The sequence below is a fragment of the Bradyrhizobium sp. USDA 4474 genome (assembly GCF_054057515.1).
The window spans coordinates 6,244,073-7,146,034 of record NZ_JBSRZJ010000002.1; the positions used below are offsets into that span (position 1 = coordinate 6,244,073).

A 901,962-nucleotide genomic window follows, 5' to 3' on the forward strand; every position below is an offset into this window, starting at 1 on the left:
ACGGGCGCTCAAGAGGCCGGTGGCGAGCATCGCGACGACCGAGCCGATGCCGAGGCTGAGCAGCAGCAGCCCGAGGAGGGCGTCATCGACGGCGAGCCGCTCCTTCGCGAACGGCACCAGCGGCGCCCAGCATGCGAGGCCGAAGCCGGCGACCAGGAACGAGAGGCGCGTTGCGAGCCGCGTCGCCGGCCGGTCGGCTGATGTCATCAACGAAACTCCGGGAGGGAAACGCGCGCGATTGCGGCGCAAGCGGGTGCTTAGATCATCAACCAAGAACGAGCGCCAGAGTTCCGCCCGTGGCACGCGTTGACGAATTGTATCGTTGCATGTCAGCCAAAATCTCTTCCGGTCCCGTCCGGGTGGCGGGCGTGCGGGGCGGGCAGCTTGGCGGGTTAGGAGTTGTGAGGAGTTGCAAGCATCCTCTAAAGCCTGATGGCATTAAGTTCGATAGCCTGAGTTTTTGAGGTAGTTGGCACATTCCTCGGAGGTGAACGCGTCGAGGGCGTGGCCGATTGCGGCGCAGACTGCGTCGACGGTTCGCGCGGCGGCTTTGCGGAGCAGATGCTTGAGCTTGGCAAAGACCTGTTCGATCGGGTTCAGGTCGGGCGAGTATTTTGGCAGGAAAAACAGCTTGGCACCGACCGAACGGATGAGCTGGCGAACTGCCTTGCTCCTGTGGCTGCCGAGGTTATCCAGGATGACGATATCGCCGGGTCGAAGGACGGGCAGAAGAACCTTCTCGACATAGATGCGAAAGCTCACGCCGTCGATCGGCCCCTCGATGAACCATGGCGCCTCGATCCGGTCATGGCGCAGGGCCGCCAGGAAGGTCATGGTCTTCCAGCGGCCGTGGGGAACCTTGGTGTGTAGTCTGTGCCCGCGCGGCGCCCATCCCCGCAAGGGTGCCATATCGGTCCTGGTCCAGGTCTCGTCGATGAAGACCAGCCGCTCAGCTTCGACGCGATCTTGATACTTTGTCCACTGGGCTCGCCGCCGCGCGACCTCAGGTCGATCGCGCTCGCCAGCCGCCACGCTTTTTTTTGAAGCTGAGCTTCTCGGCATGTACGAAGTCCCACACCGAGTGGTAGTCGACCTTCAGGCCACGTCCGGCAAGCTCGGCAACGAGACCGCGTATGGTGAAATCGCCATCCTTGATCCGTTGTGACAGCCAGACCGCGTGCTTGCCCGAAATTGCCTTCGGCTTGTAGCCGCCGATCTGGCTAGGCTCAACGCTGCCGGTCTTCTCGACCCGCTGCATCCAGCCGATGGCCGTGCTGATCGCCACCCCAAACTGCTTGGCGGCTCGATTGCGCGACATCCCGCCCTCGATCGCGGCTACGACACGTTTACGGAGATCCAGAGAGTAAGGCTTGCCCATCCATGCTGGCCTCCTATCCAGCCAGCATGGTGAATCAGAAACAAACTGGTTTGGGAATCCCAAATCGATTCAGACTAAAGCCATCCCGCTTTAAAAAGGAGCACAACTTGTGACTTGCTCTGGGCCGCGACGCCGGCGCTATCTTCCAGGGCGCGGACGCCATCGGGCGACCGAACAAGCAAGGAGAACGACATGATCCGCAAGGCAAAAGCAGTTTGGCAGGGCACTGGCCGCGATGGCACCGGCCATCTGTCGAGTGAATCCGGCGTGCTCGCCGAGACGCCATATTCGTTCAAGACGCGCTTTGAGAACGAGAAGGGCACCAATCCCGAGGAATTGATCGCAGCAGCGCATGCCGGTTGCTTTACGATGGCGCTGGCCTTCGGTCTGCAACTCGCGGGCTTCACGCCGACCGAGCTATCCACCGAGGCCGCGGTCACTCTCGATCCCGAAGGAAAGGGATTCAAGATCAGCAAGTCGGCGCTGACCTTGCGCGCCAAGGTGCCGAACCTCGACGACGCCGGTTTCGCTCGCATTGCCGGCGAAGCCGAGAAGAACTGTCCGGTGTCGAAAGTGCTGAACGCCACAATCACGCTCGATGCCAAGCTGATCTGAGCGAACGCTGCGAACCGTTACCAGGACTTATTGCTCAGGACTTGCCAGCATCGACCCGATGAAGGCAAAGTCCTGGGCGATACGCGGAGCAAAAGGAACCCATCACATGACGACAGAACGCGCAGTTTTGGCCGGAGGCTGCTTCTGGGGCATGCAGGATCTCATCCGCAAACAGACCGGCGTTGTCTCGACGCGCGTCGGCTATACCGGCGGCCGGGTGAAGAACGCCACCTATCGCAATCATGAAGGTCATGCCGAAGCGATCGAGATCATGTTCGATCCGGCGAAGACCAGCTTCCGGACCATGCTGGAATTCTTCTTCCAGATCCACGATCCCACCACGATCAACCGTCAGGGCAATGATCTCGGGACGAGCTACCGCTCCGCGATCTTCTACACGTCGGACGAGCAGAAGCGCACCGCCGAAGATACCATTGCCGATGTCGACGCGTCGGGTCTATGGCCCGGCAAGGTGGTGACGGAAGTCGCGCCAGCCGGCGAGTTCTGGGAGGCCGAACCCGAGCATCAGGATTATCTCGAGCGCTATCCCGACGGATACACCTGTCATTTCATCCGGCCCGACTGGAAGCTGCCGCGACGCGCGACCGTTGCGGGAGGCTAGGGACCAGCCGGACGTCGGAGTTCGATGATTCTGAAGACGAGGGAGGGACGCAATATGCTCAAAGGCATCAATCCGCTGCTCAATGCCGACGTGCTCTACGCCTTGCGCGCGATGGGGCATGGCGATCGCCTGGTGGTATGCGATACCAATTTTCCCGCTGACTCGATCGCGCGCCAGACCGTGTTCGGCGAATTGCTTCGTATCGACAATGTCAGCACTGCGAAGGCCATCGAGGCCATTCTTTCGGTGATGCCGCTCGATACGTTCGTCGAGGATGCCGCGATTCGAATGGAAATCGTCGGCCAGCCTCAGGAGGTGCCGCCGGTGCAACGCGAGGTGCAGTCCGCGATCGACCGCGCCGAGGGACGCTCCTGGCCGCTGGTCGGGGTCGAGCGCCATGCCTTCTATGAGAAGGCCAAAGCGGCGTATTGCGTGATCGCCACCGGTGAGCGCCGCTTCTACGGCTGCTTCCTGTTCTCCAAGGGTGTCATCGCGCCGGACGCAGAGTGACCTTCATCTCGCGGATCGGCGAACTTAAACCAGGGCCGCAGCGCCGGGTGTTCGCTCGGTCGTTTCCGCGTAGTTGCGATCGACGACCCGCAGCGTCTGCAGAATCATGCCGTCGACGATCGCCGCCGACTTGCTTGGACGGACATATATCGCGGTGGATTTGAGCAGCCACGGCAACACCGCCTCCTTGAGCCGCTCTTCGTAGGCGCTGCGCATCATGTCGAAGGCCTGCAAGCCGGGACCGGCCAGGACGACGTGATGCGGTCGCAGCACCGATATCGTTGCGGCGACGGCCTCGGCGAGCGCGTTGCCGGCCTGCCGGAATAACTGCTCGAGGTGGGGATCGCCGTTCCTCGCCCTGTCTCGCAGCAGGGCCATCTGTGCCTCCGATGGCTGTTGCGAGATCGCGGGCGGCAGGTCGATAAAGGTACGAGCGTCACGGTAGAGCGCGTAGTCGGCGAGATGAGCCTCGATGCAGCCCCGCTGACCGCACCGGCATTGCGGCCCGTTCGGCGCCAATTTGACATGGCCGATCTCGCTGCTGGCGCCGACGCCCCAACGTGCTTCACCGTCGACGACCACGCCCATCCCGACGCCGTGGCCGACCATGATCGTTGCCGCCACGCCCTCCGCCAGTATCGGTTCGACCGCCGCGAGAGCCAGCGCAACCGGGACGGCGTCGTTTGCCGTCACGACATCGGCCTTGAACAGCTTGCGGATCGGCGTCGCCAGATCGACGTCGGTGACCGACAGCGCGGGACTCCATAGCTGGCGGCCCGTGTCGGCATTGACGATGCCCTGCAGCGCAATTCCGATTCCCAGCAATCTATTCCGCGGGGTGTCCGTCGCGCCCAGCATGGCATCGATCTGCGCGATCACGATCTCGCAGAGAGCATCTGCGCCGAGTGCGCGGGTCTCGAGTGCGAGCCGCGATTGTGCCAGGCCAGAGCCACTGAAATCCGCAATCAGGGTCTCAATCAAGTTCATGCGCAGCGAGACCGCGATGATACGGCCGAACTCCGGATTCAGCGTCAGCTGTATTGCCGGTCGGCCGCGACGACGACCATTCAGGCCGTCCGGGTCGTCCTCGTTGGCATCATCCGACGCGGACATCGCCGCATCCGTTTCGGACAGCAGATCCTCCGCCAACATTCGCGATGTCATGGCTGAAATGGCCGGGAAGCTCAGCCCCGTATTTCGTGCAAGCTCCACGCGCGGCATCGGCCCCTGACGCCGCAAGGCTTCGATGAGGCGGCCGCGATTCGATACGCGGGAAAGACTCGAGGCCCGCGCCGGCTTTGGCTCATCGTCCATTTGTCATCCTTTTAATTCATCTATTGAAATTATCTCGCGTATTCGACTTTCGGTGCACGCAGTGCGATGCCGTCGTCGCACGGAAGGCAGGCCTCATTTTACCGCGATGACCCTTGCTGCGGGAAGCTGTCATGAAAATCACGCTTGACGAGCCGATTTCTGCTTCTTAATTTATTCACGCTAAAAATAAAATAAAGGCGCAACAAGCGCCGGACGTCAACCCCGGATATCGGCATGACGAAAGGGAGGTGCATATGAACAGTTCACTGAAGAAATGGATTCTGCCGTTCTGCGCGAGCGCAGCTGTGCTCGCGATGACCGCCAGCGTGACCCAGGCCCAGCAGAAAAAAACCATCGCGCTGGTGACCAATGCCGCGGCCGATTTCTGGACGATCGCCGGCCGGGGGCTCGAGAAGGCTCAGAAGGAGCATCCGGAATACGATATCCAGTTGATCGTCACCAACGATGCGACCGCGGCGGGCCAGCGGCGTGAACTGGACGACCTGCTGGTGCGCGGCGTCGCCGGCATCTCCATCTCGGTCGACGATGCACCGCACGCAACCGAAGAACTCAACAAGGTCGCGTCTCAGACCATATTGATCACCACGGACAGCGACGCGCCGCAAAGCAAGCGTCTTGCCTATATCGGCACCGACAACGTTGCGGCCGGGCGCCAGGCAGGCGAGGAGATCAAAAAGGCGCTCCCGAACGGCGGCAAGATCGCGTTGTTCGTCGGAACCATGGACGCCGACAACGCCCGCGAGCGGGTGCAGGGCATCAAGGATGCGATCGCCGGCACGAAGGTCGAATTGGTCGACGTGTTTACCGACCAGGTGGACTCCGCCAAGGCCAAGGCGAACATGGAGAACGTGCTGGTCAAATATCCCGATATTGCGCTGCTGTCCGGGCTGTGGAGTTACGAAACGCCGCTGATCTACGACGCGGTCAAGGCGGCCGGGAAAGCCGGGAAGGTCAAGATCGTTGGCTTCGACGAGGACCAGCGCACGCTGCGGGGAATCTCCGACGGCACCATCGAATCGACGGTCGTGCAGCAGCCGTACGAATTCGGGTATCTCTCCGCCACCAACATCATCAAGACGTTGAACGGCGACAAGTCCTGGATTCCGGCGGATAGCAAGCTGATCGTCCCGACCAAGGTGATCAACAAGTCCAACGTCGCGGAGTTCTCCGCACAGATGAAGGAATTGCTCAAGAAGTGAGTGCTTCGACATCCGGCGGTCAATGGCCGCCGGATGTCGTGCCGGAGGAAACGCCGGATGGCGGAGATGCTGCTGGAGCTTGCCGGGATCGGCAAAACCTATCCCGGCGTCAGGGCCCTCGACGATGTCAGCCTCTCGGTGCGCCGTGGCGAGGTGTTGGGCCTGATCGGCGAGAATGGCGCCGGCAAGTCCACGCTGATGCGCGTGTTGGGTGGTGTGATCGCTCCGACCCAGGGCGTGATCCGCGTCGGCGGCGTCGAGTACGGTCAAATGACCGTGCGCGAGGCGACGCGGGCCGGCATCGCTTTCGTGCATCAGGAACTCAATCTGTTCGAGAATCTCGATGTCGCAGCCAATGTGTTCATAGGCCGCGAGAAGCTCATGGGCAGCCGGCTGAAGCTGGTGAACAACGCACAGATGCGGGCCAGCGTTGCCCCGCTGCTGGCGCGACTCGGCGCCGATTTCGCGCCCGATACGCTGGTCGACAATCTGTCGATCGCGCAGCGGCAGATGGTAGAGATCGCGAAGGCGCTCTCGATCGACGCGCGCGTGATCATCATGGACGAGCCGACCTCCAGCCTGACGATTTCGGAGACCGAGCGGCTGCTGGAGGTGATTGCCGATCTGAAGGCGCACGGCATCTCGGTCATCTACATCTCTCACCGGCTGGGTGAGATCATGACCTGCGCCGACCGCGTCGTGGTGCTGCGCGACGGACGCACCGTGGGAGAGTTGGCGCGAAACGAACTCAGCCATGCCGCGATGATCCGGCTGATGATCGGCCGTGATCTGAAGTCGCTGTACACGCCGCCGAAGCGGGCGCCGGAAGCGGGCGGCTGTGATATCGCCAATCTTGTGACCGCCGCTTTTCCCGACAGGCAGATCAGCTTGTCCGTGCGTCGGGGCGAGATCCTCGGTCTCGCCGGGCTTGTGGGTGCCGGCCGCACCTCGCTTGCTCGCGCCGCTTTCGGCATCGACGCGATATTGGGCGGCGAGATCAGGATCGACAATGCGCGGGTCAATGTGGCCTCCCCGCGAGATGCGATCAGGCACGGGATCTATCTGGTGCCGGAGGACCGCAAGAAGTGCGGGCTCGTGCTGGAGCTGCCGATTCGCGAAAACATGACGTTGGCGAACTTGTCGAATTACGCGCGCATGTGGCTGATCGATGGAGCTGCCGAACGCAAGGTCGCGAAAGAACAGGCCAAAAGCCTGTCCATCAAGGCGCCGAGCGTCGACATCGAGGCGGTAACGCTCTCCGGCGGCAATCAGCAAAAGGTCGTGCTGGGCAAGTGGCTCTCGATGAAGCCGCGCGTGATGTTCTTCGACGAGCCGACCCGTGGCATCGACGTTGGTGCCAAGAGCGAGATTTACGCCTTGATGCGCGACCTTGCCGATCGAGGCGTCGCGATTGTGATGATTTCGTCCGACATGGAAGAGGTCATCGGCGTTTCCGATCGGGTGGCGGTGATGCACGAAGGGGGTATCAGCGGCGTGCTGGAGCGAGATCAGTTTAGCGAATACAACGTGTTGCGGCTAGCGATAGGGCAGACGCTGGAAATCACGGAAGGTGCCGCGACATGAAGAAGGAACTCTGGCTCTTCCTGCTGCTGGCGGTGATCTCCGTGATCACGGGCATGATCAATCCGGCCTTCCTGTCGCTTGTGAACCTGTTGAATTTGGCCAATCTGATCGGCCTGTTTGGCGTGTTTGCGCTCGGCGAGGGGCTTGTCATCATCACCGGTGGCATTGACCTTTCACTCGGCTCGATGTTCGCGCTCCTCGGCGTCGTTTTCGTCGATCTTCTGACGACGTACCAGGTTCCCTGGCCCTTGGCGTTGCTGGCCGTATTGCTGGGCGGACTGGTGCTGGGGGCTATCCAGGGGGTCCTGATCACACGGTTGAAAATGCAGCCCTTCATCGTGACCTTGTGCGGGTTGCTGATCTACCGCGGGGCCGCGCGCTACTACACGACCGACTCCACGCGAGGCTTCGGCTACGGTGACGAAGCCGCGACCCTGAGCAACATTGCTTCCGGCAATCTTGGGGGCATCCCGAATACCTTCATCCTCCTGATCATCCTTGCGCTGGTCCTTGGGGTGCTGCTGCACCGCTCGGTGTACGGACGCTGGCTCTACGCCGTCGGCAAGAATGAGGAGGCGGCGCGCTTCTCGGGCATCAACACGGATTTCGTGATTGCGACCGCCTATATCATCAGCGGTGGTCTGGCCGGTATCTCGACCGTGATGTTCGTGTTCTACACCAACTCGGTCTCGCCGAGTTCCTTTGGCAATTTCTACGAACTCTATGCGATCGCCGCTGCCGTCCTGGGTGGCTGCAGCCTGCGCGGCGGCGAGGGCTCCATTCTCGGAATCGTGCTGGGGACGGCGTTGCTGCAGGTTCTGCAGAATCTCGTCAATATCCTCGGCATTCCCAACTCGCTGAACTTCGCGGTCATGGGGTCGGTCATTCTGGTCGGTGTGCTGGCAGATCGGCAATTGCAGAATCGGCGACAGCGCAAAATGGCGCTCGCCAGCCTGGCGCGGACGCCATCGAAAACGACGGTTTTGCAGGGAGAGCCGAGCGCGCCACGCGGGTAGCTTGATCGCACTCGGGCTACTTGGGCTATTAGCGCTCGCCGATCTCACCGGCTTGGCGCGGCGATCCCCTCAGACCCAGCCGCCATCGACGACATAGTGCTGGGCTGTGCAAGCGGAGGCCTCATCGGACGCGAGGAAGACGGTGAATCTGGCGACCTCGTCCGGCACCAGCCGGCGCTTCAGACACTGTCGCTGCTGCAGCTCGATCTCGCCTGCCGGCGTCATCCATTTCTCGAGTTGGCGCTCCGTCATGATCCAGCCCGGCGCGATCGCGTTGACGCGGATATTGTAGGGGCCGTAATCGCGCGCCAGCGAGCGCGTCAAGCCGATCACCCCTGATTTGCTGGCGGTATAGGCGGCCATGCCGCCCTGTCCGGCCATCCACGACACCGATCCGAAATTGATGATGGCGCCGGCGTTCGCGGCTTTCATGTCCGGCAGCACGGCTTGCGATGCAAAGAACTGGTGCTTCAGATTGACTGCGACCCGGTCGTCCCAATATTCCGGCGTCATCTCCTCGGTGTTGTGCCGTTCGTCATGCGCCGCGTTGTTGATGAGGATGTTGATCGCGCCGTGCGCCTCGCGAGCTTTCACCACGCCGGCGCGCAATGCGGGGATGTCGGTCAGGTCGACCTGCTGGAAATGCGCAGCCAGTCCCCGGTCTGACAGTTCCCGCGACAGGCGGTGGCCCTCGTTGGTGTTGATGTCGAAGAACACGACCTTGGATTTCTGCTCGGCGAAGCGTCGAACGATTGCAGCACCAATTCCCGCGGCGCCCCCGGTGACGAGCACGACCTTGTCGGCGAGGTCGGAATAGATCGCAGCCATGGGCACCTCTTCGTTTGTCAAGGGCGGCGCGACAGCTGCCCGATTCTTTTCGGGACCTTAGTCGTTCCTTCCGCGAGGTGCTAGGTCCTGCAGCGGCCTGGCTCATGCCGCAAATCGACGCGCGGCACGCGCCGAAGTCAAACTTCAATCAAAGGAACGAGAACACGGCTCAGAACCGCTTCGCCATCTCGGCGAGGCGGCGGTGGGCGGAATCGCGGGCCGCGCGGATCGCTTCGGCCGGACCCGCGGTCGGTCCGATCGGCACGAAGCGCACGTCACTGACGCCGATGAAGCGGAGCGCTTCGCGCAAATAGGGCGTTGCCATGTCGATGCGGCCGCGGTTCATGCCGGTGGCGAAGTCACTGCCGGAGGCGAGAATGACGATCGTCGGCCGGTCCTTCAGCAGCGGAAGATAGCCTTGCGCCGGGTCGAAACGAAACGTCAGGCCGGGCTGGATGACGACGTCAAACCATTGCTTCAGCTTGTAGGGGATGCCGAAATTCCACATCGGCGTCGAGATCAGCACGCGCTCTGCCAGCGCAAAGCGCAGTGCCATCCGCTCGGCCTCGGCAAAACCATCCCGCTGCGCGTCATTGAAGGCTTCGCCCTTCATGCGCGCGTATTTGGCCTGAACGATGGGACCGACAAATTCCGGCATGCGCTCGCGCCAGAGATCGACGACGTCGATGTCCCAATCGGGGCGGGCTTGGCAGAAGCCGTCGAGGAATATCCGCGCGCCGGCGCTCGACTCGGAATCGGCACGTGGCGAGCAGGAGAGGTGCAACAGCTTCGCCACCGCTCATCCCAGCGCTCTGATGACGGCATCCGCGCGGGTCACCACGGCCACGTTTTGCATGGCAAAGTTGATCGAGGCGGAGTGCCAGTCGGCATTCATGGTCGAGCAGCAGTCCTCCGGCACGATCATGAAATAACCCTTGTCGGCGCCGGTGCGCGCCGTGTGCTCCACCGACATGTTGGTCCAGGCGCCGGTATTGATGATCATGTCGCGGCCGGTGGCTTTCAGGATGGTCTCCAGCCGCGTGCCTTCCCAGGCGCTCATCCGCATCTTCTCGACCACGAAATCGCCGGGACGCGGCTCGAGGCCAGAAACCGGCGCCGCGCCCCAGCTTCCGCGCACCATGGCCTTGCTGTCGACGAGCCCTTCGAACAACGGCGCGTTCAGCGTCACGCCGGGCGCGCCGGGCTCGACCACGAACCAGACGTGGATGATGGTCACGCCGCGGGCTCGCGCAGTTTCCGCAAGGCGGCGGACGTTTTCGATCACGTGCTGCTGCTTGGCATGGCCCGGCGCGCCCGAGTCGGCGAACGCGCCGCCATCCATGATGACGTCGTTCTGCAAATCCTGGATGATCATGGCGCAGCGTTGCGGATCGAGCCGCAGCTCGCCGTCGGCAAGGAGGGGAACCGCAGCCGCGGGGCCTGCGCTCGTGGTTCCTCCGTGACTGCGCCTGCCGCTCATATAGGGCTCATGGCGTGGGCCGGTTTTTGTCGGGATGGCATAGACCGAATGCGTCGAGGTCAGATAGAGCGTACGGAAATCCGGGCCGCCCCAGGCGAGGTTGGCAACGAGTTCGGGGACGCGGACTTTTCCGAGCAGCTCGCCGTGCGGCGAGTAGACCCAGACGCCACCGGGGGCGGTGACCCAGACATTGCCGTGCTGGTCGCATTTCATTCCGTCGGGCAGGCCGGGCTCCAGCTCCGACCGGATGCCGCTCGCGAACACCCGCGGATTCAACAGCGTGCCATCGGTGTTGACGTCGAACACGCGGACCATCGCCTGAACGGTGTCGTTGACATAAAGCAGGCGTTCGTCCGGTGAGAAGCACAGCCCGTTGGGCTGGTCGAACAGGTTGCGCTCGACCACGAGCCTCGGTTCGCTGCCGGGTACCACGCGATAGACGCCCTGGAACCCGAGCTGGCGCGGCCGCTCGACGCCATAGACCGGCATGCGCCCGTACCAGGGATCGGAGAAATAGATTGCGCCGGAGGAGTGCACGCAGACGTCGTTGGGGCTGTTGAGCTCCTGTCCGCCAAAGTGCGAGGCCAGCACCTCTCGGCGTCCGTCCGGCCGCTCGCGGATCAGCGACGAGGTCGCGTGCTCGCAGACGATCAGGTTGAGCTCGGCATCGTAGGTCATGCCGTTGCACTTGTTGGAGGGGCGCTTGACCTCGGCGACGCCCCGCCGCGCATCCCAGCGCCGACGCACGTCGCCGGGCATATCCGAGAACAGCAGATAGTGATCGACCGGATGCCAGATCGGGCCTTCCGTGAAATCAAAGCCCGTTCCGACCTGCGCGACCGGCGCGTAGGGGTCGATCAGCGTTTCGAATTCGGAGCGCAAGGTGACATGGGTCATCGGTCGGCCCTCACATCGTTTTCAGGCAGGAAACCAGTTGCGGGCGGGCAGGGACTGCACGACCGGGCCCGGGACCTGGTCGTGAAGCCGGCCTACGACGTTGCCGCCTTCGATCTTGGCAGGGCGATCGTGTACCGGCAGCAGATACCGCGAATTGCTGAGCAGCTTCTTGATCGAGGCCTTCTCGGCGCGTTTGCTGGTGCCGTGATTGCCGGTGGTGCGCGGCTCCGCGTCGTGGATCTCGTTGAAGGGCGTGACGATCTGGTCGTTGAAGTCGTAGATGACATCGCCGCAGATGGTGGCGATGCCGTCGGCGGTCTCGACGATGATGTTCATCGAGCCCTCGGTGTGGGCGTTGGCCGCGTCGCAGTAAACACCGGGCATCAGCTCGACGGGGCCGGTGATTTCGAGGTCGAGGAAGCGCAGCGCACTCTTGGTGTGCAGGCGGTCGATCAGGTGCTTGATGTCTGGCGCCGGGTATTGCGGATGCATCAGCCCGGAGACGGAGTATTCGAGTTCCTTGCGGTTGAGCACGACGGTCGTATTCATCGGGAACAGATCGTCCTTGCCGGCGTGATCGATGTGCAGATGCGTGTGACAGACGAAACGGACGTCGCCCATGCGCACGCCGTGGCGGGCGAGCTGGTTCTCGATCATGTTCTCGTGGTACTGCAAGCCGCGCATGCCGAGCGTCTCCATGATCTGGTTGGAGCGGTAGCCGGTGTCGACCACGACAGGATATTTGCCGCCGAGGATCAAAAAGCCCAGCGTGAGGACGCGGCGGGTGCGGCCGCAATCGCGGCCGAGCACGAGGAAGCTCGATTCCAGCTCGATATCGCCATAGTCCAGGATCTTGATCTCCAGCGCCATTCGTTTCGCTCCCTGTGCTGTCTTTATCTGCTAAAGCCCATAGACGCGCGTTGCGGTGCCTCGGAAGATCGCGGCCTGCTGCTCGGTGGTGAGTGGTGCGACGGCCGCGCGAAACGCGTCGACGAGTTCGCGATAGCTGGTCCACAATTTCTCGATCGGGAAATTGGAGCCGAACAGGCAGCGCTCGGCGCCGAAGATCGCGACGGTATCCATGACCACCATAGCGATATGCGCGGGGTCGTTGCGGTGAATGAAAGTGCCGAGTCCGGACAGTTTCGACACGACGTTCGGGCAGATTGCGAGCCGGGCCATCCCGGCGCGCCACGCGGCGCGACCCGCCGGCGACAGGTCTTCGAGCATGCCGGCATGCTGAAGGATGAAAGTCACCTTGGGGCAAGCCTCCGCAAGCCGGGCTGCGTCAGGCATCTGCGGCGTGAACACCTGGAGATCAAAGCTCCAGCCGTAGTCGGCGAGGTGCGCAACGTTGCGGCGGACCATGGGATCGACACAGAGGTCGGGCTTGGCCGCGAAGCGATAGAGCGGGTTCTCGTGCCAGTGCAGCTGCATGCGCACGCCACGCAGCAGCGGATTGCGCTTCAGCCGGTCGAGCTGCGGGCGCACGTCATCGACAGCGAAATTGGCATAGGCGACGATGCCGTGCGGCCAGCCATGCTCGTCGGCGGTCTGCTGCACCCAAGCCGCCTCGTCCTCGAAACGGTCGTTGGCCCAGTTGGTCTGGACGTAGACCGAGCGGGTGACGCCGCTGCCTGTGAGGTCATCGAGATATTCCTGAATTGGATAATCGCGCCTGATCGCCTCGTAGGGCCCGAAGATGCGCGGCTGCATCGGGCCGGCCAGCCAGGGCAGGTCGGCCTGCCGCCAGATGTGATGATGGCCGTCGACAATCCCGGTCACGCAACTCTCCTTCGTCCCAGTGCCAGTACATGCGCGACGATGGACGCGGTGGATCCACCATCGACGAGATCGTCGACGAAGCGCTCGACGGCAACGAGTGCTTCTGTCTGCGGACGGAACCCCGGTCCTGTCGCGAGCGGGGTCAGCCAGCTCACGCGCCAGGCCCGCCGCGACAGTTTTGCCACGGCATCGCGCAATGCATCAGGCTCGCCGCGCTCGAGCCCATCCGAGACGACAACGACCGCGGCCCCGCGTGCGTAGCCGCCGAAGCGGGGCACGGCGAGGAAGGCCTGCAACGCGTCGCCAATGCGGGTGCCGCCGTCCCAGTCGCTGACGAGATGGGCGGCCGCATTCAGGGCCTGCTCTCGGCGCTTCAGCCGCAGCGCGCGGGTGACGCGGGTCAGCCGCGTGCCGAACGTGAACACCTCGACATTGGGGGCCGCCTGCATCAGCGCATGCGCCAGCTTCATGTTCTCCTCGGTGCGGCTCTTCATCGAGCCGGAGACGTCGATCAGCAGCAGGAATTTTCGAGCCCGCCGGCGCCGCTTCATGTGGCCGAGCCGAAGGATCTCGCCGTCGCTGCGGACGGAGTCGCGCAAGGTGCGGCGGAGATCGGCGAAAGCCCCGCGGCGTGCGCGCATGCGGCGGTGGCCGCGTCGCCGCGGCAAACGGCGGGGAGCCTCGCGCGACAGGCGGCGGAGCGCACCGTTGGTGGAGAGCTGTGCGAAGCGGCGCTCGACCAGCGCCTCGGTGCGCGTCGCGGTCAGGCCGGACTCGTTGGCGTCGTCGGAGAGGAGTGGCTCCTGCTCGCCGCGGCCTTCCTCCTGCAGCCGGACGGTCTCGTCGTCCTCGCCATCGTCGGCGTGCTCGATGGCCTCATGACCGCGAAAGTGCAGATCGAACACGCGGTCAAAGGTCACGCGCCGCTCGGGCGGCGGGGCGAGGGTGGCCAATGCGGCTTGCCTGATATCCCCGAGGTCGCGGGGCCCGAGTAGCTCGATCGCGGTCAGGAACGCGGTGGTCTGCTCCGGCGCGACGGCAAAGCCATTGGCGCGCATCAGAGCGACAAAGGAGACGAACGCGCGCGCGGCCTGCGGCAGTTGAAGCTCGGTGCTCATGCGGTCGCCTCCGCGAGCATGGCGTCGAGCCGCGGCGAGATGAAGTGCAGATCCTCCTCGTCCTTCAGGGCTACGCCGATCGACCGCCTGAACGCATCCGGCCAGCGCGCGCCGCCCTTGTGAAGGAGCGTCGCGGCTTCGGCCCAGTCGACGGCTTCGGCGATTCCGGGCGCCTTGCTCAACGGCTCGCGCCGAAGCCTGCCGACAGCGGCGACGACGGCGCGGGCGGTGGCTTCGGCGACACTGGAGGCCCGCAGCATGACGATCCGGGCCTCGCGCTCTTCGCTGGGATAGTCGATCCAGTGATAGACGCAGCGGCGACGCAAGGCCTCGTGCAAATCGCGCGTCCGGTTCGACGTCAGAACCACCACAGGGCGCTCGGCCGCGCGCACCGTGCCGCGCTCGGGGATGGAGATCTGGAAGTCGGAGAGGAATTCGAGCAGGAACGCCTCGAACTCCTGGTCGGCGCGGTCGATTTCGTCGATCAGGAGCACGGTGGAATCTGGCGCACGCAGCGCCGCCAGCATGGGACGCTCGATCAGGAACGTCTCGCCGTAGATGTCGATGGTCTCGTCGCCGGCCTGGCGGATCGCGAGCATCTGTCGCGGATAGTTCCACTCGTAGAGCGCGGCGGAAGCATCGATCCCCTCATAGCATTGCAGGCGGATCAGGCGGCGGCCGAGCACGGCGGCGATGGCCTTTGCGGCTTCGGTCTTGCCAACCCCCGGCGCACCTTCGAGCAGCAGTGGCTTGCCGAGCGCAAGGCCAAGATAGGATGCGGTCGCAAGGCCGTCGTCGGCAAGGTAATAGGCCGCGCGCAGCGCCTTCTCCAGCGCCTCCGGGCTGTCGATGCCGACGATGTTGCTGCGGACCGCCATCAACGAGACCTCTAGCGCCGCGCTTGCGGCCGCGCGCCGCCTTGCGCCTTGATCGCACGCAGCACTTTTTCAGGCGTAATCGGAAGATCGTCGATGCGGACGCCGACGGCGTTGAAGATCGCATTGGCGACGGCCGGCAGCACGGGATTCGCGCACATCTCGCCGGGACCCTTGGCGCCGAACGGCCCGTCGGGGGCAGGACGCTCCAGCACGGCGATGTCGTGCGGGCAGATGTCGCCGGGACCGGGCATCAGATATTCGACGAAGTCCCGCGGACCATGCACCGGCTCGGGATAAGCAGGCTCCGTCGTCTCGTAGAGCGCGTGGCTGATGCCCATCCAGGCGCCGCCGACGAGCTGCTGTTCCACGAGGCGCGGATTGAGTGCGCGGCCGAGCTCATAGGCTGAATCCATCCTGATCATCGCGACTTCGCCGGTCTCGTCGTCGACATCGACCTCGGCGACGAGGCAGGCGTGGGCGTAGCAGGTCGCGGGCGACATCTCGCCCGTCTCCGGATTCACTTCGGAGAGCGGCACCAGGAAGATGCCGCGACCCGAGATGGTCTTGCCCTGCTTGAATTGCGCGGCGATGGCGACGTCCTTGGTCGAGATCGAGCGATGCGGCGCGCCCTTGACGTGAATGTTGCCGCGGCCGTCGGTCTCGAGATCGGCGGCGTTGACCTCCAGCTCTTCGGCCGCGGCCTCCATCATCACGCCGCGCGCTTCCCGCGCCGCCGCCATCACGGCGTTGCCGACGCGGTGGGTGCCGCGCGAGGCGAACGAACCCATGCAGTGCGGGCCGGTGTCGGAGTCGGCTGTATCGACATAGACGTCCTCGACCGGCACGCCCAGCGTCTCCGCGCAGATCTGCCGCGTCACCGATTTCATGCCTTGTCCGAGATCGATCGACGACAGCGCCACCGTGAATTTGCCGCTCGGGTTTGAATGCACCAGCGCTTGGCTGGGGTCGCCGCCGAGATTCATGCCGATGGGGTAGTTGATCGAGGCCATGCCGCGTCCGCGATGCCGGGTCATCTAGCGCCTCCTGGTGCCGAAGACGGAGGAGAAACGGGTGGCGCCGTGTGAAGGCGCAGGCGGCCGCGGCGAGGGCGGCGGAGCAGGAGGTGGCGGTTCGCGCGGAGGTTCGCGGGTCACGGTCGGCGGGAGCCGATCGTAGCTGGTGCGCTGCTGCGCCGGCGCCATTGGTCGTGCGCGGGAAGAGTCCGTCGGGGTCGGCGGAATCACGGCGCGGCTTCCGCCGCCGTCCTTGCGTGACGACGCTCGCCTGAATTCGTCACGAAGCGGCCACTTGGCCTTTTCGGCCGCGACCTGGACGCATTCGATCAGCGCCGTGTTCTTGGCCTCGCGCCGGTGCGCCTTCATGTCACCGTCACGATAGGCGTTGAGGATGCGGAATTCCATCGGATCCATGCCAACGAGATTTGCCAGCTTGTCCATTTGGCACTCGATGGCAAAGTCCATCGCGGTGACGCCAAAGCCGCGCATGGCGGTCGCCGGCGTGCGGTTGGTGAAGACGCAATAGACGTCGCCATAGACGTTCGGGATGGTGTAGGGCCCCGGCAGATGCGCGGCGCATTTCACCGCGGCGTAGCTCGACAGCCGCGTATAGGCGCCGCTGTCGAAAAGCGCGCGGATCTTGCGCGCGACGATGCGGCCGTCGCGCATCACGCCGTCCTTGATGTAGATGCGCTCGGCGCCGCGCGGGGGGCCGTACTGCATCTCCTCCTCGCGCCCGAACACGTAGCGCACCGGCTTTCCGGTCAGCATCGCGCCCAGAATGGCGAGCGGCTCGGTCAGCGTGTCGACCTTGCCGCCGAAGCCCCCGCCGACGGTGCCGCCGATGAAATGGAAGGTGTTGGAGGGCACGTCCAGAATTTTTGCGCAGGTGTCGACGGAGAAGAACAGCGCCTGGGTTGAGGTATAGACGACATAGCGGCCATTGGTATCCGGCGCGGCGATCGCCCCGTTGGTCTCGGTCGGCGCGTGCTCGATCGGCGACATCTGGTAGCGCTGTTCCAGCACGTGATCGGCGGTCGCCAGCGCCGCATCGGCGTCGCCGAAACGCAGCCGCTGGTGATCATAGGTCTCGTGATAGGTGAAGGTGTTCTTCGGGTAGGTCTCATTGACGACGGGCGCGCCGGGCTTAAGTGCGTCCTCGACGTCGAACACCGCCGGCAGCGGCTCGTAGTCGATCTTGACCTTGGCGACCGCCTCGAAGGCGTCGCGCTCACTGTCGGCAACGATGGCAACAACAGGTTCGCCCTTGTAGCGGACCTTGTCGACGGCCAGCGATGGCTCGTCGTCCTTGCCGAAATTGATCAGGCTGAGCAGCGTGTTGAGATTCACCGGCACGTCGGCGCCACGGATGATCCGGCGCACGCCGGCGGAGCGCTCGGCTTCTGACGTGTCGATGCGGCGAATTCGTGCATGCGCCTGCGTCGATCGCACGACCTTCAAATGCAGCATGCCTTGCAATTTGTGGTCGTTGAAGTAGCTTGACGTGCCCGTGACATGCCCGAGCATATCCTGGCGTTGCGTGCCCCTGCCGATTTCCTTCAAGTTATCGTCGCGCTCGTCGGCGAAGAGGTCCTTGCGCAGTTCCAGCATGGTCGCGTTCCCTTACGCGCTGACCCGGCCGCCGGCGGCGGCGAGGATGGCATTGATGATCGGCTCGTAGCCGGTGCAGCGGCAGATGTTGCCGGAGATGGCCTCGATGACCTCGTCGCGGCTCGGCTGTGGATTGCGGTCGAGCAGGGCCTTTGCGGCCATCAGCATGCCCGGCGTGCAATAGCCGCACTGCGCGGCGAAATTGTCGGCGAAGGCGCGCTGGAGCGGGTGCAGATTCGGGCCCTGCTTCATACCGTCGAGCGTTTCGACCGAGCGTCCAGCCACGGTCTCCGCCAGCGTCAGGCAGGACAGGTGGAGCTCGCCGTCGACAAGCACGCTGCATGTGCCGCAACCGCCCTGGCCGCAGCCGAATTTCGGAGTCATGTCGCCGATCAGCTCGCGCAGTGCGACCAGCAGGTTGGTACCGCCATCGACGAAAATCGCTACGTCGTGGCCGTTGTGACGAAATTGCAGGGGGATTTTCGACATAGGCTCTATTCCTGTCCCGACAGCAGACGGCGCAGATGTACGCCGACGATCTCGCGGCGATACCAGGCGCTGCCGAGCGCGTTGTCGGAGGGCGTTGTTCCCTCGGTGGCAGCGGATGCCGCGGCGGCGATGGTCGCGGCATCCAGCGAGCGTCCCTCCAGCGCACGCTCGGCCGCGCGGGCGCGAATTTGGGTGGGAGCCATCGAGCCCAGCGCGATCCGCGCGCCTGCGATGCGTCCGCCTGAGATCGGCAGGTATGCGGCCAGCGTGATGACCGAGCCGCCCTTCGGCTTGATCCGGGCGATCTTGCGATAGCGGAAGGCCTCGGTGCCGGCAGGCCGGGTGCAGGAGACGGAAAGCACGAGTGTGCCGGCCTGCCGGTCGCGCGCCTGCAAGAATGCCTCGATGGGGATGTCGCGCGCGCCGAACCCGCCTGCGACGGCCACGGTGGCATCGAGCGCCAGCAGCGCGACGGTGAAATCGCCATAGGGATTGGGCGCGAACAGATTGCCGCCCACCGTCCCCATGTTGCGCACGGCGGGGCCGCCGATCGAACGGGCGGGGGCATGCAGGAAGCCAAGGTCGCGTTCGGCGAGGACGCGCGCGAAGGTGACGCCGGCGCCCAGCGTGATGCGAGGGCCGGAGGCATCGATCCTGGTCAGCGCCTGGTCCTGGGCGCGGACCACGGTTGAGATCGACACATCGCCCTCATTCAGCGCCCGCATCACCAGCGTGCCGCCGCCGAGATATCGCGCGGTGCGGTCCGAGGACAGCGCCCCGGCCGCCTCGCTGGCGCTCGCAAACGTCTTCACTGTCACGGCCATCTAGGCGGCCTCCTCGAGATGCCGGCGGATCGCTTCGAACCCGGCCTGATAAATGTCCTCCGCAACCATGTGGGTGATGCGGTCTCTGTCTTCCGGCCTGGTGGTGAAACGCGACTCCCAGTGCCAGAAGGTGCGGTCGCCGTCGGTGACCGGCAACAAGCGAACATGGGCGACGTAGTTGAACATCGGGATCGGGGTGTCGAGCAGACAGTAGCTGAAGCTCTGCTCGAGATCCGACAGCGCCAGCAATTGCTCGCGTAGCTCGGCGCCGTCCTTGAGCCTGAAGCGCCTGACGCAGCCGATCTTGTCGGAGGAATGCGCGCGCTCGATCGAGGAGGTCGCAACCGCCGGGTGCCAGCGATCATGCCCGTTGAAATCGCGCAGCACCGACCACGCCGCATCGGTCGGCGCGTTGAGAACGGTGCTTTTGACGATATGCGGCACCAGAGTCAGCCTCCAAACACGCGCTTCAGCGCATCGAAGCCGCCCTGGAACACGCCGGCGCCGATATGGCCGACGAGATCGGTCTCGCGCTCCGGCGCGCAGTCGAACTCGGCGGTCCACTCCACGAAGGTCTGGTCGCCGTCGGTGACGGGCGTCAGCCGCAAGGTCGCGACGTAGTTCTCGACGCCCATCGGGGATTCCAGGATCGAATAGGTGCAGAACATGTCGTAGTCCGAGAGGCCGAGCAGCTTCTCGCGGATACGGTCGCCGTTGCGCAGGCGAAAGTCCCTGACGCATCCGATCTTGTCGGAGGGCTCACCGCCCTCGATGCGGCTTTCGGCGATCGCGGGATGCCAGTTCGGCATTCCGTTGAAGTCGCGCACCCGCGCCCAGACGCGGTCGTTGCGCGCGTTGACGACGGTGGAGACGTAGACGCGGGGCATGGGTCAGACCTCAGCTCTTCTTGCGCGGACCGCGCTCGGCCGACGGCTCGCCGCCGCCCTCGGCAGCGGGCGGGGACGTGGCCTGCTTCTCGCCGCCGCCCTTGCGCGCGGACTCCTTGATGCCCTGCATGTCGCGGGCTTCTCGGATCAGGCCCGGCATCTTGGCGAGGCTGCCGCCTTCGACCCCGATGTCGGACAGGATGGAGTCGATCAGCGGCGCCTGGACGCGATAGCGCAGCGCCGAGTCGATGACCTCGTCGGTAGCGCTGCGGCCGCCATTGCCGCCGTGGCCATTGCCGTTGAGGCCGTCGACCTGGAGGATACGGATGCCCTCGATCTTCTCCATCGGCTTGACGCTCTCGCGCACGATGCCCTCGATCCGGTCGAGCAGTTTTCTGCGGAACAGCGAGTAGCGGGCCTGATCGGTGAGCACGTTCTCGGCCTCGTTGAGCATCCGCTGCGCCTCGGCCTCGACCGCCGCGCGCACCCGCTCGGCTTCGGCGGCGATCCGGGTTTCCTCGGCCTGCTTCTCGGCGAGCAGCACCTCGACCGTCTTGCGGCGCTTTGCGATCTCGCTCTCGCGGGCGGTAATGACGCGCTCGCTCGCTTCCGTGGCTCGCATCCGCGCCTCCTCAGCCATAGCCTTGGCGGCGGACTCCTCCAGCGACTTCTGGTGAATGGCGATCGCCTTCTCCATCAAAACAGTCTCGACCTCCTTCTCGCGGTTGACCTCCAGCTTGCGCAACTCACGCTCGCGGCCGATACGGGCCTCATCCAGTCCCCGGTCGGAGGCGATGCGCGCGCGCTCCACTTCCTCGCGGGAGGCGATCTCGGCCTCCTGCAACGACTGGACGCGGGCGACCTCCAACTGTTCGATCGCGCGGCGGCGCTCGAGCCGGGCGGCTTCGAGAGCCTGCTCGCGCGAGACGTCGGTGGTCTCGACCTCCTTGCGGGCGACGATCTCGGCCTGCCGCACCTGGCGGTCGGCGTCGATTCGCTCGGACTTCTTGGCGGAGAGAGCGATGACGCGGTCTTCGTCCGCAATCTCGATCGCCTTCTTCTGCTCGATATTGAGCACCTCGCGCTTCTTGGACGAGTTGATCCGCTCGGCCTCCAGCGCGAGATCCACCACGATCCGTTGGCGCTCGATGGCATCGCGCCGCTTCAGTTCGGCGGCTTCCAACACGCCGGTTCGCTCGATTTCGAGCGAGCGTGTATCGCGCTCGGCCTGGATACGCTCGGCTGCCACCGCCTTCTCCTGGGCGATGCGCGCCGCCTCGATCGCCTCGCGGGAGGCAATGTCGGCTTCCTCGACGGCCCGGTTGCGGGCAATCTCCAGCGATCGGACGCGTTCCTCTTGTGCGATGCGCGAAGCTTCGGTGGTCTCGCGCGCGGCAATGCCGGCGACTTCGAGGGTCTGGTTGCGCTCGATCTCGAGCTGCCGCGTGTTCTGCTCGGCAGCGATGCGCTCGGCAGCGAGCGTCCGCTCGCGGGCGATGCGGGCGGCCTCGACCGCGCGCTGCGCTTCGATCTCGGTCTCCTGGATGGTGCGGACCTGCTGGATCTCCAGGGCACGGGTCCGTTCGTCGGAGGAGATGCGCTCGACATTGACGATCAAGGTCTGGGCGATGCGGGCCTTTTCTGTGGCTTCGCGGGCGGCGATCTCGGCCTCATCGACGGCGCGGGTGCGCTCGATCTCGCGGCGGCGGGTCTCCTCTTCGTTGGCGATCCGGGCATCGGTCACGACGCGGTCCTGCTGGATACGGGCCTTCTCGATCGCCTCCCGGGCCGCGATCTCGGCTTCCTCGACAGTGCGCATCCGCTCGATCTCGCGCTGGCGGACCTCGCGCTCTGAGGCGATCCGCGTCGTATCGATCGAACGCTGGTTGGCGATCCGGGTCTTCTCGATCTCTTCGCGTGCCAAGAGCTCCTTTTCCTCGATGGTGCGGGTGCGCTCGATCTCCTTCTGCCGGGTCTCGCGCTCCGAGGCGATGCGGGCTTCCGCAATCGCTTGCTCGTTGGCGATCCGGGAGCGCTCGATGGCTTCGCGCGCGGAGATCTGGGCCTGCTCGGCCTCGGTCTCGCGCAGCGCGCGCTCGCGGGCGACCTCGGTGCGCTGAAGCGCGCGGCGCATCTCTATGTCGCGTTCCTGCTCGAGGCGCGCTGTCTCGCTTTCGCGCTCGATCTCGAGTGCCTGCCGCTCGGCCTCGAGATTGCGGGTGCGGATCTTGATCATCGAGTCCTGCTCGATGTCGTTGCGCAGCTTGCGTCTGGCCTCGATGTCCTCCATCAGCCGGGTCAGACCCTCGGCGTCGAAGCGGTTCGAGGGGTTGAAGAATTCGAGGTCAGTCTGGTCGAGATCGGTGATGGCGACGGATTCGAGCTCAAGGCCGTTCTGGGCGAGCGCCTCGGCGGCATTGGTCTTGACGCGCGCGACATAGTCGCCGCGGCGCTCGTGCATCTCCTCCATGGTCATTTCGGAAGCGACCGAGCGGATCGCAGAGATGAACTTGCCGGCCAGCAAGGCGTGCAGCTGCTCCGGCTCCATGGTGCGGCGTCCCAAGGTGGCGGCTGCGATCGAGACGGCGTCGCGGGTCGGTTGCACACGGACATAGAAGTCGGCTTCGATGTCGACGCGCATGCGGTCGCGGGTAATCACGGCGTCTTGCCGCGAACGCACGATGCCCATCGGCAGCACGTTCATGTTCACAGGCGTGTAGTCGTGGATGAAGGGCAGCACGAAGGCGCCACCATTGATCACCACGCGCTCCCCGAGGAAGCCGGTGCGGACGAATGACACCTCCTTGGAGGAGCGGTGGTAGAGCCAGTTCACGATGTAGACGCCGACCACGATCACGATAACAGCGACGATCAGCCAGAGGATGAGCTCGCCGACCAGGATCCCTGACATGTTTCCCTCCCTCAATCTGACAGGCGTTATCGCGCGCCGATCGCCTTGAATTGACGTACCTGCTCCGTCAACGCCCGCTCCACCGGCAGCCGCTCCATCGAGGAGGCGCCGTAGAAGCCGTGGCAGTGGCGGGTGTTCTTCATGATGAAATCGGCGTCCGCCGGATCCGCGATCGGACCGCCATGAGCCAGCACCAGAATGTCCGGATTGACGCTGAGCGCGGCCGAGGCCCAGGTGTCGATCCGAGCTGGGCAGTCGTTCAGCTTCGGCGCGGTCTGCGCCCCGACCGTGCCTCCGGTGGTGAGCCCGAGATGGCAGACGATGATGTCGGCGCCGGCGATCGCCATCGCGGCGGCTTCCTTCTCGCTGAAGACATAAGGCGTCGTCAGCAGGTCCTTCTCACGCGCCTTGGCTATCATGTCGATCTCCAGCGCGTAGGACATGCCGGTCTCTTCGAGATTGGCACGGAAGATTCCGTCGATCAGACCAACGGTCGGAAAGTTCTGCACGCCGGCAAAGCCGAGCGCCTTGAGCTGATCGAGGAACATATCCATGTCGCGGAACGGATCGGTGCCGTTGACGCCGGCCAGCACCGGCGTCTTGCTGACCACGGGCAGCACCTCGCCGGCCATCTCGACCACGATGGCGTTGGCGTCGCCATAGGGCATCAGCCCCGCGAGCGAGCCGCGACCCGCCATGCGGTAGCGGCCAGAATTGTAGATCACGATGAGATCGACGCCCCCGGCTTCCTCGCACTTGGCCGACAGGCCGGTGCCGGCGCCACCGCCGACGATCGGCTCGCCACGCTTCGCCATCTCGCGAAATCGCCGCAGAAGTGCTGCGCGTTCAAACCGGGCCATCGGTCACCTCGCTCCTCTCCGGCGCGCCCCGGCGCGTCCGAACAGCGTTCGGAACGCGGCTGTGATGGTCGAGGCGAACTCGGGATCGTTGATGTTCTGCTTGACGCGGATGAGCTGGCGATTGCCGTTCCCGCGAACGGTGCGCTCCAGCGCGCGGAACAGGGCGGCATCGGCCTCCTGATCCCAGAAGGGCTGGCCACGGGCATCGAGCGCGGAGACACCGCCCTCCGGCAGGAAGAAGCGCACCGGCCCGTCCATCTGGTTGAGCCGTTCGCCGATCCAGCGGCCCATGCGCTCGTTTTCTTCCACTGTCGTCCGCATCAAGGTCACCTGCGGATTGTGGACGTGGAATTTGCGTCCGCGATAGCGCTCGGGGATGGTGTCGGGCGCGCCGAAGTTGACCATATCGAGCGCGCCCACCGAGCCGATATAGGGCGCGCGGGTGCGGATAATCGCGCCGAAGCGATCCTCGGTTGCCGGAAACACCCCGCCCATCAGAAGGTCGCAGATCTCCGTCGTGGTGAGATCGATCACCCCGGCGAGCTGGCCGGAATCGACGAGCTTCTCCATCGAACGGCCGCCGACGCCAGTGGCGTGGAAGACGAGACATTCGAAGTCATCGCGCAGATCGGCCGTGATCTTCTGCACCGCGGGTGTGGTGACGCCAAACATGGTGATGCCGACCGACGGCAGCCCGGCGCTTGCTGCTCGCTCTATGGTCTCACGCCGATCCAGCCGTGCCTTGACCATGCCGGCGACAGCATTGGCGCCATTCGACAGCACCGCGCGCGAGATCGAGTTGAGGCCCTGCACGTCGGTAACCGAGTACATCATGGTGATATCGGCCGGACCGACATAGGGCGCGACATCGCCCGAAGCAACCGAGCAGACGATCAGCTTGGGCACGCCGACGGGAAGGACGCGCATCCCGGGCGCGACCAGCGACGCGGCGCCCGAGCCGCCGGCCGAGATCACACCGGCGATATTGCCTTGGCGCTTGACCCAGTTGGCGAAGGCCTCAGCCATCGCGGTGACGGCAGCGCCCCGATCGGGGCCGAACACCGCCGCGCCGCCGCGACCGTGGTTCAGCGCGATCTCCTGGGCCGAGACATCGCAGGTTGCGTGCTTGCCGCTGGTGGAGACGTCGACGAGCCGCGTGCGCAACCCGCTCTCGGCGATGATGTCCCTGACAAAGCGGAGTTCCGTTCCCTTGGTGTCGAGCGTGCCGACGACCAGCACCGCGGGCGGTCCCGACGTCTGCGCCGTCACCGGCTCGCGCTTTCGCCGCGCGGTCTCGTCGAGGCGCGCGACTTGGGTCGAGAGCGTCCGCGCGGCGGCTTCGATGCGGCCAATCGGGACGGGCTGTGACCAGCGGGTCGGCGGGCTCGGATTGGAGACGTAGACCCGGATCGGACCGCTCGTGCGTGCAGGTTGTGGGGCTGCCTTGGTCTCGCCGCCCGCGGCCGGCGCATCGATGTCGGGGTCGAGCTCGGCATGCAGTCCGACACCAAGCAGGCGCTGCTGTAGCTCGCGGTCGGCGGACAGGCGCACCGAGTCGATGATCCGGTTGATGCGCCCATTGACCATGATCGCGACGTTGCGCGAAATCGCGGTGGCGACGCCGATGTTCTGCTCGATCACGAGGACGGACATGTCGCCGTCCTCGCCAAGCTGCAGCAGCATTTCCTCGACCTGGGCGACGATGACGGGCGCGAGGCCCTCGGTCGGCTCATCCATGATCAGCAGCTGCGGATTGGTCAAAAGCGCACGCGAAATCGCGAGCATCTGCTGCTCGCCGCCGGATAGCTGGCCGCCGCCATGATCCCGGCGTTCGGCGAGTCGCGGGAAAGTGTCGTAGATGCGCGCGACGGTCCAGGCGCCGGAGCGCATGCCGCCGGCAAGGCGAAGATGTTCGTCGACGCTGAGCGAACGCCAGAGCCGGCGGCCTTGCGGCACATAGCCGACGCCGAGCCGCGCGATGTGCGCCGGCGGCCGCCGCGTGATGTCTTCACCGCGGACGCGGATCGAGCCGCCGCTCACCGGCACCAGGCCCATGATCGCCTTGCACAGCGTTGTCTTGCCCATACCGTTGCGGCCGACCACGGAGAACACGCCGGCGTCCAGCGTGAGGTCGACACCCTGCAGCGCGTGCGAATGGCCGTAATACACGTCGAGGCCCCGAACCTCGAGGGCGGCGGGGGCGCGGCGGGCCTCATTCATGGCCGCCTCCGAGATAAAGCTCCTGCACCTCGGGGTCGGACTGGATCTCCTCCGGCAGGCCTTCCTTGAAGATGCGGCCATTGTGCATCATCGTCACGCTCTCGACGACGCGCAGCGCTACGTCCATGTCGTGTTCGATGATGATGTAGCCGATATGAGCCGGCAGCGAGGTCAGGATCTCCACCAGTTCGGCGCGTTCGGTCGGCGACAGGCCGGCGGCCGGCTCGTCGAACAGCACGAAGCGCGGCGCGCCGGCGAGGGCCAGCGCGATCTCGAGCTGGCGCTGCTGGCCGTGTGCGAGTTCAGCGACGCGCTGGTCCTTCACGGCCGCCAGGTGCACGGCTTGGACCAGTCCGTCGGCCGCGTGCATCAGCGCGTCGTTCTGCCCCGGACGCAGGAACGAGAACCGGCCGCGCGAGACGCCGCGGCAGGCGAGATAGACATTGTCCTGCACGGTGAGGCCGGGAAACAGCGCAGAGATCTGATAGGTTCGTCTGAGGCCGCGGCGGATGCGCTCATAGGGCGGGTAGTGCGTGACGTCTTCGCCGAAGAAGCGGATTGTGCCGGAGGAGGGCGGGAAGTCGCCGGTGATGCAGTTGAACAGCGTGGTCTTGCCGGCGCCATTCGAGCCTAGCACGGCGCGCCGCTCGCCGGGGCGCACGGTGATGGTGACGTCGGTCAGCGCCGCCAGAGCGCCGAACAACCGGGTGACGCCGCGCAGCTCGAGTGCTGCACCCGATCCAACGGCGGAAAGGCGTTGCGCGACGCTATCCATGACCGCGCCCTCCGCTCGGGAGATCCGCCTGAGGACGTTGGTTCTGCCGCCAACGCTGCCACAGGCCGATCACGCCGTCCGACGACCAGAACACGATGGCGAGGAAGCCGAGCCCGATCAGTAGCCGGAAGCGGTTGCCGTCGAGCCCGATCTTGACCAGGAAGTCGAGCGCAAACGTGCGCAAGAGCACGAACACCAGCGCGCCGATATAGGGGCCGATCGGGCGGGTAATGCCGCCGACGACGGCAATGATGAGGATGTCGATGCAGGCGCCGACGCTCACCGAGCCCGGCGAGATCTGGCGATAATTCCACACTTGCAGCACGCCGGCGAGGCCGGCGATGAAGGAGGCGACGGCGTAAGCCGCGACGCGGTGGGCATTGACGTTGAAGCCGAGGGCGGCCATGCGGCGCGGATTGTCGCGCACGCCCTGTAGCGCCAGGCCGAACGGCGCGCGGGACATGTAGCCGACCGCGAAATAGCAGAGCGCGGCGACCGCGAGCACGACATAGTAGAAAGGAACGTCGGCCCGCCAGTCGACGCCCCAGAAATGCGGTGTCGAGACGTTGTTGATGCCGGTGTGGCCGTTGAAGATCGCCCAGTTCTGATTGGTGAAGTAATAGAACGCAGCTCCGATCGCGAGCGTGATCATGATGGTGTAGATGCCCTCGGTGCGCACCGCGAGCGCGCCGCCGAGCGTTCCGAAGATGGTCGCGAGCGTCACCGCCATCGGCACCGCCAGCCACCACGGCCAGCCCAGGCTGATATTGGCGTTGCCGCTGATGCCGAACACCGCGACCATGTAAGCGCAAAAACCCGCGATGGTGAGCTGCATCAGGCTGACCATGCCGCCATAGCCGGCGAGCAACATCAGGCTGAGCGCGATGGTGCCGAGGATCAGCGTGGTCGCAAAGATCTCGATCAGGAAGAAGCCGTTGGCAATCAGCGGCATGATCAGGAGGATGGCCGCCACGATCCAGGCCGCGGGATTGTTGACGTCGGGCCAGCCACGCACGGACGGACGATGTGCCGCGGTGGCGGGCTTGTGGACCTGAATGCGGGCATCGTGGGTGACGGACATCTCAGCGCCTCGCCAGCAGGCCCTGTGGCCGAAGCGCAAGCACCAGCACCATGATCAGGAAGGTCACGACGATGGCGTAGGTCGGGATGTAGACCGAGCCGAGCTGCTCGGCGAGGCCGATGATGAGCGCGCCGAGCGCCGCCCCGGGGATTGAGCCCATGCCCCCGACGATCACGACCACGAGCGATGCGAGCAGGAAGCGGATGTCCTCGCCGGGCGAGAGCGACTGGAAGGTGCCGCCCACGACGCCCGCGATACCGGCAAGGCCGGCGCCGAGCGCGAAGACCAGCACGAAAACGATCTGGATGCGCACGCCGGTTGCGGCCAGGATGTCGCGGTCGTCGACGCCGGCGCGGATGATCATGCCGATCCGGGTGCGGTTGAGCGCCAGCCACATCGCGATGCCGATGATGACGGAAGCCAGGAAGATGACGAGCCGCACCAGCGGATAGCGCAAATAGACCGGCTCGCCCGAGGATTTCACGGCGGTGATGAGCGGCAGCTCGATTGGGCCGATCAGCCAGGTCGGAGTCTGGATCTGGTAGAAGTCGCCACCACAGGCCCACAGCATGAGATCGGCGAACACGATGGAGAGCCCGATCGTCACCATGGTCTGGCGTAAATCCTGTCCCTCCATGCGGCGGAAGACCAGCACCTGGAGCAGGACGCCGACCAGCGCCGTCAGGACAAAGGCCACGATGAAGGAGAGGATCCAGGACCCGGTCGAGGCGCTGATGGCGTAGCCGACATAGCCGCCGAACAGATAGAGCGAGCCGTGCGCGAGATTGACGTTGCGCATCAGGCCGAAGATCAGCGTGAAGCCGCTGGCCACGAGGAAATAGAGACCGCCGAGCGTGATGCCGTTGAACAGCGCGTTCAGGAACACCCGCTTGCGACCGATGGCTTCTTCAAGGCCGGGCGGCCACACCGCGAAGATCAACCAAAGTGCCACTGCGATCGCAATGATGACGACAAGTGCCCAGGCGGGATGACGCTCCACAAAGCGGGTCATGGCGTCACCTCGCTCCGTTTGCGACGGTCGCCATCACACCTCGGATCCAGGTCAGACAGCCCCGTGCAGGCTGCGTACCTCGCCATGGATTTGCGTCCTCCCGGGACTGAAGCGATCCTCTTGCCGGGATCGCGTTCCACCCATCCTAGTGGGACGGCGCGGGAGGCACTTGATCGTGAGTATCTTTTCGCGCGCCCGTCAGCCGCGCAAAACCTTGGCCGCGCGGCGATAATCGGTTGGCGCCATGCCGACATTGGCAGCAAAGAAGCGGGTGAAGCCGCTCTGCGAGGAGAAGCCGAGATCGAAGCCGATATCGGCGATCGGCGCTTCGCTCGCGACCAGCGCCTCAAGCGCCTGCTCCATCATCAGCGTGTTGAGATAGAGGTGAGGGGTAACGCCGGTCTGGGTGCGGAATAGCCGGTAAAAATGCGGTCGCGACAACCCGGATTCGCGTGCGATGGTGTCGAGCTCGATTTCAGCGCCAGGGCTCTCGGACATCATCTTGATGCACTTGCGCACGCGAAAATCGGTAACGGAACCGTTGGCGCGTGGATCGCGCGCAAGTTCGGCCTGCTGCCAGCTTTCATCGTAGCAGACGTCGATCAATCGCCGCAGCTCGCCGTCGAGACTGTTCAGCGAGGGTGCGCCGCACACAAGGGCGGCGGCGTGTCTGATAAGCTTGTCCAGAGCGACCGATCGCCGGAATTGAGTGCGCCCGAAGCGCAAGCGTTCGGCGCCCGGCGCATCGGGGGCGAACCACTCCGGATTGACATAGAGCACGAAGAAAACGGCGCCGACGTCAAGGTCCGACGGCAGGAAATTATGCGGCTCCCACGGATTGACCGCGACGACGGAACCTTCAGCCAGTTCGTAACGTCCATCGTTGACATCGATGCATGCGGCACGGCCCCCGACATGGAAGATCAAATGACCTTCGCGATGCGCGTGGATGTTGAAAGGGCGGTTCAATTGGTAGACCGTCGCCCGGCCGAAGCGGCCGTGGAAGACGGCGAGCGCCCGGCTCATGCCTTCCCCTCCCTGGAGCTTTTTTCTTTTTTACAGCCTTCAACAACCTGGGAGAGAATGCAAGAGCGCGCGATCTCCGCGCTTTGCAAATCTCTCCCATCAGTCTCAGTGTCGCAGTAGGATTACGTCAGTACTTCTTACATTCTGGCACTGTACGGCTTGGCAAACCGATCTTGGCGAACACTGCAGGGTCGTAGCCCAGTGTCTGGTTGACGTTCGGGATCACCTTCACGACCTTCGAGAACAATGCGCCCTTGCCGTCGTCGACGACCTCGGTGACGAAGTTGGTGCCGATGGCCTGGCGGTTCGCGTCGAGCTTGATCTTGCCGTTGGGCGCGTCGAGCTCGATCTTGGCGAGGGCTTCCTTGTACTTGGCCTGATTGTTCGACAGGTCGCCATTGACCTGACGCAGCGCCAGGATCAGCGCCATGGTCGAGCCGTAATAGTTGGTGGCGAGCAGCGATGGGCTGGGGAAGCGCTTGTTGGGCGGGAAGGCGTCCTGATAGTCCTTCACGAACTTCTGCCAACCCGGATCTTCCCAGGTGTCGGCCTGGCCGCTCGCCGCCAGCGTGCCGACCAGCGCTTGCTTGGCATTGCCCTTGGACGACAGGATGGTCTGGTCGATCATGATCGAGCCGCCCATCAGATGCGCCTTGCCGCCGGCCTGCTGGTACTGGTTGAGGAAGTTGACGGCGTCGGCGCCGCCGAGCCCGAGATAGATGGCATCGACGTCATCAGGCAGCGCTGCAATCACCGAGGCAAAGTCCTTGGTGCCGAGCGGCACCCATTGCCGGTTGGTCACCTGTCCGCCGGCACCGCAAAACTCGAGCACCAGGCCGAACACCTGCGTGTAGATGAAGGAGTAGTCCTCGCCGACGGTTGCGATCTTGCGATAGCCCTTGGTTTCATAGGCATATTTGCCGAGACCCACCTGCCACTGCGCGCCGTCCATGTTGTAGCGGAAGAAGTTCGGAGCCGGATCGACATAGGTCGTCTCCTGGGCGCCGGAGGCCGCATTGATGAACGTCAGCTCCGGATGGGTCTTTGCAAAATTCTTGACCGCGATGCCTTCGTCGCCCGAGAGCGGCGACAGCAGGATCTGCACCTTGTCCTGTTCGATCAGCTTTCGCACGGCACGGACGGCGGAGTCCGGCGTCGCATCAGTCGAGGCGATGACGAATTCGAGCTCCTTGTCGCCGACCTTCTTGCCGAGCACGTTGAGTGCTGTCTGAAAGCCGCGGATGCCATCCTCGCCGAGCACGGTGTAAGTGCCTTCGAGCGTCGCGGTGACGCCGACCTTGATCTTCTCCTGCGCGAAGGCGGTACCCGACAATAACAGGCTGCTCAACGCGATCAGTCCTAGACTGCTTTTCAACATTGGTCTCCTCCCTGGGGCGTTCTTGTCGCTGTTTTTTCCCGCTCCCCGCGCGTCCGCCGCGCGGTGCGGCGTCCTGGCGAGGCGACGGTTCTTCGACGGCTTCTTGGGATGAAGGCTAACCGAACTCGGATGCAGCGCACGCGTTGGAGCCCGGCGCGGCTTGACGGGCAGTCTCATTTTGAATGGTGCATTGCAAATCATCCCGCGGTGCAATCGCACGCAGATCGGACAACGCCACCAAGTTACGCGCCCCCACGATCGCGGTGCAGCAGTGGACTGTCCGTCGCGCGCACATGTTCGTTCCGGGAGCAGAGTAAATAACTGAAATTGGACGGCTAGGCGCGTCCTACGACACTATCGGGAATCCTGCAGGAACTATCCGGGAGAGCTGCCATTGTCAGGCCGGAAGGGATTTGGAGGAGGACTGAAATGAGCCAATTAATCTATTTGATCGGCCTGATCGTAGTGATCCTGGCAATCTTGTCGTTTTTCGGATTGCGCTGAGGGCATCGACCATGACGATCGAAGCCCCCACACTCGTCGAAGACGAAGCGCTGACGATCTCCGAACAAGGGCGATATATCCAATGGACGCCTGTTGTCGCCGGGGCTTTCGCTGCGACGGCATTCGGCTTCGTTCTGGTAACCTTTGGCGTCACGATTGGACTTGGCGTCAGCTCGGCCTCGCCGACATGGCGAGATGCGTCTGCCGCGCTCTCGCTGCTGTCCGGACTTTATCTGATCCTGCAAGCGATCGTCAGTTTTGGCCTCGGCGGCTACATCGCAGGGCGCGTTCGCCGCGGGGTGGTTGCAACGAACCCCACGGAACGGGAAGCGCGCGACGGGCTGCACGGGCTCACGGCATGGGCGCTTGCGGTCCTGCTGGGCGCGACGCTGGCCGGTATCGTGAGCGCTGCCACGGTGAACCGCCTGTCTTCGTCCGCGAGCGTGGGCAACAGGACGACCGCCGAGCCGCTTCTGAGCTACGAACTCGATCGGCTGTTCCGTGCGCCACGGCGAGCGGCAAATGTTGATATGACCGGCGAGCGCGCCGAGGCTGGTCGAATCCTCATGACGTCGTCGAGCCATAGCGGTGTCGCTGCGGACGACCGAACCTATCTGGTCCAGCAGGTCCAGGCGCTGACCGGATTGCCGGCCGGTGATTCCGAACGGCGCGTCGATCAGGCGATTGCGAACGCGAAAACGGCGATCTCTCACGCGCGCCGCAGCACGGTCATTCTCGCGTTCTCATTGGCTGCTGCCACGCTGCTCGGCGCCATCAGTGCGTGGGCCGCAGCCGTCGCCGGTGGGCGACACCGGGATGGCGAACCGCTCCCGGCGTGGATGGCATTTCCTGATCACTTCGAGCCAAGGAAAACGGCGGTGCCTTAGCGCAAAGCCGCCGTTCCGCCGCAGCTGACCGGATGACGTATCGCTATTGGTCGTGAATTCCGCCGAAATGGCTGAAGACCTCGAAGTCTTGCCCGCGTGCGATGCCGATCAGCGTGATGCCGCTGGCCGCGGCCGTGCGTATGGCAAGCGCCGTTGGCGCCGAAACTGCAACGATGAATCCAGCGCCGATCGCGGCAGTCTTCTGGACCATCTCGACCGAGATCCGGCTCGTCAGGATGACGGCACCCGAATGCCCCGGTATTCCCGTTGCGGCGAGGGCGCCGGCGAGCTTGTCGAGTGCATTATGGCGGCCGACGTCTTCGCGGACGATCATGTCGTCGGCGTCAGGCTGGAAAAATCCGGCGGCATGGGTCGCGCGGGTCGCCTTGCCCAGGATTTGTGATGCGGCGAGGGTCTCGACCGAGCGACGAATGTGTTGCGGCGTGAGATCGATATGCCGCTCGAGGCGCCGAACCTTCGCACTGACTTCGCGCAAGCTTTCGATGCCGCACAGGCCGCAGCCGGTCGGCCCGATCAATCGCCGCCGCCGCTCTTTCAGCTGTCGTCCAGCCCTCGGCCGCAGCCATAGACGCAACTCGATTCCGTCGGGGCCGGGAACCACCGTGAGTTCGTTGATCTCTCCCAAATCCTCGATGATCCCCTCGGTCAGGCTGAAGCCGATTGCGAAGTCGGCGAGATCGGCAGGAGTCGCCATCAGCACCGCGACGGTCGTGCCGTCGTAGACCAGTGCGATCGGGCTCTCCTCGGCGACCGAGCGGTGGCCGAGCATGTGGCCTGATGTGAGCCGAAGCATGTTGACGGAAGATGGGGAGGCGGGCAGGCGATCGCGCCAGTTGATTTGCGAGCCGTGCATGATTGTTCATCCTAGCGACGGTCTATCGACGCGCGGCGCGCGCCATGGTTCCGAAAGCTTAGGAACCAGCGATTGTTTCTCATGTTTTGCGAAAGGGGCTTGCAGCTGAAGGGCCCGGCATGCGGCAGAAAGCAAAAGTCGAGACTTACGATGCTCCGGCCGGCGGCTGGGGATCGGTCAACGCAGTCGTTCACATTCTCACGCAGGAAGAAGTCGCGATCCTCGGCAGCGAGATCCTGATGAAGCAGAACAAGCCGGGCGGCTTCATGTGCGTGAGCTGTTCCTGGGCCAAACCCGCAAGTCCACATCCATTCGAATTCTGCGAGAACGGCGCCAAGGCCACCGCGTGGGAAGTCACAGGCAAGACGGTCACGCCGGAATTCTTCGCCCGGCATACACTGTCCGAGCTACGAACCTGGTCCGATCATCGACTGGAAGAGCAGGGGCGGCTGAGCCATCCGATGCGCTACGATTCGGGCAGCGACAAATACGTCCCGGTCGAGTGGAGCGATGCGTTTCGCGACATCGGCGCCGAGTTGAACAAGCTCGATCCGCATTCCGTCATCATGTACACGTCCGGCCGGGCCTCGCTGGAAGCCAGCTACATGTACCAGCTGTTCGGCCGGATGTACGGCACCAATAATTTCCCCGATAGCTCCAACATGTGCCACGAGACCACGTCCGTGGCGTTGCCGCAGGTGATCGGGGTGCCGGTCGGCACCGTGCTGCTGAAGGATTTCGACCACACCGACTGCATTTTCTTCTTTGGACACAACACAACGACGAATGCCCCGCGGATGCTGCATCCGCTCCAGGAGGCAGTCCAGCGCGGCGTCCCGATCGTGACCTTCAATCCGCTCCGCGAGCGCGGACTGGAGCGTTTCGTCAATCCTCAAAACCCGCTTCAGATGATCGCGGGAGGCACACGCATCAGCTCGCAATATCATCAGGTCCGCGTCGGCGGTGACGCCGCGGCGATATCTGGGATTTGCAAATGGGTGATCGACGCGGACGATCGCGCCGTCAAGTACGGTGAGCCGCGGGTGGTCGACGCCGATTTCATCGCGCAGCACACCTCCGGCTTCGACGAATTCGCCGCGTTCTGCCGCGGCCAGGACTGGAACGAGATCGAGCGGGCGTCAGGCCTCACGCGGTCGGCCATGCTCGAAGCCGCGAACGTCTATATGAAGGCCAACGCCGTGATCGCCAATTACGGCATGGGCGTCACGCAGCACAAGCACGGCGTCGAGACCACGAAGATGATCGTGAATCTGCTGCTGCTGCGCGGCAACATCGGCAAGCCGGGAGCAGGCATCTCGCCGATTCGGGGCCATTCCAACGTCCAGGGCCAGCGGACGGTCGGCATATCCGAGAAGACGAAGCTCGTCCCGCTCGACAAGCTCGCGGAGCTCTACGGGTTCGAGCCGCCACGGTGGGACGGTCTGTCGACGGTGGATGCCTGCGAGGGCATTTTGAAGGGCGATGTCCGTGGCTTTGTCAGCCTGGGCGGCAATTTCGTGCGCGCAATTCCTGACCGCTCGCTGATGGAGCCGGCTTGGTCGGGTCTGCGGCTGTCGGTGCAGATCGCGACAAAGCTCAATCGCAGCCACATCGTGCCCGGCGAGGTGACCTATCTGCTGCCATGCCTCGGCCGGATCGAGATCGATGAGCAGGCCAGCGGCGCCCAGGCCGTGTCGATGGAGGATTCCACGGCCTGCGTTCACGGCTCACGGGGCCAGCGCAAGCCGGTGACCGAGCACGCCCTGTCCGAGCCGGCGATCATCGCCGGTCTCGCCAAGGCAACCCTCAAGCCGAATCCCTCGGTCGAGTGGGACGCCTGGGTCGCCGATTATTCGCTCATAAGGGACGCGATCGAGCGGACCTATCCCGACCAATTCAAGGATTTCAACCAGCGCATGTTCGAGCCCGGCGGCTTTCCGCGGCCGCTGGCGGCGCGCGAACGCAAATGGAAGACGCCGAACGGCAAAGCCAATTTCACCGTTCCCAAGGCGGCATTCGCGCCCCCGGGAGAAAACGATGGTGTCTATGAACTGATGACGATGCGCGCCGACGGACAGTTCAACACGACGATCTATACCGAGGACGACCGCTTCCGCGGCATCCAGGGCAGCCGTTACGTCGTGCTGATGAATCCCGCGGACATGGAGGCGGATGGACTGAAGGCGGGCGACACTGTCACGCTGGTCACGGAGGCCAATGACGGTGTGGAGCGCAGTCTCAGCGAGCTCCAGGTCGTGCCCTACGGTATCCCGCGCCGGAGTCTTGCCGGCTACTATCCCGAATGCAACGGGCTGATCCCGCTATGGCACTACGCAGAGGGCAGCAAGGTGCCGGCCGCAAAATCCGTTCCGGTGCGACTTTTCAAGGACATCGTGCCCGAGATCATCGAGGGCGGAGAGATGCCGATCTCGGCGACGTAGCCGGGACCGGAACGTGTTCGCAACGTCACGAAGCGGGGATGGAAATGAAATCGAAGACGTTCAACGACGGCGCGGAACGAACCTTTGTCCTGATTCTGGACCAAGGGGAGGAGGCCTTCAGATCGATCACGGAATTCGCCGAACGCGAGAAGATCACGGGCGCCTCGATATCGGCGATCGGGGCGTTCTCGCAGGCGGAAGTCGGCTGGTTCGATTTCGCGGCCAAGACATACAAGCCGATCGAGGTCCGCGAGCAATGCGAGGTGCTGAGCCTGCTGGGCGATGTCGCTCAAGGCGATGACGGCAAGGCCAGCGTGCACCTTCACGCCGTGCTCGGCTTGCAGGACGGCACTGTGCGCGGAGGCCATCTGCTGTCGGGATCGGTGCAGCCGACACTGGAGGTGACGATCACTGAGGCCGTGGTTCATCTCCGCCGCAAGAAGCGACAGGACCTTGGGATTGCGCTGATCAGCATCTAGTCCGGAAGGTCCGGGAGGCTGCCTTGATCGACGGGCTTGTCACTGATGTTCCGGTGGCGGACGAAGAGGGCGGTCGTGTCGTGCCGGCCGGCTATCCCGTTCAGGGGGCTCGCCGCCGGGGATGAGGTACGGCCCCGCTCGGGCAATTAGGAACACCCAAATCCGGCTTACGTTGCCTGCACGGGCCTGATGGATGTCCCATGCAGCGCAGAACATTTCTGGCACTCGCGGCCTGGCTTGTCGGCACGACGTCCCTGACGCGCGCGACCGTGATCCACAATCACGTGCCATGGTCGCCCCATCCCAACTCGCCGCCGGAGATCGTGCGGCTAGGTCCTTGGCAGTTCTTCACTCTCGATGAAGCCCGCGCGATGGAAGCGATCGTCGATCGCATCATTCCGCTCGATGCGGAGACGCCCGGCGGCAAGATCGCGGGCTGCGCCGTCTTCATCGATCGCCAGCTCAAGGGGCCGTATGGCTCCAACGAGGGGCTTTACACGCTTGCGCCTCACACCAAAGGCACCAAGGAGCAAGGCTCCCAATCGGCGCTGACCCACGCCGAGTTCTATCGCAAGGCGCTGGCCGCGCTCGACAAGCATTGCAAGTCAACGCAGGGCGGCAAGTCCTTCGCAGAGCTCGATGCCGCCGCGCAGGATGACGTGCTGCGCAAGATCGAGTCGGGCGAGGTCAACTTCGAGACGGTCGACGCTCAGGGCTTCTTCTCGGCTCTGCTGAAGGACGTCCCGGAAGGTTTCTTTTCCGATCCGATCCACGGCGGCAATAACGACATGGTCGGCTGGAAGATGATCGGCTTTCCCGGCATCCGCTACGATTATCGCGACTGGGTCAATCGTCACAACGAGCGCTACCCGTATCCCCCCGTCAGCATCGCCGGGCGGGCCGACTGGACCCCTGCAAAATCGTGAGCGGCGCACATGGCTCGTAAGCTCCCGCGCAAGGACGTTGTCATCATCGGGCTCGGATGGACCGGTTCGATCATGGCCTATGAGCTCGCCGATGCCGGGCTCGACGTGATCGCGATCGAGCGGGGTCCCTGGCGCAACACGGCGACCGACTATCCGCCGGGCTACGCGGCCGACGAATTGCGTTATCGCATTCGTCATGAGCTGTTCCTGAGCCCAAGCCAGACGACCTTCACTTTCCGGAACAAGACGAGCGAGGCGGCGCTGCCGATCCGAAGCTGGGGGGCGTTCATGCCGCCGAACGGCGTCGGCGGGGGCGGCGTGCACTGGAATGCGGAGACATGGCGCTTCCTGCCCTCGGACTTCGTGCTGAAGACGCATTTGACCGAACGCTATGGCGCCGGTTTTCTGCCTGATGACATGACCATCCAGGATTGGGGCGTGACCTATGATGAGCTCGAGCCGCACTACGACCGGTTCGAATATCTCTGCGGCACGTCCGGCCAGGCCGGCAACGTCAAAGGCAAGATCATGGCGGGTGGCAATCCGTTCGAGGGGCCGCGCTCGCGCCCCTATCCCAACCCGCCGCAGGACCAGCCGTTCGGCCATACGCTGTTCGGCAAGGCTGCGCGCGAACTCGGCTACAAGCCGTTTCCGCAGCCCTCCGGCAACATGTCGCGGCCGTACCAAAATCCTCTCGGCGTACGCCTCGGGCCATGCACCTATTGCGGCTTCTGCGAGTGGTTCGGCTGCGGCAACTACTCGAAGGCCTCGCCGCAGACCACGGTGCTGCCGGCGCTGGTGCGGAAACCCAACTTCACGGCGCGTGACAACAGCGAGGTCACGCGGGTCAACGTCGACCACTCCGGCAAGCGGGCCACCGGGGTGACCTTCGTCGATGCCTCAGGTGATGAATGGGAGCAGCCGGCTGATCTCGTCGTTCTCTCGGCCTACACGATCTTCAACGTGCAGCTGCTGCTGCTGTCGGGCATCGGCAAGGCCTATGATCCCGCTGCCAATACCGGCGTGATCGGCCGCAATTTCACTCACCAGACCATCTCTGACGTCGTCAGCTTCTTCGATCCGGCAAAATTCGTCTTCAACCCGTTCATCGCTTCCGGCGCGATCGGAATGTGCATCGACGAGTTCAATGGCGACAATTTCGATCACGGTCCACACGGTTTCGTCGGCGGCGGCTACATGGGGAATGTGCAGACCAACGGTCGGCCGATCGAGACCACGCCCGTGCCGCCGGGCACGCCGCTGTGGGGCGCCGAGTGGAAGAAGGCCGTCAAGGAAAACTATCAGAGCGCGATCAAGCCGGGGACCGGCGTGCACGGCAGCATGTACAGCTACCGCGACGTCTATGTCGATCTCGACCCCACCTACAAGGACCGCTTCAGCCGGCCGCTCGCGCGGATCACGATGGATTTCCACGATAACGAGATCAAGCAGAACAAATTCCTGACGGACAAGTTCGCCGAGATCTTTCAAGCCATGGGCGCAAGGCAGGTCCACAAGGAATACCGCAAGGCGCCCTACGACATCACCAAATACCAGACGACGCATCTTTGTGGCGGAGCGATCATGGGTACGGATCCCAACACCAGCGCACTCAACCGCTACCTCCAGAGCTGGGACGTGCCGAACCTGTTCGTGACAGGCGCGAGCGCGTTCCCGCAAAACGCCGGCTACAATCCGACCGGAACGGTCGCGGCGCTCGCCTATTGGGCGGCCGATGCGATCCGCTCCAAATATCTCAAGAACCCGGGGCAGCTGATTAATGCGTAGAGCTGCGCAACTCGCCTTGGTGACGCTGACGCTTGCTGCCGGCGTCGGTCAGGCCACGAGTGCGGGCTTGCAGGACTTTGCCGCCGTCGAGCGCGGACGTTATCTGGCCGCCGCCGGCGATTGCGGGAGCTGCCATACGGTCCCGGGCAGCGACCATCCTCTGAGCGGCGGCCGTCCCATCGAAACGCCGTTCGGCGTGCTGGTCGCCCCCAATATCACGCCTGATCGGGAGACCGGGATCGGCGCGTGGAGCGACGAGGAGTTCGACGCGGCCGTGCGGAAGGGAATGCGCCGCGACGGCAAGCGGCTGTACCCGGCCATGCCATATCCCTATTTCGCGCGCATGACACGGGAGGACGTCAAGGACATCCGCGCCTACCTCGCGACGTTCGAGCCAGTCCACAATCCCGTCACCGTCAACCAGCTGCCGTTCCCGCTGAACCAGCGGATGGCGATGATGGTGTGGGACAAGCTGTATTTCACGCCGGGCGAGTTCTGGGAGCGGGCGGACAAGTCGAAGCAGTGGAATCGCGGCGCTTATCTCGTCGAAGGCCCCGGCCATTGCGGCGCCTGTCATACGCCGAAGACGGCTTTGGGCGGCGACAAATCCGGCAAGCGGCTCCAGGGTTACACGCTGCAGGGATGGGTCGCGCCTGACATCACCAGCGGGCAGGGTCCGCTTGCCGATTGGTCGATCGACGATCTCGCGCAATATCTCAAGACCGGGCACAACCGCTTTGCGGCCGCAGCCGGCTTGATGGGCGAAGTGGTCGAGCTCTCGACGTCCCGGCTCAGCGACGACGACACCAAGGCGATGGCCACCTATCTGAAGGATGTATCGGGACCGAAGCCTGCGGCGGACAGCTCGGCCGATGCCCATGTGATGTCCGCCGGCGGCGCGATCTATCAGGACCTCTGCTCGGCCTGCCACAAATCGGACGGGTCTGGCGTTCCCAATCTCATTCCGAACCTCAACCTCGCCGCGACCGTCAACACGGGAGATCCGACAACGGTGCTGCGCGTGATCCTGCAGGGCGCACAGAGCGTGGCGACAGACAAGGAGCCGACAGGTCCCGCCATGCCTGCCTTCGGCTGGCAATTGAATGACGCGCAGGTCGCGGCGGTCGCGACCTATGTCCGCAACCATTGGGGCAAGGCGCCGCCGGTCAGCGAGGCCGAGGCGAAGAAGGAGCGGACGGCGCTCGATGCGAGGACGAACTGACCGTCAGGTCCGGGTCAGGAAATCCATTGAACCAAGGTAGAGAAGTATCCCCAGCCAGAACAGTCCGGCGCCGGCAAAGACGAGCGTGAGGCCGCGCCGATGCCACAGCTCCATGAAGATGGTTGCGACGAGACCTGCCTTGATGGTAGCGATCGTGAGGGCCACGACGGCATTGCCCGCTCCGAGCGGCACGTAGGCGAACGTGATCGTCAGCGCCAGCAACGCGAGCAAACCAAGCCAGGCTCCGATCAGGGCAAGCGGTGGTCGCCAGTCGGTCATGGTGTCGACCTTCCCGGCAGGTAGATCAGCGCGAACAGGAAGATCCAGACCACGTCGACGAAATGCCAGTACAGCGCTGCGCTGTGCAGGGCCGTGTGGTGACGCGTCGTCGGCGCCTTCCGGCAAAGGGTTGCAAGCGTGATCAACAGGCAGATCCCGATCAGCATATGCAGGGCGTGGATAGCCGTCGCGATGAAGTAGAAGATGAAGAACAGCTGGACGCCATTGGCCAGCGGTCCGGCGAAGACGAAGTCGATCCCGGGGACGAGATGCTCGTCATATTCCTTGCTGTACTCGATCCCCTTGAGCACGATGAAGATCAGTCCAAGGCAGGCAGCGCCAATGAGCAGCCATGTGACGATCCTTGCTGTGGCAGGCGAGAAGATCTCAACGGCCCATGCCACGAGAAAGCTCGATGTCAGCAGGACGGCCGTGTTGGCCGTTCCGATCACGATCTCGGTGTGCCGGCCGCCCTCGGCGAAACCTTGCGGCAATGCGTGCCGGTAGACGAAATAGGCGAGGATCAGCCCGCCGAACAGAAGAACTTCGGTTGCGATGAACACCCACATGCCGAGTTCGGCCGCGTGATCGCGGTGAGGTATCGAAGCGTATTGCGGAGCAACGGCGGAGCTATCACGCATTCTGCGGCTCCGCCTGGAAGGCCTCGTTGTATTGATACGGGTCGCGTGTGACCACGGGCTGCGTCGTAAAGTTGTGTTCGGGGGGCGGCGAGGAGGTTTGCCATTCCAGGCCGGGCGCGTCCCAGGGGTTTGCCGGCGCGCGTTTGCCAAAGAATGCGGAGTAGCCGAGGTAGAACAGCGGCATCAGATAGGCGACGGCCAGGATTGTGGCGCCTCCGGATGACAGCACGTTCCAGACCTGGAACTCCGGGGGATAGACGTGGTAGCGCCGCGGCATGCCCTCCGCGCCGAGGATGAACTGCGGGAAGAACGTCAGATTGAAGCCGAAGAAGATCAGGACCGCGGCGGTTCGCGCCCAATATTCCGAGTAGAGCCGGCCGGTAATCTTCGGCCACCAATAGTGCAAGCCGCCGAAATAGGCCGTCACCATGCCGCCGACCATGATGTAGTGGAAATGCGCGACCACAAAGTAGGTGTCGGTCGCGTGCACGTCGTAGGCGAGGCAAGCCAGGAACAGGCCGGTGAGACCACCGACCGTGAACAGACCGATGAACCCGAGCGCATAGAGCATGGGCGCGTCGAAATGGATCGAGCCTTTGTGCAGGGTCGCGGTCCAGTTGAAGACCTTGATGGCCGAGGGCACCGCGACGATGAAGCTCATGAAGGAGAACACGAGGCTCGCAACCAGCGACTGGCCGCTGACGAACATGTGGTGGCCCCACACCAGGAAGCCGACCGCGGCGATGGCGAGGCTGCACCAGGCCACGAACTTGTAGCCGAACACCTGCTTGCGGGAGAAGCACGAGATCAGTTCGTTGATCACCCCCATGCCCGGCAGGATCATGATGTAGACAGCGGGATGCGAGTAGAACCAGAACAGATGCTGGAACAGCAGCGGGTCGCCGCCGATCCTGGGATCGAAGATGCCGACGCCGAAAAAGCGTTCCGTCGCCATCAGCAGCAGCGTGATCGCGAGCACCGGCGTGGCCAGCACCAGGATGACCGACGTCGCATAGAGCGACCACAGGAACAGCGGCAACCGGTACCAGGTCAGCCCAGGTGCGCGCAGGCGATGGATGGTGACGATGAAATTGAGGCCGGTCAGGATCGACGAGAAGCCCGCGATGAAGACGCCCGCAGCCGCGACGATCACGTAGCTGTTGGAATAGAGCGTGGAGAACGGCGTGTAGAAGGTCCAGCCGGTATCGACGCCGCCGGCGAAGATCGCGAACAGCGTGGTGCAGCCGCCGAGCATGAAGATGTACCAGCTCATCAGATTGAGCCGGGGAAAGGCGAGATCGCGCGCGCCGATCATCAACGGGACAATGAAATTGCCGAGCGTGTTGGGAATCGACGGGATCAGGAAGAACCACACCATGATGATGCCATGCATGGTGAAGAGGCGGTTGTAGACGTCGGAGCTGACGAGATCGGCCTGGGGCGTCGCAAGCTCGATCCGGATCACGGTCGCAGCCGCGCCGCCGATGAAGAAAAAGACGATCAGGCTCGCGAAATAGAGGATCGCGATCCGCTTGTGGTCCGTCGTCAGGAACCACGAGCGCAGCGTGAAATCGGCGGTGAGATAGTTTGGGTCGCTCATGATGGGTGTCCTGCGAGCGATTTGATGTAGATCACGAGCCGCAAAAGCTGATCTTCGCTGACCTTGCCCTCGAACGAGGGCATTACAGGTTGATAGCTTGCGACCACCTGGCTGCGCGGCATCAGGATGGAGTCCCGGATGTATTTATCATCCGCGATCACGGTGGTGCCGTCAGAGAGCGGCACCGGCTTGCCGTAGACGCCTTCGAGCGGGGGCGCGCGGACTGTGCCGCCGCCGCCGTGGCAGCCGCTGCAGCCAAGCTCGCGGAAGAGCTGGCCGCCCTCGCTTGCGAGCGGGCTCGACGGCGCTTGCTGCGTCAGCCAGTTGGAGAAATCGGCCGGCTCCATCGCCACGACCTCGCCGATCATGCCGGAGTGGTCGGTGCCGCAATATTCGGCGCAGAACAGGTGATAGTGGCCGGGCTTGTCGATCTCGATCTCGAGGTCCTGGTAGCGGCCGGGAACGACATCATGCTTGAGACGAAGGGCGGGGATGTAGAAGCTGTGAATGACGTCCTGCGACGCCATCACCAGGCGGATAGGGCGCTTCACCGGGATATGCAGCGCGTCGATCTCCGCCTGGCCACCAGGATGCTGCGTCTTCCACATCCACTGTTTCGCCACGACGAACACGTCGTGCTCGTCGCTCTGCGTACGATAAATCTGGAAAAAAACGCTGGCTCCCCAAACGAAGAGGCCGAGGAAGCAGACGAACGAGGCGGCGGTCCAGCTCACCTCCCAATGCCAGCTCTTTTTGACGCGATGGTTCCTGTCGGTCCGGTTGCCCGCGCGATAGCGCGCGCAAAATAGCGTCAGCAGAAAGAACAGCAGGCCGACGACCAGTGCGCTCGCAATCAACAGGCCAGTGAACAGCAGATCGACGTCGCCGCTGTGCGGCGAGAGCCCGGGTTGCCAGAACGGAATCCATTGGCGCCACATCTAGCGGGACCTTCGGAGCGCACTCATGGAGACGGCCACCCCGGCAGTCCCCTGCGCAGGAGAATGTCGATCGCGCGGTCGATCGGAATGCGGACTTCGCCCCGGGTTTTGTCGGTCCAGCCGTAACCGCGCTCGATCTTCGCTTGCCCATCGCGCATCGCCTGCAGCGTCGCCCGAGGCGCCTCGTCGAGGGGCGGCGCGTCGGAGCTCAAGGCCGGACGACTCGCGGGCGTGATGGGTTTTGTGGATAGCGGAAACATCATCGGCAGCACGAGCGGCGTGACTGCGACGAAAGTCGCAAGACCTGCCGCCAGCCAGCCGACGAGGCGGAGTCCGACGTCCGACCGCTCGTAGTCGAAGCGTTTGCTGTCCGACATGCTGCCGCCCTCGATTGACGGGTGACAATGCTGCGAGGGGAATTGCGTTCCTACTTAGGAACCAATGTGCGAGGGCTCGATTGATGAGCCGACAGCTCGCCATCGGGGTCGCAGCGAGGATGGTGCAAATATTCTCCCCTGTGGCGGACACGTGGTTACGCCTGTTCCTGATCGGCGGCCTGTCGCTCGCCGGCGGCAGCATCGTGGCCGCCGTCGGCTTCGCGCATTCGGCGTACATGACCGAGACCGATATCCGTCCGCATCAGCCGGTGCCGTTCAGCCATCGCCATCATGCCGGCGAACTCGGCATCGACTGCCGCTATTGCCACAGCAATGTCGAGTCCGGGCCGCAAGCCGGCCTTCCACCGACCGAGACCTGCATGACATGTCACTCCCAGATATGGACCAACGCGTCGATGCTGGAACCGGTGCGGAAGAGCCTCGCCGACAACACGCCGATCCGGTGGACACGCGTCGCGAAGCTTCCTGACTACGTGTTCTTCCGCCACGACATCCATATCGCCAAGGGCGTTGGCTGCGAAAGCTGCCATGGCCGTATCGACCGGATGGCGCTGACCTATCGCGCAAAGCCCTTCACGATGCAGTTCTGCATCGATTGCCACCGTGATCCGGCGCCGCATCTGCGTCCGCCGGATCACATCACCGACATGGCGTGGACGCCGGCCGCGAATGTGCGCAAGGAGGGCGAGACCATCGCCGCTCATGAAGGCATTCGCGTCGGTGAGCTCACGCATTGTTACGTGTGCCACCGATGAAGCGCAGCATTGATCATCGACCGGCGGACGGGCCGCGCGTGTGGGCAGGCATCGAGGAGCTGTCGGATGATCCGCGGTTTCAGGCCTTCATCGAGGCGGAATACCCTGTTGTCCACGAATTCTCCAGGACCGCGCGCCGCGAATTCCTCAAGCTGATGGGCGCTTCCTTCGCGCTGGCGGGGCTGACCGGTTGCGAGAAGAGCTCGTTCATTGCAGCGCTGCCCTATGTCGACCAGCCGCCGAGCGAGACGATCGGCCTGCCGCGCTACTACGCGACGGCCGTGCTGCTCGATGGCTACGCGCAACCTGTCATCGCCACGGCCCATGCCGGGCGTCCGACCAAGCTCGACGGCAATCCGGGGCATCCGGCAACGCAGGGCCGCAGCGACATCTTCATGCAGAGCGCTGTGTTGCAGCTCTATGATCCCGACCGCACGGCTGCACCCACCCGCCATGGCGAAGCGGTGAGCTGGGCCGATGTCGAGTCCGCCATGGGCGTAATGCGCGAAAACTGGCGCGCCGGTCAGGGTGACGGCGTCAGGTTGTTGCTCGGACCCACGACCTCGCCGACTTTGCTGCGGCAGATCGATGCGTTCCGGGCGCAGTTTCCGAAAGCGCGCGTCCACACACATGCCGCTACGGGGCATGAGGCGAGGCGACAGATCACCGCCGCGGTTTATGGTCAGGCACTCGACCTGCACTATGTGCTCGGCGAGTGCGACGTCGTCGTCGGCCTCGACGATGACTTTCTGGGGCCCGGGCCCGATCAGGTCCGTCACGCGTTGGGCTGGTCGCAGGCGCGCCGGCGATCCAGCGACCGGCCGGGCAATCGGCTGTTCGTGGCCGAGAGCGTGCCGACGGCGACCGGGGCGATGGCCGGTCAGCGGCTGATCGCTGACGCCAGGCGGATGCCTGTTCTCGCCGAAGCGCTGGCCAGTGCGCTCGGTATTGCCGGCGCATCGAAGCCGGATCTCTCCGGCGCGGAAGCCGGCTGGATCGCGCGCGTCGTGGCGGCTTGCAAGGACCATTCGGCGCGCTCGCTGTTCGTCTCGGGCTTGAGCGGCGGCGCGGCCGCGGCGCTCTGGGTTGCGCGGATCAACCAGCAGCTCGGCAATGCCGGCGAGAGGCTGAAGCTGACCGCGCCGATCGCGGGCCCGGCCGACGCGGGAACGCTGGCCGAACTCGTCTCCGACATCCAAGCGGAGCGCGTCACCTCTCTCCTCGTGCTCGATTGCAATCCCGTCTACAACGCGCCCGGTGAGCTCAATGTCGGCGACGCCATCAAGCATGTTCGCTCCTCGATTCATCTTGGCCTGCACCGGGACGAGACGGCTGCGCTCTGCGAATGGCAGCTGCCTCTTGCGCATCCGTTGGAGTGCTGGAGTGATGCGCGCGCCGTGGACGGCACGGCGACGATCCTCCAGCCGGTGATCTCGCCATTCTACGACGTCAGATCCGTGCATTACGTTCTGGCGAAGCTGCTTGGCGAGGTTGACGAGACGCCGGATGCCGCAATCCGCCAAACCTGGCAGCCGAGCTTCGGCGACGCATTCGAGACGCGATGGAAGCAGGCGCTGCATGATGGTTTCGTCGCTGGTGCGGCCCAGTTCATCACCGCGTCGCCTGCGAGCGATGCGCCCGCGCCCCCAAAGACGACCGGGGAGCTCGACATCGTGTTTCAGCCGGACCCCACGGTCTGGGACGGCCAGTTCGCCAATGTCGGCTGGCTTCAGGAGCTTCCGAAGACGCTGACGACGGTGACCTGGAGCAACGTGATCGCGGTGAGTCCTGCGCTTGCGAAACGCCTCGCGGCCGCCAACGGCGATCATGTCGAGGTCACCGTCGGCGAGCGTCATGTCGAGGGGCCGCTCTGGATCATGCCGGGCCAGGCCGACAACACGGTCGCGCTCTATCTCGGCTACGGCCGGACCCGGGCGGGACGGGTGGGTGACAATCTCGGATACGACGCCTACCAGGTGCGGCCCGCTGCTGCGGCGTGGCTGGCGCAGGGGCGCCTGCGCAAGCTTGCGACCCGCGAGGAACTCGCGGTGACCCAGCTGCATCATCGGCTCGAGGGATTTGATCTCGCGCGCGAGATCAGTCCGGGCCTGGTCGAGCGGGCCAAGCCGGCGCAGGCCAGCCTTTATCCGCCCTGGCCGTCGTCGAAGAACGCCTGGGGCATGGTGATCGATCTCGACAGCTGCATCGGCTGCAATGCCTGCGTGACGGCGTGCACGGCCGAGAACAACGTGCCCGTGGTCGGCGCGGATCAGGTCCGGGCCGGCCGTGAGATGCACTGGCTGCGGATCGCCCGCTACTACACCGGCGATGTCAGCGATCCCCACAGCTTCTTCGAGCCGGTTCCGTGCATGCATTGCGAGGACGCACCTTGCGAGATGGGCTGCCCGGTCCACGCCACGACGCACAACTCCGAGGGCGTCAACCAGATGGTCTATAACCGCTGCATCGGCACGCGGACCTGCTCGAGCTATTGTCCCTACAAGGTGCGGCGCTTCAATTTCTACGACTATCGCTCGCCCGCCGATTCACCCGAGCATGCTGCCCACAATCCGGACGTGACCGTGCGCGCGCGCGGCGTCATGGAGAAATGCACCTATTGCACCCAGCGCATCGAGGCGGCCCATGTCGCCGCCGACAAGGAGAACCGCCCCATACGCGACGGCGAGGTGGTCACCGCCTGCCAGCAGGCGTGTCCCACCAAGGCGATCGTGTTCGGCGACATCAACGACCCGAATTCGGAAGTGTCGCGGCTGAAGCGCGACGGTCGCCACTACGTGCTGCTCGAAGAGCTGGGAACGAGGCCGCGCACGACCTATCTGGCGCGCTGGCGCGACGATGAGACGGAATCGAGGCAGGGATGAGCGAGCAATCCGACATCCTGCCGACGCGCCAGAGCATCGGCGGCATCACCGATCAGCTCACCGGCATTCCCCTGCATTTTCCGGCGGACCGGCGCTGGATGATAGCGATGTCGGTCGCAAGCGCGCTGCTGCTGTTGCTGATGGTCTCGGTGGTCGAGCTGTTCACCCGCGGCGTCGGGATCTGGGGCATCAACATTCCCGTCAACTGGGCCTTCGCCATCCACAACTACGTCTGGTGGCTCGGCATCGGCCATGCCGGCACGCTGATCTCGGCGCTGCTGCTGCTGACGGGCAGCGAATGGCGCAACTCGCTCAACCGTTTCGCCGAGACCATGACGCTGTTCGCCGTGGTCTGCGCCGGCATCTACCCGATCCTGCATCTCGGCCGGCCCTGGTATGTCTACTGGATGTTTCCCTATCCGGCGACGATGGGCGTGTGGCCGCAATTCCGCAGCCCGCTGGAATGGGACATCTGGGCGGTGCTGACCTACCTGACGGTCTCGCTGGCCTTCTGGTACACCGGCCTGATCCCTGATCTCGCCGCCGCCCGCGACCGCGCAACGCGGCGCGGCTGGCAGATCTTTTTCGGCATCATCGCGCTCGGATGGCGCGGCTCGGCGAGGCACTGGCAGCGCTGGCAGCAGACCTATCGGCTGACGGCGGGACTTGCGGTGCCGCTTGTCGTGTCGGTTCACAGCGAGGTCTCGCTGCTGTTTGCCGCGGGGCAGATCCCGGGCTGGCACTCGACGATCTTCCCGCCTTACTTTGTCCTCGGCGCGGCTTTCTCGGGCTTCGCCGTCGTCTCCATCATCGCGGTGTCGTTGCGCTCGTGGTTCGGGCTGAAGAATCTCGTGACCGACGACCATCTCGATCTGCTCGGAATGGTCCTGCTCGCGACCGGCCTGATGACCGGCTACGGCTACGTCTTCGAGGTGTTCGACGCGCTCTATTCCGGTGAGCCGCACGAGCTGCAAACGCTGGCCGACCGCTTTGCCGGCGCCTATGCCTGGACCTATTGGGGCGCGGTCGTCCTCAACTTCATCCCGCTCCAGGCGCTGTGGCTGCGCAACGTGCGGCGGAGCGGGTGGATGCTGCTGCTGATCTCGGCGTCGGTCGTGGTCGGAATGTGGCTCGAGCGCTACATGATCCTGGTCACCAGCCTCTATCGCGATTTCCTGGTTTCGTCATGGAGCCATTTCACGCCGAGCTTCTGGGACTGGTCGACTTATTTCGGCACGATCGGCCTTTTCCTGGTGCCGTTCCTCATCGCCATCAGGCTCGTTCCCATGATCTCGATCTTCGAGAGCAAGGAGCTTCTCCACGAGGAGAAGGAGGAGCAGCAGCATGGCTAAGGGGCTCTATGGCGCATTGGCCGAGTTCAGGACTCCGGACGACCTGCTGGCGGCGACGCGGAAAGCGCGGGAAGCCGGCTACCGCAGCCTCGACGCCTTCACGCCGTTTCCGGTCGAGGGCCTGGACCGCATCCTGCGATTTCCGCGGCCGACGATCTCCTTCGTCGGACTTGGCGGAGCGATCGCCGGCGCAACCACCGCGCTCGCCATGCAGTTCTTCACGAATTACGACTACCCGCTCAATGTCGGGGGACGGCCGATCTATCCGATATCGGCCTTTGCGGTCGTGACTTTCGAGCTCACCATTCTGTTCTCGGCGCTCGCCATGCTGGTCGGGATGCTGTGGCAGAACGGGCTGCCGCGGCTCAGCTATCCCGTGTTCAACGGCGAAAGGTTTCACCGTGCCAGCAAGGACCGCTTCTTCCTTTGCGTCGGCGCTGACGATGCGAGGTTCGAGGCGGGCGAGACGTTGGCGTTTCTCAGCGGGACCGGCGCGCTGTCGGTGGAGCTGGTGCCGGAATGAGCAGGCTTCTGGTCATCGTTGCGCTTGCCGGTCTGCTCGCCGCCTGTGATCAGAACATGGACGAGCAGCCGCGCTACAGCGAATATTCGCGCGCGCCGCTGTTTCGCGGCGGCGTGCTGCGGCCGCCGCCGGCGAACACCGTCGCTCGCGACGATCTGGACCGGGAGAAGGCGGCTCATACCAGGCCTGCGCTTTCGGCCGCGCTGCTCGCGCGGGGACGCGAGCGCTTCGGCATATTTTGCCAGCCCTGCCATGGCGCCGGCGGTGACGGAAACGGCATCGTCGTCCAGCGCGGCATGCCGCGGCCGACGAGCTATCACGACGACCGGCTGCGTAACGCGGAAGACCAATATTTCTTCGACGTCATCACCAAAGGCCATGGCGCGATGTACTCCTATGCGGCCCGCGTACCGCCGGCGGATCGCTGGGCGATCGTCGCCTATATCCGCGCGCTTCAGCTCAGCCGTCACGCCTCGCTCGACGACGTGCCGGCGGACGAGCGCGCCAGGCTGGAGAGCCGGCCATGAGAATGTCCAGCAGCCCAAGAAGCGTGGTGGCCGTGGTGTCGGGCCTGGTCCTGATCGCGGGATTTGTGATCGATGCCAGGTCGACCGCTTCAGCCTATCTCGTCGCCTGGAGCGCCTGGGGTGCCATTCCGATCGGCGCACTTATTGTCTTCATGACCAGCTATCTGGTGCGGCGGCGCTGGACCGAGACGCTGCATCCGGTCTTCGTCGCGACATCAGGCATCCTGCCTGTCGCCGCGCTGACGTTCATTCCGGTCCTGCTCTTCATGAAGGAGATCTATCCCGCCATCGCGGATGGATCCTCATTGCCGCCGTTCAAGGCGCACTGGTTCGTGCCGTGGTTCTTCGTGCTGCGGACGGTGCTCTATTTCCTGATCTGGATTGCGCTCGCCCATTGGCTCCGGCGCGCCTGGCGCCATGACGAGGCCATGGTCCGCGCCGCCTCCGTTGGAGCGATCGCATGGACTCTCACCGTGTCGTTTGCCGGGGTCGACTGGTTCGAATCGCTGCAACCGGAATTTCACTCGTCGATCTACGGCCTCATCGTACTCAGCTTCCTGCTGGTGAACGGAACGGCCTTCGTGATCGCCGCCGGCTTGTTGTCGACGCAACAGATCGGCCCGAGCCGCGGCTACAGCGGACTTCTGCTCTCGGTGCTGCTGCTGTGGTGCTACCTCCATGCCATGCAGTACATCGTGATCTGGTCGGGCAACATTCCCAAGGAGGTCACCTGGTATCTGGTGCGATCCCAGCACGGGTGGCAGTTCGTCCTGGCGGCGCTCTCATTCGGGCAATTCGTCTTCCCGTTCTGCGCGATGCTCAGCAGCCGGGTGCGGTCGGACCCGCATTGGCTGCTGGCGCTGTGCGGGTTGACGCTCGCCATGCGCTGGCTCGAAGCCGCAATTCTGATCCTGCCGGCCATTCACGGCCTGTCCCTGACGGTCACCGGCGCGATGTTGATTGCGGCAACGCTGTTCCTCGGCGCGGTGTTTTGGCTGGCGTTCGACGCTGATCTCGCGCGGTCTGCAGAACCAGAGCCTTTGGGCGCTATCTGGTGGCGTGCTCGCGCCGCAGCAGCAGGCCGATCAGCAGGGCAAGGACGATGACACTGAGTGACGACGTCGCGATCAGCAGCCGCCGCGCCGCGAGCGTATAGGTGCCGCTCGCGGGATCGAAGCCATAGCAGAGCAGATGGATCTGGTCGGTCCATCCGCCGACATGCCCCTGGCCCGCTTCGACCAGGGCAAGACGCAGGCTGGTGGCATCGACCGCGAGAGCCGAGAGCGCGCGCGAAATCCGCCCGTCCGGCGTCACCACGAAGGCCGCGGCGGGGTGGGCATATTGGTCATGCTCGCGATCATAGACGGGCTGCACGCCGAACGCGCCGGTGAGAGCGCCGATCTCAGGCGCTGCCGCGCGCAAAAACGCGCTGTGCTCGGCGAGCCCGCCCCTTGGGCTGAGCTGCGCATTCTTCATCGTCAACGCCTGGGCGGCCGTGTCCTTGGCATCGAAGCCGGTCACGATCAACCGGAAGTCCTTGCCGGCGCTCAAGCCCGTATCGGCCAGCGCGTTCGAGACGATCGAGATGGCCGGCCCGCACAGCGTTTCGCAGGTGTAGTCGGCCAGGATCCAGACGGTGGGGACGCCGCCAAGCCAATCCTGCAGCGGTGCGCGGCGATCGTTGATGTCGTTCATCTGGATCTGCAAAGGCAGTTGCGCATTCGTGGGACGCGCGAGGACGGCCTGCTCGAGCTGCGGGGCGGTGAGGGCTTGGGTCGCCACGGGCATCGCGATCCATGCGACGAGCGCGACGATCCATCCAGGGGCCCGCGCACGGGCTCGTCTTCCGGGCACATCATCAGAGCATTGGGCGGGCAATGTGTGCATCCCGGGCGATCGGTGCGGGTGAGGCGGGTGACCAGAAACGGCTTGCAGCTATCCGCGTCGGGCAATGCTCACCCGAGAGCTTGGTTCCTGGGCGGCCACCGGCAGCTACAATAGGGCTGCCGGATTCACATAACCTAATGCATGAAGCAGAGAGACCCGTCAAAATCCCGGCGGGACCCTGGGGTGAATGACGATGGATCGCGTCGAAAAAATTTTCGTCGGGACGGCGATTACGGGCTTTCTCATTATGCTCGGGGCAATCATATGGATGACGTTAAGCTAGCGGGCAGGGCGGCCTCGGCGTTGCGCATCACCCTGCCATATCTTGCGGTATTCATCTGCATCGCGGTCGCCGCGTGGCTGACCTGGAGCAGGCTGCTCTAGGCCAGACCGGTTGGCCTCGACGATGCGCGTCACATCTGCCGGGAGCTGATCAATGCGCCGAGCCCGCGGATCATCGCCGCAACATCAACAGGCTTTTCCCAGAGCAAGACATCGTGGAATTCAGGTGCAATGCTGACCTTGTCATAGCCCGTCGTGAACACGAAGGGTACGTGACGCGCCCGGAGCTCCTGCGCGATGGGAAAGGCCATTTCGTCGCGAATGTTCACGTCGAGCACCGCACCATCGACGATCGAGCCATCATGGAGGATGCGCAGCGCATCCTCCAGCTCGCCGACCGGTCCGGCGACTTCGGCGCCGAACGATCGAAACGCCCGACTGATGTCATCGGCCAGGAAGTATTCGTCCTCCACGACGAGAATACGGCGTCCCGAGAGGGGCGCGCGCTCGCGGAACAAGGTTGCGGATGCCAACATGTTTCCTCCAGCGCATGAAAGACCATTGGAACATACGGCGAAGGGCCGCCTTGGTGCAAACGAAGCATGCGATGGCGGGTTCCCGATGAGCAACCGTGACATCATTGTAATCGGTGGCTCCGCCGGCGCCACCGCACCCCTGAAGCAAATTCTGGCGGCGTTGCCGCTCGACTTGCCGGCGGCGATCTTCATCGTCCTGCACATTCCAGCCCAGGGCATCGGCATCCTGTCCACGGTTGCCGCTGCGGCCGGGAGGCTGCCGGTGCATCAGGCCGTCGACGGGATGACCTTCGAGCGCGGCCATATCTATCTGGCCGCACCCGACCACCACCTCTTGCTATCAGGAGATCACCTCCAGCTCGGACGCGGTCCGCGCGAGAACATGGTCCGTCCGGCGATCGACGCCCTGTTCCGCTCCGCGGCGGTGCACCACGGTCCCCGCGTGATCGGAATCGTGCTGAGCGGCTTGCTGTCGGACGGCGTTGCCGGGCTCCATGCCATCAAGCGCTGCGGCGGGATGGCCTTGGTCCAGGATCCCGCCGATGCGATCTCGCCCGAAATGCCGCAGCGCGCCCTGGAGGCAACGATCCCCGATCTCTGTGTCCCCGCTGCAAAGCTCGGCGACGTGCTGTCTGATCTTGCCCGGGAGGAGCCGGGTAGTGCGCTCCCGGTGGCTCCCGACATCCGCCTGGAGGTCGAGATCGCGGCCGGTGAAAGGATCGGAGCCGGAAGCCTCACCAAGATCGCCGACCCCGCGGCGCTGACCTGTCCCAGTTGCGGTGGGGTGCTGTCCGCCGTGAAGGGCGGCCACCCGATGCGGTTTCGCTGCCAGGTCGGCCATGCCTATACCGCCGACGCGCTCGCCAAGGAGCAGGAGGGACAGGTCGATGAAGCCTTGCGGGTGGCGCTGCGGATCATCGAGGAGCGTGCTGAGCTGGTGCAGCGCATGGCGGACGATGGGCGGCGCAGCGGCCGCGCCGCAGTCGCCGAGATGTACGATGCGCGCGCCGCCGAATATCGCGAATATGCCGACATGATCCGGCGGGTCGTGCTACACTCATTCGACCCGGCGATCCGCCCGCGAGCGACCTGAGGCATCACCATGGCCACCTCCCTTGCCGAGCGGACGGAGCAGCTCCACGTTGAGCAGCGCCTTCTTGTCAAGGCGGATGGCGACATCGACGAAGGTTGGTTGCGGATTCGCAGCCAGGAGGATCTGGTGCGCGAGCTCCGGGCCGGCGGGCATGACACACGGCAGGCCGAAAGGCTGGTTGATCTGCTCAAGCAAACCTTGTTGGAATGGGAGCGGCACCGCACCTTGATCGTCCAGCGGGTCAACTACCTCCAGCGCGAGGTCGATTCCCTGGCGCCCACGGCCGGTTGATCGGGGCCGGATTGCGTCGTCGAATATGGCAAGCAATTCCCGCCATTCAGCTGTTGGGATACCTTGAAATTCTGCTATTCCATGAGCTTGGGATCCGCGATCCCGGAGAGCGAAAGTAGCGTCTGATATGGATGAAGTCGGCAAAGCGCCGGGAGACGGGGAGCGTCAGGTCAAGGCCCCATTGATCATTGGCGTGGGTGCGTCGGCCGGCGCAATCGACAGCATCGAGCGCTTCTTCGGAAAGCTGACGCTGGGCGACGACCAGGCCATCGTGCTGGTGCTTCAGAATCGTGAGGCGCTCTCCGACCAGCGGCTGCATGCCGTCATCCAGCGTGCCGAGGGAGCCCAACTCTCCAATATCACCGACGGGATGACGCTCGAAGGCGGGACGATCTATCTCAGCCCCATGGCCATGATCACCACCATCCACGGTGGCCGCCTCGCGGTGCGGAAGGCGGAGCAGGGGCCGGGCGAACGGGCCACCATCGACAGCTTCCTCGTGTCGCTGGCGGAGGAGCGCGCCGAGCAATCCATCGGGGTGCTGCTCAGCGGAACCGACGGCGACGGCACGTTGGGCGCAGCCACCCTGAAGGATCACGGCGGCCTGGCAATCGCGGAAAAGGGCGCCGACGAGGATTTCAAGCATCTGGCCGACAGCAGCAACCCTGCAGCCATCGCCGACTATGTGCTGTCGCCTGAGGACATTCCCGAGCATATCCAGGTCTACGCGCGCCATCTGCGGCGCCTGGAGGAGAAGCAGGGTTTCGACGAGGTGCTGGCGGCCGCCGCGAGCTCGCTGTCACGCATCGCCGACATCCTGCGCAACAAGACCGGCAACGATTTCCACGGCTACAAGCAGAACACGTTTCTGCGCCGCGTTCAGCGCCGCATGCAGGTGGTGCAGATCGATGAGATCACCTCCTATGTCGATTTCCTGCGCAACGACAAGGACGAGGCGCAGAACCTCTTCAACGATCTTCTGATCGGCGTCACCGAGTTCTTTCGCGACAAGCGCGAATTCGAGGTGCTCGAGACGCAGATTATTCCGAAGATCTTCGAGAACAAGGGAATCGGGCAGCAGGTCCGTGTCTGGGTGCTCGGCTGCGCCACCGGCGAGGAAGCCTATTCGATCGGCATCCTGTTGCGGGAGCATATGGCGACGCTGGACTCTGCTCCGCAGGTCCAGATTTTCGCCACCGATATCGACGGAAGGGCGCTTGCGACCGCACGTGTCGGACGCTACCGCACCAATATCGAACAGGACATGACCCCCGAGCGCCTGGCGCGCTGGTTCGTCCGCGAGGGCGATACCTATTGCGTGGTCAAGGAACTCAGGGAGATGTGCATCTTCTCCCAGCACAACGTGATCAAGGACGCGCCGTTCTCGAAGCTCGATCTGGTCTCCTGCCGCAACTTGCTCATCTATCTGAACGCAGAGCTTCAGAACCGGGTCATCCCGCTGTTTCATTTTGCGTTGCTGCCGGACCGCTACTTGTTCCTCGGCAATTCCGAAAACGTGACGCGACATCCGAAGCTGTTCGCGCCGGTCGATCGTCGCGCCCGCATCTTCAGGAAGCTCGAGACCGGTACGCGGCTGCCGCCCGAGTTTCCGATTTCGACCGCGGCGGGTCGCGCTCCGGTCGAGGTGCCGCCGATCCGCTCCTTCGGTCCCGACGTCGGGCTGGAGCGCCGTGCGCAGCGGATCGCCGAGCGCTATGCGCCGGCCTATGTGATCACGGACGACAATTTCCAGATCCTGCACTTTTCCGGCCGCACGGGGCGCTATATCGAGCCGACGGCGGGCGCCGCCTCGCTCGATCTGCTTCAACTCGTGCATCGCGACCTCCGGCTGGAATTGCGGACGACGCTGAGCCGCGCCGCCGAGACCAACGAACCCGCTCATGCCGAGCAGATCCAGCTTGGCGTCAACGGCCATAGAGTGCTCGTCGACATCACGGTCGAGCCGATCCAGGACGGCGCCGGCGGTCACCGAAACTTCGTCGTGCTGTTCAAGGACGGTCCGCCGCGCGGCCTGGAAGCAAGCGATGGCAATGCCGGCAGCCTGGTGCGAACCGAGCATGTCGAGCGGCTCGAGAGCGATTTGCGGGCAACCCGTGAACGTCTCCAGGCAACGATCGAGGAGCTCGAGAGCACCAACGAGGAACTGAAATCCTCGAACGAGGAATACCAGTCGCTCAACGAAGAGCTGCAATCCGCCAATGAGGAACTCGAGACCTCGCGCGAGGAATTGCAATCGGTCAACGAGGAGCTGACTACAGTCAATGGCGAGCTGGCCCACCGTGTTCAGGAGCTGACCCGCGCCACCAGCGACTTGAAGAATTTTCTGGAAAGCACGCAGATCGCGACTGTCTTCCTGGACAACGATCTGCGCGTGATGAACTTCACGCCCGCGATCACCCAGATCCTGCATCTGGTGGAGACCGATACCGGCCGCCCCATCGCGCACATCAAGGCGCGCATTCCGATCGAGGAGCTCTACGATGACGTGCGTCGCGTGCTGCGCACGCTGGCCAGCGCCGAGCGCGAGCTGACTGCGCCGGACAGCGGCACGCGGTATATCGTCCGCATTCTGCCCTATCGCAGCATCGACAATTTCATTGCCGGCGTGGTCATCACCTTCATCGACGTCACGGCGATCACGCGCGCGGAAGAGCGGCAGCGCCTTCTGCTCGCCGAGCTTCAGCATCGCGTGCGCAACACGCTCGGCGTTGTCAGGTCGATCGCGCGCCGTTCCGCAGAGACGAGCTCGACCGTCGAGGAATATTCAGCACATCTCGACGGCCGGCTGAACGCCTTTGCGCGGACGCAGGCGCTGGTGACGCGCGATCCCGAGGGCGGCGTCGATCTGGAATATCTCGTTGTCGAGGAGCTTCTCGCGTATAACGCGCGCGAGGGCGAACAGATGCGCGTGTCCGGGCCGGCGGTCCGTTTCCAGCCCAAGGCGGCGGAGACCTTTGCACTTGCCATCCACGAACTGGCCACCAATGCGCTCAAATATGGTGCGCTGGGCCAACCCTCGGGACGCCTGGAAATTTCCTGGCGCATCGACGAAGCGTCGACCCCGCCGCAACTGTTGTTCGACTGGCGCGAGCGGGGTGGGCCGGCCGTGGCGCAGCCGGCACGCAAGGGTTTTGGTTCGGAGCTTCTGGAGCGCACTTTGGCGTTCGACCTGAAGGGGCACACGACCATGTCCTTCAACGGGGCGGGGCTTCACTGCCAGATCGCGATTCCACTGACCAAGAGAACCTTTCACACGCCTTCGATGGACGGCTGATGCGCTCCCACGGCACCGATGGAGGTCTTGCACATGCGGTGATCCGCCGCCTCAATGTGTTGCGGCCCCTGTCCGAGGAAGCGGTCGCGGCGCTCGAGCACGCCATTCTCGAAGGTCTGTTTCGGGCGGGGCCGGGCGAGGATCTGGTTGCCGAAGGCGATCCGGTCGACAGCGTCCGGGTCGTGCTCTCGGGCTGGCTGTTCCGCCACAAGACGCTCGAGGACGGCCGGCGGCAGATCGTCAACTTCATCTTGCCCGGCGAGACCTGCGACGCCCATGCTTATCTGCTGCCGACGATCGACCATTCGATCACCACGGCCACGGCGGTTTCTTACGCCGAGATCAAACGCGCGCGTTTCGAGAAGCTCATAGCGAACGAGCGAACGCTTGCCGAAGCCTTCATGTGCGAGACGATATTGAACAATGCGATCCAGCGCGAGTGGGCGATCAATCTCGGACGTCGTGTCGCACTGGAGAAGGTCGCCCATCTGTTCTGCGAAATCTACGAGCGGCTTCGCCCGGTCGGACTGGTCGACGGTACTTCGTGCAGCTTCCCGATAACCCAGATGGATCTGGCCGACGCAACCGGGCTTTCCGTCGTCCACCTCAATCGCACCATCCAGGAACTGAGGGCGTCCGGGCTGATCACGCTGCGGGAGCGGACTCTGACGATTCCGGATCTGGATGCACTCAAGAGCGCGGCGCTGTTTTCACCGGGCTATTTGCAGCTCTACCGGTGAAGCTGATCGAGAAGCGTTTTCCACTCGCCACATTCGCCGAGGCCTTCAGCACCGCGTAAATTCACGCGGCGTTAACCTATGGAAATGCGGGAACCCGCGGCCGCACCCGAAGCTGCATCGGTCCGGGGCCTTTCGACTGACGTCACATCAGCCCGGGCGCCTGACCTCCAGATGGGGAGAATGATGATGCGGAGCGTCAAACACTATCGCGCCTTTCAAATTGATCCGGACGGGCATGTGTTCGGCTGCATCAATCTTGTCTGCGGTGACGACGAGCAAGCCAAGCGCGAAGCAGCCGCGCTCGTCCTCGTCCACCGCATCGAGCTATGGCGGCTCGACAGCCGCATCGCCCAGTTCGATCGTCCCCAGGAGATCGCCCGGCAAGAGGCACCTTTGGACGCTTAGGAACCGCGCGCGGCAATTCGGGTTGGTCGGATCGGACCAATCGATCGAGGACCCAGCATGGCGGATCCAGACGTTCGCAAGGGGATGCCGCCCGTCAAGCTGTCGCGTGAGGAATTCGAAAGCCGCTACAAGAGCCAGTTCGTCGATCCTGCCTTCGCTCCGCTCGCTCGCGAACTCGGCGCAATCGTCGGCGCCGCCTGGGATGCCTATAGCCATTCGCGCAAGGCGCCGATGACGCGCAAGGCGGGCGCAGGCTTTGCTGATCCCGACTACGATCTCGCCGTCGACTGGCTGGCCGCGCGCGATGCCGTCCTCGAAGCGCAGCGGCGGCACGACGATGCCGGAGCGACGCCGCGCATTCTCCTCATCAACGGCTCGGCGCGCAGCGAGCACACCTGTCCCGGCGAGATGTCCAAGACGTGGCGGATGGTCAAGCTCGCCGAGCCGGTTTTCACCGAGATGGGCTTTGCCGTCGACATCCTCGATCTCTCCCGCCTGACGTCCGAGTTCGGCAAGCACATTCATCCCTGCAAATCCTGCGTCTCCACCGCCATGCCGCTCTGCCACTGGCCGTGCAGTTGCTATCCGAACTATTCGCTGGGCCAGACCAGCGACTGGATGAACGAGATCTATCCGCTCTGGGTTGCCGCGCATGGCATCCTGATCGTGACGCCGGTGAACTGGTATCACGTGCCGGGCGGTCTCAAGGCGATGATGGATCGGCTGGTCTGCGCCGACGGCGGCAATCCGGACCCGACATCGACGCACGGCAAGAAGGCCGCCGAAGCAAAGGCGCTGGAGCTGAAGGGCTGGCCCTATCCGCGTCATCTCGCCGGCCGCCATTTCGGCCTCATCGTTCACGGCGACAGCGTCGGCGCCGAGGGCGTTCGCCGAACGCTGTCCGACTGGCTGACCGACATGCATCTGATCTCCACGGGCCGCTTCGGTGAGATGGACGGCTACGTCGGCTACATGGAGCCATATGCGACCTCTCACCGGGAGCTGGACGAAGATCGTGCGTTTCAGCAGGAGGTGCTGAATGCAGCCAAGACGCTTGGCCGCGCTGTGAAGCTCGCCCGGAGCGGGCAGCTGTTGGAACCGGGTGCCGGTCTCGAAGAGCCGGCCCCGAAATGACCGCCTGAAAGGACGACGAATGCTGGAAGAGAAGCTCAGGGAAGCCATCGTCGGAGAGCTCAAGCGTCAGGCGGCCAACCGGCCGCAGGCGCTGAAGGTCGAGGGCTCTGCGGAAGAGCTGATCGTCAACGGAAAGATCGACTTGGCCGACCTCGTCATGGTGATCGTCGGCTCGGTCGCCGGCGGCCCATAGCGCTAAAGCATCGCCTTGAGCTTCAGCGCATCGGCAGGGGCCGCGCTCTTCTGGTCGTTGTCGAAATAGACATAGACGTCGCAGCCTTGCCGCTTCCAGGATGTGATGCGCCGCGCCCATTGCGTCAGTGTCGAGCGGCCATAGTGGCCGTAATAGCGTCCGCCCGGGCCGTGGCCGCGCACATAGACGAAATCTGCCGTACGCTTCCAGGGCGCCGGTGCATCGTGATGGTCCGACAGGCAGAGCGAGATGTTCTGGTCAGCGAGCATCCTGAGAATGCGGGGTTGGTACCAGCTTGGGTGTCGAAATTCGAAGCTATAGCGGCGCTTCTTGGTGAGCAGCTTGAAGAACGATGCGAGCCTGTCGGGATTTGCCTCGAACCGGGGCGGCAACTGAAACAGGATCGGTCCGGCTTTGCCGCCCAAAGAGGAGATGCGATCCTCCAGCAATGCGAGGCTGTTTTCGCTGGCGTCGGACAGGCGCTTCCAATGCGTGATGAATTTGGATGCCTTCCAGGTGAAGACAAAATCCTCATCCGTCTGATCCCGCCATGCCTTCACGGCTTGCGGTGTCGGTGTCCGGTAGAACACGCCGTTGAGCTCGGTCGTCTCGAACCGGCTGGCATAGTAGCGAAGCTGCTCTTTCAGAGGCAGGCCATCCGGAAAGAAGGGACCGCGCCATGAATCGTAGTGCCAGCCGGAAGTACCGATCAGTACGCGTGACATCTCTGATAGCCGCTGTTGGTCGCGGTCGATCGAGCCGAGTCTCCTGCGAACAACGCCCTCGGCCGTTAGCGCCGCTTGGTCGCGCGAGCCTTGGTCGCGCGGCGATTATAGGGCGAACGATTGACCGGCTTGAGCGAGATACCTTCGCGTTGCGCCTTGCTGCGGATCGCGGCGATCGGGCGCTGAAGCTTGATGCTCATGACGCCGGTGGGCGTATTTCCCTTCGCGAGCTGCCGCAACATCTTGACGTCGGCCGTCGACCACGGCTGACGCGAGCGACGCTTGTACGAAGGGTTTGCTTTGCGCGGTCCCTTCTTGCCGATCGGCGAGCCGGGCCGCTTCCAGGTTGCTGTGCGTGCCATGTTGATCCTCCTGGAATCCTAAAGCACGAATCAGGGGGTTGGTTCCGACATCGGCTGCGTGCGCCCACGAAGCCAGCCGCGATCACAACTCTATCCTGCGGCCGAGTTCGACCAGCGCATTGCTGGGCATCTGGAACCGATCCACGGCATGTGCGGAATTGCGAACCATGAAGCCGAACAGGCTCGTTCGCCAGCGCGACAGCAGTGAGCTGCCGGGGCGATTGACCGGATCGTATCGCTCGACATAGTAGGTGGGCCGCTCCCAGGCGGGCAGCCCCTCGCGTTTTGCCTGTGCGATGACGGAGGGAAGATCGGGAATCTCGACGAAGCCGAAACGGACCATCATGTGCCACACGCCTTCGCCGAGCTGCTCGCATTTGACGCGATCGGGCGCGCTGATGCGCGGCACGGCTTCGAAACTGACGGTGAGGGCGATCACGGTCTGATGCAGCGACCGGGTCTGTCTCACGTAATTGACGATCATCGGCGGCACCCCCGTGCCAAGGCGCGTCAGGAACACGCCGGTCCCCGAGATCCGCGCGATATTTTCCTCGGCGAGCCGGGTGATGAATGCTTCGATTGGCTCCGAGCGCGCGGCATTCCGGCGATGCAGCCTGGCGACGCCGTCGTGCCAAACGAGCATGGCGGTAAACACCAGCGCACCGAAGGCGAGGGGTATCCATCCTCCGTCCAGGATCTTGAGCAGGTTGGCTCCAAAGAATGCCAGATCGACGATGCCGAGGGCACCGGCCAGGGCGATCGATCGCCAGATGCTCCAATGCCAGCGCGCGTGCATGACTGCGAACAAGAGCACCGTGGTGAGCACCATGGTGGTGGAGACGGCGGTCCCGTACGCACCCGCAAGACGGTCCGAGCTGCCAAATCCGATCGTGAGCGCGATGGTCAGGATCATCATGGTCCAGTTCACGAACGGAGCGTAGATCTGACCGTATTGGTCGGCGGAAGTCTGGAAGATCTGGACGCCCGGAAACCAGCCGAGCTGCATGGCTTGCCTGGTCATCGAGAACGAGCCGGTGATGATGGCCTGGCTGGCAATGATCGTCGCCAGCGTTGCAAGAAGGACCAGCGGGTAGACCGCCCAGGCCGGCGCCAGCAGGAAGAAAGGATTGCCGTCATTGTTTGGCGCATCGACGAAATTGCCGACTTGCCCGGCATAGTTCAGGACCAGGCCCGGGAGCACGATGCTGAACCAGGCGAGCCTGATGGGGGCCCGGCCGACATGTCCCATGTCTGCATAAAGCGCCTCGCCGCCGGTCAGGGCGAGAAACACGCCGCCAAGCAGGGCGAAGCCGACGCGGCCGTGATCGAAGAGCAGCTTGATGCCGTAGCTCGGGTTGAGTGCGGCCAGTACACCGACATGACGGGCGATGCCCAGCAACCCGAGCACTCCCATCGTGATAAACCAGAGCAGCATGATCGGGCCGAATGCCCGTCCGACGATTGCCGTGCCGCGGCTCTGGAGCGCGAACAGCCCGGTGAGGATCGCGACCGCGATCGGCATCGTGTACGGCTTGAAGACCGACGTCGCCACGTTCAAGCCTTCGACGGCACTCAAGACCGAGATGGCCGGCGTGATGATGCCATCGCCGTAGATCAAGGCGGCGCCGAACAGCCCGGCCATGATCAACCAGCGCCCTCGACGCGACCCGCGTGTCCCCGTGATCGCCATCAGCGCCAGGATGCCACCTTCGCCGTGATTGTCGGCGCGCATGACGAAGAGGCCGTATTTGATCGAGATGGTGATGATCAGGGCCCAGATGATCAGCGACAGCGAGCCGAGCGCTGCCTCCGCGGAGAAGTCCTGGCCCATGATCTGCCTGATCGTTTGCAACGTATACAGGGGGCTCGTGCCCAGATCGCCGTAGACGATCCCGAGTGCAAGCAGGATCGTGGAGGGACTTGGCGATCGTTCGACGCGAGCTTGGGGGGAACCGGTCCCGCCGGTTTTGGCGCAAAGAGCTGATGTCGAGGTGCTAGACATCAGGCCGAACGGGATCGTTCGGATGTTGTGTCGTGATCCACCGGATTGAATCGGTCGCTGGGCATGACCGGTTAACGCGCGCCGCCGGGATTGTTCCGATTCACTGGCGGAGTTCCCATCGTGCACGGTGCAACGTGCGGCCGACCTACAGGCGGACGGCTTCACCGCTGCGAACGCTCTCGTCCGCGGCAAAGACGATCCGCAGTGAGTTGATCGCGTCCTCGTGATGTTCGGACAGGTCGATCTCGCCGCGGATCGCCCCGAGAAACAGCCGCTGCTCGCGCTCGCAGAGCTCCTGGTGGTGGGGTTCGTCGGCAGTCGAGAGGAGTTCGTCCTGCCTTGCGAAACGCCCCCCGGGGGTACGAGCCGCGTAATGAATACGAAGCGCGTTGGTCTGGGTATGGCTGTCGTGGTCCGCCGAACTCGCAGCCGGCCCGGTGCTCTCCTTCGCAACGATCGACACGCTGCCGTTCGGCCCGATGATGTCCTTCACGAAATGAGCGGTCTCGCTCATCATCGGTCCCCAGCCGACCTCGTACCAGCCGACCGATCCGTCGTCGAACACGATGTGAAGATGGCCGTAATTGTGCATGTCGGGCGCGATCTCGTCCGTGAGCCGCGCCCCGACGGCATGGACCATGACAGGACGCGCGCGCGTCACCTGGCACATGATGTCGACATAGTGGACGCCGCAATCGACGATCGGCGAAGTCGACAGCATGAGCTTCTTGTGGACCTCCCAGAAGGAGCCGTCCGATTGCTGGTTGAGGTTCATGCGCAGGACGAGCGGCTTTCCGAGCGTACGGCCGATCTCGACGAAGCGCGACCATGACGGGTGGACGCGCAGGATGTAGCCGATCAGCAGCGCCTTTCCGCTCGTCCGCGCGGCGTCGACCACGCGCCTGGCTGATACCAGGGTGTCGGCGAGGGGCTTTTCGCAGAACACATGCGCGCCGGCCGCGAAAGCCTGAAGCGCCATGGCGGCGTGATGTTCGGTGTAGGTACAAATCGCGACGGCATCCGGACGCAGCGTCGCGAGAGCCTCTTCGTATCGTTCGAAACGCGGCACACCGGGAAACTCGCCCTCGAGGTCGTGGCGCTCGGCCGCACGGGAGGTGCAGAGGCCTGCGAGCTCGAAGCCTTCGATCGCTCTGTAGGCGCGGGCGTGGCTGGTTCCCATGGTGCCGAGGCCAACGACGAGAACGCGAACTCGCTGTTCGGTCGAAACGGTTGGCGAGGGCATGGCTCAAATCCTTCAGTCGAAACAATGCCAGGTCGATCCGTGAATCAGGAATTGCCAGCAGATGGGCTACCCTCGATCCAGGTTTGGAGCACGCGCAAGTCGTCGCCGAGATGCACGAGGCTCGCCAGACATCCGGGCGCGATGCGGCCGAGCTCGGTTTCACGCCGCAGAAATGTCGCCGGAACGCGCGACGCCATTGCGAGGGCATCGGCGAGATCGAGCCCCACGACATTGACTGCATAGCGCACGGCCCCGTCCATTGTCAGAACCGAACCGGCGAGCGTTCCGTCGTCGAGGCGCAGGCAGCCGTCTGCGCACGTCACGCGGCGGCCCTGGAGATCGAAATTGTCGGGTCCACCGGCGGCCGGCGGCATCGCGTCGGTGATCAACATGAACCGATCGTGCCGCTTGGCGGCAAGGGCGACGCGCAGGTTCGCCGCGTGGACATGATGGCCATCGGCGATGATGCCGACGAACGCTTCGTCGAGATCGAGCGCGGCACCAACCATACCCGGCTCGCGTCCGACCGGCGCACTCATCGCATTGAACAAATGGGTGAACGCGCGCGCGCCCGCGCCGACGGCGGCGCGCGCCTCCTCGTAGCTCGCTTCCGAATGGCCGAGCGAGACGAGCACGCCGTGCCCGGCGAGTTCGGCGATGCTTTCCACGCTGATCCGATTGGGTGCGAGCGTCAGCATGACCGCGCCGCAATTCGCGTTGGCGATCGTCGTGAGGTCGCTGGCCTCGAGGCTGCGGATGTATTTCAGCTCGTGCGCGCCCTTGCGGCGCGGGTCGAGGAACGGCCCTTCCAGATGGATGCCGAGGGTCGCCCGGGTCAGATGCCGTGCCTCGCGCGTTGCGGCAATCGCCGACGCCATCACTTGCGGCGCATCGGTGACCAGCGTCGGCAGCAGCCCGACGGTCCCGTATCTGCGATGTGCGGCGGCGATGCGGGCGATGCCTTCGGGCGTCGGATCCTCGTTGAACAGGACCCCGCCGCCACCATTGACCTGGACGTCGATATAGCCGGGCGCAAGCAGGCCGCCGCCGAGATCGCGCACGGCACCGTCAGGCCTCTCGGAGTAAGGGACGATTGCGGCGATGCGCTCGCCTTCGATGACAACGGCATGGTCATCGAGAAAGCGTTCGCCGTCGAAAATTCGCGCGCCGGACAGAACGATCATCAGACGGTCTCCGTCACCTTGCGCAGATTGCGCGGGCGGTCAGGATCGCGACCGAGGCGAAGCGCAAGCGCCTCGACAAGGCGGTAGAAGCGGTGGATCATGACGATCGGCTCCAGCAGGGTCGCCTCGACCTTTGCCGTGGCGAGGCGATGCGCCTCGTCACCGCCGCCCGCCTCGATTGCAATCACCGTGGCGCCGGCATCGGCGAGAGCCGTGAGCGTCGGCAGCATGCCTTCGCGCGCCGCGTCCGACGGCACGAAGGCGATGACGGGAAAGCCTGAGGCCACAAGTTCAGCCGGGCCATGCAGTACCTCGGCGGCGGAGTAGGCCTCGGCATGAATCGCGCAGGTTTCCTTGAGCTTCAGCGCCGCCTCCGCGGCGATCGCGAGCGTGGCGCCGCGGCCCAGCACGAAAGCGCTGCGCGCATTGGCGAGTTGTTCCAGCATCGCCGCGGGCGGCGGCGCCGCTTGTCCGCGCAGCACATCCGGCAGGCCGGTGAGAGCGTCTGTGAGCAGCCGATCCTCGCGCCAGGCCGCGACGAGGCTCGCGCCCGCGACGAGGCCCGCCACCATCGATTTGGTCGCGGCGACGGAACGTTCCGTGCCGGCGCACAATGGCAGCAGCACTTCGGCCCCTTGCGCCAGCGGTGAGGCCACGTCGTTGACCAGCGCGACGGCCAGCGCACCGCCACTTCGCGCGGCGCGCTGCATTTCGATGATGTCCGGGCTGCGTCCCGATTGCGAGATCGCGACGGAAACGCCGCCTTCGAGCCGCATGGGCGTGCGATAAAGCGTCGCGATCGAGGGGCCGATGGAGGCACAGGGCACCCCCGAAACGATCTCGACGAGGTATTTCAGATAGAGCGCGCAGCAGTCGGACGAGCCGCGGCCAATGGTCGTGACGACAGGCGGATCGAGGGCGCGCAGACGCGTCCCGAGCTCAGCGAGCCGCTCGGCATTCTGGCCCAGCTGGCGCGCGACCGCATCGCCTGCCTCGCCGATCTCCTGAAGCATGTGCGTCGTCATCGGTGCGCCTTTCGGGCCGGCGGCGACAGCGTGAGCTCGGAGACGAAGTCGTAGGCGTCGGCGCGGTACCAGGATTTCGTGAATTCGACGCAGGATCCATCGGCGAGATAGGCGATGCGCTGGATATAGAGCGCCGGGCTGTCCGGTGCGACCCCGAGCAATTCCGCATCCGCTTGATCAACGAGGGTCGCGCGCAAGCGCTGCAGGCCCCGCGCGGGCCTGAAGCCGCGCGCGGAGAGCGCCTCGTAAAGCGAGCCGCCGACGGAGTTCTGTTCGGGAAGAAAGCGTATCGGCACGGCGGCGCGTTCGATCGCCATCGGTGAACCGTCGGCCAGGCGCAGGCGCCCGAGCCGGAATACGCGTTCGTTCGGCCGCACGCCAAGCATCATGGCCTCTTCCGGCGTCGGCAGGAACACCCCGCGTTCGAGCTCGCGCGAACTCGCCTCCAATCCGCGCAGCCGCATGTCTTCCGTGAAGCTCGTCAGGCGCGACGAGGGCTGCTCGACGCGCGGGGTCGCGCGATGGATGAAAGTGCCGGCGCCATGGCGGTGAAACAGCACGCCCTCGGCGATCAGATCGGCAATCGCCTTGCGCAGCGTGGTTCGCGACACGTCGAGCAGATCGCACAATATGCGCTCGGCCGGAAGCAATTGCGTCTCCGCGAAGCGTCCCGTCTCGATCTCGCGCCGAAGCGCGTCGACCACGGCACGATAGAGTTTCTGGCCCGGCGCGGTTTCGACCGTCAGGGACATGCCGCGTCCTCCGGGAGCGTTCCGCCGGCGAGCAGGATCGCGCCGTCGACCGCGTCGCGCCGCGGCGGAGCGAGGCGCTTGGCCACATCAGGCGGCAAAAAGGGACGCAAGGGCTCGCCGAAGCCGCCGGCAAGCGCGATGCGCTCGGCGCCGAGGGCGCTCAGCGCGTTCGCGAGCGCTGCAATCGCGCTGGCTGCTTCGCCGACGATTTCACGCGCGCGCATATCCCCTGACCTGGCGACGTCCAGGATCTGGGGCGCGAAGGCGCCGTAGTCTCTGGGCCTCGCGTCCGCTGCCCAGCGGCTCATCCGCAATGGATCGTCACCGAAATGGCGCGCGAGCGCCTGCGCAAGCCCGCTCATCGGCTCGAGGCCATCGATCGCCCGCAGCGTCGCGCGCAGCGCCGACTCGCCGAGGCGCGCGGCAGATCCGTCGTCGCCGAGCCAGAAACCGCGGCCGCCGATGATGGCCGTTCGAGCTCCGACGCGCGCGATGCCCGCCGAGCCGGTGCCCGCGATGATCAGGCCGCCGTCACCGAGGCCATTGGCGCCGACGCAGGCTGCGACCGCATCATTGACCGCGACGATGCGCGCAAAACCGGGCAGGGCGGCGGAGACGCGCTCTGCTTCCTTGTCATCCGAAAGCCCGGCAAGGCTGAGCCCGACGGCGATCTCGTGCCTTGGCGCGCCGGCAGCAATTGCGGAGTCCATCGTTTCGCGGACGACGCGCATGGCCTCGTCGAAATCGAGATAGATGTTCGAAGCCGGCCCGAGGCCATGCCCGAGCTCGCGGCCCGACGAATCCCGCAGTCTCGCGCGGCAGCGCGTCCCGCCGCCGTCCACACCGAGAAAGAACTGGGCCGTCGCCGTCGCCAAGGAGCCTCCTAAAAAATTTCTTAACGCCTCTAGACAAGAGGTATGTCACGTGGCTAAAACAAATACAAGAGGTATCTACCATTGGTATTCACGATGTCGGTACTGCGGAGCTCGGAGGCGGACGGGGAGGCGCGCGGCGGTACGACCGGCGCCGAGGCGCTGTTCGCTGAGGCGATGCTCGCATCCTACCGTCGGGCGATCGCTTCCGTGACGGCTGCCACCGGCGACATCCGCGCCGCCGCGCTTCGCCTTGCTGCGATCTGGCGAGCAGGCGGGCGTCTGGTCTATGCGGGCGCAGGCTCCTCCGGTCTTGCGGCCGCCGAAGATGCCGCCGAGCTTCCCGGTACCTTCGGCCTCGATGAGGGCCGTATCGCAATTGTTCTGCCCGGCGGCATCGCCGAGCCGTTCCGCATTGATGGCGCCGCGGAGGACGATGCCGCAGCCGGCGAGCGGGCTATGACAGCGCTCGGCGATCTCTCCCGGGATGCCGTGATTGTCGTATCGGCGAGTGGCTCGACGCCGTTCACCGTCGCAGCCGCCGCCGCGGCGCGTCGCCGCGGCGCTTTCGTGGTCGCGATCGCGCATCGGCTAGGTTCACCCTTGCTCGTCGGTGCCGACGTGTCGATTCTGCTCGAAAGCGGGGAGGAGGCGCTGCGCGGCTCGACCCGGCTTGCGGCCGGCGCAGCGCAAAAGGCCGCGCTCGGCATGCTCTCATCACTGATGGGATTCGATTTGGGACACATCCACCAGGGCCTCATGGTCAACCTGAAGGCCGACAATGCCAAATTGCGCGAACGGGCGCGGGGGATCGTCGCAACAATCGCCGGCGTCAGCGATGCCAAGGCGGAAGCGGCGCTGCGGCAGGCCGGCGGCGAGGTCAAGCCGGCAATCCTGATTGCCTGCGGTATCGTCAGCATGAGCGAAGCCGTCGGGCGGCTCGCTGTTGCGGAAGGTCGGATCGACGCAGCGTTGCGTCAATGGAATCACGGGCGAAAACCCGAACAAGGGAGCGTAGGATGAGACGGACATTCAAGGCTGCAATGGGAGCTGAGGTTGCCGCGTTGGCGTTGCTTGCGGGGCTTGCGTCGGCCCAGGCAGGCTCGTTGAAGATCGAGAGCTGGCGCAACGACGATGCCGACATCTGGAACTCGAAGATCATTCCCGCCTTCAATAAGCATTATCCCGACATCAAGATCGAGTTCGCGCCATCGGCGCCCAAGGAATACAACGCCGCCCTCAACGCGCGGCTCGATGGCGGCACCGCCGGCGACCTCATCACATGCCGTCCGTTCGACGCCTCGCTCGCGCTCTATCAGAAGCATCAGCTCGACGCGGTCGACGGCCTCAATGGCATGGACAATTTCTCCGATGTCGCGAAGGCCGCATGGCAAACCGATGACGGCAAAACCACCTTCTGCGTGCCGATCGCGTCCGTCATCGCGGGGTTCATCTACAACAAGGAAGCCTTCGCCAAGGTCGGCGTGTCCGAGCCGAAGACGCTCGAGGAATTCCACGCCGTGCTCGACAAGCTGAAGAAGGACGGGACCTATGTCCCGCTGGTGATGGGCACGGCGGACCAGTGGGAGGCCGCGACCATGGGATTCCAGAACATCGGTCCCGACTATTGGAAGGGCGAGACCGGTCGCGCCAACCTGATTGCGGGCAAGGAGAAGCTGACGGATCCGCAATACATCGCGGCCTTCAAGGAGATCGCAAGCTGGGCGCCCTATCTCGGGTCGGGCTTTCAGGCGCAGACCTATGCTGACAGTCAGAACCTGTTCTCGCTCGGCAAGGGCGCGATCTATGCGGCTGGCTCGTGGGACATCTCGACGTTCCGCGGACAGGCGAAGTTCGCCATGGGTGCATTCCCGCCGCCGCAGCCGGCCGGCACGACGGATTGCTACATTTCCGATCACACCGACATCGCGATGGGCGTCAACGCAGCGTCGAAGAACAAGGACGACGCCAAGAAGTTCCTGGAATGGCTGACCACGCCGGAATTCGCGACGATCTACGCCAATGCGCTTCCAGGCTTCTTCCCCCTCGCCAAGACTCCGGTGAAGGTCGACGACGACGTCGCGGCGACGATGGTCGGATGGCGTCAGACCTGCAAGTCGACGATCCGCAACTCGTATCAGATCCTGTCGCGCGGCACGCCGAATCTGGAAAACGAGCTTTGGAACGTTTCGGCGCAGGTCGTCAACGGCAAGCTGACGCCCGAGGCCGCCGGCAAGCAACTGCAGGATGGCCTCGACAAGTGGTACAAGCCCGCCAAGTGATACCAGTCCCTCTCTCCGCTTTGGCGGGGAGAGGGAATTTTTCTCGTTTGGTTCGATAGTTGCTGCACCCGCCGCGAGCCCATGGCGCAAGCCTCAAGCGCGGAGAGGGACGATAGCGCACGGTAGGTTCAATCTTTTCCGTCATGCCCGAATCGGTCTCGAACATCACCGCTCAGATGCCTCGCGCCAAGCTCGCGGGCCTTCTGCTGTTCTTTCTCGGACCGGCGGTCGCGATCTACACCTTGTTCTCGATCTATCCGCTCGTCGCGACCATGGCGCTATCCACCTACACAAGCGATCCGTCCGGCGCCCGGTCTTTCGTCGGGCTTGCCAACTTCAAAACGCTGCTCGGTGACGCGCTGTGGTCGAAGCCGTTCTGGAATGCCCTCGGCAACAATCTGATATTCTTCGCCGTGCATATGTGTGTTCAGAATCCCGTTGGCATCGCACTCGCGGGATTGCTGAGTCTGCCCGGCCTGAGGCTCAGGGGTTTTTATCGCACCGTGATGTTTCTCCCCACGATGCTTTCGGTCGTCATCGTCGGCTTCTCCTGGAATCTGATCCTTTCCCCGCTCTGGGGCGTCGCGGCCGGCGCGTTGAAGGCCGTGGGGCTGGGCTCACTGTTCGCTCCCTGGCTGGGGCTCGAATCGAGCGCACTCGTCACCCTGTCCCTCATCTCTGTCTGGCAATTCGTCGGCATTCCGATGATGTTGATCTACGCCGCGCTGCTCAACATCCCCGACGAGTTGATCGATGCGGCACGCGTCGACGGACTCGGACAGTTTCGCATCTTCTTCCACATCAAGCTTCCGCTCGTCCTGCCGACGATCAGCCTGGTCTCGGTCTTGACCTTTGTCGCCAACTTCAACGCTTTCGATCTGATCTACTCGGTCAAGGGCGCGCTCGCGGGGCCGAATTTCGCCACCGACATCCTGGGCACGTTTTTCTACCGCACCTTCTTCGGCAATCAGCTCCAGCTCGGCAATCCGACCATGGGCTCAGCGGTCGCGACCGTGATGTTTTTCATCATTCTCGTCGGCCTTTGCCTGTATCTCTTCTTCGTGCAGCGGCGCATTCGCCGTTACGCTTTCTGAGGTAGCTGGCATGACGACGGAGCAGCGTGCAAGAAGCCTCGGCGTCCACGTCGTCCTGATCGCCTATAGCCTCCTTGCGGTCGGTCCAATCCTGCTCGTGGTGATGAATTCGTTCAAGGTGCGCAACGCCATCTTCGGCAGCCCGCTCGCGCCGCCGGAGGCCGCGACCTTCAGCCTCATCGGCTATGAGAAGGTTTTCCGCTCCTCCCATATCCTGACCTACTATTCGAATTCGCTGATGGTGACCCTCGTCAGCATGGCGCTCGTGCTGCTGTTCGGCGCGATGGCGGCCTGGGCGCTGACCGAATACCGCTTTCGCGGTTCGACGGCGCTGGCACTGTTCCTGTCGATCGGCATCATGGTGCCGATCCGGCTTGGCTCCGTCGCGATCCTCAACATGATGCGGTCTGCCGGCCTCAACGACACGCTGACCGCCTTGATCCTCGTCTATGTCGCGCAAGGCCTGCCGATGTCGATCTTCATATTGAGCGAGTTCATTCAGCAAATTCCCAAGGACTTGCGCGACGCCGCGCGCTGCGACGGCGTGCCGGAAACCCGCATCTTCTTCGAGGTGGTCGCCCCTCTGCTGCGCCCGGCGATCGCGACGGTCGCGGTCTTCACCATCGTGCCGATCTGGAACGACCTTTGGTTTCCGTTGATCCTGACCTCGAGTGACTCCACGCATACGGTCACGCTGGGCGTGCAGCAGTTTCTGGGCCAGTACATCACCGACTGGAATTCGGTGCTCGCCGCACTGTCGATGGCGATCCTGCCGGTCGTCATCATCTACGTGATCCTCTCGCGCCAACTCATCGCAGGCCTCACCTCCGGCGCGGTCAAATAGGTTGTCAGAATGGCCAATCTGCGCATCGAGCACCTCCACAAGCGTTATGGCGCGACCACGGTGCTTAACGACGTCAATTTGAAGATCGAGGATGGCGAGTTCGTCGTTCTCGTGGGGCCGTCAGGCTGCGGCAAGTCGACGCTTCTGCGGATGATTGCCGGGCTCGACGGTGCATCGGGCGGCGACATTCATATCGCCGACAAACTCGTCAACACGCTCGCACCTGCCGATCGCGGCATCGCGATGGTGTTCCAGTCCTATGCGCTCTATCCTCACATGAACGTGCGCAAGAACATGACGTTCGGGTTGAAATTCACCGGGGTGCCGCCTGCCGAACGCGAGCGGCGCGTCACGGAAGCGGCCCGCATGCTGCGGCTCGACGAGTTGCTCGGGCGCTATCCGCGTGATCTCTCCGGCGGCCAGCGTCAGCGCGTTGCCATTGGCCGCGCGATCGTGCGCGAGCCTGCCGTTTTCCTGTTTGATGAGCCGCTCTCGAATCTCGATGCGGCCCTGCGCGTCTCGACGCGCGTCGAGATCGCGAATCTCCATCGAATGCTGAAGTCGACCATCGTCTATGTCACGCACGACCAGGTCGAGGCGATGACTCTCGCCGATCGTATCGTCGTGATGAACAAGGGTTGCATCGAGCAGGTCGGCAGGCCGCTGGATCTCTATTATGCACCCGCCAACCTGTTCGTCGCGGGCTTCATCGGCTCGCCTGCGATGAATTTCTTCGATGCTAAGGTTGCCAGCGTCGAAGGTGCATGCGCGCGTGTGGACGGAGGCGGCTTTCGCAGCTTCGACCTGCCGGCGACCTCATTGAAGATGGGCGATACGCTGACGGTCGGCGTTCGTCCGGAGCATCTTGGCAGGCGAGAGGACGGTTCCTTCACCGTGGAAGGCGTCGTCGAACTGGTCGAACGTCTCGGCGAATCCTCCTTCGCCTATGTGCGTCGCGCCGACGACAGGCTGTTCGTTGCCGAAGTCCGCGGTCGCCAGACGCCGACGCCCGGTGAGCGAATCGTACTCGCTGCGGCGAACCGGGATGTGCACGTCTTCGATGCCTCGGGCCTGCGGGTATCAAGTCCGACCAATGCTTAAGCGGCCGACCGGCGTTGGCGCGGGCTGATCGCAAGCGAGCTCCGCAGCGAGAGGGATCAATCGTGACGGATATCGTACGCTATCTCACCCATCCTCAGGTGAATATTGATCCGGCGATCCCCGTACCATCCTGGGGCTTGAGCGCGATCGGCAGACATCGCACCGAGGCGATCACAGCGACGCGCCAGCTCTCGCGTACGACGCGGATCATCGCCAGCGGCGAGCGGAAGGCCATCCAGACCGCGGAGATCATTGCGGCAAAGCTGAAGATCGATGTCGAGGTCCGGAAGGCGATGCACGAGAATGACCGATCGGCAACGGGCTTTCTGATGCAGGACGAGTTTCAAGCGGTCGCCAATCAGTTTTTTGCTCAGCCCCAGATCAGCGTTCGGGGCTGGGAGCGGGCTGTCGACGCCCAACTGCGCATCGTGCGCGAGGTCGAACAGGCCCTGGCTCGGAATGATCAGGGCGAGGTGCTCTTTGTCGGGCACGGCGGGGTGGGCACTCTGCTCTATTGCCATTACATGGGTGTTGCGATTGATCGGTCCTGCGACCAGCCTGCCGACGGCGGTTATTTCTTTGCGTTCACCAGAGAGGGCCGTCGCGTGCAACACTCCTGGCGTCGTCTTGAAGACCTGTGATCCGCACCCGCTGCATGTCGGCCGGCTGACGCGGGGAGGGCCGCCTGCGCCTCGGGTGAATTGACCGGTTTCAATCAGGCCACCCAGCTGGCGACCAGGCCTATGGTCGCCGCGAATATTGCGGTGACGGTGATCCAGCCGAGCGCCTTCATGCCCGGGCTGTTGACCTCGTCTCCCATCAATCTGCGGTCGCTGGTCATCAGCAGAATCAGGAGCATCAGCGGCGGCGTCGAGAAGCCCTGCACGATGCCTGAATAGACCAGGGCCTTCATCGGATTGAAGCCGAGGAAATTAAGAAGCACCGCAGCTGCCGTAAAGCCGGCGATGGAGAGATAGAACCGGCCGGCGTCGGCCGGGCGCGCGTTGAGCGAGCTCTTCCAACCGAGCGTCTGGCAGAAATCATAGGCTGCGCCCGTGGTCATCACGGGAACGGCGAGGAAACCGACGGCAATGATCCCGATGCTGAACAGCGTGGCGGCGGCGTTGCCGGCCAGGGGTCGTAGCGCTTCGGCCGCTTCAGCCGCGGTGCTGATATCAGTCTGGCCGGCCTGATGCAGCGTCGCCCCTGTCGAAAGAATGATGAAGTACATGATGACATTTGAGAATGCCATTCCCATCAGAATGTCACGGCGCGACTGCGCGAGCTCGGAACCCATGCCGGCGCGACGCGCCCGTGCGTCGATGCGGCCGGCGGCAATCAGCTCCTCGACCTCGACATTGGACTGCCAAGTATAGAGATAGGCCGACAGTGTGGTGCCGATCACCGCGACGAGGATCGACAGAAACGCGTTGGAGAATTGGATGTGCGGAACGAGCGTGCCCCGCAGCACGGCCGGCGGATCGGGCGATGCGAGGACCGCCGATCCGACATATGCGAAGAGCGAGAGAGCCAACCAGCGGAAGATGTTGCGGATGAAGGTGTAAGATCCCCAAATCTGCAGCACCAGGATCGCGCCAGCAATCCCCAGAACCAGGGCGCCATGCGGGACCGCCACATACAGGTTGATCGCTGCAGCCATCGCACCGATATTCGCTCCGGCCTCGATCACGTTTCCGATCAGCACGCCGATCAGCGCGGGCCACATCAGCCATGGCGAGAAGTGCTCGCGAAGAACGGCAAACAATCCCTTGCCGGTGACGCGTCCGAGCTTGGCAGAGAGGAACACGACGGCGAACATCATCGGGAATGTCACCGGCGCCATCCAGAGCAAGGCGTAGCCGAACCGCGCGCCGGCGCTCGCATAGGTTCCGATCGCCGAGCAATCATCATCCGCAGCGCCGGTCACGAGGCCGAGACCGAACGCGCGAGTGAGGCCTTTGGTTCTGCTGCCGGAAGCTGAGCCGTTAGTCGCGTCCATAACGGTCCTGCGATCGCCAGACGTTCATCGCGCCGGATCGGCAATCCTCAGCTGGCTGCGTGTCGCGCGTCCTGTGCGCCGTGGTGCAATGGCCGGTACCAAGGTCGGGGCATCCCCGGCTATCCGCAGCGCGAAATAGGCGATCGTTGCCTGAAGCCCGTCTTTCAGTTCGACGCGCGGGCGCCAGCCCAACGTCTGCGCCGCGGTGTCGATCATGGGCTTGCGCCGCTTGGGATCGTCCTTCGGCAACGCCTCAAAGCGGAGCGACGAGGCCGATTCCGTGTAGGTGAGCACCTCACGTGCGATCGCCTCGATGGTGACTTCGTGCGGATTGCCGAGATTGCAGGGACCGGTCACCGAGGCGGGACTTTGCATCAGAAGCTGGAGCCCTCGCACGAGATCGTCGACGAAGCAGAAGCTCCGTGTCTGGGTACCTGCACCGTAGATGGTGATCGGCTCGCCGCGCAGAGCCTGCACGATGAAATTGGAGACGACGCGGCCGTCATTCTCCAGCATGCGCGGACCATAGGTGTTGAAGATGCGCGCGACCTTGATCTCGGTCCGATACATGCGATGGTAGTCGAACATCAGCGTCTCGGCGGCGCGCTTGCCCTCGTCATAGCAGGCGCGTGGACCGATCGGGTTGACGTTGCCGAGATAGGATTCCGGCTGTGGATGAATCTCCGGATCGCCGTAGACTTCACTCGTCGAGGCCTGAAGCACCCGCGCCCCCTTTCGCCGCGCGAGCTCGAGCATGTTGATCGTGCCGAGCACGCATGTCTTCATCGTCCCGACCGGGTCCGTCTGGTAATGCCGTGGCGAGGCAGGGCAGGCCAGACTGTAGATACTGTCGATATCGTCGTCGATCTCGACTTGGTCGCGCACGTCGTGCTCGACGAAGCGGAAGTTCGGGTGGTTGAGCAGTGGCCGGACATTATCGATCGTGCCCGTGGACAGATTGTCGAGGCAGATCACCATGTTTCCGCGTTGCAGAAGTGCGTCGCAGAGGTGGGATCCGATGAAGCCGGCGCCGCCTGCGATCAGAACGACCGGAGGGCGTCGGGCTGCATGGATGCGGGTCTGGAGTGTCATGAAGCTGCTCCTTCAGAGTTCGGCGACCTGCGCGGGCTGGCTCGCGGGAAGCCGCGCCGACTTGCGGCGACGCCGCGCGCTCGCTTCACTGTAGTAAGCTTCCAATTGGCGGGCGCGGTGGTTGGAGGTGTGGTCGGCGAGGACGCGGCGCCGCGCATTCTCCGCGATGTCTCGGCGACGCTCCTCAGGCATGTCGCGCAGGATCTCGACGACGTCGCGCGGGGTCGACGCCAGCAGGATCTCCCGCGATGGCTCGAAGATTGTCTCGAGGCCCGGCCACCGGTCGGAAATCACGGGCGTGCCGCAGGCCGCCGCTTCGAACAGGCGAACGCTAGGCGAGAAGCCCAGTGCGCGCATGTCAGCGCGGGTCGCGTTGAGGGCGAACCGCTGCTCCGCGTAAAATGCTGGGTGCCGGTTTGGCGGGAGGTGCTCGATCCGCGTCACGTTGTCCGGCCAGGCGATATGGGCGGGATACTGCGCGCCTGCGACGGCGAACTGCTCCGAGGACAGTGTCCGCGCCGGGAGCAGCATCAATTGATCGAGCACCGGTTGCCGGTCCTCGCTATAGGTCCCGAGATAGCCGAGGGCCCATTTCGTCTGCGCATGCTGCGGTTTGTAGGTATCGCTGTCGGCGCTGCAATAAAGAACCCGGGCCAACGGGCTGCCATAGCGCTCCTCGATCATGTCAGGCACCGGGCCGCCGGCAAAGGACAAATAGAGGTCGAAACGCGGGATCATCGCTGCGGACAGATAGTCGAGACCCTGGTCGATCCTCGCCAGCGTCACCGGCGTGTCGATGTCGTAGAATGCGGTGATCCCCCGCGCCTGGCGCGTGATCCATTCGGAGATCGCGATCCCATCGGGCACATAGGACCCGATGATGACAAGGTCGGCGCTCCGAATGAGCTGGCCGAAGCGGCGAGGGACGTCCTTCAGCGATTGATAGATCTCGACAGTCCACGAGTCCGGCTTGGTGAGATCGCGGTGCTCGCGATACCAGGCGACGTCGCGCTCGAGGAACGTCACGTGGTGGCCTCGCCGTGCGAGGGCTTCGATCAGGGCACGATAGGTCGTGGCATGACCATTGCCCCATGACGATGTGACCGAAAGACCGACGACGACGATGCTGAGATTCATTCTGCTGCCTCGATACGCGAGCTGCTTCCGACAAAGAGGTGGTTGAACTGGCGGGCGCGGTGCCGGTAGGTGTGCTGGGTCAAGATGCGTGCGCGGGCGCGGCTCGCGATCGCGGCGGCACGGTCTATGCTGAGGGCGCCGAGATGGCCGGCAACCTCGGCTCCGCTGGCAGCGACCAGCACTTCACGATCCGGCTCGAGGAAATGGTCGATACCGTCCCATTGGTCGGTGATCAGGCAGGCGCCCGCGCCGATCGCCTCAAACACCCGCGTCGGCGGCGAGAAGCCGTAGCGGGCCATGCTATCCCGGTTGACGTTGAGCGTCGCAAGCCCGGAGCCGAAGAACGCGTTGTGCGCGCCGGTGCCGACATGACCGACCTTGCGGATGTTGCCCGCCGTATTCTTGGTCTCCCAACCAGAGCCGCCAAGAACGAAGGACTTGTCCGGCAGCTCATGTGCGACCTCCAGAAAAAAGTGCTCCACGCGCTGTTCCCGGTCTGGCAGGCGATTGGCCAGCAGACTGAGATCGCAGTTGAAGTCGGCTCTGGGCGGCGACGGAAAATGCGTTTGGGGGTCCAGGGCGTTGTAGATCGGAACGCAATCTCGCGCGCCCATGGCGCGGTAAGTCGAGACGACCCCATCGCCGCCGCCGTAGGTCAGGACCATATCGTAGGAGGGAATTGCGGCCCGCAGGTGGTGCTCGGGGTCGCTTGCCATAGCTTCGAGCGTGGCGGGCGCATCGACATCCCAATAGATCCGCATGGTTCGGGAGGGCAGGGTCGCGACCGCCGCCTCCAGCTCCCGATCGAAGACCCCGACGCCACTCGCCTTGATCAGCATGTCCGCGGAGCACGCCGCGGCATCGAGTGAGCTCCGCCAACCGTCCGCCGTCGCGGGGTAGACCACGACCCTGGCCCAATCGGGATCGGCGATGTCGCGATGGACCTGCCGCTCGAAAGCGTCGGGCTCGAAGAAGGTGATGTCGTGGCCGAGCGCGGCGATCTGCTTGAGCATGCCGCGATAATAGGTGGCGGCACCGTTCCAATAGGACGAGACGAGGCTGGATCCGAAGAAGCAGATCTTCATGCGGAGGCTCCGATGTATCGCTGGTGCTGTGACGAGCCGTTCGAGGTGCGAATGGCCTCTACGATGCCCACCAGTTGTTGAGCACGATGACGACAGGTATGGCGCTCCCGGATCGTTCGCAGCCCGCTCTCAACCATGGCGGCTGACAGATCGCTATCGTCGAGCACGGCGCGCAACGCGCAACTCATCTCCGCGCGATTGGCGGCCTTGAGATAAGCGCCGTCCGGAAACAGGCCTTCCGCGTCGGACCAGGGCGCCGAGACCAGGGGAATGCCGCAGGCGAGTGCTTCGAACACGCGGATGGTGGGAATGCCGGGAAGCGATCGCACATAAGGGCCGCGGGGAACGTGCACGGTTGCGCGGGCGCCGGCGAACGCGACCGGCGCCCAGTGCGCCGGCAGCCAGCCGCCATAGCGAATCCCTGCAGCCTCGATGGTCCGGAGCGCATCGTGCGAGTAGCGAACGCCGTAGACGCTCGCGCGCAGATTCAATTCGGCGACGGGCTCGACCAGAAATTCGTTGAGTTCGGCGCTGCGTTCGCCGTCGCCCCAATTACCGATCCAGACCAGATCCTCGGTCGGTTCGATTCTCGGCAGCGGATGATACAACGCGACGTCGGCGGCCTCGTGCCAGGTATAGGCCCGGTCAGCCCAGCCAAGCTTGGCATAGATCAGGCGAAGCACCTCTCCGAACGCCAGCACGCCGTCAAAGTCGTCAAGGTCGAACAGTGCAAGTTCGTCCGGCGCGGTGACAGCGCGATGATGAGTATCGTGGAACAGCAATGTGAATGAACCGCCGTGCGCGCGGTTGTACCCGATCTGCTTGATCACATCAGGCGAGTTCCATTCATGCACGACGACAAGATCGGCGCCATCCAGCGCTTCATCGAAATCGAGCGAGGCGTCATAGCGGCGAATGGAGATGCCAGGGAAGAGCTGGGCCGTGTCCTGGAGGGCCTGACTGCCGCTCTCGCGGATGGCATTCAACCGGCTCCAGCCATCGACGGGCTCGAACACGACGACCTCGTGGCCAAGCCCATGCAGCTCGCGGGCATAGCCGCGCAGGAAATGCGCGTTGCCGTTGTTCCAGCAAGAGGTGAATGCGTGGTAGAACAGGACGCATTTCATGCGCGCACCTCGATCTGGCCGGCTTGGGACGACGTGCGGTCGGAGGCGAGCAGCCCTTCGTACAGCTTCAGATAGGCGCTGGTCGTGCGCGCCAGCGAATAGGTCAGGGAATGTTCATAGGCGGCGCGTTGCAGGCGCGTCCTTTCGAGATCGTCGGCGCAGAGATCGGCGAGAGTTCGGTGCAGGGCCTGGCTATCGTCGGGATCGAAGAGCATCGCGGCTCCGCTCCACAGCTCCCGGAACGTCGAGATGTCCGACAGCACCAGCGCGCAGCCCGCGGCGGCCGCCTCCAGCACCGAAAGGCCGAATGGCTCGTAGAGGGCGGGGCTCACAAAGATCGCTGCGTGCTGGAGATGTCCGCGCAAGGCGTTATGCGGCAATTGCCCAAGCCAGGTGACGCCCGTCGCCGGATCCGCACCGGCGGGGCCCGCGACCTGAACCGGCCAATCCAGTCCCGGTGACGCCGCCGCCAGGACTCCGATATTCTTGGCACGATCCCAGAGCCGGCCGGCCGCGAAGATCAGCTCCCGTTTCCGACTTGGAAAGTTCCCGGCAGCAATGCCATTCCAGATCACCGCGCCGGGTGAGCGGGGGCGATAGATCTCCACGATGTCGTCATGGAAGGACTGGCTCGGGCAAATCCAGGCCTGCGTGCTGTTGAGTGCAGCAGTGACGCGTTCTGTATAACGCGTCCATCGCGGCTCGCCGAGCCAGCCCGTATCGCGACAGGCGCGTGCCCAGGAGTTGACGCAGGAATGCGCCACGAGAACCGTCGGAGCGCGCCACGCGAGGGTCGCCTCCCGGAAACTGTTGAGATGGACGATGTCAGGCTGGACTCGCGCTTCCAGCCTGGCGAGGACGCGCTCGGCGTTGGCGAAGTCGTGGCCTTCAGGGTCCTGCCATTCCAGGGTAAGGTCCGTATCCACGAGGCGCACGCCCGCGCCGCGCAGCATCTCACGTTGGTCGGCGCGTGCCGAAGGCCCGATTGTCACCAGAGTGACGTCGGCTCCCGACGCGACGAGGCGTGCGGCAAGACCGCACGAATAAGTCCACACGCCTCCGACCGTATCGACCGTCATCAGGATCCGGATGTGTGACGCGCGGCTCATGACGCTACCGGGTGCTCGAGGGCGTCGAGCGGCATCGGCCGATCGTTCTGCACGTCGCTGAACTGATCGAACATCCCGAGATAATGTCGGTGCGCGCGCTCCCACGCGAAATCGTCAGCCTGGCCCCAGAGCTTCCGGTAATCCGGTGAGCCGGGGTAGGGATAGAGCGGAACAGGATCGTTCGCCCAGATGCCGGCGTCCTGCATCTTGCTCCGCCAGCGCTGCACGACGGGGTCGTCGTCCTCGGGCACCTCGATCAGATTGGCCTGCACGAAGGGGACGTGACGGCGGGCTTCGACCAGCCGATCGGCGAGCTGGTCGGTGGTCATCTTGCAGTTCTTGGCGAGCGCGGCGCGGCCCTCGACGGTGAGGCTTTCGATCCCGGCCTCGATCGAGACGCAGCCGGCACGTCCGAGCAGCGCGAGCATTTCCGGCTTCCAGAGGTCGATGCGGGTCTGCACCCCGAACTTGAGGCTGCGCGTGCTCAGCCCTTCCAGGAGTTCGGGGTTCGGAAGGAAGATCTCATCGATGAAGTAGACATATTCGACGCCTTGTCCGCGCAGACGATCGATCTCGTCGAGAATGATGGAGGCCGGCCGTTTGCGATATGCATTGCGGAAATTCTCCTTGGCGCAGAACGTGCAGTTGTAGGGGCATCCCCGCGACGCCTCGATTTCCGCGCCGGGCCCCGCCGGCTCGGCCTCGAAGCGGTGATGGTGGTGATGATGGCGCCGGATCATCTCGCTGGGCCAGTCCAGAGCCGGCTGATCCCCGAAGTCGACGGCCTGCGGGCCTCCGTTGACCCGGACCGAGCGGCGATCCGCGAAACACAGGCCGGGAAAGTCCCGCTCGCCTTCTGCGAGCCGCAGCAGGGACGTTTCGCATTCTCCCATCACGATGATGTCGACGCCGAGCTTCTTGAGTGCTGCCCGCGGCGTCGTCGAGCCGTGCGGACCGACTGCGACCAGCGCTGGCGCAAGATCCCGCACTGCCGCGGCAAGCTCCTGCGGCACGCGCAGTTCCGGCGGTGCGCAGCGCCAGAACAGATAGGTTGGGGCGGTCGTGATCACGATCAGTTCGGGGCCGAACGCGCGCAATTGGGCCTCGATGTCGCGGAAGGACAGGTCGAACATGTGCGCATCGAGCAGCAGCGTGCGGTGCCCGGCCGCCTTCAGATAATGCTCAGAGATCCCGAGCTCGAGCGGAAGGTGAGGGGACCGGCAGCCGAAATAGATGCTGCCGCTGAAATCCCAGTTCGGATTGATCAGGGCGACGCGCGTCATGCGAGGGCCTCGCGGGTGCCGTGAGTTGCTCCAAAGCGACCATCGAGCCAGGCGTGGAGCGAGCGAAGGCCGTCGGCGATGGTTACCTGCGGTGCCCATCCGAGCGCGGTCGACAGCGCTCGGGTATCCGTGACGTACCAGGGCTGATCGCCAGGACGCCAATCAGAGAAGCGGTAGGTGACCTCGCGGCCCGTGAATTGGGTGATGTGGTCGATCAATTCCCGGAGGCTCACCGCGTTGGCTGGCCCGCCGCCGAGATTGAACACGCGTCCACGCGCGAGCGCGATCCTGTCGAGAACGGCAAGCCAAGCGGAGGCTGCGTCGGACACATGCAAGGCGTCGCGAACTTGATAACCGTCGCCATAGATCGTCAAGGGCTGGCCTCGGATGGCGCTCAGCAGGAAATGAGCGATCCAGCCCTGGTCCTCGGTGCCGAATTGCCGCGGCCCGTAGATGCAGCTCATGCGCATCACCACGGTCTGGAGCCCGTAGACCCGCGCATAGTCATGGACGTACTGATCGGCGGTCCCCTTGGAGCAGCCATAGGGGCTGTAGAAATCGAGCGGCGCGTGCTCCGAAACACCGTCCGCCAGCAGGTCGCTGGTGGGACTATAACGGCGGCCCGCGAGCGCGATCTGGCTGTCCTCGACCAGGCGGCCATAGACCTTGTTGGTGGACGCGAACACGACCGGCGCGGTGCAATTGTGCAGCCGGACTGCTTCGAGCACATTCAGCGTGCCGCGCGCGTTGATCTCGAAATCGGCTGCCGGGTCGCTCACGCTGTCAGTGACCGCGACCTGGGCAGCCAGATGCAGCACGGCGCGCGCCTCGCGTACGGCGTCGATCACCGGGATGGGCTCTCGAATGTCGGCCACCGTAATGGTGATGAGGTCGCCGTGCCTGGACTTCAACCATTGTGCGTTCTCACGCACGCCGGCGCGGGCGAGATTGTCCAGCACCAGAACGCGCTCACCGCGCTCCGCCAGCCGGTCGGCCAGATTGCAGCCGATGAAGCCGCAGCCGCCGGTGATCAGAACGGGTCTGTTGTCTCGCTCGCTCATCATGCAACCAATCCTCGTTGCAGCAATTCCCGGGTGGCTCGCTCGGCCTGGTCATCCGCAATCTGGCCTGCGAGATATTCCGCGAGCTCCTCGAGGCCATCCTTGAAGGCCACGTGAGCCTCGAAGCCGAGCAGGTCCCGCGATTTGCCGATATCTGCGAAGCAGTGCCTGATGTCACCGGCGCGGTATTTCCGCGTGATTTCGGACGCGATATCGTTGCGTCCCATGACCTCGGCGAGATCCTCGGCGACCGACAGAATGCTTCGGCTGTGGCCTGAGCCGATGTTGAAGACGTCTTGCGCATGCTCTGCTTCCAGCGCAATGCGGCAGGCGCGGGCGACGTCATGCACGTGAACGAAATCGCGCCGTTGCTCGCCGTCCTCGAACACCAGCGGCGGACGTCCGTTGAGGAGCCGCGCCGCGAAGATGGCGAGCACGCCGGTGTAGGGATTTGACAGTGCCTGACGCGGCCCGAACACGTTGAAGAAGCGCAACGCCAAGGTCGGGATGCCGTAAGCCTTGCCTGTGATCAGGCACATGCGCTCCTGTGCAAACTTGTTCAGCGCGTAGACCGAGCTGAGCGACGGCGGCTTGTTCTCGGGAGTGGCCACGGGGGCGAGCGGGCGATCCATGGTGTCTCGCAACTCCCATTCCCCTCGGCGCAGCTGTTCGATCGACCGTTCGTCGCAGGCGACGAGAGTTTGATCAGGCCTGCGGTAGAGGCCTTCGCCGTAGATGCTCATGGAGGAGGCAACGACCAGCCGTTCGACGGGGCGCTTCGACAGCGCCTGGAGCAGCACGGCGGTGCCGAGCTCATTCGTACGCACGTAGGGCTCGATGTCGTACATGCTTTGCCCGACGCCGACGGCGGAAGCGAGATGCAGGACCATGTCGGCTCCGCGCAGGGCATGCGCTACGGCAGCGCCGTCCGTGACGTCACCAACGACGAGTTCGGCTTCGTCGGCGAGATAGGATGGACGCTGACGGTTACCGCCGTGCACCTGCGGCGACAGATTGTCGAGAAGACGGACCTCGTAGCCGGCGGCAAGCAGCACATCCGCCGCATGTGAGCCGATGAACCCCGCGCCCCCCGTGATCAATACTCGCGTCATTCACCGCTCCGTACAACCGTAAGACCGATCCGTTCGGGATCGATCGATGATGTGAGGTGATGCGCACTTGCTGGGTGGGTCGGACGACCCGCGCGCCGGTCACGTTGGAGTCAGAAGCGATGCAAGGAATGTTCGTTCCTCGAAAATGTACAAACGAATATTTCTCTAACCTGGATCAATAACCCAGGTGAATCGGCCGCTCTCGCGGGCTAGAAATGCGCGCCGTGCACCGGTTCGGGCAGCCCCAAGTGCTTTGCTGAGGTCGCGCCGATATCGGCAAAGCCGGCGCGACGTCCGATCGGAGAAGATGATTGCGTCGTCCAGGCCAGGATCGGAACCTGCTCGCGGGTGTGATCGGTACCGCTCCAGGTCGGGTCGCAGCCATGATCGGCGGTGATGATCAGCAGATCATCGCTTCGCAGGCAGGGCAATAATTCGGGAAGGCGTCGGTCGAAGGCTTCAAGTGCCGCGGCATAGCCGGCCACGTCGCGGCGATGACCGTAGAGCGTGTCGAAGTCGATGAAATTGGCGAACAGAAACCCGCCATCCGCAAGGCTCGCGAACCCTTCGAGCGTACGATCGAACAGCGCCATGTTGCCATTGCCGCGCATGTTTCGGCCGGTCGCGCGATGGGCGAAGATATCGTCGATCTTGCCGATGGTCACGATGTCGCGGCCGGCACTTGCGGCGAGATCAAGAATGGTGGTTCCGGGCGGCGGCACGGAAAAATCGCGCCGATGCGCGGTCCGCGTGAAATCGCGCGCGCTCGTGCCGACGAATGGCCGGGCGATGACGCGGCCGATATTGAGGGGATCGATAAGACGCCTCGCGATCGCGCAGACATCGTAGAGACGCTCGAGCCCGAACGTATGCTCATGCGCGGCAATCTGAAACACGCTGTCGGCAGACGTGTAGCAGATTGGCATTCCCGTTCGCATGTGGGGCTCGCCGAGTCTGGCGATGATGTCGGTGCCGGAGGCGTGACAGTCTCCGAGGATGCCAGGCAATCCGGCTTGTTCGCAGAGAGCCCTGGTCAGATCTGTGGGAAAGCACGGGGTCGTTCGGGAGAAATAACCCCAGTCGAACGGGACAGGTACCCCGGCAATTTCCCAATGTCCCGAAGGCGTATCCTTGCCCTTTGATATTTCGCTGGCGCATCCGAATTGCCCTTGCTCGACTTGGCCACCCAATCCGGGTGGCACGCGTCCGCTGGCGAGCCGGCAGGCCTGGCCGAGGCCCAACGCGACGAGATTGGGAAGCCGGAGAGGGCCCTCCCGTGCAGCGCTGTCGCCGTCTCCGGCCGCGCAAGCGTCCGCGATGTGACCCACCGTGTCGGCGCCTTCGTCGCCGTAGCCGCCGGCATCCGGTGCGCCGCCGATGCCGACGGAGTCCATCACCAGGATCAGGGCACGCATGTAGGCTCTCTGATTGGAGGATCCGCCGTTACTGCGTCGGGCGAAAGACCGGTTCTCGTGCAGTAGCGGTCGACCATCGAGGCGCAGAAATCGGCGAATTCATTGGCATCCAGCGGCGGGCTGGTGTGATGCGGCTCGAGGCCCCGATGCTCCGGCGTGAAGCAGAAGGTCACAGTGACCTGAAATTCCGCCAAAGCCTCCATTTGGCGGTCGAACCAGCTGAGGGCATCGGGACGGAAGCTGTCGGCCCATGACAGGCCCGTCCTGAGGTGGGTCACACCGAGACGGCGCATCCAGCGGACGGCGTCGTCGAGGCGATGATCCTCAAAATGGAACCACTGGCACAGACCCATGGCAGGCGCATACGTGCCGAACCGTTCAGCGGCCGCCTTTGGTGTGCCGTCCTCGCGCAGCAGGCCCATGTGGAAATGCCGGTAATAGGATGAGCCTTCAGCTTCCTTGTGCCGCGTCGTTGCCTCCCAGGCGGAGGGAAGATCATAGAGGCTGTACCAGTGGACGCGGGGCGCGCGGCCGATCAGAAGTTCGGCGGTGCGCGACAGGCCCCAGGCCTGCACCTCCTCTGCGCCGAACGAGGAGACCCCAACCTCGGTCACCCAGACGGGGAGGGTGGTGACTGCCTTGATTTCCTCGATCTTATCCGGCCATTCGCCGATCTGCCACAGGTTCCAGTCGAGCGGAAAGCCGTGCACGGCGACCGCATCGAAATGGCCGAGGACGCCGCGGGCCTGCATGTTGCGCATAAAGGAGGGATCGATCGGCGAGATGCCGCCGAGGACGATCGGCAATGCGGGGTGTGTGCTGCGGATCGCCTTTCCCGCGGCAATCGCCAGGTTTGCGAACATGGCCCAATCCGGATCGATCAGGAGGTCCCAATGCGACTTGTTGTTGGGTTCGTTCCAGATCTTGGCCGCTTCGATCATCGGCTTGTGCTCCGGGATGGATAGACAGGACCGTCGGCTTGCGGGCGCTCCGTTCGCTTGCAGAGGTAAACTTCGTCTTCCGGATGGGCGGTGATCGCAAAGCCGGCGCTGCGCAACATGGCCTCGACGCAGGCCCGGTTCGGCACCCACCAATTGGTGGGGTCATCGGCGTATTTGTGCTCGATGAAGTGCAGCCTGGGATAGCCGGTAGAATCGAACTGGTCGGTGGTCCAGAAATCGTAATTCCTGGCGATCGCGTCGACGCGACTGTCGCCGCGCTGCATCGACTGGAACAGCAGGAGGTCGTCGGCGACATGCTCGTGGATGAGATCCAGCGCCAGAAGTGGGTGGCGCAGGTGATAGAGCACGCCCATGAAGATCACGAGATCGAACTTTTCGCGGAGTTGTCCAACATCATAGGCCGACATCTTGCGAAATTCGATCCTGAGACCGTTCACTTCGGCGGCGAAGCGGGCCTGTGCCAGGTACTCCTCGTCGGTGTCGAGGCCAAGCACGCGCTCGGCCCCGCGCCGCTTCATCTCCATGGCGTAGAAGCCGGCGTTACAGCCGATATCGAGCACGGTCTTGCCTTCGAGGCGATCCGGAATGATTCCCGCGAAGCGTCGCCATTTCACGTTGGGATAGTCGCCAAGGAAGTGGGTGGGGGCAGTCGGCACACCATTGAGGTCGAGATTGTGAAACCACGGTCCGAGCGCGTCGATGCGCCTGCGGATCTCCTCACGCGTGAGCAGCGCTTCGGTCATGCAGTCGCTCCATTGTCCATTGCAAGGACCGGTCGAGCTCCGTCGGACGAGGTGCCGGGCTGCAATCTCGACCGGCCGTCGGCGCGGGTACTCTCCGCAAGAAGAGCCATCGCTGTGCGATAGCCGTCGATGGTCCCGACATCGACATAGGACTCGCCGGCCTTGACCCCGATGCCGAGGCCTCCCGCCTCGAGATAGGCATTGACCAGAGTGCCGAAGTACTCGTCTCGACGATCTCGCGCGTTCCATAGCGTGTGCAGTTCGCGGAAGCCGTAGGCCGACATCCTGAAGGCCCCCCAGATCCAGCGCGATGCCGGGTTCGGCTGCTTCACCTGGATCTCCTGCACGCTGTCGCCTTCGAGTATCACGGCGTCGAAGAATTCCGGGCGCTCGACGGGGAACAGCAGGAATGACAGCTTGGCATCGGGCAGGGCCTGCAACGCGGCCTTGGGAAACCATACCGTGTCGGGCAGACCGACGACGACGTCCTCGTCGTGGCCGACAACGGTGCCGGCCCTGAAGACGGCATCGCACAGGCCCGACGCGTCGGGCTGGACGACGTAGGCGAGTTGGGCGCTGCCATAATGATCGCCGAAATACTCCAGGATGTCGGATTTTCCCGGCGAGATCACAATGCAGATCTTGTCCGCGCCGCCGAGAATGAGCCGCTCCAGCAGATATTCGGAAACAGCACAGGGGCGCTCAGTACCGTCGTCACGCCGGCTGCCGACGGGCAGAAGCTCCTTGGAGAAGGCCAGCGGCTGGATCCGGCTGCCGCGGCCCGCGGCCGGTACGATGCCCCACATGGTCAGGCCTCCTCGGCTTGCTGGCGATGTGCGCCGCTGGAAGCCGCCTGCTCAAGCAGGGACACCAACTCGCGCGCACGTTTGTCGGATGTGTGCTGATCCATTGTCCGCTCATACGCGCATCTGGCGATGGACTGGAGATCGGCGCTGGACATCGCCAATGCTGTCAATGCGTCCCGGGTGTCGCGGGCGATCAGGATCTCTCTGCCGGGGGTGAAGAACTCCTGTATGCCCGGCCAATCGTCGCTGATCAGCGGAACGCCGCAGGCGGCCGCCTCAAACAGACGGCCGGACGGGCACCAGCCCATCGCCGCCATGGCTTTGCGCGTGACGTTGAGGGTCAATCGCGACGATGCAAAGAACGGCGCATGCTCCGGCGGCGGCAGGTGCCGCACGAAGTAGATGTTGGGTGACCATGGAAAATCGTCAGGGTATTGCGCGCCGCCGATCAGGAAGCGCAGGTCCTGCCGCGCCCGTGCCGGTTCGACGAACAGCGCTTCGAGTCCGTGCTGGCGGTCCTCGGAATAGGTGCCGAGATAGGACAGATCCGCGCGATAATGCGGCTGGGGCGGCACGGGGCGATGAATATCGCTATCGACGTGGCCGTACAGGGGGCGGATGTCGCGGGCACCGAGCCTGTTGCGGAATTCATGAGCGAGACAGGGGCCGCCGGTGAAGCTGAGGACGAGCGCAAAATCCTGCAAGCCGCGCTGGCCGATATAGGGAACAGATTCTCCCGCCTTCATCCGCGCCAGAGTGATCGGGGTGTCCAGATCATAGAAGACGGGAACGGCTCGTCCTTCGGACATGATCAGATCGGTCGCCGCGATCGCGTCAGGGCAATATGACGTCACGATCGCGACATCGGCATCCCTCACATCGCTTCGGGCAGGAAATCGGGTTTCCTCCCAGCTCGAAAACAGCTGCAGCTGTCCGTCCGGCAGCTCAGTGAAGTCCCGGGCGCCGGCGTAATAAGGCACATCGCGCTCATAGAAGACCACGGTGTGGCCAAGACGCGTCAGATGCTTGCAGAGCCCGCGCCAGAGCGTTGCGTGCCCGTTGCCCCAGGAAGAGGAAATGGTCAGACCAAAAATGACGATCTTCACGCCGCCACCCGCTGATTGATCCCGGTGATCCTGAACCCACGTCCGTCCGCGCTGAGTGTACTGATGCTGGATGGATCGATCTCGATCGAGAGAAAGTCGTTGAGATCCCGGCGTGCGTAATGCAGCACAGCCGCACGGATCGGTTCTGCATGACTGACAGCGACGACGGTGCCCGCAGAATGATCGTTGCGAAGCTGTTCCAGATGACTGACAATGCGAGACTGGAGCGATCGCATTGTCTCACCGCCCGGTGGGCGGGTGCTGGCGCGGCGGCTGTTCCAGCGAATCCATCGCGAATCCCGACCGAGTTCCTCGAAAGTCCGGCCGGTCCATTCGCCATAGTCGAGCTCGTCGAGAGCGGGGACGATCTCGATCGGCAATCGGAAATGTGCGGCCAGAATGCAGGCCGATTGCAAGCAGCGCCGCCGCGGGCTCGACTGGATCACGGCCGGCCGAGGGCTGATCGTGATTGCACAGCGTGCCATCTCATCGCAGCCGAGGTCGTCGAGCGCAACGCCGTTCATCCGGCCGCATAGTGTGCGGCCGAGCAAGGCGTGGTGCCCGTGGCGGACAAGGTGGATGATCCTGGTCATCAGGTGTACGCCTTGTCGTCGATGAAGGCGCGGGTTCGCCGTCCGGCCTCCTCGTCGGTGAACTGCTGCGGCGGCGATTTCATGAAATAGCTCGATGGACCGGTCAGGGCGCCGCCCTGGCCGCGGTCCATGGCGAGTTTTGCGCAACGGACCGCGTCGATCACGACGCCTGCCGAATTCGGTGAGTCCCACACCTCGAGCTTGACCTCCGCGCTCAAGGGAACGCCGCCGAACGTCGTGCCCTCCAGCCGGATGAAGGCGAGCTTGCGGTCGGTCAGCCAAGGGACGTGGTCGCTCGGTCCGACATGGATGTTATCGGGGTCGATCGGGACGTCGAATTGGCTGGTGACTGCCTGGGTCTTCGAGATTTTTTTCGACGACAGCCGCTCGCGTTCGAGCATGTTCTTGAAATCGGTGTTGCCGCCGACATTGAGCTGATAGGTCCGGTCGAGCCGCACGCCGCGATCGCGGAACAGATTGGCGAGCACGCGGTGCAGGATGGTGGCGCCGACCTGGCTCTTGATATCGTCGCCGACGATCGGAAGACCTGCATCTTCGAACCTCTTTCGCCAGTCCGGATTGGATGCGATGAAGACGGGAATACAATTGACGTACCCGCAGCCGGCTTCGATGGCGCGGGCGGCGTACCACTCGCTAGCGCGTTGTGAGCCGACGGGTAGGTAGGACACCAGCACGTCGGTTCGCGACATCGACAAAACCTCAGAAACGTCGGCCTCCGGGAGGTCGGCGACGGGAATGTCATCTTTGAGGTAATGTCCGATGCCGTCCATGATCGGGCCGCGCTGGACGATCACGCCGGTCTGCTCGACGTCGCTGAAGCGATGCGTGTTGTTTGGCCTGGCAAAGATGGCATCGGCGACATCGCGCCCGACCTTGTTGGCATTGACGTCGAAGGCCGATGCGATCTGGATATCGCTGATGTGATACCCGCCGAGATCGACATTCATCAGGCCCGGCACTGGCTCGTTGGATTTGGCGTTCCGGTAATATGTGAGCCCCTGAACGAAGGAGCTTGCGCAATTGCCGACGCCGACGATGCCGACGCGCACGCGGCGCCTGTCCTGAAGACGGGAATGCATGGACCAAACCTCCGGGAAGACGCACGGCCTCGGTGTAAGTAGGTCGGCGAACGTGCCGGAAGGTATGTTCGTTCCTGCGCTGAAGCCGCCGCGCCCGGGCGCGGATCGATTCCGGGCAAAAAAATGCGGCTGCCTTAACCTGGGATAGAATCTGCGGTCGCATGGAGGGAACAAGATCATCCTCGATGAAGATGAAGAAGATGATGCAGCCACCCCTGGTGAGACAGTTCGTGCTGCGAAGAACAAATCAGCCCGGTCAGCGTTTCACCGCGAATGATCCTCTGCGATGACCGCAGCATTGCAGGGCGTGAAACAAGCGAGGTACCGCACGATGTCCAAAACCGAAAACAGCGATGCACGGCAGACCACGGATCACGCCGCGATCCGCAAGTGGGCGGACGAGCGCGGCGGAAAGCCGGCGACGGTCAAAGCGACAGAGCAGGACGGGCATGCCGGAATCCTGAGGATCGACTTCGATCCACCGGATGAAGGGCTCGATCGCATCGGCTGGAATGAGTTCTTCGAGAAGTTCGACGAGGCAGGCATTGCCTTCCTGCACCAGGACCGGACCAAGGACGGCAAGCTGAGCCGTTTCCACAAGTTCGTCCGGCGCTAGTTGGATCCCGAGGTGGCGAACGGGTGGGTGGAGGCAATGCGCGCGGGCGACTTCGCGCGCGCCTGGGCCATCAGCGACCGCGATCTCACGGTGTCGCCGCATCCGCCCAAGCATGATGGTCCGCGTCATCTTCAGCGAGTCTGGCGTGGAGAGGCGATTGCCGGCAAGCATGTCCTCGTTCGCTGCTATCACGGGCTTGGCGACACGATCCAGTTCCTGCGTTTCATGCGGCTTCTTCGGAGTGTGGCGCGCAGGGTCACGGTCTGGTGTCAGGCCGAATTGTTGCGACTGGTGGAGCGCACGGCGGGGGTCGATCGCGCGCTTGTAATCCATGACGGGACACCAGACGTCGAGTTTGACGTCGATATCGAGATCATGGAGGTTCCGCATGCGCTCAAAGTCGGACGCGAGCAGATCGAGATGCGGGCGCCTTATTTGAGGCTGCCGCCGAGGACCACATCTGTTTCAATCGGCAACGAAGGTCTGGCCGTCGGCCTGGTTTGGGAGGTCGGTCAATGGGACAAGCGGCGGGCCATTCCCCCTGCATTGTTGCGAGGTCTCGCTGTCCCCGGCGTGGCGCTTCACGCGTTGCAGAAGGACGCTGGGACTGAAGATCTGATGCACATCGGCGCACGTGACATCAGTACGTCCGACATCGCGACGCTTGGTCATCTGCTCACTCAGCTCGACCTCGTCATTTGCGTCGACACCATGGTTGCGCATCTTGCGGGTGCGCTCGGCTGCGAGGCCTGGGTGCTGCTACACGCTGATTGCGACTGGCGATGGCCTTCATCCGTATGCCACTCGCTCTGGTATCCGAGCTTGCGGCTGTTTCATCAGAGGACAGCCGGAGACTGGGGCGCCGTCATCGCGGAGACGAGCAATGCACTGCGGCGGCGCGTGAAGTTTCGGCAGAGCGCCCAATGACGTGATCAGGCCGGTACAACGTCGGCTCTGGCCGATTCCGATTGTGCTTGCTGCGGGGTTTGGTCGCGTCGCCGCAGACCGAGATAGGCGGGATCGAAGCCGGCCAGCCGGACCAGTCCGGGCCAGTCGGAGATCGTCAAGGTCTTGCCGTGCCAGTGCAGCAGGTTGCAGCGACGCAATTCCTGGATGGTGCGGTTGGCGTGGACCGGGGAGATGCTGCAGGCGGCGGCGAGGTCGGATTGGGTAAACGGCGAGGACAACCTGAAGTCCCGCGCGAGCCCGACGTTTTGCAGGCGGGCCGTGATCTCGCAGAGCAGGTGCGCCGCCCGCGTCAAGGCGTCACGACTGCCGAGGTTTATCGTCCAGTTGCGCTGTATGGCATGATCGCCGATCAGCATCAGCAGCAAGGCGCGGGACATTGCAGGCGAGCGCATCGACAGCTCGCGAAGGCAGCGATGCGGAACGAAAGCGACGACGGCTGGGCCGAGCGCAATGAGGTTGCCGTCGATACAGGGCCTGTAAAGCGTCCGGAGATCAGCAATGTCGCCGGGGACGGAGATTGAGGTGATCTGCCCTTCCGATCCATAGGCATCCTGCCACGACAGGTAGCCTTGGAGCAGCAGGCAGCATTGATTGCTGGCGTCGCCGTGACGCAAGATCGCCTGACGTGAACCGAAATGCGCAATCGTGCTCGGCATTTTGGTCAGCAGATCGAGGTCGTCCTCCGTCAATTCAGCGAGGCTTGCCAAATGATCGGCGAGCTTGGAGAAAGCAAATCCGGTCTGCATTTGTGGTCCGATCGTGCGCTGCCCGGTGTCACTCTGGCGGAGTGAAAAAAGGCAGGCAATAACCTTTGATAATCCACAGCGATACGAGGTTGTGCACCATCGCCGATCTCCGAAGTTGCCGCTGGCGCGGTTCCTGCGGGGAACGCCGGGCCGCGGTTTCGTAAAAAAACGTCCGGCACAGGGCACACGCGTCGGGTTATCGGGGCTCAAGTGCGATGATCACCCCTTCATTGCCGCGAAGAAGGATGGAGGCATCCGGCGCCGACCTCGACGTTCGGTCAAGATGGGTCGATAGCAGCAGATGACCGCGACCCTGCCAGTGCCACTTGCGTGGCTCGGCAGCGATGTTCAGGGCGACCAAAATCTCCTCGCCGTTTTGTACACGCTTGAACGCAAAGACGCTGTTCTGGGATCGCAGCGGCTCGTAGCGGCCTTGACGAAGGCATGCATGTTCGCGCCGTAGGGTCATCAACGCGCGAAACAGTGCCAGGATCGATCGCTCCTCGCTCTGCTGCGCGCTGACATTGGCTGAGCCCTCTGGATCGAGCGGCAGCCATGGGCAGCCCTTCGTGAACCCGCCATTGACGCTGCCATCCCATCGCATTGGCGCTCGCTCGGGATCACGGCAGAGGCCGTAGCCCGGCACGAGCTTTTCGAAGGGATCACGGACGAGATCGGGCGGGATCGAGACACGCTTGCGGCCGATCTCGTCGCCCATATAGAGGAATGGCGTTCCCTTCAAAGTCATCAGAAGCATCGCCAGGACACGCATCTGGGCCTCGCCGATCTTGCTCGCGATCCGCTGCTTGTCGTGACCGCCGATCACCCACACCGGCCAAGCGTCCTTGGGCAGAGCATTGAAATACGCATCGATCGCCGCCTGTAGCGAGAATGCATTCCAGGGTGTGTCCAGCAACGCAAAGTTGAGGGGCAGGTGCAGCCGCGGTCGCTCCGTGCCGTAGAAGTGACCGATGCGGTCGGTTTTGCCCTGAACTTCACCGCACAGCAGCCGCCCGGGATATTCGTCGATCACGCCGCGGATGAACTCGATGCACTGCATCGTCTCGGGCCGGTCGTCGGTAAACACCGGGGTCTGGCGCTGCGGTGGCGGCTTGCCCCCGGCCTCCGGATTGGGTGGGTTGTCGCGCAGGTGCGCGTCCTTGATCAAGACCGCGCTTGCATCGACGCGAAAACCGTCGACGCCCCGATCGAGCCAAAAGCGCATGACGTCCGCCATGGCAGCGCGCACGTCCGGATTGCGCCAGTTGAGGTCGGGCTGCTCGACCAGAAATGAATGGTAGTAGTATTGCCGCCGCGCCTCGCACCATTCCCATGCGCTGCCGCCGAAGCGACTCAGCCAGTTGTTGGGCGGTCCACCGTTCTCGGCAGCGTCGGCCCAGATGTACCAGTCGGCCTTTGCGCTGTTGCGCGAACTGCGGCTCTCGACGAACCACTCATGGTCGTCGGCGGTGTGGTTGGGGACGAGATCGAGAATGAGCCGGATGCCGGCCTGATGCAGGGCGGCGAGGAGCTCGTCGAACTCGTCCAGGCTGCCGAAGGCTGGATCAACCGAGCAATAATCGGAGATGTCGTAACCGAAATCGCGGAACGGGCTCTTGTAGATCGGCGTGAGCCAGACGGCGTCGACGCCGAGCCATTTCAGGTAATCGATGCGCGACATGAGGCCGCCGAGATCGCCCTTGCCGTCACCGTCGGAATCCTGAAACGAGATCGGCGCGATTTCGTAAATGACCGCAGATCGCCACCACAGGCTCTCGTCAGGCAACATCGCAGTCATCGTCTCTTTTGACCTTGCATTGCCTTGAATGATCTCGCTCTCAGGACTTCAGGGATGCCGCATGTGCTGCGATCCGCTGAGGTTTGTCTCGCACCACGAGACATGTAAGTTCAGGACGGCGCAAAGGTTGCTATTGCTGCCGCCGATCTCTGAAGCCGCGACGCAACGCGTGGTGTCGGATCGGGCCGCAAAATCGGATTTATTAACCTATTGAAGTGCTGGAACCTGATTTCGGTCGCAATCTACAAACGATGCCGGCTTGGGCCGCCCCAACCGACACGAGATTGGCCCCGGTGCCATCCTCCCGCCGGGGCCATTTTCCCTACGAACCACCAACCCCGAAATGAAGATGACCGCCAAACGTAACCGTAGGAAACAGACGCAACCGCTTCAGCAACGCTTGATGTCATTTGCCGAAACCGCCCGCGACCGCGCCCACCGCTTGCCTCCCGGCAAGGAGCGCGAGATGTTATTGCGGCGCGCCAAGCAGAACGAGGTGACCTCGGCCTTGACCGACTGGTTGAGTGCTCCCGGCTACCGAAGACGTGGAGAATGACGATGTGCGCTATCAGGGATCGTCGCGCTTCGTTTATCTATCCCGATAGTCGTATCTTCGTGGGTATCAATCCGGTTTCGCACCGGATGGCGGCCGGCCATTAGGGCTATCGGGGACAAGGCCTGGTCTTCCACAAGGATAGCCGTCTACGCGGCACTGATCGGCAACATCCTGGTCGCCATCACCAAGATCGGCGCAGCGCTATGGACGGGGAGCTCGTCGATGACGAGCGAGGCCGTCCATTCGGTCGTCGATACCTCCAACGAGGCGCTGCTGCTGTATGGATATCACCAGGCAACCCGGCCCCCGAACGAGGCGCATCCGCTCGGTCATGGCCGCGAATTGTACTTTTGGAGCTTCATCGTTGCCCTGCTGATCTTCGCACTCGGTGCCGGCGTTTCATTCTATCAGGGCGTCATTCACGTACTGCGGCCGCAGCCGATTGAAGATCCTGTCGTCAGCTACGTTGTGCTCGGATTATCCTTCCTGTTCGAAGGAGCCTCCTGGCTGATCGCTTTGCGGCGTCTGGAGGCGGACGGTAGACGTTACGGCTACTATCAGGCGTTCGTTCGCAGCAAGGACCCGCCTGCCTTCGTGGTGCTGCTTGAAGACAGCGCAGCACTCACCGGGATTATCGTCGCGGCGGCCGCAACGGCAGCTGCTGTCTTGCTGAAGCAGCCTGTCTGGGACGGTATCGGGTCCATTCTGATCGGAGTTCTGCTCGGGATCACCTCCATTGCGCTCGCGCGCGAGAGCAAGAGTCTCCTCATTGGCGAGCCGGCTGATCCCGAGCTCGCGCGGTCTATTCTTGCTTTAGCGCGGCGGTTCCCTGGCGTGCTTCGCGCCAACGGTCTGCTGACCGTGCAGCTGTCTCCGACCGAGGTCGTGGCGGCCCTCAGTATCGAGTTCGCGGATGAGAAGCGCGCGGACGAAATCGAGGAGCTCGTCGTTGCGATCGAATGCGAGATCCGGAAGCATCATCCCGAGGTGGTGGCCATATTCATCAAGCCGCAGACGCAGGCCCGATATCGACGCGCGCGAGCGGATCGGTTCGAGGACGGGAAGACGTAGCGCGCCTCGTAACCGGCCTCATGGCAGCGAGTAGGCCCGCACGTAGTCGCCGAGTTTGGTGCCGAACGAGCCGTGGCCGCCGTCGACCGTTACGACATATTGCTTGCCGCCGCTCTCATACGTCATGGGCGTCGACTGGCCACCGGCAGGAAGCCGGTCCTCCCAGAGTTTCTTCCCGTCATTGACATCGAACGCCCTGATGTAGTCGTCCATCGTTCCCGAGATGAAGAAGACGCCGCCTGCCGTCACCATCGGACCGCCCAGCATGGGAACGCCGAGCTTGAACGGCAGCGGAACAGGAGCCTGATCACGGATCGTGCCGATCCGGTGCTGCCAGACAACCTTGTTCGTCTTGAGGTCGATGGCTGCGACGTTCCCCCAGGGCGGCGCGAGGCAGGGGATACCCAACGGCGAAAGGAAGATGCCGAGGTCGACGCCGTAAGGGGCTCCATACATCGGCTGCACGCCCAGCTCGGTGCCGGGCGGATGCGCCGCATTCGGCGCGGCCGGATTGTCCTTTCCGCGGGGCACAAGGCGGGAAATGAAGGGGATGGATTGCGGGTTGGCGATCGCGATCTGCCGCCGCGGATCGACGGCGATACCGCCCCACTCGAACATGCCGAAGTCGCCCGGGAAGACCAGCGTGCCTTGCTCCGACGGCGGCGTGAACGGTCCTTCGTAACGCAGGCGCTTGAATTTGATGCGGCAGGCGAGCTGGTCGAACATCGTGCTGCCCCACATCTGCGCGCCGGTCAGCATGCGGCGCGGGCGGAAGCTCAACTCCGAAAATGGCTGTGTCGGCGACAGCCGGTCGCCCGGCGCGGGGCCCTGCGGTACCGGCTTTTCCACCACGGGCACCAGCTGATGCCCGTCGCGGCGGTCGAGCACGAAGATGTCGCCGGTCTTGGCTGGAATGTAAATCGCGGGAGTTGTCTCATTTCCGGAGTGAATATCCACCAGACTCGGTTGTGACGGCATGTCCATGTCCCAGAGATCATGATGGACGTTCTGGAATGACCAGCGCAGCTTGCCAGTCGCGATGTCGAGCGCGACCATCGCCGAATCGTAGCGCTCCTCGTCCGCCGAGCGATTGCCGGCCCAGATATCGGGAGAACTCGAGCCGAGCGGGACGTAAACAAGGCCCAGATTCTCGTCGACCGCGGAGATGCTCCACGAATTGGGCGAACCGGCCGTGAAATGATGCGAGGCCGACGGCATCTCGTTCGGATCGGAATTGCCGGCATCGAACGCCCAGATCAGCCGTCCCGAATAGATGTCGAAGCCGCGGATCACTCCGGACGGCACGCGGTCGGAATAATTGTCGATGACCGCGCCGCCTACGATCAGGACCTTGTCGGTCACCACCGGTGGCGAGGTGCCCTCGTAGAAGCCGAGCGTGGTGACTTCGCTGCCTTCCTTGAGATCAATCTGCCCGTGGTTGCCGAAGTTTTCGCAAGGTTTGCCGCTCTGCGCGTCCAGCGCGAACATGCGACCGTCGTCCGTCGGCAGGAAAATTCGCTCGGGGCACTCGCTCGGAGCCGCTGTGCCATCCGCGGTCTGCGCGCCTGATCTGGTCGCGTGATAGGCGACACCGCGGCAGGTCATGTGCTGAAAGGCTTTGTTGTGCCGGACCTGCGGGTCGAACTTCCACCGCAGCTTGCCCGTCGCCGCTTCCAGCGCGAACACGATCTGATGCTGCGAGCAGGTGTAGAGGAGGTCTCCGACCTTGAGCGGCGTGGCCTGATTGGTGATCTCGTCGGGATCGTCGGGTCCCTTGTGGTCGCCGGTCCTGAATTCCCAGGCGAGCTTGAGGTCCTTCACATTGTCCTTGGTGATCTGGTCCAGCGAGGAATAGCGCGTGCCGAAGCCGGTGCTGCCATAGGCTGTCCAGTCCTTACCCGCTGCGGGCTCGGACGATGCGGACGAAGCAGCGCCCGATGCGTTGTTCTCGGGCAGCGTTCCGGCAATCGCACGACGATCCCTGCTAAGGGAGACGCCGAGCACGACAATCGCGATGATCAACACGAGTCCAAGCGCCGATCGCGCGGCCCGCAGGCGCGGCATCAGGCGTGACGATACGAACGGCAGCAGCAGCCACACGCCGATCGGTGCCAGAACATCACCGCGGGGGGCCAGCGACCAGAAATCCAGCCCGACCTCCCACACCGCCCATCCCATCGTGCCGAGCAGCAGTGCGGCATAAACCCAGAGCGCTGCGGCGCTGCGGTTCGCAAGCAGCCAGCAAGTGAACAGGAGAACGATCCCGGCAATCACATAGTAAGGGGAGCCGCCGAGGGTTGCGAGCCAGACGCCGCCAAGGAGCAGATACAGGCCCATGATGGCGAGAACCACGATGGTTATGGCAAGCCAAGGCGTTTCGCGGAATGAGGTTTTGATGGAGATCATCGGGGCTGCTCGGCTATTTCAGCGTATAGAGAAACGCCGCGATATCGCGTGCGTCCTTAGGCGGGATGCCCATTCTGGGCATGGCGTTACCCGGTAACGCCTTCTGCGGATCTTCGATCCAGGCCGCCATGTTGTCGGGCGAGTTCTGGATGTAGCCGGCGATATAGGTGCGCGTGCCGACGCGATGCAGCGGCGGGCCGACATTGCCGTCCGCGCCGGCAATGCCGGGAATGTCGTGACAGCCGCCGCAATGATAGTTCTTGACGAGGTCGGCGCCCCTGCGCGCGTCCCCATTGAAATTGTCAGGGCTCGCAGCTTTGGTCTCGCCGCAGCCGATCGCCGCCATGCCCAGGAGCGAGGCGATCAGCAATCGTGCGGCAGGAATGTCGGCCATTCGTCACTCCGATCACGGCTTCTGGCCGAAGCTGAATGACTTGGTCGCCGACCAGGGATCTGTCGTGGAGACCTGCTCGCTGGGCACCTGCTCGACTTCAGGTGAGAGCGGGTTTGCCGAGAAGGTGCGGCCCCATTGATGGCTCGGTTCGTTGCTGATCCTGCCGATGTACGTCACGAGGTCCCAGATCACGCTGTCAGGCAGGACCCCGCCCCAGGCCGGCATTCCGTTCGGTCGCCCCTGGTAGATCGAGAGGTAGATGTTTTCGGGCTGCGAGCCGTAGGTGAACGTGCTGTTGCTCAGCGCCGGACCCATGCCGCCGCCGCCGTTGGACGCATGGCAGCCGATGCAGTTGAAATTGACGAAGTAGGTCATCCCGCGTTGCTCCGCATTCGGATCGCCCTGCGCGGGGTTCTTGATTTGTGGTGGATCCGGCTGCGCGCCCGGGTGGAGATGACTGATCGGAACCTGCATGAACACGCCGGGCCGACCATTGCCGACACTACCGCCGAAGTTCGGCCGCGGCGCCAACGTCGGCATCTGTGCCTCCTGCGATTGCGGCAGGGCCTGCTGGGCAGGCACGACACCTTGCGGCGTGGCCGCCAGCAGCAGTGACAACGCGCTCGCGCGCAATGCTTGGGCCGGCATCACTCATGGCCTCCCGATGCTGTGATCGGCGTCTCGACCAGCGGCACGCCGAAACTTCGCAGCAGCGACGCAATCTCGGATCGATGCGCGTCGATGAATGCGTTGAGCCGGTCGCGCAGAGCGTGATCGCCCTTGCGTACGCCCATCGCGATCGCGAACTGGAATTGCTGGGGTGCAAAGCGTTCGCCATCCTGCACGGGCGTGACCGTGAGGGGCACGGTGGAACGCTGGGCGAAGTAGCCGCCCAGAGGTCCCCAGGCAGCAGCGATGTCGATGTCGCCATGCTCGACCGCCTCGATCAGGCGCGCTGGCGGGTCGGCTTGGCGATAATCGCCGTAGATCGAATAGCCGCGAACGTTATCGACGATGCCCTGCTCGCCGAGAGCCTCCGCGGGGGGCGGATTATTGCCGTCGTCGCCGATGAGATGTACCCCGATCATCAAATGGTGAAGGCGCGGGTCGAGCAGGGAGGACAGATCGAGGTGCTGATCGCGTCGGGTGACGAACACATAGCTGGAGCGATAATACGGCTTGGTGGTCTCGACCAGGTCGTAGCCGGCAGGCACACCCATCACCACGTCGCACATTTCGGCCTTCAAGGTGTTGCGGATGAAGCCGCGGCGCTGCGCCCACCAGGTGTAGGCGACCTGTTGCCCGAGAGCCTGCGCGACCATCGTCGCGAGCTTGTTTTCGAAGCCGGCCCCCGCATTGTTGGAAAACGGCAGATTGTTCGGGTCGGCGCAGACGCGGAGTTCACCATCTGGCGCGGCGACTGCCGGCGAGGCAAGCCCGATCAAGGCGCCAAGAGCGATGGCGGCGGAGTCACTGCGCAGGCGCATGGCTGCCGTCCTGGCCATTGGGGCTACCGAGCTTGAACACCAGCAACTCGCTGCCGCCGGCGGTGTAGAAGGGCAGATCTTGTGTCGCGCCGGTGAATCCGAGCGCACCATTGCGAACGCGCGGATCCACTTCCGCGTTGGCCACGACACCGGGCCAGCCGCCCACACCCGACAGGATTGCGATGTACTGCTGGCCGTCCGAGCCGCGATAGGAGACCGGCTGGCCAATGAAGCCAGAGCCGGCGCGGAATTGCCAGAGCACGTGCCCGTTCTTGGCGTCCACCGCCTTGAACAGCCGGTCCATGGTTCCGTAGAACGCGACGTCACCCGCGGTCACGAGCGCACCGCTCCAGACCGGCAGCTTCTCGTGGATTTCCCAGACTTTCTTGCGTGCGATCGGGTCCCACGCCATGAACTCGCCGCGATAGCCGCCGGGACCGGCATACATGTCGACATCAGCCCCCACATAGGGCGTGCCGGCGATGTAGCCGACCTGCGATGCCTTGAAGTTCATGCAGAGGTGCTGATGCGGTACGTAGAGCAGCTTGGTACGCGGCGACCACGCCGTTGGCTGCCAATCCTTCGCGCCAGGAGCGCTCGGGCAGATATTTTCGATGGTCTTCCCGAGAAGCGGGGTCTTCTCGTCGTTAGGGATGATTTTACCGGTCTTCAGATCGACGCCTTTGTAGCTGTTCACGTACTCATAGGCGTCCGCCGAGATCACTTCGCCGGTGGCGCGATCGATGACATACATGTAGCCGTTGCGGCCGGGATGGATCAGTACTTTGCGTGTCTGTCCGTTGAGCTCGATATCGACCAGCACGTTCTCGTTGATCTCGTCATGGTCGAAAAGATCGTGCGGATTGACTTGATAGGCCCATTTCGCGTGGCCCGTGTCGGGATCACGCGCGAAGATCGTCGTGCTCCAGAGATTGTCGCCGGACCGCTGGTTTGCATTCCAGGGACTTGGATTGGCGGTGCCGTAATAGATCAAGTTGATATCCGGATCGTAGGAAATCCATCCCCACATGGTGCCACCGCCGACCTGCCATCGATCCGCGGGCCAGCTCTTGACGCCTAGATCCTTGCCCTTGAGGTTGTCGTAGAACGGCTTGAAATCGTCGCCGATCAGCACGTCCTTGTCGGGGCCTGTTGCGTAGGCACGCCAGGATATCGCGCCCGTGTTTTCGTCGAGCGCGGTGACCCAGCCGCGCACGCCGAGCTCGCCGCCGCTGTTGCCGATGAGGACCTTGCCCTTCACCACGACGGGTGCCATCGTGATTGTCTCGCCCTTGTTGATCTCGCCGAGTTTCGTGTGCCAGAGCTCCTTGCCCGTCTTGGCGTCGATCGCGACCGAGTGATTATCGAGCGTGTTGAGAAACACCTTGCCATTGTCGAAGGCGAGACCGCGATTGACGACGTCGCAGCAGGCGACGCCCGCGGCGGCGGGCTCCGGTTTCGGTGCATACGACCATTTCAATTCGCCAGTGGTGGCATCCAGCGCAAAGACGCGGTTGGGGTAGGGGCCCGCATAGGGGCCAACCACGTACATGGTGCCGTCGACCACCAGCGGCGCCGCCTCCTGGCCGCGGTCGGCACCGATCGAGAATGTCCAGGCGAGCTGTAAGCGCGATGCGTTGCCCGCGTTGATCTGGTCAAGGTCGCTGAAACGCGTGTTGGCGTAGTCGCGGGCGGCCATCGGCCATTGACCCGGGTCTTTCATGCGGTCGGCCAGATCGCTTTGGGCAACGGCAGGCGACAGCAACGCGCCGCAGGTGCAAAGCCCACCGATCGCTCGGCGCAATAACCGCCCGACGCGAGGCATTAACATAGGTGAATTCTCCACGGCAGTGACCGGGCCATGCCGCGTTGCAGGCCGCTTTGCCAACGTACAAACGTTGCGCAGACGCTTGGTTCCTAATACTGCCTCGAAGCGACGGTGCTACCGGACGACGTTGCCCGAGACCCCTGCGCCCAGATCGACCGCGATCTGATCCTCTTTGCCGTTGCACTTGGGGTGGCCAAACCCGGACGGGCTTTTGCCGTCGGGCCCGATGTCGTAGATGATCGCATCCTTCATGTTCGGGCTGACCCCGGCCGGCACGCGATCGAGACTGAGCTGGTGACGCACGCGCCAGGCGACATTGTGATCCGCGCAGGAGCTATCGCCGCTGACTCCAACCGCGCCGGCGATGCCCTTGTCGTCGTAGAGCGCAAGCCCGCCACCGAAGACGATGACCCCGCCAACCGGCTTGCCGACCATGGGATCGTGGTCGGTCCCAAACTGGTCCGGCGTGCCGCCGTAGATGACATCAGGGGCAGGCGGGTCGCTCAACGCCGCGCCGAACAGGAATCCGCCGGGCTGGGCGCCTGCATAGAGATTGGCGGTCGCCATCGCCTTGTCCTTCAGGCTGAATGCGTTCGCCGTGTTGGCCTTCTCAGCCGCGATCGCGCGGCTGCCGAGCCATTGGTCATCGACCTTGCTGCCGCTATAGGCGACGGCACAAACGATGCCCTGCCGGTTCACGACGGCCGCCCACTCGTTGTTGTCCAGTCCGCCGTTGCTGGGCCCGCCGCCGGGCTTGACGCTTTTCTTGAGGATATCGGCGAGTTGATCATGGTCAACCGGGCAGGACATGGCAGGGCGCGGCTGGTCCTGCGCGGTCGAGCCGCCCGGCATCGAGAAGGCTGCCGCGAGCAGGGCTGCGATTGTGAAGGCAGGGTGTCTGGCCATGTGTCCTCCACGGCGGCTGTCAAACTCAACAGCGAACGTCGCTTGGAACGAGCGGTTCCTATGACGATCCCCTGCTTGTGTCGTCAGCCCGAACGGACGGAAGATAGGCGGGAATGCGCGTCCATTGCAGTCAGCCAGCGATGGGCGAAGAAAAGCGCGGCGCCGGTATAGAGGACGCCCATGGGCACCCACATCAGCATCCCCGCAAGTTGCTGGTCTTCGAGCGGCGTCAGGCCGAATTCACCGGCGAAGGTGCCCTGAGCCGGAATCCATGGCCGTGTCGATAGCGTCAGCAGCGCACCAAGCACTCCGGAATGCAGCACCGTGACAAACAGGCAGACGATCGCGATGCCGTCACGGAGACGTACGCTGCGACCCGCTCCGCGGCCATGCAGCAGCACCCACCAGAACAAAAGTGCAGTTGCAAAGAAGCTGACGTGCTGGAGGCGGTGAACCGCCGTGTTTTGCAGTGCCCAGGCATAGAGTGGCGGCGCATGCCAGATCCACAGCGCCAGGCCATGCAGGGCCGTCGCGCTGACGGGATGGCTGATCAAAGCCCACGGCTGGGCCACGATCGGCCAATTCAGGCAACGCCCCGCCGCGGGACGAAGCGCAGCCGGCAAGCTCCACATCATCGGCCCGTTGATCCTGGCAAACGCCATCAAGGGAGCACCGAGGACCATGAGCAACTCGTGCTCGATCATGTGGGCGGTGAACAGGCGCTCACCCAGCCAATGCAGCGGCGAGGTCAGGGCGAGCGCCACGACCAGCCATCCCGTCCAGAATGCGGCGACCTGGGCGAAGCTGACGCCGCGTCCAGCGCCGGCATGGTGCCAGAGTCGTTGCGTTCCCACATAGAAGGTGATGCCGACGACGTAAAGCGGGCTCAAAAGCCAGGGATCAAAGCTCCAGAGCGATCCCGGAGCAACCTGCGAGATGCCATGAGCCATCGCCGGCCGGACAAGCAGGCCGAGAAGGAACGCGAGTAGGCTCAGCGCAGGCATGGACTGATCATCAGCGAAGCCGCAAGCTGGTTGGCGATCACGAGCGCAAAGAGGACGCCGCTGCCGACACCGAGCCATGCCATGAACGACCGTGGACCGCCGCCTTGCGCATCGGCCCATTCGGCTCCCGCGGCGCGGCGAACCGCGCGCGCGGATATCGCGGTGCCGATGAGGGCGACGATCGCCAGCACCGCGCTCATGATTGTGCCGCTTACCCGCGTCGTCTCGCAGGAGAAATGAGCGAATGCATAGACGCCTTGCAGGTTGATCCCCCAGGCGAGCGGACCGAGGGCGACGCCGGCCCAATAGAGCAGTCGTGCACGAGTATCGTTGACGGTCATAGGCGCGGTACCCAGTCGAGAAGGACGTAGAGCGGCAGCCAAGCCAGCACGACAAAATTCCAGTAGAACGCGTTGTCGGTGACATCGCTGAACCGGCGCGGCCTGGCGTGGCGGGTGAACATCAGCACCGTCAGCACCACCGTGTCGCCAAGATCGGTGGCGAGATGGGTCGTGTGCAGCCCGAGGATCAGCCAGACGATCGAGCCGTAGGCAGAATTGTCCCAGCGCGTGTTGAGATGAGCGAATTCGAAGCCGCGGAGAATCAGCAGCACGATGCCGATCAGCGACATCACGATGAGGCCTATGCGAACCTTCGCGAGGTCCTGCCGCAGTGCGACGCGATTGGTCATCTCGTTCGGGATGATGCTCAGCAGGTAAATCGCCACCTCGACCGTGCCCGGCCAGAGATCCGGCGGCGCGGCGCCGATCGGCCAACTGGTGTTGACGGCATAGAGATAAAGATAGGTGCCGATCGCGATGGCAAATCCCATGCCTTCAAGCGCCATGAAGCCCATGGCGCCCCACCACGGGCCGCTCCGCGGGCCATAGCCGTAGGTCGGCAAGTCGGCGACGTTGCGGACGATGGTTTGTCTCACTCCTCGTCCTCCTTGCTGCCAGCCGGCCAGAACCAGCCGATCAGCGCGACGGCCATCGGCGGCGTGCCCCAGAGCACCGCCCAAGGTGTGAAGATCGAGCCGATGAAGAAAATGGTCGTCGCGATCGCCGTGATCAGCGGCCAGAGACTGGGCTCGGGCGAAGCTTCACGGGTCTGCGGCTCTGCTTCTGCAAGCGATGTCAACAGAACCTCGCGTCGCTCCACGCTGAGCCCCGCGACGACGGGCAGGCTGTCGCTGTCGAACCATAAGGGATCGCGATGCTTGACGACCGGAATACGATCGAAATTCTGCGGCGGCGGCGGAGACGAGGTCGCCCATTCCAGCGTCGAGGCGTCCCAGGGATTGTCGCCCGCAAGAGCGCCGCTGCGAAGGCTGAAGATCACGTTGACCAGCAGCAGCGCGAAGCTGATTGCGAAAATCGCGGCGCCGCCGCTGGAGAGAAGGTTCAGATGGCCCCAGTCCATATCGGCGGTATAGGTATAGACCCGCCGCGGCATTCCGATCAGCCCGAGGAGGTGCATCGGAAAGAACGCGACATTGAAGCCGACAAAGGCAAACCAGAAATTCCATCGGCCGAGCCGCTCGCTGAGCATGCGGCCGGTGATTTTGGGGAACCAGTAATAGACGGCTCCGATGAGAGGGAAGACGGCGCCTCCGATCAGAACGTAGTGGAAATGCGCGACCACGAAATAGGTGTCGTGCACCTGGGTATCGATCGGCACAGACGCGACCATGACGCCGGAGAGGCCGCCAATCACGAAAATCACGATAAAGCCGAGCACGAACAACAGTGGTGTTCGGTAGACCGGACGGCCATCCCAGAGCGTCGCCAGCCAGCAGAAAATCTGCAGCCCGCTCGGTACCGCGATCAGCATGCTCGAGGCCGTGAAGAGCCCGGCGCCGAGCTGCGGCAGGCCGGTCACGAACATATGGTGGACCCAGAGGCCGAACGACAGGAAGCCCGTCGCAATCAGGGAAAGGATGACGACGGGATAGCCGATCACGGGGCGGCGGGCGAATGTCCCCAGGATCGCGGAGACCATGCCGGTGCCGGGAATGAAGATGATGTACACCTCGGGATGGCCGAAGAACCAGAACAGATGCTGCCAGAGAAGGGGATGTCCGCCCGAGGAGGGATCATAGAAGCGGGTGTTGACGAGGCGGTCGAGGATCAGCGACGTCGATGCGACCATGATCGAGGGCATCGCGAACATCACGAGGAAGCTCGTGACCAGCATCCCCCAGACAAACAGCGGAATGCGGTCGAGCGTCATGCCGGGCGCGCGCAGCTTGAAGACGGTGACGACGATCTCCACGGACACCGCGAGCGCCGCGACCTCGGTGAAGGTGATCATCTGCGCCCACACGTCGGGCCGCTTGGTCGGCGTGTATTGCAGGGACGAGAGCGGGACATAGGCAAACCAGCCGACGTCAGGTCCGGTATTGAGCAGGAACGAGATCCACAGGAAGCAGCCGCCGAAGAGATACATCCAGTAGCTGAAGGCGTTCAGGCGCGGAAAGGCGATGTTTCGCGTGCCGACCATCAGCGGCACGAGGTAGACCGCGAATGCCTCCATGACCGGCACCGCGAACAGGAACATCATCGTCGAGCCGTGCATCGTGAAGATCTGGTTGTACTTGTCCGGGGACAGGAACGTTTGCTCCGGGCCGGCCAGCTGAATTCGCATCAGAACAGCAAGGACGCCGCCGAGGACGAGAAACGCGAAAGCGGTGACGATGTAGCGCCGGCCGACGACCTTGTGGTCGACCGACATGAGCGCGCCGAAAAATCCGGATGGTGTACGCCAGATGCTCTCGAGCCGTGTCGAAAGCTGCAGACTGCTCAGCGCGTCGTCCCGCAACTCACGTTCGTCAGCCGCCATGCTCACTTGAGCTGCTCCAGATAATGAAGGATCGCGATGAGTTCGTCCGATTGCAGTGGCATCTTCGGCATGTAATTGCCGGGCTTGACGTGCTGGGGATCGGCGATCCAGGCGCCGAGCGTTGCCGGGGTCATCGGCAGCGTTCCGGCCGCGACGGTCGTGCGGCTGCCGACATGGGTCAGATCGGGACCGAGCTGGCCGCCGGCGAGTGTGCCGCGGATATTGTGGCAGAGCGCGCAGCCTCTTGCGCGGAAGAGCTGCTCGCCCTGCTTGCCAAGCTCATCTGTGGGGCTGTTCGCGTTCTCGTTTTCATGGTCGCGCCAGCGGCCGAACTCGTCCGGCGACAAGGCCAGCACAGTGAAGGCCATATGGGCGTGCTGAAGTCCGCAGAACTCGGCGCACTGACCGCGGTAGACGCCGACATTCTTGGCGGTGAACTGAAGCTCGTTGGTCTGCCCGGTGATGAGGTCCATCTTGCCGGTCAGGCTCGGAACCCAGAAGCTGTGGATGACGTCGGCGGATTCCAGCTCGACCTTTACCGGCTGGCCGGTCGGAATGCGGATCTCGTTGGCGGTTGTGAAGCTCTGGTGCGGGCTGTCGCCGTCATATTGCACCTCCCACCACCATTGATGGCCGATGATCTTGAGCGTGAGCGCATTGTCGTCCTTGGCGAACACGGTACGCTGGCCGGCATAGCTCACGATCGAGAGCCCGAGCACGATCACGAGGGTCGCGAGCCCCAAGCCCAGCACGACGCGACCACTTGCTTGCTCGAACGGCAGGTGCAGCGCCAGCGGCCGATCGGAAGCCCGCTTTCGGCGCAACATTGCGATGCCGAGCACGATCACGACGGCGATCCAGACGATTGCCGCTATGATCAGGAAGATGAAGAGAGTGTGAAGGATTCGATCGGACTGCAGCCCGTGCGGGTCGAGTGCGGACTGCCGCCCCGCGCACGCAGCCAGCGGCAGCATCACAAATGGCACCAAGGCCGTTCGCATTCTGACAGGCATCGATGTCCGCCGCGCTCCCCTGTGGAGGCGGAACCGGTCAATCGTATGAAGGTTCCTATTCGTCGCCCGAGAGGACGCTGTTGGCAAAAATTGAGCCGAGCGCGACTCTGACGATCAGGTCGAACGCGTACCATTTGGCGAGCGTTCGAGGACCGGCGATGCGGCGCAGAACGACCAGCGCCACGTAGTGAGCGTCGTGCCGCTGGCGGTGCGCAGGAGAGGCGCCCAGCCCTGGAAGGAGATCTGTCCGGCATGGTCCATCCGACCGGACTAGAAGGGCCAGCCCCTGGTGGCGACCACGATGGCCGCATCGGCGAGAGCCATCAGCAGCAGGACGATGGTGACAGCGATGATTGCGCCCGGCTGGACGATCGCGCGAAGATCTTCAAGCATCCGGCGAACCCTCCATCGCGTTCGGCTCCATCACCTCGCGACGGGCTTTTGCGGATCATCGCGGTGCTGGGCAGCCTCCGTATTCCGATCCAGTTGGACCCGCTCACCGCGCCGCAAATGTCCCGATCGCCTGACGCCGTACCAGATCGCTATGCCGAGGATGACAACGCCCAGGAACAGCAAATACCACGCTTTCACGGAACTATCTCCCAAAAGCATTCCAACGCCAGTGTTGCCCATTCGTGTGCTCCTGCTAGATAAGCCGGCAATGCGGGCCTCCTGTTGTCGTTCCTAAACGAGCCGGACAGGCGCGGGACTGGTCGAGGAGTGACATGCTCAAGATTGGAGTCATTTCTGATACACACGGACTGCTTCGGCCAGAGGCGGAAAAATGCCTCGCCGGGGTCGCGCATATCATCCACGCCGGCGACATCGGCGCTGCCGACATCATCGATCGGCTTCGCCGGGTCGCGCCCGTCACGGCCATCCGCGGCAATGTCGATGTCGGCGATTGGGCAAGCGCCTATCCGGAGACGCTATCAGTGCGGATCGGCCGGCACTCCTTTTATGTCCTGCACGATGTGGCAGAGCTTCAGGACAGACCCGCCCCCGGCAAGGTCGATGTCGTGATCTACGGCCATTCGCACCAGGCGAGCGTCAAGACGGTTGATGGCGTCCTTTATCTCAATCCCGGGAGCGCCGGCCCGCGGCGGTTCAAGCTGCCAGTGACACTCGCGACGCTGGATCTCGATGTGAGCGGCTCCCTGCAGCCTGTCGTCCACGATTTGAGCGGGCCGGCGCAGTGACGGATTGGCTAGGAACACTTCCGGCAGGGCTCCGTTAGCGCAGCAAATCTCCGGAGCTGCTCGATGACCGAATACCCCAAGCCGCCGTTTCCCAGCCAGCAGCAGCCGATGCCGGGGTCGACCCGAGCGATGAATCCCCGACCGGACCACGGCGAAGAGAGTTACAAGGGTTCAGGCCGCCTGGCCGGCAAGAAGGCGATCATCACCGGTGGCGATAGTGGTATCGGTCGCGCGGTTGCAATTGCTTACGCGCGGGAGGGGGCGGATATCGTCATCGCTTATTTGGACGAGGACGATGACGCCGCCGAGGTCAAGACGCTGATTGAGCGGGAAGGCCGTAAGGCCGTTCTGATTCCCGGCGATATCAGCCGGCCCGATCATTGTCGTACCGTCGTGCAACGTGCCGTCGCCGAACTCGGCGGGATCGACATTTTGGTCAACAATGCGGCTCACCAGGCGACGTTCAAGGACATTGCCGACATCAGCGACGAGGAGTGGCAGCGGACTTTCGCGGTGAACATTCATGCGATGTTCTACCTGACCAAGGCAGCCGTGCCGCACATGCGGCCCGGATCCGCAATCGTGAATACGGCCTCGGTCAACTCCGATATGCCGAATCCGAGCTTGCTCGCCTATGCCACGACCAAGGGAGCCATCCAGAATTTTACGGGTGGGCTCGCGCAGATGCTGGCCGGCAAGGGGATACGCGTCAACGCGGTGGCGCCCGGTCCGATCTGGACGCCGCTCATTCCGTCGACGATGCCGGAGGAGTCCGTCAAGAATTTCGGCAAGCAAGTGCCGATGCAACGCGCAGGCCAACCGGCCGAGCTTGCGACGGCCTATGTCATGCTCGCGGATCCGCTTTCGAGCTACACGTCGGGCGCGACCTTGGCAGTCACCGGAGGCAAGCCGTTCATCTGACTGGGACCGCCTCGCGCGACTGCGCTCGCGGATGATCCGTATCCCGGGCTCGCCGTGCCGTTACAGCGTGATCACGTAAACCGCGAACGCGAGAACGATCGCGATGCTGACGACCACAATGCTGATCAGGAGCTTTCCCATGCGACACCGGTAGCTGGGATAATGGCGCGCACGCGGTGGAGTTCCGCGCGGGTTTGTACGTACGACGCTAGGAGGACCGAGCAATGGATATGGCAGAGCTTTCAGCAATGACCGAAGCATCCGGCCTTGAGAACGACCCGGCGGGCAACAATACCTCGTCAACGGCACGCGGCGCTCCAAGAAGCGGCGAACCGCGGTCTGAACCGCAATCGGCCGCCGCCGACCTGTCCGACGAATTGCGTCGCATCACCGCGGCCGCACCGCTGCGGTCGCTTTTCCTGGCATTCCTGCTCGGGATGCTCGTGGCCCGGCGACGGCGGGGATAGCGAAGAGGACCCTCGCAAGACCGACCGCCTGGACGCGTTCTTCCAAGCTCTCGCAATGGATGCGGCCCCGGCGCAAGGAGAGGAGGTCGCCGGGGCCGCTCAAGCGCGCGCTTCTGGAAGGCACGAGCCTGCGCGCGGTGGACGTCATCGGTCTAGTGTACGGGCGGCATTGACATCCGTCGTGCCGCCGTCCGAATCTGAAATAGCGCCGCCCGGAACGGCGACGTCATCGAACCGCTCTGCGAGAGCATCCAGCACAGTGCGCATGTCTGACCCCTGCATCGCCGCGCCGTGGCCGGTGATGGCGATCTCCGGTGTGAGGGCGGCGAGCTTCCGCACCGAGGTCTTCGCACTTCCCCAGTCTGGTGTGAAATACATCGGTGGTCCGTGCATCTCGGGAGACTGGGTGACTGCGGAATAGACGGATTCCTGGCGCGTGGTGATGAATGCATCGCCTGCGATCAACAGACGATCGCGCTTGCGCCAGAGCGAAATGTGCCCCGGCGTATGGCCGGGGGTGTGAACCCAGCTCCAATCCTGCATGAACGGTATGCTGTGATCGGAAGGAAGGTCATAGAGCCGCGCTGCAACGTCGACCGGAGCAGTCGGAAACAGCGGCGAGATCAACGCCAGCAGGCCGCCGCCCACGCTCGGATTGGCGGGATGATACGAGCGGCTGCCATCGAGATAAGGGTGCTCGGCCGGATGCGCGTAGACCGGTACGTCCCATTCGCTCGCCAAGGTCTCGAGCGCGCCGGCGTGATCGAAATGAGCATGCGTCATGATGATGGCAGCTGGCCGGCCGTGGCCGCCAAAACGTGCCCTCGCTGCAGAGCGGATCGCCCGAGCGGATCCGGCAATGCCAGCGTCCACCAGAACCCAGTTGCCGTCACCGGCATTTTCAAAGCCAACGAAGATGACGTTCACAATGGCGAGCTGACGATAGGCAACGTCGGGGACGATCTGGCGTGTGCTGTCGTTCCGATCGAGGTCCGACTGCGGATGTTCGGCTTCGGCCGACGAAGGAAGCGGAATTTGCGTCATGTGGAATCCTGCCCTGCTATCGCTCGATCGTCCCCGTTCGCCGAATCTTCTTTTGAAGCAGCATCACGCCGTAAAGCAGCGCCTCGGCTGTCGGAGGGCAGCCCGGAACATAGATATCGACCGGAACCACGCGGTCGCAACCGCGCACTACGGAATAGGAATAGTGATAATAGCCGCCGCCATTCGCGCAGGAGCCCATCGAGATCACATATCGGGGCTCAGGCATTTGGTCGTAGATTTTGCGGAATGCAGGAGCCATCTTGTTGGTCAGCGTACCGGCCACGATGATCACGTCTGACTGGCGGGGCGAGGCACGGGGTACGAAGCCGAAGCGTTCTGCATCATACCGAGGCATCGACATCTGCATCATCTCGATGGCGCAGCAGGCGAGTCCGAACGTCATCCACATCAGAGACCCGGTCCGAGCCCAGGTGATCAGCTCTTCTGCCGTCGCGGTAATGAAGCCCTTGTCGGCGAGATCGTCGCGGATCTGCATGAAGTACGGATCGGAAGCGTTTGCGGATCGCTGCACGGACCGGCGGAGAGTTTCTGGAGAAGAAATGTCGACCATTGGCTTACCATCCGCCGCACCCTGGGTGACGTTGCGAAAACCTCGGGGCGACGGTGACGTTCCTGAGCAAGGAAAGGTGTTTGGCACGTTGCTATCACAGGTTAGCCCGGGGTCCTTGATAGGAACAGGCGCCGAGCTTACCGCGCGCTTAGGAACGATGTCGCTGAGCTGCGGTTGCGGAGAACGAACGAAGCCATTCAAATGGAGGACAGGAACGATGGCGAACGCAGCCCGTGATGTTTTCGTGGTCGGATTACGCAATGCGCATGCGATGGAAGTGCAGGCGAGAGAGTTGATGGAGCGTCAGTCGGAGAGGCTCGACGAGTATCCCGATGTCAAGGCGAAAGTGAGCGCTCATCTTCAGGAAACCAATGAGCAGCTGAAGCGGCTGGAACGGTGCCTGGAGTCCTGTGGCGAAAGTACGTCGAGCCTGAAGGACACGACGCAGTCCGTGATGGCCAACATGCAGGCGATGGCGCACTCGACGGCAAACGACGAGATCCTCAAGAATACCTTCGCCAATAATGCATTCGAGAACTTCGAGATCGCGGCCTACAAATCGCTTATCGCGCTCTGCGGGGCAGCTGGTGTTGCCGAGGCCAAGGAGCCGCTCGAAGCGTCCTTGAAGGAAGAGCAGCGCATGGCCGCCTGGATCGATTCCAACGTCGAGAAGGTGACGATGGAGTTTCTGGCGCACCAGCGGCAGGCCGCATAGCTTTCAAGCGGGGCAATGCGACGATCAGATCCGGTGCGGCGGGGAACGGTGAGGCCGGGCCCCGCGACCCTTCAGCAGCTCGCACCAACTGACGTCGCGGTTTTGGATCAATTAACATTGTTGGCCAGCATGTTTCGGGTAGCGCTCACGACTGCGGCAATGCCGCTTTCGCCGTGCATCAAGGCGATCTCGCCCTGCTGCTCATGACGGATGGCGTGAGCCATGGCCCGCAGGCGCGGATCGCCGTGGCTGTGCCACATCTGGTCGGCCATCTTGACCGCCCCTCTGTGATGTCGACTCATCATTTCGACGAAGACCGCGTCGAATTGCTCGGGCGCTGCAAGCTTGACCAATCGTAGCTCGGCCGGTGTGAGAAAGCCCGGCATGGCCGCACGCTCCTCGGAGCTGCAATCAGGCATCGAGGTGCCGAACCAGCTCAGCCACCAGTTCTCAAAGATTTTGTTCTCGCCGGTCTGGCTCGCGACCATCAGCAGGGCGAGTTTCTGGAGATGTGGATTTTGCGCGCTCCGGGCGGCACTGCGCGCCAGCTCGATGCCCTGTGCGTGATGCGTCGCCATGTGGCGCATGTAGGTCTGGTCTGCATCCCTGTCGGCTCCGATCCACGGCGGTTCACGGCCCCGGCTGCCGAACAAGGCGGTCATTCCAAGCGAAGCCAAGAGGACCAGCGCACCCGCAAGCCACGCGTCGGTAAACCGCACGTGTCGCTCCGCTGCGCCGCCGCCTGCCCAGCGCAGCCGCGCGAACAAGGGATACATCAGGGCTGACGAGGCGTGGACCAGAAGCCCGATCCAGTACGGCTGCTGGAGCGTGAAAAGCGGCTGCCAGAACGGGAATAGCGGCACCAGCACGAACCATTCCATGCCGGACGAGAAGATCGCCCAAGGAAGCGCCAGAAGCAGGATCACTGCAGGCCGCAGTTCGGCAGTCCAGCGTCCGAGCACGCCAAAGAAAACGACAGCCCAGGAAAAGTCCGCCCATTGATGGAAGGCGATGCCGGTGAGGATAGCGCTCCATGACGGTGGCGAACTGAGCGCCCATTCGCGAGCCGGGATGGTCGCGACCGTCATCCAGTCCACGGCCGCGTCGCGGCCAATCCGCCCGGCGACCAACTGGCTGACAATGGTGGAGAAAGTGCTGCTGATCAGCCCGAGCTCGACGGCGGCAATCCAGCGCGGGCGTCGACGTCGCCCGTTTGCAATCCCAGCCTGGTCAGGAGGCGACACCGGCCGACGCGTGCTGGATCATCTCCTTCGCTCGAGCTTTCGCGGCCGGGAGTCCCTTGGGGAAGCCGCTGCGATTGGGATACAGCTTGCGTCGGGCATTCGGCGGCGGCCGCTGCGGCTTGGTCTCCTGAGCGGCGCGGTAGTCGAGCACCGCAATGCCGCCGACCATCAGGAGCGCCAGCGCGATGTTGCCCTTCTTGGGATTGTCGGACGTCAGTCCTGATAGGAGCGCGGCGGCATCGAGGCCATCGCCGCCGACGCGGGCCCACAGGCCCGCGTTCTTGTCGACCGAGAGTGACATGACGCCGGCGAGGATTTCCCGCAAGCCGAAAGCGCGGACCATCGTCTCGCGCCCTTCCATGCCGAGCGTTTCCGTGACGCGTCGAGGCGCGAAAAATTCCACGACGCCGAGACCGATGCTGAACCAGCCGAGCGCGCGTGCGAGCTGGTCTGCCGGTTGCTTCAGGCTCGGTCCGCCTTCGACGATCTTGGGATCGCCTTTGGCGCGCACGATATTGGAGAAGTGAAACATGTTTGCTCCTTCAGGGCTTCAACACGACCTTGACGCAGGAATCGCGTTTATCGCGAAACATCTGGTACATTTCGGGACCTTGCTTGAGCGGCACGGTGTGGGTGATGACGAATGACGGGTCGATCTCGCCTTGCTCGATGCGGCGAAGCAGATCGTCGGTCCAGCGGTTGACGTGGGTCTGGCCCGTGCGCATCGTCAGGCCCTTGTTCATGAATGCGCCCATCGGAAGCTTGTCGGAGAAGCCGCTGTAAACGCCGGGGACCGAAATGATGCCGCCGGGCCGGCAGACATAGATCATTTCGCGCAGCACATGGGGCCTGTCGCTCTCCAGCATCACCATCTGCTTGGCGCGGTCGAGCAGGGTGTCGGGCCATGACGCCATCACATGCGATTCCATCCCGACGCAATCGATGCATTTTTCGGGACCCTTGCCGTCGGTCAGTTCCTTGAGCCGCTCGAGAACGCTCTCGTTTTCGAAATTGATCGTGGTGGCTCCGGCAGCTTCCGCCATGCTGAGGCGCTCGGGCAGGCAGTCGATCGCGATGACCTGATTGGCGCCGAGCAGGATGGCGCTGCGGATTGCCATCTGTCCGACCGGACCACAGCCCCAGATCGCGACCGTATCGGTCGGTACGATGTCGCATTGCACGGCAGCTTGCCAGCCGGTGGGGAAGATGTCGCTGAGAAACAGCAGCTGCTCGTCGGGGATCCCGGCGGGAACCTTGATGTGCGTGGCATCGGCAAAGGGAACGCGCAGGTATTCGGCCTGGCCGCCGGGATAGCCACCGGTCAAATGCGTGTAGCCGAACAGACCGGCGGTCGAATGCCCGAATACCTTGTCAGCCAGATGCTTCTTGCGATTGGTTGTCTCGCACACGGAGAAATTGCCGCGTTTGCACTGATCGCATTCACCGCAAATGATCGTGAAAGGGACGACGACGCGGTCGCCCTTCTTCAGCTTGCCGTCGACACCGGAGCCGACCTCGACCACTTCGCCCATGGTCTCGTGGCCCATGATGTCGCCGGGCATCATGCCGGGAATGAAATTGTGAAAGAGGTGAAGGTCGGATCCGCAGATCGCGCAGCTCGTGACCTTGATGATCGCGTCGCGCGGGTCCTGGATTTCCGGATCGGTGACGGTGTCGCACCTGATGTCTTCCTTGCCGTGCCAAACCAGCGCCTTCATGTCCGTCCTCCGCTGAATTACGAGGCATCTAAGTCCAGGAGGGAACGATGGTTGCTATCGCCCGCGCAAATCTTCGCATCGCGGTCACCCGCACCTCAAATAGGAACGAGCCGGAGACGGGGCGATTGGACGTCATAAATCCCAGCCGCGAGGACGCGCCCATGCCAGCCAACAAACTCGCCGTCGTGACCGGAGCCTCGACCGGAATCGGTCTGGAACTCGCGAGGTGCTGCGCCGAGGACGGTTTCGATCTCGTCATTGCCGCGAACGAACCCGCGATCGAGGCCGCGGCCGCCGAATTACGCAAGCTCGGCGGCAGCGTGGTGGCGGTACAGGCGGATCTCGCGACCACTGAGGGTGTCGACGAGCTCTGTGCGGCCGTAGGCGATCGTCCCATCGACGCGCTGCTTGCCAATGCCGGGGTCGGCCTCGGTAATGCCTTCCTCGGCCAGGATTTCGGCCGGATCAGGCGCGTGGTCGACACCAACATCACGGGAACGCTTTACCTGATCCATCGGGCCGGCAACGAGATGCTGCGGCGGAATGCAGGGCGCATTCTGATCACCGGCTCGATCGCCGGCTTCACGCCGGGAAGTTTCCAGGCCGTCTACAACGGCACAAAGGCGTTTCTCGATTCCTTCTCGTTCGCGCTGCGCGAGGAACTGCGCGATAGCGGTGTGACCGTCACCTGCTTGATGCCGGGTGCGACAGAGACCGAATTCTTCCGGCGCGCCGACATGATGGACACCAAGGTTGGAACCAGCAAGAAGGACGACGCACATGAGGTGGCGAAGGCCGGATTCGACGCGATGCTGCGGGGCGCTTCGGACATCGTGACGGGAGTGAAGAACAAGCTCCAGACGACGGTGGCGAACGTCACGCCGAACGAGGTGCTGGCCAAGCAGCATCGCAAGATGGCCGAGCCGGGCACTGCGAAATCCCGGTGAATCGCCGGGTTGTCGAGCGCGGCGCGCTACCGTTCGACTCGCTGGTCCGGCTGTCTCCGTTTGCTGCGTGCGGGTTCGTCGTAACCCTTGCGACGGCTGTAGAACATCAGTGCTGTCAGACCGCAGCCGATCACAAGCATCCGTCAGGAGGTCGAGCGCTGCTCGAAGGTAGATGTTGGCGCGGAGACAAGCGGTCAGAGGACCGGCGTTGGCGGCGGGAGACCGGCGAAATGCGCGGCCAGATTGTCTCGCATCAACTGGCCCATGGCCTTGCGGGTCTCGGTCGTGCCGGAGGCGTGGTGAGGCTGCAGCAGCACGTTCGGGAGCTCGAGAAATCGCGGGTCCAGTCGCGGCTCGCCCTCGAAGACGTCGAGCGCCGCTGCGCCGAGCTTGCCGCCGGTCAGTGCCGCGATCAGCGCGTCCTCGTCGATGTTGGAGGCACGCGACACGTTGACGAGAAGCCCGTCCGGACCGAGCGCTTGGAGAACATTGCGTCCCACGATGTGCCGGGTCGCTGCCGAGGCCGCGAGGGTGACGAACAGAACGTCGGATCGCTCTGCGAGCGCAACGGGATCCGCGATGAAGGTCCAGTCCTTGCCATGAGGCTTCGCCTCGACATCGGAATAAGCGATGTGCATGTCGAAACCGGCCAGCCGGCGTGCGACCTCAAACCCGATCCGGCCGAGGCCGAGCACGCCTGCGCGTTTGCCCCAGGCTCGAGTCTTCAAGGGATAGAGCCCCTTGGCGGCCCATGATCCGTCGCGCACCCAGCGCTCGGCGCCGTTCACGCCGCGCCATTGCGCGAGCATCATCGCGATAGCAAGATCCGCCACGTCCTTCGTCAGCACGTCTGGCGTGTTGGTCACATGGATGCCGCGCTTCCGGCAGCTGTCCAGATGCACCGCGTCGAAACCGACGCCGTAGATCGAAATGATCTCCAGGTTCGGGCAGGCCGCGATGAGTTCGGCATTCGCACCGAGCTCGCCGCGCGTGGCAATGGCGCGAACGCGTGAACCGACCTCGGCGAGGAGGGCCGGCCGGTCGCTCGCCTCGAAATAGCGGTGCACGGTGTAAGCTGCATCGAGCGGGATCTGATCCCACTCCGGGTAGGGGCCCATCTGAAGAATTTCAGGCTTCGACATGCGGGTGAGCGCTCCTCTTGGGCACGAACTTGACATTGTATGTTATCGATAACATAGTCCGACGGAACATGGATGTCGAGAGGCAAGAGGAGGAGGCAGGGTGGCGATCAACTTGTTCGATCTGAAGGGGCTCCGCGCTCTCATTACGGGATCGTCCCAGGGCATTGGCCTTGCGCTCGCGCGCGGTTTGTCCGAGGCCGGCGCGGAAGTGGTGCTCAACGGCCGGGATGAAGCCAAGCTCGCCGTGGCCGCCAGCTCCGTTGCGGGCGCGCGAACGCTCGCTTTCGATGTCACCGACCACGGTGCGGCGCGAGTGGCCGTCGATCGCTTCGAGACGGACATCGGGCGCATTGACATTCTCGTCAACAATGCGGGCATGCAGCACCGCGCGCCACTCGAGGAGTTCCCTGAAGACGCATTTCAGCGCCTGCTGCAAACCAACATCGCGTCGGTCTTCAACGTCGGTCAGGCCTGTGCGCGCCACATGATCGGACGTCGTGCAGGCAAGATCATCAACATCGCTTCAGTGCAGACCGCACTCGCGCGCCCGTCGATCGCGCCCTATACGGCCACGAAGGGAGCGGTCGGAAACCTGACCAAGGGCATGGCGACGGACTGGGCGAAACACGGCCTTCAGGTCAACGCCATCGCGCCCGGATATTTCGACACGCCGCTCAATGCCGCACTGGTCGCGGACCCCGCATTCTCGGCCTGGCTCGAAAAGCGCACGCCGGCAGGGCGCTGGGGCAAGGTCGAGGAACTCGTCGGCGCCTGCATCTTTCTCGCCTCGCCAGCGTCCTCGTTCGTCAACGGACACGTGCTCTATGTCGACGGCGGCATTACAGCTTCGCTCTGAGGCTTACCGTCGAAGCATCCACTAGGTCACCGCGGAGATGTCGTGATGCCCCGTCCAGTCGCATTGATCGGCGCCGGCGCCATGGGCGGCGCGATTGGCGCTCGCCTTGCCGAGACCGGGACCCGCGTCCTGGTGTTCGATCTCGATCCTGCCAAGGTCGCTGGTCTCGTTGAAAAAGGCGCAATCGCAGTCGCGTCTGCCGCGAGCGCTGCGGCCGAAGCCGACGCGGTGGTCCTCAGCCTCAACTCGCCGAGAATCGTGCGAGCGGCGGTGTTTGGACCGGCGGGCGTCGCGGAGGGCGCGCGGAAAGGCACGCTGATCATCGACATGTCCTCGATCGATCCGCAATCAACGCGCGAGCTGGCGAAAGACGCTGAAACAGCCGGCCTGCGCTGGGTCGACAGCCCGCTGTCGGGCGGCGCGCCGAAGGCCGCGGTCGGTCAGCTGACCTGCATGGCCGGCGGAGAGGCAGCGGATGTCGCGGAGGCACGAGTGGTGCTCGCCGAGGTCGCCTCGAATTTCACGCATATGGGCCCGAGCGGTGCAGGACAGACCACCAAACTCATCAACCAGGTCCTGTGCGCTCTCAACTTCGTCGCGGTTGCCGAGGCGACCGCACTGGCGGAGGCCTCCGGCGTCGATGCGGCCAAGATCCCGCGCGCGTTGCGCGGCGGCCGGGCGGACAGCGCCATCCTGCAGGAATACATGCCGCGCTTCGCCGCGCGTGACTACCGACCGACGGGACGCATCGACAACATGGTCAAGGATCTGAACGGCGCGCAGGATCTGGCGCGCCAGACCGGGATCGCGATGCCGATGACCGTCGTCTGCGCCGAGATCCATCGCCTTCTGACCGCAATCGGCTGTGGTGCGATGGACCAGGCTGCGCTGATGGAATTCTGGGCGGCGCGAACGCCGCCAGCGTGAGAATTCAGGAAAGCCCGTGCGCGTTGACGTAGATCGCATAGAGCGAAGTCTGCGCGGTGATGTAGAGCCTGTTCCGCTTCGGCCCGCCGAAGGTCAAATTGGAGACGATTTCAGGCACCGGAATGCGGCCAATCAGCGTGCCGTCCGGCGCGTAGACCGCAACTGCATCCGCCGTCGACGTCCAGATGTTGCCGTTCCGATCGACGCGGAATCCATCGTAGAACCCGGCCGGAGACGTCGCGAAGATGCGGCCTTCGCCAACCGCAAGCCCGCTCGATGCCACGTCGTAGGCGCGAATGACGGCTGGCAGGCCAGGCACGTGCGTCGCACCGGTTTCGGCCACATAGAGCAGCCGCTCGTCGGGCGAGAAGGCGAGACCGTTCGGCTTCACCATGTCGGTCACGACAGCGGACAACGCGCCGCTTGCCGGATCGAAGCGATAGACGCTGCTGGCGCCGATCTCGGTCGGTCCGGCATGCCCCTCATACTCGCTGTCGATGCCGTAGGTCGGGTCGGAGAACCAGATCGTTCCATCCGACTTGACGACGACATCGTTCGGGGAATTGAAGCGCTTTCCTTGAAAGCGCTCGACCACTCCGATCCATTGACCATCTGCTTCGAGCCGCGAGATCCGACGGCCACCGTGCTCGCAGGCGATCACGCGACCGAGCGCGTCGCGCGTATGGCCGTTGTGATAGCCGCAGGGGCTTTCGAACACCGAGACCGAGCCGTCGGTCTCGTCGAAGCGCAGCACGCGATCATTGGGAATGTCGGACCACAGCAGCGATTTGGCGGCCGGCACGTAGACCGGGCCCTCGGCCCAGCGGCTGCCGGTCCAGAGCTTGTCGAGCTTGGCGTGCCCGATGATCAACCCTGGGAAGCGCGGGTCGAGAATGTCGTAGGTGCTCACCGTGTCAGATCTCCGCGACTAATCCGTCGGTAGCGCAAAGTCGTCGGCCTTGAAGACCGTGTGGAAGATCGAGCCATCGAACATCTCGGTCAGCCCCTTGGTCACTTCGCGGCTCTCGAAGCGAACCGGCGAAGCAAGCGCCTCCTCGATGGCCTCGCGCGAGGGATAGCGGATCGCGAGCACCATCTCGTAACGCTGGGCATCGCTGTCGCTCTCCTCCTGCCGCAGCACGCGAACCTCCTCGGCACCGGGAAAGCGCGTCCACAGCGGCACGAGCTTCTCGCGAACATAGGCGGTGAATTCGGCTTCGCGTCCGGGCTTGACGCTGCCACTGAAGAAAGCACAACGGATATACATCGGCATTCGCTCGTCTGTCTGATAGTTGAAGGAAAATCGGCGGTCAGCTTGCGACCGACCGCCGAGGGAGCACGGTCATCGTGCTCGGGGAGCGGAGAGGAGGCTTACTGGAGGCCCCAGGCCTTCTTGTAGGCGTCGCGGTAGCCATTGCCCGGATCGAACGTGTTGGTCGGGCCGCCGTCGAATTCGATGTTGGCCTTGGTCACGACGTGCAGCGGCGAGACGTAGCCCGACCACTTCTCTCCGGCGATGGCGCGGTTCAACTCGTCGACGAGCTGCCAGCCCTGAAGATTGAGCGGCTCGGCCACGGTGACGGCCTGGTAGGCGCCGGAGCGGATGCGCTGATAGGCGCTTTCCGAGCCGTCGCCGGCGGCGACGTTGACGGGCGCGCCGGTGCCCTTGATGCCGGCCGCGGAGAGCGAGGGCGCCATGAAGTCATAATAGAGGTCGTTGATCGCCAGCGAATGCGTCCAGGCCGCACCATGCTTTTGCAGCAGCGAGGTGGTGAGCTGCGGCATGCGTGTCGAGGTCTCGGCGATCGGCGTATCGACCCATTCGAGGACCTTGCCCCCGAGTGCCTCGATGACCTCTTTCATCTTCTTGGCCTTGGCGATCGCGATCTCGTAGGTCGAGTCGGTGAAGATGATCACGCCCGGCTTGCCACCCGCGTCGACGAAGGCCCAGTTGGCCGCGGCGGTAGAGACCGCCATCGGATCGGTCGTCACATTGGCGAACACGCCGGCTTCGGGCACCGGACCGATAACGGGAGCGGCGTGCCAGGACACCATCGGGATCTTGGCGGCCTTGGCTGCTTCCATGCCGGGCTTCTGCTCGACCGCGTCGAAGCCGCAGATGACGAGGCCGTCGGGCTTGAGCGTCATGGCCTGGCCGAAGGCGGCGGTGCGGCCGGAGACCGAGCCGGCGCCGTCAAGCGTGCGCACGGTCCAGCCGGCGGCCTTGGCAGCCTCCTCGATGCCCTTGGTGACGCCGAGCACGCCGCCGTTCTTCATGTCGGACGCGAGCACGACGATGGTCTTGCCCTTCGCGATTTTCGGAGCGGTGGTCGGACCATCCCACTTGTCGACCCTGGAAGCATATTTGTCGACGAAGGACTTGGCGTCCGCGAGCGAGTCGGCGTGGGCAGACGCGAGACCGAACGCGAGCCCGGCGACGACGGCGCCGGTTCGGATGATCGAATGCAACATAGAGCGTTCTCCTTGGTGTGATGCCGTTTCTGTGTTTCGCCGGCCCTGCGCCGGACTTTCCGTTGTGACCGGCTCGTCGCAGGTCACGAACTTCATCAATGTTTCAAGGCTTTCGATCAGGTGCGCCGGCCGGGACCTTCGCAACGGCGCCGCGCTTTCGCTGCGCGTAGCCCGCCATGCCGATCGCGGCGAGCAGCGTCAGCCCATTGAAGAGCGGCTCGACCCAGAAGGAGCCGCCGAACTGCTGGATGCCGGCGATGCCGACCGCGAGCACGGCCACTCCGATGATGGTGCCCCAGACGTTGACGCGCCCGGGCTTGATCGTGGTCGAGCCGAGAAAGGCGCCAACCAGCGCGGGGAGCAGATATTCGAGGCCGACGCTGGCCTGACCGATGCGTAGCTTCGAAGCAAGCAGGACGCCGGTGACCGCGGTGAGGATGCCGGAGGCCATGAAGGCGCCGACCGTGAAGCGCTGCACCGGAATGCCGTTGAGTGCGGCCGTCTTCGGGTTGGCGCCGATGGCATAGATGTAGCGGCCGATCGGCAGATATTCGAGCATCAGCCACATCGCGACAGCGAGGACGAGCACATAGAAGCCGGTGATCGGCAGGCCGAAAACCATCGTGCCGTTGAGGGCGAGGAAGCCGTCCGGCAGCATCGCGACGACCTGCCGACCGCCGGTGTGCCAAAGCGCCAGCGCATAGAGCACCGTGCCGGTGCCGAGCGTGGCGATGAAGCTGTCGATGCGCGCGACCTCGACCAGCAGACCATTGAGGAGGCCGGTGAAGGCGCCGAGGCAGATCACGACGAGGACTGCGATGGGCCAGGGCAGGCCGAAAGCGGTTTGCAGGCTGATCACCAGGATGTGCCAGAGCACGATGCCATAGCCGACCGTGAGGTCGATCTTGCCGGCGGCCATGGGGATCATCGCCGCAAGCGAGAGCATGGCGATGATCGATTTGTCGGAGACGATCGAACGCAGATTGAGAAGCGTCGGAAACGTGTTGGGCAACAGGATCGAGAACAGGGCGATCAGCGCCACCGTGATGATCGGCAGGCCATAGACCGGCAAGAGGCGCGTGATTTTATGCGAAAATGACGCGCCGGCGAGATCGGCGCGCGTCGGCTCCAGTGCATTCGACTCGATCGAATTCATTCCCATGCGTTCCTCCCGGCGGGCGCCTTGCGTCGGCGTCGTGCGAATTGTCCGTTACGCGGCCTCGGAGGCCGAGGCGGCGGTGATCAGGGCTTCCGTCGTCAGAGCATCGGCGGCGATTTCGGTAATGATCCGGCCGCGGTTGAAGACGAGCGCGCGATGGCAGATATGCGCGACTTCCTCGAAGTCGGTGGAGACAACGACCACGGCGAGCCCTTCGGCGATGGCACGGGCGATGAGCCGATAGATCTCGGCTTTGGCGCCGACGTCGACGCCGGCGGTCGGATCTTCGGCCACCAGCAGCTTGCGTCCGGTCGCAAGCCAGCGGCCGACGACGACTTTCTGCTGGTTGCCGCCCGAGAGTCCTTCGATGGCGAGATGCGGATCATTGGGCCGCAAGCCCACCAAGGCGCCGAGCTTGACGGCCTCTTCCGCCTCGCGTCCTGGCGCGAGCACGTCGAGCAGGCCGCGCCCGGAGGCGCCTGGGTTGAGGAAGACATTTTCGCGGATTGACAAGGATGCTGCGATCGACTCCTCCGTTCGGTCGCGGGCAACCAGCCCAATGCCACCGGCCATTGCGGCCACGGGGCTGGATAGATCCGGCGCCGCGCCGTCGATGAGGATCTCGCCGCGATGCGCCACGGCGCCGAATAGCGCGCGGCCGACTTCCTCCTGGCCTGCGCCCCGCAACCCCACGAGCCCCAGGAGTTCGCCTTCGCGCACATCGAAATCGACCGGTCCGGCCTTCGGCGTGATCAATCCCCGCACCGTCACGCGCGTCTTGCCGGAATGGGAGGTGGCTTTCTCGAACATGTCGAGCAGGGGCCTGCCGACGATCAGGCGCACCAGATCCTCGGGCGAGGTCTCGCTGATCGCCTTCTCGCCGACGAGCAGGCCATCCCGCAAGACGACGACGCGATCAGCGATGCGGAAGATCTCGTCAAGCCGGTGCGACACATAGATCATGCCAACGCCCTGTGCGCGCAGGCGCCTCAGCGCCGCAAACAGGCGCTCGACCTCGTCGGCCGGCAAACTCGCCGTCGGCTCGTCGAGCACCAGGAAATCGCAATTGACGACGAGCGCGCGGGCGATGGCGACCAGCGACTTCTCGGTGCGCGACAGGCTCGATACGCGCGTGGTCGGATCGATATCGCAGCCCACCAGCGCGAGCGCCTTGGTCGCGCGTGCCTCGGCGCCGCGCCAGTCGATCAGGCCGAACGGCCGGTTTCGAGGAAAGCCCTGGGCGAGGCCAACATTCTCCGCGATCGTCATCCATTCGATGAGACCGAGATCCTGATGGATGAAGGCGACCGGCTGGTGCCCGGCGCGGCCGCCCGCGGCATGGTGATAGGGCTCGCCTGCGATCGTCACCGCTCCGGCATCCGGGCGATGGATGCCGCCGAGCACCTTGATGAGGGTCGATTTGCCCGCGCCGTTTTCGCCTAGCAAGGCGACGATTTCGCCTCGACCGACGTCAAAGCTCACACCCTTGAGTGCACGCGTGCCGCCGAACGACTTGACGATTCCATCGAAGCGCAGCGCAGCCGATGCCATCCCCGGTTCTCCTCCCGAAATCACCAGCCGATCGCGACCGGTTGGAGGGTGCCCAACCGATGACCAGGCGCTTGGCATCGCCATCCAGCAATGGCGTCATGTTTGTTATCGATAACATGCACCCGGTGGGGCGCCGCTGTCAAGCCGAGCTCAGGTGCTTTCGCGCTCGATCATTTGGAACGGCACGATCAATGTCTCCGGCCCGGGGCGCCTGTTTTCCCGAACGCCATCAATGGCGCGAAGCATGATGCGGCCGGCCTCCTGACCGATGTTGCGGCAGTCGACCGCCACGGTCGTGATCCGCGGCCAGGAGCAGCGCGACACCTCGAAGTCGCCGAACCCTGCCACGGCGATCCGGCCCGGGACCGACCAGCCGCGGCGATGGCACTCCATGATGGCGCCGAACGCAGACAGGTCGGAAACGCAAACGGCAGCATCCACATCGGGCCATTGCTCGATCAGATGGACAATGGCCTCGCCGCCCTGTTCCATCGAAATCGGGGGATTGCCGAACGAGATGGTGCGTCCAACGGGCAGGCCGAGCTCCTCGACGGCGCGCCTGTAGCCCAGACGGCGATCGGCGCCGCGCGTGTCGCGGCGGCTTGCTCCGCCGATGAAGGCGATGTTGCGATATCCCTTCTGGTAAAGCCGATGCACGAGCGCACGCGAGGCCTCGGCGTTGGAGAAGCCGACGACGTGGTCGATAGGCTCAGCCGGCAGGTCCCAAGTCTCGACCACGGGAATGCCGGCGGATTGCAGCATGCGGCGCGCCTTCGGCGTGTGTCTTCCGTCCGTGACGATGATGCCGTCGGGTCGGCGCGTCAGCATCGCACGCACGAGGTGCTCTTCCTTCTCCATGTCGTAGTCGGTGTAGCCAAGCAGCATCTGGAGCCCCTGGCCTTCAATTGCTTCGGTGATGCCGCGTGCGGTATCGGAGAAGTTGGAGTTGTTGATGGAGGGGATCAACGCCGCCACGAATCCGGTTCGCTTCGACGACAACGCGCCTGCAGACAGGTCGAGCACATAGCCGAGCTCTTCGACGGCGGCGAGGATCCGGCTTCGCGTCTCCTCCGAGACGGCGCCGTCGCTCCTCAACGCGCGCGAGACGGTCATCGCGGACACGCCCGCCCGCGCTGCAACCTCAGCCATGGTCGTCGACCGCTTTGGGCTCTTTCCGGTCTTCGCCCGAGTTTGTTTCATCTCATGCGATCTCTTCCTGGGCGCGCGTTGCGGGATCGAAGCTGGTAGCGCCGCAGCACGCGTTAAAAGGATACATTGCTTACGATATCGATAACAATCCGCGCTGCAACGGTTTTGACCGGCTGCGTCCGCCGTGTGAGTGGTTCGATACGAACTGCATGCCCCGGCGAGGTCAGCGGGCGGACCACGGCAGGGACTGAGCGCGTTTGCGAAGTTTCTAGTCCCTTCGGCGCGCGCCTAAGCGGCTCCTGTGGCTCAGGAGCTGACCAGCAAGCTTGATGAAATTGTGGACCACCATCGATGTCTCGTCTTCTCTGAACACCAGGAACACGTCGGCTGCAGGCGGAGAGGGCCTGATCGGGCGAAACGCGATGTCGGCTGTGGTGAAGCGCGCGATCGACTGCGGCACGAGCGCGACGCCGAAGCCTGCTGCGATCAGGCTCGGGATCGACTGCGCGTCGACGACTTGCTGGGACACTTTTGGCAGGAAGCCGGCGTCGACGCAGCAGGTCTGCACGTAGCGAGCGAAGTCAGAGCTGTTCGGGTCGAGGATGACGTGATCCTCAGACGCCAGTTCGCCAAGCGCGACGCGCTTGCGTTTCGCCAAATGGTGATTACGGGGCAGGGCGAGAACGACCTCTTCCCGCCATGCCAGCTTGCTGGTCAGGTCGCGCTCGCTGGGGTTGCCGCGCATGAGCGAGATGTTGGTGGTCCGGTTGAGCAGCGCGGCGATCTGGAGCGCCGGCGCCTGCTCGTGCACGGTCATCCGGACCAGGGGCGCCACCTCGCGGTAGGCCGCCAGCAGCTCCGCGAGGCGGCCGCGCAGGATGGAGCCGGTTGCGCCGAGATCCAGCGTTCCGATCAGGCCGGCGCCGATCGAGCGCACCTCGTCCTCCGCGGATTTGACTTGTTGCAGGATCGCCCGCCCGCGCAGCAGCATTGCTTCGCCCGCCTGCGTCAGCTCCACCTTGCGGCTCGTCCTGTAGAGCAGGGAGGTGCCGAGCTCGGCCTCGAGCGCCTGGATATGCTGGCTGAGCGGCGGCTGCGACAGGTTCAGCCGCCTTGCGGCGAGGGTGAAGCTGCGCTCTTCGGCCACGGCAATGAAGTATCTGAGCTGGCGAAGATCCATAGCGAAAACCTATCAATCGTGTCGTTCTATATATTGGACTTGATGTCGCACCTGGTCAACGAATGAGCGATGGAGCCATTCCGGCCCGCGAACGGCGGGCGGCTCCGTGCGCAGCGGCGTCACGCCGCTGCCAATGACAAGAATGGCAGAGGCCTAGAGCCTGCCAAGCCAGACAGACACGAGCCCCCGCGAGCGAGGAAAGCCATGCCCAGGATATTCAAGTCACTCTTCTTCCAGGTCGTCGTCGCACTCGCACTCGGCATTGCGCTCGGCATGGCCTATCCGGATACGGCCTTGCAGATGAAGCCGCTCGGCGACGGGTTCATCAAGCTGATCAAGATGCTGGTCCCCGTCATCGTGTTCTGTGTCGTGGTGCAGGGCATTTCAGCAGCCGGAGACCTCTCGAAGGTCGGCAGGGTCGGCGTCCGCGCGCTGCTCTATTTCGAGATCGTCACCACCGTCGCCTTGGTGTTCGGCCTTGCGCTGGCCTATTATTTCCAGCCCGGCGCCGGAATGAACATCAACCCCGCGACGCTGGACGCCAGGGCGCTCAGCGGCTTCAGCCAGACCGCGGCGCAGGTCGCCGGCGGCGGCGTCTCCGAATTCCTGATGAAGCTGATCCCCTCGACGATCGTCGGCGCGTTCAGCTCGGGTGACGTCCTGCAAGTCCTGATCGTCTCGATCATGTTCGGCTGCGCCGTGTCGTTGTGCGGCGAGCGGGCAAGGCCGGTGGTCGATTTCGTCGAGCGCGTCAACGAGATCATCTTCAAAATGATGAACTTCGTCGTCCGGCTCGCGCCGATCGGCGTGTTCGGTGCGATCGCCTTTACCGTCGGCAAGTACGGCATCGGTTCGCTCAAGCAGCTCGGCGGGCTCGTCGGGCTGTTCTATCTCGCCGTCTTCCTCTTCGTGGTGATCGTGCTCGGCTCGATCATGCGGCTGTCAGGCTTCAGCCTGTTCAAGCTGCTCGCCTATCTGCGCGAGGAGCTGATGATCGTGCTCGGCACGGCCGCGGGCGACAGCGTGCTGCCGCAGACCATGCGCAAGCTCGAGCTGCTGGGCATCAAGCGATCGACCGTCGGCCTCGTCATTCCCACTGGGTACTCGTTCAACCTCGACGCGTTCTCGATCTACCTGACCCTCGCGGCAGTCTTCATTGCGCAGGCAACCAACACGCCGCTGGCCCTGGGGGACCTTCTGGCGATCCTCGGCGTCGCGCTGCTGACCTCCAAGGGCGCCCATGGTGTTCCCGGCTCGGCCATCGTCGTCCTCGCCGCGACGCTGTCAGCCATCCCGGCCATTCCGGCGATTGGCCTCGTGCTGATCTTGTCGGTGGACTGGTTTATCGGTATCGCTCGTGCGCTCGGCAATTATGTGGGAAACTGCGTTGCGACGGTCGTTGTCGCCGCATGGGAAGGCGATCTCGATCGCGCGAAGGCGCAGCGCGTCCTCAACGGTGAGATCGACGCCCGGGGTGAGGCGATGCGGGCGGAACCTGATGTTGCGGATGCTCCCGTAGCGGGTCTGCAAACGCTGTAAACGTGGAAGCACGCGAGGTCGACGATGGTGGCCCCTTTCGATTGAACCCCTGACGAAGCAGGCGTTCGCGCCGTTCGGCGAGGTCATCGAGACTGCAGGGGTGACCCCGCTGTCGATCAACCAGGGCTTTGCGAGGCGTTTCAACGACCTCGCCAATATCGATGTGACCGTGGAAGGCGGACAGACCAACATCAGCTGGTTTGTCGCCTCGTTGCGTCCTGTGCCGATCGCAATTCGCCTGATGGAGCGTCATCCGCTGGGAAGCCAGCTGTTCATGCCGCTGGGCGGCGTGGACTGGCTGGTCGTGGTTTGCGCGGATCCGCGCGATGTGGCGAGCTATCGGGCGTTCGCGGCGACTGGGGAGCAGGGCGTGAACTATGCCCGCAACTGTTGGCACCACCCGCTGCTGGTTCTCAAGGAGGCATGCCCCTTTCTTGTGGTCGACCGCAAGGGCAAGGGTGATAATCTCGAAGAATATTGGCTGGACGAGACGATGCAGCTCGATCTGATGCCTGAGCACCACGAGGCCTGACGATGACATCGCGAAATTACCACGTCCCGCAGGGCGGTCTTCCGCCGCAGACCGATCTTCTGAGCGGCCGTGCGGTCTTCACGACCGCCTACGCCGTGATTCCCGGCAACGTGCAGCGCGATATCGTCGTCAGTCTCCTGCCGCATTGGGACAACACGCGCGTCTGGGTGCTGGCGCGCCCGCTTTCCGGTTTCTCCGAGACGTTCTCCCACTATCTGATGGACATTGCCCCGAATGGCGGCAGTGAGGTCCCAGAGCCCGAGAAGGGCGCCGAAGGCGTGCTGTTCGTCGTGGGCGGCCAAGTCACGCTCAAGCTGGCAGGCAAGGATAGCGAGCTGAAGGCCGGCGGCTTCGCTTACGTGCCGCCCGGTTGCGAGTGGACTCTGCGCAATCGCGGCCCGGTTCCGGCCCAGCTGCACTGGATCCGCAAGCTGTACCAGCGCGTGCCGGGATTGGCCGCTCCCGAGCCGATCGTGACCGACGAGGACTCAATGACACTGGTGCCGATGCCGGACACCGACGGGCGCTGGGCCACCACGCGCTTCGTCGATCCCGCCGACCTCAGGCATGACATGCATGTCAACGTCGTGACGTTGGAGCCGGGGGGAACGATTCCCTTCATGGAGACACACGTCATGGAGCACGGGCTGTATGTGCTCGAGGGCAAGGCGGTCTACCGTCTCAATCGCGACTGGGTGGAGGTTGAGGCCGGCGACTATATGTGGCTGCGCGCGTTCTGCCCGCAGGCCTGCTACGCCGGCGGTCCCGGCCGGTTCCGTTATCTGCTCTACAAGGATGTCAACAGGCACATGAATCTGCGGCAGGGCGCGCCGCTGATCTAGTCGAAGCGCCAGATCAGCAGCCATAGCATCGAGAGCGACAGCGCGATCGGCGATCGCCACCGTTGGCGGCTCGCCCCGTAGCAAGGCGAGGGCCGCCGCGACGTCAGCGGATGCGCATGGACCGTCGGTGCTTGCGGCGGCGATGTGGCCGGAAACCCGCGGCGACCATCGTCGCCCTGCAAGATTCCTATTGTCCCGTGACTCCGGCGCCTCTAGCATCGCGTCAAAACGGGCGTCGGGACGAATTGTGCCGCGAGGACATCATGCGCTGCATTCGTGCATTGCTGCTGGCCGCGGGTGTGCTGGGGTCGCTGGTGCTCGCATCGGTGGTTCCCGGCCATGCGCAGGGGATACCGCAAAACATTCCGAGGAAGGATCTGCTGATCCTGGAAAACCCGGAAGGCACGGTCAAGAACGCCGGCTGGTTCAACATCTGGGTGATCAATGCCAGCTCGCAGAGCAACGGCCTGCAGCAGGCCGCGCTCGATACGCTCTGGTACATCGATCCCGAGAGCGGCCTCGACGGCGTCTGGGACAACTCGCTGGCCGCCGACAAGCCGCAATACAATGCCGACTTCACCGAGATGACGGTCAAGCTGCGCAGCGGCATCTTCTGGAGCGATGGCGTCGAGTTCACGGCCGACGATGTCGTCGCGACGGTAATGACCCAGATCAAGCATCCGGCGATGCGCTTCAGTGCGGTGCTCACGAGCAACGTCGCCTCCGTCGATGCGCCGGATGCGCACACCGTCGTGTTCAAGCTCAAGAAGCCCAATTCACGCTTCCACACCAATTTCACGGTGCGCTGGGGCGCCATATGGATCCTCCCCAAGCATGTTTTTGACAAGGTCGAGGATCCCGTCAAATTCGATTTCAATAAGCCTGTCTCGCTGGGCGCCTACGTGCTGCATAGCTACGATCCTGATGGCAAATGGTACATCTGGCAGCTTCGCGATGACTGGCAGCGCACTACGCTCGCGCGCTTCGGCAAGCCGGGTCCCAAATATCTCGCTTATGTCGACCCCGGCCCGCCCGAAAAGCGGGTGATCGCGCAGCTCAACCACGAGCTTGACGTGATCCACGACATCGCGCCGGAGGGCATGTTTGCCCTCGCCAAGCAGAGCAAGACGACGCGGGCCTGGTTCAAGGGATTCCCCTATGGCCATCCCGATCCCACGCTTCCCGCGGTGATCTTCAACACGCAGAATGAGAACTTTAGAAATCCGGACGTCCGCTGGGCGCTGGCGTTGTTGATCGACATCAAGGCCGTGGCGATGGCAGCCTATCGCGGCGCCGCTACCATATCGGCGATCGGCGTGCCGCCGACCGGAACCCATCCGGCCACGTACCACGCGCCGATGGAAGACTGGCTCGAGAGTTTCGAGATCGATACCGGCAAGCGCAAGATCAAGCCGTATGACCCGACAATCGGCAAGCAGATTGCCGACATGCTGCGGCCGTCCATGGGCGACCAGATTCCGGCCGATCCGGCTGATATCGCCAAGGCCTTCGGCAGGGGCTGGTGGAAGACGGATCCGGTCGCGGCGCAGGAGCTGCTGGAAAAGGCCGGCTTCAGCAAGCGCGGGGCTGCCTGGATCACGCCGGATGGAAAGCCCTTCAGCGTGCGCGTCATGGTGGAGGGCGATTTGCGTCCGGTGATGACGCGGGCCGGGACGATGATCGTGCAGCTGTGGAAGCAGGCGGGCATCGACGCCAAGATCGATGTCGCGCAAGGAACGCTGCCGACACGGCGGGCGGCCGGCGATTTCGACACTTTCATTGGCTGGAGCGTCGAGACCTGGGGCGGCCACCCGGACCTGTCCTACTTCCTCGACAGCTGGCATTCGCAATTCGTCGCCGAGCCGGGCAAGCCGCAGCCGCTGCGCAATTGGCAGCGCTGGTCCAGCCCCGCGCTCGACAAGATCATCGAGGAGATCCGCACGGTCGGCTTCGACGATCCCAAATCGATCGAGCTCGGCAAGGACTATGTCAAGCTCGCGGTGAAGGAGATGCCGACCATCCCGCTGATGGCCTACAACGTGTTCACCGCGATGGATCAGACCTACTGGACGGGTTTTCCGACCGCGGAGAATCCCTACACCAATCCCGTGCCGAACTGGGGCAATTCTCGCTACATGTTCGTCCGGCTGAAGCCGGCCAGCTAGGGCGCGATGATCCCGCTTTGCCCGCAACGACCTTGTCGAGCATCTCGGGTGCTGCCTTGAGCGGGTACGCCGGCTATGTCGGCCGCCGGCTCGCGCAGTTCCTGCTCGTCGTTTTCATCGGCATCAACATCGCCTATCTCGTTACGCATGCCTCGCCGATCGATCCCGTCGAGCAATCGATTTCGGCGGTGACCTCCTTTGGCAACACGGCGCCTGATGCGATCGAACAGATGCGGAATTCCCTCCGCGAGCTCTATGGTCTCGGCGGCACGCCCGTTCAGCAATATCTGACCTTCTGGAAGCGGATCCTGAGCGCCGATTTCGGCCCCTCGCTGTCCGCCTTTCCGACCCCCGTCGGCACCTTGATCGGACGCGCGCTGCCTTGGACGGCGGGCCTCCTCGCAGTCTCGACCCTCGTCGCCTGGGTGCTCGGAAATCTGTTGGGTGGACTTGCGGGCTACTACCGGCAGAGCCGCGGGCTGAAGCTGCTGGGGGTGATCGCCATGGGTCTTCATCCGATCCCCTATTACATCCTGGCCATGCTGCTGCTGATCCTGTTCGGCTTCATCTGGCCGGTGCTCCCGATCAGCGGTGGGGCGACGATGAATTTGCCACAGACCCTGACACCCGAATTCGTGTGGAGCGTGCTGCAACATGCGATCCTGCCGGCGCTCTCGCTGATCCTGATCGGTGTCGGCAGCTGGTTTCTCGGCATGCGTTCGCTGGTCTCCAACGTCCTGGCGGAGGACTACGTCGTATATGCCGAGCTTGCAGGCGTGAAGTCCTGGCGCATCCTGACATCCTACGTGATGCGCAACGCGCTCGTGCCGCAGGTGACGGGCCTGGCGATGTCGCTGGGCGGAATCTTCAACGGTGCCGTGATCACCGAGAAGGTGTTCGGTTATCCCGGGCTCGGCTCGCTCCTTGTCGATGCCGTCTATGCCGGTGACTACGGTTTGGTCCTCGGCGTCACCACCGTCTCGATCCTCGGCGTATCGGTCGGCGTGCTGGCGATCGATCTTCTGTATCCACTGCTTGATCCCAGGGTGAAGGTCGGCTGATGGCGGTCTTTCTCCGCGACCTCTTGCGCTACAGGGCCGAGTTCCGGATTGGGGTCGCGCTGGTTGCCGTCGTCCTGCTGCTGTCCGTGCTGGCGAGCTTCTCGCCATATCCGCCTGACAGCGTCTATCTGGTACCGCCCGACCTGCCGCCGTCGTTGACTTACTGGTTCGGCACGACATCGCGCGGTCAGGACGTGTTCTGGCAGTTGAGCTTTGCGATCCGGAATACGTTGCTGTTTGGGGGGACGGTGGCCCTGGTCAGCCGCCTTGTTGCGCTCGCCGTCGGGTTGATCAGTGGCTACAAGGGCGGCTGGCTCGATCGCGTCCTGATGTCCGTGAATGACACCTTCATCGTCATCCCGCTGTTGCCGATCCTGGTGCTGTTCTATTTCGTGATGCGTGACCGGATCTCCTGGTTGATGCTGGCGCTGATCATGGCCTGTTTCGGCTGGGCTTACGACGCGCGGCTGATTCGTTCGGTGGTCATGAGCTTGAGGCAGCGCGAATTCACCCAGACCAGCCTGTTCTCCGGAATGAGCACGCGGCAGATCCTGACCGAGGAGCATCTGCCCTATGTCATGCCGATCCTGTTCTCCACGACCATGAACAACATGGTGTGGTCGATCGGACTCGAGGTGACGCTTGCCGTGCTCGGCTTCACCGATGTCAACACGCCGACGATCGGCGGCATGATCTATTGGGCCAATCAGCACACGGCGATGGTCGCGGGCATCTGGTGGTGGATCGCTTTTCCGACCATCACGGTGGTCATGGCATTCATCGGGCTCTTCCTGCTCGCGGTCTCGGTGAACGCGCATATCGATCCGAGAAGCCGCCTCTGGAGCGTTGGAGGGGCCTCGTGATACACGCCGACGCTGAGCAGCCGCACCAGGATCAAGATGCCCAGCCGCTTCTCAGCGTTCGCGACCTGCAAGCCTATTACCAGACCAGCCAAGCCGGCCTCAGGCGCGGCATCCGGGCGGTCGACGGTGTCAGCTTCGCTGTTCGCCGCGGCGAGATCTACGGTCTCGCTGGTGAATCGAGTTCGGGCAAGACGACGCTCGTCAAAAGCATCGCAGGCGCGATCAGGCCTCCGCTCGAGATCGTCGGCGGCAGCATGGAGTTTGCCTTCCTGCCCGGCTACGACGGATTGCATCGCGCGCCGCCGGCGGCGTTGGAGCGCATACGCTGGCGGCACCTGTCCTACATCATGCAGGGTTCAATGAACGTGCTGAATCCGGTGCGTCGGGTCCGATCCTCGTTCGTCGATTTCGCTTACCCGCATATCGGCGGTAGCCGAAGGCGGTTCGAGCAGCAGGTGGTCGCCCATCTGGCCCGGGTCAAACTTGATCCCTCTGTCCTCACCGCCTTTCCACACGAACTCTCAGGCGGGATGCGACAACGCGCCGCGCTGGCCCTTGCGACCATCTGCCGTCCCGGATTTATCATTGCCGACGAGCCGACCACCGCACTCGACGTGGTGGTGCAGAAGGAGGTGCTCGGCATGCTCAGGGGCATTCAGCGCGAGACTGGCTCGTCGGTTCTGTTGGTCACGCACGATATGGGGGTGCACGCGCAGTTCACGGACCGACTGGCCATCATGTACGCCGGCCGTCTCGTGGAGGAAGCCGCGACCACCGAGATCTTTGGCAATCCCCTGCATCCCTACACCAAGCATCTCATATCGAGCCTTCCGCGCATCGGTGACGACGCGCCGCGCCTGGGTCTTGGCGGCGCGCCGCCAAATCTGGCCGATCCGCCGTCTGGTTGCCGTTTCCACCCGCGGTGTCCGCTTGCAGGCGAGATTTGTCGCCGGGAGACCCCGGTGATGCGTGAAAGCGCCCCCGGGCATCGCGTTGCATGCTTCGCCGTAGACCAGGGCGTACGGGCATGAATGATGTGCTGCTCGACGTCATGGAGGTCAGCAAAACCTTCTTCCGCGGAGGGTTGTTATCGCGGGAGACGATCGTCGCGGTGAACAAGGTAAGCTTCCGGCTTGCTGTCGGGCGACCCGAGATCCTGGCGATCATCGGCGAATCCGGCAGCGGCAAGACGACCCTTGCCCGGATGATCCTGAACACGGAAGCGCCAACCAGCGGCAGACTGCTGCTGGATGGTGCGGACCTTGCGGCTATCAGCGGCAGTGCCGGCCGGCTGGCATTCATGCACAAGGTGCAGCCGATCTTTCAGAATCCGTTCGAATGCTTCAATCCCCTGAAGCGCGTTGAGCGGTATCTGCTTATGACGCGACGCCGGTTTTCCGGCACGGCAGAGGAGAGCACGGCTGCGGCCGTTGATGCGGCGCTGCACAAAGTGGGGCTATCGCTCAAGGAGGTGAGCGATCGATATCCGCACGAGTTATCGGGCGGGCAGCTTCAACGGGTGGCGATTGCCCGTGCGCTGCTCGCCGAGCCAAAATTGATCGTGGCGGACGAGCCGGTCTCCATGATCGACGCCTCCTTGCGGATGTCCATCGTCAATCTGTTCAAGACTCTGAGGGACGACCTCGGGATATCGATCATCTATGTCACGCATGACCTGGCGACCGCCTACTACATCAGCGACCGCATCATGATCATGCAGAAGGGCAGTGTGGTCGAAAGCGGTGATGCGAGAACGGTGCTGAAAGCGCCGCGACATCCCTATACGCAACAATTGCGCGAAGCCGTGCTATTACCTGAGGTGAGCGACTCTACGGCAAACGTCAATCCCGGCATCAACGGTCCCATCGGCCCCGCGGCCCCCGAGAGAACAGCATGAGGAAAGCCAGAGTTCTGATCGACCGTGACTTCGCCATCGGTCACACCGACCCCCGCTTGTTCGGTGCCTTCGTCGAGCATCTCGGCCGATGCGTCTACGGTGGCATCTACGAGCCGGGCCATCCGACCGCAGACGAAAGGGGGTTCCGGAAGGACGTGCTCGCCCTGGTGAAGGAGCTTGGCCCGACGCTCATCCGGTACCCCGGCGGCAATTTCGTCTCGGGCTACAATTGGGAGGACGGCGTTGGTCCGCAGGAGACGAGGCCGGCACGCCTGGACCTTGCCTGGTTCAGCACCGAGCCGAACAGTTTTGGCACCAACGAATTCATGGACTGGTGCCGCGCTGCGGACGTCGCGCCGATGATGGCGGTCAATCTCGGCACCCGCGGGGGCGATGCCGCGCGCAACCTGGTCGAGTACTGCAACCATCCCGGCGGCACGGCATTGTCCGAGCTGCGTCGTACCCACGGCTGGGACAAGCCGCACGGCGTCAAGCTGTGGTGCCTCGGCAACGAGGTCGACGGGCCCTGGCAGATGGAGCACAAGAGCGCCGACGATTACGGAGCGCTCGCGCGCGAGGCCGCCAAGATGATGCGCTGGGTGGACCCAACCATCGAGCTGGCGGCATGCGGGTCCTCCGGGCGTAACATGCCGACCTTCGGCCAGTGGGAGGACACGGTCCTCGAGCACACCTTCGATCACGTCGACTACATTTCACTCCACACCTATCTCAACAATTACAAGCAGGACACGGCCTCGTTTCTCGCCAGCCCCGATCTGATGGACAGCTTCATCGACGAGGTCGTCGCGATAGCGGACGCGGTCGCTGCCAGGCGGCGGTCCAACAAGCGCTTGATGCTGAGCTTCGACGAATGGAACGTCTGGTATCGAACCCGCCGCAATCGCGCCGACCGGGTTAGGGAAGGCTGGCCGGTGGCGCCACCGATCCTCGAGGAAATCTATACGATGGAAGACGCACTCGCCTTCGGCGGCGCCTGCATCTCATTGCTCAATCATGCCGACCGGGTGAAGGTCGCCTGCCTCGCGCAACTCGTCAACGTCATCGCGCCGATCATGACCGAGACGGGCGGAGAGGCGTGGCGCCAGACCACCTTCTTCCCATTTGCGCATTTGAGCCGTTTCGGCCGCGGCAAGGTTCTCCGCACGCAAGCGGAGGTCCGAAACATACGATTCATCGTACTACGATCCCCGCGGTACCCAGGAGCAGAGTTTTCCCGTCCCCGATGTGCCGTATCTGAAGATCGCTGCGGTGGCGACCGAAGACGGTGGCCTGTCGCTGTTTCTGCTCAATCGCGATCTGAAGCAGGAGATGGAGGTGAGCGTCGAGGCCAGACGTTTCGGCCGGATGAAGGTGAGCGAGAGAGTTGAACTCCGGCACGATGACCTGAGGGCGACGAATACCAAGCATGCGCCGGACACGATCAAGCCGGCGCCGTTGCAGAATGTGACCTTCGACGGCGGTCGATTGCAGGCGACGCTCGAGCCCGCGTCCTGGAACGTGATTCATCTCTCGGCAAGCTGAGCATAGCGCTTCGTACCGGCGCGGACATGAATGGAGAATTCAACGCGCGGCGTCCGGACCTGTCCGGGAGGCGAGGGCCTGACGAATGGCATGCGCCAGATCTGCCGGCCGGTACGGCTTGCTCAGCAAGGTGACGTCAGGGTCCAGCCGACCGTCATGCATCATGGCGGCTTCCGGATAGCCCGACATATAGAGCACGGGCAGGCCGGGGCGCCGCTGAAGGACGGCGTCGGCAACTTCGCGGCCGTTCATCCCGCCAGGCATGACGACGTCGGTGAATAGCAGGTCGAAGATGGCGCCCCGGTCGACGAGCTCGACGGCCTCCGGGCCGTTGGCGGCCGTTATCGTGCGATAACCGAAGCTCTTGAGCTGCGCTGCAACGTATTTACGGACCAGATCGTCGTCCTCGACCAAAAGGATGGTTTCATTGCCGCGCTGCAGCTCGCCTTTCGCCGCAACGCTTGCAGACTCCGCGCTCTGGGTCGAGAGCGGCAGGTAGAGGCTGAAGGTCGTTCCTAGCCCTTCTTCGCTATCGATTCTGATGTGACCGCCGGATTGCTTGATGAAGCCATATACCATGCTCAATCCGAGGCCCGTTCCCTTGCCAAGCTCCTTGGTCGTGAAGAAGGGCTCGAATATCTTGTCCCGGATCACCTGTGGAATGCCCGAACCGGCATCGCTCACCGTGACCAGGACAAAGTCGCCGCGACTGTCGTCCGGGCCCGCATTGTCAGGACCAAAGCTGACATTCGCCGTGCCGAATGCGATCTTGCCGCCACCCGGCATCGCGTCGCGGGCATTGACGGCGAGATTGATCAGAGCGGTCGAGAGCTGGCCCGGGTCGATCAGCGCGTGCCAGCAATCGTCCTGCAGCGTGGAGCCGACCTCGATGTGCTCGCCTAGAGTCGGCCGCAGCAGCTTGGTGGTATCGACCACGAGATTGTTGACATCGACGTTGCGGGGTTGCAAAGGCTGCCTGCGCGCGAACGCAAGGAGCTGCATCGTCAGATCGGCGCCGCGCGCCGCCGCGTCGTCGATCATGTGGGCGATGGCGAGGAGATCGGGCTGATCCGCAAGATCGTCGATCAAGATCTGGATCGTTCCGGTGATCACCGTCAAGATGTTATTGAAGTCATGGGCGACGCCGCCGGTGAGTTGGCCGACCGCGTCCATCTTCTGTGCCTGGCGCAGCTGTTGCTCGAGACGCAGGCGCTGGCTGATGTCCCGGCCGATCACGATGATCAGCTCCTGGCGGCCTGTCGAGACGTGAGCGGCCGACATTTCGACATCGAGACCCTTCTCGTCGGGGCCATCCAGGCGAAGCTGTAACAAGCCCGCCGAGTCCGGCGCCAGCAGACGGGCGACTTCCGTCGCGTCGGCCGGAACGAGGATGGATCGAAACGGGAGGCCGATGATTTTCTCCCGAGGCCGTCCCAGCATCACCCCAGCCGTGCGGTTCGCCTCGATCACCAGGCCGTCTTGGTCGAGAATCAGGATCGCGTCATGCGCCTGCTCCATGAGCAGGCGGTACTTTTCTTCCGCCTGCTTTCGCGCGGTGAGGTCGAGCACGAACGAGACGCATTGATCGGACGATGCGGCCAGCAGGGCGGAGCCGATCAGAACTGGAACGCGGCTGCCGTCCTTCCTGATGAACGCCTTCTCTCGCGAGGCGATCTGTCCCGACATTCTGAGTTGTTCGATCCGCTGCGCGTCCTCATCGCGGTATTCGGCCGGGGTCATGTCCTTCCAGCGAACGGCGTTCGACACCAGTTCCTGCCTGGAATATCCGGTCATGTTCAGGAAGGCGTCGTTGGCGTAGTTGATCTCGCCGCTGCCGTTCCAGAACAGGATGCCGATAATGTTGGAATCGACGAGCCGGCGGATGCGGGCCTCGCGCTCCTGAAGATCGCGATAGAGCAGCGTGTTCTCCAGCGAGATCGCGGCTTGGGCGGCCAGCAGGTCCAGCACCGCCACGCGATCCGGCGTGAAGGCATGCGTCGTCAGCGTGTTCTCGAGGTAGAGCAATCCGATGAGCTTGGCCTGTTTCAGGAGCGGCAGGCAAAGGACGGACCTTGGGTGTCGGCGGCACACGTAGTCATCGCCGTAAAGCGGATCAGGCCGCGATGCGTCGTCGACGATGAGAGGTTTTTGCGTGCGAATGACGTAACGAAGCAGGGCTTCGGGGCAATCCGGTGACGAGAGCGAGGTTTGGTTCATCACGACGCTGAACTCGTCGCCCCTGGATTGGCCCTCCGCCTCGATACAGAAGTCGTCATCTCGCGACAAGATCAACAGGCCGCGATCGGCGCCGGCGTTCTGCAGCACGATTTTCATCAGCGTCTCGATCAGCTTTGGCAGCTCGATTTCGCTTGAGACGGCCTGAGACGCCTTCACCACCGTGGTGACGTCCATCTGCTGGATGGTCGGCCGGCTTCCGGAACTGGTGTCCTCGGCGACGTGAAGCCGTGGATAAAGACGTTCGAGCTGCCTTACCTTGGGCTCGGCTCCCCAGCGAAGAAATCCGTAATGGGCATCGCGTAGATAGGCATAGGCGATCTTCTCGAACCCGCGCTTCGCATAGAAACGCCCGGCGAGCTCGTTTGCGATGGCCTCGTTGTGGGGAAAACCGTTTGCGTGCGCCGCGGCGATGGCCCAATCGTAGAAGCGCATTGCATCGAGCTCGCGATCTTCGATGTGCGCGATTTCCGCAGATATGAGCGCGGCGCGGTCGGCGAAGTCTTCCGGGCTGATCTCGGCCAATTGCTGGAGCACGCGGTGATGGTGGATCAGCATATCGAGATGCCGGGCCCGCTCGCCCGGCGCTGCGGCCTCGCAGCATGCGGCCTCGGCCAAGGCGGCATAGAAGTGAAACTCGACCCGGTCGAACAGGGCTTTCGATGTCCACAGCAGTTTGCCGGCCTTTGCCGCGGCAACGATGGCAGCGCGATCGTTGGCGAGAACGCGCGCCTGCAGTTTGCGCGTCCAGTACCAAAACCCGGCCTGCTCCAGGTATGGCTCGGTCTCGAGACGACGCTCAAACTGCGCCTCGTTGAAACCAGCTTCATCGAAGCCGCCAAATTTCGTGGTGAGGCCGCGCAGCGACCGAATGAGCTGCAACTGCCCGGCGATGCGATCGGCGGCAAGGTCGACGTGGGCCCGGAGAGCGAAATCGAGGCCTGCCTCCGCTTCCCGCTGCACTTCGGCGAGGGGATCGCCGCAGGCGAGAAGGTGCGTCAGGAAGTGGTGTCGGGTGAAGCTCGCGTAGTTCACGTCGCCGACTTGCTGCGCAGCGTCGAAGGCCCGCTTCAGCCAGGGACGGCCTGAGTGCACATGTCGGGTCCAGCTTCCGAAGCCGAGATAGACGCGGGCCTTGAACCGGTCCAGTCCGCGGGTTTCGACCAGATCGAGGCCGAGCTGGGCAAAACGATAGCCGGCGTCATAGTTGCCGAAGTCGGGACCGAGCACGGTGCCGAGCACGATGTAGGCGAGGCACGATGCGTCGGAGTTGCCGTATTGCAGGCTGAGATTGGCCATGCGTCCAATGATGAGCCGGCGCAAGTCCTCGTCGATATACCAGGCCGGCGAGACCAGGACTGTGAGGACGTCCATCGTCCCGCGTGCGATCGGATCCGCCATCCGCGGCAGCTCGAGCAGCGCCTCGATCGGACGATGGCCGATCTCTTGCCACATCCGGTCGTATTCGCCGTGGACTTCGTCCGGCGTGGGATGCGCCGACCAGTCGATCCCGACGCGACGCAGATAATCGAGCGCAATCTCGATGTCGCGATCGCTCGGCTCCATTCGCAGTCGGGTCACGGCCGCGAGGTCCGGCAGGGTGGCCGCGCGCTGTGCCAGTTCGGCAAGGCGCGCGTTCGCCTTGGCGTGTTCGCCGGCCAGGAACTCGCATTCGGCGCGCTGTAGCGCCAGCGTGAAGCTGAGCGCGTAATGCTGCTCCCGGCAATCCAGGGGCAGCATGGCCTCGCCGGTCGCGAAATGGCTCTGGGCCATGGCGAAGGCCGTAGCGGCCTTGGCCCGGCGACCGGCCAAAAGATTGAGCTCCGCCAGCCTGACGCGTTCCTCGGGCGAGGTGATCAAGGCCCTGCCGCGGTTGAGTTGTCCGACGATCTCGAAGACGCCCTCCTCGACGGCATTGGGCGCAGTTCGCGCGGCGAACAGGCGACCAATGCGAAGATGCGCCGCAGCCCGTTCCTCCTCCGGAATCAGCGCATAGGCCGCCTCCTGAAACCGGTCGTGGACGAAGCGGTAGGTGCCGGCTTGCGGCTCCACGAACTCCTGGCGAACGGCAGGCCACAAGTCGGCGTTGACCTGCTCATCAGAGATGCCGAGCACGATGGAAAGCACGGCGACCTCGGCGACATTGCCGAGACAGGCCATCTGCTGCAAGGCCGTACGCGTCGCGGCAGGAAGCCGGGTCAGCTTCCCCAGCATCAAGTCGATGACGTTGTCCGTGTATCGCTTGGCGTGAATGCGATCGAGGTCCCAGGACCAGCTGATAGCATCGTGGTCGAACGCAAGCAGGCCTTCGTCGACCAGCGAGAACAGGAACTGAATGGCGAAGAACGGATTGCCTGCGGTTTTCTCGTGCACGAGCTGGATCAGCGGGGCTGCGTGCCTGGGCTCGCAACGAAGCGTGTCCGCAAGCAACTGGCCGAGATGCCTGCGGCGAAGTGGTTCGAGCGTGATCTCTACAACCCGCCGTCCCCGCGCCTTGATGGCTTCACGCATGCGCATGACGGGATGAACGGAGTCCACCTCATTGTCGCGATAGGCGCCGATCAGCATCAGGTGCGTCAGGCCTGATCGGGTCAAGACATCCTCGAGCAGCTCGAGCGTCGCCATATCGAGCCATTGCAGATCGTCGAGGAACAGCACCAACGGATGCTCGGCCCGTGCAAACACGCCGATGAACTGCTCGAAGACGCGGTGAAAGCGGCTTTGCGCATGCTGAAGCGGCAGCTCCGGAACCGGCGGCTGGTCGCCGATGATGGCCTTCAGCTCCGGGATCAGGTCCACGACGAGCTGCCCGTTCGCGCCAAGTGCGCCGAGCAGGGCCTGGCGCCACGCGCTCAGCTCAGCTTCGCGTTTGCCGAGAAGAGGGCGAACGAGGCCCTGGAACGCCTTGACCAGCGTGGCGTAGGGGATGTCGCGTTTATGCAGGTCGAATTTGCCTGATGCAAACAAGGCGTGCGAGGACACCAGCACCTTGTGCAGCTCGTTCACAACAGAAGATTTTCCGATGCCGGAATATCCTGCGACCAGGGCCAGTTCCGGCGCGCCGCTTTTGACGATCCGTTCGAACGAGGCGAACAGCGTCTCGCACTCGGCTGTTCTTCCGTACAGCTTCTCGGGAATCAGCAGCCGGTCGGGCGTGTCGTGCTCGCCGAGCGGGAAGTCTTCGATGCGGTGCTGAAGCTCCCATTCCGCAAGACAACGCTGCAAATCCCGCTCGGCGCCGCCTGCTGTCTGGTAACGCTCCTCGGCCATCTTGGAGAGCAGCTTCATGATCAGCCTGGACACCACGGCCGGCACGTTGCTCGATCGCTTGGCCGGGGCCTCCGGTTCTCTCGCGACGTGACAGTGCACCCATTCCATCGGATCGGACGCCACGAAGGGAAGCGAGCCCGTGACCATCTGGTAGAGGGTGATACCGAGCGAGTACAGATCGCTCCGGGAGTCGATCGAGCGGTTCATGCGCCCTGTCTGCTCGGGGGACATGTAGGCGAATGTGCCCGCAATCTGCGCGTCGGCAGCCGCGGACAGCCGTTCGCGCGGGCGGCGGGTTGCGAAGCCGAAGCCGGTGAGATGCACGCTGTCCTTGCCGCGGTTTACCAGGATGTTGGCCGGCTTGATGTCCTTGTGCACCAGGCCCTGCTGATGCACCTTGCCGAGCGCCGCGGCGATCTGGATGGCGAGACGCAGGAAGCTGCCCATCTCCATGGGGGCGTCGGTCAGCCAGGTCAGCGGCTCGCCACCGCGGTCCTCAAGGACAAGAATGGTGGGGCCATGGTCCTGCACCAGCTCCAGCGGCTTCGCCGCCCACGCGCTGTCCAGCTCGTCCTTCAATGCAAATTCGTGAGCCAGACGGTCGAGGCTTTGCGGGCTTGGGTGCTCGGCGGCCGGAACGAGGGCCAGCACGATCTGCCGTTCCCCGTCGATGCGTTCGCGGAAGGCGCGGCACAGCAGAACCCCTTCTTCGTCGGAGAGGACCTGCGGACCGTGGGCCCAGCCGGCACCCATAAACGATGAAAGGTTCATGTTCGTAGACCATGCCGCCGCCGAGCCCAAACGGGAGCTCAAGTTCGAGCCGAAGCTGGCTCGCCCGGTACTCTGCCTCACCCTCCCAACAAGCCGCCCCGACGCGACGAGGCCGGACACCGTGAAATCGTATCGGTGTGAAATCGTATCATTTGCCTTAATCGCGTCAACGGATCGACGAGACGACACGAGGCGAGGCGGCATGCAACGGAGCTCCCTTGCGGGGCCGCATCGCAACTTCAGGGAGATCAAACGCGTCAGCGACCACCGCAGCGGGAGCTTTCGCGCGAAGCCGGAGATTTCTTTCGAGCTTGAGCTGCGCGCTTGTTCGCCGATTTCGTCAAGCAGCCGAACGCCGAGCTTGATCTGGATCAAGCCCCCGAAGCGGGCCGCACCCCAGCTAGTCTGCAGCGTGCCGTCCGTCGATCAGGAGGCGACGAGCCTTGAAGACGCTTCGCCAGCTTGTGTCCGGGGAGGACATCGTCCAGCTCGTGATTCGGCTCGGCTTGCTCGGGCTGCTGATCTCGTGGACCTTCGTCGTGATCCGGCCGTTTGTGCCGATCCTGAGCTGGAGCGCCGTGTTGGTTGTGGCGTTTCATCCAGTCTTCGCCTGGCTCACCCGACACCTTGGCGGCCGTCCCCGGACCGCATCAGCCGTTCTCACACTGATCATGCTGGGCATCGTCACTGGTCCCGCTGCCTGGCTGGGCCTGAGTGCGGTGGAAGGGCTTCGCTACCTTGCGGGCCAGATCGGCAGCGGAGATCTCGTGCTGCAGGGGGCGCCGGAACGGATCAGGAATTGGCCCCTGATCGGTCCGCAGCTCTACGCATTCTGGAATGAGGCTTACACGAACGTCCGTGCAGCGCTGCGCGAGGTGGCGCCGTATCTGAAACCGCTCGCCGGGATGATGTTGTCGTTTGCGGGTAATACCGGTATCGGAATGCTCCAATTCCTGCTGTCGGTGGTCGTGGCCGGTTTCCTGCTTCCGTACGGGGCACAGCTTGTTGCCGCGCTCCGCGGCTTCCTGTTGCGCATCGTGCCTGGCCGGAGCGAGCATTTCCTGGAGCTCGCCGGTGCGACCATACGCGCGGTCTCACAAGGCGTCATCGGTGTCGCCATCGTGCAGGCGTTGCTGGCGGGCATCGGTTTCAAGCTCGCTGGCATCGCAAGCGCGGGGCTGCTCGCAATCATCGTGCTGTTGCTGTCGATCGTTCAGATCGGCGCCGCTATCGTTCTTCTTCCCGTGGTCGTCTGGATATGGGTGGACAAGGACGTCACCGTGGCCCTGCTCTTGACGATCTATCTCGTCGTCGTAGGCCTTCTCGACAACGTCCTGAAGCCGCTTCTCATGGGGCGGGGGGCTGACGACGCCCACTCTCGTGATCCTGATCGGGGTCATCGGCGGTACGCTTGCGCATGGGATTATCGGGCTATTCATTGGGCCGATCATCCTGTCGGTTGCTTGGGAATTGGCGGCTGCATGGATCGTGATCGATCGCGCCGAGCCGATTCGGGTCGGCCAGGCCACCGCTGCAGCGACGGAAACCGTCGTCGTCGATCATGACGAACTGGGTCTCCAGAATTGAGGTCGGGTTCGCTGCTATGATGCTACAATTCCTGGTCGGCACTCTGGTCAGCGTGATCAATATCGGGCTCCACGCGCTGGTGACGGTGGTCGCGGTCGCCATCGCCCGCAGTGCAGGCCTGCGTCATAGCAATCGGCCGAGGCTCCATCTCATGAGCGTCATGATCGCGGCTGCCGTCGTGTTGAAGATCGCCCACATGCTCGAAATCCTGATATGGGCGGCGACCTACCATATCGTCGGCGTCGCTCCCGGCGACACCGACATGCTCTATTTTGCTTTCGTCAACTACACCACGCTCGGCTACGGCGACATTACGCCGGTGCGCGAATGGCAGTTGATCGGCCCGCTGACCGCGATGAATGGTGTACTTTTGTTCGGCTGGTCCGCCGCCATTCTGTTCGAAGTCTTGCGCAAGACGCTCGAACATCTCGGGCTGACGGAGCCGCCCGGCAAAAGCTTGCCACGGGTCTGATGCAGCGGGACGCGTGGATCCGCCTTTCGCCGGTTCAGGGCTGCAGATCCAGACTGGCGAGCTGGTGCCGGTCGAGCAGCACGATCTGGCGCTGGGTGTTGCCCACGAAGCCGAGAACGCCGACCTCATGCAGGCGTGACAGAGCGCGCGAGACGGTTTCCAGCGTCAGGCCGAGATAGTCGGCGATATCGCGCCGCGACATCGGCAGCGCCATGACGCCCGCCGCCGTCAGCCGCTTGTCCATTTCGAGCAGGAAGGCCGCAACCCGCTCGAGTGAAGTCTTGCGTCCCAGCAAGAGCATGTGATCTTCGGCGTGCTGGAGGTTGTTCGTGGTCATGCGCAGGAGATTTTTGGCCACCATGGCATCGTTCTGGGCCACCGTTTCAAGGCTTTGCCGCCTCACAAGGCGCACGGTCGTGTCAATGATGGCTTCCGTCGTGAACCGGTGTTCGTTGCCATTTTCGAGCCCGAAGATATCGCCGACGAGGTGGAATGCGCCGATTTGCCTGCGGCCATCCGATAGCAGCTTGTAACTTCGTACCGCTCCGGACTTGACCTGATAGACATATTCGGCCGGCTCTTTCTCGCCGTAGATCTCGGTTCCTTTGCGATAGGAAAATTCGCTTAAACTGACCATCGCATTTGATTCACTTCTCATGCCGAGGTCACGAAGGGAATTGGGGCGCGGTGCGGATTCCGTCGTGATGCGAACGAACATGGGCCAACTCCACAGCTTGTCGCCGAATGGTCGGTCAGACGAAAATTCTCGGCCGGAATGCGCCGCGCTATCCCACTCCCGCCGGAGCTGATTTTCGGCTATGGTGGTGGTTCAATCCATTGTCCCAAGGGGCATTGTACCAAGGGACAGCAAAGGCGTTTGATGCGCAGGATGAGAAGGCGTGGTGCTGCGCGAATATGGCTCTTGCGAAGCGAGGACTTCGATCGCCAAGCTGTTGAAGATGATGTTTCAAGACGAGAGGACCTCAACGGTCCCCATTTGAATGCGCGAGAGGTGGAAGGTGGCGGGCCTCGTTCACGTTGTCGATGACGATGAGTCCTTTCGTACGGCGATTGAACGCCGGCTGAAGCTTGCGGGCTACGATGTCGCCACCTATGCGTCGTCACAGGCGTTGCTGGAATCCGCGCCGAACGACGAGCAGGCGGGATGCATCCTGCTCGACGTGCGGATACCGGGATTGAGCGGCCCCGATTTACAGGCTCACTTGATCGCGTCCGGCTCGACTTTGCCGATCATCTTCCTGACTGGACATGCAGACACGCCGACCACGGTGCGGGCGATCAAGGCGGGTGCGGAGGACTTCCTGACCAAGCCGATCTCCTCGGAGCAGTTGATCGATGCAATCGAGCGCGCATTGGCCAGTCAGGAAATGGCGCGCGCCCAGCGCAGCAGGCTGGATGCATTTCGTGGTCATCTGGTGAGGCTGACGCAGCGCGAGCGACAGGTGTTCGATCTCATCGTTCGTGGCCGCATCAACAAGCAGATCGCCCATGAGCTCGGGACCAGCGAACGCACGGTGAAGGCGCATCGCCATCAGGTGATGGAGAAGATGCAGGTCCATTCGCTTGCGGAACTCGTTTCCATAGCGGAGCGGCTTGGCATGCTCGACAGCGACGAGCATTAGCTCGTCGGCCCGGTTCATTCCGGCGATGTGACTTCCCCAAAGGACAATACCGAGCCGCGTTGACAGGCGCAGCGCGCCGTGTGCAATTGTGCACAGAAGGCCCGCCCGGAACGCGAAGCATTCACATCCCGTATCCCCGCACCGTCGCAGGACTTCGTCATCGTCCGGAAAGGCAGACTGCCTTGACCCAGCGCGAATCCGTGTTCGTCGTCGATGACGATCCATCCATGCGAGCCTGCCTGGATAGGCTGCTGCGCCGCCACGGTTTCGAGACCACGCTGTTCGACTCCGCCGGTGCCTTGCTCGAGCACGGCCAGTTCGATGACGCGATTTGCATCATCCTCGATATCAATCTCGGGGCAAACTCAGGCATTGATGCGCGGCATCGACTGCTTGAACAGGGCGTCACCGCGCCGGTGGTTTACATCACCGGCAACGACAGCGACGCAAACCGCGCTGCGGCGACCGCATCGGGGTGTGTCGCTTATTTGACGAAGCCGTTTGCCGCAGACGTCCTGATCGAGTCGGTGACGCGCGCGACGGCCCCTTAGGGGCCGGCCAGTCACTTCACTCGTCGATATATTGCTCCAGCGTCTTGGCCGGCACGCCCTTGTGGGCGGTCGCGAATTGCGCCAACGGGATCGCAGTCGTGAGGGCGAGGAGGTTGGTATCGACGAGTTCGAGCGTCAGCGCCTTGCCGGCTTCCATTCCCTTGATGATGTCCGGTGCCGCTACGTCGGCTGCGATGCATAGATTGCTCAGGCACCAGGTGTAGGGCACGCGGACAGGGGGCCCTCCGTCGATGCTCAGCTTCGGCGCCTGTTGCAGGTACATGCCGACAGGCACGAACAGTCGCAGGCGGACGGTGGGTGCATCCTCGCGCTCGATCAGGTCAACGCGAACGGCCGTCTGTCCGGTCGGGAAATTTCCCGTGATCGAGGTCCGACATAGCATCGGCGCCCCGCCGGCTTTGAAGCAGAGCTTCTGCCAGTCGCCATAGGTGATGTCCTTGGCTTCGCGCTGACCGCGCGTTGCGACCTCCGCGGCCGTCTCGGCTTGCGCCGCTTTCGGCGCGGCGATGCCCGAGCTTGCCGCCGTCGCTATGATCGCGGCGCTCAGGAGACCGCAGAGAGCATCAAGAGGACGAGCCATCGCTGCAACTCCAAGATCCGGCCCGAGAACCGGGCTCATTTCGGCGCATCGAGAAATTTGGTACCAGCGGCGACCAGAGCGGGATCGCATCCGGCGAGATGAAGAAATGTCCCTCATTTGATACTCGGCCCGGCCGCCGGCGGCGATGAAGGGATCGCGGACTCCTTCAAGCAACGAAAGTCGCGGCAACCACGATCGGACCGAGCACTGTCAGCACGACGTTGCCGACCGCATAGGGCACGGCGACGCCGAGCACCGGCGTCTTGCTCTCGGCGACATCGCAGGCGCCCGTGACGGCGGCATCGACGGTCATGGCGCCGGCCAGCGCCCCGCAGATGACGACCGGATTCATGCGAAGAATGTAGCACGCAACGAGCGTTCCGACCGTCATCGGGATCAGCGTGACGGCGGCGCCCATGCCGACCAGCAGCAGGCCATGAGCCTGAATCGCGGACCAGGCTGCGAGACCGTTGCCGAGCCCGATCGCCGCGATGAAGCCGCCGAGGCCGAGGTCGCTCAGCGTCTGCTGGGCCGCCGGCGGCAGCGCGCCCATGGTCGGCTTCCGCGAGCGTAGCCAACCGCAGGCGAGGCCTGCGATCAGCGCGCCGCCACCGCCGCCGAGTGTCAGCGCGACCGCGCCGACCTTGATGCTGGCAAGTCCGGCGAGAAGGCCGACGGCGATGCCGGCGGCGAGGAAGGCCATGTCGGTGCGGTCGCCGGCGTTGAGCGCGTGGCCGACCTGCGCTGTCGCGCGCACGATGTTGCCGGTGCTGCCGACCAGCGTCATGACGTCGCCGACATAGACGCGCGTGTCGGGGCCGAGCGGCACGTCGCGGTCCATCCGTGTGAGGGCGCGCAGGAAGACGCCGCGCGCATCGTCGCCGACGATCTCGGCCACCTCACGGATCGATCGGCCGTGCAGCCTGCGGTTCTCCACCAGCACCTCGATCACGTTGCCAGGCAGGCTGCGCAACAGCTCGTCGGCATCGATTTCCCGGCCGATGACGGGCTTTGCCGTGACGATGGCCGCAGTCGGGCCGGTCAGGACGACGTCGTCGCCGTCCTCGAGCGTTGCGTCCCTGTGCGGGGCGACATCGGCGCCGCGGCGGACGATCCGCTCGACGATGGTCCGGCCACCGATGTCGGCCTCGATGGCCTCGACCGTGCGGCCTGCGGCGGTCGAGACCCGATAGGCGCGGGCCTGGAATTTGCGATAGGAAAGATTGTCCGTTTTCGCCGGAGCGCCGCCGGCAAGCTCCGCCTCGAGCTTCTTGGCTTCGGCCTTGAGATCGATCCCCATCAGCCGTGGCGCGACGAACGGCACGAACAGCAGCGTCAGAATGTATCCGAGCACATAGGTCACGGCGTAACCGGCCGCGATGTTGGCTTCCTGCTGCTTCAGCACATCGGCAGGCAGGCCGAGCTGTGCCAGCGCGCCCGATGCGGTGCCGATCACCGAGGACTGCGTCAGCGCCCCCGCGGTGAGTCCCGCGGCCGTTCCGGTGTCGAGCTTGAACGTGTGGGCGAAGATGAGCACGAGCACGAGGCCCGTCGCGCCGATCACCAGCGCCAGCACGACCTGCGCGAGAGTGCGGAGACTGAGAGAGGCAAAGAACTCCGGTCCCGACCGGTAGCCGATCGTGAAGACGAAGAGGCTGAACAGGATCGCCCGCAGGACCGGCGGGAACGTGAAGCTGCCGAGTTGTCCGATCAACACGGCGACGATCAGGATGCAGGCGGTGGTACCGATCGAGAAACCGCGAACCTTGATGCGGCCGAGGATGGTGCCGATCGCAAGCGCCAGCAGCAAGAAGATCTCCGGTGCGGTGGTGATGATCCACCTGACGGTGTCCATGGTCGCGTTCCCCGGGCGCTTTGGTGCGATTTGATTGGCGGCCGGGGAAGATTGCTTGATCCAGATCAAGCCTCGGCACGAACGAGGCGATGCCTATGATTTGATGAAGCGTTTACGACAGCCCTCCTTGCCGACATGAGTAGCTTGGACGTTGCAGCCGGCGCGATCCGCCGCGATGAAACCGTTGAGATCGTCCTGCTGCTGGCCTTCGCCGGCGGCTTCATCGACGCCTACACCTGGATCATCCACGGCGTGCTGGCGAATGCGCAGACCGCCAATGTGATCTTTCTGTGGGTTCATGCGATGGGAGGTGAGTGGGCGCAGGCATTGCACTTCGTTCCGCCGATCCTCGCCTTCACCGTGGGCATCGTGATCGCCGCCTGGCTGCGCCGCGTCGCCGGCGAGAGGGCCAGCGCACTCAGCGTCCTGCTCGAGATCCTGTTCCTGATCACGATCGGCATCCTGCACAACCGACTGCCTGATCTCGCCGGAACGCTCGGTATTTCCATGGTCGCGGCCATTCAGGCGGCGATGTTCGTCAAGGTCGAGGGAACGGTTTGCAGCACGGTGATGATCACCGGTAACATGCGACAGCTCGTCGAGAATCTCCTCGCGATCGTGTTCGGAGGTGCGCCGCTCGGGACGTTGCGCAAGTCGGCCATCTTCTATGCGCTGTGTGCGGTGTTCGGCTGCGGCGCGGCCGTCGGCGCTTTTGCCACCAGGTCCATTCCAAACCTCGCGCTTGGTCTTCCCGTGGTCGCGCTGCTGATTGTGCTGCTGCGCTGCGAAGCAACCCCACGCGAGGTGACCCAATGAAGTTGCCTTCCGATCCCGGCTGGACACGTTTCTTCCCGCCGTTCGGCTGGCTCGCCGCCTATCGCCGCGAATGGCTGCCGTCCGACGCCGTCGCCGGCATCACGCTGGCCGCTTACGCGATCCCGGTCTCGCTTGCCTATGCGGCGCTCGCCGGCTTGCCGCCGCAGATCGGCGTCTATGGCTACATGCTCGGGGGCATCGGCTATGCGCTGCTCGGCTCGTCGCGCCAGCTCGCGATCGGCCCGACCTCGGCGATCTCCTTGATGATCGCCGCGACCGTCGGCGCGCTGGCCGGAGGAGAGGCGGTCCGCTACGCCCAGATCGCCAGCCTCGCAGCCTTTGCGGTGGCGGTGCTGTGCTTCGTCGCCTGGCTGTTCAAGCTCAGCGTGCTCGTCCGCCTCGTCAGCGACAGCATTCTGGTCGGCTTCAAGGCCGGCGCCGGACTCACCATCATCATGAGCCAGCTGCCAAGCCTGCTCGGGGTTGCCGGTGGCGGCCACAATTTCTTCGATCGCGCCGGCAAGTTGGTCGGGCAGCTTGGCGGCATCGATCCGCTGGTCCTGGGCATCGGCGCCGTCGCGCTCTTGTTCCTCCTGCTTGGCGAGCGGCTCCTGCCGGGCAAGCCCGTCGGCATCACCATCGTTGCGGCTGCGATCATTCTCGCAACACTCCTGGGCTTCCCCGGTCTCGGCGTGCCCGTTACCGGGAAGATACCGGAAGGTTTGCCGGCGCTGGCGATCCCGACATTCGGCCTGCTGGAATTCGACGATCTGTTTCCGCTGGCCGCAGGTTGCGTGCTGCTGGCCTATATCGAAGGCGTATCGGCGGCTCGCAGCTTTGCCGCCAAGCATGGCTATCAGCTCGACGTCCGTCAGGAGTTCCTGGGATTGGGCGCGGCGAACCTCGCCGCTGCTTTCGGCCATGGCTATCCCGTCGCCGGCGGACTATCGCAATCGGCTGTCAACGACAGCGCCGGTGCCCGGACTCCGCTGGCACTGGTGATCTGCTCGGTAACGCTCGGGCTTTGCCTGCTGTTCTTCACGGGCGCGCTGACCAATCTGCCCAAGGCGGTGCTTGCGGCGATCGTCCTGGCCGCGGTCTACAGGCTGGTCGATGTCCGCGCGCTGCTACGAATGTGGCAGGTCAGCGGGATCGATTTCTACGCGGCGGCGATCGCCCTGGTCTCCGTGCTGCTGCTCGGCATCCTCCAGGGCGTTCTGCTGGCGTCGATCGCCTCGATCTTCCTGTTGCTGGCGCGGGCCTCGCGGCCGAACGTCGCGTTCCTTGGCCGCTTGCCCGGCAGCGGGCGCTATTCGGACACCGCGAGGCATGAGGGGATCGAGCCTTTGGTCGGGATCATCGCCTTCCGGCCCGAAGCGTCGCTGCTCTACATCAATGCCGAGACCATCCTGGAGACTGTTCTGATCGCCCTCCGGGCGGCGCCGGGCGTCCGGCTGGTGGTCTGCGACTTGTCCGCATCGCCCTATATCGATCTGGCAGGCGCGCGCATGCTGCACGAGCTCCATGACGAACTTGCGTCACGCAGCGTGACCTTCTGCATCGTCGGCGCGCATGCGCAGCTCCGCGACCTCCTGCGCGCCGAAGGACTCGCGGCCAAAACCGATAGCGGCCAGTGGCTACGGTCGCTCGATAGTTTGCTCGGCGATGACCAGGCGACCAACGCGCAGCGAACGGCCTGACGCCGTCTTATTGCGATGCGAACGGCTGGCATTGCGTGCCCCGAATGCACGCGACTGTTGACTTGGATCAATGGAGCTGCCGGCGCCGCACTCACGATCGCGCATCAACTTTCGCGTCAGAGGATCGGGAGAGTCATATGTCCAAGGACACCAAGGCCGCGCAGAAGCGCATCGACCAGTTCTTTTCCGGTCCCGGCGCGCGGGCGGACGACTGGCGTGATCTGGTCGAGTCCGCGAAGGTCTGGGCCCGCGGGGGCAATCGTGCGGGGTATGACGCTGCGCTCGCCGGCCTGTCGATCACTGAAGAATTCCACGGCTATCCCGGCCTGCAATTGATGGCCGCCCTGCGCGAGGCAGCCTCGAGCGGCGATGCGGCAGCGTCGTTGTCGCTCGCGACGCGGATTACGCAGGCTTTGGCCACGCGATCCTTCCGCCAGCATGCCGGTGACTGGAATGCGAAGGATGACGGCAATGGCGATGCGCCCGAGCTGGTGCCGCCGACCTTCGCGGGGCACAAGGGACGCCGGCCTTATTTCGAGACCTTGATTGTGACAGGCGTGCCGTCCAGCCAATGGCCGGCACTGGCAGCCGAATGGCGCAAGCTGCGCCGCCCCGAAGATGGCTTCATCTATGAGCCCGTGATCGTCGGCAGCCTCGAAGACGCCTTCTGCGCGACGATGCTCAATCCCAACCTCGGCGCCGCCGTCATCAACGAGGGCTTTGGGCTGCGCTCGCGGCACGATGCGCCGGTCCTCCGTTCGATGACGGCTATGGCCAACCTCAAGGACGAATCCGATGCGTCCGCGCTGCGGCTCGCCCAGATCATCAAGCGGATCAGGCCCGAGCTCGACCTCTACATGATCTCGAACCGCGACGTCGAAGAGCTCGCCGGCAACCCCGAAGCCAGCGTCGTCCGTCGCATCTTCTATTCTGTGGAAGAGCTGCTGGAGCTGCATCTGTCGATCCTCGAAGGTATCCAGGATCGCTACGACACGCCGTTCTTCGACAATCTCAAGAAATACGCGCAGCGTCCGATCGGGACGTTCCATGCGCTGCCGATTGCCCGCGGCAAGTCGATCTTCAAATCCGACTGGATCCGCGACATGGGCGAATTCTACGGCCCGAACCTGTTCCTGGCCGAGAGCAGCGCCACCACCGGCGGTCTCGACAGCATGCTGGAGCCGACCGGCAACATCAAGAAGGCGCAGGAGAAGGCAGCGAGGGCGCTCGGCGCCGATCGCGTCTTCTTCGTCACCAACGGCACCTCGACCTCCAACAAGATGGCGGTGCAGGCGCTGCTCGCGCCTGGTGACATCGCGATCGTCGATCGCAACTGTCACAAGTCGCACCACTACGGCATGGTGCTGGCGGGCGCCCAGCCGCTCTATGTCGAAGCGTTCCCGATGACGGAATATTCGATGTATGGCGCGGTGCCGCTGAAGACGATCAAGCAGGCGCTGCTCGGCGCCAAGGCCGACGGCCGGCTCGACCGCGTCAAGATGCTTGACCTGACCAACTGCACTTTCGACGGCCACATCTACAATACCCGCCGCGTGATGGAGGAATGCCTCGCCATCAAGCCCGATCTGATCTTCCTGTGGGACGAAGCCTGGTTCGGCTTTGCACGCTTCTCGCCGTTCCTGCGCCGACGAACCGGGCTCGGCGCCGCCAATGAGATCGAAGCGTGGATGCATGATCCGAGGTCGGTCGCGGCCTACGAGAAACAGCAGGCCGAGCTCGGCAAGAATCCGTCCGACGAGGTGCTGCTCAAGACCCGGCTGATTCCCGATCCGAGGCAGATCCGCCTGCGCGTCTACCAGACCAACTCAACCCACAAGTCGATGTCGGCAATCCGGCAGGGGTCGATGCTGTCGGTCAAGGATGTCGAGTTCCACACCGTTGAGCAGCAGTTCAAGGAGGCCGTGTTCACGCACGCCTCCACCAGCCCGAACCAGCAACTCATCGCCAGCCTCGATATCTCGCGGCGCCAAATGGAGCTGGAGGGCTATGGCCTCGTCGCCAACGCCATCGAGATCGCGTTCGCGATCCGCCAGGCGGTCAACAACAATCCACTGATCTCGAAATACTTCCGCATCCTCGGTGCCGACGCCATGGTGCCGGCGCAATACCGCCAGAGCGGCTTCACCGACTTTCTCGCCGACGGCGTCAACTGGGCAAACACGCTCAAGAGCCTGGACGAGGACGAGTTCTGTCTCGACCCGACGCGTATGACGCTGGTGTGTGGCACGGCCGGCTACGACGGCACGCAGTTCAAGGGCATTCTCGCCAACGAGTACAACATTCAGGTCAACAAGACCTCGCGCAATTCGGTCCTCGTCCAGTCCAACATCAACAATACCCGCAGCGACGTTGCGCATCTCATCCGCGTGCTCGCCGAGATCGCGGGTGAGGTCGACCGTGGCTTGGCGCAGGGCGGCGAAAATGCGCGCAAGACGTTCGAGGCCCGGGTCAAGAGCCTGATGAAGGACGTGCCTGATCTGCCGAACTTCTCGCATTTCCACCCGAGCTTCCGTGGCGATGCCGGCGACAAGACCAATGAAGGCGATATTCGCAGCGGTTTCTATGCCGCCTATGACGTCGCAGGCTGCGAGCACATCCGCCTCAACGATCCCGAGATCGATCGGCGGCTGAAGGCCGGTCCCGAACTGGTCTCGGCCAATTTCGTGATCCCGTATCCGCCGGGCTTTCCGATCATGGTGCCGGGCCAGGTGATCACGCAGGAGACCATCGACTTCATGCGCAAGCTCGATGTGAAGGAGATCCATGGCTACGACGCCAAGGAAGGGCTGAAGCTCGTGCGCGCGGAAGCCTTGGCGAAGCTCGGCCGGCCGAAGCCCGGTGCGCAACCGAAGCTCAAGGCCGCGTCATAAGTCCTGGAGGGGACCAACATGAAGCCGTTTTTCGAGTTCTTGCAGCAATATCCGTATCTGCTGCTGTTCTTCGTCGTCGGGCTCGCCGTCTATATCGGCCGGGCCAGCATCAAGGGTTATGGCCTCGGCATGGTCGCCGGCGCCATCGTGGTGGGCGCGGGCCTGTCGGTGTGGTCGTCGACCTATGGCGTGAAGCTCGAGCTGAACAATTTTGCCAAGAGCCTGTTCTATTATCTCTTCATGTACGGCGTCGGTTTGCGCGTCGGCCCGTCCTTCATCAACAGCCTCAAGGGTGACGGCCTCAAATTCTGCCTCTTGGCGGTGGTGTCGAGCGTGCTGGGCCTCGCGCTCGTCGTTCTCGGCGCGAAGATCTTCGATCTGCCGGTCGGTGCCGCCGGCGGCATGCTGGCGGGCTCGCAGACCATGTCGGCGGCGATCGGCTCGGCCGAGCAGGCTGTCACCTCAGGCGTCGTCAAGCTGCCGGAGGGCATGAAGCCCGAGCAAGCCTCCGGCATGATCGCGCTGTCCTACGGCATCACCTACATCTGGGGCACCGTCGGAATCATCCTGATCTGCAAATATCTGCCGCGCTGGTGGGGCGTCGACGCCAGGGCCGCCGCAAAGCGATACGAGCAGGAATTCGGCGTGAAGGATCTCGAAGGCGGCGGTCTCACCGGCTACCGCCAGTTCGGCCTGCGCGCCTATCGGCTGGAGAACCCGGCGCAGGTCGGGTTGAGTATCGCCAAATTCCGCACGATGAATCCGGAATACCGGATCGTCAATGTCGGGCGCAACGGCGAGCCGCAGGGCGCCGATCCCGAGTTCGTGCTGCAAAAGGGAGACATCGTCGCCCTCGGCGGTTCGACCGAGCATCTTACCGAAAAGATGGGCCTCATTGGTCCGGAGGTCGCGGATGCCAAGACGCTCGGCATCCCCATGGACCAGGCGGACATCCTCGTCATCAACAAGGACATGGTGGGGCGAACGTTCGAATCCTTCCGCGATACCGCGATTGCCGGCCAGTTGCAGGTCACCAAGGTCGAGCGCGGCGGAGTTCAGATCCCGGCCGGTCTCAAGACCAAGCTGGAGCGCATGGATATCGTCTCCGTGGTCGGTCTGAAATCCGCGGTCAACGAACTCGGCGAAATGTGGGGCCGCATTGCGCGGGCCAACACGTCGACCGACCTTCTGACCCTGGCCGTCGGCATGATCATCGGCTTCCTGATCGGCATGGTCGAATTCCCGGCCTTCGGCGCCAAGGTCGGCCTCGGCAACGCCGGTGGCCTGCTGCTGTCGGGCGTGATCGTGTCTTCGGTCGTCTCGCGGCTCCGCTTCTTCGGCAACACGCCGAATGCGGCGCGAAACGTGCTCGAGGATCTCGGCCTCGTCGTCTTCGTCGCCATCGTCGGCGTTAATGCCGGCGCGGGCCTGCTGTCGCAGCTCACGGGCGCGATCGCCTTGAAGATATTCATCGTCGGCTTCATTGCCTGCACGATCCCGCCGTTCATCGTCTGGGCGATCGGGTTCCACGTCTTCAACATCAATCCGGCCGTGCTGATGGGCGGCGTCGCCGGTGCGCGGTCGCATTCAGGCCCGTGCCGCGAGGCGGCGGTCGAAATCCAGAGCTCCGTGCCCTGGATCGGATTCCCGGTCGGCTATGCCGTCTCGGGCATCCTGCTCACCATCTTCGGCTACTTCGCAATGCTGCTGGCGCAATAAGCGGCGCAACCACAAACGTAGAAAGGATTGTCATGCGGAAATCTGCCATCGGCGCCATCCTGGCCGCCTCGCTCACAACCGTCGCCTTCAGCACGCCATCGCGTGCCGATACCGGCCAGGTCGCGGTCGTCTTCACCAAGGGCGGCTTCGTCGTCGGTGTGGGTGGCGGGGATGGGGTGCTGCTGTACAAAGGCAAGAAGTATCCCTTCACGGTCTCCGGCATGAGCGTCGGCCTCACCATCGGGGCCTCGACCACCAAATATGTCGGCCGAGCCCTGAACCTCAGGGGACCGGAGTCCATCGAAGGCTCTTATGCCGTGGGGGGAGCCGGCGGGGCAGTCGCCGCTGGCGCCGGCGCCGTTCAACTGCAGAACAGCAATGGCGTGATCCTGCAGCTCAGCGGCCCGAAGGTCGGTGCGGAAGTGTCGGCCGCGGTCGGCGGCGTCACCATCCGTCTGAAATAAAGTTGATCCCGGCCCGCAGCGGGCACGTTCACGTGCGCGCTGCGCGGGCCCACCTCTCAAAGCTTTCGTATTATTGATTTAAGTCAAGCGCGAACTCAGATCGATAACCGACCTTATCGTCGGGTGCCCATCGCGGTCCTGCGGCGGCATCACCGAAGAGCGAGTGACGGCACCCCAATCAACGGAGGAGATGCCATGCTTCGTTATCTTCTGGCTGCCCTTGCGGTCCTTGTCCTGCTTGCCGTCAGCCTCGTTCCCGACAACGCTTTCGCTCGCCGGGGTGGTGGCGGCTTCCATGGCGGCGGTGCGCGGGCAGGCGGCTTTCACGGCGGAGGTTACCGCGGTGGTGCGGTTCATGCCGGCCGGGTCCATGGTGGGTATCGCGTCGCCGGACGTGCACGTCCTGCTCATCCGATAGCCGGTCGTCCCGGCCGCTATCCGGTCGCCGGCCGGCCGGGTCGTCCCGTCGCCGGCTATCCCGGATACCGTCCCCGGTACGGCTACGGCTACGGCCGCGCAGCCTATGGTGCGGCCGCGGTCGGCGCCGCAGCAGCCGGCGCCTACGGCGCTTATGGCTACTACAACAACAGCTGTTATGACAGCTACGGCAATTGGATCTGCGCGCAACGAAACCCGTATGGCTATTGAGCGAACGACGGATCAGGCCGCTCAGCGGCCTGATCCGCTCAATAGCGCTGCGCGACGAAATTCATCCCCTTCAGGCTGGCCTGGTCGTTGTAGCGTCCCTTGTCGGAGCGTTTCGGCAGCTTGATCTTGTCCTTCTTGATACGCTTATAGGGGACGGCGCCGAGAAGGTGGGCGATACAGTTCAGCCGTGCCTTTCGCTTGTCATCCGATCGGATGATGTACCAGGGAGCTTCGTTCGTGCTGGTTTTCTTCAGCATCAGGTCGCGCGCCCGCGAATAGTCGTACCATCTCGAATAGGACTCCAGGTCCATAGGGCTGAGCTTCCATTGCCGGACGGGGTCGTCGATGCGCGCATGGAAGCGACGCTCCTGCTCCTCCATGCCCACTTCGAGCCAGATCTTGATCAGGATGATGCCGCCATCGATGACATATTTCTCCATCTGCGGGCACAGCCTGAGGAAGCGCTCGTGCTCGGCGGGGGTACAGAATCCCATGACGTATTCGACGCCGGCGCGATTGTACCAGCTTCGGTCGAAGATCACGATCTCGCCGCCGGCCGGGAATCTTTCCATGTAGCGCTGGAAGAAAAGCTGCGTCTTCTCGCGATCCGACGGCGCGGGCAGGGCAACGACGCGGAACACGCGCGGGCTGACCTTTTCGGTGATGGCCTTGATCGTCCCGCCCTTGCCGGCGGCGTCCCGGCCCTCGAACAGAATGATGACCCGTAGCTTGTTCTCCCGCACGTAGTCCTGGAGGTGACAGAGCTCGACCTGAAGCTTCTCAAGCTCCTTCTCGTAGTCTTTTCGCTTCATCCGCTCCGCAGGTACGTCCCTGGCCATGCCGATTCCTTCTGTTGCGCGTCAATCGTCCCAGGAGATGGTGACGCCGATATCGCCAGGCACACCGCCGGGGAACTCGATGATCTGATAGGCGATGCGATAGCCGCGCGGTTTCAGATAATCGGTCCAGAGCTGGAAGATCTCCTTGGGGATGCCGGTCAGGGTATTCTCCCAGCCCTTTTCCATCTGGTTGATGGCGCGGCCCTTGTCGGTGCAGAGCGAGTTCGGGAAGCGATAGACCATCACTTCGGTCATCCCGTTGCGTACCGCGCGCTGGATGATGGTCGAGGCGAGCTTGATCTTCTCCTCCTCGGTCTTGCCGGAGGGCTTGCTCAAGCGCTCGATCAAAGCCCGCTTTTCGGCCTCGGCAGCGGCTGCCACGCGGACATATTCCTCGGCTTTCTCAGCCTCCTTGAGAGCGGCTTCCTTCCGAATCTGGGCAGCGTTGGGGATGAGATCGTCGAGGGCGGGCATGGCTAGCGCCTCCTGAGGGCAGTGCGATCAACGCTAGGTCGGGCAGGGGGCGTTCCCTTGATTCAAATCAAGCAAACGGACGGACTTCCGAACACACTGCCGCAAGTACTCATTCGCGGACCGAGGAGAGACGTTTGAGCGACCAGCTTCATCCGATGGCTCCGCACCATCTGCCGTTCTATCTCGCGCCGGGAAGCGGCACCGATACGCTAATGGTGGTGATGGGCATCTTCCTGATCGGCACACTGCTCTGGCTCGGCACGCTCTATTGGAAGCTGCACAGCCTGCCCGAGCGGTTGGCGCACAAGTCGCAAAAGTTGCAGTTCGAGTTCGTCGCGGTACTCGGCCTGATCTCGCTGTTCACGCACATGCACATCTTCTGGATCGCGGGCCTGTTGCTTGCGCTGATCGATCTGCCGGACTTCGGTACGCCGCTGCGCAGCATTGCCGGGTCCGTCGAGAAGATTGCAGAGGCGACGCCGGCCGGGGATGGCGAGGAGGTCCCGGCAGAGGCCGCGCCTGCGCCGGCTCTGCCGGAAAAGCCGGGGTCTGCCAAGGAGAAGGAGCACAGCCATGCTTGAGCTCATGATCTGCTCCCTCGTCACGATCCTGCCCGACTACCTCTATCGTCGCTACGCTCAGGGCAAGCGCTTTGGCAAGGAGATCACCTTCTTCTCGGTCTGGTACGAGCTGCGCTGGGGCATCACCGGCTGCCTGATGCTGACGGTGTCGCTGATCACGATGATCTTCTATTTCCACCCCGCGACGACATCGGCGACGCTCTATTTCCGCACCGTGCCGATCCTGCCCGAAGGTTCGGGCCGTGTGGCCGAGGTCAAGGTCGGCTTCAGCGCGCCGGTGAAGAAAGGCGATGTGCTGTTCACGCTGGACGCCTCGAAGCAGCAGGCCGCCTACGACACGGCGAAGCGGAAGGTCGCGGAGGTCGACGCGGCCATGCAGACGGCGCAGGCCGACGTGGCCAAGGCCGAGGCCCAGGTTGGTGAGGCAATGGCCAATTATCAGCAGGCCAAGGACGAGCTCGAGGTCAAGAGCGAGCTCCAGCGCCGCAACCCCGGCATCGTCCCGCAACGGGACATCGACAAGCTCCAGGTCCTGGTCGATCAGCGTCAGTCCGGCATCGATGCCGCGAATGCCGCGAAGCAATCGGCATCCATGCAGGTCTCGATCTTGCTGCCGGCGCAGAAGGCCAGTGCGGAAGCCGCGCTGGACCAGGCCCAGGTCGATCTCGACAAGACACAGGTGCGCGCCGGCGTCGACGGGCGCGTCGAGCAGTTCCTGGTTCGCCCGGGCGACGTCGTCAATCAGCTGATGCGCCCGGCGGGCGTTCTCGTTCCGGAAGGCGCGGGCCGCAAGGTCCTCCAGGCCGGCTTCGGCCAGATCGAGGCGCAGGTGATGAAGGAGGGCATGGTGGCGGAGGCGACCTGCATCTCCAAGCCATGGGTGATCATCCCGATGGTGATCACGACGGTGCAGGACTACATCGCTGCCGGACAGTTCCGGTCCGGCGAGCAACTCATCGATGCCCAGAACGCCGTCCGTCCCGGCACCATCCTGGTATTTCTGGAGCCGCTCTACAAAGGCGGCCTGGATGGGGTCACGCCCGGCAGCAGCTGCATCGTCAATGCCTACACCAGCAACCACGAGGAAATTTCGGCCAACGATACCCCAACCAGCCGGAAGATCGCGCTGCACGTCGTGGACGGCGTCGGCCTCGTCCACGCGCTGCTGCTGCGCATTCAGGCGCTGTTGCTGCCGATCCAGACCCTGGTGCTGAGCGGTCATTGAGCGGGTTCTGGAGGAATTGGCGCTGTCCGCGCAGGACAATTCCCGCTAGAATTGCCCGTTGAAGCAGCCGTTGGAAGCTGCGCGAAGGGAGCTGAGCGGGCGCATGTCCATTGTTTCGGTCAGGCCGTGGCCGGCCGCAGCCGCATGGTTATGCCTGACCCTGTTGGTCGCCTTTTGCCTGCCCCCCGGGCGAGCCGGGGCCGTCGAGCGAAGCCGGGGCGGCGAGCTCAAGCGCGTGCTGGTGCTGCATTCCTTCGGCCGCGAGTTTCGGCCCTGGAGCGAGTACGCGCGTGACATCAAGGCCCGGCTCGAGCGACAATCGCCTTGGCCGCTCGACATCCAGGAGCATGCGCTGCTCACGGCGCGCTTCAACAATCCCGGTCCCGAGGCTCCGTTCGTCGACTATCTGCAGTCGCTCTACCAGGGCGCGAAGCCCGACATCGTGCTGAGCATCGGCGCGCCTGCCGCCCGGTTTGTGCAGAAATACCGCGCGCGACTATTCCCCGATACGCCGCTGATTCTTTCCGCGGTCGAGGATCGGCTGATCGATCGCGCCGATCTCCGCGACAACGACGTGGTCGTGGCAATCCGCAACGATTTCGTGGCCGCATTCGACAACATCCTTCGGCTTCTTCCGGACACCAAGTCGGTTGCGATCGTGATCGGAGCCTCGCCGCTCGAGAAATTCTGGATGGAGGAGGTGAAGCGGGAGTTGAAACCTCTCGGCGACCGGTTGGAGCTCGTCTGGTATTCGGATTTGTCATTCGAGGACATATTGAAGCGCGCATCGACCCTGCCGCCGCATACGGTGTTGTTCTGGGGGCTGATGTCGGTCGATGCGGTCGGGGTCGTCCACGAGAGCGACATTGCCCTGCGCAGCCTGCACGCAGTCGCGAATGCGCCGATCTTTTCCTACCAGGAGCCCTTCTTCGGCGACAGCACCGTCGGGGGACCGATGCATCTGGTGGCGGAAACGACTTCGAGGACCGCGAGCGCCGCGATCGGCATTCTCGGCGGAGCGGATCCCGCCAGCTTCAAGTATGAGCCCCTCGGCTTCGGTGCGCCCAAATATGATTGGCGGGAATTGCAGCGCTGGGGCATCAGCGAGAGTCGCTTGCCTCCGGGCAGCGAGATCGTGTTTCGCGAGCCGAGCGTTTGGAAGCGCTATCGCTGGCAGATGGTGTTGATCACCGCGGTATTTCTGGTGCAGGCGGGTCTGATCAGCGGCTTGCTGCACGAGGGACGCGGTCGCAGGTTCGCCGAACTGGAATCCCGCCAGCGGTTGGCAGAGCTTGCTCACGTCAATCGCTATTCCACTGTCGGCGAGCTGACGACGTCGATCGCCCACGAATTGAACCAGCCGCTTGGCTCCATCCTGACCAATGCCGAGACGGCGGAGCTGATGCTCAAGGGCAACTCGCCCGATCTCGACGAGCTCAGTCAGATCCTTGCCGATATCAGGCGGGACGACCTGCGGGCGAGCGAGGTGATCCGCAGGCTCCGCGCCGTTCTGAGAAAGACGCCGTTCGAGGTCAAGGACATCGAGCTCAACGATACCGTTCGCGAAGCGATCGGGCTTGTGGAGGCCGTCGCTCACGGACGCCGCATCGCATTGACCTACATGCCTGTCCTGGTGAATCTGCACGTCAAGGGCGATCCGGTCCAGCTTCAGCAGGTCATTCTCAACCTGATCATCAACGCGATGGACGCGGTCTCCGAGACGAACGGCGAAAAACGCGAGGTCAGCGTCTCGACCCTGCGTGCCGGCCATCACGCCGAGATCAGGATCACCGACACCGGAGCCGGAATAGCCGCGTCCGATCTTGCAAATGTGTTCGATCCGTTCTTCACGACCAAGCCGGAAGGCATGGGTATGGGGCTCGCGATCGCCAAAACCATCGTCGAGGCTCATCACGGCATGATCAGCGCGTCAAACCAGTCGGCGGGGGGCGCGCTGTTCACGATCCGGCTTCCGATCGCGCGCTGACGGGACGGTATCTTGATCTTGATCAAGCCCGCAGGGCTCCGCGGCGCTTTCTCTATGGGTCGCATAGTCGGGATAGGCGGGCGTGAGGAGCATGAGACGCCGTGACTTCATGTCGCTGGTCGGTGCAGCGGCCGCGTTTCCGGTCCTGGCGAAAGCCCAGGACCGGATGCCCTCGGTCGGGGTGCTGACTGGAAATGTGATCGGCGATCCCGGCGCACAGATGCGGATCGCTGCCTTTCAGCAGGGTCTCACCGATCGCGGCTGGACCGCCAATCAGAACTATCGTCTGGAGGTGCGCTGGCCGGGCCCCAATCCCGCGCGGCAAACATTGGAGGCACTCGAGCTCGTCGCCGCGGCGCCGGACGTGCTGCTCGCGACCAGCACAGGAACGGCGCGGGCGCTGAGCGCAGCGACGCAGCGAATTCCGATCGTTTTCGTTGGGCTCTCCGATCCCGTCGGCACCGGTCTGATCGCCAATCTGGCGCGGCCGAGCGGCAATCTCACCGGCTTTTCGCTCTATGAGCACTCGATGAGCGGCAAGTGGCTGGGGCTGCTGAAGGACATGGCGCCTGGGATCAGCCAGGCGGCGCTGCTGTTCAATCCGGAATCGTCACCCTACGCGTCGTCTTATCTGCGGGCGGCGCATCAGATGGAAAGTCGTTTGGGACTCAAGGTGATCGGCGCCAGCGTTCGCAGCGGCGCCGAGATCGCGGATCTGATCGAGACCACCTCGCGCGCCGGCGGCGGTCTGGTCGTGCTGCCGGATGGCGGCTTCTTCGGAACCCAGAGCGCGATGACGATTGCGCTGCTGGCCCAGCATCGCGTGCCCGCGATCTTCGCCGTCCGCTTCTACGCGGTGAATGGCGGGCTGATGTCCTATGGTGCAGATCTCACCCAGCAATTTCGTGATGGCGCCGGTTATGTCGACCGCCTTCTGCGCGGTGCCGGGATCGGCAGCCTCCCGGTGCAATTCGCCACCAGGTTCGAACTCGTCATCAACATGAAAGCGGCCAACGCCCTCGGCCTGACGGTGCCGGGACGGCTCCTGATGGATGCTGAACTGATCGAATGACGCTTGGCTCTCGCGCAGCAGTAGCACGATCGCGTTTTGTTGATCTCGATCAACGAACGCCGGCGTGTCGGCTCGATCTTCCGACGCGGGAAGTGTGAAGGAGGATGCGATGTTTCGCTGCGGCAAGATCCTGGTGGCGCTTGCGTTCACAATGGCGACCTGGTCCGCCGCAATGGCGCAGACCGAGACGCCACCCGCGAATCCCGCTCCGCAGGCACAACCGGCAGCGTCGACGGCACCGGCGGCCGAGCTGCTGAAGCCGGAGCAGCTCGAAGCCTTGGTCGCGCCGATCGCGCTCTATCCCGACGAATTGCTGGCCAACGTGCTGGCCGCTTCGACCTATCCGCTGGAGGTGGTGCAGGCCGACCGCTGGCTGAAGGAGCGCAAGACGCTGAAGGGCGATGCGCTCAGGACGGAAGTCGAGAAGCAGAGCTGGGACGACAGCGTCAAGGCGCTGGCCAGTACCGCTGATGTCCTGGCCATGATGAGCGACCAGCTCGATTGGACCAAGAAGCTCGGCGACGCCTTCCTCGCTCAGCAGCCCGACGTGATGGATGCGATCCAGCGGCTGCGCAACAAGGCCTATGACAACAAGAAGCTTGTCACCACCAAGCAGCAGAAGGTCAGTGTCCAGTCTCAGGAGGGCAAGCAGGTCGTCGTGATTCAGCAGGCTGATCCCTCGGTAATGTACGTGCCTTACTACGATCCGGCGACCGTCTACGGCAGCTGGCCCTATGCGGAGTATCCGCCCTATTATTGGGGTTATCCATCCTATGTCGGCGCCGGCATGGTTGCCGCCGGCATCGCTTTCGGCACGGCATGGGCGATCGGGCGCTGGGGCAATTACTGGGGCGGCGGCTGCAACTGGGGCAATCGCAACGTCTACGTCAATCATCGCACCACCAACATCGGCAACGGTTGGCAGCACAACCCGGCGCATCGGGGCGGCGTACGCTACGCCAACAACAACGTGCAGCAGCGCTTCGGCAACAACAACATCAGGGCCGGTGCGGCGGACCGGATGGATTTCCGTGGCCGAGATGGCAACCAGGTGCTGCGTCCGAGCCAGGGCGCTGGCGCAGGAGATCGTGCAGGAGATCGTGCAGGAGATCGCGCAGGAGATCGTGGCGGCCCCGGAGATCGTGACGGCCCCGGTGATCGCGGCGGTGCTGGCAATCGTGGCGATCGTCCGGGGGCTGGCGATCGGCCGAGCGCTGGGACGCGTGATCGGCCTGGTGCTGGTGATCGTGCCGGAGCCGGTAATCGTGCGAAGGGCGGTGCTGATCGCGCCAGGGGTGGCGGCGATCGTGCCAAGCCTGCGACCAAGCCTGCGACCAAGGCTGCGAACCGTGCCGGCGGCGGTGCGGCCAATCGCGGCGGCGGCGGTAATCGCGGCGGTGCCATGAACGTCTCTTCGGGCCGCTCGGCAGCCGCCGCGTCCGCGCGCGGTCGCGCCAGCATGGCGAGCATGCCGCGCGGTGGCGGCGGACCGGGCATGGCCGGGCGCGGCGGCGGGGGCGGAATGGCGATGCGTGGCGGCGGAGGCGGTTTTGGGGGAGGCGGCCGCGGCGGCGGCGGTGGCCGGCGCTCCGATATCGCGCTGAAGCACGATATCGTTCTGCTCGGCCGTCTTTCCAACGGCCTCGGCTATTACCGCTTCAGCTACATCGGCAGCGAGAAGGCCTATGTCGGCGTGATGGCGCAAGAGGTCGAGCGGGTGATGCCCGACGCCGTAACCCGCGGCAGCGATGGCTATTTGCGCGTCTATTACGACAAGCTCGGACTGACATTCCGCAGCTACCGCGACTGGCTCGCCGGCGGCGCGAAGATTCCTGCGGAGGTGAAGCCATGACCGGGTTGAAATCGTTCCGCCGCGCAGTGTTGCCGGGCTTCCTGGTGTTGGTGGTGCTTGGCTCTGCATCGCAGGCGCAGGAATCCTACAAGACACCGGAAGACGCCGCGGCTGCGCTGGCGGCCGCGGTCAAGAGCGGTCCGAAGGACATTTTGAAGGTGCTCGGCAGGAATGCGCAGGATATCGTCTCCTCGGGTGACGAGGTTGCCGACGTCGATATCCGTCAGCGCTTCGCATCGATGTACGACGCCAAGCACGGCATCAAGGCGGAAGGCAACAAGACCGCGACCTTGACGCTGGGGCCGGATGATTTCCCGTTCCCGATTCCGCTGGTCAACACCAAGGCCGGCTGGGAGTTCGACATCGGCGAGGGACGCATCGAGGTGCTGCGCCGGCGCATCGGCCGCAACGAGCTCGATGCGATCCAGACCGCGCTCGCTTTCGTCGACGCCCAGAACGAATACGCCGACAAGGACCGCGGCGAGGGCGTCGGCGTCTATGCCCAGCGCATCCTCTCCTCGCCCGGCAAGAAGGACGGCCTGTTCTGGCGCGACGACAGCGACCCGAGCCCGCTGGGGGCGCTGGCAGCCGAGGCTGCGAACGAGGGTTATCGCGCGGGCGATGTCGGACCTGTGCCCTATCACGGTTACTACTTCCACATCCTCAAGGGGCAGGGCCGGGATGCGCGCGGCGGTGCGCTCAACTATGTCGTCAACGGCAAGATGATCGGTGGCTTCGGCCTGATCGCCTGGCCCGCGGAATACGGCAACTCCGGCGTCATGACGTTTCTCGTCAATCACGAGGGCATTGTCTACCAGAAGGATCTGGGCAAGCGCACCGAGTCCATCGCCGAGCGAACCACGCTGTTCGATCCCGACGAAACCTGGAAGAAGGTCGATGCAGCAAAACCCTAAACCGCGCCCGCGCCTGTTCCGCCTGAGCGCGGCTATTCTGCTGGCCCTCGGGCTGACCATTCCGGCGACGCCGTCCCTGGCGCAAGCCGCCGGCCATGTCCGCGCGAAAATCGTCAAGGCGGGCCTTCTGGTCGGCGGCGGCGCCGGCAGCGGTGTGCTGACCTATCGCGGCAAAACCTATCCGTTCAGGATCAGCGGCCTGAGCTTCGGTATCACGGTCGGCGCGACAGTCGGCCGCTTCGATGGCTGGGCGTCAGGCATTCGCGAGGTCGGCGACTTCGCCGGCACCTACAGCTCGGTTGGCGGCGGCTTTGCCGTGGTCGGGGGCGTCAACGGCGTCCATCTCCGCAATGAGAAGGGCGTGAACATCGTGCTGCAAGGCCCGAAGGCTGGCCTCGAGCTCGCCGCCAATATCAGCCAGATCACGATCGCCTTCAGATGAGGCTCACGCGGACCGCGTGTGGGCGAGATCGAGAACGAGGCGCAGCGTCGCCGGATCATCGCTTCGCGCAATTCTGAAATCGGCCTTTGCGAACACGCGGCGCATCGAGGCGTTGCCGGACAGAACTTCGGCCGTCAGCTCCCGCATCCCATGCTCCCGCGCAATATCGATGAGATGCCTCAGGAGCAGGGAACCGATGCCGCGGCCTTGCCAGGCGTCCACCACGACGAAGGCCATCTCGGCCCGACCGGGGTCCGTGACCACATATCGCCCGCCACCGACGATCGCAGGACGCCCTTGTTCCTCGACAAGGGCAGCAAGTGCGACGTGATTGCTGAAATCCAAGTCCATGAAGAACGCTCGCTCCTTCTCCGAGAAGTGCCGCTTCATGACGAAAAACCGGCTCCGGAGCGAGTCCGGCCCGGTGCGCTCGATCGCCGCCAGCATGTCGGCCTCGTCGTTCGGGCGCAGCGCGCGGATCTCGATCGGTGTACCGTCCCTCAGCGCCGCCCGCGCGCGGTAATTTGCGATGTCTGACATGCCGATGTCGCTCCGGCGGCATTCGGCTCGCCAAGCAAGCCGTGCCTCGTGCCTGTGCAGGATGAGAGCCTTTTGCGCGGGCAGATCATCTTGACCTAGATCAACGCTCGTCCTCGCCCGGCATCATCAATTGTCGAACGCGACGGAGAGGTCGAAACATGTCCATGGACAAGGCACAAATTCCGAGCGGTCCAATGTCGGGGCTGGTTGCTTCGGCGGTCGAATACATGGTCGATGCGGGGCAACGCAGTGTCCTGTTCCTGGACATCATGCGTCGCCGCGGCGACCAGTACCGGGAACACATCGCGCAGACCGCGCCGCATGTTCTGCAATATGCCGCAGAATTGATCATGGATGGCCGCAAGCTCGATGAACCCGTCAATTACGCGCTGGTGCGCATCCTTCCGCCTGAGAATGTCGAGATCGACAGGGATCGGCGGCCATTCGTCGTGATCGACCCACGCGCGGGCCACGGCCCCGGCATCGGCGGCTTCAAGGCCGACAGCGAAATCGGCGTCGCCATGAAGGCGGGGCACCCCTGCTATTTCATCGGCTTCCTGCCGGATCCGATGCCAGGACAGACCATCGAGCGCATTGCGCGCGCCGAAGCCATCTTCATCGAAGAGGTCATCAGCCGTCATCCCAATGCGGACGGCAAGCCCTGCGTCATCGGCAATTGCCAGGCCGGATGGGCCGTCATGATTCTGGCCTCGCTGCGCCCCGAGCTGTTCGGACCGCTGATCATCGCCGGCGCGCCGCTGGCCTATTGGGCCGGCGTGCGCGGCAAATATCCGATGCGCTATTCGGGCGGGTTGTTGGGCGGAAGCTGGCTGACGGCTCTGACATCCGATCTTGGCGCCGGCAAGTTCGATGGCGCCTGGCTGGTGCAGAACTTCGAAAACCAGAACCCGTCGAACACGCTGTGGACGAAGCAGTACAACGTCTATTCCAGGGTCGACACCGAGGCGGACCGCTACCTCGAATTCGAGCGCTGGTGGGGCGGCCACGTCAACCTCAACGCCGAGGAGATCCAGTTCATCGTCGACGAGCTGTTCGTCGGCAACAATCTGGCCGCGGGCAACATCGAGATGTCCGACGGCCGCAAGGTCGACCTTCGCAACATCAGGTCGCCGATCGTGGTGTTCTGCTCCGAGGGCGACAACATCACGCCGCCGCAGCAGGCGCTGGACTGGATCCTGGATTGCTACGCCGACGTCGATGAGATCAGGGCCTACGGGCAGACGATCGTATATACCGTCCACGAAACCGTTGGCCACCTCGGCATCTTCGTGTCCAGTGGCGTCGCCAAGAAGGAACATGCCGAATTCTCCGAGAATATCGATCTGATCGACGTGCTGCCGCCTGGGCTCTATGAAGCCACGTTTGACGCCAAGGCCGCCGATACGACAAATGCCGATCTCGCCATGGGCAATTGGGTGATGCGCTGCGAGGCGCGGACGCTCGATGACATCCGCGCCATGGGCGGCAACTCGCCCGAGGACGAGCGCCGCTTCGCCACCGCCAAACGCGTTTCGGAGATCAATCTCAAGGCCTATCAGAAATTCCTCCAGCCCTGGATCAAGGGCATGGTGACGCCGCAAATGGCCGAGTGGGCTCACAAGATGCATCCGCTGCGGCTGCAATACGAGCTGTTCAGCAGCAAAAATCCCTATATGGCGACGGTGAAATCATTGGCCGAGAAGGCCGAGGAGAAGCGCAAGCCAATCTCGAAGGATAATCCGTTCCTTGCCTTCCAAGAACAGATGTCGAAGCAGATCGTGCATGCTCTGGACAGTTGGCGAGATCAGCAGGAAGCTCTGAGCGAGGCGATGTTCCTCAGCATCTATGGGTCGCCGGCGCTGCAAGCCGCGGTCGGAATTGATCCCGGCTCCGCACCTTCCGCACGGAGGGAGATGTCGGCGGAGCATCGCGCGATGCTCGAGAAGCGCGTTGCTGAACTCAAATCGCGGATCGGCGAAGGCGGCCTTCGCGAGGCAGCGCTGCGCGCCTTGCTCTATGTCGGGTCGGCGCGCGGGATGGTCGACGAACGAAGCATCGAAGCCCTGCGGCAGATCCGGAGGGACCAGGACGGGGCGCGCATGACCCTGCCCGAATTCAAGATGCTGGTGCGGGAGCAGTTCTTCATGCTGCTGCTCGATCGGGACGCCGCGCTGGCCGCCATCCCCAAGATGCTGCCTGACGACGTCAATTCTCGTTGCCGCACCTTCGAGGCGATCGAGCGGGTGCTGTCGGCCAGCGAGGACGTCACAGGTGAGCGCGCGAGGCGGCTGGGGCAGGTTGCCGGCCTGTTCGGCATCGACACGTCGGAGGGTTCCGAAAGAGGGTCGAACGTTGCCCCTTTCGATCCCAGGGCGAAGGCATCCTAACGCGGGTTGCAAGGACCGGGAGCAACATGATGTCACCAGATGCGGCGGCTACGCACTCTCCCAGCAAGTACGATCGCCTGATCGCCGCGGCCAGGGCGATCCCGCCCGCGCCCACCGTCGTCGTGCATCCCTGCGACGAGACGTCGTTGCGGGGCGCCCTGGACAGCGCGGCTGCGGGCATCATTCGGCCCGTGCTGGTCGGACCGGAGCGGAAGATCAGGGATACCGCCGCCAAGTTCGGTCTGGACATCTCCCGCTGCGAGATCGTCGATGCCGCGCACAGCGACGATGCCGCAGCGAAGGGCGTCGAATTGATCCACTCCGCGAGAGGTGAACTTCTGATGAAGGGCAGCCTGCACACCGACGAGTTGATGCGGGCCGTGACCGCCAAGGTCGGCGGGCTGCGGACCGATCGGCGCATCAGCCATGTCTTCGTCATGGACGTGCCGGCCTATGCCGAGACCATCTTCGTCACCGACGCCGCGATCAACATCTTCCCCGACCTCGATGCCAAGCGCGACATCATCCAGAACGCGATCGATCTCTACAACCAGGCCGGGTTCGGCCAGTCGCCCCGGGTCGCCATCCTGTCCGCCGTGGAGACGGTCACATCGAAGATTCCGTCGACGATCGAGGCTGCGGCTCTTTGCAAGATGGCGGACCGCGGGCAGATCACCGGTGGCGTGCTTGACGGGCCGCTGGCGTTCGACAATGCGATCGATGTCGAATCGGCGCGCATCAAAGGTATCGAGTCCGAGGTCGCCGGCCGCGCGCAGATCCTGGTCGTGCCTGATCTGGAAGCGGGCAACATGCTCGCCAAGAATCTCGCTTATTTCGCCAAGGCCGACGGCGCCGGCATAGTGCTCGGCGCGCGGGTGCCGGTCGTCCTGACCTCGCGCGCGGACAGCGCGAGGGCGCGAATGGCATCCTGCGCCGTCGCCGCGCTTTATGCCAACGCCCGGCGCCAGAGTGCGCCGACCATTGCGGCGTGATTGCCATGGACAGCATCCTGGTCGTCAACGCCGGCTCCTCGAGCGTCAAGTTCCAGGTCTTCGCAGTCGACGATGAAGGCAGGCTTCGCCGGTTGATCAAGGGACAGGTGGACGGCATCGGCAGTCGTCCGCGCCTGCGGGCGAATGGAGCTGGCGGCGATCCCATGGCCGATCGCGCCTATCCGATCGAGGCGATCGGGGACGTTCCGGCGGCGATGGCGATCGCCGGCGAGTGGCTGCGCAATGAAGTCCGCATCCAACCCTTGGCGGTCGGGCACCGAGTCGTCCATGGCGGGCCGGAATTCGAGAGGCCGGTTCTGATCGATCATGGCGTGGTGGCACGGTTGGAGCGCTTCGTGGCTCTGGCGCCGCTGCATCAACCCCACAATCTGGCGCCGATCCGTTCGATTCTCGCCAATTTCCCTACAGTGCCCCAGGTCGCCTGTTTCGACACCGCGTTTCACCGCACCCATGGTCCGCTGGCCGATCATTACGCGATCCCGCACCAGCTCCACGCCGAAGGCGTGCGCCGCTACGGGTTTCACGGCCTGTCCTATGAGTACATCTCCCGTACCTTGCCGCAGATCGCGCCCGATATCGCAAAACGCCGGGTGATCGTCGCCCATCTGGGCAGCGGTGCGTCGATGTGCGGCATGAAGGGCGGACAGAGCGTCGAGAGCACCATGGGATTCACCGCGCTCGACGGACTGCCGATGGGCACCCGCCCCGGTCAGCTCGATCCGGGAGTCGTGCTGTACCTGATCTCGGAGAAGGGGATGACGCCATCGAAGGTGCAAGATTTCCTTTACCGCGACTGCGGCCTGAAAGGTCTCTCCGGCGTCAGCAACGACATGCGCGAGCTGCAGGCGAGCGGCGATCCGCAAGCAAAGCTGGCGGTGGACTATTTCGTCTATCGCATCGGTCTCAGCGCCGGCATGCTGGCCGCGGCGCTGCAGGGCATCGATGCCTTCGTCTTCACCGCCGGCATCGGCGAGAATTCCAGCGGCATTCGCGCGCGCGTGGCGGAGCAACTCGGCTGGCTCGGCGTGGCACTCGACGCAGCCGAAAACGCGCGCCATTCGCGCCTGATATCCGCGAAGGCCAGTCGCGTGCCCGTCTATGTCATACCGACGGACGAGGAATTGATGATCGCACAGCATACGCTGTCGCTGCTGATGAACGGCCAATCGCCCGGCCCCAGACATGAGAGGGTGTCATGATCCCAGTATTTCCGGACAGCAAGGTTGCTCTGAAGGGGAAGAAGGGCCTCGTCGTCGGCATCGCCAACGACCAGTCGATCGCCTGGGGGTGCGCCAGGGCGTTTCGCGCGCTCGGCGCCGATCTCGCCGTCACCTATCTGAACGAGCGTGCCAAGAAGCACGTCGAGCCGCTGGCCCAGGCGCTCGAGGCGCCGATCTTCGTGCCGCTGGACGTCATGGTCGAGGGGCAGACCGAAGCGGTGTTCGAACGCATCAAGTCGGAGTGGGGGCAGCTCGATTTCCTGCTTCATTCCATCGCCTTCTCACCCAAGGAGGCGCTGCACGGCCGCGTCGTCGACGTCGGCCGCGACGGCTTCCTGAAAACCATGGACGTCTCCTGCTGGTCGTTCCTGCGGATGGCACATCTCGCCGAGCCGCTGATGAAGAACGGCGGCACGATGTTCACCATGACCTATTACGGCAGCCAGATGGTGGTGGAGAACTACAATATCATGGGCGTGGCCAAGGCGGCGCTCGAGGCGTCCGTTCGCTATGCGGCTGCAGAGCTCGGGCCGAAAGGCATTCGCGTGCACGCGATCTCGCCGGGACCGCTTGCGACCCGCGCGGCCTCAGGCATTCCCGAGTTTGACGAGCTCATGGACAAGGCACAGTCCAAGGCGCCCACGCGCAGCCTCGTCAGCATCGACGATGTCGGCAATGCCACCGCGTTCCTGGCGCTCGACGGCGCGAAGCTGATCACCGGCGGTGTTCTCTATATCGATGGTGGCTATCACATCATCGATTGATGGTGGATCGGTGCGCTGTCGCGCCGGGCCGGGTGGCCTCGGCACGTGGTTTGATGATGGCATATTGCCGGTGTTTTGCCCGACGGGGCAATGCATTTTTTCGTAAAAGCAGAAGATGCGGTGCGGTGGACCCCATGGCTACTGTGCATGGGGTTGTTTTCGAGTTTCTTCTTTCAGCGGTAGTGCAGGGCGATCAGCTCGGCGACGCAGGCGGGCTTCCTGCCGCCCTCGATCTCGATCACGAGGTGGTAATTGACACGCAATCCGTCGGGCGGCACGTCCTCGGCTTCGGCGACCGTGACGCGGCCGCGCAGCCTTGAACCAGCCGGCACCGGCGCCAGATACCTGATCCGGTCCGCGCCGTAGTTGAGCGTGTTGCGCAGGCCCTTCAGGCCGATGACCGAGCGGATGAACAGCGGGGCCAAGGCGAGCGAGAGAAGGCCATGAGCGATGGTCTTGCCGCCGGGCATTTCCTTGCTCGCGCGCTCCTGGTCGACATGGATCCATTGCTCGTCACAGGTCGCCTCGGCGAACTGGTTGATGCGCGCCTGCGTGATCTCGATCCAGTCGCTGGCACCGATCTCGGTGCCGACAGCGGATTTGATCTCGTCGAAGTCGCTGAATATCCGCATGGGTTCACCTGCTCAGAGTCTCATTTCCGGAACATTGTCGGGAATGGCGAGCTCAGCCTCGGTCAGCGCCAAGACTTCGCCGACGCTGATGCCGGGCGCGGTTTCCAGGAGTGTCGCCTTGCCCCCGGGGAAGCCAATCACGGCCATGTCGGTCACGACCAGGTTGACGGGGCGTGCCGAAGTCAGCGGCAGCGTGCATTTCGCCACGATCTTCGACTTGCCCTTTGCCGCGTGCTGCATGGCCACGATGACGCGCTTGGCGCCGCTCACGAGATCCATGGCGCCGCCCATGCCCGGCACCATCTTGCCGGGGATCATCCAGTTGGCGAGATGACCATGTGCGTCGACCTGGAGGCCGCCGAGCACGGTGACGTCGACGTGACCGCCGCGGATCAGCCCAAACGACATCGCGCTGTCGAAGGTCGAGGCGCCCGGCAGCGCGCTGATCGGGCGCCCGCCGGCGTCGGTGAGGGTCGGATGGGCCATCCCCTGCTCGGGAATCGGCCCGGTGCCGATCAGGCCGTTCTCCGACTGGAAGAAGACTTTCAGATCGGACGGCACGTAGTTCGCGACCAGGGTCGGAATGCCGATGCCGAGATTGACGAGATTGCCGCTCCTCAACTCCTTGGCGACGCGCCGGGCGATGATGATCTGGGGATCCATGATGTCACCCGTTGGTGATGAGGTAGTCGACCAGCGGTGCGGGAGTGACGACGTGATCGGGCGCGATCACGCCGACGGGGACGATATGCTCCGCGGTCACGATGACGGTGTCCGCCGCCATCGCCATGATCGGATTGAAATTGCGCGAGGTGAGCGCGTAGGCGAGGTTGCCGAGATAATCGGCAAGGAAGGCGTGCACCAGCGCAAACTGCGCGCGTAGTGCCGTTTCCAGCAGGAATGCCCGGCCATCGACCTCGATCTGACGCTTGCCTTCGGCAACGAGGGTCCCGACGCCCGTCGGCGTCAGCACGCCGCCCAGGCCGCATCCCCCCGCGCGGATGCGTTCGACGAAGGTGCCTTGCGGGACCAGGTCGACGGCGATCTGGTTCGCCAGCATCTGCTGTTGCGCCTTCGGATTGAGGCCGATATGCGTTGCGGTCAGCTTCGACACCAGCGCCTGATCGAACAGCTTGCCGACGCCCCTGCCGGGCGTCGCGGCGTCGTTTGAGATCAGCGTCAGGCCTGCCTTGTGCTGGCGCGCGACCTCGTCGAGCAGGCGCTCCGGCGTCCCCACGCCCATGAAGCCGCCGACCATGATGCTGGCGCCCGCCGGGATCATTGCAACGGCTTCTTCGACGGAAACGGCCTTCATGATTGAAACTCCCGGTCGGATACGGCAGGGCAGTAGCGGATGTTTGCCCACCTTCACCGCGGTCCTTTGATTTGCATCAAGGCTGACCGCCATTTGAATCATCGACGGCGATCCCGATGCTTCGGAGCATGTCGTGCCAAAGCTTGCGCACCTCACGGTGGCGGCGTTCCAATGCGGAATTGATGGCGTCGCGATGGGGCTGCAGGGTTGAGCTCTTCAGGATCATGATCTGGGTCTGGAGCATGCGGCCGCTCTCGAACTCGATCCGGCGCAGCGCCATCACGAACGGATCGGCCGGATTTGCGGCCGTCGGCAACAGTGCAGCCGGCCGGATCGCGGCGTGGACGGCATGCGCAAGCGTCGCGAGCCCTGCCGCCATGGCGAGGGGCCAATCGGGTATGTCGTGCACCGGTGCCGGGTACCAGGCGCTTTCCCAGCCGACGGCCATGTAACCCAGGCCGGGGTCAGGCGCCCAACTCGTGGCGCGGATCAGCAGGGAGACGATTTCAGTTTCGCGGAAGAGTTGCGCATTCAATTCGGTTTGCCAGCCGGACTCAAGCGTTGCGGGCAACGTCAATGCGGACTGCCGCGCCAGCGCGCCATGCGCCGAGATCAGGAACGCTGCGATCCGCGTCTGCTGGTGCGGTGGAATGCGGCCGTCTGATGCGAGAGGATCGAGGAAGCCGCTCATGGCAGCGCTCGCTTGACCGGAATGGCGCGCAGATGATCGTAACCGGCGGGGAAAGGCGTAAGCTCGCCGCCAGGTTCCTCCGGCGCCACCCAGACGGCTTGATTGCCTTGCCAGCGGCCGGCCAGCACGTCCTCGGCAAAGCGTGCAAGCAGATCGGCCGTCAACGCGCCTTTCTCCAGCGTGAAGGCGTGGTAGGCCTTTGGAATGATCACCATCGAGCTGTTGGGAATCTCGATGCGCAATGTTTCGTGCACACTGCGCGGCGTCAGAAAATCGAACTCGCCGTTGAGGATCATGGTCGGAACAGCGATCGCCGACAGACGCGGCGTCAGCGGCTGGAAATCGAGAAACGATTCCATCAAGTTCTGAAGTGCGTAGACGTCGTTCACCAGCCAGCCCTGGCGCTTGACGCTGTCGAGCTTGTCCAACAGCGGCTCCAGCCATTGGTCTGACAGATTCATCGGCAGCAGCAGGTCCTGGAGATAACTTGTGCCGCCGAGGATCAGTCCGGTGCGCAGGGCGTTGCCAAGCAGCAAAAGCTGGGGTGACAGCTCCGCAAAGCAACTCATCGGCACCAGCCCGGAGAGCCGCCCGCCATGATCGATGGCGTATCGCAGCGCGATCAGGCCGCCGAAACTGACTCCACTCAGGAAGATGGGACCGTCCCCAAGCTCGTCGATCAGAAGGCGCAATGCACTGACCTGGTCGTCCTGGCTAATGTAGAGCGTCGGCTTGTCCGAGGCGCCCTGACCAAGCAGATCGAATGTCGCAACGCGAAAGCCTCGCGCGAAAAGCGCGGCGCGATAAGCGCCCCACAGCTCGGAATATTGCGTAAGCCCGTTCACGAGCACGTAGGCAGGCGCGCCCGTCGGCCCTTCGAGCTCATAGCGTATCCGATACGAGCCGTGGCTGAGGAAAGGCATCGCAAAAACTACCGACGATCTGATGCCTCCAATCCTCGACCTCCGCGCTGGAATTCCATTGAGTTAGATCAAAGCCCCCCGTGCCGAAGTGCCTAGCGTACGAAAAACTGTCCAGGGAGGAATCCGTCATGACCGGGACCGATATCGCGAAGCGTTGCTTCCTTGGCTTGATCGTGCTGCTGGTCGGCACCGCTCTCGCTGCCGCACAACCCTTTACCCGCCGCTCGTCGCAGGTGCAGCATGACGGCTTGAAGAAGACCTACGAAATCGCCAACTTCCGTCTTGGCGGCAAGTACGACCTGACCGATCCCTCCAAATGGGAGAATGGCGGCGAGGGAGGGGTCACGCTGGAATCCCTCGGCGCCGGCAAGCTGCGCACCGCCTATATTGCCATCGGCAACGCGCGTCGCAACGCCGCCGGCGAGATCACCAATGCCGTCGTGATCAACTCCTACTATTCCGGCGATTCCACCGACATGTACGAGCAGTGGGTGAAGGGCGCCGCGCTCTCAGGCGGCGTGCCGATCATTGGTCCGGGCCGCCCGATCGATACCGATCGCTACTATGTCATCATGGTCGACCCGCTCGGCACGTGGGGCGCAAGCAAGCCGTCCGACGGGCTCGGCGTCAAATTTCCACAATACAGCTACTACGACATGGTGCAGGCCAATTATCGCCTGCTGCGGGACGAGCTGAAGGTCGCGCGCGTCGCGCTCGTCACCGGCGTCTCCATGGGCGGCACGCAGACTTACGTCTGGGGCGTGATGCATCCGGAGTACATCAACGCCCTGATGCCGATCGGCGGAACCACGCAGTCGGATGGCGACGACCCCGTCGGCAATTGGACGTTCCAGATGATGACGGCAGCGATCCAGTCCGATCCGGTCTGGCAGGCCACCAACGGCGATTACTACAAGCTGCCCAAGGAGAAGCATCCGGTGCCGGGCGTTGCGTTCGGCTGGTCGATCCTCGGAATGACGGGTTACGACTTTGCCTTCCGTACGACCCAGAACTGGCCCGCCGTTCAGCCCGAGATCTTCTACTGGGATCCGCCGAACGAGAAGGCGGGATTGAACGTCACCAACCGCGCCAAGCTCTATGACGCAGTCGACCTCGTCTGGCGTAACCGGGTCGGCGAGACCCACAACATCAACCCCTATCTCGGCCGCATCCAGGCGCGCACGCTGGTGATGCACATTACGAACGACCTCTGGCTGAACTTTAAGCTGGCGCAGAAGGCCGTTGATCGCGTACCTGGCGCGGACCTGATCGCGCAGGAGAGCCCGGTCGCCCATTACGGCGTGTTCCCGATCATCAATCAGCGCAAGAACGATCCGAAGTTCGTTGCCTTTATGGACGACGTGGCAGCGCTCGATCGCGCCCAGAAATTCGTCGACAAGAATTATCGCACGCCCGATGTCGCCCAGAAGATCGATCCCAAGAAGTCGTTCTGGAAGGCCTATGTGACCTATCCCTATCCGGTCAAGTTCGCCGACGCCAAGGACAAGAGCGGCAATTCCTGGGAAATCGGCTACATGGACGAGTATGCCGGCACCGACAAGGACCCGAAGGTCCTCGTCATCATCCACGGCAAGGGCGCCTTCGGCGGCCACTACGGCAATATCATGCAATACGCATTGCGCAGCGGCCTGCGCGTGATCGTACCCGACCTGCCGCATTATGGGATGTCCGGGCCCGGAAATCTCGACAAGAGCCCGGCGCGCACGATGCAGGACATGCGCGAGGTGATCTACGACCTCGTCGTCAACCAGCTCGGCGTCAAGAAGGCCTACTATCTCGGTCATTCGCTGGGCGGTCAGTTCGTGGTGGGCTATGCCCTGACCTGGCCCGACGCGGTGCAGGGCCTTGCGCTGGAAGCGCCGTCGGGCCTCGAGGAATATCCCCGCGAGATCACCATCGCGAAGGACAAGAAGGCTCCTCTCTTTGCGGACGGTCTCGGCCGTGACTTCGACAAGTGGAAGCAGGTCTGGGACCAGACCGGAATCCTGGCAGCGGAGAAGGCGCGCGACGAGCAGAACATCCGCGACTTCTTCTATTTCAAGAAGCGTGACCCGGACACCGGCGCGGTGTCGGCCGCAAAGAGCGGCTATTTCTTCAGCGACAGCGAATACGCTCGCTTCCACACCGAGCAGCGCGTTGGGCTCACCAAGGGCAACCCGAAGGAGCTCGAGCAGTGGTGCAACGTCTTCATCTTCGACATCTACACCATCGGCGCAGAGCTTCAGCAGGATGACCCGAAGAACCTCTATGAAAGGGTCACCCAGATCAAGGCGCCGATCTTCCTCGCCTTCGGCGACAAGGAACCGTTCATCCCGACGCCCGCGTTCAACGGGCTGACGGACCTCGGCCGCGACGTCATCACGCCGTTCATGACGCGGATGACGAATGCCGGCAATCGGCCGATGCTCAAGATCTATCCGGAGACCGGACACTTCATCCATACCGACAACCCCGTGGAGTATGCCGCCGATGTCGTGGACTTCGTGACGAAGGGAACGGTCGACACCTCGTCGCCGCTCGGCACCGACCGCATGATCAAGGGCGCGGTGGTATCGGCCTTGCCGGTGGCGCCAACGCCGCCCGGTGCGGCGCCGACGGCAGGTCTGAACAAATAGGATCCGTCCATGCCGAGAGTGCAGGCGGGCGACATCCAACTTGGCTGGAGGGAGTGGGGACGAGGCGACGTCACCGTCGTCTTCATCCACGGCAATCTCGCCAGCAAGGATTGGATCGAGCTTGCCGCGCCGATGTTTCCGACTGGACTCCGCGTGGTCGGAATTGATTGGCGTGGTTGCGGAGACAGCGACCGGCCAAAGCCGGCTTCGGACCATTCCAACTACACGATGCAGCAGCACGCTGAGGACATGCTGGCCGCCCTCGATGCGCTCGGAATCAGATTCTGCCACCTTGCGACCCATTCGACCGGAGGTATCATCGCCGCGCGCATGCTGTTGAAGCAGCCGCAGCGGTTCGGCCGCGTCTTTGCGCTGGATCCGGTGACCCCGTTCGGCATTGCCTTCAATGCCGAACAGATCGGGCTGTTCAGGGCGATGATGGCGAGCAAGGAGCTGACGCGGTCCGTGATGGCCACCGCCGCCTCTTCGCTGTTTGTCCCGGAGACCATGGGGGCAGGCAAGATCCCACGCTTTCGCGAGGGTCTCGGCGAGATCCAGGCTCTATTCGACCGGATCATCGAGCAGACCTTCGGCGTGTCGGAGGGGATCTGGATCGGAACGCCGGTCAACCTGACGCGCGAGAGCGAGAGCCGCGAGCTTGAGGGGCGCATGTCGGAGATCCGGCATCCGCACCTCGTTTTGTGGGGCGAGTCGGACGGTTGGATTGCACTCGCGGATCTGCGCGCCATGGCCGATGCGATGCCGGATTGTCGGCTGGTGATCGTGCCCCGCATCGGTCATTCGATGAACCTTGAGCGGCCGGCGCTCTATGCCGGCTATTTCGGAGCCTGGTTCGGAGGACTCACCGCGTAGCAGTCGACTTTGAAGAAGCTATTTCATAGTCGACTTGCGAGATGAGTATAAGCGCACTGATGCCGTCTCAGCGTCGCTGCGACACCAAGCGCATCCCATGATTTTGTCGCGCACTCAGGTCGAGATCGCCTTGGCCGATCCGACGCTGTCTCGTAGAACGAACTTCTGAATCTTTCCGGTGGACGTCTTCGGCAGCTCTCCGAATACGACGGCCTTCGGCGACTTGAACCCCGGCAGGTGCTCGCGACAGTAGCCGAGCATGTCGGCTTCGGTGGCGGTCGCGTTCGACTTCAACTCGACGAAGGCCCAAGGTACCTCGCCCCACTTTGGATCCGGCTTGGCGACCACGGCAGCGAACAGCACCGCCGGATGCTTGTAGAGCACGTCCTCGATCTCGACCGAGGAGATGTTCTCACCGCCGGAGATAATGATGTCCTTGGAGCGGTCCTTGATGATGACATAGCCGTCTTTGTCGACCACGCCGAGGTCGCCAGTATGGAACCAGCCGCCGGCGAAGGCATCGCGGGTGGGCGTCGGCGTTCTTGAGGTAGCCCTTCATTACAATGTTGCCGCGGAACATAACTTCGCCGGTGGTCTCGCCGTCACGCGGCACCGGCTGCATGGTGTCGGGATCGATGACGGTGACAGCTTCCTGCAGCGGGTAGGGCACGCCCTGGCGGCGGGTGAGCTGCGCGCGGTCATCGGTTGAAAGGTCGTCCCAGCCAGGCTGGGCCGCGCAGAACGCCGCTGGGCCATAAACCTCGGTCAGGCCATACACATGAGTGAGTTTGATGCCGACGCTCTCGGCGCCGGCGAGCACGGCGACCGGCGGGGCCGCGCCGGCGATCAAGCCGTGGACGAATTTGGCGGCGTTGCCACGAGGTGCCCCCGGCGCATTGATCAGCGTGTTGTAGACGATCGGAGCACCGCTCATGTGGGTGACGCCATGTCGGGCAATCAATTCGAAGATCTTGGCGGGGTCGACCTTGCGGAGGCAGACGTTGATGCCCGCGGTAACCGCAATGGTCCAGGGGAAACACCAGCCGTTGCAGTGGAACATCGGAAGCGTCCACAGATAGACCGGGTGCATGCCCAGGTTGGCCGCCAACACATTGCTGACCGCGTTGAGATAGGCCCCGCGGTGGCAGGTGACGACGCCCTTGGGATCACCCGTGGTGCCAGATGTGTAGCTGAGCGCGATCGCATCCCATTCGTCTTCGGGATAGCGGGGCAGGAACTGCGCATCGCCCTGGATGATTGCCGCTTCATATTCGACCTCGCCGATCCTTTTCCTGCCCTTGATTGCCGCATCGTCGACGTCGAAGATAAACGGCTTCCGTCCGGTCAGCAGTGTGGTTGCCTCCGTGACCAGGTCAGAGAATTCCGGGTCGACGAAGACGACCTTTGCGCTGCCATGGTCCAACTGAAACGCGATCGAGGCAGCATCGAGCCGCAGGTTTAGTGTGTTCAGCACCGCTCCCACCATCGGTACGGCAAAGTGGAGCTCATGCATGGCGGGCACGTTGGGCAGCATGGCTGCGACGGTGTCGCCGCCACCGACGCCGAGCGCGGTGAGATAGGCGGCCAGACGCCGACACCGATCGTAAGTCTCGGCCCATGTGAATCTGCGGTCCTCATAGATGGTGCTCGTGACGTGCGGATACACGGTGGCCGTGCGCGTGAGGAAACTCAGCGGCGTCAGCGGTTGGAAATTGGCCGGGTTCTTGTCCAGGCCAGTGTTGTAGGGGCCAAGCATGTCTCCTCCTGTTGCACGAACATCGGGCCGGCATTCCAAACGGTCTCGTCGCGAGCCAACCCCGCGCAGTCTTAGCATCGCGCCGGCACCCCCAGAATCGGTCAACTAACGTATTGCAGCACTCCGCTGCGCAACGCAGACTCAACCATCCGGCCGTTTTCGCAATTCAAACGACAACGCTCGAAGAACTAATCGAGCGAAATCGACGAGAGGACATCTACGGGAGGAGCAAATGCGCAACAGCTCGCAATGTCTTCGGAATAGCTCAGAAAATCGCTGTGCGATCTGCAACGGAAAGTTTGGTCTCGTCCGGTACTACAGTTGGCGAACCGCCCTCTGTTCAAAGAAGTGCCTCGAGCAGTTCAAATGCCGCGAGCAGAGTGATCGAAGATGGTTGCTCCGCTGGGTTCAGGCCGCTTGACATTTGGATCCTGCGGCGAGGCACACACAAGAAAAATTCATCGTTCGCGACAACGGAGGGTGCGCGGTGATGAGCGACTCGATTGTCCATTCGTACCTTCCGGAGCTCGAAGCATAAAACGTCCAACGATCCGCAGTGTTCGGCGAACGGATCATCGAAATCGGTCAGCTGACGTATTGTCGAATGGAGATGCGCGGACGAAAGTCGGCTGTCCGTCTGCGAGTAAACCGGGCCGGACGTTCGCCTGATGAGAAACGATCCGTCGAGGTGTGATCTACGGGCGAATTTCGTCGCTGCGCTCGTCTGCACCCAGTCGCCTATGCAAGGAGGTAACCCATGGACACTGCCGCCGCTTCCTCGTCCTGCACGTGCGTCCCGGGCACGCCTAACACGGATGCCGTGAAGCATCCTCTCGACCCGCTGACGGCAGCCGAAATCGCTGCGGTGATCCGGATCGTCCGCAATGATCCACAGTACGGCGCCGAATTTCTCTTCGAGACGATCGAACTTCTCGAACCTGAGAAATCGGTCGTACGTCAGTACAAGCCCGGAAATCCCATAAAAAGGGAGGCTCGGGTCAATCTGTTCAAGGTCAGGGAGGATGGCGTCTGGCGTCTGACGGTTTCGCTTGCGCAAGGAACAGTTCTCACGTCGAAATATGTGCAAACCGCCAAGCCGATGATTCAGCTCGAACAGTTCACGGCCATCGAAGACGCCGTGCGCGCGGCTCCCGCGTTCATTGCTGCCTGCAAGAAGCGCGGCATCGAGGACATGTCGCTTGTCTGCATCGATCCGCGGTCGGCGGGCAATTTCGACATTCCGGGCGAGGATGGCCGATATCTCGCGCACATCTTCGCCTGGCTGCGTCTGCGGGAGAACGACAATCTCTATGCGCACCCGATCGGTGGCCTGAACGCCGTGGTCGATATCAAGACCTACGAGATCATCCGCGTGGACGACCATGAGATCATCCCGATTCCCGAGGCAGAGGTGAACTACGAGGCGGAGTTCATCAAGAAGCCGCGCACGCCCTATAGACCACTCAATATCGTTCAGCCCGAGGGCGTTTCGTTCAAGCTCGATGGACATCGGCTGGAATGGGACCGGTGGTCCGTGCTTGTCGGCTTCAATTCACGCGAGGGCCTAACTCTTCATGATATCAGCTACGATGGGCGACCGGTCGCGCACCGCGCCTCGCTGGTGGAAATGGTCGTCCCATACGGCACGACGGAGAAGGGGCATTTCCGGAAGAACGTCTTCGATATCGGCGAGTACGGCATAGGCAAGCTCGCGAACTCGCTGAAGCTCGGCTGTGATTGCCTCGGTGCCATAGCCTATCTCGATGCTCATCTCGCAACGATGGACGGCAACGTCGTCACGATAGAGAACGCGATCTGCATCCACGAGGAGGATGCCGGCCTGCTGTGGAAGCATTGGGACTTCCGCTCCAACAACGTTGAGTCACGGCGTGCCCGAAGGCTGGTCATCTCGTGCATCGCGACGGTCGCCAACTACGAATATGGGCTGTTTTGGTACTTCCATACGGACGGCTCGATCCAGTTCGAGCTCAAGGCGACTGGCATCATCAACACGGCCGCCTGCCATCCGGGCCAACCTGGCAAATACGGCAGGGAGGTCGCCCCCGGCGTCGTCGGTCACATTCACCAGCACATCTTTTGCGCGCGGCTCGACATGAATGTCGATGGTGACGACAACAGTGTCGTCGAGCTCAATACGAAGGCCGATGCCTGGGGGCCGGATAATGCCTACGGCAACGGCTTCTACGAGGAGGAGACGGTTCTCAAAACCGAGCTTGGTGGGTGCCGCCAGGTGAACCCAGCGACCCATCGGGCCTGGAAGATTATCAACCCCAATCGCAAGAACTGGGTCGGCACGCCGACAGGGTACAAGCTCGAGGCCAGTCACCCCGTGACACCATTCATCCATCCCGAGTCGCCGTCGGGCAGGCGCTCGACTTTCATCAAGAACCAGCTCTGGGTGACGGCCTTCGATCCCGAAGAGCGATATCCGGCTGGTGAACACATGAACCACTCGGATGGGACGGGAGGTGTCTCCGACTTTGTCAGGAAGAACCGGAATATCGAGAACACTGATATCGTGCTCTGGCACGTCTTCGGTCTTCACCACCAGGTCCGCCCTGAGGACTTTCCCGTTCAACCCTGCATCTTCACCGGCTTCAAGCTGATGCCCAGCGGCTTCTTCGATCGCAATCCTGGCATCGATCTCGCGCCCGAGAGGAATGCCGCGAGTTGTCGTGCGCAGGCCGCCGAGTAGGGTGCAGCCCGCCGGCAAACCCGTCGCATTCCAGCTCGTCCGACCGGCGTCGTGCGCCGGTCGTGCCTCCTCCAGGTCGATGGCCTCCGCGGTCGTCGCTTTGGCGATCTTTGCAGGCTCGGCCGCACGGGTCCTCCCCGCGTTGCTGGCGGTCACGATCCAGCAAGATCGGGGGTTGCAGCCCTCCGACGTGTTCTTGCCGATCACGCTCGGCATTGTAGTCTCCGCGTGCGCATCGCCGTTCGCGGCGTACAGCCTCGAACGCTGCGGCGTTCGAGCGCCGTTGATCGCCAGTCTGGCTCTCCTTGCGACATCGCTGGCGTGGACGACGTGCGCCGCATCGCCATGGCATCTCACTGTGGCCTGGGGCCTGGGTTTTGGTTTCAGTGGCTCTTTGAGCGCCTCCCTTCTCGGCGCGATGGCCGGCAGCCGTGGCGACGCAGTGCATTGTGGGACACGGTTCGGTTTCCTGGCGTCGATGCAGCCGCTGGGATCGGCGGCGGGGCTGCTGCTGGCATCGCGTGCGGCCAATGCGCTCGATTGGCGCTTCGTGTTCCAGGCCGCTGCCTTCGGGGTGCTCGCCACGGCGTTCGCCGTTGTCCTTGTCCCGATATCCCGACGAGGAGACTTGCCGCGAGAGCCCAAGTCCAAGCGGCACGCGGCATTGCGTCCAAAGGAGAAGAACTGGCGGTTCTGGGTCCTTGCCACGATCTTCTGCATCTGCGGCGCGTCGACATCCGGGCTGATCGATGGCCAGCTCGGTATGCTCTGCATGGGCGCGGGTCTCGACCTCACATCGAGCGCGGACGTCATGGCGATTGTCGTATTTGGCGGTGCGATAGGGAGTGTGGTGAGCGGGCATATCGCGGACCGTTGTTCAGCGCGAACGCTGCTGGCGCTCTACTTTTGCGTCCGCGCGCTCCTCTTGCTCTACCTTCCGTTTACCGGCTTCAGCCTGGTCGAATTGGCCCGGTTCGGCGCGCTCTATGGTCTTGATGCGGCACTGACGTTCCCTGCGCTGGTCAGATTGATGTCCGGAAATCTGGGCACGCGTCACGTCGGCAGAGCGATGGGCTGGATGACCGTGATGCACCTGGCAGGAGGCGTTATCGCTTCGGCCGGGATCGGCGCCCTTGGCCTGGGAGCCTATGCGGTCGGATTCGTGGGCGTCGGCCTCGCCTGCCTCGTGGCCGCGGGTCTCGTGGTGCTTCTGAAGGATGGGACTGCGCAAGCCGCGCCATCCAGCTGAAATTGTCGCTGCGGATCAATGGCCGGCAAAGGTCCGAGATCGCCGCGCGGGGGACTCCGCCAGCAGCAGTCCTTCGGACACCGCAAGCGCCGCGAGTCGCGTGCGCGAGTCGCAGCCCATCTTTGCGAGGATGTGCTCGATGTGCGTGGAGACCGTGCGGGGCGACACGAAGAGCTGCTCGGCGATGTTGGGATTTGACGCGCCGCTGGTCACGAGATGCAGGATCTGTACCTCCCGGAGCGAGAGATTATACGGCCAGCGAATACATTGTTCTGTGATCAGGAGGATGTTTCCACGGCAGGTCGTGATCGCAACCTGGTGACAGCGGCCGGCCTCGTCCGGCCAGACGAAGCGTTGAGCGCTGAGCGATTTCGCCTTCTCCAGCACCAGCCGGCGAAGTTCTCCGCCCTCGCCGAGATGCGGGCCCGGACTACGGTTGGGGAGGTGAAACGCAAAACCGTTCGGCGAGACGGCGATGGCATAGGCGCCTGGCGCCAGCTCATCGGCCAGCAGCTGTGGTGTCCTCAGCTGATCACATAGGTTCAGCAGAATCGGGCGGAAGCGCTCGGTCATCTCGCGGTGCTCGTCCTTGGCGTGCGCCTCCTTGGACCAGCTCATGTGGATGGCCCCGATGTACCGGCCATCGGCGACGCGCAGGCACATCGTCGAGCCTTCCCTGAAGCCATCCGGCATCAGGTATTCCTGGGCGGTGAAGGTATCCGGCAGAGAGAGATTCCAGTCGCGCTTGTAATCTCGCCAACGCAGCGAGTGCGTGTCCCTTTCGCGCGCTATGGCGTAAGCGGGGCAGGTCCCAGGGAAGCCGTCCAGCACGTAGGACATCGTTTTGTCCGTGTATCCGTCAACCGCCAGGAAACGGTGATTTCGGGATATCGGATCCATCGCGACTAGCGCGATCGCCTCGCTCCTCACGAACTCGCGTAACAGACGGGTGACCTGGGTCGCTTGATCGATGATCTGATCATTCAGGGCTGCCGGCTGTGCATCGAGCTGCACCGTAGCCGACATCGCGTGGTCGATCGCTGCCGATTTCACTGGGAGCCTCCAGCTCGTGAAAGATCTTGCCAACGGTTCTTGATCAAATCTTCTTCTTGGCCGCTATTGATCCGTTGGACCGGCGGCACCGCGTAGTGTTTCGCGTCCTCAGCAGAGCAAGGACCGCGCCAACCAATGCGAGCTGCCACATGACGATGTGGTCATTCGCTCTCCTATCTCGATCGTCCCGATCGAACTGAGACGCCGAGCTGGAAGCTGCAACATGTTAGAGGCGGTCACTCCTTTAGTCAAAACAGTGTCACACTGCACCTCATTCAAGGCCAGCAATTCTGACGCAAGATGACCTTCCGCGCTGCCGACTGATGAAAATCTGGGCGCGGCTTGCTGCGCAAGTCGTCACGCTGAGCTCAGTTCGCACCCGCAGCGTAGTTCTGGCTCACACCAGGCCCTCCAGGCCACTTCAAAATCGGTCAGCTGACGTATTGCCGAAAATCGGCAGAAGACCGAAGCTCTGACAAATGCGGTTCGGCCGAAACCACCACAGTCCGTGGGATCCGGATCGAGGCCGCACCACCCGACGGTGTTTGCGCGCATCGTCTTGCTCTAACAGAGGTCCGGCCCGGTCTCGGTCGTGATGCCGAGAACCCGCGCGCCATTGCTGGAAAGGTTGCTCGGATGGTTCTCAAACTCACCAGGCGTTCAGTGACCGCGGGCATCGGTGCAGCCATGGCCGCACCATTTGTCGGACGGTCGGCGCTTGCCGCACAACCGATCGTTCTCGGCGTTCCCTACTGTCAGACGGCTGCAGCGGGTGTCGCGGATCACCAGGACTTCCTGAACGGGACGACGCTCGCGATGGAAGAGATCAACGCCGCAGGCGGCATCCTCGGCAGGCCGCTGAAGCTGTTCACAACGGACATGAATGTTCTCTCCCCGGAATCCTCGAAGCAGGCGCTGGCCGCCTGCGTTGATGCCAAGGTCGACGCGATCTCCTTTGCGTTCACGCTCGTCCCCTTGCCGGCGATGGACGCGACGGCGAAGTACAAATGTCCCTACATCAACGGCAACGCGCAACGCGCCGGCACCGCTGCCGTCAAGGAGCAGCCGGACAAATACAGTCACATCTTCCAGTTTTGTCCCTCTGAGGTGAACTACGGATGGAGCTATGCTGTCTGGCTGGAAGACCAGGAGCAGGGGGGCGTCTGGAAGCCGAAGAACCGCAAGGTTCACATCATTCAGGAGCAGATCGGTTACTGCCAAACGATATCGCGCGCGGCCCAGGAAGCGATCAAGCGGCGCGGCAAATTCGAGGTCGCCCGCATTACGGATATCCAGTATCCCGTGCAGGACTGGGCACCGGTCATTCGCGAGATGAAGGAGGTCGATGCCGCCGCGATCATGGTGGACCATTGGGTGGCTGCTGAATACGCCGCTTTCTGCAAGCAGTTTGTGGCAAGCCCCGTGCGCGACTCGCTCGTCTACCTACAATACGGCCCCTCGCAGCCGGAGTTCCTCGAGCTTGCCGGTTCGGCGGCGAACGGCTTCGTCTGGGGCACGACCATGGGCATCTATGGTGACCAGAGGGGGCTCGCCTACAGGCAGAAGTACAAGAAGCGCTTCCCCGGCATTGCCGGGCTTGCCTATACCGGCATTGCTTACGATCAGACCTACTACCTCAAGAAGGCCTGGGAAGCAGTCGGCGATCCCCGGAAGTTCAGGGAGGTCTGCGACTGGATCCGGACCAACCCGCAGCGCGGCGTCTGCGGCTACGTCGATATGGGCAACCCATATCAGGAAGCGCTCCATTTCCCGGACAATGGAGGCGACGAATTGCAGGCGCGCAAGCTCGAGGCCGGCGTCGCGCAGCTCTATGTCCAGATCCAGGGCGGCGAGCACAAGATCGTCTATCCCGGCCCGGTCTCGGAAACGAAGCTGATCTCTGCGCCGTGGTGGAGCTGATGCTCAGACAAATCTCCCGAAACGATGCAGCTGAACGGGGCGGAAAGGCCGCCCTGTTCTCCTGCACCGGCATCGCGCTCGATCTCGGCGGTCGCGAGATCCTCCGCGACATCAGCCTGCATGTCGAGGCCGGGGAAGTGCTGGGCATCATCGGGCCGAACGGCGCGGGCAAGACCAGTCTGTTTGAAATCCTGTCCGGCCGTATGCCGCCAAAGAGCGGCTCAGTGTGGTTCAAGGGTGAAAATGTTACGGGCCTGCCGTTGTATTCCCGCTCGCGCCTGGGGATCGGCCGCACGTTCCAGACGCCGGTGGTGCCTGACGAACTGACCGTCGGCGAGACGTTCAAAGCGGCGCGTCAGGCTCACCGTCCGTTTCTCACGAGGTTCGACGCCGAATATGGCGCCGACCTCGTCGGTCTGAAGATCAGTGACGACACGCCGGCGACGCAGCTCGAGACCTTCAACCGGCGCAAATTGTTGCTGGCCTGCCTGCTGATGCGCCGGCCCTCGTTGCTGCTGCTGGACGAGCCGGCGGCCGGCCTGATCAATTCGGAGGTCGACGAGATCGATACTCTGCTGCGGATCCTCGCAAAGGAGATGAACATTGCGATCCTCATCGTCGAGCATCGCATCGAACTCCTTGGGACGATCGCCGACCGCATTCTGGTGATGGACGCCGGGGAGGTCATTTCCGAGGGCCTGATGGACGACGTCATGGCGGACCCGAAGGTTCACGCGGCCTACTTCGAGGACTTCAGCGAAGAGGCGGATACATGAATATCTCCGTGAGCAACCATTTGCCGGGAGCTCCGGCACGTCAGCCGCAGCGCGAAGTCCTGAACGTCAACGGACTGTCCGCAGGCTATGGGCCGGTTCGCGTCATCCACGATCTTGACCTCGTCGTCCAGTGTGGGGAGCGGATCGGCATCGTCGGCCTGAACGGCCACGGCAAGTCGACCCTGTTCTATGCAATCGCCGGACTTACCGGCTGGCAGCGCGGCTCGATCAAGCTGAACGGCAGGGAGGTCGGTCGCACGCGAAGCCAGGGGCCGGGGCGCTACACCCACGAAATCGTGCGCGCAGGATTGGCGCTGATTCCTCAGGGCGACGAGATCTTCCATGGCCTGACCGTCGAGGAGCATCTCGATTCCGGGGCCTACACCGCGGCGGCCTGGCGCGATCGCGCTGCGCGCAAGCTCCGCATCCTGGAGATATTTCCACCGTTGCGGAAGCTGATGAGCGTACCCGTGGGGCGCTTGTCGGGCGGGGAGCGGCGCATGGTGTCGATCGGCCGCGGCCTGATGACGGACGCGTCGCTGTTCCTCGTCGACGAGCCATCGCTCGGGCTGGCGCCCAAGATCGGCAAGAGCGTGATCAACGCTCTGATGGCCGTCAAGCTCGGGAATGCCGCGATGATCATCGCGGAGCAGAACGTCGCGCTGCTGGAAGGACGGGTCGACCGCGTCATCGGCATGCATGTCGGAAAGCTCAAGGGTGAGGCCTCGGCGGCCCTCGCGTTGAACGTTTATCGAAAGGCGTAAAACGTGGATATCTGGTTCATCGTCAGCAACACCATCGTCCTTGCGTGCATTTACGGCACGCTTGCGATCGGAATTCGATCACCTGGTCGAGCCTTGGCCTGCTCAACCTCGCCTACGGCTTCATATTCGCATTCTCGGGCTATGGCGCCTGGCTGTTTGCGCAGCATGTCTCCACATCCGGGCCCGCGGTGCTGGCGGCGGGTATTCTCGCAGGCGCGCTCGGAGGAGTGATCATCTGCGCGATCGGGTTCATACCGATCCACGACAAGCCACACTTCACCATTCGAGGTCTGATTGCGACGCTCGCGATCAATCTGATCGGCACGCAATGTCTGCTCTGGTGGTTCGGCCCGCGTTCGAAGAGTCTGCCGGATATCTTCGGCAACTGGTCGGTGTCCTTGCCGGGTGTGGTCTTCACGGCCGACAAGATCGGGAACGTGGTGACATCCGTCCTGATATTGGCGGTCGTTCTGAGGTGGATGCAGTCGAGCCGCCGTGGCCTCGAAATCCGCGCCATGATGATGAATCCGCATGCGGCATCCATCGTCGGCATCGGCGTTCGGCGAACCTCGTTCTATGTCATGGGCATCACGGGCGGGTTGGCGGGTCTCGCGGCCGTTCTTCTCTCCCAGACCTACTACGTCTCGCCGTTCGGCGGACTGATGCCGATGATCAAGGGGGTCAGCATTGCGCTTTGCGGCGGGCTCGGCAGCGTGCGCGGCGCCGTCATCGCCGCCATCGTGCTCGGCCTCAACGAGGCGCTGACGAGCATATCGATCGGCGGCCGGTACGTTCTCATCACCCAGTTCGTCGTGATCATCGCCATTCTGTTGGTCCGCCCGCGCGGAATTGCCGGGCTGCTCGACAGGGCGAGGGAGGCCTGAGCAATGTCAATGGATAGCGGCATCAAGTGGCGCAATCCGCTCTTCGTGTGGGGCGGCAAGCGCGACGTCGAAGAGCTCCCGACCATTCCGTTCCGCAGCCATCAGGAGGTCTGGGAAAGAACTCGTCGATCGGCAACGAAGCTGAATGCCCTCGGCCGGCTTCGCTACTACTACAAATGGCCAGGCCACGGCGGAACGATGTGGAATCGCCTTCGCTACTGGCCGACCCGCCGCCGCGTGCTTCGCCTGCGCGGGGAGTACAACCCAAAGACCTTGCGCGCGGAGAAGACGATCGTCGACAAGCGGCCCCTCTGGTGGATATTGGGGCTTCTCGCGCTGGCCATCGCTCCCCTGTTCACGCCAGGTGATCTGCAGAACACGCTGCTGACGGCGGGAGCCACGTTCGGCATCTATGCAGCTATCAGTCTGTGCTGGATGCTCATCATGGGAACCGCGGGCGTCTTTTCGCTCGCAACCTATGCAGTCGCCGGGACGGCAGCGTTCGTGACGGCCTTGCTTGCCGTCAAGTTCGCATTGCCCTGGTGGTTGTTGCCACCGATCGGGGCTCTGGTGGGGCTGGCTTTCGGTGGGATCATCGCGCTGCCGGCAACGCGGCTCGACGGATTCTACTATGCGCTTCTCACCCTAGGGCTCAACGAGCTCTGTCGGGTCTACTTCGTGACGTCAAAGGAGTTCGGGTCTGCGAATGGCGGCCTGTACGGCGCCGCGACTTACATACCGGAAGACTGGTCGCAGTTAGGTCAGCTGCTGCTGGCGTATTACGCCTGCTTCGGCCTGATGCTGCTGGCTTTGCTGCTCTACCGGTTCGTCAACGGCCGCCGGCTTGGACGAATCCTGCGCATGGCGCCCGAAAAGCGCGAGGCCTTCGCCGAGGCGACCGGGGTCAACTTTCGCCAGGCGCGCGTCTGGGTGTTCCTCATCTCGTCGGCGGCGCTGGGTTTCATCGGCGGATTTTATACCTCGAATTTCGGCGGGGTGGCCTTCTCGATCTTCAACTTCGATACCGTGCTGCTCGGCCTCGCAATGCTGGTCATCGGCGGCGTTGGACGCGCGGAAGGCGCGGTGGTCGGCACGCTCATCGTTGTGTTCTTCGACCAGGTGCTGAATACGTGGGGTCCGGCTCGCTTCATGATCATCGGGCTCATCATGCTCCTGGTCGTGCTCTACCTGCGTAACGGGCTGTTCGGCATCAAGGCGCAGTTCCGTGCCTGGCGCGACAAGAAGAAGAGCGAGCGGCGATCGACGCGAGCGGAGAAGGGCGGCGAGATGCTGCCCGAGGAAGCGACCGAGACCGAGGACAAGAGCGTCATCTACCAGCGGCGCCACGACAAGATGGCCCGCGACCATCTCAAGATCCTGGTGTCACCGGAGATCATCGAGGAGCATCGCCACTCCCTCAACGGGCAGCACAGTGAGGCGCTCGAACGGCTCCTGATCTACTTCCGTACCCGTCCTCAGGTGGAGAAGTACGCCATCATGGCCGTGGAACGCTTCGAAGGCTATCGCATCGTCGCCCTGTCAGGACACCGTGGCGTAGCGCCGCGTGTGGTGGAGGACCGCATCTACGCGACGCCGGACGAGGCCTGCCACGGCGTCTTTATGCGGCGCGTTCAGGATCTGCTGGAGTCCTGATCACGGATGAAGCGTTCCGACCTGCGCGGCGGACGGCGGGCTTTAAATGAGGGAGTTGGCGGTGACACCGGTCAGACTTTTTGGCTACACGGACAGGATCTCGGTCAAGCCGGGTGAGACGATTCAGTTTCATGTCAGCGCCGAGGGGACTGATACCGCCGAGGCGCAACTGGTGCGCCTGATCCATGGCGATCAGAACCCATCAGGACCAGGCTTCGTCGAGGAAGAGGTGGCGTGTACCGCGAACGGCAGGTGGCAGGTCGAGCGGCAATTCACCCAGGTAGGATCGTTCCTCGAAGTGGATGACCCCGAGGCGCGGCTGGCGTTCGCAAATAGCTTCACTCTGTTCGCCTTCGTTCACCCGACATGGCCGGCATCCGGAAAGCGGCAGACCATAATCGGCCGATGGGACGGCGATCGGAAGCAGGGCTACGGCATCGGCATTGACGAGAAAGGCTATCTGCAGTTTTGGAGCGGACGGGGCGAGGAGATCGAGCGCCTGACCGCCGACGTGCCGCTGCAGGTGCAGATGTGGTATTTCGTGGCCGTGACCTTCGATGCCCAGACCCGGCGCACGACCTTGCACCAGGTCGGCGTCGGCAACAGGTACAACGGCCTGTTGGGCAAGGTCGCGCTGGTGGATTACGAATCCCGCACGTCTGCGACTTTCCGGAGCAGGCCCGGCAACCTGGCCTCAACTCCGTTTCTGATGGCAGGTTCGCGTAGCCGCGACGCGCAACAGCGGACGTGCGTGTCGGAGCTCTATTGGGGCAAGATCGACCGGTGCGGTGCATTTGGCCAGGCTCTACAGTCGGCCGAGCTCGACACGATCAGGAGCGGGCTCGTGCCCGCGATGGACAGCCTGGTCGCGTACTGGGATACGAGCGCGGGATACACCGATCGCGGCATCGGTGATCTCGTGGTCGACGTCGGTCGGTACAAGCTGAATGCCCGAGGATACAATCGGCCCGTTCGCGGCCAGACCGGCTGGAACTGGGACGGCTTCACCGATTGTTTCCGCCTGGCTCCGCAGGAGTTCGGGGGCATCGAGTTTCATGCCGACGCGCTGACGGATTGCAATTGGAAGGCGACCAAGACCGTCGCCCTGCCGCACGGCCTCAAAAGCGGCTGCTATGCCATGAGGCTGCGATCCGGCTGGGGAAAGAGCGTGAGCGAGGAGCATGTCGTGTTCTTTGTGCGGCCAGGAAGGCCGCGGGCGCGTATTGCATTCCTGTTTCCGACGCTCACCTACCTTGCCTTTGCGAACGAGCGCCTGAGTTTCGATCACCCGGAGCGCGAAGCCTTGACGGGACAGTCGGCTGTGCTGTCCGATATCGACATCGAGATGTATATGCGAAGCGATTTCGGGCTGTCGACATACGACATGCACGCCGATGGCAATGGCGTGTGCTACAGCTCCTATCACCGTCCGGTCATGAACATGCGGCCGAGGTACAGGATGCCGAGCCTCGATGTGGCTTCGGGATTGGCTGCGGACCTATCGATCATCGCATGGCTGGACCAGAGCGGCTTCGAGTACGAGGTCCTGACCGACGAGGACCTCCATCGCGACGGGGCGGAGGCGCTGTCGCCGTACGCATGCATTATCAGCGGCTCGCGTCCGGAATACTACACCGAGCAAATGTTGGATGCGACTGAGGATTATATCGCCGGCGGCGGTCGTTACATCTATGCAGGCGGCAACGGGTTCAACGCCACGGCGGGCATCCGCGATGGCGAGCCATGGATCATGGAATGTCGACGCCGCGATGATGGATACAAGCCATGGGTGTCCCGCTACGGCGAGCACTACATGGCAACGGACGGGATGCGTGGTGGTCCCTGGAAGGTACTCGGACGGGCGACCCAGAAGCTGGTTGGCATAGGCCTGAGCAGCGCGGGCGGTGGACGGAGCGAACTCTACCGCAGGATGCCGGACAGCTATCACCGCACAGTGTCCTGGATCACCAAAGGTGTCGATGGCGAGATCATCGGTGACGCCGGTCTTGCCAACGACGGCGCCGCGGGGCTGGCGCTCGATTATTACGACCGCGCTCTGGGCACGCCGCCGCACACCAAGATCATCGCCTCGTCAGGGGGCCACACGGATAGCTATGTCGTGAACCAGCAGCTCGTCCTCTATTCCTACCTTGGGCTCTATGGGTCGTATGACTGGCGGGTTCATGCCGACATGACCTACTTCACGGCCCCCCATGGTGGCGCCGTGTTTGCATGTGGCTCGGTCGCCTTCGCGCAATCGCTACCGATCAACAATTTCAGCAACAGCGCATCCCGAGTGTTGGCGAACGTCGTGGAGGCGTTCGCGGGGGCCGGCCGATTGCCGGGGCTTGCCTGGGTCAATGAGGAAAAGCAGTGGGCTTGATGCATCCGTCAGGGGGAGCCGCGTCGGCGCGTTCCGCGACCATGGCTTACGTTGAACATTTGCAGGTGGAGAGCTGAGGATGCTGCCTCTCGAATACGACAGGTCCGAGGACCGCGACATCATCGTCCGGGATCGATTCGACGGCTTCCGCCGCGAGTATCTGCGGAGGCTGGTGAACCCCGAGGTCATCGAGGAGCACCGGCAATCGGCGCTGGGACAGCACAGCGAGAGGCTCGAGCGACTGTTGATCTATTTTCGTCAACGCCCGCTTGAACAAAGATATGCGGTCAGAGCAATCGAGCCGTTCCGGCGCTATCAGGTCGTCAGGCTCTCAGGACGTCGGGGAGTCCCACCGCGTTTGATCGATGGTGCCATTTACACATCGGCGAACGATGCCCGTCACGGCCTGTTCCTGCGCTGCATCCGCGACCTTCTCGAAACCTAGCGCAACACGTCTGCCGGGCAGGGCACCTTGTCCGGCTTCTCGATGGGAAACTCCGCACCATGGCGCAGATCAAGATATTCGGTTACGCAGACAAGATCTCGGTAAAGCCGGGCGATACCATACAATTTCATGTCAGTGCCGATGGGACGTCGACCGCTGAAGCCCATCTCGTGCGCCTGATCCATGGCGACGAGCATCCGCATGGTCCGGGATTCATCGAGGAAGAGATCGACTGCGTCGCCAACGGCACTTGGCAGGTCGAGAAGCAGTTCACGCAGGTCGGTGCCTTCCTCGAGGTGGCCGACCCCGATCGCAAGCTCGCGCTCGACGGCAGCATCACGCTCTGCGCATTCATCTGGCCGACATGGCCCGATGTCGGGCATCGGCAATGCCTCCTGGGCCGCTGGGACAACGACAGGAATCACGGCTATGGTCTTGGAATCAATCCAAGCGGCAGGCTGGAGTTCTGGGTCGGGTGCGGAAACGAGATCGACTACCTGCAGGCTGAGCTGCCGCTGCACAAGCAGGCTTGGTACTTCGTCGCGGCCACTTTCGATGCGCGAAGCGGCCGCGCCACGCTGCACCAGGAAGGCGTCGTCAACCGCTACAACAGCCTGCTCAGCAAGGTCGCGCCCGTCGAATACCGCTCGCATGTGTCGGAGATGTTTCGATTCAGGCAGAACAACCTGCCCGATACGCCGTTCCTTGTGGCGGGCTCGCGCGACTGGCACGCCTTGCGCGGTCACTTCGTGTCGCAGCTCTACTGCGGGAAGGTCGATCGTTGCGGTGTGTTCGATCGCCCGTTGGCTCGCGACGAGCTCGATGCGATCCGCGCGGGCGGGAAGCCGCCATCGGACGGCATGGTCGCATATTGGGACACGACGAAGGGGTATACAGATCGTGGGATCGGCGACCTCGTAGTCGACACTGGACCAAACCGGCTCGATGCGAAGGGGTACAACAGGCCGGTGCGTGCACAGACCGGCTACAACTGGAACGGCCGCAACGACTGCTTCCGGCTTGCCCCGCATCAATACGGCGGCATCGAGTTCCATGCCGACGCGATGATCGACAGCAATTGGAAAGCCACAAAGACGCTGGAGCTGCCCGAAACGCTGCGCAGCGGAGCCTACGCGATGAGAGTACGCGGCGGCGACGGCAAGGGCCTGGCCGAAGAGTACATCGTTTTTTTCGTTCGGCCCCGCATGCCTACGGCGCGAATTGCTCTGTTGTTTTCCACCGCGACCTATCTGGCCTATGCTAACGAGCGCTTCGCAACAGACGGCCAGATCGTGCAGCCAATGGCGGGTCAGCCGCCGACGGTCTCCGAGGTCGATATCGAAATCTACGAAAATCCGGAATTCGGTGCGGGGTGCTACGACACGCATGCGGACGGCGCCGGCGTCTGCTACACGAGCTACCGTCGTCCGATGGTGAACATGCGGCCCAAATACCGGATCGCCGCCTTCGACTTGCCCTGGAATTTTCCGGCAGACCTCTCGATCCTGGCATGGCTCGAGCACAAGGGCTACGACTACGACGTGCTGACCGACGAAGATGTACATCTGGAGGGTGTCGCAGCGATGGCGCCCTATGCGTGCATTCTGAATTCCACGCATCCGGAATATCATTCGGAGCGCATGCTCGACGCGCACGAGGATTACATCGCCGGCGGCGGTCGCTTTATCTGCATGGGCGCGAACAGCTTCTGCTGCAATGTGGCGTTTCGCGACGACGAACCGTGGATCATGGAGTGCCGCAAGACAGGTGGACACTGGATTGCCTGGGCGGCGCGGCCGGGCGAGTACTACCTCGCCACGACGGGACAGATGGGCGGAATCTGGACCGGCTTCCAGCGCTGGGGACAGAAGCTGGTCGGCAATACGTTTGCCGGCGAAGGCTTCGCCCATAGCCAGCCCTACCGGCGGATGCCCGACAGCTACGATCCCGCGCTCGCATGGATCACCGAGGGGATCGAAGGCGAGATCATCGGTGATTTCGGCCTGGGCAACGGCGGAGCGGCGGGCATTGAGATCGACTGCTACAAGCTGGGGTTCGGCACGCCGCCCAATGCCAGGATCATCGCATCCTCGGGCGGACACCCCGACAACTACATCGCCCACGACGAGGAGGGAGCCCACGCCCACCAGGGATTCAGCGGGACGCACAACTACATCCTGCGGGCCGATATGGTGTACTTCGAGGCACCCAACAATGGTGCAGTATTTGCAACCGGATCCATCGCATTCGGGAGTGCCCTGCCGATTCACGGATTCGAGAACAATGTCTCGCAGCTTCTGAGCAACGTGGTGGACACGTTCGTCAGGCCGGGTCCGTTGCCCGGCTCGTCGAACAGACCCAGGGAGAATACAGGAAGACTTGAGCCGGCTGATCCCTAGATCGAGCAACATCGAGCTCACGTGGCGAGTTGTCGAGTCGGGTCCAGAGATGGCAAGCAGCGCGCGCAATTGGGTCGATCGTGATTTCGAGGAAGGTCCGGAATGATTGACTTGCACTATGCGCCGACCCCAAACGGCTGGAAGATCTCGATCCTGCTCGAGGAGCTGGGGCTGCCGTATACCGTCGTTCCGATCGATATTCGCGCGGGTGAGCAGTTCAAGCCCGAGTTTCTGGCCATTAGCCCGAACAATCGTATTCCGGCGATCGTTGATCGCGCGCCGGCCGACTGTGGCGGGCCTCTCTCTGTGTTCGAGACAGGTGCTATTCTGATCTACCTGGCCGAGAAGACGGGACGCTTTCTGCCAGTGGATATGCGCGGCCGTACCCGGGTTGTCCAATGGGTGATGTGGCAGATGGGCGGGCTTGGACCAATGCTTGGTCAGCACGGTCATTTCCGTCTCTATGCGCCGGAGAAGATCCCGTATGCGATCGACCGTTATCAGCGTGAGGCAACGCGACTGTATGGTGTGCTTGATAATCAATTGGGCAAGACCGGGCGCTTTGTTGCTGGCGACGAATACACGATAGCCGACATGGCCTGCTTCCCCTGGACGATGACCCATAAGGCGCAAGGTTTCACACTCGACGACTTCCCGAACGTAAAGCGCTGGTATGCGGAAGTTCGCGAAAGGCCACAAGTTCAGGCCGGCCTTGCAGTCGGCAAATTCGTGAAAGAGCCGTTCTCCGACGAAGCAAGGCGAACCATGTTCGGCGCATCCAGGTTCGTCACGGAATGAACGGCATGGAGGCCTCTGGCGAGTGAAAATCGAAATGCCGGCCCGCAAAATCGCGTACCGGAGAGATGGTGAGTGTAACGATCGATGATCGAGTTTTTCTTCGACTGCTCAAGTCCGTGGACCTATCTGGCCTTCCACAACATTCAAAAATTGGCGAAGGAGTTTGGCGAGCCGCTTTCGTGGCGACCCGTGCTGGCTGGCGGCATTTTCAATACGGTCAATCCGGGCGTTTATGCCTCGCGCGAAAATCCGATCGCGTCGAAAGCGCAGTACATGCTGAAAGATCTCGCCGATTGGGCTCGTTCGGCCGGTCTTGTGATCAGGATGCCGCCGACGGTCTTTCCGGTGAACAGCGTAAGAGCGATGCGCGGCTGCGTCTGGCTCGGCAGCGACGGGATGGTCCCGTTCGCAACTGCCGTGTTCGAAGCCTATTGGGGTGAGGACCAGGACATCTCCCAGGATTGTGTCCTGACGAACATTTGCAAGAAGGTGAGCGTCGATCCTGCGGAAGTTTTCCGAGGTATCAACGAAGAGGCGGTCAAGAATCAGCTCAGGCTCAACACGGACGAGGTAATCGCACGCGGCGGCTTCGGATCGCCTACAGTGTTCATTGACAGAACCGATATGTATTTTGGCAATGATCGTCTGCCTTTGATCCGCGAACTGTTGGAGCGTCGGAAGACACGGTGTCATCCGGCCTGAAGTGTTGTCCCCCGTGGCTCTCGAGCTCCTTCATTCCCCTGATGAGTATCGGCATTCCCGAGAATGCGGTCACCGCGCTGATGATGGCGGCGCCCCGCCGCGCTGATCGGGCGCAATGCCGCGCCAATGATCGAGAAAAACTGGCATACAAGATAGAAAAACGATTGCGCAAACGTTTTCGTATGCCATAGTCCTGCAAAACTTGGATTGCCCAACAATTATCCAGGCACGGGAGGGGACGTGGCGACCATCGCTGATGTCGCGCGCAAGGCGGGGGTTTCGGTCTCGACCGTCTCGCATGTCGTGAACGGCACGCGGCGCGTTGCGCCGGATACTGCGCGCGCCGTGGAAACGGCGATCGCCTCCTTGGGCTACCGTCCCAACATGATGGCGCGGAGCCTGAAGGCCGCTTCGACACGCTCAGTCGGCATCGCCATCTCCTCAATTTCCAATCCCTATTTCAGCGACATCATCTGTTCGATCGAGGCCGAATGCGCGCGCCTCGGCATGATGATGTTTCTGTCCGACACCGAGGATGACCCGGACCGTGAGCTCGATGTCGTGATGGCGCTGCATCAGCGGCGCGTCGACGGCATTATTCTCGCGCCCAGCCCCGATCCCGGGCGTCGCGCGCTCGCCTATCTGCGCGACGTGGGCCTGCCCTGTGTGCTGGTGGATCGCATGCCCGATGCCGCGTTCGATCAGGTCGGCATCAACAACCGCGAGGCGATGCGCAATCTCGTCGAACGCGTCGCCGCGCTCGGTCATCGCCGTATCGGCTATGTCGGCGGCAATCCCGGATTCGCGACCACGCTCGAGCGCATCGCCGGCTATCGCGAGGGCCTCGCCGGCGTGATCGACGAACGCCTTCTCGTCACCGGCAGTGCGACAACGAACAGCGCGATGCAGGCCGCGGAGCGACTGCTCGACCTCGATGAGCCCCCGACCGCATTGGTCGGCGGCAACAATCTCGCGACGATCGGTATCATGAAAGCGATCCACAGGCGCGGATTGCGGGTGCCGAAAGATATCTCGATCGTCGGCTTCGACGATTTCGAATGGGCCGATTGCTTCGAGCCGCGCCTGACGCTGGTCGCGCAGCCCTGCGCAGAGATCGGCCGGCGCGCCGCCTTCCTACTCATGGAGCGGATTGCCGCGCCGCAGGGGGCGCGGCGATCCATTCAACTCGATGCTGTTATCATCGAGCGCGAATCCTGCGGGAGGCCGAAATGAACACGGGCTCTCAGGCCCCGCTGCTCGCCATGCGTGGCATCATCAAGAGCTTTGGCGGCGCGCAGGCGTTGCGCGGCGTCGATTTCGATCTCGCGAGCGGGGAAATCCACGCGCTGCTCGGCGAGAACGGCGCCGGCAAGTCGACCCTGATGAATGTTCTCTCCGGCGTGATCGCGCCGGATCACGGCGAGATCCGCGTCGACGGGACCTCCGTCCGCTTCGCCGATCCGCGCTCCGCGCAAGCCGCGGGCGTCGCCACGATCTTTCAGGAGCTCGATCTCGTCCCGAGCCTCGATGTGACCGCCAATCTGTTCCTCGGTCGGGAGTTGACGCGGGCCGGCGTGCTCGATGGCCGCGCGATGCGCCGCGCGGCGCGGGCTAGGCTCGACGAGATCGGCTTCGATGTGGATGTCGATCAGCCGGTCGGTGAATTGTCGGTCGGCAGGCGGCAGATCGTCGCGATCGCCAAGGCGCTGACCTACGCCTCGCGAATTCTCGTGATGGACGAGCCGACGGCCGCGTTGACCGCCGCGGAGGTGCAGCGGCTGTTTCACGTGATGCGCGACATCGCAAGGCGCGGTGTCGGCATCGTCTACATCTCGCATAGGCTCGAAGAGGTCCCGCGCGTCGCCGACCGCGTGACGGTCTTGCGCGATGGCAGGATCGCGGGGACGGCGCCGCCGACCGCGCCGCAATCCGATCTGGTGGCATTGTTGGTCGGACGGCCCCTCGCGGAGCTCTATCCGCGCCGTAGCGGCACGTTCGGCGGCCGCGTCCTGCATCTGGAGCAGGCCGCCTATCGCCCGCGCCGGCCCAGGGCTGGTTGGCGGGCGCCGCGCGAGGTCTCGCTCGAGGTGCGCGCCGGCGAGGTCGTCGGTCTCGCCGGCATCATGGGAGCGGGACGGACCGAGCTGCTCTCGACGCTCTATGGCGCTGGCGGCCCCGGCACCTGGTCGGGCCGCGTCGAGGTCGAGGAGCGGCCGGCCAGGCTGACGTCGATACCGGAGGCGCGCGGCGCCGGCGTCGCCTTCGTCAGCGACGATCGTCGCGGTGCCGGCTTGATGCTGCGCGACAGCGTCGAGCGCAACCTCGTTGCCTCGGTGCTGCGGCGCGTGTCGCCGTTCTTCCTGATGTCGCAGGCGCGACAGGCGAGGCTCGCCGGTCAGGCGATCAAGGCATTCGACGTACGGCCGCCGCGGCCGGAACTCGCGGTCGGCGCCCTCTCCGGAGGCAACCAGCAGAAAGTCGCACTTGCCAAGGAGGTGCTCGGGGAGCCGCGCCTGCTTCTGCTCGACGAGCCGACGCGCGGCGTGGATGTCGGGGCGAAGGGCGAAATCTACGCCCGGATTCGCGAGCTCGCCGCGCAAGGGGTCGGCATTCTCGTCGCCTCCAGCGAAATGCCCGAACTGATCGGCCTGTGCGACCGCATCGTCGTGCTGCGGGGCGGGCGCACGGTTGCCGAGTTTCCCGCCGGCGCCGCGGAGGACGATATCCTCGCGGTAGCCGAATCCAACGAGGACGACAGCGATGAATGACGCCGCAACAATCGTGAAGTCCGCGCCAGCGCAGTCGGCACCGGCGCGCCGTCTCGATTTCTTCGCCATCGCGGTGCGCTTTCAGAGCGTCATCGGCCTGATCCTCGTTGCGATCGGCGGCGTCATCTTCTCGCCGCGACGGCACGGCTCGGTGCTGTTCCTGGCGCCGGACAACATCGCGAATATCGTCCGGGCGATTTCCGAGACGGGCATCATTGCCGTCGGCATGACCTTCGTCATCATCACCGCGGGGATCGATCTCTCGGTCGGCGCGTTGCTCAGTCTGTGCAGTGTGCTCACCGCCACGATCATGACGACCTGGGGTTGGGGACTTGTTCCGACCGTGCTGTTCGTCATGATCTGCGGCGCCCTGTTCGGTTGCATGCAAGGTGCGATCTCGACCCGATTCCGCCTCGAGGCTTTCATCGTGACACTGGCGGGCCTCCAGGTCGCACGCGGCCTGGCGCTGGTGATCTCCAACAATCAGTACATCAACATTTCCTACGGCAATGGTCCGGGTCTTGCGCCGCCGATTTTCTCGGTGCTGGGCGATCGCCTGTTCGACAACACGGTTCCGGTCGCGACTCTGGTGTTTCTCGTCGTCGCCATGGTGGCCACCTTCGTGCTGAACTTCACGCGCTTTGGCCGCTATGTCTTTGCCGTCGGCGGCAACGAACGGGCGGCGCGGCTCTCCGGCGTACCGGTCACACTGGTCAAGATTTCGGTCTACGCGATCACGGGTCTCGTGTCGGCCATCGCCGGCATCGTCCACGCCGGCCAGTTCAATTTCGGCAGCGCCAACGATGGCACCGGTTATGAATTGACCGCGATAGCGGCGGTGGTGATCGGCGGGACCAGCCTGTTCGGCGGCGCAGGCTCGATGATCGGCACGATCGCAGGCGCGATCATGCTCGGCGCATTGGCCAACATCCTTCAGCTCAACAACATCAATGCGGCGCTGCAGCTGCTCGCGACCGGCGCGATCATCGTCGTGGCCGCGGTTCTTCAATCTCTCGTTCGTCGCCGCGAGGGATTGGGTCGTTGACCCCAATGGCGACGTCAGGATCTGGTGGTGACCAGCGACCGCCGGCAAGTGACCGCTCGTGAGTGGCGGATATTCGAAGCAACAGGGGAGTGAAATCATGCGACGCGTATCTACGAAGGCAAGGTTCTGGTCCAATCTGGTGCTGGGCGCCGGCACGGCGACGCTCGTCGCCGGGGCAGCGCAGGCTGCACCGCTCGCAAAGGAGTGCAGCAAGACCGGGGAGTTCGTCATCGGCTTCTCGCAGGCGAACAATGCTGAGCCCTACCGCCAGCACGTCAACGACCAGCTGACCGCTGCGGCGAAGAAAGTGCCGCAATTCAAGCTGCAGATCGCCGACGGCGCCGGCAACGTGAACACGCAGACCTCACAGATGGACAATTTCATCACCCAGAAGGTCGATCTGATCCTGATCTCTCCGTTCGAGGCCGCGCCTCTGACGCCGGTGGTCGCGCGGGCGATGAAGGCTGGTATTCCCGTCATCGAGCTCGACCGCAAGACGGTCGGCGAGGCCGGTAAGGAATATACGGCCTTCATCGGTGGGGATAATTTCAAGATCGCCGAGGAGGCGGGAAAATACGTCGCGGACAAGCTCCTGCCGCAAGGCGGCGAAGTGGCGATCCTCCAGGGCCTGCCAAGCTCGACGCCCGCCGTCGAACGGCTCAACGGTTTCAAGGCCGGCGTGAAGGACAATGCAAAGGTCCAGGTCGTCGCCGAACAAGCCGCCGACTGGCTGCCGGATAAGGCGCAGACTGCGTTCGCCGCGATGCTGCAGGCCCATCCGAACATAAAGGCCGTCTATGCGAGCAACGACATGATGGCGGCCGGTGCGCGTCTCGCGGCGAAGGGCGCCGGCAAGCTCGATCAGGTGAAGATCCTCGGGACTGATGGCTTGCCCGGGCCCGCCGGCGGCATCCGCGCGGTTGCGGAAGGCGAGTGGGCGGCAACCTTCACGTATCCGACCGGAGGCCCGGAGGCGATCGATATGGCAAAGTCCATCCTGCTCGATTGCGCGGACAAGGTGCCGACCGTGGTGACCGTGCCGACCACCGCCATTACGCCCGACAATGCGAAGCAGCTGATGCAGAACTGAACGGAGTCCCTCGCACATTGCTCGGTGTGGCGGGCGCGGCCTGACGACGGCCGAGCTCGCTGCGCTGCCGGCAGGCGGATCGCGAAAGGCCATTAGGCTTGCGATGGGTGCAGACCCGACGCGGCGAAGGTCAGCCCACCATCGTCATGGTGGGACCGGTGTAGTAGCTGGTGGTACTCTGGCTGATGGTCCCACCTTCATTTTTTTTAGATGTGAATCGGATGCCCCAGCGACTTCAGAGCGGCCTCATGAAAGGCCTCGCTTTGGGTCGGATGCGCGTGGATGGTGAGGGCGACGTCCTCGAGACGCGCACCCATTTCCAGCGCCAGGCTGAACGCCGCAGAAAGCTCGGCGATGCCGGCTCCGACGCCCTGGATGCCAAGCAGGACGTGATTGTCCGCCCGCGCCACGGTCCGGATGAAACCGTCCTCGCGTTGCAGCGTCAGTGCGCGGCCGTTGGCCTTGAACGGAAACAGGTCCGTCTTGATGTCGAAGCCCTGGGCGGTTGCCCCGTCGGGTGACAAGCCGACAGTGACGATCTCGGGATCGGTGAAGCAGATCGCCGGGATCGAGACCCGGTCCCAGGCGCGGTGACGGCCGGCGACGATCTCTGCGGCCATCTCGCCTTGTGCCATGGCACGATGCGCCAGCATCGGCTCTCCCGTGACATCGCCGATGGCGAAGACGCCGCGCATCGAGGTGCGGCATCGGTCGTCAATCCCGATGAAAGGTCCTTTCATGTCGAGATCGAGAGTCTCGAGGCCGAAACCCGATGTCACGGGGCTACGGCCTACGGTCACCAGAATCCTGTCGGCATCGAGCGTCTGCTGGCCGTCGGCGGTCTCGACCGCGAGCGCCGTGCCGTCGGAAACGAGGGCTTTCGCCTTCGCGCCCGTCAGAACTGTGATCCCGAGCGCGCTCAGGCGCGTTCGGATCGGCGCGCTCAGCCCGGCATCATATTGCGGCAGAATGCGTGAGGTGGCTTCGACGACGGTGACGGCCGCGCCGATCTTTGCGAATGCCGTGCCGAGCTCCAAACCGATATAGCCGCCGCCGACCACGATCAGCTTGCTCGGAATATCGGTGAGCGCCAGGGCCTCGGTGGACGAGATCACAGGGCCTCCGAACGGCAGAGTCGGAATCGCAATCGGCTCAGATCCTGTCGCGATCACCACCGTTTCCGCATGAACGATCTGCGAGCCGGATGGCGTCCTGATCTCGACGGACTTGCCGTCGCGAAAGCGAGCGTGCCCGGCAATGAGCCTGACGCCGGCCTTCTTCAGCAGGCCAGCCACGCCACCGTTCAGGCGCCGGACAATGCCGTCTTTCCAGGCGACGGTCTTGGCGAAATCGAGCGCCGGTTTTGCGGTCGAAATGCCGGGCACGCTCTTGCCCTCGGCGGCGGCTGCAATCTTTTCATACTCGCCGGCCGCGTGGATCAGCGCCTTCGAGGGAATGCAGCCGACATTGAGACAGGTGCCACCCGGCTTTTCGGATTCGATGACGATCGTATCGATACCGAGCTGGCCGGCGCGGATGGCGCAGGTATAGCCACCGGGGCCGGCGCCGATGACGAGGAGCTTACAGGTGATCTCGGTCATCGTTCTTTCAGTCAATGAAGATCATGGCCGGCGTCTCCAGCAGCAGCTTGATGCGCTGCACGAACTGGGCGGCATCGAAACCGTCGATCACGCGATGATCGAAACTGGACGACAGGTTCATGATCTGGCGCGGCACGAAGGCTGCACCGTCCCAATGCGGGCGGATGGCGATCCGGTTGACGCCGACGATCGCGACCTCCGGATGATTGATGATGGGCGTCGTCGCCAGTCCTCCCAGCGCGCCGAGCGACGTGATGGTGATGGTCGAGCCGGTGAGGTCGTCGCGGGTGGCGTTGCCGTTCCGAGCTGCTTCCGCGAGCCGCGCCACTTCACTGGCGCAATCCCAGAGGTCGCGCGCTTCGGCGTGCCTGATGACGGGGACCACCAGGCCGGTCGGGGTCTGGGTTGCGATCCCGATATGAACGCCGGCGTGCTGGTGCACGATCCCGGCCTCATCGTCGAAATGGGCATTGAGATGCGGCAGCTCGGCGATCGCGCGCACCATGGCGCGCATCAGAAACGGTAACAATGTCAGCTTGGGCTTGCCCGGCAGCTTCCGGGCGTTGATCTTTGCGCGCAAATCTTCGAGCGCAGTGACGTCGATCTCTTCGATATAGGTGATGTGCGGAATGCGCGCGCTCGCAATCGACATCTTCTCGGCGATCTTGCGCCGCAGGCCGACGATCTTGATATCGGTGACCGCGGTTTGTGCCAGGTACGGCGTCGCCGTCGTTCCGGCGCTGCCGCGCGAGAGAAGGGCATCGAGATCATCGTGAGTGATCCGCCCAACCGGACCCGTGCCGCGAATCTGCCGCAGGTCGAGGCCGGCTTCCCGCGCGCGGAGCCGGACGGCAGGGGCGGCCAAAGGCCGTTCGATCGCGTGGTTGAGCTGCGAAGCGGATGGCTGCGACCTCTGCGCGTCGGGCGGAGCGCTCGCCGGCGCGCGCGGGGCGCATGCGGCCTGATCTGCACTTGCTGGGGATGATGCTCGTTTCGCCGGCTCGGGCACCGGCTCGCTCTTACCGTCGACATCCAGCCGAACGAAGTCCGAGCCGATGGCGAGAAGGTCGCCCACATTGCCGGCGAGCCAGGTGACGCGTCCATCGGCGGGCGAGGGGATTTCGACGGTCGCCTTGTCGGTCATGACGGCGCCGAGTACGGCATCCTCACGAACGACATCGCCGACCTTCACGTGCCATTCCACCAGCTCGGCTTCCGCGATGCCTTCGCCGACGTCGGGCAGCCGGACCACACGCTCGGCCATCTCATGCCTCCACCGTTTCGATCAGCGCGCGGCCGATCCGCGCCGGACCCGGGAAGTAGTCCCATTCCTGGGCGTGCGGGTAGGGCGTGTCCCAGCCGGCGACGCGCACGATGGGAGCTTCAAGATGATAGAAGCATCGCGTCTGGACCAGAGCACCGAGCTCGGCCCCGAAGCCGGATGTGAGCGTTGCCTCATGAACGATCACGCAACGTCCGGTCTTCTTGACGGAGGCTTCGATGGTGTCGAGATCGAGCGGCAGCAGCGAGCGAAGATCGATGATCTCGGCATCGATGCCGGTTTCGGCCGCAGCGGTCTCGGCGACGTGAACCATCGTGCCGTAGGCGAGGATGGTGACGGCCTTGCCCTGCCTGCGGATCGCGGCGCTGCCGAGGGGAACAGCAAAGTGTCCGTCGTCGACCTCGCCGAGATCGTGCTTCGACCACGGCGTCACCGGCCGGTCATGGTGGCCATCGAACGGGCCATTATAGAGACGCTTCGGCTCGAGAAAGATCACGGGATCGGGGTCCTCGATGGCCGAGATCAGCAGGCCCTTGGCGTCGCGGGGATTCGACGGCACGACGGTCTTGATGCCGCACACATGGGTGAACAGCGCTTCCGGGCTCTGGCTGTGCGTCTGCCCGCCAAAGATGCCGCCGCCGGTGGGCATGCGAACGACAAGCGGGCAGGTGAACTGGCCGTTGGAGCGGTAACGCAGCCGCGCAGCCTCCGAAACGATCTGGTCGTAGGCGGGATACATGTAATCGGCAAACTGGATCTCAACGCATGGCTTCAACCCGTAGGCCGCCATGCCCACCGCGATGCCAACGATGCCGAGCTCGCTGATCGGGGTATCGAAGCAGCGGCTCGTTCCGTATTTCGCCTGCAGTCCCTGGCTCGCGCGAAACACGCCGCCGAAATAGCCGACGTCCTCGCCGAACACGACGACGCCGTCGTCGCGCGACATCATCACATCCATGGCATCCCTGATGGCCTCGATCATGGTCCGCCGTGTCATGATTCAAACTCCAGCTTCCTGGCGCTGGCGGCGCAGATGCGGGGGCATCTCGGCGAACACGCCCTCGAACATGTCGCGTGCCGTAGGCCGCTGCTCGGAATGGAGCGTGCCGTAGCTTTCGGCCTCCCTTTGCGCCGAGATTACGGTGTCGAGAATCTCGGCCTCTGTCTGCTTGTGCCTCTCCTCAGACCAGGCACCGCGAACGATCAAATGGTTCTTCAGCCGGATCACGGGATCTCCCAGCGGCCATGCGTCGGATTCCGTTTTCGGCCGATAGCCTGCCGGGTCATCGGAGGTGGAGTGGGCGCCGACGCGGTAGGTGACGTGCTCGACGAGAGTGGGGCCGAGATTGCGGCGAGCGCGTTCGCAGGCCCATTTTGCGACCGCATGAACCGCAAGGTAATCGTTGCCGTCGACGCGCAGCGCCGGAATGCCGAAGCCGAGACCGCGTGCGGCGAACGTGCCGGAGCCCCCGCGTGCGATCCCCTGGAAGGTCGAGATGGCCCACTGATTGTTGACGATATTAAGCACGACCGGCGCGCGATAGGTCGAAGCGAACACCAGCGCGGCATGGAAATCGGATTCAGCGGTTGCGCCGTCGCCGATCCAGGCGACGGCAATCTTGGTGTCGTTCTTGATGGCCGACGCCATCGCCCAGCCGACCGCCTGGATGTACTGGGTGGCGAGATTGCCAGAGATCGAGAAGAAGCCGTGCTCCCTGGAGGAATACATCACGGGCAATTGGCGCCCCTTCAGGGGGTCGTGGGTATTGGAATAGATCTGGCAGGCCATCTCCACCAGTGGGTAACCGCCGGCGATCAACAGTCCCGCCTGGCGATAGGTCGGAAAATTCATGTCGCCCGGTAGAAGCGCCTTGCGGAAGGCGCAGCTCACCGCTTCTTCGCCCATGTGCTGCATATAGAACGACGTCTTGCCCTGGCGCTGTGCCATTTGCATGCGCGCATCGAACGCACGCAGCGTCATCATGTGGCGCAAGCCCTCGAGCAGTTCACTATCCGAGAGCGCGCCGGCCCAGGGACCAACCGCTTCGCTGTCGCGATTGAGGACGCGAATGACCGAGAAGGCGAGATCGCGGATCGCCTCGGCATCCACGTCGACGCTGGGACGATCGACCTGGCCGGCGCGCGGGATGCGGATGTTCGAGAAATCGGGCGTGCCGCCCGGGCGCACGGCCGGTTCCGGCACGTGAAGCTTCAAGGGCGCAGGCACGGGGGATTGAGCCACCTCGCGCCGCGGGCTCATGGTGTCATGTGTGAGGTCGGAGTCGGGCATTGGCTTTCACCTCTCACCTCGATCGCATCGATGCAGAACAACGCGCCGACGCGGCGAGCGATCCGGTCGACGGCGTCGCGATCACCGATGTCTATGGAGGCCGAGATGCGGCATTCGCTCGCGTCCGCGCGCGCGCTGATGGCCGCGAGCCGAAGGCCCGCGACGCGCGTCTGGTCGAGCAGGCGGCCGAGTGCAGCGTGCATGTCGCTGGTCTGGAGTTCGAGAAAAAACACCGCGTCCGGTCTCAGTTTGTTAGTAAATCGTACTGCCGGATGTTGGGATTGTCGTTCCGTTAATCCCGGTATACCGTAAATCGGCAGTACAAAATTTCTACATATTGCTGGATAAACCAGAAAAGGGTTCTTGGTATGGCGCCAGCTAGACGTGCCACAAGGCCGGTCAAGGCACCGCGCAAGGATGCGCTTCGGCTCGACGAGATCGATCGCAAGATCCTGCGCGCCTTGCAGCAGGATGCACGGCTGACGACGGCGCAACTCGCCGAAAAGGTCGGTCTCTCCACCACACCGTGCTGGAACAGGCTCAAGCGTTTGGAAACGCAGGGCTATATCGATGGCTACGTGGCGCTGCTCAATCAAGACAAGCTCGGCCTGCCCGAGACGGTCATCATAGAGTTGACGCTCGATCGTCACGACGAGGAGATGCTTGAGCGTTTCGGCCAATTGCTGACGAGCTTGCCGGAGGTGATCGAGGCCTATCTCACCACCGGCGACTATGACTACGTCGTGAAGGTCGCGGTCGAAAGCACCGCCGGCTATGAACGCTTTCTGCGCGAGAAGCTCTACCGCATTCCAGGCATTCGCCACAGCCGCTCATCGTTTGCGCTGCGCTGCCTGAAGAAGCTGACCTCGGTGCAGGTCTGAATGCATCCGCGGTCACCGCAGTAATTCTGGACGGTGTCAGTTTTTCGCAACGAGCGATGTGGCGCGGGTTGAAGCGATCGGTAGATCAGAAAAACAAAACAGGGGGTCAGAAAAAGCGCCTTGCATGAAGTAGGGCGACGTCGCTCATCCTGCGCCATCAAAAAAAGCCTGTCGCAAGCGAGGAAACGATGGTTGCGAGCGGTTGGTCCGGCGCGAGAGCACGGTCGGTACGATCCTCGTCGGCGTCGCGGTCAGTGCGGCCGGCATCTTCCAGTCGAACCTTGGCGGCGACGCCCAGCGGAACTAAGCCGTGGATTCGAACCGCGCCGCGTTCGAGGCGGCGCTTGGTGCACCCGTTCACCGAATTGCAGCGCCAGGCGACCGCGTGAGAGGAGGAATAGGGATTGACGAAAGCACCACTTCGGTTCGATCAAAGGGCTGTCGCGCGCGCACGATCCGCGTGATTGCGACCGTTCAGATTCACGACGAGCTCCGGAAACATTGCCATGTCCGTCACATCCGCCGCGCACACCCAGGCCCTCACCGTTGATCTCGCCATGGAGGCCGACAGGCTTCTTTCGCTACTCGGCGTGACCAGGGAGAGCTACACGAAAGGCTCGCTGGTGGTTCGCTCGCCGATCACCGGCAAGATCGTCGCCGAGGTTAGGGAAACCAGCGTCGAGGCCGCCAAGGCGGAGATCGAACGCGCCGAAGCGGCGTTTCGCGCATGGCGCCTGGTGCCGGCACCAAAGCGCGGCGAGCTGGTGCGGCTGCTCGGCGACGAGCTGCGTGCCGGCAAGGAGGCGCTCGGCCGGCTGGTGTCGATCGAGGTCGGCAAGATCATTTCCGAAGGCCTCGGCGAGGTCCAGGAGATGATCGACATCTGCGATTTCGCCGTCGGGCTGTCGCGCCAGCTCTACGGCCTGACGATCGCGACCGAGCGCGGCGAGCATCGCATGATGGAAAGCTGGCATCCGCTCGGCGTCACCGGCATCATTTCCGCGTTCAATTTCCCGGTGGCCGTGTGGGCCTGGAATGCGGCGCTGGCGCTCGTGTGCGGCAACAGCGTCGTCTGGAAACCGTCGGAGAAGACCCCGCTGACCGCGCTCGCAACGCACGCCCTGTTCGACCGCGCGCTGGCGCGCTTCAGGAAGGATGGCGGCAGCGCGCCGGAAGGGCTCGCCACGGTGCTGCTCGGTGGCCGCGACATCGGCGAAACGCTGGTCGATCATGCGAAGGTGCCGCTGGTGTCGGCCACCGGCTCGACGGCGATGGGCCGCGCGGTCGGCCCGCGGCTCGCCAAGCGGTTCGCGCGCGCGATTCTCGAGCTTGGCGGCAACAACGCGGCGATCGTCGCGCCGACTGCCGATCTCGACCTGACGCTGCGCGGCGTCGCCTTTGCGGCCATGGGCACCGCCGGCCAGCGCTGCACGACGCTGCGTCGCCTGTTCGTCCATGACAGCGTGTATGACAGCTTCGTGCCGCGGCTGACGCGCGCCTATGCCTCCGTGACGGTCGGCAATCCCCTCGAAAACGGCACGCTGGTCGGTCCGCTGATCGACGGTGCGGCGTATCGCGCCATGCAAGGCGCGCTCGAAGCGGTCAGGGCGGCCGGCGGCAAAATCCACGGCGGAGAACGGGTTGCGATCGATGGCGCGGCCGACGCCCATTACGTCCGCCCGGCGCTGGTCGAGATCGCCTCTCAGACCGGACCGGTCGAGCACGAGACTTTCGCCCCGATCCTCTACGTGATCAGATACCGCGACTTCGATGCCGTGCTCGAGTTGCACAACGCCGTTCCGCAAGGACTGTCGTCGTCGATCTTCACCAATGATTTGCGCGAGGCGGAAACCTTCCTGTCGGCACGCGGCTCCGATTGCGGCATCGCGAATGTGAATATCGGCCCGTCCGGCGCGGAGATCGGCGGCGCATTCGGCGGCGAAAAGGACACCGGCGGCGGCCGCGAGTCCGGCTCCGATGCTTGGAAGGCCTATATGCGCCGCGCCACCAACACCATCAATTACGGCCGGACGTTGCCGCTCGCGCAGGGCGTCAAGTTCGACGTGGTGTGAGAAAGATCGAGACGTGAACGTTCCCGTTGCTATGCCGTCGTCGTTCCGGCGGTCGAGCCGCCCTTCCGGCAGGCCTCGCGCGACATGGGGCGGGATCAATGTTGGGCGCCGGTCGGAGGTCAAAGGCCGCGCGGTAGGGGCCGGATCGCCCGGCAACGGAACGCGGCCTTCACTCACTTATCCGCCAGTCGATAGGCTGGCGAGTTTCGCAGCGAGGTCGCCAATGCTGAATGGCTTGACCATCCGCGGAAGATCAGGCGCGACGCCCTCGCTTTCCGCGTAGCCCGACACCAAGAGCACCTGCGTTCCAGGCACTTGTGCGCGTACGAGCCGAGCCAAATCAGTGCCGTTCATTCCCGTCATCAAATGATCGGTAACAAGGAGCTGGGGTTTGACGCCGCCGCCGATCAGCCGGATTGCTTCTTCCGCCGAGGCAGCTTCGAGAACCGCGTATCCAAGGTCCGTTAGCATGTCGGCGGCTGCTGCACGAACGAGAGGCTCGTCATCGACGAGAAGGGCGGTCCCGAGCGCGCCGCCGCTGGGCACCGATGCCGGCTGCTGGTTCTCCGACGCCACAGGCTCATCGGTCGATGGAAGCCACATTTCTATATTCGTGCCCACCCCAGGCCGGCTTTGAATGGTCAGCGCGCCGCCCAGTTGCGATGCCAGGCCGTGAGCCATCGATAGACCGAGACCCGTGCCTTTTCCGATGCCCTTGGTCGAGAAGAATGGCTCGATCGCCCGGGCCTTCACGGATTCGTCCATGCCGACGCCGCTGTCCGCAACGGATAGCCTGACATAGCGTCCAGGCCTCAAGTTGGTCCGATGTCCCGCATCGACCTGTTGGGCGTCTGCGGTAATACGCAACGTGCCGCCATCGGGCATCGCGTCACGCGCATTCACCGCGAGATTGAGGAGCGCCATCTCCAGCTGATTTTCATCGACCTTTGCGGCCGGCAGGTCCTGCTGGATCTCCACAGAGACTTTGACCTGCGGGCCGGACGTGCTGGAGATCAGCTCGCCCATTCCGTGAATCAGGTCCCCGACCCGCGTTGCTCTGGCTTGGAGGGGTTGCCGCCGTGCGAATGCGAGCAGCCGCTGGACGAGAGTCTTGGCCCGATCTGCTGATTGCATCGCTCCGGCGATCAATCGCTGCTCGCGCTCCCCTCCTACGCCTCTGCGCTGCAAGGCGTCGAGGGCTCCGAAGATTGGCGTCAACAGGTTGTTGAAGTCGTGGGCGACTCCGCCGGTAAGCTGACCCATCGCCTCCATTTTCTGCCCTTGGCGGAGCTGCTCCTCCGCCCTTGCGAGCCGCTCCTGCTCCCGAATACGCTCCGTCACGTCATAGACGAACTGATAGGCGCCGATCCGCTCCCCCTTGCTGTTCCGCAAGGTATTGTACTTCATTTCATAGTGGCGACGTTCGCGGTCTCCAAACGCCGCGATTTCGGTGAATTCCTCTCCGGATAGCGCGCGCGCCCAAACCGCGCGCATGGCTTCTCGCTCGATAGGTAGATGCGTCAACAGGTCGAGCATGCATTGCCCGGCCTGTGGACGAATTTTGAATATCTTCTCGAATTCATTAGCCGCGGCCTTGTTGATGGCGAGCCAACGGAATTCCAGGTCTACGACCTGGACGAACGCATCCGTCCCTTCGACAATGTCGGCCAAAACCTTCCTTTCGGCCAGGACCTCGGAGATGCGGCGCTCCAATGTCTCGTTCAGCTCTTTGAGCCTTTCTTCATCAGCCTTGCGCGCAGTGATGTCGATCGCGGTGCCGGTCACTCGCACACAGCGGCCATCGTCATCAAACACGCCGCGTCCCTTCGCAGCGACCCAGCGAACGCGACCGTCTTCTTTGCCGATGGTTCGATACTCAACATCGTAGAGAGCACGCTTATCGGGATCTCGCGCCGCTGCATAAGCTTCGCTGACGAACTCCCGGTCTTCGGGGTGGAGGCCCGAGTAGAACTCCAGCATCGACACGGGGCTGTCTGGCGAGATACCGAACATCGCCTTGACCAAGGGTGGCCAGTGCAGGACCTGGCTGATCTCATCCACGTCCCAGAAGCCGACGTCCGCGTTGGCAGTAGCGAGTCGCAAGCGTTCTTCGTTTTCGCTCAGGGCGACATTCATCGCTCGCAATTCGTCTTCGGCACGGCGACGTTCGGCTTCGACTTCCTCTCTCTCGGTTACATCGACGTTGACGCCAATCATCCCGAGGAATTCACCGGAAGCTCCGAACCGAGGATGCGCGACGGTTTCCAGCACCCGGTATGCTCCTGAGGCGCTGCGGTATCGCCCCTTCAGCTCTACGGGGACGCGTTTCACCATTGCGGCCCCAACCTGTTCGCCGACGGCCCGAGCGTCGTCGGGATGAATGGTCGCCGACCAATCGAAGTCGGAAATGGCTGCTTCCTCTACCCCCCAGAAGCTGCGGAGCAGCCGATTGAGGTGAAGGCATTTGCCGGCGGAGTCGCTTATCCAGATCATGACGGGAGCGTGCTCCGACATGAGACGAAAGCGCAGTTCGGATTCCCTCAATTGCTCTTCCGTCATTATTCTGTCCAGTGACAGGCTCAACTGGCGTGCAATTGTGCTGGCTAGACGTGTCTCCCCCTCGCTGAATTGATGCGGGCACCTATAGTACGTCATGAACTTGCCCATGACGCGTCCGTTGCGGACAAGCGGAATGAAGGCGAGACCACGAATCCCTTCACCCTCGATTACCTTCTTGAGGGCATCAGGTTCGTTCGTATCCCGAATATCAGTCACGAAGATCGGGACCGCATCAGTCGTCTCTAGTGTCCACGGCGAGTGACCGTCTACGGCTTGGCGGTACTCCTCGCTGATCCCCTTCCATGCGACGAAGCGCATGACGGAAGCCGAATCGAAGAGCAGGATCGATGCACGCTCGCAGCCGAGCGCATCGGTGATCGCCTCGAGCGCCGCCTCGTAGACCTCTTGGGCGGATTTCGCAGCCTGTAGGCGCTCTGTCAGGTGGAATAGCGTTCCAAGCTCACGAACAGTCCGCGAAAGCGATTCCGCAGCGCTCTTACGCTCGCTGATGTCTCGGCAAAACGATGCTCCGCCCACGATCGATCCGTTCTCATCGCGCAGCGGGACGACCGTAATCTCCACGGCCAGGCCTCTACCATCTTTGGCCACCCTGACGGTTTCGAAGGGGCCAAAGGATTCGCCAGCGCTCACGCGAGCGATCATGTTCTCGGCGGCTGAACGTTCCGCGTGCGTGACCAGATCCAGCAGGGAACAACCGCCGATCTCCGAAGCCTCGAAGCCCAACAGGCGTTCTGCCGCGGGATTCCACTCGGTGATGATGCCGTCGGTGCGCCAGCACCAGATCGCGTCGGGCGAGCCGGCAAGGATCGCCGAAAGCACCACCGGTCCGGGTCCTCCCTCCATGCGCCGACTTGGCTTTGAGGCGGAAACCGGCCGGTCGGCCCCACTGGACATCTTTATCCCTCCCGGCCACCCTTCGAGAAGACGGCTGCCATACGCCTGTTTTTGAACCCGGCCAACAAAACCTTACCCAACCAAGAGGATTGAAATTGGTTCCAAGAGTGGGCCGGAGAATCCATGCGGGGCAGAGAGCATCAAGCGGGGCCCTCCTGCAGGGGTTGAATCGGACGAAGCGTCAAGCGGTTTCTCAGGCAACTTCGGCTGCGGACATGATACACGTTCATGGACGCCGGACCCGGGCGGCGGGTCCGTGCCGTCCCACATCCGCCACCCTCCCAAAGTAGACAGCACTGCGAGCCGCGACGGCATATGGTGCATGCAGCCAAGCTCCACAGAAGGGACTTTTCATGCCGGGAGTGCTCGAACGCAACAACGTGAAGGTCCGCGGAGCCGGTGAACAGCCGATGATGTTCGCGCATGGCTACGGGTGCGACCAGAACATGTGGCGATTCGTCGCCCCGGCCTTCGAATCGGATTTCAACACCGTGCTGTTCGATCACGTGGGGGCGGGCGGGTCCGACCTCAGCGCCTACAACAAGCGCAAATATTCCAGTCTAGGCGCTTATGCCGATGACGTCGTCGAGATCGGGCGAGGGCTGGAGCTGCACGATGCCGTGTTCGTCGGCCATTCGGTCAGCGCCATGATCGGTGTCCTCGCCTCGCAGAAGGCGCCCGGTATGTTCGGTAAGCTCATCCTAATCGGTCCATCTGCCCGCTACATTGACGACGAGGGGTACGTCGGCGGCTTCAGCGCGAAGCAGATCGAAGAGCTCCTTGAGTTTCTTGAGGCCAACCACATGGGCTGGTCCGCGCAGATGGCCCCCTTGATCATGGGGAATCCTGACCGGCCAGAACTCGCGGAAGAGCTCACGAACAGCTTTTGTCGCACAGATCCGGACATCGCAAAGGCGTTCGCCCGTGTGACCTTTACCTCCGACAACCGCAAGGATCTCGCCGGGGTGACCGTCCCGACTCTCATCCTCCAGTGCAGCGAAGATATCATTGCCTCCGAGGCGGTCGGCGAGTTTGTGAATCGCAACATTCCAAACAGCCGCATGATCGTTCTCAAAGCCACCGGGCACTGCCCGAATCTCAGCGCACCGGACGAAGTCGTCGCCGCCATGCGGACTTTCGTGTGAGCCGCGTTGACATCAACTCGCGCCCGGACTTCGAGGACATGGTGGAGAACGGGCCGTTCGGCTACGTATCTCTGCTACCCAACGGTCGCGTCGGATACGTGAACAGCGCGCTCCTGGAATGGAGCGGATACACGGCTGGCCAGATACTTGGAAGGCCGCTGGTCGAACTTCTGACGGTGCCCGGGCGCATCTACTACGAGACCCATCTTGCTCCTCTGCTTCGGATGCAGGGCTTCTTCTCCGAAGTTGCCCTTGACCTCCTCAAGGACGACGGCGAGCCGCTGTATACGATCGCCAACGCCAAGGAAGCGCGGGACTCAGAGGGAAGGCCGACTTCGATCCGGATCGCGTTCATCAAGTCCATCGATCGTCGCCGGTACGAACAGGAGCTGTTGAGATCACGCGAGATGGCCAGGGCCGCCGCCGAGGCGACCGAGGAGAAGCTGAAGCGAGAGCATCAGATGGCCGAGTTGCGCGAGCAGTTCATCGCCGTGCTTGGTCACGATCTGCGCAACCCTCTTGCCGCGCTCAGCGCTGGCGCTCGAATTCTTGATCGCACGGTGCAGAGCGAGAAGGAGCGCCAGATTATCGCAATGATGCAGACCACGGTCACGCGAATGGCCGGCCTCATCGACGACGTCCTCGATCTCGCGCGCGGCCGCCTCGGCGGCGGAATCGTCGTCGAGCACAAGGCAGGCAAGCCGTTGGAGTCCGTCCTCATCCAGGTCGTGGACGAGTTGCGGCTGGCCTCGCCGGGGCGGGAGATCCTGGTCGATCTCCACGTCAACCGGCCTGTCGATTGCGACAGCTCACGCATCGGGCAGATGCTGTCGAACCTGCTTGGGAACGCCTTGACGCACGGGTCGGCCAGCAAGCCCGTCATAGTCCGTGCGGAGACGCGCGACGAGGCCTTCGAACTGTCGGTCAGCAACGCGGGAGAACGGATTCCCCCCGAGGCCATGGACAAGCTGTTCGAGCCGTTCTTCCGCGGGAAGGCCCGCGCCAGCAGGCAAGGATTGGGGCTTGGCCTCTACATCGCGTCCCAGATCGCTAAGGCGCATGGCGGCGAACTCGTTGCTACGTCAAATCCTGAAGAGACCAGATTCACGTTCACGATGCCCGTGCAAGCGGGGTCGCGTGATCGGATCGATGGTCCGGTGGACAGCATGTGAGCCGACATAGGTGCGCGGTGAGTCTCCGTTATGCCCACCTGCGTTCGAGAGAACGCCAAGTCCCGGGCAACCAGGGCTGACAGCACTGCACCGGCATGAACAGCACGAAATTGGGCAAGCTGAACCATCGCGCCGTCACCGCCGGGCTCATGATTGGTGTCCAGACATTCACGACGGCGATCGCGGCGACGATGCCGACGAGGCAGCTCCGGCGCAGCGACGTGCCGCGGCCTGGACGTCACCCTCGGTCTTCAGGATGAGCCAGCCGGCGCCGAGAAGGCCGTAGCCGAACATCAGGGCGAGACCGGTCAGAACGACTCTGGCGCGGATCTCAAATTCGAGGTGCCCCGCGAGCCGCTGGATAGTCTCACGTGCGTTGTGTCCGGTCCGGCGCGGGTTATGGCCGCAGCGGTTGTTTGGCCGGCGACGCCGTTGCGCGAAACGGCAGGCGGTCATCCCGCAATAGAAGAAGTACAGTTGTGCCGGCGGTCGATGCTTGCCAACTGGGCGAACTCAACAACGTAAAGCGCTTCGCGATATGGGAAATGCATGTGATGAACGCAGCGACCGCCGACATCGCAACCAGCTGGCTGCCGAGTGTTCGCGCGCTCGGCGAGTTACAGGCAACAGCTATTGCTCACCGATCCGCTTTGCGGCAACACGGGAAATCGCTCGGAACATCCACAGGCCGCCCAAGGCACCGGAGATGTCAGCGCCGGGGTCACTGCGGTGCAGCGGAGCGCGGTCGAAACCGGTAGCGCATCGATTCAGCGCCTCATCTGCCCAGCTTTTGTCGCGCGATTCGACGCGGCTCAAGGACGAGGTCGTGCATTTCCTGCACAGCGTTCGGGCATGACGCTGGCCTACGATGGCGAGAGTTGGAAACAACACCGCCCAACGGAGTGAAGGAACTTTCAGCGCCGAAGCGTCAGCTTGCGTTGCGCCAGCGCGCCTGGCGCGAGGCGACGGATACGGTGTCGAGAAAGCGATCGATATCCTCCTCGCTGGTGTAGACGTGAGGGGCAACGCGGTTGATGGCATCGAGGCACCTCGCCTCCAGGTCCGCCCGCGCGTAATCGCGATCGACCACTGCGGCGGCGATATTGGCGTCGGCGAGACGATCGTTTAGCTCGACCGGCACGATAGCGCTGGCTGTGAAAGTGAGGAACGCGGCATTCGCTGCATCCTCCTCGAACACGGTCACCCCAGGAATGGCCGTCAGCCCTGCACGGAGGCGGACAAGACGCACGCGGATCACGTCGTCGATGTTCTCGATCCCGCATTCCAGGGCACGCGTCATTGCCGCACCCAGCCCGAGCCTGCCGGCAACCGAAAATTCGTAAGTTTCGAAGCGTTGCGCATCGGCCCGTGTGGCATAGCTGTCGATCGATGTCCAGTTGGAGCCGACTTGGCTCAGAACCGGAGGATCACCAAGCCGCTCCAGGGCACGATCAGAGAGCGCCATGATCGCTTCGCCGCGCGGACCACGCAGCCACTTGCGGCTTGGCGCCACCAGCACATCGGCACCGGTACTTGCCATCCCTGCAGGCAATCGTCCAACCGCCTGCGCGCCGTCGACGAATAAAAGGCACCCCTCCGGCCGCGGCAGTGCGGCGATGAGTTCCACGGGCTGTCGTACGCCCGATCCGCTCGCCACCACCGGGAGGCAGATCGCCACCGTCCGCTCGTCGATCAGTTCGCCGACGCGCTCGACATCGATGCGGCCGGTGCGCTCGTCGACCGGCATGATGTCGATCGCGATGCCGTCGATCAGACGCCGTTTCATCAGATTGAGGACGTTGCCGGCCCATTCCGAACGCGCAACCAGCACGCGCGCCCCGCGCTTTATCGGCATGGCTAGGAACGCCATGGCCCACATCGTGCCGGCGCTGCCCCCGAATGCGACATTGTGCGGGCGGCATTGCAGGAGTTCGGCGGCGACAGCACGGACGCCATGGAGTTCGTCCTGCGCCCGCGCGGCCGCCCAGTGCGGACCGATACTTGCCTCCTCGGCAAGGTGACGCATGACCGTCTCGGTCACGATGCGTGGCGGCAGTCCGGCGCCGGCCGCATTCAGATGAATCACCGTTGCCGCGCCGGGCGTATCGGCGCGAAACGCGACTGCGTCGAAATGGTCGCGGGAAGGGGCGATGCGCATGGTCGTTTCTCTCCTTGGTGTTGTGCCGGCGTGTCATTGGCGACCGCGGCCGGAGCGATGAGATCGAAATCGTCATCAGTTCCGAATTATTGTTCGAGCATGGTCTCCGTGCAGACGCCTCTGGCGCCTGTTGCGACCGAAGACCGCTGCGTGCTTCTCGGAATCATGATTGGAATCTCATTGGCGCAATATCTTGGACAGGAAAATGCGTGCGCGCTCGGTCGAAGGCTGCGCGAAGAAGACGGAGCTCGGAGCCTCCTCCAGGATACGCCCGCCGTCCATGAACACGACACGACCGGCAACATGGCGCGCAAACCCCATCTCGTGGGTCACGACCATCATGGTCATGCCGTCGCGCGCGAGCTCGGTCATGACGTCGAGCACATCCTTGATCATTTCAGGGTCGAGCGCCGACGTCGGTTCGTCGAACAGCATCGCGATCGGATCCATGGCCAGCGCGCGGGCGATGGCGACGCGTTGCTGCTGGCCACCCGAGAGCTGGGCGGGATGGCAACCGGCCTTGTCGTCCAGGCCGACGCGGCGGAGCAGCATCATGGCTTTGTCGCTCGCCTCGACCTTCGACCGGCGCAACACCTTGACCTGTGCCAGCGTGATGTTCTCGAGCACCGACAAATGCGGATAAAGCTCGAAGTGCTGGAACACCATGCCGATCCGGCTTCGGAGCCGGGTGAGGTCGGTACGGCGGTCGCCCACGGGCACACCGTCGACCACGATCGTCCCGCTCTGGAAGGTCTCGAGGCCGTTGACGCATTTCAGCAGGGTTGACTTGCCCGATCCCGACGGTCCGCAAACCACGACAGCCTCGCCTTTCCGAATGCTCATGGAGCAGTCGTTCAAGACTTCCAGCGCGCCGTAACTCTTGGAAATTCCGATAATCTCGATCGTCGCGGGTTGCTCGACGGATGCGTCTGCGATCGGGGATACCTTGCGGAGGGCAGAGATGCTCATGGACTTAGCGGCGACCTGTTGAGAAACTGGATTGATTGGGAGGCTGCGAAACAGAGCGTGAAGTAGACGATGACTGCGAACAGATAGAATTCGACCAGATGTCCGTCCCGATTCGCCGTCACCGAGATTGCCGTCATGAAGTCGTGCAGGCCGACGACATAGACCAGCGAAGTATCCTGAAACAGGGCGATGCTCTGCGACAACAGGATCGGCAGCATCTTCCGGATCGCTTGTGGCAGGATCACGAAGCGGTAGGCTTGAAACGGGCCGAGTCCGGATGCGAGGGCGGCGGCGAGCTGCTGCTTCGGCACGCTTTGGATGCCGGCGCGGATGATCTCGGCATAATAGGCGGCCTCGAAGATGACGAAGGCGATGAGCGCCGAGGTGAACGCGCCGATCGGGCGTCCGATCACCAGCGGCACCAGGAGATAGAACCAGAAGATCACCATGATCAGGGGCACCGAGCGCAGCCCGTTCACATAGCCTGCCGCGATGGCGGCGATCGGCCGTGATCCGGCGATACGCATGACCGCGAGGATGGTGCCGAGCAGCCCTCCGCCGGCCATCGCCAGCAGCAACAGGCCGAAGCTCGTCTGCAGCCCATCCCAGAGAAACGGCGCCACGGCCTTGAAGAGATCGGGATCGAGATCGTTCATCAATCAGGTCCGTCCCATCAAACCGGGAATGGCGACACAGCGCTCGACGGCACGCAGCGCGGCGATCACCGCTGTCGTCAAAACGACGTAGGTCAGCGTCGCCGCGGTGAATGCCTCGATGCCGTGAAACGTCGCGCTCTCGATCTGGCGGCTCTGGCCGGTCAGTTCGAGCAGGCCGATCGTCAGCGCGAGCGAGGAGTTCTTGACTACGTTGAGAAATTCGGATGTCAGCGGCGGCAGGACGTTCCGCGCAGCGATCGGCAGCAGGATGTAACGATAGCTCTGCGCCAGCGTGAGACCGCTCGCCGCCGCGGCCATCGCCTGGCCACGCCCGATCGCCTGGATGCCGGCGCGGGTCTGCTCGGCAACGCGCGCCGCCGTGAACAGGCCGAGACCGATGACCGCCGTCCAGTATTCCGGCAGCGGCAGGTCGCGCTTGATCCAGTTGCCGATTGGCGTTGGCAGCAGTTCCGGCAGCACGAAATACCAGACGAACAATTGCAGCAGCAGCGGGATGTTGCGGAACGTCTCGACATAGGCCGTTCCGATCAGCCGTGGCGTACGGCCGGGCAGTGTCCTGATGATGCCGACCGTCACGCCAACGAGCAAGGCCAGCACCCAGGCCGCGCCCGCGACGAGCAGGGTCCATCCCAGTCCCGCCAGCAGCCAGCCGAGATACGGCTGGGAGACCAGAACGCTCCAGTCCCAACGATAGGTCATTGCGGCAGAGCCTGGATCGCGAAGGCGGTCTTGAGCTCGGGCTCGATCTCGATGCCGAGTGGGCCGAACCATTTGGTGTAGAGCGTCTCGGCCTCGGGCGAGCGGAACGCATCGGCGAAGGCGCGCTTCACGAGCAGGGCAAACTCCATGTCCCCGCGCTGCATCATGGCAGAATAGGGATCGTAAGTGAGCAAGCGCCCGATCACCTTGAGCGCTCCCTTCGGCTGCGCCTTGGTCGCCGCGTAGACCTTGATCTGGCCGCCATCGGCGGCAAAGCCGTCCACCCGCCCGTTGGTTACGAGCAATGCGCCTTCTCCGAGATCCTTGGCATAGACCAGCTCGATGCCGAGCTTCTCGGTCTCGTTCAGCATCCGCAAGGATTGCTCGTTGCTGGATCCCTGGAGCACGGCCACGCGCTTGCCCTTCAGGTCTTCGACTTCCCGGGCCGCGTTGTCAGCCTTGACCATGACTTGCGTGCCCGTGATGTAGAAGATCGGTGAGAACTCCACCTGCTCCTGGCGGGAGAGCGTGTTGGTGGTCGTCCCGCATTCCAGGTCGATGGTGCCGTTGGCGACCAGCGCAATGCGGTTCGTGGTGTTGATCGGCACATACTTGACCTCGAGGCCTGGCATCTCGAGCCGGGCCTTCACCGCCTCGACGACCTTCATGCAGAGGTCGATGGAATAGCCCTCGACCTTCTGGTCACGGTCGATGAAAGAGTAGGGGGCGGATGCTTCGCGATGACCGATGGTGATTGCGTTGCGCGCAGCGATGCGTTTCAGGATCGGGCTGTCGCCCGGGCCGGCGGCCTCGGCCGGGCCGGCCAGGGCGAGGGCGCCAAGCAGGCCGACGATCGAGCAATACCAAAAGCTACGCTCTTGCATGGAGGTCTCCTCAGAATGATGGCCGCGCGTCGCCGCTCGCCGCGACGGCTGCACAGCCGGCTGGCGATTGGGAAGTGCCAAGAGATGTCCCAGATGAGGTCAACACCCGGTTCGGCCGAAATCGACTGAGCCGGGATCAAGAAGAGATTAACCGTGGCCAAGCGGCTCGGCCAATGCCGATCGCTCGGTCTGCGATGCGAAATTCGCATGATGCATCGCGAGTGTGACGTGGCATCATCTTGGTGAGGTGGTGGGCGGCTGTTTCGGCTGGAGGGGCTGCAATGCTCGACATACGTTGGCTCGAAGACTTCATCGTGGTCGCCGAGACCCGCAACATCACCAAGGCTGCCGAACTCCGTAATGTGACGCAGTCAGGCCTCAGTCGCCGCATCCAGTCGCTGGAGAACTGGGCGGGCGCGGCCCTGATCGACCGCCGCCATGCCCCGCTCGAACTCACCGAGGCCGGCCACAAGTTGCTGGATGTCGCCAACGAAGCGCTCGGTCGCCTGAACGGCATCCGTCGCACGATCCGCGAAGACCAGAACGAGCGCTTGCGAAGCATTCGCTTCGCGGCGCCGCATATTCTGTCGGTCACCTTTTTTCCGCGCTGGCTGCTGGCCATCCAGGCGAAGCTCGGCTCCACCCGCCTGTCCGTCACCTCCGACAATCTGCCGGGTTGCGCCAATCTGTTTGAAGACGGAGCGGTCGACTTCGTGGTCTGTCTTGTCGATGCAGAAGGGGCGATTCTCCGCGGCGCGGGTCGGCCATTGACCATCGAGCGCTGCGCATCGATCTCGATCGGCAAGGAGCGGCTGATTCCGCTCTCGGCCCCGGCCGCCGACGGCAAGCCGCTGCACCGGCTCGACCTCAACCCGCGGCTCTCCACATCCTATCTCGCCTATAGCCGTGAATGCTCGCTCGGTTGGGCGGTCGAAGACCTCATCGCGCGACGGCCGGACTTGGTGCAGCTCCATAGCTTGTACGACAACTCCCTGGCCGATGGCCTGAGGACCATGGCGCTTGCAGGCCTGGGCGTCGCCTGGCTGCCGCTGACGACCACGCATAACGACATCATTCGCGGCAAGCTGGTGCGAACCGGCGATCCGCAACTCGCCATCGATCTCGATATTCGGCTCTATCGTCCTGCGCAGCGGCTGGCGAAGAAGGCCGAGGAGCTCTGGTCCCGGTTGACGACCGAAGGTCTGGGAGCTCTGCTGGCGCCCGCTGCTTTTCCTCCTGACATCGCCACGACGATTCACAGTGAGGATCCGCAGACGATTCGGCAGTGACCGGCGCGTCTGCCCCGCACGTTCAGCTCGAACGTTTGTCTAACGCTTTGTTGTCGTCGGCAGGCGACGGGCAGTGTTCGGCTGCGTCGTTCACGTCACAACGTTTGCTTGTTATGACGGCAGCTTGCACGACCTCATGCCGCGGATATGAGCGAATATCGGCCTGATGCGAAGTTGTCATGGCCGAATTCGTCTTCGGAATTGGACAAAGCATTTCGCGCCGCAATAATTCGAGCATCGCAATTGCAGCAAAGGGGCTGGCGCGATGTTCGATCGACGTGGCTTCATCGCATCAGGTGGCGTTCTTGCGCTCGTACCCGGCGGCGCCGCCGCTGCGCCCGCGACGGATGCGAGCACGAAGGCCAGTCTCCCTGTGGCCTCCGACGCGACCGTAGAACCTCTTTATGCTCTGACGCCGAGTGAGGCGGAATTTCTGGCGGCCGTCGTCGATGCCCTCATTCCGGCCGATGACCTGTCGCCATCCGGTTCCGAGTGCGGCGTCGTCACCTTCATCGATCGACAACTCGCCGGCGCCTATGGCGCCGGGGCGCGGCTTTATCAAGAAGGGCCCTTTCAGCCGAGCAGCGGACAGCCGCAGTTCGGATCGCAGTCGCCGCTCGCACCGCTGGCATTTATCCGGCTCGGCATCGCCGAGCTCGACGCATGGACGGCGGCGCAGCGCGGCGCCCGGGTCAGCCAGCTATCGCCGCCCATGCTGGAGGCGCTGCTGCGCGACGTCGAAGGCGGCAAGGTCGCTCTTGCGCGCATCGATGCACGCGCGTTCTTTGCTGCGCTGCTGCAGCTCTCGATGGAGGGTTTCTTCGCGGACCCGATCTATGGCGGCAACCGGGGTAAGGCGTCGTGGCGGATGATCGGCTATCCGGGCCTGCCGGCGACCTACGCAAAGGCGATCAAGGAGCATCGGGGACGGCGCTATGAAGCCGAACCTCGATCGATCGCTGACTTCCTCTGATCGATCGGTGAATTGGAGCACATCATGGCAAAGGTCTTGAAGGCGACGGATGCCGTGATTGTCGGCCTCGGATGGACGGGTGCGATCATGGCGCGCGAGCTGACCCGCGCCGGCCTCGAAGTATTGGCGCTGGAGCGCGGACCGGATCGCGACCCGGCCGCCGACTTCGCATTGCCGGCGATCCGCGACGAGCTGCGCTACTCCGTTCGCCAGGAGCTGATGCAGGATCCGAAGATGGAGACGGTTACGCTGCGCCATCGCCTCGACGACGAGGCGAGGCCGGTGCGGCGGTTCGGGGCCTTTCTGCCCGGTGACGGCGTTGGCGGCATGGGTACCCACTGGAACGGCAACACGTTTCGCTTCCTTCCCTCGGACCACAATCTCAGAACGCATCTCACCGAACGTTACGGTCGTGGGCGTATTCCCGACGACATGACGATCCAGGACTGGGGCGTTACCTATGACGAGCTGGAGCCGCACTATGCGCGCTTCGAAGCCATCTGCGGCGTGTCGGGCAAGGCCGGCAATATCCGGGGCAGGATTCAGGCGGGCGGGAATCCCTTCGAAGGGCCGCGCAGCGGCGAATATCCGAACGCACCGCTGGTGTCGTCTCACGCCAACGAGCTGTTCTCGCGCGCGGCGACCGAGCTCGGTCTGCACCCGTTTCCGGCGCCGGCCTCCAACTCCAGCGCGCCCTACCGCAATCCGGAAGGGGCCCAGCTCGGAGCCTGTCAATATTGCGGTCATTGCGATCGGTTCGGATGCGAAGCGAACGCCAAGGCGACGCCGCTGAGCACGCTGGCACTGGCGCTCGGCAAGGCGCCCGGCTTTCGCAAGGTGACCAACGCCTATGCAACGCGCGTGCTCTACGACGCGCAGACGCGACGGGCGACCGGAGTGCGCTACATCGACCTGCGCTCGGGGGAGACCTACGACCAGCCGGCGGAAATCGTCATTCTCTCGGCCTGGGTGTTCGGCAACACCCGCCTGATGCTGCTGTCGGGAATCGGCCAGCCCTACGACCCCCGCACCGGTACCGGCGTGGTCGGCAAGAACTACTGCTACCAGATCCAGCCGACGCTCCAGCTTTTCTTCGAGGCCGAGGAGTTGAACCCGTTCATGGGGGCCGGCGGTCTCGGCATGGTCGTGGACGATTTCAACGGCGACAATTTCGATCACGCCAATCTCGGATTCCTCGGCGGCGGCTACATTTCGCTGAACAGCACTAATGGCCGGCCGATTTCGTTCCGCCCGACGCCGCCCGGAACGCCTACATGGGGCGCGGCTTGGAAACGGGAAACCGCGAAATGGTACCGCAAGACCGCGATGGTGCTCTGCGAGGGCATGAACTACGCATCGCGCACCAATTCGATGGATCTCGATCCGACGTATCGCGACATGTTCGGTCAGCCGCTGCTGCGGATGACGTTCAACTTCACGCAGAACGATCGTGCGATGGCCGATTATCTACTGGCCAAAGCTGCCGAGATCGGTCGCGCGATGAATGCGACCATCGTCGCGCCGCAGCCGCGCAAGGGCGATTTCAACGTCGTCTCCTATCAGTCGAGTCACAACAGCGGTGGCACGATCATGGGGCGCTCGCCCATAAACAGCGTGGTGAACCGTTATCTGCAGAGCTGGGACGCGCACAATCTGTTCGTGCTGGGATCATCGGTCTTCCCGCAAAACGCCGGCTACAACCCGACCGCCGCGGCCGCAGCTACCGCCTATTGGTGCGCGGATGCGCTGGTGAAGACTTACCTCAAATCTCCCGCTCCGATGGTGCAACTGTGACGACACGCTGGATGACTGGACCTGGTCTCGCCGCGCTGCTGTTCGGCATGACGGCAAACGCTCCGATCGCCGCGGCCGACATCGTCGCCGGCAAAGCCCTGTTCGAGCAATGTGCGGCCTGCCACGGCGCGAGCGGCGACGGCACCGAACAGGGCCCGTCGCTTCATGGCGTCGTCGGACGCAAGGCCGGGCAGATGCAGAATTTCCGTTACTCCCGCGCGATGCAGCGCAGCGGGATCGTGTGGAGCGAAGAGACGCTGGCGCGATATCTGTCCGATCCGCAGGATGTTGTTCCCGGCAATCGCATGCCTTTCGGGGGGCTCGCCACGCCCGAGGAGAGCAAGGACGTCGTGAGCTACCTGGAAAGCCTGAAGTAGCCAATCGCCAAAGACCGATCGAACGCATGGCCGGCGCATATCCATGAGCCGGACGCGCCACCCCTTTGCCTGAAGCCAGACCAAGCAACGACAAGATACCCTTTCAAACAAGCAAGAGGACGAGAATGCCGAAGACCCTGATACTTGGATGCTGCTCGACCGGTGCGAAATACACGCCGCTGAACCATCATCCGTCCGGCGATGCCGTGCTCGACCGCATCTGCACCGGCGTCGACATCGCCATCACGGAGGAGGAGATCGCGCACGAGGTGGAGCAGCTGACCAGCCTCGGCTGTCGCTATTATCATTATCATGGCCGCAACCCGCTGACGCGCGAGCAGACCACGGACAACGACACCTATCGCCGGATCAGCCTCCTGGTGCAGCGTATGTCGCCCGACATGTTGATCAGCTTCGGTGCCAGCCGGAATGGCCGGGAAGTGATCCAGCGCATCAGCGCCCATGGCGAGTGGGAGCGGGTCAGCCACGCCGGCCTGTCGCTCGGCGCGGGCGGCGCGCATTTCATCACCATGCAGGCCGCCATCGAGCTGCAGATCGTCTGCGACCTGGAGGATCGCATCGGTCCGCTGACGCGCGAGCTCGTCGACAGCGATCTCTTCCTGCGCGAGGTCGAGCGCTATCAGCCTTCGACCCGTCAGGAGGAGGTGAAGATGAACACCAATTCGACAGCGAACGGCAATAATTACGGCCGCTCATCGCCCGCGGTCCAGCTCATTGCTTATGGGCAGGCGGTCGCGGCACGCAGGCGGCTGCATCTGCTCGACGAGATCGAGTGGGTCCAGACGATCCGCAGCTATGCGATGTCGCGCATGGCGATCGCGCGGCACGACGTCAGGCTGGCCGGAGCCGACCAGCTCAACGTCACCCTGCTGTTCGGCTTCTCGCCGAAGCTGCCATTCCCGGAGACCTACGATCATTTCCGGTCCGTCGTCTCCATGGCCAAATCGCTCGAGCGTGATACGCCGGAGGGGGTGCGCAAGCGGAAGGTCTCGATCACGGTCGGAGCCGCGATCCTGCCGCATCATGCTGCCCGCGAGGTGCGGGTCATGGATGTGGGTCCGCTGGCCGGGCGTTCGCTCGACGCCGTGCGCAGGGTGATCGGCTATGCCGCGCAGGACGACAGCGAGGTGGATGTCGTGCGCGTCGGCATGGAGGACACGCCGTTCCTGCTCGGCGACGACGGCAAGATCAAGCCGACCACCAATGTCGAGCTCTGCACCTTGGCGGCCGACACGCTGGATCGTTACGGCGTGGCGGTGCAGACCGATCCATCAAACATCACCGAGCGGCGCGCTCCGTTGATGCGCGCGGCGGCATGATCGGCATTGCGCCGGGCCGGGCTGGCGCGTTTGCGACTACGCCGATCCATGGAGAGTCCTGATGACGCTGACCGTCCTCGTGCCGATCTTCGCGCTGCTCGCGCTGGGCTTTGCCGCTGCCCGGAGTGGGCTGCTCTCGGCCGAGGCGAATGCGGGGCTCCTGAAACTGGTCGCGTGCTTCGCGATCCCGGCATTGCTTTTTCGGTCGCTCGCGGCAGGCGCGCAGGCGTCGAACGGCGGCGAGATCGCGCTGATCTACCTGCTGGGCTGTGCGGCGTTGCTCGTCATCGCCTTCGTCTACGGACGTGCGGCGCTCGGGTTGAGTCTTGCCGAGTGCGTGGTGTTCGGCATGGGCGTGATCTATTCGAACTCGTCGTTGATCGGCGTTCCCATTGCCCAGGCCCTGCTCGGGGACCAAGGCGTCGCGCTGTTGAGCCAGATCATCGCGATTCACACGCTCGTCCTGATCCCCGTGGCCACGCTCTTGCTCGCATTCGGCAGCAGTGCAGGGGGCGGCTCGAAGGCCCTGGTCGCCGCCATCAGCAATCCCATGACGCTGGCTCTGGCGGCCGGTCTTGTCTGGCGCCGAACCGGGCTCGCACTGCCTGAAATGATTGATCACGCCATCGCCATGCTGGCGGCCGCAGCGCCGGCATTGTCGTTGATCGCGCTCGGGGCCACCGTGGCGCGCGTGCCGCTGCCGACCAATTTCGCCGCGCCGGTCGCTTCCGTCGTGTTCAAGCTCATCGTTCACCCGCTGCTGATCTGGTCGATTGCGCATGCGATGGGTCTGCCCCGGGAGCAGATCCTGATCGCGACGATGACGGCGGCGCTGCCGCCCGGCATCAATGTCTATGTCTTGGCCGCGCATTTTGGCCGGCATGCCGAGGACGCCGCGCGCTCCTTCGCGCTGGCGACGACGCTGTCGGCCGTCAGCATTTCCATTGTCGTCCAGGCCGTCGCCTGGCGTTGAGTCAAGCCACGAAAGGGAGAGCAGCATGACACCGACGATTGCGATCATCGCGCCTGGTGCAATGGGGAGCGCCATCGCGACGCGCCTGACCCGGCAGGGCGTCAAGGTCCTCACCTCGCTCGAGGGCCGCGGTGCCGCAAGCCGGCAGCGGGCGGAGGCGGCGGGCATGCATCATGCCGACGATCAGCGCCTGGTGGACGAGGCCAGCGTGATCCTGTCGATCGTGCCGCCAACCGAGGCGAATGCGCTCGCCGAGCGCTTCGCCGCACGCCTCGGACGCGCAGATCACGCGCCGCTCTTCGTCGATTGCAACGCCGTCGGCGTTTCGACCATGGTGGGCATCGATCGCCTGTTTCGGCGCACCGGCGCGCGCCTCATCGACGGCGCCATCATCGGCTTTCCGCCGAAGGCCGATGATCCGGGGCCTGCCTTCTATTTTTCGGGCGATGCAGCGTCAGACCTCAAGGTATTGGCCGAATATGGTCTCGACATCCGCATCGTCGACGGTCCAATCGGCGCGGCCTCGGCATTGAAGTTGTCCTACGCGGGAATTACCAAGGGGCTGGTGGCAATCGCGACCGCGATGGTGCTTGCTGCCGAACGCGCGGGAGCAGGTTCGGCGCTGAAGTCGGAACTGGCGGCGAGCCAGCCGCAACTGTTGGCCCGCTTTGCCAAGACGCTGCCGGACATGTACCCGAAGGCCTACCGCTGGGTCGAAGAGATGCACGCGATCTCCGAATTCATCGGCGGGGATTTCCCGGAAGCGTTGATCTACAGGGGCGCGGCCGGTCTTTATGAGCGGATCGCGGCCGACGTCGCGGGCGATCGTGACGCGTGCAAGCGCATCGATGCGTTCCTCGCGTCGTAGCGATGCGACCGGCGACGGACCGTTAACGCCTGTGCAGGCCAGCCCGACCCTGCGAGTTCCGTGCTTGATGCGGGCACTCGGCGATGCTTGCGGGTAGTGCATCGACTCGCGATGCACATGTCCGTGAAGTCCAGGGAATCGGCTACGGGCGAGAATAATTGATGTTGGCTACCGATGCCAAATGATCTGGGAGACAAGATGCGTCGCTCCGACAACCAGGAATCTTGTCGCGGCTTCGATGCACGATGAGCGGCGTTCTTGTCGGAATGGTCAGCCAACATCAGTGCTTTACTCAGCGATCACTGAGTTCCGGAGGACGCCGATCCCGGAGATTTCGACCTCGACGGTGTCACCGGGCTTCATCCACAGCGGCGGGGTGCGCTTCAAGCCGACACCGCCGGGCGTGCCCGTGACGATGACGTCACCGGGGACCAGCGGGGAGATCGTGGAGATGTAGGCGATCAGCTCGGGGATCGCGGTGATCAGCAGATCGGTCGTCGTGTTCTGCACGACGGCCCCGTTGAGGCGGGTCTGCAATGTGAGCTTTGAGGGATCGGGGATTTCGTCCGTCGTCACCAGCCAAGGGCCGAAGCTGCCGCTATTGGCAAAGGTCTTGCCGGAAAGGAATTGGCTGGTATGGCGCTGCCAGTCGCGGACGCTGCCCTCGTTGTAGCAGGCGTAGCCTGCGATATGGTCGAGCGCTTGGCCGGCCGGGATGTGGCGACCTTCCTTGCCGATCACCAGCGCGAGCTCGCCCTCATAGTCGAAATTGTCGCTGACCTTCGGCCTGACGATCGGCTGCATGTGGCCGACCTGGCTGCAGGCGAAGCGCGCGAACAGCGCCGGCTTCTCGGTTACGGTGCGGCCGGTCTCGGCGACATGGTCCCGGTAGTTTAGACCGACGCAGATGATTTTGTCGGGGTCCGGGATGACCGGGGCGAAGGCGATCTTGTCGATCGCACGGTCGGGCGCGTTGGCTGCGACCAGTGCGGCTGCCTCGAAGACACGATTGGTCTCGAGCAACTGCCGCAGCGAGGCGCAGCCGGGCATGCGCGTACCGAGATCGACGACGCCGTTGTTCTTGACGGCACCAAAGGAGGCGCGGCCGTCGGCGCTGAAAGAAAGCAGCTTCATAAGATATCCTTGGAAATGTGTTCAGGCCGCGGACGGCACGTGGGTGGGATGGATGATGGCGGCGGCGAGCCGGTCGACTTCCGCGTCGTTGCGGGCGGCACCGAGCACGTAGCGGTCGGGCCGGACCAGAGCGGCCTTGAGGCCGTTATCGCGCAGCCAAGTGCCGACGCCAGCGGTCGCGTCGCCGGTGATGATCGACGCGCCGGCATCGCCGAACGCGCGTTGCAACGCGGACGGGATGACGCCGGCGGCCTCGGTGAGCAGGACGTAGGCGTAACCGATGGCGTCGTCGCTGCGACGGCCGTCGGGCAGGGTGAATTGCGGTGCGAGATGTCCGGCCAACGGCAGATCCGACAGCGCAAGACCGGGGCCGAGCAGGGGCTTCTTCACCTCGAGTTTGACAGGCGCGTTCTCGCGGGCCTGGCCGGCGGCGAGGCCGGCGTCGACCGCCTTAGTGTTGATCAAGCCCCCGAGCCGGATGGCGAGCTCGACGAACTCGCGCACATGCGGCTGGCGCTCGCTCTGATAGGTGTCGAGCAGGCGGCCGTCGGCATGGCCGCCAAGGATCGCATTGAGTTTCCAGGCAAGGTTTGCGGCGTCGCGGATGCCGGCGCACATGCCCTGGCCCAGGAAGGGCGGGGTCTGGTGGGCCGAATCACCGGCGAGCAGCAGGCGGCCATCGCGCCATTTCTGCGCGATGGTGGAGTGGAAGGTGTAGACCGCGGCGCGCTCAAGCTCGGCATCCTCGGGCGTGATCCAGCGCGCCAGCAGTTCCCAGACCTTCGCCGGCTGGGTGACGTCTTGCGAATCTTCGTCGGGCAGAACCGTGATCTCCCAGCGCCGGCGCGTGCCGGTGCCTCGTACATAAGTCGCGGGCCGCCTGGGATCGCAATGCTGCAGGCTGTAGTCGCCGAGATCGTCGCGAGCTCGCTTCAGCAGAACGTCCACCACAAGCCAGCGTTCGTGGAAACCAAGATCGTCCATGCCGGAGCCCATGAAGCGGCGCACCAGCGAGCGGGCGCCGTCGCAGCCGATCACATAGCCGGCCCGGACCTCGGTGAGCTGCCCGTTGGATAGGTCTTCGTAGCGCACGCGCACGCCGGTCTCGTCCTGGTCGAGCGCGAACACGTCGCATCGGTTGCGCGTCGTCACGTGCGGCCAACGCCGCATGCCGCCGATCAAAACCTCCTCAAGATCGGGTTGATGAAAGCGATAGCTGAGATTCCAGCCCTGCGGGGTGAGCGTCGGCGGACGCGACCAATCCAGCAGCATGCGGCCCTCGGCGTCGAGAAAGAGCATGCCGGGGCTGAGGATCACCTGCGGCAGGATCGCATTGGCCAGACCGATGGTCTGGAACACGCGCATGCATTCGTCGTCGAAATGTACGGCGCGCGGCAGATGGTAGGCGTGGGCTTCGCGCTCCAGCACTAGCGTCCGCACGCCGCAAAGGCCGAGGAGATTGGCGAGCGTGGCCCCTACGGGCCCGCGGCCGACGATCACGACATCATAGCTCTGAGAAGCGCAACCATCCTGCATGGCGCCATTTGTTTCTCAGCGGCGCTCCGCTTTCAACGTCGAGTCGCCAACTGTCCGCGCAGCGGACAAGGCTGCGCTGCTCGGTGGCCTGTCCGCCAGCCGGACAGCTTCGCGATAATGCTACTCGCGCGCAATCCGGTTTCGCTAGGGAGGAAGCAAAGCCAACAAGGCCGGTCTGCCGAGGCAGTCCAAAGCGGAGGAAATGACGATGCTGCGATCCGTGCTGAGTGCATGTCTTGTTGCGCAATTATTCGCTGCGCCGAGCTTTGCCGCCGACATCAACGTCGGGATCCTTTTGTCCGCGACGGGGCCCGCTGCAGCCATCGGCAGCGCCGAGCGCAACGGCACGGCCTTCGGTCCCGCCGAGATCGCAGGGAAGAAGGTCAACTATCTATTCCTCGATGAAGCTTCCGACGTTACGGCCGCCGTGTCGGCGCTGCGCAAGCTGCATGAGGAGAGCAAGATAGACCTGCTGATCGGGCCGACCACCACGCCGGGCTCCTTCGCGGTCATCGAGCCGGCGGTCGAGTACAAGACGCCCATGATCACGCTCGCGCCAGTCAATGCGCTCGTCGCACCGGTCGACGCCAGGCGGCGTTGGGTGTTCAAGACCACGACCAACGACGATCACGAAGCAACGCCGCTGTTCGCGAACATGAAGAAGTCCGGCGTGAAGAAGCTGGCCCTGATCGGTTTTGGCGACTCCTATGGCGACGCCTGGAGCAAGGTCAGCGCCGACATGGCCAAGGCCGCCGGCATCGAGCTCGTCGCAAACGAGAAGTACGCCCGGACGGACACGACGGTCGTGGGACAGATATTGAAGATCATCGCAGCCGGTCCGGATGCCGTTCTGATCGCGGCCTCGGGTGCGCCGGCGGCGCTTCCGCTGTTGCAATTGCGGGAGAAGGGGTACGAGGGGCAGATCTACGGCACGCTCGGCGCGACATTCGGCGATTTCAAGAAGCTCACAGGTGTCCAGGGCGACGGGATCTTCGTTCCACTGAGCCCCGCCGTCGGCGCCGCGTCCTTCCCCGACGACTATCCCGCGAAGAAGTCCGCATTGGATTTCATCCAGCGCTACGAAGCGAAGTTCGGGCCGGGAAGCCGCAACATCTTCGCGGGAACGGCCTACGATGCTTTGCTTCTGCTCGAGAAGGCCGCCCCGATCGCTCTGAAGACCGCCGAGCCGGGTACGCCCGAGTTCAGAGAGGCCTTGAGAGGCGCGATCGAATCCTTGAAGGGCGTTGCCGGGTCGCGAGGCGTCTACAATTACGGCCGCGACGATCACACCGGGCTGGACCAGAGCGCGTTGGTTCTGGGCAAGCTCGAAAACGGCGAGTGGGTCGCGGTGCGTTGACACCAGCATCCAAGCGGACAGAATTCTATGACTATATCAGACCTGGACGCGCCTACCTACGACGTCGACCTCTACAGCGACGAGGTTCTTCGCGATCCCTATCCTCACTATCGAGCGATCAGGGAGCGCGGCGCCGCCATCTGGCTTCCTCGGCACGATCTCTATGCCTTGGGCCGCTTCGATGACGTCCGAGCGGCGTTGAGGAATCCGACGGTCTTCTCGTCCGCGGAGGGCGTCGCAGCCAATGACACCGTCAACGAAATAGCGCGGGGCACGACTCTTGCGAGCGACGCCCCCTTGCATGACCGGCTTCGGGCGATCATCGGCGCTCCTCTTTCGCCCCGAGCTCTCGAAGAGATCGGTCCACAAATCCGGGCGGAAGCAAGACGGCTCGTTGATGATCTCGTCGAACGGGAGCAATTCGACGCGGTCACGGATCTGGCGCAGCATTTGCCGCTCACGATCGTGTCCAAGTTGGTCGGCCTCGAAGACTACGGCCGTGGCAACATGCTCAGGTGGGCTTCGGCCACCTTCAACGTGCTCGGCACGATGAATGAACGCGGCTGCGCCGCCATGACGGATTTCCGCGAGATGCGCTCCTACCTGAGCGTTCCGGATATTCGCGAACGGTTGCTGCCCGGGAGCTGGGGCAGGCGCATTTTCGAGGCCGCCGATCGTGGCGAGGTCGAGCCGGAGCGTTGTCCTGTCCTGATGCGGGACTATCTCGGGCCCAGCCTGGACACGACGATCTTCGCGACGGCCAATCTGCTCCTGTTGTTCGGCAGACATCCGGATCAATGGGAGCTTGTCCGCAACGATCCCAAGCTGATCCCGAACGCCATCAACGAAGCGCTCCGCCTGGAATCTCCGATCCGAGGCTTCACGCGTCATGCTGCCTCGAACGCTAACGTGGGCGATGCGCATGTTCCTGCAGGAAGCCGGGTACTGCTGCTGTATGCGTCGGCCAACCGTGACGAGCGCAAATGGCAAGATCCGGAGAAGTTCGATGTGCGCCGGCGCGCCAACGACCATCTCGGTTTCGGAAACGGCACGCACATGTGCGCCGGCCTGCATCTCGCCCGTCTCGAAATGACGGCTCTTCTCGAAGTCCTTGTCGAGAAGGTGCGCAGCTTCGATATCGGCGAACCCGTGCTTGCTCTGAACAACGTGCTGCGCGGCCTGGCCTCTCTGCCCGTAAGGGTGAACTAACCGTCGATGGCGATCGCTGCTGCGGCTTGGCGCATTGGCATCACGAACTGCGAAACCGCCTCCTCAAGAGAAAGAGCGGAGCGGATCCAGATGATCGAAATGCAGCCGAAGACGGCTTCGCCTCGGACGATCGACACCGCGATCGACGCCGTCTTGGGATTGTATTCGCCCTCGTTGCGGATCCCGTATCCACGCTCGCGGGTCTCCACGATCATGCGTTCGAGCCAGTCGCGTTCGAGGAAGGGGCGGTCATCCGCCTCGTCGATCCGCCGCAAATGATTGACGATCAAGTTTCGCTCGCGCTCCGCGGAGGCCGCCAGATAGGCCCGACCGGCCGACGTCCGAAGGATGGGCAGGCGTTTGCCGATCATACCGCGGTCGATCGACATTGGACTGCGAGAATGGGTGGTCTCCTGGACCACCATCGCGGCGTTCTCATAGGTGGAAAGGTCGACGGGCCAGATGAGGGTCTTGCTCAACTCGGCGAGGTAGGGCGCCGCCGCCTGGCAGATGACGACGCTAGGATCGTAGCCGTCCCCGAGGCTGGAGGCCAACCGAGTCACCCGATAGCGGTCGTCGCTCGCCGAACGAGCGATATAACCGAGTTCCTCCAAGGTCTCGAGCAGCCGGTAGACGGTCGGCCGGGGAAGATCGAGCGCGCGCGCCACGTCGGCGGCCCTGACGCCGCCGGACCTGTTGACCTCGGTGAGGACGTCCAGCCCGCGCTTGAAGGCGCGTACCCCCGCCGAGGCTTTCAGTCGTCCGTCGCTCGTCCGCTCCTTGGACATTTCTATTTTCGTCCTTGTGCCGCCGGGTGCGGAGGCTCACGATGCTGCAAATGCGATGCTGCCGCAAGGCTTTCGGCACGATCGCACCGCGTCGGAATCAAACTCTGGCGAAGTGGCCGCGCGCGACCAGCGCGTGCGAAGAACACACTGGAGGAACGTGTATGGAGATTTCCGCGCTCGGCTACATCGGCATAGGCTCCTCGCAGCTGGATCAGTGGAGCCACATGGCGACGAAGCTACTCGGCATGCAGCAGGTCGATCGCGGCGGAAAGACGCGGGCTTTCCGGATGGACGACCGTAGGCAACGTTTGATCGTCGACGGCGGCAACGACTCCGGTCTTGCGGTGATGGGCTGGGAAATTCCGACCCCAGCGGAACTTGATCGTCTCGCCGCCAGGCTGGAAAGTCATGGTGTCGTAGTCACGCGCGGATCGCACGCGCTGGCCGATGAACGGCACGTAGGCGACTTGATCCAGTTCGCCGACCCAACTGGCAACCGGCTTGAGGCGTTCTGCGAGCCGTCCCTCGCGACGGATCCGTTCCGACCGGGGAGGCCGATCTCTGGCTTCCGCACCGGCGCCCTCGGAATGGGACACGTCGTCCTGAACGTCGAGAACGTCGATCTTCTGCTGCCGTTCTATCGCGACGTGCTCGGATTCCACGTGTCCGATTTCGGGCTCAAGCCCTACGGCCTGTATTTTTTCCATGTGAACGGACGCCACCACAGCTTTGCGATGGTGGGCTCCGGCCGGAAAGCGCTGCACCACTTCATGGTCGAACTCGGCAGCCTCGACGATGTTGGTCAAGGCTACGATCTTGCGCAGTTGGATGACGGGCGGGTCGCCTATACCTTGGGACGACACACCAACGATCACATGACGTCGTTTTACGTAAACACGCCTTCGGGCTTCTTCATCGAATACGGTTGGGGAGCTCGCGTCATCGATCCGGTTACCTGGCAACCGCATGAGACGTTTGATGGGCCATCGCTCTGGGGGCATGAGCGGCTCTATATGCCCGATGAACAGCGCAAGCGCTTACGCGACATGCGGATTGATGCGGCGCAGCGCGGCGTACGCGCGCCGGATCCAGTCGTGCCGCCTCTGAACTGCGCGTGGCTCGATGCCGTAGTTGCCCGGGAATAGCCTCCGCGCTCGCGTCGGTACAATTTCGGTTGTTCATGCGCGTCGGCTGTTCTCGCCGCGCCCATTCAGACAGTGCGCGGACCCTCGCATGTTCTCTGAAAGATCCAGGTCTGCAATGGCATCCTGGGCGGGCTAACGTCCGAAGCCATCGCCATTCAATGCGGCGTCGCAAGCGTACTGACGTTCAGAAAGAACCTGTACAAGAAACTCGGCATCGTCTCGCAAGCGGAACTGTTCTCGCTCGCGATCCAGGTTTCTGAATCCCTGACGGCTTAGCCCTTGCCGCCGCTTTTACCTTCGGAGTCCGGGAAAACGCGGCTCTGTTATATAAATAGAACACTATTTCAATATGCAATTTTTCGTGGACGCGTGCGGCGCCGGAAGTTTTGGTGCTTGCCAAAATGAAACGCCGTTCTATATTGCTAAAAAATCGAGGATTGCAAAAGGGAGGTCGCGCTGATGGCCGTTGGGTTCAAGATTGTGAAGCGGACGAGGAAGGTTGGCGCCGACATCGTCGAGCGCTTTTCCCGTCTGCCCGTAGCTAACGTGAGCGATGCCATGTCGCGTATGACGGCGGGAGGGGCGAGCCTGCGCCCGATGCATGCCGGCGGCGGGATGGCGGGCGTGGCTTTGACCGTGAAAACGCGTCCCGGCGATAACCTTATGATTCACAAGGCGATGGCTATGGCCGAGCCGGGCGACGTCATCGTGGTCGACGCCGGTGGCGATCTGACCAACGCCCTGATCGGCGAGATGATGCTAACCCGTATCATCGAGAGCAGGATTGCCGGCTTGGTTATCAACGGAGCCGTTCGGGACTCCGCCTTTATCCGCAGCAACGAATTTCCTGTCTTCGCAGCCGGTGTCACTCATCGGGGGCCTTATAAGAACGGACCGGGCGAGATTAACGTGCCGGTCGCATTCGATGGCATGGTTGTCGAGCCTGGCGATCTGATCATCGGAGACGATGACGGCTTGCTCTGCGTTCCGTTTGACGACGTGGACGAAGTCTTGAAAGGGGCTACCGCAAAGCTCGCAGCGGAGCAAAAGCAGATGGCAAACATCAAGGCGGGAACGCACGACGCCTCTTGGGTCGACAAGGCCCTGCGCGAGCTCAAGTGCGAGGGGCTGGACTGAAAGCGTATCACTGGAACAGGGCTTCCGGAGGCGAGGGGCATTGAGGCTTCGCCGCCGGCACCCATCGATGACCTGACAATTGGCTGCAGTCGTTTCACCGACCTCAATTAGAGAAGCGCGCCTATGTCGACGACATCTCCGCATCTTTCCGTGCGTGAAGATTGGTTGAGCTTGAAGACCGAGGAAGTCCTGGAGCCAGCTCAGCCGATCGTCGATGCTCATCACCATCTTTGGGATCGGCCCGGAGCGTGCTACCTGTTTCCGGAATACCTCGCAGATGTGCGTTCGGGCCACGATGTCGTGGCGAGCATCTTTGCGCAATGTAGATCTATGTATCGCGATTCCGGTCCTGACGAGATGCGACCGGTCGGTGAGGTCGAGTTCATCAACGGCGTTGCGGCGCAGTCAGCGTCTGGGATATACGGACACTTCCGCGCTTGCACGGCAATTGTTGGATTTGCTGACCTCACTCTCGGTGCCAAGGTCGCTCCTGTGCTGCAAGCTCTGGTGCGGGCCGGAGGTGATCGCCTCCGAGGCGTGCGCAATACTACGGCGTGGCATGAAGATCCGGCTATCCGCTCAAATCCACAGCCGCCGCCGCCCGGGCTGTTGTCCAACGAAGGGTTTCGCCAAGGTGTCCGATGTTTGGCTCGAGAAAACTTGTCTCTGGATGTTTGGGCCTATCACACCCAACTGAACGAAGTCATAGAGCTCGCACAGCAGAATCCGGACCTCTCCATAATTTTGGATCACGTCGGCGGTCCCCTTGGCCTGGGACCGTATGCCGGGCAGCGCGACGCCGTGTTTTTGGATTGGAGGGCAAGTGTTGCGAAGCTTGCAGCCTTGCCGAACGTGACAGTGAAGCTTGGCGGCCTTGGCATGAAAACGACCGGCTTCGTCTTTCATGAGCAATCTCGGCCACCGGGATCCCGGGAGCTGGCACAAGCCTGGAAGCCTTACATCGAGACGTGCATCGAACTCTTCGGCCCTGTCCGCTGCATGTTCGAAAGCAACTTCCCCGTCGACAAGGGAATGTGCTCGTATCTGATCCTCTGGAACGCCTTCAAGAGAATCGTCGAGACATACAGTCAGCCCGAGAAGCAGGCGTTGTTCAGCGGCACGGCAATGCGCGTGTACCGTATATCGCCGAATATCCTAACGGATCATGCAGCCATGCCTTGAGACGGCGCGAATATCCACGACCCAGAGAAATCAAAACCGCTGGTGATAAAAAACACAAATTGAGGAGACGGCCATGGATGCGAGAAAGATGACGTTGGTCGCCCTTTTAGGCGCCGGCATGTTTATCAATGCTATCGACCGCGGCGCTCTCGGCGTCGCTGCTCCCCAAATGCTTGCTGATCTGAAAATGGATCCTGGTGTCATGGGTCTGGCGCTATCGGCCTTCTATTGCAGCTACATTCTGTTCATGGTCCCGGTCGGGAGATATTCCGACAAGTATGGCGCGAAGGCCGCCTATGGTTGGGCGGCTGCCTTTTGGTCGCTGGCTTCCGCGGCAACGGGGTTGATCCAGGGGTTTTATGGGTTGATGGCCGTGCGTCTTGCCGTTGGTGCCGGCGAGTCGGGTGCCAATCCGCTGGGCGCCAAGGTCATTAATGAAAACTTTGGCTCGGAAGAGCGTGCGAGAGCGATGACCTGGTGTCTGTCCGGCACGAAGCTGGGACTCGCGGCCGTGCCTGTCCTGATGGGCTTCCTGATGGCAACGTGGAATTGGCGCGTCGCTTTCATCGTAACGGGGCTTGCAAGCTTGCTCTGGTGCCTTGCGTGGTACGCTCTTTTCAAAGAGAGCCCCAGGGCGGCTGATGGTGCCGCGAAGAAAGACGAGCAGGTACCGTGGAAGAAATTGCTTGGCAACCGGACGACTTTGGGCCTGATGCTTACCAAGTTTTTCCTCGACTACCTCTGGGTCGTATTCATCAGCTGGTTGCCAACCTACCTGGTCATGGAGCGGGGATTCTCCATCTTGAAAATGGGCCTATATGCTTCGATTCCGTGGATCGTCGGTTTCGTCGCACAGCCAGCCATGGGGCACTTCTCTGATTGGCTCATCAAGAAGGGCGTAAGCGTCACCAACGCGAGGAAATATTGTCTGGTCGGATCGCAACTGGTCGCAGCGCTTGTCATTGCGGTAGGCTTCGTCGAAGACCCGATGATCGCGGTCGCGCTTCTCACCATCAATATTGCAGGTGAGTCAGCGTCAGCCGGCATCATGTGGACGATACTGTCCGAGGTGTCGCCCAAAGGCCTCGGCGGAACGCTGTCCAGCGCCGTCAATACCGTCAGCTCCGTGGCAGGCGTCATGGCGCCGACCGTTACGGGGTTTGTCTATCAATTCACGGGAAGCTTCCAAATGGCCTTGCTCCTCGCCGGATTGGGAATCTTGATATCGGCGTGCTCAATTCTCTTCATCGTTCCGGAAATCCGGCCCATAGAGCTCGGCGACGAAAACGAGGAACTGTCGACCGGCGCACTGGTGCAGGGTGGGGGAGCTCGATGAAACGAACTCCTCGCGGCGCTAACCGGCACGCTTTAGTGAAAGGCGCATCGGCTAGGTCGCGTGTGAGAACATCGGCATCCCCGGCGTATCGAGTGTCGCCTGCAGGAGCGATCCGGTTCGGCTCTCAGTGATGAAGAGGGTTTTTTGCTCGGGACCACCGAACGCGAGGTTGGTCGTCCCCACGCCGGCGCAGGAAACGATGCGATCCAGCGGCTCAGCCACCGGGGAAAGACGCCACACCGAACCAAAGCCGGTGTGGCAGATCAGCAGGTTTCCTGCGCTGTCGAACGCCAAGCCGTCTGGGCCTCCGGGGCCGCCGTGCAAATGCGCGAATACACTGACTTTGGTGATCAGGCCGCTGGCCGGTAGCGGGACGCGCCAAATCTGGTTCGCCCGCGTTACTGCGACAAGCAGAAAGCCCTCCTCCGGATCGACGACGATTCCATTTGGGCTCGGTATGGTATTTACAAGACACGTCAATTGGCCTGCGGGCGTCAGCTTCCAGACGCGACCGGTCGGATCGTGCATTCCGGTCTGGCCCTGATCCGTGAAGTAGAGAGCCCCCGTATTTGCAAAGACAAGATCATTCACGCCCTTGAAGCTTTCGCTGGCGGCCGTCTCCAGAAAAGGCGTCACCGATCCGCGCGCAGGATCGAGCAGCATGATCCCCCGCTTGTAGTCCGTAATGAAGATCCTGCCGTCACGATGGATCTTCAGCCCATTCGGCCAACCATCGTATTCGGCGATGAGCTCCCATTGGCCTTCGGATGAAACTCTGAAGATGCGACCGTAGGGAATGTCGGTGATGTAGAGCCGTCCCTCTCGATCGAACGAAGGGCCCTCGAGGAAACAGTCGATCGCACGGCCGCCTTGGTTTGCATCGGCCCACGCGGTACGACGCGGTTTGCGAAACTGATCCGGCAATCGTGTGAAGACGGTCGTCTCGATCCGACGCGGAGGGGCAAAGAAGGTCATTTGGTCACCGGGCGAAAGCCGTAGAGCTCAACGGGGTTATCAACCAAAATGCGCTTAAATGTTGCGTCGCTTCTGATGATGCCACGGCGTCCGGTCCCTGTTCCTATTGAGCCTAGGCATTTTAGATCGCCGTTGCAAGGAAAAAGGAAACGTCGTTTCGTTTTAGGCGGCGGCTCCCGTAGCGCGTCCTGCTGTGCGTTTGCGTCCGCGTTTGCCCGTGGTTGCTGGCGGTGTTCCGCCGCAGGCTGTCGATAGCTTGTGCGCCATTTCAACCAGATGCTCTTTGAGTTGCTCGGCTCGCGCTGCCGTCAGTCGGCTTACAGGTCCGGAGATATTCAAGGATCCCATCAGTACGTTGCCGATGCCGAATATTGGCATCGCGAGAGAGGCCGCATGGGGGTCCGTAACGCCTGACGTGAAGAGCGGAAGTTCGTCATCCGAGAGAGGGCCGGATTCATATTTTCGCAGCACCTGTGCAATTGCAGACTTATCCATCGGGCGCGTGTCACCCGGTTGCACGTGCATGCGGATCCGGCTCGGACTCTCCACGCGAAAGAGACAAAGGCGTTCGTCGCCATTCCTCACATAGAAGGAGGCGGTCTCTCCTGTCTTAGCCGCGAGTTCGTCCAAAACGGGGATGACGTGATCCGAGAGGCTAAAAGCTTGTTGATAGGCGGTTCCAAGACGCAGGGTTTCTGAATCCAGCCGATAGCTCCCGTCGGGTAAGCGCGCCAGCAATCGATACTGCTCGAGGGACACTGCAAGACGCATGATCGTGCTTTTGACCAAGCCGGTTCTCTCAGCAAGGTCGGCTAAACTCAAGGCGCCGTCACCCCGACGGAATGCCGTCAAGACGGCTAGTGCTCGCTCGGCGGCCGAAACGCCCTTGACCGAAGATGCTGCCTCGCTCCGGGTTTGCTTTGCCATCTAAGACCTTCTACTTCCTTCATTTTAGACTGAACACGCCTACTATTGCGGAAAGTAACCTTAGATCCCGAGTCCACCTTCCGCTGCACGTTGCCGCGTACTCGATAGTTGACGCAACCGGGCGCTGCAAGCGCCGTCTGGCACGAGCGAGAATCGGCAAGGCATGGCTAACCTGCTGTTTATCATTCATTTTCTGAGTGCGGGAGGTGGGTCTGTGCAGCGGCCTTCAAAGACCTCTGCTGCCATGATGGCGCGGTCGCCCGGCAGCGGTGGCTTTTGGCTAACGGGGATTGCGTTGCAGTACGGAGTGGTCAGCGCTTGTTCAATTGGAAGACCGCCGCCGCCCGCGGCATCGATCACCGTATTGACGACAAACGCGGCTCGCTCAATCCCTCGATGCTCCTTAACTGCGGCGAGAGCATCCAGCCATTCTCGAGTTCCACCGTGTCGGAGTCTCTCATCGCATCCATTACTCCCTCCCGTGAAATTTTGTCTATCGTCAGTATGGAAGCAGTTGTGTTGGCTGCGATCAGCTCCCGCGCAGGCAGACCAGCAAGGCCTGCGCCGGATGGCGTAACGTCTCTCGGTCGATCAGTTTGACCTGCGAGCGGCAAGAATAGCCGGTCGCGAGCAGGCGGCCGCCCGACGCCCATCTTTCGACATGGCCCCTCCAGCTCATGTCATAGATTTTCTCAGATGTGGCGCGGTGCTCGGCTTCGTGGCCGTAGGTGCCGGCCATCCCGCAGCATCCCGACGACAAAACGCGCAGGCTGGCGCCTGCAGCAGCAAAGGCCGATTGCCAGCTCCGCAGGCTGGTCAAAGCGATCGAGCGCTCCGAGCAATGCGGCAACAGCAGATACTCCTCATTGGATTTCGCGCTCTCGGCAATCGCATCGAGGTGGCCAGCCAACCACTCCTGGACGAGGTGGACAGGAGGCGGCCGGTCGGCTTCCGGCAACATGCCGTATTCGGATCGGTAGGTCAGCGTCATGGATGCGTCGACCCCGACCAGTTCGACGCCGGTAGCGGCGAGGTCGCGCAGCATGGCCGCATTGCGGGACGCGGTCCGGATGAACGCACCGAGAAAGCCGTGGACATGCAGTGGCTTTCCGTTGGGACGGAAGGGCGCCACATACGGCTGGAATCCCATGACTTTCATGAGATCGAGGACTGCCAAAACGATCTCTGGGTCGTACCAGTTGGTGAATGCGTCCTGGACCAGCACCACACTCCGCGCGCGCTCTCCGGCGGAAAGGCCCTTGAGCACATCAGCATTCGCAACCTTGATCCCGCGCGCTTCCAATTCCCGCCGCATCGATAGAGACGAGAATTTCGGCGTATGAACCAACCCAATCCTGCGCATGGCGAGACGGCCGATGGGTGTTGCAAGAACCAGATTATAGAGGCCGCCGATCTTGCTCATCGTTGGCAGCATTGCCTCAAGCGATCCCACCAAGTGATCGCGAACAGGCCGCAGATAGCGCCCGTGATAGAGTTCGAGAAATTTCGCGCGAAAGGTGGGCACGTCCACCTTGATCGGACATTGCCCGCTGCAGGATTTGCATGCGAGGCAGCCGTCCATCGCATCCTTGACTTCATGCGAAAAGTCTTCTTCGGACGACCAGGTGTTACGCATTCTGGCCAGCAAGTCGCGCCAGCCCGATCCCTGTCGCAGGGCAGCGGCTTCGGCTTCGGGATCCACACCCGTGATGGCCAATTGCCGGAGCCATTCGCGGGTGAGGGAAGCCCGTCCTTTTGGCGAATGCCGGCGATCGCGCGTTGCCTTATAGGATGGGCACATCGCCTCGTCGGGATCCCAATTGAAGCAAGCGCCATTGCCGTTGCAATGCAACGCCTCGTCGTAGGCGGTGCGTGTTGGACCGGGGATCGCCCTGTCGAGCTGTCCTCGCGTGACCAGCCCATCGATCGAGAGCAGATGGCCGCCCTCGGGGGCGGCGATCTTTCCGGGATTAAGCTGATTGCGTGGGTCGAACGCTGCCTTGATCGATTGTAGCGAGGGATATAGCGGTCCGAAGAAGCGCGGCGAGAATTCAGAGCGCACGCCTTTGCCATGTTCCCCCCACAGGAGGCCGCCGTATTTCTTGGTGATCCGGACGACGTCTTCCGTCACCTCTCGAATGAGGACCTCCTGTTGTGGATCTTTCATATCGATGGCAGGACGAACGTGAAGCACGCCGGCATCCACGTGGCCGAACATGCCATAGCTCAACCTGCGGGCATCCAGCGCTGCACGAAACTCCGCGATGTAGTCGGCGAGATGCTCGGGCGGGACCGCGGTGTCCTCGACGAACGGGATCGGCCGCTTGTCGCCCTGCATATTACCGAGCAGCCCGACAGATTTCTTTCGCATCTCCCAGATTGCGTTCACCTCGAGGTGGCCGCGTGCAACGGTGAAGCCGCGCCGCCCATGCGAATGGTTCGCTGATGCAAACGCCTGCGTTATCCGGCTAACTGGGTTTTCAACCTCCGCTTCGGAGTTGCCGACGAATTCGACCAGGTTCACACCTGTAGCACGTTGTCCATTGTCCTCCGGGAAGTATTGCCGGACCGAATCCCAGATGACGTCGCCTTGTGCAAGGCCCAGCACCTTCGAGTCGACCGTTTCGATTGAGGCCGCCCCAAACCGCATCAATTCCTGCGCGTCCCGCAGGGCGGCATCGAAGCTGTCATAGCGCACGTTGACCAGCGCGCTGTGTTTTGGAATCGGCACCACGTTCAGTTTTGCTTCCGCAATCAGCGCAAGCGTGCCTTCGCTGCCGCAAAGAATCGAATTGAGGTTGAACCGCCCGGCGTCGTCCCGGATATGCGCCAGATCATAACCCGTGAGACAACGGTTCAACTTCGGGAAATGGGCTGTAATCAAATCCGATTGCTCGCGCTGAATGGTATCGACCAGCCTGTGAACGGCGCCCACGCGATCCTTCCGCTGCTGGATCCGCCGAAGTTCCTCGTCTTCTATCGGCCCCGACGTCCAGACCGTGCCATCCAGTAGGACGCACGTTAGCTCGAGCACGTGATTGCGCGTCTTGCCGTACAAGCAGGAACCCTGGCCGCACGCATCGGTGCTGATCATGCCGCCGATCGTAGCCCGACTGGAGGTCGAAAGTTCTGGCGGGAAAAAAAGCCCATGTCCGGCGAGGGCGGCATTGAGCTGGTCCTTCACGACCCCAGCCTGCACCCGCACCCAGCCCTCCGCCGGATTGATTTCCAGAATCCGGTTCATGTGGCGAGAGACGTCCACCACCACGCCGTTCGTCAGCGACTGACCATTTGTACCAGTCCCGCCGCCCCGCGGTGCGAACACAATGTCCTCGAAGCGCGGATCTCCGACCGCGCGCGCGATGCGCGTCAGGTCCTCGATCGTGCGCGGGAAGATCAGGAGTTGCGGAAGAAGCTGGTAGATCGAGTTGTCGGTCGCCGAGACGATCCGGTCGCCGTATGCCGGCGCAAGGTCGCCCTCGAACCCCCGCACACGAAGTTCCGTTGCGAGATCGATATGCAGGGAAGTCGAGGTCGGTACCTCGGAAATGCGTGGCAGCATTTTGCGTTCCTACCCGTAACCCGCGCAGCGCACTGCTTTTTCATGAAACTTGGGCCCAGGCGATAGTCGAGCGCTTTATCGCCGACGCCATCAAAAATGAAACACCGTTTCAAAAAAGTTTGCAAGTCGTCCTTCTTTGAGTTATTGGGCTTGGGACAGGCCGGGGTAACGCCGGCCGAGGGAGGGATTAGATGCCGAGCAGTCCTGCCGCGTCGACCGGTACAGATTTTACCGCGGTGCAAGAGCGGATCCTGTCCAAGGTGCTTTGGCGGATCGTGCCGTTTCTGCTCCTCTGTTACGTCATCGCCTATCTTGACCGGGTGAACGTCGGGATTGCGAGCCTGACGATGAACAAGGACATCGGGATCTCGCACTCCGAATTCGGGTGGAGCGCCGGGCTTTTCTTTTTTGGCTATTTCCTGGCTGAGGTGCCGAGCAATCTGGCCCTCCAGGCGGTCGGCGCCCGCAAATGGATCGCTCGCATCCTGATTACATGGGGCCTGCTCTCGGCCTGCACCGCGTTCGCAGTCGGGCCTACGAGCTTCGGCGTCATGCGCTTTCTGCTCGGTCTCGGTGAGGCTGGTTTTACGCCGGGTGTATTCCTCTATTTCACGTACTGGTTCCCGGCGCGTGTGCGCGGTACGGCGACAGCCGCGTTTTTGCTCGGCATCCCGATCGCCAACATCATCGGAGCGCCGATATCGAGCTCCCTCTTGGCCCTCGACGGCGTTGCTGGACTACACGGTTGGCAGTGGCTTTTGATCCTCGAGGGTCTGCCTGCGACTGTCCTCGGATTCGTTTGTCTCTTCACGCTCACCGACAAGCCCGAACAAGCCAAATGGCTGACCGAAGAGGAGCGCGCCTGGCTCGTCAGCGCACTTGCGAGTGAGCGTCAGTACATCGCTTCCAAGCATCCCACGAGATTGAGGGACGCATTCACCAATTGGCGCGTTCTTGTGTGCGCGGTCGTCAATTTCTGTGCCATCATTGGTTCGGTCGGGCTCGGACTATGGATGCCGCAGATCCTGAAGGGCTTCGGCTTTGGCGTTGTGACGGTCGGCTTCATCGCTGCTGTCCCCTACATCTGCGGTGCCATCGCGATGATGTTGTGGGCCAGGCTGTCGGATAAGGGCGGAGAGCGAAGCTGGTTCGTGGCCTCGGCCCTCCTTTTGGGCGCCGTTTCTCTGGTCGCTTGCGGTCTGGCGACATCTTCCGCGCTCCTTTCCATCGTAGCTCTCTGCGGCGCGGTCGTCGGGATCATGTGTTACCAATCCACATTCTGGCCGATACCATCCAGCTTCCTGACCGGCAGCGCAGCCGCCGGAGGGATCGCCCTCATTGTCTCGATCGGCAATCTTGGTGGCTTTGTCGGTCCCTACCTTATCGGTGAAATCCGCGAGTCGACGGGTAGCTTTGCGTGGGCACTGATCTCAGTGGGCGCATTTCTGACCTTGGCCGCGATCCTCATTCGGGTCGTCGGGATCAGTCTCCGACAACCGCAGCCGGCAGTGGCTGGCGGCGGCGTCCACCCGATTTCCACTATGTCAAAAGGAGTTTGACGATGAGCGACAAGAAGCAGTTTCGTCTCGGGTTAGTCGGCTACGGTGAAATCGGCAGCACGCTTGGAAAGGGGTTGCGCGAAGCCGGCCTGCAAGAAGTCTTCTGCTACGACAAGTACGCGTTCAATGGCCCCTACGCGGACCTTATACAGGAGCGCGCCAAAGCAGCCGGCGTTACGCTTGTGAAGTCCAACAAGGAACTCGCCGACGCGGCGGAGCTGATCTTCAGTGTAACGCCAGGTTCCGCTTCGCTCGAAAGTGCCGACGCCTTTGCGCCATTTATCACGGATCGGCACACCTTTCTCGACTTCGCGTCCGCGACTCCGAAGATCAAGAAGAGCGTCGCGGCCAAGCTTGCATCAAGCGGCGCGCTTCTCGGCGACGGCTCGATCGAGGGAACGCCGCTTCATGGTTACTCGATGCGCATGCTGTCGAGTGGTCCCGCAGGTGAGCGCGTTCGGGATTGGCTCGTCCCGTGGGGCATGCAGATCGAATTCACCGGGCCAGTTCTCGGCACTGCATCCGGCATCAAGATTATCCGTTCCGTCCTCATCAAGGGCATTGAGGCGCTGACGGACGAGATGCTGCTGGCAGCCCGTCAATACGGGATCGATGAGGTCGTCCTTGCCTCCGCTTCCAAGACGCTCGCGCGGCCCTTCATGGATACGGTCCACAGCCTCACTCCGTCGGGCGTGATCCACGCCAAGCGCCGCGCGGAGGAGCTTGAAATGTCGGCTGATGCCGTCGCAGACGCCGGTGTCGAGCCAATCATGGCGCGCGCGATCGCGGCCCGCCTGCGGTGGAAGGAAAGCTTGGGTCTGAAGGACCACTTCAAGGGCGTTGTGCCGGCCAACTACAAAATCGCTATCGATGCGATCGTCGAGAAGATGCAGAGCAAAGCAAGAGCAGCCGAATAAGGCGACGGATAGGGAGGTGGAAGTGGCGAGCGCTCGAACAGATCTGGACCAGTTTGAAAAGGCGACGATGCGCAAGGTGATCTTGCGCCTCGTACCCTTTTTGATGGTCTGCTATTTCTTTGCGTTGCTGGACCGCGTCAACGTCGGCTTTGCTGCTCTGCAGATGAACAAGGATCTCGGCCTTACTCCCGCGGTGTTCGGCTTCGGCGCGAGCCTTTTTTTCGTATCGTACTTTCTCGTTGAAGTTCCCAGCAATTTGGCGCTTCAGAAGGTGGGCGCCCGACGCTGGATCGCGCGCATCATGATCACGTGGGGCCTTGTGACGGCGTGCATGGCCCTCGTTGTCGGGCCGCATTCGCTTTACGCCATGCGGTTCTTGCTCGGTGCGGCGGAGGCTGGTTTCTTTCCCGGCGCAATCCTCTACCTGACCTATTGGCTTCCGTCGCAATATCGCGCGCGTATCTTGGCGACTTTTACGGTCTCGATTCCGCTTGCGACGTTCCTGGGGTCACCCTTATCCGTCACTCTGCTCGAGCTCGACGGCGCGCTCGGACTGCGCGGCTGGCAGTGGCTCTTTATTCTGGAGGGATTGCCCACCGTGCTTCTCGGCTTTGCCTGTCTGTTCGTCTTGACCGACAAGCCGGCCCAGGCCACGTGGCTCACGACCGAAGAGAGGGAGTGGCTGACGGGGCGCATAGAGGCCGAGGCCGCCATGCGCAAGCCGGTGGGGCATCTCTCGCTTTGGCAATTGGCGACAAACAAGTACTTCCTTGTCATGGCGCTTGTTTGTTCCGGTGCGTCGGCAACCGGGAGCGTCTTGTCGGTATGGCAACCACAGCTTCTGAAGTCGTTCGGATTGACGAACCTGCAAACCGGCTTCGTCAATGCCATTCCCTATGGCATTGCAACGGTCGTGATGGTTCTGTGGGGCCGGCATTCTGACGGAACCGTAGAGCGTCGCTGGCACACCGCTATTCCACTCTTGCTCGCGGCAGGTGGCTTCACCGCACTGGGCCTGACGGGGACTGCGGTCGTTCCAACGATCATAATGGTCACCTGCTGCCTGGTTGGGGCTTATGCCTTCAAAGGCCCATTTTGGGCGCTTTCGGCAAGCTGGCTCTCGGCAAGCACGCTCGCGGCGGGTCTCGCTGGCATCAATGCTATCGCTAATCTGATCGGCGGCGGGCTCATGGTCAACGTGGTCGGCCTCGTCAAACAATGGACAGGCAGTTTCGTTTTGGGAATGTTGCCGCTTGCGCTGCTCTGTGCGGTTGCTGCCATCAGCGTATTGGTGCTCGGCCGGCGCACGACACGCGCGGCGGATACGGATGTTGCGACTGTAAAGCCATGATCGAGCTGGCTACCGACGTCTCGAATAGAGACTGCGCCATGTGAGAATTGGCCCCTCGCTCGCTTCAGCGAGTAGACGCTGCCGCAGCCCATCGTGCCTGCGCGGGCGATCTCTTCCTTGGTGGAGGCCGCTTCGTCGACCAGCAGCGGGATGGACGTGCGGGCCGCGACGCGCGCCATGAACGCCGGCACGTTGTTCGATCAGGGCAACACCCAATTCCCCCAGCCCGGGCATGAAGCGGATGCATTCGGCCTCGGTCCAACCCTGGTTAACATCGACGATCAGGCGGACCTCGTCGCCGAGGCCGGCGCGCAGTGCCGAGCGAGAAACAGCATGAAATTGCGGAGCTTCGTACGTTCCAAGTGGGTTGATCACGCAGCCGATTGGATCGCGGCGCGGAGCGCCGTGACCGGCGAGCCGGTCGCGCTCGTCCCCAACGGCGGCATCGAGATGAGAGATCCGATCGGGTATGGCCGCTCCGCCGGGGGCCCAAACCTGCGAGCGCTTACCTTCCACCAGCGCGCCGACCTCCTGAAGAAAAGATCGGCCAGTTTCTGACAGAGCGGAAAGACGAGTTCTATCGGCTCTCGCTGTCCACAGGCGGCTGCCCGTTGGTCAAAGGCGAGAAGTTGAAGCCGTAAAGCGCTAAATTAGGCGCGTGAAGAGCTGCGCGGTACTTTCCGGCCGAAGCAAATTGATCAACAAAGGTTGGGCGCAATCAGCGCGGTACTGCACGCACTCAACAGGTACTGCAACGGTACCGGGCGGCCCGAAAGACCCGTAGTCGACCTGGCGAGGCAATCACGCAATCTCGGTAACCGATTGGAAAAGTGAGAGAATGCATCGACGATGAATATCTGAACTGCTATCGCCCCGAAAAACGAATAGACCGATCGATGTCCGAAGTGCTAACAGAATCAGCATGTTAGTACATCGTTTTTGCGTTGCACCCATGATGGATTGGACTGACCGGCACTGCCGGGTGTTCCACCGTCATCTGTCGAAGCGGGCCCTGCTCTATACGGAGATGCTGACCACCGGGGCCGTCATTCATGGTGATCGGGAGCGGCTGCTTGGGTTCGACGCGAGCGAGCATCCAGTGGCGCTACAGCTTGGCGGGTCGGATCCGGGCGATCTCGCGAAGGCTGCGCGGATCGGCGAGGAGTTCGGCTATGACGAGGTCAATCTCAACGTCGGGTGCCCATCCGATCGCGTGAAGGACGGCCGCTTCGGCGCCTGCCTGATGGCGGAGCCGGAGCTCGTGGCAAGGTGCGTCGAGGCGATGAAGGGCGCGGTCGCCATTCCCGTCACAGTGAAGTGCCGCATCGGCATCGACGATCAGGATCCGGACGTGTCGCTCGACGCGCTTGCACGGGCCGTCGTGGCTTCAGGCTGCGACACGCTAATCGTGCATGCCCGCAAGGCCTGGCTCAACGGTCTGTCGCCGAAGGAGAACCGTGATATTCCGCCGCTGGACTATGATCGCGTCTATCGTCTCAAACGAGCGATGCCTGACGTGCCCGTCATCATCAATGGCGGTGTCCTGAGCGTCGAGGAGGCGAAGGCACACCTCGATCATGTCGACGGCGTAATGCTCGGCCGTGCCGCATATCAGGAGCCGTGGCGGCTGCTCTCCGTCGATTCCGACATCTTCGGCCAGGCAGCGCCGCATGCGACCATGCAGGACGCATTCGAGGCGATGATGCCCTATATCGAGGCGCAGCTCGCACGCGGCACGCGCCTGCACGCCATCACGCGGCATTTCGTTGGCGCGTTTCATGCTGTCCCCGGCGCACGAGCCTTCCGCCGCCATCTCGCCGAACAGGGCGTGAAGCAGGGAGCCGGCGTCGACGTCTTGCGCGATGCGATCGCAAGAGTCGGGGCCCGTGCGCCGGCGGAGCAAGCTGCCGTGTTCAATGACTCTCAAAATTGGAGTGACTGCGCGCGGACAGAGGGCGCCCCGGAGCGCGTCTAATCGACCGCCGTGCGGGAGCGGCGATGGCTGGCCTGAAGTTCCGGATAGCCGGTGAGCATCAGCTTGTCGGACCGCACACCCCAGCTCTCGAGGCGATCAAGGAAGCTCATGCCGAGCAGATTGGTCTTCATCTGCCCACGCTGGACCACGAGAGCCGGCACCGATTTCTCGACGAGATGGCCGACGGCGAGCCGGTCGATCGTGAGCCGCGCCGCCTTGGTGTGACCGCCCGCGGTTTCGAGGTCGACGTCGTATTCGAGCATCTCGAGCGGCAGCCCGATCGCCTTCGCGGTCTCCCAGGTCAGCACCACCGACGTCGCACCGGTGTCGATCACCATCGGAGCAGCCACGCCGTTGATCTTGGCGCGCAGCGCGAACTCGCCGCCCTGGCCGCGCTCGATCTGTACGGCAGGAGCGGGCGTCGCCGTCTGTGCACGAAACATGTGCGAGACCTTGTGGCTGGCGCGCGCGATCTGATCGGGATCGCCATAGGCGACGACGGCGCCGGCCGTGCCGGCAAGCATCATGAGAACGAGCAGAAAGCGGATCATCGCGCGCCTCCGATTGCACGCAAGCTGGTCAGGTGCGCTTCGGCGATCCCGAGATCGGCTGCAAGCCCGCATCCGCCATGCGCGCCGGCAGCAAAGCCATGAGTGCCAGCCGTTCGGCGCTTTCCATCGCGTGCCACCGCGCGATCTCCGGCAAGGTCCGGCCGCAGCCGAAGCACAGCTTGGTCCTGGGATCGATCATGCAGACGGCGACGCACGGCGTTTCTTTGCTCATGGGGATATAGTGGGGGATCGGCGGGCATCTCTGCAAGCATGTGCTACGATCCCGTCCCCGCGCTCATGATCGGCTTGTGGCGCGGCCTGCGCTTCTCGTCCGGGACCATGGAACTCTCGGGCTGGAGCGGCGGCGCATCCTCCGACAGCGGCGCCAGCGCGCTCATCACGCGCTCCGGCGGGAAGGTGACGATCACCTCGGTGCCGATGCGGAGCTTCGATTTCAGCGTGAATGTGCCGCCATGCAGATCGATCAGGTTCTTGGCGATGGGCAGGCCGAGGCCTGCGCCCTGTTCGGCCGACTTGATCGAGTTTGAACCCTGGCCGAACGAGGCGAGCACGACCGGGATCTCGTCTTGCGGGATGCCAGAACCGGAATCCTTCACCGACAGATACTGTCCGCCTGACGCCGTCCAGCCAGCCTTGAGCCAGATCTCGCCGCCTTGCGGCGTGAACTTGATCGAGTTGGAGAGCAGGTTGAGCACGACCTGGCGGATCGCACGCTCGTCGGCCCAAAGCCGCGGCATGGCCTGCTCGAACACCTCGTGGATGGTGATGCCGCGGCTGGAGGCGCGCAGCTTCATGAGATGATGGCAGTCGGCGACGATGCCCACCAGCGACACCGCCTCCTCGTTCAATTCATAGCGCCCGGCCTCGATCCGCGACAGGTCGAGGATCTCGTTGATGAGGTTGAGCAGGTGCACGCCGGAATTGTGGATGTCCGCCGAATATTCCTTGTAGACCGGCACCGCATGCGCGCCAAAGATCTCGCTCTTCATCACCTCGGAGAAGCCGAGAATGGCATTGAGCGGCGTGCGCAATTCATGGCTCATTTGCGCGAGGAAACGCGATTTAGCCACGTTGGCCGACTCGGCACGGTGGCGGGCTTCGTCGGAGATCGCCTTGGCCTGTTCGAGCTCTCCGATCAACGCGTCCTTCTCTGCGCGCGCCTCGAGCGTAGCGAAGGTCGAGGAGTGCAGGCGATGCGCCAGCAGCACGAAATAGCCTTCGGCGCCGAGCGCGAGGGCCGCCAGGATGTAGTTGTCGAGTGAGCCGCTCATCGCGAAGCTCAAGGCCATCGCGACCGCAACCGGCGCGGTCGCGGCGAGAGCTGCGATCGGGAGATTGGCGGCGAGCATGCTCGACACTGCGATCACCAGCAGCATCAGGAACATCATCAATGTTTCCGTGACGGTGTCGAGCACGGGGTGGATCAGGATCGCCATCCAGCACAGGCCATAGAGCAGGTCGAGCACGACAAAGCGTGTCCGCCAGGCGCGCGTTGCGTTGGGCGAGGCAGGCTCGGCCAGGAAGCGGCTGCAACTGCGGATCATCGCGGCATGGATGCAAATCATGCCGGCGGTCCAGGCCGCGGCCGGGATCGGCTGCATCCATAGTCCGAACAGCACGCCGGTGGCGACCACCAGCAGCATCACGACATAGGAGGCAGAGAGCCTCGTCTGCGCATATTGGCGCAACAGCTCGGCGTCGAAGGCCGGTCGGGTTCCGCTGGTCGACGTTAACTTGTCGCGCGCCTCGCGCACCCGCTGCGCCGCAGCCCTTCGGCTGCTCGCTGATGGAGCGCTGACCGGCTCGGCCGGGAGCTGCACTACCTCAGGCTTTTCAACGGGGTTACTCATCAAGCAACAACGATTCCTGCCCACGTCGGACGCGGGCCTTCTGCATTGTCTATCTCTGGCAAGAAATCCTTAAGAGGTGACTTAAGGAGCTAAAGAATTACGTTAACCGGGCGTTAATTTGGATCGGGCGGCAGCCACTCAGTGCAGCCACGTATGCTGCGCGACATAGACCACGGCGCCGGCCAGGTAGCCCGCAAGCGCAGGCACGGCGATGCGACGGGCGTACCAGAGGAACTCGATCCGCTCGAGGCCCATGGCTGCGACGCCTGCGGCTGATCCGATGATCAGGATCGAGCCGCCGGTGCCGGCGCAATAGGCGATGAACTCCCAGAGGAAGCTGTCCGGCGGATAGTGTGCGAGGTCGTACATGCCCATGGTCGCGGCCACCAGAGGCACGTTGTCGACCAGGGCGCTGAGCAGGCCGAGCACGACGACGATGACGTCCTGGCGCCCGATGCTCGCCTCCAGCCACCTCGCCAGCATCGTCAGAAGGCCGGCATGTTCGAGGCAGGCGACCGCCAGCAGAATGCCGACGAAGAATACGATCGAACCCATGTCGATCCGGGTCAGCGCATGCGCCAGCGAAAGGGGGCGGCGTACATGCTCGTCCTTGTCGCGGTGAACGATTTCGCCGACCAGCCAGACGAGGCCGAGCCCGAGCAGCACACCCATGAAGGGCGGCAGATGCGTGACAGTCTTGAACGCTGGCACCGCGATCAGCACGCCAAGGCCGAGATAGAACATCAGGTTGCGCTCGAACCTGACGACGGCGAGCAACCCGCTGTCCCTTTGCGGCGCCGCGATGCTCTTGCCCCTGAGCGACAGGCTGATGAATGCCAGCGGCACGAGCAGATTGACCAGCGAGGGCAGGAACACCGCGCGCATGATGTTCAATGGCGTGATTTGTCCACCGATCCACAGCATGGTCGTGGTGACGTCGCCGATCACGGTCCACGCGCCGCCGGCATTGGCGGCGATGACGATGACAGAGGCGAACAGCAGGCGGTCGTCGCGCCGGGCGATCAGCCGCTGGATCAGCGAGACCATCACGATCGTCGTGGTCAAATTGTCCAGGATCGCGCTCAGAACGAACGAGACGAAGCCGACCAGCCACATGAGTGCGACTTGACTCGTGGTGTTGATGCGCGAGGTGATGACCTCGAAGCCGTCATGCGCGTCGATCACCTCGACGATCGTCATTGCGCCAATCAGGAAGAACACGATCTGCGCGGTCGAAGCGACGGCTTCGTCGAGCTGATGGTTGATCAGCGCATGATCGCTGATCGTGACTGCGTAGATTGTCCAGAGCAGCCCCGCGCCGAGAAGCGCGGTTGCGGTCTTGCTGATCCCGAGGGGATGCTCGAGCGCGATCGCCGCATAGATCACGACGAAGATTGCGGCGATCGCGGTCAGCAAGGCAGTATCAGGTCAGCGATTGAGGCGCGCGAGAAGGCTCGACGTATCCCAACGCTTGCCGCCCATGTTCTCGACCTCGGCGTAGAACTGGTCGACCAGCGCGGTGACTGGCAGATTGGCGCCGTTGCGGCGGGCCTCGGCCAGCGAGATCGAAAGATCCTTGCGCATCCATTCGACTGCGAAGCCGAAATCGTACTTGTCCTCGTTCATGGTCTTGTAGCGGTTCTCCATCTGCCACGATTGCGCCGCGCCCTTGGAGATGGTCTCGATCACGGCCGCGACGTCGAGACCCGACTTCTTGGCGAAGTGAATACCCTCGGAGAGACCCTGTACGAGCCCGGCGATGCAGATCTGGTTGACCATCTTGGTCAACTGGCCGCTTCCGGCGGGCCCCAGCAGCTTGCACATCCGGGCATAGGCGCCCGTGATGATCGGCTCGGCGCCGGCATAGGCATCGTGGGCGCCGCCGCACATCACCGTCAGCACGCCGTTCTCGGCGCCGGCCTGGCCACCCGAGACGGGAGCGTCGATGAACTTGAAGCCGGCCTTGGTCGCGGCCGCATCGAGCTCGCGCGCGACCTCGGCCGAAGCGGTCGTGTGGTCCACGAAGGTTGCGCCCTTCTTCATGCCGGCAAAGGCACCGTCGGCGCCGATCGTGACCGCGCGCAGATCGTTGTCGTTGCCGACGCAGCACATCACGAAGTCCTGGCCTTCGGCCGCAGCCTTTGGGGTTGCCGCGGTCTTGCCGCCGAACTTGTCCGCCCATTGCTTCGCTTTGGCGGCGGTTCGGTTGTAGACGGTGACCTCATGGCCCCCTTTTTTCACGAGGTGTCCGGCCATGGGGAAGCCCATCACGCCGAGACCGAGGAATGCGACTTTAGCCATGTGTGGTATCCGTAGCTTGAGTTTTACGGTTGCAGCCGGGCGGGGGGACGCCAGCCGGGGGTGCTTGGGTTCCGCCTGATGGGGAACGCGCGCACCATAAACCCTTAAGGGCGGAGGGCAACGGCTTCGTTTGGCGGCCTCCTGTGCTAGGATGGCGGACCTCAAGGACTTGCATAAAAAAGGGAGTGAAGCATGGGCGGCGTGAGTGTTGGCGTGCTCGATCATTTCAACATCCGGACCCGGAATCTGGCTGAGACGGTCCGCTTCTACGAGGAGGTGCTGGGCCTCGAAAAAGGCGCCCGGCCGAATTTCGCCTTCCCGGGGGCCTGGATGTACAGCGAGGGCAAGCCGGTGGTGCACCTCGTCGATATTTCCCCGACCTCCGAGCCACAGAAGCCGGATTCCGGCGTTGTCCACCACGTCGCCTTCGCCAGTCGTGGCTTCGACGGCATGAAGGAGCGTTTGGCGTCCAAGGGCATGAAATTTGACGCCCGCCAAGTGCCCGGGGGCGAACTCTGGCAGATCTTCGTCCACGACCCCAACGGGGTCATGATCGAGCTCAATTACGAGGCGGCCCAGGAGGAGCAGGGGGCCGCGCCCGCCGAGATGGCTGACGATATCGGCAGGCAGTAGCCTTTTGGCCGTTTCCGCTCTAATGGGGCATCCTGATGTCTTGAGCATGATCGGGCCGGAAAACCGCTTCACACTTTTCCGGATCATGCTCTCTCTGGGAGATGCGCTTTGAGCGTGACGCAGCAACAGGTCCTCGACAGCCTGGCCAAAATCAAGTCGCCGCGCGGGGTCGCGCTCACCAACGCCAATGTGCTGAGCGCGATCAGCGCTTCCGAGGGCAAGGTGTTCTTCTCGATCAATGTCGATGCCGCCGAGGCTCGGGCCTGGGAATCCGTCCGCGCCGAAGCCGAGGCCGCCGTGCGCGCCTTGCCCGGTGTCACCACCGTGATGGTCGCTCTGACCGCCGAGCGCAAGGCGGGCGCTGCACCGCCGCCGTCTCCGCAGCCGGGCCGTGGCACCCCCGGCGTGCAGCCGGTCCACGCCCACAAGCCGCCGCCGCAGGGCGGCGCCCAATCGCCGATGGCGCGGCAGTCCGAGATTCCGGGCGTGGCGGCCGTGATCGCGGTGGCTTCCGGCAAGGGCGGCGTCGGCAAGTCGACGACCGCGCTCAATCTGGCGCTGGGCCTTCGCGACCTCGGGCTCAAGGTCGGGTTGCTCGACGCCGATATCTACGGCCCCTCGGTGCCCCGTCTGACGGGCCTGCACGAGAAGCCGGAGCTGGACGGTGAGCGCAAGATGATTCCGCTGCGGCGCTTCGGCCTTGCCATCATGTCGATCGGCTTCCTGGTCGAGGAAGAGACCGCGATGATCTGGCGCGGCCCGATGGTGATGTCGGCGGTGACGCAGATGCTGCGTGACGTCGCGTGGGGCACGCTCGACGTGCTCGTCGTCGACATGCCGCCGGGCACGGGCGATGCCCAGCTCACGCTGGCGCAGAACGTGCCGCTCAAGGGGGCCGTCATCGTCTCGACCCCGCAGGACCTGTCCTTGATCGACGCGCGGCGCGGGCTTGCGATGTTCAAGAAGGTCAACGTGCCCGTGCTCGGCATCGTCGAGAACATGAGCTACTTCCAGTGTCCGCATTGCGGCACGAAATCGGACATCTTCGGCCATGGCGGGGCGCGCCACGAGGCGGAGAAGCTCGGAGTACCATTCCTGGGCGAGATCCCGCTGCACATGGCGATTCGCGCCACCTCGGACGCCGGCAATCCCGTCGTCGACAGCGAGCCTGATGGGCCCCATGCGGCGATCTACCGCGCCATCGCGGGACAGGTCCGCGACCAGCTCAAGGGCGTCATCGCAGCGGCATGAAGCGATTGCTGGGGACATGCGACTTTCGTCGCCCCCCGTCATGCCATTGTCGCGTTCCGCGGAAGTGGCTTCCGTGTTAAACGCCGACCGCAGCGAAGCCCCCTTCGGTTTGACGCAGGCTGGGCCCCGCGTCGCCGGAATGCGCGGCACCAAAGAGGAAGTTCGGGGAAACGCCCCAACAAGGAGAGACCTGAAGATGAAGCGTCGTGATTTCCTGAAAGTGTCGGCAGCGGGTGCGGCGGCGTCAGCCGCGGTGGCCTCGCCGGCGATTGCGCAGTCCTTGCCCGAGATCAAGTGGCGCATGACGTCGAGCTTCCCGAAGTCGCTCGATACCATCTATGGCGGCGGCGAACAGGTGGCGAAGTACGTCGCCGAGATGACCGACAACAAATTCCAGATCCAGGTGTTTGCGGCCGGCGAGATCGTCCCCGGCCTGCAGGCGCTCGACGCGACTTCGAACGGCACGGTCGAGATGTGCCACACGGTGTCGTATTACTATGTCGGCAAGGACCCGACCTGGGCAATCTACGCCTCGGTGCCGTTCGGCCTCAACGCGCGCCAGCAGAACTCCTGGTGGTACCAGGGCGGCGGCGAGCAGCTCGGCAACGAGTTCTTCAAGAAGTCGAACGTGATCGGATTCCCCTGCGGCAACACCGGCACCCAGATGGGTGGTTGGTTCCGCAAGGAGATCAAGACCGTTGCGGATCTGTCCGGCCTGAAATTCCGCATCGGCGGCATTGCCGGCCAGGTGCTTCAGAAGGTCGGCGTGGTGCCCCAGCAGCTCGCCGGCGGCGACATCTATCCAGCGCTGGAGAAGGGCACCATCGACGCGGCCGAGTGGGTCGGTCCGTACGATGACGAGAAGCTCGGCTTCGCCAAGGTCGCCAAGTACTATTACTATCCGGGCTTCTGGGAAGGCGGTCCGATGGTCCACGCCTTCACCAACCTCGACAAATGGAATGCGCTGCCGAAGAACTACCAGGCGATCCTCACCAACGCGACGGCCAACGCCAACAGCTGGATGGCCGCGCGCTACGACATGCAGAACCCGGCCGCGTTGAAGCGTCTGGTCGCGGGCGGCACCCAGCTCCGCCCCTTCACCAACGAAGTGCTCGAGGCCTGCCTCAAGGCGACCAACGAGCTGTGGGGCGAGATCTCGGCGAAGAACGCCGATTTCAAGAAGTCGATCGACGCCATGCAGGCCTACCGCTCCGACGAATATCTGTGGTGGCAGGTCGCCGAATACACCTACGACAGCTTCATGATCCGCTCGCGCACCCGCGGCTGATCTTCGGCTGAAACTGTCGGACTGAATGGCCCGGCCTCGTTCGCGAGGCCGGGCCTTTTTTATCGGCGATGTGGCAGGGCGCATTCAAGATCCGCAAAACAACCCCATGCACAGTAGACGCCTACGAGCGCACGTTGCAGCAGTGAATGCTGCCTCTGGATTGCTTCGCTTCGATCGCGATGACGTCTGGATGGAGTTGAGCTTGACCCGTCGGGCAAAATAGTGGCATGTATCCATAATCGCTTAATCCGAATTTTGTGGGCGCGATGTTCGGGACGATGAGCTTCGGCGCGCACCTCTGAGGCTTTAGTCGCAAGACCGGGCGGCCTGGCCCCGTGTAGAGACCGGCTTTTTCTTTGCCGCAGTGCGATCACGATGGCGTTCGGCGCGTCGCTGCGTCATGCTCCGTTCCAAGCCTCGGCAAGAAGGCTCACAATCACCGTTACACCAGGGGGAGGAAACCATGAAAAGAAGAGACTTCATCAAGGTCACGGGACTTGCTGCGGCCGGTGCCGCCACGCTCGCGGCTCCTGCGATCGCGCAGTCGATGCCGGAGATCAAATGGCGCATGCCGACAAGCTGGCCGAAATCGCTCGACACGCTCTATGGCGGCGCCGAGATGATGAGCAAGATGGTTGCGGAAGCGACCGACAACAAATTCCAGATCCAGACTTTTGCGGCCGGCGAGATCGTGCCAGGCCTTCAAGTGCTGGACGCCGTGCAGAACGCGACGTGCGAGATCGGCCACACCGCATCATACTATTATTTCGGCAAGGACCCGACCTTCACCTTCGGCTCGTCGGTGCCCTTCGGCCCGAACATGCGCATCAACCAGGCCTGGTACATGCAGGGTGGTGGGCGCGAGGTGCTCAACGAGTTCTACAAAAGCTACAACGTCATCTCGCTGCTGGCGGGCAACACCGGCTGCCAGATGGGCGGGTGGTTCAGGAAAGAGATCAACACGCCCGCGGATCTCAGCGGCATGAAATTCCGCATCGGCGGCTTCGCCGGCCGTGTGCTCCAGAAGCTCGGCGTGGTGCCGCAGCAGCTCGCCGGCGGCGACATCTATCCGGCGCTGGAGAAGGGCACCATCGACGCCGCCGAATGGGTCGGCCCCTATGACGACGAGAAGCTCGGATTCTACAAGATCGCGCCGCACTACTACTATCCCGGCTGGTGGGAAGGCGGGCCGATGCTGCTCGCCTTCGTCAACCTCGACAAATGGAACGCGCTGCCGAAATATTACCAGAGCGTGCTCGAGCAGGCCGGCCACACCGCCAACAACTACATGATGGCGCGCTACGACCAGGCCAATCCGCTGGCGCTGAAGAAGCTGCTCGCCAGCGGCACCAAGCTGCACGCGTTCTCGCCACCGATCATGGACGCCTGCTACAAGGCGGCGAAGGAGCTGCACGCCGAAGTCGGCGCGACCAACGCGAACTTCAAGAAGGTCCACGACAGCCTCGCAAAGTTCTCCAGCGACGGCTACGCCTGGTTCCAGGTCGCCGAGGTCGGCTACGACGTCTTCATGGCGCGGCACGCGCAGAGCTGATCGCGGCATCTTCCAAATGCGGCCCCGAAGGCTCCGGGGTTTTTGTTCGAGCGGGGCCCGCCGTGGTAGCAGGACTATCACACATGGGCTTTCTGAACGACCAGCGCGCACGCCTCGTCCTTCGAGACGACCGCTTCCGGCGTCTCCTCAGGACCAGGCTAGACGGCATCGGCGCCCGCTGAAAACGGTTGCCACGCACTCCGCCCTCATCCTGAGGGCCCGCCAGAGGCGGGCGTCTCGAAGGATGCGCCGCAGGGAAACTGCTCTCAAATGCGATAGCCCTGAACGTGATAGGAAATGACGATGAGCTTTGATCCGGACGCGATTGAGAGTGCGTTGTTCAAGGCGTGGTCGCTGTCGACGGCGAGCCAATGGACGGCGGACAATCCTGCGGCAGGTCAACTACGAGCGGCCAGCTGGCTGAACTCAGAGCCGCCTTCCAGAGGCAGCGTATCGCGTCGGGCTAGGGGGCATATGCAATGGCGCCCTGCGCCTGGCCGGAGTTGCCGTGGCGAGCCAGGTGTAAGGGTCGATGCAAAAAAGCCCCGCAGTGCGGGGCCTTCTCTTGTCGGTTCTGACGAGGCCTATCCCCGCGCACCCGGGCCGTACAGCTCGCGCTCGCGGCCGATGTCCTCCGGAGACAACGGCGGGCTCGCCGCATCGAAGTCGCTCCAGCCGGACTTCTGCCAAGCGGAACTGCGCTCCTGAAGGTTGACGGACCTCTCATGAAGAAGTGCGTCCAGGCGTGCGCGATCGTTGTCGGGCACCTTTGCCGAGACGAGTGTACCGCCGCGGCGAACGCCTTCCGCGTAGCGCGATGCGTCCTCCTTGGACACGCCGGCCTGAGTGAGCGCGCCGACGATGCCGCCTGTGGCCGCACCCGCCGCTGCGCCCGCAGCCGTGGAGGCGAGCCATCCCGCGGCTACGACGGGACCGAGACCAGGAATGGCCAGTAGGCCGAGGCCGGCGAGAAGGCCTGCCGCACTGCCGATGCCAGCGCCAATGCCAGCGCCTGTGCCTGCTCCTTCCGCGCGATCGTCGACGCCGTCGCGGTCACGGTCGACTTTGCCGGTCCGTGAACCGTACCAATTGTCGGAATTGTTGGCGACGATGCTGATGTCGGAGTGCGGTACGCCAGCGCTCTCGAGCCGGGTGACAGCCCGCTCGGCGTCGGAATAATTGTCGTAGAGGCGAGAGATGGTGGCTGTCATGTTACCTATTCCTTATTTTGTCGAATTGACGTTGCCCTGGAAGTCGACGCTGACGTCGGTCTTGGTGCCGGCCTTGTCGGCCTTGCCGCGCCAGACCCCTTCGTTGTCCTTCTGCAAGCCGGAGACGTTGGAATAGCCCGCGTCCTCGATCCGCGATTTCGCCTGCCCCTCGGTGAAGCTGTTGCGGCCCGAGACCGGCGCGTTCGAGTTGTTCTTATCGGAGCTATTGACGGCGTTGTTGCCCGGGCCGCTTTGCGCCGGCTGCGACTGAGCGCCCGCGGGCGCAGACGCGAGCAGCAACAAGGTTGCGGCCAATAAACTTAGACGTGACATGTTTTGTCTCCTGCAATGATCGTGCGAGCGACAACAAGCGAGATTCGAATTGGTTGCTAGTGCGGGAAGACGCGGCGTGCTGCAGCACGCTCATGTAACTGCCTTAGCCTTGTTGGGATGGAGGGATCAGAACGGTGTCGAAAAACACCGGCCGGGTTCTGCGAGGAACCACCGCGCGACCCGTTCGTTATGCTGATCATCCCGATTACAAAGGACACGATCATGGACCGCGAACATGTGAAGGGCGCTGCTGACAAGGCAAAAGGCGCCATCAAAGAAGGTGCCGGAAAACTCACCGGCGACAAGGACATGGAAACCGAAGGCAAGATCGATAAGGCGAAGGGATCCGCCCACAACGCGGCGGGTGATGTGAAGGATGCGGCTCGGGACGCCGCTAACGCCCTCAAGAAATAGGCAGAAAGAGCGAAAATCAAAGACTGGCGGCCTCCGGGCGGCCTTTTTTGCGCCGATCGAGACGGCCTAGAAGTTCATGCGCAGCAGTGTCACTGCTGCCTCGCGGGCGATGTAGTTGAAACGCGGCACAGCTCGTTGACACGAAAGCCAAGTACAGTGATCACGCAAGTCCGCGCTCTTGCGCGACGAGATCGTTGCGTTGGCTTCGGTAGACATCACCGACTGGCGGCGACCGTTACATCATTCCCTGAAGGGGACGGTTCAGGTCCGCACCGAATGATATTGCACCGAGATCAATGTAATTATTGTACTCACATCTGCATCGGAGCATATTCCACGCAATCAGGGAATTGCACCCGGGGGTACCCTCGAACCGCAGAGCTAAACAATGCACCCCAGTTATCTCGACCTGTTTCTCGCATTCATCGGATTGTCGTTTGGCGTGCCCTCGGCGCTGCCCCGGCTGTTTTTCCGGAGCGAGGACACATCGCGCCGCCCGACTTCGTAGAGGCTAAGTATTTAAGGTAGCCGGCGCGTGCCGGATAGGCCGCTCGTCTCACCTTGCCGGTCTCAGATGCTGCCGGAAGAACGCCAGCGTGGCCGGGAAATCACGACCTGCGAATAAATTCAGCGAGACTGCGCCGGCTGAGCTGGCGGGCCGGGCAGGTCTGATCGCAAGTTATTAGGGTTGTTACGATCGAATAAGTCCCGCCGAAAAACAGAACCGGTCCCGCTCGGACTGTCGCGCCTGTGAGACCGGTACGCGGACTTCGCGCTACCCTGGGCGAATAAGGGGGCTGTCGTTGCGACGGCCAGCGCGCAAGACACGATTATCGTCAGCCGGCTTTTCATTCTGGGATCCGATAGAGCCGCCGCTACAGAGCGCGGCCACCGTCGTTTTGTGGACGGCGGCCGTGAAAATGCCCGGCTAGAACTTATAGTTCACGCCGAACCGAAGCAGATTGGTTTCGTTCTTTGCGGCCCCGTTGCCAATGGCCGAGATGTAGAGATATTCACCCTTCATGGTCCAGTTCGGCGTGAAGCCATATTCGGCGCCGAGGCCGACTGCTGCGCCCGGACGCCAATGCGACGCGGGACAACTCGTCAGGACGCCGAGGGCGCCGCAGGGAACGCCGTTGACGGTGGTCCCCTTTGCCGTCTCATCGAGAAGCGCCACGCCGCCCGTCGCATAGATCAGCAAGTTATTGAGAGCCGCGCCCGCTCGGATTCTCGCCGTCCCAATTCCCTGGGTCTTCGTTGAGAGATTGATCGTGAACGGCTGAGGTACGCCGGCGATCGTAGGGATGACCGTACCGCTGCCTGTTATGTTGGCCCAGTCAAGATCAGCCTCAGCGCCCATGACCACATAGCCTTGCTGGATTTGTGCTCCGATTGTGCCGCCGATGAATCCGCCGCTCGTATTGAAGCTTCTGCCCGGGTCGAATCCGCCAGCGATCAGGTCGAGCGGATCATGCTTGCCCCATCCATATCCGCCGTTCACGCCGATATACATGCCGGTCCAGTTATAGACGGCAGCCGCAGGAGTGGCGGGCGGCGCCTTGACCGCAAGATCGGCCGCGTCGGCGGCGAATGGGCTGAGCAGTGCAAATCCAGCGGCTGCATATGTTAAAAAGCTCTTCATGATCGTCCCCAAAATTCATCCAAGGAATGCTGACGTGCCCGATAACTTCTTCGACCAGCGCAAACGGACACCTCCAAGCGCCGGCGTCTGTTGTTCAGTCGCGCGTAATTCGCAGCGAGCCATCGCGGTGATCTTGGGGCCTTGATAGAGATCAAGCAGCGCAGCGACGCCGAGTCCGTGGAGCGCTCCGGCGCGCCGTCAATTCCAATATTGCGGAGACGCGCGGAATGGATGGCTAGCGCTTTCAAGTGCTTGTCAGACAAGGTAAGCGCTATTGACGAGCGTAAAATGTCGCCGTGCTCTCCCTGCAACTTCCAGCTTTTATTTGTTCTGCAGATCTCAAGCGGTGTCATGCCACCATAGCGAGAACTGGTTTTGCCGAATGTCGATAGTCTGACCTCAAACTCTTTTCACGATCAACTTTGATATGAGTCAACGCTGATCCGACGAGCGAAGACCAAGTTGCAGCTTTCCATGCTGTCGCGGGAGGTTTTTGCAATGCGCTTTTCAAAAATCGTGTTCGCGATGCTCGCAGCATCGGCGATGTCAGCGCCGACGTTCGCTCAGCAGGCTGCGCCATCGCCAGGCTCGCCCGCCGCCACCATCACCATTCCCGGCGATCAGTTGCCGCCGCCGCCGCAGAAGTTCGGTGGCAAGATTGAGCGCGATGCAAGGAATTCAAAGCCATACTGGCCGGCGCGGGTCGTGCCGCCCGAGGGTGCACCCAACGTGCTGCTCATCATCACCGATGATGCGGGCTACGGCGTGCCGAGCACGTTCGGCGGCGTGATCCCGACGCCCGCACTTGATCGCATCGCGCAGAATGGATTGCGCTATACTAATTTCCATTCGACTGCCTTGTGCTCGCCGACGCGCGCGGCGCTGATTACGGGCCGCAACCATCACTCCGTAGGCTTCGGCGTGATTGCCGAGCAAGCGAGCGGCTATCCGGGTTATGACAGCGTCATCACCAAGGACAAGGCCACGATCGGCCGCATCCTGACCGACAACGGCTATCGCACCGCCTGGTTTGGCAAGAACCACAACACGCCCGAATACCAGGCAAGCCAGGCCGGTCCGTTCGACCAGTGGCCGACCGGCTTGGGTTTCGAATATTTCTACGGCTTTATGGGCGGGGACACCAATCAATGGCAGCCGGGCAACCTCGTCCGCAATACCACGCCGATCCATCCCTACGAAGGCAAGCCCGGCTGGAATTTGATGACGGCAATGGCGGACGAGGCCATCGACTACGTCAATCGGATGAATGCGCTGTCGCCCGATACGCCATTCTTCGTCAAGTTTGCGCCCGGTGCGACCCATGCGCCGCATCATCCCACGCCGGAGTGGGTGAGGAAGATCAGCGACATGCACCTGTTCGATCAGGGCTGGAACAAGCTGCGGGACACCATCTTCGAGAACCAGAAGCGGCTAGGCGTCATCCCGCAGAATGCCAAGCTGACGCCGTGGCCAAAGGACCTGATCAAGGAATGGGATCAGCTCTCGGCCGATGAAAAGAAGCTCTTCATCCGCCAGGCGGAAGTGTTTGCCGCCTATGCAGCTTACGCCGATAACGAGATCGGTCGCGTCATCCAGTCGATTCAGGACATGGGTAAGCTCGACAACACGTTGATCATCTACATCGAGGGTGACAACGGCACCAGTGCGGAAGGCCAACCAAACGGCACGCCGAACGAAGTGGCGATGTTCAACCAGATCAACCCTTCCGTCGAAGAACAGCTCAAGTACTTTTACGACGTCTGGGGCACCGACAAGACCTACAACCACATGTCTATCGGGTGGGCCTGGGCCTTCGATACGCCGTTCTCCTGGACGAAACAGATCGTGTCTCATTTCGGCGGCACGCGGCAGGGCATGGCGATCTCCTGGCCGGCGGTCATCAAGGACAACGGGGGCATCCGAACGCAATTTCACCACGTCATCGACGTCGTGCCGACCATTCTGGAAGCGGCTCGGATCAAGCAGCCTGATTTCGTCGACGGGATCAAGCAAAGCCCCATTGAGGGCGTCAGCATGATGTATACTTTCGATGCCAGTAACGCGAACGCGACTTCGACGCGCAAGACGCAGTATTTCGAGATGTTCGCGGACCGCGCCATCTATGATGACGGCTGGATCGCGAGCACCAAGGTTCTGCGGCCACCTTGGGTCACCATTGCAAAGCTGCCGGCTCCGAGTGACTATCCGTGGGAGCTCTATGACTTGCGGAACGACTGGACGCAGGCCGAGGACGTCGCCACGAAATATCCGGACAAGCTGAAGGAGCTGCAGGCGCTGTTCTGGAAGGAGGCGGAAAAATACCAGGTGCTGCCGCTCGACTCGTCGGTTGCGACGCGGATCATCACGCCGCGCCCGAGTCTCAGCGCCGGCCGGACCAGCTTCGCCTGGACGCGGTCGATGACCGGCACGCCCAATGGCGATGCGCCGAGCCTGCTCAATTCCTCCTACACCTTCAAGGCCGACGTGGACATTCCGCAAGGGGGTGCCGAGGGCGTGCTGGTGACCCAAGGCGGCCGTTTCGGCGGCTATGGTCTCTATGTCCTGAAGAACAAGCCGGTGTTCACCTGGAACCTCGTCGATCTCAAGCGGGTGCGCTGGGAAGGGCCAGAGCTTACACCCGGCAAGCATGTGATCGAGTTTGATTTCAAGTATGACGGCCTCGGCGCCGCCACGATGGTGTTCGGAAATTATAGTGGCATTGGACAGGGCGGCACGGGCACATTGAAAGTGGATGGTCATTTGGTGGCCACGGAGAAGATGGAGCATACGCTGCCCTTCATCCTGCAATGGGACGAGGCGTTCGACATCGGGTCCGACACCGGCTCTCCCGTCGACGACAACGACTATCAGACGCCGTTCACCTTCACCGGCAAGATCAACCGGATCACGCTGGACATCGATCGGCCCAAGCTGAGCCCGGACGACGTCAAGCGGTTGCAGGAAGCCGCTCGCGCGGCCGGCGACGGTCCGACGGCGGATGCTGAAAAGACCGCCTCGACCGAGCCACAAGTCGGCACGGTCGGCCTGAGTCTAGTCGAGAAGATCCAGCTACGCATCGACAAGCGCGAGGGCTGCCGCAAGCAGGCCGAGGCAAAGGCTCTCGGCGTCGTGGACCGGATCAAGTTCATGCAGGAGTGCGTCCAGCAATAGTCTCGGCACGAAACCGGCGGGAAGCCAATGGGCTTCCCGCGGGCCGCAGTTACATGATGTCGCGATCGGAGAAGCTCATGAAGCACGGTCTTTCGATCCTCCTTTCAATGCTTGCACAAATCGCCGCCTTGGCTCCCGGCAGCAGCTTAGCGCGAGGTGCGGCAGAGACGGTGCAGACGATGCTCGCCGCACAGATCCGCTCGCAAGGCTTTGCTTGTGACAAGGCACTCGGAGCAACGCAAGACACGAAGCGCTCGCGCTCCGACCATGCGGTCTGGGTGCTCAAATGCAGCAACGCGAACTATCGGGTGAGCCGTGCGCCCGACATGGCCGCGAAAGTCGAGCCGCTTCGGTGACGAAGTTGGTAGCGTCGCATCGATCGGTCGAGACATGCACAGCGTAACCGATTTGATCCCGGTCACCCCCTCGATTGACCAGCTTGCCCGCATCATCGCCAACGTGGCGGCGCCAGCGTTTTTGCTCGGTGCCGTCGCGGCATTCATTTCTGTCGTGATCTCACGGGTCAACCGGGTGATCGACCGCTCGCAGTTCATTCACGGCATTCCCGCAGGCGACGCTGCAAGGGCATTCCTGAAAGCCGATCTGCCGCGGCTTCGGGAAAGAGCGCGGCTTCTGAACCGGTCGCTGTTCTGCTCCATTGTTGCCGCGATCCTTACGGCCCTCATCATCTTCGTTGCATTCGTTAGCGCCCTCCTGCAGATCGCGCACGAATACGGCGTGGCGATCCTGTTCATGGCGGCCATGCTGATGTTCAGCGCCGCCCTGGTCGATCTGGCGCGCGAAACCAGAATTGCACTTCACGACAATGACCTTCACGTCTAAGCCAAGTAGCGGCGAACGGCTGGAGCTGTAAGCGGAACGTGGCACCAGGGTCGCGAAAGAACCGCAGGCGCGACAAGGTCCGCAAGGCTCGGACACCCGAGCCGGATCGGTCCGCCCTGCAGCCGCTGACCACCCACCGCACCATGAAGCGGCGGATCATTGGCGCGCTTGCTGTTGCGATCGCCGCTGCACTGCTTTGGTTCGAGACAACCAAGATTTTCGTCCAGCCTCCGGAGCCGATCCAATTGGCTTTTGCCGGCAGCAATTCCTGTATGGGTTGCCACCAGACGGAGACACGACTCTGGCAGACGTCGCAGCATCGCCACGCCATGGATCATGCGACCGCGCAAACTGTCCGCGGCGATTTCAACGATGCAGCATTTGACTACGCCGGCACGCGCTCGCGCTTCTTCCGCGAGGGCGGCAAGTTCCTGGTGGAGACCGACGGACTTGACGGCAAGCTCGCCGTCTTCCAGGTGAAATACACCTTCGGCATCGATCCGCTGCAGCAATATCTGATCGAATTTTCGGATGGTCGCGTTCAGGCGCTGTCGATTGCCTGGGATACACGCCCGAGGGAGCAGGGCGGTCAGCGCTGGTTTCATCTTTATCCCGACGGCGACGTCACGCACGCCGATCCCCTGCACTGGACGAAGCTGAACCAGAACTGGAATTTCATGTGCGCGGAGTGCCATTCGACTGACGTGCACAAGGGCTACGACGCCGACAAGGACAGGTTCTCGACCATGTTCTCGGAGATCAGCGTCGGCTGCGAGGCGTGCCACGGCGCGGGTTCGCGGCATGTTGCCTGGGCGCGCGGCAAGCCGGCTTCGCGCGGCCCCGACGACGGTCTGCTCGTCCGCTTCGACGAACGTACCGGCATCGTCTGGTCAGCTTCCGCCGGAACGTTGATGCCTGCACGCAGCGGGCCGGCGCCCGGCTTGCGCAAGGAAGTCGAGACCTGCGGACGCTGTCATGCGCGCCGCGGGCAGCTTTCCGAGGACTGGACGCCGGGACGGCCGCTCGCGGACACGCATCGCGTGTCGCTGCTGGACCGCCAACACTTTCATGCAGACGGGCAGATGCGCGACGACGAGGAGACCTACAACTACGCGCCGTTCAAGCAGAGCAAGATGTTCGCGAAGGGCGTTACCTGCAGCGACTGCCATGATCCGCACAGCGCCGCGCTGAAGGCGCCCGGGGATGGCGTATGCGCGCAATGCCATGCGCCCGACAACTACCAATCACCCGCCCACCACCACCATAGCGATGTCTCGCCGCCACTTGGCTGCCCGTCCTGCCACATGCCGGAGCGGCGCTACATGGTCGTCGACCGGCGCCACGACCACAGCTTCCGTATCCCGCGCCCCGATGTCTCGGTGCAAACGGGCACGCCTAACGCGTGCAACGACTGCCATCGCGACAAGCCCGCGGCCTGGGCGGCCCAGCAGGTCGAGACTTGGTTCGGGCCGGAGCGCCGCGGCTACCAGGACTGGGCGGGTGCATTTCACGCCGCGTGGAGCGAAGCTGCCGGCGCGCAAGCGCAACTCGTCGCGATCGCTACATCCAGTAACGCTCCCGGCTTCGTCCGCGCCAGTGCGCTCGCGGAGCTTCCTGCGCCCGACCTCGACCTGATTCGGCCTTCGCTCTCCGATGCCGATCCGCTCGTGCGGCTCGGCGCACTCGACGGGCTTGAAGGAGCGCCGGTCGATCGGCTCTGGTCGCTCGCCTCCGCGCAACTCAGCGATCCTGTGCGTGGCGTCCGTATCCGCGCTGCTGAGCTTCTCGCCGCGGTGCCTGCGGCGCGCCAGCCGCTTACCGATCGCGACAAGTTCGCACGGGCCGCGGAGGAGTACGTCGTCGCGCAACGGCTGAATGCCGACCGTCCGGAGGCGCGTACCGCGCTCGGCAATTTCTTCGCGCGACAGGGCAATGCTGGCAGCGCGGAAGCCGAATATCGGTCCGCGCTCAGGCTCGATCCGACATTTGCACCCGCGACCATTAACCTCGCCGATCTCTATAGACAGCTGGGAAAAGACCACGACGGCGAGGAGGTTCTTCGCGATGCCCTATCCAGATCGCCGCAGGATGCTCCGCTCCATCACGCACTCGGCTTGACCCTCGTGCGCGAGAAGCGGCCCGACCAAGCGCTCGACCAGTTGCGAACTGCCGCGACCCTAGATCCCGGTCAATCTCACTATGCCTACGTCTATGCAATCGCGTTGCATTCAGCTGGACGCCGCGAAGAAGCGTCCGCCGTGCTGAAGGAAAACCTGCAAAGACATCCGAACGATAGGGAGACACTCTCGGCCGTCTTGGCCATGAGCCGCGAGGCGAAAGATTTCGATTCGGCACGAGAGTATGCGGAGCGGCTTCGCCAGCTAGCGCCAAACGATCAAGCAGTATCGCTCCTTATCGACGAGCTTCGCCGCCAAGCATTGGGCCGCTAGCCGGCGGCGTGGGCCAGTGTCGCCGTCACGTAGACGGCGGCGGCCAGCGCGAACTTGATGATTTGCATGCGTTACTGCTGTCGGGGACCCGGAAGCTTCAGAATGGGAACGGCAATTCGCTGTTACCGAGGCTGTCAAATCCCGCGCCCGTTGCAGGTCCGGTGCGGTAGTGGCCATTGTAATAGCCGAGGGCAGGGCGGTCTTTTGGCCGCGGCGGACAGGCCAGATCGGGGCGGTCGGCGAGAAGTGGCCGGCGCTCCCGATAGCGCGTCGGCCAGCAATTGCAGTTCTGGTCGCACACCATCCGTACCGCGACGGTCGGCGGCTGATCATCGTGATGGACGGCGGAGCCGCCAGCCGCGAGCAGTGCGACGTTGATAACGCCAACGAACAAATTGACCATGTCCTGATCTCCGGGGGATGCAGTGAAGCGCCACTGTTTCGCGCTGCGACATGACGACCTGATTGGCCTGTGCTAAGATTCGGCTCGGCGCTGGATGACATAAATGCGGTTGCTCGGTCTCGCTCTGCGGACGCTCTTCCTTCTGGTCGTGATCGTGGTCACCTTCCGCGTTGCCACGCCCCAGAGCGAGAGCTTGTGGACGGCTTATGACACGCCGTCCGATATGATTCGCTTCATCATCGGCGTGACCGTCTGCATTTTTCTCGGGGTTCAGATTTTTCAGTACCCTAAGAATCCGGCCGACATGGGGAAATGGGTTCCCATCGGAGTGGCCGTCGTGCCGCTGGCGCTGCTTTGCGCGCTTGTTATCTGGTAAGCGCTCCGCGCGGTCCGTCGGCAAAGTCGTCGCTTTCACCTGGTTTCACTGACCTGAATGGGGGCCGGGGAGGCGTCCGCCAGCACGCAGTTGCGCCAATCCGTCGTCGTGCATTGGGCCGGCCAGCCACCGCCGAGCGCCAGGAACAGGGCCGCCGTGTCCGAGAGGCGCGTCGCCACCGCCTGCACGCGGGCGATCGCGGCGTTCAAATAGATCTGCTGCGCGTTCAGCACGATGACCTGATTAACCTGGCCGAGCACGAGCTGCTTCTGGATGATATCGAGGCTGGCCTTGGCGGCGTTCTCCGCCTTGATTGCGGCCTGAACCGCGCGGGCATCGGCCTGCAGGCTGCGGAGCGCGTCGGCGACGTTCTGCATCGCCGTGATCACAGCTTGCCGGTAAAGCGCCTCCGCCTGCTCGAGGGTGGCTTCGGCCGCCTTCTGCTTGTGATACAGCGTGAGGCCATCGAATAGCGGCTGGGTCGCGCTCGCCGCGACCGTATAGAAGAGCGTCCCCTGTGTGAACAACTCGGCCGCCTTGAAGGCGCTGCTGCCGGGATTGGCGGACAATGTCAGATTGGGCAATCGCGCGGCGATCGCGACGCCGACCAGCGCGCTGGCTGAATGCATGTTGGCCTCGGCTGCCCGCACGTCCGGGCGCTGCCCCACCATCGTGCTGGGCAGGCTCACGGGGAGATTGGCCGGCAGGGTGAGAGTTTGCAGGTTGAACTTCTGCAGCACCTCGTCGGCGGAGAACTGCCCGGCCAATGCGGTGAGGAGATCGCGCTGTACCGCGAGCTGCTTCTGGAGTGGCGGCAACGTCTGCTCGGACTGGGCGAGCGTCGCCTCCTGCGCCAGCACGTCGACCTGGGCCGCCTGGCCGGCGCTGAACTGATTCCTGAGGATGGCGAGAATGTCGCGCTCGATCTTGATGATGCGCTCGATAGCCGCGATCTGTCCGCGCAGCGAGGCCTCCTGGATCGCCGCGGTTACGACGTTGGCGCTCAGTGCGAGATAGGCGGCTTCGAGCTGGAATTGCGCCTGTTCGGTCTGCGCATCGAGGCTCTCGACCGCGCGGATGTTCTGGCCCCAGACGTCGGGTGTAAAGCTGATGTTGAGCTGTGCAGTATGCAGCGTATAGCGGGTCTGCGGTGAAACGACCGGGTTGGAGTTGAAATTGTTCGACGTCTGCTGGTCGGACGGCGTGTAGTTGACGCCGACCTGCGGAAAGAACAGGCCGCGCTGCGCCAGCGCGTTGAAATTGGCGACCCTGATCGCGGCCTCGGCCGCCTGCAAGGACGGATTATGGTCCACCGACAGGCGGATCAGCTCGTTGAGCGGTGCGGAGCGGAACGCCGCCCACCACCGCGTCGGGATGTCGGCACCATCGACGAAGCGTTGCCGCGGCACGCCCGGCCCGCCGGCATCGCTGCGCGGCGATGCGGTCGGCTCCGGCGTGTATCGCGAGACGTCGGGGGCCGGCGGCGGGCTGAAATCGGGCCCCACGGCGCAGCTCGCGAGCCAAAGGCTTGCGCCACCCGTTGCGAGTCCGCGGATGAGACGGCCCAAGGCTGTCACGCGACGCATCTCAGCCGCCCTCCGGATGGGCCGCCTCGGGCGGCGGCGAGGCGGCCGTATTGTTCTGCTCCGACGGCGCCGGCTCGCGCGACAGGAAGATCTTGCGCAGGGCAGGCGCCACGGCGAGCAGCAGCAGGGGACCAATGAACATGCCGCCGACGACGACGGTCGCCAACGGCCGCTGCACCTGGCTGCCGATGCCGTGCGACAGCGCCGCCGGAAACAGGCCGACGCCGGCCGACAGCGCGGTCATCAGCATCGGCCGCATGCGCTGCTCGGCGCCGTTGAAGACGGCGTCGCTGATGCTCATGCCGGTGGCGCGCAGCTCGCGGAAATAGGTGATGTTGAGGATGCCGTCCATGACGGCGACGCCGAACAGCGAGATGAAGCCGATCGCGGCCGAGATGCTGAAATCGAGCCCGGCCAGAAACAGCGCGATCAGGCCGCCGCCGACGGCGAAGGGAATGCCGGCAAGCGCGAGCAGGCTGTCGCGCACCGAATTGAACAGGCTGTAGAGCAGCACGAAGATCAACAGCAGCGTCACCGGCACCACGATCATGAGGCGCGCCTTGGCGGCCTCGAGATTGTCGAACTCGCCGGACCAGATGATGCGGTAGCCGGTCGGCAGCTGCACGGCAGCGGCGACGCGGGCTTGCGCCTCCGCGACCGTGGAGCCGAGGTCGCGGCCGCGCACGCTGAACTTGATCGGAATGTAGCGCTGGCTCTTCTCGCGATAGATGAAGAGCGCGCCGGTATCGAGCGAGATGTCGGCAAGCTCGCTGAGGGGAATGTAGGCATTGGTGCCCGACGGCGTCGCGTAGGCGACCTTCAGGCTTTTGATCTCGTCGATATTCTGCCGGAATTTGGGATCGAGGCGCACGGCGACGCCGAAGGTGCGATCGCCCTCCAGCACGTTGGTGGCCACGGAGCCGCCGAGCGCGGCCTGGACCACAGTGGTGACGTCGCCGGTGTTGAGCCCGTAGCGCGCGGCCTTCTCTCTGTTGACCCTGATGTCGAGATTGGGCTGACCGACCAGGTGGAAGATGCCGAGATCGGCGACGCCGTTGATGTCACGCATCACCTCCATCACCCTGGTCGCAGTCTGTTCGAGCACGTCGAGGTTGGGGCCGATGATCTTGACCGAATTGGCGCCCTTCACGCCTGACAGCGCTTCCTCGACATTGTCCTGGATGTACTGGGAGAAATTGAAGGTGATGCCGGGGAGCTCCTCGTCGAACTCCTTCTGCAATTCCTCCGTCAGCTTTTCCTTGGTCAGGCCGGCTGGCCATTCGTCGAACGGCTTGATCGGAGCGAACAGCTCGACATTGGAGAAGGGCGAGGCGTCGCTGCCGTTGTCGGGCCGGCCATGCTGCGAGACCACGGTGATGATTTCAGGGTGGCGCAGCAGGATGTCGCGCATCTTGCGGGTCGCTTCCGTGCCGGCATCGAGCGAGATCGTCGGCGGCATCGCGGCGCGGATCCAGAAATTGCCTTCCTCGAGCGCCGGCAGGAACTCGCTGCCAAGCTGGCTGGCCGCGAGGGCGGAGAGCGCGAGGAAGACGGCGCCTGCGGTCACGGCGAGCCTGACGCGGCCGAGCGCCCAGCGCAGCACCGGCGTGTAGAGCCGGCGCAGCGCCCGTACGATGATGGTCTCGGTCTCCTCGATGTGCTCGGGCAGCAGCAGCGAGGCGAGCACCGGCGTGACGGTAAAGGTCGCCAGCAGTGCGCCGGCGAGCGCGTAGCCATAGGTGCGCGCCATCGGCCCGAAGATCTGGCCTTCGACGCCCTGCATCGTGAACAGCGGCACAAAGGCCGTCACCGTGATCGCGGCGGTGAAGAACACGGCCTTGTCGACCTGGAGGGCACTGACGAAGATCATCCTGAGCCGGTCGGACCAGCGCGCGGCCGAGGGCTGGCCATGCGTCAGCGCCGTCGGATCCGCGCCCCAATAGCCTTCGGAGAGATGCTGCAGCACGCGGGCGCGGGCCGCCGGGCTCGATTGGAAATTGCGGAAGATGTTCTCCATGATGATGACGGCGGAATCGACGATGATGCCGAAATCCACCGCGCCGAGCGACAGCAGGTTCGCATCCTCGCCCTGCAGCACCAGGATGATGATGGCGAAGAACAATGCGAATGGGATGTTGGCGGCCACGATCAGCGCGCTGCGCAGATTGCCCAGGAACACCCACTGGATCACGAACACCAGGAGACAGCCGAACACGAGGTTGTGCAGCACCGTGTGCGTGGTCACGCCGACGAGCGCACTGCGATCGTAATAAGGCACGATCCTGACGCCGGGCGGCAGCGTGCCGTCGCTGTTGATCTTCTCGACCTCTTCCTCGACCTTCGGAATGATGTCGTTGGTGTGCTGGGTCCGTCCCATCACCACGATCGCGGCGGCGATGTCGTCGTCCTTGTCCTTGCCGGCGATGCCGAGCCGCGGCACGTAGCCGATCGTGACCTTGGCGACGTCCTTGATCTGGATCGGCAGCCCGTTCTGCTGGGTCAGGACGATGTTCTCGATGTCCTGGACCCGGTAGCCCTTGGTGACGTCGTCGGCGCCGCCGGAATCGATCAGGCCGATGCCGCGGATGTTGACCGACTGCTGCCCGATCGCGATCTCGCGGCCGCCGACATTGGCGTTGGAGTTGCCGAGCGCGGTGACGAGCTGGGGCACCGTGATGTTGTAGGATTCGAGCTTGGACAGATCGGCATCGACGTTGAATTGCTTGGTGGTGCCGCCCCAGGCATTGATCTGCACCACGCCCGGGAGGGTCATCAGGCGGCGGGTCACGACGTAATCCTGCAGGGTGCGCAGGTTGGTCAGGCCGAAATTCGGCGGCCCGACCAGCCGGTAGCGGTAGATCTCGCCGACCAGGCTCGACTGCTGGATGGTCGGCACCAGATTGCCCGGCAGCTGGATGTTCTGCTGGATGCTGTTGGCGGCCTGCGTCAGCGCGAAATAGTAATCGACGCCGTAGCGGAAGGTGACGCGGACAAAGGACAGGCCGTAGAAGGAGGTCGAGCGGATGCCGACGACGCCCGGCGTCGGATACAATCCGACCTCCATCGGGATCGTGTAGTACTTCTCCATCTCCTCTGCCGAGAGCCCCGGCGCCTGCGCGGTGATCTCGAGGATCACCGGCGCCGGATTAGGATAGGCCTCGATGTTCAGCTTGCTGAAGGCGGCAAGGCCTGCGGCGCAGAACACGACGAGGCCGAGCACGACGATCGCGCTGCGGGTCAGGCCGAACTGGAGGAGACTCTTGATCAAGATCGCACACTTGCACTGAGCGGCAGTTGAGGGGGATGCACGACGGGGTTAGCCCGTGGCCGCAATGGCGAACTTGTTGCTGAGGAAGATTGCACCCGACGAAGCGATCAGATCTCCTGCGTTCAGACCGTCGAGGATCTGGCGCCAGCCATTCTGTTCCAGCCCGACCTTCACCGTGCGCCGCTGGAAGCGGCGCCGGTCGGTGGTGACCCAGACTGTCATGGATCCGTCACCCTCGCGGACGATGGCGTCGGAGGGGACGGCGACCGACGCTTTCGGCCCGTCGATCTCGATCGAGAAGCTGGCCAGCATGCCGGCACGAAGCTTGTGGCTTGGATCTTCGACCACGGACCGAACCAGCTGGCGGTGCGTGGCGGGATCGATGTTGAGCCCGAGCGTCGTCACGGTGCCGCGAAACAATTCGTTCGGATAGGCCGGCACGGTGACGGCCACCGGCTGGCCGAGCCGATAGGGCGGGGGCGTCGGTCTCGACGACGTTGGCGACCATCCACATGGTGGAGAGGTCGGCGAGCGTGTAGGGCGCGGGCGCGTTCCCGGGCTGGACGTAGAGGCCCGGCGCCGCGCTGCGCGACACGATCTGGCCCGAGATCGGGCTCGGCACGCGCAGGACCGAATCGACCTTGCGATCGGCGAGGATGCGGTCGATCTCTTCGTCGGTCTTGCCGAAAATGCGTACGGCATCGCGGCCGGCCTTGTAGTTGCCCTCCGCAGTCTGCTGGTCGGAGGTCGCCTGATCGACGTCCTTTTGCGCGCCGCCGCCCGTCTTGAGCAGCTGCTTCACGCGATTGAGGGTCCGGGTCTGCAGCTCAAGCACGCCGGCCGCCGCCAGCAGGGAGGATTCGGATTGAAGCAGGTCGGGACTGTCGATCGTGAACAGGGTCTGTCCCTTGGTGACGGTATCGCCGACGTTGAGGACCACGTCGACGATCTTCCCCGGGTTGGTCGTGAACGCCTGAACCAGCATGTTCTGATTGAAGTCGATCGACCCGACCGCATTCTTGACGACCCGAAAATTGCGCTCCTCCGCGGCCAGGATCCTGAACCCGGCCGCCTGCTTCTCGCTGATGCCGACGGTCTGCTGCGCGATGTCGACGTCGCTGTCCGCGGCGGGTTGCGCCGCCGCCTTTGCAGATCGTACTTCGCCCGTATGGGTGAAGAACCAGGCTGCACCGATGGTGACGCCGATGGCGGCAATGCCGGCCGTCATCCCCGCATGCTTGATGCGAAATGCCATCACAGAGCCCCGTTCTACGCGCTTCGGATGTCCGTCCTCGATCTGCCGGATCGCTGCGCAGACTCTGCGGAGTGAAGCGATTGAGGCGGACGAAATCTCGTTAACAAGCCCAACTGACGTCAACCTTACAGTGCTGCGACGCCAAGGTTGCCAGAGGTCAGTACTAGCGGCACGTTTATTTGTTTTCGATACCGGGGAGAGCGAATTTGAATACACAAATGATAGCGTCCGACGAGCGCAACGCCGCGATTGAACAAAAGCCGGTCGACTGCACAACGTGTTTGCCTGCGCGCTGATCAACTGAAATTTATCGACGCGCGGCTGCAGTTCGGATGTCGTCTTCGGCAAGGCGGCGGTCGCAGAAAAAAGCCCCGGCAAACCGGGGCTAAATTCGTTGAGGGTTCTCGGAAGGAGTTTTCAGTATCTGGCGACCACCGGGCCGTCCCAATGCAGCTTGTAGTTGACGCCGACGAGCACGGTCTGAACGCGCTGCTGGGAGTTGATGACTTCGCCTGCACCCCCGCCGGCCAGAGTGAAGGCCTGCGCATTGTCATCATGGAACCACATGTAGTTATATTCGGCGAAGACCGACCAGTTCGGGGTGAACATCCATTCCGCGCCGATGCCGACGGTCATGCCAGGTTGATAGAAGCTTGCGGATTCGACCAGTCCGCCGCCCGGCGCAAAGACCTGATTGCGATTCTTGATGTAGGCCGCACCGCCCTTGAGGTAGCCGAGGAATTGGGGAGTCCAGAGATAGCCGATGCGGCCGGTCGCGGTGTAGATTTCCTTCAGGCTGTTTGACTCCGAGAAGGTCGGGAAGTCCGCCAGCGCGTGGCGGCCATTGATGTTGCCAAAATCGAAACTGCCTCCAATGCCGAACACGAGATTGCCGGTCTGGAAGTCGCAGCCGACCTGGCCGCCGCCGATGACTGCGCTGTCGTTCTCGCGGCCGTAATTGTTCGGAGCCGCGGCGCCGGTGACGTCCAACACACGCGCGGTGTCGAGCCTCGTCCATCCGCCGCCGACGTTGGCGCCGAGATAGCAGCCGGTCCAGTCGTAGAGAGACACTGCGGGCATCGGCCGCGCCTTCAGCGGCAGGTCGGCAGCATTCGCCGTGACCGCAGCACCAAGGCCAAGCAATACTCCCGCGACGAGAGCGGATTTCAGTCTAGCGTTCATTCAAGCCCCCTACATGGCCGTGTGGCCCATTCGTTGTCGATGACGATCTTATGGAGGGCAGGAGGATTCCGCGATGCAGAAACGGCGCAAAAGTCGCCGAGATGCTGGTTTTTGAGCGCTCGTTGCGCGCTCGCGACATCGCAAAGTGCTACAAACAATTAAGAGAAAATATCTTTCGTCGGCGCGAGACGGTCTGGAGATTGAAGCGATCGAATGGTTCGACGGTTCAGCGCAATGCTGTCGGACGGCGTTTACGCCACTGGTGATCGGCTTTCGTGTCCGCGGCGTCGATCAGGCGCGATCGCGTGTACGCCAGGCGAAGATGATGAAAATTGCGACAACGACGGCACCGGCAAGCATCCAGTACTGAACGTCGACACCAAAAACGTTGAATTTCTGAACGAGGAAGTCCACTGCGTCCGCCCCTTTGTTGTGCAAGGTAAGCGGTTTGCGCGACAAAATATATTATTTATTTACAGGCGTGGAATCGCTCGGCGGTGCGGGCTGCTCTGGATTGCCCGGGTGGAGACCGGGGCGGCGATCAGACCGCCGGGCGCGCGGCGCGCTCGATGACGAGGCCGTTGAGGAAATCCTCAAGCGCAATCCGGCCCGCCTGATCCGCGGCGTGACGTGAGGGAAAGTTGGATCCGCTGAGCCTGACGCCCATCGCCTTTCGCTTGCGGCGAATTTCCCAGAACCCGCCGTCCTGCGCGTTGCCGCTCCAGGAGACCGCGACGTAGAACGAACGACGCGGGCGAGGGCCTAGCATCAGCTCACCCGATCGGCGACAGGCACGGGGTCGAACCGGTTCTGAAGCCGGTAGCCCACCCCGGATTCCGTGATCAGCAGCCGTGGCTGATTCGGATCGCTTTCGATCTTCTGGCGAAGCTTGCGCACGAGGATGCGCAGGTACTGGATGTTGTCGCGCTGATTGCCGTTCCAGATATCCTTGAGGAGCTGGTCGTGGGTTACGACGAGGCCGACATGCATGGCGAGCACGTGAAGCAGCCGGTACTCCTTTCGCGTGAGGCGAATCGGGCTCTGGTTCAGCGACACCGTGCGGGTGACGAGGTCGACCGAGAGCGGGCCTGCGATGACGACCGGATTTTCCGTCGCCGATTTGAAGTAGCGCCGCAGCGCGGCTTCACTGCGCGCCAGCAACTCGGCCATGCCGAAGGGTTTCACGACATAGTCGTCGGCGCCGGCCTGGAGCAGCCGCACCTTGTCGTCTTCGCCCGCGGCCACGGACAGAATGATGATCGGCACGTTGGACCAGGCGCGGATCCGTTCGAGAACCTCGGCGCCGTGAAGATCCGGCAGTGCCAGATCCAGAACAATGAGGTCCGGCGCGCTGAACGTGGCAATCTTCAAGGCTTCGGTCGCGCTCTCCGCCTCGAGCACGACAAAGCCGTTGATCTCGAAGCCGGCGCGCAGGAAGCGCCTGATCTTCGGCTCGTCGTCGATCAGGAGAACAACGTTTGCGGGCTTACTCATTGAAAGCCATGGGTTCAGGCGCGGTGGCAGGCAGGGCGATGGTGACGGCGGTTCCTTGGCCGTGTCCCCGGCTCTGAACGGAGATCGTTCCGCCGTGGGTGTGCACAAAGGTCGTAGCGATCCAGAAGCCGAGGCCGGAGCCCGGAACGGATGCCTGATGACGCGACCCGCGGAACGATCGACGGCCGAGCTTTCCCTGCTCGTCCGGCATGATGCCGACGCCTTGGTCGGAGACCCGGATGATGAAGCGCTCCGGCTCGGGCCTGACGTCGACCGAGATGGTCGTACCGGATGGCGAATATTTCGCGGCGTTCTCGAGGATCTGGCCACAGGCTTCCTCGATCAATCCGGAATCCACGTAAAGCAGCGGCAGCTCATCGGCGAAGGCCATCTCGATCCGGTGCGCTGCGAGTCGGCGTCCGCGCCTCTTGACCGCGCCGTTCACGATGTCTCTCGGATCGGCCCATTCGAGACGCGGGCTCAGGCCACCCGCCGTGACGCGTGTCGCACTCAGGAGGTTCCTGATGTAGCCGTCGAGCTGGGCCGTCTCCTCGGAGATCGCGTCGACCAGCGCGCGGATGCGGCCATCGGCCCGGATTGCAGGAATCGAATCGAGGACGCTTGCCGACCCCTGGATCGCGGCGAGGGGCGAGCAAAGCTCGTGGGACAGGGTGCCGTGGAAGGCGTCGCGCAGCAACTGCCCCTGCAAGTGCAGTCGTGCGCGCTCCATGGCCTTGCCGATGTCCAGCCGCTGCAGCGTCAGCGCGGTCTCTTCGAGAATGGCCTCGATGCGGCGCGTGCGGGTCGCGATCGCCGGCTGCGGACCGACGCCGATATTCACCGCGATAACCCCGTGAATCGTGTCGTCCGAGGCAATCGCTCGCAACAGCCAAAGCTCCCTTCTGTTCTCGTCGACGATCGTCCGCGACATCGGGCCGATACCGGCATTCATGGCGGCGGCGTCCGACTGCACCGTGGGGGGTGCGAAGCCCGAGTTCGCCGGTTCAACGTGGCCATCGGACATGGTGACGAAGAAGGTGGCCGGGTGGCCGAAAGCCTGCGCGAAGTGCTGTTGAATGGCCGCGATGAGGTCGGCGATGGTGAAGCAGGAGGCCAGCCTCCGTGAGAATTCATAGAGCGCCTGCATCTCACGTTCGCTGCGCCGCAGACGTTCGGTTTCCTGGCGTAGCCGCGAGGCCAGATTGCTGCTGACCAACGACACGATCAGGAACAGCAGCAGATCGACCGCCTCCTGCGGGTCATCGACGCGAAAACTGTAGACCGGCGCGAAGAAGAAGAAGTCGGCGGCCGCCATGGCTGCGATCGAGGCGACCATGGCAGGCCAGACGCCCCACCTGGTCGCAGCGAAGATCACCGGGATCAGATAGGCAATCGGCACCAGGCTGGTTGCGACGGTCCGGCTGAATGTAAGCAGGGGCGCCGTGAACAGGGTGATTCCAAGAACCGAAAACAGGAAAGGCGACAGCGTGCGCCATGGCGCGTGCGGCTGCTGATGCTCGTCCGCAGCCGCCAAGTGGCCATCTCCAGCGTCGGGTCTGGTCGTCCGCATGCTCGCCATCGAGGACATGCGGCCAAGTGGGAGATTTGCGATCAAAGTACGTGTGCGCTTTCAGGATAAGACATCATGGATTGATGCGGGCGCCTGTCTGCGCACCACAGCGGATCACGTCAGGGTGCAAACCCACCCTTGATGTCGTCAATTACCCGGCAGGCCGACGATGTGCCGGATCGGCGTAGAAAATCTATGTCGTTCGATGCTGGCGAACATAAAAAAGTAATAGTCGTTCGGGTCCGTAGATCTACGGATTCCAAACGACATCGTCCGCCGGAACGATGGCGACCCGACGGAATGCCGTGGCAGTGCGGGTGCTTTCCGCGATCAAGGCGCGGCGGCGCTTCTCGCGGCGGATTCCTGCTCGTTTCGGATCATGCTCGCATATTGAAGCGCGCGCCGCTCGCCCGATAGTTCGGGGCGCGATGCATGATGGAGGCCGAGTTCCTCACCTGATCGGCTTGCGGGAGGCGTCAGCGTGGCAATGGCGGCCGCGCTGATCTGCTTCGGCGGATAAAGATAGAAATCCATCAGCGGCATGTGCGCCCCGTGAGCATTCCGTTGCAGGACTTCGCGCGCCGCTTCGCCGGCGATCGGATAGATTGCGTTCCAGCCGGCAAAGCTGCTGGCCAGGATCTCCAATGCGAGAATGGTGGTCGCGATCTGGACGAATCCCTCGTTGGCCTTCTTGGCGCTGCGTGTGGTCGATGCCTTGCGCAGGAGTTGCCGGAGCTCCTGATGGCGCTCGATCAGGGGGCCCATGCGAAACCGCCAGAGCATGTTCGGCAGCGACGCGAAGCCGTGCACCTCGTGATACGATTCGATGAGGTTGCGGCATTGCCCGACCAAGGTCGTGGGCAGGAACGTGAGATCGGATCCGGCATCGTCATGCGCCGGGTCGCCGCTGAGGCGCGCAGCATGAGTCATGGCATCCATCGTCGAACCTCGCCAAGCAGAGTCTAGGCCTGGCGCGCAGACTAGCGGGTCCGGACATAAATCTTCGATCGAGAATCTCGCCCGCTTGCGTAGCAAAAAAATAGCTGTGGCACGTTGCGCGGACTGTTCTGCGCGCAAGTCGAGCAGGCGTTTCGCGCAAGTATGACGAAAATGACACAGCTGGCACGAAACGTTTGCGCCGCGATATCGTGTGTCCGCGAAATCTTCATGTTTTCGCCGACGCATTAGGCAAGCCCCACGTGCAATTGATGAGTCCGCGTGCAAACGACGGAGCAAAGCGTCGTTGCACTATGTTTTTTTAACGAACGCGCGCGGCAAACCGTATCGCCTTTTTCTTCGCCTCTCGCGAAGGATGACACCCGGCTTAACGAAACCGAAAGAACGCTGAAGGCGTCGGTACTCAACCGCTTGGGGCAACATGATGAGAAAGTATCTTTTGGCAGGCGCATCGCTCGTTGCGATGATGGGGATGGGCGGCGCTGCCAATGCGGCGGACACGCTTGCGCCGGTGGGGCAGACGTTCTGCGATCCTTACAAGAAGTATTCGTGTCTCGACAGCTATCTCGGCAGCGACTTCTTCACGCGCTTCATCAACTACTACCGGCTTGAATGGAATCACGATTCCGCGCCCGCCGATCCGAAGGCGCCGCCGTCGCGGCGCGCTGAATGGCCCGCGACGCCGCAGAGCACGCCGCCGATGCCCTTCACCGAGTGGCCCTATGGCGGCACGACCAATCTCGGCGTGACCCGGCCGAGCTCGGTTGACAGCCCCTTGATGAGCGCCCTTTCCAACACGACACTCGGGTCATGGATGAACGACGCCCATATCCAGGTTTATGGCTGGATCGATCCGGGCGGAAACCTCAGCAGCAACACCGTCCGTGGCGGCAATGCCCCTGCCGCCTATAGCTATAATCCCAATACGGTGCAGCTCGATCAGGCGGTGGTCTACATCGAGCGCCTGCCCGACACGGTCCAGAAGGACCATGTCGATTGGGGTTTCCGCATCGCGCCAATCTATGGCGAGAACTATCGCTACACCACCGCCTACGGCCTGTGGAGCAATCAGCTGCTCCAGCAGAACAAGAACTACGGCTACGACATGCCGATGGCTTACGGCGAAGTCTTCATTCCGCAGGTCGCGCAGGGTTTGAACATCCGTTTCGGACGGTTCATTTCGATCCCGGACATCGAAGCGCAGCTCGCGCCTAACAACTACATGTACTCGCACTCGATGACCTACACGTTCGACAACTACACCAACACGGGCGTGCAGGCGACGTTGGCGGCAACGAAAAACCTGATCTTCCAGTTGGGATCCACGATTGGCACCGAAGCCATGCCCTGGCAGTGGGGCGCCAAGATCGCCAATACCAATCCCAATCCGCTTTATCCGGGCACCACGATGCTGAAGGATCCGGGTGCAAAGCCGAGCGTCACCCTGGGTGTTCGCTATACGACCGATAGCGGAAACGACAGCATCAACGTCGTTGCAGATGGCATCAACGACGGGCGTCTGGGGTTACAACAATCTGCAATGGTACGGACTGACCTATTACCACAAGTTCAATGACCAGTGGCACATCTCGTTCGAGAGCTACAACGGGCATCAGAGCGGCGTACCGAACCTCAACAATGCGGTGGTTCAAGCCATCAACGCGGCCGGCGCGGGCACGCCATTCTCGGCGAACGTCATGCCATTCAACGCGCCGGGCCAGGCGTTTTGCGCCAACGCGGCTGCACTCACCTGCAACGCATCCTGGCAGACTTACCTGATGTATGTGAACTACAAGGCGACGCCGCTCGACAACATTTCGTATCGCCTCGAATGGTTCGACGACAAGCAGGGGCAGCGCACCGGCACCAAGACCCGCTACGTCGAAACCGGGATCGGCTGGCAGCACTGGTTCTCACCGCAGATCGAGATGCGGCCGGAGGTTTCGTTCTACAGGTCGCTGGATGCGTTCGCGTTCAACGGCAACTCGAATCTCGGGATTGCGCCGAACCGCAAGAACGCCCTCATCGGCTCGGCGGACATCATCATTCACTTCTGATGCGCGTCAAGGCGCGGCGGCCTGGATCGCCGCGCTTCCATCGGAACAATTCGACAGGGGTTTTCAAAATGAAGCGGCTTCTTCTCACCACGGCCTCGCTCTGCGCGCTTGGTCTCGCATCACCGGCACTCGCGGCGGATCTCCCGATCTACGGCAAGGCGCCGGCGATGGCGACGCCGGCCTACGACTGGAGCGGTTTTTATGTCGGCGTGTTTGGCGGCTACGGCCTGGGCAACCACAATTTGAACAACGCGACCGGTCCGGCGGGTTTCGCGAACTTCACCGCCAACTACGATTCAGCGGGCGCTCTCGGGGGTGGCGAGGTCGGCTACAACTGGCAGTCCGGCAACATCGTCTTCGGCGTTGAGGCCACCGGCTTCGGGGCGGACATCAAGGGTGGCGACAACTTTGCGCTGGGTTGGGACGACGCGACCAAGCTGCGTTGGGGCGGCACGGTCCGTGCGCGGGGCGGCATCGCGGTCGACCGGCTTCTGCTGTTCTTCACCGGCGGCTGGGCCTACGGCGCGCTGACCCATACCGACACCAATCCGGGCGTCGGAGTCGACACGTTCAAGACGACGCGCAGCGGGCTCGCCGCGGGCGGCGGCATCGCCTATGCGATCACCGAGAATCTGATCGGCAAGTTCGAATATACCTATCTCGATCTCGGCACCTTCCGTCGCGATGCACCGACCAACGGTGTGCTCGCCTACAACGTCGCCAACACATATTCCCTCGTCACGCTCGGCCTCGACTACAAGTTCGGCGGGCCGGTGGTGGCGAAGTACTGAGGCCCCTGGAGGAGGGAACAACATGTCCTGTTCGAAGCTCGTTCGGACAATGGTGACCACGATCGCTCTTGCGGGTCTGGGTGCATGCCTGGCCGGATGCGTGAGCGATCTTGGCGCAACGACGGGCGAGGCGGGCGCCTCGTCCCAGATGCGCTATTACGGCGGGCCGAAATCTCCGATGTGGCCGGCACAATGAAGCGGCCAGATGGGACGAGAACGATCATGAAGTCGGCGGTACGCACCGCAGTTGCAATGGTTGCGGGCGTGCTGCTGCTGGTCTCCCGGGTGAACTCCGCAGAAGCAAGGCACAGCCACCACAGGCAATGGCACGCGCATCACGGAGTGGCGACGCCGGTCCGACTGGCCGAAGCCGCGAGGGCCGGACGGCTGGCCTGGGCCGCAGCGCCAATCCAGGCCGTCGCGCTGGCGCCGACGCAACCCGGACCGATGCGCTACTATGGCGGACCGAAATCGCCGATGTGGCGCGGCCCCGCCGACAATTAGACCCTGACGTCGCCGGCCGCGCCGCGTGTGTGATCGCGTTGTGTCGGCCGGTGTTTCGCCTTGGTTTTGGGCGGCGGGTTGCGTTGCTGCATTTTTCGTCATCTGCTGATTAACCTTGCGATCGATGCGAATTAGGATCAGCATTGGAACGCAGGGACAACTGCGCGGCGGATGGAGTCGCAGATTGGAAATGCACAGCCTCTTCCGTTGAAGTTGTCCCGCTTCACATGGAGGATGCAGATGCCCAGGACTTTCGTTCTCAGCGCGATCGTGATTGCTGTAGCGCCGTTGTTGCTGGCGCAGTCCGCTTCGGCCGGCGGCTCCGCCAGCGCGCCGTCGAAATACAGCCCGAACAGGCACGTGACGGTCGCCCACCAGACGCGTCAAATGCAGAAGAACGATTTTGCGATCACGGAATATTCCTCGTCCTCAGCGAAGACAACTTCGCCGAAGCGGTGATCTCGCTGGCGAGCAATTCCGAGATAGCTTGAGGCCATCGCTTGTCGTCAATCCGAGTGCGCAAGCGCGGGCGCGCTCGCTTGTTCGCGCGGATTGTTGCGCTCGACGAGATCCCGGGCCGCCGGCAGGACCGCGGGAAGGAGGCTTTCGACGTCCTTCCTGGTCATGCCCGGCCGGATTCGCGGATCGTAGAGGATGTTCAACATGTACTGGTCGTAGATGTCGAAAAAGCCCATCTGGACATCGTCGTTGAACATGGTCCAAGGGACCGAACGATCGTCGTTGATCGCGCCGAGGGCCTGTAGCAGTTCCTCATAGGCACAATCGTAGAAGGTAAACTCTCCGCCATCGACCGGCAGGATCACCTCGGCGCGCCGGATCCGGAAGGCGCTGTCCTTGGCAATTCCCGACAGGCATTGGGGATTGAGGGAATGCTCGATCTGTCCGGCTTTCTCGATGCCGAACCGGGCGCGAATGGCCTGGCGCAGATGGCGGGCGGTCACCAACGTCACGACAAGATTGGCCGCGCTGCGATCGTCCGTCACCGCAATGTCCAGGTGATCGATTCGCGCGCGGATATCCTCGACGACGGCACCAAGCGCTGCGGTGTGCTCAGGCGCGGCCCTGCCATCGACGAAGATCCGGACGGGTTCATCGAATTTGCGGATGCGATGGACCTTCGCGCCGAGTTGCAACTCGGCGTCCAGCGCGATCTTGAGGAAGCCCTCCTGGATTTCGGCGTCGCTGAATGTCCGTCGTTGCTCAGCGCGGCGATGTGAGATGTCGGGACTCTCCCCGAGCGCTGGAACCGCAAGGGCAACAAGTGTGATTGCAGCGCCAAGGGCTATTGCCGGAAGCCGGATCATCGCTCGCAAATGCCTCATGAGATCGCGCAGTGCCAAGCAAGATTCGTACCCGCGAATTCAGAAGCCAGTATCATCGCCGAGCGGCTATGAATTCGAGGGGAGGCGGCCGGTGATTGTATAGGCGCGGCATAAGATCGGCGCGAACTAGGGTGCTTCGAAGGGGCGGAGGGTATTTTCGGTGCACGCGCCCGCCTTGAATCTCCTTCGCTACGTTCTTGCTGCTGATGCGGCCGACGAATGATATGGATTTGCTAATGTCCGGGCGGGCAATTGATCGGCGCTGTCTGTCGAGCAGACCTCTCGACGGCCCCCAAGGGCCCGCAGGGAGCGGCCCCGTGACCGATTTCACCGAGGGCGCGTTCAACTGTTCCGACGCGTGTTGTTGAAGTCAGTGCGATGTCGGGTCCGCAGACGCGCGCACCTGTCTGGTGCGGCCCGTCGAACCGTGCCACGACCTGCAGGTTGCAGCGCAGCAGACCGAGCGGCGACCCGATCAGCGCGAAATGCTTACACCAAGCTGACGAGAAGCTGATGGCAGGCAAGGCGGCGCTCGCCTTTTTGCTGGCCGAAAGCCCGCCGATGGTGGAAGACAGCAAGCATGCGGTGCGAGCCGCCAGGTGAACCGGAACATCCGGCGGGAATGAAATGCGCCTTCTGATCGTCGAGGACAATGTCGAGCTGTCGCGGCTCGTTGCCAGCGGGCTGGCGGCGGCCGGCTATGAAAGCGATATCGTCGGCGGCACCGAGGAGGCGCGCGAGGCGGTGCACAATGTCAGCTATGCCGCGATGATCCTCGACCTCGGCCTGCCCGACGGCGACGGCCTGTCGGTGCTGCGCGAGCTGCGCCGGCAGATGGAGCCGCTGCCGGTGCTGGTGCTGACAGCACGCGGCGGCGTGCAGGACCGCGTCAACGGCCTGCGCAGCGGCGCCGACGATTATCTCGCAAAGCCGTTCGCGATGGAGGAGCTGGTCGCGCGACTGGAGGCGATCCTGCGCCGTCCGGGCCAGCTGCTCGGCCGCTCGTTGCGGCTCGCCAATCTCGTCTACGACACCGAGAGCCGCCAGATCTTCATCGACGACAAGCCGCGGATCATTTCCTCGCGCGAGACTTCGGTGCTGGAAATCCTGTTGCGGCGGCAGGGCCGGGTGGTGCCGAAGAAGAACGTCGAGGATCATATCTTCGGGCTCGAGGGCGAGGTCGCCTCCAATGCGGTCGAGGTCTATGTCTCCCGCCTGCGCAAGCAGCTCACCGAGCACGGCGCCAAGGTGGTCATCCATACCATTCGCGGCGTCGGCTACATGATGGCGGAGGAGAAATAGCGTGGCCCGGCTCGGATCCCAGAACGGGTCCATGACGGGATCGCAAGCTGGATCTCGTGCCGGGTTCTTGGCCGGGTTCTTCGGCCGGCCGCCATCGTTCAAATCGCTGATCTCGCGCATCGTGTTCCTGCACATCATCGCGGTCGCAGTGGTCGCGATCTTCCTGCCGCTGGTCCTGTTCTGGTTGTTGAGCTCCGAGATCGACCAGCTGCATCGGGCCGCGATGCGGGCGCACGCCGAGACGCTGGCCGAGCGTATTGCCGTCCAACCGGACGGCAAGGTGACGTTCAATCTCCCCGACAGCCTTCGCGGCCTCTATTCGGAAGCCTATGGCCGCTATCAATACGACATCCGCGATGCCGACGGCCGGCTGCTGTTCTCGTCGCACAGGAAGACCAGCGATTTCGCGACGGAGACGAGCGCCGACGTGACCCAGACGATCGGCGACACCACCGTTCGCATTCACGTGGCGGAAGACCTGTCCCATCGCGACGTCATCACCGACGACATCGTGTCCAACTTCTTCCGCCGGGTCGGCTGGATCACCATTCCCATTCTCCTGATCCTGCTCGCGACCGACATCATCATCTTCCGCCGCGCCATCGCGCCGCTCTGGAAGGCCTCGGAACTGGCCAGCAATATCGGCCCGTCGCGCACCGACATTCGCCTGCCGACGGAGCAGATCCCGCGCGAGATCGTGCCGCTGGTCACCGCGGTGAACCAGGCGCTGGATCGCCTCGAGGACGGCTTTCGCGTGCAGCGCCAGTTCACCGCCGACGCGGCCCATCAGTTGCGCACGCCGCTGGCGATCCTGCGCACGCGGGTCGAGACGCTCGGCGACGGTGCGGCCAGGCAGGCGCTGCATGACGACATCCAGGGCATGAGCCGCATCGTCGCCCAGTTGCTGGAGATCGCAGAGCTCGACACGCTGGTGCTCGATCCCAGCGAGACCGCGGATTTGCGCGCGGTCTGCGCCGAAGTGGTCGGCGCGATCGCGCCGTTCGCGATCGCGCAGCACAAGGACATCGCGCTCAAAGGCGCCGACGCGCCCGTGCTGATCCACGGCAATTCCGAGATGCTCCAGCGCGCGGTGTTCAACCTCGCCGAAAACGCCATCAAGTTCACCGCGAAGGAGACCTCTGTCGATGTCGAGGTCGGCGACGACGGTTCGGTACGCGTGCGCGATTGCGGCCCCGGTGTTGCCGAAGCCGAACGCGAGCTGATCTTCCAGCGCTTCTGGCGCAGGGATCGCCAGCGCAGCGACGGCGCCGGTCTCGGCCTTTCGATCGTGCGCGGCGTCGCCGACGATCATGAGGCGACGGTCGCGGTGGGCAATCTTCCCGGCGGCGGTGCCGAGTTCACGCTGCGGTTCAGGCTGGCGGAGCAGGGAGCTTCCGCCCTTCGAAGCTGAGCGCTATTTCAGCTTCCCCGTGGACAGATCCATGATCATGCGCGTGGTCAGGTAAAGGCGCGGCACGATGCTGTTGATCTGGACATATTCGGCATCGTTGGAGTGCGCGCCGAAGCCTGACAGGCCCATGCCCTCGACTACGGCACCTTTGGTCTTGAGCGCGGCGAACGCGGCATCGGTGCCGCCGCCGGTCGCCTTCTCGTCGACCTTCAGCGGCAGTCCGATCTCGCCGTAGATCGTCGTGCCGTAGGCGGCCACGCGGCGCGAGGCGTCGTTGGCCTCGAGCGGCGGGCGGCGCACTTCGAATTTCAGCTCGACCTTGGAATCCGGCAGCAGGCGATTTTTGATCTTCTCCTGCAGTGTCTTTTCGAGCTCGTCGAAATCGGACACCTTGAGCGCGCGCGCATCGGCCTGCGCGGTGGCTTCGGCCGGAATCACGTTGCGGTTGGTGCCGGCCTTGGCGACCGTCCAGTTCAGCTTCAGGCCCTGCTCCGGCTTGGAGAGGTCCTTCATCTGCAGCACCTGGTGCGAAAGCTCGTAGAGCGCGTTGATGCCGCCCTCGGGCCTTGCGCCCGCATGCGACGACTTGCCGTGGACCGTGAGATAGGCCGAGCCGATGCCGCTGGTGGCGAGCCGCAGCGTGCCGTCGGCGCCGCCGCTCTCGAACGAGAACACCGCGTCCTGCTCTGAAGCAAACTTCGTGATCGTGCTGCGCCAGCCCGGCGAGGAGATTTCCTCGTCGCCATTGGTCAGCACCGTGAGCGTGCCGTAGTCTTTGAAGTTCAGCTTCTGCAGCATCGCCACGGTATGGAGAACGAGTGCGACGCCCTGCTTGTCGTCGGCGATGCCGAGGCCGTAGGCCTTGTCGCCGTCGATGCGGAACGGCTGATCCTTCAGCATGCCCTTCAGGTACACCGTGTCCATGTGGGCGATCAGCATGATCTTCCTGGTGCCGGTGCCCTTGAAGACGGCATGCACGGCCGGTCCGATCTTCTCGGGCGTGTCGTCGAGGCGATAGATGTCGGTGGGCTGCAGGATCTCCACCGCGCCGCCGAGTTGCTTGAGCTGGTCCGCGACGCGCCCTGCGATCACGTTCAGGCCCTCGACATCCCTGCTGCCGGTTTCCACGTTGACGAGGTCGCGCAGCGTGTCCAGCAGCGGCTGCTGCTCCTTCTGCGCCAGCGCCTGGACGTCGGCCACCGGCTCGGCCTGCGCGACCGTTGCCGCACAGGCGAGCCAGAACGAGGCGATCAGCGGACGAACGAGCGGGGGAGCGGGGAGCGATCGGAGCATGCGCGGCATTCCCAAGGTTGAAGGAACGTCCGGTATGCCCGTCTTTGCCGCGCCTGTCACGAGCGTCATGCTCCGCGGAGGCGGAGCATGACCGCACGGGCTGCGCCCGCTACTTCTGCGGCGGGCCGAGATCCAGCGGTGGGAGATCGATCTGCGGCACCTCGATCTTGACCTTGTCGAGGTCGACGTTGGCAGGCTTGTCCAGCAGGCCCGTCACCGTCACCGGGAAGGCGATCACGATCAGCACCATGATCATCTGCAGTCCGATCCAGGGCATCGCGCCCCAGTAGATGTCGGAGCTCTTCACTTCCTTCGGCGCAACGCCGCGCAGGTAGAACAGCGCGAACCCGAACGGGGGATGCAGGAACGAGGTCTGCATATTGACGCAGAGCATGACGCCGAACCAGATCAGCGCCGGTCCGTCCCCGACCACGGGGCCGAGGATCTTCTGTGCGATCGGCGCGATCATCGGCAGGATGATGAAGGCGATCTCGAAGAAGTCGAGGAAGAACGCCAGGAAGAAGATGAACAGGTTGATGAAGATCAGGAAGCCCCAGACGCCGCCGGGCAGCGAGGTCAACAGGTGCTCGAGCCAGACGCCGCCGGAGACGCCGAGGAACACCACCGAGAAGCAGGTCGAGCCGATCAGGATGAAGGTGACCATGCAGGTGAGCCGCATGGTGGATTCGTAACCCTGCCTGATGAGGTCACGCAGCTCGGGGATGCGCGCGGCCGAGATGCAGATCCAGGCCACGGCGAGATAAGTCAGCGCGAACGAGACCTTGAAGATCAGGTTCTCTGTGAACAGCATCGCGACGATGGTGCCGATACCGGCGGCGATCACCCCCACGATCAGGATCTTGCGGTCGGTCGAGGAGAAATTCTTGTGATGGATCGCGGCGAGCACGATGGCGCCGACGGCACCCATGGCACCGGCTTCCGTCGGGGTCGCAAGGCCCATCATCATGGTGCCGAGCACGACGAAGATCAGCACGGCCGAGGGGATGATGCCCATCAGGCACTTCTTCCACAAAGCCCAGCCGGTCAGCGTGCGCGCTTCCTTCGGAACCGGCGGCACGTGCTCGGGCTTGATCAGGCCGAGGACGAAGGTGTAGCCGGCGAACAGCAGGATCTGGAACACCGAGGGACCCCAGGCGCCGAGATACATGTCGCCGACCGACTTGCCGAGCTGGTCGGCGAGCACGATCAGCACCAGCGAGGGCGGCACCAGTTGCGTGATGGTGCCCGAGGCCGCCAGCACGCCGGTGATGTAGCGCATGTTGTAGCCGTAGCGGATCATCACGGGCATCGAGATCAGCGCCATGGCGATGACCTGGGCCGCCACCGTGCCGGTGATGGCGCCGAGGATGAAGCCGACGATGATGACGGAATAGCCGAGGCCGCCTCGGACAGGGCCGAACAGCTGGCCCATCGAATCCAGCATGTCCTCGGCTAGTCCGCATCTCTCCAATATCGCGCCCATGAAGGTGAAGAACGGGATCGCCAGCAACAGCTCGTTGGAGAGCACGCTGCCGAACACGCGGCCGGGGATCGCCTGCAGGAAGTTGAGATCGAAGAATCCGAGATGGATGGCCAGGAAGCCGAAGGAGAGACCGACGGCGGCAAGCGTGAACGCGACGGGGAAGCCGATCAGCATCGCCAGAACCAGGCCGCCGAACATCAACGGCGGCATCATTTCCAGCGTAATCATTGGGTCGGCCTCTCGTACTTGGCGTCGATCGTCACATAGCCCTGGAGAGCCGCGATACGCTTGATGACTTCGGAAATGCCCTGGAGCGCCAGCATGACGAAGCCGGCGGGGATCACGAACTTGATCGGCCAGCGGACCAGGCCGCCGGCATTGCCCGACATCTCGCCGACGTCATAGGCCTGCATGAAGAACGGCCAGGACAGATAGGCGAGCAGCAGGCAGGAGGGGATCAGGAAGAACAGCGTGCCGATCAGGTCGAGCCAGAGCTGACCGCGCTCGGACAGGGTCAGATAGAAGATTTCGACCCGCACATGCTCGTTGCGCTTGAAGGTGTAGGACGATCCGAACATCACCAGGACCGCGAACATGTACCATTGCAGCTCCAGCCAGCCGTTCGAGGAGTAGCTGAAGGCGTAGCGGATCATGGCGTTGGCCGCGCTGACCAGGCAGGCGAGGAGCACGAGCAGGTTACAGACGTACCCAATCTTTTCATTGAGGGCGTCGATGGCGTTGCTCAACGCCAGCAAGGGACGCATCTTACTTTCTCTCCGTCGCGGCCTAACACTTCTGCGGGAGGCTTCGGCGCGCAACGCCGGCCAGCGTGCGATCAACACGCGACCGCACGGATCATGGTCCGAAAGCGATTGCGGCGTCAGTCCTCCCCTCGTGCCTTGCCGTCTTGACCGCGACCGCCAACGGGGCGGGCCGGCTTATTGTTGCCGGGCAAGCAAAGGCGGTCGCACCAAACCAGCGGGCTTGTGCGCCGTCAATCGGAAAATGGGCAAATTATCGGCGCGTCAAAAGCTTAAGTCGCAAAAGCTTGAGACGGAGCGTCAGGGCGACGAATCCTCAGCCGCCGGTGACGCTCATATGCCTGGAGACGCTGGGCCGGTCGTGGCGGCGGTCGATGATGAAATCGTGGCCCTTGGGCTTGAGCCCGATGGCGCGATCGATCGCAGCCGCCAGCAGCTCATCGTCGGTGGATGCACGCAGCGGCTTGCGCAAATCGGAGGCATCCTCGTGTCCGAGGCAGGTGTGCAGCGTGCCCGTGCAGGTGATGCGTACCCGGTTGCAGGATTCGCAGAAATTGTGGGTCATCGGCGTGATGAAGCCGAGCTTGCCGCCGGTCTCCGCGACGCTGACATAGCGCGCCGGACCGCCGGTGCTTTCGGCCAGATCCGTCAGCGTGAATTGCTGGGCGAGACGGGCGCGTACCAATGACAGCGGCAGATATTGGTCGATGCGGCCCGCGCCGATCTCACCCATCGGCATGACCTCGATCAGGGTCAGCCCCATGCCCTTGCCGTGGGCCCAGCGCAAGAGACCGGGGAGTTCGTCCTCGTTGAGGTTCTTCAGCGCCACCGCGTTGATCTTCACGGCGAGGCCCGCAGCGCGCGCGGCCTCGATGCCTTCCAGCACCTTGTCGATCTCGCCCCAGCGCGTGATCTCGCGAAATTTCTTGGCATCGAGCGTATCGAGCGAGACGTTGATGCGGCGGACGCCGCAATCGGCGAGTTCCCCGGCATGCTTTGCCAGCTGCGTGCCGTTGGTGGTCAGCGTGAGCTCGCCCAACGCCCCGCTGCCGAGATGGCGCGAGAGCGAGCGCACCAGCGACATCACGTTGCGCCGCACCAGCGGCTCGCCGCCGGTGAGCCGCAGCTTCTTCACGCCCTTGGCGATGAAGGCAGAACAGAGCCGGTCGAGTTCCTCGAGCGTCAGCAGGTCCGCCTTGGGCAGGAAGGTCATGTCTTCCGACATGCAATAGAAGCAGCGCAAATCGCACCGATCGGTGACCGAGACGCGCAGGTAAGAGATCGTCCGACCGAACGGATCGGTCATCGCGCTCGACAGGGCGGCGCGGGGGCTCGCCGGGGCGAGGGAGGTCGCGGGAGATCCGTTCATACGAGCTGCCTTGTCACTTACGGCGACGGGCGCACCTTTGCTTCAGCGGTGCTATCGACGCAATCTAAGCATCGGACGCGGCTGAGACAATCGGGTGGTATACGAAGATTAAAACCTGGATCAGCGCTTGCCCGCGTTCGGATCGGGGAACGCCGAGCCCGCAGCCGGTGGCGGCGCAGCGGGTGGCGGCGCAGCGTCGGCCGGCGCCGCGGCGGGGGCGGCCGGGGCCGATTTCGGCCGCTTCGGCCTGTGCGGCTTCTTCTTCACGGGCTTCGGCGGCACCGCCGGCTGGAGCTCCGCGAAAACAGGATTCGGATCGGTGGTCACCGAAGCAGGCGTGGTGAAATCGCCGGCATTCTTGATGACATTCACCGGTATGCTGGTCGGCTGGTATTTTGGTAGCGCGAAAGCGACCGTGAACGGAGCGTCGGGCGCGGGTACCGAGACCGAGCAGGGGGTCTTGCAGCCCGGACCCAGCGAGGTCGTGGCATCAGCACCCGGCGGATTGGATTCGAGCCGGACCTGGGCGGTCGGCGGCGTCGATTTGAACATGTCCCAAGACATCGAGGAGCAGCCACCAAGGCTTGTTGCTCCCAGGAGGCTCACCCCCGCTAACGCACTCGCGATGACACGACGCATGACCATCCACTTCTACTGCGACGAACCGCCACATAACCCCGCGGGGACCTTAGGGGCGTCGTTTCGGGCAAGCAACCGGCCGGCCGCGCATAGTTAATAGATGGTTAATGCACGATTCCTCAGGATATCAGAGCTAGCTCAGGGCGTTGTCGATGCCCGGGCCGTCATCAGGCTGTGGGCGGCAGGCGGCAGCTCACGCATGTGATGGATCACCCTATCGGGCTTCAGCTCGACGATCGGCACATCAGTATAGCCGAAGCTGACCCCGATCACGGGCACCCCGGCGCGCCGGGCCACCCCGACGTCGGTTCCGGCGTCGCCCACCATGATGCTGGCTTTGACCTCGCCGCCGGCGCGGGCCACGGTCTCGCGGAAGATGGCCGGATCGGGCTTCTGGACGCCAAACGTATCGGCGCCACAGATCGCTGCAAACCGCCTGGTAAGGTCGAGCTGATCCAGGAGCCGCTTCGACAGCCATTCCAGCTTGTTGGTGCAGACCGCCAGGCGATGGCCCTGCGCCGCCAACAGGTCGAGCGCGTCCGGCAGCCCCTCGAACGGGCGGGATTCCACCGCGATGTGGTCGGCGTAATAGGCGATGAAATCAGCCGTTAGCCGGTCCATCTCGGCTGGCGTGACCGAGCGGCCCTCGGCCTCCAGCCCCCGCTCGATCAGCTTGCGGGCACCGGCGCCGATCATGTTGCGGGCCGAGGCCATCGGCACCGGCGGCAGGCCTTCGCGGTCGAGCACATAATTCAGGGCGGTGATCAGGTCGGGCGCCGTATCCACAAGCGTGCCGTCGAGATCGAAGACGAGGGTGTAGGGCGAGTTCATGCAAGAAGCGCTATCGGTCCGGCCAGGCCGGCGCAAGGGGCGGGGCTCTGAGATCCGCTCATAGGCCTGTTCCGGCGAGGAAAACGAGGCTACATAGGCCGCCGCAAGCCAGTTTGACCGGCGGCATTCCTGACTTCGAGAGGCGGGCGCAAACGTGAACATGGACCAGTTGAAGCGGCAGGCTGCGGCACGCGCCCTGGACGAGGTACGCGACGGCATGCAGCTGGGGCTCGGCACCGGCTCGACCGCCAAGCACTTTGTCGAGCTGCTGGGAGAGCGCGTCGCTGCCGGCCTCAAGGTGATCGGTGTTCCGACCTCCGAGGCGACCCGCGCGGATGCGGAGCGCTGCGGCGTGAAGCTGACCACGCTCGATGAGATCGACCATCTCGACATCACCGTCGACGGTGCCGACGAGATCGATCCCGAGCTCAACCTGATCAAGGGCGGCGGCGGTGCGCTGCTGCGCGAAAAGATCGTGGCAGCCGCCTCGGATCGCATGATCGTCATTGCCGACGACACCAAATGGGTACCGACGCTCGGCAAGTTTCCGCTGCCGGTCGAGGTGATCCCGTTCGGGCTTGGCGCGACCCGTCGCGCCATCGACAAGGCATTTGCGGAATGCGGCGTTTCCGGGCAAATGGCGCTCCGCAAGGCCAAAGATGGCCACGTTTTCGTCACCGATGGCGGCCACTGGATCGTCGATGCCCAGCTCGGACGTATTGCCGATCCAGCGAGCCTCGCCAAGGCGTTGAGCGCGATCCCCGGCGTGGTCGAGCATGGGTTGTTCATCGGCTTGGCCAGCTCGGCTGTTTTGGCGGGTGGCGAAGGAATCCGCGTGATTGAACGGCGTAAGCCGAAAGGAGACTAGGAATGAAGAGCGTCTTGAAGATCGTGCCCGCTGCGTGCCTCGCCTTCGCGTTGGCTCTGGCGGCAGCGCCTGCGATCGCGCAACAGCAGGCGGCCCCGGCAGCACCGACCCCGGGGGCGATCGCCGCGGCAAAGGAGATTTTGCAGCTGAAGAATGCCAGCGCGATGTACGCCGGCGCCGTGCCCGGCATGGTGGAGAAGGTCAAGACCACGCTGATCGGACAGAACCTCAACTACCAGAAGGATCTCAACGAGCTCGCCCCCGTCATCGCCAAGCAGCTGGCCGGCCGTGAGTCGGAGATCGGCGACGGCATGGTGGGAGTGTATGCCGGCGAGTTCACCGAGCAGGAGCTGAAGGATCTCGTCACGTTCTACAAGTCGCCGCTTGGCCAGAAGCTGCTCACCAACGAGCCCAAGGCCATCAGCCTCAGCATGCAGGTCATGAACGACTGGGCGCGGAATTTCTCCGAGGTCGTCGCGAGCGCGTTCCGCGCCGAGATGAAGAAGCGTGGCAAGGAAATCTGACGGTACCTATCTGATCAGAATCAAGATCACGCTTTAGGAGAGGTCGGAGTGGACAATGGCTGAATTCGACGTCGACCTCTTTGTCATCGGTGGTGGTTCGGGCGGCGTGCGTGCCGCCCGCATCGCAGCCGGCTACGGCGCCCGCGTGATGATCGCGGAAGAGTACCGCATGGGCGGCACCTGCGTGATCCGTGGCTGCGTGCCGAAGAAGCTGTTCGTGATCGGCTCGCATTTCCGCCACGAGCTGGAAGATGCCGCCGGCTTCGGCTGGACCGTTCCGCCCGCGACCTTCGACTGGCCGACCTTGATCGCCAACAAGGACAAGGAAATCGCGCGACTGGAGGCCGCCTACACGACCAATGTCGAGAAGTCGGGCGCGCAGATCGTCAAGAGCCGCGCGGTGATCGAGGACAAGCACACCGTCCGCCTGCTCGCGGACGACAGGAAGATCAGCGCAAAATACATTCTCATTGCGACCGGCGGCGCGCCCAACCACGGTGCCGCAATTCCCGGCATCGAGCATGTGATCTCTTCCAACGAAGCTTTTCATCTGAAGAAGCTGCCGAAGCGGATCGTGATCCAGGGTGGCGGCTATATCGCGCTGGAATTCGCCGGCATCTTCGCCGGCTTCGGTTCCGACGTCACCGTGATCTATCGCGGCGACAACATCCTGCGCGGTTTCGACGAGGACGTTCGCGCCCACGTCCGAGCTGAGATGGAGAAGCAGGGCATCACCATTCTCACCGGCTGCACGGTCAACAAGGTTGATCGCCACGGCGAGGAATTCACCACGCACCTGTCGAATGGATCGAGCCTTGCTTCCGACCAGGTGATGTTCGCGATCGGGCGGCACCCCAACGTCGCCAATCTCGGCCTGGAGAACGCCGGCGTCGCCATCAATCCTGAGAACGGCGGCATCGCGGTCGATCATTTCTCCAAGAGCTCGGTCGACGGCATCTACGCGATCGGCGACGTCACCCATCGCTTCAACCTGACGCCGGTCGCGATCCGGGAGGGCCATGCCTTCGCCGACACCGTGTTCGGCAAGCGTGCGGTGCAGGTCGATCATTCCTCGATCCCGACCGCGGTGTTCTCGCAGCCGGAGGTCGGCACGGTCGGTCTGACGGAGACCGAAGCGCGTGCGCAATTCAGCCACGTCGACATCTACAAGACGACGTTCCGCCCGATCAAGGCGACGATGTCCGGCCGCGACACCCGCGTGCTGATGAAGCTCGTCGTCGACGGCGCGACCGACCGCGTGCTCGGCTGCCACATCGTCGGCGATTGCGCCGCCGAGGTCACGCAAGTGGTCGCGATTGCCGTGAAGATGAAGGCGACCAAGGCCGATTTCGACGCGACCATCGCGCTGCATCCGACCGCGGCCGAAGAGCTGGTGACGATGCGCACGCCGACCGCGCGCTACGTGCGCCAGGCGGCGGAGTAATTGACGGGGAGCCGCGACCGGCTCCCCGCTGTCTTCTTCGTCAGAAGTCGAACGTCATGCCTGTCGTGACCGCTTCGGCCTTGTTGCCGGCAATGACGTTGTTGTTGGCATCTCGTCCGCAGACGGCGTAGCCATGTCCGCTGGCGCCGAGGCAGTAATGCGCGCCCGGCCCGTTGCGCAGATAACTGCCGACCATGTACCAGCTCACGAACGGGCTGAAATGGTACTTCACGCCGATCGCGTACTGGTCTGCGCTGGAGTCCACCGTGTTGAGCGCGAAGTCGGCGGCACCCGCCGGCGCCGAAACCGCGACCCCCGGGGTGGGATAGGCGTTGAGGACGCCGGTGCCCGGCGAGCCCGGCGAGGCGTTGGCATGAGCCCAGGATGCGCTGACGTCCCACTTCTCGACCGATTGGGTCGCGCTCAGGAAGTAGCCGTCGCGCGAACGCTCGTTGAAGGCGGCGACCGTATGCTCGCGGCGCATCACCTCGTAGATGCCATAGAGCTGCAGGCTGCCGATCACGTCGTTGAACTTGTAGCCCGCGCCGACCTTCGCGGCCCATTCGTTGGCGATGCCGACCGCACCCGCCGGCACGGTGAGAACGCTGCCGTTGCTCAGCGCCGTCACCGCCTCGTCGCCGGTCCGGTTGGTTCCTTCGTGGAATTCGTAAGCGGCGATGCCCGTGAACCCGGCCTGGTTGTAGGTCAGCGATGCGCTGTAAAGATTGCCGTAGGAGCCATCGGTACAGCCCTCCGGCGCCGATGTGGCCGGGAAGCCCGAGCCGCTGCCGCGCGACGACGTGGACGGGCAGTTGAAATCGCCGAGCGCGTAGTCGCTGTTGTCCTTGGCGGTGTTCTGGCCCGGCGAGACCATGAGCGAGGCCTGGAAGCCGTTCCAGACAGGCGATTCATACCAGACCGCGTGCCCCGCGCGCCAATCGAACTCTGCGCGCAGATCGCCGCCGGTGTTGCCCATGATCGAGTTGTAGTCGCCGAGCGTGGCCGAGAACGGATCGAACTTCGCTGTGGCCTTCTTGTAGGGCGTGTCCGCCTTGCCGGCCTTGATCGTGCCCCACGGGCTCTCCATGCCGAGGAAGCTGTCGCGCGTGCCGAACGCCGCGCGTTCGGTCGGAACGGCTGCGACCTCGACGAGCGATTCGAATTGCGCGACGGCGGCCCAGCCGGGATAGCCGTAGGGATCGAGATTGTGCCGCGCCCTCACGCCGAAATAGGTGAGGTTGCTGGAGACGCCGAACTTCGTGCCCTGGTCGTAGACGCCGGGATTGAAGACGTCGCCGGATAGATCGACATGGCCGTAGAGCGTCACGGTGGTGTTGTCGATGAAGGGATTGGATCCGGGCGCCTTGCTGTAGAGCGGAGCGCCGCCGATGCTGACGACGGTGTGCTCGGGCGCCGCCGGCGCCGGTGAGGGGGCGACCGCCGCATGCAGAACGGGATTGCCCTTGGGTGAAGCCGGCGCGACCGCCGTCGCCGCAGCCCTGGGCTCACCGATGCGATTGACGCGTTCGCGGAGCTGCGCGTTCTCCCTGGCGAGCTTGGCGTTGCTGCGCTCGAGCGCATCGAGGCGGGCAACGACATCGTCGATGGTTGCAGCTCGCAAGGGTTGGCTGATTGTGGTTGCACACAGGGCCGCAAAGCCTGTGCCGAGCAAAAAGGCCTTCCTCATCTGGTTCCCCTTTATCGCCGCGGACTCTCAGATGGGTCCGGGATAAAGGGGAAGGTAATGTATGCCAGATGCCATATACAATCGTGCTGGTATGCTAGAGCTTGCTTTCGCCGCGAACTGTGTCTGGAGGGCAACTGTTCCTGACAAAGCACGTCGCGCGGCGATCTGCCGCATTGCGGTGAACCGAATGCATCCCGAAAGGGCGAATGATTTCCGCGGCTTACTTCAATCGCCCCACGGCGTTTCGCCGCGTTCGAGGCGGCTGGCGATGTCGGTCTGAAACGCCGGCGGTCCGAAGGCGAACCACTCGTCGCCGATCTGGTAGACCAGCAGCCTTCTATTCTCGGTGGAAAACCGCATCAGCCAGTCCATGGCCTTCTTCTTCGGCTGCTCGCCGACCGGGACGACGACGTCGACCGGGAGGCCGCGCCAGAAGAAATTGGCGGCCAGCATGATCATGCTGGATTGATCCGGCCGCATCCAATCCGGCAGCGGGCTGGAAGCAACCAGCCAGCCGCAGACGAACTCGCGGCAGGGATGCTGCGGGCGCTCCGGATAGATCGTACATCGATGCGCGACGCTGAAGGGGCACGGCTGTCCCTTGCGCACCTTGTGTCCACGCACCTCGATCTGCAGCCAGCCGTCGCAACAGGCAGTGCAGCTTCCGCAGGTTCTGGTGATGGCGGGGCTCACGGGCGAAGCAGGTGCTCCAGGCACATCTCGATCGCTATGAACTACCAGCACCATTTACGGACGGGCAAGACCCGCAAGGGAGGAGAAGCTGCAGCACTCGCGGCTACGCGTAGAGATATCCGACCGGCTTGCCTTCGGTGCGCAGGGGACGAACGTCCTTCTGCGTGATGATCTGACCGGCGAGGCCGTCGATCTCGTCGCGCTGCGTCGGCGTCCAGCTGCGAAGGTTCTCGATGCCGTTGAGAAGACCGAGCCGGAGCACTTGCGTGTTCTCGCCGACAGCGATGAGCCTGATCGAGCCGTCGCCCGCGGTGACGACATCGCCGGCGACGAGCTCGAACGTCTCGGAGGCCTTGTTCTTGAACTCGGCCGAGCCGCGAATGACGCGGTAAATGACGACCTCGCCCTTGGCGAACGCGGCGGCGTCCATTGATGCCGATGTGCTCTTCGGCAGCAGCGACTGGCCGCGCGGATCGGTTGCGATGATGTGGCCGGTGACGAGGTGGCCGCTCGGTGTCTCGATGCCGGTATCGCGCACGTATACCGGCATGAGGGATTTGACGGAGCCGTCGCTGAGCGGCTTGAACAGTGCATCCAGCGCCAGGGGATCCTGAAGCCAGAAGCCGGCATCGGCCGGCCGATCATGCAACGGATGGCTCCACGCCACACGCGGCGTCTCGGCTTCGTCGATCTGACCGGGCCCCACGATGGTCGGATTGGGAAAGCTGGTGGGATCGGTGATGAAGGCTTCGAGGAATTTGCCCGAATAGCCCATCGAGATCGGATCCGGCACCACCGTCTGCGGCGTCTTGAGGTTCTCTTCAGTCGACAGCCCCGACCAGGTGTAGAACAGCTGGCGATGCACGATCGCGCTTTGCAGCATCACGGCGCCCGGGCCGACATTGTAGAACCGCCCGTCATAGTCGAAGGTGAAGGCCCCCGAGGTGACCAGCACCAGCTGAAAGCCGCCCGGCGGAAGATGCAGATGGAAGTCGGTCGGTCCGGTGTCGGGCCGGTAGATCGGCAGGTTGGTCGCAACTTCGTGGAGCAGGAAGGTTTCATTATTGGCGTGAAAGCCTTCATTGGCCCGGTTATAGAGCGCTTGCGGGCGATAGGTCGGCTCGAACCTCGCGTCCTTGTTGCGATCGATCGCGACGAAGTCCTTCGTGTTGAGGCGGAGCGGCGTGCCGTTCGGATGGGTGAGGCCGAGCGTCTTGAGATCGCCCGCAGCATGCACGTTCATGACGTTCTCCGCTCTGCGCCATTGCCAGCTCGCAACATCGTTGCGAATTTTGGGCCAGTTGGTTTGCGCAGCAGCAAGCAAGCCTGGCGCCTCGCTGCGGAGGCGGAAATCCGGTGGCTGCACTGGAGGTTAGGTCGCTCGTCGGCCCTGATCGCCGGTCGGGCGTTGCGATTCCGAAGCGGTGAAGCTCTGTCTAATTTGTCGGCAAGCCCTGCCAGAGCGCGCGCAGTTGCCGATTGACATGTTGTTCATGTTTTGTTCTTATGCTGCGGCCGAGAGGGAGGCAGCTATGGACAATCGCATCAACGAACTCCGCAGAACCATCAGAGCACTCCGCGTCAGCATGCGCGAGGCCGAATCCATCATGCATGAGCAGATCAACCGCGGTGAGGATTGCAGCTTCGTGGCGCAGGAAGTCATCAAGATGCGCTCGGTCATGAGCCTGCTCGTGAAGGAGCGAACCGCGCTGGGCGATTTCGAGCCGATCTTCGTGAACAGCTTCTCCATCCCGCGGCGCCGGTCGGCGCGAAAGCTGGCGGCTCTTCCCCCGATGATCGAGTCGGTATTCCGTCCACGCCTGGTGGCGAAGGTTTGACGCGAAGGGCGGCCGCCCCATTGAACGATCGAGGCGCCGCTCCGCCCCAGCCGCTCAGCTCGGCAGCGGGATCAGCGGCGCGACCTCGCGATCACCAGCGTCGTCACTTGCCGCAAGGCCAGCTGCGACGCCGATGCGGTCGGCCTCGGGCCGGTTCTGGCTCATCTTGCGCTTGCCCTCGAAGCGCGCCACGGGGATGCGTACGCCGACGATCCCGCGCAGCTGCGCGGCGATGAAGTCCGCGGGCGCATCACTCACCGACCACGGCTTTACGCGAGCGCCTTCGTGCCTGTTGGTCAGCCGTGTCACCACCTCAAGCAGACGCTCGTGCTCCTGAAAGAATTCCACGGGGCCATAGGCGTGCACGGCGATGTAATTCCAGGTCGGCACGACCTTCTCGGTTTCCTGCTTGGTCGCGTACCAGGACGGCGTCACATAGGCGTCGGGCCCTGGGAAGATCGCCAGCGCATCGCCGATCGGCTGGAGCTTCCATTGCGGGTTGGCCCTGGCGACATGCCCGTACAGCACACCTTGCTCGCCTTCGCTCTCGTCGAGGAACAGCGGCAAGGGTGTGGCGACCGGACCGTCGGTGGTGGCGGTGACGAGGCTCGCGAGGCGGGCCGCGCGGATCGTCGCGCGGATGCTCTCGATGTCGTCGTCCCTAAAGGCGGGAGGAATGTACATGGCGTTTCTCCGTTCCGGTTACGGCAATAGCCGGAATATGGCGTGAATGTATATCTTCTTTCCCTGGGGCGTCGGCTTCAAGAGCGGAGACTGAGATGGACGACCAAGCCAAACTGACGGCGCTGCAGCGCCATTGGGATGCGTCGGACGCGAATGATTTCGAGGCGGAGCATGACATTTATGGCGAGGATGCCGTGCTCGACTATCCGCAGTCCGGAGAGCGCATCCGCGGCCGCCGGAACATTCAGCAGAGCCGCTTCGTGCAGCCGAACACCAAGCGCTTCGCGGTCCGTCGGATCATCGGCGCCGGCGAGCTCTGGGTGAGCGAGTTCGTGCTGACTTATGACGACGTGCCGTCCTACGTTGTCAGCATCATGGAATTTCGCGACGGATTGGTCGCGCACGAAACGCAATATTTCGGCGACCGGTTCGATCCGGCACCGTCGCGCGCACATCTCGTGGAGCGAGCGGGATAAGGCGCGCGCTCTGTCGTTGCGAGCGGAGCGAAGCAATCCAGAGTCTTTCCGCGGGGGCACGCTGGTTTGTTTCGCTCCGCTCGCAATGACCGTGTTGATGCAGTCGGGCATGAAACGTGCACGGCTGCCTGACGAATCCGCTCACGCGGAACCGGATGCGGCGGCTGGCCGCAGGCTGTTGCCTTGATTCCGGCTGACCTCCTCTTATTTTTGGAGCGAACAAGAATCCGGGCCCCTCTGGCGAGGACGCTGACCGTGTCAGCAAAACCTCGCGATGTCGGATGACCTGTCCCGCGCGAATGCGATGGATCGGCCGATCGTCGGGCCTTCTTGAGTTCTCTCCGACCCAATCGTCCCATCGCAGCTCCGCGCGGCCCTGTCGCAAGAAAAGGAGCAACGATGTCTGACGCCAACACGTCCACCCCGATCGAGATCGAAATCACCGAGCCGCGCAGCTTCGACGAGCAGGCTGCGGCGGCGCTGGTGATAGCAGGCGCGCTGGTCGCCGTGTCCGACCGGCGCGTGTCGCCGGTCGAACGCGACGAGGTGATCCGCTTCATCAGGGAGCGCGGATTGGCGCCGCATATCGAGGACGATCGCCTGTTTGCGATGTTCGATGAGCTCGCCGAACGGCTCGAAGAGCCTGATTTCGCCAATGTGGTGATCGAGACGCTGCGGCCGGTCTCGGACCTGCCGCTGTCATCCCATCTTATCGCGCTCTCGGAGCGCGTTGCGGCCGCCGACGAGGACGTGCATCCGCATGAGGTACAGGCGATCAAGCTGTTGCGCCTGCTGACGCTGGCGCTGCCGCGCGCGAAGCCGGTCGGTCCGGTAGCCGTCAAGGCGTGAGCATGAGCACAGCTTCGGAGGAGCAAAGGACGAGATCCAAGGGCGACAGCGGCCAGCCGGCTGGTGGAGATCCGCGGCTTGCCGCGCTCGTCCATCGGCTGCCGCCGCGTCTTGCCGGCGCGGTCGACTATCTCCTGCAGCCGTCCAGCCGTTGGGTCCGGATTCCGTCGGGCGTCCTGCTCGTGCTCGGCGGCGTGCTGTCCTTCCTGCCGGTGCTCGGCATCTGGATGCTGCCGCTTGGTCTCGCGCTGCTCGCCGAGGACGTGCCGGCGCTGCGTGGGGCTCGCGCGAAGGTGTTCGACTGGATCGAGCGCCGCAAGCCGCACTGGCTGGATCCTGCCGCTCCCAAAAATCACCGAACATGATCGAATTCATCACCGCCGAGGCGCTGACCGCGCTGCTCCAGGTCATCGTGATTGACCTCGTGCTCGCCGGCGACAACGCCGTCGTCATCGGTCTCGCGGCCGCAGGCCTTCCGGCCGAGCAGCGTCGCCGCGCCATCGTCGTCGGCATCGTTGCGGCCACCGCGTTGCGCATCGCCTTTGCTGGTGCCGCTGCCCAGCTTCTGCAAGTGATCGGCCTGCTGCTCGCCGGCGGGGTGCTGTTGCTGTGGGTGTGCTGGAAGATGTGGCGCGAGCTGCGTGAGCAGGCGACGCTTGCGAACGAGCTCGCGGCCAGCCTTGCTGGCGGGGCGACCGGCGTGGCCGCGCCGCGCAAGACGTTCAGGCAAGCCGCGTTGCAGATCGTTGCCGCAGACGCATCGATGTCGCTCGACAACGTGCTTGCGGTCGCGGGCGCGGCGCGTGAGCAGCCTTATATCCTCGTCTTCGGTCTGGTTCTGTCGGTTGCGCTGATGGGCATCGCCGCCGATCTGCTCGGCCGCGTGCTTCAGAAGCAGCGCTGGATCGCCTATGTCGGCCTTGCCATCGTCGTCTACGTCGCCTTCGAGATGATCTATCGCGGCTCGCTCGAGCTCGCGCCCGTGATCGCAAGTTTCTGAGATCTGTCTTCGTTTTCCCGCCTCGTTTGCTGGAGTGATCGATGTCGTCTGAACCCCAACCGTCTTCGGCGAGACCGCCGGTCGGCCTGTTTCCGCGCCTGATCTTCGGATCGCGATGGCTGCAATTGCCGCTCTATGTCGGCCTCATCGTCGCACAGGCGGTCTATGTGCTGCTGTTTCTGAAGGAGCTCTGGCACCTGGTGGCGCACTCGTTCGACGCCAGCGAGCAGCAGATCATGCTGGTCGTGCTCGGCCTGATCGACGTGGTCATGATCTCGAACCTGCTGGTGATGGTGATCGTCGGCGGTTATGAGACCTTCGTCTCGCGGCTGAACCTGCGCGGCCATCCGGACGAGCCGGAATGGTTGAGCCACGTCAATGCCAGCGTGCTCAAGATCAAGCTCGCGATGGCGATCGTCGGCATCTCCTCGATCTCGTTGCTCAGGACGTTCATCGAGGCCGGCAATCTCGGCACCGTCAGGAGCAATTTCACCGAGACCGGCGTGATGTGGCAGGTGCTGATCCATCTGACCTTCATCATCTCGGCCATCGGCATCGCCTGGGTGGACCGCCTCGGCGATAACGGGCATCGCAAGGAGAACGCTCACGCCTGAGCGCCGAGCGAACCACGCAGATCAGGCGATGGGCGGATAGGCCGAATTCTCCCGCCGTTCGCGCTCGCCCAGTTCGCGCACCAGTTCCTGGAGAAATGATTCCGTGAAGGCGGGCAGCGTGCGCTCAGCGCGGACGTAGATGCCGAGGTCCGACCATAACGGGCTGCCGGCATTGTCGAGTGGCAGGAATACGAGCTGCCCGTCGCGTGACAGCCTGCCGATGCCGAGCTGGGTCTGGAAGGCGACGCCAACGCCGCGCACAGCCAGCTCGCGCATCAGGTCGATCGAGTTTACTTGAATAGCAGGCTCCGGCGTCTCCGAGAGCTGCGCGATCAGCGGCTGGAGCAGATGATAGATCGACAGCTCCGGCAACGCCTGGATGACGGGAAAGGCGAGGCATTGCTCCAGCGTCACGGTCCTGCGGCGCGCCAGCGAATGCTCGCGGGCAACGAGGGCGCCGAGGCGGAAGCGTTTCAACGCGACCTGCCGCAGGTCTGGTGGATGCTTGAGGGCAATGGCGATGCCGATATCGGCCTCGCCCCGGCGCAAGGCTTCGAGCACGTCGGACGATCCCATCACCTCGGTGGTGAAGCTGACGCGACGCGCCCGGCTGCGGTGCGAGGCGATCAAATCCGGCAATACGGACTCGGTGAGGGACTCGATGCAGGCGATGCTGACATTGCCGTGCCAGGCGCCGGACAGGGACGCAACGTCGGAGCGGAAGCGATCGAGGTCCTGCAGCACGTTCATGACGTGACGCGCCAGCATCTCGCCAACGGTGGTCAGGATCAGGCCGCGCGCCGTCCGCTCGAATAGGGGTGAGCCAACTTCCTGTTCAAGCTTGAGAATTTGGCGGCTGACGGCCGAGGAGGCGACGTTCAGGAGGCGCGCTGCGGCGCGGATCGAGCCGGTGCGACGGACGGCGTGGAAGTACTGGATGGCCGGTGAGTGAAAGCGCATGGGACCCTCCCGGCACTATAGCTGTTGCCGAAACGGCAGCAACATGTACGAATTTCTCTGCCTTTTGAGGACGCGCGTTTCACCCTAGTGTCACGGGCTGACGGGCCCTTCCGGCCCGCGCGGCGGCGCGCCCGCAAACGATGCGTGGGGGATTGAGGTGAACGAGAGGATTGCGTGCGACCTGGAGCGCGGGCGTGATGCCCGTCTCGTCGACCGCCGCCGCGCGGCCGCTCATGTCGGCGTGACCGCCGGCCGCTTCGAGCAATTGGTGCGCGACAACGTCGTGCCGCCGCCGGTCATGGTGAACAACAAACGACGCTGGCCGATCGCGTTGCTCGATGATGCCAAGGAGGCGGTCGGCAGCAGCGCGCCGTCGTCGCCGGTGGCGAGCGCCGGTGTCGAAGCGCCTCGCTGCGACGGCGCCAGCATGCCGTCTTCGCGCGAACTGCCCGATGCGGCCTGGTTCGAGCAGCGCGCGAGCTTCGTGCAGCGCGTCCGCCGCTCGTTGCTGTCAGGCAACGAGATCCGCCTGCTGCGCGAGTTCAAGGTACTCAGGCAGAACGAAATCAGCATGTATGGCTATTATGGCAGCTTCGAAGCGCTGATGGTGCGCGGCTATATCGTCGAGACCGATCGCAAGCCGCCATCGAGTCGTCCGCTGGTGACCTACCGCCTGACGGCACCGGGCGAGCAGGTGATTGCGGCGCTGAAGGAGCCGGTGTTCTGATCGGACGCGACGAAGTCCTGACGCAGCCGATGGACCCAAGGCCGTCTGGATGAATTTGGCCGTTTTGATACCTCCCGAGCGGGCAATCCTGAAGCCCGGTTGATCCTGTCAAGGCGGGCTCTCTTTCCCCGATCGATAAAATTGTCTGCAATCCGCTCAAGCCCGGCAAACCCTGCGGACAAGAAGCGTGGCCCCTTAAACCTCGGCTTTGGAACCGGCGTGCATCCTCACCGCAAAAGGGCGAGGCATCAGCATGTCAGTTCTCAAGGAGATCGTCGTGGCGGTCGCGGGAGTCTACGCACTCCTGTTCGTCTGCGACGCATTGTTCGGTGTCGGCGAGCCGCGCTTCGACGACGCCTATTACCGCGCCAGCTTCTACGCGCCGAAGCCGCAGCAATTCCGTTTCGCCGGCGATACGCCGCCGGCGGTGCGCGTCAGCGACGCCTTCGCGCAATTCTCGGCGGCCGAGGCCAGGCCGAACAAGCGCTACTCGTCGCTGACGACGATCATCCGCTAGGCGCGCTCGGTTGCCTGGTCATTCCTCGGATGCTGTCCCGCGCGCTGCGGGATCAGCAACAGGCAGGCCACCATGAACGCGGCGATCACGGCGGAAGCCAGCGGCCGGCTTAGCGCGAGCCCACCATGATCGAGTGGCTTGTCGAGGAAATCACCGACGGTCGCACCAAGCGGCCGGGTCAGGATGAAGGCCGCCCAGAACAACGTGACACGTGAGACGCGGGTCCAGAAATAGAGCGCCGCAATGACGGCCAATCCCGCGGCGAAGATCAGCGCGCCGCCGCGATAGCCCAGATCGCCGGTATCGGCGATCCAGTCGCCAAGCGCGGTGCCCAGCGTCTGCGAGAAGGTGATCGCGCCCCAATAGAAGGCTTCGACTCGCGGTGTGTTGACGCTGTTGACCGAGATGGTGCCCTCGGCGCGATACCAGAGCCCGAGCACCAGCACGAGGCAGGTGAGCAGCAGCGTCGAGCCGCCGGTATAGCCGATGCCGAGCGAGCGGTCGGCGAAGTCCGCCATCGTGGTGCCGAATGTGGTCGAGGCCACGATGGTTGCCCAATACAGCGCGGGATGGAATCGTTGCGCGCGGATCTGCGCGGCGACCAGGACGATCAGCGCTGCCAGGAACAGGCACGTGCCCGCGAGGTAGCCCCAGTTCAGCGTCATCGTGACGGTGTCGCCGCCGGTTTCACCCAACGTCGTGGCGGCGATCTTGATGATCCAGAAGCCCAACGTGACTTCGGGGACCTTGCTCTCGCCGAGGATGCTCTTCGTGTTGGTGGCCATGGTGTCCTCCTTGCAACACCAGCCGCGAATCTCCGTTCGCGGCTGGCGCGGTAACGATGCGTGGACGCATCACGTCCTGGTGACGCTATCCATGATCGCGAGCAGATCGCTGATCGCCTGCTTGCACTTTGCGGGGTCCGGCGTGCCGGCGCGGAGCGCCTCCAGCGCGCGGTCGATCGCCTTGTCCACGGTGTGCCAGTCGGCCGCTGCGCGCGGCTTCAACCCGGCTTCGGCCTCGTCCCATCTGGTTTCGAGGTCCTTGATCCTCGTCCTGGCACCGGGCAGGTCGCCCTTGTCGACCAGCGCGGCGACATCGTCAGCGATGCTGCGGAACGGCGTGAGGTCGCCGAGCCTGGCCGTGGCGGCCTCGGCGAGCGGGATGAAGCCGAAATGCTGGTTGGCGTGCGTGTTTGGTTCGCCGGACATGGTCGTCACAAGGCAAACGGCGATGGCGGGGATGAGTTTCATGGCTCTCTCCTGATGTGGCTCCTGCGTCCGTGCAGGATGGGTTGAAGCTGTGATCGGGGTTACTGCGCCGGACCGGCCCGACGCGTGCCGTCGCATTCGAACGTCACCCAGGCGACGAGGCCGACGATCGCGGTCAGGAAGACGATGCTGGTCTGGATCGTGCCGAGGCCGATGCCGCCGTATTCGCGCGACTGCGACAGCAGATCGCCGAGCGAGGCGCCGAGCGGGCGGGTCAGGATGTAGGCGAGCCAGAAGGTGAGGACGGGATTGGCGCCGATCGTATGGGAGAGGGCCACCGCCACGATCAGCGCGCCGAATGCGACGACGCCGAGCTGGAAGCCGAGGCCAAGCGCTTCTGTTGCAAGGTCGCCAGCCGCCGTGCCCAGCGCGAAGGTGAACAGGATCGCGGTCCAGTAGAACAACTCGCGCCGTGTCGTCACGATGCCATGGATTGATAGCGTGCGCTCGGCGGCGTACCAGATCGCAAAGGTCGCGGCGAGCGCGCAGGCAAACGCGGCGGTGCTGACGTAGAGGCTGATCTCGAGCTTATCGGTCAGGAGATCCGTGAGCTGGGTGCCGACGATGCTGACGAGGACGACGGTGAGCCAGTAGATCCACGGCACATACGCGCGACGGCTCAGCTGCAGCAGCAGCACGGCAATCAGCAATCCGGTCATGCTGATCGCGGTGAGGCTGGCACCGAGGCCGACATGCACCGCCAGATAATCGGCGCCGGTCTCGCCGACCGTGGTCGAAAGGATCTTGATGGCCCAGAAAATCGCGGTGACCTCCGGAACCTTGTTCAGCAGCCGTCTTGCGCCAAGGTCTTGATGTCGCGACATGCCCGAATCTCCCTCCGTCGAACCGATGCCGGACCGTCGCGTGGAGGACTTAGGCCCGACTTAGGGATGAGAAATTTCCTGCCGATGCGGCCTCGGCCGCAATTTGGGCCTGCTGGCGCTTCCTAACTCTGCGCTAAGTGTTGGTGCACAGGATGCGGCGGCCGGACCGTCCGGCAGAGCTTGAGGACCGGTTTTGCGGGTGTTGCTGATCGAGGACGACAGGATGGTCGGCGCCGCCGTCGAGCAGGCGCTGAAGGATGCCGCTTACGCCGTCGATTGGGTTCGCGATGGCGAAACCGCACTGCTTGCGGCCGCAAGCGAATCCTACGAGGTGCTGCTGCTCGATCTTGCTTTGCCCAATACGGATGGCCGCGACATCCTGCGACGGCTGCGCGCGGACGGCCGCAAGATTCCGGTCATCATCGTGACCGCGCGCGATGCCCTCGACGACAGGATCGAAGGGCTCGATCTCGGCGCCGACGATTATCTCGTCAAACCGTTCGAGATCCGCGAATTGCTGGCGCGGATGCGCGCCGTCACGCGCCGCGAGGCCAGCGGCGCGCCGGCATTGCTCGGCAATGGAGCGCTGCGTCTGGACCCCGCGAGCCGCGAGGCGTCGTACCTGACGAAATCCGCGGTGCTCACCGCGCGCGAGTTCGCGCTGCTGCAGGCACTGCTGGCCCGGCCCGGCACGATCCTGTCGCGCGGAGAGCTCGAGCGGCAGCTCTACGGCTGGAACGAGGAGGTTGCGAGCAATGCGATCGAGTTTCTGATCCATGCGGTGCGCAAGAAGCTCGGCTCGGATGCGATCCGCAACGTGCGTGGCGTCGGCTGGATGGTGGATCGGCCATGATCAGGTCCTTGCGGGGCCGTCTGTTCGCCGGTCTCACTGCGATCATCCTGCTGACGGGACTCGTCGGCGGCCTGTTCGCCTATCGCTGGGCGTTCGACGAGGCGATCGAGATGCAGGACTCCGTCCTGATCCAGATCGCAGGCCTCGTGCTGTCAGGCAGTCTCACCGGCGGCCGGGAGTTGCATGGTGTGGATGCGGATGCCGAGGTCTGGCTGATCGATCAGGCGTCGGAACACGACGCCAGGCTCTGGAGCTTCAAGGACGGCTTCGCGCTGTCGACCCGAAAAGGGCGGCCGATCCGCGTGCTGCTGCGGACCCGGCCTGACGGCACAAGGTTCGCGGTCGCACAGAGCACCTCCGTCCGCGACGAGATCGCAAGCGACATGGCCTTCCGCACGGTGCTGCCGATCGCGGCGCTCGTTCCCTGTTTGCTGCTGGTCACTGCCATCGTCATCGCGCGCTCGTTGCGACCGATGGTTCGTCTGGCTGATGATCTCGATGGACGCCGTGCCGATGACATGACGCCGCTGCCAGCCGGGCAGATGCCCAGCGAGCTGCATCCGTTCATCGTCTCGATCAACGGATTGCTGCAGCGGATGCGTCTCCTGATGGACCAGCAACGCCGGTTCGTGGCCGACGCCGCACACGAGTTGCGCACCCCGATCACCGCGCTGAGCCTGCAAGCGGAGAATCTTGGATCGGTGGATCTGCCTTCAGGTGCGCGCGATCGCGTGGCGATGCTCCGACAAGGCATCGGCCGGACCAAGCATCTGCTGGAGCAATTGTTGGCGCTTGCAAGACAGGATGCCGGATCGGCGGATGGAACGGCAATCCCGACCGTCGCCCTGGATGCTACGGTGAAAGAGATCGTCGCCGATATTCTGCCCGAGGCCGCCAGGCGCGGCATCGATCTCGGTTTTGCCCGCATCGAAGCGACTATGGTTCGCGGAGAAACCGTGATGCTCGCCGCCATGGCCCGCAATCTTCTCGACAATGCGCTTCGCTTTACCCCGCATGGCGGACGTATCGATGCCTGGGTCTATCGCGATGGAGAGGCAGCGATCGTCCGGATCGAGGACAGTGGTCCGGGTGTTGCGCCGGAGGACATCGGCCGGATCTTCGAGCCGTTCTTCCGGGGCCAGCGTCCCGAGGGCGATGGCGTCGGGCTCGGCCTGTCGATCGTCAAGCGGATCATCGATCGGCTCGGTGGATCGATTGAAGCCGTAAACGTTGCGGAGAGCGGACGCACCGGACTGCGGGTCCTGGTCAAGCTGCCCGCAGCGTCGGCCTGACCGTCACTCTGCCTGAACCCATTCCGCTACGCCGCGCCACAGCGTGTCGCGATGCTCGGAGCGAAAGAAGCCGAAATGGCCGATCGCCTTGGGCCCGAGCGCCTATAGGAGTGGCCGACATAGGCGAGGGGCAGGGGATTGTAGCGCTCCCGCATCCGGCGCACCGCGGCGGTGACGTCGAGTGCCGCCCAGTCCGACATCGAGGCCTTGAAGCCGACCAGCGATTTCGGGTGGAAGTCGCCGACCATCGCCGGCTGCCGGGAGCCGCCGATGCCGCGATAGTCGTAAGTGAGCACAGCGCAGCCGCGATGGGCGAGATAGGAGGCAAAGCCCTTGTAGATCTTGCGGGGCACGGCGCTGGCCAAATTGATCAGCACGGCATGCCGCTTGGTCCCGCGCGGCAGGAACAGGGTGCCTGATAGCGCGTACCCGTCGGTCGCCGGGAAAGTTGATCTCGTCGATGAAAACGTCGTCCCGTGGCGCGTCCATGGTGGAAGCTGTCTTGCCGGCCTCTGCCGCCCCCCAGCAAATGCGAATTCAGCTTTGCCCGCAAGGGTTTGCCTTGCCAAACGGATTTACAACTGGCGATGTCGTGCCAGCCTGTGTATAAGGCGGCCCTCGCAACCCACAGATCAGGTTGCACTTTTTGCTTTCACGGAGAGATTGCGATGTCCGAGCGGTGGACGCCCGAGTCCTGGCGCAGCAAGCCGGTGCTACAGGTGCCCGATTATCCCGACGCCAAGGCCTTGGCCGACGTCGAGGCGCAACTTGCAACCTTCCCGCCGCTGGTGTTTGCCGGCGAGGCGCGCAACCTGAAGAAGGCGCTCGGGCGCGTGGCGGCCGGCGAGGCCTTCCTGCTCCAGGGCGGCGACTGCGCCGAGAGCTTTGCCGAGCACGGCGCCAACAACATCCGCGACTTCTTCCGCGTGCTGTTGCAGATGGCGGTGGTGTTGACCTATGCCGGCGCGGTGCCGGTGGTGAAGGTCGGCCGTATCGCCGGTCAATTCGCCAAGCCGCGCTCCTCGCCGACCGAGAAGGTCAACGGCGTCGAGCTGCCGAGCTATCGTGGCGACATCGTCAACGACATCGCGTTCACCAAGGAAGCGCGCGTGCCGGATCCGCAGCGGCAGCTGATGGCCTATCGCCAGTCGGCCGCGACGCTGAACCTGCTGCGCGCGTTCGCGACCGGCGGCTTCGCCAATCTCGGCAGCGTGCACCAATGGATGCTGGGCTTCCTCAAGGATAGCCCGCAGTCCCGCCGCTACAAGGAATTGGCCGACCGCATTTCCGAGGCGCTCAACTTCATGCGCGCCTGCGGCCTCGATCTCGAGAGCCATCCGGAGCTGCGCGCCACCGATTTCTACACCAGCCATGAGGCGCTGCTGCTCGGCTACGAGCAGGCCATGACCCGCGTCGACTCCACCACCGGCGACTGGTACGCGACCTCGGGCCACATGATCTGGATCGGTGACCGCACCCGCCAGCTCGATCACGGCCATGTCGAATATTTCCGCGGCATCAAGAACCCGATCGGCCTGAAGTGCGGCCCGTCGCTGAAGCCCGACGAGCTCTTGAAGCTGATCGACATTCTCAACCCCGACAACGAGCCGGGCCGGCTGACGCTGATCAATCGTTTCGGCTCCGACAAGGTCGCCGATCATCTGCCCGGCCTGATCCGCGCGGTGAAGCGCGAGGGCAGGGTGGTGGTCTGGTCATGCGATCCCATGCATGGCAACACCATCACCTCCACGTCGGGCTACAAGACGCGGCCGTTCGACCGCGTGCTGTCGGAGGTGAAGTCGTTCTTCACGATCCACGCCGCGGAAGGCACCCACGCCGGCGGCGTGCATCTGGAGATGACCGGCCAGGACGTCACCGAATGTATCGGCGGCGCCCGCGCCATCACCGACGAGGATCTCAACGACCGCTACCATACGGTCTGCGATCCCCGCCTCAATGCCGAGCAATCCATCGACATGGCCTTCCTGATCGCGGAGCTCCTCAAGCAGGAACGCGTCGGCAAAGCCAAGCCGATGCCGTTCGCGGCGGGGCTCTAGGACCTTGCTGCGGATCTGGAAGGCCACGATCAACTCCCGCAACGGTCTGGCCTTTGCGTTCCGCTCGGAACAGGCCGTCCGCGAGGAGATCTTTGCGCTGATCCTGGCGCTGCCGGTGGCGTGGCTCGTCGCCGCCACCGCGACACGCGCGGTCGAGCTGGTCTGCTCGGTCGCCTTCGTGCTGGTGGTGGAGCTGCTCAACACCGCGATCGAGAAGCTCGCCGACCGCCTGACGTTGGATCACGACAAGCAGATCGGCCGGGTCAAGGACATGGGCTCGGCCGCGGTCGGCGTCGCGCTGTTGATGGCCGGCGCGTTCTGGATCATCGCCATCATCGAGCGATTGGGATTCCTCTAAAGCGAGGACGGCGGCCATGACCGAACGTCTCAACGCATTCGCGGTGACGCTCGCCCAGCTCAATCCGACCGTGGGCGACATCGCCGGCAATGCCGCAAAGATACGTGCTGCGCGTGGGCGAGCCGTCGCCGACGGCGCCGATCTCGTGCTGTTTCCGGAATTGTTCATCGCGGGCTATCCGCCCGAGGATCTGGTGCAGAAGCCGTCCTTCCAGGCCGCCTGCCGCTCGGCCATCGAGGCGCTGGCGCGCGAGACCGCCGATGGCGGCCCGGCGTTGCTGGTCGGCACGCCCTGGGTCGATGACGGCAAGCTCTACAATGCCTGTGCGCTGCTCGACGGCGGACGTATCGCTGCGCTTCGCTTCAAATGCAACCTGCCGAATTACGGCGTGTTCGACGAGAAGCGCTTGTTCGCGCGGGGGCCCGCTTCGGGTCCCGTCACGGTGCGCGGCGTGCGGATCGGCGTGCCGATCTGCGAGGACATCTGGCTGGAAGAGTCCGAGGATTACGAGAACGTGGTCGAGACGCTGGCCGAGACCGGCGCCGAGATCATTCTGGTGCCGAACGGCTCCCCCTATGCCCGCGACAAGAACGATGTGCGTCTGTCGGTCGCTGTCGCGCGGGTCACCGAGAGCGGCCTGCCGCTGGTCTATCTCAACCAGGTCTGCGGCCAGGACGAGCTGGTGTTCGACGGCGCCTCCTTCGCACTCAACGGCGATCTCTCGCTCGCCGCGCAATTGCCGGCGTTCGCGGAAAGCATCACCACGCTGCGCTTCACCCGAAATGGTGGCGATTGGCATTGCACTGGTTCCATTGCCGAGCAGCCGGAAGGCGACCGCGCAGACTATGCCGCGTGCGTGCTGGGTTTGCGCGACTACGTCACGAAAAACGGTTTCCCCGGCGTGTTGCTCGGCATTTCCGGCGGCATCGATTCCGCACTTTGCGCGGCGATCGCTGTCGATGCACTGGGCGCCGATCAGGTGCACGGCGTGATGCTGCCTTATCGCTATACGGCGGCACATTCGATCGCGGACGCTGGCGAGCTCGCCGGCCATCTCGGCATCCGCTACGAGGTGTTGCCAATCGCGGAAGCGGTGGGCGGCTTCGAGACCATCCTGTCGGGCCTCTTCAAGAACCTGCCGCCAGACATTACCGAGGAGAACCTCCAGGCCCGCGCCCGTGGCACGCTGCTGATGGCGATCTCCAACAAGACCGGGTTGATGGTGGTGACGACGGGCAACAAGTCGGAGATGTCGGTCGGATACGCCACGCTCTACGGCGACATGAATGGCGGCTTCAATCCGATCAAGGACATCTACAAGACGCAGGTGTTCCGGCTGGCGAGCTTGCGCAATGCATGGAAGCCCGATGGGGCGCTCGGCCCCGCCGGCGAGGTGATCCCGCCCGACATCATTTCGCGCCCGCCGACGGCGGAGCTGCGCGAGAACCAGACCGATCAGGATTCGCTGCCTGCCTACGAGGTGCTCGATGCGATCCTGGAGCGGCTGGTCGAACGCGAGGAGCCGCTCGACCAGATCATCGCCGCGGGCTTCGACCGCGAGACGGTGACCCGGATCGACCATCTCCTCAACGTCGCCGAATACAAGCGCCGTCAGGCCGCCCCCGGCGTGAAGGTGACGCGCAAGAATTTCGGCCGCGACCGCCGCTATCCCATCACCAACCGCTTTCGCGATCGCGGCGAGAAGCTGCCCGCGCCCGATGAGACCCTGGTCTCGCGCGGCAGCAAGGCCTCGATCGACGCGTTCGAGGGGTAAACCTACTTCTGCTGCTGCGGCAGGAAGGTCGGGCCGACCGAGCGGATCGGCTTGTTCTCCGACGTGGTCGTGGTGTTCGCGTCCGGGGGCTGCGCTGCTGCGGGTGCATTCGCCGTCGCCTGCGCCGGAGGTGCGCCTTTTTTTCCGGTCGCAGGAGCGCCCTTGGTGAGCTGCCGCTGCTGCATCTTCCTGGCGCTCTCTTCGGTGACGATGATGTCACCCTGCTGCTCGACGGCCGCCTTGTCGTCGGCGGATTTCAGCGCGTCGGCCCAGCTCTGGCCGGCCGCCTTGCAGGAGCAGGACGGGTTGAACTCGCTGCGGAATTTGAAGGCATTCGGCAGCGACGTGTAGGGCTGGCCGCTGATGGAGACAGCCGAGCTCATGTCCTCGCCGGGATTGCGGTGGGCATACAGCACGGCTTCGGCCGCCGGGCAGAGCGCCTTGCAGGTCCTCTCGTCATCGGGGAAGCGCGCCGGCACGGTCGCAAACGAGATCGGGAAATAGGCGCCGTCGCAGGTGCGCACGCAGACGGTGCGATAAGTGCCGCTCTGCGGTCCGAGATCAGCGGGCGGGACGCCCGGCTGCTGATTGTTGGGGTTGTTGCCGCCGCCGAAGAGATTGGTCAGGAAGTTGCCGCCGCCCTGCGACTGCGCGGCATTGGCATATTGCGGGCCGCAATTGTTCTGCGCGAGCGCAACCAGCACCGAGCGGCGCTGGCTGTCCCGTTCAGGGTTGCCGCCACCGGGACCGCTACGCAGGCGTTCGAGATTGCCGGTGATCTGATCCAGATTGGCGCGCATCTGCTGGATCTGAGTGTTGACAGGACCGCATTGCGCCGACTGGCCGTTGAACAGCGAGAAGAAGCCGGAGGATTCGCAGCCCATGCGCTTGGCCTGCATGGTCACGCGATCGAGCTCGGCCTGCTGGCGGCTCTGGGAATCCTGGTAACGGCGGATCTGTTCCTCGCGCGCGGGATCGCCGCTCGCCCCGCGGTCGAGCGCAGCGAGCTGCCCTTCCAGCCGCACGCACATCGGGTTCGACCCAGGGCCGACTTGGGCAGGCGGAGGCGGCGCGCCCGGCGGCCCGGCCTGGGCAAAGGCGCCGGTGGCGAGCACGATCGAGCTCAGAAGCACGGTGCACGCAAGGAGAGATCGGGGACGAGACAGAGACAAAGATTCAGGCATATCCGCCATTCTAGCGAGGTCACGGCCCGAAGTGACTTTCCAATGCGATTTGGAGGGCCGAAGCGCGCCCTCCAATAACCGCTTCCTGCGGCATCGTCACGTCGTTTCAGGGGCCGTAAACGGGTCCTAAGGTCCGCCAGTTCCGAGCGAATTCAGCGCTGGCAGGTGATTGCGACATATTCGTCGCAATGGCCATGGGAGCAGTTTGCGCCGGATTTGGGGACAGAGCCGGTAATTTCGTCGGGATCGACCCGGCGGTAGCTTGATGCCTGTGCAAAGTCCCGTGACTGGCAGTAGGTGCGGGCGACCTGCGCGCCGCATTTCTCGCCCTTGGCAAGGCACTGCTCGGTGATGATGAAGACACGGGTCTCCGCGAAAGCGCCGGATGCCGCAAGGATGGAGGCGCAAGACACGAGTGCGAGCAGGGATCGCATGAAACACCTTGGGGCGAAAAACTGGAAACTGCCGGTTCCAGAATGGGCTCAAATGGTTAAGGATCATGAACCATCAAGACGGGGCCGCCGTCCATCGCCGAAACAAGCCGGCATTTTCGCGGCTCTCTTGACGGAAGGCGCCTTCGTGGCCCATATGTCGCCGCATGAACGGTCTCCTCGCCATCTGCATTATTTGCCGCGAGATTACGAGCTAGCGATTCGCTGGCTGGAGCCGTCTTTTCTCAAAACACATTGAGAGCACTGGACGCCCGGCCAACAGCCGACGGGTGCCCCAATGGAATTGCGTCTTTACGATACGTTGAGCCGGGAAAAGCGCACCTTCGTGCCGCTCGATGCGAACAACGTCCGCATGTACGTCTGCGGACCGACCGTCTATGACTTCGCCCATATCGGCAATGCGCGGCCGGTGATCGTGTTCGATGTGCTGTTTCGGCTGCTGCGCCACATCTATGGCGAGGCGCATGTCAAATATGTCCGCAACATCACCGACGTCGACGACAAGATCAACGACCGTGCCGCGCGGGATTTTCCCGGCCTGCCGCTGAACGAGGCGATCCGCAAAGTCACCGAGCAGACCGGAAAGCAGTTTCACGCCGACGTCGACGCGCTCGGCGCGCTGCGGCCGAGCGTCGAGCCGCGCGCGACCGAGCACATCGGCGAGATGCGCGAGATCATCGAAATGCTGATCAAGGGTGGCTTTGCCTATGCCGCCGAGGACCACGTGCTGTTCTCGCCGCAGGCGATGAACGCGGCGAACGCCACGCTGCCGCGCTATGGTGCGCTGTCGAGGCGCTCGCTCGACGAGATGATCGCCGGCGCGCGCGTTGACGTTGCGCCTTACAAAAAGGATTCCACAGACTTCGTGCTTTGGAAGCCGTCGAAACCGGGCGAGCCGTCCTGGCCATCACCGGCGGGCATCAAGACCGAGGGGCGCCCGGGCTGGCACATCGAGTGCTCGGCCATGGCCTGGAAACATCTCGGCGAGCAGTTCGACATCCACGGTGGCGGCATCGATCTCGTATTTCCGCATCACGAGAACGAGGTCGCGCAGACCTGCTGCGCCTTCCACCAGCAGCGCATGGCGAACTATTGGATGCATAACGGCTTCCTGCAGGTCGAAAGCGAGAAGATGTCCAAGTCGCTTGGTAACTTCATCACCATTCACGAGCTGCTGGTGGACTGGCCGGGTGAGGTGCTGCGCCTCAACATGCTGAAGACGCACTACACCTCGCCGATCGACTGGACCATGAAGTCGCTGGAAGAGAGCGCCAAGACGCTCAATGAGTGGTATCGCCTTGCGGCCGACGTCGCGCCGTCGAAGCCGGGGACAGCAGTGGTCGATGCGTTGCTCGACGATCTCAACACGCCGCAAGCAATCGCGGCGCTGCATGGTCTGCGCAATGCGTCCGATGCGGCCGGCCTTTCGGCTTCCTTGCGCCTGCTCGGTTTCCTGTCCGAAAGCGCTGCGCAATGGGAAGGTCGTAAGCAGCAGGCGAGTGGCATTGATGCCGCCGAGATCGACCGTCTCATCGCGGAGCGCGCGGCTGCGCGCGCGCGAAAGGATTTTAAGGAGTCCGATCGTATCCGTGACGAGCTCGCGGCCAAGGGCGTCGTGATCAAGGATGGCAAGGATGCCGATGGCAAACCCGTGACGACCTGGGAGCTCGCGTGATGGCACAAGCGCATCCCAAGCCAGGCTTGCGGCCGTTCCTGCCGGCCGATGTCCCGATGCTGGCCGCGATCTTCGTCGCCAGCATCCAGGAGCTGACCGGCGACGATTACAGCGAGGCGCAGCAGGAAGCCTGGATGGAGGCGGCCGAGACCGAGGAGTTCGGCAAGCGGCTCGCCTCCGACCTGACGCTGATCGCCACGCTGGATGGCTCGCCGGTCGGCTTCGCTTCGCTGCGCGGCCCCGATCACATCCGCATGCTCTATGTGCATCCGGCCGTCAGCCGGCAGGGCATCGCGACCATGCTGGTCGATGCGCTGGAGAAGCTCGCCGGCGGCCGCGGCGCTGCGGCGCTCACCGTCGATGCCAGCGACACCGCGCAAAACTTCTTCGCCAAGCGCGGCTACACCGCCCAGCAGCGTAACAGCGTCACGATGAATGACGAATGGCTCGCCAACACCACGATGAAGAAGACGCTCGGAGCACCACAATGAGCAAGGAGCGCCTTTATCTGTTCGATACCACGCTGCGCGACGGCGCGCAGACCAACGGCGTCGATTTCACGCTTGAGGACAAGCAGGTCATCGCCGGCATGCTCGATGATCTCGGCATCGATTATGTCGAGGGCGGCTATCCCGGCGCCAATCCTCTCGACACCGAATTCTTCGGCACCAAGCCCAAGCTCGAGCACGCGCGCTTCACCGCCTTTGGCATGACCCGGCGGGCAGGGCGCTCGGTGTCCAACGATCCCGGCGTTGCGGGACTTCTTGAAGCAAAGGCGGACGCGATCTGCTTCGTGGCAAAGTCCTCGGCCTATCAGGTGCGTGTCGCGCTGGAGACGACGAAGGAGGAGAATCTCGCCTCGATCCGTGACAGCGTCGCGGCGGCGAAGGCCGCCGGCCGCGAAGTCATGCTCGACTGCGAGCACTTTTTTGACGGCTACAAGGAAGATGCGGGTTTTGCGCTCGCCTGTGCCAAGGCGGCCTATGACGCCGGCGCGCGCTGGGTGGTCCTGTGCGACACCAATGGCGGCACCATGCCAAACGAGGTCGAAGCCATCGTCACTTCAGTGACGAAACATATCCCCGGCGATCACGTCGGCATCCACGCCCATAACGACACCGAGCAGGCGGTGGCCAATTCGCTCGCCGCGGTGCGCGCCGGCGCGCGGCAGATCCAGGGCACGCTGAACGGCCTCGGCGAGCGCTGCGGCAACGCCAATCTCTGTTCGCTGATCCCGACCTTGAAATTGAAGAAGGAGTTTTCGGAGGCTTTCGAGATCTCGGTCACGCCGGAGAAGCTGGCGACCCTCGTCAAGATCTCGCGCACGCTCGACGACATGCTCAACCGCGTGCCGAACCGGCATGCGGCCTATGTCGGCGAAAGCGCCTTCGTTACCAAAACAGGCATTCACGCCTCCGCCGTGATGAAGGATCCGCAGACCTACGAGCATGTGTTGCCGGAGACCGTCGGCAACCACCGCAGGGTGCTGGTGTCAGACCAGGCCGGCCGCTCCAACGTGATCGCCGAGCTCGATCGTGCCGGCATCCCTTACGAGAAGAGCGATCCGAAGCTGACGCGGCTGGTCGAGGAGTTGAAGCAGCGTGAGGCGGCCGGATACGCTTATGAATCCGCCAACGCCTCGTTCGATCTGCTGGCGCGGCGCACGCTCGGCAAGGTGCCGCATTATTTCGAGGTCGAGCAATTCGACGTCAATGTCGAGCAGCGCTACAATTCGCACGGCGAGCGCGTCACCGTTGCCTTGGCCGTGGTCAAGGTCGACGTCGCCGGCGAGCATCTGATCTCGGCCGCCGAGGGCAACGGCCCCGTCAACGCGCTCGATGTTGCCTTGCGCAAGGATCTCGGCAAGTACCAGAAGTACATCGAGGCATTGAAGCTGATCGACTACCGGGTGCGTATCCTCAATGGCGGCACCGGCGCGGTCACGCGCGTCCTGATCGAGAGTGAGGACGAGAATGGCGATCGCTGGACCACGGTCGGCGTGTCGCCGAACATCATCGACGCCTCGTTCCAGGCGCTGATGGATTCGGTGATCTACAAGCTCGTGAAATCGGGCGCGCCGGCGTAGGGTGTAACCACACCAACCCTCATTGGGAGCGCAGCGAAGCAATCCAGACTGCCGCCACGGAAAGACTCTGGATTGCTTCGCTGCGCGCGCAATGACGAGGAGGAGAGGGAGGAGCGCGACGAATGATCGACCACATCTCCGTCGGCGTCAGCGAGCTCGAACGCGCTGCTGAATTCTACGAGGCCACGCTCGCCGCCCTCGGGCTCGCACGTCTCGTCACGCGCCCGCGTACAATCGGCTTCGGCAAGGCCTATCCCGAATTCTGGATCAATCTGCGGGAGGCCATGCCGCCTGTAGCCCCGGAGAGCGGCGTGCATGTCTGCCTGCGGGCAAAAACGACGGCCGAGGTCGACGCATTCCATGCCGCAGCGCTTGCGACCGGCGGCGCATCCGACGGCGCGCCGGGCCTCCGCCCGCATGACCGCGTGCGCTATTACGCGGCCTTCGTCACCGACCCCGATGGCAACAGGATCGAGGCGGTGACGTTTCCGCAGGACTGATTACAGCTTCCGGGCGACGTCCGGGGCCATCTGCTTTTCCGCCTCGGCGATCTGGGTCGCGGCCGATCTCAGCTTCGGCAGGATATCCTCGACGCGATCGGCCTTGAGAATATCGACCGAAAGGCCGGCGCGGATGAACTCGGTCTGGCGCATGTGCGACAGCAGCGAGAACAGCGGCTCCCAGAAATTGTCGATATTGGCGAGCAACACTGGCTTGGCGTGACGGCCGAGCTGTTTCCAGGTCAACTGCTCGACCAGCTCTTCCAGCGTGCCGACGCCGCCCGGCAGCGCCACGAAGGCGTCCGAACGCTCGAACATCAGCCGCTTGCGCTCGTGCATGTCGGGCGTGACGATCATCTCCTGCACGCGGGTGAGCGCGTTCTCGCGCTTGCGCAGGAATTCGGGAATGATGCCGGTGACAGTGCCGCCGTGATCAAGCACGGAGGTCGCCACCGAGCCCATCAGGCCAAGCGAGCCGCCGCCATAGACCAGGCGGATGTTGCTCTCGGCAAGCGCCTTGCCGAACGCCTTGGCGCCTTCGGTGAAGTGGGGATTGGTTCCGGGACCGGAGCCGCAATAGACACAGACGGTTTTGATCGTGCTCATTGATACCATGATGCATTGCAGCGAAGGGGCGTCAAGCCCCTCGGGTGATTCGGACTACCCGGAAATCTACCGGTAAACGACGACAAACAATCGAATATTCGCCATCTGGCGGGGTGCGTTGGCATCGGGAAGTCTCTATATCATGGGCGCAAATCGTTAATCGCAGCGCCGCCGCATCCGGTGGGCTCTAGGCTTTCTTGATGGATCAACCTCAATCGCCCGACGGCTCCGACGTTCCTGCTTCCGCGGCTGGACCGCTGGAGCGGGCCACCCTGATGGGCACGCTGGCGCATCTGTGGCCTTATATCTGGCCGGGCGACCGCTTCGATTTGAAGATGCGGGTGGTCTGGTCGATGGTGCTGCTGCTCGCCGCCAAGCTGATCACGCTGACGGTGCCGTTCAGCTTCAAATGGGCAACCGATGCGCTCACCGGCGCCAACACCGCGCCGGTGCAAGCCAGCAACTGGCACCTCTGGGTGGTTGCATCGCCCCTGATTCTGACCGCGAGCTACGGCGTCATGCGCATCGTGATGGCGGTGCTGACGCAATGGCGCGACGGCATCTTCGCCCGCGTGGCCATGCATGCGGTGCGCAAGCTCGCCACCATCACCTTCGTCCACATGCACGAACTCTCGTTGCGCTTTCATCTGGAGCGCAAGACCGGGGGGCTGACCCGCGTGCTCGAGCGCGGCCGTGAAGGCATCGAGGTCATCGTGCGCATGGTGATCCTGCAGCTGATCCCGACCATCGTCGAGGTCTCGCTGCTGATGGCCGTGCTGCTGTGGCAGTTCGACTGGCGCTACGTGGTCGCGACCCTGATCACGGTCACGCTCTACATGTACTACACCTACATCGCGACCGAGTGGCGGATCGGCATCCGCCGCAAGATGAACGATTCCGACACCGAGGCGAACACCAAGGCGATCGACTCGTTGCTCAACTACGAGACCGTCAAATATTTCAGCGCCGAGGCCCGCGAGGCGCAGCGCTACGACAAGTCGGTCGCGCGCTACGAGGAAGCGAGTATTCACACCTATACCTCGCTAGCCGTGCTCAACACCGGCCAGGCCGTGATCTTCACGCTGGGACTGACCGCGACCATGCTGATGTGCGCGATCGGGGTGCGCAACGGCACCCACACGGTCGGCGATTTCGTGCTGGTCAACGCCATGATGATCCAGCTCTACCAGCCGCTGAATTTCATGGGCATGGTCTATCGCGAGATCAAGCAGGCGATCATCGACATCGAGAAGATGTTCAACGTGATCGGCCGTGAGGCCGAGATCAAGGATGCGCCAAATGCACAGCCGCTGGCGGTCTCCGCCGGCACGGTGCGGTTCGAGGATGTGCGGTTTGCCTATGAGCCGACGCGGCCGATCCTGAAGGGCATCAGCTTCGAAGTGCCGGCCGGCAAGACCGTCGCCATCGTCGGCCCTTCAGGCGCCGGCAAGTCGACCATCTCGCGGCTCTTGTTCCGTCTCTACGACGTTTCCGGCGGCAGGATTTTGATCGACGGCCAGGATATCCGCGAGGTCACGCAGGCGAGCTTGCGCGCCTCGATCGGCATGGTGCCGCAGGATACCGTGCTGTTCAACGACACCATCCGCTACAACATCCGCTACGGACGCTGGGATGCCGGCGATGAGGAGGTCGAGGAGGCGGCGCGGCTGGCGCAGATCGACCATTTCATACGCATGGCGCCGATGGGCTACGAGACCCAGGTCGGCGAGCGCGGCCTGAAACTGTCAGGCGGCGAGAAGCAGCGCGTGGCGATCGCGCGCACGGTGTTGAAGGCGCCGCCGATCCTGGTGCTGGACGAGGCGACATCGGCGCTCGACACCCACACCGAGCACGAAATCCAGGGCGCGCTGGACCGCGTGGCAAAGAACCGGACGTCGCTGGTGATCGCGCACCGGCTCTCGACAATCGTCGGTGCCGACGAGATCATCGTGCTCGACCAGGGCCGCATCGCCGAACGCGGCACCCATGCCAGCCTGCTCGCGCACGACGGTCTCTACGCCAGCATGTGGAACAGGCAGCGCGAGGCCGAAGCCGCCCGTGAGAAGCTGGCCCGGATGGCCGATTCGAGCGACGCCCCCAACCGGGAGCCGCCGCTTGTCGAGGACACCCTCACGGCGCAGGCGGCCGCGGAGTGAGCTTGTCTCCGGTCCCAACTCTGGCCTAAACAACCCCGGTGCGCGAGACGACCCGCGCCATCACCCTCCTGAGCGGCAGATAGCATGTCCATTCTCGATTCCATCCAGCGTCAGATCCCGCCGATCCACAAGGAGGGCTATCCCTTCATCGGCGGCTTTGCGCTGGCAAGCCTCGCATTGTTCTGGCTGTGGTCGCCGCTGGGGTGGATCGGCACCATCCTGACCGTGTGGTGTGCGCTGTTCTTCCGCGATCCCGTGCGCGTGACGCCCCAGCGTGACGGGCTCGTGGTGTCGCCGGCCGACGGTCGGGTCTCGATGGTCACCATGGCGTTGCCGCCGGCTGAGCTCGGCCTCGGCGACCGGCCTCTGCCGCGCATCTCGGTGTTCATGAGCGTGTTCAACTGTCACGTGAATCGGAGCCCGATCGCGGGCAGGGTGGACCGCATCGCCTATCGCCCTGGCCTGTTCATCAATGCCGAACTCGACAAGGCGAGCGAGGACAATGAGCGCAATTCGCTCGTCATCTCGACCCCACAGGGCCGCATCGGCGTGATCCAGATCGCTGGCCTCGTGGCGAAGCGCATCGTCTGCTTCGTGAGGGAAGGGCAGGCCGTCGGGGCCGGTGAGCGGTTCGGCCTGATCCGCTTCGGCTCGCGGCTCGATATCTATCTGCCTGTCGGCACCAAGGCGCTGGTCTCGGAAGGCCAGACCGCGATCGCCGGGGAGACCATCCTGGCCGATCTCACCGGAGACGACCCCGGCCCGCGCCTACCGCGCCAGTTGACAGGCAGCCCGTGTCGGGGGCCCTCCGCCGCAATGGCGCAGGGGAGCACGGCTTGCTATATCTCGCCTGCAGGTGAGGACGAGCCAATGACCCCCTACGACTTCCGAGATCCAGATCTTCGCCGCCGGCGGTTCCGCCCGATCCCGGTGCGGATGCTGGTGCCCAATGTCATCACGCTGCTGGCGATCTGCGCCGGCCTGACCTCGATCCGGCTGTCGATCGAGGGGCGGATGGCGCTGGCCGTTTACGCGATCGTGTTCGCGGCCGCGCTCGACGGCATCGACGGGCGCGTCGCCCGCATGATCAAGGGGCAGTCCAAATTCGGCGCCGAGCTCGACAGCCTCGCCGACTTCGTCAATTTCGGCGTCGCGCCCGGCCTGATGCTGTACTTCTGGCAGCTGCACGAGCTCGGCAATGCCGGCTGGATCGCCGCCATGGTGTTTGCGATCTCAGGCGGTTTGCGGCTTGCGCGCTTCAATGCCACGATGGACGATCCGAACAAGCCCGCTTTCGCCGCCAATTTCTTCACGGGCGTACCGGCGCCGGCCGGTGCGATCACCGTGCTGCTGCCGATCTATGCTGCCTTCCTCGATCTCGGCCGCGCGCCGGCCGCTTTGACGGCTGCCTATACGCTGCTGATCGCCTTCCTGATGGTCTCGCGGCTGCCGGTGTTCTCCGGCAAGACCAAGCGTATGCGTGTGTCGCCAGAACTGGTGTTGCCGGCCTTCGTCGCCGTGGTCGTCTTCATTGCGATCCTGATTGCCTATCCCTGGCACGTGCTCCTGGTCGGTACGGCGCTCTATTTGCTGGGCCTGCCTCTCGGCTACAAATCCTACCGCGACCAGGCGCGCGCAACGCAAGCCACTGCGCCCGTGGCCGGCGAAGTTTCGTCGCCGCCGTCGGCGCCGACAATGGCGAGCTTGTCTGAACCTCCGCACGATGATGACCGGCCCGGACGCTTGCACTGAGCGATCGCACGCGGATATCTGCCATGAGAGCGCCCGAGTTGGGTTGAGGCCCGATCTCGGCTATATCGCCCAGTGCCGGCGGCACCGCGTCAACAGCGGCCGCCAACCTGGGAGAGAACGCCGTGACTGATACCGCGACCGGGCCGCTGCCCGCTGCCGTCCTCGAAGCGCTGGGCCGCTACGATACGCCGACCATCTGCAACGCCATGGAGCTGATTGCACCGGAGCGACGGTTGATCGGCTTCACCACCAAACAGCTGGTGTGCCCGTTCCCCGAGCTGCCGCCGATGGTCGGCTACGCCCGCACCGTGACGATCCGCGCAGTGCAGAAGTCCCCGCTGCCCGCGGCAGAGCAGGCCAGGCGACGCATCGAATATTACGAGTATGTCGGCACCGGCCATGGCCCGCGCATTTCGGTGATCCAGGACGTCGACGGTCCCGATATCGGCTACGGCGCGTTCTGGGGCGAGGTGCAGAGCAACGTCCATAAGGCGCTTGGCTGTCTTGGCGTCGTCACCGACGGTTCGATCCGCGATGTCCCGCAATGGGCGCCGGGCTTCCAGGCGTTGGCCGGCTCGATCGGTCCGTCGCACGCGTGGGTCCACGCGGAAAGCTTTGGCGGTCAGGTCCGGGTCGCCGGCATGACGGTGAATTCCGACGATCTGATCCACGCCGACCGGCACGGTGCCATCGTGATCCCGCTCGATCTCGCGGCAAAGCTGCCCGAGGCCGCCGAGCTCTGCGGCCGCCGCGAGACGCCCATCCTCGAGATCGCGCGCAGCCCCGACTTCTCGCTGGAGAAGCTCAAGGCCGCGCTGAAGCAGTCGGCGGAGATTCACTGAGCCTGGAGTGACCTCATGGACATGCGCGGTAAGACGGTGCTGATCACAGGCTCGACCGACGGTGTCGGACGCTACGTTGCAAGCCGCCTTGCCGCCGAAGGTGCGCGCGTTCTCATTCATGGCCGCGATGCGGAGCGTGCAAGAGCGCTGATCGACGAGATCGTGAAGGCCGGCCATGTTGCGCCGACCTTTTATCAGGCCGATCTGTCGTCGATGGCGGGCACGCGCGAACTCGCCAGGGCCGTAACGCGGGATCACGCGCGTCTCGACGTCCTGGTCAGCAATGCCGGCATCGGCTCGCAGAGCGACGGACCGCAAAGGCAGGAAAGCCGCGATGGCCACGAGCTGCGTTTTGCCGTGAACTACCTCTCTGGCTTCCTGTTGGTCCATCTGCTGATGCCGTTGCTGAAGGCTGCCGTGCCTTCGCGTATCGTGAACGTCGCCTCGCTTGGCCAGCATCCAGTCGATTTCGACGACGTCATGATCACGAAGGGCTACAGCGGCACGCGTGCCTATGCGCAGAGCAAGCTGTCGCAGATCATGTTCACGATCGATCTCGCCGAAGAATTGAAGGACGCCGGGATCACCGTGAACGCGCTGCATCCGGCGACTTACATGAACACCACCATGGTGCGTGCCGGCGGTATCGCGCCGCTGTCGACGGTCGAGCAGGGTGGTGCGGCGATCCTGCATCTGATCGAAGGCGACGATGTCACGGGCCGAAGCGGCCTTTTCTTCGACGGCATGAACGAGGCGCGCGCCAATCCGCAGGCCTATGATGCCGATGCGCGCAGGCGTTTGCGCGCGCTCAGCCTGAAGCTGACAGGACTCTCCGCCTGAGGGCCGCTTTTATGGTTAGCAAAGGGTTGAGATTGAGTGTCGCAGAACGGCAAAGCAGCCGTTCCTGTCGCCCCAAGCACGCTGCTCCGTCGCATCGGCTGAACTTAACCTTTACGCGGCTTTAAGAGCACCGCTCTAGGGTTTCCGGTGCGGTTCGGGGTTGGACCGCGCTCCGGCCAGGACGGCCGTTGCTGCGTTCGCTTTGGAGACTCCCATGGATATTATGACGGGCGCCGGCCTCGTGGCGGGCATGATCGTCATCGCGACGATGGTGTTTCTGGGCGGCGATCTGCACATGTTCATCAGCGATCATGCGGCGATCATCATCTTCGGCGGATCGTCCGCAGCGACCATGATCCGCTTTCCGCTCTCGGTGCTGGCGCACGGCCTGCCGCTCGGTCTCAAATTCGCCTTCACGATGAGCCGGCTGTCGGCGCATGACCTGGTCGACGAACTCGCCCGCATCGCCGAGATCGCGCGCAAGCAGGGTCCGGTCGGCCTGGAAAAGGTCGAGACCGACGAACCGTTCCTCGCCAAGGGCATCCGCTACGTCGCCGACGGTTACGACCTCGACTTCATCAGGGACAATATGGAGCGCGACCGCGACAATTTCCTGTTGCATCTCAACGAAGGCAGCAAGATCTATCGCGCCGTCGGCGACTGCGCGCCTGCGTTCGGGATGATCGGAACGCTGATCGGCATGGTGCAGATGTTTTCGAACATGTCGGATCCCTCCAAGCTCGGCCCGTTCATGGCGACCGCTCTGCTGGCAACTCTCTACGGTGCGCTGGTCGCGAACCTGCTCTGCCTGCCCATCGCCGACAAGCTGCATGGCAAGCTGATCGACGAGGAAACCAATCGTACGCTGATCATCGACGGCATCCTGATGATCCGCGACTCCAAGAGCCCGACTCTGGTGCGCGAAATGCTGCTGGCCTATCTGCCCGAAAAGCACCGCCACGGCGAGGGCGAGCCGGTTCCGGCGTAAGGGCGGACTCGGGATCCGAGCCATGGCGAAGAAAAAGCGCGAGGAAGCACACGGCGGCCATGGCTGGTTCGTGACGTTCGCCGACCTGATGGCCTTGCTGCTGGCGTTTTTCGTGATGCTGGTCGCGTTCTCGACCCAGGATGCCAACAAGCTGAAGATCGTCGCGGGCTCCATGCGCGAGGCCTTCGGCGTCCAGAGTGAAGCCCGCTATGCCGGCATCATCGAATCCGACGGCCTGCCGACCCGCGCGCGGCTGAAAAACGTCGACCACATCCAGCCCGAGGAATCGTCGAACACACCGACACCGGACCAGGAGGACCGCGACCGCACCTCGGGCGCAAAGCTGAAGGTCGATCGCAATTTTGCGCTCGCCGCCGCCTCGCTGCGCCAGGCGTTGCAGGACATGCCGGAGCTGACCGAGATGTCCAAGCACATCATGTTCGAGGAGACCAAGCAGGGGCTGAATCTGGAGATCGTGGACCAGGACGGCCGCTCGATGTTCGCTGACGGCTCCAAGGTCCCCTACGATCGTACCCGCCGCCTGATCGAGAAGCTTGCGATCCCGCTCAAGGCGACCCCCTTACGCGTCTCCATCGCCGGACATACTGCGGCCGGTTTCGTGCCGACCCACAGCGACTACGGCGCCTTCGATCTGTCGGCCGACCGCGCCAACGCGGTCCGCCAGATCCTCGAGCGTGAGGGCCTGCCGCCGTCGCACATTTTTGCCGTCTCCGGCAAGGCGGACACCCAGCCTCTGTTCCCTGACGATCCGTCACTCGCCGCGAACCGCCGCGTGACCATCACCTTGATGCGTGAAGATCCGCCGCTGCCGCCGAACTTGAAGCCCTAAACCTCTTGCGCTACCATTTTACCTAGGACCGTCAGTCGCGAGGGCGGAGAGCGTGGCCGTGCCGTTACAGCATCCGCGGAGACTCCTGCTATGGTGGCGGGTCGATTGACAGGCGCCCCGGAAGCGTCAATAGGCGCCGGATCAATTCCAGGGACGAAGCGTTTTCCCCCCTCATGACGGCGAGCATCACATCGACCGAGACCCGGGACGGGCCGGTCACTTCGGGCTTTTGGTCCCTCACGCTCGGGAGCATCGGCGTTGTCTTCGGCGACATCGGCACCTCGCCGCTCTACGCATTCCACGAAGCGGTTCGGGGCGCGGCTCACGGCGAGGCGGTGACGCGGATCATGGTGCTCGGCGTGCTCTCGCTGATTCTGTGGGCCCTGCTGATCGTCGTCACTGCCAAATACGTGCTGCTGCTGCTGCGCGCCGACAATAACGGGGAGGGTGGCACGCTCTCGCTGATGGCGCTGGGCCAGCGCGCGCTGGGGCGACGGAGCTGGTTCCTGCTCGCGCTCGGCGTGGTCGGCGCCTCCATGTTCATCGGCGACTCCATGATCACGCCGGCGATCTCGGTGCTGTCGGCGGTCGACGGCCTCAAGCTCGCGACGCCGGCGTTCGAGCATTATGTCGTGCCGCTCACGGTGCTGATTCTCGTGCTGCTGTTCGCGGTCCAGAGCAAGGGGACAGCGATGGTGGCCTCGGCGTTCGGGCCGGTGATGGTGGTCTGGTTCACGTGTCTCGCGCTGCTGGGCGTCATTCACATCGCCGACGATCCGTCGGTGCTGGCCGCGATCAATCCTTACTATGCGCTGCGGTTCCTGCTGTCGCACGGCACGATCGGCCTGGTGACGCTCGGCGCCGTGTTTCTCGCCGTGACCGGTGGCGAAGCGCTCTATGCCGATCTCGGCCATTTCGGCCGCAAGCCCATCCAGTCGGCCTGGATGTTCTTCGTCCTGCCCTCGCTGCTGATCAATTATTTCGGGCAGGGCGCTCTGGTGCTGTCCGATCCAAGCGCAATTGAGCACTCGTTCTATCGCATGGTGCCCGAGCATCTGGTGCTGCCGCTTGTGGGGCTTGCAACGGCAGCCACCGTGATCGCGAGTCAGGCGGTGATCACCGGCGCTTATTCGCTGGTCTACCAGGCGGTGCAGCTCGGCCTCTTGCCGCGCTTCGAGGTGCGCTACACCTCCGAGACGCATGCCGGCCAGATCTATCTGCCGCGCGTCAACCGGCTCTTGCTGATCGGCGTGATGCTGCTGGTGCTGTTGTTCCACACGCCCAGCAATCTCGCTTCGGCCTACGGCATCGCGGTCTCCACGACGATGGTCGCCGACGGGATCATGGGCTTCGTCGTGATCTGGAAATTGTGGAACTGGAAGGCCGCGACCGCTGCAGCCGTGATCCTGCCCTTCGTCATGGTCGACATGACCTTCTTCAGCGCCAATCTGCTGAAGTTGCTCGAAGGTGCCTGGGTGCCGCTGTTGTTCGGCGCGGCCATGGCCGGGACGATCTGGACCTGGCGACGCGGGTCGGGGATTCTGATCCAGAAGACGCGCCGGATCGAAGTGCCACTCGACGATCTGATCCGCAGCCTGGAGAAGCGCCCGCCGCACATCGTCAAAGGCACGGCAGTGTTTCTGACCAGCGACCCCGCCTTCGTCCCGACGGCGCTGTTGCACAATCTCAAGCACAACAAGGTGCTGCACGAGCACAATGTGATCCTGACCATCGAAACCGCGCACACGCCGAGGGTCGATCTCTCAGAACGCTGCAAGATGGAGAAGATCAGCGAAAAGTTCTCCAAGGTCCGCCTGCGCTTCGGCTTCATGGAACAGCCGAACGTGCCCAAGGCGCTCGCGATCGCGCGCAAGCAGGGCTGGCAGTTCGACATCATGTCGACCTCGTTCTTCGTGTCGCGGCGCTCGCTGAAGGCGTCGGCGCAGTCCGGCATGCCGTTGTGGCAGGATAACCTTTTCATTGCTCTCAGCAGGTCTGCTAACGATGCAACTGACTACTTCCAAATTCCGACGGGGCGTGTGGTTGAAGTCGGAACCCAGGTCACCATTTGAGGGGTCCATGGGAACGCAACGGGCGAACCTATGCCGTTTTCGCATGCCACAGGCCCGAAAACGGGCTAGGCTATGCCATCAGCGCAGGACTATAAGCCGCGCGCTCCTGCGCCGTTGTGCAGTGAAGCATTTTTAGAGGCCACCAGGCTCTCCCATGACGAGTGACGTAGCAGTTCCCGCCCCGGAAACGGCGGCGGCCAATGGGCATGGCGATGCCCACACCACCGCCGGTTTCGGCGCGCTGACGCTCGGCAGCATAGGCGTCGTCTATGGCGATATCGGCACCAGCCCGCTCTACGCGTTCCGTGAGGCCGTGATGGCGGCTTCCGGCGCCGAGGGCGCGCCGACGTCCGCCGCTGTTCTCGGCGTTGTCTCCCTGATCCTGTGGGCGCTGATCGTCGTGGTCACGCTCAAATACGTCGTCATCCTGTTGCGCGCAGACAATAACGGCGAGGGCGGTACGCTGGCACTGATGGCATTGGCCCAGCGCGCGGTCGGCACCCGCGGGGCGACCATCGTTCTGCTCGGCATCATCTCCGGGGCCCTGTTCTACGGCGATGCCGTGATCACCCCGGCGGTCTCGGTGCTGTCGGCCCTCGAAGGCATGAAGGACGTCACGCTGCGGTTCGAGCCCTACATCGTTCCGCTGACCGTGGTGATCCTGATCGTCTTGTTCGCCGTGCAATCGCGCGGCACTGCCCGCGTTGCGACGTTCTTCGGCCCCGTGATGTGCGTCTGGTTTGCGGTGATCGCGGTCGCCGCGGTCCATCCGATCATCGCTCAGCCGCAGGTGCTGTTCGCGCTGAACCCGCTCTATGCCGTCTCGTTCATGCTTCACCACGGCATCATCGGCTTCGTGACGCTCGGCGCCGTCTTCCTGGCGGTGACCGGCGCCGAGGCGCTGTATGCCGACCTCGGCCATTTCGGCAAACGGCCGATCCAGACCGCCTGGCTGTTCATCGTGCTGCCGTCGCTGGCCCTGAACTATCTGGGGCAGGGTGCTCTCGTGCTCGGCGATCCCAGCGCGATCGAGAGCCCGTTCTTCCAGTTGTTTCCGCAAGGTCTTATTCGGGGCAGCGTCGTCGTGCTGGCTACCGCCGCCACCGTCATTGCGAGCCAGGCCGTCATCACCGGCGCCTATTCGCTGACGCGGCAGGCGATCCAACTCGGGCTGCTGCCCCGCTTCGAAATTCGCCATACCTCTGAAGCCCATTCCGGCCAGATCTTCATCCCCCGGATCAATCAGCTGCTGCTGGTCGCCGTGATCATGATGGTGCTGCTGTTCCGCTCCTCGAGCGCGCTGGCCTCCGCCTACGGTATCTCCGTTACCGGGACCATGGTGGTCACGGCATTGATGGGCTTTGTGGTGATATGGAAGGTGTGGCGATGGTCACCCTTCGCCGCGGCAGCCCTGATCGCGCCGTTCCTGTTCCTCGACCTGACCTTCCTCGCCGCGAACCTGCTCAAGGTGTTCGAGGGTGGCTGGGTGCCGCTCGCGCTCGGCTCCCTCATGATCATCATGATGTACACGTGGCGGCGCGGCAGCCGGCTCTTGTTCGAGAAGTCGCGCAAGCTCGAGTTCCCGCTTGCCGACCTCGTGGCGATGCTGGAAAAGCGGCCGCCGCAGCGGGTGCCCGGCACGGCCGTGTTCCTGACCAGCGACCCCCTGAGCGCGCCGACCGCGCTGATGCATAGTCTGAAACACTACAAGGTGCTTCACGAGAAGAACGTCATTCTCACCATCGAGACCGCGCAGACCCCGCGCATCGATCCGGCCGAGCGGGTGAAGCTGGAGGCGATTAGCCCGACCTTCTCCAAGGTGACGCTGAAGTTCGGCTTCATGGAATCGCCCAATGTGCCGAGGGCACTGGCGATCGCCCGCAAGCTCGGCTGGCAGTTCGACATCATGTCGACCTCGTTCTTCCTGTCGCGCAGGGCGCTCAAGCCTGCTGCCCATTCGGGGATGCCGCGCTGGCAGGACCGGCTGTTCATCTCGCTCAGCCGCTCCGCCAACGATGCCACCGACTATTTCCAGATACCGTCCGGCCGTGTCGTCGAGGTCGGCACGCAAGTGACGATCTAGGCCGGCGAACCAAAGCCGCACTTCAAGTCGCTGCGATTTAGCTTTAACTTGCGCAAGGCAGCTCAAGCCTTTGTGGCGCTTGATTTTCGCGTGCCGAGAGGCGAGGTTGCCGCCGGCCGGGATCGCCCGGCGAGCGCGCCCTGCGACGTTGGAGGATGATGTGGCAAATCAAGTACAGGATATGACCCCCGAGGAAGTTTCCAAGGGTGTCGCAGAGGGCCGCTATCTGCTCGTCGACGTCCGCGAGCCGAACGAAGTCGAGGCCGAGGCCTATCCCTACGGTGTCGTCGTGCCGCTCTCGACTTTCGATCCCGCGGCGATCCCCGATCCCGCCGGCAAGGAGGTCGTGTTCGCCTGCCGTTCCGGCAAGCGGTCCGTCACCGCCTCGCTCGCAGCGCAAGCCGCGGGGCTGCCTTACGACAAGCATCTGGCCGGCGGCATGCTCGGCTGGAAAGCGGCGGGGCTTCCCAGCAAGGTTGGTGGCTAATTCCGCGATGACCAAGAGCACTTCGCTGAACAGGGTCTTCGCCGACCTTCCTGTCACCATCTTCGAAGCGATGTCGCAGGCCGCGCGCGACAACAACGCCATCAATCTCGGCCAGGGCTTCCCCGATGATCCCGGCCCCGAGGATATCAGGCGCGCCGCGGCCGACGCCTCGCTCAACGGCTACAACCAGTATCCGTCGATGATGGGCATCCCGGAACTGCGCCAGGCCATCGCGACCCATTATGATCATTGGCACAACCTCAAGCTCGATCCGATGAGCGAGGTGATGGTGACATCGGGCGGGACCGAGGCGCTGACCTCGGCGATCCTGTCGGTGGTGCAGCCCGGCGACGAGGTGGTCTGCTTCCAGCCGGTCTATGACTCCTATCTGCCGATCATCCGCCAGGCCGGCGGCATTCCGCGCCTGGTGCGGCTCGAACCGCCGGGCTGGCGATTGAATGAGGGCATGCTGAAAAGCGTCTTCAATTCAAAGACCAAGGCAGTGCTGTTCAACAACCCCTTGAATCCTAGCGCGGTGGTCTATCCGCGGGAGGACCTCGAGCTGCTCGCACGCTACTGCCAGGAGTTCGACGTCATCGCGATCTGCGACGAGGTCTGGGAGCACGTCACCTTCGACGCGCACAAGCACATCCCACTGATCACCATCCCCGGCATGCGCGAGCGCACCATCAAGGTCGGCTCGGCGGGAAAGATCTTTTCGCTGACCGGCTGGAAGATCGGCTTCGTCTGCGCGGCGCCACAGCTGTTGCGGGTCGCCGCCAAGGTGCACCAGTTCCTGACCTTCACCACCGCGCCGAACCTTCAGGCCGCCGTCGCCTACGGCCTCGGCAAGCCAGATGAGTACTTCCTGTCGATGCGGAAGGACCTCACGCGGAGCAGGGACCGCCTGACCAAGGGGCTGGAGAGCCTCGGCTTCCCCGTGCTGAAGTCGCAAGGCACCTACTTCCTCACCGTCGACCTGTCGCCGCTCGGGCTCAACGAGAGCGATGCCGAGTTCTGCTGGCGGATCGTGAAAGACTACAAGGTCGCCGCGATTCCGGTCTCGGCGTTCTACGAGCAGGACCCGGTGACCTCGGTGGTGCGCTTCTGCTTCGCCAAGAAGGACCAGACGCTCGACACCGCACTGGAGCGGCTGTCGGACGCGATACGCGGACGGAAGAGGTAGACCTGAGATGACGAACGTCAGCCGCTCCCGGTTTCGCCTGGGTTTTGCAATCGCCGCGGCGCTGACATTGCTTTCGCCTCCCGCCGGGGCCGAGGAGCGGGTCGTCAACTTCTACAACTGGTCGAACTACGTGGCACCGGGAGTCCTGGAGGACTTCACCAAGGAAACCGGCATCAAGGTGGTCTACGACACCTTCGATGCCAACGAGACGCTGGAGACGCGGCTGATGGCCGGCAAGTCCGGCTACGACCTCGTGGTGCCCACGGCCTATTTCCTGCAACGCCAGATCAAGGCGAACATCTTCCAGAAGCTCGACAAGTCGAAGTTGCCGAACCTCGCCAACGCCTGGCCGATGGTAACCAGGAATCTCGCGACCTATGATCCCGGCAACGCGTTTGCCGCGAACTACATGTGGGGAACGACGGGCATCGGCTACAACGTCGCCAAGGTGAAGCAGATCCTCGGGCCCGACGCCAAGATCGACAGCTGGGACATCGTCTTCAAGCCGGAGAACCTCGCCAGGTTCAAGGACTGCGGCGTGCATATGCTCGATTCCGCCGACGACATCTTTCCGGCGGCGCTGAACTTTCTCGGGCTCGATCCGAACTCGACCAAGCAGGCCGACCTCGAGAAGGCTGCCGACGTCGTCGCAAAGGTCCGTCCCTTCGTGCGCAAGTTTCACTCCTCCGAATACTTGAGCGCACTCGCGACCGGTGAGATCTGCTTCGTGGTCGGCTGGTCCGGCGACATCATGCAGGCCCGTGCACGGGTGGCGGAAGCCAAAAGCGGCATCGAGATCGGCTATGCCATTCCGAAGGAGGGGGCGCAGATGTTCTTCGACAATTTCGCGATCCCCGCGGATGCCAAGAACGTCAACGAAGCCTACGAGCTGATCAACTATCTCTACCGCCCCGACGTCGCCGCCAGGAACTCGGACTTCCTGTCCTACGCCAACGGCAACCTCGCCAGCCAGAAGCTGGTCGATCCGAAAATTCTGAACGACAAGAACATCTATCCGGACGACGCGACGCTCGCAAAACTGTTCGTCATCACCGCCCGCGATCCCGCCACCCAGCGCATCATCAACCGGCTCTGGACCAAGGTGAAGACGGGGCGGTAGAGGGGCCGCGATCGGTGGCGACACCGATCCGACGACTCAAATCCGCAAAACAACCCCATGCACAGTAGGACCGCGGCGTGAACCGCCGACCGAGCGCGCCGCGTCAGGCTCTCCGGTCATTTGACACGTCGGGCAAAACACCGGCATGATGGCATCCTGCCCATCATGTCCAGACGCCGCTCTCCGCACGAAGCATCGCGAGCGCAGCGCACTGCTTACCACTCATACCGCACCGTGCCCTTGCCGGCGTAAGAGCGCGTCACGCTCGAGAATTCGCCTTCGAAACTTGCCGCGGCCGACCAGCCGTTCAGCCACTTCATTTCCGCGGAGGCGGTGGTAAGGGCGGCCTCGGCTGCCGGTCGGGCGCCGCTGACGACGAAGCTCGCGCCGGGAAGGGCCTGGAACGTCGCGGCGACCGAGTGATCCGGATTGAAGTCGTGCGCCCAGGCTGCGCGACCGCGCAGGGTGAGGATGCCGTTCGCAAGGCCGAAGGATTTGTCGGTGCGCAGGCCGAGCTCGCTGCGCGTGTCGGTCACGCTCTTAGCCGCATAGCTCAGCGCGAACGCGCCTCCGCCTGAGACGACGGACTCCGCATAGCCCGGCAGATTGAACGTCGTGAACTGGCCCGCGGCGTAGGGAGTCACGCCGACGCCGCCGAGCCACGGCGCAATGAGGCGATAGCCGCCTTCGAGACGGCCGCTCCAGGCATTGGCGTTGAACTCCGCGCGCAGATGATCGACGCCGGCAAGCGTGACCGTGCGATCGGTGGTGACGTCCTGCCAGCCATAGGCGAGCGCCGCCGAGATGTAGCCCGGACCGTTGCTGTGGCGAACATAGGCGCCGGCCTGGAACAGGTCGGAGCGTCCGGTGCCGCCACCCACCACGGAGAAGCTGGTGCCGCCACCGGCGAGCGCAAAGCCGGCCAGCGTCTGTGGCGAGAAGGCGTATTCGGCGCCCACGGCGGTGCCGAACAGGTGGCTGGTCGCGCTGTTCGTGCCCTGCGCGATGTTGCCGTCCGTCGTCTGCGATCCTCCGAAGCCCGTAGCCCACACGTTCCAGCGCTGCTCGAAGGTGTTGGCCGGCGGCAGCATCGCGAAGGCGTCGCGCGCGGCGGCGGCCGGTGCGGTTTCGGCATAGGCCGGCGGCGAGGATGCGCCGCTCTCGCGGCCGGCGCCCGAGGGATCGGTGAGCAAGCCCATGAACTGGCCCATGGCCTGGAACGTCGTTTGCTGAGAGCCTGATGCGGTCTCGCCGGAGGCCTGTGTCAGGCCTTGCGCCGTGAGGCCGCTATAGACCAGTGAGATGCCGCCGGTGCGGTTGAAAAAATCGATGATGGCGTTGCCGACATTCTGCTGGTTGCCGCTCGGGCTGCCGCCCGATGGCGCAACGAAGGTCAGGGTCAGGTTCAGATAGGCGTGCGTGCTGTCGTAGCTCAGTTCGCTATGAAAGTTCGACGGCAGGTTGGTGTTGACGAGCGAGCCGAACGTGCCGCTGATCGCGCCCGCCTTCAGAATGGTATATTTCTTGGCGACGTAGCTGCCGCTGGCATAGACCGCGGTCGCGGTGGCGCCAGACAGCGTCGCGGTGCCGGTGACGCTGGCGAACGAGGCGGTCGAGGGGTTGATCTGAACCAGATAAATCGCGCCGGAGGCGAGCGCGAGGCTTCCGGTGACGGACGCCGAGGTGCCTGGGGTGGTGCCGGGCGCATAAGTGCCACCGCTGTTGACGTTCAGCGTCGCCGTCGAACCCGTGCCGGTGAGGATGCCGCCGTTCACCGTGGTCGTTCCCAGGATCGAACCCGAGTTGGTGGCGGTGCCCGAATTGTTGGTCAGGCCGCCGCTCAGCGTGCCTGAATTGGTGACAGCGCCGCTGTTGGTGATGAGGCCGGATACCGTGCCGCCGGCGTTGTTGATGAAGCTGCCGGCGTTCGCAACCGTGCCGGTCCACACCGCGTTGTTGGTGACGGTGCCGGTGTTGCGGACGACGTCTGCGGCGTACGTGCCGCTGTTGGTCACGGTGCCGGCGTTGTCGAGGGTGTCGCTGATGCTGCCGCCCGCGGAAACCACGATCGTGCCGGATGAATTGTTGACGATGCCGCTGGCCGTCGCCGTCAACTGTCCGGTACTGGCGACCATGATCGCGCCGCTATTGGTCAGAAGACCCTGAATGGTGTAGTCGCCGTTCGCGTTGATCGCCAGCGTCGCGCCATGGGCGTTGGCAAAGGCGGAGTCGCTCGTCACGATGCCGCCGACGTTGAACACGCCGTTGGCATTGTTGGCGATGTCGCCGTTGATCGCGCCGCCATTGGCGTTGACGGTGGCGGTGTTGGTGAGGCCTCCCGCAATAGTGTTGGTGGTCGTCAGCGTGCCGCCAAGGACGTTCACGCCGCCGTTGAGCCGGCCTGCATTGTTGGTGGTTCCGGTGGTGGTGAAAAGCCCGCTGACGATGCCAGCGGCGTTGTTGAGGAAGATTCCCGCGTTGGTGGTGCCGCCGGTCGTCGTCACCGTGCCGTCGTTAGTGAAGACGCCGGCATTGTTGGCGATGGCAGTGGCGCCGAGCGCCCTGCCTGAGGAGACAATAACGGCCGACGCTGAGGTCGAATTATTGGCGAGAGTGGTTATGCCGCTGAAATTGCCGCCGGAGACCGCAAGCGTCGCCGTGCCGCTGTTGGTGAAGTTGCTGTTGGACGAGAGCGCGCCGGCCACCGTGAACGAGCCGGTGCCCTGGTTGGCAATGCCGTCGTTGGTCGCGCCGGCGGCATTCACGATGCCGGTATTAGTAAGGCCGCCGTTGACGGTGCCGGTGGTGGTGAACGTGGCGCTGTTGGTGGTGCCGCCCGTGGTCGTCACCGTGCCGCTGTTGGTGAAGGTACCGGCGTTGTTGGCGATGGCGGTGGCGCCGAGCGTCCTGCCTGAGGAGACAATAACGGCCGACGCTGAGGTCGAATTGTTGCCGAGAGTGGTGATGCCGGTGAAATCGCCGCCGGAGACCGCCAGCGTTGCCGCGCCGCTGTTGGTGAAGGTGCTGTTGGACGTGAGCGCGCTGGACACCGTGAACGAGCCGGTGCCCTGGTTGGCAACGCCGTCGTTGATCGCGCCGGTGGCGTTCACGGTGCCGGTATTGGCAAGGCCGCCGTTGACGGTGCCGGTGGTAGTGAACGTGGCGCTGTTGGTGGTGCCGCCCGTGGTCGTCACCGTGCCGCTGTTGACGAAGGTGCCGGCATTGTTGGCGATGGTGGTGGCGCCGAGTGTCATGCCCGAGGAGACAATAACGGCCGACGCTGAGGTCGAATTGTTGGTGAGGGTGGTGATGCCGGTGAAATTGCCACCGGAGACCGCAAAGGTTGCCGTGCCGCTGTTGGTGAATGTGCTGTTGGTCGTGAGTGAGCCGGTCACCGTGAATGTGCCCGTGCTCTGGTTGACAATGCCGTCATTGACCGCGCCCGCCGCATTCACGGTGCCGCTGTTGGTAAGACCGCCATTGACGGTCCCGGTGGTGGTGAAGCTGGCGCTGTTGGTGATACCGCCGGTGGTCGTCACCGTGCCGCTGTTGACGAAGGTGCCGGCGTTGTTGGCGATCGTGCTGGCGCTGAGCGTCCTGGCAGAGGAGACGTTGACGGCCGAGGCTGACGTCGAATTGTTGGTGAAAGTGGTGATGCCGGTGAAATCGCCGCCGGAGACCGCGAGCGTTGCCGTGTCGTTGTTGGTGAAAGTGCTGTTGCTCGTCAGCGCGCCGGTCACCGTGAATGAGCCCGTGTTCTGGTTGACGATGCCGTCGTCGACCGCGCCCGCCGCATTCACGGTGCCACTGTTGTTAAGGCCGCCATTCACGATCCCGGTGGTGGTGAAGGTTGCCGCACTTCCGTTCGTGGTGCCGCCGGTCGTCGTCACCGTGCCGTTGTTGGTGAAGGTGCCGGCATTGTTGGCGATGGCGGTGGCGCTGAGTGTCATGCCGGAGGCGACAATAACGGCTGACGCCGACGTCGAATTGTTGGTGAGCGTGCCAATTCCGGCCATGTTGCCGCCGGCCAGCTTCAACACGCCGCTGTTCTGGTTTGTGATGTCGCCTGTGACGGCGACGTTGCCGCCGAGCACGTTGATGTTGCCGTCATTGACGATGCTGTTCGTTCCCGAAGACAGCGTCGCCGTTCCGCCTGGACCGTTGAAATTGATCGTGCCGCCGCCAAGATTGTTCACTGCACCGGCGTCGGCAATGGCACCGCCGGCGCCGACATCGATGACCGCGCCGTTGTTGAGCGTGTTGCCGACGCCTTGCAACCTCGCCCCGGCGCCGATGCTGATCGTGCTGGCATAGTTGGTGATCGTCTGGGCGCTCAGCGTGCGGCCGGCGCCGATGGCGATGGTGCCGTAGTTCGTCAGACTCGTGATGCCGGTTGCGTCATTCGCCGCCGTCGCCCCTGTCACCGACATGGTGACGCCGCCATTGACCTGGACCGTGCTGTTGAAAGCGCCTGCCATGGTCGTGGCGCCGAAGAGCTCGATCGCGCCGATGTTGCTGCCGGCGAGCGCAGTGATGCTGTTGACGCCACCGGTGATGACGATGGCGGACGACAGCACGCCGGTCCCGCCGCCAAAGGGGCTGTGGTTGGCGCCACCCTCCTCACCGCCGGCGATCGTGCCGCTGTTCACGATCGTCAGGTTCTGGCCGACGATTCCGTAACCGCCGGCCTGCGGCCTGGAGGAGATATTGACGTTCTGGAAATCTGTGCCGCCGCCACCGCCCTTGATCGAGCCCGAATTGGTGATCGTCAGCCCGGCGGAAGCCGTCGCGGTCACGCCGTTGCCGCCGCGCCCGCCGATGCCATCTGCGGGAGACGACGGAAAGGGGACGCCCGGACCGTAACTCGAACCACCGCCGCCGGCATCGCCGCCGGCGATCGTGCCGGTATTGACGAGATGGCTAGCCGTCGTGGCGATGACGCCCGACCCGCCGCCGCCACCACCGCCGCCGGCCCCAAAGGCATAGGACGGGAAGAAGGGCGAGGCCCCAAAGCCGCCGTTGCCGCCGTTGCCGCCCGTGATCGCGGCATTGTTGGTCAAGTCCGAGCTTACGGTCAGCCCGGCGCCGCCTGCGCCGCCGCCGCCGCCGCCCGACCCAAAGCTGTAGCCCTGGCCACCCCCGCCGCCCTGATCCGAGCCGCCGCCGCTGCCGGCGGAGCCATTGCCGCCGGGCCCGGTGCCGTTGCCGCCGTTCGTGCCAGTTGTCGAGCCGTCGCCGCCGAGACCTGCCGCGCCACCCCCGCCTGCCGCCGAACTTGACCCGTTCCCGCCACCCGCACCATTGGCGCCGGTGCTTTGCGCCAGCGCCGGCAGCGTCGATAGCAACGCTAAGGCCGTCGACACTAAAAAGAGTGCCCGCAAGCTGCGGGCTGCTTTGAAATAATTTTTCCCCGTCCGCACTAACTTCCCCCGGCATACGATCGCGAGTCCACGGTTGGATTCATCGCATCGGGCGGGGGTGGTGTCCTGATAAGGCGTTGGCTAGTTTCTGAAAGTTTCTGATATTTCCATTTCAGACCCGATCTTCGGGCATTTTCGGCAGACTTCCGCTATACGACCCGGCCGGGAGAGTTGCTTTGGGGGATCATTTGCTTCGTTTCGCCGGCTTCGAGCTGGACCTGCAGCGCGCGGAGCTGCGCGGGGCCGATGGCACGCCGATCAAGCTCCGGCCCAAGACCTTCGAGATGCTGCGCTTGTTCGCGAGAAGCGGCGGGCGGGTGCTGAGCAAGCAGGAGCTGATGGAGGCGGTCTGGCCGTACGTCCATGTCGGCGAGGACAGTCTGTTCCAGTGCATCCGCGAGCTTCGCACCGTGCTCGGAGACGAGCGGCGGCAGCTGATCAAGCTGGCCTCCGGCGGCGGCTACCTGCTGGCGGCGGAGGTCGTGGACACGCCTGATGCCACGGCGCAGGCAGAGGCGACGCCGTCGGCTGCAACCGAGGCGGGCGAGCGCGGCCGGCCCGCCTTGGTCGCCGCGCAGCCCGTGCGACCGCAGCGTGCCATCTTCGGTTTGAGCCGTCGTGCCGTCGCCGCCGCCGTGGCGGGGCTCGGCGTGATCGTCATGGGGCTCGCGGTGGCCGCGCCCGTGCTGAAGCCGGACCTGCTGTTCAAGCGGACGCCGCCGCGCGTCGCGGTGCTGCCGATCGTTGATGCCAGCAACGATCCCCGGGGCGTGGCGATGGCAGCGGAAGTGACCGGCCGCCTCACGGATGGTTTTGCCAAGATCCAGAACATCAGCGTGGTGGCGCCACGATTGGCGGCGGTCGCGGGCAGCGAGAGCACCGCACCGGCTGCGTCATCGGAGTACGAACTGCGGGGCGAGCTGCAACTCGGCGGTGAATCCTGGACGCTGCGGGCGCGGATCATCAAGGCGGGCACCGGCGAAGTTCAATCGGTTGCGGCGGCGTCGATCAGTGCTGACGAGGCGGACGCGCAGCTTGCGCAGGCCCGGCTTGCTGCGGGCGTCGGCCATGTGCTCGCGAGCGGCCTGAATGAAATCCTGGAGCCGAGCGCATCGTCATCCGCACGCCGCAAATCATCGGCGAGCGGCGACAAGGTGGCGGTCGAGCAGGCGCTCGCCTCGATCAACCAGACCACGCGCGAGCGTTTCGGTGCGGCGCAGGCCATGCTGCAGAAGGCGATCAGCGAGGATCCAGACAATGTCGATCTTGCCGTCGCGCTCGCCTCGCTGCAGATGCGCGGCATCCAGATGGTCTGGTTCAGCCCGGAGGAGGCCGTTGCAGTCGAGGCCAGGGCCAACGCGACGCTCGAGCAGGCGTTGCGATCGAGGCCGAATTCGATTCCGGTGCTTGAAGCGCGTTGTCGCTTCCTCAGCGCGACCAACCATTTCGTGGAAAGTCTCGTCACTTGTGCCAAGGCCTTGAGCTTCGATCCGTGGAACGGGTCCGCGCTCTATTTGATCGGGCTCGGGCAGATCTTTCTCGGCCGCTTCGACGATGCGCTCGCGACGTTTGAGCAGGCCGATCGCTACGACACGCCGCCGGCCTCGCGCTGGACCTGGCTGCTCGGCGCAGGCACCGCGAATGCCTTGATGGGGCGCTACGAGGAGGCGCTGCCGTGGCTGCAGCGTTCGATCGCGATCACGCCGGCAACCGGCCGCTCGCACTTTCTTCTCGCCGCCACCTACCAGAGACTGGGTCGCGGCGAGGAGGCGAAAGCGGCGATCGCGGAAGGGCTGCGCTTGCGGCCCGGCACGAACGGACAAAGCGTCTGGCCGCCGATGAAGAACGTCAGCCCGGTGTGCGTCGCAGCCTGGGAGCGGGTCGTGCAGGCCGAGGTCGACGCAGGATTGCCGGAGCAGTAGGCCTACCGCCACCTGCGATGCAGCCAGAGCCACTGCTCGGGATATTCGCGCACCCAGCCTTCCACCACGTCGGTGACGGCCTGGGTCGTGCCCTGGATGTCGATCTTGCCTTCGGCGTCGCGCACCGGCGGGATCTCTTCCGTGAGCTCGGTGCGGAAGCGGAAGCCGGGAAGGCGGATGACGCGCACGCCGTGGATGGGGCACTCGACCTGGCGCAACAGGCGCGCCAGCGTCGGGTTGGCGCGGGTCTTGCGGCCGAAGAAGGTGACCTCGACGCCGCCGGTCAGGTACTGGTCGATCAGGATGGCAACGTGCTTGCCGTCCCTCAGCGCCTGTCCGAGCCGTAAGGGTGCGTCGCGGCCCGCGGGGATCAGCGTGCCCATGTTGACCTGGCGCATCTGCTGGATGATGCGGTCGGCGGAGGCAATGTTCGGCCGGCGGTAGAGGATCGCGGCGTCGAGGCCATGCGCGGGGGCCGCGAGCGCAGGCAATTCCCAATTGGCCAGATGCGCGGCGAAGATCAGGGCCGGCTTGCCGTCGTCCCTGATGCGGTCGTACAGCTCGATGGTCCGCGGCGACAGCTCGATTCGGCTGCGCTCCGGATGCGCGCGATCGTAATCCCAGACATGATCGATATGGGCGAACTCGGCGCCGACGCGGCCGAGATTGTCCCACACGCCCATCAGGATCTCTTCGATCTGCGTCCGGCGACTTCTCGGGAAAGGCCGCGGTGAGATTGGCGCGGCCGATGCGATGCTCGCGCAGCCGCGGGCCGATGGCCTTGGTGACGCGCGCGAAAAAGTCCGATGTCTTGATCGGATCGAAATAGCGCGTGGTGCGCAGCATGCCGACGGTGGCGGCGCCGATCAGGCCTCCGCCGATCGACTTGGCTGCGTTCCGCGCGCGAATCTTCGTGCTGATGGGAATCAGCGCCATGCTGCGTCCGGTCAGGCCGGTTCGCGGGTCAGGATCAGCGAGGCGTTCTGGCCGCCGAAGCCGAACGAGTTCGACATCACCGCGGTGACGCGGGCGTCGCGCGCCTTGTTGCCGACCACGTTGAACAGGATCGTGGGATCCGGCGTCTCGTAGTTGATGGTCGGCGGGATGCGCTGATGCTCGAGGGTGAGCAGCGAGAAGATCGCCTCGACCGCGCCGGCGGCCGAGATGGTGTGGCCGACCATCGACTTGTTCGAGGTGACCGGAATCTTCTGCGCGAGATCGCCGAACACGGCCGAGGTCGTGTTGAACTCCATCTTGTCGTTCTCGGGCGTCGCCGTGCCGTGCGCGTTGATGTGGTCGATCTGATCGGGGGTCATGCCGGCATCGGCCAGCGTCTTGTTCATGCAGCCGATGATCGGCTTGCCGTCGGGCGAGGAGCGGGTGCGATGGAACGAGTCCGTGAGCTCGCCGCAGCCGGCGATCACACCGAGGATTTTTGCGCCGCGCGCGGTCGCGGCTTCATAGCTTTCCAGCACCAGGGCACCGGCGCCTTCGGCCATGACGAAGCCGTCGCGGTTCTTGGAGAAGGGGCGGGAGGCCGCCTGCGGCGGATCGTTCTGGGTCGACAGCGCCGAGAGCAGCGAGAAGCGCACCAGCGCCTCCGGATTGACGGTGCCGTCGGTCGCGACGCACAGCGCCGCATCCGTCTCGCCGCGGCGGATCGCCTCGACGCCGAGCTGGATCGAGGTCGCGCCCGACGCGCAGGCCGTCGACAGCGAGATCGGCGAGCCCTTGGTGCCGAAGGTCTCGGCGAGGTGAGCGGCGACCGAGCCGAACATGAAGCGGTGGTGATAGGCGCTGTACTTGCCGCCGCCCGAGATGCGCAGCAAATCGTCATAGGTGAAGTCGGGCGCGCCGACGGCGCGGCCGAGCTCGCGGCGCTGCGGCCACTCGACTTCAACAGGCGCAACCGCGAGGAAGAGCGGGCCGGGGAAATCGGCCTTGGCGCCGATGCCGGCCTGCTCCAGCGCTTCCTGCGTGACCAGCTCGGCCATGCGTTCGGACAGGCCGGTGGAGGAGAACGGATCGACGCTGACGAAATCGACGGTGCCGGCCATCGTGGTCTTGAGCCCGTCGACCGGAAAGCGCGTGATGGTGCGGATGCCGGATTCGCCGGCAACGAGCTTCGACCAATTGTCGGCCTTGCCGGCACCGAGCGAGGTCATGATGCCCATGCCGGTGACGACGACGACGGGACGCCCGAGTTTGTCGCGTGGTGCAGTCATGTCGATCGTCCCCCGATAGAGCTGGAACATGATCCGGAAAACAGTGACGCGGTTTTCCGGTAAGATCATGCTCGAAACAACAACCGGCTAAAGCGCGGCGCGCTTTAGCTTACAGCCTCGACCAGCGCCATGCCTTCGCCGCGCCAGTGTCCGGCTCCCACCACGACAATCTGGGTGGGCGCCGACTGCATTTCAATCTCGGTCCCGGTCGAATCGTTCGGCGGGAACAGCGCGCCGCGCGAGATCGAGAGCGCGGCGAGCGCAATGCCGAGCGGAAATTGCGTTTCCATGGTGTGGCCGAACATCGTGCCGGTCGCGCGCACCGGGAAGTCGGCGTGCTTCTTCAGGAAGTCGCGTTCCTCGGACGTGGCGGGCTCTGCGCCTGTCGCGCCCGAGATGATCGCACCCTTGCCGGCGCGCTTGGGCAGCTTGTCCCAGAGCTTCTCCAGCGTCGCTTCCATGTCGCCGGACTGCTTGCGCCGGGCGAGATCGGTCACCACGCTCGACAGCTTGGCGTACGGTTTCGCGCCGCGCGCTTCCGCATGCGCCCTGGATTCCAGCACGAGGAAGGCACCGGCCGAGCCGAGCGCGAAGCCGGCGTGATCCTTGCGCGCCCAGACGGGGGCGAACTTGTCCTTCAGGTTGAAGTCGCCGAATTCGTAGAGGACCATGAGGTCCTTGCGCTCGCCATTATGCGAGCCGCCGACCAGCGCAATATCGCTCTCGCCCGAGGCGATGCGCGACAGCGCGATGCGCGCGGCGTCGGCACCCGCAACCTCTTCGCCCATGAAGGTGCGCGAGGTGCCGCCGAGACCGTTGACGATGGCGATGTTGCCGGCGAGCAGATTGGAGAGCTGGGCCAGAAACAGCGTCGGCCTGAGATCGCTCATCAGCCGCTCGTTGAGGAAGCCCGGCGCGTTGGCGCCCTTGGCCTCGGCGGTGAGCACGCCGGTGTCGACGTTGAGATCGCGCTCGCCGCCACCGGCGGCCACCACCATGTCGATTTTCGAGAGGATATCCTTGTTGCCCTTGATGCCCGCCGAGTCGAGCGCGAGGCCCGCGGCATAGACGCCGATGCGCTGCCAGGCTTCCATCTGGCGCTGATCGCCCTTCTTCGGGATCTGGCTGTCGAAGGTGACAGGCAGCAGCGGATGCACGATGAAAGGTGCGAAGCCCTTCTCGTCGACGTTGATGCGCTTCTCCTGGAGCGCGGCCCAGTTGGCATCGAGCCCTTCACCGAGCGAGGTGGCGAGACCAATACCGGTGATCCAGACTTCCGTCTGGCCCGGCTTCGAAGCTGTGTCATTCATGGCGAGACGGCCTGTTGCGGAAAACCGACGCGCTTGGCGACAGCGTCCATGTATCCGCGCATATCCGGATTGGGGAAGGGAATCAGCGTGAAGGTGAGCGTCGAATTCGCGCGCAGCTTGCCGCCGACCCGGATCTTGGCCTCGGTCATCGCATAGCCCGAGCCCTCGTGGACGAGGCTCGCCTGGAGGGTCATGAGGTCGCCCGGATACACCGAGCCGCGCACCTTGGCTTCCTTCACGGCGGCGAGGATCGGCATGCGCTCGAACTTCAGGAGGCCAAGCAGCAGAAAGCCCGAGGCCTGCGCCATCGATTCGATCAGCAGCACGCCGGGCATCAGGGGAAAGCCCGGGAAGTGCCCTTCGAAGACGGTGCTCTCCCGGGGGACCTGGGCCTCGACGACGATCGTCTTCTCGTCGACCTTGAGGTCGACGATGCGATCGATCATGTGGAAGTATTCGAGTTGCATGATCGCCCGATTAGGCGCTTGCGCCCTTGGCGGCAACCAGCTCGTCGATGCGCGCACACAGGTTCTTCAGCACGAAATACTGCTCGGTGGTGGCCTTGCCGTCGTTGACTTCCTGGGTCCACTTTTCGAGCGGCAGCTTGATGCCGAACTGCTTGTCGATCGCGAAGGCGATGTCCAGGAAATCGAGGCTGTCGATGCCGAGGTCATCGATGGCATGGCTGTCGGGCGTGATCGTGTCGCGCGGGATGTCGCAGGTTTCAGCGATGATCGTAGCGACCTGATCGAATGTGGAGGACATCACTAAGCCTTTGATATATTGCTGTATTTTTCAGGTATCCCAGAGTGGCACGGTGGGTGGACATCGCGCCCCTGATGACACCCTCTAACCCCCTCTGGACGGGTCGAGAGCCCGTATATCGGAGCGCCGCCTTGAGTTCAATGGAGCCGGACGGGACCGTGGACAGGGATGCCGGCTTGGGCGGTTTCCGCCCACGGGGTGTCCTGCGCCCGGGAGGCGGTCTAAATGTGCGGGGTCGTGATCTTGACGCAATCCCGCCGGCCCATCAGCACGCAATCCTGAGTCCGGCGCAAATCGGCGATGCTGACGGCGAGCCAGATTCCGATGGCGGTGAGGGCGATGGTGAAAGCCAAGGCCGCGATATTGGCAAGCATGCGGTGGCGGAAATCGTCCGGCTCCGCGCGCGGCTGCTCATAACGGGACAGGTCGAGCGGTTCGGGGGCTGCTGCATGCAGCTGCTGTACAATGCCGCCACCCCCGTGGATCACAGGGGAGCGCGTCGTTCGCGGCCTGAACTGGAGCACCTGGTGCTCGCCGTCCGAGGTTATGGGCCGCTGGGATTTCATGGGACGAGGGTCACTCCGAAGCAGCGATTTTTAGATAGCATAAGCGCGACGGGGGGTGCGAGAAAATCTTCTCGCCGCTGCCAGCCACGTGCCACTGCGCTGCAATAACGGCCGGCACAAAAGCGCCTCCAGTCTCGAACCCCATGTTGCCGCCACACGGCCGATGGCATAATCGGGAACTCGGACCACAGACGCCACCAGACGAGAGGTCGTTCGATCATGACCACCAACGCGCGCGAGCCGAGAGTGCACCCGGTGCCGATCCTGTCGCTGCGGCCGACGCAGATGACGGTCGGCATGCGCGAGGTCAAGGAGAAGCGCAAGCGCTGGCGCGAACACGGCAAGAAGAAGCAGGCCGATCTGCTCGGCACCCATATGATCCCCGTCGTCGCCGGACCTGACGGGCGCTATTACGTCATCGACCACCACCATCTCGGCCGCGCGCTCCACGACGAGGGCATCAAGCAGGTGCTGGTCACCGTCGTCGGTGATCTCCGCATGGTCGAGCGCGAGGCGTTCTGGGGCGTGATGGACAACAAGCGCTGGGTCTATCCCTACGACAGCAAGGGCCAGCGTCGCCCGTTCCGCGATCTGCCGAAATCGGTCGTCGATCTCAAGGACGATCCCTACCGCAGCCTTGCCGGCGAGCTGCGCCGCATGGGCGGCTTCGCCAAGGACACCACGCCGTTCTCCGAATTCTTGTGGGCCGATTTCCTGCGACGCAAGCTGACGCGCAAGGCTGTCGACGCCAATTTCGACAAGGCGCTCGAGAAAGCGCTCGCGGCGGCCAAGAGCAAGGACGCGGTCTATCTGCCTGGCTGGTGCGGCCCGGCGTCGGACGACTGACGCGTCCCGCGGAAAACATCTTCGCTCCGAAAGAAGCTCCTGTCGGCGACACGGTCCCGGTCGAAATCCTGCGCGCCGTGACGGCGCGGGCGCTGCTGTCTCATCGTTCCGGGTTTCCGAACTGGGCTTCCAAGGGACCCCTGACGCCGAATTTTGCCCCGGCTACGCGCTGGCAATATTCAGGCGCGGGACATGTGCTGCTCCAGCGCATGCGCGAAATCGCAACCGACCGGCGTGCAGCCCGATAAGCTCGATCCGATCACAGCGGCTTGAAGGAAATCATTTTCCGCGCCGACGAAACCGTCCTGAAACGGAGCCGCCCATCTAATTGCGGCAGTCGAGCTCACACAGGAGGCTCACATGCGGCGTCTGCCTTTCAGTATCGCCTTGCTCGCAGTTGCTTCAGCGGGAATCTCGGCCTCGTTTGCCGCGGTCCAGCAGGCCAGGACACTGACGTTTGCCGAGCGCTTTGCACCGGCACTTCCGCTGATGGTCAATCACTAGCGGCATACGCGCGATCATTTCGGATCTGGTAAGCCGGGCGGGGACAGCAACCGCTCCATCTCCGCGGCGGCCTCGCCATCGCGCACCTTCTGCAGCAGCGTACGGCGCTCCGTGCCGGCGGGAAGATTCTTGGCCGCGGCGCGGGCATCCTGCGTGAATTTGGTCAGGCGTTCCTGGAGGGACAGGGCCGGTCGCGTACGGTTGCGCTTGTTGGTCATGATTTGCCCTTTCGAGCGCCGACGACACCATGTGCGGCCAAGCCGCGTCCTTAACTTTTGTTGGAACCGGGCAGCGCGATCGCGGGTTTTTCTCCCGCGGCGCTGCTGCGCCGTGAGTTCCATCTCCGCGACCGGAGGCAGACAAAGTGCCCAGCGACGCGATCCGCGCCGCGCTCATCGAGCGACTGCGCATTTCGTCCGCCATCGCGGACAAGGACATCAGGGAAATCGAAGCCCTGCCGATCTCGGTGCGTGAGTTCCCCGCAGAGACGGCGGTGGTGCGCGATGGCGAGCGTGCGACAAACTGCTGCCTGATCACCGACGGATTTTGCGCGCGCTCCAAGACGATCGCGAACGGCAAGCGGCAGATCCTTTCGCTGCACATCCCCGGCGAGATCCCCGATTTGATGAGCCTGTTCCTGCACGTCATGGATCATGACCTCGCGACGCTGACGCCCGCCACGCTTGGCTTCATCAAGCATGACGATTTGCAGAAGCTGCATCGCCGCAGCCCTGATCTCGCCGAGATGTTTTGGCGCGATACGCTGATCGATGCCGCCATGTTCCGCGAATGGATCGTCAATGTCGGTCAGCGTCCCGCGCCGGCGCGCCTCGCACACGTCATGATCGAGCTGCGCGAACGCCTCAGGCTCATCGGCCGCGTGGACGGCGACAGCTTCGAGATGCCGTTGACGCAGGAGCAGGTCGGCGAAGCCCTGGGGATCACCTCGGTGCACGCCAACAGGGTGATCAAGCAGGTGCGGCAGGACGGTATCGTCGAGTTCAATCGCGGCCGCGTCACCGTGCTCGACGAGCGGAAATTCCAGGAACTAGCGGATTTCGACGTTCGTTACCTGCATCAGTCGCCAACCCTTTGAGGCACCCGATGCCGCGCTTCCATTTCGACATCCACGAGGACAGCCGCCTGATCGCGGACGAAGACGGGCAGAATCTGGCGAATGTAGGCGTCGCCCGCAAGGAAGCGATGCTCACCGGCGCGTCCATCGCGCGCGAGGCGTTTCTCACCGGCAGCGCAGATCATGTCGTCGTGGACGTGCGCGAGGACGAGCATGCGCCGTGCCTGAAGATCTCGATCACGCTCGAGGTCGAAGAGCTGGCCGACGGGTAGCCAGGGCGACGCTGTGCGCGATCGGGGACAACAACCGAAAAATAGGAACGTCGATACGAGGACGACGTCATTCCCGTGCGATCGGCCTTCCGCCCGACTGGTCGGTTGCACCTTCAGCGGCGGTCCCGGCACGTACGCGTAAGAGCCGGGATCGTCCGCTCTTGGCACGATCCGGCTACCGTTTCGACTTGGTTGCGATCGCACGAATGCGCCGGCGACAGGAACGAAATTAACATGGATTACTTTACCCGTCGGGGAGCCCCGTCGAGTATTGGTCATGCCGCGATTCTTCTTCAATGTCCGGAACGGCGATCGGTTGAACGATCGCGACGATGTTGGTCAGGAGCTTCCGGATCGGCGCGCCGCATGGGAGATGGCGACCCGGTACGCCGGCGACAGCCTGCGCGACCTCGATGGTGATCTGCAACCGGATGATGACTGGCAGCTTGACGTGCAGACGGAAGACGGCGCATGCGTCTTCCAGATCTTGGTCCGTGCGCGCCACGGGTGACCCCTGCCGGGTGCCCATCGCGCGAGCTAACGGGAACCCGGTTTTTGCCCCGACGCGACAAGGAGTAGAGGAATGAGCACACGAGACGACATTCACGCCACGCGGCGAACAGAACCGAATGGGGTCGAGCCGGCATTTTCCGAAGACGATCTGCAGCGTGAGCAGCTCGGACCGCGCGGTGTTCCCGGGCAGCCCGACAACGCCACGATGACCCCGCAGCGCGCCAAGAAAACGCCCGCGGAAGGCCATTTCGACGGACATACGTCCTGAACGCTCACGTGCATGCCGGGCGGTCGGTCACCTGAGAGGGCCGCTACGTCTGCCGATGGTCCTGGTGTGGCTCGCTCTTGCCGCCGAGCATTCGGTGCACTTGATGCTCGATGCGGCGGCCGACCGTGAGCACCGTAAAGGCGAGCCCCAGCGCGACTGCAACGATCTTCCATTGCCCGGCGCCGCAGACGATGCCGAGGCAGGCGGCCAGGAAGGTGCAGGCGGCACTGGTCAGGCCGCGGACGCGAAATCGGTCGCTCTCGTGGACGATCACGCCGGCGCCGAGAAAGCCGATGCCGGTAAGAATGCCCTGGATGACCCGGCTGGTGGCATCGACGGCCTTGCCGGGCTCGGCCAGTTGCAGCGCCAGCAGCACCACGGTCGCGGTGGACAGCCCGACGATGCCGAGCGTCTTCAGCCCGATCGGATTGCCGTGCAGATCGCGGTTGAGACCGATCGCGCTGCCGGCCAGTGTTGCGACGCCGAGGCGCAGCAGGATTTCGCTCCAGTCGAGCTCCGTCATGTTTTCGGCAGGCGCCCCATCAGATAGAATTCGTCGTTCGGCCGCATGCTGGTGAAATTCGCCAGTCGATTCGACAGGGCGAAGAAGGCGGAGATCGCGGCGATGTCCCAGACATCGTCGTCGCTGAAGCCGTGCAGGGCGAGGGCTGCGAAATCCTCCTCCGAGCTCCGCTGCGCGTCCGTCGAGATCTTCATCGCGAAATCGAGCATCGCCTTCTGCCGCGGCGTGATGTCGGCCTTGCGATAGTTGGTCGCGATCTGATCGGCAATCACAGGATTCCTGGCGCGGATGCGCAGGATCGCGCCATGGGCGATCACGCAATACTGGCACTGGTTGGCCGCCGACGTCGCCACCACGATCATCTCGCGTTCGGCCTTGGTGAGTCCGCTGTCCTTCTCCATCAGTGCGTCGTGATAGGCGAAGAAGGCGCGGAATTCGTCGGGCCGGTAGGCCAGCGTCAGGAATACGTTCGGCACGAAGCCGCTCTTTTCCTGCACGGTGAGCAGGCGCGTGCGGATGTCGTCAGGCAGGCTGTCGATGGCGGGTGCGGGGAAGCGTTGCACGGGCTTTGTCATGGCCATGGATTCCGGCTTTTGGGCCGGCAACCATAGTCGATGCGGAGGCCGTGCTCAACTTGCCCGTTACCGCAGCGGCTTCTTCAGCAGCGAGAAGCGATCGGGATCGAGCCCCAGCGAGGGCTGCAGCATCGGCGTTTCAGCAGGCGCGAGCGACCTGGCGGGCGGCGCGGCGAACACCGGGTCGTTCGGCACGTCGCGCTGCGAGGTGGCACCGCGCCAGCGCTCGAGGACGGCGCCGACGAAATGCATGTCGTGGCCGGCGCTGACCGATGGAACGCTCGAGATGGTGGCTTCGCCGCGGGGCAATTGATGGGGGGGCACTTCCTTGAACCGCAGGCGTGTCGGCAGTGCGACGCCTTCGCCGAACGCCAGCACCTCGCGGGTGCCGAGCGAGGGCACGAAGGACAAGAGGTTCGCGGCCGCGTCCGACACCGCGGCGCGCAGCAGCGCCTGGTCGCGGTCGTTGGCAAGACGCATCGTGAACAGCGTGTTGCACTGGGAGATGATGGTCGCGTCGAGCTCTGCGGGCCGCTGCGTGATCAGGCCGAGATAGACGCCGTATTTGCGGCCTTCCTTGGCGATGCGCGACACCGCCTTACGGGTCGGTCCGAAACCGATGTTGCGGTCGGCGGAGGCGTAACGGTGCGCCTCTTCGCAAACGAACAACATCGGCGAAACGCCGTCGCTCCACAGGCCGAAGTCGAAGGCCATGCGGCACAGCACCGACACGACGGAATCGATGACCTCTGCGGGAAAGCCGGCGAGCTGCATCACCGTCATCGGCTTGCCGTTGGCGGGCAGGCGGAACAGATGGCTGATCACCTCGGCCATGGTGTCGCCGCCGACATTGGCGTTGTCGAACATGAAGGCATAACGCGGATCGTTGCGGACCGCCTCGATGCGCGAGATCAGCTTGTGATAGACGATACGCGAGGAGCGGTTTTCCAGCTTGCCCATGCGCTCGTCGATCAGCGAGATCAAATCGACCAGGCGATACGGCACCGGCGTGTCGACGGTGAAGCCGATCTGCTTGGGGTCGATTCGCTTCAGGCCGAGGCGGTCGGCGCTCTGATACTGCGTGTAAATGCCCTTGGCGATCGGGATCACTTCGGCGAGGACGTCGAGTTCCTCGGGCACGCCGGCACGGCCGCCGAACAGCACGTCGACGATTTCCTCGAAGTTGAACAGCCAGAACGGCAGCTTCAGGTTCCGCGGGTTGAGCACCAGCGCGCGGTCGCCGAAGCAGCGGCCATATTCGTTGTGCACGTCGAGCAGGAAGATGCGCAGGTTCGGGCGCGCCTTCAAGATCTCGTTGAGCAGCAGCGACACGCCCGTGGACTTGCCGACGCCGGTCGATCCCAGGACCGCGAAATGCTTGGAGAGCATCTCCTCAATGTCGACATAGGCGACGACGGAACGGTCCTGCTGGAGGAAACCGACATTGATCTGATCCGAACCGGTCGGAGCGTAGATCGTGCGCAGCTCCTGGCTGGTGATCAGGTCCACGGCATCGCCGATGGTCGGATAATTGGTGACACCGCGCTGGAATTTCGGCTTGTCGGTGGCGTTGAGAATTTCGCCGAGCAGGTCGACCGAGGCGATGGCGATGTAGTCGGGACTCGACAAATTCTCGCAGGACACCTCCGTGATCATGGCGACGATGACCGAGCTGGCGCAGCGGATGCTGACGAAGCGGCCGACTGTGGCCCGAACTTCCGAGACCGGCATCCGGCTTTCCGCCAGAAGCCCGACCCGAGCGAGCGATCCGCGTACCGAAATGACGCGTCCAAAGGATGTCACGATGGATGAACCTGAAAAGTCAGACTGTTTGTCCGACTATGCCGGGACGTCGCTGCACAAACGGTTAAACGACGGGCGCGGGCGCTTTGTTAAATCCGCTACAATTCGGTCGATAGATTTGTTCGCAATGCATTTGGGAGGGGAATCGGCCGGAAAATGTCGCTTTGCCCGGCTTCCTGACCTTAAATCGAATTAAGGAAGATTTTACCATTCGCTCAGTCCGCTCGGTCTCGGGCGATGGCTGTTCATTCGGGCATGGGCGAAGGCTGTAAGGGCCGCGTTGATTTGTTGACGGGACCGAATCATTTGTACATTGGTACAAATGAACCTGCGGCCGGAGTGCCGCTGGGGCGCATCCATGAATATTGCGCCCGCGTCCGATTGCGCGATTCCCTGAACCGGATCGCCACGCCTTTGGAGGCCAACATGCAGCCCGAACCGATCCTCGATCTCGCCCATCTCGGCCACATGGAACTGCTGACGCCGAAGCCCGACGAGAGCCTGAAATTCTTTGTCGACGTCATGGGCATGACCATCAGCGGACAGAAGGGCGAGTCGGTCTATCTGCGCGGCTGGGACGATTATGAGCGCTACTCGCTGAAGCTCACGGCCTCGAAGACGTCAGGCATGGAGCACATGGCGCTGCGCGCGCGCAGCCAGCAGGCGCTCGAGCGCCGCGTCGCCGCGTTGAAGGGCTCTGGCTTCGACATCGGCTGGATCGACGGCGATATGGGGCAGGGGCCGACGTTTCGATGTCGCGACCCCGATGGCCACATCGTCGAGCTCTATTACGAGACCGAATGGTATCAGGCGCCGCCGGAACTGAAGCCGGCGCTGAAGAACCAGGCGCAGCGCTTTCCGGCGCGCGGCGTCAATGTCCGCCGGCTCGACCACCTCAACTGCCTCGCCGTCGACATCAAGGCCAACCGCGAGTTCTTCGAGAACTATCTCGGCTGCCGCCTCACCGAGCAGATCGTGCTCAATGACGGAAGGGAAGCGGCGATGTGGCTGACCATGTCGAACAAGAGCTACGATTTCGCCTATTCGCTCGACCATTCCGGCACGCCGGGCCGCTTCCACCACGTCACCTACGCGCTCGACAGCCGCGAGGAGATTCTTCGCGCGGCTGACATCTTCCTGGAGAACGGGGTGCACATCGAGACCGGTCCGCACAAGCATGCGATCCAGCAGACCTTCTTCCTCTACGTCTACGAGCCCGGCGGCAACCGCGTCGAAGTCGCCAATGCCGGTGCACGTCTCATCCTCGCGCCCGACTGGAAGCCGATCGTGTGGACGGAAGAGGAGCGCAAGAAAGGCCAGGCCTGGGGGTTGAAGACCATCGAGTCGTTCCACACCCATGGCACGCCGCCCGTGGAAGTGAAGAAGCACGCTTAGTGGGTTGAGCGCACCCGCGCGATCGTCTCGCGGACGCCGCTCCACGCCGGCTTGTCGGGCGCGAATTGCTGGCGCAGGAAGGTGACGAGCTCCTCGACCTGCGCGTCGCTCATGCTGGCCCTGAATGCCGGCATGTAGCCGAGGTCGCTCGATGCGGGCTCGGTGATGCCGTGCAAGATCACCTGCACGAGATTGTCCGAGGTCGCGCTGTGCAGATTGCTGTTGAGCGCGAGCGAGGGACGGCTGCCGAACAGCGGCAGGCCGCCGACCTCGTGGCAGACGGCGCAGGCGCCCTGATAGAGGCGCGCGCCGCTGGACGAGGCAGCGGTGACTTGCGTTGCGCTTTCGAGCTTCGTGGCCAGTGCGGGCGCGTCGACCGCGCTGTCGTTGAACGAGCCGAGATAGACCGCCATCGCGCGGATGTCCTGGTCGGGCAGGGCCTTGAGATCCCTCACGATCGGCGCCATCGGGCCGGCCGCGACGCCATGATAGCGTGAATGGCCGGTGCGCAAATAGGCGAACAGCTCATCCTCGCTCCAGGGGATCGGCGCGTGCGAGAGCGAGGTCAGGGGCGGCGCCTCCCAGCCTTCGGCAAAGCCGCCGGCGAGATAGGCGCCGCGCTGCTCGGCGCCGAGCGGATTGCGTGGCGAATGGCAGCCGCTGCAATGACCGAGGCTCTCGACCAGATAAGCGCCGCGATTCCAGGCTTGCGATTTGGCGGGATCGGGCTTGAACTCCCTGGCCCGGTGGAACAGGGCGTTCCAGCCGGCAAGCAACGGCCGGAAATTGAACGGGAAGGCCAGCGCATTCGCGGGCGCCGTCGTGCGTACTGCAGGCTGTGCCATCAGGTAGGCGTAGAGCGCCTGCATGTCGGCATCGCTGGTCTTCGAGAAGTGCGTGTAGGGGAAGGCGGGATAGAGCTGCCGGCCGTCGCGATGCAGCCCGTCGCGCATCGCGCGCTCAAAGGCGGGATAGGACCAGGCACCGATGCCGGTCTGGACGTCGGGCGTGATGTTGGTCGAGTAGATCGTGCCGAACGGCGTCTCCAACGCGCGGCCGCCTGCGTTGGGCAGGCCACTCGGGCTGGTGTGGCACTCCGCGCAATTGCCGAGGGCCGCGAGCTGCTCGCCGCGCGCGATGGTCGCCGCCGAATAGACCGATGCATCGGGCCGCGCGATCGGCGCGATGGCGCGTCCCGGCAGCATCGCCGCGCCGATGCCGATTGCGGCGGTGCAGACGGCCGCAATCGTTGCAAGGATGCCGGCGCGTTTGGCGAACGGATTCTCCCAGATGCGCGATGGAGGCGACGTTGCAGGCGCCGGCAGGACCTGCGGCACGGGCGATGGCTCACCGTGCAATCCCTCGAGAATGCGCTCCGGCGTGAACGGCGGCTCGCGGAAGCGCACGCCGGTGGCATCGAAGATCGCGTTGGCGATCGCAGCCGCGCTCGGGACCGAGGCGGACTCGCCGACGCCGAGGGGTGGCTGGTCCTGGCGCGGCAGCATCAAGACGTCGATCTTGGGCACGTCAGGGAACGGGATGACCGGATAGGCGCCCCATTCCCGCGCTGTTACCGAGCCACGTTCGAACGAGACTTCCTCCATCAACGCGCGGCTGGTGGACTGGATGACGTTGCCCTGGATCTGGTGTCGCACGCCGTCCGGATTGATCATCAATCCGGAGTCCTGTCCTGCGACGACGCGCGTGACGCTGACATCGCCGGTGGTCTTGTTCACGGCGACGTCAGCGACCCAGGCCGACCATGCCGCGCCGTAGCCTGGAAACTTGCTGTGGACGTAGAGCGCGTAGGCGAAGCCGCGCCCGTGCACGACCTCGCCGTCCTTCTCCGCGCGCACCGGCCGCGGCGTCCAGCCCGCGCGTTCGGCCACCGCATTGACGAGATCGACGGCGCGCTGGTCTTTCAGATAGCGCAGGCGGTATTCGATCGGATCGACGCCGGCCTCGGTCGCTGCCTCGTCGATATAGGATTCATGCGCAAAGGTGTTCGGCAACGCCGAAACGCCGCGAAACCAGGAGGCGCGCACGATCGGTGCCATGTCGTGGGCAACGACGCGCATGTGGTCGTAGTCGTAAGGCGGGATCGCGGTACGGTCGCCCATCTGGAGCACCGCGGGCTCGGGCGAGATGCGCCCCGTGAGCAGCAGCGCCAGCGTCGGCGCCGCGTTCGAGGGATAGCGCGTGGCGAGATCGTAACCGGCGATGCCGCCGTTGCGGTCGAGGCCGCCATTGACGTCGATCAGCTGCGCGGCGCCTTTGGGCTCCCAGGCGTGCTCCTGCTCGCGCGTCAACTGCACGCGAACGGGACGGCCGACGGCGCGCGAGAGCAGCAGGGCATCTGCCGTGACGTCATCGGCGCAGTTGCGGCCGTAGCAGCCGGCGGCTTCCAATCTAATGACCTCGACCTCGCTCTCGGGACGCTCTACGAGAAGAGCGAGATCGCTGCGCAGCACGTGCGGATTCTGCGTGCCCGACCAGACGCGGATATTGCCGTCACTGTAGTCAGCGACCGCGCAGGACGGGCCGATCGATGCGTGCATCTGATATGGCCAGACATAGGTGCGCTGCATCGGTTTGGCGGAGCCTGCAATCGCCGCGTCGACGTCGCCCTTCTCGATCAGCGTGCGCGGTGTCGACGGATGGGCGCGGAGCGCGGCCTCGACGTCAGAGAGATCCGTCAGCGTGGGCGTGGGCTTCCAGCTGACCGCGAGTTGTTGCGCGGCGCGAATTGCATTCTCCTCGCGCTCGGCCACCACGCCGACGAAATCGCCGATGTGGACGACGGCCACGAGGCCTGGAACGTCGCCCACCGACGACTCATCGACCGCGATCAGGCTGGTGCCGACGAACGGGCCGGCATCGACGCCGGAATAGGGCGGCCGAACAACACGGCCGTGCAGCATGCCCGGGACGCGGATGTCGTGCACGAAGGTCAGCTCACCCGTTGCTTTGGCAGGTAGATCGACCCGCGGCACCGACTGGCCGACGATGGCGTAGTCGCCGACGGACTTGACGGTGATGTCGTCAGCGAGTTCGAGCCGGATGGTCTCGCCGCCGATCAGCTCGCCATAGCTGACGCTGCGATTGTGACCGCGCACGAGGCCGTCCTCGATCTTCAGCTCTTCGGCCGGCAGCTCCAGCCGCTCCGCCGCCCGCGCGATCAAGAACTGGCGCGCCTGCGCTGCGGCCTTGCGCAGGGGCACCGCGGTGATCTGGATGGTTTCGCTGGCAATCGTCGCGCCCTGGTTCGGCACGACTGCGGTGTCGCCGAGCACGACGACGACGCGGGCAAAGGAGACATCAAGCTCCTCGGCGACGATCTGGCCGAGTGAGGTGCGGATGCCGGTGCCGAGATCGACATGGCCGTTATAGGCATTCACCGAGCCGTCCGCGGTGATGCGGATAAAGGTCTCTGACGTGACCTCGTCCACGGTGCGGACGACGACGAGCGAGCCGCGCTCTTCTCCGTTCGAATGCGGGGAGGCCATCAATCACCGGCCTCGGCGAGTTGGCCGGACGCGCGCATCACGGCGCGCAGGATTTCAACATGGGTGCCGCAGCGGCAGAGATTGTAGCGCAGCGCGGCGAGCGCCTCGTGTTCTGACGGCTGCGGGTTGATCGCGAGCAGCGCCTTGGTGGTCATGATCATGCCGTTGAGGCAGTAGCCGCACTGGGCGGCCTGCTCGTCGATGAAGGCTTGTTGCACGGAGTCAGGCTTGTCACGCGTGCCGAGCCCCTCGAGCGTCAGGATGTCGCGCCCGGCGCAGCCGCCCACGGGAATCACGCAGGAGCGTGCGGCCATGCCGTCGATCAGGACAGTGCAGGTGCCGCATTCACCGAGGCCGCAACCATATTTCGGGCCGTTGAGTCCGAGATCGTTGCGCAGCACATAAAGCAGCGGCGCCTGGCGCTCTGCCGTGACGTCGTTGATCCTGCCGTTCACGGTGAGGCGGATCGGTGTCTGCGTCATCCTCGTTCCCACGCCTTGCGATCGAAAATTTCTACGTCGCGACGATACCGTTTGTACACAAACGTGCAAGCGGCCATGCCGCAGTGCAGCGCAACTGCCCGCTTTGTGGACAAGGGGGGAGGCAAATGAGGTTTTATTCGGCACGCGCGTCTTTTCGCGCGCCGCGCCGCTTGACAGCTATCGGGACCGCGCGCAACATCGTTCGTATACGAATGATAACCGCGGTGGCCTCCGGCTTTGACATGGTGATGGAAACAACGAGCGCTGCCACCGACAAGATCCGCTGCGATGCCTGTCCGGTGATGTGCTACATCAAGCCCGGCGCGGCGGGCGCCTGCGATCGCTACGCCAACCACGAGGGCAAGCTCGTGCGCGTCGATCCGCACGTGATCCTCGAGCGCACCGTCGAGCATGGCGGCAAGCTCGTTCCGTTCAGCCGCACCGAAGACTGGGACGGCAAGCTTGTCCACGAGCCCTCGACCTTCGTGACCGCGATCGGGGCGGGAACGACTTATCCCGACTACAAGCCGGCGCCGTTCATCGTCTCCTCCGAGGTTGATGGTGTCGACATGGTGACCGTCGTCACCGAGGGCATCTTCTCCTATTGCGGCATCAAGGTGAAGATCGACACCGACCGCTATCTCGGTCCTGAGACCGCGACCGTGCGCGCGCAAGGCGAGGCGGTCGGTCACGTCACGACCAGCGAATACGGCTCGCAGATGTTGTCGCTGGGCGGCGTGCATCATCTCACCGGCGGCTCCAAGAAGGAGGGCCGCGTCACCTGCGACACGCTGATGGACCTGGCCAATTGCAAGGCGGTGGAACTGACCATCGACGGTGGCGCCAGCGTGGTGGTGCAGGCCGGGCAGCCGCCGATCGTCAACGGCGTGAAAGAAGAGCGCATGCGCGTCGGCTGTGGCTCGGCGACGATCGGCATGTTCGCCAAGCAATGGCATGGCAAGGTGGATGAAGTCGTCGTGGTCGACGACCACATCACCGGCGTGCTCTCCGAGCATCAGGCCGGCAAGCTGCTCGATATCGCCGACACCGGAATCAAGATGAAGGGCCGGCGTTCGACGCCCGGCCGCTATTTCCAGGTCGCCGATCCCGGTACGGGCTGGGGCGGCACCAACATCTCCGATCCCTTGGCGATCCTCGGTCCGTTCGACGCCAAGGAGGCCAGGCCGGGCCTCTCGATGCTGATGGTGTCCACCACCGGCGAGCATTCGTCTTACTACGTGCTCGACGATGCCTTGAAGCCGGTCGAGACCGAGATGCCCGCCGACCTGAAGTTCTCGGTCGAGCGCATCCAGGAGAATTGCGAGCCTGCGCTGTGCACGGTGCTGTTCATGGCCGGGGCCGGCGGTTCCTTGCGCGCGGGCGTCACCGACAATCCGGTGCGGCTGACGCGCTCGGTGAAGGACGCGCTGACGCGCGTCACCAGCGGCGGCGCGGCGGTGTACGTTTGGCCCGGCGGCGGCATCACCTACATGGTGGATGTGACGCAGATGCCTTCAGGCGCGTTCGGCTACGTGCCGACCCCGGCGCTCGTCGCGCCGATCGAGTTCACGATGAAATTGTCCGACTATGCCGCGCTCGGCGGCCACATGGATCACGTCAAGCCGCTGTCCGAGGTCAGGAGCGGCGACGATGTCCGTCAGCTCTCCTGGCACAACCCGATCCCGGGACCGCGGCCATGACGAGGCTGCCGCAAATCGCCTTGCTGTCTGATGGCCGGCGGCTGCATTTGCAGGACGGGCCGATTGATCTGGTCATCGAGGCGAGGGGGCGTGCCGGCGCCGTGCGTGCGGCCTATGAGGCTGCGGCGCAGCGGTTCAACGGTCTGCTCGATGAACTCTGTGCGGAACTGCCTGAGCTGCGCAAGCCCGCCGAGCAGCGCACTTCGCTTAAAGGCGTCGTGGCGCGTCGGATGCACGCCGCAGTCGCGCCTTTTGTCTCGGATGGCTTCATCACGCCGATGGCCGCGGTTGCCGGCAGTGTGGCCGAGGAAATTCTCGGCGCGATGCTGGACGCTGCGTCGCTTGACCAGGCCTACGTCAACAATGGCGGCGATATCGCGCTGCATCTCGGGCGCGGCGAGCATTTTTCCGTTGGACTGATGGATCGCCCCGATCGCGACGGTGTGATGCGCACCATCAGGGTCGACGAGGATGACGCGGTGCGCGGCATCGCGACCAGCGGCCGCCACGGCCGCAGCTTTTCACTCGGCATCGCCGATGCGGTGACGGTGCTGGCGGCGACGGCTTCGCAGGCCGACGCGGCGGCGACTGTGATCGCCAACGCCGTCGATCTGCCCGGGCATCCGGCCATCGTCAGGCAACCCGCAAACGAGCTTCAGCCCGACAGCGATCTTGGCGCGCGTCTTGTTACCCGCGGCGTCGGCGAGATCGCGCGTAGCAAGATCACCGCAGCGCTGGAATCTGGCGCGGAATGTGCACGTCAATGCTTCGATCGCGGATTGATCGAGGGTGCCGTTCTCAGGCTTTGTGGTGATATGCTTGTCATCGGAACCAAGGATATAAGAGAGCAACGATCGCGCCCGCTGGTGCTGGAGAACGCGGTCGATGCGTGAACAGGGAAGTGCAACATGAGCGCGATCATCCGCAAGATCGTCACCGTCGTCGAAGAGACGCGGATGGAGATGGGCCGCCAGGTGTCGCCGCCGACCCGGCGGGCGGCGGCGATCGCCGTGATCGAAAATCCCTTTGCCGGACAATATGTCGAGGATCTCTCGCCGCTGATCGCGATCGGCGAGGAGCTCGGTGATCTGCTGGCGAAGCGCGCCGTGGCGGCGCTCGGCATCGATGGCGCGAAGGCGCACAGTTACGGCAAGGCCGCGGCCGTCGGCGAGAATGGCGAGCTCGAACATGCCGCCGCAATCCTTCACCCGAAGATGGGTGCGCCGGTGCGCAAGGTGCTGAGCAAGGGCGCGGCGCTGATTCCGTCGTCGAAAAAGCGCAGCGGGCCGGGCACGACGCTGGACATTCCGCTCGGCCACAAGGACGCGGCCTTCGTACGCAGCCATTTCGACGGCATGGAGGTGCAGATCAACGACGCGCCGCGCGCCAACGAGATCATGGTCGCGGTCGCCGTTACCGACAGCGGCCGTCCGCTGCCGCGCGTCGGCGGGCTGACGGTTGCAGAGATCAAGGGCGAAGACGGGTTGAAATAGAAGACGTGACGAGTCCAGAACTGGAGGTTGGGATGCGAGCAAGAAATTATTTTGTCGGCGCGGCCTTTGCGCTTTTGGCTGCCGGCATGGGCCATTCGGCGCTGGCAGAGGACATCAAGATCGGCGAGATCAACAGCTACTCGCTGCTGCCATCCTTCACCGAGCCCTATCGCAAGGGCTGGCAGCTCGCGGTCGAAGAGATCAACGCAGCAGGCGGCGTCAACGGCAAGAAGCTCGTCGTCATCTCCAAGGACGACGGCGGCAAGCCGGCCGATGCGCAGACCGCGGCCAATGAACTCGTCTCCAGTGAAGGCGTGGTGATGCTGACGGGCACGTTCCTGTCCAACATCGGCCTCGCCGTCAGCGACTTCGCCAACCAGAAGAAGGTGTTCTTCCTCGCAGCCGAGCCGCTGACGGACGCGGTGACCTGGGCGAAGGGCAACAAGTACACGTTCCGCCTGCGGCCCTCCAACTACATGCAGGCCGCAATGCTGGTCGAAGCCGCCTCCAAGCTGCCGGCGAAGCGCTGGGCGACGATCGCGCCGAACTACGAATACGGCCAGTCCGCGGTCGCCGTGTTCAAGAAGCTGATGTCGGAGAAGCGCCCTGACATCCAGTGGGTCGACGAGCAGTGGCCGCCGCAGGGCAAGATCGATGCGGGTCCGGTGGTGCAGGCGGTGGCGCAGGCCAATCCGGAAGCCATCCTCAACGTTACCTTCGGCCCCGACCTCGTCAAGCTCGTGCGCGAAGGCAATACCCGCGGCCTGTTCAAGGGGCGCGAGGTCGTGTCCTTCCTGACCGGCGAGCCCGAATATCTCGATCCGCTCAAGGACGAGACGCCCGAGGGCTGGATCGTCACCGGCTATCCCTGGTACTCGATCAAGACACCCGAGCATGAGGCGTTCCTGAAGGCCTATCAGGCCAAGTACAACGATTATCCGCGCCTCGGCTCGATCGTCGGCTACCAGACCATCAAGGCGGCCGCTGCGATCATCGCCAAGGCCGGATCGACCGATACCGACAAGATGATCGCAGCCGCAGAAGGCATTTCGATGCCGTCGCCGTTCGGCGAGATCACCTTCCGCAAGATCGACCACCAATCGACCTTAGGAGCCTTCGTCGGCAAGACCGCGCAGAAGGACGGCAAGGGCGTGATGGTGGACGCGACCTACAAGAAGGGCTCGGACTATCTGCCCAGCGACGCCGAAGTCGAGAAGCTGCGGCCGAAGGATTAAGAGCCATTCGAACGCTGCTGCCGTAGGGTGGGTTAGCCGAAGGCGTAACCCACCGTCTTCGGTGCCACACGCGAAGAGGCGGCGGGTTACGCTTCGCTAACCCGCCCGACAAGGTCCGCGCTCGCCGCGGAATCGCACCAAGACCCAACCCGGACCGCCGATGGCATTTTACGTCGTACAGTTTCTGACCGGTCTCGCCAGCGCAGCGTCGCTGTTCCTGGTGGCGTCGGGCCTGTCGATCATCTTTGGCGTGACGCGGATCGTGAATTTCGCGCATGGCGCCTTCTACATGATCGGCGCCTACATCGCCTTCACGCTGACCGAGCGCTTCTCCGGCGCGTTCGGCTTCTGGGGCGGCGTCGTGCTGGCGGCGCTGGCCGTGGCGCTGATCGGCGTCCTCGTCGAGATGGTGTTGCTGCGGCGGATCTATCACGCGCCCGAACTGTTCCAACTGCTCGGCACCTTCGGTCTCACGCTGATGGTCGAGGATCTCGTGGTGCTGGTCTGGGGGCCCGACGATCTCGTCGGCCGCCGCGCGCCGGGCTTCAGGGGTGCGGTCGATTTCTTCGGCCAGAGCATCCCGAGCTACGACCTGTTCCTGATCGTGCTCGGGCCCGTCGTGCTCGGCATCCTCTGGCTGCTGTTCCAGCGCACGCGCTGGGGCGTGCTGGTGCGGGCCGCAACGCAGGACCGCGACATGGTCGCGGCGCTCGGCGTGAACCAGAAATGGCTGTTCACGTCGGTGTTCGCGGTCGGCGTCTTCCTTGCCGCGCTCGGCGGCGCCCTCCAGATCCCGCGTGATGCCGTGCACCACGCGATGGATCTGCGCATCATCGTCGAAGTGTTCGTCGTCGTCGTGATCGGCGGCCTCGGCAGCATCGTCGGCGCCTTCGTCGCGGCGGTGCTGGTCTCCGAGCTGAACGCCTTCGGCATCCTGATCTTTCCAAAGATTTCCATCATCCTGGTCTTCCTGGTGATGGCGGTGGTGCTGATCGTCCGCCCGTGGGGCCTGTTCGGCAAGCCGGAGGCGGCGGCACGCAAGACGCCGGGGTTGTCGGTCAATCCCTGGCGGCCACTGACGTCGAACGAGCGGCTGGCCGCGCTCGCGGCTCTCGTTGTCGCGGCGATGCTGCCGCTGGTCGCCGGCAACTACGCGCTGACCGTCGGCTCGGAGATCGCGATCTTCGTGATCTTCGCCGTCAGCCTGCACTTCCTGATGTCGGTCGGCGGGCTCGCCTCGTTCGGACACGCCGCCTATTTCGGCCTCGGCGCCTACGGCGTCGCCTTCCTGGCCAAGATGGCCGGGCTGCCGATGGTCGTGTGCCTGTTGCTCGGGCCGCTGCTGGGCTGCATGGGAGCCGCCGTATTCGGCTTCTTCGCCGTGCAGCTCTCCGGCGTTTATTTCGCGATGCTGACGCTCGCTTTCGCCCAGATCGTCTGGTCGATCGCCTTCCAGTGGGTGAGCGTGACAGGCGGAGACAACGGAATTCTGGGCGTCTGGCCGGAGAAATGGGCGGCAAGCCCGTCGCATTTCTATTGGCTCGCGCTCGGTGTCGCGGCGCTCGTGACGATCGCGCTACGGGTCATGGTGTTCTCCCCGTTCGGCTATGCGCTCCGTGCCACGCGTGACTCCGTGCTGCGCAGCGCGGCTGTCGGCATCAACGCCAAGCGCATCCAGTGGACCGCCTTCGTCATCGCGGGCACCACCGCCGGCATCGGCGGCGCGCTGTTCGCGTATCTGAAGGGCAGCGTCTTCCCTGACAATCTCGGCATCTCGCTCTCGGTCGATGCGCTGGTCATGGTGCTGCTCGGCGGCGTCGAGACTGTCTCGGGCGGCGTGATCGGCGCGATCGTCTACAAGGCCTTGAACATCTGGCTCGTCAGCCAGACCGATCTGTCGAAACTCGTGCTCGGCGGCTTCATCGTGCTGATCGTCGTCGTCTTCCCCAAGGGCATCGTCGGCATGCTGGAGATTTTGGCGCAGCGTCGCAGGAAGTCCTCGCCGCCCGGATCATCTTTGCTTGCCAAGCCGATCGAGTCCGCCGAATGAGCGTCGCACCCCCACTTCTCGAGGTCGAAGGTCTGACCAAATCCTACGGCGGCATCCACGCCGTGCGTGGCGTCTCGTTTTCGCTGCGACCAGGCGAAATCCTGGCGCTGATCGGCCCGAACGGCGCGGGCAAGAGCACCTGCTTCGACATGCTCAACGGCCAGAACCGTCCCGATGCCGGTCATGTTCGCCTGCTCGGCGAAGAGACCACCGGCAAGAAGCCGCGCGAAATCTGGCGGCTCGGCGTCGGACGCACCTTCCAGATCACCGCAACCTTCGCCACCATGACGGTGCGCGAGAACGTGCAGGTCGCGCTGATCTCGCATGGCAAGCAGCTGTTCAATCTCTGGGGCTCGGCGCCGCGCTTCGACCGCGGCGAGGCCGTGCGCCTGCTCGAGCTCGTCGGCATGGGCGGCTACGCCGATCGTCCGTGCGGCGAGCTGGCCTATGGCGACCTCAAGCGGCTCGAGCTCGCCGTTGCGCTCGCCAATGAGCCGAGGCTTCTGCTGATGGATGAACCGACCGCAGGCATGGCGCCGCGCGAGCGGGTCGAGCTGATGCGGCTCACGGCGCAGATCGCGAAGGAAAAGTCCATCGGTGTACTCTTCACCGAGCACGACATGGACGTGGTGTTCGAGCATGCCGATCGCATCATCGTGCTCAATCGCGGCACGCTGATCGCCGAGGGCTCGCCGGCCGAGGTGCGCGGCAACCCGCAGGTGCAGGCGATCTATCTCGGCGAGGGGCTGCTTTACGAAGGCGGGCATCGCGAAGGGGCCTCGGCATGAAGCTGACTGTCGAGGGGCTCAACAGCCATTACGGCCCGGCGCATATCCTGTTCGACATCGGCTTCGAGGTCGGCGAGGGCGAGGTGGTGGCGTTGCTCGGCCGCAACGGCGCCGGCAAGTCGACCACTTTCCGCTCGATCGTCGGCCTGGTCGCACAGCGCACCGGCCGCATCATGTTCGAGGGCAAGGACGTTTCGGCGTGCCCCACGCACGAGATCGTGCGTGAGGGTCTCGGCTACGTGCCGGAGGAACGGCGCATCTTCACGGATTTGACCGTGGAGGAGAATCTGGAGGTCGGCCGCCAGCCCAAGCGAGCGAATGCGCCGTACTGGACGCGCGAAAAGCTGTTCACGCTGTTTCCCAATCTCGGCGAGATGAAGGGGCGTCCCGGCGGCCGCATGAGTGGTGGCGAGCAGCAGATGCTGACCATCGCGCGCACGCTGATGGGCAATCCGTCGCTGGTGCTGCTCGACGAGCCCTCGGAGGGCCTGTCGCCGAAGATCGTGGAGCAGATGGTCGATGCCATCCTGACCATGAAGAAGGAGGGCGTCAGCATCGTCGTCTCCGAGCAGAACCTGCACTTCGCGCGGTTGATCTCCGATCGCGCCTACATCATCGAGCGCGGCCGCATCTGTTTTGGCGGGACGATGGCCGAGCTTGACGCGCGTCCGGATATCCGCGACGCGCATCTGTCGTTGTGAGGGGCGGGGCAGCAATGGCAAGAAGCGTCACGGCGAAGAAGAGCCTCAAGCAGGGCAAGCCGCCTTATGTGCTCGACGAGCAGGTCGGCTTCATTCTGCGCCAGGTCTGGCAGCGCCACAGCTCGATCTTCTCGCGCGACATCGGCACCAACCTGACGCCGACGCAGTGGGCCGCGCTGTCGAGGCTCGCCGAAACGGGACCGTGCTCGCAGAACCAGCTAGGGCGTCTCACGGCGATGGACGTCGCCACCATCAAGGGCGTGATCGATCGCCTCACGGCGCGCGGACTGACTGAGACCAGCCAGGATCCCGAGGACGGCCGGCGGCTGCTGGTGAGCCTGACGCGCGCCGGTCAGCAGCTGTCGGAAAAGCTCGCGCCCAATGCGATTGCGATCACGCGGGAGACGCTGGCGCCGCTCGATGCCAAGGAGCGCGAGCTGCTGATGGGGCTGTTGAATAAGCTGAGGTGACGGTCTCGTAGGGTGGGGTAGCCGCAGGCGTAACCCACCATGCTTCAGCGAATGCTGAACGATGTTGGTGGGTTACGCCTTGCGGTCTGCGCTTCGCACAGCCCACAAGGCTAACCCACCCTACGGCACCATTTTCCTGGCTTACTTCCCCACCACCTCCGGCACCCGGCCCGCCGGCGGCGTGTTGCGGCTGCGCTGGGTCCGCACGATGCCGTCGATGATGGTCATGCCGATGCCGGGGAGGTCGCCGAGCTGGACGCTCTCGAGGATGTTCTTGCCGGGCGAGTGCTGCGCCTTGTCCATGATGACGAAATCGGCGGAGCGGCCCACTTCAATGAGGCCGCAATCGAGCTGCCGCATCCGCGCGGTGTTGCCGGTAGCAAGGCAGAACGCGATCTCAGCCGGCAAATCGCCGAGCGAGGACAGCATCGAAACCATGCGCAGGATGCCGAGCGGCTGCACGCCGGAGCCGGCGGGCGCGTCGGTGCCGAGGATGACGCGATGCAGATCGCCCATCTCGCGCGCGGTGCGCAGCGTGAACAGGGCCGAGCGCTCATTGCCGTTATGCACGAGCTCGAGACCCCGCTTGCAGCCCTCGCAGATGCAGCGGATCTCGTCGTCGGGCAGCGCGGTGTGACCGCCATTGATGTGGCCGACCACGTCGGTGTCGGCTTCCAGCACCACGTCTTTGTCGATCAGGCCGGAGCCGGGGATCGAGGGGCCGCCGGTGTGGATCGTGCTCTGGATGCCGTATTTGCGGGCCCAGCCGACCATCCTGCGCGCGGTCGGGCCGTCCTTGACGCCGCCGAGGCCGACTTCGCCGAGCAGCTTGACGCCGGCTGCGGCGAGCTCCTTGAAATCCTCCTCGACCATCTCGCATTCGATCACGGGTGCGCCGGCGTGAACCTTCACGCCGCCGGGCCGCAAATTCCAGAAGGCGCGCTGGGCGAAGATGGCCATGGCCTTCAGCCCGACGACGTCGCGCGGGCGGCCGGGCATGTGCACTTCGCCGGCGGAGATCATGGTGGTGACGCCGCCATGCAGATTGCTGTCGATCCAGCCGATCTGGTTCTGGCGCGGCGTCCAGTCGCCGGCGACAGGATGGACGTGGCTGTCGATCAGGCCGGGCGCCACCGTGGTGCCGTTGGCCTCTACGATCGTGGTCGCGCCTTCAGTGTCGAGGTCCTTGAAGCGGCCGATCGCGGTGATCTTGCCGTTCTCGGCGACGATGGTGTCACCATCCAGGATCGGCTTTTCCATCGCGCCGGACAGGATCAGGCCGATATTGCGGATCACGAGCTTCGAGGGTCCGGTGGCCTGGGGTGCGTCATGCGCCATGGAAGGGGTCCTTATTCCTAACTGCAACGCTCTCGATCTTGGGCAGCCTTGACCGCGGGATCAAGCAGGATTATTCATTTGTATACGAATGATCGTATACGAACGACGCATAGCTGCCCGCCTCGAACATCGCAGATGACGCGCCAGGGAAGGTGAGATGAGCAATTTCAATCAGGAAAGCGTTTTGAGCGTCCACCACTGGACCGACACGCTGTTCTCCTTCAAGACCACCCGCAGCCCGACCTTCCGCTTCCGCAACGGCGAGTTCACCATGATCGGGCTCAAGGTCGGCGAGAAGCCGCTGCTGCGGGCCTACAGCGTCGCCAGCGCCAACTACGAGGACACCCTCGAGTTCTTCTCGATCAAGGTGCCGGACGGCCCGCTGACCTCGCGGCTCCAGCACCTGAAGCAGGGCGACGAGATCATCGTCAGCCGCAAGGCCACCGGCACCCTTGTCATCGACAATCTGGAGGACGGGCGCAACCTCTACCTCATCGGTACCGGCACCGGACTCGCGCCGTTCCTCAGCGTGATCAAGGACCCCGAGACCTACGAGCGGTTCGAGAAGGTCGTGCTGCTGCACGGCTGCCGCCATGTAAGGGAACTCGCCTATGGCGAGATGATCACCGAGCATTTGCCCAAGGACGAGATGCTCGGCGAGTACATCCAGAACCAGCTGATCTACTATCCGACCGTGACGCGCGATCCCTTCCGCAACCGCGGCCGCATCACCGACCTGATCACGTCAGGCAAATTGTTCAGCGATATCGGCCTGCCGGCGCTCGAAGCGGCCCACGACCGCGTCATGATCTGCGGCAGCCCGGCGCTGGTGGCCGACACCCGCGTGCTCCTCGGCGAGCGCGGGTTCGTCGAGGGCAATCATGGCGAGCCGGCCCAGTTCGTGGTCGAAAAGGCCTTTGCCGAGCGCTGAGCCTCGAATAGACCGTATTTTCGCCGCGGCGTGGGCGTTGCCCCGCCGATTCGGCCCTTGATAAACTGTGGGAGCGAATCAGCGGAGTTCCCACATGGTTGCGGACAGCGACAGCAACATCGCCTGGCACCGGGTTCAGTTGAAGAAAAACCGCGCCGAGTTGAAGGCGCTGGAGACCGCGCGCTTCACGATGGGCGAGATCGCGTCCTCGAAGCGGAACGGCCAGACCCAGAAGGCGATCGCGGAACTGAAACGCAAGATCGCGCAGTCCGAGCGTGTGATCGCCGATCACGACAAGCGCACGCGCCGTCCGCTCGGTACCGATCTGCAAAGTCTGAGCAATGGCAGCTGGAGCCATTGGGATGCCTACACCAGCCAGCGGCAGCGCAAGGCCGGCCCGCGCACGCCAGGGCGCGGTTAGTCCAGTTGCGCGAGGAGGGTTGGTTCCGGCCCTTGCACCTGCGGCATCGCACACCATCTGGTTGAAGCGCCAGCAACCTGTCCGGTGATCCCATGGTACCGCGCCTCGATTTCACCAGCGAGGCCTTCTTTCGCGATCCGCCAAAGGCCATTGCGGCCCTGCGGGCGCAAGGGCCCGTGGTCGCCACGCGTTTTCCCCTCGTCGGCGACGTCTGGATCACGACCACTCACGACGCCGCCGCACAGGTGCTCAAGGACAGCGCGGTTTTTACGCTGCGCAAGGAAGATGGCGACGTGGCCGGCCTGCGCTGGTGGATGCCGGGCCTGGTCAGGACCATCGCCAACAACATGCTGACGATGGACGAGCCGGACCATACCCGGCTGCGGAACATCGTCGACGAAGCCTTTCGCCGCCGCGCCATCCTCGCGATGGAGCCGCGCATCCGCGACATCGCGGATGACCTTGCGGCGGAATTGTTCGCGGAAGGAAGCCCGGCCGATCTCGTGGAGCGCTATGCGCGCATCCTGCCGCTGTCTGTGATCTCCGAGCTGCTCGGCCTGCCCACGGCGGATCGCCCGCGCTTCATCGCCTGGGCCAATGCGATGTCCTCGCTGACGAACGTCGTCAGCTTCTTTCGCCTGCTGCTCGCGTTTCGCAAGATGCGGAACTATCTCCGAGAGCAGCTGCAAATCGCGCGCGAGCGAGGCGGCGAAGGCCTCATCGCAGAGTTGGTCCAGGTCGAACGCGAGGGCCGCGAGATCACGCCGGACGAAATGGTCTCGATGGTGTTCCTGCTGCTTGCGGCGGGCTCCGAGACCACCACGCATCTCATCAGTGGCTCGGTGTACGAGCTGCTCAGGAATCCGGGTCTGCGCGACTGGCTGGAACAGGACTGGAGCCGCGCCGGGCTCGCAGTGGAGGAGTTCTTGCGTTTCGTTTCGCCAGTGCAGTTTTCAAAACCGCGTTATGTGCGACAGAACGTCGAGCTCGAAGGCATGCGGCTGAAGAAGGGTGATCGCGTCATGGTGATGCTCGCGGCGGCGAACATGGATCCGGCGGTGCACGAGCAACCGGCGCGGCTCGATCTCGAACGCAAGCCCAACCGCCACATCTCGTTCGGCACGGGAATTCATTTCTGCCTCGGCCATCAACTGGCGCGGATCGAGGGGGCGTGTGCGCTCCAGGCGCTGTTGACGCGCTGGCCACGGCTCGGTCTCGCTGTCGATCCGTCTCAAATTCATTGGCGCAAGCGGCCGGGCCTCCGCGCGATCGCGAAATTGCCCGTTGTGGCCGATGCCGGTGAGCGGCGTCAGGTCGTCGATTTGCGCGATGCGACCAGATCTCGTTCCCAGCCGAACACGGAGCGGCCGTCGAGATCGGGCGAGGCTGCACGTTCGCCCTCGATGTAGGCCCCGACCGACGGGCCGCTTGCAGTGCGTTCAAGCCGCCGCGCCTGGTCGTCGAGACGTTTGATCGCTTGCATCTCTTCCTCGCGTCCGAGCTTGGCGCTCTGGATGGCGCCCTTCAGCACGCGGATGGTCTCGTCATAGACCTTGATCGGGACGGGGTAGGGATGCCGGTCCTTGCCGCCATGAGCGAGCGAGAAGCGCGCTGGATCGCTGAAACGATAGGGCGCGCCGTGCACGACCTCGGCGACCATCGCCAGGGAGCGCACGGTACGCGCGCCGACGCCGGGCGTCAGCAGCAGTTCGGGGAAGTCGACCGGCCCGCGCTCGGCAGCCGCCGCAAGCGTGCCGTGCAGGCGGCGCGCGAACACGTCCTTGGGCCTGACATCGTGATGTGCCGGCATGATCAGATGCGGCAGCATGGCCTGCGCGGGCTCGGGCGCCGTCCCGGAGAGCCGTTCGAATTCGGTGAGGATGCGATCGGGGCCGAACTCGGTGAGCAGCTCGAGTTGCGCGCTGCGCGAGACGTCGGCGCGATGGTCGGTCAGATTGACGATCTCGCCCTGCTGCGGGCCGTCGATCGCGCTGTGAGGTGCGTCGACAAAACTCTTCAGTGCCTCGGAATGCCAATGATAGCGCCGGGCCTGGCGCTTGTCGCCGTTCATGCCCTGCTGCACGACGGTCCACTTGCCCTCGGCGGTTACGAAGAAGCCGTGCAGATAAAGATCAAAACCGTCCTGCACCGCGGCGCTGTCGACTTTCGCCACGAGCCGCGAGGCGCGCGTGAGCTTCGCGCCATCGAAGCCGACGCGCTCACCGAGCTGCAACAGCTCGTCCGGCGTCTTGCGCGAATGCTGGCCGCGGCCGCCGCAGACATAGATCCCGAGCTCATCCTGGAGCGGGCCAAGCCCACGCTTCAGCGCGCCGATCACCGATGTCGTGATGCCCGAGGAGTGCCAATCCATCCCCATCACGGCGCCGAACGACTGGAACCAGAACGGATGCGACAGCCGCTGCATGAACTCATCGCGGCCGTAATGATGCACGATCGCCTGCGTGACGATCGCACCCAGCGAGGCCATGCGACTCGCGAGCCATGGCGGAACCCGCCCGGTGTGGAGAGGAAGATCGGCGCTGCCGGTACGTCTGGTCATGGTTGCCTCAAACTAGCGCAGTTCGGCGACGGTTGCACCAGAGGGATGCTGCGTTGCACTCAGCGGGCGGAGCGAAACCCGGCAGAATGCGTTGGCGAGGGCGAGTGCAATACCGGGGACATGAATGAACTGGCAGGCCCTCATGGCCGACATCGACAAGATGTTCGGGTGGATCCCATCATGGTTTATCGGTCTCGGCCTGGTCGCCGGAGCCATGCTGCTTGCGCTGTCGTTCTATCGGCTCGCCGCCTGGCTGCTCAACCGAGCCTTTGGAACCCGGCTTCCGCTCCTGAGCGTCTTCATCGAGCGCACTTCAGGGCCGGCGCAGCTCGCCGTGTGCCTTGCCGCCGTCGCGCTGATTCTGCCGCTTGCGCCGCTCGACGACGCGTTCCGCACCCCATTGACGCGCCTGTTCGTCGTCGCCTTCATCGCGCTGATCGGCTGGATATCGATTCGCGTCGTGGACATGAGTGCGGCGCGGTACTTGCAGAACTTTCGCGACGTCACCGAGAACTTCGTGGCGCGCAAGCACGTGACCCAAGTGCGCGTGTTCAAGCGCGTCACCGACATCATCATCGTCATCATCACGGTCTCGACCGCGCTGATGACGTTCGATTCGGTCAGGCAATATGGCGTCAGCCTGTTCGCCTCGGCTGGTGCCGCCGGTCTCATCGTCGGTCTTGCCGCGCGACCATTGCTCAGCAATCTGATCGCGGGCCTGCAGATCGCGATCACCCAGCCGATCCGGATCGAGGATGCCGTCATCATCGAGAACGAGTGGGGTGGGGCTGGGTTGAGGATATCGCCGCGACCTATGTCGTGATCCGGCTCTGGGACTGGCGCCGCATGGTGGTGCCACTGTCCTATTTCATCGAAAAGCCGTTTCAGAACTGGACCCGCGATACCGCGTCCCTGATAGGCGTCATCGCGCTTCATGTCGACTATCGCGCGGACGTGCCGCGTATCCGGCACTGGCTCGAGGGAGCCGTGAAAGAGTCGAAACTCTGGGATGGCGCGGTGGTCAACCTGCAGGTGATCGACGCGGATTCGCGCACCATCGAGCTGCGTGCGCTGGTCAGCGCACGCAATGCGCCGCAATCCTGGGACCTGCGCTGCGAAATGCGCGAGAAGCTGATCGCTTTCATCCGCGACGAGATGCCGGAAGCCCTGCCGCGCGAACGCGCCATCCTGATCCCGCAGGGCGGGCGCGACGATGATGAATTCCTGCGACGTGCTGGGTCGTCGGAGAGAATGAGGGCGCGTACGCACAATTGACCGGCGCGCGAGGCATCTTGCTGCCCGTGCCCGTGGTTCTTGTTGACGAGACCTGATCTTTTGTACGATAGTACAAATCAGATGTCACGCAAGCCCACCAGCAAGGATACGGCCCGCAAGCCGAACATGCGCGAGGCGATCCTCGCCGCGGCGGAGGAGTTGTTCGCCACCAACGGCTTCAACGCCGTTTCGGTCCGCGATATCGCTCAGGCAGCAGGGGCCAATCCCGGCAGCGTGACCTATCATTTCAAGACCAAGGACGGGCTGCTGCTGGAGATCTACCGGCGCCATTGCGGGCCGATGAACCTGCGCCGCTCCGAGCTGCTCGCGGCCGCCAAGCGCGTACGCGATCTCCAGGACCGGCTGGAAGCGATCGTGCGGGCCTATGTGGTGCCAGCCTTCACCTCGGGCAGCGATCTCGCCGGCGGCGGGGCGCGTTTCACGCGGCTGCGCGCCGTGATGTCGGCCGAGGGCAACGAAGTCGCGCGGAAAATCATCGCGCAGACGTTTGACGACACCAGCCACGCTTTCATCGACGCGATTCATGAGAGCCTGCCGCACATTCCGCGCACCGACATCGTCTGGCGCAGCCACTTCCTGCTCGGCGCACTCTATTACTCGCTGGTGACGCCGGATCGCGTCTCCCGGCTGTCGCGCGGCGAAGCCGACGGCGGCGATCCCGCCAATGCCATCGAGCAGTTGGTGCAGGCCACCGTCGCCGCGTTTCAGGCGCCGGCGCTGGATCAGGCCGCTCCGGCACGGCGGCGGGCGGTCGCAAGCAGCAAGGTCTGAAGAAGCATTCCCGTTCGGCGGTTGAAGTGATGACGATGTTGTACACGCCGACCATTCCGCCGCCGGATCGCGACACGCGGACACCCAAATTCAAGCTGCCGAAGCTGTCCTGCGATGCGCATTGCCACATCTTCGGGCCCGGCGCGAAATATCCATATTCGCCGGACCGATCCTACACGCCGCCGGATGCCCCGCTCGAAGACTTCAGGGTGTTGCATGCCAAGCTCGGCGTGGAACGTGCGGTCATCGTCAATGCCAGCGTCCACGGCACCGACAATACGGTGGCGCTCGACGCCATCGCGCAGAGCGACGGGGCCTATCGCGCGGTCGCCAATATCGACGACACCATCACCGAGCGCGGCTTGCGTGTGCTGCACGAGGGTGGCTTCCGCGGCTGTCGCTTCAATTTCGTGCGGCATCTCGGCGGGGTTCCCGACAAGCGCGTGTTCAACCGCATCATCGCGATGGTCGCACCGCTCGGCTGGCACATCGATCTGCATTTCGACGCGATCGATCTACCCGAATATGCGGGCATGCTGACAAGGCTGCCGCTGAGCTACACCATCGACCATATGGGACGGGTGAAGGCCGCCGAAGGACCCGACCAGCTTCCGTTCAGGATTTTGATCGAGCTGATGCAGCGCGATGAGAAGTGCTGGGTCAAGATCTGCGGCTCGGAGCGGGTGTCCTCGGCCGGCCCGCCGTTCGCCGACGCGGTGCCGTTCGCACGAAAAATCGTCGAGACAGCCCCTGACCGAGTCATCTGGGGCACCGACTGGCCGCACCCCAACGTGAAGATGATGCCGAACGACGGTGACCTCGTCGATCTCATTCCGCTGTTCGCACCGGAGGCGGAATATCGGCAGAAGATCCTGGTCGACAATCCCGCGCGCCTGTTCGAGTTCGATCGATGACCGCACGCGTGATCGACAAGCCGCAGCCGCTCGGCGACGACGCCTTTGTGATGCCGACGAACGAAAGAGGGGAGTAGTCCCATGAAAACAGGTCTCGTGATCACCGCCCATCCCGGCGATTTCGTCTGGCGCGCCGGGGGCGCCATCGCGCTGCATGCGAAGAAGGGCTATCGCATGAAGATCGTCTGCATGTCATTTGGCGAGCGCGGCGAGAGCCAGTTTGCCTGGAAGGAAAAGGGCGCAACGCTGGAGTCGGTCAAGGCCGGTCGCAAAGACGAGGCGGAGCGGGCGGCCAAGCTATTGGGTGCAGAGATCGAGTTCTTCGATTGCGGCGACTATCCGCTGAAGCTCACCGAGGCGCATTTCGACCGCATGGTCGACATCTACCGAGAGCTCAATCCGAGCTTCGTGCTGACGCACGCGCTGGAAGACCCCTATAATTTCGACCACCCGAATGCGGCGCATTTCGCGCAGGAGACCCGCGTGGTCGCGCAGGCGATGGGCCACAAGCCGGGCGCGCAGTATAAATATTCGGCGCCGCCGGTGTTCCTGTTCGAGCCGCACCAGCCCGAGCAGTGCAATTACAAGCCGGACCTGCTGCTCAAGATCGACGAGGTCTGGAAGCAAAAATACGAGGCATTCCAGATTCTCGCCGCGCAAAAGCATCTCTGGGGCTATTACGAGCGCGTCGCGCTCAATCGCGGCATCCAGGGCAGCCGCAACACCGGCGTGCCCATGACCTATGGCGAAGCCTATCAGCGCCTGTTCCCGACCGTCGCGGAGGAATTGGCATGAGGCCGGTCGTCGTTCGCAACATCGAGCGAGCCGATCCCGCCGGGATGGCGGAGTACGGCGTCTCGACCGTGCACGAGGCCTATGGCCGCCTCGGCCTGATGAAGCCATACTTGCGGCCTGTTTGGGCGGGGGCATCGATCGCCGGTCCCGCGGTGACCGTGCTCGCGCAGCCTGGCGACAACTGGATGATCCATGTCGCGGTCGAGCAGTGCCGGAAGGGCGATATCCTCGTCGTCGGCTGCACCACCGACAACACCGACGGCATGTTCGGCGAGCTGCTTGCAACCTCGCTCCAGGCGCGCGGCGTGCAGGGGCTGGTCATCGATGCCGGCTGCCGTGACGTCAAAGCGCTGCTCGAGATGAATTTTCCGGTGTGGTCGCGCGCGGTCTCAGCCAGGGGCACAGTGAAGGCCACGCTCGGTTCGGTCAACGTTCCCGTGGTTTGCGCCGGCGTCAATGTCGATCCCGGTGACATCATCGTCGCCGATGACGACGGTGTCGTCGTGGTCCCGAAGCGCTTTGCTGCTGCAGTCGCCGAGAAGGCGAGGCAGCGCAACGCGGACGAGAGCGGCAAGCGCGCGCGCCTCGCCTCGGGCGAGCTTGGCCTCGACATGTACAACATGCGCGACGCACTGGCGAAGGCCGGGCTCGTCTATGTCGATAGCCTCGAGGACGTCTGAAAAAAGTGGAGCGAGCGGATGGATCGTCTCAAGCTGAAGGCCGTGCTCGGCAATCACCCCCACGTCAAGGCGACGAAGAGCGGCGAGCTCCGCTCCGATCTGTTCGATCTCGAGTTCATCGAATACACGCCGACCAACACCGCGTTCAAACCGATGGTCCGCGAGCAGGCCTTCGACGTCTGCGAAATGGCGATCGTGACCTTTCTGATGGCCAAAGCTCATGGCAAGCCGCTCGTGCTGCTGCCGGCGACCATGCTTGGCCGCTTTCAGCATTCCTACGCGCTTTACAATCCGGCGCACGGCATGCTCGGGCCATCCGATCTCGAAGGCAAGCGCGTTGGTATCCGCTCGTTCACCACGACGACGGGCGCCTGGATCCGGGGCATTCTCGCCAACGACTACGGCGTCGACCTCGACAAGATCGAATGGGTGACGTTCGAGGACCCGCACGTCGCCGAATATGTCGACACCACCGAGCGCGCGCCGAAGGACAGGAAGGCATTGCAGATGCTGCTCGACGGCGAAGTGGATGCCGTGCTCGGCGAGACCTCCGATCATCACGGCCTGAAGTCGCTCTTTTCCGATCCGGTCGCGGAGGCCGCCAGATGGTATGCGCGCCGTGGCGTCGTGCCGGTCAACCATCTCGTGGTCGTGACCGAGCAGCTTGCACGATCACGCACTGACGTGGTCGCGGGCGTCTATGATCTGCTCAAGCGGAACAAGGCGCAGGCGGGACCTGCGGGGGCGCCCGACCTTTTGCCCTTCGGGATTGAAGCGAACAGGAAGCCGTTGGAGCTCATCGTCGACTACGCATTCCAGCAGGCGCTGATCCCGCGCCGCTATGCAGTCGGGGAGCTGTTCGATGCCAACATAGGAGGACTGGAGTGATGGCGGATCTGAAGCGCTGGCAGATCGGGCTGGTTGGCTATGGTGAGGTCGGCCGGATCCTGGCCGAGGATTTGCGCCAGCAGGACATCAAGGTCGCGGCTTTCGATATCAAGCTTGGCGGGGAGCAGGGCGCCGCGCTGAAGGAGCACGCGGCCAAATTTGGCGTGACGCTCGCCACCTCTCACGCCGAGCTGACGGCGAGATCCGACTTCATCATCTCAGCCGTGACGGCGAGCCAGGCCGTCCCAGTCGCAAAGGCGTGCGCGGCTGCGATCAACCACGGCACCTGGTTTCTGGATTTCAATTCGGCTTCGCCCGGCGCCAAACAACGCGCGGCAGCACTGATCGACGGTGCCGCGGGACGCTATGTCGAGGGCGCTGTGATGACGTCGGTGCCGCCTTACCGGATCAAGGTGCCGCTGCTGCTCGGCGGTGCGGGCGCGAGGGAGCTCGAGCCGCTGCTCAACGCGATCGGCTTTGCGGCGAAGGTCGCGAGCGACAAGCTCGGCGTGTCTTCGGCGGTGAAGATGTGCCGCAGCATCATGATCAAGGGCCTCGAGGCCATGGTGATCGAAAGTTTTACGACCGCACGCGCCTATGGCGTCGAGGATGCCGTGCTGGCATCGCTCGCGGAAACCTTTCCCGCCATCAACTGGGAGAAGCAGGGCGCCTATTTCTTCCAGCGCGTGATCGAGCACGGCCGCCGCCGCGCCGAGGAGGTCCGCGAAGTCGCCGAAACCGTGCGCGAGGCCGGGCTGACGCCGTGGTCAGCGCAGGGTACGGCCGAGCGTCAGGCCTGGGTCGCCGATCTCGCCGATGAAGGCGTGTTTGGGATGAAGGGTACCAAGGAATTTGCCCGGAGCGCCGACTGGCGCATCGAGGCGGATCGTATTCTGGCGAAGATCAAACATTGAACGCGCGGGCTCAGCTCAGGATTCTGGCGCTGTGCAGTTAGCCGGAGATTTCGTCGCGCGCGGCCTGGATCAAATCGATCAGGCTCTTGGCCCCGCGGACAACGTCCTTGGTGCGCTCAGTCCGGAATTCGGTCAGGATCATGCGAATGCACTTGTCGGCGGTATCGAGCGTGCGGAGCGCGCGAGCCATGTCATCCTGCGTGTGGATCGCCGCTATATCGAGGCCCGACAAAACTTCGCCGATGCCGTTCAATCGCTTGACGGCCGTCTCCCCGGGCGTGCTGGCCCGGATGGATTGATAATCAATGCTCCTGAATGCGCTGAACATATCCATAGCTTCCCCAGAGAACGCAGACGGTCAGGGCGCACGTCCTAGTATTGCTAGTGCGTCCCTTCCCGCAACGCGTGGAGCTACGGTCCGGGATTTTACTGGGCTCGGATTTGGAGAAGGATTGCCGGTGACTCGGGCCCGACACGTCGGGGGATCAGCGAGGTTTCCCGATCATCCTACCATTGGCCGCGACGAGCATACCTGCCTTGTACACAGCGCGGCCCTGCGGCACCGCGACCACGGCCTCGGGCACATGCTCCGCAGCCAGCGTCACGAAATCGGCCTTGGCGCCGACACGCAGACCGTAGCCTTCGAGGCGAAGAGCCTTGGCGCCTGATTCGGTGACGACATCGAATGCGACCCGGAGTTCCTCGTCGGTGTTGAAGCCCGAACGATAGCCGAGCGTCGTCGCCCGGCGCAGCATGTCGCCATCGCCATAGGGCCACCATGAATCGCGGATGTTGTCGTTGCCGCTGAACACGGTGACGCCGGCATCGCGCAGGACAAGGATCGGCGGGAATGCCCGGGCGCCCGGCGCATTGGTCATAATCGCGACGCCGGAGCGCGCGAGGGTTTCGGCGACACTCTTGAGGTGATCCACCGCGATATCGCCCAGGCCGTAAGCGTGGCTGACCGCGACATGGCCCTCCATGCCGAGCGCGCGCGTGCGCGCCGCGATCTGCTCGATCTCGAAGGCGCCCAACGAGCCCATGTCGTGCAGGTGGATATCGACATCGACGCCGTGCTTCCCGGCGACGCCAAACACCACATCCAGATGCTTCTCGACATCCCGGTCAAAGCTCGCAGGATCGAGGCCGCCGACGAGGTTCGCGCCGAGGCCGATGGCCTCATCCAGCAATTGCGGCGTGCCCGGGCTCGCCAGAATGCCGCTCTGCGGAAAGGCGACGAGCTGGATATCGATCAGGTCCCGATACTCCTCGCGCACACGCAAGATCGTCTCGAGCGATTTCAGCCCGACCGAGCCATCGACCATGACGTGGCTGCGCATTTGCGTTGAGCCATTGATGATGCAGAGATCGAGCTGGTTTCGGGCTCGCACGTCCATCGGCGCTGACAGGGCCATGTTCTGCGCCTGGAAGGCCACGCGTTCGCGTACGTCGAAGCCATTGGTGCACGGCCTGTGGGGACGCCAGGCGTCACCATAGAAGCTGGTGTCGAGATGGATGTGGCCCTCGACGAAACCGGGAACGACGAGAGCGTTGCCGAGATCAACAGTCTCGGCGTCGCCTGCGGGCGCATCAGCGGGCAGGAGCGCGGCGATACGACCGTCCTTGACCGCGATGTGGTGGCGCGCTCCGCCGTCGAAGCGTGCGTTCATGAAGAGTTTGTCGAAAGCCATCCGGTCGCTCCCCTTGGGTCGATGTGCAGCGCTCGTTGTGGGCGTCGTTCAGTTTCGCGGCTGAAGCAGCTTGGCCGGCAGCCGATCAAAGGTTTGCCGTCCGTTCTTGAAACCCATCAGGATATCGGGCAGCTCCGCGATGGCGAAACGGCTGTCCTTGATGTCGAGGACGACGAGATCGGCGCGCTTTCCGACCGCGATCCCGTAATCCCTGAGGTTCATGAGCCGCGCCGGCAGCTCGGTGACAAGATCGAGGCAGGCGTCGAAGTCGCCGACGGAGGCGTGGGCGACGTTGGCGTAAAAGTTCGCCATGCGCAGCAGCGACGCATCGCCGAACGGCGTGAAGGGATTGAGCACGTTGTTGGTCGCGACCGAGCAGACGACGCCGCCGCCCGCGAGCTTGTGGGCGAGCGTCAGTCCACGCGGCGCGTTGTGGGTGGCCTCACGCCCCATCAGATAGAGATCGGTGGCGGGCAGCACAGTGACGGCGATTCCGGCCCTCGCCAATTGCGCCGTGGCCGCCTTCAGCCGTTCCGGCGGCATGGCCGAAAGTTTGGTGACATGCCCGATCGCGACGCGTCCCTGATAATTGCGCTGCTCGGTCTGCCTGATGACTTCGTCGAGATGCGACCAGGAGGGATCGAGATCGAAGTCGAGATGGAGGTCGACGTCGAGGTCGAATTGCTCGGCGAGATCGAAGATGCGCGCGAGATGCACGTTCGGGGCGGGGTCGGTATAGGGGCAGCCGCCGATCGCGTCGGCGCCCTGGCGCAGGGCCTGGATCAGCAGCTCCTCCGCGCCAGGATCATTGGTTAGGCCCTCTTGTGGAAAAACGCAGAGCGAGAGATCGATGGCCCAGGCATAGTCGCGCTTGAGCGCCTTGACCGCCTCGAAGCTGCGCAAGCCGATGCGCGGGTCAATTTCGACATGGGTGCGCATCCGGGTCGTGCCGTGCACGATGGCGCGTTCGAGCACCTTGGCGCCGCGGGCATAGACATCGTCGATGTCGAAATCCCGCTTCATCGCCGAGACGGCACGGATGGCATCGCCGAGCGTGCCGTGGATGTGCCCGCAGCGTTCGAGCAGGCAGGCCTTGTCGAGATGGATGTGGGTGTCGACGAAGCCTGGGAGTGCCAGCCGTCCTCCGACATCGATCTCGATGGCTTCGCAGGCGAGCCGGGGTTCGATCGCGGTGATGCGTCCGCCTTTCACACCGAGATCGACAGGTGTCACGGATGATCGCAACAGGGCGTTGCGGAAGATCAGGTCAAAGGCGGTCTGGGCGGTCATGGCAGAGAATCTTGGGGTGGGCTCGTAGGGCTCGGCGACGGGGCGCCAGGACAGCAATGTAACTGAGATGGAGGGTCAGCCGCCACATCGAAAGCGGCGATAGCTGATGAACGGAGGCTGGTCTGGCGGTTGGCGCGCGCCTGCGCTATCAACCGATCGGTGGCGCCCGGCATGGAGGCGCAACCGCTTTCAGGAGCCCGCCGATGCGTCTATCCGCCGTCCTTTTGGCCGTCACATGTCTTGCCGGCGCAGCGTCTGCCGAAGATCTGTCGGGCACGCTTCAGAAGGTCAAGGACACCGGGAAGATCACGCTCGGCTACCAGGAAGCCTCCGTGCCCTTCAGCTATCTCGACGGCAACCAGAAGCCGGTCGGGTTCGCCATGGACATCTGCCTCAGGATCGTCGACGCCGTGAAGAAGCAACTCGCCATGCCCGACATTGCCGTCGAGACTGTCGCCGTGACCTCGTCCAACCGCATCCCGCTGATGGTCAACGGCACGCTCGATCTCCACTGCTCGGCGACCACCAACAATGCCGACCGCCAGAAGCAGGTCGCCTTTACCAACACGCATTTCCTCAGCGCGACGCGGTTTGCCGCCAAGAAGGCTTCCAGGATCAACACCATCGACGACCTCAAGGGCAAGGCCGTCACCGCTGTGGCAGGCTCAGTTAATTTGAACCAGCTCGCCAAGGTCAATACCGAGCGCAATCTCGGTATCAAGATCATGCCGGCCGTGGACCAGGCCGAGGCGTTCCTGCTGCTGGAGACCGACCGTGCTCAAGCCTACGCGCTCGACGATGTCCAGCTTGCGGTCGCAATTGCGCGCTCGAAGGAGCCGGCGCTGTTCATGATCAGCGAGGAGACGTTCTCGAAGCCTGAACCTTACGGCATCATGCTGCGCCGGGACGATGCGCCGTTCAAGGCGCTCGCCGATCGCGCCACGGCCGAGCTCTATGCGAGCCCGGAGATCGAGGTGCTCTACAGGAAATGGCTGGAATCGCCGACGCCGCCGAACGGGATCAACTACAACGTTCCGATGTCGGCAGCCTTGCGCAACGCCTTCAAGAACCCGAGCTCGAGCGCCGATCCGGATGTATATCTTGTGAAGTGAGGCGAGGGCGCCAGCGGGCGCGCGGCGTGTCGAGCAATCGGCCCGCCAGCGCCACGCCGCTTGCCGCAATCGCCGCCATGACGAGGGCCCAAGCCACAAACAACCGATGGCCGATCAGCGCGCCGCTTAAGAGCGGGGCGCTGATGTTTGCACCCGACATCAGCGATTGGTTGAGGCCCATGATCATGCCCTGGCGGTTGATCGCAGTCGAGCGCGACAGCTCCGCCGTCAGCGTGCTGCGGGCAAACATGGTGCCGACGATGATCAGCGTCAGGTAGATCGCGAGCAGGCTGATATTGCTGCCGGCGGCAAGGCCGGCAAATCCGAGGCCCATGCAGGCGAAGGCTGCCATCACGATCGTGCGGTCGGAAGCGACGAGGTTCGCCCGCGTGATCAGAAGTCCCTGAACCACCATGTTGATGAAGCCGGCATAAGCAAACATCCAGCCGAGCTCGCGCGCGCCGAAGGGATGTCCGTCCCAGGAGAACCGCGCCGACAGGAACAGGCCGATCTGCGACAGGAACATCGAATTGACGAAGAAGAACACGATCAGCAGGCCGAGCAGGCGCCAGCCGTAGCGCATGCCGAACAGGCTGCGCATCAGCGTCGGCTCGGGCACGCGGTGCTGGTAGAGCGGCTCGGATGCGGGATGATCCGGCGGAAGAAGGGCAATCGTGGCGAGGATGCTGATAAGCGAGAGCGCGGCTGCGGCCCACACCGGTGCGGTCTGGCCGTAATGAACCAGGAAGCTCGCCAGCGCCGGCCCGAGCAGGAGCCCCGTGCCGATCGCACCGCTGGTCATGCCGAGCGCCTGCTTGCGCGTCGCCGGTGCGCTGTGCTCGGCGGCATAGGCGTGGGCGACCGAGATGTTTCCTGATGTCAGGCCATCGATGATACGCGCCAGGAACACCAGCGTCAGATTGCCGGCCAGCGCGAGCAGGACGAATCCAATGAGCGTTCCGATCTGGCTGACGACCAGGACTTTCCGCCGCCCGTAGCGGTCGGAGAGAATGCCGACCACGGGACCCGCGACGAGCTGGCAAACGGCATAGACCGAGATCAGCGCGCCGATCAGGAAGGGCGTGGCGCCGAGCCGCTGCGAAAAGAACGGCAGCAGCGGCAGGATGATGCCCATCCCCGTGGCGTCTACGGCCACGACGACGAAGGTCGGGGCGAGCGAGAGCGCGCTTTCGCCCGCCATCGCCTGCCGTACCTCTGCCGCGGAACCCGGGGCCATGACGCGTTGTCCTCGTTCGCTTTTGCGTGATCGGTCTGAACGTTCCGGATATATAGTTGCAGGCTAATAGTTCGTGTCCTATCTATTTTGCATGGCTCTGTCGCAGGCTCACATCCACGGCGAAATCGGCCGGCTGGTCGCGCGCCTGGCCCGCGTCTGGCGGCGCGAGTCGGATCAGGCGCTGTCCGACCATGGGCTGTCCTATGCAACCGCGATTCCGCTCCTCGTGCTGTCGCGGCAGGGCGAGAACGTCCGCCAAGGCGTGCTGGCCGACGAGCTCGGCATCGAAGGGCCGTCGCTGGTGCGCCTGATTGATCTGCTCCAGGCCGAGGGTCTGGTGGAGCGCCGCGAAGACGCCACCGATCGCCGTGCCAAAACGCTCCATCTGACCAAAGCGGGCGAAGCCAAGGTCGAGGAGACCAACCGGATCTTGCGGCGGGTGCGGGCACGCCTGCTCAAGGATATCGCGGCCGAGGAACTTGCGATAACGTTCGAGACTCTTCAGCGCATCGAACAGAGGGCCAGCCGGCTACAGGACGCCAGGACCGGTCCAGAGGCGAAGTAGCTATGCGCCCGGACGAGCCGTTCCTGGTCCGCCATGCGGACCTCATTTTTGCTCTGAAGACGTTCGCCGCGGCGATGCTCGCGCTCGTCATTGCGCTTGCCATGGACCTGCCGCGGCCCTATTGGGCGATGGCGACCGTCTACATCACCTCACAGCCGCTCGCAGGTGCGACCAGCTCGAAGGCCTTCTTCCGTGTCATGGGCACGCTGGTCGGCGCGATCATGACAGTGGGGCTGGTCCCGAACCTGGTCAATGCGCCTGAACTGTTGTGCCTCGCGATCGCGCTCTGGGTCGGGCTCTGCCTCTATCTGTCGCTGCTCGACGGCACGCCGCGCAGCTACGTCTTCATGCTGGCCGGCTACACGGTCGCGCTGATCGGCTTTCCCTCGGTGTCCGACCCCGGTGCGATTTTCGACACGGCTGTTGCGCGTCTGGAAGAGATTTCCCTCGGCATCATCTGCGCCAGCCTGGTCTCCACGATCGTTTTTCCCCGCAGTGTTGCCCCGGCAGTCGCAGGCCGTGTCGACAGCTGGCTGCTCGATGCACGCCGCCTCAGCCAGGTCGTCCTGCTGCGCGAGGGCACCGTTGAGACCCGCCGCGGCAAGCGCCTCAAGCTTGCCACCGACATCGTCGAGATCGACACGCTCTCCACCCATCTCGCCTATGACCGGCTGACCGATCGCAGCGCGGTGACCGGCCTCGGCGAGATCCGGCTGCGGATGCTGATGCTGCTGCCCGTGATCGCCTCGCTCGAAGACCGTCTGGCGGCGTTAGGGGAGGAAGCTCTGCGGCGGCAGCCCGAGCTGAAGCGACTGCTGGAGGATCTTGCCCAATGGATCGTCAGCGACCTCAGCACACGGCAACCGGCTGAACGGATCCGCGCCATGATCGCGGAACGGCAGGCGGTGCTCGATGACAGCGCGTCCTGGGAGCGGATCATCATCACCAGCCTGCTGTCGCGGCTGCGCGAGCTGGTCGACCTCTCGCGCGATTGCCGGGAATTGACCGAGGCGATCGCCGGTAACCGCAATGTCTCGACGCTCGATCTGGCGTTCCACTCCGAAGCCGGCGCTGCGCCCGTCCGCCACCGCGATCGCGGCATGGCCCTTTGGTCGGCGGCCGGCGCGGCCGTGGCCATCCTGATCTGCTGCGCGTTCTGGATCGGCACAGGCTGGCCGGATGGTGCATCGGCGCCGATGATGGCGGCGGTCGCTTGCTCGTTCTTTGCTGCGCAGGACGAGCCCGCGCGCTTCATCCGCAGCTTCGGCCTGTGGTCGCTGGTCGCCATCGTGGTCGTCGCGATCTACCTGTTCGCGCTGGTGCCCGCGATCTCGGATATCGAGGTTCTGGTCGTCGCGCTGGCGCCGACCTTCCTGCTCTATGGCTTCCTGATCGCGCGGCCGGCCACGGCGGGCACCGGCATGGCGCTCGCGGCCAACACCGCCACGCTGCTCGCGTTGCAATCGACCTATTTCGCGGATTTCGTCTCCTACGCCAATTCCGCCGTCGCCTTCTTCGTCGGCGTCCTCATCGCCGAACTGGTGACGCGGATCGCGCGTGGAGTGGGCGCGGAATGGATTGCCAATCGCCTGGTGTCGTCGAGCTGGATCACGATCGCGGTTGCGGCCGAACGACGGGGAAAACGCGACCGCGCGGAGTTCGCAGGGCTCATGCTGCACCGTCTCGGGCTACTGGTGCAGCGCATCGCGTTCCTCTCCGAGAGCGACCGGCGCGATGCCGACAGCCTCGTGCAGCTCCGCATCGGGATCAACATCATCGATCTGCGCCGCGCGCGTTACGGGCTTGCGGCATCGACCATCGCGGTCATCGACGACATGCTCGATCAGCTCGCCATCGCCTGCCGTAACTATGCGGGCGGCGGAATGCCGCGCGAGCTTCTGGTCAGCGTCGACCGGGCGCTGGCGCAGGCGGTGAAAGATCCCAATGACAGCCCACGCGAAGACGCCTTGATCGGCCTCGTCGGTATCCGCCGGGGCCTATTCCCGGACGCGCCGGCCTATCGGCCGCGTGCAGATGCGAGTGTGGCGGCATGAGATATGTCATCGACATCTATGGCGTGCTGGTGCCGGCGCTGCTGCTCTGGATCATCCTCGCCTATGTGCTGAGCGCGCTTCTGCGCCGGCTCATGCAACGCTTCGACCTGTACCGGCTGGTCTGGCACCGCGCGCTGTTCGATTTCGCTGTTTTCGTTTGCCTCCTCGGCGGCGTGGTCTATCTCTCGGAGTATCTCTCATGAAGGGAAATTTTGCCTGGATCGGCCGGCTTGCAGTGACCATCATCGTGGTCATCGCCGCGGTCGGGGTCGGCCGCGAGCTGTGGGCCTATTACATGGAGTCGCCCTGGACGCGTGACGGCCGTGTGCGCGCGGACGTGGTTCAAGTCGCGCCTGATGTCTCCGGCTTCGTCACCGACGTGCTCGTCAAGGACAACCAGAAAGTCCATCGCGGCGATGTGCTGTTCAGGATCGATCGCGAGCGGTTCGCCCTGGCGCTGCGGCAGGCCGATGCGTCGGTCGCCGGGCATCAAGCGACGCTCGATCAGGCCAATGCCGATCTGAAGCGCTACAGCGCGCTGACGACCGATGCCGTGTCGCAGCAGAAGCAGGAGCAGGTGCTTGCGACCCAGCTTCAGGCCAAGGCGGCCTTCGACCAGGCCGTTGCCGACCGCGCCGTTGCCCAGCTCAATCTGGATCGCAGCGAGGTCAAGGCGTCCGTGAACGGCGTGATCACCAATATGGACCTGCGCCCCGGCGCTTACGTTTCCGCCGGCAAGGGCGTGATGGCGCTGGTCGACAGCGACACGTTGCATGTCGAAGGCTATTTCGAAGAGACGAAACTTGCGCGCATTCGTACCGGCGACAAGGCGGTGGTCCGCCTCATGGGCGAGAAGGCGACGCTGACAGGCCACGTCGAGAGCATCGCCGCCGGCATCGAGGACCGCGACCGTGCCGAGGGCGCCAGCCTGCTCGCAAACGTCAATCCGACCTTCAGCTGGGTGAGGCTTGCCCAGCGCGTGCCCGTGCGCATTGCGCTGGATCCGGTGCCGCAGGGAATGTCGCTGGTTGCCGGGCGCTCGGCGACCGTGGAGGTATTGGACTAACGCAGCGACCAGATGATCACGCTTGGCTTGGGGAAAACCGGTACCGAACGTTTCAAAGCCTAATCGTAAGGCTAATCCTGACTCGCGCGTGTGTGAGTCGGGGGACTGTATGAGCGTTTGGTTTTTAGTCCTAGCAGCTTGCGTCGTCGGCGCGTTGCTCCTTTTGGCGTTCTGCCGGTAGGACCGACAGCAGATGTACTTGTTGCTGCGACGCATCAGCGAGCCGCGGAATAGCGGTTCCAAGCGGATCGTTTTTGACTGTGCACGGATGAACGCGTTCACTTCCGGGATCGGAGGCGGACGTGAGCTGGTTGTTTGTGTTTCTCATCGCCGCGAGCGCAGTCGTTCTGATCGCCCATGCGATTGACGCGATGCGTTCTTGAAGTTGCCCGTGACTCGGTTTCGTCGGTAGCTCGGTAAGCGCCGAAAATGTTCCGAGGCGCGAGAGTGTCAATTCGAAGACCTGGCCCTGCGGCCCAAGCTTGTCAAAGCGGGAGGAAAACGATCATGCTTGCGTTCTATCTGCCGATCATCATTTTCGGAGCGATGCTCGAAGCGTTTTCGGGTCGCAGTGCATCGCCGCCAGGTGTCGACTAGATGCCGACCCACAGCACTGGTTCCAGTGCTGACGCGCCGGCGTTCGCCTACGCGCTCGAATTCGTCTTCAGCTCGAACCGGGCGATCTGGTTCCTGTGCACTTCGTCAGGCACCTCGGCGAGGGGCAGCAGGCGTGAAGTGGCGTAGGCCTGGGCAAAGCTTCGAGATGCGGCCACCTCGATGTTGGTCGCGTCCGATGAGGCGACCGCAGGCGCGGTGATGGCGAAGCAGGAACGGATTTCGGCTGCGTGCGGCGGCTTCAGGCAGTGCTCCTTGTCCTTCTCCGTGTCGTCGTGCGGGTTTGGAGGTCGCCAGCGGGCTCAGCCGACGCGATAACCCCGAAACTTCTCGCGGAGCGCCGATTTGAGCACCTTGCCGGTGCCCGTCATCGGGAATTCGTCGAGAAATTCGACCGCATCAGGCATCCACCAGCTCGCGATCTTGGGACGCATGTGATCGAGCAGGGTCTTGCCGTCGATGGTCGCGCCCTTCTTGCGGACGACAAGCAGAAGAGGGCGCTCCTGCCATTTCTCGTGCGCGATTGCGACCACGGCGGCTTGCAGCACATCGGGGTGGGACAGCGCGACGTCTTCGAGCTGGATCGAGGAGATCCATTCGCCGCCCGACTTGATCACGTCCTTGGAGCGGTCGGTGAGCGTGACGTGGCCGTGGGCGTCGATCACGGCCATGTCGCCGGTGATGAGCCAGCCGTCGCGATCGAGGCCCTCGTCCAGCTTCATGTAGCCGGAGGCGACCCAGGGGCCGCGGGCGCGCAAATGGCCGACGGTCCTGCCGTCGCGCGGCAACTCGCTGCCGCCATCGTCGACGATGCGCAAGGTGGTGCCGAAGCAGGCGCGGCCCGAGACCTGGCGCCGGTCGAAGATCTCGGTTTCGCTGAGATGCTCCGAGCCCGGCCGCAACCCCGGCATCGAGCAGCCCAATGCTTCCGTCATGCCCCACGCCTGGATGTAGTCGACACCGTAGTCGCGCTTGAGCTTCTCGACCATCGCGCGTGGCGGTGCCGATCCCGACGACAGCGTTGCGCGCAGGCTGGAGAACTTGTTGCCGGTGCGGCCGAGCCAGTCGAGCAGGATCAGCCAGAAGCTCGGCACGCCAGCTGACAGTGTCACCTTTTCGCCTTCCAGCAGCTCATAGAGCTTGTCGGGCTCGTAATTGCGGCCGGGCAGCACCAGTTTCGATCCGGTATAGGGTGCAGTGAACGGCATGTTCCAGCCATTGCCGTGAAACAGCGGCGCCATCGGCATCATCACCTCACGCACGCCTTCGCGATGCCCGGGAATGAAGTCGAAGCTGGAGCACGTCATCGTCTGCAGGATCGCGGCGCGATGCGAATAGATCACGCCTTTGGGATTGCCTGTCGTGCCCGAGGTGTAGCAGATGGTGGAGGCGGATTTCTCGTCGAACTCCGGCCAGGCGAAGCCTGCGTCGCTCTCCTTGTCCAGCAGCTCCTCATAGCAACGGACGTTCGCAAGTTTCGTCTCCGGCATGCGTTCGCGCGATGACATGATCACATAAGCTTCAACCGCCGTCAGCTGCGGCGCGATTGCCTCGACGATCGGCAGAGTGGCGCGGTCGACGAACAGGATGCGGTCTTCGGCGTGGTTGATGATGTAGACGAGTTGTTCGGGGAATAGTCGCGGATTGACGGTGTGCAGCACGTATCCCATGCCGGGCGCTGCGTAGAACATCTCGAAATGACGATGCGTGTTCCAGGCCAGCGTGCCGACGCGGTCGCCTTGCTTCATGCCGAGCCTCTTGAGCGCCAGCGCCATGCGCTTGATGCGCGGATGGGCCTCGGCATAGGTGTAACGGTGGATGTCACCTTCGATCTCGCGCGCGACGATCTCCGCCTCGCCGTGATAGTCGGCGGCATATTGGATCAGGCCGCTGATCAACAGCGGCATGTCCATCATCAATCCGAGCATCGTCCCCTCCGAAAAATGCCGTGCACCCTAAAATCATGTCTTCGCATGATGCGTTCGCGCTTGCCGGCAAGGTAGCGGAAGGTCGCGCGGCGTCCACGCAAAAAGCGGCGGACGCGATTGCGTGCGCCACCTTTTCAGGGCTAACTGGCGCAAATTGCAGGCCGAAGCAGTGCCGCCGTGAAGGAGATTGATGTCAGCGCAAAGACACAAGACCGGTGCAGCCGGCAGGCCTCGTGACGGCGCCTTGGAGGGGCTGGAATTGACCTATGGGGCCGACGCGACGAGCGACAGCTATCCGGTTCCGGCATGAGCGGCATGATCCGGGCCCCTACGGGGGCGACGCGGCTCTCCATCATCATCGGCGATCCCATTGCGCAGGTGCGCTCGCCCGCCGGTGTTTCCGCGGAGTTCTTAGCGCGCGGCCATGATGGCATTCTGGTGCCTGTTCAGGTCTCCACCAGCGATCTGACCGGTTTCCTCTCGGTCGCGACGCGGTTGAAGAATCTCGATGGCATCGTGGTGACGATCCCGCACAAATTCGCCTGCTACCAGGCCTGCGCCAGTGCGACCGAACGCGCGCACTTCCTGCGCACCGTCAACCTGATGCGCCGGCGCGCCGATGGGGCGTGGCATGGCGACATGGTGGATGGCCTCGGCTTCGTCGGTGCCGCGCGGGCGAAGGGGATCGATCCAAAGGGGATGCGGGCGCTTCTCGTCGGAGCGGGCGGGGCGGGCTCGGCCATCGCGCTCGCCCTGGTCGAGGCCGGGGTGAGTGAGCTTGCCATTCACGACAGTTCGGCCGAGCGGCGGGATGCGCTCGTCCATCGGCTCAATGAGCTCGGTAAGGCGCGCGTGCGGGCAGGCACCATCGATCCGTCCGGCTCCGATTTCGTCGCCAATGCGACGCCGGCCGGAATGAGGGACGGCGATCCGCTGCCGGTCGATACCTCGCGGCTGGCGTCGTCGGCCTATTGCGGCTGCGTCATCACCAAGCCAGACATTTCGCCCTTCATCGCAGCAGCCCGCAAGCTGGGCTGCGTCACCGCGACCGGCAGCGAGATGTACGGGCAGCACCAAGGCATCATGGTGGATTTCCTGCTCGGGACCGATGGCGGACGCTAAGGGTTTGATCATGTCAAGCGCATTGCTTGCATTGATTGCACTCCTCGGGGCTTGAGCGCGCGCGCCTGACGTAGGATCATGCCCGCGCGCGAGCCGGTCGCGCAAAGTCGAGGAAGGGAACGCAGGAATGACTGAGGGCAAGACCGTTGCGACGGCGATGATCGGCGCGGCCGCGCTGCTGTTGTCCCTGATGCCCGCCGCTCAAGCCGCGCAATGCGGCAACGGGCCCGGCGGCTTCGAGGCCTGGAAGCGTCAGTTCAGCGCGGAGGCGCAGGGCAAGGGCATCGGCCAGACCGCGATCTCGGCCCTGATGCAGACCAATTACGCCAGCGCCACCATCAATGCTGATCGCAGCCAGCACAGTTTTTCACTCTCCCTTGAGCAGTTCCTGGCCAAGCGCGGCGCCACCACCATCGTGGCACGCGGCCGATCGCTGAAGCAGTCGCAGGCGGCGATGTTCGCCTCGATCGAGCAGCGCTACGGCGTGCCGCCGGGACCGTTGATCGCGATCTGGGGCATGGAGACCGGATTCGGCAGCCAGCGGGGCAACCAGAACATGCTCTCGTCGATTGCGACACTCGCCTATGACTGCCGTCGTCCTGAGTTCTTCACCGAGCAGCTCTATGCGGCGCTGAAGCTGGTCGACCGCGGCGTGCTGTCCGGGGCGACCCGTGGCTCCATGCATGGCGAGGTCGGCCAGACCCAGTTCATGCCCAAGAACATCCTGGCCTACGGCACCGGCAATCTCGACGTCGCCGCCAACGCGCTGAGCTCGACCGCGAATTTCCTGAAAGCCAATGGCTGGCGCGCGGGAGCCGGTTACCAGCCGGGCGAGCCGAATTTTGCCGCGATCCAGGCCTGGAATGCGGCCGGCGTCTACCAGAAGGCCATCGCGCTGATGGGCCGGCAGATCGACGGGGGTGGCGGAGCGGCAGCAGCCCGTTGAGGGTACTCCGCAAGGCGTGACCTGCTTGGCAGAGAAAGTTGTTGCTTTCAGGAACCGACAGCACGAGGTTTGCTTAGATCAAGTTCAGGGCTGGGCATGAGGAGAACTCAACATGGCTACCCAGATCGTGATGGACCAGACTGGCGATACACGCCACGAGTTTGATCCCGAAAATGCCGAAGCGTTGGCGCGGGCCGAACAGCGCTTTCGGGAGTTGACCGGCGCGGGCTTTACCGCGGCGTACCGGACCGGACCCGGCGAAGTCACGCGGATCAAATCGTTCGACCCGACCGCGCAGGAAACGCTGTTCTATCCCCGCCTCGTCGGCGGTTGATCTGAACGGCCGATGATCGCGGTCTTCAGGCTCGGCGCGCCCGCGCGAGCGCGTCTGCACGCGCTCCGCGAGCTCTACCGTCGCTTCTTTGGCGAGAACACGCCTGAGGCGCGGGGCAGGCGGCTATTGGCCGAATGGCTGTCTGAGGAGCAGCGTGCCCAATTCGAGCAGCACCGGCATTTTGACGTGATCGGCTGCGACAGCGGCAAGCGCTATCGCATTCACTACGGCACCGCCGCCAACGTCCACGAGGTCGATGAGGCCGGGATTGCGACGATGGGGTGGTGCTTCGTCCCGTCAGGCTTCCTCGTGCCGGGCGATGTGATGCTGGCCCAGAAGATCGCGCTCGAGACCGACGAGAAGGGAGCACTGGCGCTCGCCAACCGGTTCCCACCGGCAACGCATTCAGAGCACTTTTACCGGCGACCGTTCTAGTGGTCAGAGCTGGCGGGTCGGTCGATCAGAGGTGCGTGGTGCGGTAGGCGTCCAGCGCGTGCGCCGCAAATACGCCGATGCTGCACAGGGCGAGAAGGGCTGAGATCAGTTCGATCATAGCTCGTCGCTCCCGAGTGGCTGGGCGACGAGATGCTGACAGCAAGCATATTCCCTGATCAGGTCGAGGATGAATTGCATGACGCACGTCCCTGTATGATTTTGGCGATCACTTAACCGGCGATCTGTTTCAGGCGTATTTCGTCGATTTGGGAAAGAGGTTTCGCCAGGAACCGGGTCTGGTCCCGGAGCAGCCAAACCGCTACACCCGGGCCGGCAATCACTATTTTCGTCACGCGTATCGCGCGCGGCGCATCACATTTCGAGGCAAAATCATGGCACAGGTCGCTTGGTTCGACGATCTCACCATTGGCATGCGTTTCAAATCGCCGGAGGTCGAGGTCAGCGAAGCCGACATCAAGCGGTTTGCGGCCGAGTTCGACCCGCAACCGATGCATCTCGATCACGAAGCCGCCAAGGCGACCCTGTTCAAGGGCCTGGCTGCATCAGGATGGCACACCGCGGCGATCGCCATGAACCTCGCGATCCAGACCCGTCCCTTCGGGCCACACCCCCTGATCGGTGCCGGCGTTGATGGGTTGCGCTGGACCCTCCCGGTGCGGCCGAATGACCGGCTGCATCTGGTCGGCGAGGTCATGAGCCTGACGCCATCGAAGTCGAAGCCGCAGGGCATCGCCTTGGTGAAATGGACGATGTTCAACCAGAACGGCGAGGAGGTTTACACTTTCACGCCGATCGCGATCGTGCCGCGGCGCGCCTAGGGCAGTCGTATCGTCGACCCGGTCGGCATCGATCCGGACGGCATGGTCTTCGATCATGCCAAGGCCACCTTCGACGTCACCGACGAGGTGGCGAGGCACCTGTTCGTCTGGCGCGATGATCTGCGCGAGCGCCAATCCTGGATCCGCGCGAGGACGATGGCGGGCGCGAGATCGATCGCGCCGCGGTTTGGGCCGACAGTGCCGGCAGGGCGGTGTGGGAAACTGACCGCCCGCCGGCCACCCACAACGCGCCGCCATCTAGTGGCCGGGACGGGTGATCGAACCTTGGGCTGCCGCCGCGCCGATATCGCTGCCATGATGGACCAGCGGCTTCATGCCGGTGATCGTCCGCAGCAGCACATAAAACACCGGCGTCAGGAACAGGCCGAACACGGTGACGCCGATCATGCCCGAGAACACGGCGACGCCCATCGCACGGCGCATCTCGGAGCCGGCGCCGGTCGAGAGCACCAGCGGCAGGACGCCCATGATGAAGGCCATCGACGTCATCAGGATCGGGCGCAGCCGCAGCCGGCTCGCCTCGATCGCAGCCCGGATCGGGGTGCGCCCGGCGAATTCAAGCTCGCGCGCGAATTCGACGATCAGGATGGCGTTCTTGGCGGAGAGGCCGACAAGCACGATCAAGCCGATCTGGGTGAAGACGTTGTTGTCACCCTTCGAGAGCCACACGCCGAACATGGCGGCCAGCAGCCCCATCGGCACGATCATGATGATCGAGAGCGGGAGCGTCAGGCTCTCATAGAGCGCTGCCAAGACCAGGAACACCAGCAGGATCGCGAGCGGGAAGACCCAGAGGCCGGAATTGCCGGCGAGGAACTCCTGATAGGTCAGGTCGGTCCATTCGAAGGCAAAGCCGGGCGGCAATGTCTCCGCCGCAATCCGCGTGGCTGCCTCCTGTGCCTGGCCCGACGAGAAGCCGGGGGCCGCCGCCGCGTTGATGTCGGACGACAGGAATCCGTTGTAGCGGATCGCGCGCTCAGGCCCCGCGCTCTGGCGGATCGTCATCAGCGCCGACAACGGCACCATGTCGCCGGAGGACGAACGCACCTTCAACTGCCTGATGTCGTCGGCGCGGGCGCGGAACGGCGCATCGGCCTGGACATAGACGGAATAGGTGCGGCCAAACTTGTTGAAGTCGTTGACGTAGTAGGAGCCGAGGTAGATCTGGAGCGTGTTGAAGACTTCAGTCACGGGTACACCGAGCTGGAGCGCCTTGGTGCGGTCGATATCGGCGAACAACTGCGGCACGTTGACCTGGAAGCTCGAAAACACGCCGGCGATCTCCGGCGCCTTCTGCATCGCCGCCATGAACGCCTTCGTTGCGTCGTTCAGCGCCTCGTAGCCGAGACCGGCGCGGTCCTCGATCTGCAGCTTGAAGCCGCCGATGGTGCCGAGGCCGTTGACCGGCGGCGGCGGGAACATGGCGATGAAGGCTTCCTGGATGCCGGCGTACTTCTTGTTGAGATCGGCCGCGATCGCATTGCCGCTCAGGGCCGGGCTCTTGCGCTCATCGAACGGCTTCAGGGTCGAGAACACGATGCCGGCGTTGGACGAGTTGGTGAAGCCGGAGATGGACAGGCCAGGGAAGGCGACGGAGCTTTCGACGCCTTGTTGGGTTAGTGCGATGTCGCTCATTTTACGGATCACTTCTTCCGTGCGATCCAGCGTGGCGCCATCGGGCAAGCGAGCGAATCCAACAAGATATTGCTTGTCCTGGCCGGGCACGAATCCACCAGGCACCTGCTGGAAAAGCAAGGCGGTGAGGCCGACCAGCGCTACGTAGAGGCCCATCACGGCAGCCTTGCCCGAGATCACCTTGGTGACCGTGCCGCTGTAGCTGTTGGAGGAGTAGGTGAAGGCACGGTTGAAGCGGCGGAAGAACCAGCCGAGGCTCTTCTCCATGACGATCGTCGGCCGGTCCTTCGGCTCGTTATGGCCCTTGAGCAGCAGCGCCGACAGGGCCGGCGACAACGTTAGCGAGTTCACCGCCGAGATCACGGTCGAGATCGCGATGGTCAACGCGAACTGCTTGTAGAACTGACCGGTAAGACCGGAGATGAAGGCGAGCGGAACGAATACCGCGATCAGCACCATGGCGATCGCGATGATCGGCCCGGACACCTCGCGCATCGCCTGATAGGTCGCGTCGCGGGGCGACAGCCCGCCCTCGATGTTGCGCTCGACGTTCTCGACCACGACGATGGCGTCGTCGACGACGATGCCGATGGCGAGCACCAGGCCAAACAGGCTGAGCGCGTTGATGGAAAAGCCAAACAGATGCATCACCGCGAAGGTGCCGACGATCGACACGGGGACAGCGAGCAGGGGGATGATCGAAGCGCGCCAGGTCTGGAGGAACAGGATCACCACCAGCACCACCAGCGCGATCGCCTCCAGCAGGGTGTGGATCACGGCCTCGATCGAGGAGCGAACGAACTGGGTGGGATCGTAGACGATCTGGTACGACACGCCCTCCGGCATGTTCTTCTTGATCTCGGCCATGGTGGCGCGGACGTGATCGGAAATTTCGAGCGCGTTGGAGCCTGGTGCCTGGAAGATCGGGATCGCCACCGCCTGCTTGTTGTCGAGCAGCGAGCGCAGGCCATATTCGGATGCGCCGAGCTCGATACGCGCGACGTCGCGCAGGCGCACGACCTCGCCCTGCGAGCCCGTCTTGACCACGATGTCGCCGAACTGCTCTTCGTTGCCGAGCCGTCCCTCGGCATTGACGGACAGTTGCAGATCGATTCCTTTGACGTTCGGCGACGAGCCGACCACGCCGGCCGCAGCCTCGACGTTCTGCGCCTGGATCGCCTTAACGATGTCGCTTGCCGTCAGGCCGTGCTCGGCCGCCTTTTGCGGATCGACCCAGACCCGCATCGAATAGTCGCCGGCGCCGTAGAGCTGGACGTCGCCGACGCCGTCGATGCGCGCGAGACGGTCCTTGACGTTGAGCACCGCGTAGTTGCGCAAGTAAGTCATGTCGTAGCGGTTGTTCGGCGACAACAGATGCACCACCATGGTGAGGTCGGGCGACGATTTCTTGGTGATGATGCCGAGCTGACGGACCACGGCCGGAAGACGCGGCTCGGCCTGCTGCACGCGGTTCTGCACCAGCTGCGTCGCCTTGTCGGGGTCGGTGCCGAGCCGGAACGTCACCGTCAGCGTCATCGCGCCGTCGGTGGTCGCCTGGCTCGACATGTACAGCATGTTCTCGACGCCGTTGATCTGCTCCTCGATAGGAGTAGCCACGGTCTCCGCGATGACCTTGGGATTGGCCCCGGGATAGGTCGCGCGCACCACGACGGAGGGCGGCACGACGTCGGGGTATTCCGAAATCGGCATTGCCAGCAGCGAGATCAGCCCGGCCAGGAAAATCACGACCGACAGCACGCCGGCGAAAATCGGACGATCGATGAAGAACTTTGAGAGATTCATGGTCTTGCCCCTGCGCGAGCGACAGCTATCCCGTTGTCCGGGACGTGGGCTTTGCCCGCGAACGCGGAATCGAGATGCGATGCCTTGGTCGTCAAGTCGTCGTTCCGGGCGCGTGTCGCGTGTCCCGGCAACGCAACTAGCGTTGCACCACGTCCTGGTTACTGTGGTTGGAGGCCTGCTGTCCGCGCGCGCCCATCGCAGCCACCTCGGTCTTGAGGAGGGCCCCGGGGCGCACGCGCTGCAGTCCGTTGACGACGATGCGGTCGCCGGTCTTGAGGCCCGCCGTCACGATGCGAAGGCCGTCGACCGAGCCACCGAGCGTGATCGGCCGATAGACCGCGCGGCTGTCGTCGCCGACGGCCATCACGAACTTCTTATCCTGGTCGGTGCCGATCGCGCGCTCGTCGATCATCACGAGCGTCTGCTGCTTCGGCTGGCCCATGCGCACGCGAGCGAACTGGCCGGGAATGAGACGCCCGTCGTCGTTGGGGAATACCGCGCGCACACGGATGGTGCCGCTGTGGCCGTTGACCTGGTTGTCGATCAGCTGGATGTGGCCCTTGGCGGAGAGACCGCCTGAGGTCGCCATCTCCACCGGGATCTGGTCGAGATTGCCGCGCTTGCCGGTGCCGTCTGCGATCGCGTTCAGCGCCCGCAGCACGACCTCCTCGTCAGCATCGAACGACGCGTAGATCGGATTGACCGAGACCAGCGACGTCAGCACTGGCGAAGCAGTGCCCGCGGCGACGAGATTGCCGACGGTGACCTCGATCTTGCCGACGCGGCCGTCCACGGGCGCGCGCACTTCCGTGTAGTCGAGATTGAGCTTTGCGGTCTGGAGCGTCGCTTCCGCCGCCTTGACGTTGGCGATGGCTTCGCGATTGGCGTTGTCGCGCTGGTCGTAGTCGCGCCGCGTCACCACGGCATTGCCGACCAGCTGCGCGCCGCGGTCGAGCTCGCTCTGGGTGAACACCGCGCGCGCCTTTGCGGCTTCGAGCTGCGCGTTGGCCTTGTCGACCTCGGCCTCATAGGGCGCAGGATCGATCTTGAACAGGACGTCGCCCGCCTTCACGAGCGCGCCCTCCGTGAAGTTGGTGGAGAGGATCGCACCCGCCACACGCGGACGAAGCTCGACGCGCTGGATGGCCTCTAACCGGCCGGAAAAATCGTCCCACAGCACGGTCTGCTTCGGCTCGATCATCGCGACGGTCACGGAGACGGCCTGCTCAGCCGCGGCCGCTGTTGCGGTCGCTTGCGCTGAACGGAAGTAGTGCCCCGTCGCGAGGGAGCCGGCTATGGCGAGGGTGCCCATGGCAGCAACGCCGCCGAGCATGCGGCGGAGACGGCGGGGACGCGAGGTGCTTGGGGAGGGGGGCATTTGCGCGCTCCAGATATGTAATGTTCACTACAGATGTGGAGCTGGATATCGCAGCGCAAGAGACTTATGTATCATTCACTAAGAAAATTGTAGCCGCTTACCGCAGATATCGGAAGGCGGAAGGGAAAAGAAAGCTAGAACAATTAGATAGAATGTGGCGTTAGGTTGGGGCGAGCCGCCATTCCAAGGAGACAGGCACATGGGCATGGGACGCCCCCGAGAATTCGACGCCGACATCGCGCTGGATCAGGCGATGGAAGTGTTTTGGCGCCATGGCTATGAGGGCGCCACGATTGCCCAGCTCACGGAGGCCATGGGCATCAACCCGCCGAGCCTTTACGCCTGTTTCGGCAACAAGGAGGGCCTGCTGAAGGCTGCCCTCGACCGCTACACCAAACTGCGCGGTGCGTGGATGGATGAAGTCGTCGCGGCGCCGACTGCCCGCGAGGTCGCCGAGCGAATGCTGAAGGGCATCGCCGAAAAGCAGACCGACCCCGCCAATCCGCCCGGCTGCCTGCTCGTGCAGGGCGGTATCGCCTGCGGCACCGGATCCGAAAACGTCCCCTTCGAACTCGCCACCCGCCGTGCCCAGAACGAAGACCAGCTCCGCGACCGCTTTGTGCGCGCCAAGGCGGAAGGTGATCTCAAGCCGACGTCGGATCCCGCCGCGCTCGCGCGCTACGTTTCGGCGGTCTCTGTCGGCATGGGCGTGATGGCCTCGTCAGGGTCGGATCGCGAAGCGTTGCGGCAGGTTGCCGATGTCGCCGTGCAGGCCGTCGAGGCGCAGTCGGAGCAAGGCTAGGGCTCAGCGGCCTCCTCGAAAACGAGTCACGCATGTTCGCCCTGACATTTCTCGGCACCTCGGCCAGCGTTCCCTCGGCAGAGCGCAATCATCCGGCAATCCTCCTGGAGGTCGCGGGCAAACGCGTGCTGATCGATTGCGGCGAAGGTACGCAGCGCCAGCTGCTGCGGAGTGGCGCCGGCTTTCGGCGGCTTGATCGCATTTTGCTCACGCATGGTCATCTCGATCACGTGCTCGGTATCCCCGGCCTGTTCTCGACCTTGGGGCTGCGGCAGACCTCCGAATTGATGACCATTCATGGCGGGCCTGAAACGCTCGACGTGGTCATCCGCTTGCTTGCAGGCCTTTGGGGCGCGGGCCGGGCGCCGATCGCGATCGAGTTCGTGCCGCTGTTCGAAGGGCAGGTCGCCGACGCAGGCGACTTCACGATCGACTGTTTTCCGGTCCGCCATCGCGACACCGACAGTTTTGGCTTCTCATTCCAGAGTCGCGCGCGGCGCCATCTTCTGTCCGATCGACTGTCCGCACTTGGCGTGCCCGATGGCCCCATGCGCGGAGAACTGGCCGCGGGTCGGCCGGTCACGGTTGAAGGCGGCCGAACGATCGATCCCGAGGAGGTCCTCGGCCCTCCCAGCGGCGGCAGGAAGCTGGTCGTCATCGGCGACACCGAGACCACCGAGGGACTCTCGAAGCACGTGACGGATGCCGATCTGCTGGTGATCGAGGCGACGTTTCTGGATCGGGACGCGGCGACGGCACGAGACTACGGCCATCTCACCGCGGCCGAGGCGGCGAGGTTCGCGGCTGGGAATAATGTCCGGCAGCTTGTGCTGACGCATCTGTCAGGCCGCTATGAGGATGACGAGATCCTGGCGGAAGCAGCCAGGATGTTTCCGAACGTCCGGATTGCCGCCGACTTCGACCGCATCGCTGTTTAGCCAATGCGTTGCACGACCATTAATCTTACCTGTCAAGGTTTATGCCACTTGATTCCCGCAGCCGCGCGCCAGCGCGATAGTTTCGACCGATCAGAAAACAGCTTCGCATTGTGAGTGCCATGTTCCGTTCCGTCGAATTGATCGTTGAGGGCTATGTGAGGCTGAACGATCGCGATGCGCTGGAGAATATTCTGGCGCATCGCCAGGATCTGCTGCGGCAACTGGTAGCTGTGACCGGCGTCGATCCCAAGCAGGCGGTCGCGCAGGTGAGCCGGGAAATCACCATCATCGAATCCGCGCTTGCTACCCTCGTCCCGGAATAGCCGACGTCGGGATCAGGCTTGAGCGCTCAGCTCGACATGCCCGACTTGATCGTGATGTCCTGCACCTTGTGCGTCAGCTGCGTCAGCCTTGGCAGGACCTGGTCGCGAAAAGTCGGCATATCCATACGAGCTGCATCGACCGTGACGCTCAGCCCCGCGATCACTGAACCCTGTGCGTCGAGGATCGGCGTCGCCAGTGTACGCAGGCCATAGGCGTTCTCGCCATCGGAGACGGCGTGGCCTTTCTTCTTCACCTGATCGAGCCGGGCCAGCAAGGCATCGAGATCGGTCAGCGTCCGCTCCGAGAGCTTGACGCGGGGGCGCGACTCCAGCCGCTGGATCTGCTCGTCGCGCTCAAGATGCGCCAGCATGGCATGGCCAAGCGCGGCGCTGTAGGCGGGGATGCGCGTGCCGGGCCGGCGGTCCATCTTGTAGCGGTCGAGACCCGCGCTGACACGCGCGAGATAGATGACATCGCCGCCATCGAGGATGCCGAGCGAGGCCGCATCACCGACATCAGGCACCAGGTCGCGCAGCATCGGCTCGACGATGGTGCGCAAGGATCCGTGCGACAGCACGGTATAGCCGAGGTCGAGGCAGGCGAGACCGAGGCGGAACCGGCGGCTCTGCGGCACCGCCTGCAGATAGCCAAGCTCGATCAAGGTCTGGATCAGCCGGAACGCCGTGCCGCGATCGAGATCGGCGCGGACGGCAACTTCACTGAGCGTCAGCTCGAACGCCTCGCTGCTGAAACTCTTGAGCACGGCAAAGGCCTTGCCGACCGAAGCGACATGGTTCTTGGGATTTTTGGTGTCCGATGTCTTGGGAGCCGCGTCGGATGCGCGCTTTGCCGTCTTCTTTTCGACCTTGGCCATGCGTGAATGCCCTGCCTGACTGCCACAGCCCTTGACGCGGCGGCAGCCTGATCTTACCAACGGAGCATATCATAACAAATGTTCGCATTCCGAACAATATCGATCTGACCGATCGGAGGAAGCCTTGTCCGCATCATCGCTGCATCCCCAGTCCTTGCACCCGCAGTCCTTGCACCCCCTTGGCGTGTTCTCCGCCGCGCTGACACCGCTCGACGCCGAGCTTGCGCCCGATCATACGCGCTTCATCGCGCACTGCCGCTATCTCCTGGACGAAGGTTGCGATGCCATTGCGATGCTCGGCACCACGGGCGAAGCGAACTCCTTCTCGGTTGCCGAACGCACCGCGCTGCTGGAGGCCGTGGTCGCCGGCGGCATCAGGCCGAACCAGCTGCTGCCGGGCACCGGCGTCGCTGCGTTCACCGACACCGTCGCGTTGACCCGCCACGCGCTCTCCGTCGGGGTCGACACCGTGGTGATGCTGCCGCCGTTCTACTACAAGAACGTCAGCGACGACGGCGTTTATGCCGCCTACAGCGAGATCATCCAGCGCATTGGTCATGCCAAGCTCAAGATCGTGCTCTATCACATCCCGCAAATGTCGATGCAGCCGATCTCGCATGCGCTGATCGAACGGTTGCGGGCGGCCTATCCCACGACCATCGTCGGCATCAAGGACTCCTCTGGCGACTTCGCCAACATGACGGCGATGGTCGAGCGCTTCCCCGGCTTCTCGGTGCTGACGGGCGCCGACCCGCTGCTGCTGCCGCTGCTGCGCAAGGGCGGCGGTGGCTGCATCACCGCGACCTCGAACCTCGTCGCGCGCGATCTCGCCTATGTCTTCAAGCATTTCCGAGACAGCGACGACGATGCGGCGCTGAAGGCGGCGCAGGGGCGCATCGTGAAGGCGCGCGAACTGGTCTCGCGCTTCGCCCAGATGCCGTCCCTGAAGGCGCTGATGGCCGAGCGCACCGGTCACGCCGGCTGGCAGCGCCTGCGGCCGCCGCTCGAGACGTTGCCGGCGGCGCAACGGAAGGAGCTGCTCGCGACGGCCGCCGCATTCGCGTCAGCCGCGTAAAGGGGAGCGGCATGTCGATGACACGCGTCCGCATGCTCGCCGACGATCTCACCGGTGCGCTCGATACCGCGGCGGAATTCGTGGGTCTGTGCGGGCCGTTCGATGTGATCTGGGCGGATGCGCCTCCGCGTTCCAGCTCTGCAAGCCTCGCGGTCGACAGCGGCACCCGGGAGCGTTCGAAAGCCGAAAGCGTCGAGATCGTCACTCGGCTGGTGTCGTTGCTTCGCGACGGCGAGATCGCCTATAAGAAAATCGACAGCTTGCTTCGCGGTGCCTGGGCGGCCGAGCTCGGCGCCTGCCTGAGCACCGGGCATTGGACGTCGTGCGTGGTTGCGCCTGCCTTCGGCTATCAGGGCCGCCGCACTGTCGATGCCCAGCAATATGCGCGCACCGTGGCGGGGGACTGGCATCGCGTCGGCGACAATCTGCTGGATCAATTGAAGCGGGGCGGCATCAAGGCGCGACGGGGCGGCCCCGATACCCTGGCGCAAGGCGGCGTTCAGGTGTTCGATGCCGAGAGCGATCTCGATCTCGATCGCGTCGTCGAGATGGCACAGCGCATGCCGGGGCCGGTGCTGTGGTGCGGCAGCGGTGGGCTCGCCGCCGCGCTCGCGCGCGGCCACCGGTCGGACGCGCGTTCGAAGTTGAAGCTGCCGGTGCTGGGCCTGTTTGGCTCGGACCAGGCCGCCACCGCGGCACAGCTGGATGCCTGTGGCGACGTCACCGTCGCGCTCGCCGAGGGCGAGGGTAGCGCAATCGTTCAACGCAAATTGGCCGAAGACAACGTGGCGTTGGTGAAGTTCTCTCTTGCCGAAGGACTGTCGCGCGCCGGCGCCGCGCAGCGGATTGCGCGCGAATTGACGGCGCTGACGGCGGCGCTCGATCCTCCGGGAACGCTGATCGTTGCCGGCGGCGAGACCCTGAAGGCCGCATGCCTTGCACTCGGTGCGCATGCGCTTCAGGTGACAGGGCGCATCGTGCCGGGCCTTCCGCGTTCGGTGCTGCAAGGTGGCCGCTGGGCCGGCGTCGACGTCATCTCGAAATCCGGAGCGTTCGGCACGCGCGAGCTGTGGCGCGATCTGCTTCGAGACAATCAATTGCTCAACATGGAGAGTCCATCATGACCTCTCGTCACCTTGCCATCACCATGGGCGATCCCGCCGGGATCGGGCCGGAGATCATCGTCAAGTCCTGCCTCGGCTTGAAGGAGCGGATCGCGAAAGGCGATCTTCGCCTGCTGATCATCGGCAGCGGCGCGGCACTGGACGGCGCGAAGGCCGCGATCGGCGCGGACGTTGCAATCCCGCAAGTCACGGCCGACGACCGCGATTGGCCCAACCTCTGCTATCTGCAGGCCGATGCCGAGGGTGATCCGATCAAGCCGGGCGTGCTGAGCGCCGACGGCGGCCGCTTTGCCTACAAGGCGATCGAGCAGGGCGTGCGGCTGACACAGGCCGGGCGCACCGCGGCGATCGTCACCGCGCCGCTCAACAAGGAAGCCCTCAACAAGGCCGGCTATCATTTCCCTGGACATACCGAGATGCTGGCGCATCTCACCGGCGTCCGCGGCTCGGTGATGCTGCTCGCCCACGGCAATATGCGCGTCAGCCATGTCTCGACCCACGTCGCGCTGGAGGACGTGCCGAAGCGCCTGACACCGGAGCGGCTGCGCATGGTGATCGATCTCACCAACGACGCGCTGCTGCGGCTCGGGATCGCCAAGCCGAAGATCGCGATCGCCGCGCTCAACCCGCATGCCGGGGAGGGCGGTCTGTTCGGACGGCAGGATATCGACGTCTCTGCGCCGACGATTGCCAAGGCCGTCGCCGACGGCCTCGACGTGGTCGGTCCCGTGCCGGGCGACACCATCTTCGTCAAGCTGCGCGCCGGCCAGTTCGATGCGGCGGTCGCGATGTATCACGATCAGGGGCACATTCCGGTTAAGCTGCTCGGCTTCCAGGTCGATCCCGCCACCGGCCGCTGGCAGGAGCTCTCCGGCGTCAACATCACACTGGGCCTGCCGATCATCCGCACCTCCGTCGATCACGGCACCGCCTTCGACATCGCCGGCAAGGGCATCGCCAACGAGCACAGCCTGATCGAGGCCATCGACTATGCCGAGCGGCTCGCCGCCGGTGTTTCCAAGTCAAGAGATCGAGCCTGAGATGACCAACGCCTTCACGCCCATCGAAATTCTCCGCCCCACCATCCTGGAGTTCGGCAACGGCACGATCACGGCGGCTGCGCGCTTTGCCGAACGGATCGGCGCCAAGCGTCCGCTGGTGATCTCCGACCCGTTCAATGCGCGCCGCGTCGACAAGCTGGCGCTGCCGGGCGCCGTGAAAGTGTTCGGCGAGGTGAAGCCGGAGCCCGATCTGCCCAATCTCGAGAAGGCGGTGGCGATGGCGAAACAAGCCAGGCCCGATCTCGTCGTCGGCTTCGGCGGCGGCAGCGCGATGGATCTCGCCAAGCTGGTTGCGGTGATGTGCAGCGGTGATGTCGCCTTTGCCGACATCGTCGGGCCGGAAAAGGTCGCGGGCCGCAGCGTCGCGCTGATGCAGATCCCGACCACCTCGGGCACCGGCAGCGAGGCCGGCACCCGCGCGCTGGTGACTGATCCCGTCAGCCAGAACAAGCAGGCGGTGCAGAGCCGCTTCATGCTGGCCGATATCGCCATCGTCGATCCCGACCTGACGATGACGGTGCCGAAGGAGATCACGGCCGCCACCGGGGTCGATGCGCTGGCGCATTGCGTCGAGGCCTACACGAGCCGCAAGGCGCATCCGACGATCGACCTCTATGCGCTCGAGGGCGCGCGGCTGGTCGGGCGTTATCTGAAGCGCGCGGTGGCCGATGGCGGCGATCGCGAGGCCCGCGCCGGCCTCTCGCTCGCCTCGCTCTATGGCGGCTATTGCCTCGGCCCGGTGAACACCACCGCCGGTCATGCGGTGGCCTATCCGCTCGGCACGCGTCATCACATCGCCCACGGTCTCGCCTGCGCGATGATCTTCCCGCACACGCTGGCGTTCAACATGCCCGCGGAGGAGGGGAAGACGCTTGCGGTGCTGGCGGCACTCGGCCTGCCGGAGCGGAACGATGCCAAGCTTGCGTTCGATGCGACCTACGCGTTCTGCAAGAATCTCGGCGTCGAGATGCGGCTGTCGGCACTCGGCGTGCCCAAGGCCGATCTCGGCGTGATGGCGGACGAGGCGTATGCCATCAGGCGCCTGCTCGACAACAACCCGCGCGATCTCAGCCGGGACGCGATCCTTGGGATGTACGAGGTCGCGTTCTAGCCGTCCGCGCCGCGGCAGGTGATCAAGGCCGCCAATATCAAGATGGAGGAAGCTGGTGATCCACCCAGCGCTTGCCAGCCCGGGGACGAGCAGGTAGAAGGCTGCACGCCTGAGCCGTGATTTGCGCTGTCAGCGCTTCCGGCCGCAGTCGGACAAATCAGTATGATATTGAATTTGTTCGACTATTCCGTTGGGGAATGGTGTAACGGTAGCACAACAGACTCTGACTCTGTTTGTCTTGGTTCGAATCCAGGTTCCCCAGCCAGTTCCAGGCGCTGTCCGAACTCCTGAATTGCCCGATATCAGGCCGCTTGCCGCGCCAGGGATCGCGCCGGTTTGCCTCACCGGAATATCGCCCATCGCCAGTCGGATCGCTGCTCCGCCGATCGTCCTGGGGACACACAACCCCTGGGAGATCCGTAATGCCCTATGTCGATGGTTTTGTGCTCGCCGTGCCGAAGGACAAGATCGGGGCCTACACGGCGCTGGCGCGAACGGCCTGCGCGGTGTGGATGGAGCATGGCGCGCTCGATTATGTCGAATGCATCGGCGACGACGTGCCTCATGGCAAGCTCACGTCTTTTCCGCGCGCCGTGATGGCGAGTGAGGACGAGGTCGTGGTGTTCTCCTGGATCGTTTACCGCGACCGCGAGACCCGCGATGCCGTCAACAAGAAGGTGATGGCCGATCCGAGGCTCAAGGGCTCGGACATGCCGTTCGACGGCAAGCGCATGATCTATGGTGGCTTCACCACGCTGCTGCGGGCGAGTGACGCAGGCTGAACCGCCTCACGGCTTCGCTGGCGGCGGTTGCAGTGGCGCGACCGCGGGGGGCGCGGAGCCATCGGTGATGCGTTCGCGCGTCGTGCGAATGCGCTTCACGTCGGACGTGGACGTCGACGCGCCGGAATCTGGCGTCTGGGAGAATTTGCCGTCGGTGAGGTCGTTGCGGGGCCGCACCTTTGCGTCATGCACCGTGGGCTCAACCGCCGGCGCAGTCGGCGGCTGTAGTTGGGTCTGCGCGCTCGCGGCGGCGCCGATCATCCCAAACAGGATGACCGGGAGACCAAGCCGATTGAGACCTGACTTCTCGCGCGTCATGTTCCACCGTCATGTCCGGCCCCGCCGACGGCAGACTAGCCCAGCCCGCACGGCTCGGAAAGCCGCCCCGCTGCGAGCAACCGGCGCGTGGTGAACTACTTGATCTTGTCGTAGGCCGCCGCGAAATCATTCAGCGGCATCGGGATCGCGATCGTTTCGTTCGCCATGTTCTGGAACGAGACCTTCAATTGCTTGCCTGACTTCAGGCTTGCAAGCAGGTCCGGCGCGATCGGGGTCGAGGCGTAGCAACCGCGGTTCTCGCAGGTCTGGATCTGGAGATCGACCGTCTTGCCCTCGTCGACCTGGAGCTTGGCGCCGAGCGGGATGTTGAGGCCGAGCGGCAGCTGGAGCAGCGCGACCGGCGTCCGGGTGTCGGGCGCGACGCGGATGTTGATCAGCACGATGGTCTGGCCGGTCTTGGTGAGGACGGCGTTCTGCTCGATCGCGCATTCGAGAGGAGCATCGCGGCTCGCGCTGGTGCAGCGCGCGATCCAGCCGGGCTGCGGCGCTGCGCCTTCGGCCTGCGGCTGGGTCGGCGCGGCCACAGGCTGTGCGGCCGCGGCAGGCGGAGCCGCGTTCTTCTTGGCGCCTTGCTGGGCGTACGCGCCGCCCGTCGACATCAGGACAGCGGCGGCGAGGGCGACAAGTCTGGATTGCATGGGCATGGCAAGACCGCGTTGGCGTGAACCGAGGATTTGGCTGTAGCGTCGGGCTTGGCCCGACGCAAGCTTACTCGGCGGCTTCCTTGACGGTGCCGTGCGCGGCCGCGTCGTGGCCTTGATCCTCGGCCGAGTTGCCCTTGAACAGGTTCGAGAACTTGTCGAGGTAGAGATAAACGACCGGCGTGGTGAACAGCGTCAGCGCCTGGCTGACGATCAGGCCGCCGACCATGGCATAGCCGAGCGGCTGGCGAATTTCGGCGCCGGTGCCGTGGCCGAGCATCAGCGGAACGCCGCCGAGCAGTGCGGCCATCGTCGTCATCATGATCGGTCGGAAGCGCAGCAGCGCGGCCTGGCGGATCGATTCCTCCGGCGTCTTGTGCTCGTCGCGTTCGGCGGCGATGGCGAAGTCGACCATCATGATGCCGTTCTTCTTCACGATGCCGATCAGCAGAATGATTCCGATCAAGGCAATGAGGCTGAAGTCGAATCCAGCGGCCATCAGGATCAGCAGCGCGCCGACGCCGGCCGAGGGCAGGGTCGACAGAATCGTGATCGGATGGATGTAGCTCTCGTAGAGAATGCCGAGGATCAGATAGACCACGACCAGTGCCGCGAGAATCAGGAGCGGCACCGTGCCCAGCGACTGCTGGAACGCCTGCGCCGTGCCCTGGAAGCTGGAGTTCAGCGTCGCCGGCGCGCCGAGATCGGCCATCGCCTTCTGCACAGCGACGGTGGCCTGTCCAAGCGCGACATCCGGCGCGAGGTTGAAGCTGATGGTGATCGCCGGGAACTGGCCCTGATGGCTGATCGAGAGCGGGCGGACCGGATCGGTGGTCCAGCTCGCGAAGGTCGACAGCGGCACTTGGTCGCCGGTCAACGGCGACTTCAGATAGAGCTTGTTGAGCGACTCGAGGCTGCCCTGCATCTCCGGCAGGATTTCCAGGATCACATGGTAGCTGTTGAGCTGGGTGAAATACTGCGCGACCTGACGCTGGCCGAACGCGTCGTAGAGCGTGTCGTCGATCAGCTGCGGCTGGATGCCGTAGCGCGAGGCGGTGTCGCGGTTGATGTTGAGCTGGACCGTGGTGCCCTGGGTCTGCTGGTCGGTCGCGACGTCGCGCAGCTGCGGCAGCGTCTGCATCTTGGCGAGGATCTTCGGCGCCCACGAATTGAGCTCGCCGAGATCGGCGTCCTGCAGGGTGAACTCGAACTGCGTGCGCGTCGGTCGGCCGCCGAGCCGCACGTCCTGCGCCGCCTGCATGTAGAGGCGGGCGCCTTGCACCTTGTCGAATTTGGGACGCAGCCGCGCGATGATCTCTTGCGCAGATGCGTCCCGCTCGTCGCGGGGCTTCAAGGTGATGAACAGATTGCCGTTATTGCCGGCACGACCGCTGCCGCCGATCGCCATCGCGACGCTGGCGACGTCGGGATCGGCCATGATGATCTTTCCGAGTTCCTGCTGGCGGTTGAGCATTTCCTTGAAGGAAATGTCCTGCGACGCCTCGGAGGTCGCGGTGATCAGGCCGACGTCCTGCTGCGGGAAGAAGCCTTTCGGGATCAGGACGAACAGGTAAATCGATAGCGCCAGCGTCGCGAAGAAGATCGTAAGCGTGGTGCGGCGCCAAGCCAGCGCATGGTCGAGCCCGTATTCATAGCCGCGCAGCAGCGCGTCGAAGGCGCGTTCGCTCCATTGGTAAAATCTGCCATGGGTCACCTCGCCATGTGCGCGCAGGAAGCGCGAGGCCATCATCGGCGTCAGCGTCAGCGACACGAACATCGAGACGAAGATCGTCATCGCCAGCACGACCGCGAATTCGCGGAACAGGCGGCCGATGATGCCTCCCATCAGGAGCAGCGGGATCAGCACCGCAACCAGCGAGATGCTGATTGACATGATGGTGAAGCCGATCTCCTTGGAGCCCCTGAAGGCGGCGGCGAGCGGCTTTTCGCCTTCCTCGATGTAGCGCGTGATGTTCTCGAGCATCACGATGGCGTCGTCGACGACGAAGCCGACCGCGATCGTGAGCGCCATGAGCGACAGATTGTCGAGCGAATAGCCGAACACCCACATCAGCGCGCAGGCGCCCAGCAGCGCCAGCGGCACCGTGATGGCCGGAATCACGGTCGCCCAGAAGCTGCGCAGGAAGACGAAGATCACCATGACCACGAGGAAAATGGTCAGCAGCAGCGTGAACTGGACGTCCTCGACTGCGGCGCGGATCGTCGTGGTGCGGTCGCTGATCAGCTCGATCTTGATCGCGGGCGGGATCGCCGCGACCAGCCGGGGCAGTGTCGCCTTGATCCGGTCGACGGTCTCGATGACGTTGGCGCCGGGCTGCTTGAACACGACCAGGAACACGCCGCGCTTGCCGTTGGCCCATGCCGCCTGTTTGGCGTCCTCAGGACCGGTGACCGCCTGGCCGATGTCCTTGATCCGCAATGGACCACCGTTGCGGTAGGCGATGATGACGTCGTTCCAGTCCTTGGACTGCAGCAATTGATCGTTGGCATAGATCGTATAGGCGCGCTTATCGCCGTCGATATTGCCCTTGGGGCTGTCGACCGTGGTGATGCCGATCGCGCTGCGAACGTCTTCCAGCGACAGACCCTTGGCAACGAGCTTGCCCGGATCGACCTGGACGCGCACGGACGGCTTCTGCTGGCCGCCGATGAAGACCTGGGCCACACCGGAGAGCTGGCTGATCTGCTGGGCGAGCTGGGCGTCGACCGCGTCGCTGACGCTGGTCAGCGGCAGCGTGTCCGACGTCGCCGAGAGCAGCAGGATCGGCGCGTCGGCCGGGTTGACCTTGCGATAGGTCGGCGGCGAGGGCAGGTTCTTCGGCAACTGGCCGCTGGCGGCGTTGATCGCGCCCTGCACGTCGTTCGCCGCACCGTCGATGCTGCGGTTGAGGTCGAACTGGATGGTGATCGAGGCGGTGCCCAGATAGCTCGTCGAGGTCATCTGCGCGATGCCGGGAATCTGGGGCGAACTGGCGCTCCAGCGGCTGCGCGACCGACGAGGCCATCGTCTCCGGGCTGCCGCCCGGCAAATTGGCCGTGATCTGGATGGTCGGGAAGTCCACCTGCGGCAGCGGTGCGACCGGCAGCAGTGGATAGGCCACGAGACCGACAAACAGGATGCCGGCCATCAGCAGCGATGTGCCGATGGGATAACGGATGAAAGGTGCCGAAATCCCGCCTTCGGTCATTCCTGCTGAACCTTGCTTTTCTGGACCGGATCCGAGCTCGCCACGGTCGTCGAAACGACGCTTCCGGGCTGGACTTTGTACTGACCGCCGGTGATCACCTGCTGGCCGGGGCTCAATCCTTCATCGACGACCGAACGCCCGTCGATGGCGTAGCTGACCCTGATCTTGTGAACCTCGGCCTTGTTGTCCGGACCGACGGTATAAGCGTAGAGGCCGTTGGTGGAATGCTGAACCGCGTCATCGGGGACGATGGTCGCGTCTTTCAGCGTCCGCACCAGGAGGCGTGTCGAGACCGATTGTCCCGGCCACAGCGTGTGTTCCTTGTTGTCGAACACCGCCTTGAGCCTGATAGTCCCGCTGGTCGTGTCGACCTGGTTGTTGATGACGGCGAGCTTGCCTTCAGCCAGCGTCTTCTTGCCGTCGGTGGTGAACGCGATCACCTTGAGGTCGCCGGACTGCTGGCCCTCGCTGATGTAAGGCAGTTGTTCTTCAGGCGCGGTGAAGATCACCGTGATCGGCTCGACCTGAGCGATGGTGACGATGCCGGTCTGGCTCGAGGCATTGACGATATTGCCGATGTCGACCTGGCGCAGGCCGGCGACGCCGGTGATCGGCGATTTGACCTGGGTGTAGTCGAGCTGCGTCTGGGCGTTGGCGATCGCGGCTTCGTCGGCTGCGATCTGTGCGGTCAGCTGGGCGACAGTCGAGCGTTGCGTATCGGTCTGCTGCCGCGTCGCGAATTCGCCGAGCTTGGTATAGCGCTGAAGATCGAGATTGGCGTTGGCGAGGTTGGCCTCGTCCTGCGACTTCTTGGCCTTGGCTTGATCGAGGGCGGCCTGGAACGGGCGCGGGTCGATCTCGACCAGGAGATCGCCCTGGTTGACCATTTGGCCTTCGGTGAAGGCGATCTTGTCGATCTGGCCATCGACCCGGGTCCGGACTTGTACGGTGTTGAAGCCCTGCACGGTGCCGAGGCCGGTCAGGTAGACCGGGAAGTCGGCCTTCTGGACCGGCGCAATGCTGACGGGCACGGCGGCGACCCGCGGCGCACCCTTTTGCGCGGCCTGGGCCTTCGCTGCCTCAGCGGCCGAGAATCGCTGCCAGCCGTAATAACCGCCACCGGCCACGGCTGCGATGATGACAATCCATAGGATCGGCCGTGACTTTTTCATATGTAAGCGTATCGGCTTGTATGCCCAAAACAACGAATTGCGGGGCGATCAAAGGGTTCCAGAACGGCTTGTATAATACACGCCAAGTTCCAGTGTAAACAGCACTATCAGTTGAGAATCCTAAACAATTGGAAAGCTTTGCACCCTGTAGGCGAACGGATGCCGACGCAGTGTGCAGCGCTGCATTTCGTGTCGCAAACGAGGAGCGTGCAAGAGACAGGAAATGCTCGCGCACGGCGTGAGACGACGGTGCGCGGTGCCAGCGATGCGTTCTGTGCGTGAGAAGGGCTGACCCTGGCAAGAACGGTTCTAAACCGGCCACGCGGTGTTTCGGTTGTCACTAAAATCACCGTCGTTCATATCAGCGCCGCCACAACAGGAGTGCGGGATGGACGAACTGAACGGCAAGCTGATCGCGTGTCAGATTCTGATCACGGGTTTGATCGCGCGTGTCGCCAATGAGCAGCGCGATCCGTTGCGCTTCCTCACCGACTTCCGCGATGAGATCAAAGCCGTCGTCAAAGGCGTCAACATCGCAGGCATGGAGAACTCCGATCATGTGCGCGCGACGGCGCAGCGCACCGTTGATGAATTGTTCTCGCTGATGAAGCCGCCGATCAGCGACTGACGGCTGCGCGAAACGATGCGTGAAGACATCGTGCAGTGTCCGACTGCATCCGTGTCGCGCCACTTGCAAGCCTGAGTTTAGAACGGTTTCAAACTGCAGTTTAGAATCGTTTTGATCTGGATGGATTCAAGGATGCAGATGGCGTGATTGCGTTGACCCTCATGGCCCCGCTCGATACGACCAGCGCGTCGCATGTTTGCAATGCGACACGTTGCAGAATGGGAATGGGACACAGGATGGGTATGGCGAGGGCTCCGCGGTCGTTGCGTTCGACTGCGGCACGGACTTCATTGGGCAGCAGTTTCGATGCCGCAACCGGCAAGACTGTTTCCACCGTCGCAAGCTTGATTGCGGTCGCGTCCGTATCGAGCGCAGCGCAGGCTCAGCAATCAACACTGCCGCCCGTGAATGTCGATGCGCCGAAGGAGCGGCCGCGCTCCACCACGGCGAAGCCGACGCCCGATCAGGTCCGCGCCCGCAACGCATTGCGCCGTGCCGCACAACAGCGTCAGCAGGCAGCAGTGGCCCCGGTCGTCGATACGTCCGCGCCGGCGGCCGATCGCAATCCCTTTGCGGATCAGGCAGCGCCCTACAAGGTCGATCATGTCCAGGCCGGCGGCAAATTCCCGGAGAAGCTGGTCGACACGCCGAAATCGATCACGGTTCTCAGCAAGGAAGTGCTCGAGGACAAGAACGCCACCACGCTGAAGCAGGCGATCCTCAGCACGGCCGGCGTGACGCTCGGAACGGGTGAGGGCGGCAACGCGTTCGGCGACCGTTTTTTCATCCGCGGTTTCGACGCCCGCAACGACGTCTTCATCGACGGCGTGCGCGATGCAGGTGTCAGCGTACGCGAGAACTTCTTCACAGAGCAGGTCGAGATCCTGCGCGGTCCTGCGTCGTCCTTCGCGGGCCGCGGCACGGCCGGTGGGGCGATCAACATCGTCACCAAGCAGGCCGCGACCGAGAAGAGCTTCTACAACATGGACACGACGTTTGGCACCGACCAGACCAAGCGTGTCACGCTCGACGTCAATCAGGTGATCAACCCGACGCTTGCCGTTCGCACTGGCGGTCTGTTCCAGGATGCTGACGTGGCGGGCCGAGACCGGATCAAGGACAATCGCGACGGTGCTTTCGTGGCGACGACCTGGAAGCCGACCGATGCGATCAAGATCACGGGAAACTACATCCACACCGAGTTGACCGGCATTCCCGATTTCGGCGTGCCCTATTATCGGCCGAGCACGGCGAGTACCGCCGGCGGTCCGTTCCCTGATTTCGGTGTCAACCGAAACAATTTCTACGGTTTCGTCAATCGCGACTTCTACCGGACCGGCCAGGACATCGGCTCGATCAATGCGGAAGTCCAGGTCACGCCGGATCTGTTGCTCACCAACAGGATCCGGGAATCGCACTCCACACAGAACTACATTGGCACATTGCCGGAATCGCCGGTTATAACGAGCAACAGTCCGGCATTGTGGACGTTGTCGGCCAACCCGCAGAGCCGGTATCAGGCCACGGATGTGTTCGCCAATCAGACCGAGGCGACGTACAAGTTCGATGATTATGCGGGCTTCAAACACACGCTGCTCGCCGGCATAGAATACGACAACGAACGATCGTCGATTGATAGCTACACGGGGCTCGGCTCCGAGATCACGACGGGGGCGACAGCTTTCACCGGGACCGGGTCCTTGCCCGGCGTCAGCGTCTTCTGGCCCCAATATACCGACAATCCATTCCCGATTCCCGGTGGGCTTACGGGCCGGCCCACCAAGATCGGAATCGAGACCGTCAGCGGCTACGTCATGGACAGCGCGAATTATCGCGACGTTCTGATCCTCAACGGCGGTTTCCGCTACGACGACTACAACATCAAGACCTCGGCGTTCACCGCGGCTGGTGCCTTCGGTCAGCAGTCCGCCGAATTCCTGGTTCCGGATTTCAACCTCGGTCTCACGCTGAAGCCGCTGCCCAATGGCAGCGTCTACGTGGCCTACGCGACCTCGGCGAACCCGGTCGGCTCGGAGTTCGACGGTACCAGCACCGCTTATGGCGGCATCAATCCGAATCTCGCTGGTGGCAATAACCAGATCTTCGGGCCGGAAAAGAACAAGGCCATTGAACTCGGCACCAAGTGGGAGTTGTTCGATCGCCACCTGCTGCTGACCGCCGCCCTGTTCCAGACGACGAAGGATAACGCGCGCGAGGCGCAGAATGTCGGCAGCACGGCCGCCGCCGCCGCGCTGGGCTGCACCTATGCTCCCGTGGCCCCGTCGACCACCGTCTCGTGTATCACGGCCGGCGCCGCTTACCGCGTCCGCGGCATCGATCTCGGCGTCGGCGGCAAGATCACCGACAAGTGGAGCGTGTTCGGCGGCCTGGTGCTCATGCAGTCGGAGGTCATGAAGTCGCTCGCGCCACCCGCCAACAGCAAGCTCTATGCGTCGAATGTCGGCCTGCCGCTCGCCAACATCGCGCACCAGTCGTTCAGCCTGCTGTCGAAATACCAGCTCACCGACGTCTGGGAGCTCGGCGGGCAGGCGGTATATCGCTCGAAGGTGTACGGCGGCACCTTGCTCGCGGCCAACCAGGGCACGTCGATCCCCGGCTACTGGCGCTTCGATGCGTTCGCGGAAGCGAAGATCAACAAGAACTGGCAGGTGAAGCTGTTCGTCAACAACATCTTCGACAAGCGCTACTACGACGCGCTGTACCAGAGTGTTGCGCCTTTCGTGCTGGAGGCACCGGGACGCGCGGCCTATCTCGTGCTGTCCGCGCGCTACTGATGGAGACATGACGAGGTGCCATGCTGACATGCATAGACGGCGTCCTGAGCAAGGATGATGTGGCGGAGTTCCGCCGCATCATGGACGGCAGCGAATGGGAAGACGGCCGTTCCACCGCGGGCGCGCAGTCGGCGATGGTCAAGCGCAACGAGCAATTGCCGCCGGATGGCGAGGTCGCGCGCAGGCTCGGCAACCGCATCATCTCGGCGCTGACGGCGAGTCCGCGATTTCTGGCGGCGGCGATCCCGCTCCAGATCTTTCCGCCGCTGTTCAACCGCTATACGGCGGACAGCGGCCACCATTTCGGCCTGCATGTCGACAACGCGATCCGCGGCGACCGCCTGACCGGCCTTCGCATCCGCACCGATCTGTCGGTCACGCTGTTCCTCAGCGAGCCCGAGGATTACGACGGTGGCGAGCTTGTGATCGAGGACACCTACGGTTCGCACGAGGTCAAGTTGCCAGCCGGGGACTGCGTGCTCTATCCCTCGACCAGCCTGCATCTGGTCACACCGGTGACAAGGGGGGCGCGGGTTGCGTCTTTCTTCTGGCTCCAGAGCATGATACGGGACGATCAAGCCCGCAGCATGATCTTCGACCTCGACACCGCCATTCAGGCGTTGGCGGCACGGCTCGGGCGTGACGATCCCGAAACGATCAAGTTGACGGGCATCTATCACAACCTCATTCGCACCTGGGCCGAAGTATGAAGATCACATCTTTCCGAGCAAGCCTCGCTGCAGCCGTGCTGTTCACGGCCGCCTGGCTCGCAGTTCCTGCGTCTGCCCAGACACAAACCCGGGCGGCGGCGCCGGCGCGGCCGATGGCGGCACCGGTACTCGTGGCGGCTCAGCCGGTGCCGGCCGCCCCCGCGATGGCCGCACCTGCGCCATCGACCGCGGCCCCTGCTGCGCCCGTGGCGATGCCCAGCGCGCCAGCGACCGAGGCTGCCGTGGCCCCCGCCTCCGAGGCCGCGCGGAAAGCGGGCATCGCGCCGGCCATGAAGGAATTGTCGCCCTGGGGGATGTTCATGGCGGCGGACATCATCGTGAAGGCGGTGATGATCGGGCTTGCCTTCGCCTCGCTCGTAACCTGGACCGTCTTCATCGCCAAGTCGATCGAGCTGTCAGTCGCCTCCGCCAAACTGCGTTCGGCGTTGAAGAAGGTCGCTGAAGTTCGCTCGCTTGCCGAAGCCCAGATGGCGCTCGGCACCAAGCAGGGCATGTTGTCGTCGTTCCTTGCGGCCGCGCTACGTGAAGCGCGGATGTCTGCGGGGCTCTCCAGCGACGAAGGCATCAAGGAGCGCGCGGCCTCGAGCTTTGCCGAGATCGTCCGCGCAGAAGCACGACGCATCCGCATCGGCACGGGTCTCCTCGCGACCATCGGTTCGACATCGCCCTTCGTCGGCCTGTTCGGCACCGTGTGGGGCATCATGAACAGTTTTATCGGCATCTCGAAGTCGCAGACCACCAACCTCGCGGTGGTCGCGCCCGGCATCGCGGAGGCGCTGCTCGCGACGGCCATCGGCCTCGTCGCGGCGATCCCCGCCGTTATCATCTACAATCACTTCTCGCGCGTGACGAAGAGCTATCTCGAGCTCGTCAGCCGCGCCTCGGGCGCGGCGGCACGTCTGTTGTCGCGCGATCTCGACCGCAGCCACGGCACTGCGCATTCGCGGGCGGCGGAGTAAGCCATGGCAGTCTCGCTGACGGACAACGATGACGACGACGATTTCTCGGAAACGCATGACATCAACGTCACGCCCTTCATCGACGTCATCCTGGTACTGCTGATCATCTTCATGGTCGCCGCACCACTGTCGACGGTCGATCTGCCGATCGATTTGCCGACGTCGAGCGCAACGCCGCAGAAGAAGCCGGACAAGCCGACTTATCTCAGCATCAAGCGCGATCTGGGGCTTGCGATCGGGGAGGATTCGGTGAGCCGGGCCAACCTGATTCCGACCCTCGACGGCTTGTCAGACATGAGCAAGGACAAATACGTCTTTCTGCGTGCCGATCGTTCGGTGCCCTATGGCGAGCTGATGGGCGTCATGGAGCTGCTGCGCTCCGGCGGTTACACGCGGGTCAAGCTGGTGACGTTGGAGGCTGCTGGCGCGCCGGCGGCACCAGCTGCGACAGGCCCCGCGCAGCCATAGGGGTCGCCATGTCGGTTGAGCTCGAACCCAAATCGTCCAGAAGGCTTTGGATCTTGGCGGCGGTCGCGGCGCTCGTGCTCCATTTGTGTGGGGCTGCGCTCGCGCTCGCCAGCTTGCCGACCGATGATGGCGATGAAGGCTTGGGCGCTGCGGGTGCCGAGTTCGCGGTCGAGATGGCTTCTCCGCCGATTCAAGACTCCAATCAGGCCCTTGGTCCGACGGACTCCGAGGAGCAGGAAGAGCGTCCCGAGCTTCAGCAGCAGAAGGCCGAGACGAAGGAAACAGATCTTCCGCAGGATCGACCGCAACCGCTCGAGGATGCTGATCGCGTTGTCTCTGAGAACAAGGCGAAGAAGGAGCAGGACGAAGATCCGAAGGTGGCCGCCACCGAAACCCCCGCCATGGAAGCTCAGCAGAAGCAGATTGCCATGGAGCGGCAAACCTTCGAAAACGCCACGCGCGAAGCTGAGAGGGCCATGGCTCCGGTGCTCGGCATTGGTAAGGACGTGCTCAAAATTACGGCGGACTGGAACCGCAAGATCAGCGCGCATCTCGCGGCTCACAAGGTCAATCCGGAGGGCAAGCAGCCCAACAATCAAACCACCAAGGTGAGCTTTTCACTCAATCGACGAGGCAACGTGGTGTCGGTCGACGTGGTCGAATCCTCCGGAGACGCCGCTTTCGATGCGGCAGCGGTCGCCATGGTCCGCAAATCAGATCCATTCCCGGTACCACCTGCCGCGTTGACCGAGGATCGGGTCGAGCGCACCGTCGATATCGTTTTCAAGCCGCCGGAAGACAAGAAAAAGAAGAAGACCGCTCAGCGCCAGTAGTATTTGATCCCGACATAGACCACGACCAGGCAGGCGAAAATCAGCGCCACCGGAAGAGGACGCTTCTGGGTTCCACTGACCGTGCCTGCACCGAAGAAGCCAGTCTTCTTTGCTTTGGGCGCCGGCCGGCGAAAGGCGGTAACATTGTCCGTCACCGGCTCGGGCGGCCGGGGGCGGACATCGGGCGGGTTCCCGCCGCCGCCCATTTCCAGATAATAGGATTTGTAGACCTCGGCGATGGCGACCTCGGTGGCCTCGGTCTCGCTCATCCGATCCAGCAGCTTCTTGTAGCCATCGAGGAAGCCCTGCGCCTCGGGAGGCAGCGCCGACAACCCATTCAGTTTGGCCATCATCTTCCAGGTGGCGAAATCGGCGCGGGCACGGGTATCGGCGCGTCGCGCGATCAGCATATCGGCAGCTTTGACCAAGTTGGCCTCTAGCCCTTCGGCTTTGTTTTCAAGTGCAGGATATCCAAACGTAACGCTTCAACTATGCGTTGCCGGTCGCGAAGAGAACAGCTTGAATCACATGACCGGTCAACGTTCGCAGTATTGCTGAAATAACATCAAGATTTAGACCGAACTGGGAACCCGCCATCGGCAGCAGAATCAGCAGGGCGATCAGGATCAGCATGCCGAACGGCTCGAGCCGTGCCAGCGGCAGGGCGAGCGGGCGGGGCAACAGCCCGACCGCGACCCGCCCGCCGTCGAGTGGCGGGATCGGCATCATGTTGAAGACGGCCAGCACCGCGTTGATCCGCAGCGCGTTCTTGAGGTTGTCGAAGATCCATTGCGCTGAACCGGCGGGAGCCCAGGGCAGGGCGTGGAGGGCGAGGCCTGCTGCGAGCGCCAGCAGGATGTTGGTGACGGGGCCGGCGAGGGCGACCCAGACCATATCCAGCTTCGGGTGGTTGAGCTTGCGGAAATTCACCGGCACCGGCTTGGCGTAGCCGAACAGGAACGGCGAATGCGCAAACAGCAGCATCGCCGGCAGGATCAGGGTGCCGAACGGGTCGATGTGCCTGAGCGGATTGAAGCTGACGCGGCCGAGCTGCCAGGCGGTGTCGTCGCCGAGCCGGTGCGCGACGAAACCGTGCGCGGCCTCGTGGAAGGTGATGGCCAGCACCAGCGGCAGCACCCACACCGAGAGGTCGTAGAAGGAAATGTTCACGTCGCGCCTGCTCCGGCTTTGCCTGTCGCCCTGCAGACGACCAAACCGGGGGCGCAGCAACGCTTCCGCGCAACATAGGGCGGCCGGTTCCGAAATGCCACGCCGCAAATGATCGCCGTCAGGCCGGGATCGTCGTCTCATATTGCGTCATGCCGTCCTCGATCCTGACCCAGGCCAGCTTCTCGCTGGTCCAGATGTGCTCGGTCGGTGTGAAAGCGTTGCGGTCGTCGAAGGTCGCGAGGGCCACGCCCGCCAGCGTGCCGTTGCGACGCCAGGCGAACAGCCGCGTGCCGCAAGCCTTGCAGAATACGCGATCGATGTTTTCCGACGATGCATAGCGGCCGGTGTCACCCTCGACCGTTAGCGCTTTCTGGTCGAACTGGGCACGGGCGAAATAGGGCGAACCCATCGCCTTCTGGCAGCGGCGGCAATGACAGACGCGCACGTTCAGCGGCTCGCCCTGCGCCTTGAACCGCACCGCGCCGCACAGGCACCCACCTTCCCGGATCATGGCTCTCTCAATAGGTTGCGCGTCCGCCTGAGATGTCGAAAACGGCGCCGGTCGAGAAGGCGCAATCTTCGGATGCAAGCCAGGCGACCATCGCCGCCAGCTCTTCCACCAGCACGAAACGCGCCTTGGGGATTTTCGCCAGCATGAACTCGATATGCTGCTGCGTCATCTGGTCGAAGATCGCGGTCTTGGCTGCCGCCGGCGTCACCGCATTCACGAGAATGTCGTGGGCGGCAAGCTCCTTGCCGAGCGACTTCGTCAGCGCGATCAGGCCGGCCTTGGAGGCCGAATAGTGCGAGGCGTTCGGATTGCCTTCCTTGCCGGCGATCGAGGCGATGTTCACGATCCGCCCGTACTTCTGCTCGAGCATGACAGGCACGATCGCCTTGCAGACGATGAACGGGCCGTCGAGGTTGATGCGCAGCACCTTGCGCCATTCATCGAGGTCGGTTTCCCAGACCGGCTTGTTGACGCCGGCGATGCCGGCATTGTTGACGAGAATGTCGATCTTGCCGAAGGCCGCGAGCGTCGCATCGCGCGCCTGCTCGACGCCCGCGGTGTCGGTGACGTCGACCTTGAAGACGCGGACATTGTCGCCGATGTCCTTTGCGGTCTTCTCGGCGAGCGCAGCGTCAAAGTCCCAGATCGCGACCCGGGCACCGGAAGCGACAAAGCGCTCGGTGATGGCGCGGCCGAAGCCCTGAGCGCCGCCAGTGACCACGGCGATGCGGCCGTCGAGATCGATCTTGTTCATGCGGCCCGATCCTGCTCGATTCCTTAGGCGTCAGAGCATGTAGCCGCCATCGACGACCAGGTCGACGCCGGTGGTGAAGGCGCTCTCGTCGCTGCCGAGATAGATCGCCATGTTGGCGATTTCGTCGGCAGTGCCGAGCCGGCCCATCTTCTGCCGGGAGATGAACATCTCCTTGCCCTGCGGTCCCTGCGCGGCGGCGCGGTCCAGCATCGAGGGGGTCTCGACGGTGCCGGGGCAGATCGAGTTGCAACGGATGCCCTTGGTGATGAAGTCGAGCGCGACCGCGCGGGTCAGCAGCGACACTGCAGCTTTCGAGGAGCTGTAGACGTAGCGGTTTGCCGGCGGCCGCAAGGCGGCGCAGGACGAGATGTTGACGATGCTGCCGCCACCGCCCGCGATCATCTCGGGCAGGAAGGCCTTGATGGTCCGGTGCATCGACTTGACGTTGAGGTCGAACGAAAAATCAAAATCCTCTTCCGAACATTCCAGGATCGTGCCGTGATGCACGAAGCCGGCCGCGTTGAGCAGGATGTCGATCCGGCCGGTCCGCTTGGCAAAGGCATTGACGTCGGCGGTGTTGCGGACGTCGAGTTTGGCGACCTCGGCGATGCCTTCCTTGGTCAGTTCAGCGATGCCTGCTTCGTTGATGTCGGTGGCGATGACGGTTGCGCCTTCACGCGCGAATGCGAGGGCGCATGCGCGCCCGATGCCTGCCGCTGCGGCCGTGATGACGGCGCGCTTGCCCTTGAGGCGGTCTGCCATGTTCTTGTTCTCCTCACCTTGAATCCGATTGCTATGCCGTCATTGCGAGCGAAGCGAAGCAATCCAGAATCTTACCGAGGGGGGCAGACTGGATTGCTTCGTCGCTTCGCTCCTCGCAATGACGCGTGGTCAGTGATTATCCCGCGGCACGCCGAACGCCGAGGCGACGTTCTGGTACCGCGTGGCGAGTTCCACGCAGGCGCCGGTCTCGTGCTGGCCGACGGTATCGCGGTAGATCTGCTGCCACGGCGTCTGGTTCGGCGGATGCTTGAATCCGCCGGCGGCCTTCAGCTGGGCGTGGCGCTTCTTCAACTCCTCGTCCGAGATCAGGATGTTGGCGCTGCCCTTGTTGAGGTCGATGCGGACCCTGTCACCGGTCTGGAGCACCGCGAGCCCGCCATTGGCGGCGGCTTCCGGCGAGGCGTTGAGGATAGATGGCGAGCCCGAGGTGCCGGACTGGCGGCCGTCGCCGATGCAGGGCAGGGCGAGGATGCCGCGTTTGATCAGCGCGGCCGGCGGCTGCATGTTCACGACCTCGGCGCCACCAGGATAGCCGATCGGGCCTGTGCCGCGGATGAACAGCACGCAGTGCTCGTCGATGCCGAGCGCGGGATCCTCAATCCGTTCGTGATAATCCTCCGGCCCCTCGAACACGACCGCGCGTCCTTCGAACGCGTTCAGGTCCTTCGGGTTGCTCAGATAGCGCTCGCGGAACTCCTTCGAGATCACGCTGGTCTTCATGATCGCGGAATCGAAGAGATTGCCGCGCAGCACCAGGAAGCCGGCATCCTTCACCATCGGCTTGTCGTAGGCCCAGATCACGTCCTGATCGGGCTTGGGCGCATTCGCGCAGTTCTCGCCGATGCCGCGGCCGTTGACGGTGAGCGCGTCCTCATGGATGCGCTTGTGCTCCATGAGTTCGCGGATCACGGCGGGCACGCCGCCGGCGCGATGGAATTCCTCGCCGAGATAGAAGCCGGCCGGCTGGAGGTTGACCAAGAGCGGCACGTCGTGGCCGAATTTCTGCCAGTCGTCGATCGAGAGCTCGACGCCGATGTGGCGCGCGAGCGCGTTGATGTGGATCGGTGCATTGGTCGAGCCGCCGATGGCCGAATTCACCACGATGCAGTTCTCGAACGCCTTGCGGGTCAGGAAATCCGAGGGTTTCAGATCCTCCCAGACCATGTCGACGATGCGCTTGCCCGTCTCGTAGGCGATCTGGCCGCGCTCGCGATAGGGCGCCGGGATCGCCGCGCAGCCCGGCAGCGAGAAACCGAGTGCTTCCGCGAGCGCGTTCATGGTCGAGGCCGTGCCCATGGTGTTGCAATGGCCGACCGAAGGTGCCGAGGACGCCACGATCTCCATGAACTCTTCATAGTCGATCTCGCCGGCGGCGAGCCTTTCGCGCGACTTCCAGACGATCGTGCCGGAGCCGGTGCGCTCACCCTCATGCCAGCCGTTCAGCATCGGGCCGCCCGACAGCACGATCGCGGGCAGGTTGACGGTCGCCGCCGCCATCATGCAGGCGGGCGTGGTCTTGTCGCAACCGGTGGTGAGCACCACGCCGTCGAGCGGATAGCCGTAGAGGACCTCGACCAGGCCGAGATAAGCGAGGTTGCGGTCGAGCGCCGCGGTCGGGCGCTTGCCGGTCTCCTGGATCGGGTGGGTCGGGAATTCCATGGCAATGCCGCCGGCCTCGCGGATGCCCTCGCGGACGCGATGGGCGAGCTCGATATGATGGCGGTTGCAGGGGGAGAGGTCGTTGCCGGTCTGGGCGATGCCGATGATCGGCTTGCCCGACTGCAGCTCGGCGCGGGTGAGGCCAAAGTTGAGGTAGCGCTCCATATAGAGCGCGGTCATGCCCGGATTGTGCGGGTTGTTGAACCAGTCCTGCGAGCGAAGGTGGCGGCGGGCCCCGTTACCGGCGGACGCATGCCCATTGGTTGGCTTTTTTGTCATTGGTTTCTCCTTCAATGCAAACGCAGCGGGCGACGTCGGGGATGTCGATCGGTGCGATGCCCGGCAGCGCGAGCATGGTATGACGGCCCGCCTGCTGGCGAACGTTTCTCATAGTTGCGATACTACTCACGGCTCGTTGGTAACGCTATCATTTTGTACGGCGGGGGCCCGCCCCGGGAGGCGGGGGCTGAGGCCCGACCGCTGCGTCTGCGAACTCTGCCGCTCGATCACGGTAAAGCCGAGATCCAGCACGGGCTGGTCCGGCCGCTTGCCTTCGATCGCCTCGATCAGCATCGCAGCAGCCGCGCTGCCCATCTCGTAACGATTGGTCCGCACGCTGGTCAGCGTCGGCACCGAGGCGGCCATGAATTCGAGATCGTTGAAGCCGACGATCGCGATCTGATCGGGGACCGCGATCTCACGGCGTCGGCATTCAAAGAGAACGCCGAGCGCAAGGTCGTCATTGGCGCAGAACACCGAGTCGATGCCGGATTCGCGTGCGAGCAGATCGGCGAACAGCGCGCCGCCGAGCGTTACCGAGGTCGGCGTCGCCGTGGTCACGATCAGTCTTTGGTCGTAGAGGCCGGCGTCCTTCATGGCAACCACGTAGCCATCGAGCCGGCGTTGAACCCGCGGGTCCATGCGCGCCCCAACGAAGCCGATCTTGCGATGGCCCTGCGCGAACAAATGGGCTATCGCCGCGCGCGCGGCGTCAAAATGAGAAAAGCCAATCATCATGTCGACGGGATCAGGGCCGATTTCCATGATCTGGATGATCGGGCAGTCGGCCGCCTCGAGCATCGCGCGCGATTCCGCGGTCTGGTCGATGCCTGTGACGATCAGACCCGCCGGCTTCTGCGCCAGAAACAGGCGCAACAGCTTCTCCTCCTGGAGAATGCTGTAGCGCGTGTTGGACAATTGGATCGAGTAGCGGCTGCCTTCGGAGGCATCATAGATGCCGCGCAGCACGTCCGAGAATACGTTGTTGGTCAGTGATGGAATCAGGACACCGATCACTTCGGTGCGCTGGGAGGCCAGCGCGCGTGCCGCAAGGTTGGGCACGTAGCCGAGCTCGCGGGCCGCGCTTTCGACCCGCGTCCGCTTGGCCAGCGACAACGCCTCGGGATTGCGGAAGAAGCGCGAGGCTGTAATCGGGCTGACGCCGGCCAGCTCGGCCACTTCCGCCAACCGAATCTTGCCAGACTTGGTGCGCTTTCGACCCATTTGTTGCTCATAACACAGCCGCTTGCCCAAACAAAGGATCGTTGACAGCGCTACCAGCAGCGACTAACCAAAGACAAATTGCCAAATCCGCACAAACTGCCGACAATGCCACCTGCTAAGAGGGGCTTCGGTTCGGCGAAGTTCAGAAAAAACAAGACGGTGGCGGCGCGACAGTTGCGTCGTCTAAGTCGGAGGAGGGAGCTAGATGTCGTCTGTGCAAATCCGCGACGTGCGGAAATCGTTCGGCAATTTTGAAGTCCTGCACGGCGTCTCGATTCCGATCGAGGATGGCCAGTTCGTCGTTCTTGTTGGCCCCTCCGGCTGCGGCAAGTCGACGCTGCTTCGCATGCTCGCGGGCCTCGAAAACATCACCTCCGGCACGATCTCGATCGGCGACCGCGTCGTCAACAATGTCCAGCCCAAGGAGCGGGACATTGCGATGGTGTTCCAGAACTACGCGCTCTATCCGCACATGACGGTCGGCGAGAACATGGGCTTCTCGCTGAAGCTGCGGAACGCCAGCTCCGACGAGATCAGCAAGCGCGTCAAGCGCGCCGCTGAAATCCTCGCGCTGTCGCCGCTGCTGGATCGCTATCCCCGCCAGCTCTCCGGCGGCCAGCGCCAGCGCGTTGCCATGGGCCGTGCCATCGTGCGCGATCCCCAGGTGTTCCTGTTCGACGAACCCTTGTCGAACCTCGACGCCAAGTTGCGCGTCGCCATGCGCACCGAGATCAAGGAGCTGCATCAGCGGCTCAAGACCACGACCGTCTACGTGACCCACGACCAGATCGAGGCCATGACCATGGCCGACAAGATCGTCGTCATGCATGACGGCATCGTCGAGCAGATGGGTACGCCGCTCGAGCTCTACGACAAGCCGGAAAACCAGTTCGTCGCCGGCTTCATCGGCTCGCCCGCGATGAACTTCCTCAAGGGCCACGTGCGGGTCAACGGCGTCGCCACCTTCGAAGGTCCGAACGGTGTCAAGCTGCCGCTCAAGAGCGTGCCGGCCGGCTCCGACGGCAAGCCCGTCGTCTACGGCGTCCGCCCTGAGCATTTCACCATCGCCGACGACGGCGCCGATGCCGAGATCGTGGTCGTCGAGCCGACCGGGTCCGAAACGCAGGTGTTTGCAAAGCTCGGCGGCGAGCAGGTGGTGGCCGTGTTCCGCGAGCGTCATCAGTTCAACCCGGGCGACAAGGTCCGGCTGAAGCCCGATCCGTCCGTGGTTCACTTGTTCGACGAGGCGACCGGTAAGCGCATGTAGCGACATAAAGACGGACCGATACAAATATAAAAAAACAGGGAGAGAACGATGACCGATTTCAACAGGCGTAGTGTGCTTAAAGCCAGCCTGGGCGGCGCAGCTCTGCTCGCCGGCCCAGGGATCGTCCCCGTCCGGGCTGCGGAGTGGACCAACACGCCGGAGCCGAATGCCTCCATTCGCGTGCTGCGCTGGAAGCAGTTCATCCAGGCCGAGTTCGACAAGTTCGCTGAGCAGACCAAGAAGTTTTCCGAGAAGACCGGCGTCAAGGTGAAGCTCGAGGCCGAAAGCTGGGAGGACATTCGTCCGAAAGCCGCGGTCGCAGCCAATGTCGGCGCCGGCCCCGATCTCATCATCGGCACGCTCGATGATCCCCACAAATTCCCGGAAAAGCTGATCGACGTCACCGACGTCGCCGACTATCTCGGCGCCCAGTATGGCGGCTGGTATCCGGTCGCCCAGAAGTACGGCAAGAAGGGCAATGGCTGGATCGCGATTCCGCAAGGCGCCACCGGTGGCTGCCTCAACTACCGCATCAGCCACGTGAAGGCTGCGGGCTTCGAGGAATTCCCCAAGGACACGGACGGCTTCCTCAAGCTTTGCCAGGCGCTGAAGAAGAACAACACGCCGGCCGGCTTCGCGCTCGGTCATGCCACGGGCGACGCCAACGGCTGGTGCCAGTGGGCGCTATGGGCGTTCGGCGGCAAGGTCGTCAACGAGAAGAACGAGGTCGTGCTCGATGCGCCCGAGACGATCGCGGCGCTCGAATACGTCAAGCAGCTCTATGCGACGTTCATTCCGGGCGTGCTGTCGTGGAACGACTCGAACAACAACAAGGCCTTCCTCAACGGCGAGATCAGCCTCACCCTGAACGGCATCTCGATCTGGACCGTCGGCAAGACCTCTCCTGATCCGAAGCAGCAGGAGATCGCCAAGGACATGAACCACGCGCCGATGCCGGTCGGCCCCGTGGGCAAGCCGACCGAGCAGCAGAACATCCTGGTCTATTACGGCTACAAGCACTCGAAGTACCCGAAGGCCGTCAAGGAATACATCAAGTTCATGATGGACAAGGAGAACTACGACGCCTGGGAGGTCGCCTCCAACGGCTACGTCTCGCCGCCGCTCCCGGCCTACAATGACAACCCGGTCTGGACCTCCGACCCCAAGATCACGCCGTACCGCGACTGCCTCAAGCGCTGCCTGGACAACGGCTATGCCGGTGATCTCGGCTACGCCTCGGCCGCCGTCATGGGCGACTTCGTCGTGGTCGACATGTTCGCGGAAGCCGCCTCCGGCTCGGCCACGCCGCAGGAAGCTGCGAAACGCGCTGCCGAGCGCGCCAAGCGCTACTACCAGGTCTGATCCGCTACGGCGGCGGCGCTCACCTGCCGGGCGCCGCCGCCGTCGTTCTCTAAGGGGAGTCCGACATGGCCGTTATCGCCGAGCCCGTGGCCGCGCACGTCAAGCCCAGCAGTTTGTGGAGCAGGGCGTTCGAAAGCCGGAATTTTCTCGGCGCCATGTTCATGGTGCCGGCGATCGCCATCCTGATCCTGTTTCTGGCTTACCCGCTGGCGCTCGGATTCTGGCTCGGCATGACCGACACCAAGATCGGCGGCGTCGGCCGTTACATCGGCTTCCAGAACTTCGTCTCGCTGTCCAAGGACAGCGTGTTCTGGCTGTCGGTCTTCAACACCATTTTCTACACGGTGTTTGCGAGCATCGTGAAATTCGCGATCGGGCTTTATCTGGCCCTGCTGCTCAACGAGCGGCTGCCGTTCAAGTCGATGGTCCGCGCCATCGTGCTCTTGCCTTTCGTCGTGCCGACCGTGCTGTCGGCGATCGCGTTCTGGTGGATCTATGACAGCCAGTTTTCGATCGTCTCCTGGGTGCTGATCAAGGCCGGCCTTCTGAGCCACTACATCGATTTCCTCGGCGATCCCTGGAATGCCCGCTGGTCGGTCGTGATCGCCAATATCTGGCGGGGCGTGCCGTTCGTCGCCATCACGCTCTTGGCGGGATTGCAGACCATCTCCCCCTCGCTCTACGAGGCCGCGAATCTCGACGGCGCCACCAATTTGCAGCGCTTCCGCCACATCACGCTGCCGATGCTGTCGCCGATCATCGCGGTCGTGATGACGTTCTCGGTGCTGATGACGTTCACCGACTTCCAGCTGATCTACACCATCACCCGCGGCGGACCGATCAACGCCACGCATCTGATGGCGACGCTGTCGTTCCAGCGTGCGATCACGGGCGGCAATCTCGGCGAGGGCGCCGCGATCTCGAACGCGATGATCCCGTTCCTGGTCGCGGCAATCCTGTTGAGCTTCTTCGGACTTCAGCGGTCCCGCTGGCAGCAGGGCGGGAGGGACTGATCATGAGCACCGTAGACGACCAGAGCGTCGGAATGGACTACCTCGAGAGCTTCCCGCGGAAGTTTCTCCGGGTGTATCTCCCGCTCGGCCTGATCATCTTTTTCCTGCTGTTTCCGTTCTACTGGATGGCGGTGACGACGTTCAAACCCGACGCGGAAATGTACGATTACGAGAAGTACAATCCGTTCCTGATCGCCCATCCGACGCTCGAGCACGTCAAGAAGCTGTTCTTCGACACCGACTATCCGCTGTGGATGTGGAACACCGTGATCGTCTCGGTGTCCTCGACCTTCATCTCGCTGTTCGCCAGCGTCTGTGCGGCCTATGCGATCGAGCGTCTGCGCTACAAGGGCTCGCGCTATGTGGGCCTGGCGATCTTCCTCGGCTATCTCGTCCCGCCCTCGATCCTGTTCATTCCGCTCGCCGCGATCGTGTTTCAACTCGGCCTGTTCGACGGCAATCTCGCGCTGATCCTGACGTATCCGACCTTCCTGATTCCGTTCTGCACCTGGCTCCTGATGGGCTATTTCCGCACCATCCCTTACGAGCTCGAGGAATGCGCGCTGATCGACGGCGCGACGCGGCTGCAGATCCTGACCAAGATCACGCTGCCGCTGTCGCTGCCTGGGGTGATCTCGGCGGGAATCTTCGCCTTCACGTTGTCCTGGAACGAATTCATCTACGCGTTGACCTTCATCTCTTCATCGGAGAACAAGACCATTCCGGTCGGCGCCATCACCGAACTCGTCAACGGCGACGTCTACCATTGGGGCGCTCTGATGGCGGCGGCCCTGACTGGCTCGGTCCCCGTAGTTATCCTTTATTCCTTCTTCGTAGAGTACTATGTGTCGGCGATGACCGGCGCCGTGAAGGAATGATCGCGGGGCCTGCCTGAAAACGCGCCAAGAGGTTTCATGACGTTTCATGATGTTTCCGGTGCGGCGCGTTCCGGCCAATAAGAGGGAGTAGGCTCTTGCACATCCTGGTTCTGGGCGCAGCCGGCATGGTCGGCCGCAAATTGTGTGAACGGCTGTTGCGCGACGGCCGGCTCGGCAAGAGCGACATCACCAAATTGACCATGCATGACGTGGTCGAGCCCAGGAAACCGGAAAAAGCCGGTTTCCCGGTCGAGACCGTCTCGGGCGATTTTGCTGTCCCGGGTGCTGCCGAAAAGCTGATCGCCGGCCGGCCCGACGTGATCTTCCATCTCGCCGCCATCGTCTCGGGCGAAGCCGAGCTCGATTTCGACAAGGGCTACCGCATCAACCTCGACGGCACGCGGATGCTGCTCGATGCCATCAGGCTCGTCGGCGGCGGCTATAAGCCGCGCGTGGTGTTCACGTCCTCGATCGCAGTGTTCGGCGCGCCGTTCCCGGATGCGATCGGCGACGAGTTCTTCCATACGCCGCTCTTGAGCTACGGCACCCAGAAGGCGATCGGCGAGCTGCTGCTGGCGGATTATTCGCGCCGCGGCTTCCTCGACGGCATCGGCATCCGCCTGCCGACCATCTGCATCCGGCCGGGCCTGCCCAACAAGGCGGCATCGGGCTTCTTCTCCAACATCCTCCGCGAGCCGCTGGCCGGCAAGGAAGCAGTGCTTCCGGTGTCCGAGGATGTCCGCCACTGGCACGCCACGCCGCGCTCCGCCGTCGGCTTCCTGCTCCATGCCGGCACGATGGACCTGGCCAAGGTCGGTCCGCGCCGCAATTTGACCATGCCCGGCTTCTCGGCGACGGTCGGCGAGCAGATCGCTGCGCTGAGGCGCGTCGCCGGCGACAAGGTCGCCGCGCGCATCAAGCATGAGCTCGATCCGTTCATCGTCGGCATCGTTGGCGGCTGGCCGCGGAATTTCGAGGCCAAGCGAGCGCGCGAGCTCGGCTTCACCACCGAGGAGAAGACCTTCGACGATATCATCCGCATCCACATCGAGGACGAGCTCGGCGGCAATTTCGTCGCCTGATCGTTTCAGATGAATAGCATGGAAATGACGATGGCGAGCGTGGCTTGCATCGGTGAATGCATGGTCGAGCTCCGGCAGGCGCAGGGCGCCCAGTCTGGCGGGCAGGGTGGCGGGCTGTTTTCGCGGGGCTTCGGCGGCGACACCCTCAATACGGCCGTGTATCTGGCGCGGCTCGAGGTCAAGGTCGACTATTTCACCGCGCTCGGCGACGACGGCATGAGCGAAGAGATGATCGCGGCCTGGAATGCCGAGGGCGTTGGCACCCGGCGCGTGGTGCGGCTGCCGGGCAAGCTGCCCGGCCTCTACATGATCCAGCTCGATGCCGCCGGCGAGCGCCAGTTCTTCCACTGGCGCGACAGCGCGGCGGCGCGGCAGCTGATGAGCCTGCCGGAGACCGACGAGCTGCTCAACTCGCTGATGAGCTATGACGTCGTCTATCTCTCCGCGATCACGCTCTCGATCTACGATGCGGCCGGGCGCGATCGCCTGTTTGCGGCGATCAAGCGCGCGCGCCTGCTCGGCACGCGCTTCGTGTTCGACACCAATTTCCGTGCACGCGGCTGGCCCGATCGTGAGGTCGCGCGCGAGGTGTTTGCCACTGCCTTTTCGGCCGCCGACATCGTGCTGACCTCGACCGAGGATCTGCTCGCGCTCTATCCCGGCGAAAGCCGGGAGCAATTGATGGCGCGCATCCCGACATCAGAACTGGTGTTCCGCCTCGCCGAGCCCGTCAGTATGCTGCGCTTCCCCGGCGGGACCAGCGAGGTCCGCGCCGAACCAATGACCAAGCCGGTCGTTGACACCACGGCGGCCGGCGACAGCTTTGCGGCGGCCTATATTGCGGCCCGGCTTGGCGGCTCTGATCCGGTGGAGGCGGCCCAATCGGGACATCGCCTCGCCAGCCTCGTGATCTGCTATCCTGGCGCCATCATTCCGGGCTATGCCATGCCGCCGAAGAAGCGGCCCCGGCCGGCGACCACGCGACAAGCGACCAAGTGAAACGAACCTCCGAGATAAGATTCACGATATGACCACGACCGCCCAACAGAACCACCTCGTCGCGCTGTTCAAGGCCGCGACCGTCATTCCCGTCCTCACCATCGAGCGGATCCAGGATGCCGTGCCGCTGGCAAAAGCCCTGGTGGGCGGCGGCGTTCGCACGTTGGAGGTGACCCTGCGCACCCCCATTGCGATCGAAGCCGCGCGGGCGATCATGTCCGAGGTCCCCGACGCGGTCGTCGGCATCGGCACCATTCTCAATCCGGCCGATTTCACCCGTGTCGAGAAGCTCGGGGTGGCGTTCGGCATCAGCCCGGGCCTGACCCCGGATCTGCTCAAGGCCGCCACGCACAGTTCTTTGCCGTTCGCGCCGGGCATTGCGACGGCGTCCGAGCTGATGATGGCGCTGTCCTACGGCTTCGACGTCGCAAAGTTCTTCCCCGCCGAGCAGGCCGGCGGCATCAAGGGCCTCCGCTCGCTTGGCGGGCCATTTCCGAATGTGCGGTTCTGCCCGACCGGCGGCGTCGGCGAGGCCAATGCGGCGACCTGGCTTGCCGAGCCCAATGTGGTCGCGGTCGGCGGTTCCTGGCTGTGTCCCACGGCCGAGATCAAGGCCGGAAATTGGGCCGGCATAACTGCCATCTGCCAGCGCACCCTCCAGGCCCTTAAACCTGCGTGAAGTCTTGCCATCCCTGCGCTAAGACTTAGGTCAGCAAGAGACCGCCAGGGAGAGAAGATCATGACCGCCAGCATCGTCGGATGGGCGCACACGCCGTTCGGCAAGTTCGACACCGAAACCGTCGAAAGCCTCGTCACCCGCGTCGCCAATGAGGCGATCGCCGATGCCGGCATTTCGGCGTCCGACGTCGACGAGATCGTGCTCGGCCATTTCAACGCCGGCTTCTCGGCGCAGGATTTTACCGCCTCGCTGGTGCTCCAGGCCGACCCGAAGCTGCGCTTCAAGCCGGCGACCCGCGTCGAGAATGCCTGTGCGACCGGCTCCGCCGCCGTGCATCAGGGCCTGCGCGCGATCGCCGCAGGCGCGGCTCGAATCGTGCTGGTCGTCGGGGTCGAGCAGATGACCCGTACCCCGGGGGCGGAGATCGGCAAGAATCTCCTCAAGGCGTCTTACTTGCCGGAGGATGGCGACACGGTCGGCGGCTTTGCCGGCGTGTTCGGCAAGATCGCCAGCTCCTATTTCCAGAAATACGGCGACCAGTCCGATGCACTGGCGCTGATCGCGGCCAAGAACCACAAGAACGGCGTTGCCAATCCCTTCGCCCAGATGCGCAAGGATTTCGGCTTCGAGTTCTGCCGTGCCGAGAGCGAGAAGAATCCTTATGTCGCCGGTCCCTTGAAGCGCACCGATTGCTCGCTGGTGTCCGACGGCGCGGCTGCATTGGTGCTGGCCGATGCCGAGACCGCCAAGACCATGGGCAAGTCGGTCGGCTTCCGCGCCACCGCGCACGCCCAGGATTTCCTGCCGATGTCCAAGCGCGACATCCTCCAGTTCGAGGGTTGCACGGTGGCCTGGCAGCACGCGCTGGAAAAGGCGGGGGTGACGCTCAATGATCTCTCCTTCGTCGAGACCCATGACTGCTTCACCGTCGCCGAGCTGATCGAGTACGAAGCGATGGGCTTGACGCCGAGGGGGCAGGGCGCCCGCGCCATCAAGGAAGGCTGGACGCTCAAGGACGGCAAGCTGCCGGTCAATCCGTCCGGCGGCCTCAAGGCCAAGGGCCACCCGATCGGCGCCACCGGCGTCTCCATGCATGTGATGACCGCAATGCAGCTCGCGGGCCAAGCGCCCGACGGCATGCAGCTCAAAAATGCAAAACTCGGCGGCATCTTCAACATGGGCGGCGCGGCCGTTGCCAACTACGTCTCGGTGCTGGAGCCGCTGAAGTAGATCTGGTAGGGTGGGCAAAGGCGCACCTGCGCCGTGTCCACCCTTTTCTTGCGTTAGATCATGGTGGCCCGCTTCGCTTGGCCCACCCTACGGCTCCTGATTGATTGGCGAGACGCACATCATGAGCAACGACTACGACTATCTCTCGATGGATCAACTCAACGACCGCATTGCGATCCTCGAGGACAATATCCGCCAGCTGATCGAGCAGGCTGCCGCGGCCTCCGGCGAGCAGAACGAGTCGCGCATCGCCGATCGCATCAACCAGCAGAACGATGAGCTCGACCGTCTCGTGAAAATCCGCGAATCCCGCCAGAAGAAATAGCAGCCATCGCCGCATGCGGCCATACGCCGGCCGCCCTTGCGCGCGCTCGGTCGCTGCCTTTAGCTGGTCCGACATCGCGGGCCGCTTCGAATGCCCGCGCAATCGGGAGCGAACGCATGGGGCCGCTGAAGGGAATCAAGGTCGTCGATATGACCACCGTGCTGATGGGGCCCTATGCGACCCAGATGCTCGGCGATTACGGTGCCGACGTGATCAAGGTGGAATCGCTCGACGGCGACGTCACCCGGCTGATCGGCCCGATGCGGCACACCGGTATGGGTCCGGTGTTCCTCAATACCAACCGCAGCAAGCGCTCGATCTGCCTCGATCTGAAAAAGCCCGCGGGGCGCGACGCCGTGCTGCGGCTGCTGAAAGATGCCGACGTGCTCGTCTACAACGTCCGCCCGCAGGCGATGGCGCGGCTTCAACTCGGCTATGATGTCGTCTCCGCCATCAACCCGCGCCTCGTCTATGCCGGCGTGTTCGGCTTCGGTCAGGACGGGCCCTATGCCGCAAAGCCCGCCTATGACGACCTGATCCAGGGCGCGACCGCGCTGCCCGCCCTGATGGCGCAGACCGGCGACGGCGTGCCGCGCTACGTGCCCAACGCGCTGGTTGACCGCATCGTCGGTCTCACCGCCGTCGGCGCAATCTGCGCGAGCCTCGTGCATCGCGACCGCACAGGCCGCGGCCAGCGGGTCGATATCCCGATGTTCGAGACCATGGCCGGCTTCGTCATGGGCGACCATATGGGCGGGCTCACTTACGAGCCGCCGCTCGACAAGGGCGGCTATGCGCGCCATCTCTCGCGCGACCGCAGGCCCTACAAGACGTCGGACGGCTATCTCAGCGTCATCGTCTACAACGACAAGCAGTGGGAGAATTTCTTCGCGGCCACGGGGCGCACCGATCTGCGTGCCGATCCCAAATTCGCGACCTTCGCCGGCCGCGCCGCCAACATCGATATCGTCTACGCCGAACTCGCCCGCATCTTCGAGACGCGCACCACGGCCGACTGGATCGAGCTTCTGACCAAGGCCGACGTGCCCGTCATGCCGATGCATGATCTCGCGTCGATTCTGCACGATGAGCATCTCGAAGCGACAAATTTCTTCCCGGTGGTGAACCATCCGACCGAAGGGCGGATCCGCAGCATGAAGGTGACGGCGAGCTGGTCGGAGACCGAAGCCGAGACTGTCAGGCTCGCGCCACGGCTCAACGAGCATGGCGCGGAGATCCTGCGCGAGATCGGCTATTCCGCGGACGAGATCGCCGCCATGGTCCGGGACGGCGTCACGCGTTCGGTGCCGGAGCAGGAAGGGGCGTCATGAGCTTCGTCACCGGCGTCGGCCTCACACCTTTCGGCAAGCACGAAGGCTCATCCTCGCTCCACCTGATGAGCAAGGCCGCCCAACTCGCTCTCGACGACGCCGGGCTCAAGCGCACCGAGATCGACGGCATCCTTTGCGGTTACTCCACGGTCTCACCGCACATCATGCTCGCAACCGTGTTCGCCGAGCATTTCGGCATCCGGCCGTCTTACGCGCACGCCGTGCAGGTCGGCGGCGCGACGGGGCTCGCGATGACGATGCTCGCGCATCACCTCGTCGAGGCAGGCGTTGCGCGACACGTGCTCGTGGTCGCCGGCGAGAACCGCCTGACGGGACAGAGCCGCGACGCCTCGATCCAGGCGCTGGCGCAGGTCGGCCACCCCGATTACGAGGTGCCGCTCGGTCCGACCATTCCCGCCTATTACGGCCTCGTCGCCAGCAGGTACATGCACGAATACGGCGTGACCGAACAGGACCTCGCCGAATTCGCGGTGCTGATGCGCGCCCATGCCTGCACCCATCCCGGCGCGCAATTCCACGATCCCATTACCGTCGCTGACGTCATGGCCTCGAAGCCGGTGGCGATGCCGCTCAAATTACTCGACTGCTGCCCGGTCTCCGACGGCGGCGCTGCCTTCGTCATCAGCCGCGAGCGGACCGGCGAGGCCGGCGTGCGCATTCGCGGCTGCGCCCAGGCGCATACGCATCAGCACGTGACGGCCGCCCCCGCTCTTGGCGAGCTTGGTGCCGAGATCTCCATCGCCCGCGCCAAGGAGGCCACGGGGCTTGTGATCTCCGACGTGCGCTACGCCGCGATCTACGACAGCTTTACCATCACGCTCGCGATGCTGCTGGAAGACCTCGGTCTTGCCAAACGCGGCGAGGCGTCGGCGCGCGTAAGATCTGGCCATTTCAGCTGCGACGGCGCCCTGCCGCTCAACACCCATGGTGGCTTGCTCAGCTATGGCCATTGCGGCGTCGGCGGAGCCATGGCGCATCTGGTGGAGGCGCATTTGCAGATGACGGGGCGGGCGGCTACCCGTCAGGTCCGCGACGCGTCAATCGCGCTGCTCCACGGCGATGGCGGCGTGCTGTCGTCCCACGTCAGCATGTTTCTGGAGCGGGTGCGATGAGCGATCGCTTGGCGGACTGGACCAAGGGCGAACAGGCCATCACCTACCAGACCTGCAGCTCATGCGGCCATGTGCAATATTTCCATCGCGACTTCTGCGCCGCCTGTGGAAGCACAGGTCCGCGCGAGGCGCGCGCCAGCGGCAAGGGCAAGGTCTACGCCACCTCACTGGTGTGCCGTGCCGCTACGCCGGCAACCCGTGCGCACGTGCCCTACAACATCCTGCTGGTCGATTGCGCCGAGGGTTTTCGGATGATGGCCCATGGCGAGAATGATCTCGTCATTGGCGACGAGGTGATCGTGGGCTTCAAACCGTTTGCCGGTAAGCTGGTCCCGTTCTTTGTAAGGAAGCAGGAGAGGGATCCGTCATTCGGGGGCGGTCGAGAGACCGAGCCTGGAACGGGAATTCTGGGCCTGGCTTGTGCGAAGGCCACCCCGGAATGACGAAAACGCTGAAACTAACTCAACGCCCGTAGAACAAGATGCTGGCAATGACGAGCATCGCCATGACCGCCAGCATATGCACGAGCGCTTCCGAGGCGGCCCCCTTGGTGGCTTCCTTCATACCCTATTCTCCCTAGACTTGGGCGTGACGCATCGTTGCGTGGTGAGCGCTCAGACGGCCAACTGTTTTTACTCGGAACACCCCACTTCGAGTACTCACCGCAATCAAGTCCCCACGCGGCGAATATCGATTGTGCCAAGGTCGATCAGCAATGCGGCGGCATTTTGACTCGATAATGTTGCTCCCGAGGTCGGGCGCGAATACAGTTTCGGGGATCTGTTCCTGACAACGACAATAAGCATCAAAAGCTTCAAAGAAAAACGTCAGCAAAAGCTCGAGGCAAATCATGGCCCGCATCGACTACAGCGATCCCTCCAAGGCGTCCGACCGCACCCGCGAAATTCTCGAAAAGAATCGCAATGCCAACATCTTCCGCATGATGTCGCACTCGCCGAGCTATTTTGAGCAATACTGCCGTCTCGGCGGCGCAATCAGGCACAAGGGCGAGCTCGATCCCGTGCTGCGCGAGCTCGCGATCACGCGCACGGGAATTTTGTGCGAGGCGCCGTACGAGATCGTCGCGCACAAGCGCATCGGCAGGAATGTCGGCGTCACCGACGCGCAGAACGAGGCGCTGGAGAATTGGCAGGCTGCGAATTGTTTCGACGAAACGCAGCGCGCTGCGCTCGCTTTCACCGACGAGATCGTCAAGCTGAAGAAGCCGACGGATGCGACCTTCAGGGCGATCGCCGCGAAGCTGACACCGGCGGCCCTGGTCGAGCTCCAGCTGTCGGTCGGCTTCTACATCATGACCTCAAAGTTTTTGGAGACGTTTGAGATCGATCTCCAGCCCGTCACCGAAGTTGTGGGCTGATCCAGGCCTGGCTAGCGAGGGATGTCATGACGATCGACGAATATGCGGTCTGGGCCGCAACCATTTCGAAAGTCGACGAGCATCCGTCGAACGAGCGGCTCTCCTATCTCGGGCTGGGCCTCGCCGGTGAATCCGGCGAGGTCGCCGAGCACATTAAGAAGCTCCTGCGCGACAACTGGCTCGACAAGGCGGGGCTCGTCGAAGAACTCGGCGATGTCATCTACTACTGGGCCTGCCTGTGCGCCGCGACGGGCCAGCAGCCGTCCCAATTGCTGAATGCCAGTGCCGCCAAGATCAAGCGACGTATCAGCGAGGCTGCCAGCCGCTAACGCAAGATATGGGTTGAGGACGGGATCACCTCTCCCCGACGGCGAGAGGTGAGGGGGTCACGTCGACGTCAAGATATCGACCTTGGTGTTGGCGACGATCAGGCGATCGGCAAGCAGCTGGGCCAGATTGCGCATGATGCGCTCGCTCGCCCGCGGGTGCTGCCTGCGAAAACGCTCGAAATCTTTCAACGGCACCTCGAACGCAGTGGCCGCCATGTCCGCGAACACGTCCGCGGAGCGCGTCGCCTCGATCAGGGCCATCTCGCCGAAGGCCATGCCGGCGGTCAGCGTCGCCAGCCGTACGCCGTCGGGCAGGGTGACATGCACCGCGCCGCTGCGTAGGAAGAACAGGGCGTCGGCGGGATCGCCGGTCGTGAGGATCTTTGCGCCGGACTGATAGGTCCTGACGGTGCAGATCGAGGCGAGGTCCGTCAGCTCCTCGGCGTCAAGGCCGTCCAGCAATGGCTGCTCCGACAGCTCGGTGGTCTCGTGAAAATCGATCGAGCCGCCGTAGCGGTAGACGATCTGGTCTTCCGCCCATTCGATCGCCGTGTCGAGCAGATAGAAGTCGCGGACGTTCTTCAGCTCCGCCGTCCACTCGCGTAAGCTGTCCCATTCCCTGGAGGCGCGACGGACCCCTGAAATCACCACAGTGACATCAAGCGCGGCGAGCTCCTCGAAGGCTTCAGCGATCAGCCGGGCGCCGGCGCGGGTGGTGGAGGTCACGCGATGCAGGTCGAACACGACGATTTGCGGCCGTGGCTGCCCTGCGAGCCTGCGCGTCACGTAGTCGACGGCCGACAGCGACAGCACGCCGACCAGCTCGATCACACGCACAGCCTGCTCATGCGCGGCGAGGATGTCGCGCTCCTGCTGGCGGCGGACGCGGCGGGACGGGCTCTTGCCGATGTCGTAGTCGGCGATCACAGCGTTGCGCGCATCGTCGCTGCGGTTGAGCATGTGCAGGTCATAATGCGAGGACAGCGCCTCGCAGACCTTGATGCCGCGCAAGCTGTTGCCGTGCGAGTCGAGCTTCGGGGAATAGCTGCCGAGCCCGAGGCGGGCCGGAAGCGCGGCCAGGATGCCGCCGCCAACGCCGCTCTTGGCGGGGATGCCGATGCGGTAAATCCACTCGCCGGCATAATCGTACATGCCCGAAGACGTCATCACCGACAGCGTGCGCGAGATCGCATACGGCGTCAGCACCTGCTCGCCGGTGACAGGATTGACGCCGCGATTGGCGAGCGTCGCCGCCATCACGGCGATGTCGCGCGCAGTCACCAGCACGGCGCATTGCCGGAAATAGACGTCGAGCACGCCGGCGACATTGTCGGAGATCACCGCATTGGTCTTGAGGAGATAAGCGATGGCGCGGTTGCGGTCGCCGGTCTGGCTCTCGGAGGTGTAGACGGCCTCATCGACGGCGAGGTCGCGCCCGGCAAAGCGGCTGAGAGCGAGCCGGATCTGCTCGAAGGCTTCTTCGCCCTTGCTCGCATGGATCAGCCCGGTGCAGGCGATCGCGCCGGCATTGACCATGGGATTGAACGGATGGTTCTCGGCGTTGAGCCGGATCGAGTTGAAGGGATCGCCGGAAGGTTCGACGCCGATCGCGCTCTCGACCTTGTTCGCACCGAGCAGATCCAGCGCCAGCGCGAACACGAATGGCTTTGACATCGACTGGATGGTGAAGGGCACCCTGGAGTCGCCGACCTCGTAGACATGGCCGTCCAGCGTTGCGAGGCTGATGCCAAAATGGGCAGGATCGGCCTTGCTCAACTCGGGAATATAATCCGCGACATGGCCCGCGGTCTCCGCGGAGAATTCGTTGAGGCATGCGTCGAGAAACCGCAGCAGCGGCGGCTTCGACCGGGTCCAGGCAGAGGCGGGGAACGGTTGCGCTATCATCGCGTCACTTGTGCAACGCAATCCTGGCATGCGCAAGCTGCTCGGTCCCATCTAAATGCCTAGTGCAAGCTGTCGCGCACCGTCGCGAGACCCTGTGATTCAGAATGTCGCGGATGAAATTGAGGTGCCTCCTCAGCTCGCGACGATCGCAATCGCTTGGCCTTCGGCAACAAGGTCATCGATCTTCACGAGCAGTGATTTGAGCGTGCCCGATACGGGCGAGGGCACCGGTATCTCCATCTTCATGGCTTCGACGAGCACAATTTCGTCGCCATCGCCAACGGTTCCTCCAACTTGCACGGGAGTTGCGCAGACGCGGCCGGCGACCTCCGTGATGATCTTAATTTCTGGCATGCCATCGCCTTTTTGTTGTCGTCGCAAAATGCCTGAGGTAGCGTCGTTCACAAAGTGGAATTTAATTCCGCAGAGCGGAACAAACGGTAGGGATCATGGGACGACGTTCGGAGCGGTTGAGCAGGCAAGGTGCACTCGCTGGCGATGCTGGTGAAGGTGATGTCATTCAGGTCGTGTCGCGCGCGTTCGACGTGTTGCGATGCTTCGAGGGCCACGAGGCGAGGCTCGGCAATCTCGAGATTTCGAATCGCTGCGGCTTGCCGCGCTCGACGGTGTCGCGGCTCACGCACACGCTGACCCGGATGGGCCAGCTCGTGTATCTGCCGCGCGACCAGAAATATCGAATCGGTCCGAGCGCGGTGGCGATGAGCGCCTCGATGATGAAAGGCGCGCAGCTGCGCAGCATGATCCGGCAGCGGCTGCAGGAAGTCGCGGAGCAATTGCCTGGTACGGTCGGCTTCGTCGTGCCCGATCGATTCCATCTCGTCTACCTCCAGTTCGCGCGCTCGGCCTCCGCGCTCGGCTTGCACGAGGGTACCGGCAGCCGCATCTCGATGGCCTCGACCGCCGCGGGCGCGGCCTATACGGCGGCCTTGTCGCCTGACGTCGGCGACGCCTTCATCAACGAGATGGAGCGCGAAGCGCCCGAGGCTGCAAGGATCCTGCGGCCCCGCATCGAGGCCAACAGGCAGTCGCTGCGCGAGCGCGGCTATGTCGTGGCCTGCGGCCTGTGGAGCCCGCACATCAACGGACTCGCGGTGCCGATCTGGTCGCCGCAGTATCAGACCTTCGTGGTCATCACGATCGGCCTTCTCTCGGCGATGTATGACGAGCAGCGTCTGCATGCCGAGGTCGCGCCGCGGATGACAGCGCTCGGCCGCTCGCTCGGCAGTCTGCTCGAAGGCGCCGAAGGCGACGTTTTCAACAACAGGATCTCGCGCAAGCCGGTCGCAATCGCCGTGCACAACAATAACAAGCCGATGAGCTCGGAGGGAGTGAATGAACTGGAAGCCGGAACTCGACGAGCTCGCCCGGCGCGAAGCCTTCGCGCGGGAGATGGGCGGCGTTGACAAGGTCAAGCGACAGCATGACCAGGGACGGCTGACTGTTCGGGAGCGTATCGACAAACTGATCGACAAGGGCAGCTTCCACGAGATCGGTGCCGTGTCCGGTATCGGTGAGTATGATCCGCTAGGCGAGCTGAAGACGGTGACGCCGGCGAACTGCGTGTTTGGCCGCGCGCGCGTCGACGGCCGAACGGTGGTGGTCGTCGGCGACGATTTCACCGTGCGCGGCGGCTCGGCGGACGCCTCGATCTCGGCAAAGCCGCTGATGGCGGAAGAGATGGCGCACGATTTCCGCCTGCCCATCATACGGCTCATCGAAGGCTCCGGCGGCGGCGGCTCGGTCAAGACCATCGAGACCAAAGGTGCGGCGAATTTGCCCGGAGGCATCGGCGGCACCCGCTGGTATCGCTTCACGACGGAAAACCTGTCGCGCGTGCCTGTTGTCGCGCTCGGCCTCGGCTCGGTTGCGGGTTTAGGTGCCGCGCGCCTTGCCGCCAGCCACTATTCCATCATGACGCGGACGTCGGCGATGTTCGTCGCGGGGCCGCCGGTGGTGAAGGCCTTGGGCCAGAACCTCTCGAAGGAAGAGCTTGGCGGCGCCGACATCCAGACTCGCGCCGGCGCGGTCGATCATGCCGTCGACACCGAGGAGGAGGCCTTTGCCTGTGCGCGGCGCTTCCTCTCTTATCTGCCGTCATCGGTCTACGAGCTGCCGCCGACCTTGCCCTGCACTGATGATCCGGAGCGCAGCGAAGAGGCGCTGATGAATGCGGTGCCGCGCAACCGCAAGCAGGTCTACAAGATGCGCCCTGTCATCGAGCAGGTCGTCGACAAGGGCTCGTTCTTCGAGGTGGCCGGCAATTTCGGCAAGCCCGTTATCGTTGGTCTTGCACGACTCGAAGGCAGGGCGGTGATGCTGCTTGCCAGCGACAGCTTCCACTATGGCGGCTCCTGGACCGCGGATGCCTGCCAGAAGGTGGTGCGCTGGGTGGATTTCGCCGAGACCTTCCACCTCCCGATCGTCTATCTCATGGACTGCCCTGGCTTCATGATCGGCCTCGATGCAGAAAAGGCGGCCACCATCCGTCACGGCGTGCGCGCCATGGCGGCGGTCAACCAGACTACCGTGCCCTGGTGCACCGTGATCCTGCGCAACGCGTTTGGTGTGGCTGGAGTCGTGCACCAGCCCGCCGACCGCTTCTCGATCCGCTACGCCTGGCCGTCGGCCTATTGGGGCTCGCTGCCGCTCGAAGGCGGCATCGAGGCCGCCTACCGCGCCGACATCGACGCGGCCGAGGACAAGGCGGCGAAGCTGAACGAGATCCAGGAGCGGTTGAACAAGCTGCGCTCGCCGTTCCGCTCGGCCGAGAAATTCTGGGTCGAGGAGATCATCGATCCCAGGAAGACGCGCCCACTGCTCTGCGAGTTCGCGCGTCTCGCCGAGCCGCTGCGCAAGGCGGGCCCGCCGCAGAATTTTTCGATTCGACCGTAACGCCCCGGTAAAAAAGCGCGATGCCGGGAACGATATTCGGCGTGCCGCATTCAACGCGAATGAGGAACCTGTCTTTCGCATCGGCGCTCTCGCCGCCGCGCTGGTTTTCCTCGTGATTTGGCTGGGCCAGCACGAACGGCACGCGTCGATCGAGCGCCTCGAGAATTGGGAGCTTCGGTCACCGTCTCAGCGCTAGCGGCGACGTCGTGATTCGATGCAAAGGGGCAGTCGTCGTGCCCGCTACTGGTGCGCAAGGCGCACCTGATCACATGTTGCAAGTGTTCGAAACGCGGCGGGCAATCGTTCTTACTCTGCGAGTTAATCATTCCGCTCGCAACGTGTGGCATATGAGGATGGACGATGCCGGCTCATAATTGCAGCCATTTTCGGCCGTCCTTTAGGCCCATTTCAGCCAAACTGCTATTGGTTTCTCATCGCCGGGGTAGGGCTTCGCATTTGGAGTCCTGCAATGTTCAAGTCAGTATTTTCTGCGTGTCTCTTCGTTATCATTAGCTCTATCGCTTCAGAAGCAAGACCCTACCACATCGTTCGAGCGACTGAATGCAATGTCGTCATGCCTTGCGACTTCTCGAATGTGCAAGCGCGTCGCGAGCACGTGTCCAGGTACACACTGCAAGCCTACCGTTCAAAACAACTCACGGCTGACGTCGCCGGCGCCGCCACAGTTGTGACCGTCTCCGGCGCTCGGATCGTCGGCGGCCGGCCGGCCGGTTGCCCTTCGGCCTTCTGCGGCTGCGGCGCGTCGCTGCGCGTGTTCGGACGCATCGTGCCGGAGCTAAATCTCGCAGCCAACTGGCTGCGCTTTCCGCGCACCGCGCCGGCCCCGGGAATGGTCGCGGCGCGTCGCGGCCATGTCTTCGTTCTGGAGCAGTCCCTCGGAGGCGACATGTGGATGGCGTACGACGCCAATTCGGGCGGTCACGCAACGCGCATGCATGCGCGTTCGCTGCGGGGCTACACTATCGTCAACCCGCGCGCCTCGATGAGTTGAGAGCGAGTTGAGGGAATGGTGAGGTGCCCCGGCCCAATCACACCCGGAGCACCTTGCCGGGATTCATGATGTTCTGCGGATCGAGCGCGCGCTTGATGGTGCGCATGATGTCGAGTTCGGTCTTCGACCGGTAGTGGCTGAGTTCGTCGAGCTTCTCGATGCCGATGCCGTGCTCCGCCGAGATCGAGCCGCCCATGGAGGTGACGAGATCGTTCACGGCGCGCGTGAGGGCGGCGGTGTACTGGTTCAGTGTCGGCTGATCCATGCCGATTGGCCCCATGAACGAGAAATGCAGGTTGCCGTCGCCGATGTGCCCCAGAGGGTAGGGCCGAATGCTCGGGAGAATGTCGAGCACGGCCTTGAGCCCCTTGTCGATGAATTCGGGAATCCGGGAGATTGCGACGGATATGTCGTAGCTGATGCCAGGACCCTCGGCGCGGGAGGCCTCCGCCATGGCTTCCCGGATGCGCCACATGTTGCGCGATTGGCTGACGGTCTGCGCGATCACCGCGTCGAGCACGCGACCGGCCTCGAGTTGATCGGCGAGAAACGCCTCCAGCTTCTCCGACATGCCATCAGCTCCGTCTTGCCGTGCGCGCGAAGACGACCATTCAAGCAGCAGATACCACGGCGTATCCGCCTTGAGCGGATCCTGGACGCCCGGAATATGGCGCATCACGAGGTCGACCGCGGCGCGGCTCAGCAGCTCGCAGGATCCGACATTGTCCTCGGAGGCCGCATGCGCCTCAGACAGGATCTCGAGCGCGGCGCGCGGATCGCGAACGGCCAGCCACGCGGTGCAGACGTCCTTCGGCGCCGGCCACAGCTTGACCACGGCCTTCGTGATGATGCCGAGCGTTCCCTCCGCGCCCATGAAGAGATGCTTGAGGTCGTAGCCGGTGTTGTCCTTCTTCAAGGCACGCAGTCCGTCCCAGACGTCGCCATTGGGCAAGACGACCTCGAGGCCCAGCACGAGATTGCGGGCGTTGCCGTAGCGCAGCACCTGCACGCCGCCCGCATTGGTCGAGAGATTGCCCCCGATCATGCAGGAGCCCTGGGCACCAAGGCTGAGCGGCAGGAATCTGTCGTGACTGGCCGCTGTCTCCTGCAGCGTCTGCAAGACGCAGCCGGCCTCGACCGTCATCGCATAGCCCACGGGATCGACGTCCAGCACGCGGTTCATCCGGCCGAGCGACAGCACGATGCCTGTATGCGCCGGCCAGGGCGTGGCGCCGCCCATCAGTCCGGTGTTGCCGCCCTGCGGCACGATCGCGACGCCGTGCGCATTGCAGAGCCGGACGACCTTCGAGACCTCCTCGGTGCTGCCGGGACGTACGACCGCGCCGGCGCTGCCGAACAGCTGCCCGCGCCAATCCGTGACGAACGGCTGCTTGCCGTGCTCATCCTCGATGAAACCCTTCTCGCCCACGATCGCGCGCAACGCGTCGCGGAGCTGGGCGGTCAAAGGAGCGGTTGGAATGGCAGGGACGGGCGACGGAAAGGCGGTCGGCATCTTGTTTCCTCTGGCGCATCTTGGTGTGCACTGCGCGCGAAGCGCTTGAGGAGCATTGTCCACGTTTGGGACGGGAAGTCTAACGGCAATATCGGCAACGTCAGGACAATTTCCCGCAACGTCTCTCAACGCCAACATCCTGCGGCCGCGAGAACCCAAGGTCCTCCGGATACCCCGGCTTCAGCTGCACGGATACTGCACGACCGAGGAAACGCGCGGATACAGGTAGTAGCTCTCGCTGATCGGCATGGTCCCGCTGATCGTATAGCCAAGGTTGGGGGTGTATTGGTACGTGACCTCGCCGAGCAGCAACGATACATTGGAGGGCGAGGGGGTGCCGAGGGCCGTTGGCAGAGTGATCGGCTGAGCTACCGGGCGTGGGGTGCCGTTGAGCGCTTTGCTCCAGGTCACGGTCGCTTTGCCGTTGGCGTCCGTGGATACTTCCGACACGACGACCGTCGTGTTCGCCGAAGAATAGGGTGCGATCGTCGCCGCCGACGCGCCAAGCATGGCGCTCAGCGTCGTGTCGGTGACGCATGCGTTTCGTGACACCAGATCCACGACCGTGTGGGCAGTTTCACTGACCTTGACGCTGATCGCCATCCCGTTGCCGAGCTCGACGCCGCCCACATAGAGCAGCAGCATGAACGGCACCACGATGGCGAACTCCGTCGCGGCCACGGCGCGCGTGTCCACCCAGAAGTTCCGCATGCGATGAGGCGTCCGGCTCATGAGTTGACAAAAGCCTCGTTCATGAAAGCCGTGGACGACATGATCAGGCGGCTGCTGTTATTCGGCTGGTTTGCCAGAGTGAAGCCGAGTGGACCCAGGAAAACCGGCCACAGATACATCACCCGCACGACCACGATGTCGCCCTGATTGCCGGGGTTGAATTGCCAGACATTCGTCACCTTTCCATTGCCGTCGTAGGTGAGGGTTGGCAGGGCCGTGTTGGTCGAGCTCCATGAGTTGGCAACCTGGACGTCGATCATCAGGCCGCTGCAGTTGAACAGGATCACGACGTTGGAGCAGACCGCGCTGGCAAACTGGGCCTGGGTCATGCCCTGGGCCTGCGCCTGCCCCGTCAGGATCGCCCGGCTCGATTGGTTCACCACCTGTTCCAGGAGCTGCTGCGCAAAGAAAACCAGGAAGGTCTGGATGATCGCGACCAGCAAGGCGATGAAGGCCGGGGCGATCAGCGCGAACTCGACCGCGGTTGCGCCTTTCCGGTCGGCAAAGAACGCGCGCCAGCGGCGGCGGCGTCTGGTTGTGGGCACGGCGTGCGTGGCGGTCATGTTTGCTTTCTCTATTGAGTCAGGCGGGGGTCGGACGCGACCTTGAGGAATAGAGCCTGGAGAGCGCTGGTGATGTCGCCGTTGGTCGACACCTTCTGATACAAATCGGGCGATGAGGCGCAGGTTTGCAGGTTTGTCTCGATCTGGCTGGTCGAGCCGGTGGACGTTCCATTGAAGGGGTAGATCCAGCTATCGTACCAGTTGTTCGTTTTATGGAGCGCCGCGTCGTCATACTCTGTGTAAAGCACGGCGATGCGGATCTTCCTGTTCTTGATGGTGGTGCAGATCGTGGGGTCGAGCGGCTGCTGGCAGCGCTTGCCAGTGAGAGTCTTGTTGCAGGAGCCCGTGTATGCGTCGGTCGTAATGTTCACGTCTTCAACGCCGTCGGTCACGAGGAACACCACTTCCTGTGGCGTATCGTTGGTGACGTTGGTGCCGTTCCCCGGATTCGGCATGATCTTGTTGAGACCGCTCAATGCGCCCGCGATGCTGGTGTCGGCGTCGCTATTGTTGTTCGACGATGTCAGCCAGTTGTTCTTGTAGACTGGCAGGACCGCAATGTTGTTGGCGTAATTCTGGATGGTCGCTACCGTGTAGCTGGTTGTCGAGTTGGGCGTCACGGGAGTTTGCACCACCCCCGGCTTTCCGGAAGGCGCGAAGATCGGCGAGCTGCTGTTCAACTGCCAATCAAACGTATAGATCGCGACCCCATAGGTATTTCGATTGGTGGTCGATACGCTTTGTGCTGTCGTCATCAGGGATTGGACGGCCTGCTTGACACGGTCGATGCGTAATGTAACGCCGAGATTGCGGGCAAGCTGGTAGTTGTCAATTCCGCCTGGATTGCCCAGATTGTCTGCGGCGGGATTGGTTTCGTGGCATGCGAATCCGCACCCTTTGTACCCGCTCGAGTCGACCTGATTTTGCGTGTTGGCGATCAGCTTGCTGATGTCGGCCGATGTCGCGCCGATAGCCATGGAAGGCGAGTCGTCCAGCAAGAGATAGAAGTTGATGTTGGGGGCGCCCTGGTTGCGTGCCAATGACTGACCTGTGAACGGCCAGTTTGCCTGTTTGAGCACGCTCGGGAAGGCATTGTTCGCCGTCGCGTTATAGCAAATCTGAACGTTGCGAACGACTTGGTTGTTCGAGTTGACGGGGTCAGCATAGACTGCGTCCACGCCGGGGCAGGCGGCGTAAGTACAGTATCCCGTCGTGGCATCGGGTTTGCTGCAGTTGACAGCGACCGTGAGATTTGGCTGCGCCGGCAAGTTGTTGTTGCTCACCAGAGCATTCGCCGTGACGTTGAAGACGTTCTTCGCCGCGGTCTGCGCCGCCTGCGGGCTCTGCTGCATCATTGCCGAGGTGACTGTGGCGACGGCGGCAGCGTCGCTGGCCGAGTCGAGGTTCACCTTCATGTGTTGCGTATGCGTGTAGTCCAGCGCCATGCCCAGCAGAAAGATGGTCGGAACCATCACCAGCGCAAAGATCACGGCGACGTTGGCCTTGCGATCTCTGGCAAAACGACACAACCAAGCGCGGAGCATGATCTTCATCCTAATCGCCTGAGTCGCGGCAAAGGCAATTTTCTCTGGCTTATCAAGGACCGAGGAACGCGACCGGGCGGCCTCTGCGGGCTTCTCGGCAGAGCGGAACTTTGAATGTGGGCCGTTAAGCAAGGCTTACGCGGATCGCGCGAACATGGGCCGCCGAAATCCGCCGTTGCCGGATTGAACGGCATCATTAACGAGGGCTAAACGCAGCCAGGACAATTAAAGCGAGCTGTTACGGAAGACTGGCTGGGCTCGCGCGACCTGATCGATCCCGTGATGGGCCGGCGGCATTGCGGGCCGCTCCGGCCGCCAGCAAGCGGTCGGTTGCGCGAGCAGGATCTTGCTTGCGGCCTAAAATTTCAGCGTCGTTCGCAGACCTAGCACCGCAGCGTTCTTGAGCGCCTTGCCCGGCATTGGTCCCAAGGGGTCGGTCGCCCCTCCGCCGGGATGGATGATGTATTGGAAATTCGGCTGAAGGGTCCAGCCATCGCGTAGCTGATACTGGTAGACGGCCGTCAAAAGTCCTTCGAAGCTGCGCGCCGGCCAGGATGGCCCGACCATCGCCCGATAGTCGGCGTCGAGCGCCTGGGCTCGCTTCGAGACGTGGGCGTAACCAGCCGCGATGCCGAACTTGTCGTCGGGACGCTTGTCGCTCAGTCCGATCAACTCGAACCCGGCGTCCGCATAGAGATCGATCAGGTTGCGGTCGGCCGGCGCACCCGAGACGCGGGCGAACACGCCGATTCCGCGATCGTCGCTCTTCGGCACGCGATAGAGCTGCTGCTCGAAGACGGCCCATCCTCCGACATCACCCGCCAACATGAGGGGCGTACCGCTGCTGGTCGCAGCGGCGAGTGACACTCCATTGTTGGCAAGTTGCAGATCGGAAAACGATCCGAAGTGACGCCAGCCACCGAGCTTGATTTGCCCCGTCAGATTGGGATCGCCCTTTTTGTTGTTCCAGGCATACTGGATCTGGCCAAGGAGAAGGGGTGGATCGTTGACGCGGAAATTGACGCCGTAACGGTCGCGCTCTTGCGGATCGCCGGGACCAGGGCCCGCCTGGTTGCCGTCGAACACGCCGCCAAGCACAGACAGGTGATCCGTCACGTTGACCAGCAGGCGGGTGCCCATCGCGGCCAGTGGCGGTGAAGGGCCCCCGCTTGGCAGGTCCAGCGATGTGATCGCCGGCCAGCCCATCGAGGCGTTGGTAAAGACGTCCGTGTATTTCGTATTGAAGAACTCGCTGTCGGCGGCAAGCTGACCGAACTTGAGCGAGACCTTCTTGTCGCCCCACTGCTTCTCGAAATAGGCTTCGTACAAGCGGGTGGACGGCAGCGCTTCAATGCCGCTGACGACCAGGAAATTGCCGAGATAATTGCGCGACAAGCCCTCGCCGTGAATCTGGAACATGTTGGCGTGAAAGGTCAGCTTGTCGATTCCGGCGAGCTTCTGCAGGTCGACGTCGACCGCGAGATTAAGCCGGCCTTCGTAGATCACACCTTGCTTGAGGCCGCCCGTGACATTTCCGAGCGTCTCGCCGATGTAGGTCGCGGCAAACTTGACTCCATGTTTTTCGAAGGGGTTTGGCAGAAGCCCAAGCGTCTTTTCCTCAACGGTGCTTTCGCCGGTATCGGGATCGGCGGGCTTGTCGTCATCGGTTTTCTTGTCGTCCTGTGCGACAGTGTGCGATCCTGCAAGCAGGCTCGCAAAAGCCGTGGCCTGTATCAGGCACTTGGCTGACCTGCTCAGCTTGAATCGCAACAAGATGCGGCCCCCTGGAATGGAAGGATGCGCGACCACTCAAGGGGCGCCCCCGCCGAGGGTACAGTGGCACCTGATGGGCTTCCGCGCACCTAACATTTGTTGATGTTCCGGCGTTTTAACTGGACAAACGTTTAATGGTCTTCACGGCGTGCCGGGGTCCGCGCCAGCCCAGGAACTCGAGCTCCTTGTTCTCGAGCACGTTGGTGGCACGGAAGAACTCTTCGAGTTCACCTCGCGCGCGCGAAGGCAGATGGCGGATGTCCCGCAGGTCCGTTTCGAGCGGCGATCGATCGGGTACCGCGAACACGCGATCATTGCGCTCCCTCTTGCCCTTGCTTTTCTGCTCCATCTCGAGAATGCCGATCGGTTTGCATTTGAGGACGACGCCAGGATACGTGCGCGCATCATGTATGATCAGGACGTCGAGGGGATCTCCATCCGGAGCTTTGGTCGAAGGGATGAAGCCCCAATCATAGGGATAGCTGAGCCCCGCCATCAGCGGTTTCGCGAGGGTGAAAATGTGGAATTTCGGATCGAAGTCCAGCTTGCATGTGCTCGCGCGGGGAGTTTCAACGACCGCGAACACGTGGTCGTCGTCCGCCCATGTCGGAAGCTTCAGGACGTTCGTCATCTCGTACTCTTTCCGTACACTCTCATACCTCCGGTTCTCTAAGAACTGAAGCACGTCAACGATCGTTCCAGATTTCATCGATTGGATCGCCACGGACAGATTCGGTTCTGGGACCCGTCAGCGACAGGATGACGTTGCCGTTCCGATCGAGGGAGATCGTATGGTCGAAGCTGCGGAGACCATTTTCCAGGGCGAGGAAGATGGCGCAGACGCCGGATGACGGCCCGATCATGGCCAAAGGACACGATGGGAGGAACGATTTCCGGCGCGCCGCATTCAACGCGTATGAGGAACCTATATTTCGGCATCAGCGCTCTCGCTGGTGCGCTGGTTCTCTTCACGATCTGGCTGGGCCAGCATGAACGGCAAGCCTCGATCGAGCGCCTTGAGCAATGGGAGCTTCGGTCTCCGGCTAAGCCCTAGCGGCGACGAGCATGTCACTACCGCCGGTTCGGCGGCGGCAGTGACGTGGAGATCGATGATGAGCGCTTGACGGTCAACGTTTGGGGAGTGACGCCATGACCTCGCCCGCGTCTCCGTCCTCGAGGCAAGGCGTGACTGTCAATGGAAGCAGGTCAGACCATTGCGCGAGCCAACGATACATGGCTTTCGGATCACTCGATTCAGAGATCGCAAATCCCTGTCCATTCATGCCATGCCAGCGACCGAGCATCCTGACGCCCTCCGGGGGCGCGCCACCGGTCTCCAGAAAGCGGGCGACGGCTGCGTTGAAGGTTCCTTGGGGTACGCTCCAGGTGGTTATGAATTTCATGCGATTCTCCCATGACTAGAATTATCGGATGAATGTCGCGGCTGTGCCGCTTAGGCACGATAGCGCCGGCGTCTCGAATGACAACGGCGAATGAACAGGTGCGTCGGTTTGATCCAGTTGCCGTAAGACGCTATTTGCCGTCGTTCCAGATGTCGGTGGTCAGCTTCCAGTCCTCCCCGACTTTCTCCCACACGACGACATATTTTCCGCTCACCTCCTGCGGGGAGGCTCCCTTGGTCTTCAATACGAACGTGCCGATCTCGCGTGCCGCGGAAGAGCCTAGCGGTCTGACATCCAGCGTTGTGAGCTTCGGATCGGTGACTTGTTCAGCCATGCTTTTCCACATTGCCTCGATGGCCGTTCGGCCCTTCACCATCGCGGACCCCGGTGGCAATGCGATCGCATCCGCGCTGTAGAGGGACGCAATCCCGGAAAAATCGCCCTTGTTGAACAGTTCGAGCCACTTCGCATTGTTCGCGTCGATCTCGGCCTTCTGAGCCAAAGCCGGCGCGCTCAACGAGATCACGATTGTCGTCGCTAATGCTATGTTGCGCATGATCATCTCCAGACCAATGTACGATGCGGATGCAGGGCAGTCGCCAGTCTCGACAGAGGATGCGTTGAATGACGCATCCCAACCCCGGGGCAGGCGCGACAGCAATTCCGGGGAATTACCGTCAGCACCATTGACGAAGCTGCGCAGTGGATTGCAAGCGCTCGCGCCCGGCCTTGCCTGCGCCCGTTCTCAAGAGAGGGGCGAAGAAGAGAGCGAAGCTCGGGCGAAATGAGCCGCGAGATAGCGGACGTGTGTCCCGGCCGGAGTGCTAGGCCATCGCGGGTTTCGCCTGTGGCTTCGGCTGTCGCGACAACGCCAGCACGATCAGAGAAGCGAACACGCAGAGCGCGCCGGCGATAAAGAAGGCAGGCAAATAGCTCTGCAGCAGCGTCCGCGACAGGCCCGCGCCGAATGCTGCGGTGCCGGCGCCGAGCTGATGGCCGGCGAAGATCCAGCCGAACACCAGGTTGGCGCGCTCGGGTCCGAATTTCTGCGCGGTGAGGCGCACCGTGGGCGGCACCGTCGCGATCCAGTCAAGGCCGTAGAACATCGCGAAGAGCGACAGGCCATAGAACGAGAAATCGCTGAACGGCAGGAAGATCAGCGAGAGCCCGCGCAGGCCATAGTACCAGAACAGGAGATAGCGATTGTCGTAGCGGTCCGACAGCCAGCCCGACATGATGGTGCCGAAGAAATCGAAGATGCCCATCGCCGCCAGCAGGCTTGCGGCCTGAACCTGCGGGATGCCGAAATCGAGGCACATCGGGATCAGGTGCACCTGCACGAGCCCGTTGGTCGAGGCGCCGCAGACGAAGAACGTCGCAAACAGTATCCAGAACGCAGATGACTTCGAGGCATCGCGCAGCGTGCCGAGCGCGACTGCCGTGATCGAGCCGTTGCTCACCGGCGGAGCGGGCAAGGGCTCGGTGCCTTCGTCGCCGAAGGGACGCAGGCCCACATCGCTCGGCCGGTCGCGCATCACGAGCGCGACGGCGGTCGCCGAGACGCCGAGCATGATGCAGACGAAGCCGAGCGCGAGGCGCCACCCGTAACGTTCGGTCAGGCTTGCGAGCAGCGGCAAAAACACGAGCTGGCCGGTGGCGACGCTCGCAGTCATGAGGCCGATGACCAGGCCCCGGCGCGCCGCAAACCAGCGCGTCGCGATGGTGGCGCCGAGCACCAGCGCGGTCATGCCGGTGCCGATGCCGATCACCACGCCCCACAGCGCCACGAGCTGCCAGACTTGCGTCATGCCGAGCGAGAGCACCAGCGCGGAGACGACGATGAGCTGCGCGGTCAGGGTGACGTTGCGCAGGCCGTAGCGATTGAGGAGGGCGGCGGCGAACGGCGCCATCAGCCCGAACAGGATGAAGCGGATCGACAGCGCCGAGGAGATTTCAGCCGTGCTCCAGCCGAACTCCTTCTGCAAGGGAACGATGAATACGCCGGGCGCGCCGACGGTGCCGGCGCTGATCAGCGCGGCGAAGAAGGTCACGCCGACCATCACCCAGCCATAATGGATGTTGCGACGGCCGAGTGCGGCCGAAAGCCAGTTCGAGATCATTGCCCCTCAATCCAGGTTGGCGGGGTCAGGGACACCCGCGTCATCGTTGCAGTCTGGCACGGGAACGGGAAGTCTGAAATGACGGACTTCCCTCATTTTCGGACTTCAGCGCGTCAGAGTGCGGGACGCTCCACCGCGATCGCAGTGGCCTCGCCGCCGCCGATGCAAAGCGCCGCGACGCCGCGCTTGAGGTTGTTGGCCTCGAGCGCATGCAGCAGCGTTACGATCAGCCGCGCGCCGGTGGCGCCAATGGGATGACCGAGCGCGCAAGCGCCGCCGTTGATGTTGAGCTTGTCACGGGGAATGCCGAGGTCGCGCTGCGCCGCCATCGCCACCACGGCAAAGGCCTCGTTGATCTCGAACAGGTCGACGTCACCGGCGCTCCAGCCGACCTTGTCGAGCAGCTTTCGGATCGCCGGGATCGGCGCCGTGGTGAACCATTGCGGCTCCTGGCTGTGGGTGGCATGGCCCTTGATCTCGGCAATCGCTTGCAGGCCATTGCGATCGGCGAGCGACCGCTTCGTCAGCACCAGCGCTGCGGCGCCGTCGGCGTTGGCGGAGGAGGCCGCCGGCGTGATGGTGCCATTGGCGCGGAAGGCCGGCTTCAGTCCGGGGATCTTGGCCGGATCGACCTTCAGCGGATGCTCGTCATTGGCGATGATGCGCGGACCTGCCTTCTCGGTCAGCGTGATCGGTGCGATCTCGGCCTTGAACGCGCCGCCCTCGACCGCCTTGCGCGCGCGGCCCAACGTTTCCATCGCGTAGGCGTCCTGGTCCTTGCGGGTGAACTGATAGGCTTCTGCCGTGGCTTCGCCGAAATCGCCCATGGAGCGGCCGGTCTCGTAGGCGTCCTCGAGACCGTCCATCATCATGTGGTCGATGATGCGATCATGGCCGGCGCGATAGCCGCCGCGTGCCTTCGCCAACAGATACGGCGCGTTGCTCATGCTCTCCATGCCGCCGGAGACGACGATTCCGGCCGAGCCGGCGCGGATGATGTCGTGCGCCAGCATGGTCGCCTTCATGCCGGAACCACAGACCTTGTTGACGGTGGTGGCGCCGGTGGCATCGGGGAGGCCCGCCGCTCGCGCCGCCTGACGCGCCGGCGCCTGGCCCTGGCCGGCCGGCAGCACACAGCCCATGAACACCTCGTCGACCTTTTCGGGCGCGAGCTTGGCGCGTTCCAGCGCGGCATTGATCACATGCGATCCGAGCTTGTGCGCGGCAAGCGGCGACAACTCGCCCATGAAGCGGCCGAGCGGGGTGCGGGCGGCGGAGACGATGACGACGGGATCGGCGGTTTCAGCCATGACGAAGCTCCCTGCGATGGCGTTGGATGATGATCATCATATGATGCGGCGCAAAAAATGCAACCGTGCCCGGCATGAGAAATTGTCGTGGTTCCGATGAATTGTCGTCGCGTGATCGCAGGGCGTCCGCTTACCGCTTCCTGTTCGCAAACGCCTGCATCAGTCGCGTCGGCTCGTCCGTCAGGAACGATTGGCCGAACACCTTGACGCTGAGGTTGACCGACTCGGTCAGCGGCAGTTCCTCCCACTGCCGCAGCAGCGCCTTCTGCGAGCGCAGCGCTTCGGGGCCGCATTCGAGCAGGACGTTCACCAGGTGCTCGATCTCCCCGTCGAGGCCGCCCGGCGCGGCGACCTTGTCGACCAGGCCCCAGGCCAGCGCCGTCGGCGCGTCGATGTTCTCCGCGGTCATCACCAGCCAGCGGGCGCGGGCCCAGCCGATCAGGCGCGGCAAGAGCGCAGCATGGATCACCGAGGGAATGCCGACGCGAACCTCGGGCATGCCGAAATGCGCATCATGCGCGGCGATCCGGAAGTCGCAGGCCGCCGCCACCTCGAGCCCGCCGCCGAGGCACCAGCCGGGCATGCGTGCGATCACGGGGGCAGGGAATTGGCGTACGGCTTCGCAGAGGTCGCGCAGCCGGCTGATGAAGCCTTCGGCCGACGTCTGGTCGAGCTTCGCCATCTCCTTGATGTCGGCGCCGCCGATCATGCTCTTCTCGCTTTGGCCGCGCAGCACGGCGATGCGGATGCTGCGGTCGTCAGCGAGCCGCTGCAGGCCTTCGCGCACCGCATCGGTCACGGGCGAGCCCAGAATGTTCAGAGTGCCGGCATTGCAGATCGCGACATGGACGACGCCGCGCGCATCGCGCGTCACGCCGCAGTGGTCGTTGAGCATGTCCATCGTGAGATCTCGAAGGTTTCGCGGACCAGGGCGAGGGGCGCCGGCCGGGATCACTTCCGGGCCGAAACGGCTCCCTTGTCAAGCGGCGGGGCGGAGTTGCAAGTGCGAAGTCCGCCGCATAGTATGATATGAATCATATAAAGAGGCGACCCATGACTGAGCCCACTGAACGCGACCTGTTTTCGGCGGCGCAGCGGCGCGAGCGCGTGGTGGAGTGGCAGGCGCCTGCACCGGTTGCGAAAGTGGCGATGGGGCTCTCGGGCATGGACGCCATGCTGGGCATCCGCGACGGCCGGCTGCCGCCGCCGCCCTTCGCCAGGCTGATCGGGTTCATCATGGCCCTGGTCGAGCCGGGCCGTATCGTGATGGAACTGGAGCCCCGCGAGGATCTCGAAAATACCATCGGGCTGCTGCATGGCGCCACGGCCGCCGCGCTCCTCGACACCGCGATGGGATGTGCGGTTTCGACCAGATTGGAGGCGGGGCAGGGGTCCGTCACGCTCGACCTCAAAATGACCTTCCTGCGTCCGCTCTCCGTGCGGTCCGGGCTGATCTCGGCCGAGGGCAAGGTGATCAAGCTCGGGCGTCAGACCAGCTACACCGAAGGTTTTGTGCGCGACGGCAAGGGGAGCCTCGCAGTCCATGCGACTGCAACCTTTTCAATGATCGGTGGCAATTTTACCGGGAATTAATGCGCCGCCCGGTCGATATTCGTGTTATGAGATGACCTCCGACATTCAATGAGAGCCGCATGCGCTACTCCCGGGAACACAAGCAGGAAACCCACGATCGCATCGTGAAGAAGGCGTCCATCCGGCTGCGCGAAAAGGGCGCCCACGGCATCGGTGTCGCCGACCTCATGAAGGAGGCGGGCCTGACCCATGGCGGCTTCTACGCGCATTTCGATTCCCGCGAGGCCCTGGTGATCGAGGCGTTTGCCTACGCCATGGACCGCTCGATGGAACACTGGCGCAAGCAGTCCGATCAAGTCGCGCCCGAAAAGCAGTTCGCGCAGATCGTCGAGACCTACCTCTCGGCTTTGCACCGGGACAATCCCGGCCATGGCTGCTCGATCCCCGCGCTCGGTGCCGAGATCGCGCGCGAGAGCCCGAAGACGCGAAAAGCCTTTGCCGGCAAGCTCGACGAGATGCTCGAGATGATGACCGATTTCATCCCGAACATGCCGCGCAAGGCCGCGCGCAAGCAGGCGATCGCGACGCTGGCGACCATGGCCGGCACCATGCTGCTGGCGCGCATCGCCGGCTCTAGCGAGCTGTCGGATGAGGTGCTGAAGGCGGGCAAGGACAGCGCGCTGGAGGGGGCGAAGCGGGAGCCCGCGAAGGCTGCACCAGCCAAGAAGAAGCAGAGCTAGCCGGGATGCCGCTCTTGCGGGAGCGGTGTCTGCGGTCCCGCGAACAAAGCCCGCTCACGCTCCACGATCTCGCCGATGTAATCCGCCACGGCCCTGATCCGCGCCAGGTCCTTGCTGTCGGCATGCATCAGCATCCAGAACGTCCTGACGATCGAGACCTCCTCGGGCAGCACCGCCACGAGCTGCGGATAATCGCTGGCCATGAAATGCGGCAGCACCGCGATGCCGAAGCCTGCGAGCGTCGCATTGAGCTGCGCGATCAGATTGGCGCTGCGCAGCCGCGCTGAAATCCGTGGCGACACCAGCGGCAGGTAATCGAGCTCCGGCGTGAACAGCAGCTCCTCGATGTAGCCGACGAAGCGGTGTTGCGGCAGTACGTCGCGTGAGGTGATTTTCGGGAAGCGGTCGAGATAGGCTGGCGCCGCATAGAGCCCGAGGCGGTAGTCGAGCAGCTTGCGGCCGACGATGCGGCCCTCCTTCGGCATGGTCAGGCTGATCGCAATGTCGGCCTCGCGCTTGGAGAGACTGAACAGCCGCGCCGTCGCCACAAGTTGCAGATCGAGGTCGGGATAGCGATCGGCGAACGGCGCCAGGAAGGCGGTGCCGAATCCGTCAGGCGCGCCAATCCGCACCGTCCCGGTCAGCCGCGCCACCGAGCCGCCGACCTGCTCCTGGTTGGCGACGATGGTGGATTCCATGGCTTCCGCGCTGTCGGCGACGCGCTGGCCGGCCTCGGTGAGGAGATAGCCGGTCTTACGCCGGTCAAACAGCTTGGCCGAGAGGTGCTTTTCCAGCCGGTCCACGCGACGGATCACCGTGGCATGGTCGACGCCGAGCTGCTTCGCCGCAGCCGACACCGAGCCGCCCCGCACGATGGCCAGCACGAACCGAAAGTCGTCCCAATCGATGGTGCCTTGATCCAGCATTTTCGCACATCTATGGTGCAATATATCAGACTTGAATCCCAATAAATGCAGGTCGATAGGATTTGTCAAAGCGTTCCAGCTCGCCCTCAAGGAGATCATTCCATGCGTTCAGTCGGACATTTCATCGGTGGCAAGGAAGTGAAGGGCACGTCGGGCCGGACGGCAGACGTCTTCGAGCCGATGACCGGTGACGTTCAGGCCAAGGTCGCGCTCGCCTCTAAGGCCGAGGTTCGCGCTGCCGTCGAGAACGCGCGTGCGGCTCAGCCTGAATGGGCTGCGACCAATCCGCAACGCCGGGCCCGTGTGATGACGAAATTCGTCGAGCTGGTGCAGCGCGACTACGACAAGCTCGCCGAATTGCTCGCGCGCGAGCACGGCAAGACCGTGCCCGACGCCAAGGGCGACATCCAGCGTGGTCTCGAGGTCGCCGAATTCGCCTGCGGCATCCCGCATCTGATGAAGGGCGAGTACACCGAGGGCGCCGGTCCCGGGATCGACATCTATTCGCTGCGCCAGCCGCTCGGCGTCGTCGCCGGCATCACGCCGTTCAATTTCCCGGCGATGATCCCGATGTGGAAGTTCGCCCCGGCGATCGCCTGCGGCAACGCGTTCATCCTCAAGCCGTCCGAGCGCGATCCCGGCGTGCCGATGAAGCTTGCCGAGCTGATGATCGAGGCGGGCCTGCCGGCCGGTATTCTCAACGTCGTCAACGGCGACAAGGAAGCGGTCGACGCGCTCCTCGACGATCCCGATGTCAAGGCCATCGGCTTCGTCGGCTCCACGCCGATTGCGCAGTACATCTATGAGCGCGCCGCCCAGACCGGCAAGCGCTGCCAGTGTTTTGGCGGCGCCAAGAACCACGCCATCATCATGCCTGATGCCGACATGGACCAGGCCGTCGACGCGCTGATCGGCGCCGGCTACGGCTCGGCGGGCGAGCGCTGCATGGCCGTCTCCGTCGCCGTTCCCGTCGGCAAGACCACCGCGGATCGCCTGATGGACAAGCTGATCCCGCGCGTCGAGAGCCTCAAGATCGGCACCTCGATCGATCCGTCAGCCGACTACGGTCCGCTGGTCACGCGCGAGGCGGTCGAGAAGGTCAAGAGCTACATCGACATCGGCATCAAGGAAGGTGCGACGCTCGCGGTCGACGGCCGCGGCTTCAAGATGCAGGGCTACGAGAAGGGCTTCTATCTCGGCGGTTCGCTGTTCGACAACGTCACCAAGGACATGCGAATCTACAAGGAGGAAATCTTCGGTCCCGTTCTGTCGGTTGTGCGTGCGCATGACTACAAGGAAGCGCTGGCGCTGCCGTCCGACCATGATTACGGCAACGGTGTTGCGATCTTCACCCGGGACGGCGACGCGGCGCGCGACTTCGCGGCCAAGGTGAATGTCGGCATGGTCGGCATCAACGTGCCGATCCCGGTGCCGATCGCCTACTACACCTTCGGCGGCTGGAAGAAGTCGGGCTTCGGCGATCTCAACCAGCACGGCCCGGACTCGATCCGCTTCTACACCAAGACCAAGACGGTGACCTCGCGCTGGCCGTCCGGCGTCAAGGAAGGTGCGGAGTTCTCGATCCCGACGATGAAGTAGGGCTGTTGCGCAGCCCGTCATTGCGAGCGTAGCGAAGCAATCCGGAACCTTCCCGCGGAGACAGTCTGGATTGCTTCGTCGCTTCAGTGCAAAATTGCTCCGCAATTTTGTCACGAGCTCCTCGCAATGACGAGGAAGGTGAGGAGCCCAGCATGCAGTTCGCCCTGAATGAGGATCAAGTCGCGGTTCGCGACATAGCGCTGGCGTTTGCGGCCGAAAAGATCGCGCCGCACGCGCTGCGCTGGGACGAGGAGAAGCATTTCCCCGTCGAGGTCATGCGCGAGGCCGCCACGCTCGGCATGGGCGGCATCTACATCCGCGAGGATGTCGGCGGCTCCGCCATGACGCGGTTCGACGCGGCGCTGATCTTCGAGGCGCTGGCGACGGGCTGCCCGACCATTTCGGCCTTCATCTCCATCCATAACATGGCGAGCTGGATGATCGATGCCTTCGGCAGCGATGCCCAGCGCGCTCAATGGCTGCCAAGGCTCTGCACCATGGAGCTGATCGCGAGCTATTGCCTGACCGAGCCGGGCGCTGGGTCGGATGCGGCGGCGCTTCGCACCCGGGCGATGCGCGACGGCGATCACTATGTGCTCAACGGCCAGAAGCAATTCATCTCCGGCGCCGGTGGTACCGATCTGCTGGTCGCGATGGTTCGCACCGGCGGTGACGGTCCCGGCGGCATCTCGACCCTCGTCATTGACGGGAAGACGCCGGGTGTCTCGTTCGGTGCCAACGAGCGCAAAATGGGCTGGAACGCGCAGCCGACCCGCGCCGTGATCTTCGAGAACGCCCGCGTGCCTGTTGCCAACAGGCTGAGCGAGGAGGGCGTGGGTTTCAAGATCGCGATGGCGGGGCTTGACGGGGGCCGTCTCAACATCACGGCTTGTTCGGTTGGTGGTGCCCAAACGGCGCTCGACAAGGCGCGCGCCTATATGACAGAGCGCAAGGCCTTTGGAAAACGCCTCGACGAATTCCAGGCGCTGCAATTCCGCCTCGCCGACATGGCGATCGAGCTGGAGGCCGCGCGTACCTTCCTGTGGCGCGCCGCGGCGGCGCTCGACCGAAAAGATCCCGACGCCACCATGCTCTGCGCCATGGCAAAACGCTTCGGTACCGATGTGGGTTTCGAGGTCGCCAACCACGCGCTCCAGCTTCACGGCGGCTACGGTTATCTCAGCGAATACGGCATCGAGAAGATCGTGCGCGATCTGCGCGTGCACCAGATCCTCGAAGGCACCAATGAAATCATGCGGCTCATCGTGGCGCGCAGATTGATCGAGGGCGCGCGATGAGTGGAGCGGAAGAGGGCGATCTGATCGTTCGCCGCGAGGGCGCGGCAGGCGTGATCCGCCTCAATCGTCCCAAGGCGATCAACGCCATGACGCTGGAGATGTCGGAAGGCATCGACGCGGCGCTTGATAGATTCGAGACCGATCCTGACGTCGCTGTGATCATCCTGGAAGGCGCAGGCGAGCGCGGCCTCTGCGCCGGCGGCGACATCCGCGGCCTCTGGGAGAGCTCGCGCGAGGGCGGCGATCTCGGCGCCAGGTTCTGGCGCCAGGAATACGTCATGAACGCGCGGATCGCGAAATATCCGAAGCCCTACGTCGCCTTCATGGATGGCCTGGTGATGGGCGGCGGCGTCGGCCTCTCGGGCCATGCCAGCCATCGGATCGTCACTGATCGCACCAAGCTCGCGATGCCCGAGGTCGGGCTCGGTTTCTTCCCCGATGTCGGCGGCACCTTTCTGCTGTCGCGTTCGCCCGGCGAGATTGGCACTTATTTCGGCCTGACTGGCCAGACCATGAACGGCCCTGATGCGGTCCACGCGAAATTCGCTGACGCGGTGGTATCTGCGGCCAAATGGCCGGAGCTGCGCGCGGCTCTGACCAAGGTTCGCCAAGACGCCACTGCGGCCGATGTCAGCAGGCTCATCAACGGTTTTGCGACCGGTGAGATCGCGGGACCGGTCGCCGCCAAAGAGCCTGTGATCGACGCGCTGTTCGGCTTCGACCGCATGGAAGACATTTTTGCCGCGCTGAAGCGCGACGGGTCCGAATTCGCGCTGGCGACGCTGAAGACGCTCTCCGAAAAATCGCCGCGCGGCATGGTGGTGACGCTGAAATTGCTGCGGCTCGCGCGGACCGCCACCAGTCTGGAAGAATGCCTGGTGCGCGAATATCGCGCCGCCTGCGAAGTGTTCCGCAGCGATGACTTCCGCGAGGGCGTGCGCGCCGCTGTCATCGACAAGGACCGCAATCCGACCTGGTCGCCGCCGCGGGTCGAGGATGTAACGCCGCAAATGCTTGCGCCTTACTTCGCCGAGATCGGCGCCGACGAGCTGAAGTTCAATTGATCAACGCTACATCTGGAGGAAACGAAGATGGCCACGGTCGCATTCATCGGTCTCGGCAACATGGGCGGTCCGATGGCCGCCAACCTGGTCAAGGCCGGCCACAAGGTGGTGGCGTTCGATCTCGTCGAGGCCTCCCGCAATCAAGCCAAGGCCGACGGCGCCGGCATCGCTGATAGCGCATCGGGCGCGGTGAAGGGCGCCGATGTCGTCGTCACCATGCTCCCGGCAGGCAAGCATGTGCTCAGCGTCTGGAACGAGGTCGTGCCCGCCATGACCAAGGGTGCGCTGATCATCGACAGCTCCACCATTGACGTCGAAAGCGCGAGGGCCGCGCATGCGCTCGCGGCCAGGAATGGCGTGCTCTCGGTCGACGCGCCGGTTTCCGGCGGGACCGGCGGTGCCAAGGGGGCGACGCTCACCTTCATGTGCGGCGGCGAGGAGGGCGCGTTCGCGGCAGCCAGGCCCGTGCTGGAAAAAATGGGCAAGAAGATCGTGCATTGCGGCGGCGCCGGCGCCGGGCAGGCGGCCAAGATCTGCAACAACATGATCCTCGGCATTTCCATGATCGCGGTGAGCGAAGCCTTTGCACTCGGCGAAAAGCTCGGCCTCTCGCATCAGGCGCTGTTCGACGTCGCCTCGACCTCGTCGGGTCAGTGCTGGTCGCTGACCACCTATTGTCCGGTTCCCGGCCCGGTGCCGACCTCGCCCGCCAACAACGACTACAAGCCGGGCTTCGCCTCGGCGCTGATGGTGAAGGACCTGACGCTGGCGCAGGACGCCGCCAAGGCCGCCGGCGCCGCGACGCCGCTCGGCAAGCATGCACAGGAGATCTATCAGTCTTTCGACGCAGCCGGCCAGGGCGGGGTGGATTTTTCCGGAATTATCAAGCACGTTAGGGGGCTAGCCGGGAAAGCCTAATGACGACGTTTCAGGACGCGCGCGCGTTTCTTCTTCAGCACCGCACGGATTACGAAACAGCGGTCAGGGATTTCCGCTGGCCCGATCCGGTCCCCTTCAACTGGGCGCTCGACTGGTTCGACGAGTTCGCGAAGGATGCGGATGCCAAGGACCGGCCCGCGCTCTGGATTGTCGATGCCGCACAGGACAAGCAGACAAAACTATCCTTCGCGGCGCTCTCGAAGCGTTCCAACCAGGTCGCCAACTTTCTCCGTGCGCAAGGCCTCAAGCGCGGCGACCATCTCCTGCTGCTGCTCGGCAATGTGGTTCCGCTGTGGGAGACGATGCTGGCGGCGATCAAGCTCGGCGTCGTCGTCATTCCCGCGACCACGCTGCTCACCGCCGACGAGCTGCGCGACCGGCTCGATCGTGGCAGGGCGAAGGCAGTGGTTGCTGCGGAAGACCAGGTCGCGAAATTCGCAAGCCTTGGTGCCGGGAACATCGTCCGCATCGTCGTAGGTGCGGCCTCCGACGGCTGGCTCGCTTTTGAGCAGGCGGCGAAGACTTCAGAGAGTTTCACGCCCGACGGTCCGACCAACGCCGACGCCCCGATGCTGCTCTATTTCACCTCGGGCACCACGGCAAAGCCAAAGCTGGTCCGGCACAGCCAGCGCAGCTACCCTGTCGGGCATCTCTCGACCATGTACTGGATCGGACTGCAGCCAGGCGACATCCACCTCAACATTTCCTCGCCCGGCTGGGCCAAGCATGCCTGGAGCTGCTTCTTCGCGCCGTGGAATGCCGGCGCCACCGTGTTCGTGGTCAACCAGCCGCGCTTCGACGCCAAGGGGCTGCTCGCCACCATCGGCCGCTGCGGCGTCACCACGCTGTGCGCGCCGCCGACGGTGTGGCGGCTGTTCATCCAGGAAAATCTTGCGTCGTTCAACGTGAGCCTGCGCGAAGTCTGCGGCGCCGGCGAGCCGCTCAATCCTGAAGTGATCGATCAGGTGCAGGCCGCCTGGGGCCTCACGATCCGTGATGGCTACGGCCAGACCGAGACCACGGCGCTTGCCGGCAATTCGCCGGGCCAGAAGATCAAGGTCGGCTCCATGGGCCGGCCGCTGCCGGGCTATCGCGTGCAGGTCAGCGATGCCGATGGCCATCCCGCCAAGGAGGGCGAGGTGGCCTTGCTGCTGGGCGCGGATCGTCCTGCCGGCCTGATGCAGGGCTATCAGGGCGACGACGGCAGGCTCTCCGGCGCCGAAGGCGAGCTCTATCGCAGCGGCGACGTGGTGTTCGCTGACGAGGACGGCTATCTCACCTTCGTCGGCCGCTCCGACGACGTGTTCAAATCCTCCGACTATCGCATCAGCCCCTTCGAATTGGAGAGCGTGCTGCTGGAGCACGAACTCGTGGCGGAAGCCGCGGTGGTGCCGAGCCCGGATCCGATCCGGCTCGCAATCCCCAAGGCCTTCGTGCTGCTGACCTCGGGCGCGGAGCGGACGCCGGAGACGGCACTCTCCATCTTCAAGCACCTGCACACGCGGCTTGCGCCGTTCAAGCGCATTCGCCGGCTCGAGATCGTCACGGAGCTGCCGAAGACGATCTCTGGCAAAATCCGCCGCGTGCAGCTACGACGGCTCGAACGCGACAATGATCGCGACGACCCGCTGCGCGGCCGGGAATTCCGTGAGGAGGACTTTCCGGAGCTGCCGAAAACGAGAAGTGAGACCTGAGTGAACGAAATCTGGAAGAAGCCGCCGATCACGCTGGAGGCCTATCAGGCCATGGTCGGCAAGGAGATCGGGGTGTCGTCCTGGCACCTGATCGACCAGCCCCGCATCGACACCTACGCCGCTGTGATCGAGGATCACCAGTTTATCCACGTCGATCCGGAACGCGCGAAGAAGGAAACCTCCTTCGGCACCACGATCGCGCACGGTTTTCTCACGATGTCGCTGCTGTCGATCATGTCCTATGAGGTGATGCCTGTGATCGCCGGCACCACGATGGGCGTCAATTACGGCTTCGACAAGCTGCGCTTCATCTCGCCGGTGCGCTCGGGCAAGCGCGTTCGTGGCCGTTTCGTGCTGGCGGAGGCCAAGCTGCGCAAGCCGAACGAGTTGCAGTCGCGCACCAACGTGACGGTGGAGATCGAAGGCGAGGACAAGCCCGCGCTGGTCGCGGACTGGCTTGGCCTGATCTATTTCGCCTAGGCGAGGCCGTTATGGCCGGGCTTGACCCAGCCATGCATCGCTGCTCAAAAAGCGACTGAAAGCGAGGTCCTAATCCTCTCCCCTTGTGGGAGAGGGTGCCTCGCGGAACGCGAGGCGGGTGAGGGGTCTCTCTCCGCGAGCGCACCTGCCGAGAGAGACCCCTCATCCGGCGCTCCGCGCCACCTTCTCCCACAAGGGGGAGAAGGCAAGAACAGAGACTGTTTCAAATGCCAATCAGGTTCGACGGACGCGTCGCCATCGTCACCGGCGCAGGCAATGGTCTCGGACGCGCGCACGCGCTGGGTCTTGCGAGCCGCGGCGCCAAAGTCGTGGTCAACGATTTCGGCGGCGCGCGTGACGGCACCGGCGCCTCGCTCTCGCCGGCTGAAGCCGTGGTCGAGGAGATCCGCAAAGCCGGCGGCAACGCGATGGCCGACGGCGCCGACGTCTCGAATTTCGAGCAGGTCACCGCCATGGTCGAGCGCGCCACCAAGGAATGGGGCAGCGTCGACATCATGTGTGCCAATGCCGGCATCCTACGCGACAAGTCGTTCGGCAAGATGGAAGCGGCCGATTTTCAGAAGGTGCTCGACGTGCATCTGGTCGGCACGTTCTATTGCTGCAAGGCGGTCTGGGCCGGCATGCGCGACCGCAACTATGGTCGTATCGTGTTGACGACCTCGTCCTCCGGCCTGTACGGCAATTTCGGCCAGGCCAATTACGGCGCGGCCAAGTCGGGCATGGTCGGCCTGATGAACGTGCTCGCCGAGGAAGGCCGCAAGAACAACATCCGCGTCAACATCATCTCGCCCACGGCCGCCACCCGCATGACCGAAGAGCTGCTGCCGCCGCAGGCGCTGCAGCTGATGAAGCCCAACGCGATCACGCCCGCGGTCGAGTACATGCTGAGCGAGGACGCCCCGACCCGCACCATCATGGGCGCCGGTGCAGGCTCCTTCGCCGTGATCAAGATCATCGAGAGCGAGGGCATCAACCTGCCGGAGGCCGACTGGACGCCTGACGCAATCGCCGCGCGTTTCGCAGAGATCAGCGACATGTCGAAGGCCAGGGCGCTGGCCGGCGCATTCGAGCAGACGCAGAAATACGTCGCGCAGGCCGCGGCGCGCGCGGGGATCAAGCTCTGACTGACGTCGCCGTCATCGGTGCTGGTCCAGCCGGGCTGATGGCGGCGGAGGTGCTCGCATCGGGCGGTGCCCGCGTCACCGTCTTCGACGCAATGCCGTCTGCGGGCCGCAAATTCCTGATGGCCGGCCGTGGTGGGCTCAACCTGACTCACAGCGAGGCGCTGCCGGATTTCCTCCCCCGTTACCGCGAAGCGATGCCGCACTTGCGCTCCGCGGTCGAGGCGTTTCCGCCCGAGGCGCTGCGCGACTGGAGCGCAGCGCTTGGACAGCCGACCTTCGTCGGCAGCAGCGGGCGGGTGTTTCCAAAAACCTTCAAGGCTTCGCCCTTGCTGCGCGCCTGGCTGCGGCGGCTCGATGCCGCTGGCGTGCAGTTCGCATTTCGCCATCGTTGGGCCGGTTGGGACGGTAATGGGCGGCTGCAATTTCAAACGCCCGACGGCACGCGAGCCGTCGCGTCCAAGGTAACCGTGCTCGCGCTGGGCGGCGCCAGCTGGCCGCGGCTCGGCTCGGATGGCGCGTGGGTCGATTGTCTCGCCGCAAAAGGCATTGCTGTCTCGGAGCTGCGGCCGGCCAATTCCGGCTTCACGGTCTCATGGTCCGACGTCTTCCGCGATCGCTTTGAAGGCCAGCCGCTCAAGGGCGTGGCGCTGACGGTCGGCGCGCACACGGTGCGCGGCGAAGCAATGATCACCCGGGCCGGCATCGAGGGCGGCGCGGTCTATGCGCTATCGGCGGAGCTGCGCGAGGCGGTGCTGGGGATCGGGCAGGCGACATTGACGATCGCATTGAGGCCGGATCTCACCACGGAGGCGCTGGCCACGCGGCTGTCAGGCACGCGCGGCAAGCAGTCTCTGGCAAATTTCCTGCGCAAGGCGGCGCAATTGTCGCCGGTCGGCATTGGCCTGATGCAGGAAGCGGCCATTGCGTCCGGCCGGCCACTGGCCGTGTTCTCGCCGGTGGAGCTTGCGGATCTGGTGAACGCCATTCCGGTTCGGCTCACCGGCGTCGCCCCGATCGGGCGCGCCATCTCGACCGCGGGCGGCATTGCCTTCGACGAGCTCGATGAAAACTTCATGCTGCGCAAACTGCCCGGCGTGTTCGCCGCCGGCGAGATGCTGGACTGGGAGGCGCCGACTGGCGGCTACCTGCTGCAGGCCTCGTTCGCGACGGGGGCGGCTGCGGGCAGGGGTGCGCTGGAGTGGCTGAAACGCTAACCACCGTCATTGCGAGCGCAGCGAAGCAAATCCAGAATCTCTGCGCGGAGGTAGTCTGGATTGCTTCGTCGCAAGGGCTCCTCGCAATGACGGTTGTGCGAGCAGCGCGCCTAGCGCAGCTTCCCCCGCGCGGCCACCGGCAGCGTGCCGATGATCTCCTCGCCGCGGACCATCACCACCTCGTCCATCATGTTGACGACGACGCAGACGTGGTTCGGCACGATGCGGACGACGTCGCCGACGCTTGGTCGCGTGTTGCTGCGGGAGAGGTCGAGAAAGCCGTGCTCCTCGGCGAAGCGGGCGATCTTGGCCTCGGGGTGCTCCAGGATCAGGCCGTGGCCGTCGAGCCCGCCGGTATCCGTCGTGAGCGTCTTCGAGCCGGCATCGAGAATGCCGCGCTCGGGGGCGGCACGGCTCACCACCGTCGAATAGACGTGCAGCGCGCAGTCGTCCCAGGTGGCGGAGCCGGCTGCGACCTGCATGCGGTCGTTATAGATATAGGTGCCGAAGCGGTGCTCGGTGCCGCCCTTGAGCTTGCCGATATTGACGAGGTTCGGCGTGCCGCCGGTCGAGACGATCTTCGCGTCGAGCCCGTGCGCGCGCACACCGGCCAGCGCCTCGTCGAAGAATTTCTGCGCATCGCCCCAGCCTGTTTCGGTCGGGTAGAGCATGAAGCCGGCAAACTCCAAGCCCTTGGACGCGGCAATTTCGCGTGCGAGCGCGATCGCCTCCGCCGGCGTCTCGAGGCCCGCGCGCTTGCGGCCCGTATCGCATTCCACGACGACCGAGAGCGGACGGCCCGAGGCCGCGGCGGCCTTGGGCAGGCCAGCAACCACGGTCGGATTGTCGGCGGCGACCGTCATGCTGGTCTTGGCATTCAGCGCGCCCAGCCGCGCCATCTTCTCTTCGCCGAGCAGATTGTAGCTGATCAGGATGTCGTCGATGCCGGCATTGGCCATGATCTCGGCCTCGCCGATCTTCTGGCAGGTGATGCCCTTGGCGCCGGCCGCGACCTGCATCTTGGCAAGGGTCGGGTTCTTGTGCGTCTTGATATGCGGCCGGTTGGCGACGCCAGCCTCGTCGCAAGCCTTCTGGATCCGCGCGATGTTGCGCTCGACCTTGTCCATGTCGATGACGGCGCACGGCGTGCCGTATTCGCGGGCGATCTTTGCAGCAAGGGTCGTTGTCATGGGTCAAGCCTGTTCTATCTCTTCGCGAAGCATTTCGAGTTCAAGCCAGCGCTCTTCAGCTGCTGACAATTCATCATGTGCCTTGGCGATCGCAGCCGAGGTATCGTCGAATGTCTTGCGATCCCTGGCGTAGAGATTGGGATCGTCAAGCACACGCTGCAGTTTCGCGATGTCGGCGTGCAGGGTCTCCATCCTCTTCGGCAGCGTTTCCAGCGCGTGCTTTTCGTTGAAGTTGAGCTTGCGCTTGGGAGCGGACGAGGGAGCAGCGGGACGCTCCTCTTTCTTCTCCGCAGGAGCTTGTGCCTTCGACGTTTCGCGCTTCAAATCCGCGCCACGCTGCGCCAGCATGTCGCTATAGCCGCCGGCATATTCGATCCACTTGCCATTGCCCTCCGGCGCGATCACCGAGGTGACGACGCGGTCGAGGAAGTCGCGATCATGGCTGATCAGTATCACGGTGCCCTCGTAGTCGCCGAGCATGTCTTCGAGCACGTCGAGGGTCTCCAGGTCGAGATCGTTGGTCGGCTCGTCCAGCACCAGCAAATTCGAGGGCTTTGCCAGCGCGCGCGCCAGCATCAGCCGTCCGCGCTCGCCGCCCGACAGAACCTCCAAGGGCGTGTTGCGTTGCTCCTGCGCGAACAGAAAGTCCTTCATGTAGCCGACGACGTGCTTCGGCTTGCCGCCCACCATGATCTGGTCGCCGCGGCCGCCGGTCAGCGCCTCGGCCAGCGTCGATTTCGGGTCGAGGCTTTCACGGTGCTGGTCGAGCGTCGCCATCTCGAGATTGGCGCCAAGCCGCACCGTCCCGGTGTCCGGCTGCGCCCCGCCGGTGAGCAGGTTGACGAGCGTGGTCTTGCCGGCGCCGTTCGGGCCAACGATACCGAGCCGGTCGCCGCGCTGGATCCGGGTGGAGAAACTATCGACGATCACGCGCTCGCCAAAGGCCTTGGTGACGCCCTTCGCCTCGATCACGAGCTTGCCCGATTGCTCCGCTTCCGCCGCGGCAATATTGGCGCTGCCGGCGGTGCCGCGGTAATTTCGGCGCTGCTCGCGCAGCGCGTGCAGATTGCCGAGCCGCTTGACGTTGCGCTTGCGCCGGCCGGAGACGCCGTGGCGCAGCCAGTGCTCCTCGTCGACGATCTTGCGGTCGAGCTTGTGCTGGTCGCGCTCTTCCTCCGCCAGCACCTCGTCGCGCCAGCTCTCGAACGAGGCAAAGCCTCGGTCGATTTGCTTGATCTTGCCGCGGTCGAGCCAAGCGGTGGAGCGCGACAGATTGGTGAGGAAGCGGCGGTCGTGGCTGATGATGACGAGCGCGCTGCGCCGGGAGTCGAGCTCGCTTTCCAGCCATTCAATGGTGGAGAGATCGAGATGGTTGGTCGGCTCGTCCAGCAGCAAAATGTCGGGCGAGGGCGCCAGCACCCGTGCCAGCGCCGCACGGCGGGCCTCGCCGCCGGAGACGTCGGCCGGGTTCTCGTTGCCGGTGAGCCCGAGCCGCTCGACCAGGTAGCGCGCCTGATACGGATCGTCGCCGGGCGCGAGACCGGCCTCGACATAGGCGAGCAGGGTCTTGTGCTCGCCGAAATCAGGCTCCTGCGGCAGATAGCGAACGGTCGCGCCGGGCTGCACGAAGCGGGTGCCGCCGTCAGGCTCGACCAGGCCGGCCGCGATCCTGAGCAGCGTCGACTTGCCCGAGCCGTTGCGGCCGATCAGGCAGACGCGCTCGGATGGCGCGACATTGAGTTCGACGCCCGACAGCAGCGGCGTGCCGCCGAAGGTGAGCTTGATGTCTTTCAGTTGAATCAGCGGCGGCGCCATCCTCAGCCCTGACTTGTTGCGGCCTGATCGGCGCGGCGACGCTGGATCCGGCGCAGCGTCTGATCCAGCGCCGAGAGAAATGTCGAGCGGTCGCGCGGCGAGAACGAGCGCGGGCCGCCGGTGACCTCGCCGGCCGAGCGCAGATCCGTCATGAGATTGCGCACCGCCAGCGTCATGCCGATCGACTCTTCGGTGAACGGCTTGCCGTTCGGTGCGATCACGTCGGCGCCGGCCTTCACGCAGCGGCTCGCCAGAGGGATGTCGGAGGTGATGACGACGTCGCCGGCCTTGGCCCTCTCCGCGATCCAGTCGTCGGCCGCGTCCATGCCGGCACCTGCCGCGATGCGTTCGATCAACGGGTCCTGCGGCACGCGAATCAAGCTGCCGGCGACGACGCTCACGGGCACGCGGTGGCGGAGCGCGACGCGATAAATCTCGTCCTTCACCGGACAGGCGTCGGCGTCGACATAGATGCGGGTGGGGGTGTCGGTCATTCGCCGCGTGGTACCCCATTCGGGCCGCAAAGGCGAGGGGATTGACCGGTGTTCCCGGGGCCCTACGATCAGCCCAGAAACAACAAAAACATTGGGGTGGCCAAGCCATGCTGCACCGGCTCGAAACCTACCGCGTCGAGGCCTACAACACCGCAAAACAGTCCGAAAACAAGATGCACGACGACGCCGTGGCGCGCCGCTTCGGCTTCTCCGGCGGGCTGGTCCCGGGCGTCGATGTCTTTGCCTACATGATGCACGTGCCGCTGGCGCGCTGGGGCCGCGATTTCCTGTCGCGCGGGCTGGTCGAGGCGCGTTTCATCAAGCCTGTTTATGACGGCGAGACCGCCGATGTCGAGGCCACCGAGCACAACGGCCTGCTGACGATCGAGGTGTTCAGCCGCACCGAGCTCTGCGCCACGGGCACGGCGTCCTTGCCGGCGGCCGCGCCCGCGGTGCCGCGCGGTGCCCGATCGCAAGCCGGTCAGCTCTGACATCTTCGCAACGGGCAAATGGCTGGGGACGAGGCCGCGCCGCTGGTCCGGGCCGGATGCGACAGGCTATCTCGCCGATGTCAGGGAGACCGATCCGATCTTCGCGCGCGAAGGGCTCGGCCATCCCGGCCTGATCCAGCGCGTCATGAACCGCGTGTTGACTGACAACACGATTCTCGGTCCGTGGATTCACGTCGGCAGCCGCATGCAGCTGCTGTGCGCCGCGCGCGCCGGTGACGAGATCGCCGCGCGGGCGAGGGCCACCGCGAACTACGAGAAGAAGGGCCACCGCTTCGTCGAGCTTGACGCGCTCGTCGTCGCCAACGGCACGACGCCGATCGCGCATTGCCAGCACACCGCAATCTACCAACCGCGCGAAGAGGCCGCGGCATAGCGCGGGAAAGCCGCGCCGTATCCGCATCGTTGTGCCCGGGCTTGTCCGGGGCATCCAGGTTCTTCGTGCCTCGTGGCTAAGGCGTGGATGGCCGGGACAGGCCCTGCCATGACCACCGGAAGAACGTGCGCCGCCTACGCCGCCTTCCTCTTGGCGTCCTGAATGGCCCGCCACACCCGCTCCGGGGTCAACGGCATGTCGATATGCTTGATGCCGTAATCGGAAAGAGCATCGAGCACCGCGTTCACGACCGTCGCCAGGCTACCGGCGCAGCCGGCTTCGCCGCAGCCCTTGCTGCCGAGCGGATTGGTCGTGGCCGGCACCGGGTGGTCACCGACCGTCATGTTCGGCACGTCCTCCGCCCGCGGCAGGGCGTAGTCCATCAGCGAGCCCGTGATGGGCTGCCCGCTCTCGTCGTAGCGGACATGCTCCATCAAGGCTTGTCCGATGCCCTGGACGACCCCGCCGTGGAGCTGGCCGGCGACCAGCATCGGGTTGATCACCGTGCCAAAGTCGTTCACGGCGCTGTAGCGCACGATCTGCACCACGCCGGTCTCAGGATCGACCTCGACCTCGGCCACGTGACAGCCGTTCGGGAAAGCCGACGGCACGGGATCGCTGGTGTGGTCGACGTCGAGGCTGTCGGGCACGCCATCGGGCACCTTGCCGTCATGCAGGCGCTTGGCGAGCTCCATGATGTCGATGCTCCGGTCGGTGCCGGCGATGGTGAAGCGGCCGTCGGCGAACTCGATGTCGGCTTCGGAAGCCTCCAGCACGTGTGCGGCGGCGCGCTTGCCCTTCTCGATCACGAGCTTGGCCGCGCCCACGATCGCCATGCCGCTCGCGGTGATCGAACGCGAGCCGCCGGTGCCGTTGCCGGTATGGACGATGTCGCTGTCACCCTGCACCAGCTTCACGCTCTCGAAGGGAACGCCCAGCTGGTCGCACAGCACCTGTGCGAATGGCGTGGCGTGACCCTGGCCGTAGTCGAGCGTGCCGGTGATCAGCTGCACACTGCCATCAGGCTCGAACACGATCTTGCCGAGCTCGGGGCCCGGCGGTGCCGTGACCTCGAGATACGAGCCGACGGCGATGCCGCGCAGCTTGCCGGCCTTCCTGCTCTCCTTCTTGCGCTTGGCAAAATTCTCGTGATCGGAGAGTTCGAGTGCCTTGCTGAAGACGGCCTGGAAGTCGCCGCTGTCATAGGTGACGCCGGAGGAAGCGGCGAACGGCATCTGGTCCGGCTTGATGAAGTTGCGCTTGCGCATCGTCAGGCGGTTGATGCCCATCTCATCGGCGGCGCGGTCGATCAGCCGCTCCATGTAGTAATTCGCCTCGGGCCGGCCGGCGCCGCGATAGGCGCCCATCAGCGTGGTGTTGGTCAGAACCGTCTTGATGTCGATCGCCATCAGCGGCGTGCGATAGACGCTGGAGAAGTTCTTGCCGGTGTTGAGCGAGAGCGGGCTCGGCGCCACGCCCGTGATGTAGGCGCCGAGATTGCCGTAGCCGGAGAGTTTTGCCGCGAGGAAGTGCCCCTCGGCATCGAGCGCCAGCTCGGCATGGATCCGCTGGGCGCGGCCGTGGCTGTCGGAGAGAAAGCTGGTCGACCGCTCGTCGAGCCACTTCACCGGACGTCCCAGTGCCTTCGCCGCGTACAGGATGCACATGTATTCGGGATAGTTGACGTTCTTCATGCCGAAGGAACCGCCGACATTGGCGGTGAGGATGCGCACCTTCTCGTTCGGCACCTTCAGGTTCTTGGCGAGATTGGTCCGGTTGCCCGCAACACCCTGGGTCGGCATCTGGATGGTATAGCGCTCGCTCGCCTTGTCGTAGGAGGCAAGGCCGACGCGCGGCTCCATCGACACCACGGCAACGCGGGTGTTCTCGATGTCGATCCTGGTGACGTGGGCTGCGCTTGCGAAGGCCGCGTTCACCTTCTCCGTGTCGCCATAGTGATAGTCGAGCGCGACATTGTTGGGGATGTGGTCGTAGAGCTGCGGCGCGCCGGGTTTTGCCGCCTCCTCGGGATCGGTCACCGCGGCCAGCGGCTCGATATCGAGCTCGACCGCCTCGGCCGCATCGCGTGCCTGGACCAGCGTCTCGGCCACCACGAAAGCGACGGGATCGCCGACGAAGCGGACCTTGTCGGTCGCCAGCGGCTGGCGGTTGGTCTGGCGCAGGGGCGAGCCGTCACGGCTCTTCAGGGGCAGCCCACAGGTGAAGGGGCCATAGCCGGCGGCATCGATGTCCTTGCCGGTCCACACCCCCAGCACGCCCGGCATCGCCCTGGCGGCGTCGGTTCCAATGCCGCGGATGATTCCGTGGGCATGGGGCGAGCGGACGATCACGGCATAGGCCTGGCCAGGCAGGTTGAAATCGTCGGTGTAACGGCCCTTGCCGCGCACCAGCGTGTCGTCCTCCTTGCGGCGGACCGGCTGCCCGACGCCGTATTTTTGCAGTGCAATAGCGTTTTCGAGCGTGGAGGATTTGGTGTGTTCTTGCATGGAAAATGACCTGAAAAGCCGGCAATTGCGCGAGATGTGGGCGCCTGAGGACCGGGGCCTCTGAGATAACCCGCCACTGCGTTCACGACAACGCACGAATGGGCATGGTCCCATGTGATGCGATGTTGCGCATGTCAGCCGCGCTGGTAATGTTTCAAGCGAAAAATCAATTCCAGACCGGCCCGACCGGCCGCGGAAAGACAGTTTGTATGAATGACCACACGCGGCTCCGCGACGGCCATGTGCCGCACGGTGAGCTGGAGGGGTCGATGGCGGCGGTGGCATTGGCCACTGGGCCGGCCGTCCCCGCGCGAGCGGGAACCGGCGTCTATGCGGCGCTGGACCTCGGCACCAACAATTGCAGGCTCCTGATCGCCTGTCCGACCCACGATGGCTTTCGTGTGGTCGATTCCTTCTCGCGCATCATCCGGCTCGGCGAGGGCGTCTCGGCGACGGGGTGTATCAGCGAGGCCGCGATCGATCGCGCCATCGCGGCGCTCAGCATCTGCCGCGACAAGATCAATTTGCGGAAAGCGCGCCGGTTGCGGCTGATCGCGACCGAGGCCTGCCGCGCGGCCTCGAACGCGGAGAACTTCCGCAGCCGCGTCGCGGCCGAGACCGGCATCGAACTCGAGGTGATCGACCGCGAGACCGAAGCCTCGCTCGCCATGCTCGGCTGCTCGCCGCTGGTCGATCCGAGGGGACGCGGCGCCATCCTGTTCGATATCGGCGGCGGCTCGACCGAGCTGGTGCGGATCGAGCGCGACCCGCAAAATCCGGAACCGCGCATCAAGGCGTGGATGTCGATCCCGCTCGGCGTCGTGACGCTGGCCGAGCAGTTCGGCGGCCGCGACGTGACGCCGGAGATTTATGCCGCGATGGAGCGGGAGGTTGCCAGCCACGTCGCGCCGTTCGCCGCGGAGCACGGCCGCGATCTCACCGGCATGCATCTGCTCGGCACCTCGGGCACGGTGACGACGCTCGCCGGCATCCATCTCAATCTCGTGCGCTACGACCGCCGCCGCATCGACAGCATCTGGATGAACGACACCGACATCACCGCGACCATCACCAAGCTGCTCGGCATGAGCTATGAGGACCGCGCCAACAACAGCTGCATCAGCGTCGAGCGCGCCGATCTCGTGCTCGCCGGCTGCGCCATCCTCGACGCCATCAGGCACGCCTTCCCGCTGCCGCGCCTGCGCGTTGCCGACCGGGGGCTGCGCGAGGGCATGCTGGTCGAGATGATGCGCGAGGATGGTGCGCTCAGGAGCTGGTGAGATGGCCAAAGACACCACCGGTCGCTTGCACGTCCAGGTCAAGACCGGCGGCAAGCGCAAATTGTCGTCCAAGCTGTGGCTGGAGCGGCAGCTCAACGATCCCTACGTCGCCAAGGCCAAGGCGGCGGGCTATCGCTCGCGCGCCGCATTCAAGCTGCTGGAGATCGACGACAAGTTCCGCCTGTTGAAGCCGGGCATGGCCGTGGTCGATCTCGGCGCTGCGCCCGGCGGCTGGAGCCAGATCGCCGCCAAGCGCGTCGGCTCGGTCGACGGCAAGGGCAAGGTCGTCGCGATCGATCTGCTGGAAATGCCTGACATTCCCGGTGTCGACTTCGCGCAGCTCGATTTCATGGACAATGACGCGCCCGACAAGCTCACAGCAATGCTGGGCGGCGGCGCGGATATCGTGATGTCCGACATGGCCGCCAACACCACCGGCCATCGCAAGACCGACCAGCTCCGCATCGTCGGCCTGGTCGAGACGGCGGCCGCGTTCGCTTGCGACGTGCTCAAGCCCGGCGGCACGTTCCTCGCCAAGACATTCCAGAGCGGCGCCGACGCCGATCTGCTCGCCCAGCTCAAGCGTGACTTTGCGACCGTGCGTCACGTGAAGCCGGCGGCGAGCCGGCAGGATTCGTCGGAGCGCTATGTGCTGGCGACCGGATTTCGCGGCGAGGCGAAAGCGTAGCCTCGCTACCCCAGCCGCTGATCCCGCATGTCTTGCGTGTCTTCCGTCGCGACCTTGACGGCGGCGGTAGCCGCGCTCTTGGCGGCGCCCTTGCGACTAGCGACCTCGACCGCCTTGCGGCCGGAGATCTCGTGGCCGGCATCGCTGGGCATCTGCCAGAAGAACCAGCTCGAGACCGCCGAGGTCAGCCCGACCACGACGAAAGCCGGAGCGAACACGGTGGCATTGATCTCGCTGACGTGGTTGAGCCACATCGTCGTCTCCACCGAGGCCGCCCCCACCGCGACGCCGGCGGAGACCGCGAGCTGCTGGTTGACGCTGACCAGCGTGGTGGCGCGGCTCATCTGCGGGCTCTCAACGTCGGCATAGGCCACCGTGTTGATGGCGGTGAACTCCAGCGAGCGGAAGAAGCCGCCGACCACGAGGATCACCATGATGATCAGCAGCGGGGTCGTCACCGTGAACAGCGCGCAGACGGCGAGGAAGAATGCGCTGACGATCGCGTTCACCGTCATCAGGTTGCGGAAGCCGAAGGCGCGGATCAGACGCGCCGCCAGCGTCTTCATGCCCATGGCGCCCAGCGAGGAGGAGAACGTGACAAGGCCGGAATGAAACGGCGACAGCCCGAAGCCGATCTGCATCAGCAGCGGCAACAGGAAGGGCAGCGCGCCGATGCCGAGCCGGAACATGAAGCCGCCGACGATGGCCGCCCGCAGCGTCGGCAGCCTCAGCAGCGAGAAGTCCAGCACCGGCGATCCCGTTCGCCGGGCGTGAATTACGTAGAGCGTCATCGAGATCGCGCCACCCGCGACCAGCGCTGCAACCGTGCTCCAGGGCAACAAATTGAGGCCGGCGACCGACAGGCCGAAGGCGATGCCGGCGAGACCGATGCCCGCAAGCACCATGCCATAGAGATCGAACTTCTCCTGCGTCTCGCTCTTGATCGGATCGATGAAGCGCAGCGCCATGAAGATGCCGAGCAGCCCGATCGGGATGTTGATCAGGAAGATCCAGTGCCATGAGGCGTAGGTCGTGATGAAACCGCCGAGCGGCGGGCCGATCACGGGACCGATCAGGGCAGGGACCGTCACCCACGCCATGGCATTGACCAGCGCGCTCTTGTCGACCGAGCGCAGCAGCACGAGACGCCCGACCGGCGTCATCATCGCCCCGCCCATGCCTTGCAGGATGCGTGCGAACACGAAGTCGGTGACCGATCCCGAGAGTGCGCAGCCGACCGACCCGATCATGAACACGCCGACCGCGATCGCGAACACCATGCGCGCGCCGAACCGGTCGGCGGTCCAGCCGCTCGCCGGGATGAACACCGCGAGCGACAGGAGGTAGGAGGTGATCGCAAGCTTCAGCGTCAGCGGGCTGGTGCCGATGTCGGCCGCGATCGCCGGCAGCGAGGTGGCAATGACCGTGGAATCCATGTTCTCCATGAAGAGAGCAGTGGCCACGATCAGCGGAATGACGCGTTGCTTGTTGACCATGACGGATCGGTAATGGAAATCAGAAGGCAAGGACGAGAAATCCGGCTTATCACCGCCCACGGGCGGGGACCATTGCGGATCGACGCATAGCACCTAAATCCTGCGGAACACCGCTCTGACCCTCGCCCTCGTCACTGCGCGGCGCGACGGAGTCGCGAGCCCGGAACGACGGCGCGGGTGGGCTATCTCAGCTGAATTGACGAAAAAAGCCTGTGCATGGCTGGCCGGCGGTCCGATTTGCTTTGATTCGTCGCGCGGCCGTGCTATCGACCCGCGTCAACCCCACCGATGGGCTCCGATTCTCAGGCGATGCCGCAAGGTACGCCGAGGGTGGCGCTCATCCATAATTATTTGCGGCACGGCCGCAGGAAGGAGTTGGCATATGGCCACGGTGCAACTTCAAGGCATCCGCGAAGCCTTTACGTTCGACGACGTGCTGCTGAAGCCGGGCCTGTCTGACGTGATGCCGGGCGAGGTCGACATCCGCTCCCGCGTGACCCGCGCGATCCCCCTCAACATTCCGATCATGGCTTCGGCCATGGACACCGTCACCGAGGCCCGCATGGCGATCGCCATGGCGCAGGCCGGTGGCCTCGGCGTCATCCACCGCAATTTCGATCCCGAAGGCCAGGCCGCCCAGGTGCGGCAGGTCAAACGTTACGAGTCGGGCATGGTGGTGAATCCGCTCACCATCAGCCCCGAGGCCACGCTCGACGACGCGCTCAAGTTGATGAGCGACCACGGCATCTCCGGCATTCCGGTCGTCACCGGCGCCGGCAAGAACACGCCGGGCAAGCTGGTCGGCATCCTGACCAACCGCGATGTGCGCTTTGCCACCGACCGCCGGCAAAAAGTCTCCGAGCTGATGACGCACGAAAACCTCGTCACGGTGCGCGAGAATGTCAGCCAGGACGAAGCCAAGCGGATGCTGCATCATCATCGCATCGAGAAGCTGGTCGTCGTCGATGATCAGTATCGCTGCGTCGGCCTGATCACCGTCAAGGACATCGAGAAGGCAGTCGCGCATCCGCTCGCCTGCAAGGACGCGCAGGGCCGCCTGCGGGTCGCCGCGGCCACCACCGTCGGCGATAGCGGCTTCGAGCGCACCGAGCGCTTGATCGATGCCGGCGTCGATCTCGTCGTCGTCGATACCGCGCACGGCCATTCCCGCCACGTGCTGCATGCGGTCAACCGCATCAAGCGTCTCTCCAACTCGGTTCAGGTCGTCGCCGGCAATGTCGCGACGGCCGAAGGCGCTCAGGCACTGATCGACGCGGGTGCGGATTGCATCAAGGTCGGCATCGGTCCGGGCTCGATCTGCACCACGCGCATCGTCGCCGGCGTCGGCGTGCCGCAGCTCACCGCCATCATGGACGCGGTCGAGGCTGCCAGGAAGTCCGACATCCCCGTCATTGCCGACGGCGGCATCAAGTTCTCCGGCGATCTCGCCAAGGCGCTCGCCGCCGGTGCCGACATCGCGATGGTCGGTTCGCTGCTCGCCGGCACCGACGAGACGCCGGGCGAAGTTTTCCTGTGGCAGGGCCGTTCCTACAAGGCCTATCGCGGCATGGGCTCGGTCGGCGCGATGGCGCGCGGATCTGCCGACCGCTACTTCCAGCAGGACATCAAGGACACGCTCAAGCTCGTGCCTGAGGGCATCGAGGGCCAGGTGCCCTACAAGGGTCCGGTCGGCAATGTCATGCACCAGCTCGCCGGCGGCTTGCGCGCCGCCATGGGCTATGTCGGTGCCAAGGACATGAGGGAGCTGCACGACAAGGCGCAGTTCGTCCGCATCACCGGCGCGGGCTTGCGCGAAAGTCACGTCCACGACGTGACCATCACGCGCGAGGCGCCGAACTATCCGGGCGGGGGCTAGCCAAGCCGACGCAAGATCACGTGATGCGATCGGCGGAGCGGAGTGGATCCGGCTCCCCGCATCCGGCCGCTTGCCGTTCATCAACGACCAGATCAGCGCGCTGCTTAAAATTCCAGCGAAGGATGGCGCCAGTCGCCTTGACGCGCCACGCCGGCTCCGCTTCCGTTGACGCCGAAACACAATTCGGAGGAAGCCATGTCCCAAGGCAAACGCATCGTTCTCGCCGCGCGTCCCGTCGGCGAACCAAAGTCATCCGATTTTCGCCTGGAGGAATTCGCACCTCCTTCGCCCGGCGCCGGCGAGGTGCTGCTGCGCACGATCTGGTTGTCGCTCGATCCCTATATGCGCGGGCGCATGAGCGAGGGGCCGTCCTACGCCGCGCCGGTGGCAATCGGCGGCGTCATGGAGGGCGAGGTGGTGAGCGAGGTGGCGGCCTCCAACAATCCTGACTTTGCCAAGGGCGACATCGTTCGTGCACGGAGCGGCTGGCGGACGCACGCAATCTCGAACGGCAAGGGTCTCATCAAGGTCGATCCCAAGCTCGGTCCGGTCTCGACCTCGATCGGCGTGCTCGGCATGCCCGGCATGACCGCCTACACGGGCCTGCTCGACATCGGCAAGCCGCAGGAAGGCGAGACCGTCGTCGTCGCCGGTGCTTCCGGCGCGGTCGGCTCGGCGGTCGGGCAGATTGCGAAGATCAAGGGGGCGCGTGCCGTCGGCATTGCCGGTGGCAAGGACAAGTGCGACTACGTGGTGAAGGAGCTCGGCTTTGATGCCTGCATCGATCATCGCGATCCCGATCTCGCCGCGAAGCTCAAGGACGCCTGCCCCGGGGGGATCGACGTTTATTTCGAGAATGTCGGCGGCGCCGTGTTCGAGGCTGTTTTCCCGCAGCTCAATGCGTTCGCGCGCGTGCCGGTCTGCGGCTTGATCGCACACTACAACGACACTGAAGCGAAGCCGCCGAAATGGGCGGGCGCGATGATGCGCAACATCCTCACCAAGCGGCTGACCTTCCGCGGCTTCATCGTCTCGGATTTCGCCTCGCGCCACGGCGATTTCCTGCGCGACATGTCGGGCTGGGTCCGCGACGGCAAGGTGAAGTACAAGGAGTTCGTCACCGAGGGCCTGGAGAGCGCCCCTGGCGCCTTCATCGGGCTCCTGAAGGGCGCCAATTTCGGCAAGCAGCTGGTCCGGGTCGGGCCGGACAAGGCTTGAACTTTCAAATCCTGGGACGTCTCGTGGCGGCTTGGAGCGTCGTACGATTGCTCCAGCGCCACACCCCGGCCCTCAATGGTTAACAAAGAGTGACCAATCGGCCACACCTGTCCGCAAATGGCGCAGCGTGTGACCGGCGGTTCATTGACGTCAGGGCGAAGGCATTGAATCATCGCGCATATTTAGGGTGTTGCGATGCTTGAGATCGGTATTTCCTGCGTAATCCTGCTGGCTGCCGCCTATTGGGCAGCCATGTACGTCATGGGCCGCCATGACGACGTCATCCACGGCAAGTTCGTGCACAGCGAGGACGAAGGCACGTCCGTGCAGCCTCGGATGCCGACACCTCCCCCGCGCTTCCCGAAACGCCCGGTCACGGCCGTCGAGCCCGCCAACATCGAGCCTGGCAATGATGTGGCGGGCAGGCCCGTGACCAGCGAAGCGTTGCAGTCGTTGCTCGCTGCGATTCAGCAGGACCTCAAGAACGTCGCCTGAGCGGCGCGCTCAGAGGCTGCCGGTGGCGGCGGCTCATGCGGCCTCCGGCGCGAATACGCGCAAGCGATGACCATCCGGATCGAGCGCGACGAAGGTCGTGCCGAAGTCCATTCGGGTGGGCGGCTGGGCGATGGCAAGTCCGCGCGTTTTCCAGGCGGTGTGCGTTTCCTCCACGGCGGCCGCGTCGGTGACCGTGAACGCCACCTCGCTGCAGCCAGGCTGCCCTGCGGTCTTCGGTTCGACGCTGGCGCGCGACCACAATCCGAGCATCACCCCATCGCGCAGGGGCAGCATGGCGAATGTCGGCGACTGCTCGATGATGGGGATGTCCAGCAACTCGCTATAGAACTTGGCGCTTGCACCCGGGCTTCCGACATGGAGCAACAGGAAGCTGAAGTCTGGCATGTGAGGTCTCCTTGTTCAGCGCTCTCTGACGTGAGCGCGATGCAGAAACCCATAGCGCGGCATGCTGTCAGTTTATGTCAGCAGCGTCGACCTCACTGTTCCGGCACGGCCTTCAGCGCCACCGCGCCGCACCAGCGCGCCCGCAGGCGAGGTCGCTGACGCGTTGGATCTGGGTGGCGCCGGGGGCTCCCCGGGAGCCGAAGTCGCTTGAGCGACCGGCAGTTGGTCGCGCGATCGGGAACGCCGGTTCAACTGGTCGATTGTCATGACCAGCACTGACGGCTAATGGACGCAGGCGGCGGCTTCCGCCCGATCGGAGAATCGATGTCCGTTCAAATGGTTTTGCTGCCGGTCTTCGCTCAGATCGGGCTCACCTTCGCGCTCCTGGTCGGCATGGTGTTCGGGCGGCGCAATGCGCTGGTCTCGGGCGAGACCAAGATCCGCGACATTGCACTGGGAGAGCCGAACTGGCCGAAGGGCGCCACGCAAATCGCCAATTGCTACCGCAACCAGTTCGAGCTGCCGGTGCTGTTCTACGCCCTGATCGCGCTGGCGCTGCCTTTGCGCCATGCCGATCTCTTCATCGTGCTGATGTCGTGGGTGTTCGTGGTGACGCGCTTTGCCCATGCGGGCGTGTTCGTCACCTCGAACAATTTCGGCCACCGCTCCTCGGTCTGGCTTGCCAGCGTGCTGGTGCTGCTGGCGATGTGGATTTACTTTGCACTGAAAATTCTGTTGCTGATCTGACGCTTACAAGTCGGATCTGATCTGAAAGATTCAAATGACTCCCGCTGCCCGGCTGTCCGCAGCCATCGAACTGATCGACACCATCGAGAAGGACCGCGTGCCTGCGGCCAAGGCGATGAAGGAGTGGGGCACCGCGCACCGCTTTGCCGGCTCCGGCGACCGCGCGGCCATTGCCGGCCTGGTCTGGGACGTGCTGCGACGTTACGCCTCGAGCGCGTTCCTGATGGACGCCGACACGGCCCGCGCACGGCTCATCGGCATGCTCCGCCTGGAGCGGAACATGGACACCGCGACCATGTCCGCGCTGTGCGACGGCAGCCGGTTTGCGCCCGAGCCGTTGACCGAGGCCGAGCAGGCCGCGCTCAGCCAGCGCTCGCTGAAAGATGCGCCGGCCGCGATTGCCGGCGACTATCCGGAATGGCTCGATTCGCATCTCGCCAAGGTGTTCGGGGAGGACCGCGTCGCGGAAGCCGCGGCGATGGCGAGCCGGGCGCCGCTGGATTTGCGCGTCAACACGCTAAAATCGAGCCGTGACAAGGTGCTAAAGGCGCTTGCTCATCTTCATGCGAAACCGACGCCATGGTCGCCAAATGGCCTGCGCATCGAGCTTTCGGCCGATGCGCGCAATCCGGGCATCCAGGCCGAGGAGGATTTCATCAAGGGCGGCGTTGAGGTGCAGGATGAAGGATCGCAGCTTGCGGCCCTGTTCACCGCGGCAAAGCCCGGCGAGCAGGTGATCGATCTCTGCGCCGGCGCCGGCGGCAAGACGCTGGCGTTGGCCGCGATGATGCAGGGCAAGGGCCGGTTGATCGCGACCGACAGCGACAAGCGCCAGCTCGCCCCCATTCACGAACGCCTGTCGCGTGCCGGCGTCCACAACGCCGACGTCCGCACACCCAAGGGCGACGCTGACCCGCTTGTCGATATCAGCGCCACGGCCGACCTCGTCGTCATCGATGCGCCCTGCACGGGAACCGGGACCTGGCGCCGCAACCCCGATGCCAAATGGCGCATGCGCCCGGGTGCGCTGGAGATTCGTCTGAAGGACCAGGCCGAGGTGCTGGAGCGCGCGGTTCCGCTGGTGAAGGCGGGCGGCCGCATCGCCTACATCACCTGCTCGGTATTGTCCGAGGAGAACGGCGAGCAGGTGAGGGCCTTCGTCGCCAAGCATCCCGGGTTCACGGTGGTGCCGCCGGAGCAGACTGCAAGCGTGCTCTGGGACAAGGCCGAGGCGTTTGCCGAAGCCGCACTCCGATCAGCCGAAGGCTGGCTGATGACGCCCCGCCGTACCGGCACGGACGGGTTCTTCGTCTCGGTGCTGAAGAAGGCGGGCTGATTGCCAAACAAAAACCCCGCGAACCGGGTCCCGGTCGCGGGGCTTCTGAACTCGACGATTCTGACCGGTACGTCCGCGATCAGATCGCGAATGTCGCGGTCAACTAGCCGGCGCGGAGGTTGTCGGCCGAGGACTTGCCGCTGCGGCGATCCGCAACGATGTCGAAGGAGACCTTCTGGCCCTCGTTGAGGGTCGACAGACCGGCACGCTCGACGGCGCTGATGTGAACGAAGACGTCCTTTGCGCCGTCATCCGGCTGGATGAAGCCAAAGCCCTTTTGGTTGTTGAACCACTTCACGGTGCCCATTGCCATAGTCATTTCCTTTCAATTGACGATGCACTCAGGGGGACAAATGCGCATCACTGCGCCCATCGTCCCGGTTGGTCGATTTTGGAGAAATACCTGAAACGTGCTCGTCCATTGAAATAAGACGGAGCGGCCCAGTCGTTCGGCCAAGGATCGATGCTCACAATCTAGCGATTTTTTGGGGCGACTTCAAGGCGGCACGCGCTGGTGGCGAGCCAGCCAAGCTTTGCTATTTTGCGCTGCACACCCGCCTGGTTCCGTCAATCCACGATGAAAAGCGTCGCGCCGACGGATGTCGACGAGCGATGCGCGGCATCACCGAAATCCGAGACCTGGTAGCTCATCCCGGGCGTCAGCTTGAATTTGCGCCCGTCGCGCAGCTCGCTGTCGAGCTCACCCGCGAGCACGTAGAGGACGTGGCCACGGTCGCACCAGTGATCGGCGAGATAGCCCGGCGAATACTCGACCATCCGCACCCTGAGATCGCCGATATCAACGGTCCGCCATTTGGCTTCGCCGGTCTCGCCGGGATGCGTGGTGACCTCGACCTTGCTCCAGTCGGTGACGGTGAAGGGCGAGGTGGGGAGCTTCATGGGGGTAGGTCCTGTTTCAGCGCCGGCGATGCCCGTGTAACGCACGCGCGCGCCGCAGTCTCCGTCATTGCTGAGAGCACGTGTCAATGCGGCAAATGATTAGCCGATCCCTGCACGATCAGCCCCGCATCATTCACCCGCAGATACTCGCAGATCTTCTTCCCGCGCTCGTTCTCGTAAAACACCACCAGGCTGTCCGGGCTGACATACACGTCGACCAGGGTGAAGTGCAGGTTCGGGATCAACCCCAGCGCCTTACTCCAATAGGCCCGCAAGCTCTCCTTGCCGCGCACGGTGCCGCTGGCATCGAATCCCAACCCCGGGATGCGATCCGAGGTCATCACGATCGCGTCGTCATAGAGCGTCAGCACGCGCTCGAGATCGCGCGCATTCCAGGCCTCGACCCAGGTCCGGCCGAGCGCGGCAAGTGTTGATGGCGGATGGAGCTTCGACATGGCGTTCTCCCTGATGGGCCCGGTTCAGTGGGGCAATTAGGTCAATAATACTTACCTATATCGATCTGTCCATCCCCAAAGAAGCATGTGGGCGCGCGCTGACGCGCGGTTGCGAGCCAAGGGCTCATCGCGTATTGGCTTGCCATGACAGCAGCACAGAACGACCGCTCCGCGTCGACGCCTTCGGTGGCCTCGGCGCACGACAAGATTCTCATCGTCGACTTCGGCAGCCAGGTGACGCAGCTGATTGCGCGTCGCGTGCGCGAGGACGGCGTCTATTGCGAGATCGTCCCGTTCAACAAGGCCGAAGCCGCCTTCAACGAGATGAAGCCGAAAGCGGTGATACTCTCCGGCGGCCCTGAATCGGTGCATGAGGCCGGCTCGCCCCGCGCCCCGCAGGCGATCTTCGAGTCCGGCGTGCCCGTGATGGGCATCTGCTACGGCCAGATGACCATGGCGGCCCAGTTGGGCGGCACCGTCGAGGGCGGCCATCACCGCGAATTCGGCCGCGCCGATGTCGAGGTGAAGGCCGAGAGCAAGCTGTTCGAGGACGTCTGGTCGTCGGGCAGCAAGAACCAGGTCTGGATGAGCCATGGCGACCGCATCACCAGGATGCCGCCGGGCTTCTCGGTGGCCGGCACCTCGCCGAACGCGCCGTTCGCGATCATCCAGGACGAGGCGCGCAGATATTACGGCCTGATGTTCCACCCCGAAGTGGTGCACACGCCCGACGGCGCCAAGCTGATCCGCAACTTCGTCCGCAAGATCGCAGGCCTCTCCGGCGACTGGACCATGCGCGCCTTCCGCGAGGAGGAGATCGCGAAAATCCGCCAGCAGGTCGGCAAGGGCAAGGTGATCTGCGGGCTCTCCGGCGGCGTCGATTCCGCCGTCGCGGCCGTGCTGATCCACGAGGCCATCGGCGACCAGCTCACCTGCGTGTTCGTCGATCACGGCCTGCTGCGTCTCGATGAGGCCAAGACCGTCGTCGACCTGTTCCGCCACCACTACAACATCCCGCTGGTGCACGTGGATGCCTCGAAACAGTTTTTGGGCGAGCTCGAAGGCGTCACCGACCCCGAAACCAAGCGCAAGACCATCGGCCGCCTCTTCATCGAGGTGTTCGAGCAGGAGGCCAAGAAGATCGGCGGCGCCGACTTCCTCGCGCAAGGCACGCTCTATCCTGACGTGATCGAGAGCGTCTCCTTCACCGGCGGTCCCTCGGTGACGATCAAGTCGCACCACAACGTCGGCGGCCTGCCTGAACGCATGAACATGAAGCTCGTCGAGCCCCTGCGCGAGCTGTTCAAGGACGAGGTGCGCAAGCTCGGCCGCGAACTCGGCCTGCCCGAAATCTTCGTCGGTCGCCACCCGTTCCCGGGCCCCGGCCTTGCGATCCGCTGCCCCGGCGACATCACGAAAGACAAGCTCGACATCCTGCGCAAGGCCGATGCCGTCTACATCGACCAGATCAGGAAGCACGGCCTGTATGACGAGATCTGGCAGGCTTTTGCCGTGCTGCTCCCCGTCAAGACCGTCGGCGTCATGGGCGACGGCCGCACCTACGACTACGTCGTGGGCTTGCGCGCCGTCACCTCAACCGACGGCATGACCGCCGACTTCTACCAGTTCGACATGAAGTTTCTGGGCGAGACGGCGACGCGCATCATCAACGAGGTGAAGGGGGTGAACCGGGTGGTGTACGACGTGACGAGCAAGCCGCCCGGGACGATTGAGTGGGAGTAGGGGGCTTGCCTATTGCCCTGAGCCGCAGGGCGTAGGATGGGTAGAGCGTAGCGAAACCCATCGTGCTTGCAAAGACGGGATTGATGGATATCGCTGCGCTCCACCCATCCTACGAGTTGGCGCTTGCCTTGAGCGTCGATGCCGACGTCTGGACGACACATCGCGATTTCGCCGGTTGGGGTGTCGCGTCGTGGTCGACGCCGAGCCTCATGCGTGCATGTGCGGCGGCCAACTAGCTAATTCTCCGCCAGCGCGTAGGATGGGTAGAGCGTAGCGAAACCCATCGTGTCTGCAAAGACGGGATTGATGGGTATCGCTGCGCTCCACCCATCCTACGAGCTATGCTTCGCATCCTCTCGCGGGCAACGCGGCCAACGATCCCGTGACGCTGCCGGCGTATATGGCGCTGGCGAAGGCGTTGATGGTGGCATGAACGATGATACGCGCCGAAAAATCGGAACCGATCCTGCATTTTCGAAGTGCGGCGAAGCTCGAAGCGTATATGTCCGCCGAGCCTCGAACGTCTCCAGGTTGCTGGCTCAAGTTAGCCAGGGCCGGGGCGGCCAGGACGACCATCACCAAACAGGATGCGATAGAGACCGCGCTCTGCTGCGGCTGGATCGACGGTCAACTGGCGCCGTTTGATGCCGAGTATTTCCTGGTCCGAATGACGCCCCGTCGGCGAGGCAGTCGTTGGTCCCAAAAGAATCGCGATGCGGCCGACCGGTTGCTGGCCCAGGGCCGGATCCGGCCGGCCGGGCTTGCGGAGATCGAGGCCGCAAAAGCCGATGGGCGCTGGGCCGGCGCCTACGCCTCGCAGGGAAAGGCCGAAGTGCCGGCAGATCTGGCCGCGGCGCTCAAGCGCAACAAGCCGGCTGCAGCGTTCTTCGAAGAACTGGATCGCGCGAACCGCTACTCCATCATCTACCGGGTGAATGACGCAAAGCGTCCGGAAACACGGGCGGAGCGGATCACGAAATTCGTCGCCATGCTGGCCCGTGGCGAAACTCTTCACCCCCGAAAAGCCGGCGCGTCGGCGGTGACAGCCAAGAGGAAAAAGCGCGGATAGAGCAGGCGGGTTGGCCTGTCGATGGGTGGGATGTGGCAATTGTGCGTGGTTGTGTAACCGCGTCCTACGTACTTGCGTGGAATTACATATGGGTGTATGTAATGCCTATGAGCCACATCAGCATCCGCGATTTGCAGAAGATCTCCGGCGAGGCGATCGGCGCGTTGCCCGGTCCTACGCCGGTCAAGTCGGGAGAGCGGACAGTCGGCCTTCTCATCCCGCTCAAGGCGGCCGATCCGGATCGGCTCGCTGCGGTGTTGGCGCGTGCCGAGAAGCTGGCGAAGCGACGCGATCCCGCCGCGGACGACGCGGCGCTCGCCGAGTTCGGCGAGGTCGATCCGGTCGATTGGTCCGTCTCGGCCGTGAAGGCTTTGAAGGCCGAGACTTTGACGGCCAAGTCGAAAGCATGAGGCGCCCGTCGCCCACGATTGTCATCGACGCAGCCATTCTCATTGCCGCCGTGCGGGGCCGAAGCTCCGGCGCGCTGTTGGCGGCCGCTGCTGGCGCGATCCTCGTGACGACGGACCGCGTTGTCCAGGAAGCGCGACGCCGTATCACGTTGGGATTGCAGCGACCGGAGCTGATCGAGGTGCTCGATGCACTCGTGGAGGCGCTGACGATCGTTCCCGTAGCTGCATTGGAATCCATGCTCGCCCGGTGCGAAGCGACGCTCCGGGACGCCGTGCCGAGCCGCAACGGGTCCGAGCGCGACGCGCATGTGCTGGCGCTCGCCTGGAGCGTCGACGCGGACGTTTGGACGACTGACCGCGACTTCGCCGGTACGGGTGTCGCGACCTGGTCGACGCCGAACCTCATCCGGGCGCTTGCGGAGACCGAGTAGCCAATTCGCCTACTGGCGGCCCTCGTATTCCAAACCGCAAGATCGGTCGAGCACGCCATGGCCATGATCGCCTAACTCAGGCCGCCACGGAGGAGGGACGATGACGGCGGCACTGCAAAACTATCGGGCCCGGATGCGGCGGGTGCTGGATCATATCGACCGGCATCTCGACGCTGATCTGGACCTAGAGAGCCTGAGCGGCGTTGCGGCCTTCTCGAAATTCCATTTCCACCGGCAGTTCATGGCGACCTTCGGGGTGTCGGTGCATCGTTATGTCCAGCTCGCCCGCATGCAGCGCGCGTCCTACCAGCTGGCCTATGACGGGGCGCTTGGCGTGACCGAGATCGCGATGGATGCCGGTTACGACGCGCCCGATGCCTTCGCCCGCGCCTTTCGGCAACGGTTCGGGCAATCGCCGTCGTCGTTCCGGAAAGCGCCGGATTGGGACTCGTGGCTTGCGGCCTTCGGGCCTCTCGAAGATGCAAGGAGCAAGCTGATGAGAAGTTTTGACAGTAACGACGTGACGATCCGCGATGTGCCGGCGACCAGGGTCGCGATCATGGAGCATCGAGGCAACCCCGCGACGCTGGGCGCCAGCGTCCAGCGCTTCATCGCCTGGCGCAAGGCTGCCGGTCTGCACCCCAGCACAAATCCAACCTTCACGATCTGGCGCTCGGAGCGACGGCCTGCGCAGCCGGCCGATTACAGCGTCGACCTCTGCGTCGGCACTGACCAGCCGATCGCCACTGAAGGCGAAGACATCAAGGCCGGCGAGATCCCCGGCGGACGCTGTGCCGTGCTGCGCGTCGTCGGCCACACCGACAATCTCGAGCCTGCCGCACTCTACCTCTACCGCGATTGGCTTCCGGCCAGCGGCGAGGAGGTGCGCGACTTCCCGATCTACTGCCAGCGGCTGAGCTTCTTTCCTGACGTGCCGGCGCATGAGACGGTCGCGGAGCTGTTTTTGCCGCTGAAATAGTCAGGACGATCGAACGGATGGTCATGATCTCTGGTGTTCGATGGTGGCGATTCCAATGCAGCGCAGCGCCGGGTGTAGCGGACCGCTCTGCGGTCAGCCAACCTCGATGTTCATCTCCGCGATCAGCCGCTCGCGACCCGCCAGGGAGTTTAGCGCCTTGTCACCCAATTCCCTGGCGACAAGGTTGAGCAGGGCCTCGCAGAAGACGACATAGGCGCCCATGCTGTTCGAATAGAAGCTGCTCGCGTGGGGGATGAAAAAAGCATGCGCGGCAGGAGGAACCAGTGGTGACGACCTCGAATCCGTGATCGCGATGACCGTCTGGCCGTTCAAGGCTGCGACCCGGGCCACCTCCGCGACGCTGCGCGTATAGGGCGCGCAGCTGGCGACGATGACGACGTCATCAGGGTCGAGCTGTGACAATGCCTCGGCGACGCCGAGACGCGGCGCGTCCAGAAGCGCGACGTCCGAGCGCACCATTCCCAGGCAATAGGTGAGAAAGCTCGCCAGCGAATGGAATTGGCGAACGCCATGGACGCGAACGCGGGGGGCGGTTGCCAGCAGCCTGGTGGCGCCTTGCAGCGCGGCTCTGTCCAGTTGTCCGAGGAAGCCGTCAACGTTCGCTGCGGTTTCCCGGGCAAGCTGCGTGAACGCCTCGACTTCGGTCGTGCCGGCGGACGGCGCGGCCATGAGTCGGCCGGCCTGGCGGCTATAGAAATACTGCTGGTCGTCAGCGATGGCCTTGCGGAAGACCGCCTGGAAATCGCTGAAACCTTCGAAGCCGAGACGTTTCGCCAGTCTGGTCAGCGTCGAGGGGTTGATGCCGAACTGCTCGGCAAGCTCCGAGATCGAGCGAACCGCCGACTGTTCCGGTGCTTCCACCAGTTTTGCGAACACATCATGCGCTTTGGCGCCGAGCGAAAAGCCTGCTTCGTCGCGGCCAACCGAGAGCGCGAGTGCCCTGAGATCCTCGATGGTGCGCGGCGGCTCCGCGACGGCTTCCTCTGGCATCGCCCTGATCCTGTTCACGCAGCGAAGGGCACCAGCCCGTCCCGCAAATCGAAGCGAACCGCTTCGTGCGCTCCATCGTAGACAGACCATTCGACCGTGTCAGCCCCGACCCGGAAGAGGGCGCTTGCGAGCGTGTTCTCGGCGTCGCTGTCGGCCGGGTCGGCGCGGTAGATCGGCAATTCTGGGTCGGCTGCGTCCCACAAAATGTCGAGCGCCCGCCCCTGCGGCTCCGACCGGCACGTTTGACCAAGCAGCATCTCGCCGCGCCGTTGTCGCACGCCGGACGAGCCGGTGACGATTTGCGACACGCGCCCGGTGTCGGCATGGATCAGATGATTCGAATGGACGCGCGGCGCCTCGACCCGATCGACCGACAGGGCGCGCGCGGTGAACTCGACACTGAGAAGGCGCTCGTCCCCGGCCTGTGCCAAAGTCAGGTGAAAGGCTCCGGCGCGGGGCGCCGACTTGAGCACGGTGAGCGCGCCGTCGAGATCCGGCGCGTCGAGTATCGCGCGGGCGAGCACCATGCGCGGCGTGCCGGCGCCGCCCGTGAGCGGCCTGATATTGTTGACGGTCTGGACCAGCCGCTTCGATGTCGCCGCAAAGGTATGTCCCGGCAGTGAGCCCGGGTACACGAAGGCCGTGAACGGCGTGCCGCCTTCGGATGCAACATGGGCAAGGGCGCAGTGGCCGGCGAAGTCGGGGTCGCCGTCCTCGTTGTGGCCGATGACATGCGGAGAGCCCGGCAACTGCACGGTCGTGCAACCATCCGGCGCCATCGCCCAGATATCGCCGCGGCAGTTCCACAGGAAGACGTCGTCGAAGGGCAGTGCCAGCCCGACGGCGAGGCCCTGCAACTCGGCCCAGTATCTTGGAAAACGCTCTCGAACGATCGCAGCCATCCCGGCGATGGAGGGATCTCCGCGGCGCGTCGTGAGTTCGCGCCACGCAGCGGATGTTCGGAAGTGGTCCTGCAGGGCCGCCCGGCCGAAGCGCCCAAGGGCCGCTCCGACATCGTGTGGTGAACCGGTGACGTCCATGAATGAAAGCCGGCGGCCGGCGTTAGGCGACATGTTGCAGAAACTCTCTCAGGCGAAGATTTTGAGGATTTGCCAGCAACTCCCGTGGCTCACCGTCGACTGCGATCTTGCCGCCCTCCATGAAGATCAGCCTGGTGCCGACCTTACGCGCAAAGGCCATCTCGTGGGTGACCACGATCATGGTCATGCCTTCCTCTGCCAGCGCCTGCATGACGCGCAGCACTTCGTGCCTCAGTTCCGGATCGAGTGCGGACGTCGGCTCGTCGAACAGCATCAGCTTCGGCTTGACGGCAAGCGCGCGGGCGATCGCGACGCGTTGCTGCTGGCCACCGGAAAGTTCGCTCGGATAATGGTGAGCGCGTTCGGCGAGGCCGACCTTGGCGAGCATGTCCAGCGCCTGCTGTCGCGCATCCCGGCGCGACTCGCCGCGCACGCGGCGCGGGCCAAAGGCGACGTTATCGAGTGCCGTCATTTGCGGAAACAGGTTGAATTGCTGGAAAACCATGCCGGCTTCCTGGCGGATCATGCGGACCTTGCGGCCGCCATCCTTGACACTGATACCGTCGACCACGAGATCGCCGCCGTTGATCTCCTCCAGCGCATTGATGCAGCGGAGCAACGTCGATTTGCCCGAGCCGGAGGGACCGATCAGCACCACCTTCTCGCCTTGCTCGATCGAGAGGTCGACCTGGTCGAGGATCGTAACCTGGCCGAACCGCTTCGTGACCTTCTTGAACTCCACGATGCTCACAGGATGCGCATCCTCTTTTCGGTCATCCTGAGGATAAGCGTGAGCGCGCCCGTCATGACCAGGTAGAACATCGCCACGGCAGACCAGATTTCGACGGCGCGAAAGTTGGCCGCCATGATTTCCTGGCCTTGCCGCGTGAGTTCCCCGACACCGATGACGATGAAGAGCGACGTATCCTTAAGGCTGACGATGAACTGGTTGCCGAGCGCCGGAATCATGCGGCGGAAGGCGAGCGGGCCGATGATGTAGAGCAGCACCTTCCAGAGCGGCAGGCCGAGTGCGAGACCCGCTTCCCGCAATCCTTTATGGACGGAGAGAAACGAGCCGCGCACGATCTCGGCGATATAGGCTCCGGCGTTGACGATGATGGCCATGATCGCCGCCGCGAGCGGGTAGATGCGGACATTCGCGAGGATCGGCAACGCGAAATAGATGAACATCACCTGCACGATGATCGGCGTGCCGCGGATGATCTCGACATAGGCGAAGGCAAGCGAGTTGAGGACGGCATTGCCGTAGGCGCGCGCCAGGCCGGCGGCGAAGCCGATCAGCAGTCCGCCGGCGAGGCCCGCCAGCGCGATCAGCACGGTGAGGCGGGCACCTTTCAAGAGCTCTGGCAGGGCCTGCCAGATAACCGACCACTCGAAATCCATGAGAGCTTTCCTTCAGGGAAGGCGTGCCGACCAAAGCATGATCCGGACCCGGAGGGCCGCGTTGGCGCAAAGTGCGAAGCGGTTTTCCGAAAAGATCATGCTCGAGCAACAACCCCGGTTGCGCGCGCCGCGAAGCCCGGATCAGCTCTTCGGCGGCTCGGCGCCGAACCATTTTTTGTAGATGGCCGTGTAGGTGCCGTCGCCCTTCAGCTTGGCCAGCGAGGCGTTGACCTTGGCGACGAGCTCGCTGCCCTTCGGGAAAGCGATGCCATATTGCTGGGCCATCATCTGGGGACCTACGGTCTTCACTTTCCCCTGGCCGTTGGTCTTGATGTAGTAGAGGACGTTGGGCGTGTCGTGCATTGCAGCGTCCGCGCGTCCCGTCGCAACCTCGAGGTAGGCGTTGTCGCTGTTGGGGAAGAGGCGCAGCTCCGTCGCCTTGAAGTGCTCCTTGGCGTAGTCGGTTGCCGACCTGCCGGTCTTCACGGCAAGCGTCTTGCCGGGAAGATCTTCCGGACCCTTGATGGCGCTGTTGGCCGGCACCATCAGCAGGAACCCGCTGTCGTAATAGCCGTCGGAAAAGTCGATGACCTTCTTGCGCTCGTCCTTGATGGTAATGCCGGCCAGCCCAACATCGACCTGCTTGGTCTGGAGCGCCGGGATGATGCCGTTGAAGTCCATCGGCTGCAGCGTATAGGTCACCCCGATATCCTTGGCGACGGCGGCCCACAGGTCGATGTCGAAGCCGACATATTTGTCTCCCTCCTTGAACTCGAATGGAACGAAGGCGGTGTCTGTCGCGACGATCAGGTCGCCGGCACGAGCAGGTTGGCCGAGGGAGAAGGTTGCCGCGACGGCTGCGGCGGCGGTCAGGCTGGCAAGCGCGAACTTCATTTGGGATCCCCTCTTCTCCGGGAGTGCCACGGAACGCCCACAGCATGCCACAGGCTACGCAAAACAAAAGTGCATATTTTTGTGCAATGCATCGCATATTTGCACGAAATATCGGCGGCCGATTCGTGCTGGTATCGCGAGGGTGGACGAAGTGCAGAGCAGCGAACTGCTCAGGTCCTTCAAAACAGTCGTTGGAATTTGGCGCTGGATTTGCCCGCGGCCGACCCGCGTGAATTACGAGTTTCGCGTCATCTTCTCGAACTTCCTCACCAGCCGTTCCCGCTTCAGCCGCGACAGCCGCTGGAGCCAGAATAAGCCGTCGAGCTGGTCGATCTCGTGCTGGTGGCAGACGGCACGCAAGGCCTCGGATTCCTCGCTTTGCATGATGCCGTCGAGGTCCTGATAACTGATGCGAACGCGGGCGTGGCGCTGGACGTCGTCGGTGACGCCGGGCATCGAGACGCTGCCCTCTGTGTGCAGGATCATCTCGGAAGAAGCCCATTCAATCTGCGGATTGACGTAAGTCTGCGGGCCAGTGGCGGCATCGAGCTCCAGCACCACGAGACGCAAGGGCACGCCGATATGCGGCGCCGTGATGCCGATCCCGGGCGCGGCGCGCATCGTCTCCAAAAGGTCTCTCGCAAGCTCCCGCAAGCCGTCGTCGAAGGCGGTGACGGGGCGGGCCGGCATGGCGAGCCGGCGGTCGGGATAGCGAACGATCGGACGAATGGTCATATCTGGCACGCTAGCCTCTCTGGATCAGCTCGCGCCCGATCCGCTTCGGCGGCTCGCTCCGCAGCACGATGGCGGTCGTGACGGAGCCATACCGGGCAATCGCATCGACGATGCTCTCGAGCTCCGTGGGCGAGGGCACGATCACCTTGAGATGAAAGCAATCCTCTCCCGTCAGCCTCAGGACTTCGATGATCTCGGGCATCTCGGCGAATTGCTTCAGGCAGGCCTTGATGTGTTCGTGCGTCGTCCGCAGGCGGATGATCGCCATCATGTTGAGGCCGACCGAGCCCGGATCGATCACGGCGCGATAGGCCATGACGATCCCGCGCTCCTCCAGCCGCTTCAGTCGTCCCGAGGTGGCCGGCTGCGACAGGCCGACCTTTCGCCCCAATTCCGAGACGCTGATGCGGCCATCGTCCTGGAGCGTTTCGATGATCGCAATGTCAGTCGGATCGAGAATGGGCTGGAAATCCCGGCTTCGCGTCATGACCTCTAATCTATCGGAACAGTGCCGCTCTTTCCGATGAATGCCAATTCCGTTTGCGGATGTAAACCGCCATGCTCCGCCGGTGCATGGCGAAACATCAGAGGTGAGGCGTGACGGAATTCATCCATTTGCCTGGGATCGGCAACTCCGGCGAAGCGCATTGGCAAAGTCGTTGGGAGCTGGCTGACCCCGGCATCCGCAGGTTCAGTCCGGCGAGCTGGGATCAGCCCCATCTGGCCGACTGGATCGAGGCCCTCGACCGCGCCGTGCGAACAGCGAGAACGCCAGCGGTGCTGGTGGCTCACAGTCTTGCCTGTCTGCTCGTCGCGCATTGGCAAAAGCAAAGTGCCTCGCCCGTGAAGGGGGCGCTTCTCGTTGCTGTTCCCGATCCGCGCTCTCCGGCATTCCCCGCCGAGGCCGCGGCGTTCGCGTCCGTGCCGGACCAGCGCTTCCGCTTTCCCTCGATGATCGTGGCCAGCACCAATGACCCCTACGCGTCGCCGCGCTACGTGCGGGGAAGGGCAGGGCAGTGGGGCAGCGAACTGGTCGAGATCGGCGCGAAGGGGCATATCAATGCTGCGAGCAATCTCGGCGACTGGCCGGAAGGACGCCGCATCCTCCTGGACTTCGACGCGCGCATTTAGATGATGGACGGGTCAAGCCGTGTCGGTTCATCCTGGTTCAGTCGATCAGCATTGCCGCCGAGCCCCACGAGGTGTGGGCGGCCCTGATCGTCCCATAGCTCGGCCTCACGGAGCAAGGCGTCAATGCATTGTTCGACGCGTCGCAAACTGCGGAGCGGCGGCAACCATCGCGGCTACGAGTTCTGCGGGATGATGACATGATGCCGGTGTTTTGCCCGACGAGTCAAATTTCGGCCTGACGTCGTGGGTTCCCCGCACTGCGATGGGCGTGCATCGTTAAGTCATTGATCCCTCTGTGCCCGGCTACTGTGCATGGGGTTGTTTTCGAAATCTTGTTGGTGGGCCGCGAATCTTTGCCCTAAAAAATGTCGCAAGACCTGTCTGCTTTCGCCGTTTCCATTCGTCTTCCACGTGAGACAGACATGACGGGAGACAAGGAATGACTGCTTCCAGATATCGCTGGGTGATCGTCGCCGCCGGCGGCCTGCTCGGCTGCGTCGCCATCGGCGGCATGTTTTCGCTGCCGGTGTTCCTGCAGCCGATCGCCAAGGAGACCGGCTGGTCGGTGACCGGCATTTCCAGTGCCATGACCATCGGCTTCCTGGCCATGGCGTGCAGCAGCATGATCTGGGGCACGTTGACCGACAAGTTCGGGCCGCTGCCGGTGGTGCTGACCGGATCGACCGTGCTGGCGCTGAGCCTGTTCGCCGCCAGCCACGCGACCTCGCTGATCGTGTTCCAGTTCGTGTTCGGCCTGTTGGTCGGCGGCTCCTGCGCTGCGATCTTCGCGCCGATGATGGCGACCGTCACCGGCTGGTTCGACACCCATCGCAGCCTCGCCGTCTCGCTGGTGTCGGCCGGCATGGGCGTGGCGCCGATGACGATGGCGCCGTTTGCGGCCTGGCTGGTGTCTCATCATGACTGGCGCACCGCGATGCAGATCGTGTCGCTGGTGGTCGCCGTCATCATGATCCCGGTCGCGCTGCTGGTCCGCCGTCCGCCGGCGCTGGCGCATCCGCCCGTCGCGGCAGCGGGTCCGGGCGGCCCGCAATCCGAGATGACGGTGGCTGAAGCGCTGCGCTCGCCGCAATTCCTGATCCTGCTCGCCACCAATTTCTTCTGCTGCGCCACACATTCCGGCCCAATCATCCACACGGTCAGCTATGCCGTGAGCTGCGGCATCCCCCTGATCTCGGCGGTGACGATCTACAGTGTCGAGGGACTGGCCGGGCTCGGCGGGCGGATTGCCTTCGGCCTGATGGGCGATCGGCTCGGTGCCAAGCGCGTACTGGTCTCGGGCCTGCTCGCACAAGCCTTCGGCGCGCTCGCCTATGTCTTCGCCCATCAGCTCACGACCTTCTACATGGTCGCGACCGTGTTCGGCTTCATCTATGCCGGCACCATGCCGCTCTACGCCGTGATCATCCGCGAGAACTTCCCGCTCAAGATGATGGGCACCGTGATCGGCGGCACGGCGATGGCGGGCAGTCTCGGCATGGCCACCGGCCCGCTCGCCGGAGGCCTGATCTACGATGCGTTCTCGAGCTACGCCTGGCTCTATATCGGCTCCTGGGCGATGGGGCTTGGCGCGTTCCTGATGGCGATGACGTTCCGCCCGTTCCCGAAGCCGCAGCAAGTCGAGCCCGCGCCGGCCCCAGTCGCGGCATGATCGGATCGAGGCGCAGCCTCAGAGCTGCGCCTCGATCGCCGCCTTGTCGATGACCGACCACACCTGCCGGATCTTTCCGTCATGAAATTCGTAGAAGACGTTCTCGCAAAAGGACACGCGCCGGCCGTTCACGGCGAGCCCCAGGAACTGGCCGGTCGGCGCGCAGTCAAACGTCAGTCGCGCGGCGATGCGCGGTGGCTCCGAGATCAGCATCTCGATGTTGAACTGCAGATCCGCAATCTCGCGGAAATCCTGCTCCAGCATCGCGCGATAGCCCGATAGCCCGAGCGGCCGCGCATTGTGGGCGACATCATCATGCACGAACCGGCCAAGCGTAGGCCAATCCTGCCTGTTCAGGCAGGCGATGTAATCGCGGTAGATGTCGGCGAGTCCGGCTGGCGTCATGGCGACACTCCCTGCGTTCCGGGGCTAACGCGGGAGCAGGGGAATCGGTGCGCTGCTCAGAGCGGTTTTTCGAAGAACAGATCCGGGTAGGGATCGTCATTGAAGCGCGGGATCTCGCGCCAGCCGGTGGTACGGTAGAGCTGGCCGGCTTCGGGCAGCGCGCTGTTGGTATCGAGCCGCAGCAGCGAGATGCCGAGCGTACGCGCCGCATCCTCTGCAGCGTCCATCAGCCGTCTGCCGAGCCCCAATCCGCGCGCGGAGGGGGCGACCCAGAGCCGCTTGATCTCGGCATAGCCATGGTCGGTGCCCTTCAGGCCGACACATCCGATCGGCAGCGCGTCCGATACCGCGACGACGAAGCTGCCGCGCGGGCGGCGCATGTCCTTGGCATCGGGGTCGCGCGACAGCGACACGTCAAAGCCCTGTTTGAAGCGCCGTCCGAGCTCGGCGTAATATTCTCTCAGGCAATAGTGCGCCTCGTCGCTGCGGGGATCCATCTCAGTGAGCGCAATGCGATCGCGCGTCAGCGCGGACGCGATCAGATCCATTGCGGCGAGCAGCGCCTCGGCTTGCGAGTTCCGAGCGAGGAGGCTTTCGGCTTGCGCGTTGGATATCCTCTCATAGGCTGCAAATTCCCGCTGACCTGCACGCGTCAAGCTCGCGACGCGTCGCCGCGCATCGTCCGGGTGCGCATGCGTCTCGATCAGGCCTTCCTCTTCCAGGCTGCGCAACAGCCGGCTCATTAGCCCGGAGTCGAGGCCGAGATAGTCGCGGACCTCGCCGATGTCGGAGCGCCCGTGTCCGATCGCGTTGAGCACGCGCGCAGCCCCGAGCGGCCGGCCGCGCCCGAGGAACGAATGGTCGAGTGCGCCGACGGAGGAGGTCACCGCACGGTTGAAACGACGGACGCGGGAGACGGGATCGAGCATTGCCTGACTTTAGTCAGATATCGTGCTATGGTCAACTGAAGCTCTCGTCAGATTCAGGCATTCATCCTTCGGGTCGAATCAACTTGATGTCCCGATCGGCGGCCCAATCGGCAACGTCCTCACGCTTCAGCGCGGTCGCCATCAGGTCGGGAAACTGATCCGGCGTACAGGCAAAGACGGGGATGCCGAGGCTCGCAACCTTCGCCGAGAGGGCGGGGTTGTAGGACGGGCGACCGGTGTCGGTCAGTGCCAGCAGGACGATCACGTTGGTGCCGCGCGCTGCGAGCCTGCCCAGGCGGTCGACCAGCGCGTCTGCATCGCCGCCTTCATAGAGGTCGGTGATCAGGACCAGATGCGCCTTGGCGGGGCGCTCGATGCGGTCCTCGCAATAGCCGACGGCGCGGTTGATGTCGGTGCCGCCGCCGAGTTGAACGCCGAACAGCACCTCGACGGGATCGGCGAGCTCCTCGGTCAGATCCACGATTGCGGTGTCGAAACAGACGAGCTTGGTTGCGACCACCGGCAGTGAGGCCATGACCGCCGCGAAGATGGAGGCGTAGACGACGGAGGTCGCCATCGACCCCGATTGATCGACGCACAGAATGACTTCGTCGAGATCGACAATGCGACGCTGCTGGCGCAGAAAGCCAATCAGCCGTTCCGGCACCACCGTGTGATGCTCGGCCTGATAATGGCGAAGATTGGCCTTGATGGTGCGCGGCCAGTCGATGTCGGCAAAGCGCGGGCGGTTGGTCCGCAGCGAGCGGTTGAGCGCACCGCGGACCGCATCCGCCGTGCGCCGCTCGAGCCGCTCCATCAATTGGCCCACCACCTTGGCGATGACGATCCGTGCGGTGTCCTTGGTCTTCTCCGGCATCACGCCGCGCAGCGCGACCAGATCGGCGATCAGGTTTACGTCGGCTTCGACGGTTGCGAGGAATTCGGGTTCGAGCAGCATCTGGCGAAGGCCCTTGCGCTCGAAGGCGTCTTTCTGGATCACCTGCACCACTGCGGCAGGAAAGAACTCCCTGATATCGCCGAGCCATTTCGCGACGCGTGGGGCCGAGCCGCCGAGCCCGCCGCGGCCTTTTTTCGGCCCCTCATCGCCGCCGCCGTAGAGCGCCGTCAGGGCTTCGGACATGCGGCGGTCGCTATCGGACAGGGGCGCACCGGCTCCGCCGTTCTCGACATCGGCGCCGAGAGCCAGGGTCCAGCGGCGGCTACGTTCATCACTCTCGCTCATCGCGCAGCTCCCACCTTGAGAAGCGCAAGCACGCGCGCCTCGTGCAGCGGCCAGACGGCGCCGGCATCCGGGACAAGCCGATAGCCCTTCGCGCCGCCGGTACCTCGCGCGAACAGCACATCCATCAAGCGCCGGCGCTCGTTGCGATCGAGCGCCGAGAAGACGCGGCGGAACAGCGGCAGGCCGGCGGTAAAGCCACCTTCGGGGAGCGCCAGCAGCCAGCCGTCGACTGCGCTGCGCAGCGCCGCGTGATGGATCAAGCGTTGGCCCGCGCCCTCGAAGAAGCCTTCGAAAAAACCGGCCGCCTCGGCGACAGGCGTACCGGGCGAAAGCATGCGTGCCAGCAGGTCGGCGGTGTGATCGGCGGCCAAGAGCTCGGCTTCGTAGAGCAACCGCGCCCCGGTGCCGGCGATCAACCGCGTGGTCTGGTCATCATGCAGCAGGGCGGTCAGCGCCTCGCGCCATCGGGCGACGATATTGGCCTCGAGCTGGGCCAGCTGGATCGCGGCATCGGCTGCGAGGATCGCGCCGCGCAGCTTGGATGCTGCCGGACCATCCAGATTGCGGGAGGCGTAGGGCAGGGCGATGGCCGCCTGCACGACGATCCGCGGCATCAGGGCTGCCAGATGCTCGACGGTGCCGGCACGCGCCTCGCCGTAGCGCAGGATGTCGGCCATTGGCGGCAAAGCGTCGAGCAACGCTTGTCCGTCGCTGGTGAGGGCTGCCTTGGTTTCGAGCGCCGAGATGCCGGATTCGGTGGCGCGCGGCAGATCGGCGATCATGGCGTTGCGCACGAGGCTCGCCAGCGCGCCAAGCTCCGCCTCCTTGCTCATCGCCTCGATCAGGCGGCCGCCGGCCGCTTCGGCGATGGTCGAGCCATAGAGCAGGTTCTCGACCAGCCGCACTGCGAATTCCGGCTCCCAGCGCAATTGCCAGTTCTCGCGAAACGTTCCGCGGCTGCGGCCTGCGTCCGTCAGCCGTCCCCAGGGCACGCCGAGCGCGCCCAGCCGGTGCAGCAGCGTCGAACGCATCAGCCCGCTTTCGCTGCGCAGATCGAGCGTCAGCGGCCGTTCGAGCGCTTCCGGTTTCAGCCGCGTCGCCTTCTGCTGGCGCTGGAGATCGTCCAGCAGCGGCGCCAGTGGCGTCGACGGCGGGATCGAGCCGACACCCGCGCCGATCAGGAGCTCGGCCGCGACGTCATCCCATACGGCCCGTTCGCCGTTGCACAGGCATGCGATTGCCGCCTCGCGCAGCTCCTCGAAGCCGGGTGAGGGCCGCTCGCGCAGCGCCGCGAGCGCGATGCCGAGACGCTGCGCCTCGATCACCGAGGCGGTCGAGACGAAATGACCGCCGTCGCGCAGCACGCGCGTCACCTTGGCGAGCCAAAGGGCAACGCGATCGCCCTCGCGCGTCTCCCAGAGATGCGCGCACCAGCCGGGAGCGACCACGCCCGCGCCATAGCCGCTCGCACGTGCCAGGCGCGGCGCAGTCCATGGTGCCCAGGTTGCCTTGATCTTCGCCTTCGGCCGGCCCTTGAGCAATTCGCGGTCAGCCGGAAGGCTGCGTCGCTCCGTGAGCGCCGGCACGTGCCAGGCGCCGCAAACGACGGCGACGGCGCCCTCGCACTCCTTCGCCGCTTTCGCGATCTCGATCCGCATATGCGCTTCGCGCGCGGCTTCGCGAGCCGATAGCGGCTTTTCTTGCGCGCGCAGTGCCGTCATCGCCTCAGTGACGGCAGCGAACACAGGACCTGTCGCGGGATTTTCCTCGATGACGTCCGACCACCAGGACTCGCCGTCGTCATACCCTGCCGCCGTCGCGAGCGCGCCGATTGGATCACGGCTGACCGGGTCCTCCTCCGATCTTGCGGCAATCTCCTCCGCGATGTCGCTGGCCGAACTGCCCAAGCGATCCGAGGCAGGCAGGTCGATGAAGCGCAAGGCTGCACCGTGGCGCACGGCCCAGCAGGCAGCCTGGTATTCCGGCGAATAGTCGGCAAAGGGATGGAAGCTCGCATGGGCCGGATTGTCTTCGGCATAGGTGAGCAGCGCCACCGGCGTCACCATGTCGGGGTCGGCGAGCATGGGCAGCAGCTCGGAGGCATCCGAGGGCCCCTCGATCAGCACCGCGACGGGCTTGAGCGCATCGAGCGCCTCCACCAGGCGCCGCGCCGATCCCGGCCCGTGATGCCGGATACCGAACAGATGGATGCCGCCGGCCATGGCGTCAGATCAGGTCGGTCAGCGAAGCGTAATAGCCTTCGAAGCCGCGCTTCTTCTTCAGCACGGTCTCGAGATATTCGCCGAGCACGGCCGTATCCTGCACCGGATCCTTGACGACCGCGCCGATCATGTTGCTGGCGAGTGTCTCAGCCGTCAGCTTGCCGTCGTTGAAGAAGGTCGCCTGGCTGATGCCGCCGACCATCACGGCAATCGCTTCGGCGGTCGAGAGGCCGCCGGAGGGCGATTTCAGCGCGACCTTGCCGTCCTCGGTCGAGCCCGAACGCAGCTCGCGGAAGATCGCGACCACCCGCGCCACTTCCTCAGCGACGTTCTTCGGGGCCGGTAGATCGAGGTTCTGCGCCATCTCGCCGACGCGCTTGACGACGATCGACACTTCTTCCTGGGCGCTGTCGGGCAGCGGCAACACGACCACGTTGAAGCGGCGCTTGAGCGCCGAGGACAGTTCGTTCACGCCTTTGTCGCGATTGTTGGCGGTCGCGATGATGTTGAAGCCACGTTGCGCATAAACCGCGGTGTTGAGCTCCGGGATCGGCATCATCTTTTCGGACAGCACGGTGATCAGCGTGTCCTGCACGTCGCTGCCCATGCGCGTCAGCTCCTCGAACCGGCAGAGCTTGCCGCCTTCCATCGCGCGCATCAGCGGGGTCGACACCAGCGCTTCGCGGCTCGGCCCGAGGGCGAGCAGCTGAGCGTAGTTCCAGCCGTAGCGGATCTGGTTCTCGTCGGTTCCGGCGGTGCACTGGATCACGAGCGTGGAGAGTCACCGGTGATGCCGGCGGCGAGGTGTTCGGAGACCCAGGATTTGGCGGTGCCGGGCACGCCGAGCAGCAGCAGCGCGCGGTCGGTTGCAAGCGTCGCAACGGCGGTCTCGATCAGCCGCTTGTCGCCGACATATTTCGGCGTGATCGCGGTGCCGTCGGCCGCCGTACCGCCCATCAGATAGGTTACGACCTGGCGCGGCGACAGCGCCCAGCCGGGTGGGCGATGGCCTTCGCCCGCCGCGAGCGCCTTCAGCTCGGACGCAAAACTGTCCTCAGCGGGCAACCGCAGTTTCTCGCTCATGGCTTTTCTCCTTGATCGTCCAACGCGGCGTTGAGCCGCAGCATGTCGAGGCGGGGATCGGCCTGCAGTAGGCCTGCGCCGGTCAGTTGCTCCAGCGATCGTCGCGCGCCATCGCGCGAGGCGATAAGGCCCAGCGCATGAAGTTCCGCAACATGATCGGAAGGCTTGGCATCATCGCGCCGAAGCTCGGTCAGCAGCTTGGCACCTGATGGCGCCGACAGCAGATCGTCGAGCCGTGCGGCAACGCCGGCGACCGCCTGCGCCATCTCGAAGCGGAAGCCGTGCGTGTGCAAACCTGCCGCCGCGAACCTGGCCCGTTCAGCGGGCGCCAGCCGCGGCGCCAGCGCCGCGATGAGGCCGCTCGCATCGTGCTCGCTGACGACGCCGGCACCCTGCGCGAGCTGCGCGTCGGTGCCGGTCTCCACGATCATCTTGATCAACCCAGCGTCGGCCGCCGGGTCCACGTTCCAATCCCAGGCAGCGATCAAATCCTGCGGGGCGAGGCCGAGCGCGCCCGAGAACGACGTCAGATCGGCACCCCCGAGCATGACTTTCCGTCGCTGCCACTGTGCCGGCGTCTTGGGAGTTTCAAAGTCGATCACGCGGGAGCGACGCAGCAGCCCCTTCGTCTTCACCGAGAAGAAACCGGCGAGCTCCGCAATGTCTTCGCCCAGGGCGGGACCGTGGCCGAGACGGGCGAGCATGGATGTTGCCATCGCCTTGACCTTCGGCGCGCGATCGTTCGTCACAAGGTTTTCGAGAAGGGCAACATCGTCACCCGACAATCGCTCCGACAGAAGGCTCAACAGGCGCAGCCGCGCATCGGCGTTCTCGCTGCCGAGCCTGGCTTCGAGCAGCGCACGCGCCGCGGAGGGGTCGCGTCGCCTGAGTTCGATCAACGCGGCCTTGCGCGCGGCCGGCCAGAAGTCGTCCCAATTGTCCGCCGTGAGCTGGTCGCCGGTCTGTCGCGGCGTCGTCTCGCCGGCCGCGGCGAGTGCGGCCCAGTCGCGCCATGCTGCATAGACGTCCGGCGCATCCTCATCGCTCGCATCAGGCATCCAGTCGGCAGGATGTGTCGTCCAGCCACGCGCGGCGAGGAAGTGGATGACATCGGCTTTGGACGCTGCGTCCTTGCTCGCCGCAAGGATACGGCGCACCAGCGGCCGCAATGTCTCAGGCACGGTCGGCCGCGCGAGCGCAGGGATGTCGGGCAGCACCCGCAGTGCAGAGGGTGGTTCGAATGTCACGATTGTGCCGAGGAATTGGCCGGACAGAGCGAGCAGTCGCAACTCGGCCTCGACAGGATCGTCGCCAAGGTCGACGCGCCAGATTGATGCTGCGGAAGCTGCGGTCGAGCCCATGGTCCAGCGTGTCACGATCGTGCCCATGGTCTCGAAGATCGCCTCCGCGCTGGCTGTTTCAGTCATGGCTGCCGATCCTTCCCCAAGAGGACTGTGCAGCGAGGATCGTGAGCCGGTTGCCCGACCAGATTGCGGCGGTGCGCGTCAGTTCGGTGCCGGAGAGCAAGCCCTCCGCCTTGCCTGCGACGGGCAGCGCGGCCGCGCCGTCGGCCGCGCGCCACCAGGCGCCCCCGGCATCGTCACGTGCGATCCGTCCCTGCGGCAGCAGCAGGGGAATCTCGATCGTCCACGGCTCGGCCAGCAGCGGCTGCGTCAATGCATTGGAGAGCGTTTGATTCGGCGCAGGCCATTCGGGCGTCAGCGTGGCCTGCGCGGCGTCGCGCCGGACGAGCAGGGCGCGCAGCGGCTGTTGCGACGGGTAGAAGACGAGCTCGCCCTGGAAGCGCTCGCCGGGCGTGAAGACCGAACCACGTCGTCCGGCACTCGCAGGAAAAAAGTCGAGCAGCATGGCGAAGCGCGGGCCCGATGCGGCGAGACTGAGCAGCCATGTGGTTTGCGAGACCAGGCCGTCGCGCCGTCTCTGCACCTGTTCGGCCAGCACTTCCCATTGCGCATCGATCCGCGGTGCGCTCGGATCGGCCAGCACCATCTCGCGCGTCTCCGATGTTGCCACACTGCGCCGGATCGCGGCATCGCGCGGCGCGCCGCGGAAGGCGCGCGCAAGCAGCACCAGCTTGCCGAACTCGACGACGGCGCCGCGCGGCCGGTCACCCGCGTCGAGCGCGAGCAGGCGGGCCGGCAATTCGTCGATCCGGCTGGCGAGTGCCGTGGCCTTGCCGTCGACCAGGCGCGCGGCGATACGCCGGCATCGCGCGGTGGCATCGTCGATGAAGCCGGACAGGCCCAGGCGGAGCTGATCGCCGATCCACTGCTCGAGCGCATCCAGCGCATCCAAGATCGCGCGCCCGGTCTCTTCGTTTCGTTTGGCTGCCTGTGCCTCACGCCGCGCGACATCCTTCGGATCTTCAGTGGCCTCTTGCTCGATGACGCGTGCGGCGCGCAGATCCTTCTCGCCGGACGGAGCGGCGGCGCCTGCCGGCTTTGCAGCCGATGGGCCGCGCCGACGCCCGAGCCAGTCGCTGACCCAGGCGGGCGTATCGGCGGGCGCAAACGGCACGATGGATTCTGCGTTCAGCCACAACAGGCCGAGCACATGCTTGCAGGGGAATTTTCGTGACGGGCAGGTGCATTTGTTGCCGAGGTCGCGGAGATCAGCCATCAGCCGGTAGGGATTGGCGCCGGAGCCCGCGCATTCGCCCCAGATCAGCGCGCCATCCGGACTGCCGCCGACGCCGGACCATTTGGCGGGCTTGGCAAGGCCGGCAGCCGCCTTGAGCGAGGATTGATCGGTAGCGAGTTGCTCGATCGCCTTCAGATCAATCGCCACGCCGCTTCCCAATTCGAATCCAGGACAGGCAGTATATCGGGGAGGGATGAAATCTCAATGTCGCCGCGCGCAGCTGATCGGTTGCACGCGGAGATGGTCATGCGGGCCGGGTCTCCAGCGACACGAGCCCGAGCTCGTTGCGCGCCTTTCTCGTCAGCTTTGCCACGATCAACGCGTGGGCCTGAGCGAGATAGGCCGTGAGCTCGGCATCCTCCAGCACGCCGTTGCTGACAAGCTGCACCCATTTGGCCCGTGCGAGATAAGGCGCGGGCCGCGCCAGGCGGTGTTCGATCAACATGGCTTAGGCCATGTTCGAGACCTTGAACATGTAGCCGCCGGACCTTGCGGCAAAGCCAGCGCAAATCGCGAACATCTTGCCGCTGACCTTGAACACGGAGGTGCCTTCCCCTTGCACAACCTTGGTTGCGGCGGGGAGGAGCAGGCAGCGTGCTTCCGAAGGTCCTGGGTGTCACGCGGTTTCGATCGCGAGATAGCACCCCGCGCGGCTCCGCTCGCGATCACGGACCCGTCATTTGCCCCAAAGCTATCGACAGTTATATCGTAAGATATGTTTTGAGAAAGGAACCGAATATGTTCACCAAACACAGAGACCACAGGGATTTCCACTTTGGCCACTTCGCCCATTTCGCCACGGGCCGTCACGGCGGACGGCATCGCTTCGGCCGCGGCGGGCATGGCTTTTTCGGCCGGGGCGGCGACGACTTTCCGGGAGCACGGCGTCTCGCCTCGCAGGACCTCCAGCTCGTGATCCTGGCGCTGCTCGCCGAAAAGCCCGCGCATGGCTACGAGCTGATCAAGATCATCGAGGAGCGATCCGAGGGATTCTATACGCCGAGCCCCGGCGTGATTTATCCGGCACTGACCTATCTCGAAGAGGTCGGCAACGCGAGCGTCGCACAGGATGGCGGCCGCAAGCTCTACAGCATCACGCCGCCGGGCGAGGCCTATCTCGCCGAGCAGCGCGGCACTGCTGATGCGATCCTCCAGGCGCTGTCGCGGATCGGACGCCGCATGGACGAGGTGCGCGAGGCCTTTGCCGGCGTCAGCGATCTCGATGCCGACGCCTCCGACGAGCTGCACCGCGCCCGCCACAACCTCAAGCGCGCGCTGCGGTCCAAGCATGGCAGCGATTCTGCTGAGGCGCGTCGCATCGCCGGAATCCTGGAGCGCGCGGCCGCGGACATCCTCGGCAAGTAAGGGAAGCATGACTAGACGGCTCGCCGGGCTACGGTGGTCGCTTGCTCGCCCGTGAGGTGATCGTGTCGCTCAAGGTGCAGTGGGGGCACCATCCCTTGCGTCGCCAGATGGACAAAACACGCTAGCGGTGGGGCCATCCGCGCACCCGAAAATGTTCATCCGCAATCCCCAAAATATTTCGCATCCATACGCTTCACCGAGACGTGAGGATCACCGCATGAAATATCCTTCCACCCTAACCTTGGCTCGGTCGCATAATCGGCCCGTAAACGGGATGGCCAACGGGGGTTGCCATGCACCGGTTTGTCGCCAAGGCCAACGTCGATCATTACATCGGCCTTCTGAACGGAAGTGATCTCGCGCCTGACCATCGAACGCGCATCACCAAGCTGCTGATCGAGGAGGAGGACCAGCTCAGCCACGATCTGGAGCATCTGGAATTTGCTGAACGGACAGCCGCAAATGGTCGCGACCACGTGCGCCGCGTCAGAAGAGCTCGGGATGACTTTGCTTTCGGCTCAGCGGACCGCGAGTTGGCCGAACGGTTGCTCGTGAACTGCGAAAACCTTCAGACGGTGCTGGAGGATTTCTGTCACCGCTTGCGCGCGAAGATCAACTCGCGCGGCATCTGACCATCAATCAGCCCGCCGCGCGCACGAAAGCGCCCCGAAAATACGATGGCCCGCGATTCACATATGTGCTCGCAGGAACCAAGGATGCCGGGGAAACTCGGCAAACCGGTGGGTGTCTCATTTCCTTGGAATGCTTCCATGCCATCACCGATCGAGCCGCTTGTTTCCGCTTATGTGAGCCTGAAGGACTGGAAAGCGTTGGAGAGTATGCGAGACCTTCGACGCCGGTTGCTGATTGAAGAATTCTGGGCCCCGACCGCTCTAAAGTATGTTCAGGAGGACCTGCGGGTAATCGAAGAGGGGCTTGCGCATCTGCGTGGCTCTGCCATGGCGCCATTCTAGCACTGCCGATAGCATGGTCCGATGCTGACCCTTCGCTTGATCGGCCTCGACGACTACAAAGTGCGCGAGGACGGCCATCAAATCGGTCGCATCCGCTTCGATGATCATTTCTGGTCGTGGACGGTCACGGTGACGCTGCCCGGTCCACCCTCAGGCTCGGCCGCGAGCCTCGAAGATGCCAAGGCGCGGTTCAAGGCGGCGTGGCAGGACTTCAAGAGCAAGCAAGCTCCGGAGGAGCTGGCGAAGGCGTTCGAGCAGATGGCGAATGCCAACCGGCCGGGACGCTTCGGGCGGTGATCTGCGCGCTCGGCTTTCGCGAAGCCCGATCGTTGTGGCGCGGGATCAACTGTAACTCGTGCGATACGGTTGTGGATAGCAAGTCTTTCAAAGGAGCAGTCCGCTCCTTTGAGCCTCCTCGCCTCCGTCGCGACTGGCGTTGCCGGTGCGGTTGGCAAGGAAACATTTGCATCAGTTGGAATCCGCTTGGGTGAGCCTTTTTGGCTCACCTTTTGAGCCGCTTTGGCTCCCCCCGCCCTCGGCCAACTCGTGCCCGACCGACCTTGCCGGTGCGGGACGATGTGGAAGCAGCTGCGACACTCTTCGTGAGTTGTGCATGCGGCCCACTCGGCTACGATGCGCGCGCTCCTTGATCACCCGGAGCCGGCAGCAAGCGGAGACGACATGAGCGAGCGGGACCGCAAAGTGAAAGGATCGGACTTGTTCGTCGCGGCGCTGGAGAACGAAGGCGTCGACCGCATCTTTGGCGTCCCCGGCGAAGAAAACCTCGATCTCGTGGAATCGCTGCGTACCTCCAGGATCGAGCTGGTCTTGACCCGCCATGAGCAAGCCGCCGCCTTCATGGCCGCCACGCACGGAAGGCTGACCGGCAAGCCCGGCGTCTGTCTCTCGACGCTGGGCCCGGGCGCGCTCAATTTGTCCACCGGGGCTGCCTATGCAAATCTCGGCGCGATGCCGATGATCCTGATCACCGGGCAGAAGCCGATCATGAGCAGCCGGCAGGCGCGCTTCCAGATCGTGGACGTGGTCGCGACCATGAAGCCGCTGACGAAGCTGTCGCGGCAGATCGTCAGCGCGAGCTCGATTCCAACGGTGGTGCGCGATGCCTTCCGCGTGGCAATGGAGGAGCGGCCGGGACCGGTGCATCTCGAATTGCCCGAGGACATCGCAGGCGACGAAGTCGATGCGGTGCCCGTGATCCCGGTCCACCCGATCGAGATTCCCGTCGCGCACCGCGCCGCGCTCGATCGGGCCGCCGAGATCATCCTGGCCGCAAAGCGACCGCTGGTGATGATGGGGGCCGCGACCAGCCGGCCGCGCTCGACCCACGGCATCGCCAGCTTCGTGCGGCGAACCGGCATTCCGTTCTTCACCACGCAGATGGGCAAGGGCACCGTGCCCGGCGGCACCAATCTTTACATGGGCACTGCGGCACTGTCCGAACGCGACTATGTGCATGACGCAATCGACGCCGCCGACCTGATCGTTGCGATCGGGCATGACCCGATCGAGAAGCCGCCCTTCATCATGGGTCCATCGGGCCCGAAGGTCATCCACGTCAGCTACACCTCGGCCAGCGTCGAGCTGGTCTATTTTCCTGATGCGGAGGTGGTCGGCGATGTCGGCCCGAGCCTGGAACTGCTGGCTGATCGGCTCGAAGGCAAGCTGCCGCAAGCGGCGGCGCTGTTGCCCTTGCGGGAGGAGATCCTCAATCACATCGCCGACCGCGCCACCGAGACGCGCTGGCCGCCGACGCCGCAGCGCATCGTGCACGACATCCGCCAGGTCATCCCCGAGAACGGCATCGTCGCGCTGGACAACGGCATGTACAAGATCTGGTTTGCGCGCAACTACCGCACCCGCGTCGCCAACACGCTGCTGCTGGACAATGCGCTGGCAACGATGGGCGCCGGCCTGCCGTCGGCGATGATGGCGGCGATGCTCCATCCCGACCGCCGCGTGCTCGCGGTCGCCGGCGACGGCGGCTTCATGATGAACAGCCAGGAGATGGAGACCGCCGTCCGCCTCAAGCTCAATCTCATCGTGCTGGTGCTGGAGGACAACGCCTACGGCATGATCCGCTGGAAGCAGGCGGTCGATCACTTTGCCGATTACGGCATGACCTTCGGTAATCCGGACTTTTCGCTCTACGCCAAGGCCTACGGCGCCACCGGTCACCGCATCGACAGCATCGAGAGCTTTGGTCCGACGCTTGATGCCGCTTTTAGGGCAGGCGGTGTGCACCTGGTCTCGATCCCGATCGACTATTCGGAGAACGTGCGGGTCCTGGTCGACGAGCTGCGCGCGCGGCAGGCAGGCTCATAGCAGTCATTCCTTGATATATATCGTAGTGCGATATATTGCACGGGCGAAGATTCTCCCGAAAAGAGCTATCCATGCGCCAGACCCCCGACATGACCGGCGGCCTCCCGCGTCCTCGCGGCAAGCCCGGAGATTTTACCGCCGACCGGCGCGTGCTGGTCCTGATCGGCATGGCGCTGCTGGTCGGCAGTCTTGGCGCCGGGGCCGCCTGGGTGTTGCTGAAGCTGATTGCGCTGGTGACCAATCTGGTCTGGTTCGGCCATTTCAGCACCGAGAACGTCTCACTCGCGAATGCCCACCCGGGAATCTGGATGGTCCTGGCACCGGCGCTGGGCGGTCTCGTGATCGGGCTGATGGCGCGGTTCGGATCCGAGAAGATCCGGGGTCACGGCATCCCGGAAGCAATCGAGGCGATCCTGATCGGCGGCAGCCGGATGCAGCCGAAGGTCGCGATTCTAAAGCCATTGTCGTCGGCGGTTTCGATCGGCAGCGGCGGTCCGTTCGGCGCCGAAGGACCGATCATCATGACAGGCGGCGCGATCGGCTCGATCTTCGCCCAATGCTTTCATCTCACCGCGGCCGAGCGCAAGACGCTGCTAGTCGCGGGCGCAGCCGCCGGCATGACGGCGATCTTCGGCACGCCGATCGCGGCGGTGCTGCTCGCGGTCGAACTGCTGCTGTTCGAATGGAAGCCGCGCAGCTTCCTGCCCGTGGTGACGGGGGCGGTGATCTCGGCGGCATGGCGCCCGTTGCTGTTCGGAACGGGACCGCTGTTTCCGTTCGCGCAGCATCCGGACCTGCCCTGGTGGGGCCTGGCGGCTGCGATCGGCGTCGGCATCGTCGCGGGCCTGCAATCGGGACTGATGACGCGATTACTCTACGCCGTCGAAGATCTGTTCGATCGTCTGCCGGTGCACTGGATGTGGTGGCCGATGCTCGGCGGCCTCATCGTCGGTCTCGGCGGCTTGATCGATCCCAGCGCTCTGGGCGTCGGCTACGACGTCATTGCCGATCTCCTGTCCGGCCATATGGCGCGCGACGAGGCGATCCGGCTCCTGCTGGTGAAATCAGTGATCTGGGTGGTCGCGCTGGGCTCGGGTACCTCTGGCGGCGTATTGGCGCCATTGCTCATCCTCGGCGGCACGGCCGGCTGGATGGAGGGGCTCGTGCTGCCGGGGGGCACGTCGTTCTGGGCCCTGGTCGGCATGGCCGCGATGATGGGCGGCACGATGCGCTCGCCGCTCACCGGTGTGATGTTCGCGATCGAGCTGACCGGCAATATCGACATGCTGCTGCCGCTGCTGGCGGCGACCGGCGCGGCGCATGCCGTCACCGTTCTGTTGCTCAAGCGCTCGATCCTGACCGAGAAGATCGCGCGCCGTGGTCAGCACATCACGCGCGAATACGCGATCGATCCGTTCGAGCTGCTGCGCGCCTCCGATGTCATGGCCACCCACGTCGATACACTGCCGGTCGACATGTCGATCGACACGGCAGTCGCGTTCTTCACCTCGGATCAGCGGCGTCACAAATCCTATCCCGTCGTCGCGTCCGATGGACGGCTGACGGGCATGGTGACCCGTGCCGATGTGCTTCGCTGGCGCACCGGGGGCGATCATCAGGCTGCAACGCTCGACGACGTGGTGTCCGATACCTCGGTCGTGCTGGCGCATCCTGACGACGTGCTGGGCCGGGTCGCCGATCTCATGGTCGCTTCCGATCTCGGACGGCTGCCGGTGGTCGATCGCGCCAGTCATCGCGTGGTCGGCCTAGTCGCGCGCAAGGATTTGCTGCGAATTCGCGCGGTCGTGAACGCGCAGGAGGAGGATCGCAACGCCTATTTCCTGCGCGAAAAGGCGCTTGTGCCGGAGGCGCGGATCGCGGAAGGTCAGCCCCTCTGAACTCCAGCGCCGACAGGAATGAGCATGGCACGCGTTCGTTGTGTTACCGAGATGGGCATGGGCGTCGACGTTCACGGCAGGGACGCCACCAAAGCCGCGAAGCGGGCGGTCTCGGATGCCATCAGGCATTCGAGCCTCGGCTTTTTCCGGATGATCGGCAAGACCGCGAACGACATGTTCGTCGATGTCACGATCGGCGTACCCGATCCCGAAGCCGTCGACAGGGAGGCGGTTGCGAAGGAGCTTCCCTACGGCACCGTGACCGTGACCGCGGTCAAGGGCGGGCTGGAGATTCCCTCGGCGACGGAGGTGGCGAATGATCCCATTCTCATCGCCAATGCGGCCGTCATCGTCAGCTTCGACAAGGATTAGGCCGGTGTCCGACAGCGATGTGGCGCTGCTCGATCGTCCGATCTGGAGCGCGCTGACGACGAGCCACAAGCATCTGGCCGAAGGCGGCGCACGGGCGCTGCGCTATCCGGTGGACATGACGCCGTTTGCCGACATGGCGGACATGTCGGCGGAGAGCTTCACCGCGCTGGGCGCTCTCATGTCGCCCTCGCAGGTTGCCGCGCTGTTCACGCCGGATGCGGTCAATGTTCCCGCGGGCTTCAAGGTTGTGCTGGCCGAGACCGGCGAGCAGATGATCGGCTCACCCGCCGATAGCCCGTTGCGCGAGGCGGAGATCGTGACGCTCGGCCCGGCCGACGTTCCGGCGATGATGGCGCTGACGACACTGACAAAGCCCGGGCCGTTCGCCGCGCGGACGCACGAGCTCGGCACATTTCTTGGCATCCGAGCCGGTGGCGAATTGGTTGCGATGACCGGCGAGCGCATGAAGCCGGGAAAGTTCGTTGAGATGACCGCGGTCTGCGTCCACCCCGATTATCGCGGGCGCGGCTATGCGCAGGCGCTGCTCGCAGCTGTCGCGCGCCGGATCGAGGCCCGCGGCGAAATTCCGTTCCTGCATGTGTTTTCGAACAACACATCGGCCATCGCGCTCTATCAGCGCCAGGGCATGCGCATCCGTCGCCGCCTGCACGTGACGGCCTTGATGAAGGATACGTAAACGCCTTTGCACGGGCCCCGTCATTTCCCGCGAAAGCGCGCTAGGTCCATCCCGCATGATCGGGCTGAAATGTCTGGCCGGGATTCCGGGAAAAACAGGCAATTTATTTGAACCATGCAGGAACTGGCGATGGTCGGTCTGCGTTCCCCGTGCGAACCGAATTGAAAGAAGCTCGTGCGATGAATGATGCTAGCCAATTCGCCACTGCGATGCTTACGCTCGTCTTCGCCGGAGCGTTGCTCCTCACGGGGCAGCTCTTCATCGAGCAGCGCGCCAAGAGCGAGGTGGTCTACGCCAACAGTCATCTGCTGCGACCATTGTGATCCGGCTGAGATGACTCGGCCTTGCGTCGTTCGGTGGCCCGCCTAGACTAAGCGGCATCTTGCGAACCAAGCCGGGGTGCCGATGTCCGATCTCTCGACCTTTCCGATCACCGGGCGCTGGCCTGCCAAGCATCCCGAACTGCTTCAGCTCTATTCCTTGCCGACGCCGAACGGCGTCAAGGTCTCCATCATGCTGGAGGAGATCGGGCTTCCTTACGAAGTTCATCTCGTCGACTTCGGCAAGGACGATCAGAAGACGCCGGAATTCCTCTCGCTCAATCCGAACGGCAAGATCCCGGCGATTCTCGATCCCAACGGCCCCGGAGGCAAGCCACTGCCGCTGTTCGAATCCGGAGCGATTCTGCAATACCTCGCCGAGAAGAGCGGCAGGCTTCTGCCGCAGGACGCCGCGCGACGCTACCAGACCCTCGCGTGGCTGCACTTCCAGATGGGAGGCGTCGGGCCGATGTTCGGCCAGGTCGGCTTCTTCCACAAATTCGCCGGCAAGGATTTTGAGGACAAGCGACCGCTCGAACGTTACGTCAGCGAGTCCAGGCGCCTGCTCGGTGTGATGGAAGCGCATCTTTCCGGCCGGCAATGGTTCATGGATGACGACTACACCATCGCGGACATTTCCATGCTTGGCTGGGTGCGCAATCTCATCGGCTTCTATGGTGCCGGCGACCTGGTCGCATTCAGCCAGTTCACGTCGGTCGCTGCCTGGCTCGAGCGCGGGCTGGCGCGGCCTGCCGTGCAGCGCGGATTGAACATTCCGAAGCGGCCGTGAGACGATCCCTAGAACAACCGGCCGCCGTTTGGCACCGGCTTGCTCGGCTGCATCAGCACGACCTTGCCGTCGGCATCGGGGAAGCCGAGCGTCAGTACCTCCGAGACGACAGGTCCGATCTGGCGCGGCGGGAAATTGACGACGGCCGCGACCTGCTGTCCGACCAGGGTTTCGAGCGGGTGATTCTCGGTGATCTGCGCCGAGCTCTTGCGGACGCCGATGGCCGGGCCGAAGTCGATCCACAGCCGCCACGCCGGCTTGCGCGCCTCGGGAAACGGTTTGGCATCGACGATGGTGCCGACGCGGATATCGACCGCGAGGAATGCATTGAAGTCGATGGTGGGGGAGGCGGATGCCGCGGGATCGTGAGTGACGTGCATGATGTGTCCGTCCGGAAGAGATCGAAAGCGATGTTGGCAATATTGTCGCGCGATCAGGAGTTTCGTACAACGCAGCTGCACGTCACGACGCATGCGCGAGGATCGTCTTGCCCAACATCATCTACGGCATCAAGAACTGCGACACCATGAAGAAGGCGCGCACCTGGCTCGATACCCATGGCGTGGCCTATGAGTTCCACGACTACAAGTCTGCGGGCGTGGAGAAGGACAAGCTCAAGCAGTGGAGCGACGAGCTCGGCTGGGAGACGCTGCTCAATCGCGCCGGCACCACCTTCAAGAAGCTGCCTGATGCCGACAAGGAAGGCCTGACTGAGAAAAAGGCACTGACGCTGATGCTAGCGCAACCATCGATGATCAAGCGGCCGGTGCTCGAAATCGGCGGCAAGCTGCTGGTCGGCTTCAAGCCTGATGTCTACGACAAGGAAATCGGCGCAGCCTCGCGCAAGCGCTAGTCGGGAGCTAGTTCAGCTCGACGATCTCGGCGCTGACATCAGGGCCGCCGGACCGATCGGCAAATTCGACGATGTCGGTCGCCGCGTAGCGGCCCGGCGCTTCGTGAAACAGGTCGCGGTCGATCACCGTGCGCAGTTTCGGACGTGGTGGCGCGTCATTTCCGCGCAGCAGGTTCTTGATCTCGAAGCCGCCGTCCTCGCAGAAGGTCTTGAGGGATGCGATGATGTGGCTGACCTTGTCATCGGTCAGGAACGGGAGCAGTAGCCGTTCATAGGCGACGACGCGGCCATAGACGTCGTCGACGTCGGCAACGCTGTAGACCGGAAGACCGCGTGCGACGCATTGGTGATAGACTGGCATCACGAAGGGCGCGAGGCGCGGCCCAACATAGTCGTCCAGCAGGATGCCCTTGCCGGTATGGCCATAGGCGCGCGAGATCCGCGTGCCCTCGCTCTGGATGGTCAGGCGCGCCGTCGGCGTCGAATGGTCCACGGTGAAGTAGATCAGGTCGGACAGCTCTTCCTTGAGCCGCGCGGGTTGATACTCCCGGATCGCCGGCACAGTCTGCCGGCGCGCGTAAAGTCGCAACCACGTGTTGAGCAGGTCACGCTGCTTGATCGACTTGACGACCGAGGGAACGGCGCTGGTGAAATCCAAAACAAGATTCCCGGCGAATGAAACCCGCACATGATCCCGCTTACGGGAAAATTTTTGATGAAGGATGGCGTGCGGGGCCAAAGAGCGTTAACGACTTGATGACCGGCGTCTTGCGAACCGGGAGGCCGGCAGGCGACACCACAAAACCTCCAACTAAGGGAGCATAAGACTCCCGGCCGGAGGCCTGACCTGCTCAGCTTTCCGCCTTGCCTAACCCCCGTCACCTCCGGCATATTCCGCGCCCGGAGGCGGCGTTTTCGGGAAGGCTCCAAGGCCCCCGGAAAGTCGAAGGAACAAGGACAGCTCCGCGCACTTGCGCGGGCGGGGGGAAATCTGTTTGGCCGATGAGTTCATTCTTGAAACGGAAGGTTTGACCAAGGAGTTCGCGGGCTTCTTCGCCGTCCGCGACGTTGCGCTCAAGGTTCGCCGCGGGAGTATCCACGCGTTGATCGGCCCGAACGGGGCCGGCAAGACGACATGCTTCAATCTTCTGACCAAATTCCTCAAACCGTCTGCCGGAAAGATCCTGTACAAGGGACAGGATATCACCGCGATGGCCCCGGCGGACGTGGCGCGCATGGGGCTGGTCCGCTCGTTCCAGATTTCGGCGGTGTTTCCGCACCTGACCGCGCTGGAAAACGTCCGCGTCGCACTCCAGCGCCAGCATGGCAGCTCGTTTGATTTCTGGCGCTCGAAATCGGTGCTCAACCGTTTCAACAATCGCGCGCTGGAATTGCTGAACGATGTCGGCCTGAGCGAGTTTGCCAATACGCCTGCGGTCGAGATGCCCTATGGGCGCAAGCGCGCGCTGGAGATCGCAACGACGCTGGCGCTCGATCCGGAGATGATGCTGCTGGACGAGCCGATGGCCGGCATGGGTCACGAGGACATCGACAAGATCGCAGCGCTGATCAAGCGCATCTCGGCGAAGTACACCATCCTGATGGTGGAGCACAATTTGAGCGTTGTCGCCAATCTCTCCGACATCATCACCGTGCTGACGCGCGGGCAGGTGCTCGCGCAAGGCAACTACGCCGATCTCACCAAGGACGAGCGCGTCAAGGAAGCCTATCTGGGAGCCGGTCATGCCTGAAACTGCGATGGCCGAGGCTCCGGCAAAGGCCGCAATCGGCGGCAACATCCTTCAGGTCCGCAACCTCGAGGCCTGGTACGGCGAGTCCCACATCCTGCACGGGATCAATTTCGACGTGAACGCTGGCGAGGTCGTCACCCTGCTGGGGCGCAACGGTGCGGGGAAGACGACCACGCTCAAGTCGATCATGGGCATCATCGGCAAGCGTGCCGGGTCGATCAAATTCAACGATCAGGAGATCATGCGCGCGACCTCGGACAAGATCGCCCGCATGGGCATCGCGTTCTGTCCGGAGGAGCGGGGAATTTTCTCCAGTCTCGACGTGCGGGAGAATCTCCTGTTGCCGCCGGTGGTGCGCCCGGGCGGATTGCCGCTCGAACAGATCTTCGACCTGTTTCCGAATCTGAAGGAGCGGCTCAGCAGCCAGGGCACCAAGCTGTCCGGCGGCGAGCAGCAGATGCTCGCGATCGCGCGCATCCTGCGCACCGGTGCCAGCTTCCTGATGCTAGACGAGCCGACCGAAGGCCTTGCGCCTGTTATCATTCAGCAGATCGGTCACACCATTGCGCGGCTCAAGAAGGAGGGCTTTACCATCCTGCTGGTCGAGCAGAATTTCCGTTTCGCATCCACCGTCGCCGATCGCTATTACGTCGTCGAGCACGGCAAGATCATTGATGGATTTTCCAACGCGGAGCTTGCCGCCAACATGGACAAGCTCCACACCTATCTCGGCGTCTAGGACGGCCCGTGACGGCCTAGAGAGACGGCGAAGAGAATTTCACAAGGGAAGTGGCATGAAAAAGTCGATTGCATCGTTGTTGCTTGGTACGGCGTTGGCCGTGACCTGCGCTGGCGTCGCCTTGGCACAAGACAAGACGGTCAAGATCGGGGCGCTGTCCGATCAGTCCGGCCTCTATGCCGACCTCGGCGGACCCGGCTCAACGCTCGCCGCCCAAATGGCGGTCGAGGATTCCGGCCTCGCCGCGAAGGGCTGGAAGATCGACATCATCTCGGGTGATCACCAGAACAAGCCCGACATCGGCACCGCGATCGCGCGGCAGTGGTTCGACGTCGACAAGGTCGACGTCATCGTCGACGTGCCGAATTCGGGCGTGGCGCTCGCCGTGAACAACGTCGTCAAGGAAAAGAACGGCGTCTACATCAATTCGGGCGCGGCGACCTCGGACCTCACCAACGCGCAATGCTCGCCCAATACCGTGCACTGGACCTACGACACCTACATGCTGGCCCACACCACCGGCCAGGCGCTGGTCAAGGCTGGCGGTGACACCTGGTTCTTCCTGACCGCGGACTATGCCTTCGGTGCGGCGCTCGAGCGCGATACCACGGCCGTCATCACCGCCAATGGCGGCAAGGTCGTCGGCGGCGTGAAGCATCCGCTGAATACGCCTGATTTCTCGTCCTTCCTGCTCCAGGCACAGGCTTCCAAGGCCAAGATCATCGGCCTCGCCAATGCTGGCGGCGACACCACCAACACAATCAAGCAGGCGGCCGAATTCGGCATCGTCAAGGGCGGCCAGAAGCTCGCGGCGCTGCTGCTGTTCCTCACCGACATCAAGGCGATCGGCCTGGAAACCGCGCAGGGCCTGAACTTCACCGAGACCTTCTACTGGGACATGAACGATCAGACCCGCGCCTTCTCGAAACGTTTTGCCGGCAAGATGAAGAACAGTGCGCCCCCGACCATGGTACAGGCCGGCGTTTATGCGGGCGTGCGCCATTATCTCAAGGCGCTCGATGCGCTCGGCGGCAATCCCCATGACGGCATCAAGGTCGTCGAGAAGATGAAGTCGATGCCGACCGAGGACGATCTGTTCGGCAAGGGCGAGATCGAGCCCAACGGCCGCACCATCCACAATGCCTATCTGTTCGAGGTGAAGAAGCCCTCGGAATCCACGGGACCGTGGGACTTCTACAAGCTCGTCGGCACGGTGCCGGGCGACCAGGCCTTCACGCCGCTCTCCGAGAGCAAGTGCGCGCTGCTTAAGAAGTGAGGCCAACCGCCCGCCGGCATGTCACCGGCGGGCACTAGTTTGGAAACGCCGAAGGGACTGGGTGCTGGATCGATGCAGGCTCTCTACGCACAGCTACTGGTGGGACTGATCAACGGCTCGTTCTACGCGCTGCTCAGTCTCGGGCTCGCCGTGATCTTCGGCATGCTCAACATCATCAACTTCGCTCATGGCGCGCTCTACATGATGGGTGCGTTCGTCGCCTATTTCCTGCTGAACCTCGGCGGCGTCAGTTACTGGTGGGCGCTGCTGCTGGCGCCGATCATCGTCGGCATCTTCGGGATGATCCTGGAGCGGACCATGCTGCAATGGCTCGCAGGCCTCGATCACCTCTACGGGCTGCTTCTGACCTTCGGTCTGGCGCTGATCATTCAGGGTGTGTTCCAGAATTATTTCGGCTCTTCCGGTTTGCCGTATTCGATCCCCGATGTACTGAAGGGCGGGGTGAATTTGGGATTCATGTATCTGCCGATTTATCGCGGCTGGGTGGTCGTGTTCTCGCTCGTGGTTTGCTTTGCGACCTGGTATTTGATCGAGCGCACGCGGCTCGGTGCTTATCTCCGGGCCGCGACTGAAAACCCGACGCTGGTGCGAGCTTTCGGCATCAACGTTCCCAGGATGATCACGCTGACCTATGGGCTCGGCGTTGGCCTTGCCGCGCTCGCCGGCGTGCTGTCGGCGCCGATCAATCAGGTCCGGCCGCTGATGGGCGAAAACGTCATCATCGTCGTGTTTGCGGTCGTGGTGATTGGTGGCATGGGCTCGATCATGGGCTCGATCATCACGGGCTTCGCACTGGGTGTGATTGAAGGGCTGACCAAGTATTTCTATCCAGAGGCCTCCAATACAGTCGTGTTCGTGCTGATGGTGCTGGTGCTGCTGGTGAAGCCAACGGGATTGACGGGAAGGGCGGCCTGATATGACCGTAGCAACTGACGACACTCTGCCGGGGACCCCACGCGCATTGCGCGACGAGATGATCGTCTTCGCGGTGATGGCGGTGCTGCTTGCATCCGTGCCGTTCACAAAGATCTATCCGTTCTTTGTCATGCAGGCGCTATGCTTCGCGTTGCTGGCCTGCGCCTTCAACTTGTTGATCGGCTATGGTGGCTTGCTGTCGTTCGGCCACGCGATGTTTCTGGGTACCGCGGGTTACGTCTCGGGTCATGCCTTGAAGGTCTGGGGAGTCCCGCCCGAGCTTGGCATTCTGGCCGGTACCGCCGCCGCCGCCGGGCTTGCCGTCATCACCGGCGTCGTCGCAATCCGGCGCCAGGGCATTTATTTCGCGATGATCACGTTGGCGCTCTCGCAGCTATTGTATTTCATCTATGTGCAGGTGCCGTTTACCCATGGCGAGGACGGCATTCAGGGTATTCCGCAGGGCCATCTGTTCGGAATATTCGACCTCAGCGATCCGACGGTGCTTTACTACACCGTGCTTGCCGGTTTTCTGTTCGGCTTCCTCTTGATCTTTCGCACCATCAACTCGCCGTTCGGTGAGGTGCTGAAGTCGATCCGCGAAAACGAGCAGCGCGCGATTTCGCTGGGTTACAAGACCGATCAGTACAAGCTGATTGCCTATATCCTGTCAGGAACTCTGGCGGGGTTTGCCGGCGCCTTGAAGGTGTTTGTCGCGCAAAATGCTTCGTTGACCGATGTTGAAGTGTCGATGTCAGGGCAAATCGTTTTGATGACGCTGGTGGGTGGTCTCGGCACCGTGTTCGGCCCGGTCTTCGGCGCCTTTGTCATCGTCGCCATGCAGCAATATCTCTCCGGCCTCGGGAGTTGGGTCACGGTGATCCAGGGCTCGGTCTTCGTGGTCTGCGTGCTCACCTTCCGCCGTGGTGTGGTCGGTGAAGTCGCACATTACTTCCGGCGGTCACTCTAACCTATTGATGTTATGTCGATTTTGCCATCACTTTAAAGCGGTGGATGATCCTGCTCTGCAGGCGTGAGATGACACGCGCGCAGGGCAAAAATGGTCTATGACGGTTTTGTGTCGGCCCGTTCGGCCGGGCCATTCCAACCGGTAGACCAGTCCCATGATGCGATGGTTTCGCGCTTTCCTCCCGAAGGAAGAACGGTTCTTCGACCTGTTCGACCGCCACGCCCAGACCGTGATCCAGGGTGCAATCGCGCCTCCAGGGCATGCTGAAAGGCGGCGAGGAGACGCCGGTCTATTGTCAGCGTGTCAGCCAGTTCGAGAACGACGCGGACAATGTGACCCGAGAGGTGCTGACGGCGGTGCGGCGCACCTTCATCACGCCGTTCGACCGCGGTGACATCAAGAACCTCATCACCTCGATGGACGATGCGATCGACCAGATGCAGCAGACCGCCAAGGCCGTGATGCTGTTCGAGGTCCGCAGCTTCGAGCCGCCGATGCGGGAGATCGGCGAGTTGCTGATCGAATGCGCCAATCTGGTGGGACGTGCGCTGCCGCTGATGCAATCGATCGGACCGAACGTCGCGATGCTGACTGCGATCACGGAAGAGCTGACCAAGCTGGAGGGCCGCGTCGACGATCTCCATGACATCGGGCTGAAGGAGCTTTTCCTCAAGCATCGCGACGGCAGGGCGATGGATTTCATCGTCGGCGTCGAGATCTACGACCACCTCGAAAAGGTGGCCGATCGCTTCGACGACGTCGCGAACGAGATCAACAGCATCGTCATCGAGCAAGTATAGGGCAGGGCCGCCGTGGATGCTGCGTTGGGTGTTCCTGTCCTGGTCGGACTGATCGCCGTCGCGTTGCTGTTCGACTTCCTGAACGGTCTGCACGACGCCGCCAATTCGATCGCGACCATCGTCTCGACTCGCGTGCTGCGGCCGCAATTCGCGGTGATCTGGGCCGCGTTCTTCAATTTCGTCGCCTTCATGGTGTTCGGCCTGCACGTTGCCCAGACCATCGGCACCGGCATCATCGATCCCGCGATTGTGGACGCCCAGGTGATCTTCGCGGCGCTCCTCGGCGCCATCGTCTGGAATCTCGTGACCTGGGCGCTGGGCATTCCGTCTTCCTCGTCGCACGCGCTGATCGGCGGCCTCGTCGGAGGTGGCATGGCGAAGGCTGGAATTCATGCCGCGGTGTGGAGCGGCTTGACCAAGGCGGTGCTGGCGATCGTGCTGTCGCCGCTGGTCGGTTTCCTGCTCGCAATGATGCTGGTCGCAATCGTGTCATGGGCCTCGGTGCGCTCGACACCGTTCGCCGTCGACCGTGCCTTCCGCATTCTGCAATTCGCCTCCGCTTCGCTCTACTCGCTCGGCCACGGCGGCAACGACGCACAGAAGACGATGGGCATCATCGCCGTGCTGCTCTATTCGCAGGGCCATCTCGGCGGCGAATTCACCGTGCCGTTCTGGGTGGTGCTGTCCTGCCAGGCCGCAATGGCGCTGGGCACGCTGATGGGTGGCTGGCGCATCGTCCGCACCATGGGCCTGCGCATCACCAAGCTCACCCCGATGCAGGGCTTCTGCGCCGAGACCGGCGGTGCCGCGACCCTGTTCATGGCGACCTTCCTCGGGGTTCCCGTCTCGACCACGCACACCATCACGGGCGCCATCGTCGGCGTCGGCGCGGCCCGCCGCGTCTCGGCGGTGCGCTGGAACGTGGCGAGTTCGATCGTCTATGCCTGGATCATCACGATCCCGGCCTCGGCCATCGTCGCGGCACTGAGCTGGTGGGCGGTCCAGATCTTCAAGTGACGAGTTTCAGCCCGACGATGCCGGCCACGATCAGCCCGATGCTGGCAAGGCGGAGCGCGGTGGCGGGCTCGCCGAGCAGGAAGATACCGAGCGTCGCAGTGCCGACCGCGCCGATCCCGGTCCAGACCGCATAGGCGGTTCCGACGGGCAGCGACTTGAGAGCTGAACCGAGCAGGATGACGCTGCCGGCCATGGCCGCGAGCGTGACGACGGAGGGCACGAGTCTGGTAAAACCCTCGGTATATTTCAGGCCGATCGCCCAGGTGATCTCGAGAAGACCAGCGACGAAAAGGATAGTCCAGGCCATGGCGACCCTCCATTTAAGGCAGGGTCGTCCCCGCTAGGCCAATGCTGACGAGCAGGGCGGCCGTCCTCCCCCAAGGCCTGTTTGGTCAAAGGCCGATATGGGGCTGGCCGAAGCGCTCCGCAATCACCACATGAGGCTTGATTGGGCTCATTTTCCCTGCCAAACGCTCCCGCCATGTCCGACATTGCCGCCACAGCCGACTCGACGGCCCGTTCCTCGCTTGCCACCGAAGTGGCGCGCCGACGCACTTTTGCGATCATCTCGCACCCGGACGCCGGCAAGACCACGCTGACCGAAAAACTGCTGCTGTTCGGCGGCGCCATCAACCTGGCCGGCCAGGTCAAGGCCAAGGGCGAGCGGCGTAACACGCGCTCGGACTGGATGAAGATCGAGCGCGAGCGCGGCATCTCGGTCGTGACCTCGGTCATGACCTTCGAGTTCGAAGGCCTGGTCTTCAACCTGCTGGACACGCCGGGCCACGAGGACTTTTCGGAAGACACCTATCGCACGCTGACCGCGGTCGATTCCGCCGTGATGGTGATCGACGCAGCCAAGGGCATCGAGGCGCGGACACGCAAACTGTTCGAGGTCTGTCGTCTCCGCGACATTCCGATCATCACGTTCATCAACAAGATGGATCGCGAGAGCCGCGACGTGTTCGAGCTGCTCGACGAGATCGAGAAGACGCTGGCGCTCGACACCACGCCAATGACATGGCCGGTCGGCCGCGGGCGCGACTTCCTCGGGACCTACGACGTCGTCAATGGCGGCGTGCGCCTGCTCGAAGGCGGCGGCGCGAAGACCGGCGCTGCGCAACAGATCGAGATCGCCGAACTTGCCAAGCTGAATGCGAACCTCGATGTCTCCGCGGTGAAGGACGAGCTCGAGCTCGTCACGGAAGCTTCAAAGCCGTTCGAGCTCGACGCGTTCCGCGAGGGCCATCTGACGCCGGTCTATTTCGGCAGCGCGCTTCGCAATTTCGGCGTCGGCGACCTCCTGGAAGGCCTCGGCAAGTTCGCTCCCGAGCCCCGCGCCCAGGACAGCGACCAGCGCAAAGTCGAAGCGACCGATCCGCGCATGAGCGCCTTCGTGTTCAAGATCCAGGCCAACATGGACCCGAACCATCGCGACCGCATTGCGTTCGCGCGGCTCTGCTCCGGCAAGCTCAGCCGCGGCATGAAGGCGAAGCTGGTACGCACAGGCAAGAGCATGCCGCTGTCGAGCCCGCAATTCTTCTTTGCTCAGGACCGTTCGGTGGCGGACGAGGCCTTTGCCGGCGACGTCGTCGGCATTCCCAACCACGGCACGCTCCGGATCGGGGATACGCTCACCGACGGCGAAGATTTCAACTTCGTCGGCGTGCCGAGCTTCGCGCCTGAAATCGTCCGCCGTGTCCGTCTGACCGACGCGATGAAGGCGAAGAAGCTGAAGGAAGCGCTTCAGCAGATGTCGGAAGAGGGCGTCGTGCAGGTGTTCCGTCCGCGTGATGGTGCACCGGCGCTGGTCGGCGTGGTCGGCGCGCTGCAGCTCGACGTGCTCAAGGCCCGGCTTGAAGCGGAATATTCGCTGCCGGTCGAATTCGAGGTCAGCGAGTTCCAGCTTGCGCGCTGGGTCTCGTCGGAGGATCGCAAGAAGCTCGACACTTTCATCGCGGCCAATACGTCAAGCATCGCCGATGACGTCGACGGCGATCCCGTTTATCTGGCCCGGAACGAATTCTATCTCGGCTACACCAGGGAGCGCGCCGAGGGCATCGAGTTCACCAACGTCAAGGACGTGAAAAAGAAGGGGTAGGGGGTAGCCCTTGGCGCGCGAGCATGTGAACGCGCGCAGGCTTGACGCTGTCACGAACGGTGCCACGTTCCACGGATGTGACATCGCGAGACCAAAGCATGTGGCGCGGCATTCTCGTTCTCACACTATTGGCGATATCAATCGTTGCCGCCGACGCGCAGCACCGCCAAATCAATCCGATCCCGTTTGCGCATGAGCCGTGCAGCGTTCTCGACGGTCCCCCCTGCACGCCGTACTATTGCAGTCCGCTCGAGCCTGGCCCGTGTATTCCCGAGATCGATTATCCCTACGGCCAGAACCTGCAGCTCACGATCGAGAGCGTGCCCCCGGAGGCTGATCGGGCCAAGTACAAAAAGCCGGATCACGACCTCGATACGATCGGCGATCTTTTTGCGGAGCTGCGTACGTGCTGGTCGCCGCCATCGGACCATGCGCGCGCAGGCATGCAGATGGCTGTCCGCTTCAGCTTCAATAAGGCCGGTGGCCTGATCGGCCCGCCGCGCCTGACCTTTGCGACTGCGGGCGTCCCCGCCGATACGCGAACCACCTACCTCAACGCGATCAATTCATCGTTGAATGCATGTCTCCCGCTGAAGTTCACCAGCGGCCTCGGTGGCGCCTTGGCCGGACGGCCGATTGCGATCCGCTATGTCGACAATCGAGAGCTTGGAAAGTAGCCCGTCAGTTGCGAGCGGCGGCCAATCAATGATACCTCAGAGGCGAGGCGCTGGTTGAGGGAGGATGATCGTGGGTCTGCTGGTTATGATCCTGGGGCTGGCACTGTTTTTTGCCGCCCATGTCTTCACAACGAAACGTGGCGCGCGCGCACAGGCGATCGCGCGGCTGGGCGAGGGGACCTACAAGATTCTGTATTCCGTGGTCTCGCTTGCGGGACTGGCGCTGATCGTCTGGGGTTTTGCGCATTATCGTGCCACCGGCTGGATCGAGGTCTGGTATCCGCCGAAGGCGATGAAGCACGTTACCGTCGCGCTGATGCTGCCTGCCGTGATCCTGGTGGTCGCGTCCTATCTGCGCGGCCGCATCTATGCGACCCTGAAACATCCGATGCTCGCCGGCATCAAGCTGTGGGCGTTTGCGCATCTGCTGGCCAATGGCGATCTTGGCTCCATCATCCTGTTCGGCTCGTTCCTGGCTTGGGGCGTGTATGACCGTATTTCGCTGAAACATCGCAAGGATGCCGGGGCCCCGCCGATTCCCGTGGGCGGCGTCACCAACGATCTCATCGCGATCGCGGTCGGCATCGTCGCCTATCTGGCGCTGGCGTTTGCGTTTCATCCTGTCGTGATCGGTGTTCCCGTGATGGGTGGCTAGCCGATCAGCGCAAGACATCACCTCACTGTCCACGGGAAGGCTGGCAAAAGCAACAAGACGAGGGTATCCGATGGACTGGTCGCAATCTCAGATTCCGCCGATGCGGTTCGAGGCGCGCTTTGGCGATCGGGTGGTGCCGGCCTTCGTTGATCGACCGGCTAGTCTCTGGGCGATGATCGCCGAGGCTGCCGCGCGTAACGGGGACGGCGAAGCGCTGGTCTGCGGCAATGTGCGTCTGAGCTGGCGCCAGGCGCTGGAGCAGTCCGCGCGGATTGCGACGGGATTTCGCAAGCTCGGCCTGCAGCGGGGCGATCGCGTCGCGATCCTGCTCGGCAACCGCATCGAATTTCCGCTGCTGCTGTTTGCCGCTGCCCATGAGGGCCTGGTTACGGTATTGCTCGGCACGCGGCAGCAGAAGCCGGAGATCGCCTATGTCCTGTCCGACTGTGGCGCAAAGATCCTGATCCACGAAGCTGCACTCGCCGAGCGGCTGCCCGATGCGCAGGATGCGCCTGATGTGATCCACCGTATCGCCATCGACGGTGATCCGACCCAGTCTCGCTTTGCGGTGCTCGCCGACCATGCGCCGGCTCGGGCACCGGTCGACGTGAGCGAGGAGGATACCGCGATGATCCTCTACACTTCGGGCACGACGGGAAAGCCGAAGGGCGCGATGCTGGCCCATTGCAACATCGTGCATTCCTCGATGGTGTTCGTGTCCTGCCTGCAATTGACAGAAGCCGATCGGTCGATCGCAGCCGTCCCGCTCGCGCACGTCACGGGCGTCGTCGCCAACATCACGACAATGATCCGCTGTGGTGGCGCACTGATCATCATGCCGGAGTTTAGGGCAACCGACTATCTCAAGCTCGCCGCGCGCGAGCGCGTTACCTACACCGTAATGGTGCCGGCGATGTACAATCTCTGCCTGCTGCAGCCGGATTTCGAGAGCTACGACCTGTCGAACTGGCGCATCGGAGGCTTCGGCGGCGCGCCGATGCCCGTTGCGACCATCGAGAAGCTCAAGGCCACCATTCCAGGGCTGAAGCTGGCGAATTGCTATGGCGCGACCGAGACGACGTCACCGTCCACCATCATGCCCGGCGAACTGACGGCGAGCCACATCGACAGCGTCGGCCTGTCGTGTCCGGGGGCGCGCATCGTTGCGATGGCCGACGGGCGCGAGCTGCCGCCGGGCGAGATCGGCGAACTCTGGATCCAGAGCGCTTCCGTCATCAAGGGCTATTGGAACAAGCCGGAGGCTACGGCTGAGAGTTTCACTGCCGGCTATTGGCACTCCGGCGACCTCGGCTCGGTGGATGCCGAAGGCTTCGTCCGGGTGTTCGACCGGCAGAAGGACATGATCAATCGCGGCGGCCTCAAGATCTATTCGGCTGAGGTCGAATCCGTGCTGGCCGGCCATCCCGCCGTAGTCGAGAGCGCGATCATCGCAAAACCCTGCCCGGTGCTCGGTGAGCGCGTCCATGCGGTCGTGGTCACGCGCGTACCAATCGGCGGCGACGATCTGCGGGCTTGGTGCGCCGAGCGCTTGTCCGACTACAAGGTGCCGGAGACCATGACGGTCACCGCCGAGCCGCTCCCGCGCAATGCCAACGGCAAGGTGGTGAAGCGGCAGCTGCGGGAGCTGCTGGTCGTGTCTGGATAGGACCGGGTCGGGGTACCCGGATATCCCGGATCGCGCGTTAACACCTTGATCGGCCTTGCTTTGCCTTGCCAGCGCCATATCGATAGGGTATCGCCGCCGCCACGTGGGGACGGGCTTTAGACGCATGCGATCTGGCGTGCGCTCCCGGCCGGGCATGGGATTTGCTTAAGTGTCTGAATTATTTGACGAAGTCGACGAGGAAGTACGTCGCGAGCAGCTCAAGAAGCTGTGGGACAATTATTCGCACTACTTCATCGCGCTGATGGTGCTGGTCGTGGCGGCCGTGGGCGGCTGGCGCGGCTATCAGTATCTGGAGGCCAAGAAGGCCGCCGAAGCCGGCGCGATCTTCGAGAAGGCCGTCGAGCTGTCGGAGCAGGGCAAGCATCCGGAGGCCGAGACGGCCTTTGCCGATCTTGCTGCCAAGGCACCGTCCGGCTACCGCACCCTGGCGCGGCTTCGTGCCGCGGCCGAAGCATCGGCGCGCGATCCCAAGGCTGCAGCCAGGATGTACGACGATATCGCCGCTGACACGGGTCTTGGCAGCGAGTGGCGCGATCTCGCGAAGATTCGCGCCGCAGGTCTGCTTGTGGACAGCGCGAGCTACGCCGACATCCAGCAGCGGCTGGAGGCTTCCGCCGAACCCCAATCGACCTACCGGCATAGCGCCCGCGAGCTGCTGGCGCTGTCGGCGTGGCGTAACAACGACATGACCGCAGCCCGCAAATGGGTCGACGCGATCGCCGAGGACGGCGAAACGCCGCCCGGCCTCCGTTCGCGCGCCGAGGCGCTCCAGGCCTTGCTGCCGCCCGTCGCCAAAAGCTGACGGTCCTGAGAGCCCAGACGAGATATCGATATGCGCCGCACGCCTCGCTTGATCGCAGCCGCCGTCCTGATCGCCTTCACGGGCGTGCTGGGCGGCTGCTCCAGCCTCGATCCGAGCGATCTGCTCGATTTCCTCGACACCAAGAAGAAGCTGCCCGGCGATCGTAAGCCGGTGTTCCCGGAGGGCGTGCCGGGTCTTGAGCAGGGCGTGCCGAAGGAAATGTACAAGGGCGCGCAGCAACAGCAGGATGCGAACGCGCCTGCAGTCGCGGCGCTGCCGGCCGAACCGGCGCCTGCTGAGCCGGCGAAGCCATCGAAATCCGCGAAGGGCAAGAAGACCAGACAGCCGGCCGCGACCGCGGCGGCACCGGCTGAAGCGCCGGCCGGCGAAATCGATGGCGAGGCTCAGCCGGAAGCGGCGCCGGCGCCTGCCGCCCCGCCGCCCAAGCACAAGATCGTGCGCAAGCGCACCACCGCGCCGCCGCCGGACCAGCAATCCGCGCAGCAACCGGCACAGCCGGCGCAGACCACCCAGCAACCGCAGACGCAGGGGGCTTTCCCGGCGCCGATGCCCAGCGGCAGTTTCTCCCGCTGATATTTTTCACAGAATTGACAGTCGCCACCTCCGCGGCGCACGAATGACCAATGTCCTTTACGATCGCCATCATCGGCCGGCCCAATGTCGGCAAATCGACGCTGTTCAACCGTCTGGTGGGGCAGAAGCTCGCGCTCGTCGATGATCTGCCCGGGGTCACCCGCGACCGCCGCGAGGGTGAGGCCAGGCTCGGCGACCTCGAATTCACCATCATCGACACTGCCGGCCTCGACGAGGGCGCCAAGGGCTCGCTGACGGCGCGCATGCAGGAGCAGACCGAGACCGCGATCGCACAGGCAGATGCGCTGTTCTTCGTGATCGATGCCCGCATCGGCCTCACGCCGACCGACCGCGCTTTCGCCGATTTCGCCCGCAAGGCCAACAAGCCGGTGCTGCTCGTCGCAAACAAGAGCGAAGGCAAGCATGGCGATGCCGGTGCGATGGAATCCTTTGCGCTTGGCCTCGGCGATCCCATCCAGATCTCGGCCGAGCATGGCGAGGGCATGGGCGAGCTTTACGACGAGCTCGCCAAGCTGATGCCGGAGCCCGTCGAGGAAGACGAGATCGAGGACGACGAGCCGCTCACCGAGGAAGAGGCGGCGACGCGCCCGATCCGCGTCGCCGTTGTCGGCCGTCCCAATGCCGGCAAATCGACCCTGATCAACCATTTGCTCGGCGAGGAACGCCTTCTGACCAGCCCGGAGGCCGGCACCACGCGCGATTCCATCGCGGTCGAGATCAATTGGAAGGGCCGCAGGTTTCGTGTGTTCGACACCGCAGGTCTTCGCCGGCGCTCGCGCATCGAGGAGAAGCTGGAAAAGCTCTCGGTTGCGGACGCGCTGCGCGCAGTGCGCTTTGCCGAAGTCGTCGTGATGATGATGGACTCGCAGAATCGCTTCGAGGAGCAGGATCTGCGCATCACGGACCTTATCGAGCGCGAGGGCCGCGCGGTCGTGCTTGCCGTCAACAAATGGGATCTGATGGAGACGAAGGGCGGCGGCGCGATCTCAGGCCTGCGCCGCGACGCCGATCATTGGTTGCCGCAGCTCAAGGGCGTGCCGATCGTCGCGGTGTCCGGACTGATGGGCGAGGGCATCGATCGCCTGATGCAGGCGATCCAGGATGCCTATGCACTGTGGAACAGGCGCGTGCCGACCTCTGCGCTCAATCGCTGGTTCGAGCAGGCGGTCCAGGCCAACCCGCCGCCTGCCGTGTCCGGCCGCCGGTTGAAGCTGAACTACATCACCCAGACCAAGGCGCGCCCGCCGAGCTTCGTGCTGTTCTGCTCGCGCGCGGATGCAGTGCCGCAGTCGTATCTGCGCTATCTCATCAACTCGATGCGCGAGGCCTTCGACCTGCCGGGAACACCGGTGCGCATCACGCTGCGCGAGAAGGCCAATCCCTTCGCCCACAAGCGCAAGCGGCCATCGTGAGCGAACAAGCCGGCGAGGCGATAGCGCAGGGCGCTCAGCCGGTCCTGCACGATGCGGTCGCCGTTATCTTCGTCACCATCCTGCTCGACATGCCCGCGCTTGGTGTGATCGCATCTCAACCGGTGAGGGCGGTGAGCAGTCGGGCTCAAGCCTGAATCGCCGTTCCGGGGCGATGCGGAGCGTCGAACTTCTCGAGATCCCGGGCTGATGCTGGCGCACCATCCCGGGATGAGTGCTACGCGGTCATTTCTTCACCAGCGGACACTCGCTGTCCTTGAGAGGCCTGGCGGCGTCTTCCGCGGAGATGGTGGCGACCAGCTTGTAATAGTCCCACGGTCCCTTCGATTCCTCCGGCTTCTTCACCTCGAACAGATAGGCCGGAATGATCCGGCGGCCGTCCTCGCGCAGCGGACCCTTGCCGAACAGCGCATCGTCGGTCGGGATCTCCTTCATCTTGGCGACGACCTTGGCGCCGTCATGCGGATTGCCGCCGAGCGCCTCAAGCGCTTTGAGGTAATGAATCACGCCGGCATAGTTGCCCGCCTGGGTCATTGACGGCATCGCGTGGTTGCTCACCTTCTCCTGGAAGCGCTTGGACCAGGCGCGGGTGCCGTCGTTGAGATCCCAATAGAAGGATTCGGTGAAGGTCAGACCGTGCGCGGTCTTGAGGCCGAGCGAGTGCACGTCGTTGATGAAGAGCAGTAGCGCCGCGAGCTTCTGGCCGCCTTCGACGATGCCGAACTCGGCCGCCTGCTTGATTGCGTTGGTGGTGTCGCCGCCGGCGTTGGCAAGCCCGACGATCTTCGCCTTGGAGTTCTGTGCCTGGAGCAGGAACGACGAGAAATCCGAGGTGTTGAGCGGGTGCTTGACGCCGCCGAGCACCTTGCCGCCGTTCGCGGTGACAACGGCACCGGTGTCGCGCTCGAGCGCGGCGCCGAAGGCATAGTCGGCGGTCAGGAAGAACCAGCTATCGCCGCCGGCCTTGGTCAGCGCCTTCCCGGTGCCGTTGGCGAGCATATAGGTGTCGTAGGTGTAGGAGATGGTGTTGGCGTTGCAGGCCTTGCCGGTGAGGTCGGCGCTGGCACCGCCATTGTTGAGCAGGACGACGTTCTTTTCCTTGGCGACGTTGCTCACCGCCAGCGCGACGCCGGAGTTCGGCGTGTCGGTGATCATGTCGACCTTCTGGGTGTCGATCCATTGCCGCGCGATGTTGACGCCGATGTCAGGCTTGTTCTGGTGATCGCCGCTGACGACCTCGATCTTCCAGCCCTTGGCAAGCAGACCGGAATCCTCGACCGCCATCTTGACGGCTACCACCGAGTTGGGGCCGCCGATGTCGGCGTAAAGGCTCGACATGTCGTTGAGCACGCCGATGGTGACGGTCTTGTCTTGCTTATCCTGGGCAAAAGCGGATGTGGCAAAACCGAAAGCGGCGCAGGCGAGAAGGGCCGCTGAGCGGCGCGCGAACGTCGTCGTCATAAAGGGTTTCCTCCATTGTCAAATATGCGGACGGCTCTCTTGCGGAGCCTTGGTCCGGCAAATTCCGTAGCCTGTCCCCGGGACGGCGGCAATGCGCCTAAAGCCGGATGATGCTGCGTCGTAGCGTCCTCAGTCGGTTAATCTTTGGGTAAGATGCGTTCAGGCGCTATTTCAGTGCGTCCGAGGTCAGCTTGAAATTCCGGATGCGTTTTGTGGCCGAAGCAATCACGCCGGCGCGTGGAAGCTCATCAGCGAGCGAGTCTTGTAGTCGTAGAACTTGCCGGTCTCGGTCCAGTCGGGCGTGCACAGCGGGACGATGAATTCGGCGACCTGCTCGGGCGTGTCGAGCGTTGCGGGATCTTCGCCGGGCATCAGGGTCGCGCGCATGCGGGTGCGGATCGGGCCCGGGTTGAACAGGTTGACGCGGATGGCCGTGTTCGCGGTTTCCTGCGCCCAGGCGCGCGCTAGCGTCTCCAGCGCGGACTTGGAGGCAGCGTAGGGGCTGACATAGGCGGTCGCCTTGCTGGCAGCGCCCGAGGTGATGAACACGGCGCGGCCGGCGTCGGATTGCTTCAGCAGCGGCTCCATGCAGCGGATCAGTTGGAAATTTGCGGAGACGTTGACGGCCATGACGTCGTTGAACGTCTTCAGCTCAATGTGGCCGACCGGTGAGGAGGGGCCGAGCACGCCGGCATTGCCGACGAGAATGTCGAGCTTGCCGTAGCGCTCATGCAGTCCGGCGCCTAACCGCGCGATGCCGTCGGAATCGGTAAGGTTGAGCGGCACCAGCGTGGTGCTGCCGCCCACCTTGCGGATTTCGTCGTCGAGCTCCTCGAGCCCGCCTTGCGTGCGCGCGGTTGCAACGATATGTGCTCCGGCTTTTGCGAGCGCGAGCGCCGTGGCGAAGCCGATGCCGCGCGAGGCGCCGGTGACGAGAGCGATGCGGTTGGCGAGGGGCTTTGTCATGCCCGGGTTTTACAGGCGTGGCTGGCTCGCACAAGCCCTTACACGTACCCGTCAACTCGCCTCCGCCAGCAGCGACAGCTGCCGCTGTTGCGGCTCGGTCTGGGTCTGGTCGGTAAGGTGGGTCGGATAGACGCCGGTGAAGCAGTGATCCGCAAACTTCGGATTGGCGGGGTCGCGGCCGGGCTCGCCCATGGCGCGGTACATGCCGTCGATCGACAGGAAGGCGAGCGAATCGGCGCCGATGAGCTCGCGCATCTCCTCCAGTGAATGCGTTGCGGCCAAAAGGCCGCCGCGATCCGGCAGATCGATGCCGTAATAATCGGGATAGAGGATTGGCGGCGAGGCGAGGCGGAAGTGCACTTCCTTGGCGCCGGCATCGCGCATCATGCGCACGATCTTCTTCGACGTGGTGCCGCGCACCAGCGAGTCGTCGATCAGGATGATGCGCTTGCCTTCGATCGCGGCGCGGTTGGCCGAGTGCTTCATGCGCACGCCGGACTCGCGGATCGCCTGCGTCGGCTGGATGAAGGTGCGGCCGACATAATGGTTGCGGATGATGCCGAGCTCGAACGGCACGCCGGAATGCTGGCTGTAGCCGACCGCCGCGGGCACGCCGGAATCCGGCACCGGCACCACGACGTCGACAGGCACATGGCTCTCGCGCGCGAGCTGCGCGCCAAAGGCCTTGCGCACCTCGTAGACGGAGCGGCCGTGGACGATGGAGTCAGGCCGCGAGAAATAGATGTATTCGAAGATGCAGGGACGCGGCGCCATCGGCGGGAACGGCTTGTGGATGTCCTGGCCGTTCTCGTCGAACACGATGACTTCGCCGGGCTCGATGTCGCGCACGAAGCGCGCGCCGATGATGTCGAGCGCGCAGGTCTCCGACGTCAGGATCGGGCAGCCGTCGAGCTCGCCGAGCACCAGCGGACGGATGCCGCGCGGATCGCGCGCGCCGACCAGCTTCTTGTTGGTGAGTGAGACCAGCGCATAGGCGCCTTCGATCTCGCGCAACGCGTCGATATAACGCTCGATGAAGCGGCTGCGCCTGGAGCGCGCCACCAGGTGCAGGATCACTTCGGTGTCGGAGGTCGACTGCATCATGGCGCCGCTTCTGACGAGTTCGCGGCGCAGCGTCAGGCCGTTGGAGAGATTGCCGTTGTGAGCGACGGCGAGACCGCCGGCATTGAGCTCGGCGAACAGCGGCTGCACGTTGCGCAGGATGGTGGCGCCGGTCGTGGCGTAACGGACGTGGCCGACCGCCATGGTGCCGGGCAGGCGGTCGATGACCTCGCGGCGGGAGAAAGTGTCGCCGACCAGACCGAGGCGGCGTTCGCTGTGGAAGCGGCCACCGTCGTAGGAGACGATACCGGCAGCTTCCTGGCCGCGGTGTTGGAGGGCGTGGAGGCCGAGCGCCGTGATGGCGGCAGCATCAGGATGTCCGTAGATGCCGAAGACGCCGCATTCCTCGCGGACCGTATCTCCGTCCAGGTCGTCCTGAAGCTCTAGCGCGGCGGAGCCGGGATCGAGTTCCGTGTGGGCGTCCTGGTCAGGGTGTCGCATCTCGTCCGCGCCTCTCTTTAGGGCTCAATCAACGCGCTGCCGGTTTCTCGATCAGCTTCTTCAGGCTGTCACGAGCGGGTTTACTGTACCCGTCGCCGCTGCCCGAAGGCTGCTGCTCGGTATCAGCTTGATCATCATCTGGTTTGTTTTTCTTGAATCTCTTCAAGATGGTGTTCTCGGGGTCGTCAGGCAAGAGGGACATCAGCCAATCCCCGGTTCCCTGGAGCACCACGCGGGACTTCGCCCCCGAGACCCAGTCCGGGCGCTGCTTGTCCGGCACCAGCCACGTGAAGAACAGGAACGCGACCACGACGATCAAAAGCCCGCGAGCGAGGCCAAACAGGAACCCGAGGGTCCGGTCCAGCGCGCCGATCCGCGAATCCAGGATCATGTCGGAGATCCGGACCGTGATGACGGAGACCACGACCAGGGTCCCGACGAACACGCCGGCGACCACGACCACGCTCGCGACGGTGTCGTTGTTGAAATACGTCTTGGCGGTCGGAAGCAGCTTGGAAAAGGAGTACAGCGTCACGATCGCGGCGGTGCCCCAGGCTGCGATCGAGAGGATTTCGCGCATGAAGCCGCGGACCATGGCGAGGAGGCCCGAAATCAGCATCACACCGAGCAGGATCAGGTCGAGGAGTGTTACTGGCATCGGCTGGTCTGGTCCGCTCGTACGCTCAAAGGGTGCTCAGCGAATCGGTGCTTGGCCGCCGCCCTAAATGATGGACAGACGGGGCTTCCGGCAAGGCCGCAACCACGCAATCCCATGCTGCTTTTGTGACGGCTGTATAGCGGCGGGGGCGCTTGACGTCACCTCCACCTACCCCTCTCCACGGCGGAATCTTGCCGGTGTGGCATTTTTCTCGGCCGGTGGCGGCGCGTCGCCGCGGCGGGAGCCTTTGGCTGCGATTTCGGCGACCAGGGTGGTCAGGCTGTTAACCGCGTTCAGGGTCAGCCCGGCGTCACCGGCCGCATCGCCGCCCCGGGCCGATTCGGGCAGCACGGCGCGCTTGAAGCCGAGCTTGACCGCTTCCTTGAGCCGGGCCGGGGTCTGCGCCACCGGGCGAATGACGCCCGAGAGCGAAATTTCGCCGAAATAGACTGCATCGGTGGGTAACTGCGCATTAACCAGCGACGACACCAGCGCGGCAGCCGCGGCCATATCGGCCGCGGGCTCGTGAATGCGCAGGCCGCCCGCGACATTAAGATACACGTCGTGGCCTGAGAGCTTGACCCCGCAGTGGGCCTCCAGCACCGCCAGCACCATCGAGAGCCTGCTCTGATCCCAGCCGACCACGGCCCGCCGTGGGGTGCCGAGCGAGGTGGGCGCCACCAGCGCCTGCAATTCGACCAGAACGGGCCGGGTGCCTTCGATGCCCGCGAAGACTGCCGTGCCGGGGGTGCCGAGATCGCGCTCGGACAGGAACAGCTCCGACGGATTGGTGACCTCACGCAGGCCAAGCCCGGTCATCTCGAACACGCCGATCTCGTCGGTCGGGCCGAAGCGGTTCTTGACGGCGCGCAGGATACGGAATTGCTGCGAGCCTTCGCCCTCGAAGGACATCACGGCATCGACCATGTGCTCGACGACACGGGGGCCGGCAATCTGGCCGTCCTTGGTGACGTGGCCGACGAGGATGATGGCGGCTCCCGTCTTCTTGGCGAAGCGAATGAGCGCCTGCGCCGAGGCGCGCACCTGCGTCACAGTGCCCGGTGCCGATTCCACCGTGTCGGTCCACATGGTCTGGATCGAGTCGATCACGATCAGGCGCGGGACGGCGCCTTCCGACAGCGTCGAGACGATGTCCTCGACCGAGGTTTCGGCGGCGAGCTGCACCGGCGCATCCGACAACCCAAGTCGCTCGGCGCGCAGCCGCACCTGGGCAATGGCTTCTTCGCCGGAGATGTAGACGATGCGGTGGCCGGCGCGCGCCATCATGCTGGTCGCCTGCGTCAGCAGCGTCGACTTGCCGATGCCGGGATCACCGCCGACCAGCAACACCGAGCCGCGCACGAAGCCACCGCCGGTGACGCGGTCGAGCTCGGTCATGCCTGAGGACATCCGCGGCGCCTCCGGGCTCTTGCCGGCCAGGCTCTCCAGCGCGAACGTGCGGCCCTTGCGCTTGGAGCGGATCGAGACCGGCACACTGCCGGTCGTGTCCTCTTCGGCCAGCGTGTTCCACTCGCCGCAGGACTCGCACTTGCCTTGCCAGCGGTTGTAAGCCGCGCCGCAGTTCTGACAGACGAACGAAAGCGTATTCTTGGCCATGGCGGGGTGAATCGGGGGTCAGGGGGATTGTGTGGCGTTCCATAGCATGGAGAGCCCCGCCGCAACCATGATCGCATCCATCACCATGCGGAACGTCTCGGGCTTCAGGTGCATGACGAAGCGCTTCGCGATGAAGGCGCCTGACATCAGCGAGGAGCCAGCGATCAGGCCTTTGATGAAGACGTCCTGCGTCAGCGCCCCGAAGTGCTCGAACGTCACTGATTTGGCGAAGTAGAGGCCAAGCGAGGCGGCCGCCTCTGTCGCGAGGAAGGCACCTTTGCTGAGGCCATAGAACAGGAACAGCGGCACGCTGAGCGGGCCGGTCGAAACCACGATGCCGGTGAGATAGCCGATGACGGCGCCGCCGATCGCGAGATGCCAGAGATTGGCCTTCAGATCGTGCCGCGCCAGCCAATGCCGCACCGGTACCATTGCGATCAGGAAGAGTCCGATGGCCAGATCGACGGCATGCGAGGGCAGGGCCAACAGCGTTCGGGCGCCCAGCACCGCGGCCGGAATGCCCGTCACGGAATAGGCCGCGCAGGCGCGCCAGTCGACCTCGCGCCACCAGGCCAAAATCCGCGAAAAATTCGCCATCACCGAGGCGACAGCCATGATCGGCACGGCCTCCTTCGGCCCATAGGCATAGACCAGCACCGGCATCAGCATGATCGACGAGCCCGTGCCGACGATGCCGGAAATGGTGCCTGCGATCAGGCCGACGCTGAGGACGAAGAGGAAGGCCAAGCGCGGGGCTCCCGGGAATCGCTGTCAGTGTAGCCGGATTTTGCCGCTCTTGTGTCCCGGACGCGGTGCGGTACGCAGTGACGCTCCGCGGAGCCGGCACATCTGCTTCCACATCGCCATTGGCCGGCAAGGAGTGGGCCCGGCTTCCGTTTCTGCTGCTGACAGCATGTTGGCAGCAGGGGGTGGCTATGACCAATCTCCTGACAAAACGGGGATCGGGTCATGCGGATCGAGGCAAGCTGTCATTGCGGTGAGACGGTTTTCGAGGTGACGGAGGCGCCTTCGAGCGTGACCCGCTGCACCTGCTCGCTATGCGCCAAACGTGGCGCGTTGTGGGCCTATTATACGCCGGCGCAATTTCGCCTGCTGTCACCCGCCGACAATGTTGCGACCTACCTCTGGGGCAGCCGCACCGTCAAACATCACTACTGTGCGAACTGCGGCTGCGGCACCTATTCGGAGTCGCCGGACTGGTCGAGTGGCAAGCCCGACTTCGACAATCCCAAGGTCGGCGTCAACGCACGCCTGTTCGACGATTTCGATCTGGAGGCCGTGCCCGTCAACGTGATCGACGGCAAGAATCTGTGGTGATGCCACTCACCGCAGCATCACCCACGCCGGCGCATGATCGCTCGCGCCTTCTTCGCCCCGCACGTTCTTGTCAACGCCGGCTCTTGCCAGGCGGCAGACGAGGGCTCGGCTGAGCAGCAGATGATCAAGCCGTAGCCCCGCATCGCGCGACCAGCGATTCCGCTTGTAGTCCCAGAAGGTGTAGACGCGCTGCTCGGGGTGCAGTTCGCGGATCGCATCGCACCAGCCTTGTTCGACAAGCGAAGCGAATGAAGCGCGGCTTTTCGGCTGGATCAGCGCATCCTTGTCCCACGAGCGTGTCGGATAGATGTCGATTTCCGTCGGCGCGACGTTGTAGTCTCCGGCGAGCACCACGGGCAGATCCTGCATGATGAAGGTCTTGGCGTGTCGCTTGAGGCGCGCAAACCAGTCGAGCTTGTAGTCGAACTTCGGCCCCGGCTGCGGATTGCCGTTCGGCAGGTAGATGCTGGTGACGATGACACCGCGCACGGCGGCCTCGATATAGCGCGCCTCGAGGTCGTCGGGCCGTCCCGGCAGCCGGTCGCGCGTCAGCACCGGCTCGGCATTTCGGGCGAGGATGGCGACGCCGTTCCAGGTCTTCTGCCCGCGCCAGACGGCGCCGTAGCCGGCTTTTTCGATGGCCGCTGCCGGAAATTCGCCATCACTTGCCTTCAATTCCTGCAGCGCGACGACATCGGGCTTCGCCGACCGCATCCATGCCAGCAGATTGGGCAGGCGGCGATTGATGTTGTTGATGTTGAATGTCGCAATCTTCATGTAGAGCTATCGGCTCCTGCCTTCAGTCCGCCGGAGATCCAATGTCCAAATTCAGCTTTGCTGCCATTGCATTCGTGGTCGCGTTCTCCGGGAGCACTTCGGCACAATCGGCCGATCCGCGCGGCGCATGCAAGGCGGACTATGACAAATTCTGTGCCGGCATCGCGCCGGGCGGCGGCATCGTCGCCTGCCTCAACGGCAAGCGCGACCAGCTCAGTTCGACGTGCAAGGCGGCGCTGGACAGCAGGAAAAAGAAGTAGCCGGTGCGGCTTTAGGTCGGCAGCGGCGGCGGTGCCGCCGGCTGCTCGACCGCCGGCGGTGAGGGCGGCGGCCCGCTCGGCTCCGCGGGCTCGGGTTTCGTCAGCGGCTCGACCACGTCGCCGCCCTTGTAGACGCGGGCGTAGCGGCGGCCCAGGCTGGTCAGCACCTCATAGCCGATCGTGCCGAAATGGTGGGCGAGCTCGTCGACGGTGATGCCCTCGCCAAGCAGCGTCACCATGTGACCGCGGCGGACGGCGTTCGGCGGCAGATCGGTGATGTCGATGGCGATCAGGTCCATGGAGATGCGGCCCGCAACCGGGCAGCGCTTGCCGGCGACGATCACCTCGGCGCCGCGGGTGCCGTCATTGGAGCTGGCGGCACGGAAATAGCCGTCGGCATAGCCGACCGCGATGATCGCGAGCCTGGTCGGCCGCCGCGCGGACCAGGTGCCGCCGTAACCGACGGTCTCGCCCCGCTCGATATTGCGGATCTGCACGATGCGCGCCTTGAGGTCGACCACCGGCTGCATCGGATTGTCGGCTTCCGGCGTCGGGTTGACGCCATAGAGCGCCGCGCCCGGCCGCACCATGTCGAACTGGAACGGAGCGCCCAGGAAGATCCCGGAGGAGTTGGCGAGGGCCGCTGGTACGCCGGAGAATTCGCTGGCGATGCCGCGGAAGGCTGCGAGCTGCCTGGCGTTGACGGAGCTGTTGAGATGCTCGGCCGAGACCAGATGGCTCATCACCAGTGTTATGCCGTGATCGCCGGCATTGATGCGAGGAATGATGGCCTGCGCTTCTGCGATCGTCAGACCGAGCCGGTTCATGCCCGGTGTCGATGTGGATTGCCGCGCCGCCGGACCAACCGGTGCGCCGGCAGAACACATCCCATTCGGCGAGCTCGTTGAGGTCGCCGATCACGGGGCGGCAGTTGATTTTCGCGTAGTGCTCGCCGGTGTTCTGGAAATAGCCGCCGAGCACGTAGATCGCGGCGTCCGGCAGCGCTGCGCGCGCGGTGCGCGCCTCTCCGATGGTCGCCACGAAGAAGGTCTTGCAGCCTGCCTTGTTCAGCGCCTGCGCGACCTGCGCGGTGCCGCAGCCATAGGCGTCGGCCTTGATCACCGCGGAACACTCGGCCGGCACCGCGGTCTTCTCGAGCTTGCGCCAATTGGCGATGATGGCGTCGAGATCGACGGTGAGCACGCCGCCGAAGGCAGCGAGCGCGGCAGCCTGATTGGCCTCCGCGGAGAGAAGGCCGGATTGCGTGGTCATGTTCGGCTCGGACGCATTGTCATAGCGTCGTTTTACGCAAGAGGCAGGCCGGGTTCAAGAAACTCAGTACTCGTTGCCGCTGCGTGCCGGCAGCTGACTGTCCGGTGCGAGGTCGCCGAACCGCGTGACCGAGGCTTCGAACGCCAAATCAACGGTGCCGGTCGGGCCATGGCGCTGCTTGCCGATGATGACTTCGGCCTTGCCGTGCGCAAGGCTCATGTCAAGCTGCCACTTCTCGTGTTCAGGCGTGCCCGGGCGCGGCTCCTTCATGGCGAGGTAATATTCCTCGCGATAGACGAACAGCACGACGTCGGCGTCCTGCTCGATCGAGCCGGATTCACGCAAGTCGGAGAGCTGCGGCCGCTTGTCGTCGCGGGATTCGACCTGACGCGAGAGCTGGGACAGCGCGATCACGGGAACGTTGAGCTCCTTGGCGAGCGCCTTCAGGCTGGTTGTGATCTCCGTGATTTCCTGCACGCGGCTGTCACTGGCGCGCTTGCCTGAGCCCGACAGCAGCTGGATGTAGTCGATCACGAGCAGATCGAGACCCTTCTGTCGCTTCAACCGGCGGGCGCGTGCCATCAGCTGCGCGATCGACAGGCCGCCGGTCGCGTCGACGTAGAAAGGCAGCGACTGCAGCTCGATCGAGACTTCCCGGATCTTGTCGAAATCGGCCTCCGAGATGCCGCCGCGGCGGATGTGGGAAGAGGGGATGCCGGTGCGCTCGGCCACGATACGCGTGGCGAGCTGGTCGGCCGACATTTCGCAGGAGAAGAAGCCGATCACGCCGCCATTGGCGGCTTTCATGGTGCCGTCGGCCTGGAGCTCGCCCACATAGGCCTTGGCGACGTTGTAGGCGATGTTGGTCGCCAGCGACGTCTTGCCCATGCCTGGGCGGCCCGCGACGATGATGAGGTCGGAGTGTTGCAGGCCGCCCATCTTGGTGTCGAGGTCGCGCATGCCGGTCGAGATGCCGGACAGCTTTCCGTCGCGCTGGAACGCCTTCGCCGCGAGATCGACCGCAACCGCCAACGCTTGCGAGAATTTCTGGAACCCGCCGTCATAGCGGCCGGACTCCGCAAGCTCGTAGAGTCGGCGCTCGGCGTCCTCGATCTGCGCTCGCGGCGCGAAATCGACCGGGGCGTCATAGGCCACGTTGACCATGTCCTCGCCGATGCCGATCAGGTCACGCCGCAACGCAAGATCGTAGATGGTCCGACCATAATCCTGGGCGTTGATAATGGTGGTCGCTTCGGCCGCAAGCCGCGCCAGATACTGGCCGATTGTCATGCCGCCGACGTCGGTGTCGGCGGGGAGGAAGGTCTTCAGCGTGACGGGCGTCGCAATCTTGCCCATCCGGATCAGGCTGCCTGCCGTCTCGAAAATGGTCTGGTGCAGCGGCTCGAAATAATGCTTCGGCTCCAGGAAGTCGGAGACACGATAGAAAGCGTCGTTGTTGACCAGGATCGCGCCCAGAAGGCTCTGTTCCGCCTCGATATTATGTGGTGCGCTCCGGTAAGCGGGGGTTCCGGGCTCGGGCGCGAGCTTCAGGACGTTCGAATCAGTCGGGGCCATGGTCGGACGTGCTTAGCAATTTTCTTGGGCGGATGCGGGGCCGGGATAAAGCGCCGCGAACAACCAAAGCGGAAGCAAAAGCTCGTCACTATCAACCGATCTTAAAAGCGGTGGATGATTGCCAACCGCAGCCTTCGGGACGCTTGACGGATTTTCGCGGAACCCGCGTCGGACCGGAAGTGGCCGCGATCCCGGCACGGAATAATCCCGAAACGGTGAACCTAACGAGTTGAGCTGCAGACGTATTTGAAGCGCGCGAAACGGCGCGTTGGAGCGACCGGTGCCGGTTCAGACCAGCAGGAGGTAGACCAGCGCGATCACCGCCGCGCCGACGCCGGTGGCGATCAGGGCGTAGTCCGTGCGGAGGTCGTTCTGAACGTCCAATGAGGTTTTGGTCTCTTTGCGCATGGCGACGGTCTAAGGCAGGGCGGTCGAGAGGAATGTGAACCAGATCACACCTCTCCGGATTCTTTCGGGTACGACCGGAACAGGTGGACGGGCAGGGGATTATCCCCGACGACCCGCCAACAGGGAACGAGGACAAGGCGATGCGGCCAGAACGGCAGCACCAGATCTGGCGAAGCGAGGCAGGTAGCCGGCTTTGGCTATCCGGGCTGATCGCTGCCATGCAGCATGCCGAGCGGCCCGAAATCCGGCGTCAGCCGGTCGCACCCGAGGTTATCGCGGGATTGAGCGCGCAGCTGGGGCTTACGGCGTCTTGCCGCTCCCTCCAGATATCAACGCTGCGTCACTAGACTCTATTCACCGGCAAGCTTCAGCTTCGGCCTGGCGCTGCCTTCGAGCGCGCGCAGCCGGCCTTCCTCATGCGCAATATAGTCGCGGGTCATGGGGACCACGCCCTGGCGCTTGGTGAGCTGAATCTGGAAGTTCATCATGCCCTGCTTGCGGAACGTCATCTCGCTGGCGGCGAGATAGAACTCCCACATCAGCGCAAAGCGCTCGTCATACAGCTGCACGGCCTCCTCGCGCCGCGCCATGAAGCGTTCCCGCCAGGCTTTCAGCGTCTCGGCATAATGCAGGCGCAGGATCTCGATGTCGCAGACCAGGAGGCCTGCCTCCTCGATTGCAGGCAGCGCCTCCGACAGCGAGGGGATATAGCCGCCGGGGAAGATGTATTTGGCGATCCAGGGATTGGTCGAATCCGGACCTTGCGAGCGGCCGATCGAATGCAGCAGCATGACGCCGTCCTCGCTCAGCAGCTCGGCGCAGCGTTTGAAATACGTGCCGTAGAACTGTGCTCCGACATGCTCGAACATGCCGACCGAGACGATACGGTCGAACGGTCCCTTGATGTCGCGATAATCCTGGAGCAGAAAGCGGGCCTGTCGCATCAGCCCCTTTTCGGCCGCGCGCGCGTTGGCGACCTGCAGCTGCTCTGTCGACAGCGTCACTCCGGTGACGTCGGCCCCGGCGATCTCGGCGAGATAGAGGCCGAGCCCGCCCCAGCCGCAGCCGATGTCGAGCACGCGCTGGCCGGGCTTGACGAGCAGCTTTGCGGTGACGTGCCGCTTCTTGGCGAGCTGCGCGTCGTCGAGCGTCGCGTCCGGCGTCTCGAAATAGGCGCAGCTATATTGCTTGTCCGCGTCGAGGAAGAGCGAATAGAGCCGCGCGTCGAGGTCATAGTGATGCGCGACATTGCTGCGCGAGCGTGCCCGCGGATTGAACTGCCTCAGGTGTCGGACGAGATAACGCAGGTGCCACCAGGGCTTCGCCCAGTGCGGCAACAGCTCGGGCTGATCAAGGAGAATCGCGAGGGCATCGGCTATGCTGCCGCGCTCGACGACAAATTCTCCGTTCATGTAGGCCTCGCCGAGCCCGAGCTCGGGATTGATGAGGACCTTCCGTTCCGCCTCGGCGTTGACGAAGCGGACTTCGACCGGCTCGCCGGAGCCGTCACCGACGGTGAATGTCGTGCCACCCGCCGTGGTCACCGTCATCGACCCGCGGCGGATGAATTGGGACAAGAACTTACGCAACAAGCGGTCCATAGGCACCAACCTGTCGGGCGAACCCGAAAAGATGCGACTACCCGGCCATCATACCGACGCCTGGGCAATATATTGGTTCCAATGCGTTCGCATGCAAATCTAGGCGACCTCGTCCCACCCCGCTATTGCGCTGTGTTCAAAGCCGATATTCGAAAATGGCGTGTTCACATGCTTATGGAGTGCGCTTCCATTCGCAGCGCAATCGGCTAAAAGGTGACCGCCGCCGCGCCGGATGCCGGTCGTATCTGTCGGATTTCATGGAGATGATGGGAATGTCGAGCCGAGCGCTCAGCCTCGCCACGGTGCTATTTCTGATTGGCTTCGGCACCACCGATGCCGTTCTGGCGCAGGCGACGAACCTCGAGGCCGGCAAGGCCCCCTCCCAGCTTTTCGCGCAAACCTGCACCGCCTGTCACAAGAGCCCGCGGGGGCTGTTGAAGACGGTCGCGCCGGGCTCGCTCCCGGGCTTCCTGCGTCAGCACTACACCACCAGCCCTGACATGGCTGGCGTGCTGGCCTCCTATCTCGTCTCTAACGGTGCCGCTGACGCCCGTTATCAGGCCAAGGACGGCAAGGAGAAGAAGGACGGCGCCAGGGAAAAGGACGCCAACACGAACCCGGGGCAGGCACCCGAGCACCAGGGCCGCCGCCAGCGCTCGCAGGAAGCGACCAGCCCGGAGGGCAGGCCGGAGGGAGAGGGTGCGCCCGCGGCCCATGAGCGCCGCCAGAAGCGCGCGGCCCGGGCGAGTGAGGAAGGCGCCAAGGAAAGCGCACAACCCGAAGCCAACACCGAGCAGCCACCCGAGGGCCGCAGGGGTAAACGGCTGAGCAAGCGCGGCAAGCCCGAGACCGGGGACGCGGCTGCGCCAAAGAGTGAGCCCAAGGTCGAGTCCAGGGGTGAGCCCAAAGCTGAACCAAAGAGCGACAGCGCGAAGGTCGAATCGGGTCGCGAGGAATCCAAGCCCGACAGCACCAAGCCAGCCGAGCCCAAGCCTGAGACCGCCAAGGTCGAGCCGAGCGGAAGCGCGGCGCCGGCCCCGCGCCCCGATCCGGTGCCGCAGGTGACGCCGGCCACGCCGGCGGCCGCTGCTCAGCCGGCAGAACAGGCGGCGCCCAGGCCTGCCGAGGCGGCCGTTTCCAAACCAGCCGAGCCCGCGCCCAGCGCCGAGCCGGTAGCCAAGCCGGCGGAGCCTGCAGCCGCCGCGGCGCCATCCTCGGCACCGGCGGAGTCCTCCGGCCCGCCGGCTCCGCCGATCTCGCGATAAGCGATTTGTCTCATTGATTTGAGAAGGCCGCGCTTAGCGCGGCCTTCGTGGTTTGGACCATCGCTCGAGCTGTAATCTGGCGCCGAGCGAGGTTGTCGCCCCCCAAAACAGAAAGCCCGGCTGCCTGAGGCAGCCGGGCTTCGCAGCCTGCGCCAATGCGAGGCTTACTTCTCGGTCTCTTCCGCAGCCGGCGCGGTGTCGTCGTGCTGGGCTTCCGGATCGAAGAACTCGCCAGCGGCGGCGATTGCCTCTGCGGCCGCGTCGCGGTCCTCGTTGCGGGTGGAGATGTCCTCGCCGCGGTTGATGCGCTCGGCCTCGTCCTGGCTGCGCGCAACGGTGACGGTGACCTCGACCTCGACCTCGGGGTGCACAGCGACAGTGATCGAGTGCTTGCCGATGGTCTTGATCGGCGCATCGAGCTGGACCTGCGGACGGGACAGCGAAACGCCATCAGCCTCGAACGACATCACGACATCACGCACCGTGACCGAGCCGAACAGTTGGCCGGCTTCCGAAGCCTGACGGATCACGATGATGTTCTTGCCCTCGATCTTCTCGGCGACCTTGGACGCCTCGCCCTTCGACGCAAGATTGCGAGCTTCGAGATCGGCCTTCATGCCGTCGTACTTGGCGCGGTTGTCGGCGGTGGCACGCAGCGCCTTGCCGCGCTTGAGCAGGAAATTGCGGGCATAGCCGTCGCGAACCTTCACGACTTCGCCCATCTGGCCGAGCTTGCTCACGCGTTCCAGCAAGATGACTTCCATATTCTTTCTCCTTTTGAAGTGCTCTGGGTTTTCAGTTTCGGGGTTTAACTCAAGATGTCGGCAATGGCGGCGGTTGCCGGTTGCGCAGGAAGCGCTCGCGGACGCCGAACACGGCGTCCGCGAGCCCTAGGGCGGTCAGCAGGACCAGGCTCACGCTGAACATGAGGATCACGGCGTAGACGGCCGCGAGCCAGAATCCGCGATTGGCGAGATCGCGCGTGACGGTGTGCAGAACGGCGAGGCCGACCAGCGCAAAAGCCATCATCAGGACGGTCGTGACGACGACCGCGAGAGTGCCGGTCATCCCGCCCAAGAAGCTGAAGGCAAGCGCGACGCAGAGTGCCACGAGGGTCATCGGGGGCAAGCTCGTGCTGCTGAGATCCGGCCACGGCCGGTGCAATCGCCCCGACACAGCCGCGACCTTTGCGGCGAGCCAGAGGTTCAAGATCAGAGTCGCCATCTGCGATGCGGCGACCAGAACCGGAATCACTGCGACCATGACGCCGACGCGTGGATCACTCTCGGGAACCGTGGTCTCGGTGACCAGCGAAAGAATCTTGGCGAAGCCGCTGCGCATGGCCTCGCTGATGGCGGACTCGTCACTTCCCAGCGAAAACAGGGATATTGCGGTCAGCAGCGCCGCGAGCGCCGCAATCCAGAGCAGGATTCGTCCAAGCGGGTACCATTCGACGCGAGGGGGGGCCGCATCGTCGCCGGCGCCGCTGTCAACGTGCGGCCTTCCCAGCATGGCGAGATGTCCAAGCCACCAGGCCGGCAACGCGAACGCGAGACCATAACCGAGCGCGAGCGGTGGGCTGAGCGCGCCGGCGATCAGAATCGTCGCGACGAGACCGCCAATCGCGCCGCAGAACGGCCCCCAGGCGATCGCGGCGAGCATCAGGGGCAGTGGAGCAAGATAAACCAGGACGAGCGAGATCAGCGCGCCCGAAATGATCGAGGCGAACATCAGCGCCGACGCAGCGCCGGCGATCAGGGCGATCAGTCCAAATACCATCATCAGCTGTCCCGCTCCCTTCGAGCGGTTAGAGGCGCTTCGGCCCCAACCATCGGCGACCGGACGACCCGGAAGCCTTATGAGTACAGAAAGTCACGACCGGCGACGTGAAACCGCCGCCGGTCGAAATTCGTCTTAGCGAATGACGTAGGGCAAGAGGCCCAGGAACCGCGCGCGCTTGATGGCGCGGGCGAGCTCACGCTGCTTCTTCGCGGACACTGCGGTGATGCGGCTCGGCACGATCTTGCCGCGCTCGGAGACATAACGCATCAAGAGCTTGGAGTCCTTGTAGTCGATCTTCGGCGCATTGGCTCCCGTGAATGGGCAGCTCTTGCGGCGACGGAAAAACGGGCGGCGTGCACCAGCTTCAGCCATTGTTCTTACTCCCCATCCGTCGTTTCAGCTTCGTCGCGCCCACGGCGCGGGCCGCGATCGCCGCGGAAGCCACCGTCACGATCACCACCACGGAAACCGCCTTCGCGGTCGCCACGGAAACCGCCTTCGCGCTCACCGCGGAAGCCGCCGCCACGGTCGTCGCGCTCGCGATCACGGTCGGCCTTGCGCATCATCGCGGACGGGCCTTCCTCGAGCTCTTCGACGCGGACGCTGAGATAGCGGATCACGTCTTCGCTGATGCGCTCCTGGCGCTCGATCTCGGCGATCGCCGCGGACGGTGCGTCGATGTTGAGCAGCACGAAGTGCGCCTTGCGGTTCTTGTTCATGCGGTAGGTGAGGGAGCGAACGCCCCAATTCTCGGTCTTGGTGACCTTGCCGCCGAGACCTTCGACGATGCCGGTCATCTGCGCAGTCAGCTCTTCGACCTGCTGCGCGCTCGCGTCCTGGCGCGCGAGAAAAACATGCTCATAGAGAGCCATTGTGGTCCTTTCCTCGTGTTGGCGCATTGCCCGGCGTCAAGCCCTTAGGAGACCTTCGGAAAGGACTCTGGGATTAAGCTCAGAAGGCGGAAACACGGGACGACGGGCCGACTGGCCCTGCCACACCAAAATCACTGAGGATTTGCTGAGACCGTCCGTTCAGCTCCCGGCCGGGGTCTGCGGATGCGCGCGTTATAAGGATTTTGGCCGGCTTGGCAAGGTTTGAGGCCGAGTTTTTGGCCCAGGTCGTCCCGGTGGGCTGGCCCAGGCAGGTCCAGCCCCGCCTCATTCGCCTTGAATTGTTTGTTTGTATGTCATACAAATAGATCGGACGGAGGACCTCGATGGCGGAAAAGTCGGTCCATGAGCCGCTCGAGGCGGCTGGCGACCCGAAGCATGCGGCGCGGGCGACGCGTTCGGCCGGCCGCAAGATGCGCTCCCTGCTCTTGGACGCCGCGAGCCCGCTATTTCGCGCGCGGGGGCTGTCGGGCACCGCGATCACCGACATCGCAGCCGCCGCAGACGCATTCCCGAGCCAGATCACCTATTACTTCCGTACCAAGGAGGCGCTGTTCGTCGAATGCGCCTGCCGTGATCTCCTGTATCTGGCGCGCGCGACCGAGCAAGCGGCGCTGAAGGCTCATACGCCGCGGGAATACACTCACGCGCTGGCCGAGACGGTGACGGCGAGCGACTCGATCGCCTTCTTCGCGGAGGCGCTGACGCTGACGCGGCGGCGCCAGGATCTTGCGCCGCTGGTCGAGCGCACCATCGAGCGCCTGCACTCTGAAGGCGCGCGGGCCTATGCGGGCCAGGTGGCGCGCCACGGCTGGCGTTCGCTCCGCGCGCCCGACGACAGCTCGCGGCGGTTCTGGGCCGTCGCCATCGGAACCATTCTCGAAGGCTGCGCCATGGGCCGCTCGCCCGAGGCGCTCTGCGCCGAAATGCTGCGTGTGCTTGGCGAGCAGGCGAAATCTACAGGTGACACGACCCGCCTTCGTCTCGTCGACGAGCGCGATACATCCGACGGTCCGAACGAACAGGGGTAGGTCATGACCGCGCTTCGCATGCGTGCCCGCGATTTCCTGACCGATGAGCAACTCGCCGATGTCCGTCAGCGCGTGACCTGGAAGGGTATCGTGATGATCGCGCACGCCTGGGCGCTGATCTTTGGCGCGATCGCGCTGGTCGCGTGGTGGCCCAATCCGATCATTTACAGTCTCGCCGTCGCCATCATCGGCTCACGCCAACTTGGCCTGGCAATCCTCATGCATGACGGCGCTCATGGTTGCCTGTCTGCTGACGAGAAAACCAACCTCGCGCTGAGCCAGTGGCTCTGCGCCTATCCGATCTTTGCGGAGACGCGCAGCTATCGGCGCTATCATTTGCAGCATCATGCGCGCACGCAGCAGCAGGACGATCCTGATCTCGTGCTGTCGGCGCCATTTCCGATCACCAGGCTGAGCTACCGCCGCAAGTTCATCCGCGACATCACCGGGCAGACCGGCTACCAGCAGCGCAAGGCGCAATTGCTCAACGCGCTCGGGCCGAAGGACTGGCCCTGGCGTCAGCGCGCCGCGCATTTCTGGGACAAGCTTGGTCCGCAATGCCTCGTCAACGCCGCGATGTTCGCTGGCCTCGCGGTCGCGGGCGCGTGGTGGGCCTATCCGCTGCTATGGCTGATGCCGCTGCTCACCTGGATGATGGTCATCACCCGCATCCGCAACATCGCCGAGCACGCTGTCGTGCCTGACAGCGGCGATCCCTTGCGTAACACCCGCACGACGCATGCGAACGTCTTGGAGCGTCTGTTCATCGCGCCGTACTACGTGAATTATCATCTCGAACATCATCTGCTGTTCTACGTGCCCTGCTACAATCTTCCGAAGGTCCATCGCCTGCTCAGCGAGAGCCGCCATGCAGGCCGGATGGAGGTTCAGCCGGGCTACGCCGCGGTGCTGCGGCTCGCGACCGCGAAGCCCGATCGCGATGACGGTCCCGGCAAGCTGGTGAACAGCGCGCGTCGTGCGCAGGCGGGGGCGGCGGTCGATGCCAATCAGACCAACGGTGGCTTCTAGGGGCCGCATCCCCAGGTGATTGCCGGGCGAAGTGCCCAACTCAGCTTGACATTTTGGCCCTGGCCGGGTCTACGGCCCCTTTCGGAGCATGGTCGGGAACCAAGGCTCGGGCCGGACGTCATCGGCTGCCGGGTTCTCATAGGGCTTGAGCGATCCAGGGGAGCGCCGAATGACGGCAGCATTTACATTTCCGGGGCAGGGTTCCCAGGCTGTTGGGATGGGCAAGACCTTGGCCGACGCCTTTCCGGTGGCGCGCGCCGTGTTCGACGAGGTCGATGCAGCCCTTGGAGAAAAGCTGACGGCGATCATTTGGGAGGGTCCCGCGGAGACCCTGCAGCTCACCCAGAACGCCCAACCGGCCTTGATGGCGGTATCTGTGGCTACTCTGCGCGTGCTGGAGGCCGAGGCTGGCTTTTCCGTGGGGCAGGACGCTGCCTTTGTGGCCGGCCACTCGCTTGGCGAATATTCGGCGCTGGCTGCTGCCGGCAGCCTGACGATCTCGGACACCGCGCGGCTGCTTCGCACCCGCGGTCTCGCAATGCAGAAGGCCGTGCCTGTTGGGGCCGGTGCCATGGCCGCGCTGCTCGGCCTCGATTACGAGGCGGCCATGGAGGTCGCCAAGGAGGCGGCGCAGGGCCAGATCTGCCAGGCTGCCAACGATAATGGTGGCGGGCAGGTGGTCGTCTCCGGCGACAAGGCCGCGGTCGATCGCGCCGTCGAGCTTGCCAAGACCAGGGGCGCCAAGCGCGCGATGCTGCTGCCCGTGTCCGCGCCGTTCCACTGCCAGCTGATGCAGCCCGCGGCCGACGCGATGGCGGACGCGCTGTCCAGGGTCACGATCAAGGCGCCTGCCGCGCCGCTGGTGTCGAACGTGCTGGCATCTGCCATCACCGATCCCGACGAGATCCGTCGCCGGCTGATCGAGCAGGTCACCGGCACGGTGCGCTGGCGCGAGTCGGTTGCCTATATGGCAGGGCAGGGCGTCACCCGCTTTTTCGAGATCGGCGCCGGCAAGGTGCTGACGGGTCTCGTCAAGCGCATCGCCGACGGCGCCGTCGGCGTTGCAGTCGGTGGTCCCAACGATATTGCCGCCGCCAAGGATGCATTGGCCGCTGCCAAGCAGGCTTGAGTTTGCGCACGATCTGTCCGGAAAACCGCTGCACAGTTTTCCGGATCGTGCTTTGGAGGAGTTGTTTCGATGTTCGATCTGACTGGCAAAAAGGCGCTCGTCACCGGCGCGACCGGCGGCATCGGCGGGGCGATTGCGCAGGCGCTGCACGCGCAGGGCGCCACCGTCGCGATCTCTGGAACGCGCAAGGAAGTGCTGGATGAGCTGGCCGGCAAGCTCGGCGAGCGTGCCTTCGTGCTGCCCTGCAACCTCTCCAAGGCCGACGAGGTCGAGGCGCTGGTGCCGGCTGCCGAAGCGGCTATGGGCCAGGTCGACATTCTCATCGCCAATGCCGGCATCACGCGTGACAATCTGTTCGTTCAGCTCCGCGACGAGGATTGGGACGAGGTTATCAACGTCAATCTGACCGCGACCTTCCGACTGGCGCGGGCCGCCACCAAGCTGATGATGCGCAAGCGCTTCGGCCGGATCGTCGCCATCACCTCTGTGGTCGGCGTGACAGGCAACCCCGGGCAAGGCAATTACACCGCCTCGAAGGCGGGCCTGATCGGCATGATCAAGACGCTCGGCGCCGAATACGCCAAGCGCGGCGTCACCGCCAACTGCATCGCGCCCGGCTTCATCAAAACGCCGATGACAGATGCACTCAATGACAAGCAGCGAGAGACGATTCTGACCAAGGTTCCGGCCAACCGCCTGGGGACGCCCGAGGACATTGCGGCTGCCGCCGTCTACCTGTGTTCGAACGAAGCAGCCTACGTCACCGGCCAAACCCTTCACGTCAACGGCGGCATGGCCATGATCTGACGCGCCGTTCCGCACTGCCCACATGGGCGGGGTGGAAGCGGCAACGGCCGTTTCCGGAGCGAATTGAGGCGTGTAGTCAAGGCAGTTGAAGTATGATAACCGGACGCTCAACGGATGGGCAAAGAACGCCATTGCAGGTTTTTGAAACCCTGTATATTGGCGATGCAGAGCCTTGGCCGTCGTTCGCCCGGTCCTGCATCGTCTAGGGTGGGACCACATCAAAGTTCGTAAGCGAAGGCAGTCAACGACCACGACGGCTCGTATCGTCCCGGGGGGGTCGGGTCTACAGGGAACAACACGAGGTTATGCAATGAGTGACATTGGCGAGCGGGTTAAGAAGATCGTGGTCGAACACCTTGGTGTTGAACCCGAGAAGGTTGTCGACGCTGCGAGCTTCATCGACGACCTCGGCGCCGACAGTCTGGACACCGTCGAGCTGGTGATGGCGTTCGAAGAAGAATTCGGCTGCGAGATTCCGGACGATGCCGCGGAGACGATTCTCACCGTCGGCGACGCCACGAAGTTTCTCGAGAAGAACGCGAAGAGCTGAGGCTCTTCATTTCGCGGGGACAACATTGAAACCGGACGGGCCGCTTCCCAGCGGCCAGCCGGTTTCTTGTTATTGGCCGTGAATCTTTCGATGCGGAGTTTTCGGACATGAGGCGGGTTGTCGTCACGGGTCTCGGCATGGTGTCGCCACTCGGCTGCGGCGTCGAGCCGACCTGGAAGCGCATTCTCAACGGTGAGAGCGGTGCTCGTCCAATCGAGAGCTTCGATGTCTCCGATCTGCAGACCAAGATCGCCTGCACGGTGGTGCGCGGCGACGGCAGCAACGACACCTTCAATGCCGACAAGTGGATGGAGCCGAAAGACCAGCGCAAGGTCGACGACTTCATCATCTTCGGCATGGCCGCGGCCGGCCAGGCGCTCGACGATGCCAATTGGCATCCCGAGACCGAAGAGGACAAATGTGCGACCGGCACGATGATCGGCTCGGGCATCGGCGGCCTCAACGGCATCGCCGACACCGCGATCCTTTTGAAGGAGCGCGGACCACGCCGGGTGTCCCCGTTCTTCATACCCGGCCGCCTGATCAATCTCGCCTCCGGCTATGTTTCGATCGCGCACGGGTTGAAGGGACCGAACCATTCGGTGGTCACGGCCTGCTCGACCGGGGCGCACGCCGTCGGCGACGCCGCCCGACTGATCGCGCTCGGCGATGCCGACGTGATGGTTGCCGGCGGAGCGGAGTCGCCGATCAGCCGCATCGGCATCGCCGGCTTCAACGCGGCGCGGGCGCTGTCGACCGGGTTCAACGAGACGCCCGAGAAGGCCTCGCGTCCCTACGACAAGGACCGTGACGGGTTTGTCATGGGCGAGGGCGCCGGAGTCCTCGTTCTGGAGGAGCTCGATCACGCCCGGCGACGCGGCGCGAAGATCTATGCCGAGGTGATCGGCTACGGTCTGTCGGGCGATGCCTATCACATCACGTCGCCTGCGCCCGACGGCGATGGCGGCTTCCGCAGCATGTCCGCCGCGCTCAAGCGGGCCGGCCTGACGGCATCCGACCTCGACTACATCAACGCGCACGGCACCTCCACGCCGCTCGGCGACGAGATCGAGCTCGGCGCGGTGGAGCGGCTGCTTGGCAATGCCGCGTCAAAGGTCGCGATGTCCTCGACCAAATCGTCGACCGGCCATCTGCTCGGCGCCGCCGGTGCGATCGAGGCGATCTTCGCCATCCTCGCGATTCGCGATAACGTCGTCCCACCGACCATCAATTTGGACAACCCGTCGATCGAGACCGCGATCGATCTCGTGCCGCACAAGGCGAAGAAACGTGACGTGAACGTTGCGTTGTCGAATTCCTTCGGGTTCGGCGGTACCAACGCGTCGGTGATCGTCCGGCGACTAAGCCAATAGTTTGTGTTCGCGACGAATCCACCGTTTTGCCGTATTCGGCGATAGTCATGTCTGTGGGCGCGTGTAGTTGGCTCGGCAAGTGATTGCCCGGCCGCGATTGAACCGGCAGGATTCAGGTTGCTTCGATGAGTGAAAGGCCGCCCATTTCGCCCCGGAGTCCGCGGGCAGCGCTCGAGCCCGAGCAGGTCCCACCGCCGCCGAAGCGTTCGGAGCGGGCGCGCAATCCCTTTGTCGTGGTCGGCAACGCCATCATCACCTTGCTCTTGATCGGCATGATCGGCGCAGGCGCGGCCTATTATTACGGACGGCAGGTGCTGGAATCGCCCGGGCCGCTGAAGGACGACAAGATCGTCAACATTCCCCAGCGCGCGGGCAAGCGCGACATCGCCGAGACCCTGAACCGGGAAGGCGTGACCGACGTCAATCCATGGGTGTTCATCGGCGCCGTGGCTGCGCTGAAGGCGAGCTCGGACCTGAAGCCCGGTGAGTATTCGTTCCAGAAGAACGCGTCCCTGCGTGACGTCATCGCGACCATCGTCGAAGGCAAGGTTGTCCAGCACGCCGTCACGATTCCGGAGGGCCTGACCTCCGAGCAGATCGTGGCGCGGCTGTCCGACAACGACATCTTCACCGGCAGCGTGCACGAGGTGCCCCGTGAGGGCACGCTGCTGCCCGAGACCTACAAGTTCCCGCGCGGGACCCCGCGCGACCAGGTGATCCAGCGCATGCAGCAGGCGCACAAGCGCGTGCTCGCGGAGATTTGGGAGCGCCGCAGCCAGGATCTTCCTGTCAAGACGCCGGAGCAATTGGTGACGCTTGCCTCGATCGTCGAGAAGGAGACCGGCAAGCCGGACGAGCGCAGCCGCGTCGCCGCCGTGTTCGTCAATCGCCTGAAGCAGAAGATCAAGCTGCAGTCCGATCCGACCATCATCTACGGCCTTGTCGGCGGCAAGGGCACGCTGGGACGTCCGATCAAGCGCAGTGAGATCACGCAGCCCTCGCCCTACAATACCTATGTGATCGAGGGACTGCCGCCGGGTCCGATTGCCAACCCCGGCCGTGCCTCGCTGGAGGCCGCCGCCAACCCGGCCCGCACCCGCGACCTCTTCTTCGTCGCCGACGGTTCGGGCGGGCACGCCTTCACCGAGACCTACGACGCGCACCAGAAGAACGTCGCCAAGCTGCGCGCGATGGAGAAGCAGATCCAGAACGACATGGTCGAGCCGGCCGATGATGCGCCAGCGCCGGCCACCGCGGCGCCCGCCCCCACGGCGCCGGCAGCCGCAGATACGGCTCCGACCGCCACGACGCCGCCACAACGGCCGAAGAAGCCGGCACGGTCTGCGGCGCCCGCCCGCCAGGGCGCGGTGCAGCCGTCGCCGCCGGTGGTCCAGCGCTAGGCTGGCTGCAGACGTGCTACGGACTTTGCGGATTCCACTTTCCTGCAAAATAGTCTTAAGATTCCCGTGGCCTGATGGCCTCGCGAATCCCATGTTTCCGGAGAAACTGACCTGATGGCGCTGTCGTCCATGACCGGCTTTGCCCGAAGCCACGGCGCAAGCGGGCCGTATACGTTCGAATGGGAATTGAAGTCGGTCAACGCCAAGGGCTTTGACTTGCGGGTGCGGCTGCCGCAGGGCTTCGACGAGCTCGAGGCCCACGCCAAGAAGCGCGCCGGCGAGCTTTTGGCGCGCGGAACCGTCTACGCCAATCTCAACGTCAAGCGCGCCAACGCAGCCGCCAGCGTCCGCGTCAACGAGGACGTGCTCAACGCCGTGCTGAAGGCCGCCGCCGTGATCGCCGGCAAGGTCGACGCGGTTGCGCCGAGCATCGACGGCCTGCTCGCGATCAAGGGCGTCGTCGAGGTCGCCGAGCCCGAGGGCGATGAGGAGGAGGACAAGGCTGCGCGTGCCGCTGCAGCCGATGCGTTCGACAAGGCGCTCGACGAGCTCGTGGCGATGCGCAAGCGCGAGGGCATATCGCTCGGACAGATCCTGACCCAGCGGGTCGACGAGGTCGAACAGCTGGCGAAGAAGGCGGAAGGTTCGCCCGGCCGCAAGCCGGAGGCGATCAAGGCGAGGCTCGCCGAGCAGATCGCCGCGTTGCTCGACACCTCCGATCGTTTCGATTCCGACCGCCTGATGCAGGAAGCGATCCTGATCGCGACCAGGGCCGACATCCGTGAGGAGCTCGACCGCATCGCCTCGCACATCGCGCAGGCGCGCGAGCTGATCGGCAAGGGCGGCCCGATCGGCCGCAAGCTCGACTTCCTGGCGCAGGAATTTCACCGGGAGGTCAACACCTGCTGCTCCAAGTCAAACGACATCGAACTGACCAATACCGGGCTCGCCATGAAGAACGTGGTCGAGCAATTCCGCGAGCAGGTCCAGAATCTGGAGTGATCGATGACGACGGACGGCCACGGAACTGATGGTGTCGAGCGGCGCGGATTGATGTTCGTGCTGTCCTCGCCGTCAGGCGCGGGCAAGACGACGCTGTCGCGTTTGTTGATCGAGCGCATGCCGGACTTGAAAATGTCGGTCTCCGCGACCACCCGCGCGATGCGGCCAGGCGAGGTCAACGGCACGGATTATTCATTCGTCGACAAGGCCACCTTCGAGGCGATGGTGAAGGCCGGCGAACTGCTGGAATGGGCCACCGTGTTCGACAACAGCTACGGCACGCCGCGCCGCCCCGTCGAAGCGGCGCTATCGGCCGGGCAGGACGTGCTGTTCGACATCGACTGGCAGGGCACGCAGCAGCTGCGCGAGAAGGCGCGTGCGGATGTCGTCAGCGTGTTCATCCTGCCGCCGTCGGCCAGCGATCTCGAGAAACGACTGCATTCCCGCGCGCAGGATTCCGACGAGGTGATCCGCAAGCGCATGAGCCGCGCCAGCCACGAGATGAGTCACTGGGCCGAGTACGATTACATCGTCATCAACCACAACATCGATGACGCCTTTGCCGAGGTGCAGTCGATCCTGAAGGCCGAGCGCCTCAAGCGCGAGCGGCGGATTGGCCTTGTGAGCTTCGTGCGAGGGCTGCAGGGTCAGCTTCAAGGCTAGCAAGGTCAGCTTTTGGGGCAGGCCGCGTCAGCCGTGGCCCTTCAGTCGCCAGCCGCTCCAGCATCGCCGTGATGATATCGATGGCGACGCCATTTTCGTCGAGCGCATGCTCTTGATGTGCGTCCGCGTCTGGCTCTGCCGGCTCGTCGTGGCGGATGTCGTCGGCGAGATGAGGCGCGGGGCGCTCGATCTCGAACTCGCCGTGGAAATAGTCGATCTCGGTTTCGTCAGGTTCTGTTGCGGCAACCTGCGTGGGACGCCCCTGCGCAGCGATCCGGCCGATCGCGTCGGAGAATGCTGCGATCTGGCGGCCTTCCGAACGGATGGAATCGAAGTCCACCGGAAGCGGCCGCGCGACATGCGGCGCCGGTTCGGTGTGCCAGGGCGCGCGGCTGTCATGGTCATCCTGGCGGTGATCCCACTTCACCCGGCGATCGGCTGTCCGGACGCGCCTGCGCCCGCCTGCGAAGCGATAAATCACGCTCGCGAGGATGCCAGCGAGCGCCAGCGCACCGCCGACGACGAGCAATAGCATCTGGAGCGAACCCGTCGGCTTGTCCGCCGGCGGCTCGGCCGCGGCGAGGGCCGCCGGGGCAGGGGATGCGGCCGGGTTCTCGCTCGGCTGTGCGGCGTTCGGCGCAGGTGCGGCAGCCGGCTGCGGCGAAGCGGCGGTCGCAGTGGCGTCAGGCCCGGGCGCGGTGATGGCGGGCTGCGCCGCATTGGCATCCAGGGTGCTGGGCGCCTGCCGAGCTGAAGCTGCGGCCGGCGCGGGCGTGACCGCTGCGGCTCTGGTCTGCTGCTGTGCCATGTACTCAGCATGCGCGTTCTGCACCGATTGCGCCGCGGGCGGAGCCGCATCCGGCGTATCGGCCGCCGCCTGCGCGATTTGCGCGGCTTTGGCGTCTTCGGCGCGCAGATACCAGCATTGCCGCTTGGTCGCGCGCTCGAGCCGATAGTGCCAGTGCTGTCCGTGCGGCGCGACGCCTTTGGGGGACGCCAGGCAGTCGCCCGCGGCATTCGCGGTGCTTGCGGCAGCGGGCGCGCTTGGCGCGTTCTGGGAGACAGCGGCCAATGGTACGCCCGCGACGATGCTGCCGATCAGCGCGGATATGAACTTTGCGGTGCGGTTGCCCATCCTGGTCTCCCGTTTACGCATGACGCAACTCGTTACGGGGGCTTTCTCAACAAAGAGTTAGGTGGCAATGAGCCCCAAATCCGGAGAGGATGTGGCTTGAATCGGGCTTGCGACGTGTTCGTTCCATCCGAATTGAGTCATTTCGGGGGCGTTTGGTGGGTGCGCGGTTCCGCAAGCTGGAATTGCGACGGGCCCGGCGCGGGATGCGGGCTCATTCATGCCGGATGATAATCGTGCGGGCCGACCGGTGCTTCGCCGCCGTCAAGCGGCGGCGAAGGCATCACTTGGTGGCGCAGCAGTCGACCAAGAGGCGCCAGATGCGCTGGATCTCGGCTGACCTCTGCATCTCGAGCACGTGGTTCTCGCTGGAATGAAGAGATGCTGCTTCGGAGTGTTGTTCGCGCGGTGCGATCCAGCGTTCTGAGATCGGATCGTACCATTTGCTCGGCGTCACCACGTTCGTATCTCCTCTTCATCCCCCTGGTTTCTGCGCCTATCCCATGCGCCGGTTGCTGGTGTTCTGGGTGAGATTGCCGTGAGCCGCCTGCTCACGGATGTTCTGCTTCTCGTCGTCGCGATGGCCCTTGGTGGTGTCGACGGGAACGTCCGGCGCGCTGCCGGGGCCTTTGTGGCTCTGGTTCTCGTCGGGAACGGGCTGGACCGTTTTTGTCAGCGGCTTCGTCATGCGCTCGACTCCGTCGTTGCCTTTGACAAGAGGCCAACGCACGCCGGGCGCGGGACGTTCCCAAGCCTGGATGAAGTGATGGGGCCGGCATTAGTGCTGCAATACCTCTTCTCGGCTGACGAAGAACTCTCGCGGGTGCGGAGCCCGTTGCCTGCCGACTCGGCGCATTGCGGCGCCTCGCGGTACTTTCCGATCATTGCTCGATGCCGTCGAGGGCATCCAGTAGCGGCGTCCATGCGCGGAACCATGCCCGCAGGCCTCTGAATCCCGTGTTTCCGGCTGCAAAGGCTGCCGTGAGCCCACTGACGAATTAACGAGATTGTCGCGAGCCGCCCGCCTTCCTGAAGTCACGCTGCCACGCCGCGGTGTCCGAGGGCATGGGCTGGCGCTGCTAGCCGAGGCGCGCTTCGCGTCCGGCAGGCTCGCGGTTCAAGTACCGATAGGTGTCGATCGCCCTGTTGGCGAGCATCAGCGGACGGCGCTCGCCGGTCTTCAGCTGCGCTTCGATCGCGTCGAGAATGACGTTTGCCGAGGTGTCAGGCGGGCCCAGCTCGCCGCTCTTCTCGAGGAAGCTCCAGGCGATGAAGAATGCGCTCTCGACCGTGCAACGAATGGACATGCGCTGCCAACGCCGCGCGGCGGCAGGCGTTCCGTGAGCGGCGGCTAGATATGCATCTCGCCGCCGGCCTAAACTCAGTTCTTCAGCACGATACGGCCGACCACCTTGCCGGCGCGAAGTTCGTCGATCCACTTCTGCACGTCGCCCATCGGCTCTTCGCGCATCGGCGTCGGCTTGATCTTGCCGGCGCGGGCAAGCGCCATCAGTTCGTGAGCCTCCGCGAGCGTGCCGACCATGAAGCCTTCAACGGTAAGGCGTTTGTAGACCCATTGCACCATCGGCAGCGTGAACTGGCCGCCCATCAGGCCGGAGACCACGACCTTGCCGCCGCGCGCGGCGACCGCGACCGCAAACGCCATCGACTTCTCGTTGCCGGCGAAGTCGACGACCCCGTCGAAGCCGCCATCGGTCTCCTTCAGGATGCGCTTGATCACGTCGGGCTCGGACGGATCGTAGGCATTGGCTGCGCCGTTCTTGAGCGCCGTCTCGCGCGCGGCCGGCGAGAGATCGGCCACCGTGATCGGCTGCTTGAACATGGCTTGCGCGAACGACAGGCCCATCATGCCGACGCCACCAAGACCGATCAGCAACAGGTTGCGCTGGCGCGGACGGTCGACCAGGCGCTTGAGTGCGCCATAGGCCGTGACGCCGGAGCACATCAGCGTCGCCGCCTGGTTGACGGGCAGGGGATCATAGTCGAGCAGATATTTCGCGTCGGGCACGAGCACGTGGGTGGCGAAGCCGCCATCGATGGAGACGCCCAGGAAGCGCTGCTTCGCGCAAAGGTTCTCGTCGCCGTTCTTGCAGTCGCGGCACTGCCCGCAGCCGATCCAGGGAAACACCGCCTTCTTCGAACCGACGAGACCCGCCGGCACGTCGGGGCCGACTTCGTCGACGATTCCGGCGATCTCGTGGCCCAGCGTGAACGGCAGCGTCATGCCACGGGTGGTATCGAGCTTCTTGCCGCCGCCGAGATCGGCATAGCCATCCTGGATGTGCAAGTCGGAATGACAGAGGCCGCAGCGCTCGATGCGCACCAGCACCTCGGCGCCTTCCGGTTTTGGTGTGTCGACGATGGTCTCGCACAGCGGCGCATCGAACTTGACCAGCGATTGACGACGCATCATCGCCATTTTCTTTCCTCCGGAATATGGATTATTGCGCTTCGCCGCGTATATCCGCCAATTCACGCGCCATGGCAACAAAGCCCGAGATCGGAACAGTCTCGGCGCGCCGCGTCGCATCGACGCCGGCGGCCTGCGCAAGTCGCGCCGGGTCGACACCTAACGATTTCAGGCTCTGGCGCAGCATCTTGCGGCGCTGTCCGAAGGCTGCGGCCGCGACCTGTTCGAGCAGCTTGCGATCGCAGGGCAATGGCTCCGCGCGCGGCTTGAGGCGAACGACGGACGAGGTGACTTTCGGCGGCGGCACGAAAGCGGATGGCGAAATGTCGAACAGGATCCTTGTCTCTGCGCGCCAGTTGGCGAGTACACCGAGCCTCCCATAGGCGTCCGCGTCCTCGCGCGCGACGATGCGCTCTGCGACCTCGCGCTGAAACATCAGCACCATCATGTCGTACCAGGGCGGCCAGGGCTCGATGGTGAGCCAGTTGATCAGGAGCTGGGTCGCGATGTTATAGGGCAGATTGGCGACGATCTTGGCGCGATCTCCGCCAAGCAGCGGCCGCGGATCGAAGGTCATGGCGTCGCCATGCACGATCTCGAGCCTGTCAGGATAGCGCGCGGAAATATCCTCGAGTGCCGGGATCGCGCGTTCGTCATGCTCGATCGCAATCACGCGTCTGGCGCCGAGCGCAAGCAGCGCGCGCGTCAGGCCGCCGGGACCGGGGCCGATCTCGATGATGGTGGAATCTTCGAGAGGCGCGGCCGCGCGCGCGATGCGCGCGGTGAGATTGAGGTCGAGCAGAAAATTCTGGCCCAACGATTTGCGGGCCGACAGCGCATGCTGGCGAATGACCTCGCGAAGCGGCGGGAGGTCGTCGATCGCGCGCATCAGCTGTTTGCGGCCGCCATGCGGCTTGCAAGCTTGAGTGCCGCAATCAGGCTCGCCGGATTGGCTTTGCCCGTACCGGCGATGTCGAAGGCGGTGCCGTGATCGGGCGAGGTGCGGATGAAGGGCAGGCCGAGCGTGACGTTGACGGCGTCGTCGAACGCCACGGTCTTGATCGGGATCAGCGCCTGGTCGTGATACATGCAGACCGCGCAGTCATAGCTGTTGCGCGCGGCCTCGTGGAACATGGTGTCGGCGGGCAGCGGGCCCCTCGCGTCTATGCCGTCATTGCGCAGCACTTTAAGCGCGGGCGCGATCACGGTCTGCTCCTCGCGGCCGAGCGAGCCGTCCTCGCCGGCATGCGGATTGAGGCCAGATATCGCGATGCGCGGCCGCGCAATGCCGAAGCGGAATGTGAGCTCGGTCGCGACGATGCGCACGGTCGAGACGATGAGGTCGCTCGTGAGCTGGGCGAGAGCGTCGCGTAGCGAGACGTGGATCGTCACCGGCACCACGGCAAGACGCGGCGACCACAGCATCATCACCGGCTGCGGCTCGCGGCCATCGGTGCTGGCGAGCTCGGCCAGAAATTCGGTGTGACCGGGATGCCGGAAACCGGCGCGGTACAGCACGCTCTTGGCGATCGGGTTGGTGACGACGGCGCTGGCGCGCCCCTCGCGTACGTCGCTGACCGCCCGGCGAATCGAGGCGAGCGCGGCCGGAGCGCTCGATGCGTCAGGCTTGCCTGGTACGGCGCTCGCACGCTCGCCGGTCGCAACCACGGGCAGCGCGTCGGCGAAGGCGGAGACGGCTTCTTCAGGGCTCACCGCGGCGATCGCGATGTCGGCGCCGACGGTCAATCCCAGTGTCTTGGCGCGGTGCGCGATCAGCGCCTCGTCGCCGAGCAGGTAGAAAGCGGGAAGGCTGAGCTCGCGGCGCCTGAGCCAGGCTGCGATCGTGATGTCCGGGCCGATGCCGGCGGGCTCTCCGAGCGTCAGCGCGAGGGGCTTTGCGGGAGCGCCCATCAGCGGTTGCGATACTCGATCATCGCAGCTTTGCGGAGCTCGTCGAGATAGGCCTTCTGCGTCTTCTCGTACTTCTCCGTATACATCTTCTGTTGAATTTCGCGCTTCTTCGGCGTGTCGATCGTGGTCGGCTTGCGCGAGCACAGCGCCACCATCTCGATGCCTGACTTGGTCACCTCGGGCGCGGTCATATGGCCGATCGGGGTATCGTCGAGCACCTTGCGCAGCGCCTCGGGCAGATCTGCGGTCGTCTTGGTCACGGTCTCGCGGATGGTAGCGTTCGGCGTCGAGCGGAACAGCGAATTGGCTTCCTCACAGCTTCCGACGCGCGCCCGATATTGCTCGGCTTCCTTCATCCGCGTCTCCTGGAAAGCCGCAGACGAGCCGCGCGGCACGATCAGCACGACCGGCTGCATCTTGTATTCTGTGCCCTCGACCTGGAGCTTCTCGTCACCGCTTTCCCGCACCTTGTCGGCGACGTCCTTTTCGCCGACCATCAGCTTCTCCTTGAACCGGCCGCGCACGAGGCTGGTCCAGACCATCTCCGACTTCATGCGGTTCTTGAGGGTGTCGGGACGCACGCCCTTGACCTCGAGCGACTTGGAAAGCTGATCGGGCGTGATGCGCATGCGCTGCGCCATGCCCTCGAAGGACTGGTTGACGTCGGCGGCGGTGGGATCGACGCCGTATTTCTTGCCTTCCTTGATTTTGAGCTTGTCGTCGATCAGCGTGTTAATGACGTCTTGCCGGCTCGGTGTCTTCTGCGTCGTCAGCTGGTCGAGCTTGGAGCGCTGCTCGATGTCGAAATCGGTGATGGGATCGCCGTTGACCATGACCACGATGTTCTGCGCCCGTGCCGGCGCGCCGGCTAAAACCAGTACGGAGGCCAGCACGAGAAGGGGAAGGCGGAAGACAGGCAATCGGATTGTCATGGTTGTCGCTCGCATATCAGCCCGGATGATCCTGCGATTGGGAACAGGCCGGCACTTTCAGACCGATCACTGGAGGCCGCCGCCGGGACTGCTGGTGGTCGACGAGGTCGCGATCGTGCGCAGGCCGATCTGGAACATGAACGCGTGGTTCAGCACGGGGGGTGCCGAGCCCGCAGAATAGCTGTACGACGTTACATAGTTGACGCCGAGCACAAAGCAATCGTCGACGTAGCCCGCGCCGAGCACATATTGGTTGATCTTGTTGGCCTCGAGGTCCCAGCGCGCGGAGCCGGTCACCACCCAGTTGGTCGCGACCTTGATCGAGCCCGTCGTCAGGATGCCCTCGCGTCGGGTCAGGTAGCCGAGCTCGGGCTGCGGCGCGTAATTGCCGTACATCATGCTGACCGACCAACGATTGAAGTTGGCGCGGCCTTCCGCCTCGAAGCGCTGGATGTTCCAGGTCTGCTCGTCCATGCGGGAGCGGACACTGAATGTGTAGGTGCTGTTGGGAGAGTAAGCGGCGCTCGCGACATAGTCGGAGCGCGGCTTGTCGAGGCCGGAATCCAGGCCCGTGTTGATGGTGTCCTGGACCGCGTAGGAGTTCAAGCCGAACAGCTGGTAGGACTGGCCGAACAGCACCTTGACCGCGCCGCCTTTGTCGAACTGCGTGGTCGCCTGCACGCCGACATTGGCGCGGCCACCGCCCTCGACGCGGTCATAGCCGGAGAACTTGTCGACATTGAACAGGTTCGAGGTGTCGAACACCATGCTCTGCGCATCCTCGTTCGGAAGCTTGCCGGCATAGGTCTCGTTCGGGCGGATGATGACCTGCGCGATCGGCTCGATCGTGGTCGAGCCCCAGGGTTGGACATTGATGAAGGGATAGCGGTACTCGAGGCCGACGGTCGGCATCAGGCGGAACGCCTGGGTGTCGCCGACGGGGAGGTAGTTCGACACGCCCGGCTGGTTGGAAATGTCAGCGTTGATCGCGTCGGCGCGCAGGATCGCGAACGGTGTCCAGATCTCGCCGAACGGATCGGTGTAGGACTTGCGCCACTGCGCCTCCGCGGTCAGGCGGGTGTAGGTGCCGGGGACACCGCGCAGAAGACATCCATTCGGCATGCTGCGTGCAGCGGGGTCGGCCGATGCGATCGCGCAGAGGCCTGAGGTGTTGGCCGTCGTCGTGATCGGATCGAACGCCGCGTCGTTACGCGTCAAGTTGACGAAGTTCGTCTTGTAGCTGAACTCGCCGCCGAAGACCGGATAGTTCAGCACGTTCGAGTAGTCGATGACGGGATAGACGACGGGGACCTGCTGCTGGTTGCCCGAGTAGCTCAGCCAGTACATCGTGCGCGCGTCGAAGAAGCTGCGATTGCCGACGCCGGTCAGGTAGAGCTGCGACAGCGCATCGGTCGGCAGATACAGGAACGAGCCCAGCGGATCGCGGTACTGCGACAACCGATAGTCCGAGAAGAAGTAGTAGTCGGACATCAGGACGCCGTCCCAACCCCAGACCCATTTGTCGTTCAGCGCAAACTGACCCTTGGTGTCGACGGCGCCGCGGAACTGACGGTCGCCGGGTTGACCGGCGAGCGCGCCTGGGTCGAGCTGGTCGATGCCGTAGACGCGAACCTGGTAGGCGCCGTCCATCAGGCGCTGGCGGAACTCGGCCTGGAACAGCACGCCTTGCCGGGACGTGATGCGCGGGTTGAAGGTTGCGTCCATGTCGGGCGCGATCGCCCAATAGAACGGGACTTCGACGCCATAGCCGAACGGCGTGTTCGAGGTGAAGCCCGGCATCAGGAAGCCGGTCTTGCGCTTCACCGTCGGGTCGGGTGTCGAGAAATAGGGCATGTAGGCGAGCGGCACGCCGTAGAATTCCAGCTGCGCCGTCTCGAAATACAGCATCTTCTCCTGCTGGTCGTGGATGATGCGGGCACCCTTGACCTGCCAGAGCGGCGGCTTCTTCGGATCGTCCTTGCAGGGCGCGCAGGCCGTGTAGACGCCGTTCTCGAACACCGTGTAATTGCCGGAGGAGCGGTCGGCGCGGGTCGCGGCCATGCGGGTCTGGTCGGCGGTGTCCACGCGCAGCGAATCGACGAACCCGTCGCGGTAATCGTCAGAGAGATCCATGATCTCGGCATAGGTGATCTTGCCGTCGGCATCCGTCATGCGGATGTTGCCCTCGGCATGCAGCCGCTTGGTCTTCTGGTCGTAGATGACCCGGTCAGCCTCGACGCTGGTGCCGTTGTAGAACAGCTGAACGTTGCCGACTGCGGAGACACGCGAATTGTTATAGTCGTAGTCGACCTCGGTCGCCTGCACGAGCATTTGCCCGTCATTTGCGGCCTTCGGCGGCTTCGGACGTGGCGGCAGCGGATTGTAGGTGAAGCTCTGGGCGCTCGCAGGCGCCACGGCGGCAACATCCATCAGCGCGCCGAGCGATGTCACGGCGGCGACGGCCATCAGCAGCCCGCGAATGGACCAGCAGACCCCGTTCGCGCGCACTGCGGTGCGCCGCGTCAAACGAGACGCAGGTCCTCGATGGACGGCAGTCACTAACCGTCCTCCTGGTACAGCAAGGCCAAAAAGCCGGTGAGGCCGCCCACCACTACGGGCAACCACGCCGCAGCGATCGGATGCATCAACTCAGCCTTGCTCAAGTCTTCAGTCACTTTCGACAAAACGTAGAGCAGAAAGCCTGCGCCCACGCCACTCAAAACCATCTTCTGTACGCCACCCATCCGGAAGAAGCGCAACGACACGGAGGCCGCGAGCATCACCATGGCGGCGAGCAAGAACGGCTGTGCCAGTAGCTTGTGATACTGGAGTCGATATCCGGCTGTCGCGAACCCTGAGCTCTCGGATGAACTGATGTAGCTCGGTAGTTGCCAAAAGGACACAGTTTCGGGTGTGGAAAAGCTGTTGCGGACCTGCGCCTCGGTCAACGTCGTCGGAATCTCCAGGCTGGCCTGGTCGACCGGCGGGGAGCCCAGCGAAAAACGGCGCACGCCCTTGAACAGCCAGTGACCGGTCTCCAGCGTCGCCTCGCGTGCCTCGATCCGCTCCTTGAAGTGCTGCTCTGTGTCAAACCGGAACAGCGTGAGCCCAGTCAGGCGGACGCCCTGTTGCTCGCTGCGCGCCGCATTGATGATGGTCTGGCCGTCACTGGTCACCTGGTTGAGCCAGAAGCCGGAGGCGTCCTGGATCCCGCCGCCGGGCGCCGAGCCGAACAGCTCGGCTTCCATGCGCTTGGAGATCTCACGCAGATTCGCCGAGGTCGGATTGTAGGCGACGGTGGCGAGCACGCCGATCACGAGCGCGCTGCCGAGCGCGGGCGCGATAATCTGCCAGGCTGAGATGCCGGCGGCGCGCGCGACCACGAGCTCGAGCCGGCGGGACAGGTCGAGATAGCAGATCATGGCGCCGATCAGCATGCAGAACGGCGTCAGCTTCTCCAGGAGCTGCGGCACCCGGAACAGCGAGGTCTCGGCCACCATGATCGCGGAGGCAGAGGCGAGCCCCGAGGTCTTGCGCACCATCTCGATGTAGTCGACCAGCACCAGCAGCAGGAAAATGCTCGCGAACACGCCGAGCGCTGCAACCACGAAGCGGCCGGCGAAATAGCGCCCGAGTGTATTGGTGAGCATGCTCATGCGGTGGCCGGCCGTCCGAACAGCCGCGCGATGCGCGCGTTCGACCTGTTGATGGCTTCCATGAGCCCGGGGGGCGGCTCGACCACGATGCCGCCGATGATCATCCACATGCCGGTGCCGATCGCGCCGAAAACCATCGCATATTGGGCCGCCACCGGAACCGGCGATTTCACGGCCATCACCGAGCAGGCGAAGCCGGCCATGCGCAGGCCGAACACGGCCAGGATCGAGGAGCCGATCGAGAAGTTGCGGCTCTGACGCGTGGTGCGCGGCGCGCCGAGAAAGGCGAAGGTCAGCGCCGCAAACGCGAACGGGTAGATCGGGGCCAGCAGGCTGTCATGCAGGGCCGAACGGAACTGCCCGGGTATCTGCTGGTAGACCGGATCGTCTTCGGACGGCGAGAACAGCTCCCAGAGATATCGCTCGCGAATGCCGAGGGCGACGTCATGGCCCTGGTTGCCGAACTTCGACATGTCGAATCCGTAGCGGCCGAAGGCCACCAGGGCGGGGTCGCGCTTGCCGAGTTCGAAACGCTGGAGATTGCCGTCCTTCAGCACCAGGAACGACCCGGTTTCGTTCTTCACGACCTCGCCGTGCTCGGCGACGATCGAGACGCGCTCATTCGGATCGCGGCGATCGTCGATGAAGATGCCGGCGAGGATGCCGCCGGGCAGCCGCTCACGAATCCGGATCGTGAGGTTCTTGTCGAGCTGGGCGAAGCGTCCCGGCTGCAGGACGTTGGTGAGCACATCGGCGGTGATCTCCGCGTCCCATTGCTTGATCCGCCGCATCCCGTCGGGAGCGAGGTAGGCCGCGATGAAGGCGACCAGCAGCGCCACGACGCAGGTGGCACAGAAGAACGGATAGAACAGCCGGAACGGCGACAGGCCGGCGGCATTCATCACGATGATTTCGGAGTCGGTCGCGAGCTTGTTCAGCGTGTGCGAGATCGCGATCATCAGCGCGATCGGCGAGATGATCAGCACGAGCGCCGGAATCACCAGACTGGTGATGCCGAGGAAGGTCAAGATGGTCTGACCCTGGCTCGTCATCAGGTCGATGCCGCGCAATGCCTGCGTAATCCAGATCACGCCGGTGAGGCTGACCAAGACGAGCGCAAACGACGCCAGCGTCGTGCGGAAAATATACCTGTCGATCGACCCCATGCGCTACCGCACGATTCCCACCAAAGCCCCAACGTGCACCGGAATTCCGGCTGTCCGACCAATCCCTGACAGGGATCCCCAAGGTCGGCCAACCGCCTCTTCCGGCCGCTCACTCTCTCACTACCATCCCTTTGATCCGTCAACAAAATGGCTGACCCGTGGCACCGTCAATATATGGTTAATATTTCCCTCGATGTGGATTCCGGGCCACGCGCGGTGCTTGGCATCGACCCGGCTTCTCGCCCATAGTGGGAAAACCACCAGTGAATCGCCGTTCAGGTTCCGCCTTTGGCCAGCCCGTGATCGGCAAAAGCTGCATAATTCTGAGGAGTTACCCATGTCCGATGCCGTCAAGGTCGGCTTTGTCCCGTTGGCTTCCGCCGCCCGTGGCATCCTGGTCGTGTTCTGCGACGATGCTCTGAAGGTCGGGCCGGCGACGGCCAAGGCGCTTGGCGGCGCGAACGAACTCATGAAGAGGGCGGCGTCGGCCGCATCTTTCAAAGGCAAAAGCGGCGTCGCGCTGGACATTCTCGCCCCCGAAGGCCTGAAGGCCGAGCGCCTGATCGTGATCGGGACCGGGAATCCTTCAGCCCTCAAGAACAACGATTTCCTCAAATTCGGCGGCATGGCGGCCAGCAAGCTGAAGGCGGGCTCCGCGACCATGACCATCATGGCCGAGCTTCCTGACGGCGCCATGACTGGCGAGCAGGCGGTCGCGATTGCCTCGGGCCTTCGCTTGCGCGCCTACAAGTTCGACCGCTACAAGACCAGGAAGAAGGACGGCGAGGAGAGCGCTTTGCGCGCCGAAGTCTCGCTCGCGGTGGGCGATCCGGCTGCGGCCAAGAAGGCCTTTGCGTCAGCCGGTGCGGTCGTCGACGGCGTCATCATCGCGCGCGATCTCGTCAACGAGCCGCCGAACGTGCTCTTCCCCGAGGAATTCGCGCGCCGCGCCAGTCTGCTGCGCAAGCTCGGCGTTAGAATCGAGGTGCTCGACGTCAAGGCGATGCAGAAGCTCGGCATGGGCGCGCTGCTCGGCGTCGGCCAGGGCTCTGCGCGGCCGAGCCGCACCGTGATCATGCGCTGGGACGGCGGCAAGAAAGGCGAGGCGCCTGTCGCCTTCGTCGGCAAGGGCGTCTGCTTCGACACGGGCGGCATCTCGATCAAGCCGGCCGGCAGCATGGAGGACATGAAGGGCGACATGGGCGGTGCGGCCTGTGTCGTCGGCCTGTTGCACGCACTCGCGGCGCGCAAGGCCAAGGTCAATGTGGTAGGCGCCATCGGCCTCGTCGAGAACATGCCCGATGGCAACGCGCAGCGGCCCGGCGACATCGTCACCTCGATGTCAGGCCAGACCATCGAGATCATCAACACTGACGCGGAAGGCCGCCTCGTGCTCGCCGACGTGCTCTGGTACGTGGCCAAGAAGACCAAGCCGAAATTCATCGTGGATCTGGCGACGCTGACCGGTGCGATCGTGGTCGCGCTCGGCACCGATCACGCCGGCATGTTCTCCAACAATGACGAGCTTGCCGAGCGGCTGCACGCAGCCGGGATCGAGAGCGGGGAGAAGGTCTGGCGTCTGCCGCTGGGCCCCGAATACGACAAGCTGATCGATTCCCAGTTCGCGGACATGAAGAACACCGGTGGCCGCCACGGCGGCTCGATCACTGCGGCGCAATTCCTGCAGCGTTTCGTCGACGGCACGCCCTGGGCGCATCTCGACATCGCCGGCACCGCGATGGGCGCTCCCAAGACCGACATCAACCAGAGCTGGGGGTCCGGCTACGGCGTCCGGCTGCTCGATCGTCTGGTGGCGGATCACTACGAGCGCAAATGACGCGAGATGACCGAAGTTTTATTCTACCATCTGCAAAACATGACGGTTGAGAACGTGTTGCCGCCGCTTCTCGAGAAATCGCTCGAGCGCGGCTGGCGCGTCGTGGTGCAGTCGACGTCACCGGAGCGCGCCGATGCGCTCGACGCTCATCTGTGGACCTATCGCGACGATTCCTTTTTGCCGCACGCGACATGGCGCGTGAACGATGTGGCCGAGCAGCCGATCGTGCTGGCGGTCGAGGCGGACAATCCGAACGGCGCCAATGTTCGTTTCCTGGTCGACAACGCCGCGTTGCCCGAGGACACGGACCGCTACGAGCGCATGGTGCTGCTGTTCAACGGCGATGATCCGGACGCGCTTGCGGCCGCCCGCAGCACCTGGACGGATTGCAAGACGCGGGGATTTGAGGTCACCTATTGGCAGGCCGACGAACGGGGCCGGTGGCAGCGGCGGAATTAGCGGCCGCTCGCAATTAATGATAATTTGGACTTTCTCGGGCAGATTGGATTCGGCCACCTTCGTGCCGCAAAGTGATGTTGGTACAATTGCTTAGGGCTGCTCCTTCATGCGGGGACTTTAGTTTATCGTGCGACATCAAAAGCTTCCAAAGTCGCTCATCGTTGCGTTGACCGCTGTCGCGCCGCTGATCGCGGGCTGCTCGGGCGGAACCGATTTTCTGGCGTCTGCCAAAGACGCGGAGTGGTTCAACAAGCCGAGCCGCCTGTTCATCAAGAACATCTCGATCGAGTCGCCGCCGCTGACACCCGACAAGCCGGTGGGGCCTGAGGATCTCGTCAGCGCCGACGGTGCATGCCCGGGCATGGCACCGCCCGGTCCCGCCGATGCCAATGCGTCGACGGCGCCGGCGCCCGCCGGCGGCACGGTCGCGCTCGGCCACACCGAATGCGACGTGGTGCGCGGCATCGGCGCGCCCTCGAACGTCAACCTCTCCAGCGACGCCGCCGGCCGGCGCGTCGCGGTGGTCACCTGGACCACGGGTCCGCGCGCGGGCATCTACACCTTCACCTCGGGGCGCCTCTCCGCGATCGAGGGCACGCCGGAGCCGCCGGTCGTTGCGAAGCCGGTGAAGCCGAAGGCGAAGAAGAAAGCGGCGACGTAAGCGCTGTGCCCTGGTCTCGCAGGCGACATGACGGCGCTTTTGCGTGAATCTGATTTTCCTGCCCACCACGCGATCGGATGCGGATGTCCTGGTCGCCATTCGCATCGGGGCAATGCGCGAGAGCCTGGAGCGCGCTGGACGTTTTGATCCTCACCGCGCGCGGGATCGTTTCTTGACGTCCTTTGATCCGGCGTTCTGTCGCTTCATCGAAGCCTGTGGTGTCAGGGTGGGCTTTGTCTCGCTTCGCCCGCAGCAGGATCCCTGGCTCCTGGAGCATTTGTACATCGTGCCCGAGCATCAGGGAAAGGGCATCGGGGCAGCCGTGCTTCGGCAGATATTTGCCGATGCCGACGCGCACCGTGTCTCCATCCGCGTGGGTGCGTTGCGCGGCAGCGAATCGAACCGGTTCTATCAGCGACACGGCTTCCGGCAGGCGGACGAAGCCGAGTGGGACATCTATTATTTGCGCCCACCGGGCGCCCGGCCGGGTTAGCTTTCCAAAACTTCATCCGGTTGCGTGCTGGCCTTGATCCGGCGTCAGGTGGCTTTGCGTCCCTTGCAGGTCTGGTCACGTCGATCCGCGGCGCCTTTCCACGAGATCGGGAACGAAGAACTGCACGAGCGCCGTCACTGCGATACCGAAGGGGTTGGCGTCGTAGGGAAGGGCCATCGCCTCACGGATCGAAAGCTCAACCTGCTTTGCCGATATTTTCTGGCGCGGCCGGCGCAATCTGCACATCATGGCATTTTTGAAATGACTAACGCATGCCATACGCTTTCCCCTCTTGATCTCAGGAAGATATGCAACTATAAGTTGTAAAACAAAAGCAGTCAAGTCAGTGCTCGATGATCGCTAGGTGGCGAGCGTGATGAGACGGTCGGATTAATCTATCGCCGATGAGTTCGGCTTGGCTCTTGCTGGCGGCGTCACTCCGCCGAGACCGAGGACAGCCTCTAACCCGCCGCCTCGTCGGCCTGCGCGCTCGCCTCGAGCCATTGCTCCTCCGCACGTGCCAGCGCGTCGGCGGCATTGGCGCGCGCCTTTGACAGTTGCGCGGCCTGTTTGGGATCGCGCGTAAAGATGTCGGGCAGGGCGAGCGCGGCGTCGATCTTGGCGATGATATCGCTGACGCGTGCGATCTCGGTCTCCGCTTCCGCGATGCGCTTCCTCAGCGAGCCGCGATTGTCCGGCTTCGCACGCTGCGGCTTCTCGCTCGCCGCGCTGCGCTCCCGGGACGCAGGTTCGGCGTTGCGCGAGGACAGCACTAGGCGGCGATAGTCGTCGAGGTCGCCGTCGAAATTGGTCACGGTGCGGTCGGCGACGATCCAGAGCTGATCGGCGCAGGCCTCGATCAGATAACGGTCGTGCGAAACCATGATGATCGCGCCGGGAAACTCGTTGATCGCTTCGGCCAGCGCGGCGCGGCTGTCGATGTCGAGATGATTGGTCGGCTCGTCCAGGATGATCATGTTGGGGCCGAAGAAGGTCGCCAATCCCAACAGCAGCCGCGCCTTTTCGCCGCCCGAGAGTTTGCCGGCCTTGGTATCGGCCGCCTTGCCGGAGAAGCCGATCGCGCCGGCGCGGGCGCGCACCTTGGCCTCGGGCGCATCGCCCATCAGCTTGCGGATATGGTCGTAGGCGGAGGCGTCCTCGTTCAGCTCGTCGAGCTGATGCTGGGCGAAATAGGCGATCGACAGCTTGTCCGCGCGCGTCACCTTGCCGGAGAAGGGCGCAAGACGCGCGGCGAGCAGCTTGACGAGTGTCGATTTGCCGTTGCCGTTGGCACCCAACAACGCGATGCGATCGTCGTTGTCGATGCGCAAGGTGATGCGGTTCAGGACCGGCGAGGCCGGATCGTAGCCGACGGATGCGTTGTCGACGGCGATGATCGGCGGCGACAACAATTTTTCAGGCGCGGGAAAGGTGATCTCGCGCACATCCTCGGTCACCAGTGCCCTGATCGGCTTCAGCCGTTCCAGCATTTTGACCCGCGATTGGGCCTGGCGCGCTTTCGAGGCCTTGGCCTTGAAGCGGTCGACGAAGGCTTGCAGATGCGCGCGCTCGGCTTCCTGACGCTTGATCTGCTTGGCATCGAGCAGCTCGCGCGCGGCGCGCTGTTCCTCGAAGGAGGAGTAGGTGCCCTTGTAGAGCGTGAGCCTGCCACGCTCCAGATGCAGGATCTGGTCGACGGAGCTTTCCAGCAGGTCGCGATCGTGGCTGATCACGATCACGGTGCGCGGGTAATGGGCGAGGTGATCCTCGAGCCACAGCGTGCCTTCGAGGTCGAGATAGTTGGTGGGTTCGTCGAGCAGCAGGAGGTCGGGGGCTGCGAACAGGGTCGCCGCCAGCGCGACGCGCATGCGCCAGCCGCCGGAGAATTCGGCGCAGGGGCGCAACTGATCGGCTGCGGAAAAGCCGAGGCCGGAGAGAATGGCGGCGGCGCGGCTTGGGGCGGAATGCGCGTCGATGTCGACAAGCCGGGTCTGGATCTCCGCAATCCGGTGCGGGTCGGTCGCGCTTTCGGCTTCATGAAGCAGCGCGGCCCGTTCGAGGTCGGCCTTGAGCACGACCGAAATCAGGCTTTCGGGGCCGTTCGGTGCCTCCTGCGCCAGGCTGCCGACGCGCCAACGTGGCGGCAAGGTCACCGAGCCGTGTTCGGCCGCAAGCTCACCGCGGATCACCTTGAACAGCGTCGACTTGCCGGTGCCGTTGCGCCCGACCATCCCGACGCGCGAGCCCGGCGTGATCTGTACGGAGCTATTGTCGATCAGAAGGCGTCCGGCAAGGCGGATGGAGAGGTCGGTGATGGAGAGCATGCCGCCTTGTCACCGCAGGCGGGATCAAACGCAACCCGTTTTTCCGCGAGGCTCCTCAGTGGGAGTCGCGGTCGCGTTGCTTCAGCTCTTTGAGAAGCTGCTCGAGATGGGTCGGGAGTCGGGGTTCGGGACGAAGGCTCTGCTGGAGCCGCTCGCCCACGGCATCGCAAATCGAGCGGCTGGTGCGCCGGTCGATCTGTTCGCTGTCATTGGCAAAAAGGCCAGCCATCGCAAGGTTCCGTGAGTTGAAAGTAACGACACGTTACCAAGTCATTGGCCTCAAAATGGTTTCGCCTGTTGCCGGGACATCAGGCATTCTAGTAAAAATTGCATGAATTCATCGTGTCTGCTCAAATACAAGGCCCCGACGGGGGGAACGCCGGGGCCTCTCTTGGAAGGTACCGCAGGGGGGAACGGTACCTCTGAAATGTATTTGGGCAGGTGCTGTCGGGCTCAGTAGCAGCGGTTGATCAGCCGCCACCGGGGTCCCCAGGGGGTCGGGACAAGCCGGCGCACGTAGCAGCCGCCATAACCGTAAGCGACGGGAGCAACGTAAAAGCGCGGACCGCCCCAGCCCCAGCCGTGATGCCAGCCGCCGCCGTGCCAGCCCCAGCCGCCGCCATGCCAGTGAGCGGAGGCGGAGGTAGGCGCCAGCGCGGCACCCAGAGCGACCGCGGCGACTGCAGCGAGCGAAAGTTTCCTCAACATGGTGATCTCCTCAGAACTGCCGGCGCGGGGCTATCGCGTCGATGGAAAGGCCGCCGAAACTGTTTGCCTCGGGGGAAGGCTTCGGTTTCGATGGACCCGACGTTATGCCAGGGAGGCTGAACCAAACCCTGACAGAGCCTTCAGATTGGGTTCATCTGGGTGAAATCGCTGTAATCCGTGTTGGAGCCCGCGTCCTGACCCTGCCGCGGAGCCGCCGCCAGGCCATCCCGGCACTCGCTTGCCGGATTGCGAAGGCGCCGATATAAGCCCGGCAACTCCGAACCACCTTTTTCTCTTGAAGGACAAGACCATGGCCATCGAACGTACTTTCTCGATCATCAAGCCCGACGCCACCGCGCGTAACCTCACCGGCGCCGTGAATGCCGTGATCGAAAAGGCGGGCCTGCGCATCGTCGCGCAGAAGCGTATCCGCATGACCAAGGAACAGGCCGAGACGTTCTACGCCGTCCACAAGGCCCGTCCGTTCTTCGGCGAACTGGTCGAGTTCATGACCTCGGGCCCGGTCGTGGTCCAGGTCCTGGAAGGCGAGAACGCGATCGCCCGGTACCGCGATGCGATGGGCGCGACCGATCCGTCGAAGGCTGCCGAGGGCACCATCCGCAAGCTCTACGCCAAGTCGATCGGCGAGAATTCGGCCCACGGCTCGGACGCTCCGGAAACCGCCGCGATCGAGATCGCGCAGTTCTTCTCGGGCAACGAGATCGTCGGCTGACCGGCGCGCCTAGCCGGGGGCGGCTAGGCTGAACAAACCGGACGGGGGGCGAGGTGAGCGTACTTCAGGTCTTCGACCCCGACACTGTTGGGGCGTTCATCGGCCAGTTCCAGGCGGACCTGCAACGGCCCTCGTTCTGGTTCGCCGTCGGCAAGATCATCTGGATCAACGTGTTGTTGTCCGGTGACAACGCGCTTGTCATCGCGATGGCGTGCCGCGGCTTGCATGGCCGTCACCGGCTGTGGGGCATGGTGATTGGAGCCGGTATAGCGGTCGTCTTGCTGATCGCCTTTACCGGCATCGTTGCGACCCTGATGTCGCTGCCTTACCTCAAGCTGGTCGGCGGCGTCGCCTTGCTCCTGATTGCCGCAAAGCTTCTGGTGCCGGAAGACGAAAATGACGATGTCCAGGCCGGCACGACGCTGTGGCACGCGATCCGCATCGTCGTGATCGCCGACATCATCATGAGCCTCGACAATGTGATTGCCGTCGCAGCGGCCGCGAACGGCCAATTGTCGTTGCTCATCCTCGGCCTTGCCATTTCGATTCCCATGATCATCGCCGGAGCTGCGCTGATCATGATGATTCTCGATCGTTATCCGGTTCTGATCTGGCTCGGTGCCATGCTGCTTGGCTGGATCGCCGGCGACGTGATGGCGAGCGACCCCATCGACCAGGCGCCGCTGCATAGCCTGCTCGACGGCCACATCAGCATCGAGGGCACGATCGCAGTTCTCGGCGCCTCACGGTTCAACCTGGATGGCGATCTGCTCGACATCGCGGCCTCCGTACTCGGCGCCCTTGCCGTGCTGATCGTGGGAACTGCCTGGCGGCGGCGCAAGCTCGCGGGAATGCACGCGCAGAGCCCATCGCCTCGAACTGCCGAATAGCCGGCGCGGACTGGAAGCGCCGGATCATCCGTCGCTGGTTTCGCCGATTTCGCGACAAAACGTCACTCCAACGACCGCGTTGATTTGCGCTAACCGAGGCGCCGCGCAGCCCGCGCGAACGCCGGAGTGATCTCGTTGACGAATTCGTTCGATCCTGCAATCAGCGGTACCCTGCTTGCCGAGTTCGGAACCGAGATGAGGCACCCGCAATTCTGGGTGAATCTCTCGAAAATCATCTGGATCAACATCCTGTTGTCCGGCGACAACGCGCTCGTGATCGCGCTCGCATGTCGCGGTTTGAAGCCGCGGCAGCGATTGTGGGGCATGATCTTCGGCGCAGGCGCGGCGGTGCTGCTGCGCATCGTGTTCACCGGCATCGTCGCGAGCCTGATGGAGCTGCCATACCTCAAGCTGGTCGGTGGCCTTGCACTCGTCGTGATCGCGGCCAAGCTGCTCGTGCCGGAAAACGAGGACGAGGACGTCGCGTCTGCTGCGCACCTCTGGCAAGCCGTCCAGATCGTCGTGGTCGCCGACATCATCATGAGTCTCGACAACGTCATCGCCGTTGCCGCAGCCGCCAATGGCAGCGTTCCGTTGTTGATCCTTGGCCTCGCGATCAGCGTACCTTTGATCGTCGCCGGCGCGGCGCTGATCATGGCGCTGCTTGCGAAACTGCCGATCCTGGTCTGGGCCGGTGCAGCGCTGCTCGGCTGGATCGCGGGCGAGGTGATCGCGACCGATCCCGGCATCGAGCCGAAGCTGCATTCGCTGTTTGACGGGCGGCTCGGCGCCTTGCTGGACAAGGCGCTCGGCAACCTGTGGATTCCGCCGCAATTCGCCCATGGTGGCGATGGCGCCGAGTACGTTGTTGCGGCACTCGGTGTCGGCGTCGTGCTGCTGGTCGGTTCGATCTGGCGCCGTCGCAGCCTGAGCGCGGCCGCGGTCGAGCACGCAAAAGCCGCTGAATAAGGCTTAAGGTTTGAGCATGATCTCCGCGCAAACGCGTTCCGCGTTTCTCGGTACGGAAGACCGCTTCACACTTTTCCGGATCATGCCCTAGCGCCGCACGATGGAGCCCGATCGCCCGATCAAGCGCGCGAGCTGCTTGAAGCGGCTGCCGACGCGGTCGGCGACGAGGTCGCCGAGCCTGTGCTCGAACACCAACATCAGATTGCGTCCCCGGCTCCTGAAATGCGTGGCGGGCAGTACGCCCGGACGCGCCGCCGAGATCAGATGGGCCACACGGAATGCCGCACCTAACATGCGCGCGCGTTCGAGCAGGGCCGGCGTCAGCAGCTCCTGCATGGTCAGCGGCGGCTGGTTCTCTTCGCTGAGCCCGGCGTAACGGTAGAACACCGACAGTCCGACGAAGGCGCGCTCGCGGTGGTCGATCGCGCCGAAATTGGCGTTGACCACGAGGCTGAGCGTCTGCTCGCCGCGATGGTCGGGGTGGACGCGCCAGCCGATATCGGACAGCAGGCAGGCGGTGTGGCGAAGGCGGCGATCCTCCTCGGTCTCGCGCAGCTTCACGACGCGCGCGAGGCGATCGGTCCAGGCCATCAGCTCACGGGCGTGCTTCGCCGAGCGCGACAGCAGCTGGTTCAGCTCCTCGGCCGCGCAGATCAAGCCGTCCTTGTTGCGCTCGGTCTCCGGCAGCTTCTCGTGCAGCAGGCCCTCGCGGACGCCGAAGGTCGAGAACACAATGGTCTTCGGCTGCGCCACGCGGATAATGTGCTCGAGCACGAGCGCTGCGTAGGTGAGGAGAGGGCGCCGCGCATCCGCAACGACCTCGATGTCGGCGAGCATGTCGACGGCGGCGAGGCGTCGCAGCCGACGGGCAAAATCGAGCGCTTCGGGCGCGGGGATCGAATAGCCGTGCATCACCTGGAGCGGATAGCCACTCTGGATGATGTGAATGCGTGCAAGCGCGCGCCAGGTGCCGCCGACGGCGTAGAAAGTGCGGCCGCGGCCGGCGGTGAGCAGAGGTACCTCGTCGATCGCCTCGCGCACGATGCGGTCGGCGCGCTTGAGCGATTTATGCGCGAGGTCCTGGAGTGCGAGGCCACCGAGCGGCAGCGTCACGCCACTGCGCACGCCATTGCCGCGCACGTCGATCAGTTCGAGTGAACCACCGCCGAGATCGCCGACGATGCCGTCGGGGCGATGAATGCCCGACACCACGCCGAGCGCCGACAGCTTTGCTTCGCGCGGTCCCGACAGGATCTCGATCTTCACGGCGCAGATGCGCTCGGCTTTCGCGATGAAGTCGGGGCCGTTGGAGGCGTCGCGGCAGGCCGCGGTCGCAATCGCGAACACGCGGCCGACCTGCATCACGCGGCACAGGGCGCGGAAGCGCTTGAGCGAAGTCAGCGCCTTGTCGACGGCGTCGGGCGCAAGCAGGCCCGTGCTCTGCACCTCGCGCCCGAGGCCGCACAGCGTCTTCTCGTTGAAGATCGGAATCAGGCTCCGCGCCAGCGCCTCGTAGACGACGAGACGAACCGAATTGGAGCCGATGTCGATGACCGCGACGCTGGCGCCACGCTTGCGCGGCCGTTTCAAGGTAAAGTTCTCCGGTCAGGACGGATGGCGTTCGTTGCGGCGCGTAAGACGACGCGGCGAAGATTCCTTGAGCGACTTTCCACGGCCAGACAGACTCGGATTTGTCATGAAGTAGTTGTGCACGTTGAAAGGCTCCTCGCCCTTCGCGGCCTTCATACGCGTTGAGGACCCGTCCGGCAACAATTGCCAGCTCTGCTCATTGTCCTTCAGGTTCGCGACCATGATCTGTTCGAGAACCTGCTGGTGCACCGTGGGATTTTGCAGCGGACACAGCACCTCGACGCGGCGGTCGAGGTTGCGCGGCATCATGTCGGCCGACGAGATATACACAGCCGCTTTCGCACTCGGCAGGCCCTGGCCCATGCCGAAGCAGTAGATTCGGCCGTGTTCCAGGAAGCGTCCGATGATCGATTTGACGCGGATGTTTTCCGACAGGCCGGGGATACCGGGTCTGAGGCAGCAGATGCCGCGCACCACAAGCTCGACCTGGACGCCGGCCTGGGAGGCCTCGTAGAGCGCGTCGATGATGTCGGGGTCGACAAGCGCATTCATCTTCATCCAGACCGCGCCGGGCTTGCCGTGACGCGCGTGCTCGGTCTCGCCCTGGATGTGCTCGATGATGCGCTTGCGCAAGGTCAGCGGCGACACCGCCATCCTTTCCAGATCGCTCGGCGCGGCGTAGCCCGTGATGAAGTTAAACACGCGCGCGGCGTCGCGGCCGATGGTCGGCTCCGAGGTGAAGTAGGAGAGATCCGTATAAATGCGTGCGGTGACCGGATGATAATTGCCGGTGCCGGTGTGGACGTAAGTGGTGAGGCTGCCGCCCTCGCGGCGTACCACCATCGAGAGCTTGGCGTGCGTCTTCAGCTCGAGGAAGCCGTAGACGACCTGCACGCCGGCGCGTTCGAGATCGCGCGCCCATCGGATGTTGGCCTCTTCGTCGAAGCGCGCCTTCAGCTCGATCAGCGCGGTGACGGATTTGCCGGCTTCGGCAGCCTCCGCGAGCGTGCGGACGATCGGGGAATTGTTGGAGGTGCGGTAGAGCGTCTGCTTGATCGCGACCACATCAGGATCGCGGGCGGCCTGCTGCAGGAACTGCACCACCACGTCGAACGACTCGTACGGGTGATGGACGATCAGATCCTTCTGCCTGATGGCAGCGAAGATGTCGCCGCCATGCTCGCGCACGCGCTCGGGGTGGCGCGGCACGTAAGGGGTGAATTCGAGGTCGGGCCGGTCGAGACGCGTCAGCTGCGAAAGTTCGTTCATGGCGAGCACGCCGTCGACCAGGAACACCTCGTCGTCGGCCGCCGACAACGCGTGCTGGACGAAGTTGCGCAGCTCCTCCGGCATCTTGGCGTCGATCTCGAGGCGGATCACCGATCCACGGCGGCGGCGCTTCAGCGCGGTCTCGAACAGGCGGACGAGGTCTTCGGCCTCTTCCTCGATTTCGAGCTCGGAGTCGCGGATGATGCGGAAGGCGCCCTGGCCGTGGAGGCTGTAGCCGGGGAACAGACGGTTGATGAACAGTCCGGTGGCCTGCTCCAGCGAGATCAGGCGGACCTTGCCTTCGGCCGGCAGGCGGATGAAGCGGTCGATCTTGCCGGGCATGCGGATCAGCGCGTTCATCTGCTTGCCGTCGGCCTCGCGGGTGAGCTGGAGCGCGATGGTGAAGCCGAGGCTCGGGATGAATGGGAAGGGGTGGGCCGGATCGATCGCCAATGGCGTCAGCAGCGGGAAGACGTTGTTGAGGAAATAGTCCTCGAGCCAGGTCCGCTCGGCCTTGGTGACCTCCTTGCCGTCGACCAGCACGATGCCGACATCGGCCAGCGTGCCGCGCAGGTCGCGCCAGATCGCCTGCTGATCGCTGGCAAGTTGCGAGACCGTGCGGTTGATCAGCGCGAGTTGCTCGGACGGAGTCAGGCCGTCCGGGGCACGCTCGGCAATGCCCTCGCGGACCTGCGCCTTGATACCGGCGACGCGGACCATGAAAAACTCGTCGAGGTTATTCGCCGAAATCGACAGGAATCGCACCCGCTCCAGCATAGGGTGGCTGGGATTGACCGACTCCTCGAGGACGCGGCGGTTGAAATGCAGCCAAGACAGCTCGCGGTTGATGAATCGCTCAGGGCTCGAGGCGATCGCCGGCAGGCGCTCGGCCTCCGTGGCTTTCTCTTTCGTTTCAACAGCTTGCGCGGAATCCATAAGAAGTCGGTCCATCTCGTTCGCCCCACATTGCGACTTGTGCGCAAATCCGGCCGGAGCATGTGTTACTGCGATGACGTTTCGATGACATTGATGTTCCGCCGCCGCGCCGCGTCAAGCGGGCCCAAGGGGGGGGCCAAGCGGGTCCGAGAGGAGACCAAGAGGAGGCCTAAGACGCGCCCTTGCGGTCAGCCGTCGCGGAGCAGCTCGGCAGCGAGCGCCCGGGTGACGGGCCGGCCCAGCCGCAGCGCCTCGCCGTCGAGCAGCTCCACGGCGCGCCGGGCGGCGGCCGAGGATCGCTCCAGCCGGGTGGCGAGGTAACTGACGACGCTTTCGTCCACGCTGAGCTGGCGATCGGCGCAGAATTTGACGATCAGGCCGCGGAACAGCTGGTCGTCCGGCGACCGCAGCGAAATCACCGGAATTGTCCGAAAGCGGGAGCGCAGGTCGCGGAGCTCGACCGCTATCGCCGCCGGCGTCTCGCGCCCGGTGAACAGCACATAAGCGCCATCCTCGCGGGCGAGATTCATCAGATGGAAGAGGGCGCGTTCGTCAAAATCACCGGCTTTCAGATCCTCGACCACCAGCGCGCCGGTCGCGAGCGCTCCGGGGACGGCTGGGGCGCTCAGCGCGCTGGCCGTGGTCGAGCGGGCACCTGATAGCTCGGCCCAGATCGTGGCCAGATGGCTCTTGCCTGCACCTTCGGGACCGGCGAGCCACATGGTCCGGTTTGGCCATTCCGGCCAGCCGTCGATCAGAGCGACTGCGGCGGCGTTAGCGGGACCTTCGAGAAAATTGTCCCGGCTGAGGCTTTCCGCATGCGGAAGCGAGAACGCCAATTGTCGGGGATGAACGCGGCCTGCCACGCTTGCTTTGCTCCGTGCCGGCGTGCCGGCGTTGTCTGAAACATTCGACTTATTCGATCGGGAGTTGGCCTTTTGCGGGGCCGCCTGCCGTCTCATTTGGCCTCGATCGTACTCATGTGCCGCAGCCACTCGACGAGATAGAGCGACACCGAAGAGAGCGTGAACAGCGTGACGAAGCCCATCAGGATCACGTCATAGGGCGCCGGTCCGAAGCCGAAGGCAAGCGCAGCCAGTACCAAGGCCGCGTAGGAGACCTGTGCGGCTGTGTTTAGCTTGGATACTTTCGACGGCCGCATCTCGACCGGCTTGTCGAACAGCCAGGATACGATCACGGCCGTGACGATCATGATGTCGCGGGAGACCACCAGGATCACGATCCAGCGCGGGATGTCGCCCCGGATCCCCAGCGACAGGTAGATCGACACCAGCAGCGCCTTGTCGGCCAGGGGATCGAGCAGGGCACCGAGCTCGCTCGCCATGTTGAAGCGCTTGGCCAGGAAACCGTCCACGGCATCGCTGATCCCCGCGATCAGGAAGACGGCGAACGCCACCTCCATTTGGCTCGACACGATGGCCCAGACGATGATCGGGACCAGCATGATGCGGCCCAGGGTAATGATGTTCGGAATACTCACACGGCGCTTCCCGGCACCCGACCTGTCCTCGAATCGGCCTCTTAGAGGCTGAACCGGTTGATATCTCTACATAGTATAGGGCGGGGCGCCACGCTTGCCATTGCGCGTCCCCGGAATTCGACGTAACCAGCCGCAAACCCACTGGAAATCGGGCATGACCGACCGCAAAAACGGCCTCACTTACGCCGATTCAGGCGTCGATATCGACGCGGGCAATCGCCTCGTCGACCTGATCAAGCCGATGGTGCGTGCCACCGCACGGCCGGGCGCCGATGCCGAGATCGGTGGATTCGGCGGCCTGTTCGACCTCAAGGCGGCCGGCTTCAAGGATCCCGTCCTGGTCGCCGCCACCGACGGCGTCGGCACCAAGGTCAAGATTGCCATCGAAACGGGCTTGCACGGCGGGATCGGCATCGACCTTGTCGCCATGAGCGTCAACGACCTCGTGGTGCAGGGCGCCGAGCCGCTGTTCTTCCTCGACTATTTCGCCTGCGGCAAGCTCGACCCGGAGGCCACGGCTGCGATCGTCGCCGGCGTCGCCGAGGGGTGTCGGGAATCCGGCTGTGCCCTGATCGGCGGCGAGACCGCCGAGATGCCGGGCCTCTACAAGGACGGGGACTACGACCTTGGCGGCTTTGCCGTCGGTGCCGCCGAGCGCGGCACGCTGCTGCCGCGCAGGGACATTGCGGCGGGCGATGCCGTGATCGGTCTGGCCTCGTCGGGTGTCCACTCCAACGGCTTCTCGCTGGTGCGCAAGATCGTGGAACAGTCCGGGCTCGGTTTCGAGGCGCAGGCGCCGTTCGCACCTGTCATGACGCTCGGCGGCGCGCTGCTGACGCCGACGCGGCTCTACGTCAAGTCCTGCCTGCGCGCGATCCGCGAGACCGGTGCGGTGAAGGGCCTCGCCCATATCACCGGCGGCGGCTTCACCGACAACATTCCGCGCGTATTGCCTGGTCATCTCGGTGTCGGCATCGATCTGGCGCGCCTGCCGGTGCTGCCGGTGTTCAAATGGCTGGCGGCACAAGCCGGGATCGCCGAACTCGAAATGCTGCGTACCTTCAACTGCGGCATCGGCATGATCGCGATCGTCGAGCCTGACAAGGTCGACGAGGTGGTGCGGGTCTTCACTGATGCCGGTGAGACCGTGGCGCAGCTCGGCACCGTGATCCCGGCCGAGGGCGAGCACCGCGTCGTCTATAACGGCCATCTCGATATGGCGCTGTGATGAAGCGCCGCGTCGCCATTCTGATCTCCGGCCGCGGTTCCAACATGGCCGCGCTGATCAAGGCCGCGGCTGCTGCGGATTTTCCGGCGGAGATCTCCCTCGTCATCTCGAACAAGGCCAATGCGCTCGGCCTCGAACGGGCCAAGGCGGCCGGCACGAAAACGCTGGTGATCGAGAGCAAGCCGTTCGGCAAGGATCGCGCCGGCTTCGAGGCGGTGCTCCAGGCGGCGCTGGATCAGCACGGCATCGAGCTGATTTGTCTCGGTGGTTTCATGCGCCTGTTCACCGCCGAGTTCACCAAGGCCTGGTATGGGCGGATGCTCAACATCCATCCTTCGCTGTTGCCGTCTTTTCCGGGTCTCGATCCGCACGGCCAGGCCTTGCGCGCCGGCGTCAAATTATCAGGCGCGACGGTGCACTTCGTGATTCCCGAGACCGATGCGGGTCCGATCGTGATGCAGGGCGCGGTCCCCGTCAGCGATCACGACACGGCTGAAACGCTGTCCGAGCGCATTCTGGAAATCGAGCATCGCATCTATCCCGCGGCGCTGAGCCTGCTTGCGACCGGCAAGGTCAAGATCGAGGGCGATGTCTGCAGGACGGCGGGCAGCGCGGCGTCGGAGAATTTCCTGATTGCGCCGGCGGTGCACTGAACCGCGGTGCCCTTTCGTTGGCCAGAAGCAAAATCCCCCGGCAGAGCCGGGGGCAACGTCATGATCTCTCGCGCGTGGCTTTGAGAGAAATCAGGAGACCTTGAGGTTCTCCGCGGACGATTTGCCGCGGTTCTCCACGAGGTCGTATTCAACCACCTGGTTCTCATTCAGGGTCGAGAGTCCGGCACGCTCGACGGCCGAGATGTGGACGAACACGTCCTTGTCGCTGCCGTTCGGCTTGATGAACCCGTAACCCTTGGTCGGGTTGAACCATTTGACGGTGCCCTTTTGTGGCATCGTTAGTCTCCTCCGCTAGATACTAAAAAGACGCGGCCGCTTTTCGCGTGCCACGTCACAAACGGGCTTCCGGAAGTCTGTTCGAGTCTCATCGTCGCGAAACGCACAGCCGAGCGGCCAATTCCGATTGTGTAAGGTATTCCAACACGAAAATCGCGCGCTAGCAAGCCGCGCGCAAACTTCAAGACCGCACTGGAGACATCCCGCTGCAATTTGCGACCTGTGGCAGCGGAACCACATCTTGAGGAATCACCCCGGCAAAGCACGAGGATCGGTTGACCCCTCGTGGCAGTTCAGCACAAATCGTCGCACCTGCTCGCCGTATCTGTTGCATTTTTGCGGGCCGCCATTTTGCTTCGGGAATAGTCGTCATGTGCTGCACTGAGCAGCCCCAAGGGACACGGCAGACGATCGGGCTGGACCGTGTCCGCCGGATCGTGACGGCGATCGCCATGACACTCGCCGCCGTCGGCATGATACCAGCGACGGCGGCATTCGCGCAGACCCCGACGCCGACTTCCTCTCCGACACCCACGCCGACGCCCACCCCGACACCGTCGCCTTCACCGTCGCCGTCGCCGATCCCGACCCCGACATCGACCAATGCCAACCAGTCGGCCGGCAATACCACGCTCAATCTGGGTTCGAATTTTCTCGAACGGCTGGGCAACCAGGCCTCGAGCGGCATCAACCGGGCTTCGCGCACCAATCCTGGCGGCGGTGGTGCGTCGGAAGCTGCAGACGATCCGCGCTACCGCACCTGGTACGAGGGTTACGGCATTTCGGTCCGCACTGATCCGCAGGGTGATTTCGTCGGTGACAAGCGCACCACGTTCGGCGGCGTCGCCGGCTTCGGTGCGAGGGTCGCGCCAGGCATCAATCTGGGCTTCTCCGTCGACCAGAGCCACACCGACATCGACGTGCCGCTCGCGCTTCAGTCGGCGACACTCGACCTGACGCAGATCGGTTTCAGCGGTTCGATCGACAAGGGACCATGGACCTGGGCCTTCGCGTTGGTGCACGGTTTCGGCAAGGTGCATTCCGGCCGCGATACCGGCTTCGGCCTTGCCGTCGCGGGCTATCACGCCGCGGTCGACGGTGCGCTCACCGAGATCAACTACTACTGGACCAAGGATCAGATGCGCATCGTGCCCAAGGGTGCGCTCGAATATGTGCGCGCCACCAGTGCGGCGTTCCAGGAGGCCGGAGGGCTTGATCCACTCAACGTCGGCGCGAGCGCGATCTCGCGCGCGCGCGTCATGTTCGGCGCCGAGGTCGGGCGTTACTTTATCTTCGACCGAAAAATCCTCGACCTCTCCGCCTACGGCAAGTTCGTGGACAATTTTTACCAGGATCTCGGCTCGGTGCAGGTCAGCCTCGGGACCCAGAACATCATCGTTCCCGGCATCGGCGAGGGCCGTTACGGCATGGACGCCGGCGCCTCGGCGTCGCTTAGCCTGACCAACACCGCGCGGCTGTATGTCAATTATGACGGTAAGTTTCGCAACGAGCTGACCTCGCACCAGGGCACCGTCGGCTTCGAATATCGGTGGTGAAGGGACCGCTCCCTTCCACTCACGTTGGCGTCGCCGCAACGTATCCAGACAATCCAAAGCCCTCGCGTGCAGCCGTCATCATCGGCACCAATGCGTTCGGATGAATGAATTCGTCCCGGAAGCAGGGATAGGTTTTGGGATCGAAAATCTTCTTCAGCCAGTCAACCACGATCTTATGCCGCTCGGAGGCGCGGAACTCCTTGTGATAGGTCAGCCAGAGGTCGGCATGATGGCTGACGCCGAGGTCGACGGCGACGAGCGGTGCACCGAGCGCGATCGACGCCGTCGGCAGGAAGCCGATGCCGGCACCGCGCTCGACCGCATAGAGCACGCCGACGGAAGAGTTGGTCTTGATCCCGACGATCCCTTCCAGGGTCAATCCGAGGATGCGGGCATAAGCGCCGTCGTCGACCTGTGGCGCGTTCTGCTTGACGATGCGATGGTTGGGCAATTCGGCGAGCGTCGCCGGCACGCCGTAGAGATCTGCATAGCTCCTGGCGACGAAGGGATAGATGTGAAGACGGCCGAGCTTGGCGACGATGAGGTCGGGATTGATCGGCGGCTCGAGCTGGATCGCAATGTCCGACTCCAGTCGCGCGACATCCGCTTGCTCCATTGCACAGCGCAGGTCGACGGTGATCTTGCGATAGGTTTTCTGGAAATCGATCAGCCGCGGCAGGATCCAGAAGTTGCCGGGGCCCTCCGTCACCGCGACGCGCACCGTGCCCGAGGTGTCGTCGGACGAACGCGATGCGCGGCGAAAGACATTAAAAGCGTGGTGCTCCATAAGCGCGACGTCGGCGATCATCGCGGTGCCTTCGTCGCTGAGCGTGAGCCCGCTCTGGTCGCGCAGGAAAAGCTTGCAACCGATGCTCTCTTCGAGCCGGTCCATCCTGCGCATCAATGTGGTAGAGGTCAGCCCGAGCTCTTCGGCGGCGTTTCGGAAACTTTTAAATTTCGCGCAGGCTAAAAACAGTTTCAAATCGTCCCAGGACGCATTTAGCGCGTCTTCATGGTGCTGCATCATTGCAGCACCCCGGTGCAATAGTTGCTGCATACTCCTGATCTCCAGCCGCTAAGCTCGTCCCCATAGCAGCGCGTAGAACCGCCTGAACGATAGAGGGATGGCTTGGCTATGGAAAGGGGCTCGTTGACCGCGAGGCATGATTTCGACTCCTTGCCTCTGAGTCCAGACGTCGATGTCCGTTGCGCGCAGTCGGGGGAAATCGCCGCGCTCGCGGAGATGGCGCACCGGCTGGTGCCGGGCGTGCAGATCGGCGCGGTCGATCTTGCGAAATATTTTGCTTTCGATCCCCAGAGCATCCTGACATTCACTCGGAAGGGCAATCTGCTCGGCGGCATGGCATTCCTGTTTCTCAATGACCGCGGGCACGATGCATTGTTGCTCGACGATATCTGCCTGACAGCACCCGAGAGACGCTATCTCGCCTCCGCGAATGACGACGTCGCAGCGATTTACATCTGGGCGATCGCAGCGACGGGGCGCGGCATCGCCGGCCTTGGCAGGGCTGCGGCGCATCTGCGTGAGGTAAGATTCCGCGAGGCGGATTGCTATGCGCAGCCGTCAACCGTGGCCGGACGCGAGCTCATGAGGGCGACCGGATTCGAACCCATTTCGAGCTTCCAGCCCGACCTCTGGCGATACGAGCGCCCTTGGCATCGGCGGCCGATCCGCACACCGGGGGCAGTTTTTCAAGCAAGGAGTTTCGCAGATGCACGGCACTAGGATTCCCCTCGTCAAGCCCGACTCCCGCGCCATCACCATCCGCCTTGCGCGCGATCCCACCGACCTCATGCTGGTCACGGCCATTCGCTCCGCGGTCTATCTCGCCGAGCAGGATTGTCCGTTCGAGGAGGAGTTCGATGGCAACGACATGGTCGCCGCGCATTTCATCGGCTACATCGGCAACGAGCCGGCCGGTTGTCTGCGGGTAAGGTTCTTCGGCGATTTCGCCAAGGTGGAGCGGCTCGCGGTGCGGCACCAATATCGCCGCTCGCGCATCTCGTTCAAACTGGTGCAGGCCAGCGTCGACTATGTGAAGCGCAAGGGGTTCCGCAAGATCTACGGCCAGGCGCAGGACCGGCTGGTGGATTTCTGGGCCCATTTCGGCGCCAAGCCGCTCGGCCACAACCGTAAGATCACTTTCTCGGATTTCTCCTACACGGAGATGCTGCTGGAGCTCGAGCCGGGGCCGGACGCCATCACGCTGGACAGCGATCCCTATGTGATCATCCGCCCCGAGGGCGACTGGGACCGTCCGGGCGTGCTCGACGCCTCGGCGGGGCGGGCAGTGACGTCGCCCCTGCGGGACCTCGCTCTCGCCGATCGCCGAAACTGATGCAGGTCTGCGCAAGACAATGCCGGTCTCTCACGACAATCCGCTGGTCCTGGTCTTCGCGGACCTCCAGGTGGAATATCTGATCCCGGGGCGCCGCCACGTCATTCTCGACGGCGACGCCGCAATCATGCGCTGCCTGGCGTTGCTGGCGTTGTGGCGGAGCAATCTCTGGCCAGTGATGCATTTGAAACGCATCGCGGAGGCGGCGTGGTTCAATCCGTCATCCAGGCTGACCGATTGGATTGCGGAAGCCAAGCCTCGGCCCGGCGAGATGACGTTCGAGCACGCGTTGCCATCGGCTTACAGCTCCTCGCGCTTCGCCGATCATATGTCCAATGTCCGCAATGTGCGCTGCGTGCTGACCGGCTTTTCCCTCGACGAGACTATCCTGGCCACCGTCGTCGAGGGGTTTCATCGCAGCCACCGCTATCAGGTGATCACCGATGCCGTGGCCTGCCGGGAGCCGGGCACGGGCGAGGCGGCCGCCTACAAACAGTCGGTGGTGAATGTCATCGCCAACTTTGCTACACTCCAGTCCAGCGCCGAACTGATCAGGACCAGCGGTGCCGTCGCGGTTTAGGCAGACGCGATCGGCGGATGGATGGGGTGGGACATTGTCTCAGAAGGACGAGCTCAAGGAGCTGGCGAGCGACCTCTCGCGTGCCGTCGAGAGGGCGCGCCGGGTTGGTCTGCCCACGACCGTCTATCTGCTGTCCATGGCGCTGGTCGAGGTGAGGGAAGCCGCAGCCGAAGCGGACGGGAATAGCGACGGGCCGGCCTGAGCGCTGTGTCATATGCGGCGTTGTGCATCGCTGCCGCGCGCTTGCTGCCGACGAATTGGCGTTGCAAGTTTCGGCACATCGCAATAGCCAAGTAACCCGACAAATCAGGCGAACGATGCCGGCCGCGCCGGCCAGGTGATGACGTAAGGGATCCCGCAAATGTCCATGCTGCCGAATTCGCAAGAAGCCCGGGATGTGGCCTATCAGCTCCACGCCTATACCAATGCGCGCGCCCATCAGCAGGCCGGTCCGCTGGTGATCGAGCGCGGTGAGGGGCCATACGTGTTCGACGCGTCGGGCAAGCGCTATTTCGAGGCGATGGCAGGCCTGTGGAGTGTCGGGCTCGGCTTCAACGAGAAGCGGTTGGTCGAGGCCGCGCACAAGCAGATGCAGGCGCTGCCGTTCTATCACACGTTCTCGGCCAAATCGCACGGCCCCTCGATCGACCTCGCCGAGAAGCTGGTGTCGCTCGCGCCGGTGCAGATGAGCAAGGTGTTCTTCACCAATTCAGGCTCGGAGGCGAACGACACCGTTCTGAAGCTGATCGCCTATCGGTCGAATTCGCTGGGTCAGCCTCAGCGCAAGAAGATCATCAGCCGTATGCGCGCCTATCACGGCGTCACCATTGCATCTGCCAGCCTCACGGGCCTGCCCAACAATCACCGCTCGTTCGACCTGCCGCTGCCGAACATCCTGCACACGGGCTCGCCGCATTTCTACAAGGACGGTGCGCCCGGCGAGAGCGAGGAAGCTTTTGCGACGCGCCGCGCCGAAGAGCTCGACACCCTGATCCAGAAGGAAGGACCTGAAACCATCGCGGCCTTCTTCGGCGAGCCGGTGATGGGCGCGGGCGGCGTCATCGTGCCGCCGGCGACCTATTGGGACAAGATCCAGAAAGTGCTGAGCAAGTACGACATCCTGCTGATCGCCGACGAGGTGATCTGCGGTTTCGGCCGTACCGGCAAGATGTTCGGCTGCGAAACCTACGGCATCAAGCCCGATGTGATCGTGGTCTCCAAGCAGATCACGTCGAGCTACTTCCCGCTGTCGGCGATCATCATGAACGATCGCATGTTCGAGCCGATCGCCGACGAGAGCAACAAGATCGGCGTGTTAGGCCACGGCTTCACAGCGGGCGGCCATCCGGTCGGCTCGGCGATCGCGCTGGAAAATCTCAAGATCATCGAGGAGCGCGGTCTGGTCGCGCATGCGGCCGAGCTCGGCGCCTATATGCAGGGCCGCTTGCGCGAGCTCACGAGCCATCCGCTGGTCGGCGAGGTCCGGGGCGTCGGCATGATCGCAGCGCTCGAGCTCGTGCTCGACAAGGGCCGCAAGACCGCTGCCGCCACGCCCGGCGCCGTCGGCGGCATGGCGAGCCGCGTGCTGCAGGAACGCGGTGTGATCGCTCGCAACATGCTCGACGCCATCGCCATCTGCCCGCCGCTGATTAGCACCAAGACACAGATCGATGAACTCGTGGCGGCGATCACTGGCGTGCTCGATGACATGAAGCCGGAAGTGGCGAAGCTGCCGCAGGCGTAGGGGCTCGTTCTCTCCTCGTCGTCGCGAGGAGCCCTCGCGACGAAGCAATCCAGCCTGCCACTCGGAAAGACTCCGGTTGCGGACGCTTACGCGCGCTGAACCCCGATCACGCGGCCCTTCTCGATCGCGAGCGCCAGCTCGCCGCGCTTGAGCTTCAGCGCGGCATCGCCGAACAGCTCGCGGCGCCAGCCGCGCAACGCGGGGACGTCGGCTTCGTCGTCGGCCGCGATCTCCTCGAGGTCGTCGACGGTGGCGATCACCTTGCTGGCGACGGCATGGCGCTCGGCGGTCATGCGCAGCAGCACCTTCAACAGCTCGACGATCGCCGCGCCGTTGTTGTTGCTGCGTGGCTTCTCCAGCTTGGGCAGCGTCGACAAATCTCGCGCCAGCCCGCGCTGGACCGCCGCAACGATGTCCGCGCCCCATTTGGATTTCTCAAAGCCCTTCGGCACCGAGCGCAGATGGGCGAGCTTCTCGATCGTGTTCGGCGCGTGGGTCGCGATATCGCTGACGGCCTCATCGCGCAGCACTCGGCCACGCGGCACGTCCCGGCTTTGCGCTTCCTGCTCGCGCCAGGCGGCGACTTCCATCAGCACCGCGAGGTCCTTCGGCTTGCGCACCCGGGTCTTCAGCCGTTCCCAGGCCCGCTCGGGGTGGAAGTCGTAGGTCTTGGGCGAGGTCAGAACCTCCATCTCGATGGAGACCCATTCGCTGCGGCGGCGCTTCCTGAGGTCGGCGTCGAGCGCTGCGAACACGTCGCGCAGGTGCGTGACGTCCGAGACGGCGTAGTGCATCTGCTCCTTGGTCAGCGGCCGGCGCGACCAGTCGGTGAAGCGGTGGGTCTTGTCGGGGCGATGGCCGGTGACTTTTTCGACCAGCGCGTCATAGGCGATGCTGTCGCCATAGCCGAGCACCATGGCCGCGACCTGGGTGTCGAACACCGGATGCGGGATGATGTTGGCCTGGTGCCAGATGATCTCGATGTCCTGGCGCGCGGCGTGAAACACCTTCAGTACGCCCTCATTGGCCATCAGCTCGAAGAACGGCTTGAGGTCGATGCCCTCGGCCAGCGTGTCGATGACGATCGCTTCCTCGGGGCTGGCCATCTGCACCACGCACAGCAGCGGGTAGTAGGTGGTCTCGCGCAGGAACTCGGTATCGACTGTTATGACGGGGTGCTTGGCCAGCCGGCTGCAGGCAGCCGCGAGGTCAGCGGTGGTGGTAATCAAATCCATGAACGGCCCATGACACTTGGTATCAGCCGTTCTGCCGAAAGCGCTGTGATGTCAAGGGGCTCTAAGCGAATTCGAGCCTTGCATTTGGACCGGAATCGCCGTTTCCGACGGAAATCCTATTCGTAGCGGATGCGCTGAGAGGACTTGCGGGCGCAGGGGAGTGCCACCACGAGCACGCACATGGCCACCAATGCCAGACCCAGGAACTCGAAAACCAGCAAATCCACGACGGAATCTCCAGAAAGGTCGTTAGACTTGTCGGCTGTCCGTTGAGGGTCTGTTAATTCTCGTGGTTACCGGCGGCGGGCCGGGCGGGATGGTGGACGGGGGGTTAATGGTGGAACCGTCCAAACCGAATTCGGCGCCCCGCAGAACGGAGCGCCGATGTTCGATTGCCGTTGCATTCGGCCTTACGGCAGCTTCAGCGACGTCTCGGCGTTGTATGGCTTGAGCGTCTCATCCGCTGCCTTCTGGGCGGCGACCAGGGCCTCCTTCGGCTGCTTCTTGCCGTTGAGGACCAGCATCACCTCGTCCTCCAGGTTTTTGCGCACCGGGACGGTCTTGTAGGTCGCAAACCACGGTTTTGCGACGTCGAGCTGCTCGACAGCGGTCTTGGCGTCGGGGTTCTTGTTGAGGAAGTCGACCATGTCAGGCGTCTTGTAGGCGGCCATGTTGGGCGCGAAATAGCCGGTGGCGCGGCTCCACCAGGCGCTCTTTTCGGGCGAGGTCATCCACTTGATCAGGGTCCAGGCGGCCTTCTGCTTGTCGGCTTCGACGCCTGCCGGAATGATCAATGAGGCGCCGCCGATCGGCACTGCGTTTCGGACGTTGCGCGGGATGAAGGCGACCTTATAGTTGAACTTGGCGTTCTCGCGCACATAGGTCAGTGAGCCCGTCGACAGCATCATCATCGCGGCATTGCCCGCGATGAAGGAGGTGCTGACGGCAGGTCCCGGCGTGGCGCCGGGCGGGTGGACCTTGTATTTGCTGACGAGATCGCTCCACCAGGTCAGCGCGCCCAGCATCGAGGGTGTGTCGTAATAGACCTCGCCGCCGAACTCCTCGTTGTAGTACCGCCCGCCATTGCTCATAGTGAGCGTTTCCATCATCCAGCCGCAATAGTCATAGGCGCAGGGGATCGCGATGCCCCATTGGGTCACCTTGTCGCCGTCGCGTTTGGTGAGCTTCTTGGCCCAGTCGGTGAGCTCGGCCCAGGTCTGCGGCGGCTTGCTCGGATCGAGGCCGGCTTCCTTGGCCTTGTCGGCATTGATGTAGAGCAGCGGCGTCGAATTCTGGAACGGGACGCCATAGACCGAGCGGTTGATCACCGCGTTGCCGCTCAGCGCAGGGTAGAACTGGCCGAGGAACTGGCCCTTGCTGCTGCCGTCGGCGGCGATCAGGCTGTCGAGATTGGTGAGCTCGTTCTCGATCTGCATGTCGAGCAGGAAGTTCGCCGACATGATCACCGCGGCCGGCGGCTTGCCGGCCTTGATCGAGGCGCGCGTCTTGATCAGCGTATCGTCGTAGGAGCCGGTGTAGACGGCGGTCGCCTTGATGTCGGGGTGACCGTCGTTGAACTCTTTGATCAACGTGCTCATGTCGCGGGCGAGCTTGCCGTCGACCGGCACGGGGAAGAACAGCTCGATCTCGGTCGGGCCTTCGCCGGCGAGGGCCGGAAAGGCGAGGGCGCCCGCCATGGCAAGGCCGAGCATGAGCCTGCGGGAGAACAGCATCGACAAATCTCCTATTTGATGCCTGAGGTGACGAAAGAACTGATGAAGCGCTTCTGGAAGATCAGGAAGGTGATGAGCAGCGGCGCGATCACCATCAAGGTGCCGGCGGCGATGGTGCCCCAGGCCTGCGTGCCCTCCGCCGTCGCGGTGAAGACGGACAGGCCAACCGTGAGCGGCCGCTTGTCCGGCGAGTTGATCACCATCAGCGGCCACAGAAAGTCGTTCCAGTGGCTGGTGACCGAGATGATGGCGAACGCCGAGAAGCTCGGCAGCGACAGCGGCACATAGATGTGACGGATGCGCTGGATCAGACTGGCGCCGTCGATCAGGGCGGCGTCCTCGAGCTCGGCCGGAATCGCTTCGAACGCCTGGCGCATCAGGAAGGTCCCGAAGGCGGAGGCGAAGAACGGCATCATGACGCCGGCGAGCGTGTCATAGAGACCGAGCTGCGCGACGAGCCGCAGGTTCGGCACGATCAGCAGCACCGGCACCAGCATCAGCTGCATCAGGAACAGATAGAAGATCAGCGTCTTGCCGGCGAAGTCGAGCCGCGCAAAGGCGAACCCCGCGAGCGTGATCGTGACGAACTGCACCAAGAGGATGCCGGAGCAGATGATCGTGGTGTTGAGGAAGTAGCGCGGGAAATCGCCGATCTCCCAGGCATCCCTGACATTGTCGAGCGTGGGTTTCAGGCTCGGCACCAACTCGGCCATCAGATTGATGCCGTCGGCGGCCGGACGCAGCGTCGCCACGCCCATCCACAGGAACGGGATCAACCAGGCAAACGCGAGCAGCACGGTCAGCGCGAAGCCGAGCTTCGGCGTGATCTCGTTTCGCGTGGCGAGCGGGGCGTCCTTGTAGAGCTTGTCGATCAGCTTCATGCGCCGCCCTCCCGGTTCGCCATGGTCCGGAAGGACAGCGCGGTGAGGGCCATCAGGGCGGCGAGCGTCAGCAGCGTTGCCGCCGAGGCCGTGCCGATGTCGTAATGCTCGACCGCCTGCTGGTAGATGTAGAACAGCACAAGATTGGTGGCATTCGACGGGCCGCCCTTGGTCATGACGAAAACGTGGTCGACCTGCGTCACCGCGTTCAGCGTCGCGATCACGATGACGAACAGGAAGGTGGGCTTGAGCTCGGGCAGGATGATGTAGCGCAGCCGCATCAAGGGACCGGCGCCGTCGAGATGCGCGGCTTCCATCACGTCCTCAGGCACGGCCTGGAGGCCGGCCAGGAAGAACAGCATGTAATAGCCGGCGTTCTTCCAGATGGTGATGACCATAATCGCGTAGAGCGCGACGTCGGGGTCGCCGAGCCAGTTCGGCAGCACCGGCAGCAGGCGGCCGATGTAGTAGTCGAGCAGGCCGACATTGGGCAGGAAGATGAACAGGAACAGCGCCGATGCCGCGACCATTGGGATCAGCACCGGCAGGAACAGCGCAGCGCGCAGCGCGCTGGTCAGGGCATTGGTGCGCGCCAGCGCCAGCGCGAACAGCAGCGCAAGGCCGATGCTCGGAATCGCGGTGCCGACGGCATAGATGAGGTTGTTGACGACGGCTCCGGTGAAGGCGGGGTCGGCCAGCACTGCGGCGATGTTGTCGAGGCCCACAAAGCGAAGCGGCGCCTTCGGCGTGGCGCGCTGATAGAGCGCATCGATCAGCACGCGCCCCATCGCGCCATAGGTGAACAGGGCAAGGAAAATCAGGGAAGGCAGCAGCAGCAGATAGGCCGGCAGCGAGGCTTTGAAGCGGGCGGTGAACCGCGTCACGATGTGCAGGCGCGGCGGCGCCGATGCCGCGACCGGGAGAGCCGCGGGTTCAGCCAGGCTCATGTCACCGCGCCGGGAAATTGAGCGCATAGTCGCGTCCGTCCATTCCCGCAGGTGGGTCGAAGGGAAAGCGCAGACTGGTGTCGAGGAAGTCGTGGCTGTGCACGACGAGGTTTTCGCCGTCGATCAGCACCACGCCATAGGCCGGCGGCTCGTGGCTCGCCAAATGGTCGGCGGCATTGGCATCGAGCTCGAACCAGACCTGATGGTTGGTGCCGCGCAGCGTCGAGAACGGGATCTTGCCGTAGCTGCCGAAGATCGGCCGGTGCACATGGCCGAAGAAGAGATGGCGGATGCGCGCGCGATAGGGCGCGATCACTTCGGCGAACTCCGCGCTCTGCTTCAGCGCGATCTCATCCATCGCGCGGACGCCGACCGGGAAGGGCGGATGGTGCATGAACACGACGAAGGGCTGGTCGTCAGGCGCAGAGGCCAGCGTCTTCGCCAGCCAGTCGAACCGCTTGGCGCACATTTCGCCGGCGTGGCTGGTCTCGTCCAGTGTGTCCAGGAAGACGAACAGGCCATGCTCGGTAGCGCGGGTGCCCTGCACGAAACCGTTGGGATCGCGCGGTGCGGCCTTCAGGCCGTCGAGGCAGGCCACGCGCTTGTCGTGATTGCCGACCATGGCGATGTACGGGATCTTCAGCGCAGCCATCGCCTCGGCAAAATTGGCGTAGGAGTCAGGCTCGCCCCAATGGGTGAGGTCGCCGGTCACGACCGCGAACACCGCGTCGGACTGATGCTTGTTGATGTCGGCGATGGCCGCGTCGAGGCGGGCGCGCGGGTCGAGGCCATAAAGCTGCTGGCCCGGGCCCGCAAGATGCGTGTCGGTGAGGTGGATAAATTTGAATGGCATGCGCGCGTGTCAGGTCTCTGGGAGGACGGTCGCCTCCGGCAAGACGGCCCGCCAGCCGGTTAGAGTGCGAGTGTTTCAGTTTGATGACAGTGGTTGCCGACGCGGCAAATTGTCGGGCAGAACGGCTGCGGCGGTCAATCCGCTCATCTCGCGATGCGGTAGCCGCCCGAGTATGCCAAATCTCGAAAACAACCCCATGCACAGTAGCCGATGGTCGCCGGACAACCGGCTTGAACGCTGTTCGACATCCGTTGACACGTCGGGCAAAACAGCGGCATCATGGCATTATCGGAAAATCCGCAGAGCGGCGGTGCGTAGGGTGGATTGCGAAGCGCAATCCGCCTCTTGCTTTCCATTGTTGGAAGAAGCGGTGGATTACGCCTTCGGCTAATCCACCTACGGCACTGCGCTTCCCTCACGTCCCGCAGAATGTCTGCAGCACCCGCTGCTCCGGCAGCGGCGGATCGGCGTAGGCGGCGTAGTCCGGCTGATCCTCGAATGGCTTCGCCAGCACTTTCACCAATTCCTCGAACGGCGCGTAGTCGTCGTTGTTCACCGCGGCCTGGATCACGGCCTCGACGCGGTGGTTACGCGGGATGAACAGCGGATTGACAGCGTGCATCGCGGCTTGCCGCTCAGTTGCGGTCTGCGGCTCCAGCGCGATACGTACGCGCCAGCGTCCGGCCCACTCGTCGAACACTGCGGGCTCCATGAACTGTGCACGAACCTCGGCGCCGTCATCGCCAGCGGCATCGCCGAGCTTGCGGAAGGTCAGCGTGAAGTCGGCCTGGTTCTTGGCCATGGCATCGAGCAGGTCCTGGATCAGGGCCTCGTCGCCGTCGCGCTCCGTGAACAGGCCGACCTTCTTGCGCAGGCCGGCCTGATACGCGGCGCTGAACGTCTCGGAGAAAGCGCCGAGAATGTCCTGCGCTTCGGCGACCGCCTTCTCCTGGTCGTCGGAGAAGAGCGGCAGCAGGCATTCGGCGAGGCGCGTCAGATTCCACAGGCCGATGCGCGGCTGGTTGGCGTAGGCGTAGCGGCCCATTTCGTCGATCGACGAAAACACCTGGGCGGGATTGTAGGCATCCATGAAGGCGCAGGGGCCGTAATCGATGGTTTCGCCTGAGATGGAGCTGTTGTCGGTGTTCATCACGCCGTGGATGAAACCGACCAAGAGCCAGCGAGCGATCAGCTCGGCCTGGCGCGCGACGACGCCGGCGAGCAGGGCATGATAGGGCCGCTCGGCATGGAGCAGGTCCGGAAAGTGCCTGGTGATCACGTGATCGGCGAGCCGACGGATCGCATCGGTGTCGCGGCGGACCGCGAAGAACTGAAAAGTGCCTACGCGGATATGGCTCGAGGCGACGCGCGTCAACACCGCGCCCGGCAGCACGGCCTCGCGGATCACCGGTTCGCCGGTGATGACGGCGGCGAGCGAGCGGGTGGTCGGGATACCGAGCGCGTACATCGCTTCACTAACGATGTATTCGCGCAAGACCGGCCCGAGCGCGGCGCGCCCGTCGCCGCGGCGGGAGAACGGGGTGGGACCCGAGCCCTTGAGCTGGATATCGCGGCGGACGCCGTCTCTATCGATGACCTCGCCGAGCAAGATGGCGCGGCCGTCGCCGAGCTGGGGCACGAAATGCCCGAACTGGTGGCCGGCATAGGCCATGGCGATGGGGTCGGCTCCATCGGGAACTGTCTTTCCGGCCAGGATGGCCGCGCCTTCAGGGGTCTCCAGCATGTCGGGGTCGAGTCCGAGCTGGACCGCCAGCGGCCGGTTCAGCTTGATCAGCCGGGGCGCGGATACGGGGGTCGGCGCGACGCGGGCGAAGAAGCTGTCCGGCAGGGCCGAATAGGAGTTCTGGAAGGGGAAATGGACCGTCATGGGCTCAAGATAGGGCTGGAACGCCTGATGGCAAAGGCTTGGGCCCAAATGGCCCAAAAAGGGACCTTCGGGGCCCGAAACAGGCCCTTCCTTTGGTTGCCGCACCCGGTCTCGTCGGGTAAACCCTGCCGCAACTTCGGACCGGTCGTTTCAGGCGGTCCGATTCGTATCCTCCGACATTGATTTTGGGACGACCATGCATCGCTACCGGTCACATACATGCGGCGCGCTCCGCGAGAGCAACATCGGCGAGACCATTCGCCTCTCGGGCTGGGTCCATCGCGTTCGCGACCATGGCGGCGTGCTGTTCATTGATTTGCGTGATCATTACGGACTGACCCAGTGCGTGGTCGATCCTGATTCGCCGGCATTCTCGCTGGCCGAAAAGCTGCGCTCGGAATTCGTGGTCAAGATGGACGGCAAGGTCCGCCGCCGCCCCGAAGGCACCGACAATGACGATCTGCCGACCGGCAAGATCGAGGTTTACGTCAGCGAGATCGAGGTGCTGGGACCTGCCGGCGACCTGCCGCTGCCTGTGTTCGGCGACCAGGAATACCCTGAGGATATCAGGCTGAAGTATCGCTTCCTCGACCTGCGGCGCGAAAAACTGCACCAGAACATCATGACGCGCGTCGAGATCATCAAGTCGATGCGCCGACGCATGGAGGCGCAGGGCTTCTTCGAGTTCAACACGCCGATCCTGACTGCGTCCTCGCCGGAAGGTGCCCGCGACTTCCTGGTGCCCTCGCGCATCCATCCGGGAAAATTCTACGCGCTGCCGCAGGCGCCGCAGCAGTACAAGCAGCTGCTGATGATGTCGGGCTTCGACCGCTACTTCCAGATCGCGCCTTGCTTCCGCGACGAGGACCCGCGCGCCGACCGTCTGCCGGGCGAGTTCTACCAGCTCGACGTCGAGATGAGCTTTGTCACGCAGGAAGACGTGTTCGCGGCAATGGAGCCCGTCATCACCGGCGTGTTCGAGGAGTTCGCCAAGGGCAAGCCGGTGACGAAGGGCTGGCGGCGGATTCCGTTTGCCGAGGCGCTGCGCAAATACGGCAGCGACAAGCCCGATCTGCGCAACCCCATCGAGATGCAGGACGTCTCCGAGCATTTCCGCGGCTCCGGCTTCAAGGTGTTCGCGCGCATGCTCGAAGACCCCAAGAACCAGGTCTGGGCGATCCCGGCGCCGGGCGGCGGCAGCCGCGCCTTCTGCGACCGCATGAACTCGTGGGCGCAGGGTGAAGGCCAGCCTGGTCTGGGCTACATCATGTGGCGCGAAGGCGGCGAGGGTGCGGGTCCTCTGGCGAACAACATCGGGCCGGAGCGCACCGCTGCGATCCGCGCCCAGATCGGCACCAAGGAAGGCGATGCTGCCTTCTTCGTCGCCGGCGATCCCGACAAGTTCTGGAAGTTTTCGGGCCTTGCCCGCAACAAGGTCGGCGAGGAATTGAACCTCACCGACAAGGAGCGGTTCGAGCTCGCCTGGATCGTCGACTTCCCGATGTACGAATACAACGAGGACGACAAGAAGGTCGACTTCTCGCACAACCCGTTCTCGATGCCGCAGGGTGGTCTGGACGCGTTGAAGGACCAGGATCCGCTGACCATCAAGGCCTTCCAGTACGACATCACCTGCAACGGCTACGAGATCGCTTCGGGCGGCATCCGCAACCACGTGCCGGAAGCCATGGTGAAGGCGTTCGAGATCGCCGGCTACGGCGAGCAGGAGGTGGTCGATCGCTTCGGCGGCATGTACCGCGCCTTCCAGTACGGCGCGCCGCCGCATGGCGGCATGGCCGCAGGCGTCGACCGCATCGTGATGCTGCTCTGTGGCACGACGAATTTGCGGGAGATCTCGCTGTTTCCGATGAACCAGCAGGCGATGGATTTGCTGATGGGCGCGCCGTCGGAGGCCACGACGAAGCAGCTCCGCGAGCTGCACGTGCGGGTGAACCTGCCGCAGAAGTGAGGCAATTCGTCTCTCCCCGCCTGCGGGGAGAGACTCTCTCCACATGGTCTTTTCGAGCGCAGCGAAGCAATCCAGAGTCCCTCCGCGGAAAGATTCTGGATTGCTTCGCTGCGCTCGCAATGACGGTGAGAGAGTTGTGCTTCTCCTCTAAAGCCCCGTCGACGCCTCTATCCGGAATTGCGCCAGCGCGACGACCGGCTCGTGGTTCAGCGCGTCCATGAGCTGAAGCACCGGCAGCTTGCCGAGCGGGGTCAGCTTGATGGTCAGCGTTTGCCCTGACGTTTCCACAAAGCGTGCAAGCGCATCCACCGCCACTCTCGCATCGGGATTGGAGGCTGCGATCTTCTCGCCCTGTGCGCTGATCATCTCGACGATGGCGCTGCGGGCGGCGTCGCGGCTGACATTCTGGATGCGCGCGAATTGCGCCACGACGAGGTCGACGACGCCGCTGTCGCGCAAGGAAAGCTCGAGCGCGCCGGTCTCGACCTGCGCCGCCTGACCCATGGCCTGCGCCGGATCGGTCGTGAACAGGCCGCGCGGCACGTTGGCGAGCGCGAAGCGGGCCTGCGCCCGGGCGAGATTGCCGAGATCGATGGTCGCAGGCGCGAGCGCGAATGCGCCCGACGATTCCGTCCAGGCCGCGCCGAGGTCGAGATCGATCGCGAGCTTGTCGACGCCCGCCATGATCAGCAGCCGTTGCGCCGGATTGGCGGCATCGGTAGGGGCGACCATCTTGACGACCAGATTGGCCTTGCTCGGGATCGATCCGATCAACTGGCCCCAGTTCAGGCTGATCGTGTCGATGGTGACGAGCTGCCGCGTGTTCTTGTAGGGAAAGACCACGCCCTTGATCTCGGCGCCTTCCAGCACGCGGAACAGGCTCAGCATCTGCTCCGGCGAGGGCGTCTGTCCGGGATTGCTGAGGCCCGCCCCCAAGCGCACCAGAGTTGCTGCGCTGAACGACTTCAGCGCCAAGCGCTCCATCTTGAACTGACCCTGCGGGGCCGGTGTATCGACGCCCTCGATCGCGAATTCGCCCTCGCGGTATCTGATCGCGTTGACCTTTCCGGTCCCCTCCGGCGTGCCGATCGAGATCTTGCTGATCTCGGCCTTGCCGATGCGAAGACCCTCATAGATTCCGGCGATCTTCTCCAGCATTTCGCGCGACTGTGCCGGCGTCGGAACAGCCGATTGTAGTTGCGACAGCGCGTCAAATCGCTCGTCCAGCCGGAATTTCGACGGTTGCACGCCGACGTCCTCCATCACGAAGCCGTCGAAATCGAGACGCAACCCCTGAGCCGATTTGAGCGCGTAGGGACCGGCCGAGACTTGCCGGTAGACGCGACGATAGGTCTCGTCACTGTTGGTCTTGGGATCGAGCGCGGCGATGATCCCGGTCGCATCGAAATCGTTGACGATGATGTTGGACAGCTCGCCGGTCAGCTTGTCCGGCTTGCCTGGCTGCCTCACGTCGGCCGAGATGGTGGCGCGGTCCGCCTTTATCGCATCGATCTTGCCCTGCTTCAGGTTCTGGATCACCAATCCGGAATAGGTGATCTCGCCGCTGCCACCGGGACCGCTGCCGGAATCGAAGCTCATCGTCAGCGTCGGCGCAGTGAGCGAGGACGCTGTGACGCTCGCATACTGACCGAGCACGTAGCGGTAGAGATCGATCAAGGAGCCGTTCGTTGGTGCCGTCCCGATGTGAAGGGGGCCGGCATAGTCGCGCATCGTCAGTTGCGGAATCTTGTAGGATCCGTTCACCTTGGCCTGGCCGACCTGATCCAGCGCGACGTCGATGCCGGTGATGTCGATGCTGTCGGCCGAAAACCTGGTGTTGTCGATCTGGCGAACGCCGGTGCCCTTGATGCCAGCGATCTTGACCTGCGCCTGCGGCTGGCTGCCGGGCGTGACCGCGATGTCCTCGATGGTCAGCGTCCTGCTCATCACGTCGAAGCCGACCTTGCCGTGGTTCGCTTTGCCGCCACCGGCGCGCATCTGCTCGAACGCGGCCTCGACCTCGGCCCTGACCCGGTGCTGGACATAAAGGTTGAAGCCGAACCATCCGCCCGCCGCGAGCACGGCTGTCACGACCAGGCCGATCAGGATTCGCTTCATTCCCAGCTCCAGTTGTTCGTTGTGCGCTGCGCAACCTGGCATATTCGGGAAACGTCGCAAGGTCCAGGGAAAGCTAGCGCAATCAGACGTTTGACGACGCGCCCTGTTGATGTCGATGCAATCGGATGTTGCCACCGGGCCTTCGGCCGTGCTTGATCCGGTTTCCATGACCCGGAAATAACTGGCCGCTTGGACAGCTGCTCCGGATGAGGCATTTTGAGGCCGGTAACGCGAGGCAAGAGACCGCATGTCGTCCTATTCTGATGATCTCCACCAGGCGGCACTGGCCTATCACCGTCTGCCGCGCCCCGGAAAGCTCGAGATCCAGGCGAGCAAGCCGCTCGCCAACCAGCGCGACCTCGCGCTTGCCTATTCTCCGGGCGTTGCCGCCGCCTGCACCGAGATCGCCAAGAACCCGGCGGAAGCCGCGACCCTGACGACCCGCGCCAATCTGGTCGCCGTCGTCTCGAACGGCACCGCGGTGCTCGGCCTCGGCAATATCGGCCCGCTGGCGTCCAAGCCGGTGATGGAGGGCAAAGCGGTCCTGTTCAAGAAATTCGCCGGCATCGACGTGTTCGACATCGAGATCGCCGCCGACACCATCGAGCGCGTGGTCGAGACCGTGGCGGCGCTCGAGCCGACCTTCGGCGGCATCAATCTCGAAGACATCCGGGGGCCGGAATGTTTCGAGATCGAGGCGCAGTTGAAGGAGCGCATGAAGATCCCGGTCTTCCATGACGATCAGCACGGCACCGCGATCATCGTCGCCGCCGCCATCACCAATGGTTTGCGCCTGAACGGCAAGAAACTGTCGGAGGTCAAGATCGTGGCGTCGGGGGCAGGGGCCGCGGCCATCGCGACGCTCAACCTGCTGGTCTCGATGGGGGCGCAGCACAAGAACATCTGGGTCTGCGACATCGATGGCCTCGTGCATGAGGGCCGCAACACCACGATGGATCGCTGGAAGGCTGTCTACGCGCAGAAGACCGAGAAGCGCACGCTTGGCGACGTCATCGGCGGGGCCGACATCTTCATCGGGCTATCCGCACCGGGCGTGCTCAAGCCCGAGATGGCCAAGGCGATGGGCGAAAAGCCGCTGATCATGGCGCTCGCCAATCCGACTCCAGAGATCATGCCGGAAGAAGCGCGGAAAGTGCGTCCCGACGCCATGATCTGCACCGGGCGCTCGGACTATCCGAACCAGGTCAACAACGTCCTCTGCTTCCCCTTCATCTTCCGCGGTGCGCTCGATGTCGGCGCCAGCGCCATCAACGAGGAGATGAAGCACGCCGCCGTCGAGGCCATCGCGCAGCTCGCGCGCGAGGCGCCGTCGGATGCGGTCTCCCAGGGCAGCCTCGACACCGGCGAGGCGGGCGGCTTCGGGCCCGGCTCGCTGATCCCGAGTCCCTTTGATCCCAGGTTGATTCTCCGCATCGCGCCCGCCGTTGCCAAGGCGGCGATGGAATCAGGTGTCGCGACGCGCCCCATCACCAATTTCGACGAGTATCGCGCGCTGCTCGAGCGCTTCGCGTTCCGCTCCGGGCTCGTCATGAAGCCGATGTTCGCCAAGGCCAAGACCCAGCCGGTGCGCGTGATCTACGCCGAAGGCGAAGACGAGCGCGTGCTGCGCGCCACGCAGGTGGTGCTGGAGGAGAAGCTGGCGACGCCGATCCTGGTCGGCCGTCCCTCGGTGGTGGAGGCGCGCATCAAGCGCTTCGGCCTGTCCATCAAGGCCGGTAAGGATTTCGACCTCGTCAATCCCGAGGACGATCCGCGCTATCGTTCCTATGTGCAGTCCTATGTCGAGCTCGCCGGCCGGCGGGGCGTAACGCCGGATGCGGCGCGCACGGTGGTGCGCACCAACAACACGGTCATCGCGGCGCTCGCGGTGACGCGCGGGGAGGCGGACGCCATGCTCTGCGGCGTCGAGGGCCGCTATATGAGCCATCTGCGCCATGTCCGCGAGATCGTCGGCTTCTCGCCCGGCGTCAGCGACTATGCCGCGCTGGCGCTGCTGATCACCAGCAAGGGGGCGTTCTTCATCGCCGATACCCAGGTCCGGCCGAATCCGGGCCCGGAGGAGCTCGCCGAGATCGCCTCGCTGGCAGCGGTCCACGTCCAGCGCTTCAACATCAAGCCGAAGATCGCGTTCGTCTCGCATTCGGATTTCGGCAGCTACGACACCGACTCCTCGCGCAAGATGCGCCGGGCGACCCAGTTGCTGAGGGAGAAGCATCCCGAGATCGAGGCCGACGGCGAGATGCAGGGCGACACCGCACTTTCGGCTGCCGCGCGAAAAATGGTGCTGCCGCACTCCAAGCTCGAGGGGGAGGCCAACATCATGATCATGCCGAGCCTGGATACCGCCAACGTCGCCTATCAGATGATCAAGTCGCTGGCGGACGCGCTCCCCGTGGGCCCGATCCTGATCGGCCCGGCGCGGACCGCGCATATCCTCACACCGTCGGTGACCGCGCGCGGCATCCTCAACATGACGGCGGTTGCCGTGGTCGAAGCCCAGGAGCGGGCGGCCCGGCAGCAGCCGACGTTGTTTACGTAAGGGCGAGGTCCTGCTTTCCCTCTCCCCCCCTGTGGGAGAGGGGGGCTCGCCGAGGTAGCGGAGAGACGGGTGAGGGGTTCCTCCGCGAACGCCTCTCTTGATTGAAGTCGTGGAGCGAACCCCTTATCCGGAGCCGTAGCCGAAGCTCGCTTCGGCGTTGCCAGGTACGGCGGCCGAAGGCCGCCTACGTTCTCCCACAACGGAAGAAGGAGTCCGCCCACACCACCAATTTTGAATAAGTCCCAGGTTTCCATTTCCCCGTTTGAAAACGGCAATCGGACTCTCCATAATCCACAGGCGCACCCCGTGCCCAGTGTTTTGCCAAGAGGCCGACCATGCCAGCGTTCGTGACTTTCGGGCGGATCCTGTTCGCCGTGCTGTTCATCTACAGGGGCGCGACCAAGCTCTTCGCCATCCAGGCGACGGCGGATTTCATCGCCGGCAAGCTCGTGATCCCCGATGTGATCGCGCCCTACGCCAAGCAGGTCGAGACCGCGACCGCCATGACCACGCCGCAGCTGCTGGCGATCGCGGTCGGCGGCCTCGAGATCATCGCGGGGCTGATGATTGCGCTGAATTTCGGCGCGCGCTTCTTTGCAATGCTGATGGTGATCGACGTCGCGGCCTCGACGGTCCTGTTCTCTGATTTCTGGAATCAGGCGGCGCCCGAGAACGCGGCTGTTGTGATCGACGCGCTGAAGAATCTCTCGATCATCGGGGCGCTGTTCATGATCATGGGCTATGGCCGCGCCACGCGCTCGGCCGAGACGGCCTACGGGGACGTGTAGGCGCTAGTTGCGCCGCCAAGGCGTGACGGTCACATCATGCGCCGCATCGAGCAGATACGGCGCGGCTGGAGTCAATCCGTGTGACGTCAGCACCTCGGGCGGCGTCCGCCTGGGGACATCCCCAAAACAGCCCTCACCACCGGGCAACCGCACATGCGGGGCTTCCGACAGCCAGAACGTGTCGTAGCGGTCCATGAACATATCGAACACGGTGGGGCCGCCGATGACGGCGACCCGTCCCGAGGCGACATCGGCAAAGGCGCAGGCTTCCTCGAAGCTCGCATGCGCGGGATTCCACAGCGTCGCGTTCGGCATCTCCGGATCGACGGTGAGGGCCTTGATCTTGCGGGTCAGGATCAGCCGCTTGCGCTTGGGCGAGTTCGCCTGCGCCTCATAGGAGTTGCGGCCGTGCACGATCAGCGCGGCACCGTCGAGCGCCTGCTCGAAGAACAGCTTGTCGCCTTTGAACCTCAGACTGTCGGGCATGACATGGCTCGCGTCGGCAAGCATGCCGTCCGCCGAAACGATGACGTAGCCTTCGAAATGGAACGACAAGTGACGACTATTCGGAAACGGTCGTCACCACGGAATTGACCGGACGCGTGCTCACCGTCGGCAGCTTCACGTCCTTCATCAGTTCCTGGTCGTATTCGGGCAGCGAGGCGACCGGCGCCTTGGCGCGCATCGCCACGATCTTGTAGCCGCCGGCCTTGAGGCGGTTCAGCAATTCCGGCAGGGCTTCCGCCGTGTGCTTCTGGAAATCGTGCATCAGGATGATGCCTTTGCCCTTCTTCTCGAGCCCCTTCATCACGGTGTCGATCACCTTCTCGGGCTTCGACGCCTTGAAGTCGAAGGAGTCGATGTCGCAGGAGAAGATCGCGACATTGCGATTGCCGAGATAGGTGACCATTTCAGGCGGATGTTGCAGCGCCGGGAAGCGGAAGAACGCGGCCGGCGAGATACCTCCGAGCGCCCATTTCACGGCGCTGATGCCTTTCTCGATCTCCTCCTTGCGCTGCGCTTCGGACAGCTTCTTGTCGTTGAGGTTGGCGTGCGACCAGGTGTGGGTGCCGATGGTGTGACCGGCCGCGTAAACCTGCTTCAGGAGCTCCGGCTCGTAGGTGGCGTGCTTGCCGATCGAGAAGAAGATGCCGGTGGTGCACTGGTCGGCGAGCGCCTTCAGCACGGCGGGCGTGTTGCGCGGCCAGGGACCGTCGTCGAAGGTCAGCACGACCTCCTTGTCGCGCAGGAAGTCGAGCTCCTTGAAATGCTCGAAGCCGAAGCCGGGGCCGCCTGTCGTGTCGATCTCGACGGTACGGGCGACGCCCAGCGCGTTCGGATTGGTGCATGCGGCGCGCGCCGGCTGCGGCGCCTGCTGCGGCGGAGGCGGGAAGGCGGCGGCGTTCGGTTGCGCTGCGGGGGCCGCGGCTGCCGGAGCCGCAGCCGGTGTGGCCGCGGGAGCCGCCTGCGTCGCGGCTGCGGGTTTTGCAGCCGGGGTCTGCGACCATGCCGCGCCTGTCAGCGCAACGGAGATCGCGCTTGCCAAAATCAGTTTTGCCGCCACACGCATGGTGTTGTCCTCGAGATTGATCCCGTTGTTCCGCCGTGGCTTTTCGCCTCCGGCAAAACCCATCCTGCCCACAATATCTTCGCTGACCGTAGCCTAGATGGTGCTCCATCGCCATTGCAACGGCTGTTTGGCGCTCCACGACAATTGTGCCCAGCCCTGTTGCAGCCGGGCGCGTCAGCTGTCGGCCAACGCCCGGGCGATCGCGGTCTTGATGCGGGTGTCGGCCGGCTCCACGGCGGACGGAAACACCTCGGCGATGTAGCCGTCACGGCCAACAAGGTATTTGTGGAAGTTCCACTTCGGAACCTCCTTGGGGCGCGCCTCGGCCGCCCATTTGTAGAAAGGATGCGCTTTTGGTCCGACCACGACGGCCTTGGCGGCGATCGGAAAGGTAACGCCGTATTGGTGGTGCGCGGTCTCCGAGATCTCGCTGGTGCCGCCGGGCTCCTGGCCGCCGAAATCGTTGGAGGGGACGGCGATCACAGTCAAGCCGCGCTCGCGAAACTCGCTCCAGATCTCCTGCAGCCCCTGATATTGCGGGGTATAGCCGCAGAGCGAGGCCGTGTTCACGATCAGCAGCGGTTTGCCGCTGAAGGCGGCGAGGTGAATGTCGTCGCCTGATAGCGCGGGGAAAGAGAAGGCGTAGGCGGGCATCCGGCTCATTCCGCCATCGGCGCGTGCGCGCGTTGCCGAGGCAGCTGCTGCGAGCAGCGCCGTTGTGAGTACGGTTCTGCGGTTCAACATATGGCGGCGTCCCCCGGATGTGATCCGGGGCGAAGCTTACTCCGCCGTGGCGACTGGCCTGCTCAACACCGCGTTATCGTGGTTCCCGGCTCAGTAGAGGCGGACGATGAAGTCGGTGCCTTCGCCGGTTTCACCCTGGTTGATGCCCTGGTCGGACACGATGACCGAGCCGCCTGACGTGAGCATCTCGTTGATCTTGGCTATGGCGTCCGCAGGGATCGTGATCCGGTCCAGTGCCTCGGCCGGGCTGTCGGGCGTGATGACAGGCTTTGCGGCAACCGGGATCACCGCAGCGCCGCGCTGGCGGCGCAGCACGTGGCCATCTTCCTCGCGCGCGGCGGCGCGGACGGCAACGGGCAGCGACACCACCGACCAATGCAGCGCATTGGCATCGGTCTTGTCGGCTTCGGCAGTGAAGACATGGGTGCCGAGCGGCCGGTCGCTCGCAGCAATCGTCACGGGCACATCGAACAGCGGCGCGAAGTTCTGCCGCACATAGAGCTTGGAATCCTTGCGGCTAATGAACACCGCAATCTGACCGCCCCGCTTTGGCAGCTCCGGCTTCACCGACGGCGCGGGATCGGCGACGCGGGTCTGGTCTTTCTTCGCGTCCGGAGAAGCGGGTTGCGCGGGGGCCATGGCCGACGCGGCGTCGGGCTTTGGCTCGATCGCGGCTGCGTCGGCCTTGGTCGGCTCGGCATCCGAAGCCGCCTTGGGCGCTTCCGCAGCCTCGGCCGGCTTCGCTTCAGTGTTCGCGGCATCCGCGGGCTCAGCCGGTTCGCCCGCCTTGGCAGTGGCCGGGGGCTGCTTGGCCGGCTCGGAGGCCTCGGCGTTGACCTCGGCTTTGGCGCCTTCCTCGCGGATCGGGGCAGTGCCCGCGGTCGCGTCCGACATGACGACATGGCCGACCGTTGAGCGCAGCTCCGGCACGCCTTCAGCGCTGGCGGTTTTGGTTTCGACAGGCCTGGTTTCAACAGGCTTGGCGTCCGCGGCCTTGGTCTCCGGCGCGCCCTTGTCCGCCTTGTCGCCGACGCTGGTCGTCGGCTCGAGGCTTGCCGCAGGCTGCGGCGTAACGCGCAGCGAGGCGAGCAGCGGATGCGAGAAGCTTTGCGGTGTCATCTGGCCGGGCGATACGATCACGCGCGCACCCATCTTGGTCCAGTTCCACATCTTCACCGCGAACGCCATCGGCATGCGGATGCAGCCGTGCGAGGCCGGATAGCCCGGCAGCACGCCGGCATGCATGGCGACGCCGGACCAGGTGATGCGCTGCATGTACGGCATCGGCGCGCCGCTGTAGATATTGGAGTGGTGGAATTTGTGCTTCTGGATGACGCTGAACACGCCCATCGGGGTCGAATGGCCCTTCATGCCGGTCGACACCGGCGATTCCGCGAACACGCCGTTGGAGTCGTAGACCGTCACCTTCTGCCGGTCGATCGAGACGACGATGACGAGTGGACCTTGCGGCTTCGCGTTGGTCTCCTTCTCGACGCGCGACCCTTTCCTGGTCTTGGCGGCTGCCGCGCCGCGCTTCTGCGGCTTCAGGCGCGGCTCCTCGGGATACCGCTCCTGCCGTCCGTAGGCTCCGTCGGAATAATCGGGATAATAATAGAACGCCGCTTCCGCCTGACCAGCCGTACCGATCGCACCGGCCGCCGCCAGAATCGCGACCTGCCACAGCCGTGCCGACGCGGCTGAAACATGGGGCCCGTTCACGCTGTTCATTCCTCGAATCCGCATCCAATTCAGACATTAGTGTCGCAGAGGGGATACGCGTTCACCAGCACGGCAGTTCTGCGATCAGCGACTTTTGTTTTACACGTAGCAAAAAAGCCTCACGGAGCGGTAAACGCCGGCCGCGCCCGGCTTCCGTCATCTTCCTGATCGGCCGCCTCATGCCTACATTGCCAGGACTTGTTACCGGAGAACTTCATGTCATCTCGTTTCCCCGGTCTTTCCGGCATCCGCTTGAAAGGCCTTGCTTTATTCCTTCTCGCTCTGACCGTGCCCCTGGCGTCCGCATCCGCCGCCGACGAGCCCGATCTCATCTTCCGCCGCTCCACCGTGTTCAAATGGATGAGCCCGAATGACAAGCTCGCGACCTATGGTCTGGACGATCCTGAAGTCGAGGGCGTGGCCTGTCATTTCACGGTGCCGGAAAAGGGTGGGTTCAAGGGCTGGCTCGGTCTTGCCGAGGAGGTCTCGGACGTCTCGCTGGCCTGCCGCCAGGTCGGCCCGATCAAGTTCAGGGACAAGATGGAACAGGGCGACGACATGTTCCGCAAGCGCCGCTCGCTTTTCTTCAAGAAGATGCAGATCGTGCGCGGCTGCGACGCCAAGCGCAATGTGCTGGTCTACATGGTCTATTCGGACAAGCTGATCGAGGGATCGCCGAAGAACTCGACTTCGACCGTGCCGATCATGCCGTGGGGGCCGGCTGACGCGAACGTCCAGAAGTGCGGCGACTTCTTCACGCAGTGACGCGCTGGCGTTCACGCAGTACTTCGAGTTGCGCGGACGCTTGCTCCCAAGCTGGTTCAAGCCATCGCGCGCCCCATCTGAAATGATTGATGATTTCGGAGATTTGTTTCGTCGCGAGAGGGCGACGAAACAATTCTCATCCGGAACGAAATCATTTTGGGCTTTTGGCGCATCACGGGAGAAACCGCAGATGGTTATCAGGCTGACGACGACGACGGCACACCGCCGGCCCCGCAATCCGGAGACAGATCCATGCGTGCGCTCAGCTTCATCCTCGCTTTCGGCTTCGTGCTCGCCGGCTCCTCGTTTGCCGGCGCACCTGACGGTAATTTGCCCGGTATCGGCACCTTCCAGTACAGTGGCTCGCCGATCACAACCACTGCGCCGCAGCCGATCGTCCTTGCGTCGCGCTTCTGATCCCCAATAAGAAAATCAGCCGTCAAAGGCCATCATGTACCTTCGTCTCGGCGCTGCGGCGTTCCTGTTCCTTCTGACGATCAACTCCTCTCAGGCGCAGGTGCGCGCACCGAGCCGGTTGCCGGATGCGCGTAACGAGTTCGTGCGGCAATGTGCTCCGCGCATGCTCGGACGCTGGGAGCATCCGGAAGAGGTTTGCGGCTGCCTGCACGATCATGCCGCCGCCGTCGTCGAGGATCGCGACCTGCGCGAAGCACTGCTGCGCGGCATCAGCGAGACCGGTGTTCCGACCATCGAGACCGATTGGGTGCCGGTGGCGAAGCAAAGCGAGATCGGGGCGACCTTCACCAAGATCGCCAAGCCGACCCTGCAGTGCATGTTCGACCCCGCGAAGTCTTGAGCCGTCACCTCGACTTCGGGCCGAATCGCGCCACGCAATTGGCGGTTCGCACGACGCCCTTGTCCGTCATCTTCGATCCGCGCACTTCCTTCACCTGTCCGGCCGGACAGGTTCCGTCATCCACTTGCACGCGCTGGCCGAGCTTGAGGTCGACGATATCCTGCTCACGGCCGACTGTCGTTGCGGAGGCCATCGAGGCAAGGATGGTGGAGATCAGAAGCGCAAGGCAGGTTGCGCGGCCGAATGTCGTAGCGTCTGACATGATGAGAGGTCCCGGAATCAAGTGCCGCGATGGTAAGGAGCGGTCCGCGATTCTGATAGTCAACCTTCGTCACGCCCGACGATCCGCCCTGACTTTGCTGCGCAAGGCGGCGCGCGCTTCGCCGGCGAGCCGTTCGGCGGCGGAGACGAGGTCTGGAACCGCGTGCCCCGAGAATCCCAGCACGAAACCGGGCAAAGGGCGAGCCCGCGCATAGGTGTCGGCGAGCAACCAGCCTTCCGCGCCCGCGGCTAGCTTCGCCGCAGCCGCAATCGCTGGCGCAACCGACGGATCGAACCGCGCGACGAGGTGCAAGCCCTGTGACGGCACCGGGACCGACAGCGCACCATCTGACGTCGCTTCGAGCGTTTCGGCCAGCACGTCGCGTGCCTCGCGATAGAGTTTTCGTACGCGCTTCAGATTGGCCGCGAACGCGCCGGAGTTCAGCATGTCGGCGACGGCGCCTTCCATCAGCGTCCCGGGGAAACGATCGAGCGCAGCGCGTGCGGTCGTGACGTCGGCGATCAGGCGCTCGGGCAGGGCGCAATAACCGATGCGAAGGCCCGGAAACAGCGTCTTGGCGAACGTGCCCATGTAGATCACGCGCTGGAGCCGATCGATGCCAGCAAGCGACATCAGCGGCGCGCCGTCGTAGCGGAACTCGCTGTCGTAATCGTCCTCGAGCACGAAAGCGCCGGCCTGCCTCGCCCAGTCGAGCAGCGCGAGCCGGCGCGGCATCGACATCTGCACGCCCAGCGGAAACTGATGCGAGGGTGTGACATAAGCTGCGCGCGCGGACGGCGCGGCGGCGCGACCCCTCGCGACTTGCAGTCCGTCCACGTCGACCGGAACGGGCACAATGCGATAGCCGCACTGCGCCATGGTCCTGCGCGCAATGGGGTAGCCAGGGTCCTCGCACCAGACCTGATCGCCGGGCTTCAGGATCGCGCTGAGAACGATTCGCAGCGTGTGCAGCGTGCCTGACGTCAGCATGATCTGATCAGGATCGCAGCGCAGCCCCCGGGCCGACAGCAGATGATCGGCGATCGCTGCGCGCAATTCGCGGCTGCCGCGCGGGTCGCCGTAATGCAGATGTTCGCTACCGAAGGCCCGCATCCGCCGGCCGGCGAAGGCGCGAAAACGTTGTACGGCGCGCTCGTCAATATGAGTGCAGCCGAGCGCCAGCGCGCCTTGCCCGGCCGCCTCGACGATGACCATCGGCTTGTTTGCGGCTACGGCGCGTGCGGCAATGCGCGCGGCGACGAAGGTCCCCGAGCCGACGGTCGCTTGCGCAAACCCGTCGGCGATCAGACGTTCGTATGCCGTGACGACGGCGTTGCGCCGAAAGCCGGTCTGCTTTGCCAGCGTCCGCGACGGCGGCAGCGGCTCGCCTGATTTCACCAGGCCGGAGACGATCATCTCGCACAGCGCCTGATAGAGCCGGTGCGCCGAGGAGGCGCCGGCGGTGACGTGCGGGCCCGTCAGATCGAGCGGCAGCTCGGCTTTCCCAGGCGAATTGGTCGGAATTTTTTGCATGGAATTGGTACTATCGCAGACCAAATGCGCAGCTACAACGCTTCTGGAACTGTTCGGGGCATGACAGGAGCGGCCGTGAGCCAGATTGAAAGCCAACAGTCCTATCCGACGTCAGCGCGCAACCAGGTGAAGCGCCGGCACGACCGCGGCTTCTATGATCACGCCACCGTTCACCGCATCCTGGACTCCTCGATGATGTGCCACGTTTCGTATGTGATCGAGGGGCAGCCCTATTGCACGCCGACCTTCTTCTGGCGCGAGGGCACGAAACTCTACTGGCACGGCTCGAGCGCGAGCCGCATGCTGCGCAACCAGACCAAGGGTGAGCGGGTGTGCCTGACGGTCGCGCATCTCGACAGCCTTGTCCTGGCGCGCTGCGGCTTCAATCACTCCGCCGACTATCGCGCGGTCATGGCCTTCGGCACCGCCTATCTCGTCACCGACCCCGCGGAGAAGGAGCGGGCCGTGGTGGCCATGGTCGACCGCTTCTTTCCGGATCGCACGGCGAGCCTGCGGGCCAGCAGCACCCAGGAGGTCAAGGCGACCTCCTTCATCGCGATGGAGATCGAGGAGGCCTCCGCAAAGGTCCGCGCCAAGGGCGTTGCCGACGACGATGAGGACTACGGATTGCCCATCTATGCCGAGCGGATTCCGGTCCGCACCGTTCTCGGCGCGCCGGAACCTTGTTCGCGTCTGCTCGATGGCGTGAGCCGGCCTGCGACACTCAAGGGCTATTCGGAAGGGCGACTGCTCGAAGATGCATTGCGGGATGCTCATTTTCTCGAGTACCCGAACGGCTGAAATCGGCTAGCTTGCGCGCACAATTGATCACCGGATGCGCGGAGTTGCCCAATGAATGCCGAGACCCAGCAGAGGATTCTTGACGCGGTCGACGCCGGCTTCGAGGCCCAGCTCGCGACCACCCGTGATTTCGTCGCGATCCCTTCGACCCGTGGGGCGGAGGGGCCGTGCCAGGACATGATGGGCGATCTCCTGCGCGCGCGGGGTTACGAGGTCGACGACTGGCACATCAAGGTCGACGACTTGCGAGATCTGCGCGGCTTCGGACCGATCGAGCATGATTTCTCGAGGGCACGCTCAGTCGTCGGTACCTATCGGCCGACGACCGAGGCCGGCAAATCGCTGATCCTCCAGGGCCACTGCGATGTCGTGCCAGCGGGGCCGCTGGAATTGTGGGAAACCCCGCCGTTCTCGCCCATCATCAAGGACGGCAAGATGTTCGGCCGCGGAGCCTGCGACATGAAGTCGGGCACCATCGGCGCGCTCTATGCGCTGGACGCGATCAAGGCGGCGGGCTTCAGGCCGACGGCGCGGATTCACTTTCAGTCTGTCATCGAGGAGGAGAGCACCGGCGTCGGCGCCCTCTCGACGCTGCAGCGCGGCTATCGGGCCGATGCCTGCTTCATTCCGGAACCGACAGGCGGCAAGATGGTGCGCTCGCAGGTCGGCGTGATCTGGTTTCGCCTGCGGGTGAAGGGCCATCCGACGCATGTTGCGTTTGCCGGCTCCGGCTCCAATGCGATCATGGCGGCCTATCACCTTGTCCAAGCCCTGCAGAAGCTCGAGATCGAGTGGAATGAGCGCGCCAAGGCCGATCGTCACTTCCGGACGCTCAACCATCCGATCAACTTCAACCCCGGCATCATCAAGGGCGGCGATTGGGCCTCCAGCGTGCCGGCCTGGTGCGACGTCGATTGCCGCATCGCCGTTCTGCCTGGTTGGTCGGTCGCCGATCACCAGAAGGAGATCCTTGCCTGCGTCGCAGCCGCCTCGCGCAATCACCGCTTCCTCGCCAACAACCCGCCGGAGGTCGAGTGGTCGGGCTTCCTCTCGGAAGGCTATGAGCTGACCGATTCCGCCGCGCCGGAAGCCGCGTTCGGCAAGGCGTTCAACAAGGTCTATGGCGGTGCGGTCGAGGATCTCGTCTTCACCGCACTGACCGACACTCGCTTCTACGGACTGAACTGCGGCATTCCGAGCCTTTGCTTCGGCGCCAGCGGCGGCGCGATGCACGGCTTCAACGAATATGTCGAGCTGGACTCGCTGAAGAAGACCACCAAGGCGATGGCGCTGTTCATTGCGGAATGGTGCGGCGTGGAGAAGGCGTAGCAGCCGCAGTCGCACTCTCCGCCGTCATTGCGAAGGAGCCCGCGACAAAATTGCGTAGCAATTTTGCGCTGGTGCGACGAAGCAATCCAGACTGCTCCCATGGAGAAGGTCTGGATTGCTTCGCTTCGCTCGCAATGACGGACCGGGCCGTTAGACCCTCATCCTCGCGGCTCCTCCGTCAGGGGAGATATATTGCCAAGTCCTTTAAGCTTAAAATAAAGACTAGGATGCCGCCCTGACCGGTGGCAGACTGGCGCCCGGTTCGGCGAACGAGCCCCAGGGAGTCACGATGCGCGATTGGGATGATGCTTACGCCAATTCGGCCCATATCCCGGGCTCGGACAAGATGCCGGCGCAATGGGCGGAGCGGGCGGCGGCTTATCGCGCCGGGTTGAAAGGCTTTCGCCCTGATATCGCCTACGGTTCCGATGAGCGCCAGCGCTTCGACCTGGTCCTGCCGGATGGCGACAGCAAAGGTCTGGTCGTGTTCGTGCACGGCGGCTACTGGATGCGCCTTGCCAAATCGGACTGGACCGATCTCGCCGAAGGCGCGCGGCACCACGGCTGGACGGTTTGCTTGCCGAGCTACACGCTTGCGCCGGCCGCTCGCATCTCCGACATGACTGCCGAAATCACCGCCGCGATTGCGAAGGCGGCTTCGCTTGTCTCAGGGCCGATCCGGCTCGCCGGGCATTCGGCGGGTGGTCATCTCGTCACGCGCATGCTGTGCGACGACAGCCGGCTTGAGCCTGCCGTCTTCAACCGGATCCTCGGCACGCTCTCGATCAGCGGCCTGCATGATTTGCGGCCGCTGCTCAAGACGCAGATGAACGACACCTTGCGCATGACCATGGAGGAGGCGACGCTCGAAAGCGCCGCGCTGCACCTGCCGCGCGGACATGCGCCTGTCACCGCCTGGGTCGGCGGCAGCGAGCGGCCGGAATTCATCCGCCAGTCCGACCTGTTCGCCAACGTCTGGACCGGCTTCGACGTGCCGACGCGCCTCGTGATTGATCCCGGGCTCAACCATTTCACCGTGATCGATGGGCTCAAGGATCCGTCGTCGCCGATCACGGCGCGGCTGATTGGCCTCGACTGACTGTCGCAGGGATGATCGATCGAAAGGGCCTGTCATGACGTCCAGCGATTACGATCCCTCAAACGAAGGCGCCGAGACCGATTTCAGCCGGCGCATGTCCTACGGCAACTATCTGGCGCTGGATGCGATCCTCGGTGCCCAGCATCCGCTGTCGGAGGCGCATGACGAGATGCTGTTCATCATCCAGCATCAGACCACGGAGCTCTGGATGCGGCTTGCCATCCACGAGCTCAGCGCCGCGCGCCGGGCCATCGCCAGAGACGAGGTGCAGCCCGCGATGAAGATGTTGGCGCGCATGTCGCGCATCTTCGAGCAGCTCAACAACGCCTGGGATGTGTTGCGCACGATGACGCCCAGCGAATACACCCGCTTCCGGTCCCAGCTCGGCCAGTCCTCGGGCTTCCAGTCGCGCCAGTACCGGCTGATCGAATATCTGCTCGGCAACCGCAACCACGCCATGTTGAAGCCGCACGCGCACGATGTGGAAACGACCAGGATGTTGGAAGCCGAGCTTGCCACGCCGAGCCTCTACGATGAGGTGCTGCGGCTCGCCGATCGCAACGGGCTGAAGATGCCGGCCGCCGTGCTCGCGCGCGACGTCCGCGAAACCCACAGCTTCAACGAGGGCGTGCTGCAGGCCTGGCGTATCGTCTACGAGGCGCCGGAGACGCACTGGATGCTCTACGAGCTCGCCGAAAAGCTGGTCGATTTCGAGGATTATTTCCGTCGTTGGCGCTTCAATCACGTCACCACAGTCGAGCGTGTCATCGGCTTCAAGCGCGGGACCGGTGGCACCGGCGGCGTCAGCTATCTCAAGCGCATGCTGGAGGTCGAGCTGTTCCCCGAACTCTGGCGCGTCCGGACGATTTTGTAGGGCCCGACATGACCCAGCTTCGCGTCTATGACGACACCAAAGCGCTGTTCCGGCTGCCCGACGGCGTGATCTATCTGGACGGCAATTCGCTGGGCGCGCTGCCGCTTGGCGTCGCCGAGCGCGTCAACCGCGTGATTACGACCGAGTGGGGCGTTGAGTTGATCCGCGCCTGGAACACCGCTGGCTGGTATGCCCAGCCGCGTCATGTCGGCGATCGCATCGCGCGGCTGATCGGCGCGGAGGCCGGGTCCGTGATGGTTGGGGACACGCTGTCGCTCAAAGTCTATCAGGCGCTCGCGGCCGCGCTCGACATGAACCCATCGCGCAAGGTCGTCCTGTCTGACACAGGCAATTTCCCAACCGATCTCTACATGGCCGAAGGCCTGATCGCGACGCTCGGGCGCGGCCATCAATTGCGGCTTGTGGCGCCGGAGGAGATCGCGGCTTCGCTCTCGGAAGAGATCGCGGTGCTCTACATCACCGAGGTCGATTATCGCACCGGCCGCCGTCACGACATGGCGAAACTGACGGCGAAGGCGCGTGCGCTCGGCATCGTCACGGTGTGGGATCTCGCGCATTCGGCCGGCGCGCTGCCGGTCGATCTTGCCGGTTGTGGCGTCGATTTCGCAGCCGGCTGCACCTACAAATACATCAATGCCGGGCCGGGCGCTCCGGCGTTCCTTTACGTCGCGCCACATCATGCCGGTGGCGCGCGCGTCGCGCTGTCGGGATGGATGGGCCACGCAAAACCCTTCGCATTCGAGCTTGGCTACGCGGCGGCCGGCGGTGTCGAGCGCATGCGCGTGGGCACGCCGCCGGTGCTGGCGATGGCAGCCCTGGAGGCTTCGCTCGATGTCTGGGATCACGTCGACATCAGGGAGGTCCGCGCCCGCTCGCTGGCGCTCGGCGATCGCCTGATTGCCGAAGTCGAACGCCGCTGCCCATCTCTGAGCCTTGTAACCCCGCGTGCACACGAACGCCGTGGCTCGCAAGTCTCCTTCGCCTTCGAGGGCGGTTATGCCGCGATCCAGGCCTTGATCGCGCGCGGCCTGATCGGCGATTTCCGCGCGCCCGACATCATGAGGTTCGGGATCACGCCGCTCTACATTGGCGAGAGCGAGATCATGCGGGCAGCCGAGATCATCGAGGAGGTGATCGCGGGTGAGGTGTGGCGCCGGCCGGAGTATCAGGTCGTGAATGCGGTGACGTGAGGAGGAAATGTCTCCCCATGACACGGGAGAGACGCGAGAGCGCTCTCCACGGGAGGGCCGACATCACAGCAGCCATGACCTCTGACGTCATTGCTTTGCCGCAGGAAGCCTTTCACGGTGAGACACCAACGAATTGGGAGAAGATCTGATGACGCCGCTCGAGAAAGTTAAAGCGATGAAGATGCCGTTCGCCGAGCTCAAAGGCGTCGAATTCGTCGAGGCCGAACAAGATCGGGTGGTGGCGCGGATGACGGTGCGGCCGGACCTTTGCACGCTGTATCACACCATCCACGGCGGCGCGGTGATGGCGTTCGCCGATTCGGTCGGGGCTGCCGCGACCGTCATCAACCTGCCGGAGGGCGCCAAGGGCACGACCACGCTGGAGAGCAAGACCAACTTCATCGGAGGCGCCAAGGAGGGCACCATCGTCATCGCCACCGCCACGCCTGTTCACCGGGGTCGCCGGACCCAGGTCTGGACCACCCGGTTGGAGACTGAGGACGGCAAGCTGGTTGCCTTGGTGACCCAGACACAGCTGGTCCTGTAAGATTACGGGGGCTTGATTTTGTTAACGAATTGGTCGCTCCCCGCGCTTGAAACTTGAGGCAGGTTCCCGCCTTGAAAAATTTGGTGCGACGCACAATATTGGGCGCCTAGGGATTCGAACGCCTCCTCGAGGGACACCAAGAGGAGTTTTGACGTGGTACTTGAAGACACCGCCCAGGCAACATCCGTTCCCGGCTATGTGCGGACCTTGAGCCAGCAGGAAGAGTTGCCGCTGTTGCGCGATCACCTGCTGCGGCTCGATGCCGAGAGCCGGCACGACCGTTTCAACGGTTTTCTCGACGACAGCTTCATCGAGCGTTACGCCGCCCGCTGCGCCGAGGACGGCACTGTGATCGTCGCCTACATCGTCGACGGCGTGGTCCGCGGCGCGGCCGAGCTGCATCCGCCGGAGGGGGATTCGCTGCCCGAAGTCGCCTTCAGCGTGGAAGCCTCAGCCCGCCGCCAGAATGTCGGCACCTTGCTGTTCAGCCGCCTGATCGCGGAAGCGCGCTGGAAGGGCTACAAGAGCCTACGCGTCACGACGGGTGCGGAGAACCATGCCATGCGGGCGCTCGCCAAGAAGTTCGGTGCGCATCTGCAGTTCCGCCATGGCGAGTCGACCGGCACGATCGATCTGACCAAGGCTCCCGAGGACGAGCTTGCCGATCTCGCCGCCGCACCGTTCAAGGCCGGCCGCGCGCTTATCAGCTTCAACTCGACCTGCTGGAAGCTGATCTCCAGCATGTACGGCAATCGTGCAGCGTGAGACTAAAGGCCTGAATCAAAAAGCGGACCGGCTCAGGCCGGTCCGCTTCTTCAATGAAGCGATGGGAATGAGCGCTTAGGTGCCGGTGCGCTTGTCGTTGCCGAAGCGGCGAACGACACGGCGTTCGACCACAACCGAGCGCTGCGCACCCTGTTCGCCGGCAATCACCCGCGTGGCGGTGATGCGACCGTTGGTGCGAGCCTGTTTCCTGACCTCGGCCTGAACGATCTCGATGGGCATCCCCATCAGAGCGGCAGCGATCTCGGCCTGTTGCTCCTGGTCGTCGGTGATGCCGACAGCGGCGAAGATCGCCTCATCCAGGGTCGGCGGGTCATGGCGGACGCGCCGCGTGCCGTACTTGGTATTCCAGTCTGCGCTCATAAGGGCCTCGTTTCGATGCCGGGATACCTAGTGCGATCAATGTTGCATTGCAATATGAAATCAATGTGGCATCTCAGCTATGCAACGGTTTGGCGTCATGGCGGTGACGAGACACCGGCATCGACCTCGATCCGCTGTTGGGGCCAGCGTTTCAACGCGGCGAGTCCTGCCTGGGTCAGTCGATAGATTCCCCGGTCGGCTCGCTCGAACCAGCCATACACATTGTTAAGCAAGATCTTGCCGGCGTCGGGACAGCGCTCGCGCAAATCGCGCACGCGCCGCGGGCCTGCCGCGAGTTCTGACGCACAGGTCAGCGCCTGCTGCCGGTAGGCCGTCATGATCGGCGCGCGGGTGCTGCCGCCGAGCACGGGATCGCCCTGGCGGCGCTGATGTTCGGCAACGAGGCGCGAGCGGGTCTTCGGGTCGCGGCGCGGAGCTGCCGTCGGCGGCTTCACCAGCACCTCGACCTGACCCTTGTCGGTTACCCCAAGCATACCGAAACCGAGGCGACGACAGAGATTGCGGTAACGCGCATCACTCTCGCGTCCCTTGCCGCGGATCGACATCTTTGCGGCGATCCAGATCTCGTCGCCCGCCGGCGCGCGATCGACCGCCTGCAGGATCAGTTCGAGATTGAACGCGAGCTTCAGCTCGCCAATCACCACCACTGGCGGATTGCCGGCGCTGAGGCCGACAAGATCGCAGCCGCGAATCTCGCCCTTCACGTCGAAGCCGAGGCCTTCGAGGAATCGTTTGACGGGGAGGTAGAGCGCGGTTTCCAAGGGAGTTTCCGATCGGAGAATCAGTTGCCGTCAGTCTAGCCCGGATCAGACTCCGGGCTGACCGGCATTTGCCTGGACGCCGTCAGGCCAGCTATATCCCCGCGTGGCGAACAGGGCGCTTGCAACTATGACGATCAGGAATGGGCTCTATCACATCCGGATCGCGTTTCTGGATAGTGTCCAGGGCGGCAATCAGGGTGTCATGGTGCTGCACGACGGCACCATGCGCGGTGGGGATTCGTTTTTCTTCGCCTATGGCAGCTACACGTCCGCCGACGGCAAATGGAAGGGCGAGCTGACCAACGAGGAGCATTCGCCCTCGTTCGACGAGCGCCCGGTGTGGGGCCGCAAGGTCGTGACCATCGGCTTCAGCGGCACCTATACCGACGAGACCGCTTACGGTGAGGGCATGGCGCTTGCCGGCAAGCAGAGCATCCGCTTCAAGGGCAATCTGCGGCTGCTGGTGCCGGATTGATCAGACCCGTCCGCTCACCGGAATGAGCGCGCCGGTGACGCCGCCTGCGGCGTCGCTGACGAGGAACAGGATCACCTCGGCGAGCTCCTGCGGCGTCACCCATTTGGTGAAATCCGCTTTCGGCATGTCGGCGCGGTTGGCCTTGGTGTCGATGGTCGACGGCAGCACCGCGTTGACGGTCACCTTGCCTTTCCATTCACTGGCCAGCGCCTCGGTCAGGCGATGCACGCCTGCCTTCGATGCCGCATAAGGCCCCATGCCGGCGCCGGCCTGAAGCGCGCCCATGGCGCCGATATTGACGATGCGGCCGGCGTTCGAGGCGGCAAGATGCGGCAGCGCCGCGCGCGAGGTGTTGAGCGCGGTCAGCAGGTTCAGCGCATGCATGCGTTGCCAGGTCGTGATGTCGCCATCGCCGACGGTCTCATAGGCAAAGCCGCCGGCGATGTTGACCAATGCGTCAAGTCGGCCGAAATGCCTGGCGGCAGCCTCGACGGCCGTCTTCGCCTGCGCCGCGTCGGACAGGTCCACGCCGCCGATCTCGATGCGTTCAGGCGTCGCCGGCATTTGCGAGGCCGCGTAATCGATGCCGGCGATCCGCGCGCCGCGCGATACCGCGATGTCGGCGACCACCTTGCCGAGCGCGCCGCGCGCACCGGTCACGATCAGAACCTTGCCTTGCATCATCGATCTCCCGGCGCGGGCGCCTCATGATTGAAGATAGCGCGCCTTCAGCGCGGTGCGCTCTGCTGTGCCGAGCTTGAGGCCCTCGCGCAAGTAGGTTTCGACATCACCATAGTCGCGACGGACGGCTTCGAATGCGGCATCGAGATAGGAGGCGTTGACCGAGCCGATCGCGTCGAGGACATCGGCCGGCAGATCGGAGACGCTCGAGACGTCGCGCCTGTAGTGACGGTTGGTCAGCAGATAATCCTCGGAAATGACGTCATCGGGCACGCCGAGCGCATGCAGGATCAGGGCGCTGGCAAAGCCGGTACGGTCCTTGCCGGCGGTGCAGTGGATCACGAGCGGGGCACGGTCTTCCAGCAGATGGCCGAACAGCGTGCGGAAGCTGTGCGTGTTGTGGCGGACATAGTTGCGATAGGACTCGCGCATGAGTTCGAGCGCGACCGGTCCGGTCAGCGCGCCCCTGGCGAGCTCGGCGCGCAGGGAAGCCACGACCGTCGGCTCGATCGGCAACGAATGCACGGTGATCTCGTTCACGACGCAGACGCCGGCCGTGCGCTCCTCGACGCCTCGGAAGTCGAACGCGCTTCTGACGCCGAGTGCGCGGACGATCTCGATGTCTTCTGCGGTGAGCTGGCCGAGATGGTTGGAGCGGAAGATGTGGCGCCAGCGCGTGGTGCGGCCGTCGCTTGTCGCGTAGCCGCCGAGGTCGCGAAAATTGCTGGCGCCTTGCAAGGCGAGGTGACGGGAAGGGGAGTGTGACATGGGCCCGGCCTGAATGATTGGGATCAGCTTTTGTTTTTATCCCGGCTGCGGATCATTGCAGACGACCTGTCCGATGCGGAATCAAAAAGGGTCGAAACATCGTTGTTTCGACCCTTCTTAGACTTCCGCCGGGCGTTTGTAGCACGCGACGGTCCTGGACCAGACCGGCATTAGCGTTCCCATTTGGGCTTTGCTTCGTCGACCGCGTCCTGGTGATACCAGCTATCGCTGCAGATCGACGCGTTCTCGGGAAGCGAAGCGTGATCGGCGGGAAGGCGGGTCTCGCTGTAGCGGCGCCCCGCGAGAGCCGCGCGGCCCCCGACAGGGAATTGGTAGATCGTCGCAGATCCGTGACTCAGACCATTGTTCATCATTGCGATTGCTCCTTGGTCGAAGCGCCTTGGCCTCCATGGTGCGCCCGACTCCTTCTGATGTGGTTACTGGAATCCCCATATCGGCCCCGCACTCCGAAAAGCAAAGTGCTGAAAAGGAGATCAGTTTCCGCCTAATTCTTGAGCAGATGGCTGTCTGCACCCCCTAAGGCACCGTGTCGATGACCAACGTCTGTGCCATTGCAAAGGTTGCTGGGCATGTCCCGCCGCTTTGCGAAAGTTGCCGGACGTTGACGCATGTTTCATCGGCAACCTCCGGCAGGAGCCTGCCTGCTCCAGAATCGGGCGATTTCCGCGGGAATATTGCAGTGCAGCTTCACGCGAAGGTGCGCTCCTATGCCGCATGCGGCGGACCGCTTAGGCCGCTGTGGAAAACCCTACGCGCTGCGGCCTTTTGGCACGCAAAATGCTTATGGAGAGCCGGCCGATGATGGCCGGGTACAAACGTGCGGGGGGCTCTCAACCCCACCTTTCGCATCATCTACAGAGAGGCTCAATGACCAAGTACAAGCTCGAGTACATCTGGCTCGACGGATATACGCCGACTCCGAACTTGCGCGGCAAAACCCAGATCAAGGAATTTTCGTCGTTCCCGACGCTCGAGCAGCTTCCGCTCTGGGGTTTCGATGGCTCGTCCACCCAGCAGGCGGAAGGCCACAGCTCCGATTGCGTGCTGAAGCCGGTTGCCGTGTTCCCGGATGGCGCCCGTACCAACGGCGTGCTCGTGATGTGCGAAGTCATGATGCCTGACGGCAAGACCCCGCACCCCTCCAACAAGCGCGCCACCATCCTCGACGATGCCGGCGCCTGGTTCGGCTTCGAGCAGGAATATTTCTTCTATAAGAACGGCCGTCCGCTCGGCTTCCCCGAGTCCGGCTATCCGGCGCCGCAGGGCCCGTACTACACCGGCGTCGGCTATTCGAACGTCGGCGACGTCGCCCGCAAGATCGTCGAGGAGCATCTCGACCTCTGCCTCGCTGCCGGTATCAACCATGAGGGCATCAACGCGGAAGTCGCGAAGGGCCAGTGGGAATTCCAGATCTTCGGCAAGGGCTCCAAGAAAGCCGCCGACGAAATGTGGATGGCCCGCTATCTGATGCTGCGCCTGACCGAGAAGTACGGCATCGACATCGAGTTCCACTGCAAGCCGCTCGGTGACACCGACTGGAACGGCTCCGGCATGCACGCCAACTTCTCCACCGAGTACATGCGTACCGTCGGCGGCAAGGAGTATTTCGAGGCGCTGATGGCCGCCTTCGACAAGAACCTGATGGACCACATCGCCGTCTACGGCCCGGACAATGACAAGCGTCTGACCGGCAAGCACGAGACCGCGCCCTGGAACAAGTTCAGCTACGGCGTGGCTGATCGTGGTGCGTCGATCCGCGTTCCGCACTCCTTCGTCAACAATGGCTACAAGGGCTATCTGGAAGACCGCCGTCCGAACTCGCAGGGCGACCCATACCAGATCGCTTCGCAGATCCTAAAGACGATCGCGTCCGTGCCTGCCGACAAGAAGGCCGTCGCCTAAGGTCTCTCCGCCCGGACCGGAACACAGGCCCGGGTGGCTTTCAATCCGCCGGAGCTGGAAAGGCTCCGGCGGATTTTTGCTGTCCGATGAAACCGTTGTTGTCGGTCTGGCCGCTATGTCGGCGCGAAGCCTGTCCATCACGGCCCAAACCGGGATAGAGTGCCTGCAAGATGCGCGCGAGCCGGGGGCACGGCTGGTGTTTGAAGGCTTCTACAAGGTGCGATTTCAGCTCGGCGACAGCGTCGGCCGGAGCGTGATGCATGCCGGCAATGGCAAGATGCTCGGCGGAAATTCGGCGTTCGCCCATATCGGCACCTATGAAAAGACCGCAGACGGCGTCGACATCGTCATCAAGACCGTCCGCCACAACCCCGATCCGAACTACCGCGCGATGGCCGGCACCGATGATGCGACGCTGATCGCGAGGGGTTTTGCTGACGGCGATCTCTACCGCTTCAAGGGCGAGTTGAAGGAGCTGCCCGGCGTGCCTTTCCAGTCGCTGATGACGCCGATCGCGGAGGAAGAGGTGCCGATCGCCGGCGGCGTCGGGGAAGGCAGCATCACCGACGGGCTTTACTCGGTCCACCTGCGCATGCTGGACGGCCTCGACGGCGGGCTGACCGGGGTCATGCTGCTCAACCGCGGCCGGATCCTTGGCGGCGACGCCTCGTTCTATTATCTGGGCAGCTACACCGCCGCGAACGGCCGCTGGAAGGGCCAGATCCTCAACCAGGAGCACACGCCCGCCAGGGACGATCCGGTGTTTGGCGGCCATGAGGTCGGTATCGGCTTCTCCGGCGCCTATGACGGCGAGGGCGCGGTGCTGGAAGCAACGGCCCTTGCGGGCAAGCGCAGCCTGCGCCTGACCGCCGTGCTCAAGCTGATGCAGCGCGCCTGATCGCTGCAGGGATATCGCCATGGAAAAGTTCGAAGGCTCTCGGCGCTCGGCCTGATGGGCGCGATGCGCAACCTGTCCTCCGCATTCGAGATCGCCAGCGGCATTGCGGTCGACGCGGACGTCGCGCCGAGTCTGGCGCTGCTCGAGCGCCTGTCAGGGCTCGAGCCCTGAACCGGAACCTGCCGGGGCAGTCACCGTTGACATCGCAGCAATCAGGAGGCGCAAGCATGATCCGCAAACTCGCGTCAGGCGAATACCGGCTCTATTCGCGCAAGGTGAATCCCAAGACGGGCAAGCGCCGCAATCTCGGCACGTTCAAAAGCCGGGCGGCGGCCGAGAAGCACGAGCGCGACGTGCAGTATTTCAAGCGTCACTGACGCCGGCGTCGAGCCAGGTCATCGCGATCCAAACCGTTGTTTGGCGGCTTCGCTGACCGGCGTGTACAGTCCCACGAGCGTTCCTTCGGGATCACGAAGCTGAGCCGCGAGGTTTCCCCAAGGCATCAGCTTTGGCGCGTGCACCACCTCCGCCTGATCTCTCAATCTCGCAAACTCGCTCTCCACGTCATCGACTTGGAATTCAATGATTGCGGTTCGATTGGCCGCAGGCTCCGCGCTGCCCGCCTGAAACAGCGCGACCGTCTCGACGCTACCGAAGGCGAGCGTTGCCGAAGGGGTGACTATTTCGGCGAACACAGGCGCCAGCCACTCCGCCGTTTTGCCGGTCACGTTCTCGTAAAAGCCGACAAGCGCCTTGATGTCGGCAGCAATCAGACGGGTCGAAGCAAGTTTCACGCGATCTCCCGGGGTTCCGTATGGCTATCTTGCGAGGACCGCCTCGTAACTCCGCGCTGCTGACAGCGCCCTGTCAGCAGTCAGCATCGATGTAGCACGCACAGATTTCGTCGGCACGAGCGGCTCTGGCGCGGCAGCCTCAATCCTCCCAGACCAACTCTCCGCAAGATCGGCACTTGTACACGCGAATGAAGCGCGTCGTTTCAATGTTCCAGATCTTGTCAGCCAGGTCGAGCGGATGGCGGCATTTGGGGCAGCGATCCGTCACGGGCGGGGGCGATGCGGACGAGAGGGGTGAAGACATGGGTGCGGCTCTTTTCCCAGAGACGCATAAGCTTCGCCGTCGTTCCAAAAAATTGGAGTCTGCGACGCAAGACGGGGCAGCTCATGCCGAGCGCATGCGCGCGGTCTGAGTCGTGACGCGAGCCACGAGGTAGCGCCGTTGTTTGGAACGATCAGGGCTGCAGGACGGTTACGCGAATCTCTCAACCAAGGAGTACGCTCATGAAATCAGCCCTCGCTGTGGCAACAATGCTGGCCTTCCTCGGCTCGCCCGCGCTCGCGCAAACCACTGCTCCCGCCAACAGCTCGCAGATGGATGCAGCATCGAGCAAGAACGATCAGCGCAGCCCGGCGGATGCCGCGCAGAACAACAGTCAAACGCAGGATGCCGATGCAATTCAGAAAATCCGCCAAGATCTGCAGAAGGCCGGCTTCACTGATGTGAAGGTGGTTGCCCGGTCGTTCGTCGTGCAGGCCAAGTCGAGCGACGGCAACCCGGTGCTCATGACAATCGGTCCGCACGGGATGTCGGTGTTTGAAGCCATGAGTGGACCAGGGAATTCAGGGACAGTCGGCATGGGGTCTGCTCCGGCGGGCACACCCGGATCCAATCCGTCTGCTTCGCCGAGCCAGAATAGCGGCTCCGCCAACACCCAGCAGGGCGGATCTCAACAGTAGCGAGGGCGGCCGGTGAGAGGGGAGCCGGGCTGCGTGCCGATCGTGCAGTCCGGCATTCCCAAAGCGCGGCTTCGCGTTCGCGTGGCTCATCGAGGAACGTCTCCACCTGTTCAAGACCATGATCGCGGCTCCGCCGGATCTGGGTGCGACGGGTTGAAGCGCGCATCACCTGAATGGTGGTTTCAAGAGCGCAGTTCGCAACGCAGCATGTCTGATGATCTGCCCAGGGTCTTTCGATCCCGCCAGCTTAGAATCGGCCGTTCGAAGTAATGGTAAAGCCCGGCGGCCAGGATCAGGCAAATGCTTGCATAGAGAACGGCTGACATGAGCGTCGCCACTGAGGCGTGCGGCTGCAGTCGCCAGAGCGAATGGATCACGATGATCACGGGAAGATTGATCAGATACAGCGAGTAGGACCATTTCGATAAGGCGGTCACGCTCGCCGTCCCGTATGGGAGCTGAATTCGACCGACGCCGGCGATGATGAGCAGGGCCACCGACAGCTGCAAGAGGTTGAACAGCACTGTTCTGGCGAAGAAGCTGTGATCCAGCTCCGCTTGGGGCTTCGCCAGAATGACGATCGAGAACCCAAGGACGAGCAGGCCCGCCATGAGAAGTGCCGGCTTGTGTGACGGCCTGATCCACTTGATCGCGATATAGGCGAACACGCCGGTCATGATGGCATCGAGCCTGAAGATCGCGACCTTCCTGATTCCAGTCTCCATCGTCGGCTCGAACAGGATGACGGCGCCGATCCGTGTCGCGAGAGAGATCAGGAAGACGAAGGCGCCCGCCGCGATGAAGGTTCTGATCGAGCGACCGTGCAGCTTGCCGAATGCCATCACGATCAGCGGGAAGAACAGATAGAACAGCTCCTCGATGGCGAGGCTCCAGGACTCCGGAAAGAATGCCGGAATGGGATGCGCGAAGTTTTGGAGGAACGCGAAGTAAGGAGCCAGCGGCGGCAGTCCCGAACGCTGGTAGATGAGGATGTTGAGGCCGAGGAACAGGTAGTAGCTCGGCAAGGTCCGTATCCAGCGGCGGACCCAAAAGGTCGGAAGCAGGCTGTGCCAGGACGCGCCCGACATGACCTGCTCGAACAGGATGCCGCCGACCAGGAATCCGGAGAGGACGAAGAAGATCTCGACGCCGAGCGTTGCCGTGACATTGGCAAAGACGCTCTCTTCGGGCTGCGCGAAGAACCAGCTTCCATGCGAGGCCAGCACGAGGCTGACCGCCAGCGCGCGCAAGAGATCGAGCCATTCATCGCGGCTGCCGGGTGGAACCGATCTATTCTCTTTCACGCGCGAACCTGCCAGAGACGCAAAACGCCCGGCATTCTCGGCCGCGACTGGTTACGATTGTCCTACGATGCAGGCGAGGCCGACCCGGTCACGGCTCGGGGCAGGCGGCTCCCGTCTTCACCCAGGCTTCCACCAGCGCGCCGGCCTGTTCTTGCGTCCCCGGTACGGGTGAGCGGCCGAAGCCAGGCTTCCACGCCCAGCCGACCAGCGTGTCCTTGCCGATGTGGTCGATCAGATCCTCCACCTTGCGGCCGCCGTTGCGGGCGGGGTCCCTGATCTGCTCACAGATCTCGCCGATCGTCTTGCCTTCCCAGGCCATCTCGCGGGGAGCGAGGTGCCATTCGGGATGGCCGGGAATGCGGCCGGGCTCGAAATTGGCGTTCTGGTGGCAGGTGTTGCAACGCATCGACGCCGAGCCATGGCCGTCGGCGCCGCGTGTCACCGGCGGCTGGTGGAGGCGGGGCGTGTCGCCCTGGTGCGGGCTGTCGCCGGCCGGATGGCAGTTGGTGCAGCGCGGATGCGTCAGCACCTTGCCCAGTTCGGTGAAGATCGCGGCCGAGCGCTGTTCGGTATCCGTGATGCCGGCAAAGCTTTCGGGCGAGGCGAGGGCGTGACTTGTGGTGTCCGACGCGGCGTAGCCTGCGCAGAAGCTGCTCGTCAGGGCGGCAACCACGACGGCGATCTTGACCCGTGCGTTGATCATTCCCGGCGGTCTCATTTGGTGGCGACGAGATAGCGGCCTGCATCGGCAAGGATCACATCGCGCACCGCCTCGTGATATTTGATGTAGCCGGTGCAGCGGCACAGATGCCCGTCGAGCGCATCCGCAATGGTCTGCTCCAGCGCTTCGCGGACGACAGGCGCGCGCGAAAGACGTTCGAGCAGCACCTGGCCCTCGCCAAGGAAGCCGGCGGTGCAATAGCCGCACTGGAAGGCGAAGTGATCGATGAAGGCCTGCTGCAGGGCCGAGAGCTGGCCGTCTTTGGCGTGGCCCTCGACGGTACGGATCGACTTGCCGTCGAAATTCACGGCCGGCGCGATGCAGGTCGGGCTTGTGTAGCTCGAGCCGTCCGGCTCGTCGACGATGATGGCGCAGCTCAGGCATTGCGCAGCGCCGCAGCCGAACTTGGTGCCGGTCATGCCGAGCATCTCGCGCAGGAAATCGTTCATCGAGAGATCGTCGCGGACGTCGATCGGGCCGTGTTTGTGGCCGTTGATGGTAAGGCTGAGGGTGGTCACGCCAACACTCCCTTCAAAAGGCTCGCAGTCACCGGCAGCGCGCGGAAACGATGACCCGTGGCGTCATGGATCGCGTTGATCAGCGCCGGCACGATCGGGATCATCACGACCTCCGCCATGCCCTTGGGGGCTTCGTCCGGGGTGAGCGGCTTCAGCATCTCGATCTCGAGATCGCGCAGCGGCAGGTCGGAGCCGCGTGCGACGAGATAGCGGCCGAGATTCCATTCGCCATTGCCAGGGCCGCCCTCGAAGGGCGGCAGCGATTCGAGTAACGCGTAGCCGACGCCCATGGCGAACCCGCCATGGGACTGGCCCATCACCACTTCAGGGACCAGGGCCGTGCCGCATTCGAATACGCTGTAGGCCTTGGCGATGCGGATCGTGCCCGTTGCGCGTTCGATCTCGACGCGGACCAGCGTGCCGCACATCGAGGTGTAGGCGGTGCCGATGCGGTTGTTGTCGGTCGGCGGAAATTTGACGCTCGAGCGGTTGATGCGTTCGAACTTGCCGTTGCCGCGGCGGACCGCGAGCGCGTCGATCTCGGCGCGGTATTGCTCGCCGAACAGGGGAAAGCGCGCGCGCGACCAGGCCCAGCGCGAAAAACTATGCGCGACCGCGCCGGTGACGAAGCCGCGCGCATGTGCGGTTGCGGCCAGTCTCGCCAGTGGCAGCGGCTCGTAGCCGGTCATGGTGAGCGCGCCGTTCTGCCAGCTCGCATGCGCCGATTGATTGGCGCGCGGGTCGGTCTTCGGAATGCGCCACAGCTCCAGCGCGGCGGGCCACAGCCCGAAGCGGAAGATCACGCGGGCAGCCTCGGATGACGAGTGCGTGCCGACATGGGCGCCGATCGAGGCCGAGGTGGCCGAGGAGATCGCCGGGACCCAGCGCGGATTGCGCTCCGCGACATCCTGCGTCTTCTGGTCCATCGTGTAGGGGTCGCCTGACGTGACGAGGCCGAGCACGTCGTAGCTGTCGACGCGCGCGACCGAGACCTCGTCGGCGATGGCGCCGAGATGGCCCGCGACGCGGTTCGCGAGCGCCGTGCCGATGCCGTTGCCCATCTCGACATGGTCGCAGAAGATCGCGATTCTGCCGTCGGCGCCGAGCTCGACGCGCCCGAGCGAGCAATCTGCGCCGGAGCCGTAATCCTTGGTGACGCAGGCAACACCGGTTCCGACCAGCCGGTCGCCCGTGGTTTGCCTGAACTGGGCGCGCTGTTGCCAGATCGGGTGCTTCTCTAGCCTGTCGAGAATCTCAGGCGTGCGCACCGAGACGATGTAGGGATTGCCGGTCATGGTCCGGCCGTTCTGCTTCAGGGCATTGCGGCGGCGGAATTCGATAGGGTCGAGCTTGAGCTCGGAGGCCGCTTCATCGATCAGTGCTTCGAGCGCCGTCATGGTCTGCAGCGTGCCGTAGCCGCGCATCGAGCCGGCCGTGACGCCGCGCGAATGCAGCGCGGTCGTGGTGACGTCCACCTTGGGAATGTCGTAGATGCCGATCGCGCCTGTGGCGGCGACCACTGCAACGTTGGCGGAGAAGTTCTGCAGTCCGCCGCCATCCAGCACGTGATCGGCGGCGAAGGCCTTGATCAGGCCGGTTGTCCGGTCGACGCCGATGCGCGAACGCATTTTGATCGGGTGGCGTTTGATGCCGCCCTGGAATTGCTGGTAGCGGTCATGTGCGAGCCGCACCGGCTTGCCCGGGAAGAAGATCGCGGCGAGCGCGACATAGAGGATGAACGGCGTGTGGTCGCGGCCACCAAAGCCGCCGCCGACATGGGCGAACTGCGCGTTGATATGCGCGGGCTTGTAGGGTGCGTGCGCCTTGGCCAGCAGATGCGCAAGCGATTCCGCGGCTTCGTATGGCGACTGCACGCCGAGCACCAGCTCGAGATTGCCGCCCTCGCCTGCGTACCAGGCGAGGCCGCATTCCGGCTCCAGGAACATCGGATCGACCGATTGCGTCTCGAACTCTCGGTCGAGCACGAGCAGCGAGGCGTTGTCCGCGGCGAGCTCGGCGCGGATCTGATCGCCGAGCTTGGCCGCCTTGACGTAGTCCGCCGGCATCTCCCTGGCGAGCGGCGACCACACCGGCAGCGCGGTGTTCTGCACCTTCTTCGGTGAGACCCAGCCGGCCTGGATCGGCGAATAGACGTCGGGCTTGTCGGGCGAGGGCCCTGCAACACGGGTGAAGCGGTAGGAGCCGTAATCGGGCGCGATTACCGGTCCTGTTTCTTCGCCTGACTTGACGAAGGCGCCATCGCGCAGCGCGAGGCGGGCCTGGTCGAAGGCGTCGAACCTTTCGAAGATCAGCAGCGCGACGGGCTGGCCCAGATAAAGCGGCGTCTTGCCGGGCGGGCAGAACAGATCGCCGGCATAGAACTCCGGCACCTCGGTGCCGATGCGGTCGAGATCCGCCGCCGTGACAACGACGGACGGCTTCAGCGCGCCGCCGAGGCGGGCGAGGTCCATGCCGGTATAGACGTGCGTGGCGTCATTGGCGCGCACCAGGATCGCGTGCGAGGTGGTTTGCGGCCAGCCCGGCATGTCGTTGGCGCGGAAGTCGGAGGCGTAGAGCTTTGCGCCCGTGACCTTTGCGATGCCATCGACGCGGCCGGCGCCCTTGGTTGCCGGATTGAAATTGCCGCGTCCGGGAAGCGTCTCGTGGGCCGCAAACGGCGCGCTTGCCGCCGCCGCGAGATGCGACATGCTGACCGAGATGCCGCCCGCCGATACCCACTTCACGAACTCGCGTCGCGAAGGCCGCATGATCTCATCCCTGTACGAGGTCTTCAGTGGCACGATGCTGACGGCAGCGCAACCATAGGTACGACCGACGCCGGCCCGCACCTATCATGATTCGTCACCCACGCATAGAAACGGGCAGGACGTTACTATCCGATGAACACGTCGCACGCTGCGCGTGCCCGGATTGAGAAGTCGCGTTTTTCCTGCTGATTTGCAGTCGAATCGAATAAGACGGTTCGCAACTCAACTGGAGCGCGAACGCATGCGGCAGGATCGGAACGACGGCTCAGCTGACGACACCGCACCGCTGCTGTCGCGACGGCAATTGATCGGCGCGGCCGGGGCCCTGTCGCTGATCGCAGGAACGGCCAGGGCCCAGCATGCAATGCACGAGCATGGGACCGTATCCCACATCGCGGACATGTCGCCGACCATGGGCATGGTGCCGGAAGCGGAGGTTCCGGCGACGGATCAGGTGTTGGTGGAGCCCGAGGTCCGCAGGTCGGTGGGTGGCGTGCTGAGCACGACTCTGCGCTGCGCCTACGCCTATCGCCAGATCGGCGGCGTCAGGCTCTATGTCAGGTCCTATGAGGGCGGCAGTCCCGGACCGACCTTGCGCATGAAGCCCGGCGAGACGCTGCGGATCAAGCTGATCAACGATCTGCCGCCGAACCGCGACGGCTTGCCTGCCGATATCAGCCATCCGCACCAGTTCAACAACACCAATTTCCATTTCCACGGCGCGCATGCGAGCCCGAGCGGGATCGCCGACAACGTCATGCGCTCGATGGCGCCGGGCCACAGCTACAACATCGAGATCGCGCTGCCGGCGGACCACACCAGCGGCACCTATTGGTATCATCCGCACCACCACGGCAGCGCCGACATCCAGATGTCGAGCGGCATGGTCGGCGCCCTCATCGTCGAGGGCGATTTCGCCGGCGTGCCTGAGATCACCTCCGCGCGCGAGCGGCTGATGGTGCTGACCCAGGTCGTCTTTGACGCCAACGGCATGGTGGAGGACTTCGAGACGCTGTTCCCGGAGACGGCGACGCGCTTCCTCGCCATCAACGGCCAGCGCCGGCCCGTGATCGAGATGCGCCCCGGCGAGGTGCAGCGCTGGCGCATCCTCAATGCGGCCTATCAGGACGACATGCTGCTCGATCTCGAGAAGCACGATCTCCATGCGATCGCCTATGACGGCATCCAGCTGGGCGCGGTACAGCCTTTAAAGCAGCTCCTCATCGCGCCCGGCCAGCGCGCGGATATTCTGGTGAAGGCCGGCGCCCCAGGCACCTATGCCTTCAACGCGGCGCCCTACGACCAGGGCCATCCGTCACCGGTCGGGCCGCTGGCGCGGATCGTGGTGTCGGGCGCACCGACGGAGATGAAGCTGCCGGCTGCGCTGCCGGCGCCACCGCTTGCGGGCATCAAGGACAGCGAGATCACCAATCGCCGCAAGGTGGTGCTGTCTGCGACCGCGCCGGAAGCCGATGCCGCCGGCCACTGGCAGGAGTTCAGCTTCTTCATCGACGGCAAGAAGTTCGATCCCGGCAGGATCGATCATCGGGTCAAGTTGGGCGCGGTGGAGGAATGGACCATCGTCAACACGCATGAGCATGACGACCACGTCTTCCATATCCACACCAACCCGTTTCAGGTGGTCTCGGTCAACGGCAAGGCACTGGCGACGCCGGAATGGCGGGATTCCGTCATCGTGGAGCGCAAGGGCGGCGAGGTCGTGTTCCGTTCGCGCTTCCTCGATTTCACCGGCGTCTTCATGCTCCACTGCCACATGATGAACCACGAGGAGATGGGCATGATGCAGACGGTCGAGGTCTACAAGGCCTAAGCCACGGGCCGGATTGCAGGAATTTGGTGCTTTCGACGGCGAATCCGTACCCCGCCGGGCTTCCCCTGGGGGCCTGCATGGCCTATGACGCTGCAACGCAAAATTCCCCCCAAATGAGCCCATGATCCGCCTCGACAACGTCAGCAAGCAAGCCGGCCACCAGATCCTGTTCATCGAAGCTTCCGCCGCCCTCAACAAGGGTGAGAAGATCGGCCTCGTCGGCCCCAATGGCGCCGGGAAGACCACGCTGTTTCGGATGATCGCCGGTGAGGAACTGCCAGATGAGGGGCAGGTCTCGACCGACCGCGGCATCACCATCGGGTACTTCAACCAGGACGTCGGCGAGATGTCTGGCCGCAGTGCCGTGGCCGAGGTGATGAATGGCGCAGGTCCCGTCAGCGAGGTCGCGGCCGAGCTGCGCGAGCTCGAGGCCGCCATGGCCGACCCCGACAAGGCCGACCAAATGGACGAGATCATCGCCCGCTACGGCGAGGTGCAGCACGCCTTCGAGGAGCTCGACGGCTATGCGCTCGACGGCCGAGCGCGCGAGGCGCTGTCCGGCCTCGGCTTCAGCCAGGAGATGATGGACGGCGACGTCGGCAAGCTCTCCGGCGGCTGGAAGATGCGCGTGGCGCTGGCCCGCATTCTCCTGATGCGTCCCGACGTGATGCTGCTCGACGAGCCGAGCAACCATCTCGATCTTGAAAGCCTGATCTGGCTGGAGAAGTTTTTGCACGACTACGAAGGCACGCTCCTGATGACCTCGCATGACCGCGAGTTCATCAACCGCGTGATCTCGAAAGTGGTCGAGATCGACTCCGGTTCGCTCACCACCTACACCGGAAACTACGAATTCTACGAGCAGCAGCGTGCGCTGAACGAGAAGCAGCAGCAGGCGCAGTTCGAGCGCCAGCAGGCGATGCTCGCGAAGGAGATCAAGTTCATCGAGCGCTTCAAGGCGCGCGCCTCGCACGCCGCGCAGGTGCAGAGCCGGGTGAAGAAACTCGACAAGATCGAGCGGGTCGAGCCGCCGCGCCGCCGCCAGAGCATTGCCTTCGACTTCCCGCCGGCGCCGCGGTCAGGCGAGGACGTCGTTGCGCTCAAGAACGTTTACAAGGGTTATGGCAGCAAGCGGATTTATGACGGGCTGGATTTCATGATCCGCCGCAAGGAGCGCTGGTGCGTGATGGGCGTCAACGGCGCCGGCAAGTCGACGCTGCTCAAGCTCGTCGCGGGTGCAAGCGAGCCGGACGAGGGAACCGTGGCGCTCGGCGGCAGCGTCAAGATGGGCTATTTCGCACAGCACGCGATGGATCTGCTCGATGGCGAGCGCACCGTGTTCCAGTCGCTGGAAGACCAGTTTCCGACCGCGGGGCAGGGCTCCCTGCGCGCGCTGGCCGGCTGCTTCGGCTTCTCGGGCGACGACGTCGAGAAGCGCTGTCGCGTGCTCTCGGGCGGCGAGAAGGCGCGGCTGGTGATGGCGAAGATGCTGTTCGACCCGCCGAACTTCCTGGTGCTGGACGAGCCGACCAACCATCTCGACCTCGCCACCAAGGAAATGCTGATCACCGCATTGTCGGACTTCGAAGGTACCATGCTGTTCGTCTCGCATGATCGCCACTTCCTCGCGACCTTGTCGAACCGCGTGCTCGAGCTGACGCCCGAGGGCATCCACCAATACGGCGGCGGCTACACGGAATACGTCGCGCGCACCGGGCAGGAAGCGCCGGGGCTGCGGAGCTAGCATTTGCGTGGCGCGACCCTTCCGCAAAAGCGAGCGATGGCTCAGGCCCGATCGCTGGCTCAGGGACACCTCTCCCTTCGGGAGAGGTGTCCGGAGTTCGCGGATCACATCGATTGAACCGACCTCATCGAGCCCAGCCGCTGCATCGCTTCGGATGCTCTAATAAGTGTAGAACATCCGCTGGATCTCCTTGCTGTCGCTCGTCTTGGTCAGCGCCAGCATCAGCAGGATCCGCGCTTTCTGAGGATTGAGCGTATCCGAGACGATGAAGTCGTGTTCGTCGTCCTTGGCTTCCCCATTGCGCGCGACGATGCCGTTGCCGACGCGGCTGCTGCGAACGATCGCGACACCTTTCTTGTGGGCCTCGTCGAGCGCCGGCTCGACCGCGGGCCGGGCAAGGCTGCCATCGCCCACGCCCGCATGCACGATCCCCTTTGCTCCCGCGGCGACAAAGGCGTCGACCGCGACCCGGTTCATGTTGGCGTAGCCGTAGACGATGTCGACCTGCGGCAGCGTATCGAGATTGGAGACGTCGAATTCCGAATCCACCGTGTTCCGGCGCGTGGACTGACGGTAGAAGTACGGCTTGTTGCCCTGCATGTAACCGAGAAAGCCGAGCTCCGGCGTGCGGAAGGTGTCTGCCGTCGATGTATTGGTCTTGGTCACCTCGCGCGCCGCGTTGATCTGGTCGTTGAGGGACACCAGCACGCCCTTGCCGACCGCCTCTTCACTGCCTGCGAGGATCACCGCATTGTAGAGGTTGATCGGTCCATCCGCGCTGATCGCCGTCGATGGTCGCATTGCGCCGACGACGACGACAGGTTTCCTGCTCTTGACCACGAGGTCCAGGAAATAGCTGGTTTCCTCGATCGTATCGGTGCCGTGGGTGATCACGATCCCATCGACGTCGTCCTGCGCGAGCAGCGTGTTCACGCGCTTTGCAAGCTTGAGCCAGTAGTCATTGTTCATGTTCTCGCTGGCGATCTGGAACACCTGCTCGCCCTTGACGTTGGCCACCGTCTTCAGTTCGGGGACGGCGTTGAGGAGGGTGTCGATGCCAACAGTGGCTGCGGTGTAGCCGACGACGGTGGTGCTGCTTGCGCCGGTGCCGGCGATCGTGCCGCCGGTTGCCAGAACCATGACGTTGGGCAGACCGGGGCCCCTCGCGTGTGCGGCTTCGAGACTGATGAGCAGCGCGAACAGCATGCTCACGGTCGCCATGATCTGATTACGTACTCCAAATTGCCACATCTCGACCACCCTGTGCTAGAAGCCTCGTCGATGCGCCCCGGTTCGCTCAGCACTCCATGATCCGTCAGCGGAGGCTGTCTGTCTAGGGTTGTCATGCGCGCCCAGGTGGCGAAAGTCTTTTGTCTCTCCTGTTTGGGAAATCAGAACGAGAATGGCCGGGACAGGCCCGGCCGTGGCGTCGCTCGTTTGCTGGTCGCCCGCCAGAAAGGTCGCGAATGCGCAGGCGCTAGGCGCCCATCTCGCACTTCTTCATGAAGCTGTTCTTGGCGGCGCCGGCGAGCGGCTTGCCGTCGGAGCCGACGGCCTTGGGCGCACAGGCGTCCTCCTTGCACTTCTTCATGAACGAGGTCTTGGCGGCGCCGGCGAGCGCCTTGCCATCCTTGCCGACGGCCTTGCTCTCGCAAGTGTCGTCCGCCAGCGCCGAACCGGCTGCGAAGGTGGCAACGATCGCAGCCAGGAAAATCCGCTTCATCATGGGTGTCTCCCTAAAACCAAAAAATTGGCAGCGCCGATTGGAGCCCGGAATCGTGGCGCAATCAAGCAGGCGCACCCGGGTGCCGCTGCTTTTTTCAGCAATGCGATCAGGTCCCGCGCGCCAGCAACGTCCCGAAATCAGCGCGCGCGCGTTGCGCTTCGTCACGAGCGACGTCGGAAGCGTCGCCGAGCCCGAAATAGCCGTGGATCAGCCCGGCGCCCGCATGATGCTTGACCGGCACGCCGGCAGCTTCCAGCGCCTTTGCATAGGCCACGCCTTCGTCACGCAGCGGGTCGAACCAGGCCGTGGTCACGACGGCAGGTGCGAGGCCTGCCAGCGTGGCAGCCCGCAGTGGCGAGACTCGCCAATCGCCGGCGTGACTTGGCTCAGCGAGATAGTGGCGGGCAAACCATTCCATGACCGCGCGGGAGAGGAAGTAGCCCTCGGCATTTTCCGCGCGTGACGGAAAGCCGGCGTTCTCGCGTGCATCCGCATAGAAGCCGACGACATCGGTCACGGGATAGACCAGCAGCTGCCCTGCGAGCTCGATGCCCGCGTCGCGGCAAGCGATCGCGGTCGCAGCGGCGAGGTTGCCGCCGGCACTGTCACCGGCAACGCCGAGACGCCGTGCGTCGCCGCCGAATTCCGCGACGCGGTCGAACACGTCGCTCGCCGCTGCGAAGGCGTCCTCGAAGGCGCCGGGAAAGCGCGTCTCCGGCGGGCGGCGATAGTCGACCGATACCACGACCGCGCCGGTCTCGATCGCCAGATTGCGCGCCTGCCGGTCATGGGTCTCGAGGTCGCCAGCGACCCAGCCGCCGCCGTGGAAGAACGCCACGGTGGGAGCGGGCGCATTGCCAACGCGGTAGAGGCGCGCATTCAGCGGACCGGCGCCGCCCTTCACCGTGATATCCTGCACGACATCGACGGGCGGGGGCGGCGCGCCGGCACGCGAGGCAGCGAGTGCGCGCAAGGAATCGCGAGCGCTCTGGGGCGTCATCGTCGCGGGATCGCGCAGCGGCAACGTCGGAATGATCTCTGCGATGACGGGATCGAGCGGGATTGCCATTGTCGGGTCCTCACGAGGTTCTTGGTCTTGCTTGCCCGGTAGCATAGATTTCGCGCGCCGCATCGGCAACCGGTCGCCCCGCTGCGCGCCGGAAGAAGGCAGGGAGGTTTCAAGGTGGAATTCGAAACGCTGGTCCAGTCGCGCCGCAGCGTGCGCGGTTTCAGGAACGAGCCGGTGCCGCGCGCCGTGGTCGAGGCGATCATCGAGAGTGCCAAGCGCGCACCATCGTCAATGAACACCCAGCCATGGCACGTCCATGTGCTCACCGGCGTGCCGCTCGAACAGGTGCGCCGCCGCAACATGGAAGAGATGGTTGGAGGCGCCAAGGTCAAGCGCGACATCGTCAGCCACGGCGAGTACCAGGGTGTTCACCGAACGCGCCAGGTCGACATCGCCAAGAAATTGTTCGGCGCGATGGGAATCGCGCGCGACGACAAGCCGATGCGGCAGGACTGGGTGCTGCGCGGCTTTCGCCAGTTCGACGCGCCGGTCTCGCTGGTGCTGACCTATGATCGCGTGCTCGATCCCGGCGCGGTCTGCCATTTCGATCTCGGCGCACTCTGCTATGGCATCGTGCTGGCGGCCTGGGACCGCGGTCTTGGCTCGGTGATCAACGGGCAGGGCATCATGCGCTCGGACATCGTGCGCGAGGTCGCAGGGATTCCCGAAGACGAGGTCATCATGACTTGCGTCGCGATGGGTTATCCCGACGACAACTTTGCCGCGAACGCCGTTCGTTCGGATCGCGAGAACAACGACGGGTTCGTGCGCTATGTCGGCTTCGCCGACTGAAGCGGAGAGGCCGGAGGAGATATTCCCTCACGAAATTTTTCGTGCGGACTCGTTGCGGCCTCTTGCAATCTCCAGCGTGCAGGAGGAACAATACAGGGACTGAAAGGTTTGTTGCTGGCGCGAGGGAATTGACATGCGGCGGCTAGCTAGCCTGGTTCGATGGTTCTTCGGCCCGCCTGTGCGCGGCCCGATCGATGATGATCCCAGTCTTCCTTTTACTCCTGAAGAGTTCAGCAGGCTGGTCCGCAGTGGCCGGCGCGAGGATATGAAGCTGCTTGCCGAAGGACTGGCCTGCCGCTCGATTCCGCGTCGCATCAAATACCGGGCTACGCACTAAGCGGCTCCCGCGATCATTCCGTCCGCCGGCCTGGCCCGCGTTCATCGCGAGAGTGCGACCACTTTGAACACCTGCGGCTTCTCCAGCCTCCCGGTCACCCCGCAGAGAACCTGACACGCGTCCGCGCGCGGCATCATCGGCTTGTAATTCCGGTGCTCGATCCGCGCGGCGAAATATCCGGGATCGTGAGGATACGCACGACCTCGTTGATGCTCTCGACGGCCGGCGGACGGCACTTGCGACAGCTTATTGGAGATGAGCTGGCTCGACGATGACTTCAACCGAATTGCCTATTTGCTCTGCGCGGCGGCTGCGTTCGCCGATTTCTTTCTGCGGTCCCCGTTGATGAAGTGCACGCCGGCCACGGTGCCGTCGATCCAGACCAGTTCGCAGCGCCGGTAGGCGAGCCCGGTCGACGACAGCACCATGAAAAATTCCTTGGCTTGCAGCACGTCGAGTGTACCCTCGACCTCGATCTTGGCGCCCGTTTGCGACACGTCGAGCAGGATGCAGCTGCGTCGCCAGGTGCCGTCCGAACCCATCAAATTGACGGGATGGCGGTGGTCCATTTTCACGCGAGCATCCTTGCGGCCATTTAATTTCATCGGCTATTCCCCGTTGTCGTGCCGCGATGCCCCGGATCGCTTTTGCCGGCGTTGGTTGTGATCTCTCCCCAGCGCACCGTCCACTGGCTGGTCGACAACAGAAGCGTTTCGAAGATGTGCTTCGCGCGTTCGCGCTGGGCGAAGGAGAGCCGCGCGCCGCTGCGGTTGCTCAGGATCGCAAGCGTCGTCGCCCAGTTCAGGCGCGAGGCGCGGCAGGCCATCACCAATCCCTCGCAATCCTCGTCAATCATGACCTGCTCAACGATCTCGATCGGAGCCCCTGAGAGCACCGACAAGGCGGTGAGCAGATTGGCGGTCTCGCCGCGGATTGCGAAACGGTTGACCGTAGAATCGTTGAGCTTGCCGACGCGGTTGAGCGCGACGATCTCGGGTCGTGCGCACGCATACTCCGCCGAGCCGGGCAGCTTCTGAAGCGCAGGCGCGGCGTCCTGCGCTGAGCGAACGGAGGATGCGGTGGGCCTGGCCGGCGTCGTCTTGCCTGGCGGGGCGCCGAGTAGCCTGCGCACGACCAGGTCGGGTGTGCCGGGTCGGAGCACCAGCGCTTTCGCAATCTCGCCGCCACGATCGGACCCGGCGATCAGTGCGGCATAGGCCGCATCGGAGAATTTTGTTCCGGGGTTCTTGATCAGCGCAAGGCAGATCGGGGCGCCGCGCTTGATCAGCGCCTCGGTCACGTCAGGCTCGATACAGTCGCGGGCTGCGATCGCGCTCTGCTGCCGCTCGCCGCAGGAGGCCGCAATCGCCGCCAGATCGGTCGCGGCGAGTGCCCGCGATTTGAGCAGGACGGGACACGCCACGTCCGGGTTGTCGTGCATGGCAAGACGCCGCAACGTTTCGGGTGGGGCCACTGCAAGCGCGGCAAGCGCCGCGCTGAGCTGGACCAGCGCGTCGGTCGCGACCCGCTCGATGAGGCGCAGCAAGACGCCGTCGGCCACGGCCGCGAGCAATTCCTGCGGTCGGTCCGGGTTCGCGGTGAGCAGGTTGATGATGCCAGCGAGAATGCGCGCGCATCGCTCCGGCGGACACGCTGCGACCGCGTCTTCCAATTCGACAAGAATACCGGCAGGCGAATTTGCCAACATGGCAGGGCCTGAAATGAAATAAAATTTGACGATCCAATACCCGTCATTGCGCCCTACAGACGTTAATTTGGAATTTCGAGATCGCGCTGCCGGGGTATCGTCGCACCGTCAGCCTCACTGAAACGATATCGAAATTCGGCAGGGCACCAGCGTTCGCTTGGTCTTTCGATCGAGCACTCGCCAACTGATGAGCGGGCGAGGACGATTCTTTCGGTCCTGGCAGGTGTTCGAAAGAGAACATCAGTGCGGTGTTTGTGCCGGATGCGGGTCGCTTGGCGGCGCTGATTGCACCTGGTCGGATTCGCGATGGACGGTCTCGACGTGCCAATTCGCGTGAACGGTGCGCAGCGAGATCGCTCCGTCACCGTCATTGGTGGTAGCGGTGCGGCCTCCAACACCATCGAGGAGGTGCCCCCCGGGGAAGTGTCGCTGAAGCCGACGGCCATGCGGGAATCCGCGATCGGCGCGGTGGACGCGGCGATCGCCGACATCGTTCCGGTGCGCTGGACGCAGTGGCCCAATGACGGGCGGAACTGTCCGATTTCTCGCGAAGTTACCGCCGCCAGTGCGGCGAGCCGCCGTCGCAGACGCTTGAATTCGAGCGAAAACGATAGCGCGGCAAATCGGTGGAGGCCCGCTCCGCCGTTTGTGCTAGCCTGCCGCCATGAGCAATCGCATTCTCGTCCTCTACGGGTCCTACCGTTCCGACCGCATGGGCATCCGCCTTGCGAATTTCGTCATCGATCGCCTGCGCCAGCGTGGCGAGGAGGTCGAGTTCATCGACGCCAAGGCGATCGGCCTGCCGATGCTCGACCGCATGTACAAGGAATACCCCAAGGGGGAGGCGCCCGAGGCGCTGGAGAAGCTGGCCGGCCAGATCCGCGGCGCTGACGGCTTCGTCTTCGTCACCGGTGAATATAATTGGGGCATCCAGCCCGGCCTGAAGAACCTCACCGACCATTTTCTCGAAGAGTGGTTCTGGCGACCGGCTGCGATCGTGAGCTATTCCGCCGGCCGCCTGTCCGGCGCGCGCGCCTCGACGGCCTGGCACGGCACCCTGTCGGAGATGGGCATGGTGGTAGTCTCGAGCACCATCGGCGTGGGGCCAATCGCGCAGACGCTGTCGGCCGAGAGCGAGCCGATTGGCGAGGGCGGCAAGGCGCTGGAGCGCTCGTTCCCGCGCCTTGCCGACGATCTCACCTGGTGGATCGAAGCGGCGAAAGCGCAACGCGCGCGCAAGGCGCCGCCGTATTAGGCGCGTCGCTTTCCCCGGCGCTGTTGCCGTGATCGATCTGCTGGGTTAACCGTCGCCGCCATGGAAGCAGATCGGAATCCAGCGTTTCTGCCGCGACTTGAGGCCATGCGTGGGTATGCGGCTGTCTCGGTGCTCGGGTTCCACGCCTGCATGCAGTCCTGGGATATGATCGCCACCGGAATGGCGCCGGTCGTCGTCTTCTTCGTGCTGAGCGGTTTCCTGCTCGCGCGATCGCTGGATCGCGATCCTGATCCGGTCACTTTCGTGCGTCACCGGCTTTTCAGGCTGCTGCCGGCTGCAATCGCAACGGTGCTGTCGCTGACATTGGCCTATCAAAGTCTGGGTTTCTATACGGGCTTCCAGCCTTCTTTCGACGCGCTCAACGTCATCCTCAACGCGCTTCTCATCAAGAGCGACATCAACGGCGTGATGTGGTCCCTCACGGTGGAGTGTGTCGCGGTTCCGTTGATCGTCGCATCCCACGCCGTGCTGAGGCGGCATGGAGCGACGCCGGTGTGGATCCTCGTCGGCATCCTCGTCGCAATCTCGTCCTGGGGCCCCTATGTCCACCTGCTCGGCGGATTCACCAATCTTGCCCCGCTTTATGCGTTCGTCGTCGGCCTGCTCCTGCAAGCGGGCGCGGTCACGCTGAGCAGGGCATCGCACTCGTCTCGGGCAGCGCTCGTCGCCACCGCCGCGCTCGTCGTGATGGTGATCGTCGCGGTTCGCAAGCAGACCGCGGTCACGATCGCGTTTGAAACGCTGTGCGCGTCCGTGCTGGTTTGTCTTGCGGCCTTCGGCCCCCGCAAGCTTGTTATGCTGCGGCCCTTCGATGTCGACATCGCCCGGTTCTACGGGCAAATATCATACAGCTTCTATCTTTTGCACGTCATCGGACTTGGGATCGTGGGCCGTCTGCTGCCGTCCGACCAGCTGCCATTCTTCCGCGCTGCGTCCCTGTTCCTGGCAGCGCTGTTGATCACGACACCCGCGGCCTGGCTGATGTGGCGGCTGGTCGAAATGCCCTTCATCACCCTCGGACGTAAACGCACGATGGCAAGGGCCGCCGCCTGAGATGCGGCCGGCTCTTGTTACGCAGCCCTGACTTCACCGAGGAAGCGGTCGAACTGGCCGGCGAGGTCGCGTGACTGCGTCGAGAGCTGCTCGGCGGCGCCCAACACTTCTTGCGCCGCTGCACCGGTGTCGTCGGCAGCGCGCTGCACGCCTGAAATGTTGGCATTGACCTCCTGAGTGCCGCGGGCGGCTTCCTGGACGCTGCGCGCGATCTCCTTGGTCGCCGAGCCCTGTTCCTCGATCGCGGCGGCAATTGCGCTGCCGATCTGGTCGATCTCGGCGATGACGTCGGCGACGTTGCGGATCGCAGTCACGGTCTCGTCGCTCGCGGCCTGGATCGCCGAAATCTGCTCGGAGATCTCGGTGGTGGCCTTGGCGGTCTGGCCGGCCAGCGATTTCACTTCGGAGGCGACCACGGCAAAGCCGCGGCCGGCGTCGCCGGCACGGGCGGCTTCGATGGTGGCGTTGAGCGCCAGCAGATTGGTCTGCTCGGCAATGCTCTGGATCAGCGTGACGACGTCGCCGATCTTCTGCGCGCCGTCGGCGAGGGCGCGCGCGGTGTCGCCGGTGCGGCGGGCGTTGTCGACGGCGCGGGCCGCGATCTCGGTCGATTGTGCGACCTGCCGGCCGATCTCGGCGATCGAGGAGGTCAGCTCTTCGGTCGCGCTCGCGACCGTCTGCACGTTGGTCGAGGTCTGCTCGGAGGCGGCGGCCACGACCGCGGCCTGGCTGTTGGTCTGGGCCGCCGTCGAGGTCATCGACTGCGCGGTGCTCTCCATGGTCGAGGACGCCTGCGACAGGCCGCCGACCAGCTCGGTAACCTTGGCCTCGAAAGCGCGGGTCAATTCGTCGAGCGCCTGGGCGCGGCGCATCTTGCCGTCGTTCTCGGCGTGCTTTTCGGCTGCGAGCCGCTCGGCACGGATCATGCCGTCCTTGAAGACCCGGACGGCTGCCGCCATCGCCCCGATCTCATCGGAGCGCTCGGCACCGGGGATCTCTTCGGTGACGTCGCCGTCGGCTAGCCGTGACATCCGCGTCGTCAGGCCGACGATCGGCGCGCAGACGCGGCGGTGGACCATGACGATGAGGCCGGCGCTGGCGATCAGCACGGCGAGCAGGCCGACCAGCGCGATCGCGAAGCTGGTGCGCGCGGCGGCAGACGCGCCGGCGAGGATCTGCTCGGCATTGTCGTAGAAGGCGTCGCGCACGCCGATGATCGCGCCGAGACCAACTTGCGATGCCGCGTAGTAGGTCCCGACGTCGTGTTCGTATTTGCCGTTCGCCGCACCTTCCTTGACGAGCTTCTGCTCGCGGCCGAAAGCCTCGACATAGTCCGAGTTCATCGTCTCGAGCGCGGAGGCGACATTGGCGGGCGTCGCCGGATTGCCGCGCAGCTCCTGCAGCGATATCACGAGCTGGTCGTTGCGCCCCTGTGAACGCGCGATGTCGAGCTTCTCGACCTCGGTCGCCACCTTTTTCGAGCCGACGAGATTCTTGTGCAGGCTGGCGTTGAGGCCGCCGATGTCGCGAAGCGTCATGGCGAGGTTGGCGTAGCTGGCCTGCCGGTAGGCGTCGCCGTTCAGGATTGCCATGCGGCGGACCTGCTCGTCGAGCAGCGCAGTGACGCCGCTATTGAGCACGGCGTTATCGGCGACGATCTTCCTGGCCGCGTCCTTGCGGGCATCGGCCGGTCCTGCGATCGCCTTGTCCACGGCCTCACGCAGCGCGGTGAACCTCGCATTCAGCGCATCGATTTTGCTGCCGGTGGCCGCGCCGTCGTCGAACGGGCCGGGCAGCTCCTTGCGCAGCACGTTCATCCTGTCGCGCGCGCCGTCGGTCTGCTTGCGCAGCTTGTCGTGCTCGGCAAGCAGTGCGGGGTCGATGGTCGCCGGCCCGTAGAGGATGTTGGTGGCGAAGCCGCGCTCGGGGTTGAGATAGCGCGGGATGTCGCTGACGGCGCGGACGATCGCGAGCCGGCCCTGCGCCTCGGTGATCCTTTCCATCGTCTGGTATTTCGTCACGGCAACATAGACGGCGAGGCCGCCGCCAACGGTCGAGAGCGAGACGATGGCGGTGGTCAGCAGCGTACCGATTTTCATGATCTGTCCGGCAATGGGCGCAGGTGGAGAAAGATATTCTCCAAGACATAAGGGGGGCGTATTAATCGCCGGTTTACGCTGCGCCCCGGATAGCGGACGCAGCTAGGCATTTCGCTCGAGCCTATCGAGAATCCCGAGCGTTGCATCGTCGCGCTGGCCGGCGAAATATTTGGCGAGCGCCTCATCGAAAATGGGCTCGTCGGACACCGCGCCGAACAGCGTCATCGACGAACGGAATTTGGCATCGTCGGGTGCGCCGAGAATTGCGTTGATTGTTCGTCCCTCGACCGCGAGAACGAGGCGCGTGCAGTCGACGAGACGCGAGCCGAGCAGGGGGTGGGCAAGATAGGACTCGGCTTCCGCACGCGAGCCGATAGCGTAGCGTTGGGACATGGCGCTGAACCCGAGGCCAGCGATCTGCGGGAAGATGAACCACATCCAGTGGCTTTGCTTCCGGCCCTGGGCCAGCTCCCCCTGCACGGCACGAAAAATCGGGTTTTGTGCCCTGACAAAGCGCTCAAGATCGAAAGGATCGGTCACTGGATACCTCCGGAGGATTTGCCGGCCGCGATTATGCCTAACTTTTGGCTCCCAATGTGGTAGCTGGTATAGAGTCTCCGGGTGGGGGTTGGGCCCCCCGGGGGTCGATTTGGGGATCTGATGGTTTCCGACCGCGCAAGCGCCGAGAGGCTGTTGTCGCGCCGCCGTGTTGGGCGAGCCGAGACAATATTGCTGTCGATGGCTGCCATCGCGCTGGCGCTCGGCGCCGCCGCGTGGGTCGCGGATATCGGCGATTCCACCCCGTTGGTCACAGCTGCCTTGCCGCCGGCCATTTCCCCGTCATTCGACGATCGTTTCGCGTCGCTGTCCGCCAACCCGCCCGCGCGCGAGCTCGGGCTGCGGACGATGGAGCGCTCCGCCCTGAATGCGGTCCAGCTCAAGCTGCGCGATGCCAAGGCGATGCTCGCCCAGAAGCTTCAGGGCGATGACTGGCGTTCGATACTGACCGAGAACGACCAGCAGCAGCAGCCTGCGACCGAAGAACCGGCCAGGCCTTCGCAACGCGCCGACGCAGTCCCGATGCCACGCTCGCGGCCCGTGCAGGCGGACTTCTCAGCCCAGATCGCCTCGAGCCAGGCCTATGCCGACACCAATCCCAGGGTCGATAACCGCAACTTCTTCGAAAAATTCACCGACAAGATCAAGCTGGCGTCGCTGACGCCAGATAGCGGCCTGTTCGGCAAGGCGCCGGATCTTGCCGCGCTCGGCTACGATTCGCGGACGGCGGTCTATGACATCAAGGCCAAGGCGCTCTACTTGCCGAGCGGCGTGACGATCGAGGCCCATTCGGGCATGGGCGCACTGATGGACGATCCCGATCATGTCGACCAGCGCATGGTCGGCGCCACTCCGCCTGCGACCTACGATCTGAAGCCGCGCGAAAAACTATTCCACGGCGTTCGGGCGCTACGGATGACACCGACGGACGGTACCAGCGCGCTCGGTCGCGTCGGCCTGCTCACCCACACCTACATGCTCGGGCCGCGCGGCGATTCCAACGGCTGCGTCTCGATCAAGGACTATGATCGTTTCCTCAAGGCTTACGACAATGGCGAGTTCAATCGTCTGGTCGTGGTGCCGAGCCTGGGCCGATCAACGACCGCTTCGCAGCGCGCCAGCACCGATTCCTGATAGTTGATGCCTGACCCCTAGCCTGCTGCGGCGGGGCTGCCGTTTTCCCTTCGTTAAGCCGTTGTCGTCCAGAAGCAGCCCATGAGTGATCCAACAAGCTCCGAGACCCCGCTGCGCACGACGTTCAAGATCAAGCTGAACGGTGACACCCTGGCGATTGCGACCGTTGGCCAGGCCTATCAATTCCTCACCAACTTCAAGTCGGTCGAGTGGATGGAATTCCGCTCGCTGCATGACGATGCCGTCCATGCGCTGGAAGGCGCTGCCAGCAATGCCATGCTTGCAGTTCAGGCGACCAACGCGGTACGCGCGCTGTTCGTGAGCGCGAAGCTGCTCTAGGCGGGGCACCAACGACTCTCGATGACCGGTCGCCGCCATGCCGTCTCAGCCTTTTGGAAGTGGCTGCCGATGCGGATGAAGCCGGGATCGACGCCAGCAAAATCGGCGGCATCGCTGGTCAGGCCGCTGCCCCTTAAGGATGCGCCTGAGCGCGATGATCCGAACCACGTAACCCGGCGGAGAAATTAACCGGCCATTAACCATATCGGTCGCATCGTTAACCATTCAATAACGGGAAACGAGTCGGCCGCCATGGAGGCCCTAGCAAAACCTCAACGCCAGATGGTGCGCCTCCGCGGGCGCTCCTACGTGGCCTTCGTGTTCGTCCCGACCGTTCCGATCCAGGACTGGCTCCAGGAGATCGACGCCACCATTGCGCGCTCGCCGGGCTTCTTCGCCGGCCGGCCCGTGGTCATCGACCTGTCCTCGGTCGATCTCAGCCAGTCCGGCATCAATCATCTGCTGACCAGCCTCGGGGATCGCAACATTCGCGTTCTCGGTATCGAGGGGGTGGAGGAGGCGCGGCTGACGCCGTCGATGCCGCCACTGCTCTCGGGCGGGCGCAGTTGCGTGGTCGAGCAGACCGCGCCGAAGAAGTCGGAGGCGAAAGCCGAGACCAAGCCGACCTCGCTGCTGCTCGACAGCCCGGTGCGCTCCGGCCAGACCATCATCTTCCCTGAAGGCGACGTCACCATTCTCGGCTCGGTCGGGTCCGGTGCCGAGGTCGTCGCCGGCGGCTCCATCCACATCTACGGCGCACTCCGCGGTCGCGCCATGGCAGGCGTGAACGGTCACGCGAGCGCGCGCATCTTTTGTCAGAAGATCGAAGCCGAACTGCTTGCAATCGATGGATTTTATCAGACTGCCGACGATATCGACGATGCCCTGCGTGGCCGGCCTGCGCAGGCCTGGCTCGAAGGCAGCACCATGCGAATTACTGCGCTGAACTGACCAGAAGGAGATATTTGAGATGGCCAAGGTACTGGTCGTAACATCAGGAAAGGGCGGCGTCGGCAAGACCACGACGACTGCCGCGCTGGGCGCTGCGCTGGCGCAACGCGGCGACAAGGTCGTCGTCGTCGATTTCGACGTCGGCCTGCGCAACCTCGACCTCGTGATGGGCGCCGAACGCCGCGTGGTGTTCGATCTCATCAACGTGGTGCAGGGCGTGGCCAAGCTGCCGCAGGCGCTGATCCGCGACAAGCGGCTGGAGAATTTGTGGCTGCTGCCGGCCTCGCAAACCCGCGACAAGGACGCGCTCACGGAAGAGGGCGTCGGCAAGGTCATCGCCGACCTGCGCAGCAGGTTCGACTGGGTGATCTGCGACAGCCCGGCGGGGATCGAGCGCGGCGCCTCCATGGCCATGCGCTTTGCGGACGAGGCCGTGATCGTCACCAATCCGGAAGTGTCCTCGGTGCGCGACTCCGACCGCATCATCGGCATGCTCGATTCCAAGACCGTGCGGGCCGAGAAGGGCGAGCGGGTCGCAAAGCACATTCTCATCACCCGCTACGATCCCTCGCGCGCCGCGCGCGGCGAGATGCTGACCATCGACGACATCCTGGAGATCCTCGCAACGCCCTTGCTCGGCATCATCCCCGAGAGCCAGGACGTGCTGAAGGCCTCCAATGTCGGCACGCCGGTGACGCTCTCGAACGCGGATGGCGCGCCCGCGCGGGCCTATATCGACGCGGCGCGGCGGCTGTGCGGCGACACCGTGCCGATGCAGGTGCCGACCGAGCGCAAGGGCTTCATGGATCGCCTGCTGCGACGGAGGGCTGCATGAGCATGGGTCTGCTCCGGCTTCTCCGCGGCACCAAGGCGTCCGCACCCGTCGCTCGCGAACGGTTGCAGATCCTGTTGGCCCATGAACGCGGCATGCGCGGCCAGCCCGATCTGCTCGGCGTGCTGCGTGAGGAAATTCTCGCCGTCGTGTCCAGGCACGTGACGCTGGACCCGACCAAGGTGATCGTGCGGCTCGAGCGCGGCGACGAGGTCTCGACGCTCGAGGTGGACATCGAGGTGCCCAACGATTTCGAGCGCAAGAAAGCGGCGGTCGCGTAGGGACACGGCCGAAGTTTTTGGGGTGGTGAAAAGGCGGTCCGCCGGGCATGGCGGGCCGCCTTCATCGTTTGGGCGGTTCAAGAATCCGGGGGGCGATGTGATCGGCGAGGTGCGGAACGGGAGCTGCCATGAAATCGTTGTGAGATATCCGCGGGCCGGGGCTCCGCGGTTCCGCCAGACGGGAGAGCGCCCATGATGTCCGAGCTGCAGGTTCACACTGTCGCGCGGCAGATGCTGGAACAACATGGTTTTGCCGCGATCGCAAAGGCTGCCGAACAGGCGCAGGCCTGCGAAGGGCGCGGCGACGCCGATGAAGCCAAGGAATGGCGTCACATCGCGGATGCCATGAAGATCATGCGCGGACCGGCCCACAGTTAGGCGTGGTCGCCACCCGGTTTAGCGCTCGCCCTGATCGGCGCCTGGCGTAGCCGGCTTGTGCTGCGTCTGCGGCTGCGTGCGCTCGCCGGTCTCCTTGCAGGGGAGCTGCTCCCAGGAACCGTCGGCGGCCTGCTGGTAGGCGCTGCAGGACGAGGAGGCCGTCTTGTCGTCGCCCTTCTGGGCATTCTTCGCCAGCGCTGGCGCTGCCACCACGGCGCTCGCCGTGAGCGCGCCGGCGAAGACGAGATGAGTGATCCGCATGGGGTTCTCCCGTTTGAAAACGCCCCGCATGCTGGCCAGGAATGTGACGATTATGGGCCGGGACGGTAGTTCCGTCGCGGCGTGCTTAACGACGGGGAAAAGTGCCTAGCCGCCCTTGCTGCGGATCAGGCCGGCGAGGCTGGTCTTCTGTTTCTCGCACCAATTGCCCATGCCGAGCCGGCGCTGGTCGAGATCGGTCATCTGGGTTGCCACGGCCACCTCGGCCATGAGGTCGTCGGGCTGCTTCTCGCCCATCTTGCCCCCGGTGTGCATCCAGGCAATCGCCTTGCGCACCTGCTCGGTGGTGCCGTCGGGGAGCTGCATCTGTTGCGCCTTCTGCACCAGATCCTCGTAAGCGACGTCGGTATTCGGACATTCGACCTTGGCGGCGAAGGCCTGCAACACCATCGTCACATAGTTCGAGCGCGTGTGGTCATCAGCCGCCTGGGCGGGAGCTGCGATCAGCAACAGGCCTGCCATCAGCAAGGGGTATCGCATCCCGGGTCCTCCTCATTTTTTGGGGAGGCTAGCGTCCAGGGGGTAGCTCTGCAATGGCTGCGGGGCCTGATGTTGCGCACGAACTGTTCGAGCCGTCGATGCGCGAAGCGCGTCCTACCGCCGCCAGGAAGGAACGGGATCGAGTGGCGTGCGATAGACCTCGTTGTGATCGCGGTCGGTGACCGCGCACCGCGCAACCCGTCCGCTGCAGCTCAGGCCTCACCTGTGACAGCTCGCTGGCCAATTGCACCGCGCGATCGGAGGCGACCTCGATGTCTTCGAGAATGATCCCGCCCTGGTTCTTGAACTCTTCACCAACCACGAGATCGAAGGAATAGTAAGGCATTCGAATTCTCCGGTGTGACGACCGAGATTCTCAAATGAAGCCTTCCATGGAAGTCTTCGAAACATGCTGGATCATAACACTGAGTCGACATCTAGCCGATGAACATACCGCGTAATCTCTGCGTTTATGGCGCAGAAATCATGTGCACTGTTCGCATGCATTAAGATTTAATTAAATATATCGGCGTGATCATAGGACATGGAATTGCAGCAGAACCGGGCTCCGGGAACCGGCAGCTGCAAGAGAAGGCCGGCGGCATAGATCCCGACGGCCTTTTCTCTTGGCGCAAGCAAACCCAGCACCGTAGTTGCACGGACTCACATCATCGCATCGAGTCGGACAGTTTGCGCTTTCTCATCGTGACGCGAGTCTCCCGGTGCAGCTCTAGTGCACCGGCATGGGCGGACGCACGACAGGTCCGTCATCATCGGCGACCGCTTGCGTCGTGATCGGCGGCGGCGTCGCAATGGCCTGTGATGGCGGCGGCGCTGAAGGCGCCACCGGCGCGGGCGCATAAGAGGGCATATAGGTGTGCGACACGACCGGCTTCGGCTTGCGAAGCGGTGGCGCCGCAGCCCGCGGCGGAATTCCAGGCACGCGCGCGGCTGGATTGGCCGGTGGTCGCGCCTCGGCAACCGGCTTTGGGGCCGCCTTCGCCATCTCGCGGGCCATCTGCTCCTGACCGGCCTTTAGTTCGGAGATGTTGGCCTTGAGCTGCTCGATCTGCTGCGCCATCGCGGCGATGTCGCGCGTCATCGCTTCAACTGATGGCGCGGTGTCGGGCTGGGTTGCTGCAGCTGCGGGCGCGGCAGCGACACTCTCTGCTGTGGGCGCCGGCGCAGACTGATCGGCAGGTCGATCCTGGGCGGCGGGCGGCGCGGGGTCCGCGGCTGCGACCGTTGCTGTCGGCGATCTCGCTGGCAGCAGCGATGCAAGGGACGGTGTCCACTCGGCGAGCAGCTGTTTCGCGGTATCGCCATGCCTCTCCCAGGCGATGGCAGCGGCCGCGCTGCCGCCTGCAAACAGGACCGTGAGCAACGCACCGCGCAACCATTTGCCGCCGGCCGATCGCCTCGCTCGGCCGTGACCGTCATACGCCGTCATGCGGACGGCTGTGTCGACCGAGGGCGCCGCCGCTTGTGGCTCCGGCGCGTGCGTCATCTTCGGCTCAAGATTGATTCTGGGCTCCGACGCGAACTTCGGATCTATCTTCATATCCATCTTGGGCTCATGACGGGCCGTGAACTCAGGTGCAAGCGTCGGCGCAGCGCTGCTCGCGCGCGAGGCCGGCACCATGTCGGGCGAAATCTGCACGGCATCGTGTGGATCGTTGTCCTTGATCGTGTCCTTCACAATCTCATCGACAATTTCGCGGCTGTTCAACGTCGCGAGCATCGCAGCTCCTTTGACCCCTTGGTCGTTCGCATTGGCGCGAGCCGATCTGTTGTGTGAGCTCATCCCGAGCCCGTGGCACCACGAGTCCAGCCGCGTTTGACCAAAGCAAGGCGAGGCGATGGAGACACTGGGGCCGTCTTCCGTTAGATGTGGTGATGGAACCAGCCGTGCCGAACACGGGTACGTGTTCCGCACCGCCTTGTTTTCAGCACGATTTGGGCAGCAACTCTGCAATTGCTGGGGGTTGCTATCCGCTATGGGGGCCGGCGGTGCCAAGATTCTCGATCGCTATTCCCGCTGTTGCCATGCTTGCGCTCGGTGGATGCATGCAGGCGACGCTGTCGCCGTCGACGGACGCGAGCATGACGCCGCGAGACCGGCAATTGCTGGCGAATGCGCCTTACGCCCAGGCGAACGTGCCCGAACAATATCTCCGTCACATCGTCGATTATCCGCGCAAGGAGTTGCCCGGGACGATCCTCGTCGATACCGATGCTCGCTATCTCTATTACGTTCTGCCCGACGGCAAGGCGATCCGCTACGGGGTCGCGGTCGGCGAGGAGGCGATGGCGTTCTCGGGCGTCGCGCGCGTCGGCCGCTTGGCAGAGTGGCCGGACTGGGTGCCAACCCCGGAAATCCAGGCGCGGCTCGGGCCATATCCGGCGCGGGTTGCCGGTGGCCCCGCCAATCCGCTGGGCGCGCGTGGCATCTATCTCTATGTCGGCAACAAGGACACGCTCTATCGCATCCACGGCACCAACCAACCTGAATATATCGGCCAGGCGATTTCGTCCGGTTGCATCCGAATGCGCAACGAGGACGTGATCGACCTGTTCGATCGGGTGAAGCTGAACGCGACCGTCGTGGTGCTGCCACCACGACAAAGCGCGCAAATCGGGCCGGGCCCCAGCTGGCGCGGGTGAGCATGCGTGGGCGCCATGGAGGCGGGGTGCCTGCTGGTAATTTTGCGCACAATTTTAGGCATTGTGTTGCCCGGGACGTAACGCTTCGCCTCTAGCGTGCAGCGAGCAAGGGGCCGCTCGCATGTATCTCGTCAAGACTTCGCCGCGCGCGCTGTTCGCTGCGCTGATTCCGCTGGCCATCGTCGAAGCCGTTCTGATGGTCTTCGCCATCGCGGGCGGCCAGGTCAGCGATCCCGAAGGCGTGCCGGCGCCGGACGTGATCCTGATGTTCTATGGCGGCCGCATGGCCATCAACGCGGCTTTCCTGTTCGCCGGGCACATCGTGCTGCGGCAGTGGACGAAATCGAGCCGGTTCGCGTATGGGCTGATGGGCGGTGTCATGGCAGCAGCGAGTTACGGCATCGCGATCCGCAATCACATCCAGCTCGCTGCGCCCGGCGACGGCACGGTGGTCACGTTCGGCTTGCTGCCGACGATTGCGGGGATGATTGGCGGATTCCTCTATGGTCAGTTCGCCGGGCTCAGCCCGGTTGCGCGCGCAGCCGGCTCGTCTCCAGCGGCCAGGCCGGCAGAAACACCGCTGCCGTTGGTCTTCGACGGGCCGGTCCGCGTGCGCACCTCGGTGGCGGGCATCGCGATCGCGGCGCTGATGCCGGCGGTGCTCGCGACGCTGCTGCCTTACACCTTGTTGCCGCTGTTGATGAACGGCTTTGCGGACAAGAGCACCGCGCACATTTTCGCGGCGGTGATCCCGGCGCAGACTTTCCTGGCGATGCTGGTGATCTCGGTCATTCCTGCAACCATCTTCATGCTTTGCTTACACCACGTCGCCCGCGCAATGGGGCGCCGTAGCGCGTGGGAATATGCGGCGATCGGGGGCGCTGCGGCGTTCGTCTGCGCGCTGCTGCCCGCGTTCATGGCGCCGCTCCTCGCCGTGCTGACGATTCCGGCCGCATTCTGCGGCGCCGTCATGGGCGCGCTCTATCGCCGCTTCGCTGGCCTCGAGCCGGTGCCGCTGCCCGAACCCGTCATCGCAACCGATCCCGAAGCGCTGGTCGGCGCCGATCATCCGTCGCGGCACCAGCACGGCGTCATCCTCAGCAACTGAACACATGGAATGGACAGATGAAAAGCCTCGCAGCGCTTGGTGCGGGCGTGGTGATGGCGGCAATCGCCGCGCTCTGGTTTGCGACGGGGCCGGTGGTGGTGACGGCAGAAGTCAGGCCGCTGAAGGTGAATCCTGATTTGCCGGTGTTCAAGCCAGTTCCGTCAAGCTTGGACGGACGCGCGAGGTGAATGACACCTCAATCGATTCCGCGTCCCATGCCAGGCTCAAGAGTCCGCCGAGCGGCGATGGGCGCGCGCCATTCGCGTCCTAATTGTCGGGCTGCGCGATCCGCCATTGCAGCGTCGTGGCGTTGCCGTTGGCATCGCCCGGCGCCTTGTCGGCCGACGAGGTGTAGAGCGGACGATAGCGATACGCCCACATCTTGCTGCCGTCGTCGCGGTTGATCACGGTGAAGTCGCCGATGGCTTTGGCTTCGGCTGTGGCGGCGAGCGGCACCCAGCTTTCGGTGCACTTGCCGTTGCAGGTCGACGTCTTGCCGGTGGTGTCACGCTCGTAATAATAAAGCGTCATCCCGCGGGGATCGACGAGCTTGGGACCCTGCTTGGTCAGGACCACCTTCGCCGGTGCCGTCGTGGCCTCCGGTTTCGGCGCAGGAGCGGCTTCGCCGCCGCCATGCCCATTCGCGAGCGCATCGCCGGCAGACAGCGCGATGATTGTGGCCGCAATGACGAACCTGAACATCTCCAACTCCAAGCCGGAAAAGTTAATCGGTGTTAAGCGCAGAATTGAGGACGACCGTAACAGCTGAAGGTTAGTTCCTGGTTTCGCAGCGCTGCGACAAATACGTACAAAAATACGGGGTACGGCCTTCTATTTGATGCATTGCCTCGATGCGAACCGGCATCCAGTTCGCCCGAAATCGACTTACATCTCGCGCAACGGCGCGCGGCTGAGCTCGTTGCCCGCGGCGATGGCCTTTTGCAAGAGCCGCATCAGCTCTTCGGCTTCCTTGTCGCTGAGGCCGCGCAGCATGATCTGCTGGGCGGATTCGACGGCCGGTGTGATCCTGCGCAGCGTGCGGCGGCCCTCGTCAGTGATCTCGAGCTCGCGGGCGCGTCGGTCGCGGCGCGAAGCGCGGCGCTCAACGAGGCCTTTTTGCACCAGGCGATCCACCACGCCGGTGATGGTGGTACGGTCAAAGGCGATCAATCCTGCGAGCGTGACCTGGTCCAGTCCTGGATTGGCCTTGATGGTCGCGAGCGCCGCGTACTGCACCGGCGTGAGGTCGAAGCCGGCCTGGCCAACCTCGGCCAGGAATACGGCGACGGCGATCTGTTGGAATCGGCGCGCCAGATGTCCCGGCATGTCGTTGTTGTCTTTCACCAAAATCTCCTTGGGGCAGGGGCGGTGCACGAACCTTGACAAGTATACTGATAATCAGCATACTGACTAATATCCAACGAGACGTCAACAGAAACGAGACGACAACGGGAGAGGTGCCGATGCAATTCCATCTCAATGGATTCCAGCCGGGCGACCCTGAGATCGCCGATCCCGCAGAGCGCGTTCAAGGCGCGGGCGCTGCGGGGGCAGTGCCTGACGAGGTTGACGTTCTCATCGTCGGCTGCGGGCCTGCGGGCCTGACGCTCGCGGCTCAGCTCGCGCAATTCGGCGACATCAAGACCTGCATCGTCGAGCAGAAGCCTGGCCGGCTCTCGGTCGGCCAGGCCGATGGCATCGCCTGCCGAACCATGGAGATGTTTCATGCCTACGGCTTCAGCGAGCGCGTCCTGAAGGAAGCCTATTGGGTGAACGAGACGACGTTCTGGAAGCCGGACGAACGGGCGCCGGACAAGATCGTTCGCAGCGGCCGGGTGCAGGACGTCGAGGACGGGCTGTCGGAATTCCCGCACGTCATCCTCAACCAGGCGCGCATTCATGACGGCTTTCTCGACGTGATGCGCAAATCGCCCGCAAAGCTCGAGCCCTATTACGGGAGGCGTCTGCTGGATCTAGAGGTCGATCCGGCCGCCGGGCCAGCCGATCATGCGGTGACCGTGCGGCTCGAACGCATGGATGGCGGTGCTGAGGGCAAGATCGAGACCGTCAAGGCGCGCTACGTCGTCGGTTGCGACGGCGCGCGCAGTACGGTGCGCAAGTCGATCGGCCGCGAGCTGCATGGCGATTCCGCCAACCACGCCTGGGGCGTGATGGACGTGCTGGCGGTGACCGACTTTCCTGATATCCGCTTCAAGGCGCTGATCCAGTCGGCCAGGGACGGCAGCCTGCTCATCATTCCGCGCGAAGGCGGCTACATGGTTCGGCTCTATGTCGAGCTGGCAAAACTCGATGTCGGTGAGCGCGTCGCCAACCGCAACATCACCGCCGATGACGTGATAGCAAAAGCGCAGCGGATCCTGAGGCCGCATACGCTCGATGTGAAGGAGATCGCCTGGTGGTCGGTCTACGAAATCGGCCAGCGCCTGACCGACAAGTTCGACGATGTGCCGGAAGCCGAGATCGCGACGCGCCACCCGCGCATTTTCATCGCCGGCGATGCCTGCCATACCCACAGCCCCAAGGCAGGGCAGGGAATGAACGTCTCGATGCAGGATGCCTTCAATCTCGGCTGGAAGCTCGCCGCCGTTCTCCGCAAGCAGTGTGCGCCGGGCCTGCTGCATTCCTATTCGGCCGAGCGGCAGGCCGTGGCGAAGGAACTGATCGATTTCGATCGCGAATGGGCGGGGATTCTCGCTTCGGCAGCGAAAACGGGTGGCGCTGATGCCGCCAAGACCCAGGATTACTTCGTCAGGCACGGCCGCTACACCGCGGGCATGGCGACGCAGTACACTCCGTCGATCCTCACGGGCGCGGGATCGCATCAGCATCTCGCGCGTGGCCTCGCCATCGGCAAGCGATTTCATTCGGCGCCCGTCATTCGGCTTGGCGATGCCAAGTCTGTCCATCTTGGCCACGTGGGGAAGGCCGATGGCCGCTTCCGCATTTATGCGTTTGCCGGTGCGGAAGATCCGACAGCGGCTGGCTCCGCCATTCGCTCGCTGTGCAATTTCCTCCTCGAAGCCAAGGGTTCACCGCTGAAACGATATACGCCTGAAGGTGCCGACATCGATTCCGTGATCGATCTGCGTGCGGTGTTTCAACAGGACCATCGCGAGCTTGCGATCGAGGCGATGCCAGCCCTGCTGTTGCCGCGCAAAGGTCGGTACGGCTTGCTCGACTACGAAAAAATGTTCTGTCCGGACCTCAAGGGCGGTCATGACGTCTTCACGATGCGGGGCATCGATCGGAAGACGGGCTGCTTGGTCGTTGTGCGGCCGGATCAATACGTCGCGCAGGTGTTGCCGTTCGACGATTTTGCTGCGCTCGCAGCATATTTTGACGGCTTCATGCTGCAGGTCAGCTGACACTTTGCCGTGCCGATGAATGGCGGATGAATATTGAACTGCGCACGCCGCGCATCTCAATCTTTCGGCTGATCCGGCGCTTGCGCACGGAACGCTTTATTCCGCTTGCGCGTTCCGCCTCTCAGAGGAGGACTTCGCCATGAGATTGAGAACCGCTTTAGTTGCCGCATTGCTGCTCGCGCCGACCGCCGCAATGGCCGCGCCTGGCATCGTCACCGTCTCGACCGGCCTGCGCGCCGGCCCGGGTGCGGGCTTTCCCCTGGTCGATCGCGTCCCCGAGGGCGCCCGCGTCAACATTCATGGCTGCCTGCGTGGTGATGCCTGGTGCGACGTGAGCTTCTCCGACGATCGCGGCTGGGTATCGTCGCAATATCTCGAATATCTCTACCGCAATCACTACGTCTACCTGCCCGACTATGCCGACGAGATCGACGTGCCCGTCGTTCCCTTCGTGCTGAGTTCGTACTGGTCGAGCTACTACGAGGGCCGTCCCTGGTATCGGCGCCACGCCTACTGGAATAACTACTGGAACTCGCATGAGCGCTTCGCGACGCGGATGACGATCGATCCGAACGCCGCTCGTATCGGGCGTGCGGCGACGCGTGACGCGGCGGTCGCGCTGGGCCGCGAAGGCGTCCACGGCAACGGCAACGTCAACGGCGCCGCGATCTCGGGGCGTGATGCCGCGACGGTACGGCGTGACGCAGCCATCACGAAGCGCGACGCTGCAGCGACGGCCGACCGGGCCAGCGCCGGACGCAGCGAGCACCTTGCGCATGAGCGAACGGCCGTGCAGGGACGCAATCCCCGTGATGCGCAGGCGCGTATGATGCACGAGCCGACCGCTGCCCGGGCCGCAGTGCGTGCGCAGCCGATGGCGCGTGCACATGAAGCGCCGCACATGTCGGCTGCGCCGGCGGCCCGGCCCGCGATGTCGCATATGGCTCAGCCGAATGTCAGTCATGGTGCGCCGATGAGTGCCCATGCGCAGATGCCGGCACCGCATGCGGCTGCACCTGCCGCGCCGCATCCCGGCGGCGGTGGTGGCGCTCCGCACATCAACGCCGCCCCGCATGGTGGAGGCGGCGGTCACGAGAAGCACTAGCATTCCTGAAAAGCCCGGCCTTCGTGCCGGGCTTTTTGCTGGCCCGGGTTCCGTGCGCGTACAATTTAAGAAAGTTCTTCGCGGGCAGATTTCAAGGATCGTAACATGTATACTCAAAGGTGTAAGCATCCACTCGGGGCAGCGGGGCTACGGGAGGATGAGATGAGACAGAGCCAGGCGGACTCGCGCCGCCAAAATGTCGCGAAGCGCTCGATGACCAGAGAGGTCAAGCAACTGGCCGGCCTGATCGCCGGCTTGCGTAAATCCCTCGACGGCATTCACAAGGAGCGGGCGAGCACCAAGCTTTCCGGCGCCGAGATGGGGCTGCTCGACGAGCGCCGCAATAATTTATTGCTTACCATTGCTGCCCTGGACGACCGTCTGTCCGCAGTGCAGGGATTGATTGACCTCGGCCGCCCACACCCCATCCGCGTTCACTGACGGATCGCGGGCATTATCGGCTTCGTCGCGGCGGCGACGGACCGGGCTCGGCTGGCTGCGCTGCGCGGCATAGCGCATAGCAGGCAGATTGACCTCTCTCGCTCGACGGAACCTTGCAGGTGCACAATGCTGCCGTTGATGGCACCAAATTGCCACGCTCCCGGCGAATTGCCGCCAAAGCCCGCTGCCACCACAGGAGGGGCGCAGGGCAGCGCAAGGGGATGCGATTTGGCCTACAAGATGGTCGCAGAACGCGACAATGAGAAGTACAGTTTTGCCCGCGAGAGCCGGTTGCTCATCGTGGCGAAGGCGAAGGTTTGGGCGAGCGAAGGATGGCGGGTCGTCATCACCGATCAAGACGGCAAGGCCTACGCGCCCGCGGAATTCGATCAGTTGCTGGCTGCGTGATCGCAGGACGGCTTAGGGGACGACATTGAAACCGCTATTTCGACCGGGGCGCGAGGTCATCGCGCCTCTGGTGATTCTCGGGGCCATGGCGGCAGCGAGCGTCGTGCTGTCGGTGCCGCTTGCCTCAGCGCAAAATCTCGACGCGGGCAAATCGCCTGAAAAGCTCTTCGCCGACGGTTGCATGGCCTGCCATCGCAGCCCGCGAGGGCTTGCGAAGGGGCGCTACAGCCTGACGCTGTCCTGGTTCCTCCAGGACCATTACTCGGCCGGCCCCGACACGGCCAAGGCACTCGCAGCCTATCTGGTGTCGGTCGATACGCCAGTTCCCGCGGCTGCGGCGAAGCCCGGCACAAAGTCGTCCCGATCCAAGCCGCATCCGCCCAAACCTGTGGAGGGGCAATAGCCAGGGATCCGGACCTGGTTAGGCGCGCCGATAGGTCCGTTCGACCAGGCGGTCGTGCACGGCGCGCAAATCGGCGTTGATCCGCGCTTGTCCGGTCGTGACGAAGGACAGCCAGGCGCCATCGGCGGCGAGACGCACGATCTGAAGCTCTGGCGCAGCGTCCGTGGCGCGATGCCGCCTCAGGCGTGCTTTCATCCAGTCCTTCCAGAGCCGCCGTAGCGACGGATCGGTGACGAGCACCATGCTCAGCGTCGCCCATGATGTGGCGAAGCCGAAGGCTTTTCCGGTGAACACCGCGTTCAATGCGCCGTCGTCTGCGAGAACAGGTTGATGACGACGACTCCCGAGACGATCAGGGCGATGCCGACGAAGGCCGCGGCATCCAGCATCTGACGGAACATCACGAAGGCGACGGCGGCTGTCAGGATAATGCCGACCCCGCCCCAGATCGCATAGGCGATGCTCAAGGGAATCACCCGGATCGCCACCGACAGTGCGTAGAACGAGGCGACATAGAACAGCACCATCGCCAGCGTCGGCCAGGGCCGTGTGAACTGCGCGGATTGCTGCAGCAAGGCGGACGCCGTCACCTCGAACAGGATGGCGAGGGCAAGCGCTGCATAGGAGGTGAGGGCGGACGTCATGGCGGTCTCGACAGTGGGTGCGAAAGATACCGCTCGGTAGGAGGTTGAGCACGCGCGACACGGCTTTCGTCGGGAGAAGGTATTGCGTGCGAGTGACGAGCCTGCGACAGGTCGGAACCTGTGGTGCGATGAGGGTGCGAACGCCGAGCCACCGCGCGATGAATCACGCGATGGCGCCGAGTGTCACAGAGCTTTCGATGCGGTCCTAATTGATCCGCACGGAAAGTTCGACGTCCTCTGCGAAGGGCGTGGACATGTAGCCGCTGTCAGATGCGCGCACGCGCGCCAGATAGTCCGGGCTGAAGTCGGCGTTGTCGGCGACGATGATCGCGCCGGGGTTCAGGCGGTCTTCGACAAGATCGAGGATCTCAGGGTAGAGCGCCTTGGCGCCATCGAGCAACACGAGATCGATCCGTTCGGGCAGATCGGCGCTCAATGTCTTCAGCGCATCGCCTTCGCGGATCTCGACGAGATCGATCAGCCCGCCGGCCGAGAGGTTCTCGCGCGCCCGCGCCGCCTTGGACGGTTCGAACTCGCTGGTGATGAGCCGGCCGCCGCCATTGTCACGCAAGCCTGCGGCCAAATGCAGCGTCGAGATGCCGAACGAGGTGCCGAACTCGACGATCGCCCTCGCTCGGGAGCTGCGCGCCAGCATGTAGAGCAGCTGAGCGGTCTCGCGCGAGACCGCCAGCGGTGCGTCCTTCAGACGTGCGTAGAGGTCGCGGTAATCGGTCTTGCTTCGCATCATCCTTGCGCGGTCGGCGTCGCTCAAATCGGCGAACGCCGGCTTGCGCTGCGCCCTCTGCGGCTTCGGCCTGGCTGAACAGGCGATCGAGCAGCGGCGCAAGCGATGTGATCGTTGGGGTGGCCATTGGATGTCTCCAGAGTTGGTGGCGAAGCGGGTGCTTGCGTACGAACTGAAATACGATTAATTCGTCGCATTTCCTATTCGCATTCCCCAGGGCGTCCGATGGCCGACCGTCGAAGTCGTTCGGTTTCCTCACGAAAACAGCCGCAGCAGGCCCGCTCCAATGAGCTGGTGGCGGCCATTCTGGATGCCGCTATTCAGGTCCTGGCAAAGGAGGGCGCGCAGCGTTTCACCACTGCGCGGGTGGCTGAGCGGGCCGGGGTGAGCGTTGGCTCGCTCTACCAATATTTTCCGAACAAGGCGGCCATCCTGTTTCGTCTGCAAAGCGACGAGTGGCGGAGCACGAGCGAGCTCCTGCGCGGCATTCTCGCTGACCGTACGAAGCCGCCACCGGAGCGACTCCGCGCGCTGGTCCACGCCTTCATACGCTCCGAATGCGACGAGGCTGCGATCCGTGGTGCGCTCAGCGATGCCGCACCGCTTTATCGTGATGCACCCGAGGCGCAGGAGGCGCGCGCAGCGGGCGAGGGCGTGGTTGCGGTCTTCATGCGGGAGGCGCTGCCAAAAGCCATGGAGGCGACACGCGAGCTCGCCGGGGAGCTGATCAAGAGGACGCTGGGCGAGGTCGGAAAGCGGTTCTCCGAGACGCCACGCAGCGAGGCGGACATCAGGCGTTACGCCGACGGGATGGCCGACATGTTCTGCGCCTATCTCGATGAGCTTGCGCGACGCGAACGTCATTCCTGACATCCGCGTTTGCCCAATAGCGTTGGGGCAGGCCGAGCTCTACGCTTGCGCCGGGGCGCGATTGCTTTTAGGGACCTCTGCATGCTCGTCATCTCCATTCAAAGCCAGGTGGTCCACGGCCATGTCGGTAACAGCGCTGCGGCCTACGCCATGCAGGCGGAGGGCGTGAACGTCGCCGCCGTACCAACGACGCTGCTGTCGAACCACCCGCGTTATCCGACCCTGCGCGGGCGCGTGCTCGATGCCGAGCTGGTCGCCGATCTGCTGAGGGGTGTCGAGGAGCGGGACCTCGTCGATGAGGCCGCGGTGCTTGTCACCGGCTATGTCGGCTCGCCCGACAATGCTGTCGTCGTCGCCGACTTCGTCGAACGCGCGCTGTCGCGAAACGCGAAGCTCGTCTATCTCTGCGACCCCGTCATCGGGGATGACGGCCGCGTCTATGTCGCCGACGGCATTTTGGACGTGCTGCGGCATCGCCTGTTGCCTTCAGCGCATTTGGTCACGCCGAACCAGTTCGAGCTGGAGTTGCTCTCTGGCGCCAAGATCGCCGACACGGATGCCTTGCGGACGGCAGCTGCTGCGCTTGCGGGACACCGCCGGATCGACGTTGTCGCCACCGGCTGCACACTCCTCGACACTCCGGCAGGACAGGTGGAGACGATTTTGTGCGCCGACGGGCAATTGTCGCGTTTTGCGACCCCGCGCGTGCCGATCAGCCCCTACGGCACCGGTGATCTCCTCACCGGCCTGATTGCGGCGCACCTCGCCAAGGGCATGGCGATCGAGGCGTCGGTGCGGCTCGCGGTCGAGACGATCTTCGCTGTGCTCCTTCGCACCCAGCAGTCGGGATCGGCCGAGATGCGTCTCGTGCCGTTGCCGACGTCAGGTCCATAAGACCAGGATCACGTCGTGCGTTTCCTTCCGGCTGACTGTGCCGACTTCTGCGATTTTGCCGCGCTCTTCTGCTCGCGTGCGGCCTGGGCCTTCGGCGGCTTGGCGCTCGCCACAGTTCGCGCTTTTTTCGATTTGGTATTGGCGGCTTCCTTGCGGTCGGTCGCAACGCCGCGCTTGGAGATGTATTCCGCACCGTCGATCGGACCCACATGCGGCGGATCGCGACCGAGATAGGGCCGGCCGATGCCGAGCGCCTTGGCGTTGGCATCGACCCATTTCCACAACACTTCCGTTGAGGCCCAGCGTTGCGCGCGGTTGTTGCCCTGGGTGCTGACGATGTCGGCCGCCATGCCGTGGCCATAACCGCCGCGAAGACTGCCGCCGTGATAGGAGCGGTTGGAGGCCGCCTTCAGGCCGCTTGCAATCTCCTGGCGGTAGTCGTCGCGAAACGCGCTGGTGATGCCCGGCGACAGGCCGGCGGCTTCCGCTGCGAGCAGCATGTGAAACAGCTTCTGCTTGAAGCTCTTGTCCATGCCGCCGATCACGTAGTCCATCAGCGGCATATTGGCGTGTGCGGCCGCCTTCGGATCTTTCCAGGAAAAATCCTCGTCGACGAGTTTCGTGAAGCTGCGCATCACCGTGACCGTCCTGCCCTTGCGCCTGATGGTGACGGCGCGGCGGTCTTCGACCTTGATCGAATCTTCCTTTGGCGTGCGCTGATAGAGCGCCCAGAGATAGCGGTCGATGCAGGCATCCATGGCGAAGCATTCGTCGAGCACGGCCACGGTATCTGCGGGCGGCGGCTTGCTTTCGGCCACAGGCCCGCTTGCGATCGCGGCGGGCGACAGCGCGTCTTGCGGCACGACGTCGCCGGGATCGGCGGAGGCGAGGTTGATGGGCGGCGCCTGGGCAGGTTCAGCCGCGGCTTCGCTTGCGACGGGCACAGGTTCAGCGGCTTCGCTCGTGACAGCAGGCGCAGGTTCGGGCGCGATCTGAGGGGGCGTTGGGCCCGCAGGCACGATGTCGGTAGGATCGGCCGAGGCGATCTGGACGGTGGGGGCGGGCGCTTCGGGCGGTGACGCTTCAACTGTCGCCACAACCGGCGTCGTGGCCGCTGCGGCCGCGATATCGGCGGTCAGCGCGATGCCATCGTCGATCGTCGCAGCGCGCGGGATATCGGCGAGCTCAAGGCGGCTGAGATCTTTGGCGCGGGAAACGGCGGCTGCATCGGCGCCGCCATTCTCGATCAGCGCAGGGGCATAGGCGGAGAACGAGAGCGCCAGCCAGCCGACCATCACGGCCGAGGGGCACGAGACCGCCACAAGAAGAGACCGCCGATCATTCATGATCCCCGCCTCCAAAGTTCGCCAACGAACCCGATTGCACAGCCAAGTACGCGGCGGGTCAATTGTTCGGTGGACGACGTGGCGGTGCAATGGTGCAAATGCCCCAAAACCGGGTTTTTCAAGCCGGTGTTGCTGGAATGCAACTACTGGTTCCCGCTCCAATGGGGGGCAACGTCGGCGCGGCAGCGGGCAATCGCGCTGGCGACCATTGAAATCATCGATGCGCTCGGCACCAAGCTTGTCGCGAAGCTGCAATCACTTGCCAGTGCGTTGGATTACACACCACCAGTGTCGCGCATCGATGCGCGGGATGAGAATGGTCAGCAAGAAAACCCGCGGTCACGCGCGACTTGTGTACCGGCGTTCGCAACGAGTGTGATCTCTTTAATAGTTGTTTTGCAGATCGCGGCGCTTGATGCGGGCGCCGCATATTGGCGGCCAAGAAATCTTTTTCATAATGGAGTTCGTCATGCCTGTTGCGCAAAAAGCTGTTGTCGCCGCCACGTCGCTGCGTGAGTTCGTCATCCGTCACCTCGCGCTGTTTGCAGCCGCCGCGCTGTTCGTATTCGTGCTGAGCCTGACCTATGGGCTCGATCTCAGCCCCGGCTTCTTCTGAGCGTCGCGGCCGGCCTCAGCCGCCGGCCCGCGTCGCTCGCCTCACGCCTTCTTCACGAATTCCGACTTCAGGTTCATCGCGCCGATGCCGTCGATCTTGCAGGCGATGTTGTGGCCGTCCGTCGCGTCCTGCAGGCGGATGTTGCGGACCTTGGTCCCGCCTTTCACGACCGACGAGGAGCCCTTGACCTTGAGGTCCTTCATCACGATGACGCTGTCGCCATCGCTGAGCACATTGCCATGGGCGTCGCGCACGCCGGCATCCGCGGGCGCCTCCGCGGTGCTGCCGGCCGTGGAGCTCCATTCATGGCCGCACTCCGGGCAGATCCAGAGATCGCGGTCCTGATAGGCGTGCTCCGACTGGCAGGCGGGGCATTTGGTGGCGTCGCTCATGATGGGTCGTGTCTCGCAGCTGTCCTTGCGCTGCGCACCGTAGGGGCGAAGCCGCGCAATGCAAGGAAAACCAGGGCTATTACGCGTCCATGAACCGTGCCGTGCCCGATACCAGGATCGAGCTACCCTTGGCGGCGCCGATCGCGGCACCGATCAGCGAGCGCGCGCCCATGTCTTCGCCCTGGACGATGTCGATGGCGCCGCCATGCGGCCAGCCGATGTCGCGCAAATAGCCTGCGAACGCGGCGGCGGCCGCACCCGTGGCGGGATCCTCGACCACCCCGCCGGCGGCAAAGGCATTGCGCACATGGAACAGGCGCGGTGTCCCCAGCGTCACCAGGGCGATGGTGACGAGGCCCGCTTGCTGCATCAGCGCGCGGCCGCGATCGAAATCATAGCTCATGCGCGCGAGCGCGTCGCGCGATTTCAGCGCCAGCATGACATGATCGGCCCCGCCGTGAATTCTCGCGGGCGGGAGGCGGGGATCGAGATCGGAGGCCGCATAGCCGAACAGGTCGAGCAACGCATCCTGCAAGCCGGCATCGAGCGGCGCGCTGCGCGTCGGCGGCGATTGCAGCGCGGCCGCGATGGTGTCGCGGTCGCGCCGTCCCGATACGGAAATGACCGCATCGTTCAGATGCAGCCCAAAGCTGCGATCGCCGTAGCGGTGCGCCAGAGCCGCACCGAGCGCGATGGTGGCGTGGCCGCAGAACGGCACCTCCATGGCCGGCGAAAAATAACGCACGCGCCAGGCCTCGCCTGCGGGCGCGGCAAAGGCGGTCTCGGAAAAGCCGACCTCAGCCGCGATCGCCTGCATCGCCGACGCATCGGGCAAGGCGTCGCCGATCCAGACACCGGCGGGATTGCCGCCGATGTTGCCGTCGGAGAAGGCGGCGATGCGGAGAACTGTCATGAGGTCATCCTGATGTAGCGGCGGCTTCGTAGGGCGGCAGAGCGCAAGCGAAACCGATCGTTCGGCGGGCTGTTGATGGGTTTCGCGTGCACTCAACCTATCCTACAACAGCGCGGATCGTCCGAGGAAGTTGAAGCTGAATTTGCTTGCCTTGCCGGGCGTCCTCCCGCACTCTTTCCCGCGAAGGAGATCAACGCATGAAGATCATGACTGTCGCCTGTGCGCTTGGAACCGCCCTGGTGCTGCTGGGGTCATCAGGTGCTGATGCGAGGGCGCGGAGGGCTGTCGTCGTTCACGCTCCACAGGAACGGCTCGTCGTCACGGCGCCCGTGCTGAGGCCGACGCCGTGGGATTACAACGTCGTTCCGCGCTATCGTTATCGCCCCGAAGACGATCGCGTCGATCCTTACGGCCCGCCGCTGGTGCCGTCCTATATTCGTTACGAGGGATGGCGCTGGCCCTATTGGTGGTAGGGAGCGCTCAGCCGCACAAGGCGACATGGCAAGAAAGCCATCAAGAAAGCTGAAGACCTACCGGACCTCGCTCGGCTTCTACGACCAGGCGGTCGCCGCACCTTCGATGAAGGCGGCGCTGGACGCCTGGGGCGCCAAGTCCAACCTGTTTCATCAGGGCATCGCCAAGGAGACCGACGACCCCGACATCGTCGCCGCGACCATGGCGGCCCCCGGTGTCGTGCTCAGGCGGGCGGTAGGATCGGACGGCCCGTTCAGCGAGCACGCCGCATTGCCGACCGATCTCGCCGGCGACGAGGACAAGCCGAAATCCAGGTCTAAAGTTAAGTCTAAATCCAAGTCTAAATCCAAGTCTAAATCAAAGAAGCGCCCGATCAAGAGTCCGGCCAAGGATGCGGCGAAGTCCGGGACCGACGATCGACAGGCGCGAGCGGCCGCTGCGGCGTTTGCCAGGGAAGAGCAGCGACGCGAAAGCGCGCGCCGCAAGGAAGAGTCCGCCCGCGCCAAGGCGCGCGCGCGCCGGGACAAGGCGCTCGCTTCCGCGCAGGCGGCGCTGGACCAAGCAAGGCAGGACCACCAGGCCCGGGCTGAGGCGATCGAGGCCGAGCGCGCTGCGCTGGATGAACGGGCCGCGTCGGAACACGGCCGTTGGGACAAGCAGCGGATCAAGCTCGAGCAGGCGGTTCGTCGCGCGCGCGAGTAGGCGCGCGGTTTGAGCGCTCCTGTCCTTTCGTCGTAGCTTCGCGCGACCTCCGGGATGTTGCCAAACGCGGGGCGATGGCGAACATTGCTTGCCGATCTCGACTGGGCATTTGTCCAGCCCCGATCGAAACGATCCAAATGGGGGGAGCTGGCAATGAAACGTTTGAGCTTGCGAATTTTCGTCCTTGCCGTTGCCACGTTGGTTGTTGCCGCGGTCCATCCCGCATCCGCGCAGATCGTGGCTCTCGGCCACAGCGCCGTTCACGGCAACGTCTCGGAGTCCGAGATGTGGCCGGCCGTGTTGGAGGGATTGCTGCGCGCGAGAGGCTCCCAGGTTCACGTCACCAATGCCGGCGTCTGGGGCGAGACCACCGATGCGACGCTGGCGCGTACGCGGAGTGCCGTCCCCGATGGGACCAGGCTCGTCCTCCTCTGCGACAACCCGGCCAATGACGTCAGGCACAATATGAGCCCGGTCAGGGCCATGCAGAACATCGCCGCCATCAAGAGCCAGTTGAAGGCACGGGGCATCCGGGTCATCGACGTCTGGGGGACCTACATGTCGATCTGGCGGCAGCCGGGCAACGTCGGCCCCGACGGCCGTCATCTGAGCGTCGAGGGCAACAAGAAGATGGCCGCGGCGGTGGTGGGGTTGGTGAGATAGGCCTTCGCGGAGACGGCGCGCCTTAGCCCTTTCGGATCAGCCGCCAGCGGCCTGGCGTGGCACCAACGGCCGCCGCGAAAGATCTCGTGAAGTGGCTCTGATCGGCGAAGCCGCATTTGATCGCGATTTCGGTCAGGGAGAGCGTCGAGTTGAGCAGTAGGGCCTTGCTTTCCTCGATGCGTTGATTCATCAGCCATCGGTGCGGCGGTGCCCCAACGCTAATTCTGAACGCGCGAGCAAAGTGGGCTGCTGACAAGCCGCATTCGCCGGCGATCTGGGCCAAAGAGATTTCGCCACCCAGATTCGTGCGGATGAGTGCCTTCGCGGTCCGAAGCTGCCATGGCGCCAAGCCGCTGCGGAAAGAGCGCTTGCCGGGTCTGCTGATCGCATATTTGCGCAGGAAATGGGTATTGAGAGCCATCGAAATATAACCGACGAACAGCTCGTTTGCCTCTTGAGGTCTCTGCAATGCCGGCAGCAGGCAGCGCCCCAAATGTGCCACCACGGGATCGGAAATATTCGTGCCGGCTACGACGTCATATTGCAGGCGCCCAAGCTCAAGCTCGGCCCCCAGCTTACTCAGTCCATTGTGCGGCACATGGAGGTACAGGAAGTCGAATGGATCATGAAAGTGAATGATCGTTTCGCATCGTAGATCGTAGATGGTCGTCTCGTCTTTCAAGGCGCCCTTGCGTATGTGCCGGCCGTCGACCCATATCTCGCCTCTCTGATGCTGTAGCCGAATGCAAAGCCCAAAGGCCTCGTCGGGGGTGGATGGCAATGTCGGCTCACCGACCGGCCCGGAATACGTTATCCAGACGGCGGCAAACGCGGCTTTCTCGAACGATCTGACAGTTCCCGAGTTCGGCTGCCGGAGCATGGGAAATAGCTTCGCAAAGCGATCTCCATAGCGGCTGGCGTTGGTCACGCTCCGCTCCCGATGCGCCTACAGAGCCGATTGGTACAATCTGCGACCGGCCATGCCGCCGCAGCATTTCCTCGCAGGCGCGATTTGTTCAACCTTGGTTCAAGATGTTCAAGCGCAACCGGGCCGATCCGCTTAGAATTCGGCAATACGCCGATTACCTCGGCAGCATTGATGTATTTCAAAGTAATTAAATTGTAGGCGCCGGTGCGGACCAACCTAAGCTTCCTGGAAGCGCTCGTGCGCGCGGCTCGCTCTCGCTTGGCCATGTTGCTGGACCGACTTACTGAATTGCAGGCCGGGACAAGCGCCCCGAGCGGCGGGAATTCTCGTGACTTCAATCCAGGCGACCGCGGGTATGTTCTGGCTGGTGCAGCCGAGGATTTGACCGCCATTGTCACGGTGATGGACCGGATGGTCGGCGAGCTGCTGTTGGAGTCGACGCGATCTCCGGCATCTGGCGGACATTTGTCCAGCAACGTCCTCAACGTCAACTTTCGACAACGGCGATTGCCGGGCGGGCGAAAGCAGAGCAATCCGTCGGCCGCCGCTGCCGATGAAACCGTGAGGCGGACGACATGCTTGATGATTTCGTTGCTGGAGGTCGTAACCGCATTGGAAGAAGCGGTTGCGCAATTGCATCCGCTGAATGCCGCAGAAAGGGCAGACAATCGATAGCAACCGCTCCGTTGGTGCCAAGGCCGCGCCAGTCTTACATGCGCGTTCGGTCGGGCGCGCATGTCCGGGCGGGTATGCGAGCGCCGCCCGCGTGGCTGTCGCTCAGCGGAGATGGACGTCATTCGCCCGTCACCTATGCTCTCTCTCCAAGGTTGCACCATGCGAGGCGATCGGGCCCGCGCAAGCGACATGCTGCCCTATAACGATAGATAAAATATTTTTTACGATCGATAAAGACGTTTTACAAGCATGTTTTCACGACCCCGAACGGAGCTCGACCAACTCTGCGAAGCAACTAAAAGTAGAGTTGGCGGTCGAGCCCGAGCGCGAGGAAAGTTCAGGCTGTTCGGCTGGCTGGAAGCTAAGAGGGCAGGAAAAAGCGCGATCGAAAAATGGGCTAGGCGCCTGATCTGGTGGGGGGCCGGATCGTCGGCTGATCGGTGGCTTCGAGCCCAAGTCCGCCAAAAACCAGCTGTGCGATCGTCGCTTTTGCAGAATCGAAATCTGCCTCTTCCAGCTGCCTTTTGCCCTTCATGATGATCATCTGGCTCGAGAAGTCGGCATAAGCTTGGGTCATTGCCCAGATGCAGAAGAAGAGATCCACCGCGCTGATCGAGCGAATGGACCCGCTCGCCGCCCATTGCTCCAGCGTCGCGACCTTGTCGAGCAGCAATGGAGTTGAGACCTTCTCGATGAAGCTGCCGATGAATTGTGCGCCGCTGATGATTTCGTTTGCATAGATGCGCGACAGATGAGGGTGATCTCGCGAAAAATCGAGTTTTTTATGGATATAGCGCATGAGGATGGTCTTGATGTCGGACGTCGTGTCCAGATTATCCATGTCCCGTGCCCACATATTCATCGCGCGTTCCAGCACTGCGCGGTACAGATCCTCCTTGTCATCGAAATAGTAGTATATGTGCGGTTTTGCGATCGATGCCTTCTTGGCAATCAGAGCAGTCGTCGCCCCGCGGTAGCCGAAATGCCCAAATACGAACTCGGCCGCATCAAGGATCTTTTCTTCGACGTCAGGGCCCGGCGCAGCAGCCTTGCGGCCGCCTTTTGGCGTGCGGCGGATTCGAAAGAGCTTGAGCTTGTCGGAAGGCGTGGCAGTCATAGGGCCTCGTCGGGAGCGTAGCCTCCGGCAGGAAGGCTGAAAGGCAATGTTTGGATCGGGACCGGCGATTCCCAACGCAGGTTGCCCTTGCCGTCCAGTATTTTCAAGCGGTTAGGCTGGGTGATGGTAGGATCGAACAGCTTTCGAGCACACCGTCGGCAGCCCCATATCAGGTACTTCGGGCCGAGCGCCAACGTCCTGGAGTTGTTCCCACCCTGGCGGAGAAGGCTCTCGTGAAGTGACTTTGATCGGCAAAACCGCACCTGATTGCGATTTCAGTGAGCGACAATGTCGATCCGATCAGCAAAGCCTTGCTTTCCTCAATGCGCTGATCGATCAGCCAGCGATGTGGCGGCGTCCCTGTGCTGACCTTGAAAGCGCGGGAAAAATGCGCTGCCGACAGACCGCATTCGCTGGCGATGCGCGCGAGAGAGACCTCTCCATCGAGATGGGACCGTATCATATCTTTCGCGATCCGAAGTTGCCACGCCGTCAATCCGCTGCGGCGCAAGCGATCAGGCGCCGGGATGCTGGTGTACGTGCGAAGGAAATGGGTGTTGAGCGCCATCGCAACGTAGCCGACAAACAGCTCGTTCGCCTCATGCGGCCTCTCGAGCGCTGGCAACAGGCACTTGCCAAGATGCGTCACGATGGGATCGCGGATGTTTGTACCGCTCTCAACGTCGAACTGGACGCGAGCCGCATCGAGCTCGGCTGCAACGCCACTCAAGGCGCTATGCGGCAAATAGAGATAAATAAAATCAAATGGATCCTGGAATCGAACCACGGTCTCGCATCGCAAATCGTAGATGCTGGCTTCATCCATCAACGATCCTTTGGGTGCGTGGCGCCCGTCAATCCATGCCTCTGCCCTTTGATTGCGCAGTCGCAGACAAAGTGCAAATGCCTCATCTGGAGGAGAGGGCAGGGTTGGATCGCTATCTCGGCCGAAATGGGCCATGCGCACCGCCGCGAACGTTCCCTTTTGCAGGGATTTCACGAGTCCCGTTCGGGGCTGCTCGATCATCCCGAATAGTTTGGCGAGTCGGTCGCCGTAAAGTCCAACGTCATTCATGCTTTACACTCAATACGTCACCGGCAATGATTCCTGTTCGCCGGCCTCCCCGAATAGCAATTTTAGGTTGCGGTGAGTCGGACGCGGCAGACGATGACGTTCCCGCGAATCCGACAAGCTCGGGCCGGCTTTGTAGTCGGCAACATGTGATTTTTGTTGGCTTATCTTTGCCGGATCGGCTTTCGAGGCGCGCATTGATCAATCGTGGCTCAAGACGTTCAAGCGCATTGTTTGAGGCGCACCTAAAGTTGCGTTGCCATTATCGCATGGCGGCCTCTGGAGCAAATGATGTACTTCACACTCATCAGGTCGAAGGCTGCATCGGAATCGATGCAGGCCAACCTGTCATTGCTGGAAGCGCTTGTTAGAACCGCTCGATCGCGGTTCTCGACGTTGGTGGCTCAACTTTCCGACCTGCACAATCGATCTTTGCACTTCGTGCTTAGGGAGAGCGTCGACAACCCCGGCAGGCACAATGGTCATGGAGATAGCCTCGCCTGTGTCGCGCGGGATACGATCGCCGTCATCAAGGTTATGGACCGGATGGCCGACGAGCTCTTGGGCGAGTCAAAGCAATCCTTGTCGTCAGTTGGATACCTCTCGGGCAATGTCCGAGAGATCGCCTTCGGGGGGTGGCGCCTGCTTTGTGGGCAGACGTCGAACGATCTCCGCGCGGTTGCCGTCGAAGAGAAACTTCGGCGGATGCCGCGCCTGGTGATCTCACTGTTGGAGGTGGCCACGATCCTGGAGGGGACCGTCACAGATCTTGTGGCAATCGTGGAGAGCAAAACGACCGAGGGGGAAAATCGGGTCTTGAAAGACCTCTGTTTCATTCGATCATCTGCCGACTGCAATCAGAGCGATCCAGCTCGGCCCCGCGGAAGCATTCCGGCCTGACCGAGAGTCAGTGCGGTTTCCTCGAGTTGGCCATTGGATCTGGCTTGGCGTGGCCTCCCGCCATATTGGCATCTCATGTGACTGAGTGTGTGCATGCAAAGGGGGCGTTCGAATACTGTGCGCGTCGGGAAAGACAACACCTGACGTCGACTTTGATGCGGCGGGTGCCGAACCAAAAGCTTTGCGATTGGATCCGCCGGCATTCCCCGAGCTCTGGATGTCGGGAGGTGGAGGACTCGAGCCATCGGACTCATTTCCAGCCGCAGACGGATGCACCCGTGCGCGACGCCTTCGATCTCGCCGTGATCTGTTGGCACGATCATTCAGCACTGGCCGAGATCGCGCAATCGCCTGCCATTACCGATCATGTCGTGTCGTCTGCGCTGAACCGGCTGAATCTCGCCAAGCACCAGTATCAGGCCGACATCAGGAGCCTGATCAATGCGAGTCCGCGGGGCGAGGAAATCATGGACAGGGCTTGTGGGATTGCGTTGGAGGGGCTTGCGGAAATCCGGGATTTGATCCCCCGAAAGTGAGACCGGCCGAGCGTCGAGTGCACTGTCATGGTAATCGCAACCGCCACCAGGAGAGGTTGCGCGACGATCAATCGCTCATCGCTGCGTGCGGCGTCAGTAGTTGGGAAAAAATGGCAAAGCTGCGGCTGTCAACGATTCATCGAGGTAGAATGCCACTTACCCCCGTAATAAACACAATACTGTTTTGGGGTTCTGGGTGCGTATTTGGAGGACCATCATGGCAAGTGTCGAACAATTGCACAGACGGCAAGGCGTAAACCTGGTTCAGCTCGAAGCGGACATTGCCTCGGTACGCTCGGGAAGTTCTCTGACATCCATTGCTTTACCTGATTACGTCGAGCACACCGAAGGCGTCACGCGCGTCGGCGCCCTCAGTGCGGAGGCGGTCATCCGCGACTATGAGTCTGCTGCGAAAGAGATCGAGGCCATGGGCAGCGAGTTGATCGACGCCGCGCAAAAGTGCGAGGCGCTGACAGCTCAGGTCCATGATGCCATCGCCTTCATGCGGGAAACGGCGACGGGCTATCGTGAAGAGGGGCGGAAGATCTTCAAGCGCATCGAAGAATGCGCGCTGTTCACCGAGGACGTCCGCAAGACGTGCGAACAGGTGAAACGCAGAATGGCGGCAGGCTCGGTCGGCCCGTCTTCCGATGAGGAGGTTGCACCGGAAGGCGCCGAGTTGACCGGGATCGCGGCGAAGGTGACGATGAGCGAAGTCCGGTGAGACGGTCATAGGTCCGTCGGGTGGGCATGGCGCATGTGCGCCTTTGCCCACCCCGCGGCGCTAATGGCGTGCGCTATGCGGGCTCACCAATCCAGATCGCCGTAGGGGTCGCCCATATAGGGCGGCGGCATCCAGGGTCCTCGCGGCGGTCTGGGTCGCCGTGGTGGTGGGGGCTCTGGCACGTGCGGCCGTGCACGCGCAGCCGCATCATTGGTCGCACTGCGCACGACGGGCTTTGCGGCCGCAGGCGCGGATGACGTCGATGGAGCACTCAGTTGTGTCTGCAGCGCGTGGACCTGTGCGGCGAGGCGCGCATTCTCCGCCGTCTCCTTCTCCTGCGCGGCCTTGAGCTGTTGAATGGTGTCGGCCTGCTCACGCAGGGTCTGTTCGTTGCGGCTTTTCAATTGTTCGAGCTTGCCGTTGATGCTCGCAAGCTCGCTCGTGATGGACTTGAGCGATTGCGCGAGATCGGACGATGACTCCTCGGGCACGGTGGCGGCAGGCTTCGGGGCGCTTTCGGTTTCCTTCGCGACGGGTGCTGCGGGCACCACGCTCGGCTCATCCGCAGCAGCCAGCACCACGGCCGGCGGCTGCGCCGGAGTGTCCGCCGCGGACGCTTGCGCGGGCTGGCTCGCGGCCGGAGCCCATCGTGCCATGAGCGACCTGCTGATCGATTTGGCCTCTTCGCGATATTGCGAAGCGAACGCGGCACCGAGAAGGCCGATCGCCAGCACGAGGCCGACCAAGGCGCGCATCATGGTCCGATCTCCCTTCAAGCCTTGATCGCGCGGCTTGGTCCTCAAGACCTTGGCATCCGGCGTCGGCGTCTTGTTTCCGGAAGTGGCGGTTGCCGTCGCGCTGGCGCTGGCGTGCGAAGCCCGCGGGCCTTCGCTGTTGTGTTCCATTCCGGAAACCAGCCGGTCGAGCCGCGCAAGGTCTTGCTCTGCGCTCTTGATCCGGTCGTAGGCCCGCGTCAGCCCGTCGTCGGCGCGCGCCTCCGCAGTATCGGGATTGGCCGTATCGCGATTGCCGGCATCAGGCTTCACGGTATCAGGCTTCAAGGTATCAGCCTTAGTATCAGGCTTGGCCGTATCAGGCTTGGCAACATCAGCGTTGGGGTCATTCGCGTCAGGCACCGATGCGCTCTCCATCCGGTCGGGCGTCAATGGGATGGCAGTCCCGATCGTGGGAAGGATAGGTCTCGCAGCTGTCAGACACAACGCGCGCGCACAGGAAAAATTATGGCGGGCTCGGCTCCGCGCCGTCGGAATACGCCAGCTGTCGCTAGTGACGTGTCGCGCGGACTTCGAGCGTGGTCTGGGTGGGCCTAGTCACGAATCTCTCAAAGTGCATGAACATTTGTCTGCTCATTTGTTCGTGCAAGCCGGCGATCTCCCGGGATTCAGCGACGAACGAGTCACACGCCTGTTTCGCGTACTCGATCTGAAGCTCGAAGGCCTCGACGGGTGAGCGCGCCGTCGCGAGCTTTCCCAGGAGGGCCCAGGCGCGCTCAAGGGAGTTGCTGATGTAGCGGCTGTAGGCATCGGCAATTGCCTGCGGGCAGGCCTGCGATGGTTCCACAGGTGCGACGGGGGCGCTGGCAACGATCTCCATCCCGGGCGGCAAGGCTGCAGCTGAGGATAGCTCCGCACTGATCTGGTGGGTGGTCTCAACGTCCGGCCTGTCTTCTTGCTCTTGCTCTTGCTCGTTCCCCTGACTGATCTCCGCCGCGGCATCCGGCGATTGATGTGCTGCCGTTGCGTGTTGTTTGTCGGCCTCGGTGCGTTCCGCGGCCTTCTTTTTCCCGCCGCGCCGGCCGGATTTTCCGCCTTGCTTATTTTTGACTGAACTCAACATCGCAAATGGCTCCTCAATATCGCTGAAGCCGCAACCCTCCGTCGCGTTTGCGCTGAAATCGCGATTATCAGACGTCGCTTGGGTGGCCGCCATGTGGTGAGATTTTGCCTGAGACCGGCGGCTCGGTCGATCGACCATCCGGCGCGCCCATCGCCGTCGTCGCAACAATCAATAGCGGCCGCCGCTGCCCTTTTGCTGCGTGATCCAGGCCGACAATGTTTTCGGGGCCGGTTTCGCAGTCCGGCCCGGCGATGCCTTCGGATTATCGCGGACGCCTTTCATCGGCCGGGTGCGCGGCGCTTCCGTCTGCCTGGCGCCCTTCAAGGCAGCCGCCGATGCCTCTGCGGCTTCCTTCTCCAGGCGCAGCTGTTTCAATCGCGCCATCTTGAGGCGCTCTGCCTCGACTTCGGGTCGTTCGGCGAGCAGGGGCCTGTGTTGAGCAAGCTCGGCCGTAACAAGGACGCCGAGAATGCTCGTCTCGCCGAGCGCCTTGCAGGCCTCCAACCGATGCAGTCCCTCGACCAGAACGAGGCGGTCTCCGTCGAGCCTGACGGAAATGGGTTCCTGTTGTCCGATGTCCAGAATACTTTGCGCGACCTCCGCGACGGTCTCGGGCTTGATGGCCTTCTTCTGCTTCGTTGGAACGAAGATCTTCTCGATGGGGAAGCTTTCCGGTTTGGGCATAATCTGACTCCGCTTCCACCGGGCCCGTCGGAACCCATGCCGGTGATGTCGGGAGTTTAAGGGCGAAGGGCTCGGTCGAAAAGGCAATTTCGGCGCGGGGCGCGTGTGAGGAACGAAATGCGAAAGTGTTCGATTGACTGGCATCATCTCACGCTCAAAGGAGACACCGATGGAACTGTCCGGGAAGAAGATCGCTATTCTGGCGACCAACGGCTTCGAGCAATCGGAGCTCGAAGTGCCGCGTGATGCCCTCAAGGCTGCCGGTGCGACTGTGGAGATCATTTCGCTGCAGCCCGGCGAGATCAAGGGCTGGGACAAGAAAGACTGGGGCCGCCCCGTCAAGGTCGACAAGACTCTCGATCAGGCCGCTGCGGGCGACTATGACGCGCTCGTGCTGCCCGGCGGCCAGATCAACCCTGACCTGCTGCGTGTCGAGCCGAAGGCGCTTCAATTCATCAAGAGCGTCTTCGATGCCAAGAAGGTCGTTGCCGCGGTCTGCCACGCGCCCTGGCTGCTGGTCGAGACGGGGATCGCGAAGGGCCGCAGGATGACGTCCTACAAATCCATCAAGACCGACGTCGCCAATGCCGGGGCGAAGTGGGAGGATTCGGAGGTCGTCGTGGACCAGGGCGTCATCACCTCGCGCAACCCCGGTGACCTCAAGGCCTTCAGCGCAAAGATCATCGAAGAGGTGAAGGAGGGGCGCCACACGCAGCGCAGCAGCGCAGCGTAATCGCGATTGCGGCGACGGTGCACCAATTAGGGGGTATCGAGATCTTCGACGGCGGCTGCTCGAAGACGCCAGGTCGTAGGGGCGACCCCTGATTTGGATCACCTTGCCTCATGCAGCGCTCGCAGGAGTTGTGATTGATCGCAAAAAAAGGCCGCGCTTTTGCGCGGCCTTTTTGTTGTTAACAACGAAGACTATTTGTAGTCCTCACGAACACCCCGTCGTGCTGCCGCAATTATATTATTAGCCTGCAAACATTCGTGTGTATGTAGAGGCACTTAGGACTCGGCATATTTCCTCACAATATTCCGACTTCATGTAAGTCGGAATATTGCTGTCGAGCGAAGGTGCTCGGGCTCACCAGGGATCAGGACGTCTGCCCCCGAGCGCCACTCGTCTTCGGCTTACCCTTGCCATCGTCGTGCTCCCCGACAAGGGACGCTTCGCTCTTCGCCCTTGTCCGGTGCGCGCGCCGTTGGCCGCGGCCGCCTGCGACGGCGGCTCCGGGGATCAGACTGATGATGCAGTGCTGGACTTCAGGAAGTCAGTGTGGTTGTGGTGCCGGACGCCAAGCGATGGCGAAGGAGGTTTGATATGCCCCTTAAGACAACCAAGTTCGACGTGCAGGACTACCTGAAGACGCCGGATCAGCAGGCCGCCTATCTAGAAGCAGCGCTTGAAAGCGATGACCCTTCGTTCATTGCTGTCGCTATCGGAGATCTGGCCAAGGCCCGGGAAGTTTCGAAGTTCTCCCGTTCGGAGAGAAACTGAGCCTTTTGGTCTCTATGCGCGCCGGCCCTTCGCATTCTCTCGTGCTGCGATTTCTCAATTTGTTTGACATTTGACCTCGGCAAGGCGGCGGCTCACCACTGCAATCCGACCGATCGCCTTTCGTCGGCGTACGGCCGTTGCAGGGCTTCCCGCATGGACTCCGGCTGCCCAACGATGATGACCTGCTGGCGGGCGCGCGTAACTGCCGTGTATAGCCAGGACGGATCGAGCAGCCGGCTCTGCGGCAGCGCGACAATGACGTAGTCTGCTTCGGAGCCCTGGGCACGGTGGCAGGTGAGCGCATACCCGAGCGAGAGATCGACCAAGTCCTCAGAGGCGAATACATGCTCTTCGTCGTCGAAAACGGCCACGAGCTGACGTTCGGCCCGGTCGATCCGCCGGACGATGCCCATCGAGCCGTTGAAGAGTCCGCGCTTGTAGCAATTGCGCCGGTGCACGATCGGCTCGCCAGGCGAGAACAAATCACCGAGCGGCCCCCGGAGCTCCTGCAGGTCTTTCTTGCGCAGATATTCGTCGTGAAGGCGCCGGTTGAGACCGCTTACGCCGCACGGGCCATCGTTGACCGGCGTGACGATCATGACGTCACGACCGTCGCGCAGCTTGCCCCAGATCGAGACAACCTTCTCGGCGATCTCGTCGCGCCCCGACGCGCGGGCAAGCATGACGCCGGTATGTGGCCCGACGTAAGCGGACAGGTTTGGCATCTCCCGCCGGCGGATCTGGGCTGCGATACCTGGAATGGACGTGGTCACGGCCTGGCGGTGCACCGTGGTGAGCGTTGAGGTGACGGCCGGATCGTCGACGAAGCGGTGAAACAGCAGCCCAAACCCCACCGGTGGAAGTTGCCGTTCATCGCCGACGAGCAGAAGCCGGGCACCTTGCGGCATCCGGCGGAGCAGACCGTGCAGCGACGGCAGGTCCACCATCGAGGCTTCATCGAGGATGACCAGCGTGTCGGGGGTTAACTGCGCCAAGTCTCGCAGCTTGGTCTCAAGCTGCTCGCGCTCGCTCGGATCAAGCTCGCCGGCGAGCTGATCCTCGATCGCCTCTCGCTCATCCAACTCGCGCAGCGTCCGGAAGACGGTGCGCGCGAGCCGCCCGGTCGATCGGGATAGCCGCAAGGCGGCCTTGCCCGCGAGGGCCGCCAGCAGCAACTGGCCGCCGGCGCGCTCCCAGAGGTCGCAGATCGTGCGGGTCACGAAGGTCTTGCCGGTGCCGGCACCGCCTCGGAGGCACGAGAAACCGGCATACAGGCTCCTACGGACGGCCTCGGCCTGATCCTGACTCAGGACAGCCTTTTGGCCTCCGAGGTCACCCAGGAGGCGATTTAGCGGGTTTGGTGGGCCCTCGGCCGCCATGGTGCGGAGCTGCCCGACTACGGCATCCTCCATCAGGGCGCATCCCGGCGCCCGCAGGAGTCCGGAAGGTGAGGCGATGACCGCCCGCCGCTCGATCGCATGCTCGACCACATGGTCGAGCGCTCGGGAGGAGAGTGGCCAGTCGAGCTTGCCGGCGAGCCGCTCGCGGAAATCGTCCCGCGCGATCGCGGTTGAACCGGAGCCAACCAGGTCTTTCACCACGGCATCCGCTGCACCCACGAGGCGGTGAGGGTGGTTTACGGGATCTGATTCACCGCTCTCGCTCAGGAGCCGCAGACCGAGGCCGTCGACCCGCTTCCAATCGAGCAGCGGGACCAGGCAATAGGGGTTTGCCTGCAGCGCGCGCGGCGCCTCGGCGCCGAGCAGTGCGTGCACGCGCCGGGCCAGCGGCAACTCGGTCACACCGACGGCCGCGAGCCATTCGACGAGCCTCGCTTCGCCTGCCATCGCTTTCCAGGCGGAAACGAGCGCGGCCGCGAGCCTTGGCCCCAGCACGGGACGGTCGGGGTCCATCACCGCCGCGAGGGCCGCGACGTCGCCGGTGTCGAGTGCTTCGGGCAGGCGGTCCTCGAAGTGCTGCCACAGCCTGCGAGCGCGCGCCGGCCCGATGCCGGCGACGCAGCTCGCGAGATAGTCGACCATCAGCTTGCCGCTGGGCAGGGCCCGCACTGCGCGGCTGGCCGAGATCTGCGGTCCCCACTGCGTGCCGGACAGATCGCCTTCCACGGACCAGAGCTCGCCGACCGAGGGCTCGCCGAGCATAGTCGCGGTCGTGGCCTTCACCCGGACGGAAGAACCGTCGGCCAGGCGGCCGGCGAAGATCGTGCCGAAGTCACGCCGCGAGACGATGCTGTCGACGACGATGTCGGTCACGCCGGAGCCCTGAACACGAGGCCCGTTTCCTCGACCAGCGCGAGGCGGGCCTTGAGTCGCGCGTTCTCGTCGCGCAGCGAGCCGACCAGCGCTTCGCGCTCGGCGATTGCCTTGCGCAGCTCGGAGATCGTATCGGCATCCCGGCCGAGGCGCTTGCGGACGCCGGCGTCGGCAACGTCGTCGAGCAGGCGTGAGCCGATCGGCTTCACGCCTTGCACGTGGGCGAGGGCGTTCACCGGCCCGGCGAGTTCGGGCTTGCGGAAGAAATGCTGCTCGAGGGTTTCCCGGAGACCGAGATCCCGTACAAGCTGGCGCACATTGACTTTGCCCTCCGGCGTCAGGGGGAGGGTGGGTATGCGATTGGCCTTCGGCTGCGCGGACCAGGCGAGCTCAAGCCGCTCGAGGTGGGGCTCGAGCTTTTCAAGGATCGACGGAACAACGGAGCGGGGATTCATTTTCGCTGCTCCGGTTTCAAGGAAACGACAGTCTTGCCGGCGAGCTGTTTCAGAAGCTCGGTGTTTCTCTTCTCCAACTCGCCGATTTTACGGGTGGCATCCGCCAGCTCGGCCGTGACGCGGGTGAGCTGAAGCTCGGCTTCGTGATAGTTCTGCCTGATCTCGTCGAGCTGCTTGTTCGCCACCTTGACTCGCGAGTTGACCTCGCGCCGGACGGAGGGCGCGCCCGACCCGATCTGACCTTTGACCCGTCTGATCCAGGCGTTCACCTCGTTCTTGAGCGCCTCGATCTTCGGCGTTTTCTTCTGGAGATAGGCCGGGCTCTTGCCGGCCCGACGTAGCAGTTCGTCAACGGTGAGCTTACCGTCGTTGTAAGGATAGATGCCGTCGTTGGCGTCGATTTCACCCTCGATCTTCCCCATCATCTCCTCGAGCGAGATTTTGCTCTCGAGATGCTTTTCGCTTGCATACGCAGCACCTGCCTGCGCGATCCTGCGCTGGCCAACGTGCCTGTCCGTGCTCATCGGTTGGCCCCCCAGATGCTTTGAATTTCAGGATGATCGTTGAGCACACGCGAGCGGACGTCGTCCCAGCGCTCAAGGTTAGCTAGGATCTGCCCGTCGAGATTCGCGAGAACCATATCGTTGTCAGTTTGTTGGCGCTCGATAATGAGCGCTCGCAGCGTTTCCCTCGCAGCCTTGTTTCGCGCGCGAGGTTTCCAGACGATGTTCGCAAGTAGTGCGGCAGGCGCCGGGATCCGGGGCACCCCGCTCCTTAGTGCAAGGTCCAGCCTGACCGAGTCCCTTGGTGCAGATGACACCGGGACGAACCAGGGACCAAAAGCGGCCATTGAAAGTGAGCACCTCGGCGGTTTCGCGCAACGTCGCAGTGTCGAACACTTGCTCGCCGCGGCGCATGCCGGTTGCGGCTAGTCCCGCCTGCAGGGGCGCGGCCGCGGGCCCGTCGGCCTCGCCTTCGATAGTTTCGGCCAGGGCCTCTTCGGCCATGACGAAAGTGGTTTCCTTGGCGACCTTCATCGCATCCTCGATGATGCGCGGATCGGAAAGCATGTAGCGCAAGGTCATTTCGAGGTCGCGGTGGCCGAACAGGTCGAGCAGAACCTGTGGTGCACCAACCACCGAGAGAGCGACCAGGCGGGCGACGGTGTGCCGCCAGCGGTGCACATGGGCACGGTCCCGGCCGGTCAATCCGGAAAGTCCGAGGTGATCTACGGCCTGGACCAAGGGTTCGGTGAGATTGAGCAGCCGATTGCCGAGCTTGTCACCGTCGCCGAGGATGACCCAGAGGTGTGTCTGCCCTGCCGGGCGAACGACGCGGCATATCTTCTGCTGTACCTCGATTGCCCGTGCGGCTGCCGGATGCAACGGCCAGTCCCGCTTCTTTCCGCCGATCTGATCGATAAGCTTGTACGTGACGGAGTGAAGACGATGGTCCGAGCCTTGGTTTTCGTTGTCTTCCGCGGCCGCGAGCTCGCTCGCACGAGCTCCGGTGCAGAAATCGATCATCCCGAAGTTCATAGCCTGAAGCGTACCGACCATGCGGTTGATGTCGCTGGCGTTGCGCGGCGGCCACTGGTCCGAAACGCCGTCTCGGCGGGCAATCCCGAAGGGAAGCTGCGTGATCGGCCTGCCAGCTGCGTCCACCCATCGAACGCGCTCAATAGCGGCGCTACGCAACGCGATGACCGAAGGATGAGAGGTCGAGCGTCCCCGCGCTGCCTCGCTGGCCGTGACTTCGCACAGCTCAGCCCACAGTGGGATAAGCTGGTCAGCCAAGTTCGCATGGACCCAGAGAGCACGGCGGATGAACTCGGTGACGAAGCTGTCCGAGAACGGTTGCCAGTTGCGCTGCTCTGTCTTTTCGACTCGGGCAGGTTCAGTCCGGCCATGCCGGTTGCGCTCGATCGTCGGCTCACTGACCTCGCTAGGGGACGCGCCCTCGGCATAGAGCCGTGGCCAGTCAGAAATGCGACCGCGCGTCCCGGCGTCAACAAGATGGCGGAAGAGGGCCCGTATATCGTCTCGGCCCCGCTTTGTCGGCGCCAGGGCAGGAAAAACCTCCTGGAGGATATTGGTTATGGTGAAACCACCGAATACTGAGCTATCTTCGGTCGGCAGGTTGCTGAATTGCCATTCGGCAAGACGCAGGAGGAGGTTGGCAGTGTCGATCCAAGGCGTCGGTTTGAACTGTCTGACGCCGGTATCGGTCATCCGGGGAAGCCAAAGCGCCAACAGCGCACGGCGGATTGCCTCGTCCCGCGTCTTGGCAGCCTCAGACTCTGCCGGCACGCCTGCGCTGGACGGTTTGACCGTCCGCTTTGACAGCCGGCTCGCCGTGGTTGGCGGCACCCAATCCTCCGGGACGACGAGCTCCTCGTCTCCGAGCCGACAGCCCTCGAAAATCTCGTATTCGCGCAATTCCTCCCAAGGCTTTGCCGCGAGCTCAGAGTAGTTTCCGAGCGTTGGAAGGGTCTTGTTACGCCATTCATAGGCGCGCTCCGCAGGATCAATAGATCGGATACGTGTCATGCGCCTTGACCTCTCCCGTCTGGAGCTTGTGAGACCATTCCTGGATGGCCGCTGCGACCTCGGTTTGATCGAAGCCCTTGAGCGTTTCCTCGATCGAGGCGAGTTCGTCCTCCAAGCTCGATCCGCTCCACGCGGCGTATGGAATGGTGCGCTGAATGTGGATTAGCTCGGCACACGCGCGGGCCAGGGGGCTAAGGCTCTCCTTAAACACGACGCCATGCTGGCAACCGGTGCAGCGCTGCACTCGACAGAGGGCGCCGCTCTTGTGATCGGGTGCGATCTGGCGTGGCGGATTGGTCGGATCGAGGCATCCGAGGCCAAGGCGAGTCCGCTGCCTGAAATCCTGAAGCCGACGCTCCTGCTCGGCCGTGATGGTCCCGTTGGCTACCAACAGGCGCAGCCGCGTGGGATCGACCACGCCGCCGGTAGAGATTTCAGCGAAAACAGTATCCTGCACCTTTTGGACCTGCTTCTCGCTGAACTCACGATATCGCCTGGATTTCAGGTAGTGCTTCAGCGTGCGTATATTTGCGTGCTGGCTGGCAAGTTGGGTGAGCAAGACGTGATAGCCCGATTGGACATAGGCGTAACCTATCCAAGCGTCCCGCGCGTCGGAGGTCCCGATCTTCTCAAGCGAGGGATAGCGATCGACAAGCCGATGGGTAGCGGCCACAGTGCGGGCGATCGGACCGAGATGGTTGGAATCGGCATTATTGAACGCCGACACCTCGCCGGTCTTATTCACGGTGTGATAAAGCCACGGACTGCGTACCAACGCCTCAAGTTCAGCAATCTTGCCCGATTTTGCGACCGTGGGAGAGAGAGCATAGTCCTTGCGAGCGAGATCCAGTCGGTGACGGAGGGTGGCGCGCAAGACTTTTGTCCGTTCGACTATGTACCGAACGACCTGATAGGGATGCCACTCCGGTTTTGTCATGGACAGTGTGAACTGATGCCGGTCCGCGCGCGCCTTGAAGGCGTGGATGACGGCAAACTGCTCGCTGTGCGGATGTGCCTGAGACCAGGCATCATCCTCACTGACATCGAGCCCGAGTGCCGTCGAAAGATTCCAGCCGGTCCCGAGCAGGAAGAGCCACAGAAAGACAGCAGTGTCCTGGTAGCTCGGATAGAACCAGCGCAAAGCGCCGACAATGCCTTCGCGGCCGCGTTCACTCATGTTCGGTGCTAGATAAGTGGGACCTTTCCAGCCACCTTGAGCCAAACCTCTGTAGGCACCGTGATCCTTGAAGCCTTGCCGGTCTAGAAGGCGCTCCCGCGTTAGCTGATTAACTATCCAAGCCCGGTTTTGGGGCAAGGCCCATTCCCGAACGAGGGTTGTGTCCCCGCGGGGGTCAGTGCCGCGAGACGCGAGATCCTCTCCCTCCTTGAGCATCCGCTTGATGCAGCGTGCCTCGTGCTTGAACGCATTAAAGAGATGACGAACCGCTTCTTTATCGACCGGCTCTGCCGCCGACACATTGTCGCCCGAGCGCGCGGGCCAAAACAACGGTGGCAGGCCGCGAAAGCGGCGCAAGGCATCAAGCGCTCCCTTTGCACGTCGATATTGGAGGGAGTTGGCGGAGGCGATCCATTCCAGCATCATCGGTCCGTGGGCGTCTGTCACGTCGGCGATGCAGGTGATCGGAGTGCCGTGCTTGGCCTCAACCGCGTCAAGAAATCTGAAAAACCCGCGGAAAGCATATCGAATATGCTTCGATGCTTCTGGCTCGGGCCGCTCGATCCGAAACAGCTCGGCGATTTCCATGGCAAACAAAGGTCGACCATGAAAATCTCCTGCCCAGATGTGCTTTGACTTGGACAGAACATTTTCCAGCTTCCCGCCGACCGAGAATTCGCTCAAATCGACGTCGTAAACGACACCGCTTTGAGCTTTGATGGTCAGCTTCAGCGATCCGGCGTTGAAGGGGACGACATTCATTTGGGTCAGCGCTCCTCGTCGCTCGCCAGATAGAGGTGCCAGCCGTTGGCCATCTCGGCGAGGCCGACAGACGTGGCTAGCCATTTCAGATAGATTTGCGTGGTGACCTCGTCCACGTGGCCGAATTGCCGCTGCAGCATCTTCAGCCATTCGGCGCCGCGATTGTGAATCCAATTCACGCCCATGCCAGCGGTAGTCGTCTTCTGCGCACGAGCTTCGGTTTCGAGCGCGAAAAGGACAAAGAAACATGCGAACGCGTGGCGCCCTTTGTGCGGCGACCACACCTTCGGACGCGGGCTAACTTCGGCAAAGCATTTACCAATCGTGTGCCTGAGTATTGGCGTGCCGACGTGCCCTGGCGCATCGGAGACGAAGAGATTATCGTGACGCTTTCGCTTGTCTTTAAAATAGCGATAAACGTATGTGTTGCGTCGCCCGTCGATCCAGGCACGGATTTCCCTTGCAAGCTCGATCGGCACGCTGATGGTTCTCGGGCGACCTCCTTTCGTACCGCGTGTCAGAGCTACCTCGACGAAAACGTCGCAACGGAAGACCGCTTGTTCGATGTTCTCGAGCGATGGCCAAGCGGCGATGGGCATCGCCTCGGCTTCGCCGAGCCGCACTCCGGTCTCGAGGATGAAGCGACAGACGAGATATTTTGCATAACCGCGGCGTTGCCTCACCGCTGCCAACCACCGACGAACGTCATCCGGTGAGGGCAGCTTGAACGCGTTGACCCGGCTTTCGGCCAGCGGCTCCTTGAGCCGTCCAGGTCTAACAGTCACCGTCCGCATTCGCCCGTTAACCCGCTTCTGCTGAACGGTGTGGTTGACCTTGAATTCTGGCCGTAGGCCTCGGTGTGCGGCCCAGGTCAGGAAGCGGGTAGCCTCGTCGGCTCTCACGTTGCAGGTCGAGGGCTGGAGTGGTCCGCCCTTTTTGGACCAGGATCCGGAATTCTGCTCCTTCTGGTAGAGCAACACGTCAGAGTACCTAGCAGTCTGCCAATCGAGGCTCTTCGACTCGCACCAGCAATGCCAGTTGGTCAGGTGTTCAGCCATCAACTTGAGCGTTCGCAAGGAGGGACGCTCGCTGAAGAGCCCGGATGGCTGCCAATCCAACTCTGCCCTTTCCCGCAGATAGCGATTGTACTCCCGGCAGTAGCGTTGACGGCCGTCGAAGATCACCGGCACATGGGCGACTGAAGCGAAGCCAAGCCGAGCGAGCCTTTCCTCGTTCGGTTGAAAGATTTTGGCCATGTGACAAAGTTCTCGTTGCCGGGAAGGCTTCCCGTCGTCTGATCGTTTGTGGGTTCTTCTTTGAGAGACGCTCACCTATCGAGGCAGTGAGCGTCATTCTGGCACTTCGTTGGATCCGATTCCCGTCATCTCATTGGTTCGAAGCGGAACACGGGAAATCGCCGCTCTATTCGGAGAAGGTGAAGTGGCCGGACTCTAGGCACTTTGAGGAGGTCATCCGAGACCACTACGTCGTTTTCGCAGCATCCGGTCTGTTCTCCGTTTCATAGCTGCCCTATGCCGTGAGTTGCGACGTGCGGCCTGTTTTGCTGTCGGCCGCGGCGGCAGCCAAGTCGACGGGATGTCGGGCCGATCGCGCACTCCAGCGACTGGTATAAATCCAAGACGGAAGCCAAAGATTCGTCCGACAGTTTCGAGCGTTCGCGCGGTCGGATTGGAGCGGCCGGTCTCGATGTCTGCAATCTGGCGAGAAGTGAGCAGGAGAACGATCAGGTCTGCGAAGTCGTCCCGCGATAGGCCGAGGGATTCGCGCATTTCGCGAATGGCGTGCGGTAATGCAAGGCGCGCCTGCCGCGCCCGCTCGGACAGGGCCCTTCGACGGTTTCGGATCTCTTCTGGTGAAGGTGATTTTTGACGTGGCATACGTAAGCAATAGCAGGTTCAATAAGCTCCGTTCGCGCTCAGCGTTGGCGCCAAGCGCGGTATCAACCCATTATAATGGGTGCATTGGATGACTTATCCACAGGTCCGTGAAGCGGGCTCGCTGTAGCTGGATCGCCAAACAGCTCACTAGAGCTGGTAGGAGGCGCCGACAGTCTGATGCTGGTTAAGTTAATTCCTAGCGCTGGGATTCGCGGCAAAGCCCACTGATGCGCGATACCCAGCGCGATCTCTATCAGACCGGAAGTCTAAAAGACCGGCCATTGCCTTACTGGCGTTCAAGAGACGAGGGCAGGGAACGACGGGCGCCCCGTTCCGCGACCTGCCACTAGACTTGACTGAGATGAAGGCCCCTTCCGCTAAGTCTGGGTGCGCTTCCGGGGGCTGAAAAATTCGATGATATGCCCAAACGAGCTCAGCTCTCCAATCTTCGGACGCTGGGTATGAGGGCATGCCTTCCTCTGTTGCCTCCCAATCAGGCGCGGCGTCTTCGTTCGTCATGCTCAAATCTCTACGATGAGATCAGGTTTGAACTTCCCGCCTTCAACGGGATTACACACCACGCGCGTGCGACCCCATTCAGCATTATACGGAGCGTGAACGTGTCCGCATATCCAGAGGTCAGGCTGGAGTCGCTCTGGCAAGCTACGTAGGACATCGGACACGTAGAAGGCGGGAGCCCACCAGGGTATCTTGAGTTTCGGGTACGCATCGATGCAATCCGCGAGGGGAGGATGATGTGTCACGACGACGGTTGGACCTTCGTGACCGGAAACGAGTTCGTCGAGCAGAATTGCCTTCTCACGTGCGTGCTCCGCGACTGCGTCGTAAGGAGTCCAGCGACCCCGTTCTGTTCTGATTGCCCCATACTCGCGCGGCCCGCTCTTGATGTGACCAGCGGCCGCACGGCCCCGCGCTGCCCACTCGATATCGTGCGAAACGTCGACCCAACGGCGAGCCTGCGCCCAATCACTCCAAAGCGTCAGCCCGATGAACCGGGTCTGCTCGAGTTCATGTACAGGGTTGTCAGCGCTTAGAATGGTAACGATCTCGTTGCCGACTTGCGCATTTAGCCGGTCTGCTTCCTGACGCATCAGTCTGAGAACCTCGGAAATCGTGCGCTGGTCTGGACCGGCGTAAAAATCGTGGTTCCCCGGGACGATGATTGCCGGCTTGCCGCGAGCGAGGTCCACAATGCTTTGAACAGCCTTTTGCGGTTGTCCCTCCCAAATGTCCCCCGCACAGATCAGTACGTCGAAGGATTCGTTCAGGAGCGGTACGTCCTTTGGGCTGCGCCGTTCCAGGTGAATGTCTGAGATCGGGAGTGCGTCCATTGGATTCTCCAGCGAGCCGGCAGCAAGCTTGACGACGCCAGGCACAAATGAAGGATTCGACGGCGCGCCGTTACGAATCGTTGTCAAGCACACTGGACACTTGACGGCAGATTCAGCGGCGCGTCAAATTCCTCTTACCGCCGCAGGCCAATGTCGCCTCGTAATCAAAAGAAGCAATTTGACGCGCAGCAAGCCAAGGAAATAGGCGAGCGTGTTAGAATAGTTATGGGAAAAGAAACGGTTAGTGGCTTTGCCGGACGACTTGGCGTCTCTCGGCAGTGGCTCTATGACATCCTGAATGGGCGCGTGGCTCGCGAAGCGTCTGTTGCGACGTTGTCAAGTATAAGCGACGTTCTAGGCTATAGTCTGGAGTGGCTAGCGACGGGGAAAGGGATGCCGAATGACCTGTGGACCGAGAAGACCGCACTTATTTGCAGAGTGACGCCCGAATTGGCTGGGCGGGGCACCATCAAACTGGTGAAGATCGAGGGCGACCTGGTTCTGGTGCCCCACTCGTTCTTGCGCGGCTTTGAGGCCAACATCGCGGATCTTGTAGTCATGGGAGGCGAAAAGGTCGATTTGGGCCCTCTGATTGGTCATTCCGATGAGATTCTCGTGGATATGAGAGATCATAAACTCGTCAATGGCTGCCTCTTCCTGGTCCAGATGGAGAACCGCCTGTTGGCGTGTCGAGCGATTAAGTCCCGTTCGGTGTGGCATCTAAGCCCGACCGAAAGCATAAGTCCCGAAACGCTCGCCGACGATCAGCGCTTATTGGGGCGCATTCGGCTCATTTGGAAGCGGGTCTGAACAAGCTCGGCCGACCGCCACAACTCCTCGACAGGCGTGAACGGTAAACCGTTCGCCTCGAGGCGCTTAAGGATCGCGAGCGCCCGATGCTACAAAGGATTATCTTGCTCAATCCTCGCCCGACAGTTGTAATTAGTCGATTCTTCCCTACGGCCCTGGTGGAAAATCTGTTCTGGTGCCCTCTGTCAGCGTCCAGGGCGTGCCTAGACCGGGGTCCAACCGTCAATTCGCCGTATGCGTTCCCGGTGCGCCAATGCGGGCTTCGTTTAAATGGGTAGCCCGAGCTCATCGAGGATCGGCGCCGGAGGGCAGGGTGATGAAGATTTTTTTGGTAGAGTAGATGAAAGCGCCAATCAAAAAGACGGTGAACGAAACGCAGCGTGTCTTCAACTCTCTCTGTGAGAAAGGGGGAGGAGTTCGCGGGGGACCGGCTCGCGGCAAGGTACTGCAGCTTCTCCGCGATAGTGGAAAGTCGTTGAACGAACTCGCGACGAGGGAAATGAGTGAGCATTTGGCGACATTCCCAGATGCCAATCCATGGCATGTTTGTTTCGCAGTTGGGCTTTCGTGGGGGCATCTCGCGAAACTTGATCTGTCTTTTACGGAGGCAGTCGTAAATCTGCTTGCCAGCTGGAATGCTGCGGATCTGCACCGTGCTCTAACCTTTCACTTGGAGCGTGGTCCGGAGCCAATAAGGCAATCTCTTACGGGCGCGCACCTCCTTTTTGGAAAGGTAACGCTTCCAGACGAGCTGCCATCGACCTTGAAACAGCTTGAACGCGCCCAAGAGCGGTGGCTGAGCCCCGTTCTCAACCCCACAGAGCGTCCGCCGTATATCGGCGCGTGGAATGGGACAGCAATGTTCATGACCGCATTGTTCGCGAACCCTACACTTGCTGCGACGCATGTTAGCCCGCCGCCGATGTTGCCTCCGGGCGGCCCGATTCATGCCGGTTTGACGCTGTTGCATCAAGCGGGCGTGATAAGTCGCCCGGCTGCTGGGAGTGAGCTTGATGACGCAGCTTTCGAACCGGGAGCGATTTATGAAAACAATGGATTATTCGCTGAGCTTTGCAAGCAAAGGACTGACTGGAGTCTGATCGACGTCCACTCCGGCGTCTACCTACTGGGAACGCGTCACCCGCATTCGGACAAATGGGTGTGAGCCCTAGGCACTAAGACGTGCTTCCGCATAGCAGATGGTTTTCTTTTCTCGTTACTTTCGTCCAATGAATCTAAGCGGAATTCTGATCTGCCCGCCGGGCAGCGATCTTCGGGGCAGGAAATGAATGATGGCGCGATCGGGACCTCAGGCCCATTTCTACCCGAGTTGGGCAGCTTCATTTCTGTCCGAGGGAAGACCTGGATCGTTGAAGGAACCAAGAAGACCGGACCAGTTCAAACGCTCTCTCTGATCTCATGTGAGGACGATTCCCAAGGCGAGGCAATCGAACTCGCATATGCGGCAGAACTGCAGCCGAACATTCTCGATCCGAACGATTGGTCGCCGCTGCTGACCAGGACATTCGAGGGGCCGCAGCGCCTGGGTGCCTACCTGCGTTCCACCGAATGGCGAACGGCGACGGCTGCCGACCGCAAACTGTTCCAAGCACCGTTTCGCGCTGGCATCCGGCTCGATTCCTATCAGTTGCTGCCGCTCGCCAAGGCGCTTGAACTGCCACGCGTCAACCTTCTGATCGGCGACGACGTCGGCCTGGGCAAGACCGTCGAAGCCGGCCTGATCGTTCGGGAACTGCTGCTGCGGCGCCGTGTCGACACCATCGTGGTCGCTGCGCCCGCGTCCATGCTGCTGCAGTGGCAGGACGAGCTTGCGCAGAAGTTCGGTCTCGATTTCACAATCGTCGACCGGGAGCATCTGTTGGAGACGCGCCGCACCCGCGGCTTTTCGGCTAATCCCTGGAGCGTCGGCTCGCGCTTTATCGTCTCGCACAGCGTCCTCTCCGACGAAACCTACACGGGTGGTCTGCGCGAACTCCTGGCTCCGTTTCGACCGGGATCAATGTTCATCCTTGACGAGGCGCATCACGCCGCGCCGTCGTCAGGGGCAGCCTGGGCGGTCGAAAGCCAGATGACCAAGGCGGTCCGCGAAATCGCTTCGCTATTCGAGCATCGGTTGTTCCTCTCGGCGACTCCGCATAACGGCCACTCAAATTCGTTCGCGACCTTGCTGGAAATCCTCGATCCGCAGCGTTTTACACGCGGCATTGCGGTCGAGGCGAGGGACCTTGAGCCCGTGATGGTGCGCCGGCTTAAGGAGGATCTGCGCCGGCTCGGCCATGCCTTCCCGGAGCGCCTCGTCGAGCCGATCGAGATCTCCGCTCTGCCGCCGGATGCGCCCGAGCTGCGGCTTGCTGTGATGCTGGACGAGTACAGCCAGTCGTCAGCTGGCGGGACCAAGGCGCGCTTTCTGTTCGCCAATCTGCAGCAGCGCCTGTTCTCGTCGATTGCGGCTTTCCATCGGACCCTCACAACGCATCGAAGGAGCCTTGCCAGGAAGAGCGAAGAACTCGCCCCCGACACCACTGAGACAATGTCCGAGCTCATCGAAGACAACGAGTCGATCGAAGCGGCGACCCATCATGCCAAAGGCGAGCTCGGCGACCTCAATGCCGCCATCGCCCATGTCGATCGCATGCTCGCCATCAGCGCCGCTGCGCGCGATCAACCCGACGCCCGGGTTGCCGCGATCCTCGATTGGATCGAGCAACGGATGCTCGACGACGGTTACACTTGGCAGGACCGCCGGCTCATCCTGTTCACCGAATGGGAGGACACGCGCCGCTGGCTGGTCGAACGTCTCAAGGAGGGCCTGCTCCAGCGCAGCCTTGGTCGCGTTGATCTGGAGGGCCGTATCCTCAACTTCACCGGCCAGACCAGCCTGCAGGAGCGCGATCGCATCAAGATCGCCTTCAACGCCCCGTTTGACAGGGAGCCGGTGCGCATCCTCGTCTGCACAGATGCGGCGCGCGAGGGCCTCAATCTGCAGGCACGCTGCTACGATCTCATCCACGTCGATCTGCCCTGGAACCCGTCGCGGCTGGAGCAGCGCAACGGCCGCATCGACCGCAAACTGCAGCCGTCGAAGACCGTCACCTGTCGCTATTTCGTGTACACCCAGCGCGAGGAAGACCGAGTGCTGGACGCCCTGGTGCGCAAGACCGAGGTAATCCGCAAGCAGCTCGGCGCCTCCGGCCAGGTCCTGCGCCAAACCATCGAGACCACACTGGCAAGAGAAGGCATCCGCCGCGGCGATGCGGCGAAGTTGGCCGACAGCATCAGCAGCGCCACGTCGGAGCGCGTCGGCGTCGCCGCGCGCGAGCTGGATGACGAGGCCGACAAACGCGTCGCACGACTGAAAGAGGAGGAGCAGCGGCTGCAGCGTGCGCTCGAAACGGCCAAGAAGCGTGTCGGCGTCGACGGCACGGACATCCGCCACGTCATCGAAATCGCCCTCAAGGACGACGGCGCCGCGCTGCAGCCGGGCAGCTTCAGCGTGCCCGAGGCCGTGTTGCTCGATCCGGACACGCCGGGTTTTGCCAAAGATCCGAGCTGGGCCTCACTGTTCGACGAGCTCCGGCCAGGTCGCCCGGCCACACCGAAAGACCGAGCGCGCTGGCGGCGCGATACTCCGGTGCGCGGCCTCGTCTTCGCGCCGCCCATCGTGCGTGAGGGCGAGCCGGAGCCGCAAGACGTGGTTCAGCTTCACCTCGAGCACCGTCTCGTCAAGCGACTGCTGTCGCGCTTCGCCAGCCAGGGTTTCCGGAGCAATATCGGGCGGATTACGGCAATCGTCAGCTCAGGCGCCCAGCCGCGCGTCGTCCTTCTTGGGCGTCTCTGCCTGTTCGGCCCGGGAGCGCGACGCCTTCACGAGGAGATCATCCCGGTGACGGCGGCTTGGCGGGACACCCGACGGGATGACAGCCCCCTGATGCCCTTTGCCGAGGCCGGCCAGGCAACGACGATCCAGCAGCTCGACGACGCCTTGCGTCTCGGCGTGTCGCCTTCGTCAGGCGTTCTTGATCGTCTGGCCGCGATGGTCGAGCGCGATATCGCCGACCTCCGCCCTCATATCGAAAACCGCGCCAGGGAGTCCGAGCAGGAGGCCGTCGCCGACCTCGGCGAGAATGGACGGCGGGAGGCCGAGGCCCTGGCAACCCTGCTGCAACGGCAGATCGACAGGGTTCGCGACGCGATGCGCACCAAGCAAGCGCCTGAAGCGCCCCAGCAGATGGATTTGTTCGGTCCGACTGACGACGATATCCGCAAGCAGCATGAGCGCGAGCTGCGCCAGTTCGAGGCCGACCGCCGTTCCTGGGATGGCAAGCTGCTTCGGCTGCAGCAGGAGTTGGACAGCGAACCTGAGAAAGTCCGCCAGGGCTATGAGGTGCAGGCGCGCCGGCTGGAGCCGGTCGGCCTCGTCTATCTCTGGCCGGCAACGAACTGAGTACGACAATGACCTTTCATTACCAACAGGACGAAACGTCGGAGTGGCTGAACTATCTGCAGCCCGAAGGCCTCGTCGTCGGCGCCAACGTGCTGCGCGAGACCGGCGTCACCCCGATCCGCCAGACGCCGCTCGACACCGAGACGGCGGCCAACGCGCTCCGACTCGATCCCGAGGCGCCGCGTGAGCAGGACCGGCTGTTCGAGCTGCAGGATCCCTGGAGCTTCTTCGAGCAGGTACTCGGCTGGCCAGCGAAGCTGGTCGCCGGCAGCCCGGGCGGACCGGCTGTTGATCCTGCGCTGACCGTGACGGTCCCGGAGCACGAGACGTTGCTGTCGCCGGACTGCGCGCTGCTGTGGAACGGCGCGGCGCCGGAGGGCATTCCGGCGCAGGCACTGGTGATGCTGCATCCTGGTTTGGAGGCCGAGGGCCGTAATCAGTTCGCATCCGGCGAATGGGAGGCGACGCCGCATCAACGGCTGGAGAGGCTCTTGCGCGAGAGCAATGTCGGTGTCGGCATCCTGGTCACGCGCAATGCGCTTCGGCTGATCTATGCGCCGCGTGGCGAAACCGCGGGCTGGCTCACTTGGCCGCTAGCGGCGCTTGGCCGCGTCGAAGGTCGGCCGATGTTGGCAGGCTTAAAGCTCTGCCTCGGCCGCAACGCATTCTTCACCGGTGCGCCGGAGACGCGGCTACGCAAGCTTCTGGAAGCCTCGCGCGAGGCACAGAACGCCGTTTCCGAAAAGCTCTCAGGCCAGGTGCTCGGCGCGCTCTATGAGCTCTTACGCGGCCTGCACCGCGCCGCTCCCAACCAGATCGAGGCTATCGCGGCTTCCGATTCGCATCATCTCTATGAGGGCCTGCTCACGTTGCTGATGCGGCTCGTGTTCCTGCTCTATGCCGAGGATCGCGACCTCCTGCCGTCATCGACCGATCCGCATCTGAAGCAGCTTTGGGACAGTGGCTATTCGATCAAGACGCTCTATGCGCGGCTGCTAGTAGACGAAGCGCTCAACCCCGACACGATGGATGAACGCCGCGGCGGCTGGGGTCAGCTGCTCGCAGCGTTCCGGCTGATCCATGGCGGCCACCCGGATTGGGTAACCGGGCGCGGCGGCAAGCTGTTCGATCCCGAAGCCTTTCCGTTCCTCGAAGGCCGCAGCAGTGGCAGCGCCCGCACCGAGGCGGTGATCCTGTCGGTATCCGACGGCACCATCCTGCGCATCCTCCATGGCCTCATGACCATTGAGGGCAGGGGCCTGTCGGGCGAGCGCATCCGCGAGCGGTTGTCTTATCGCTCGCTCGATGTCGAATCGATCGGCTCGGTTTACGAGACTGTGATGGGCTTCACCGCGTCGCGCGCGACCGAGCGTATGATCGCGCTCCGCGACGAGAAGAAGCTGCCGAACTTCATCGGGCTCGACGCGCTACTGGCTGAGAAGCCGAGCGAGCGCCAGAAATGGCTGAAGGAGCGCGGCATCAAGCTCTCGGCCAAGCAGGCCAAGGGCGTCAAGGACGCGCATGATGTCGCCGCGCTGATCGAGGCCTTCGGCTCCCTGGTCGATGAGCGCGCCTCGCCGAAGGCAGTCCCGATCGGCCAAGGCGCGCCCTATCTGCAGCCGACCGAGGAGCGCCGTCGCTCCGGCTCGCACTACACGCCCCGCTCGCTCACCGAGCCGATCGTCCGCCACGCACTGGAGCCGGCCTTTGCGCGGCTGGGGCCTGAGGCTTCGCCCGAGGCGGTGCTGTCGTTGAAGGTGCTCGATCCCGCCTGCGGCTCCGGTGCGTTCCTGGTCGAAGCCTGCCGCCAGATTGGTGCCCGGTTGGAGCAGGCCTGGAACATGTACGGCGCCGAGAAGCCGAAGATCCCTCCGGATGAGGACGAGGCGCTACATGCGAAACGTCTGGTGGCGCAGAAATGCCTATACGGCGTGGACAAGAATCCATTAGCGGTCGATCTCGCGCGCCTGTCGCTCTGGCTCGCCACGCTCGCAAAGGATCATGAGTTCACTTTCCTCGACCACGCGCTGAAATCTGGCGACAGTTTGGTCGGGCTGACGCGGGCCGAGATTGCCGCCGCCCATTGGGACGCTTCGGTGCCCGGCCTGCCACTATTCCGCGAGACGATCAGGCAGGCAATTGAGCGTGCTCGAGAAGGTCGCGAAGCAATCCGCAATGCGAGCGACGACGTGAGGCAAGAAGCGCAAGCAGCGCGGTATCAGCGCGTACACGACGAGAGCGAGCCAGCGCGAATAGTCGGCGACGCGATCGTCGCGGCGTTCTTCACACATGATAAGCCGAAAACGCGCGAGGACGACCGGCAGAGGATCGAAAACTGGATTGCCGGAGGGGTGAACGTTGACTGGGAGAAACTGAAAGGTAAGGGCGCTGGTTTTCGAGTGGAGTTCGGGTGGCGGCCGTTCCATTGGGAAGTCGAGTTTCCGGAGGTCTTTGCGAGGGAGAACCCGGGCTTTGATGCCGTCGTCAGCAATCCTCCCTTCTTGGGGGGAACTAGCATTTCGGCGAGGTTCGGAATGTCCTATTTTCGGTACCTCGAGCACTTTTTTGCTCCGGCGGGACATCATTGCGATCTGGTCGGATATTTCTTCCGACAATCATTCAAGCTCCTGCGCTTGAAAGGTTCATTTGGGATGCTCGCAACAAATACCATCTCTCAAGGAGACACTCGTGAGGGAGCTCTCCAACCAATGATTTCCCAAGGTGGTTCAATTTATCGAGCCACGAAGCGCTATGCTTGGCCCGGCGAGGCTGCTGTCGTTGTCAGCGTGGTACATATGCTCAAGGGGGAAACCCATCTTGCGCCAGTATTGAACGGCCACAAAGTCGAAAGAATTTCTGCATTCCTCGTCGAAGGCCTTCAAGACAGTGCGCCGAGGCCCCTTGGCCAATCTTTGTTCTATTCTCTCGGATGTAAGATTTACGGACAAGGATTCTTATTTGATGACGGCGATTCTGCTGCATCTCCACTCGCAGAAATGGAGAAGGTCTTACGAAAGAATGCAGCAAATGCTGCGAGAATACATCCGTATCTGGGTGGAGATGATCTCGTTCGTAGTCCGCGTCACACCGGTGATCGTTACATAATTCAAGTAAGTGACCTGGAGTCGGAAGGTGCTTTGGGTGACTGGCCCGATCTCGCAGATATCATACGCAGAAAGGTGTTGCCGGAGCGCATGAAGCTTGGGGCCAACCCGAACAATATTCCTCTACGAAGGCGGTGGTGGGCGTATCAAGCGCATCGACCGGAGCTATTCCGCAGATTGGGCGCGATCGAAAGAGCAATCTGTATTCCCAGAGTGTCTCCAAACGTAGTTGCGACCTTTGTTCGGACAGGTCCCATATTCAATGAAAAGATCGTCGTGATTCCTTATGACCGAGCGTCAATATTTGCTGTGCTACAATCAAGAGTGCACGAGCTGTGGGTGCGAGCTTTTGCCTCTACCTTGAAAGATGACGTAAACTACTCAGCGTCCGACTGTCTGAAGAATTACGCTTTGCCGCTGGAGTTGCAGAGCGTTGAGCCGATTGGTGAGGCGTATTTCACGTCTCGGAGCCAGGTGATGACAGATAATGACGAAGGATTGACGAAGACATATAATCGTTTCCATTCTTCGGAAGAGCGTAGTTCCACAATTCAAACCCTGCGCGGTCTGCACGACGAGATGGATCGCGCCGTGCTGCACTCCTATGGCTGGGACGATCTCGCCGCCGAATTGCGGCCCGAATTCCTGACTGAGGAGACCGAAAACGATCACGCCTATCAAGGCCGCTATTTCTGGCCCGCGGATCAGCGCGACCTCGTGCTGGCGCGGTTGCTGGCGCTGAACGCCGAGAGGCATGCGGAGGAGGTGGTCGCAGGCCAAACAGCAGCCGCGCAGGACGGGGCCGGTGAGTTGGACGACGCAGGCGCCGGGCCGCTGTTCGACGGCGAATGAGCAGAAGGCGCACTAAACCGCTGATTGCTATTGGCCGTCGGAATGATAGATGCTTGGGCCTAAGCCTTGGGGTGACTTTGGGGGGATCTCATGAACACAGCCGTGCCGCCACCGCCGGCGCCGACCGATCGCCTTGCAGGTCAGCCCAAACCCACGACGCCCGTGGCCGTGCGCCAGCGCTTGCTCGACCTCCTGCGCCGCGATTTGGTCGGGCCGCATCCCGACCTCGATCCTGATCTCGCCCGCGAGGTGATCGCCGGTGTCGCGCCCTCGACCTGGTATCTGACAGGCTTTCTCGGGCCGAAGCGCGAGACCGGCGAGGCGCGCGCCGAAGCGACGGCTGCTGACGACATCGCGGCGGAGCAGAAGGCAGAGGATCTGCTGGAAGCCCAGCGCGGCAGCGAGGGTCTTTCTGAGGTCGCGCAAGGCAAGGGCGATGCGCCGGATCAGGGCAATCCGGAATCGCCGCCGATGCGCTCGTTCCAGCCATCCTCGATCGGGCTGACCGTGCTGCTGCCGCGCGACGCCAAGCAGTTGCAGGCCCGGGTGAGTTGGGGCGACTACGTCACCGAGCCCCGGCTGGATGATGCGGTGTTCTTGAAACCGGCGCGCGAGGCGGCCGAGGCGAGTGGCAACGCACCGAAAGCGCCGCCGGGCAAGACACTGGACTGGCGGCGCATCCCCCGCGAGGAGATGGTTCCGATTGCGATCCGTCTAGGAGACGTGCCGCAGCGGATCATCATTCAAAACAGTTCCGCGCCGATGGCGCCGGGCGGGGGCCTCGAGCTGGTCGTGTCGGCACGTCCGATCGACACCGCCGATATCGACGGGGTAAAACGCGAGCTTCTGGCGGTCTCGGTGTTCCTGGTCAATGCCCGGCCGCAGACCATTCGCTTCCGCGACCTCGCATTCTGCTTCCAGGCCCGGCTGCAGCTCGATTTCGCTGAAGGATTCGGGCACCGCGACGACCGCGCCTCCTACGACTCGGACGAGGCCGACGAGCGGCTGGCCGACCTTCACTATCAGGACGTCTGCTCTTATGCCGTCGGTCACAACACGTCGGGCGACTGGATTGTGCCGGATGGCAATCAGCGCGTGACGACCGTCTTCACCAATCCGGTGCCGACGCAGGAGGTCGAGAAGCTCGGCGCTGATATCGACATTGCCGGCGTCGAGCGCTCCATGGCCGCGCTGGGCAAGGCCGCGGACGATGTCGGTACGCTCGAGGCCGCGCTGTCCGGACTTCCGATCGCCTACGAAGCCTGGGCCAAAGAGCAGGCGAAGCGCGTCGCCGGCATCGACGGCAAGCGCCGCCGCGAAATCGCGGAGAAATGTCTGGAGGACATTGCGATCGCGCGCCGGCGCATCGCATCCGGACTGGCGCGGCTGCAAACCGATCCGCTCAGCCGCGAAGCCTTCGGTATCATGAACCGTGTGATGGAGCGCGCCAACCGGCAGCGCAGCGCCGCAAACAACAAGAAGCCGCTGGACCAGCAGAAGGCGCCTACATGGCGCCTGTTCCAGCTTGCCTTCATCTTGCTCAACCTCGACGGCCTCGTCGATCCCGTCCATTCCGACCGACCGATCGTTGACCTACTGTTCTTCCCGACCGGCGGCGGCAAGACCGAGGCCTATCTCGGGCTCGCGGCGTTCGCGATTGCGCGCCGCAGGCTCAACAATCCGGGCCTGGAAGGTGCAGGACTCTCGGTGGTCATGCGCTACACGCTGCGGCTCTTGACGCTCGACCAGTTGCAGCGCGCGGCGGGGCTTGTTTGCGCGCTCGAGCTGGAGCGCAAGGAGAGGAAACGCCTCGGCGATTGGCCGATCGAAATCGGCCTGTGGGTCGGGGGCGGCGCCACGCCTAACAATCTCGGCAGCGCTCAGAACAGGAAAGAGAACACCGCAGTCTACTGGCTGGAACAGTACAAGAAGGGCAAGGGCCCGGCGCCGGCGCCGCTGAAGAATTGTCCGTGGTGCGGCGGGGAGCTGAAGAAGGAGGCGTTCGCCCTGCAGCCCACAGCGGCGAATCCGCGGCGGCTGGACCTGCGCTGCTACGAGATCGACTGCGCCTTCTCCAGCGACAGCCGGCTGCCGATCGTGGTCGTCGACGAAGAGATCTACCAGCGCCTGCCGGCATTCATGATCGCCACCGTCGACAAATTCGCCAATGTGCCCTGGGAGGGCCGGGCTGGAGCCTTCTTCGGCCATGTCGAGCGCAGCGATGCAAGCGGCTTCTATGGGGCTGCTGAGCCGGGCGGCACCAAGCTGTCGGCCGAGTTGCGGCCGATCGACCTCATCATCCAGGACGAGCTGCATCTCATCTCCGGGCCGCTCGGCACCGTCGCCGGGCTCTACGAGACCGCGTTCGATCTGCTGGCCTCACGCAAGATCAACGGCGAATTGCGCGGGCCGAAGATTGTCGCTTCGACCGCGACCGTGCGGCGGGCCGAGACCCAAATTCGTAACCTGTTCGGCCGCGACCGCACCGCGATCTTTCCGCCGCCGGGCATCGGCCGTGACGACTCGTTCTTCGCCAAGGCCGATCGCGATATGCCGTCGCGACTCTATCTTGGCATAGCCTCGCCAGGCCGCGGCCCGAAGCTGGTGTTTTTGCGGGCCCTGCAGACCCTGCTGTCTGGGGCAGCTGCGCTGTCGAGCGGCGGGAAGGATGATCCGGCCGATCCGTATCTGACGGCGCTTTGCTATTTCAACGCTCTGCGCGAGCTTGGCGGCGCGCGCCGCATTGTCGATGACGAGGTCCGCGCGCACCTGACCAATTACGGCCGTCTGCGTGTCCGCCGCGAGCCGTCGGGGGCACCGTTTGCCGATCGTGTCCTGCGCGAGATCCAGGAGCTGACCTCTCGCTATTCGACCGACCAGGTCTCCGATGCGCGGGCGCGGCTCGGGCTTGCGGTCACCGATAAGAACGCCGTCGATGTCGCCATGGCGACCAACATGATCTCGGTGGGTCTCGATATCGGTCGGCTCGGGTTGATGGTGGTGCAAGGTCAGCCGAAGACGGCAGCCGAGTACATCCAGGCGACGTCTCGTGTTGGCCGCGAGGGCGACAAGCCGGGTCTTGTGGTCACGTTGCTCAACATCCACAAGCCGCGCGACCGGACACATTACGAGCAGTTCCGCGCCTTCCACCAGAGCTTCTATCGCGCCGTCGAGGCCACCAGCGTCACGCCGTTCGCGCCGCGCGCGCTCGATCGTGCGCTTGCCGCGACCCTGGTGGCGGCGCTGCGCCACGTGACGCCGAGCCTCACGCCGAACAAGGCCGTCGACAAGGTGGTGGACGAGCCCACCGCCTACAAGCGTGTGCGCGATGTGATCGAGGCAAAGATGCAGGTGGCCAAGGAGGACAGCGCCTCGATCGCGCGCTGCCTCGCGCGGCTCGACGAGCTGGAAGCCGCCTGGATCAAAATCGCCGACAAACAGACTCAGAACGGCGATGAGTTCGCCTATGCCGGCCAACAGTCGGTGCGGCGGCTGCTGCAGGATCCGTTCGATCAGCAGCCGAACATGGATCCGGAGCGGGAATGGTTCGTCGCCGGACGCTCCATGCGCGATACCGAACCCGTCTCGCTGCTGAAGCTTCGCAAGCCGGACGGCACCCCTCTCGCCTAGTGGATTCTCATGGCCGACATCACTCAGAATTTCAGCCAGCTGCTGCTGACCTATGGTCCCGGCGCCATGATGGACATGCCCGACAATGCGGTGGTCGTGTCCGGTCTCCAGGACTGGGACTACAAGGGTTCGAGCTGGAAGCCGGTCGAGGAGGAGCGTCTGGTGGCGCTCCTGAAACAGCAGCTCGGCGCCAAGCTCAGCCCGACATTTTCAGGGCTGCGGCATCCGCCGATGTTTGACGAGGACCGCCGCGACAGCAATGCGCCTGGCGTCGGTGTGCGGCTGTTTCCCGGCTGGTTCCTGGTCAACGAGGCGCCGTCAAACGGCACGGCGGTGGTGCCAGCAGGGGCCGCTGCGGGCAACGAGAAGCGCCGGCGCATGGTGGAGTTCTCCGAGCTCGACGTCACCGCCGGCGGCAAGCTGTCCTACACCGGCTCCGGCAGCAAGATCGGCGTCAACCCCATCCGCTTCGTCGGTGCCTGCACCAAGGGCCATCTGCAGGACATCACCTGGCGCTATCTCACCCACCGCGGCAAGGACCAATCCTGCCGCAAGCCGCTGTACTGGGTCGAGCGCGGCGTCAGCTCCGATCCCTCCGACATCTCTGTCCAGTGCACCTGCGGCGCATCGATCAGCATGGCCGATCTCTACAAGCCGCAGTTTCTCGGCAAGTGCGATTGCCATAGTCCATGGCTCACGCCGCGGCGAGATGCGAACGAAACATGCAACGAAGATCTCCGCTTGCTGCCGCGCTCGGCGACGAACACCTATTTCGCGCAGACCGTGACCGTGATCTCACTGACGAAGTCGAATGACAAGCTGCGGCAGACAATTGCGGAGAACAAGACCACGATCGACGGTATTCGCGCTCTTCCGAACTTCATCGTCGTGTTGAGAGCGATCCCGCAGCTCAAGGACGCATTCAAGGACTTCTCGGACGATGAGATCCTGCAGGCGCTGAACAGCGACGATGGCTCCGGCGGAAGCCCGAATGAGCACCCGCACATTGCCGAGTTCGACATGATGGCGACCGGCGCGCAGATCATCGGTAGCGATGGCACCGGATCCTTCTTCTACGGCGAGACCCTGCCAAAGGCCTCGCTCAGCCTGCAGCCGCCGTGGGATGCGTTTCTGAAAAACGTCGTGCGGGTTCACCGTCTACGTGAGGTCACCTGCCTCTATGGCTTCACCCGCCTGGAGCCGCCGCCGACCCCGGCCGAAAGCGAGCTCGACGAGATCCAGCTCGCCGTCGGCGGCGCCGATCTTGCCCGCAACGTCGAATGGTTGCCCGCGATCGAGCAGCTCGGCGAGGGCATCTTCCTGCACGTCGCGCCAGAGTTTCTGAAGCAGTGGCTCGAAGCCAAAGAGACTGTCGACAAGGCAAAGAACCTGCGCGAGCGAGAACGGCGCGACGCGGCGCGCTTTAATCGCGAGCCAAAGCATCGGGGCATCGCTTATTGGGCGCTGCATTCCTTGTCGCACGCATTTATGGCCGAGCTCGCACTGGAATGCGGCTATCCGCTGTCGTCGTTAAAGGAACGCATTTACTCCACTGGCCCAGCCCAAGCTGATCGTTTTGGAATACTGATCTATACCTCGACGGCCGGAGGGCAGGGGACGCTTGGTGGCCTCAGCCACATGGCCGAACGCGCCGGCGAATTGCTCATCCGCGCCACGCGGCGCCTTGCGATCTGCTCCAACGACCCGATCTGCGCTGAGCACAGCGAAGGAAGCGAGGAATATCCACTGCAAGGCGCGGCCTGTCATGCCTGCTTGCTGGTACCCGAGACCTCCTGTGAGGCGCGGAATACCCGGCTTGATCGAGGACTTCTGACCCGCACGGTTTTGGGCGATGGATTTCCGTTGCTAGGTTAAGGCAGATCCGTTGCAGCTACATGCGGACTGCTCTGTACGAGTTGTTCAGTGTTTACGGCGCTGCCTGAAGGAGGAGAAATAGCGGCATGTCCTTTCGAGACTTGGTGTTGGAAGCCATTCGCATGGAGCGGGCGGGCAAACCGAAGGAGGAAATCCATCGCTATCTATCAAAGCGTGCGCAGACGTTCGGCTTTACAGTCGAATCCGGGGATGAAGACGCCTTCGAAATTCGCCGTGTAGAGACAGGCGAGATAATCGCTTTTGGCAGAGAAGGGTATTCCTACCGTCCGAGCTAAGTTTTCTGATACGAACACGAAGTAGAGAATAAATCCGAGAGGTGAACTATCTTTTCGGTTTTTGTGCCGATACCTAAGAAGCCCCATAACGGAGGCTTAGATGGCTACATTACGCGAAGTGATTGTCTACATCGTCCGTCGCCGCCCCGGCATTACCGACCGTCAGCTTACCGAGGCTATTTACGGCTCTGACGGGCGGCACCAGCAGGTGAACGCAGAGTGCCGGAATTGCTCGGAGATCAAGCGGCGAGAGGGGGCGGTGCATATAGAAAACTACATACGAGAGCCGGCGGTGGCGATGGCCAGAGAGGGAACGAACATTGATTGAGAAGCAAAGATAATCATTTTTTAATCGAGCGGGTCGCGGGATTGTTATTCCGAAGAATTGGACGGCCCGCTCCCCTATAATCTGACCAAGCTGCTCACGATCAACGCTCGGCCCGTCTATGCGATCGGCGAGAAGTACTTCAAGAAAGCGGTTGCTCGCACCGCCAAGCTGCATTGCAATGTACTGAACGTTTCCTGTCACAGGCGTGAAGGGGCACCGGGCGGAAAATGATGAAATTCCACGACGAAAAAAGCGTCATCGCGCCGATCCGGAAGATCGCCAAGGGCTGCAAGGACCTCCGTGTCGCCGTTGCATTCTGGGGGACGGACGGCGCCAAGACGCTGTCCCTAAAGGGTGCAAAGAGCGGACGCATACTCTGCAATCTCGAGTCCGGCGCATGCAATCCGAAGGAAATCCGCAAGCTTCGGGCATCGAAGAAGAAGTTCAAGGTAAAGACCCACCCGCAGCTTCATGCTAAGATCTACTGGTCGCCGGAAGCCGCGGTGATCGGTTCGTCCAACGCCTCCGGCAACGGTCTCGTCATAGATTCCGCAGCAGCCAAAGGATGGCGGGAAGCCAACCTTTGGTTCGACCAAAAAGATCTACTTCGCAGCGTCGGACTCCATTTTGATCGTCTTTGGAAGCAAGCGAAGCCGGTCACGGACCAGGGCCTCAAGGACGCGGACGTCAAATGGAAGGAGCGCGCGAAGGCCACCAAGGTCCTTTCGATTGAAAGCAAGACGCTGCTGAAGGCGTTTGTCGAGGATCCCGCGGCCTTTCGCGACCAGAAGATATTTCTCGCGATGTACGACGAAGACGTGAGCCGCGAGGCTGCGGCCGCGGAACGGAAATGGAGGGATCTTAGGCGCACGGAGCGCTTTACCGACGGCCTAGTCGTGAACTCGAGCGCAATGGCCGCCTACGAGGACTGGCACAAAATGCCCGCAGGCGCGTGGCTTATCGATTGCTCCTACATGGGCCGCAGAAAGCCGAAGTTCGAAGGCATCTATCGTGTATGGGGAGGCGGAGTCGTGAAGCTTTCCCAAAGCGATGTCCAGTTCGCCTATCGGACCCGCTCGGTGCTCGTCGGCTCGCGCTCCTTCAGGCTTTCCGACGAGGAAAAGCGACTCATCGAGAAAAATGGGGGGCGTCTTTTCAAGGCGACGAGGAGACGTCGCGGCTTGCTACTGGAGATCGGTGCGGTCGCCAGAATCTGCGGCCTATCCCGCCTGCGGGGCACCTAAAGCTATAACGCCGTGAGCGGGAAAAAGTCGATGACTTGTGCTACAGTCGCCACTCATTTCCTGTCGGGGGCGAAGTGAGCGAAATAGAACAGTCGCAGCACGCTGTCAGATCCGTCTCGATGGATAATGGGACAGCGAAGGAAGGAGGACACTACTGCGCGGTAGGGAGGTCGAAGGCAAAGAAGGAGACTAGTTTCTTTTGATCGCCTCTTGCGCAAGCAAGTTGCGGCGCTGATCGCAAGAGGATCTCTTCAGAGGCGCATGCGCTCTGTTACGAAAAAGGTCGGGCGGTCATTATTATTCAATGCCGCAAAGCGGGTCAGCCTTCTGATTGTAAATGGGATTCCAGCGTAAAGTGATCGAACAATGATAATTGTATTCCGCGACTGAATTTAAAAAACCGGTCCTCCGTTGTTCCTCTCCCGGTTTCACGTTTTCAACAACATGGGGTTGGCTGCCAAGACCGCGACTTGCCACAACCCCGTTCGTGAAGTCAGTACAATAGGCGCCAGGATTATAGCCACCTCCGCGCCAACCTGACGTACCCTGAAGTGTTTCTTGATTTTCCCAACCGGCGATTCCGAATGCGGCGTTGGCGCACGTTTTGTAATTCGGAGCCTTTGTACACGCTTGATCCATTGCGGCCTTGGCCATCTGAATCCCGCACTGTCGCACGTCCACGAGTTCGCCAGCCAGTTGCTGTTGTAGTACGTTCTCGTAGGTGGTGAGCTCCGTTTGACCTTGAAGCGCGGCGCCTGCTGAACCAAGGAACTGTCGAAGAAGACCCTTCGCGTCCGCGGACAACTGGCCATCCGCTTTAATTAGCGTCGAACTGCCCCGCGTTTTCACCTCGCCGCAGATTCGCTGCGCGAAGTCGGCTGCATCGGTTAAGCAGGTCGCGTTAGCTGAGTGCGGAATAAGTAAGATGAGGGCAAGAACAGCGACACTACCAACAGGCAATCTCATGGAGGCGTCTCTCGGGCCAAGGCGCGACACACACAATCATGATAGCAAGTGGAGGTTGTCCTTGCAAGGTTCTGTGGATTCTTGTTGTGAAGCGCGTGCGACTTGATGTAGGGTTTGGTTGTATGATCCAGGCAACGCAACGGGGCGGCGTTCCATGTCTGACGATAACGCGTCAGTCGATGACCAAGCCGAAGCTCGCGGCCCAGATCCGAACCTGCTTAGCGATTCCCCTCTCGCCCTCGTCACACTGACAAGGGAGTTGGAAGGTCTAAAGACCCGAGTTGAGGGCCTTGAGGCGCAAAGAAAGAAGAAATTTTACCAGGACCAAAGCTTTTGGATCGGGATTACAGCAATCCCGATCATCTTCGCGAGTGGATGGCTACTGAAGCTTGCGACTGATAGTCCCCTGTTGCTTCTCGAGATTCATCGGCTCCTGGGGACCGAACCGGCGCTTGTCGCAGCTCTCGACGAGCGCCACAACGCGCTTAAGGACGCCATCCAGTCGATAGGAAAGGGGCGGGCTCCCGTTCTGACAGCCTTGCTCCGAGTGGGCTTAATGCAGGAACGTGCGCAGAAGTTGGATTGCTCACCTGATACGAGTCAACCCGCAACTTCTCAAAAGCTCCATTGCGAAATTCCGCAGGACGCGTTCCTGAATGTTGCGGATGCTCCGTTCTCTATCGGTGCCGCTACCAAGGTTGATGTTGGAATCGTCGTAAACGTGGTCGAGAACGTATTCCGCGATGATGGGTACAGAGAGAAGGTTGTTGATAAGACAACCGAGCTCAAGACAACTCAACTAATCAGGGTGGCTATGAATGGAGCGGACCTCGAGCTGAAGCCAATGCGATTTTCGCCGGTTCTGAGTGTTGGTAATTCGCAGTTTCAGTTTGCGAGGTATAGCTTTCCTTGCTTTGGCTTCAATGATCCAGAGGTCCCGGATTTCCCTATAAACACCCTTACGGTGTCAGTCTCCAACTCGGCGGACCATCGGTACTCAATTTCTGTCGGGGCTCTGGTGCAGGAGAGCCACCAATCCTGTACCGACAAAAAATGACGGCGCGCACGCATCCTGCAGCGCGCTAAAGTCCTACCTGCGCTATCCGGGACTCGATCAGCGCTTTGGTTCGTGGAGCGCTTAGACGGCGTGCTCGTCGAGAAAACAGAACGAGACGACTTGTTTGAACTTAAAACTCGTCTCGTGGTTCATAGTCGCGCTGGAAATGCGGTCATAGTCGCACTAAAGATGCTCTGGGTGGTCGGAGCCGCGACGGTCCATGGAACGGGACGCATTGCGGTCTATTTGGTTTTCAGGGCCACGACTTTCCCTTCAGTTTCTTTAACTGAGTCCAGGAACCGCTTGTCCTGCTCAAGCGTGGCGCCGCTTCGCAGCTCCCCTGTCTCGTTCTTAAATTTGAACTCGTGGTCGCGCGCATAGACCTGATTTCGCGCGTTGCCGATGATAAAGCTGTTGATCTCACCGACTGCATTAGCGTCGGCTTCGATCACGGTCTCTTCCCCTTCGAACGAGCCACGTAGGCAAAGGGTAGGCGAGAGTGCGAAAATGACCTCGGTGTCCTTCAGGGCGAATCCCGGCGACAACCCTCCGGGACCTTTGCCGTCTTTCCATCGCACACAAATAGGGTCATCAGTCGTGACAAACGTGCCTTCCTTCGCCTCGACGATTTGCCACTTCCGGTGCCAGAGCTTTTCGGTGACAGGGTCGTGCATGTCGATTTCGAATGCCATGATCAGTGGCTTCGGCATCGGGAAGCTTTCGTCCTGCAGGACCTCCTGGATCTCTGCAACCGACGTGCCCTTCACGAGCATGCCGGCGGCAACTGCCTGATCGACCGCGGCTTGAGTTCCGAATTGCGCGGCGAAATGAAGCCGAGCCAACTGATCGTGGATTTGGCTGAGGGCGTTTCGTGTGGACGGGTTGCGTAGCGCAAGGGCCGCCATAAAATTCATGATGTGCGCACGGTCCTCTTCCTCGGCGAGCGACTTTGCCTCTTTCACTCGTTCAAGAGCCGGCCCAATTTCCCCCTCGAGTTCAGCGAGCGCCTTTTCGAGTTCATTCTTGTCCATTCCATCCAGCTCGATCCGATTGAAATGGTTCTCCGCCGCCACACCTTCGGGAGGCGGACGGAAGGAATGCCCGGTCGAACGGTTGACTGCGAACAGCTTCCCTTTCTTACCGGTGAAGCCCCGGAGGTAGAAGCGGGGGACGTAATGGTGCGACTTCGGCTCCGCCGTTTTTGCTTCCTTGGCCACTATCCAGACTCCTTTATTCCTTTGTAGATCATACCGCCCGTGGGGTAGTCCCATCAGAGGGGAAGCCGCACCGGACGTTGCCGATTTTGCTCCGGCAGGGCAGCTAACCGCCCGAACCGCCAACAAATGTTGCAAAATAGGAAGCGCTAGGTCGCCCGGCGAAGCCAAGAGTCGAAGTTCTATAAGTAAGAACATCGACAACTGATACCGAAGGGCGAAACTGAAATGACCACCCCTACGAATCCCCTCCCGGGGAACGACACGGCGGCGCTGATGGAGCCGTACTTCCGGCTTCTTGGCGGCAACCCGCTTAACATCGCTCCGGAGCGGGCAGCTGAACTGACGACTGACGTTTTCGGCGGTGCTTTATGGAATTTGATTGCCAAGAAGGGCGCCCCTGTCGGCGGCGTTCAACCCTTCCTGGCAAATCCCGATGATCGGAGCATCGCCGTCTCCTATTCTGGGCTGGCGATGGTGTGGTGCATGGCCTTGTTCGGCGTCTTTTTGTTGGACGTCGTGAAGGCCAATCGCGGGTCCACGGAAGGCCCGGTCAACATCGGAAGGGAGATGGAGAAACTGCGCGGGTATCTCGACTACGCAGGCAAGCTGCGGCAGGTCGATATTCCGTGGCCGGACGACCTGATGCCTCCGGATGTGAACTCCGGCCTGCAGGTGGTGCGGGAGATCAACAACGTCTTCTTCGGCGCGGTCGCCTGGATCCTGTTGCACGAGGTAGGGCACGTCTATTTGGGCCACGAGGTGGACAGCGCGCGGAGCTTGAAGGACGAGGAAGAGGCCGACGATTTCGCGGCCAAGTGGGTCTTCGCGAAGGTGCCCGACCCTCGACTGCGCGAGTTCAGGATCCTGGCGGTCGGGGTCGCGTTGGCTTGGCTGCTGCTGTTCGCACCTGTCGGTGGCGACACCAAGCATCCTCCAGCCTACGCGCGGGTCATGCAGGTCGCGTCCTACTTCGAAGCGGCGGAAGATAGCGTCGCGCTCGAGGTCGTCGCCCACCTGTTCAAGGCGCTGTTCTTTCCGACGGAGGTCCCTCCGACGTTCGAGACGCCGGGCGAACTTTTCGATTGGACCGTGCTGCAGCTTCGGCAGCGGTCCCATTAGTCAGCCCGAACCACCCGCGGTCGGGCGCTGACTCTAGCCGGCCGACGGGAAGGTGGACTCGCCCCCCAAAATCCGTTATGTACCGGATTTGTAACGTAACAGATATGTGTCATGGTAGAGTTCAAGAACGTTGAACAATACGTGGATGCCTTCCGACGGAATTCGGAGTTGGCGGTCGTCTCCCTGCAGATGGCGGCCGACTACCGCGGCGTGACCCGAGCGGCCATAGAGCGGATGGTCGCGACCAAACAGCTGGAGGTGATCAAGATCAGGAACACGAGGTGTATCAAGCTGCAGGGACTGATCGATCTCTCTCAGGCCTTCGACCGTCAAGTCCGGATCGCGCGGGATTACCTGGAAGAGGTTGCCGCCGCTCGCACCATCATCTTCTACGAACAGGTGATGAATGCACTTGGTCTGTCGAGGACGATCCCCGCCGATCGCACCAAGGTAGGCAAGATTTTGGGGCGGGTGTCGGAAGATAGCTACGAAAAGGACGGCATCCTGCTTTCGGTCATCGTGCACAGGAAGGCGCCAGGCCGCACGCATCCGGGCCCGGGCTTTCTGACGTTGGCGGAGGAGCTCGAGTTCGACTGGGACGACGAGCGGGCGTTCGTCGATCAGGAGGTCGAGAAGGTGTTTGAGCACTACGCGGCGGGTCGAGGGAAGAAGGACGCGCGCGGCAAGCGCTAATAGTTCTGGGCCGGATGCTTCTATTCGGCGTTCAGATTCGTCACCCCCGGAACATCGGCGGCATTCGCGCTGAGCAGTGTCGTTTCGCGTTCGATCTGAGTCTCGGAGCGAGAAGATCCATTAATTTCAGTCTGGGGATTATGGCTCCTTCGGAGTCTATTCTGGTTCAATCGGAGTCAGGTAGCCAGAATTAGGGTTCAATTGGAGTCGCTTGGTCGGTCAGGCGAGATCGTACTGCTACGGCAAAGAATTAGGGCGGTGATGTCGAAGGATGAAGGCGCGTATCTAGCGCGAACGCTTCCTGAAGATGCTGCTGGTACGCGCCTTTCGCCCTGGTCGGGTCGAAGATCAGATTCCAGCTGTGATTGGACACCACACTTGGGATCACGACGAATTTGTGCTTGGCCAGGAGCGCATCCCCGAACGCCTGCTGGCCTGCGCCTGGGATGCCCGGTCGCAGCCAATTGGCGTTCGGAACGTCGGCAGGGCGAACAATATGAATGTCAGACACGTCGGCGATATGAAGCGCGGTCAACACGTGCGGGAGAGTGTCGAGCGCTTTGAAGCCTTTGTGAACCGCCACTTCGAGTATCGCGGTCGCTGGATCAAGCGCGCAATACACAACACGAACGCCTTTGCTGTTCCACCGGCCGCCAACCTGGAATGCGCCTTCGCCACTATCCCAGGTCGACGCAAAGCGCGCCTGATCGAGGCGCCAAGCGATGAGCTTGCCGCCTCCCAACGGCCCTACAGAAGACGTCATGCATAGACGCCGTATGCGAGGCGTGTGAGGTACTGTTCAACGAGCTCGATGCCGGCCGGAGTGGCAAGCAGGTCGATCGGGCGACGCTGGTCAAGACCGATGGCCGGACGCTCGAGCCACTGCTCGGCTTCTTCCTGCGAACCGAACACGTCGGTGGCCTTGGCCAGGATTTCGGCAAACTTCCAGGTCCGCCCACTTTGCTCCTGGCTTAGCGGCTTGTCCGGAGCGTCCTTGCGTCGCTGAAAGGTGCGAAGGCTCATTCCGAAGGCTTTTTCCAACGAGTCCGTTTGAATGATAAGGAGGTGACGAACGAAGTGGGTCAACGCAGAGCCTGGCAGTCCGTCTAGCAGCAGTTCGTGGGCGTCGAGGGCGCTTGTGATCCGGCGCGACAGGATGCGTGGCCCGCCGAGTAAATCGGCCACCTTTTGCAGATCATTGTCCGGCCCCTTTGGAGCCGGTTTCTCGGCTGTGGCAGTCATAGTAGCCCTCGCGTCACGTGTCGCTAAATATACGTCACATGTCGCGACTAATCAAGCTGGCTCTCCACGCGGCACTCCCTGTCGTTTCGCATTCGATCTGAGTCTGGAAGCCAGAAGGAGCAGGCGAGCCAGTCCGAGTCCTATTCTGGCTCCATCCGAGTTAGTCCAGCCAAATTTTGGTTCCATCGGGGTCAATCCGGCTAGAGAAGGTTAGGGCTGCGCAGCCGAGGTTGGAAGCGGGTCGGCCAGAGCTGGGCCTTGACGGTCGGATAAAAACACGTATTTTACATATTATGTCCATGCGTCTATTTTCTTCTTTGGACCTCCAGCAGCAGTCCGGTGAAATCCAACGAGCCGCTGCTCAAGCGCCGGTCGTTATCACCAGCCACGGTAAGCCGCGCGCTGTAGTGATGTCGGTCGAGGAATTCCGCAGGTTAAAGACCGAGGCTCGCGAAGAAGTCCCGGTCGAAGCGCTTGCACGACAGCCGACAGTGTTCGGCCCTGAACCCGACGATGTGCTTGGCTATCCCGAGCACGACCCGGTCGAGGCCGTCCATCACATGGCAAAGGATGCCGCTGCTGGCATCAACCAGGACCTGGTGCGCCGCGAAGCCGACAGGTTTGCAAAGCATTTTGTTCGAGGCGCCAAGTGAACGGTGAGGGGTTCAGCGATAAAGATCCGATATTCCTAATCATGGATGCGTCGCCGATTGTGATGCTGTCAGCGATTGAGCGCCTGGATTGGCTGATGGAGCCCTGCGGCACGGTCTGGATGACCGACATGGTCATGGAGGAAGTCACGCGCGATCCGGACTCGGGAAAGGATCCGCGGAGCCGCTGGCTTGCCTACACGCGTTCGTGGATCGCCGCGAACAAATTCCGCATTCGCCGCGTGGAAACCGATACCTACAGAACGTACCAACTTGCGTTGGAGGGCTGGAGAGCTCAGGGCTCGGATCCCGAGATGAAGCCCAATTCCCGCGATCTAGGCGAAGCCAGCATTATCCAGACGCTGAAGAGCTTTCGTGGCAAGGTGCAGCCGCGGCAGACAATCATCGTGCTTATGGACGAGTCCGATGGGCGAGACGCATTAAAGGGAATGCGCCGGATCAACCTCGATGTGTTCGGTACCCGCGCGTTCGTCGAGGCACTATACGTGCACTTTGGAATCGCGGAGGCCGAGCACGCCTGGCAGGCAGTCTTGAAGGTCATCACCGCGGATGAATCGAAGGATGACGATGATCCGTTCATCGTACGCCGAGCGATATAGGCCGAAGGCCGGTTAGAGCCGATCGATTTCCAACATTTCCCGAGGCGGCAGACTCCGATTGAAGCAGAGAGACTCAGATCGAGCCCGAAACGACAGCAGGCATTTCATCACGCTGGCCGCCGGCACAAATGCCTCCTTATACGAAAAGGCATGCCAGTCGATGTTTTCCCGGGCTCCCAAGCGATCTTGATGAAGCTTGTCTCTGACGCTCTTCACGGTCCCGACGTTGGCGTCGAGACCAAATTTCGCTTCTGCGTCGAATTTTCTTTGCAGTGATGATCGCCAATCTTCAATGCCGATCTTACCGGCGTCGGAGCCGTCTTTGCCGTTTTCCCTCAGCCAATGCGCCGAGCCCAGACCTTCGCATACCGAAAACACACCGACGCAGAATTCGAAGTTGAGCATGTGGAAGTAGGACTCGAACAGCAGTTTTCCTTGCTGCGCGTGAGGAACGATTAAAGCGGCCTTCATCTCCAGTGCGACGAGAACGTGCTTGAGGTTGGAGATTAGTCGTCGCTGCACTTCGTTATGGAGACCCGCCGGAAGGCAGTTACGGATCCATATCTGCCAGTCGGAGGCGATCGAGAGATTGACGTAGCCCGAGGTCTCCTCGGGCAGCTTGATGAGATAGAACAAATTCGATCTCCCTGGCTGACCGGTCTCAGAAGGGGCCGAACTTGATTGTAGTTGTTGCATGGAGCGCCACGCAACATTTAGGGGAGCGGCTGCTGCGCCTCAGCACCGGGGTCTTCCTTTGCGCCGCGGATGACGATCCGGAGCGTCCCGTCCGGAAGGGGCCGCTGCAGCTTCAGGGCCTCCTCGGCGGGCGCGGTCATCCAGGTTTCGACCTCGTCGGGCGTCGTCAGGATCACCGGCATCGCCTTCGGGTGGATGGCGCCGACCTCGGTGTTCGGCTCCGTCGTCAGGAATGCGTAGATGTCGTTGGTGGTCTCGCCTTCCTTGACCTTCCGGACGGACGTCCAATTGGTCCAGATGCCGGCGAAGCAGGCGAGCTCTGGATCGGCGCGGTCTTTGATCCCCGATCGGCGCCAAACAATGACCCCGTCTGGTATGCAGTAGCGCCTGGATCCATTTCGAATTGCGGCAGTGAGCCCGGGTCAATGTTGGAAGCCGAAAGGGGTCAATATTCGGAGCCGCGACACACCTGAAAGCAGCGACTTGCGCTTCGGAACTAGGCGGCATCATCTAGAGTTGCTTCAATCTTGGAAACCTGCAGCCAATTTATCCAGCTTCGGAGGAAATTCCGGTAGTCGGCTTCCTTAATTCTAAGGAGATTGAGCCCGACCAGCGCTGGTCGATCCTTCTCTTTCTCTTTGCGATAGCGTCCACTAACAAACAGATACATGCTCACAGGAGCTTCATAGGCATAGCGACCGTTGCCATTGAGGTAAGCGATTCCGCCATGGGCCAGCGCGTTCCTCAGAGCGCTGCACCATTTTGAAGTCTCCAGATCGCCAGCGCTGGCGTGCGCCAGCGGCGAAGCTAGTATTTCAGCATATTGCTCCGGCAGACCGCTCGAGATGTTAAACACCTCGGATTGGCAATAGCTCCACACGTCTGGCGCAAAGAAGGGAGTGTCCTTCAACTTCTGGCCCCCCAGATCTCGCCAGACCGTCGCCGCGAGGTGTGGGTCAACATGCCTATCGTCGGCATACCCTTGCTCTTGGCTAGAACGGTGCCGTTCGATCCTCTCAATCGGCAAATTGACGATTGGATACGACATCGAGATCAAAAATGTACTGGTGAGAGGGCCGAGGTCGCGCCGGTCCGCCTGAAAGACCCCCTCCACACAAGGCCAAAGGCCGTCGATGAGCTGCAAACATCGGCTTGGTACTTCGCGGCTATAGTGTGCTGGGTTACCCATCCGACTCTCGTCTCCTACGTTCGCGGCTTGATCAGCGCCTGTTAGGGCATACTATCACAGTGCGAGGGAGCGAGGCATGACCGAAGGTACTATCAACGTGCTCGACCACAAGGAAGACTGGTTTGGACCGGCTTGGCAGGGCTGGCACAGCTACGGCCAGTTCGTGCAGTCCGTTAAGTCTGACCTGCGCTACGTTCGATCGCCGTCTGCCAACGGCTTCCTTGATGAGGTGCTGACGTCGTGCCCCGGTCGGAAGCTCACTATTCCGAAGGACCGCATCTTTTGGAGAGCACGGCTGGGGTGTGAATGGCAGGAAGTAGAACAAACTGATGGCGAAATCACAGCAGTCGTCGAAGAGGATCGGCCTTACAGAGCGGAAGGGATGAAGCCTATCCCTAATTGGCAAAGTGAAGGCAGGGCAAATCCGCGCGGCATCCCATGCTTGTACGTCGCCGATGATCGCGACACCGCACTTGCCGAAGTCCGGCCATGGATTGGCGCGACCATTTCTCTTGCGCAGCTTCAGGTCAATCGTGAGTTGACTGTCATCGACTGCTCAAGGCATCACGCTAAGGGAAGCTTTGTCAAGGTGATTGGCAAATCAGATCTTACTCGGGACGACGGCATATGGATTGCCCTAGATCAAGCGTTTGCGACCCCTGTCAGCAAAGACGTGGAGGCAAGGGAATATGTCGCGACGCAGATATTAGCCGAACTCTTCAAAGCGGCTGGTTTTGATGGGATCGTTTACAAGAGCCTGCTGACTGACAAGGGCTACAATCTAGCACTCTTCAATCTCGCTGACGCCGACGTAATAAACTGCGGCCTCTACTGTGCCAATTCAATCCGCTTCGACTTCAGAGAGTCGGGCAATACATACTTCGTTAGCCCCAAGCGTGTCACCGATGAAAGCAAATCGAAAGCTACCGCCGCGAAGGGTTAAGTGGCGATCGCTAGACGCCTTTTTGATTGTAAAGCCATGAACGAGTCAGAGCAGTGGTGCGTCGTCGATATCTGTGAAGATGGCTTCAAGAACGCTCTTGAGCATGCCGAAGGGTTCGGCGATGTGTGGTGGACGGGCTGGTGCAGTGAAGGCCGATGCATTTTCAGCAGCGACAAAGAAGTCGCATTCAAAATCCTCATCCTCACCGGGGGAAGCGGATTCAACCGGAGCGGAGAGCGCTTTAAGCCTGACCCATCTATCAATTGACGTGCTCGATGAAGGTGATGCCGCCGTCACCGTGGTCCATGGCTGCAAACATCGTCAGCCCTGAAGCCTCGAACATCGTTCTCCAGACTTCTTTCAGGTCATGATAGGCGGCGAGGACGGGCTCGGGCATGCAGTCCTTCTCCCACTGCGGGCCAATATCATACCGCTTGCCGTCCAATTCGCCGACATCCGCTTCTACAACCTCGTCCATCTCGAATGTCTGCGGCTTCGCATGAGCGAAGATGTTGCGCAGCTCCTTCATCGCTCGCATGCTGCTGAACGGGCGTACTTTCCAGTCGGGCTTGAACTTAAGCGCCCTAAATACCGTCTTTTCCTTCTTGTCGATGCCCCACCACTCATCCCAGGACTCGACAAGCTCGGCGCCGAAGAAGTTGAGATAGGCCTCGAAAGTGAAGGCGATCATGGTCGAGCAGGCCATGCAGTCATAGAACAGGTTATCCTCGATCTTTGCCGCCAGCTTGTCCCTGATAACTTTCTGGAGATACAGCGCTGCTCCATCGAGATCGTTGTGCGGGCGCACATGCCGGGTCTCCTGAACCCTCGCTCTGATCCTCGTCGCCATTCCGCCCCCGTTATACCCCGCCAAGTCCCTTGGCCGTCTTCGGCGCAAAGCCTAGCCTCCGGCTGACATCCGTGGAGGTTGCATGACCAATATCGTAGCGACTTTCAAAGCGTTGTCACTGGACGAGATGATCGAGGCATAGGGGCCTGTACCGGATGGATACGCGCGTCTCGGCCATCCGGCATCGATCCCTCGCCGTTAGCGCGACGCTGCTTGCAATCCCAATGACAATGGTCATCCGCGGCGAGAAACGAACTCTGGAGGCCGCCATTGAGAAAGTTCAAGGCGCTGATGTCGCCGCCTTCTGATGGCGCTCCAAGAAGCACCTGTCGAAAGAGCTTCGATGCGAGCAAGATCGCGGCTCCGAGTGACACGAACCCGACCGAGAATTCGCCCGGCGATCGCGTGGCCAGGTCGAGCAGCGCGGCTTCGCCCAGCGTTCCGCATTTTGGACTGGCCAAATAAGCCTCAACAACGGCCGGGTCGATCCCCTGTTCATGAAGGAACGCAGATCGCTGCGCTTCGTTGAGCTCGCGAAGCTTCTTCTCGAGCGCCCGCAGTCTCTCACCGTCTTGTTCCGGAGGGTTGAAGCATGAGAGGCAGGCCGCTCCCGGACGATCTGGATAGAAATCAGACCGCGCGCCAAGCCGCAACGTGCTGCCGCCGAAGAGTGAAGACGGTGCTAGCCCTTGGATGTCTTGCCGCGAGACACCGCGATCGACGCAAGACACGACAAGATCGAAGGCGAGGTCGCTCGCCTGGCGTGCGAGGTCGGACCGAAGGCCTGTCCGGTCACCGGTGAGATAGCGGCTGATCGTGCCTTCGAACCCGTAAGCTCCAACGCCATGTTTAATCAGCGATGCTTCGATCGCCTCGACCTTGGGATCATCGACATCGTCATGACCGGCGAGCAAGCACCGGTTCAAACTCGTCGTGTCATACGTATCGTCATCAATGACAGCTACATAAGGATCGGCAAGTTCGGCATAAGCGAGAATGTAAGCAAGGCCGTTACCGACGGCGCCGGCGCCCACCACGTGAAGCGGCTTCAGCCGTTTGCCACTTAGGTCAGGCCCGTCCGGTAAATCGTCCCAACCATCGGACTGCTGGCCCGTCCACAGGGAATAGCCGTTCGCCTCAAGAAAGCGGCCCCGCATGAGCCCTCGACCACGTTTGAAAACTTCGCCGGCGGCTAAAGCCGCAGCTAGGAACGGTCCGAGCGGATTCGATTTGTTGGGGACAATTCCTTTTGGCGCGTGCGCGGGCACGCCAACCCACGCTTTCCAGCCGTCGCCTATGGCGAATATGGTGATGCCCTTGTCGTCGCCCACATCGTCTCCGATCGCGATCGTGATGTCGACATCGATCCCGGGTGCTTGCGCGGCATATACTTTGACACGGTCGTCAACCGCCCATGCGGCGATCCGCACAAGCGTCTGGTCCAAGGAGCCGTCCGCAAGATCGCCATTCGGTAACCTGATGACGGTCGGCACCGTCGGGATGAGGATCTCGATCTCGCTGACGAGGTCTACTTGACGCGCCAACAGATTGATGAGGCAACACGCGAGAAGTTGTCCCGCCCTGGATGAAGCCCACGCAGCATTCATCGCGATCCTTACGCGTTGCGCGACATGCAAGGGCTTTTCCGACAACCCTTCAGCCGCACGCAGGTGCCTGTCGGAGATTGCGGCGGCTACGGCCATCGTAGATCCTCCACCGTGACGGATCCATCGGTCGCAACAATCCTGCGGCGGGCCGCGGTCTCATCGAGCAGATGCCAATAATCGATCTGCCATTCATGGACGCCGACACCCTCGGGAAAGCCCGCACGTGACACGCCATAAGAGGGAAACACCAGCGAGAGAGAGCGCCGGCTGCTCATCATGCGATCATCGTAATTCGAATGTTCGACCCTTACGCCCGGATGGCTGTGGATTTGGGCAAGCGGCTTGCACCCCTGAGGAAGGCGATGCACGATCTCAGCTAGCGCTTCGGGCGCGATATGAAAGTTTCCCCAACTCATCGCCTGACGGGGGGCCGCAACGTGACGTACGACCCCGTTCCCTGCCGCGTCACGATCACCATACCAGAAGAGGCCGCTCTCGCGATCCCCGGCACGTTGCAGCAAAGACAACGTTGTCTCCAACGCCTGGGCCGAAACTTTCAGAACTTGATCAACAGGCGCGTAGGGGCGTTTCGGTGCCGGGCGGCGCAGGTTGTCTTCGGCGTCCATCGTCATGATCTCCCGCTATAGTTCGAGCCGAAGGCCTTCTGGATCGCCATGATGGTCTTGTAGAACGTATCAGTCGGGCGCCAGGCATGGTCGTCCTTGACGTCGTGCAGAACCTCGTAGAATTCGAGCACTGCCGAGCAGCAGACGAGTTGCATACGGCCGCCACCCGGCTTCTCGTATGCCGTGTGTGTGTGGCATTCTTCGCTCGTCAGGCGCGGGACGCACCTCTGATCGTTTGGGTACTGGTAGGCGAGGGTACTTGGGTTGACGAACAGAGCGCTCGGCGGCCAACGCCGATAGGCCTGAAATCCCAGGCGCAGCAAATAGTCGTCGCGCGTCGTCCCGCTTTTGCCCCACATCGGCACCAGCAGGGTCAGCTTGTCGAAGCGCGACCAGCCGAGCTGCTCGAGGCTCTCCGCCCCGAGCAGGGAAAGGACGCGAGGAATGTCCTGATCGAGCGCGGCAGCGCCGGCCAGAACATCGATGGTGGGCGGGATAGCCGCCGGCATCAGGCGCCCCCAGTCTCGGAGGCAATGCCGAAGTGGTAGTTCTCGATGATTCCCGTTTCCTTCGCTTCCTTCAGCGAAAGGGACAGGTGGCTCATCAAGGATTTGGGATGCTCGCCGCCGGTCTGGAACACGTCCTTCGGCTGATGCGGGATGTCGAGCTTGCGGTAAGCCTTGTCCCAGATCGCCTGCAGCGTCGCTTCGATATGCGCCTTGAACGATGTCTTTTCTACGTCGTTCACATGAACGACGTGAACCTCAACCACATGGTGCTCAGAGGCTTTCAACTCCTCGAGCGCTTCCTGGATTTCGCGCTCGACTTCAGCCTCTTCGAGACGAAGCTTGGTCAGGCGCACTTCCGCATGTTCCAGCTTCTCGATGATCTGTTCGAGCGTCTTCAAACCGTCTTCACCGTGCATTCCGTCAGACATTGCGAATCCTCGTCGTTTGGTGGCACATTGACCGACAGACCGCCGTTGCAGAGATAAGGCGTATCGGGCATGATACGATCTGTCTCACTAATGAAACATTAGCGCCTGTTCGCCCCGCCGTCAAGGCGGGCAGCGGCTCGCGCGAGGGAGCGTGGATGTCACTGACGATCGAGGAGTTTGGGAGGCTGGTCGCCGCTAAGCGAGGGAGCCGCGGCATTCGCGCGGCCGCCGCTGAAGCCGCCGTAAGCCCGGCTACCCTGTCCCGGGTAGAAAACGGCCACATGCCCGATCTCAAAACCTTCGCTGCGCTCTGCAAATGGATTGAGCGCGATCCGCGCGAATTCCTCGGCATGGAGACAAATGAGGCGCAGGAGGGCGCTGGCCCACGCCGTGCCGTCGTCCATTTCAAGAAGAAGAAGACGGTCCAGATGGAGACTGCGAAGGCACTCGGCGAGCTGATCCTGGCAGCTCAGCGCGCAATGCGCGCTCGCGAGGATCTGGTCGGGCGGTGAAGTCCCTTGCGGCGTGGCTTTAAAGCACAGGCAGAGAAGTCAGCAGCCGCAGCGAGGCAATTGCTCGGACTGTCGACGACCGTTCCCTTCAACCCATGGGCTTACGCCGAGCATCTGGGCATCACCGTTCTCGCTTTTGAAGTTCTGGACCTGCCTGCCGCCGCCGTACGGCAACTGACGGAGATCGATCAGGACGGCTGGTCCGCCATGACCATACAGGAGGATGGCGCGTTCGGCGTTGTCGTCAATCCGGCACATGCCGCAACCCGGCAACGCTACGACCTGATGCATGAGCTCGCCCATATCGAACTCAGGCATGTTCCTGCGCGCGTCGAGGTTTCGCCATCGGGCCTTATGCTCCTAAGCGATTTTTCCGATGAGCAGGAACAGGAAGCCGATTGGTATGCCGGATCGTTCCTTCTTCCGCGCGAGGGCATCTTTCGCCTCCGCTCGCGCGGAAGAAACGCCGCGGAGATCGGCGTTCAGTATGGCGTGAGCAAAGCGCTTTGCGAATATCGCTTGCGTATGACAGGCGTGGACATCCAGATGCGACGGGTCTCCGACCGCTGATCCCCAAGTTTCGTATCAGCATCGTGCGCGCTGCCGTGCGCGATCGTTAATTGGTACTCAACCTGATGTCCCAGCACCGGGAAAACTACCGTACGCCAAATTCGCATTCACAACAAATAATCTCTCGCGCGCATATGGATCGTCAAAGTGAAAGTAATTTCAGACCACCACTGGTCCATCCACTCCCGCTCAAGCGGCTCGCTTGGCTTGGTTTTTGACTTTCTTCCTGTCACCTAGCCCCCAGTCGCAAGCAACGTCGGGTGGAGCACGAATTCGACGGAGTCGTCGTCGCGAATGAGGGAGGCGAGGTACTGCCGCTTGTATCCCACGTCGAAAATGTAGCGAGGGGCCCCGTTGTCGAGCACGCCCAGGCTTCCGTTCCAGAGCATCACGTCGATAAGCTTGTCGACATCTTCTCTATTCTGGATTTTCTTGCCGGCGATATACTTGATTTTCCCGCGCGTCAGCCCGTTTTTCTGCTGCACGATCTCGAACAGAAGGCTTGCGCCCTGGATGACAAGATCGGAAATCTCGCGGTCCAGGTCTTCCAGCACTTGCCAGCCGAGTTCGGCCAGCGCCTGGCAGTAATCTTCTTCCTCAATCCGATCGCGGCCAAACGTCAACGCACGGCGTCGAGCGGTCTCGAAAAGGCGGATGAGATACCGCGGCCTCATCAAACTGCCGTCGATCAAGAAATCCAGCACCGGCTTGCCCTTGACGGTTGAGACCGAGGCTCGCGACCAAATCGACGGCCAATCTCCGGTGATCTGCGAGGCGCTCGACCGGAGCCGGTCTTCGAAAAGCGTCTTCATCAGCGCTCTGTCGGTCCATTCCAGGCTCTGGACGGCGAGCTTGCCGTAGTCCGCCATTCCGCGGACCAGAAATTCGTAGACGTCGCTGCGAACGAAGATGGCCCAGGAGAAGTCCAGCTTCTGGCGGCTGAACTTCCGCGCGATCTCCTGCATGGATTCTGCCAGGCCGATAACGATGAGCGCGTCGTCGTCGGTGAAGCCGCCCGGTGTCCAGAAGCGATCGAGGTTGTCGAACAGGAAGAACACGATGCCTTTCAGCCTCAGGTACCCCATAACCTCTTCGCGCAGCAGCCGTACGTCCTGCCCGTAGATAGCCTCCAGCACATTGCTCGAGTCGATCTGCTGCAGGTCGTCGTTTACGATGCTGCTTTTCCCGAAACGATCGATCACATTCTGAGACAGGCGTTTGAGGCGTTCGGAGAAGTCGCCAACGCCGGTGTCGACCCGGGACTCGAACAGATTCTTCAGCTTGATGTAGCCGGGGAGCAGGCGCGGATCCCTGAGAGCCCTGACCTGATCCTTTTCGAGGAGCTTGTAGGCAATCTCGAGCCAGAGCACGTATTCCCAGAATGCCGCGATCACTTCTTTCCGCGTTCCGCGGCTCAGTTTGTCGAGGATGAATTCCTTCATCTTGACGAGCTGGTGACCGTCCGGGATCAGGTCGATGACGATGTTCTCTTTCCTGGCTCGCGTACGATCGCGGACCTGTAGGAAGACCGCCGTCTTGCCGCTTCCCTTGCGGCCGACGAGGACGTTCGCTTCTCCGCCGAGCGTTCGGCGATAGGCGTCGGTCTCCAGGAAATGGTCGGCGAGTGCCGCCGCTTCGTTTTCGGCGACCGGATCTCCGCAGCTCAGACGCTCAAGCAGGCCTTCGGTCTGCTGCTTGACGGTCACGAACTCGTTTTGCGTGTCGGCGACGGTCGTCCTGAAAGTCGCGATCAGGTCGTCGATGTCCTCGAGCTTCCACCATCGGTCTGCCTTGTCCTGGAGATCGAGTGGCAACGCCTGGGACTGTTGGGCGATGAGAAGGGCGGGAATCCCGCGGCCTTGAGCGACACCATAGATGAAAGCGGCCCGCTGGTTGTTGCGCATCGCCTCGTCCGACGTGCCGTCGATCCAGAACGCGATTACGCCGAACGAACTTACAACGTTCTCATAGGCCTCGCTGGCATTCAGGCGGCTGATCTCGGCCGGATTCGAGTTCCTGAACTTGATGCGCGCAACCTTCTTGACGGCACTGGTCGTCCGCAGGCTCGATGCGGTCGGAGTCGGTGGCTGCAAAATGAAGAGAGGCTGATCCTTATGCTTGGCCACGTCGCCCCAGCGCGACGTCTCATCGGCCTTGCTGAGGATCTTGGTCAGCGGCTTTTCGTAGTCATATCCGTCGTAACCGAGGGTGTCGACAAGGCCGACGTCGCGGACGGGCTGGAAGTTTTCGTGGGTCGAACGAATCAGCCGCGTCGGCAACCCGAGGCCGATCGCGAAGCCCAGCTCGTAGGTGACGTTGTGATTGACCCTAGAGATGTCGGCAACGAACGAGTTCGGCATCCTCGACCCAGCTTTCAACGGAGCGGGCGATGGGCGAACCGGACGTATCAAGCTCGCACCAGGGAGTCACCCGGCGATCCGGCGTGCTCGCATCCTTGCAGGCCTTCTTGATGAGATCGGAATGAAAGTCGTTGCCCGAGGCGTACGCTACGAAAACTGTCGTCATGAGTTCGCATCCGCTTAACGTTCGGCCTTGCGGGGCCCATTTCGCCGACGATCGGCTTGATTCATGTTTCGTTCGGTCTGCGATTTCGCGGCGGATTCTAAGTCCGCCGCGATCCTTTGTTGTTACTGCCGGCGCTTAGAGGACTGGAAAAAGGCGCCCAACCGAAGTAGGGGGCCTTTTATTAGGGGGCGCGTTATGCTCGTCGCCGCAGTCGGAATACGAAACAACAGGGGTTCACTATCGGACCGAAGTCGCTGGCTTCTCCAAGTCGGAATATCAACTGCAGCCGGTTGTACTTCCGCACGTATCGCACTTCATGCAGGTGCCATTCCGCACCAGCGTGAAGTTGCCGCACTCGCTGCACATCTCGCCCTCATAGCCCTTGGCTTTCGCTTCCGCGCGGCGCTCGGCCTTGGTGGGGGCGGCGACCGTCGCGGCGCTGCCGGCCTTGCTCCACTGGAGTGCCTCGAGCTTCTCCGTGGGGGAGAGGTCGTGGGCCACTTCCTGTTTCAGCGCGACCGCGCCTTCCAGGACGTCGCCGACCCGGGCGCTGGCGCCGTGCGAGGCCAAGGCCGTGACCTTGCTGCCGCCCGACGGTGCGCTGTCGTTACCCTGGGCAATCGCGGCGCTGCCGCCGCGCATCACCACGAGGTTGTCGGTGCGGGACCGGGTGAGGCCGCGCGAGACCAGCTTGGTCGCGTGATGGGTCTCGTCCGGCTCCTTGCCTTCCTCGACGCCCTTGCCGAGCGCGTCGAAGCCGGTCTCGTTCGGATCGACATGGGCGAGATCGAAGCGCGACATGTAGCTCACCGCGAGCTCGCGGAAGACGTAGTCGAGGATCGAGGTCGCGTACTTGATGCTGTCGTTGCCCTGCACGGGGCCCGCCGGCTCGAAGCGGGTGAAGGTGAAGGCGTCGACATACTCATCGAGCGGCACGCCGTATTGCAGACCGAGGGAGACCGCGATCGCAAAATTGTTGATGAAGGAGCGGAGCGCCGCGCCTTCCTTGTGCATGTCGATGAAGATCTCGCCGAGACGGCCGTCGTCATACTCGCCGGTTCGCAAGTACACCTTGTGGCCGCCGACGACCGCCTTCTGGGTGTAGCCCTTGCGGCGATCCGGCATCTTCTCGCGCTCGCGCATCACGATGATGCGCTCGACCAGCTTCTCGACGATCTTCTCCGAGACCTGGGTCGCGCGCGCGGCCATCGGCTTCTCGTAGAGCGCCTCGACCGCATCGTCCTCGTCGTCGTCATCGCTGATGAGCTGCGAGTTGAGCGGCTGGCTGAGCTTGGAGCCGTCGCGATAGAGCGCGTTGGCCTTCAGTGCCAGTTTCCACGACAGCATGTAGGCGGACTTGCAATCCTCCACAGTGGCGTCGTTCGGCATGTTGATGGTCTTGGAGATCGCACCCGAGATGAAGGGCTGGGCGGCTGCCATCATGCGGATGTGGCTCTCGACCGAGAGATAACGCTTGCCGATCTTGCCGCAGGGGTTGGCGCAGTCGAAGACCGCGTAGTGCTCGGCTTTGAGGTGCGGAGCACCTTCCACCGTCATCGCGCCGCAGATGTGGACGTTGGCGGCCTCGATCTCGCGCTTGGTGAAGCCGACGGCCTGGAGCAGGTCGAAGCCGGGGGCCGCGATCGCCTCGGCACCGATGCCGAGCTGGTCGCGGATGAACTCTTCGCCAAAGGTCCATTTGTTGAAGGCGAACTTGATGTCGAAGGCGGTCGGCAGCGCCTTCTCGACCTTGGCGATGGCTTCATCCGTGAAGCCTTTGGCCTTGAGGGTCGAGGCGTTGATGCCGGGGGCGTTGGAGAGCGAGCCGTGGCCGACGGCGTAGGCTTCGATCTCCGCGATCTCGCTCTCGCGATAGCCGAGCGCGCGCAGCGCCGACGGCACCGCGCGGTTGATGATCTTGAAGTAGCCGCCGCCGGCGAGCTTCTTGAACTTCACCAGCGCGAAGTCCGGTTCGATGCCGGTGGTGTCGCAGTCCATCACCAGGCCGATCGTGCCGGTGGGCGCGATCACCGTGGTCTGGGCGTTGCGATAGCCGTGCTGTTCGCCGAGTTCGAGCGCCGCATCCCAGGCCGCCTTGGCGTGGGTGACGATGTCCTGTTGCGGGCACGAGGCGTGGTCGAGCGGCACCGGGTTGACGGAGAGCGCCTCGTAACCGGAGGACTCGCCATGCGCGGCGCGGCGGTGGTTGCGGATCACGCGCAGCATGTGCGCGGCGTTCTTCTTGTAGCCGGGGAAGGTGCCGAGCTCGGCCGCCATTTCCGCCGAGGTCTTGTAGGTGATGCCGGTCATCACAGCGGTCAGCGCGCCGCAGAGCGCGCGGCCTTCCTTGCTGTCATAGGACAGGCCCATGGTCATCAGGAGGCCGCCGATATTGGCGTAGCCGAGCCCGAGCGTGCGGAACTCGTAGGAGAGCTCGGCGATCGCGCGCGACGGGAACTGCGCCATCATCACGGAGATTTCCAGCACGATGGTCCAGAGCCGGCAGAGGTGCTCATAGCCCTTCACGTCGAACTGTTTTGTCGACGTATTGTAGAAGGTCAGCAGGTTGGCTGAGGCCAGGTTGCAGGCGGTGTCGTCCAGGAACATGTACTCCGAGCACGGGTTCGACGCGCGGATGTCGCCCGAGGCCTTGCAGGTGTGCCAGTCGTTCATGGTGGTGTTGAAGTGCAGGCCCGGGTCGGCCGACGCCCAGGCGGCGTAGCCGATCTTCTCCCAGAGGTCGCGCGCCCTGAGCGTCTTCGTCACCTTCTTGGAGGTGCGGGCGTTCAGGTTCCAGTCGCCATCGGTTTCGACGGCGCGCAGGAAGTCGTCCTTCAGCGAGACCGAGTTGTTGGAATTCTGGCCTGACACCGTGAGATAGGCTTCGCTGTCCCAGTCGGTGTCGTAGACGTCGAACTGGATGTCCTTGTAGCCTTGCTTGGCGAACTGGATGACGCGCTTGATGTAGTTGTCGGGCACGAGGCTGCGGCGCGCGAGCTTGATTTCACGGCGCAGGGCAGGGTTCTTCTCGGGGTCGAAGCAATCGTCGCCGGAGCCTTCGCAGTTGACGCAGGCCTTCAGCACCAGCTTGAGGTGCTTCTGGTTAATCTTGGAGCCGGTGACCAGCGCAGCAACTTTCTGCTCCTCCTTCACCTTCCAGTCGATATAGGTCTCGATGTCCGGGTGATCGACGTCGACGACGACCATCTTGGCGGCGCGGCGGGTGGTGCCGCCCGACTTGATCGCGCCGGCGGCGCGGTCGCCGATCTTGAGGAAGCTCATCAGGCCGGACGAGCGGCCGCCGCCGGAGAGCTTCTCGCCTTCGCCGCGCAGGCGGGAGAAGTTGGAGCCGGTGCCGGAGCCGTATTTGAACAGGCGGGCTTCGCGGACCCAGAGATCCATGATGCCGCCTTCGTTGACGAGGTCGTCGCCGACTCCCTGGATGAAGCAGGCGTGCGGCTGCGGATGCTCGTAGGCCGACTTGGACTTGGTCAGCTTGCCGGTGAAGGGGTCGACGTAATAGTGGCCCTGGCCGGGGCCGTCGATGCCATAGGCCCAGTGCAGGCCGGTGTTGAACCATTGCGGCGAGTTCGGCGCGACCATCTGCATGGCGAGCATGTAGCGGAGCTCGTCGTAGAAGGCCTGTGCGTCCTCGTCGGACGAGAAGTACTTGCCCTTCCAGCCCCAATACGTCCAGCAGCCGGCGAGGCGGTCGAACACCTGCTTGGCGCTGAGCTCGCTGACATAGCGCTCTTTCTCAGGCAGCGCTGCAAGGGCATCGGTGTCGGGCACGGAGCGCCACAGGAAGGAGGGGACGGATTCCTCCTCGACCTTCTTCAAGCGCGCGGCGACGCCGGCCTTGCGGAAGTATTTCTGGGCGAGCACGTCGGAGGCGACCTGCGACCATTCGGCCGGGACCTCGACGCCATCCATTTTAAACACGACCGACCCGTCGGGATTCCGGATCTCCGACGTGGTCAGGCGGAACTCGATTCCCGCATAAGGTGACTGTCCTGCCGTGGTGTGGCGCCGCTCAATCCGCATGGTCTTGCCCCGTCCTTTTCTTTGACCTGACCGCCTCTCGTTGAAGGCGTCCCGGTCGCTATTTCAATTCGCGTTTCCCTTGGGCCCTGTTGGCCCCTCAGGCACCGCAGTTCAGCCGGTGGATCCGGCCTGTTTCTCCCGGGGATGTCGGGTGCGTGCACCTCTCATCCGCCGGCTTGCCTGGACACATCCGCCCCCAAGGGGATGAGCCCGACATGCGTTCAAACGCCCCACACCATCACAACGTCTAACTTCACGCGCGTGCACCGGCGTGAAATTTGCCATCCGAGCCTGTTACCGGCCCGTTCTGGCGCCCGAAAAGTCTGCTCACCAGGGCAGACAAGCCCTTTCCCGCGGCCTTCGTCTGGCTTGGCGGAGTGGCGATTTGCGAGACCCTTGGGGGGAGTGCCGGCGGGACGCAAACTCACTCGCGCCGAACGGATCGAAAGCTAGGACTCTCCAAAGCGCCCGTCAAGAACTAGTGCGAGTTCCTGAATCAAATACTAAATATGGTGGATTACGGGGGATAACAGGGGCAAGGCCGCGCCTGTTGTCGAGCCAAGTATCAGTGAGTCCTCAGGGATTCCCAACCGAAAAAATTTGCATCCCGTGATGATCCAGACCCTTCATCCCGCTGTTCACAGGGCAGCTATATTTTTGCCCGAAAGGATTGCGTCAGCAGGACTCACGTAGTGCTACGGAAGGTAAGGGCAGGCATGCCCGCCGAGGTGGTGGTCCCGTCCCCGAATCCGCGCCAAGCTGAGGGTCCTGATTTGCCGGACTGCCTCCATGCTTGATTCGACCAAACCGGTGCTGCGGCCGCGCATCGCCCCGGCCGGCCTGATGTTCCTCGCGATCACCTCGATCGGATGGGGGTTCAATTGGCCGGTGACGAAATTCCTGCTCTCCGAGCTGCCGCCGCTGACGCTCCGCGGCGTCACCGGCGTGCTCGGCGCGCTGTTGCTGGCCGCACTCGCGCTGGTGCGCGGCGACAGCCTGACGGTCGCGCGCGCGGTCTGGCCGCGGCTGATCACGGCAGCCGTCCTCAACGTCACCGGCTGGATGGTGCTGATGGGGCTCGCGCTGCTCTGGCTGCCGGCGAGCGAGGCGGCGTTGATCGCCTACACCATGCCGGTCTGGGCCTCGCTGATCGCCTGGCCGGTGCTGGGCGAGCGGCCGACGGTGCTGCGCACGATCGCGCTGGTGATGGCGTTTGCCGGGCTCGCCTCGATCATGGGCGGCAACGGTATTGCCGCCAGTGCCGAGAAGGCGCCCGGCATCATCATGGCGCTATCAGGCGCCATCGGCTTTGCCGTCGGCACGGTGTTCTCCAAGAAATACCCGATCCATCTGCCGCCGATCACGGCCGCCGCCTGGCAGATCGGGATCGGCTGCCTGCCGATCTCGGTCATCGGCCTGCTCATCGAAACCTCGCATCTGGACAAGGTGACGCCAACAGGCTGGTGGCTCCTGGTCTATTCGACCGTGGTGCAGTTCTGCATCGCCTATGTCAGCTGGTTTGCGGCACTGGCGCGGCTGCCGGCCTCCGTGGCGGCGATCGGGACGATGGCGGTGCCCGTGATCGGCGTGGTGGCGTCAGCGATCGCGCTGCACGAGCCGCTCGGGCCGGGGCAGATCGCCTCGCTGATCTTTACCCTCGTGGCCGTGGTGCTGGCGACGCGCTAGGGGCAGGATAGGCCCTGCAAACAGGCCGCGCCTGCTCGCCTGCAGGGACTCCGCGAACAACCGGCTGAGCGGCGGAAGAGTCCGATGCGCCTTCTTGATCAGCGCGACCGCCCGCGAAAAGTTGCTGTCGCTGATCCTGCGGCTGCGCAGCGAGGGTTCGGCGAGGATTTCGTCTCCTCCTGGCTCTGTCGCGGGGAAGAGAAGCGGCTCGGCCTGCAGGCCGGCACGTCGGTCGATCTCGTCGACGATCAGGAGTTCACGACACCGTTTCTCTTTGCCGCTTCGGCGGTCATGACTATAGCTTGCGTTTGTCTCGGCATTTTCCCGCTGTAGCGAGGTGACGAATGCGCACGATCAGATTGGGAGCAGGCGCCGGCTATTCGGGCGACCGCATCGAACCGGCCGTCGAGCTCGCGGAAAAGGGCGGGCTCGATTATCTGGTGTTCGAATGCCTCGCCGAGCGCACCATCGCGCTTGCGCAGGCCGCGCGGCTGAAGCATCCCGACGCCGGGTTCGACCCGTTGCTGGAAGCGCGGATGAAGGCGGTGCTGCCGGCCTGCCGCGCCAACGGTGTCCGCATCGTCACGAACATGGGCGCGGCCAATCCGGAATCCGCCGCGCGGACCACCACGGCGATCGCGCGGCAGCTCGGGGTTCATGGGCTCAAGATCGCCGCCGTCACCGGTGATGACGTGCTGGGCGATCTGAGGAACTCCGATCGTCCTCTCGACATCGGCTGCACGGTCGACAGTCTGGGCAATCGCATCGCGTCCGCCAATGCCTATCTCGGCGGCGCGTCAATCGCGCAGGCCTTGCAAGATGGGGCCGACGTCGTCATCACCGGTCGGGCCGCCGATCCCTCGCTTTTCCTCGGTCCGTTGATCCACGAGTTCGGCTGGGCGATGGACGATTGGCCGCTGCTGGGAAAAGGCATTCTGGTTGGCCATCTCCTGGAGTGCGCGGGTCAGGTCACCGGCGGATACTTTGCCGATCCCGGATACAAGGACGTCAGGGATCTTGCCCGTCTCGGCTTTCCGATCGGCGAAGTGCGCGAGGACGGGGATCTGGTGGTCACCAAGGTGCCGGGATCCGGCGGGCAGGTCACCGCCGCGACGGTCAAGGAGCAATTGCTGTACGAGATCCACGATCCCGCCCGCTATCTCCAGCCTGACGTGGTCGCTGACTTCTCGCATGTCCGGGTGGAAGAGATTGGCGAGGATCGCGTCCATGTCTTCGGTGCGACCGGCACGCCGAAATCAGGCGAACTCAAAGTTTCGGTCGGCTACATCGACAGTTATGTGGGCGAAGGCCAGATCTCCTATGCCGGGCCAGGCGCCCTCGAGCGCGGACGGCTGGCGCTCGAGATCGTGCGGGAGCGGCTTGCGATCGCGGGCGTGGAGACCAGTGAACTCAGGTGCGATCTCATCGGCTCGAACGCGCTCCATGGCGAGCGCCTATCGCAGCAAGCCCGACCTTACGAAGTGCGTGTTCGTGTGATCGGTCGCACCGCAACGCTGGCCGAAGCCCGGCGTATCGGCGAGGAGGTCGAGACCCTCTACACCAATGGTCCGGCCGGAGGCGGCGGCGCCTGGAAATCGGCCCGTGAAGTCATTGCCGTGGCATCGACCCTGATTCCTGAAGCTGCCGTACGCACGGCCATCCAATACTTCAACACGTGAGCGGGAAACGCGACACGCTCGCGATGAGCAGAGGGTGACAGCATGAAACTGCGGGACATCGCGCACTCGCGCACGGGAGACAAGGGCAACACGTCAAACGTCTCCCTGATCGCGTACGACCCGAATGATTATGGCCTGCTGTGCGACTACGTAACGGCCGAGCGAGTCAAGCACCTGTTCGACGGCATCGTCAACGGTGAGGTGACGCGATACGAATTGCCCGAGATCGCGGCGCTGAACTTCGTCATGAGCGAGGCGCTTGGCGGCGGAGTGACGCGATCCCTTGCCATCGATGCACACGGAAAGTCGCTCAGCTCGGCATTGCTGAACATGGACCTTCCCGATGACGTCAGTTCCACTTCGAACGAGTAGCTCATGATCAAACCCTTTCTGTCGTTTCCGCCATCGGAGGGAGACAAGATCCTCGTCGATCAGGGCCGGGTTCTGATGCCGGATTGAGCTTACGCGGGCCGAACGTGTGCGCCCGCGTTCAAGACGCCGCCATGCCCCCATCGCCGTCCAACGCCTTGCGGATCATCTCGGCGAGCTGGTTGCGGCGATAAGGCTTCGTCAACAGCATCACGCCGTCGTCGAGCTTGCCGTGATGGACGATGGCGTTGTCGGTGTAGCCGGAGGTGTAGAGCACCTTGAGGCCCGGCCGGCGCTTCGCCACCTCGTCGGCGAGCTCGCGGCCGCTCATGCCGCCCGGGATCACGACGTCGGTGAAGAGCAGGTCGAAGGCATGGCCGTCCTCGATCATCTGCAGCGCCGCCTTGCTGTCGCCGGCCGCCACTGTCTTGTAGCCGAGGCTCTGCAGCTGCGCAGTGACGAAATTGCGCACCAGATTGTCGTCCTCGACGATGAAGATGGTCTCGGCGCCGCCTTCGGCCTGCGCTGCGGCTGACGCTGTCGTTTCGGCCGTGCCGTCGCCTGGCGGCAGATACAGCTTGATCGTGGTGCCGTGGCCTTCCTCGCTATAGATCTTGATGTGTCCGCCGGACTGCTTGACGAAGCCATAGACCATGGAGAGGCCCAGGCCGGAGCCCTTGCCGACCTCCTTGGTGGTGAAGAACGGCTCGAAAGCCTTGTCCTGAACGCTCTGCGGCATGCCGATGCCGCTGTCGCTGACGGCGAGCATCACGTAAGCGCCGGGCCTGACGTCGGCATTGGCCTGCGCATACGCCTCGTCCAGGACGACGCGGCGCGTCTCGAGCAGCAGCTTGCCGCCATCAGGCATGGCGTCGCGGGCGTTGATCGCCATGTTGAGAACGGCGTTGGTGAGGCGCGACGGATCGATGTGCGAGGTCATCGTTCCCTGTTCCAGCACGGTCTCGATCTGGATCTGCTCGCCCAGTGTCGGGCGCAAGAGTTTTGCGATGTCGGTGATGGCGGCGTTGATCTCGATGTCGCGCGGCTGCAGCGGCTGTTTTCGCGCGAATGCGAGTAGGTGCTGAATCAGCTCGGCACAGCGCTCCGCGGCATCGTCGATCAGCCGTGCTGTGCGCTGCAGCTCGGGCTGGCCCTTCAGGCCTGCCACCAGCGTCTCGGTATTGCCGGAGATCACCGTCAGCATGTTGTTGAAGTCGTGCGCGACTCCGCCGGTCAGCTTGCCGATCGAATCGAGCTTCTGCGACTGGTAAAGTTGCCGCTCGGTTTCACGCGACGAGGTCGCGTCATGATACACCAGCACGGCGCCGGAGATGTTGCCTTGCCCGTCGCGCATCGGCCGGCCGCTGATCATCAGATGTCGCGGATTGTCGCCGCTGTGCGGGCGGACGATCATCTCGAGAGCTTCGAACTCGTCGCCGCGCAGGACTCGCACGGAGGGCAGCTCGTCGGCCGTGAGCGGCGTGACGCCGTCGCCCTGGAATACGTCGGATAGCGCACGCAGATTGCGCAAGTTCATGCCGGCGCGATGCAGCAGGATCCGCTCGGCCGCGGGATTGGACAGCAGGACCGTGCCTTCCTTGTCGATCACCAGCACCGCTTCCGCCATGCTGCGGAACGTGCTCTGGAGCACGTTGACCGACAAGCGCAGCTCGTCGTGGGCGGTGACGAGGTGCTCGGTGCGTTCGGCGACGGCGGCCTCGAGCGCCGCCTTGGCAGCTTGCGTTTGCTCGAGCGAGCTCTGAAGCTGCACCGTGGTGCGCCGGCTCTCGCGCATCACCATCAGGACCAGCAACAGGATCACCAGCGCGCCCGCAACGTCGATGCCGAGCAGCACGATGCCGGTGCGGCGCGAATCCATCGATCGCGCGCTGAGCAGCCGTTCTTCGCCCGAACTCAGATGGTCGAGATTGCCCATCACCGTGTCCATCAGGCCGCGGCCTTCGCCCTTGCCATTGAGTGCGGCAATGCCGTCGCCGTCATTGGTGGTGCGCAGCCGCATCGCCTCTGCGGCGATCTCGATCCGACGCAACGCCAGCGGTTCGGTCGCCTCCAGCAACGCGACCTGATCGGAATTATCGTGAACGCTGCGCTTGAGGTCGGCGAGCGCGGGCGCGATCTGGGCCCGCGCCGCCTGAAACTCGTCGTTGAAGCTCTGGCTGCGATAGATCTCGTAGCCGCGCGCGGCGCTCTCGGCGCGCCGCATCAGCAGGCGCAGGTCGGAAATCTTCTTCAGCACCTCGACGGTGTGATTGACCCAGGCCGCATCGGACCGCGACTCGACGTCGAGGCCGATTGAGGCGGCGGTGATCAGCAGGAGGATGGCAAGTCCAGCACCGAGAATGACGCGCTGCGAAGGGATCAAGGTGCTTCTTTCTTGTCCTTCGGCGGCGCGGCCTCACCGAGGGTTTCCCGGATCGTGGTCAGCAGGACCTCGGGCGTGAACGGCTTGCGCAGGCAGCGCGTCGCGCCAAGCTCCAGTGCCATGCGGAGAAAGTCCGGAGAGGGCGAGGCGGATGAGGCAAAGGCGTAGCCCGACATGGCAATCAACGGGATGGCAGGCGCGCGCTCATGGAAGATGCGGATGGATTCGAAGCCGCGCATATGCGGCATGAAGATGTCGACCAGCATCACATCGAACGTCTGCGCTTCGAGCGCAGCAAGCCCTGTCTCGCCACCGTCGGTGAGCGTGACATCGAAGCCCTGGCGCTGCAGGAGGACCTCGATGGTCGCGCCGACCATCGGATCGTCATCGACCACGAGAATACGCGGCATGACCCTTCCTAGTAGATCGAAGTCCCCACAGCGATTGGTGATATAGGCGAATCGTGCGCCGGGTCAATTTTCGATTGGCCAGGAATCGCTATGCATCGCGGCATGCATAGCGCCCCGTTTGGGTTCCGATCGCTGCGAGGTGTTGCAGCTGAATCTCGAAGGAATTCAATGACAGGTTGAGGCAAATCCGCGCGATCAACGAAAGCTGTTTCGTCACATGGCAAAGATAGCGACCGATGCCGTGTGCTGTGGGCGATCGATATTCGCTCTCATTCCCCCGCTTGCCGGCGCCGACCAAAAGCCTGCGCGGCACCCATGACCGGCGCCGCGCAGGACTGACATGCGTCAGGCCGCGTTACGGGCAGGGATGGCGCAGGCCGTCATAGCCGAGATAGGTGCCGGACGCCGGGTCGTAGGACCGGTAGCGTTGCGCGCAATAGGCCGCCGCATCGCCGCCGCCGTCGGGGACCACAGCGACGGCCGCGCCGTCGTCATAGTATCCGTCGTCGTAGTAGGAATCGTCGTAATACGGACCGCCGTAATAGGCATAGGAGCCAAGGCCGCCGACCGCAGCGCCTGCCGCGAAGCCCGGCCAGAAGCCACCACCGCGATGGTGATGCCAGTCGCCGCCGCGCCAGTTGCCGCCATTCCAGGTGCCGCCGGCCGCCGCGAAGTTGCGGCCGCCGCCGTTGAAGGTGGTTCCACCACTATTGAAGGTGGCTCCCCCGCTCGGGCGTACCGCCGTGCTGGCTGCGAAATTGCCGCTGCCACCACCTAACCGGGCGGCGCCGCCAAAGTTGCCACCGCCCACGTGGGCAGCGCCACCGCCGAAATGTGCTCCGCCGCCGCTGAAATGGCCGCCGCCGAAGCCGCCGTGGCCGCCACGGCCCTGGGCAAAGCTCGGGGTTGCCATCGGAATAACGAGTGCCAGCGCCGCGGCCGCACCCAAAACTCTCAGACTGTTCATGTTCAAACTCCTTTCCCGCGAAGCAAATCTCTTGAAAGGGCACCGGTTCCTTGGGATCACGTCGGTTTGCGCATGGGCGTAGATTTCCCCTCCACGCTGGCCCGGCATGAATGGATCGCGATCGATTTGCGGCAGCATGGATTGCCGCTGCCACCGCGTTTGGGCTGGGCACCGCCGCGCCGGTCGAACTGGACATTTGGCCGTCCGGATGGCATCAGGACCTCACGAAGCAGGGCCCTTGCCGCATGAAACAATTCTTCCTGAAGCTCTTCACCTGGTGGAACGGCCAGACCTTTGGCACGCAACTCTGGACCTCCAGGTTCGGAGAACTGGTCGGTCAGGACGAGCAGGGTAACCGCTACTACCGCACGGCCGGTGGCAAGATCGACCCCACGCTCGGCTTCGAGCGGCGCTGGGTGATCTATAACGGCTATGCCGAAGCCAGCCGCATTCCGCCGGCCTGGCACGGCTGGATCCATCACGTCGTCGATGTGCCGCCGACCGAGCTCAACTATCAGCCGCGCGAGTGGGAAAAGCCGCACCAGCCGAACCTCACCGGCACGGGGAAGGCCTACCGTCCGTCGGGCTCGACCTTGGCCAGCGGCAGGCGGCCGAAGGCCACCGGCGACTACCAGCCCTGGACGCCCGGCTAACCGCGCCTTCCTTGGTCAGCGGATCGGATGCACGCGCATCCGCATCGCGTCGCTGTGGACAACGGGAACAGCGGGGATGCCGGCTGCGCGGGCGTTGCGTCTGCGCGAGCGATGCGGCTCAATCAACCCATCTTACGGAGATGGGAGACCATCGCGTTCGGTTCGGGCAACAGTTCGCGACTGTCCCGAAATGCAGCGGCCGCCGAGGAAGGACTCGATCGGGAGATAGGCCCCCGGTCTGGGAGTTCCGACATCGCCCTATGAGAATGTGCGCCGCCGTGAGACAGGAAAGGCCGCTTGGGAAACCGAGCGGCCTTTTTCTGTCGTCACATCACCCGCGCCGCTGCGCGCTTCACCGCATCGAGACGGCGGGCTTGGAATGGCGCGACGCGCTCCTTCATGAGCGCGATCACCTCGGCCGGAGCGGTCTCCGGCGAGCCGGCGTTGAATGGCGGCGCGGGATTGTATTCGAGGCGGAGCTGGATGGCCTCTGCGGTGGTGCGATCGACGAGCAGCGACACCAGCGTCAGTGCGAAATCGATTCCCGCTGTCACGCCCCCGCCGGTCACGCGGTTGCGATCGATGCAGACGCGCGTCTTCGTCGGCGTCGCGCCGAACAGCGCGAGCATCTCCATCGCGCTCCAATGGGTGGCGGCGTTGTAGCCCTTCAAGAGTCCGGCTGCGCCCAGCACCAGCGATCCCGTGCAGACCGACGTGACGAATTTGGCGCCCGCAGCCTGTTTGCGGATGAAGCCGAGGGTCTCCTCGTCATCGAGGAGCGCGTCGGTGCCGAAGCCGCCGGGAATGCAGATCACGTCCAGTTGCGGGCAGTCCGCGAACGTCATGCTCGGTGTCAGCATCAACACGGAATCGCTCGGCACGGGCTCCAGCGTCTTCCAGATCAGGTGCACGGTCGCGCCGGGGACGGACGAGAACACCTGCAACGGGCCGGTGAAGTCGAGCTGCGTGACGCGCGGGAACACCAGAAGGCCGATCTGGAGCGGTGCCGACATGAGAACCTCCGGACAAAAGCTTGACGTGCGCAGGATGGCATGATGCCTTCATGTCAAAAATGGGGTATTTCCCTCAGATTCGGACATGACCATGATCGGCATCCTGATCTTCCCGGACTTCCAGCTGCTCGATGCGGCCGGCCCGATCTCGGTGTTCGAGATCGCCGCACGCGCTAGCGGCAAGCCGCTTGCGCTGCGGGTGCTCGCGCTGAACCCAGGAGCCGTGCGCTCGTCCTCCGGCGTCGAGATGATGGCGCGCGATTTCAAAGCGGCGAACGCGATCACGACGCTGGTCGTGGCGGGCGGTGCGGGCGTCTCGGCTTCGGCGCGCTGTCCTGTGACGCTCGCCTTCGTGCAGCGGCTGGCCAGGCGCGGCGTGCGGATCGCCAGCGTCTGCTCGGGCGCCTATGTGCTTGCGGAGGCCGGCCTGCTCGATGGCCGCCGCGCCACCACGCATTGGGGCCGTACGCGCGAATTCGTGGCACGCTATCCGAAGGTGAAGTTCGAGCCGGACCAGATCTTCACACGCGACGGCAATATCTGGACGTCCGCCGGCATCAGCGCCGGCATCGATCTCGCCCTCGCGATGGTCACCGAGGATCATGGCGAGGAGATCGCGCAGGCGACCGCACGCCAGCTCGTGCTCTATCATCGCCGCAGCGGCGGCCAGTCGCAGTTCTCATCGCTCCTCGAACTGAAGACGCCGAACGGCCGCTTCGGCGCGCTGTTGTCGTGGGCGCGGGAAAATCTCGACGCGCGGTTGACGGTGGAAAACCTCGCCGATCGCGCCGGCATGAGCGCGCGGCATTTCGCGCGCGCTTTCGCTGCGGAGACCGGTACGACGCCGTCCAAAGCGATCGAGCGGTTGCGGATCGAGGTCGCCCGCGAACGCGTGCAGTCCTCGCGCGAGGCGATCGAACGCGTCGCCGAGACCACCGGCTTCGGCGACCCCGAGCGCATGCGCCGCGCCTTCATCCGCGCCTTCGGCCAGCCGCCGCAGGCACTGCGGCGCGCGGCGCGGGCGGGGTAGGGGGCGCGCGGTCGTCAGGCCAAGGCCTTGCCGACCTCGCGACCGACGGCTGCGATCACATCGTTTCGTCCATTGGGATCAAGCGATGCGCCGGTGAGATAGACCGCGATGACGAGCGGCGACCGCTCGGGCGGCCACACGATGGCGACGTCATTGGTGGTGCCATGTTCGCCTGCTCCTGTCTTGTCGCCAACACGCCAGCCTTGCGGCAGGCCGGCACGCAAACGACTATCGCCGGTCTTGTTTGCGATAAGCCATTTGCCGAGTTGCTCGCGCCCCTCCGGGAGGAGGACGTCGCCGATCAGCAGGCGCCTGAAGTTAGCGGCCATTGCATTCGGCGTCGTGGTGTCGCGGAGATCGCCCGGGGCCGCTTCGTTCAGTTCGGTTTCAATCCGGTCCAATCTTGTCATCTGGTCGCCGAGGCTTCGCGCAAAGCTGGTCAAGCCGGCGGGACCGCCAATGTTTTTCAGGAGTGCGTTGCCGGCTGTGTTGTCGCTCATGGTAATGGCCGCCTCGCAAAGTTCGCGAAGCGACATTCCGTCGCCGCCGACATGCTTGCTCGTGACGGGCGAGTACTCGACGAGATCGGCCTGCTCGATACGAACGCGCCGCTCGAGTCCTTCCAGCTTGCTGCCCACGTCCTTTAGTATTGCTGCCGCCGCCAGGACCTTGAATGTGCTGCACATGGGAAAGCGTTCGTCCCCCCTGTGATGGAACGGAGTGCCCGTCGTGGTGTCGAGCACGGAGACACCGAGCCGGCCTCCGCTCTTCAGTTCCAGTTGCTTGATGGCCTCGACGAGCGCTGCGGTTCCACCTGGCGCGGCCACCGAAACATCAGGCAGCAAGAGACTTCCCGCGACCGCAAGTGCAGATGAGCCGAATTGACGTCGTGTGAGCATCGAGATCTCCCGTGAATTGCGGCAGGTTTTTGCGTCGCGCTCCGGCAATTGACAAACGATGCTTCGTGAGGCCATCCATAAGTAAAACTTGGATCGGAAAACTTGGATCGGAAAACTTGGATCGGACTTGGCCCGTCGCCCTGCCAGTATTTCGAATCTGCCCCTGAACGCGCTTCGCTCATTCGAAGCGGCCGCGCGCCATCTCAGCTTCACCAAGGCCGGTCTCGAACTTTGCGTGTCGCAGGCCGCCGTGAGCCAGCAGGTGCGCACTCTGGAAGAGAGCCTGCGCGTCAAGCTCTTCAAGCGGCTGACCCGCGGGCTTGCTCTCACGGAAGAAGGCGAGGCGCTGCAGCCCGTCATCGCGAGCGCCTTCGGCCAGATCAGTCAGGTCCTGGATCGGTTCGAGAACGGTCGCATGCGCGAGAGTCTGGCAATCGGCGTGGTCGGCACGTTCGCGTCGGGCTGGCTGCTTCCGCGCCTCGGCAGCTTCACCTCGGGCCATCCGCACATCGACGTCAGGATCTTCGCGAACAACAACCGTGTGGACCTCGGCGGCGAGGGATTGGACTACGCCATTCGCTTCGGCGACGGCGCGTGGCACGGGACCAATGCCGAACGACTGGTCGATGCGCATTTCACACCGATGTGCGCGCCTGATGTCGCCAAGCGCCTCAAAAGTCCAGTCGACCTCCACAAGGAAGTGCTGTTGCGGTCGTATCGACCGGGCGAGTGGGCGCACTGGTTCGAGATGGCAAAATGCAGGCAGCCGCGGATGACCGGCCCGACCTTCGATTCTTCGGTCTCGCTGGCGCATGCGGCAGCGCAAGGCGCGGGAGTTGCGCTCTTGCCGGTCGTGTTGTTTGCGGACGATCTGTCACGCAAGCGGCTGGTTTGCCCTTACAACGCCCGGGTCTTCCTGGGATCCTATTGGCTGACGTCGCTGAAATCAAAACGGCATTCGCAGGCGATGAAGGCCTTTCGCGACTGGATCCTGGCGGAGTGCGACAAAAAGAGGCTCCGCAATCCATGAGACCACGGGCCGCGCGCGCCAATCTGCAGGCCCTATGTGACGCGGCCTGGAGGCGCCGCGGCGGCGCTTCCGTGCGCCGTCAGCCGCCGCGCGATGGGCATCAGCAGGTAGGGCGCAAGGTGGATCGGAAACTGCGTCATCGCGAAATAGAGCCAGGTGGTGGGCGGCAACGCACCTGCGGTCGCGGCCAGCATCAGGCCGAGATTGCGCTGCGACACCATCAGGGCGAGCGCCAGCGCACGCTCATAGCCGACGCGGCGGAACAGCAAGGTCGTGACGGCGAGTAGCGTGAAATAGGCCGCGAAGGCGAGCGCCGCGATGCTGATCGTGAAGAGCGGATTTGCGACGACATCGTGCGCCACGTCGCTCATGATTGCGGATGCGAAGATCAGGAGAATGATGATATTGAGGCCGTCGATCGGCTGCTTGTGATGCTGGATCGCGTCGGTGCCGAAGACCCATCGGATGAACGTCGCCGCGAGCAGCGATGTCGCGAGAATCCCGAGCAGCTTCAGTCCCAGGGCGAGCGGCGAGATGCTCAGCATGCCGCCGAGGAAGAGGCCTGCAAACAGCGATGCGGTGAAGGGAATCACGGCGGTCGCCGTCACCAGCGTCACCAGCACAAGGGTGGCATCGAGACCCATCAGCGCTGCGAGCGCTGGTGCTGCCATCATCGGCGAGGCGATGCTCTGGAGGATCAAGGCGAGTGACAGGCCGGGCGCGTGATCGGCGAGCCCCGTGAGGTGTGCGGTCAGGCCGACGATGACAGGCACGCCGATGGTGGTCCAGGCCGTGGCGGTCGCCACCAGCGCCGGCCGGCGCAGATGGCCGTACAGCGCCACAAGATCGACCCGCATGAAGGAGATGCAGAGCAGGCACAGGATCGCCTCGGTGATGTAGGGCCGCAGCAGCACACCGAGCGGCGGCACCGCCATCGCGATGAACACGACGGACGCCACCGCGCGCGTCCCCTGGCCGCCAAGCCAGCTCAGGCCGCGGAGCGGAAGGGCGACGATGGTTTGGAGGGCGGAGGGCATGCGGAGGAACGCGTTATCAGTCCGGTGCTGTGGTCAGGATCCCTGGGACTGAAGATCATCCCCCTCGACTATCTCATCCGTGGCCCGGTCTGGCCAGACAGCGGCGGGCAGGGCCGGAATGCCGCCCTTTCCCCGCCGTATTCGGCGTGTTAACCCGGGGCCTGCGAGCGGCGGTATCCCCTGTAGAATGTCCAACAAGCCCGATTCGCTGTTGAAGCCGCGCGAGATGTTCAAAAGCTTTACCCTGACAGGCCTTGCGGTATTGCTGGCCGCTACCGCGCTGACGGTTGCGACGCCGGCCCAGGCGCAGATCGGCACGATCTTCTCCGATCCGCCACCGCGGCCGCCGGGGACGATCCCCCGTGGCGGGCAGCCGATGCCGCAGCCGACCCCTGATGACGACGAAGAAGTCCCGGAACTGCCGCCGCAGGGCCGCGTGCTGCCCTCTCGCCCGATGCCGCCGGCTCGCCAGGGTAATGTCATGCCCGGACCGGTCGAGACCCAGCCGCTGGCCCCACCACCGGGCACCAGCGTCGCTCCACAGAACCAGCCGCCGGCCGTCGCGGTTGCGCCGCCGGGCGGGCCTGCTCAGCCGGGACAGCGCCAACCCCAGCAGAAGGGCGCTCCCCAGCAGGGTGCCGTGCCGCAGGCCCCCGCAAGCCTCCAGCCGGGCGACGAGGTCGTCACCGAGCCGCCGGCCCAGAAGATCGTGAACAAGAAAGCCACTTTCTCGGGCCTGGACAAGATCACCGGGCGCATCATCAATTTCGACGAGGAAATCGGCGAGACCGTGCAGTTCGGCGCGCTCCGCGTGAAGACCGACGCCTGCTATACGCGGCCTGCGACTGAAGCCGCAAATACCGATGCGTTCGTCGAGGTCGACGAGATCACCTTGCAGGGCGAGGTGAAGCGGATCTTCTCGGGCTGGATGTTTGCGGCGAGCCCCGGCCTGCATGGCGTCGAGCATCCGATTTACGACATCTGGCTGACCGACTGCAAAGAGCCGCAGCAGACCGTTGCGACCGCTGCGCCCGATCCCGCGACCAAGCCGGCCGCCCCGCCACCGCCGCCTCCGGCGCAGAAGAGGACCGCGCCGAAGCAGGCCGTGCAGCGGCCGCCGCAGCAATTGCCGCCGGTGCAGCAGCAGCCTGCGCCGCCGCCACCTCCTCCGCCGCCGGAGCAGCGGCCCGGTCTGTTCGGCATTCCCGGGTTTGGCCGCTAGAGCATGATCCGGAAAAGTGTGCAGCGGTTTTCCGAAAAGATCATGGCAAACAATAAGCTAAAGTGCGATGACGATTCATCCTAATCTCATCGCGCTTTAGGAGATTGTCGTTTGCCTATTGCCGCGAGGCGATGATCTCGAGCGCGCGCGTGCCTGGAACCGGATCTCCACTGGACAGCCGCAGGAAATCGCCGGGCTCACCGGCGAGCGCCTTGTCGAGCAGCGCGGTGTAGCGCCGTCGGGAAATCTCGGCCGCACCAAAGCTCTTCAGGTGCTCGGTGACATATTGCGTGTCGAGCAGCTCGAAGCCGCCATGGATCAACCGCGCGACCAGATGCACCAGCGCCACCTTCGAGGCGTCGCGCGCGGTGTGGAACATGCTCTCCCCGAAGAAGGCGCGCCCCAGGCTCACGCCATAGAGGCCGCCGACGAGGTCGTCGCCCTGCCAGGCCTCGACGCTGTGACAATGGCCGAGCTCGTAGAGGCCGCCATAGAGGTCGCGGATGCGCCTGTTGATCCAGGTGTCCTCGCGCCCGGCCTGCGGCGCGGCGCAGCCGGCGATGGTCGCCTTGAACGCGGTATTGACGGTGACGCGAAACGCATCAGAGCGCACGGTGCGCGCAAGTCGCGAGGCGACGCGAAAGCCATCGAGCGGGATCACGCCGCGCGTTTCCGGTTCGACCCAGAACAGGGTCGGGTCGTCGGCGCTCTCGGCCATCGGGAAGATGCCGCAGGCATAGGCGCGCAGCAGCACGGCCGGCGTAATTTCAGACGAGGCGGAGTCGCGCGAAGTCATGGTGCGCAATGATAGCAGGATCGCAGCGCGCGTGCGATGGGGATCAGCCCGCAGCGGCCGTGTTCGCCTTGCCTGATACGGCCGGCGTGCGGAGGAACCGAAGGATGATGCGGGTTCCGGAGTGGTCGGGATCGCGTTCGACGGTGGCATCGAGCTTGGTGGCCATGGCCGCGACGATGCGTTGGCCCATGCCGGTGGAACGCGGGTCGGCCTTGACGTTGTCACCGACGCCGTCGTCGCTGATCGACAGCAGCAGATCCTCGCCCTGCGAGGTCAGCTCGACGTGAATGGGCCCGGCGCCGTCGGGATAGGCGTATTTCACCGCGTTCATGACCAGTTCGTTGACGATGATGCCGACCGCAACGGCGCGGTCCGGATCGATCTCGATCGGCTCCGCCTTCACCGTCAGGCGCGACATCCGGTTGCCTTCGGCGGATCGCCTGAGATCCTCGAGCAAGGAGTCCAGGTACTGGTTGAGCACGACGCTCTTCAAGTCTTGTGAGGTGTAGAGGCGGCGGTGCACCTGCGCGACGGCGGCGACCCGACCCATCGCGTTGGTCAGCGCGGCCTTGACCTCGTCCTGGGCGGCAGAGCTCGCCTGCAGATGCAGCAGGGAGGCGATGATCTGGAGCGAATTGCCGACGCGGTGATTGACCTCGCGCAGCAAGAGCTCGCGTTCGGCGGCCAGCGCCGCATAGCGGTCGCGCGAGGCATGGATCTCGGCCTCGGCCTCTTCGCGCGCCCGCTGCAATTCGGCCTGGCGCAGCGCGCCTTCGGCTGCGACATGCAGCAGAGGGATGAAGTCGCCCTTGACGTCCTTGACCAGGTAGTCTGCCGCGCCCGCCTTCAGCGCGGTGACGGCGATGCTGGAATCCTGCGAGGCCGTGACGAACACCACCGGTGGGGCTCCCGGGATTGCCATGATCTGCTCCAGCGTCTCGATTCCGTCGAGGCCGGGCATGTATTGATCAAGCGCCACGACATCGATGCCTCCCTTGGCGCTCGCGTCGCGGATGCGCTCCAGGCCTTCCTCGCCGCTTGCGGCGTGAATGACCTTGTAGCCGCGCCGCGTCAGGCCGCGGTCGACCAGCCGCGCCAGCGCGCCATCGTCATCGATGTAGAGCAGTGTGGGCGTGCGCTGGTTCATGGGGCGGCAGGCGGGACCTGGATGACCGAGAAGAACAGGCCGAGTTGCCGGATGGCATTGGCGAAATTCTCGTAGTTGACGGGTTTGGTGATGTAGACGTTACAGCCGAGTTCGTAGCAGCGCTTGATCTCCTGGCTGTCGTCGGTCGTGGTCAGCACCACCACGGGTGAGGCCTTGAGATATTTGTTCTCCTTGATCTGCCTGAGGATATCGATCCCGGTCATGTCGGGCAGGTTGAGATCGAGCAGGATCAGGAGCGCATTGCCCTTCTGCACGAGACCGCTGCCATCAGGCCCGAACAAGTGCTTCATCGCATCGGTCCCGTTGGAAAACGAGATGATCTCGTTGTTCACCCCCGAACGGCGGATGTTGCGCTCGATCAGGCGCGCGTGTCCCTCGTCGTCCTCGATCATGATGATGCTGACGGGCAGAGTCATTTGTCGGGCTTCCGGTTGCTGACCTTCCAGGCGATAGGCAGCGTGATTGTGAAGGTGCTGCCTGCGTTCAATTCTGACGATACCGACATCGTGCCGCCGAGGCGGCGCACAAGTGCACGCACGTGCGCAAGACCGATGCCCTGGCCAGGCTTGTCCTGGGTTCCCGCACGCCGGAACAGGTCGAAAATCCGCTGATGATCCCTCGCGTCAATGCCGCGGCCGTTGTCGCTGATTTCAAAGATAGCGTAACCGAGCTTGGTGCGCCCGCGAATTCTGATCTCGCCGGGCACCCCGTTCTTCAAATACTTGATCGCGTTGTCGATCAGATTGGAGAAAATCTGCTCCAAAGCAAGCCGGTCGCTGACGATCTCAGGCAGCGGTTCGATGTGGATCTCGGCATGCGCTTCGGCAGCCTGATGGGCCAGCGAGGACACAATGGTCTCGATGAAGTCGCGGGTTTCGATCTTCTCCGGCTGGAACTCGCGCCGGCCCTCGCGGGTGAGGTTGAGGATGGCCGAGATCAGCCGGTCCATTCGCCCGATCGAGGATTTGATGAAGCCCAGCGCTTCGGCAAAATCCTCCGACAGCTGCTTGTCAGGACCGTCGAGCGCGATCTCGGCGGCATCGACCGGCGGTCCGCCCGCCGGCACGCCCGCGAGCCCTCCGATCCGTCGAAAGATGTCCTTGCCCAATTCCTCGAGCTCGCTGGTGAAGCCCATGATGTTGACCAGCGGCGAGCGCAGGTCATGGCTGACGATATAGGCAAAGCGCTGGATCTCGTCGTTGGCTTCGCGCAGGTCTGCCGTGCGTTCGTCGATGGTGGTCTCCAGATTGAGATTGGAGTCCCGCAGTCGTGTCTCGGCCTCGTCACGGGCGCGCGTGGAGCGTCGCACCAGCCAGATCGAAATCAGGGCCAGCACCACGACGAGGCCGGAGCCGATTCCGGTCATCGATGCGGCGAGCGTCTGGCTGCGGTCGGCGTTCTCCGAGCGAAGCCGGAAGAGGCGCTCCTCCTCCTGGATCATGGCGCCGGCGACGGTGCCGATGACGGCGGTGGTATTGGCCGAAGCGGCCTCGCGGACCAATGCCGCGGCCTTGTCCGGCTGGCCCTTTCGGACGAAATCCATTTCCTGGGCGAATTGGCCAAGCCGGATTTCGATTGCCGCGCTCAGTTTCTCGATGTTCTCGCGCTGGGCGGGATTATCGCCGATCAGATGGGTGGCCCTGTCGAGCGCGGGGATGATCGCGGCGACGGCCTTGTCGTGGTCTGCCTTAAAATCCGCCCCCTGGGTCAGGAGAAAGCCCCGCGCACTGCTTTCGGCGCGCCGGATTTCGAGCAGCAACGCGTTGACCTGGTTCTCCACCTCCAGGGTGTGAACCACCCATTTGCTGTCCTGCCGGGCCTTGTTGACGAGATAGACCGATCCGGCACTGATCACGGTCAGCACCAGAAGTCCCGCCGCGAACAGCAGAATCTGCCAGACTGCGCGCCGGCGCCGTTCCCCAGCCGTCACGGTCATGGCTCGTTACGCATCGCGGAGTTCAAAATGCCCCCTTGGACCTGTCCCAACCGTCGAGAACGCGATTGGGGCCAGAGGGTTCCACGGGTCGGAATTATTTCCCGGAGGGCTCCGTCTTGCCGGCGAGATACTGCTCCAGCCAGTGGATGTGGTAATCGCCGTCAATGATCGAAGGTTGACGCACCAGGTCGCGGAACAGCGGCAGCGTGGTCTCGATGCCATCGACCACCATCTCGTCCAGCGCACGGCGCAAGCGCATCAGGCATTCGGCGCGCGTCTTGCCGTGGACGATCAGCTTGCCGACGAGCGAATCGTAATACGGCGGGATCTGGTAACCCTGATAGACCGCGGAATCGATGCGCACGCCGAGACCGCCGGGCGGATGGTATTGCGAGATCCTGCCGGGCGAAGGGCGGAAGGTCTGCGGGTTCTCCGCATTGATACGGCATTCGATGGCGTGGCCGATGATCTGTATCTCGTTCTGCTTGGCCGGCAGCTCGCCGCCGGCAGCAATGCGGATCTGCTCCAGGACGAGGTCGATATCGGTGATGCTCTCGGTGACGGGATGCTCGACCTGGATGCGCGTGTTCATCTCGATGAAGTAGAACTCGCCATCCTCGAACAGGAACTCGATGGTGCCGACGCCGAGATATTTCATCTCGCGCATCGCCTTCGCGCAGGTCTCGCCGATCTTGGCACGCGCAGCGGCCGCCAGCACGGGCGAGGGGCCTTCCTCCCAGACCTTCTGGTGGCGACGCTGCAGCGAGCAGTCGCGCTCACCGAGATGGATCGCGCCGCCGCGGCCGTCGCCGAGGATCTGGATCTCGATGTGGCGCGGCTTCTGCAGGTATTTTTCGAGATAGACGGAGGCGTCGCCGAAAGCGGATTTCGCCTCATTGGCCGCCGTCGACAGCGCGATCTGGAGATCGGCCTCGGTTTGCGCGACCTTCATGCCGCGGCCGCCGCCGCCCGCAGCCGCTTTCACCAGCACCGGGAAGCCGATCTTCTTCGCGATGGCCATCGCGTCGTCGTTGGGGCCGACAGCGCCGTCGGAGCCCGGCACCACGGGGATGCCGAGCCGCTTGGCGGTCTTCTTGGCTTCGATCTTGTCGCCCATCAGGCGGATGTGCTCGGCCTTGGGGCCGATGAATTGCAGGTTGTGCTCGCCGAGAATCTCGGCGAAGCGCGCGTTCTCCGAGAGGAAGCCGTAGCCGGGATGCACCGCATCCGCGCCGGTGATCTCGCAAGCTGCGAGGAGCGCGGGGATGTTGAGATAGCTGTCCTTCGACGGCGGCGGCCCGATGCAGACGCTCTCGTCCGACAGGCGCACATGCATGGCGTCGGCGTCAGCGGTGGAGTGCACGGCGACAGTCGCTATCCCGAGCTCCTTGCAGGCCCGCAGGATGCGAAGGGCGATCTCGCCGCGATTGGCTATGAGGATCTTGTCGAACATGTTGTCCTGCAGCGAATGGCGAGTGGCGAATGGCGAGTAGGGAAGGCTGAGGCCAATCGCTATTCGCTATTCCCCAGTCGCGTCACTCAATAATAACCAGCGGCTCGCCGAACTCGACCGGCTGGCCGTCTTCGACGAGGATCTGCGTCACCGTGCCCGCGCGGGGCGAGGGGATCTGGTTCATGGTCTTCATCGCTTCGATGATCAGGAGGGTCTGCCCGACCGAGACCTTCGAGCCGACTTCGATGAACGGCTTGGCACCGGGCTCGGGCGACCAATAGGCGGTGCCGACCATCGGCGAGGTCACGGCGCCCGGATGTTTGGAGATGTCCGCAGCGGCGGCTGCAGGTGCCACGGCAGCGGGCGCTGCAGGGAGCGCGGGCGCTGCGGCTGCGACCGGCATCGGCATGGTCGCCGCGACGCTGAGGTTGCGGGCGACGCGCAGGCGCATGCCGGCACGTTCGATCTCGATTTCGGTGAGGCTGGTCTCATCGAGCAGCAGAGCGAGCTCGCGGACGAGCGCGGAATCCTCGCTGGAAAACTTTGCTGCTGCTTTGTCGTCTGGCTGGCGCGCCATGTTCTATGATCCGAATGTTCTGTGTGAAGAAGGAGCGTCAGGCTTTGGGCTTGATGCCGAGCTTGGCGGCAAGGCCCTGAATCGCAAGGCGATAGCCCTCGATGCCGAAACCGCAGAGCGAGGCGAAGGCCGCGCGCGCGGTGTAGGAGTGGTGACGGAAACTCTCGCGGGCATGGATGTTGGTCACGTGCACTTCGACGGTCGGGATCTGCACCGCGAGCAACGCGTCGTGCAGCGCGATCGAGGTGTGCGAATAGCCGCCCGCGTTGATGATGATGCCCTTCATCTTGCGCCCATGCGCCTCGTGGATGAAATCGATCAGCTCGCCTTCACGGTTGGACTGCCGGCAATCAGCCTTGAGGCCGAAGCTCACCGCGGTCTCCCGGCAAAGTGCCTCGACGTCCGCCAGCGTGGCATGGCCATACTTCTCGGGCTCGCGGGTCCCCAACATGTTGAGGTTTGGGCCATTGAGAACGAGGATCGTGTCGGTTGCTGGATCGGCCATTCCTGTCCCGGAAAGGTGTTTCGGCGTGGCGGGGTTATAGGTAACAAAGCGCCTGAGGGGAAGCCTTGAAGGGCCTCCCGGCCCGGTTCAGGTACCTCATCCGGCCTGCAAAAACCTGTGCGGAAGTCGCGGAAATTGCTTGTTAACCAGTTCAAAGCATGACTGTCGCCCAACGCAAAGGGGCGGGCATCGCTGCCCGCCCCTGAGCGCGCTGGCTATCGCCTTAGGTGTTCAGGACAGCCACGATCTCGTACGTGTCCGGATTGATGACCACGATCTCGTCCTTGACCAGGACGTACTTGTAGGTCCGCCATTCGGGATAGATCGTCACGACCCGGGACGGCAAGGCGTGCAGCTCGATACCCTCGCGCGGAATACGGGTGCCGACCGAGACCGAGAAGTTCGCGTTGGTCACCGGGCGCACGTGCTCCTCGCGGATCACCGAGGTGATCTGCGTGCGCTGCTCGGTCGAGAGCTTGGCGCCGGCGCCGGCCTGGCCGACGGTCGTGTTGGTGCTGCTCTGGCCCTGCGCATTCTGGTTGGTGCGCGTCTCGGTGCCCTGCTGGTTCTCGGCATTGTTGGTCGAGGCGCCGGTCTTGCTGCCCTCAGCCTTCATGTCCTTCTGGTCTTTGCCGGACTTGCTGGTGTCCTGGCTCATGCTCTTGGACTTGTCCTGCTGACCCTGCGCACGTTCCTCGCTGCGCTGGCCCTTCGCGGCGCCGGACTTCTCCTCGGCCGCGTTCTTGTTCATCTCACGGCCCGAGCGCTCGTCCTTGGTCGCGCCCGAGGACTTCTCCTCGGCCGAGGTGCCGGACTTCATGCTGCTGGAGCCGCCCGCCTGGCCGACGGTGCCTTTCTCATGGGTGGATTTCTCATGGGTGGATTCCTTGCCCATCGAGCCGCCGCGCTCGGCAGCGCCGCCTGACGACTGCGAGTGCTCCATCGGCTGCGCTCCAGCGCCGCCGCTCTCGTTCTTCATCGTGCCTTGTGCGTTCGCCAATCCGGTGCCCGCCAGGAGCGCGACTACGGCAACGGAGATCATAAAGCGATTAGACATCAAATTCTCCTCACGTGTTTCTTTTGCGTCATTGCCCGCGCCACCAACGAAAGGAGGTTTGAGTTGTTCCGGAACATCTGCTGTTCCCCGGTATTTGTTTCCTAAATACGGGATGAACATCCCCGCCGGATTCGGGCCAGGATTTGCTGCAGCGCTCGGCAACGAAAAAGGCCGGCTTTTCAGCCGGCCCGCATGATGTGTGGGAGTTGCAAAAGTCTGATCAGCAGGTCGCTTTGCCGCAGCGGGCGACGCCGATCTTTTCCTTGAGGCCCTCCAGGCCGACGGCGCCGACCACGATCTGCTTGCCGATCACGTAGCTCGGCGTCCCGTTCATGCCCATCGCTTCAGCGAGCTTGAAGTTCTCCTCGATGGTGGCGCGCACCTCGGGGCTCGCGATGTCCTTCTCGATCTTCGCAGTGTCGAGGCCGGCTTCCTTGGCGGCCTGCATGGCGCGCGCCTTGTCGGCCGGACCGCGGCCGCCGAGCAGCTTCTGGTGGAAGTCGAGATATTTCTTGCCGGAGGGATCCTGCATGCGCACGGCGACCGCGACCTGCGCGGCCTCGACCGAGCCCTGGCTCAGCACCGGAAATTCCTTCAGCACGACCTTCAGCTTGGGATCGGACTTCAGCAGGTCGAGCATGTCGCCCATTGCCCGCTTGCAGTAGCCGCAATTGTAATCGAAAAACTCGACGAAGGTGACGTCGCCGTCCTTGTTGCCGAGCACGACCTGGCGCGGCGAGTTGAAGATCGCATCCGAGTTTTGCGCGACGCTGGCCTCGTGCTTCTCGGACTCGGCCGCGGCCTGGCGCTTGCTGAGCTCGGTCATGGCCTCCTCGAGCACCTCGGGATGGGTGACGAGGTAGTTCTTGATGATCGCCTCGATATCGGTGCGCTGGGCATCCGAGAAGGTCTCGGCCGAAGCCGGTCCCGTTGCGCCGAAAATGGCGAGCGCAAACAGCGCGGGAGCTAGCAGGCGCAGCGAAGGCATTGGCAAATCCTCTTATCCAGAGCAGGTTTCGAAAAAGTCCCGGCGGGCTTATGCCGGTGCGTGACGTCAAGTGCCGGTCGTCGTGTCAGGCAGTGATGGGTGCCTCTCGTCTAGTTGCGCGGCGGTTTCGAGGCCACGATGTCGTCGGCCTTGACCCATCCGGGCGTGCCGACGGCGAAACGGGTTTTCGCGCGCGTGGCGAGCTCGCGAGCGGTCTTGTTGTCGCCGCGCAGGTAAGCGGCTTGGGCGGAGGCGAGATCCGCCTCGGCATAGTCTCCCTTCCGGCCATAAGCCATCGCGAGCTGGGTGTAGCCGATCGGCGCCTCGGGCTCGCGCGCCACCGCCGCACGGAGAATCCTGATGGCATCGTCCGTGTAGGCCTTATTATCGGTTCCAACCAGAGCCTGCCCAAGTAACATCTCGATGAGGGCCGCATTGTTCGAGAGCGCGACAGCCTTGCGCAGGGGGGCGATCGCATCGGCCGGCTTGCCGCTCTCCAGCAGGGCCTGGCCCTTGACCTCGTAGAAATACGGGTTGTTCGGCTGCACTGCGATCAGCGCGTCGACCTGGGCCAGCGCGCTGCGCAAATCGCCATGCAGATAGGTGCTGATCGCCCGGGCATAGCGCGCCGGCAGGGTGTCATTGGTGAGGGGATAGCGACGGTAGACCGTCTCGGGCCGTTCCATGAAGGCCGAGATCTTGGCGCGCACCATGTCATGGCGAAGCTGAAGCGCGGGATCGTCCTTCTTGTCCCAATAGGGGCTGGTGCTGGCGAACTCCTGGAGCGCTGCGACGCGCTCGGCGGGCATCGGGTGCGACTGCAGATAGGGATCGGCGCCGCGCGCGGCGAACAGGCTCTCGCTGGTGAAGCGCTTGAAGGTCTCGTACATGCCCTTCGGCGACTGTTGGGTGGCGGTCAGGAATTTGACGCCGGCGCGGTCGGCGTTCTCCTCCTGCTGGCGCTGGTAGGACAGCAGCGAACGGCGGATCATCTCCTGCGGACCGGCGATCGCTGCCGCGCCGGCATTGGCGAGGCCGTTATTGCCGCCGCGGCTGGCACCCGCCGCGATGGCGCCGGCGCCGAGCAGCATGGCGATGATCATCTGGGTCTGGGCGCTGGCGAGCTGCTCGCGCAGCTTGGCCAGATGGCCGCCGGCCAGATGGCCGGTCTCGTGAGCGAGCACGCCGATCAGCTGGTTCGGGGTCTCCGACTGGAGGATCGCGCCGTAATTGACGAAGATGCGACGGCCGTCGGCGACGAACGCGTTGAACGAGCTGTCGTTGATGATCACCATCTGGATGTTCTGCTTCTCCAGACCCGCAGCCCGCAGGATCGGGCGCGTATATTCGCGCAACAGCTGCTCGGTTTCGGTGTCACGCAGGACCGGCGGGCCTTTGCCTTCTTGCGCCCGGGCCGCGGAGAACGGTGACAGGACCATGGCCCCTGCCGTGACAATGGCGGTCAGCGCCGAGGCCTTCTTGCGCAATGCGATCTGGAGCAACATCAAACGGTCTGGATCAAACGGGCTTGGAATGCAGTCTTATGCTGGGTTTTTGGCGATTGGCGGCGGACCGGATACGCGATATGCCCTTATGAGCCGTATAATGCGGCTAGTCTGGGGCGCAAGCGCCCTGTTTTGCGGACCGGACGGACCGGTGTGCCAGCGAAATAGCAGAAACCGATGCACGATGCGACATTGAGGAACCGGGCGGGGCAGTGGCTCGAGCCGTCCCGCCGTAGTGATGTTCCCCCGTTCATGGTCATGGACGTGATGGCGGCTGCCGCGCGGATCGAGGCTGATGGCGGCCATGTCATCCACATGGAGGTCGGCCAGCCCGCCGCGGGCGCTCCGAAGACGGCGATTGCGGCCGCGCAGGCGGCGCTTGCAACGGCGCGGATCGACTACACCTCGGCGCTCGGCATCCCGAGCTTGCGCGAGCGCATCGCGCGGCATTATCGCGATGCCTATGGCTGCATCGTGAGCCCCGACAGGATCGTGGTGACCACCGGCTCTTCCGGCGGCTTCATCCTGGCCTTCCTGTCGATGTTCGAGCCCGGCGATCGCGTCGCTGTCACGGTGCCGGGCTATCCGCCGTACCGCCACATCCTCACCGCGCTCGGATGCGAGCCGGTGCTGATCGAGACCACCGACGAGACACGCCATGCGCTGACTGGCGAGGCGCTGCTCGCTGCCCATCGCAAGGCGCCGCTGAAGGGCGTGCTGGTCGGCAGCCCCGCCAATCCGACGGGAACGATGATGTCCCGGGAGGCGCTCGCCGGCCTCATCGCCGCCGCCGAGGATGCCGGCATCCGCTTCATTTCCGACGAGATCTATCACGGGCTCGATTACGCGTTTCCGGCAGTGACCGCAGCGGCACTGTCCAAGGATGCGCTCGTGATCAACTCGTTCTCGAAATATTTTTGCATGACGGGCTGGCGCGTCGGCTGGATGGTCGTGCCTGACATTCTGGTGCGTCCGATCGAGCGGCTGCAGCAGAACCTCTCGATCTCGGTGCCGTCGCTGTCGCAGATCGCGGCCGAGGCCGCCTTCGACGGTGCGGCCGAGATGGAAGAGATCAAGCACGGCTATCAGGAAAACCGGCGCATCCTGATCGAGGGATTGCCGAGGGCGGGCCTCGCCAAATTCCTGCCGGCGGATGGCGCATTCTACCTCTATGCCGACGTCTCGGATTTCACGTCGGACAGCTTCGATTTCGCCAAGGAGATGCTGGAGAAGGCCCACGTTGCGGCGACGCCCGGGGTCGATTTCGATCCGATCCACGGTCGCTCCTTCGTCCGTTTCTCCTATGCGCGCTCGGCCGCGGAGATGCGGGAGGCAGTTGACCGGATCGCTCACTGGCTTAAATAGCCGGCAGTTTTCGCGACACTTCCGGAGTTCATCTTGTCTGACCGAACCGTCCAATCCGCCGCCACGCATTCGCCTCTTGCCGCAATGATGTGGCCAACACGGCCAGGAGAAGCTGTCAGCGCCTTGCGTGCTGTCGTGATGATTGCGCTTGGTACCGCAATGATGGCGCTATCAGCAAAGGTGAATTTGCCACTGCCTTACGTGCCGATGACGTTGCAGACGTTGGTCGTGCTGGTCATCGGCGCGGCTTATGGCTGGCGCCTTGGCAGCGCAACCATGATTGCCTATCTCGCCGAAGGCGCGATGGGATTGCCGGTGTTCGCCGGCCCGGTTGGTGGAATTGCGCCGCTGGTCGGCCCGACCGCCGGCTATCTCTTCGGCTTCGTGGCTGCGGCCTTCATCACCGGCTGGCTTGCCGAGCGAAGCTGGGATCGCAATGTGGCGCTGCTGTTTGTGGCGATGGCAGTCGGCCACGTCGTTATTTTCATCGGCGGTTTCGTCTGGCTGGCTTGCGGCATCCACCTTGGTGCGGAAAAGGCCTGGCTGGTCGGCGTTGCGCCCTTCATCCTGGCCTCCGTCATCAAGAACGTGCTCGGGGCGGCCCTTATGCCGGCGGGGCGTCGGATCGTTGATCGTCGCGGTTAATTTCACCGCGCGGAATGTTCCAATTGACAGAGCCAGCCAAATTGAATTTGGCTGGCTCTGAGCTTTAAGGGGGGAGGAAAAAAACAATGACAACGACAACGACAACGGTGGCCGCCGCGCCCGCCGCACCTGCTGCGGCCAAGCCGTGGTATAAAATTCTCTACATCCAGGTGCTGATTGCCATCGTGCTCGGCGCGATCGTCGGCTGGCTCTGGCCGTCGGTCGCGACCAACGACTGGATCAAGGCGCTCGGCGACGGCTTCATCAAGCTGATCAAGATGGTGATCGCTCCGATCATCTTCTGCACCGTGGTCTCCGGCATCGCGCACATCCAGGACGCCAAGAAGGTCGGGCGCATCGGCGTCAAGGCGCTGGTCTATTTCGAAATCGTCTCCACTTTCGCGCTCATCATCGGCCTCATCATCGGCAACGTGGTGAAGCCGGGTGCAGGCTTCGGCAATGCCGCCGCCAACGCGCAGGCCGTCGCCGGCTATGCCAAGCAGGCCGAGGGCCAGAAGAGCGTCGACTTCATTTTGCACATCATTCCCGACACCGTGGTCGGCGCTTTCGCGCAAGGCGAAATCCTCCAGGTGCTGCTGTTCTCGGTACTGTTCGGCTTCGCCATCATGGGGCTAGGCGAGCGCGGCCACGTCATCCGCAGCTTCATCGACGACGCCGCGCATGCGGTGTTCGGCGTGATCTCGATCGTGATGCGCGCCGCGCCACTCGGCGCGTTTGGTGCGATGGCCTTCACGATCGGCAAGTTCGGCACAGGTGCCATCCTCAATCTGATCGGCCTGATCGCGACGTTCTACCTGACCGCGGCATTGTTCATCGTCGTGGTGCTCGGCACCATCGCGCGCTTCGCCGGTTTCTCGATCTTCAAATTCCTCGCCTACATCAAGGACGAGCTGTTGATCGTGCTCGGCACCTCGTCGTCGGAAAGCGCGCTGCCGACCTTGATGGAGAAGCTGGAACGGCTCGGCTGCTCCAAATCGGTGGTCGGCCTCGTGGTGCCCACGGGCTATTCGTTCAACCTCGACGGCACCAACATCTACATGACGCTGGCGACGCTCTTCATCGCGCAGGCGCTCGGCTACGATCTCACCTTCAGCCAGCAGCTCACGATCCTGGTCGTGGCGATGCTGACCTCGAAGGGAGCCTCGGGCATCACCGGTGCGGGCTTCATCACGCTGGCGGCGACGCTGGCCGTGGTCGATCCGCGCCTCGTGCCCGGCATGGCGATCGTGCTCGGCATCGACAAGTTCATGAGCGAGTGCCGCGCGTTGACCAATCTCTGCGGCAACGGGGTGGCCTGCGTGATCGTCGCCTGGTGGGAGGGCGAGCTCGATCGCGACAAGCTCAACGCGCGGCTGAGCCGGCAGATCGATCCGACGGACATGGAAACCGCCGTCACGACGGACTGATCTGCGTGCGAGCTAGAACCGCTCCGGCCGGTACGGCGCGGGGTCGATCGACGGCGTCTCGCCGTTCATCATCTCCGCGAGCAGGCGTCCGGTGGCGGGGCCGAGCGTGAAGCCCTGGTGACCGTGGCCAAAGTTCACCCAGAGACCGGGGTGACGCGAGGCGCGGCCGAGCACGGGCAGCATGTCGGGCGTACAGGGGCGGGTGCCGAACCATGGCTCCGGTTCGGCGCGCTTGCCGAGATCGATCAGCTCGCGCGCGGAGGCTTCGGCGCTGGTGAGCTGCACCGGCGTTGCCAACGCATCCGGTTCCGTCAACTCTGCGCCCGTAGTGATGCGGATGCCCTTGGCCATTGGTCCCATGGCGTAGCCCTGGCCCTTGTCGACCAGCGGCAGATCGAGCGAGGCGCCGCCGGTGTAGTGCATGTGGTAGCCGCGCTTGCGCACCAGCGGAATGCGGTAGCCGAACTTGTGCAAGAGGTCCGGCGACCACGGCCCGAGCGTCACGACGGCGTTGGCTGCATCGAGGCGGCCGCTGTCGGTGTCGACAGACCATCCGGTTGCCGTCTGCTGCAGCGACTGCGCCTCGCCGAGCACGATGCTGCCGCCGGATCGTTCGAACAGGTCGGCGTATGCGGTGACGAGCGCACCGGGATCGGACACGGTCCAGGTGTCGAGCCAATGGATCGCGCCGGGAAGATCGTCGCGCAAAATAGGCTCCGCCTTGGTCAACTCGCGGCCCGAGAGCACGCGAAAATTCACGCCGAACTCGCGGCGGTCTTCCTCCGCCGCCTTGATCGCCTGGTCGAAGGAGGTGGCGTCGCGATGCAGCACGCGATAGCCGGCACGCCGGATCAGATTGTCGGCATGGGCTTCGCGGATGAGCACGTCGTGCTCGGGCGTCGCAGTAGCGATCAGGCGCGACCAGGCCGCGATGGCTTCGCGATGCCGCTTCGGCGCCGAATGCCACCAATAGCGGAGCAGCGGCTCGATGTGACGATGCAAAGAGGACAAACTGTAGCGCACGTCGTTGGTGCGGCCGGTCGCGATGTTCAGGAGCGTGGCAAGGTCACGCGGCATCGGGTACGGCCGCATGGCTTCGGCCTGGATCATCCCCGCATTACCGTAGCTGGTTTCGCGGCCCGGCTCCCTGCGGTCGACCAGCGTGACCGTCCAGCCACGCTGCCTCAGATGCAAGGCGGCGCCGACACCCACCATGCCGCCGCCGAGAATGATTGCGCTTTTCATCGGCAGAATTCTCCTGTCAGGCCGGCTCTAACGTGAGCTTGGACTGCGCCGTGTTGATGGTCGTTGCGACGAGGACGGACAGCGCCGTCATCGCGACCAGGAAGCCGAAGGCCGCGTCGAACGATCCGGTCCCGGTCACGATGAAGCCCATCGCGGCCGGTGCAACGAAGCCCGCACTCTGGCCGCCGAGATTGACCATGCCGATCCCCGATCCGATCTGGTCGTCACGTAGCAGTTTGGTCGGGAGCGCAATCACCGAAGCGAGCACAAAGGATTTGAAGAAGTAGACCACCGATTGATAGACGATCAATGCGGTGATCGTCTCGGCCTTGTACATCGCGTAGAGGAAGATGCCTGTAAATGCGGAGCTGCCGATAAGCAGATATTTTTCGCGCTCGGCAAAGAAGGTGGTCATCACCCAGCCGCCGATTGCGGTTGCGAATGTCGCCATCATGAAGGGGATCGGTGCCACCACGCCGACCGTCTTGAGGTCGAGCCCGCGCTGCTGGAGCAGATAGAGCGGCATCCAGGAATCCAGGCCCTTGTTGACGCAGCTGAGCCCGAACCACACCACCATCAACTGCCAGAGCAGCGGATTCTTCATCAGCTCGCGCATCGGCGCCCGCGGCTTTGCCGTCACGGGTCCAACGCCGATCCGTGCGAGATGCGGCACGGAGACGAAGTAAATCAGCGCAAACAGGATACCGGCGATGCCGATCGCATTGAAGGCATGACGCCAGCCCAGCCAGAGGATCAGCGGCGCCATGATCAGCGGCGCGACCATGCTGCCGGCATAGTTCGACGACAGCAGCAGGGCCGACATTTTGGGCCGGCTGTCCTTTTTGAACAGCTCCGCTATGGCGCGGATGCTCGCCGGCGGAAAGCCGCCCTCGGCGATGCCGAAGATGAAGCGGATCGCGATCAGCGAGGTCAGCGACCAGGCGAGGCTCGTAAACGACGTGAACAGCGACCACATCACGATGGTGGCGATGACAACGTATTTCGAGCCGAAGCGGTCGGAGAGCCATCCGCCCGGCACCTGCATCGCGGCATAGCCCAAGAAGAACGCGCTGATGACGATGCCGAGGTCGGCAGCCTGCAGATTGAAGTCCTTGCCGATCTGCGCCAGCGCCAGCGAGATTGCGGCGCGGTCGATGTAGGAGATGCAGTAGGCGAGATAGAGCAGGACGAAGGCGACCATGCCAGTCCTGCGGTTCGACGATTCGGCCATGCTGATCTCCGCGATGCCGGCGCCCCGGCGGTGATGGCTACTTGTTTGATCTAGTCCCAGGTGAGGAAGCCCGGCGTCGAGGACAGCGGCGGCGCGGCCGCGAGCCGTGCGAGGTCGGGAACAGGCCGACACATCTGTGGATCGCTTGTGAACGCAGCCTCGATGCTCGCGGCGACCGAGAGCACGATCGCATCGCCGCCGCGCGGGCCGACGATCTGAAGGCCGAAAGGCAGGCCGGCCTCGTCACGGCCGAGTGGGATGCTGATCGCGGGGTGGCCGGGGAGCGTCACGGCGTAGGCGAGCGCGAGCCAGTGGAAGTAGGATTGCGTCGGCGTCCCGTCGATCTCGGCGGGATAGAGCTCCGACCATGGCCGCGGGCTGAGCGTGATGGTCGGGCTGATCAACACGTCGTGGTCTTGGAAGAAGCTCTGAAAGGCGCGATAGATCCGCGTCTGCGTGGTCGCGGCGCGCCCGTGATCTTCGAGCGTGTAACTCAGGCCTTCCCTGACATTGGCGCGGACATTGGGGCCGAGCATCTCGGGCCGCTCTTGGTAATTCTCGCCATGCATAGCCAGGAACAGGCCGGCGCGCAGCACGGCGAAGGCATCGTCCGCCCCGGTGCAATCGGGCGTCGCCTCGCGACATTCGGCAAACAGCGGTGCGAGCTTGCTCACGCGCGCGCGAAACACACGGCGGATCGCCTGCTCGGTCGGCGCGAAGCCGAAGTCCTCGGTGAAGGCGAGGCGGAGCTTGCCGAGCTCTGCGGCACGTGGCGCGGCCCAGCGTTCGGCGCGTCCGCGCAAGGGCTCGCCGGGAAGCGTGTAGGCGAGCGGATCGCGGGCATCGTCGCTCGCCAACACCGACAGCATCAGCGCGGCATCAGCGACGTTGCGTGCCATCGGTCCATCGGTCGACAGATTGGACCAGCCGAAGGCCCGCTTCTCGCTCGCCACGAGGCCGTAGGAAGGACGCATGCCGACGATGCCGGCATAGCCCGCGGGATTGCGCAGGGATCCGCCCGTGTCGGAGCCCGAGGCAAGCGGAGCCATGCCACAGGCGAGCGCGACCGCCGATCCGCCGGAGGAACCGGCCGCCGAGCGCATGGGATCGAACGGATTGCCGGTCGCGCCGAAAACGGGATTGCGCGTGTTGCCGCCCGCCGCCCATTCCGGCGTGTTGGTCTTGCCGAAGATGATGGCGCCCGCGGCACGCAGCCGGGCGACCGAGCCCTGGTCGGCGGCCGGGACATTGTCGCTCAACAGGGGACTGCCGTAGGTCGAGCGCATCCCGGCGGTGTCCTGCGTGTCCTTGATCAGGACGGGGAGCCCGTGCAGCGCGCCACCATCCTCACCGCGCAGGATCGCGGCCTCAGCTGCCTTTGCGGCGGCGCGCGCGCCGGGCTCATCGAGCGTCACGACCGCGTTGACGGCCGCGTTGGTGGTGGCGATGCGGGACAGGCAGGAGTCGAGCAGCTCGACGGGCGAGATTGTCCGCGCGGCCAGCAGGCGGCGCAGCTCAACGGCACTCGTGTCGCAAAGTTGGGACAATGCCAAGCCCTTTCAAATTGTGAAAACTGTTTAGCATATCGGAAAGTGCGTGGGCGCACCAATATTCGTCAAAGCCCGCTAATTCTTGCACAAATCCCGGAATCGATGCCCGAGACGGTACCTAGAAGAGGCATCCCGGAGCATTTGCGCCAAAAAGATTAGATGGATCAGCCAATATTTTTTCCCGGCAGCGTGCTAGGATTGCTGCATGAGCGAGATTACGACGCCCGAAGGTGCCAATTCCCAGCTCGGCCAGTGTCTCAAGGCGGCGCGCCAGGCGCGTGGCCTGACGCTCAAGCAGGTCGCCGAGCGGACCGGCATGGCGCTGTCGACCCTGTCCAAGGTCGAGAATGGCCTGATGTCGCTGACCTATGACAAGCTGCTCCAGCTCACCTCCGGCCTGAAGATGGAGATCGCGGAGCTGTTCAATCCGGCGGTCGGAGCACCTGTGCAGGGCCGGCCGGTCACCGCGCGGCGGAGCATCAGCCGGGCCGGGCAGGGGCAGCTGATCAATACGAAGTTCTACACCTACACTTATCAATGCACCGACCTGATCGGCAAGCGCATGGTGCCGATCGTGGCCGAGGTCCGCGCGCGTTCGCTGGACGAGTTCGGTCCGTTGCTGTGTCATGCCGGCGAAGAGTATTTTCTGGTGACGAGCGGGCGCGTCGCTGTGCACACCGAGTTCTACGCGCCGGAGATCCTGGACGAGGGTGACGGCATCTATCTCGACAGCACCATGGGCCATGCCTACCTCAACGCCGGCGAGGCGGCATCCGCCAAGGGCGTTTGTCTCTGCACCAGCGAGGCGCCCGATCTTTACGATCAGCTTCGCCAGATCGCATCGCGCGACGTGGCGCCGCTCGGTGAGGACGAACTGCCGCCACAACGTTCCGGCGAGGCATGAAAGGAAAAACGCCCGGCTTTGGCCGGGCATTTTTTTGTTTGGCAGGTTGCTCTATTCGCCGCCGCCAAAGCGGCGCGACCACCAGCCGGCGCGCCGCGGGGCCGCCGGCGGTTCGGCTGCCGCTTCCGGCGTCGGCTCAGGCGCGGGCGGCGCAACCGGCTCCGGCGCCGTCGCAATCGGCGTTGCCGGCTCGCTCGGGCTGCTCGACGGGAAGCTCACCTTCTCACGAACGGTGGAGCGGCGCCGCGTGGTCTTGTCGTCCACTGCGGGCTCTTCTTCGGCGATAGCAGCCGGTGGCGCTGACTGGACCGGCGTTTCAACCGGCGCCTGATGGGACTGGGACTCGGGCTGAGACGTTTCAACCGGGGCGATGTGCTCCGAATGCGCAATGGACGGAGCGGTCTCGCTGCCGGCACCGTCGAAATCGGCCACCGCGTCGGCCGCTTCCGACGGCGGATTGCCGCCGAGCTCGTCGCCGATGGAGCCGGCGAGACCATCCTCGGCACCGCCACGACGACGACGTCCACCCCTGCGACCACGCCGGCGACGGCGATCGCCGCTGCCCTGCTGCTCGCCACGGGCGGCCTGTTCCTCGCCTTCCTCACCGTCCTGCTCGGTGTCGGCTTCCTCTTCGCCTTCACCGGCCGCTACGGCCGCTTCAGCCGAAACGGGAGCGCCATCTTCGCGCGCCTCGCCGTCGCGCTGGCCGCCGCGACCGCGCCGACGGCGGCGACGCTTGCGGCGATGACCGTCCTGCTCGGGCGACCCATCGCCTGCGGCCTGCTCCTCGGCGAGACCTTCCGTCTCCTCGGTCTCGACCTCGGATTCGGTCTCCAGGTCAAATCCGTCCTCATCGTCATAGGCCTCTTCGGCCAACGGCGGCGGGCTTGCGGCGACCTGGGCCGCGAGCAGCGCCTTAGCGGCCTCGAGCGTATGTACTTGCTCGCCACGGTCGATCAGATAGGCCTGCGGTCCGCTGACGCTGGGGTCGGCGATGACAGACAGCGTGACCTTGAAGCCGTTCTCGAGGTCGCGCAGATGGCCACGCTTGTGGTTCAGCACATAGAGCGCGACGTCCGTGCGGGTGCGGACCACGAGATTGTGGGTCGCGCCCTTCATCAGGATCTCTTCCAGGCCGCGCAGCAATTGCAACGCCACCGAGGACACCGATCGGACATGGCCGGTGCCGCCGCAATGCGGGCAGGGATCGGTCGAGCTCTCCAGCACGCTGGCGCGGATGCGCTGGCGCGACATTTCCAACAGGCCGAAATGCGAGATGCGGCCGACCTGGATGCGCGCGCGATCCTGCCTTAGGCAATCGGACAACTTGCGCTCGACCGCACGGTTGTTGCGCTTCTCGTCCATGTCGATGAAGTCGATGACGATCAGGCCGGCGAGGTCGCGCAGGCGAAGCTGGCGGGCGACCTCTTCGGCCGCTTCCAGGTTGGTCTTGAGCGCGGTGTCCTCGATATGGTGCTCGCGCGTCGACCGGCCGGAGTTGACGTCGATCGAGACCAGCGCCTCGGTCTGGTTGATCACGATGTAGCCGCCGGAGCGGAGCTGCACGGTCGGCGAGAACATCGCATCGAGCTGGCTCTCGACGCCCATGCGTGAGAACAGCGGCTGACCGTCCCGATACTGCTTCACCGCGCTGACATTGGCGGGCATCAGCATCTTCATGAAGTCGCGGGCTTCGCGGTAGCCGGAGTCACCGGCGACCTGAATTTCGTCGATCTCCTTGTTGTAAAGGTCGCGCAGCGAGCGCTTGATCAACGAGCCTTCCTCGTAGACGAGCGTCGGGGCCTGCGACTTCAGCGTCAGGTCGCGCACCGTCTCCCACATCCGGATCAGGTACTCGAAGTCGCGCTTGATCTCGGGCTTGGTGCGGGCGGCCCCAGCAGTGCGCAGGATGATGCCCATGCCCTCGGGCACGTCGAGGTCCTGCACGACTTCCTTCAGGCGCGAACGATCCTGGGCCGAGGTGATCTTGCGGCTGATGCCGCCACCGCGGGCGGTGTTCGGCATCAACACGGCATAGCGGCCGGCAAGCGACAGATAGGTCGTCAGCGCAGCGCCCTTGTTGCCGCGCTCTTCCTTGACGACCTGCACCAGCATCACCTGGCGCCGCTTGATGACTTCCTGGATCTTGTACTGGCGGCGCGGACGGAAGGTGCGCTCCGGCACTTCCTCGAGCACGTCGTCGCCACCCACGGATTCGACGACTTCCTCTTCAGCTTCCTCGCCGTCTTCTTCGTCCTCGTCGTCTTCCCCGGCTGCGTCCGCAGCCTCGCCGTGCGGCGCGTCGGTGATCTCGCCGGCGGCGTAAACGGCATCGGCCGGTTCCCTGACCGATGTCACGGCCTCGGCAAACGTCTCGGGATGCGCTTCGAAAGCGGAGGGTTCCTGAGGTTCAGTGACGGTCTCGGCCGCAACCGCGGGGGCGGCGCCCACAGCCGCGACAGGGGCGGGCGTCTCGTCCGCATGATGATCGTGGTCGTGGTGATCGCTATCGTGGTCGTGGTCATGACCATTGTCGTCATGATCGTGCGCGTGATGGTGCTCATCATGCTCGTGATCATCGTGCTCATGATCGTCATGCCCGTGATCGCTGTGATCATGGTCTTGATGATCGTGGTCGTGACCCTCGTGCTCGCCGTGATGCTCTGCATCGGCGTGCAGGTGCTCACCCTCCTGTGGAGCGCCGACCGTGTCCTCCGGCCGGGCTTGGCCTTCCGCCTGGGCCTCCGTCGGCTGGGCGAGCGGATCGGCGCCCGCGCCAAGACCCTCGACGAGGTCGCTGCGGACGCGCTCGCCATGACCACGGCGGCGGGCATTGCGGTGACGCGAGCGGCGACGGCCGTGGGAGCGGTTTTCGCTCTCTTCCTCGGCCTCGCGATGGGCCTGTTCCTCGGCCTCGATCAGCGCCTGACGGTCGGCAACCGGAATCTGGTAATAATCGGGATGGATTTCGCTGAAGGCGAGGAAGCCGTGGCGATTGCCGCCATATTCAACGAAGGCGGCTTGGAGCGAGGGTTCGACCCTTGTGACCTTGGCGAGGTAGATATTCCCGCGCAGTTGCTTGCGTTGCGCGGTCTCGAAGTCAAACTCTTCGACGCGATTGCCGCGGACCACGACGACCCGGGTCTCTTCCGGGTGGGTGGCATCGATCAACATCTTGTTGGGCATGTCTTAACTCTTGGCGGCGGCGGGCGCGATCGACCGTGGGCGCGAAGAGCGCTGCCGGGTGACGCGACGGTCCACCTGATTCGGGGGTGAGGGGAAGGCAGAAACGCCGTCTCTCGCGCCTTGCCGAATCGGAAGCCGGAGGACCGCAGCGGCGCGCGGGATTTTTATTCCGCAGCGTCGCGAATGGTCCTTCAGAATTCGTCGGCACAGTCTGGCGCATCAAGCGTCGGCCCGTATGAAACATTGGGCGGAGGGGCCGCCCCTTAATCAGTTGCTGCTGGCCAGGCATGGCGCGTGCGCGCTCGCCCTGGATCAAGAACCGCCCCCTCGGGATTAAGGGACCGGGTAACCGGTCGCGTCGCTGTCGAAACCGTCCCGGAAACACTGTGGTAACCGGAAACCGTCCGCCGCCGGGGCTTGCCCCGTTCCACCTCGTTGCCGCGCACTGCGCTGGTCTTAGAGGAGAACAGAAAACGCTGGAATTCCCGAATCTTGGGAGCTCCGGCGCTGCACCGGGAGGCTGAATGCGACACAACCGGAAATTATTGGCCGTCAGCATTCCGTACATACGAGGAATGGGACATCCATGCAAGGGAGCGTCGCACACCGGTCACAGTCAGGGAGTTTCGCGCTTCCGTTATTAAGGATCGATTAACCCTGTGGTTCTATTGCGTTAAAGAGGCTGCTCGGAGGCACGGATTCGGTGGCGAGCCGCACAAATCAACGGGTTTTGCTGGGATTTGCGCTGCTTTGCGCCGCAGCATTGCCGTATGCCGCATACTCGGGACTGAGCGCGGCGGAGAGCCCTGCGCAAGCCCCCGTCGCGGCTGCGAATTTTCCTGTCGCGACAGCGGCGCGCCTGGCCGGCGACGGGAAGCAAACGCGTTTCATTCTCGACCTCGACCAGACCATCAGCTTCCGCGCCACGACGCTCGCCGATCCCTACCGGGTGGTGGTCGACGTTCCCCAGGTGAATTTTCAGTTGGCTCCCGGCACGGGGGCCGGCCGAGGACTCGTCAAGGCCTTTCGCTATGGGCTCGTGATGCCCGGAGGCTCGCGAATCGTGTTCGACCTGACCGGGCCCGCCAAGATCACCAATTCCTACGTGCTCGAGGCGGCCAATGGCCAGCCGGCCCGGTTGGTGCTGGAGCTGGAGGAGGTCGATCGCGCGGCCTTCGTGCAGACACCCGCCGCGGAGAATCGCCCCGAGTTGCGGCCGACGATGTCAGCCGCGCCGCCGGCAACCGCTCCTGCCTCGCCGGATCCGGCGCAGCACAAGCCGGGAGCGCCTTCCGACGGCCGGCCGGTCGTCGTGATCGACCCCGGCCATGGCGGCATCGACAACGGGACCCAGTCGAGCGGCGAGAGCGAGAAGAACCTGGTGTTGGCGTTCGGCCTGGCGCTGCGCGACCGCTTGGAAAAGTCGGGTAAATACCGCGTGGTGATGACGCGGGACGACGATACATTCATCCCGCTCAACGACCGGTCCAAGGTCGCCCGCAATTTGAATGCCGCGCTGTTCGTCTCGATTCATGCCGACGCGCTGCCGAAGGCCGAGGGTGACGCGCAGGGGGCCACGATCTATACGCTGTCGGACAAGGCATCCGACGCCGAGGCCCAGCGCCTTGCCGATGCCGAAAACCGTGCCGATGCGATCGCCGGCTTCAACCTTGCGGAAGAGCCGACCGACGTTGCCGACATCCTCATCGACCTCACGCAACGGGAAACCCGCACCTTTTCAAACCGTTTTGCCCATCTCCTGATGGGCGAAATGAAGACGACGGTGCGGATGCACAAGCATCCCCTGAAGTCGGCCGGCTTTCGGGTGCTGAAGGCTCCGGATGTGCCCTCGGTGCTGGTCGAGATCGGCTACGTGTCCAACAAGGGCGACCTCGAGCACCTCGTGTCAGAGGGCTGGCGCTCCAAGGCCGTCGGCTCGATGGCGCAGGCGATCGACACGTTCCTGGCCAAAAGGATAGCGACAGCGGGGGCCAGCAATTAAGGACGGCATATCGGTTCCGCTGTTAAGCCCTAGTTTGGCCACAGCGGACGCCTTATAAAAAACGGCGCAGGGGGTTCCGGAATCGACGAGGATCCCGTTCGGCGAGCGTCATTCGGTCCGGCAATTGATGGTATTGAGTAGGCCGGTGAATTCGCGACGTAAGGACTGCGCCCGTTTGGGGCGCTTTGGGCTGATCCTGGGATTGAACGGATAAACACATAATGCGCTTGCTTGTGCGGTTCATGGGCTTCCTGTTCGCTGCGGGAACGGTGCTGTTCCTTGTCGGTGTCGGTGCCGTGGCAGGCCTGATCTGGCATTTCTCCAAGGACTTGCCCGACTACTCTCAGCTTCAGGATTACGAGCCGCCGGTGATGACCCGCGTGCACGCGGTCGACGGTTCGTTGCTCGGCGAATACGCCAAGGAACGACGGCTCTACCTGCCCATCCAGGCCGTGCCGAAGCTCGTGATCAACGCGTTCCTCGCGGCCGAAGACAAGAATTTCTACGAGCATGGTGGCATCGACTACACCGGCATGGCGCGTGCCGGCGTGCTTTACTTGCAGAACTTCGGTTCCAACCGCCGCCCGCAGGGTGCCTCCACGATCACCCAGCAGGTCGCCAAGAACTTCCTTCTGACCAACGAGGTCTCCTTCTCGCGCAAGATCAAGGAAGCCTTGCTCGCGATGCGCATCGAGAAGACCTATTCGAAGGACAAGATTCTCGAGCTGTATCTGAACGAAATCTATCTCGGCCTCGGCGCCTACGGCATCGCTGCCGCCTCGCTGGTCTATTTCGACAAATCGGTGAACGAGCTCACCGTGGCGGAAGCGGCTTATCTGGCGGCGCTGCCGAAGATGCCGGCGACGCTGCATCCGGTACGCAACCGCGACCGCGCCATCGAGCGCCGCAACTACGTGATCGACCGTCTTCAGGAGAACGGCTGGATCAAGCAGGCCGACGCCGACAAGGCGCGCAAGGAGCCGCTGGTCGTTACCAACCGTAGCAATGGCGCCCACACCTTCGCCGGCGAATATTTCGCCGAGGAAGTCCGCCGCGACATCTTCGAGCGCTACGGCGAGAAGAAGCTGTACGAGGGAGGCCTCTCGGTCCGCACCACGCTCGATCCGAAGATCCAGGTCATGGCACGCAAGACCATGGTTGCCGGCCTCGTGAATTATGACGAGCAGCAAGGCTATCGCGGGCCCATCAGCAAGCTCGATATTTCGGGCGACTGGGGCGTGAAGCTCGCCGAGATCAAATCGCTGTCCGACATTTCGCCGTGGCGCATGGCGGTGGTGCTGGAGACCAGTGATCAGTCGGCGCGCATTGGCTTCCAGCCGAATCGCGAGCTCGGCGGCGCGGTCAGCAAGCAGCGCGAGACCGGCCTCATCGCGCTTGACGGCGTGCGCTGGGCGAAGGCGGCGCAGGGCAACGCCAGGGGCAAGACGCCCGGCTCGGTCGCGCAGGTGCTGCAGCCCGGCGACGTGATCTATGCGGATCCGCTCTTTACGAAGGAGGGACAGCCGGTCGAAGGCCAATACCGTCTGCGCCAGATCCCCGAGGTCTCGGGCGCGATGGTGGTGATGGACCCCTGGACCGGCCGCGTACTCGCGATGGTCGGCGGCTTCTCGTTCGACCAGAGCCAGTTCAACCGTGCCACGCAGGCCTACCGGCAGCCGGGTTCGTCATTCAAGCCGATCGTCTATTCGGCCGCGCTCGACAACGGCTACACGCCGTCGACCGTGGTGCTCGACGCGCCGATCGAAATCGACCAGGGCCAGGGCGCTGGAGTATGGCGTCCGGAAAACTTTGATGCCGGCAAGTATATGGGGCCGATGACCTTGCGCAATGCGCTGAGGTTGTCGCGCAACACGGTGACGGTGCGCCTTGCGCAAGACATCGGCATGCCCCTGATCGGCGAATACGCCCGCCGCTTCGGCGTTTACGACGAATTACCGAACTATCTCTCCTATGCGCTCGGCGCCGGTGAGACGACGGCGATGCGCATGGTCACGGCCTATTCGATGCTCGCCAATGGCGGGCGCCGGGTGAAGCCGACTTTGATCGACCGGATCCAGGACCGCTACGGACACACCATCTTCAAGCACGACCAGCGCGAATGTCGCGGCTGCGACGCGCCCGGCGGCTGGAAGAACCAACCCGAGCCGCAGCTGATCGACCGCCGTGAGCAGGTGCTGGATTCCATGACCGCGTATCAGATCACCGAGCTGCTGGAAGGCGTGGTCCAGGCCGGTACCGCAACTGTCGTGAGGGAGGTCGGCAAGCCGATTGCCGGCAAGACCGGTACGACCAACGAGGCCAAGGACGCCTGGTTCGTCGGGTTCTCGCCTGATATCGCCGTTGCGATTTACATGGGCTACGACAAGCCGCGCTCTCTCGGCAGAGGCAATGCCGCCACCGGCGGCCATCTCTCTGCCCCGATTGCGCGCGATTTCTTCAAGCTCGCGCTCGCCGACAAGCCCGCCGTTCCCTTCAAGGTGCCGGCCGGCATCAAGTTGGTTCGCGTCGTCGCCAAGACCGGCATGCGCGCCGGCCCCGGCGAAACCGGTGGAACCATCCTGGAAGCTTTCAAGCCGGGCACAGCGCCGCCGGACAACTACTCTGTCATCGGCGTCGCCGACGCCGACGGACGCGGTGGTGTGCCAGCGCCGCAGCAGGCGCCGGACTCCGGATTCTTCATGCGGCCGGGTACCGGCGGGCTCTACTAGGGGCCTAGGATAACACCACCGGCTTTAAGTTCCGGCGGTTGCGCTTTGCAGCCGCCGCAGCTACATCCCCCATCTGAATTGTACGCGGGATTCCGCGAGAGCTGAGAACGATATGCGCGCCGAAATCGAACGGTTGGTAGAAGAGATCAAGCAGTCAGTCGGGCTGCTGAGGAGGCATCTTTGACGTCGAGAAATCGACGGCGCGCCTCGCTGAGCTGAACAAGCTCGCAGAAGATCCCAATCTCTGGAATGATCCGCAGAAAGCCCAGAAGCTGATGCAGGAGCGCACCTCGCTTGAGGACTCGCTCTCGGGCATCGGCAAGGTCGAGCAGCAGCTCGAAGATGATATCGGGATGATCGAGCTCGGCGAGGCCGAGGGCGATGCCGGCGTCGTGGCTGAAGCGGAAGCCGCGCTCAAGAACCTCAAGAAGGAAGTGGCCCGCCGCGAGCTTGAGGCGCTGCTGTCGGGCGAAGCCGATCGTTTCGATTCCTATCTCGAAGTCCATGCCGGCGCCGGTGGAACCGAGAGCCAGGACTGGGCGCAGATGCTCTTGCGCATGTACACGCGCTGGGCGGAGACCCACGGCTTCAAGGTCGAATTCCTCGAAGAATCCGAGGGCGAAGAGGCCGGCATCAAATCCGCGACCATCCAGGTCTCCGGCCACAATGCCTATGGCTGGCTGAAGACGGAAGCGGGCGTGCATCGCCTCGTGCGCATCTCGCCGTTCGATTCCAACGCGCGGCGGCACACCTCGTTCTCGAGCGTGCAGGTGTTTCCGGTCATCGACGACAGCATCAAGATCGACATCAAGGAATCCGACGTCCGCACCGACACCATGCGGTCGGGCGGCGCGGGCGGCCAGCACGTCAACAAGACCGAATCCGCAGTGCGGCTGACGCATATCCCGACCGGCGTTGCGGTGGTCTGTCAGGCCGGACGCTCCCAGCACAAGAACCGGGCGCAGGCCTGGGACATGCTGCGCGCGCGCCTTTACGAGATCGAGCTGAAAAAGCGCGAGGAGAAGGCCGCCGCCGACCAGGCCGCCAAGACCGATATCGGCTGGGGCCACCAGATCCGCTCCTACGTGCTCCAGCCCTATCAGATGGTGAAGGATCTGCGCACGGGCGTGCAGACCTCTGACACATCAGGCGTGCTCAACGGCGAGCTCGACGAATTCATGGCCGCGACCCTGGCGCAACGCGCCTTCGGCACCACCGGCGCCGATATCGAGGATGTGGACTGACCATGCCCCGGATCGCCTTCATCGGATTGGGGCGGATGGGTCATGGCATGGCGGGCCGCTATCTCGATGCGGGCTTGACGGTGACGCTGTGGAATCGCAGCAAGTCAAAAGCAGAAGACCTGGTCGCACGCGGCGCGACATGGGCGACCTCGCCTGAGGACGCCGCGATCGATGCCGACGCAGTCGTGACCATGGTTGCCGACGACGAGGCTTCGCGCGCGGTCTGGCTCGGGCCTGATGGCGCGGCGAAGACGGCCAAATCAGGCACCATCGCCATCGAATGCTCCACGGTTTCCTATGACCATGCGCGCGAGATGAGCCGCGAACTCAATGCGCGTGGCCTGATCTACATCGATTGCCCCGTGACGGGATTGCCGGATGCGGCCGCGAGCGGAAAGCTGACGCTGCTGGTTGGCGCGGATGCCGCCGACCTCGAACGCGCGCGCCCGTTCCTCGAACCGATCGGCTCGACGATCCGCCATTTCGGCGCGGTCGGCTCCGGCACGGTCTACAAGCTCATCAACAATCTCATGGGCGCGATCCAGATCGCCGGTCTGGCCGAGGGCCTTGCGATTGCCGAACAGGCCGGGCTCGACATGAAGCTGGTGCTCGACTCCATCCAGGCAGGGGTTGCCGCGAGCCCGCAGGTGCAGCGCCATTCCAAGCGCATGGTCGCCCGCGACTTCGGCGGCGCGACCTTCACCGCCGCGCTGCGGCACAAGGATGCCGCCTACGCCGTGAAGCTCGCCGAGAGCCTGCTCGTGGACAAGCCGTTGGTTGCCCGCGCCGCCGTCGAGGCTTACGCACAAGCGAAGGCTGTGATGCCCGACGAGGATGAAGGCAAGATGATCGAGCTGGTGTCGCGGCCGAAGAAGCCGTCTTAACTGGAATTGAGCAGGGCAGCCTCGATCGGAACGCTGTCTCGGCATTGCCCTCGTGGCTGTCGCGGCGACCGTTGTGGCCGATATCGTGGGGGATGCCCGCGTACGCCGATCCTCTTGAGCAGACTTGTAGCGGCTGGAAGCCGTTCCTCGCAATCGGGCCGCGCGTCGAGTAAATTCCGGCTCTCGCGTTTCATGCCGCGGAAAATCCTGCCGCTTGCCAGTCGCCGATCGCCTTGCGACACTCTCCCAAAACAACGATAGAAAATTGGGGAGAGACCAATGCCGGGTCGTCGCAAAAGCCTCGCTGCCCTCGCCATGCTTGCTGCCGGAGCGCTGGTCACGGTACCGGCCCTAGCGCAGAAAAAATACGATCCCGGCGCCAGCGACAGCGAAATCAAGATCGGCAACATCATGCCCTATAGCGGGCCGGCGTCGTCCTATGGCGTGATCGGCAAGACCGAGGCGGCGTTCTTCAAGATGATCAACGATCAGGGCGGCATCAACGGCCGCAAGATCAACTTCATCAGCTATGACGACGCCTATTCACCGCCGAAGGCGATCGAGCAGGCGCGCAAGCTGGTCGAGAGCGACGAGGTGCTGCTGATCTTTCAAGCGCTCGGCACGCCCTCGAATTCCGCGATCATGAAATACATGAACGCCAAGAAGGTGCCGCAGCTGTTCGTCGCCTCGGGCGGCACCAAGTTCGGCGACCCCAAGAACTTTCCGTGGACCATGGGCTTCCAGCCCAACTACCAGAGCGAGGGGCGAATCTACGCCAAATACATCAGGGACAATTTCCCTGACAGCAAGATCGCAGTGTTCTGGCAGAACGACGATGCCGGCAAGGACCAGTTCAAAGGCCTGAAGGACGGCCTCGGCGACAAGGCCAATATGATCATCGCGGACAAATCCTATGAGGTCGCCGATCCCTCGATCGACTCGCAGATCGTGGCCCTGCACGATTCCGGCGCCGACATCTTCTTCTCGTGGGCCGCGCCGAAGGGGTCGGCACAGGCGATCCGTAAAGTCGGCGAGCTCGGCTGGAAACCGAAGTTCTTTTTGGCCAACACCGCCTCGTCGATCGCCTCGGTGCTCAAGCCAGCCGGGCTGGACTATTCCAAAGGCATCATCTCGACCGCGTACCTGAAGGACCCGACCGATCCGACCTGGGACAAGGATCCGGCGGTGATCGCGTGGCGCGCCTTCATGGACAAGTATTACCCTGAGGGCGACAAGGCCAACGCCAACAATCTCTATGGCTACGTCGAGGCTGAGGCGATGGCGCAGGTCCTGAAGCAGTGCGGCGACAATCTCACGCGCGACAACGTGATGAAGCAGGCCGCGAACCTGAAGGATTTCCACACCGATCTGATGTTGCCCGGCATCAGCGTCAATACTTCGCCGGACGATTATTTCCCGATCGAGCAGATGCAGCTGATGCGCTTCAACGGGCAGGCCTGGGAGCTGTTCGGCGACGTCATCACCGGCGAGGTCGGCCACGAGCGCGGCCAGTAATCAGAGCTGTAGGCGTCTTCTGTTGCGGACTTAGCCTGCGCTGAGTCGCACGCCGGCGCGCAAGAATTTCTGCGGGTCGACGGCTTCGCCGTCGATGCGGGTCTCATAGTGCAGATGCGGGCCGGTCGAGCGGCCGGTCGAGCCGACGAGGCCGATGACCTGGCCGATCTTCACGATTTCGCCGACCTTGACGTTGATCTCGGAGAGATGGCCGTAGCGGGTCGACAATCCATTGCCGTGATCGACCTCGACCATGCGGCCATAACCGCCGGACCAGCCGGCCGAGACCACCTTGCCGTTGGCCGTCACGCGTGCGGGATCGCCGGTCGCGGCGCGGAAGTCGAGACCGGTATGCATCGCAGGGCGGCCGAGGAAGGGATCGCTGCGCACGCCGAAGCCGGAGGTGAATTCGACCTCACCGACGACGGGCTTGCGATAGGGCACCTGCGCCAGCGTGCGGTTGAGCCGGTCCATCTCGGCGCGGGTGACGTTGATGCGATAGAGCTGCTTCTCGAAAGGGCCGGCATTCGCGGTGAGCTTCACCGGCACGAACGGACCGCCCATCGGGGCTCGCGGCACGGCGGCTTCGAGACTGGCGAGGTTCAAACCGAGATCGCTGACGACGCCGCGCATCCGGCGCATCCGTGAATCCATGCCTTCCTCAACCGCGTTGAGCGCGGCGACCTGACGGCGCTCGACCTGATCGAGCGAGTTGGTGAGCCGGACCAGGACGTCGCCAAAACCCTGGTTCTTGGCGAATTGATTGACGGGCGGGGCCATCGCGCTCGGCGCCCGCGATTCGAGCCGCGCTTCGCGGTCGGGCGGCGCCACGAAGATGACGGTATCGCTGATCGGCGAGGGTTTTGGCGTGCCTTGCGTCGCCTGGTTCGCGTCGCCGCGCTGCGGCGCCGCGCGGGGAATCGATCCGGTCACGTCGGGCATGGCGCCCAGCGCCGTGGCCCGGGACTCCAGCGCCGCCTGGCGCTTCATGATCTGGTCGAGCTTCTGGTCGAACTGTTCCTGGTCGAGCAGCTGGCGGCTGGTGGTGCGGTCGACCTTGGCGCGCAACTCGGCGATGCGATCCTCATAGGCATATTGCATCTCGGCCTGGCGGGCGATCAGCCGGGTGAGGACATCGTCGCGGAAGGCGAAATAGGTGGCGGTCGCCGCCGACCACAGGCCGAGCAGAACGACGGTGCCGACCACGATCCAGAACACCACCGGCCCGAGCCGGACCTGCTTGCCGTGATGCACGATGGTGTAGGCGTCGTCCGCTGCGGGCAGGGGAATGGCAGGAGCTGCCGCAGGCGCGGAGCGGCGCGGAAACGGCCGTCCGTGGTCGTGCGGGTGATGCTGGGGGTACTGCGAATATTGGGCAGAACTTTTCGACATCGGCACTCCCGCGCCGGTCGGAACGGTTCCTTGCGGCCAAATTGCCGCAGCAATCTGGGCTGGTCATGGTTAATTTTCCGGAAACGGGAGCGCTCGATTTTAACGGGCTGGTTAAAGACTTCTTGCCGCTTCCAGCACCTCGTCAGCATGGCCGTCGACCCGGACGTTGCGCCAGACCTTGGCGATCTTGCCGTCGGCCCCGATCAGGACCGTGGTGCGAAGAATCCCGAGGAAGGTCTTGCCATACATCGATTTTTCGCCCCAGGCACCGTACGCCTCCAGCATCTCGTGCCGCTCGTCCGAGATCAGGGGGACTCCGAGGCCGTGCTTGTCGCGGAACTTCTCCTGGGCCTTCAACGGATCGGCCGAAATACCCAGTACGGCGGTGCCGGCAGACGTGAAGTCGCTCTTGAGCCGGGTGAAGTCGATGGCCTCGCGGGTGCAGCCGGGGGTGTCGGCGCGGGGGTAGAAGAACAGGACGAGCTTCTGGCCCGAGAAGTCCGCCGAGGTGACGACATCGCCGCCGTCACGAGGCAGGCGGAAGGCCGGCGCCTTCATGCCCGCGACGATCGGCTTTGCTGAACCGGACGAGACCGGGGCGGCTGGGTTGGAGGCCTTTTCAGAAGATTTTAACGATTTCGATGCGGCCTTATGTGATGTTGCCTTTGCGCCTGGCTTGTTTGATTTGCTGGCGGATGCCGCCTGTGTTTTCGCGCTGCGTGTTCGAGTCGATGCCCGTGTTTTCGGGGGCTTCTTTTTAGCGGTCGGACTGCCGGAGGGCGTTTTGGACGATTTCTTTCGGGATTTCTTGGACATACGCCTTCCTTTCGTCGCTTTCGGCGGGTCAACCAAAGCGGAATTGCAGCTCTCGTCCGGTGTGCCGGATTCGCGCCCTCGGCTGGGCAATTTTGGCGGCGACGGAGTATGGTTACAAGGAAATCCACGCACCACCCCACTGCTCGTTGAACGCGCTTCCGGGGCGAAATGACGAACAGCAGGAACATCGGAAGTATGGCGGCAATGCCGGGGCGGGGAGCTTCAATTCCCGTCGACGGCTGCGGTCCCGGCGGCGCTCAGTCCCATGACGGACGCCTGTATCGAGAGGCAATGGCAAGGAATACGTCGCCCCAGGATCACAATCGGGACTCGAATCGGCACGGTGGCAATCACGAGCAGCCGGAATGGGACGAGGCCGACTGGGATCAAGAGCAGGAAGAGGAGGCGGGGCATCGTGCACGCCGCCTGCTCTCGCGTTCCAGTTCGCGCTTCCGCCTCGGTGAGGGCTTCTCGGCGTTTCGGCGGGTCCTGCCGAGCGGACGCTGGGTTCGTAGGATTGGCGTTGTCGTCGGCGCCCTGATCGTCATCTTCGTCGGCTGTTTTGGCGCGCTGTGGTGGCGGCTCGGTGCCGGCCCAATCAATCTCGACATGGCGACGCCCTGGCTCGCCGCCGCCATCGAGGACAATATCGGTCACGGCAACACCGTGGAGGTCGGCGGCACCCAGATCGAGCGGGCCGGGCGGATCAGGGTCGCCGTGCGCATCCGCGACATCATCGTTCGCGATCATGATCATGCCATCGTCGCCAGCGCGCCGAAGGCCGAGGTGAGGCTGTCCGGTGTCGGGCTTCTCACCGGTCATCTGCGCGCCGAAAGCCTCAACCTGGTCGACGCCGAACTCGCGATCCGGATCGCACCCGACGGGACCGTCACCGTGTCCGCCGGCGATACGGCCAAACCGCTCGCCACCGGCGTTGCATCCAAGAAGGAAGCGGGCCTGCCGCCGACATTCCCGCGCAACGGCGTCCCGCCGCCGCCATTCGGGATGGCGCCCGCAACTCCGGACGCGCCTCAACCCGCCGCGCAGAGCGGTATCCTTCAGGGCCTCGACTGGCTCGACAGCCTGAGCATGACGGGCCTCGACGGCCAGAACCTCAACGAGATCGGCCTCAAGAACGGCAACCTGATCGTCGACGACCAGCAGCGCGGCAGCAAATGGACGTTTGAGAACATCACGCTCAGCCTGCGCCGGCCGAGCCATGGCGGCGTCACGCTCAGCCTCGGGGAAGAGGGGGCGAAGCCTTGGTCGTTACGCGCGACGATCGGACCGGCCGAGAATGGCGTGCGTTCGATCGATATCCGCGCCGACAAGCTCTCGACCTCCAACATCCTGCTCGCCCTGCGGGTGAAGGACCTGACCTATACGGCCGACCTGCCCCTGACCGGTGAGATGAAGGGCGAGCTCGGCCGCGACGGCGTCCCGACGTTCTTCCGCGGCAAGGTCATGATCGGCGCGGGCAACATCATCGACACCGATACGCCCGACTACCCGATGGCGATCGACTCCGCCGAGATCAACGTCGAGTGGGATGCAGGACGGCGGGTGCTGGTGGCACCGTTCAAGATCCTCTCGGGCGCCAATCGCCTGACGCTGCTGGCGCATCTGGAGCCGCCGAACGGCACCACCAATGATTGGCAACTCGGCTTCAGCGGCGGCTCGATCCTGCTCGGCGGTATCGACAACGAACCGCCGCTCGTCTTCAACCGCATCGCGATCGGCTTCCGCTTCGATACCGATCACAAGCGCCTGCTGCTGACGCAGGCCGATATCAGCAATGGCGAGATCGGCGTCGCCGGCACCGGCGCGATCGATTATTCAGGCGAGCCGCGCCTGACGCTCGGCTTTGCGGGAACGCCGATGTCGGCCTCGGCGCTGAAGCGGATGTGGCCGACGCTGGTGGTGCCGGAGTTGCGCCAATGGGTGATCGAGCGGATCGAGCGCGGCACGCTCCAGCGCATCGAGGTCGGCGTCAACTCGCCGACGCGCAATCTTCCGCGCAAGGGACCGCCCATTCCCGATGACGGCCTGTCGGTCAACATCGCGGCGAGCGGCGTCGCGGTCCGCCCTGTCGACGGCATGCCCGTCGTGCACGATGCCGACCTGAAGGCGCATGTGACCGGACGTACCGCTACCGTGAATATCGCCCAGGGCATTGCCGACACCCCTGCAGGCCGCAAGGTTACGATCTCCGATTTCGTGTTCGAGGTGCCTGACATGGCGCCGAAGCCGTCGCCTTCGCGGACGAGATTCCGCGTCGAGGGCCCGGTGCCCGCTGCGGCCGAGATGCTGTCCAGTGATCGGCTGAGCGATCTGTCGTCGACCGTGGTCGACCCCAACACCAGCAAGGGCACATTCACGGCGAACATCCAGCTCGGCCTGCCGGTGAAGGGCGAACTGACCAAGGCGGACACCACCTACGCCGTGACAGCCGATCTCAACGGTTTCAGCGCCGAAAAATTGGTGATGAACCAGAAGCTCGAAGCCAACAATCTCAAGATCGTCGCCAATAACCAGGGCTATCAGGTCAAGGGCGACGTCAAGATCAACGGGCAGCCGGCTTCGCTCGACTACCGCAAGGCGACCGATGGCGACGCGGACGTCAAGCTGCAGGCGACACTGGACGACGCGAGCCGTGCGCGCCTTGGCTTCGATCTCAGTCCCGCCGTCAGCGGGTCGGTTCCGATCAAGGTTTCGGGCAAGATTGCCGGCGGCCCCGACGCAACGACGAAGCTCGGCATCGAGGCCGACCTCACCTCGGTCAAGCTCGACAACATTCTTCCCGGCTGGGTCAAGCTGCCGGGCAAGTCGAGCAAGGCGACATTCAAGGTGGTGCCGACGGCACAATCGACGCGGCTCGAGGACATCGTCATCGAAGGCGGCGGCGCCTCGATCAAGGGCTCGCTCGAAGTCGACCCGAACGGCGACCTCATGAACGCGAACTTTCCGACCTATTCGCCGTCCGACGGGGACAAGACGTCGTTGAAGGTGGAGCGCGGCCAGGACGGCGTGGTCAGGGGCACGATGCGCGGCGATGTCTTCGACGGCCGCGGCTTCCTCAAGTCGGCGATCTCAGGCAATTCCAAGGACGACAGCAAGAGCAAGCTCAAGAACGTCGATTTCGACATCGACGTGAAGCTCGGCACCGTGATGGGGTTTAACGGCGAGACCATGCGCAGCGTCGATGCCAAGATGTCGAAGCGCAGCGGGGCGATCAAGGCTTTCTCGCTGAACGGCAGGATCGGTCAGAACACGCCGGTCGCTGCGGACTTGCGCGGCGGGCGCGCGCAAGGCAGCCGGGAGGTGATCTATCTTCAGACCAACGATGCCGGATCGCTGCTGAAGTTCACCGATATCTATACCAAGGCCGTCGGCGGCCAGATGGTGGTAGCCATGGAGCCGCCGACGTCGGAGCCGACCATGGCGCGGGAAGGTCTCATCAGCGTACGCGACTTCTCGGTGAAGGGTGAGGCGCAGCTTGAACGCGTCGCTGCAGGCGCGCCGAACGGCACCGGGAATGGTGTCTCCTTCAGCGCGCTCCGCGCCGAGTTCATCCGTCAGAACGGCGCGCTAACGGTCCGCGATGGCGTGGTCAAGGGCCCGATGATCGGCGCCACCATCGAGGGCTCGATCGATTATCCCGGCAACCAAGTGTGCATGAGCGGTACCTTCGTGCCGATGTACGGATTGAACAACATGTTCGGACAGATTCCGGTGCTCGGGTTGTTCTTGGGTGCTGGTGACAAGGAGGGACTGATCGGCGTGACCTACGAGGTCATCGGTACACCGGCGGCGCCCGTGATGCGCGTCAATCCGATCTCGGCGATATTTCCCGGCGTGACCCGGAAGATCATGGAGTTCAATACCGGCAAGCAGAACACGCCGATCGATGAGCTGCCGTCGTCGCAGTCCGCCGACAGCCCGACGGGATCGGCAAGACAATTGTCGAACGGTTGCAGCCTCGCGCGGCGCTAGCGCGGAGCTATCATCGGGACCGTCGGCGCTGTCCTGAAAAAAGGTCTTTGAATTTGGGAGGCTGACGGGACCGGCAATGAACCGATTCGTTCACCGCCTCATCATGTCCCTGCTGCTCGCAGCCGTCCTCGTTCTGATATGGAACGTGCTGGGCTCTCGCTGAAACGGCGCCGGCCAATGACCGGCGACGTCTCGTGACGTGGAAGTCGATTGCCTGCGCCTCAGCGCCGCGCGAAGGCGCCGCCCGGCGCGTCGCTCTCCTTGCCCATGACCGCATCGACGCTGAGCGCCCCGCCGCCCGCAGCCGCGAGGTAGAGGCAGGCAAAGCAGAACAGGATCGCGGCGGTGCCGTTGTTCAGCAGCGGCAGGAAAACCGGCGGGCCTTCCTTGGAAATGTGGAAGACGTGACCGAGGAAATAGGCGAAGGCCATTTCGCCGGAGAGGACGAAGGCCGACAGACGGGTGAACAGTCCGATCATCAGCGTCGCGCCAAGCACGAGCTCGATCAGGCCGGCCGTCCAGATCAGCGGTGGCGGATTCGCGAACATGGCCACCTGCGGAATGTGGAAGATCTTGGTCAGGCCGTACTGGAACAGCAACAGGCCGGTGATGAAGCGAAACAGGCTCAGGAGAACCGGTTCATAGCGAGAGAGATAGGGAAAGTTCATTGGGTTCGTGCCCTCCATCCAATGTTGCGACTAGGACCGCATTCGGTTCCGCCCTGCAAGCTGCGCCAGGTCAATTTGCGCTGACATTTTTGTCATGTCGGACAAAACACCGCACACTGGGATTTCAGCCGCGCACAATCAGCATTTTCTCTCCGTATACGCTTCGCGGCCGCCCGTAGTTCCCCGGTGACACGAATGAGTTCAGGTTACCCCTGGGAAACCTAGCGCCGCAAGGCGGGCACAATCAGAAATGGAATCATCCCGAGCACCACGCTCGCAAGTGCGAACACGAGCAGCGCGTTGTAGCCGTGGGTGGCGTCATGGATCAGGCCGCCGCTCCAGGAGCCGAAGGCCGAGCCCAGCCCGCTGCCGATCGAGATCGTGCCGTAAATGGTGCCGACGCGTTTGCCCCGGAAGATCTTCATCGCGGTCGCCGTGATCAGCGGACCGCGCGAGCCCATCATGCTGCCGAAGCAGACGACGAAGCCGGTGAGCAGGATGAGGTTTGGATAATACTGAAGCAGCCAGAGCAGGAAAATGCCGACGATCGAGATCGCGTAGCTGAGCAGCACGGACGGCCGGCGCCCGATCAGCCCGTCGAGCGCGGAGACACCGATCATGCCGAACACCAGCACGACGCCTGAAAAGCCCCACGCGGTCGCAGCCTGAAGCGGCGGGAAGCCGGCATCGATCAGGTAGGCCACGATCTGCGCAGCAATCGCGTACATGCCGACGGCGGTGAAGAAGAAGGTCGAGAACAGCGCCCAGAAGGCGTGATGGCGCATCGCGCTCAGCAACGTCCAACCGTTGTCGATGAAATCAGGATCGCTCTTCTTGGCGACATACGGCGAGCCGGCGGAGAACAGGCGCCAGGGCAGGAGCAGCAGCGGCAGCAGCAGGCCGAGGGCGGCCAGGCCGTAGACCTGATAGGTCTCGCGCCAGCCGAGGCGATCGATCAGGAGCTGCGAGGCCGGCAGCAGCGCCAGCACGCCACCCCCCATGGCCGAGTAGACCACCGCCATCGCCGTCGGCAGCTTTGGACCGAACCAGCGGCCGAGCAGAATCGAGTTCGGCACGTTGCCGATGAAGGCAACGCCGATGCCCACGCACAGCCCGATCGAGAGCTGGAATTGCCAGAGCGCTTGCGCATGGGCTGCGATGAGGAACGCCGAGCCCAGCAGCAACAGGCCGAGCGCATAGACGATGCGCGGTCCGGAATGATCGAACAGCCGCCCGACCAGCGGCGCGGTCAGTCCGCTGATCAGCGAGGTCAGCGAGTAGATCGAGACGACTTGGCCGCGGTCCCACCCGAAAGTTTCGGAGATCGGTTTGAGGAAGACTGTGAAGCTCTCGCTGAGGCCGCGGCCGAGCACTGCCAGGGTGAAGCACAACGCCAGCACGACAAGCGCGGTGCGCACCGCGCCTTGCGGTGTGCTTGCTTGTTGCCCAGCCGTTTCCCTGGTGGTCTTCTGATCCATTGGCCGTCAGGGAGCGCGCTTCGGCGCGCCCTGACAAGCATCAAAAGCACATACGCCTATGCAGGCCGGATGAGGACGTGCTTCTTCTTGCCGAAGGACAGCTTGATGACGCCCTCAGGCGTGAGGTTCGCGGCCGACAGCGCCAACTTCTCGTCGGTGACCGCGACGTCGTTGACGCGCAGGCCGCCGCCCTTGATCTGCCGCCGCGCTTCGCCATTGGAGGCAACGAGGCCCGCCTTGACGAAGGCGTTCAGCACGCCGAGGCCGCCGTCCAGCTCGCCGCGCGGAATTTCCACCGTCGGCAGGCTTTCGGCAAGTGCGCCTTCCTCGAACGTGCGGCGCGCAGTCTCGGCCGCTTCATTGGCGGCGTCGCGACCATGCAGCAGCGCGGTCGCTTCCGTCGCGAGCACCTTCTTGGCCTCGTTGATCTCGGAGCCGCCGAGCGCTTCGAGCTTCCTGATTTCGCTCATCGGGAGCGTCGTGAACAGCTTCAGGAATTTGCCGACGTCGGCGTCCTCGGTGTTGCGCCAGTACTGCCAGAAATCATAGGGCGGGAACTGGTCGGCATTGAGCCACACTGCGCCTTGCGCGGTCTTGCCCATCTTGGCTCCTGAGGCGGTCGTCAGCAGCGGCGTCGTCAACGCAAACAGCTGGTGCGTGCCCATGCGGCGGCCGAGATCGACGCCCATGATGATGTTGCCCCACTGGTCCGATCCCCCCATCTGCAGGTGACAGCCGGTGCGCTTGGCGAGCTCCACGAAATCGTAGGCCTGGCAAACCATGTAGTTGAACTCGATGAAGCTCATCTCCTGCTCGCGCTCGAGGCGCAGGCGCACGGAGTCCATCGTCAGCATGCGGTTGACGGAGAAATGCCTGCCGACGTCGCGCAGCATCTCGATCCAGTTCAGCTTGGTCAGCCACTCCGCATTGTCGAGCATGATGGCGTCGCTCTTGCCATCACCGTATTTCAGCACTTTTGCGAACACACCACGGATCGATTCCTTGTTGGCCTCGATCTCGGCTATCGTGCGCATCGCACGCGTCTCATCCTTGCCGGAGGGATCGCCGACCATGGTGGTGCCGCCGCCCATCAGCGTGATCGGCTTGTTGCCGGACTGCTGCAGCCAGTGCAGCATCATCATGGTCAGGTAGTTGCCGATATGCAGCGAACGGGCGGTGCAGTCGTAGCCGACATAGGCGATCGCCTCGCCCTTGGCGGCAAGGGCGTCGAGCCCCTCGAAATCGGAGCATTGGTGGATGAATCCACGCTCCTGCAGGGTGTTGAGGAAGTCCGATTTGAATGCAGTCATTTGTCGGCGAGCCTGACAATTCTTGGTTTACCGTTTTGGGGGCAATTTAACGGTGTTCGCCTGGAACTCGAATTGCCGCCACCACTTTGGCCTGTGGCATTATAAGATGTGTCCCTCTGGCACAAGATCGGCATGGCAGGGTGGGTCTCGAGGACGCTGATCCCATGATGTTGACGGCACTCGGTTTGATGAGCGGCACCTCACTGGACGGGGTCGACGTCGCGCTGATCGAAACCGATGGAAAGCAGGTACGGGCGTGCGGACCGTCAGGCTACCGGCCCTATAGCCCGGCCGAGCGCAATCTGCTGCGTCAGGCGCTCACCGAGGCCGCGAGTCTTTCGCAACGCGATGCCCGGCCGGGGATCCTGGCCGAGGCGGAGCGGGCGGTGACGCAGGCTCATGCGGAGGCGGTCGCCGCGTTCGTCGCCCAGAACCGGATGAAGCCGGAGGAGATCGACATCGTCGGTTTCCACGGTCAGACCGTCCTGCACCGGCCCGAGCGGAGGCTGACGGTCCAGATCGGCGATGCGCCGGCGCTGGCCAGGGCGATCCATATCCCCGTCATGCACGACTTCCGCGCCGCCGATGTCGAGGCCGGCGGGCAGGGCGCGCCGTTGGTGCCGGTCTATCACCGGGCGCTCGCCAATTCGCTGGAGCGCGAAGGGCCGATCGTCGTGGTCAATATCGGCGGCGTCTCCAACATCACCTATATCGACGGCAACGATACGCTGATCGCGTGCGACACCGGGCCCGGCAATGCGCTGCTCGACGATTTCATGTACCGCACCATGAACAAGGCGTTCGACGCCGAAGGCAAGTTCGCAGCACTCGGCAAGGCCGACCAGGCCTGGATCGCGCGGGCGCTGGAGTTGCCGTTCTTCGCGCTTCCCCCGCCGAAATCGCTCGATCGCAACGACTTTGCTGCATTGAAGCTCGGCGATATCGCGCCAGCCGACGGGGCGGCGACGCTCACCGCCTTCACGGCGGCCGCGATCGCCCGCATCATTCCCTTGTTGCCGCGGCGGCCGCGCAGCTGGATCGTTTGTGGCGGCGGCGCGCGCAACCTCACCATGCTGCGGATGCTGCGGGAGCAGGTCGGAACGGCCACCGTCGAGGCCGCCGAGACGCTCGGTTGGGCCTCCGATGCCATCGAGGCGCAAGCCTTCGGCTTCCTCGCCGCGCGCGGCCTCAAGGGCTTGCCGCTGTCCTATCCTGCCACCACGGGCGTGCCGATGCCGATGACGGGCGGGGTGATCGCGCGGCCTTGAGCACGGCGCGTTTGATGCAGATGCATTGATCTTGACGGGTATATGCAAATGCATCTATGTTGGATGCAGTTGCATTGAACCGCCGGGATCATCGCCATGACTTCTTCGCCTGAAACGCCCGCTCGACTGAAACTGATCAGCCACAAGCTTTGCCCTTACGTGCAGCGCGCGGTGATCGCGCTGACGGAGAAGGGCGTACCGTTCGAGCGCGTCGATATCGATCTCGCCAACAAGCCGGACTGGTTCGTGAAGATATCGCCGCTCGGCAAGGTGCCGGTGCTGGTGGTGACGACGGAGAAGGGCGAGGTCGCGTTGTTCGAGAGCAACGTGATCTGCGAGTACATCGAGGAGACGCAAGGCGGTGCGAAGCTGCACCCGGCCGACGCGTTGAAGCGGGCTGAGCACCGCGCCTGGATGGAGTTCGGCTCGGCGATCCTCGGCGATCTCTGGGGCCTTGAGACCACGACGGATCCGGGGACATTCGAAAGCAAGCGCCAGGCGCTCGCAGTGAAATTTGCGCGTGTCGAAGCCGCGCTTAGGGCAGGTCCGTTCTTCGCCGGCGAGGCATTTAGCCTTGTTGATGCCGTGTTCGCGCCCGTCTTCCGCTATTTCGATCTGTTCGACGAATTGACCGATCACGGCATCTTGCGCGATGTCGCGAAGGTGCGCGCCTGGCGTGCTGAGCTGGCGAAACGTCCCAGCGTGCGTACGGCGGTCGGCGCGGACTATCCAGAATTGCTGCGCGCATTCCTCGTGCGCCACGATGCGCATCTGCTCAAGCTCGCGGCCTGAGCGATGTCGGAATCCATGGCCTGGCTGATGCTGGTGATCGCCGGGGCGCTCGATGTCGGCTGGGCGATCTCGATGAAGTATGCGGAAGGTTACACGCGCGTCGGCTGGAGCATCGCCTCGTTCGTGCTGCTGGCCACCTTCGTCTTCCTGCTCGGACGTGCCTTGAAGTTGCTCGAGGTCGGCGTCGCCTATTCGGTGTGGACCGGCATCGGTGCGGCCGGCACCTTCGTCATCGGCGTCGTGCTGTTCGGCGAGGCCTTGAGCGCGATGAAGCTTGCGGGCATCGCGTTGGTGTTGATGGGCATCGTCGCGCTGAAGCTGGCCTAGAGCTCTGCAGCCATCTTCACCAGCGTCGCGATGGTGTTCATGTTGCGCGCGGTGCCGGTCTTGGCGGAGGGGATCGCGAGTTTGGACGTTCCCATGCCGTCGCCATAATGCACGTAGATCTCGCGGCGGCCGAGCTTGATCTCTTCGTTCTTCTGGCCGCGAATTCCGGCGAGCGCGTCCGCGGGCGGTGCCTTGTCCAGGAAGATCGCAACGGTCCGATTGGGTGGCGCTTTCGGAAACGGATTGGCGGCCAGAACCTCTGCCATCTCGGCAGCGCTGCGCACGAGCACGCCCACCTGCGCGCCGGCGTAGGCGTGCAGGCGCTTTTCCAGCGCGGCCTTGATCGCGAATTCTGATTTGCGGCTGGTGAAGACCACATTGCCGCTGGCGATGTAGGTGCGCACGGCACCAAAACCGAGCTCCTCGCACATCGCCTTGAGCTCAGTCATCGGCAGCTTGCCGGTACCTCCGACATTGACCGCGCGCAGCAGGGCCACGAACGCGGTCATCAGAGCATGATCCGGAAAGGTGTGAAGCGGTTTTCCGAATAGATCATGCTCAAACGAGAGTCTTACCGCACGTTGGCGAGGCGCATGTCGAGATACGCGGTGATGGTTTCCATCAGCGGTTCGAGCTTGGCGTCGAAGAAGTGATTGGCGCCGGGGATGACCTGCTGGTCGATCACGATGCCTTTCTGCGTCTTCAGCTTCTCGACAAGCGTGTTGACGTCCTTCGGCGGCACCACCGCGTCCTTCTCCCCGTGCACGATGAGCCCTGACGACGGGCAGGGCGCAAGGAACGAGAAGTCATAGAGGTTGGCCGGCGGCGCGATCGAGATGAAGCCTTCGACCTCGGGGCGGCGCATCAAAAGCTGCATGCCGATCCAGGCGCCGAAGGAGAACCCGGCGACCCAGCAGGCACGGGCCTCGGGGTTGATGGTCTGCGCCCAGTCGAGGGCTGCCGCCGCATCCGACAATTCGCCGGTGCCGTGATCGAACGAGCCCTGGCTGCGGCCGACGCCGCGGAAGTTGAAGCGCAGCACCGAGAAGCCGCGATGCGCGAAAGCGTAGTAGCACTGATACACGATCTGATGGTTCATCGTGCCGTGAAACTGCGGATGCGGATGCAGGATCATTGCAATCGGCGCGTTCTTCTGCTTGGCCGGGTGATAGCGGCCTTCGAGGCGGCCGGCGGGGCCGGTGAAAATAACTTCAGGCATCGATGATCTCTGGATTGATTTGCTGGAGAGCTGGCCTCGGCAATCAACCGATTGTGGCCCTCATCGACAGCGATGCCGACGAAAGCGCGAATGGAAGATGAGAAGGCGTGCGCCTCGCGGTGATGCGCTGACGGCGCACGGTGACTTGACGGTGCGCGTTCTAACATAGGCTGCGGGGCAAAAAGCAAGCATCTTCGACATCTGCCAATGTGCTCAAGAGCTTAGCCGCGGATCGAGGAGCCTCGGCTGTACCGATGGGGGTCGATCGACGGGATCGCCGGCCTCGTCTGTGCGAATTTAAGTCATTGAAATAACTAATTTTTATCGTCTTCCCTCCGGGGGCGCGAGCGATTCACGCAGGCGCGGTGCGGCCTCCGAGCGAGGCGACCGCAGACCGGTAGCGGCGGCTGCCGCCCAGCGTCCTGCCGTTGTCGAAGGTGAGCTCGAAATCCCCTGACGACTTGAACTCGATGCCGCTGACCCGGTCGAGATTGGCAAGCCGGGTCCGGTGCACGCGCACGATCGCGAAGCGGGCGAGCTCGCCTTCGGTCGCGGCAAGCGTGCCCCGGATCAGGTGCTGGGTGCCGTTCGCAAGGCAATATTCGATGTAGTTGCCGGCGGAGGCGACCCACAGGATGTCGCGCGGCCTGACGCGAATGCGGCTCGTGCCGTCGCGGAGCCAGATCAGATCGGGAGAAGACGGTTGCTCCTGCGGGATGGCAGGAATGGACAGGGCTTCTTGTGCGGCCTTGCGCAGTTCGCGGCGGCTTTCGAGCAGCCAGAGCGTTGCCCCAATCAGCAATGCAGTCACCCCATCCTTGCGGGACTCGTAGAGAACGGACGTCAGCGAGAAATGGAAGTCGTAGCTGCTGCCCGCGAGCCAGAGCAGGAATTTCCGCAGACCCACCATGCCGGCGATGTGGAGGGCCGAGAAGCCGAGCAGAGCGGCCGCAGCGATTCCGATCCGCCTCGCCAGCCCCTTCGTTCCGCGCATGTACCGGACCGACAGCATCAGGATCGGCACCAGCACCAGAATGATGACGATGCTCGTCATCTCCCAGAACAGGCGCTGGCCGATATTGGCGGTGTCGCCGCGCCAGGCGGCGTCCTGTGCGCCGGAGAGCGCATTGACGATGCCGATGACGAGCGCGATGGCGGCGATCGCCGCGAACATCATCCAGTCGCTGCCGATCAAGCGCGACCAAGCGCTCGTCCCTGCCAACGATGCCTCGTCCCCGCGGGTCCGGTTCCGATCCCAAACCGTCTCGGCGGGCTCTGTTTCCGGCGCATTTTGGCCGTCAGCCATGGCCGCAAAACCGCTGATGTCCAGACGTCCAGGAGAAGAAACTCATATTTGCACCACGACAAGCATCGAATCCGGAACGACGCACCGATCTGGACTGCGTGCGGATTTTAGCCTTCGCCCTGCCGATCTTCTACCAGGCCGGCGTGCTCTACGCCTGCTCGCGCTGTCGTCGGTGCGCGCCGAGGCGCGCGCAGCAACTGCCGGCCTGATCTGCGGCGGCGCTCGATTGGCACGATGCCAAAAGGTGCTAAGAGGGCGCCATGCCAAGCCGCGTCTATCTCGACTGGAATGCGACCACACCGCTGCGCGCCGAGGCGCGCGCAGCGATGCTGGCCGCTGGCGAGCTGATCGGCAATCCGTCCTCGGTCCATGCCGAGGGGCGGGAGGCGCGGCGGCTGGTCGAGGAGGCGCGGGCCATGCTGGCGGCGGCCGTGGGCGCGCTGCCGCGGAACGTCGTCTTCACCTCCGCCGGGACCGAGGCCAATGCGCTGGCGCTCTCACCGGGCCTGCGCGGCCGTTCGGGCGGTCCGGTGCAGCGGCTCCTGGTCTCCGCGGTCGAGCACGCCTCGGTGCTGGCCGGCGGCCGGTTTCCGGCAGAGAGCGTCAGCCAGATCAGGGTCACCCGTTCCGGCATCGTCGATCTCGACCACCTCCGGGAGCTGCTTGCCGATGGCCCGCCGGCGCTGGTCTCGATCATGGCGGCCAACAATGAGACCGGTGCGCTCCAGCCCGTCGCGGAGGCGGCTGGCATCGTCCATGAGGCCGATGGCCTCCTGCACGTCGACGCGATCCAGGCGCTGGGCAAGATTGCGTTCAGTATTAATGAGGTCGGCGCGGACCTTGCGACTTTTTCCGCGCACAAGATCGGGGGACCCAAGGGCGTCGGCGCATTGGTCGTGGCCGAGGGGCTCGGCGGACTGGAGCCGCTGGTGCGGGGCGGCGGACAGGAGCTCGGCCGGCGGGCGGGAACCGAGAATGTTGCCGGGATAGCGGGCTTCGGGGCCGCGGTGAAAGCCGCCCTTCAGGCTCTGCATGATGATGCGGAACGCATGGCAAGCCTAAGAGATCGCTTGGGAAATGGTATTCGGGCGGTCGCGGGGGGAACGCTCTTCGCTGAAGACGTGAAGAGGTTGCCTAACACCGTCTTGTTCACCGCGCCAGGGCTCAAGGCCGAGACTGCGGTGATCGGCTTCGACCTCGAGGGGATCGCGGTATCCTCGGGCTCGGCCTGCTCCTCGGGGAAGGTCCAGCCCTCTCACGTGCTTTCCGCGATGGGGTTCGATCCCGCGGTGGCCCAGGGAGCAGTGCGCCTCAGTCTGGGCTGGTCCACGGAACCCGAGGAAATCAATCGAGCCTTGGAGGCTTGGCGAAAGCTCGGTAATACCCTACTTAAGGGCTAAGCGACGAAACACGGCTTGAACGGTTCTAAGCCCGTGCTTTCCGCCAATAAACATCGTAATACTCGTCCGAGTTTGATCCACCGCGGTCCTTGAAACCGCGAGCGGAGGATAGAATGCCAGCCGTGCAAGAGACGGTCGAGCGCGTGAAGCGCATCGACGTCGATCAGTACCGTTATGGGTTTGAGACCCTGATCGAGTCCGACAAGGCCCCCAAGGGGCTGTCGGAAGAGACCGTCAAATTCATCTCCCAGAAGAAGAATGAGCCCGCCTGGATGCTCCAGTGGCGGCTCGAGGCCTATCGGCGCTGGCTGACCATGCAGGAGCCGACCTGGGCGCGCGTCGACTATCCCAGGATCGACTTCCAGGATCTCTATTATTACGCGGCGCCGAAGCCGAAGAAGACGGTCACCTCGCTCGACGAGATCGACCCCGAAATCCTGAAGACCTACGAGAAGCTCGGCATTCCCTTGCGGGAAGTTGCCATGCTCGAAGGCGTCGAGCCGAAGGTGGGCGAGGAAGATCCCGCCCGCCGCAAGATCGCGGTGGACGCTGTCTTCGATTCGGTCTCGGTTGCGACCACGTTCAAGGCGGAGCTGAAGAAGGCCGGCGTGATCTTTATGCCGATCTCGGAGGCAATCCGCGAGCACCCTGAGCTGGTGCAGAAGTACCTGGGCTCGGTGGTTCCGACCTCGGACAATTTCTACGCGACGCTCAATTCGGCGGTGTTCTCCGACGGCTCGTTCGTCTACGTGCCGCCGGGCGTGCGTTGCCCGATGGAGCTGTCGACCTATTTCCGCATCAACGAGCGCAACACCGGCCAGTTCGAGCGCACCCTGATCATCGCCGACAAGGGCGCTTACGTCTCCTATCTCGAGGGCTGCACCGCGCCGCAGCGCGACGAGAATCAGTTGCACGCCGCCGTGGTCGAGCTCGTCGCCCATGACGACGCCGAGATCAAGTATTCGACGGTACAGAACTGGTATCCGGGCAATTCCGAAGGCAAGGGCGGCATCTACAATTTCGTCACCAAGCGTGGCGACTGCCGCGGCAACAATTCCAAGATCTCCTGGACCCAGGTCGAGACAGGTTCGGCGATCACCTGGAAATATCCGAGCTGCATCCTGCGCGGCGACAACTCCCGCGGCGAGTTCTACTCGATCGCGATCTCGAACGGCTTCCAGCAGGTCGACTCGGGCACCAAGATGATCCATCTCGGCAAGAACACGTCGAGCCGCATCATCTCCAAGGGCATCGCCGCCGGCCAGTCGCAGAACACCTATCGCGGCCTCGTCACCGCGCATCGCAAGGCGACCGGCGCGCGTAACTTCACGGCCTGCGATTCCCTGCTGATCGGCGACAAATGCGGCGCGCACACCGTGCCGTATATCGAGGCCAAGAACTCTTCGGCGACGTTCGAGCACGAGGCGACGACCTCGAAGATCTCCGAGGACGTGCTGTTCTATTGCATCCAGCGCGGGCTTAGCCAGGAAGAGGCGGTCGGCCTCGTCGTCAATGGCTTCGTCAAGGACGTGCTGCAGCAACTGCCGATGGAGTTCGCGGTGGAAGCGCAGAAGCTGATCTCGATCTCGCTCGAAGGATCGGTCGGCTGATTGCCGACCCCGGCGGTGCGCTGAGGCGCTCCAACATCATCTGAATGAACTGGATACCAAGATGGCTTTGCTTGAAGTGAAAGACCTGAAGGTTCGTGTCGAGGAGCGTGAGATCCTCCACGGGCTGACGCTGACCGTGAACGAGGGCGAGGTGCACGCGATCATGGGGCCGAACGGCTCCGGCAAGTCGACGCTCTCGCACGTCATCGCCGGCAAGCCCGGCTACGAGGTCACCGATGGCCAGATCCTGTTCAAGGGCGAGGACCTGCTGGAGATGGCCCCCGAGGAGCGCGCCGCCAAGGGCGTGTTCCTGGCGTTCCAGTATCCGGTCGAGATTCCCGGCGTCGCCACCATGACCTTCCTGCGCACCGCGCTGAACGCGCAGCGCAAGGCCCGCGGCGAGAGCGAATATTCGACGCCGGACTTTCTGAAGAAGGTCCGCGAAGTCGCGAAGTCGCTGAATATCCCGCAGGACATGCTCAAGCGCGGCGTCAACGTCGGTTTTTCCGGCGGCGAGAAGAAGCGCAACGAGGTGCTGCAGATGGCGCTGTTCGAGCCGAGCCTGTGCATCCTCGACGAGATGGATTCCGGCCTCGACATTGACGCGCTGCGCATCGCCGCCGACGGCGTCAACGCGCTGCATTCGCCGAAGCGCGCGATGGTCGTCATCACCCACTATCAGCGGCTCCTGAACTACATCGTGCCCGACATCGTGCACGTGATGTCGAAGGGCCGTGTCGTGAAAAGCGGCGGCAAGGAACTGGCGCTGGAGCTGGAAGCGTCCGGCTACACCCAGTTCGAGGATGCCGCGTAAGGAATTTTGCGATGAACGTTGCTGTGGCAAAGACCGGAAGCGGCCGCGCGGTGAGCGATCTGTTCGCCAGCGCCGGAGGCCGCCTGCCGGGTTCGCCCGATGTGGCAGCAGTGCGCCGCGAGGCGTTCGAGAGATACGAGCGTCTCGGCCTCCCGCACCGCCGTATCGAGGAATGGAAGTACACCGATCTCCGTGCCCTGGTCGGCGAGGTGCTGCCGCTCGCGGCCAGCCCCGATGCCGCTGCATTGAAGCGCGCTGCGGAGGCGGTGAGGGCGAATGCGATCGCGGGCGCCCGCAAGCTGGTGCTGGTCGACGGCGTGTTCGTACCCGACCTTTCCGATGTCGCGGTGCTTGCCTCCGAGATGAGCGTCAAGACTCTGCGTGAGGTGCTGGAGAACGAGGCCAATCCTGCCGCGGGCGATCTGCTCCAGACCACATCGAGCGATGCCGTGATCTCGCTGAATGCGGCGATGGCGACCGATGGCGTCGTTGTGTCGATCTTAGATGGCGCGCAGTCGTCCGCGCCGATCCAGATCATTCACGTCGCAACGGCAGCGTCCGCATCCGCGTTCACCCGCTCGCACCTGCGCATCGGCAAGGGCGTTCGTGCCACCATCATCGAAAGCTTCGTCGCGGCTGGGAAGGCGATGGCCTACCAGGTCAGTGACGCTGTCATCCTCTGGATCGGCGACGACGCCGACGTCGCGCATATCCGCCTGATGGACGATGCGCCTGACGCGGTGAACGTCTCGTCCCACTTCGTCACCGTCGGCGCCAATGTGAAGCTGAATTTCTTCAACATGACCACAGGCGCGGCGGTCAGCCGCTTGCAGGGTTTCGTCACTCTGGCAGGCGAGGGCAGCGAGCTCTCCGCCAACGGCGTCAACCTGTTGCAGAAGACCGAGCATGGCGACACCACGCTGGTGGTCGACCATGCGGTGCCGAATTGCGTCAGCCGCGAAGTGTTCCGTGCCGTGATCGACGACCGCGCCCATTCGGTGTTCCAGGGCCGCATCATCGTTCGCCCCGACGCGCAGAAGACCGACGGCAAGATGATGACGCGGGCGCTGCTGCTCTCGGACGAAGCCGAGGCCGACAACAAGCCGGAGCTCGAGATCTTCGCCGACGACGTCTCCTGCGGTCACGGCGCCACCGCCGGCGCGCTCGACGACAGCCTGCTGTTCTATCTCAAGGCCAGAGGCCTGCCCGAGAAGCAAGCCCAGGCGCTGCTGATTCAGGCGTTTGTCGGCGAAGCGATCGAGCAGATCGCCGACGACGGACTGCGCGAGCATGTGATCGGCATTGCCGAGCGCTGGCTGGAGCGGCGGTCATGAGCACGCATCCCGCAGTCAAGAACGGCGCCTACGACGTCGGGCGCGTGCGCCGGGACTTTCCGGCGCTTAGCCTGCAGGTCTACGGCAAGAATCTGGTCTATCTCGACAACGCGGCTTCGGCGCAGAAGCCGAGCGCCGTGCTCGAGCGCATGACGCAGGCCTACACTAGCGAATACGCCAACGTGCATCGTGGCCTGCATTATCTCGCGAACGCTGCGACCGAGGCCTATGAGGGCGGCCGCACCAAGGCGGCGCAGTTCATCAATGCGCCCCGGCCTGAGGAAGTGATCTTCACCCGCAACGCGACGGAAGCGATCAATCTGGTTGCCTCCTCATGGGGCGGCCCGAACATCAAGGAGGGCGACGAGATCGTCCTCTCGATCATGGAGCACCACTCCAACATCGTTCCCTGGCATTTTCTTCGGGAGCGGCAGGGTGCCGTGATCAAATGGGCGCCTGTTGACGACGAGGGCAATTTCCTCATCGACGAGTTCGAGAAGCTGCTGACATCGAAGACCAAGCTGGTCGCGATCACGCAGATGTCGAATGCGCTCGGCACCATCGTTCCGGTCAAGGACGTCGTGAAGATCGCACACGCCCGCGGCATCCCCGTGCTGGTCGACGGCAGCCAGGGCGCCGTGCATCTGCCTGTCGACGTCCAGGACATCGGCTGCGATTTCTACGTCTTCACCGGCCACAAGGTCTACGGTCCGACCGGCATCGGCGTGCTCTGGGCCAAGTACGATCACCTCGTGGCGATGCGCCCCTTCAACGGCGGCGGCGAGATGATTCGCGAGGTCTCGCGCGAGATCGTCACCTATGGCGATCCCCCGCACAAGTTCGAGGCCGGCACGCCCGCGATCGTCGAGGCCGTGGGCCTCGGGGCTGCCATCGACTACGTCAATTCGATCGGCAAGGAGCGCATCGCTGCGCACGAGGCCGATCTCACCGCCTACGCCCAGGAGCGCTTGCGCGAGATCAACTCGCTGCGGCTGATCGGCACGGCCCGGGGCAAGGGCCCGGTGATCTCCTTCGAGCTGAAGGGCGCGCATGCTCACGACGTCGCTACCGTGATCGACCGCCAGGGCATCGCCGTGCGCGCCGGCACCCATTGCGTGATGCCGCTTTTAGAGCGGTTCAACGTGACGGCCACCTGCCGGGCCTCGTTCGGCATGTACAATACGCGGGAAGAAGTCGATCATCTGGCACAGGCGCTGCTCAAGGCGCGGGATTTGTTCGCATGAGTGACACGGCCGAAATCAAAGCCAATCCGATGGAGACCCATTCGGCGCTGCCGCCGGACGAGACCGAACGGCTGACGCGCGAGATCATCGCCGGCCTCAAGACCGTGTTCGATCCGGAAATCCCGGCCGACATCTACGAGCTCGGCCTGATCTACAAGGTCGAGATCAAGGATGACCGTTCCGTGGACGTCCAGATGACGCTGACGACGCCGAATTGTCCGGCCGCCGGCGAGCTGCCGACCATGGTCGAGAATGCCGTCGCCAGCGTCCCCGGCGTCGGCGTGGTCGACGTCAAGGTGGTCTGGGAGCCGGCCTGGACACCGGAACGCATGAGCGACGAGGCGCGCCTCGTCCTCAACATGTGGTGACGCGTAAACTCGACATTGAATTCGTTCCGCAACGGACCACATCACTGACATGACACAGATATCGTCCGGCTCGACGCCAGCATCCACTCCGAAGCCGCGGCGTCCGCGCCCGCAGGTGATGCGATTGACGGATGCCGCAGCGCAACGCATCAGCGAGCTGACCCAGCGCGCCGATTCCGAGATCGTCGGCCTGCGCGTCGGCGTGAAGAACGGCGGCTGCGCCGGCCAGTCCTACACGGTCGAATACGCCCACGAGATCCGTCCGACCGACGAGGTGGTCGAAGACAAGGGCGTCAAGATCCTGGTCGACCCCAAGGCCGTGCTGTTCCTGCTCGGCACCGAGATGGACTACAAGGCCGACAAGATGCAGGCCCAGTTCGTCTTCAACAATCCCAACCAGATCTCCGCCTGCGGCTGCGGCGAGTCGGTCGAGCTGCGCCCGGCCAAGATCGACGGGTAAGCCCGGCTTTCACGAAGCCCACGCTGTCGTCCTGGCGAACGCCAGGACCCATTCCGCGTGATCTCTCGGTGATGGGCGGTGCCAGTACCAACAGTCTTCGCTAAACTCCTCCCTGTGGTAACGGGTCCTGGCGTTCGCCAGGACGACGCTGGGAGCGAGTTCGGCCATGGACCGCGAATTCCTGATCGACCTGTTTGCCGATTTCGGCCCGGTCGCCATCCGAAAGATGTTCTCCGGCTACGGCATTTCGGCCGATGGCATCAACTTTGCGCTCGCCTTGCGCGCCGGCCTGTTCTTCCGCGCAGACGAAACGACCATTCCGGACTTCGAAGCTGAAGGCTCTCAGCCGTTCCAATATTCGACCCGCGCCAAAACCGTGCTGGTGAATTCCTACTGGGAGCTGCCGGCGCGGCTGTTCGACGATTCCGAGGAGCTGGCGCGATGGGCGAGGGCGGCGCTGGCCGCAGCGCAGCGCGCCAAGGTGAAGAAGCGGCCGAAGGCGAAGCGAGCAGCGAAGAAGGCCGTGAGCAAGCCGGCGAAGAAAGTCACCAAGCCCGCGAAAGCGCCGGACATGGCGACCAGAAGGGCGCCGGCGCGCAAGGGCGCCAAGCGCAAGGCTTGAGGATCACTCCATGGCCTTGGTCAGGCCAACCCGCATGTCCTTGGCCACGAAGACGCAGGTGTCGTCGGCAAGGGACACGCCCGTCGGCAATTCCGAGCACGAGCTTGCCGCGGCGGACCAATCGCATCGCGACCTCGTAGCGCACGGACCGGGTCTGTGGTGTGATGGCGCCTGTGACCTCGACCTCACCGACGCCGATGGCGCGGCCTTTGCCTGGTGAGCCGGACCAGCCGAGCCAGTATCCGACCATCTGCCACATCGCATCCAGGCCCAGACTTCCCGGCATCATTGCATCACCGCGATAGTGGCAATCGAAGAACCAGTGGTCCGGCACAATGTCGAGCTCGCCCGCGATATGGCCCTTGCCGTATTCGCCGCCATCCAGGCTGATCTCGGTAATGCGGTCCATCATCAGCATCGGCGGTGCCGGCAATTGCGCATTGCCCGGGCCGAAATAACCGCCTTCGCTCGATCTCAGCAGCTCGTCCTTGGTGTAGGACGGTTGTGGCGCGTGAAAATCATGCGGATTGGGCACGACGAGAAATCCTCATGCGATCTGGCGAGGAAGATGTCGTTCGTCAGGTTGGAATGTCAAGCGGCGCCGGATCTCGCGGCCCGTGTCACGCCACCCGGTTGTGCGTCTCGATCGCGTATTCCGGGTCGACTTCGCAGATCACACGGTTACGGCCGTTGCGCTTGGCCGCGTAGAGACAGGAGTCCGCACGATCGATCAACGTTTCGGTGTCGTCACCCTGCTTCAGCATGGAGACGCCGACGGAGATGGTGACGCGGCCGAGGATCTCGCCGGTCGATTTCTTCTTCAATTCCTTCGCCATCACGGCGCGGCGGATATGGTCGGCGACGGTGAGGGCCTGGCGCAGCGCGGTGTTGGGCAGCACGACCGCGAATTCCTCGCCGCCATAGCGCGCGGTGATGTCCTGGCCCTTGATTGTCTGCTTCAGCGACAGGCCGACGAGCCGGAGCACCTGGTCGCCCGTGAGATGACCGTAGGAATCGTTGAACGACTTGAAATGGTCGATGTCGAACAGCAGCAGCGACAGCGGCTCGCCGCTCGCAAGCGCGCTCTGCACCGCCATGCCGATCATGCGGTCGAAATATTTGCGGTTGCCGAGCCCGGTCAGCGGGTCGGTCAGGCTCTCGGCGCGGATCGCTTCCAAGCTCTGCTGGAGATTGCTGATCTCGCTCTTCGACAGCGTCAGCCGGTCTTCCAGCGCCTTGTTGGTCTCGCGCATCTCGCTGGTCGAGCGCAGCAGCGCTTCGACGATCATCTTGATCTGCTCGGGCTTGCTGGACGAGGACAGTTTTTTCGTCGCGTCCGAGAGGCTGGCGTCGTAGGCGGCGGCCATGCCGAGCGCCTCGCTCAGCCCCCTCGTCACATCGTCGATCTCGGCGATGACGCGCGCACCGACCTTGTCGATACGGTCCGTCGTTTTGATGTGGGAGAGATAGGTGTCGTAGATCTGCTCGAGATCGGCTTCGGACAGCTTGCCGTTGCGTGCCAGCGTCTCGTTGATGATCTTGTTAAGCGGTGCGTTGTGGCCGGTCGCGTAGACGTACCAGATCTCGTAATTGCGGGGAATCGCGGTTTGCTTCAGCGACCGGATCTGACCGAGCGCCACCTCGGCGAACGCCATCGAGCGTTCGTGTTCATCGAGCACCTTGACCACCGAACATACCCCACACAGCGATCCGTGCGCCACCGGCCGCAGCAATGCTTAAATTATGCTCGTAGGTTAGCGGACGATCGTGAATGGTCGGTAAACGACCGAGCATTCAACCCAGGCGTGTATCGTGGTTTCAGGCCCCGGCGGGGGAGCGCACCGGTCGAAGCAGAAACGCCGGGAGATGCGAGTGATCGCCGGGCTCGGTGTCGACCTCGCGTTGGCGGCGTGGTTCGGGGCGGCCGATCGACGGCACGTGCGAATTGTTGGCCTGCTGGCGCGATCCTCCGCGCGGCTCGGATGACTGCCTTGCTTCGCGCGGAGGTCTTGCCTCGCGCGCGGGCCGTGCTTCCGCAGAGGACCTTGTTCCTTCCGACGACGGCATTGCCTCCGAGGCGTGTCGCGGCTCGTGGCTGCGTTCACGGTCGCGGCCGCGCTGCGGCTTGCCGCGTCCGCCGCGGGAACGTTCACGATCGCGACTGCGCGCTTCGCGCGGACGGTCGCTCCGCTCCGCCGACTCCGCAGGCACTTCGAAATCGCCCTCGGCGCGGGGAATGCTCTGGCCGATCAGCTTTTCGATCGCGACCATCGACTTCTGGTCGAGCGGCGTGACGATCGAGATCGCGGTGCCGGTGCGGCCTGCGCGGCCGGTGCGGCCAACACGATGGACGTAGTCGTCGGGATGGTGCGGGACGTCGAAATTGAAGACGTGGCTGACCTCGGGAATGTCGAGGCCGCGGGCGGCAACGTCGGAGGCGACCAGCAACGGGAGCTCGCCCTTGCGGAACTGTTCGAGCGCCGCCATGCGGGCCGGCTGGTCCATGTCGCCGTGCAGCGCGCCGACGCTGAAGCCGTGTTTCTGCAGCGATTTGTGAACGATCGCGACTTCGCGCTTGCGATTGCAGAAGATAATCGCGTTCTTGAGATCCTTGGCCTCGCGCAGCAACCTGCGGAGAAGCTCGCGCTTCTCGTGGGCCTCGCGCCCGGCGGGAACCTGGGACTGCGTGACGGTGACGGCGGTGGTGGCGGGCTTGGAGACCTCGACCTTCTGCGGATTGTGCAGGAAGGCCTCCGTGATGCGCCGGATTTCCGGCGGCATCGTCGCGGTGAAGAAAAGGGTCTGCCGCGTGAAGGGAACGAGCTTGCAGATGCGCTCGATGTCGGGAATGAAGCCCATGTCGAGCATGCGGTCGGCTTCGTCGATCACGAGCAGCTCGACGCCCGTGAGCAGCAGGCCGCCGCGCTCGGTATGGTCGAGCAGGCGGCCGGGGGTGGCGATCAGCACGTCGACACCGCGGGTCAGCTTGGCATCCTGGTCACCGAAGGAGACGCCGCCGATCAGCAGCGCGACGTTGAGTTTCTGGCCGGCCCCGTAACGGTCGAAGTTTTCCTTCACCTGAGCCGCGAGCTCGCGGGTCGGCTCGAGGATCAGCGTGCGCGGCATGCGTGCGCGGGCGCGACCCTTTTCGAGAATGGTGAGCATCGGCAGCACGAAGGCCGCGGTCTTGCCGGTGCCGGTCTGGGCGATGCCGAGCACATCCTTGCGTGCAAGGACGTGGGGGATCGCCTGTTCCTGAATGGGAGTGGGGGTGGTGTAACCGGTGGCCGCCACTGCGGCGAGGACTTTTTCGGACAGTCCGAGATTGGAAAAGGACATTGAGCCTCTGGTCGAAACCGCCGTTCGGAATCGAGAGTAAAAAGGCTGTCGCGTTCCACCCCGAAACGGCGCGCTCTCAAAGAAGCTGGGGGTGCTGACTCACGCGAACAAAGCGCCAGGCTCAGGAATCGCTTTTCGATCTGAGCCGCGTCGACCCGGAACATAGGGTGGAATCGGCCAAAGTCAATGGAGCAGGCGCGGGAAGGTCCTTAAAACCTTAAGGTTTTTGGACAAATACGGGCTGAAACTCGGCTTTTCGCCGCGCCGGCCGGCCCGGTGGTTAGCATGACCCTGCAGCCTGGGCCCGGAAATCACCGGGCGCCATGCCGTAGGCGGCATTGAAGACCCGGTAATAGGTCGCCAGGCTCTCAAAACCGCAGGCCTTGGCGATGTCGGCAATCAGCCGCTCCGGCGCTTCGCGCATCAGCCGTCGGCTTTGCTTCAACCGCTCTTCGGTCACGGTCTGGGAGAAGCTGCGCTCCGCGACCTCGAACAGCATGTGCAGGTGCCGGACGGAGACGCCGAGCAGGTCGGCCACCCGGGCCGGCGCCAGATCGGGGTCCTGCAAATTATGCGCGATCAGGCGCCGGGCCAGCGACAGGCGGGCGGTCCGGAGCGCGGCCTGTCCGCGCCGGCTGCCCGGCCTGACGATGCCGCGCTCGATCAGCGCGAGATGTCCCAGCGCCTGTACCAGCGGGATCGCGTCGGACGATCCCTCATTGGCAGCAGCCTCGCGGAGATCGGCAAAGCAGGCATCGAGCAGGGAAGCCAGAGCGGGATCGTTGAACGGTTTCGGCGCAAGCTCGCGCATGCGCTTGTCCTGGGTTGCAAGCCCGCTGACCGGGATCTTCAGGATCCGCAGGTGAAAGCCGGCATGGCCCAGTGGTTTGGTGCGGTAGGTGAGGTCCGTATGGCTGGTGGCGAAACTGCCATTGGCAATGGCGAAATCGCTGGAGCGCATGCCGCCGAACCAGCCACCACCGCCGAGCTGCTGGTAGACGCAGATGCTGTCACCCGGTGCGTGGCCGATGTCGGCCTGGCTCCGTTCGACCGCATAGGCCGAGGCCTTCAGCTCGACCAGGGCGCCATTGCCGACCTGGCCCAGCGAGAATTCACCGTAGAAGTCGCCCCGCCGTTCACGCTCGAGTTCCGCGGTGACGCCGAACAAGCCCTTCGCCCGGACCTCGCGCCAATAGTCGAAACGGTCCTGCGGCTCGACCTCGTCGGTGCACCAGCGATACACGGCAGCCCTCGTCTCGAACGGAATTGCCTCCAAGAAAAAGCAGATTCCGGCGGAATCTGCCATAGGCCAGATGGCGCAGCTGCTGGGACGGGCCGGTTGAACCGCCGTTGTGGCTGAGCCGACTATCACATCGACGGGGGCGGGCTTCCGGATCGCAGCCGATCGGGAGCCGCTCTCAAGGGGGAACATCGAGATGACGCGTCGGGTTTTCAGAATTTTGGCAGCGATTGCCGTTGCGGCGAGCCTCGGCACTTTCGTTGACGCCGCCCACGCCGAAAAGCGCGTCGCGCTCGTCGTCGGCAACAACGACTACAAAAACGTTCCAAAGCTCCAGAAAGCCGTCAACGATGCCCGCACCATGGGCGACACGCTGAAGCAGCTCGGCTTCCAGGTAATGGTCGCCGAGAACCAGAACCGTCAGCAGTTCGCCGAGACGCTGCTGGCGTTCGACCGCGCGATCGAGCCCGGCGACACCGCCTTCTTCTTCTATGCAGGCCACGGATTCGAGATCGCGGGTCAGAATTATCTGCTGCCGACCGATGTCCCGGCGGCAACCGAAGGCCAGGAAGAGCTGGTGCGCGACGCCTCCATTCTCGCCGATCGCGTCGTCGAGCGTCTCCAGAACAAGAAGGCGCGCACCTCGATCCTCGTGTTCGACGCCTGCCGCAACAATCCGTTCGAACGATCAGGCACGCGTGCGGTCGCCGGCGGTGGCGGGCTTGCGCCGATGACACAGCTTCCTGAGGGCGTGTTCTCGGTGTTCTCGGCCGGGCCGCGGCAAACCGCGCTCGATCGTCTCTCCAACGACGATGCCAATCCGAATTCGGTGTTCACCCGCACCTTCGCCAGGGAGCTGCTGCAGCCCGGCGAGAACCTGGTGCAGGTCGCGCAGCATACGCGCCGTCTGGTCAGCGAGATGGCCGACACCGTCAAGCACAAGCAGGTGCCGGTTTATTTCGACCAGATGGTCGACGACGTCTTCCTCAGCGGTGCCGCGAAGGATGCGGCGGCGGGAGCGATACGGCCGGCCGATCCGCCGCCGCAAAAGGTCGCGGCGCTGCCGCCGGTGTCGGCGCCGCGCGTGCCGAAGGAGGAGACCACCAACGCGCCGATCGCGAGCTTCTCGCGCCACAATGGCGGCTGGAGCGTGACGTTCTCGTTTGCCGACCCCACGCTCGGCGTGTCCTGGCGCATGGCCGGCAATGGTGATTTCCGCGAGACCGGCTTCATGGACACGCTCGATCCGCGCACCCGCAAGCGGATGCCAAATCCGTCGATCGAGCTTCCTGCGGATGCGCCGGCCGGCACCATCGAGGTTCGTTACGTCGATGCCTCCGGCGACATGCAGGGTCCGTTCCCGATCAAGTTCGATCCGGAAGCGGCGCTGATCCGCGACCAGCGCAAGATCCTCGACATGACCGCCACCAGTTGGCTGTCGTTCCGCCAGTTCAACGGGCTGCTGGTCTACTACTCTCATTTGGTGTCGTACCGTTGTGCAATCCGCGAGGTGCGCATCGGCATCGACACGGCGGTGCCCGACAAGGTGCTGAAGCTGCCGCCCTGCGATCTCCGCGATCCCTCTGCGATCACGGCCGGCATGCTGCTCTATGAGAAGCTGCCGCCGGCGACGCAGTTCATGTCCGTCGAATTGACGTACCGCGACGGCAGCGTCTCGGAGGTCAAGAGCTTCCGGACCGCGAACCGCAGCAACAATTGAGCGGTTTGAACCGCCGAGGCATGCGCGCTTCTCAGGCGGACATCGTGAGGTATTGCGCGTAGTGTCCGCGCGCCGGTCGGTTGCAAGCCCGACATGGATTCGATAGCGGGCGACGTCATCGATTGAGGTCGGGCTCGAGCACCTTCCCGTCAAACTGGATCAGGCTTACGTTCGCCTTGCCAGTCATCTCTTGTCCGTTCTCCTCGTGCGGGCGCAGCGTCCCGCGCCATCTGTTCGGATGACATCAATGCGCGATTTCCGGAGCAAACGGAAATACGCGGTGCGTATCCAGCCGCTTGTAGGGCAAAAGCCTGAGATCGGCGACTCCATGGTCCGGCGTATCGACGATCAGGATCTCCGCGGCCACTCCCTCGTAGAAGGCCCGGAAATGGGTCTTTGAACGGAGCACGATGATGTCGAAGTCTTCCGGACGAAGTCCGAACACGCCGAAGGCGTCACCATCCACCGCGAATGCAAAGGCGCTGACAACGCTCACCGACAATCCATCGACGTCAAGCAGTGCCGACATGCCCAAGTCGACAGGCATGCCATGCATGTAAGAGCCGGTCACGCGATAGGATTTCGGGCCTGCCCACAGCACGCGTGCGGTGACGTCCAGCGTCGGCCCCGCCTTCTCGGAGCTATGGCCGCCGAGCTTGAGCTTCACCAACGCACCGATCCCTGCTGCGAACGCTTTTTGCGCGGCGGCCGCGTCCCAGAGAAACGGCACCGCGGCCCGTGGGACACGGCGTTTGAGCAGCTCGGCGAGCAGGTAGGTGGAGTCGTTCATGCGGTCAGCGTGCTCGACCAGGACGTAGGGGCGCCCCGTGGTCTCGCGTACCGAGAGGCCTGCGCACGCCCGGGAAACTGCCGCCTCCGCGGTATGGACTTCGAAGGGCCTGTAGAGCGCGTGCCGATGGTTCCAGACCTGCCCTGAGAGATGGTCTGCGATCGTCTGAGCTCCGGCGAGATCGCCATCCGTGACGCACAACACCGAAAAGCCGGCATTGTGCGCGTCGGCATAGGAAAAGCCGGCCATCAGCGAAATGTCGACATAGCGCTCGCTGTCGCGTTCGATTTTGTGCCCTCCCTCGATGAGATCTGCCAGGGGAAGCAAGGCGGTCGCACTGAAGATCGACGGGACGAGCACGCCTGGCTTGGCGATTGCCCATGCGGGCGAAATCTCGCCACGCAGCGTGCGGAGCATGCAGATGGCGGCGCGCCGTCCGGTATCGCCTGTGTCCGTATGTGGCGACTTTCGATAGGCGAACGCGGCAGTCGCGTTTTGCAGCGTGTTTGCGTCGATGTTGCCGTGATAATCCAAGGCGACGATCAAGGGTTTATCGGGCCCCAGGGCAACACGCACCGTGTCCATGATGAAGCGCTCGGGGTCCGGATAGGACACCGTCCAGCACGCGCCGTGCAAGAAGAGTAGCACGCCATCCAGATCGGGCAGGGCTCTGACGCCGGAGGCCATCTCATTCGCATAGCGTCTCAAGGCATCATCCGTGGCGGGCCCCACGGCGCCGAGTGCCGTATGGACGAGCGGAGCCAACTCCACGTTCGCCTGCTCGCAGATTTCGATGAAGCCGCCCATCACGGTATTTGTGCCGCGGAGGTCCTCGACGATACGATCCCCGCGCAGCGCCACCTGCTCGAAATCGTCCCAAGTCGAGACGACGGGAAGGAAGCTCACGCTCTCGATATGGAAGCCGGCGATCGCGACCTGAAACCGCTTGTGCGTACCGTTCCCGCGATCGAGAGGGATTGGAGCCTTGTGGACCATCGTTCCCCCTTAAGCCGACACGACGTGCCGGGCCATCAGGTGCCGCGGAATTAAATGGATCAGACCGGCGGCTGCGAACAGCGCGATCGCCAGCAGCGAAACGCCGGCCATCATGCTGCCCGTCATCTGGCTCAGGACGCCGAGGACTGCCGGGCCGACGAAACCTGCGGTGGCCGCACCAATATTGACCAGTCCGGCCCCGCTGGCCGCTGCCGTTCCCGCCAGCACGCGGGAAGGCAGGCTCCAGAACATGGCCAATGTGCACTGGATGCCGGAGATGCCGACCGTGAGGCACAAGAAGGAGAGCGCCGGCACGTCGCGCGTCGCGACACCCGTCACCAAGGCGGCGCCGCCGACAATCAGGGGAGCTGCAGTGTGCCAGAGCCTCTCGCCAGTCTTCACGGAGTGAAACGAATTGAGCTGCATGGCGCAGGCCGCGATCAGGTAAGGCAGTGCGGTCACGATGCCGATCTGGAAGTTCGTCAGCCCGCCGAACGACTTGATCATGCTCGGCATCCAGAACACGAGGCCGTAATTGCCGAGGTTGTAGAGAAACGAGGTTGCGAACAAGATCCATAGCGTCGGCTCTCGCAACGCCGGCCACAGGCTCGTTTGCTTGTCCCTGGACTCCTGGGCGAGTTCGCGCTGCACCAGGGCCTTTTCGTCGGATGTCAGCCATGCAGCATCGTCCGGCCGTTCGACGATCGCCTTGCTCGCGACGACCCCGAGCAGGATCGCGGGGAGGCCTTCGAGCACGAACATCCACTGCCAGCCTCGTAGGCCGTAGCCGCCATGGGTGACGTCCATGATCCAGCCGGACAGCGGACCGCCGAGGATCACGCCGAGGGGCAGGGCGAGGAACAGTAAGGACATCACCTTGCTGAGCCTGAACGAGGGAAACCACAAACTGAAGCAGGCGATCACAGCCGGAAAGAAGGCGGCCTCCGTGATCCCGAGCAGGAAGCGAAAGACGTAGAAGCTGGTCTCGTCGCGGGTCGCCAAAGTTGCCATGGAGACGAGCCCCCATGAGATCATCGACGCCACAATGCACTTTCGCGGGCCGTAGAGCTGAACCAGATAGCCTGCGGGTACCTGGAGCAAGAGATAACCGACAAAGAACAAGCCCGCGCCAAAGCCATAGGCGGCCTCGCTCAGGTGCAAGTCGCTGACCATGCCGAGCTTGGCGAATCCGACGTTCACCCGGTCCAGGTAGCCAAAGAAATAGCAGACGAGGATGAGCGGCATGATGTGCAGCACGATCTTGCGGTAGGTCGCGTGTGCCGCGACCACGTGCGTTGGTGTGGTCATGGCGATCGGCACTGGCGAGGCGAGTTGCTGCTGTACGGACATCGGTGCTACCTGTTCCTTTCGGTCCGGCGATGCGGATCGTAGAAACCGCCGACAACGAGGTCCAATGCGGGTTCGCTTGCGACTGATGAGACTTCCGCATGAAAGTCGAGAACGCTGAACTCGAGGCCTTCGTGATTGCGGCCGAGCTGCTGAATTTCCAGCGCGCAGCCGAAAAGCTTCATTTGACCCAGCCGGGCCTGTCGCGCCGGATCCAGAAGCTGGAGCAAACGCTGGGGGTCGAGCTGTTCAGCCGTACCACCAGGTCGGTGGCCCTCACCGGGGCGGGACGCCACTTCCTCCCGATGGCGCGCCAGCAGATCAACAATCTGAACGGGATGCTCGATTCAATCCGCGAGGTCGCCGAGAGGCGCTTCGGCAAGATTCGGGTAGCCAGCATTCCGACCGTCGTCTGCCAGGCTTTTCCAGCCTTGCTGAGGACGTTCACCGAACGGCATCCCAACGTGGGTGTCCAGGTGTTCGACGGAAACCAGGACCTTGTCGTTCGCCAGGTCCTGTCCGGGTTGGCCGAATTCGGGGTCGGCGTGGACCCCGGGCCCGATCCCGATCTGACTTTCGCACCGTTGCTGGCAGACCGGTTCGTCCTGGCGGTGCACAAGGACGACCGGTTGACCGCGCGCCAATCGATCACGCTGCAAAAACTGCAAGCGATGCCGAAGCTGCGGCTCATGATTGACGGACGCGACAGCGGCAACAGGCTCTTGCTGGAGGTATTGCTCGGGAATGCAGCCCTGAAACTGCGCTGGTTCTACGAAGTCGAGCACGTCTCCTGCATCGTCGAACTCCTGGAAGCTGGCGTCGGCTGCGCCATCCTGCCGGCTATGGCGCTGCCGGCATATCCCGGCTCCAATATCAGGGCAGTTCCAATCTCGGTCCCGGAAATTACACGGACCGTCGGTGTCATCCGCCATCGGTCCCTGAACATCTCGCCGCTTGCCGGCGAGTTCTTGGATCTTGTGACCAGGCGCCTTGGCACCGAGCCGGCGTCATGATCGTTGTTGTGAACCGAACCACACCGAGGCCATGGTCATGACCGTTGATATGACGCAACAGCCGACCGGATCACGCCCGATGAAAGTCCGCTGCTGCATCGTCGGCGGCGGTCCCGCCGGCATGATGCTCGGCTATCTCCTGGGACGCGGCGGCATCGATGTCGTGGTGTTGGAGAAGCACGCAGATTTTTTCCGCGATTTTCGCGGCGACACCGTGCATCCGTCGACGCTTCAGGTGATGGACGAGCTAGGCCTGATCGACGGATTCCTCAAGCTGCCGCATCAGCGCTTGCAGAAGATGGACGGCCTGTTCGGCGGCACCAAGGTGCGGATCGCCGATCTCAGCCGGCTGAATACGAAGTACCCGTTCATTGCCTTCATGCCGCAATGGGATTTTCTCAATTTCCTGCGCGAGGCGGGCAAGCGCTTCGCCTCGCTGAAGGTTTTGATGAGCACGGAGGCGGTCGACCTGATCCGCCGCGGCGACGCCATTGCCGGCGTGCGCGCCCGGACGCGCGACGGCATCGTCGACATCGAGGCCGATCTCACCGTTGCCTGCGACGGGCGGCATTCGACGGTGCGCGAACGAGCCGGCCTTGCCGTCGAGGAGATCGGCGCGCCGATGGATGTGCTCTGGTTCCGGGCCGGCCGGTCTGGCGACGAGACCGAAAATCTGTTCGCGCGTGTCGAGCCAGGCAAGATGATGGTGACCTTCGATCGCGGCGATTACTGGCAGTGCGCCTATGTCATCGCCAAGGGACAATATGATGCGGTGAGGGCGAGGGGACTACAGGCGCTGCTCGACGACGTCGTGCGCATGGCACCGATCCTCAAGCGCGGGATTGGCGAGGTGAAGAGCTTTGACGACGTCAAGCTTCTCACCGTCGCGATCAATCGCCTGGGCCGCTGGACCAGGCCCGGCTTGCTCTGCATCGGCGACGCCGCGCATGCGATGTCGCCGGTCGGCGGCGTCGGCGTCAATCTTGCCGTGCAGGATGCGGTCGCGACTGCCAACCTGCTCGCGGGCAAGCTGACGCGCGGCTGTCCATCGGACGAAGAGCTCGATGCGATCAGGCGGCGCCGCGAGTTCCCGGTGAAGATGACGCAGGCGATGCAGGTGATCGTGCAGAACAACATCATCAGCGGTGCGCTGAAGGGCGGCGATCAACCGCTCAAGGTGCCGCTTGTCTTGCGCCTCATCAATGCGCTGCCATGGCTTCAGGGTATTCCGGCGCGCTTCATCGCCATCGGCGTGCGGCCGGAGCACGTGCATTCGACAGCCGTGCCGGCACCCTGATGCAGCGGTTTGGTAGGGATAACGCCGCGTTAAATCGCAGCTTCGGCGTGGCGTGTGTGCAACAGCGCATCCGGATTCAGGGGCCGCCAACTGCCAATCCCGTGCCTTAACTGTCTTGATTCAAATTCGAGTAAGAACTGCGTGTGAGCGTGCGCCCATCAAAGGACACGGGGTGTACCATGCGTAACAAGTTGATTGCCGCCTTCGCCTGCACGACCGCTCTGGTTTCGACTGGTGCAGCTTCCGCCGCCGATCTCGCCGCGCGTCCCTACACCAAGGCGCCTGCCTATATCGAGCCGCTGTTCAACTGGACCGGCTTCTACGTTGGTGGTCACATCGGCGGCGCCTGGACCAACGAGCAGTTCATCAACAACGGCGTCGGTGCCCCGTTCGGCGATCTGACGCCGGGGCAGGGTTACCGTCAGCGTAGCGCGGGCATCATGGGCGGCGCCCAGATCGGCTACAACTGGCAGGCCAACAACTACGTGTTCGGCATGGAAGGCACGATCTCCGGCCTCGACAACAGGGGCACCGTCGTGAACACCGCGTTTGGCGCCGGTGACGACGTCTTCACGTGGCGTGCGAATCTGCTCGCCACCGTCGTCGGCCGCGCTGGCTTCGCGGTTCAGAACAACCTGTTCTACTTCAAGGGCGGCTACGCCGGCGTCAACAACCGTCTTAACGTCAGCGACACGGTCGGCCCGGCGACGGGTTCAGGTGGTCAGACCCACTGGGCCAACGGCTGGACGGTGGGCGCCGGTTGGGAATACGGCATCACCCGCAACTGGATCGTCGGCCTCGAGTACAATTACGCGGCCTTCGGCGGCCAGACCTATCAACTCGGCGGCACCTCGGGCAACTACACCTTCGATGCCAAACCGCGTGACATCCAGTGGGCCGTCGTCCGCGCCAGCTACAAGTTCGACGCGCCTGCGATCGCGCGGTACTGAGCCACAAACGACCAATCAGCAAAAAAGGTCACTGCCAAGAATTCAAAGCCCCGGCATTGCCGGGGCTTCTTTTTGCACCACAGGCGCCTCATGCCATCACCGAGAATCCGCCATCGACCGGGATTGCGGTGCCCGTGACGAAGTTCGACGCCGCGGAGGCGAGGAAGACCGCGATGCCCGCGAAGTCGTCGATGTCGCCCCAGCGGCCCGCGGGCGTGCGTGCCAGCACGCGCTCGTGCAGGCCCGAGACCTGCTTGCGCGCGCCGCGCGTGAGATCGGTGTCGATCCAGCCCGGCAGGATGGCATTGACCTGGATGTTGTCAGGCGCCCAGGCATTGGCGCAGGCGCGCGTGTACTGCACGATGCCGCCTTTGCTCGCCGCATAGGCGGTCGCGAAGCTCGCGCCGAAGATCGACATCATCGAGCCGATGTTGATGACCTTGCCGTTGCCTGACGCCTTCAGCGCCGGATAGGCCAGCTTCGAGCAGACGAAGGCGCTGGTGAGGTTGGTGTCGATCACCTTGTTCCACTCGTCGAGTTCGAGCTCGTGCGGCGGCTTGCGGATGCTCATGCCGGCGTTGTTGATCAGAATGTCGATACGGCCGAGATCGTTCAAGACGCGGTCGATCATCGCCGCGACCGCCGCCTTGTCGGTGACGTCGGTGGTGACTGATACGGCCTTGACGCCGCGACCCCTGAGATCGGCGACCGCTGCGGCCGATTTGGTTTCATTGCGTCCGACCACGGCGATGTCTGCGCCGGCATCAGCGAGCCCGTGCGCGAGACCGAGGCCGATGCCGCCATTGCCGCCTGTGACGATCGCGACCTTGCCGCGGAGATCGAACCGGTTGGATGTCATGCTTTCACGTCCTGGTTTCTTTCATCGGTTGCTTTGCCAGATCAGCACCAGCCCGAAGCCTGCCATGGCAGCGCCATAACCGGCCCATTGCAGCTGGTTGACCATGAAGCTCGATCGCGGCCAGGCGACGGTGCCCGTGCCCTGTCCGATCCAGAGCAGCCCGAGGGCGACGGCAAGCAGGCCTGCGACAAGCAGAAATCTGCGCATGCATTCCTCCATCGGTCTGATTCTGTCGCGACCCATGGCATCAACGATCGCCACGGACCCGCGAAAACGTCCCGCAACACTAGCCGCAGCGTCGGTTCGGATACAATGGTCGCTGACGGCCGGTAAGGCACCGCGCAACGAAAAAACCCCGGACGATGCCGGGGCTTTGACGTCTGAAGGTGAATTCAGCTCAGTACTTTAAATCTTGCTACTTCAGATCTCAGTACTTGGCGACGACCGGGCCGGTCCAGTTGAAGCGGTAGACCAGCGAGGTGGAGATCGTCTGGTTCCAGTTGTTGGCGCGGATGCTGTTCACGCCGGTCGGCAGGTTGGTGGTGTTGAAGAGCTCGTCCTGAGTCTTCGCATCGTAGAAGGCCGAGCGATACTCAGTCTTCATGAACCAGCCGGGCGAGGAGATGCCGAAGATGTTCAGGCTGTTCTCGACACCGCCACCGACGAACCAGCCGTTGCGGTTGTAGCCGTTGAGGTGCGTGCCGGAGGAAACGCCAGCCAGATTGGTGAAGTTGGTGCTGCCGAAGTGAGCGCCGCTGTAACCGCCGTTGACGTAGGACAGAACGTTCGGAGCGACCAGCCAGCCGAGGCGGACACCCGCGGCCCAGGAGTCTTCCAGCTTCTGGCTACCGGTGATCTGGGCGAGCGGATCCTGCACGGTGGCGCGGATGCTGCCGAACTGACCGTCGGCGAACACGCCGGCGACCCAGGTGCTGTTGAACTGCCAGTCGTAGCCGAGGCCGACGGTGCCGAACCAGCCCGAGCCACCCTGGCGCTGGGTGATGGTCAGGGGCGTGCCCGTGGTGGTCGAGACGACGCTCTGGTCGGAGTTCGAGAGGCCGCCGCCGGCGCCGCCGAAGATGTAGAAGCCGGTCCAGTTCGCGACCGGAGCCGCCATCGGGGCCTTCACGTAGGGACGAGCCGCAAGATCAGCCGCCGACGCCGAACCCGTCATTGCCGCAATCGCGGTCAGTGCGAGAGCAATCTTCTTCATGATAAAATCCCCAACCTTGGTTCGAAGCAGGCGCGAGCGCACTGAAGTCCGTGTGTTCTGATGGCTCGGACTATAGACGGTTCTCGCCGAAATGCTGTTGCAGGCCAGGCACAGTCGCCGGAAAACGCCCGCTCGTCAGGTTCGATGACGCCGTCATCTATATCGACAAAAATCAATCTATTTCAATATGTTAATGGATTGCACAGGCTGTGGTCCAAGATGGGTTTCTTCGTTCGGAATGCGCCTTTGCCCGAGCGCGAGGCAATCCTGACGCAGCCCGGGCGTGCGCCCGTCCGCTCTGAGTCGTTGGCCGAGTCGCCCGCCGCCAGAGGAATCGCCGAGGCGGACTGGAGGGAAGCGCTGCACGGTTGCCCCAAAATGAAAAAGCCCCGGCGCAAGGCCGGGGCTTTTGGGTGGCCATCGCCGCATCAGACGTCGAGCAGTTCCTCGCTGGCAAATTCCGCCTTGTCCGAGATGAACGCAAAACGCGCCTCGGCCTTGGTGCCCATCAGGCGCTCGACCGAATCCGCCGTGGTGTCGCGATCATCGGGCAGCAGGACCACCTTGAGCAGCGTCCGCTTGCTCGGATCCATGGTGGTTTCCTTGAGCTGCGCCGGCATCATCTCGCCGAGGCCCTTGAAGCGGTTCACCTCGACCTTGGCGTTGGCGTTGAAAGCGCTCTTGATCAGCTCGTCCTTGTGCTTGTCATCGCGTGCGTAGACCGATTTCTGCCCGTGGGTCAGCTTGTAGAGCGGCGGCACGGCGAGGAACAGATGTCCCTCGTCGATCAGCTTCGGCATCTGCCGGTAGAAGAAGGTGATCAGGAGCGAAGCGATGTGGGCGCCGTCGACGTCGGCGTCGGTCATGATGATGATGCGCTGATAGCGCAGATCCTCTTGGCGATACTGCAGGAGTTGTCCGCAGCCGATCGCCTGCACGAGATCGGACAACTGGGCGTTCGCCGTCAGCTTGTCCTTGCCGGCAGAAGCGACGTTGAGGATTTTTCCACGCAACGGCAGCACCGCCTGGGTTTTGCGATCGCGCGCCTGCTTGGCGCTGCCGCCGGCCGAGTCACCCTCGACGATGAAGAGTTCGGAGCCCTCGGTGCCTGCGTCGGTGCAGTCCGCGAGCTTGCCGGGCAGGCGCAGCTTCTTGCCGGCCGTCTTGCGCGCCGTCTCCTTTTCCTGGCGGCGGCGCAGCCGCTCCTCCGCTCGGTCGATCACGAAGTCGAGCAGACGGTTGGCCATGTTCGGATTGCCCGAGAGCCAATGGTCGAACGGATCCTTCATCGCCTGTTCGACGATGCGCTGCGCTTCGGCCGTGGCGAGGCGGTCCTTGGTCTGGCCCTGGAACTCAGGTTCGCGCACGAACACCGAGAGCATCACGGCGGCGCCCACCATCACGTCTTCCGACGTGATGGACGAGGCGCGCTTGCCCTGGCCGACGCGCTCGGCGTGATCCTTCAGGCCGCGCAGCAGCGCGCTGCGCAAGCCCGATTCATGGGTGCCGCCGTCGGGCGTCGGCACGGTGTTGGTGTATGAAGACAGGAAGCCGTCGGCATCCGCGGTCCAGGCCACCGCCCATTCGCAGGCGCCATGCGCGCCGTTGCGCCCCGACTTGCCGGAGAAGATGTCGGGATGCACCAGCGTATCGGCGTGGATCGCCGCCGCCAGATAATCCTTGAGGCCGCCGGGGAAGTGGAACGTGGCCTCGGCCGGAACGTCCTCGACGCCCTTGAGCAGTTCGGGCGCGCAATTCCAGCGAATCTCGACGCCGCCGAACAGGTAGGCCTTCGAGCGCGTCATCTTGAACAGACGTTGCGGCTTGAACGCGGCCTTGGCGCCGAAGATGTCGGTATCGGGCTTGAAGCGCACGCGCGTGCCGCGGCGGTTGCTGATCTTGCCGAGATCCTCGAGCTTGCCCTTGGGATGGCCGCGCTCGAAGCTCATGCGGTAGAGCTTCTGGCTGCGCGCGACCTCGACCTCGAGCCGCGAGGAGAGGGCGTTCACGACGGAGATGCCGACGCCGTGCAGACCGCCCGAGGTCTCGTAGACCTTGCTGTCGAACTTGCCGCCCGAATGCAGCGTGCACATGATGACTTCGAGTGCCGACTTCTTCGGGAACTTCGGGTGCGGATCAACAGGAATGCCGCGGCCGTTGTCGGTGACGGTGAGGAACCCGTCCGCGGAGAGCTCGACGCCGATGAAGGTCGCGTGTCCCGCGAGCGCCTCGTCCATCGAGTTGTCGATGACTTCGGCGAATAGGTGATGCAGCGCCTTTTCGTCGGTGCCGCCGATATACATGCCGGGCCGGCGCCGCACCGGTTCCAGGCCCTCAAGCACCTCGATGTCGGCTGCCGTGTAATCGGCTTCCCCGCCGCTCGCGCGCGGCGCGGCCTTGGCTGCGGGAGCGCGCCCCTTCGGCTCATTGCCGTCGAACAAATCGTCTTTGCTTTTTGTCTTCAACTGCTTGGACATATATCTTGATGTGCTTTGAGGGCCGCGCAGGCGGCGAATCGGTTGCGGAGACTATGCCACGGCCGGCCTGGAAGGTCAGGCCGCGCCGATCTTGACCGCTTCTTGACTGCTTCTTGGGGTGGTTGCGAGCCAATCCCGGCGATTTTACGCCGCCGGCTCACCAGATCCCGGCAATTTGACGCCGCCGGCCGCCCCGTGCAGAGGTTTGTGACTTGATGTCACACAAGTCCCTGGCTTACCAGTGCTTTTCATGGAACATGACCTCAGGGCGAGGCGGGAAGGCTAATCTGGAATGGAGCAGTTTGCGCACGCACTGGCCGATTTCGTGCGTTTACACCAGGCCTGGGCTGCTCCGATCGTGTTCCTGCTCGCGTTCGGGGAATCGCTCGCCTTCATCTCCCTGCTGATCCCGGCCTGGGGGGCACTGGTCGCCATCGGCGCGCTGATCGGCGCAAGCGGCATCAGCTTCTATCCGGTCTGGATTGCCGGCGCGATCGGCGCCGCGCTCGGCGACTGGGTCTCCTACTGGTTCGGCTATCGCTACAAGGAGCAGGTCGCGCAGATGTGGCCGCTCTCGCGCTATCCGGAAATTCTTCCCAGAGGCGAGGCCTTTGTCCGGAGCTGGGGCGTGCCCAGCATCTTCATCGGTCGCTTCTTCGGTCCCTTACGCGCCTCCGTGCCGCTCGCCGCGGGCATCTTCGAAATGCCGTACTGGAGCTTCCAGGCGGCCAATTTCATCTCGGCGCTGGTGTGGGCAGCGGCACTGCTGCTGTTCGGCGATGTCATCGCCAGGATCATGGAATGGATCTGGCGCCTCATCTGACGCCGTGAACCTTGACGGGAACTGCATCTGGCCTTATAGCCGCGCGCCATGATCAACGCCGCGACCATCCTGTTCGCCCGTCGCCGCCGCCGCAGCTTTGCGGTTTGGGCGGTCGATCGCGTTTGAGATCATCGTCTTTGCCGCTGGATCCGATCCGCGGCATTCTTTCTCCTGTCAGCGCGATCTGATCCAGCGGCCCCCAAGGAGGCCCAGCAGGAGACCACGATGTACACGCCACCCTTTTTCAAGCCGGATCGTGCCGCGAGCCTGAAATTCGCAGGCGAGCGCGGTTTCGGCACGATGTGCGCCTTCGACGGCTGCAAGCCGGTCGCTTCGCCGCTGCCGTTCTATTTGACGTATGCGGCCGACGGCACGCCGCAGGCAGCCTTTCATGTCGCCCGTCACAATCCGCTGGTAAGGCTTGCGGACGGCACGACGCGCTGGCTGCTCGCGATCAACGGCCCCGATGCCTATGTATCGCCCGACTGGTACGTTTCGCCTGATCAAGTGCCGACCTGGCTGTATCAGACGGTGCATCTCACCGGGCCCGTGAAGCTGCTGTCTGACGATGAGCTGGCGGTGCAGATCGACACGCTCAGCGACATCTTCGAGAGCTGGCTGCTGCCGAAGAAGCCGTGGACTTCAGGCAAGATGACGACAGGCCGGCTCGAGGCGCTGAAGAAGGGGATCGTGGGTCTGGTCATGAAGGTCGAAGAGGTCGAAGGCAGCTTCAAGCTGAATCAGCACAAATCGGACGCCGACTACGTCGCGATCGCGAATGCACTCGGCGCACAAGCCGATGCCGACGCCAGGAAGATCGCCCAACTGATGCAGGACGTGAGGCCCGAGGCCTTCGCGGCCGAAACCAACATGCTCGAAAGGAGCGTATCATGAGCCTCACGGAAACCACGAAAGCGCCGTCCACCGGCGCAGCCGAGAAAACCGCCACCGTCTTCGTCGACGGCGGCTCCGGCACCACCGGCCTCGGCATCAACGAGCGGCTGAAGCTCCAGAACGATGTCGTGGTGAAAACCATCGCCGACGACAAGCGCAAGGATCCTGCGGCCAAGAAGGCGCTGATGGAGGAGGTGGATCTCGTCATCCTCTGCCTGCCCGACGATGCCGCCAGGGAGACGGTCGCACTGATTGACAGCATGGGGACGTCGGCGCCGAAGGTGCTGGACGCCTCGACCGCGTATCGGGTCGCACCTGACTGGGCCTACGGCTTTGCGGAGCTGGCGCCCGACCAGGCCGGCAAGATCAAGGCCGCGAAGAAGGTCTCGAATCCGGGTTGCTATCCGACCGGCGGAATCGCGCTGCTGCGGCCGATCGTCGATGCGGGCCTGTTGCCGCCCGACCATCCCATCAGCGTCAACGCGGTGAGCGGCTATTCCGGTGGCGGCAAATCGATGATCGCAAGCTTCGAGGACGGCAGTGCGCCATCCTTCGAGCTCTATGGCCTCGGCTTCGAGCACAAGCATCTGCCGGAGCTGCAGCTCTATTCGAACTTGACGCGGCGCCCGATCTTCATTCCCTCCGTCGGCAACTACCGGCAGGGCATGCTGGTCTCGATCCCGCTCCAGCTCGACACGTTGCCGGGCAAGCCTGATGGTGCCGATCTCCAGGCGGCGCTGGCCAAGCGCTACGCCGGCTCGAAATACGTCAAGGCGATGCCGCTCCAGAACGAAGCCTCCAAGGGCGGCCGCATCGAGCCGGAGGCGCTCAACGAGACCAACATGCTCGAGCTCTACGTCTTCGCCAGCGACAAGTACCACCAGGCGGTGCTGGTCGCGCGGCTGGACAATCTCGGCAAGGGCGCCTCGGGCGCTGCCGTGCAGAACATGCGGCTGATGCTGGGTCTGCCGGAGGCGTAAGCGGCACGCCGTTCCCCGGACGCGGCGCAGCACTGCCCTGGCGATGCGAAGCATCGTCCGGCGGTGATGCGCTGCAGAGCCGGGGCTCATGCCCTGCGGCGCGCATGCCTTACTGTCGGATGATCTCAGCCGGAAACGGCCGCGCGGGTCGACCGGCGCAGACGTTGTTGCGGGCCGTCACCGCGGCGTGGCGGGATGCCTCAAATGCGCCAAGTGACTCGTTGGAGACATCGCAGACGTCCTGATGGTCCCTCGCGTAGTCGACGACGGCGCTCCAGGCCTGCGATGCGCGGATATTGTCCTCGCAACGGTTGAGCATCAAGCTGCGCGTCTTGGGCTTGGAGGCCTCCGTCGCCTCGTTGCGCAGGCGGCCCAGTTCGGGGCATTGCACCTGCGCGACGGCCGCGCAACACGAGGCGGCAAGGGTGATCGTCGCGATCACTGGCAAAAGAATCCGCATCGGCAGTGCCTCGTTTTGGCTTCCACCAGCACGGAACGATAGACTTGGATTGGCCGCGGGAACAGCCCTGTTCGTACCCCTGGCTGCCTCAAAACACCTTGAAGATCGCGAGCGCCAGCACGGCCTGGGCCAGGAAGCCGACGGTGAAGGCGAGCGTACGAAATACCGGGATGCCGAGCGCATAGACGATGGCATGCGCGACGCGCGACCAGAAATAGACCACACAGGCGAGCACGGTCCATTTCGAGGAATAGTCGATTGCGTTCAGGATCAGCACCAGCGGTGCGAACAGCACGAGATTCTCCACCGCGTTGTCGTGCGCGAACATCAGGCGGTTCGCCCATTCGGCCTGAGGCTTGTCGCCGCGCGAAGGATTGGCCATGGCGCCGCCGAGCCCACGGACCTGGCAACGGTTGATGGTGTAGGGGATCCAGAGGATTCCGGTCAGGATCACCGTACAGGTCAGCCAGAACAATTCACGCGTCATAATCCGGTCCCCTCCAAATCGATACCGTGAACTTATACGAAAGCGCGCGCTGTTGCGCTATGCGCGAACCCTGACATAGCTGCCTGGCGCGTCCTCGATCGGGGGCAGCGCCTCGGTGCCGACGCTGCGCGCGGGCACTTCCTCCGGGTCGAGTGCGCCCAGCCATTCACGCCAGTCCGGCCACCACGAGCCCTTGTGCTCCACCGCGCCCTTCATCCACTGGGCGATGGTGACGTCCTTGATGTTGTCGTTGGTCCAGTACTGGTACTTGTTCGAGGCCGGCGGATTGACCACGCCGGCGATGTGGCCGGAGCCTGACAGCACGTATTTCACGGGCCCGCCGAAGAATTGCGAGCCGTACAGCACGGATTCTGCTGGCGCGATGTGGTCTTCGCGGGTGGCGAGGTTGTAGACGGGCACCTTGACCTTGGAGAGGTCGAGCAGCGTATTGTCGAGCACCATGGTGCCGGTCGACAACCGGTTCTCCAGATAGCAGTTGCGCAAATAGTAGGAATGGTTCGCCTGCGTCATCCGCGTCGCGTCGGAATTCCAGTGCAGCAGGTCGAACGCGCTCGGCTCCTTGCCCTTGAGGTAGTTGCTGACGACGTAGGACCAGATCAAATCGTTCGAGCGCAGCATGTTGAAGGCCATCGCCATCTTGGAGCCTTCGAGCACGCCCGACATCTTCATGTCCTGCTCGAGCGCGGCGATCTGGTCCTCGTCGACAAACACGAGGAGATCGCCGGCATGGGTGAAGTCGACTTGCGCGGCGAAGAACGTCGCCGACGTGACGCGCTGGCGCCGCTTCTCGGCGAGCCAGGCCAGCGTGGTTGCCAGCATGGTGCCGCCGACGCAATAGCCGGCCGTATGCACCTTCAGCTCGCCGGTGACCTTCTCGATCACGTCCATCGCCGTGAGCGGGCCCTCCTTCATGTAGTCTTCCCAGCTCTTGGCTCCGAGCTTCTTGTCGGGATTGACCCATGAGATCACGAACACGGTGATGCCCTGGTCGACACACCACTTGATGTAGGACTTCTCCGGCTTGAGATCGAGGATGTAGAACTTGTTGATCCAGGGCGGCACGATCAGGAGTGGCGTGCGCAGCACCTTCTCCGTGGTCGGAGAATACTGGATCAGCTGCATCATCTCGTTCTGGTAGATCACCTTGCCTGGCGTCGTCGCCATGTTGACGCCGACGACGAGATTGTCCGGATTGGACTGGCGGATCTTCAGCATGCCCTTTCCGGCGGCGATGTCCTCGGCCAGCATCGTCAGGCCGCGCGCGAGGTTCTCGCCGCTGCTTGCAACCGTCTCGCGCAGCACCTCCGGATTGGTCAGCACGAAATTCGAGGGCGAGATCGCGTTGGTGATCTGCTGGACGTAGAACTCGGCCTTGCGGCGGGTCTGCGCATCGAGCTCGGCGTCATGCACCAATTCCTGCGCCCATTTGCTGGTGAGCAGATAGAGCTGCATCATGAAATCGAAGAACTGGTTCGACTTCCATTCCGGATCGGCAAAGCGCTTGTCGCGCGGGGAGGGTGATATCGCGGGCTGGGCGTCCTGGCCGGCCATCCGCCGCGCCGCAGAGCCCCAGAGGTCGAGATAATCTTTTGCAAGCTTGGTCTGCAGGTCGGACGCACGCGATTGGTCCGATAACCAATACTCGGCGACCGACGTGAAGGTCTTGACGACCTCGGTGAGCTCGGCCGGCGGGCGGTCTTGCACCTCGCCGCTTTCGCGCGGCTTCAGATACGCGGCGAGCGCCTTGCCGCCGCTCTCCATCGCCCGCGCGACATTCATCGCGAAGGCTTCCGCATCGAACTTCATGTCGGACTTTGACTTGGGCGTGTCGGTCGTAACGGTACTCATGGAGACGACAGTAACAATTCATTCCGTATTCGTCACCGCGAAGCTCGCTGGTTTCGCGTCAAAGAGGTGCGAAGATGTGCTGCACTGCGACAAAGCTTCTTGCTTTTGTCACAATCGCCGTGCACCTCACGTTCCGTGGGCCTTGGATGATTTCTCGCTCGTGCCATTTGTGGGCAGCAATGGTTTGAGCTTGGGCAGGTTGTTGGTTAAGCTACCGGCAGCCTGGCGTTGGGACGAGTAGGGGATTTCCCAGGTGTTGGCGTTGTGGGACCTGCAAAAGACGCGGCTTGCGTGCTGCGCGCTGCTGATGGTGGTGTTCGCGTTGGGGGGCTGCTCGAGTCAGCTTGCCGATATGACTGCCGCCGATACGGCGGCGCATCCCAAGGAGCCAGGTGCCTATTTGCCGGTCCACGACCTGCCGCCGGACCGTGATCAGGCGATCATCCCGCTCGACCAGCGCGTCAAGATCGAGGCTGAGCTAGCGGCCGCGCGCGACCGTCAGGCCGTCGCCGCCAAGGATGCCAAATAGAACGCCAATGCGCGGCGGCACGGTCATCGGGCGGCGCAAGGTAAATCGCTGGCGCCCCCGCCACTCCGTGCTAAAAGACTTCAATTCAGCCGAGAGTCAGGACGAAGGAGTTCAGTTCTCGTCGTCGAATTTCACTCCAAGTATTTGATTTTGAGTGATTTTTGCACGCAGGGCGAAGCCTCCTCGAAAGGGTCGTCATCGCCCTTCGATTCTGTCTTGACCGGTTGCCCGGAGCCCAGAGAGCCATGGACGATTTTTACCGCATCCGCCGCCTTCCGCCTTACGTGTTCGAGCAGGTCAACCGGGCCAAGGCGGCCGCGCGGAATGCCGGCGCCGACATCATCGATCTCGGCATGGGCAACCCGGACCTGCCGGCCCCGCCCCACGTGCTGGAGAAGCTCAAGGAGACGTTGGGCAAGCCGCGCACCGACCGCTACTCCGCCTCCCGCGGCATCCCCGGCCTGCGCCGGGCCCAGGCTGCCTATTACGAGCGCCGCTTCGGTGTGAAGCTCAATCCCGATACCCAGGTCGTGGCGACGCTCGGCTCAAAGGAAGGGTTTGCCAACGTGGCGCAGGCGATCACCGCGCCGGGCGACGTGATCCTCTGTCCGAACCCGAGCTATCCGATTCACGCCTTCGGCTTTTTGATGACGGGCGGTGTGATCCGCTCGGTGCCCTCGGAGCCGACGCCGCAATTCTTCGAGGCTGCGGAGCGGGCCATCGTGCATTCGATCCCGAAGCCGCTCGCGCTCGTCGTCTGCTATCCTTCGAACCCGACCGCCTATGTCGCGAGCCTCGATTTCTACAAGGACCTGGTCGCATTCGCGAAGAAGCACGAGATCCTGATCCTGTCCGATCTCGCCTATGCCGAAGTCTATTTCGACGAGAGCAATCCGCCGCCCTCGGTGCTCCAGGTGCCGGGCGCCATCGACGTCACCGTCGAGTTCACCTCGATGTCGAAGACTTATTCGATGGCGGGCTGGCGCATGGGCTTCGCGGTCGGCAACGAGCGCGTGATCGCGGCGCTCGCCCGCGTCAAATCGTACCTCGACTACGGCGCCTTCACTCCGGTGCAGGTCGCCGCGACTGCGGCGCTGAACGGTCCCGATGATTGCATCAAGGAGATGCGCGACACCTATCGCAAGCGTCGCGACGCGCTGGTGGAGTCGTTCGGCCGCGCGGGGTGGGACATTCCGCCGCCGGAAGCCTCGATGTTCGCCTGGGTGCCGCTGCCGGAGGCCTTCCGCAGCGTCGGCAGCATGCAGTTCGCGACCCTGATGGTGGAGAAGTCAGGTGTTGCGGTCTCGCCCGGCGTCGGCTTCGGCGAACATGGTGAAGGATATGTCCGCATCGCCATGGTGGAAAACGAGCAACGGATCAGGCAGGCCGCGCGCGGCGTGCGCCGCTTCCTTGAAAGCGGCATCGAAACGTTGCACAACGTCGTTCCACTCGCCAACAGGCGCTAATTCTCTCCTGCAGGTTCACTAAAGCATCATGGTTGCACCCCTCAAAGTGGGCATAGCGGGGCTCGGCACCGTGGGCGCCGAGGTTGTCCGTTTGATTGAGACGCAGGCGCGCGTGCTCGCGGGCCGTTCCGGCCGCGGCATTCGCGTCGTCGCGGTGACGGCGCGTTCGAAGGCCAAGAAGCGCGGCATCGATCTGCGCGGCGTCGAATGGGCGAAGGATCCGCTGGCCGTCGCCACGCATCCCGAGGTCGAGTGCTTTGTCGAGTTGATGGGCGGCGCAGGCGATCCCGCGCTGGCCGCCGTCGAAGCCGCACTCGGTTCCGGCAAGTCCGTCGTCACCGCGAACAAGGCGTTGCTCGCCAAGCACGGTCTGAAGCTCGCCAAATCGGCCGAAAAGCATGGCGGCGCGCTGAATTTCGAGGCAGCCGTCGGCGCCGCGATCCCCGTCATCAAGACGTTACGTGAAGGTCTCGCCGGAACCGGCATCGAGCGCGTCTATGGCATCCTCAACGGCACCTGCAATTATATCCTGACGCGAATGGAGCAGGAGGGCCTGTCGTTTGCCGAGTGCCTCAAGGATGCGCAGCGGCTCGGCTATGCCGAGGCCAATCCGTCCTTCGACGTCGACGGCCACGATACCGCGCAGAAGCTCGCCATTCTCGCCAGCCTCGCTTTCGGCACGAAAGTTGCTCAAAGCGCGGTCTATGTCGAAGGCATCTCCTCCATCGCGCCGGAAGATCTGCGCGCGGCCGCCGATCTCGGCTACCGCGTCAAGCTGCTCGGTGTTGCCGTGCGCACCGCCACGGGTATCGAGCAGCGCGTGCATCCGACCATGGTGCCAAAAACCTCCTCGATCGCGCAGGTGATGGGTGTCACCAACGCGGTTACGATCGATGGAGAGGGCATTCCCCCGATTACGCTGGTCGGACCCGGCGCGGGTGGTGCGGCGACTGCATCCGCTGTCGTCGCCGATATCGCCGATGTTGCGCGCGGCATCCGCGCCAATCCGTTCGGCCGGCCGATCGCGCAGCTGCGCGACACCAGGAAGGCGCCGATGGAGCGGCACGAGGGCGGCTACTACATCCGCCTTCTGGCGCGCGATTTCCCGGGCACCGCGGCTGCGATCGCGACCCGGCTGGCAGAGCAGAAGATTTCGATCGAGTCGATCGTGCAGCGCCATCCCAATGGCGGCGCCGCATCGGCAAACGGCAAGGCAGTGCCCGTGCCCGTCATCCTGATCACCTATGCCACGCATGAGGACGCCGTGCGCCGCGCGCTCGCCGCCGTGCAGAGGGACAAGGTGATCAGCGGACGGCCGCAGGTCATCAGGATTGAGAAGAACTAGAGCATGATCCGGAAAAGTGTGGAGCGGTTTTCCGAAAAGAGCATGCTCGAGAAATAAAAACGGTTCGAACGAACTGTGAGTGTTACGAGTTGATGCGGGCAGGGCGTCCTGTCCAAAACCGTTTCGAAGGAGTTAGCCGATGTCGACCCATATTGAAGTCCCCCCGCACGCCTTGCTCGAGCGCATTCTCACGCTGGAGATCGTGCGGGTGACGGAACGGGCGGCAGTGTCGTCGGCGCGGCTGCGCGGGCACGGGCAGGAGAAGCCTGCGGACCAGGCCGCGGTCGACGCGATGCGCCGCGAGCTCAACAAGCTGCCGATCCAGGGCACCATCGTGATCGGCGAGGGCGAGCGCGACGAAGCGCCGATGCTCTACATCGGCGAGAAAGTGGGCATGAACACCGGTCCGGAAGTCGATATCGCAGTCGATCCGCTCGAAGGCACCACGCTGTGCGCCAAGAACATGCCGGGCTCGATCGCGACGATGGCGATGGCCGACGGTGGCACCTTGCTGCACGCACCTGACGTCTACATGCAGAAGCTCGCGATCGGCCCCGGCTATGACAAGGGTGTCGTCGATCTCGATGCGAGCCCCGCCGATAACGTCCGCCGTCTCGCCAAGGCCAAGGGCGTCAAGCCTGAGGGTATCACCGTCCTCGTGCTCGATCGCCCCCGCCATGCCGGCATCATCGAGAGCGTGCGTTCGACCGGCGCTGCCGTTCGCCTGATCACCGACGGCGACGTTGCCGGCGTGATCCACTGCGCCGATCCCGACAACACCGGCGTCGATATGTATCTGGGCACCGGCGGCGCGCCGGAAGGCGTGCTCGCGGCGGTGGCGCTGCGCTGCATCGGCGGCCAGATGCAGTGCCGCCTGATTCTCGATTCCGGCGAGAAGATCGAGCGCGCCGCCAAGATGGGCGTCAACGATCCCAAGATGATCTACGGCATCGAGGACATGGCGCGCGGCGACTGCCTGTTCGCCGCAACCGGCGTCACGACCGGTTCGCTGCTGTCGGGCGTGAAATTCCGCAAGGACGGCGTGATCGAGACCGAGACCGTGGTGATGCGCTCCGTCACCGGCACCGTGCGCTACATCAAGGCCGAGCACCGCGAACTGGCGAAGTTTCATCTGGACTGATGTTCTCTGTCGTTCCGGGGCGACGGGACCGCGCAGAGCGCGGCCCGGAGAACCCGGAATCTCGCGCCGCAACTTCTAAATACCGGGTTCGCGCTGATGCGCGCCCCGGAATGACGATAAGAACGACTGGGGAAGCGCATGTCCGATCTCTCCGCCGTCAAGGCCCTCATCTTCGACGTGTTCGGCACGGTCGTGGACTGGCGCACCAGCCTGATCACCGATTTCATGTGGTGGGGGAAGGGGCGCGGCGTCAGCGTCGATTGGACCGCGCTCGTCGACGACTGGCGCGGCATGTATGTCGCGTCGATGCAGGACGTGCGCGAGCATCCCGAGCGTGGCTATGTCATGCTGGACGATCTGCACCGCCGCTCGCTGGAAAAGCTGGTCGAGAAATTTGCCATCAAGGGCCTCACCGAGGCCGATCTCGATCATCTCACCAAGGGCTGGCACCGCCTCAATCCCTGGCCGGACAGCGTTGCCGGCCTGACCCGGCTGAAGACAAGGTTCGTGATCTCGCCGCTGTCGAACGGCAACGTCGCGCTGCTCACCAACATGGCGAAGCATGCGGGTCTGCCGTGGGATCTCATCATGTCGGCCGAATTGTTCGCGCACTACAAGCCCGATCCCGAAACTTATCTCGGCGCCGCAAGACTGCTCGGCCTCAAGCCTGAAGAGGTGATGATGGTCGCCGCCCATAATGGCGATTTGGCCGCCGCGCAGAAGAACGGACTGAGGACCGCGTTCGTGGCGCGGCCGACCGAATACGGTCCGTTGCAGAAGGTCGATTTCGAGGCGACGGGAAATTGGGACATTGTCGCCAAGGATTTTGGCGGGATCGCCGACAAGCTCGGCTGCTAGACGTTGCGCCTCACGCGATCCTCAGCGTGGGCTCATCCCCTTCGGTTTCCGCAAAGCCCGCCTGCAAAACCTCTTCGCGCTTGTGGCGCAGATGGGCGCGCAGGACGTGGGAGAGTCCGACGCCGTCACGGCGCTGGAGGGCGTTCAGGATCGCCTCGTGCTCCTGGACCGCGCGCGCCCAGCGCTGCGGCGTCATCGGCGTGACGTAACGGGCGCGGCGGATGCGCGCGGTCACGGACGCGTAGAGTCCTGACAGCACGGGATTGCCGGCGGCATTGACGATCCCCTCGTGGATGGCGCGGTTGCCGCGGTAGTACTGGAGCAGATCGCCCTCGCGATAATGCTGCACCATCGCCGCATGCGCGGCCGCGATGTCCGCGACCTCTGTGTCGCTGATGCGCTCGCAAGCCAGTTCACCCGCCAGCGCTTCGAGGCCCTGGCAGACCTCGAAGAGGTCGCGCATGTCCTTGTCGGTCAGTTTCGCCGCGCGCGAGCCGCGATGCGGGAGGAGTTGCACCAGGCCCTCGGCGGCCAGCACCTTGAGCGCTTCACGCAACGGCGTGCGTGAGATCTCGAGCCGTTCGCACAGCTCGCGTTCGGGAATCCGCGCGCCGGGCGGGATCTCGCCGTCGAGCAGAATGTCGCGGATGCGGCCGACCACCTCTTCATGCAGCATGGCACGTCTCAATTTTGAATGCAAAAATGTTCCAATAGACGAAAGTTCAGCAATTATATCTTGAAAATCCCAAGTTTTGCATTCAAAAATACAAAAAACATGCGGGAAGGCGGAAATGGACCAAGCCGTATCGGGGGACGACCTCACTTTTGAATGCACGAACGGCGTCGGGCGGATCACCTTCAATCGCCCGCAGGCGCGCAACGCCTTCACCTTCGCCATGTACGAGCGGCTCGCCGCCATCTGCGAGCAGGCCAACGACGACCGCGCGATCAAAGTGCTGGTGCTGCGCGGGGCCGGCGACAAGGCCTTTGCCTCGGGCACCGACATCAACCAATTCCGCGAATTCAAAACGCCGCAGGATTCGATCGATTACGAGAACCGCATCGACCGCGTGCTGACCACGCTCGAGCAATGCCGGGTGCCGACGATCGCGGCGATCAACGGCTTCTGCACCGGTGGCGGGGCGGGCATCGCCGCGGCCTGCGATTTGCGCATCGGCACGCGCAGCACCAGAATCGGCTTTCCGATCGCTCGCACGCTCGGCAATTGCCTGTCGATGTCCAATGTCAGCCGTCTCACAGCGTTGATCGGGCCGGCGCGGGTCAAGGATCTGATCTTCACCGCGCGGCTCGTCGATGCCGCGGAGGCCGCAGCAATCGGACTGCTCGGCGAGGTCGTCGACGATCTCACCGCGCTCGATAAGCGCGTCGACGAGATCGCGCGCCTCGTGGCCGGCCACGCGCCGCTGACCCTGAACGCGACCAAGCAGGCGGTCGCCCGCCTGCAAAAGCGGCTGACGCGAGACGAGGGCGAAGACCTCATCCTGATGTGCTACACGAGCCACGATTTTCGCGAAGGGCTCGACGCTTTCCTCAGCAAGCGCGCCCCGCAGTGGCGCGGTCAATAACAGGACGCCCCGATGCCAAGCGATCGATCGCAATCCGCCTCACGTCGCGCAGGCCCGCTCGCAGGTCTCAAGGTCATCGATCTCACCCACGTCATGGCGGGGCCGACCTGCACCCTGATGCTCGCCGACATGGGCGCCGACGTCATCAAGATCGAGAAATGGCCCAATGGTGACGACACCCGCCATTCGGTGCCGCCCAGGATCGGCGACGAGGCGGCCTCGTTCCTTATGATGAACCGCAACAAGCGCGGCATCGTGCTGGACCTCAAGACCGACGGCGGCAAGCAGGTCTTGCGCCGACTGATCGCGGACGCCGACGTGCTGGTCGAGAATTTCGCGCCGGGCGCGATGGAACGGCTCGGCTTCGGCTATAAAGAGCTGCACGAAAAATTCCCAGCGCTGATCTATTGCTCGCTGTCGGGCTTCGGTCGCACCGGTCCGTACAAGCACCGCCGCGGCTTCGACCTCGTCGCGCAGGCCATGAGCGGCATCATGAGCTTTACCGGCGAGCGCCCGGACGGCCCGCCGGTGAAATGCGGCCCGCCGCTGTCGGACATCACCGCCGGCCTGCTCGCGAGCATGGGCATCCTCGCCGCCTATACGCACCGTCTCAAGAGCGGTGAGGGGCAGTGGGTTGAGACCTCGCTCTACGAGGCGGCGCTGGTGCAGACCTATTGGCAGTCGACCATCGCGCTCGCCGCCGGCACCGCGCCCCGCGCAATGGGCTCGGCGCATCCGCTCAACGCGCCCTATCAGGCGTTCGAGGCCTCGGACGGCTGGCTCGTGGTCGGCGGCGCCAACAAGAAGCACTGGCTGTTGATGCTGGAAGCGCTCGGCGCGAGCGAGCTCGCTGCCGATCCGCGCTTCGTCACCGGCGCCGACCGCATGGCGAATTTGAAGGAGCTCGAAGCGGTCTTGAGCGAACGTTTCCGGACCCGGACACGCGCCCATTGGCTCGCGGCTCTGGACGAGAAAGGCGTGCCGTGCGGCCCCGTCCACGACATGCTGGAGGCCCTGAACGATCCGCAGACACTGGCGCGCGAGATGGTCGTCGAGGTCGAGCATTCCACGCTCGGTCCGGTCAAGACGATCGGGTTGCCGATCAAATTCTCGGAGACGCCGGGCAAGGTCGCGTCTGGCGCTCCGGTCTACGGCGAGCATACGCGCGAGGTGCTGGCCGAGCACGGGTTCGCCGAAGAGCAAATCGAAGCACTCGAGCAGGAAGGCGCAATCGTCTCGGCCGCAGGGGAGCGCGAAGAACGCGTCGCCTGAGCCGACGCCGGGACGACTGATCAAACAAAACAGAAAAATCAGTTGGAGGAAATCATGCGTGGGACGTCTCTCTTCCTGTTGACCGTCAGTGCAGCCGTGCTTGCAGGCGGCGCGCCGGCATTCGCGGCCTGGCAGCCGCAGAAGCCGATCGAGTTCGTGGCGACCGCAGGTCCGGGTGGCGGCACCGACAACATCGCCCGCGCGGTGCAGAACATCATCACCAAGCACAAGCTGACCGATCAGCCGATCGTCGTCGTCAACAAGGGCGGCGGCAGCGGCGCGGAGGGCTATGTCTACGGCAAGGCCTCCGCGGGCGATCCCTACAAGGTGATCTTCGGCACCTCGAACGCCTGGCAGCAGCCGCTCGTCTCCAAAGTCGCCTTCAACTACACCGATCTGACGCCGATCGCGGCGATGGCACAGGACGAGTTCCTGCTCTGGGTCAAGCAGGACGCGCCCTACAAGACGGCCGGCGATTATCTGAAGGCGGCCGCATCGGGCGAGTTCAAGATGGGCGGCGCGCAGTCCAAGGACACCGACGAGGTGCTGACGCGCATGATCGAGAAGGTCGGTCACGTCAAGCTGACCTACATTCCGTTCAAGAGCGGCGCCGAGGCTGCGGTGCAGCTCGCCGGCGGGCACATCGATTCCCACGTCAACAATCCCAGCGAAAGCCTTGGCCAGTGGCGCGGCGGCACGCAGCGTCCGCTCTGCGTCTTCAGCCCGAAGCGGCTGCCTGAAGGCCCGAAAATCACGGCCACCGAAGGCTGGAGCGACGTTCCGACCTGCGTCGAGCAGGGCCTCGACATCAAGCAGTACGAGCAGCCGCGCACGGTCTGGCTGCCCGGCAAGGTCACGCCGGAGCAGGCCGCCTACTATGTCGACCTGATGCAGAAGGTGCAGGCGACGCCGGAATGGAAGGACTACATCGAGAAGACCTCCCAGGTCGACACGTTCCTGACCGGTGCCGAGCTCGACAAGTTCATCAAGCAGGACCTCGAGCACGTCAAGCAGGTTGCGAGCGAGCAGGGTTGGCTGGTCAAGTGAGGATCAGGAGCCTTCGATGATCTCGCGCCGCGCCCTCGAACTTGCGACCGCCGTCCTCACCGGCAGCTTTGGTGTTGCGGTGGTGGTCCAGAGCCTCGACAACGGCATCGGCTGGTCGAGCGCGGGCGTTGAATCAGGCACATTCCCGTTCCTGACCGGCATCATCATTGTCGCCGGCAGCCTCTACAATCTGGCACGCGGCCTCGCGCCCGTCGCGTCGGTGGCAAGCGTCCCCGTCGCGATCACGTCGATTGAGCTGCGGCGGCTCGCCGGCCTGTTCGTGCCGGCGGCGATTTTCGTCGCCGCGATCCCGTTGCTTGGGATGTATGTCGCTTCGGCGGCTTACATCTTCGCGGTGCTTGCGATTCCCCGCCATCAATCCGTCCTGCGGTCGGCAATGACGGCGGCGGCAACGGCGCTCGCGCTCTATATCGTGTTCGAGCGCATGTTCCAGGTCAGCCTGCCGCACGGCGCGCTCGCCGCGGCGCTCGGGGTCTGAGGGAGCGCGCGATGGGTAATCTCTCAGAGCTCTTCCACGGCTTCACCATCGCGGTCACGGTGCCACATCTGGCCTTGATGGCGACAGGCGTGCTGCTCGGCATCCTCGTCGGCGTGCTGCCGGGGTTGGGCGCTCCGAATGGCGTGTCGCTGCTGCTGCCACTGACCTTCGGCATGCAGCCGGTCTCGGCGATCATCCTGCTCTCCAGCATGTATTGGGGCGCGCTGTTCGGGGGCTCCGTGACCTCGATCCTGTTCAACATTCCGGGCGAACCGTCCTCGGTCGCGACGACGTTCGACGGCTATCCGATGGCGCGCGATGGCCGGCCGACCACGGCGCTCGCCACCGCTTTCGGTTCGGCGGCGTTCGGCGCGCTGGTGGGCGTCATCCTGATCACCTTCCTCGCGTCCTGGGTGGCGCAGGTTGCGCTCGCCTTCGGGCCGGCGGAATATTTTGCGGTCTATTTCCTCGCGTTCGCGAGCTTCGTCGGCATGGGCGGAGCGGCGCCGATCAAGACCGTGGTGGCGCTCGCGATCGGCTTTGCGATCGCGGCGATCGGCATCGACACCGTCTCCGGCAGCGTCCGTCTCACCATGGGCATCGACGAACTGGTCAAGGGCGTGAACTTCGTCGTCGCGGTGATGGGCCTGTTCGGCATCGGCGAGCTCTTGGTCGCCGTCGAAGAGGAGTTTCACGCCCGCGCGGTCTCGTCCAGGATCGACTGGCGCGAAGTGTTTCGCGCCGTCTGCCGCCTGCCGCGCCACGGCGTCGCGCTGCTGCGCAGCGCTGCGATCGGCTGCTGGATGGGGATCACGCCGGGCGGCCCGACCGCAGCGTCGTTCATGAGCTACGGCATTGCTCGCCGGTTCTCGCGACGCGGCCGCTACTTCGGCACGGGCGAGGTCGAGGGCATCATCTCGCCCGAAACCGCCGACCATGCCGCCGGCACCAGTGCGCTGCTGCCGATGCTCTCGCTCGGCATTCCCGGCTCGGCGACTGCGGCGGTCATGATGGGCGGGCTGATGATCTGGGGGCTCAATCCTGGACCGATGCTGTTTGTCGATCAGAAGGACTTCGTGTGGGGTCTGATCGCCTCGATGTATGTCGGCAACATCGTTGCGGTCGCGCTGGTGCTGCTGACCGTGCCTGTTTTCGCCGCCCTGATGCGGATTCCCTTCGTGGTCATCGCGCCGCTGATCGTGATCATCTGCGTCGTCGGTGCCTATTCGGTGTCGAACTCCTATCTCGATGTGGTGATGATGCTCGGTTTCGGCGTCGTCGGCTATCTCTTCAAGAAGTTGTTCTATCCGCTGGCGCCGCTCGTGCTCGCCATCGTCATCGGGGACAAGGCCGAGGATGCGTTCCGGCAAGCGATGCTGATGTCCAAGGGATCGCTCGGAATCTTCTTTGCCAACAAGCTGGTGACGTGCCTCGTGGTCTCCGGATTCGCATTGCTGCTGTTGCCGTTGGCGTTGCAGCTGTTCGCACGCATCGTCCGCAAACCCGCCGCCGCTGGAACGACGAACCAGGAAAAGGTGATCATATGACCGGAAAGCCGCTGATTGCGCTGGCGATGGGAGATCCTGCCGGCATCAGCCCGGAGCTGACGGCGAAGCTCGTGGCGCAGGACGATGTCCGCGCACGGTGCCGGCTCCTGGTCATCGGCGACCGGCGCGTCTTCGACGCGGGCGCGAAGATCGCTGGCGTCACGCCGGAACTGATGGCGGTGGAGCAGGGCGCCGACTTCGATGAGCTGACAGGCGACACGCTGTTCCTCGATCTCGGTCATCTCGATCCCGCGCGGGTCGAGCGTGGCATAGCGAGCCTGGCGGGCGGGCAATTTGCGCTGGCCAACTACAAGCGGGCGCTCGAATTTGGCAGGGATGGAAGGGTCGATGCCGTCTGCTTCACGCCTTTCAACAAGGCGGCCATGCGATTGGCGCGCTCCGACTATGACGACGAGATCGCGTTCTCGGCGGAGGTGGTGGGGGTGAGGACACCGGCCAGCGAATTCAACGTGCTGGGCGAGCTCTGGAATGCCCGCGTCACCTCGCACATTCCGCTCAAGGAGGTCGCCGCAAGACTCACCACCGAACGCATCCAGCGCGCACTGAAGCTGACCGATGCGTGCATGCGTAATGCCGGCTTTGCGCGTCCCCGCATCGCGGTCGCCGGCCTCAATCCGCATGCCGGAGATGGCGGCAATTTCGGCCGCGAGGAGATCGACGTCATCGCGCCGGTGGTGGAAGCCGGCCAGCGCGCCGGCATTGCCGCGCAGGGCCCGTTCCCCGCCGATACCGTGTTCCTGCGCGCCAAGTCTGGCGCCTTCGATGCGGTGCTGACGATGTATCACGACCAGGGCCAGATCGCGATGAAGCTGATGGGGTTCGATCGGGGCGTCACATTGCTGGGCGGCTTCCCGTTCCCGATCTGCACGCCGGCGCACGGCACCGCCTATGATATCGCCGGGCAGGGCATTGCATCGCCTGGCGCCAGTCGTGCGGCCGTCCTGCTCGCGGCCGAGATGACGGTGCGACGCGCCGTCTGATTTGCGCGCACCAACGGGAGCCCGTGCCGACTGGGCTCGCGTTGCGTGCGTTATCAGACTTTCGGGAAAAACTGGAAACTTCCGCCGTCGCAACGAGTTGGCGTCCCATGAACATCTCCACGCCGGAGCTGGGAACATGGTGGACGACGGCCCGTTACGAACAGCGGTTGATACCGCATGGCGCGTGTATCGCGCCCGGCATCGCGACGTCGATGCCGCGGATGGCCGTCGCTGCCTCCTCGAGCGCCATCTGCAAGGGAGGCGGGAAGCACGCGAGAGTCACGGTGATGCCCAGGAACTCGCCTGGTTCGGGCTCGCCTATCTCGAGCGGCTTTCGGATGACCAATGCTAGGGATCATTGAGAGGCTTGCCTGCCGCCTGGCGCTCGGAAGCGCATGGCCGAATTGCACCTTGCTTGCAATTTCGAACCTGCTGTCCGCAGCCATCGTGCTGATCCTCCGTTCAGCGGTGTAGCAGGTCTCATGCGCATCGCCCAGCTCGCCCCCTTGGCCGAAAGCGTCCCTCCCAGGCTTTACGGCGGCACGGAGCGTGTGGTCGCCTGGCTGGTGGATGAGCTTGTCGAGCTCGGCCACGAGGTCACGCTGTTTGCAAGTGGCGACTCCCGAACCAACGGGAAACTTCACGCCGTGTGGCCACGCGCGCTTCGTCTCGGTCGGAAGGGAACCGATCCGGGCGCGGCCTCTGCGATGTTGATCGAGGCGATTGCCAGGCGAGCCAGCGATTTTGACGTGATCCACGCCCATATCGACTGGGTGCATCTGCCGTTGCTCAGTCGTCTTGGTGTGCCGTTCCTGACGACCATGCACGGTCGTTTGGATCTGCCCGGATTGCCTGATGTGGTTCGGCAGTTCCCTGAAGCCGCATTCGTGTCGATTTCCGATCACCAGCGTGCGCCGCTTCCGGATGCAAAGTGGATTGGAACGATCCAGCACGGATTGCCGTCCGATCTGTTGCGCCCCTCCTACGAAGAGGGGGCCTATCTGGCGTTTCTTGGCCGCCTCACGGCCGACAAGGGGCCTGAGGATGCCATTCGCATAGCGCGCGCTGCCCGGATGCCGCTGCGCATAGCCGCGAAGATACCGCGCGCGGAAACCGCCTACTTCAAGAAGAAGCTCGAGCCTCACATCGACGGCGAAGCGATCCAGCTTGTGGGTGAAGTCGACGACGTGAAGAAGCAGTCCTTCCTGGGCCGAGCAGCCGCGCTGTTGTTTCCCATCGATTGGCCGGAGCCGTTCGGCTTGGTCATGATCGAGGCGATGGCCTGCGGAACGCCGGTGATCGCCTATCGTTGTGGGTCAGTTCCGGAGGTGATCGAGCACGGTCTGACCGGGTTCATCGTCGAGGACGAAGACCAGGCCGTCGCGGCGGTCGGCGAATTGGGCAAGCTGGATAGAAGGAGAGTGCGCGCCCGCTTCGAGGAGCGCTTCATCGCTGGTCGAATGGCGCGGCAATACGAGGATCGCTACCGCGAACTGGCTTCCGCGGCCGGCCGTAAAGGCGGTACGCAACGCTTGGAAAGGTAAAAGGAGGCGACGATGACGCTGAGGAAAACGGGGCAGATCTGCTTCGCTCTTGTCTTGGCCCTTGCAGCGTCGGGAGCGTTCGCAGCCGAGATGACGGCGGACGCAATCAATTCCGCCGAGCCATCAAAGAAGACGCTCTCGACCGAAAAGCCGACCCCGGCCGGGGTCCATCTGCAAGTCCTCCTCGACCGGGCGCATTTCTCCCCGGGTGAGATCGACGGCAAGTTCGGTGAGAACGCGAAGAAGGCGCTGCGAGCCTATGCGGAGGCCCGGCAATTGCCGAGTTCGGACGCGCCGACGAATGATGTCTGGCAAGCGTTGCGGACGGACGAGCGGCCGGTGACGGCGACCTACACCATCACCGACAAGGACGTCGCGGGGCCGTTCTTGCGCAAGCTTCCGGCGAAAATGGAGGACATGAAGGACATCCCCCATCTCGGCTACACCAGTCCGCGCGAAGAATTGGCTGAAAAGTTTCATATGAGCGAGCAGCTTCTGGTGGCGCTCAACCCGGGCCGCCACTTCGACCGTGCCGGCGAGACCATCGTCGTCGTCGACACGGCTGATGGGGGCGGTACCGCGCCTGCCAAGGCCGACAGGGTCGAAATCGACAAGGTCAGGCAAACCGTCAAGCTGTTCGACAAGTCGAATGCGCTGATCGGATTCTATCCGGCGAGCGTCGGCAGCGAGGAGAAGCCGTCACCTTCTGGCACACTGAAGGTCACCGAGATCGACCACAATCCGACCTATCGCTACAACCCCGCCTATCACTTCAAGGGCGTTCACTCCCAAAAACCCTTCAAGATCAGGCCCGGCCCGAACAATCCCGTGGGAATCGTCTGGATCAATTTGTCCGCCGACGGCTACGGCATCCACGGCACGCCCTCGCCGCAAAATATCTCAAAGGGGCAGTCGCATGGCTGCGTGCGTCTCACCAACTGGGATGCGGAACGGGTCGCAGCGAGCGTCTCGAAGGGGACGCCGGTGGTCTTCGTCGAGAGCACCAGCTGAGTGCTACGCGAGAACGCGGGTGACGAATATCTGAAATGATTGCTGCGACGCTGCGCCGCCATTGATGAGGGGCGTGTACTCACAAACTCGCGGATGTCCGGTTCTGCGAAGGCTTTCGGATGGCGGGTGCTTCGGATCCGCGGCGAAGCACAGCCTTCCAGAAAGTCACGCAGCCAAAGATTGTATTGTTTTTCGGTCCATGAATAATAGGCTTTCGTTTCACGGATGTACGTGAGGGCCAAGGTGAAATATTCGTTGGGCGCGGCGTTGCTCGTTCTTCTGTCATTCCAACGCGCGCAGGCGGACCCTGTCGGCGAAACGCATCGTGTGACGACCGAAAAGACGGCCGCCCTGCGCGACGCGGAGCATCGCGACCAATTGCGCGTCACCGTCTGGTATCCTGCAGCAAAGGATGCGGTAGAGCAGCCATTGGTCGTCGGCCTCGACCCACCGGCCAAGCCCTTCTGGAATGTCGGGTCGGTCGCGTTCAACGCGCCTTTCGCTGATGGCGGGCCGCGTCCGATCCTGCTGTTGGCGCCTGGTGGTAGCGCCAGCGCTCGCATGGTGGGCTGGTTCGGGATCGCCATGGCCCGCGCCGGCTATGTGGTGATCGCGGTCGACCACCCCGGCGATAACGGCATGGATGTGAAGACGACGGCGGCCATGCTCCTGCCCTGGGACCGCGCGGAGGACCTGCGCTCAGCTCTCGCGGCTGCCGAAAATGACCCTGTGATTGGACCACATCTGGACAAGGCGCGCGTCGGTGCGGCGGGACTGTCGTTCGGCGGATATACGGCGCTTGTCGCGGCGGGCGCGCGATCCTTCGATTTCGATCGTTTTACCGCGTTCTGCACCGAGAATCCCGACGATGGTACATGTCATCAGCGCGCGCGCAGTCCAGTACCGATGACGGACGCCGACAAAAGGAAAGCCCTGGCTTCGCCGGAAGTTGCCGCCGAGCGTGCCCGTGCCGGCGAAAGTCATGCCCTGCCCGAAGTGCGGGCGGCGTTCGTCATGGCTCCGGGGCCCATTCAACTGCTCGATCCCGCAAGCCTCGCAGCCATGCGCAAGCCCGTTAGCATCATACTGGGCGATGATGACATAGACGTGCCGCCGGCGACGAACGGCCTCATCGCGGCAAAGGCGATCCCCGGGGCGACGCTGTTACGGCTGCCGGGCGTCGGTCACACCGATTTTTTGCCTGATTGTACCGACGCCGGGCGGGCAACATTCCCGCAGTGGTGCACCTTCAGCGTCCCGCAGGCGGACACCCATGGTCAGGCGATCGCGGCAGCGCAGGAGTTTTTTGCCAGGACGTTGGCGAAAGCGCCGTAGCAGTAAACTCATCGTAGAGTCCTGCTGCAAAAGTGGGGCTACTGAATTTCGCGATCGAACGCATTCCCGCACTTCCGTTTGCGGCCCATCGCTGCCGCATCCCAGATATGTCGGCTGTCAGACAGCAGACTGCGTTCATCAACTCAATCCGCGCCTATCTTGCCGAGTTCGGGACCGTCGCTCCCGTCGGACGCAGGGGTGTCGAGCAGCTGCTGGAAGTCGCCGCCGACAACGCCGAAGACCGGGTTCCGGAGGCCGCCCGGATGTGCCTTGCTGCTCTTGGCGAACAATTGTGCGCTTTGCCGAAATGCGGCGCCTCGAGCGCGAGGGTGATTATGGCGTGATGCGAAAGAGCCGGCGATTGGGACAACCCGCTTCTGGGTTCCAAGCAGAAAGGACCCGCAATGACCGGCCCAGTCTGCCGGGGCTTAAACAAAGAGGAAGACGCCGGTTTGTCAGTTTGATATGCTTTTAGTGTAGTTCTTGCGGCGATCGTGCCGCCAAACCCGGGAGTTCACTAATGGCCTGGAAAGCACCGAAGATCGTCGAAGTGCCGGTTGGCATGGAGATCAACATGTACGCCTGCGCAGCGCGGAAGTAAGCGATTCGCATCGACCTGCCTGGCCCCAGAGCTTCGCGACATTTTTCGTCATTTTCTGGAGCCGGGCAGAGGCTTTTCATTTCGGCAACGCAGACAATCCTAAATAGACGCATTGTACGCGGCGGTGCCGGATGTTTGTCGGCGAGTATCCGTCGCCGCTCCTTTTGCATCTTCCGATGCGGCGCCCAATTAGAGCTCGGCGCACGACCACCCGCGATCACAGCGGTTAGGCGAACACGGATAAGTTTCCACGAGGCTAGAAGCGAACGATAGTGCGGCATCAGCATTGCCGTTGCCGTTACTATAGCGCTGCCCGCACTCCCAGTGCCATGGCCACTATTCCCAATTCCAACGCTTGCCCCGCGCCACCGATTCCCGCGGGTGAGCGAGCTGGTCACCATCAGCCTTCGCCAAACATCTGGTTGGGGTATGGGTTCCGGATTTGCGCTTCGCTTGTCCGGGCCGACTGCGTAGCTTGTGGCTGCGCACGGCGCTATTTCAAATACGCGAGATAGTGCGCGACGGCGGTGATCTCCTCGTCGCTCATGTGGTAGGCCACATCGGCCATCGCGGCGCCGCCACCGCCGACACGCTGGCTGCTCTTGTAGTCGTGCAACGCCTTGACCAGATATTCCTCGCGCTGGCCTGCGAGCCGCGCCACAGCCTTGGTGCCGGCAAAGCTATCCGTATGACATGAGGCGCAGCGGCGGCCGACGGCAACTTCCGCGCCTTTCTTCGAGAGTTCCGGATCGTTGTCCTCGCCAGGCGCGGGCGGCGTCATGGCCGCGAAATAGGCGGCGAGACTACGCACGTCCTCGTTGCTGATGTCCTGGGAAATCGGCTGCATCTGTTCGTTCTTGCGTGAGCCGGCGCGGAAGAACACGAGCTGCCATTGCAAGAATTGATCGGGCTGGCCGGCCAGCGAAGGGATGTTCTCGGTCTGCGAGATGCCGTTCTCGCCGTGACAGCCGGAGCAGACGGCAGCCTTCTCCTGGACCGCCGCATTGTCGGCGGCGCTTGCGGAGAGGGCGCCAACTGCGAGAAGCGCAGCCGCGCTGATGGCTTGCGAGACGAACTGCCGGCGCATATGGGAATTCCGATCTATCGACCGCGTCATTGCGGGGCGTGCGAAGCACATGCCCGAACTCCATAACAGCGAGTCGGGGTTAGGGGTTCCGGACTTGCGCTGGCCCAATCCGGAACGACAGCGTGAGACTTTGAAATGAGAGAAGCTGCGGCGCCGCTAGGGCCGCCGCAGCCTCCTGTCGTCGCGCGCTACTGCTTGCTGTAGCTGATGCGATAGACCGCGCCGGCCCAGTCGTCGGCGACGAGGATCGAACCGTCCTTGGCGAGGATGATGTCATCAGGACGGCCGAGATAGCCCTGGTCGGCTTCGAGCCAGCCGGAAGCGAACACTTCTTCCTTGGCGTTCTTGCCGTCAGGATCGACGATCACGCGCACGATCCGGGCACCCTGATACTTGTGTCTGTTCCAGGAGCCATGCTCGGCGATCAGGATGTTGTTCTTGTATTCGGCGGGGGAATTGGTCGCCGGTATAGAACTTCATGCCGAGCGGAGCGACGTGCGCGCCCAGATTCAGGACGGGGGGCGTGAACTCCGAGCATTTGTGGCCCATCGCGAACTTATCGTCGGGCAAGTCGCCCTGGTGGCAGTAAGGATAGCCGAAATGCTCGCCGATCTTGTTGATCATGTTCAGCTTGTCGCTGGGCAGATCGTCGCTGATCCAGTCGCGGGCGTTTTCGGTGAACCAATATTTGCCGGTACGAGGATCGACGTCGCCGCCGACCGAGTTGCGAACGCCCAGCGCCCAGATTTCGGCGTTGCCGGTCTTGGGATCGACGCGCCGGATCTGCGAGACGCTGGTCGGGGGAATGCCGATGTTGAAGGGCGGGCCGAACGGAATGTAGAACCAGCCGTCCTTGTCGGCCGCGAGGTATTTCCAACCATGAGCGGCATAGGACGGCATGTCGTCATAGACGACCTTGCCCTCGCCGGGATTGTCGAGCTTGTTTTCGATGTCGTCGTAGCGGATCAGCTTGTCTACCGCGATGACGTAGAGCGCACCGTCCTTGACGGCGAGACCCGTGGGCATGTTCAGCCCCTTGAGGATGGTCTTGACCTCTTTCTTTCCGTTGTTGTCCTTGATGGCATAGACGTTGCCGAGGCCGAACGAGCCGACGAACAGCGTGCCCTTGTCACCCCAGGCCATCTGCCGCGCAGCCAGCACGCCGGACGCATAGACCTCCATCTTGAAGCCCGCCGGCAGCTTGACCTTCTTGACGATGTTGGCGAGCTCAGCATCGGACGCGCCGGTCGGCGGACCCGATGGCGGCGCGAGGCCCTTCTGCGCCTCGGTCTCGTCGCCGAGGAACCAATCGTCCGGCGGATGCGTCCAAAATTCCTTGGTGCCTGATTCGTATTTCTTCAGTGGCGTGCTTTTGTCCTGCGCATTGGCAACGGTGGTTCCCGCAAGGAGGGTCACGGCTGCAAGCGCCAACACGGATCGATGGATCATCGATGTCATCGCGTCACTCCCCTAACGCAGCCGCCAGGGCTGCAGGTTCTTTGTTTTGCTGTTTGACTCGGTCTGTCGAGGTGGCAGACGCGAAAAGGTTAGCACATCTGCTAGCGGTGAGAAGCACGTCGCATGCGTGGCAGTTGCGCTCCGCAAGAAATTGAGGGGTAGGCGCATATCGCGACGACAATGATCTCCCTGCAACGCGGAATCGGCCTGCGCGCAACGCAAACTTCGAAACATCACCATGCACAGTGGGCCGGCGGAAGCTGGGTGGTCCGCGGAGACGTCGGCCACACAGCTGAAACATCATGCGAATTGACAAAAGCGGCGACTATTGGTCTCGAGTCCGGGCCCCGAAGTGAAAGCGTTGGTGTTTTCGGTCCCAAGCGTTTGAAATTGCTAAAATACCGCCGCATTAGCGGTCTTGGTCAGATCGCGACCGGCGGAGGCCGTCCGTGAAGATCGAGCGAGCACCAGCCATTGCGGCTCAGGCACGGGTCAGACCGCGTGTTTCATCCGATCCTTCTGTGCCATACAGCACCGGAGCGACCGCGTCGTTCGAGCGACCCGTCCCACTGCGCGATGGGCGCGACCGCTTTCCGAAAACCACGCTGGCGGCCCGGAGCGGCCGCCACGCGACCGTCTCAGGAAGCTTTTACGAGCCACTCCTTCCATAGCGGCTTCCTTGCCGACTGGAGACGGCATGGCAACCCCGCACTGCGGCAAGTTTGCGAAGAGCACCCAGCAGCATATCTGCGGCTCATTTTGCTGGCCTCAAGAGGCGCGATTAGAAGGGGCCCGCAACCGTGAGAATTAGGCAATGATCCAATCGATACGAAAGCTGGCGCCTGACCACATCATCGAATGGCCCGATGGTGAGCGCGCAAGGGTCACATGGGTCTCGGAAAACGGCGAGCGCTTTCGCGTCGAGGGTCTGCCGACACTGTTGTGGGCAACAGACAGTTTTCGGGTGGTCAGGAGATTTGCCTCAAAAACGCGAGTTTACTTTACCGCACCTCCTCGCATCGGGATGGCGTTGCGTTGCTGCCTGCCGTAGAATAGTCGCGCTTGAGTGGCAGGGTGCGGCCATGGGCCAAATCCTTCTGGTTGATTCGAAAAAACTGGATGGCTTTGAAGGTCTTCACCAGGCCGTCCACGGTTCGCATGTCGACGTGATGCAGCTCGGCCGCGGGCGGCTGCGCGGGACATTGTCGCACATCGGCATCGGCGAGTTTTCGCTGAGCATCGGCACCTTCAACGTCGGCATGCGCACGCAGCGCGTCGCCAGCGACGACAAGCTGATCATCGGGATGTTGCTCGCGGCCGAGGACCGCGTGGCCCATTGGTCGTTCGACATGCAGCTCAACGATGTGCTCGTGATTCCGCCGTTGCTCGAGCACGACGGGGTCTTTCACGGCGGCTCCGCTTACGCGGCGATGCGCCTCGATCTCAACGACGTTGCGTCTTTGTTCGGTGGCGAAGCGAGGCTCGGTGATCCCGACACTTGGCGCAGCCGGGGTCATTTCAGGGCCGACGCTGCGAACGGGCAGATCGCCACGCGCCGGCTTGTCGCCATCATGTCGCATTTGCGCACCCACAGATCGGGCCTGACGTCGTCGACCGCCGAATACTGGAGGAGGGCGATCGCGGAGTGTATGGCGGTCAACGTCATGTCGTCGCTTCCCCCAGATGACAACGGATGGCTGCGTTCAGCCCGACGGCTGGTCCGCAGGGTCGAGGATTATCTCGACGAGACCGGCACCCGCCCGGTGCACGTGTCGGAAATTTGCGCGGCGCTTGGCGTGTCCAGGCGCACGTTGCACCGCGCCTTTCAGGAGGTGTTCGGCCTCGGCCCGGTCAGCTTCCTCAGACACAAGCGGCTGTGTGCCGCTCATTCGATGCTGCACCAGAGCGCGCCCGGTTCGACCACCGTCGCTGCCGTCGCGATGGGCCAGGGCTTTTACGAGCTCGGCCGGTTCGCGCAGTACTACCTCGCGATGTTCGGAGAGCGCCCCTCGCAAACGCTCGGAGTTGCAACATTGCACACCGAAGCGGACGGCAGCGGGAGTGCCTAGGGGCGCCACGGCTGGTGTTCGACGAGGCCGATCAGAACGGCGCCATGATTCCAGAATGCCGGTGTTTTGCCCGACGTGTCAAACGGCTTTGCCGGTGGGGCCGACGACATCGGAAAATTCGTCGCGAAAACAATGCTCCCGCTACTGTGCATGGGGTTGTTTCGTTGGTTGGAGTTGGCTGCGCTGTGCAAAACGGCCTGGCCGGGGCATCAGGTGATTGCCCTATGTGCTACCCTCGTCGTACGGACTGAACGCATATGGCTCCTCCCGCATCCGCACTCCCCGTCGAATTGCCCCAGGCGTTCCTGGGGGTGGCGCGCTCGCTGACCGACAAGCTCTGGCGCACCCGGCTGGATGCGCGGGGGGCGGCCACGGCGCTCGCCATCGTGCAGCGTCACCAGCTGCCGGAATTGCTCGCGCGGGTCCTGGCAGGCCGCGGTGTCGACATCGACGCCGTCCCCGACTTCCTCGATCCGACCATCCGAAAGCTCATGCCGGATCCGTTCACGGTGACGGAGATGGAGGCCGCCGCGAAACGTATCGCGGATGCGGCAGCGAAGGGCGAGACCGTCGCGATCTTCGGCGACTACGACGTCGATGGCGCGACCTCGGCGGCGCTGCTCGCCTGGCATTTGCGCCATTGTGGGCTCGATCCGCTGATCCACATTCCCGATCGCATCTTCGAAGGTTACGGCCCCAACGTCGAAGCCGTGCGGGCGCTGGCCGCAAAGGGCGCCACGCTGCTGGTCACCGTCGATTGCGGCACCACCAGCATGGAGCCGCTCGCCGAGGCCAAGCGCCTCGGCATGTCGGTTGTCGTGATCGATCACCACCAGGCCGGCTCCGAGCTGCCGCAGGTCGACGCGCTGGTCAATCCGAACCGGCTCGACGATCTCTCCGGCCTCGGCCACCTCGCCGCCGTCGGTCTCGTGCTGGTGACGCTGGTCGCGGTGAACCGAGAGCTGCGCCAGCGCAGGTTCTGGAATGCGGAGCTGCCGGAGCCTGATCTCCTGGGCACGTTGCATCACGTCGCACTCGGCACTGTTGCCGATGTGGCGCCGCTGATCGGCCTGAACCGTGCCTTTGTCGCAAAAGGTCTGATCGCGATGCGGCGCCGCGACCATGTCGGCCACACCGCGCTGATGGACGTGGCGCGGCTCAACGGGCCGCCGGAAGCCTGGCATCTCGGCTTTATGCTGGGGCCGCGCGTCAATGCCGGCGGCCGCATCGGCCGCGCAGATCTGGGGGTGCGGCTCTTGCTGGAAGGCGACAGCGTCGAGGCCGCGCGGATTGCGGCCGAGCTCGACCGCCTCAACAGCGAGCGCCGTGTCATCGAGCAGGCCGCCGAAGCGCAGGCCGAAGCCGAAGCGCTGGCCTCAATCGGCTTGGAGGACAAGCTTGGTGTGATCGTCACGGCCTCCGAAGGCTGGCATCCCGGCGTGGTCGGCCTCGTTGCCTCGCGACTGAAAGAGAAGTTTTCGAGGCCCGCCTTTGCGATTGCGCTGGAACCCGGCGGTATCGGCACCGGCTCGGGGCGCTCGATTGCCGGCGTCGATCTCGGCAAGGCGGTGCGGCAGGCCGTTGCCGATGGCATTTTGCTCAAGGGCGGCGGCCACGCGATGGCCGCAGGCGTGACGCTGCGGAAAGAAAAGCTCGCCGAATTCCGCGCCTATTTGGAGAATGCCCTGGCGCAGGACGTCGCCGAGGCGCGCCATGTCAACGAACTCTATATCGACGGCGCGATCTCGGCACGCGCGGTGACGCCGGAACTCGCCACCACGCTCAATCGCGCAGGGCCCTTCGGCAGTGGTAATCCGGAGCCGGTCCTGGCGTTGCCGGCGCACCAGCTCGTCTTTGCCGATGAAGTCGGGCAGACGCATCTGCGCTTGCGCTTCAAATCGGGCGACGGCTCGATCGTTAACGGCATCGCGTTCCGTTCAGTCGGACAGAAGCTCGGCAACGCGCTTGTGGCCAATCGCGGCCAGCAACTGCACGTCGCGGGCTCGCTGTCGGTCGATCGCTATCAGGGTGTCGAACGCGTGCAGTTTCGCGTCATCGACGTCGCACTTCCGGATCAGGGTCCATCCGTGATTAGGTAACGGCCTCAAACAACAAAAAGAAGCGGAGCGAACATGGCAGGGCAGGTTGAGGGCAAGATCGCGCTGCTGACGGGCGGCGCCTCCGGTATCGGCGAGGCCATTGTCGAGCTGTTTGCGCGCGAGGGCGCCACCGTCATCGCCACCGACATCGATGAATTGCGCGGGCCCGAACTCGCCAAGCGGGTGACAAAGGCCGGCGGCAACGCGATCTTCCTGGAGCAGGACGTCACCAGCGAGGAGCGCTGGATCGAAATCGTCGCCGAGATCGCCAAGCGCTACGGCCGCCTCGACATCATGGTCGCCAATGCCGGCATCGGCATTGCCGTGCCCTCGATCACCGATATGACGCTGTCTGACTGGCACAAGCAGAATGCGATCAACCTCGATGGCGTGTTTCTTTCGGTCAAGCATTGCCTGCCCTTGATGCGCAAACACGGCAGCGGTTCGATCATCATGATGTCGTCGCTCGCGGGCCTGCGTGGCGCGCCGGGTCTCTCGGCCTATTCGCTGACCAAGGGCGGCGTACGCTTGTTCGCGAAATCGATCGCAATGGAGTGCGCGGCTGCCGGCGACGGCATACGCGTCAATTCGGTGCATCCCGGCATCATCGACACCCCGATCTGGGGCAAGATCCCGACCGGAGCGAGTGGCGCCGGCCAGAACGCCCCGATCGATCCGGAGGAACGCGCCAAGGTCGCAACCCCGCTCGGCCGCGCCGGCCAGGCGGCGGAGATCGCCTCCGGCGTGCTGTACCTGGCGTCCGATGCCTCGCGCTATGTCACCGGCACCGAGCTCGTCATCGATGGCGGCATGAATGCCGGCGGGGTGCCACGGCGGGCGTGAAACGCGCAAGGCAGGGCGGCGGCCGCAGGGGCTGACGCGCAGGCGTCGGCCCTGTAAAACGCTGCCGTCCCCCGTCCGAAAGAGGTCTCCTTCGCCATGGCGCACAGCCTTCACGCCTCCTCACCCGCAGCTGTCCGCTCGAACCGGCCGGACCTCGCCACCGATGCCATCCGCACTGCGCGCGAGGATCTCGCCGCCTGCTTCCGCATGGCGGCGCGCAACGGTTTTGAGGAGGGCATCTGCAACCATTTCTCGGCCGTCGTTCCCGGCCATGACGATCTTTTCCTCGTCAATCCCTACGGCTACGCCTTCCGCGAGCTGACCGCGTCAAAGCTCCTGATCTGCGATTTTCACGGCCACGTTCTCGATGGCGAGGGCGAGCCTGAGGCGACCGCCTTCTACATCCATGCGGAGATGCACAAGCGCCTGCCGCGCGCCAAGGTGGCGTTCCATACCCACATGCCCTATGCGACGGCACTTTCGATGACCGAAGGCGATCCCCTGATCTGGGCCGGCCAGACGGCGCTGAAATTCTACGGCCGCACGTCGGTCGACCGCGACTACAACGGCCTCGCGCTCGATGGCAGCGAAGGCGCGCGCATCGCATCAGCCGTCGGCGATGCCGACATCATCTTCATGAAACATCACGGCGTGATGGTGCTGGCGCCGACGATTGCAGAAGCCTGGGACGATCTCTACTACCTCGAACGCGCCGCCGAAGTGCAGGTGCTGGCGATGTCGACCGGACGTCAGGTGCAGCCGGTCGATCCTGCGATCGCAGCCGCAACCTACGCGCAGATGCGCGAAGGCGATTCCGAATCCGCGCGGTTGCATCTCGCCGCGATCCGCCGCCAGCTCGATGCGGAAGAACCGCAGTACCGGCACTGACGCGGCTCAAGATCCCTGCCGCAGCTTCGCGAGCACCTTCAGCCCGCCGTATCCATCGGCGGGCGTGATGCCGGCGCGCTGCTGGAAATCCTTGATCGCCTTCATGGTGTCATTGCCGACGCGACCGTCGGTGCCGCCGGTGTCAAAGCCGGCCTTGGTCAGACGCGTCTGCATCTCCTGCACCTCCGCGAGCGTCAGCACGCGCTCGGAGCCGGGGAAGGGTTGAATGAACGGCGGCGCACCCAGGCAGCGATCGCCGAGATGGCAGATCGCGAGCGCATAATTCATCGAGGGATTATAGCTCTTCACTGAATAGAAGTTCGGTCCCAGCAGGAAGGTCGGACCGCCTGCAACAGGCGTCCACATTTGCGCGGACGCGTTCGGTTGTGGGAATGGCTGGCCATCAGCACGGGTGACGCCGGCTGCCTGCCACGCAGAATACGGGCGGCTGCCGCTCATCTCGCCGGACGCGCGCACCTCGTAGCCCCAATGCTCGCCGCGGCGCCATTTGCCGCGATCGACGAGATACTTTGCGGTCGATCCCAGCGCGTCGTCGGGCTTGCCGAACGGCGAGACCTTGCCGTCGCCGTCATAGTCGATGCCGACATTGAGCCAGACCTCCGGCATCCACTGCGAATTCCCCATCGCGCCGGCCCATGAGCCGCGCATTTCCTCCGGTGTGCTCCAGCCCTTGTCGACGATGCGCAGCGCATTGATCAACTCGGCTTCCCAATAAGCCTTGCGGCGCGGCTCGTTCCAGGCGAGCGCGGCGAGCGAGGGAAACACCGGCGTCATGTGGTTCTGCTGGACCAGCGGATCGCCGTAGGCTGACTCCACGCCCCACAGCGCCAGCAGAGTGCCGCGCTCGACACCGAAATCGCGCTCGATCCGCGCGAACAACGCCTCGTTGTTCTTCAGCGCGATCTTGCCATTGATGATGCGCCAGTCGGAGACGCGGCGGTTGATGTATTGCCAGAGCTGCTCGTGAAACTCCGGCTGGTTGCGCATCTGCTTGAACACGCTCATGTCGGGCTCGACCCGTGCCATCGCGCGCTGCCAGGTCGCAGCCGAAATGCCTTTCGCCATTGCGCGCGCGCGAAATCCCTCGCGCCATTCGTCGAATCCGGGAGGCGATGCAATGGCACGTGTCGGAAGTGCGAGCATGGTGGCCGCGCCGAGCGTGGACCTGAGCACAGCCCGGCGGCTGACGTGAGTGGCCGAGGAATCAGTGTGTTTCATGCGGTTATTCTAGCCGGAATCCAGGTCCCTGTGAGCCGGTTCCGGGAACGCGGGAACAGCGGTTCCCCCCGGAACAAACCGTCGCACTGCTGCATTTGCTCCCCACGACATCAGAGGAGGACAAGATGAGGAAGTACCTGTTTGCCGCGGCCATGATCACCGCTATCGCAACGCCTGCGTTTGCGGATGAGGTCGGCGTTCACGTCGGTCCGGTCGGCGCCGGCGTGACGGTCGGACAGTCGCACGAATATCGTGACCGCGATCGCGACCGGACCACGGTTATCAAGGAGCGAGAGCCCGCTGACCGCAAAACCGTGATCAAGAAGGAAGATGAATTCGGCAATCGCAGCAAGACCGTGATTCATCATGACAACGACTGACGGAGCAGGGGCCCTGGCTAGGCGCCGGGGCCCACGTTCGTCGACGAGACTTGGGGTGCAATGAAGATACGCGCACATGCAGAGAGCCATGTCGTCGAACTCGACGACGGATCTTGCTGGCAGATTTTTGCAGGCGATCTCGCAGCGACGCTGAGCTGGAAGCCGGAAACGGAGTTGAATTTGGAGCCGAGTGGCGACCGGATAAGTTCGCACGTGTTGGTGAATGGTGCGGACCGAAGCCGCGTCCGGGTCATTGCGGCAGGCGCGAACTGGCCCGATGGCGAAGTTAAGAAAGCGTTGAAGGGCGGATAGCGCAGCCGCTCAAATCCCCAGCTTTAAGCATGTCCTTTTGCGGTCGGTTCGCTTGCTTCTGCGCATCATGGGCACGTGCGAGAGCTGTTCGACATCATCCGTGCCAATCCCTGGCCTGTTGGCGCAGGGCTATTGGTCGTCATCATGATGATCATCGCGGAAAACTTCGGCCGCGGCATCCAGGGTGACGGCGACGCCGGATTCGGCGATTTCGGGGATGGTGACGGGGGCGATGGAGGAGGCGACTAAGCCTCCTCCTGCAGATCGGCCGCGATGCCGGCAAGCCAACGGCGAATGGTTGCCTCCGCCTTGGCATCGAGGCCACTGGCCAAGCGCTTCTCCAATTCGATCACCCGTTCCCGGCAAGCCTTCAGCAGTGTGTTGCCGCGCGGTGTCAGCGTCCATTGCTGGATGCGGCCGTGGATGGGATGCGGCGTCATTACGATCGCGCCGTCGCGCTCGAGGTTGCGGATGATCACTCCGACGGTTTGCGGCGTCAGAAAGGTGAGGCGGGCGACGTCGGCACCTGACAGGCCCGGGTAGGCGTTCAGCATGGTCAGCACGGCGAATTGCGGCGAGGTCACGCCGAGATCGACGAGCGTCCGTTCCATCTTCAGCCGGACGGCGGCGTGGGCCTGGCGCAGGAGATAGCCGAGATAGCCCTGCTCGCCGCGCTTGCCTTCGCCAGGGGCGGGCACGCGGATCGCAGGCTCCTCTTTGGGTGCCCTTTGCTCCGGTTTCGATTTCGTGATGCCGTCTGACTTGCGCATAATATAAGAGCTCTTATAAGATGTAAGTAGTCTTATAATAACACGAGGTGCACGGCAATGTCACACGCCCGAAGCGAATACGAGGATTTCAAGAGGATCGCGCCTGACGCCTATGACCTGGTGCTGGCGCTGGGCCAGGTTGCGGCCAAGGCCGGGCTCGAGAAGCAGCTCCTTGAGCTCGTCAAGTTGCGCGCCTCGCAGATCAACGGCTGTGCCTTCTGCGTACAGCATCACGTGCTGCTCTCGGAGCGATTAGGGATCCCAGCGGACAAGCTGCATTTGGTCGCGGTCTGGCGAGAGGCGCCGATCTTCTCGGCGCGCGAGCGCGCTGCCTTGGCCTGGACCGAGGCGCTGACGTTGCTGCCGGACGGGTTTGGTGACGAGGTCTATGCCCAGGCGCAGAGCGAATTCTCCGAGACGGAGCTGACCTATCTGACCTCGGCGGTCGCTTCGATCAACGTCTGGAATCGGTTCGGCGCGGCCTTTCGCTGGACGCCTCCGAAGCGCCCGGGCGCTGCTCAAGCTGCATCCTGATTGGCCAGGACGGAGATTGTCATGAGCGCAATGAATCTCGCCAACATGCAGCATCCGATGCCGTTACGCTCTATGGCTCTGGCCGTTGTCGGCGGACTTGCCTGCGCGCTTGCGATCGGCAGGGTGCTACCGGTCACGAAGGATATCGTGTCAGACGCACTCGCGCCGCTCTGCGCCAACGCTGCGGAAGGCTCGCCACTCGACAAGGTCGAGCCGATCGGGTCCTACGCACTGCCCAACGTGCCGGGCAAACGGGTGACCATCGTGCGCGTGTTCTACGGTCCGGGCGGATTTTCGCGGCCGCATCGGCACGCTGGCTCGGTGATTGCTTACATTACCAAGGGCGAGATCCGATCCCAGCTCGGCGGTGGTCCGGTTGAGACATTTGGTGTCGGCCAGTCCTTCTTCGAGCCGCCGGGCGCAACACATCTGGTCTCCGCCAACGCCAGCACTACGGAACCTGCCGAACTGATCGCGGTGTTCGTGGCCGATGAGGGCGCCCAGCTGACGACCTATCTGGATTAACCAGCCGATCGTATCTCGGACACCCAATCGCTGGTCCGGGATGCGCGATCGAGGTCGCCGCGCTCAATTCTCGTCGCTGCTCGATCCCTCACGATGATCGGGCTTGAGCACGTCTTCGGGCAGTGCATGAGCGACCGGCTGCGGGGTGCTCGCGATCTCCGGGCCGATTTCGCGCCCGCGGGCGCGGATCAGGCGCTCATAGGCCGAGACCAGCGTGACGTAGGGGCTGACCCAGATCCAGCCATCGCGTGTGAAGACCTGGACGTCGAAATGCAAATGCATCGACGTGCCCGCAGGATGGTCGAGATAGTTCGAGATCACGCCGATCTTCTCGCCTTCGGTGACGATGCGGCCATTCAGCACCCCATTGGCATCCAGCGCCTGCGGATTCATGTGCATATAGCGGAAGCGGATGTGCTCGGTGCGGCTGTTGACCTCGAGTGTCGCAGCCTGGTCCTTGGGCGCGCGGATCACCACGGCGTCGCGCACGGCGACGACGCCGCGCTGCCTGGGATCACAGGGGCTGCGGCTGTCACCGGGCGGGGGACAATCGGCGGCCCGGATGTCCTCGCCCTGATGGCCATAGCCGCCGCCGCACTGCCAAACCTCGAAGCTGCGTGACTCGCAGAAATTGTCGCGCCAGGGATAGGCGGTCGGGCCGTCGTCCTTCTCGCGCTTGGAGTAGGATTGCGAATGCACGAAGGCCGGCGCCGTCTCGAGCGGGAAGCGGATCTGCGCATAGGCCATCGGATCGGCATGGCCGCCCTGCTTGCGATAGCCGGTGTTCGGGATGATGTCGCCGCTCGGCCGGTAGCTGAAATCCGCCGCACGCCCGCTGGGACGATCGATCACGAGGGAGGCAACGTCCATCAACGGCCGCGCGCGCTGGCCGCCGGCGACATGCAACGCCTTCAGGAAGCGCTCGGCAACGGGATAGGCCTCCTTGCAGGCCAGCCGCCGTGGTTTTGCGACACTGTCGAGGCACTGGACGGACACCACATAGGCCGCGCCGAAGCGTGTGAACGCGTAGCGCAGATAGCCTTCGCGGATGAACCGGCGCAGGTCTGGATAGACGGTCGCAAGCGGCTTGGCTTGCTCGCCCTTGCCGCCGGCGGGATCGGCGATGTCGTAGACAAGTGCCGACCCAGTGATCTGAACTTCGACTGGCTTTGCGAAGGTTCGTGTCGGCATGCCTTCGCCGGCGCCAGGCTCGAGTGAAAAGCTCGCACTGTAGCCGGCAGGGCCGGCATCGAACATGTCGACGGGATTGAAATCGGCCTGATAGCGAGACAGCGCGAGCGCCGTGCCCGGCGCGCCATTGCGTTGCGCCTCGAGATAGGCGGCGGCATCGAACGGCAGCAGCACGGGAACGGGGCTGCGGGAAATGCCGGTGAAGAATTGCGACGAGATGGCGTTGAGCTGCACCAGCGCCGGCATCGCACGCGGATCGAAGCGCGGCACTGAACGACGCGGCACGAAGATGAAATCGCCCGCGATCTGCGGGTGGCTGCTGATCTCGGTGCGGAGCTGGTCGAGCGCTGCGCGCCAATCGACGCGCAGGGCTGTGAGGGAAGGGCTGCGGATTTCGTCTGCAGCGATCGGCGTGGCGGGGAGGAGCGAGAGCGACGCCAGAAGCAGCGAGACGAAGCGGAAACTCTTCCCAACCACTGTCTCGCCCCCCGGCGGCACCTATCCTGATTCGTCGCTTAGTCCTTGGCGCGCTCGGAGTAGGAGCCGTCTTCGGTCATCACCACGATGCGGGTGCCGACCGAAATGTGGGGCGGAACGGTGGTGCGGACGCCGTTAGAGAGCACGGCGGGCTTGTAGGACGACGAAGCCGTCTGGCCCTTGGTCACCGGCTCGGTCTCGACTACTTCAAGTGTCACGCGCTGCGGCAGAGCGAGCGAGACCACGTTGACGTCGTGGGTCGACAGCTTGACGGTCATGTCTGGCTGAAGATAGGCGGCGGCATCGCCGACGACGTCCTTGGAGACCTGCACCTGGTCGTAGGTCTCCGGGTTCATGAAGTGGAAGCCGTCGCCATCTTCATACAGGAAGGTGTAGTTGCGCTCTTCGATGGTGGCCTTTTCGACCTGGTCGGTAGTCTTGTAGCGCTCGGAGATCTTTACCCCGTCCGAGATTCGGCGCATTTCGATCTGACTGACCGGCGTGCCCTTGCCGGGATGGATGTTCTCGGCACTCACGACGACATAGAGCTTGCCGTCTTGCTCGATCACGTTGCCTTTGCGGATAGAACTGGCGATGACTCTCAAAGCTATATTTCCTGCTTGCTTGGCCCGGCACCGGCCAGGACGTGGTCAAATCGATGGGGGACTTGGGGCCTCAAATCAGACCTTGGCGCCCGTTTCGGGCCGCAACATACTGATTTTGCCGTTCGATGCCAGCATTTTGCTGGCCGAGAGGGGCGTCGGTTAATGGCTGGGGACAAGCCGATCTCACCGTTCTGGACGCCCAGCCGGCACCTCGACCGGCGGCCGTTCCTCCAGGCTAGGGGAGCCATTACCGGCGCTGTCAGGGGCTTTTTCGCCGAGCAGGGGTTCGTCGAGGTCGAAACCTCCGTCCTCCAGGTTTCACCGGGCAACGAGACCCATCTGCACGCTCCCCGGACCGAGATCATCCGGCCGGATGGCAGCCGTGCCAGCCGCTACCTGCGGACTTCGCCCGAATTCGCCTGCAAGAAGCTTCTGGCGGCCGGCGAGGAGCGGATTTTCGAGCTCGCCCGGGTATTCCGCGACCGCGAGCGCGGTGACCTGCACCTGCCCGAATTCACCATGCTGGAATGGTACAGGGCCGACGCGCCCTACGACGCCATCATGGCCGACACTGTCGTGGTGATCGCCCACGCCGCCCAAGCAACCGGAATCGGGACCTTCTCGTTCCGCGGCCGAACCGCCGACCCCTTTGCAGAGCCTGAGCTGCTGACCGTCGCGGGCGCCTTCGAGCAATTCGCCGGCATTGACCTGCTGTCGACAATCTCGGGCAATGAGGGTAACCGTGCCGCGCTCGCCGGAGCGGCCGCCGACAAGGTGCGGGTCGCCCAGGACGATACCTGGTCGGATATCTTCAGCAAGATCCTGGTCGAGCATGTCGAACCGCATCTGGGACAGGGACGTTTGACCATTCTGTTCGAATACCCATCTCCTGAGGCGGCGCTGGCGCGGGTGAAGGCTAGCGATCCCAGGGTCGCGGAACGGTTCGAGGTCTATGCCTGCGGTGTCGAGCTCGCCAACGGCTTTGGCGAACTCACCGACGTAGAGGAGCAGCGCAAGCGCTTCACCGCATCCATGGCGGAGAAGCAGCGCCGCTATGGCGAGGCCTATCCGCTGGACGAGGATTTTTTGGCCGCTGTTGCCGCGATGCCTGAGGCGAGCGGTGTCGCGCTCGGTTTCGACCGGCTGGTGATGCTGGCAAGCGGTGCAACACGGATTGATCAGGTGGTGTGGACGCCGCCAGCAAATGAAGCGTTAAGTTAAGTATGACGAAGCCCAATCTTGCACGGACATTGCGCGAGCCGGCCGAACTCGTGGCCGCCGGCCTTGCACCTTCCACGGCACTGCCCGCGCTGGAGCGCGTCGCTGCGCGCTATGCGGTGGCGATCACGCCGGCGCTGGTCGATCTGATCGACACATCCGATCCCCAGGATCCGATTGCGCGCCAATTCGTTCCGGCCGCCGCCGAGCTCGAGATGCAGCCAGGCGAAAGCGCCGATCCGATCGGCGACCATCCGTACGCGCCGGTTCCGGGGATCGTGCATCGCTATCCCGATCGCGTGCTGTTCAAGCTCGTTCACGTCTGCGCGGTCTATTGTCGCTTCTGCTTTCGCCGCGAGATGGTGGGGCCCGGCAAGGAGAACGCGCTCTCGGACAGCGCCTATGGTGCTGCGATCGACTATATCCGCATGCATAGCGAGATCTGGGAGGTGATCCTCACCGGAGGCGATCCGCTGATGCTGTCGCCACGTCGCATGAGCGAAATCATGGCCGATCTTGCCGCGATCGATCACGTGAAGGTCATTCGCCTGCATACCCGCGTACCCCTCGCTGATCCTGCGCGGATCAGCGACGAGATGGTCGCTGCGTTGAAAATCGAGGGCGCGACCACCTGGGTTGCCGTGCATGCCAACCATGCACGCGAGCTGACCGGCCCGGCCCGGGGCGCTTGCGCGCGGCTGGTCGATGCAGGGATACCTTTGGTGAGCCAGTCCGTGCTGTTGCGGGGCGTCAATGACAACCTCGCTGCGCTGTCCGATTTGATGCGGGCGTTCGTCGAATGCCGGATCAAGCCCTACTACCTGCACCATGGCGATCTCGCGCCGGGCACTTCGCATCTGCGCACCACGCTGGCGCAGGGGCAGGATTTGATGCGGCAGCTGCGCGGACGGGTGTCAGGGCTGTGTCAGCCGGATTATGTCATCGACATACCAGGCGGCGCCGGTAAGTCCCCGGTCGGGCCGAATTATGTGTTGGCGGCGCAAAATACCGCAGCCGATGCCGGTGATGCGAAGACCGAAACGCGCTATCGTATCGTCGACTATTGCGGCGACGTTCATCTCTATCCGCCCGAGAATTGAGCGGACGGAGAACGCCGGTTTGAGGAATGGAGGATCGGACATGAAGAAGATCATGGTGGTGGCATCGCTCGTGGTCTTGCTCGGCGGAGCTGCGATCGCGCAGACCGGGACCAAGGAATCGACATCCGGCGGCGCGACTTCTGGATCGGTGCCCCAGGCACCGATCGGTCATCGTCAGCCGCGGGCCGGCGACGTGCCGAATGAAAAGAATCTAAGCGATTCGAACAATCCGGTGAGCAAGGAAGACGCCCTGCTCGACAAGAAGATCAAGAGCATCTGCCGCGGCTGCTAAGCCCGTCATCGTTGCGCGGCGGGCAGGGCGCGAACAGCATCGCCCGGCCCGCCTTGTGGCCTTACGCGGAGCGCTCGTGCCGTCCGGCCCGCGCGGTGTTGCGCCGGATCTCTACCGCATCGGCGAGTTGCTCGAGCACGGTCGCCGTGGTCGCCCAATCAATGCATCCATCGGTGATGCTCTGCCCGTAAATCAGCGGCTTGCCCGCGACCACGTCCTGGCGGCCGGCGACGAGATTGCTCTCGATCATCACGCCCATGATGCGGTTCTCGCCGCCAGAGATCTGGCCGGCGATCTCGGCCGCGACCAGCGGCTGGTTTTCCGGCTTCTTGCTCGAATTGGCGTGGCTCGCATCCACCATCACCAGCGGGGCGACGCCGGATTTTGCCAGATCGTTGCATGCGGCCGCGACGCTTGCCGCATCGTAGTTCGGCTTGCTGCCGCCGCGCAGGATGATGTGGCAGTCCTCGTTGCCAGCGGTCGAGGCGATCGCCGAGCGACCGAGCTTCGTCACTGCCATGAAATGATGGGGATGCGAGGCGGACTTCACGGCGTCAGCGGCGATGCGCACGTTGCCGTCGGTGCCGTTCTTGAAGCCAACGGGGCAGGATAGACCCGAGGCCAACTCGCGGTGGATCTGGCTTTCGGTCGTCCGCGCGCCGATCGCGGCCCAGGAGACGAGATCGGCGATGTATTGCGGCGTCGTCATGTCGAGGAATTCGGTGCCGGCGGGCAGGCCGAGATTGTTGATGGCCGAGAGCACGTTGCGTGCAAGCCGCAGGCCCCTGTTGATGTCGAAGCTGCCATCGAGATCCGGATCGTTGATGAGGCCTTTCCAGCCGACCGTCGTGCGCGGCTTCTCGAAATAGACACGCATCACGATCTCGAGCTGGTCGGCGAGATCCTCGCGCAGCGCGGCAAGACGCTCTGCATACTCGATGGCGGCCCTGGGATCATGGACCGAGCAGGGCCCGACGACGACCAGAAGCCGATCGTCCTGGCCGTTGAGGATAGCGTGGATGGCGTTGCGCGCCGCCATCACCACGCGGGTCGCCGTGAGGGTGCGCGGGACCTCCCGCATCACGTCCTCAGGCGTGCTCAGCTCTTTCAGTTCGCGGATACGCAGATCGTCGGTCGTGCTCAGCACGGCGGGCTCCTGTCATTTTGAGAACCTGCCGGCCAATAAAAAAGCCGCCAGGTCTGGCGGCTGTTCGGACGTTTGCTTCAATATTTCAGATTGAGCGCGATCCTCCTGCCGCCAGCGAGCTGTCGTAGCTAAAGTACCAAAAATAGCTGGTGGCGACGGTGATCATGGTCGGTCATATAGCGCGCCATGGGCGCCTTGTCATCCCCCAATAGGCGCGAGGGGCTTCGAGGCACCTCAACTGTTGCTTTTGCGTGCCGCCAGCGCCATGCCGATCAGGGTGGCGCCGCCGAACAGAAGGTTGATACCGACGAGCAGGCCGATCGCCCATTCCGCCGAGCTCGGCAGGCCCGTGATCACCATGAACGAGATCGCGATATCGACGAGGCCCGAGATCAGGAGCCACGACCAACGCCCGCTCAGTTCTCGGCGGTGCTCCAGCGCATACATGATGGTGGTGACGCCCTCGGCGAGGAAATAAGCGCCGAGCACGATGGTCAACGTCAGCACCGCCTGCATCGGGCGGGCCAGCAGCAACATGCCGGCGAGCACGGCGAGCGCCGCGGAGATCAACGACCACCAGAATCCCGGCGAGGTGCGCGCCCAGTAGGTGGCGACCAACCCGCCGATGCCGCTGACCAGAAACATCCATCCGAGAAAGATCGTGATCGCGAGGCTTGCGAGCGGCGGCAGGATCAGCGCGGCGACGCCGAGAACGGAAAGCAAAATGCCTTCGAACAGGAAGGCCTTCCAATGCGCCTTCACCGCCTGGCTCATCGCAGATTGCAGCCGTGAAAAATCCTCGGGCGATGTCATCGGCAGGCTCCAGATCGAAAGGTGTGCGCCCAATCTAATACGCGCGCACCCGGCTTGCCATCCTGCGGATCAACCGCCGCCGTGCGCTGACGAAAAACCTTCGCCATTGGTGCGGATGCGGTTGCGGCCAAGAATGTAGATCGCCGTCGTGACGACCAGCAGCGCAAGGCCGAGCAGGATCGAGACGAAGCCGATCGGGATCAGCGCCAGCGTCAGATTGCGTTCGGGGTTGATGAGCCAGTGGTGGATCGAGGTCAGAACGAAGGCAAGGCCGAGGAAGCCGACGCCACCGCCGGCGAGCAAAAGAGCCCACATCCGGCGCAGCTGGCTGAGGCGCTCCCGCGCGATTTCGGTGCGGGGCGCATGATGGCGCGCGACGCGGCGCACCAGGCGCATGGCAAAAGCGATCGAGCTGAAACCGATCAGCAGGCTCGCCCCGCCCAGCCACATCCTTAATGTCGGGTCAAGATCCGGCATGCGCTGCAGGGTGAGCAGCGGGAAATCGAACGCGGAATGCAAAGCGAGGGGACCGATCAGCATCAGCAGGCGGCTGGAGAGACGGGCCCAGTCACGGTGATGGCGGTTCGCACCGAGCGCCGTGCCAGCGCGCGCGATCGTGAGGTAAGCGCCGGCGATGATGCCGAGCGCGCCGTGGAACGGCACTGTGAGAACACTGCGCAGCGCTGCCAGCGACCGCCACATCTCGGCATGCTGCACCAGATAAGCGAGGTTCTCGTAGGCGGCGAAGCCGAGGCCGACGGCAGCGCCATAGACGACTGTGTCCATCGGGTTGGCGAAGGTCCGCCGCTTGGTCGAGGAGACCAGGACGATTGCGATCACCTTTACCGCCTCCTCAGGCAGTGCGACGCCGAACACCGAATGCATGGCGAGCGCCGCCCAGGGATTGTCGGGGGCCGCGACCATCTTGGCGAAGGGGGCCCGGGCGAGACCCAGCAGAGAGATGCTGGCTGCGCCAAGCAGCAACGCGGTCCAGACCTGGGCCGGCGGCCCCGGGCGTTCCTCGGCAGCAATGACAAGCCACAGCATCAGCAGCGCCGGTGCGATCGCGGCCGTTCCGATGACGGTGGGTAAAGCTTCAATCAGGTACATCGGCGCCGAAAATAGGTTCCCTTGGTCCGCTAATCCACGCTTTCCGATGCGACCATCTGTCATGCGCCTGCTGTCCCGTTGCTTAACAAGCGCGACAGCTAACCTTCATCAGGACCGCAAAGTGTCGAACGCGAGTGCGATCAATCGCACGACAGAGCCGTCTTCGTCGACCACATCGGATAGACGAGTCTGGTTGGTTAGCGATTGACAAGTCAGATCAAGGCAATGCGCAGTTTTCTTCGATATTCACGATGCACGGACGAAAGCGACGAGTCCAGAGGCGGGGTTCGTCACGAACCGGCCTTTCTCGGCTTGAACTGCGGCCTCCCGCCGGGGTGACCGCGCTCCGGCCATCAATGGGTGGTGAACCGCGTCGGGGCGTCGGGGGCGATATCGAAAGCGCCGAGATGAAATTCCTCGCCGACGGTCTCGGCGGTCTCGGCATGATGCGCCAGCAGCGTGAATGCGGCTTGCGGATATTGCTTCCAGATATCGAGGTCGCCGGCGGTGATCGTGAGCCAGCCGAACGTGTACATGTAGCGTCCGGGCTCGGTAACCCGGCCAACCCTGTCCCAAGTGATCTTATCGACTGTGATCCTATCGGTTGTGGTCTTGTCGACTGCCATTCGGTCCCCCGATCGCAAATCCGCCAATGACGCCCGGCCCACGGCACGGATGTCCAGAAGCTGATCCCGCAATTGGGCCGCGATAGGGCAGCGGTGAGGAGGCAGCACGGCCGCGCCGCGGCCGCTGCGCGCCGACCCTTAGCGTGCCGTCGAAGCCGCCTCCGCTTCGGACGCCAGCTCCAGCTGGCGGTGCGAAGCGTGGAAGACATCGTGGACGAGGCCGATCTTTTCCAGGCCCAGAATGATCAGACCGTTGAGATCGATCTCCCACCAGGCGTGCGAGATATAGGCGTCCCGCGGGAAGCGGTGATGGTTGTTGTGCAGACCCTCGCCGAAGGTAAGGATCGTGGTCATGAACTCGTTGGTCGAGGCGTCGTCGACCTCGAAGCGGCGATAGCCGTAGGCGTGGCAGACCGAGCCGGTGAGCTGGCTGGTGAGGATCAGCAGATAGGCGCGGAGCAGGCCGGAGAAGAGCACACAGCCGATCATGGTGTGCACGCCGCCGAAGACGTAGCCGATCACGCCGGGGATGAAGACCGCAGACATTCCGTACCAGACCCAGCGCGTGCGCACGAAGAACATCGCGATCGGATCGGCGAGGATGTCCTTGGCGTAATATTCGTTGTCGGTGGTCGCCTGGTCGAACACCCAGCTGCCCTGCGCGTGCAGGAATCCCTTGAACGCACTGACGTAGCGATTGCCGAAGCCGTCGAACTGCGGGCTGTGGGGATCGCCGATATGGTCGGCATAGAGATGGTGGCGGCGGTGATTGGCGACCCATTTGGCGATCGAGCCCTGCACCGCCATCTGAGCGATTGCGCAGAAGAAGACGCGCATGATCGGGCCGGTGCGGAAGCTGCGGTGTACGAACAGGCGGTGCATGCCGGCGCCGATCCCAAATGTCGTCAGCGCGAACATCCAGCCGAACGTAAACAGCTCGACTTTGCCGACGCCCTGGGTGACAGCCCAGATGATCCCCGCGACAGCACCGACGTAGAGAATGCCAAGCAGAAGGTAGCTCTCGCGCAGCTTGGCCCGGACGAGCGGGCCTTCGGTGACGACGCCGGGAGGGAGCTGCGGCTTGGCGGCACTGACGGTGCTCTGGGCGATCTCTGCCGGGGTGAGCCCGGCATCAGCGATGGACATTCCAGCACTTCCAATATTTCGGGGAGCCCGCAAGGATTGCGGACGGACTGGCTCACACCCTATCGCGCAGGCGCCTCGACCTCCAGCATTTAGTTAAAATTGAGTTAAAATCCGGTCCGCAGGGTTTATGCCGGCTGCGGTATTCCCTGGCGCACGACCAGGCGAACGAGGTCGTCCCGGTGCTGCCTCTCGGCGAATTTCACCGCAAAGCCGTGTTCGAATTTCCGGATCACCCGCCCGACGCAGGCTCCGATGGCCAGGGGGGTTCCGACCGGCGGGTCATATTCGCAGGAGATTGCGACCCCGGCCGTAGAGACATCGATGATGAAGCAGGGATGAGAACTGCCGTCGGCCAGCGTCAGGACGGTGTGGGAGGCCTGCGGGACGAAGCGAGCCTCGCCCCGCAGCTCTTGAATCCTGGCGTCTTTCTGCTTTTTCTCGAGCCATGTCAGCTTTTCCGACATCCAGGCGCGTCGCGCTCGTGTCATCTCGAGCTCCATCAGGAAACCTGATTTCAGCGTCGCGCTGATGGTGCACTGGAATTCGCCGAAATCCTGGAAATAGGAGGTCACTCGCTCTCCTATCTTGCCGACGACCGGCACGTCCACGATCATGCGGAACGGCGAGACGCGTTTGGTACGGCAGGCGAAGTTTCTCAGTTTGCCCTCGCAATCGTACCAGCGATGCAGCGAATAGCTGCCGCTCACAGTGACTTCCACTGCTCGCTGCCTGAGGAACTCTGCGACGGACATGGGCCCCAAGATCGTGTTTCGAATTCTTTCCGTAATTCCACGGTAGCGATCAAACTCTAAGCAAATGATGCCGACGCCCAAGAGCAGGGGTAAATTTCCGGTAAACGGGTCGGCCGGTCGTGTGCCCGGGCAGGGGGCAGACCGTCGCGATGATTGGGCGCGCGCGTTCACAACCATTGCGGGCGCGATGGAGCTGAGATCCTGCCGGCTATAGCCGTCCGGCATTCGTCGATGACGGGGATCCAGGATTGGCGCTCCCTAGCGGAATCGAACCGCTCTCTCCACCGTGAAAGGGTGGCGTCCTAACCGATAGACGAAGGGAGCAAACGCAAGGCCTGACAGCATTTGGCGACAGGCCCGCCGGCCGGCCGAGTCGTGCCCGGCGGCTTGCAGCGGGCGAACGTATAGTGGCCTTTGGGCTTGTGAGCAAGCCGTCCCGGCGGGCTCTTTTGGGCCCGGTGGATAGCCGGGCCCGGGATTCATTCGGGCAGCGATTTCAACCGTTTTTTAGGGTTCCCCGGGCTAGCGCTGGGGCGGGAGATCTTTTGCCGATGCCACAGCCCAAGAAACGCGCAGCCCGCAAGCTGCTGTCGCAGCATGCCTGGATAACGCTCGAGGGCGGATTTGCGGCGCGGCATTGCCTGGTCCAGGACATCTCGGCCTCGGGCGCCAAGATCACGATGGACGACGATGCGAGCGGGCTGCCGGGCGTGATCCGGATGGCGTTTGCGCGGGATGCGCGCACCGGGCGGAGCTGCCAGGTGGTCTGGCGCCGTGGCAAGTCGGCCGGCATCAGGTTTCTCTGACGCCGCGGATAGCGCCGGGCCCGTCGGCGGGCTACAAGCAGGCATGCGCCTCGCCATCCCGTGCCTGATCTCGCTCGCACTGACCTCCGCAGCCGGGGCCGAGGGCGTGCGCCTGCCGCCCACCGAGCCGCCCCAGTCCGCCAAAACCCTGCCGCTGAAGAGCGGCACAGGCTCTGCCGGGGCCAATGGCTGCGCGGCCTATGGTGTGGGCTTCACCATGGTCGCAGGCACCTGCGTGAAGATCGGCGGCACCGTCAGGGTCGACGCCGTGACCGGGCGCTGAGGGTCCCTGATGTCGCAGGACCTGATGCGGCTCGATCTTCTCGTTCCCGTGCTGATGTATTGCGCGCTGCTGTGGTGGGTCGGCCGCGGGCTGTCCTGGACCGCGAAGCTCGCCACGGCAGTCGTCACGCTGGCGCTGATCGCCATCGTCGTGACGGTCGAGCGCGGCTGGCACTAGGCCTGCAGACCCAAACCGCGAAAACAACCCCATGCACAGTAGAAGCCGGCCGCGGGCAGTTTTGCGCCGCGAGCGCGATTCCGCGCGCGCGCACCGGGCCTTGACCCGCGCCGGCGGCTCACGACATCGGCGGGGCCACGTGCTGCGCGAATCCGGGCCGCTTGCCGAGCGCGGCAAGCCAGCGCGTGAGGTTCGGCTGCGCCGGCCGGGAGATCCCCTCGACGCCGAGCCAGCGCCGCGCATAGGCGCCGACGGCGATATCGGCGAGCGTGAACGCGTCGCCTTCCATGTAGGGCCGCGTCGAGAGCAGCCGGTCGGCGATCGTCCAGACCTCGGCGGCCGCATCGGCATCCCTCTGCACCTTGATCATGTCGCGCTCGGCCGGCGCCGTGCGCACGATGCCCCAGAACACCGGGCGATCGACCGGCTGCACCATCGACAGCGTCCAGTCGAGCCAGCGGTCGACGCCGGCGCGCAGCTTCGGCGCCTCCGGATAGATCGGATTGCCGCGCCCATGCGCGAGGCAGAGATAGCGCATGATGGAGTTGGACTCCCACAGCGAGAAGTCGCCCTCGACCAGCGTCGGAATCCGCGCATTCGGATTCATCGCGAGATAGTCGGCCTCACGCGTCTTGCCGTATTGCATCCCGGCATCGATGCGCTGGTAGCGCAGCCCGAGCTCGGTGAGGCACCACAGCACCTTCTGCACGTTGACCGAATTGGCGCGGCCCCAGATCGTCAGCTGTGTGTCAGGCATCGAGCGTCTCCCGCAGCGTTGATGTGCCGCGGGTGATAGCGGAAATCGCCAGCCACAGCGATGCTGTTTGCCGCGCGCCCCTCATGCAAAAAGCTCCGCTTCGAGAAGCGGAGCTTTCATTGCAGCGCGAACCTGATGCGCGACAAACGCAAAAAATGCGTTTGCGCTGGCGACAAACGCGAATGCGTTTGCGCCGATATCAACGGCCGAAGAACAGCCACAACAGAATGATCACCGGGATCGGCACACCCAGCAGCCACAGCAAAATTCCGCGTCCCATCGCGTCCTCCTCCAATTCGTTTTGTCGGAGGGGCAACGCCGGCCGCGGGAGCTTGTTCCTGCTATCTGGACCTACCAATGGCCGGTGTTCGGCATCGACGCCCACGGCTCGGCCGGCGCCTTCGGCTCGCCCTTCTGCAGCAGCTCGATCGAGTGCAGATCAGGCGAGCGGACGAAGGCCATGTTGCCGTCGCGCGGCGGCCGGTTGATGGTGACGCCGGCCTTCTGCAGCTTCTCGCAGGTGGCGTAGATATCGTCGACCTCATAGGCGAGATGGCCGAAAAAGCGGTCCTCGCCATACTTCTCCTCGTCCCAATTATAGGTGAGCTCGACCAGCGGCGCACCGCGCGTCGGCGGCTGCTTCTTCAGGGTCTCGAGATCATCAGACGCGCACAGGAACACCAGCGTGAAGCGCCCCTTGTCGTTCTCGATCCGCCGCACCTCCTTCAGCCCCAGCGCATCCTGGTAAAACTTCAGCGCGACATCGAGATTGCGCACGCGCAGCATGGTGTGGAGATAACGCATGTTTCTTGCTCCCTTGGATGATCAGAGGGTTTTGCTTTGGGCCGGAACGGCGGGGGAGAGATAGCAGGAAAGTGGGGGGAGGGGCAGGGGGCGGGGGAAACGTGTGCGTGAGGGGGAAAAGCTCAGAAGTACAGAGCCTGTGCGAACCAAGCCGACCCGACACGTCGGCAGAAGACCCGCGGGGCATGAGTCTGGTGCGCTGTGATCGCACTTCACTGCAACTTCAGCAGCCGCTACCCTACCGGCTCTGCCACCGAAGGAAGAAGAAGCTGTTCTCGGGACGGCCGTGACGGCCGCGCCCGGCGTGAGCAGCGGACCGCAGCGCTGAGGGAAGTGGACGAATAAATGTCAACGAACCCCAAGCAAGCAAAATCGAAAGGCTCGTTGGAGAATATGACCAGTACCGGCCGGTCGTCGTAGAAACGGATCTCGATCATGGGACGCTCACATCGACCGATGACATCCTTTTGTAGCGAATGGCTGATCCAGAGTATGTTTCCCTTCTGGATTAACCCGAAGTAGGCGCCGCCGCCGGACTTTCCTGCGTCAGGCTGCCAGAGATGGCCGTCGTCGCGGTGGTGCGGGCGGCGATCAGCCCGGTCACCTCGGGCCAGCAATTGTCACGGGCGTTGTTGGTCTGGATCTCGAGCAATTGCCGCCCAATACTCCGCCGCGGGCTAATCGAAGTCGCGGTCGGCAGCCATCGCAAGCGAATTTAATGCACTGTCAGCGTAATTGGTTGAGAGAGGTGACGGCGGGCTGCCCTAACCCGCGCCGTCCCCGAGCAGGACTGGAGCCAGCAGAGCGCCACCGCTAAAAGGATTTAGTGCGCCGTCACCGCAATTGCAGCTCCAAGAGTCGAATGATCAATTGAGGTGCCGTTTGCTGCGGCTTTAATTGGAGCGGTGATTCAACGTCCGCTACTGGAGGGCAAACTTGTGGTGGATGAGAAGCGAACACTCCTCTGGCATGGCGCAGCCTTGTTCCTGATCGGATTGCTGACGGGGTTGGTCGAGCAGCATTTCACCAAATGTGAGGATGGCGTTGGCTGCTCATTTGGAGGGCGTGATGAACGGCACGTTCTTGCTGGCGGTCGGCGCCATCTGGAGCGAGGTCAGGCTATCGGCACGAACGAAGGCAGTGGCCTATTGGGCACTGCTCATCGGAACATACGGCAATTGGATCGTGACGACGTCGGCTGCCGTGCTTGGGACGGCCGCGCTCTCGCCAATCACGGCGACGGGGCATGAAGCTGCGCCTTGGAAGGAGGCAATGATCACCGGCGGCTTCGTATTCATCGGCTCTGCCATCGTCCTGGCCGTTGTCTTGCTCATGCTCGGGTTGCGCACCAAAGCAAAGCCGGAGTGAGGGTACCGGAAGGCCGTGACCCACTACGGAATTACGAAAATTGCGATGACCGGAATTACGGTGACAGGTGAATTAGGGTGACAGTGCACTTATCTCGACTGGTTGAGTGCACTGTCACGTAATTTCAGATTTCATTTCTTTTTCTTTTGCTTCTTCTGCTTTTTTATGGTGTCGGCTTGAGCCCGGAAGGCTTCGGCGAGGCTCTTCATCTGGTCGGCCACAAAGGCGTCAGCCGTTCGGGCGGCCGCCTGTTCGGCCACGACAGCCTGCTTTTTGATTTGCTTCACCACACCCATAAGGACTCAATGTGCGGACTGTTGTGTGGTTCCCTTCCGCATTGCAGCGACGGTGGACCCAAGGGACGAGGCTGCGCCGAGGCCGCAGAGCCCAGGTGGCGGCCGCGAATAGATTTAGTGCGCCGCCACCGTAACTGCCTACTTGCACTCAAAACTCGCCGCGCTTTCCGGATCGCCTTGCCCCTTGTACTGCGCATGTTGCGGATAGGCGCAGAGCGGCCGGCTGCGGCCGGGAAAGGCTGGTCCTGTCGCGAGCACCGCATCGGGCGCCTTGCCGTCTTCCACCCAGTTCACGAGCGCGCTGAGGAGATCGAAATGATCGAGCGTTGCGCCGCTCGAGCAGTGACCCATGCCGGGCACCAGGAAGGCCCGGCTCGATGTCTCCCGCACCATCTCCATGCCGCCGGAATCCGCCGCCATGCGCTCGTAGTAATTCACGGTGTCTTCAGCCGAGAACCAGGGATCGCTCACACCGTGGTAGAACAGCAGCTTGCCGCCATGACCGAAGTAGCTCGACAGGTTGGTCCAGTAGGCGGTGTTGGCGAGGCGATCCAACCCGCTGGTGTTGACCCGGTCTTCGAGTTGATCGACGTCGATGTTGTTCCAAACGGGCGGTCCGACCGGACTGCGCGCGCCGGTCGTCAGGATGCCCGGAATGGCAACGCCTTCGGCTGCCACGCCGCTGTCCCACGGGAACGGCGGGTAGACCTGCGTGCCACGTGAGTTCTTCGGTCCGGCAAAAGCTTTTCTGAGGGCATCGACCTGCGGCGGCGCCAGGCAGGACTCCGTCTTGTCCGTCTTGTCGCCCTTGCAGGTGAGGACCGCGGGATCGAATTGACAGGCCTTGACGTCGAAGATCAGGCCATCCTTGACGCCGTCCTTGGCGTCGCAGGCCTCGAGGATCGCGTTCGTGATCAGCTTGCGCTCGCCCGCGGAAAAAGTCCTGGCGGGCTCCGGCTTGCCGGACGCATCTTTCGGCGCGATCTGGCTGAACGCGGCGTTGGCCCAGGCGAGACCGATATTGGAGTTGCCGGTGCGCATCGCAGGCGCGCCGGCGACGATGCCGTCGAATTGCTCGGGATAGCGCGCCGACGCCAGCATGGCTTCGCGGCCCCCGGTCGAGCACCCCGTGAAATAGGAGCGTTTTGCGGGCTGGCCATAGTAATGCGCGACGATCGCCTTGGCTGTTAGCGTCACCTTGCCGACGGATGCAGTGGCGAAGTTGAGCGCGGCTTCCTGGTCCTTCAGGAACGAGGCATCGAACACCTCGCCCTGATGACCGCTATCGGTCGTAACAACGGCAAAGCCGCGCGCCAGCGCCGGCACCTCGCCGGCCGCCTGGTAACCCAGAGGCGGCCGGATCGTGCCGTTCAAACCGCCGCCGCCCTGAAACAGGAACCGGCCGTTCCAGCGATCGGGCAGGGCGATGGCAAAGCCGATCGCGTAGGACTTGCCCTCGACGCCCACGCGCTGATCGATCACGCCATCGGCGCGGCAGTTCGACGGCATCGCCACCGGTACGGTGGCCGGCGCCGGCGGCGACGGCTGCACGGTCCCCGGCGGCGCCTCCGGCACCATCTCGGCCTTTGTGACCAGTGCCGTCGATCCCGGCATCTTCCAGCCGGTCAAGTCAGCGCATTTGAGTGCAGGTGGTATGTTGGTTGAATCGGCCGCGCTTGCCGGCCAGATCGCAATGACCATGAAGGCCGCTGCCAGAAACAGGCAAGCCATCGCACCATCAAGCGTCACATTGCTTTTTCGCTGCATCGTTCTTCCCTGCCGTTTCTTGATTTTATTACGGTGCACGTAACTCACGCTGGCCGCCGCGACGATGCGCTGACATTGAATCTATCTTGTCTTATTCGGAAGGTGCAGTCCAGCCGCGCACATTGCAGTCCAGCACTACCACCTTAATTCGAGGTCGGACGTGTCGATGGGAATTGACGGAGATCGCCACCGGCGGGGGCCGCAAAGCGGGCCGAGCGCGATTTCACCGCATTCGTTGGCGGCGCATTGAACCGCATTAGCAGCAGCGCGCGTCCGGGGATCAAAAATCGGGGGCGGGCGAGATGGCCGGCGCCGTGAGAGCGCCAACATGAGGCTGACGTCTCGCGCAGCGCCAAGACCAATCCATAAGACCAATCCATAAGGCTAGTCCATAAGGCTATTCCATGTGGCCGATCATCTAAACGCTGCCGCACAGAACGACAGCGCTGGAAAAGCCTAAACGCAAAAGTACAGGCAGAAACGTTCTCAGTTGGACGTACAGACCTTGACGGTCTTCATGCCGGTTTCGGCTTCGGCGCGGGTCTTGTAGACCGTGTCGCCGCTGACCACCGTCGTCTCCGACGTCGTCGGCTTCGATTCCGTGATCGTGCACTTCTTGGTCTTCACGTCTTGCACGACGTAGAATGACTGCGCAAACGCGGGAGCCGCCACTGAAGTCAACATGGCGACGGCGATCATCGTTTTGAATTTCATTTTGTCCTCCTCGATCAGCCCGGCCAGCGGGCCCGTTTTCAAAACTCCGAAAATTACCACTTGTTCCCGGGTGCCTCGAACCATCCCGCCGGCGCTGCGTTGTCGCGTCGTACAACAGGAGGATTCGATGCTCGACGTACGGCTGGCGGCAACTCTCATCGCGATGTCGATTGCTTTGATGTCGGTTGCATTCGCCGAACCGACAAAGGACCGGGCTCAGCCCGTGGTTCAAAGCTCCAGCGAAGCGCGGCCCGTGCGCGTCATCCTCCCGGCTCCCTGGGAGCCCAGCGAGAGGCAAGCCGAAACGCGGTCGGCAAAGTAAACGGATGCCTCGGCAGGCGTGCTCGTGGATGCCGAGGTCCCACAAATGGCATCGCGCTGGAGCGCTCCAATGGACCGAACTTCAATCTACGACGAGTTGGCTCGGGTCGAGCGCGATGTGGTCGCAGGCGAGCGCCGGCTGGCAGAACAGGAGCGCCTCGTTGTCGACTTGAAACGAGAAGGTCAAGATACGACAAATGCCGAACTGGAGCTGGAAACGTTGCGCGAAATCCAGCGCCAGCGCGATCAAGACCGGCAGCGGCTCCTTTCGCTGCTCCAGCCGTGAAATGGGCGGCGATGATCCTACCCCAAGGACGTTGCAGGGCCGCTCAGCGTGGCCACCGGACAAGATTGCACTCAGCTTCGGCGACAGCACCCGAGAGTTGAGCGCAGGATCACCCTGATTACCGTAATCCGACACGGAGACACGGATGGACCGCAAGTCGCGGCTGCGGGAGCGCTTCTCGCCGTCCACTACGCGTACGAATACCGGTATGTGATCTTGCTTGTCTTGTTTGTCTTGTTTGTAGGATTGGTCGGCATGATCGCCAGTTTCGCAACGGGCGATGTCGAGGCAAGGGTGCCAATCGTCCCACCGTCATCACCCGTCGGATGAATCTCTCCTGCGGGCAAGTCCATCCAGCCAAATCCAGGAACGCATCACTATGCTCACCGTCTATGGCGAAGGCCGTGGTTTCCGTGTTGTTTGGCTGCTCGAGGAGTTGGGATTGGCTTATCGGCTACGCCAGGTCGATCTGCTCGCCGTCGAGAACGATCGCGATTTCCTCGCGATCAATCCGGCCGGCTTCATTCCCGCATTGCAGGACGGCGAGACGGTCATGGTCGAATCGATCGCGATCCTCGAGTACCTGCTCGCCCGCCATGGCTCAGCTGCGCATGGCGCAGCTTCACTTGCCGTGGCTCCTGATGATCAAGCCTTCGCGTCCTATCTGCAATTTCTCCACCTGGGTGAGGCCGGGCTTGCCGGGCCGATGAACGCTGTCTTTGTCGGTCGCGAACTGGCGCCCGAAGCCGAGCGAGAGGCCCGTGTCACCCGTTGGGCGCTCGAGACCTTCGAGAGCCGGCTCGGGCTCGTGACCCGCCGCCTTGCCGAGTATCCTTATCTGGCCGGCGACCGGTTCACCGCCGCCGATATCTCGGTGAGCTACGCGCTCCTGCTTGGGCTACGCACCGGCAACTACGTTCCCGGTCCGACCGAGCGCGACTATCTCGCCCGTACGACGGCGCGCCCTGCTTACGCCCGGGCGATGGACAACTGCCGGGCCACCAAGGCTTGGGCGGCGCGATCACCGGGATTATAGGGCTGGCTCGATTGGGCGGCCCAGCGATCAGCCGCCTGAACCCTCGGCAAAGGCGGCGCGACCAAGTTGCATGGCATGACGAGATCGGCATGAAGCGCTGGCTGCGAAAGCTTGGAAGGATGGCATGGGCTGCAGGGCTTTGCGGGACGGTCGCCTGGCTTGCGCTGACGACAATCTCGCCTCAGGAGCCCGATGCCGCACATCCGGTGCGCTACGTCCACCGGCACGACGTCAGGTACGTCGGCGCGGACATGAGCCTGGTCCTGCAAATTCTATTCGGGCTGAACTTTGCGCTGGTCCTGGTTGCGGCTGGGTGCCATTTCGCCGGCAAGGACGTCGAAGATGGATCTTGGCCAGGCAGGATCGGCGAACCTTAGCGCCTGCAGCATCGATTTCCTCGCCACCGTTAACGAATGTGAATGACGGAACCCCGGGCAGCCAGGATGATGCGCCTTTAGGTCGAGGGGGCGTTCCCATGTTTGATGCCGACACCAGAGCCTTGCTGCGCACGATTTTGGACGAGGTCTGCGGGCAGATCGACCCGTCTCAGACCGCCACGCGGGCTCACGTCGCCGCAGAGATCCTTGCTGCTGCCGGTCGTGAGGCCACGCCTGAAAACATCAAGGCAGCGGGCAGGGATGCACTGAAGAGCGCTCCCACGATGTGGCGATAGGCGGCACGCCGATCATCAGGCCAACGCGAACCACGCCAGCACCGCAAAGACCGGGATGACGGCGAGGCCGAACAGCAGCAGCGGTGCCGGCTCATTTCCGGTGCGGTCATCTCTCATGTTCGCTCCCTGGCAATAGCCCCGCAACGCCAAAGGCGCGCGGATCAGGAAATCTCTTTCGGCAAGTCCCATTCGGGCTTGGGCTCGAACGGCTCCGACTTGAGCCGGCGCCGATAATCCCGCGCTGCCTCGAGAAGGTTGTGCCTGACCTCCTCGTCTGCGGTTTGTGCCGCGAGGGCTTCGGCCCGGTCTGCCTGCTGCGCGAGGGAGTCTCTGCTCATGCAGCGCCAACTCTGCGATGCCACGAGCGTTCCAGGCTCGCCTTCCTCATCGACAGAGGGGATTGACGAGGCATGAAAAACCGCCCCCGGCAGGCCAGGAGCGGTTCTCGAGATCAGCTGCAGCGAGGGCTCAGTGACCGGTGCCGGGCTTCGTCGTCTTCGGCGGCTTGTCGTCTTCGAGGCGGCCTTCGTTCCTGAGGTCGCGACCTTCCTGGGCCTTCCTCTGGCTCTCGGCTGACTTGCCGTGCTCGTTCATCTCTTCCTTGACGTACCCAGCAGCTTCTTTCGCCTTGCCTTGAACGCTCATCGCAATCTCCTCGTTTGGAGATGAGGCAACGTGCGTGAGGATGGGGCGTTCCTGCGCGGCCAAGGCCACAAGGAGGTGCATCTGCCGGGAACAGGTTAGTCGTCAGCGCGTACCGATGCGTTGATGTCGCGGGCAGAAACCGGAAAAATGCTCCGCGTCCGACATCCCCATTGTGTCCGGTTGCCACCCGGCAGTGCGCTCGATAACGCGCCTCTGCCCAGCCGGTTCAACTCAGGCTCAGCACCAAAATGTGCTGAGCGCGGTTCCGCCTGCGCGGCACCGGTCGAGGCTCGGCTTATGCTGCGATGCGCCGCTCGGCGGGCGCCGTCAAATATTTCAGCACTTCGGCATGCTCGAGGTCGGGAACCGCGATCGCGGTGTGGCTGTAAATCGCGTGCGAGCGCGATTTTGCGATCTTGTCGAGGATCTCTTTGCCCTTGATGACGTGGAGGCCCATTCCGTCTCCGGACGGGAAGATCGCAAGCACCACGTCATAGGCGCCGATCACGGTTCTGAGCGCTTCGGCCTTGTCTTCGGCGACATCGACAAACACACGGACATCGGCTGCGAGTTCACGCAGCTCGTCAAAATTCAGCACTGTGGGTTACTCCAACGCAACGAGACTGCTGGGGAGAGTGGCGGGGTTGGGTTACCAGAGTCTGAACAACATCGATCGTATCGAAAGTTTCATGATGAGGTGACAGGTCATGTGGAAAACTCCGCGGCAGCAAGCAGCGCAGGCTCACACGACCTCACGCGCGCCAGCGCATCGGAAGCACGCCATCCTTTCTAAAGCTGCCGAGGAAGCCGAAGCGATCAGCGTGCGGATTGACGCGGGCTGCGATCGAGACGCCGAGGATCTGCACGACATCGCGCTCATCGTAAGCGGGCCAGGGCGGCAGGCCTGACGCATTGGGGTTCCCAGTCGTCGCAAAGTTCACCCAATAACTCATCATCGTGTCCGCCATCGCGCGATCGGCGTCCGCAGCCGGTGTGGTGCAGCCGATCACCCGCTGCGGCGTCAGGGTGCCGAACACGAAGGGAATCTCGGTGACGTGCGAGGCGATCGGCGTGTAAGGCGAGGTGTAGACGAAGTGATAGCCGTAGACGGGCGCGCGCGTGCTCGCCCGATGCAGCCGCAGCCACTGCCAGCACTGCTCGCCAATGACCATGTCGCCCGTGAGCGCGGCGGCAGACGCCCTGGCCTGCGCGTCGGTGTCGGCGGGATAGAGCTCGAGGAAATCCGTCAGGCGGTTCTGGCCGAACGTCTCTTCCGCCGCCGTGCGAAAAGCTTGCGCCGAATGAGCAGGCAGGGAGCGCGCCATGAAGGGGAATTCCTCCGCGCCGTTCCACCCCGAAAGCAGGGGGATCTGCATCTGTTCGCCACGCAGGAACCGGCGCGCCGGAACGTCAGGCACCACGTAACGGTCGATGCTCGGCGAGAACGCCTGCGCGACATGGTCGTCCTGGAAGCGCCACGGCGCAGCTGCGTTCAACTGCTCGGCCGGCATCGCACGCAGGGCTGCGATCGAGCCGTCGCCTTGCCGGCGCGCGAAGGCCACGCCGCGGGCGCGAGCTTCCTCGAAACTTTGCAGCGGTCCGTGCCGGCCATCCCAGAAGGCGCCGCTCTGGCCGATCGCCTTGTGAAACAGCCTGCGTGCAAGCGGCGAAGCCATCAGAATGCCGACGGCCATCGCGCCGGCGGATTCGCCGAACAGGGTGACGTTATCAGGGTCTCCGCCGAACGCCGCGATATTGGCCCTCACCCAGCGCAGTGCCGCGAGCTGATCCTGCAGGCCGTAATTGCCGGACGGCGATATCGTATCGAGCTCGGGATGGGCGAGAAAGCCGAGGACGCCGAGGCGATAGTTGAAGCTGACGACGACGACTCCTTTCGCCGCCAGCAGGCGGCCGTCGGTGGCGGGATTGGCCGAGGAGCCGAACTGGAAGCCGCCGCCGTGAATCCACACCATCACGGGCCGCTTCTCGTCGGACGCTCTCGCGGCGGTCCAGACGTTGAGCGTGAGGCAGTCCTCGCTGCGCGGCTCCGGCCTCGGATCATTTTCAAGCGAGGAGAGAGACGCCGCGCCAAAGGCCATGGCATCGCGCACCCCATGCCACGGCGTTGGCGGCTGCGGTGCACGCCAGCGCAGCGGGCCGACTGGAGGTGCTGCATAGGGGATACCCTTGAATGCGATCACGCCGCCTTCGTCGCGTGGCTCGCCGCGCACCAGGCCGGCTTGCATGCGAACCTGTCGGCACAGTCGGGCGGTTCCGGAAGTCATCGGTCCAATCACGGGCGCGTCTCCTGGGGTGCGGGCGCCGCGAGATTTATCGACTTTGTGGCTCGATGAATTTATGCATAGATGCAATTGATCGCTAAAAACCGTCAATGCCCCGGCAGAAGCTCCGTTATCCCCTTGGTTATCCCTGGGTCGGCCTGGACGTGGACGACCGGTCGGCACCCGTCATCGCCGTACGCGTCGATGCCGACGGAACCAAAGGCGAGGTGCCGGAGCACAGGCATCGCAAAGGGCAGCTCGTGATGTCACTCGGAGGCGGCGTCACCTGCCGCGTTCGAAGCGGCCTGTGGATGGTGCCGCCGCATTGCGCGGTCTGGATTCCGTCTGACATGCCGCACAGCAATCGCGCCACCGCCAATGCGCGGCTGTTCTTCGTCTACATCGAGGCGGAGCTGGTCGATCTGCCGGATCGCTGCTGCACCATGTCGATCTCGCCCTTGCTGCGCGAAGTGATCGTCGAGCTCGCGGACGGCACGCAGCATGACGAGGTACGGCGGGAGCGCCTGATCGCCGTGCTGCTCGGCGAGCTGCCGCTCATGCGTGTGCAGCATTTACATCTGCCGCTTTCGCGCGAGCCGCGGTTGAAGCGCATTGCCGCCGTGCTGGCAGACAACCCGGCCGACCGTCGCACGCTGGCAGAGTGGGCCGATCACGTCGCGCTCAGCGAAAGCAGCCTTGCGCGCCTCGTCGTGAAAGAAACGGGGCTGACATTCGGACGCTGGCGTCAGCAGCTGTATCTGATCGTCGCGATCCGCGAGCTTGCTGCGGGCGCGAGCGTGCAGCGCGTCTCCGCCGATCTCGGCTATGAATCGGTCACGGCTTTCATCACGATGTTCAGGAAGGCGCTCGGCAAATCGCCGGCCAAATATATCGGCAGTGTTGCCCAGGAGACCTAGTCGCGTTCGCGCGCAGCCAAGTCGTCACTCCGGCAGAACTCTCTCGGGATGCTGTTGAATTCGATTTGTCGTTGCAGCCCAACGGTGCGGCAGCCGCAATCGTCAGACAAAAAGATGACGGAACTTACCCCGAACTGCTGCTTGCGTTTTCGCCCTCAATGGGTTCTAAGCCCGGCTGCTTCGTGGCCGACAGGCACGAACAGACGCGGCGCGCGTGGTTTTACCGCTTCCGGGACAAGGCTACGTCGCAGCTCGCGCGCACCCCATTCAGAGGAAATCCAGACATGGCGAAGATGACCAAGACCCAGTTGATCGATGCGATCGCCGAGGGCACACAGCTTGCGAAGAACGATGTGAAGTCGGTCATCGAGTACATGGCAACCGTCGGTTACAAGGAGCTCAACGAGTCCGGTGAGTTCGTGATTCCCGGTTTCGTGAAGATGTCGGTGGTCAACAAGCCGGCGACGGAGGCCCGCATGGGCGTCAATCCCTTCACCAAGGAGCCGATGCAGTTTGCGGCAAAGCCGGCGAGCAAGTCGGTCAAGGCTTCGCCGCTGAAGGTGGCCAAGGACGCCGTCTGATTCAGCCTCCGCAGACAACAATGCGGCGATGTCTTCAAAAGGGGAAAACCCCGCCTGGGGGAAGCGGGGTTTTCTGATGGGGCGAAGCCTTGGGGGAAGCTTCCTCGATGAGACGCGCCAGCGCTGAGGAAGTTCATCGCGCGACGAAGAGATCGTGCGCGGCAAACGGTCGCTCCCATCAAAGAAAAACCCCGCGCTTGCGCACGGGGCTCTCTTGCCGACGGCGTTGGGATTTCAGCGCGTGGCCGCCAGCAGCGCCCCTCACTTAGGATTGAAAATACAAAAAGCAACAACGCCGCGGTGACGGAATATGTTCGTCCATCGCGGCGCTGTCATATTGACTGGGCGCTGAAATCCCCAGCTTCAATGAGTCCACGGCGCAGCGGAAAGGTTCAATCCAACGTGCACACGAAATGACGGGCAGGGGCTGGACTTTCTGTTCTCATTTTGTTCTAGTGGATCATCCTATTTTGAGGTGATTCATGACTGTCGAGAAACAGCGCGAAGTGATCCGGCTCTGGAACCAGCTCAGGAAGGTCGAGGGCCCGGCAGCAGAAGAACTCCGCATCCAGATCCTGGAATGCTTCTCGGAGAAGGGCAACGCCAGGCGCGCGGCTTGAGCAGTCTCGAAGCGACCGGGCGTTTATCATTCGTTTGCAGGCGAGCGAAGCGTTGGGGATTGCGCCGCGTCGCTGCGGCCGCAGCTCGAGGACCACGCCGATGCGGTCAAGGCCGATCGTGTGGTGCGCACCGCGGACCACCGCCCCACGCCGTCTAGCGCTTGCCGCCGCAGACCCCATCATCGGCGGTGCCGCGCGGGCAACCGACGCCGCTGGTCGCGAGTGCGACGAAGCCGGCATAGCCGGACAAATTGAGCAAGACTTCGAGCCAGGCGGGCATGGCGGGCCTCCTCGTGCGGAATACTACCTCAACGTGTGCCCTGGCACTTCGTTCCCGGCTTGCGAAAGGTCGCCGCTCAGAGCGGTGAGGTGGGGTCGAGCCGTCGCCCGAGCGCCGCAACCGATTCAGCGGAAGGCGAGTCCTTGAGGAACTCGGCGATGGCGCGGGCGAGCTCGCCGTCGCTCATCGGTGTCGGCGGCGGACGCAGCGCACCGACACCGAAATTGCGGACGATCTCGTCGTAATGCTGCGTCTTGGTTTTTGGAACGAGCCTGCGGATGCGGTTCAGCAAAGCGGATATCGGCAATCTCTCCTCCTCGGCCTCCGCCCCGTTTGGCAGCCCTTGACGTGGGGTGCCATCTTTGCCGTTCGAAACGGAAAACCCCGCCAGCACCGCGGAGATGCTGACGGGGCTTCGTGCTATCGCCTCGACCGGATGGCGGAGGCTCCCGCACTTCCGGAGTCCAATCCGCGCATGTGGTGATTGTTCCCCCCGCGTCGGGATTTTTTCTGAGGCGCCGGGTTCCATGGGATGCGAACCATCACCGATGATCGGCGTTGTCTCCACGATTTGCTAAGGAGGAGATCATGAGGAAGACACTTGCAGTTCTGGCCACCGTCGCGGCTGTCGGCGTGACCGCAATGGCGGCGCCCGCACCTGCGGAGGCGCGCGGCATCGGCCCGGGCGTGGCGTTCGGCCTCGCCGCCGGCGCGATTACCGCGGGCGCCATTGCGGCATCCCATCCTTACGGCTACGGCTATTACGGCCCGGGCTATGGCTATTATGACGGCCCGGTCTATGCTTACGGCCCCGGCCCCTACGCCTATTATGGCGGGCCGTATTATCGGCACCGCCATTACTATCGCCACTGGTAACAGCTGACGAAACGAAAAGCCCGGAGCAACGCTCCGGGCTTTCTTTCGTGCGCACTCGGCCCGCGCGACGTCGTTACGGCCAGAGCGAAGGCCGTTCCACCTTGCGCGCATTCTCGAGGGTCGAGACGAAATATTCCTCGCGCTCGCGCCTGAATTTCTCCTGCGTGGCGCGGAACGCGGCGACACGTGTTGCGATCTCTTCGCGTTCGCGAATCTTGCGTTGTTCGTCTTCGGTCATGACAAATCCCCACCATACTTGAGCATGTGTGCACGTCTGAACTCAAGCACTGCCGCCGCAATTACGTTGAGTCGCGTCAATACATGCATTGGCGCTTCTGATTGGGGCGTCAATGGGGAGCAGGCATTGCAGGATTGTGATAAGGGAAAGGTCGGAAAAAATTGCCGCCCATGCGGCTCGCGACGTGCGTGGCGGTGGATAACAGCGTCAACAATCTTGTCGCTTGCACGACTTACAGCTAGCTCGAAATTTGAATCGGAGGCCACGCGTGATTGCAGAGGACCTTCAGAGCGGCGTCGAACGGCTCGGCGACATGATCGCGCATGCAAAGATCATCGTGCCGTTCACCGGTGCCGGCATTTCGACCGAATGCGGCATCCCCGACTTCCGCTCGCCGGGCGGAATTTGGACTCGCAATCGTCCGATCCAGTTCGACGAGTTCGTCGCGAGCCAGTCAGCGCGCGATGAATCGTGGCGGCGGCGTTTTGCGATGGAGGAGGTGTTCGCCGCAGCGAAGCCCGGTCGCGGACATCGCGCACTCGCTGCGCTGCATCGCGCCGGCAAGATCCCCGCGGTCATCACCCAGAACATCGACAATCTGCACCAGGCCTCAGGCTTCGCGCCGGACTGCGTGATTGAACTTCACGGCAATACCACTTTTGCGCGCTGCATCGGATGTGGGCAGGTCTATCAGCTCGATTGGGTGAAGCAGCGATTCGACCGGGATGGCGCCGCTCCCAGCTGCACCGGGTGCGACGAGCCGGTGAAGACAGCGACGATCTCGTTCGGGCAGGCGATGCCCGAGGACGAGATGCAGCGCGCGACCGAGTTCTCGCAGGCCTGCGACCTCTTCATCGCGATCGGTTCCTCGCTGGTGGTGTGGCCGGCTGCGGGCTTTCCAATGATGGCGAAGAACGCGGGTGCACGTTTGGTGATCATCAATCGCGAGCCGACCGAACAGGACGACATCGCCGACCTCGTCATCCGTCACGACATCGGCGAAACGCTCGGGCCCTTTGTCGACAATTGAGGCATCAATTTGATTCGCGCCTCTGCAAGCTGTTCATAGGTGCCGGCGAATCTCTTTTTTGTCTATGCCTCGCAACCGGGAGTGTTATCTTCGATTCGAAAGATTCGCGTCGCGTCGAAGTGAGAACATTCTCTTAAGACGCGTGATTCGAGCCCCGCCAATGTGGCGGGTTGCATGGCATGTGTGGGGTCCGGGGTTATGGGGTCGTCGGACGGATTTGAGTCCAAGAAGCTGGGAGTTCCTGCGTCGGGCGAGCACGGCGCCGGTCGCGATAGCGCGCTCAGTCCCTTCACCGGCTTAGGTGAGGGCAGCGCCAATCTCGTCGAGGTTCATGGCGTCATCAAATGGTTCGACGCCTCAAAGGGCTACGGCTTCATCGTCCCTGATAATGGATGGCCCGACGTACTCCTGCACGTGACCGTCCTTAGGCGCGACGGCTTCCAGACGGCTTACGAGGGCGCCCGCATCGTGGTCGAGTGCATCCAGCGCGCCAAGGGCTATCAGGCCTTCCGCGTCGTCTCGATGGATGAGTCCACCGCGATCCATCCGGCGCAGATGCTGCCGCCGCGCACCCATGTCACTGTCACCGCGACCAGCGGCCTCGAGCGGGCCCAGGTCAAATGGTTCAACCGGCTGCGCGGCTTCGGCTTCCTGACCTGCGGCGAGGGGACCCCCGATATCTTCGTCCACATGGAGACGCTGCGCCGCTTCGGCATGACCGAGCTGCGGCCCGGCCAGTATGTGCTGGTCCGCTTTGGCCCCGGCTCGAAAGGCATGATGGCGGCCGAGATCCATCCGGAGACCGGATCGCCGGGCCTTCAGTCGCACTAGCGACATTCCGTTGTCCTATTCGTGAGCAGAAGCGCGCGCCCCCGGGGTCGCGCGCTTCTGGCTTTTGCCACGATGGCCGCGTAAGGATGCGGCAGTCCCTCCGCCGTCAGGCGACCAGCGCATCCCGAGAATCCTGCCATGAGTTTTGATCGTAAGGCTGTCCGGTCCCCAATCCGGGGCTGGCTTGTCGCCGTCCTCGTCATTGCCGGCTTCGCCGCCGCTGGCGCGCCGGCCCGTGCCGCCGAGTTCCAGCCGCTGGAAATCGTCACCAGGAACGGCGTGCAGGTCTTCTCGGTGGAGATGGCGACCACGGATCAGGAGAAGCAGACCGGGCTGATGTACCGCAAGGAATTGGCCGACGGCAAAGGCATGCTGTTCGACTTCAATCCCGAGCAGGAAGTCTCGATGTGGATGAAGAACACCTATGTCTCGCTCGACATGATCTTCATTCGCGCCGACGGCCGGATCCTGCGCATCGCGGAAAATACCGAGCCGCTCTCGACCAGGATCATCTCGTCGGGCGGCCCCGCCCGGGCCGTCCTCGAAGTGGTGGCGGGAACCGCGCAAAAATACGGCATCCGGCCCGGCGATCGGGTCGGCCACCCCCTGTTCGGCAGCAAATAGCCGGTGCATCAGGAGGCCCCGGCGTCGCCGGCTTCCGGGCCATGTCGGCGGTTTGGAAAGCTTGAAGGCCCTCGTGGAAGCGTGTATCGACGGGGCTCGCCGGACATTCGGGGTATAGCGCAGCCTGGTAGCGCGGCAGTTTTGGGTACTGCAGGTCGTTGGTTCGAATCCAGCTGCCCCGACCACTTGGACCGTTGAATTTTCTCAGCTTTTTCCGTGCGATTCTGACGGGCGGTTCTGACGTCGTTCCGCCCTCACTGTCGGCGGCGCGCGACTGCTTGCGCGGTTCGGCGATGGCGACAATCTTCTTCGGCGGCGGAGATAGCGCCCTGCGGTCTCTTCGTTCGGGTGAGTGAGGCCGGTCGAAATCACCTTGGTGTCGACGCGCCTCGGCGGCGCCGCCGGCGCGCGCGTCCATGCTCCAGACCTCGTCGGGGATCTTCGCGTCGCGGGCGCAGGTGATGACGCAGCAGGTCTCGTCGACGTGCAGCAACTCGATGCCGCCCGGAAACTTCGCATCTAGCTAGCTTGCGCGGCTGCCACTTGCCGATGATGTCGCCCTGTCGAAGCATCAGCTCGAACTGCGCGGCGACGCCGATCGACAGGTACAGCGCGCGGTCGCGATCGATGATGCCCTTGTCAGCCATCTCGGGCGCGCCGCGCAGGAAGTCGCGGACGTGGGCATAGTTCAGTTCCTGCTCGCGCTCGAACTGCACCTTCGGCACGGTGCGAACCATTGCTGCTGCGTTGATGCGCCGGCGGCCGACGCTCTCGATGGTCACCTTCAGGTCGGCGACCGAGGCGCCTCCTGGGACCGGCTGTTGTTCTGGCTGTTGAACAATCGACGCGCGACACTTGACGTGTCTGCAACCACTGAGTTAATCCCGTTCAGGTTGCATGCACGGACCTCGGGGCAACGTGTTTTCACTTTCGCGGCGGACGGCAGCGCCCTTGTTTCTGCTCGTGGTTCTTGCCCTGATCGCGCTGGCCTGGTTCCAGCATCGCGTGGGGCGCTACCCCTACTACGCTTTCGACGACATGGACCAGATCACGGCGCTCGACGTGCTGCTGATCGAGGGCGGCTGGCTGCCCGACCAGATCTCGCACCCCACGGCCGGCATGTATCTGCTCGTCTCCTGGACGCAGCGACTGGCCTATCTCGCGGGGCGGCTGCACCTGCGCGACTTCGCGGCGCTGCCGGACTGGACGAATCCTCTGCTCGGCATCGCCGAGCTGATCGAATTCCTGCGTGGCCACCTTCCGTATGTGGCCGTCGGCGCCGCACTGGCGATCGCCGGCGCCGTGACGCTCGCGGTCGGCGAGGGCGCCTGGATGCTGGTTGCGGTGTTCGCCTGCATGCTGACGTCGCGGACGCTGGCGCTCCACTCGCTCATCTTCCGCACCGACCTGTTCGCACTGTTCTATGCCGCGCTGGCGCTGCTGCTGGGGACGCTGGCGCTGCGCACCGAGCGCAGGACGGCGCTCGCCTTCGCCGTGCTTTCGGGGCTCGCCTGCGGCCTCGCGGTCACTTCCAAGGTGCAGATCGTGCCGACGGCAGCGGCGGCGCCGCTGCTGGCGCTGCTGATGATGGTGAAGCAGGGGCGGGGGGGCGCGTTCGGCCGCATCGAGCTGCGGCACAACATGTTCATCATGGCCGCCGCGCTTGCAGCGCTCGGCGCGCTGCTGCTGCTGCGCTCCCGGCTCTGCCGGAGCATTTCTATCACTACCGCAGTTCGTTCTCGAACATCTGGCTTTGCGGCGCAGCTCTCGCTGCGGTCGCGACGCCCGGGCTTGCCACGCGATACCTGCCGCGAGACGGCGTGTCCTACCGCTTTTTCTCGTTCGCGAACCTGATGGCGCTCGGCTTTGTCGCGGCGTTTCCGGTGCTGGGCCTGGTGGCGACGAACCCGCTCAATGCGGTGCGTTTCGTGGCGGCGATCGCGAAGGTCTCGTTGCTCGGCACGATCGATCCCGCGCTGAACCCGCATCCGCCGCGCCTGCTCGAGCAGTTTGCTGCCGCGCCGCTGCTGTTCATGCTGCCCCTGGTGGCGGTGGCGCTGCTCGCGTTCGGCGATCGCAAGCCGACGCGCGGCGCGGCGATCTGGGTGCTGGTCGCGGTCGGCGTGTTGGCGCTGGCGTCAGCGGCGTGCTTCAGTCGAGGCATCGTAGGGACCGATGTCATCTTCACGGAGCCGCTGATCCTGCTGCTCAGCTGCTTGGCGCTCGGGATGGTCTGGCGGCAGCATTCCGCCTGGCTGCATGCGGCGGCGGCCGGCTGCGCGGCCGTGCTGGCCCTGCACGCCATCGCCCAGGGCGAGATCACGGCGCTGGCGGATGCCACGGGTCCGCGCTACTTCCGGGAATCACGCCAGCTCGTGACCTGCTGCGGCAGGGGCAACCAGAGCGCGATCGAGGCCGTTCTGCACCGGCGACTCGGCAATGTGCCGGAGCTGTCCCGGGACGCCGCATTCCGCCAGGCGGCCAACTACGGCGCGGTGAGCCTTCGAATTGCGACTATCCTGCCCAACCGCGGAGCGATCGACTGGCGCCGGATCGGCGTGCTCGGCGAAGGGCTGGCCTTGTCAGGCGTCGGCGAGAGGATCACCCGCGTGCCGGAGACGCTGCACGGCGCCGCGGTCTATGTGCCGCCCCCGATCGCCCCGTGCCGGGCCGCCTGGCTCGACCGCCCCTTGGCCTACTTCGGGTTGTTCAGCCTCGAGGCGGAGGCCTGGCGGCGCTGCCACCCGGAGACCATCCGGCCGCGATCGGACATGGCCGTGCTGGTGTTCATTCCGGCAGCCCGGCGCGCCGAGTTCGGCCTCGCGGACGATGCGCCGGTCGTCGGCATCAGCACGCGGGACTATGTGGGTGTGACGGTGCCGGCGGATGTCGGCAACGATCTGCTGTTGCGGCTCGATGCGATTGCCGAACGCTTCATCGTGATCCGGCGGGCCTATGGCTAGCGCAGGTCATCCGATTTTCGAAGCAACTATCTGATGACGCGATACTTTTTCGCCGCGCGACGGCTGGGATCGGGCTGCGAGTACAGCCGCGACGCGCGGTACCTCTCGCCCGTTCCGGGGCCAGGAGTCATCGACAATTTGACTCCCTCCCGCCCGCTTCGATGGCGACGTGACGAGCCAACCTCGACGCAAGCACCGCATCGAACTTGATGGCCGCCCGCTCACGATTGCGACCGGCGACCCCCGGTCAACGGGCGTGCGTGATCTTGTCGTGTTCTGCCAGGACTATCGCAGCAACGGCAGCGAGAAGGCTATCATTCCACCAAGAAGGACTCCGCCGGCGATCGCACCAGGTTGCAGGCTGGCTCATCAAGCATCGGATGAAGGATTGCATGCTCCCTCAAAGCGCCTGAAGTCACCGAGTTGAGTGAGCCGCACTCACGACAGCGGATGCACTGCTCACCGAGCATGTATCGTGCTTGACGAAACTGGGCAGCGCCAACCCTCGTTTTGCGGGAGGGACAAACCGACAGACATTTTCGCGTCCGCCAGCACAGAACAAGCTTCCTCAACATTGCCCAAAACAATCCAGCCCTAATATCAACGATTATTGAGCCACCGCTAGTTGAGTAAGGCTGGTCTTTAGGTCAATCGTACCCCGTCAGCGCACGTGTAGACGCAGCTTCATGGATATTTCCCGCCGCGAAAGCGGCAGATCCCAGCCGTAAATTTCTCAATGATCAAATACCTTGTGCCGGTGCTCGGCTTGCTATTGTCGGCGTGTTCAAACCTCGGTCTTTGGCCGGACACATCCTCGACACCGCCGCCCACCGCTGCGGCGGTGACCGGACCACCGACCCAAGATGACATCCAGAAGGGCGTTGAGAAGCTTGCGGTTGAGGCCAAACTCGTGAGGCCTGTGGAGATGTCTTCGCTTCGGAAGGCGGAGCACGGTCCCGGCGATTATTTTGTGTGCCTGAGAGAAGTTAATCCGCCTCCGGATCAGTCACGACGCACATATTCAGTGTTCTTCAATTCCGTCTATGTGGGCTCCCGCCTATCCGTGATCCTCGAAGCATGCGAGCAGCAGCAGTACACCTTGATGAACTGAGGCCCAATCGGCCGCAGGCGTCGCTCTCGAATAGCTCTTGCGGCCCGGCGCCGCGACGTTCCGCGTGATCGGCGGCATCGCGGTAGGGCTCACAGAAGGGTCCGCCAGCGTGAACCGCCGAGGTCGCTATTGCGGATGCTGGCCGGAACGCTGGTGCGGCTTGCGCGATTTGCCACGACGGCCGCGCCCAACTCGAACTTGGAAGGGCCGGACGTTCTCGATCAGCGCTTGTGCCGGTCTGGCATGAGGATTGCTCAGCAGGGCGGGGTTGTGCCCGGGGAAATGGCTGGTGACGTTGCACATGATGGGAATTGGGATTTTCCCAGGCCCGCAGCGGGAGGGCCACGGCCGTCTGGAGTAGGAAAACCTGCCGGAGCGACACGCCGAACGCTTTCAAGGGGCCTTGGCAGCTTCCCCTCTGGACGGCGCGCTTGACCCCGGCCATAAGCTTCCCGCACGAGGAAATTGTGGTCGGCTGCATTTGATGACTGCTGCCTGTGCCGGCGGGACCAACGGTTGAAAATGCGTAAGTTCAGTCTCGATCGCGGCAGTACAGACACATCTGTTGCCCTCGATGCCCTGAGGGCACTCGCGGCTCAAATGGTGTGTGTGGGTCACGGTCTCGTTTTCTTCAGTGTCGGCAACTGGCTCAAGCCTCCGGCGTCTCCCTACATCCAAAACGTCGGCGTCCTGCTGTTTTTTGTCATGTCCGGTTTTTGGATAACCGCGACTCTGATCACCAACGCGGCTCGCCCGGAATACAGTTTCCTTGACTACTTTATCGATCGTTTCGCGCGCATCTATTCCGCGCTGATCCCCGCTCTTGTTCTCATCATCGTGGTGGACGCGGTCACGATCTGGCTCACCGGCGAGATCACCATAGAGCGCAACTACAATCTGAAAACATTTGTCGCAAATCTCGCGATGCTCGAAGGTTATCGTGGCATTTATGGACCGTCCCATTTGCAATGGGCAACGTTCGGATCAGCAGCCCCGCTTTGGACGCTCGCGATCGAATGGCACATTTACATGCTGGTGGGCGCCGTATTTTTTCTGCTTAAAGGGCGCGGACCCTGGCTCCTTCTGATTCCGGTGGCGCTGTTTTTTGGCCAAACGCCTTTCCACCTTCTTTTCGGTGCGTTTCAGGAGGGCGGTGGCGGAACTGGCTTGTTCGCGCTCTGGCTCGGTGGCGCTGCTCTCTATTTGTTTTTTCGCTGCTATGTGCCGCCAGCCTTCTTGTCGGTGTTGGCGTTGCTCGCCGCCGGCGCCGCTTACTTTTGGATGGTCACACCGGGTCGCGAGTACAACATGGCGACCTACTTCGCTCTGGTCGCAGTCATAGGATCCCTGATCGCCATGACGCAGTGGACGAACGAGGCCGGGTCAGTGCGCGTGGTCAGGATCGCAGCCGATTATTCGTTCACCCTTTATCTGATACATCACACCATCATGGCCGCGATCATTACGACGATGCCAAGTGCGCGTGGTCCGGCCTGGTTTTGGACTGCCGTACTATCATCGAACATCGTGGCGTACCTTCTCGCCCGACCATTCGAAATGCGGCATAAGGAATTGGCTCGTTGGCTGCGCTCCTTTGGCAGGACATCGACGAGAAAAAACAAAAAATGGACTGATTTGGACAGCTCGGTTCCTAACCAGGACACGCTGTAGCTCGTCCCGGTCCCTACGCCGAGCCAGCTGTATTGCAAGTCGCCGGTCGCACCGACGGCTTCAACATTAGCGACCCTCATCGGTCGAAGCTGATCCAGCAGCGGACGGCCGGGCGTCAGTGGAGCGGTTTGAGCCGGCCGATTCCCCGCGCTGCTGGAGATGAATAGCCGGTGAACGCGCCTGTCCTGTGCCAAAATCGATTACCTTCCAAGGAAACCGACAGGAGCTTCACAGCGTTGGTTCCTGCAAGCCATGGGAGGAGTGAACATGCCACTGACCATCGCCGCAGCCGCGGCAATCCTTGCCGTCCAGCTCGGGACGCCCGCAGCGATCCAGAGCGAACCACCCGCCATCCAAAACCACGCCCCGATCGTGCAGGTTGGGTACTGCGGAAACGGCTATGACATCGACATCTACGGCCACTGTTACCCGAACGGGGTGATACCCCCGCAATATCAGGCCGCGCGACGATACGGTCGACATGGACGATACGGCGCTTATGCCGGTCCCGTTCCTTGCGGCAATGGCGCTGACATCGATAGCCGGGATGGCCAATGCTACCCGACAGGCACGGTGCCGCCCCAGTTTCAGCAGGGACGGCAGGGCTACTACTATGGCCGTCAACGTCGCGGTTACTACGACGAAGATTGACCTCGCCCCGCGTCACCGTTGCGCCGGCCAAATGGCATCAGGGTTGAATGAAAGCCAGTCCGCCGATGGCCTGGAGTCGGCAAATCAATTCGATGCGTACCAGCCGCGTGGAAATGGTAGAAACGGCCACGCCAAGCGATTGTCGTTCGCGGCTCCGGCCGGCCCCTGAACGGACGTCGTGACGACCGGAACAGGCGGCGTTGATCGCACCGCCAAGCGCAGATATGCGCACTGCAAATTCATTGTGGTGGCCCCCGCCGGCAAGTCTTTTCAAAAAGCGATTTCAATCGAAATTTCCCGCACCCCAGAACGGCACGCTCATATTCAATTCACGCGTGCATCCTAGAAAGGTCGGCGCCGCCTTTCAAGCGGTCTCACGACTTACCCACGAGGGGTAAGGTTGATTGGTTAGGTTAAAGCCGATCGGGTATTGCAGCGACCAGGGCAGCTGTTATCAAACCGCTTCCGGCTCGCGACGGGCTGCTGCAATTCACGCTCACACAAGGTCACAGTTCGTCGCGGCGATCGTATTTGTGAGTTCTGCGTCATGTCCTTCGATCGCAATGTCCGAACCGTCGATCCACAGTCGAACTGGGCCGAGATCTGGCACCTCTGGACCGTGATCGTGCCGCGCCGCTCGATCAACGGGCAGCTCGTCTATGGCAAGGTCTGGCGCCGTCACGACGGGCGCGACTGGATCTACCGGAAATTCACCGAATATGACGGCGAGGCTGCGGCCTGAGCCGCAACCTGGCTCAGGCAGCCTTTGCAGGCGGAGCGGCCGCCGGTTTTGCCGGCGGTGGCTTCAGCGGCTTGTCCTGCCGCTTCGACCAGGAGATGTAATAGGCGACCGTCGTCATGATCGCGATGCCGGCGATGGACACGAAGAGCTGCGCGAACAGCGAGCCCGAGCTCATCGACAGCTCGAAATGGCCGACAAAGGACAGGAATACGCCGACGCAGAACACCGCGAGCGATTGCTGGCCACACACGATCACCGGATCGAAGATCTTCCACTCCAGCCCCGGCCAGTCCTTCGGTACGAAGCGTATCACCAGGATCACGATGACCACGAAGTGGATGAAGCGGTAGGGCGCGAGGTTGGTCTTATCGTTCGGGTTGAAGGCCGAGAACAGCCATTCCGGCATCATGCCGCCAAGGGCGGGGAAGCGACCCGCCATGGTCATGACCAGTGCGAACGCCAGATAGCCGAAGCAAAGCCATATCGTGACCGGTGAATTGATCAGCCTGCCGGAGCGGCGCGCGCCGCCCATCGCACACCAGGCGCCGAACACGAACAGCACCTGCCAGCAATAGGGGTTGAAGTACCACTGGCCGGCCGGATAGGCATTCAGGTTCAGGCTGAAGTGACGCGCGGTCAGCCAAAGGATGATGGACAGCACCATGGTCAGGTCGGGCTTGCGCAGCATGAACCACAGCACCGGCGGAAACAGCCCCATCAGCACGATGTAGAGCGGCAGCACGTCGAGATTGAGCGGCTTGAAGCGCAGGAACAGGCCCTGGCGCAGCGTTTCGGTGGCATTGTCGACGAGACCGGCGACGTTGAACTCGTTGATCATCTCGGAATCGCCGAAGCGCAGCGCCAGATAGCTGATCGAGGCGATGTAGATGACAAACAGGATGATGTGGGCGACGTAGAGCTGCCAGACCCGCTTGGTCAGGCGCGTCGCGCCGACGATGAAGCCGCGCTCCAGCATCATTCGCGCATAGACGAACGACGCCGTGTAGCCGGAGATGAAGACGAACAGGTCAGCCGCGTCGGAAAAGCCGTAATTGCGTGTCGTGATCCAGTTCACGACATTGTCAGGGATGTGGTCGAGGAAGATCGCCCAGTTGGCGACGCCGCGAAACAGGTCGAGCCTGAGGTCACGGCCCTTCTCGGGGAGCGTGGCGTTGATGTTCAGGAAGGCCATGCGACGGGAGCTTTCGAAGGAGGCGGGTACGCTGAGATCGGCGAAGCTGGGCCGCCGGGCGGGATTCCCGGGCGGCGGGCGGGTACGCAATTGTCACAGTGCAGCATAATGACTATACCCGAGGGTGAGAAAGCCGGGGCCCCGGAATCACCGATCAGTTCCCGAAAGGTGTCTCTATACTATGCCCGCGGTTTCCACCAATCGCTACCGTGACGCATTGAAATCGAACGAAAAGACGAAGAGGCCGGACCGCCAATGACCGCACGCATTTTCAAGCCCGCCAAGAACGCGATGCAATCCGGCCGGTCCAAGACCAAGGAATGGCAGCTCGACTACGAGCCGGAGCAGCCGCGCGCGGTCGAGCCGCTGATGGGCTGGACCTCGTCCGGCGACATGAAGCAGCAGATCACGTTGCGCTTCCACACCAAGGACGAGGCGGTTGCCTATTGCGAGCGCAAGGGGATCGCCTACCAGGTGATCGAGCCCAAGGAATCCCTGCACCGCCAGGTCGCGTATGCAGACAATTTCTCGTTCCGGCGCGGTGAGCCCTGGACCCACTGAGAGGCTTTGCTTTCGGTCGGCTCTCGGAAGAGCACTTGGCACCCCACCGGCCACGTGCTTCGCTGGTCCGCATGACACGACCATGACGAGGTGGGGGATGGCCGCGCGACACCAGCTCGACGGCATCGATCTGAAGATCCTATCCGAACTGCAGCAGGACGGGCGCGTCCGCAACAACCAGCTGGCGCTGCGCGTCGGCGTGTCCCCGCCGAACTGCCTGCGGCGGCTGAAGTCGCTGTTCAGCCGCGGCGTGATCCGCGCGGTGCGGGCCGTGATCGACGAGCGGCTGCTCGGCTATGAGGTGGTGTCGTTCGTCTCGATCCAACTCGGCAGCCAGGCCCAGCCGGTGCTCGAGGCGTTCGAGGGGTCGATCGCGGCGATCCCGCGCATCCAGCAGTGCTGGCGCATTTCGGGCGACACCGACTATCTGCTCAGATGCGTGGCACCCAGCGTCGAGAGCATGCGGCAGCAGTTGTTGCATTTCGCGGCCATGCCCAACGTGAAGAACGTCCGCAGCTTTCCCGTGCTGGGCGTCGCCAAGGACGTGCCGCTGCCGGTGCAGGAGATTGTTGCGGCGGCGCCGGCAGGATGAGGGTGCTCGCGTCTGAATTCGGCGGCCGGCGGGCCTCTAGCGGTACCGGCCGCGAAACTCGCGCGGGCTGGCGCCGGTCCAGGTCCGGAAGGCCCGCGAGAAGCTTTTTTCGTTGCGGAAGCCGGCGATCTCCGCGATCCGCTTGATCGGGGTGCGACCGCGCATCAGCTCCTGTTTGGCGAACTCGAGCTTGGCTTCCTCCTTCAGATCACGCAGCGAGGTTGCCTCCTCGCGCAGACGGCGGTGCATGGTGCGGGTGGACAGGGCGAGCTCGCCGGCGACATCGTCCGCGCCCAAAATGCGTCCGCGCGCCTCGCGCAGCACGCGCCTGACGCGCTCGACCAGCAATCGATCGCGCCGATAGGGCAGCACGGTCAGGCGCAGCGCGCCCTTGAGCATGTTGTCGAGATCGGCGGCACTGCGGGCCAGCGGCAGCGAGAGATAATGCCTGTCGAACACGATGCGGGCCGCCTCCGCATCGAAGCGGACATGCTTGCAGAAGATGGTCGGATAGACCGAGACATGGACCGGCTCGGAATAGGGAAATTCCGCCGCGCGCAGTGCGATCGCCGAATCCACGGCCCAGCAGGAGAAGCCGAGCACGTAGCGGAGCAGGGTGACGAGACAGAATTCGCGCAAAGCTCCGAGATCGCGCTGCTCTTGAAGGGAGATGGTCGCGGTCTCGCCGCTGACCCCGAGCTCGAACAACACGTCTTCCGTCAGCAGGCGGTGATGCCGGCACCAGCGCTTCAGCGCGACCTCGAGAGTGGGCGCGGTGATGGAGGCGCGGCACAGCATGCCGTAGGTGCCCCACGGCAGCCTGCGCGAGAACCAGCCAAGCGCCTCGTCGTCGAGCTCGCGCATCGCGTGGCCGGCGAGCGTCTCGAACTGCGCCGCCGTGACCCGCCCGTCGGGCGATCCCACGAGGTCGGGCAGGACCTGGCCTTTGCTCAGCGCCTCGGCCGGATCCCGCTCGTAGCGGACATAGGCAGCGACCACACCCCGGACAAAGGCTGCGGGCGTCATGGCACGGCGGGGCGTAGCGGTCGCGGCTTGGAAAGGCATTGCAAGTCCTTTGGAAAATCCTCGCCAAACTTGGCGGAAAATGCAACCTTTTCGACCGCCAGAACGCCCGGGCGGGGGTAGGTTCGAGCCCGACAAGATCTAGGAGGAATCGCCTTGAACATCCCGAGCATCGATTTCGATCTGGGCGAAGACATCAGCATGCTGCGCGACACGTTGCGCGCCTTCGTGGAGGCCGAGATCGCCCCGCGCGCCGCTGACATCGAGAAGGCCAACCTGTTCCCGGCGGACCTCTGGAAGCGCCTCGGCGAGCTTGGCGTGCTCGGCATGACCGCGCCCGAGCAATATGGCGGCTCCAACATGGGCTATCTCGCCCATATCGTCGCCATGGAGGAGATTTCGCGCGGCTCGGCCGCCGTCGGGCTGTCCTACGGCGCGCATTCCAACCTCTGCGTCAACCAGATCCGCCGCAACGGCAATGACGCGCAGCGCCAGCGCTATCTGCCGAAGCTGATCTCCGGCGAGAATGTCGGGGCGCTCGCGATGTCCGAGCCCGGCGCCGGCTCCGACGTCGTCTCGATGAAGCTGCGCGCCGACAAGCGCGGCGACCGCTATGTGCTGAATGGCTCGAAGATGTGGATCACCAATGGCGGCGACGCCGACGTGCTGGTGGTCTACGCCAAGACCGATCCCGAGGCCGGCCCGCGCGGCATGACGGCGTTCCTGATCGAGAAGGGCTTCAAGGGCTTCACCCACGGCCAGCATCTCGACAAGCTCGGCATGCGTGGCTCCAACACCTATCCGCTGTTCTTCGACGACTGCGAGGTGCCGGAGGAGAACGTGCTGGGCAAGGTGGGCGAGGGCGTCAAGGTGCTGATGTCCGGCCTCGACTATGAGCGCGCGGTGCTCTCGGGCGGCCCGCTCGGCATCATGGCGGCGTGCATGGATGCGGTGGTGCCCTACATGCACGAGCGCAAACAGTTCGGCCAGCCGATCGGCGACTTCCAGCTGATGCAGGGCAAGCTCGCCGACATGTATGCGACCTGGCAGGCCACGCGCGCCTATGTCTATGCGGTGGGCCGCGCCTGTGACCGTGCCGATCATGCACGCACGCTGCGCAAGGATTCCGCCGCCGCAATCCTCTATTCCGCGGAGAAGGCGACGTGGATGGCGGGCGAAGCGATCCAGGCACTGGGCGGCGTCGGCTATACGTCCGAATTTCCGGTCGGCCGACTCTGGCGCGACGCCAAGCTCTACGAGATCGGGGCGGGCACGTCCGAGGTGCGCCGCATGCTGATCGGCCGCGAGCTGATGTCGGAAACCGCTTAGATCCTCCACGCAACCCATTCACAGCAAACGCGGGACCCCATGCCGCTGCATTCCAGCATCGATCCATCGTCGTCCGATTTCGCGCGCAACGCCGATGCCATGCGCGCACTCGTCGCGGACTTGCGCGAAAAACTCGGCCAGGTTGCCGGTGGCGGCGGCGAAGCCTCGCGCAACCGCCATACCGCGCGCGGCAAGATGCTGGCGCGCGAGCGCGTCGACCTGCTGCTTGATCCCGGGACCTCGTTCCTGGAGCTGTCGCCGCTGGCGGCCCACGGCCTCTATGGCGGCGACGTGCATTCGGCCAGCATCGTCACGGGTGTGGGGCGCATCTCGGGCCGTGAATGCGTCGTTGTCGCCAACGACGCCACCATCAAGGGCGGCACCTATTACCCCATGACCGTGAAGAAGCATCTGCGCGCGCAGGACATTGCGCGGCAGAACAATCTGCCCTGCGTCTACATGGTCGATTCCGGCGGTGCTTTCCTGCCCCTGCAGGACGAGATCTTTCCGGACGAGCGGCATTTCGGCCGCATCTTCTACAACCAGGCGCAGATGTCGTCGCAGGGCATCCCTCAGATCGCCATCGTGATGGGCTCCTGCACCGCCGGCGGCGCCTATGTGCCTGCGATGTCGGACGAGAGCATCATCGTGCGCAATCAGGGCACCATCTTCCTCGGCGGCCCGCCGCTGGTGAAGGCCGCGACCGGCGAGGTCGTCAGTGCGGAAGAGCTCGGCGGCGCAGATGTGCATTCGCGGCAATCCGGCGTGACCGATCACTACGCCCAGAACGACGCGCACGCGATCGGGATCGCCCGTCGCATCGTCGGCACGTTGAAGCCGCAGGCCAAGCCGAACCTCAACATGCATAAGCCGCGCGATCCGCTGTTTGCGGCGGAGGAGATCTACGGCGTGGTGCCCGTCGACGGCCGCAAGCCGTTCGACGTACGCGACATCATCGCCCGCGTTGTCGACGGTTCCGAGTTCGACGAGTTCAAGAAGCTGTACGGCACCACGCTGCTCTGCGGCTTCGCCCATATCTGGGGCTATCCGGTGGGCATCATCGCCAACAACGGCATTCTCTTCAGTGAGAGCTCGCTGAAGGGCGCGCATTTCATCGAGCTGTGCTGCCAGCGCGGCATTCCCCTGGTGTTTCTACAGAACATCACCGGTTTCATGGTCGGCAAGAAATACGAGGCCGGCGGCATCGCGCGCGACGGCGCCAAGCTGGTGACGGCGGTCGCAACCGCCTCGGTGCCGAAGTTCACCGTGGTGATCGGTGGCTCCTACGGCGCCGGCAATTACGGCATGTGCGGCCGTGCCTACTCACCGCGCTTCCTCTGGATGTGGCCGAATGCGCGCATCTCGGTGATGGGCGGCGAGCAGGCATCCATGGTGCTGAGCCAGGTCCGCCGCGACAACATCGAGGCCAATGGCGATAGCTGGTCGAAGGAAGCGGAGGATAAATTTCGCGAGCCCATTCGCGCGCAATATGAGAGCCAGGGGCATCCGTATTACGCGACCGCGCGCCTTTGGGACGACGGCGTGATCGACCCGGCCGACACGCGCCTCGTGCTCGGCCTCGGCCTTTCGGCGGCGTCGAATGCGCCGATCGAGCCGACCAAGTTCGGCCTGTTCAGGATGTGATGCGATGGACCGTTCGAAGCTCTACCGCCGTTTCCGCACGCTCCTGATCGCCAACCGGGGCGAGATCGCCTGCCGCGTCATCCGCACCGCCCGGGCGATGGGGCTGCGCACAGTCGCCGTCTATTCCGAGGCCGACCGCGATGCCATGCACGTCGCGCTCGCCGACGAGGCCGTGCTGCTCGGGCCCGCGCGCGCCCGCGACAGCTATCTCAATGTCGAGCGGCTGATCGAGGCCGCGCGCAAGACGGGCGCCGAGGCCGTGCATCCCGGCTACGGCTTCCTGTCTGAGAATGCCGAATTCGCGCAGGCCTGCTTTGATGCGGGCCTGGTCTTCGTCGGCCCGACCGCGGAAATGATGACGGCGATGGGTTCGAAATCGGGCTCGAAGGCGCTGATGGAGAGAGCCGGCGTGCCGCTTGTGCCGGGCTATCACGGCGAGGCCCAGGACGATGCGACGCTGTCGAAGGCCGCCGACAAGATCGGCTTTCCGATCCTGGTGAAGGCATCCGCCGGCGGCGGCGGCCGCGGCATGCGCATCGTGCGCTCGGCGGCTGAGCTTGCGCCTGCGATCGTCAGTGCGAAGCGCGAAGCCAAGGCTGCGTTCGGCGACGACCGCATGCTCATCGAGAAATATGTCGACAATCCCCGGCATATCGAGGTGCAGATCATCGGCGACAGCCACGGCAATCTGCTGTCGCTGTTCGAGCGCGAATGCACGCTGCAGCGTCGCCACCAGAAGGTGATCGAGGAGGCGCCATCGCCGACGCTCAATGCCGCCCAGCGCGAGACGGTCTGCGCCGCCGCGCGAAAGGCGGCGGGCGCGGTCAACTATGTCGGTGCCGGCACCATCGAATTCGTCTCCGACGGCAGGGACGTGTTCTTCATCGAAATGAACACACGTCTCCAGGTCGAGCACCCCGTGACCGAGTTGATCACGGGCATCGATCTCGTCGAATGGCAGCTGCGCGTCGCCTTCGGCGAGGCGCTGCCGCTGAAGCAGGACGAAGTCAAGCTCAAGGGCCACGCCGTCGAGGCGCGGGTTTATGCGGAGAACCCGACCAGGAGCTTCATGCCGTCGGTCGGCAAAATCTCGACCTGGCGGCTCCCGGCGGAGACCGGTGGCTTGCGCATCGACGCCGGCTATCGGGAAGGCGATACAGTCTCGCCGTATTACGACGCCATGCTGGCCAAGATGATCGCGTGGGCGCCGACGCGCGATGTGGCGATCGACCGGCTCAACCGCGGCCTGGAGGACTCCGACGTCCGCGGCATCGTCACCAATATCCCGTTCCTGTCGGCGCTGATCACGCACCCGAAGCTGCGGGCGAATGCGATCGATACCGGCTTCATCGAGCGCGAACTGGCGGCGCTGACCCAGGCTTCGCCGGCGCCCGGCGAGCTCGAGCTTTGCGCGGCAGTGGCTGCGATCGTCAATGAAGAACGGCAGGTTGCGCAAAGCGAGCCGAGCTCACCCTGGCAGACCTTTGGCTGGCAGCCGGTCGGCCGCCGCCGGCGCAGCTTTGCCTTCCGCGTCGGGCACGGGCCCGAGCAGAAGATCGCGCTGAACTACGGCAACGGGTTGTCGACGCTGGTCATCGGCGATCGCGAGCTGGCGTTCACCGTTGCGCCAAAAGACGGCGGCCTTGATCTGACGCTGGATGACGTCAAAACCTCGGTCGCAGCGGTGATCTCCGGGCACGAGCTGTATCTGCGCACACGCAACGGCCGTTTCGATCTGCACTGGGTCGATCCGTTCGGCGGCGAGACCGAGGAGCAGACCGGCGCGGACAAGATCGCAGCTCCCTTGCCGGGCACCGTCGTCGCCGTGCTGGCCGAGGAGGGCGCAAGGCTCGAGAAGGGCGCGCCGATCCTCACCCTGGAAGTGATGAAGATGGAGCAGACGCTGCGCGCGCCTTATGCCGGCGTGCTGAAGTCCATCAAGTGCGAGGTCGGCGACATCGTCCAGGAAGGTGTCGAGCTCGCCGTGGTCGAGGCCTCGGAAGGGTGACTTGGGAAGAATAACTTGGGAAGAATAACTTGGGGAGAGTGACATGAGCGATCCCGTCCGCATCATCGAGATGGGGCCGCGCGATGGCCTCCAGAACGAGAAGACACCAGTCAGCGTCGCGGCCCGCATCGCCTTCATCGAGGCGCTGGTCGCAGCCGGGCTCGACACCGTCGAGGTCGGTGCCTTCGTCTCGCCCAAGGCGATCCCGCAGATGGCAAGCTCCGATGCCGTGCTGCGCGGCGTTGCGCACGTGAGCGGCGCCGAATTCCACGTGCTGGTGCCGAACGAGAAGGGCTACGACGCCGCGCGAGCCGCCGGCGCCAAGGTGGTTTCCGTGTTCGCGGCGGCCTCAGAGGGCTTCTCGCGGGCCAACATCAACTGCACGGTCGCGGAGTCGATCGAGCGGTTCAAGCCGGTGCTGGCGCGCGCCAAGGCCGACGGCGTGAAGGTGCGCGGCTATGTCTCCTGCGTGCTAGGCTGTCCCTTCGATGGCGAGATCAAACCGAAGGCCGTCGCCGATCTTGCTGTTACGCTGTGGGATCTCGGCTGCTACGAAATTTCACTCGGCGACACCATCGGCGTCGGCACGCCTGATAGAGCCAAGGAGATGCTGCGCGCGGTGGCCGCCAACATTCCCGCGGCGAAGCTTGCGATGCATTTCCACGACACCTACGGCCAGGCGCTCGCCAATCTCTATGCCGGCCTGGAGGAGGGGGTCCGCGTCATCGATGCCGCAGCGGGCGGGCTCGGCGGCTGCCCCTATGCACCGGGGGCGACGGGGAATGTTGCGACCGAGGATGTCGTTTATATGCTCGAGGGCATGGGGGTGAAGACCGGCGTCGATATGGAGAAGCTGCTGGCCGCGACCAATGCGATGGGCCGCGTGCTTGGCAAACCGCCTGTGAGCCGGGTGGCGACGGCGCTGAACGCGAAGAAGAAGCGAATTGTCGCCTGACCCAGCGATGGAAAGAGCGTCACCGGCTCCCGTCCGGCCCCATCACCAGGTCCGGCAGCCAGGTCGAGATCTCCGGCACCAGACACAGCAGCAACACCGCGCCCATCATCAACAGCACGAACGGCAGCGTGCCCCAGATCACCTCGCTCAGCGAAATATCAGGCGCGACGTTGCGGATGACGAAGATGTTGAGGCCGACGGGTGGATGGATCAGCCCCATCTCCATGACGATGGTCATGACCACGCCAAACCAGATGATGTCGAAATTGGCGGCTCG

860 protein-coding genes, 3 tRNA genes and 23 pseudogenes (2 of these 886 only partly in view) are annotated in these 901,962 nt (G+C 63.7%); 476 read left to right on the plus strand and 410 right to left on the minus strand.

The window, feature by feature from the left end; translation table 11 throughout:
• On the minus strand, nt 1–207 hold the beginning of the coding sequence (locus ACVW16_RS30870; RefSeq protein WP_456734643.1) for an MFS transporter. The gene continues 930 nt to the left of window position 1, outside the view; only the first 207 of its 1,137 coding nucleotides appear in the window; it begins with the start codon at nt 205–207; the stop codon falls past the left edge of the window.
• A gap of 231 nt (nt 208–438) precedes the next feature.
• A protein-coding gene (locus ACVW16_RS30875; RefSeq protein WP_456704075.1) for an IS630 family transposase occupies nt 439–1,378 on the minus strand; the annotation gives its coding sequence in 2 pieces (ribosomal slippage) (nt 439–1,041 and nt 1,043–1,378; 939 coding nt in all).
• A 192-nt stretch (nt 1,379–1,570) separates the two neighbouring features.
• On the opposite strand from ACVW16_RS30875, the gene ACVW16_RS30880 reads away from it, so the two are divergent.
• The 3 genes from ACVW16_RS30880 (at nt 1,571) to ACVW16_RS30890 (ending at nt 3,125) form a co-directional block, all read left to right on the plus strand.
• Complete coding sequence (locus ACVW16_RS30880; RefSeq protein WP_092226615.1) at nt 1,571–1,993, plus strand: OsmC family protein; 423 nt, start codon at nt 1,571–1,573, stop codon at nt 1,991–1,993.
• A gap of 106 nt (nt 1,994–2,099) precedes the next feature.
• Nucleotides 2,100–2,615, plus strand: coding sequence for a peptide-methionine (S)-S-oxide reductase MsrA (gene msrA, locus ACVW16_RS30885; protein WP_456702762.1), 516 nt, complete (start codon nt 2,100–2,102; stop codon nt 2,613–2,615).
• Nucleotides 2,616–2,669: 54 nt separating this feature from the next.
• Nucleotides 2,670–3,125 carry an RbsD/FucU family protein gene (locus ACVW16_RS30890; protein WP_456702763.1) on the plus strand — a complete coding sequence of 152 codons (456 nt, stop codon included), beginning with the start codon at nt 2,670–2,672 and terminating at the stop codon, nt 3,123–3,125.
• 24 nt (nt 3,126–3,149) lie between these two features.
• Here ACVW16_RS30890 and ACVW16_RS30895 read toward each other — a convergent pair whose 3' ends face one another.
• Nucleotides 3,150–4,439 carry an ROK family protein gene (locus tag ACVW16_RS30895; protein ID WP_456734644.1) on the minus strand — a complete coding sequence of 430 codons (1,290 nt, stop codon included), beginning with the start codon at nt 4,437–4,439 and terminating at the stop codon, nt 3,150–3,152.
• A gap of 254 nt (nt 4,440–4,693) precedes the next feature.
• Here ACVW16_RS30895 and ACVW16_RS30900 point away from each other — a divergent pair, with 254 nt between their 5' ends.
• The 3 genes from ACVW16_RS30900 to ACVW16_RS30910 are packed head-to-tail and all read left to right on the plus strand — an operon-like array spanning nt 4,694 to nt 8,259.
• Complete coding sequence (locus ACVW16_RS30900; RefSeq protein WP_456702765.1) at nt 4,694–5,659, plus strand: sugar-binding protein; 966 nt, start codon at nt 4,694–4,696, stop codon at nt 5,657–5,659.
• A 57-nt stretch (nt 5,660–5,716) separates the two neighbouring features.
• The gene (locus ACVW16_RS30905; protein WP_456734645.1) at nt 5,717–7,243 is read left to right on the plus strand and encodes a sugar ABC transporter ATP-binding protein; all 1,527 of its coding nucleotides are present in this window, start codon (nt 5,717–5,719) and stop codon (nt 7,241–7,243) included.
• Nucleotides 7,240–8,259, plus strand: coding sequence for an ABC transporter permease (locus ACVW16_RS30910; RefSeq protein ID WP_456734646.1), 1,020 nt, complete (start codon nt 7,240–7,242; stop codon nt 8,257–8,259). Before ACVW16_RS30905 ends, ACVW16_RS30910 begins: the two co-directional genes overlap by 4 nt.
• Before the next feature lie 69 nt (nt 8,260–8,328).
• Here the strand turns inward: ACVW16_RS30910 and ACVW16_RS30915 are convergent, their stop codons facing one another.
• The 21 genes from ACVW16_RS30915 to ACVW16_RS31015 form a co-directional block, all read right to left on the minus strand.
• Complete coding sequence (locus ACVW16_RS30915; RefSeq protein ID WP_456734647.1) at nt 8,329–9,087, minus strand: SDR family NAD(P)-dependent oxidoreductase; 759 nt, start codon at nt 9,085–9,087, stop codon at nt 8,329–8,331.
• Between the two features lie 169 nt (nt 9,088–9,256).
• Nucleotides 9,257–9,883 (minus strand): FMN-dependent NADH-azoreductase, encoded by a 627-nt coding sequence (locus ACVW16_RS30920; RefSeq protein WP_456702769.1) that lies wholly within the window; start codon nt 9,881–9,883, stop codon nt 9,257–9,259.
• A gap of 3 nt (nt 9,884–9,886) precedes the next feature.
• Nucleotides 9,887–11,464, minus strand: a complete 1,578-nt coding sequence (locus ACVW16_RS30925; RefSeq protein WP_456734648.1) for an isochorismatase family protein — start codon at nt 11,462–11,464, stop codon at nt 9,887–9,889.
• Nucleotides 11,465–11,485: 21 nt separating this feature from the next.
• Complete coding sequence (locus tag ACVW16_RS30930; RefSeq protein WP_456702771.1) at nt 11,486–12,334, minus strand: N-acyl homoserine lactonase family protein; 849 nt, start codon at nt 12,332–12,334, stop codon at nt 11,486–11,488.
• A gap of 30 nt (nt 12,335–12,364) precedes the next feature.
• Nucleotides 12,365–13,249: an amidohydrolase family protein gene (locus ACVW16_RS30935; RefSeq protein ID WP_456734649.1), complete on the minus strand. Its 885-nt coding sequence runs from the start codon at nt 13,247–13,249 to the stop codon at nt 12,365–12,367.
• The gene (locus tag ACVW16_RS30940; RefSeq protein WP_456734650.1) at nt 13,246–14,367 is read right to left on the minus strand and encodes a vWA domain-containing protein; all 1,122 of its coding nucleotides are present in this window, start codon (nt 14,365–14,367) and stop codon (nt 13,246–13,248) included. The genes ACVW16_RS30935 and ACVW16_RS30940 overlap by 4 nt, the downstream gene beginning before the upstream one ends.
• Nucleotides 14,364–15,245 (minus strand): AAA family ATPase, encoded by an 882-nt coding sequence (locus tag ACVW16_RS30945; protein WP_456734651.1) that lies wholly within the window; start codon nt 15,243–15,245, stop codon nt 14,364–14,366. The genes ACVW16_RS30940 and ACVW16_RS30945 overlap by 4 nt, the downstream gene beginning before the upstream one ends.
• Nucleotides 15,246–15,256: 11 nt before the next feature.
• Complete coding sequence (locus ACVW16_RS30950; protein ID WP_456702775.1) at nt 15,257–16,279, minus strand: xanthine dehydrogenase family protein molybdopterin-binding subunit; 1,023 nt, start codon at nt 16,277–16,279, stop codon at nt 15,257–15,259.
• A complete protein-coding gene (locus ACVW16_RS30955) occupies nt 16,280–17,872 on the minus strand; it encodes a xanthine dehydrogenase family protein molybdopterin-binding subunit (protein WP_456734652.1) in 1,593 nt (530 codons plus the stop codon). It lies immediately after the preceding gene.
• Nucleotides 17,873–17,884: 12 nt separating this feature from the next.
• Nucleotides 17,885–18,361: a (2Fe-2S)-binding protein gene (locus ACVW16_RS30960; RefSeq protein WP_456734653.1), complete on the minus strand. Its 477-nt coding sequence runs from the start codon at nt 18,359–18,361 to the stop codon at nt 17,885–17,887.
• A gap of 5 nt (nt 18,362–18,366) precedes the next feature.
• Nucleotides 18,367–19,185, minus strand: coding sequence for an FAD binding domain-containing protein (locus tag ACVW16_RS30965; RefSeq protein WP_456702778.1), 819 nt, complete (start codon nt 19,183–19,185; stop codon nt 18,367–18,369).
• Nucleotides 19,186–19,629, minus strand: coding sequence for an SRPBCC family protein (locus ACVW16_RS30970; protein ID WP_456702779.1), 444 nt, complete (start codon nt 19,627–19,629; stop codon nt 19,186–19,188).
• Between the two features lie 5 nt (nt 19,630–19,634).
• A complete protein-coding gene (locus ACVW16_RS30975; RefSeq protein ID WP_456702780.1) occupies nt 19,635–20,072 on the minus strand; it encodes an SRPBCC family protein in 438 nt (145 codons plus the stop codon).
• 10 nt (nt 20,073–20,082) lie between these two features.
• Complete coding sequence (locus tag ACVW16_RS30980; protein WP_456734654.1) at nt 20,083–22,983, minus strand: flotillin domain-containing protein; 2,901 nt, start codon at nt 22,981–22,983, stop codon at nt 20,083–20,085.
• A gap of 26 nt (nt 22,984–23,009) precedes the next feature.
• The gene (locus ACVW16_RS30985) at nt 23,010–23,843 is read right to left on the minus strand and encodes a phosphoenolpyruvate hydrolase family protein (RefSeq protein WP_456702782.1); all 834 of its coding nucleotides are present in this window, start codon (nt 23,841–23,843) and stop codon (nt 23,010–23,012) included.
• A 3-nt stretch (nt 23,844–23,846) separates the two neighbouring features.
• Nucleotides 23,847–26,063, minus strand: a complete 2,217-nt coding sequence (locus tag ACVW16_RS30990; protein WP_456702783.1) for a Tm-1-like ATP-binding domain-containing protein — start codon at nt 26,061–26,063, stop codon at nt 23,847–23,849.
• Complete coding sequence (locus ACVW16_RS30995; protein ID WP_456702784.1) at nt 26,056–26,838, minus strand: ABC transporter ATP-binding protein; 783 nt, start codon at nt 26,836–26,838, stop codon at nt 26,056–26,058. The genes ACVW16_RS30990 and ACVW16_RS30995 overlap by 8 nt, the downstream gene beginning before the upstream one ends.
• Entirely contained in the window at nt 26,831–27,919 is a 1,089-nt protein-coding gene (locus ACVW16_RS31000; RefSeq protein WP_456734655.1) for a branched-chain amino acid ABC transporter permease, read from the minus strand. Before ACVW16_RS31000 ends, ACVW16_RS30995 begins: the two co-directional genes overlap by 8 nt.
• Nucleotide 27,920: 1 nt before the next feature.
• The gene (locus tag ACVW16_RS31005) at nt 27,921–28,931 is read right to left on the minus strand and encodes a branched-chain amino acid ABC transporter permease (RefSeq protein ID WP_456702786.1); all 1,011 of its coding nucleotides are present in this window, start codon (nt 28,929–28,931) and stop codon (nt 27,921–27,923) included.
• Between the two features lie 198 nt (nt 28,932–29,129).
• On the minus strand, nt 29,130–29,957 hold the full coding sequence (locus ACVW16_RS31010) for an AraC family transcriptional regulator (RefSeq protein WP_456702787.1): 828 nt from the start codon (nt 29,955–29,957) through the stop codon (nt 29,130–29,132).
• Nucleotides 29,958–30,084: 127 nt separating this feature from the next.
• Nucleotides 30,085–31,335: an ABC transporter substrate-binding protein gene (locus ACVW16_RS31015; RefSeq protein ID WP_456702788.1), complete on the minus strand. Its 1,251-nt coding sequence runs from the start codon at nt 31,333–31,335 to the stop codon at nt 30,085–30,087.
• A 515-nt stretch (nt 31,336–31,850) separates the two neighbouring features.
• On the opposite strand from ACVW16_RS31015, the gene ACVW16_RS31020 reads away from it, so the two are divergent.
• Entirely contained in the window at nt 31,851–32,726 is an 876-nt protein-coding gene (locus ACVW16_RS31020) for a hypothetical protein (RefSeq protein WP_456702789.1), read from the plus strand.
• Between the two features lie 43 nt (nt 32,727–32,769).
• Here the strand turns inward: ACVW16_RS31020 and fdhD are convergent, their stop codons facing one another.
• Complete coding sequence (gene fdhD, locus ACVW16_RS31025) at nt 32,770–33,540, minus strand: formate dehydrogenase accessory sulfurtransferase FdhD (protein WP_456705234.1); 771 nt, start codon at nt 33,538–33,540, stop codon at nt 32,770–32,772.
• Nucleotides 33,541–33,719: 179 nt separating this feature from the next.
• Here fdhD and ACVW16_RS31030 point away from each other — a divergent pair, with 179 nt between their 5' ends.
• From ACVW16_RS31030 to ACVW16_RS31050, 5 genes are all read left to right on the plus strand, one after another.
• On the plus strand, nt 33,720–36,041 hold the full coding sequence (locus ACVW16_RS31030; protein ID WP_456734656.1) for an FdhF/YdeP family oxidoreductase: 2,322 nt from the start codon (nt 33,720–33,722) through the stop codon (nt 36,039–36,041).
• A 44-nt stretch (nt 36,042–36,085) separates the two neighbouring features.
• Nucleotides 36,086–36,520 carry a PPC domain-containing DNA-binding protein gene (locus ACVW16_RS31035; RefSeq protein WP_456734657.1) on the plus strand — a complete coding sequence of 145 codons (435 nt, stop codon included), beginning with the start codon at nt 36,086–36,088 and terminating at the stop codon, nt 36,518–36,520.
• Between the two features lie 200 nt (nt 36,521–36,720).
• Nucleotides 36,721–37,446 (plus strand): gluconate 2-dehydrogenase subunit 3 family protein, encoded by a 726-nt coding sequence (locus ACVW16_RS31040; RefSeq protein WP_456802542.1) that lies wholly within the window; start codon nt 36,721–36,723, stop codon nt 37,444–37,446.
• A 9-nt stretch (nt 37,447–37,455) separates the two neighbouring features.
• The gene (locus ACVW16_RS31045; protein ID WP_456734659.1) at nt 37,456–39,234 is read left to right on the plus strand and encodes a GMC family oxidoreductase; all 1,779 of its coding nucleotides are present in this window, start codon (nt 37,456–37,458) and stop codon (nt 39,232–39,234) included.
• Nucleotides 39,227–40,456, plus strand: coding sequence for a c-type cytochrome (locus ACVW16_RS31050; protein ID WP_456702794.1), 1,230 nt, complete (start codon nt 39,227–39,229; stop codon nt 40,454–40,456). The genes ACVW16_RS31045 and ACVW16_RS31050 overlap by 8 nt, the downstream gene beginning before the upstream one ends.
• A 3-nt stretch (nt 40,457–40,459) precedes the next feature.
• On the opposite strand, the gene ACVW16_RS31055 is transcribed toward ACVW16_RS31050, so the two are convergent.
• From ACVW16_RS31055 to ACVW16_RS31075, 5 genes are read right to left on the minus strand one after another with little or no spacing between them, the layout of a single operon-like run.
• Nucleotides 40,460–40,735 (minus strand): cytochrome C oxidase subunit IV family protein, encoded by a 276-nt coding sequence (locus tag ACVW16_RS31055; protein WP_456734660.1) that lies wholly within the window; start codon nt 40,733–40,735, stop codon nt 40,460–40,462.
• Nucleotides 40,732–41,376 (minus strand): cytochrome c oxidase subunit 3, encoded by a 645-nt coding sequence (locus tag ACVW16_RS31060; protein WP_456734661.1) that lies wholly within the window; start codon nt 41,374–41,376, stop codon nt 40,732–40,734. Before ACVW16_RS31060 ends, ACVW16_RS31055 begins: the two co-directional genes overlap by 4 nt.
• A complete protein-coding gene (gene ctaD, locus ACVW16_RS31065) occupies nt 41,369–42,976 on the minus strand; it encodes a cytochrome c oxidase subunit I (RefSeq protein WP_456702797.1) in 1,608 nt (535 codons plus the stop codon). Before ctaD (ACVW16_RS31065) ends, ACVW16_RS31060 begins: the two co-directional genes overlap by 8 nt.
• Nucleotides 42,973–43,914, minus strand: coding sequence for a cytochrome c oxidase subunit II (locus ACVW16_RS31070; RefSeq protein WP_456734662.1), 942 nt, complete (start codon nt 43,912–43,914; stop codon nt 42,973–42,975). Before ACVW16_RS31070 ends, ctaD (ACVW16_RS31065) begins: the two co-directional genes overlap by 4 nt.
• Before the next feature lie 23 nt (nt 43,915–43,937).
• Entirely contained in the window at nt 43,938–44,291 is a 354-nt protein-coding gene (locus ACVW16_RS31075; RefSeq protein WP_456702799.1) for a hypothetical protein, read from the minus strand.
• Between the two features lie 119 nt (nt 44,292–44,410).
• On the opposite strand from ACVW16_RS31075, the gene ACVW16_RS31080 reads away from it, so the two are divergent.
• From ACVW16_RS31080 to ACVW16_RS31105, 6 genes are read left to right on the plus strand one after another with little or no spacing between them, the layout of a single operon-like run.
• Nucleotides 44,411–45,067 carry a cytochrome c3 family protein gene (locus tag ACVW16_RS31080; protein WP_456738143.1) on the plus strand — a complete coding sequence of 219 codons (657 nt, stop codon included), beginning with the start codon at nt 44,411–44,413 and terminating at the stop codon, nt 45,065–45,067.
• Nucleotides 45,064–47,949 carry a TAT-variant-translocated molybdopterin oxidoreductase gene (locus ACVW16_RS31085; RefSeq protein ID WP_456734663.1) on the plus strand — a complete coding sequence of 962 codons (2,886 nt, stop codon included), beginning with the start codon at nt 45,064–45,066 and terminating at the stop codon, nt 47,947–47,949. The genes ACVW16_RS31080 and ACVW16_RS31085 overlap by 4 nt, the downstream gene beginning before the upstream one ends.
• Nucleotides 47,946–49,301: an NrfD/PsrC family molybdoenzyme membrane anchor subunit gene (gene nrfD, locus ACVW16_RS31090; protein ID WP_456734664.1), complete on the plus strand. Its 1,356-nt coding sequence runs from the start codon at nt 47,946–47,948 to the stop codon at nt 49,299–49,301. The genes ACVW16_RS31085 and nrfD overlap by 4 nt, the downstream gene beginning before the upstream one ends.
• Nucleotides 49,294–49,824 (plus strand): DUF3341 domain-containing protein, encoded by a 531-nt coding sequence (locus ACVW16_RS31095; RefSeq protein ID WP_456702802.1) that lies wholly within the window; start codon nt 49,294–49,296, stop codon nt 49,822–49,824. The genes nrfD and ACVW16_RS31095 overlap by 8 nt, the downstream gene beginning before the upstream one ends.
• Nucleotides 49,821–50,351, plus strand: coding sequence for a c-type cytochrome (locus ACVW16_RS31100; protein WP_456734665.1), 531 nt, complete (start codon nt 49,821–49,823; stop codon nt 50,349–50,351). Before ACVW16_RS31095 ends, ACVW16_RS31100 begins: the two co-directional genes overlap by 4 nt.
• Nucleotides 50,348–51,457 (plus strand): hypothetical protein, encoded by a 1,110-nt coding sequence (locus tag ACVW16_RS31105; RefSeq protein ID WP_456702804.1) that lies wholly within the window; start codon nt 50,348–50,350, stop codon nt 51,455–51,457. Before ACVW16_RS31100 ends, ACVW16_RS31105 begins: the two co-directional genes overlap by 4 nt.
• Here ACVW16_RS31105 and ACVW16_RS31110 read toward each other — a convergent pair.
• Nucleotides 51,399–52,133 (minus strand): SCO family protein, encoded by a 735-nt coding sequence (locus ACVW16_RS31110; RefSeq protein ID WP_456734666.1) that lies wholly within the window; start codon nt 52,131–52,133, stop codon nt 51,399–51,401. The genes ACVW16_RS31105 and ACVW16_RS31110 overlap by 59 nt on opposite strands.
• 518 nt (nt 52,134–52,651) lie before the next feature.
• Nucleotides 52,652–53,056, minus strand: a complete 405-nt coding sequence (locus ACVW16_RS31115) for a response regulator (protein ID WP_456702806.1) — start codon at nt 53,054–53,056, stop codon at nt 52,652–52,654.
• A gap of 85 nt (nt 53,057–53,141) precedes the next feature.
• On the opposite strand from ACVW16_RS31115, the gene ACVW16_RS31120 reads away from it, so the two are divergent.
• The 7 genes from ACVW16_RS31120 to ACVW16_RS31150 all read left to right on the plus strand — a co-directional run bounded on the left by ACVW16_RS31120 (nt 53,142) and on the right by ACVW16_RS31150 (nt 60,207).
• Nucleotides 53,142–54,149 (plus strand): chemotaxis protein CheB, encoded by a 1,008-nt coding sequence (locus ACVW16_RS31120; RefSeq protein ID WP_456702807.1) that lies wholly within the window; start codon nt 53,142–53,144, stop codon nt 54,147–54,149.
• A 9-nt stretch (nt 54,150–54,158) separates the two neighbouring features.
• The gene (locus ACVW16_RS31125) at nt 54,159–54,440 is read left to right on the plus strand and encodes a hypothetical protein (RefSeq protein ID WP_456702808.1); all 282 of its coding nucleotides are present in this window, start codon (nt 54,159–54,161) and stop codon (nt 54,438–54,440) included.
• A 127-nt stretch (nt 54,441–54,567) separates the two neighbouring features.
• On the plus strand, nt 54,568–57,735 hold the full coding sequence (locus ACVW16_RS31130; protein WP_456734667.1) for a CheR family methyltransferase: 3,168 nt from the start codon (nt 54,568–54,570) through the stop codon (nt 57,733–57,735).
• Nucleotides 57,735–58,475 carry a Crp/Fnr family transcriptional regulator gene (locus tag ACVW16_RS31135; RefSeq protein WP_456702810.1) on the plus strand — a complete coding sequence of 247 codons (741 nt, stop codon included), beginning with the start codon at nt 57,735–57,737 and terminating at the stop codon, nt 58,473–58,475. Before ACVW16_RS31130 ends, ACVW16_RS31135 begins: the two co-directional genes overlap by 1 nt.
• 186 nt (nt 58,476–58,661) lie before the next feature.
• Nucleotides 58,662–58,880 carry a hypothetical protein gene (locus ACVW16_RS31140; RefSeq protein WP_456702811.1) on the plus strand — a complete coding sequence of 73 codons (219 nt, stop codon included), beginning with the start codon at nt 58,662–58,664 and terminating at the stop codon, nt 58,878–58,880.
• Between the two features lie 57 nt (nt 58,881–58,937).
• Nucleotides 58,938–60,014: a flavodoxin family protein gene (locus ACVW16_RS31145; RefSeq protein WP_456734669.1), complete on the plus strand. Its 1,077-nt coding sequence runs from the start codon at nt 58,938–58,940 to the stop codon at nt 60,012–60,014.
• 19 nt (nt 60,015–60,033) lie between these two features.
• Nucleotides 60,034–60,207, plus strand: coding sequence for a hypothetical protein (locus tag ACVW16_RS31150; protein ID WP_456702813.1), 174 nt, complete (start codon nt 60,034–60,036; stop codon nt 60,205–60,207).
• A 2-nt stretch (nt 60,208–60,209) separates the two neighbouring features.
• Here ACVW16_RS31150 and ACVW16_RS31155 read toward each other — a convergent pair whose 3' ends face one another.
• From ACVW16_RS31155 to ACVW16_RS31190, 8 genes are all read right to left on the minus strand, one after another.
• Nucleotides 60,210–60,932, minus strand: coding sequence for a DUF72 domain-containing protein (locus ACVW16_RS31155; RefSeq protein ID WP_456702814.1), 723 nt, complete (start codon nt 60,930–60,932; stop codon nt 60,210–60,212).
• Between the two features lie 65 nt (nt 60,933–60,997).
• The gene (locus ACVW16_RS31160) at nt 60,998–61,294 is read right to left on the minus strand and encodes a hypothetical protein (protein ID WP_092226563.1); all 297 of its coding nucleotides are present in this window, start codon (nt 61,292–61,294) and stop codon (nt 60,998–61,000) included.
• A gap of 82 nt (nt 61,295–61,376) precedes the next feature.
• The gene (locus tag ACVW16_RS31165) at nt 61,377–63,203 is read right to left on the minus strand and encodes a potassium transporter Kup (protein WP_456738144.1); all 1,827 of its coding nucleotides are present in this window, start codon (nt 63,201–63,203) and stop codon (nt 61,377–61,379) included.
• Between the two features lie 238 nt (nt 63,204–63,441).
• On the minus strand, nt 63,442–64,539 hold the full coding sequence (locus ACVW16_RS31170) for a Gfo/Idh/MocA family protein (protein ID WP_456734670.1): 1,098 nt from the start codon (nt 64,537–64,539) through the stop codon (nt 63,442–63,444).
• A 44-nt stretch (nt 64,540–64,583) separates the two neighbouring features.
• On the minus strand, nt 64,584–65,723 hold the full coding sequence (gene nagA / locus ACVW16_RS31175; protein ID WP_456734671.1) for an N-acetylglucosamine-6-phosphate deacetylase: 1,140 nt from the start codon (nt 65,721–65,723) through the stop codon (nt 64,584–64,586).
• A complete protein-coding gene (locus ACVW16_RS31180; RefSeq protein ID WP_456702817.1) occupies nt 65,723–66,748 on the minus strand; it encodes an SIS domain-containing protein in 1,026 nt (341 codons plus the stop codon). The genes nagA and ACVW16_RS31180 overlap by 1 nt, the downstream gene beginning before the upstream one ends.
• Nucleotides 66,745–67,500, minus strand: a complete 756-nt coding sequence (locus tag ACVW16_RS31185; RefSeq protein WP_244546985.1) for a GntR family transcriptional regulator — start codon at nt 67,498–67,500, stop codon at nt 66,745–66,747. The genes ACVW16_RS31180 and ACVW16_RS31185 overlap by 4 nt, the downstream gene beginning before the upstream one ends.
• On the minus strand, nt 67,491–68,375 hold the full coding sequence (locus ACVW16_RS31190; RefSeq protein ID WP_456734672.1) for a BadF/BadG/BcrA/BcrD ATPase family protein: 885 nt from the start codon (nt 68,373–68,375) through the stop codon (nt 67,491–67,493). Before ACVW16_RS31190 ends, ACVW16_RS31185 begins: the two co-directional genes overlap by 10 nt.
• Before the next feature lie 93 nt (nt 68,376–68,468).
• On the opposite strand from ACVW16_RS31190, the gene ACVW16_RS31195 reads away from it, so the two are divergent.
• The 6 genes from ACVW16_RS31195 to ACVW16_RS31220 all read left to right on the plus strand — a co-directional run bounded on the left by ACVW16_RS31195 (nt 68,469) and on the right by ACVW16_RS31220 (nt 74,334).
• Complete coding sequence (locus ACVW16_RS31195; RefSeq protein WP_456734673.1) at nt 68,469–69,395, plus strand: N-acetylmuramic acid 6-phosphate etherase; 927 nt, start codon at nt 68,469–68,471, stop codon at nt 69,393–69,395.
• The gene (locus tag ACVW16_RS31200) at nt 69,392–70,654 is read left to right on the plus strand and encodes an extracellular solute-binding protein (RefSeq protein ID WP_456702821.1); all 1,263 of its coding nucleotides are present in this window, start codon (nt 69,392–69,394) and stop codon (nt 70,652–70,654) included. The genes ACVW16_RS31195 and ACVW16_RS31200 overlap by 4 nt, the downstream gene beginning before the upstream one ends.
• A 143-nt stretch (nt 70,655–70,797) precedes the next feature.
• Complete coding sequence (locus ACVW16_RS31205; protein WP_456734674.1) at nt 70,798–71,748, plus strand: carbohydrate ABC transporter permease; 951 nt, start codon at nt 70,798–70,800, stop codon at nt 71,746–71,748.
• A gap of 10 nt (nt 71,749–71,758) precedes the next feature.
• Nucleotides 71,759–72,592: a carbohydrate ABC transporter permease gene (locus ACVW16_RS31210; protein WP_456734675.1), complete on the plus strand. Its 834-nt coding sequence runs from the start codon at nt 71,759–71,761 to the stop codon at nt 72,590–72,592.
• 9 nt (nt 72,593–72,601) lie between these two features.
• A complete protein-coding gene (locus ACVW16_RS31215) occupies nt 72,602–73,693 on the plus strand; it encodes an ABC transporter ATP-binding protein (RefSeq protein ID WP_456734676.1) in 1,092 nt (363 codons plus the stop codon).
• A 62-nt stretch (nt 73,694–73,755) separates the two neighbouring features.
• Entirely contained in the window at nt 73,756–74,334 is a 579-nt protein-coding gene (locus tag ACVW16_RS31220; protein ID WP_456734677.1) for a histidine phosphatase family protein, read from the plus strand.
• A 74-nt stretch (nt 74,335–74,408) separates the two neighbouring features.
• Here ACVW16_RS31220 and ACVW16_RS31225 read toward each other — a convergent pair whose 3' ends face one another.
• The 16 genes from ACVW16_RS31225 to ACVW16_RS31300 form a co-directional block, all read right to left on the minus strand.
• A complete protein-coding gene (locus ACVW16_RS31225; protein WP_456734678.1) occupies nt 74,409–75,692 on the minus strand; it encodes an NRAMP family divalent metal transporter in 1,284 nt (427 codons plus the stop codon).
• Between the two features lie 24 nt (nt 75,693–75,716).
• Nucleotides 75,717–76,784: a UDP-glucuronic acid decarboxylase family protein gene (locus tag ACVW16_RS31230; protein WP_456702827.1), complete on the minus strand. Its 1,068-nt coding sequence runs from the start codon at nt 76,782–76,784 to the stop codon at nt 75,717–75,719.
• A gap of 12 nt (nt 76,785–76,796) precedes the next feature.
• The gene (locus ACVW16_RS31235) at nt 76,797–77,921 is read right to left on the minus strand and encodes a CgeB family protein (protein ID WP_456734679.1); all 1,125 of its coding nucleotides are present in this window, start codon (nt 77,919–77,921) and stop codon (nt 76,797–76,799) included.
• Complete coding sequence (locus ACVW16_RS31240; RefSeq protein ID WP_456734680.1) at nt 77,918–79,006, minus strand: CgeB family protein; 1,089 nt, start codon at nt 79,004–79,006, stop codon at nt 77,918–77,920. The genes ACVW16_RS31235 and ACVW16_RS31240 overlap by 4 nt, the downstream gene beginning before the upstream one ends.
• Entirely contained in the window at nt 79,003–80,133 is a 1,131-nt protein-coding gene (locus ACVW16_RS31245; protein ID WP_456734681.1) for a CgeB family protein, read from the minus strand. The genes ACVW16_RS31240 and ACVW16_RS31245 overlap by 4 nt, the downstream gene beginning before the upstream one ends.
• Nucleotides 80,130–81,242 (minus strand): glycosyltransferase family 4 protein, encoded by a 1,113-nt coding sequence (locus tag ACVW16_RS31250; RefSeq protein WP_456734682.1) that lies wholly within the window; start codon nt 81,240–81,242, stop codon nt 80,130–80,132. The genes ACVW16_RS31245 and ACVW16_RS31250 overlap by 4 nt, the downstream gene beginning before the upstream one ends.
• Nucleotides 81,239–82,525: a TIGR04295 family B12-binding domain-containing radical SAM protein gene (locus tag ACVW16_RS31255; protein ID WP_456734683.1), complete on the minus strand. Its 1,287-nt coding sequence runs from the start codon at nt 82,523–82,525 to the stop codon at nt 81,239–81,241. The genes ACVW16_RS31250 and ACVW16_RS31255 overlap by 4 nt, the downstream gene beginning before the upstream one ends.
• The gene (locus ACVW16_RS31260) at nt 82,522–83,589 is read right to left on the minus strand and encodes an NAD-dependent epimerase/dehydratase family protein (protein WP_456734684.1); all 1,068 of its coding nucleotides are present in this window, start codon (nt 83,587–83,589) and stop codon (nt 82,522–82,524) included. Before ACVW16_RS31260 ends, ACVW16_RS31255 begins: the two co-directional genes overlap by 4 nt.
• A complete protein-coding gene (locus tag ACVW16_RS31265; RefSeq protein WP_456734685.1) occupies nt 83,586–84,698 on the minus strand; it encodes an NAD-dependent epimerase/dehydratase family protein in 1,113 nt (370 codons plus the stop codon). The genes ACVW16_RS31260 and ACVW16_RS31265 overlap by 4 nt, the downstream gene beginning before the upstream one ends.
• Before the next feature lie 209 nt (nt 84,699–84,907).
• Nucleotides 84,908–86,113, minus strand: a complete 1,206-nt coding sequence (locus tag ACVW16_RS31270) for a phosphopentomutase (RefSeq protein WP_456734686.1) — start codon at nt 86,111–86,113, stop codon at nt 84,908–84,910.
• Entirely contained in the window at nt 86,101–87,054 is a 954-nt protein-coding gene (locus ACVW16_RS31275; protein ID WP_456734687.1) for a beta-xylosidase, read from the minus strand. The genes ACVW16_RS31270 and ACVW16_RS31275 overlap by 13 nt, the downstream gene beginning before the upstream one ends.
• Nucleotides 87,051–87,818 (minus strand): TIGR04290 family methyltransferase, encoded by a 768-nt coding sequence (locus ACVW16_RS31280; protein ID WP_456734688.1) that lies wholly within the window; start codon nt 87,816–87,818, stop codon nt 87,051–87,053. The genes ACVW16_RS31275 and ACVW16_RS31280 overlap by 4 nt, the downstream gene beginning before the upstream one ends.
• Nucleotides 87,815–88,624: a sugar phosphate nucleotidyltransferase gene (locus ACVW16_RS31285; RefSeq protein ID WP_456702838.1), complete on the minus strand. Its 810-nt coding sequence runs from the start codon at nt 88,622–88,624 to the stop codon at nt 87,815–87,817. Before ACVW16_RS31285 ends, ACVW16_RS31280 begins: the two co-directional genes overlap by 4 nt.
• A 2-nt stretch (nt 88,625–88,626) precedes the next feature.
• On the minus strand, nt 88,627–89,730 hold the full coding sequence (locus ACVW16_RS31290; protein WP_456734689.1) for a CgeB family protein: 1,104 nt from the start codon (nt 89,728–89,730) through the stop codon (nt 88,627–88,629).
• Nucleotides 89,727–90,323: a histidine phosphatase family protein gene (locus tag ACVW16_RS31295; RefSeq protein ID WP_456702840.1), complete on the minus strand. Its 597-nt coding sequence runs from the start codon at nt 90,321–90,323 to the stop codon at nt 89,727–89,729. The genes ACVW16_RS31290 and ACVW16_RS31295 overlap by 4 nt, the downstream gene beginning before the upstream one ends.
• The gene (locus tag ACVW16_RS31300; RefSeq protein WP_456734690.1) at nt 90,323–91,423 is read right to left on the minus strand and encodes an inositol-3-phosphate synthase; all 1,101 of its coding nucleotides are present in this window, start codon (nt 91,421–91,423) and stop codon (nt 90,323–90,325) included. Before ACVW16_RS31300 ends, ACVW16_RS31295 begins: the two co-directional genes overlap by 1 nt.
• Nucleotides 91,424–91,754: 331 nt before the next feature.
• Between ACVW16_RS31300 and ACVW16_RS31305 the strand changes: the two genes are divergently transcribed.
• A complete protein-coding gene (locus ACVW16_RS31305; RefSeq protein WP_456734691.1) occupies nt 91,755–92,039 on the plus strand; it encodes a hypothetical protein in 285 nt (94 codons plus the stop codon).
• 36 nt (nt 92,040–92,075) lie between these two features.
• On the plus strand, nt 92,076–92,966 hold the full coding sequence (locus ACVW16_RS31310; RefSeq protein ID WP_456734692.1) for a hypothetical protein: 891 nt from the start codon (nt 92,076–92,078) through the stop codon (nt 92,964–92,966).
• A 5-nt stretch (nt 92,967–92,971) separates the two neighbouring features.
• On the opposite strand, the gene ACVW16_RS31315 is transcribed toward ACVW16_RS31310, so the two are convergent.
• Both ACVW16_RS31315 and ACVW16_RS31320 read right to left on the minus strand, forming a co-directional pair.
• On the minus strand, nt 92,972–93,964 hold the full coding sequence (locus ACVW16_RS31315; RefSeq protein WP_456734693.1) for a Crp/Fnr family transcriptional regulator: 993 nt from the start codon (nt 93,962–93,964) through the stop codon (nt 92,972–92,974).
• Nucleotides 93,951–95,552: an alpha-amylase family glycosyl hydrolase gene (locus tag ACVW16_RS31320; protein ID WP_456734694.1), complete on the minus strand. Its 1,602-nt coding sequence runs from the start codon at nt 95,550–95,552 to the stop codon at nt 93,951–93,953. The genes ACVW16_RS31315 and ACVW16_RS31320 overlap by 14 nt, the downstream gene beginning before the upstream one ends.
• Nucleotides 95,553–95,901: 349 nt before the next feature.
• On the opposite strand from ACVW16_RS31320, the gene ACVW16_RS31325 reads away from it, so the two are divergent.
• Both ACVW16_RS31325 and ACVW16_RS31330 read left to right on the plus strand, forming a co-directional pair.
• Nucleotides 95,902–96,108 (plus strand): hypothetical protein, encoded by a 207-nt coding sequence (locus ACVW16_RS31325; RefSeq protein ID WP_456734695.1) that lies wholly within the window; start codon nt 95,902–95,904, stop codon nt 96,106–96,108.
• 108 nt (nt 96,109–96,216) lie between these two features.
• Nucleotides 96,217–97,179, plus strand: coding sequence for a cation diffusion facilitator family transporter (locus ACVW16_RS31330; RefSeq protein ID WP_456739060.1), 963 nt, complete (start codon nt 96,217–96,219; stop codon nt 97,177–97,179).
• An 18-nt stretch (nt 97,180–97,197) separates the two neighbouring features.
• On the opposite strand, the gene ACVW16_RS31335 is transcribed toward ACVW16_RS31330, so the two are convergent.
• The 14 genes from ACVW16_RS31335 to ACVW16_RS31400 all read right to left on the minus strand — a co-directional run bounded on the left by ACVW16_RS31335 (nt 97,198) and on the right by ACVW16_RS31400 (nt 109,691).
• A complete protein-coding gene (locus ACVW16_RS31335) occupies nt 97,198–99,516 on the minus strand; it encodes a glucose/quinate/shikimate family membrane-bound PQQ-dependent dehydrogenase (RefSeq protein WP_456705239.1) in 2,319 nt (772 codons plus the stop codon).
• 82 nt (nt 99,517–99,598) lie between these two features.
• On the minus strand, nt 99,599–99,979 hold the full coding sequence (locus ACVW16_RS31340) for a c-type cytochrome (RefSeq protein ID WP_456702846.1): 381 nt from the start codon (nt 99,977–99,979) through the stop codon (nt 99,599–99,601).
• Between the two features lie 12 nt (nt 99,980–99,991).
• Nucleotides 99,992–100,627, minus strand: coding sequence for a c-type cytochrome (locus ACVW16_RS31345; RefSeq protein ID WP_456734696.1), 636 nt, complete (start codon nt 100,625–100,627; stop codon nt 99,992–99,994).
• Nucleotides 100,627–101,466 carry a substrate-binding domain-containing protein gene (locus tag ACVW16_RS31350; RefSeq protein ID WP_456734697.1) on the minus strand — a complete coding sequence of 280 codons (840 nt, stop codon included), beginning with the start codon at nt 101,464–101,466 and terminating at the stop codon, nt 100,627–100,629. The genes ACVW16_RS31345 and ACVW16_RS31350 overlap by 1 nt, the downstream gene beginning before the upstream one ends.
• Complete coding sequence (locus ACVW16_RS31355; protein WP_456734698.1) at nt 101,450–103,297, minus strand: methanol/ethanol family PQQ-dependent dehydrogenase; 1,848 nt, start codon at nt 103,295–103,297, stop codon at nt 101,450–101,452. Before ACVW16_RS31355 ends, ACVW16_RS31350 begins: the two co-directional genes overlap by 17 nt.
• 111 nt (nt 103,298–103,408) lie before the next feature.
• On the minus strand, nt 103,409–104,146 hold the full coding sequence (locus ACVW16_RS31360) for a heme-binding protein (RefSeq protein WP_456802630.1): 738 nt from the start codon (nt 104,144–104,146) through the stop codon (nt 103,409–103,411).
• A gap of 137 nt (nt 104,147–104,283) precedes the next feature.
• Complete coding sequence (locus ACVW16_RS31365) at nt 104,284–105,204, minus strand: cytochrome c oxidase assembly protein (RefSeq protein ID WP_456734699.1); 921 nt, start codon at nt 105,202–105,204, stop codon at nt 104,284–104,286.
• Nucleotides 105,192–105,545 (minus strand): hypothetical protein, encoded by a 354-nt coding sequence (locus ACVW16_RS31370; protein WP_456702851.1) that lies wholly within the window; start codon nt 105,543–105,545, stop codon nt 105,192–105,194. Before ACVW16_RS31370 ends, ACVW16_RS31365 begins: the two co-directional genes overlap by 13 nt.
• Nucleotides 105,542–106,141, minus strand: coding sequence for a cytochrome c oxidase subunit 3 (locus tag ACVW16_RS31375; RefSeq protein ID WP_456734700.1), 600 nt, complete (start codon nt 106,139–106,141; stop codon nt 105,542–105,544). Before ACVW16_RS31375 ends, ACVW16_RS31370 begins: the two co-directional genes overlap by 4 nt.
• On the minus strand, nt 106,138–108,045 hold the full coding sequence (gene ctaD, locus ACVW16_RS31380; RefSeq protein WP_456738147.1) for a cytochrome c oxidase subunit I: 1,908 nt from the start codon (nt 108,043–108,045) through the stop codon (nt 106,138–106,140). The genes ACVW16_RS31375 and ctaD (ACVW16_RS31380) overlap by 4 nt, the downstream gene beginning before the upstream one ends.
• 2 nt (nt 108,046–108,047) lie before the next feature.
• Nucleotides 108,048–109,031: a cytochrome c oxidase subunit II gene (coxB, locus tag ACVW16_RS31385; RefSeq protein ID WP_456738503.1), complete on the minus strand. Its 984-nt coding sequence runs from the start codon at nt 109,029–109,031 to the stop codon at nt 108,048–108,050.
• Between the two features lie 82 nt (nt 109,032–109,113).
• Nucleotides 109,114–109,242, minus strand: coding sequence for a hypothetical protein (locus ACVW16_RS31390; protein ID WP_456734701.1), 129 nt, complete (start codon nt 109,240–109,242; stop codon nt 109,114–109,116).
• Nucleotides 109,243–109,328: 86 nt separating this feature from the next.
• On the minus strand, nt 109,329–109,451 hold the full coding sequence (locus ACVW16_RS31395) for a hypothetical protein (RefSeq protein WP_456734702.1): 123 nt from the start codon (nt 109,449–109,451) through the stop codon (nt 109,329–109,331).
• A 30-nt stretch (nt 109,452–109,481) separates the two neighbouring features.
• On the minus strand, nt 109,482–109,691 hold the full coding sequence (locus tag ACVW16_RS31400; RefSeq protein WP_456734703.1) for a hypothetical protein: 210 nt from the start codon (nt 109,689–109,691) through the stop codon (nt 109,482–109,484).
• Nucleotides 109,692–109,783: 92 nt separating this feature from the next.
• Here ACVW16_RS31400 and ACVW16_RS31405 point away from each other — a divergent pair, with 92 nt between their 5' ends.
• The 3 genes from ACVW16_RS31405 to ACVW16_RS31415 all read left to right on the plus strand — a co-directional run bounded on the left by ACVW16_RS31405 (nt 109,784) and on the right by ACVW16_RS31415 (nt 111,645).
• Nucleotides 109,784–110,257, plus strand: coding sequence for a metallophosphoesterase family protein (locus ACVW16_RS31405; RefSeq protein WP_456734704.1), 474 nt, complete (start codon nt 109,784–109,786; stop codon nt 110,255–110,257).
• A gap of 63 nt (nt 110,258–110,320) precedes the next feature.
• Nucleotides 110,321–111,178, plus strand: coding sequence for an SDR family oxidoreductase (locus tag ACVW16_RS31410; RefSeq protein WP_456702858.1), 858 nt, complete (start codon nt 110,321–110,323; stop codon nt 111,176–111,178).
• Between the two features lie 224 nt (nt 111,179–111,402).
• Nucleotides 111,403–111,645, plus strand: a complete 243-nt coding sequence (locus tag ACVW16_RS31415; RefSeq protein WP_456734705.1) for a hypothetical protein — start codon at nt 111,403–111,405, stop codon at nt 111,643–111,645.
• A gap of 144 nt (nt 111,646–111,789) precedes the next feature.
• On the opposite strand, the gene ACVW16_RS31420 is transcribed toward ACVW16_RS31415, so the two are convergent.
• Together ACVW16_RS31420 and ACVW16_RS31425 are read right to left on the minus strand one after the other, a co-directional pair.
• Nucleotides 111,790–112,689: an MBL fold metallo-hydrolase gene (locus ACVW16_RS31420; RefSeq protein ID WP_456734706.1), complete on the minus strand. Its 900-nt coding sequence runs from the start codon at nt 112,687–112,689 to the stop codon at nt 111,790–111,792.
• Nucleotides 112,690–112,705: 16 nt separating this feature from the next.
• Entirely contained in the window at nt 112,706–113,260 is a 555-nt protein-coding gene (locus ACVW16_RS31425) for a NuoB/complex I 20 kDa subunit family protein (protein ID WP_456802631.1), read from the minus strand.
• Nucleotides 113,261–113,477: 217 nt separating this feature from the next.
• On the opposite strand from ACVW16_RS31425, the gene ACVW16_RS31430 reads away from it, so the two are divergent.
• Nucleotides 113,478–113,975, plus strand: a complete 498-nt coding sequence (locus ACVW16_RS31430; RefSeq protein WP_456702862.1) for a ferritin-like domain-containing protein — start codon at nt 113,478–113,480, stop codon at nt 113,973–113,975.
• A 107-nt stretch (nt 113,976–114,082) separates the two neighbouring features.
• Here ACVW16_RS31430 and ACVW16_RS31435 read toward each other — a convergent pair whose 3' ends face one another.
• Genes ACVW16_RS31435 through ACVW16_RS31445 form a run of 3 tightly spaced genes read right to left on the minus strand, consistent with a single transcriptional unit; the run spans nt 114,083 to nt 116,937 of the window.
• Entirely contained in the window at nt 114,083–115,219 is a 1,137-nt protein-coding gene (locus tag ACVW16_RS31435; protein ID WP_456734707.1) for a DUF305 domain-containing protein, read from the minus strand.
• Complete coding sequence (locus ACVW16_RS31440) at nt 115,206–115,751, minus strand: hypothetical protein (RefSeq protein ID WP_456734708.1); 546 nt, start codon at nt 115,749–115,751, stop codon at nt 115,206–115,208. The genes ACVW16_RS31435 and ACVW16_RS31440 overlap by 14 nt, the downstream gene beginning before the upstream one ends.
• 10 nt (nt 115,752–115,761) lie before the next feature.
• Nucleotides 115,762–116,937: a zinc-dependent alcohol dehydrogenase gene (locus tag ACVW16_RS31445; RefSeq protein ID WP_456702865.1), complete on the minus strand. Its 1,176-nt coding sequence runs from the start codon at nt 116,935–116,937 to the stop codon at nt 115,762–115,764.
• A gap of 161 nt (nt 116,938–117,098) precedes the next feature.
• Here ACVW16_RS31445 and ACVW16_RS31450 point away from each other — a divergent pair, with 161 nt between their 5' ends.
• The gene (locus ACVW16_RS31450) at nt 117,099–117,884 is read left to right on the plus strand and encodes an SDR family NAD(P)-dependent oxidoreductase (protein WP_456734709.1); all 786 of its coding nucleotides are present in this window, start codon (nt 117,099–117,101) and stop codon (nt 117,882–117,884) included.
• 194 nt (nt 117,885–118,078) lie between these two features.
• Here the strand turns inward: ACVW16_RS31450 and ACVW16_RS31455 are convergent, their stop codons facing one another.
• The gene (locus tag ACVW16_RS31455; protein ID WP_456702867.1) at nt 118,079–119,026 is read right to left on the minus strand and encodes a 2-hydroxyacid dehydrogenase; all 948 of its coding nucleotides are present in this window, start codon (nt 119,024–119,026) and stop codon (nt 118,079–118,081) included.
• 100 nt (nt 119,027–119,126) lie between these two features.
• On the opposite strand from ACVW16_RS31455, the gene ACVW16_RS31460 reads away from it, so the two are divergent.
• On the plus strand, nt 119,127–119,882 hold the full coding sequence (locus tag ACVW16_RS31460) for an SDR family oxidoreductase (protein ID WP_456734710.1): 756 nt from the start codon (nt 119,127–119,129) through the stop codon (nt 119,880–119,882).
• 45 nt (nt 119,883–119,927) lie between these two features.
• Nucleotides 119,928–120,809, plus strand: coding sequence for an NAD(P)-dependent oxidoreductase (locus ACVW16_RS31465; RefSeq protein WP_456734711.1), 882 nt, complete (start codon nt 119,928–119,930; stop codon nt 120,807–120,809).
• A gap of 4 nt (nt 120,810–120,813) precedes the next feature.
• Here ACVW16_RS31465 and ACVW16_RS31470 read toward each other — a convergent pair whose 3' ends face one another.
• The 7 genes from ACVW16_RS31470 to ACVW16_RS31500 all read right to left on the minus strand — a co-directional run bounded on the left by ACVW16_RS31470 (nt 120,814) and on the right by ACVW16_RS31500 (nt 128,320).
• Nucleotides 120,814–121,719 carry an SMP-30/gluconolactonase/LRE family protein gene (locus tag ACVW16_RS31470; protein WP_456702870.1) on the minus strand — a complete coding sequence of 302 codons (906 nt, stop codon included), beginning with the start codon at nt 121,717–121,719 and terminating at the stop codon, nt 120,814–120,816.
• An 18-nt stretch (nt 121,720–121,737) separates the two neighbouring features.
• The gene (locus ACVW16_RS31475) at nt 121,738–122,076 is read right to left on the minus strand and encodes a hypothetical protein (RefSeq protein ID WP_456702871.1); all 339 of its coding nucleotides are present in this window, start codon (nt 122,074–122,076) and stop codon (nt 121,738–121,740) included.
• Between the two features lie 104 nt (nt 122,077–122,180).
• Nucleotides 122,181–123,281 (minus strand): ABC transporter substrate-binding protein, encoded by a 1,101-nt coding sequence (locus ACVW16_RS31480; protein ID WP_456702872.1) that lies wholly within the window; start codon nt 123,279–123,281, stop codon nt 122,181–122,183.
• Nucleotides 123,282–123,384: 103 nt separating this feature from the next.
• A complete protein-coding gene (locus tag ACVW16_RS31485; RefSeq protein WP_456705242.1) occupies nt 123,385–124,437 on the minus strand; it encodes an ABC transporter permease in 1,053 nt (350 codons plus the stop codon).
• 54 nt (nt 124,438–124,491) lie between these two features.
• Nucleotides 124,492–125,991 (minus strand): sugar ABC transporter ATP-binding protein, encoded by a 1,500-nt coding sequence (locus ACVW16_RS31490; protein WP_456734712.1) that lies wholly within the window; start codon nt 125,989–125,991, stop codon nt 124,492–124,494.
• A gap of 150 nt (nt 125,992–126,141) precedes the next feature.
• Nucleotides 126,142–127,191, minus strand: coding sequence for a LacI family DNA-binding transcriptional regulator (locus ACVW16_RS31495; RefSeq protein WP_456702874.1), 1,050 nt, complete (start codon nt 127,189–127,191; stop codon nt 126,142–126,144).
• Nucleotides 127,192–127,408: 217 nt separating this feature from the next.
• Nucleotides 127,409–128,320 (minus strand): LysR substrate-binding domain-containing protein, encoded by a 912-nt coding sequence (locus ACVW16_RS31500; protein ID WP_456738504.1) that lies wholly within the window; start codon nt 128,318–128,320, stop codon nt 127,409–127,411.
• 204 nt (nt 128,321–128,524) lie between these two features.
• Here ACVW16_RS31500 and ACVW16_RS31505 point away from each other — a divergent pair, with 204 nt between their 5' ends.
• The 9 genes and pseudogenes from ACVW16_RS31505 to arfA all read left to right on the plus strand — a co-directional run bounded on the left by ACVW16_RS31505 (nt 128,525) and on the right by arfA (nt 138,761).
• Nucleotides 128,525–129,859, plus strand: coding sequence for a C4-dicarboxylate transporter DctA (locus ACVW16_RS31505; RefSeq protein ID WP_456734714.1), 1,335 nt, complete (start codon nt 128,525–128,527; stop codon nt 129,857–129,859).
• Nucleotides 129,860–129,899: 40 nt separating this feature from the next.
• Complete coding sequence (locus tag ACVW16_RS31510; RefSeq protein ID WP_456802632.1) at nt 129,900–130,391, plus strand: ureidoglycolate lyase; 492 nt, start codon at nt 129,900–129,902, stop codon at nt 130,389–130,391.
• 2 nt (nt 130,392–130,393) lie between these two features.
• Nucleotides 130,394–131,233 (plus strand): bifunctional allantoicase/(S)-ureidoglycine aminohydrolase, encoded by an 840-nt coding sequence (locus tag ACVW16_RS31515; RefSeq protein ID WP_456702878.1) that lies wholly within the window; start codon nt 130,394–130,396, stop codon nt 131,231–131,233.
• Between the two features lie 263 nt (nt 131,234–131,496).
• The gene (locus tag ACVW16_RS31520) at nt 131,497–133,398 is read left to right on the plus strand and encodes an ABC transporter substrate-binding protein (protein ID WP_456702879.1); all 1,902 of its coding nucleotides are present in this window, start codon (nt 131,497–131,499) and stop codon (nt 133,396–133,398) included.
• Between the two features lie 56 nt (nt 133,399–133,454).
• Nucleotides 133,455–134,459, plus strand: a complete 1,005-nt coding sequence (locus ACVW16_RS31525; RefSeq protein ID WP_456702880.1) for an ABC transporter permease — start codon at nt 133,455–133,457, stop codon at nt 134,457–134,459.
• Nucleotides 134,459–135,322 carry an ABC transporter permease gene (locus tag ACVW16_RS31530; RefSeq protein WP_456702881.1) on the plus strand — a complete coding sequence of 288 codons (864 nt, stop codon included), beginning with the start codon at nt 134,459–134,461 and terminating at the stop codon, nt 135,320–135,322. The genes ACVW16_RS31525 and ACVW16_RS31530 overlap by 1 nt, the downstream gene beginning before the upstream one ends.
• Nucleotides 135,322–136,353, plus strand: a complete 1,032-nt coding sequence (locus ACVW16_RS31535) for an ABC transporter ATP-binding protein (RefSeq protein ID WP_456738150.1) — start codon at nt 135,322–135,324, stop codon at nt 136,351–136,353. Before ACVW16_RS31530 ends, ACVW16_RS31535 begins: the two co-directional genes overlap by 1 nt.
• Nucleotides 136,350–137,219, plus strand: coding sequence for an ABC transporter ATP-binding protein (locus ACVW16_RS31540; RefSeq protein ID WP_456734716.1), 870 nt, complete (start codon nt 136,350–136,352; stop codon nt 137,217–137,219). Before ACVW16_RS31535 ends, ACVW16_RS31540 begins: the two co-directional genes overlap by 4 nt.
• Nucleotides 137,216–138,761 (plus strand): annotated as a pseudogene (arfA, locus tag ACVW16_RS31545) (arabinosylfuranosidase ArfA). The gene ACVW16_RS31540 and the pseudogene arfA overlap by 4 nt, the downstream one beginning before the upstream one ends.
• Before the next feature lie 39 nt (nt 138,762–138,800).
• Here the strand turns inward: arfA and ACVW16_RS31550 are convergent.
• Nucleotides 138,801–145,037, minus strand: coding sequence for an AAA family ATPase (locus tag ACVW16_RS31550; protein ID WP_456802543.1), 6,237 nt, complete (start codon nt 145,035–145,037; stop codon nt 138,801–138,803).
• A 443-nt stretch (nt 145,038–145,480) separates the two neighbouring features.
• Here ACVW16_RS31550 and ACVW16_RS31555 point away from each other — a divergent pair.
• Both ACVW16_RS31555 and ACVW16_RS31560 read left to right on the plus strand, forming a co-directional pair.
• Nucleotides 145,481–146,624 (plus strand): annotated as a pseudogene (locus tag ACVW16_RS31555) (AI-2E family transporter).
• Between the two features lie 16 nt (nt 146,625–146,640).
• Nucleotides 146,641–147,096: a potassium channel family protein gene (locus ACVW16_RS31560; RefSeq protein WP_456702886.1), complete on the plus strand. Its 456-nt coding sequence runs from the start codon at nt 146,641–146,643 to the stop codon at nt 147,094–147,096.
• Nucleotides 147,097–147,130: 34 nt separating this feature from the next.
• Here ACVW16_RS31560 and ACVW16_RS31565 read toward each other — a convergent pair whose 3' ends face one another.
• Nucleotides 147,131–147,814: a helix-turn-helix domain-containing protein gene (locus ACVW16_RS31565; RefSeq protein ID WP_456702887.1), complete on the minus strand. Its 684-nt coding sequence runs from the start codon at nt 147,812–147,814 to the stop codon at nt 147,131–147,133.
• A 301-nt stretch (nt 147,815–148,115) separates the two neighbouring features.
• Between ACVW16_RS31565 and ACVW16_RS31570 the strand changes: the two genes are divergently transcribed.
• The gene (locus tag ACVW16_RS31570; protein WP_456702888.1) at nt 148,116–148,739 is read left to right on the plus strand and encodes a response regulator transcription factor; all 624 of its coding nucleotides are present in this window, start codon (nt 148,116–148,118) and stop codon (nt 148,737–148,739) included.
• Nucleotides 148,740–148,921: 182 nt separating this feature from the next.
• Nucleotides 148,922–149,290, plus strand: coding sequence for a response regulator transcription factor (locus ACVW16_RS31575; protein WP_456702889.1), 369 nt, complete (start codon nt 148,922–148,924; stop codon nt 149,288–149,290).
• A 16-nt stretch (nt 149,291–149,306) separates the two neighbouring features.
• Here ACVW16_RS31575 and ACVW16_RS31580 read toward each other — a convergent pair whose 3' ends face one another.
• Both ACVW16_RS31580 and ACVW16_RS31585 read right to left on the minus strand, forming a co-directional pair.
• Nucleotides 149,307–149,891, minus strand: coding sequence for an invasion associated locus B family protein (locus ACVW16_RS31580; RefSeq protein WP_456734721.1), 585 nt, complete (start codon nt 149,889–149,891; stop codon nt 149,307–149,309).
• 166 nt (nt 149,892–150,057) lie between these two features.
• Nucleotides 150,058–151,746, minus strand: coding sequence for an aspartate:alanine exchanger family transporter (locus tag ACVW16_RS31585; protein WP_456734722.1), 1,689 nt, complete (start codon nt 151,744–151,746; stop codon nt 150,058–150,060).
• A gap of 135 nt (nt 151,747–151,881) precedes the next feature.
• On the opposite strand from ACVW16_RS31585, the gene ACVW16_RS31590 reads away from it, so the two are divergent.
• The 6 genes from ACVW16_RS31590 to ACVW16_RS31615 all read left to right on the plus strand — a co-directional run bounded on the left by ACVW16_RS31590 (nt 151,882) and on the right by ACVW16_RS31615 (nt 159,984).
• A complete protein-coding gene (locus ACVW16_RS31590) occupies nt 151,882–152,562 on the plus strand; it encodes a YoaK family protein (RefSeq protein WP_456702892.1) in 681 nt (226 codons plus the stop codon).
• Nucleotides 152,559–154,262 (plus strand): SulP family inorganic anion transporter, encoded by a 1,704-nt coding sequence (locus ACVW16_RS31595; RefSeq protein ID WP_456702893.1) that lies wholly within the window; start codon nt 152,559–152,561, stop codon nt 154,260–154,262. The genes ACVW16_RS31590 and ACVW16_RS31595 overlap by 4 nt, the downstream gene beginning before the upstream one ends.
• 137 nt (nt 154,263–154,399) lie before the next feature.
• Nucleotides 154,400–157,153, plus strand: a complete 2,754-nt coding sequence (locus tag ACVW16_RS31600; protein ID WP_456702894.1) for a decarboxylase — start codon at nt 154,400–154,402, stop codon at nt 157,151–157,153.
• An 18-nt stretch (nt 157,154–157,171) separates the two neighbouring features.
• A complete protein-coding gene (locus tag ACVW16_RS31605) occupies nt 157,172–158,872 on the plus strand; it encodes an aspartate:alanine exchanger family transporter (protein ID WP_456702895.1) in 1,701 nt (566 codons plus the stop codon).
• Nucleotides 158,873–158,904: 32 nt separating this feature from the next.
• Nucleotides 158,905–159,336 (plus strand): hypothetical protein, encoded by a 432-nt coding sequence (locus ACVW16_RS31610; RefSeq protein ID WP_456734724.1) that lies wholly within the window; start codon nt 158,905–158,907, stop codon nt 159,334–159,336.
• 195 nt (nt 159,337–159,531) lie between these two features.
• Complete coding sequence (locus ACVW16_RS31615; RefSeq protein WP_456702897.1) at nt 159,532–159,984, plus strand: hypothetical protein; 453 nt, start codon at nt 159,532–159,534, stop codon at nt 159,982–159,984.
• Nucleotides 159,985–160,022: 38 nt separating this feature from the next.
• On the opposite strand, the gene ppk2 is transcribed toward ACVW16_RS31615, so the two are convergent.
• Together ppk2 and ACVW16_RS31625 are read right to left on the minus strand one after the other, a co-directional pair.
• Entirely contained in the window at nt 160,023–160,823 is an 801-nt protein-coding gene (gene ppk2, locus ACVW16_RS31620) for a polyphosphate kinase 2 (RefSeq protein WP_456702898.1), read from the minus strand.
• A gap of 21 nt (nt 160,824–160,844) precedes the next feature.
• Nucleotides 160,845–161,297 carry a hypothetical protein gene (locus tag ACVW16_RS31625; RefSeq protein ID WP_456702899.1) on the minus strand — a complete coding sequence of 151 codons (453 nt, stop codon included), beginning with the start codon at nt 161,295–161,297 and terminating at the stop codon, nt 160,845–160,847.
• A gap of 155 nt (nt 161,298–161,452) precedes the next feature.
• On the opposite strand from ACVW16_RS31625, the gene ACVW16_RS31630 reads away from it, so the two are divergent.
• The 7 genes from ACVW16_RS31630 to ACVW16_RS31660 all read left to right on the plus strand — a co-directional run bounded on the left by ACVW16_RS31630 (nt 161,453) and on the right by ACVW16_RS31660 (nt 169,370).
• Nucleotides 161,453–161,878 carry a hypothetical protein gene (locus ACVW16_RS31630; RefSeq protein ID WP_456705244.1) on the plus strand — a complete coding sequence of 142 codons (426 nt, stop codon included), beginning with the start codon at nt 161,453–161,455 and terminating at the stop codon, nt 161,876–161,878.
• On the plus strand, nt 161,871–163,103 hold the full coding sequence (locus ACVW16_RS31635; RefSeq protein ID WP_456734725.1) for an HlyD family secretion protein: 1,233 nt from the start codon (nt 161,871–161,873) through the stop codon (nt 163,101–163,103). The genes ACVW16_RS31630 and ACVW16_RS31635 overlap by 8 nt, the downstream gene beginning before the upstream one ends.
• Before the next feature lie 103 nt (nt 163,104–163,206).
• Nucleotides 163,207–165,090 carry a sensor histidine kinase gene (locus ACVW16_RS31640; protein ID WP_456734726.1) on the plus strand — a complete coding sequence of 628 codons (1,884 nt, stop codon included), beginning with the start codon at nt 163,207–163,209 and terminating at the stop codon, nt 165,088–165,090.
• Nucleotides 165,091–165,181: 91 nt separating this feature from the next.
• Complete coding sequence (locus ACVW16_RS31645; RefSeq protein ID WP_456734727.1) at nt 165,182–166,162, plus strand: ABC transporter substrate-binding protein; 981 nt, start codon at nt 165,182–165,184, stop codon at nt 166,160–166,162.
• 109 nt (nt 166,163–166,271) lie between these two features.
• Nucleotides 166,272–168,014 carry a DUF3300 domain-containing protein gene (locus ACVW16_RS31650; protein ID WP_456734728.1) on the plus strand — a complete coding sequence of 581 codons (1,743 nt, stop codon included), beginning with the start codon at nt 166,272–166,274 and terminating at the stop codon, nt 168,012–168,014.
• Nucleotides 168,011–168,928 carry a DUF2950 domain-containing protein gene (locus ACVW16_RS31655; RefSeq protein ID WP_456734729.1) on the plus strand — a complete coding sequence of 306 codons (918 nt, stop codon included), beginning with the start codon at nt 168,011–168,013 and terminating at the stop codon, nt 168,926–168,928. The genes ACVW16_RS31650 and ACVW16_RS31655 overlap by 4 nt, the downstream gene beginning before the upstream one ends.
• Nucleotides 168,912–169,370, plus strand: a complete 459-nt coding sequence (locus ACVW16_RS31660) for a hypothetical protein (protein WP_456702905.1) — start codon at nt 168,912–168,914, stop codon at nt 169,368–169,370. The genes ACVW16_RS31655 and ACVW16_RS31660 overlap by 17 nt, the downstream gene beginning before the upstream one ends.
• A gap of 3 nt (nt 169,371–169,373) precedes the next feature.
• Here ACVW16_RS31660 and ACVW16_RS31665 read toward each other — a convergent pair whose 3' ends face one another.
• Nucleotides 169,374–169,910, minus strand: a complete 537-nt coding sequence (locus ACVW16_RS31665; RefSeq protein ID WP_456734730.1) for an N-acetyltransferase family protein — start codon at nt 169,908–169,910, stop codon at nt 169,374–169,376.
• 158 nt (nt 169,911–170,068) lie between these two features.
• Between ACVW16_RS31665 and ACVW16_RS31670 the strand changes: the two genes are divergently transcribed.
• From ACVW16_RS31670 to fabI, 4 genes are read left to right on the plus strand one after another with little or no spacing between them, the layout of a single operon-like run.
• Nucleotides 170,069–172,297, plus strand: coding sequence for a DUF3141 domain-containing protein (locus ACVW16_RS31670; protein ID WP_456734731.1), 2,229 nt, complete (start codon nt 170,069–170,071; stop codon nt 172,295–172,297).
• A 29-nt stretch (nt 172,298–172,326) separates the two neighbouring features.
• Complete coding sequence (locus ACVW16_RS31675) at nt 172,327–173,289, plus strand: phosphate acetyltransferase (RefSeq protein ID WP_456705245.1); 963 nt, start codon at nt 172,327–172,329, stop codon at nt 173,287–173,289.
• Between the two features lie 5 nt (nt 173,290–173,294).
• On the plus strand, nt 173,295–174,509 hold the full coding sequence (locus ACVW16_RS31680; protein WP_456734732.1) for an acetate/propionate family kinase: 1,215 nt from the start codon (nt 173,295–173,297) through the stop codon (nt 174,507–174,509).
• Nucleotides 174,506–175,294, plus strand: coding sequence for an enoyl-ACP reductase FabI (fabI, locus tag ACVW16_RS31685; RefSeq protein ID WP_456702909.1), 789 nt, complete (start codon nt 174,506–174,508; stop codon nt 175,292–175,294). Before ACVW16_RS31680 ends, fabI begins: the two co-directional genes overlap by 4 nt.
• Nucleotides 175,295–175,467: 173 nt before the next feature.
• Here the strand turns inward: fabI and ACVW16_RS31690 are convergent, their stop codons facing one another.
• From ACVW16_RS31690 to ACVW16_RS31710, 5 genes are all read right to left on the minus strand, one after another.
• Nucleotides 175,468–175,926: a MaoC family dehydratase gene (locus ACVW16_RS31690; protein WP_456702910.1), complete on the minus strand. Its 459-nt coding sequence runs from the start codon at nt 175,924–175,926 to the stop codon at nt 175,468–175,470.
• Between the two features lie 12 nt (nt 175,927–175,938).
• Nucleotides 175,939–176,589, minus strand: coding sequence for a 3-oxoacid CoA-transferase subunit B (locus tag ACVW16_RS31695; protein ID WP_456702911.1), 651 nt, complete (start codon nt 176,587–176,589; stop codon nt 175,939–175,941).
• A gap of 4 nt (nt 176,590–176,593) precedes the next feature.
• On the minus strand, nt 176,594–177,241 hold the full coding sequence (locus ACVW16_RS31700; RefSeq protein WP_456702912.1) for a CoA transferase subunit A: 648 nt from the start codon (nt 177,239–177,241) through the stop codon (nt 176,594–176,596).
• 76 nt (nt 177,242–177,317) lie between these two features.
• Nucleotides 177,318–177,932: a hypothetical protein gene (locus tag ACVW16_RS31705; protein WP_456734733.1), complete on the minus strand. Its 615-nt coding sequence runs from the start codon at nt 177,930–177,932 to the stop codon at nt 177,318–177,320.
• Entirely contained in the window at nt 177,929–178,855 is a 927-nt protein-coding gene (locus tag ACVW16_RS31710; RefSeq protein WP_456702914.1) for an alpha/beta fold hydrolase, read from the minus strand. Before ACVW16_RS31710 ends, ACVW16_RS31705 begins: the two co-directional genes overlap by 4 nt.
• Before the next feature lie 128 nt (nt 178,856–178,983).
• Here ACVW16_RS31710 and ACVW16_RS31715 point away from each other — a divergent pair, with 128 nt between their 5' ends.
• Complete coding sequence (locus tag ACVW16_RS31715) at nt 178,984–181,491, plus strand: alpha/beta hydrolase (RefSeq protein WP_456702915.1); 2,508 nt, start codon at nt 178,984–178,986, stop codon at nt 181,489–181,491.
• A 9-nt stretch (nt 181,492–181,500) separates the two neighbouring features.
• Nucleotides 181,501–182,364: an alpha/beta fold hydrolase gene (locus ACVW16_RS31720; RefSeq protein ID WP_456734734.1), complete on the plus strand. Its 864-nt coding sequence runs from the start codon at nt 181,501–181,503 to the stop codon at nt 182,362–182,364.
• A gap of 114 nt (nt 182,365–182,478) precedes the next feature.
• On the opposite strand, the pseudogene ACVW16_RS31725 reads toward ACVW16_RS31720, so the two are convergent.
• A pseudogene (locus ACVW16_RS31725) lies at nt 182,479–184,120 on the minus strand (acyl-CoA synthetase).
• 757 nt (nt 184,121–184,877) lie between these two features.
• Here ACVW16_RS31725 and ACVW16_RS31730 point away from each other — a divergent pair.
• Together ACVW16_RS31730 and ACVW16_RS31735 are read left to right on the plus strand one after the other, a co-directional pair.
• The gene (locus ACVW16_RS31730) at nt 184,878–186,836 is read left to right on the plus strand and encodes a primary-amine oxidase (protein ID WP_456738507.1); all 1,959 of its coding nucleotides are present in this window, start codon (nt 184,878–184,880) and stop codon (nt 186,834–186,836) included.
• 79 nt (nt 186,837–186,915) lie between these two features.
• The gene (locus ACVW16_RS31735; RefSeq protein ID WP_456734737.1) at nt 186,916–188,085 is read left to right on the plus strand and encodes an MFS transporter; all 1,170 of its coding nucleotides are present in this window, start codon (nt 186,916–186,918) and stop codon (nt 188,083–188,085) included.
• A 15-nt stretch (nt 188,086–188,100) separates the two neighbouring features.
• On the opposite strand, the gene ACVW16_RS31740 is transcribed toward ACVW16_RS31735, so the two are convergent.
• Nucleotides 188,101–189,138: a response regulator transcription factor gene (locus ACVW16_RS31740; protein WP_456734738.1), complete on the minus strand. Its 1,038-nt coding sequence runs from the start codon at nt 189,136–189,138 to the stop codon at nt 188,101–188,103.
• A 687-nt stretch (nt 189,139–189,825) separates the two neighbouring features.
• On the opposite strand from ACVW16_RS31740, the gene ACVW16_RS31745 reads away from it, so the two are divergent.
• The 15 genes from ACVW16_RS31745 to ACVW16_RS31815 all read left to right on the plus strand — a co-directional run bounded on the left by ACVW16_RS31745 (nt 189,826) and on the right by ACVW16_RS31815 (nt 206,765).
• Complete coding sequence (locus ACVW16_RS31745) at nt 189,826–191,058, plus strand: ABC transporter substrate-binding protein (protein ID WP_456802544.1); 1,233 nt, start codon at nt 189,826–189,828, stop codon at nt 191,056–191,058.
• Nucleotides 191,046–191,834 carry an ABC transporter ATP-binding protein gene (locus ACVW16_RS31750; RefSeq protein ID WP_456742049.1) on the plus strand — a complete coding sequence of 263 codons (789 nt, stop codon included), beginning with the start codon at nt 191,046–191,048 and terminating at the stop codon, nt 191,832–191,834. The genes ACVW16_RS31745 and ACVW16_RS31750 overlap by 13 nt, the downstream gene beginning before the upstream one ends.
• The gene (locus tag ACVW16_RS31755; protein ID WP_456734741.1) at nt 191,831–192,598 is read left to right on the plus strand and encodes an ABC transporter ATP-binding protein; all 768 of its coding nucleotides are present in this window, start codon (nt 191,831–191,833) and stop codon (nt 192,596–192,598) included. Before ACVW16_RS31750 ends, ACVW16_RS31755 begins: the two co-directional genes overlap by 4 nt.
• Before the next feature lie 44 nt (nt 192,599–192,642).
• Nucleotides 192,643–193,482: a branched-chain amino acid ABC transporter permease gene (locus tag ACVW16_RS31760; RefSeq protein ID WP_456734742.1), complete on the plus strand. Its 840-nt coding sequence runs from the start codon at nt 192,643–192,645 to the stop codon at nt 193,480–193,482.
• Between the two features lie 3 nt (nt 193,483–193,485).
• The gene (locus ACVW16_RS31765) at nt 193,486–195,135 is read left to right on the plus strand and encodes a branched-chain amino acid ABC transporter permease (RefSeq protein ID WP_456734743.1); all 1,650 of its coding nucleotides are present in this window, start codon (nt 193,486–193,488) and stop codon (nt 195,133–195,135) included.
• A gap of 61 nt (nt 195,136–195,196) precedes the next feature.
• Complete coding sequence (locus ACVW16_RS31770) at nt 195,197–197,518, plus strand: N,N-dimethylformamidase beta subunit family domain-containing protein (RefSeq protein ID WP_456734744.1); 2,322 nt, start codon at nt 195,197–195,199, stop codon at nt 197,516–197,518.
• A 79-nt stretch (nt 197,519–197,597) separates the two neighbouring features.
• Entirely contained in the window at nt 197,598–197,963 is a 366-nt protein-coding gene (locus ACVW16_RS31775) for a hypothetical protein (RefSeq protein WP_456734745.1), read from the plus strand.
• Between the two features lie 59 nt (nt 197,964–198,022).
• Nucleotides 198,023–200,362, plus strand: a complete 2,340-nt coding sequence (locus ACVW16_RS31780; RefSeq protein ID WP_456738508.1) for a N,N-dimethylformamidase beta subunit family domain-containing protein — start codon at nt 198,023–198,025, stop codon at nt 200,360–200,362.
• Nucleotides 200,363–200,464: 102 nt separating this feature from the next.
• Nucleotides 200,465–201,160, plus strand: a complete 696-nt coding sequence (locus tag ACVW16_RS31785) for a glutathione binding-like protein (RefSeq protein WP_456734748.1) — start codon at nt 200,465–200,467, stop codon at nt 201,158–201,160.
• Nucleotides 201,161–201,244: 84 nt separating this feature from the next.
• Nucleotides 201,245–201,862, plus strand: coding sequence for a DsbA family protein (locus ACVW16_RS31790; RefSeq protein ID WP_456802545.1), 618 nt, complete (start codon nt 201,245–201,247; stop codon nt 201,860–201,862).
• Nucleotides 201,863–201,903: 41 nt separating this feature from the next.
• On the plus strand, nt 201,904–202,053 hold the full coding sequence (locus tag ACVW16_RS31795; RefSeq protein WP_456734750.1) for a hypothetical protein: 150 nt from the start codon (nt 201,904–201,906) through the stop codon (nt 202,051–202,053).
• Nucleotides 202,054–202,102: 49 nt separating this feature from the next.
• Complete coding sequence (locus ACVW16_RS31800; protein WP_456702929.1) at nt 202,103–203,095, plus strand: LacI family DNA-binding transcriptional regulator; 993 nt, start codon at nt 202,103–202,105, stop codon at nt 203,093–203,095.
• Nucleotides 203,092–204,630, plus strand: a complete 1,539-nt coding sequence (locus ACVW16_RS31805; protein ID WP_456734751.1) for a sugar ABC transporter ATP-binding protein — start codon at nt 203,092–203,094, stop codon at nt 204,628–204,630. Before ACVW16_RS31800 ends, ACVW16_RS31805 begins: the two co-directional genes overlap by 4 nt.
• A complete protein-coding gene (locus ACVW16_RS31810; protein WP_456702931.1) occupies nt 204,623–205,675 on the plus strand; it encodes an ABC transporter permease in 1,053 nt (350 codons plus the stop codon). The genes ACVW16_RS31805 and ACVW16_RS31810 overlap by 8 nt, the downstream gene beginning before the upstream one ends.
• 97 nt (nt 205,676–205,772) lie before the next feature.
• Nucleotides 205,773–206,765: a substrate-binding domain-containing protein gene (locus ACVW16_RS31815; protein ID WP_456702932.1), complete on the plus strand. Its 993-nt coding sequence runs from the start codon at nt 205,773–205,775 to the stop codon at nt 206,763–206,765.
• 206 nt (nt 206,766–206,971) lie between these two features.
• Here the strand turns inward: ACVW16_RS31815 and lpdA are convergent, their stop codons facing one another.
• Genes lpdA through ACVW16_RS31835 form a run of 4 tightly spaced genes read right to left on the minus strand, consistent with a single transcriptional unit; the run spans nt 206,972 to nt 211,908 of the window.
• On the minus strand, nt 206,972–208,366 hold the full coding sequence (gene lpdA, locus ACVW16_RS31820) for a dihydrolipoyl dehydrogenase (RefSeq protein WP_456734752.1): 1,395 nt from the start codon (nt 208,364–208,366) through the stop codon (nt 206,972–206,974).
• A gap of 7 nt (nt 208,367–208,373) precedes the next feature.
• Nucleotides 208,374–209,630: a dihydrolipoamide acetyltransferase family protein gene (locus ACVW16_RS31825; protein WP_456734753.1), complete on the minus strand. Its 1,257-nt coding sequence runs from the start codon at nt 209,628–209,630 to the stop codon at nt 208,374–208,376.
• Between the two features lies 1 nt (nt 209,631).
• Entirely contained in the window at nt 209,632–210,645 is a 1,014-nt protein-coding gene (locus tag ACVW16_RS31830) for an alpha-ketoacid dehydrogenase subunit beta (RefSeq protein WP_456734754.1), read from the minus strand.
• A 3-nt stretch (nt 210,646–210,648) separates the two neighbouring features.
• A complete protein-coding gene (locus tag ACVW16_RS31835) occupies nt 210,649–211,908 on the minus strand; it encodes a thiamine pyrophosphate-dependent enzyme (RefSeq protein WP_456705247.1) in 1,260 nt (419 codons plus the stop codon).
• Nucleotides 211,909–211,937: 29 nt separating this feature from the next.
• On the opposite strand from ACVW16_RS31835, the gene ACVW16_RS31840 reads away from it, so the two are divergent.
• From ACVW16_RS31840 to amaB, 3 genes are all read left to right on the plus strand, one after another.
• Entirely contained in the window at nt 211,938–212,234 is a 297-nt protein-coding gene (locus ACVW16_RS31840; protein ID WP_456802546.1) for a hypothetical protein, read from the plus strand.
• A 72-nt stretch (nt 212,235–212,306) separates the two neighbouring features.
• A complete protein-coding gene (locus ACVW16_RS31845; protein WP_456702937.1) occupies nt 212,307–212,819 on the plus strand; it encodes an Lrp/AsnC family transcriptional regulator in 513 nt (170 codons plus the stop codon).
• 506 nt (nt 212,820–213,325) lie between these two features.
• Nucleotides 213,326–214,891 carry an L-piperidine-6-carboxylate dehydrogenase gene (gene amaB / locus ACVW16_RS31850; protein WP_456734756.1) on the plus strand — a complete coding sequence of 522 codons (1,566 nt, stop codon included), beginning with the start codon at nt 213,326–213,328 and terminating at the stop codon, nt 214,889–214,891.
• A gap of 177 nt (nt 214,892–215,068) precedes the next feature.
• Here amaB and ACVW16_RS31855 read toward each other — a convergent pair whose 3' ends face one another.
• Nucleotides 215,069–218,365 carry a PAS domain S-box protein gene (locus tag ACVW16_RS31855; protein ID WP_456738509.1) on the minus strand — a complete coding sequence of 1,099 codons (3,297 nt, stop codon included), beginning with the start codon at nt 218,363–218,365 and terminating at the stop codon, nt 215,069–215,071.
• A 353-nt stretch (nt 218,366–218,718) separates the two neighbouring features.
• Here ACVW16_RS31855 and ACVW16_RS31860 point away from each other — a divergent pair, with 353 nt between their 5' ends.
• From ACVW16_RS31860 to ACVW16_RS31870, 3 genes and pseudogenes are all read left to right on the plus strand, one after another.
• The gene (locus ACVW16_RS31860; protein WP_456702940.1) at nt 218,719–219,510 is read left to right on the plus strand and encodes an alpha/beta fold hydrolase; all 792 of its coding nucleotides are present in this window, start codon (nt 218,719–218,721) and stop codon (nt 219,508–219,510) included.
• Nucleotides 219,511–219,548: 38 nt separating this feature from the next.
• Complete coding sequence (locus ACVW16_RS31865) at nt 219,549–220,682, plus strand: PAS domain-containing sensor histidine kinase (protein WP_456738152.1); 1,134 nt, start codon at nt 219,549–219,551, stop codon at nt 220,680–220,682.
• A 652-nt stretch (nt 220,683–221,334) separates the two neighbouring features.
• Nucleotides 221,335–221,538, plus strand: a pseudogene (locus ACVW16_RS31870) (hypothetical protein); the annotation flags it as partial.
• Nucleotides 221,539–221,610: 72 nt separating this feature from the next.
• Here the strand turns inward: ACVW16_RS31870 and ACVW16_RS31875 are convergent.
• The 5 genes from ACVW16_RS31875 to ACVW16_RS31895 form a co-directional block, all read right to left on the minus strand.
• The gene (locus ACVW16_RS31875; RefSeq protein WP_456702941.1) at nt 221,611–222,840 is read right to left on the minus strand and encodes an aminotransferase class V-fold PLP-dependent enzyme; all 1,230 of its coding nucleotides are present in this window, start codon (nt 222,838–222,840) and stop codon (nt 221,611–221,613) included.
• A gap of 177 nt (nt 222,841–223,017) precedes the next feature.
• The gene (locus tag ACVW16_RS31880) at nt 223,018–223,809 is read right to left on the minus strand and encodes an amino acid ABC transporter ATP-binding protein (RefSeq protein WP_456702942.1); all 792 of its coding nucleotides are present in this window, start codon (nt 223,807–223,809) and stop codon (nt 223,018–223,020) included.
• The gene (locus ACVW16_RS31885) at nt 223,806–224,468 is read right to left on the minus strand and encodes an amino acid ABC transporter permease (protein ID WP_456702943.1); all 663 of its coding nucleotides are present in this window, start codon (nt 224,466–224,468) and stop codon (nt 223,806–223,808) included. The genes ACVW16_RS31880 and ACVW16_RS31885 overlap by 4 nt, the downstream gene beginning before the upstream one ends.
• Entirely contained in the window at nt 224,469–225,185 is a 717-nt protein-coding gene (locus ACVW16_RS31890; RefSeq protein WP_456734758.1) for an amino acid ABC transporter permease, read from the minus strand.
• On the minus strand, nt 225,182–226,069 hold the full coding sequence (locus ACVW16_RS31895) for an amino acid ABC transporter substrate-binding protein (protein ID WP_456734759.1): 888 nt from the start codon (nt 226,067–226,069) through the stop codon (nt 225,182–225,184). Before ACVW16_RS31895 ends, ACVW16_RS31890 begins: the two co-directional genes overlap by 4 nt.
• A 281-nt stretch (nt 226,070–226,350) precedes the next feature.
• Here ACVW16_RS31895 and ACVW16_RS31900 point away from each other — a divergent pair, with 281 nt between their 5' ends.
• From ACVW16_RS31900 to ACVW16_RS31930, 7 genes are all read left to right on the plus strand, one after another.
• Nucleotides 226,351–227,358 carry a LysR family transcriptional regulator gene (locus tag ACVW16_RS31900; protein WP_456702946.1) on the plus strand — a complete coding sequence of 336 codons (1,008 nt, stop codon included), beginning with the start codon at nt 226,351–226,353 and terminating at the stop codon, nt 227,356–227,358.
• Between the two features lie 265 nt (nt 227,359–227,623).
• On the plus strand, nt 227,624–228,331 hold the full coding sequence (locus tag ACVW16_RS31905; RefSeq protein ID WP_456702947.1) for a gluconate 2-dehydrogenase subunit 3 family protein: 708 nt from the start codon (nt 227,624–227,626) through the stop codon (nt 228,329–228,331).
• Nucleotides 228,332–228,355: 24 nt separating this feature from the next.
• Complete coding sequence (locus ACVW16_RS31910; protein ID WP_456702948.1) at nt 228,356–230,125, plus strand: GMC family oxidoreductase; 1,770 nt, start codon at nt 228,356–228,358, stop codon at nt 230,123–230,125.
• Between the two features lie 11 nt (nt 230,126–230,136).
• Nucleotides 230,137–230,502 (plus strand): c-type cytochrome, encoded by a 366-nt coding sequence (locus ACVW16_RS31915; protein ID WP_456702949.1) that lies wholly within the window; start codon nt 230,137–230,139, stop codon nt 230,500–230,502.
• Between the two features lie 125 nt (nt 230,503–230,627).
• Nucleotides 230,628–231,842, plus strand: a complete 1,215-nt coding sequence (locus tag ACVW16_RS31920) for a hypothetical protein (protein ID WP_456734760.1) — start codon at nt 230,628–230,630, stop codon at nt 231,840–231,842.
• Nucleotides 231,843–231,903: 61 nt separating this feature from the next.
• Entirely contained in the window at nt 231,904–232,815 is a 912-nt protein-coding gene (locus ACVW16_RS31925) for an AEC family transporter (RefSeq protein WP_456734761.1), read from the plus strand.
• Between the two features lie 25 nt (nt 232,816–232,840).
• Nucleotides 232,841–233,683 (plus strand): DUF1932 domain-containing protein, encoded by an 843-nt coding sequence (locus ACVW16_RS31930; protein ID WP_456734762.1) that lies wholly within the window; start codon nt 232,841–232,843, stop codon nt 233,681–233,683.
• A gap of 288 nt (nt 233,684–233,971) precedes the next feature.
• Here ACVW16_RS31930 and ACVW16_RS31935 read toward each other — a convergent pair whose 3' ends face one another.
• Together ACVW16_RS31935 and mhpA are read right to left on the minus strand one after the other, a co-directional pair.
• Entirely contained in the window at nt 233,972–234,817 is an 846-nt protein-coding gene (locus ACVW16_RS31935) for a fumarylacetoacetate hydrolase family protein (protein WP_456702953.1), read from the minus strand.
• 21 nt (nt 234,818–234,838) lie between these two features.
• On the minus strand, nt 234,839–236,353 hold the full coding sequence (mhpA, locus tag ACVW16_RS31940; protein ID WP_456734763.1) for a bifunctional 3-(3-hydroxy-phenyl)propionate/3-hydroxycinnamic acid hydroxylase MhpA: 1,515 nt from the start codon (nt 236,351–236,353) through the stop codon (nt 234,839–234,841).
• A gap of 208 nt (nt 236,354–236,561) precedes the next feature.
• Between mhpA and ACVW16_RS31945 the strand changes: the two genes are divergently transcribed.
• Both ACVW16_RS31945 and ACVW16_RS31950 read left to right on the plus strand, forming a co-directional pair.
• Nucleotides 236,562–237,710: an ABC transporter substrate-binding protein gene (locus tag ACVW16_RS31945; RefSeq protein WP_456702955.1), complete on the plus strand. Its 1,149-nt coding sequence runs from the start codon at nt 236,562–236,564 to the stop codon at nt 237,708–237,710.
• A gap of 168 nt (nt 237,711–237,878) precedes the next feature.
• Nucleotides 237,879–238,919, plus strand: a complete 1,041-nt coding sequence (locus ACVW16_RS31950) for a cytochrome P450 (RefSeq protein WP_456734764.1) — start codon at nt 237,879–237,881, stop codon at nt 238,917–238,919.
• Here ACVW16_RS31950 and ACVW16_RS31955 read toward each other — a convergent pair.
• The gene (locus tag ACVW16_RS31955; RefSeq protein WP_456734765.1) at nt 238,916–239,707 is read right to left on the minus strand and encodes a DNA-binding transcriptional regulator; all 792 of its coding nucleotides are present in this window, start codon (nt 239,705–239,707) and stop codon (nt 238,916–238,918) included. The two genes, ACVW16_RS31950 and ACVW16_RS31955, sit on opposite strands and share 4 nt — an antisense overlap.
• Before the next feature lie 161 nt (nt 239,708–239,868).
• On the opposite strand from ACVW16_RS31955, the gene ACVW16_RS31960 reads away from it, so the two are divergent.
• From ACVW16_RS31960 to ACVW16_RS31975, 4 genes are all read left to right on the plus strand, one after another.
• Nucleotides 239,869–240,852 carry a VOC family protein gene (locus ACVW16_RS31960; RefSeq protein ID WP_456734766.1) on the plus strand — a complete coding sequence of 328 codons (984 nt, stop codon included), beginning with the start codon at nt 239,869–239,871 and terminating at the stop codon, nt 240,850–240,852.
• Nucleotides 240,853–241,311: 459 nt separating this feature from the next.
• Nucleotides 241,312–241,989, plus strand: coding sequence for an RraA family protein (locus ACVW16_RS31965; RefSeq protein ID WP_456705249.1), 678 nt, complete (start codon nt 241,312–241,314; stop codon nt 241,987–241,989).
• A gap of 123 nt (nt 241,990–242,112) precedes the next feature.
• A complete protein-coding gene (locus tag ACVW16_RS31970; RefSeq protein ID WP_456734767.1) occupies nt 242,113–243,171 on the plus strand; it encodes an amidohydrolase family protein in 1,059 nt (352 codons plus the stop codon).
• Between the two features lie 73 nt (nt 243,172–243,244).
• Nucleotides 243,245–244,507, plus strand: a complete 1,263-nt coding sequence (locus tag ACVW16_RS31975; protein WP_456702960.1) for an MFS transporter — start codon at nt 243,245–243,247, stop codon at nt 244,505–244,507.
• A gap of 51 nt (nt 244,508–244,558) precedes the next feature.
• Here ACVW16_RS31975 and ACVW16_RS31980 read toward each other — a convergent pair whose 3' ends face one another.
• The 3 genes from ACVW16_RS31980 to ydiJ all read right to left on the minus strand — a co-directional run bounded on the left by ACVW16_RS31980 (nt 244,559) and on the right by ydiJ (nt 249,971).
• On the minus strand, nt 244,559–245,482 hold the full coding sequence (locus ACVW16_RS31980; protein WP_456734768.1) for an SMP-30/gluconolactonase/LRE family protein: 924 nt from the start codon (nt 245,480–245,482) through the stop codon (nt 244,559–244,561).
• Nucleotides 245,483–245,644: 162 nt separating this feature from the next.
• Nucleotides 245,645–246,409 (minus strand): IclR family transcriptional regulator, encoded by a 765-nt coding sequence (locus tag ACVW16_RS31985; protein ID WP_456702962.1) that lies wholly within the window; start codon nt 246,407–246,409, stop codon nt 245,645–245,647.
• A 529-nt stretch (nt 246,410–246,938) separates the two neighbouring features.
• Nucleotides 246,939–249,971, minus strand: a complete 3,033-nt coding sequence (ydiJ, locus tag ACVW16_RS31990) for a D-2-hydroxyglutarate dehydrogenase YdiJ (protein ID WP_456734769.1) — start codon at nt 249,969–249,971, stop codon at nt 246,939–246,941.
• A 191-nt stretch (nt 249,972–250,162) separates the two neighbouring features.
• On the opposite strand from ydiJ, the gene ACVW16_RS31995 reads away from it, so the two are divergent.
• The 3 genes from ACVW16_RS31995 to ACVW16_RS32005 are packed head-to-tail and all read left to right on the plus strand — an operon-like array spanning nt 250,163 to nt 253,798.
• Nucleotides 250,163–251,530 carry an MFS transporter gene (locus tag ACVW16_RS31995; RefSeq protein WP_456734770.1) on the plus strand — a complete coding sequence of 456 codons (1,368 nt, stop codon included), beginning with the start codon at nt 250,163–250,165 and terminating at the stop codon, nt 251,528–251,530.
• A gap of 2 nt (nt 251,531–251,532) precedes the next feature.
• The gene (locus tag ACVW16_RS32000; RefSeq protein WP_456734771.1) at nt 251,533–252,447 is read left to right on the plus strand and encodes a DUF1932 domain-containing protein; all 915 of its coding nucleotides are present in this window, start codon (nt 251,533–251,535) and stop codon (nt 252,445–252,447) included.
• Between the two features lie 22 nt (nt 252,448–252,469).
• Nucleotides 252,470–253,798: an MFS transporter gene (locus tag ACVW16_RS32005; protein ID WP_456705250.1), complete on the plus strand. Its 1,329-nt coding sequence runs from the start codon at nt 252,470–252,472 to the stop codon at nt 253,796–253,798.
• 9 nt (nt 253,799–253,807) lie between these two features.
• On the opposite strand, the gene ACVW16_RS32010 is transcribed toward ACVW16_RS32005, so the two are convergent.
• On the minus strand, nt 253,808–254,314 hold the full coding sequence (locus ACVW16_RS32010; protein WP_456734772.1) for an enolase C-terminal domain-like protein: 507 nt from the start codon (nt 254,312–254,314) through the stop codon (nt 253,808–253,810).
• A 406-nt stretch (nt 254,315–254,720) separates the two neighbouring features.
• Here ACVW16_RS32010 and dusA point away from each other — a divergent pair, with 406 nt between their 5' ends.
• Nucleotides 254,721–255,773 carry a tRNA dihydrouridine(20/20a) synthase DusA gene (gene dusA, locus ACVW16_RS32015; RefSeq protein ID WP_456734773.1) on the plus strand — a complete coding sequence of 351 codons (1,053 nt, stop codon included), beginning with the start codon at nt 254,721–254,723 and terminating at the stop codon, nt 255,771–255,773.
• Here the strand turns inward: dusA and ACVW16_RS32020 are convergent.
• The 5 genes from ACVW16_RS32020 to ACVW16_RS32040 all read right to left on the minus strand — a co-directional run bounded on the left by ACVW16_RS32020 (nt 255,770) and on the right by ACVW16_RS32040 (nt 260,496).
• On the minus strand, nt 255,770–256,324 hold the full coding sequence (locus ACVW16_RS32020; protein ID WP_456702967.1) for a TIGR02281 family clan AA aspartic protease: 555 nt from the start codon (nt 256,322–256,324) through the stop codon (nt 255,770–255,772). The two genes, dusA and ACVW16_RS32020, sit on opposite strands and share 4 nt — an antisense overlap.
• A gap of 28 nt (nt 256,325–256,352) precedes the next feature.
• The gene (locus tag ACVW16_RS32025; protein WP_456734774.1) at nt 256,353–256,556 is read right to left on the minus strand and encodes a DUF1289 domain-containing protein; all 204 of its coding nucleotides are present in this window, start codon (nt 256,554–256,556) and stop codon (nt 256,353–256,355) included.
• A gap of 43 nt (nt 256,557–256,599) precedes the next feature.
• On the minus strand, nt 256,600–258,195 hold the full coding sequence (locus tag ACVW16_RS32030; RefSeq protein ID WP_456734775.1) for a sensor histidine kinase: 1,596 nt from the start codon (nt 258,193–258,195) through the stop codon (nt 256,600–256,602).
• Between the two features lie 138 nt (nt 258,196–258,333).
• Nucleotides 258,334–259,611: a sodium:proton antiporter NhaD gene (gene nhaD / locus ACVW16_RS32035; RefSeq protein WP_456702970.1), complete on the minus strand. Its 1,278-nt coding sequence runs from the start codon at nt 259,609–259,611 to the stop codon at nt 258,334–258,336.
• A 12-nt stretch (nt 259,612–259,623) separates the two neighbouring features.
• The gene (locus tag ACVW16_RS32040) at nt 259,624–260,496 is read right to left on the minus strand and encodes an NAD(P)-dependent oxidoreductase (protein WP_456702971.1); all 873 of its coding nucleotides are present in this window, start codon (nt 260,494–260,496) and stop codon (nt 259,624–259,626) included.
• A gap of 192 nt (nt 260,497–260,688) precedes the next feature.
• On the opposite strand from ACVW16_RS32040, the gene ACVW16_RS32045 reads away from it, so the two are divergent.
• The 4 genes from ACVW16_RS32045 to ACVW16_RS32060 all read left to right on the plus strand — a co-directional run bounded on the left by ACVW16_RS32045 (nt 260,689) and on the right by ACVW16_RS32060 (nt 265,220).
• Nucleotides 260,689–261,129: a VOC family protein gene (locus tag ACVW16_RS32045; RefSeq protein WP_456702972.1), complete on the plus strand. Its 441-nt coding sequence runs from the start codon at nt 260,689–260,691 to the stop codon at nt 261,127–261,129.
• A 108-nt stretch (nt 261,130–261,237) separates the two neighbouring features.
• Nucleotides 261,238–262,380, plus strand: coding sequence for an Mrp/NBP35 family ATP-binding protein (locus ACVW16_RS32050; protein WP_456702973.1), 1,143 nt, complete (start codon nt 261,238–261,240; stop codon nt 262,378–262,380).
• A 196-nt stretch (nt 262,381–262,576) separates the two neighbouring features.
• Complete coding sequence (locus tag ACVW16_RS32055; protein ID WP_456702974.1) at nt 262,577–263,668, plus strand: TRAP transporter substrate-binding protein; 1,092 nt, start codon at nt 262,577–262,579, stop codon at nt 263,666–263,668.
• Nucleotides 263,669–264,131: 463 nt separating this feature from the next.
• Entirely contained in the window at nt 264,132–265,220 is a 1,089-nt protein-coding gene (locus ACVW16_RS32060) for a TRAP transporter substrate-binding protein (RefSeq protein WP_456702975.1), read from the plus strand.
• Nucleotides 265,221–265,804: 584 nt separating this feature from the next.
• Here ACVW16_RS32060 and ACVW16_RS32065 read toward each other — a convergent pair.
• Together ACVW16_RS32065 and ACVW16_RS32070 are read right to left on the minus strand one after the other, a co-directional pair.
• Nucleotides 265,805–266,431, minus strand: a complete 627-nt coding sequence (locus ACVW16_RS32065) for a hypothetical protein (RefSeq protein WP_456734777.1) — start codon at nt 266,429–266,431, stop codon at nt 265,805–265,807.
• Between the two features lie 12 nt (nt 266,432–266,443).
• A complete protein-coding gene (locus ACVW16_RS32070) occupies nt 266,444–266,764 on the minus strand; it encodes a hypothetical protein (protein ID WP_456734778.1) in 321 nt (106 codons plus the stop codon).
• A 189-nt stretch (nt 266,765–266,953) separates the two neighbouring features.
• Between ACVW16_RS32070 and ACVW16_RS32075 the strand changes: the two genes are divergently transcribed.
• Nucleotides 266,954–267,178, plus strand: a complete 225-nt coding sequence (locus tag ACVW16_RS32075) for a CsbD family protein (protein ID WP_456802547.1) — start codon at nt 266,954–266,956, stop codon at nt 267,176–267,178.
• 928 nt (nt 267,179–268,106) lie between these two features.
• Here ACVW16_RS32075 and ACVW16_RS32080 read toward each other — a convergent pair.
• On the minus strand, nt 268,107–268,820 hold the full coding sequence (locus ACVW16_RS32080) for an outer membrane protein (protein ID WP_456734780.1): 714 nt from the start codon (nt 268,818–268,820) through the stop codon (nt 268,107–268,109).
• A gap of 498 nt (nt 268,821–269,318) precedes the next feature.
• Between ACVW16_RS32080 and ACVW16_RS32085 the strand changes: the two genes are divergently transcribed.
• The 4 genes from ACVW16_RS32085 to ACVW16_RS32100 all read left to right on the plus strand — a co-directional run bounded on the left by ACVW16_RS32085 (nt 269,319) and on the right by ACVW16_RS32100 (nt 275,284).
• Entirely contained in the window at nt 269,319–271,991 is a 2,673-nt protein-coding gene (locus ACVW16_RS32085) for an arylsulfatase (protein ID WP_456734781.1), read from the plus strand.
• A 77-nt stretch (nt 271,992–272,068) separates the two neighbouring features.
• Nucleotides 272,069–272,347, plus strand: a complete 279-nt coding sequence (locus tag ACVW16_RS32090; RefSeq protein WP_456734782.1) for a hypothetical protein — start codon at nt 272,069–272,071, stop codon at nt 272,345–272,347.
• 34 nt (nt 272,348–272,381) lie between these two features.
• Entirely contained in the window at nt 272,382–272,834 is a 453-nt protein-coding gene (locus ACVW16_RS32095; RefSeq protein ID WP_456738513.1) for a DUF2721 domain-containing protein, read from the plus strand.
• Between the two features lie 143 nt (nt 272,835–272,977).
• Complete coding sequence (locus ACVW16_RS32100) at nt 272,978–275,284, plus strand: tetratricopeptide repeat protein (RefSeq protein WP_456738514.1); 2,307 nt, start codon at nt 272,978–272,980, stop codon at nt 275,282–275,284.
• 97 nt (nt 275,285–275,381) lie between these two features.
• Here the strand turns inward: ACVW16_RS32100 and ACVW16_RS32105 are convergent, their stop codons facing one another.
• Complete coding sequence (locus ACVW16_RS32105; RefSeq protein WP_456734786.1) at nt 275,382–275,687, minus strand: hypothetical protein; 306 nt, start codon at nt 275,685–275,687, stop codon at nt 275,382–275,384.
• Nucleotides 275,688–275,790: 103 nt separating this feature from the next.
• Between ACVW16_RS32105 and ACVW16_RS32110 the strand changes: the two genes are divergently transcribed.
• Nucleotides 275,791–276,063, plus strand: a complete 273-nt coding sequence (locus ACVW16_RS32110) for a hypothetical protein (RefSeq protein ID WP_456734787.1) — start codon at nt 275,791–275,793, stop codon at nt 276,061–276,063.
• Nucleotides 276,064–276,098: 35 nt separating this feature from the next.
• On the opposite strand, the gene ACVW16_RS32115 is transcribed toward ACVW16_RS32110, so the two are convergent.
• The 11 genes and pseudogenes from ACVW16_RS32115 to ACVW16_RS32165 form a co-directional block, all read right to left on the minus strand.
• The gene (locus tag ACVW16_RS32115; RefSeq protein WP_456734788.1) at nt 276,099–277,649 is read right to left on the minus strand and encodes an efflux transporter outer membrane subunit; all 1,551 of its coding nucleotides are present in this window, start codon (nt 277,647–277,649) and stop codon (nt 276,099–276,101) included.
• A 1-nt stretch (nt 277,650) separates the two neighbouring features.
• Nucleotides 277,651–280,917, minus strand: a complete 3,267-nt coding sequence (locus tag ACVW16_RS32120) for an efflux RND transporter permease subunit (protein WP_456734789.1) — start codon at nt 280,915–280,917, stop codon at nt 277,651–277,653.
• Between the two features lie 48 nt (nt 280,918–280,965).
• Complete coding sequence (locus ACVW16_RS32125) at nt 280,966–281,139, minus strand: hypothetical protein (protein WP_456802640.1); 174 nt, start codon at nt 281,137–281,139, stop codon at nt 280,966–280,968.
• Nucleotides 281,140–281,280: 141 nt separating this feature from the next.
• Nucleotides 281,281–281,370, minus strand: a pseudogene (locus tag ACVW16_RS32130) (hypothetical protein); the annotation flags it as partial.
• A 73-nt stretch (nt 281,371–281,443) separates the two neighbouring features.
• Nucleotides 281,444–282,172, minus strand: a pseudogene (locus ACVW16_RS32135) (efflux RND transporter periplasmic adaptor subunit); the annotation flags it as partial.
• A gap of 417 nt (nt 282,173–282,589) precedes the next feature.
• Nucleotides 282,590–283,354 (minus strand): outer membrane protein, encoded by a 765-nt coding sequence (locus ACVW16_RS32140; protein ID WP_456734790.1) that lies wholly within the window; start codon nt 283,352–283,354, stop codon nt 282,590–282,592.
• A gap of 291 nt (nt 283,355–283,645) precedes the next feature.
• Nucleotides 283,646–283,768, minus strand: coding sequence for a hypothetical protein (locus tag ACVW16_RS32145; RefSeq protein WP_456770751.1), 123 nt, complete (start codon nt 283,766–283,768; stop codon nt 283,646–283,648).
• A 127-nt stretch (nt 283,769–283,895) separates the two neighbouring features.
• Nucleotides 283,896–284,123 (minus strand): hypothetical protein, encoded by a 228-nt coding sequence (locus tag ACVW16_RS32150; RefSeq protein ID WP_456702985.1) that lies wholly within the window; start codon nt 284,121–284,123, stop codon nt 283,896–283,898.
• On the minus strand, nt 284,123–284,848 hold the full coding sequence (locus ACVW16_RS32155) for a response regulator (RefSeq protein WP_456702986.1): 726 nt from the start codon (nt 284,846–284,848) through the stop codon (nt 284,123–284,125). The genes ACVW16_RS32150 and ACVW16_RS32155 overlap by 1 nt, the downstream gene beginning before the upstream one ends.
• Entirely contained in the window at nt 284,841–286,382 is a 1,542-nt protein-coding gene (locus ACVW16_RS32160) for a sensor histidine kinase (protein ID WP_456734792.1), read from the minus strand. Before ACVW16_RS32160 ends, ACVW16_RS32155 begins: the two co-directional genes overlap by 8 nt.
• Nucleotides 286,383–286,748: 366 nt before the next feature.
• A complete protein-coding gene (locus ACVW16_RS32165) occupies nt 286,749–287,348 on the minus strand; it encodes a hypothetical protein (RefSeq protein WP_456734793.1) in 600 nt (199 codons plus the stop codon).
• Nucleotides 287,349–287,799: 451 nt separating this feature from the next.
• Here ACVW16_RS32165 and ACVW16_RS32170 point away from each other — a divergent pair, with 451 nt between their 5' ends.
• The 5 genes from ACVW16_RS32170 (at nt 287,800) to ACVW16_RS32190 (ending at nt 291,186) form a co-directional block, all read left to right on the plus strand.
• Nucleotides 287,800–288,951 (plus strand): outer membrane beta-barrel protein, encoded by a 1,152-nt coding sequence (locus ACVW16_RS32170; RefSeq protein ID WP_456802548.1) that lies wholly within the window; start codon nt 287,800–287,802, stop codon nt 288,949–288,951.
• Complete coding sequence (locus ACVW16_RS32175; protein ID WP_456802549.1) at nt 288,875–289,432, plus strand: outer membrane beta-barrel protein; 558 nt, start codon at nt 288,875–288,877, stop codon at nt 289,430–289,432. Before ACVW16_RS32170 ends, ACVW16_RS32175 begins: the two co-directional genes overlap by 77 nt.
• A 68-nt stretch (nt 289,433–289,500) precedes the next feature.
• Nucleotides 289,501–290,223: an outer membrane beta-barrel protein gene (locus ACVW16_RS32180; protein ID WP_456702990.1), complete on the plus strand. Its 723-nt coding sequence runs from the start codon at nt 289,501–289,503 to the stop codon at nt 290,221–290,223.
• A 222-nt stretch (nt 290,224–290,445) separates the two neighbouring features.
• Nucleotides 290,446–290,727 carry a hypothetical protein gene (locus tag ACVW16_RS32185; RefSeq protein WP_456702991.1) on the plus strand — a complete coding sequence of 94 codons (282 nt, stop codon included), beginning with the start codon at nt 290,446–290,448 and terminating at the stop codon, nt 290,725–290,727.
• A 240-nt stretch (nt 290,728–290,967) separates the two neighbouring features.
• Nucleotides 290,968–291,186 carry a hypothetical protein gene (locus ACVW16_RS32190; protein WP_456702992.1) on the plus strand — a complete coding sequence of 73 codons (219 nt, stop codon included), beginning with the start codon at nt 290,968–290,970 and terminating at the stop codon, nt 291,184–291,186.
• 47 nt (nt 291,187–291,233) lie between these two features.
• Here ACVW16_RS32190 and ACVW16_RS32195 read toward each other — a convergent pair whose 3' ends face one another.
• Nucleotides 291,234–292,070: a DUF2927 domain-containing protein gene (locus ACVW16_RS32195; RefSeq protein ID WP_456734795.1), complete on the minus strand. Its 837-nt coding sequence runs from the start codon at nt 292,068–292,070 to the stop codon at nt 291,234–291,236.
• Between the two features lie 627 nt (nt 292,071–292,697).
• On the opposite strand from ACVW16_RS32195, the gene ACVW16_RS32200 reads away from it, so the two are divergent.
• On the plus strand, nt 292,698–293,372 hold the full coding sequence (locus ACVW16_RS32200) for a response regulator transcription factor (RefSeq protein ID WP_456702994.1): 675 nt from the start codon (nt 292,698–292,700) through the stop codon (nt 293,370–293,372).
• Between the two features lie 31 nt (nt 293,373–293,403).
• Nucleotides 293,404–294,783, plus strand: coding sequence for a sensor histidine kinase (locus ACVW16_RS32205; RefSeq protein WP_456705251.1), 1,380 nt, complete (start codon nt 293,404–293,406; stop codon nt 294,781–294,783).
• A 3-nt stretch (nt 294,784–294,786) separates the two neighbouring features.
• Here the strand turns inward: ACVW16_RS32205 and ACVW16_RS32210 are convergent, their stop codons facing one another.
• From ACVW16_RS32210 to ACVW16_RS32235, 6 genes are all read right to left on the minus strand, one after another.
• A complete protein-coding gene (locus tag ACVW16_RS32210; protein ID WP_456702995.1) occupies nt 294,787–296,076 on the minus strand; it encodes a M20/M25/M40 family metallo-hydrolase in 1,290 nt (429 codons plus the stop codon).
• Nucleotides 296,077–296,185: 109 nt separating this feature from the next.
• Nucleotides 296,186–297,787, minus strand: coding sequence for a TRAP transporter large permease (locus ACVW16_RS32215; RefSeq protein WP_456702996.1), 1,602 nt, complete (start codon nt 297,785–297,787; stop codon nt 296,186–296,188).
• Nucleotides 297,784–298,323 (minus strand): TRAP transporter small permease subunit, encoded by a 540-nt coding sequence (locus tag ACVW16_RS32220; protein ID WP_456702997.1) that lies wholly within the window; start codon nt 298,321–298,323, stop codon nt 297,784–297,786. The genes ACVW16_RS32215 and ACVW16_RS32220 overlap by 4 nt, the downstream gene beginning before the upstream one ends.
• A gap of 313 nt (nt 298,324–298,636) precedes the next feature.
• On the minus strand, nt 298,637–299,689 hold the full coding sequence (gene moaA, locus ACVW16_RS32225; RefSeq protein WP_456734796.1) for a GTP 3',8-cyclase MoaA: 1,053 nt from the start codon (nt 299,687–299,689) through the stop codon (nt 298,637–298,639).
• A gap of 120 nt (nt 299,690–299,809) precedes the next feature.
• A complete protein-coding gene (locus ACVW16_RS32230) occupies nt 299,810–300,328 on the minus strand; it encodes a hypothetical protein (protein WP_456734797.1) in 519 nt (172 codons plus the stop codon).
• A gap of 138 nt (nt 300,329–300,466) precedes the next feature.
• Nucleotides 300,467–301,159 carry an HAD family hydrolase gene (locus tag ACVW16_RS32235; protein WP_456703000.1) on the minus strand — a complete coding sequence of 231 codons (693 nt, stop codon included), beginning with the start codon at nt 301,157–301,159 and terminating at the stop codon, nt 300,467–300,469.
• A 154-nt stretch (nt 301,160–301,313) separates the two neighbouring features.
• Between ACVW16_RS32235 and rpiA the strand changes: the two genes are divergently transcribed.
• From rpiA to gor, 3 genes are read left to right on the plus strand one after another with little or no spacing between them, the layout of a single operon-like run.
• Nucleotides 301,314–302,027, plus strand: a complete 714-nt coding sequence (gene rpiA / locus ACVW16_RS32240) for a ribose-5-phosphate isomerase RpiA (RefSeq protein WP_456734798.1) — start codon at nt 301,314–301,316, stop codon at nt 302,025–302,027.
• Between the two features lie 2 nt (nt 302,028–302,029).
• Nucleotides 302,030–302,551, plus strand: coding sequence for a DUF2059 domain-containing protein (locus tag ACVW16_RS32245; RefSeq protein ID WP_456703002.1), 522 nt, complete (start codon nt 302,030–302,032; stop codon nt 302,549–302,551).
• A 55-nt stretch (nt 302,552–302,606) separates the two neighbouring features.
• Complete coding sequence (gor, locus tag ACVW16_RS32250; RefSeq protein WP_456703003.1) at nt 302,607–303,995, plus strand: glutathione-disulfide reductase; 1,389 nt, start codon at nt 302,607–302,609, stop codon at nt 303,993–303,995.
• Between the two features lie 40 nt (nt 303,996–304,035).
• Here the strand turns inward: gor and ACVW16_RS32255 are convergent, their stop codons facing one another.
• The 3 genes from ACVW16_RS32255 to ACVW16_RS32265 form a co-directional block, all read right to left on the minus strand.
• Entirely contained in the window at nt 304,036–305,682 is a 1,647-nt protein-coding gene (locus tag ACVW16_RS32255) for a porin (RefSeq protein ID WP_456734799.1), read from the minus strand.
• 225 nt (nt 305,683–305,907) lie between these two features.
• A complete protein-coding gene (locus tag ACVW16_RS32260; RefSeq protein ID WP_456734800.1) occupies nt 305,908–306,306 on the minus strand; it encodes a hypothetical protein in 399 nt (132 codons plus the stop codon).
• Between the two features lie 172 nt (nt 306,307–306,478).
• Nucleotides 306,479–307,618 carry a hypothetical protein gene (locus tag ACVW16_RS32265; RefSeq protein ID WP_456734801.1) on the minus strand — a complete coding sequence of 380 codons (1,140 nt, stop codon included), beginning with the start codon at nt 307,616–307,618 and terminating at the stop codon, nt 306,479–306,481.
• A gap of 343 nt (nt 307,619–307,961) precedes the next feature.
• Between ACVW16_RS32265 and ACVW16_RS32270 the strand changes: the two genes are divergently transcribed.
• On the plus strand, nt 307,962–308,213 hold the full coding sequence (locus ACVW16_RS32270; RefSeq protein WP_456738516.1) for a hypothetical protein: 252 nt from the start codon (nt 307,962–307,964) through the stop codon (nt 308,211–308,213).
• Nucleotides 308,214–308,267: 54 nt separating this feature from the next.
• Here the strand turns inward: ACVW16_RS32270 and ACVW16_RS32275 are convergent, their stop codons facing one another.
• Nucleotides 308,268–308,897, minus strand: a complete 630-nt coding sequence (locus tag ACVW16_RS32275) for an FMN-binding negative transcriptional regulator (RefSeq protein ID WP_456703008.1) — start codon at nt 308,895–308,897, stop codon at nt 308,268–308,270.
• Nucleotides 308,898–308,992: 95 nt separating this feature from the next.
• Here ACVW16_RS32275 and ACVW16_RS32280 point away from each other — a divergent pair, with 95 nt between their 5' ends.
• The 5 genes from ACVW16_RS32280 (at nt 308,993) to ACVW16_RS32300 (ending at nt 311,836) form a co-directional block, all read left to right on the plus strand.
• Nucleotides 308,993–309,373 (plus strand): nuclear transport factor 2 family protein, encoded by a 381-nt coding sequence (locus tag ACVW16_RS32280; RefSeq protein ID WP_456703009.1) that lies wholly within the window; start codon nt 308,993–308,995, stop codon nt 309,371–309,373.
• Nucleotides 309,374–309,772: 399 nt separating this feature from the next.
• Nucleotides 309,773–310,222, plus strand: coding sequence for a TerB family tellurite resistance protein (locus ACVW16_RS32285; RefSeq protein ID WP_456734802.1), 450 nt, complete (start codon nt 309,773–309,775; stop codon nt 310,220–310,222).
• Nucleotides 310,223–310,224: 2 nt separating this feature from the next.
• The gene (locus ACVW16_RS32290; RefSeq protein WP_456703011.1) at nt 310,225–310,587 is read left to right on the plus strand and encodes a hypothetical protein; all 363 of its coding nucleotides are present in this window, start codon (nt 310,225–310,227) and stop codon (nt 310,585–310,587) included.
• The gene (locus ACVW16_RS32295) at nt 310,584–311,222 is read left to right on the plus strand and encodes a TerC family protein (protein ID WP_456734803.1); all 639 of its coding nucleotides are present in this window, start codon (nt 310,584–310,586) and stop codon (nt 311,220–311,222) included. Before ACVW16_RS32290 ends, ACVW16_RS32295 begins: the two co-directional genes overlap by 4 nt.
• Nucleotides 311,223–311,263: 41 nt before the next feature.
• A complete protein-coding gene (locus ACVW16_RS32300; RefSeq protein ID WP_456703013.1) occupies nt 311,264–311,836 on the plus strand; it encodes a TIGR00645 family protein in 573 nt (190 codons plus the stop codon).
• Between the two features lie 21 nt (nt 311,837–311,857).
• On the opposite strand, the gene ACVW16_RS32305 is transcribed toward ACVW16_RS32300, so the two are convergent.
• Nucleotides 311,858–312,796: a LysR family transcriptional regulator gene (locus ACVW16_RS32305; RefSeq protein WP_456703014.1), complete on the minus strand. Its 939-nt coding sequence runs from the start codon at nt 312,794–312,796 to the stop codon at nt 311,858–311,860.
• Between the two features lie 157 nt (nt 312,797–312,953).
• Between ACVW16_RS32305 and ACVW16_RS32310 the strand changes: the two genes are divergently transcribed.
• Together ACVW16_RS32310 and ACVW16_RS32315 are read left to right on the plus strand one after the other, a co-directional pair.
• Nucleotides 312,954–313,523: a hypothetical protein gene (locus ACVW16_RS32310; RefSeq protein ID WP_456734804.1), complete on the plus strand. Its 570-nt coding sequence runs from the start codon at nt 312,954–312,956 to the stop codon at nt 313,521–313,523.
• Between the two features lie 253 nt (nt 313,524–313,776).
• Nucleotides 313,777–314,040, plus strand: coding sequence for a hypothetical protein (locus ACVW16_RS32315; RefSeq protein WP_456703016.1), 264 nt, complete (start codon nt 313,777–313,779; stop codon nt 314,038–314,040).
• Here the strand turns inward: ACVW16_RS32315 and ACVW16_RS32320 are convergent.
• The 3 genes from ACVW16_RS32320 to ACVW16_RS32330 form a co-directional block, all read right to left on the minus strand.
• Nucleotides 314,037–314,825, minus strand: coding sequence for a COG4705 family protein (locus tag ACVW16_RS32320; protein ID WP_456734805.1), 789 nt, complete (start codon nt 314,823–314,825; stop codon nt 314,037–314,039). The two genes, ACVW16_RS32315 and ACVW16_RS32320, sit on opposite strands and share 4 nt — an antisense overlap.
• A 69-nt stretch (nt 314,826–314,894) precedes the next feature.
• Nucleotides 314,895–315,293: a hypothetical protein gene (locus ACVW16_RS32325; RefSeq protein ID WP_456703018.1), complete on the minus strand. Its 399-nt coding sequence runs from the start codon at nt 315,291–315,293 to the stop codon at nt 314,895–314,897.
• 59 nt (nt 315,294–315,352) lie between these two features.
• A complete protein-coding gene (locus ACVW16_RS32330) occupies nt 315,353–316,135 on the minus strand; it encodes a COG4705 family protein (RefSeq protein ID WP_456734806.1) in 783 nt (260 codons plus the stop codon).
• 193 nt (nt 316,136–316,328) lie between these two features.
• Between ACVW16_RS32330 and ACVW16_RS32335 the strand changes: the two genes are divergently transcribed.
• Nucleotides 316,329–316,988 carry a response regulator gene (locus ACVW16_RS32335; RefSeq protein WP_456703020.1) on the plus strand — a complete coding sequence of 220 codons (660 nt, stop codon included), beginning with the start codon at nt 316,329–316,331 and terminating at the stop codon, nt 316,986–316,988.
• Entirely contained in the window at nt 316,985–318,280 is a 1,296-nt protein-coding gene (locus tag ACVW16_RS32340; protein ID WP_456734807.1) for an ATP-binding protein, read from the plus strand. Before ACVW16_RS32335 ends, ACVW16_RS32340 begins: the two co-directional genes overlap by 4 nt.
• Before the next feature lie 104 nt (nt 318,281–318,384).
• On the opposite strand, the pseudogene ACVW16_RS32345 reads toward ACVW16_RS32340, so the two are convergent.
• Nucleotides 318,385–318,769: pseudogene (locus tag ACVW16_RS32345) on the minus strand (serine aminopeptidase domain-containing protein); the annotation flags it as partial.
• Nucleotides 318,770–318,948: 179 nt separating this feature from the next.
• On the opposite strand from ACVW16_RS32345, the gene ACVW16_RS32350 reads away from it, so the two are divergent.
• From ACVW16_RS32350 to ACVW16_RS32360, 3 genes are read left to right on the plus strand one after another with little or no spacing between them, the layout of a single operon-like run.
• Nucleotides 318,949–320,337: a class II 3-deoxy-7-phosphoheptulonate synthase gene (locus ACVW16_RS32350; protein ID WP_456734808.1), complete on the plus strand. Its 1,389-nt coding sequence runs from the start codon at nt 318,949–318,951 to the stop codon at nt 320,335–320,337.
• A 4-nt stretch (nt 320,338–320,341) separates the two neighbouring features.
• A complete protein-coding gene (locus tag ACVW16_RS32355; RefSeq protein WP_092230217.1) occupies nt 320,342–320,695 on the plus strand; it encodes a diacylglycerol kinase in 354 nt (117 codons plus the stop codon).
• 16 nt (nt 320,696–320,711) lie between these two features.
• Nucleotides 320,712–322,469 (plus strand): NAD+ synthase, encoded by a 1,758-nt coding sequence (locus ACVW16_RS32360; protein ID WP_456734809.1) that lies wholly within the window; start codon nt 320,712–320,714, stop codon nt 322,467–322,469.
• Between the two features lie 2 nt (nt 322,470–322,471).
• Here the strand turns inward: ACVW16_RS32360 and ACVW16_RS32365 are convergent, their stop codons facing one another.
• Nucleotides 322,472–323,662 (minus strand): DUF2865 domain-containing protein, encoded by a 1,191-nt coding sequence (locus ACVW16_RS32365; protein ID WP_456738517.1) that lies wholly within the window; start codon nt 323,660–323,662, stop codon nt 322,472–322,474.
• A gap of 143 nt (nt 323,663–323,805) precedes the next feature.
• On the minus strand, nt 323,806–324,087 hold the full coding sequence (locus ACVW16_RS32370; RefSeq protein WP_456734811.1) for a hypothetical protein: 282 nt from the start codon (nt 324,085–324,087) through the stop codon (nt 323,806–323,808).
• Between ACVW16_RS32370 and ACVW16_RS32375 the strand changes: the two genes are divergently transcribed.
• From ACVW16_RS32375 to ACVW16_RS32395, 5 genes are all read left to right on the plus strand, one after another.
• On the plus strand, nt 324,086–324,343 hold the full coding sequence (locus ACVW16_RS32375; protein ID WP_456734812.1) for a hypothetical protein: 258 nt from the start codon (nt 324,086–324,088) through the stop codon (nt 324,341–324,343). The genes ACVW16_RS32370 and ACVW16_RS32375 overlap by 2 nt on opposite strands.
• 39 nt (nt 324,344–324,382) lie before the next feature.
• A complete protein-coding gene (cysS, locus tag ACVW16_RS32380; protein WP_456734813.1) occupies nt 324,383–325,780 on the plus strand; it encodes a cysteine--tRNA ligase in 1,398 nt (465 codons plus the stop codon).
• A complete protein-coding gene (locus ACVW16_RS32385) occupies nt 325,780–326,271 on the plus strand; it encodes a GNAT family N-acetyltransferase (RefSeq protein WP_456703035.1) in 492 nt (163 codons plus the stop codon). The genes cysS and ACVW16_RS32385 overlap by 1 nt, the downstream gene beginning before the upstream one ends.
• Nucleotides 326,268–327,866, plus strand: coding sequence for a citramalate synthase (gene cimA, locus ACVW16_RS32390; protein WP_456703036.1), 1,599 nt, complete (start codon nt 326,268–326,270; stop codon nt 327,864–327,866). The genes ACVW16_RS32385 and cimA overlap by 4 nt, the downstream gene beginning before the upstream one ends.
• A 122-nt stretch (nt 327,867–327,988) precedes the next feature.
• On the plus strand, nt 327,989–328,366 hold the full coding sequence (locus tag ACVW16_RS32395) for a VOC family protein (protein WP_456734814.1): 378 nt from the start codon (nt 327,989–327,991) through the stop codon (nt 328,364–328,366).
• Here the strand turns inward: ACVW16_RS32395 and ACVW16_RS32400 are convergent, their stop codons facing one another.
• The gene (locus ACVW16_RS32400; protein ID WP_456703038.1) at nt 328,367–328,972 is read right to left on the minus strand and encodes an LOG family protein; all 606 of its coding nucleotides are present in this window, start codon (nt 328,970–328,972) and stop codon (nt 328,367–328,369) included. It abuts the gene before it with no gap.
• Between the two features lie 200 nt (nt 328,973–329,172).
• On the opposite strand from ACVW16_RS32400, the gene ACVW16_RS32405 reads away from it, so the two are divergent.
• From ACVW16_RS32405 to ACVW16_RS32460, 12 genes and pseudogenes are all read left to right on the plus strand, one after another.
• Nucleotides 329,173–331,128 carry an ABCB family ABC transporter ATP-binding protein/permease gene (locus tag ACVW16_RS32405; RefSeq protein WP_456734815.1) on the plus strand — a complete coding sequence of 652 codons (1,956 nt, stop codon included), beginning with the start codon at nt 329,173–329,175 and terminating at the stop codon, nt 331,126–331,128.
• Nucleotides 331,129–331,212: 84 nt separating this feature from the next.
• Nucleotides 331,213–331,890, plus strand: a pseudogene (locus tag ACVW16_RS32410) (phosphatidylserine decarboxylase); the annotation flags it as partial.
• A gap of 108 nt (nt 331,891–331,998) precedes the next feature.
• The gene (locus tag ACVW16_RS32415; protein WP_456734816.1) at nt 331,999–332,880 is read left to right on the plus strand and encodes a CDP-alcohol phosphatidyltransferase family protein; all 882 of its coding nucleotides are present in this window, start codon (nt 331,999–332,001) and stop codon (nt 332,878–332,880) included.
• A gap of 122 nt (nt 332,881–333,002) precedes the next feature.
• The gene (locus tag ACVW16_RS32420) at nt 333,003–333,722 is read left to right on the plus strand and encodes an RraA family protein (RefSeq protein ID WP_456703042.1); all 720 of its coding nucleotides are present in this window, start codon (nt 333,003–333,005) and stop codon (nt 333,720–333,722) included.
• 15 nt (nt 333,723–333,737) lie between these two features.
• Nucleotides 333,738–334,562, plus strand: a complete 825-nt coding sequence (locus ACVW16_RS32425) for an SDR family NAD(P)-dependent oxidoreductase (RefSeq protein ID WP_456734817.1) — start codon at nt 333,738–333,740, stop codon at nt 334,560–334,562.
• 214 nt (nt 334,563–334,776) lie between these two features.
• Nucleotides 334,777–335,550, plus strand: coding sequence for a motility protein A (locus ACVW16_RS32430; protein ID WP_456703044.1), 774 nt, complete (start codon nt 334,777–334,779; stop codon nt 335,548–335,550).
• A 22-nt stretch (nt 335,551–335,572) separates the two neighbouring features.
• The gene (locus tag ACVW16_RS32435) at nt 335,573–336,400 is read left to right on the plus strand and encodes a flagellar motor protein MotB (protein WP_456734818.1); all 828 of its coding nucleotides are present in this window, start codon (nt 335,573–335,575) and stop codon (nt 336,398–336,400) included.
• 173 nt (nt 336,401–336,573) lie between these two features.
• A complete protein-coding gene (locus tag ACVW16_RS32440) occupies nt 336,574–338,472 on the plus strand; it encodes a potassium transporter Kup (protein WP_456802550.1) in 1,899 nt (632 codons plus the stop codon).
• Between the two features lie 154 nt (nt 338,473–338,626).
• Entirely contained in the window at nt 338,627–340,555 is a 1,929-nt protein-coding gene (locus tag ACVW16_RS32445) for a potassium transporter Kup (protein ID WP_456703047.1), read from the plus strand.
• A 160-nt stretch (nt 340,556–340,715) separates the two neighbouring features.
• Nucleotides 340,716–341,042 carry a rhodanese-like domain-containing protein gene (locus ACVW16_RS32450; protein ID WP_456703048.1) on the plus strand — a complete coding sequence of 109 codons (327 nt, stop codon included), beginning with the start codon at nt 340,716–340,718 and terminating at the stop codon, nt 341,040–341,042.
• A gap of 7 nt (nt 341,043–341,049) precedes the next feature.
• A complete protein-coding gene (locus ACVW16_RS32455) occupies nt 341,050–342,228 on the plus strand; it encodes an aminotransferase (RefSeq protein ID WP_456734820.1) in 1,179 nt (392 codons plus the stop codon).
• Nucleotides 342,229–342,235: 7 nt separating this feature from the next.
• Nucleotides 342,236–343,348 (plus strand): polyamine ABC transporter substrate-binding protein, encoded by a 1,113-nt coding sequence (locus ACVW16_RS32460; protein WP_456734821.1) that lies wholly within the window; start codon nt 342,236–342,238, stop codon nt 343,346–343,348.
• A gap of 215 nt (nt 343,349–343,563) precedes the next feature.
• On the opposite strand, the gene ACVW16_RS32465 is transcribed toward ACVW16_RS32460, so the two are convergent.
• Nucleotides 343,564–348,711, minus strand: coding sequence for a hypothetical protein (locus ACVW16_RS32465; RefSeq protein ID WP_456734822.1), 5,148 nt, complete (start codon nt 348,709–348,711; stop codon nt 343,564–343,566).
• Between the two features lie 245 nt (nt 348,712–348,956).
• On the opposite strand from ACVW16_RS32465, the gene ACVW16_RS32470 reads away from it, so the two are divergent.
• On the plus strand, nt 348,957–350,690 hold the full coding sequence (locus ACVW16_RS32470) for a winged helix-turn-helix domain-containing protein (RefSeq protein WP_456734823.1): 1,734 nt from the start codon (nt 348,957–348,959) through the stop codon (nt 350,688–350,690).
• A 2-nt stretch (nt 350,691–350,692) separates the two neighbouring features.
• On the opposite strand, the pseudogene ACVW16_RS32475 reads toward ACVW16_RS32470, so the two are convergent.
• The 6 genes and pseudogenes from ACVW16_RS32475 to ACVW16_RS32500 form a co-directional block, all read right to left on the minus strand.
• Nucleotides 350,693–351,626 (minus strand): annotated as a pseudogene (locus ACVW16_RS32475) (lipid A biosynthesis lauroyl acyltransferase).
• Nucleotides 351,627–351,637: 11 nt separating this feature from the next.
• A complete protein-coding gene (locus ACVW16_RS32480) occupies nt 351,638–352,915 on the minus strand; it encodes a beta-ketoacyl-ACP synthase (RefSeq protein WP_456703054.1) in 1,278 nt (425 codons plus the stop codon).
• A gap of 104 nt (nt 352,916–353,019) precedes the next feature.
• Complete coding sequence (locus ACVW16_RS32485; protein WP_456703055.1) at nt 353,020–354,225, minus strand: beta-ketoacyl-ACP synthase; 1,206 nt, start codon at nt 354,223–354,225, stop codon at nt 353,020–353,022.
• Nucleotides 354,222–354,692 (minus strand): 3-hydroxyacyl-ACP dehydratase FabZ family protein, encoded by a 471-nt coding sequence (locus ACVW16_RS32490; RefSeq protein ID WP_456703056.1) that lies wholly within the window; start codon nt 354,690–354,692, stop codon nt 354,222–354,224. Before ACVW16_RS32490 ends, ACVW16_RS32485 begins: the two co-directional genes overlap by 4 nt.
• 10 nt (nt 354,693–354,702) lie before the next feature.
• Nucleotides 354,703–354,990: an acyl carrier protein gene (locus ACVW16_RS32495; RefSeq protein ID WP_007592476.1), complete on the minus strand. Its 288-nt coding sequence runs from the start codon at nt 354,988–354,990 to the stop codon at nt 354,703–354,705.
• 221 nt (nt 354,991–355,211) lie between these two features.
• Nucleotides 355,212–355,556, minus strand: coding sequence for a hypothetical protein (locus ACVW16_RS32500; RefSeq protein ID WP_456703057.1), 345 nt, complete (start codon nt 355,554–355,556; stop codon nt 355,212–355,214).
• Nucleotides 355,557–355,775: 219 nt separating this feature from the next.
• Between ACVW16_RS32500 and ACVW16_RS32505 the strand changes: the two genes are divergently transcribed.
• Nucleotides 355,776–356,402: a ParB-like protein gene (locus ACVW16_RS32505; RefSeq protein WP_456703058.1), complete on the plus strand. Its 627-nt coding sequence runs from the start codon at nt 355,776–355,778 to the stop codon at nt 356,400–356,402.
• Between the two features lie 360 nt (nt 356,403–356,762).
• Nucleotides 356,763–356,906, plus strand: a complete 144-nt coding sequence (locus tag ACVW16_RS32510) for a hypothetical protein (RefSeq protein ID WP_456734824.1) — start codon at nt 356,763–356,765, stop codon at nt 356,904–356,906.
• A 14-nt stretch (nt 356,907–356,920) separates the two neighbouring features.
• On the opposite strand, the gene ACVW16_RS32515 is transcribed toward ACVW16_RS32510, so the two are convergent.
• Nucleotides 356,921–357,124: a hypothetical protein gene (locus tag ACVW16_RS32515; protein WP_456734825.1), complete on the minus strand. Its 204-nt coding sequence runs from the start codon at nt 357,122–357,124 to the stop codon at nt 356,921–356,923.
• Between the two features lie 146 nt (nt 357,125–357,270).
• Between ACVW16_RS32515 and ACVW16_RS32520 the strand changes: the two genes are divergently transcribed.
• The 4 genes from ACVW16_RS32520 (at nt 357,271) to ACVW16_RS32535 (ending at nt 359,034) form a co-directional block, all read left to right on the plus strand.
• Complete coding sequence (locus tag ACVW16_RS32520; protein WP_456703062.1) at nt 357,271–358,002, plus strand: Crp/Fnr family transcriptional regulator; 732 nt, start codon at nt 357,271–357,273, stop codon at nt 358,000–358,002.
• 8 nt (nt 358,003–358,010) lie between these two features.
• Complete coding sequence (locus ACVW16_RS32525; protein ID WP_456734826.1) at nt 358,011–358,253, plus strand: DUF6894 family protein; 243 nt, start codon at nt 358,011–358,013, stop codon at nt 358,251–358,253.
• 277 nt (nt 358,254–358,530) lie between these two features.
• Nucleotides 358,531–358,764, plus strand: coding sequence for a DUF6894 family protein (locus ACVW16_RS32530; RefSeq protein WP_456703064.1), 234 nt, complete (start codon nt 358,531–358,533; stop codon nt 358,762–358,764).
• Between the two features lie 72 nt (nt 358,765–358,836).
• A complete protein-coding gene (locus tag ACVW16_RS32535; protein ID WP_456703065.1) occupies nt 358,837–359,034 on the plus strand; it encodes a hypothetical protein in 198 nt (65 codons plus the stop codon).
• A 43-nt stretch (nt 359,035–359,077) separates the two neighbouring features.
• On the opposite strand, the gene ACVW16_RS32540 is transcribed toward ACVW16_RS32535, so the two are convergent.
• The 3 genes from ACVW16_RS32540 to ACVW16_RS32550 all read right to left on the minus strand — a co-directional run bounded on the left by ACVW16_RS32540 (nt 359,078) and on the right by ACVW16_RS32550 (nt 361,935).
• The gene (locus ACVW16_RS32540) at nt 359,078–359,557 is read right to left on the minus strand and encodes an MgtC/SapB family protein (protein ID WP_456703066.1); all 480 of its coding nucleotides are present in this window, start codon (nt 359,555–359,557) and stop codon (nt 359,078–359,080) included.
• On the minus strand, nt 359,554–360,132 hold the full coding sequence (locus ACVW16_RS32545) for a peroxidase-related enzyme (protein ID WP_456703067.1): 579 nt from the start codon (nt 360,130–360,132) through the stop codon (nt 359,554–359,556). Before ACVW16_RS32545 ends, ACVW16_RS32540 begins: the two co-directional genes overlap by 4 nt.
• Nucleotides 360,133–360,198: 66 nt before the next feature.
• Nucleotides 360,199–361,935, minus strand: coding sequence for an ATP-binding protein (locus ACVW16_RS32550; protein ID WP_456703068.1), 1,737 nt, complete (start codon nt 361,933–361,935; stop codon nt 360,199–360,201).
• A 426-nt stretch (nt 361,936–362,361) separates the two neighbouring features.
• On the opposite strand from ACVW16_RS32550, the gene ACVW16_RS32555 reads away from it, so the two are divergent.
• The gene (locus ACVW16_RS32555; RefSeq protein ID WP_456703069.1) at nt 362,362–363,330 is read left to right on the plus strand and encodes a catechol 2,3-dioxygenase; all 969 of its coding nucleotides are present in this window, start codon (nt 362,362–362,364) and stop codon (nt 363,328–363,330) included.
• Here the strand turns inward: ACVW16_RS32555 and ACVW16_RS32560 are convergent.
• Both ACVW16_RS32560 and ACVW16_RS32565 read right to left on the minus strand, forming a co-directional pair.
• Nucleotides 363,327–366,836, minus strand: coding sequence for a molybdopterin cofactor-binding domain-containing protein (locus ACVW16_RS32560; protein ID WP_456734827.1), 3,510 nt, complete (start codon nt 366,834–366,836; stop codon nt 363,327–363,329). The two genes, ACVW16_RS32555 and ACVW16_RS32560, sit on opposite strands and share 4 nt — an antisense overlap.
• Nucleotides 366,836–367,318 carry a (2Fe-2S)-binding protein gene (locus ACVW16_RS32565; protein ID WP_456734828.1) on the minus strand — a complete coding sequence of 161 codons (483 nt, stop codon included), beginning with the start codon at nt 367,316–367,318 and terminating at the stop codon, nt 366,836–366,838. The genes ACVW16_RS32560 and ACVW16_RS32565 overlap by 1 nt, the downstream gene beginning before the upstream one ends.
• Before the next feature lie 242 nt (nt 367,319–367,560).
• On the opposite strand from ACVW16_RS32565, the gene ACVW16_RS32570 reads away from it, so the two are divergent.
• The 8 genes from ACVW16_RS32570 to ACVW16_RS32605 all read left to right on the plus strand — a co-directional run bounded on the left by ACVW16_RS32570 (nt 367,561) and on the right by ACVW16_RS32605 (nt 375,755).
• Entirely contained in the window at nt 367,561–369,018 is a 1,458-nt protein-coding gene (locus tag ACVW16_RS32570) for a 6-hydroxynicotinate reductase (RefSeq protein ID WP_456705252.1), read from the plus strand.
• The gene (locus ACVW16_RS32575; protein WP_456802551.1) at nt 369,015–369,911 is read left to right on the plus strand and encodes a UPF0280 family protein; all 897 of its coding nucleotides are present in this window, start codon (nt 369,015–369,017) and stop codon (nt 369,909–369,911) included. The genes ACVW16_RS32570 and ACVW16_RS32575 overlap by 4 nt, the downstream gene beginning before the upstream one ends.
• A gap of 15 nt (nt 369,912–369,926) precedes the next feature.
• Complete coding sequence (locus ACVW16_RS32580; protein WP_092230294.1) at nt 369,927–370,511, plus strand: amino acid synthesis family protein; 585 nt, start codon at nt 369,927–369,929, stop codon at nt 370,509–370,511.
• 32 nt (nt 370,512–370,543) lie between these two features.
• Nucleotides 370,544–371,746, plus strand: a complete 1,203-nt coding sequence (locus ACVW16_RS32585) for an ABC transporter substrate-binding protein (protein WP_456734830.1) — start codon at nt 370,544–370,546, stop codon at nt 371,744–371,746.
• Between the two features lie 160 nt (nt 371,747–371,906).
• Nucleotides 371,907–373,796 carry an ABC transporter permease gene (locus tag ACVW16_RS32590; RefSeq protein ID WP_456734831.1) on the plus strand — a complete coding sequence of 630 codons (1,890 nt, stop codon included), beginning with the start codon at nt 371,907–371,909 and terminating at the stop codon, nt 373,794–373,796.
• On the plus strand, nt 373,793–374,584 hold the full coding sequence (locus tag ACVW16_RS32595; protein ID WP_456703075.1) for an ABC transporter ATP-binding protein: 792 nt from the start codon (nt 373,793–373,795) through the stop codon (nt 374,582–374,584). The genes ACVW16_RS32590 and ACVW16_RS32595 overlap by 4 nt, the downstream gene beginning before the upstream one ends.
• Complete coding sequence (locus ACVW16_RS32600) at nt 374,581–375,285, plus strand: ABC transporter ATP-binding protein (RefSeq protein ID WP_456703076.1); 705 nt, start codon at nt 374,581–374,583, stop codon at nt 375,283–375,285. Before ACVW16_RS32595 ends, ACVW16_RS32600 begins: the two co-directional genes overlap by 4 nt.
• A 14-nt stretch (nt 375,286–375,299) precedes the next feature.
• On the plus strand, nt 375,300–375,755 hold the full coding sequence (locus ACVW16_RS32605) for a MarR family winged helix-turn-helix transcriptional regulator (RefSeq protein WP_456703077.1): 456 nt from the start codon (nt 375,300–375,302) through the stop codon (nt 375,753–375,755).
• 141 nt (nt 375,756–375,896) lie between these two features.
• Here the strand turns inward: ACVW16_RS32605 and ACVW16_RS32610 are convergent, their stop codons facing one another.
• Nucleotides 375,897–377,093: an amidohydrolase family protein gene (locus ACVW16_RS32610; RefSeq protein ID WP_456734832.1), complete on the minus strand. Its 1,197-nt coding sequence runs from the start codon at nt 377,091–377,093 to the stop codon at nt 375,897–375,899.
• 157 nt (nt 377,094–377,250) lie between these two features.
• Between ACVW16_RS32610 and ACVW16_RS32615 the strand changes: the two genes are divergently transcribed.
• The 3 genes from ACVW16_RS32615 to ACVW16_RS32625 all read left to right on the plus strand — a co-directional run bounded on the left by ACVW16_RS32615 (nt 377,251) and on the right by ACVW16_RS32625 (nt 379,854).
• Nucleotides 377,251–378,024 (plus strand): ferredoxin--NADP reductase, encoded by a 774-nt coding sequence (locus ACVW16_RS32615; RefSeq protein WP_456734833.1) that lies wholly within the window; start codon nt 377,251–377,253, stop codon nt 378,022–378,024.
• A 94-nt stretch (nt 378,025–378,118) separates the two neighbouring features.
• Nucleotides 378,119–378,445 (plus strand): hypothetical protein, encoded by a 327-nt coding sequence (locus tag ACVW16_RS32620; RefSeq protein ID WP_456703080.1) that lies wholly within the window; start codon nt 378,119–378,121, stop codon nt 378,443–378,445.
• A 92-nt stretch (nt 378,446–378,537) separates the two neighbouring features.
• On the plus strand, nt 378,538–379,854 hold the full coding sequence (locus tag ACVW16_RS32625) for a cytochrome P450 (RefSeq protein ID WP_456738518.1): 1,317 nt from the start codon (nt 378,538–378,540) through the stop codon (nt 379,852–379,854).
• Here ACVW16_RS32625 and ACVW16_RS32630 read toward each other — a convergent pair.
• Complete coding sequence (locus tag ACVW16_RS32630) at nt 379,755–381,005, minus strand: DUF763 domain-containing protein (protein ID WP_456734835.1); 1,251 nt, start codon at nt 381,003–381,005, stop codon at nt 379,755–379,757. The genes ACVW16_RS32625 and ACVW16_RS32630 overlap by 100 nt on opposite strands.
• A 124-nt stretch (nt 381,006–381,129) precedes the next feature.
• Here ACVW16_RS32630 and ACVW16_RS32635 point away from each other — a divergent pair.
• The 7 genes and pseudogenes from ACVW16_RS32635 to ACVW16_RS32665 all read left to right on the plus strand — a co-directional run bounded on the left by ACVW16_RS32635 (nt 381,130) and on the right by ACVW16_RS32665 (nt 387,263).
• Nucleotides 381,130–382,280 (plus strand): annotated as a pseudogene (locus tag ACVW16_RS32635) (mechanosensitive ion channel family protein).
• An 81-nt stretch (nt 382,281–382,361) separates the two neighbouring features.
• Complete coding sequence (locus ACVW16_RS32640; RefSeq protein ID WP_456703083.1) at nt 382,362–383,072, plus strand: TetR/AcrR family transcriptional regulator; 711 nt, start codon at nt 382,362–382,364, stop codon at nt 383,070–383,072.
• A gap of 29 nt (nt 383,073–383,101) precedes the next feature.
• Nucleotides 383,102–383,986 carry an amidohydrolase family protein gene (locus ACVW16_RS32645; RefSeq protein ID WP_456734836.1) on the plus strand — a complete coding sequence of 295 codons (885 nt, stop codon included), beginning with the start codon at nt 383,102–383,104 and terminating at the stop codon, nt 383,984–383,986.
• Nucleotides 383,987–384,067: 81 nt separating this feature from the next.
• Nucleotides 384,068–384,781: a PIG-L deacetylase family protein gene (locus ACVW16_RS32650; RefSeq protein WP_092230322.1), complete on the plus strand. Its 714-nt coding sequence runs from the start codon at nt 384,068–384,070 to the stop codon at nt 384,779–384,781.
• On the plus strand, nt 384,778–385,461 hold the full coding sequence (locus tag ACVW16_RS32655) for a 4-carboxy-4-hydroxy-2-oxoadipate aldolase/oxaloacetate decarboxylase (RefSeq protein WP_456738519.1): 684 nt from the start codon (nt 384,778–384,780) through the stop codon (nt 385,459–385,461). Before ACVW16_RS32650 ends, ACVW16_RS32655 begins: the two co-directional genes overlap by 4 nt.
• 18 nt (nt 385,462–385,479) lie before the next feature.
• Nucleotides 385,480–386,349, plus strand: coding sequence for an ABC transporter substrate-binding protein (locus ACVW16_RS32660; RefSeq protein ID WP_456734837.1), 870 nt, complete (start codon nt 385,480–385,482; stop codon nt 386,347–386,349).
• Nucleotides 386,349–387,263, plus strand: a complete 915-nt coding sequence (locus ACVW16_RS32665; RefSeq protein WP_456734838.1) for a DUF1932 domain-containing protein — start codon at nt 386,349–386,351, stop codon at nt 387,261–387,263. Before ACVW16_RS32660 ends, ACVW16_RS32665 begins: the two co-directional genes overlap by 1 nt.
• Nucleotides 387,264–387,300: 37 nt before the next feature.
• Here the strand turns inward: ACVW16_RS32665 and ACVW16_RS32670 are convergent, their stop codons facing one another.
• From ACVW16_RS32670 to ACVW16_RS32680, 3 genes are all read right to left on the minus strand, one after another.
• Nucleotides 387,301–387,591: a hypothetical protein gene (locus ACVW16_RS32670; protein WP_456734839.1), complete on the minus strand. Its 291-nt coding sequence runs from the start codon at nt 387,589–387,591 to the stop codon at nt 387,301–387,303.
• Between the two features lie 157 nt (nt 387,592–387,748).
• On the minus strand, nt 387,749–388,954 hold the full coding sequence (locus tag ACVW16_RS32675) for an amidohydrolase family protein (RefSeq protein ID WP_456734840.1): 1,206 nt from the start codon (nt 388,952–388,954) through the stop codon (nt 387,749–387,751).
• 48 nt (nt 388,955–389,002) lie between these two features.
• Nucleotides 389,003–390,244 (minus strand): amidohydrolase family protein, encoded by a 1,242-nt coding sequence (locus ACVW16_RS32680; protein WP_456734841.1) that lies wholly within the window; start codon nt 390,242–390,244, stop codon nt 389,003–389,005.
• 203 nt (nt 390,245–390,447) lie between these two features.
• Here ACVW16_RS32680 and ACVW16_RS32685 point away from each other — a divergent pair, with 203 nt between their 5' ends.
• Nucleotides 390,448–391,356: an amino acid ABC transporter substrate-binding protein gene (locus ACVW16_RS32685; protein WP_456703092.1), complete on the plus strand. Its 909-nt coding sequence runs from the start codon at nt 390,448–390,450 to the stop codon at nt 391,354–391,356.
• Here the strand turns inward: ACVW16_RS32685 and ACVW16_RS32690 are convergent.
• On the minus strand, nt 391,307–392,593 hold the full coding sequence (locus tag ACVW16_RS32690) for an MFS transporter (RefSeq protein ID WP_456734842.1): 1,287 nt from the start codon (nt 392,591–392,593) through the stop codon (nt 391,307–391,309). The genes ACVW16_RS32685 and ACVW16_RS32690 overlap by 50 nt on opposite strands.
• Nucleotides 392,594–392,684: 91 nt before the next feature.
• Between ACVW16_RS32690 and ACVW16_RS32695 the strand changes: the two genes are divergently transcribed.
• Genes ACVW16_RS32695 through ACVW16_RS32710 form a run of 4 tightly spaced genes read left to right on the plus strand, consistent with a single transcriptional unit; the run spans nt 392,685 to nt 396,278 of the window.
• Nucleotides 392,685–393,158 (plus strand): MarR family winged helix-turn-helix transcriptional regulator, encoded by a 474-nt coding sequence (locus ACVW16_RS32695; RefSeq protein WP_456705253.1) that lies wholly within the window; start codon nt 392,685–392,687, stop codon nt 393,156–393,158.
• 2 nt (nt 393,159–393,160) lie between these two features.
• Entirely contained in the window at nt 393,161–395,212 is a 2,052-nt protein-coding gene (locus tag ACVW16_RS32700; RefSeq protein ID WP_456734843.1) for an FUSC family protein, read from the plus strand.
• Nucleotides 395,209–395,415, plus strand: a complete 207-nt coding sequence (locus ACVW16_RS32705) for a DUF1656 domain-containing protein (RefSeq protein ID WP_456703095.1) — start codon at nt 395,209–395,211, stop codon at nt 395,413–395,415. The genes ACVW16_RS32700 and ACVW16_RS32705 overlap by 4 nt, the downstream gene beginning before the upstream one ends.
• Nucleotides 395,412–396,278 carry an efflux RND transporter periplasmic adaptor subunit gene (locus tag ACVW16_RS32710; RefSeq protein WP_456734844.1) on the plus strand — a complete coding sequence of 289 codons (867 nt, stop codon included), beginning with the start codon at nt 395,412–395,414 and terminating at the stop codon, nt 396,276–396,278. Before ACVW16_RS32705 ends, ACVW16_RS32710 begins: the two co-directional genes overlap by 4 nt.
• 758 nt (nt 396,279–397,036) lie before the next feature.
• Here ACVW16_RS32710 and ACVW16_RS32715 read toward each other — a convergent pair.
• Nucleotides 397,037–397,162, minus strand: a pseudogene (locus ACVW16_RS32715) (acyl-CoA dehydrogenase); the annotation flags it as partial.
• A 33-nt stretch (nt 397,163–397,195) separates the two neighbouring features.
• Complete coding sequence (locus ACVW16_RS32720; RefSeq protein WP_456703097.1) at nt 397,196–398,821, minus strand: long-chain fatty acid--CoA ligase; 1,626 nt, start codon at nt 398,819–398,821, stop codon at nt 397,196–397,198.
• Between the two features lie 315 nt (nt 398,822–399,136).
• Here ACVW16_RS32720 and ACVW16_RS32725 point away from each other — a divergent pair, with 315 nt between their 5' ends.
• The 5 genes from ACVW16_RS32725 to ACVW16_RS32745 all read left to right on the plus strand — a co-directional run bounded on the left by ACVW16_RS32725 (nt 399,137) and on the right by ACVW16_RS32745 (nt 402,497).
• The gene (locus ACVW16_RS32725) at nt 399,137–399,943 is read left to right on the plus strand and encodes a shikimate dehydrogenase family protein (RefSeq protein WP_456734845.1); all 807 of its coding nucleotides are present in this window, start codon (nt 399,137–399,139) and stop codon (nt 399,941–399,943) included.
• A gap of 127 nt (nt 399,944–400,070) precedes the next feature.
• Nucleotides 400,071–400,889, plus strand: a complete 819-nt coding sequence (locus ACVW16_RS32730) for a lytic murein transglycosylase (RefSeq protein ID WP_456734846.1) — start codon at nt 400,071–400,073, stop codon at nt 400,887–400,889.
• 112 nt (nt 400,890–401,001) lie between these two features.
• Complete coding sequence (locus ACVW16_RS32735; RefSeq protein ID WP_092230347.1) at nt 401,002–401,223, plus strand: hypothetical protein; 222 nt, start codon at nt 401,002–401,004, stop codon at nt 401,221–401,223.
• 12 nt (nt 401,224–401,235) lie between these two features.
• Nucleotides 401,236–401,658 (plus strand): hypothetical protein, encoded by a 423-nt coding sequence (locus ACVW16_RS32740; RefSeq protein WP_456703100.1) that lies wholly within the window; start codon nt 401,236–401,238, stop codon nt 401,656–401,658.
• A gap of 392 nt (nt 401,659–402,050) precedes the next feature.
• Nucleotides 402,051–402,497 carry a MaoC family dehydratase gene (locus ACVW16_RS32745; RefSeq protein WP_456703101.1) on the plus strand — a complete coding sequence of 149 codons (447 nt, stop codon included), beginning with the start codon at nt 402,051–402,053 and terminating at the stop codon, nt 402,495–402,497.
• Between the two features lie 258 nt (nt 402,498–402,755).
• Here the strand turns inward: ACVW16_RS32745 and ACVW16_RS32750 are convergent, their stop codons facing one another.
• Both ACVW16_RS32750 and ACVW16_RS32755 read right to left on the minus strand, forming a co-directional pair.
• Nucleotides 402,756–405,956: an efflux RND transporter permease subunit gene (locus ACVW16_RS32750; RefSeq protein ID WP_456734847.1), complete on the minus strand. Its 3,201-nt coding sequence runs from the start codon at nt 405,954–405,956 to the stop codon at nt 402,756–402,758.
• 136 nt (nt 405,957–406,092) lie between these two features.
• The gene (locus tag ACVW16_RS32755) at nt 406,093–407,334 is read right to left on the minus strand and encodes an efflux RND transporter periplasmic adaptor subunit (RefSeq protein ID WP_456734848.1); all 1,242 of its coding nucleotides are present in this window, start codon (nt 407,332–407,334) and stop codon (nt 406,093–406,095) included.
• Between the two features lie 199 nt (nt 407,335–407,533).
• On the opposite strand from ACVW16_RS32755, the gene ACVW16_RS32760 reads away from it, so the two are divergent.
• The 3 genes from ACVW16_RS32760 to ACVW16_RS32770 all read left to right on the plus strand — a co-directional run bounded on the left by ACVW16_RS32760 (nt 407,534) and on the right by ACVW16_RS32770 (nt 409,397).
• Complete coding sequence (locus ACVW16_RS32760) at nt 407,534–408,136, plus strand: TetR/AcrR family transcriptional regulator (protein WP_456703104.1); 603 nt, start codon at nt 407,534–407,536, stop codon at nt 408,134–408,136.
• Nucleotides 408,137–408,168: 32 nt separating this feature from the next.
• Nucleotides 408,169–409,074 carry a ribonuclease Z gene (gene rnz, locus ACVW16_RS32765; RefSeq protein WP_456734849.1) on the plus strand — a complete coding sequence of 302 codons (906 nt, stop codon included), beginning with the start codon at nt 408,169–408,171 and terminating at the stop codon, nt 409,072–409,074.
• A gap of 119 nt (nt 409,075–409,193) precedes the next feature.
• Nucleotides 409,194–409,397, plus strand: a complete 204-nt coding sequence (locus ACVW16_RS32770) for a hypothetical protein (protein WP_456734850.1) — start codon at nt 409,194–409,196, stop codon at nt 409,395–409,397.
• A 26-nt stretch (nt 409,398–409,423) separates the two neighbouring features.
• Here the strand turns inward: ACVW16_RS32770 and ACVW16_RS32775 are convergent, their stop codons facing one another.
• Nucleotides 409,424–410,272 carry an IclR family transcriptional regulator gene (locus tag ACVW16_RS32775; RefSeq protein ID WP_456734851.1) on the minus strand — a complete coding sequence of 283 codons (849 nt, stop codon included), beginning with the start codon at nt 410,270–410,272 and terminating at the stop codon, nt 409,424–409,426.
• Nucleotides 410,273–410,426: 154 nt separating this feature from the next.
• Between ACVW16_RS32775 and ACVW16_RS32780 the strand changes: the two genes are divergently transcribed.
• The 6 genes from ACVW16_RS32780 (at nt 410,427) to ACVW16_RS32805 (ending at nt 415,425) form a co-directional block, all read left to right on the plus strand.
• The gene (locus ACVW16_RS32780; RefSeq protein WP_456738153.1) at nt 410,427–411,347 is read left to right on the plus strand and encodes a dihydrodipicolinate synthase family protein; all 921 of its coding nucleotides are present in this window, start codon (nt 410,427–410,429) and stop codon (nt 411,345–411,347) included.
• A gap of 17 nt (nt 411,348–411,364) precedes the next feature.
• The gene (locus tag ACVW16_RS32785; protein WP_456738154.1) at nt 411,365–412,471 is read left to right on the plus strand and encodes a four-carbon acid sugar kinase family protein; all 1,107 of its coding nucleotides are present in this window, start codon (nt 411,365–411,367) and stop codon (nt 412,469–412,471) included.
• The gene (pdxA, locus tag ACVW16_RS32790) at nt 412,468–413,511 is read left to right on the plus strand and encodes a 4-hydroxythreonine-4-phosphate dehydrogenase PdxA (RefSeq protein WP_456703108.1); all 1,044 of its coding nucleotides are present in this window, start codon (nt 412,468–412,470) and stop codon (nt 413,509–413,511) included. The genes ACVW16_RS32785 and pdxA (ACVW16_RS32790) overlap by 4 nt, the downstream gene beginning before the upstream one ends.
• Nucleotide 413,512: 1 nt before the next feature.
• Nucleotides 413,513–414,643 carry an iron-containing alcohol dehydrogenase gene (locus ACVW16_RS32795; RefSeq protein ID WP_456734852.1) on the plus strand — a complete coding sequence of 377 codons (1,131 nt, stop codon included), beginning with the start codon at nt 413,513–413,515 and terminating at the stop codon, nt 414,641–414,643.
• Between the two features lie 191 nt (nt 414,644–414,834).
• Nucleotides 414,835–414,908: transfer RNA gene (locus ACVW16_RS32800), tRNA-Gln, on the plus strand.
• A gap of 157 nt (nt 414,909–415,065) precedes the next feature.
• Nucleotides 415,066–415,425, plus strand: a complete 360-nt coding sequence (locus ACVW16_RS32805; protein ID WP_456703110.1) for a DUF1428 domain-containing protein — start codon at nt 415,066–415,068, stop codon at nt 415,423–415,425.
• Nucleotides 415,426–415,431: 6 nt separating this feature from the next.
• Here ACVW16_RS32805 and ACVW16_RS32810 read toward each other — a convergent pair whose 3' ends face one another.
• The 4 genes and pseudogenes from ACVW16_RS32810 to ACVW16_RS32825 form a co-directional block, all read right to left on the minus strand.
• Nucleotides 415,432–415,743 carry a hypothetical protein gene (locus ACVW16_RS32810; RefSeq protein WP_456703111.1) on the minus strand — a complete coding sequence of 104 codons (312 nt, stop codon included), beginning with the start codon at nt 415,741–415,743 and terminating at the stop codon, nt 415,432–415,434.
• A gap of 95 nt (nt 415,744–415,838) precedes the next feature.
• Nucleotides 415,839–416,408: an invasion associated locus B family protein gene (locus tag ACVW16_RS32815; RefSeq protein ID WP_456734853.1), complete on the minus strand. Its 570-nt coding sequence runs from the start codon at nt 416,406–416,408 to the stop codon at nt 415,839–415,841.
• A 64-nt stretch (nt 416,409–416,472) separates the two neighbouring features.
• Nucleotides 416,473–419,614: pseudogene (locus ACVW16_RS32820) on the minus strand (multidrug efflux RND transporter permease subunit).
• A complete protein-coding gene (locus ACVW16_RS32825; protein WP_456734855.1) occupies nt 419,611–420,786 on the minus strand; it encodes an efflux RND transporter periplasmic adaptor subunit in 1,176 nt (391 codons plus the stop codon). The pseudogene ACVW16_RS32820 and the gene ACVW16_RS32825 overlap by 4 nt, the downstream one beginning before the upstream one ends.
• Nucleotides 420,787–421,174: 388 nt before the next feature.
• Between ACVW16_RS32825 and ACVW16_RS32830 the strand changes: the two genes are divergently transcribed.
• The 6 genes from ACVW16_RS32830 to ACVW16_RS32855 all read left to right on the plus strand — a co-directional run bounded on the left by ACVW16_RS32830 (nt 421,175) and on the right by ACVW16_RS32855 (nt 427,200).
• Nucleotides 421,175–421,414, plus strand: a complete 240-nt coding sequence (locus ACVW16_RS32830; protein WP_092230377.1) for a hypothetical protein — start codon at nt 421,175–421,177, stop codon at nt 421,412–421,414.
• Nucleotides 421,415–421,650: 236 nt separating this feature from the next.
• Nucleotides 421,651–424,209, plus strand: coding sequence for a TonB-dependent receptor domain-containing protein (locus ACVW16_RS32835; RefSeq protein ID WP_456734856.1), 2,559 nt, complete (start codon nt 421,651–421,653; stop codon nt 424,207–424,209).
• Nucleotides 424,210–424,229: 20 nt separating this feature from the next.
• Entirely contained in the window at nt 424,230–424,919 is a 690-nt protein-coding gene (locus tag ACVW16_RS32840; protein ID WP_456734857.1) for a Fe2+-dependent dioxygenase, read from the plus strand.
• Nucleotides 424,916–425,899 carry a tonB-system energizer ExbB gene (gene exbB, locus ACVW16_RS32845; protein ID WP_456734858.1) on the plus strand — a complete coding sequence of 328 codons (984 nt, stop codon included), beginning with the start codon at nt 424,916–424,918 and terminating at the stop codon, nt 425,897–425,899. The genes ACVW16_RS32840 and exbB overlap by 4 nt, the downstream gene beginning before the upstream one ends.
• Nucleotides 425,900–425,902: 3 nt before the next feature.
• A complete protein-coding gene (gene exbD / locus ACVW16_RS32850; protein WP_456703117.1) occupies nt 425,903–426,367 on the plus strand; it encodes a TonB system transport protein ExbD in 465 nt (154 codons plus the stop codon).
• Nucleotides 426,368–426,375: 8 nt separating this feature from the next.
• A complete protein-coding gene (locus ACVW16_RS32855; RefSeq protein ID WP_456734859.1) occupies nt 426,376–427,200 on the plus strand; it encodes a TonB family protein in 825 nt (274 codons plus the stop codon).
• On the opposite strand, the gene ACVW16_RS32860 is transcribed toward ACVW16_RS32855, so the two are convergent.
• The 7 genes from ACVW16_RS32860 to gntR all read right to left on the minus strand — a co-directional run bounded on the left by ACVW16_RS32860 (nt 427,188) and on the right by gntR (nt 433,580).
• Nucleotides 427,188–427,610 carry a hypothetical protein gene (locus ACVW16_RS32860; RefSeq protein ID WP_456738155.1) on the minus strand — a complete coding sequence of 141 codons (423 nt, stop codon included), beginning with the start codon at nt 427,608–427,610 and terminating at the stop codon, nt 427,188–427,190. The genes ACVW16_RS32855 and ACVW16_RS32860 overlap by 13 nt on opposite strands.
• Nucleotides 427,611–427,689: 79 nt before the next feature.
• Nucleotides 427,690–428,370, minus strand: a complete 681-nt coding sequence (locus tag ACVW16_RS32865) for a site-2 protease family protein (RefSeq protein ID WP_456738156.1) — start codon at nt 428,368–428,370, stop codon at nt 427,690–427,692.
• A gap of 118 nt (nt 428,371–428,488) precedes the next feature.
• Complete coding sequence (locus tag ACVW16_RS32870; RefSeq protein ID WP_456734860.1) at nt 428,489–428,881, minus strand: GFA family protein; 393 nt, start codon at nt 428,879–428,881, stop codon at nt 428,489–428,491.
• Nucleotides 428,882–428,888: 7 nt separating this feature from the next.
• Entirely contained in the window at nt 428,889–429,635 is a 747-nt protein-coding gene (locus ACVW16_RS32875; RefSeq protein ID WP_456734861.1) for an SDR family NAD(P)-dependent oxidoreductase, read from the minus strand.
• 30 nt (nt 429,636–429,665) lie between these two features.
• Entirely contained in the window at nt 429,666–430,397 is a 732-nt protein-coding gene (locus ACVW16_RS32880; protein ID WP_456703122.1) for an SDR family oxidoreductase, read from the minus strand.
• A 129-nt stretch (nt 430,398–430,526) separates the two neighbouring features.
• Nucleotides 430,527–432,356: an IlvD/Edd family dehydratase gene (locus ACVW16_RS32885; protein WP_456703123.1), complete on the minus strand. Its 1,830-nt coding sequence runs from the start codon at nt 432,354–432,356 to the stop codon at nt 430,527–430,529.
• A 126-nt stretch (nt 432,357–432,482) separates the two neighbouring features.
• Nucleotides 432,483–433,580, minus strand: coding sequence for an HTH-type transcriptional regulator GntR (gene gntR / locus ACVW16_RS32890; RefSeq protein WP_456738520.1), 1,098 nt, complete (start codon nt 433,578–433,580; stop codon nt 432,483–432,485).
• 205 nt (nt 433,581–433,785) lie between these two features.
• On the opposite strand from gntR, the gene ACVW16_RS32895 reads away from it, so the two are divergent.
• The 14 genes and pseudogenes from ACVW16_RS32895 to ACVW16_RS32960 all read left to right on the plus strand — a co-directional run bounded on the left by ACVW16_RS32895 (nt 433,786) and on the right by ACVW16_RS32960 (nt 446,586).
• Nucleotides 433,786–434,847, plus strand: a complete 1,062-nt coding sequence (locus tag ACVW16_RS32895; protein ID WP_092230398.1) for an ABC transporter ATP-binding protein — start codon at nt 433,786–433,788, stop codon at nt 434,845–434,847.
• Between the two features lie 48 nt (nt 434,848–434,895).
• Complete coding sequence (locus ACVW16_RS32900; RefSeq protein WP_456703126.1) at nt 434,896–436,209, plus strand: ABC transporter substrate-binding protein; 1,314 nt, start codon at nt 434,896–434,898, stop codon at nt 436,207–436,209.
• A 65-nt stretch (nt 436,210–436,274) separates the two neighbouring features.
• On the plus strand, nt 436,275–437,222 hold the full coding sequence (locus ACVW16_RS32905; RefSeq protein ID WP_456703127.1) for a carbohydrate ABC transporter permease: 948 nt from the start codon (nt 436,275–436,277) through the stop codon (nt 437,220–437,222).
• A 2-nt stretch (nt 437,223–437,224) separates the two neighbouring features.
• Entirely contained in the window at nt 437,225–438,100 is an 876-nt protein-coding gene (locus tag ACVW16_RS32910; RefSeq protein ID WP_092230404.1) for a carbohydrate ABC transporter permease, read from the plus strand.
• A gap of 95 nt (nt 438,101–438,195) precedes the next feature.
• On the plus strand, nt 438,196–439,182 hold the full coding sequence (gene denD / locus ACVW16_RS32915; RefSeq protein ID WP_456734863.1) for a D-erythronate dehydrogenase: 987 nt from the start codon (nt 438,196–438,198) through the stop codon (nt 439,180–439,182).
• 30 nt (nt 439,183–439,212) lie between these two features.
• On the plus strand, nt 439,213–440,181 hold the full coding sequence (locus ACVW16_RS32920) for a sugar kinase (RefSeq protein WP_456734864.1): 969 nt from the start codon (nt 439,213–439,215) through the stop codon (nt 440,179–440,181).
• A gap of 28 nt (nt 440,182–440,209) precedes the next feature.
• Entirely contained in the window at nt 440,210–440,860 is a 651-nt protein-coding gene (gene eda, locus ACVW16_RS32925; RefSeq protein WP_456703130.1) for a bifunctional 4-hydroxy-2-oxoglutarate aldolase/2-dehydro-3-deoxy-phosphogluconate aldolase, read from the plus strand.
• Nucleotides 440,861–440,920: 60 nt separating this feature from the next.
• Complete coding sequence (locus ACVW16_RS32930) at nt 440,921–442,090, plus strand: acetyl-CoA acetyltransferase (RefSeq protein WP_456734865.1); 1,170 nt, start codon at nt 440,921–440,923, stop codon at nt 442,088–442,090.
• A gap of 121 nt (nt 442,091–442,211) precedes the next feature.
• Entirely contained in the window at nt 442,212–442,415 is a 204-nt protein-coding gene (locus tag ACVW16_RS32935; RefSeq protein WP_092230548.1) for a hypothetical protein, read from the plus strand.
• Between the two features lie 116 nt (nt 442,416–442,531).
• Complete coding sequence (locus tag ACVW16_RS32940; RefSeq protein WP_456738521.1) at nt 442,532–443,746, plus strand: CaiB/BaiF CoA transferase family protein; 1,215 nt, start codon at nt 442,532–442,534, stop codon at nt 443,744–443,746.
• The gene (locus tag ACVW16_RS32945; RefSeq protein WP_456734866.1) at nt 443,743–444,879 is read left to right on the plus strand and encodes a thiolase family protein; all 1,137 of its coding nucleotides are present in this window, start codon (nt 443,743–443,745) and stop codon (nt 444,877–444,879) included. Before ACVW16_RS32940 ends, ACVW16_RS32945 begins: the two co-directional genes overlap by 4 nt.
• A pseudogene (locus ACVW16_RS32950) lies at nt 444,876–445,226 on the plus strand (Zn-ribbon domain-containing OB-fold protein); the annotation flags it as partial. The gene ACVW16_RS32945 and the pseudogene ACVW16_RS32950, both read left to right, overlap by 4 nt.
• A 503-nt stretch (nt 445,227–445,729) precedes the next feature.
• Nucleotides 445,730–446,257 (plus strand): carboxymuconolactone decarboxylase family protein, encoded by a 528-nt coding sequence (locus ACVW16_RS32955; protein ID WP_456703136.1) that lies wholly within the window; start codon nt 445,730–445,732, stop codon nt 446,255–446,257.
• A 26-nt stretch (nt 446,258–446,283) separates the two neighbouring features.
• Nucleotides 446,284–446,586, plus strand: a complete 303-nt coding sequence (locus tag ACVW16_RS32960; RefSeq protein WP_456734867.1) for a nucleoside triphosphate pyrophosphohydrolase family protein — start codon at nt 446,284–446,286, stop codon at nt 446,584–446,586.
• A 57-nt stretch (nt 446,587–446,643) separates the two neighbouring features.
• Here ACVW16_RS32960 and glsA read toward each other — a convergent pair whose 3' ends face one another.
• Together glsA and ACVW16_RS32970 are read right to left on the minus strand one after the other, a co-directional pair.
• The gene (gene glsA / locus ACVW16_RS32965) at nt 446,644–448,491 is read right to left on the minus strand and encodes a glutaminase A (RefSeq protein ID WP_456734868.1); all 1,848 of its coding nucleotides are present in this window, start codon (nt 448,489–448,491) and stop codon (nt 446,644–446,646) included.
• 132 nt (nt 448,492–448,623) lie between these two features.
• Nucleotides 448,624–448,845 carry an acetyl-CoA carboxylase biotin carboxyl carrier protein subunit gene (locus ACVW16_RS32970; protein WP_456705257.1) on the minus strand — a complete coding sequence of 74 codons (222 nt, stop codon included), beginning with the start codon at nt 448,843–448,845 and terminating at the stop codon, nt 448,624–448,626.
• A 95-nt stretch (nt 448,846–448,940) separates the two neighbouring features.
• Between ACVW16_RS32970 and ACVW16_RS32975 the strand changes: the two genes are divergently transcribed.
• The 3 genes from ACVW16_RS32975 (at nt 448,941) to ACVW16_RS32985 (ending at nt 452,416) form a co-directional block, all read left to right on the plus strand.
• The gene (locus tag ACVW16_RS32975; RefSeq protein ID WP_456703138.1) at nt 448,941–449,915 is read left to right on the plus strand and encodes an IclR family transcriptional regulator; all 975 of its coding nucleotides are present in this window, start codon (nt 448,941–448,943) and stop codon (nt 449,913–449,915) included.
• Nucleotides 449,845–451,404 carry an acyl-CoA carboxylase subunit beta gene (locus ACVW16_RS32980; RefSeq protein WP_456734869.1) on the plus strand — a complete coding sequence of 520 codons (1,560 nt, stop codon included), beginning with the start codon at nt 449,845–449,847 and terminating at the stop codon, nt 451,402–451,404. Before ACVW16_RS32975 ends, ACVW16_RS32980 begins: the two co-directional genes overlap by 71 nt.
• Before the next feature lie 469 nt (nt 451,405–451,873).
• Nucleotides 451,874–452,416, plus strand: coding sequence for a hypothetical protein (locus ACVW16_RS32985; RefSeq protein WP_456802552.1), 543 nt, complete (start codon nt 451,874–451,876; stop codon nt 452,414–452,416).
• Between the two features lie 37 nt (nt 452,417–452,453).
• On the opposite strand, the gene ACVW16_RS32990 is transcribed toward ACVW16_RS32985, so the two are convergent.
• The 11 genes from ACVW16_RS32990 to ACVW16_RS33040 form a co-directional block, all read right to left on the minus strand.
• Entirely contained in the window at nt 452,454–453,929 is a 1,476-nt protein-coding gene (locus ACVW16_RS32990; RefSeq protein WP_456734870.1) for an FAD-binding oxidoreductase, read from the minus strand.
• Nucleotides 453,930–454,109: 180 nt separating this feature from the next.
• Nucleotides 454,110–454,625, minus strand: coding sequence for a TadE/TadG family type IV pilus assembly protein (locus tag ACVW16_RS32995; protein WP_456734871.1), 516 nt, complete (start codon nt 454,623–454,625; stop codon nt 454,110–454,112).
• Nucleotides 454,626–454,657: 32 nt separating this feature from the next.
• On the minus strand, nt 454,658–455,224 hold the full coding sequence (locus ACVW16_RS33000) for a TadE/TadG family type IV pilus assembly protein (RefSeq protein ID WP_456703143.1): 567 nt from the start codon (nt 455,222–455,224) through the stop codon (nt 454,658–454,660).
• 11 nt (nt 455,225–455,235) lie between these two features.
• On the minus strand, nt 455,236–456,777 hold the full coding sequence (locus ACVW16_RS33005; protein WP_456703144.1) for a TadE/TadG family type IV pilus assembly protein: 1,542 nt from the start codon (nt 456,775–456,777) through the stop codon (nt 455,236–455,238).
• A gap of 348 nt (nt 456,778–457,125) precedes the next feature.
• The gene (locus ACVW16_RS33010) at nt 457,126–458,541 is read right to left on the minus strand and encodes a carbohydrate porin (protein WP_456802553.1); all 1,416 of its coding nucleotides are present in this window, start codon (nt 458,539–458,541) and stop codon (nt 457,126–457,128) included.
• Nucleotides 458,542–458,656: 115 nt separating this feature from the next.
• Nucleotides 458,657–459,265: an inorganic diphosphatase gene (locus ACVW16_RS33015; protein ID WP_456703145.1), complete on the minus strand. Its 609-nt coding sequence runs from the start codon at nt 459,263–459,265 to the stop codon at nt 458,657–458,659.
• A gap of 403 nt (nt 459,266–459,668) precedes the next feature.
• The gene (locus ACVW16_RS33020; protein WP_456703146.1) at nt 459,669–459,944 is read right to left on the minus strand and encodes a DUF3303 domain-containing protein; all 276 of its coding nucleotides are present in this window, start codon (nt 459,942–459,944) and stop codon (nt 459,669–459,671) included.
• A 130-nt stretch (nt 459,945–460,074) separates the two neighbouring features.
• On the minus strand, nt 460,075–460,506 hold the full coding sequence (locus ACVW16_RS33025) for a YybH family protein (RefSeq protein ID WP_456734872.1): 432 nt from the start codon (nt 460,504–460,506) through the stop codon (nt 460,075–460,077).
• 262 nt (nt 460,507–460,768) lie between these two features.
• Nucleotides 460,769–462,064 carry an MFS transporter gene (locus tag ACVW16_RS33030; protein WP_456734873.1) on the minus strand — a complete coding sequence of 432 codons (1,296 nt, stop codon included), beginning with the start codon at nt 462,062–462,064 and terminating at the stop codon, nt 460,769–460,771.
• A gap of 113 nt (nt 462,065–462,177) precedes the next feature.
• Nucleotides 462,178–463,374: an acetyl-CoA C-acyltransferase gene (locus ACVW16_RS33035; protein ID WP_456703149.1), complete on the minus strand. Its 1,197-nt coding sequence runs from the start codon at nt 463,372–463,374 to the stop codon at nt 462,178–462,180.
• A gap of 130 nt (nt 463,375–463,504) precedes the next feature.
• Nucleotides 463,505–464,275 (minus strand): enoyl-CoA hydratase, encoded by a 771-nt coding sequence (locus ACVW16_RS33040; protein WP_456734874.1) that lies wholly within the window; start codon nt 464,273–464,275, stop codon nt 463,505–463,507.
• Between the two features lie 152 nt (nt 464,276–464,427).
• Here ACVW16_RS33040 and ACVW16_RS33045 point away from each other — a divergent pair, with 152 nt between their 5' ends.
• A complete protein-coding gene (locus tag ACVW16_RS33045; protein ID WP_456734875.1) occupies nt 464,428–464,967 on the plus strand; it encodes a PaaI family thioesterase in 540 nt (179 codons plus the stop codon).
• Between the two features lie 59 nt (nt 464,968–465,026).
• Nucleotides 465,027–465,647: a TetR/AcrR family transcriptional regulator gene (locus tag ACVW16_RS33050; RefSeq protein ID WP_456734876.1), complete on the plus strand. Its 621-nt coding sequence runs from the start codon at nt 465,027–465,029 to the stop codon at nt 465,645–465,647.
• Here the strand turns inward: ACVW16_RS33050 and ACVW16_RS33055 are convergent.
• A complete protein-coding gene (locus ACVW16_RS33055; protein ID WP_456734877.1) occupies nt 465,644–466,573 on the minus strand; it encodes a LysR family transcriptional regulator in 930 nt (309 codons plus the stop codon). The two genes, ACVW16_RS33050 and ACVW16_RS33055, sit on opposite strands and share 4 nt — an antisense overlap.
• 102 nt (nt 466,574–466,675) lie before the next feature.
• Here ACVW16_RS33055 and ACVW16_RS33060 point away from each other — a divergent pair, with 102 nt between their 5' ends.
• The 8 genes from ACVW16_RS33060 to ACVW16_RS33095 all read left to right on the plus strand — a co-directional run bounded on the left by ACVW16_RS33060 (nt 466,676) and on the right by ACVW16_RS33095 (nt 476,006).
• Complete coding sequence (locus tag ACVW16_RS33060) at nt 466,676–468,172, plus strand: CoA-acylating methylmalonate-semialdehyde dehydrogenase (protein ID WP_456703154.1); 1,497 nt, start codon at nt 466,676–466,678, stop codon at nt 468,170–468,172.
• A gap of 152 nt (nt 468,173–468,324) precedes the next feature.
• A complete protein-coding gene (locus ACVW16_RS33065; protein ID WP_456734878.1) occupies nt 468,325–469,470 on the plus strand; it encodes an isobutyryl-CoA dehydrogenase in 1,146 nt (381 codons plus the stop codon).
• On the plus strand, nt 469,467–470,534 hold the full coding sequence (locus tag ACVW16_RS33070; RefSeq protein ID WP_456703156.1) for an enoyl-CoA hydratase/isomerase family protein: 1,068 nt from the start codon (nt 469,467–469,469) through the stop codon (nt 470,532–470,534). Before ACVW16_RS33065 ends, ACVW16_RS33070 begins: the two co-directional genes overlap by 4 nt.
• 12 nt (nt 470,535–470,546) lie before the next feature.
• The gene (mmsB, locus tag ACVW16_RS33075; RefSeq protein ID WP_456738158.1) at nt 470,547–471,452 is read left to right on the plus strand and encodes a 3-hydroxyisobutyrate dehydrogenase; all 906 of its coding nucleotides are present in this window, start codon (nt 470,547–470,549) and stop codon (nt 471,450–471,452) included.
• The gene (locus tag ACVW16_RS33080; RefSeq protein WP_456734879.1) at nt 471,452–473,167 is read left to right on the plus strand and encodes an AMP-binding protein; all 1,716 of its coding nucleotides are present in this window, start codon (nt 471,452–471,454) and stop codon (nt 473,165–473,167) included. Before mmsB ends, ACVW16_RS33080 begins: the two co-directional genes overlap by 1 nt.
• Nucleotides 473,168–473,647, plus strand: coding sequence for a MaoC family dehydratase (locus tag ACVW16_RS33085; RefSeq protein WP_456734880.1), 480 nt, complete (start codon nt 473,168–473,170; stop codon nt 473,645–473,647). It abuts the gene before it with no gap.
• Between the two features lie 227 nt (nt 473,648–473,874).
• Complete coding sequence (locus tag ACVW16_RS33090) at nt 473,875–474,792, plus strand: SDR family NAD(P)-dependent oxidoreductase (protein WP_456703159.1); 918 nt, start codon at nt 473,875–473,877, stop codon at nt 474,790–474,792.
• Nucleotides 474,789–476,006, plus strand: a complete 1,218-nt coding sequence (locus tag ACVW16_RS33095; protein WP_456738159.1) for an NAD(P)/FAD-dependent oxidoreductase — start codon at nt 474,789–474,791, stop codon at nt 476,004–476,006. Before ACVW16_RS33090 ends, ACVW16_RS33095 begins: the two co-directional genes overlap by 4 nt.
• Nucleotides 476,007–476,116: 110 nt before the next feature.
• Here the strand turns inward: ACVW16_RS33095 and ACVW16_RS33100 are convergent, their stop codons facing one another.
• The 3 genes from ACVW16_RS33100 to ACVW16_RS33110 are packed head-to-tail and all read right to left on the minus strand — an operon-like array spanning nt 476,117 to nt 479,505.
• Nucleotides 476,117–477,196, minus strand: coding sequence for a D-TA family PLP-dependent enzyme (locus tag ACVW16_RS33100; RefSeq protein ID WP_456734881.1), 1,080 nt, complete (start codon nt 477,194–477,196; stop codon nt 476,117–476,119).
• A 3-nt stretch (nt 477,197–477,199) separates the two neighbouring features.
• On the minus strand, nt 477,200–479,011 hold the full coding sequence (locus tag ACVW16_RS33105) for an ABC-F family ATP-binding cassette domain-containing protein (protein ID WP_456802554.1): 1,812 nt from the start codon (nt 479,009–479,011) through the stop codon (nt 477,200–477,202).
• Between the two features lie 2 nt (nt 479,012–479,013).
• Nucleotides 479,014–479,505, minus strand: a complete 492-nt coding sequence (locus ACVW16_RS33110) for a YaiI/YqxD family protein (protein WP_456734883.1) — start codon at nt 479,503–479,505, stop codon at nt 479,014–479,016.
• Nucleotides 479,506–479,612: 107 nt separating this feature from the next.
• Between ACVW16_RS33110 and ACVW16_RS33115 the strand changes: the two are divergent.
• Nucleotides 479,613–480,390, plus strand: a pseudogene (locus tag ACVW16_RS33115) (hypothetical protein).
• A gap of 134 nt (nt 480,391–480,524) precedes the next feature.
• On the opposite strand, the gene ACVW16_RS33120 reads toward ACVW16_RS33115, so the two are convergent.
• On the minus strand, nt 480,525–482,897 hold the full coding sequence (locus tag ACVW16_RS33120; RefSeq protein ID WP_456734884.1) for a xanthine dehydrogenase family protein molybdopterin-binding subunit: 2,373 nt from the start codon (nt 482,895–482,897) through the stop codon (nt 480,525–480,527).
• Between the two features lie 209 nt (nt 482,898–483,106).
• Here ACVW16_RS33120 and ACVW16_RS33125 point away from each other — a divergent pair, with 209 nt between their 5' ends.
• Nucleotides 483,107–484,177, plus strand: coding sequence for a Ppx/GppA phosphatase family protein (locus tag ACVW16_RS33125; RefSeq protein WP_456734885.1), 1,071 nt, complete (start codon nt 483,107–483,109; stop codon nt 484,175–484,177).
• Nucleotide 484,178: 1 nt separating this feature from the next.
• Nucleotides 484,179–484,865: an RlmE family RNA methyltransferase gene (locus ACVW16_RS33130; RefSeq protein ID WP_456703166.1), complete on the plus strand. Its 687-nt coding sequence runs from the start codon at nt 484,179–484,181 to the stop codon at nt 484,863–484,865.
• Nucleotides 484,866–484,870: 5 nt separating this feature from the next.
• Here the strand turns inward: ACVW16_RS33130 and ACVW16_RS33135 are convergent, their stop codons facing one another.
• Nucleotides 484,871–486,361, minus strand: a complete 1,491-nt coding sequence (locus tag ACVW16_RS33135) for an MFS transporter (RefSeq protein WP_456734886.1) — start codon at nt 486,359–486,361, stop codon at nt 484,871–484,873.
• A 382-nt stretch (nt 486,362–486,743) separates the two neighbouring features.
• Here ACVW16_RS33135 and guaB point away from each other — a divergent pair, with 382 nt between their 5' ends.
• The 3 genes from guaB to ACVW16_RS33150 all read left to right on the plus strand — a co-directional run bounded on the left by guaB (nt 486,744) and on the right by ACVW16_RS33150 (nt 489,950).
• Nucleotides 486,744–488,237 carry an IMP dehydrogenase gene (gene guaB / locus ACVW16_RS33140; RefSeq protein ID WP_456734887.1) on the plus strand — a complete coding sequence of 498 codons (1,494 nt, stop codon included), beginning with the start codon at nt 486,744–486,746 and terminating at the stop codon, nt 488,235–488,237.
• 195 nt (nt 488,238–488,432) lie between these two features.
• On the plus strand, nt 488,433–489,455 hold the full coding sequence (locus tag ACVW16_RS33145; protein ID WP_456734888.1) for an NADP-dependent oxidoreductase: 1,023 nt from the start codon (nt 488,433–488,435) through the stop codon (nt 489,453–489,455).
• A 195-nt stretch (nt 489,456–489,650) separates the two neighbouring features.
• Nucleotides 489,651–489,950: a hypothetical protein gene (locus ACVW16_RS33150; RefSeq protein WP_456734889.1), complete on the plus strand. Its 300-nt coding sequence runs from the start codon at nt 489,651–489,653 to the stop codon at nt 489,948–489,950.
• Nucleotides 489,951–489,983: 33 nt separating this feature from the next.
• Here the strand turns inward: ACVW16_RS33150 and ACVW16_RS33155 are convergent, their stop codons facing one another.
• A complete protein-coding gene (locus ACVW16_RS33155; RefSeq protein WP_456734890.1) occupies nt 489,984–490,355 on the minus strand; it encodes a VOC family protein in 372 nt (123 codons plus the stop codon).
• Nucleotides 490,356–490,679: 324 nt separating this feature from the next.
• Here ACVW16_RS33155 and ACVW16_RS33160 point away from each other — a divergent pair, with 324 nt between their 5' ends.
• Nucleotides 490,680–491,102 (plus strand): MAPEG family protein, encoded by a 423-nt coding sequence (locus ACVW16_RS33160; RefSeq protein ID WP_456703172.1) that lies wholly within the window; start codon nt 490,680–490,682, stop codon nt 491,100–491,102.
• A 34-nt stretch (nt 491,103–491,136) separates the two neighbouring features.
• A complete protein-coding gene (locus ACVW16_RS33165) occupies nt 491,137–492,438 on the plus strand; it encodes an RsmB/NOP family class I SAM-dependent RNA methyltransferase (protein ID WP_456734891.1) in 1,302 nt (433 codons plus the stop codon).
• A 103-nt stretch (nt 492,439–492,541) separates the two neighbouring features.
• On the opposite strand, the gene ACVW16_RS33170 is transcribed toward ACVW16_RS33165, so the two are convergent.
• The 3 genes from ACVW16_RS33170 to ACVW16_RS33180 form a co-directional block, all read right to left on the minus strand.
• Nucleotides 492,542–492,751: a cold-shock protein gene (locus ACVW16_RS33170; RefSeq protein ID WP_027532363.1), complete on the minus strand. Its 210-nt coding sequence runs from the start codon at nt 492,749–492,751 to the stop codon at nt 492,542–492,544.
• A 254-nt stretch (nt 492,752–493,005) separates the two neighbouring features.
• Nucleotides 493,006–493,338 carry a DHCW motif cupin fold protein gene (locus ACVW16_RS33175; protein ID WP_092236368.1) on the minus strand — a complete coding sequence of 111 codons (333 nt, stop codon included), beginning with the start codon at nt 493,336–493,338 and terminating at the stop codon, nt 493,006–493,008.
• Between the two features lie 83 nt (nt 493,339–493,421).
• The gene (locus ACVW16_RS33180; RefSeq protein WP_456734892.1) at nt 493,422–493,793 is read right to left on the minus strand and encodes a nuclear transport factor 2 family protein; all 372 of its coding nucleotides are present in this window, start codon (nt 493,791–493,793) and stop codon (nt 493,422–493,424) included.
• 144 nt (nt 493,794–493,937) lie between these two features.
• On the opposite strand from ACVW16_RS33180, the gene guaA reads away from it, so the two are divergent.
• The 6 genes from guaA (at nt 493,938) to ACVW16_RS33210 (ending at nt 498,425) form a co-directional block, all read left to right on the plus strand.
• Complete coding sequence (gene guaA / locus ACVW16_RS33185) at nt 493,938–495,536, plus strand: glutamine-hydrolyzing GMP synthase (protein WP_456734893.1); 1,599 nt, start codon at nt 493,938–493,940, stop codon at nt 495,534–495,536.
• Nucleotides 495,537–495,598: 62 nt separating this feature from the next.
• Nucleotides 495,599–495,772, plus strand: coding sequence for a PIN domain-containing protein (locus ACVW16_RS33190; RefSeq protein WP_456734894.1), 174 nt, complete (start codon nt 495,599–495,601; stop codon nt 495,770–495,772).
• A gap of 200 nt (nt 495,773–495,972) precedes the next feature.
• Nucleotides 495,973–496,605, plus strand: coding sequence for a YdeI/OmpD-associated family protein (locus ACVW16_RS33195; protein ID WP_456734895.1), 633 nt, complete (start codon nt 495,973–495,975; stop codon nt 496,603–496,605).
• 107 nt (nt 496,606–496,712) lie between these two features.
• Nucleotides 496,713–497,015 carry a hypothetical protein gene (locus ACVW16_RS33200; RefSeq protein WP_456734896.1) on the plus strand — a complete coding sequence of 101 codons (303 nt, stop codon included), beginning with the start codon at nt 496,713–496,715 and terminating at the stop codon, nt 497,013–497,015.
• Nucleotides 497,012–497,446, plus strand: a complete 435-nt coding sequence (locus ACVW16_RS33205) for a PIN domain-containing protein (RefSeq protein WP_456703178.1) — start codon at nt 497,012–497,014, stop codon at nt 497,444–497,446. Before ACVW16_RS33200 ends, ACVW16_RS33205 begins: the two co-directional genes overlap by 4 nt.
• Nucleotides 497,447–497,546: 100 nt before the next feature.
• Complete coding sequence (locus ACVW16_RS33210) at nt 497,547–498,425, plus strand: AraC family transcriptional regulator (protein ID WP_456734897.1); 879 nt, start codon at nt 497,547–497,549, stop codon at nt 498,423–498,425.
• A 93-nt stretch (nt 498,426–498,518) separates the two neighbouring features.
• On the opposite strand, the gene ACVW16_RS33215 is transcribed toward ACVW16_RS33210, so the two are convergent.
• From ACVW16_RS33215 to ACVW16_RS33245, 7 genes are all read right to left on the minus strand, one after another.
• Nucleotides 498,519–499,436 (minus strand): SIS domain-containing protein, encoded by a 918-nt coding sequence (locus ACVW16_RS33215; protein ID WP_456734898.1) that lies wholly within the window; start codon nt 499,434–499,436, stop codon nt 498,519–498,521.
• Nucleotides 499,437–499,450: 14 nt separating this feature from the next.
• Nucleotides 499,451–500,476: a C45 family autoproteolytic acyltransferase/hydolase gene (locus tag ACVW16_RS33220; RefSeq protein WP_456734899.1), complete on the minus strand. Its 1,026-nt coding sequence runs from the start codon at nt 500,474–500,476 to the stop codon at nt 499,451–499,453.
• 22 nt (nt 500,477–500,498) lie between these two features.
• On the minus strand, nt 500,499–501,227 hold the full coding sequence (glnQ, locus tag ACVW16_RS33225) for a glutamine ABC transporter ATP-binding protein GlnQ (RefSeq protein WP_456734900.1): 729 nt from the start codon (nt 501,225–501,227) through the stop codon (nt 500,499–500,501).
• Nucleotides 501,224–501,880, minus strand: a complete 657-nt coding sequence (glnP, locus tag ACVW16_RS33230) for a glutamine ABC transporter permease GlnP (RefSeq protein WP_456734901.1) — start codon at nt 501,878–501,880, stop codon at nt 501,224–501,226. The genes glnQ and glnP overlap by 4 nt, the downstream gene beginning before the upstream one ends.
• Nucleotides 501,881–502,021: 141 nt before the next feature.
• Nucleotides 502,022–502,774: a glutamine ABC transporter substrate-binding protein GlnH gene (gene glnH, locus ACVW16_RS33235; RefSeq protein WP_456734902.1), complete on the minus strand. Its 753-nt coding sequence runs from the start codon at nt 502,772–502,774 to the stop codon at nt 502,022–502,024.
• A gap of 234 nt (nt 502,775–503,008) precedes the next feature.
• Nucleotides 503,009–503,509, minus strand: a complete 501-nt coding sequence (locus ACVW16_RS33240; protein WP_456738160.1) for a peptide deformylase — start codon at nt 503,507–503,509, stop codon at nt 503,009–503,011.
• A gap of 10 nt (nt 503,510–503,519) precedes the next feature.
• A complete protein-coding gene (locus ACVW16_RS33245; RefSeq protein WP_456734903.1) occupies nt 503,520–503,996 on the minus strand; it encodes an Lrp/AsnC family transcriptional regulator in 477 nt (158 codons plus the stop codon).
• Between the two features lie 110 nt (nt 503,997–504,106).
• On the opposite strand from ACVW16_RS33245, the gene ACVW16_RS33250 reads away from it, so the two are divergent.
• Nucleotides 504,107–504,640 carry an RBBP9/YdeN family alpha/beta hydrolase gene (locus ACVW16_RS33250; protein WP_456734904.1) on the plus strand — a complete coding sequence of 178 codons (534 nt, stop codon included), beginning with the start codon at nt 504,107–504,109 and terminating at the stop codon, nt 504,638–504,640.
• Nucleotides 504,641–505,079: 439 nt separating this feature from the next.
• Nucleotides 505,080–506,309, plus strand: a complete 1,230-nt coding sequence (locus tag ACVW16_RS33255) for an MFS transporter (protein WP_456703186.1) — start codon at nt 505,080–505,082, stop codon at nt 506,307–506,309.
• An 18-nt stretch (nt 506,310–506,327) separates the two neighbouring features.
• On the opposite strand, the gene ACVW16_RS33260 is transcribed toward ACVW16_RS33255, so the two are convergent.
• The 8 genes and pseudogenes from ACVW16_RS33260 to ACVW16_RS33295 form a co-directional block, all read right to left on the minus strand.
• Complete coding sequence (locus ACVW16_RS33260) at nt 506,328–506,714, minus strand: ester cyclase (protein ID WP_456734905.1); 387 nt, start codon at nt 506,712–506,714, stop codon at nt 506,328–506,330.
• Between the two features lie 56 nt (nt 506,715–506,770).
• Nucleotides 506,771–507,643: a bifunctional helix-turn-helix transcriptional regulator/GNAT family N-acetyltransferase gene (locus ACVW16_RS33265; RefSeq protein WP_456734906.1), complete on the minus strand. Its 873-nt coding sequence runs from the start codon at nt 507,641–507,643 to the stop codon at nt 506,771–506,773.
• A gap of 61 nt (nt 507,644–507,704) precedes the next feature.
• Entirely contained in the window at nt 507,705–508,886 is a 1,182-nt protein-coding gene (locus ACVW16_RS33270; RefSeq protein WP_456734907.1) for a VWA domain-containing protein, read from the minus strand.
• Nucleotides 508,883–511,108 carry a DUF5682 family protein gene (locus ACVW16_RS33275; RefSeq protein WP_456734908.1) on the minus strand — a complete coding sequence of 742 codons (2,226 nt, stop codon included), beginning with the start codon at nt 511,106–511,108 and terminating at the stop codon, nt 508,883–508,885. Before ACVW16_RS33275 ends, ACVW16_RS33270 begins: the two co-directional genes overlap by 4 nt.
• A gap of 4 nt (nt 511,109–511,112) precedes the next feature.
• Nucleotides 511,113–512,191 (minus strand): annotated as a pseudogene (locus ACVW16_RS33280) (ATP-binding protein).
• Entirely contained in the window at nt 512,188–513,618 is a 1,431-nt protein-coding gene (locus tag ACVW16_RS33285) for a DUF5691 domain-containing protein (RefSeq protein WP_456734910.1), read from the minus strand. The pseudogene ACVW16_RS33280 and the gene ACVW16_RS33285 overlap by 4 nt, the downstream one beginning before the upstream one ends.
• Nucleotides 513,611–514,999 (minus strand): SWIM zinc finger family protein, encoded by a 1,389-nt coding sequence (locus ACVW16_RS33290; protein ID WP_456734911.1) that lies wholly within the window; start codon nt 514,997–514,999, stop codon nt 513,611–513,613. The genes ACVW16_RS33285 and ACVW16_RS33290 overlap by 8 nt, the downstream gene beginning before the upstream one ends.
• A 97-nt stretch (nt 515,000–515,096) precedes the next feature.
• Nucleotides 515,097–515,297 carry an MmcQ/YjbR family DNA-binding protein gene (locus tag ACVW16_RS33295; RefSeq protein ID WP_456738527.1) on the minus strand — a complete coding sequence of 67 codons (201 nt, stop codon included), beginning with the start codon at nt 515,295–515,297 and terminating at the stop codon, nt 515,097–515,099.
• A gap of 293 nt (nt 515,298–515,590) precedes the next feature.
• Here ACVW16_RS33295 and ACVW16_RS33300 point away from each other — a divergent pair, with 293 nt between their 5' ends.
• From ACVW16_RS33300 to ACVW16_RS33345, 10 genes are all read left to right on the plus strand, one after another.
• Entirely contained in the window at nt 515,591–516,217 is a 627-nt protein-coding gene (locus ACVW16_RS33300) for a PadR family transcriptional regulator (RefSeq protein ID WP_456734913.1), read from the plus strand.
• Between the two features lie 293 nt (nt 516,218–516,510).
• Nucleotides 516,511–516,849, plus strand: coding sequence for a hypothetical protein (locus ACVW16_RS33305; RefSeq protein WP_456703195.1), 339 nt, complete (start codon nt 516,511–516,513; stop codon nt 516,847–516,849).
• A gap of 84 nt (nt 516,850–516,933) precedes the next feature.
• A complete protein-coding gene (locus ACVW16_RS33310) occupies nt 516,934–517,191 on the plus strand; it encodes a hypothetical protein (RefSeq protein WP_456734914.1) in 258 nt (85 codons plus the stop codon).
• 36 nt (nt 517,192–517,227) lie between these two features.
• A complete protein-coding gene (locus ACVW16_RS33315) occupies nt 517,228–517,488 on the plus strand; it encodes a DUF4398 domain-containing protein (RefSeq protein WP_456703197.1) in 261 nt (86 codons plus the stop codon).
• A 384-nt stretch (nt 517,489–517,872) separates the two neighbouring features.
• Nucleotides 517,873–519,534, plus strand: a complete 1,662-nt coding sequence (locus tag ACVW16_RS33320) for an acetolactate synthase large subunit (protein WP_456738528.1) — start codon at nt 517,873–517,875, stop codon at nt 519,532–519,534.
• A 71-nt stretch (nt 519,535–519,605) separates the two neighbouring features.
• Nucleotides 519,606–521,432 (plus strand): chloride channel protein, encoded by a 1,827-nt coding sequence (locus ACVW16_RS33325; RefSeq protein ID WP_456734915.1) that lies wholly within the window; start codon nt 519,606–519,608, stop codon nt 521,430–521,432.
• A 24-nt stretch (nt 521,433–521,456) separates the two neighbouring features.
• Entirely contained in the window at nt 521,457–521,804 is a 348-nt protein-coding gene (locus ACVW16_RS33330) for a Lin0512 family protein (RefSeq protein ID WP_456703200.1), read from the plus strand.
• A 4-nt stretch (nt 521,805–521,808) separates the two neighbouring features.
• Nucleotides 521,809–522,501 (plus strand): GNAT family N-acetyltransferase, encoded by a 693-nt coding sequence (locus tag ACVW16_RS33335; RefSeq protein WP_456734916.1) that lies wholly within the window; start codon nt 521,809–521,811, stop codon nt 522,499–522,501.
• A 179-nt stretch (nt 522,502–522,680) separates the two neighbouring features.
• Nucleotides 522,681–522,824 carry a hypothetical protein gene (locus tag ACVW16_RS33340; protein WP_456703202.1) on the plus strand — a complete coding sequence of 48 codons (144 nt, stop codon included), beginning with the start codon at nt 522,681–522,683 and terminating at the stop codon, nt 522,822–522,824.
• Nucleotides 522,825–522,906: 82 nt separating this feature from the next.
• Complete coding sequence (locus ACVW16_RS33345; protein WP_456703203.1) at nt 522,907–523,611, plus strand: glutathione S-transferase family protein; 705 nt, start codon at nt 522,907–522,909, stop codon at nt 523,609–523,611.
• An 8-nt stretch (nt 523,612–523,619) separates the two neighbouring features.
• On the opposite strand, the gene ACVW16_RS33350 is transcribed toward ACVW16_RS33345, so the two are convergent.
• Nucleotides 523,620–523,991 (minus strand): tRNA-binding protein, encoded by a 372-nt coding sequence (locus ACVW16_RS33350; RefSeq protein WP_092234717.1) that lies wholly within the window; start codon nt 523,989–523,991, stop codon nt 523,620–523,622.
• 107 nt (nt 523,992–524,098) lie between these two features.
• On the opposite strand from ACVW16_RS33350, the gene ACVW16_RS33355 reads away from it, so the two are divergent.
• Nucleotides 524,099–524,464, plus strand: a complete 366-nt coding sequence (locus tag ACVW16_RS33355) for an ArsC family reductase (RefSeq protein WP_456703205.1) — start codon at nt 524,099–524,101, stop codon at nt 524,462–524,464.
• A gap of 7 nt (nt 524,465–524,471) precedes the next feature.
• Here ACVW16_RS33355 and ACVW16_RS33360 read toward each other — a convergent pair whose 3' ends face one another.
• On the minus strand, nt 524,472–525,122 hold the full coding sequence (locus ACVW16_RS33360; protein ID WP_456734918.1) for a PAS domain-containing protein: 651 nt from the start codon (nt 525,120–525,122) through the stop codon (nt 524,472–524,474).
• 337 nt (nt 525,123–525,459) lie between these two features.
• Between ACVW16_RS33360 and ACVW16_RS33365 the strand changes: the two genes are divergently transcribed.
• The 7 genes and pseudogenes from ACVW16_RS33365 (at nt 525,460) to ACVW16_RS33395 (ending at nt 531,953) form a co-directional block, all read left to right on the plus strand.
• Nucleotides 525,460–526,215 carry an ABC transporter ATP-binding protein gene (locus tag ACVW16_RS33365; RefSeq protein ID WP_456703207.1) on the plus strand — a complete coding sequence of 252 codons (756 nt, stop codon included), beginning with the start codon at nt 525,460–525,462 and terminating at the stop codon, nt 526,213–526,215.
• Nucleotides 526,208–526,954, plus strand: a complete 747-nt coding sequence (locus ACVW16_RS33370; protein ID WP_456703208.1) for an ABC transporter ATP-binding protein — start codon at nt 526,208–526,210, stop codon at nt 526,952–526,954. The genes ACVW16_RS33365 and ACVW16_RS33370 overlap by 8 nt, the downstream gene beginning before the upstream one ends.
• A gap of 55 nt (nt 526,955–527,009) precedes the next feature.
• Nucleotides 527,010–528,230, plus strand: coding sequence for an ABC transporter substrate-binding protein (locus tag ACVW16_RS33375; protein ID WP_456703209.1), 1,221 nt, complete (start codon nt 527,010–527,012; stop codon nt 528,228–528,230).
• 72 nt (nt 528,231–528,302) lie between these two features.
• Nucleotides 528,303–529,166 (plus strand): branched-chain amino acid ABC transporter permease, encoded by an 864-nt coding sequence (locus ACVW16_RS33380; RefSeq protein ID WP_456703210.1) that lies wholly within the window; start codon nt 528,303–528,305, stop codon nt 529,164–529,166.
• Between the two features lies 1 nt (nt 529,167).
• Complete coding sequence (locus tag ACVW16_RS33385; RefSeq protein WP_456734919.1) at nt 529,168–530,136, plus strand: branched-chain amino acid ABC transporter permease; 969 nt, start codon at nt 529,168–529,170, stop codon at nt 530,134–530,136.
• 154 nt (nt 530,137–530,290) lie between these two features.
• Nucleotides 530,291–530,936 (plus strand): annotated as a pseudogene (locus tag ACVW16_RS33390) (DUF47 domain-containing protein).
• Nucleotides 530,937–530,948: 12 nt separating this feature from the next.
• Nucleotides 530,949–531,953, plus strand: a complete 1,005-nt coding sequence (locus tag ACVW16_RS33395; RefSeq protein WP_456703211.1) for an anion permease — start codon at nt 530,949–530,951, stop codon at nt 531,951–531,953.
• Here ACVW16_RS33395 and sugE read toward each other — a convergent pair.
• Nucleotides 531,946–532,260 carry a quaternary ammonium compound efflux SMR transporter SugE gene (gene sugE, locus ACVW16_RS33400; RefSeq protein WP_456703212.1) on the minus strand — a complete coding sequence of 105 codons (315 nt, stop codon included), beginning with the start codon at nt 532,258–532,260 and terminating at the stop codon, nt 531,946–531,948. The two genes, ACVW16_RS33395 and sugE, sit on opposite strands and share 8 nt — an antisense overlap.
• Nucleotides 532,261–532,434: 174 nt before the next feature.
• Here sugE and ACVW16_RS33405 point away from each other — a divergent pair, with 174 nt between their 5' ends.
• The 8 genes from ACVW16_RS33405 to ACVW16_RS33440 all read left to right on the plus strand — a co-directional run bounded on the left by ACVW16_RS33405 (nt 532,435) and on the right by ACVW16_RS33440 (nt 540,057).
• Nucleotides 532,435–534,054: a peptide chain release factor 3 gene (locus ACVW16_RS33405; protein WP_456703213.1), complete on the plus strand. Its 1,620-nt coding sequence runs from the start codon at nt 532,435–532,437 to the stop codon at nt 534,052–534,054.
• 98 nt (nt 534,055–534,152) lie between these two features.
• Complete coding sequence (locus tag ACVW16_RS33410; RefSeq protein ID WP_456703214.1) at nt 534,153–534,731, plus strand: hypothetical protein; 579 nt, start codon at nt 534,153–534,155, stop codon at nt 534,729–534,731.
• Nucleotides 534,732–534,801: 70 nt separating this feature from the next.
• Entirely contained in the window at nt 534,802–535,386 is a 585-nt protein-coding gene (locus ACVW16_RS33415; RefSeq protein ID WP_456734920.1) for an NnrU family protein, read from the plus strand.
• Nucleotides 535,387–535,456: 70 nt separating this feature from the next.
• Nucleotides 535,457–537,052 (plus strand): class I adenylate-forming enzyme family protein, encoded by a 1,596-nt coding sequence (locus ACVW16_RS33420; RefSeq protein ID WP_456703216.1) that lies wholly within the window; start codon nt 535,457–535,459, stop codon nt 537,050–537,052.
• Between the two features lie 169 nt (nt 537,053–537,221).
• A complete protein-coding gene (locus ACVW16_RS33425) occupies nt 537,222–537,875 on the plus strand; it encodes a tetratricopeptide repeat protein (protein ID WP_456703217.1) in 654 nt (217 codons plus the stop codon).
• Nucleotides 537,876–537,905: 30 nt separating this feature from the next.
• The gene (locus ACVW16_RS33430) at nt 537,906–538,469 is read left to right on the plus strand and encodes a hypothetical protein (protein ID WP_456703218.1); all 564 of its coding nucleotides are present in this window, start codon (nt 537,906–537,908) and stop codon (nt 538,467–538,469) included.
• Between the two features lie 50 nt (nt 538,470–538,519).
• Complete coding sequence (der, locus tag ACVW16_RS33435; RefSeq protein ID WP_456734921.1) at nt 538,520–539,902, plus strand: ribosome biogenesis GTPase Der; 1,383 nt, start codon at nt 538,520–538,522, stop codon at nt 539,900–539,902.
• A complete protein-coding gene (locus ACVW16_RS33440; RefSeq protein ID WP_456703220.1) occupies nt 539,899–540,057 on the plus strand; it encodes a hypothetical protein in 159 nt (52 codons plus the stop codon). The genes der and ACVW16_RS33440 overlap by 4 nt, the downstream gene beginning before the upstream one ends.
• An 88-nt stretch (nt 540,058–540,145) precedes the next feature.
• On the opposite strand, the gene ACVW16_RS33445 is transcribed toward ACVW16_RS33440, so the two are convergent.
• From ACVW16_RS33445 to ACVW16_RS33470, 6 genes are all read right to left on the minus strand, one after another.
• Entirely contained in the window at nt 540,146–541,381 is a 1,236-nt protein-coding gene (locus ACVW16_RS33445) for an ABC transporter substrate-binding protein (RefSeq protein ID WP_456734922.1), read from the minus strand.
• 225 nt (nt 541,382–541,606) lie between these two features.
• Entirely contained in the window at nt 541,607–542,347 is a 741-nt protein-coding gene (locus ACVW16_RS33450) for an SDR family NAD(P)-dependent oxidoreductase (RefSeq protein WP_456703222.1), read from the minus strand.
• Between the two features lie 51 nt (nt 542,348–542,398).
• Nucleotides 542,399–543,910: an amidophosphoribosyltransferase gene (gene purF / locus ACVW16_RS33455; RefSeq protein WP_456703223.1), complete on the minus strand. Its 1,512-nt coding sequence runs from the start codon at nt 543,908–543,910 to the stop codon at nt 542,399–542,401.
• A gap of 28 nt (nt 543,911–543,938) precedes the next feature.
• The gene (locus ACVW16_RS33460) at nt 543,939–544,568 is read right to left on the minus strand and encodes a CvpA family protein (protein ID WP_092234672.1); all 630 of its coding nucleotides are present in this window, start codon (nt 544,566–544,568) and stop codon (nt 543,939–543,941) included.
• Between the two features lie 168 nt (nt 544,569–544,736).
• Complete coding sequence (gene radA / locus ACVW16_RS33465) at nt 544,737–546,185, minus strand: DNA repair protein RadA (protein WP_456703224.1); 1,449 nt, start codon at nt 546,183–546,185, stop codon at nt 544,737–544,739.
• 18 nt (nt 546,186–546,203) lie between these two features.
• Nucleotides 546,204–546,932, minus strand: coding sequence for a sulfite exporter TauE/SafE family protein (locus tag ACVW16_RS33470; RefSeq protein ID WP_456734923.1), 729 nt, complete (start codon nt 546,930–546,932; stop codon nt 546,204–546,206).
• Between the two features lie 222 nt (nt 546,933–547,154).
• Here ACVW16_RS33470 and ACVW16_RS33475 point away from each other — a divergent pair, with 222 nt between their 5' ends.
• Nucleotides 547,155–547,523, plus strand: coding sequence for a GFA family protein (locus ACVW16_RS33475; protein WP_456703226.1), 369 nt, complete (start codon nt 547,155–547,157; stop codon nt 547,521–547,523).
• A gap of 6 nt (nt 547,524–547,529) precedes the next feature.
• Here the strand turns inward: ACVW16_RS33475 and ACVW16_RS33480 are convergent, their stop codons facing one another.
• Nucleotides 547,530–548,300: an exodeoxyribonuclease III gene (locus tag ACVW16_RS33480; protein ID WP_456734924.1), complete on the minus strand. Its 771-nt coding sequence runs from the start codon at nt 548,298–548,300 to the stop codon at nt 547,530–547,532.
• A 41-nt stretch (nt 548,301–548,341) separates the two neighbouring features.
• Here ACVW16_RS33480 and ACVW16_RS33485 point away from each other — a divergent pair, with 41 nt between their 5' ends.
• A complete protein-coding gene (locus ACVW16_RS33485) occupies nt 548,342–548,560 on the plus strand; it encodes a cysteine rich repeat-containing protein (RefSeq protein WP_456703228.1) in 219 nt (72 codons plus the stop codon).
• A gap of 11 nt (nt 548,561–548,571) precedes the next feature.
• On the opposite strand, the pseudogene alr reads toward ACVW16_RS33485, so the two are convergent.
• The 3 genes and pseudogenes from alr to ACVW16_RS33500 form a co-directional block, all read right to left on the minus strand.
• Nucleotides 548,572–549,832 (minus strand): annotated as a pseudogene (gene alr, locus ACVW16_RS33490) (alanine racemase).
• Between the two features lie 63 nt (nt 549,833–549,895).
• The gene (locus ACVW16_RS33495) at nt 549,896–551,407 is read right to left on the minus strand and encodes a replicative DNA helicase (RefSeq protein WP_456734926.1); all 1,512 of its coding nucleotides are present in this window, start codon (nt 551,405–551,407) and stop codon (nt 549,896–549,898) included.
• 758 nt (nt 551,408–552,165) lie between these two features.
• The gene (locus ACVW16_RS33500; protein WP_456734927.1) at nt 552,166–553,416 is read right to left on the minus strand and encodes a class I SAM-dependent methyltransferase; all 1,251 of its coding nucleotides are present in this window, start codon (nt 553,414–553,416) and stop codon (nt 552,166–552,168) included.
• Between the two features lie 272 nt (nt 553,417–553,688).
• Between ACVW16_RS33500 and ACVW16_RS33505 the strand changes: the two genes are divergently transcribed.
• Nucleotides 553,689–554,681, plus strand: coding sequence for a hypothetical protein (locus ACVW16_RS33505; protein WP_456734928.1), 993 nt, complete (start codon nt 553,689–553,691; stop codon nt 554,679–554,681).
• A gap of 164 nt (nt 554,682–554,845) precedes the next feature.
• Here ACVW16_RS33505 and rplI read toward each other — a convergent pair whose 3' ends face one another.
• The 4 genes from rplI to rpsF form a co-directional block, all read right to left on the minus strand.
• The gene (rplI, locus tag ACVW16_RS33510; RefSeq protein WP_456734929.1) at nt 554,846–555,445 is read right to left on the minus strand and encodes a 50S ribosomal protein L9; all 600 of its coding nucleotides are present in this window, start codon (nt 555,443–555,445) and stop codon (nt 554,846–554,848) included.
• A gap of 49 nt (nt 555,446–555,494) precedes the next feature.
• Complete coding sequence (locus ACVW16_RS33515) at nt 555,495–556,463, minus strand: DUF2232 domain-containing protein (protein WP_456734930.1); 969 nt, start codon at nt 556,461–556,463, stop codon at nt 555,495–555,497.
• A gap of 132 nt (nt 556,464–556,595) precedes the next feature.
• Complete coding sequence (rpsR, locus tag ACVW16_RS33520) at nt 556,596–556,835, minus strand: 30S ribosomal protein S18 (protein WP_007592020.1); 240 nt, start codon at nt 556,833–556,835, stop codon at nt 556,596–556,598.
• A gap of 5 nt (nt 556,836–556,840) precedes the next feature.
• Nucleotides 556,841–557,335: a 30S ribosomal protein S6 gene (gene rpsF, locus ACVW16_RS33525; protein ID WP_456703235.1), complete on the minus strand. Its 495-nt coding sequence runs from the start codon at nt 557,333–557,335 to the stop codon at nt 556,841–556,843.
• 344 nt (nt 557,336–557,679) lie between these two features.
• Between rpsF and ACVW16_RS33530 the strand changes: the two genes are divergently transcribed.
• From ACVW16_RS33530 to gmk, 9 genes are all read left to right on the plus strand, one after another.
• The gene (locus ACVW16_RS33530; protein WP_456703236.1) at nt 557,680–558,384 is read left to right on the plus strand and encodes a TetR/AcrR family transcriptional regulator C-terminal domain-containing protein; all 705 of its coding nucleotides are present in this window, start codon (nt 557,680–557,682) and stop codon (nt 558,382–558,384) included.
• Between the two features lie 3 nt (nt 558,385–558,387).
• Nucleotides 558,388–559,413 (plus strand): fatty acid desaturase family protein, encoded by a 1,026-nt coding sequence (locus tag ACVW16_RS33535; RefSeq protein WP_456703237.1) that lies wholly within the window; start codon nt 558,388–558,390, stop codon nt 559,411–559,413.
• A gap of 169 nt (nt 559,414–559,582) precedes the next feature.
• Nucleotides 559,583–560,542 (plus strand): ACP S-malonyltransferase, encoded by a 960-nt coding sequence (gene fabD, locus ACVW16_RS33540; RefSeq protein WP_456734931.1) that lies wholly within the window; start codon nt 559,583–559,585, stop codon nt 560,540–560,542.
• A gap of 69 nt (nt 560,543–560,611) precedes the next feature.
• Nucleotides 560,612–561,349, plus strand: a complete 738-nt coding sequence (fabG, locus tag ACVW16_RS33545; RefSeq protein WP_456703239.1) for a 3-oxoacyl-[acyl-carrier-protein] reductase — start codon at nt 560,612–560,614, stop codon at nt 561,347–561,349.
• A gap of 310 nt (nt 561,350–561,659) precedes the next feature.
• Nucleotides 561,660–561,899, plus strand: a complete 240-nt coding sequence (locus ACVW16_RS33550; RefSeq protein ID WP_008130699.1) for an acyl carrier protein — start codon at nt 561,660–561,662, stop codon at nt 561,897–561,899.
• Nucleotides 561,900–562,006: 107 nt separating this feature from the next.
• Nucleotides 562,007–563,272, plus strand: coding sequence for a beta-ketoacyl-ACP synthase II (gene fabF, locus ACVW16_RS33555; RefSeq protein WP_092234622.1), 1,266 nt, complete (start codon nt 562,007–562,009; stop codon nt 563,270–563,272).
• A gap of 125 nt (nt 563,273–563,397) precedes the next feature.
• On the plus strand, nt 563,398–564,672 hold the full coding sequence (gene mltG, locus ACVW16_RS33560; protein ID WP_456734932.1) for an endolytic transglycosylase MltG: 1,275 nt from the start codon (nt 563,398–563,400) through the stop codon (nt 564,670–564,672).
• A gap of 114 nt (nt 564,673–564,786) precedes the next feature.
• A complete protein-coding gene (locus tag ACVW16_RS33565) occupies nt 564,787–565,674 on the plus strand; it encodes a YicC/YloC family endoribonuclease (protein WP_456703241.1) in 888 nt (295 codons plus the stop codon).
• Nucleotides 565,675–565,677: 3 nt separating this feature from the next.
• Nucleotides 565,678–566,337, plus strand: coding sequence for a guanylate kinase (gene gmk / locus ACVW16_RS33570; RefSeq protein WP_456734933.1), 660 nt, complete (start codon nt 565,678–565,680; stop codon nt 566,335–566,337).
• Here the strand turns inward: gmk and ACVW16_RS33575 are convergent.
• The 11 genes from ACVW16_RS33575 to lptF all read right to left on the minus strand — a co-directional run bounded on the left by ACVW16_RS33575 (nt 566,270) and on the right by lptF (nt 577,565).
• Nucleotides 566,270–567,493: a hypothetical protein gene (locus ACVW16_RS33575; protein ID WP_456734934.1), complete on the minus strand. Its 1,224-nt coding sequence runs from the start codon at nt 567,491–567,493 to the stop codon at nt 566,270–566,272. The two genes, gmk and ACVW16_RS33575, sit on opposite strands and share 68 nt — an antisense overlap.
• 259 nt (nt 567,494–567,752) lie before the next feature.
• Entirely contained in the window at nt 567,753–567,929 is a 177-nt protein-coding gene (locus ACVW16_RS33580; protein ID WP_456703244.1) for a hypothetical protein, read from the minus strand.
• 36 nt (nt 567,930–567,965) lie between these two features.
• On the minus strand, nt 567,966–568,157 hold the full coding sequence (locus tag ACVW16_RS33585) for a hypothetical protein (RefSeq protein ID WP_456703245.1): 192 nt from the start codon (nt 568,155–568,157) through the stop codon (nt 567,966–567,968).
• Nucleotides 568,158–568,548: 391 nt separating this feature from the next.
• Entirely contained in the window at nt 568,549–568,776 is a 228-nt protein-coding gene (locus ACVW16_RS33590) for a hypothetical protein (protein WP_456703246.1), read from the minus strand.
• 74 nt (nt 568,777–568,850) lie between these two features.
• Entirely contained in the window at nt 568,851–569,909 is a 1,059-nt protein-coding gene (locus ACVW16_RS33595; protein ID WP_456734935.1) for an alcohol dehydrogenase, read from the minus strand.
• A 22-nt stretch (nt 569,910–569,931) separates the two neighbouring features.
• A complete protein-coding gene (gene rsmA / locus ACVW16_RS33600) occupies nt 569,932–570,789 on the minus strand; it encodes a 16S rRNA (adenine(1518)-N(6)/adenine(1519)-N(6))-dimethyltransferase RsmA (protein ID WP_456734936.1) in 858 nt (285 codons plus the stop codon).
• The gene (gene pdxA, locus ACVW16_RS33605; protein WP_456734937.1) at nt 570,789–571,811 is read right to left on the minus strand and encodes a 4-hydroxythreonine-4-phosphate dehydrogenase PdxA; all 1,023 of its coding nucleotides are present in this window, start codon (nt 571,809–571,811) and stop codon (nt 570,789–570,791) included. The genes rsmA and pdxA (ACVW16_RS33605) overlap by 1 nt, the downstream gene beginning before the upstream one ends.
• Nucleotides 571,811–572,743, minus strand: a complete 933-nt coding sequence (locus tag ACVW16_RS33610) for a SurA N-terminal domain-containing protein (RefSeq protein WP_456734938.1) — start codon at nt 572,741–572,743, stop codon at nt 571,811–571,813. Before ACVW16_RS33610 ends, pdxA (ACVW16_RS33605) begins: the two co-directional genes overlap by 1 nt.
• 66 nt (nt 572,744–572,809) lie before the next feature.
• A complete protein-coding gene (locus ACVW16_RS33615; RefSeq protein ID WP_456703251.1) occupies nt 572,810–575,302 on the minus strand; it encodes an LPS-assembly protein LptD in 2,493 nt (830 codons plus the stop codon).
• Entirely contained in the window at nt 575,302–576,399 is a 1,098-nt protein-coding gene (lptG, locus tag ACVW16_RS33620; protein WP_092234589.1) for an LPS export ABC transporter permease LptG, read from the minus strand. Before lptG ends, ACVW16_RS33615 begins: the two co-directional genes overlap by 1 nt.
• Entirely contained in the window at nt 576,396–577,565 is a 1,170-nt protein-coding gene (lptF, locus tag ACVW16_RS33625; protein ID WP_456734940.1) for an LPS export ABC transporter permease LptF, read from the minus strand. Before lptF ends, lptG begins: the two co-directional genes overlap by 4 nt.
• Before the next feature lie 337 nt (nt 577,566–577,902).
• On the opposite strand from lptF, the gene ACVW16_RS33630 reads away from it, so the two are divergent.
• The 4 genes from ACVW16_RS33630 to ACVW16_RS33645 all read left to right on the plus strand — a co-directional run bounded on the left by ACVW16_RS33630 (nt 577,903) and on the right by ACVW16_RS33645 (nt 581,015).
• On the plus strand, nt 577,903–579,402 hold the full coding sequence (locus ACVW16_RS33630; protein ID WP_456734941.1) for a leucyl aminopeptidase: 1,500 nt from the start codon (nt 577,903–577,905) through the stop codon (nt 579,400–579,402).
• A gap of 6 nt (nt 579,403–579,408) precedes the next feature.
• Nucleotides 579,409–579,861 (plus strand): DNA polymerase III subunit chi, encoded by a 453-nt coding sequence (locus ACVW16_RS33635; RefSeq protein WP_456734942.1) that lies wholly within the window; start codon nt 579,409–579,411, stop codon nt 579,859–579,861.
• Between the two features lie 166 nt (nt 579,862–580,027).
• Complete coding sequence (locus tag ACVW16_RS33640) at nt 580,028–580,522, plus strand: hypothetical protein (protein ID WP_456705262.1); 495 nt, start codon at nt 580,028–580,030, stop codon at nt 580,520–580,522.
• A 43-nt stretch (nt 580,523–580,565) separates the two neighbouring features.
• Entirely contained in the window at nt 580,566–581,015 is a 450-nt protein-coding gene (locus tag ACVW16_RS33645) for a GNAT family N-acetyltransferase (protein WP_456734943.1), read from the plus strand.
• A gap of 75 nt (nt 581,016–581,090) precedes the next feature.
• On the opposite strand, the gene ACVW16_RS33650 is transcribed toward ACVW16_RS33645, so the two are convergent.
• The 4 genes from ACVW16_RS33650 to ACVW16_RS33665 form a co-directional block, all read right to left on the minus strand.
• Nucleotides 581,091–581,357: a hypothetical protein gene (locus ACVW16_RS33650; protein WP_456734944.1), complete on the minus strand. Its 267-nt coding sequence runs from the start codon at nt 581,355–581,357 to the stop codon at nt 581,091–581,093.
• 119 nt (nt 581,358–581,476) lie between these two features.
• The gene (locus ACVW16_RS33655; RefSeq protein WP_456734945.1) at nt 581,477–583,339 is read right to left on the minus strand and encodes an ABC-F family ATP-binding cassette domain-containing protein; all 1,863 of its coding nucleotides are present in this window, start codon (nt 583,337–583,339) and stop codon (nt 581,477–581,479) included.
• A 55-nt stretch (nt 583,340–583,394) separates the two neighbouring features.
• Nucleotides 583,395–583,568 carry a hypothetical protein gene (locus ACVW16_RS33660; RefSeq protein ID WP_456703258.1) on the minus strand — a complete coding sequence of 58 codons (174 nt, stop codon included), beginning with the start codon at nt 583,566–583,568 and terminating at the stop codon, nt 583,395–583,397.
• A 224-nt stretch (nt 583,569–583,792) separates the two neighbouring features.
• On the minus strand, nt 583,793–584,047 hold the full coding sequence (locus ACVW16_RS33665) for a sulfur globule protein precursor (RefSeq protein WP_456703259.1): 255 nt from the start codon (nt 584,045–584,047) through the stop codon (nt 583,793–583,795).
• Between the two features lie 310 nt (nt 584,048–584,357).
• Here ACVW16_RS33665 and ndk point away from each other — a divergent pair, with 310 nt between their 5' ends.
• From ndk to ACVW16_RS33680, 3 genes are all read left to right on the plus strand, one after another.
• Nucleotides 584,358–584,780, plus strand: a complete 423-nt coding sequence (gene ndk / locus ACVW16_RS33670) for a nucleoside-diphosphate kinase (RefSeq protein ID WP_092234736.1) — start codon at nt 584,358–584,360, stop codon at nt 584,778–584,780.
• Between the two features lie 53 nt (nt 584,781–584,833).
• Nucleotides 584,834–585,670, plus strand: coding sequence for a TerC family protein (locus tag ACVW16_RS33675; RefSeq protein ID WP_456703260.1), 837 nt, complete (start codon nt 584,834–584,836; stop codon nt 585,668–585,670).
• 195 nt (nt 585,671–585,865) lie between these two features.
• Nucleotides 585,866–586,639 carry a TerC family protein gene (locus ACVW16_RS33680; protein WP_456738161.1) on the plus strand — a complete coding sequence of 258 codons (774 nt, stop codon included), beginning with the start codon at nt 585,866–585,868 and terminating at the stop codon, nt 586,637–586,639.
• Between the two features lie 87 nt (nt 586,640–586,726).
• On the opposite strand, the gene ppx is transcribed toward ACVW16_RS33680, so the two are convergent.
• From ppx to ACVW16_RS33700, 4 genes are all read right to left on the minus strand, one after another.
• A complete protein-coding gene (gene ppx, locus ACVW16_RS33685; RefSeq protein WP_456734946.1) occupies nt 586,727–588,229 on the minus strand; it encodes an exopolyphosphatase in 1,503 nt (500 codons plus the stop codon).
• Nucleotides 588,230–588,244: 15 nt separating this feature from the next.
• On the minus strand, nt 588,245–590,434 hold the full coding sequence (locus ACVW16_RS33690) for an RNA degradosome polyphosphate kinase (RefSeq protein ID WP_456738162.1): 2,190 nt from the start codon (nt 590,432–590,434) through the stop codon (nt 588,245–588,247).
• A gap of 188 nt (nt 590,435–590,622) precedes the next feature.
• On the minus strand, nt 590,623–591,300 hold the full coding sequence (locus ACVW16_RS33695) for a chromosomal replication initiator DnaA (RefSeq protein WP_456734947.1): 678 nt from the start codon (nt 591,298–591,300) through the stop codon (nt 590,623–590,625).
• A gap of 92 nt (nt 591,301–591,392) precedes the next feature.
• The gene (locus tag ACVW16_RS33700) at nt 591,393–591,935 is read right to left on the minus strand and encodes a CDP-alcohol phosphatidyltransferase family protein (RefSeq protein WP_456703263.1); all 543 of its coding nucleotides are present in this window, start codon (nt 591,933–591,935) and stop codon (nt 591,393–591,395) included.
• A 154-nt stretch (nt 591,936–592,089) separates the two neighbouring features.
• Here ACVW16_RS33700 and purM point away from each other — a divergent pair, with 154 nt between their 5' ends.
• Nucleotides 592,090–593,163 carry a phosphoribosylformylglycinamidine cyclo-ligase gene (purM, locus tag ACVW16_RS33705; RefSeq protein ID WP_456703264.1) on the plus strand — a complete coding sequence of 358 codons (1,074 nt, stop codon included), beginning with the start codon at nt 592,090–592,092 and terminating at the stop codon, nt 593,161–593,163.
• Nucleotides 593,163–593,816, plus strand: a complete 654-nt coding sequence (gene purN / locus ACVW16_RS33710; RefSeq protein ID WP_456703265.1) for a phosphoribosylglycinamide formyltransferase — start codon at nt 593,163–593,165, stop codon at nt 593,814–593,816. Before purM ends, purN begins: the two co-directional genes overlap by 1 nt.
• Nucleotides 593,817–593,906: 90 nt before the next feature.
• On the opposite strand, the gene ACVW16_RS33715 is transcribed toward purN, so the two are convergent.
• Nucleotides 593,907–594,113, minus strand: a complete 207-nt coding sequence (locus ACVW16_RS33715; protein ID WP_008129967.1) for a cold-shock protein — start codon at nt 594,111–594,113, stop codon at nt 593,907–593,909.
• A 371-nt stretch (nt 594,114–594,484) separates the two neighbouring features.
• Between ACVW16_RS33715 and ACVW16_RS33720 the strand changes: the two genes are divergently transcribed.
• Entirely contained in the window at nt 594,485–595,669 is a 1,185-nt protein-coding gene (locus tag ACVW16_RS33720) for an autotransporter outer membrane beta-barrel domain-containing protein (protein WP_456734948.1), read from the plus strand.
• 19 nt (nt 595,670–595,688) lie between these two features.
• Here ACVW16_RS33720 and ACVW16_RS33725 read toward each other — a convergent pair whose 3' ends face one another.
• Nucleotides 595,689–596,726, minus strand: a complete 1,038-nt coding sequence (locus ACVW16_RS33725; protein ID WP_456703267.1) for a LysR family transcriptional regulator — start codon at nt 596,724–596,726, stop codon at nt 595,689–595,691.
• Nucleotides 596,727–596,804: 78 nt separating this feature from the next.
• On the opposite strand from ACVW16_RS33725, the gene ACVW16_RS33730 reads away from it, so the two are divergent.
• From ACVW16_RS33730 to ACVW16_RS33750, 5 genes are all read left to right on the plus strand, one after another.
• Entirely contained in the window at nt 596,805–597,416 is a 612-nt protein-coding gene (locus ACVW16_RS33730) for a hypothetical protein (protein ID WP_456705265.1), read from the plus strand.
• On the plus strand, nt 597,403–598,029 hold the full coding sequence (locus ACVW16_RS33735) for a GNAT family N-acetyltransferase (protein ID WP_456703268.1): 627 nt from the start codon (nt 597,403–597,405) through the stop codon (nt 598,027–598,029). Before ACVW16_RS33730 ends, ACVW16_RS33735 begins: the two co-directional genes overlap by 14 nt.
• A gap of 19 nt (nt 598,030–598,048) precedes the next feature.
• Entirely contained in the window at nt 598,049–598,609 is a 561-nt protein-coding gene (locus ACVW16_RS33740; RefSeq protein ID WP_456703269.1) for a cysteine hydrolase family protein, read from the plus strand.
• Between the two features lie 34 nt (nt 598,610–598,643).
• Complete coding sequence (locus ACVW16_RS33745; RefSeq protein WP_456703270.1) at nt 598,644–598,811, plus strand: hypothetical protein; 168 nt, start codon at nt 598,644–598,646, stop codon at nt 598,809–598,811.
• A gap of 159 nt (nt 598,812–598,970) precedes the next feature.
• Nucleotides 598,971–600,353, plus strand: a complete 1,383-nt coding sequence (locus tag ACVW16_RS33750) for an aspartate aminotransferase family protein (RefSeq protein ID WP_456734949.1) — start codon at nt 598,971–598,973, stop codon at nt 600,351–600,353.
• 86 nt (nt 600,354–600,439) lie between these two features.
• Here the strand turns inward: ACVW16_RS33750 and rnd are convergent, their stop codons facing one another.
• The 6 genes from rnd to ACVW16_RS33780 all read right to left on the minus strand — a co-directional run bounded on the left by rnd (nt 600,440) and on the right by ACVW16_RS33780 (nt 607,890).
• A complete protein-coding gene (gene rnd, locus ACVW16_RS33755; protein ID WP_456734950.1) occupies nt 600,440–601,588 on the minus strand; it encodes a ribonuclease D in 1,149 nt (382 codons plus the stop codon).
• A 410-nt stretch (nt 601,589–601,998) separates the two neighbouring features.
• On the minus strand, nt 601,999–603,321 hold the full coding sequence (locus ACVW16_RS33760; protein ID WP_456734951.1) for an ABC transporter substrate-binding protein: 1,323 nt from the start codon (nt 603,319–603,321) through the stop codon (nt 601,999–602,001).
• Nucleotides 603,322–603,332: 11 nt separating this feature from the next.
• Entirely contained in the window at nt 603,333–604,202 is an 870-nt protein-coding gene (locus ACVW16_RS33765; protein WP_456734952.1) for a carbohydrate ABC transporter permease, read from the minus strand.
• Complete coding sequence (locus ACVW16_RS33770) at nt 604,199–605,149, minus strand: carbohydrate ABC transporter permease (protein ID WP_456734953.1); 951 nt, start codon at nt 605,147–605,149, stop codon at nt 604,199–604,201. The genes ACVW16_RS33765 and ACVW16_RS33770 overlap by 4 nt, the downstream gene beginning before the upstream one ends.
• A gap of 1 nt (nt 605,150) precedes the next feature.
• The gene (locus ACVW16_RS33775) at nt 605,151–606,002 is read right to left on the minus strand and encodes a phosphodiesterase (RefSeq protein ID WP_456734954.1); all 852 of its coding nucleotides are present in this window, start codon (nt 606,000–606,002) and stop codon (nt 605,151–605,153) included.
• Nucleotides 606,003–606,417: 415 nt separating this feature from the next.
• The gene (locus ACVW16_RS33780) at nt 606,418–607,890 is read right to left on the minus strand and encodes a protein adenylyltransferase SelO (RefSeq protein WP_456734955.1); all 1,473 of its coding nucleotides are present in this window, start codon (nt 607,888–607,890) and stop codon (nt 606,418–606,420) included.
• A 196-nt stretch (nt 607,891–608,086) separates the two neighbouring features.
• Here ACVW16_RS33780 and aspS point away from each other — a divergent pair, with 196 nt between their 5' ends.
• Entirely contained in the window at nt 608,087–609,859 is a 1,773-nt protein-coding gene (gene aspS, locus ACVW16_RS33785) for an aspartate--tRNA ligase (protein ID WP_456734956.1), read from the plus strand.
• Nucleotides 609,860–610,006: 147 nt separating this feature from the next.
• On the opposite strand, the gene ACVW16_RS33790 is transcribed toward aspS, so the two are convergent.
• Complete coding sequence (locus ACVW16_RS33790; protein ID WP_456734957.1) at nt 610,007–611,977, minus strand: hypothetical protein; 1,971 nt, start codon at nt 611,975–611,977, stop codon at nt 610,007–610,009.
• 247 nt (nt 611,978–612,224) lie between these two features.
• Here ACVW16_RS33790 and ACVW16_RS33795 point away from each other — a divergent pair, with 247 nt between their 5' ends.
• The gene (locus tag ACVW16_RS33795) at nt 612,225–614,537 is read left to right on the plus strand and encodes an NADP-dependent malic enzyme (protein WP_456734958.1); all 2,313 of its coding nucleotides are present in this window, start codon (nt 612,225–612,227) and stop codon (nt 614,535–614,537) included.
• 335 nt (nt 614,538–614,872) lie between these two features.
• Entirely contained in the window at nt 614,873–615,325 is a 453-nt protein-coding gene (locus ACVW16_RS33800; RefSeq protein ID WP_456703281.1) for a DoxX family protein, read from the plus strand.
• 3 nt (nt 615,326–615,328) lie between these two features.
• Here the strand turns inward: ACVW16_RS33800 and ACVW16_RS33805 are convergent, their stop codons facing one another.
• From ACVW16_RS33805 to ACVW16_RS33820, 4 genes are all read right to left on the minus strand, one after another.
• Nucleotides 615,329–615,880 (minus strand): dihydrofolate reductase, encoded by a 552-nt coding sequence (locus ACVW16_RS33805; protein WP_456703282.1) that lies wholly within the window; start codon nt 615,878–615,880, stop codon nt 615,329–615,331.
• 7 nt (nt 615,881–615,887) lie between these two features.
• Nucleotides 615,888–616,895 carry a polysaccharide deacetylase family protein gene (locus ACVW16_RS33810; RefSeq protein WP_456705266.1) on the minus strand — a complete coding sequence of 336 codons (1,008 nt, stop codon included), beginning with the start codon at nt 616,893–616,895 and terminating at the stop codon, nt 615,888–615,890.
• A 174-nt stretch (nt 616,896–617,069) separates the two neighbouring features.
• A complete protein-coding gene (locus tag ACVW16_RS33815; RefSeq protein WP_456734959.1) occupies nt 617,070–617,639 on the minus strand; it encodes a glutathione peroxidase in 570 nt (189 codons plus the stop codon).
• A 90-nt stretch (nt 617,640–617,729) separates the two neighbouring features.
• Complete coding sequence (locus tag ACVW16_RS33820) at nt 617,730–619,367, minus strand: L,D-transpeptidase family protein (RefSeq protein WP_456734960.1); 1,638 nt, start codon at nt 619,365–619,367, stop codon at nt 617,730–617,732.
• A gap of 207 nt (nt 619,368–619,574) precedes the next feature.
• Between ACVW16_RS33820 and ACVW16_RS33825 the strand changes: the two genes are divergently transcribed.
• The 3 genes from ACVW16_RS33825 (at nt 619,575) to ACVW16_RS33835 (ending at nt 620,940) form a co-directional block, all read left to right on the plus strand.
• A complete protein-coding gene (locus ACVW16_RS33825; RefSeq protein ID WP_456703285.1) occupies nt 619,575–620,123 on the plus strand; it encodes a CreA family protein in 549 nt (182 codons plus the stop codon).
• Nucleotides 620,124–620,375: 252 nt separating this feature from the next.
• Nucleotides 620,376–620,540 carry a hypothetical protein gene (locus ACVW16_RS33830; RefSeq protein WP_456703286.1) on the plus strand — a complete coding sequence of 55 codons (165 nt, stop codon included), beginning with the start codon at nt 620,376–620,378 and terminating at the stop codon, nt 620,538–620,540.
• A gap of 34 nt (nt 620,541–620,574) precedes the next feature.
• The gene (locus ACVW16_RS33835) at nt 620,575–620,940 is read left to right on the plus strand and encodes a hypothetical protein (RefSeq protein WP_456734961.1); all 366 of its coding nucleotides are present in this window, start codon (nt 620,575–620,577) and stop codon (nt 620,938–620,940) included.
• A 4-nt stretch (nt 620,941–620,944) separates the two neighbouring features.
• On the opposite strand, the gene ACVW16_RS33840 is transcribed toward ACVW16_RS33835, so the two are convergent.
• Entirely contained in the window at nt 620,945–621,202 is a 258-nt protein-coding gene (locus ACVW16_RS33840; RefSeq protein WP_456703288.1) for a DUF6719 family protein, read from the minus strand.
• 69 nt (nt 621,203–621,271) lie between these two features.
• A complete protein-coding gene (gene pdxR, locus ACVW16_RS33845) occupies nt 621,272–622,735 on the minus strand; it encodes a MocR-like pyridoxine biosynthesis transcription factor PdxR (RefSeq protein ID WP_456734962.1) in 1,464 nt (487 codons plus the stop codon).
• Between the two features lie 75 nt (nt 622,736–622,810).
• Here pdxR and ACVW16_RS33850 point away from each other — a divergent pair, with 75 nt between their 5' ends.
• The 7 genes from ACVW16_RS33850 (at nt 622,811) to ACVW16_RS33880 (ending at nt 629,361) form a co-directional block, all read left to right on the plus strand.
• Entirely contained in the window at nt 622,811–623,536 is a 726-nt protein-coding gene (locus ACVW16_RS33850) for a pyridoxamine 5'-phosphate oxidase family protein (protein ID WP_456734963.1), read from the plus strand.
• A gap of 51 nt (nt 623,537–623,587) precedes the next feature.
• On the plus strand, nt 623,588–624,865 hold the full coding sequence (locus tag ACVW16_RS33855; protein ID WP_456734964.1) for an ArgE/DapE family deacylase: 1,278 nt from the start codon (nt 623,588–623,590) through the stop codon (nt 624,863–624,865).
• Nucleotides 624,866–625,154: 289 nt separating this feature from the next.
• A complete protein-coding gene (locus ACVW16_RS33860) occupies nt 625,155–625,964 on the plus strand; it encodes an alpha/beta hydrolase (protein WP_456703292.1) in 810 nt (269 codons plus the stop codon).
• Nucleotides 625,965–625,998: 34 nt separating this feature from the next.
• A complete protein-coding gene (kynA, locus tag ACVW16_RS33865; protein WP_456703293.1) occupies nt 625,999–626,838 on the plus strand; it encodes a tryptophan 2,3-dioxygenase in 840 nt (279 codons plus the stop codon).
• Nucleotides 626,839–626,846: 8 nt separating this feature from the next.
• Complete coding sequence (gene kynU / locus ACVW16_RS33870; protein ID WP_456734965.1) at nt 626,847–628,049, plus strand: kynureninase; 1,203 nt, start codon at nt 626,847–626,849, stop codon at nt 628,047–628,049.
• A gap of 148 nt (nt 628,050–628,197) precedes the next feature.
• Entirely contained in the window at nt 628,198–628,596 is a 399-nt protein-coding gene (locus ACVW16_RS33875; protein WP_456703295.1) for a PaaI family thioesterase, read from the plus strand.
• A gap of 153 nt (nt 628,597–628,749) precedes the next feature.
• Nucleotides 628,750–629,361 (plus strand): N-acetyltransferase family protein, encoded by a 612-nt coding sequence (locus tag ACVW16_RS33880; protein ID WP_456734966.1) that lies wholly within the window; start codon nt 628,750–628,752, stop codon nt 629,359–629,361.
• A gap of 75 nt (nt 629,362–629,436) precedes the next feature.
• Here ACVW16_RS33880 and ACVW16_RS33885 read toward each other — a convergent pair whose 3' ends face one another.
• Both ACVW16_RS33885 and ACVW16_RS33890 read right to left on the minus strand, forming a co-directional pair.
• Entirely contained in the window at nt 629,437–629,742 is a 306-nt protein-coding gene (locus ACVW16_RS33885; protein WP_456703297.1) for a hypothetical protein, read from the minus strand.
• A gap of 95 nt (nt 629,743–629,837) precedes the next feature.
• A complete protein-coding gene (locus ACVW16_RS33890) occupies nt 629,838–630,524 on the minus strand; it encodes a DUF2161 domain-containing phosphodiesterase (protein WP_456703298.1) in 687 nt (228 codons plus the stop codon).
• Between the two features lie 127 nt (nt 630,525–630,651).
• On the opposite strand from ACVW16_RS33890, the gene ACVW16_RS33895 reads away from it, so the two are divergent.
• Complete coding sequence (locus ACVW16_RS33895; protein WP_456703299.1) at nt 630,652–630,999, plus strand: hypothetical protein; 348 nt, start codon at nt 630,652–630,654, stop codon at nt 630,997–630,999.
• On the opposite strand, the gene ACVW16_RS33900 is transcribed toward ACVW16_RS33895, so the two are convergent.
• From ACVW16_RS33900 to ACVW16_RS33910, 3 genes are all read right to left on the minus strand, one after another.
• Complete coding sequence (locus ACVW16_RS33900) at nt 631,000–631,680, minus strand: SDR family oxidoreductase (protein ID WP_456703300.1); 681 nt, start codon at nt 631,678–631,680, stop codon at nt 631,000–631,002.
• A 24-nt stretch (nt 631,681–631,704) separates the two neighbouring features.
• Entirely contained in the window at nt 631,705–632,448 is a 744-nt protein-coding gene (locus ACVW16_RS33905; RefSeq protein ID WP_456703301.1) for a tyrosine-protein phosphatase, read from the minus strand.
• A 170-nt stretch (nt 632,449–632,618) separates the two neighbouring features.
• Nucleotides 632,619–632,822: a DUF2735 domain-containing protein gene (locus ACVW16_RS33910; protein ID WP_456703302.1), complete on the minus strand. Its 204-nt coding sequence runs from the start codon at nt 632,820–632,822 to the stop codon at nt 632,619–632,621.
• Between the two features lie 514 nt (nt 632,823–633,336).
• Here ACVW16_RS33910 and ACVW16_RS33915 point away from each other — a divergent pair.
• The 4 genes and pseudogenes from ACVW16_RS33915 (at nt 633,337) to ACVW16_RS33930 (ending at nt 635,646) form a co-directional block, all read left to right on the plus strand.
• Entirely contained in the window at nt 633,337–634,371 is a 1,035-nt protein-coding gene (locus ACVW16_RS33915) for a glutamine synthetase beta-grasp domain-containing protein (RefSeq protein ID WP_456703303.1), read from the plus strand.
• A gap of 196 nt (nt 634,372–634,567) precedes the next feature.
• On the plus strand, nt 634,568–635,269 hold the full coding sequence (locus tag ACVW16_RS33920) for a GrlR family regulatory protein (protein WP_456738163.1): 702 nt from the start codon (nt 634,568–634,570) through the stop codon (nt 635,267–635,269).
• Nucleotides 635,270–635,323: 54 nt separating this feature from the next.
• Nucleotides 635,324–635,422 (plus strand): annotated as a pseudogene (locus ACVW16_RS33925) (ABC transporter substrate-binding protein); the annotation flags it as partial.
• Between the two features lie 74 nt (nt 635,423–635,496).
• The gene (locus ACVW16_RS33930) at nt 635,497–635,646 is read left to right on the plus strand and encodes a hypothetical protein (RefSeq protein ID WP_084292415.1); all 150 of its coding nucleotides are present in this window, start codon (nt 635,497–635,499) and stop codon (nt 635,644–635,646) included.
• An 18-nt stretch (nt 635,647–635,664) separates the two neighbouring features.
• Here the strand turns inward: ACVW16_RS33930 and ACVW16_RS33935 are convergent, their stop codons facing one another.
• Nucleotides 635,665–636,063, minus strand: coding sequence for a VOC family protein (locus tag ACVW16_RS33935; protein ID WP_456738532.1), 399 nt, complete (start codon nt 636,061–636,063; stop codon nt 635,665–635,667).
• Between the two features lie 504 nt (nt 636,064–636,567).
• On the opposite strand from ACVW16_RS33935, the gene ACVW16_RS33940 reads away from it, so the two are divergent.
• Nucleotides 636,568–637,023, plus strand: a complete 456-nt coding sequence (locus ACVW16_RS33940) for a hypothetical protein (RefSeq protein WP_456703305.1) — start codon at nt 636,568–636,570, stop codon at nt 637,021–637,023.
• Nucleotides 637,024–637,205: 182 nt separating this feature from the next.
• Here the strand turns inward: ACVW16_RS33940 and ACVW16_RS33945 are convergent, their stop codons facing one another.
• From ACVW16_RS33945 to ACVW16_RS33960, 4 genes are all read right to left on the minus strand, one after another.
• Nucleotides 637,206–638,327, minus strand: a complete 1,122-nt coding sequence (locus ACVW16_RS33945) for an acyltransferase family protein (RefSeq protein ID WP_456703306.1) — start codon at nt 638,325–638,327, stop codon at nt 637,206–637,208.
• An 88-nt stretch (nt 638,328–638,415) separates the two neighbouring features.
• On the minus strand, nt 638,416–639,030 hold the full coding sequence (locus tag ACVW16_RS33950) for an Isoquinoline 1-oxidoreductase subunit (protein ID WP_456734967.1): 615 nt from the start codon (nt 639,028–639,030) through the stop codon (nt 638,416–638,418).
• 11 nt (nt 639,031–639,041) lie between these two features.
• Nucleotides 639,042–639,566, minus strand: coding sequence for a (2Fe-2S)-binding protein (locus ACVW16_RS33955; protein ID WP_456703308.1), 525 nt, complete (start codon nt 639,564–639,566; stop codon nt 639,042–639,044).
• The gene (locus tag ACVW16_RS33960) at nt 639,563–642,334 is read right to left on the minus strand and encodes a xanthine dehydrogenase family protein molybdopterin-binding subunit (RefSeq protein ID WP_456734968.1); all 2,772 of its coding nucleotides are present in this window, start codon (nt 642,332–642,334) and stop codon (nt 639,563–639,565) included. The genes ACVW16_RS33955 and ACVW16_RS33960 overlap by 4 nt, the downstream gene beginning before the upstream one ends.
• Nucleotides 642,335–642,575: 241 nt before the next feature.
• Here ACVW16_RS33960 and ACVW16_RS33965 point away from each other — a divergent pair, with 241 nt between their 5' ends.
• Together ACVW16_RS33965 and ACVW16_RS33970 are read left to right on the plus strand one after the other, a co-directional pair.
• Nucleotides 642,576–644,165 (plus strand): multicopper oxidase family protein, encoded by a 1,590-nt coding sequence (locus ACVW16_RS33965; protein ID WP_456734969.1) that lies wholly within the window; start codon nt 642,576–642,578, stop codon nt 644,163–644,165.
• 121 nt (nt 644,166–644,286) lie between these two features.
• Complete coding sequence (locus tag ACVW16_RS33970) at nt 644,287–645,909, plus strand: ABC-F family ATP-binding cassette domain-containing protein (RefSeq protein ID WP_456703311.1); 1,623 nt, start codon at nt 644,287–644,289, stop codon at nt 645,907–645,909.
• A 159-nt stretch (nt 645,910–646,068) separates the two neighbouring features.
• Here the strand turns inward: ACVW16_RS33970 and ACVW16_RS33975 are convergent, their stop codons facing one another.
• The 3 genes from ACVW16_RS33975 to ACVW16_RS33985 all read right to left on the minus strand — a co-directional run bounded on the left by ACVW16_RS33975 (nt 646,069) and on the right by ACVW16_RS33985 (nt 648,704).
• Nucleotides 646,069–647,130: a type II asparaginase gene (locus ACVW16_RS33975; protein ID WP_456738533.1), complete on the minus strand. Its 1,062-nt coding sequence runs from the start codon at nt 647,128–647,130 to the stop codon at nt 646,069–646,071.
• 256 nt (nt 647,131–647,386) lie between these two features.
• Nucleotides 647,387–647,635: a hypothetical protein gene (locus tag ACVW16_RS33980; protein ID WP_148753029.1), complete on the minus strand. Its 249-nt coding sequence runs from the start codon at nt 647,633–647,635 to the stop codon at nt 647,387–647,389.
• A 106-nt stretch (nt 647,636–647,741) separates the two neighbouring features.
• Nucleotides 647,742–648,704, minus strand: a complete 963-nt coding sequence (locus tag ACVW16_RS33985; protein WP_456802555.1) for an alpha/beta hydrolase — start codon at nt 648,702–648,704, stop codon at nt 647,742–647,744.
• A 114-nt stretch (nt 648,705–648,818) separates the two neighbouring features.
• On the opposite strand from ACVW16_RS33985, the gene ACVW16_RS33990 reads away from it, so the two are divergent.
• Entirely contained in the window at nt 648,819–649,496 is a 678-nt protein-coding gene (locus ACVW16_RS33990; RefSeq protein ID WP_456734972.1) for a nitroreductase, read from the plus strand.
• Between the two features lie 627 nt (nt 649,497–650,123).
• Here ACVW16_RS33990 and ACVW16_RS33995 read toward each other — a convergent pair.
• Both ACVW16_RS33995 and ACVW16_RS34000 read right to left on the minus strand, forming a co-directional pair.
• Nucleotides 650,124–650,438, minus strand: a complete 315-nt coding sequence (locus ACVW16_RS33995; RefSeq protein WP_456703315.1) for a PilZ domain-containing protein — start codon at nt 650,436–650,438, stop codon at nt 650,124–650,126.
• Entirely contained in the window at nt 650,435–651,541 is a 1,107-nt protein-coding gene (locus tag ACVW16_RS34000; protein ID WP_456734973.1) for a DUF2336 domain-containing protein, read from the minus strand. Before ACVW16_RS34000 ends, ACVW16_RS33995 begins: the two co-directional genes overlap by 4 nt.
• Before the next feature lie 664 nt (nt 651,542–652,205).
• Between ACVW16_RS34000 and ACVW16_RS34005 the strand changes: the two genes are divergently transcribed.
• Both ACVW16_RS34005 and ACVW16_RS34010 read left to right on the plus strand, forming a co-directional pair.
• Nucleotides 652,206–652,796, plus strand: a complete 591-nt coding sequence (locus ACVW16_RS34005) for an NADPH-dependent FMN reductase (protein WP_456734974.1) — start codon at nt 652,206–652,208, stop codon at nt 652,794–652,796.
• A gap of 105 nt (nt 652,797–652,901) precedes the next feature.
• Nucleotides 652,902–653,870: an acyltransferase family protein gene (locus ACVW16_RS34010; protein WP_456734975.1), complete on the plus strand. Its 969-nt coding sequence runs from the start codon at nt 652,902–652,904 to the stop codon at nt 653,868–653,870.
• A gap of 17 nt (nt 653,871–653,887) precedes the next feature.
• On the opposite strand, the gene ACVW16_RS34015 is transcribed toward ACVW16_RS34010, so the two are convergent.
• Complete coding sequence (locus ACVW16_RS34015; RefSeq protein ID WP_456734976.1) at nt 653,888–655,969, minus strand: methyl-accepting chemotaxis protein; 2,082 nt, start codon at nt 655,967–655,969, stop codon at nt 653,888–653,890.
• A gap of 102 nt (nt 655,970–656,071) precedes the next feature.
• Nucleotides 656,072–656,509 carry a DUF1810 domain-containing protein gene (locus ACVW16_RS34020; protein ID WP_456734977.1) on the minus strand — a complete coding sequence of 146 codons (438 nt, stop codon included), beginning with the start codon at nt 656,507–656,509 and terminating at the stop codon, nt 656,072–656,074.
• Nucleotides 656,510–656,698: 189 nt separating this feature from the next.
• Between ACVW16_RS34020 and ACVW16_RS34025 the strand changes: the two genes are divergently transcribed.
• The 6 genes from ACVW16_RS34025 to ACVW16_RS34050 all read left to right on the plus strand — a co-directional run bounded on the left by ACVW16_RS34025 (nt 656,699) and on the right by ACVW16_RS34050 (nt 660,442).
• Nucleotides 656,699–657,661 carry a DUF2778 domain-containing protein gene (locus tag ACVW16_RS34025; RefSeq protein ID WP_456705268.1) on the plus strand — a complete coding sequence of 321 codons (963 nt, stop codon included), beginning with the start codon at nt 656,699–656,701 and terminating at the stop codon, nt 657,659–657,661.
• An 81-nt stretch (nt 657,662–657,742) separates the two neighbouring features.
• Complete coding sequence (locus ACVW16_RS34030) at nt 657,743–658,000, plus strand: hypothetical protein (protein ID WP_456703322.1); 258 nt, start codon at nt 657,743–657,745, stop codon at nt 657,998–658,000.
• Between the two features lie 252 nt (nt 658,001–658,252).
• Entirely contained in the window at nt 658,253–658,951 is a 699-nt protein-coding gene (gene minC / locus ACVW16_RS34035; RefSeq protein WP_456734978.1) for a septum site-determining protein MinC, read from the plus strand.
• Nucleotides 658,952–658,970: 19 nt separating this feature from the next.
• Complete coding sequence (minD, locus tag ACVW16_RS34040; RefSeq protein ID WP_092229016.1) at nt 658,971–659,786, plus strand: septum site-determining protein MinD; 816 nt, start codon at nt 658,971–658,973, stop codon at nt 659,784–659,786.
• Nucleotides 659,783–660,064 carry a cell division topological specificity factor MinE gene (gene minE / locus ACVW16_RS34045; RefSeq protein WP_456703324.1) on the plus strand — a complete coding sequence of 94 codons (282 nt, stop codon included), beginning with the start codon at nt 659,783–659,785 and terminating at the stop codon, nt 660,062–660,064. The genes minD and minE overlap by 4 nt, the downstream gene beginning before the upstream one ends.
• 192 nt (nt 660,065–660,256) lie before the next feature.
• On the plus strand, nt 660,257–660,442 hold the full coding sequence (locus ACVW16_RS34050) for a hypothetical protein (protein WP_456703325.1): 186 nt from the start codon (nt 660,257–660,259) through the stop codon (nt 660,440–660,442).
• 18 nt (nt 660,443–660,460) lie between these two features.
• On the opposite strand, the gene ACVW16_RS34055 is transcribed toward ACVW16_RS34050, so the two are convergent.
• The 4 genes from ACVW16_RS34055 to ACVW16_RS34070 all read right to left on the minus strand — a co-directional run bounded on the left by ACVW16_RS34055 (nt 660,461) and on the right by ACVW16_RS34070 (nt 662,942).
• A complete protein-coding gene (locus tag ACVW16_RS34055) occupies nt 660,461–660,703 on the minus strand; it encodes a hypothetical protein (protein WP_456734979.1) in 243 nt (80 codons plus the stop codon).
• A 105-nt stretch (nt 660,704–660,808) separates the two neighbouring features.
• Nucleotides 660,809–661,201: a hypothetical protein gene (locus tag ACVW16_RS34060; protein WP_456734980.1), complete on the minus strand. Its 393-nt coding sequence runs from the start codon at nt 661,199–661,201 to the stop codon at nt 660,809–660,811.
• 28 nt (nt 661,202–661,229) lie between these two features.
• Nucleotides 661,230–661,547, minus strand: coding sequence for a hypothetical protein (locus ACVW16_RS34065; RefSeq protein WP_456802556.1), 318 nt, complete (start codon nt 661,545–661,547; stop codon nt 661,230–661,232).
• 384 nt (nt 661,548–661,931) lie between these two features.
• Entirely contained in the window at nt 661,932–662,942 is a 1,011-nt protein-coding gene (locus ACVW16_RS34070) for a hypothetical protein (RefSeq protein WP_456734982.1), read from the minus strand.
• A 305-nt stretch (nt 662,943–663,247) separates the two neighbouring features.
• On the opposite strand from ACVW16_RS34070, the gene ACVW16_RS34075 reads away from it, so the two are divergent.
• The 3 genes from ACVW16_RS34075 (at nt 663,248) to ACVW16_RS34085 (ending at nt 665,161) form a co-directional block, all read left to right on the plus strand.
• The gene (locus ACVW16_RS34075; protein ID WP_456738164.1) at nt 663,248–663,865 is read left to right on the plus strand and encodes a L,D-transpeptidase; all 618 of its coding nucleotides are present in this window, start codon (nt 663,248–663,250) and stop codon (nt 663,863–663,865) included.
• A gap of 121 nt (nt 663,866–663,986) precedes the next feature.
• Nucleotides 663,987–664,973, plus strand: a complete 987-nt coding sequence (locus tag ACVW16_RS34080; RefSeq protein ID WP_456734983.1) for a hypothetical protein — start codon at nt 663,987–663,989, stop codon at nt 664,971–664,973.
• Nucleotides 664,974–664,990: 17 nt separating this feature from the next.
• Nucleotides 664,991–665,161 (plus strand): hypothetical protein, encoded by a 171-nt coding sequence (locus tag ACVW16_RS34085; protein ID WP_456703331.1) that lies wholly within the window; start codon nt 664,991–664,993, stop codon nt 665,159–665,161.
• A gap of 79 nt (nt 665,162–665,240) precedes the next feature.
• Here ACVW16_RS34085 and ACVW16_RS34090 read toward each other — a convergent pair whose 3' ends face one another.
• Both ACVW16_RS34090 and ACVW16_RS34095 read right to left on the minus strand, forming a co-directional pair.
• Entirely contained in the window at nt 665,241–665,675 is a 435-nt protein-coding gene (locus ACVW16_RS34090; RefSeq protein WP_456734984.1) for a COG4315 family predicted lipoprotein, read from the minus strand.
• Between the two features lie 183 nt (nt 665,676–665,858).
• Nucleotides 665,859–666,317 (minus strand): MarR family winged helix-turn-helix transcriptional regulator, encoded by a 459-nt coding sequence (locus tag ACVW16_RS34095; RefSeq protein ID WP_456734985.1) that lies wholly within the window; start codon nt 666,315–666,317, stop codon nt 665,859–665,861.
• Nucleotides 666,318–666,436: 119 nt separating this feature from the next.
• Between ACVW16_RS34095 and ACVW16_RS34100 the strand changes: the two genes are divergently transcribed.
• From ACVW16_RS34100 to ACVW16_RS34120, 5 genes are all read left to right on the plus strand, one after another.
• Nucleotides 666,437–668,359, plus strand: a complete 1,923-nt coding sequence (locus ACVW16_RS34100) for an FAD-binding monooxygenase (protein ID WP_456734986.1) — start codon at nt 666,437–666,439, stop codon at nt 668,357–668,359.
• A 139-nt stretch (nt 668,360–668,498) separates the two neighbouring features.
• Nucleotides 668,499–669,464 carry an SH3 domain-containing protein gene (locus tag ACVW16_RS34105; RefSeq protein WP_456703335.1) on the plus strand — a complete coding sequence of 322 codons (966 nt, stop codon included), beginning with the start codon at nt 668,499–668,501 and terminating at the stop codon, nt 669,462–669,464.
• A 162-nt stretch (nt 669,465–669,626) separates the two neighbouring features.
• Entirely contained in the window at nt 669,627–669,905 is a 279-nt protein-coding gene (locus tag ACVW16_RS34110; protein ID WP_456703336.1) for a hypothetical protein, read from the plus strand.
• Between the two features lie 126 nt (nt 669,906–670,031).
• A complete protein-coding gene (locus tag ACVW16_RS34115; protein WP_456738535.1) occupies nt 670,032–670,313 on the plus strand; it encodes a hypothetical protein in 282 nt (93 codons plus the stop codon).
• A gap of 85 nt (nt 670,314–670,398) precedes the next feature.
• Entirely contained in the window at nt 670,399–670,716 is a 318-nt protein-coding gene (locus ACVW16_RS34120; protein ID WP_456738165.1) for a hypothetical protein, read from the plus strand.
• 18 nt (nt 670,717–670,734) lie between these two features.
• Here the strand turns inward: ACVW16_RS34120 and ACVW16_RS34125 are convergent, their stop codons facing one another.
• The 3 genes and pseudogenes from ACVW16_RS34125 to ACVW16_RS34135 form a co-directional block, all read right to left on the minus strand.
• Nucleotides 670,735–671,010, minus strand: coding sequence for a hypothetical protein (locus ACVW16_RS34125; protein WP_456738166.1), 276 nt, complete (start codon nt 671,008–671,010; stop codon nt 670,735–670,737).
• Nucleotides 671,011–671,015: 5 nt separating this feature from the next.
• On the minus strand, nt 671,016–671,360 hold the full coding sequence (locus ACVW16_RS34130) for a DMT family transporter (RefSeq protein WP_456703338.1): 345 nt from the start codon (nt 671,358–671,360) through the stop codon (nt 671,016–671,018).
• Between the two features lie 205 nt (nt 671,361–671,565).
• Nucleotides 671,566–672,232 (minus strand): annotated as a pseudogene (locus ACVW16_RS34135) (O-methyltransferase).
• Between the two features lie 98 nt (nt 672,233–672,330).
• Between ACVW16_RS34135 and ACVW16_RS34140 the strand changes: the two are divergent.
• Together ACVW16_RS34140 and pdxY are read left to right on the plus strand one after the other, a co-directional pair.
• Entirely contained in the window at nt 672,331–672,975 is a 645-nt protein-coding gene (locus ACVW16_RS34140; protein WP_456703340.1) for a TetR family transcriptional regulator, read from the plus strand.
• 81 nt (nt 672,976–673,056) lie between these two features.
• Entirely contained in the window at nt 673,057–673,869 is an 813-nt protein-coding gene (gene pdxY / locus ACVW16_RS34145; RefSeq protein ID WP_456703341.1) for a pyridoxal kinase, read from the plus strand.
• A gap of 8 nt (nt 673,870–673,877) precedes the next feature.
• Here pdxY and ACVW16_RS34150 read toward each other — a convergent pair whose 3' ends face one another.
• Nucleotides 673,878–675,215, minus strand: coding sequence for a hypothetical protein (locus ACVW16_RS34150; protein ID WP_456703342.1), 1,338 nt, complete (start codon nt 675,213–675,215; stop codon nt 673,878–673,880).
• 69 nt (nt 675,216–675,284) lie between these two features.
• On the opposite strand from ACVW16_RS34150, the gene ACVW16_RS34155 reads away from it, so the two are divergent.
• Nucleotides 675,285–675,731 (plus strand): hypothetical protein, encoded by a 447-nt coding sequence (locus ACVW16_RS34155; RefSeq protein WP_456734989.1) that lies wholly within the window; start codon nt 675,285–675,287, stop codon nt 675,729–675,731.
• On the plus strand, nt 675,685–675,831 hold the full coding sequence (locus ACVW16_RS34160) for a hypothetical protein (RefSeq protein WP_456703344.1): 147 nt from the start codon (nt 675,685–675,687) through the stop codon (nt 675,829–675,831). Before ACVW16_RS34155 ends, ACVW16_RS34160 begins: the two co-directional genes overlap by 47 nt.
• A 41-nt stretch (nt 675,832–675,872) precedes the next feature.
• Here ACVW16_RS34160 and ACVW16_RS34165 read toward each other — a convergent pair whose 3' ends face one another.
• Complete coding sequence (locus ACVW16_RS34165; protein ID WP_456703345.1) at nt 675,873–676,223, minus strand: zinc ribbon domain-containing protein YjdM; 351 nt, start codon at nt 676,221–676,223, stop codon at nt 675,873–675,875.
• A gap of 79 nt (nt 676,224–676,302) precedes the next feature.
• Nucleotides 676,303–677,136 carry a PhzF family phenazine biosynthesis protein gene (locus tag ACVW16_RS34170; protein ID WP_456734990.1) on the minus strand — a complete coding sequence of 278 codons (834 nt, stop codon included), beginning with the start codon at nt 677,134–677,136 and terminating at the stop codon, nt 676,303–676,305.
• Nucleotides 677,137–677,333: 197 nt separating this feature from the next.
• Here ACVW16_RS34170 and ACVW16_RS34175 point away from each other — a divergent pair, with 197 nt between their 5' ends.
• The 3 genes from ACVW16_RS34175 to ACVW16_RS34185 all read left to right on the plus strand — a co-directional run bounded on the left by ACVW16_RS34175 (nt 677,334) and on the right by ACVW16_RS34185 (nt 678,975).
• A complete protein-coding gene (locus ACVW16_RS34175) occupies nt 677,334–677,609 on the plus strand; it encodes a hypothetical protein (protein WP_456703347.1) in 276 nt (91 codons plus the stop codon).
• A 25-nt stretch (nt 677,610–677,634) separates the two neighbouring features.
• Complete coding sequence (locus tag ACVW16_RS34180) at nt 677,635–678,312, plus strand: cell envelope biogenesis protein TolA (RefSeq protein ID WP_456734991.1); 678 nt, start codon at nt 677,635–677,637, stop codon at nt 678,310–678,312.
• Between the two features lie 153 nt (nt 678,313–678,465).
• Entirely contained in the window at nt 678,466–678,975 is a 510-nt protein-coding gene (locus ACVW16_RS34185) for a GDSL-type esterase/lipase family protein (protein WP_456734992.1), read from the plus strand.
• Nucleotides 678,976–678,997: 22 nt separating this feature from the next.
• Here ACVW16_RS34185 and ACVW16_RS34190 read toward each other — a convergent pair whose 3' ends face one another.
• Nucleotides 678,998–679,903 (minus strand): helix-turn-helix domain-containing protein, encoded by a 906-nt coding sequence (locus ACVW16_RS34190; protein ID WP_456703350.1) that lies wholly within the window; start codon nt 679,901–679,903, stop codon nt 678,998–679,000.
• A 258-nt stretch (nt 679,904–680,161) separates the two neighbouring features.
• On the opposite strand from ACVW16_RS34190, the gene ACVW16_RS34195 reads away from it, so the two are divergent.
• Complete coding sequence (locus ACVW16_RS34195; RefSeq protein ID WP_456734993.1) at nt 680,162–680,578, plus strand: hypothetical protein; 417 nt, start codon at nt 680,162–680,164, stop codon at nt 680,576–680,578.
• A 397-nt stretch (nt 680,579–680,975) separates the two neighbouring features.
• Here the strand turns inward: ACVW16_RS34195 and ACVW16_RS34200 are convergent, their stop codons facing one another.
• The 3 genes from ACVW16_RS34200 to ACVW16_RS34210 all read right to left on the minus strand — a co-directional run bounded on the left by ACVW16_RS34200 (nt 680,976) and on the right by ACVW16_RS34210 (nt 682,965).
• Nucleotides 680,976–681,695, minus strand: a complete 720-nt coding sequence (locus ACVW16_RS34200; RefSeq protein ID WP_456734994.1) for a TetR family transcriptional regulator C-terminal domain-containing protein — start codon at nt 681,693–681,695, stop codon at nt 680,976–680,978.
• A 169-nt stretch (nt 681,696–681,864) separates the two neighbouring features.
• A complete protein-coding gene (locus ACVW16_RS34205) occupies nt 681,865–682,770 on the minus strand; it encodes a helix-turn-helix domain-containing protein (protein ID WP_456734995.1) in 906 nt (301 codons plus the stop codon).
• Between the two features lie 9 nt (nt 682,771–682,779).
• The gene (locus ACVW16_RS34210; protein ID WP_456734996.1) at nt 682,780–682,965 is read right to left on the minus strand and encodes a hypothetical protein; all 186 of its coding nucleotides are present in this window, start codon (nt 682,963–682,965) and stop codon (nt 682,780–682,782) included.
• Between the two features lie 93 nt (nt 682,966–683,058).
• On the opposite strand from ACVW16_RS34210, the gene ACVW16_RS34215 reads away from it, so the two are divergent.
• The 3 genes from ACVW16_RS34215 to ACVW16_RS34225 all read left to right on the plus strand — a co-directional run bounded on the left by ACVW16_RS34215 (nt 683,059) and on the right by ACVW16_RS34225 (nt 684,927).
• Nucleotides 683,059–683,667, plus strand: a complete 609-nt coding sequence (locus tag ACVW16_RS34215) for a hypothetical protein (protein WP_456748998.1) — start codon at nt 683,059–683,061, stop codon at nt 683,665–683,667.
• A 278-nt stretch (nt 683,668–683,945) separates the two neighbouring features.
• Nucleotides 683,946–684,203: a hypothetical protein gene (locus tag ACVW16_RS34220; protein WP_456734998.1), complete on the plus strand. Its 258-nt coding sequence runs from the start codon at nt 683,946–683,948 to the stop codon at nt 684,201–684,203.
• 217 nt (nt 684,204–684,420) lie between these two features.
• Entirely contained in the window at nt 684,421–684,927 is a 507-nt protein-coding gene (locus ACVW16_RS34225; RefSeq protein ID WP_456734999.1) for a hypothetical protein, read from the plus strand.
• Nucleotides 684,928–685,010: 83 nt separating this feature from the next.
• On the opposite strand, the gene ACVW16_RS34230 is transcribed toward ACVW16_RS34225, so the two are convergent.
• The 3 genes from ACVW16_RS34230 to ACVW16_RS34240 all read right to left on the minus strand — a co-directional run bounded on the left by ACVW16_RS34230 (nt 685,011) and on the right by ACVW16_RS34240 (nt 687,468).
• Nucleotides 685,011–686,063, minus strand: coding sequence for a hypothetical protein (locus ACVW16_RS34230; RefSeq protein WP_456738536.1), 1,053 nt, complete (start codon nt 686,061–686,063; stop codon nt 685,011–685,013).
• Nucleotides 686,064–686,211: 148 nt separating this feature from the next.
• Entirely contained in the window at nt 686,212–686,877 is a 666-nt protein-coding gene (locus ACVW16_RS34235; protein ID WP_456735001.1) for a phasin family protein, read from the minus strand.
• A gap of 75 nt (nt 686,878–686,952) precedes the next feature.
• On the minus strand, nt 686,953–687,468 hold the full coding sequence (locus ACVW16_RS34240; RefSeq protein WP_456703359.1) for a chromosome partitioning protein ParB: 516 nt from the start codon (nt 687,466–687,468) through the stop codon (nt 686,953–686,955).
• Nucleotides 687,469–687,637: 169 nt separating this feature from the next.
• Between ACVW16_RS34240 and ACVW16_RS34245 the strand changes: the two genes are divergently transcribed.
• Both ACVW16_RS34245 and ACVW16_RS34250 read left to right on the plus strand, forming a co-directional pair.
• Complete coding sequence (locus ACVW16_RS34245) at nt 687,638–688,201, plus strand: type 1 glutamine amidotransferase domain-containing protein (RefSeq protein ID WP_456735002.1); 564 nt, start codon at nt 687,638–687,640, stop codon at nt 688,199–688,201.
• 591 nt (nt 688,202–688,792) lie between these two features.
• Nucleotides 688,793–688,969: a helix-turn-helix domain-containing transcriptional regulator gene (locus tag ACVW16_RS34250; protein WP_200948525.1), complete on the plus strand. Its 177-nt coding sequence runs from the start codon at nt 688,793–688,795 to the stop codon at nt 688,967–688,969.
• Between the two features lie 92 nt (nt 688,970–689,061).
• Here ACVW16_RS34250 and ACVW16_RS34255 read toward each other — a convergent pair whose 3' ends face one another.
• The 8 genes from ACVW16_RS34255 to ACVW16_RS34290 all read right to left on the minus strand — a co-directional run bounded on the left by ACVW16_RS34255 (nt 689,062) and on the right by ACVW16_RS34290 (nt 699,435).
• Entirely contained in the window at nt 689,062–691,242 is a 2,181-nt protein-coding gene (locus ACVW16_RS34255; RefSeq protein ID WP_456802557.1) for an AAA family ATPase, read from the minus strand.
• Nucleotides 691,239–691,697, minus strand: a complete 459-nt coding sequence (locus ACVW16_RS34260; RefSeq protein ID WP_456802558.1) for a hypothetical protein — start codon at nt 691,695–691,697, stop codon at nt 691,239–691,241. Before ACVW16_RS34260 ends, ACVW16_RS34255 begins: the two co-directional genes overlap by 4 nt.
• On the minus strand, nt 691,694–692,221 hold the full coding sequence (locus ACVW16_RS34265; RefSeq protein WP_456802559.1) for a hypothetical protein: 528 nt from the start codon (nt 692,219–692,221) through the stop codon (nt 691,694–691,696). The genes ACVW16_RS34260 and ACVW16_RS34265 overlap by 4 nt, the downstream gene beginning before the upstream one ends.
• A gap of 123 nt (nt 692,222–692,344) precedes the next feature.
• The gene (locus ACVW16_RS34270) at nt 692,345–694,246 is read right to left on the minus strand and encodes an integrase (protein ID WP_456802560.1); all 1,902 of its coding nucleotides are present in this window, start codon (nt 694,244–694,246) and stop codon (nt 692,345–692,347) included.
• On the minus strand, nt 694,224–696,185 hold the full coding sequence (locus tag ACVW16_RS34275) for a hypothetical protein (RefSeq protein ID WP_456802561.1): 1,962 nt from the start codon (nt 696,183–696,185) through the stop codon (nt 694,224–694,226). The genes ACVW16_RS34270 and ACVW16_RS34275 overlap by 23 nt, the downstream gene beginning before the upstream one ends.
• Before the next feature lie 5 nt (nt 696,186–696,190).
• Nucleotides 696,191–697,441, minus strand: a complete 1,251-nt coding sequence (locus ACVW16_RS34280; protein ID WP_456802562.1) for a site-specific integrase — start codon at nt 697,439–697,441, stop codon at nt 696,191–696,193.
• A 213-nt stretch (nt 697,442–697,654) separates the two neighbouring features.
• Nucleotides 697,655–698,083: a helix-turn-helix domain-containing protein gene (locus ACVW16_RS34285; RefSeq protein ID WP_456802563.1), complete on the minus strand. Its 429-nt coding sequence runs from the start codon at nt 698,081–698,083 to the stop codon at nt 697,655–697,657.
• A 521-nt stretch (nt 698,084–698,604) separates the two neighbouring features.
• Complete coding sequence (locus ACVW16_RS34290) at nt 698,605–699,435, minus strand: metallophosphoesterase (protein WP_456802564.1); 831 nt, start codon at nt 699,433–699,435, stop codon at nt 698,605–698,607.
• A gap of 225 nt (nt 699,436–699,660) precedes the next feature.
• Between ACVW16_RS34290 and ACVW16_RS34295 the strand changes: the two are divergent.
• The 10 genes and pseudogenes from ACVW16_RS34295 to ACVW16_RS34340 all read left to right on the plus strand — a co-directional run.
• Nucleotides 699,661–699,801, plus strand: a pseudogene (locus ACVW16_RS34295) (helix-turn-helix domain-containing protein); the annotation flags it as partial.
• A gap of 27 nt (nt 699,802–699,828) precedes the next feature.
• Nucleotides 699,829–700,245: a hypothetical protein gene (locus ACVW16_RS34300; protein ID WP_456802641.1), complete on the plus strand. Its 417-nt coding sequence runs from the start codon at nt 699,829–699,831 to the stop codon at nt 700,243–700,245.
• A gap of 340 nt (nt 700,246–700,585) precedes the next feature.
• On the plus strand, nt 700,586–701,410 hold the full coding sequence (locus ACVW16_RS34305; protein WP_456802565.1) for a hypothetical protein: 825 nt from the start codon (nt 700,586–700,588) through the stop codon (nt 701,408–701,410).
• A gap of 120 nt (nt 701,411–701,530) precedes the next feature.
• On the plus strand, nt 701,531–704,710 hold the full coding sequence (drmD, locus tag ACVW16_RS34310) for a DISARM system SNF2-like helicase DrmD (RefSeq protein ID WP_456802566.1): 3,180 nt from the start codon (nt 701,531–701,533) through the stop codon (nt 704,708–704,710).
• A gap of 8 nt (nt 704,711–704,718) precedes the next feature.
• A complete protein-coding gene (locus ACVW16_RS34315) occupies nt 704,719–708,666 on the plus strand; it encodes an Eco57I restriction-modification methylase domain-containing protein (protein ID WP_456802567.1) in 3,948 nt (1,315 codons plus the stop codon).
• Between the two features lie 90 nt (nt 708,667–708,756).
• On the plus strand, nt 708,757–712,296 hold the full coding sequence (drmA, locus tag ACVW16_RS34320) for a DISARM system helicase DrmA (RefSeq protein ID WP_456802568.1): 3,540 nt from the start codon (nt 708,757–708,759) through the stop codon (nt 712,294–712,296).
• 9 nt (nt 712,297–712,305) lie between these two features.
• Nucleotides 712,306–714,171 (plus strand): DrmB family protein, encoded by a 1,866-nt coding sequence (gene drmB, locus ACVW16_RS34325; RefSeq protein WP_456802569.1) that lies wholly within the window; start codon nt 712,306–712,308, stop codon nt 714,169–714,171.
• An 86-nt stretch (nt 714,172–714,257) separates the two neighbouring features.
• The gene (locus ACVW16_RS34330; protein ID WP_456802570.1) at nt 714,258–714,467 is read left to right on the plus strand and encodes a hypothetical protein; all 210 of its coding nucleotides are present in this window, start codon (nt 714,258–714,260) and stop codon (nt 714,465–714,467) included.
• Between the two features lie 100 nt (nt 714,468–714,567).
• Entirely contained in the window at nt 714,568–714,795 is a 228-nt protein-coding gene (locus ACVW16_RS34335) for a hypothetical protein (protein WP_456802571.1), read from the plus strand.
• Between the two features lie 230 nt (nt 714,796–715,025).
• Nucleotides 715,026–716,039, plus strand: coding sequence for a phospholipase D family protein (locus ACVW16_RS34340; RefSeq protein WP_456802572.1), 1,014 nt, complete (start codon nt 715,026–715,028; stop codon nt 716,037–716,039).
• Nucleotides 716,040–716,336: 297 nt separating this feature from the next.
• Here ACVW16_RS34340 and ACVW16_RS34345 read toward each other — a convergent pair whose 3' ends face one another.
• Nucleotides 716,337–717,005 carry a hypothetical protein gene (locus ACVW16_RS34345; RefSeq protein ID WP_456802573.1) on the minus strand — a complete coding sequence of 223 codons (669 nt, stop codon included), beginning with the start codon at nt 717,003–717,005 and terminating at the stop codon, nt 716,337–716,339.
• A 154-nt stretch (nt 717,006–717,159) separates the two neighbouring features.
• Here ACVW16_RS34345 and ACVW16_RS34350 point away from each other — a divergent pair, with 154 nt between their 5' ends.
• Nucleotides 717,160–718,062: a hypothetical protein gene (locus ACVW16_RS34350; protein WP_456802574.1), complete on the plus strand. Its 903-nt coding sequence runs from the start codon at nt 717,160–717,162 to the stop codon at nt 718,060–718,062.
• A gap of 242 nt (nt 718,063–718,304) precedes the next feature.
• On the opposite strand, the gene ACVW16_RS34355 is transcribed toward ACVW16_RS34350, so the two are convergent.
• Nucleotides 718,305–719,279, minus strand: a complete 975-nt coding sequence (locus ACVW16_RS34355) for a DUF4238 domain-containing protein (RefSeq protein WP_456802575.1) — start codon at nt 719,277–719,279, stop codon at nt 718,305–718,307.
• Between the two features lie 225 nt (nt 719,280–719,504).
• Here ACVW16_RS34355 and ACVW16_RS34360 point away from each other — a divergent pair, with 225 nt between their 5' ends.
• Complete coding sequence (locus ACVW16_RS34360) at nt 719,505–720,398, plus strand: phage exclusion protein Lit family protein (protein ID WP_456802576.1); 894 nt, start codon at nt 719,505–719,507, stop codon at nt 720,396–720,398.
• Between the two features lie 111 nt (nt 720,399–720,509).
• Nucleotides 720,510–721,091: a hypothetical protein gene (locus ACVW16_RS34365; RefSeq protein ID WP_456802577.1), complete on the plus strand. Its 582-nt coding sequence runs from the start codon at nt 720,510–720,512 to the stop codon at nt 721,089–721,091.
• Nucleotides 721,092–721,341: 250 nt separating this feature from the next.
• Here ACVW16_RS34365 and ACVW16_RS34370 read toward each other — a convergent pair whose 3' ends face one another.
• The gene (locus tag ACVW16_RS34370; RefSeq protein WP_456802578.1) at nt 721,342–721,854 is read right to left on the minus strand and encodes an RES family NAD+ phosphorylase; all 513 of its coding nucleotides are present in this window, start codon (nt 721,852–721,854) and stop codon (nt 721,342–721,344) included.
• Nucleotides 721,851–722,333, minus strand: a complete 483-nt coding sequence (gene parS / locus ACVW16_RS34375; protein WP_456802579.1) for a type II RES/Xre toxin-antitoxin system antitoxin — start codon at nt 722,331–722,333, stop codon at nt 721,851–721,853. Before parS ends, ACVW16_RS34370 begins: the two co-directional genes overlap by 4 nt.
• A 230-nt stretch (nt 722,334–722,563) precedes the next feature.
• Here parS and ACVW16_RS34380 point away from each other — a divergent pair, with 230 nt between their 5' ends.
• Both ACVW16_RS34380 and ACVW16_RS34385 read left to right on the plus strand, forming a co-directional pair.
• Nucleotides 722,564–722,986, plus strand: a complete 423-nt coding sequence (locus tag ACVW16_RS34380; protein WP_456802580.1) for a type II toxin-antitoxin system prevent-host-death family antitoxin — start codon at nt 722,564–722,566, stop codon at nt 722,984–722,986.
• Nucleotides 722,983–723,603: a hypothetical protein gene (locus ACVW16_RS34385; RefSeq protein WP_456802581.1), complete on the plus strand. Its 621-nt coding sequence runs from the start codon at nt 722,983–722,985 to the stop codon at nt 723,601–723,603. The genes ACVW16_RS34380 and ACVW16_RS34385 overlap by 4 nt, the downstream gene beginning before the upstream one ends.
• 12 nt (nt 723,604–723,615) lie before the next feature.
• Here ACVW16_RS34385 and ACVW16_RS34390 read toward each other — a convergent pair whose 3' ends face one another.
• From ACVW16_RS34390 to ACVW16_RS34400, 3 genes are all read right to left on the minus strand, one after another.
• Complete coding sequence (locus ACVW16_RS34390; RefSeq protein ID WP_456802582.1) at nt 723,616–724,239, minus strand: hypothetical protein; 624 nt, start codon at nt 724,237–724,239, stop codon at nt 723,616–723,618.
• Between the two features lie 77 nt (nt 724,240–724,316).
• A complete protein-coding gene (locus tag ACVW16_RS34395) occupies nt 724,317–724,676 on the minus strand; it encodes an SOS response-associated peptidase family protein (RefSeq protein ID WP_456802633.1) in 360 nt (119 codons plus the stop codon).
• A 119-nt stretch (nt 724,677–724,795) separates the two neighbouring features.
• Entirely contained in the window at nt 724,796–725,488 is a 693-nt protein-coding gene (locus tag ACVW16_RS34400; RefSeq protein ID WP_456802583.1) for a hypothetical protein, read from the minus strand.
• Between the two features lie 76 nt (nt 725,489–725,564).
• Between ACVW16_RS34400 and ACVW16_RS34405 the strand changes: the two genes are divergently transcribed.
• Together ACVW16_RS34405 and ACVW16_RS34410 are read left to right on the plus strand one after the other, a co-directional pair.
• Entirely contained in the window at nt 725,565–726,431 is an 867-nt protein-coding gene (locus ACVW16_RS34405) for an RES family NAD+ phosphorylase (protein WP_456802584.1), read from the plus strand.
• A gap of 36 nt (nt 726,432–726,467) precedes the next feature.
• Complete coding sequence (locus tag ACVW16_RS34410) at nt 726,468–726,698, plus strand: hypothetical protein (protein ID WP_456802585.1); 231 nt, start codon at nt 726,468–726,470, stop codon at nt 726,696–726,698.
• Here ACVW16_RS34410 and ACVW16_RS34415 read toward each other — a convergent pair.
• The 5 genes from ACVW16_RS34415 to ACVW16_RS34435 all read right to left on the minus strand — a co-directional run bounded on the left by ACVW16_RS34415 (nt 726,691) and on the right by ACVW16_RS34435 (nt 730,451).
• On the minus strand, nt 726,691–727,305 hold the full coding sequence (locus ACVW16_RS34415) for a hypothetical protein (RefSeq protein WP_456802586.1): 615 nt from the start codon (nt 727,303–727,305) through the stop codon (nt 726,691–726,693). The genes ACVW16_RS34410 and ACVW16_RS34415 overlap by 8 nt on opposite strands.
• 80 nt (nt 727,306–727,385) lie before the next feature.
• On the minus strand, nt 727,386–728,984 hold the full coding sequence (locus tag ACVW16_RS34420; RefSeq protein ID WP_456802587.1) for a ThiF family adenylyltransferase: 1,599 nt from the start codon (nt 728,982–728,984) through the stop codon (nt 727,386–727,388).
• Nucleotides 728,975–729,514 (minus strand): Mov34/MPN/PAD-1 family protein, encoded by a 540-nt coding sequence (locus tag ACVW16_RS34425; RefSeq protein WP_456802588.1) that lies wholly within the window; start codon nt 729,512–729,514, stop codon nt 728,975–728,977. The genes ACVW16_RS34420 and ACVW16_RS34425 overlap by 10 nt, the downstream gene beginning before the upstream one ends.
• 2 nt (nt 729,515–729,516) lie before the next feature.
• A complete protein-coding gene (locus ACVW16_RS34430; RefSeq protein WP_456802589.1) occupies nt 729,517–730,023 on the minus strand; it encodes a hypothetical protein in 507 nt (168 codons plus the stop codon).
• Entirely contained in the window at nt 730,023–730,451 is a 429-nt protein-coding gene (locus tag ACVW16_RS34435; RefSeq protein ID WP_456802590.1) for a hypothetical protein, read from the minus strand. Before ACVW16_RS34435 ends, ACVW16_RS34430 begins: the two co-directional genes overlap by 1 nt.
• Before the next feature lie 155 nt (nt 730,452–730,606).
• Between ACVW16_RS34435 and ACVW16_RS34440 the strand changes: the two genes are divergently transcribed.
• Nucleotides 730,607–730,963 carry a helix-turn-helix domain-containing protein gene (locus tag ACVW16_RS34440; protein ID WP_456802591.1) on the plus strand — a complete coding sequence of 119 codons (357 nt, stop codon included), beginning with the start codon at nt 730,607–730,609 and terminating at the stop codon, nt 730,961–730,963.
• Nucleotides 730,964–730,969: 6 nt separating this feature from the next.
• Nucleotides 730,970–731,533, plus strand: coding sequence for an ImmA/IrrE family metallo-endopeptidase (locus ACVW16_RS34445; protein WP_456802592.1), 564 nt, complete (start codon nt 730,970–730,972; stop codon nt 731,531–731,533).
• 233 nt (nt 731,534–731,766) lie between these two features.
• Here the strand turns inward: ACVW16_RS34445 and ACVW16_RS34450 are convergent, their stop codons facing one another.
• The 3 genes from ACVW16_RS34450 to ACVW16_RS34460 all read right to left on the minus strand — a co-directional run bounded on the left by ACVW16_RS34450 (nt 731,767) and on the right by ACVW16_RS34460 (nt 738,103).
• Nucleotides 731,767–733,893 carry a P-loop ATPase, Sll1717 family gene (locus ACVW16_RS34450; RefSeq protein WP_456802593.1) on the minus strand — a complete coding sequence of 709 codons (2,127 nt, stop codon included), beginning with the start codon at nt 733,891–733,893 and terminating at the stop codon, nt 731,767–731,769.
• Complete coding sequence (locus ACVW16_RS34455) at nt 733,862–734,059, minus strand: hypothetical protein (protein WP_456802594.1); 198 nt, start codon at nt 734,057–734,059, stop codon at nt 733,862–733,864. The genes ACVW16_RS34450 and ACVW16_RS34455 overlap by 32 nt, the downstream gene beginning before the upstream one ends.
• 276 nt (nt 734,060–734,335) lie before the next feature.
• Complete coding sequence (locus tag ACVW16_RS34460; protein ID WP_456738538.1) at nt 734,336–738,103, minus strand: vitamin B12-dependent ribonucleotide reductase; 3,768 nt, start codon at nt 738,101–738,103, stop codon at nt 734,336–734,338.
• A 789-nt stretch (nt 738,104–738,892) separates the two neighbouring features.
• Between ACVW16_RS34460 and ACVW16_RS34465 the strand changes: the two genes are divergently transcribed.
• From ACVW16_RS34465 to ACVW16_RS34480, 4 genes are all read left to right on the plus strand, one after another.
• The gene (locus tag ACVW16_RS34465; RefSeq protein WP_456703364.1) at nt 738,893–739,789 is read left to right on the plus strand and encodes a DMT family transporter; all 897 of its coding nucleotides are present in this window, start codon (nt 738,893–738,895) and stop codon (nt 739,787–739,789) included.
• An 84-nt stretch (nt 739,790–739,873) separates the two neighbouring features.
• Nucleotides 739,874–740,122, plus strand: coding sequence for a hypothetical protein (locus ACVW16_RS34470; protein ID WP_456703365.1), 249 nt, complete (start codon nt 739,874–739,876; stop codon nt 740,120–740,122).
• An 11-nt stretch (nt 740,123–740,133) separates the two neighbouring features.
• The gene (locus tag ACVW16_RS34475) at nt 740,134–741,468 is read left to right on the plus strand and encodes an acyclic terpene utilization AtuA family protein (protein WP_456738539.1); all 1,335 of its coding nucleotides are present in this window, start codon (nt 740,134–740,136) and stop codon (nt 741,466–741,468) included.
• 42 nt (nt 741,469–741,510) lie between these two features.
• Nucleotides 741,511–741,840: an AtuA-related protein gene (locus tag ACVW16_RS34480; protein ID WP_456703367.1), complete on the plus strand. Its 330-nt coding sequence runs from the start codon at nt 741,511–741,513 to the stop codon at nt 741,838–741,840.
• Between the two features lie 118 nt (nt 741,841–741,958).
• Here the strand turns inward: ACVW16_RS34480 and ACVW16_RS34485 are convergent, their stop codons facing one another.
• The 3 genes from ACVW16_RS34485 to ACVW16_RS34495 form a co-directional block, all read right to left on the minus strand.
• Nucleotides 741,959–744,220, minus strand: a complete 2,262-nt coding sequence (locus ACVW16_RS34485; protein ID WP_456735005.1) for a CHASE3 domain-containing protein — start codon at nt 744,218–744,220, stop codon at nt 741,959–741,961.
• Entirely contained in the window at nt 744,217–744,630 is a 414-nt protein-coding gene (locus tag ACVW16_RS34490; protein ID WP_456703369.1) for a response regulator, read from the minus strand. The genes ACVW16_RS34485 and ACVW16_RS34490 overlap by 4 nt, the downstream gene beginning before the upstream one ends.
• Nucleotides 744,631–744,985: 355 nt before the next feature.
• The gene (locus ACVW16_RS34495; protein ID WP_456703370.1) at nt 744,986–745,597 is read right to left on the minus strand and encodes a BA14K family protein; all 612 of its coding nucleotides are present in this window, start codon (nt 745,595–745,597) and stop codon (nt 744,986–744,988) included.
• Nucleotides 745,598–745,842: 245 nt separating this feature from the next.
• Here ACVW16_RS34495 and ACVW16_RS34500 point away from each other — a divergent pair, with 245 nt between their 5' ends.
• The gene (locus ACVW16_RS34500) at nt 745,843–746,250 is read left to right on the plus strand and encodes an NADH:ubiquinone oxidoreductase subunit NDUFA12 (RefSeq protein ID WP_456703371.1); all 408 of its coding nucleotides are present in this window, start codon (nt 745,843–745,845) and stop codon (nt 746,248–746,250) included.
• A 326-nt stretch (nt 746,251–746,576) separates the two neighbouring features.
• Here ACVW16_RS34500 and ACVW16_RS34505 read toward each other — a convergent pair whose 3' ends face one another.
• Nucleotides 746,577–747,263: a DJ-1/PfpI family protein gene (locus ACVW16_RS34505; RefSeq protein ID WP_456703372.1), complete on the minus strand. Its 687-nt coding sequence runs from the start codon at nt 747,261–747,263 to the stop codon at nt 746,577–746,579.
• 91 nt (nt 747,264–747,354) lie between these two features.
• Here ACVW16_RS34505 and ACVW16_RS34510 point away from each other — a divergent pair, with 91 nt between their 5' ends.
• On the plus strand, nt 747,355–748,293 hold the full coding sequence (locus ACVW16_RS34510) for a GlxA family transcriptional regulator (RefSeq protein WP_456705272.1): 939 nt from the start codon (nt 747,355–747,357) through the stop codon (nt 748,291–748,293).
• A gap of 14 nt (nt 748,294–748,307) precedes the next feature.
• Here the strand turns inward: ACVW16_RS34510 and bla are convergent, their stop codons facing one another.
• Nucleotides 748,308–749,192 (minus strand): class A beta-lactamase, encoded by an 885-nt coding sequence (bla, locus tag ACVW16_RS34515; RefSeq protein WP_456735006.1) that lies wholly within the window; start codon nt 749,190–749,192, stop codon nt 748,308–748,310.
• Between the two features lie 127 nt (nt 749,193–749,319).
• On the opposite strand from bla, the gene ACVW16_RS34520 reads away from it, so the two are divergent.
• On the plus strand, nt 749,320–750,222 hold the full coding sequence (locus ACVW16_RS34520; RefSeq protein ID WP_456735007.1) for a LysR substrate-binding domain-containing protein: 903 nt from the start codon (nt 749,320–749,322) through the stop codon (nt 750,220–750,222).
• Nucleotides 750,223–750,254: 32 nt separating this feature from the next.
• Here ACVW16_RS34520 and ACVW16_RS34525 read toward each other — a convergent pair whose 3' ends face one another.
• Complete coding sequence (locus ACVW16_RS34525; protein ID WP_456735008.1) at nt 750,255–751,259, minus strand: Na+-dependent transporter; 1,005 nt, start codon at nt 751,257–751,259, stop codon at nt 750,255–750,257.
• A 187-nt stretch (nt 751,260–751,446) separates the two neighbouring features.
• Here ACVW16_RS34525 and ACVW16_RS34530 point away from each other — a divergent pair, with 187 nt between their 5' ends.
• Complete coding sequence (locus tag ACVW16_RS34530; RefSeq protein WP_456703375.1) at nt 751,447–752,481, plus strand: DUF2155 domain-containing protein; 1,035 nt, start codon at nt 751,447–751,449, stop codon at nt 752,479–752,481.
• Nucleotides 752,482–752,596: 115 nt separating this feature from the next.
• Here ACVW16_RS34530 and aat read toward each other — a convergent pair whose 3' ends face one another.
• The 10 genes from aat to ACVW16_RS34580 form a co-directional block, all read right to left on the minus strand.
• A complete protein-coding gene (gene aat, locus ACVW16_RS34535) occupies nt 752,597–753,277 on the minus strand; it encodes a leucyl/phenylalanyl-tRNA--protein transferase (RefSeq protein ID WP_456703376.1) in 681 nt (226 codons plus the stop codon).
• 43 nt (nt 753,278–753,320) lie between these two features.
• The gene (locus ACVW16_RS34540; protein WP_456703377.1) at nt 753,321–754,424 is read right to left on the minus strand and encodes a sensor histidine kinase; all 1,104 of its coding nucleotides are present in this window, start codon (nt 754,422–754,424) and stop codon (nt 753,321–753,323) included.
• A complete protein-coding gene (locus ACVW16_RS34545) occupies nt 754,421–754,861 on the minus strand; it encodes a response regulator (RefSeq protein ID WP_456703378.1) in 441 nt (146 codons plus the stop codon). The genes ACVW16_RS34540 and ACVW16_RS34545 overlap by 4 nt, the downstream gene beginning before the upstream one ends.
• Nucleotides 754,858–756,381 carry a sensor histidine kinase gene (locus ACVW16_RS34550; protein WP_456703379.1) on the minus strand — a complete coding sequence of 508 codons (1,524 nt, stop codon included), beginning with the start codon at nt 756,379–756,381 and terminating at the stop codon, nt 754,858–754,860. The genes ACVW16_RS34545 and ACVW16_RS34550 overlap by 4 nt, the downstream gene beginning before the upstream one ends.
• 94 nt (nt 756,382–756,475) lie before the next feature.
• Nucleotides 756,476–757,834, minus strand: a complete 1,359-nt coding sequence (accC, locus tag ACVW16_RS34555) for an acetyl-CoA carboxylase biotin carboxylase subunit (protein WP_456703380.1) — start codon at nt 757,832–757,834, stop codon at nt 756,476–756,478.
• Between the two features lie 82 nt (nt 757,835–757,916).
• Complete coding sequence (gene accB / locus ACVW16_RS34560; RefSeq protein WP_456802595.1) at nt 757,917–758,411, minus strand: acetyl-CoA carboxylase biotin carboxyl carrier protein; 495 nt, start codon at nt 758,409–758,411, stop codon at nt 757,917–757,919.
• A 37-nt stretch (nt 758,412–758,448) separates the two neighbouring features.
• Entirely contained in the window at nt 758,449–758,916 is a 468-nt protein-coding gene (gene aroQ / locus ACVW16_RS34565) for a type II 3-dehydroquinate dehydratase (protein WP_456735009.1), read from the minus strand.
• Nucleotides 758,917–759,139: 223 nt separating this feature from the next.
• Complete coding sequence (locus ACVW16_RS34570; RefSeq protein ID WP_456735010.1) at nt 759,140–759,973, minus strand: DUF1236 domain-containing protein; 834 nt, start codon at nt 759,971–759,973, stop codon at nt 759,140–759,142.
• Nucleotides 759,974–760,193: 220 nt separating this feature from the next.
• Nucleotides 760,194–760,961, minus strand: coding sequence for a DsbA family protein (locus tag ACVW16_RS34575; RefSeq protein WP_092229072.1), 768 nt, complete (start codon nt 760,959–760,961; stop codon nt 760,194–760,196).
• A 110-nt stretch (nt 760,962–761,071) separates the two neighbouring features.
• A complete protein-coding gene (locus tag ACVW16_RS34580; RefSeq protein WP_456735011.1) occupies nt 761,072–762,466 on the minus strand; it encodes a M48 family metalloprotease in 1,395 nt (464 codons plus the stop codon).
• Nucleotides 762,467–762,643: 177 nt separating this feature from the next.
• Here ACVW16_RS34580 and ACVW16_RS34585 point away from each other — a divergent pair, with 177 nt between their 5' ends.
• The 3 genes from ACVW16_RS34585 to ACVW16_RS34595 all read left to right on the plus strand — a co-directional run bounded on the left by ACVW16_RS34585 (nt 762,644) and on the right by ACVW16_RS34595 (nt 765,903).
• Complete coding sequence (locus tag ACVW16_RS34585; protein ID WP_456703385.1) at nt 762,644–763,831, plus strand: pyridoxal phosphate-dependent aminotransferase; 1,188 nt, start codon at nt 762,644–762,646, stop codon at nt 763,829–763,831.
• A gap of 87 nt (nt 763,832–763,918) precedes the next feature.
• Complete coding sequence (locus ACVW16_RS34590; protein WP_456738167.1) at nt 763,919–764,476, plus strand: biotin transporter BioY; 558 nt, start codon at nt 763,919–763,921, stop codon at nt 764,474–764,476.
• A gap of 86 nt (nt 764,477–764,562) precedes the next feature.
• Nucleotides 764,563–765,903, plus strand: a complete 1,341-nt coding sequence (locus ACVW16_RS34595) for a dicarboxylate/amino acid:cation symporter (RefSeq protein WP_456703386.1) — start codon at nt 764,563–764,565, stop codon at nt 765,901–765,903.
• A 12-nt stretch (nt 765,904–765,915) separates the two neighbouring features.
• On the opposite strand, the gene ACVW16_RS34600 is transcribed toward ACVW16_RS34595, so the two are convergent.
• Genes ACVW16_RS34600 through ACVW16_RS34610 form a run of 3 tightly spaced genes read right to left on the minus strand, consistent with a single transcriptional unit; the run spans nt 765,916 to nt 769,926 of the window.
• Nucleotides 765,916–767,148 (minus strand): NAD(P)/FAD-dependent oxidoreductase, encoded by a 1,233-nt coding sequence (locus ACVW16_RS34600; protein WP_456703387.1) that lies wholly within the window; start codon nt 767,146–767,148, stop codon nt 765,916–765,918.
• Between the two features lie 16 nt (nt 767,149–767,164).
• A complete protein-coding gene (locus ACVW16_RS34605; RefSeq protein ID WP_456735012.1) occupies nt 767,165–768,379 on the minus strand; it encodes an MFS transporter in 1,215 nt (404 codons plus the stop codon).
• A gap of 50 nt (nt 768,380–768,429) precedes the next feature.
• A complete protein-coding gene (locus tag ACVW16_RS34610; RefSeq protein WP_456705275.1) occupies nt 768,430–769,926 on the minus strand; it encodes an amidase in 1,497 nt (498 codons plus the stop codon).
• A gap of 208 nt (nt 769,927–770,134) precedes the next feature.
• On the opposite strand from ACVW16_RS34610, the gene ACVW16_RS34615 reads away from it, so the two are divergent.
• Complete coding sequence (locus ACVW16_RS34615) at nt 770,135–770,833, plus strand: helix-turn-helix domain-containing protein (RefSeq protein ID WP_456703389.1); 699 nt, start codon at nt 770,135–770,137, stop codon at nt 770,831–770,833.
• Nucleotides 770,834–770,884: 51 nt separating this feature from the next.
• Here the strand turns inward: ACVW16_RS34615 and ACVW16_RS34620 are convergent, their stop codons facing one another.
• Entirely contained in the window at nt 770,885–773,284 is a 2,400-nt protein-coding gene (locus ACVW16_RS34620) for an Rne/Rng family ribonuclease (RefSeq protein ID WP_456735013.1), read from the minus strand.
• Nucleotides 773,285–773,314: 30 nt separating this feature from the next.
• Here ACVW16_RS34620 and ACVW16_RS34625 point away from each other — a divergent pair, with 30 nt between their 5' ends.
• The 6 genes from ACVW16_RS34625 to ACVW16_RS34650 all read left to right on the plus strand — a co-directional run bounded on the left by ACVW16_RS34625 (nt 773,315) and on the right by ACVW16_RS34650 (nt 782,393).
• Nucleotides 773,315–774,109, plus strand: coding sequence for a hypothetical protein (locus ACVW16_RS34625; RefSeq protein ID WP_456703391.1), 795 nt, complete (start codon nt 773,315–773,317; stop codon nt 774,107–774,109).
• Nucleotides 774,110–774,722: 613 nt separating this feature from the next.
• Nucleotides 774,723–776,021, plus strand: a complete 1,299-nt coding sequence (locus tag ACVW16_RS34630; RefSeq protein ID WP_456703392.1) for an N-acetylmuramoyl-L-alanine amidase — start codon at nt 774,723–774,725, stop codon at nt 776,019–776,021.
• Nucleotides 776,022–776,242: 221 nt separating this feature from the next.
• A complete protein-coding gene (locus tag ACVW16_RS34635; protein ID WP_456735014.1) occupies nt 776,243–778,750 on the plus strand; it encodes a penicillin-binding protein 1A in 2,508 nt (835 codons plus the stop codon).
• A 112-nt stretch (nt 778,751–778,862) separates the two neighbouring features.
• Nucleotides 778,863–779,994, plus strand: a protein-coding gene (prfB, locus tag ACVW16_RS34640; protein ID WP_456703394.1) for a peptide chain release factor 2 whose coding sequence is annotated in 2 segments (ribosomal slippage) — nt 778,863–778,931 and nt 778,933–779,994 — 1,131 coding nt in all. Because the reading frame shifts where the segments join, the coding sequence is not laid out codon by codon here.
• A 2-nt stretch (nt 779,995–779,996) separates the two neighbouring features.
• Nucleotides 779,997–780,878 carry an NAD(P)-dependent oxidoreductase gene (locus ACVW16_RS34645; protein WP_456735015.1) on the plus strand — a complete coding sequence of 294 codons (882 nt, stop codon included), beginning with the start codon at nt 779,997–779,999 and terminating at the stop codon, nt 780,876–780,878.
• A 279-nt stretch (nt 780,879–781,157) separates the two neighbouring features.
• On the plus strand, nt 781,158–782,393 hold the full coding sequence (locus ACVW16_RS34650) for an ABC transporter substrate-binding protein (protein WP_456735016.1): 1,236 nt from the start codon (nt 781,158–781,160) through the stop codon (nt 782,391–782,393).
• Between the two features lie 30 nt (nt 782,394–782,423).
• On the opposite strand, the gene ACVW16_RS34655 is transcribed toward ACVW16_RS34650, so the two are convergent.
• Both ACVW16_RS34655 and ACVW16_RS34660 read right to left on the minus strand, forming a co-directional pair.
• Nucleotides 782,424–783,785 (minus strand): peptidoglycan DD-metalloendopeptidase family protein, encoded by a 1,362-nt coding sequence (locus tag ACVW16_RS34655; protein ID WP_456735017.1) that lies wholly within the window; start codon nt 783,783–783,785, stop codon nt 782,424–782,426.
• A 111-nt stretch (nt 783,786–783,896) separates the two neighbouring features.
• Nucleotides 783,897–784,601: a redoxin domain-containing protein gene (locus ACVW16_RS34660; RefSeq protein ID WP_456735018.1), complete on the minus strand. Its 705-nt coding sequence runs from the start codon at nt 784,599–784,601 to the stop codon at nt 783,897–783,899.
• Between the two features lie 204 nt (nt 784,602–784,805).
• Here ACVW16_RS34660 and ACVW16_RS34665 point away from each other — a divergent pair, with 204 nt between their 5' ends.
• Nucleotides 784,806–788,594 (plus strand): YhdP family protein, encoded by a 3,789-nt coding sequence (locus ACVW16_RS34665; protein ID WP_456738168.1) that lies wholly within the window; start codon nt 784,806–784,808, stop codon nt 788,592–788,594.
• 221 nt (nt 788,595–788,815) lie between these two features.
• Here the strand turns inward: ACVW16_RS34665 and ACVW16_RS34670 are convergent, their stop codons facing one another.
• From ACVW16_RS34670 to tyrS, 3 genes are all read right to left on the minus strand, one after another.
• Complete coding sequence (locus ACVW16_RS34670; RefSeq protein WP_456703399.1) at nt 788,816–789,262, minus strand: DoxX family protein; 447 nt, start codon at nt 789,260–789,262, stop codon at nt 788,816–788,818.
• 221 nt (nt 789,263–789,483) lie between these two features.
• Nucleotides 789,484–790,740: an MFS transporter gene (locus ACVW16_RS34675; protein WP_456735019.1), complete on the minus strand. Its 1,257-nt coding sequence runs from the start codon at nt 790,738–790,740 to the stop codon at nt 789,484–789,486.
• A gap of 56 nt (nt 790,741–790,796) precedes the next feature.
• A complete protein-coding gene (gene tyrS, locus ACVW16_RS34680; protein WP_456703401.1) occupies nt 790,797–792,050 on the minus strand; it encodes a tyrosine--tRNA ligase in 1,254 nt (417 codons plus the stop codon).
• Between the two features lie 164 nt (nt 792,051–792,214).
• Between tyrS and ACVW16_RS34685 the strand changes: the two genes are divergently transcribed.
• The 3 genes from ACVW16_RS34685 to ACVW16_RS34695 all read left to right on the plus strand — a co-directional run bounded on the left by ACVW16_RS34685 (nt 792,215) and on the right by ACVW16_RS34695 (nt 794,437).
• A complete protein-coding gene (locus ACVW16_RS34685; protein WP_456703402.1) occupies nt 792,215–793,318 on the plus strand; it encodes an anhydro-N-acetylmuramic acid kinase in 1,104 nt (367 codons plus the stop codon).
• Between the two features lie 96 nt (nt 793,319–793,414).
• Entirely contained in the window at nt 793,415–794,110 is a 696-nt protein-coding gene (locus ACVW16_RS34690) for a glutathione S-transferase family protein (RefSeq protein WP_456735020.1), read from the plus strand.
• A 3-nt stretch (nt 794,111–794,113) separates the two neighbouring features.
• Nucleotides 794,114–794,437, plus strand: coding sequence for a DMT family transporter (locus ACVW16_RS34695; RefSeq protein ID WP_456735021.1), 324 nt, complete (start codon nt 794,114–794,116; stop codon nt 794,435–794,437).
• On the opposite strand, the gene ACVW16_RS34700 is transcribed toward ACVW16_RS34695, so the two are convergent.
• The 3 genes from ACVW16_RS34700 to ACVW16_RS34710 form a co-directional block, all read right to left on the minus strand.
• Nucleotides 794,434–794,946 carry a DUF1697 domain-containing protein gene (locus ACVW16_RS34700; RefSeq protein WP_456735022.1) on the minus strand — a complete coding sequence of 171 codons (513 nt, stop codon included), beginning with the start codon at nt 794,944–794,946 and terminating at the stop codon, nt 794,434–794,436. The genes ACVW16_RS34695 and ACVW16_RS34700 overlap by 4 nt on opposite strands.
• Nucleotides 794,947–795,008: 62 nt before the next feature.
• Nucleotides 795,009–795,656: an alpha/beta hydrolase gene (locus ACVW16_RS34705; protein ID WP_014495555.1), complete on the minus strand. Its 648-nt coding sequence runs from the start codon at nt 795,654–795,656 to the stop codon at nt 795,009–795,011.
• Between the two features lie 352 nt (nt 795,657–796,008).
• The gene (locus ACVW16_RS34710) at nt 796,009–796,878 is read right to left on the minus strand and encodes a LytTR family DNA-binding domain-containing protein (protein ID WP_456735023.1); all 870 of its coding nucleotides are present in this window, start codon (nt 796,876–796,878) and stop codon (nt 796,009–796,011) included.
• A 344-nt stretch (nt 796,879–797,222) separates the two neighbouring features.
• On the opposite strand from ACVW16_RS34710, the gene ACVW16_RS34715 reads away from it, so the two are divergent.
• The 8 genes from ACVW16_RS34715 (at nt 797,223) to ACVW16_RS34750 (ending at nt 804,814) form a co-directional block, all read left to right on the plus strand.
• On the plus strand, nt 797,223–798,362 hold the full coding sequence (locus ACVW16_RS34715; protein WP_456735024.1) for a cysteine desulfurase family protein: 1,140 nt from the start codon (nt 797,223–797,225) through the stop codon (nt 798,360–798,362).
• A gap of 113 nt (nt 798,363–798,475) precedes the next feature.
• Entirely contained in the window at nt 798,476–799,972 is a 1,497-nt protein-coding gene (gene sufB / locus ACVW16_RS34720; protein WP_456703407.1) for a Fe-S cluster assembly protein SufB, read from the plus strand.
• Between the two features lie 61 nt (nt 799,973–800,033).
• On the plus strand, nt 800,034–800,786 hold the full coding sequence (gene sufC, locus ACVW16_RS34725) for a Fe-S cluster assembly ATPase SufC (protein ID WP_456703408.1): 753 nt from the start codon (nt 800,034–800,036) through the stop codon (nt 800,784–800,786).
• A gap of 11 nt (nt 800,787–800,797) precedes the next feature.
• Complete coding sequence (gene sufD / locus ACVW16_RS34730) at nt 800,798–802,120, plus strand: Fe-S cluster assembly protein SufD (RefSeq protein WP_456735025.1); 1,323 nt, start codon at nt 800,798–800,800, stop codon at nt 802,118–802,120.
• Nucleotides 802,117–803,364, plus strand: coding sequence for a cysteine desulfurase (locus tag ACVW16_RS34735; protein ID WP_456703410.1), 1,248 nt, complete (start codon nt 802,117–802,119; stop codon nt 803,362–803,364). Before sufD ends, ACVW16_RS34735 begins: the two co-directional genes overlap by 4 nt.
• Nucleotides 803,361–803,732 carry an SUF system Fe-S cluster assembly protein gene (locus tag ACVW16_RS34740; RefSeq protein WP_456703411.1) on the plus strand — a complete coding sequence of 124 codons (372 nt, stop codon included), beginning with the start codon at nt 803,361–803,363 and terminating at the stop codon, nt 803,730–803,732. The genes ACVW16_RS34735 and ACVW16_RS34740 overlap by 4 nt, the downstream gene beginning before the upstream one ends.
• Before the next feature lie 49 nt (nt 803,733–803,781).
• Nucleotides 803,782–804,192, plus strand: coding sequence for a HesB/IscA family protein (locus ACVW16_RS34745; protein ID WP_291628968.1), 411 nt, complete (start codon nt 803,782–803,784; stop codon nt 804,190–804,192).
• A 166-nt stretch (nt 804,193–804,358) separates the two neighbouring features.
• Entirely contained in the window at nt 804,359–804,814 is a 456-nt protein-coding gene (locus ACVW16_RS34750) for a TfoX/Sxy family protein (protein ID WP_456735026.1), read from the plus strand.
• Between the two features lie 3 nt (nt 804,815–804,817).
• Here the strand turns inward: ACVW16_RS34750 and fabA are convergent.
• From fabA to ACVW16_RS34770, 4 genes and pseudogenes are all read right to left on the minus strand, one after another.
• Nucleotides 804,818–805,349: pseudogene (gene fabA, locus ACVW16_RS34755) on the minus strand (bifunctional 3-hydroxydecanoyl-ACP dehydratase/trans-2-decenoyl-ACP isomerase).
• Nucleotides 805,350–805,434: 85 nt separating this feature from the next.
• On the minus strand, nt 805,435–806,502 hold the full coding sequence (locus tag ACVW16_RS34760; protein ID WP_456735028.1) for a GGDEF domain-containing protein: 1,068 nt from the start codon (nt 806,500–806,502) through the stop codon (nt 805,435–805,437).
• Between the two features lie 130 nt (nt 806,503–806,632).
• Nucleotides 806,633–808,153: a DEAD/DEAH box helicase gene (locus ACVW16_RS34765; protein WP_456703415.1), complete on the minus strand. Its 1,521-nt coding sequence runs from the start codon at nt 808,151–808,153 to the stop codon at nt 806,633–806,635.
• A gap of 280 nt (nt 808,154–808,433) precedes the next feature.
• Nucleotides 808,434–809,396 carry a helix-turn-helix transcriptional regulator gene (locus tag ACVW16_RS34770; RefSeq protein ID WP_456735029.1) on the minus strand — a complete coding sequence of 321 codons (963 nt, stop codon included), beginning with the start codon at nt 809,394–809,396 and terminating at the stop codon, nt 808,434–808,436.
• A 193-nt stretch (nt 809,397–809,589) separates the two neighbouring features.
• On the opposite strand from ACVW16_RS34770, the gene ACVW16_RS34775 reads away from it, so the two are divergent.
• Nucleotides 809,590–811,113: a caspase family protein gene (locus ACVW16_RS34775; RefSeq protein WP_456735030.1), complete on the plus strand. Its 1,524-nt coding sequence runs from the start codon at nt 809,590–809,592 to the stop codon at nt 811,111–811,113.
• 244 nt (nt 811,114–811,357) lie between these two features.
• Here the strand turns inward: ACVW16_RS34775 and ACVW16_RS34780 are convergent, their stop codons facing one another.
• A complete protein-coding gene (locus ACVW16_RS34780; protein ID WP_456735031.1) occupies nt 811,358–812,899 on the minus strand; it encodes a M81 family metallopeptidase in 1,542 nt (513 codons plus the stop codon).
• A gap of 9 nt (nt 812,900–812,908) precedes the next feature.
• Nucleotides 812,909–814,249: an MFS transporter gene (locus ACVW16_RS34785; RefSeq protein WP_456735032.1), complete on the minus strand. Its 1,341-nt coding sequence runs from the start codon at nt 814,247–814,249 to the stop codon at nt 812,909–812,911.
• Between the two features lie 98 nt (nt 814,250–814,347).
• Here ACVW16_RS34785 and ACVW16_RS34790 point away from each other — a divergent pair, with 98 nt between their 5' ends.
• The 3 genes from ACVW16_RS34790 (at nt 814,348) to ACVW16_RS34800 (ending at nt 817,506) form a co-directional block, all read left to right on the plus strand.
• Nucleotides 814,348–815,259, plus strand: a complete 912-nt coding sequence (locus ACVW16_RS34790) for a LysR family transcriptional regulator (protein ID WP_456802596.1) — start codon at nt 814,348–814,350, stop codon at nt 815,257–815,259.
• 37 nt (nt 815,260–815,296) lie between these two features.
• Nucleotides 815,297–816,556 (plus strand): FAD-dependent oxidoreductase, encoded by a 1,260-nt coding sequence (locus ACVW16_RS34795; RefSeq protein WP_456703421.1) that lies wholly within the window; start codon nt 815,297–815,299, stop codon nt 816,554–816,556.
• Nucleotides 816,557–816,735: 179 nt separating this feature from the next.
• Nucleotides 816,736–817,506: an outer membrane protein gene (locus ACVW16_RS34800; RefSeq protein WP_456703422.1), complete on the plus strand. Its 771-nt coding sequence runs from the start codon at nt 816,736–816,738 to the stop codon at nt 817,504–817,506.
• An 88-nt stretch (nt 817,507–817,594) separates the two neighbouring features.
• Here ACVW16_RS34800 and ACVW16_RS34805 read toward each other — a convergent pair whose 3' ends face one another.
• The 4 genes from ACVW16_RS34805 to parE form a co-directional block, all read right to left on the minus strand.
• Entirely contained in the window at nt 817,595–818,365 is a 771-nt protein-coding gene (locus ACVW16_RS34805; protein ID WP_456703423.1) for an SDR family NAD(P)-dependent oxidoreductase, read from the minus strand.
• Between the two features lie 21 nt (nt 818,366–818,386).
• Nucleotides 818,387–818,572 (minus strand): hypothetical protein, encoded by a 186-nt coding sequence (locus tag ACVW16_RS34810; RefSeq protein ID WP_456703424.1) that lies wholly within the window; start codon nt 818,570–818,572, stop codon nt 818,387–818,389.
• Nucleotides 818,573–818,792: 220 nt separating this feature from the next.
• Nucleotides 818,793–819,578 (minus strand): outer membrane protein, encoded by a 786-nt coding sequence (locus tag ACVW16_RS34815; RefSeq protein WP_456703425.1) that lies wholly within the window; start codon nt 819,576–819,578, stop codon nt 818,793–818,795.
• Nucleotides 819,579–820,006: 428 nt separating this feature from the next.
• Nucleotides 820,007–822,055: a DNA topoisomerase IV subunit B gene (parE, locus tag ACVW16_RS34820; protein WP_456735034.1), complete on the minus strand. Its 2,049-nt coding sequence runs from the start codon at nt 822,053–822,055 to the stop codon at nt 820,007–820,009.
• 292 nt (nt 822,056–822,347) lie between these two features.
• Between parE and ACVW16_RS34825 the strand changes: the two genes are divergently transcribed.
• From ACVW16_RS34825 to argC, 3 genes are all read left to right on the plus strand, one after another.
• Nucleotides 822,348–822,878: a DedA family protein gene (locus ACVW16_RS34825; protein WP_456703427.1), complete on the plus strand. Its 531-nt coding sequence runs from the start codon at nt 822,348–822,350 to the stop codon at nt 822,876–822,878.
• Nucleotides 822,879–823,103: 225 nt separating this feature from the next.
• The gene (locus ACVW16_RS34830; protein ID WP_456703428.1) at nt 823,104–823,772 is read left to right on the plus strand and encodes an FMN-binding negative transcriptional regulator; all 669 of its coding nucleotides are present in this window, start codon (nt 823,104–823,106) and stop codon (nt 823,770–823,772) included.
• Complete coding sequence (gene argC, locus ACVW16_RS34835; RefSeq protein ID WP_456703429.1) at nt 823,769–824,752, plus strand: N-acetyl-gamma-glutamyl-phosphate reductase; 984 nt, start codon at nt 823,769–823,771, stop codon at nt 824,750–824,752. Before ACVW16_RS34830 ends, argC begins: the two co-directional genes overlap by 4 nt.
• Nucleotides 824,753–824,861: 109 nt before the next feature.
• Here the strand turns inward: argC and ACVW16_RS34840 are convergent, their stop codons facing one another.
• The 3 genes from ACVW16_RS34840 to ACVW16_RS34850 all read right to left on the minus strand — a co-directional run bounded on the left by ACVW16_RS34840 (nt 824,862) and on the right by ACVW16_RS34850 (nt 827,568).
• Nucleotides 824,862–825,194, minus strand: a complete 333-nt coding sequence (locus ACVW16_RS34840) for a hypothetical protein (RefSeq protein WP_456703430.1) — start codon at nt 825,192–825,194, stop codon at nt 824,862–824,864.
• 106 nt (nt 825,195–825,300) lie between these two features.
• Complete coding sequence (locus ACVW16_RS34845; protein ID WP_456735035.1) at nt 825,301–825,699, minus strand: MAPEG family protein; 399 nt, start codon at nt 825,697–825,699, stop codon at nt 825,301–825,303.
• A 57-nt stretch (nt 825,700–825,756) separates the two neighbouring features.
• Entirely contained in the window at nt 825,757–827,568 is a 1,812-nt protein-coding gene (locus ACVW16_RS34850) for a PHA/PHB synthase family protein (RefSeq protein ID WP_456703432.1), read from the minus strand.
• A gap of 253 nt (nt 827,569–827,821) precedes the next feature.
• Here ACVW16_RS34850 and ACVW16_RS34855 point away from each other — a divergent pair, with 253 nt between their 5' ends.
• From ACVW16_RS34855 to ACVW16_RS34875, 5 genes are all read left to right on the plus strand, one after another.
• Complete coding sequence (locus ACVW16_RS34855; protein ID WP_456703433.1) at nt 827,822–828,097, plus strand: hypothetical protein; 276 nt, start codon at nt 827,822–827,824, stop codon at nt 828,095–828,097.
• Between the two features lie 245 nt (nt 828,098–828,342).
• On the plus strand, nt 828,343–829,563 hold the full coding sequence (locus ACVW16_RS34860; RefSeq protein ID WP_456802597.1) for an LL-diaminopimelate aminotransferase: 1,221 nt from the start codon (nt 828,343–828,345) through the stop codon (nt 829,561–829,563).
• A gap of 28 nt (nt 829,564–829,591) precedes the next feature.
• On the plus strand, nt 829,592–830,908 hold the full coding sequence (locus ACVW16_RS34865) for a homoserine dehydrogenase (RefSeq protein ID WP_456703434.1): 1,317 nt from the start codon (nt 829,592–829,594) through the stop codon (nt 830,906–830,908).
• Nucleotides 830,909–831,047: 139 nt separating this feature from the next.
• Nucleotides 831,048–832,049, plus strand: a complete 1,002-nt coding sequence (glpX, locus tag ACVW16_RS34870; RefSeq protein ID WP_456703435.1) for a class II fructose-bisphosphatase — start codon at nt 831,048–831,050, stop codon at nt 832,047–832,049.
• 138 nt (nt 832,050–832,187) lie between these two features.
• Nucleotides 832,188–832,907 carry a haloacid dehalogenase type II gene (locus tag ACVW16_RS34875; protein WP_456735036.1) on the plus strand — a complete coding sequence of 240 codons (720 nt, stop codon included), beginning with the start codon at nt 832,188–832,190 and terminating at the stop codon, nt 832,905–832,907.
• A 10-nt stretch (nt 832,908–832,917) separates the two neighbouring features.
• Here ACVW16_RS34875 and ACVW16_RS34880 read toward each other — a convergent pair whose 3' ends face one another.
• Complete coding sequence (locus tag ACVW16_RS34880) at nt 832,918–833,583, minus strand: GntR family transcriptional regulator (RefSeq protein ID WP_456703437.1); 666 nt, start codon at nt 833,581–833,583, stop codon at nt 832,918–832,920.
• 115 nt (nt 833,584–833,698) lie between these two features.
• Here ACVW16_RS34880 and ACVW16_RS34885 point away from each other — a divergent pair, with 115 nt between their 5' ends.
• From ACVW16_RS34885 to pqqA, 12 genes are all read left to right on the plus strand, one after another.
• Complete coding sequence (locus ACVW16_RS34885; protein ID WP_456735037.1) at nt 833,699–834,493, plus strand: enoyl-CoA hydratase/isomerase family protein; 795 nt, start codon at nt 833,699–833,701, stop codon at nt 834,491–834,493.
• A gap of 12 nt (nt 834,494–834,505) precedes the next feature.
• Complete coding sequence (locus tag ACVW16_RS34890; RefSeq protein ID WP_456703439.1) at nt 834,506–835,765, plus strand: CaiB/BaiF CoA transferase family protein; 1,260 nt, start codon at nt 834,506–834,508, stop codon at nt 835,763–835,765.
• Between the two features lie 54 nt (nt 835,766–835,819).
• Nucleotides 835,820–836,812 (plus strand): Bug family tripartite tricarboxylate transporter substrate binding protein, encoded by a 993-nt coding sequence (locus ACVW16_RS34895; protein WP_456703440.1) that lies wholly within the window; start codon nt 835,820–835,822, stop codon nt 836,810–836,812.
• A gap of 16 nt (nt 836,813–836,828) precedes the next feature.
• The gene (locus ACVW16_RS34900) at nt 836,829–837,311 is read left to right on the plus strand and encodes a tripartite tricarboxylate transporter TctB family protein (RefSeq protein WP_456703441.1); all 483 of its coding nucleotides are present in this window, start codon (nt 836,829–836,831) and stop codon (nt 837,309–837,311) included.
• 11 nt (nt 837,312–837,322) lie between these two features.
• On the plus strand, nt 837,323–838,858 hold the full coding sequence (locus tag ACVW16_RS34905; protein ID WP_456703442.1) for a tripartite tricarboxylate transporter permease: 1,536 nt from the start codon (nt 837,323–837,325) through the stop codon (nt 838,856–838,858).
• The gene (locus ACVW16_RS34910; protein ID WP_456703443.1) at nt 838,855–839,859 is read left to right on the plus strand and encodes a 4-hydroxythreonine-4-phosphate dehydrogenase PdxA; all 1,005 of its coding nucleotides are present in this window, start codon (nt 838,855–838,857) and stop codon (nt 839,857–839,859) included. Before ACVW16_RS34905 ends, ACVW16_RS34910 begins: the two co-directional genes overlap by 4 nt.
• 136 nt (nt 839,860–839,995) lie before the next feature.
• Nucleotides 839,996–840,211 carry a hypothetical protein gene (locus ACVW16_RS34915; protein ID WP_456703444.1) on the plus strand — a complete coding sequence of 72 codons (216 nt, stop codon included), beginning with the start codon at nt 839,996–839,998 and terminating at the stop codon, nt 840,209–840,211.
• Nucleotides 840,212–840,341: 130 nt separating this feature from the next.
• Nucleotides 840,342–841,403, plus strand: a complete 1,062-nt coding sequence (locus ACVW16_RS34920; protein WP_456738169.1) for a glycosyltransferase family 4 protein — start codon at nt 840,342–840,344, stop codon at nt 841,401–841,403.
• Between the two features lie 12 nt (nt 841,404–841,415).
• The gene (locus ACVW16_RS34925) at nt 841,416–842,414 is read left to right on the plus strand and encodes a L,D-transpeptidase family protein (protein ID WP_456735039.1); all 999 of its coding nucleotides are present in this window, start codon (nt 841,416–841,418) and stop codon (nt 842,412–842,414) included.
• Nucleotides 842,415–842,669: 255 nt separating this feature from the next.
• Nucleotides 842,670–843,749: an alpha/beta hydrolase family protein gene (locus ACVW16_RS34930; protein WP_456735040.1), complete on the plus strand. Its 1,080-nt coding sequence runs from the start codon at nt 842,670–842,672 to the stop codon at nt 843,747–843,749.
• 107 nt (nt 843,750–843,856) lie between these two features.
• Nucleotides 843,857–844,093, plus strand: a complete 237-nt coding sequence (locus tag ACVW16_RS34935; protein WP_456735041.1) for a hypothetical protein — start codon at nt 843,857–843,859, stop codon at nt 844,091–844,093.
• Between the two features lie 176 nt (nt 844,094–844,269).
• The gene (gene pqqA, locus ACVW16_RS34940) at nt 844,270–844,350 is read left to right on the plus strand and encodes a pyrroloquinoline quinone precursor peptide PqqA (protein ID WP_012029362.1); all 81 of its coding nucleotides are present in this window, start codon (nt 844,270–844,272) and stop codon (nt 844,348–844,350) included.
• A 493-nt stretch (nt 844,351–844,843) separates the two neighbouring features.
• Here the strand turns inward: pqqA and ACVW16_RS34945 are convergent, their stop codons facing one another.
• The gene (locus tag ACVW16_RS34945) at nt 844,844–845,437 is read right to left on the minus strand and encodes a c-type cytochrome (protein WP_456703449.1); all 594 of its coding nucleotides are present in this window, start codon (nt 845,435–845,437) and stop codon (nt 844,844–844,846) included.
• 188 nt (nt 845,438–845,625) lie between these two features.
• Nucleotides 845,626–846,895: pseudogene (locus ACVW16_RS34950) on the minus strand (PQQ-dependent sugar dehydrogenase).
• A gap of 1,082 nt (nt 846,896–847,977) precedes the next feature.
• On the opposite strand from ACVW16_RS34950, the gene ACVW16_RS34955 reads away from it, so the two are divergent.
• The 4 genes from ACVW16_RS34955 to ACVW16_RS34970 all read left to right on the plus strand — a co-directional run bounded on the left by ACVW16_RS34955 (nt 847,978) and on the right by ACVW16_RS34970 (nt 852,794).
• On the plus strand, nt 847,978–848,964 hold the full coding sequence (locus ACVW16_RS34955; protein ID WP_456735042.1) for a helix-turn-helix domain-containing protein: 987 nt from the start codon (nt 847,978–847,980) through the stop codon (nt 848,962–848,964).
• A gap of 257 nt (nt 848,965–849,221) precedes the next feature.
• Nucleotides 849,222–851,063: a single-stranded-DNA-specific exonuclease RecJ gene (gene recJ, locus ACVW16_RS34960; protein WP_456735043.1), complete on the plus strand. Its 1,842-nt coding sequence runs from the start codon at nt 849,222–849,224 to the stop codon at nt 851,061–851,063.
• A gap of 33 nt (nt 851,064–851,096) precedes the next feature.
• A complete protein-coding gene (locus ACVW16_RS34965) occupies nt 851,097–851,906 on the plus strand; it encodes an SDR family NAD(P)-dependent oxidoreductase (RefSeq protein WP_456735044.1) in 810 nt (269 codons plus the stop codon).
• 96 nt (nt 851,907–852,002) lie between these two features.
• Nucleotides 852,003–852,794: an aldolase gene (locus tag ACVW16_RS34970; RefSeq protein WP_456735045.1), complete on the plus strand. Its 792-nt coding sequence runs from the start codon at nt 852,003–852,005 to the stop codon at nt 852,792–852,794.
• Nucleotides 852,795–852,800: 6 nt separating this feature from the next.
• On the opposite strand, the gene ACVW16_RS34975 is transcribed toward ACVW16_RS34970, so the two are convergent.
• Nucleotides 852,801–854,033: a lytic murein transglycosylase gene (locus ACVW16_RS34975; protein WP_456735046.1), complete on the minus strand. Its 1,233-nt coding sequence runs from the start codon at nt 854,031–854,033 to the stop codon at nt 852,801–852,803.
• Nucleotides 854,034–854,158: 125 nt separating this feature from the next.
• On the opposite strand from ACVW16_RS34975, the gene ACVW16_RS34980 reads away from it, so the two are divergent.
• The 3 genes from ACVW16_RS34980 to ACVW16_RS34990 all read left to right on the plus strand — a co-directional run bounded on the left by ACVW16_RS34980 (nt 854,159) and on the right by ACVW16_RS34990 (nt 854,974).
• Nucleotides 854,159–854,413 (plus strand): hypothetical protein, encoded by a 255-nt coding sequence (locus tag ACVW16_RS34980; RefSeq protein ID WP_456703455.1) that lies wholly within the window; start codon nt 854,159–854,161, stop codon nt 854,411–854,413.
• A gap of 60 nt (nt 854,414–854,473) precedes the next feature.
• Nucleotides 854,474–854,725, plus strand: a complete 252-nt coding sequence (locus ACVW16_RS34985; RefSeq protein ID WP_456703456.1) for a hypothetical protein — start codon at nt 854,474–854,476, stop codon at nt 854,723–854,725.
• A gap of 75 nt (nt 854,726–854,800) precedes the next feature.
• Nucleotides 854,801–854,974 (plus strand): hypothetical protein, encoded by a 174-nt coding sequence (locus tag ACVW16_RS34990; protein WP_456735047.1) that lies wholly within the window; start codon nt 854,801–854,803, stop codon nt 854,972–854,974.
• Here ACVW16_RS34990 and ACVW16_RS34995 read toward each other — a convergent pair.
• Nucleotides 854,971–855,495: a MarR family winged helix-turn-helix transcriptional regulator gene (locus ACVW16_RS34995; RefSeq protein ID WP_456703458.1), complete on the minus strand. Its 525-nt coding sequence runs from the start codon at nt 855,493–855,495 to the stop codon at nt 854,971–854,973. The two genes, ACVW16_RS34990 and ACVW16_RS34995, sit on opposite strands and share 4 nt — an antisense overlap.
• Nucleotides 855,496–855,552: 57 nt before the next feature.
• Here ACVW16_RS34995 and ACVW16_RS35000 point away from each other — a divergent pair, with 57 nt between their 5' ends.
• Both ACVW16_RS35000 and ACVW16_RS35005 read left to right on the plus strand, forming a co-directional pair.
• Nucleotides 855,553–856,029 (plus strand): carboxymuconolactone decarboxylase family protein, encoded by a 477-nt coding sequence (locus ACVW16_RS35000; protein WP_456735048.1) that lies wholly within the window; start codon nt 855,553–855,555, stop codon nt 856,027–856,029.
• A 21-nt stretch (nt 856,030–856,050) separates the two neighbouring features.
• Nucleotides 856,051–856,554, plus strand: a complete 504-nt coding sequence (locus ACVW16_RS35005; RefSeq protein WP_456735049.1) for a cupin domain-containing protein — start codon at nt 856,051–856,053, stop codon at nt 856,552–856,554.
• Nucleotides 856,555–856,617: 63 nt separating this feature from the next.
• Here ACVW16_RS35005 and ACVW16_RS35010 read toward each other — a convergent pair whose 3' ends face one another.
• Nucleotides 856,618–858,243 carry a M23 family peptidase gene (locus ACVW16_RS35010; RefSeq protein WP_456735050.1) on the minus strand — a complete coding sequence of 542 codons (1,626 nt, stop codon included), beginning with the start codon at nt 858,241–858,243 and terminating at the stop codon, nt 856,618–856,620.
• Between the two features lie 17 nt (nt 858,244–858,260).
• Nucleotides 858,261–858,827: an elongation factor P gene (gene efp / locus ACVW16_RS35015; RefSeq protein WP_027557928.1), complete on the minus strand. Its 567-nt coding sequence runs from the start codon at nt 858,825–858,827 to the stop codon at nt 858,261–858,263.
• A 162-nt stretch (nt 858,828–858,989) separates the two neighbouring features.
• Here efp and epmA point away from each other — a divergent pair, with 162 nt between their 5' ends.
• The 3 genes from epmA to ACVW16_RS35030 are packed head-to-tail and all read left to right on the plus strand — an operon-like array spanning nt 858,990 to nt 861,437.
• Entirely contained in the window at nt 858,990–860,048 is a 1,059-nt protein-coding gene (gene epmA / locus ACVW16_RS35020; protein WP_456703462.1) for an EF-P lysine aminoacylase EpmA, read from the plus strand.
• 2 nt (nt 860,049–860,050) lie between these two features.
• On the plus strand, nt 860,051–861,145 hold the full coding sequence (locus ACVW16_RS35025; RefSeq protein ID WP_456735051.1) for a lysine-2,3-aminomutase-like protein: 1,095 nt from the start codon (nt 860,051–860,053) through the stop codon (nt 861,143–861,145).
• Between the two features lie 40 nt (nt 861,146–861,185).
• Nucleotides 861,186–861,437: a hypothetical protein gene (locus ACVW16_RS35030; RefSeq protein WP_456703464.1), complete on the plus strand. Its 252-nt coding sequence runs from the start codon at nt 861,186–861,188 to the stop codon at nt 861,435–861,437.
• Nucleotides 861,438–861,498: 61 nt separating this feature from the next.
• On the opposite strand, the gene ACVW16_RS35035 is transcribed toward ACVW16_RS35030, so the two are convergent.
• The 7 genes from ACVW16_RS35035 to ACVW16_RS35065 form a co-directional block, all read right to left on the minus strand.
• Complete coding sequence (locus ACVW16_RS35035; protein WP_456735052.1) at nt 861,499–862,584, minus strand: 3-deoxy-7-phosphoheptulonate synthase; 1,086 nt, start codon at nt 862,582–862,584, stop codon at nt 861,499–861,501.
• A gap of 234 nt (nt 862,585–862,818) precedes the next feature.
• Nucleotides 862,819–863,397, minus strand: a complete 579-nt coding sequence (locus tag ACVW16_RS35040; RefSeq protein WP_456735053.1) for an HdeD family acid-resistance protein — start codon at nt 863,395–863,397, stop codon at nt 862,819–862,821.
• Nucleotides 863,398–863,466: 69 nt separating this feature from the next.
• On the minus strand, nt 863,467–864,507 hold the full coding sequence (locus tag ACVW16_RS35045) for a PrsW family glutamic-type intramembrane protease (protein ID WP_456735054.1): 1,041 nt from the start codon (nt 864,505–864,507) through the stop codon (nt 863,467–863,469).
• A 353-nt stretch (nt 864,508–864,860) separates the two neighbouring features.
• Nucleotides 864,861–865,133, minus strand: coding sequence for a hypothetical protein (locus ACVW16_RS35050; RefSeq protein ID WP_456703468.1), 273 nt, complete (start codon nt 865,131–865,133; stop codon nt 864,861–864,863).
• Between the two features lie 138 nt (nt 865,134–865,271).
• Complete coding sequence (locus ACVW16_RS35055) at nt 865,272–866,279, minus strand: acyl-CoA desaturase (protein ID WP_456703469.1); 1,008 nt, start codon at nt 866,277–866,279, stop codon at nt 865,272–865,274.
• A gap of 125 nt (nt 866,280–866,404) precedes the next feature.
• The gene (locus ACVW16_RS35060) at nt 866,405–867,031 is read right to left on the minus strand and encodes a PilZ domain-containing protein (protein WP_456705278.1); all 627 of its coding nucleotides are present in this window, start codon (nt 867,029–867,031) and stop codon (nt 866,405–866,407) included.
• Nucleotides 867,032–867,280: 249 nt separating this feature from the next.
• Nucleotides 867,281–867,355, minus strand: a tRNA-Glu gene (locus tag ACVW16_RS35065).
• A 227-nt stretch (nt 867,356–867,582) separates the two neighbouring features.
• Here ACVW16_RS35065 and ACVW16_RS35070 point away from each other — a divergent pair.
• The 3 genes from ACVW16_RS35070 to ACVW16_RS35080 are packed head-to-tail and all read left to right on the plus strand — an operon-like array spanning nt 867,583 to nt 868,297.
• On the plus strand, nt 867,583–867,837 hold the full coding sequence (locus ACVW16_RS35070; RefSeq protein ID WP_456703470.1) for a PilZ domain-containing protein: 255 nt from the start codon (nt 867,583–867,585) through the stop codon (nt 867,835–867,837).
• Entirely contained in the window at nt 867,806–868,120 is a 315-nt protein-coding gene (locus ACVW16_RS35075; RefSeq protein WP_456735055.1) for a hypothetical protein, read from the plus strand. The genes ACVW16_RS35070 and ACVW16_RS35075 overlap by 32 nt, the downstream gene beginning before the upstream one ends.
• A 9-nt stretch (nt 868,121–868,129) precedes the next feature.
• Nucleotides 868,130–868,297, plus strand: a complete 168-nt coding sequence (locus ACVW16_RS35080; protein ID WP_092239166.1) for a hypothetical protein — start codon at nt 868,130–868,132, stop codon at nt 868,295–868,297.
• Nucleotides 868,298–868,415: 118 nt separating this feature from the next.
• Here the strand turns inward: ACVW16_RS35080 and ACVW16_RS35085 are convergent, their stop codons facing one another.
• Both ACVW16_RS35085 and ACVW16_RS35090 read right to left on the minus strand, forming a co-directional pair.
• Nucleotides 868,416–869,054: a glutathione S-transferase family protein gene (locus tag ACVW16_RS35085; RefSeq protein WP_456703473.1), complete on the minus strand. Its 639-nt coding sequence runs from the start codon at nt 869,052–869,054 to the stop codon at nt 868,416–868,418.
• A gap of 351 nt (nt 869,055–869,405) precedes the next feature.
• Nucleotides 869,406–869,858, minus strand: a complete 453-nt coding sequence (locus tag ACVW16_RS35090; protein ID WP_456735056.1) for a VOC family protein — start codon at nt 869,856–869,858, stop codon at nt 869,406–869,408.
• Between the two features lie 560 nt (nt 869,859–870,418).
• Here ACVW16_RS35090 and ACVW16_RS35095 point away from each other — a divergent pair.
• Nucleotides 870,419–870,577, plus strand: coding sequence for a hypothetical protein (locus ACVW16_RS35095; protein ID WP_456735057.1), 159 nt, complete (start codon nt 870,419–870,421; stop codon nt 870,575–870,577).
• A gap of 349 nt (nt 870,578–870,926) precedes the next feature.
• Entirely contained in the window at nt 870,927–871,226 is a 300-nt protein-coding gene (locus ACVW16_RS35100; protein WP_456802598.1) for a hypothetical protein, read from the plus strand.
• Between the two features lie 131 nt (nt 871,227–871,357).
• Here the strand turns inward: ACVW16_RS35100 and ACVW16_RS35105 are convergent, their stop codons facing one another.
• From ACVW16_RS35105 to ACVW16_RS35120, 4 genes and pseudogenes are all read right to left on the minus strand, one after another.
• Nucleotides 871,358–871,522, minus strand: a complete 165-nt coding sequence (locus ACVW16_RS35105; protein WP_177243657.1) for a hypothetical protein — start codon at nt 871,520–871,522, stop codon at nt 871,358–871,360.
• Nucleotides 871,523–871,660: 138 nt separating this feature from the next.
• Entirely contained in the window at nt 871,661–872,200 is a 540-nt protein-coding gene (locus ACVW16_RS35110; RefSeq protein WP_456738170.1) for a tannase/feruloyl esterase family alpha/beta hydrolase, read from the minus strand.
• A pseudogene (locus tag ACVW16_RS35115) lies at nt 872,198–873,289 on the minus strand (tannase/feruloyl esterase family alpha/beta hydrolase); the annotation flags it as partial. The pseudogene ACVW16_RS35115 and the gene ACVW16_RS35110, both read right to left, overlap by 3 nt.
• Before the next feature lie 486 nt (nt 873,290–873,775).
• Nucleotides 873,776–874,003, minus strand: a complete 228-nt coding sequence (locus ACVW16_RS35120; RefSeq protein WP_456703479.1) for a hypothetical protein — start codon at nt 874,001–874,003, stop codon at nt 873,776–873,778.
• 391 nt (nt 874,004–874,394) lie between these two features.
• Between ACVW16_RS35120 and ACVW16_RS35125 the strand changes: the two genes are divergently transcribed.
• From ACVW16_RS35125 to ACVW16_RS35140, 4 genes are all read left to right on the plus strand, one after another.
• The gene (locus ACVW16_RS35125) at nt 874,395–874,610 is read left to right on the plus strand and encodes a hypothetical protein (protein ID WP_456703480.1); all 216 of its coding nucleotides are present in this window, start codon (nt 874,395–874,397) and stop codon (nt 874,608–874,610) included.
• A 379-nt stretch (nt 874,611–874,989) separates the two neighbouring features.
• A complete protein-coding gene (locus ACVW16_RS35130; RefSeq protein ID WP_456735059.1) occupies nt 874,990–875,646 on the plus strand; it encodes a glutathione S-transferase family protein in 657 nt (218 codons plus the stop codon).
• An 89-nt stretch (nt 875,647–875,735) separates the two neighbouring features.
• Entirely contained in the window at nt 875,736–876,023 is a 288-nt protein-coding gene (locus tag ACVW16_RS35135) for a hypothetical protein (protein WP_456735060.1), read from the plus strand.
• Nucleotides 876,024–876,121: 98 nt separating this feature from the next.
• Complete coding sequence (locus ACVW16_RS35140; RefSeq protein ID WP_456703484.1) at nt 876,122–876,319, plus strand: hypothetical protein; 198 nt, start codon at nt 876,122–876,124, stop codon at nt 876,317–876,319.
• 161 nt (nt 876,320–876,480) lie between these two features.
• Here ACVW16_RS35140 and ACVW16_RS35145 read toward each other — a convergent pair whose 3' ends face one another.
• From ACVW16_RS35145 to ACVW16_RS35160, 4 genes are all read right to left on the minus strand, one after another.
• Entirely contained in the window at nt 876,481–876,657 is a 177-nt protein-coding gene (locus tag ACVW16_RS35145; RefSeq protein WP_456703485.1) for a hypothetical protein, read from the minus strand.
• A gap of 130 nt (nt 876,658–876,787) precedes the next feature.
• A complete protein-coding gene (locus ACVW16_RS35150; protein WP_456703486.1) occupies nt 876,788–876,964 on the minus strand; it encodes a hypothetical protein in 177 nt (58 codons plus the stop codon).
• Nucleotides 876,965–877,259: 295 nt separating this feature from the next.
• Nucleotides 877,260–877,562, minus strand: a complete 303-nt coding sequence (locus tag ACVW16_RS35155) for a hypothetical protein (RefSeq protein WP_456703487.1) — start codon at nt 877,560–877,562, stop codon at nt 877,260–877,262.
• A 154-nt stretch (nt 877,563–877,716) separates the two neighbouring features.
• Nucleotides 877,717–879,210: a carboxylesterase/lipase family protein gene (locus tag ACVW16_RS35160; protein WP_456735061.1), complete on the minus strand. Its 1,494-nt coding sequence runs from the start codon at nt 879,208–879,210 to the stop codon at nt 877,717–877,719.
• 146 nt (nt 879,211–879,356) lie between these two features.
• On the opposite strand from ACVW16_RS35160, the gene ACVW16_RS35165 reads away from it, so the two are divergent.
• From ACVW16_RS35165 to ACVW16_RS35175, 3 genes are all read left to right on the plus strand, one after another.
• The gene (locus ACVW16_RS35165) at nt 879,357–880,163 is read left to right on the plus strand and encodes an AraC family transcriptional regulator (RefSeq protein ID WP_456735062.1); all 807 of its coding nucleotides are present in this window, start codon (nt 879,357–879,359) and stop codon (nt 880,161–880,163) included.
• Nucleotides 880,164–880,447: 284 nt separating this feature from the next.
• Complete coding sequence (locus ACVW16_RS35170) at nt 880,448–880,744, plus strand: HU family DNA-binding protein (RefSeq protein WP_027542683.1); 297 nt, start codon at nt 880,448–880,450, stop codon at nt 880,742–880,744.
• A 482-nt stretch (nt 880,745–881,226) separates the two neighbouring features.
• Complete coding sequence (locus ACVW16_RS35175; protein WP_456703490.1) at nt 881,227–881,364, plus strand: hypothetical protein; 138 nt, start codon at nt 881,227–881,229, stop codon at nt 881,362–881,364.
• Between the two features lie 154 nt (nt 881,365–881,518).
• On the opposite strand, the gene ACVW16_RS35180 is transcribed toward ACVW16_RS35175, so the two are convergent.
• Together ACVW16_RS35180 and ACVW16_RS35185 are read right to left on the minus strand one after the other, a co-directional pair.
• Nucleotides 881,519–881,644, minus strand: a complete 126-nt coding sequence (locus tag ACVW16_RS35180) for a hypothetical protein (RefSeq protein WP_456703491.1) — start codon at nt 881,642–881,644, stop codon at nt 881,519–881,521.
• A gap of 76 nt (nt 881,645–881,720) precedes the next feature.
• Entirely contained in the window at nt 881,721–881,951 is a 231-nt protein-coding gene (locus ACVW16_RS35185; protein ID WP_456735063.1) for a hypothetical protein, read from the minus strand.
• 281 nt (nt 881,952–882,232) lie between these two features.
• On the opposite strand from ACVW16_RS35185, the gene ACVW16_RS35190 reads away from it, so the two are divergent.
• Nucleotides 882,233–882,520, plus strand: coding sequence for a hypothetical protein (locus ACVW16_RS35190; RefSeq protein ID WP_456703493.1), 288 nt, complete (start codon nt 882,233–882,235; stop codon nt 882,518–882,520).
• 73 nt (nt 882,521–882,593) lie between these two features.
• Here the strand turns inward: ACVW16_RS35190 and ACVW16_RS35195 are convergent, their stop codons facing one another.
• Nucleotides 882,594–882,758: a hypothetical protein gene (locus tag ACVW16_RS35195; RefSeq protein ID WP_456703494.1), complete on the minus strand. Its 165-nt coding sequence runs from the start codon at nt 882,756–882,758 to the stop codon at nt 882,594–882,596.
• 268 nt (nt 882,759–883,026) lie between these two features.
• Between ACVW16_RS35195 and ACVW16_RS35200 the strand changes: the two genes are divergently transcribed.
• The 4 genes from ACVW16_RS35200 to ACVW16_RS35215 all read left to right on the plus strand — a co-directional run bounded on the left by ACVW16_RS35200 (nt 883,027) and on the right by ACVW16_RS35215 (nt 885,428).
• Complete coding sequence (locus tag ACVW16_RS35200) at nt 883,027–883,788, plus strand: Sir2 family NAD-dependent protein deacetylase (protein WP_456735064.1); 762 nt, start codon at nt 883,027–883,029, stop codon at nt 883,786–883,788.
• Nucleotides 883,789–883,986: 198 nt separating this feature from the next.
• Nucleotides 883,987–884,619, plus strand: a complete 633-nt coding sequence (locus ACVW16_RS35205; protein ID WP_177243663.1) for a cold-shock protein — start codon at nt 883,987–883,989, stop codon at nt 884,617–884,619.
• Nucleotides 884,620–884,757: 138 nt separating this feature from the next.
• The gene (locus ACVW16_RS35210) at nt 884,758–885,243 is read left to right on the plus strand and encodes a DUF192 domain-containing protein (protein ID WP_456703496.1); all 486 of its coding nucleotides are present in this window, start codon (nt 884,758–884,760) and stop codon (nt 885,241–885,243) included.
• Nucleotides 885,244–885,351: 108 nt separating this feature from the next.
• Nucleotides 885,352–885,428 (plus strand) — tRNA-Pro (locus ACVW16_RS35215).
• A 183-nt stretch (nt 885,429–885,611) separates the two neighbouring features.
• Here the strand turns inward: ACVW16_RS35215 and ACVW16_RS35220 are convergent.
• Nucleotides 885,612–886,025, minus strand: a complete 414-nt coding sequence (locus ACVW16_RS35220; RefSeq protein ID WP_456735065.1) for a hypothetical protein — start codon at nt 886,023–886,025, stop codon at nt 885,612–885,614.
• 169 nt (nt 886,026–886,194) lie between these two features.
• Between ACVW16_RS35220 and ACVW16_RS35225 the strand changes: the two genes are divergently transcribed.
• The 6 genes from ACVW16_RS35225 (at nt 886,195) to ACVW16_RS35250 (ending at nt 892,381) form a co-directional block, all read left to right on the plus strand.
• Complete coding sequence (locus ACVW16_RS35225; RefSeq protein ID WP_456802599.1) at nt 886,195–887,097, plus strand: hypothetical protein; 903 nt, start codon at nt 886,195–886,197, stop codon at nt 887,095–887,097.
• Complete coding sequence (locus ACVW16_RS35230; protein WP_456802600.1) at nt 887,064–888,206, plus strand: hypothetical protein; 1,143 nt, start codon at nt 887,064–887,066, stop codon at nt 888,204–888,206. Before ACVW16_RS35225 ends, ACVW16_RS35230 begins: the two co-directional genes overlap by 34 nt.
• 736 nt (nt 888,207–888,942) lie before the next feature.
• Complete coding sequence (locus ACVW16_RS35235) at nt 888,943–889,317, plus strand: hypothetical protein (RefSeq protein ID WP_456703499.1); 375 nt, start codon at nt 888,943–888,945, stop codon at nt 889,315–889,317.
• Between the two features lie 522 nt (nt 889,318–889,839).
• Entirely contained in the window at nt 889,840–890,988 is a 1,149-nt protein-coding gene (locus ACVW16_RS35240; protein ID WP_456705279.1) for an acyltransferase family protein, read from the plus strand.
• A 267-nt stretch (nt 890,989–891,255) separates the two neighbouring features.
• Nucleotides 891,256–891,639 (plus strand): hypothetical protein, encoded by a 384-nt coding sequence (locus tag ACVW16_RS35245; RefSeq protein WP_456735067.1) that lies wholly within the window; start codon nt 891,256–891,258, stop codon nt 891,637–891,639.
• A gap of 547 nt (nt 891,640–892,186) precedes the next feature.
• Nucleotides 892,187–892,381 carry a hypothetical protein gene (locus ACVW16_RS35250; RefSeq protein WP_456703502.1) on the plus strand — a complete coding sequence of 65 codons (195 nt, stop codon included), beginning with the start codon at nt 892,187–892,189 and terminating at the stop codon, nt 892,379–892,381.
• Nucleotides 892,382–892,394: 13 nt separating this feature from the next.
• On the opposite strand, the gene ACVW16_RS35255 is transcribed toward ACVW16_RS35250, so the two are convergent.
• Complete coding sequence (locus ACVW16_RS35255) at nt 892,395–893,573, minus strand: OpgC domain-containing protein (RefSeq protein ID WP_456703503.1); 1,179 nt, start codon at nt 893,571–893,573, stop codon at nt 892,395–892,397.
• A 255-nt stretch (nt 893,574–893,828) separates the two neighbouring features.
• On the opposite strand from ACVW16_RS35255, the gene ACVW16_RS35260 reads away from it, so the two are divergent.
• Both ACVW16_RS35260 and ACVW16_RS35265 read left to right on the plus strand, forming a co-directional pair.
• On the plus strand, nt 893,829–894,134 hold the full coding sequence (locus ACVW16_RS35260; protein WP_057754809.1) for an ETC complex I subunit: 306 nt from the start codon (nt 893,829–893,831) through the stop codon (nt 894,132–894,134).
• A gap of 97 nt (nt 894,135–894,231) precedes the next feature.
• Complete coding sequence (locus ACVW16_RS35265) at nt 894,232–894,726, plus strand: Lrp/AsnC family transcriptional regulator (RefSeq protein ID WP_456703504.1); 495 nt, start codon at nt 894,232–894,234, stop codon at nt 894,724–894,726.
• A 36-nt stretch (nt 894,727–894,762) separates the two neighbouring features.
• On the opposite strand, the gene ACVW16_RS35270 is transcribed toward ACVW16_RS35265, so the two are convergent.
• Nucleotides 894,763–895,791: an AraC family transcriptional regulator gene (locus tag ACVW16_RS35270; RefSeq protein WP_456735068.1), complete on the minus strand. Its 1,029-nt coding sequence runs from the start codon at nt 895,789–895,791 to the stop codon at nt 894,763–894,765.
• A gap of 159 nt (nt 895,792–895,950) precedes the next feature.
• On the opposite strand from ACVW16_RS35270, the gene ACVW16_RS35275 reads away from it, so the two are divergent.
• Genes ACVW16_RS35275 through ACVW16_RS35290 form a run of 4 tightly spaced genes read left to right on the plus strand, consistent with a single transcriptional unit; the run spans nt 895,951 to nt 901,685 of the window.
• Nucleotides 895,951–897,078: an isovaleryl-CoA dehydrogenase gene (locus tag ACVW16_RS35275; protein ID WP_456738171.1), complete on the plus strand. Its 1,128-nt coding sequence runs from the start codon at nt 895,951–895,953 to the stop codon at nt 897,076–897,078.
• Between the two features lie 39 nt (nt 897,079–897,117).
• Complete coding sequence (locus tag ACVW16_RS35280) at nt 897,118–898,722, plus strand: carboxyl transferase domain-containing protein (RefSeq protein ID WP_456735069.1); 1,605 nt, start codon at nt 897,118–897,120, stop codon at nt 898,720–898,722.
• A 4-nt stretch (nt 898,723–898,726) separates the two neighbouring features.
• Nucleotides 898,727–900,730, plus strand: coding sequence for an acetyl/propionyl/methylcrotonyl-CoA carboxylase subunit alpha (locus tag ACVW16_RS35285; RefSeq protein ID WP_456735070.1), 2,004 nt, complete (start codon nt 898,727–898,729; stop codon nt 900,728–900,730).
• 43 nt (nt 900,731–900,773) lie between these two features.
• Nucleotides 900,774–901,685: a hydroxymethylglutaryl-CoA lyase gene (locus tag ACVW16_RS35290; protein ID WP_456703508.1), complete on the plus strand. Its 912-nt coding sequence runs from the start codon at nt 900,774–900,776 to the stop codon at nt 901,683–901,685.
• A gap of 19 nt (nt 901,686–901,704) precedes the next feature.
• On the opposite strand, the gene ACVW16_RS35295 is transcribed toward ACVW16_RS35290, so the two are convergent.
• Nucleotides 901,705–901,962 carry the 3' portion of a TRAP transporter large permease gene (locus ACVW16_RS35295; RefSeq protein WP_456735071.1) on the minus strand. 1,101 nt of this gene lie beyond the right edge of the window, so only the last 258 of its 1,359 coding nucleotides appear in the window; the start codon falls outside the window, past its right edge — the gene reads right to left on this strand; the stop codon is at nt 901,705–901,707.

Excerpts from the sequence above, each read along its gene's own strand:
- ACVW16_RS30880 (WP_092226615.1), top strand. The coding sequence starts at position 1,571 with ATGATCCGCAAGGCAAAAGCAGTTTGGCAGGGCACTGGCCGCGATGGC.
- msrA (WP_456702762.1), top strand. The coding sequence starts at position 2,100 with ATGACGACAGAACGCGCAGTTTTGGCCGGAGGCTGCTTCTGGGGCATG.
- ACVW16_RS30890 (WP_456702763.1), top strand. The coding sequence starts at position 2,670 with ATGCTCAAAGGCATCAATCCGCTGCTCAATGCCGACGTGCTCTACGCC.
- ACVW16_RS30895 (WP_456734644.1), bottom strand. The coding sequence starts at position 4,439 with ATGGACGATGAGCCAAAGCCGGCGCGGGCCTCGAGTCTTTCCCGCGTA.
- ACVW16_RS30900 (WP_456702765.1), top strand. The coding sequence starts at position 4,694 with ATGAACAGTTCACTGAAGAAATGGATTCTGCCGTTCTGCGCGAGCGCA.
- ACVW16_RS30905 (WP_456734645.1), top strand. The coding sequence starts at position 5,717 with ATGGCGGAGATGCTGCTGGAGCTTGCCGGGATCGGCAAAACCTATCCC.
- ACVW16_RS30910 (WP_456734646.1), top strand. The coding sequence starts at position 7,240 with ATGAAGAAGGAACTCTGGCTCTTCCTGCTGCTGGCGGTGATCTCCGTG.
- ACVW16_RS30915 (WP_456734647.1), bottom strand. The coding sequence starts at position 9,087 with ATGGCTGCGATCTATTCCGACCTCGCCGACAAGGTCGTGCTCGTCACC.
- ACVW16_RS30925 (WP_456734648.1), bottom strand. The coding sequence starts at position 11,464 with ATGACCCATGTCACCTTGCGCTCCGAATTCGAAACGCTGATCGACCCC.
- ACVW16_RS30930 (WP_456702771.1), bottom strand. The coding sequence starts at position 12,334 with ATGGCGCTGGAGATCAAGATCCTGGACTATGGCGATATCGAGCTGGAA.
- ACVW16_RS30940 (WP_456734650.1), bottom strand. The coding sequence starts at position 14,367 with ATGAGCACCGAGCTTCAACTGCCGCAGGCCGCGCGCGCGTTCGTCTCC.
- ACVW16_RS30945 (WP_456734651.1), bottom strand. The coding sequence starts at position 15,245 with ATGGCGGTCCGCAGCAACATCGTCGGCATCGACAGCCCGGAGGCGCTG.
- ACVW16_RS30950 (WP_456702775.1), bottom strand. The coding sequence starts at position 16,279 with ATGACCCGGCATCGCGGACGCGGCATGGCCTCGATCAACTACCCCATC.
- ACVW16_RS30955 (WP_456734652.1), bottom strand. The coding sequence starts at position 17,872 with ATGCTGGAACTGCGCAAGGACCTCTTCGCCGACGAGCGCGACGATAAC.
- ACVW16_RS30960 (WP_456734653.1), bottom strand. The coding sequence starts at position 18,361 with ATGTCGAAAATCCCCCTGCAATTTCGTCACAACGGCCACGACGTAGCG.
- ACVW16_RS30965 (WP_456702778.1), bottom strand. The coding sequence starts at position 19,185 with ATGGCCGTGACAGTGAAGACGTTTGCGAGCGCCAGCGAGGCGGCCGGG.
- ACVW16_RS30975 (WP_456702780.1), bottom strand. The coding sequence starts at position 20,072 with ATGCCCCGCGTCTACGTCTCCACCGTCGTCAACGCGCGCAACGACCGC.
- ACVW16_RS30980 (WP_456734654.1), bottom strand. The coding sequence starts at position 22,983 with ATGTCAGGGATCCTGGTCGGCGAGCTCATCCTCTGGCTGATCGTCGCT.
- ACVW16_RS30985 (WP_456702782.1), bottom strand. The coding sequence starts at position 23,843 with ATGGCCCGGTTTGAACGCGCAGCACTTCTGCGGCGATTTCGCGAGATG.
- ACVW16_RS30990 (WP_456702783.1), bottom strand. The coding sequence starts at position 26,063 with ATGAATGAGGCCCGCCGCGCCCCCGCCGCCCTCGAGGTTCGGGGCCTC.
- ACVW16_RS30995 (WP_456702784.1), bottom strand. The coding sequence starts at position 26,838 with ATGGATAGCGTCGCGCAACGCCTTTCCGCCGTTGGATCGGGTGCAGCA.
- ACVW16_RS31000 (WP_456734655.1), bottom strand. The coding sequence starts at position 27,919 with ATGTCCGTCACCCACGATGCCCGCATTCAGGTCCACAAGCCCGCCACC.
- ACVW16_RS31005 (WP_456702786.1), bottom strand. The coding sequence starts at position 28,931 with ATGACCCGCTTTGTGGAGCGTCATCCCGCCTGGGCACTTGTCGTCATC.
- ACVW16_RS31010 (WP_456702787.1), bottom strand. The coding sequence starts at position 29,957 with ATGAGCCGGGCGCTCGCCGTCTTCCACGGCCGCTTCGGCCGGGCGACG.
- ACVW16_RS31015 (WP_456702788.1), bottom strand. The coding sequence starts at position 31,335 with ATGTTGAAAAGCAGTCTAGGACTGATCGCGTTGAGCAGCCTGTTATTG.
- ACVW16_RS31020 (WP_456702789.1), top strand. The coding sequence starts at position 31,851 with ATGACGATCGAAGCCCCCACACTCGTCGAAGACGAAGCGCTGACGATC.
- fdhD (WP_456705234.1), bottom strand. The coding sequence starts at position 33,540 with ATGCTTCGGCTCACATCAGGCCACATGCTCGGCCACCGCTCGGTCGCC.
- ACVW16_RS31030 (WP_456734656.1), top strand. The coding sequence starts at position 33,720 with ATGCGGCAGAAAGCAAAAGTCGAGACTTACGATGCTCCGGCCGGCGGC.
- ACVW16_RS31035 (WP_456734657.1), top strand. The coding sequence starts at position 36,086 with ATGAAATCGAAGACGTTCAACGACGGCGCGGAACGAACCTTTGTCCTG.
- ACVW16_RS31040 (WP_456802542.1), top strand. The coding sequence starts at position 36,721 with ATGCAGCGCAGAACATTTCTGGCACTCGCGGCCTGGCTTGTCGGCACG.
- ACVW16_RS31045 (WP_456734659.1), top strand. The coding sequence starts at position 37,456 with ATGGCTCGTAAGCTCCCGCGCAAGGACGTTGTCATCATCGGGCTCGGA.
- ACVW16_RS31050 (WP_456702794.1), top strand. The coding sequence starts at position 39,227 with ATGCGTAGAGCTGCGCAACTCGCCTTGGTGACGCTGACGCTTGCTGCC.
- ACVW16_RS31055 (WP_456734660.1), bottom strand. The coding sequence starts at position 40,735 with ATGACCGACTGGCGACCACCGCTTGCCCTGATCGGAGCCTGGCTTGGT.
- ACVW16_RS31060 (WP_456734661.1), bottom strand. The coding sequence starts at position 41,376 with ATGCGTGATAGCTCCGCCGTTGCTCCGCAATACGCTTCGATACCTCAC.
- ctaD (WP_456702797.1), bottom strand. The coding sequence starts at position 42,976 with ATGAGCGACCCAAACTATCTCACCGCCGATTTCACGCTGCGCTCGTGG.
- ACVW16_RS31070 (WP_456734662.1), bottom strand. The coding sequence starts at position 43,914 with ATGTGGCGCCAATGGATTCCGTTCTGGCAACCCGGGCTCTCGCCGCAC.
- ACVW16_RS31075 (WP_456702799.1), bottom strand. The coding sequence starts at position 44,291 with ATGTCGGACAGCAAACGCTTCGACTACGAGCGGTCGGACGTCGGACTC.
- ACVW16_RS31080 (WP_456738143.1), top strand. The coding sequence starts at position 44,411 with ATGGTGCAAATATTCTCCCCTGTGGCGGACACGTGGTTACGCCTGTTC.
- ACVW16_RS31085 (WP_456734663.1), top strand. The coding sequence starts at position 45,064 with ATGAAGCGCAGCATTGATCATCGACCGGCGGACGGGCCGCGCGTGTGG.
- nrfD (WP_456734664.1), top strand. The coding sequence starts at position 47,946 with ATGAGCGAGCAATCCGACATCCTGCCGACGCGCCAGAGCATCGGCGGC.
- ACVW16_RS31095 (WP_456702802.1), top strand. The coding sequence starts at position 49,294 with ATGGCTAAGGGGCTCTATGGCGCATTGGCCGAGTTCAGGACTCCGGAC.
- ACVW16_RS31100 (WP_456734665.1), top strand. The coding sequence starts at position 49,821 with ATGAGCAGGCTTCTGGTCATCGTTGCGCTTGCCGGTCTGCTCGCCGCC.
- ACVW16_RS31105 (WP_456702804.1), top strand. The coding sequence starts at position 50,348 with ATGAGAATGTCCAGCAGCCCAAGAAGCGTGGTGGCCGTGGTGTCGGGC.
- ACVW16_RS31115 (WP_456702806.1), bottom strand. The coding sequence starts at position 53,056 with ATGTTGGCATCCGCAACCTTGTTCCGCGAGCGCGCGCCCCTCTCGGGA.
- ACVW16_RS31120 (WP_456702807.1), top strand. The coding sequence starts at position 53,142 with ATGAGCAACCGTGACATCATTGTAATCGGTGGCTCCGCCGGCGCCACC.
- ACVW16_RS31125 (WP_456702808.1), top strand. The coding sequence starts at position 54,159 with ATGGCCACCTCCCTTGCCGAGCGGACGGAGCAGCTCCACGTTGAGCAG.
- ACVW16_RS31130 (WP_456734667.1), top strand. The coding sequence starts at position 54,568 with ATGGATGAAGTCGGCAAAGCGCCGGGAGACGGGGAGCGTCAGGTCAAG.
- ACVW16_RS31135 (WP_456702810.1), top strand. The coding sequence starts at position 57,735 with ATGCGCTCCCACGGCACCGATGGAGGTCTTGCACATGCGGTGATCCGC.
- ACVW16_RS31140 (WP_456702811.1), top strand. The coding sequence starts at position 58,662 with ATGCGGAGCGTCAAACACTATCGCGCCTTTCAAATTGATCCGGACGGG.
- ACVW16_RS31145 (WP_456734669.1), top strand. The coding sequence starts at position 58,938 with ATGGCGGATCCAGACGTTCGCAAGGGGATGCCGCCCGTCAAGCTGTCG.
- ACVW16_RS31150 (WP_456702813.1), top strand. The coding sequence starts at position 60,034 with ATGCTGGAAGAGAAGCTCAGGGAAGCCATCGTCGGAGAGCTCAAGCGT.
- ACVW16_RS31155 (WP_456702814.1), bottom strand. The coding sequence starts at position 60,932 with ATGTCACGCGTACTGATCGGTACTTCCGGCTGGCACTACGATTCATGG.
- ACVW16_RS31160 (WP_092226563.1), bottom strand. The coding sequence starts at position 61,294 with ATGGCACGCACAGCAACCTGGAAGCGGCCCGGCTCGCCGATCGGCAAG.
- ACVW16_RS31170 (WP_456734670.1), bottom strand. The coding sequence starts at position 64,539 with ATGCCCTCGCCAACCGTTTCGACCGAACAGCGAGTTCGCGTTCTCGTC.
- nagA (WP_456734671.1), bottom strand. The coding sequence starts at position 65,723 with ATGATCGTTCTGTCCGGCGCGCGAATTTTCGACGGCGAACGCTTTCTC.
- ACVW16_RS31180 (WP_456702817.1), bottom strand. The coding sequence starts at position 66,748 with ATGACGACGCACATGCTTCAGGAGATCGGCGAGGCAGGCGATGCGGTC.
- ACVW16_RS31185 (WP_244546985.1), bottom strand. The coding sequence starts at position 67,500 with ATGTCCCTGACGGTCGAAACCGCGCCGGGCCAGAAACTCTATCGTGCC.
- ACVW16_RS31195 (WP_456734673.1), top strand. The coding sequence starts at position 68,469 with ATGTCGGTACTGCGGAGCTCGGAGGCGGACGGGGAGGCGCGCGGCGGT.
- ACVW16_RS31200 (WP_456702821.1), top strand. The coding sequence starts at position 69,392 with ATGAGACGGACATTCAAGGCTGCAATGGGAGCTGAGGTTGCCGCGTTG.
- ACVW16_RS31205 (WP_456734674.1), top strand. The coding sequence starts at position 70,798 with ATGCCCGAATCGGTCTCGAACATCACCGCTCAGATGCCTCGCGCCAAG.
- ACVW16_RS31210 (WP_456734675.1), top strand. The coding sequence starts at position 71,759 with ATGACGACGGAGCAGCGTGCAAGAAGCCTCGGCGTCCACGTCGTCCTG.
- ACVW16_RS31215 (WP_456734676.1), top strand. The coding sequence starts at position 72,602 with ATGGCCAATCTGCGCATCGAGCACCTCCACAAGCGTTATGGCGCGACC.
- ACVW16_RS31225 (WP_456734678.1), bottom strand. The coding sequence starts at position 75,692 with ATGGACGCGACTAACGGCTCAGCTTCCGGCAGCAGAACCAAAGGCCTC.
- ACVW16_RS31230 (WP_456702827.1), bottom strand. The coding sequence starts at position 76,784 with ATGACACTCCAGACCCGCATCCATGCAGCCCGACGCCCTCCGGTCGTT.
- ACVW16_RS31235 (WP_456734679.1), bottom strand. The coding sequence starts at position 77,921 with ATGAATCTCAGCATCGTCGTCGTCGGTCTTTCGGTCACATCGTCATGG.
- ACVW16_RS31240 (WP_456734680.1), bottom strand. The coding sequence starts at position 79,006 with ATGAAGATCTGCTTCTTCGGATCCAGCCTCGTCTCGTCCTATTGGAAC.
- ACVW16_RS31245 (WP_456734681.1), bottom strand. The coding sequence starts at position 80,133 with ATGAAATGCGTCCTGTTCTACCACGCATTCACCTCTTGCTGGAACAAC.
- ACVW16_RS31250 (WP_456734682.1), bottom strand. The coding sequence starts at position 81,242 with ATGAGCCGCGCGTCACACATCCGGATCCTGATGACGGTCGATACGGTC.
- ACVW16_RS31255 (WP_456734683.1), bottom strand. The coding sequence starts at position 82,525 with ATGACGCGCGTCGCCCTGATCAATCCGAACTGGGATTTCAGCGGCAGC.
- ACVW16_RS31260 (WP_456734684.1), bottom strand. The coding sequence starts at position 83,589 with ATGATGAGCGAGCGAGACAACAGACCCGTTCTGATCACCGGCGGCTGC.
- ACVW16_RS31265 (WP_456734685.1), bottom strand. The coding sequence starts at position 84,698 with ATGACGCGAGTATTGATCACGGGGGGCGCGGGGTTCATCGGCTCACAT.
- ACVW16_RS31270 (WP_456734686.1), bottom strand. The coding sequence starts at position 86,113 with ATGCGTGCCCTGATCCTGGTGATGGACTCCGTCGGCATCGGCGGCGCA.
- ACVW16_RS31275 (WP_456734687.1), bottom strand. The coding sequence starts at position 87,054 with ATGATCGAAGCGGCCAAGATCTGGAACGAACCCAACAACAAGTCGCAT.
- ACVW16_RS31280 (WP_456734688.1), bottom strand. The coding sequence starts at position 87,818 with ATGACCGAAGCGCTGCTCACGCGTGAGGAGATCCGCAGGCGCATCGAC.
- ACVW16_RS31285 (WP_456702838.1), bottom strand. The coding sequence starts at position 88,624 with ATGTGGGGCATCGTACCGGCCGCGGGCCGCGGCAGCCGGATCCAGCCG.
- ACVW16_RS31295 (WP_456702840.1), bottom strand. The coding sequence starts at position 90,323 with ATGACCAGGATCATCCACCTTGTCCGCCACGGGCACCACGCCTTGCTC.
- ACVW16_RS31300 (WP_456734690.1), bottom strand. The coding sequence starts at position 91,423 with ATGCATTCCCGTCTTCAGGACAGGCGCCGCGTGCGCGTCGGCATCGTC.
- ACVW16_RS31305 (WP_456734691.1), top strand. The coding sequence starts at position 91,755 with ATGTCCAAAACCGAAAACAGCGATGCACGGCAGACCACGGATCACGCC.
- ACVW16_RS31310 (WP_456734692.1), top strand. The coding sequence starts at position 92,076 with ATGCGCGCGGGCGACTTCGCGCGCGCCTGGGCCATCAGCGACCGCGAT.
- ACVW16_RS31320 (WP_456734694.1), bottom strand. The coding sequence starts at position 95,552 with ATGACTGCGATGTTGCCTGACGAGAGCCTGTGGTGGCGATCTGCGGTC.
- ACVW16_RS31325 (WP_456734695.1), top strand. The coding sequence starts at position 95,902 with ATGACCGCCAAACGTAACCGTAGGAAACAGACGCAACCGCTTCAGCAA.
- ACVW16_RS31335 (WP_456705239.1), bottom strand. The coding sequence starts at position 99,516 with ATGGGCCTGTATCTGCTCCTTGGCGGCGTCTGGCTCGCAACCCTCGGC.
- ACVW16_RS31340 (WP_456702846.1), bottom strand. The coding sequence starts at position 99,979 with ATGGCCGACATTCCTGCCGCACGATTGCTGATCGCCTCGCTCCTGGGC.
- ACVW16_RS31345 (WP_456734696.1), bottom strand. The coding sequence starts at position 100,627 with ATGCCGGCCCAAGCATTGCGCGCGAGCGCGTTGTCACTGCTGCTGGCG.
- ACVW16_RS31350 (WP_456734697.1), bottom strand. The coding sequence starts at position 101,466 with ATGCGCCTGCGCAGTGACTCCGCCGCCATCGCTCTTGGCGCCTTGATC.
- ACVW16_RS31355 (WP_456734698.1), bottom strand. The coding sequence starts at position 103,297 with ATGTTAATGCCTCGCGTCGGGCGGTTATTGCGCCGAGCGATCGGTGGG.
- ACVW16_RS31360 (WP_456802630.1), bottom strand. The coding sequence starts at position 104,146 with ATGCCGGGCGGCTCGACCGCGCAGGACCAGCCGCGCCCTGCCATGTCC.
- ACVW16_RS31365 (WP_456734699.1), bottom strand. The coding sequence starts at position 105,204 with ATGCCTGCGCTGAGCCTACTCGCGTTCCTTCTCGGCCTGCTTGTCCGG.
- ACVW16_RS31370 (WP_456702851.1), bottom strand. The coding sequence starts at position 105,545 with ATGACCGTCAACGATACTCGTGCACGACTGCTCTATTGGGCCGGCGTC.
- ctaD (WP_456738147.1), bottom strand. The coding sequence starts at position 108,045 with ATGGCGGCTGACGAACGTGAGTTGCGGGACGACGCGCTGAGCAGTCTG.
- ACVW16_RS31395 (WP_456734702.1), bottom strand. The coding sequence starts at position 109,451 with ATGCTTGAAGATCTTCGCGCGATCGTCCAGCCGGGCGCAATCATCGCT.
- ACVW16_RS31400 (WP_456734703.1), bottom strand. The coding sequence starts at position 109,691 with ATGGGCAACACTGGCGTTGGAATGCTTTTGGGAGATAGTTCCGTGAAA.
- ACVW16_RS31405 (WP_456734704.1), top strand. The coding sequence starts at position 109,784 with ATGCTCAAGATTGGAGTCATTTCTGATACACACGGACTGCTTCGGCCA.
- ACVW16_RS31410 (WP_456702858.1), top strand. The coding sequence starts at position 110,321 with ATGACCGAATACCCCAAGCCGCCGTTTCCCAGCCAGCAGCAGCCGATG.
- ACVW16_RS31415 (WP_456734705.1), top strand. The coding sequence starts at position 111,403 with ATGGATATGGCAGAGCTTTCAGCAATGACCGAAGCATCCGGCCTTGAG.
- ACVW16_RS31420 (WP_456734706.1), bottom strand. The coding sequence starts at position 112,689 with ATGACGCAAATTCCGCTTCCTTCGTCGGCCGAAGCCGAACATCCGCAG.
- ACVW16_RS31425 (WP_456802631.1), bottom strand. The coding sequence starts at position 113,260 with ATGGTCGACATTTCTTCTCCAGAAACTCTCCGCCGGTCCGTGCAGCGA.
- ACVW16_RS31430 (WP_456702862.1), top strand. The coding sequence starts at position 113,478 with ATGGCGAACGCAGCCCGTGATGTTTTCGTGGTCGGATTACGCAATGCG.
- ACVW16_RS31440 (WP_456734708.1), bottom strand. The coding sequence starts at position 115,751 with ATGTTTCACTTCTCCAATATCGTGCGCGCCAAAGGCGATCCCAAGATC.
- ACVW16_RS31445 (WP_456702865.1), bottom strand. The coding sequence starts at position 116,937 with ATGAAGGCGCTGGTTTGGCACGGCAAGGAAGACATCAGGTGCGACACC.
- ACVW16_RS31450 (WP_456734709.1), top strand. The coding sequence starts at position 117,099 with ATGCCAGCCAACAAACTCGCCGTCGTGACCGGAGCCTCGACCGGAATC.
- ACVW16_RS31455 (WP_456702867.1), bottom strand. The coding sequence starts at position 119,026 with ATGTCGAAGCCTGAAATTCTTCAGATGGGCCCCTACCCGGAGTGGGAT.
- ACVW16_RS31465 (WP_456734711.1), top strand. The coding sequence starts at position 119,928 with ATGCCCCGTCCAGTCGCATTGATCGGCGCCGGCGCCATGGGCGGCGCG.
- ACVW16_RS31475 (WP_456702871.1), bottom strand. The coding sequence starts at position 122,076 with ATGTATATCCGTTGTGCTTTCTTCAGTGGCAGCGTCAAGCCCGGACGC.
- ACVW16_RS31480 (WP_456702872.1), bottom strand. The coding sequence starts at position 123,281 with ATGTTGCATTCGATCATCCGAACCGGCGCCGTCGTCGCCGGGCTCGCG.
- ACVW16_RS31485 (WP_456705242.1), bottom strand. The coding sequence starts at position 124,437 with ATGAATTCGATCGAGTCGAATGCACTGGAGCCGACGCGCGCCGATCTC.
- ACVW16_RS31490 (WP_456734712.1), bottom strand. The coding sequence starts at position 125,991 with ATGGCATCGGCTGCGCTGCGCTTCGATGGAATCGTCAAGTCGTTCGGC.
- ACVW16_RS31495 (WP_456702874.1), bottom strand. The coding sequence starts at position 127,191 with ATGAAACAAACTCGGGCGAAGACCGGAAAGAGCCCAAAGCGGTCGACG.
- ACVW16_RS31500 (WP_456738504.1), bottom strand. The coding sequence starts at position 128,320 with ATGGATCTTCGCCAGCTCAGATACTTCATTGCCGTGGCCGAAGAGCGC.
- ACVW16_RS31505 (WP_456734714.1), top strand. The coding sequence starts at position 128,525 with ATGCCCAGGATATTCAAGTCACTCTTCTTCCAGGTCGTCGTCGCACTC.
- ACVW16_RS31515 (WP_456702878.1), top strand. The coding sequence starts at position 130,394 with ATGACATCGCGAAATTACCACGTCCCGCAGGGCGGTCTTCCGCCGCAG.
- ACVW16_RS31520 (WP_456702879.1), top strand. The coding sequence starts at position 131,497 with ATGCGCTGCATTCGTGCATTGCTGCTGGCCGCGGGTGTGCTGGGGTCG.
- ACVW16_RS31530 (WP_456702881.1), top strand. The coding sequence starts at position 134,459 with ATGGCGGTCTTTCTCCGCGACCTCTTGCGCTACAGGGCCGAGTTCCGG.
- ACVW16_RS31540 (WP_456734716.1), top strand. The coding sequence starts at position 136,350 with ATGAATGATGTGCTGCTCGACGTCATGGAGGTCAGCAAAACCTTCTTC.
- ACVW16_RS31550 (WP_456802543.1), bottom strand. The coding sequence starts at position 145,037 with ATGAACCTTTCATCGTTTATGGGTGCCGGCTGGGCCCACGGTCCGCAG.
- ACVW16_RS31560 (WP_456702886.1), top strand. The coding sequence starts at position 146,641 with ATGATGCTACAATTCCTGGTCGGCACTCTGGTCAGCGTGATCAATATC.
- ACVW16_RS31565 (WP_456702887.1), bottom strand. The coding sequence starts at position 147,814 with ATGTTCGTTCGCATCACGACGGAATCCGCACCGCGCCCCAATTCCCTT.
- ACVW16_RS31580 (WP_456734721.1), bottom strand. The coding sequence starts at position 149,891 with ATGGCTCGTCCTCTTGATGCTCTCTGCGGTCTCCTGAGCGCCGCGATC.
- ACVW16_RS31585 (WP_456734722.1), bottom strand. The coding sequence starts at position 151,746 with ATGGACACCGTCAGGTGGATCATCACCACCGCACCGGAGATCTTCTTG.
- ACVW16_RS31590 (WP_456702892.1), top strand. The coding sequence starts at position 151,882 with ATGAGTAGCTTGGACGTTGCAGCCGGCGCGATCCGCCGCGATGAAACC.
- ACVW16_RS31595 (WP_456702893.1), top strand. The coding sequence starts at position 152,559 with ATGAAGTTGCCTTCCGATCCCGGCTGGACACGTTTCTTCCCGCCGTTC.
- ACVW16_RS31600 (WP_456702894.1), top strand. The coding sequence starts at position 154,400 with ATGTCCAAGGACACCAAGGCCGCGCAGAAGCGCATCGACCAGTTCTTT.
- ACVW16_RS31605 (WP_456702895.1), top strand. The coding sequence starts at position 157,172 with ATGAAGCCGTTTTTCGAGTTCTTGCAGCAATATCCGTATCTGCTGCTG.
- ACVW16_RS31610 (WP_456734724.1), top strand. The coding sequence starts at position 158,905 with ATGCGGAAATCTGCCATCGGCGCCATCCTGGCCGCCTCGCTCACAACC.
- ACVW16_RS31615 (WP_456702897.1), top strand. The coding sequence starts at position 159,532 with ATGCTTCGTTATCTTCTGGCTGCCCTTGCGGTCCTTGTCCTGCTTGCC.
- ppk2 (WP_456702898.1), bottom strand. The coding sequence starts at position 160,823 with ATGGCCAGGGACGTACCTGCGGAGCGGATGAAGCGAAAAGACTACGAG.
- ACVW16_RS31625 (WP_456702899.1), bottom strand. The coding sequence starts at position 161,297 with ATGCCCGCCCTCGACGATCTCATCCCCAACGCTGCCCAGATTCGGAAG.
- ACVW16_RS31630 (WP_456705244.1), top strand. The coding sequence starts at position 161,453 with ATGGCTCCGCACCATCTGCCGTTCTATCTCGCGCCGGGAAGCGGCACC.
- ACVW16_RS31635 (WP_456734725.1), top strand. The coding sequence starts at position 161,871 with ATGCTTGAGCTCATGATCTGCTCCCTCGTCACGATCCTGCCCGACTAC.
- ACVW16_RS31640 (WP_456734726.1), top strand. The coding sequence starts at position 163,207 with ATGTCCATTGTTTCGGTCAGGCCGTGGCCGGCCGCAGCCGCATGGTTA.
- ACVW16_RS31645 (WP_456734727.1), top strand. The coding sequence starts at position 165,182 with ATGAGACGCCGTGACTTCATGTCGCTGGTCGGTGCAGCGGCCGCGTTT.
- ACVW16_RS31650 (WP_456734728.1), top strand. The coding sequence starts at position 166,272 with ATGTTTCGCTGCGGCAAGATCCTGGTGGCGCTTGCGTTCACAATGGCG.
- ACVW16_RS31655 (WP_456734729.1), top strand. The coding sequence starts at position 168,011 with ATGACCGGGTTGAAATCGTTCCGCCGCGCAGTGTTGCCGGGCTTCCTG.
- ACVW16_RS31660 (WP_456702905.1), top strand. The coding sequence starts at position 168,912 with ATGCAGCAAAACCCTAAACCGCGCCCGCGCCTGTTCCGCCTGAGCGCG.
- ACVW16_RS31665 (WP_456734730.1), bottom strand. The coding sequence starts at position 169,910 with ATGTCAGACATCGCAAATTACCGCGCGCGGGCGGCGCTGAGGGACGGT.
- ACVW16_RS31670 (WP_456734731.1), top strand. The coding sequence starts at position 170,069 with ATGTCCATGGACAAGGCACAAATTCCGAGCGGTCCAATGTCGGGGCTG.
- ACVW16_RS31675 (WP_456705245.1), top strand. The coding sequence starts at position 172,327 with ATGTCACCAGATGCGGCGGCTACGCACTCTCCCAGCAAGTACGATCGC.
- ACVW16_RS31680 (WP_456734732.1), top strand. The coding sequence starts at position 173,295 with ATGGACAGCATCCTGGTCGTCAACGCCGGCTCCTCGAGCGTCAAGTTC.
- fabI (WP_456702909.1), top strand. The coding sequence starts at position 174,506 with ATGATCCCAGTATTTCCGGACAGCAAGGTTGCTCTGAAGGGGAAGAAG.
- ACVW16_RS31690 (WP_456702910.1), bottom strand. The coding sequence starts at position 175,926 with ATGCGGATATTCAGCGACTTCGACGAGATCAAATCCGCTGTCGGCACC.
- ACVW16_RS31695 (WP_456702911.1), bottom strand. The coding sequence starts at position 176,589 with ATGGATCCCCAGATCATCATCGCCCGGCGCGTCGCCAAGGAGTTGAGG.
- ACVW16_RS31700 (WP_456702912.1), bottom strand. The coding sequence starts at position 177,241 with ATGAAGGCCGTTTCCGTCGAAGAAGCCGTTGCAATGATCCCGGCGGGC.
- ACVW16_RS31705 (WP_456734733.1), bottom strand. The coding sequence starts at position 177,932 with ATGAGCGGCTTCCTCGATCCTCTCGCATCAGACGGCCGCATTCCACCG.
- ACVW16_RS31710 (WP_456702914.1), bottom strand. The coding sequence starts at position 178,855 with ATGCCTTTCCTCAGCCACGGCTCGTATCGGATACGCTATGAGCTCGAA.
- ACVW16_RS31715 (WP_456702915.1), top strand. The coding sequence starts at position 178,984 with ATGACCGGGACCGATATCGCGAAGCGTTGCTTCCTTGGCTTGATCGTG.
- ACVW16_RS31720 (WP_456734734.1), top strand. The coding sequence starts at position 181,501 with ATGCCGAGAGTGCAGGCGGGCGACATCCAACTTGGCTGGAGGGAGTGG.
- ACVW16_RS31730 (WP_456738507.1), top strand. The coding sequence starts at position 184,878 with ATGGACACTGCCGCCGCTTCCTCGTCCTGCACGTGCGTCCCGGGCACG.
- ACVW16_RS31735 (WP_456734737.1), top strand. The coding sequence starts at position 186,916 with ATGGCCTCCGCGGTCGTCGCTTTGGCGATCTTTGCAGGCTCGGCCGCA.
- ACVW16_RS31745 (WP_456802544.1), top strand. The coding sequence starts at position 189,826 with ATGGCCGCACCATTTGTCGGACGGTCGGCGCTTGCCGCACAACCGATC.
- ACVW16_RS31755 (WP_456734741.1), top strand. The coding sequence starts at position 191,831 with ATGAATATCTCCGTGAGCAACCATTTGCCGGGAGCTCCGGCACGTCAG.
- ACVW16_RS31765 (WP_456734743.1), top strand. The coding sequence starts at position 193,486 with ATGTCAATGGATAGCGGCATCAAGTGGCGCAATCCGCTCTTCGTGTGG.
- ACVW16_RS31775 (WP_456734745.1), top strand. The coding sequence starts at position 197,598 with ATGCTGCCTCTCGAATACGACAGGTCCGAGGACCGCGACATCATCGTC.
- ACVW16_RS31780 (WP_456738508.1), top strand. The coding sequence starts at position 198,023 with ATGGCGCAGATCAAGATATTCGGTTACGCAGACAAGATCTCGGTAAAG.
- ACVW16_RS31785 (WP_456734748.1), top strand. The coding sequence starts at position 200,465 with ATGATTGACTTGCACTATGCGCCGACCCCAAACGGCTGGAAGATCTCG.
- ACVW16_RS31790 (WP_456802545.1), top strand. The coding sequence starts at position 201,245 with ATGATCGAGTTTTTCTTCGACTGCTCAAGTCCGTGGACCTATCTGGCC.
- ACVW16_RS31795 (WP_456734750.1), top strand. The coding sequence starts at position 201,904 with ATGAGTATCGGCATTCCCGAGAATGCGGTCACCGCGCTGATGATGGCG.
- ACVW16_RS31805 (WP_456734751.1), top strand. The coding sequence starts at position 203,092 with ATGAACACGGGCTCTCAGGCCCCGCTGCTCGCCATGCGTGGCATCATC.
- ACVW16_RS31810 (WP_456702931.1), top strand. The coding sequence starts at position 204,623 with ATGAATGACGCCGCAACAATCGTGAAGTCCGCGCCAGCGCAGTCGGCA.
- ACVW16_RS31815 (WP_456702932.1), top strand. The coding sequence starts at position 205,773 with ATGCGACGCGTATCTACGAAGGCAAGGTTCTGGTCCAATCTGGTGCTG.
- lpdA (WP_456734752.1), bottom strand. The coding sequence starts at position 208,366 with ATGACCGAGATCACCTGTAAGCTCCTCGTCATCGGCGCCGGCCCCGGT.
- ACVW16_RS31825 (WP_456734753.1), bottom strand. The coding sequence starts at position 209,630 with ATGGCCGAGCGTGTGGTCCGGCTGCCCGACGTCGGCGAAGGCATCGCG.
- ACVW16_RS31830 (WP_456734754.1), bottom strand. The coding sequence starts at position 210,645 with ATGACACGGCGGACCATGATCGAGGCCATCAGGGATGCCATGGATGTG.
- ACVW16_RS31835 (WP_456705247.1), bottom strand. The coding sequence starts at position 211,908 with ATGAGCCCGCGGCGCGAGGTGGCTCAATCCCCCGTGCCTGCGCCCTTG.
- ACVW16_RS31845 (WP_456702937.1), top strand. The coding sequence starts at position 212,307 with ATGGCGCCAGCTAGACGTGCCACAAGGCCGGTCAAGGCACCGCGCAAG.
- amaB (WP_456734756.1), top strand. The coding sequence starts at position 213,326 with ATGTCCGTCACATCCGCCGCGCACACCCAGGCCCTCACCGTTGATCTC.
- ACVW16_RS31855 (WP_456738509.1), bottom strand. The coding sequence starts at position 218,365 with ATGTCCAGTGGGGCCGACCGGCCGGTTTCCGCCTCAAAGCCAAGTCGG.
- ACVW16_RS31860 (WP_456702940.1), top strand. The coding sequence starts at position 218,719 with ATGCCGGGAGTGCTCGAACGCAACAACGTGAAGGTCCGCGGAGCCGGT.
- ACVW16_RS31865 (WP_456738152.1), top strand. The coding sequence starts at position 219,549 with ATGGTGGAGAACGGGCCGTTCGGCTACGTATCTCTGCTACCCAACGGT.
- ACVW16_RS31875 (WP_456702941.1), bottom strand. The coding sequence starts at position 222,840 with ATGCGCATCGCCCCTTCCCGCGACCATTTCGACGCAGTCGCGTTTCGC.
- ACVW16_RS31880 (WP_456702942.1), bottom strand. The coding sequence starts at position 223,809 with ATGAGCATCTCTGCCCTCCGCAAGGTATCCCCGATCGCAGACGCATCC.
- ACVW16_RS31890 (WP_456734758.1), bottom strand. The coding sequence starts at position 225,185 with ATGACCTATCGTTGGGACTGGAGCGTTCTGGTCTCCCAGCCGTATCTC.
- ACVW16_RS31895 (WP_456734759.1), bottom strand. The coding sequence starts at position 226,069 with ATGCAAGAGCGTAGCTTTTGGTATTGCTCGATCGTCGGCCTGCTTGGC.
- ACVW16_RS31900 (WP_456702946.1), top strand. The coding sequence starts at position 226,351 with ATGCTCGACATACGTTGGCTCGAAGACTTCATCGTGGTCGCCGAGACC.
- ACVW16_RS31905 (WP_456702947.1), top strand. The coding sequence starts at position 227,624 with ATGTTCGATCGACGTGGCTTCATCGCATCAGGTGGCGTTCTTGCGCTC.
- ACVW16_RS31910 (WP_456702948.1), top strand. The coding sequence starts at position 228,356 with ATGGCAAAGGTCTTGAAGGCGACGGATGCCGTGATTGTCGGCCTCGGA.
- ACVW16_RS31915 (WP_456702949.1), top strand. The coding sequence starts at position 230,137 with ATGACTGGACCTGGTCTCGCCGCGCTGCTGTTCGGCATGACGGCAAAC.
- ACVW16_RS31920 (WP_456734760.1), top strand. The coding sequence starts at position 230,628 with ATGCCGAAGACCCTGATACTTGGATGCTGCTCGACCGGTGCGAAATAC.
- ACVW16_RS31925 (WP_456734761.1), top strand. The coding sequence starts at position 231,904 with ATGACGCTGACCGTCCTCGTGCCGATCTTCGCGCTGCTCGCGCTGGGC.
- ACVW16_RS31930 (WP_456734762.1), top strand. The coding sequence starts at position 232,841 with ATGACACCGACGATTGCGATCATCGCGCCTGGTGCAATGGGGAGCGCC.
- ACVW16_RS31935 (WP_456702953.1), bottom strand. The coding sequence starts at position 234,817 with ATGAAGCTGCTTTCTTTCAGCGCCGACGGCCGCGCCTCCTTTGGTGCC.
- mhpA (WP_456734763.1), bottom strand. The coding sequence starts at position 236,353 with ATGCAGGATGGTTGCGCTTCTCAGAGCTATGATGTCGTGATCGTCGGC.
- ACVW16_RS31945 (WP_456702955.1), top strand. The coding sequence starts at position 236,562 with ATGCTGCGATCCGTGCTGAGTGCATGTCTTGTTGCGCAATTATTCGCT.
- ACVW16_RS31955 (WP_456734765.1), bottom strand. The coding sequence starts at position 239,707 with ATGTCCAAGGAGCGGACGAGCGACGGACGACTGAAAGCCTCGGCGGGG.
- ACVW16_RS31960 (WP_456734766.1), top strand. The coding sequence starts at position 239,869 with ATGGAGATTTCCGCGCTCGGCTACATCGGCATAGGCTCCTCGCAGCTG.
- ACVW16_RS31965 (WP_456705249.1), top strand. The coding sequence starts at position 241,312 with ATGGCCGTTGGGTTCAAGATTGTGAAGCGGACGAGGAAGGTTGGCGCC.
- ACVW16_RS31970 (WP_456734767.1), top strand. The coding sequence starts at position 242,113 with ATGTCGACGACATCTCCGCATCTTTCCGTGCGTGAAGATTGGTTGAGC.
- ACVW16_RS31975 (WP_456702960.1), top strand. The coding sequence starts at position 243,245 with ATGGATGCGAGAAAGATGACGTTGGTCGCCCTTTTAGGCGCCGGCATG.
- ACVW16_RS31980 (WP_456734768.1), bottom strand. The coding sequence starts at position 245,482 with ATGACCTTCTTTGCCCCTCCGCGTCGGATCGAGACGACCGTCTTCACA.
- ACVW16_RS31985 (WP_456702962.1), bottom strand. The coding sequence starts at position 246,409 with ATGGCAAAGCAAACCCGGAGCGAGGCAGCATCTTCGGTCAAGGGCGTT.
- ydiJ (WP_456734769.1), bottom strand. The coding sequence starts at position 249,971 with ATGCTGCCACGCATTTCCGAGGTACCGACCTCGACTTCCCTGCATATC.
- ACVW16_RS31995 (WP_456734770.1), top strand. The coding sequence starts at position 250,163 with ATGCCGAGCAGTCCTGCCGCGTCGACCGGTACAGATTTTACCGCGGTG.
- ACVW16_RS32000 (WP_456734771.1), top strand. The coding sequence starts at position 251,533 with ATGAGCGACAAGAAGCAGTTTCGTCTCGGGTTAGTCGGCTACGGTGAA.
- dusA (WP_456734773.1), top strand. The coding sequence starts at position 254,721 with ATGTTAGTACATCGTTTTTGCGTTGCACCCATGATGGATTGGACTGAC.
- ACVW16_RS32020 (WP_456702967.1), bottom strand. The coding sequence starts at position 256,324 with ATGATCCGCTTTCTGCTCGTTCTCATGATGCTTGCCGGCACGGCCGGC.
- ACVW16_RS32025 (WP_456734774.1), bottom strand. The coding sequence starts at position 256,556 with ATGAGCAAAGAAACGCCGTGCGTCGCCGTCTGCATGATCGATCCCAGG.
- ACVW16_RS32030 (WP_456734775.1), bottom strand. The coding sequence starts at position 258,195 with ATGAGTAACCCCGTTGAAAAGCCTGAGGTAGTGCAGCTCCCGGCCGAG.
- ACVW16_RS32040 (WP_456702971.1), bottom strand. The coding sequence starts at position 260,496 with ATGGCTAAAGTCGCATTCCTCGGTCTCGGCGTGATGGGCTTCCCCATG.
- ACVW16_RS32045 (WP_456702972.1), top strand. The coding sequence starts at position 260,689 with ATGGGCGGCGTGAGTGTTGGCGTGCTCGATCATTTCAACATCCGGACC.
- ACVW16_RS32055 (WP_456702974.1), top strand. The coding sequence starts at position 262,577 with ATGAAGCGTCGTGATTTCCTGAAAGTGTCGGCAGCGGGTGCGGCGGCG.
- ACVW16_RS32060 (WP_456702975.1), top strand. The coding sequence starts at position 264,132 with ATGAAAAGAAGAGACTTCATCAAGGTCACGGGACTTGCTGCGGCCGGT.
- ACVW16_RS32065 (WP_456734777.1), bottom strand. The coding sequence starts at position 266,431 with ATGACAGCCACCATCTCTCGCCTCTACGACAATTATTCCGACGCCGAG.
- ACVW16_RS32070 (WP_456734778.1), bottom strand. The coding sequence starts at position 266,764 with ATGTCACGTCTAAGTTTATTGGCCGCAACCTTGTTGCTGCTCGCGTCT.
- ACVW16_RS32075 (WP_456802547.1), top strand. The coding sequence starts at position 266,954 with ATGCTGATCATCCCGATTACAAAGGACACGATCATGGACCGCGAACAT.
- ACVW16_RS32080 (WP_456734780.1), bottom strand. The coding sequence starts at position 268,820 with ATGAAGAGCTTTTTAACATATGCAGCCGCTGGATTTGCACTGCTCAGC.
- ACVW16_RS32085 (WP_456734781.1), top strand. The coding sequence starts at position 269,319 with ATGCGCTTTTCAAAAATCGTGTTCGCGATGCTCGCAGCATCGGCGATG.
- ACVW16_RS32090 (WP_456734782.1), top strand. The coding sequence starts at position 272,069 with ATGAAGCACGGTCTTTCGATCCTCCTTTCAATGCTTGCACAAATCGCC.
- ACVW16_RS32095 (WP_456738513.1), top strand. The coding sequence starts at position 272,382 with ATGCACAGCGTAACCGATTTGATCCCGGTCACCCCCTCGATTGACCAG.
- ACVW16_RS32100 (WP_456738514.1), top strand. The coding sequence starts at position 272,978 with ATGAAGCGGCGGATCATTGGCGCGCTTGCTGTTGCGATCGCCGCTGCA.
- ACVW16_RS32105 (WP_456734786.1), bottom strand. The coding sequence starts at position 275,687 with ATGGTCAATTTGTTCGTTGGCGTTATCAACGTCGCACTGCTCGCGGCT.
- ACVW16_RS32110 (WP_456734787.1), top strand. The coding sequence starts at position 275,791 with ATGCGGTTGCTCGGTCTCGCTCTGCGGACGCTCTTCCTTCTGGTCGTG.
- ACVW16_RS32115 (WP_456734788.1), bottom strand. The coding sequence starts at position 277,649 with ATGCGTCGCGTGACAGCCTTGGGCCGTCTCATCCGCGGACTCGCAACG.
- ACVW16_RS32125 (WP_456802640.1), bottom strand. The coding sequence starts at position 281,139 with ATGACAGTCTGGGTCACCACCGACCGGCGCCGCTTCCAGCGGCGCACG.
- ACVW16_RS32140 (WP_456734790.1), bottom strand. The coding sequence starts at position 283,354 with ATGAACGCTAGACTGAAATCCGCTCTCGTCGCGGGAGTATTGCTTGGC.
- ACVW16_RS32150 (WP_456702985.1), bottom strand. The coding sequence starts at position 284,123 with ATGCTAGGCCCTCGCCCGCGTCGTTCGTTCTACGTCGCGGTCTCCTGG.
- ACVW16_RS32155 (WP_456702986.1), bottom strand. The coding sequence starts at position 284,848 with ATGAGTAAGCCCGCAAACGTTGTTCTCCTGATCGACGACGAGCCGAAG.
- ACVW16_RS32165 (WP_456734793.1), bottom strand. The coding sequence starts at position 287,348 with ATGACTCATGCTGCGCGCCTCAGCGGCGACCCGGCGCATGACGATGCC.
- ACVW16_RS32170 (WP_456802548.1), top strand. The coding sequence starts at position 287,800 with ATGAGAAAGTATCTTTTGGCAGGCGCATCGCTCGTTGCGATGATGGGG.
- ACVW16_RS32175 (WP_456802549.1), top strand. The coding sequence starts at position 288,875 with ATGGCATCAACGACGGGCGTCTGGGGTTACAACAATCTGCAATGGTAC.
- ACVW16_RS32180 (WP_456702990.1), top strand. The coding sequence starts at position 289,501 with ATGAAGCGGCTTCTTCTCACCACGGCCTCGCTCTGCGCGCTTGGTCTC.
- ACVW16_RS32185 (WP_456702991.1), top strand. The coding sequence starts at position 290,446 with ATGAAGTCGGCGGTACGCACCGCAGTTGCAATGGTTGCGGGCGTGCTG.
- ACVW16_RS32190 (WP_456702992.1), top strand. The coding sequence starts at position 290,968 with ATGCCCAGGACTTTCGTTCTCAGCGCGATCGTGATTGCTGTAGCGCCG.
- ACVW16_RS32195 (WP_456734795.1), bottom strand. The coding sequence starts at position 292,070 with ATGAGGCATTTGCGAGCGATGATCCGGCTTCCGGCAATAGCCCTTGGC.
- ACVW16_RS32200 (WP_456702994.1), top strand. The coding sequence starts at position 292,698 with ATGCGCCTTCTGATCGTCGAGGACAATGTCGAGCTGTCGCGGCTCGTT.
- ACVW16_RS32205 (WP_456705251.1), top strand. The coding sequence starts at position 293,404 with ATGACGGGATCGCAAGCTGGATCTCGTGCCGGGTTCTTGGCCGGGTTC.
- ACVW16_RS32210 (WP_456702995.1), bottom strand. The coding sequence starts at position 296,076 with ATGCTCCGATCGCTCCCCGCTCCCCCGCTCGTTCGTCCGCTGATCGCC.
- ACVW16_RS32215 (WP_456702996.1), bottom strand. The coding sequence starts at position 297,787 with ATGATTACGCTGGAAATGATGCCGCCGTTGATGTTCGGCGGCCTGGTT.
- ACVW16_RS32220 (WP_456702997.1), bottom strand. The coding sequence starts at position 298,323 with ATGCGTCCCTTGCTGGCGTTGAGCAACGCCATCGACGCCCTCAATGAA.
- moaA (WP_456734796.1), bottom strand. The coding sequence starts at position 299,689 with ATGAACGGATCTCCCGCGACCTCCCTCGCCCCGGCGAGCCCCCGCGCC.
- ACVW16_RS32230 (WP_456734797.1), bottom strand. The coding sequence starts at position 300,328 with ATGCGTCGTGTCATCGCGAGTGCGTTAGCGGGGGTGAGCCTCCTGGGA.
- ACVW16_RS32235 (WP_456703000.1), bottom strand. The coding sequence starts at position 301,159 with ATGAACTCGCCCTACACCCTCGTCTTCGATCTCGACGGCACGCTTGTG.
- ACVW16_RS32245 (WP_456703002.1), top strand. The coding sequence starts at position 302,030 with ATGAAGAGCGTCTTGAAGATCGTGCCCGCTGCGTGCCTCGCCTTCGCG.
- gor (WP_456703003.1), top strand. The coding sequence starts at position 302,607 with ATGGCTGAATTCGACGTCGACCTCTTTGTCATCGGTGGTGGTTCGGGC.
- ACVW16_RS32255 (WP_456734799.1), bottom strand. The coding sequence starts at position 305,682 with ATGAGGAAGGCCTTTTTGCTCGGCACAGGCTTTGCGGCCCTGTGTGCA.
- ACVW16_RS32265 (WP_456734801.1), bottom strand. The coding sequence starts at position 307,618 with ATGAACGTGCATGCTGCGGGCGATCTCAAGACGCTCGGCCTCACCCAT.
- ACVW16_RS32270 (WP_456738516.1), top strand. The coding sequence starts at position 307,962 with ATGCGCGAGGCCGAATCCATCATGCATGAGCAGATCAACCGCGGTGAG.
- ACVW16_RS32275 (WP_456703008.1), bottom strand. The coding sequence starts at position 308,897 with ATGTACATTCCTCCCGCCTTTAGGGACGACGACATCGAGAGCATCCGC.
- ACVW16_RS32280 (WP_456703009.1), top strand. The coding sequence starts at position 308,993 with ATGGACGACCAAGCCAAACTGACGGCGCTGCAGCGCCATTGGGATGCG.
- ACVW16_RS32285 (WP_456734802.1), top strand. The coding sequence starts at position 309,773 with ATGTCTGACGCCAACACGTCCACCCCGATCGAGATCGAAATCACCGAG.
- ACVW16_RS32290 (WP_456703011.1), top strand. The coding sequence starts at position 310,225 with ATGAGCACAGCTTCGGAGGAGCAAAGGACGAGATCCAAGGGCGACAGC.
- ACVW16_RS32295 (WP_456734803.1), top strand. The coding sequence starts at position 310,584 with ATGATCGAATTCATCACCGCCGAGGCGCTGACCGCGCTGCTCCAGGTC.
- ACVW16_RS32300 (WP_456703013.1), top strand. The coding sequence starts at position 311,264 with ATGTCGTCTGAACCCCAACCGTCTTCGGCGAGACCGCCGGTCGGCCTG.
- ACVW16_RS32305 (WP_456703014.1), bottom strand. The coding sequence starts at position 312,796 with ATGCGCTTTCACTCACCGGCCATCCAGTACTTCCACGCCGTCCGTCGC.
- ACVW16_RS32315 (WP_456703016.1), top strand. The coding sequence starts at position 313,777 with ATGTCAGTTCTCAAGGAGATCGTCGTGGCGGTCGCGGGAGTCTACGCA.
- ACVW16_RS32320 (WP_456734805.1), bottom strand. The coding sequence starts at position 314,825 with ATGGCCACCAACACGAAGAGCATCCTCGGCGAGAGCAAGGTCCCCGAA.
- ACVW16_RS32325 (WP_456703018.1), bottom strand. The coding sequence starts at position 315,293 with ATGAAACTCATCCCCGCCATCGCCGTTTGCCTTGTGACGACCATGTCC.
- ACVW16_RS32330 (WP_456734806.1), bottom strand. The coding sequence starts at position 316,135 with ATGTCGCGACATCAAGACCTTGGCGCAAGACGGCTGCTGAACAAGGTT.
- ACVW16_RS32340 (WP_456734807.1), top strand. The coding sequence starts at position 316,985 with ATGATCAGGTCCTTGCGGGGCCGTCTGTTCGCCGGTCTCACTGCGATC.
- ACVW16_RS32350 (WP_456734808.1), top strand. The coding sequence starts at position 318,949 with ATGTCCGAGCGGTGGACGCCCGAGTCCTGGCGCAGCAAGCCGGTGCTA.
- ACVW16_RS32360 (WP_456734809.1), top strand. The coding sequence starts at position 320,712 with ATGACCGAACGTCTCAACGCATTCGCGGTGACGCTCGCCCAGCTCAAT.
- ACVW16_RS32365 (WP_456738517.1), bottom strand. The coding sequence starts at position 323,662 with ATGGCGGATATGCCTGAATCTTTGTCTCTGTCTCGTCCCCGATCTCTC.
- ACVW16_RS32375 (WP_456734812.1), top strand. The coding sequence starts at position 324,086 with ATGAAACACCTTGGGGCGAAAAACTGGAAACTGCCGGTTCCAGAATGG.
- ACVW16_RS32370 (WP_456734811.1), bottom strand. The coding sequence starts at position 324,087 with ATGCGATCCCTGCTCGCACTCGTGTCTTGCGCCTCCATCCTTGCGGCA.
- cysS (WP_456734813.1), top strand. The coding sequence starts at position 324,383 with ATGGAATTGCGTCTTTACGATACGTTGAGCCGGGAAAAGCGCACCTTC.
- ACVW16_RS32385 (WP_456703035.1), top strand. The coding sequence starts at position 325,780 with ATGGCACAAGCGCATCCCAAGCCAGGCTTGCGGCCGTTCCTGCCGGCC.
- cimA (WP_456703036.1), top strand. The coding sequence starts at position 326,268 with ATGAGCAAGGAGCGCCTTTATCTGTTCGATACCACGCTGCGCGACGGC.
- ACVW16_RS32395 (WP_456734814.1), top strand. The coding sequence starts at position 327,989 with ATGATCGACCACATCTCCGTCGGCGTCAGCGAGCTCGAACGCGCTGCT.
- ACVW16_RS32400 (WP_456703038.1), bottom strand. The coding sequence starts at position 328,972 with ATGAGCACGATCAAAACCGTCTGTGTCTATTGCGGCTCCGGTCCCGGA.
- ACVW16_RS32405 (WP_456734815.1), top strand. The coding sequence starts at position 329,173 with ATGGATCAACCTCAATCGCCCGACGGCTCCGACGTTCCTGCTTCCGCG.
- ACVW16_RS32415 (WP_456734816.1), top strand. The coding sequence starts at position 331,999 with ATGACCCCCTACGACTTCCGAGATCCAGATCTTCGCCGCCGGCGGTTC.
- ACVW16_RS32425 (WP_456734817.1), top strand. The coding sequence starts at position 333,738 with ATGGACATGCGCGGTAAGACGGTGCTGATCACAGGCTCGACCGACGGT.
- ACVW16_RS32430 (WP_456703044.1), top strand. The coding sequence starts at position 334,777 with ATGGATATTATGACGGGCGCCGGCCTCGTGGCGGGCATGATCGTCATC.
- ACVW16_RS32435 (WP_456734818.1), top strand. The coding sequence starts at position 335,573 with ATGGCGAAGAAAAAGCGCGAGGAAGCACACGGCGGCCATGGCTGGTTC.
- ACVW16_RS32440 (WP_456802550.1), top strand. The coding sequence starts at position 336,574 with ATGACGGCGAGCATCACATCGACCGAGACCCGGGACGGGCCGGTCACT.
- ACVW16_RS32445 (WP_456703047.1), top strand. The coding sequence starts at position 338,627 with ATGACGAGTGACGTAGCAGTTCCCGCCCCGGAAACGGCGGCGGCCAAT.
- ACVW16_RS32455 (WP_456734820.1), top strand. The coding sequence starts at position 341,050 with ATGACCAAGAGCACTTCGCTGAACAGGGTCTTCGCCGACCTTCCTGTC.
- ACVW16_RS32460 (WP_456734821.1), top strand. The coding sequence starts at position 342,236 with ATGACGAACGTCAGCCGCTCCCGGTTTCGCCTGGGTTTTGCAATCGCC.
- ACVW16_RS32480 (WP_456703054.1), bottom strand. The coding sequence starts at position 352,915 with ATGACTGCACCACGCGACAAACTCGGGCGTCCCGTCGTCGTCGTCACC.
- ACVW16_RS32485 (WP_456703055.1), bottom strand. The coding sequence starts at position 354,225 with ATGAATGACACAGCTTCGAAGCCGGGCCAGACGGAAGTCTGGATCACC.
- ACVW16_RS32490 (WP_456703056.1), bottom strand. The coding sequence starts at position 354,692 with ATGCAACTCGAATACTTCCACATGATCGATCGCATCGTCGACCTCAAG.
- ACVW16_RS32495 (WP_007592476.1), bottom strand. The coding sequence starts at position 354,990 with ATGTCCTCCACATTCGATCAGGTCGCTACGATCATCGCTGAAACCTGC.
- ACVW16_RS32500 (WP_456703057.1), bottom strand. The coding sequence starts at position 355,556 with ATGAAATCCCAGCGGCCCATAACCTCGGACGGCGAGCACCAGGTGCTC.
- ACVW16_RS32505 (WP_456703058.1), top strand. The coding sequence starts at position 355,776 with ATGACCACCAACGCGCGCGAGCCGAGAGTGCACCCGGTGCCGATCCTG.
- ACVW16_RS32510 (WP_456734824.1), top strand. The coding sequence starts at position 356,763 with ATGCGGCGTCTGCCTTTCAGTATCGCCTTGCTCGCAGTTGCTTCAGCG.
- ACVW16_RS32515 (WP_456734825.1), bottom strand. The coding sequence starts at position 357,124 with ATGACCAACAAGCGCAACCGTACGCGACCGGCCCTGTCCCTCCAGGAA.
- ACVW16_RS32525 (WP_456734826.1), top strand. The coding sequence starts at position 358,011 with ATGCCGCGCTTCCATTTCGACATCCACGAGGACAGCCGCCTGATCGCG.
- ACVW16_RS32530 (WP_456703064.1), top strand. The coding sequence starts at position 358,531 with ATGCCGCGATTCTTCTTCAATGTCCGGAACGGCGATCGGTTGAACGAT.
- ACVW16_RS32535 (WP_456703065.1), top strand. The coding sequence starts at position 358,837 with ATGAGCACACGAGACGACATTCACGCCACGCGGCGAACAGAACCGAAT.
- ACVW16_RS32540 (WP_456703066.1), bottom strand. The coding sequence starts at position 359,557 with ATGACGGAGCTCGACTGGAGCGAAATCCTGCTGCGCCTCGGCGTCGCA.
- ACVW16_RS32545 (WP_456703067.1), bottom strand. The coding sequence starts at position 360,132 with ATGACAAAGCCCGTGCAACGCTTCCCCGCACCCGCCATCGACAGCCTG.
- ACVW16_RS32555 (WP_456703069.1), top strand. The coding sequence starts at position 362,362 with ATGCAGCCCGAACCGATCCTCGATCTCGCCCATCTCGGCCACATGGAA.
- ACVW16_RS32560 (WP_456734827.1), bottom strand. The coding sequence starts at position 366,836 with ATGGCCTCCCCGCATTCGAACGGAGAAGAGCGCGGCTCGCTCGTCGTC.
- ACVW16_RS32565 (WP_456734828.1), bottom strand. The coding sequence starts at position 367,318 with ATGACGCAGACACCGATCCGCCTCACCGTGAACGGCAGGATCAACGAC.
- ACVW16_RS32570 (WP_456705252.1), top strand. The coding sequence starts at position 367,561 with ATGGTGATGGAAACAACGAGCGCTGCCACCGACAAGATCCGCTGCGAT.
- ACVW16_RS32575 (WP_456802551.1), top strand. The coding sequence starts at position 369,015 with ATGACGAGGCTGCCGCAAATCGCCTTGCTGTCTGATGGCCGGCGGCTG.
- ACVW16_RS32580 (WP_092230294.1), top strand. The coding sequence starts at position 369,927 with ATGAGCGCGATCATCCGCAAGATCGTCACCGTCGTCGAAGAGACGCGG.
- ACVW16_RS32585 (WP_456734830.1), top strand. The coding sequence starts at position 370,544 with ATGCGAGCAAGAAATTATTTTGTCGGCGCGGCCTTTGCGCTTTTGGCT.
- ACVW16_RS32590 (WP_456734831.1), top strand. The coding sequence starts at position 371,907 with ATGGCATTTTACGTCGTACAGTTTCTGACCGGTCTCGCCAGCGCAGCG.
- ACVW16_RS32595 (WP_456703075.1), top strand. The coding sequence starts at position 373,793 with ATGAGCGTCGCACCCCCACTTCTCGAGGTCGAAGGTCTGACCAAATCC.
- ACVW16_RS32600 (WP_456703076.1), top strand. The coding sequence starts at position 374,581 with ATGAAGCTGACTGTCGAGGGGCTCAACAGCCATTACGGCCCGGCGCAT.
- ACVW16_RS32605 (WP_456703077.1), top strand. The coding sequence starts at position 375,300 with ATGGCAAGAAGCGTCACGGCGAAGAAGAGCCTCAAGCAGGGCAAGCCG.
- ACVW16_RS32610 (WP_456734832.1), bottom strand. The coding sequence starts at position 377,093 with ATGGCGCATGACGCACCCCAGGCCACCGGACCCTCGAAGCTCGTGATC.
- ACVW16_RS32615 (WP_456734833.1), top strand. The coding sequence starts at position 377,251 with ATGAGCAATTTCAATCAGGAAAGCGTTTTGAGCGTCCACCACTGGACC.
- ACVW16_RS32620 (WP_456703080.1), top strand. The coding sequence starts at position 378,119 with ATGGTTGCGGACAGCGACAGCAACATCGCCTGGCACCGGGTTCAGTTG.
- ACVW16_RS32625 (WP_456738518.1), top strand. The coding sequence starts at position 378,538 with ATGGTACCGCGCCTCGATTTCACCAGCGAGGCCTTCTTTCGCGATCCG.
- ACVW16_RS32630 (WP_456734835.1), bottom strand. The coding sequence starts at position 381,005 with ATGACCAGACGTACCGGCAGCGCCGATCTTCCTCTCCACACCGGGCGG.
- ACVW16_RS32640 (WP_456703083.1), top strand. The coding sequence starts at position 382,362 with ATGTCACGCAAGCCCACCAGCAAGGATACGGCCCGCAAGCCGAACATG.
- ACVW16_RS32645 (WP_456734836.1), top strand. The coding sequence starts at position 383,102 with ATGACGATGTTGTACACGCCGACCATTCCGCCGCCGGATCGCGACACG.
- ACVW16_RS32650 (WP_092230322.1), top strand. The coding sequence starts at position 384,068 with ATGAAAACAGGTCTCGTGATCACCGCCCATCCCGGCGATTTCGTCTGG.
- ACVW16_RS32655 (WP_456738519.1), top strand. The coding sequence starts at position 384,778 with ATGAGGCCGGTCGTCGTTCGCAACATCGAGCGAGCCGATCCCGCCGGG.
- ACVW16_RS32660 (WP_456734837.1), top strand. The coding sequence starts at position 385,480 with ATGGATCGTCTCAAGCTGAAGGCCGTGCTCGGCAATCACCCCCACGTC.
- ACVW16_RS32665 (WP_456734838.1), top strand. The coding sequence starts at position 386,349 with ATGGCGGATCTGAAGCGCTGGCAGATCGGGCTGGTTGGCTATGGTGAG.
- ACVW16_RS32670 (WP_456734839.1), bottom strand. The coding sequence starts at position 387,591 with ATGTTCAGCGCATTCAGGAGCATTGATTATCAATCCATCCGGGCCAGC.
- ACVW16_RS32675 (WP_456734840.1), bottom strand. The coding sequence starts at position 388,954 with ATGGCTTTCGACAAACTCTTCATGAACGCACGCTTCGACGGCGGAGCG.
- ACVW16_RS32680 (WP_456734841.1), bottom strand. The coding sequence starts at position 390,244 with ATGACCGCCCAGACCGCCTTTGACCTGATCTTCCGCAACGCCCTGTTG.
- ACVW16_RS32685 (WP_456703092.1), top strand. The coding sequence starts at position 390,448 with ATGCGTCTATCCGCCGTCCTTTTGGCCGTCACATGTCTTGCCGGCGCA.
- ACVW16_RS32690 (WP_456734842.1), bottom strand. The coding sequence starts at position 392,593 with ATGGCCCCGGGTTCCGCGGCAGAGGTACGGCAGGCGATGGCGGGCGAA.
- ACVW16_RS32695 (WP_456705253.1), top strand. The coding sequence starts at position 392,685 with ATGGCTCTGTCGCAGGCTCACATCCACGGCGAAATCGGCCGGCTGGTC.
- ACVW16_RS32700 (WP_456734843.1), top strand. The coding sequence starts at position 393,161 with ATGCGCCCGGACGAGCCGTTCCTGGTCCGCCATGCGGACCTCATTTTT.
- ACVW16_RS32705 (WP_456703095.1), top strand. The coding sequence starts at position 395,209 with ATGAGATATGTCATCGACATCTATGGCGTGCTGGTGCCGGCGCTGCTG.
- ACVW16_RS32710 (WP_456734844.1), top strand. The coding sequence starts at position 395,412 with ATGAAGGGAAATTTTGCCTGGATCGGCCGGCTTGCAGTGACCATCATC.
- ACVW16_RS32720 (WP_456703097.1), bottom strand. The coding sequence starts at position 398,821 with ATGCTCGGATTGATGATGGACATGCCGCTGTTGATCAGCGGCCTGATC.
- ACVW16_RS32725 (WP_456734845.1), top strand. The coding sequence starts at position 399,137 with ATGATCCGGGCCCCTACGGGGGCGACGCGGCTCTCCATCATCATCGGC.
- ACVW16_RS32730 (WP_456734846.1), top strand. The coding sequence starts at position 400,071 with ATGACTGAGGGCAAGACCGTTGCGACGGCGATGATCGGCGCGGCCGCG.
- ACVW16_RS32735 (WP_092230347.1), top strand. The coding sequence starts at position 401,002 with ATGGCTACCCAGATCGTGATGGACCAGACTGGCGATACACGCCACGAG.
- ACVW16_RS32740 (WP_456703100.1), top strand. The coding sequence starts at position 401,236 with ATGATCGCGGTCTTCAGGCTCGGCGCGCCCGCGCGAGCGCGTCTGCAC.
- ACVW16_RS32745 (WP_456703101.1), top strand. The coding sequence starts at position 402,051 with ATGGCACAGGTCGCTTGGTTCGACGATCTCACCATTGGCATGCGTTTC.
- ACVW16_RS32750 (WP_456734847.1), bottom strand. The coding sequence starts at position 405,956 with ATGAATCTCTCAAAGTTCTTCATCGATCGTCCGATTTTCGCCGGCGTG.
- ACVW16_RS32755 (WP_456734848.1), bottom strand. The coding sequence starts at position 407,334 with ATGCCCCCCTCCCCAAGCACCTCGCGTCCCCGCCGTCTCCGCCGCATG.
- ACVW16_RS32760 (WP_456703104.1), top strand. The coding sequence starts at position 407,534 with ATGGGCATGGGACGCCCCCGAGAATTCGACGCCGACATCGCGCTGGAT.
- rnz (WP_456734849.1), top strand. The coding sequence starts at position 408,169 with ATGTTCGCCCTGACATTTCTCGGCACCTCGGCCAGCGTTCCCTCGGCA.
- ACVW16_RS32770 (WP_456734850.1), top strand. The coding sequence starts at position 409,194 with ATGTTCCGTTCCGTCGAATTGATCGTTGAGGGCTATGTGAGGCTGAAC.
- ACVW16_RS32775 (WP_456734851.1), bottom strand. The coding sequence starts at position 410,272 with ATGGCCAAGGTCGAAAAGAAGACGGCAAAGCGCGCATCCGACGCGGCT.
- ACVW16_RS32785 (WP_456738154.1), top strand. The coding sequence starts at position 411,365 with ATGACACGCGTCCGCATGCTCGCCGACGATCTCACCGGTGCGCTCGAT.
- pdxA (WP_456703108.1), top strand. The coding sequence starts at position 412,468 with ATGACCTCTCGTCACCTTGCCATCACCATGGGCGATCCCGCCGGGATC.
- ACVW16_RS32795 (WP_456734852.1), top strand. The coding sequence starts at position 413,513 with ATGACCAACGCCTTCACGCCCATCGAAATTCTCCGCCCCACCATCCTG.
- ACVW16_RS32805 (WP_456703110.1), top strand. The coding sequence starts at position 415,066 with ATGCCCTATGTCGATGGTTTTGTGCTCGCCGTGCCGAAGGACAAGATC.
- ACVW16_RS32810 (WP_456703111.1), bottom strand. The coding sequence starts at position 415,743 with ATGACGCGCGAGAAGTCAGGTCTCAATCGGCTTGGTCTCCCGGTCATC.
- ACVW16_RS32815 (WP_456734853.1), bottom strand. The coding sequence starts at position 416,408 with ATGCCCATGCAATCCAGACTTGTCGCCCTCGCCGCCGCTGTCCTGATG.
- ACVW16_RS32825 (WP_456734855.1), bottom strand. The coding sequence starts at position 420,786 with ATGAAAAAGTCACGGCCGATCCTATGGATTGTCATCATCGCAGCCGTG.
- ACVW16_RS32830 (WP_092230377.1), top strand. The coding sequence starts at position 421,175 with ATGGACGAACTGAACGGCAAGCTGATCGCGTGTCAGATTCTGATCACG.
- ACVW16_RS32835 (WP_456734856.1), top strand. The coding sequence starts at position 421,651 with ATGGGTATGGCGAGGGCTCCGCGGTCGTTGCGTTCGACTGCGGCACGG.
- ACVW16_RS32840 (WP_456734857.1), top strand. The coding sequence starts at position 424,230 with ATGCTGACATGCATAGACGGCGTCCTGAGCAAGGATGATGTGGCGGAG.
- exbB (WP_456734858.1), top strand. The coding sequence starts at position 424,916 with ATGAAGATCACATCTTTCCGAGCAAGCCTCGCTGCAGCCGTGCTGTTC.
- exbD (WP_456703117.1), top strand. The coding sequence starts at position 425,903 with ATGGCAGTCTCGCTGACGGACAACGATGACGACGACGATTTCTCGGAA.
- ACVW16_RS32855 (WP_456734859.1), top strand. The coding sequence starts at position 426,376 with ATGTCGGTTGAGCTCGAACCCAAATCGTCCAGAAGGCTTTGGATCTTG.
- ACVW16_RS32860 (WP_456738155.1), bottom strand. The coding sequence starts at position 427,610 with ATGCTGATCGCGCGACGCGCCGATACCCGTGCCCGCGCCGATTTCGCC.
- ACVW16_RS32870 (WP_456734860.1), bottom strand. The coding sequence starts at position 428,881 with ATGATCCGGGAAGGTGGGTGCCTGTGCGGCGCGGTGCGGTTCAAGGCG.
- ACVW16_RS32875 (WP_456734861.1), bottom strand. The coding sequence starts at position 429,635 with ATGAACAAGATCGATCTCGACGGCCGCATCGCCGTGGTCACTGGCGGC.
- ACVW16_RS32880 (WP_456703122.1), bottom strand. The coding sequence starts at position 430,397 with ATGGCAGACCGCCTCAAGGGCAAGCGCGCCGTCATCACGGCCGCAGCG.
- ACVW16_RS32885 (WP_456703123.1), bottom strand. The coding sequence starts at position 432,356 with ATGACAAAAAAGCCAACCAATGGGCATGCGTCCGCCGGTAACGGGGCC.
- gntR (WP_456738520.1), bottom strand. The coding sequence starts at position 433,580 with ATGGGTCGAAAGCGCACCAAGTCTGGCAAGATTCGGTTGGCGGAAGTG.
- ACVW16_RS32895 (WP_092230398.1), top strand. The coding sequence starts at position 433,786 with ATGTCGTCTGTGCAAATCCGCGACGTGCGGAAATCGTTCGGCAATTTT.
- ACVW16_RS32900 (WP_456703126.1), top strand. The coding sequence starts at position 434,896 with ATGACCGATTTCAACAGGCGTAGTGTGCTTAAAGCCAGCCTGGGCGGC.
- ACVW16_RS32905 (WP_456703127.1), top strand. The coding sequence starts at position 436,275 with ATGGCCGTTATCGCCGAGCCCGTGGCCGCGCACGTCAAGCCCAGCAGT.
- ACVW16_RS32910 (WP_092230404.1), top strand. The coding sequence starts at position 437,225 with ATGAGCACCGTAGACGACCAGAGCGTCGGAATGGACTACCTCGAGAGC.
- ACVW16_RS32920 (WP_456734864.1), top strand. The coding sequence starts at position 439,213 with ATGGCGAGCGTGGCTTGCATCGGTGAATGCATGGTCGAGCTCCGGCAG.
- eda (WP_456703130.1), top strand. The coding sequence starts at position 440,210 with ATGACCACGACCGCCCAACAGAACCACCTCGTCGCGCTGTTCAAGGCC.
- ACVW16_RS32930 (WP_456734865.1), top strand. The coding sequence starts at position 440,921 with ATGACCGCCAGCATCGTCGGATGGGCGCACACGCCGTTCGGCAAGTTC.
- ACVW16_RS32935 (WP_092230548.1), top strand. The coding sequence starts at position 442,212 with ATGAGCAACGACTACGACTATCTCTCGATGGATCAACTCAACGACCGC.
- ACVW16_RS32940 (WP_456738521.1), top strand. The coding sequence starts at position 442,532 with ATGGGGCCGCTGAAGGGAATCAAGGTCGTCGATATGACCACCGTGCTG.
- ACVW16_RS32945 (WP_456734866.1), top strand. The coding sequence starts at position 443,743 with ATGAGCTTCGTCACCGGCGTCGGCCTCACACCTTTCGGCAAGCACGAA.
- ACVW16_RS32955 (WP_456703136.1), top strand. The coding sequence starts at position 445,730 with ATGGCCCGCATCGACTACAGCGATCCCTCCAAGGCGTCCGACCGCACC.
- ACVW16_RS32960 (WP_456734867.1), top strand. The coding sequence starts at position 446,284 with ATGACGATCGACGAATATGCGGTCTGGGCCGCAACCATTTCGAAAGTC.
- glsA (WP_456734868.1), bottom strand. The coding sequence starts at position 448,491 with ATGATAGCGCAACCGTTCCCCGCCTCTGCCTGGACCCGGTCGAAGCCG.
- ACVW16_RS32970 (WP_456705257.1), bottom strand. The coding sequence starts at position 448,845 with ATGCCAGAAATTAAGATCATCACGGAGGTCGCCGGCCGCGTCTGCGCA.
- ACVW16_RS32975 (WP_456703138.1), top strand. The coding sequence starts at position 448,941 with ATGGGACGACGTTCGGAGCGGTTGAGCAGGCAAGGTGCACTCGCTGGC.
- ACVW16_RS32980 (WP_456734869.1), top strand. The coding sequence starts at position 449,845 with ATGAACTGGAAGCCGGAACTCGACGAGCTCGCCCGGCGCGAAGCCTTC.
- ACVW16_RS32985 (WP_456802552.1), top strand. The coding sequence starts at position 451,874 with ATGTTCAAGTCAGTATTTTCTGCGTGTCTCTTCGTTATCATTAGCTCT.
- ACVW16_RS32990 (WP_456734870.1), bottom strand. The coding sequence starts at position 453,929 with ATGCCGACCGCCTTTCCGTCGCCCGTCCCTGCCATTCCAACCGCTCCT.
- ACVW16_RS33000 (WP_456703143.1), bottom strand. The coding sequence starts at position 455,224 with ATGACCGCCACGCACGCCGTGCCCACAACCAGACGCCGCCGCCGCTGG.
- ACVW16_RS33005 (WP_456703144.1), bottom strand. The coding sequence starts at position 456,777 with ATGAAGATCATGCTCCGCGCTTGGTTGTGTCGTTTTGCCAGAGATCGC.
- ACVW16_RS33020 (WP_456703146.1), bottom strand. The coding sequence starts at position 459,944 with ATGAAATTCATAACCACCTGGAGCGTACCCCAAGGAACCTTCAACGCA.
- ACVW16_RS33025 (WP_456734872.1), bottom strand. The coding sequence starts at position 460,506 with ATGATCATGCGCAACATAGCATTAGCGACGACAATCGTGATCTCGTTG.
- ACVW16_RS33030 (WP_456734873.1), bottom strand. The coding sequence starts at position 462,064 with ATGATCTCGAACTGGCTTTCGGCCGCACTCGGCCGTCGCAACATCCAT.
- ACVW16_RS33035 (WP_456703149.1), bottom strand. The coding sequence starts at position 463,374 with ATGGCTGAAACCGCCGATCCCGTCGTCATCGTCTCCGCCGCCCGCACC.
- ACVW16_RS33040 (WP_456734874.1), bottom strand. The coding sequence starts at position 464,275 with ATGGACATGCTCAACGACCACTGCGGCGTGACGCGCGATGCGCGCGGC.
- ACVW16_RS33045 (WP_456734875.1), top strand. The coding sequence starts at position 464,428 with ATGACTGAGCCCACTGAACGCGACCTGTTTTCGGCGGCGCAGCGGCGC.
- ACVW16_RS33050 (WP_456734876.1), top strand. The coding sequence starts at position 465,027 with ATGCGCTACTCCCGGGAACACAAGCAGGAAACCCACGATCGCATCGTG.
- ACVW16_RS33055 (WP_456734877.1), bottom strand. The coding sequence starts at position 466,573 with ATGCTGGATCAAGGCACCATCGATTGGGACGACTTTCGGTTCGTGCTG.
- ACVW16_RS33060 (WP_456703154.1), top strand. The coding sequence starts at position 466,676 with ATGCGTTCAGTCGGACATTTCATCGGTGGCAAGGAAGTGAAGGGCACG.
- ACVW16_RS33065 (WP_456734878.1), top strand. The coding sequence starts at position 468,325 with ATGCAGTTCGCCCTGAATGAGGATCAAGTCGCGGTTCGCGACATAGCG.
- ACVW16_RS33070 (WP_456703156.1), top strand. The coding sequence starts at position 469,467 with ATGAGTGGAGCGGAAGAGGGCGATCTGATCGTTCGCCGCGAGGGCGCG.
- ACVW16_RS33080 (WP_456734879.1), top strand. The coding sequence starts at position 471,452 with ATGACGACGTTTCAGGACGCGCGCGCGTTTCTTCTTCAGCACCGCACG.
- ACVW16_RS33090 (WP_456703159.1), top strand. The coding sequence starts at position 473,875 with ATGCCAATCAGGTTCGACGGACGCGTCGCCATCGTCACCGGCGCAGGC.
- ACVW16_RS33100 (WP_456734881.1), bottom strand. The coding sequence starts at position 477,196 with ATGACAACGACCCTTGCTGCAAAGATCGCCCGCGAATACGGCACGCCG.
- ACVW16_RS33105 (WP_456802554.1), bottom strand. The coding sequence starts at position 479,011 with ATGGCGCCGCCGCTGATTCAACTGAAAGACATCAAGCTCACCTTCGGC.
- ACVW16_RS33110 (WP_456734883.1), bottom strand. The coding sequence starts at position 479,505 with ATGACCGACACCCCCACCCGCATCTATGTCGACGCCGACGCCTGTCCG.
- ACVW16_RS33120 (WP_456734884.1), bottom strand. The coding sequence starts at position 482,897 with ATGCAAGAACACACCAAATCCTCCACGCTCGAAAACGCTATTGCACTG.
- ACVW16_RS33125 (WP_456734885.1), top strand. The coding sequence starts at position 483,107 with ATGAATGACCACACGCGGCTCCGCGACGGCCATGTGCCGCACGGTGAG.
- ACVW16_RS33130 (WP_456703166.1), top strand. The coding sequence starts at position 484,179 with ATGGCCAAAGACACCACCGGTCGCTTGCACGTCCAGGTCAAGACCGGC.
- ACVW16_RS33135 (WP_456734886.1), bottom strand. The coding sequence starts at position 486,361 with ATGGTCAACAAGCAACGCGTCATTCCGCTGATCGTGGCCACTGCTCTC.
- guaB (WP_456734887.1), top strand. The coding sequence starts at position 486,744 with ATGGCCACGGTGCAACTTCAAGGCATCCGCGAAGCCTTTACGTTCGAC.
- ACVW16_RS33145 (WP_456734888.1), top strand. The coding sequence starts at position 488,433 with ATGTCCCAAGGCAAACGCATCGTTCTCGCCGCGCGTCCCGTCGGCGAA.
- ACVW16_RS33150 (WP_456734889.1), top strand. The coding sequence starts at position 489,651 with ATGCTTGAGATCGGTATTTCCTGCGTAATCCTGCTGGCTGCCGCCTAT.
- ACVW16_RS33155 (WP_456734890.1), bottom strand. The coding sequence starts at position 490,355 with ATGCCAGACTTCAGCTTCCTGTTGCTCCATGTCGGAAGCCCGGGTGCA.
- ACVW16_RS33160 (WP_456703172.1), top strand. The coding sequence starts at position 490,680 with ATGTCCGTTCAAATGGTTTTGCTGCCGGTCTTCGCTCAGATCGGGCTC.
- ACVW16_RS33165 (WP_456734891.1), top strand. The coding sequence starts at position 491,137 with ATGACTCCCGCTGCCCGGCTGTCCGCAGCCATCGAACTGATCGACACC.
- ACVW16_RS33170 (WP_027532363.1), bottom strand. The coding sequence starts at position 492,751 with ATGGCAATGGGCACCGTGAAGTGGTTCAACAACCAAAAGGGCTTTGGC.
- ACVW16_RS33175 (WP_092236368.1), bottom strand. The coding sequence starts at position 493,338 with ATGAAGCTCCCCACCTCGCCCTTCACCGTCACCGACTGGAGCAAGGTC.
- ACVW16_RS33180 (WP_456734892.1), bottom strand. The coding sequence starts at position 493,793 with ATGTCGAAGCTCCATCCGCCATCAACACTTGCCGCGCTCGGCCGGACC.
- guaA (WP_456734893.1), top strand. The coding sequence starts at position 493,938 with ATGACAGCAGCACAGAACGACCGCTCCGCGTCGACGCCTTCGGTGGCC.
- ACVW16_RS33195 (WP_456734895.1), top strand. The coding sequence starts at position 495,973 with ATGATACGCGCCGAAAAATCGGAACCGATCCTGCATTTTCGAAGTGCG.
- ACVW16_RS33200 (WP_456734896.1), top strand. The coding sequence starts at position 496,713 with ATGAGCCACATCAGCATCCGCGATTTGCAGAAGATCTCCGGCGAGGCG.
- ACVW16_RS33205 (WP_456703178.1), top strand. The coding sequence starts at position 497,012 with ATGAGGCGCCCGTCGCCCACGATTGTCATCGACGCAGCCATTCTCATT.
- ACVW16_RS33210 (WP_456734897.1), top strand. The coding sequence starts at position 497,547 with ATGACGGCGGCACTGCAAAACTATCGGGCCCGGATGCGGCGGGTGCTG.
- ACVW16_RS33215 (WP_456734898.1), bottom strand. The coding sequence starts at position 499,436 with ATGCCAGAGGAAGCCGTCGCGGAGCCGCCGCGCACCATCGAGGATCTC.
- ACVW16_RS33220 (WP_456734899.1), bottom strand. The coding sequence starts at position 500,476 with ATGGACGTCACCGGTTCACCACACGATGTCGGAGCGGCCCTTGGGCGC.
- glnP (WP_456734901.1), bottom strand. The coding sequence starts at position 501,880 with ATGGATTTCGAGTGGTCGGTTATCTGGCAGGCCCTGCCAGAGCTCTTG.
- glnH (WP_456734902.1), bottom strand. The coding sequence starts at position 502,774 with ATGAAGTTCGCGCTTGCCAGCCTGACCGCCGCCGCAGCCGTCGCGGCA.
- ACVW16_RS33240 (WP_456738160.1), bottom strand. The coding sequence starts at position 503,509 with ATGACCATTCGTCCGATCGTTCGCTATCCCGACCGCCGGCTCGCCATG.
- ACVW16_RS33245 (WP_456734903.1), bottom strand. The coding sequence starts at position 503,996 with ATGACGCGAAGCCGGGATTTCCAGCCCATTCTCGATCCGACTGACATT.
- ACVW16_RS33255 (WP_456703186.1), top strand. The coding sequence starts at position 505,080 with ATGACTGCTTCCAGATATCGCTGGGTGATCGTCGCCGCCGGCGGCCTG.
- ACVW16_RS33260 (WP_456734905.1), bottom strand. The coding sequence starts at position 506,714 with ATGACGCCAGCCGGACTCGCCGACATCTACCGCGATTACATCGCCTGC.
- ACVW16_RS33265 (WP_456734906.1), bottom strand. The coding sequence starts at position 507,643 with ATGCTCGATCCCGTCTCCCGCGTCCGTCGTTTCAACCGTGCGGTGACC.
- ACVW16_RS33270 (WP_456734907.1), bottom strand. The coding sequence starts at position 508,886 with ATGAGCGAGAGTGATGAACGTAGCCGCCGCTGGACCCTGGCTCTCGGC.
- ACVW16_RS33275 (WP_456734908.1), bottom strand. The coding sequence starts at position 511,108 with ATGGCCGGCGGCATCCATCTGTTCGGTATCCGGCATCACGGGCCGGGA.
- ACVW16_RS33285 (WP_456734910.1), bottom strand. The coding sequence starts at position 513,618 with ATGACTGAAACAGCCAGCGCGGAGGCGATCTTCGAGACCATGGGCACG.
- ACVW16_RS33295 (WP_456738527.1), bottom strand. The coding sequence starts at position 515,297 with ATGTTGATCGAACACCGCCTGGCGCGGCCCGCGCCTTATCTCGCACGG.
- ACVW16_RS33300 (WP_456734913.1), top strand. The coding sequence starts at position 515,591 with ATGTTCACCAAACACAGAGACCACAGGGATTTCCACTTTGGCCACTTC.
- ACVW16_RS33305 (WP_456703195.1), top strand. The coding sequence starts at position 516,511 with ATGCACCGGTTTGTCGCCAAGGCCAACGTCGATCATTACATCGGCCTT.
- ACVW16_RS33310 (WP_456734914.1), top strand. The coding sequence starts at position 516,934 with ATGCCGGGGAAACTCGGCAAACCGGTGGGTGTCTCATTTCCTTGGAAT.
- ACVW16_RS33320 (WP_456738528.1), top strand. The coding sequence starts at position 517,873 with ATGAGCGAGCGGGACCGCAAAGTGAAAGGATCGGACTTGTTCGTCGCG.
- ACVW16_RS33325 (WP_456734915.1), top strand. The coding sequence starts at position 519,606 with ATGCGCCAGACCCCCGACATGACCGGCGGCCTCCCGCGTCCTCGCGGC.
- ACVW16_RS33330 (WP_456703200.1), top strand. The coding sequence starts at position 521,457 with ATGGCACGCGTTCGTTGTGTTACCGAGATGGGCATGGGCGTCGACGTT.
- ACVW16_RS33340 (WP_456703202.1), top strand. The coding sequence starts at position 522,681 with ATGAATGATGCTAGCCAATTCGCCACTGCGATGCTTACGCTCGTCTTC.
- ACVW16_RS33345 (WP_456703203.1), top strand. The coding sequence starts at position 522,907 with ATGTCCGATCTCTCGACCTTTCCGATCACCGGGCGCTGGCCTGCCAAG.
- ACVW16_RS33350 (WP_092234717.1), bottom strand. The coding sequence starts at position 523,991 with ATGCACGTCACTCACGATCCCGCGGCATCCGCCTCCCCCACCATCGAC.
- ACVW16_RS33370 (WP_456703208.1), top strand. The coding sequence starts at position 526,208 with ATGCCTGAAACTGCGATGGCCGAGGCTCCGGCAAAGGCCGCAATCGGC.
- ACVW16_RS33375 (WP_456703209.1), top strand. The coding sequence starts at position 527,010 with ATGAAAAAGTCGATTGCATCGTTGTTGCTTGGTACGGCGTTGGCCGTG.
- ACVW16_RS33380 (WP_456703210.1), top strand. The coding sequence starts at position 528,303 with ATGCAGGCTCTCTACGCACAGCTACTGGTGGGACTGATCAACGGCTCG.
- ACVW16_RS33385 (WP_456734919.1), top strand. The coding sequence starts at position 529,168 with ATGACCGTAGCAACTGACGACACTCTGCCGGGGACCCCACGCGCATTG.
- sugE (WP_456703212.1), bottom strand. The coding sequence starts at position 532,260 with ATGGCCTGGACTATCCTTTTCGTCGCTGGTCTTCTCGAGATCACCTGG.
- ACVW16_RS33405 (WP_456703213.1), top strand. The coding sequence starts at position 532,435 with ATGTCCGACATTGCCGCCACAGCCGACTCGACGGCCCGTTCCTCGCTT.
- ACVW16_RS33410 (WP_456703214.1), top strand. The coding sequence starts at position 534,153 with ATGTGGCGCGGCATTCTCGTTCTCACACTATTGGCGATATCAATCGTT.
- ACVW16_RS33420 (WP_456703216.1), top strand. The coding sequence starts at position 535,457 with ATGGACTGGTCGCAATCTCAGATTCCGCCGATGCGGTTCGAGGCGCGC.
- ACVW16_RS33430 (WP_456703218.1), top strand. The coding sequence starts at position 537,906 with ATGCGCCGCACGCCTCGCTTGATCGCAGCCGCCGTCCTGATCGCCTTC.
- der (WP_456734921.1), top strand. The coding sequence starts at position 538,520 with ATGTCCTTTACGATCGCCATCATCGGCCGGCCCAATGTCGGCAAATCG.
- ACVW16_RS33445 (WP_456734922.1), bottom strand. The coding sequence starts at position 541,381 with ATGACGACGACGTTCGCGCGCCGCTCAGCGGCCCTTCTCGCCTGCGCC.
- ACVW16_RS33450 (WP_456703222.1), bottom strand. The coding sequence starts at position 542,347 with ATGACAAAGCCCCTCGCCAACCGCATCGCTCTCGTCACCGGCGCCTCG.
- purF (WP_456703223.1), bottom strand. The coding sequence starts at position 543,910 with ATGCGACACCCTGACCAGGACGCCCACACGGAACTCGATCCCGGCTCC.
- ACVW16_RS33460 (WP_092234672.1), bottom strand. The coding sequence starts at position 544,568 with ATGCCAGTAACACTCCTCGACCTGATCCTGCTCGGTGTGATGCTGATT.
- radA (WP_456703224.1), bottom strand. The coding sequence starts at position 546,185 with ATGGCCAAGAATACGCTTTCGTTCGTCTGTCAGAACTGCGGCGCGGCT.
- ACVW16_RS33475 (WP_456703226.1), top strand. The coding sequence starts at position 547,155 with ATGCGGATCGAGGCAAGCTGTCATTGCGGTGAGACGGTTTTCGAGGTG.
- ACVW16_RS33480 (WP_456734924.1), bottom strand. The coding sequence starts at position 548,300 with ATGAAGATTGCGACATTCAACATCAACAACATCAATCGCCGCCTGCCC.
- ACVW16_RS33485 (WP_456703228.1), top strand. The coding sequence starts at position 548,342 with ATGTCCAAATTCAGCTTTGCTGCCATTGCATTCGTGGTCGCGTTCTCC.
- ACVW16_RS33495 (WP_456734926.1), bottom strand. The coding sequence starts at position 551,407 with ATGGCCCCGACTGATTCGAACGTCCTGAAGCTCGCGCCCGAGCCCGGA.
- ACVW16_RS33500 (WP_456734927.1), bottom strand. The coding sequence starts at position 553,416 with ATGGACCGCTTGTTGCGTAAGTTCTTGTCCCAATTCATCCGCCGCGGG.
- ACVW16_RS33505 (WP_456734928.1), top strand. The coding sequence starts at position 553,689 with ATGTCGAGCCGAGCGCTCAGCCTCGCCACGGTGCTATTTCTGATTGGC.
- rplI (WP_456734929.1), bottom strand. The coding sequence starts at position 555,445 with ATGGAAGTCATCTTGCTGGAACGCGTGAGCAAGCTCGGCCAGATGGGC.
- ACVW16_RS33515 (WP_456734930.1), bottom strand. The coding sequence starts at position 556,463 with ATGATGGTATTTGGACTGATCGCCCTGATCGCCGGCGCTGCGTCGGCG.
- rpsR (WP_007592020.1), bottom strand. The coding sequence starts at position 556,835 with ATGGCTGAAGCTGGTGCACGCCGCCCGTTTTTCCGTCGCCGCAAGAGC.
- rpsF (WP_456703235.1), bottom strand. The coding sequence starts at position 557,335 with ATGGCTCTCTATGAGCATGTTTTTCTCGCGCGCCAGGACGCGAGCGCG.
- ACVW16_RS33530 (WP_456703236.1), top strand. The coding sequence starts at position 557,680 with ATGGCGGAAAAGTCGGTCCATGAGCCGCTCGAGGCGGCTGGCGACCCG.
- ACVW16_RS33535 (WP_456703237.1), top strand. The coding sequence starts at position 558,388 with ATGACCGCGCTTCGCATGCGTGCCCGCGATTTCCTGACCGATGAGCAA.
- fabD (WP_456734931.1), top strand. The coding sequence starts at position 559,583 with ATGACGGCAGCATTTACATTTCCGGGGCAGGGTTCCCAGGCTGTTGGG.
- fabG (WP_456703239.1), top strand. The coding sequence starts at position 560,612 with ATGTTCGATCTGACTGGCAAAAAGGCGCTCGTCACCGGCGCGACCGGC.
- ACVW16_RS33550 (WP_008130699.1), top strand. The coding sequence starts at position 561,660 with ATGAGTGACATTGGCGAGCGGGTTAAGAAGATCGTGGTCGAACACCTT.
- fabF (WP_092234622.1), top strand. The coding sequence starts at position 562,007 with ATGAGGCGGGTTGTCGTCACGGGTCTCGGCATGGTGTCGCCACTCGGC.
- mltG (WP_456734932.1), top strand. The coding sequence starts at position 563,398 with ATGAGTGAAAGGCCGCCCATTTCGCCCCGGAGTCCGCGGGCAGCGCTC.
- ACVW16_RS33565 (WP_456703241.1), top strand. The coding sequence starts at position 564,787 with ATGGCGCTGTCGTCCATGACCGGCTTTGCCCGAAGCCACGGCGCAAGC.
- gmk (WP_456734933.1), top strand. The coding sequence starts at position 565,678 with ATGACGACGGACGGCCACGGAACTGATGGTGTCGAGCGGCGCGGATTG.
- ACVW16_RS33575 (WP_456734934.1), bottom strand. The coding sequence starts at position 567,493 with ATGCGTAAACGGGAGACCAGGATGGGCAACCGCACCGCAAAGTTCATA.
- ACVW16_RS33585 (WP_456703245.1), bottom strand. The coding sequence starts at position 568,157 with ATGACGAAGCCGCTGACAAAAACGGTCCAGCCCGTTCCCGACGAGAAC.
- ACVW16_RS33590 (WP_456703246.1), bottom strand. The coding sequence starts at position 568,776 with ATGTCCATTCGTTGCACGGTCGAGAGCGCATTCTTCATCGCCTGGAGC.
- ACVW16_RS33595 (WP_456734935.1), bottom strand. The coding sequence starts at position 569,909 with ATGGCGATGATGCGTCGTCAATCGCTGGTCAAGTTCGATGCGCCGCTG.
- rsmA (WP_456734936.1), bottom strand. The coding sequence starts at position 570,789 with ATGCGCGCGATCGACGACCTCCCGCCGCTTCGCGAGGTCATTCGCCAG.
- pdxA (WP_456734937.1), bottom strand. The coding sequence starts at position 571,811 with ATGGGCGCTCCCGCAAAGCCCCTCGCGCTGACGCTCGGAGAGCCCGCC.
- ACVW16_RS33610 (WP_456734938.1), bottom strand. The coding sequence starts at position 572,743 with ATGACAATCCGATTGCCTGTCTTCCGCCTTCCCCTTCTCGTGCTGGCC.
- lptG (WP_092234589.1), bottom strand. The coding sequence starts at position 576,399 with ATGAGCATGCTCACCAATACACTCGGGCGCTATTTCGCCGGCCGCTTC.
- lptF (WP_456734940.1), bottom strand. The coding sequence starts at position 577,565 with ATGGGGTCGATCGACAGGTATATTTTCCGCACGACGCTGGCGTCGTTT.
- ACVW16_RS33630 (WP_456734941.1), top strand. The coding sequence starts at position 577,903 with ATGTCCGATGCCGTCAAGGTCGGCTTTGTCCCGTTGGCTTCCGCCGCC.
- ACVW16_RS33635 (WP_456734942.1), top strand. The coding sequence starts at position 579,409 with ATGACCGAAGTTTTATTCTACCATCTGCAAAACATGACGGTTGAGAAC.
- ACVW16_RS33655 (WP_456734945.1), bottom strand. The coding sequence starts at position 583,339 with ATGCTCTCCATCACCGACCTCTCCATCCGCCTTGCCGGACGCCTTCTG.
- ACVW16_RS33660 (WP_456703258.1), bottom strand. The coding sequence starts at position 583,568 with ATGGCTGGCCTTTTTGCCAATGACAGCGAACAGATCGACCGGCGCACC.
- ACVW16_RS33665 (WP_456703259.1), bottom strand. The coding sequence starts at position 584,047 with ATGTTGAGGAAACTTTCGCTCGCTGCAGTCGCCGCGGTCGCTCTGGGT.
- ndk (WP_092234736.1), top strand. The coding sequence starts at position 584,358 with ATGGCCATCGAACGTACTTTCTCGATCATCAAGCCCGACGCCACCGCG.
- ACVW16_RS33680 (WP_456738161.1), top strand. The coding sequence starts at position 585,866 with ATGAGGCACCCGCAATTCTGGGTGAATCTCTCGAAAATCATCTGGATC.
- ACVW16_RS33690 (WP_456738162.1), bottom strand. The coding sequence starts at position 590,434 with ATGGATTCCGCGCAAGCTGTTGAAACGAAAGAGAAAGCCACGGAGGCC.
- purM (WP_456703264.1), top strand. The coding sequence starts at position 592,090 with ATGACCGACCGCAAAAACGGCCTCACTTACGCCGATTCAGGCGTCGAT.
- purN (WP_456703265.1), top strand. The coding sequence starts at position 593,163 with ATGAAGCGCCGCGTCGCCATTCTGATCTCCGGCCGCGGTTCCAACATG.
- ACVW16_RS33715 (WP_008129967.1), bottom strand. The coding sequence starts at position 594,113 with ATGCCACAAAAGGGCACCGTCAAATGGTTCAACCCGACCAAGGGTTAC.
- ACVW16_RS33720 (WP_456734948.1), top strand. The coding sequence starts at position 594,485 with ATGTGCTGCACTGAGCAGCCCCAAGGGACACGGCAGACGATCGGGCTG.
- ACVW16_RS33725 (WP_456703267.1), bottom strand. The coding sequence starts at position 596,726 with ATGCAGCAACTATTGCACCGGGGTGCTGCAATGATGCAGCACCATGAA.
- ACVW16_RS33730 (WP_456705265.1), top strand. The coding sequence starts at position 596,805 with ATGGAAAGGGGCTCGTTGACCGCGAGGCATGATTTCGACTCCTTGCCT.
- ACVW16_RS33735 (WP_456703268.1), top strand. The coding sequence starts at position 597,403 with ATGCACGGCACTAGGATTCCCCTCGTCAAGCCCGACTCCCGCGCCATC.
- ACVW16_RS33740 (WP_456703269.1), top strand. The coding sequence starts at position 598,049 with ATGCCGGTCTCTCACGACAATCCGCTGGTCCTGGTCTTCGCGGACCTC.
- ACVW16_RS33750 (WP_456734949.1), top strand. The coding sequence starts at position 598,971 with ATGTCCATGCTGCCGAATTCGCAAGAAGCCCGGGATGTGGCCTATCAG.
- rnd (WP_456734950.1), bottom strand. The coding sequence starts at position 601,588 with ATGGATTTGATTACCACCACCGCTGACCTCGCGGCTGCCTGCAGCCGG.
- ACVW16_RS33760 (WP_456734951.1), bottom strand. The coding sequence starts at position 603,321 with ATGCTGTTCTCCCGCAGGCTCATGCTCGGCCTTGCCATGGCGGGCGCC.
- ACVW16_RS33765 (WP_456734952.1), bottom strand. The coding sequence starts at position 604,202 with ATGAAGCTGATCGACAAGCTCTACAAGGACGCCCCGCTCGCCACGCGA.
- ACVW16_RS33770 (WP_456734953.1), bottom strand. The coding sequence starts at position 605,149 with ATGAGCCTGGCTGAACCCGCGGCTCTCCCGGTCGCGGCATCGGCGCCG.
- ACVW16_RS33775 (WP_456734954.1), bottom strand. The coding sequence starts at position 606,002 with ATGCCATTCAAATTTATCCACCTCACCGACACGCATCTTGCGGGCCCG.
- ACVW16_RS33780 (WP_456734955.1), bottom strand. The coding sequence starts at position 607,890 with ATGACGGTCCATTTCCCCTTCCAGAACTCCTATTCGGCCCTGCCGGAC.
- aspS (WP_456734956.1), top strand. The coding sequence starts at position 608,087 with ATGCATCGCTACCGGTCACATACATGCGGCGCGCTCCGCGAGAGCAAC.
- ACVW16_RS33790 (WP_456734957.1), bottom strand. The coding sequence starts at position 611,977 with ATGAAGCGAATCCTGATCGGCCTGGTCGTGACAGCCGTGCTCGCGGCG.
- ACVW16_RS33795 (WP_456734958.1), top strand. The coding sequence starts at position 612,225 with ATGTCGTCCTATTCTGATGATCTCCACCAGGCGGCACTGGCCTATCAC.
- ACVW16_RS33800 (WP_456703281.1), top strand. The coding sequence starts at position 614,873 with ATGCCAGCGTTCGTGACTTTCGGGCGGATCCTGTTCGCCGTGCTGTTC.
- ACVW16_RS33810 (WP_456705266.1), bottom strand. The coding sequence starts at position 616,895 with ATGCGTGTGGCGGCAAAACTGATTTTGGCAAGCGCGATCTCCGTTGCG.
- ACVW16_RS33815 (WP_456734959.1), bottom strand. The coding sequence starts at position 617,639 with ATGTTGAACCGCAGAACCGTACTCACAACGGCGCTGCTCGCAGCAGCT.
- ACVW16_RS33820 (WP_456734960.1), bottom strand. The coding sequence starts at position 619,367 with ATGAACAGCGTGAACGGGCCCCATGTTTCAGCCGCGTCGGCACGGCTG.
- ACVW16_RS33825 (WP_456703285.1), top strand. The coding sequence starts at position 619,575 with ATGTCATCTCGTTTCCCCGGTCTTTCCGGCATCCGCTTGAAAGGCCTT.
- ACVW16_RS33830 (WP_456703286.1), top strand. The coding sequence starts at position 620,376 with ATGCGTGCGCTCAGCTTCATCCTCGCTTTCGGCTTCGTGCTCGCCGGC.
- ACVW16_RS33835 (WP_456734961.1), top strand. The coding sequence starts at position 620,575 with ATGTACCTTCGTCTCGGCGCTGCGGCGTTCCTGTTCCTTCTGACGATC.
- ACVW16_RS33840 (WP_456703288.1), bottom strand. The coding sequence starts at position 621,202 with ATGTCAGACGCTACGACATTCGGCCGCGCAACCTGCCTTGCGCTTCTG.
- pdxR (WP_456734962.1), bottom strand. The coding sequence starts at position 622,735 with ATGCAAAAAATTCCGACCAATTCGCCTGGGAAAGCCGAGCTGCCGCTC.
- ACVW16_RS33855 (WP_456734964.1), top strand. The coding sequence starts at position 623,588 with ATGAATGCCGAGACCCAGCAGAGGATTCTTGACGCGGTCGACGCCGGC.
- ACVW16_RS33860 (WP_456703292.1), top strand. The coding sequence starts at position 625,155 with ATGCGCGATTGGGATGATGCTTACGCCAATTCGGCCCATATCCCGGGC.
- kynA (WP_456703293.1), top strand. The coding sequence starts at position 625,999 with ATGACGTCCAGCGATTACGATCCCTCAAACGAAGGCGCCGAGACCGAT.
- kynU (WP_456734965.1), top strand. The coding sequence starts at position 626,847 with ATGACCCAGCTTCGCGTCTATGACGACACCAAAGCGCTGTTCCGGCTG.
- ACVW16_RS33875 (WP_456703295.1), top strand. The coding sequence starts at position 628,198 with ATGACGCCGCTCGAGAAAGTTAAAGCGATGAAGATGCCGTTCGCCGAG.
- ACVW16_RS33885 (WP_456703297.1), bottom strand. The coding sequence starts at position 629,742 with ATGAGCGCAGACTGGAATACCAAGTACGGCACGCGGCGCGTCCGCCAT.
- ACVW16_RS33895 (WP_456703299.1), top strand. The coding sequence starts at position 630,652 with ATGACGATCAGGAATGGGCTCTATCACATCCGGATCGCGTTTCTGGAT.
- ACVW16_RS33900 (WP_456703300.1), bottom strand. The coding sequence starts at position 631,680 with ATGCAAGGCAAGGTTCTGATCGTGACCGGTGCGCGCGGCGCGCTCGGC.
- ACVW16_RS33905 (WP_456703301.1), bottom strand. The coding sequence starts at position 632,448 with ATGTCACACTCCCCTTCCCGTCACCTCGCCTTGCAAGGCGCCAGCAAT.
- ACVW16_RS33910 (WP_456703302.1), bottom strand. The coding sequence starts at position 632,822 with ATGATGAACAATGGTCTGAGTCACGGATCTGCGACGATCTACCAATTC.
- ACVW16_RS33915 (WP_456703303.1), top strand. The coding sequence starts at position 633,337 with ATGACCAAGTACAAGCTCGAGTACATCTGGCTCGACGGATATACGCCG.
- ACVW16_RS33930 (WP_084292415.1), top strand. The coding sequence starts at position 635,497 with ATGATCCGCAAACTCGCGTCAGGCGAATACCGGCTCTATTCGCGCAAG.
- ACVW16_RS33940 (WP_456703305.1), top strand. The coding sequence starts at position 636,568 with ATGAAATCAGCCCTCGCTGTGGCAACAATGCTGGCCTTCCTCGGCTCG.
- ACVW16_RS33950 (WP_456734967.1), bottom strand. The coding sequence starts at position 639,030 with ATGATCAACGCACGGGTCAAGATCGCCGTCGTGGTTGCCGCCCTGACG.
- ACVW16_RS33960 (WP_456734968.1), bottom strand. The coding sequence starts at position 642,334 with ATGCGGCCTTCGCGACGCGAGTTCGTGAAGTGGGTATCGGCGGGCGGC.
- ACVW16_RS33965 (WP_456734969.1), top strand. The coding sequence starts at position 642,576 with ATGCGGCAGGATCGGAACGACGGCTCAGCTGACGACACCGCACCGCTG.
- ACVW16_RS33970 (WP_456703311.1), top strand. The coding sequence starts at position 644,287 with ATGATCCGCCTCGACAACGTCAGCAAGCAAGCCGGCCACCAGATCCTG.
- ACVW16_RS33975 (WP_456738533.1), bottom strand. The coding sequence starts at position 647,130 with ATGGCGACCGTGAGCATGCTGTTCGCGCTGCTCATCAGTCTCGAAGCC.
- ACVW16_RS33980 (WP_148753029.1), bottom strand. The coding sequence starts at position 647,635 with ATGATGAAGCGGATTTTCCTGGCTGCGATCGTTGCCACCTTCGCAGCC.
- ACVW16_RS33985 (WP_456802555.1), bottom strand. The coding sequence starts at position 648,704 with ATGGCAATCCCGCTCGATCCCGTCATCGCAGAGATCATTCCGACGTTG.
- ACVW16_RS33995 (WP_456703315.1), bottom strand. The coding sequence starts at position 650,438 with ATGAAATTAAATGGCCGCAAGGATGCTCGCGTGAAAATGGACCACCGC.
- ACVW16_RS34000 (WP_456734973.1), bottom strand. The coding sequence starts at position 651,541 with ATGTTGGCAAATTCGCCTGCCGGTATTCTTGTCGAATTGGAAGACGCG.
- ACVW16_RS34005 (WP_456734974.1), top strand. The coding sequence starts at position 652,206 with ATGAGCAATCGCATTCTCGTCCTCTACGGGTCCTACCGTTCCGACCGC.
- ACVW16_RS34010 (WP_456734975.1), top strand. The coding sequence starts at position 652,902 with ATGCGTGGGTATGCGGCTGTCTCGGTGCTCGGGTTCCACGCCTGCATG.
- ACVW16_RS34015 (WP_456734976.1), bottom strand. The coding sequence starts at position 655,969 with ATGAAAATCGGTACGCTGCTGACCACCGCCATCGTCTCGCTCTCGACC.
- ACVW16_RS34030 (WP_456703322.1), top strand. The coding sequence starts at position 657,743 with ATGAGTGATCCAACAAGCTCCGAGACCCCGCTGCGCACGACGTTCAAG.
- minC (WP_456734978.1), top strand. The coding sequence starts at position 658,253 with ATGGAGGCCCTAGCAAAACCTCAACGCCAGATGGTGCGCCTCCGCGGG.
- minD (WP_092229016.1), top strand. The coding sequence starts at position 658,971 with ATGGCCAAGGTACTGGTCGTAACATCAGGAAAGGGCGGCGTCGGCAAG.
- minE (WP_456703324.1), top strand. The coding sequence starts at position 659,783 with ATGAGCATGGGTCTGCTCCGGCTTCTCCGCGGCACCAAGGCGTCCGCA.
- ACVW16_RS34050 (WP_456703325.1), top strand. The coding sequence starts at position 660,257 with ATGATGTCCGAGCTGCAGGTTCACACTGTCGCGCGGCAGATGCTGGAA.
- ACVW16_RS34055 (WP_456734979.1), bottom strand. The coding sequence starts at position 660,703 with ATGCGGATCACTCATCTCGTCTTCGCCGGCGCGCTCACGGCGAGCGCC.
- ACVW16_RS34060 (WP_456734980.1), bottom strand. The coding sequence starts at position 661,201 with ATGCGATACCCCTTGCTGATGGCAGGCCTGTTGCTGATCGCAGCTCCC.
- ACVW16_RS34065 (WP_456802556.1), bottom strand. The coding sequence starts at position 661,547 with ATGCCTTACTATTCCTTCGATCTCGTGGTTGGTGAAGAGTTCAAGAAC.
- ACVW16_RS34070 (WP_456734982.1), bottom strand. The coding sequence starts at position 662,942 with ATGCTCGCGACGTTGAACAGCCGCGAAATTGTCGATGAGATTGTGAAG.
- ACVW16_RS34075 (WP_456738164.1), top strand. The coding sequence starts at position 663,248 with ATGCTTGCGCTCGGTGGATGCATGCAGGCGACGCTGTCGCCGTCGACG.
- ACVW16_RS34080 (WP_456734983.1), top strand. The coding sequence starts at position 663,987 with ATGTATCTCGTCAAGACTTCGCCGCGCGCGCTGTTCGCTGCGCTGATT.
- ACVW16_RS34085 (WP_456703331.1), top strand. The coding sequence starts at position 664,991 with ATGAAAAGCCTCGCAGCGCTTGGTGCGGGCGTGGTGATGGCGGCAATC.
- ACVW16_RS34090 (WP_456734984.1), bottom strand. The coding sequence starts at position 665,675 with ATGTTCAGGTTCGTCATTGCGGCCACAATCATCGCGCTGTCTGCCGGC.
- ACVW16_RS34100 (WP_456734986.1), top strand. The coding sequence starts at position 666,437 with ATGCAATTCCATCTCAATGGATTCCAGCCGGGCGACCCTGAGATCGCC.
- ACVW16_RS34105 (WP_456703335.1), top strand. The coding sequence starts at position 668,499 with ATGAGATTGAGAACCGCTTTAGTTGCCGCATTGCTGCTCGCGCCGACC.
- ACVW16_RS34110 (WP_456703336.1), top strand. The coding sequence starts at position 669,627 with ATGAGACAGAGCCAGGCGGACTCGCGCCGCCAAAATGTCGCGAAGCGC.
- ACVW16_RS34115 (WP_456738535.1), top strand. The coding sequence starts at position 670,032 with ATGCTGCCGTTGATGGCACCAAATTGCCACGCTCCCGGCGAATTGCCG.
- ACVW16_RS34120 (WP_456738165.1), top strand. The coding sequence starts at position 670,399 with ATGGCGGCAGCGAGCGTCGTGCTGTCGGTGCCGCTTGCCTCAGCGCAA.
- ACVW16_RS34130 (WP_456703338.1), bottom strand. The coding sequence starts at position 671,360 with ATGACGTCCGCCCTCACCTCCTATGCAGCGCTTGCCCTCGCCATCCTG.
- ACVW16_RS34140 (WP_456703340.1), top strand. The coding sequence starts at position 672,331 with ATGGCCGACCGTCGAAGTCGTTCGGTTTCCTCACGAAAACAGCCGCAG.
- pdxY (WP_456703341.1), top strand. The coding sequence starts at position 673,057 with ATGCTCGTCATCTCCATTCAAAGCCAGGTGGTCCACGGCCATGTCGGT.
- ACVW16_RS34150 (WP_456703342.1), bottom strand. The coding sequence starts at position 675,215 with ATGAATGATCGGCGGTCTCTTCTTGTGGCGGTCTCGTGCCCCTCGGCC.
- ACVW16_RS34160 (WP_456703344.1), top strand. The coding sequence starts at position 675,685 with ATGCCTGTTGCGCAAAAAGCTGTTGTCGCCGCCACGTCGCTGCGTGAG.
- ACVW16_RS34165 (WP_456703345.1), bottom strand. The coding sequence starts at position 676,223 with ATGAGCGACGCCACCAAATGCCCCGCCTGCCAGTCGGAGCACGCCTAT.
- ACVW16_RS34170 (WP_456734990.1), bottom strand. The coding sequence starts at position 677,136 with ATGACAGTTCTCCGCATCGCCGCCTTCTCCGACGGCAACATCGGCGGC.
- ACVW16_RS34175 (WP_456703347.1), top strand. The coding sequence starts at position 677,334 with ATGAAGATCATGACTGTCGCCTGTGCGCTTGGAACCGCCCTGGTGCTG.
- ACVW16_RS34180 (WP_456734991.1), top strand. The coding sequence starts at position 677,635 with ATGGCAAGAAAGCCATCAAGAAAGCTGAAGACCTACCGGACCTCGCTC.
- ACVW16_RS34185 (WP_456734992.1), top strand. The coding sequence starts at position 678,466 with ATGAAACGTTTGAGCTTGCGAATTTTCGTCCTTGCCGTTGCCACGTTG.
- ACVW16_RS34200 (WP_456734994.1), bottom strand. The coding sequence starts at position 681,695 with ATGACTGCCACGCCTTCCGACAAGCTCAAGCTCTTTCGAATCCGCCGC.
- ACVW16_RS34205 (WP_456734995.1), bottom strand. The coding sequence starts at position 682,770 with ATGAATGACGTTGGACTTTACGGCGACCGACTCGCCAAACTATTCGGG.
- ACVW16_RS34210 (WP_456734996.1), bottom strand. The coding sequence starts at position 682,965 with ATGCGCGCCTCGAAAGCCGATCCGGCAAAGATAAGCCAACAAAAATCA.
- ACVW16_RS34215 (WP_456748998.1), top strand. The coding sequence starts at position 683,059 with ATGTACTTCACACTCATCAGGTCGAAGGCTGCATCGGAATCGATGCAG.
- ACVW16_RS34225 (WP_456734999.1), top strand. The coding sequence starts at position 684,421 with ATGGCAAGTGTCGAACAATTGCACAGACGGCAAGGCGTAAACCTGGTT.
- ACVW16_RS34235 (WP_456735001.1), bottom strand. The coding sequence starts at position 686,877 with ATGGCGGCCACCCAAGCGACGTCTGATAATCGCGATTTCAGCGCAAAC.
- ACVW16_RS34240 (WP_456703359.1), bottom strand. The coding sequence starts at position 687,468 with ATGCCCAAACCGGAAAGCTTCCCCATCGAGAAGATCTTCGTTCCAACG.
- ACVW16_RS34245 (WP_456735002.1), top strand. The coding sequence starts at position 687,638 with ATGGAACTGTCCGGGAAGAAGATCGCTATTCTGGCGACCAACGGCTTC.
- ACVW16_RS34250 (WP_200948525.1), top strand. The coding sequence starts at position 688,793 with ATGCCCCTTAAGACAACCAAGTTCGACGTGCAGGACTACCTGAAGACG.
- ACVW16_RS34260 (WP_456802558.1), bottom strand. The coding sequence starts at position 691,697 with ATGAATCCCCGCTCCGTTGTTCCGTCGATCCTTGAAAAGCTCGAGCCC.
- ACVW16_RS34265 (WP_456802559.1), bottom strand. The coding sequence starts at position 692,221 with ATGAGCACGGACAGGCACGTTGGCCAGCGCAGGATCGCGCAGGCAGGT.
- ACVW16_RS34270 (WP_456802560.1), bottom strand. The coding sequence starts at position 694,246 with ATGACACGTATCCGATCTATTGATCCTGCGGAGCGCGCCTATGAATGG.
- ACVW16_RS34275 (WP_456802561.1), bottom strand. The coding sequence starts at position 696,185 with ATGAATGTCGTCCCCTTCAACGCCGGATCGCTGAAGCTGACCATCAAA.
- ACVW16_RS34280 (WP_456802562.1), bottom strand. The coding sequence starts at position 697,441 with ATGGCCAAAATCTTTCAACCGAACGAGGAAAGGCTCGCTCGGCTTGGC.
- ACVW16_RS34285 (WP_456802563.1), bottom strand. The coding sequence starts at position 698,083 with ATGCCACGTCAAAAATCACCTTCACCAGAAGAGATCCGAAACCGTCGA.
- ACVW16_RS34290 (WP_456802564.1), bottom strand. The coding sequence starts at position 699,435 with ATGGACGCACTCCCGATCTCAGACATTCACCTGGAACGGCGCAGCCCA.
- ACVW16_RS34300 (WP_456802641.1), top strand. The coding sequence starts at position 699,829 with ATGCCGAATGACCTGTGGACCGAGAAGACCGCACTTATTTGCAGAGTG.
- ACVW16_RS34305 (WP_456802565.1), top strand. The coding sequence starts at position 700,586 with ATGAAAGCGCCAATCAAAAAGACGGTGAACGAAACGCAGCGTGTCTTC.
- drmD (WP_456802566.1), top strand. The coding sequence starts at position 701,531 with ATGAATGATGGCGCGATCGGGACCTCAGGCCCATTTCTACCCGAGTTG.
- ACVW16_RS34315 (WP_456802567.1), top strand. The coding sequence starts at position 704,719 with ATGACCTTTCATTACCAACAGGACGAAACGTCGGAGTGGCTGAACTAT.
- drmA (WP_456802568.1), top strand. The coding sequence starts at position 708,757 with ATGAACACAGCCGTGCCGCCACCGCCGGCGCCGACCGATCGCCTTGCA.
- drmB (WP_456802569.1), top strand. The coding sequence starts at position 712,306 with ATGGCCGACATCACTCAGAATTTCAGCCAGCTGCTGCTGACCTATGGT.
- ACVW16_RS34330 (WP_456802570.1), top strand. The coding sequence starts at position 714,258 with ATGTCCTTTCGAGACTTGGTGTTGGAAGCCATTCGCATGGAGCGGGCG.
- ACVW16_RS34335 (WP_456802571.1), top strand. The coding sequence starts at position 714,568 with ATGGCTACATTACGCGAAGTGATTGTCTACATCGTCCGTCGCCGCCCC.
- ACVW16_RS34340 (WP_456802572.1), top strand. The coding sequence starts at position 715,026 with ATGAAATTCCACGACGAAAAAAGCGTCATCGCGCCGATCCGGAAGATC.
- ACVW16_RS34345 (WP_456802573.1), bottom strand. The coding sequence starts at position 717,005 with ATGAGATTGCCTGTTGGTAGTGTCGCTGTTCTTGCCCTCATCTTACTT.
- ACVW16_RS34350 (WP_456802574.1), top strand. The coding sequence starts at position 717,160 with ATGTCTGACGATAACGCGTCAGTCGATGACCAAGCCGAAGCTCGCGGC.
- ACVW16_RS34360 (WP_456802576.1), top strand. The coding sequence starts at position 719,505 with ATGACCACCCCTACGAATCCCCTCCCGGGGAACGACACGGCGGCGCTG.
- ACVW16_RS34365 (WP_456802577.1), top strand. The coding sequence starts at position 720,510 with ATGGTAGAGTTCAAGAACGTTGAACAATACGTGGATGCCTTCCGACGG.
- ACVW16_RS34370 (WP_456802578.1), bottom strand. The coding sequence starts at position 721,854 with ATGACGTCTTCTGTAGGGCCGTTGGGAGGCGGCAAGCTCATCGCTTGG.
- parS (WP_456802579.1), bottom strand. The coding sequence starts at position 722,333 with ATGACTGCCACAGCCGAGAAACCGGCTCCAAAGGGGCCGGACAATGAT.
- ACVW16_RS34400 (WP_456802583.1), bottom strand. The coding sequence starts at position 725,488 with ATGGGTAACCCAGCACACTATAGCCGCGAAGTACCAAGCCGATGTTTG.
- ACVW16_RS34405 (WP_456802584.1), top strand. The coding sequence starts at position 725,565 with ATGACCGAAGGTACTATCAACGTGCTCGACCACAAGGAAGACTGGTTT.
- ACVW16_RS34410 (WP_456802585.1), top strand. The coding sequence starts at position 726,468 with ATGAACGAGTCAGAGCAGTGGTGCGTCGTCGATATCTGTGAAGATGGC.
- ACVW16_RS34420 (WP_456802587.1), bottom strand. The coding sequence starts at position 728,984 with ATGGCCGTAGCCGCCGCAATCTCCGACAGGCACCTGCGTGCGGCTGAA.
- ACVW16_RS34425 (WP_456802588.1), bottom strand. The coding sequence starts at position 729,514 with ATGGACGCCGAAGACAACCTGCGCCGCCCGGCACCGAAACGCCCCTAC.
- ACVW16_RS34430 (WP_456802589.1), bottom strand. The coding sequence starts at position 730,023 with ATGCCGGCGGCTATCCCGCCCACCATCGATGTTCTGGCCGGCGCTGCC.
- ACVW16_RS34435 (WP_456802590.1), bottom strand. The coding sequence starts at position 730,451 with ATGTCTGACGGAATGCACGGTGAAGACGGTTTGAAGACGCTCGAACAG.
- ACVW16_RS34440 (WP_456802591.1), top strand. The coding sequence starts at position 730,607 with ATGTCACTGACGATCGAGGAGTTTGGGAGGCTGGTCGCCGCTAAGCGA.
- ACVW16_RS34450 (WP_456802593.1), bottom strand. The coding sequence starts at position 733,893 with ATGCCGAACTCGTTCGTTGCCGACATCTCTAGGGTCAATCACAACGTC.
- ACVW16_RS34455 (WP_456802594.1), bottom strand. The coding sequence starts at position 734,059 with ATGACGACAGTTTTCGTAGCGTACGCCTCGGGCAACGACTTTCATTCC.
- ACVW16_RS34460 (WP_456738538.1), bottom strand. The coding sequence starts at position 738,103 with ATGCGGATTGAGCGGCGCCACACCACGGCAGGACAGTCACCTTATGCG.
- ACVW16_RS34465 (WP_456703364.1), top strand. The coding sequence starts at position 738,893 with ATGCTTGATTCGACCAAACCGGTGCTGCGGCCGCGCATCGCCCCGGCC.
- ACVW16_RS34470 (WP_456703365.1), top strand. The coding sequence starts at position 739,874 with ATGCGCCTTCTTGATCAGCGCGACCGCCCGCGAAAAGTTGCTGTCGCT.
- ACVW16_RS34475 (WP_456738539.1), top strand. The coding sequence starts at position 740,134 with ATGCGCACGATCAGATTGGGAGCAGGCGCCGGCTATTCGGGCGACCGC.
- ACVW16_RS34480 (WP_456703367.1), top strand. The coding sequence starts at position 741,511 with ATGAAACTGCGGGACATCGCGCACTCGCGCACGGGAGACAAGGGCAAC.
- ACVW16_RS34490 (WP_456703369.1), bottom strand. The coding sequence starts at position 744,630 with ATGCCGCGTATTCTCGTGGTCGATGACGATCCGATGGTCGGCGCGACC.
- ACVW16_RS34495 (WP_456703370.1), bottom strand. The coding sequence starts at position 745,597 with ATGAACAGTCTGAGAGTTTTGGGTGCGGCCGCGGCGCTGGCACTCGTT.
- ACVW16_RS34500 (WP_456703371.1), top strand. The coding sequence starts at position 745,843 with ATGAAACAATTCTTCCTGAAGCTCTTCACCTGGTGGAACGGCCAGACC.
- ACVW16_RS34505 (WP_456703372.1), bottom strand. The coding sequence starts at position 747,263 with ATGTCGGCACCGCTCCAGATCGGCCTTCTGGTGTTCCCGCGCGTCACG.
- ACVW16_RS34510 (WP_456705272.1), top strand. The coding sequence starts at position 747,355 with ATGATCGGCATCCTGATCTTCCCGGACTTCCAGCTGCTCGATGCGGCC.
- bla (WP_456735006.1), bottom strand. The coding sequence starts at position 749,192 with ATGCTCACACGACGTCAATTCGGCTCATCTGCACTTGCGGTCGCGGGA.
- ACVW16_RS34525 (WP_456735008.1), bottom strand. The coding sequence starts at position 751,259 with ATGCCCTCCGCCCTCCAAACCATCGTCGCCCTTCCGCTCCGCGGCCTG.
- ACVW16_RS34530 (WP_456703375.1), top strand. The coding sequence starts at position 751,447 with ATGTCCAACAAGCCCGATTCGCTGTTGAAGCCGCGCGAGATGTTCAAA.
- aat (WP_456703376.1), bottom strand. The coding sequence starts at position 753,277 with ATGACTTCGCGCGACTCCGCCTCGTCTGAAATTACGCCGGCCGTGCTG.
- ACVW16_RS34540 (WP_456703377.1), bottom strand. The coding sequence starts at position 754,424 with ATGAACCAGCGCACGCCCACACTGCTCTACATCGATGACGATGGCGCG.
- ACVW16_RS34545 (WP_456703378.1), bottom strand. The coding sequence starts at position 754,861 with ATGACTCTGCCCGTCAGCATCATCATGATCGAGGACGACGAGGGACAC.
- ACVW16_RS34550 (WP_456703379.1), bottom strand. The coding sequence starts at position 756,381 with ATGACCGTGACGGCTGGGGAACGGCGCCGGCGCGCAGTCTGGCAGATT.
- accC (WP_456703380.1), bottom strand. The coding sequence starts at position 757,834 with ATGTTCGACAAGATCCTCATAGCCAATCGCGGCGAGATCGCCCTTCGC.
- accB (WP_456802595.1), bottom strand. The coding sequence starts at position 758,411 with ATGGCGCGCCAGCCAGACGACAAAGCAGCAGCAAAGTTTTCCAGCGAG.
- aroQ (WP_456735009.1), bottom strand. The coding sequence starts at position 758,916 with ATGGCCGATCCAGCAACCGACACGATCCTCGTTCTCAATGGCCCAAAC.
- ACVW16_RS34570 (WP_456735010.1), bottom strand. The coding sequence starts at position 759,973 with ATGTCTAATCGCTTTATGATCTCCGTTGCCGTAGTCGCGCTCCTGGCG.
- ACVW16_RS34575 (WP_092229072.1), bottom strand. The coding sequence starts at position 760,961 with ATGCCTTCGCTGCGCCTGCTAGCTCCCGCGCTGTTTGCGCTCGCCATT.
- ACVW16_RS34580 (WP_456735011.1), bottom strand. The coding sequence starts at position 762,466 with ATGTTGCTCCAGATCGCATTGCGCAAGAAGGCCTCGGCGCTGACCGCC.
- ACVW16_RS34585 (WP_456703385.1), top strand. The coding sequence starts at position 762,644 with ATGCACGATGCGACATTGAGGAACCGGGCGGGGCAGTGGCTCGAGCCG.
- ACVW16_RS34590 (WP_456738167.1), top strand. The coding sequence starts at position 763,919 with ATGTGGCCAACACGGCCAGGAGAAGCTGTCAGCGCCTTGCGTGCTGTC.
- ACVW16_RS34595 (WP_456703386.1), top strand. The coding sequence starts at position 764,563 with ATGACAACGACAACGACAACGGTGGCCGCCGCGCCCGCCGCACCTGCT.
- ACVW16_RS34600 (WP_456703387.1), bottom strand. The coding sequence starts at position 767,148 with ATGAAAAGCGCAATCATTCTCGGCGGCGGCATGGTGGGTGTCGGCGCC.
- ACVW16_RS34605 (WP_456735012.1), bottom strand. The coding sequence starts at position 768,379 with ATGGCCGAATCGTCGAACCGCAGGACTGGCATGGTCGCCTTCGTCCTG.
- ACVW16_RS34615 (WP_456703389.1), top strand. The coding sequence starts at position 770,135 with ATGAGCGAGATTACGACGCCCGAAGGTGCCAATTCCCAGCTCGGCCAG.
- ACVW16_RS34625 (WP_456703391.1), top strand. The coding sequence starts at position 773,315 with ATGATGATCGTGGTCGTGGTGATCGCTATCGTGGTCGTGGTCATGACC.
- ACVW16_RS34635 (WP_456735014.1), top strand. The coding sequence starts at position 776,243 with ATGCGCTTGCTTGTGCGGTTCATGGGCTTCCTGTTCGCTGCGGGAACG.
- ACVW16_RS34645 (WP_456735015.1), top strand. The coding sequence starts at position 779,997 with ATGCCCCGGATCGCCTTCATCGGATTGGGGCGGATGGGTCATGGCATG.
- ACVW16_RS34650 (WP_456735016.1), top strand. The coding sequence starts at position 781,158 with ATGCCGGGTCGTCGCAAAAGCCTCGCTGCCCTCGCCATGCTTGCTGCC.
- ACVW16_RS34655 (WP_456735017.1), bottom strand. The coding sequence starts at position 783,785 with ATGTCGAAAAGTTCTGCCCAATATTCGCAGTACCCCCAGCATCACCCG.
- ACVW16_RS34660 (WP_456735018.1), bottom strand. The coding sequence starts at position 784,601 with ATGTCCAAGAAATCCCGAAAGAAATCGTCCAAAACGCCCTCCGGCAGT.
- ACVW16_RS34665 (WP_456738168.1), top strand. The coding sequence starts at position 784,806 with ATGCCGGGGCGGGGAGCTTCAATTCCCGTCGACGGCTGCGGTCCCGGC.
- ACVW16_RS34670 (WP_456703399.1), bottom strand. The coding sequence starts at position 789,262 with ATGAACTTTCCCTATCTCTCTCGCTATGAACCGGTTCTCCTGAGCCTG.
- ACVW16_RS34675 (WP_456735019.1), bottom strand. The coding sequence starts at position 790,740 with ATGGATCAGAAGACCACCAGGGAAACGGCTGGGCAACAAGCAAGCACA.
- tyrS (WP_456703401.1), bottom strand. The coding sequence starts at position 792,050 with ATGACTGCATTCAAATCGGACTTCCTCAACACCCTGCAGGAGCGTGGA.
- ACVW16_RS34685 (WP_456703402.1), top strand. The coding sequence starts at position 792,215 with ATGATGTTGACGGCACTCGGTTTGATGAGCGGCACCTCACTGGACGGG.
- ACVW16_RS34690 (WP_456735020.1), top strand. The coding sequence starts at position 793,415 with ATGACTTCTTCGCCTGAAACGCCCGCTCGACTGAAACTGATCAGCCAC.
- ACVW16_RS34695 (WP_456735021.1), top strand. The coding sequence starts at position 794,114 with ATGTCGGAATCCATGGCCTGGCTGATGCTGGTGATCGCCGGGGCGCTC.
- ACVW16_RS34700 (WP_456735022.1), bottom strand. The coding sequence starts at position 794,946 with ATGACCGCGTTCGTGGCCCTGCTGCGCGCGGTCAATGTCGGAGGTACC.
- ACVW16_RS34705 (WP_014495555.1), bottom strand. The coding sequence starts at position 795,656 with ATGCCTGAAGTTATTTTCACCGGCCCCGCCGGCCGCCTCGAAGGCCGC.
- ACVW16_RS34715 (WP_456735024.1), top strand. The coding sequence starts at position 797,223 with ATGCCAAGCCGCGTCTATCTCGACTGGAATGCGACCACACCGCTGCGC.
- sufB (WP_456703407.1), top strand. The coding sequence starts at position 798,476 with ATGCCAGCCGTGCAAGAGACGGTCGAGCGCGTGAAGCGCATCGACGTC.
- sufC (WP_456703408.1), top strand. The coding sequence starts at position 800,034 with ATGGCTTTGCTTGAAGTGAAAGACCTGAAGGTTCGTGTCGAGGAGCGT.
- sufD (WP_456735025.1), top strand. The coding sequence starts at position 800,798 with ATGAACGTTGCTGTGGCAAAGACCGGAAGCGGCCGCGCGGTGAGCGAT.
- ACVW16_RS34735 (WP_456703410.1), top strand. The coding sequence starts at position 802,117 with ATGAGCACGCATCCCGCAGTCAAGAACGGCGCCTACGACGTCGGGCGC.
- ACVW16_RS34740 (WP_456703411.1), top strand. The coding sequence starts at position 803,361 with ATGAGTGACACGGCCGAAATCAAAGCCAATCCGATGGAGACCCATTCG.
- ACVW16_RS34745 (WP_291628968.1), top strand. The coding sequence starts at position 803,782 with ATGACACAGATATCGTCCGGCTCGACGCCAGCATCCACTCCGAAGCCG.
- ACVW16_RS34750 (WP_456735026.1), top strand. The coding sequence starts at position 804,359 with ATGGACCGCGAATTCCTGATCGACCTGTTTGCCGATTTCGGCCCGGTC.
- ACVW16_RS34765 (WP_456703415.1), bottom strand. The coding sequence starts at position 808,153 with ATGTCCTTTTCCAATCTCGGACTGTCCGAAAAAGTCCTCGCCGCAGTG.
- ACVW16_RS34775 (WP_456735030.1), top strand. The coding sequence starts at position 809,590 with ATGACGCGTCGGGTTTTCAGAATTTTGGCAGCGATTGCCGTTGCGGCG.
- ACVW16_RS34780 (WP_456735031.1), bottom strand. The coding sequence starts at position 812,899 with ATGGTCCACAAGGCTCCAATCCCTCTCGATCGCGGGAACGGTACGCAC.
- ACVW16_RS34785 (WP_456735032.1), bottom strand. The coding sequence starts at position 814,249 with ATGTCCGTACAGCAGCAACTCGCCTCGCCAGTGCCGATCGCCATGACC.
- ACVW16_RS34790 (WP_456802596.1), top strand. The coding sequence starts at position 814,348 with ATGAAAGTCGAGAACGCTGAACTCGAGGCCTTCGTGATTGCGGCCGAG.
- ACVW16_RS34795 (WP_456703421.1), top strand. The coding sequence starts at position 815,297 with ATGACCGTTGATATGACGCAACAGCCGACCGGATCACGCCCGATGAAA.
- ACVW16_RS34800 (WP_456703422.1), top strand. The coding sequence starts at position 816,736 with ATGCGTAACAAGTTGATTGCCGCCTTCGCCTGCACGACCGCTCTGGTT.
- ACVW16_RS34805 (WP_456703423.1), bottom strand. The coding sequence starts at position 818,365 with ATGACATCCAACCGGTTCGATCTCCGCGGCAAGGTCGCGATCGTCACA.
- ACVW16_RS34810 (WP_456703424.1), bottom strand. The coding sequence starts at position 818,572 with ATGCGCAGATTTCTGCTTGTCGCAGGCCTGCTTGCCGTCGCCCTCGGG.
- ACVW16_RS34815 (WP_456703425.1), bottom strand. The coding sequence starts at position 819,578 with ATGAAGAAGATTGCTCTCGCACTGACCGCGATTGCGGCAATGACGGGT.
- parE (WP_456735034.1), bottom strand. The coding sequence starts at position 822,055 with ATGTCCAAGCAGTTGAAGACAAAAAGCAAAGACGATTTGTTCGACGGC.
- ACVW16_RS34825 (WP_456703427.1), top strand. The coding sequence starts at position 822,348 with ATGGAGCAGTTTGCGCACGCACTGGCCGATTTCGTGCGTTTACACCAG.
- ACVW16_RS34830 (WP_456703428.1), top strand. The coding sequence starts at position 823,104 with ATGTACACGCCACCCTTTTTCAAGCCGGATCGTGCCGCGAGCCTGAAA.
- argC (WP_456703429.1), top strand. The coding sequence starts at position 823,769 with ATGAGCCTCACGGAAACCACGAAAGCGCCGTCCACCGGCGCAGCCGAG.
- ACVW16_RS34845 (WP_456735035.1), bottom strand. The coding sequence starts at position 825,699 with ATGACGCGTGAATTGTTCTGGCTGACCTGTACGGTGATCCTGACCGGA.
- ACVW16_RS34850 (WP_456703432.1), bottom strand. The coding sequence starts at position 827,568 with ATGAGTACCGTTACGACCGACACGCCCAAGTCAAAGTCCGACATGAAG.
- ACVW16_RS34860 (WP_456802597.1), top strand. The coding sequence starts at position 828,343 with ATGGACGATTTTTACCGCATCCGCCGCCTTCCGCCTTACGTGTTCGAG.
- ACVW16_RS34865 (WP_456703434.1), top strand. The coding sequence starts at position 829,592 with ATGGTTGCACCCCTCAAAGTGGGCATAGCGGGGCTCGGCACCGTGGGC.
- glpX (WP_456703435.1), top strand. The coding sequence starts at position 831,048 with ATGTCGACCCATATTGAAGTCCCCCCGCACGCCTTGCTCGAGCGCATT.
- ACVW16_RS34875 (WP_456735036.1), top strand. The coding sequence starts at position 832,188 with ATGTCCGATCTCTCCGCCGTCAAGGCCCTCATCTTCGACGTGTTCGGC.
- ACVW16_RS34880 (WP_456703437.1), bottom strand. The coding sequence starts at position 833,583 with ATGCTGCATGAAGAGGTGGTCGGCCGCATCCGCGACATTCTGCTCGAC.
- ACVW16_RS34885 (WP_456735037.1), top strand. The coding sequence starts at position 833,699 with ATGGACCAAGCCGTATCGGGGGACGACCTCACTTTTGAATGCACGAAC.
- ACVW16_RS34890 (WP_456703439.1), top strand. The coding sequence starts at position 834,506 with ATGCCAAGCGATCGATCGCAATCCGCCTCACGTCGCGCAGGCCCGCTC.
- ACVW16_RS34895 (WP_456703440.1), top strand. The coding sequence starts at position 835,820 with ATGCGTGGGACGTCTCTCTTCCTGTTGACCGTCAGTGCAGCCGTGCTT.
- ACVW16_RS34900 (WP_456703441.1), top strand. The coding sequence starts at position 836,829 with ATGATCTCGCGCCGCGCCCTCGAACTTGCGACCGCCGTCCTCACCGGC.
- ACVW16_RS34905 (WP_456703442.1), top strand. The coding sequence starts at position 837,323 with ATGGGTAATCTCTCAGAGCTCTTCCACGGCTTCACCATCGCGGTCACG.
- ACVW16_RS34910 (WP_456703443.1), top strand. The coding sequence starts at position 838,855 with ATGACCGGAAAGCCGCTGATTGCGCTGGCGATGGGAGATCCTGCCGGC.
- ACVW16_RS34915 (WP_456703444.1), top strand. The coding sequence starts at position 839,996 with ATGGTGGACGACGGCCCGTTACGAACAGCGGTTGATACCGCATGGCGC.
- ACVW16_RS34920 (WP_456738169.1), top strand. The coding sequence starts at position 840,342 with ATGCGCATCGCCCAGCTCGCCCCCTTGGCCGAAAGCGTCCCTCCCAGG.
- ACVW16_RS34925 (WP_456735039.1), top strand. The coding sequence starts at position 841,416 with ATGACGCTGAGGAAAACGGGGCAGATCTGCTTCGCTCTTGTCTTGGCC.
- ACVW16_RS34935 (WP_456735041.1), top strand. The coding sequence starts at position 843,857 with ATGTCGGCTGTCAGACAGCAGACTGCGTTCATCAACTCAATCCGCGCC.
- pqqA (WP_012029362.1), top strand. The coding sequence starts at position 844,270 with ATGGCCTGGAAAGCACCGAAGATCGTCGAAGTGCCGGTTGGCATGGAG.
- ACVW16_RS34945 (WP_456703449.1), bottom strand. The coding sequence starts at position 845,437 with ATGCGCCGGCAGTTCGTCTCGCAAGCCATCAGCGCGGCTGCGCTTCTC.
- ACVW16_RS34955 (WP_456735042.1), top strand. The coding sequence starts at position 847,978 with ATGGGCCAAATCCTTCTGGTTGATTCGAAAAAACTGGATGGCTTTGAA.
- recJ (WP_456735043.1), top strand. The coding sequence starts at position 849,222 with ATGGCTCCTCCCGCATCCGCACTCCCCGTCGAATTGCCCCAGGCGTTC.
- ACVW16_RS34965 (WP_456735044.1), top strand. The coding sequence starts at position 851,097 with ATGGCAGGGCAGGTTGAGGGCAAGATCGCGCTGCTGACGGGCGGCGCC.
- ACVW16_RS34970 (WP_456735045.1), top strand. The coding sequence starts at position 852,003 with ATGGCGCACAGCCTTCACGCCTCCTCACCCGCAGCTGTCCGCTCGAAC.
- ACVW16_RS34975 (WP_456735046.1), bottom strand. The coding sequence starts at position 854,033 with ATGAAACACACTGATTCCTCGGCCACTCACGTCAGCCGCCGGGCTGTG.
- ACVW16_RS34980 (WP_456703455.1), top strand. The coding sequence starts at position 854,159 with ATGAGGAAGTACCTGTTTGCCGCGGCCATGATCACCGCTATCGCAACG.
- ACVW16_RS34985 (WP_456703456.1), top strand. The coding sequence starts at position 854,474 with ATGAAGATACGCGCACATGCAGAGAGCCATGTCGTCGAACTCGACGAC.
- ACVW16_RS34995 (WP_456703458.1), bottom strand. The coding sequence starts at position 855,495 with ATGCGCAAGTCAGACGGCATCACGAAATCGAAACCGGAGCAAAGGGCA.
- ACVW16_RS35000 (WP_456735048.1), top strand. The coding sequence starts at position 855,553 with ATGTCACACGCCCGAAGCGAATACGAGGATTTCAAGAGGATCGCGCCT.
- ACVW16_RS35005 (WP_456735049.1), top strand. The coding sequence starts at position 856,051 with ATGAGCGCAATGAATCTCGCCAACATGCAGCATCCGATGCCGTTACGC.
- epmA (WP_456703462.1), top strand. The coding sequence starts at position 858,990 with ATGGCTGGGGACAAGCCGATCTCACCGTTCTGGACGCCCAGCCGGCAC.
- ACVW16_RS35025 (WP_456735051.1), top strand. The coding sequence starts at position 860,051 with ATGACGAAGCCCAATCTTGCACGGACATTGCGCGAGCCGGCCGAACTC.
- ACVW16_RS35030 (WP_456703464.1), top strand. The coding sequence starts at position 861,186 with ATGAAGAAGATCATGGTGGTGGCATCGCTCGTGGTCTTGCTCGGCGGA.
- ACVW16_RS35040 (WP_456735053.1), bottom strand. The coding sequence starts at position 863,397 with ATGACATCGCCCGAGGATTTTTCACGGCTGCAATCTGCGATGAGCCAG.
- ACVW16_RS35045 (WP_456735054.1), bottom strand. The coding sequence starts at position 864,507 with ATGTACCTGATTGAAGCTTTACCCACCGTCATCGGAACGGCCGCGATC.
- ACVW16_RS35050 (WP_456703468.1), bottom strand. The coding sequence starts at position 865,133 with ATGGCAGTCGACAAGACCACAACCGATAGGATCACAGTCGATAAGATC.
- ACVW16_RS35055 (WP_456703469.1), bottom strand. The coding sequence starts at position 866,279 with ATGTCCATCGCTGATGCCGGGCTCACCCCGGCAGAGATCGCCCAGAGC.
- ACVW16_RS35060 (WP_456705278.1), bottom strand. The coding sequence starts at position 867,031 with ATGTCCGTCGCAGAGTTCCTCAGGCAGCGAGCAGTGGAAGTCACTGTG.
- ACVW16_RS35070 (WP_456703470.1), top strand. The coding sequence starts at position 867,583 with ATGCCACAGCCCAAGAAACGCGCAGCCCGCAAGCTGCTGTCGCAGCAT.
- ACVW16_RS35080 (WP_092239166.1), top strand. The coding sequence starts at position 868,130 with ATGTCGCAGGACCTGATGCGGCTCGATCTTCTCGTTCCCGTGCTGATG.
- ACVW16_RS35085 (WP_456703473.1), bottom strand. The coding sequence starts at position 869,054 with ATGCCTGACACACAGCTGACGATCTGGGGCCGCGCCAATTCGGTCAAC.
- ACVW16_RS35090 (WP_456735056.1), bottom strand. The coding sequence starts at position 869,858 with ATGCGTTATCTCCACACCATGCTGCGCGTGCGCAATCTCGATGTCGCG.
- ACVW16_RS35095 (WP_456735057.1), top strand. The coding sequence starts at position 870,419 with ATGGCCGTCGTCGCGGTGGTGCGGGCGGCGATCAGCCCGGTCACCTCG.
- ACVW16_RS35100 (WP_456802598.1), top strand. The coding sequence starts at position 870,927 with ATGAACGGCACGTTCTTGCTGGCGGTCGGCGCCATCTGGAGCGAGGTC.
- ACVW16_RS35105 (WP_177243657.1), bottom strand. The coding sequence starts at position 871,522 with ATGGGTGTGGTGAAGCAAATCAAAAAGCAGGCTGTCGTGGCCGAACAG.
- ACVW16_RS35120 (WP_456703479.1), bottom strand. The coding sequence starts at position 874,003 with ATGAAATTCAAAACGATGATCGCCGTCGCCATGTTGACTTCAGTGGCG.
- ACVW16_RS35125 (WP_456703480.1), top strand. The coding sequence starts at position 874,395 with ATGGACCGAACTTCAATCTACGACGAGTTGGCTCGGGTCGAGCGCGAT.
- ACVW16_RS35130 (WP_456735059.1), top strand. The coding sequence starts at position 874,990 with ATGCTCACCGTCTATGGCGAAGGCCGTGGTTTCCGTGTTGTTTGGCTG.
- ACVW16_RS35135 (WP_456735060.1), top strand. The coding sequence starts at position 875,736 with ATGAAGCGCTGGCTGCGAAAGCTTGGAAGGATGGCATGGGCTGCAGGG.
- ACVW16_RS35140 (WP_456703484.1), top strand. The coding sequence starts at position 876,122 with ATGTTTGATGCCGACACCAGAGCCTTGCTGCGCACGATTTTGGACGAG.
- ACVW16_RS35145 (WP_456703485.1), bottom strand. The coding sequence starts at position 876,657 with ATGAGCAGAGACTCCCTCGCGCAGCAGGCAGACCGGGCCGAAGCCCTC.
- ACVW16_RS35150 (WP_456703486.1), bottom strand. The coding sequence starts at position 876,964 with ATGAGCGTTCAAGGCAAGGCGAAAGAAGCTGCTGGGTACGTCAAGGAA.
- ACVW16_RS35160 (WP_456735061.1), bottom strand. The coding sequence starts at position 879,210 with ATGCAAGCCGGCCTGGTGCGCGGCGAGCCACGCGACGAAGGCGGCGTG.
- ACVW16_RS35165 (WP_456735062.1), top strand. The coding sequence starts at position 879,357 with ATGCCCCGGCAGAAGCTCCGTTATCCCCTTGGTTATCCCTGGGTCGGC.
- ACVW16_RS35170 (WP_027542683.1), top strand. The coding sequence starts at position 880,448 with ATGGCGAAGATGACCAAGACCCAGTTGATCGATGCGATCGCCGAGGGC.
- ACVW16_RS35175 (WP_456703490.1), top strand. The coding sequence starts at position 881,227 with ATGACTGTCGAGAAACAGCGCGAAGTGATCCGGCTCTGGAACCAGCTC.
- ACVW16_RS35180 (WP_456703491.1), bottom strand. The coding sequence starts at position 881,644 with ATGCCCGCCTGGCTCGAAGTCTTGCTCAATTTGTCCGGCTATGCCGGC.
- ACVW16_RS35190 (WP_456703493.1), top strand. The coding sequence starts at position 882,233 with ATGAGGAAGACACTTGCAGTTCTGGCCACCGTCGCGGCTGTCGGCGTG.
- ACVW16_RS35195 (WP_456703494.1), bottom strand. The coding sequence starts at position 882,758 with ATGACCGAAGACGAACAACGCAAGATTCGCGAACGCGAAGAGATCGCA.
- ACVW16_RS35205 (WP_177243663.1), top strand. The coding sequence starts at position 883,987 with ATGGGGTCGTCGGACGGATTTGAGTCCAAGAAGCTGGGAGTTCCTGCG.
- ACVW16_RS35210 (WP_456703496.1), top strand. The coding sequence starts at position 884,758 with ATGAGTTTTGATCGTAAGGCTGTCCGGTCCCCAATCCGGGGCTGGCTT.
- ACVW16_RS35235 (WP_456703499.1), top strand. The coding sequence starts at position 888,943 with ATGATCAAATACCTTGTGCCGGTGCTCGGCTTGCTATTGTCGGCGTGT.
- ACVW16_RS35240 (WP_456705279.1), top strand. The coding sequence starts at position 889,840 with ATGCGTAAGTTCAGTCTCGATCGCGGCAGTACAGACACATCTGTTGCC.
- ACVW16_RS35245 (WP_456735067.1), top strand. The coding sequence starts at position 891,256 with ATGCCACTGACCATCGCCGCAGCCGCGGCAATCCTTGCCGTCCAGCTC.
- ACVW16_RS35250 (WP_456703502.1), top strand. The coding sequence starts at position 892,187 with ATGTCCTTCGATCGCAATGTCCGAACCGTCGATCCACAGTCGAACTGG.
- ACVW16_RS35255 (WP_456703503.1), bottom strand. The coding sequence starts at position 893,573 with ATGGCCTTCCTGAACATCAACGCCACGCTCCCCGAGAAGGGCCGTGAC.
- ACVW16_RS35260 (WP_057754809.1), top strand. The coding sequence starts at position 893,829 with ATGACCGCACGCATTTTCAAGCCCGCCAAGAACGCGATGCAATCCGGC.
- ACVW16_RS35265 (WP_456703504.1), top strand. The coding sequence starts at position 894,232 with ATGGCCGCGCGACACCAGCTCGACGGCATCGATCTGAAGATCCTATCC.
- ACVW16_RS35270 (WP_456735068.1), bottom strand. The coding sequence starts at position 895,791 with ATGCCTTTCCAAGCCGCGACCGCTACGCCCCGCCGTGCCATGACGCCC.
- ACVW16_RS35275 (WP_456738171.1), top strand. The coding sequence starts at position 895,951 with ATGCTGCGCGACACGTTGCGCGCCTTCGTGGAGGCCGAGATCGCCCCG.
- ACVW16_RS35280 (WP_456735069.1), top strand. The coding sequence starts at position 897,118 with ATGCCGCTGCATTCCAGCATCGATCCATCGTCGTCCGATTTCGCGCGC.
- ACVW16_RS35285 (WP_456735070.1), top strand. The coding sequence starts at position 898,727 with ATGGACCGTTCGAAGCTCTACCGCCGTTTCCGCACGCTCCTGATCGCC.
- ACVW16_RS35290 (WP_456703508.1), top strand. The coding sequence starts at position 900,774 with ATGAGCGATCCCGTCCGCATCATCGAGATGGGGCCGCGCGATGGCCTC.